The sequence below is a fragment of the Paenibacillus sp. JNUCC 34 genome (assembly GCF_058269055.1).
Genome location: NZ_CM177770.1, coordinates 5,210,172 through 5,897,500, shown reverse-complemented (window position 1 = coordinate 5,897,500; position 687,329 = coordinate 5,210,172). Strand labels below are relative to the sequence as shown.

The window sequence follows — 687,329 nt, the reverse complement described above, 5'->3', positions numbered from 1 at the left end:
AACAGGTTGAAATTCCTGTACCACCGTAAACCGTTATGAACGATGGGGTGACGCAGGAGGGTAGTGACGCGGACTGATGGATGTCCGTCCAAGCAGTGAGGCTGATGTGTAGGCAAATCCGCACATCATTAAGGCTGGGCTGTGATGGGGAGCGAAAATTATAGTAGCGAAGGTCATGATCTCACACTGCCAAGAAAAGCCTCTAGTCAGGTGAAGGTGCCCGTACCGCAAACCGACACAGGTAGGCGAGAAGAGAATTCTAAGGCGCGCGGAAGAACTCTCGTTAAGGAACTCGGCAAAATGACCCCGTAACTTCGGGAGAAGGGGTGCCCCGGTAGTGTGAATAGCACGAGGGGGCCGCAGTGAAAAGGCCCAAGCGACTGTTTAACAAAAACACAGGTCTGTGCGAAGCCGTAAGGCGAAGTATACGGGCTGACGCCTGCCCGGTGCTGGAAGGTTAAGGGGAGTGGTTAGGAGCAATCCGAAGCTATGAACCGAAGCCCCAGTAAACGGCGGCCGTAACTATAACGGTCCTAAGGTAGCGAAATTCCTTGTCAGGTAAATTCTGACCCGCACGAATGGCGTAACGATTTGGGCGCTGTCTCAACGAGAGATCCGGTGAAATTTTAATACCTGTGAAGATGCAGGTTACCCGCGACAAGACGGAAAGACCCCATGGAGCTTTACTGCAGCTTGATATTGGATTTGGGTACGATCTGTACAGGATAGGTGGGAGCCTAAGAAACAGGAGCGCAAGCTTCTGTGGAGGCGCCGTTGGGATACCACCCTGATCGTATCTAGGTTCTAACCTAGTACCGTAAACCGGTGCGGGGACAGTGTCTGGTGGGCAGTTTGACTGGGGCGGTCGCCTCCTAAAGAGTAACGGAGGCGCCCCAAGGTTCCCTCAGAATGGTTGGAAATCATTCGAAGAGTGCAAAGGCATAAGGGAGCTTGACTGCGAGACCTACAAGTCGAGCAGGGACGAAAGTCGGGCTTAGTGATCCGGTGGTACCGCATGGAAGGGCCATCGCTCAACGGATAAAAGCTACCCTGGGGATAACAGGCTTATCTCCCCCAAGAGTCCACATCGACGGGGAGGTTTGGCACCTCGATGTCGGCTCATCGCATCCTGGGGCTGAAGTAGGTCCCAAGGGTTGGGCTGTTCGCCCATTAAAGCGGTACGCGAGCTGGGTTCAGAACGTCGTGAGACAGTTCGGTCCCTATCTGTCGTGGGCGTAGGAAATTTGAGAGGAGCTGTCCTTAGTACGAGAGGACCGGGATGGACGTACCGCTGGTGCACCAGTTGTTCCGCCAGGAGCATGGCTGGGTAGCTACGTACGGAAGGGATAAGCGCTGAAAGCATCTAAGCGTGAAGCCCCCCTCAAGATGAGATTTCCCAATTAGTAAGACCCCTTGAAGACGACGAGGTAGATAGGTTGGAGGTGGAAGTGCAGCAATGCATGGAGCTGACCAATACTAATCGGTCGAGGGCTTATCCTACAAGTTTCACGAAGTGAAGCTTGCATCGGAAGCATATGCTTTGAACTACGGTGTGAGGTACTTCGGAAACACTATTCGCAAACGTTTCGTATCTAGTTTTCAGGGAGTCAATCTCTGTAACTTACAATAAGGTTATGATGGAGAGATACCCAAGTGGCTATAAGGGGACCCTCTGCTAAGGGGTTAGACTGCGAAAGTGGTGCGAGGGTTCGAATCCCTCTCTCTCCGCCATTTATATAACCTGAATGTACCATGTATTGATATGGCGGTGTAGCTCAGCTGGCTAGAGCGTACGGTTCATACCCGTGAGGTCGGGGGTTCGATCCCCTCCGCCGCTACCATACATACCTGGAGGCTTAGCTCAGCTGGGAGAGCATCTGCCTTACAAGCAGAGGGTCGGGGGTTCGAACCCCTCAGCCTCCACCATTGATTTTTAGAATTGAATACGCCGGTGTAGCTCAACTGGTAGAGCAACTGACTTGTAATCAGTAGGTTGGGGGTTCAAGTCCTCTCGCCGGCACCAGTTATTTTAAATGCGGAACTGTGGTGTAGAGGCCTAACATGCCTGCCTGTCACGCAGGAGACCGCGGGTTCGAATCCCGTCAGTTCCGCCATTTATTATACTCAATGGTTGGATTTATGTGCGAAGTCAAATCGCTTCTCACTATTTTTTTGTAAAAACTTAATATGGCTCGGTAGCTCAGTCGGTAGAGCAGAGGACTGAAAATCCTCGTGTCGGCGGTTCGATTCCGTCCCGAGCCACCTTTAACTCTGGAGGATTAGCGAAGTGGCCAAACGCATCAGACTGTAAATCTGCTCCCGTACGGGTTCGGTGGTTCGAATCCATCATCCTCCACCAGTTTTAAGAGCCATTAGCTCAGTTGGTAGAGCACCTGACTTTTAATCAGGGTGTCGAAGGTTCGAGTCCTTCATGGCTCATCACAGAAGTCGTCAACAATGTTGACGGCTTTTTTGTTGCATTTCAGTTGTCTGCGGTAGATATGCTAAAATAATAAGAAAATGACAAAGTGGTGGAGTCATCAATGGTGGAGATGGAGCAAATACTTCTGAACTTGAAGAACGCGTTAGGGATTCCTATGGCGCTCAAATCGTTGGATGAGCACGAGACCGCAATGGTGATGGAATCTTTGAAGCGGCCCAGCCTTCAAGAACAGGCATCAGACGGAAAGTCTTATACTGTATCGCGAATGAAGAATCGTAATAAAGAACTGATTGATGCAGGAGCTGTTTATTATACGGGTCAGGGTGAAGTATGGTTTGCGATCCCTGCTCATAATGAATTGCCTGTAGTGATTACAGCACCGGCTGCTATGGTGACGGAGTCCGAAGTGAAGCTGATTGGATTGCTGTTGTCCAGTATAGCGGATAGTACCTCCTCTGTTAAAGGTTCACGGAACGATGTCAAAGCGGAAGAAGAGCGGAATGCCCAACTGATGGGTGTATGGCTGAACGCACGTGTAGATGCGGAGGAATATCAAGTTGGATTGCCGGAGGAATTTTCCGAAAAAATGGCTATGTCCGAGGAAATGATTCCTTTTTTGCTTACTAATGAAAGTGAGCATCCGGCGAACACCACCTTTAAATCGCTGCAAAGGCTGCTTCGCAGCTATTTTGGCGGAGAGATTGTATTGGTTCCGTTGCAGGAGAAGGAGTGGCTTGTCCTTGCTGACCCTCAGCTGCTAGACGAACTGACGGATGAGAAGGATGATACTACAGGCGAAGGAGATCAGGACTTGCTTTCCCTCTTTTGCATGGGATTGTATGAACTGGTTTCGAACGAATGGGTGGGGGACTTCCACATTGCCGCTATTCCGGCTGTAAAAGTGCAGCAAGCTCTTCCTGATGGTCTAATGCAGCTGCGTAAAACGATGATCATCGGGCGAACCTTTCAGGTCAAGGAACATATTCATTTATCGACGGGTCTTCATTTGGAGCGCCTGTTGTTCAGTATTCCGGAACCGCAGCGAAGTCGGTTTTTAGAGGAGTATGCCAGCCATCATACGGATGTGTTTGAAGATACGGAAACTTTGTCTACACTGGAAAGCTTTTTTGAATTGGACTGCAATGTGAGTGAGACGGCTAAGAGGCTTTATATTCACCGAAATACGCTTTTGTACCGTCTGGATAAGATTAAGCAGGAGACGGGCCTGGATGTCCGGAGCTTCAGCGATGCGGTTTTGGTGAAAATTACGCTTCTATTGTATAAAGTAACGAAAAGGAAATGAGTTTTTTGTGCAGATTGTGTATAGCCAGTCAGGTGCCTATGGGGTAATATATAGACTATAAAATGTATTCGATTTCATAACACTTAATATGAGGGGGCAAAAAGCATGGCAGGCGTACGTTTAGAGCACATTTACAAGAAATATGCAGGATCCGATAAGGCAACAGTAATCGATGTTAACCTCGATATTAAAGATAAAGAGTTTCTGGTTTTGGTAGGACCTTCCGGTTGCGGTAAATCCACAACTTTGCGGATGATCGCTGGACTCGAAGAAATTTCCGAAGGTAAACTCTACATTGGTGACCGTGTAGTTAACGATGTAGCTCCTAAAGACCGTGACATCGCGATGGTATTCCAATCCTACGCCTTGTATCCGCACATGAATGTGTATCAGAACATGGCCTTTGGCTTGAAGCTTCGTAAAGTTAAGAAAGACGAGATCGACAAGCGTGTTCGTGAAGCAGCAAGAATTTTGGATATTGAGCATTTGCTGGAGCGTAAGCCAAAAGCTCTCTCCGGTGGTCAACGTCAGCGTGTTGCCTTGGGCCGTGCGATTGTCCGTGATCCGCAAGTCTTCTTGATGGATGAGCCGCTTTCCAACTTGGATGCTAAATTGCGTGGTCAGATGCGTGCTGAAATTACAAAGCTGGTTAAACGTCTTGAAACCACTTGTATCTATGTAACGCATGACCAAACGGAAGCTATGACGATGGGTGACCGTATCGTAGTTATGCAAGATGGAATTATTCAGCAGGCTGATTCTCCAGAGCAGCTGTACAACAGTCCAAGCAACTTGTTTGTTGCCGGCTTTATTGGTTCCCCAACAATGAACTTCATCAACGGTAAATTGTCCGAGCAAAACGGCGAAGTGTACTTCACAGCTGAAGGTTTGAACGTACAAGTACCAGGTGGTAAAGCACAGCTTCTGAAGAACAAATCCATGATCGGTAAAGAAGTGATTTTGGGACTTCGTCCAGAAGATATTCATGAAGAGCCAGTGTTCTTGGAAGCTTCTCCAAACACAATCTTCAGCGCAAAAGTTGACGTTACTGAGAACTTGGGTCACGAAATGCTCTTGTACCTGAGTGGCTTGGGTACTGAAACGGTTATCGGCCGTGTAGACGGACGTTCCACAACTCGTGAAAGTGATAACGTTAAATTGGCAATCGACATGAACAAAGTTCATATCTTTGATAAAGAGTCCGAACTGAACGTTTTGTTGGGAGACTAATTCTCCAACAGTCGGGCTTTCCATGAAAAACCGCCCTGTGGGGCGGTTTTTTTTAGATATAAGGTAAGATTTACGGATAATCGCAGAAGATTACCGGACACATATTTGGAGTTTTTTGAGATGGTGGGAGCACTGGGCAAGATTGCAATTAGTGCTAATTTCCTTTAAGATATCAGGAAGTAAGGCTTACATAACTGTTAGTCTAGTGGGCAGATGAATATTCAATCTGCGTGTTATTTGCAGGTTTTTCTTCATCTTGATTCATTAGGATTGAAGGAAAGGTAATCTGTATTCTTAATTACAAACGATAACATTTGTGAGCGGGCCAGATGTCTGGGCCGCGTTATGATTTTCAACATACGGACGAAAAGGGGTAAGACCATGGCCAAAAAAGTGAAAGTGTCTGAGCTGGTTCAGCAGTTCCAGCTGGAGGTCATCTCAGGCGAAGAAGGTTTGAAACGTCAAATTACAACGGACGATCTCAACCGCCCAGGCTTGGAAATGGCGGGTTATTTTGAATATCATCCACGGGATCGAGTTCAGCTGCTGGGTCGGACCGAATTAGCTTTTTTTGCAATGCTGAAGCCTGAGGAGCGCAGAGAGCGTATGCGGAGTCTTTGCACGGATGAGACACCTTGCATTGTCGTTACACGTTCATTGGAAGTTCCTGAAGAGTTGGTGGAAGTTAGCAATGAAAAAGGTCTGTCTGTGCTGCGAAGCAGTATGGCGACAACAATTTTGACAAGCCGGATCACCGGCTTTTTGGAGCGCAAGCTTGCTCCGACGACAACCATCCACGGGGTACTGTGTGATGTCTATGGTGTGGGTATGCTCATTACCGGAACAAGCGGTATCGGTAAGAGTGAGACTGCGCTGGAGCTTGTGAAACGGGGTCACCGTCTGATTGCAGATGATGCGGTAGAAATCCGTCAAACGTCGGACTTTCAGCTGCATGGTACAGCACCGGAATTAATCCGTCACTTGCTGGAGATCCGCGGGGTTGGCATCATTAACGTAATGACACTGTTCGGTGCGGGTGCGGTCCGGAATAACAAACGGATTACGCTCGTTGTACGTCTTGAAGCCTGGCAGCAGGACAAACAGTATGACCGTCTGGGATTGGATGAAGAGACAACGCGCATTATTGATACGGACGTGCCGCTGGTTACGATTCCGGTTCGTCCAGGACGAAACCTGGCCGTTATCATCGAGGTAGCCGGGATGAACTACCGGTTGAAACAGATGGGTCTGAATGCAGCGCTGCAGTTTACGAACAAACTAACGGCAACCATTGCCGATGATATGGATGATTTGGACTAGGGGGGAATTCAATGTCAACATTGCTGATCGATCCGATTGCTTTTTCCATTGGATCGCTGCGCGTCCACTGGTATGGAATCATTTTGGGTTTGAGCGCTTTGGCAGGGCTGCTACTTGTTATCCGTGAAGGGAAACGCTTTGGCATTCCTCAGGAGTTCTTCATGGATCTGTTGCTTCTAGGCGTGCCTTCAGCCATTATTGGAGCAAGAATTTATTATGTTGCTTTCAAATGGGAAGATTATAAAGATAACTTTATCGATGTATTCAAAATATGGAACGGTGGTATAGCCATTTACGGCGCCCTGATCGGCGCTATCATATGTGCAATTATTTATGTTCGTTATAAAGGATATAAATTTTGGCGGATTGCAGACATGTGTGCACCCGCGCTGCTCTTGGGTCAGATGATTGGACGTTGGGGTAACTTTGTCAATCAGGAAGCCTACGGCGGTCCAGTAGAAGCGTCTTTTCTTCGGGATAAACTTCATCTGCCGGATTTTATCGTGAATCAAATGAATGTGGAAGGTGTGTTTCATCATCCGACCTTCCTTTATGAATCAATGTGGAATTTCGTAGGGATTCTTCTGTTACTCGTGCTACGCAGACAGAAGTTCCTGCGTATGGGTGAGCTGTTTATTGGATATTTCATCTGGTACTCCATCGGACGATTCTTTATCGAGGCAGTTCGTACAGATAGTTTGGCATTTCAAGGATCTTCGGGCCTGGAATCCTTCATCAATGCTCTGTGGAGTCCGATGACCTGGATGGGCTTCGAGCAGGGTTACTTGGATCCAATGTACGGAAACATCCGTATTTCACAACTGCTGCCAATAATTATAGTTGTTGCCGGAATTATACTGATTATTGTTCGACGGGTAACCGGGAGAGCGAATGAACGTTATCTGGACCCGATCGTCTGCACCAAACCAGGAGTAGCTCCAACACCGGAAGCATCTCTGAACCGTAAACAACCGCAAGTCAGCAAACCGAAACCAGCGCAAACACCATCGCCTAATCCGTCGTCTGTTCATGACACGAGCGCACTGGATTCGGCCGATAAAGCAGGACCGGATGACTCCCCGCTGGATGAGAGCCAACGCTCCAAGAGTGAGGCGGAGGACAAAAAGGAGTAGGACAGCATGATAGAAACCGTATTGTTTGATCTGGATGGAACCATTATAGATACGAATGAATTAATTATATCCTCGTTTATGCATGTATTTGAAAAGGGGCCGAAAGGGCCTCTGACGAGGGAAGGCATTATCCCGCATATGGGTACGACATTGGAATATCAGCTTCAAACCTTTTCCGGACTTGACGATGTGAGCCAACTGGTCCCTCTTTACCGTACATACAATCAACAGCATCATGATGAGATGGTCCGTCCGTTCCCTTATGTGAATGAGGTGGTCGAATGGCTGCATGGTCAAGGAATATCCATGGGTATTGTTACAACAAAAATTCGTCCATCGACACTAATGACATTGGAAAAATTCAATTTGGAAAAGTATATGTCCGTTGTGGTCACGGTTAATGATGTTGAGAACCCGAAACCGCATCCAGAACCCGTACTGACGGCCGTGAAGAGTCTTGGCTGCAATCCGGAGACTACCTTGATGGTAGGCGACAGTTCTGTAGACATTCAGTCCGCGAAGGCTGCTGGAGTACAAGCTGCTGGTGTAGCCTGGTCCCTGAAAGGTGAGCAGCTGCTAAGGGATAAAGGTGCGGATTATATTTTAAAAGACATGCGGGACATATATACAATCGTAGGACAGAAACAGGAATAGGAGCCAAGGTGCAATGGCTAGAAAGGTAACCCGCCACCCTGTGGAGGGGCATAACGCGTTGTGGCATATATACCGCACAGTGAGTCCGTTCAAGGGAGTCAAAAACTTTATTTTCGTTCAATTGGCCCGCTACTGTCCTGTGCTCCCGATGAAAAATTGGATCTACCGGAACGTGCTCGGGATGAAGGTTGGCAAGCATACCGCTTTTGGATTAATGGTTATGGTGGATGTATTTTTCCCGGAAAAGATAACGGTTGGCGAAAACTCTGTCATTGGTTATAACACTACAATCCTCGCTCATGAATACCTCATTCGGGAATATCGGCTTGGTGAAGTTATTATTGGTGAAAATGTATTGATTGGTGCCAATACGACGATTTTGCCTGGGGTTACGATTGGTGACGGTGCTGTGGTTGCGGCTGGTGCGGTAGTTCATAAGGATGTGGCTCCGGGCGCTTTTGTGGGCGGTAATCCGCTGCGCGAACTTCATCGGACAACACCGGAAGAGGAGTTAATTTGAGCCAAAGTCCTGCCTTAGGTTCCAAAATAGCTGTTTTTGTTGTAAAATGAATAAGGTAAACAACACGAGAACAATAAATGAATGGTCCCCCTGGTAAACAGCCTTGTGGGGCTTTTTCCTTGACATAAAGTCTGAGTTTCATCTATCTCTAGTATTACTGGAAATAGCAAACAGCCGCCCCTACACGCTCTGTTGTCGTTAAGCCAAGCTGAGCGTTTTTTATTTTGCCGCTTTGGGTGTCTGTTTCTACTCTATTTTTAAAGGAGAATTAAAACATGGAAGCTACTCAAATCAAGAAAGAACGGCTGCCGCAGCTGGATATATATCGTGCGCTGGCCATTCTGGGCGTACTGCATGTGCATGCGACCTCATTTGCGACTGTGGATGCGATCGACTCTCGCTTCTACTATATTATTAACTTTCTGAATATATTTTTTAAGTACGGGACGCCATCGTTTATCTTTCTAAGCAGTTTTGTCCTGTTCTACAATTATTATGACCGTCCATTGACCAAGAGTCTGATCACCAATTTCTATAAAAGACGGCTGCTGTACATTCTGCTCCCTTATCTGCTTATTTCGATAGGTTATTTTTTCGTCAGACTGTATCAAAATGGTCTTCTGAACAGCTCGCTGGATCTCGGTGCACAGCTTCCGGTGTTTTTTGAACGACTGGCGAAGGGTCAGAACTACACGCACTTATACTTTGTGTTTATCAGTCTGCAGTTCTACATTCTGTTCCCGTTATTCCTGAAGCTGTTTAAATCGTCGAAATTTCTTGTACGCTGGGCGGTGCCGATCGGTTTCCTGCTTCAGTGGGGCTTTATCGTATGGAACAAGTATGAGCTGCATTACTCAACGAAAGGCAGTCTTGCGATTTCCTATTTGGCCTACTACATGCTGGGTGCTTATCTGGCGATCAATTACGACAAGTATAAAGTATGGCTAACTTCGGCATGGAAGAAACAGACCTCCGGTCAAAAGCGTGCTACGATTGCTCTTTGGGGCGGATGGCTGTTGATGGCGTTGACACATGTGCAGATTTGGTACAACACGCGTCTGCTTGGAGCAAAGTACGACTCGTTATGGTATGAATTTCTATGGAACATGCATACGGTCTTCTCAGCAATAGTTCTGATGCAGGCTGCCAACTGGCTATATCAAAGCGGTTGGAAGAAGATCATTGCTGTCTTGACGCGGATTGGTGAGCTTTCCTTTGCCATTTATCTGGTACATCCGTTGTGGCTTGCGTTCTATCGTATGTACGATTTCAATTTGAATCCGGTGACCGATGATTACCTGATGTGGATCTATGGTGGTATGGTGTCAGCACTTATTGTGAGTGCACTGGTCGTTCAGTTCATTTTGAGACGAATTCCAGGTTCATGGGTTCTGCTTGGTAGTGTGCCGCGTTCCCTGAAGCCGAAGGCGCCTTCGAAACCAGAGCGCCAGAAGCAGGAGTCTGTGGCAGGAGACAGCAAGAAATCGGTTGATTTGTAAGAAAATAATTTCAGGCTATTAGCCAGCTTGAAGCCGTCCGGTAATCGGACGGCTTTTTTTTGCATTGTTGAATCATTATATATTCCACTTGTTAGACGAAGGTAGGTTATAATGACAGAATGAACATAACGGATTGACGATGAGGCGAGATCTATGGTAATATAGCCAATATTCTTTACTTTGGTAGCACGGTAGTACTTTAATTTAATAAAGAATATTTAAGGGTTGAGGTGTAATGTCATGTCTAAACCAAAAGGCTTTGAAAAACCGGCTGGCGTTCGGGACTATCTCCCACATGCGGTAGCAAGATTGCGCCGGATCGAGCAGCAAGTGCTCGCGTGCATGGACCGCTGGGGATATCGGCAGATCATGACGCCAACGATGGAATATTACGATACGGTTGGTGTCGCAAGTTCGACGTCTGACCAGAAGCTGTTTAAGCTACTAAACAACCGGGGCACGACGATGGTGCTCCGTTCGGATATAACAGCACCGATTGCCAGAGTGGTGGCATCGCTGCTGAAGGAAGAGCCGCTGCCTATTCGTCTTTCGTACCACGCGAATGTGTTTCGCGCGATTGAAGAAGAGGCCGGACGGGAGGCCGAGTTCTTTCAGACTGGTGTGGAACTGGTTGGCGATGATTCACCAGAGGCGGACGCAGAAGTCGTAGCGCTGGCGATTGAATCGCTGCAGGCAGCAGGTGTGGAAAGATTCAGAATAGCACTGGGGCATGTAGGCTTTCTGAACGGCCTGTTGGAAGAGGTACTTCCTGAACGGTTAGAAGATCAGGAGAACCTGAAGCACGATTTACTGAACCGGGATTACGTCGGCTACCGGAATACCATTTCCGGCTTGAGGCTGTCCAGCAGTCAAGCTGATAAGCTAGAGGGGATTCTCCGTTTGCGTGGTGGCAGGGAAATCTGTGAACAGGCTCTGGAGCTGAGCGGTAATTCGTTGGCCCGTGCTTCAATTGAACATCTGTGCAAGGTGTGGGAAGTACTTGAGGCGTATGATGTTTCAGAGCATGTGCTAATCGATCTGACGATGATTGGAGACTTTTCATACTATACGGGGATGACATTTGAAGGATATGCTGCGGAGATCGGATCACCTGTAGCGAGCGGAGGGCGTTACGACAAGCTGCTAAAGCAGTTTGGACGTAATGTTCCTGCAACAGGCTTTGCACTGAAAACTAACCGCATTTTGGATGGTGTCCGAGTGAAGGAGACATCTAAGCAGCTTCCGGTTCTGGTACAATACACCGCTGATTACCGTAAAGAAGGCCTTGCGAAGGCTACTCTGCTACGTAATGAGGGGAAAATTGTTGTCACCACATTAATAACGAGTGCCGATGAGGTTCAAGCTCCTGAGCACGGACTGCTCCATCAAGGCTATGAGGAAATCATCACGTTTTCATAAAATAGATTTGAACGTAAGGAGGTGCGTTAGATGGCGGAAATATTGAAAGTGGCTATGCCTAAAGGGCGAATCTATAAAAAGGCATCCGCGTTGTTCCGTTCAGCCGGATTACCGATTCCCATGGATATCGATGATACGCGTAAGCTGGTCATCCCTTTGCCGGAAGCAGGAATGGAATTTATTCTGGCGAAGCCGGTTGATGTACCGACTTATGTGGAATATGGCGTTGCGGACATCGGTATTGTAGGCAAGGATGTGCTGATGGAAGAGAACAAGGACGTGTATGAGCTACTGGATCTCGGCATCGCAAAATGCCGGATGTCGGTTATTGGACTTCCGGATTGGACGCCGGATATTCAGCAGCGCGTAGCAACCAAATATCCGAATGTGGCGTCGCAATACTTCCGGGAGCAAGGGCAGCAGGTCGAGGTCGTGAAACTGAACGGCTCTATTGAGCTCGCGCCGCTCATTGGCTTGGCGGACCGGATTGTGGATATGGTGGAAACCGGACAGACGCTGAAGGAGAACGGTCTCGTGGAAATGACGAGCCTATTTGAAATTACGAGCCGATTAATCGCCAACCGGGTAAGCTACCGGATGAAGAATCGTGAGATTCAGGAGCTGTGTGACCGCCTGCAACAGGTGATACTGGCTGGGGAAGCGAATAGCTAGAAGAAGTAAATGGACGAAACGAAAAGCATGAAGAGGAGAGGTAAGGGGGAATCTACGGTGAAAGTAGTATCGGTACGGGATTTTAAACTGCAGCGGGAGAGCGATTACGGAACGCCGGAACAGAACGAAACGGTAAAAGCAGTGGTTCAGGCGGTACGTGCGGAAGGAGATGCTGCGCTGCTTCGTTATACGGAACAATTCGATAATGTGAAGCTGGTGAGTCATCAGTTGCGAGTGCCAGAGGCTGAGCTTAAGGCAGCTTATGACCATGTCGAGCCGTCTTTTGTGACCGCGATACGGGCCGCAGCGGATAATATCCGTGCATTTCATATGAAGCAGAAGCGCAGCTCCTGGATGGATCTTCAGCCGGACGGCAGCATTCTCGGACAGATCATTCGGCCGCTGAAGCGGGTCGGTGTGTATGTTCCGGGCGGAAAAGCCGCCTATCCCTCCTCTGTGCTAATGAATGTCATTCCGGCACAGGTAGCCGGAGTACCTGAGATCGTCATGGTTACACCGCCGGCAACTCGGGGAAAAGAGGGTATTGATCCTTATATCTTAGTTGCAGCAGCGGAAGCGGGTGTGACCGAGATTTACCGTGTTGGCGGGGCTCAGGCCATTGCCGCGCTCGCTTACGGAACAGACAGTATTTCCCCAGTAGACAAAATTTGCGGTCCCGGCAATATTTATGTAGCACTCGCTAAACGAGAAGTGTACGGAGTAGTCAACATCGATAGCATGGCAGGGCCGAGTGAAATCGTGGTGCTGGCTGATGATACAGCAGAGCCGTCGTTTATAGCGGCTGACCTTTTGTCACAGGCAGAGCATGACGAGATGGCATCGGCGGTGCTGGTAACACCATCACAGTCGCTTGCAGAAGCCGTATCGGCAGAAGTGGAGCGTCAGCTTGAACTGCTGCCAAGGCGTGACATTGCCCGGGCATCGGTGGACAGTTATGGCGCAATCATCGTGACCGACACCCTCAAGGAGGGCATCGAGGTAGTGAACCGCTTGGCGCCGGAGCATCTTGAGATCGTGACGGAAGAGCCGATGGCTCTTGTAGGCCAGATTGAGAACGCCGGGGCTATTTTCCTCGGGCCATACAGCTCGGAGCCGGTAGGTGATTATTTTGCCGGACCGAACCATATCATTCCGACGAACGGGACCGCGAGATTCGCCTCTCCGGTGGATCTGGATGACTTCATCAAGAAGTCGAGCATGATTTATTACAGCAAGGAGGCACTGCTCCGTGACGGTGAGACGATCATGGAGCTGGCCCGGCGGGAAGGACTGGAAGGTCACGCACGGGCGATCAGTGTTCGGCTGGAGCAAGAGCAGAAGGAGAAGAAGTAGGAGTCAGAGTCATATACAAGGGGGAAAACATCGTGAGCAGCTTTGAAGCGAAAGGGCGGACATCGAGTGTCAGCCGCAAGACGAACGAGACGGACATTTCACTTGAATTTAACATAGACGGGACCGGTGTATCTGAGCTGGAGACTGATGTTCCTTTTCTGAACCATATGCTGGATCTGTTCACAAAGCACGGACAATTCGATCTCAGCGTGAAAGCGAATGGGGACATCGAGATTGATGATCACCATACGGTGGAGGACATTGGGATCTGCCTTGGACAGGTGCTGCGTGAAGCTCTGGGGGATAAAAAGGGCATCAAACGTTATGCGAGTGTGTTTGTGCCGATGGATGAGGCGCTTGCGCAGGTCGTTATCGACATTAGTAACCGCCCACATTTTGAATATCGGGCAGAGTATCCTTCCCAGCAGGTTGGATCGTTTCATACGGAGCTGGTGCATGAGTTTTTATGGAAGCTGGCGCTGGAAGCACGGATGACGCTGCACGTCATCGTCCATTACGGACATAACACACACCATATGATTGAAGCCGTGTTCAAAGCGCTTGGCCGTGCTCTGGATGAGGCGACTAGCATTGATCCGCGTGTGACGGGAGTACCGTCCACGAAGGGAGTGCTGTAAGTCATGGCCATCGCGATTGTGGATTACGGCATGGGCAATTTGCACAGTGTAAGCAAGGCGGTAGAGCGGCTCGGATATGAGCCGCTTGTTACCGGGGAGCGGGAGGCCATTTTGGCGGCAGATGCTATTATCTTGCCTGGGGTCGGCGCATTTGGCGATGCGATGGAGCATCTGCGCGAGACGGGTCTCGACGCGGTGATGAAAGAGGCAGCATTCGGACCGAAGCCACTGCTCGGCATATGCCTCGGCATGCAGCTCCTGTTCAGTCAAAGCGAGGAGCATGGACGTCATGAAGGGCTGAATATTTTGCCTGGATCGGTAGTGCGGTTTACCGGTGGCGATTACAAGGTGCCTCATATGGGCTGGAACCGTCTGGAGTTCAACCATCCGGAACATCCGCTGTTCGCGGGGCTTGAGGAAGGGCATGTGTATTTTGTGCATTCGTATCATGTCCTTCCTGAGGCGGAGTCCCATCTGCTTGCAGTAACGGATTACGGTCAGCCGGTGACAGCGATTGTTGGGAACGGCTCTGTATACGGCATGCAGTTCCACCCCGAGAAAAGCGGGGAACTTGGTATGAGCCTGCTGCGTAATTTTTTGGTGCTGACGGATTCAAAAGCTTAATAACTTAGGAAGCGGGGATGAACATGTCATCTTTTATCATATATCCGGCGATTGATATTTTAGGAGGCAAGTGTGTCAGACTTGTACAGGGCGATTATAACCAAGAGACGGTGTATAACGACAGTCCGCTGAATGTGGCGCGTTCCTGGGAGGAGCAGGGCGGCAAGTACATTCATCTGGTTGACCTGGATGGGGCTAAAGCGGGCCATCCTGTGAATGATGCCATTATCGGTGAAATCGCAGCAAAAGCAAATGTTCCTGTACAGGTGGGTGGTGGACTACGAACGCTTGCTGATGTCGAACGTTTGCTGTCCATTGGCGTAAGCCGGGTGATCATCGGTACGGCAGCGATTGAAGACCGTGCATTTACCGAGGAAGTACTGGGCAAATACGGTGATAAGGTCGCCATCGGCATTGATGCGCGTAACGGATATGTAGCGACTCGCGGCTGGCTGGAGACGTCCGAGGTACAGGCTGAAATACTGGCAAAAGAGCTGGCTTCTAAAGGTGCAGAGACGTTTATATTCACTGATATATCGCGTGATGGCATGATGCAAGGACCGAATGTGGAGGCCATTGTGTCGCTGGCCAAGGCGAGCGGACGAACGGTTATTGCTTCCGGAGGCGTGACCAGGCTGGATGATCTTAAAGCACTCAGCAAGCACCGTTTGGACGGTGTTGGAGGTGCTATTGTTGGTAAGGCGCTGTATACAGGAAGCATTGAGCTGAGTGAAGCGGTAAACGTCATCGGTTAGAGATTAGATAGACTTAGTTAGGCTGCTGAAGGGATTGGAGACGTTCATTTTTCTCGCGATTCGATTGGGGTCGGGGATCGTTTAGTGAGGTTGTGGTAAAGGTGAATGTGCTGGTTATTGCTAATGTAAAGATTAACGTGATTGAGGATAAAGGGAAGAGGGCGAGGATTATGCTGGCCAAGCGGATTATTCCATGTCTGGATGTGAAAGACGGACGGGTTGTAAAAGGAGTTAACTTTGTTAATCTCCGCGATGCGGGCGATCCCGTGGAGCTTGCTGCACTGTATGATCGGGAAGGAGCCGATGAACTGGTCTTTCTGGACATTTCAGCGTCCGTTGAGGGTCGGGCTACGATGGAAGAAGTCGTGCGAAGAACGGCAGGGGAAATTGCTATTCCATTCACCGTAGGCGGCGGCATATCGTCGGTAGACGATATGAAACGAATTTTGCGTGCAGGCGCGGACAAAATCGGTATCAACACGGCGGCTGTAAAGCAGCCTGAACTGATCTCGGCCGGTGCGCGCCGATTTGGCTCCCAATGCATTGTCGTAGCGGTAGATGCTAAATACAATGAGGCGTGGGGCGAATGGGAAGTATATACCCACGGTGGACGGACTGCTTCCGGCATCAAGGCGCTGGAATGGGTAAAGCAGGCGGAATCACTTGGAGCTGGGGAGATTTTACTGACAAGTATGGACGCTGATGGCACGAAAGACGGTTTTGACTTGGCACTTACGGCTGCTGTATCCGGCGCAGTGGGAATTCCGGTAATTGCCTCAGGCGGTGCGGGAAAAGAGGATCATTTTTACGATGTATTCACCTCGGGAAAAGCCGATGCGGGTCTTGCGGCGACGATATTCCACTATAAAGAAATTGCCATACCGGATCTCAAACAACATTTAAGACAAAAGGGAGTGGATATAAGATGAGTGCGGATATGAGACAGGATTTATCGCTAGAGCAGGTGAGTGAGCATATCCGCTGGGATGAAGCGGGACTTGTGCCTGCGATTGTTCAAGATACGACAACCAAACAGGTTCTTATGATGGCTTATATGAACCGGGAATCCCTACGGCGCACACTGGAGAGCGGAGAAACGTGGTTTTGGAGCCGTTCTCGCCAAGAGCTGTGGCATAAAGGAGCAACGTCAGGCAATATCCAATCCGTTGTGTCCGTCGCGTATGACTGTGACGGGGATACGCTGTTGGTACAGGTAGATCCGAAGGGACCAGCCTGTCACACCGGTGAAAATACATGTTTTTATAACGAAATTACTGTAGAGGGACAGCCTAGCGTATCGGGCCAAGAAGATACCCCTGCGTTAAGTGACCGTTTTGCGGTGCTGGCGGAGCTTGAGGAGATCATCGCTAAGCGCGAGGTAGAGCGTCCTGAGGGAGCATATACGACATATTTGTTCGATAAGGGCGTGGATAAAATCCTCAAAAAAGTTGGTGAGGAAGCCTCTGAGACAATCATTGCCGCGAAAAATCGCGATAATGATGAACTGCGCCTGGAGGTCAGCGATCTGATCTACCATCTGCTTGTTCTGCTGCAGGAGCGCAAGCTGCCGCTCGATGACATTTTGGATGAGCTGAGCCGCCGCCATGAACGGCCCCGCCGCGACTAGGGGAGGCTGAAAGGGATGTACATCGACTACCACACCCACCATGCCCGCTGCGGTCATGCTGTCGGAGAGCTGGAGGAATACGTAAAGCGGGGTATTGAGATGGGCTTGCACGAGATCGGTCTATCTGATCATATGCCTCTCATTCACGTAAAGCCCGAAGAGTATTATCCGGAGATGGCCATGCCGATGGAGGAGCTTCCCCGCTATGTAGAGGAATGCTTGTCTCTGAAAGAGCGCTATAAAGGTCAGATCGAAGTGCGCGTCGGGCTTGAAGGAGATTATATCGAAGGTTATGAGAAGCAGATCGAAAAGATCATACAGGATTATCCGTGGGATTATGTCATCGGCTCGGTTCATTTTCTCGGAGAATGGGATATAACGGATTTCCGCCAAACCCATGGCTGGGAAGGGAAGAATCCGCTGGAGGTGTACCGACAGTATTATGATGCGGTGCAAAAGGCGGCAGCAACTGGTCTGTATGATATTATGGGTCATCTTGATGTGATCAAGCGATTCGGCTTCAGTCCGGATGCAAAACATACCGATGAAGTGATTGCTATGGAGAAGGCAGCTTTAGCAGCGGTTAACCGTAGTGGAAAAGCGATGGAGCTGAACGCATCAGGTCTTTCGAAAGCATGCGAAGAGATGTTCCCAAGCCGCAGAATGCTGGAGGAAGCGATTAGACTCGGTGTTCCGCTGACACTCGGTTCAGATGCACATCAGCCGCAGAAGCTGGGTGATCATTTGGATAAAGCACGAGAGCTGCTGTTGGAGCTTGGGGTAGAAAAGGTTGCAACCTTCCAAAACCGGAAAAGGGAAATGGTTCTTTTGAAAGAATAGGATGAACCGATGTATAATAGAGACAAGTGCAAATATAGTTAGAGTGAATGGCTGTTTTCGTTACTGTGATATCCTCTACGAAGAGTTGACGCAGATGTGAAAGCGGCCTGCTTTGGCGATAGCGCTTTCTTTTACGGAAACACATTAATCAGGTAACAGCACAATGAACCGTATTAACCAATTTCGGTATCCGGGAGGACCAAATGTATCGTAAACTTCGGCTATTCGCCGGCTCATCCAACCCGCAGTTGGCCGCGAGCATTAGTGAGAAATTAGGCGTCGAGTTGGGAAAAATCAAAATTTCTCGTTTTCAGAGTGGTGAAATCTATGTTCATTACGAGGAAAGCATCCGCAATTGCGATGTATTTCTCGTTCAGTCATTCTCCCAACCCATCAATGAGATGTTCGTAGAGCTGCTGGTTATGATTGACGCGGCTAAACGGGCCTCTGCCCGGACGGTGAACATTATCGTTCCGTATTACGGATATGCACGGCAGGAGCGTAAGTCGGCACCAAGGGAGCCTATCTCGGCTAAAATGGTAGCGGATGTTCTGACAACAGCCGGTGCAAACCGTGTCATTACGATTGATTTGCACGCACCAGCTATCCAGGGTTTTTTCAATATTCCTGTTGATCATTTGACGGCGCTTGACCTCATTACGGATTATTTAAAGAGCAAAAACATTGAGAATCCGGTCATTGTTTCTCCGGATGCTGGCCGTGCCTCGACAGCAGAGAAACTGGCGAGCCGTTTGGGATCGCCGTTTGCTATTATGATCAAGCAGCGTCCGGCACATAACGAGTCGGTCATTACACACGTCATTGGGGACGTGAAGGATCGGACTCCGATCATTATTGAAGACTTGATTGATACAGGCTCCACGATCGTTCATGTGGTTGAAGGATTGAAGGAACGCGGCTCGAGGGATGCTATCGTGTGTGCTACGCACGGTGTATTTTCGGGACAGGCGCTTGATCGGTTGGACCATGCGCATATCGAGGAACTGGTCGTGACAGACTCTATTGCGATTCCTGATCATCATAAGGATTTTCTGAAGGTACTTTCCGTTGCTCCTATGCTGGCTCGAGCCACGCATATCATTACTGAGGGTGGATCGATAGCTACATTATTCAAAGATGCCGGGGTGTGAAAACCGGTGTCTTTTTTTCTGCAAATGACGAAGTAACGTGTTATACTGTTGGGGATAGAGGAGCAAGTTAAAGGAGGTGCCTTGCTTCCGTGAATGGAAATCAATCCGGGTCAAATGGCCTGCATAATATTATACCTATCGAAATGAACGCAAACTTTTTCTTTGATCGAGCTGTAAAGTCGCTTGATCGTTACCAATATGACAAGGCACTGAAATATTTTCGCAAAGCTGTTGAATATGAACCGGATAATCCGGTGAATCACTGCAACATGGCGGGTATATTATCAGAGACGGGTGATTACGAAGGCTCGAACGATGTGCTACAGCATATTTTGGATAAAGTCGATTCTTCCATGACGGAATGTTATTTCTATATGGCGAACAATTACGCTAATATGGAACTTTTCGAAGAGGCGGAAAAGGCGCTGGTTACGTATTTGGAGGAGGACTCCAACGGACAATTTATGGACGAGTCGGAAGATTTAATGGAACTTCTCCATTACGAACTGAATCGTCCAGCGAAGGTGAACCGTATCAAGAGCCGGGAAGGCATGGTTGAGCATGAGCGTGCCCGAGAGCTTCTTGAAGAAGGAAAGTTCGCTCAGGCCGTGAAATTGTTGGAGGAAATTGTAGGAGATTATCCTGACTTCCTTGCGGCACGCAACAATTTGGCACTTGCCTATTATTACATGGGCCGGTTCGCCAAGGCGAAGCAAACCATTGAAGAGGTGTTGGAGCAGGAGCCGGGCAACTTGCATGGATTATGTAACTTGGCTATTTTCTTTCAACATGAGGGGAATAACGATCAGCGTAACCGTCTTGTGGAAATGCTGGCTGTCACCGTTCCTTTTCACCAGGAGCATGTGTTCAAACTTGCTACGACGATGGGCATTCTGGGGAAACATGAAGCGGCCTACAATCATTTCCGCCGGTTGTTGAAGGATGAAGAGTTCAGCAGTGATCCGAGTCTTTATCATTATACGGCGGTTGCAGCGTGCAACAGCGGTCATTATGAATCGGCTGCGAATTATTGGCGTCATGCCAAGAAGCTGGATCCGGAGTCGGTTATTCCGGATTTTTATCTTGCTCAGCTGCAGCAGCGGAAAAAGACTGGAACGATAGTGATGAAGGTAAGCTATCATTATCACCTTCCCTTTGAGGAGCAGTTTAAACGCTGGGAGCATGACGGAGAAGTAATGACGGAGGAAGCGAAACATAATCCACTCATCCGCTCATCCTTCTTCTGGGCGCTTCGTCACGGCGAACCCCATATCAAGCTACAGGTAATCCGCACACTTGAGCTCATTGCAGATGATGAAGTGCAGCATGCGCTTCAATCTTTCTTGCAGGAGCCGGGCGAGGATGCCGATCTGAAAGATGCGGCGCGTCTCGTGCTGCAGCAGCTTGAGAGTAAGAGAAGCCGTACTCAGGATCGGGAAGCCGGTGTAAAAGGTAAGGAAGTATTGCCCGACTGGCATCCAACTTGGCAGGAGGTCGTGGACAAAGCTTCTCAGACGATGGACAAGCGTTCCGATCCCTTCTGGAAACGTGAGCTCGAAACGCTCTGGTCTGACTTTTTGAGCAAGTTGTATCCAGACATTCCGAATATCCGCAATACTTCGGGATGGGCGGCTGCCCTTGAATATATGACGGCAAAAATGCGTGGACGCGCATATACGTACGAAGAGGTAGCATTACGTTACGGAATATCATCATCTACCGTACGCCGATATGCCCGGCAGGTTGACCAGGTGTGTGGAAATAAAGATCAAAGTGATGACAATTTCCGTCCTTTCACAGAAAATATATAATAAAGTAGGGTAAGATAAGTATACTGACGATGTCAAAGGAGGCCTTCAATATGTACAAATCAATCGTAATCGGAACAGGACCTGCCGGCCTGACGGCAGCTATCTATCTGGCACGTGCCAATATGAAGCCACTCGTGATCGAGGGAATGCAGCCAGGCGGCCAACTGACCACAACGACTGAGGTGGAGAACTTCCCCGGTTTCCCGCAGGGCATTATGGGACCGGAGCTGATGGACAATATGCGTCAACAGGCGGAACGTTTCGGAGCTGAGTTCAAAAGCGCTTGGGTAGAATCCGTAGATTTTTCAGAGCGTCCTTTCAAGGTGAACGTAGAGGGAATGGGAGAATTGCTGGCTGAAACAGTCATCATTTCTACCGGAGCATCGGCTAAATACCTCGGCATTCCTGGCGAACAGGAGAACGTTGGTCGGGGTGTAAGCACATGTGCAACGTGTGACGGGTTCTTTTTCCGCGGCAAAAAGATTATTGTCATCGGTGGCGGCGACTCCGCTATGGAAGAAGCAAGTTTCCTAACCCGTTTTGCTTCCAGCGTAACGCTGGTTCACCGTCGTGATGAGCTCCGCGCATCTAAGATTATGCAGGACCGCGCGCGGGACAACGAGAAGGTGGAATGGGCTTTGAACCGTACGCCGCTTGAAGTGGTTACTAGCGAAACTGGCGTAAAAGGACTGAAGGTTCACAACAACGAAACAGGTGCAGAAGAGTTGATTGAGGCGGAGGGTGTCTTCGTGGCGATCGGCCATACGCCGAACACCGGTTTCCTAGGCGGTCAGATTACGACCGATCCGACAGGATACATTCTCGTTAATCCGGGTACAAGTGAGACGAACATACCAGGCGTATTTGCGTGTGGTGACGTACAGGATACACGATATCGCCAGGCAATTACTGCGGCTGGTTCGGGTTGTATGGCTGCTATGGACTGCGAAAAGTTCATCGAAGGCAATATGATTCATGACTGGAGCGAAACGCTTAACAAATAACGATCGTGTATATAGACAAAAGGAGCCGGGCAGCCGGCTTCTTTTTTTGTGACTTTGCTTATGGCTTGCCTGGATTAACTTTTTTATTTTATGAAGTTCTTTGTATTTGGTACAATCTAGGTAGACAGGTCGAAACGGATAAACGGATACGAAGGAGGTACTATTGAATGGAGAAGGTGATTAGGTTTAGAGCAGCGATTACGGCGCTGTTTGGGCTTATAGGTTTGGGCCTGGCTATCGTTACCGTATACGTGTTTAGAGTAGATGACAATCATGGCAGTATTAACGCACTTATGCTTTTGACGCTGCTGTCTCTTTTTTTTACGGTTGGACATATGACTGCTTTAACTATGTTGATTAAGAAAAAGCGCAGGGCAAATCTATGATTCTCTATACACACGATAAACTGACGGTTCGATATCTGGCTGAAACGGATGCTCCCCTAGTCCTTACATATTACGAAGGCCAGGATCGCGATTGTTGGATTATTGAATATGAGATGTGAGTGAGGAGAGATGTATTGAGGAATTACATGAAGAAAAATAAATACGTGCTGATTGTGCTGGCACCATTAATTTTAGGTTGGCTGTTCAACTTACTATTTTCTTATTTACCGTTCTCGGGGGTGCTTGTCTGGACGCTGAACATAGGCTTTGTACTGTTTTGGTTCCGGGGAGGCAGGCAGTTTGCGCAGCTCTCTATGAAAAGAGTGTACAGCTATTTGTTGGGGAACACGCTATGGCTGATATCCTTTTTGCTCTACGTATGGCAGTTCATCCTGATGGATGAAGCCTCACGGAGTATGGCCCTAGCGGTATTATCGCAGTATTACATGCTGTTTACGATTATCATTGGTACCCAAATTCATATGATGTATTCCGGAGACATCAACTCGACGGAGATCGTGATCATCTCGTATATGGTAATGCTGTTAGTATTCACTATGGGATTCATATATCAATCTGTAAAAGGGAAAGAGAAGTCCTCATAGAGAATTCTGTTAGCGGTGGTTATTTCTGCAGCGTCGATTGCGCTGGCGCTAAAAGTAACTGCATGAGAACACCAAAGAGCCTATGTTGCTAAGAAAAGCAGCATAGGCTCTTTGTTAGTTCATAAATCTTGGGATAGACGCACCATATCGTACAGCCGCATGCCATTCTCATAAATCTCCTCATCATAATGACGAATGAAAAAATCCCGGTCGATGCCGATCATCCGGAAGCCACATTTTTGATATAATGCCAGTTGGCCGACCCCGGTGCTTCCGGTTCCAACCTCAATGGTGGTGAAGCCGAGCTGCCGTGCAGAATGTACGGCGTGGTTGACCAGTTGTTTGCCGATGCCCTGCCCATGAAGAGTCTCTTCTACAGCAACATTAACAAGTTCCACGGTATCGGGCCGGGTTGGCAGCAGCACATACACACCAACAATTCCCCTCTCCCGTTCAGCTACAAAGCATTGTCCACGCTGTATGTATTCCTGAACAAGTTGCTCCGATGGATCCGCTAATAACAGTAGCTCCATAGGGGGCGATTCGCTTGTTTCCAGTCTGCGTATGGTGATCAAATCTTACAACTCCTGTCCATTCAAATCGAGAATTAAATAACAGAATTATTTTAACACAAGACGGAGTGAAACAGTTTTGAATCAAAAGGCCAGCCCATCGTTAGGTTGATTGTCAGTGGGCTGGTATCACATTAATAAGGCTGCAGCATATATTGTTTGCAAGCCTGCTCCGTTAAGGAGCATGGGGGCATCACCACCAATGCTCCTTGCAGAGACAGTTTTAGGGTATTTAATTAGCAACGGCAGGATTTACGTTTTCTGGAACAGTTGCGTTTTCTGGAGCGGTTTTTTGGGGATCTATTCTTCTTGGATTTATTGCCACCAGTCCAGTTGCCCAAAGATTTGTGACCGTGAGATTCGTGGCCGAGAGACTTGTGACCGAGAGACTTGTGACCGTGAGATTCGTGGCCGTGAGATTTGTGACCGAGGGACTTGTGGCCGAGAGATTCGTGGCCGAGAGATTCGTGGCCGAGAGATTCGTGACCGGGAGACTTGTGGCCGAGAGACTTGTGGCCGTGAGATTTGTGCCCGTGAGATTTGTGGCCGTGAGATTCGTGACCGTGAGATTTGTGGCCGTGAGATTTGTGGCCGGGAGAGCAGTTGCCATGAGATTGGTTGCCGAGTGAGTGATTTCCTTCCCATCCCTCAGGACCGTCATAATTGACCGTGTCATTGCTTCCTATCCAGCTAGGATACATGTTAAAAGCCATGCCTCATTCTCCTTCCCTGACATAATATTTTAGATAAATCATGACGACTGAAGGGGAGAGGGATTGCTGAACTCCAGCATCTGTCCATCATGTTTACCTGTTATATATTTATATGTGGCTCGTACTAGAAAGGGACTGGTTCAATATAAGAGAAATCATAAAACCAACGGAAGTCTATCAGTCATAAGGAGGTGGTTTTGTGGGATTGCCGGTCTACCAGGTTTTTATTAACAACAAAGAATTTGAGTTATTAAAAAGTGACATCTGGTCTGACAGCTTTGTTCAGGCACAAATGCTGCACGGGAGAAAACGAGTTCCGATCCGTATACGTTACCGGGGAGGACATACCCGTGAGTATCCCAAAAAATCCTACGAAATCCGTACTTCGTTTAGAACTTATCACTTTAATGCTGAATATGATGATCCTTCGATGATGCGGAATGCCCTTTCATTCCGTTTCTTCGATTCTATAAATGTACCGAGTCCGGGGACCCGGCACTGTGTACTTTATATAAATAATAAAAATGCGGGCGTTTATCTGCAGATCGAAGGGGTAAAAACACCCTTTTTCCATCGACGGGGTATTCCGGTGCGCAGCATCATCTATGCTGTCAATGATAATGCAGATTTTTCCGATAAGAGATTGTCTAAAAAAACATATTTTTCCGGTTATAGTCTAATTAAAGGTGGAGAGCTGGACCGCGCCAAGCTGTCCCAGTTCATTCGTGCTATACATGTCCATGAGGGAGAAGAATTACAACGATATTTAGAGCGTCATCTCGATATTAATAATTTTTTGCGCTGGCTTAGCGGGGCTGTACTTACAGGCAATTATGATGGGTTTGATCAGAACTACACGTTGTTTGAACATCGTACACGTAGGGTGTATCGTATGATACCGTGGGATTACGAAGGAACATGGGGTAGGAACTGCTATGGTAAACTGGTAGATTCCAATCTGGTAAAAATTCATGGCTACAACAAACTGACGGAGAAGGTGTTGTCTTATAGAGTCTATCGGCAGCAATACAAAAATCTGCTAATCAATTTGTTGGATACGGTATTTACGGTGCGGCGCCAGCTCCCGATTGTGTACCAGATGTATAACAACATCGCGGATGATGTCTACAAGGATCCTAACCAAAAGTGGAGCGCGAAAGTGTTTGATGGCGAACCGGATACGATTCGTCATTATATCGAAAATAGACGTCAGGATATTTCGGACCAGTTAAGGAGGCTGGATTCGTGAATAACGTTGTTATATTTGTATCTTGGCATAATGAAGAGGCACCGCGGCGTATCAGCTACAGTGCCTCTTTTTGAGAGTGTGGGGTGTTATTAGTTCACTTCAAAATAGGTGACAATTTCATCAAGCAGTAAGTTGGCTGCTTTATATCCGCCTGCAAGGTTCCATACAACCTCGCTCACCTTATGTACTTCGTTGTTCTTAGCCACATTCAGGCTTTTGAAGAGCGGCTCATTCATCCATTCCTGACTTGCCTTTTCAGCTTCGGTGGAACCTGGATCGTCCTGAGTGAAATAAAACATCACATCTCCGTCCATGGCTGGAATACGTTCTTTGGTCAATTTCTCAATAAATTCATCTTTATCTTGTTCTTCAGGACGTGCAATGCCTAGCTGATTGAGAAGAACACCACTGAAAGTCTGCTTCATGTAGGTCCGAACATCGCCGGCGGTAAAGCGAACAATGGATACTTTGGTCTTGGCTTTATCACCGAGCTTGGACTTCACTTCTTCCACGCGTTTATCAAAATCGGCGATGGCTTTTTCGCCTTCGGCTTTTTTGTTGACGGCGTCTGTATATAATGCAAAGTTGATCTTCCAATCACCGGCAAGGTCTTCAGAGAAAACAGTCGGAGCGATCTGTTTCAGTTGATCATAAATTTTCTCATGTCTAACTTTGTTCCCAATGATGAGATCAGGCTTTAGACCGGAAATGAGTTCTACGTTCGGCTGAGTTTCTTCACCAACCACTTCGACGCCTTCCATGTCGGCTTTTATATGGTCGTACCACGGATCTCCGACCCAGGATTGTACTGCACCAACCGGTTTCACACCCACCGTCAGCAGTGCTTCTGTTCCTTCATTGGTGAGAATGACAACACGCTCGGGGGTACCCTTTATCGTTTCTTCACCCATTGCGTGCTTGATTGTACGGCTTTTTTCGGTTGCTGCAGGCTTGCTTTCTTTCGTTTCATTGCTGGTTGAAGCTGGTGTATCCGCTGTCTTGGAGCCGCCGCAAGCGGACAGGATTAGCAGAAAAGCTGACAGAGTCAGCATAAGCAACCACGATTTTTTGCGAAATACAGATGACATAACAGTGATTCTCCCCTTTTTTTAAGTTAACTGGTGATAATGGGAATCATTATCAATGTAAATATAAGGTAGGGGTAAGATCTTGTCAACAATTAAATGAAAATGATTATCATAATCATTGACAGGATATGGGGGCACCTCTACAATATTAATTGTTATAAATCTACTTGCCCTATATCTTGACTTGAGGGGGATCTTATACGCATGGTCTTGTTTAATAGCAGGACATCGAGAATACTGGGATTAGCTGCAGGAGTGCTGCTTCTGCTGTTCAGCTTGATTGCCAGTGTTCTTTTCGGACTGCAGCATTTCCGGATCGAAATGGTTGTGGATTCATATATATCTTTTAACGGCTCAACAGAGCACATGATTATCCGGGACACGAGAGTGCCTCGGGCACTAGTCGGTGCGGTCGTAGGCGCAAGCCTGGCTGTGGCCGGAGCGGTTATGCAGGCCATTACACGCAATCCGCTGGCCTCGCCGTCGGTGTTCGGGATCAATTCGGGCGCCGTTCTGTTCGTGGTTATCGGTATATCTGCATTAGGCAGCAGGCTGACGCTAGACTCTATGATCTGGATCGCTTTTGTGGGCGCGGGAATAACGTCTTTGGTTGTGTTCGCCCTCGGTTCCCGAGGGGCAGGCGGCTTTGCACCGATTAAGCTGACGCTTGCGGGTGCTGCGATTGCAGCTTTTGCCTCTTCGGTTACGTCGGGGATTATTTTGGTGGACAAGAAGTCGTTAGATCAGGCTCTGTTCTGGATGATCGGCTCGGTGGTAGACCGGGATATAGGACAACTGCTAACTGTGTTACCATATGTAATCGTTGGTTTGGTACTGTCCATGGTGATTGCACCTTCGTTAAATGTGGCTGCGCTCGGTGATGATATTTCCAAAGGACTGGGAATGTCGCTGTTTATCGTTCGGGCAACTGCTTGTGCTGCGGTCGTTCTGCTTGCCGGTAGTTCGGTTGCGGTTGCGGGCCCGATTGCTTTTGTTGGGATGATTATCCCGCATCTGTGCCGCTCGATCGTTGGGCATGATCACCGTTGGCTGCTGCCGTACTGCGCTGTATCTGGTGCGTTGCTGCTGGTGACGGCTGATCTGGCATCCCGATTTATCATTATGCCGAAAGAAGTACCCGTTGGAGTCGCAACAGCGCTGCTTGGCGTTCCGTTCCTCATCTACATCGTACGGAGGAGGAAATATGCTTAATTCAACTTCACGTATGGGATTTATACGTAAAAAAAGAAACGCAGTAACGGTAATCATACTTGGACTTCTAATCCTTTTGCTATTGTTAATCAGCATTTCAGCCGGGAGTACGACCATACCGCTCAGTGAAGTGGTGAGCTCACTCTTCGGTCTTAATGAAGGAGGCAGTTCCCTGATCGTCCTACAGTTCCGTCTGCCGCGAACGCTGGCTGCACTGCTCGTTGGCGCTGCGCTGGCATTGGCGGGTGGGCTGCTTCAAGGCGTTATTCGGAACCCTCTTGCCGCCCCGGACATGCTTGGGGTTACAGGTGGTGCATCGGTGGCAGTGGTGGCTTTTATGACACTTTCTGCTGGTGCCTACAGCATTCACTGGGTCCCGCTAATTGCGGTTGTGGGTGCTTTTGGTGCAGGGCTGCTTAACTATGTGTTGGCCTGGAGAAAGGGCGTATCTCCGCTGCGTCTTGTCCTGATTGGGGTTGGATTATCAACAGCGCTTGGTGCGCTGACCACATTTTTGCTTATCAGCGGCCCATCCCATCTGGCTTCCCAGGTTCTGAACTGGATGACGGGCAGTGTGTATGGAACGGGATGGAAACATATCTTGGCACTTACGCCATGGCTTACGCTGTTCATTCCGCTGTCCTTTCTCTTCTCCCGTTCTCTGAACGCTCAGGCGATGGGCGATGAGATCGCAATCGGTCTCGGCATCCGCGTGCAGCGGGATCGATTGCTCATCATGTTATGCAGCATTGCCTTGGCGGGAGCGGCAGTCGGCATCGCGGGTACGTTGTCCTTCATCGGTCTAATAGCACCGCATATGGCAAGACGCCTTGTGGGCAGCGCCCATGGCGTGATGCTTCCTGTCTCGGCTATGGTCGGTGCAATTTTGCTGATGCTTGCCGATCTGGCGGGCCGGATGCTGTTCCAGCCGCTAGACATCCCGGCGGGTGTATTCACGGCAGCGATTGGCGCGCCGTTCTTCCTGTACTTGTTGTACAAGAGGCTGTAGCGGTAGGGAGAAGGTTAAATAGTAGGGCGTCATATTCTGATGGGAATGTGGCGTCTTTTTTGTGGGCAGAAGTAGTGGGTGCGTTTGAGATTCTTGGTTATTGTTCTGTACTAGTTCATGCAGGGATATATTGTAGTAGGAATGACGGCGGGTGCGATGATGGTTAAGTACGACATCTTACGAACCGCGCCGAGCAGTGTGAAAGTTGAGATCCATGTTCCGGAAGGAATACGGGGGAGTGTAACACTGGTGGGAGAATGCTAGTGGAATAGGTGGTCTTATATGAGTGGCACTCCCTTTGGGAAGTGTTATTTTTTGTATTGGGATAGTGTGGGTTTATCGATATAATGTAGTGGGATGTTGGAGGTTCGCCAATATCTTGAAAATGAGGGGGATTTGCGAAGTTCGTGAATATAGCAGAATCTGAAAGGATTCTTGAAGTTCGTAAATATGTAGTTAGATGCAATATGTGCATAAATGATTTAAGGAGGGGGATCTAATGGAGATATTTATCAGTTATAGTCATGAAGATAAAGAGATTGCCAGTATAATTTCATCCATTCTAAAAAACGAGGGACACACTGTCTGGTTTGATGACTGGAAGATAAAACTAGGTGACAATATTTTAAATAAAATCAATGAAAGTATAAAAAGAGCAAACGCTATTATAGTAATTATTAGTCAAAATTCACTGAAATCAAAATGGGTTGTGAAGGAATTTTCCTCCATGGCATTTGGTGAAATTTCAAAGGGTAGTAGTAGAATTATTCCAGTTCTTATTGATAAAAGTAGTGTTCCTAGTTATCTTTCAGACTACAAGTATTTAGATCTTTCATATAATTTTGATGACGGAATAAAGGAATTAATTGAAGCATTAGCAACTGATAATAAAGAGCAATTTATTTTATCTCAAAGAAAGAACAAGTTTAGGTTAAGACCATACGATAACGATATCAAATTATTGGGGAAATCTTTGCAAGACGGAAGATTAACACTAGTATGTGGAGCAGGTATCTCAATTAGTGCTGGTGTTCCTCCATGGGATAAATTATTAACTACTCTTCTAGAATCAATGATGAAAAAAATCTCGAATAATGGGAATATATCAATAGATTTTAGAAGTGCAGAACAATATAATCATAAATACTCAAATTTAATTATTGGAAAATTTCTAAAAAATAATTTAGGAAGGGATTTTCAAAAAGAAGTAAGGAATGCACTTTACTCTTCTCGGATTACAGAAACTGAGACTATTAACGCAATAGTAAATTTAGCTCGACCGCAAAGAGATAAAAAGCCGTTAGATTCAATAATTACCTTTAATTTTGATTCTTTAATAGAAGAACAATTAGAAAAACACAATATTAAGTTTAAGGTTATTTATTCAGAAGGTATTAAACATCATTCAGATGAAATACCTATCTATCACGTCCATGGATACCTACCGAAATCAGGTAAAATACCGTCGGAATCAAGTATAGTTTTTAGTGAAGATGCATATCATAGCCAATTCATTGAACCATTTAGTTGGTCTAATCTAATTCAACTTAATAAGTTAAGTCAAAACACTTGTTTATTTATTGGACTAAGTTTGACAGACCCCAATTTAAGAAGATTACTCGATGTCGCTAATAGAAAAAATCCTGATAAGAAATTAAATCATTATATTATTAAGAAGCTTCCTGACAATTCTCATGATAATACCGTGGATGACTTAGCATTTTTACTAGAAGAGCAAGATGCAAATGAGCTAGGTCTAAATGTAATTTGGATCAATTCTTTTGATGAAATACCAAACATCTTAAATCAACTATTTGCATTGTAATATCGGCAGAAAAGCAATGGTAGAATATCAAGAAGGCACTTACTGCATATAACATTGCATTTATGCTGCTGCGCTAACGCCCCTTGGTTGTCAGATGTATTATTATGAAAGGTGACTCAGACAACACATGACTTGCCTAAGATAAGAGCTACCTAAGACCGGGTCACGTCATGAATGCGTGAACGTTAGCCGGAATTCATGCAAAACTATGGAGGTAATTAAAAATGCCGAGTATTTTTTTAAGTCATACTAAGCATAGATAAACCATTTGTTGAGAAATTAGCAAGGGATTTAAAGAGACTTGGTGTAAATGTATGGTTTGATAAGTGGGAAATAAAAATAGGTGATTCAATAACTTGGAAAATTGAAGATGGAATAAGGGAGAATGAATTTCTTGGTTTAGTGCTATCGCCTGAAGCTTTAAATTCAGAGTGGGTAAAGAGTGAACTTGGAGCAGCGTGGGTTAAGCAAATGCAACAAAAAAAGGTTTTTGTGTTACCAATATATTATAGAGAATGTCAGATACCCTATTTCTTGGCGGACCGTAAATTTGCTGATTTCAGGAATGATTACGACAGTGGGTTTAGTGAGTTAGCTGCTATATTTGGTATAGATGAAACAGAAGCAATAACTCAAGATAATTGGAGGAAATTCACCAAAAACAGAAAAGTGAATTGGAGACAATATAAGATAAGAGAGTTTGAAAAATTAGTAACAACACTAGTTGATAGAGCAGTGCTTTATAATTGGAGTGTTTGGGTGGGGGGAACTTCAAATGAATACTCCATCACTCTTTATGCTTACAAGAAACCAGAGAGTAAGTCAATTTCAATTAAGCTTGTCGGAGGGAGTAATGCCTATATGGCGACATTTAAGGGTGAATCGAACCCAAATAATTTGAAAGTTAGTGATTTTGATATCTATGTTGGAAACTCTATAGACTCTTGCGACGAATTTGTTTGGAGAGTAATGGAGGATTTTAATAATAATTTCGGTATTCTAACGGGAAAGGCTCACTATTTTACTGAGCGATTTTCCAGAGGTGATGAAATCTATGAGGCAACAAAAGATATGTTGAAGAGATTTAATTGGTATAAGGGAAATAATATTCTTAAGTAATTCGAAGAAGGCATGAACATCGGCTAACACTGTATATACGCTGCGAGCTTCGCCCTTGGTTCGCGAGAAGTATAAGCATAGGCTTATTCAGCGAACAACCCTGCAAGGCTAAGTCCGTCGGACCCAGTCACTGTCGCTCTACCTTAAACATTTCGGGTTCGTAGATACCTAAACGCTTTAAGAAATTGGCGGAGGGCTCAAATGATTATTTTTGAACAAGACATTAAAGTAATCTCTGAAATACTAATTGATTTAGAGAGAGATTTCCAAGAAATTAAAGGATTAATACTGACAGAGGATGATTTGAAATGCCAATTATATAGTCGACTGTTGAGAAATCCAAATTTCTCAGTACCTAGAGTAACTGCAGAAAGCAACATACTAGCAAATTCAGTTCATACTGAGGTATCTTGGTTTGATGATAGAGGTAAGTTAACAATTAAGCCTGATATAACAATATTGGAGCCCTCTTCATTAAGTATTTTTCGAGCACTTGAAGGTTTACCTCTCCCTAGTAAGCAGTTTAACTTTGGTGGGAAAGCGATTGTTTTTGAATTGAAGTTTATTAGGGATCCAAATGGAATAACAGAAACCATATTTCAAAAAGAAATATTAAAAGATTATAAAAAAATACGAAGACTCTTTAGGAGACTAGATAATCAAGGACAGGGGCATGAGATATATTGTTTTTTTGTTGTTTTTAATAAAACGAATCGTTATTGTAAACAGTTTGAAGAGTACTTTCTAAATGAAAATAATAATCCGAGATATAAAATGTACTATGGGAGTGGAAAAATAGATTTAACTAATATTGCTCAAAATCAAATAAATGAGAGAACTAGGCATATAAAAAATAATAAGAGATTCCCATATCCACTACCTAGACCTAGAAAGAAATTTGATAGTTAATCTTTAGAAGTCGCCAATCCTTATAACAGAATTTTCACGCATCGGGCCTTACGTCCCTCGGTGCCAAGAAGGGTTTCGGAGGAGCAGAAGCAGCCAGATACATCCGACTTCATCGGACGTCGTGAATACAGGAACGTTATGTGAAATCGAGGCAAAATTAAAAAGGAGTGAGATTATGACGCTATATTATGGTTGTCCGGTATTCATAACAGCTGGAAAATTAAAGGGACGAATCGGGTATTTTGATGACAATGACTTAGATGGAAATGACCAACCGATCGGGTTTGTTAGTCTCGGCAACCCTCTTTATTCAAGCGAATATGAGGTGCCAATAATATACCTAAGAAAGATTACTACCGAAGATTTATATAAACGTCAGGGAGAAATTCAAAATGCATTGCTGAAAATAAATTACTCAAAACGGAAAGCCAATCATGAGAAAACAAAGGCGGATTTATTAACAGAATTTATTTACATAGAAACCCTATTTTCTGACAAATATTTTAAAGCGAGATTCTTGAATAATGGTAGTGGTAGAACTCTTTTTATTTCTCATTCTTCGAAGGATAAGCCATTTGCTAGATTATTAGCAACTGACTTGGCTGAAGCAGGTCATAGTCCATGGTTAGATGAGTGGCACATAAAAATTGGTGAATCAATTCCAGAAAGTATTTCTCGTGCTCTGCAAGAAAGTGATTATATACTTGTCTTACTCTCGAATAATTCAATCGAATCCCAATGGGTTCAACAAGAATGGTACACAAAATATTGGGATGAAATCGCCGAAAGGAAGGTTAAAATACTTCCGATATTAATTGAGGAATGCAACATACCTGAATTGCTGAAGACAAAAAAATATGCCGATTTCAGAGAAGAATATGATAGAGGGCTTAGAGAGTTATTCCTTGCTTTAGGCTAATTTTATGGAAATAAATTCCGTAAGCGACAGAATATCATTCCGAGAATAATTCGTGAGCCGATAGCCTTGGAAAAACACATAAAGTTTCAAGGATTGGCGTATAACTCACCCCCTAAAAAGAATCAAAAAATCCGCGTAAATTGCGTTTGTTTTGATTCTTTATTGTTGGGAGATGAATGGCGTTATCCTTTAAATTCCTGAACCCATGCATTGTTATAATAAGCAATGCCGATATGGGTATAACTATTATTCAGTATATTTGCTTTGTGGCCTGGGCTATTCATCCAATCCTTCATAACCTGGGTAGGGGTGGTTTGCCCTTTTGCGATGTTTTCTCCACCGGAATTGAATGTGATCCCGAATTCCTTCATCATATCGAAGGGGGATCCATGTGTTGGAGAAATATGATCAAAATAATTGTTGTTGTACATGTCCTGTGCCTTGACCATAGCCATATTAGACAATTCTTCACTCATACTCAAAGAACTTAATCCTGCTTTGGACCTCTCTTGATTTACTAGATCCAGAACCTGCTGCCCAAATTGGGATGAATCCCTATTGTCATTAGTAGCATTTCTACCTTCCTGTGCTTGTCCTGTTGAACCTGTAGGCTCCTTTTTTTCAGGATTTCCGGTAGGTGCCTGATTTGCTGGATTTCCAGCCGGTGTTTGAATCAGATCCAGCAAATCCGAAATAGTTCCATTTTGTGCTTCTTTTGTTGTAATAGACGATCTCTCTATCCCAGGCGTAGCTGTTGATGATGCCTGTGTTAGGACAGTGTTTTGCGCAGCAATATGAGCATGAGTTGAAATTCGTGTTTGCTTAGGAGTCACTTGCTTTTGCGTCACATTGTTATGGGCCGAACAGCCTGGCACCAATAATAATACTGCTAATATGAAAAACTTTACCATTAGCCAACCTCCTCGATCCGTTAATTAATGAAGTTACCGGATTAGGATTTCCTGCAAGCCTTTTACTTATTCCTCATTATGGTTTTCTCCTTATCCACATCAGAGACAGGATGTTTTGGCGCGCCCGCACATTTTGATAAGGAAGATGTAGATAAACTCAATTTAATTGATGGTTTTAGCAAATTCGCATCTATTCGATTAAAGGATCATTTGGAATAACGAAGATTAAGTAATTACATTTGACTTAAAATGGGGAGTGTTCACCAAATGAAAGAGAATGCTCAAGAGTGGGCGATATTTGCCGAGAAAATGGTCCGCTTAGCTGGAGAAAAAATCATTGAATTACGAAATGAATCTCGTATCGAGATAACTATGAAAAACGCAGAAGAGCTAGTAACCTCAGCAGACTTAGTCTCTGATCAAATAATTCGTGACGCTATTATTACTACTTACCCTGAACATAGTATTCTTTCGGAAGAAATGATGGATGGTTCCCTGGCTAAAGATAGGTTTAAAGGTCCACTTTGGATCATTGATCCTTTGGACGGTACCGTAAACTACTCTCGTAATCTCCCTCATTTTGCTATCTCTGCTGCGATTGCAGTAGATGGCGTTGTTTGGGCAGGAGCTGTACATGCGCCAGACCTGGGTTTAACCTATGTAGGGGTTCGAGGTGGTGGCGCTTTTTGCAACGGTGAGCAGCTTCAAGTTCAACCTGTGAATATACTATCAGAATCGGTTGTAGGCACTGGCTTCCCTCATGATAAAAGCAAAGTTCATCTAGCGCTTGAAAAAGTCAATCTCTTAGCTACTCATTGCAGAGATATTCGTCGATTGGCCGCACCGGCAATTGATATTTGTTATGTAGCTTCCGGCCGTCTAGACGCACATACAGAAAGCTTAGCTCCATGGGATGTTGCAGCAGCAGGTCTCATCGCTCGTGAAGCAGGGGCAATAACAGGTCATATCGGAGAAGTCTCTGCCGAAATTCCCGCTGAATTGTACGGAGAAGGAGTCGTGATTGCCAGCCCTGGGATTGTTGAAGAACTTCTCTCATTGTTACGTAACGATTTATAAGTAATTTGAAAGACGAAGTGCTGATCAGCTGGTTCCGAAGAACACCTGACCCTCTTTTTATAGAGTGTGACAGGTGTTCTTTTTGTTAAAATGAAATAATTCAATATAAATGGAGTATGATCCGCACTTCGTAGTGATGCAGCAGCATGAAAAAAATGTGAACCCTTTCAGAGGGTCACTTGTTTATATTGCATAACGCTAAGAAAGGAGTGCCTTTCATTGACGGAACGCGAGTTATTCGATTTTTACAACAAGGATGTGTACCGCACGTGCTATTACATGCTTCGGAACGCACAAGATGCCGAAGACCTCTGTCATGACGTATTCGTCACCGTATTTCGTCAGAACTGGAGAAGTGTTGAGCATATACGCGCTTGGATCATGCGCATCACGATGAATCATTGCTTAAACTTACTTAAAAAGAATCAGACCAAACGGGAAAAGCAGAACCAGGTTCAGTGGCTTCATGAGCAGACCACGGCGTCGGTCAAGTCTGTAGACACCATCGTATTAGAGAAGGAGGCAGCAGCCGAATGGGAGAAACTGCTGAATCAGCTCCCGGACAAGCTGATGGCTGTGATTACGCTCCGCTACGTCGGCGAGTTGCCGATGGCGGAAATCGCCAAAACACTGGAAATACCTGTGGGTACAGTGAAATCAAGGCTTCACAAAGCATTGAAGATCATGCGCAAAAAGCTCAAACAAAATCAAAGCTTTTGGTTGAAGGGAGAGAAGCAATTTGGAACGTATTGAAAAGAATCTGAAAGACCAGATGAAGGCTTCGAATACAGTGTCTTATCCTGATTTTGACCGGATGTGGAGCAGTGTCCAGCAGAATGAGCTGAAGGTCGTAGGCATTGAATCGATACCGCTTCGCCCTCGAAAACGAAAACAAACAGCGATTGTCGTTGGAATATCCGTTGCGCTAATGGCTACACCAGTCTATGCAGCATTAACTTATGATTGGTCCAGCCTCCTTTCGTATAGAGCTGGTATTCAGTCTGCCCTAGAACAGGGCCTTGGCCAAACGATTGAGCAATCCGTTACGAACAACGACATCACATTGACCCTGCATACGGCTTTTACCGATGAGAATCGGACCTTTCTGCTCTATAGCCTGGATCCCGGCTCGTCATGGGATGGAAAACAAGTGAGCTTTGATCATATTGGGCTTAAAGATCATCAGGGAAATCTAATTGATGGACATTATTCCCATCAGTGGAATGCGGAGCTTGGTGTATTCCAAGGCTATTTTGAGACGGAGTGGGTCGTGGATGGTAGCAAGGCCGACGTTGAGTTTACGATGGAGAATATTCGTTTCACCGGTGATGGGAAGCAGATCATCAACTTCGACCCTCATAACCCTAAAACGCAAGTCTTCCAGATTCAGAAGGATGGTATAGGCAGTGTGACACTGCAGTCTTTTGATCAGTCCGGGGACAAGATGCTGTTGAAATCGGCCGTTACGTTTACTGATCCTGAGCTCCAACACAGAAGCTGGGTACGGATTCAAGCCATGAATGACAAAAATGAGCCTATTATAGAAGCGGGAACTCCTATTTCTGGAACGCCGGGAGATTCCGGAGAATACTTGAGCCAACAAATATTTAAGTCTGATCAATTACGGGAAAAAGGCACTCAGTTCCAGCTTGGTTATGATCGTACGTTGGGAACAGCCAATGGGACATGGAGCGTAAATATGGCTCTTTCCAAGAAACAATTGGAGAGTGGATCATTTAAGGAAGAATTGAATATCCCTCTGGACCAGGTCCCTGGCGGAACGGAGATCCATGAAATGATTGTCACCCCGACCCAGGTCCGCTTGATTTTGACGCATGAAGAGAAATACACAACGGTTCCGTATATGAAGTATCAGCTGGATGTAGGCGGTACCTTGCTAAACGGAGGTATATGGTATGTACCGGACCAATCCGACAAGACGGAGCTGCGTTTTGAAATGACCGGGCTGGACGCAGCCTCCCTGACCAATAAACCCGTTTCCTTGATCGCGAAACACCGCATCGATGAGCATGCTGGGGACAAGAATCCGATTAGGCTAACCGGCATATCGGGTAAACATCAAAGCCTAACCACCAACATTGCGGGATATCCAATCACATGGACATACTACATGAAGGAGAATAACCTTTATGTGGAGTCCTTGAGCTCCGACCCGGGGTTTGGCGGAGTAAATCAAACCTATTATTTTGACGGCAAGGAGCCGAATTACGGGAAATCAGCTATGATAAGTTTGCTAGGGAATGGAGACAATAGGGAAATGGACGTGTATGAGAAGTTCGACAAGTCAGAGCTTGAGATCTATATTATGAATTATACAACCGAGAAACCGGAAGATGAGCTGCGCGTTCAGCTTAAGAATGGAAAGTAACATGGTGGTGTTAATGCCAAGAAAGTAACCTACTTGATGGCCATGAACTGTGACCGGAGAAAGACGCTTCTCTCAAGAAGTGTCCATCACTCGGGTCATCATTCTCAGACATAAATATAAAAGAAGCCCGGCATAACGCCGAGCTTCTTTTGATTTATACTATTTTTTTCAAATAGTTAACCCATTCCTCATGCAGCTTCGTTTCTGAACAATGGAAAATCTCCTGAAAACCAGCGAGATTTCGAATCAGTTTATTCAGACTATCTATCCCGTATTCTGAAATAATGAACTCGACTATAGTGTACGACAGCTGAAAACCTTTCATCGTTCCAAAATCCCAAGAATCGTTATTCAATTCATGGAACTGTGGCACTTCGCCCTGGCGAACCAGATCTGCGATACTATCTTTGATGAAGCTTGTTGACATCTGCTTAGCCTCAAACCCGCCAATACCTTGGCGTATCCATTTCGGAGCAGCAGGATTAATATCGCTGATGAGCCACATGGCATATAAGTGAACCGTTGATTTTAAAATCGATTCATACGTGTGCTCAGGTCCCGGGTTTAGTGGAGAGACGATTTTTAAGATGTTGTTCTCCATCGTTCCCATGAACCAGTTAGGCGCGTCCTGTTCACCTACTGCTTGATGGAATGTGGGAAGGTCGGGATAGATTTCAATCGTTATTTTGGTGGAGGGCACATGTTTATACTTTGTATTAATTCTCTCTACATTTCCTTGAAGCTCATTAAATAGGTCTTGATGCACCTTGTTCTTGCCTTCACTTTTCTTATCGTTTGATTCATTTTTATTTACAATAGATATCATATTCTGAATTGACATAATGGCAATGTCACCCCATTCTTTTAGTTCAACTTTTAATTTGTTTAATGTCCGATATAGCCGGTTCTTCACGGCGCTTTCACGCATACCCACAATTTCAGAAATTTCCACAATGGTACAGTCGACAAAAAAACGTAATAAAATGATCTGATTGTCCAAAGGACTTAGTTTTTTCAAAGCGGAACTGATGTCAAATTGAATTTCAACATGCTTCGTAAAATCAAGAGAAATCAGCCGTGATTCATAACCCGTAAGATCCGAGGTGCTTTCTAGGGTACGGGATATTCTGCGGTATTCATTTTTCAATGTGTTTTGAGCGATCTTAAAAATCCATGTAAATATATTGGATTCCTGATTAAAGGAATGAATATTTCGCATAACCTTGATAAAAACCTGTTGTGTTAGATCTTCAGCAGCAGCTGGATTCACTTTGAATGAGAAATATTTGTGGATTTTCTCGTAATACTGATGAAATATGATTTCAAAATTTTGTTGGCCGCCCTGCATTTCCGGAATAACAGGGTGTTGTTTGTCATGAGCTCCTGACATGGTTGAACCTCCTCTTGACCTTACACATCATTAGACACCGGGAAAGCAGAAAAAGCCACGAAAGGATCGATACTTTTTTGAAAATGGTTGATAATCTGCAAAATCGACAATGTTCATATGTCACAAGTTCGCTTATACTAGAAGCGGTTGATGAAAGTGTATCCAGACAGGATACATCAATAATATCGGAGGGAAGCCATACCTATGAAAGTTGTTGCAAACCTGACCAAAGAGGATTTTTGGAAGTTCAATAAATACGTTATGTTCAATTTACCAAAGTATAAAATATCCATGATCATCAGTTTGCTGAGCATCCCGATTTCTTGTATTGTGATTTCGAAGCTGCTTGGTTCCAGCTGGGTCTACGCTATTGTTGCCGGTGTGATCATTGGAGGATTAGCGGATGTGTTATTTCTGTACAGAATCAAGAGCAGAACGATGAAATTAGTGAAGGCCCACGATGGAATTTTAGGCGAACATCTGATTGAGATCAATGGTGCGGGACTGTTTGATTCAACGGCTCGGAGTCAGTCAACATGCTTTTGGGACGGAATTCATGAGTTGAGGCAAGACAAGGAGAATATTTATATTTTCGTAAACAATCTTCAGGCCACGATCGTCCCAAGAAGATCTTTCGCTGATCAGGCAGAGGAAGCGGAGTTTATACAGAATGTGCAGCAGTATGCCAAAAAGCAATTTATTTAATTTTTTAAAATAGAGATGAATGAAAGCTCGGCATGTTGCCGGGCTTTTATTTTTTTGCAAAAACATAATATACCCACCTTTTTGCAATATATATATTGCATTATGACGTGTGTTGAGTATAATGAGTGTATAAGGAAATATTACCCAGTTGTTTTAAGAGGAGGAGTATGACCATGAAATGGTTCGCTAGAAACAGGGTGGAAGACGAACGCATCGTCAATTTGAAGAACAAGATTTACAAAGAGATTTACATACTGATCATGAGCATCTGTACAATATCGATTGTCGTGAAAAGTTTTATGTTAAGCGATTGGAAATCTTCTCTGTTAGAATTGGTCATTGTTGTAGCGGGGGGACTGTATCTTGGCATCCGGAGCGTGTTTCTGGGCATTTATTCAGACGAGATTGAGGTACATGACAGCAGAAGTAAGGTCTCTTTTAACACTCGAAATATACTCTGGGGTATAGGAATCGGCGGCTTTCTGTCATTGTTTTTCGGTATTCGAAGTGCGGTCTTGTATGGAGATGGGACTTGGACAACGGGATTATGGTATTTCTTCCTTGTCACTCTTGTATCGCTGGTAATCAATATTCCGCTCTTTGTAGGGGGTACGTTCATTGTTCATCAACTTGCTAACAAAGCGAGCTTGAAGATATCTGATAAAGACAAATGGGATTCTTAGGGAACGGGTGATATGGCATGAAAAATATCAAATTGAAGATGGCCCGGGTGGAGAGAGACCTTTCCCAGGAAGACTTGGCACATCTTGTTGGCGTCTCAAGGCAAACGATCGGATTAATTGAATTAGGCAAGTACAATCCGTCACTGAGTTTATGTGTTGCTATATGTAAGGCGCTGTCAAGGACGTTAGATGATTTGTTTTGGGAAGAGGATTAATAGCTTGACCAGCATCAATTATTGAAGGGATGAATGACACAAATGTTTAAAAACAAGACAAAACATATGTTAACCGCATTTATACTAACGGCTTCGGTTATTGGAAGTACGGTGTTCACAGGCAACAGCGCATATGCTGTTGCAGAAGCCGTTCAAGGAAAGGTCACGGAAGTCCGTACATCCAATGAAGCTATTGCCGAATGGGAGTCTTGGACCAAGGATCATGCGTATAAGCTGGAGTCCATCCAGCCGGCTGACAGCAAGGGAGGAGCAGGGCAGTTCAAGGACTTGGACATGTTGAAGCCTTTGCTCCATGATAAGCGAATAGTTTTTCTCGGGGAAAGCTCCCATGGTGTGAGCGAATTCAATTTGGTGAAGACACGCCTGATCCAGTTCCTGCATCAGGAGATGGGATACAATGTGCTTGCTTTTGAAAGCGGTCTGGGCAATGCTTCACTAGCTTATGGTAAATCAGGCACCCAGAGCGCTGAACAGACGATGAAGGATTCCATCTTTGGTGTATGGTGGGCGCAAGAGACAATGCCGTTATTCGAATACATAAAAACAACTCAAAAATCTGAACAGCCGCTGGCGCTTACCGGCTTTGATATGCAATTGCAATTTCCCCTTCTGGACGGGGATTGGCTGAAAGACGATAAATTGGCCCAGCGCCTGCAAGAGGCAGAGGAGAAGCTATCCGAATATTCCGCTGGAACGGATCTTAAAGCTTACCAGAAAGAGAAGGCCCAGTTGATCCAAGTATACAAGGATGTTCTGAAAGCTACGGGATCGGAATCGAGCCAAGCCCTTCTGAAAGAGCTGTACCCTACCAATGATAAGCTGCCAGTTCTTCTGGAGAGAAGTCTGAATGATCGGATATCCGTTGCCAAGGAATACGTTGAAATATCCATTAAATCGAATGTTGGTATGTCAGAGGGCGAATACACTTGGTTCCTCAAGTCGATGGAATGGCGAGATAAGGCGATACTGGATAATCTGATGTGGCTTGCCACCGACGTCTATCCGACAGAGAAATTTATCGTATGGGCTCACAATGATCATATCCGTAAAGCGCACAGTGAAGTGATGGGGTCTCCATATCCTGTTAAGTTAATGGGCGAAATGCTTCCTGATGATATGAAAAAATACAGCTACGTGCTTGGATTGTACCCTGCAAGCGGCCAGACTGCTGATAACATGTTTGAACCGCATGACGTTCTCCCACTAGAACCCGGATCGGTCGAATCGATCCTGTCCGCTAGCGGTTCACCTTACACGTTCATTGATTTGCGTTACCGTACCAATGAACGGGGAAATTCGTGGATGTTCGAACCACGTTACACTTACAGCTGGGGCATGATCCCGGAAAGTCTGGTTGCCCGTGACCAATATGACGGTATTCTGCTTATTGATGACGTGAAACCTCCGTTGTATCTCAGATCGTCTTCAAAGTCTGTGGATTAGCTATTATTTTACTGTTATGAACGATATGACAAAGAACCCGCGCTAAGGCTAAGGTGCGGGTTCTTTGTTGTGATCATGTACGGCCCTGTCACCTGCTTACTTGGGCTATTTTTAAACTCTTTTTAAACTGAGACTTCTCTTCTTTTAACCTTCGGGGTCTACAATAAATGTATATCAAAAAGAGAGGGCGGGTGATCAACGTGCTGGATTATTATTTGTTTCCGATATCGTATGCGTTTTTGACCTTTCCCGTAGCTGCTATGCTGTGTACCATTCCAATTCTTGTACTGCAGTACCGGAAGCACGGTTATTTTAATAAATTTCGTGGATTGCTTTTGTATTTGTTTTTGCTCTATATGATGAACGCACTGTATCTTGTTATTCTGCCTTTACCAGCTTCTAGACATAATACGCCTTTAGATGTGGCCTCCTATGTGCAGTGGGTTCCAATGAACTTTATCCATGATATTTTGGCGGAGACACGGGTTGTATGGTCTGATCCATCCACGTATGTACGGTTAATCAAGGAAAGAGCTTTTTTGCAGGTGGTGTTTAATATTGCGCTGGTCGTGCCGTTTGGCATGTTTGTGCGTTATTATCTGCGGAAGAGCTGGTTGACATGTCTGATAGCTTCATTCGGGTTATCGTTGTTTTTTGAAGTGACACAGGTGACTGGGATATACGGCATATATGATTATCCTTACCGGTTGTTTGATGTAGATGATCTGTTTCTGAACACACTCGGCGGCATGATCGGCTTTCTCATAGCTCACTGGGCTTATAAGCATCTGCCGCGGCTGGACCAGGAAGTAGATCTCTCGCAAAAGCGCGTCAGCTATACTCGTCGGGTGATTGCATTCGGGGTGGACTGGATCGTAATGGTTCCTGTCTTGCTTCTGCTGAATGTATTAAATGTTCCTCTGGCATATTTCCTCACAACATCCGTATATTTCATTCTTGTTCCTTACCTGAATGGGGGCCGAACCCTTGGTAAAGCGTTTGTCCGTATTCGCATAACTGGAGCAGGGGAGCACTTGCGATTGCGTGAAATCGCGATCCGTAACGGGCTTTTGTATCTTGTATTCGGTGGCGTACATGTGCTGTTTATGAATTTGTATTTTCCAGGCATTTTAGGGCCTATGTATCTTGTTGGGCTGTTCCTTATGGATGCTTGTGTCTTTGTACATGTGTTCGTGTGCCTGTTTGGACGTAAGCAGCGGTTGCTTCATGAACAGAAAAGCGGAACAGATCATGCCATCACGTGATTAATAACCAATCCCACATATATCTTTCTTGGATATTTCAATATTGTGGACATCTAAATTGTTTTATTTGTTACAATATGGAAGAGTGTGGGTGAGGGGGGACGATAAACTGAAGATCAAGATTATGTATATCTCGGCTGTTGTACTGGGGCTTCTACTGCTGTCCTTTCATCATTTGGGTTATTCGTTTGGAGATGACCTGTTTAGATGGATTGGGATTTCTCCTTGGACAGATGGGAAAAGAACGGGCCTGCACCTACCGGTTATATTTGGTTTTCTACTGTTGATCCTTGGTGTTGGCGGTGTGTCGAGAATTTATCAACCTCGCTATCCCAAAATCATGAGCCGGCTCATTATTGGCTGTATCGCGTTTATTATGATTTTTCCATTCATAACAGAGAAGCTTCTCTTTTTAACCAAATACAATTCAACCGGCGTATCTTCTGTAGCTTTTTCTAAAAAAGACAGTCAGTGTAACTACAGAATGGAAGAAGACAGAACAGTCAAAATAGAGTGTCAGCTTAACCTGTACAATTACGGTAAAGGGCAAATGATCACTATTCGTCCACTGCTTGATGATGAGTTCATGCAGTTTGAAATTGAGCCCCAGGCGATTTCGCTAACCCAGCATACCCAGAGTAATCAGTCGTTTGTTTTTTTCGGAAAAATAATGAACAGAGATGTATCTAGCGCCGGAGGAGGGCGAAACGACATCGGTGTGGAAATCGAAAAAGATGGGGTCAAGAAAAGGTTTGAATAAGGAGAAATGGATAATGGATCTAAACGTTAACAAGTGGTTGATCTTACATCTCTGTTCAAACATCATTCTTTTAATTCTTTCGATTAACTTATTTGCTATGCATCACGCTCGTTACACACCTTCGGGATTCGGTTTTTTATATTTTATCGCCATATTATGTTGCTTAGGATTCGTTGTGATGATCCTTACGGATCTTGTAACATCTGCAACGAGACAAATTTATGGACAAATCGTCCATAAACAAGGAAGAACGATCCATGTAAGCAGAAATGGCGGGAAGCTGAAGAAGTACAGAGTTTTCGTGCCTGAAGTGCTTCAGAAGCTTGAACAAGGGCAATTTGTTAATATCTCGTTGACGAGACTGGCCCAAATCCCAAGTTCTATCACCATCGTAGACACTCCGGGCGAGAATGAAAGTTTCCTCCAGGCTCGGTAAGGGATCCCAAGTTGCCGTTAGTCTATTTCTAAGTTAAGGTGGAATTAGGGATGCCTCTTGGTAAAGAAAGACTGCAACCTGATTGTAGATGGAATGAAATTACCAGAGGAAATTGCAGAGCAAATCATCTCGAATATACATAATAGAGGAGTAAACTGTTATGAAACCAATTCGAAATTCGGCCAAGGCGGTCATCATACAGAACGAACGAATTCTTTTGACAAAAAACGTGGATCAGGACGGTATTTTCTATTTGTTTCCCGGTGGTGGGCAAGAGAAATATGAGGAGCTGAAGGACGCGGTTGTCAGAGAATGTATTGAAGAAATCGGATGCAGCGTAAAGGTGAAGGATATTCTGTTTATCCGGGAATACATAGGCAAGAACCATCAGTTTGCGGAATGGGATGCGGATATTCATCAGGTGGAGTTTTATTTTGAATGTGAAATGGAGTCCAAGGAAGAGGTGTTTAACGGCCATAACCCAGATGAGACCCAGATTGGTGTGGAATGGATTGAGCTTGCCCACCTGCACGAAATTCGGGTCTATCCGGATGCGCTGGTGAAGCCACTCATGGAAGGGATCTCAACACCACGATATATCGGAGATTCCAATTAGGTGATTGCCATTAAACGCTATAACGGAACAAGAAAGGACCTGACATATGCAGAATACACGATGGATAAAATGGGTTGTTTGGCTTATTGCTGGACTTCTTGCCGCTAACATCCTCACGCTGTACCTGCTCTACTCCCAGAATAATATGGTTTCTAGTGCAAGCGCGGGCCCGACGGAGATGTATGTGCTGGCGGGGGAGGATTCCGGTGATGCAGCATGGAAAATAGAAAACTATAAAATCATCAAGTCATCCAACGCGTCCATATGGAGAGGCTCCGGGCAGCTGACGTATCTCGGTAATGTAGAGGATGTTAAAGGTATTTCCTATTTTGCTTATACATTCTACGAACAGCAAGATGGACACAGTAACGGTGTGCTTGCAGGCGCTCATACTGCTGAAGATGGCTCGGCCATCCAGAAAGTTACGGACGTTGGCTCTATTTCCGGAGATGCATCCATACCTGAACAGCTGTCGACCCGTGAAGATATCGAGCTATCTTACCTGGAGATCGAGTGGAAGGACCATCTGGGAAAGATGAACAAAGAAAAGATCGAGCTGATGGTAAAAGAATACGTTGCATTTTAAGTACTAACAAGTTGAGCGGTTTTTAAATAAGGAGGACACGCATGATGGTCCAGTGGGAATATAGAACGGTGAAATATCAGACCGGCGGTTTTTTGGGCGGAAAAGTGAATGAGGAAGAACTAGACGAACTGTTGAACAAGCACGGGTATGAAGGCTGGGAGCTGGTGTCGTGTTTTGATACGAGTCAAAATCAGGGACAGTCGAGGGACGTTATTATGGTGTTTAAGCGACAAGCCTATGTTGGAGGCTGAAGCTAAAAGCTAAGGAGGGAATCCCATGATTATTCGGGAATCTGATGAGGCTTTTGTGATGACAACGCAGGATGACCATGCACATTTTTCGGAAGAAGTGGCTCGGGGATTCCGGGAGGAATGGTTTCTGGACGGAGAGTACAAGGATGATTGTCTGCTGGCCATTCGGGAACATGACCGGAGCTGGATCCGGTTGGATGCCATGCCAATATGGAATGACCGTAGTAACGTGCCGTTTTCATTCATAGATTACCCTGTGTTGCCTAAGCTGGTCTTGTACCAAATAGGAGTGGACGAAACCGAGGAGATGAGCCGTTACGCGGCAATGCTCTGCAGCATGCATTATGCGTCATTTTTTCAATCGGATCAGGATTCCAGACAGGAAGCAGAGCTTGCGTTCTATCAGCGTGAGCTAGCGCGGCAGGAACGACTGAAAGAGAAGTTGAACTATCCGGACGAGCAGACCATCGCAAGACATTTTCAGCTGTTGCAGCTATGTGATGATATTTCCCTATACGTCTGCATGAACCCGGAAGGAGTCTCTAAAGAGGAGGAGCATCCCTGGTTCAGAAATGGCTTTAACAGCTTGGTAGGCGGTCAAAAGTTTTCAGCCGCGTGGATCAGCGATCATGAAGTTCGCTTAACTCCTCAACTTTTCGCGCAAGAATGGACGGCTGTGTTACGGAACAAGCATGTTCCGAAAAGGCGGATTAGAGAAGTCGGAGTCCATGAAGCCTATCAGGAGAGCGGTTGGACAGAGCTTAAGGTTACTTTTGTATGAGTTAGTCATGTGGAAGCCACGCGGACAAGGAGGATGGGATGACGGCATACCGGGGATCGGACCATTATGATCAGGAAGCTTTTTTGGAAAGTTACTTGCAGCGAAGAAGCTGGAGCGAGAATGCTAATGATACGCTGGAGAAGCCGATTATTTATGAAATGATAGGCGATGTGCGGCGGAAGTCGATTCTGGACTTGGGTTGTGGTACCGCAACCTATGGTAGTGAGCTGCTGGAGATGGGTGCGTCACAATATACTGGGCTAGAAGGCTCCGGCAACATGGTGGAGCATGCTCGGAAAACACTCGGCCCTATACCGAACGGCTGCGTGATCCATATGGCTTTGGAGGATTGGAAGGCACCAGAAGCTGCATATGATCTGGTTGTATCGAGGCTCGTCATCCACTATATAGAAGACATCGATGCGCTGTTCAGCCATGTATATACTTCACTGAAGGCCGGCGGGAGCTTTGTGTTCTCCGTAGAGCATCCGGTTATGACATCGTCCTACGGACTAGCGAAACCGGCAGGACAGAAGCAGGATTGGACGGTCGACAATTATTTTGTTGCGGGTGGACGTGAACAGGAGTGGCTGGGTCGTACGGTGAAAAAGTTTCATCGAACGGTAGAGGACTATTTTTCCGCGCTGCAGAGAGCAGGGTTCGTGGTGGAACAGATCAGGGAATCACGACCCGATGAGCGTCATTTCAGCAATCGGGAAACGTATGAACGCAGACTAAGAATTCCGTTGTTCTTTTTGATGAAAGGCTTTAAAAAGGAGGGCTCATGATGAAACTTGCAGAAGCGTTGGTATTACGCGCTGATTGTCAGCGCAGGATCGCCCAGTTGAAGCAGCGGTTGGAGCGAGTGGTGAAGGTACAGGAGGGTGAGCAGCCAGTTGAGAATCCCACCGAGCTTTTTGTTGAACTCGACCGGACGATGGAAGAATTGGCGAGTTGGATTAAGAAGATCAATAAGACCAATTCACACACCATTTTTGCTGACGGGAAGAGCCTTGCGGATGTTCTCGTGGAGCGGGATAGCATGATGCAAAAGCGGAAAATTATGAACGAGTTGCTTGAATCCGCGTCCATCCGTCAAGACCGCTATATGCGTTCTGAGGTGAAGTTTATTACGATCATTGAGGTCCCAACCCTTCAGAAACAGGTGGATGAACTAGCTAAGAACTACCGTGAGCTTGATTTCCGCATTCAAGAGAAAAACTGGACGATTGATTTAATTGAGGATGACCCGCAATAACGACCAATGCAACGATATAACTAAATAACCATAAGCGTGTAGAGCAGGTAACCCTTGTTCCTTAAAGGTGAGCACAAACCCCTCCAACGGGTGAAGTTGGAAAGATCCAGATGCAGGGCCATATCTGAAATGTTATAAATTAGCCCATCATTGTTACAGATGCAGGTCATCATGTACAGTGTATCTTTTTTAATGTAACTACCACGTGCTGATTTAAGGTTCAGGGTGAGGGTGGGCAAGGGGAACTACACGCTTTGTAGGTTAGATTGCTTTGATTCGAAAAGATGTGAGCAAAACAATTATCCATATCTGTTTTTTCTAGATGCCATAGTTAAGACCCCATTCTATAGACATTTTATAAAAAAGCTAAGCTATAAGCTGCTTCCGGGACGCTATCGGAGGTAGCTTATTTAGTTTTCGTTGCCCCATATCGATCTTGATCCATACATGTCAGTAAAGGAACTCTAACTCAAGGCATAGAATTGTTTATTAATTAATGAGTTTAGAACCGAGAGGGGATGGGGTAATGAGGGCGAGCATGCCCATGCAGATAAAGATGCTATCGGAAGAAACATACGAAGTATCGGGATTAAGCATTCGGGACATACAGCGTCAAAAGTTCTGTGTGTTTGACCTAGAGGCCACTGGCATTCAGGTGGAGACTGAGCGGATTATTCAGATCGGGGCGGTTCGTATAGACAGCAGCGGAGTGAATTCAGAAGAGACGTTCAGCACGTACATCAAACCTGCCAAGCCGATCCCACAAGAGATCGAGATTTTAACCGGCATTTACAATGGTGATGTCGAGAATGCGCCGAGGCTGGGAGAGATATACGGACAATTTCTGGGTTTTGCTGAAGGCTGTATTCTCGTAACCCATGCGGGCTACGAGTTTGATCTGCCACTCCTTCAAAAGGAGTGCGCACGACAAAACCTGGCTGTGCCGACTAACCCGTGTATCGACACCAAGGCATTATTCACGTACCTTCATCCGGAAGTGGATGATATCATTTCTACGGATTTCTTGCTGTATTACTACGGTTTGGATAGCAAGGGGAAACAAAGACATGATGCATTGGGAGACAGTCTGCTGATCAGGCAAATTTTTCTGGAAATGTTAAGGGAGCTTGAGTCCAGAAACATAGAGCACCTTCAATTCATCGATCCCATCTCTGTTAAAAGGTTTAAGCTTACACCATTAGCCAAGAGAGCGGAATCTAGCTTGAATCAAAGACGTTTCCCTGCCCTCACCGGGCAGCAGCGCTCCTTGTTTCTGAGCATCATCGTCTTGCTTCTGCTTACGGCATCACTAACCGGGCTGGTTGATCTGCTTACATTTCGGTTGGGGTGGAATGGACATCTTTCAGGCAATGGAAATCCGGCCATGCTGGTGGTGTTTCTCCTTATTCCACTATACATAGCTCTCCTTTATCTGACGGGCATGACATCTAGAAACTTCTTCTGTGAAAAAATGAAAGATGGATGGTATTCCAAAGGAATCATCATCTTCCTGATTGTCATGGCTGGGGTCCTGGGGCTGTTCGCTTATGGATATTATCGTCATATTTTTAAGGGGCTGGGCGGAGGTCCTGAAAATCTGGATTCGGCGCTCTTCCGATGGGGGTATTGGAACCAGTACACAAACACTGCTTATATTAACATCCTCACCTATAGCCTAGGCCTGGTCTGTTCGATGATTGCAGGTTATGCGGCGGCATGGCTCACCCGAATAAAACAGGATTAGATGGCTATTTGTACCATCATCAAGTTGGGCCGCAGAATTGCACTAGCTCTTGTTGATACAGAGGTATAAACAAATCCTTTTAAACTCATATTATGAGTAAACTTTGTAAAAGGAGACTTTAACTTACCATGCAAATTATTGAAGTCATGACCAGACAAGTACAGACCTGCCAAACGAATGACCCGGTAGAGAAGGCAGCGAAAATCATGGAACAGGGTAATGTCGGTGCAGTACCGATTGTTGATCAGGCGGGCAGGCTGACTGGAATTATGACGGACCGTGATATCGTGCTTCGTGGTGTGGCTAAGAATAAGGATTTAAAAATGACAACATGCGAGGAACTGATGACAGGCGAGGTCAAATGCTGCGAGCCGCACACGGAAATTCATGAGGCAGCAAATATGCTGGCACAGCATCAGATTAGACGTCTGCCTGTAGTGGACAACCAAGGCCGTTTAGTCGGTATTTGTGCGATCGGTGATCTTGCTGTACGGGATATTTACATTAATGAATCGGGCGAAGCTCTGAGCCGGATCTCTAAAGGTGCGGGAACGGTTCAATAACATAGGGTAAGGGTAATGTGAAAACCCGCGTGGTCTCTTCCTTATTAAAGGTGAAGGCCATACGGGTTTTTTGTGATAAATATGTAGGATATCAGTTCGAAATGCAGGGGGTTTTACGGATATATTGGGTGTCCAACACCTGATCAATGAGAAAAGCCGCAATATCCCCATTTGTAATTTTTGTTCCGGGCATATCCGTTAATTTCACCTTGATGTCCCCTGTTTCAGGACCATCAACCACAAACGGTAATCGTATAAGTGTCCAGTCTCGATCACTATTTAGAAGAAGGTTCAGTTCCTTCTTTTTATCAATCATCATCTTGGAAAATAAGATTTCGAACATTTTCTCCCCGATTTTGTTGATCAACCTCTTGCTGTCACCCGGTACATGAAGTGACCCTCCCGTAACACTTATATATCTATTCATTCCATACTCACTCATGATGGTAAGGATGTCATTCGTCACGCTGCTGTATATCGGGTGATCTCTAGCCGGCTGTCCCAGCGTATTGATTACGGCATCACAATCTTTAAGCAGCAGCCGGATAGAATCAGTGCTCTGAGCATCCCCTTGTATGATTGTTAGTCCAGGATCATTAAATTTATATTTGTCTGGGTTTCTGGCAAGCATGATGACTCGATAACCACGTTGTAGTGCTTTTGTTGCTACATGGCGTCCTACCTTTCCTGTGCCTCCGATGATAGCAATTGTTTTGGTATTATCCATTCCACTTCCCCCAATCTTGATGAGTACATATAGTTAGTTGTTACGTTACTTATTGACCCCCGTTCCAGATTTTTCAATATCGCCGTTTCAACGGTCGACTGCCATGCCGGCATAGCATCGCCGCACCGCACGTGCTACAAAAATCCCCCACGTCCTCATGATGGACACGGGGGATTTCAATTTTACGGGTAGCGCTTCACGCGCACTTATGTTTAAATCCAGCCTTTTTCCTCCGCTAAGGCAATAGCCTCAATCCGGTTTTTGGCTTCCAGCTTGTTCAGAACTTCAGACATATAGTTACGCACGGTTCCGTATGACAGGTGCAGGATGGAGGCGATTTCGCCGGAGCTGTTGCCCGCTGCTGCCAGCCGCAGGATTTCGCGTTCTCGTTCGGTCAGCGGATTAACTTCACGCACCGTACCGAAGACCAGCTCCGGCGACACCTCGCGGCGTCCTTCCATGACGCGGCGGATAGCTTCGGCGAGACGATCGCTTGGCTCGTCCTTTAGCAGGTAACCTTGGACACCGGCCTGAACAGCGCGCTCGAAGTAACCAGGGCGGGCAAAGGTGGTAAGAATAATGATCCTGCAAGGCAGTCGTAGCCGCTGTAGTTCCTCCGCAACTTCAAGCCCGCTCTTTATCGGCATCTCGATGTCGAGCAGGCAGACGTCCGGCTTTAGCTCGGCAATTAAAGCAAGTGCCTCCTTGCCATCCCCGGCTTGACCCACAACCTGAATATCCTCTTCAAAATCGAGCAGCAGCGCCAATGCGCCGCGCAGCATACGCTGGTCCTCTGCAATAAATACCCGGATGCTCAACCGGCTTCACACTCCTTCCGGTTCGTTATAACGATTGGGACGCGCACTATAAGGAGGGTACCCTCCTCTGCAATGATTTTCATCGTGCCGCCAATTAAGGCAAGACGTTCAGACATTCCCTTTAGTCCATTTTTCTCCCTTGTTTCTTGACCGTCGGTGCCGGATGGAACCCCAATTCCGTTATCCTTTACCGACAGCATCCATTCACTCTCAGATTGGTCGAAGCTAAGATGACATCGGGAAGCTCCGCTGTGTTTCACCACATTGGTGACCGCCTCCCGCAAGCACAGGCTCAGAATGTTGTGTGCTGTGTCCGGAATGCCTTCATATCTCGGATTGCCCTCGTGTGTAAGGTCAATATCTGCGCTTTGCAAAATAATCCGGGCTTCTCTCAGCTCTTCTGTAAGGGTTGCGGTCCGCATATCGGATACCAGCTCACGTACCTGGCGAAGTGCAGCACGAGAGGTGTTTTGAATTTCTCGTGCCTCAAGCCGGGCTTGCTCTACATTAACACCAACGAGTTTTTCAACAAGCTGACTCTTTAACGTGATCAGGGACAGGGTATGACCGAGTGTATCGTGTAAATCCCTTGCGATCCGCATCCGTTCCTCACCTTTAATGAGGTTATGGATTTGTTCATTGGCCTGTGCGAGTTCCTTCTCCAGCTTCTGCCTGCGGTTCATGGACCGGATCCCGAAAGGGGACAGCATCATAATGAGCATGAAGGGCAAGGTGTACAGAAGGCCCGGATTCCATATCTGATTCATATGGAAGATAAGCGGAACGGTCTCGATTAGAACGAATATTATATAAGCCATCATGAATTTCCGCTGGTCTGAATACCACCCGATAAAATGAGCCGTGAAAAACCCCATAAATAAGTAAGAGGTACTGTATCCCATACAAAAGATAAAAATAATGAGCATTTGAAGCAGCAGCCAAAGAAAGAAGGAGCGTTTCCCTTCTGCGAAATAAAGCTGCCGATATGTGACAACAAACAGGCCGACCATCATATACCCGATGTAAAGCTTCCAGCCTGTTTCAAAGGCAACCAGTTGATAGATTGGCATGCTTAAATAAACGAGCCATAAATAAGGGAAAAATCCTAATCGATGCGGGAACAGTTGGAACTTACCAGGTTTCATTCACCATCATCCTTACGCAGCTTGCTGTTTTTTTCGGATATAGGTGGATATTACCATAAAGAGAACTAAATATCCTGCTAAAAGTACAACAGATTTGAGTTCCGGCATGTTTCCGCGGATAATCTCCCATCCCCCACTTGCAAAATGATATGATGGCAGCCATTTTCCAACGGCTTGAAGGAAGTTAGGCAGAATCTCCATCGGCATCCACATGCCTCCCGTAATAGCCAGTGCTAAATAGATACCGTTGCTTACACCACTGGCAGTCTCTACACGCTTCATTGCTCCAACCAATGTGCCGATCGCAAGAAACGGGGTGGAGGCGAGCATGATCCACAGGCCGCTTGTAATCCACTGCCAAGCTGGCATATGAATACCGTTAATAAGATAACCAGCGATAAAGATGACAATAATCGAGAGCAAATGCATTACGGACTGGCCGAACATTTTGCCAAAAAAATATACGCTTCCCGGGAGAGGTGTCACTCTCATGTAGACAGACCAGCCAAGCGTATGCTCTTGTACGAGGCGGATACCCATCGCCATGATGGCTGATCCCATCACACTGAAGGTGGTCATTGAGATCAGGTAATGAGCCTGCCACAATTCTGCATCTGGGGCTCCGGTATTCACGACCCGGGTGAAAATGAAATAGAACAATATCGGCATGGCCAACGACCAGAAAATGAAATACGGGTTGCGCGCAATGCGCAGCAGTTCCATTTTGCATTGAAGTACAATAAGACGCCCTGTCATCGTTATACAGCCTCCTCTTGTTTTTGGGTTAACTGGTCAAACGCTTCATCCAGACTGCCCTCATCGATTCTAATATCACGGACAGCCATTTCTTCGCGTAAAATAACAGCCAATATCTGATCTGTATTCTCTACTACCACATGCATCCTGGCGTCTTGTTCATACACATCCGTTACGCCTGAAAGTTTATAGAGCCGTTCTTTAATGAGTTGCTGATCTGTTTCTACGACAAAAGATATCGAACGCCGCGTCAGCTTCGCTTTAATCTCCTCTGGTTTGCCATCAGCGGCGATCGTTCCGTTATTGAACAGAATGATCCGGTCAGCCATATCGTCTGCTTCCTGTAGATAGTGAGTAGTGAACAGGATGGTCTTGCCCTGAGCAGCGAGTCCACGAACGGTTCGCCAGAATAACCGCCGCGAAGTGGTGTCCAGCCCCACAGTAGGTTCATCAAAAAACAGCAGATCTGGATTTCCTGCCAGCGCCAGGGCGAAGCTTAGTTTCCGTTTCTGTCCGCCGGACATTTTGGTCGCGCGCTTGTTCAGCTCTTCATCTGTCAGACCGGACAGTTTCTTTAGCTCGGACATTTCCATCGGATGGGGGTAATAGCCCCGAATGAGCGCAATGATCTCGCGTGCTTTCAGGCTGTCCATAACACTGACCTCTTGAAGCATGGCACCGATTTTTTCTTTAACCTGCCGATCCTTCGGGCTTCTGCCGAACAATCGGATTTCTCCCTCGGTTGGGTCGATCAAACCGAGCATCATCGAGATAGTTGTCGACTTGCCAGCTCCGTTGGGACCCAAGATTGCTGTGATGGAGCCTTTCTCAATCGTGAATGAAATGTTGTTGACCGCTTTTTTGGCACCGTATGATTTTGTGATTTGCACAAGCTCCACAATGGGCTCGTGATGTTGTTGTTTAACCATGTTCCGCACCTCCGCTTTATTTCCTTGGTTCTATCTTATCGGGAGCGGGATTGGTCGGTTAGTAAAGGTTGTCATGACTTTGAGATGACAATTGTCATTTTTAGCATGAAGTGGCGCCATAATGCACAAAATAAGTCGCCTTTGTCCCCGGATTTCAACAATTCCAAAAAGATTTAGAAAAAATCCGAGGACAACAGTGATCGGAAGAGAGATCCGCATTCGTAGTGATAAGGGCTGAGTAATCAAGGAAGGAGTAGACAGGTGAAAAAAAAGTGGTGGAAAGAAAGCGTAGTGTACCAGATATACCCGATCAGCTTTAAAGATTCGGACGGCGACGGTGTCGGTGACCTCCGCGGTGTCATTTCCAAGCTGGACTATATGCAGTATCTTGGCGTCAATGTGATCTGGCTGTGTCCGATCTACAAGTCTCCAGGTCATGACAATGGTTATGATATCAGTGATTATTGTGCCATTGAAAGTCGTTACGGAACGATGGAGGATTTTGATGAGCTGCTGGAGGAAGCACACAAACGCGGACTGAAGATTATGATGGATCTCGTGCTGAATCATACATCGGACGAGCATCCGTGGTTTCTTGAATCACGTTCCTCTAAGGATAATCCGAAGCGAGATTATTATATTTGGCGCAAAGGCAAGGACGGACAGTATCCGAACAATTGGGAATCGTATTTCAGCGGCTCGGTGTGGGAATATGATCAGAAGACCGATGAGTTTTTTATGCACCTGTACGCCAAGCAGCAGCCTGACCTGAACTGGGAGAACGAAGCGATGGTGAACGATCTGTACAAAATGATCCGCTGGTGGCTTGCCAAAGGCGTTGACGGCTTCCGGTTCGATGCGATTGCTCATATTGTAAAGGAGACAGGGTTGCCTGATGCGGATAACCCGGACAATCTGCCCGTCGTACGGGCATATCATTATTTCTCCAACCTGGAGCAGGTACATACGATGCTCAAGAAGCTGAACGAGGAAGTGCTGTTTGAATTCGACATCATGACAATTGGCGAGACGTCGGGCCTTGGGCCTGAGGAGGCGCTCGATTATGTCGGCGAGGACCGCAATGAGCTCAATATGGTGTTTCAGTTCGAGCATATGTTTCTAGACGCCGCTTCCGAAGGTACGGGGAAGTGGGAAATCCGTTCATGGACGCTGATCGAACTCAAAAAGATCATGAGCAGCTGGCAGACCGTCTTGCATCGAAGAGGGTGGAACGCGAACTATTTAAGCAACCACGATCAGCCAAGGCCGGTGTCCCGGTTCGGCAATGACGGAGAATACCGGGAACAGTCAGCCAAAATGCTGGCCACGTTTATTCAGATGTTGCAGGGTACTCCATACATTTTTCAAGGTGAAGAGATCGGCATGACCAACGTGGTATTCGATTCTATCGAGGATTACCGGGATGTAGAGACGCTGAACTATTACGAGCAATCCAGGCTCCGGGGCCAGCCAGAGGAAGTTACGATGAAGGCCATACACAAGAAGAGTCGGGACAACGCGCGTACGCCGATGCAGTGGGATGATACTCTACATGCCGGCTTTACAGAGGGAGAGCCTTGGATCAAGTTGAACAAGAACTATCAGGATATTAACGTGAAGCGGGCGCTGGCTGATCCAAACTCTATTTTTCACTATTACCGTAAGCTGATTGCGATCCGGAAGCAGTGCCAAGCGATCGTATATGGTGATTACAAGCTGCTGCTGCCTCTGGATACGGAGATTTATGCATTTGTGCGGTCCGTTGAGAATGAGAAGCTGCTTGTGATACTGAACTTTTTTGATAAGACACCTGTATTTAATTGGCCGGAAGATCTCAGGACAGACGATAAGAAACTAATGATCTCCAACTATGAACCACGCCAAGGGGAAGATGTGTATCATTTGACTTTAAGGCCTTACGAGGCGAGGGTATATTTGATCGAGGGCGATTGCGTGAAACCTTGAGCGGAAGGCAGTAAAGCATAATTGTCATAAAATCCACATAGGTGTACATGCGTATTAACAGGATCTGAAGACTAGGGACATTAGCATTCAAGGGTATGAACCACGGTGGATAAGCCAGGGGAGCAACCGGCGAATCCTAACGGAATTGGGTTTACGGAATCGGACCGAACAAGCTCCCTGCGAAGCTCGATTTAGATTGTAGTGATTTTTGGTGCTGTCACATTTTGGGTCGAGCTGTTCGTTGTATAGAGTGAAAGGGGGGAGACGGCTTGAGTGATGCGGAGTTAAGTCAGATCATTGCAGATGTGTTGGATGGTTTGATGACCCGCGCATTCCCGACGCCGACTTGACAGGAAAAGTAATAAGAATACTAAATGCTAAGCCAAAAGAAAAGGAGAGGTTTTTTGTGAAATATAAAGTTGCTTTGACTGCGTTTGTAGGGATGATGTTAATGGCTTCCACGGGTTACGCGGCCGTGCAGTATAATTCTTTGTCGAATAAGGATGGCGAAGTAGTATATGAGACTAAATCGACGAAAGATTACGGAAAAACAGAATCGAAAGATGAGATAGAGCGTTACAAGGCATTTTATGAACTTAAGGATAAGGTGCTAAAGAACGGGGAAGCTGGGCTGTTCTATATGGTTGCCAATAACCCGAATCATGAAACAATTCTTGGAACGAAGGTGACTAACTTCCAAGATCTTTCTCAATTGCGCGATAAGATTACGGATAAATCCATTAAGATCGCAGACAAAGTCAATGGAAATTATACATTCCAAAAGGCGGACGTAATCTTTAAAAATGCTCAGGAAGTGAATCCTCCTTCTTCGGAAGAAAATAAGAAAATGGCAGAAAAGCTGAGAAAGCAGGCGGAAGAATCCAATCAGGGATATGCCATGATGCCGGTTGAAATGACAGATCAGTTTTTCCTCCTCTTTGCTACGTATCAAAATGGCGAAGATGAAATCGGGGTTGATATCACTAATCTGAGTGGAAAGAGCGATCCTACAATGTATATTGACGAGAACGTTGAATTTAAGCAGGAGAAGGTTCAAGTGAAGGGAGTAGAAATGCTGCATACAGAATTTGGCCCTTCGCAGTCGCACGAGCTGAAATGGGTATACGAGAGCCCAGACAAAAAGGTAAAATACGCCTATACTTTACGTGGAGACATAAATAAAGTAAGCAAAGAAACTTTGATGAAAATTGCCGAAGGCTATTTGGAATAATAAATATTAAAATAACGGGAATCTTCTCCAAGCCAATTGGGGTTGATTCCCGTTTTTCCTTTTGGCAGGGAACGGCTACATGCTTTATGGTTGACCGGTTCAGGCGGGGGGGCCCGCCATATTATTTCGGATCAATTCGCAAGAATCGTTAAACAGCTTCGTTTCCCTAAGGGGAACGAGGCTTTTTCCTTTCATAAAATAGTACGTGTTTCATTTTTTGTTACATGAATGGATAAGGTGGAATTCACCATTAACGGATGGCAAAGATGTTGTCGTTTGCGGTTATTTAGCGCAGTGGAACAGCGGTAAGCAGAAGCGCACTGTTACTGTATTTATAAGGCTTTTTAGCCATTGTCCTGGGGCGTTTTATCCCCTTGCCTTCTCTTGACCGAAAGGGTGCCTTCAATTATAGTGGGTACAGTAGGAGCAATCTATTATAGAAGGAAAAAGGTGGCTTGTAACATGTCTGAGAACATCTACGTAGGTGTCGATTTAGGCGGAACATCGATTAAAGTCGGAATATGCAATGAAGAGGGTCAACTGCTGCAGACGTATGAGGGACCAACGGAAACGTCTAAGGGCGTTGACACCGTGATCGGCAATATTGAGAAGTATGTACGTCATATTGTGGAGCAATCCCCATACAGCTGGGACCAGCTTGTAGGCGTTGGAGCGGGCGTTGCGGGCTTTACGAACATCCGTGAAGGAATCATTATTCTGGCACCTAACGTAGGATTTAAAGATGTGCCAATTCGTGCGCTGCTTGAGGAGCGCCTTGGCAAGCCGGTCAAAATAGATAACGACGCAAACGTAGCAGCTCTGGGTGAAGCTTGGAGCGGTGCGGGACGCGGGGTCGATAACTGTGTCTGCTATACACTCGGTACAGGCGTTGGCGGTGGCATTATCGTGAACGGGAAAATCTATCAAGGGTTCGGCGGCATGGCTGGTGAACTGGGTCATATTACCGTTGTACCTGATCTGGAAGCTATTCAGTGCGGCTGCAGCAAAATGGGATGCCTTGAGACGGTTTCCTCGGCAACAGGCATTATCCGCATGGCGAAAGACGCTGTAGAGCGCGGGGACCGCACTTCTCTGGCACTTGTTAACAACATTGCGGCCAAGGAAGTGTTCGATGCGGCGAAAGCTGGAGATGAAGTGGCTCTGCGTATCGTAAACCGTGCCGCTTATTACCTCGGTAAATCCATGGCATCGGTCTCAGCTGTACTTAATCCAGAAGTGTTCATTATTGGCGGTGGCGTCTCTAAGGCAGGCGAAATTCTGTTTAGTGAAGTTCGTGCCGTGTTTAACAAGTTGACACCGGAACCATTGCAGCGCGGCGTTCGCATTGTTGCGGCAGAGCTCGGGAATGATGCTGGAGTTGTCGGTGCAGCCGGTCTTCACTTGCGTTCATAACAAGCGTAAACGGCTTCGCCATCTTTGACAGGCAAAGCTATGGCTGAGACTTAAACTTATAAGGGAGGGGAAGCTGATGCTGGAAGCAGCGGATCGCAGCACTACAACATCAATGGCCACCCTGATCATCATTACTGGTATGTCGGGAGCCGGAAAGACATTGGCGGTGCAAAGCCTGGAGGACCTCGGGTTCTTCTGTGTCGACAACCTGCCGCCTGTGCTCATTCCTAAATTTGCTGAGCTGATTGAACAATCGAAGGGTAAGATCGGAAAGGTAGCGCTGGTCATCGACCTGCGCGGCCGTGAATTTTTCACCGCATTGTCGGAATCACTGAACTTCATTAAAGATCATTTCACAATTCATTGCGAAATTCTGTTCCTGGATGCAACGGATTCAGTACTCGTCCAGCGCTACAAGGAGAGTCGGCGGCGTCATCCGCTGGCTCCTGAAGGCATGCCGCTCGACGGAATCCGTCTGGAACGCAAAATGCTGGATGAGCTGAAAAATTCGGCAACGCAGGTCATTGATACGAGCAATATGAAGCCGGCTAAATTGAAAGAAAAAATTATCTCCCGTTTTACCCATTTGGAAACCAATACTCTGTCGGTCAATATTACATCTTTCGGATTTAAATACGGAATACCGATTGATGCCGACCTGGTATTCGACGTCCGTTTTTTGCCCAACCCCCATTATGTAGAAAATCTGCGTCCCAACACAGGCCAAAACAGCGATGTGTATGAGTATGTGATGAAATGGCCAGAAACGCAGGCTTTTCTAACGAAACTGCTGGATATGCTTCATTTTCTTATTCCGCAATACCGGAAAGAAGGAAAGAGCCAGGTTATTATCGGTATCGGCTGTACAGGCGGCAAGCATCGCTCTGTTGCGATTGCAGAATATCTCGGCAAGATGCTTGGCGCCAGTGAAACAGAATCGGTATCGGTCAGCCACCGTGATTCTGATCGGGATCGGCACTAATAGAGGGAAGTGATAAACGTGGCTGAACAAGCTGGAAAGCGCCCTCGCATTGTCGTGATGGGTGGAGGAACAGGGCTATCCGTCATGCTGCGTGGCCTGAAGGAGAAGCCCCTGGACATTACGGCGATCGTAACTGTCGCAGATGACGGTGGTAGTTCCGGGATTTTGCGAAGTGAATTGCAAATGCCTCCTCCAGGAGATATTCGAAATGTAGTGACGGCGCTCGCAGATGTCGAGCCGCTGTTATCCGATATATTGAAGTACCGCTTCAGCACCGGCTCGGGACTGGCGGGGCACAGCCTCGGCAATTTAATCCTGGCTGCCATGACGGATATACACGGTGATTTTGTCACGGCGGTCAAGGAGATGAGCCGGGTTTTTGTTGTTCGCGGACAGGTGCTGCCTGCCGCGGGTGAGGCGGTTATTTTGCATGCTGAAATGGAGGATGGAACCATCGTCACGGGCGAATCCAAAATTCCGGAAGCCGGGGGCCGTATCAAGCGGATATCCCTCGAACCGGAAAATGTGGAGCCGCTGCCTGAAGCGTTGGAGGCCATTCAGCAGGCCGATGCCATATTGATCGGGCCAGGCAGTTTGTACACTAGTATATTGCCTAATCTTCTCGTACCTAAGCTGTCGGATGCTATTGTTGCTTCTGACGCGATCAAGATTTTTGTATGTAATGTAATGACACAACCTGGTGAAACTGATAATTATACGGTCGGCGATCATTTGCAGGCCGTATATGACCATATTGGTCTTCACTTGTTTGATTATGTTATTGTGAACGATGGTGAAATCCCGCCGCAAGTACAGGACAAATACGCCGAGAAGGGCGCGAAGCCTGTTCAGCTTGACCGGGATGAAGTAACCAGCCGCGGTTATAAGCTGATCGCAGATAAGCTGGTGCTGTTTCGTACGTACTTACGGCATGATGCCGACAAGCTGAGCAATCATATTTTCCAATTGGTGCAAGATTGGATGTTACGAAAGAGGTGAGACCCTTGTCCTTTGCGGCACAAACGAAGAAAGAGCTAACCATGGTCGAAAGTCAGAACTGTTGTGAAAAAGCCGAACTGTCCGCGCTAATCCGTATGAACGGATCAGTTCAGGTTTCGAGCAAAAAAATTGTGCTGGATATTTCGACGGAAAATGCCGCGATCGCAAGGCGCATTTATTCCTTAATTAAAAAGCATTTCCAAGCGCATACGGAACTTTTAGTGCGTAAAAAAATGCGTTTGAAGAAGAATAATGTTTATATCGTCCGCATTCCCGCCCGGGTGCAGGAAATTTTGAAGGAACTTCGGATTGTCTCCGAAGGCTTTCTATTCCTGCCCCGGATTGATGAGGAAATCGTACGTAAAAACTGCTGCAAACGGGCTTATCTGCGCGGTGCCTTTATGGCTGGGGGATCCGTTAACAATCCAGAGGGCTCGTCGTATCATTTGGAAATCGCTTCCATGTATGAGGAGCACTGCAAGGCACTGGTGGATCTTGCGAATGAATTTCATCTAAATGCCCGCTGTATTGAGCGTAAGAAAGGATTTATTTTCTACATTAAGGAAGGCGAGAAGATTATCGAGTTCCTCAACCTGATCGGCGCTCATCAGGCTTTGTTCAAGTTCGAGGATGTCCGCATTATGCGCGACATGCGAAACTCCGTCAATCGGATTGTGAATTGCGAAACTGCCAACCTTAACAAAACGATTGGAGCCGCAGTGCGGCAGATCGAGAACATCAAGCTGTTGCAGAGGGAAATGGGTCTAGACCAGCTGCCGGACAAGCTCCGTGAAGTGGCTGAAGTCCGTCTTGCCCATCCCGATATGAACTTGAAGGAAGTCGGCGAGATGCTGAAGGGGACTGTCAGCAAGTCAGGGGTTAATCACCGTCTTCGTAAAATCGATGAACTGGCTGAAAAACTCCGGAATAGTTAAGATTTTTTATTCTAGTGTCCTATGTGGTAAAATGGTATAATATTATGAAATAGCATCGATTTCCAATGTTTTGAGATTTGATAATAGGGGGTAAATTTTCCATGACAAAGCACCCGGTAGTCGTTCGGTTAAAAACGGGTCTTCATGCCAGACCGGCCGCGCTGTTCGTTCAAGAAGCGAATAAATACTCATCTGAAATTTTCGTGGAAAAGGATGATAAAAAAGTGAACGCAAAAAGTATCATGGGAATTATGAGCCTTGCCATAAGTTCTGGTACTGAAGTTCACATTAGCGCTGAAGGCGCAGACGCTGAGCAAGCAGTTACCTCTTTAGTGAATTTGGTCAGCAAAGAGGAATTGGAGAACCAATAAAATTCTATACGGACGTATAAAGGGAGCCTTGGAAACAAGGCTTTTTTTATGCGTTTTTTTAATTTTCGAAAAGTGCAACAATTACCAATTATAGACCGTTAGAAAGTTAAGGCAAGCTAATAGCACTGCCAAATTAAAGGAGGTCGAAGGAAATGAAGGTATGGGCCAAACGTTTGGGGTCGGTCATGATCGCGGGTGCATTGCTTACAGGAGGTTCTGTATGGACCGGAGCTTTGGGAGTAGGGGAAGTACATGCGGCGGAAGCGGTACAGCAGAACCGGATTACAGTGCTCGGTAAGGGTGAAATTTCAGTGAAGCCAGATATCGTATATCTGTCTATCGGCGTGGAGTCTTTCGCAGAAACAGCAAAGTCGGCACAGAAAAATAACGCTCAGAAAATGGCTAAGATTACCGAATTACTGAAAAACACCTGGAAAATCGATGACAAGGATATCAAAACTGAACAATTCTATGTTCAGCCAAATTACTCTTATAGCGAAAAAGAGGGACGTAAAGTGCAAAATTACAGTGCCAACCATTCGCTTGAGGTTACTCTTCGTGATCTGAGCAAGGTTGGTGAACTTCTTGATGCAGCAGCGGAGGCCGGAGCGAATAACATTGGCAACGCGCGTTTTACGGTTGAGAACCGTGATGCATTTGAGACGCAAGTGATTGAGAAAGCGATGGCGAATGCGGACCTCAAGGCACAAGCCATTGCCAAGGCTTCCAAGCGGCAGCTTGGTGTTGTTGTGAGTGTTGTTCAGGATGAGGCTGCGAACCGTGATGTATTCAGCTATGGCAACATGGAAATGAAAATGGATAGTGCTTCCATGGCTGATGCAGGTACATCTGTGAAGCCGGGCGAAATTAAACTCATTACGCAGCTGTATGTTCAGTATGAAATGAAGTAATTTATGCCTGTGAGAAATGTATGAAAGTCCAAAAATCGTCCAAACCGCAGTTTTTGCGGAATTGGGCGATTTTATTTTTTACACTTTTAACCCTGCATGGTCACAAATGACAAAATCTAGATGGGACAAGGCCTCTCCCTGTCGAATTACTCAAGAAAAGTGTTGTGTATGGGGTCAAAACAAGGTATAGTGAATATGCAAAAAACTGAACATAACCTGTCGATAAGCCATACCAATGGATATGGCTTTTTTTTCTTAATTTATAGGAAAGACTATTACCATTAACCGTAAGGGGATGATGATGCATATGATTGAACTTGTCCAGGTAGAAAAACAATTTCAAGGACAAGCGGTCGTGCATCCGCTGTCGCTCTCCATTAAGGAAGGGGAATTCCTGACTTTGCTGGGCCCCAGCGGCTGCGGCAAGACGACAATCCTCCGTATGATTGCAGGATTCGAACAGCCGACGGAAGGGGAAGTGTGGCTCGCCGGGCAGAACGTGACCGATACGCCGGCGAACAAGCGAGATTTGAATCTCGTGTTTCAACATTATGCCTTATTCCCGCACATGACCGTAGAAGACAATATAGCTTTTGGTTTGAAAATGAAAAAAATGCCGCGTGCACAGATTAAGGAACGCGTAGCGGAAGCCGTGACAATGACGCAGCTTACCCCGCTAGTGGACCGTTATCCGCACCAGCTTTCCGGTGGACAGCAGCAACGTGTTGCCATTGCCAGAGCAATTGCAAACAAGCCGAAGGTGCTGTTGCTGGATGAGCCGCTTGGTGCGCTAGATTTGCAGCTTCGTAAAAACTTGCAGTCTGAACTGAAACATCTGCAGCGTTCACTCGGGATTACGTTTGTTTATGTAACGCATGATCAAGAAGAAGCGATGATGCTATCTGACCGGATCGTGATTATGAACAACGGGAAGGTCGAGCAGATCGGAACGCCGCGTGAAATCTACGCCAGACCGCAGACTCTATTCGCTGCAACCTTTGTTGGAGAGAACAACATCTTCTCTTCGCCCGAAGGGCTTTTTGCCGTGCGTCCTGAAAAAATCATTCCGCAGCGCGAACCGGGCGCCAAGAAGACGGGTATCATCGAGGATGTACAGTACCTCGGCAATGTGCATAAGCTGATGGTACAGCTCGATAACGAGCCGATGAGGGTTACGATTGCCCTCGATTTCACGGATGATGAGCCTTGGGAAGTCGGTGAAGCCATCGGACTGAACTGGGATGAGAGGGATGAGGTGGGCATCGGGTCATGAGAAAATCTAAATTCCTCGTGACTCCCGTCCTGCTCTGGCTCTCTTTGTTTCTTATTATTCCGATGCTTATCGTAGTAGGGATCTCGTTTCTGCAGCGTGACGCGCTAGGGAACCTCGTCTTTTCATTCAGCCTGGAAGGCTATAAGACGTTTTTTGATCCGTTATACCTCGGAATTTACTGGGACACGATTGTTTTGTCGGTACTGACCACACTGATTTGTCTGATCGTCAGCTATCCGCTGGCCTATTATATAGCCAACGCATCCCCGCGTATCCAGACGTGGGGCCTAATCCTTATAACGGTGCCTTTCTGGATCAATTTCCTGATCCGTACGTACGCCTGGGTGCTGCTGCTTCGGACACAGGGCGTTGTTAATACGTTCCTTATGGATCTGGGATGGATTGATGAACCTATACAGATGCTGTATACCAAAGGTGCTGTATTGCTCGGGATGGTTTATAACTTCATTCCGTTCATGGTGCTGCCGATTTATGTGGCGCTGGAGCAGATGGATAAACGTCTTCTTGATGCGGCGAGTGACTTGGGTGCCTCCCGCTGGAAAGCGTTCCGCCATATTACATTGCCTCAGAGCAAATCCGGTATTATGACGGGTTCGATTCTAGTTTATGTATCGACGACGGGTATGTTTGTCGTTACGGATATTTTGGGCGGCGCAAAGTCAGCCATGATCAGCAACATTATACAGGCACAATTTCTCGGGGCCCGAAACTGGCCTTTTGGGGCTGCGTTATCGGTTATTTTCGTGATTACCTCGCTGGTGCTGATTATGCTATTTAACCGGGCGATGCAAGCTCGCCACCAACGTGTGAAGGAGGGGAGAGCATGAAGAAACGAAATCATCCTCTGCTTGGATTTCACTCGTTCCTAATGATGGCGTTCATCTATTTGCCAATCATTATGATCATCATCTTTTCCTTTAACGATACGCGGCTCAGTGGTAACTGGGAAGGCTTTACGTTTGATTGGTATGTTTCTCTGTTCAACAACAGGCATGTCATGGAAGCTCTGATGAACAGCTTGACAGTTGCCGTCATATCAACGATCGTATCTACCGTTCTTGGTACGCTCGCGGCTCTGTCGCTCCGCAATCTGGGGAAAAAAGGACGCAGCAGCATGAACGGACTGCTGTACTTGCCGGTAATCATACCGGATATCATTATGGGTCTCTCGCTGCTCGTGCTGTTCAGTCAGTTGGGCATTGATTCAGGTAAGACCACCATCATTATTGCGCATATCACATTCAGTCTGTCTTATGTATATGTCGTAGTGACGGCTCGTCTGGCCAATATGGGCAAGCAGCTGGAGGAAGCGGCACTAGATCTGGGAGCCACCCGTTGGCAGACGTTTCGTCATGTTACCCTGCCGCAGATTTCTCCGGGGATTATCGCCGGGGCCTTGATTGCGTTCACGTTATCGCTCGATGATTTTATGGTTAGCTTCTTTGTGGCTGGACCGAGCTCGACTACGCTACCGATATATATTTACGCTCAGGTGAAGCGGGGTATTTCCCCGGAAATCAACGCGCTCTGTACACTGCTGATTCTGGTGAGTGTGACCTTGATCCTGCTTGCGCAATATGTCCTTAACCGCGGCAAGGGTCAGAAGAAACACAAGACACTACCGATCTAAGCGGAAGTACCGCTTTTCGGATAAATTCAATATAATGTATGGCGGAAAGAGAGGAGATAGTGAATTGAAAAAATCGAGATGGACCCGTCTGCTGCTGGCAGGCATGCTCGCTGTGGTGTCGATAACATCCTTGGCGGCTTGTGGCTCTGAAAAGGAAACCTTGCACATTTACAGCTGGGCTGACAACTTTGACCCAGAGGTGCTGAAGGATTTTGAGAAGGAATTTGACGTCAAGGTGACGTACGACAATTACGCGAACAATGAGGACCTGCTGGCGAAGATCAAAGCAGGCGGTGGCGGATATGACTTGATCCAGCCTTCGGATTATATGGTAAAGACCATGATCAACATGGATCTGCTGGAGCCGCTTGATAAGAATAATATCCCGAACATGGAGAACATTGCGGATACATTTAAGGATCCGGAGTTTGACCCGGACAATAAATATTCCATCGTATATATGACCGGTGTGACGGGAATCGCATATAACAAAAAGTATGTCAAAGAGGAAATTAAGAGCTGGAATGATCTGTGGAACCCGGCTTATAAAGGAAAGGTGCTGCTGCTTGATGACAACCGTGAAATGATCGGTATGGCTCTCAAGAAGCAGGGCAAATCCAACAGCACTACGGATGAATCTGAGATTAGTGCAGCCGTAGATGATCTGAAGACATTGCTGCCGAACGTGCTCGCTTTTGACACGGACAACATTAAGCAAAAAATGATTCAAGAGGAAGGCTGGATTGCAACCGTATGGTCCGGCGATGCATCCTTTATCGCGAAAGAGAACCCTGATGTGGGCTATGTTGTACCTGAAGAGGGTGGAACGATCTTCTCCGATAACTACGCTATTCCAAAAGGCGCTAAAAACAAGGAACTGGCTGAGAAGTTTATGAACTATATGCTGGATCCGAAAGTTAGTGCGAAAAACTACGAATTCATCGGTTACAGTAATCCGAACGCTAAAGCGATGGAATTCCACAGTGAAGAATACCGCAGTGACAAAATGATCAATCTGACAGAAGATGAGCTTAAACGAACCGAATGGCTCAGTGATGTTGGAGAGTCTCTGCAAATTTATGACCGTTTCTGGACGGAACTGAAGAGCGGAAGATAAGTTAATATTCTCTGCAAGATCCTTTGTAGAATTAGAAAATCCTTGCCCACACTAGCACACTAGGGCAAGGATTTTTTTCGTGAAAGTAAATTGCAAATCTCAGAACGACAATAAATAACAAAATCCTTACATTTCTTTTCATTTTCATCGAAGATGCTTCGTTCCTATTTTTATTAGGAGAAACATAAACATTGGATGTTTAATATTTGGTGCAAATGAGGCATAGGTATATTATTTCATTACAAATTGTTTGGATTTTACTAATTGTTGGCATCAAAATTGTCACCGTGATTGTTACCTCTCTCGCTGTCGTGTTTCCTATAATGAAAACGGGTAATACAGTAAATACTTAAATTTGGAAGGTGGAGAATAATAAATGGGAAACAAAATGAAGTACGGTGCAGCAGTCATTGCGGCGGGGGTGTTGCTCACTGGCCTGGGTTGGAATGGACAAGTGGTGGATGCTAGCTCTTCTAAAGCTAAAGTGACCGTAGCAGCTCAAAAATCTACCAAATCGGAAGTTGCACTGAAATGGAACGGCAAGGCATTAACCCAGAAGGGGATGCTGGATCATGGCACCGTTTATGTACCGGCAACAGCAATACGGGATGCACTCGGTATTCCGTTAAAATATGATGCGAAAAACAGAACTTATACCATTGGCAATGGCTACAACAAACTGAGTGCAGCTGTCTACGCTAATAATGAAATCTACCTTACCGTGAACGGATACGTATATGATGTAGGAGAGCCGGGAGGCCAGATTGTGAATGGCCGCCTGTATATCCCGTATAAAGTACTGAATGAGTACATGGGTGTTCAGGGACAATGGAATTCATCTCTTAAATCACTCAGCATGACCCCAAAGAAGCAAAATTCGATTACGATCAAGTCGGCGACGTTGAAGAAGAAGGTTCTAAATGTGGAGGCTGTTGTGCATTATCCAGTAGTGAGTGGGCTTGAAAATGAACAGGCTCAAGCGGAAATCAACAAGGTGCTGAAAAAGAACGCGGAGGATGTGATTGCTGGAGCTGAAGAAACCATCGGCCTGGAACCTCCATCCGGAACGAAGTTTCCGTATTCGTATGAGTTTCAAGGAGGTTTTGTAGTTCACTACAACGCACAAGGGTTGCTGAGCATTACAACTGATGAATACTCATACACCGGCGGTGCGCACGGCATGACTTTCCGCAACAGCTTTACGTTCTCATTAAAGGATGGTAAGCAGCTGAAGCTCGGTGATGTCATCAACATGCAGGGCAAAAACAAGCAGAAGCTGAACAATCTTGTGCTGAACAAGATGAAGAAGGACGGAGGCTACCTCGGTGGATTTAAAAGCGTGCCTGCTGATGCTGATTTCTACCTGAAGGATAACGCAGCAGTTCTGTACTTCCAATTGTACGACTACACGGCATATGCTTATGGCTTCCCTCAATTTGAGCTTAACTTGAAGGAATGGAAGTAAGGTTTCCGCTGTGTCTAAAAGGTTTCCATAGAAAAAGGGCTGACATCCACATTTGCGGATATCAGCCCTTTTATTTAATGAATTATTAAATGCCTTGTGAAGGTGTCTTTTCAAGCACTTGGTCAACGAGACCGTATTCTTTAGCCTCACTAGCCGTCATGAAATAGTCACGATCGGTATCCTTCTCAATACGCTCCAGCGGTTGGCCGGTACGCTCTGCAAGGATGTGGTTCAGTTTATCGCGCATTTTCAGAATGCGGCGAGCACGGATTTCAATATCCGTCGCTTGTCCCTGTGCTCCGCCCAGAGGCTGATGAATCATAATTTCGCTGTTTGGCAGCGCGAATCGCTTGCCTTTAGCGCCAGCATTCAGTAGGAAAGCCCCCATGGAAGCAGCCATACCGACGCAGATGGTGGACACGTCAGGTTTGATAAACTGCATTGTATCAAAAATAGCCATACCAGCAGTAATGGATCCGCCAGGGCTATTGATGTAAAGATGAATGTCCTTCTCAGGATCCTCTGCTGCCAAAAACAGCATTTGTGCAATGATGGCATTGGCAACCACGTCGTTTACGTCGGAGCCGAGGAAGATAATGCGGTCTTTCAGCAATCTGGAATAGATGTCGTACGCCCGCTCACCGCGGTTGCTTTGTTCAACGACCATAGGTATGAAACTCATATAGAAAACCTCCCCTTAAATGCATTCCTCATTAAAATACTGTTACCGTATTACCCAAATAATAAACAATTTCAACCATAAAGTCAAAGATAGTCAAACTATTGGTTAAAAAAAAGAGCCGTCATAGGCACTTATGGGTAAACAGTATATAGAGTTCTGAAAATAAATGGCGCGCCCGCGAGGAATCGAACCTCGATCTCAGGCTCCGGAGGCCTACGTCATATCCATTGGACCACGGGCGCAAAATAGCAACGAAGATGATTATACCGCATCTTTTTCTAAAAGACAAGAAGCAGGCAAAAACTTTCCGAATGAGCCTTATATGGAGAGTATACTTTCATTATTCCGGATATGAAGCCGTTCACATTTTCCCGGCAAAAAGGATTGAATAATGGCAGATTTTCATCACATGAATGGACGGGTATACCACCAATGCATAAGAATGCTTGGGGCTGAGAAATATACATTCGGAACACTTGCAACCATCATAAATATTGAGTAGAATAAAGGTGGGACTCAAAACGTTTGACTGGGACATTTTGCGACCATAGAGAAGGAGATCCAAGACGAAGTTGCAGGAGTGGAAAGCATGCGTAATTTATTAGAAATACAAGAGCAGCTTCTGCCCGATCTCATGGACACTCTCAAACGAAGGTATACGATCCTTCATCAGATCAAGTTATCCGGAATTGTTGGGCGCAGGACACTTGCAGCATCGCTGGCAATGACCGAACGTGTGCTGAGGGCCGAAACGGACCTCTTGAAAGCACAGGGGTTGATCGAGATTGAGACGCTTGGGATGAGGGTCAGCAGTGCCGGAACGAACTTGCTGGAGCAGCTCGAGCCGGTGATGAAGGACCTGTTCGGATTAGCCGACCTAGAAGAAAAAATCCGCGAGGCTTATGGGCTACGCAAAGTGGTTATTGTCCCGGGTGACAGTGAGTCTTCAACCGATGTGAAACGTGAACTTGGCAGAGCTGGAGCAAGAGCGCTTCTTTGCTTTGTTGACAACGGAGACATTATCGCGGTAACGGGTGGATCAACGCTCGCCGAAGTGGCAGAGCAGATGACGCCGTCGTCGGCCGGCCCTTTGAAAGATTCGTGGTTCGTACCTGCAAGAGGTGGTTTGGGTGAGAGCATGGAGATTCAAGCGAATACCATCGCATCCAAGATGGCCAAGAAGGTGGGAGCTGAATATCGGCTACTGCATGTGCCTGATCTGCTGAGTGACGATGCTTATCAGTCTTTGGTTCAGGATCATCATATCCAGGACATTGTGGATGTTATACGCAGATCATGCGTGATTGTTCACGGTATCGGAGATGCTATGGAGATGGCTCACCGCCGGAAGCTTGATGAGAAGTCAATTCAGGACTTGAAAGCGGAAGGGGCAATTGCTGAATCCTTCGGTTACTATTTCAGTGAAGAAGGTACGGTCGTTCACAAAATGCTAACCCTTGGGCTGCGGCTTGAGGATATTATGCGGACGGAGACGATCATCGGTATTGCAGGTGGACGCAGTAAGGCCAGAGCTATTCACGCCGTATTGAAATTCGGGCATGAAGATATTCTTGTTATCGATGAGGCTGCAGCGCACGAAATCGAGAAGCGGCTGAATCAAACGGCGGAGCTGTAGTAAAAACTCTAAAGTAAAGCATCTATACTAACTTTGTTGTCTTGATGGACCTCACGGTCTGTCTTGAATAAATAAAAAACTTTCACTATATGGAGGGAAATACTCATGGTTAAAGTAGGTATTAACGGTTTTGGACGTATTGGACGTAACGTGTTCCGCGCAGCGCTGGACAACAAGGATGTTGAAATTGTTGCAATTAACGATTTGACAGATGTAAGCACGCTGGCACACCTTTTGAAATATGACACTACTCACGGCAGATTGAATGCAACAGTAGAAGCTAAAGAAGGCGCACTGGTAGTTAACGGTCGCGAAGTAAAAGTATTTGCAGAGCGTAACCCAGAAAACTTGCCTTGGGGTCAACACGGCGTTGAAATCGTTGTTGAATCCACAGGTATCTTCACAGCTAAAGACAAAGCTTCCGCTCACTTGAAAGGCGGCGCTAAGAAAGTTATCATCTCCGCTCCTGCTACTGACGAAGATATCACAATCGTTATGGGCGTTAACGAAGACAAATACGATCCAGCTAATCATACAGTAATCTCCAACGCTTCTTGCACAACGAACTGCTTGGCTCCATTTGCAAAAGTTCTGGACGAAAACTTTGGTATCGTAAAAGGTATGATGACAACTGTTCACTCTTACACGAATGACCAGCAAGTACTTGACCTGCCGCACAAAGACCTTCGTCGTGCTCGTGCAGCAGCTGAGAACATCATTCCATCCACAACTGGTGCAGCTAAAGCCGTTAGCTTGGTTCTGCCACAGCTGAAAGGCAAGTTGAATGGTATGGCTATGCGTGTACCTACGAAGAACGTTTCCGTAACTGACCTTGTTATCGAAACTTCTAAGAACGTAACTAGAGAATCCGTAAACGAAGCTTTGAAAGCTGCTGCTAACGGTCCTCTGAAAGGTATCATGAACTACTCCGAAGAGCCGCTTGTATCCAGCGACTACAATACAGATCCAGCTTCTTCCACTATCGACTCCCTGTCCACTATGGTAGTAGGCGATAACATGGTGAAAGTCGTTTCTTGGTATGACAATGAGTGGGGCTATTCCAACCGTGTTGTTGACCTCGCAATCTACGTTGCAAGCAAAGGTCTGTAATATCTGATCTAAACCATCAATCGAAGAGGGGTTCCCTATGGCGCTCCTCTTTGGTTTTGTGATTTATATATTTTCATGTTTTCATGCCAGAGTACTGGGAAGAATAGATAAAACCGGACTCTAAACATAGAGAGAGAACGAGAGCAATCTGCTGTCGGCGAGGAGAATAGTTTCTTAGGAGGAACGTGGAGATGAACAAGAAAAGTGTACGTGATGTGGAAGTAAGCGGCAAACGGGTGTTTGTCCGCGTCGATTTCAATGTACCCCTCGAGGATGGAAAGATTACCGATGATACTCGGATTCGTGAAACCCTGCCGACCATTAAATATTTGATGGAAAAAGGCGCTAAAGTTATTTTGGCTAGCCATATGGGACGTCCGAAAGGTCAAGTCGTAGATTCCATGCGTTTGACATCTGCTAGCGAACGTTTGTCCGAGCTTCTTGGCAAACCGGTAGCGAAAGCAGATGAAGCGGTTGGGGATGCAGTAAAAGCACAAATTGCTAACATGAAGGACGGCGACGTTCTTGTGCTTGAAAACGTTCGTTTCTATCCTGGTGAAGAGAAGAATGATCCGGAGCTTGCGAAGCAGTTCGCTGAGCTTGCAGATCTGTTCGTGAACGACGCTTTCGGTGCAGCACACCGTGCACATGCATCGACTGAAGGAATCGCGCATATTCTTCCGGCTGTATCCGGCTTGCTGATGGAAAAAGAACTGTCCGTATTGGGCAAAGCCCTTTCCAATCCAGATCGTCCGTTTACCGCTATTATTGGCGGCTCGAAGGTTAAAGACAAAATCGATGTGATCAACAACCTGCTTACGCTGGCTGACAACGTCATTATCGGCGGTGGACTTGCTTACACGTTCTTCAAAGCTCAAGGTCATGAAATCGGTCAATCATTGTGTGATGATTCCAAGCTGGAAACTGCACTAGGTTTTATCGAGAAAGCAAAAGAATTGGGCAAGAACTTCTACCTCCCGGAAGACATTGTTGTTTCGGATGACTTCAGTGCCGATGCCAACACGAACATTGTTGATATCGACGGCATTCCTGCAGATTGGGAAGGCGTAGACATTGGACCGAAGACGCGTGCGAAGTATGCAGAAGTAATCAAGAACTCTAAGCTGGTCGTATGGAACGGGCCTATGGGCGTATTCGAAATTGAACCGTTCTCTAACGGTACTCGTGAAGTAGCTCAAGCTTGTGCAGACACAGAAGCTTACACGATTATCGGCGGTGGTGATTCCGCAGCAGCTGCAGAGAAGTTCCACTTGGCTGACAAGATGAACCACATCTCTACAGGCGGCGGCGCATCTCTTGAGTTTATGGAAGGTAAAGAGCTTCCTGGTGTTGTGGCACTGAACGATAAGTAGTATCTTTTAAAAAGCTTATATTTCTCGTAGAAACGCCGTCGCCCTTTGAAAAGGACGCGGATTAGTTTCTACTTTATAAAAGCAAGTCGCAAAGAAGCGGGTCCCCTAGAATCTGGGGGAGTAAGAGTAAAGGAGTGAATCGTGTGAGAACACCTATCATAGCCGGCAACTGGAAAATGTTCAAAACTGTTCCGGAAGCTAAAGCATTCTTTGAAGAGGTAAAAGGCAAAGCGGAAGTCGAGGGCGTGGAAAGTGTGATCTGCGCGCCGTTTACGAACCTCCCTGCGCTTGTTGAAGCCGCTAAAGGCACGAACATCAAGATTGGCGCACAAAATCTTCATTTTGAGGAAAATGGCGCATTTACCGGCGAAATTAGCGGTGTCATGCTGCAGGATCTGGGCGTAGACTATGTCATTATCGGACATTCGGAGCGCCGTCAATATTTTGGCGAAACGGATGAGATTGTGAACAAAAAAGTCCATGCGGCTTTCCGTCACCGTCTTCTTCCGATCGTATGTGTCGGTGAGAAGCTCGAAGAGCGTGAAGCTGGCCAGACGAAAGACGTATGCAAAGTACAGACGGAAGCAGCTTTTGCAGGAATTCCTGCGGATCAAGCTGTGCATGTTGTCATTGCTTACGAACCGATCTGGGCGATTGGAACAGGTAAATCCTCCACAGCACAGGATGCTAACGAAGTAATCTCTTACATCCGTGACCTTGTGAAAGGAATGTATGGTGAAGATGTATCCAATCAGGTACGTATTCAATACGGCGGAAGTGTGAAGCCTGAGAATGTAACTGAGTATATGGGTCAAAGCGACATTGACGGCGCGCTCGTTGGAGGAGCCAGCTTGCAGCCGGCCTCTTTCATCCAGCTCGTTGAGGGGGCGAAGTAAGATGTCAGCACCAAAACCTGTAGCTCTGATCATCATGGACGGATTCGGGCTGCGTAACACCACTGAAGGCAATGCGGTCTCCCAAGCTAACAAACCGAACTATGATCGTTATTTGAAGCAATACCCGAATACGACGCTGACGGCATGTGGTGAGGCGGTAGGACTTCCAGCAGGACAAATGGGTAACTCCGAAGTGGGTCACCTGAACATCGGAGCTGGACGGATTGTTTATCAAGACTTGACCCGGATTACGAAGTCGATTCGCGAAGGTGAATTTTTCGAGAATGAAACCCTCGTAGAAGCAATTCGTTCCGCTAAGAAAAACAACAAGAAACTGCATCTGTACGGCCTCGTATCCGATGGCGGCGTTCATAGCCATATTGAGCATATGTTCGCTATGCTGGACCTTGCTAAGAAGGAAGATATGCACGAAGTGTACATCCATGGTTTCATGGATGGTCGTGACGTGGCTCCGGACAGCGGTAAACAATTTATTAAAGACTTGATCGCTAAGATCGAGGAAGTCGGCGTTGGTAAAATCGCCACCGTATCGGGACGCTATTATGCGATGGACCGTGACAAACGTTGGGACCGCGTAGAGAAAGCCTACCGTGCGATGGTGTACGGCGAAGGCCCGAAATACACTGATCCACTGAAAGCAATCAATGAATCTTATGAGAAATCGGTCTATGATGAATTCGTAGAGCCAACTGTCATCGTAGATGATCAGGGCAATCCGGTGAGCCTGGTGGAAAGCGGAGATTCTGTAATCTTCTTGAACTACCGCCCAGACCGTGCGATCCAGCTGTCCCAGGTATTTACGAACAAGGATTTCCGTGGATTTGACCGTGGACCTAAGTTTCCGCAAGATTTGCATTTTGTCTGCTTGACCTTGTTTAGCGAAACGGTAGAGGGCTTTGTTGCGTACAAGCCGAAGAACCTCGACAATACGCTGGGTGAAGTGCTGGTGCAGAACAACAAGAAGCAGCTACGTATTGCAGAGACGGAGAAATACCCACACGTCACGTTTTTCTTCAGCGGCGGCCGTGATGTTGAGCTTCCGGGCGAGACACGCGTGCTGATTAATTCGCCGAAGGTGGCCACGTATGACCTACAGCCGGAGATGAGCGCTTATGAAGTGGCGGATGCTTGTGTGAAGGAGATCGAAGCGGATAAACACGATGCGATTATCCTGAACTTTGCCAATCCCGACATGGTAGGCCATTCCGGCATGTTGGAACCAACAATCAAAGCAGTTGAAGTTACAGACGAATGTGTCGGCAAAGTGGTGGATGCTGTCCTTGCTAAAGGCGGCGTTGTCCTCATTACAGCTGACCATGGCAACGCAGATATGGTATTCGATGAGAACGGACGGCCATTTACAGCTCATACAACGAACCCGGTTCCGTTTATCGTCACAGACGAGAACGTAACCCTGCGAGAAGGCGGTATTCTTGCTGATATCGCACCGACTATTTTGGATCTGATGCAGCTTGAGAAGCCGGAAGAAATGACCGGAACATCTATGATTGCAGCCCGCAAATAGATTAATCGAATCACGCTGAAATAAATCACATTTAAAGGAGACTATATCTATGACTATTATTTCCGACGTATACGCACGCGAAGTCCTTGACTCCCGTGGTAACCCGACTGTAGAAGTTGAAGTATATCTGGAATCCGGTGCAATCGGACGCGCTATCGTTCCATCCGGTGCTTCCACTGGTATTCACGAAGCGGTTGAGCTTCGCGACGACGACAAATCCCGTTACCTGGGCAAAGGCGTTCTGAAAGCTGTTGAGAACGTAAATGAAATTATCGCTCCAGAAGTAATTGGTATGGACGCTTTGGATCAACTCGGCATCGACAAGCTGATGATCACTTTGGACGGAACTCCGAACAAAGGCAAGCTGGGCGCTAACGCGATTCTGGCTGTATCCATGGCTGTTGCTCGTGCAGCTGCAGAAGCTCTGGACCTCCCGCTGTATGTTTACCTCGGTGGATTCAATGCGAAACAGCTTCCAGTACCTATGATGAACATCGTTAACGGTGGCGCACACGCTGACAACAACGTTGACGTTCAAGAGTTCATGGTACTGCCTGTTGGCGCACCAAGCTTCAAAGAAGCGCTTCGTATGGGTGCTGAAATCTTCCACAACCTGAAATCCGTACTTAAAGGCAAAGGCCTGAACACTGCAGTTGGTGACGAAGGCGGTTTTGCTCCTAACTTCACATCCAACGAAGATGCATTGTCTTCCATCATCGAAGCTATCGAGAAAGCCGGCTACAAGCCAGGCGAAGACGTATTCCTCGGTATGGACGTTGCTTCCACTGAGTTCTTCAAAGATGGTAAGTATGTTCTGGAAGGCGAAGGCAAGTCCTACACGCCTGCTGAATTCGTTGACTTGCTCGCTTCTTGGGTTGATAAATACCCAATCATCACCATCGAAGACGGATGTTCCGAGGACGATTGGGAAGGTTGGAAATTGCTCACTGAAAAATTGGGCAACAAAATTCAACTCGTTGGTGACGACTTGTTCGTTACGAACACAGAGCGTCTGGAAAGAGGTATCAACGAAAATATTGGTAACTCCATCCTGATCAAAGTTAACCAAATCGGTACGCTGACTGAAACATTTGATGCGATCGAAATGGCAAAACGCGCTGGTTACACAGCAGTTATCTCCCACCGTTCCGGTGAGTCCGAAGATAGCACTATTGCTGACATCGCGGTTGCTACAAACGCGGGTCAGATCAAAACAGGTGCTCCTTCCCGTACTGACCGTGTTGCAAAATACAACCAATTGCTTCGCATCGAAGATCAATTGGGTGAATTGGCTCAATACAACGGCTTGAAGTCGTTCTACAACTTGAAGAAGTAATAATATGTGAAAAGACCAGCTCCTGTTTTATGGAGCTGGTCTTTTTTGCGTTATCATGAGGGAACTTGGATTGGCTGCACACTTGGCTTATGGAGCTGGGGGGCGGTACATGTATAGTCTCCGGTCGCTGTTAAAATTATATTTACATATATAGGATAATTTAATAATATTATGATAATTCATGACCGGTAAATACATTAAAATCCATGAGTATATTAGTGCCCATTGCAGAGGAACTGTGTTGTGATCTACGCAATAGGTTTTAAAAACAGACTGGAGGGAGAAGTGGGACAATTGAAAAAAATTCGCGTGATTGGCACAAGTTTGATTTTATTAGCTTTTATTATCTCAATCATCTATGTAGTGGTGAGCTATACTTCGTCCAAAGGACTTCCGCCGCCAGAGCGGATCACATTGGAGAACGTGATGGATTCACAGCAAGTTACGATTGACTTCACTGAGAGACCTACCGTTTTTATATTTTTCACTTCATGGTGCCCCTCTTGTATTGAAGATGCCCCCAAAATCATGAGTATGCACGAAAAATACAAGGATCAGGTTAACATTTACGGAATCAATGTAACGAACCGGGATGAGAAAAGAGAGGTAAAGAAATATGTATATAAGTATGCAATTAAATATCCAGTTTTGTTGGATAAAGAGGGAGATTTATACGCGCAATACGGCGGAAAAGGATTGCCGTCGTTATATTTTTTAGATGGGCAAGGGAAGATCATTAAGGAAATTATTGGATCATCAGATATAGATATTATTGAACAATCATTCGTTAATCTTATTGAAGTATATGACTAAAAAGAGAGGACTAGAAAACCAAAGTGATCACGATAAATATGCTGAGCCACCACAGACCGTAGCTGTTACGCACGAATAAAAGGATCATTAGCATTGCAATCTCTCAGATTACCAGCGTCCCTTCTCCTTGCTTCCGCCATGGGAGCGCAAAGAAAGCCCAGCTCGATGCGGTAGCATGAGCTGGGCTTTGTGTGGGCGGGGTAGTATGTAGGACCTTCACTTGCAATTTTCGGCTCACTGTTAACCAACCAGAAAAATTGATGTTAATATATGGTACAATGGACTGGCACAACACACCTTGAGTGGAACGGCTCCCTCCGGAAAGGAGGTGAGTCCTATGAACTTCTCCTTTTCCGATGTTATCATGTTCGCCGCGTTTATCGTTGCGCTACTGACATACATGGATAGAAAAAAGAAGTAACCCACCAAGGTTGGCGCCAGAAATGGGTTACTTCTCCGTATTAACTCATGATCTGGAGGGGATTCCCACTCAAGATGTTTGTGCTAAGGAGCAGTTCGCCGCTGCTCCTTACTTATTATTATCATACCACATGTTGGAACATACCTCAAAGTTCAATCTATCCCTACAATAAGCGGCACAACTTGTCCGGCATGGACATCAATCAGGCCCAGGTCGGTCAGCTTCAGCGCCGGGCTAACCGGCAAGGAATGCGTGCACAACGACATAATCGGATTATAGTGCTCGTAGCCGAGAGATTCCATCGCCTCGCGAAGCTGCTGTACAGCTTGACCGAACTCCTCGAATGGTTCCTCTGACAAGATGCCTCCAACAGGCAGCGGGATGTGAGCGAGTACTTTGCCATCTTTTACGACACAGAAGCCGCCCTGATCCGCAATTACCGTATTGGATGCAAGCGCCATATCCTCTGGCGAGTGTCCAACGACTAGCAGATTATGATTGTCATGAGAATAGGTCGTTGCAATCGCTCCGTGCTTGATCGTGTTCCCTGTAATAAGCCCGTAAGCACGATTGCCGTTTTTGCCATATCGTTCAAAGGTAGCAATTAAGCCATACGGACTGTCCTGCCAGTTTAGAACGCCGTTCTCTACACGTACCTGCTCATGTAGTTCATTCGTGTTTGTCGTTCCGTCTATGACTTCCATGACACGGCAGGTATGTTCGCCATCTTCTGCCTCTACGGCAACGCGGAAGTCATCCGTGGTAAGCGTAGCAAGCTGCACACTCTTGTAGAAATGCAGCGGAAATTGACGCTCACCGCGCTCCTGTTCATAAGCCGCCCCGGCTTCATAGGCTAGGCGACCATGCTTAAATACCGCTTCAATCTGAAATTGTTCGATATCGCTTAGCAGAACGAAGTCCGCGACCTTATTCGGTGCAATCGCACCACGGTCATAGAGACGCATCCGTCTCGCTGGTGTATAGGTTGCCGCATAGATCGCACGCTCCGGTGCCATGCCCATCGAAATCGCCTTTTTAACAAGATGATTCAAATGCCCGTTCTGCACAAATGTGTCCGCCATTACGTCGTCTGTTATGAAGCAGAATAACTCCGCAACGTCTTCATGAATGAGCACATTCATAATATCCGGTGTCATCGACTTCTCTTGAATTTCGAGGAACATGCCGTTTGCCAGTCGATCGCACATACTGTCCACGGCCTGCTCCGTATGGTCTGAATCGACACCTGCAAACATGAAGCGCGCCAGTTCCAGATCGACCAGCTTCTTCGGTGTGTGTCCTTCAATAACGAGCTGTGGATAATTTGTTCGAATATGATTCAAAATGCGATTCGTTTTGCATTCCGGATCACGCAGCACATCAACCGAGTTCATAATTTCGCCCAAGCAGATAACCCGTTCGTCCTGCAGCAGCTCATCAATATGGACAAGATCGATTTCACCGCCTGTCGTCTCAAGCGGCGTTGCCGGAACAGAGCTCGGAATGGCATATAAGATGTCTGCAGTGCAGCCTTCGCTGGCGTGAATCATTTCCTTGACGCCTTCCACGCCGAATACATTGGCCATCTCATGAGGCTCGGATACAATGGTCGTTACCCCATTCTTGATCAATCCGTGTGAGAACGTTTTTGGCGTTACCATCGTGCTTTCGATATGAAGATGAATATCGACAAGCCCCGGAATCATATATTTACCAGCTCCATCGATGACTTCAGCCGCCTCGAAAGTTTCCGTTCCACGGGCGCCGATGTAGAGGAATCGCCCGTCTTTAATCGCTGCATTGCCTGTGATGAATCGTTTTAAATATACGTTATATACGTTGACGTTTGTTACCAACAAATCTATCTTCATGGCACTTCACTCCTCGTTGTCCTTCGTTGGTCTCCTAAAAGGTTGTTCAAAAATCCGCGCTGGAACGTATTCCTACTTCGAGCTTCTCACCAGGACAACCTTTTCTTTCGGCAATACCAGCTTCACGGCAGTGCCGCGCTCAAATGGCATCTCCATTTCCCGGTTCACCGTGAATTCGCCAAGTGCCGTGTCCACAACATATTGATAGCTCCGACCGAGGAACGTGCTGATTTTGACTTGTCCGGCAATGAGGTTCCGACCTGCTGCGACATCCTCTGCAGTTAAGCCGCCGATTCCTGCCGTACACTCGCTGTCTGTTGCTACCATAAGGTCGTCTGGACGAATCGCACCTTTCATAGAATCCGTCAGCGGATATCCAGAGCGGTGGATAACTTGCAATTGCGTACCTTGCGCGCCTTGGAGCGTAATAACGCCGCCGTCATCATGCATTTCGCCGATATCAATAAAGTTGTTGAAGCCAATAAACCGGGCAACAAACTCGGTTGCAGGGAACTTGTAGATGTTCGCTGGGGCGTCTAGTTGCTCGATTACGCCTTTATTCATAATGGCGACCTTGTCTGAAATCGAGAAACACTCCTCCTGGTCGTGGGATACATATACACTCGTAATACCAAGCTGCTTCTGAATGCGGCGAATTTCAACCCGCATATTAACTCGCAAGTTCGCATCCAAGTTACTGAGCGGTTCGTCGAACAGCAGCAGATCCGGCTGAATGACTAGCGAGCGGGCAATCGCGACACGCTGACGCTGACCGCCTGACAATTCACCAGGGAATCGCTTCTCGAATCCTTTCAGGTCAACAACTTCCAGCATCTCATGCACACGCTTGGCAATGGTTGATTTGTCCACCTTGCGCAGCTTCAATCCATAAGCGACATTATCGAACACATTCATGTGCGGGAAGAGCGCATAGCTCTGGAATACAAACCCGAAGTTGCGCTTGTTGACCGGAACCCGCGTGTAGTCCTTCCCTTGGAAAAGGAACTTGCCGTCCTTCGCTTCCAGAAATCCTGCGATCAGACGAAGTGTTGTTGTCTTGCCGCAGCCAGAAGGCCCGAGCAAAGAGATTAGTTCTCCTTCGTTCAAGCTCAAGTTAAAGTCTTTAAGAATCAGGTTCTTCTCATAAGCAACCGATATATTTTGAAGGGATAGCAATTCCATTATCGTTGGCCTCCGATGTATGCTAGTTATTTTTCGTAAAGTAGGAGAGTCCCATTAAGCGTTCAATCGAGAACATAAGCAATGCCGTTATCATCATAAGCAGAACGGAAATCGCTGCGATCGTCGGGTCGAAGTAGTTCTCAACATAAGTAAGCATTTGAATCGGCAGCGTACTTACTCCTGGACCGGTCATAAACACGGATATATCCACATTGTTGAACGATTCCAGGAACGCGAGCAGCACACCAGCAATGAGACCCGAGCGAATATTCGGTAGCACGACCGTGAAGAATGTCTTCAATCGACTAGCACCTAAGCTCATAGATGCCTCTTCCACCGAATAATCGAAGTTCGACAAACTCGATCCAATAACCCGAATAATGAACGGCAGCATGAGCACGATATGTCCGATGAGCAAGCTGGTATATACGGGTAATTGGAATCGAACGACTAAATATTTGAGCATCGTAAATCCAAGCACGACACCGGGAATTAGGATCGGTGAAATAAAGATCGAGTTGAGCAGTCCCTTGCCCTTGAATTGATAGCGACTTAACGCATAAGCAGCAGGGACGCCGAGCAGCAGCGCAATCAGATTACCGACAAGCGCTACGATAATCGTAACTTTGAACGTGGTTAAAAACATATCAACTTCGAAAATATTCTTGTACCACTTCAGCGATAAGCTTTCCGGAGGGAACTTCAGAACTGAGCCTTCCCCGAAAGATGTCGCCATAATGATAATAAGCGGCCCTAGCAAAAAGATATACGCCAATATCGTAAATACGGCAAGTCCGCGATGTTGTTGTTTCATAAGAAGTTAACCCCCGTTATCCCTTCGGATTCAATTTGCGAGCGAGTTGATTCATGAGCCCGATAATGATAAAGGTGACGACAATCATAACGGTCGCAATAATCGATGCCATATCCCAATCATTGAGCGTCATTGCATTCTGATATAGGAACGTTGCGACTACACGCTGCTTGCCACCCAGCAATTGTGGTGTTGTGTATGCCGTCAGGCTGCCTACGAATACGAGGATACTGCCGACGATGAGTCCCGGTACGCATAGCGGTACAATGATCGTCATAAATCCTTTCATCCGGGATGCACCGAGGCTGGATGAAGCGTTCAACAAGTCGCGATCAATGTTCTCCATAACGCCTACGAGCGAAATGATCATAAGCGGTAAGAACAGGTGAATCAGACCGATCATCATTGAAGTCGGGGTGTACAATATTTTCATTGGCTCATCAATAAGTCCTATACCGGTAAGCAGCTGATTTACGAGTCCATTCTTACCGAGAATGACCATCCAGCTAAAGGAACGCACGATGGCGCTCGTCATGAGCGGGAAAATAGCCAAGGCCAGTAAGATTCCTTTCGTGCGTGCCTTCTGCTTCGAAATATAATAGGCGACCGGAAATCCGATTAGAATACAGGCAATCGTGGTGATGGTACTGACCTGCAATGTTGTTCCTAATATTTTCAGCATGAACGGATCGCTGAGCAACTTGGTATAACCTTCGATTGTAAACTGGCCTTCACGGAAGAAGGTGGATCCAATCGTCATAAAGATGGGAATGACCATGAACACAGTCAAAAACAATAGTCCTGGCAGCAGTAGCCATACGAATGGTTTTTTCATCGGTTACGTCTCCTGTTTCTCATGGTGTCTAAGCTTGCAGTATGGAGATAAAGCGTTCCATGAACGTGTCTCCATCTACTTCTACACAAACATTTACATTCGGCTCTTGGCCGAGGCGATGTTGCACGTCACAGACGGTCTGCCCGTCGCACAGATCGCTTCTTGTCTCAACATCAACATAATACCGGCATGTCTTCATGATGCTATCGTCTATAGCCACGTAGGCCGCAAGCGGATCATGCATGGCGCACGCCTCAACTCCGTTGCGCATGCGGTAGCGCTCCATATACTGTGTGGTGCAGGTACGAACGAAGCTGCCAAGCGGCGTGTTATCGAGCTTCTGTAAATGCTCCGGCCGCAGCAGCGCCTGACGTGTCACATCCAGTCCGACTAGCGTTAGATCGAAGCCAGCGTGAAGTACAATCTTGGCTGCTTCCGGATCAACGTATATGTTATATTCCGCCACCGGTGTTACATTGCCATAAGTCTGCAAGGCGCCTCCCATTACGATGACACGCTTGACGAGCTGTGGCAGCTCGGGGCAAGCACGAAGCGCGATTGCCAGATTCGTAAGCGGTGCGGTCATAATGAGCGTCAGTTCACCAGGACGTTTCTTCGCTTGTTCGATGATGAATTGAGCTGCATGCTTCTGATCGGGTTCAAGCTCAGGCGGCAACATATCGGATAGCGCGCCGCCCAACCCGTCGTTGCCATGCACCGCATGCTCAAAGAACGTCGGGCGCATCAAGGGCTCGTTCGCACCCGGGACGATGGGAACCGTCCAGGTGGATCGACCTGTGTAAGAACTCGTGTCCGTGTCCTCAATTCCTCCAGCATCTGGTCCACAGCCTTTTCCTCCGTCCAATTGCTGCAGCATGTGCATCACTTTCCGGGTATTTAACGTCGCCTGCGCGAGCGAAACGTTGCCATTAACCGTCGTCACGCCGACAAGCTCCAGTTGTTTGCATTTCCATACGAGTGCGAGTGCCAATGCATCATCCACACCCGTATCTACATCCATAATAACGGGCTTTCGCTGTTCAGGAGCGGTATCTGTAAGCATCATGTTAAGCCTCCTGCCTGTTGGTGAGAATAAAAAGGGAGGGTGCGATAAACGACAGCCCTCCTCCTTTAGATAAAGTTCAAAAAAATCCTGTTCGAACTTTCATTATTTCTGGACTTTACTCGATTTCACGGTTCCAGCGGTCAATCCAACCGCTCATTTGTTTGTTTACCTGGTTTAAATCAAGGATCTTCAAGTTCTCAACGACATCTGCACCATAAGTAAGACCTTCAGCTTCTTCCGCGTTCAATTTCACTTCTTTGTTTGTTGGGGAGTCGATACGATCTTTAGCGTTCGCCTCTTGCACTTCTTGGCTCAAATGCCAGTTGATGAATTTTTCCGCCAATTCTTTGTTTTTCGAACCTTTGACGATGTTGACTGTATTCATAAGCGCATAAGCGCCTTCTTTAGGTGTAATATATTGTGCGGATGGCAGTGCTTCCTTCAAGCTGCCGAAGAACGTATCCTGGATCGGAGCAACTACGATTTCGCCTTGCGCAAACATGTTCACGAGATCCGCGGATTTGGAATAGTATTTGACAACACCCGGATTGATTTCTTTGATCGCTTTAAAAGCCGCTTCGGTATCTAAGTCCTGTCCGCCTCCGACTTTCGCTGCAAAATCCATCATCATCGGGCCTGTCGTAATTGTAATGTTCGGAAGCGCGGTTTTATTCTTGAATTCAGCCTTCCATAAGTCACTCCATGATTCTACCGGTGTTTTAACCTCATCACTGTTCACGGCCAGACCGAACTGGGCGACGGTATGAGCTGGTCCATAGTCCTCTCCGGTCGGAGCCTTCGCAATATCATACAGCTCCTCGATGTTCGGAATGTTCTTCCGATCGATCTTCTCGAGCAAGCCTTCCTCAGCCGCTTGCAGCGCATAGTAATCGGACAAGTAGAGGATGTCTACCTTCGAGCTGCCTTGGCGAATTTTGTTCAAGCGATCGGTGTTATTTCCGATCTCAGTGACGATTTTAACGTTATATTGTTTCTCGAACGGCTCGTACAAATTTTTCTTTAGTTGATCTTCCGCAAAGCCCCATGTCGAGATGACCAGTTCTGTCGGTGCTTCTTTGCCGCCTTCAGCTGCTTTGTCTCCGCCGGAGCACGCGGTTAGCAATGTTCCCATCGAGAGCGCGAGTGCAAGTGTTAACTTTAATTTTTTCATAAAAATAGTTCCCCCTGTTGTAAGTCTAAGTTGAAGCATTTTACAATCGAATCGTTCTTCTTAATTCTGAAGAAGCTCTACGCTTGTAATAACCTCCCTAAATTTACTTTGTCATGATAAAAAGAACTCAGGAAGATTTCCCGAGTTCTGGCATGGAAAAAGTAGGTATTCCCTTCTTGCGCTGTCCGTGTACGGGTGTAACAAGTTCTCATCCTGCATTGCATTCGGATGATGGACAGGCAAAGCGTGCAAAACAAATCCCTAATGGATTCATGAGGAAATTCTTCTTTTTCGTAGCCAGATCATTTACGGTGATCTGTAGAAACTCTCGGGCCAATTCCCGGGATTATACGAAAAATACGGTGTATTAGGTTATCTACACACACATTGTATAAGCATTACGCGTGATTGTCAACGTAAAATCCGAACATTAGGTTGTTTCTGTTTATTTATGTTCGTGTTTTATGGAAGAAAACTGCCCCTTATTTAAGGAGCGGTTGTTACCAGAATCAAAATAATGAATATTGATTATGTGAATAAGGACAGCGATAGAGTTTGTCTCTGAAGATAGGAATTAAGGACTGTTTTTCGAGTCGTGATTGTTTTTTTATGATACCTATTTCCTATATTTGACTGTATAATCGATAAGGATGTATTCAACGTAAAACATATAAAAAATAGTCGAAGTAAGGTGGTTCTAATCCATGAAATTATCATTCTACAGATTGCGAAAATTACTTCTTTTGCCCGCAGCCATGATTCTCCTTTCGATGTTGCTCATCACTAAAGCCGATGCAGCCGATGTTCAGCTGCTTACGGAACAAAGAACGAAACAGGACATACTGGATAAGTGGCAGCAATATAAACCAATGGACACGGGGTCGTCCTATATGGCGCCTGAACGAATATATTTGGAGCAGCCGAGTGTGAAAGCCCCCTACACAGAGGGGAAAGTTAAGCCAGAGTATATTGAAGACGGCATTAAAGCCGTAAATTTTGTAAGATATTTATCAGGTTTGCCCGATGACATCACAGCGGATGAATCGCTTGCAGGGCAGCAGCAGGCCGCCGCGCTCATCAATGGTCTGAATCAGAGGTTGAGTCACTCCCCATCCATGCCCTCAGGTATGGAATCCTCCTTGTTTACGCTAGGAAGTGGGGGAGCTAAGACTAGTAATTTATATTACGGAAGCAGAACCTTTTATGCCAATGTTCTTGGCTATATGTCGGACAGTGACAAGACGAATATCGACCGTGTGGGACACCGTAGATGGATTATGAATCCGCAGATGAAGAAGACCATGTTCGGTATGGTACACGCGGAAAACAACGTCCCTTATGCATCGATGTACGCTATGAATAAAGACCGTCCAGCTTCAGAAGTCCAGTATGATTATATTTCTTGGCCTTCTGCGGGTTATTTTCCGCAGGAAGTATTTGATGAAGCCGACGCTTGGTCGGTGTCCCTTAATCCCGAAAAGTATGATAGGAACAGAATAGAAAATATCAAAGTGAAGATGACTAGGGTCAGGGATAAGAAAGAATGGTCGTTTGATGGAAATGACAGAGATCCTTCGGGCAAATACTTTAACGTACAGACAAGCTATTACGGCATTCCGTTTGCGATTATTTTTAGACCCGATCAGATTGCTCAGTTCACTCAAGATGATGTTTTCAACATTCAGATTACAGGTTTGTATGGAGTTGGAGGCAATGAGGCTCAGGTCGAATTTAAAACGGTGTTTTTTAAAATGTTGCCTAGCTTATTGCCTCGTTACGATATCGAGATTCAAAAGGGTGAGACGCTTCAAATGGGGCTTTCTGAGGGGCTTCAGACGAATGGCAACACGTTCAAAAGCGGAGACAGCAATATCGTTACGATCGATATGAACGGACAAGTCAAAGCAGTCGCCAAGGGAACGACATGGATTTCTGTGAACGATTATTGGGATTTGAACAGCAAAGTACACATTACCGTGACGGGTGGGCAAGCGTTGGAAAAGGTAAGTAATTGGGCTCTTGCAGATTACAAAAAGGCTAAAGGCAACGGCATTATTAGCTGGTCGTTCGATCACTCTTATCAACAACCGATAACACGGGTTCAGTTTACTGAAATGTCAGTACATATGATTGAAACCATGCTTGGCCGCAATTTATATTTTGACGTTACTGAAGTAAAGTCTCCTTTTAAGGATGTGGACGAATGGACAGTGACATGGGCAAGCCAAAACGGTATTATTAATGGCACATCTGCACAATCCTTCTCGCCAAATTCGACGATTACAAGAGAACAGGCCGCTGCGCTTATACTCAATTTATATTTGAAAACGCATGAATTGAAAGGTGAACAAGCGTCAGTAGGCTCAGTAGGAAACTCATTATTTATGGATGACAGCAAAATCTCGTCATGGGCGAAGAGTCAGGTGTACCAAGCGATAGACTTGTCATTGATGAAAGGTACGGGGAAGAATCAATTTAATCCCAAAGGGGAACTTACATACGAGCAGACATATGTGTTATTGCAAAATTGCTTTGAGAAATTGATGAAATAATGAGAATTCATAAGAATGATAAACAAGTAGCCTTTTTTACACAACAAACCCACCGGAAAACTAAAACTACCGGTGGGTTTGTTGTTGCCTTATTGAGAGCGTGGCTTGGCCGCTGGACGCTTGCGCCAGAACAGTTGCAGGGCAAGCTTGGCGCACCATAAACTAAACACCAGAAACAACAATGCCCATATCAACGCGGGCACAATAGTTGCGTTCGCTAAGTTCGCAGCATCGCCAGCCCGGCTCGGCTGACGGATGGCATACAACAGGAGCGAAAACGGGCCCATGACGGATTCCTCTAACGAGAGGAAGGCGAGCAGGAGAAAGTATGCGTTGCGGATACGTGTGCCAAGGAAATAGAATACCAAAGTGATCACGACAAATATGCTGAGCCACCACACACCGTAGCCGTTGCGTACGAATAGAAGGGTCATGAGCACGGCAATCCCTGAGATCACCAACAGCCCTTCTCCTTGCTTCCGCTTGGTATAGCCATAGAACATTAGAACGGAAAACAGAGAAGCGGAAATGTAGCCGGAAAGGGATACCGCAATCGTTCTCCATCCGGAAGCAAGGACGGAATAGGTCGTACCGCTATGATCTGGATTTAACTCAATACTGAGCACACGTCCTGACAGCAATAGTGTAGCGACCGCGTGTCCCAGCTCATGAATCATGGTGTCCATAATGCGGAACCAGGAGGAGAATGGTATAAACCGGGTCAGCACGGCTGCGCCGACAAGATACAGAATTGTTTTTAGCCATTTGTTCATGGTTAAAATTCCTTTCGTGCCATGGCTCCATATGGTGAGTAACAGAAGCCTTGATTTTTAATGCGTACGCCTGTGAACAGGTAAAAGCTGTTTGGTAGTGAGCAGCAGACAGCACACCTTTTCCTGTGATAGAATGGAACATATGTTCCTTAATTGATTGTGCACTGTTTTGTTTCTACTATGTAGTATAGATGCCGGATTACAACTTGTAAAAGAGCGGCTTTATGGATGGACGGGAATGGTATAATTGGTGGAGTGATGGAGGTACAAATCAATGGAACATTTCAGGAAAAAAGATGAAATTAACATAGATAACGTCCGGCATACCATCGTGCGTAACAACGACATCCGGTTTGCTGAATTTGAGCTGGATGGGGAAGAGAGGGATACTCCGATTCCGGCGAGAAAACCGAGTACGGTTGAAGGTCGGCAGAACGGAAATCTCGGTGGTTTGCAGGAAGTTCGTGCAGGAGCCGAGCTTTCGTTGGCTGATCTAAACTTTTGGGATGAACAAGATTTAGATGGACGGTCCTCCATTTCACCGGGTGCCTCGAATGAACGGAACATAGTCTTACGGGAGAAGGGACTCCACTCTGCCCCTTCTTCGCAGGAGTCATCAAATCAGGAGGAGTCATCTCCTTCAGGTGAGAATGATCGTTTGCATATGGCAGATATTCCGTTCCAATCAATCACCGTCTCTGCAGTCACACAGGCATCCCCGCCCTCGGCAGAAATCCTTTCAAATGAGGGTGTTCACTATTACTCACGAGAACAGCAATTTGTAATACGAGCCCGCGAGCTGGCATGGCATGTAGAGCTGGAGCATCCTTTTGTACCCTTTAAAAGTTATTGGCCTACGTACGATAATATGTCATCTGCTCAGTATAAGTGGTACTTCTATTGGCGGGAAGAGGTGCGGTCGGGCCGTTATCCGGATACTGACTTATCCTATTTGTTTTTATATATGTATGAGCTGATTAACGGGATCGGCTGGAGCAATCCTGCTCAGGGCTGGCAGCTGCTTGATAGTGTTTGGAATGCCTATCGGCAGCGATTTCCTAAGCTAGATGCTTATGCGAAGGAATGGTTATTTGATTTTTCGTTAATTCATGGGCTGGATATGCCGGTAACCGAAACTTACAATCGTATTCCGCGCAGCTTGTCCAGTGAACTAAAGGAGCTGGAGTGGTTGCGGAGATTTACCGCCCAGCCACTTACGCTGAACTGGGATTTGCTCAATGATCTGATGGACTATGAATCGAACAAAAGCCGGTTTTACCAGGAAGGCGGACGTAAGGATATGAAGAAGTACGGCCCTAAGGTGGTCGCACTTGTGGATGTCTATCTTGGAAAAACAAAAGGCCAGCGCCTTATTGATATATTTAAGCCCCGCGAGCGGATGCAAGAAAGATATATATTCCGCAGCGCTGTATACGATTATGATATTTATGGCCGTACGGCTTCGGTTATGACACTGCCAATCAGTGGACATGCTCCGCTTCGTCATTACATTACGAACCTGATCCGGATGATGGAGAATAAGCTGCGGGAGCTGCGCGGATTTAAGGGAAGACTGCGTGGAATCGAGGTGGATCCTGAAATTGAGAAGCTGGTGGCACGCTTTTTGAAGAAGGAGATCCATCCAGCAGGGAATGATTCGATAGGGAAAATGGCACAGCCGGAGGTGCAGATTGACCGCGCGAAGCTGCGGCGAATTCAGCAGGAATCGAACGATGTCCGCGATATGCTGCTGGTGGATGGGCCGGAGAATTCAGAATCTAATCTAGGAACTACGTCGAGAAAAGGGTCATACACCCGGAATGTTCCGATACAGATGGATATTTTTGAAATGGACAGGGTCGAAGATGATTCGATCTTTGAGACACCAATGATGATGTCGGTGAATGAGAGGAAGGGGTTGTTCACGGAGGAAGCATTATTTGTGGATGCTGAGTCTGTAGACCATCCCGTATGCATTGGAAATGAAGAGGCGAAGGAACAGGCACCTACCCCGGCAGTTAGCGATCATTTAGCTTCGCAACAGGGTACGGCTAGCGGACCATCGACAACGATAGCAACCACACAGAGTACGGCTAGCGAAACGCCGATAGGGATAGAAACCGCACAGGGTATAGCTAATGAACCGTCAGCAATGATAGCGACTCCACCAGGTGTATCCATAAACTGGGATACGGCGAATCTGGATAGTGAATGGCACGAGCTGGCTGAACAGTTGACACCGGCACATCTGGAAGCACTGTATGCCCTGAAGGTCGGCCCTGATCTGGCTATGCTTCAAGAGGCAGCTGAACGGGCCGGTTCGATGCCTGCACTGCTCATAGATGAAATTAATGATGCCGCGATGGAAACGATCGGCGATTTGCTAATCGATGGGGAAACCCTCGTGGATGAATATATAGCGATGCTTGATCAATTAACGAGGTGATCAACGATGAATGAATTGAAAATACCCAAAAGGCTGACCACGGCGCTGGTCAACTCGCTAACAGCAGGGGTTGTACCGAGAGTTGGGCTTGAGCATATCGCGGTCGGCCGCAAGCCGGAAGTGGAAGCCATACTGCGTGACATGGACAATATTGCGGAAGGTGGAGCAGCTTTCAAGCTCATTACCGGACGGTACGGCAGCGGCAAAAGTTTTCTCCTGCAAATTATTCGCAATTACGCGATGGATCGGGATTTTGTTGTGGCCGATGCGGATTTATCACCAGAGCGGCGGCTTGTTGGTACGAAGGGTCAGGGACTTGCCACTTACCGCGAGCTGATGACCCATCTCTCCACACGAACACGCCCGGACGGCGGGGCGCTGGAGATGATCCTGCAGAAATGGATCGCAGCGATCCAGCAGGAGATCATGCAGGAGTCCGGGCTACGCCCCGGCGACGCCGCATTGACCGAGCAGGTGGAGCTGCGGATTTATGCGGTAACCAGCAGTATGCAGAATCTGGTGCACGGGTTCGACTTTGCCAAGGTGCTCGCTGCTTACTGGAACAGTTACAAGCTCGGTGACGATGACCGTAAGCAGGCTGCTCTCCGCTGGCTGCGCGGGGAATACCCTACAAAGACGGAGGCACGCAAAGACCTTGGTGTTGGCGTCATCATTGACGATGACAGCTGGTATGACTATATCAAGCTGTGGTCGGAGTTTACAGCAGCTATAGGCTATAAAGGGCTGCTGCTCTTCATCGACGAGGGCGTTAATCTTTACAAAATCACCAATTCGATCTCCCGTCAGAGTAATTACGAAAAGCTCCTGACGATGTTTAACGATACGATGCAGGGCAAGGCGGAGCACCTCGGTATCTTTATGGGTGGTACACCCCAGTTCGTGGAAGATGAGCGGCGCGGGTTGTTCAGCTATGACGCCCTCCGGTCCCGTCTGATCGACGGCCGTTATGGCAGTAGCGGACTCAAGACATATACCTCACCGATATTGAAGCTGGACATGCTGTCGTACGAGGAAATCCTTATTCTTTTGCAGAAGCTGCGGGATATCCATGCCCTTCATTTTCAATATGCAGCCGTCTTGACCGATGATCAGCTGATTGCGTTCATGCAAAATGCCGTGGGTCGATTAGGTGCCGAGGAACTGCTGACAACCCGTGAGGTGGTACGGGACTTTATGGACCTCCTGCATACGCTGCATCAGCATCCGGGTACGACGTTTGAAGATTTGCTGGGTGAAATGACGGCACAGCCCGCGGCTAAGTCTGGGGACAAAGATCCAGATGATATGGAAGACTTCCTCGCGGAGTTTGAGTTATGAGCCCGAACCCGTTCTCTAGGCTTGCGCCCTTCATTCAGGAATATATATATCGGAAACAATGGGATACGCTCCGCGAAGCGCAGGTTGATGCCTGCCGAGTTTTGTTTGATACTCCTAACCATCTGCTCATCGCTTCAGGTACTGCATCGGGCAAGACGGAAGCGGCATTTTTCCCAGCCCTTACAGAGTTATATGAGCGCCCTTCCTCATCTGTCGGTATTTTGTATATCGGCCCGTTAAAGGCGCTGATTAACGACCAGTTTGAGCGAATCCAAGAGCTGCTGCGGGAGGGGGAGGTTCCCGTCTGGCACTGGCACGGGGATGTGTCCCAAGCCGAGAAGACGAAGCTGATGAAAAAGCCTTCCGGCGTTCTCCAGATTACGCCCGAGTCGCTTGAAGGGCTGCTCATGAACCGACCGAATGCGATACCGGCGCTGTTTCAGGATCTGCGATATGTGATCATCGACGAGGTTCACGCCTTTATGGGTGCGGACCGGGGTATTCAGGTGCTGAGCCAGCTGACGCGGATCGAACGGATGGCGTCTTGCTCGCCAAGGCGAATTGGATTGTCTGCGACGCTCAGTGACTATGAGACAGCAGCGGGCTGGCTTGTAGCCGGGACCCGGTATCCCGTCGAGGTGGTGTCTCCCCAAGGCGGCCGGAGGCTGCGGCTGAGTGTGGAGCACTTCTCCTTCCCGGATGCCCGGGATGAGAAGCAGGCCGAGCAGCTGGAGCATGCTCGTAAGGCTTATTATGATTTCGTATATGACCATACCCATCTGAAAAAAGCACTCGTCTTCACCAACTCCCGTTCCGACGCGGAGCTGACAACACTGGAACTGCGCCGTATTGCTGCAAAGCGCCAGCAGCAGGACGTGTTTCACGTCCATCATGGCAGCATCTCGGCCATGCTGCGCGAAGAGACGGAAGCCGCGCTGCGCAGTGGTCCCGGTCCTGCGGTCGCCGCCGCTACACTTACGCTGGAGCTCGGCATTGACCTTGGGGAATTAGAGCGCGTCATGCAGCTCGGAGCGCCTTACAGCTGCTCCAGCTTTGTGCAGCGTCTCGGCCGGTCCGGACGGCGGGGGCAGGCATCGGAGATGCTGTTCCTATGCCCTGAAGAAGAGGACGAAGAAGCCCAGCTGCCGGCAAGGATGCCGTGGACTTTGCTGCGGGCTATCGCGGTCATCGAGTTGTATGTGCGGGATAAATGGGTAGAGCCGCTCACACTGAGAGAAAAACCGATTGGCCTTCTGTATCACCAGACGATGAGCATTTTGAAGAGTATGGGAGAGGCAGAGCCTGCCGATTTGGCACGTGCGGTGCTGACACTGCCTGCATTTCGCGGGATTGAACCAGATGAATACCGGACTTTTCTGAACTATCTGTTGCAAACCGACCATATCCAGCGTACGGACGAAGGGCCGCTTATTATCGGGCTGACGGGTGAGCGCATCGTGAACAACTTCCGTTTCTATGCCGTCTTTAAGGACGATGAAGAGCATGTTGTCTATAACGGCTCTGAGGAGATCGGCTCTATCACCACCGTTCCGCCGCCAGGCTATTGCTTCTCACTGGCCGGTAAGCTGTGGAAGGTGGAGGAAGTGGACACGAAGCATAAAGCTCTGTATGTGAAGTCTGCTAAGGGTAAGGTGGATACCCTTTGGCTCGGTGCAGGCGGCGACGTACATACCCGTGTTGTCCACAAAATGCGTGAGGTGCTGGCAGACAGCACGCTCTATCCTTACTTAGCTCCGGGAGCTGTGAACCGTCTCGAACGGGCGCGGCGTCTGGCCCGGGAAAGCGGGCTGTTGAAGAGCGTCGTCATTCCGGCAGGAGGCGACTCCATGTTTATTTTGCCATGGGCGGGCAGCAAGCAGTTTCGTACATTGGAACGTCTGCTAAAGCACAATTTGGCGGACAAGCTGGCGCTTCGTTCCATCGTGCCGATGGAGCCATATTACATGGTTGTGGCAGGAAAGACCGATGCTGGTCATCTGATGGATGAGATTCTGTCTGAACTGGGCGAATGCGAAGCCGCAGGCCCCGCGACTCTGCTTGATCCGGATGAAGCTCCATATCTCGGTAAGTATGATGAGTTTGTGGCTCCGGAGCTGGTCCGGACCGCATTTGCGGTGGACGGGCTTGATGTGTCGGGATTAGCGGAGGTTTTGAAAAAGCGTTAGTATGCCGCATATGCCATAACACGAATGGCATGGGCGTTTTTACGCTTTCCTATTTACGGTGGTAAAGAGATGAGAAAACTCAGCAAGAACTACGATTACACAGTTGCATTACTGAGCAAAGCTGCCTAATTTCTAGGCAGCTTTTTTGAGTCGGCTCTACAGCATGATAATATATTTTCATAAATTCCATCATATGGTAACATGAGCTTGGGGAAGCGCAAAACATTTGTGCTTTCGTGACAAATTAATAGTTGAGGTGAGCTTGAGATGAGTAGAGTTGAGAAGAGTAGAGTGGCTAGTAATGAGGAAGAGCAGTATTTTGCAGCAAAAATGAATGAAAGTGAGCATGAAGCGGTACAAGAACCTGTGAAGACAACCAAGCTGGAGCTGGAGCGGGTGGTGTTCATCGGCCGTACGTTTGAAGAGTACATGCGGATGTTTGATCTTGAACTGGATGAGCTGAAAGGCCGAAACATTCTTGATTGTCCGGCAGGGGCCTGTTCTTTTACAGCTGTGGGCAGTCAGCAGGGACTGCATATTACCGCGTGTGATATTGCGTATGATCACCAAATCGATGATCTGGAGCGTAAGGGACTGCAGGATATCGGGCATGCGATGGAAACGATGGAAAGAGCAAAGGATCTATACTTATGGGACTTTTATAAAAATGTCCAAGGTTTAAGCCAGTATCGCCATCAGGCACTTCAGGACTGTGTGGCAGATATGAAGGAGCAGCCCGAGCGGTATTTCGCTGCTGTACTACCGGAGCTTCCGTTTAAAGATAAACAGTTTGATCTGGTGCTGTCGGCGCATTTTCTGTTTATGTATGGCGACCGGCTGGACTATGATTTTCATAAGAAGACGATTCATGAATTGCTGCGTGTCACCTCGGGTGAGGTTCGGATATTTCCACTAGTAGATCTGACGGGGTCTCGATATGAGCACCTGGATCAACTGGTGGCTGACCTCCAGGCAGAGGGATTACTGATTGAGGAACGTATTGTACCGTATGAGTTTCTAAGAAATGCGAATTCTATGCTGTGTATCCGTAAAAACCAGTAGAAACATGAGGGTTAGAGAGGGAAGATGGGATCAAAGCGGAAGCAAGTTAACTTAACAAGAGCAAAGTTATATAACATCGAAAAGACAGAAGAGGTGTAAAATATGTTTGACACTTCTTCTGTCTTATTTTATGATTTAGGTGTAAAAAGTTTTTTACACCTAAATGGGGGTGATATTTTGAATGGAAAATCGGATTAAAGAATATAGAGAAAAAAACAGTTTTTCTCAAGGGAAATTAGCAGAGTTATGTAATGTAAGTAGGCAGACGATTAACGCAATTGAGAACAATAAGTATGACCCCAGTTTACAACTTGCCTTTGATATAGCGAAACATTTAGGAATTACTATGGAGGAATTATTTATATCATCATCAGAGCGTGGAGGGAAATAAATGGATAAATCAAAAAAAATTCTTGTTGTCTTGAGCTTAGTTATTTTTTGTGCTCTTGTGGGAATAGCTCTATACAAGTGGATACGATTCGGAACAATAGACGGTGGCTCTATATTTTTCAGTTTTCTTGCTTTATCATACTTTTTTAATTCACTTAATTGGGGAGACCATGAAGGGATTAATGAAAAAGATGAATTGGACAGACATATTAAAACTCAGAGTGCAAAGATAGGTTACTTTGTGTTAATGATACTGTCGGGCTTAGTGTTATTCATTTCTGAAGGTGTATCTAATCTGAACGAAATTGAGAATTATCCGTTACTTATTGTAGTTGGTCTTACATTTATTATACTTCCGATAACAGAGTTCATCTATTCAAGGAAATATAGATGAAAATGCAGCTTGATAAGGAAGCCCTTAACAGAAAAAACGCATGCTTGAGCATGCGTCTCTTATATCTGTAGCAATTCGCACAGCGTTTGCTTCCGTACAGCTGTTTATGCAGCACCGAACGGTAGGGCTGCGCTTATATTGAAGCTCCTTCCTCTACACCAACACCTTACGGAATTCCTCTGTCAATAGCGGTACGATGTCGAACAGATCACCAACGATGCCATAGTCGGCGACCTTGAAGATTGGCGCCTCCGGATCTTTGTTAATCGCGATAATGACGCGTGATTGGCTCATGCCGGCAAGATGCTGGATCGCACCGCTGATACCGCAGGCGATGTAGATCTCGGGCGTAACGACTTTGCCAGTCTGCCCGATCTGCAGCGCGTAATCGCAGTAGCCTGCGTCACATGCGCCGCGGGAGGCACCGACTGCGCCGCCGAGCAGATCAGCGAGCTCTTCGAGCGGCTTGAAACCATCGGCGCTTTTGACGCCACGACCGCCGGATATGACGATTTTAGCTTCGGCGAGATCGATTTTGCCTGTCGTTTTGCGGACTACATCTTTCACTATGGTGCGTAGGGACGGAGCTGGATAGGCGATGTCGACGATGTTCGAGCTTCCGCCGTCCGGAGACGGTTCTGCTGCCGGAATATTATTCGGGCGGATGGTCACGACCCATGGGCCGGATTGAAAAACACGTTTTTCGAACGCTTTGCCGGCATAGAGAGGACGGGTAAAAGAAGCTTCCCCATCTTCCACTTCAATCGCAGTAACGTCAGAAATCTGTCCAGCATTCATCGATGCTGCAGTCAGCGGAGCCAGATCACGGCCGATGGCTGTGTGACCGAACAGCATTATATCCGGCTGTGCTTCTTCAATGGCTGCTTGAATCGCTGCCATATAAGCATCAGGAGTATAGTTTTCCATATCATCTTGTTCGATGGTATATATCGTATCGGCACCATACGGGGTTAAGGCGGTGGTAGCTTCAGTAATATTCGATCCTGCTATCAGGATGCGGATGCTGTCACCGTCTCCGGAAAGAATACGGGCGGCACCCAGCGTTTCCAGTGCAACTTGGCGCAGCTTTCCGTCACGGCTTTCGGCGTAAACCAAAATGGTTTTGCTCATAACATTACCTCCCAGATCAATATAGGAATGAGTTCATCATGAATTAAATATCCTGCTTTGTAAGGTCAATGATTCGTCATGTGCTATCCTCCTAAGAGGATGGTATGACGGACGGCCCCTCAGCCATACACTCAGAGTAAGTACGTCGATAGACGTTTTTCTAATAGGACATGTAACCGGATACAAAGAATGATGTGTACAATGTCCCGATTAAATGACCTTGGACTGTGTACGAAGCAGGGATACCAGTTCATGCGCCACCTCAGCCAGCTCACCTTTCAAAATACGGCCTGCGCTCCGCTCAGGCGGAAGGGACAGATCCGATTGCTTTGTTGCCGGTAGTACATCGTCTATCGAAATGCCGATGTCATCCAAAGTTAGTGTTTTAAAAGGCTTCTTCTTCGCCTTCATAATGCCCGGAAGCGAAGGGTAGCGCGGTTCATTCAAGCCTTGCTGAGCTGTGAACAGCGCCGGAAGCGGGAGTTCAAGCACTTCAAGGTCGCCCTCGGCGTCCCGGTGGACTTCAGCCTTGCCACCGCTGATGGTCAGTTTCGTGATCGACCCCGTATGCGGAATGCCGAGCATTCCGGCTAAGCGAACAGCCACCTGACTGGAGCCGCGATCGACCGAGAAGTTGCCGCCAAGAATCAGATCGGCACTTTCGTTGGACAAATAGGCGTGCAGTACTTTGGATACGGCGTATTCATCATCCGGTATCCGTTCATCGGAGATGAGTACCGCATCGTCCGCACCCATCGCGAGTGCCGTCCGGAGGGCTTCCGCTGTCCGATCCGGGCCGACGGAGAGGAGGGTAACACTTCCGCCGTGCTCATCGCGCAGCTTTACGGCTTCCTCAACAGCATACTCGTCGTAAGGGTTTATGACGAATTTCGCGCCATCCTCGGCAATCGCGCCGTTATCAATCGTGATTTTTTCCTCGGTATCAAATGTCTGCTTCAACAACACTACAATCTTCATCGGTCCAGCTCTCCCTTCAATATGAAAATCATGGTCGTACGATTCTGTCCACTTCGCTAATTTTGTATTTACTTACTCTTTACTGGAAATCCCATGCAGAAAAAAGCTTAGCGTATCTTCGACCTGACCGCTTAACGAGTATTTGCGTCCCGAGATCAGCCATGAGGTTACCGCTTCATCCATCGATCCGAAGATGAGGTTTCGCACAAGCTTAATGTTTAGGTCCGAACAGAACCGGTTCTCTTCTACACCTTGCTTCAGAATATTCTCGATCAGCACAATATATGGCTTCAGTGCGCTGCCAATTTCCTTGCGTAACTCCAGATCGCTCTGCCGCAGTTCAATCTGTGTGACATAAGCCAGCTCCGGATTGCTCTCCAGCTCGGTAAAGTGGATGTGGCACACCGTGCGAAGCGCTTCGATCGGGTCGGTGATTCCTTCTACGCTGTCATGAAATTTACCGACGAGCTCGCCGAGTTTTTCCTGGAACAGGCGGATCAGAATATCCTCCTTTCTTTTAAAATACAAATAGATCGTTCCGTCGGCTACGCCGGCTGCTTTAGCGATCTTTGACACTTGGGAGCGGTGGTAGCCATTCTCGGCAAACACTTTCAGGGCACCCTGGAGTATAAGTTGGTACTTCTCATTTTTTTTACTTGTCATCTGCTCACCCCGATGTTAGAATACAGTTAAATTTTATGAATGAATACTCATTCATTTCTTGTTCCCATCATAAAATACGTCAGAAACATTGTCAATGCTGTGTTTACAGGATCGATGAAAATGTTCACAGCCTGACCGTAGCACCCTAAATAGAAGAGAGGAGGGACCCTGATTCGGTCGGCCGAATGACCGTTATTTTTCGTCCTATATATGAAAGCGCTTCATATCTTGTCCCGCTTTTGTCACAAGTTCTGTTGACATTTCAAGTTGCATTCCACGAGGCAGTGATGAGGCTTTATGAAGCAGAGGACAGCAATTAGAGGATTTTAAACACAAGGGGCTGATGAGGATGATCTGGCAAATAATCAACGCGCTGCTCTTTGTCGGTATAACAGGTTGGGCGGTTTATATGTTCGCCTCTGTCGTATATCGCCGGTATTTGTACATCCGTCTGGGACAGCCAGCCAATCTCAAAAAAGATATGAAGGAGCGCCTGGGTCAATTTTTCATTCAGGTGTTTGGTCAGAGCAAGCTGTTTAAAGATCGCAAGAGCGGGATTATGCATTTTATCGTTTTTTACGGGTTCATAGTTTTACAGTTCGGTGCAATCGACATCATCTGGAAAGGGCTGACGGGGTACAACCTGCCGATTCCTGGACATGACGCGTTCATTCTGATGCAGGAGATTACGGTAGCACTCATTCTTTTCGCGATTGGTTATGCTGCCTACCGGCGGTACGGCGAAAAGCTGAAGCGGCTGAAACGGGGCTGGAAGCCGAGCATTGTCGTTTTTTTCATTACTTCGCTGATGGCTTCTGTACTATTGACGATGGCTTTCGAAAGAGTGAAGGAAGAGCTGCCGGCGTCTGGTTTCGCACCGATCTCGTCGGCAATCTCCTCACTGTTCACCTGGGTGCCGCATATCGGTGCAACGGTTGCCTACTTCGCGTTCTGGTGGATACATCTCATTATTTTGCTCTCGTTCCTGCTCTATGTGCCGCAGTCGAAGCACTTCCATCTCATTACGGCGCCGATCAACATATTAGTGCGCAGAACAGAACCGGTAGGACGTTTAAGCAAGTTGGATCTGGAAGATGAGGAAGCCGAGGAATTCGGCGTCGGCAAAATCGAGGATTTCACCCAGAAGCAAATGCTTGATTTCTACGCTTGTGTGGAGTGCGGCCGCTGCACGAATGTATGTCCTGCCTCCAATACCGGCAAGCTGCTCTCACCAATGCATATGATTGTGAAGCTGAGGGATCACCTGACGGAAAAGGGAGCCGCCCTCACCTCCAAGTCACCATGGATACCGGCGGCGGTGTTCGGTTCACCGGGCATTCATCGGATGGAAGTTGGGGAAGAGATTCTTGCAGAGTGGAGAGGTGAAGGGATTACGGACATCGGGCCGACGATGGCGGCCCAGAAGCGGGCGTGGCATCAGGTGGAGGGTGTTAACGCTCAGGATGTAGAACTGCTCGGCGGGGTTATGACGGAAGAGGAAATCTGGGCCTGCACGACATGTCGCAATTGTGAGGATCAGTGTCCGGTTGCGAACGAGCATGTGGACAAAATCATCGACCTGCGCCGTCATCTGGTGCTTATGCAGGGCAGCGTGCCGCAGGAAGGCCAGCGGGCGATGATGAACATCGAGCGCCAAGGAAATCCGTGGGGTATCAGCCGCAGCGACCGCAATAAATGGGTGACGGAAGTCGATCCGGACGGCAGCCTTGGCCTAAAAATTCCGACGGCGAAGGAGAACCCAGGGTTCGAATATTTGTTCTTTGTCGGTTCCATGGGCTCCTATGACAACCGCAGCCGCAAAATCACCCGCGCCTTCGTGCGCCTGATGAATGAAGCCGGCGTGAATTTCGCTATTCTCGGTAACGAGGAGAAGAACTCGGGTGATACCCCGCGACGCATGGGCAATGAGTTTCTGTTCCAGCAGCTGTGCAATGAGAATATCGAGACGTTCCAGAAATACAACGTCAACAAAATCGTCACGGCATGTCCGCACACCTTCAACACATTGAAAAATGAATATCCGGAGTTCGGGCTGGAGGCCGAAGTGCTGCACCATACCGAGCTGCTGGATAGGCTCGTGAAAGAAGGCCGGCTTTCGCCGACGTACGAGGTGCCGGAAACGATTACGTATCACGACTCCTGTTATCTCGGACGTTATAACGACGTCTATGAGCAGCCGCGTGACGTGCTGCGGGCCATACCGGGTGTCAAGCTGACGGAGATGGAGCGTACTCGTGAGAACGGGATGTGCTGCGGCGCCGGAGGCGGCCGAATGTGGATGGAGGAGGACGAAGGTAAGCGGGTTAACCTGGCTCGTACCGAACAGGCGCTGGCCGTGTCTCCAACGATGATCAGTTCAGCCTGTCCGTACTGTCTCACCATGTTGGAAGACGGAACGAAGGAAAAAGAAGTGGAAGAAAGCGTGAAAACACGCGATATCGCGGAAATATTGGAGTTATCCGTATTCGGTCCATCTAAAATCCATGAACGGGAGGTCGTTATGCAATGAGTAATATCATCACCAAAGAAGTCATAGGTGGTTCCGGTGCCACGAGCAGAACTATATCAAAAGCAGCCGTTATCGGTTCTGGTGTCATGGGGTCAGGCATCGCTGCCCATCTTGTGAATGCAGGAATTCCGTGTCTGTTGCTCGATATGGTCCCGAAATCTTTAACCCCTGAAGAGGAAAAAGCCGGGCTGACGCTGGAACATCCGAAGGTTCGAAACCGATTGGCGGCTAAAGCGGTGGCGGGACTGCCGAAGGCGAGTACAGCGCCGCTGTACTCGCCGGATTTTGCCAAGCGGATTACACCAGGCAATACGGAGGATCATTTGAACCTGCTGAAAGGGGTCGACTGGATCATTGAGGTGGTGACCGAACGGCTGGAGATCAAGAAGAGTATTTTATCTCTTATTGAAGGTGTACGTAAGGAAGGCGCGATTGTCAGCACCAACACCTCCGGCATTTCCGTGAACGAAATGGCTGAGGATTGCAGTGAGGAATTCCGTCGTCATTTTCTCGGTACGCATTTTTTCAACCCGCCTCGTCATATGAAACTGCTGGAGATTATCCCGGGTTTTGATACGGATCCCGAGATTACGGCGTTTATGGCTGAGTTCTGTGAGAAGCGTCTTGGCAAGGGTGTGGTACTGGCGAAAGATACACCGAACTTTATCTCCAACCGGATCGGCACTTACGGCTTGCTGGTTACTTTGAAGGAGATGATCGAGAACGGATATACGGTAGAGGAAGTAGATGCAGCGACCGGTCCGGTGCTTGGACGTCCGAAGAGTGCAACCTTCCGCACACTAGATCTGGTAGGCATCGACACCTTCGTGCATGTGGCGCGGAATGTGTATGACAGCGTGCCGGACAGCGCGGAGAAGGATGTATTCACTGTGCCTGAGGTCATGAATGAGCTTGTGACCCGCGGTTGGACAGGTGAGAAGGGCGGTCAGGGCTTTTACAAAAAAGTGAAGGGTGAGCAGGGCAGCAAGATCCTTTCACTAAACCTTTCCACGATGGAGTACAACCCGGGCGCGAAGATTAGCTCCGCATCTCTAGAAGCAGCCAAGGCTACCAAGGGTTCCAGAAAGAAAATCAAGGCATTTCTCGGTACGCCGGACCGCTATTCGGAGCTGGCCTGGAATGTAATGAAGCAAGTGCTGGTGTATTCAGCTGAGAAGCTTGGTGAGATCGCAGATTCGATCGAGGATATCGACAATGCGATGAAATGGGGATTTAACTGGGAGCTTGGGCCGTTTGAGACTTGGGATTTGATCGGCTTGTCCAAGTCGGTACAGCGTATGGAAGCGGAAGGGCTTACGGTGCCTTCCTGGGTGAAGGACTGGATTGCTGCTGGTAATGAATCGTTCTATCAACAAAAGGACGGAGGGTTGTTCCACTACTTCAAAGGGGAGTACAAGGGAATCGAGGAGAAGCCGGAGATGACCTCACTGCAGGCGCTGAAGTCGCAGAACCGGATTATCCGCTCCAATACCGGTGCGAATCTGATCGATATCGGTGACGGCGTAGCCTGCCTCGAGTTCACCTCGCCTAACAACGCCATCGGGGCTGATATTCTCGTCATGATCCAGCAGAGTGTGGATGAGGTTCGAGCCAATTACCGTGGACTGGTTATCGCTAATGAAGGACGGCATTTCTGCGTCGGGGCGAATCTGATGCTCATGCTGATGGAAGCCCAGAGCGGTGATTGGGATGAGGTTGATGACATCATCCGTCTGTTCCAGGGCAGCATGATGAAGTTGAAAGGTCTGGAAAAGCCCGTAGCAGCTGCTCCGCACCGGATGACACTGGGTGGCGGAGTGGAAGCGTGCCTGCCAGCGGACCGCGTTGTGTTCTCGTCCGAAACGTATTTTGGACTCGTTGAGACCGGCGTCGGATTGATTCCAGCCGGCGGCGGCTGTAAGGAGATGGCGCTGCGCATAAGTGACAGTCATCCGGATCCCGAGTCTGACCTCCAGCCCGCGATAAACAAAATTTTCGAGACGATTGCGATGGCGAAGACGTCTACGAGTGGACATGATGCGATCCGCATGGGTTATGGAAGGCCGACCGATACGGTGGTCATGAACCCAGATCACCGCATTTATGAAGCGAAGCATGCCGTTCTCGCCATGGATCGGGCCGGTTATGTGCCGCCGCAGCCGGGTCGTGCCCGTGTCGTTGGCCGCGATGGCCATGCAGTCTTGCAGATGGGTGCGCTCGGACTGAAGCAGAGCGGATATATTAGCGAGCATGATCATCTGATCGCGAAGAAGCTGGCGCATATTTTGAGCGGCGGCGATGTGCCGGCCGGAACAGTAGTAACCGAGCAGCATCTCCTCGATCTGGAGCGGGAAGCATTCTTGAGTCTGCTCGGAGAAGTGAAGACACAGCAGCGCATGCAGCACATGCTCGCTAAAGGTAAGCCGCTTCGCAACTAATAAACCATTATAAGGTGAATGAGGTGAATGGTATGAGAGAAGCAGTCATCGTATCCCTTGCGCGTACAGCAGTCGGCAGGGCGAAGAAAGGAAGCCTTGCCCAGACTCGGGTTGAGGATTTGGGAAAGGCCGTACTGGAAGCTGTTATTGAACGTGCACCGGGACTGAAAAAAGAGGACGTGGAGGATGTCATTCTAGGCTGTGCCATGCCGGAGGGAGAGCAGGGGCTGAACGTCGCCCGGATTATTTCGCTGTATGCGGGCTATCCGGTGACCGTTCCGGCACTGACGGTCAACCGTTTCTGCTCCTCCGGACTTCAGGCAATTGCTTTTGCTGCTGAACGCATTATGCTCGGCCATGCCGAGGTGATTGTGGCGGGCGGTGTGGAAAGCATGAGCCATGTGCCGATGACTGGTTTTAAACCGGCTCCGCATCCGGGGCTCGTAGAAGATATGCCAGAGGTTTATATGGGCATGGGTCACACCGCAGAGGCGGTAGCGCGCCGATTCGGCATCAACCGTGAGGATCAGGATGCTTTTGCCGTCAGCAGTCACCGTAAGGCGGAAGCAGCCATCCGGGAGGGGAAGTTCCGGGATGAGATCGTACCTGTGAGCGTGAAGCTGACGACGGCGGACGAAGAGGGCAAAATCCGGAGTAAAGAGTTTATGTTCGATACGGATGAGGGGGTTCGACCGGACACTTCTCCGGATGGTCTTGCCCGGTTGAAGCCAGCCTTCGCGCTTGGGGGAACCGTTACAGCGGGCAACGCATCCCAGACGAGTGACGGGGCTGCAGCGGTAGCGGTGATGAGCCGCGAAAAAGCGGAGGAGCTTGGCTTAAAGCCGCTGGCAACATTTCGTTCTTTTGCCCTGGCTGGAGTAGAACCCGAAATTATGGGGGTCGGTCCGGTTGAGGCCATTCCGAAGGCGCTCAAAATGGCAGGCATTAATCTCGATCAGGTGGACCTGTTCGAGATCAATGAAGCTTTCTCTTCCCAGTGCTTGCACATCATTCGCGCACTTGGAATCGATGAGAGCAAGGTCAACGTCAATGGAGGGGCTATCGCTCTTGGCCATCCGCTCGGTTGCACCGGCGCCAAACTGACGACAAGCCTTGTATCTGAGCTGACTCGCCGCGGCGGCGGATACGGTGTCGTGAGCATGTGCATCGGCGGAGGAATGGGAGCAGCTGGTGTGTTCGAAGTTCACAGCGCGTAAACAGTCTTAATCCAAAATGGTGAAAGGGGAAATAAAGCATGAGCGAGAACCAAACAAAACAACCGAAAATCGTAGGCGGCGGATTTGTCATTGATAACCCGGATCTGGACCGGATCCTTACACCGGAGGATTTTACTGAAGAGCATCGCATGATTGGTGAAACCGTTCGTGGTTTTATCGAAGGTGAAGTGGTGCCGCAGGACGAACATATTGAGAAGCTAGACTACGAGCTAACGGTTGAGCTGCTTCGCAAAGCCGGAGAGCTTGGACTGCTCGGCGCGGACGTTCCCGAAGAGTTTGGCGGCGTTGGACTCGACAAGGTGAGTTCTACGATCATTAACGAGTCTCTAGCCAAAGGCTCCTCATTCGCTCTGTCCTTCGGCGCCCATGTCGGCATCGGCACGCTGCCGATCGTGCTCTTCGGCACGACAGAGCAGAAGCAGAAGTATTTGCCGGACCTTGCAACCGGCGTCAAAATCGCAGCTTACTGCCTGACAGAACCGACCTCCGGTTCGGATGCTATGAGCGCGAAGACGACGGCGCGTCTGACTGACGACGGTGAGTATTATATTTTGAACGGATCGAAATTGTATATCACGAACGCCGGGTTTGCGGATATCTTTATTGTATATGCCAAAATCGACGGAGAGCATTTTACCGCGTTCATTGTAGAAAAGGAAATGGAAGGCTTCACGCTCGGACCGGAAGAGAAGAAGATGGGTATCAAGGGTTCCTCGACCCGTCCGCTCTTCTTCGAGGATGTGAAAGTGCCAAAGGAGAACCTGCTGGGTGAGATCGGCAAAGGTCATCGGATCGCGTTCAATATATTGAATATCGGACGTTACAAGCTGGCGGCCGGAACGTTGGGAGCGGCGAAAGAGTCCATTGAATTGAGTGCCAAGTACGCAAATACGCGCAAGCAATTCGAGACGCCGATTTCCAATTTCCCGCTCATGCGCAAAAAGCTCGCCGAAATGAACATTACCTCTTTTGTGATGGAGAGTATGGTATACCGCACAGCAGGACTGTTGGATGAAGCGATGCAGGACATCGATTACAGCAGCAATGATGCGGGTGCCCAGGCGGCAGCGGCTGTATCCGAGTATGCGATTGAGTGTTCGATCAACAAGGTATATGCCTCCGAAGGACTCGATTTTATCGCCGACGAAGGGGTTCAAATCCATGGCGGTTATGGGTATATACAAGAGTATAAGATTGAGCGGATTTACCGCGACTCCCGTATTAACCGTATTTTTGAAGGAACGAATGAAATCAATCGTCTGCTCATCCCTGGTACGCTTGTTAAGAAAGCAATGAAGGGTCAAATCGCTCTTCTGCAAAAAGCCCAAAGCCTTCAGGGAGAACTGCTGCAGCTTGTACCGGGACAGACGTTTGAAGGAACGCTGGAACAGGAAGCGCACTACCTTGATATGAGCAAAAAGATTTTCCTTCTCGCCGGCGGTCTTGCCGTCCAGAAGTTTGGAACGAAGCTGGAAAAGGAACAAGAGGCGCTTGCGAATCTGGCCGACATGATGATTGACATCTATGCTCTTGAAAGTGCACTACTGCGTACGCGTAAACAGATTGCCCGCACTTCGGAAGAGAAAACAGCCAATATGATTGAAATGACACAAGTGTTTGCGTACGAGGCGTTCCAGCGCATAGAAGCACTTGCCAAGGAAACACTCGCTTCAGTCGAGTCTGGTGATATGCTGCGTATGCAGATGTCGGTGTTGAAGAAGCTAACGCGTACGAACCCAGTGGATACGGTGTCTCTCAAACGGAGCATCGCGGCACGTGTGGTAAAGAACGAACGGTACACGGTGTAAATTGGCCGAAAGAAAAAATTGCAATTATAGCTGGCTTATAATTCTCGCTAAAACGCGATCGTCCCTTGGATAAGGACGACGGAGTCGTTTCTACTTGGAGTAGGAGTGAAGGAAGCTTTACAGCATTCCTCAGGAAAGGGATGGTTTTGTATGCATGCAAAGCCTTGGCTGCCTTTTTACCCGGCTGAAGTAGCCCCCACGTTTGATTATCCGAAACAGAACTTGGCGTTATTTCTCGTAACGTCTGCACAGAAATTTCCGGATCGGCCGGCGTTGTATTTTATGGGTAAAAGTATCAGTTATAAAACATTACTGGAGTCTTCATATCGCATGGCACACGCACTTCGGGGCAAGGGAGTGGCAAAGGGGGACCGGGTGGCGATTATGCTGCCCAATTGTCCCCAGGTCGTTATCTCCTATTACGGGGCGCTACTCGCCGGCGCGATTGTGGTGATGACGAACCCTCTCTATATGGAGCGGGAGATCGCGCATCAAATGAAGGATTCAGGCGCAAAAGTGATGATTACGATGGATATGTTTGTGTCCAGGGTGGAGAAGGTCATTGCAGAGACGGAATTGAAACATATGATTGTGACTTCTATACCGGACTATCTTCCTTTTCCGAAAAATATGCTGTATCCGATCAAGGCCAAAAAAGCCGGTCCTTTACCGGTTGTTACGTACGGTGAGACGGTGCATCCTTTTAAAAAGCTTATCGCTGAGTCGCCGGACTTTCCGTTATGCGAAAAGATTGACGCAGAGAAGGATCTGGCGCTGCTTCAGTACACGGGAGGGACGACAGGTGTACCCAAAGGGGTTATGCTCACGCATTACAATCTCATTGCTAACACATTGCAAAGCGCGAATTGGTGCTACAGAGTGGAAGAGGGCAAAGAACGCTATCTGGCGGCACTGCCCTGCTTCCATGTGTTCGGTCTGACCGTGCTGCTGAACCAGGCGATTTACCGGGGGAGTGAGCTGCTGCTGGTGCCAAAATTTGAGGTGACGATGATTTTGGATTTGATCCGGAAAAGGAAACCGACGCTTTTCCCAGGTGCCCCTACCATGTACATTGCACTCATTAATCATCCGCGCATTCTTGAGTACGACCTGTCTTCTCTAAATGCATGTGTTAGCGGTTCGGCTGGGTTACCGGCAGAAGTGCAGGATAAATTTGAAGAAATGACAAAGGGCCGTTTAATTGAAGGTTACGGACTTACCGAGTCATCACCTGTTACGCATGTGAATCCGATCTGGGAAAGACGCAAGCTTGGTAGCATCGGGTTGCCGATGCCGGATACGGAGGCCATGGTCGTGAACCCGGATACCGGCGAAGAGGTACCGCTTGGAGAGCCTGGCGAGTTGATCGTGAAAGGGCCACAGGTGATGAAGGGGTATTGGAACCGGCCGGAGGAAACGTTTGATACACTTCGGAACGGCTGGTTGTTTACAGGCGATATGGCAACAATGGATGAGGAAGGGTATTTCAAAATTATTGACCGGAAGAAGGATATGATTATCGCAAGCGGTTACAATATATATCCGCGTGAAATTGAAGAAGTGCTGTATGAGCATCCGTCTGTCAAAGAGGCCGTCGTAGTTGGAACACGGGACGAATACCGCGGTGAGACCGTTAAAGCTTATATTGTATTGAAAGACGGAGCAAAGCCGGATCCGGCGGATCTGGAGAAATTTTGCCGCAGTCAGCTTGCCGCTTATAAGGTGCCTAGGCAATACGTGTTCCGTGATTCGCTGCCCAAGACAATGATTGGTAAAGTACTGCGCCGCAAGCTGCTGGAAGAGGAAGACGAAGGCAGACCGACAGGGTAATCTTAGAGGAATAGGCGTGTTACTACTACAACGTGCCGAGGATGTGCATTATCCGGGCTTATCCTGCGGGGTGGCTTGTGCTGTGGGACCAAGCCGCTCGCTTGGCAAGATGCTGTGACTCGTGCTTGATAAGGGAGGTGGATGATCATTGATCCAGTGTCCCAGTGGAACGCAAGAGCGCAGATGATGAAGAGAGGAGGTGCTTTCTTTTATGAAACATGCCAATACCGAACCGAACATGAAACCTCAACCGAGCGAAGAGGAACGTGAGGCATATATTCAGGCTATGACTAAGGCTGCCGAACCAACATTTTGGGGATACCTCGGTTGTAAAATGGAGTCTGCTAGTAGGGAAGGGGTAGTCGTTACACTGGATGCACAGCCGCATCATATGAATATGATGGGGATCGTCCACGGTGGCGTTCTCTCTTCCCTAATGGATAATGCGATGGGGATTACGGTTATGCTGGATCGCCCCGGTGAATCTACCGTGACCAGCAATTTGAATGTTCATTTTTTGAAACCTGCGAGGGAAGGGCGGATGACGGTGAAGGCGAACATCGTCCACAGCACGCGGCGGTCTGTTACAACGGAATCCCGGATCACGGACTGTAATGGGGAACTAGTGGCAATCAGCACCGGATCGTTTCGTGTGAAGTGATACAGGGAATATCAGTGGTCTGCCATTCTTCATCTTGAAGAGAGGCAGGCCTTTGATGCTTTGTTTGGAAGACAAAAAATATATGTCGGTTACTTCTTAGGATCGCCATGTCTACCTTGTCAATCTCTGTGCACCTATGCTACAATAAGAATGCTGTTTTTCTATGTGAATCTTTGAGTATATTAATTGTAATAAATTCGGATGTTTACACGTTTAGGAGGTGGAAGTATTGGTAATGTTTTTTGAGGTGCTGCTTGTTATTTTCTCGATCGCGTTGATTGCAATTGTTCTTCTGCAGAAAGGGAAAAGCGCAGGTCTTTCCGGTGCCATCTCCGGCGGTGCGGAACATCTTTTCGGTAAGACTAAAGCCCGCGGTATGGAACTCGTACTGCAGCGCGTGACCGTAGGCGTCGCAGCGGCATTCTTTATTCTAGCAATCGTTGTCGCTATTTTGAAATAGTACACAGCATAACCTTCGCTTTTTCAGTTATGGAAGAGCGGAGGTTTTTTATATTTGTCTACATACATTTTTTGGCTTCGACTTATCGTTGCCTCTGTGCTGCGACATGGTGATAAGGATACCCGGGATTAAATTCGTGTATACTAGGGTATGAGTATTATGAAGGTAAACAATGGATACATTTGCGGTACAAGACGAACAGGAGCGCACGTTCCCTCGAGGTGATAATGATGATAACAGAAGAAATAATATTGGAATTTTTGCGGGAAACCGACTATAAACCGATGACGTATCAGGAATTGGAGAAGCATTTTGGAATAAGTGACGCACATGAATTCCGCGAGTTTCTGAAGCTGTTGAATGAGCTGGAGCAGTCCGGGAAAATCCTTCTAACCAGTAATCAGCGCTACGCTGTGCCGGAGCGGTTGGATTTGCAGCGGGGACGCCTTCAGGTTCATTCCAAGGGTTTTGCATTTCTTATTCCGGATGATCGTGAGCATCCCGATGTGTACATTCATGCGAATGACCTGAAAAGCGCAATGAACGGCGATATTGTGCTTGTACGCGTCAGTTCGAAGAGCCCGGCCGGCGGTAAGCTGGAAGGGGAAGTGGTGCGCATTGTAACACGCGCAGTTACCCAGGTGGTAGGCGTGTTCCAGAACCATGAGGCATATGGATTTGTGCTGCCGGATGATAAACGGATTAATCGGGATATTTTTATACCTAAGCACGCGATAAACGGCGCGGTGGATGGCGTGAAGGTTGTTGTGAAGCTGGTAAGTTATCCGGAAGGTCGGGCAGCTGCCGAGGGTGAAGTTGTGGAGATACTCGGCCATAAGGACGACCCGGGCATAGATATCCTGTCAATTATCCGGAAGCATCAGCTGCCGGAAGGTTTTCCGGAGGAAGTGCTGGCGGAGGCTGATGACGCGCCCGACTCGATTACGGATGAAGAGATTGTACAGCAGGGACGCCGGGATCTGCGCGGACTGAACATCGTGACTATTGACGGTGAGGATGCCAAGGATCTTGATGATGCGGTCAATGTGGAACGACTGCCTAACGGAAACTATAAGCTGGGCGTACATATCGCTGATGTGGGTTACTATGTGCGCGAGGGTTCGCCTTTGGATATTGAAGCGTATAATCGGGGCTGCAGTGTGTATCTTGTAGACCGGGTTATTCCGATGCTGCCGCACCGCTTGTCCAACGGTATTTGCAGTTTAAATCCGCAGGTGGACCGTCTGACGCTGTCCTGCGAGATGGAGTTCAACGAGCAGATGAAGGTTGTGAACCACGACGTCTTCACAAGTGTGATCAAGACGAAAGAGCGGATGACGTATAACAATGTCCGCAAAATTCTGATCGATGAGGACCCGGAGCTGATCGAACGCTACAGCGATCTGGTGGACGACTTCAGGTTGATGCGCGAGCTTGCGTTAAAGCTGAGAAATCGCCGGATGCAACGCGGCGCGGTAGACTTTGATTTTGTGGAATCCAAAGTCATCGTGGACGAGAACGGTAAAGCGGTAGATATCGTCAAAAGAGAGCGTTCCATCGCCGAGCAGATTATCGAGGAATTCATGCTGGCGGCCAACGAAACCGTAGCAGAGCATTTCCACTGGTTGAAGGTTCCGTTCATTTACCGGATTCACGAGGATCCGGATCAGGAGAAGCTGCAGAACTTTATGGCGTTTGCTGCGAATTTTGGGCATCATGTGAAGGGGCGGGGCAACTCGATTCATCCACGGGCGCTGCAAAATCTGCTTGAGGCGATCCAAGGCACGAAAGAGCAGACGGTGCTCAGCACGATGATGCTTCGTTCGATGAAGCAGGCGAAGTATGATGCGGAGAGTACCGGGCATTTTGGGCTTGCGGCAGAGTATTATTCCCACTTTACGTCGCCGATTCGTCGTTATCCGGACCTTGTCATTCACCGGGTTATCCGAGAAGTGGTCGAGAACGGGAACATGCTGTCCGAGAAGCGTCAAGAGTATTTGGCGGAACGGATGCCGGACGTTGCGCAGCAATCGTCTGAACGAGAGCGTGTAGCAGTTGATGCAGAACGGGATACGGAAGCACTGAAGAAAGCCGAGTACATGCTGGATAAGGTCGGCGAAGAATTCGAAGGCATGATCAGCAGTATAACGAGCTTCGGTATGTTTATTGAACTGGAGAACACGGTAGAAGGTTTGATCCGACTCGGTGGATTGACGGACGACTATTACCATTTCGATGACCAGCATATGGTGCTCATCGGCGAACGGACTTCGAAGATATTCCGTATCGGGGATGAAGTGAAGGTTCGCGTGGCGAACGTGAACATGGATGAGCACACCATCGATTTTGAGATGGTGGATATGAAGCCGCGCAAAGAAGGCGGACGCGGTGGACAGGCCGGCCGAGGATTTGGCGGCCGTGATGGTGGCACGCGTGGCGGAGCTAAACCGGGCCGTGGCGGTAAGCGCGGTGGTGATGCGGCTGCTGGTGGTAGCGAGAATGGTGGCAAAGGTGGTAGACGTGCCAAACGTGGTGCTGATACAGCGGCTGCAGGCGGCGATAGTGGTGGCTATAGCGGTAGACGCGGCAAGCGTGGCGGTGATGCGGTCGCTCCGGGTACTGAGAGTGGTGGCAATGGAGGCAAACGCGGTAAGCGCAGCCGTGACGGCGGGCAGAAGGGCGGCGCCGGTATTAGTATTGGTGAGCCAAGCGGAGTTACAGGTGAGCAGCAGCAGAGCTTCGGCTTTGGCAGCGGCAAAGGCGGCTATAGCTCGCAGGGCGCCAGCTCTACCGGTTTTGACCGTAACGCTAGAGGTGGGTATGGTAGTAAGGGCGCTAACGGTGATAATGGCGGTAAGAGCCGGCGCAAAAAAACGTCCGGCAGCGGTATTTTTATCGGGGAAGGGCCAACGCCTGGACCAGGTGCTGGTGACGCCAATGGAGGCGGCGGTCGACGCAAACGGAAGAGCAAAGGAAACGGTACAGCTGCTTTTGTACGGAAGAAGAAAAAGTAAGAAGCAGTTGAGGATTGCGGCGGTGTAGAACTCGCTTTAATACGAGATCTGGCTGTGAACATCATATCGGTCGTACTGCAAGAGTTTGTAGAAGGTCGACCGCTGTCATGCAATACAACACCGCATGTTGGGAGACGTTCAGGGTCGTTTTGAACCGTGAAATCCTATGCGTGTAATCGTCAGGAACCCCTGTCTTTTCTTGCTTTTGACGGGTTCTGTTGGTACAATGGACTTCTGGTACGATTGCTTTTTTAGGCGGTCTGCCGGAAGTCCTTTTGTTTATTTTGTAAGTGATATGATGATGATAAGGAGTGATACCATGGGTAAGAAAAGTGACGGGAAGGTTCTGGCCCAGAACAAAAAAGCTTCCCATGATTACTTCATCGAGGATACGTATGAAGCTGGCATGGTGCTGACCGGCACGGAAATTAAATCTATACGTAATGGTCGCGCGAACATCGGGGATGCTTTTGCTACGATCCGGAATGGCGAGATCCATATCCATAACATGCACATCAGCCCGTTTGAACAGGGCAACCGGAGTAATCCAACGGATCCAACCCGGACGCGGAAGCTTCTTATGCATAAGGAGCAGATCCGCAAGCTGCTGGGCCAGTCCAAGCAGGACGGATATTCCATTGTGCCACTGAAGGTGTACGTCCGCAATGGATATGCGAAACTGCTGCTCGGCTTGGGTAAAGGTAAGAAGCAGTACGACAAGCGGGATACAGCCGCGAAGCGGGACGCTCAACGTGATATCCAGCGTGCTCTGCGTGAGAAGCAGAAGATCGCGAGATAAGCTAGGATGGCATAGTTAGTAGAGCAATGCGGACTTCTCGGATATATGCCGAAGATGGCTCATCACTAAGCAAAGTGCATGTTTAGCAGCAATTAGTAAGAACAATATGAATGTGGCATCATGATTAAGTCATGAACATATGGTGTAATAATACACACAGCGGATGGCAGCTTTTAGCTGTTCTCCCTGTGAAATGTATATCACTTTGCAGCAAAATGTGATATACTAAGTGATGTAAGAGATCGTTAAGATCATTGAAAACAAGCGTAAAGCTTCGTCATTCTTTCTTGGAGGGAAAGGATGCGGAATAGATCGATCTGCTATGGCTGATCGTCTTTGATCTAATCCGGAAGCCCTTTTGAGTAGACAGTTCACTTCCACAAAGGAAGGTTGCTGTTTCTCACATTAAGGGGGCGTTTTTGGATTCGACGGGGATAGTTCGGGCATGAGTAGCGGGTAGTGGGGACGCGTCCACTTCATCAACGCTAAAGCCTATTAAACGGCAAACAACAAAACAACTACGCTTTCGCAGCTTAATAACCTGTGAGCGTGCTCTTACTCTGCATCGCCCATGTGCCGAGATAAGGGCCCAACTTTAGTGGGATACGCTGTCACATCTCCGCCTGGGGTGTGCTGAAGAAGATAATCAGGCTGACCTGAAGGGAATCCGGTGACAGGGAGTTCGAGTATCGCTTACGATGCTAGTCATTGCTTGCAATGACTTTCAGGTGACATCAAATCTGTCACTACACCCGTAGAAGCTTGTGTTGTCGTTATCTTCGGACAGGGGTTCGACTCCCCTCGCCTCCATACATACAGAAAAAAGCGACCGATTAAGGTCGCTTTTTTTACTTTATTTAACTATAGAACTTAATCAAGAAGGAGCACTCTAAATAGGCATTAGGAATATCAGAAGAAACTAAGAATATACTATAGAGAGTTGAAAGAGTGGAGGATGAACATATGTGGTTATCCCCGAAAGTATTTCAATGGCGGTCCGAAGTTGATGGCTCCTATTGTAATGAACCAACTTTGTATAAGAGACCTTATGAGATTTGGAATCATGCGGAACGAATACTAAGCAGACAAGCCAACTATTTTCAAAGAGCGGACGCTATATTTGCTTTAAAGAGAGCAATTAATAGTAGGCTAAGTACACTACAGAATGCGTACAAGTTCAACTTAATTCCATTATCGGATGTACCGAAAAAGCCATTACAGCAATTAGAGTATTTCGGGCTAATACGTCCATTTTTACTGAATAAATTAATAGACATTAGAAATCAGATAGAGCATGAAGATACACATCCTCCGCCATTAGTTCAGTGTAGGGAATTTTTGGATGTTGTTTGGTACTTCTTGAAGGCGACTGACAACTATGTACACTATGTTACCGACGGATATTGTTTGATTTCGGAAAGTGATGATGAAAGAGAGGAAGTATCTTTGCGGGTGCAAACCAATCCCGAGAAGAATTGGGATTTAGAGCTTTCCATTTGGTTGCCGGATGAAACTCCTTACATCTCTATAGAATCAACTGATGGATGGTTATCACTTATTACAAAGGCTAGTAGGTGTGGACTGTACACCTTTGCATCTGGAGGTTTTATCAAAAGTATTTATGAAGCTTATTTTGCCGCGATTTAGTGGAGTTCCTAGGGCACATCAAAGCTGTCAGTACAGCCGTAGTAGAAGCTTATGTGTCGTTGTCTTTGGACAGGGATTCGACCCCCCGCCTTACGTAACACCAAACCATGGTCAGCCTTCCAAGAGGTTTAGTTCTTTGTACAAATCTCAGTGTACCGGCGATTAAGGTAGGTCTGATACCTCCTACATTTTTAGAATTTGTTCAAAGTGTAAAAGCCATCGGGTAGCAGGGAGTCGTCCACTTCATCAACGTTAAAGTTAAACGGCAAACAACAAAACAAACTGCGCTTTCGCAGCTTAATAACCTGTACCGGGATGAGGATTCAACTTTAATGGGATACGCTGTACAGTCTCCGCTTGGGGCTAGCTGAAGAAGGCTGACCTGAAGGGAAATCGGTGACAGGGAGTTCCTAGGGTAAAGTCAAATCTGTCAATACATCCGTAGAAGCTTGTATTGTCGTTATCTTCGGACAGGGGTTCTAGACATAATTTGGCTCTAACATTACATCGGTACCGTCAGTCGCGACATTGTGACGCTTTGACGGTACCTTTTTTGATATCGTAATCCCTCAATAGGAAAATGAAGGAAATATAACAAAATTGTCGAAATAAACATTGTCTGTCAATTGCTCTTAGGATCAAATAATTCCAACAGGGGATGATATTTTGAGAACATTTTTAGAGTTGAGAGAGTATTCAAAACAAAAGTTACAGAAAGGGGATTTATTTTTCAGTCATGGTAACGCAAGATTTCAAGTATATAATAAGAGTGAAGTCCAACTAAATATTTCTATTAACAATAGTCTACCAGTTATTAAATTTGAAGAACGAGGGCAAGACTTTTTTACTGTGGCGGTAGCTACTGATGAGGAAGGCATAATTAAATATGCAAAAAGTAAAAAATATTCAATGAATGATAACATTGTTGAATTAATCAAGGACTTTCCTGATGGATTTTTAATTGATGACGTTGTGTCTGCTTTATTAAGTATCAAAATTTAACAAGGTAATATTGCATAGTAAATCGTTCGAAGTTTTATTGTGATTATATATTGTGGTATACGCCATTATCTAATCACAATAAAAGTGAGGATGGGCGAAGCTTCACTGGAAGGTTTTGAAGTTGAGATTGGGGAAATAAATTATGACATGGAGATTGACGGTATACTTGGATTTGACTTCATTCATGCTGCTGGTTTGGTGATTGATTTCAAAAGATTGACTCACCGAACATTCTTAACATCATATTGCGGCGAATTGTGGTTTTGCACAGCCACGGTTCGGAAAATCGAACCCTTGTCTATATAAAACCACAATTTTTAATGCTGGACAGGGGTTCACCTTGGCTCCGATCGGAACAGTTTAAATATTTTCACAAAGTAGAAGTACCGTCAGTTGCGTTTTGGTAACGCTTTTGACGGTACTTTTGGTTTTTACGTTACTTTGTAAATATCGAACGGGTCTGCGCAACATGGTGCTGCACTACGACTGAGAGGGCTGGGAATTAGATCGTGACGTTGGGGACAAATTCCTATTTGATGAAGAGAATATGTGATTGAGTTGTTTTCCAATGCCTTCTATTCAAAATCCCTACTATTTTAAGCAGCTAAATAAGTTGTGCTGCTCAAATGGTTGCTTAACGGTGCGAAGTAGTGGTAGTTGATCTGTGCAGCTACTGAAATCTATCAGTTCGGCGGTTTTCCAGCTACTGTGAGTGTTGAGTTCTTTTGCTTAATAGCTATATGCAATCTCTAAGTGGCTACTCTTAAATCCAGAAATATAAGGAAATGTTATCTTGATTAAATTGTATTGTTTCGATACAATAATCGTATCGAAACAATACAATTTAGGAGGATAATATTGTGATGGAACATTTAGCCTTATTCAAGGAGACGCATTGTTTCAATAAAGCACAAGTTCAATTAGCTTTTAAAAATTATATGGAGCTAAATGTACTCGATCCTGAAGAAGCTTATCCAGAGCCCCACAGAAACACATTGATTGACTTGTGTGAAAGATTCCAATTTGCACTTGATAATTGTAGTTTGCCACAATTAACTGATGATTGGTGGTTTTATGATTATGAGAGGACAAATGATGGAATAGACCTTAAACTTTATTTCTGTGAAGAGTTTGATATAGATGAGAACGGCATGGAATCTATGACTTTCATAGAGGGATTTACTCTTCTAAGTGTAAAATGTGATTATGTTAATGTCGAACAGTTTGCTTCAATTAATAATGTGACGGAAATAACGGTTCGCCAGTGGATTCGCCGTGGAAAATTACGGACAGCCAAAAAAGTGGGTAGAGATTGGCTTATTCCATCAATTGCAGTAAAACCGGCAAGGGGATTTAGTCCTGCATCGTATTATTGGGATCGGCTTTCAATAGCATTATCGGATTCTTTTCCATTTCTTATTGGATATAATTGTATATATATATTTCAGAATGAACAAGCAAAACAACAATTTGATTGTATCCTAGGCTATCCAGGTCAAAATGATCGTAAGAAAATTACCCTATCAACCAAGGAACGTGAAAAGTTAGAGTTAGCCCTTATTAGTAGTAGTGCTGTTCGAGTGGAAGAGTATTAATGTGATCGAAAACTTATAAGGGAGTATATCAGACTTAGAATAATTGTAGGAGGAATATTATAGATGGATAAATCAGTGTTTGACCGATTCAAATACTATATGGAGCGTGAAACGCCTGTTTTCAGATCCTATGTAATGAGGAAGGCAAACGGTGAAGTATTGGACATCGAGACTCTTCCTCCAGATGATTTGCAAGAAATGTTTATAGACGAAGTAATAACTGATGGTGTGATTGCTGATCTCTTTGATGTAGAGCAGAAAGTTGTAACAAGGAAGAGGTATAAGCATGGGATTAAACTCGGACAAACTTTATCTCGCAAGTCAATTGAACTAATTGAAAACATGTCAAAATTATTTGAGGCTAGAGATTTACCTGAAGGTATCGAACATGTACTGATGCCAATCAAGATAATTATTCATCCGGACGATGACCTTATTTTCGCACCTTATCGTGTTTTTGAAAATGATGGAAGGCAGTATCCATTTTACGATTATGAAGGTTTGAAAGAAGTTGATACTGAAGCCTTTTGTGTAAGGATTAGTCGGATAAAGCGAGAGATCGAAAGCCTATTGGATGAGATTATTGAATTTTTATGGGAATATGAATGGGAAACCGAAGTGTATTTTGAACGAGAGAATGATAACAAGGTAAGCGTTTCAGCAATCCTTTTCGCGGATGAAGATCCCACTGCTGCTAAAATTAGTTTGGCATTATCACTTCAGATCTCTGGTTTTCATAATTCTGGAGATCTTATTTTTGATACGGAGTACGATTTGCGTACAGGCAGTCTTAGCTTTCAGACGGAAGGGTGCGATTTTAATTTAGATGTTGATGATATTGAGGATTTATTCTTGGAATGCTGGAGCCGTGTTGACCATTACGTTCAAATTCAAAATGAAATTGAATCTGAATTAGAAGATGAGAATTAGATTAAGCTACAACTCCAAGCAGTCTCAGCATCACACTTCGGCGATTTGTGGTTTTGCACAGCCACGGTTCAGTTATCTTCACCCTTATCTGTGAAAACCATAACAGGCAATATCGCCAAGAGTTCGATACGCTCTTACTTTAACGACTCGATTTGGATGTTTATTCGGTCGAGTTTTGTTATGTTATAATTGAGTTAACTAAGCATGGTCTTAGGAGCTATTAGGATGCTATTGGAAGAAGTTCAAGGGTTCCGATTCATTAATTCAGTGACCGCTATTGATCGTTATGAAGGTTTACTTGACGAGCTATGAAACGATACAATTGAAAAAATTAGGCGCAATCTGGGTTTTAGGCCGAAATATGAGAGAGACTTTTTCACAACGCTTCTAGAAGTTCTCGACTATGAAATAATATAATAGAGACACTTTACCCTAGTTCGAATGTACATGTAGGAGTGAAAAAGCATTGGAGGAATTACTTCATTATGCATTGGTTTACTTTGAGTATGTGGCGGATATCTCGAATTTCTGGTTGATAAAAATATTATTACTATATTGGTCAATACGATTAATTCTATTTAGTGTTAAGCTATGTTGGGAAATTGCTATCATTGCTTTAAATAATTTGATATTCCATCAGATTGTTGGAAGGTTTTTAGTATCATCGAAAACTTTGAAATGGATAACTCATTTTGCTCATTGGAGTTATTTCTTTGATAAACTATTTCATTCATTGCGTTTGAACATCGTTAGGGTTGGCTTAGGTGTCGGTCACTATCATAAAAAATTCGAGGATTACAATGAGGAAGGTCCTTTAAGCTGGATAGCTTATTTGAAATCTTTGACTACCCGGATGTTCTCCTTTGATTTCGAAAATATCTGCACTTGGCTTATATTATTACTTTATTTTAATAAAGACAATATTGATTTCAGCGCTGTCCGTTCTCTGTCATTTGACTTGAAAGAACTCCATTCACAGTTTTTTAAGCTTGAAATAAAAAAGTTTTTTGAAGAACTAACCACTGTCCAAACCATTGTTGCAACACTGGTTACACTAATAACACCAACGGGGTTTATTATAAGTACTGTACGTAAAAAACAAAGAGAAAATAAAACAACCGACAATATTCAAAAGACGATGGTTTTACATTCCAACATCTTGAAAGAATTAGACGAAATTCGAATTGCTCAAAGGAAGAATATTGACCTGCTTTATAGGCATATTCAAACACGCGATTTGACGAATAAGTATCTAGAAAAAATGACGGGAACGAAGATGTTTCGTTTAGATTATGACGGGAATATAGCGAAAATACGGTGGGACCATATCGGTTTTGATTATTTTGATAAGAAAGATATTCTGCTTGATTACAAATCGATGCAGTACCAAATAGAGGAAATCCGCAAAAATGTTATGGAAATACATGACCAAGGCCTTTATTTCATGTATAGACGCTTAAACAAAGGAGTTCATTTAGAATATGTTCGGTTATGGTTGTTTCACTCAACTAAATTCCTAAAACAGGATATGGACTTATTAAGCAAGGAAATGATGTTACGCATTTTAGAAGATTGGACAAATAACGGAAATCATTATGTGAAAAACAAAATCAAAAGCATGTTTAAAGTCTGGAACAGAGAAATGAGTGAAGAGTCATATTACGACAAATATGATATTCGATTTGAGCTTGATATTGCTATGTTGGAGAAAGAGATCCAAACGGAAGCGAGAAACTTTCAAAGCATTTTGCTATATCAGTTACGTTCATCAATTGAACACTATATCTATTTAGAACAGTATTTGATGAACGTGAAAAGATAAGAGTCCAAGTCCCTAGGATGGTTGTAATAGGAGTCGACTCGGTAATTTCTAAAGCCATCTTAGCAACACGCTGCGACGAATTGTGGATTTGAACAGCCACGGTTCGCCTCCATATGCAGCATAAGAAAAAGCGACCGTAACTGGTCGCTTTTTTGTATTCTCATTAGTTAAAAGTTACGGAATGCTGCTTAATGAATTTAACTACTTCTTCAAGTGAATTTGTGGTTTACCATGTATTTAAATTGATGGGATTATTTTAAGTACATTTAGGGAGGGGGATCAGTATGGAGATAAATCCTCACTTTGGAGAATTTGAATAAGTTCTAGAAGAACACTCATAGCGTATTTATTTTGAGGGAAAGAAGCTTGTGAGATATACAAAAGAAAATGAATACTTCAATAAGATGATACTGAAGGAAGAACCGCATGGCATACTCCCCTATACGATAGCGTCAAAGTAACTCTTTTTAAGTAGCAAAATTACGTTAATGTAGTGAGTAACAAAATTCGGGACTAGAGAAAGGCAGAATATTGAATAAAATGAAACTTAGGAACTAAAAACTCGTAATATGTGGTAATATGTAGAAAAGTATGTGGTAATATGTAGAAAATTATATGGTAATATGTAGAAAAGGGGAGAGGGTTTTGAGAAAGACTAGTTTAGGAATTTTACTTTTGGCAATGTTATTAATAGTTACTGCATGTGGAGGTGGAGGTGCTGCGTCTACATCAACAGGAACGCAGAATGCTAATACTTCTGTAAAGGATCAAGGCTCTGCAGAGAACGTAAATAATGAGAAAACAGGTGACGCTGTTGCAGCAGAAACGACGAAGGAGCCTGAAGAGCCGAAAGAGGTTGTTTACAAAGTAGGGGACAAGTTCAATTTGGGCAATTGGGAAGTTGTGCTGGACTCCTTTGAATTCAATCAAAAAGTCAGTGATGAATACTTTTCTTCTAGTGCTGACGAGGGCAATAAATTTCTAATTTTAAATTATACGGTTACCAATGAAGGAACGGAAGCAGACAACTTTACGTCAATGATTGGCGGAGTCGAGATGAAGGCGATATTTAAGGACAAATATGAGTATAAATACACGATCACGATGATAGATCAAGACCTTAGTAAAGAAAGTATTAAGCCACTATCTTCAAAAACTGGATTTGTTGTAATGGAAGTTCCTGACACAGTAGCTAAATCGGATGACAGTTTGATTCTAAAACTGGCAAAAGATAAGGACAAGGCCACAATTAATATAAGATAGCTAAAGATGTCATTAATATGAAAGAAACCGCAAGCATAAGGGATCTGTCCCCAATGCTTCTGTTTTTTTTGAGAGTTCCATCGCTTCAAAGAACCCTGCATCCCTATTTCGTTCGCTAGTGAACCTACCTATGATAAGGAAGGGGAACGAGATCAGTAATAGGACCTACCCTGTATGGAGGATTGATTATACAATAGGCTGAGGATACGGATTATCGAATGATACATTGATGATCGGGAACCGCTTTGCAAGCTGTATGATCTGAATCAGTATAAATGCCTTTCATAGTATCTTTTATAGAGATCGGGCGTCCCTCGAAATGCTAGACCCGTGAGTAGCGTGCAAAATGCGGCAAGCCTTTGAGGGTGACATCAAAACAGTGACTACACCCGTAGAAGCTTGTGTTGTCGTTATCTTCGGACAGGGGTTCGACTCCCCTCGCCTCCATTTAAAGAACCCGCTCAGTGAGCGGGTTCTTTGCTTGCTCAGGCAGCTATGAAAGTAGGAGCAAAATATATTGATGCTTCCAATGCTTTATTATTGAGTCAGGAGCAAAAGCTAGAGCTTAAAGCTAACGGTGTAAATTATATAGGAGCTGGTTTTTGTCCTGGAATTACAGGTCTGCTATTAAAACGAGTGACAAATCATTTACTAGATGAAACCGAATATGTAAATTGTTATATTGGTGGTGCGGAATATTATACAAAAACTTCTATCTCAGATATATTAATGAGTGGGTATAGTGTAATTGGAAAAACAGACTCTTATTGGAGTGATAATTGTGTTAAAACAGAAAATATAAATATGATGCAGAAAGAATTTGTACCTGAAGTCGATGTCCCTGTCTATAAGAAACCGTATTTAAGTCAAGAGATAATTGATATTCTAGAAGTTAGTTCGGTACAAGAACTTCACTGGTACAATATAGCAGCAAATGATTATATTTTTCGTTTGGCAATGCAATTTTATCAAATGCAGTTTGAATCTTCGGTTGAAGAAGCAATGAAAAAACTAGACATTTCTTTGGAGGAGAAACCTAAAGAGGAATGGATAGCTTTTGTAATTGATGCTACAGGAGTGAAAAATGGAAAGAATGTTAGGTGCAGATTGAATTTACAAATGGAAACGAGTTCAGAGTTAACGGGTACAGTGGCTGCTGAAATTGCCCGACAAGCCATTTCAAGTAATAGACCTAATGGTAACTACTGGGCTTATGAAGTACTTCCTATAGATTTTATGAATCAATATGTTTTTTCTAATAAACATGATTTTTATGAGGAAAAGTATGTTGAAATAAAGAAATGATATTACTATGTTACATTGCGTACATCCTATAATGATTGGATAGGAGGAGTACATTATGAAAAAGCTTTTACTTAAGAGATTGCCGTTGATCTCACTTGGAGTTATGGCTTATATACTGACAAAATACGCGCAGAACCATCAGGATTGGGCGGAAAAATACAGTAGGTCTGTATATCCGATGTTGTCAAAAATAGTAGGATTTGTACCTTCTTGGGTCAAATTTTCTGTTAGTGAATGGCTCGTAGTGTTGGTTGTGTTGCTTTTGCTATTTTATATAGTTTATTATGTGCGCAAGGTCATCATGAGTAAAGGTGCACGTAGGATGGTAGTTTATCGTGGTACTCTAGGAATAGTTGCGATCTGTAGCGTGATATATTTTTGTTATACTGTTTTGGGTGGAATAAACTATCACAGATATTCTTTTTTGTCTTATACCGAATATCAAAAGGAGAACTACAGCAAGGAGGAATTGGTGAAATTATGTAAGTCACTTGCCGTTGAAATGGAATTGGCAAGGGAAAAGTTAGCGGATACTGATCTTTTGGCTCAAGTAACAGATGATTTTGATTATTATGCACAACACGCAGTGTTGTCGATGCAAATGTTATCAAAGAAATATCCTATTTTGGAGCATTCTTTATATTCAACACCAAAACCAGTGGTGATGTCAAAACTAATGTCGCGTGCAGGGATACATGGTATTTTTGTCCCTTTTACTTTTGAATCCAATATCAATGTTAATGTGCCAGTTTTCTTGGCGCCTGCTACTATGGCACATGAATTGGCACATCAGAGTGGTTTTATGCATGAGGATGAGGCAAATTTTATAGCTTATCTGGCATGTAAGCAGCAGGATGATCCAATGATACTTTACAGTGGTTTTTTTCTAGCGTTTGATTATTCTATATCTGCGCTAAAGAAAGTTGATTCAGATCAGGCTTCTGATATAATGTCCAGTCTGTCCAAGGCGGTGCAGCATGACATAGTACAAAATGAGCAGTACCGGGATAAGTATGAGGGTGTTATTTCAAGTATTTCAAGAATTGTAAATGACTTATATTTAAAGGCGAATAATCAGACAGACGGTTTGAATAGCTATAGTGATATGGTAAATTTGTTGCTGGCAGAGCAGCGAGGGATAGAGAAGTATAATTAAATAAAGTATAGAAATTACTAGGAGCGAATTATTTTTTGGGCTGAACAGAATTAATTTGGAACAAGACTTGTGAAAACACCAGAGAATTTAGCCGAAGCATAAAAATACTTGGCTACTAATTATACATTTTAAATATCCTTTAAATCTCAAGCAGATGGGCTGCTATCTATTAATAGTAGGCGCATGATACTGCCTAGTGTTTGCATGAGGATGTCTCGTTGTGCTTCAAGTGATAACCCTCCTCTGCAGCTATCTTTGAAGTGTGATATATGGGGAGCTCAGTATCGGATCTCGTTATCGCAACGATTTAGCTTATCAAAATTATTTTATTGTATTTGCTATTTCAATTAATGTTTGGTAATCGTATAACGGTTCAAGATTGTTATTTTTCCCTGAAATAAGAGAGTAAGTTAAACCCTCGTTTCTCCAATAGACAGCGCTTACATGTCCGTCTCCTTGGTCCCATGTTTGCGAACCGTTAGCTAATTTTAGACCTAACTTCCCATTCGGAGGCGTATCAGCCTTTGAGTCTGTAATCATAATGATCAGGTTCAATCCTTCATCGGTATTTGCATACGTAATTTCTACTGCATCAAATTTACCATTGGTATCTAAAATCCTTGCTGATTTTTGAGTAAATTGGAGAGGAACTGACGGTTGTTTGATTTCAAACGGGATCTTAGCTTCCGCCTCTTCAATTGAAATTTCAACTGGAGGATTTAGATCCAAATTATTAGTAGGTTGATTACCTGCCACATTTTGTGAGCAGGCAGACAATAAAAGAGGTAGCATACATAGGAACAGCAACTTATTTACAGCTTTCATTTAATCACCTTGATATCAGAATAGTTGCTTCTATTACGTTTCTATTAGCTGGGAAGTTGCATTATCCCTGTTAAATTAGGAAGAAAAAGCCGTTCGTCGAAGGTTATGGTTTGTCTCATTTGCAGTAAATAGGCACGAGGCGACCAACCTATTTTTTCTTATTCGACGTTGTGCTCTCATATTACGCCTTTTTGGTAGCTTCATCATTTAGTATTCTCATAGGTATTAGAAATAGAAAGTATATTACAACTTTTACGAAAAAAAATTGAAAGGATAAAGTTATGAGCCATTTAATAATGAGGCATTGGTCTGCTGAACAACGTGAGTTGCCTGGAATGAATTGCATTGCTTTTCCAAATGGCAAAATAATCATTTTAGATGTCGCGACATATTACAATCCTAACAACAATGAGCGCAAAATTTACTGTTCTCCCCAGTGTGATACAACTATTGAAAGTATTGAAAAATATGATGCCGAATGCTGGACAATGGTTGATGCATGGACGAATATTGACTATCAAGGCGGTAAAATCTATGGCGGGGATGGGCAAATGGGAAATGAAGGCTTCATTGCTTGCACAGATGCAAATGACAATTTGGTTTGGGGTATCTTTTTTGATGAAACAAATCCTATAAAAAAATTAAGTATCAAAGATAAAACATTAATTGCTATTAATGAACATGAAGATATGAGGATTCAAATCAATTTGGACACCCTTGTAGATATTAAGATGACATATCTTAGGTAACTCACTTAGATGGAGACAGGGGTTCGACTCCCCTCGCCTCCACCCTGCAAATCCATAACCGCACGAGGTTGTGGGTTTTTTCTATATTTAGGGTATCACTGTAATGAGATGTGATGTCAGGAGTATTCTATCGGGATTATGAGGTGCATACTCGTATGCTATAATTATATATAGCGCAGTTTCATTCGGAAAAATCACATTTCCTATATATAAATCTATTGGACAAGGGGTGCATTGACCAACCATGCACGATTATCAGACTTTCTTGCACCACAAGTTGATTATTATCGGTGCAGGCGCATCAGGACTCATGGCCGCCGTTACAGCGCGGGATTTGGGTATCGATACCGCCATTCTAGAGGGTAACGACCGAATTGGGAAAAAAATCGCAATGACAGGTGACGGTCGTTGCAATATTACGAACGATTCCACTATGACGGATACCGACGACGAAGTGGTGGCTTTATCGGGCAAGTATCACAGCAGTCAGGCTGAATTTCCGTTGCCTGTACTGCAGCAATTCGGCATCCGTCAAACCATTGATTTTTTTAATATGCTTGGATTGCCACTTACAAGATTGAAAGAGGGCTTAATGTATCCGATGTCGCTGCAGGCTGCATCCGTGTTGGATATTTTCGAGCTTGCTCTGGAGGAACGGAACGTTCCGGTATACCTTAACAACAAGGTACTAGATATTACCGTATCGACGGATCATCCGCGATTCAAGATTACATGCCGAAAAAACGAGACAGACGAGCAGGTTGTCTATACCAGTGAATACCTGTTTATATGTACGGGCGGCCTTACTGGCCAGAATGCGGGGACGGATGGGTCTGGGTATGTGCTTGCTCAAAACATGGGGCACGCCATGGTCGAGCCTGTGCCGGCAATTGTGCAATTAAAGGTGCAATACCCATATATGAAGGCTCTATCCGGCATCAAACTTCAGGGACGAGCCCACATCCTCGTGAACGGCGAGGTCGTTCGCAGCGAGACCGGTGAAATTCATTTCGCCGATTACGGCTTTTCCGGACCACCGATTCTTCAACTCAGCCGGATAGCCGCCATTCATCTCTCGAGAGGGGATTCCGTGACTTTATCCATCGATTTGATGCCGAGCCGCACGAAGGAAGAGGTTATCGAATTCTTGGAGATGAACTGGGGAACATTCGCCCACCGGCCGGTCGCGGAATCCTTCATCGGGTTTTTACACAAGAAGCTGATCCCTGTCTTGCTGAAAGAGGCGAGAATCGATCAAGAGCCAAACCTACTTTGTCAGGATCTCTCGTGGAAAACTAAAGGGATCTTTTATAAAATATTGAAGCGTTGGGACTTCAAAGTAACAGATACCCATAGCTTCGAGAAGGCACAAGCGACAGCCGGAGGTATCGTTACAAAAGATCTCTTCGCCGACACGTTGGAATCCAAGCTCGTGCCTGGGCTCTATTTCGCTGGCGAGGTGATGGATGTCGACGGCGAATTTGGCGGCTACAACCTGCAATGGGCCTGGAGTTCCGGCTATGCGGCCGCTATGGCGTTAGGGAAACACATTTTCAAATGAAGCCATTAGAAAAAGGAATGAATTCAACACATATGTATATGTCGAAATCTACAATGCACCACGAGCTGTTCATTATCGGTGCAGGCGCTTCAGGTCTTATGGCCGCTGTTACCGCGCGAGACCGAGGGATCGATGTCGCAATCATTGAAGGCAATGACCGGGTAGGAAAGAAGGTACTCACGACCGGCAATGGTCGCTGTAACATTACGAACCAATCCACGGCGAAGGGTACGGACGAAGCGGTCGCACTATCGCGTAAATATCACAGCAATCAAATGGAATTCCCGCTGCCTGTGCTGCAGCAATTCGGCGTCCGGCAAACCGTTGATTTCTTCAACACACTCGGCCTTCCGTTGATCGCCGTGGAGAATGGCCGGATGTATCCGATGTCGCTGCAGGCTGCATCTGTATTGGAGGTTTTCCGGATTGCGCTAGAGGATCGGTATGTTCCGATACATTTCAAAACCAAAGTATTGGATGTTACCGTATCGAAGGGACATCCGCGATTCACGATTTTGTGCCAAACGGAGACAGAGGGAGAGGTCGTGTATACCAGCGATTATCTCTTTATCTGTACAGGTGGCCTTACCGCTCCAAAGACAGGAACGGATGGATCTGGTTATATGCTTGCCCAGAGACTGGGACACACAATGATCGATCCTGTACCTGGGATCGTACAATTGAAGCTGCAATATCCGAATCTAAAGGAGTTGTCCGGAGTCAAATTTGAGGGATTGGGCCATATCATCGTCAACGGCGAAGTTATCCGCAGCGAATATGGGGAAATCCTGTTTACAGGCTACGGCGTCTCCGGCCCACCGATTCTCCAGCTAAGCCGGAAGGCTGCGTATCAGCTCAAAAGAGGAGAAACAGTAACCTTATCGCTTGATTTGATGCCAGACCGCACGGAGGAAGAAGTCGTCGATTTTCTGGATACGCATTGGGGGACATTCGGATACCGGACTGTTGCAGCTTCCTTGATCGGCATCTTTAACAAGAAGCTGGTCCCTATTCTGTTAAAAGAGGCGGGGATCGACCAAGAGCCGAACCTCCTATGTCAGGATTTATCGTGGAAAACTAAGAAAATCTTGTGCCAACTCATAAAGCGTTGGGAATTTATCGTAACCGATACCAATGGTTTCACGAATGCACAAACGACGGCCGGTGGCATCGATACAACAGAGTTAAAAGAAGGAACGCTAGAATCGAAGCTAGTACCTGGGCTCTATTTTGCGGGCGAGGTGATGGATGTGGATGGAGATTGCGGTGGCTATAACCTGCAATGGGCCTGGAGCTCCGGTTATTCCGCCGCGACGGCACTTGCTGATCAACTTACAGGTATCATGGAAAAAGATTGATAGTTGTTTGCTCCTTGCACGCAGGGAACACACGCCGGGGAATTGTGGATTTGCACAGCCACGGTTCGCTTCCATTATGTAAATCCACAACCGTATGGTGATGGATTTTTCTTTATTCCGGCATTTAGTTTTTGTATTGGCTTCACATGCTCTTATAGGCGATTCGTATACAATAGATAACGTATTAAAGATGGTGGGGGTACTGGATGAATACTAGATATCGAATTACGAGAAATGCTGACGGTAATCACCTTGATAAAGTCATGTCTCTTGATGAATGTAAAAGCTATTTTGCAACTCAAACGGATTTTGTATATGCAGAGGAGTATTCCTTTCGGTCAGCTGATACGACAATGACGATTCCGGGAGATTTTTTTCTTTGGCAGCTAGGAGAGGTGACAATTCCATTCCGATATTATGAGGGAGAATTGTATGTAGCAGTATCGCATGAGATTATTTTTCAGAAAATGCTAGAAGTGGCTGAGCATTTAAATGCGCAATATATAGAAGGTTAAGTAGAGAGCACCTGATATGGTGCTCTTTTTAATGCAGTATATCGTATCACTTTTGTCCGCATTGCAAAAGATGTATTTAAACAAGTAGGGGTGCAGTTCCAAGAAACTAATTTCCAAGATAATAAACCGTTTCCGACGCATGTTAACAATGGCAATCACTCTATAAAAAATAGCTGATGGACCTGCTTAGAATGACATTTCAGGTTATAATGGTGTTTTTGTGATGATTTCTACGAATTTGATTTATGCAGCAGATCTTTTATTTCTTGAAGTTGTTTTTCAGTCATTTGTTGAGATTGATGAATCGCATTTAGCTTATCCTCTACTTTTTCTAATCGAAGCTGAGTTTCTTTTTGAATTTTTTCGGTATCCTTTTGCGTTTTGGAGTTATCCATTACGACTAAAATGGTAAGGCCTGCACTAAAAATCGTTAACCCTCTAGCTATTTGATTTAAATCTAGTTGATTAATGGCGAATAGGCAATCAGCAAGTCCTGCTCCTATTAATATGCCACCGATAGTTACAATTCCATTCCATTTCCATTTATCTGGGATAATATTTAATGTGTGCTTCATCAAGAGATCTCCTTCAGCTAGGTAATATAGTAGTAGTGAATAAAACATAAATCGAAATTGGAGGGATATAGCATTCAGCGGTAACACGTAAAAACTCCGACCGTACCTGTCAAGGTTTATACTATCTACTAGTATTCTACTATATAACTTACTTATGATGAGTTAATGATTGCTTAACATGGTCGAAATGCCATCAAGCATATAGTTTTAGGATGGCTATCAAATCTTTGAACCGGAAGAGGTGAAGAGTTGTTGGGACTACTCAAAAGAGTTAATAAAACAATGGAAAAAGGATCAGCCAACTCTGGTTGGTGGCTCTCTATTCTATGATATAATAAGCTTGCTTACGCAAAAAATGGAGGAATTACTATGTTTACGAGTAGAGAACAGCTTCAAGAAATTCTGAAAGAAGCTAACCAACATGCCCGTAAGCAAGCCCGAGAATCGGGAGCATCTGTAGATCATATACCCGATTGGTCTGCAAATGTCATTTTAGAGCATAAATGATGTGCATATATCGAGAGGTTTTGTATTATTATTTTAACCGAAACGCATATCACGTCATTTAATAACCTGTTAGCGTTCTCATGCTCTGGATTGCCCATGTGACGGGATGGGGCTAAATTTAAGTGATATACGCTTTCACAACAATTGTTGTAGTTAAACGAAGGCAGGCCTATGGATTTATCCTATTCCAACCTTGAAAGGATTGTTGGGAGTGTCGCTTGAACTTGAGGAGTTCTCTATCAAACAAAAATTTATAGATAGCTTAATAAATGAATCTCTTATGGGATTGCAAGCCATACCAAAGAGCGATTTGCACAACCACGCTGGTCGCGGAGGAACGATTCAATATATTGGTGAATGGGCTAATGTTAGCATTCAACCGCCGACAGATCCGTTTCAATCGTTGCATGGAATGCAGAGCTGGTTTGATGAAAATGTGAAACGACATTGCCCCGGTATTGAAGGCTATTTAAAACGTATCGAAGCTTCCTTTATACAGGCGGCCGAGGATCACATTGAAAGATTGGCGTTAAGCTTTGGGTTAGATGAGATTGATGCTTTGGGGGGGATGGAGCCATTTTCGCGGATAATGAATGACTTTCATCGCAGTTATGCTCCCCGAACGAAGTTTTTGCCGGAACTGGCCTTAGATCGAGCCTGTAATGTAGATGAAGTATACGCACGTCTGGATGCTATATTGGCTTGCCAATGGTTCCGGTCGATCGATATCTGCAATGATGAATTTGCTCAGCCTATTGCATGCTTCAAATCTATCTACAGAGCCGCAAAAGCTGCGGGACTGACTCTAAAAGCTCATGTAGGGGAATTTGGTACCGCTAATGATGTCATGGAGGCCGTCGAGGAGTTGGAGCTTCAGGAGGTCCATCATGGGATTGCGGCAGCCCGCTCACCTCAGATCATGGGATGGTTATCCGAGAATCATATTCAATTGAATGTTTGTCCGACAAGCAATGTTATGCTTGGTGTGGCGGAGAGCTATAGTACCCATCCCATTCGTAGTCTATATGAATATGGAGTCCCGGTGACTATAAATACCGATGATTTGTTGATTTTTAACCAAAGTATTTCTCAGGAATATATGAATCTTTACAAATCCGGTTTGATGACACCTGAAGAGCTTAACGAGATTCGTCTGACAGGTTTAAAAGAGTAAGAGTCGGTTCAGAGAGTTTGACTACACTCGTAGACACCTATGTGGAGTTGCCTGCGGACAGGGGTTCGGCTCTCCTCGCCTCCATATTTTACAATAAACCCCCGATCTGTAACGATCGGGGGTTTTTATGTACAAATATATGAGAAAAAGCTTGAGAGCCTCACGTATGATATAATCAAAAATATAGGTATCTTGATATTTTTTCTACGGAAGAACCGTTTCTAACTTTTTATTAAGCATGTTTTTTTGTTGGAGGGGTTAGAATATTGAAACATTCGGTGGAAAGTATCTCGGAAAAAATAAGGAACAGGGTTGATGCAAAGTTTCCAGTATTATTGGCTAACTTAGCGGAGGAATTGGCATATGACTTCATGTTCGCACCTAAATATAAAATCACTAAATACGATACTCCATGGGATTGTTCGGGCATGCTGATTCGTACAAATGAATCAATTTCAATTGATGATTATTATAGTGTTGAAGACTTTTTTGATGAGTATACAGGTCAACCTACAGCTAGCTATACAAGTGGTATCGGTTTTTTACATAATAGTTTTGAGGAAAAGTACGAAGATATGATCAGAGAATTTGTCTTTGAATGTTACATTGAGGTTCTGTCTGAAATAGATGACAACCTGCTTTTTCAGCAGTTGTTGGAAAATGGATGTGATGTAGAAGGGATAGAAAAAAATGACATCATACAAACGGTCACGGATTATGAACTTTTTGAAGAGCCATTCTGGTATCATCACGAAATTATTGAGCGTGTGAAGCCGATTAGTCTCAAAATGATGATTGCTCGTGGTAAAAATAAGGCCATAAAAAAATATCACCATCAATTGGTAAGGTGGATGAAAGAAGAGGAAAAAATAAGTTTTGAAAAAAAAGGTGCACAAAAGCTTTGGAATAAACTCCAGAAACTATTTAAATTGCAAAAGGGATATCCACTCCCAAAAATTGAAATGAAGGATTATAAAATGTTTCGGGAATTTTTGGATCGTAACCGAATATCGATCGAAGAAAGGACCATCTTAGCTAAATATATGGGAGATAAGTTTTCCAACAAAGTATGCATGTGTTTAAGGGATGAGCAAGGGGCTCAATTATAGTGGGTGGGCTACACTGTAAGGTCTCCATAGTCAATAAGCATTTGTTTTTTCCTTACGAACCAATGCTTATTCACTAAGTGTGCGGAAGAAGAAAATCAGACTAGTCAAACGAGTAGCAGGTAGATTGGCAGTTCATTAGGCGAACACCTTCTCAAGTCACTACACCCGTAGAAGCCTATGTTGCGTTATCTTCGGACAGGGGTTCGACTCCCCACGCTTCCACCATGTAAATCCACAACCGCACGAGGTTGTGGATATTTGCTTTACTTCGACATTTAGCTTTAGTATGGGCTCTACATGCTCTTATAGGCGATTATTTTCTATGTAATTTTCAATTGCAATAAACTGCCAATTCATATGACAACCGCATATTTTTGTGGACAGAAATTCAACTTCTATCTATTGTATATAATAATGACAATATTTGAGATAGTGATATTTATAATGATGATTAGCACTTAGTTAGGAAAGTGCGGAAGGACAGGTATAGGACCATGCTAAGGAGGGTTTTTAGAATACTTGGATTTGTAATATTGACAGTATTGCTCATAATAGGTATTGCTTTGGTTTATAGAGAGTATGCCAAACATGAGATCATGAAGAAGAGTAAGCTTCTCGTCCAAAATGGTGGAATTAGTGAGTTGGCAGAAATTGAGGTGAACGGCGAGAAACAATACATCCTCATCGAAGGAGCCGATAGAACGAAACCGTTCTGCATGTTTATGCATGGAGGGCCAGGCTCTCCTTTTCCTTACGGTGTAAGCGCCCGTACCTTGTATCCAGAAATTACAGAAAACTGTGTAGCGGTATATTACGATCAACGAGGAGCAGGAAAGAGCTATCATCGTTCATCGGATATCGGCAAGATGAGTTTGGAACAATTTGTGGCGGATGCTAATGTGGTTGTCGATTACGTTAGAAAACAATATAACTAGGAGAAAGTCTACATCGTGGGCCAATCCTTCGGTACGATTATTGCCACTCGGATTGTTGCCGAACATCCAGAGAAATTCCATGCTTATATCGGATTTGCGCAGATAACAAGTATTATTGAAGGGCAAAGGCTTGCTTACGAATGGTTAATAAAAGAAGCGTCCAGTCAAAACAATACGAAAACTTTACAAAAGCTGGACAAGATCGGGGAAGCCCCTTATTTCGGAGAACGAGAGGATCAATTTAGCACTCTTGTTAATGAGTATAAAGGTTTTAATTATTCGGACGAAGACGTTTCCAAGGCTAATCTATTCAGTCTAGTAAAGGGAGTTTTGACGTCTCCGGACTATTCCTTGGCAGATATTTATAAAACGTTTATATCTGGAGCTGACTTCAGCATAAATCAAGCAAAGTCTCTGAAAGAAGAAATTATTAGAACAAATTTCTTTGAGACTGTCCCAACAATTCAAGTGCCTGTATATATCATACAAGGCAGACATGACAAGCAAGCGAGCTATGATTTAGCAAGAGATTACTACGAAGCGCTGGATGCGCCTCAAGGAAAATCTTTCTTCACACTTGAAAATTCAGCGCATATCCCTAACAAAACAGATGAGAAGATATTTGTCGAACACTTACAGAGAATCATCGGAAATAAGGAAATTCAACTTGAATAGAAAGGGCTACGGAATTGATTCGTATTTTGCTGGAAATCAATCTTGGCGGTGATGACTGGCAGGATATCGAACATCATTTCGATTAGACTTTCTGGAAGTGATCCTCAAGTCACCTGCCAAACGATCTAACCACCACACATCGGCGGATTGTGGATTTGCATAACCACGGTTCGCCTCCACTTAAAAAAGAACATCTTTTACTTTTCCAGAGAAGTTGTTTTAACAACCTGGTCTAGTAATAAAAAAGCGATAAGAATTTTTTCTTTATCGCTTTTTTGTATTTTGTTAAATAAATTCTACAGATGAATTTGTATTCTTTATAACATGAAAGAGTATAGTCCTTCGGACCACTGCCTTCTCGTCTTAAATAACTACAAACCCCTTTACTTATAGCTTTAAATCTGTAGAAAAAATTGATAAAATGTACATACGTTATAATTGTTATTATGTTATAAGGTATAACTTGTTGTGTTAAGATCATACTATAGGAGGAAAAGATCAAATGAATGGTGTGATCAATTTGACGAGTGATAAACCGAATGTGATTCGTTATTCCCGTAAAGTTGGACGAATGGGCAATAGCCTGGGAGTAAGCTTGCCTAAAAGCCTGGCTGCAAAGCTGAATCTTTCGCAAGGGGATGAAATCGAATTCATTGAAAACGATCGTGGTGAAGTGGTATTGAAAAAAGCTCGGCAAGGCCAACTTCCCGATAACGTGAGATCAGAAGTTCTTGAGGCGTTCTTTGATGTATTTGAAGAAGATACAGGCATTCTTGAGGACTTAAGGGATCGATGATATGATTAACTTTCTTACCAAGGAAGAGGTTATTTCAGCGCACTATTTCATGATGAAAAGAATGAACGACGCAGAGCAAGCGGGTGTTAAGGATCACGGCCTGCTGGAATCTGCGGTACATAGGCCACAGCAAAGTGTTTTTGGAGAGGATGCTTACCCAACTTTATTTGACAAGGCCGCAGCTTTACTGGAATCTCTGGTAAAAAACCATTGCTTTCACAATGGCAATAAGCGTACAGCCTATCTGGTTACAAAATCATTTTTAATGTTGAATGGATACCATCTACGAATGGAACGTGAATATGCAGTGGAGTTTATAGTAGATATTGCGAAAGGTTTGCATTCATTGGAGAAGATCGCTCATATTTTGAAAAAATATTCTGAAGAAAGATGATATATTGGTCTCTAAGGTGACATCAAAACCGTAAACATCACCCGTAGACACCTATGTGGCGCTAACCTTCGGACAGGGGGTCGACTCCCCTTGCCTCCACCATGTAAATCCACAACTGCAAGAGGTTGTGGATTTTTGCTGTTTGTAGAGAAACGGAGAGTAAGCTGACCCCGAGGAATGTTGAGATACAGGCCGTGTCTGGATTGAACAACGAAGCATTTATTCAAGGAATTGGTGAACAATTTCCCGGTATGAATATCACACTCGAATAAATTCCATGTGATGAAGCTGTTGATGAAGTTCAAGTCCATTTCCATCAGAAGCCTATCCACATTGCATGAGTTTCAATCTATTTTTATTCCAATATTCCCAGATTGCTCCCCCTGTTGCATTCGCTGAAAGGCTTGAAGGGTTTCTTGTAAAGGATACACACTATCAATGATAGGCCGTATTGAGTGGAGTTCCATAAATTGAAGCATAGCAATAAACTCTTCACTGCTTCCCATTGAGGTGCCGATGATACTGATTTGGGGGTAAAATATGGATCGTACTGCTATTTCCATTCGATCTCCTGAGCTTGCTCCAAACGTCACGATACGGCCATTTGGCTTAATGATATCAAAGTACTGTTGGAACGTCGCTGGCCCGATACTATCCAGGATGAGATCCACTGTTTCTCCTTTCATACTTTCCTTCCAATCACTATGACTGTCAAAGGCATGATCTGCCCCATGTGCAAGAGCAGCTTGCCTTTTTGTTTCACTGCGTGATGTGACACTGACTCGTGCACCCGCCGCTGAAGCCATAAGCATGGCATAAGTCGCCACACCGCCACCAATACCTGGAATAAGGATATGTTCGCCTTGCTGTAAGCGACCTCTCGTGAACAAAGCCCGATAGGCCGTCAAGGCAGACAAGGGCAACACTCCAGCTTCTTCCCAAGACAAGTAAGTTGGTTTGGTGACGGCATTGTGCGCAGGGATGATGATAGACTCGGCGAATGTACCATCCGAAGGACCACCCACTATGGCTGGAACGGTCGGGACATTTTGGATGAGTTCCCATCCGATACACGGATTAATGATTACATCGGTACCTACTATAAGGTTTTTTACGCCTTCACCTACCGCTTCAATTCTGCCCGCGCCGTCAGAACCCATAATCAGGGGAGCATCCTCATTTGTTCGATCCGCCATGAGGAATAAGTCTCGATGATTCAACCCTGCAGTTTTCAGCCTTACTTTTACTTCGCCGAAGCCCGGCTGTTTGTCAATAACGTCTTCATATGTCAAGCCCTTCAAGCCGTTCATCCCAGCATGTACGATTGCTTTCATTCTAATTCCTCCAGTAATTCGTATTTCGATGAATCTATTTTGAATTGTACAGAGTGGGAATCATACAGTAAAATGAACAAAACCGAATGTGAGTATCATAAATGATCATACCAAGCAGGTGACATAGAAATGGAAAGCGGAGATTTAAGAATATTTCGAGCTGTAGCTCAAGAGGGGAGCATAACCAAGGCTGCGCAAATGTTGAACTATGTACAGTCTAATGTGACGAACCGAATTCAATATCTTGAGGCTCAGTTGAAAATCCCCCTTTTTCGGCGATCTAATCGAGGGATGACGCTAACTCCGGCTGGCGAGAATTTACTAGGATATGCGGATAAAATACTGACTCTGATGGACGAGGCTGTGAAATCCACACAATACTCGGATCATCCTGCAGGGTCTCTTCGGATAGGTTCCATTGAAACGACTGCGGTCATTCATCTGACGCCTCTATTGGCCGAATATCAATCACGATATCCAGATGTTAATGTATCGCTCATTACGGGTGTGACACATGCTCTCTTACAAAAGGTGCTGGATTACGATCTTGATGGGGCTTTTGTATATGGACCAATTGACCATCCCGACATAGAACATGTCGCGGCTTTTGAAGAGGAGTTGGTGCTGATATCGGAGCCGGGAAAAAGCAACATGCACGAGCTGCTTTCGAAGCCGATGTTGTTTTTTGATGTTGGATGTACGCATCGGGAAAAAGCGGAGAGTTTTCTGAGAGGAACTGGTCTGACGACATATCAAATTATGGAATTTGGCACATTAGCAGTTATTCTAGAAGGGGTTTCCACTGGGGTCGGTGTGTCTATGCTACCACGATCAACGATTGCCAAGGCGGAAGAGAAGGGCATAATCGCTTCTCACCGTTTGCCTGAAGAGTACCGAGATTTGCAGGTATGGTTTGTGCATAGACATGACTCGATTTACTCAAGTGCGTTGACAAGGCTAACACAATTAGTTGAAGCTAAGCAAAGCAATAATAGTTAACCCGCAACGATCGATAGCGTCGAGTATGAAAAGCCCGACCGTGTGAGGTCGGGCTTTTGTCTATGCGATTGTATAACTCTATTTTGCATGCTCGTCTGGCTGATGAATACCAAAAATATTCCCTTCAGTGTCAATGTAATACCCTTGCCACGCCATTCCAGGAAGTGCATATTTTGGCAATGCGAGCTTGCCTCCAAGATTAAGAATTTTTGTTTCAGTAGAATCGTAGTCTTCTACTCCCATAGTACATGCATAACCATTCATAGCTTGACCGGGTTGGGGGGAAGCGCCTTGACGTTGCATCAAAGCCCCGTTGATTCCGGGTTCATTTGCATCGCCTGTCATAGCTCCCAAATAAGGCATTCCAGCATAATCACTCCAATCCTCAAACGTCCATCCAAATACCCCGCCATAAAACTTCTTAGCACGTTCCATGTCATCTACATGAATTTCGAAATGAACTAGTCGGCCCATGATTTCCTCCTATGGTTTGACTTCCTACATTTTTTATTATTATACTAACCTTTTTTACTAAAAATATAAAATTTAATTGAAAATTTTTTGTGGTTTGTGCGAGGCTAAGGTGAGATCAAAACCGTGACTATACCCGTAGAAGCTTATGTTGCGTTATCTTCGGACAGGGGTTCGACTCTCCTTGCCTCCATATAGAGCACATACAAAAAGACACTCGAGAGGGTGTTTTTTGTGTTAGAAAAGGAACTCTATACTTTTTGTTAAGTAATAAAGATATTGGAATTATAGAATGGACGACATACTCTGGACGGTGTAATTTTTTTATAGCCGTTCCCATCTTGAATACGTATATGCGAATACCAAATTCCTGACGATGTAGGCGCAGCAATTGTTTCATTGCCTGTAGACGTTGTCCATCCCTCGTTGCTGTCAAACTCTACTTCATTGTTGGACCACTTGTAATCTATCTTATCTGTTGCACCAAGAGGATTTGTATTGAAAAGTGATACATTACTGACCAGTCCTAGTCTAAAGTCTAGGTTCAGATACCCCCTAAGACGGTTATGTCATGCGAATAAGGCGGATATAATGGATTTATAACTCAGAGCGTGACTTATGAAGCCAAGGGAGTGTTTGATTATGAAGGCAACAGAAGCGACTGCAACGGCGCGGGCAGGTAAGGTGAATTGGGTGCTTTTTAATCCAAAAACCTATGCAACGATCCTCTATTTACTGCTATCTCTCCCGTTAGGGATTATTTATTTTACAGTAGCGATAACGGGACTTGCACTATCAATCGGTTTAACTCCAATATTTATCGGAATACCGCTGTTTTTTGGAGTAGCTAAGCTATTGAATGGGATTGTGAATTTTGAACAAAGCATGATTAGACAAATTCTAGGTTTACCTACTCCTCCTGTTTCGTATACCTACAATCGACAGTCTGAAGCTGGGCAGAACTGGTTGATGCGAATGATAAGAGGTTTTGACGGGGGGCTATTCATTCGAAACCTGCTGCTCGTATTACTAAGATTTGTAACAGGCATTGTATTCTTTATTATTATGGTAACGATGATTTCACTAGGACTAGGCTTTATTGCTCTTCCAGTCGTGCATATCATTTTGATGAATGAAATGCAGCTTGATATTTTAGAGAATAGCTTGTTTAGTTATTTTCATATAGATTGGACCTATAATCAGCAATATCTGCTGTACGTAGGAGTTGGCCTTGTGCTTTTTTGGGTCGCGCTTCGCGTCGTGAATGGACTCATGAAAATTCAGCGCAGAATCATGTATGTGGATGAGCCATATCAGCAGCCGTCAGTGCCAATGGAAACACAAATACATGCGACGGTTCAGCCGGAATATTATGACTATCAAGAGGATCAGCCTACTCAAGGGATGATGCAGCCAGCTTATAGAGAGCTTTAGAAGCTCTCTTTTTTAAAATCCACTACTTGATGCGTGATTTATTTGGACAAGGATACGGACTCCCTTCGCTCTACGATGTAAACCTACAACCGCACTGAACTGTACTCCAATGGTTAGACACCATCTAACCATTGGAGGTGCAGTTTTTTATGACCAAATTCCGTGCAGATGAAAGATTACAAGCAGTTATACATTATCAAAATGGATCGGAAAGCGTGAAAACTATTGCAAAGCCATCAGAGATATTTCCTATGTATCGTTGGTATCTTTATCTTCGAACAATATCCCCCTCATCCACCAACTCAATAATCTCCCGAATATCGCTAATATTTAAAGCCTCAGCAATTCTTTCAATATGACTAAAGCTGATACTTTCCCGTTTTCCGTTGGCAAGTTCACTTAGGGCTGCGTGCCGTACATCGGATAGTCGAGACAACTCTCGCAAAGAAATATTATGTGCTTTGGTTAATTCCGAGACTTTAACGATAACTTTTTTGCCCATAATAACCACCTCTTAAAAGATCGATTTCAGCTTGACTATACGCATAAGCGTACCGTATAAGGAGAATCCTATGCAAAGCTTCCTGGAATCCCTATACTATTGGCGCGCGATTTCAAAACATGTGAAGAGTTAGGATGAACAGGAGAACAAGGAAGCTTTTTTGGCCAAGCAATTTGCGAAACTAAATTATGTAGATCCGGATAGTGCCTTGAGCCATTACCTTCTGAAAAGTCTCATAAAGAGCGATATTCCCGTTACATCCGAGCCGATTTTCCCATTCAGATACAATATGAGTCAAAGGACCGCGCTTGAACAGGCTTTGAAAAGTACCATTAGCATTATTGAAGGTCCCCCGGGCACTGGTAACCCATCCCTTGTTTTAATGGTGACTTTAATGTGCTTTATGCGGGCATACGGCGAGCAGTTGTCAAATTTCTGAAGATGGGGATATAAAAGAAAAGGTTAATATGAAGAAGGACCCGGCGAAGGCCGGGCCTTATAATGCTATCATTGCATCGTTATAGCTCAGGTTAGATCTGATCCTTCGGAGCCAGTTCAATGGCAGAACGAATCGCGGCGAGCATGCTCTTGTCATCAGCGATATTTTTCCCTGCAATATCGAAGGCTGTGCCATGGTCCACGGAGGTGCGGATGATACCGCCCTTCAGTCCGACCGTGATGTTCACGCCCTCTTCGATGCCCATGACCTTGATGGGTGCATGTCCCTGGTCATGGTAGCAAGCAACAACGATATCGAAATCGCCTCTGCCTGCTCTGAAGAATAACGTATCCGCAGGCAGGGGGCCTACAACGTTAATGCCTTCCTGCTGAGCGCGCTCGATGCCCGGTTGCAGTTTTTCCTCTTCTTCGCCGTTGCCGAAGAGCCCGTTCTCGCCCGCATGAGGGTTAATTCCGCAGACAGCGACTCTCGGATTGTCGAATCCGGCTTTCTTCAAGGTATCGTGAGCCAATTTGACGACGGTATACGTTCTTTCCGGGTTGATACTCTGAATGGCTTCGATCAATCCCATATGCGTTGTCAGGTGAATGACCCGCAAGTTCGGCGTTGTCAGCATCATCGAGAAATCTTTCGTATCCGTGAGATCCGCTAAAATCTCGGTGTGTCCAGGATACAGATGCCCGCCTCGATGCAAAGCTTCCTTGTTCAGAGGTGCTGTACAGATGGAGTGGATCTTGTGCTGCTTCGCCAGATCGATCGCTCTAGCCAGGAATTGAAAAGCCGCATCTCCCGCAACCGCGGAAACTTCGCCGAATTTGAGGTCAGCCGGAACGAGATCCAGATCAATGACATCCACGGCGCCAAATTCGTATTTTGCCTCGGATGGATCTTGAATGGCGCGCACCTTTAGGTCTGAACTGATAATTGGCAGAACCCGATCTAAGATTTTCGCATCTCCAATCACGAGTGGATTGCAGTTATCGTACATTTCCTGATGGGAAAGTGCCTTCATAATAATCTCGGGCCCGATGCCTGCGGCATCGCCCATCGTAATTCCAATCGTGGGTTTCATGCTCTATGACCTCCTTTTAACTTTTGGATCGCATGGATAAATACGTCCGGTTTGCCGAATCCGCCTGCCTTGGTGATCACATACAGGTCGTCGACGCTTAAGAATTTCGAAATCGGCACACCGATTTCAAGCTCGTCCAACAATTCAAATCCGCTAATGGTCCATTTCATACAGATCTGCTTGGCGGTATCTCCGCCAGTCATGGATACTCCTTTGAAATACCCGTTCTCAAGCAGCTTGGCGCAGATTTCACCAATAGCTCGCACAATTTCATTGCTGACCTCGGTGTGATTAAGTCCTCTAACCTCACCTGCTGCGCGTGCTTGTTCGACATCACGCTGCTCTGCGGTTGAGTAGATGGCAATATCTTTGCCTTTTAGTGCTTCTGTCTTTACTTCTTCATACACGCGGTTGATTTCCTCATTGCGCTCTGCTTGCTCCGATACAGCTTTGTAGGAGTTAAATTGTACCGGGTAAACATCGGTTTGTTCAAGCAGAAGTTTAAGCTGCGCGCGGGAATTCTTGTTCACGCTGCCCACGACGGTAAGGATCGGCCCCTGATTTTGCGTGATGGTGAGCTCGACAGGATGGCTCGAAATATCGTAATGAAAAGGCAGGTAGTTGGCAATGCCTGCAGATCCAGCCCATGCGAAACGAAAGTCAAGTTGTCTGGTTATTTGCAGGATTTGCTCTAAATGCACTTCTTCCGTGGAGTCAACCAGCACATATGGAATATTATTTTCTTGAAATTCTTTTAATATAGTCTCAATATGGTCCCTTCCAGCATCCAGATCGCGGACTGAAATCTCGCCGACGGCATACTTGGTTTGCAATTGAAGCAAGTCAGGGAGATAGGAATGGGTGACCGGCGTCTTGGGGTCGTTGGCAATTTCAGTTTCTGCCAGAGGTACTCCATTCAAATAATGGGTACCATTTAGAATGGTGCGATTATTTTTGGGATAGCCCGGAGCGATCATCATGAAGTCAGGCTTCACTATGTCGTACAGGGCATCGATTTCGACCCCGATATTGCCGCGCATGGTAGAGTCCATTTTTTTAAAAATCGTGTCAAACCCGGCATCCGTTAGAAATTGGGCCGCTCGGCTTACTCGCCGATAAGCTTCCTCTGATGTTATGGAACGGCTATCTGTATCGAAGACGACAGCATCGTAGTGATGAATGTTGTCGTCGTCCATATTGAACAACACGCTTGTTTTCAGGCCATGACGAGCGAGTTGGACCCCGCTGTCATTGGCACCAGTCAAATCATCTGCGATAATGGCTAATTTCATGTTGCTACCTCCTCTTAAAAGCTGATGGATAGAGGGGTTCTTAAAAAAACCTCTATGATGTCGGATTATTGTATTTGGCTACGCCGCCTGATTTCTCCAATCGCTTGGACAGGAAACCAATAAAGATCGGCAGCAGGATGGCCGTCGTCACGACGCTCGCAGCAATTTGTACAGTTGCAAGTTCAGCGATGGGAGCGAATGATGCGTTGGCAGCAACAATCGCAGCCGGCGTACCAACCGCATTACCGGCTGTGGAGCCTTCCGAAGCCCCGACAATCGGGTTCCAACCGATGGCTTTAAAGAGAAGAAATCCAATGCCGCCCGTAAGTAATACGGTCAGCACCCCAAGCAAGATACCGCTGAGTCCGCCCTGAATGATGGACGAGAAATTGATCCCCATACCCAACGAGAAGGCGAAGAAAGGAACCAACTTGTCACTGCCTTTATGCAGCCAATCGGCCATATCGCGGTCCAGGTTCCCGATCACGACGCCGACAAGCAGGGGAAGCAGTACCGCAACAAAAGATATCGGCGAGAACATGCCGTTGGCAAAACCCATAGCGCCAAAGATCGAGAGTGCCACCATCGTCAAGAATGGTCCGTCGCTTAAAGCAAGGAAAGGATAGGCAGCTTTGTCATCCTCTTTCCCATATTGTCCAGCTAATGCTATATACAGTCCGCCGTTGGAATTCGTCATCGCGGCGATAATGGCAAGAGGGGCAAGACCCAGGAATAATCCATTGGAATCTGCAAACATAATGGCGATCAATCCCAATAGAGCACCGATTACCCATTTGAACACCAGCAGCGTGACGCCCTTCCCAACAGATGATCCCGCCGTTTTAAACGTGATTTGCGTTCCGGCAATCAACAAGAATAGGGCAATGAGCGTACTCGAGCTATTCACGAACAAGGCCTCCGTGAAGCCGCCGATTCGCAAAGCGTTTGGTGCGAATGTATTGATGCACGCTCCGATGAGGAGGGGAACAACCATCATACCGCCAGGGATACGATCTAATGTCGCTTTGATTTTCATAATATTAGCTCCTTGTGTAATCGTTTTATTGAAGCGCTTCCATAAATCATACTAGAGCATATTGTTTATTTTAGCAACATATAATTTTTGTAAAAAAGATAATTCCATTAAACTGTTTAAAATTGCAACACATATGATGAAGAAAAGGCGTAAACTTAAATTTATTCTTTAAGTTTACGCCAAAGCGTGGCTCGATTAATCCCTAATCGTTCTGCCGCTCTAGATTGATTATTATTTTCCTCATGGAGTACGTGTTGAATTATTCCTTTCTCGATCTCTTTTAAGGTACCTTCAAGTTGGATAGGATTTGAGGCAGAATGCCCATCCAGCAGGCGAGATAATGTTTCGGCTGAAATCACGTAATCCGTTTCGTTCAAGGCTGCCTGTTTGATGAGCTGTTTTAATTGGCCAATCGTCATATGCGAAGCGGACTGCCGTATCAGCTGTAATGCGTCATCCTTTATTTTCACCGCGGTGGTTCCGTATTTTTGATGGTATCGGCTTAGAAAATGCTGAATGAGCGAAGATAGATCATCCAATCGGTCAGACAGGGACGGCATGATGATCGTATTTAGCTTTATATGTCCGGTTTCAGCTTGGTTAAGCGGCTGTTCACTGAGCATGAATACGCCAATCTGCCTATTAAGGCAGGCCTCAACAAATGCAGCGAAACGAGAATCAAGGCTGCCTTGTTCTATATGGATTAATTCCACATTGTGAACTTTGGACAGAGGAATTTTTTCTAACTGATCCGGGGAAATTTGGGCTGCATCGATCTGAAGAAGCAAGTCGCCGTCCGAGTATAATTGATGAAAGTATTGAACCATGAAGGACTTCCCCGTATCCTTCTCCCCGAGCAGATGAATGGGCTCATGGTGTTTATAGAGAGCTTTGATATTTTCCAATGTGGTGCGCATAGCGGAGGATTCCGCGACAATAGGCTCGGCTAATGTTTCTGTATATGCTTTTATGCCTGTCTGCGCAAATTCATAAGGCTGTTCTTTTTCCAGAAAGTATACTTTATAACTTCTATGATTCAATGTTGTTTCATAGGCCGTGACCACTAACTGGAAATCATCGACCATGAAGACATTCTGAATCTTGGATTTGTGGAATTCCAAGTTGGTATTGGTCAGAAAAATATGGTTGTCGGTCAAAGGGTTGCGGTCAAAATCGGTCAGTTGCTCAAATATGACCTCATTCCGATCGTTCAAAATGACGAGATTGGGATGCTCCAGTGTAACCAGATCGTTCAAAATCATCGAAATGACATTGTTTTTGCTGAGATAACGATAGATAAGCTGCGCATCCTTGAGAGATCTTACGATCGATTCTTTGCCTGAATGTATTAACAAGCCCTTCAAGCCGTAAGCTTTGGCTGTGTTCACGGTGATGACATCGCCGAGAATCTGGCGGTAACCGTCGGCCTTCAGCTCCAGCAGTAAAATGGCAACGTCTTCGGAACTATGTATGGTGTACACCTTTATAGGCAAATCCATCAGATCAATAATCGATTGTGCGCCGGAAGTAATATTGGAAAAGCCCACGATGGCTGTTTTTCCGTTAAACTGACTCGCCAGCGTGAGCGAACGGATCATGTCGTATCCCGAAAGGTGAATGTCAATGACGGGAATCGTGACTGCATCCTTGATCCGCTGAGCCGTTCCACCGCGGCTGATAATGACCTCGGCTCCGTTTTTCTCAGCATGGGCTGCTAATTCCGCCCCTTTCATCAAGTCGCCGACCACATACTGAATGTCTAGTTCGGGGAAATGGGGAATGCACTCTTGTATTACGGGAATCATTGCTTCATATGGAGCAATCATATGGACATGTATGCGCATATTTATCCTGCCTTTTTTTATTAATCAATCGGTCATGTACCTCGTTCTCACGAGATGCAGGCGCGTATCTTTATTATAGCCAACTTATATAGGAATCGCACCCCCGCGAGCATGACGATGGATATTGAACCCGTTTGGTTATGGCTCCAAACTAGGTTTCGAATGGCATTTTTTGTTCTTTTGCGTAGTACTAGAATCTAACCTATAACAATAGGCTAATTTTATAGCCAAAAAAATCGTGCTGAAGACGATCATTCATATCGTCAACAACAATCGGTACACATGGGACAATATCATCGTGGAAAAAAAGTGTTTTACAAGCTGTCGTATCAGACCGATTAAGGGATACATTCAGGTTGCGAAGATTATTCTATTCCTCATCGGCGGCATTGTTGTGATCTCGAGTCTCATCGGTCAGAATCCGTTGATCATTCTCAGTGGGCCCGGTGCCTTATCGGCTGTTCTGATGCTATGCATTAAGGATTCCATATTAGGTCTGGTGGCAGGTGTTCAATTATCATCGAATGATATGGTGCGTGTAAGATGACTAGATTGAAATGCCTAAATATAATGCGGACGGCGACGTGATCGACATTACACGGTCGCTTTTTTTGTGCAGATTTGGGGGTGACATCAAAAGAAAAATGACTACAGAAAAATTCTGTAGTCATGAAAATCTGAATACTAAGGAATGACTTTCCACACGTCGGCTCCACCCGGAGTTTCACCTAGAGTCCACCATTTAGCTTCATAGTTTACACCGTTATAGGTTACTTTGCTGCCACCAACATAAACAGTGGATGCATCCCAGGCTGGGTAGGTGACAGGTGCGCTAGGTGTAGTTACATTGACAATATTGCTAGCAGCGGATACATTACCAGCTGCATCTACAGCCTTTACAGTAAAGGAGTAAGCCGTATTTGGCGACAGACCCGTAACCGTGTATTCAAGCGTTGAACCAGAAACCGTAGAGACTAATGTCGAGCCTTGGAACACTTGATAGCCGGTTACACCCACATTGTCCGTTGAAGCATTCCACATTAAAGGAACTGTAGTAGATGTAATTGTACCCATCACATGTAAGCTTGTAGGAGCCGAAGGAGCCTGAGTATCAGGACCTTCTACGGCTTGTGTGGTGAAGGATACAGAATTGCTAGCCGGTGATACGTTCCCGGCAGCATCTACTGCTTTAACGGTAATGTTATAGGTTGTATTAGGTGTTAAGCCTGTTAGATTGTAATTCAGTGCATTTGTGGAAGCGATTTGGGTTGAACCGTTAAAAATACGATAATTCGTAACGCCTACATTATCTGTGGCAGCATTCCAAGAAATTGTTGCACTAGTGGTTGCAACATTGGAAGCTGTTACTCCTGTAGGAGCAGTTGGTGCTGTGGTATCTGGATTTCCATCACCGGAGAAGTTAACATCGATAACGTTATAGAATGCATTTCCTGTGTCCGAAATTTCCCAAACAGCGAGAATGACTTGATATCCCGTTCTGTTCGGTACGTTACAAGTGTCGGAATAGGTATTTGACGGCGTACCTTTATACGGTACATTACAGAAAGGAGTTAAGTCGAAGGATGCACGAGTTAATGGTGCATTCGGGTCCCAATCCTGCTTGGTAATGTAGTATTTCCAGCTAGCTGTTGCATGAGGTACTTTTAACTTCCAGTCAAAAGTCGTTTGTCCGGGTGAAATGTTTACTTTTGTCCAACGAGTTTCGGATTGCTGATCAAGTGGAGCGAACAAGCCGTTAGCACTTGCGATTTTACCATCAGCTGGACCTGCTGCCGGGAATCCTTTGTCTGCTTCTAAGCTATACGGTTCATAAATAATAAGTCCACAATTCGTATTGATTCCTCTTGCACATAAATCCGCACGGCTGGAAGGATTACTTACATATCCGTGAGCGGATGCTTTGGACTCGAATAAGAATAGAGCCATAAAAGCGAGCGTCATCAATAAACCGCCGGCTAAGACCTTCTTAACAAGTCCAGAATTAGGGAAACTTAGGGTTGACATCAAAAAAACTCCTCCTCTTTAGATAAACTATGCACGAAGAACCAAACGATCATTCGTACCTTGATTGCATAACGACGTGCTTCCTTACCTCCTTCCAAGGTCAATATGTATGCTCAATAAGTGAACATAAATAACTAATTTTTTGGGTAATAAATGATTGTGTTGATGAATAAGAGGTTATTGCTGACATAGGCAATAAAATAAACGTTGATGTTGCCAAGAGACTGCTATAAGTCTAGATGGTGTAACATGAGAGAAGTTTTAAGGCTCTGAGAGATAAATCGAAGTGTTGTATATGATTGTAGTAGATATATTGTGAGACTGTAAAAGAATAATTAGGATGAGCAAACTTGAAGAATGTTTTCCTTCTGATTAGTTCCAGAAATTCCGAGTGCAATTTTACCGCCAATTTTTTTGCGAAGACCTGGAACCAATCTAGTTGTAAACATCCCAAACATTTTACCCGCATGTGCAAGCTTATTGGGTGTATATACGACAGAAGACATGAAGTTAGATCTTTCGATAATATCTTCATTAATTGGCTTTCTTACTTTTTCATATAAATCCAATGCTTCTTTCAAATCCATTTGATTGCTTAAAGTTTTGGCAAGGAGCCTGCTTAATACATCAGCATCTTGAATAGCCATGTTCATCCCTTGCCCTGAGGAGGCATGTGTAAGATGGGCAGCATCCCCAATGAGTGATACACCTTTATTAGAATAGTGGTTGGCATGCATTCGAACCATTTTGTAAATATGCTCGCCTTCACGATGCACATGTAAGTTTTTCAAGCTGGGGACACGTTTTGTTAGGTTTCTCAATAGTTCTGCATCGGTGAGTTTTCTCCACTCCGCAGACTTTCCAGAAGGAACAACGATTGTAATTCGCATTTGCTGATCAGGCAAAGGAATAAGAACAACTGCTCCATCTCGATGCAAATGAACCTGTGTTCTCAAATCACCTGTAAACCATGTAGGACGTGGTAAATGTAAGACGATAAGCTCATGATTATACACCATGCGCTCGGCATCAATGGCCAATTCCTTTCTAATCGATGACAATCCTCCATCAGCAGCGACTACAGTTTTGGCGCGACATTCAATTCGATTGTTACCTGACTTCATCAATACACCATTAACGTTTCCATGATCATCATAAGTCAAATTCTCAACGGAACTGCCACGAATAATTCGAATGTTCTCATGCTTGTTGGCCCAATCAAGTAATCCCTGTTCGATCTCACGATGAGGGATATTCATGATGTAATTGAACTTGCTTGATGTTAAAGGCTTTAAATCAATCTTCATTAGCATTTTATATAAGGAATGATGCAGCTCAATCCCATAAGATTTGATGTGATCTAGCTTCTGGAAGTCTTGCAGTACACCCCATTGTTCTAATATCTCTAGTGTTCGAGGCTGTAGGCCATCTCCGCGGTTCATACTGCCTGGGTCTTTTCTTCTATCGATTACGAGCACTTTCAAATTATATTTTGCAAGTGCACAGGCAAGAGCACCTCCCGCAACAGCACCACCGACAATAATTATATCTGTATGAATGGTTTCAGCGTTTAGTTGAGTCATTACAATACCTCCTTTTAAGTTGGAAGATCATATTGTGAAGTCGATTCAGTCTAACTATGAGGTGATTTTTCGAATGATGTTGTTTGCAACATTAGGTAAGTATTTAATCATATAACCTAGCATGTTGCTCTGACGTCCTACTATAACTTCATTCTTTTTCTTCTGAATTGCCTCTATCATTCTATTAGCAACTTCATCAATATCCAGTGAGCCGGATTTGCCGTACCAGTGCGGGATCCGACCCTGCAAGTGAGAGCTTAAATTAGTGTTCATATGTCCTGGAGAAAAGAGAATGACATTAATGCCTTGATCGCTCACTTCTCTGCGTAATCCTCTGGCGAAGCATGAAATGGCCGCTTTTGTTGCTCCATAGGGGACCATATGTGGAAAAGCAGCTTCCCCCATAATGGAGGAAATAAGGACGATCTGCCCCGATTTCTTTTGAAGCATATGAGGAATAATAAATCGGGTACAACGAATGATTCCAATTACATTAGTTTGGAACATTGCCTCGACTTCACTCGTATTAAGCTGATTCACGGTATCAATATATTGAATAGCTGACCCCAGGATAGCGATATCGATACGACCGAATTGTTGAATGGTTTCAGCCACTAGCTTCTGAACAGATTCTTCAGAGCAAATATCGCATGGCCGTACATGGCACTCCCCACCAGTTGTTTCAATGGTTTTCTTCAATACTTCAAGAGCATCCAAGGATCTAGCAGATACAATAACCTTTGCTCCTTGACTAGCAAGCTTTAAAGAAACTGAACGACCAATACCGCTGGATGCCCCGATAACTAACACAATTTTACCTTTCATACAGGCTATGCTCCTTTCGTTTTTCAATTAGCTGATTTCTTTAAAACACCCTCAAGTAAAATTTTTGTTGCGAGTTGTAACGACTCGGAATAGGAGAGGTTATGCTCCTCAATAAAGCCCTCGCTCGTAAATGCTTCAATAGCAATTAAAAAAAAGTGAAGGACTATTTTGGAGTCGATATCGATGAAATATCCATTTTGTTGAGCATATTGGAACAAGCTGTCATAACGTGCAATTCTAATTTTTCGTTGCTCGAGTATTTTAGACCATAAGTCGGGGAAAGTTCGTTGAATCTCAACTACTTGTTGTTTGGTGAAAAAAGAAAGATGACCAGCCACACGTTCTGACAGAATCTTGATTTTGTCCAAAATATCTATGGAAGGGTTATTCATAACAGGAAGTATTTCGGCGTCAATATTATTGAATACAGAATCAATGCAGGAAGAAATAATCTGTTCTTTACTGGAAAAAAATTTATAAATGGTTTTTTTGCTAATGGACAATTCGCTTGCTACTTGATCCAGCAATACTCTACTAAATCCTTGCTCCATACCAAGCTCAAAATATTTATCCATAATTTTTTCTTTGAGTTCTCTAGCATCTGGGGGTAGTACAGTCATCACTTATGTTCTCTCCTTAGATAAGGGTGTCGAGCATGAAACCATGGAAACTGAAAATCTATTTTGGGTTTCCAAGATCAATATTACCTCCTGTTACTTTAATTGTCAATTAATAAAAAGTCAGGAAAATGTTCAGTTAAAAATCGTGAACATCTAGACCTGAAAGAGGTTTTACACTTGTGACATATGTCATCGAAAACATAATTTTAAATTTTGAATAATATGGATAGGATCGATTATAGAGGGAATCATTTACAAAGGGGGCATGAGAACGTTGGCAGTTAGCCGTGAGGTTGTAGAGCAAGATTATGTTATTGAACAAGTGAGGCAGTTATTTCAATGCACGGTGTTATGGTGTGAAGGGCGTGCATGCTTAGAGTATGAAAGCAAGGAAGAATTAGACAAAATATCCGACTATGTAAAAGCCAATTTTGATAAAGACCTGCTGGATGTGTTTTTTACGGCAGTTGAAAGTCTTTCACAGGATGCTTAGAAGTTAATACCATTAACGCCCATATGAGAGATTGAAAAATCCAAATGTAGTAGAGAAGTAAGCGACTATGATAGGTCGCTTTCTTGCGTTTTTCGTATTCGGAAAGGATAGTGAAAACGCGTTGTTTATTGGGGTTCGGACGTTATCTATCATCGCGCCTGAAATGTTATATTTGCTCTGAAAGATACCCCGGAGCTACACGGTCTCCGGAGTGTTTTGTTCGATGAATAGCTAAGGGTAGCAGATTGTGAAGGACGCAAGCTTCTAATGATAGTTGTCAGATTCACTTTCAGTGTATTTGCCATTGCTGTCATGCAGCGCTTGTTTCCGGCGATCATTGCGGGCCTGCTGCTGCTGTTGGGCCTCGTGACTGTTCACGGGTGCCGCATCCAGATCTTTCACCGTGTTGATTAGGTTTTTGTCCGGTTGGTTCGTGCTCAATTGAAAGGTCCTCCTTGGTTTACTGGAATAGGTTATGAAGTCTATTATGTGCTGGCTGCTGTGTGGCTATTCATGCATATTTCTACAGAAAACTTATAATAAACCCACTCAGTGAGCGGGTTTTTGTCGTTTAGGGGACGGATAAACTAATATATTGAAATAATGGGAGGGATCTCCCTGTATTTTGTCGAATTATAACATTGTAATTGCAACTATTAATTGGGTCAAATGTGCTGTGAATAGTCAATTAATCTTATTAAAACTAATAAAAAATTGGAGGCGAAAAGCTATGGCAGTAATAATTACAACTGGCGATTTGAAAAGGAATTATGAAGTTATTGATACGATATTTGCGATGGATTCAAACAAAGAAGGTTTTTTAAAATCTGCAGATCCCAATTTAGCCTTTGAGGGGGTCAAAAATCAGTTAAAGAAAAAATGTGAACAACTTCGTGGTGATGCGATAGTAAGTTGTCAGTTTGAATATCGTGCTGCTGTTTCAGATGGTATGATGAGTAAGAAGCAGGTTATGGAGATTTTTTCTTATGGAACAGTAGTACGATTTTTGGATTAATGGAGCCCTAAAAAAGGACACCCACGAGGTGTCCTTTTTGCGTTGATGGAGACGGTGAGTCATTCCTTTGCCCTTAGAGGTTACTCTTCACAAATGTGTTTATTGATTCTGCTAATCGAGCTGGGCATTGCTCCATAAGGACATGTCCATACCCCTCATAAACTTCTGTACAGACATTTGGTAACCTATTGCTATACGCATCAAAGACACGTTTGGGTATAAATTTATCTTTTGTTCCATAGACCAGTAAGGTTGGGGCTTTGATTTGGGTCACCCGATCAGATATAACACCTGAATCGTCATCGGCAAGCGTTTTTGCGATAATATCAGGTATATTCGGATGTTCATATGGTTTTGTCCAGTTCTCCACAAAATCAGGAGTAATATGATCAAGTGGGACCCCCAGTATTTTGGATAGCGTAGCGGGTTTCATTTGGCTGCGCATCGCTTTGCGGAAAAAACCGGACATCCATCCTTTTCGGGAGGCCCATTTGATAGGAGGAAAGACACCTTGTCTGAATCCATCGGGAGCGATTAATGTTAAACTTTTCACAAGATCAGGTGCTTCCAATGCGATGTGCGTTGCGATTTCTCCTCCAAGTGAATGACCAATAAGGTGTACTGGGCCACAATGGAGAGAATCTATCATAGAGATTATACGTAACGATTGCGCATGCTTAGAATACAGGGCATCCTTGGGTTTATCACTAAATCCGGCCCCTAATAGATCAGGACAATATATACGGTATGCAGGGGCTAAGTATGAAACCACATTCCGCCAGCAATAGTTATAGGCAGCGGTGCCATGTAAAAGAATGATAGGGATCTGGTTATGTGTACCGTGTGCGGAAACGCACAGGCTGCCATCAGATACAGGAATGTTTAATACGGTAGGGTTCACTGATTCTCACCTCTATCATGGATATGTTCGGGGTGTTCGATTAACCATTCTATGGTGCGGTTTATCATCAATTGAGAATTGAAATAGGGTTCAAGTGAAGGGTTTAAGGTTACTACCAAATCCCACCATTCTTGTACCCGATCTGAGGACATCGCATTAGTGTCATCAATAAATGATTGCAAAAGATCTACATCCAGCCGTGTGCCTGCCTCCCGGAATAGCGAGATATAATCTAGTACGGCATTGTGCATCTCTGGGCAGTTTTCCGTCATTCCGGATTCCGTTAATGAAATAACTGTATCGGTGATTTGCTTATATTTCGTTTGCCATGGTGAAGCTTCAATATTCTGTTGCTGGACAGCCTGCCAGAACGGGCTTAACTTCTGCTTGATCTCTTCGGAAAAGGAAGCATCGTTTAACAGGGTATTCATCCTGGACCATGCGGCAAGTTGCGTCTCAGTTAACTCTTGATGTCCAGGTACGAAACCGATATAAGTGCCAAGCATCTGCTCTCGCCAATCCTCTGAAATCTGCGGTTCAATGAAGGCATGTTGTATTTTTGCCGCAATAAAATCTTGCCGTCGCTGACTGTTTTTGCTAATGATCTCCGCAATATCATGCAAATAGGTTAGTTGTGACTCCGGGTGATCTTGTTTGTCGGCCTGGATAAGGATATGTTGAATTCGCTCAAGATGGTTCAATTGATGTTGAATGGCCTCAATCTGCCATTTGATAGAGGAGGATACAGGCAGTTCATGATGCAACATCTGCTTGATTTCATTGATTTTGAAGCCGAGATATCGTAAAAACAAGATAAGCTCAAGCTGCCATATGTCTTCCTGATTGTAATATCGATAACCTGAATCGCTAATATGAGACGCTGTAAGTAGGTTAATGTCGTCATAATATCGTATGGTTTTGATAGTCGCTCCAGTTAGTTTCGAAACTTCCCCGATCGAATAGAAATTTTCCATCGTGCTGCCACCTCCCTCTTTCTGCTTTTAGTATAAAGTCTCCTGTTACTGGAGAGTCAAGATGTAGAGACTAGAGGGATAGAGCGATGGCTCTGGTGACATCAGCTCTATCACTACACCCGAAAATCCACAACCGAATCCGGATGTGGATTTTGCGTTTCAGGGATGTCGAATGTTGTCTTTTTAAATTCGAGCATATTTTGCGTCAGGTGTGTATGTACTACATAGTGTACATTCCGTACATAATGATTCACATGGAGGTGAGGAGGGGGGGCATATTGATGAGTACATTCATTTCTACCACGATGAGCGGTTGCAGAAAAAACTAAACAGCCTTAGCCCGATGGAAATACGAGCTAAGGCTGCTTAATCATTTTATTCTAATGCTACTGACGGGGGTCATCTCAGATCAGGAGACCCTTTTGCCATTTATTTACTTAGCTGTTTTAAATGAACTACGCATGTCTTCGTACGAATCCCCAGCGTTCCCGGATGGAACTAAACCCATGTAAACTTTATTATCGTTAATCAGCACGATCATTTCTTTATCGTTTGCCGATTGAATGAGTACTAATGATCCTTTTGAGTCTTCGTCTTCATATGGCAAAGATTCTGCAACCTTCGGATCCTTCAGCTTCTGGTCTTCCAAAGCCCCTGACTTAGCCCAAACGCGTAATTTGCCTTGCACATCGGGATGCACATTCTCATCAACAAACTTCAATCTGTCCTCTTTTTTTGTTCCATTGTAGTAGTCCGTGACATAGGATAATGCCAGCTTCTCATCCGCAGCTCGGCTCTCCGAATCCGCAGCATTATTACTTGAGCATCCAGATAATATAATCACTGCGGCGAATAAAATAGATAGAAATTTTGTAAAGTTCTTCATGTTTTCCCCCTTGGAATAATATAAAAGTACATTCGTTAGTCTATCAGCTATAGGAAGGATTTGGTAGTAAAATTCAGGATGTTTTAATTCATTAAGTATTATTTTGAAAAAAATGATAGATATGAAAGATTTGTGTATAAGTTAAGTTTAAGGCTTCCTCGCTACAATAAATGTCTGACGTACGGGAATGTTCAGAGTCTGGAATAATGTATCAAACCGCTCATTGAGCGGTTTTTTTTCATGAAGTAAAATTTGATGAGATAATTGGCAGTGCTTATATGAAACTATTGGATGGGGTGGAGAATAAAGGTGGATAAACGGGACGAAATAAGGAAGATTAAATTTAGTTAGGTGTTTTGAAACTTCGTTATTTTGTAGTAAGTTGAATAAAGCCTATATTTAAAAAGGAGTTCCTTGCCATTGAGTTATCTGTATGAATTTATCGACTTTCAAGAGCACCTGCCGATCAGGCTGTTCGTCAACAGCGTTGCGTATGTACCTTTTCATTGGCATAAGGAAGTCGAGATTATCTATGTTCTGCAGGGTGCGGTTACCATACATCTGGACCAGCAAAATTACACCCTAAGCCAAGACGATATCATCGTTGTGAACAGCATGTCGGTTCACCAGATTGAACGCACGAATCAAGACAATGTCCTGCTTACGCTTCAATTTAGCCCGGAGCTGATGGATGAGCATATGCATGTGGCTTGCAATTCATTGTACCAGACACCCGAAAAACGGGATCATTATGACCGAATCCGGTGCTATCTGGCACAAATGGCTCGGGAAGCGAGCAAGAAGACGAAGGGAAGCCGGAATTATTCAATGGGCCTTTTGCACATGCTGGCGGGACATCTTATGCGCTACTTTTCCAGGCGTATGACGGAAGAGAAGCACAAAAATGTCAAGGATTATGACTATCAGCGTCTGAATCGAGTGCTGCAATTTATCGACCGCAATTATAGCCAGAAAATCACGCTGCAATCCATTGCAGAACAGGAGCATTTAAGTCTGCATTATTTCTCTCGTTTCTTCAGCGACAAAATCGGCATTCCATTCCAGAAATATCTGACTTCGGTCCGGCTGGAGAAAGCTGTTGATGCTTTGATAAACACCAATTACAATATGACTCAGATCGCGCTCGATTGCGGCTTTGCGAACGTCAAGCTGTTTAATAAATATTTCAAAGAAAAATACGATAGCACTCCCGGTGCTTTCCGTGAGGCGGTTATGACAGCCAAGCCAGCAGATCCTACCCGCAAGCCGCTGACCTATGAGGAATCGCCAAGCGCCGATTATTATGAAGTTGATACGATCCAAGCAATGGAATCGCTCTATCAATATTTGGAGCCATCTAAAGAAACATCTATCGCATCCCCAGCGGGAAATGTCATTTACAAGCAAGTGGAAATCAACGTCGGCAGAAAGGCGGCGGGTATTCCTTATACGAAACATTGGAATTGGCTTACCACGGCGGGAAGAGCCGTTGAAGGATTACGTGCTGATTGGCAGGCGCAATTTCTGGAGCTTCAGCGCAGACTCGGGTTTTCGCATATCCGCTTCCATGGGATCTTTAATGACGAGATGATGGTGTATTCGGAGACGGAAGAAGGGGAGCCCATTTACAACTGGGCTTATGTCGATAAGCTGTACGATTTTCTGCTTCAGGCAGGCATTCGCCCGTTTGTTGCTCTAAGTTTCATGCCTTCGGCGCTTGCTCGTTCGAATGAGACGATCTTCTGGTGGAGAGGGCATATTGCACCACCGAAAGACCAGAATAAGTGGAATGCGCTTGTTCGCGAATTCGTACGTCACTGCTTGAACCGTTATGGCATGGAGGAAGTTTCAACGTGGTACTTCGAAGTGTGGAATGAACCTGATTTATCTGGTGTATGTTGGGCGGGAACAAAGCAGGAATATTTTGAATTCTATGCCGAGACGGCAGCCACGATTAAATCGATTTCTTCCAAGCTCCGCGTAGGCGGACCAGCCATGGGCTACGGCTCCCTTTGGAATGATAACTGGGCTGAAGAATTCATTGACTTTTGCAGCGGCAAGCAGATTCCGATCGACTTTTTTTCATTCCATGTCTATTCGGAATACCCGAACCAGAAGGATGAAAAAGTCAAACTAACGACGCTCATGCCTTCTTCTTTCTATCTGGACAGCGTGAAGCGTCTTAAATCCAAGCTTGCAGGGACGGCTATGGCGGAACTTGAGCTTCACATGACGGAATGGAATTTCTCTCTATATGACCGCAATCTGATCCACGATACGATGTTTATGGGTACCTTTGTCATTCATCATGCGCTGCAAACGCTGGGTACATTAAAATCCATTGCCTTCTGGTCATTTACGGATATCTTTGAAGAGAGCCTAGTGCCTTCTTCCATCTTCTACGGCGGTTTTGGTCTCATCAACCGTAACGGCTTGAAGAAGCCCAGTTATCATGCCTTCGAGCTGTTGGCTAAACTGGGAGATTGTATTTTGGCCCAAGGTGACGGATATATCGTAACGAGTGCCAGAGATGGATGCTTGCAGATTCTAATGTATAATTACACCCATGTGGATCAACTTTTCGCGAGCGGGGATTGGTCAGGATTGACCGAGACAAGCCGATATACCATTTTTGAAGAAAAAGGGAGCCGGTCATATCAACTAAAGCTGGATGGACTGGAACATAAATATAAAATAACAAGCTACCGGTTGGACCGCGAGCATGGATCTGTCTTCGATGAATGGATTCGCTTAGGAGCACCGACTTATCCAACAGAGGAGGAGCTGCAATTTTTGCGGTATAGAAGCGTTCCCGAAATCCATGTCGAATGGCTGGAAGTTGCAGGACAACTAGAGCGTACTTATATCGTCCCCTCGCATGGCATCCTGCTGATAACCTTACAACCTCAATATTAATGCATATGAACTGAAGAAAACGCCTTTTCGAACTGAAGAGGTGTTTTTGCTGTTTAGAATGGAAGGTGCTTGTAGCAATCTAAGGAAGTGGACATCCAACATGACAAAAAACAAACCTACATAAGGCAAGGAACAACAAGAAAGCGTTATCAAGGTTTTTTATAATAGGCATGTAAGCGATTAACATCTAGCTTAATCAAATAGGAGGAATCATCATGCAGCATCTAATGAAGTGGATGGAAGAAAAATTTGCTCCACGCTTAGAAGCATTTACGAAAAATGTGTGGGTGGATTCCATTCAGGAAGCGATTATGGTTACTTTGCCGATGATCTTCATTGGTTCATTAATTACATTGGTATCCATTCTGAATGATTTCATCCCAAGCATGCCCGATTTGTCACCCATCACGACGTTCAGTTTCGGATTACTTGGAATTTTTATTGCTTTTCTAACTCCATATATCGTCATGCAGAAGAAGGGCCATGACAAGATTAAGCTCATTGCAGGTGCGACCGGCTTATCTCTGTTCATGATGTTGCTCAAGCCAACCTTCCATGACGACGGAACGGTGCAATTCGTTCTTGAACGATTCGGGCCTTCCGGAATGGTTACAGCTCTTTTGGTTGGTGTTTTTGTAGCTGTTATCATTAATGCTTTCAATCGCTTCTCTTTCTTTAAGAAAGACACGTCATTGCCTGAATTCATTAAAGACTGGTTCGATTTCCTTGTTCCGATTGCTATTATTCTAGTTATCGGCTGGATTCTGACCTATCAATTGCATTTTGACATGTTCACACTGATCGTAGACATCTTCAACCCACTGCAAAAAATCAGCCAGACCCTGATTGGCTTCGTCTTGTTCAACTTCATCGGAGTTCTGCTTTATTCCTTTGGTGTAAGCCCGTGGGTTATGACCCCGATCTTCTACTCGATCTGGATTCCGGCGATTGAACAGAATGCTTCCCTTGTCGCTCAAGGCTTGGAGCCTGTCAATATCAATACGTTCGAGACGTTCTTCTCCGGCTGGGTTGGTGTCGGCGGACTTGGGGCGACTTTGCCGCTGATTGTCTGGTTCTTGTTCGCTAAGTCGAAAAAGCTGAAATCAATCGGGAAAGCAACGATTGTACCGTCACTGTTCAATATTAATGAACCAGTAATTTACGGAGCTCCGGTCGCCTTCAACCCGATTTTGATGATTCCTATGTGGATCAACGGCATCATTACGCCGATAATTGTTTACATCGTACTTGATCTTGGGCTTGTAGATATTCCAAGTAAAGTATTCCAGCTCTGGTATACGCCGATTGGGATCTCAACGTTCATCTTAACCGGATTCAAAGGCGTCGTGCTCTTGGTAGTGGTATTGCTGCAGATGTTCCTCGTCTGGTTTCCGTTCGTCAAAGTATACGACAAACAAGAGCTTAAGAAAGAACAGCTTGCTTCTGAATAAATTAAGTGCGAGTTCAAAAAGGTCTGTTTTCAGCATTCACTTCGTAATCAAAAGCAGACTTTTTGAACTACCTCTAATAAGGATAGGAGAGAGTACACCATGAAACCAACAAAAGAATTGCTCGCAGCTATGACTTTGGAAGAAAAGGCGGCAATATGCGCCGGACTAAATATGTGGATGACCAAAGGCTTCGAACATCACGGGATTCCAGCCCTTCAAATGTATGATGGAACGAACGGAATCCGCAAGACGAACAGCAACGAAGAAATGGGCATTACAGGCGAGAATATCCCTGCAACCTGCTATCCTACAGGTTCGGCGATCGGCTCGTCCTGGAACACGGATTTGCTGCATGAACTCGGTGTTGCTCTGGGCATCGAAGGACGCGAAATGGAAGTTGATCTGCTCTTAGGGCCAGGGATCAATATGAAGCGTACCCCGCTCGGCGGCCGCAATTTTGAATATTATTCAGAGGATCCGTGCCTGTCGGGAGAACTTGGAGCGGCATTCGTCAATGGATTGCAAAGCCAAGGCGTCGGCGCATCTGTGAAGCACTTTGCTTGTAACAATCAAGAAATAGAGAAGCTTGTAACAAGCTCCGAGGTCGATGAACGGACATTGCGTGAAATTTATCTGAGTGCCTTCGAGCGCATTGTGAAAAAAGCGAACCCGTGGACCATCATGTGCTCCTACAACCTGCTCAACGGTTCCTATACGAGTGAGAACGAGCATTTGTTAAACGATATTTTGCGTGAAGAATGGGGTTATGACGGGGTAGTGATCTCCGACTGGACAGCGGTTAATGATCGGATTCGAGGATTGGCTGCGGGGCTTGATCTTGAAATGCCTGGTCCTGCTTACTACAACACGAAAGCGATTCTTAAGGCGATTCAGGAAGGCAAACTGGATGAAGCCATCGTTGATAAATCTGCTGGCCGCATTCTGGAGCTTATCCGTAAGACCACGGAACCGAATGTAGAGGCTGTAGAATCGACCATTGATTATCATGAACTGGCGCGCCGGGCTGCAGCGGAGAGTATCGTATTGCTCAAGAATGACAATCGCATTCTGCCACTTGATTCTGAGAAGATTTCCAAAATGGCTGTGATAGGGAAATTCGCGAAGCAGCCGAGAATCCAGGGAGCCGGCAGTGCGAAGGTTACGCCGACTCGTGTAGATATTCCATGGGATGAAATGAAGAATATCGTCGGCGATAAGGTGGACATGGTCTATGCCGATGGCTATCCGAAGGATGACCGTATCGATGAGCAAATGATTGAGGAGAGCGTAGCGCTTGCGGCATCCGCAGATGTGGCAGTGCTGTTCGTCGGTCAACCGGAGTACGTTGAATCGGAAATGCATGATTTGGAGACGATCGAGCTGCCTCTGCATCAGCAGAAGCTAATCAAAGCGGTGACAGAGGCTCAACCGCACTGCATCGTCGTAACCAGCAGCGGATCTGCCCTTGCTATGCATTCCTGGATTCAGTATGTACCAGGTGTACTTCATTCCTGGCTTACAGGGCAAGGCAGCGGCCGGGCGATTGCCGAAATTCTGTTCGGACGCGTCAATCCGTCCGGTAAATTGTCGGAGACCTTTCCTGTCAAGCTATCCGACAACCCGTCGCATAAGCGGATTCGCGGTGAGAACGGCAAGCTCTACTATCGTGAAGGACTCTTTATCGGTTACCGTTACTATGACCGTAAAGAGATGGCACCTCAATTCCCGTTCGGACATGGGTTGTCGTATACGACATTTGCTTATTCCGACTTGAAGGCTGTCCAGCAAGACGGAAATGTGAATGTAACCTTCACTGTAGAGAATACCGGGACGTTGTCCGGTAAAGAGGCTGTACAGCTCTATGTCCACGATGAAGAATGCAAATGGAACCGTCCGGAGAAGGAGCTCAAGGCATTTGCGAAGATTACCCTCGCACCAGGCGAGAAGCAGCAGGTCACTTTCGCGCTCGAGGAACGGGATTTTGCGTACTACAACACAAAATACAACAAATGGGTTGCTGAGACCGGATACTTCCAAATTGCGGTCGGCAGTTCTTCTCGAGACATCCGCCTGCGTGAGCGCGTCTATTGCGACTTCGGTGAGGAGCCTGTCTCCTTCCACAAGTTCAGCCTGATCAACGACTGGATTAGCACACCGAAGGCAAAGGCAATCTTCGAGAGCTACCTTGCGGAAATGAACAAGCATGTCAATGAGCAAGTAAACCTAGACGATGTGTTCGTCAGCTTTTGGGGCGATTTCCCGGCTATTAAAATCATCCAAATGTATGGACAAACCTGGCTGGTAGATCGTTCACCGGATGATGTGATCAAAGAAATGATTGCGGAATTCGAACGAAAATAAGCAAGAAGCTATTGCATGGACTTTGACGCTCTGAACCAGATCTCATAATATAAGTCTCATTTGGAACACCTCCAAGAGAATGCCTCCGTATCGTGTTAGATATGCGGACAGCTCCTGGAGGTGTTTTTGCGTTGATAACAGAATTAAGCTATCGGATTTAAAGACTTATTTGCGCAGTGAATTTACTTTGATGCAAGGTCTCAATAAAGGAGAAAGCTTAGTTGGGTGTTCATCACAACAATGCAAAAGGAGCTTTGCCACTGTAATGGTGGCAGGCTCCTTTTTGTATTTCACCGTATGACTCTGTTCAGTCGGAAAAGCTCTTTTTTAATTTCAGCTAACACGGAGAACAAATTTCCAACTTAAATTTTCGAAGAAAAATCGAATATAGGCATTTTGATCAGTAACAAGAGCGGAGCTCCATACATATGTTGTCATGGGTATTAGAATTGGCGTTATGTTGCAAGTAAAACGGTTTTTTAAAAATGGAGGTAAGAGTATGAATGATTTCCAAAATGATTTAACGAAATTGAATGTTTCCAAATTTAAGGCGAGTGAGATGACTCCTTGGAACGCTCAAAGCGACCAAACGGCCCGATTATGCTTCTTCAACTGTTTCAATTGCTTCAGGTGCTCTAGTTGTTTCAATTGCTTCAACTGTCACAACTGCCACAACTGCCACAACTGCCACAACTGCCACAACTGTCAAAACTGCCACAACTGTCACCGTGGAGGACGATAAGGTCATTTTTGCCGATAAGGCAATGTGTGTGCCCATTATTGCTAATTTTTCAACGGAAATAGTGGCTACTTAATGAGAAAAGAAAGCTCCCTAAATGCCCCCCTAAAATAGATTTTAGAAAAACCTCTAGGTTAATCTAATCTAATTTAGGGGGTGTTTTACGTTGGCAACAAAAGGACAGAAGTTCAAACGTTAAAGTCATGAGGGACAAATAGCTGTACATATGATTAATTGTGAAGTGTTGGGGCAGATTGAGAAGCTTACGGAGGAGGAATAGAATGACAAATTTGAACCCTTTGATGCGATTAAAGGTGAAAAGGGACACATTTTTTCTCCCTGATTTGAGCGGTGTGTATTTTCGAAACAATGTAAGCTCGTTCCGCATGGAAGGTGAGGCGATCGATCAGTGGATTGAAATGCTGATACCGATATTCAATGGGGAGCATCGTTTGGGGGATCTGACAGACGGATTACCAGACCAACACCGGAACCAGGTATATGAAATAGCAGAAGTTTTGTATCGTAACGGCTTTGCCCGGGATGTGAGCCAAGATACTCCACATCAATTGCCGGAAGAGGTTCTCAAAAAGTATGCTTCTCAAATTGAATTTTTGGATCATTTCGGTGATTCGGGTGCGTATCGGTTTCAGTCCTATCGTCAGGCCAAAGTATTGGTGGTCGGTTCAGGTCCATTTTTGATCTCGGCGATTTCTGCGTTGCTTGAATCCGGATTGCCCAAGTTTAATGTACTGGTTTCGGGCTCAGATTTGACGGATCGGCAACGGATGTCAGAATTGGCGGCACATGCCCGTAAAACGGACTCCGAGGTGGCGATAGAGGAGGTTGCCTTGCAGAAGGAGGGGGGAAGTTGTTGGCGGGAGGCTGTGAGGCCGTTTGATTCGATTTTGTTTGTGTCACGGGAGGACGATGCCCGGGAACTCCGAGCTCTTCATGCGGCTTGTAAGGAAGAGAAGAAGATGTTTTTTTCTGCCGTATGTTTGCAGCAGGTGGGTCTGGCGGGACCGCTAGTACATCCGGACGTCGAGGGATGCTGGGAGTCAGCATGGCGTCGCATACACCAATCCGCAATTTCTAAAGATCCGCAATTACACACCTTTTCTTCTACAGCGGGAGCGATGTTGGCCAATGTGATCGTGTTTGAATTATTTAAAAAGATGACGGGAGCGGACGATTCGGAACAGAATAATCGATTTTTTCTGTTAAATCTGGAGACTTTGGAAGGAAAGTGGCATTCGTTCCTGCCCCATCCGCTTGTTACCGGACTTAGTGCACCTGAATGGATCCATGATTTCGATCTTCAGCTTGAACGGGAATCCAATAAAAGTGAGAACGGATTACTTCCTTACTTCAGCCGGCTGACATCGGCGGAATCAGGGATTTTTCATGTTTGGGAGGAGGGAGATTTAAATCAGCTACCGCTCTCTCAGTGTCGCGTTCAGGCAATCGATCCGCTATCGGAAGGACCGGTTGGGCTGCTGCCGAACGTGATCTGTGCCAATCTGACTCATGAGGGAGCGCGGCGGGAAGCGGGGCTGGCCGGGATTGAAGCATATGTGTCGCGAATGTCTGGCCTGCTCGTTTCGGCGCTTTCCTCCGATCAGGGAGTAGAGGGCAGCAGGATAGAAACGCAGGAATTTATTGGCGTCGGAGCAGGAGAAACGGTTGCGGAAGGCATTGGCCGAGGGCTGCAAAGATGTTTGGAGGAAGTACTGAACAAGCAGCAGGCGTGCCGATTGCCTGTAGTCTCTCGGGTACAGTTAGGTGCGGTAGAAGATGAACACTGCCTTTTTTATTTGCAGGCATTAACGACGATGAAGGGAGCACCGATGATCGCCTTGGGAGAGGAAGTATCCGGATTTCCTGTGGTGTGGGTCGGTACAAGGGATGGTTGGTATGACAATGTAGGCTTAAATGTGACAATGGCTTTGCGGAAGGCATTACAACAGGCTCTGCTAGCAGCACAAAACCAATCGGATTGCCCCAAATCGCAAGCATTGGAGTTTTCGTCCGTGCGTCTGGAAGAACTGGGGTCACTAAGGCTCGAGATCCCTGCATGTGAAGTAACGCCACAACCGGAGGTTCTACAGTCCGCTATGCAAGTTTTGAATCAGAACAGTAAGAGGCTCTTGGTCCTCGATCTGGCAGTAGAACCGTTTTTGAAGGAGGAAATGGCAGGGGTGTTTGGCGTGGTGCTGCGAGAGGAGGGATCCCGGTGAGCGCAAGCATTGTGATTGTTGGAGAAGGGGTATTGGCGGATTGCGTGAGCGGAGAACTGTCAACCCAATTTGAGGTCGTTCGTCAGATCGATTTCGAGGCAGGAGTACCGGAAGTGGTGGATTTGGTTCTGGTGCTGCATGATGCTTGGCATCCTTACGTTCATCAAAAGGCAGAAGAGGTGCTGCAGCCAACCGACATCCCTTGGCTTCGCGGCTTCGTTTCATTTGGTGAGGGCGTGATCGGACCGCTGGTTCGCCCGGGTACACAAGGGTGCTCCCAGTGTGCAGACACGCGGCGACTCATGGCGGGACGTGAACGCAAGGAGATGCGGGAGCTGCAGCAAAGGCTGGTGACACACGGGGGAATGCCGAGTGATGCCTGGGGGTCACGTACAGGACTTTTGCAGGTAGCTCACTTGCTGGTAGTGGAGGCACGGAGGGTGTTACAAGGCAAAACGGTTCAATCGGTGGGGAAAGTGTTTTTGATCAACCTGAAAACGCTGGAGAGCACATTTCACCTCATTCTCCCTGACCCGCTGTGTCCGGTTTGTAGTCAATTGCCTGATGATTCATCGAAAGCAGCCCATATTTGGCTGCAACCAAGTCCGAAGATCAGCACAGACAGTTACCGCTGCCGCCCGATGGATGAGCTGAGTAAAGTTCTGACCAAAGACTATCTGGATTACCGGACCGGTTTTTTGAATGGGAAAATGGTTGACTTTAAGTCGCCATTTGCCGATGTGAGTGTGAATCTGCCGTTGTTCGCAGAGGACGTGGGAACGGCAGGTCGGACTCATTCTTATGCGGTGAGCGAGTTGACCGCCATATTGGAGGGATTGGAGCGGTACTGCGGTCTGGCTCCGCGAAGCAAACGGACAGTAGTCCATGGCAGCTTCCATGATCTGAAAGATCAAGCGCTCGATCCCGTCAAAGTAGGGGTGCACACGAAGGAGCAGTATGCTCAGCCGGGGGCTCCGTTCATAACGTTTAATCCTGATGACCCAATCCATTGGGTATGGGGTTATTCGTTTTTGCAAGAGCGTTCGATTCTAGTTCCCGAGCAGCTCGCTTATTACAGCATGGGCTGTGGGCACAGCTTTGTATTTGAAACTTCCAACGGATGCGCGTTAGGCGGAAGCTTGGAGGAGGCTATTTTTTATGGCATTTTGGAAGTGGTGGAACGAGATTCGTTTCTGATGACTTGGTATGCACAGCTGCCTCTCCCGCGCCTTGACCTTGATTCCGCTAATGACCAAGAATTGCGATTGATGATCGATCGTTTGCATGCTGTTGCGGGGTTTGATGTACATTTCTTTAACTCGACGATGGAGAATGGAATTCCAAGCGTTTGGGGAGTGGCAAAAAACAGGAAACAAACAGGAGTGAATCTCATCTGTGCGGCCGGAGCTCATCCGGATCCGGTACGGGCCGTAAAAAGTGCAGTTCATGAGTTAGCCGCCATGGTGCAGTCGCTTGACGAGAAATTGGATGCAAACCGGGAGACGTATGTTCGAATGTTCCATGATTCATCCCTGGTGCAGCAGATGGAGGATCATTCACTGCTTTACGGATTGCCGGAAGCGGAGGAGCGTCTGCAATTTCTGCTGGATGACAATCGCCCGTTGCGAACGTTTGAAGAGGAATTCAAGCGGGGGAGAAGGCATGCCGATTTAACGGATGATCTGAAGGACATTCTTAATGCATTCCATCGACTAAATCTTGACGTAATCGTGGTGGATGTGACAGCGCCGGAAATCAAACGAAATGGACTGCATTGCGTGAAAGTGCTGATCCCGGGGATGCTGCCGATGACATTCGGACATCAATTTACCCGCCTGGCAGGGTTGGAGCGGGTGCTCCGGGTACCTGCGGAACTTGGGTACGTGAAGGAGCCACTTGAGCTAGAAGACCTTAATCCATATCCGCATCCATTTCCATAGGTATAAAAACGTGGCGTGGTTGACCACCCTCGTTCATATAAGGAGGGACAAGGATGAGTCTGGAAGCGTTTCTGCACAATCTGCATTATGACATTGATAAGACCAAACCGCCGGACTTGGTGGTGGATTGGGAAGACGGACCGCTTGCATATAAGCTCTATCGCGGTTTGCCTGTAGTTCCGTTATGTCCGGAAGTACCGCTGACGCTCGAAGGGGGTGAAACGCCCGTAAAGCCCGACCTTTGTCGAATGGGTCATTTTCTCTGGTACGTATTTGGGCTCACTCAATTGTCCCAGTCCGTCCTTGCCTCGAATTCCATGGTGCAGACAATGGGCCTGCTGCAAATGTACCGGCGTTTTGCTCCCTCCGGGGGAGCGTTATATCCGAATGAATTATATGTGTATTTGAAAATAGAGGATTTGCCTGCGGGGGTATATCATTATGATGTGGCGCATCATCGTTTGGTGTTGCTGCGCGAAGGCGACTTCGATTCATATTTAGCTCGGGCTCTTGGTAATCGCTATGACATGTCCGCTTGCTTTGGTGCTGTTTTTGTATCGAGCATGTTTTGGAAAAACTTTTTTAAATACAATAACTTTTCTTACCGTCTGCAAGGACTGGATGCGGGTGCGCTGATCGGGCAGCTCTTGGAAGTGGCTAAACGGTTTGGTTTTGAATCGGGGGTGTATTTCCAGTTTCTTGATCGAGCGGTAAATCATCTTCTTGGGGTATCCGAACAAGAGGAAAGCGTGTATGCGGTGATTCCGCTGTCGGTGGGGCCTAGGATACCTGGGTTTGCCAATAGGAATGAGGGAGAGGGGGGGATCTCTGCCACTAAATTATGCCGGGAGTTGCCAGAGGTTCAGCATGATCATTACATCCGGTCCCGGAAGGTCATGGAATTTCCGATGTTAATCAAAATGAACGAAGCATCCCTATTGGAATCGCTTCGATCGATACCGCGAATGGGGGAAGAGAAAATCGATCACTGCGAGGGTCAAGCGGTGGCTCTTCCCCACGTGAATCAGTTGTTATATGATTTGGCATTAGTAAGCCGAAGACGGTATTCGCCGGACAGTGATTTTATGATGAGTAAGGTAAGCCAAGAGCAGCTGGCCTTACTGCTGCGGGAGGCAACGGCTTCCTTCAGGTATTGGAACGATTTGGATGAAGACCATGAGAACCCCGTTTCTCGCATCTCCCTGTACGTTTGTTTGTATAACGTTGAAGGTATTCCGGCAGGTGCTTACCATTACGACAGCGCTGCTCATGCGTTACGATTGATATGTCATGGGGATCATCGGCTCCAGCTGCAGCAAGGAATGCCTTCTGATAATGTGAACCTGTTCCAAGTACCGCTATGCTTTCATATAGCAGGGAACAAGGATCATCTTGCAACAGCGATGGGGTATAGGGGATACCGCATCCAACAGATGGAAGCAGGGATGCTCGTACAGCGTTTGCTGTTAGCAGCTTCAGCTATCGGATTAGGGGGACATCCGCTCCTCGGATTTGATGCCCGATTATGTGATGAGATCTACAAGATGACTTCGCAAGGTTTAACTAGCTTAATCCAAATCCCGGTAGGACCCTATCGTCATAGCCCCCGCTTAACGGGAGGGTTGCATGGCTAGAAGAGCATGGGTAAAGCTTCTGTGAATATTTAGTTGTTCGTCTCCACCATGTACATCCACAACCGCATGAGGTTGTAGGACGCGTGTACTTAGTAGCAGGCAAACAAAGAAGCTTCCAAAACCATGGGCTACGTGGAGATGGAAGCTTCATTTTCTGTGATTTTAGCCGAATTCATTGCAACTCACCGGACAAGATGTATAACATGAATCAGCTGTATCCGAAGGATTGGGAATTTGCCGGATAACGGTTATGACGCATAACGTTTGGCTTGCGTATGGAACATTTCGGCATACGCGCCTTGCGCAGCGAGCAGTGTCTCATGATTGCCTTCTTCAATAATCTCCCCGTTATGCAGCACGAGGATTTTGTCTGCGTGTCTGCAACTACTCAAACGATGAGAAATCATGATCGTAGTTTTTCCTTCATATAAAGTAGCGAAATTATCATAGATTTCCGCTTCCGCTCGCGGATCAAGCGCTGCTGTCGGCTCATCAAGAATAACGACTTGTGCATCTCGCATGAAAGCGCGGCTTAACGCTATTTTCTGCCATTGTCCGCCGGACAGCTCATGTCCATTATGAAACATTGCGCCGAGTTCCGTATCCAAACCGTTAGGCAGTTTTCCGATTAATTCTCCCACGCCGGCTTTAGCGGCTGCGGCTTCGATATAAGCATCATCATCGATTTTGGGGTGTCCCATGGCGATGTTCTCGCGAGCAGTCAATTGATAACTCTCAAAATCCTGAAACACCGCAGAGACATTCTGACGCATGCCTTTGGGATCGATTGTCCGCATGTCCACCCCGTCGAAAAGAATCGTTCCCTCGTCGGGCAAATACAACCCCAGCAAGCATTTCACAAGCGTACTTTTGCCTGCTCCATTTTCACCCACAATTGCGATCTTTTCTCCTGGTGAGATGGTGAAGCTGATCCCTTTTAGCTGAGGAGAGGTGTGCGTCGCATAAGTGAAAGACAGATTTCTGACCTCAATTTGCGATGTTAATTTTTCAGGGAATTTGCGGTCTCGATCTTTGGAATTCTCCTCTTCCAAATCGAGAAAGTGCAAGACTTCATTAATAAACAGGCTTTCTTCGTAGATGGCGGCGATTGAATAGCCCAATCCGGAAATGATCGACTGAATTTGCTGGAGCGCCTGCGTTAACGAGACATAATGACCAATCGTTAATGCACCACTGGAGCCAAACATAATAAGGACAATAATCACGCTGATATCCAGTGCGACTTGGGAAGCATACACAAGCAGCATCTTGCTATCGGTACGCTTGCGCAGATCATATTGTTCGTCCGCGGTCTTCCAGAACAGACTTCTCCATTTATAGGTTAAATAAGGAACGTAATCATAGATTCGTGCTTCTTTGGCTGAGCTTCGGCTATGTAAGATGCCAAGCAAATAATGAAGTTTTCGTTGTTCCGGTGTCTGGGTCATTGCCTGATTATATTTTTGTTTGCCGAAATAAGTATTCACCAAAATATTGGGGATTATCATAATTAGAACGATGGCCGCCAGTATCCAATGGAAAGACAGCAAGATGGATACTAGTCCTACTAAAGTTATTATATTTGATCCAATGGTTAGCATTAAATTAACCAGGTTAAAACCTTTAATATCTACACCAAATGCCGCCCTCTCCAATTGATCATAATAATCGGGGCGGTCGAAGTAACTTAACGGTAATTGAGCGGCTTTATTGATTAATAATTGTTCAAAATAAAATTTCAGTTTTTGTTGCGCTCGAAATCCAACGATAGAATCTAGATAACTACAGAAGCGTTCAACGATCAGAACCAGGGCTTGCAGAGACAGGACGGAATAAACTTCGGAAGGGATCCCCTGCCGTTCTGTAAATAGTAAGGTTACCAAATCAACCAATTGTTTAACAATGTAAATTTGGGCAACAGGAAGTAAAGCAGTAATGATTCTAAGCAGGATGAGCAGGATGGTCGCACCAGGAATGACTTTAAGCATAATCGGCATGAAACGGCTGAATACACTTAAAACCACCTTATTTTTATCCGCGTTATTTATCTGCATGTAAGTTCACCTTTATTTTATAATAAAGAGGAGAGCGCTGATCGATCGCTCTCCTCTTTTGTGTGTTACTATCAGATAACATTTACCGCATCTTTAGTAGATGCTCAACAACCGCAAGAGGACTCTTGCTCATATCTGCAATTTGTTCCCGCGTACCAATAGGTTACTTTTACCATATAAGTACTCGGAGAACATTGCTGTTGATAACAATAGCTACCTGCTGAAGGACATGACATAAGTATAACCACCTTTAAATAAATTTTATTTTAAATTTTTTCCGAGAATACTTAGCAACCGCATCTCGATGTATAGACTGGTTTACCATCAACATCGCAGTATGTGATGTGTAATATTCCACGAGTGGGGGAATTTGAACAACCTACTGAGTAGTCGCAATAAGTTTCATAAGAGCATGCCATTATTTTCACCTCCTTTCCGTGTTTAAAATTTTATGAAAGTTAAATTTTCACTACATTATTTCCGTTTTTACGAGGCCTTTGGGACGACGGTTTGTGCAAGCAAGGCGTTTAGTTGCTCCCTGCGCTGCACGACGCTTTTAGCGATGACCTCTCCTTTGGGAGACAAATAATAGACAAAAGGGAATATGTGGGTATTGAACGATGTCGTAGAATCGATTGACGTAACGGGAACCGTCAGTTCATACTGATCAATGATCTCTGTAACTTCCGGTTGTTGACCAACCATCAGGATAAGCGATTGATAATGAGGACTCTGCTGGTGGAACCTCTCTAAAACCGGATACAGTGCTTTACAAGAACTGCAACTTGCGTCTGTGAAAGCTATCAAGAATCCATGTTTTTGTTTGTCGAGTTGTTTTAAGTCAATCAAGCCTTTATTAACGCTTTCAAATTGGAACTGAGGAAACAATGCTCTTTTGGGAATTCCGTGATCTTCTTCAATAAGACTGGGCCCAGAATCCGCTGTACTTTTTGCCGCTTGTAATTTTCGCCCAAGTTGAATAATGAAGTAGGATTGCAGTGCAATAATCGCCCATAGAAATGCATAGGATACGTTGAACAGATTCATTGGATTTATGAGCCTCCCTCTAATAGTAGTTTTCTATTTTTCAACATGAAGTACATATTCAATATGCCAACCGTAAGTCCAACGCAACTAATCATTTCTGTCAGATTCATTGAAGTCAGCGATAGCGAGCGATCAACCGAAAGTCCGAGCAATGTTAACAACAAGAGCGGTGTGACCTTCCAAATTGTTCCCCAGCCCAGCTTTTCTTCACTTGATTTCCCAAAGCAGTTACAACTTACATTCAATTTCTTGTAAATGGCCAAGCCCGCAACCACATAGAAAGACAGGAATAACAACATTGCGGCGAATTGACCAATCTGCTGAGTGAAATCCAAAACAAGCAGAACTGCGATAATCCCTTCCGCTGCTACAACTAACCAAGTGAAATACAATGGAAACTTCAGTTGTTGTATAGTCGTTTTGAAATCTTGGTAAGACACAATTTTGGCGATAGAGGAGTATAACAATAGGGTAGCTAAAGCAATTGAAACAACTAAGTTAACGTCCATGAAAATCCCCCCAACTTTTATCATTTAGTTTTCTTGCGAAAGTGGTACAGAGGACATGACTAATTAATGTAAACACTTACATTTACAAATAAAATCATATTATATAAATGTCTGTTGACTATAAGTAACAAACATACAATTTTCATAATTGTATAAACCTGTTGGGGATTAAGAGCGGTCTTATCTGAGCAGCGAAAAAAAGTGAAAGGAAGCGGCTGGCAAGAGTTACAGAGGTGTTTGATTTTTTGGTGTATTATTTGGTGTCTTACGAGAGGTTAGCTTAGACAGGGGCTTATAATGTCTTTGCCGTTACCCTGTACCGGAATATTAAGGGAGTCTATCTTATTATGTGTACGAAGAGTTGGTTGCGTTGCTGAGAATGCCCTAGATGGCGATTGTAGTGATTCCTTGAGGATGATAATTATGAAGAAATGAAGTGTAGACCGACGCACGCCTGGATTCAGGTGCGTGGATGTGATGGAACATTGGAATATAGGCAGTGATTCTGCACCAGAAATAATACTTTTAGGGAGTTCTACTATCAGAAGTATCCATGAATATGCGGTGTTATCAATAAACTACTTTTATAGTATATTATGGTAGATATCGTTGTCAAGAGACGATTTTAGGTTTTATAAGTGCATAATAAGTGAAGAAAATAATCTTGCAGGAGTTTCTATATTCTTCTATAGAATTTGTTACTATGATACTAGGTAGATGTCTCACACCTTTGTGCTTGAGCCTGAGATTAACGAAGTAAGAGGCGATTAGTGAAAGATTATTTGTTGGAATCAGACGTTTGCTACCTTTCTACATACCTATCAATATGTATGGAGATGACAACCAGGAGGGAATAAATTGAGCACACAGAAACTCGGAGTTCCATTAGAAGGTTTTGCTGAATTTAGCAGAAAAGTAGCCGCAGAAGGTGCCGTACTGTTAAAAAATGAAGGACAAGTTCTTCCCATTCAAAAAAACGAAGACGTTTCAGTATTTGGCAGAACTCAGGTTAATTATTATCGCAGCGGTACGGGCTCGGGGGGCAGTGTCCATGTATCCCATACAACCAATCTGCTGGGTGGTCTTCGGAATAAAAAGAACATCACCATCAACGAAGAATTAGCAGCTGTATATGAAAAGTGGATTGAGCAAAATCCATTTGATAATGGCGGAGGTGGCTGGGCGGCTGAGCCGTGGCATCAGAAGGAAATGCCTTTAACCGATGAGCTGGTGTCAGCGGCAAGAAATAAATCCGACAAGGCAATCGTTGTGATCGGACGTACAGCGGGAGAAGACCAAGATAATGCCAATGAGCCGGGGAGCTACCAATTAACGTCAGAAGAAAAAGCGATGCTAAAGCAGGTGACTGCATATTTCGAACAAACAGTTGTTGTACTGAATGTATCAAATATTATCGATATGAGCTGGATGTACGATGAAGGTCATGTACACCCGATTCCATGTGTTATTTACGCTTGGCAAGGTGGGATGGAAGGGGGCAATGCGATTGCTGACGTATTGGTTGGAGAGGTGACACCCAGCGGAAAGTTAACCGATACCATTGCATTTTCGATCGAGGATTATCCATCAACCCGCAATTATGGCAATGAACATATTAATGTTTATCAGGAAGACATCTATGTGGGTTACCGTTTTTTCGAAACGTTTCGACCAGATCAAGTTCAGTTTGAATTCGGTTACGGGTTGTCTTATACCCAGTTCGAAATCAAGCCCGAAGATGCCAAATTAACCGTCAAAGAGGGAGAGCAGTACGTTGAAGTCAGGTTAACGGTAAAAAATATCGGGACCACCTATGCGGGTAAAGAAGTTGTGCAGGTCTATTACGAAGCGCCGCAAGGAAAGCTGGGTCAGCCTGCTAAGGTTTTGGCGGCATTTGGGAAGACGCGGGAGCTTCAAGCAGATGAATCGCAGCATCTTACCATAAGCTTCCCTGTTCATGCCATGGCTTCCTATGATGACGCGGGTGTGACAGGGCAGCTCTCTGCTTATGTCTTGGAAGCTGGGACGTACCGCTTATTTGTGGGAACTAGTGTGAAGAATGTGGAGCCAATCAGCATGGATGGCCAAGACGGTTATGTTGTAGAAACGCTTCAAGTCGTTGAGCAACTGCAAGAAGCAATGGCGCCAACGGAAAGCTTTACGAGAATGAAGCCGGGCGCCCGCAAAGAAGACGGTTCGTATGAACCGACCTTCGCAGAGGTACCAAAGCGCAATATTTCCATGGCGGAACGGATTGAAAAAAATTTGCCGCAAACCCTGAAGCAAACCGGCAATCAAGGCTACAAATTAAGGGACGTGTATGATGGAAAAGTCAGCATGGAAGCCTTTATTGCCCAGCTCAGCGATCAGGATCTGGCGGTGATCGTCAGAGGAGAAGGCATGAGCAGTCCGCTTGTCACATCGGGTACGGCTTCGGCTTTCGGCGGGGTAAGCGACAGCTTGTTCGACTACGGAATTCCGATTGCTTGTACGGCGGACGGACCGTCCGGGATTCGGATGGACAGCGGGCAAAAAGCAACGCAGGTTGCCATCGGAACCTTGCTTGCGGCTACCTGGAACACGGAACTTGTCGAAGAACTTTATGTCATGGAAGGCCGGGAATTATTAAGCTACAACATTGACGCTTTACTTGGACCTGGCTTGAACATTCGGCGCAGTCCCCTTAATGGACGCAATTTTGAGTATTTCTCAGAAGATCCGCTGATCTCCGGGGTGTTTGCCGCTGCATGCACGCGCGGGATTATGAAAGGTGGCTCCAATGCTACCCTGAAGCATTTCGCCTGTAACAACCAAGAAAAGCATCGCAGCAAAGTCGATGCCGTCGTGTCCGAGCGCGCTCTTCGGGAAATTTATCTGAAAGGCTTTGAAATCGCGGTGAAGCAGGGCGGAGCGAATTCAATTATGACCTCCTACAATCCGATCAATGGACACTGGGCGGCTTCCAATTATGATTTGAACACCACCATTCTTCGCGGAGAGTGGGGATTTCAAGGCATCGTGATGACGGACTGGTGGGCCATTATGAACGACGTGGTTGATGGAGGTCCTGCAGATCGGAAATATACGAACTGGATGGTCCGCGCACAAAACGATCTTTATATGGTGGTCATGAATTACGGTGCAGAAATCAATGCGTGGGACGACAATACCATGGAATCCTTAGAAAATGGTACCCTGACTCGCGGAGAACTGCAGCGCAGCGCCATCAATATTTGCAAGTTCCTCATGCACGCGCCGGTATTCTCCAGAAAACAGGTGATCGAAGAGGCGGTCGATACTTTCAAAGCCGATCCGTCACTCTCACCGGAACAAGCGTTAGTCTTATCCGAAAACGCACAGGTGAAACCTGCCGCAGCCGGATCGACATTTGTGAAAGTGGATCAGGCCGGCGAGTACCGGATCATTGTGCGCATCATGTCTCCGGAATCCGAACTGGCGCAAAGCGCTTGCAACGTGACGCTGAACGATCAACCGATGATGACCATTCAAACGAATGGTACAGACGGCAGATGGATCAGACAAAAGCTTGTAAAAATCGAATTGGAAGAAGGTCTTTATGAGATGAAGTTGGATTTCGTCAAACCAGGCTTGCAGATCGATTGGATTGAGTTTAAACAAGTTTAACTGTTTGAAGCGTAGAGGTTATTAAGCTATCAGACTAAGCTATCAGACGGCCTCACCAAACGACTGAATCAATATGCGGCGGTGAATTGTGGATTTATCTCTCTACGGTTCGCCTCCATACATAAAACCCGCTCATAGAGCGGGTTTTTGTTTTTGTAAGGTTTTTATAAACTCGAATGAACTCCCTTACTTTGGAATGCAGCTACTACTCCTATACATCGACAGGATTCAACCAGTGTTGTAAAAAATACAACTGTATTCCTTAATACAGCAGCAAATTACGGATTGTTGCATTTAATACAACAATAGGAATAGGAGAGCGTTTATTTACCTCTTCAAGAAGGGATTGTTGTAGAATCTACAACAATATCAGTAAATTCAGGCATTCTGCTTGCCTAATGTTGTATAACATACAATATTACTTATCATTTCATGTTTGATTTCTGTAGCGGCTCCTTAAGGCCGACTTTTTAATTTTTTACTTTCCAATTGCATCTAGAACCATATTGGTTAGCTGATGCACTGTCGATTCATATAATGGGCGTTGAAGCTGGAAAATGTCGACACTGCCAGATATGCGGGCTGTCATGTCAAAATGCCATTTCGTCAACCCGCCGTCTGATAGGAGGGATTTGCGGTATGTATGGCGATACAAAAGCGGCAACCGTTCTAACTTTTCAACCGCTCGAATCTGGGCCTGGTTACAATCCGTCTTCATCAGCTCAAATATACCGGCTAGCGGAAGGGTGTCGGAAGAAAAATGGGATTCCACAGGAATGGCGTATTTGGTTTCTCGCTCGAATAATGGACGGAATTGATTCGAACTCATGCCAAAGGTATTCAAGCTTTCCTGCCAAAGTTTCTGCTGGGGGTAAGCCGGCGTTACATAAGGAATATTACAATGATCCAGGGTAATGGCGATGACATCATCAGTTAATAGCTGATACCCTTGCTGCAGAAAAGCGGAAGCAAGCGTAGATTTACCTTGTCCGGAATGGCCGACGAACGCGTAGGCTTTATCGTCAATGACGATCGCACTGCCGTGCAAAGGAAGTATTTTTCGCTGGAGTAAAATAGCGCCCATGCATGTTCCAAGAACATATAACCGTATTTTATTTTCATCTGCGTCAATTTCGGGAGAAATATAGATGGTAGTCCCGTCTTCCACGGCGAAGACAGCCAGATCAGGAATCCTGAACATGACTATACTCTCTGTACATACGAATGTCCTCGACGAGTCAGAACGCTCCAACCATCTTTCGGTTAAGTCGGCATAGCGGATGACAATATCCACGGCCTCATCAAGATGATCGATTTGCTGCAGCTCAGGCAGGGGGATGTCGGTTTGTATCGAATGCCCAAAGGCTTTATATATGGTTTTGTTAAGAGTTTGAAACAAGGTCCTCACTCCATTGCTCAAAATACGAATAAAAGAGTAAAGCCCTTATACCCAATAAGGCGTATAGGGGCTGCACTTTCAGGAATGATAGCTTTAGGTTTAGCTGTAGTGTATCATTTCATCGGGATCCGGTTGAACTGCATCTGGAATTGCATTACCAGGACCAGCCATAGTCATCTTAATATCAAGAACTTCCAAAGCAGGTGTGCTCCATTCCTTTTTCATTGATTTCACCTCCTTTCAAAAGTTTTTTTGGAGAAATCGGTATAAGATTAAGCTGCGCATTAACAGCTTGATGGACGGATTGTAGGCTTGATTTGGGTTAATGCCATGGCGAGCTTCTGTTAGTGCATCTTGGATGACAGGCATGTTGATGATCTGCTGCATTCGAGAATCGCGGTTCAAATGATCAAGCTCTTCGATGAAAACAGGCCAGTCGCTTAACATCCTATGGATGGAATCAGCAGCTTGTATCCCTCTCGTTCGTTGATTGAGCCGGATGGGATCAGGAAGCCAGCCTTTTGTGGACCGTCGAACTAATGCACGATCCATGCCATTCTGAACGAATTGTTCTATTGGAGTTGACATGCAGAAACGAATAACTCGCAGATCATTGGTAGGGTCATGGCTCCATAAAGAATAACGAAGAGAAAGCTTGCAGCCACTTGTTCCGGTTGTGCTCCACATGTTTACACGGTCGAAATGCTGCCTTCTTGCTTCTAGTGGATCTGTCGGTAGATCGTCTGTCGAGCCGATTCCGATAAATTTACGGTCTCTGAGTTTATCATAGATACCGGTCCGTTTTGCGAAGTCTGAATGAATTAATTGCGGAAATTCATATGATGAACTGAGAGGCCTTAGTCGTTCAAGAGGGGGAAACGCTTTGCGGCTGATAATGGAATAGATCCGCTTGCGTCCTACTCCGACATTTTTGCTGTACAGATTGATCTCTCGGGATAAGCGAAGCCATTTGAACTTTTTCATGAGTTTGGTGTAATACTCAATTGCGGGTCCCCAAGAGATACTGTAATTTCCTCTGGCTCCATTGAGCAGAATGCCAATTCCGCGCTGCTCTGCCTGCTCATAAATTCCTCTCAACCAGAATGAATTATCGAAGAACTTGTAGGGAGACTCCAAGATGTCAAGCCAATCATCGATTTCCGAAAAGGGGCTTCTTCCTTTGAAATTCAAGTAATTGTCGTTAATGTTCCCCACAAATTTCACCGTCTGCTTGATAAGTGGTCTTTCGTCTGCAAATCTGTGCTTTGGTGTCCAATCCACAAATCCATCCTCTGGCACGTAACTGAATGTATGAAGGGGACGGTTATCCTTCTGCAATGCTTTGGCAGCGAAACTGACGACAGAGCCTGAATCCAATCCTCCGCTAAGATGAGCGCCGACATTTCGGTGAGTGCGTCGGAGCCTTGCCGTAACGGCTTTATTGAACACCTCCCGGAATGCCTCCTCATACTCTTGCGATGATGCAAGCTCCAAAGGAATGACATCCGAAAGGCTATTGTATCTGGTAATCGACACCCGATCATGCTTGATGATTATCGTATGAGACGGCGGTAGCTGATGGATATGGTTATAAATCGTAGTTGAAACATCGGGTGGCTCGAAAACACCGCTGATCGCTAGAAATTCAGCTAACCATGGTTCATTAAGCTCTTTATGTATATATGGTAAAGACAATAAGGGGTTAATCATTGTACAGAAAGAAAGTTGCTGCTCATTGCGATGATAATAGAGCGTCCGTGCGCCTGAGAAATCCCTTGCTCCAAAAAGGAGCTGCTTTTTCTCGTCCCAGATGGCGAAGGCAAAATCTCCGACCAGTCGTTCCGGCATTCGTTCAGACCATTTTTCATACGCCAGCAGTAAAACTTCACTGTCTGTCATGCTTGGCCTAAGGTTATAGGAGACTTGCAATTGATCCATTAATTCATCCCGGTTGTCAATAATGGCATCTGCCGTTATGGCTAGCCCGCGATTCGGATCGTAGGAAGGTAATGATTCGTGAGTGGACTGTTCCGTAATCCATTGCGCATGGCAACCCAGCATGATGTGATCCTTATGCCACGCCCCGCTTTGATTAGCTGGATACTTTCTCAATGCTTCCATTACAAATTCGCCATGCTCCATTACTTGGACAGGTTCTCCATTAAAACGATAAATACCAGCAATTGCACTCATTCGATCTTCCTCCGTTATGACCCATCCTGCAGTAATATATATTGATACAATTCGTATCATGGTCATTATATACCAAGTATACAATTTGTATCAATGTTTTTTTTCTATCATGCCCATATCGAATAAAAAAGCCTTAATGTACATTGTTTATGTTTCTTGTACGCTTTAGGTTTTTGCGGAACAGAATCATACAAAATAGATAAGCAAGGAGAATACCGAAGGAATCATTAATCACATCATAGATCCGACCACCCCGGAAGAAGAATAGCTGGAGAATTTCAGTTAATGCAGCATAGATAACAGATAGGTAGAAGGCGTGCTTATATTTACCGAAGTCTGATGCAAGCAGGGCAAGAATGAAGAAACCAATAAGATGGCCTATTTTTCGCAGAATCCAATCGTTACTTGACCATTGTAAATCAAGTTTTAGCAGCTCCAACCAATCGGGAGTTGGATTGAACTGAAAATCAACGATGTGATATCTGATCAGGAGATGGAGGTTAACCGAGCAAGTGAAGACGAACAGGACGAATGCCCATAGAACAGTAAGAATAATGCGCATAGGATAGCTCCTTCTTTGAAAACGCTTCTATTGTAAATGGAGTTTTATAAATATCGGAATGTGATGAAAATGTGGATACAAATTGTATCTTGGCGAGTTAGTATATTATAGCAGTTTCAGTATTGTTTTCAAGATTGGAATTGACCTGATTTCATAATTAGGTGGGGGCTTGAATCGTAGATGGGCATCTTCATCAATCATTTGTTAAATACAATCACTACTATAGTAGCAAGGAGGCGATGAGCATGACCCAACAACAAACGAATTTCATGAAGATGAATAAATGGTCATCCACGGATACGATACTTCCAAAAGATTTAAGCTTTAATTTCGACGTGCTAGATGAGGAAATGAAGAGCCGTGGAATTAACGTCAAGTGGTTCGGAGCTGTTGGTGATGGTACGACGGATGATACTGCGGCTTTCCAAGCAGCGATGGCCATGTGCGAGAAGCGTTACAGAATGTTTGTGCCTCCTGGAAATTATCGGATCAGACAAACCATAGAGAACAATAGCCGCGGGATATTTGGGGTCGCCCCTAATGTGGACAGCGGGCAAATGGGTACCAGAATGATCTGGGATCCCCTCGACAGCTTAACGGATTTGCTCCCTTGTATAAGAATTCGAAATGCTGGAGTAAAAGCTGTATTTGAGGATTTCACAGTTAATGGAATTTCAAAATATAGCTCAAGAAATCTTACAACTTGGATTAATAAAGATTTATTTGAACAAAGCTTATATGACATGTTTGCAGCTGGAACAGCAGCAATCGAAGTAGCAGGATCAGCGACACCAATATTTAGAAATATCACAACTTCTGGAGTGAAAGTTGGGCAGCTACTTAACAGTACCAATGGACATGTATCCTCTTACGATTGTGGTTGGAACGGATTGATTGGTGTATATTGTCGCATTAATTCTGGAGATTACTTTTACCAAGGTGGGGGTATTTCAGGAGCGTTCTGCGGAGTCATGCTAGGTACGATTTTAACAGCAGGACATCGAGGGGGCTTTAATGCTCTCATGCATAGAGTGCATCTTGGATTTTCCCCATATGCCATTTATCAATGCGTTGACAGTGGACTTGATGATTATAACCGTGCATCTTCAGTTATAGGATTAAGCGGAATATACATGAATACTCTATTCGAACAATGCGGAGAAGCCGCAATAAAATTGTTGAACAAATCCTCAACTTCGAATTTGAGAGTGTTCGGTTTCGGATTTACCTGGTCAGTAACAAGTTATTCGGGGAATTCTTCAAGTTGGGAGTATTCCTTACCCGATGATCTGAAAAAACCTAGTGAAAAACAGCAGTATGCAGCTTGGTTTGGAACCATTACTGCTCCGGCTATATTTAATGATGATCTTGGAACGTTAAAAAAATCAACGACTCAGGGTGCGATGGGGACGGCTTATATTGATACTTTAACCGGTGACAAAGAATCCGAATTAACCGGATTGGGGATGGCTGATACGGTAATTCGTAGAAAAGTGACTCCGTTGTACAGAAATGCTGACTTACAGGAGCGGATGCAGGAAAGAGAGCATCGGACACTGATGCCGGTCTCGGCACCGAACCTGCTTAGAAATCCGGAAGTGTTATCCAATTGGTTGGTGTCAAACGGTACTATTAGTCTTGTCACGGCTGATCATGTGCCGATGCCTATCAGTAATGAGATGAAGCAGGTTATTGGAAATAATCCTGTGATATTGAAGATAACCCCGGATGGAGTCAGTTCACCAAGCATTAGGATAAAATTCAATGCGCAGAATTTACCGTATCAGGGAGATGCTAACCGGAACTTAGCTATGCAATATTTTATTTTAGAAACAGAATTTGAGAGTTCAGGTATTTATAAATCCATCGGGCGCATCTCAGCGCAAAATGCAGAATATATTTTCAATGATGCATTAACCTGGAAGACCAAAGGTTGGAAACATTTGCGAGGGAGGGAATTGGCAAGTAAAACAGGCCTATTGTACGAATTCAGTATTGGTGCTTTACCGAAGGTAGGTGAAATATATATTGCTGGGGTGATGGTAACATGGGACCATATTGGCTCGTATTCTCCGTACCCGCATAGTTATATGACAGATTCCTTAGAAATCGGTGGATCAGGAAATGGACTTATATTAACTGATTCCACTACAGGCAGTAGATATCAGTTATCTGTCTTAAATGGCAATTTGCAGATTAAACCAGTGACCTAAGAGGTCTTCACTTTGTAATAGTTTCTTAAAAGAATCGGTTATGTTGATCACTTGATCGACAGAGCTGATTTTTTTTGTTTTGGGACTTAGTAATGGTGATGTTACGAATAACTATTAATATAGGTAAAAGCAAACGCTATCATAAAGTTCAGTGATACAAGACGTCACAAAATCGGAGTTTTTACACAATATATCCTTGACATGATACAGATTGTATCGTAAATTATGACGTATAAAATATACATATCGTATCGGCGAAAGAATTTTGAGCATTCGAAAATAAAGTTCGGAATATACTTCTTACTTTCAGAAATTAAGCGGGGGGTTACAAGTGAATGGAACTTAAACAATATTTTAGAGTCTTGCTAAAGAAATGGTGGTTGATAGCGACTGTCATAATCATTGCGATTGCAGCGACAGGAGTCAAAAGTTTTTACTTTACTACTCCGATCTATGCGGCGAATGCCAAGCTTATCGTTAATCAGTCCTCGGGTGATGGATCGACAACCCTTAATGCGAGCACGATACAAACGAGCATTTTTCTTATTAATTCTTACAAGGAGATTATCAAGTCATCCGCCATTATGAATGAGGTTGTCGAAAAATTCCCTAACTTAGGCGAGAGTACCTGGCAATTATCTGCAAAGATATCCGTCACATCGGCGAACAATTCACAAGTAATGAACCTGGTCTATCAGGATACATCCTACGCTAAGGCCGCTGAGATCGTAAATGCGGTCTCCACAGTGTTCAAAGAGCAAATCCCTCACATCATGAATGTTGATAACATCACCATCTTAAGCGAGGCAGATACGGAAGCATCGCCTGCGCCAATCAATTTCAATCCGATCAGGAACATATTAATCAGCTTTGTTGTTTCGCTTATGTTGGCGATCGGACTTGTATTTTTGCTCGATTATCTGGACGATACGTTGAAGACAGAAGCTGACATCATTGAAATTTTGGACGTTCCCGTGCTTGCTGTTGTAGGAAAGATCTCCAGAGGCGATCTGAAGAAGTCCGGGAGAGCGAAAGCAATACAAAAAACAAAAGTGGGTGAGAGCCAGTATGCGACGATCAATCAATGATAGCAGCCTAATTGTATCCATGAATCCCAAATCGCCTATATCGGAAGTGTACCGGTTGCTTCGAACAAAAATCCACTTCTCTTCTAAAGATGAGGAATTAAAGACCGTTATGGTTACATCCTCTCAGGCAGGGGAAGGCAAAACCACAACGATTAGCAACTTGGCTGTTACCTATGCACAGGAAGGCAAGAAGGTGCTTCTTATTGATCTGGATATGCGTAAGCCTTCGCTACACCGTGTTTTCTCCCAGTCGAACCATCAAGGCTTAAGCACGCTGTTAGCAGGACATACGAGTGTGCAAGACGTGATCCAGGAAACGATCGTCAGCCATCTGTCGCTGCTCCCTTCCGGACCTTTACCAGCGAATCCGTCAGAGATTATTGATTCAACAGCAATGCGGGAACTGTTGGAACAATTCAAGCAGCAGTATGACCTTATTCTCATCGACACACCATCAGTGCTTGCTGTAACGGACAGTGTCATCGTTAGCGCGTTGTGTGATGGTGTTGTAATGGTAGTTGCTGCAGGCAAGGTGAGGAAAGAACATCTGAAGAAAGCCAAAGAGCAATTGGATCATGTGAATGCACGAATGCTGGGTATTGTGATTAATAAAGAAGCGAAATAATCCTTAACAGTACTAAACAGAACATTTTGGATTAATGGCTTAACAGCCACAGAAACAAAGGTAATGTCTACTGCACCTCTTTCACTGTAGACACTCGGTCACGCTGTGGGTCTTATTGACCTTAGACATTATTGTCGAGGGTGTGATGTGAGGACGGGTTAAATGCCCTTACTAGAAAATTTAGCTATGTTCTTTTCAGATTGAAGAGTGCATAGCTAGGCTTTTCTACTACAATGGCAATCATCTTGGCTTTGGTATCAAGAATAAATAGAGATGGGTAGTGAATGAGAGATGAAGAAAGTAAAAAAAGCAATTATTCCTGCAGCGGGTCTAGGGACGCGGTTCTTGCCTGCAACAAAAGCAATGCCAAAAGAAATGCTTCCGATCGTGGATAAACCCACTATTCAATACATTGTGGAAGAAGCGGTGGCGTCAGGGATTGAGGATATTATTATCGTGACGGGTAAAGGCAAACGTTCCATTGAAGACCATTTCGACCATGCGTTCGAGCTGGAAAATAATCTGTTCAGTAAGGGGAAATTTGATCTCCTTGATGAAGTGCGCCGCTCCTCAAATGTAGACATTCATTACATACGTCAGAAGGAAGCTAAGGGACTTGGCCATGCCGTTTGGTGTGCTCGTAACTTTATTGGAGATGAGCCGTTCGCTGTGCTCCTTGGGGATGATATTGTCCAATCTCATAAACCTTGTATTCGGCAGCTCGCGGAGCAGTTTGAGCAATTGCAGAAATCAGTGATTGGTGTTCAGACCGTTCCCTTTGAGCAAACGGAGCGTTATGGAATCGTAGCTCCCCTGGAAAGATTCGATCGTTTATATGAAGTAGATTATTTCGTAGAGAAGCCACAAGCGGGTCAGGCTCCATCCCGTTTGGCAATCATGGGAAGATATATATTGACGCCCGACATATTTGAATTTCTTGAACATCAGGAGGAGGGTGCTGGTGGGGAAATTCAGTTGACAGATGCCATCCAAAAGCTAAATGTGAGCCAAGGCGTGTATGCATATGATTTTGAGGGCATTCGTTATGATGTTGGCGAGAAGCTTGGATTTATTATGACTACACTTGATTTTGCATTGCAGAATAATGAACTACGGAAGCCGTTGCTACAGGGTATAGAAGCCATTCTCGAACGAGAATATCTTAGTAAAATAAATCGCTAATGAGGTGAAGGTAAGTGTCTCCCACTCCGCAACGAAACGAAATAGAAGTTGTTCTCGAGGGGAACTCGATTTACACAAATTATGCCCAGAAAAAGGGGAAGCCCAGAGTCCTGTTTCTTATGGCCAAACGGGTTATGGATTTCATCTGCGCCCTCATTGGGCTTGTTCTGTTAACTCCGCTCTTCTTAGTCGTAGTCATATTAATTAAACTGGAGGACCCAAAAGGTTCTGTTTTTTTTTATCAGACACGCATCGGTAAGGACGAGAGACCATTCCGAATGTATAAGTTTCGCTCTATGGTTTCGAATGCGGAGGAGTTACTAGAGAAACTGCTCGATCAAAATGAGATTAGTGGTGCAATGTTTAAGATGAAAGAAGATCCTCGCATTACAAGGGTTGGGAAGTTTATCCGTAAGACCAGCATAGATGAGTTGCCACAGTTATGGAATGTAATCCGCGGCGAGATGTCTCTTGTAGGGCCAAGACCAGCATTACCAAGAGAAGTTAATCAATACAGTAGTTATGACAAGCTACGATTGAAGGTTACTCCCGGATGTACTGGTTTGTGGCAGGTAAGTGGACGAAACAATTTAAGCTTCCATGAGATGCTGGAATTAGATTTGGAGTATATCGAGCGCAGAAGTCTATGGCTTGATGTAAAGGTCTTATTTAGAACGGTAAAGATTATTGTATTCCCGAATTCAGCCTATTAAAGATGGAGTGTTTAGAGAATGAATATGACCATAAGCGTAATCGTTCCGACTTATAACAGGGTTGAAGCTCTTTTAAATTGTATGAAAGGAATTGAAAGGCAAAATAGATATCCTGATGAAATCATAGTTGTTGTAAGAAACACAGATGAGTGTACATTAAAGCGTTTATCAACGATCTCCATAAAGAATTTAAAGATTGTTCAAATAGAACAGACTGGTGTTATAGCTGCTTTGAACTTTGGGATCGAGCAAAGCGTGGGTTCAATTGTGGTTCTAACTGATGATGATACAGTTCCTCATGTGGATTGGCTCGAAAAAATTGAAAATCACTATCGAATCGAACCCAATGTAGGAGGAGTTGGGGGGAGAGATATTGTACATTCCCGAGGAAAACCGATTCCAGCTATGAAACAAAATGTCGGTATTATTAAGCCGTACGGTCGAATCATCGGCAATCATCATATTGGTATGGGAAAAGCTCGAGAGGTGGATATCTTAAAAGGCGCAAATATGAGCTTTCGGAAAGATGCAATTAAAGGATTGAAATTTGATGAGAGGTTAAAAGGTACTGGTGCACAAGTATATAACGAAATGGAGATTAGCTTATCTGTTAAGAAAAAAGGCTGGAAGTTGATCTATGATCCACAATTGTGTGTAGATCATTTTCCAGCTGAAAGGTTTGACGAAGATAGAAGAAATAGCTTTAACGAAATAGCTTTTTTCAATATGGCGCATAATGAAACTTATTCTATTTTAAAACACTTTAAATTAGTAAATAGATATTTATATTTATTCTGGGCATTAACAGTTGGAAGTAAATCATCTCCTGGAGTCGTTCAATTCTTTAGAATACTGCCTAGGCAAAAAAACATAGCCTTTAAAAAAGTCATACTGGCATTTAAAGGTAGATGGGGTGGTTGGAAAACGTGGAGAGGTTCTTTGGAAAAAGCAATTTAAGGACCATCATAGGAGTATCGTTTAATGGATTGATGAAACTAATAGCAGTACTAGTGCTCGGGATAAGTGTTGGATTCGTAGGCTCAATAGGTTCACTTCATATGAAACTCCTAGAATTTACATTTCTTCTCCTGAGTATATTTATTTCATTGCACATCTATGCTTATAAATCGAGACTATTACTTCCATATACTCTATTAATATGGGTAGTGAGTCCAGAATTAAGGCGTTTAATGGATTGGTTATTTCAATCATACAGCGATACCTCGATCATCTCACTAGTACCTTATTGTGTAAGTTTTGTTTTATTGTTACCAGTGATACAAAATATCAAGCAAATTGATAGTAGGGTTAGCTTCATACTGAAAATTATGGGCGCCGCCTTAATCTATGGATTTAGTATCGGTTTTGTGAAATACGGATTGTCATCTGTTTTTGATCTGCTAAATTATGTTGTCCCGTTTCTTGTTTTTACTTATGTGAGTGTAAGCAAATTCGACAGTGATATCCGCGATAAGTGGCTGAGGAGTTTTACTTATCTTGCTGTAATCGTTGCTGCTTATGGGATATATCAATATTTAGTGCTCCCCCCTTGGGACGAATTTTGGATGATAAACTCCGAAATGAATTCGATTGGGCTTTCTCAGCCGCAAAAATTTCGGCTTTTTTCTTTCTTGAATTCTCCTGGACCAGCCGGTGTATTCCTTGGTTTAGCGTTGGCTGTTATGACAGTTCAGAAAAGATGGAGAGCGTTTGGAATCATTGGCATGATGATCGTAGCATTTGCATTGCTTCTCACTTTGGTCCGGGTTGGATGGATTGCCTATGTAGTAATGGTAATTGCGTACTTTATTAGATCTCCCTTAAAAAGCAGAATAAAATTGCTTGTTCTGGGTTTCATTATTTTTTTGGCGTATATATTTATCCTTCCAATATTACCAGGCGCTAATAATGTTACCTCTCGTATTGAAACATTTGGATCAATAGAAGAAGATCATTCGTTCAATGAAAGACTTAGCTTTTCAAGCAATATCTTATCACAATTATTATCTAACCCTGTAGGAAAGGGTCTGGGAAGTTCGGGTTTAGGAGCAAAACTGACCTCAAATACAGATACGCTGGTAGCATTTGATAATGGTTATTTAAACCTATTTTATACATTTGGACTTCCATTGGGATTAGCTGTAATAACAACATTGGGCTATTTCTTTTTTTATCTGTTTAAGTTGAGTAAGACAGAAAAAGAATATTCTCCAATTTCACTTGCAGCAATTAGTGCGGTTTTATTTCTTCTATTTGCAAGTAACGTTATGCGCGGATTAAGTGGCTTTATTCTGTTGTTTGTTGTTTCGCTAGCTTATTTACCAAAGTCCTCAAATCGAGGGGAGATATAGAATGTTGATCGTTTTTTTAGGTGGCTCGATTACAGAAGGGTTAGGCGTAACTAGATCTAGAACGAGTTATGCAAATTTACTGCAAGCGAAACTAAATTCTTCCTATTCTCAATCCGTTCAGATCATTAATTTTGGTGCTAGTGCAATGCAGATTAATGAGTCGAGAAGGAAATATGAGGAAAAAATTGTGGAATTACAACCAGACATCATCGTTTATGCGCATGGGAATACGGAAGCAGTCGTAAGAGAGCAAAGAAAATATTTAAAGTTTCTACCAAAAAGGTGGAGGAGACCTGGTTGGATGGATCCAAGAGCCTATTATTCAACTCGATTTACTAGAAGACTGTTAGAAAAAATAGAGTCAGGGCTGCGATGGAGAGTGAAAGTTACCCTCATTAAAGTATTTGGGGGCAAGCAGTGGATGAGTTTAGAAGAGTTTGAACAACAAACCTCGGACTTTATTTTGACCATCTTTCAGCATAATACAAAAACGAACATTATATTTCTAACCCCTGGTGATATCGAAGAGAAATACTTTCCTGGGTCTCCTGAATCTATGAGGAAATATAGAGAGGTAATGAAAGATATTTATGAGCATAATAAATCTAGTAACAGATTATTTATGTGTGACTCATCTCAAGCATTGCATAAATGGAATGATTATTTTTATGATCGTTTTCACCCAAATGAAAATGGCCACAACAAAATTGCCGAAGCACTCCTGGATACAATCATGCAACATTCGCTTTTGAGTAATAACAAAGTGATGAAAGAGGTAAGCCGATGAAAATCTGTTTCGTTACACACATGGTTAAAAAAGGAGACGGGCAAGGAAGGGTTAATTACGAGGTTATATTAGAAGCATTAAAGCAAGGACACAAAATTGTGGTTATATCTGCAGAGTTGTCGGAAGAACTTCAAAATCATGATCGGGTTGAGTGGATAAAAATTAATTTAAGAAAAATTCCAACCGCATTATTGCGATATCAATTGTTTGCCATGTTGTCTGCCGCTTGGATTTGGATGAATAAGAGGGAATTAGAGCTTATCGTCGTTAATGGCTTTATTACTTATGCAAAGTCAGATATAAACTGCATTCACTTTGTTCACAGTGCATGGGTGAAATCGAAATATCATCCATATCGTGAACAAAAAAATGTAAAGGCCATTTATCAATTGATATACAACAGCTTAAATGCGTTCTTAGAGCGCCATGCACTAAAACGTACTAAACAAGTAATTGCAGTTTCTGAACAAGTAAAACAAGAATTGGTACAGGATGCAAAAGTAGATTATCAACGAATTTCCGTTATTTCAAATGGTGTTGATTTGAATGAGTTTTATCCGCGATCGGTTAATCGGGATGATTTTAATTTAGATGTCAATAAAACGTATGCTTTGTTTGCTGGAGACTTGAAATCAACAAGGAAAAACTTGGACACAGTACTTCATGCTCTCGCTAAGGTAGAAACGGTAAACCTGTTAGTGCTTGGATATACTGAGAAGAGTAAGTATCCTAGTTTAGCAGAAAGTTTGGGAATAACTGATCGTGTTCATTTTCTAGGATACAGGAAAGATATCGCAGAGATCATGTCACTTGCAGATTTGTTTATTTTCCCTTCGAGATACGAGCCATTTTCACTTGTTATATTAGAAGCAATGGCCTCAGGATTACCGGTTATAACGAGCAGTAGATGTGGAGCAGTTGAACTCTTATCTGATAATTCTGCAGTTGTGATTGAAGATCCAGATGATACACCAACTCTAATGAACGTACTGAGAGAGCTAGTGTCTAATAAAGAAAGATTAGAGATGATGTCCCTAAGAGCAAGGGAGGATGCCCGAAAGAACTCGTGGGAGAATATGTCTAACAAATACATGGGAATTATCAACTACAATTTGAATTTAAGTTTAAATACCAGTGAAGCAAGTTTGAAGGGATAATACATATGGCAATACTAAATTTGATCAAACAAAGAAAGAAATTCGGTAGTTTAGGGAATGTAGTACAAATATTTGCATCTAATGTATTTATTCTTGGATTAAATGTATTAACAGGTATTATCATAGCAAGGTTTTTAGGGCCAGAGGGGCGAGGAGAACAAGCAGCGATGATTATGTGGCCCAGATTCCTGGCGTATTCCTTAACATTGGGAATCCCAGCCTCATTGGTTTACTATATGAAAAAAAAAGATGAGAACCAAGGTTCATTATATATCACATCTTTGTACATGAGTTTAATGCTCGGTTGTGTTGCGATTGCAATTGGTTTTGTATTTATTCCATTTTGGCTGAAGGGCTACTCCAATGAAGTTATTCAATTTGCAACTTGGGCCTTGATAATGTCTCCGATTGCCATGTTGGGAACGATTAATACAGCAGCTCTTCAATCCAGGGAAGAATATCACCTTTTTAACTTTATCAGATATATCCCTGTATTCAGCACTTTAGTCCTTCTCTGTGGTCTTGTCATCACAGGACACGTAACACCGTTTTACACGGCAGTGGCGTATTTGTTCCCAGCAATTCCAGTAGCTCTATGGATAACGGTGAGATTAGTCTCAGAGTATAAAATTAAGCAGCAAAGAAAGATTGAGTCTGGTAAAAAGCTGCTAAGCTATGGAATTAGATCCTACGGTACAGATGTTGCTGGAACATTCTCCGGATATATTGATCAAATTTTGGTTGTAGGGTTATTGTCTCCGAGTAGCTTGGGACTATATGTGGTTTCTCTGAATTTATCTAAAATGTTAAATACGATTCAAAATGCAATTACGTTAGTTCTGTTCCCTAAAGCATCTGGCTTACAACAAACGGAAGCACTTAAATTAACTTTTAAAGTATATAGAATTAGCACGGTTGTAACCATTATTGTTGGCACTGGAATTTTTATAGTTGCTCCTTATCTTTTAATACTTCTGTATGGTCAATCATTTATTGAAGCAGTGTCAGTGTTTAGAATATTGATCTTTCAAACGGCTATAACTAGTATTTCATGGATTTTGTCCCAAGGGTTTATGTCTATTGGTAAGCCAGGCACTGTAACGGTTATGCGAGTAATAACTCTTGGGTTAAACATTGTATTATTAAATGTATTGATTCCTCATTTAGGAATAGAGGGTGCGGCTATATCGTTGTTGATAACATCGATTGTTGAGTTGATGGTCGTTTTTCTTATCTATACAACTAGACATCATATTAAAATCAAGGATTGGATCGTTTCAAAGAATGATATTTTATGGTTACTACAACGAATTCGTAATCAAAAGCGAAGTGAAAAAGCTATCTAGGGTATACGATTATTGTTAGTTCAATGAGGTGATCGAATGAATATTCTTCATATAGCCAATCATGTCAAACAGTCTGGTAACGGAATCGTTAATGTCATGATCGACTTAGCTTGCGAGCAGGCCAAATTAGGCCATAATGTGGCGGTTGCATCTGAAGGCGGGAAGTATATAGAACTGCTACAAAAGAACAATATTCAACATTATAAACTTGATCAGACAAGAAGGCCGGCACAAATGATGCAGGCTTTTTTTAATTTTCGAAAAATGGTCAAACAATTTAAGCCGGATATTATCCATGCACATATGATGACCGGAGCATTGCTATCACGTGTTTCAAGAGGGTTTCGGAAATATAAAATTGTGACCCATATTCACAATGAATTTCAGAAAAGTGCGAATTTAATGAAGGTTGGCGATTCAGTAATCGCAGTAAGCCAGGCGGTGGCTACCGCGATGTTAAACCGAGGTGTTCAAGAGCAGAAACTGCACATCGTACTAAACGGAACTATCGGAAGTTCCCGAAAGGAAGCTGCTGGAGAGGTAATACTTAATGGGCCGTCTATTGTAACTGTAGCTGGTCTTTATGAACGGAAAGGAATTAATGATTTACTTGAAGCGTTCGAAATCGTTGCCACTGAATATCCTGAGGCTAATTTGTATCTTCTAGGAGATGGCCCGGACAGATCAAAGTTTGAATTGAAAGCTAACCAATCTATTGGAAAGAATAATATTCATTTCTTAGGATATCAATCTAATCCGCATAATTACATGAGGGCTGCCGATATTTTTGTATTACCTTCGCATAAAGAATCATTCGGTTTAGTATTGATCGAGGCCCGGGAAGCGGGTTGTGCCATTGTCGCAACGAATGTTGATGGAATTCCAGAGGCTCTTGATTTCGGTGAATCAGGTATGCTGGTGCCACCAAAATCACCAGACAAATTGGCAGAGGCCATCATGACAATGTTTCAAGATTCCGAAATGAGAGATCAATACCGTAAACGAGCTTTGACAGGACTGGAGTATTATTCAGTAGAAAGAGTGGCGAAAGATACGTTAAAGATTTATGAGGGATTACTAATTAGTTAAACCATACTGAAGAAAAGAGAGATAATCATGAATGTGCTATCGACTGGAATGGGTTGGATAGATATCCAGTACGGAGGGCTGAACCGTTATTTTGCCGATTACTCTAGTGCCATGAAAGAACATGGTCATTCTGAACTCGGCTTCATCGTTGCACCTCAGGGATCGCAAATAAGCACGGATCTCAATATTAGAAACGTTACACATGAAATGGAAATCAAACATTATTTACCTCGAATGAGATTAATACAAAAGCATACGAATCAAGCGGTGAGATCTTTTCAACCGGATGTGTTTAATCCTCATTTTGCTTTCTATACTACGATGGTCACGAGGAGAGTAATCCCCCCTCATGTACCAATCGTGACACATTTTCATGGTCCTTGGGCGTTGGAAACAGAGGTACAACAGACGAAAACGGCAACGAAGGCCATAAAAGAAACCAAGTTCTGGGTCAAAAAACAAGTGGAACAATTAACCTACCGCCGTTCCGACAGCTTCATCGTACTTAGTGAATATTTTCGTGATATATTGAGCGAAACCTACGGCGTAGATGAGCAGAAAATACATATAATACCAGGTGCAGTGGATCACAATCGCTTCCGACCGCATCCTAATCGGGAGCAATTGAGAGCACAATTAGGCATCTCCCATAATCAGCCCATACTCTTCTGCATTAGAAGATTGGTTCGCAGAATGGGGATTGACCGCCTGATTCATGCCATGGCGGATGTGGTTCGTGTATTCCCTGACGTCCGATTATTCATCGGTGGAGATGGGCCGATGCGAGCGGAATATGATGCTTTGATCCTTCAGCTCGGACTTTCTTCTCATGTAAAACTACTTGGCAGAATTTCGAATGAAGAACTTGTTGAATATTATCAGGCTGCAGATATCAGCTTAGTTCCGACACTCACACTAGAGGGATTTGGTCTTATCACCGTAGAGTCTCTTGCCTGTGGAACGCCAGTGCTGGGAACCCCTTATGGGGGAACAAAAGAGATTTTACATCAGATATCGGATGAATTGATGTTTAATGACGGGACATCTGACTCAATAAGCAAGAAAATTATTGACGTTCTGAATAAAGATTCATTTCTTCCTTCTCGGGAAGCGTGCAGAGAATATGTACTGAATCGGTATACATGGGGGAGAGTGGCAGAGGCTGTGACCGAAGTGTTTACGGAAGAGATTGATAAAAGAAAGGTATTCAGAAGATGAAAATCGCTTTTTATAACCATACGAGTACCATAAGTGGTGCGGAGATCAGCCTCTTGTTGACCGCGAAATATTTAACGAAGGCACATCCGATTTTATTTGCTCCGGAGGGGGAATTGCTGCAGAAGGCACGCAGCCAAGGACTTGAAGTCGTTGCTCTACCCAGTTTCCGGGCGAGAATGACCAAAAATCCATTTCTTCTTGTTGTCTATGTTTTTGGGATGCTGTGGGCAGGATGGAAGCTTGCTCTTCTTATGAAAAAAAGTCAGGTGGATCTCATACATGCCAATTCCATAAGGGCCGGCATTATGGCTGGCTTATTCAAATGGTACCATCGGCTGCCAGTTGTATGGCATATACGAGACATGCCTCCACAGGGTTACATTGGCAAGCTTGTTCAAAAGCTTGCAGGGAATACCGCTCAGGCGCTAATCGGTATTTCTGAATCTGTCATTCAAGGTATAGCTCATTCTTCCGTGGAAGGACGGTGTCATCTTGTACATAACGGTGTGGAACTTAGGAGCTTTAATACCGAAGGAAGACAAGTAATAAAAGAGGGAATCCGTTCAGAATTAAAAACACCTCAAGAAGCACGAGTGTTGGCCATTATCGGTCAAATTGCCCCGTGGAAGAGGCAAGAAGATGCAATAGAAGCATTCGCAAGTCTTATTAGTGAGGAACGGAATCTGGTTCTATGGATCGTCGGAGAAGCCAAGTTCAGGCAAGAGAATGAACGTTATCTCGACAGATTGCAAGAGAAGGTTAGATCCTTGTGTCTTGAAGATAAAGTTATATTTACAGGATTCAGAGAAGATGTATTGGAGATCTGCTGTGCAGCAGATCTCCTTTTATTATGTTCGGATCATGAACCCTTCGGTCGGGTCATTATTGAAGCCATGTCACAAGGTACGCCTGTCGTAGGGACAAGAGGAGGCGGTGTACCTGAGATCATCGAACATGGTGTGAGCGGATTCATGTATGAAATCGGGAATATCGAGGAACTTACACATTGCATCCGTCAGGTGCTTGATGATGGGATTGTTTGGACTAGACTTAGTCAAAACGGACAGGATCGGGCGAAGGCGATGTTCTCCATTACACAGACGTCTCAAAAAATTGAACTGATTTATCAGCAGCTATTGATGAGACCTGGCGTCGAATTAATGGAGCGACAGCGGGCAAAGGAGATCGTATAATGCGGAATTTGAAAGTAGCCATTGTGCATGATTACCTAAATCAAATGGGGGGAGCAGAACGGGTCGTGGCCGTATTCCACAAAATGTTCCCCGATGCGCCGATTTATACGACGATTGTCGATCACAACAAACTACTTCCCGAATTAAAGGATGCTGTTATCCATACGACTTGGATGCAACGAATACCGGGGATATTAAGCAAATTCAAACTGTTTTTCTGGCTGTATCCATTTGCTATGCGGTCAATGAAGGTAAAGGGATACGATCTTATTCTCAGCTCTAGCAGCGCATATGCGAAAGGTGTGCAGAAAGGCCGCCAAAGTATTCATGTCTGCTACTGCCATGCGCCAATGCGTTTTGCATGGGATTTTGACTCGTATATGGAAAGCGTCCAAGTACCGAATATCATGAAACGGTTAGCAAAATGCTTTACCTACCCTCTCCAGGCATGGGATAAAAACAACTCTAAGCGGGTAGATTACCTGATTGCCAATTCTACCATCGTGAAAGAGAGAATCGGGCAATGGTATGGCATGAATGTCCCGGTCATATTTCCTCCCGTAGAAATTAGTCGGTTTAACATCAGTGAGGGAGAGCCGGAGGACTATTTTTTGGTTGTCTCCAGGTTAGTATCTTACAAAAAAATCGATCTGGCCGTAGAGGCCTGCACCCGGTTAGGTCAGAGGTTGCTCGTAGTTGGAGATGGGCCGGATAGGCAGAGACTTGAGCAGCTAGCAGGCGATACAGTTACTTTTCTCGGGAGGAGAAGTGATGAAGAGGTCGTCCGTTACATGCAGCATTGCAAAGCGTTGATGTTTCCAGGTATTGAGGATTTTGGTATTACGCCGCTTGAAGTCAATGCATGCGGTAGACCGATCATCGCTTACTCTGGGGGTGGAGCCTTGGACACAGTCGTATCGGAACTGACAGGATTATTTTTCGAGGAACAGTCGGTAAACTCATTGATCGCAACAATCAAACGCTTTGATCAGTATGATTGGAATCCTGAACTTATTCGGCAACATGCTGAGAAATTCAGTGAGCAATTATATATAGAACGGTTGCAGTCCAGCATTGATAGTCTACTCGGCGTAAGAGAGATCAACGCTAAAATTGCGAAAGCAGAAGGGAGCTATTAACATGCACATCGTTCTATTGTCAGGAGGCAGTGGCAACCGATTATGGCCTTTATCGAATGAGACACGCTCCAAGCAGTTTCTGAAAATATTGGATGGCGTATCTGGACAGCGTGAATCTATGGTTCAGAGAGTATGGGGGCAGCTGGGACAAATGAACCTTCAGCAATCCGCCATTGTAGCAACCGGAAAATCGCAAATAGAAGTGCTTCAAAATCAACTTGGATTTGAAGTCGAAATTATCGTCGAGCCGGAGCGCAGAGATACTTTACCGGCAATTGCACTGTCAGCTGGTTACTTGTATTCCATTAAGGGTGTCAGCCTCAATGATGTTGTTATCGTACTTCCAGTTGATCCGTTTGTAGAGGATCATTTTTTCGAGAAAGTGAAGGAATTAGAAACGCTAATGCTGGAAACAGGCGCCGATCTAGGATTGATGGGGGTCTCACCGGATCATCCTTCCTCGAAATTTGGCTATATCGTCCCTCAATCCACAACCAATTTGGACAATGGGATGGAATTTTTCAAGGTTAGCCATTTTGTAGAGAAGCCCGAAGAACAATATGCTCTTCAGCTGATGGAACAATCTGCGCTTTGGAACTGCGGCGTGTTTGCTTTCCGTCTCGAATATGTCATTAATTATCTCCTGAAGCAATCGCTTCCCATTCAATATTATGAATTGCTTCAGCAGTACGGACGAATAGAAAAAACAAGTTTTGATTATGCCGTAGTGGAGCAAGCGAAGAATATTGTTGTTATGCCTTATAAAGGGTTGTGGAAGGATTTGGGTACTTGGGATGCGCTGACTGAGGAAATCCATACTCCCTTGATTGGAAAAGGGATATTGACTGAGGATTCTTCCAATACGCATGTGATTAATGAATTAGATATTCCAATAACGGTTATTGGAGCTCCTAATTTAATTGTTGCCGCTAGTCCTGACGGGATTCTTGTATCTGAGAAGAAAGCCAGTATGCGAATTAAAGAAGTGATCCAATTTGGCGATCAACGTCCGATGTATGAAGAGCGCCGTTGGGGACGCTATCGTGTGCTGGATTACATTAAATATCCGAACGGTAATGAAGTGTTGACTAAGCGTATATGCATTCTTCAAGGGAAAAACCTAAGTTATCAATATCATTTGCTGCGCAATGAAGTGTGGACCGTTGTGTCCGGCCAAGGTGAAATGATATTGGACGGTAACGTTCGAGTTATCGGAAAGGGAGATGTAATCGTCATATCGGCGGAAGCAAAGCACAGCTTACGGGCTATTACTGATATTGAAATCATTGAGGTACAGACAGGCAGTGAATTGATTGAGGATGATATCGTGAGACTCGCTATGAATTGGGAAGAAATAAAAATAGAAGTACCTTCTTAAGAGGAGTGAAACGAATGAAAATTACAGTAATCGGTACTGGATACGTCGGATTAGTATCAGGTGTATGCTTCTCTGAGCTGGGCAACGAAGTGATATGTATTGATAAAATTGAATCCAAGATAGAGCAGCTTAATTGTGGAGAGGTGCCGATCTATGAACCAGGTCTTCAATCATTGATCGCTGCTAACAAGGAGGCGGGCAACCTTAGCTTTACAACAGATCTTAGCGCATCAGTGAAGCGATCTGATATTGTAATCATTGCAGTAGGAACACCGTCATTGCCGAACGGACAAGCGAATTTGAGCTACATAGAACAGGCGGCCAAAGAAATTGGGCAAGCAATGAATGATTATAAAATTATTATAACGAAAAGCACCGTTCCAGTTGGGACGAACGAGAAAATCAGAGAAATTATTGCACAGTATACGAATGAAACTTTTGATATCGCATCTGTACCAGAGTTCTTGCGTGAGGGGACAGCGGTTCAAGACACGTTGAATCCTGATCGTATCATTATTGGTACGGACAGCAAGAGGGCAGAGGAACAACTAATCGAGCTGCATAAAAGCTTGACTTCAAACATTATCGTAACTGATATTCGCAGCGCCGAAATGATTAAATACGCTTCAAATGCATTTCTTGCAACGAAGATTTCCTTTATCAATGAAATTGCAAACATATGTGAAAAAGTTGGAGCTGATGTGACGAAAGTAGCCTATGGAATGGGTTATGACAAGCGCATTGGCTCTTCTTTTTTGAAGGCTGGTATCGGATATGGTGGTTCCTGCTTCCCTAAAGATACGCAAGCCCTTATACAAATCGCCGGACAAATGGACTATGATTTTAAGCTTCTGAAATCCGTTGTTGAAGTCAATCAAGATCAACGCTTTAACGTCATTCGAAAGCTGCAATCCTTGATAGGCGATTTGGCAGGTACAACAATTGGAATATGGGGGTTAGCGTTTAAGCCTGATACCGACGATGTTCGTGATTCTCCAGCATTCGAGATTATTGAAGCACTTGAGGAACGAGGGGCAAGGGTGAAAGCTTACGATCCCATTGCCACCGGAAATTTCAGAAGAAATTACAATTCTGATCGGATCATCTACTGTGAGAACGCTCAGGAAGCTGCTTGGCAAGCGGATGCTCTTTGTATATTAACGGAGTGGAAGGAATTTCAGCAGATTCCGTTGACTGATATTGAAAGCTGGTTGAAATCACCGTATTTGATCGATGGGAGAAATATATATGATGAAGAACAATTGGCAAGCACACAGATTGTTTATTATTCAGTCGGTCGGCCTGGAATGAATAAAGGCGTGAGAGAGCAAGTGCCTATACTTACACTATGACAAATTTGTCTGATAAATAAAATGAACTAAAATTTGTTCTTCCATCATCTCGATTGATACTGCGTATCTGAGATGGTTTTCCCTTTAGTTCAATTTATATAGATAGGAGCTGGATGCGCTGATATTAGAAGATGCAATTGAATTGGACCTGAGCGATGTATCAAAAGAACTATCTTTTTTACTATATATTTTACGTGATGATTCTCAGGATGAGATAATCATTCAGCAATACACCGCGGATTTGGACTGGACATTGTTTATGAGGCTTGTTCTACATCATCGTGTTTATCCTCTTGTATATTTGAAATTGAAAGGACTTAGCACTTCATTAATTCCTGCTAACGTTATAGAATCCCTTCATCTCCAATATCTTAACAATACAATGAAGATGCTGCATCTTAGCCGAGAAATGAGTCATATTTGCGAAGCATTCACGAACAGTGGGATAAGCACCCTTTTGTTGAAGGGTCCTATTCTTGCTACACAGCTTTATGGGGATTTGGCGCACAGGACATCCAAAGATCTGGATATACTAGTTGATGCTGACGACGTGGAGAAAGCTGAAAAAATACTGGTACAGCTCGGTTATAAGTTGGAGGATGAGCATATATTGGGCAATTGGAAGAAAAAAAGTCATCATCTATCCTTCGAACATATGGAACATTCCGCACAAGTTGAAATTCACTGGCGATTAAACCCTCATTTCAGCAAGTCCTTTTCTTTCGATCAACTGTGGGAACGTAAAAATGATGTGATACTGTCCAATCAAACTTTTCACTATTTGGGGAACGAAGATTTACTCTGCTATCTTGCTGACCATGGTGCTAGACATGGCTGGTTCCGATTACGTTGGTTAATTGATATTGGAAGGTTACTGCCTAGAATAAGCAGTGAAAATATGAAAATCCATTTTGATCAATACGGAGAACAGCAATACACAGGGCAAGCATTCATTTTATTGTCGAGTCTGTTTTCAACTAAGATCCCTCATGATTTAGCGTTATTAACCATTAGCTCCAAATCGCATCGACTAGCAGGGAAGGCACTCTATTATATTAAAAGAATTGTTAAATTAAATCCGGTACCGGAAAAAAGTGTGGCTTGGCATTATAATCGCTATCTTTTTTCATTGATGACAGGAAAACAAAAATTAGCTTATCTCTTAAACAAGCTTCATCCCAGTTCACGGGATGCTTTATTGTTGCCGTTGCCTAAATCGCTTCATTTTCTCTATTTCCCTCTCAGGCCTTTCTTATGGCTCTGGAGATATTTAAAAAGAGAGTCTGTACTAAAGAATGAGGTTTTTTAAGTAGTGATCATTTTTTCGATCCCCTTGCTTTTAACTCCAATTCTCCATTGCGAACTAGACCCCCTTATCTCATAACTTCCCATCATTCATGTATACAAAACGTCTCTGAATTGCTATAATTGATACAAATTGTATCGTTATTTGAGGAGGTTCCTATCCATGAGCGCTGAATTAATCACGGCTGATGATCTTATCGTACAATCCGAAGGTTTTCTGGTAAGTGATATGGATGGCGAAAAGGTGATGCTGAGCATCGAAAATGGCAAGTATTATAATCTGGGTCAGATCGGAGGGCGGATCTGGGAGCTTGTTTCTTCTCCTGTCACCATCGCTGGCATGGTTGAGCAATTAGTGTCCGAATACGAGATCGAACCTGAGGTGTGCGAGCAGCAAGTACAATTATTCCTGAAGCAGCTTACAGCTGAGGGTCTCGTGCAGGTGAGAAAGCAGTAATGCGTAATTATAATAAAATACGTAGATTTATGTCTTCTTCTATGGAGATGAAGCGGATGTTCGTCGAAGCTTATTTTTACTTGGCGTGGGGGAGAGTGTTCAAGCTGCTCCCTTTTCCCAAAGTAGCTCCTACCTTAGGGGAACACATGAAGGAGACACCTTATACAGGCTATACGGAGCAAGATCTCTTGCTGCTGCGTAAAATTTCAAAAGCCGTTCATACGATGAGCCGTGTAACGTGGTGGGAGAGCCAGTGCTTAGTCAAAGCCGTTGCAGCGATGAAGATGCTTGAGCGAAGAGGGATTCCGAGCACACTTTATCTGGGAAGCGGCCGGGATGACAAGGGGCAGATGGCTGCTCACGCTTGGCTCCGCAGTGGTTCGTATATTTTAACAGGTAAAGAAGGACACGAAAGGTATGCCGTCGTAGGAATTTTCGGGAGTGGTATACAGTCTGGAGCTTTAGCGCCTATGGAACGGTAATCCGCATAAGGAGTTTTTGAATTGAAGGATCTATTCTACTTTATTCGTAAAATGCATCGTGTCGCAGGGGCGAGGCTGTACCTGAATATGTTCATGACTTTGTTCATCAGTTTATTGGATGGAATTGGCATCTATTTGATCATTCCTCTCCTTAGCATTATAGGCGTATTTCAAACCAATATGGATGGAATACCGTTGATCTCTTCTCTGCTTGACCTCATCAAGTCATGGTCATTTGAATTGAATTTGCCGATGGTGCTGGCGTTATATGTTGTCATTGTGGGAGGACAGGCGCTTCTCCAGCGAAGTCAGATGTTATTGAATTCAAAAATACTGCAGAGCTTTATCTGTACGCTTCGGATTGAGACATATCAGGGGTTAATACAGGCTAAATGGGAGTTTTTCCTTCGCAAGCGCAGGTCGGATTTCCACCATGTGATGTCTAATGAGCTTGGACGTGTGAATCAGGGCATCTTTCTATTCTTACAAATGATCTCTTCCTTTTTATTTACGATGATCCAGATTGGCCTTGCACTATGGCTGTCTCCTATGTTAACTATGGTCGTCCTGCTTAGCGGCGGGCTGCTGGCTCTGTTCGGGCGTAAGTTTATCAAAAAGTCGAAGCGTATTGGTGAACAGACAACAGAACTGTCTAAATATTATTTTGCAGGAATCAGTGAACATTTCAACGGCATTAAGGATATCAAAAGTAACCGATTAGAGCAGTCCCATATGAACTGGTTCAGCAACTTATCTCGAAAAATGGAAGATAACTTTATTCAATTCGGGCGGGTTAATTCCCTGTCCCAGCTTATTTATCGCCTATCATCTGTTGTGCTGATTGCTAGCTTCGTCTATCTGGCGCTTGAAGTTCTCAAGACACCGGCTGAGCAACTGATTATGATTGTCCTTATTTTCTCGCGTTTATGGCCAAAATTTATTAGTATCCAATCGAATACGGAGCAGCTTGTATCCAATTTCCCTGCTTTTCAAGCTATGCGTACGCTTGAGATGGAATACGAGAACGACAAGGAGCTCGGAGAATTGACCACTATATCTGAACCCGCCCCGTTTCGTATGCATCAAGGAATGGAATGCCGGGATGCAAGCTACCGGTACGATTCCAGTTCTCCAGTATTCGCTTTAAGGGACATTAATGTACGTATTCCCGCGAACCGCATGACGGCAATCGTTGGCAAATCCGGTGCAGGCAAAAGCACACTCATCGACATGTTGATGGGACTGATTCAACCGGAGAATGGACAGGTCATAATAGACGGAGTGTCATTACGAGATGAGCAGCAGCTTTTGTCGCTGCGCAGCGCAATCGGATATGTGGCACAGGACCCTTTTCTCTTTAATGATAGTATTCGGGATAATCTGAAGCTGGTCGCTCCTTCCGCTAATGATGCTGAACTGTGGGAAGCTTTGAAGTTCTCAGCCTCCGATGAATTTGTGCGTAAGCTTCCGCAAGGTCTGGATACCGTAATCGGTGACCGTGGAATTCGCCTGTCCGGAGGAGAACGGCAGCGGATTGTGCTTGCAAGAGCTATTCTAAAGCGTCCTGCCATTCTTGTATTGGATGAGGCGACAAGCGCACTGGACAGCGAGAATGAACGACTCATTCAAAATGCGCTGGAGCTGCTGAAAGGAAGCATGACGATTATCGTCATCGCTCATCGGCTGTCTACGATCCGCAATGCGGATCAGGTAATCGTTATGGAACAGGGTGAGGTTATACAGCAAGGCGGCTATCAGCAGCTGTCGCAGGAGAACAAAGGCACCTTCAGACAGCTGCTCAATTATCAGACGGGTACTCAGATGTAAGCAGCCGTCAGGATATGCATCTGCAATAATAGAGGTTCAGAGTCAAAGGCAGCCGTTCCTTCATCATGAGGGCGGCTGCCTTTTTAACCGTAATACCAATAAGAACCTCATCTTGAATCCCAAGGCCGTGACCGCCTCCTGGTTTCTAGTGAAGAAACCACCCTCTGGTCCTTCGCAAGGATGACCACCTCGCATCTCCACAATACTTTGTAGATCCCTCAAACGATAGGCTCAAGAAACCACTTCACATATAATTCCCTTCCGTTAATTTTCATTGACAACCCTAAATAAGGAAGTTATTATATAACCGACAGGCAGTCGGTCTATAATAAGGGGATGCAAAAATGAGAGTTGTAAAAGAAGCGGAGGAACGCAGGAACGAAATACTTGACGCGGCGGACGAGCTTTTCGGTCAGAAGGGCTTTGACGGCACAAGTACAAACGATATTCTCGAAAAGGTCGGAATTGCGCGGGGAACGCTGTATTATCACTTCAAGGCGAAGGAAGATATTATGGACGCGCTGATTGAGCGGCATAATGTCCGTATTTTAGGTGCGGCACAGGAAATTGCCGCAGACAAGAGTATACCCGTAGTCGAGCGCATTATCCGCGTTGTAATGGCACTGAACATAAGTGGCGAAAGCAGCGAGGAAATTATGGAGCACATTCACAAGCCGCAGAACGCGCTTATGCATCAAAAAATTCAAAAGGTCATAATCAATGGCGTTCCGCCAATACTGACGGAAATCATCCGCGAGGGCATCCAGCAGGGAATGTTCAACACACCTTTTCCATATGAGTGCATGGAAATGGTTGTGATATATGCGAATACCGTTTTTGATGATGATATGGTTACAATGACGAACGAGGAGCGCGGTTCACGAATGCTGGCCTTTGTTTGCAACGTAGAAAGGCTGCTCGGTGCAGAAAGTGGAAGTCTTATGGACACTATGCAGATGTTTGGTGGAGGAGATGGAAGCAGCTATGAATGAGTCTGGAAAATCCTTCAGAAAATTTCTTCTATTGTGGTCGGGACAGCTTACTTCAGCAATAGGAAGCGGGCTTACGTCGTTCGGGCTTGGGATTTATGTTTTCCAGCAGACGGGAAAGGCGTCGGCGATGGCGCTTGTTACCTTGCTTGCGTTTATGCCTTCGCTCCTCTTAAGCTCCTTTGCGGGAGTGCTTGCAGATCGCTATGACCGTAGACTGTTAATGGTGCTAGGCGACAGTCTTTCCGCAATAGGACTTGTCTTTATCTTAATTTGCATGCTTCGCGGAGAAGCACAGCTTTGGCAGATTTGTGTGGGAGTTACAATTAGCTCCGTGTTTTCATCGCTGCTTGATCCCGCATATAAAGCGACGGTTACCGATTTGCTTAGCGAGGAGCAATATACTAAGGCAAGTGGTCTTGTCCAGTTGGCGAGCTCGGCAAAATTTCTGATTTCTCCTATTATTGCAGGGTTTTTGCTCACCGTTTCGGATATAAAGCTATTGCTTATAATCGACATTTGCACTTTTTTTGTCACCGTTACTACTGCTCTTGCTGTACGCAGTGGTCTTGCTTCCAAGACATGTGAGCAGGCCAAATCGTTTATCCGCGAATTCAAAGATGGTTGGAACGCCGTTTCTAAAAACAGAGGTGTGCTTGTTCTTGTGATCGTAACGTCAGTGCTGACATTTTTCCTCGGATTTATTGAAACACTTTCCATCCCCATGCTGCTTGCTTTTACGGACAGTTCTGTAATTGGGACAATTGAAACCATTGTCGCTTCTGGAATGCTTGTATCAAGTGTGATAATAGGGTTTCTTCCAATAAAAAAAGGTTATGTGAAAATTCTTTCGATTGCGCTGTTTTGTGAAGGAATGTTTATGGCGGTATTCGGAGTTCGCGAAAATATTATTTTGATCTGTGTTTCAGGATTCCTCTTTTTTGCGATGATGCCATTTGCAAATGTAAGTCTTGATTTCCTTGTTCGCACTAACATTGATAATTCTGTTCAGGGCAGAGCATGGTCACTGATTGGAGTCATTTCTCAGCTTGGATTTGTTGCCGCATATGCGCTTTCGGGTGTGCTTGCGGACTATGTGTTCGCTCCTTTATTAGTTGACGGCGGATTGCTTGCTGACAGTGTGGGGAAGATCATCGGCACGGGCAGCGGTAGAGGAACGGGATTTCTCATCATAATCGCTGGGATGCTGTTATGTGTGACTTCGGTAATTCTGTATAACTTAAAATCGGTTAAAAAGCTTGAACACAGAGGTGACTTATGTATTACAGAATAATCCGCAATGATATATCAAAAAGCAAACTGATCACGTTGACGACCACGATATTTGTTGCTGCTGCAGCTATGCTTGTTTCTCTAGCGGCAGTGCTTGTCGTAAATTTATCCGGAGCGATAGATACGTTAATGACGCAAGCAAAAACCCCGCATTTTATGCAGATGCATTCGGGTAACATTGATGATTCGCGGCTGATGACTTTCGCCGAGCAGAACAGCAATGTTGAGGAATATCAGGTGCTTGAATTTCTTAATGTTGACGGTGCGCGGATTGTAATTGGCGGAAACTCGCTTTCAGATAATGTTCAGGACAACGGCTTCAGCACCCAAAGTGATAAATTTGATTATCTGCTTGACCTTGAGGGACAAATCATAAACGTATCAGATGGTGAACTACACGTTCCGATAAGCTATATGAAGGATGGAACCGCAAAGGTCGGCGACAAAGCTGTTATATTCGGAAAAGAATTTACCGTTGCGGGATTCCTACGCGATTCACAGATGAATTCGCAGCTCGCCTCGTCAAAGAGGTTTCTAGTGAGCGGAAATGACTATGCAGAAATAAAGAATTTCGGAAGCACGGAATATCTGATTGAGTTCAGATTGAAGGACTTATCCGCGCTTGGTGCATTCGAAACGGACTATACCTCCGCAGGACTTGAAGCTAACGGACCGACGATTACATATCCGCTATTCAAAATGATTAACGCACTTTCCGACGGGTTGATGATTGCGGTCATACTTCTTGTAAGCGTGCTTGTTGTTGCTATCGCTTTTATGTGTATTCGATTTACACTCCTTGCGAAAATCGAAGACGACTATCGCGAAATTGGTGTTATGAAGGCAATAGGGCTGCGTGTTTCCGACATAAAGAAGATTTATATTGCGAAATACGCGGCGATTGCGGCGGCAGGCTGTATTCTCGGTTTTGCACTTTCTTTTGTGTTCAAAGGCATGCTTCTTGAAAATATTCGGCTTAATATGGGTGAAAGCGAAAATTCTTCTTTTGCCGTGGCTTTAGGAATTATCGGCATACTGCTTGTTTTCCTTGCAATTATTGCTTATGTGATCGGAGTGCTGAGACGTTTTCGGAAAATATCTGCCGCGGAAGCCATACGTTTTGGCACTTCACAGGAAAAAACGACAGGCGCAAAACATTTGTTCTTGAGCAGAAACAGGCTGTTTAACACGAATATTTTTCTCGGTATCAAAGATGTTCTCGCAAGGAAAAGACTTTACGCCACAATGCTTGCGGTGCTTGTGATTTCGACATTTATCATTATTGTTCCGCAGAACCTTTACAACACGATTTCTTCAAAAAGCTTCAGCACTTATTTGGGGATAGGGAACTCCGATATGCGCATTGACATTCAGCAGACTGACAATATTTCCGATAAAGCAGCGGATATTGCAAAAGCGATGGAGAGCGACAGATCCATATCCAAATATGCCGTACTTATGACCAAGGCATTCAAAGCAAAGGCAAAGGACGGCTTGGAGGAAAGTGTAAAAATTGAGCTTGGTGACCATTCGATATTTCCAGTAGCATATTCCAAGGGCGGAGCACCCGCTACAGAAGACGAGATTGCGCTTTCGGCTATAAATGCCGATGAGCTGGGCAAAAAGGTTGGCGATGTCATTACGCTGGTAATTGAGGGGGAGGAGAAAAATCTCACGGTATGCGGAATTTATTCCGACGTCACCAACGGCGGCAAAACCGCTAAGGCCGTGTTCACTGATAATTCTTCGGATATGATGTGGTCTGTTATCTATGCGGAGCTTTCGGATAAATCTCTTGTCGGCGAAAAGGTTTCGGAATATGCGGACAGGTTTGATTATGCAAAGATTTCGGGCATTGATGAATATATTAAACAGACATTCGGCTCGACAATAAGCTCTGTCGGGAAGGCCTCCTTTGCCGCAATTGCCGTTGCGCTGATTATAACGGTACTGGTTACATTGTTGTTTATGAGAATGCTAGTCGCAAAGAACGTATATTCCATTGCCGTAATGAAAGCGATCGGTTTTACAAACTCGGATATTAAGGCGCAGTATGTTTCGCGTTCGGTATTCGTTTTGATTGTCGGAATTGTTCTCGGTACTCTTCTGGCAAACACTCTCGGAGAGGTACTTGCAGGCGCGGTTATCTCCTCGTTTGGAGCGTCGTCGTTTAAGTTTGTGATCAATCCAGTTTCGGCGTATCTGCTGTGTCCCCTGATGATGGTATGTTCGGTACTTATTGCAACTAATATCGGCACATCTGGTGCGGGACTAATAAAAATATCCGAGAATATAAAGGAGTAGCTTATGAAGAAGATTATTATAGGTGAAAACATAGTGAAATCTTTCGGCGAGGGCGATGAAAAGCGCAATGTTCTCGACGGGGTGTCTGCCTACATAAACGAGGGCGAGTTCGTTGCGGTTATGGGACCTTCGGGCTCGGGAAAATCGACGCTGATGTTTGCGTTGAGCGGAATGGACGGCGTTGACGGTGGAAAGGTTGCTTTTGACGGTAAGGATTTATCGGCACTCAGGGAAAATGAGTTTGCTGACATACGCAGAACTAATATGGGATTTGTTTTTCAGCAGCCGACTTTGCTGAAAAATTTGAATATCCTCGATAACATCATTCTTCCATCTATGCGCGACAACAGAAAAAACGCCGCGAAGATTACCGAAAGAGCAAGAACGCTTATGAAAAAGGTAGGTATTGCAGAACTGGAAAAGCGTGATATTACACAGGTTTCGGGAGGACAGCTTCAGCGCGCGGGAATATGCCGCGCACTTATGAGCAATCCGAAAATTATTTTCGGTGACGAGCCGACTGGCGCGCTTAACTCAAAATCCGCGCAGGAGATTATGGACATCTTTTCCGAAATCAACGCGGAAGGTACGGCGGTTATGCTTGTCACTCACGACGCAAAGATTGCGGCGCGGACGGAGCGAATTATGTTTATGCACGATGGTCAAATCGTGAACGAAATTCGGCTTCAGAAATTCAGTGGCATAGATCTTGACGACAGGATGAAAAAAGTCACGGAGAAAATGCAGGAAATAGGAATATGATTTGTTATTCACGTGAGACAAACATCTCAATGTACGACAATGTAAACGCATCCCTATTCATGATATAATGGCATCTAATAGTCTATTATATCGAGAGTTCTGGATTCATTGTGAGAACTGGGTCAGGAGTGTTGCAGGGATGAGAAGATATAACGCATGGCGTCCGGTGATGCTGATTGCGGTCGCGTTGATTACGAACGGTTTGTTTACAAACCTTTGCGCCTTGTTTGGCATGTCCCCGGAGTCAGCAGGCAACGTTGGTTTTATTGCCATGATGATTGCCGCGCTTGTAATGTATAACCGAATGACGAAGCACCGCCGGAAATAACTAGTCATTCAAAATAATGAACTATTTATAATCATGTGAATGTAAGTACCGTCAGTTGCGCCTTCTGTGACGCTTTTGACGGTATTTTTTGTGTTCAAAGAATTATACAAAACTCGTGAAATGAAACCTTTTTCCTGTATCTAATGTATTATAAGAATGGGATATAATCTTTTCGAGGGGGAACTCATTTTGGGAATCTTGTCGAGATTTAGGGATATTATGAAAGTCAATGTTAACGCCTTATTGGATAAGACAGAAGATCCGGAAAAGACGATTGATGATTACATGCGGAACTTGAACAGCGACTTAGGCAAGGTTAAAGCGGAAACGGCTTCGGTGCTCTCGGATGAGAGAAGGGCGAAAAGAGCATTGGATGAATGCAAAGCCGAGATCAAAAAGCTGCAAAATTATGCTGAGAAGGCAGTGGAAGCCGGTAATGAAGAGGGTGCCCTGAAGTTTCTGGAAAGAAAGGCGACGCAGGCCGAGAAGTTGAATGAATTACAAACGGCTTACGACCTGGCTTCCTCAAACGCAGTGAGTATGAAGCAAATGCAGGATAAGCTTGTGTCGGATATGGGGCAGTTGGAAGCGCGGCGTATGGAACTGAAAGGGAAGATGGCCGCTGCCAAGGCGCAGCAACAAATGAATTCAAGCGGCTCCTCCTTGGGCGGTGCGAATGCTGCTTTTAACGCGATGGAAGAGAAAGCGAACCATGCCTTAGATGAAGCGATGGCCCTGGCTGAGCTTAGAGCAGGAGCGAAGGAAGACGATCTGGATGACCTTATCGCACAATTGGAGAAGAAGACGAGCACCGATACGAATACAACTACAAATGCCGAAGATGAGTTGGCTGCAATCAAAGCAAAAATGAAAAAGGAAGAATAACCATTTCTTTGTTATTGAGGTGAGCAGATGCCGGTTATCGAATACAAATGTCCAAACTGCGGCAGTGGCATGGTTTTTGACGTTGAAACAGGAATGTTATCCTGTTACAGCTGCGGAAGAAAAGACAATATAGAGAAAATTACTGATCCTCTGATGAAAAATGTTTTTTCAGAAGAGGATAAGGCCAAGGAGTATCATTGCAATAGTTGTGGAGCTGTCATTATGACCGATGCGGAGACGAGTGCAACGAGCTGCAGCTTTTGCGGTTCAGCCGTTGTTCTCGGCGATCGACTGACCGGGAAACTGGCTCCAGCGAAGATCATCCCTTTTTCAATTAGTAAGGAACAAGCGATGAAAGCCTTCCGGAAATGGTGCAGAAAAGGCATTTTGACACCAAGGGGGTTTATGTCAGCGGATCGAATCAAGGGAATAACGGGGTTGTATGTTCCTTTCTGGCTATATGATTTACATAATGATGTAGAGGTTCATGGCCGTGGTACGAAAGTGAGTAGCTACACGAGTGGCGACTACGAGTATACAGAAACGGATTATTATGAAATATATCGAAAAATCTGTCTGAATTATGTAAAGGTACCGATTGATGCTGCGGAAAAAATGAATGATGAGCTGATGGATAAATTAGAGCCTTTTCCTTACGATCGACTAGAAGACTTTAAAACTCCGTATCTTGCCGGTTACATTGCTGAGAAATACAGCTATGACGATGAGGAGCTTTTACCGCGAGCTAAAGAAAAAATATATAAATATATTGATTCTTATATTGATTCTACGGTAGACGAATATGACGGTGTGAGCTATTCAGATGTCCAGATTGATACGGAATTAGAGCGTGCTGACTATGTTCTGCTTCCCGTATGGGTGGTACTCTATAAATACAATAAATCGGAGTATACCTTTGCCATGAACGGTCAGACGGGCAAGGTGGTTGGCAAGCCTCCGATTAGCAAGGCGAAAGTGACCGCATGGTTTGCAGGTATTTCCGGCATCATTTTCCTTGCACTGCAGTTGGTGATCTTTATGATCCTTGGGGGTGAGTTCTGATGAGAAGGATGAGAGTGATCCCTATAGCCTTGTTTTTCTTCGCAGTTTTGCTGGCCATTCCTATGGAATCCACTGTGTCCGCAGCGGAACCGAAGCCCTTGATATATGATGAAGCGGGTCTGCTCAATCAGGAAGAGTATAATGAGCTGAACGTTATGGCTAATGAGTACGGAGCCGAGAGAGAAACGGACATCATGATTGTTACGATCAACAGCCCAGAAGCTTACGACGTTATGGCTATGACGCAAGATTTCTACGATTACAATGGACCTGGTTATGATAAGACCCATGGTAATACGGTCATTTTGATGATGGATATGACTCACAAAGAGTTTTATTTGGCTGGATTTTATAAAGCAGAGGAGTACTTGGATGACGAGAGACTTGATAAGATACGTAACAAGATCACCCCGGATTTAAAGAACGGTGATTATAAGCTTGCATTTCAAAAGTATATCGAAACTGCACACAGATATATGGGATTTGACCCAGAAGTGAACCCGGACAATATATTATTTAATATTTGGGTTCAATTGGGCATTTCAGTGGTCATCGGGGGGATTATCGTTACATTGATGGTTCGTCGTTCCGGCGGCCGTATTACAGTAAACTCGCGGACATACGAGGATAGCAGTAGTTCAGGACTTCTGGATTATGAGGACTCGTACCTTCATACAAGCACAACGAGACGGAAGATTGAGAAGAGCGATTCCAGCTCAGGCGGCGGCGGAGGGACCAGCTCAGGCGGTCATTCGCATAGCGGCAGCAGAGGATCATTTTAACGGAAGGGATGGATGAAAATATGGGGTTCTTCAGAAACCAATTTGCGAATGTTGTGGAATGGGAAGAATTTAGAGATGACATGATTTTTTGGAAGTGGAACAACCGGGAGATTAAAAAAGGAAGCAAGTTAGTTATCCGCGCCGGTCAAGATGCGATCTTCGTAAATAACGGCAAGATCGAAGGGATTTTCGAGGATGAAGGGGAATACAGCATTGATTCGGACATCATCCCATTCCTATCGACGTTAAAAGGATTTAAATTTGGATTTAACAGTGGGATGCGGGTGGAAGTTTTATTCGTCAACACGAAGGAATTTACCGTCAGATGGGGAACGCAGAATCCAGTTCTGATCCCGACGCCTCAGCTTCCGGGCGGCATGCCTATTCGTGCTAACGGTACGTTTAATTTTAAAGTGAATGATTATATGACGCTGATCGACAAAATAGCCGGGATGAAAGACAGTTATCTTGTTGAGGATATTAAAATCCGCATTACTTCTATTTTGGATCAGTTGTTAATGAAGTGGATCAGCAGAGAAGGGAAAGACATGTTTAATCTGCAGGCGAATGCTTCTGAAATTGCCAAAGGCATTCGTGAAGATCTGGATATGGAAGTGTTGGACAACGGAATGACAATTACCGGCTTTCAAGTGATGAGCTTCAATTATCCTAAAGAGATTCAAGATATGATTACGAAGACAGCTTCCCATGAAATGATCGGCAATCTGCAAAAGTATCAACAGGTTAGCATGACGGAAGGTATTGCATCCGGCAAGGTGCAAGGCGGCGGCGCTGCTTCGGATATGGCAGGCATGATGATGGGGATGAACATGGCGAATGAAATGATGAAAAACATGAACCCAAATCAACAGCCTCCGGCTAATACTCAGCAGCCTGCACCAGTTGCTGCCTCTACTCCTGAAGGCAATAAAAAGCCCAACTTCTGTCCTAACTGTGGTGCCAAAAACGAAGGGGCTAACTTCTGTCCGAATTGTGGTCAGAAACTGAACTAAACTTGTAACCCGGACAGCCGGCGTAACGAAGCAAAACTACGCTTCACCTCCACCAATATAAGCAAAGAAGCGACCTCGTGAGGTCGCTTTTTTAATGTTTGGGAATTTATCCATATTAGCAAAAACAATTCGATGTGTCTCGAGAATCACTCTCCCCAGCATCATCTTGGGTATTCGGATTCTCGTCAAATGATGCAATAAGATTATTTTCTTCCTTACGAAATCTTTTAAAGAACGGCTAATAACCTCTCTAGCTGTATAGCTAATTGTTGTTAAGGGTAATGGTTCTGTTTTAGTGACAATTAGGTCTTGGAAGCACTCACTAGTATTCTAACTTGCAAAAGGGTAACTAGTTACATATAATATTAGTAACTAGTTACCTTTTAGGATCGGAGGTATTTTATTTTGACTGAAATGGAGAAAAAAGCTTACATCTTTGGTGGTATTCTCACTTTGGCAAACCGATTACAGGTTCTTGGCGACAAATTAGATGAGAATGTGACGCTAAAGCAATGGTTGTTGATCGCCGTCATTTCAAAGTTTGAACGACCATCTCCGACCATAAGCGAGGTGGCCGAGATGATTGGAAACTCTAGACAAAATGTTAAAAAAATGGCCCTTATTCTTGAGAGGCAGGGCTTTGTTTCACTAATGAAAGATGATCATGACGCAAGAATCTTTAGAATTCACCTTACGCCTAAATGTATGACGTATTTCCAAAGTAGAGGAGAAAAAGAGGCTCAATTTATGGATGCATTGTTTGATGCATTTGATGAAAATTTGACGAATGGATTGTACGAAGGAGTCCGTAAGTTAGCTGATAACGTGATCAGAATGGAGAATGCTTATGATGAAGAGGAAAGGGGCTAAAAAAATAATGTGGATGATCGTTGCGATCATTGCAGTTATAGTCGTTGGAATCATTGTGTTTTTTAATGTTCCCTATTCCAAGACCAAAACAGCATTTAATCAAGTAGTAACAGAACATATCAGTAACTCTAAAGCTGTAAATGATGTTTTTACGTTAGATGACGTTAAAGAATTGCCGCATCCTGTCCGTAAATATTTTGAATATAGTGGATACATAGGAACTCCCAAAATGTCCTACATGAAAGCAGCATTTAAAAATGTGGATTTTATTATGTCTCCAGACAAACCAGCTTTAAAAATAGACTACACTCAGTATAACTTTGTTCGTGAGCCTATAAGAGTAGCCTATATTGACACTAATATGTATGGAATACCATTTGAGGGTTTTGATTCGTATACGGATGGTGATGGCAGCATGAAGGGAGTTTTGGCTAAAGTAGTTACACTGTTTAATCAAAAAGGTGAGGAAATGAATAAAGCTTGTCTAGTGACATTTCTTTCGGAATCTTTAATCATGCCCAATGCTGTCTTACAGCCTTATATTACTTGGGAGGCAGTGGATGATACCCATGCAAAGGCGACTATATCATATAACGACTTATCGGCAAGCGGAATCTTCACTTTCAATGAGAATGGGGAGCTACTTTCCTTTACAACAGAAGATAGATCCGTCATATCTTCCGATGGGGCAATTCAGCAAGTGAGATGGTCGGTTGAATTTAAAGACTACAAGTCGATTGGAGAAATCAAACAGCCAACTCACCTTCAAGCCGTTTGGAATTACGATCATGGAGATCTCATATATTTTGACAGCAATTGTTTTACGGTTGAGTATGATTCAAATTAAGAATCCGATTTCATTGCTTATCCATCTAGCACTCATTATAATGGGTGGGATGTCAGTCAATAAAGATTAGAAAGGGGCCTTTGTACGTGAATGGCTCGATGATCATTACCCTGGTTGTATTAGCTATAGCATCAATTTTGTTCATATCAGGGAAAGTACGTTCCGATTTGGTTGCCATAGGATCATTGATAGTATTAATGTTATTCAAAATTCTAACACCTGGTGAGGCATTATCGGGCTTCTCCAATTCTGTTGTTATTATGATGGTGGGGTTGTTTATCGTGGGTGGAGGGATTTTTCAGACTGGGTTGGCCAAGCTGATGAGCAACAAGATGCTGCAGCTGGCAGGTACGAATGAGACCCGGCTGCTCATGATGATTATGATTGTCACGGCGCTGATTGGTGCATTTGTAAGTAACACAGGAACAATCGCTGTGATGATGCCGATCGTTGTAAGTTTGGCGAAAAGCGCAAAGACCAATCCGGGAAGATTTCTGATGCCACTGGCCTTTGCAAGCAGTCTTGGTGGAATGCTGACCTTGATCGGAACACCGCCGAACCTGGTCATTCAGGATGTTTTGCTTGCAGCTGGATATGAGGGTGTATCCTTTTTTACGTTTACGCCGATTGGTCTTGTTTGCATAGCGGTAGGATTATTGTCGATGCTGTTTCTGCGCAGATTTCTGCCGAAGAATGATCGAGGCGCAGAGAATCGTCGCAATGGACGTTCGCTTCAGGAACTAGCGCGGGAATACCAGTTGACGCAGAACCTTTATCGAGTACAAGTAGGAGCCAACTCGCCGATCTCTTCCAAAACGCTGCAAGAACTCGAAATTCCTACCCGATACGAACTGAATGTTATTGAAATTCGACGGAGAATTTCAGCCAAGAACCAGTTTTTCAAAACAATTAACCAAGAAATCGCTACATCAGAGACGGTCATTCAGGAAGAGGATATTTTGTATGTCCACGGTCCTATCGAGCGTGTCGAGGAATTTGCCAACGATTATGACTTGCTGATGCTGGATCATCAAATTTCAGAGAATAAATCGACAGACATCGTGCAATATGCAACGAATGATGTCGGGATTGCCGAAGTGATGCTCACTCCTACCTCTCGGCTAATAAACAGGCTGATCAAGGAGTCAGGCTTCAGAGAAAAATATCGTGTAAATATTCTTGGCATTCAAAGGAAGGACCAATACATTCTGCATAACCTGAAAGATGAGAAGATGCGTTTCGGTGATGCGATGCTTGTTCAGGGAACCTGGAAGGACATTGCTTTGCTGGCGAATGAACCGGATATCGTCGTAGTTGGCCAGCCGATTGAAGAATCACGTAAGGTGACAATGGACAATAAAGCGCCGATTGCAGCCGGAATTATGCTGTTGATGGTGCTGCTATTGATCACAGACTTTATTCCCGCTGTAGCATCGGTAATGATCGCGGCGGTGTTGATGGTTGTATTCGGTTGTGTGCGCAATATGGAGGATGCCTATAAGACGGTCAACTGGGAGAGTATCGTGCTTATAGGGGGGATGATTCCGATGTCGATTGCGATTGAAAAAACGGGGGCTGCAAAGCTGCTTTCCGATGGAATGGTCCATTTTTTGGGCGACTACGGACCATTGGTGATGCTTGCAGGCATTTACTTTATCACATCGATCCTTACACTGTTTATTAGCAATACAGCGTGTGCGGTGTTGTTAGCACCGATCGCACTGGGGACCGCTCTTCAGTTTGGCGTTAATCCCTATCCGTTCTTGTTTGCTGTATCGATCGGTGCGAGCATGTGCTTTGCATCGCCATTCTCTACGCCGCCGAACGCACTTGTCATGTCGGCCGGCCGATACAAATTCACCCATTATCTCAAGGTGGGACTGCCGCTTCAAATCATGATAGGAATCGTGATGGTCGCTGTGCTTCCTCTGTTTTTCCCATTCTATAAATAGGGATCGACCCGATTTGTCTCCACCAACATGAAGAAGGGCACCTCAAAGGTGTCCTTTTTTGTGTTGCTGGAGACGTGAAGGGATCATAGCACGTCTTTCTGTTTTATGTTCTTTCTCCTTTCTGACATTTGTCATATTTACTTTCTGACAACCCACACTAACTGCAGTTACAGCTTCTTCGCTACAATGAAGACAACAAGAAACGAACACAAACATAACAAAGGATGATAAATGATGACAAAAGCCATTGAATGTATAAATCTAATAAAGCAATTCGGCGATTTTCGCGCCGTTGATCATATGAATCTCAGTTTCGAACAAGGTCGAATATCGGCGTTGCTTGGACCGAACGGTGCAGGCAAGACAACAGCTATATCCATGATGCTCGGGATGTTGAAACCGACGTCAGGAGAAGTTCAGGTGCTAGGAATGCCTGCGGGATCAAAAGAATTACGTCAACGCGTCGGAGCACTGATGCAAGATGTGAAAGCAGCAGATGGACTCACGGTCAAAGAAGTGCTGCAACTCTTCCGCAGTTATTACCGGAATCCGATGTCACTTGAGCGGTTGTTTGATATTTCAGGTCTTCATGCGGATGCGAAGCGAAGAGCTTCCTCTCTGTCAGGAGGACAGCGCCGAAGATTGGCTTTCGCGCAGAGCTTAGCAGGCAATCCGGAACTCATCTTGCTCGATGAACCAACGGTAGGGATGGATGTCGAAGCTCGTGGACGCTTCTGGGACACGATCCGAGCACTGGCAAGTGACGGTCGTACGGTACTTTTAACCACGCATTATTTGGAGGAAGCGGATGCGGTTGCTGACCACATTGCGGTAATTGCGAGCGGTCGAGTTGTCGCGGAAGGGACGCCTGAAATGTTAAAAGCACAGGCAGCGCTTCGGACGATTTCTTTCCGGGTAGCGAATGCATATGAAGAACATGAATGGCTGCAATTACCTGGTGTGGAAAAGGCAGAGTGTTCCGGGCAGCGAATTCGACTTCACGCACATCAGACTGATGAATTGTTATTTACACTGATGCAGTCCAATTGGGGAATTACAGACATTGATGTACAATCGGCCAGTTTAGAAGAAGCTTTTCGAAGCTTGACGGATATCAACCCATCTACCCTGAACAACAAAAGAACTTACTAGGAGGAATCTAATCATGTTAAATATGTTCATTGCTCAGACCAAAGCAGAAAGTCTACGAATCGTCCGCAGCCCATTCTTCTTACTGTTCTCCATTGCAATGCCGCTAGCATTCTACTTTTTATTTGCTAGTCTGAACGGAGCGGATAAATCCATTCAATCGACAACTTGGGGAGTATTCTCGCTCATGTCCATGACCGCATTCAGCTTGATCGGTACAGCGGTGAGTCAATTTGGTATTCGTTTATCGTTTGAGCATCAAGATGGATGGGTGGGACTGCTTCGTTTAACTCCACTTTCTCCGTCCGTCTGGATTGGCAGCAAACTTGTTGCACAAATGGCTATTCAACTGCTCGTTATCATATTTATCTTTTTGTCCGCTGGTTTGGTATATGATATACAACTTACGACAGGTCAATGGATCACTTGCGGGTTATGGTTATGGATTGGAAGCTTACCTTTCCTTGCCATAGGCGCTTTGTTAGGAACTCTGAAGAATGCGAATACAACGATGGCGATTGCGAATATGCTGCAGATGGCACTTGCGATCATGGGTGGATTGTGGATGCCGCTAAGCTCACTGCCGAAGTGGATGCAATCGATCGGAGAATGGCTTCCTTCGCACCGTTACGCGAATGGAGCGTGGAATATGGTTGCTGGAAATGCACCCGCAAGTATTGATTTCATAATTTTGATGGGCTGTGCTCTCGCATGTATGGTACTATCAGTGTATATTTTTAACAGACGGGAAGCGGTGTAATTGAATCGAGTAACTTGGCGGCTGTTTCCGGAATCGGAAGGGGCCGCCCCTTACATTTTACTAACCAATTTATTAATACCTATCTATTTTCTACTTCAAGAACCATCATCAATGCAGTGGTTAGGTTTTGTGCTGCTTGGATTGTTCGTTATACTCTTTCGACAATTCTACTATAGTTCCAAGTGGGCTCTGCACATCATCATAGCTCAGGTGGCCATTACCTTGATATTAGGTGCTGTATTTCACCCGATGTATACATTTGTTGGATTTCTAATCGCGAATTCGCTCAGCAAACAAAAATTGCCGATCCTGATCTCCATATCCATCTTATTCGCCTTAGGAATGGGAGCGATTGTTGTTCCATACGTTGGTCATGCAGGTCCAGAATTGTGGATCGGTTTGCTGCCTCCCTTATTTGGCGTTTCAGTTATGCCATTTATAATTCGAGCTTCCATGCAATATAAGCAGATGGCAGAGCGACTTGAAGCGGCAACCGTTCAAGTGGAACGCATGGCGCAACAGGAAGAACGACAGCGGATTGCGCGTGAATTACACGATACACTGGGGCATACGTTATCTTTAATCGCATTAAAAGGGGAAGTCGTAGAGAAGCTGGTTAAACGTCAACCTGAGAAGGCTGCACGAGAAGCGAGTGAAATACGAGAAACGGCGCGTGCCGCCTTGAAGCAAATGCGTGAATTGGTTACAGAGATGAAAGTAGCGTATTTCGTCGATGAATCTCATCACGCAATTTCACTTTGTTCAGCAGCGGGTATTCCTATGGAGTTCAACTATCGATCGGTATCGGACCCTAGCCCAACCGCATATGTAGAACGAGATGTTATAGAGAACATTTCTCTACCGTTAACACCGCTGCAGGAGACGATTTTAGCGATGTGTTTTCGCGAGCTCATAACGAACGTGGTTCGCCATAGCCTGGCAGCAAGCTGTAAAGTTCATTTAGATATTCAAGAAGGGGAAGTCCGTGTATCCGTTCGTGATGACGGCATTGGGATGGACCCGGAACAAGTCTCTACCAGTAGCAATGGTATGGCTGGATTACGGCAACGGCTTGTCCTTGTAGATGGTCGCATCTCGGTGTCTTCATCCTCAGGCAAAGGAACTGAAATAACGATACATATACCCCGAACTATACGTGATGAGAGAGTAGGTACAATATAAATGATTCGAATTATTCTAGGAGAAGATCAACGGTTATTACGGGGAGCATTAGTAACCCTACTTTCATTAGAAGATGATATTGAAGTCGTCGGAGAGGCCGAAAATGGAGAAGAGGCGATATCTTTAATACAGCAACATCAGCCAGATATCGCTGTATTGGATATAGAAATGCCGTTAAAAACAGGGTTGGATGTTGCGGAATGGATTCAAAATACTAAAGCTACGTGTCGTGTAATTATCCTAACCACGTTCGCGCGCCCCGGATATTTTCAGCGAGCTATGCAGTCAGGCGTATATGGATACATGCTTAAAGATACTGGCAGTGAGGAAATATCTGATGCAATCCGCCGGGTCTATCAGGGGAAACGAGTTATTAATGCGGAGTTATCTCTTGCGGTATGGGAGGATCAATGTCCACTATCAGCTCGTGAGCGTGAAGTTATGAAGTTGGCAGCTCAAGGATTAACACTTCAAGAAATTGGTGCGCAGTTGTTCTTATCCTACGGAACCGTGCGCAACTATATGTCGGAAGCGATGGGGAAGCTTAGTGCGAATACGCGAATTGAAGCGATTGATATCGCGCGTAACAAGGGATGGTTGGATTAATAAGGTTCATACATATAACCCAGTCCACATAAGGGCTGGGTTTTTCCTTGTATTAGCTATTTATCACCTCCAGCATACTTATCAGTATATTTTCAATCTTTTTGGCGTCGTCAGGATGAAACATATGCGATGACTTCTCGACCCAGAATAACTCTTTTGTTGTCGTGGTGTACAATTGATCAAAGTATTTCTGAACTAGGCTGCCGTATACATGAACATCTTTTCGTCCATGAATAAAGTAGATAGGTATATAGGTATTTATTACGGTGTTTAAAAAATTGACTGTAGAAAAATCCTCGATCATTTGCTGTGTGTAAGAAAACATGAAGCCTTTATAAAATGAATTGTAAATGTCCTTCAGAGTGTAATCAGGTGAATAAAGCATAATCTTCATAGCGTCTATGAGACGAGGATGGTGAATTTCTTTATCCGTATATATCATGGAATTGTATTTCATTAGCCATTTTCGTAATTGTCCCCATTGCTTTAAGCTTTTCGTGTAAGGTGGTTCTCCTAATAGGGTTAATTCAGCAACAGCTTTTTTGTTACCTCTCCTTTTTGCTTCGTTTATTGCCCATTCCCGACAAAGTCGGTCATTTTCAGGCCAATCTATAATCTGAGAAATTCCTGCGTAAGCATGCAATTTATCAGGGATTTTTGCTGCAAGAGATAGTCCGATCACGCTTCCCCAGGAGTGTGCAGCAATGAATATTTTATGTTGATTAAAACGGCTCCTGAGATAATCGACAAGCTCTTCTGCGTCAGAAATAAACTGAGAGAGATTCATTGATTCTTTAGGGATGATTGGATGATATGACTTTCCTGTTCCTCTCTGGTCCCAAAATACAAGTACATAATGTTTAATAAGTTCCTTAGTGGAAGTTGCCACCGTGTAATCCCGAGATCTACAGCTTACCCCTGGTAGCGGCATGCTTGGGCCTCCATGAATAAATAGAAGTACGGGTTTGTCGATATATTCTGCTTGTAATAAGATGGTCTGCTCAATCCCGCCAATATTCAACTTCTCAACCGTACTGATGCCAGTTTCTGATATTTCAAAGTCCCGCTTTTTTGAAAGAAACTTCAAATCGCACACCATCCTAGTTATAGGTATAATTGGAATTATTATATCATGCAAAAAACTTGCTTGGTGCCATCAAATCTGTCAGTTAGGGACGCTCGCAATTTGGTGCTTTTATTTTTTTGAGGTACCGATTATTTATCTAGAAGCAGGGGGATATCTGGTATGATAGAAATATATGGATGAGATACTAACTAAGGTTTTATGGAGGATCGAAATGAAAAAAGTACTGGGGAAGATTAGAATTATTTTTATAGTTGTCATATGTATCTTGCTCTTAATCATTGCAATTAGTTTTATCAATCATAGAATTCAATTGAAGAAAGAGTCGGCAATACTTTCTCCAATAGGAACGATGGTGAATGTGAATAACCACCAAATGCACGTATATTCAGAGGGAAGCGGACTTAAGACTCTAGTCTTTATGTCAGGTGGCGGTACTTCCTCTCCAGTGTTAGATTTCAAAGGGTTGTATTCTAAACTCTCTAACCAATATAGAATTGTAGTCGTAGAAAAAGCGGGTTATGGTTATAGTGAAACGGCAGCTGTCTCTCGTGATATAGATACTATATTAGAAGAGACGAGGACTGCTTTATCATTAGCAGGTGAACAAGCACCTTATATTCTATATCCACATTCAATGTCTGGTATCGAGGCTCTATATTGGGCACAAAAATATCCTGAAGAAGTAACTGCCGTCATTGGACTTGACCCTGCTATTCCAGCAGCATATGAAAAATATCCTCTGCCATCGGATTTTACGATGGGAATCACAAGTTTTGCTGCTCGTATCGGCATTACTCGTTTTTTTCCGTCCATTGTTAATTCTTCTGCTGCAATACAAGAAAATCATTTATCAGAACAAGAAAAGAGTATTTACCGAGCGATATTCTATGAAAAAACACAAACATCAAATATGAATGAAGAAGTTAAGATGATCCTAAACAATGCCCAAAAAGTATCAGAGGGCGGTATCCCCGATGTGCCGATGTACTTCTTTATATCGAATGGAAAAGAAGTGCCATTAGATGATTGGAAAAATCTTTTGATGGAGTACGTTGGAGCTGCACATGATGGAAAATATATGATTTTGGAAAGTGGTCATTATATTCATGACTACGAACCTGAAATCATTGTGGAAGAAAGCGTGAAATTTATAGAGAGTATCTGAACATTCAGTAGGTAATACAGGGGTTCGACTTCTGGCTATAAAAAAGACACCGTATGAGGTGTCTTTTTTCGTTCAATCCCCCTCCTTCAAAGCTCATCGGCAATCCCTAACAATGCAATCCCCAGAATTACAACGATAATAACGGTATATTGCACCTTGCTCAACCGCTCCTTGAGGAATATTCGGGATAAGATGACCGAAAAAATGCTGTAGGAAGCAATAAGGGGGGCTGCGATAATGGCGTTGCTGGACATGGCGAACACATAGAAGAACTGCCCGGTCGTTTCAAAAATGGCAGCATATCCTTTAACGCGTTCTTTGAAGAGGTTGAACGGCTCTTTTTTAATAAATTTCAGGTATGTAAATGCCAATACGGCACAAATGAAAAAGGTGAATTCATAAGCGAGCAGGGCTGCGTCTTCACTGATCAGTTTCAACTCGTCCAAGTAAACTGCATCGGCAAAGGTTCCGAGTCCATCGATTAAGTTGTATAAAATCGGGAAAAAGATGGCCATAAAGCCGATTTGATATTTTTTATCAATGGCTCCGGAAGAATTCTGCACGGGAGAGGCAATGGAAAGTTCAATATATCTCAAACCGATATAACCGATCGTCATCGACAAGATGTAAAGAGCAGATACAGGAAAATAGCGAATCATATCTATGGGATCAAAGTTTATTCCCTTGATGAGCATATAGGCCGTGGCACGAATAAATAGTTTAGAATACAATTGATCATTTGGTTATGGTATTTATCATTATGGTAGAGTACTGTCTGTAATTTGAAAAGCAAAAAAGTGACCCGCAGGTGGGTCACTTTTTCTACAGTGTCCATGCCTGCGGGTCTAATACATGAAAGAAGAAGTAAAACTTTATGTTGCTAATTGCTCTTGTTCATCATTATACTTTTCCATTTCTTTTACTCCTTTATGAAGGAGGACACAGAATACTACACACAGTACAGAAGCGGAAAGTAGCAAGTAGAATCCACCATTCCAACCAACATTATCAACTAGCACACCGAACAGAGTAGTACCGAGCGATGCTCCAAGAATATAGCTCAGGAATCCGCGCAAGCCTACTGCAGAACCAACAGCGAATGGAGGTACGACTTCTAACGTTTGTACAGAAGCCAAGAATTGTGGTACGTAAATTAAACATCCAATAACTGCAGCGAAAATAGTTGTTGTGAGCAAAGAACCACTTTGCCAGTAACCAATGATACAGAAGAAGATGAGTACCATTGCAATAATTGCAGGAGGCATACGATATCCTTTGAACAACTTATCAGATAAGTAGCCTACCAAGAGAGTGGAAGGAATAGCAGCCCACTCGAAGAATAAGAAAGCAACACCCATCTCTTCTTTGGAGAAACCTTTAACAGTCATCAAATAGATAGGCAGCCAGCTAATGATACCGAATCGAACCATATATACGAATACGTCCATCAGTGACACGTACCAAGCATTCTTATTGAACAGGACATAGTTCTTAAAGATTTGCCAAGCATTCATATTTTCTGGAGCTTGTACATTACCTTTAGACTTAATATTTACTTCTTTTTCATCCTCAACAATCTCACTCAACGGAGGCAAACCTTCGCTTACTGGGGAGCCTTTAGTAAAGGCCAATATAACTAGGGCAAATACGATGGCAATCGCAGCTGGTACCTGATAGCTTGCAGCTTGCCAATGATCTGGTCCCAACATAGCAAAACCGACACCAACGATTGGCGCTACGATCCCAGCGCCGATGTTATGGGATATATTCCATACTGCAACAATTCGACCTTTCATCTTATGAGGGAACCAATTCGAGAGGGTAATAAAAGAAGGTCCAACCCCCATACCTTGGAACACACCTAGCAACACAACGAGAATGGCAAACATCCAGAACCCTGTTGTGAACCCCAACATGATGTTAACAAGGGCACATAAGAGAAGGCCTAAGGCCATATACCTTTTGGGATCAGCTTTATCTGCAAGACTACTCATAAGACCTTTGCTTATGCCATATGCAATGAGCATGCAACTGGTTAACAAACCAACTTCTGTAGAAGATAGGTTAAGTGCCTCTTTTAGATAAGGTGTTGACAATGAAAAGTTACTACGTACGACATAGTATGCCATGTAACCAAAAAACACACCTATTAGCGACTGCATTCGATAGCGCATGTATGTTTTTTGGACGTCCTGAGGCGCTACCTTAGAGGTAGCCACTTTGGGTTTTAAAAAGGAAATCATACAATTTCTCCTTCATGATAGTGTTTTCATTAATAGTCGTTGCAAAGTATCGTTACGATCACAACCTCTCCCAGTGGAGTAGCGTATGCCACTGGTTTAATTATCAACTTGTTTGTTCTTGCAAACTATCAGCGAAGTTCTGATTTTATGTAAGATTATTTGGAAGTCGTGTCAGAAAAAACGACAATAACATATAAAAAATTCAGTAATATATCACATGACTGGTAAATAATTAACAAGTTCATAGAGCGTATTTAGAATTTGTACTATACTAGAGTCAGATTTGGACAAGTATATAGGCTTGCCAGAGGATGTATTCTACAAAGAACGGAGGAAAATATGAAAGGGCTTTCAAGCGTGCTGTTGATCTTGCTGATATCATTATTTGCATCAGGATGCTCAAGTAGCCATTCAGACATTAATATCGTATTTTCTGAGGTAGAGCCTGTACCTGCCAGTACGGAGAAAGAGGAGCTGCCACCAGTGCGAGTAGCCATTTCAAGCGTGCTGTCACCAAGCGAGACGATTAAGCATTATCGAAAGATCGCTGATTATATCGGTAAACAGCTTGATAGGCCAGCGATTCTCATTCAACGTAAGAGCTATAATGAGATCGGCATGCTCATGATGAATGACGGTGCTGACATCGCCTTGTTCTCATCAGGTGCATATGTAACCTATAATCAAGTTGAAGGAATTGAAGCGATTGCAATGCAGGAGCGAATGGGAGTTCCATACTACTATGGTTACCTTGTCGTAAATCAAGACAGCAATATTACGAATATTAGCCAGTTGAAAGGGAAAAGCGTAGCTATTGCCGATCCATCGAGTAATTCCAGCTACCTATTTTTAAGTGAGAAATTAGCTGAATTTGGTGAGACGCCGGAACATTTTTTCAGCGGATACACGTATACTTACAATCATGAAAAGTCACTTAATGCAGTTCGTAATCGAGTAGTTGATGCTTCAGCAGTCAGTAGCTCGATCTATGAACAAGCCAAGGCCAAAGATCCGGAGTCCGTTGCCTCTTTGCGTATTCTGGACAAGTCAAAGCCTCTTGGAACAGGCCCTGTTGTCATCAACAGCAGCATTCCTGAGGAAGAGAAAGAGATTATTATGAACAGCTTCTTTACTATGCATGAACAATCAGATATGAAGCAGGCTTTGGAAGGATTATTTATTGATCGCTATGTTCCTTTCGATACGAAATACTTTGAAACTGAAAACAGCAAGGGAACGAACGTTAGGGACGGCTTATGAAATTAATGAAGAAAATGAATATCAATCAAAAAATATTTGGAGTTATTATCGCTTCTTTGATTTTTCTTGCCTCTGCCTTAGGATGGATCATTTGGGATTCGCTTCATACGATCATGACAGATGAGCTTAAGAAGCGGGGCATTAGTGTAGCACATAGTATTGCATCGTTAAGCTCGGACTACATCCTTATGGATGAACAATACTCGATTCATCAGCTGATATCACAAGCACAACTTACGAATGATGATGTTCGATATATATTAATTATTAATAGTAGTCATGATGTGGTAGGGGATACCTTTGAAGGACACTTGCCTAAGGGAATCATACAAGCGCATACACCTGAGAGTGGTCATACATTACAGGTTGCAACACTGATGTCTGATGAAGGAACAATCTATGATGTACTTATGCCGATCGAGGAAGGCGATGTAGGGTTTGTTCGTGTTGGCATGACGGATACGAAGGCTCAGACCTACATCAACATAAAGATGAAGGCACTGCTCTATGTAACGCTGTTCATCTGTGTAGTCACAGCGATAATTACGTATTATATGACTCGCTTCATTACGAGACCCATAAACAATCTGGTTGCGGTTGCTACAGGTATATCAGCTGGTAATCTGACGATGCGTGCAAGTATAACGAATAGCGATGAAGTAGGTAGATTAGGTAATGCCTTTAATGAAATGGCTGATAAATTAATTAATTCTAACGCTGAAGTTGAATTACTGCTGAAAGAGCTTCAAGCGAAAGAACATCTCCGGGACAAGTTAATTCTGAAGTTACTGTCCGCCCAGGAAGATGAGAAGAAGAGAATATCGAGGGAACTTCATGATGAGACAAGCCAAGCGCTTGCATCCTTAATGGTCACGATGCGAATTTTGTCGAATGAAGCGAAAGACGCCGAGCAGCAGGAGCTGCTTAACGCCAGCAGAGATACTGCGGCGAGTATTTTGCGGGAAATTAGAGATTTGGCTGTAGAGTTAAGGCCGCCGATATTGGACGATATGGGATTAGTACCCGCGATTAAAAAATTTGTGAAGAAATATGAGGAGAAATATCATATTGAAGTGGAACTATTCACACCAGATGAAAAAGATATTGGTATTGAAGGCCATATTGCTGTAGCGATGTATCGTATTCTGCAAGAAGGCATGACGAATGTTGCTAAGCATTCGGCTGCAACTCGAATATCTATAAACATGGAGATTCTCAAGCAGTCGGTTACCTTGATAATAAGGGACAACGGCTGCGGAATTCAGCGAGACGACTTTGAGTTGGCCCGTCAGCACAATCGTATCGGTATATACGGTATGAAAGAGAGAGCGGAGCTGCTTGGAGGATCTTTCTTCATATATCCAATAAGTACCGGAGGAACTGAGATCGTCGTTTCGATACCGCTAATATTGAATAAAGGGTGTAATGATGGAACAAATCATAACTATATTGATTGCTGATGATCATGCGTTGCTTAGGTCCGGTTTAAAGCTGCTCCTGCAGAAGAAGCCAGCCAATAAAGTGGTAGGTGAAGCTTCAAATGGCATTGAAGCTCTTCGGTTATACGAAGAGCTTAGACCAAATATTTTAATTCTCGATATTAGTATGCCGCACATGGATGGAATAGAGGTGCTCAAGAGAATCAAGGCCTGTCACGCACACGCAAAAGTTATCGTACTTACGATGCATGAAGATGAGGATTATATAACAACTATTATGAAAGAAGGTGCAGTCGGATATATTCCAAAAGTGGCAGTTGATGAAGAGTTATATACAGCCATTGATACGGTTCAGAGCGGGTATGTGTATCTTCGACCACAAGATACACAAACATTGATTGCATCGGTGCTTCATAAAGCGCCGCAAGCCGTAGAGGATAACAGCCCTTTTGTTATTTTGAGCGACCGTGAACGAGAAGTACTAAGCTATCTTGTAAGAGGGTATACGTTAGTTGAAACTGCACAACAGCTATTAATTAGTATCAAGACGGTGGATACCCATAAGACGAGAATGATGAATAAATTGAATCTGACTAAAAAAAGTGAACTTGTAGAATATGCAATAAAATACAATCTGCTGAGTGAAGATTAATCTTTCTAGATTCGCCCCAGATTACGAACATGACAATGAATACAACAGCAAACCGCCCGCCAGAATGATGGATATCATCGTTCTGGCGGGCGGTTGTGCCTCATGCAAAAAAAGATCATTGTGCAGCTGCGGCAGGTTTTCCTTTGGAAAGCTTTTATCGCTTCACTTATATCACTTAAAAAGGATTCAGAACATGATAAAACACGTTTGGCGAGGCCATGCGGTAATAATGACTGCACCATCCGACACCTTTATGGTTGAAGCGGTTCGTTGTGCTGTACACTAAACGTTCCTGCTCCAGTTCTTCGATGCTCGTAATTCGTCCCTTTACATAGTCAAGAATTCTGACTGATGCGGTATCCAAACGGTTGATGACACCGCCATAGCGAATGTCGATTACTTCCCAACCGAAGGGTTTGAACATCCGAAGCCACTGCGTTCGGTGTGCGGCACGCAGTTCTTGAACCGCTTTCGAAATGGCGGGTAGTACGTTCGTTCCTATATGTCTCAGTGAATCGATATCCTTGGCGTCATAGGCTTGTTTTAATAAGATACCGATCTCGCTTTTGCGTTTCAACACGGCGCTTAGCTTCTCCGGCATTTCAAACAGATAATCAAGCTCTGCGTCGTTGTCGCGTTTTTCACGTATTCTTTGCTCTAACTCGGCATAGTGGTCCGCCAGATTCAGACCTTCAATTTGCTTGTCGAACAACCCAAGAAGCACATCTTGGTATAGCAAAAATTTCGAAGGGTTGCTTTGTTTGGCGTTGTTTGGCTCCTGCCCAGGGATTTCGTCCAGATCCTTCAGTTGCAGGAATGCATCCATCTCAATTCCCGTACAGAATTTAACTCGCTCTGCTAGCTGAGTTTGCGTTGGTTTTTGTTCCGAGTAAGCGTGTTCAGCATAGAGCTGCAAACCAAGCAGCGCCGCGAACGGATTTCCCTCATTGCCGTCGTCTCCCCACATGGTCGCGTACACCTCGCGAATGCCTTCCTGCTTGCATACTTGCAATGCGACATCAGAAGCGTTCAAGGATAGTCCGTAGTTCACGCCGAACGTGTTGAAAATCCACACCGCTCCCGCGAATACCAGGTTGCAGCCGAGCGGCCGGTGATTGGCAATCACCTTCTCGTAATCCTCTGGCTCCATATGGACGTAGTCCCAATACACCATATCAACGTCTTTGGGGATACGGCGAGCCATGTCCTCAGGAATGGAGGTTTCTTTATCGTAATATTCGTCGCCGTTTCCGGAAGCGAGCTTCAAGAACATATCGCTCCACATCATTGGTTTCAGACCACGCTTACGAACGGCTTCCAGTACCTTATCTAAATGCGCAACCATAATATTAAAACGGCTCTCGTATCCGTTAAGGTCCAAATATTTACCCCGCCCGAGCTCCTCCGCTTCGTCCATTCCGACATGAATCTTTTTGCTGCGGAACGGTGCACTTGCTGCCTCAATCATCCGCTCAATCAGAGAATCCGTCTGTTCGCTTCCGACCAGTAGGGCGCCTTTCGTATCACGGTAATGCTTGATCGGCTCCCATTTCAGGAATTCCTCCAGATGCGCGAGGGTTTGGATGCTTGGAAAAGCCTCAATGCCGAATTGGTCGGCATAATCGTCAATTTCTTTTAGCTCTTCTTGCGTGTAACGACCTCGCATGTATCCGAAATAAGGATCCCCTTCGATTTCATATGTATCTTCCATATATAACATAACGGTGTTCATTCCCATTAAAGCCATTTTATTCAACATGAATTTAAAGCTGTCCACCGTAAGTACCGCGTTGCGGGACAGATCGAACATGGGTCCAACCTGGTCAAATTGCTGCTTTTCTCTAATATGAAAGGTATGGCTCTTGCGGCTATGTTGAATGAGTAAGCCAAACCCTCGGAAAAATTGATGCTTCCTTCCGTAACGAATGTAAGCGTGGTCCTGCTCGCGACCGACTTCCAGATCACCTTCCGACGATCCTATGTGAACGGGTATTCCATCCTCTTGTAAGTCAACACCAAGCTCGTGCAACAGTAATTGTACACCGGGCATGATATCCGTGATATCGCCCTCAAAACGTAACTTCATATAAAATCCCTCCTGCATTCATGATTTTGTGAAGGAAACATAATAACATTATAATGTTTAATCTTATTCTAATACTATAGGGAAAACAATAATTAATTTCTGTTGGACTAGACTCCAATCGCTGACCTAAGGAATAAATAACTTAGATACAGAGCAACTGTGGAGGAATCTAATTTTTTTAATAAGAAAGAGCGCTGCTATCCGGCAGCGCTCAACGTCCATTATTCTATACTAATTCTTTCCCCTGTTTCTGCTGATACTTCTATGGCAGTTATCAATCGATGCAAATACGAAGCATGATGAAAATCTGGGGTTTCATTTGTATTCAGTAGTATATCTTTAGCGAAGGATTGGTGTGCTCTACATACATTTGTGAAAGGTACTTCTTTATTGTCTTCTAGTAGAACAGTAAAGTCATCATTTTGACTGGTGGTAATAATTTGTGTTGAATCATATTTAGCTAACGAAACACTCAACCCGCCATATTGCGGATGTCCGATGGATTGATTTTGGTAGAGTCTGATGATCCCTCGTTCTCCTTGTATTTCTAAAAGGAATTGAGGATAAGCCCCACCTTGCAGATGGACGACGACGGGGATATGGTTATTGATTTTTCCGCTAATCAAATATTGATCTTCTATGTTTTTGTTGATCGTACTATCGTTATCTATAATACGAGCCTCTGTATAATGTGTATGGTGATTTGCTTGAACTTCAGTAAAATGTCCGAAAATGAAAGTTACTACATCTAAAGCATGTCCACCATTAATGGTTAATAATGTGGCTCCGTTTCCTCGATCAAGGATATAACTACCGGCTTGATCCACCCAATTTCCTTTTGCATGTGTGGAAACTTTCATATTTATCGATAGAATGCTTCCGATTTCATTGTTATCTATCATATCTTTAACAAGTTTCACTTCATCTGCCTGGCGTGATTGTAAACCAATCGCATGTTTAATCGTGGATTGTTTCAGTTCTTTCATGATGGATTCTACTTCATCTGTACCTACGGCGAGGGGCCATTCACAATAAATATGTTTATTTGTTCGAATGGTGTCCAGCACAATTTCCTTGTGAAAAGGGGCCTTTACGCTGACAATGACCATATCTACATTATTAGATGCGAGCATTTTTTTATAATTATCATACGCTTCGATTTCTCCAATTTGATTAGCTGATTCTTTAGCTGACTCCATATTCGTTGTCGCAATGGCCGTAATTTGATGATGCCCACTTTTGATTAAAGCGGGGATATGTGTAGCACTGGCCCATCGATTTCGAATGGAGCCTCCGATAATGCCTACTTTGATTTTTTTGTTTTCCATAGAGAGTTCCTCCCGTATCTTTGTTAATAGTAGTATAATATTTTCTAGATATCAAAAATAATGTTTTTATTTGATGAACGTATCAAATAAATTGATATAAAGAGGATGAATCCATTTGGACATTGAAAATATGAGAGCGTTTATTACCGTTGCAGAACATAAGAGTATTTCACTTGCTGCGAAAGAGCTGCATCAGCTGCAATCCAATATGACAGCAAAAATCAAGAAAATTGAAAGTGAGTTCAACACAGAACTTTTTTATAGAAAGCCAAGAGGGATGGAGTTGAATGAAAACGGGAAAAAACTGTATGCTCAGTTCAAGAAAATCGTATTACTATGGGAAGAAACCAGAAGCATGATGAATGAAGAAAGCCTTTCGCTAAAGCTTGGGTTAATGGTGAGTAAAAATCCTCCAAACTTCGATGATTCAATGAAAGTATTATATGAAAAATATGAAAACCTGACGGTTACCATAAAAACAGGGAGCACACCAAAAATTGAAGAAGAGCTCCTAAACGGAATGATTGATATTGGATTTCTAGTGGGGAAGACGGACGTTAAATCGCTTCATTACAAAAAATATGGGACTGAAAAGCTAGTACTAATCGGTAAGAACTTGGATAAACCGCTTGAGGAGATTTTGAACAATGAAAATCTAATTATCTCTTCTGAAAACTGTTATTATAAAAAAATATTTGATGTATTACTTGAAGATCGTAAGGTAATTAGATTAGATTTTGTTCAAATTGCTGCATTAGAATCGATGATTAAAATGTGTCAGCTTGGAATGGGAGTCACTTTGATTCCAGAATCGGATACGGCTGCGTTAGGAGTAAGGAATTATAAAGTGATCGATCATAGCTGTTGTGAGATTGAAAAGTTCATCTGTTATAGAAAAAACCATACAATTACAGGGATCGAGCAGCAATTAATGAATATGATCGTAGATGTAAATGAAAGGAGAGATACGCTTGATACAATACAGGAATGAACACGTAACCGTATTCCAGAGCGCATTATATCAGACGACGTCAACGGTGATTCAAACGAAGGAAATGGTACTCATCGTAGACCCGAACTGGCTTCCGGACGAAATAGAGGCGATCAAGCAATATGTAAATACGATCAAAGGGGAGCGGGACACTTATCTTCTCTTTACGCACGGGGATTTCGATCATATTATTGGCTATCAAGCGTTTCCTGATGCGAGAGTGATTGGAAGTAGCGGGCTGCATCATCAATCGGAGAAAGAGCAGACGCTTCAAATGATCCGAGAGTTCGATAACAAACATTATATTACCCGGAACTATCCGATTGAATTTCCAAGGGTCGACATTGTGATTCATGAGGATGGCCAGCAGCTTCCCCTAGGTGACACTACAATGACTTTCTATCTAGCTCCGGGACATACGGAAGATGGCTTGATTACCGTTATTGAACCGCTCGGGATCATGATTGCTGGAGATTATTTATCGAATTTTGAACTGCCATTTATTTATCAGAGCGCGAAGGCGTACATGCACACGCTGGAGAAGGTGGACCGTATTTTCGCTGCTCATTCCATTCAATTGCTTGTACCAGGTCATGGGCAGACGACTGCTGATTCGTCAGAGATGAAGAGACGCTTGGATATGGCATCGGATTACTTAAACCGACTTTATGAAGCGGTCCTTACGAACAATGAGAGCGCTCTTGATGCGCTGTATAAAGAGCACGCCTTCTTATCCGCCTTTACCACAGCCTGTCACAAGGAAAATGTAAGTATTATTAGAAGTGAATTTATGAGTGGGTAATTAACGGTTTATGCTCACTTTGATGACTAGCGGTAAATTCAAAACAAAGGAACCTCGGCTTGCATCACAGACTGATGCTGTGCTCCGGGGTTCCTTTCATATCGTACAATGTTATTTTACAGCTCTTGACCCGTTACGATCTGATGAATAACCTCCAGCGGAAGCTTGGGCTCACGATCATAGGTCAGCAATCCATTGATCTCTTGCTCCACGTCGGTTAGCTGTGTATAACAGAAGCCTTGAACGACTGGAGAGAGATAAAGTGGACGAATCACAGCCTGCAGGCGCGCCTTGAAATCTTCATCATCTTCTGCGCCTGAGTATCCCCAGCCTTCCCATTCACTCTTTTTAAATTTGATTCCGCCAAACTCAGTCACTAATATCGGCTGCCCTTCATACTGTGCACCACCCACGAATAAAGGATTATTAGAAGGTGTGGTTTGGATTGTGCTCTCTACTGTAGCATATCGCTCAGACAGTACTTGTTCTCTCCACTCATAATCGTGAATGCCAACAATATCGGTCGTCATCATCTCCCAGCCATCGTTAAAAATGACCGGTCTTGTAGGATCGAGCGACTTCGTGGTGTGATACATGGCAAGACCGTGGTGCTGTTGACATGCATCTGTCTTTGCTAGTGGAATGCCCCAACTTTCATTTATCGGTACCCAGACCACGATACTAGGGTGATTGTAGTCCCGTTCGATGATCTCCTGCCATTCATGCATAAAACGGTTAACGTACGTAGGTGTAAACTGATACGCGTTAGCCGCTTCTCCCCAAACGAGAAGTCCCATTCGGTCTGCCCAGTACAGGAAGCGAGGATCCTCTGTCTTTTGATGCTTGCGCACGCCGTTAAAACCCATAGCTTTTGTCAGCTCGATATCCTTAATAAGGTCTGCATCAGTCGGAGCTGTCAATAGTCCTTCCGGAAAATACCCCTGGTCCAACACGAGCCGCATCGTATAAGGATGATTGTTCAGGTTCAGCTTGCCATACTGGATGGAGACCTTACGCATGCCTAAATAGCTGGCTACTTCATCTGTCACTTGGCCATCCACAAAAAGTTGAAGAGACACATCCAGAAGATTGGGATTCTCCGGTGTCCAATGATATTCTCCTCCACGATTGTTGTAATCATTGCTCAAGCCGATAGAGCCCCACTCTTCACTATGGTTTACACGGATCTTATGTTCTGCCATGATTTCGCCGTTAAAAGTTATCGTGAAGCAGGCCTCAATTTTAGACGCTGCTGCAAGTGAGGCTAATCCATTCACATACAGTCGATACTGAACCTCGTTGCGATCGATGTCAGGGGTGAATTTTACTTTGTCCATGTGGACGGTGTTTACAGCCTCCAACCACACGGTCTGCCATATGCCAGTCGTACTTGTATAGAAAATGGTTTCCGACTTTTCTTTCCAGTACTGCTTACCGCGCGGCAAAGCATTATCTTTGCTGTAATCCTCAGCTCTTACGGTAATAATATTGTTCCCATCCTGCAGCGTATGTGTGATATTTGCGAAAAATGGAGTATGCCCTCCTTCATGTGAAACGACATGCTGTCCATTCACCCATACATCTGCTTTATAATCAACTGCACCGAAGTGCAGCAGAACCTGCTTCGAAGTCCAGCCTGCCGGTAGAGTAAAGGATTTACGGTACCAGACCAGATCATGAATGCCTGTAGCAACAATTCCGCTCAACTTGCTCTGGTAACAATAGGGTACTTGAATCCGGTCGCTGAGCGACTGCTCCTGCGCATACAAGCGATTCAAATCACCTGTACGCTGATCGTCCATCTCAAACTCCCATTCGCCATTCAGGTTGAGCCATTGTTTACGCTCCCATTGCGGTTGTGGATGTTCGGGTCTTGGCTGTGGTTGTTGTGAAATTGCTGAATTCATTTGTGAAGCTCCTTTCATTAACTAAAAAGTTAATAATAAATAATTAAGTTTACTTTATTTTGCATTATAGCCCTTTTGTTTGTTTTGTCAATCATAAAGTTGTTTGATTAACTTAAAAGTTATATAATGGGTTGGAAAGGAGCTCTACTATGAAAATACCAGTAAGTATCGAGCAGTTGGCTTTCTATGAAAGCCTTGGCTCTGAGACACGACTTCGCATCATTGATTATTTACGGCAGGGGCCGCATAACATTAAGGATCTTGCAGAGAAGCTGCAGTTCTCTTCCGCTATTATAACGAAGCATATTCAGAAGCTGGAGGAAGCAGGCATAGTTCAAACAGAGAATGTACCGGGAATTCGGGGTGTGCAGAAGCGCTGCTCCCTGAAGCTTACGCAGGTAGAACTACAGTTTCAGAACTCCCCTAAAACAGATGAAGCATCGGCATCGGCAGCTGCAAAGTCGACCGGTGATACATGCTCGATTCCGATAGGCCAGTATGTCGATTATCAGGTCACGCCAACCTGCGGTTTGGCTTCAAGGGACAAGCTGATTGGGATCGTGGATGATCCGCGGTATTTTGCGGACCCTGAACATGTGAAAGCAGGTCATCTCTGGTTGGCAAGCGGATATGTTGAATACAGACTGCCGAACTACTCGGTGTCGACTGAGAAGCTATCCAGTCTACGCATTTCGTTAGAATTGTGTTCGGAGGCTCCGGGCTTTAATGAGGATTGGCCATCGGATATTACATTTTCGCTAAATGGGAAGGAACTGCTCACTTGGACCTGTCCAGGTGATTTTGGTGATAAGAAAGGGAGGTATTCCCCTCCATGGTGGACGGAGAAATCGACGCAGTATGGTCTGTTGAAGACGTTGCTTGTTACAGATGAAGGAACTTTTCTCGATGGCGTCCGCATGTCTGATCTCTCAATACGTGAGCTTGCGATTGGGAGCAACCAGGATATCCGACTGCGAATTGCTTCGCTCGCTTCGGCTAGGCATCCCGGAGGCGTCAGTCTGTTTGGTCGTGGCTTCGGCAATTATGATCAGGACATTGAAGTGACGTGGGAGTATCGATAGAAGAGGCGGTAGGCTATTTCGAAGAGCCGTTCACAATGACGAGGTGAACGTATAGTTTGTTTCATTGACAGAATCCGGCTACAGTGATATCCTCCAATCAAATGCTGGGGTAAAAGGGATCACTCTCGTGAGAGGTTCATCCTGTGATATAAATTCATGAACACCGTTACTAGAAGCTCTTCGAATGAAGAGTTTTTATATTCCTCGCAGAAACGGCCGCCGTCTTATAAGGACGGCAAGCCGTTTCTACTTGATTTAAACGAAAAGAATGTGATGACTTTGAATCAGCTTCGTAGACGAATGCAAATGCAAATGAATGGTATTTTGAATAAATATTTTTCTGGCGAGTCGATGGATTACCGGCAGATTTTTGCCTTGTTTCTTCCGATTCTGATCGACCAAGCCTTTATCATCGGGTTAAACCTAGTGAATACGGCCATGATCAGTTCGTCAGGGGTGGCGGCGGTCAGTGCGGTGAATATGGTCGATTCGCTGAACATTTTTCTAATCAATGTGTTTGTGGCCGTAGCGACCGGGGGAACGGTTGTGGTGGCTCAGTATAAAGGAAGCGGCAATGACCTGATGGTGTCCCGAGCTTCTGCTAGCACTGTAACCTCGGTTGCCCTGATCGCCTTGGGAGTTGGTCTGCTAATCATGGGGTTGCACAACCCGGTGCTTAATATTTTGTTTGGATCGGCTTCTCCAGATGTGTTGGACAGTGCCAGGACTTATCTGATCGGGAGCAGTATTTCCTTCGTGGGCATAGCGGTTGTTCAGGCGGTTTGCGGTGCACTCCGGGGGATCGGAAAGACCCGGGCATCGCTGGCCCTTTCGTTAATTATGAACGTACTGTACGTTTTGCTGAACATCGTTTTTATCAATTATCTGAATATGGGTGTAATGGGGATGACGCTCGCCGTGAACATCGCCCGTTATGCGGGGGCTGTCTGCGCCCTATATTATTTGTTCAAAGTGGATGCTACACTGCATCTACGCGTTCGCGATCTGTTTCACTTTCCGCTGTCCATGCTCCGTAAAATTATGTTCATCGGCCTTCCGTTTGCTGCGGAACAGATGTTTTTTAACGGGGGGAAATTATTAACTCAGGTATTTATCGTCAGTTTGGGTACGTATGCCATTGCAACCAATGCTATCGGATCTTCTCTCGCCGGTGTGTTTCAGATCCCCGCCAGTGCCTTATCTCTAACCGTTGTAACGGTTGTCGGCCAATGCATCGGACGAGGGAATATTGCGGATGCGCGAAAGTTCATCAAATCTTTTCTCGTGCTGGGATCCTGCTCCCTGGCGCTGACCGGTTTGATTCTAATGCCGTTCTTCCGGCCTCTGGTGGGTTTATTCGATCCTCCCGCAGAAATTGTAGATGATATCTTCTGGCTTCTCTTGATCAATGCCATTGTGCAGGTTCCGCTGTGGTCGATTAGTTTCATTTTGCCTTCCGCGCTCCGAGCGGCGGGCGACTCGCGATTTACTTCGATCACCTCGATGCTGACAATGTGGCTGTTCCGGGTCGTGCTCGGATATATTCTGGGCATCGTTCTGGGCATTGGCATTCTTGGCGTCTGGCTGGCGATGAACTGTGAATGGGGCGTGCGCGGCGCGATCTTCCTGTGGCGTTTCCGCGGGAAGAAGTGGTATGCGCATAAGCTCATTTAAGTGGTTTTATAAAAAGGAACAAATGTGGGTAGGCCCAACAATGGTATAGAAGCTAATCATGTGAAAGATAAACGTCAGAGCACCGATCAAGGTGCTCTTTTTCTTTATGTGTTTTAGGGAGGGTTAATGTTCACAGTTCCTATTTCCTGGGGAATAAACCTGTATTTTAGCGAAAAATGATAGATGTCACATGACAACAATGATGACAAGGCTCACTATTTGTCGAATGGGCATTACATTATGATTAGGATGTATTGTTAGATGATGTGATCATTATCTGCATGTTCCAATGTATAATAGTATTAATTTGTTAATTATGATCTTAAACGTTCTGTCTACCTATTTGAAGCTAGGGAGTGCGATTTATGTTTGAGATGCCAGGGTACCGAACATTGGGCGTAATAGGTAATAGTGGTGACTTAAAGCTGTACAGATTGATGCGTTACGAGGACGGACGAATGGTTATAGCCAAGACAACATGTGACGAATACCCGGGACCTATTATGGTTGACACCTTTCGATACGAGTATGACATGCTAAGAAAGTTGGGTGGCAGAGGAGCAGTTGAGGTTTACAGCCTGGAGATCATGGCGGATCGGCCTGTTCTGCTCTTACAAGATATGGAGGGAAGCACTCTCGATCGGGTATTGCGTTCACATGCAAATACATTAGATCTTTCTGCCCGGCTCCGTATCGCCGCATCAGCTGCCGATTGCCTTATGCAATTACATCGTGACAACATAACGCTAAATGAATTAACCCCCTCTCAACTGATGGTCAATCCCGCCACTTATGAAGTGAAGCTGATTGATATCCGCATGTGTTCAACAGATCAGAGCAAGAGTCCATTGTCGCTGTCCATGGATCGACCGGATGCTGTGCTTTCTTACATATCCCCAGAGCAGACAGGAAGAACAGGTGTGACGCCCGACTACCGATCAGATTTCTATTCGCTTGGGGTCATTTTATATGAATGTTTGTCAGGGAGGCTGCCTTTCGAGCTTCAGGACGTAATAGACATTGTCTACCGTCATCTTGCCGGTACGCCGGAGCCTTTGCATCAAAGATTTCCTTCAATACCTCAATCCGTCTCCGACATCGTCGGTAAATGTATGGAAAAAATGCCGGAAGCGAGGTATGCCAGTGCGTTTGGGATCAAGACGGACCTCGAGGAATGTGTGGCGAGGCTTCAAGCCTCGGGGCAAGTCGAGTCCTTTGTGTTGGCAAGCCATGATATTCCGGAGCGCTGGATCGTGCCGGTCCAGTTTTATGGAAGACAGTCCGAACAACGAAGCTTGCGACAAGTGCTGCAGCGAGCTTCGGCAGGAACTGTGGAGACGGTCTGGGTTAGCGGAAACGCTGGAATCGGGAAGACATCCTTCATTAAGGAAACTTTTCGAAAAGTGGTTCCATTTGAAGGTTTTTTTGCTATGGGTAAGTTCGACCCCCATCATACCGCACGTCCATATGATATATGGAATCAAGTGATTGATACATTGGTCAGCCAACTGCTGATGGAGACCAAACTGCAGGTTGAAGTCTGGAAGCTGCGTATTTTAAAAGCATTGGATGGTTATGGGGCTCTGCTGATCGACCTGGCTCCCAGGTTGGAATTGCTTATTGGCCAGCAGCCTTCTGTTCAGCCGCTGCCCCCGCTGGAAGCTAAGGAACGATTTCATCAGATTATGAACCGGTTTATTCAATTGTTTTTTCATCAAGACCGACCATTTGTGTTGTTTTTCGACAATGTTCAGTGGGCGGATGAAGCATCGCTGCAATGTCTTTCTTTTCTGCTCGAAGACAGGGCTACGAAGCATTTACTGGTTGTCTTGGCTTATCGTAATGATCGAGAGATTACGGATCAGCATCCGCTTAGCCGTTTGGAGAAAAAGCTTGTAGAGCGCAACATAGCGATAAATAGAATACCGCTGAGGGCTCTTGATCTCGCTGATCTGAAGCAATGGTTAAGTGATGCTATGCGATACGAAGCTGTTAATACGGATGAACTAGCTAAAGTGTTGTTTCATAAGACGGATGGAAATCCATTTTTCCTAAAACAATTCCTTCAGGATCTGATCGATAATAAGCAAATAACCTTTGACGAGTCAGGCAGATGCTGGAGGTGGAATATACAGCTGATAACGGAGATGAACGTACCGGATAATGCAGCTGCGTACCTGTCGGATAAATTGCGGCTTTTATCGTACCGGACGGTGTTTGTATTGGGAAGGGCTGCTTTTTTGGGCAGTCGATTTCAGCTAGATACACTGTCCAGCATTACTGATCTGCCTGTAGAAGAGATTACGGAAATATTGGATATTGCTGTGGAGGAGCGTCTGCTACAGCCAGTTAACAGCCGTGACACTAAGTCGTATAAATTTCAACATGTCCGCATTCATCAGGCCGCATATGCTCTTGTTTCGGAGGATGAGCGGCCCGATCTGCATCTGAAGATTGGTTTACTGCTAGTGGATCTCATGAAAAGTAGTGATGACGCAATCATATTCGAAGTTGTTAATCATTTGAATCAGGCTGTGCAGCGGATAGAATGTTCAGAACAATGTCAGGAATTGGCGGGACTCAATCTGCAGGCAGGCTTGAAGGCGAAGCAATCAACGGCTTACGAGACATCACTCGGATATTTGCGTCATGCGACGGCACTGCTAAAGGAAGATCATTGGAATCAGAACTATGAGCTCTTCTTCCAAGTATTCCGGGAGAGGGCGGAGTTGGAATATTTATGCGCGCATTTTGATATAGCTAATGAATTGTTTCAATTGCTGATCAGCAGAGCGTCGACAAATATGGATAAAGCACGCGTCTACGTGATGAAGATCCAATTGGAAGCGAGCAACGATAACTATGAAGAGGTTATTTCCTTAGGCCGTAATACATTGAAATTGTTGAATTTGAATCATAATTTTGATCCAAGCTCCTTACAATTGACCCTCCACTGGTTAAGATTGAGTCGAAAACTCCGGAAGCACCCAATCGATTCGCTGAGACATTTGCCTCCTATGACCGATGAAGTGCGCAAAGTGGCTATGTCCGTATTGGTCTATACGAGCAATGCCTGTTTTTTTGTGAATCGAAAGGGCTGGCTCGCCTCCAGTTTCACGATGGTCGAAATGACGGTGGATTATGGTGTAACTCCAGAGGCTTCCATCGGGTTTACAGGCTATGCGATGTTTCTGTATTATCACTTCCGTAACGATGAGGAGACATTCAAATGGGGTATGCTTGCCTGCAATTTATCAAAGCCGTACCCGACATTTCACGTGATGGCATTGACCTCATTCTCACTCTGTTACAACAGCTGGCGGCGTTTTGATTCGGGTATGCTGAACACGTTCACTGAGTACGCTGGCCAAATGGGTCTGGAATCTGGAGGTCTGTGGCAAGGGAATCAGAGTCTGTTGATCAATTGTGCCTTACTTCTGCAGTATGGTCATCCGCTCGGAGATATTTATGATCGGTTGATTTCCCATTCAGGTGATTTATTACGGCATAATAACAGTCTTCATTGTAAGCAGGCTGCCGTATTTGTCGCGCTTCTGGTTCGATTAACGGGTAATCGCTCGCCCGATGACCCATTTGAAATAGAGGATATTAGCAGAACGGAATTTGTCGAATCAGTGCATGGGGACTCGTTTAACATGATCGAAGAGCTGGTTTGCATTTATCAGTATTTGACCGGCTATTTATTCGGTCAATATCGAGAAGCGAATGAGGCATTGATCAAGACGGGTGCTATATTGGACTCGCGTCAAGACTATGTTGACTATGTTCTTCAATATTTTTACGAGTCGCTTGTTTGGGCTCAGTTATACGAGGAGTCCTCGCCCCGGGAACAACGTGAATATTGGATAAAAATGCGGATGCGCCTGAAGAAAATAAAGCAAATGGCCCTTCGTTGTCCGGGGAACTATGAACATAAATATTTGTTGATCAAGGCTGAGATGGCTCGGTTGTCACGTAAGAATCGGCAGGCTGAAGAGCTTTACGAGCAATCCATTGAGGTTGCCCGTACGTATGGTCATATTCACGATTTGGCGATGACGGCTGAGTGCTACGGCAGACACTGTCTTCACCAGGGGAAGTTACATCTTGCGAAGATTTACATGACTGAAGCGCATGAAGCCTATTTGCAATGGGGAGCGCTGGTAAAAGCGGCTGATCTGGAGCAAAAATATCCTCATCTGTTAAACGTCAAGCGTGAGTCGGGATTGGAGAGCGTTGATTCCTTATCTGTCGTCATGTCCACACAAGCTTTATCAGGCGAGATGGAGATGAGTCGATTACTCGTTACGCTGATGCGTATTATGCTTCACAATGCTGGAGCAGATTATGGAGCGGTCATTATCGACCATGAAGGCAGATGGAATATTGAAGCTTATGGCACGGTGGAGAGGATTCACATCGAGTCCGTTCCTCTTGGGGAAGAGTCGGATATTGTTCCGGCAGCTATTATCGGATATGCGGCGAGAACGCAAGAGGAAATCGTGCTGCATCATGCGGCCAGCCAAGGGATGTTTGTACGTAATTCATATGTTAGGGAAAAAGGGCTAAGATCAGTTCTCTGCCTCCCCATTATGAATCAGAACAACTTAATTTGTTTGCTCTACTTGGAGAACAAGCTGTCACCCGGCATATTTACCCCGCAACGGCTGGATGTGCTTAAGCTGCTTGGCTCACAATGCGCTATCTCGATCGCAAATGCCAAGCTTTACTCGGGCATTCAATATCTTAAGAAAAATTTGGAGATACAGGTCGAAGAGAGAACTCGTAGTCTGGAGAGATCCATGCGCGAGGCGTCTGCAGCTCTGGCGGAGATCTCTATTTATGAGGAACGGAATCGAATTGCTCAGGAAATACATGATATTGTCGGACATACACTTACATCCACGATTTTACAAATTGAAGCTGGAAAACGGCTGCTCTATAAGGATATGGAGAGTGGTGTTCAACGGCTGAATGAGGCACAAGACCTTGTCCGGCGCAGCCTGAATGAAATCCGGGGCTCTGTTCATATGTTAAGAGAGGACAAGTATGCCGACCTATCCATCATGTTGAATCAACTGATTCGAGAGACGGAGCGAAATGCGGAAGTTGTCATCCATACAGCTGTTTATGAACTGCCTGAGTTGATGTCGACAGCTCATAAAAAGACGATCTATCATGCACTGCAGGAAGGTCTGACCAATGGGATCAGGCATGGCAGAAGTACAGAGTTTCGCTTTAGTCTGGAGACTGTCGGAGAATATTTGCAATTTAGGCTCGAAGATTGCGGAATAGGCACGAGTAACATTGTGATGGGATTTGGATTGAAAGCGATGAAAGAACGTGTTGAACAGCTGGGAGGCAGCTTATCTATCGATTCCCGACCTAACCAAGGCTGTCTGCTAAAGATTGATCTGCCGTACCAAATGCGCTGGATTGGGGATAGAGTATGAGAAAGATAAGGATGGTCATTGCCGATGATCAACTGCTGACAAGAGAGGGACTCCGAACCATTTTGGACTTGGAAGATGATATGGAAGTCATTGGCGCAGCAAAAAACGGCGAAGAAGCTTGCGAGATGGTAGAGGCGCTTCATCCTGATCTGGTACTGCTCGATATTCAAATGCCTGTCATGGACGGAATTAGTGCGTTGAAGCGAATAAAGCGGAGCAGCCCGGAGACGTTTATTCTGATCCTGACCACTTTTATAGAGACTGATTATATCGTTGAAGGTATGGCACACGGAGCAAGCGGCTATATGCTTAAAGATATGGATGCGGATAAAATGATTGCTTCGATTCGCGATACAGTATCAGGGCAATTCATTCTGCCTGCTTCCGTTGCAGCCAAGTTAGCGGCGAGAATGAACCGACTGGCGGAGGATTATGAATACCTACAGCGAAGCGGAGCGGGTCACATCAAGTTGACCGATCGCGAAGAAGAGCTGGCACGGCTCATTATTAAGGGATTGAACAATCGTGAAATTGCCGATACGCTGCATATCGCCGAGGGTACGGCTCGCAACTATATCAGCAATCTGTATAGTAAATTGGAGGTGGTTGACCGGGCGCAGGCGATCATTCGGCTTCAAGCTTTTATGTGAATTATCTAACCGAAAAATTGAACTAATTTACTCCAAAAGTATAAAACGGACACCAACTGGTGTCCGTTTTTAGTAATATAATAATCCAAACGGGCTATTCTACTCCTCCGCACCGAATCAGCCCCACATGCCAATAAGGATGATGCCGCAGGTGATGATGATGGAACAGACAATCCGTTTCAAGCCCTGCTGCTCTTTCAGGACCAGGATACCGAGGAACGTGGCAAATACCGTTCCTGTTTCCCGTAAGGGGCTAATATGAGCCATAGGCGCTTGCTGCATGGCAAAGAGGAACAGCAGATAGGAGCCCGGATTCAGAATAGCTCCAAGCAAAATCGTTGAACGGTTGACTTGCCATTCCTTCCGTAGTGCCTTGGATCTGAGAACCAGTGGAGTCAGGCCAGCCACAAAACCGATGTTTGTCACTTCCAGCAATGCCAAGGGTGAAATATGCTGAAGGTTCAATTTATCAACGAATACATAACTGGTGGTGACAAGCCCGACACTCAGCGCCATGAGAACAGGTTTTAAGCTTTGCTGAGGAGCCCCTGGGTGTTTGCGACGAGACCCTACTCCACTAAGGATAATGAAGCCGCTGAGCATACAGAGAATCCCGATCCAACCAAACAAAGATAGCGATTCTTGGAGAAAGACCACTCCGATGATCGGCACGAGCAGTGTGCTGGTCCCCCGCATAATCGGATAGATCTGTGATAAATCGCCAAGCTCATACGTCTGGGACAATAGCCATGAGTAGACGGCTTGCAGGATAACAGATAGCAGCAGCAGAGCGTACGCACCCCAGGATAGGGGGTTGTGCCACAACTCCGTAATTAAGGTCGGCAGGAGCAGCACAGTGCACAGCATCATGATGGACCATAGAAAAACGCTTTTGTTTAGGCTTCTTTTGGTGAATAGGCTCCAGACGGCGTGGGCCATACCGGAGGCAATAACGAGCAATATAGGTAATAGCATTAGGCCTTCTCCCTTAGTTGTTAATCTTCATTCGAGGAATGAGGATCATGAAGTGGTTGTTCGGTTACAACCGAGCCATCTTCGAGGCGAAGCCATGTGTTAAAATCGGACTCCCCTACGTTCAGACGAATTACCCTCGCACCCCGCATCATACCTTCTCTGCCATACGTATTATAGCCGGTTGCCCGTCCGTAGCAGAGGCGTATCCCATGTAAGGTACCATGGAAATCGTTAATATGGTCATGTCCACAAAATGTGCCGATAACGTCGCCCATCTCAAGCAACGCTGCGAACAGCCCCGAGTTAACGGGTGGACAGCAGATGTGTTCAAATTTGTGTCCGTAGCAGATCTGGGTGTCCCATACTTCCTGATATTCCGGAACAGGGATATGAAAGAATGCGAGTGCAGGAAGCTTGCTTTCTTGCTCCGGAGGATTCAATCGAGCCGATTCAGCCGTCAGCCATTGAATTTGATTCCGTTGTATCCAGTTGTAGCCTTCAACATGCTTAAGCTGAGAATAATCGCCTGAATCTAGAAAATATAGATTTGCTGCTGGCTTGCCCTCCGGATCGGCAAGCTCCAGTATGTAGTTACCTTTGCCAGCAAGCTCTTCGGGTCCTGCCTGAGTTACGGTATGATGATGTGATTGCACGACTTGCATGAGCTCTTTGCGAGTGATTCCGCTTCCACTTTCGGTATCGTGATTACCGAATACGCAGGCCCACGGAATACTGCGTTCCTCGACCACAGCAACCGCATCGCGGAAAGCTTGTGGCGGATTACTGCATTTGGACTCGCCGGGTGAGACAGGACCGGTATAAATGACATCCCCTGTAAATACAACGAGATCCGGCTGTTCCACTTCTAGGGTAAGCTCCATTAATTTACGGGTACGCTGATCCTCGTCCCCTCCGTCTTTGAAATGAAGATCGGTAAATTGCACAATGGTAAAGGTCCCGTCTTGGCGAAAAGATAATTGGTTACTCATTTCAAAATTTCCCCCTTGATCCACTGATGAGATATGGTATTGATGTTGATTTACGTTATTTTATGTGGTTTTGTGTTGATTTTAATATCTAAATCGGGATCTGTCAATTCATTTTTACACAGTAAAAAAATAATGTAACACTCATTCAATTTAACCCCAAGATGTGTGAATATCACGTATATAAAGATCGGACTACCTACCTATGGCCGTTTGACAACAACTACTATGGGACTTTACACTGAATAAAAACAACACCAAAACACATAAAACCAATGTAATATCCATAACAGGAGGAAAGAATATATGTCCTTAACCTATGAGGAACGCAGGCAAACGATTCTTGCCCAGTTAAGTATTGAAGGGAAAGTGCAGGTGCACGCTCTTGCTGGGTTATTCAATGTCTCCACGGAAACGATCCGGCGCGACCTGGACCGATTGGAGAAGGAAGGAAGGCTGCGCAAAGTATACGGGGGTGCTGTACAGGTACGTTCCGAGTGGATCGAGCCGACGTTTATAAAGAGGTCCCAGATGTTTCAGAGCGAGAAGCAGGCTATTGGGAAAATAGCGGCTTCCCTCGTTAAGGATGGGGAAACGGTTATGCTGGATAACGGTACAACCACGCTGGAAATCATGAGGCATCTTAAAGACCGTGCCGATGTGACAGTCATTACTAACTTTGTGCCAATTCTGACGTGCGCGTTGGAAGAGTTCCAGGGGAAAATTATTTTTGCGGGTGGCGAGGTAAATATGGGCATTCAAGCGGCAACAGGACCTATCGCTTATCAGCTGTTGGATCAGTTTAAGGTAAACAAGGCGTTTATTTCTGCAGGCGGCATTTCGCTCTCGGACGGCATTACCGAGTACAATGTGGATGAAGCGTTGCTGTCACGGAAAATGATGTCCAGAACGGAAGAGGCCATTGTTGTCGCGGACCATTCCAAGTTCGGCGTTACAACATTTGCCCATATTGCACCGATTGAGCAAGTATCCATGATTGTGACCGACTCAGGATGTTCCCAGGAATGGATTGATGCGCTGAATAGGCTAGATGTTGAAGTTCTGACAGGCGAGAGGGCATAACCGGAAATGGACATTAGGGGTGTCTTTAACTCATGGGACGCATTTTTGAAAAATAAGACCATCCCTGTTCCAGTCACGGCTGAGACAGGGATTGTTTAATGATTTCGGATTTTTCTGGAGAAGGGCTGCCTGTGAAGCCCCTTTTCTGCAATAATGTACTATTCTTCCATCGGCTAAAAGCTCTATAATGCAAGGGAATTTCCTTGTAAGGAGCTAACATCATGAATTTTTCTTCATTTTTTATTTATTGTTTTGTTGTAGCGTTCTCACCTGGACCGTCCAACATCGTCATTCTGGCGGCGGTTCAGAACGAGGGCATGAAAAAAGCACTACGATATATCGCCGGGGCGTCGCTCGCTTTTTTCATGTTAATCGCTGCCTCGGTTTTCCTGAACAGCAGACTAGGCTCCGGGATGCCAACCATATTGTCGTTCATGCGCATCGGAGGCAGCTTGTTCATGCTGTACCTGGCTTATCAAATCTACAGAATGGATGTATCCAACAACGCCTCTAAGCAGGCTACTTCATTTACGTCTGGTTTTCTGACGCAGTTTTTGAATCCTAAGGTTGTTGTGTTTACGCTAACCGTCATTCCAAGTTTTGTGATGCCGTATTATACATCGGGGCCTGTACTATCAGCATTTGTAGTTATTGTGACGTTGATTGGGGTGGCCGCTTATGTGACTTGGGCGGTGTGTGGTACTCTTGTTCAAGGAATTATGCAAAAATATCAGAAGGCGAGTCAGACGATACTCGCATTGTTGCTGGTCTATTCAGCGATTACCGTGTCCGGCATCACGGAGTTCATAAAGGGGTGAAAGGGATGGAGCGCTTTATATATAAAAAATCGGCAGGGATTACTGCGCTATCAGCAAGTCTTACCGATTTCAAATATAAAATGCACTGTCATGAAGAGTATGCCCTGGGTGTAACCCTGCGTGGAATTCAAAAGTACGAACTTGACGGCAGCCAGCAGGCTTCCCACGAAAACGGTGTGATGCTGTTTCATCCTGAGCAAAATCATGACGGCTGGTCACAAGAAAAAACAGGTATAGACTACGTGATGATTTATATTCATCCTGAGCTTTTTTTGGAATTGATTCAGAAAAAGGATATTGTCCGATTCTCCACTCCGATCGTGTATCATGCTGGATTAGGCAGAGCATTCTAAATTTGACCAAGGCCATATTCAAGGATATGCCAGATGCTTTATGTAGCGAGCTGCTGCTGGGGATTGCCGGGAATTTTTCAGACGATATGTTCCGTACAAAAGGCAAAATAGATAGTGTGTTCACGAAGAGGGCCAAAGAAATGATGCACGGTCATCTCGACCATGTTCTGCGTCTGGATGAGTTAAGCAGCCAGTTCGGCATGTCCAAGTATCAGTTCATCCGTTCCTTTAAAGCGAGTATGGGAATCTCGCCTTATCAATATTATTTGAACTGCAAGGTGGAACGTGCGAAGCAGTTAATTGAGGACAGCAGGGATGTATATATGGCCGTTACTCAGTACGGTTTCACAGACTTGGCCCACCTGAACCGTCATTTCAAAAATGTGTATGGAACGACAGCGTATGATTATATGTCGCACCTGGAGAGGTAAGGGGTCGGCCACTCAAGATGTGCTGCATGACTCCATATCTACCGCATAAGCGGTGACAAGGATGGAGGCGACAAAAAGTTGGCTATTGCTTCACCGGAAATGAATGAAATCTGGCTGAAGGAAGGTTCTGACACGGTTTATAACTTTGAACCTGCAGATCAATCTCCGCAAAGAAAGTTCCAAGGAACTTGATTTGTTCTAAAGCGATGCTCTGATAAGAGTAATCATATGGAAAAATATGATAAATAAATTGCGGTTACGCTCCTTCTATATCTTACCATCAGTGTAATGTCAAGGTACCGGAAGAAGCAAGGATTCTTCATAAATATGAAATTTTAAAATTACAACTTTATCCTTTTGTCAGGCTTGGTAGTATTTTGTAGAATAGTGTTCGGTCAGGCGTTACAGCCTTTACCAATTTATGAAATAGGATTACATATTTTTAGGAGGAACTTGTTTTGAAAAAATGGACAGCAGGACTACTTAGCGTAATTTTGGTAATGGGGATCACGGCTTGCAGTAAAGACAAAGACAAAGAGGGCGAGAGCGCAGCAACTCCGCCAGCTACGGAGTCGGCTGCGGGTAAGACGGATGAAACAAAAACGGAAGCACCGAAAGAAGCTGCCGCCCCTTCAGTGGATGAATTAATCCAGAAATCGGTTGAGGCAAGCCAGGAGATGAAAAGTTTCTCCATGGATTCCGATATTAAGCAGAACATCGTGGTCAGTGCCGGGGAAAGCAAACAGGAACAAAAAGTGAATATTTCCATGAAAATCGATACCACGTTGGATCCAATGGAAATGTATCAGGAAATGAAGATGGAGATGCCGGGCCAAGGAACGCAGGACATCAAACAATACATTACGCAAAAGGGCGTCTACTCCCAGGTTGACGGCCAATGGGTTCAGATTCCTAAGGAGCAAGAGCAGGAAATTCTTGACAGCATGAAGGCGACCACGCAAGGACCGGAAAAACAGCTGGAGCAGTTTAAAACCGTAGCCAAAGACGCCACGGTAAGCGAAGAAGGCGATCAGTATATCCTGACGGCCGACGTTTCCGGCGATAACCTTAAGGAGCTGGCGAAGACCTACATGGGCCAAGCCGGCGGCGAAAATGAGCAAACTGCGGCGATGCTGGAACAGATGAATATCAAAAGCATGAAGATTACGATTGGTATGAATAAGGATACGTATTTTACAACCAAGGCCGATATGAACATGGTCATGGAAATGGAACAGGAAGGACAGAAGGTCTCTCTTGAAATGGAGATGACTAGCGGACTTTCCAAGCATAACGAAATCGATAAGATCGAAGTGCCACAAGAAGCGCTCGACAGCGCGAATTAAGCCAAAATACGAACAAGCAAAAGACGCTGTTGTCCTTTCCGAAGGACGACGGCGTTTTTTTGGCAGTAAAATACCGCTGATGCTTACGGCATTGGCGGTATTTGCGTTTATCAAGAACTTTACGGGATTGGCCAATTAATGTTTGCTCGACTTTGGCTTGTAATTCGTTTCAACGTGTTGTAGAATAAAAAACATGATGTAGAACAAAAAACATAATGTAGAATCGAAGGGGGGCTTACCGATATGCAAATCACAAAAGCTGAAATGGAGATTATGCAAGTCCTATGGGAAAGTGGAAGAAGGATGACTACAAATGAAATCATGGAATATTTCCCTGACAAAAATAAGACGACTATTCTCACGCTTGCCGGTAGATTACTAGACAAAGGGGCGTTGCAATCCGTGAAACGCGGACGTTCGCATGCTCATGAATATTGGGCAGCTATTAGCGAAGAGGATTACAGAAAAATGCAAACAAAGAGCTTTCTACTCTCCATCCATAATGGCTCTGCCAAAAGCTTGATTAGCTCATTGTTCCAGGCTGAGAATTTGACAAAGAAGGATATCGAAGAGCTCCGGACATTTATAAATAGCGAGGCGGACAGCTATGATTAAATGGTTGTTAATGACCACTCTTACCGGTAGTGTTGCAAGCTCATTATTCATTCTACTAAGAACGAAATTGGCATCAAAATATGGTGGACGTAGGTATTATTACGCCAGTTTGATGGCATTATCGCTTTTTATTTTGCCGCTGCACTTTAACGTGTCAATTAATCAACCACTGTTTTCCCTTTATGAAAAACAGGTGCAACCAGATTCAACGAGCGCTGTTATAGAGATGAATGCAGCGATCGGATCGTCAATGCCTGACCAGACGGCAAGTGCCAGCACTACGTCTGAAAACCAAGGTTTTTCTATTTTATCTGTAGATCAGTGGATACTTGGAATCTGGATGGTTGGTTGTTTAGCAATGTTGTACCGTTATTTTTTCGCTTACTTTCGCTTTAAAAAGCAAGCGATTCAATCCTCCCCGATTGATCGTATAGGAGATCTGAAAGTGGTAGTCAGCGATTATGTGCACTCTCCTATGCTAATTGGATTTTTCAAGCCAACAATCGTAATGCCAAACGCGAACATAAATGCAGAGGATTACGAACTTGCGCTGCAGCATGAATGGATCCACTACAAGCAAAGAGACGCTTGGATTAAACTTATGGCGGTGTTGGTCAACTGCCTGCATTGGTTCAATCCGGTATCTTATCTTGCTTTAGCTAATATTAGCGAGGCCTGCGAATACGCCGTAGATGAACAAATAACGAAAGGCTTGAAAACTGCTGAGAAGAAACGATACAGCGAGATGATTTTACATTTTGCTTCAAGTTCGCCTGTTCTGAACAGCAATCTGGCTCAACCCAAAAAACAGTTGTACAGGAGGTTTTCTCTAATCATGAAACGAAATACGGGAAGCGGAAAAACGGTCTTAGGCATCTTCCTTGTTGTTCTAATTACAACTGTGTCAGTCTTCTCATCCTCCGTTGTTTTTGCTGAGAAATCCAAGCCTCTTACGGAAGTTAGCGGTGGCATTAAGACCTATTACCATACGTTCAAAACGCCTGAAGAAAATGTGGAAATCGCGTTTGGAACAAAGTCGATGCATACAAGCACAAATTTGTATATTGATGCTGATGGACGAAAGATCGATGATTTCAACCGTACTGAGCCTTACTATAAAATTCATCAATATTGGCAGGATAAAGAGTCAGCTGCGAACATGATCAACAAAACGATGTCTATTGAAGGCCATACGGTAACGGTTGCTTTCAGTGAACGCGCGAAGGATTACATAGACGATAAAGTGATTAAACAGATGATAGTCAATCAAATTACTTTTGACTTGGACTACCAGGACCCAAAATATAAGTATGATCATCAGGCATTTATCAAAGAGCTTATGAAGCGGGGAGTTTATGTAATAGAGGAGGTTATTATTCCGCAACAGTTTACTTATAGCCTATCCCAAAAGAAAAGTGGCGCCATCGCTGGTCATAAAATGTATACTTCGTATGACAAAAAAACAAAAATAGCAGACATTTTTAACGGAAAAGTTAAGCTGCCCAAAACTAATCTCAATGATATCGGTGAAATAAATCAGGCGGAAGAAACTTTAGCAAAACAAGGGGTACAGCTCGGTGCTGCCTTTGTCATAAAGAACGGCGAAACTTTAGCGATCAATATAAAGGAATTGTCGGACAAAATGCCCAAGATTCACTTGGCGATCATTGATGAGACGACTGGCAAAATCGTGGAATCAATTTTCAATGCTTCTTTCACTTGGAGTAGGCATATTTACACGCCTGGGAAAAATGAAGTGAATCATTCCTTTAAGGTTGTGGCAAGTGGAGATGAGCAAGATCATGCAAAGTTAGAAATTTATACGTATAAGACTGGTAAAGAGGAAGTGAACATAACTGGTAAAGAGGAAGTAAGTATAACAAATTAAAGAAGATTTGGTCAGTCGGCAAAATTTCTAGAAGGGGGGCGAGATGCCTCCTTTTTTTTATTGTTTTTCAACTCTCGCTCTTATGATTTATACTCTTCTGACGGGAGTCCAAATTAATGGAGCAAAATCATTTCTTTCCCTTGGGTTCATCAGCGTCAACATTATGGATATTTCAGTGCTGCTTCTGCTTATCGCTTTAGCTGGGCTGAGATCAACGAAAACAGACTTGACGATTAGCAAAAGCAAGAATAATATGGTATATGCAAGCGTTTCCACCACAATCGTTTTCTAGTTGCATTCGAGTCGTGGAAGATGGAGTGAAAATGGCATTTTCCATGTACACGGCGCTTTTTCAAAAGGGACACTGCACATTTTTGTGAAAACGTTTGCGCAGCGGATAAAAATAACCATTCATCTTAAGAGGAGGTTAAATGAAAATGGGATTAACAGTAAAAAGGAAGAAATTATGTTCCATCATCATGATTGTCGCTCTCGTATGCTCACTTTTCGGTATCTCTCCACTACAAGTACAAGCGGATGCTACAAAAGATCAGGGGATAACGAGCGTTGGCAAGGTTCCTGCCAATCATCTACGGGTTCACTACAGCCGAGCGGATGATAACTACGAAAATAAGGGACTGTGGATTTTTGATGATGTAGCGTCTCCCTCACAAAATTGGGCTACTGGTGCAACAGCCTTCCCTAAAGGACAAAAGGACAGCTATGGCGCTTATGTTGACATTGAGTTGAAATCCGGTGCCCAAAAAGTCGGGATCGTTGTTGTTGACCGCACAAGCGGTGACAAGGACGGAGGCGACAAAAAGTTGGCTATTGCTTTACCGGAAATGAATGAAATCTGGCTGAAAGAAGGCTCTGACACGGTCTATAATTTTGAACCCACAGATTTGCCTGCTAATACTGTGCGGATTCACTATGTAAGAGAAGATCAGAAATATAGTAATTACGGCTTGTGGTTATGGGGAGATGTGGTAGAGCCGTCTAAGGACTGGCCCGTGAGTGCAACGAAGTTTCCTTCAGGACAGACAGACCGGTACGGTGCTTATGTGGACGTCCAGATTAAGGACAAAGCTCAAAAAATTAATTTTCTAGTGTTGGATCCGGACAAAGGTGATACGGGTAAAGATGCTGGAGACAAAAGTTTCAGTCTTTTGGACAAGTACAATCATCTGTTCATAAAAGAAGGGGATAACAACGTTTACGTTTCACCTTACGGCGAAATGGCTACCGGTCTGGTGTCAGCTGAGATTTTGTCCCCTGGAAAAATGCAGCTTGGTTTTACGATGACAGAAGGATTGGAAGCGGATACTCTAAAAAAAGAAATTGAGGTCAAGGACAAAGACGGTAAACCGGTGAGAATCGGTACAGCCAAAATCAGCGGCGAAACTACCGTAGAGATTACCTCGCAGTTTAAGCTTGATGATGCGCCGTTCAGTGTGGCTTATTCCGGCAAGACAGTATCCGCATCTACGGGTTGGAGAATGCTCGATGAAATGTACTATTACGACGGCAATGATCTTGGAGCTACATACGAAGCTGGTGGCGTCATGTTCAAGCTGTGGGCTCCGCTTGCAAGTAACGTGAAAGTTAACTTTTATAGTAAAGAGGACTCCTCCAAGTTGATTGGAAATGCGCAGTTGACCAAAGGAGAAAAAGGCGTCTGGAGCGTTCAGGTAAAGCCGGACCAGTTAGGCGTTAAGGATTTAAATGGATATTTTTATCAGTACGAAGTAACAAACAACGGTGTGACGAAAAATGTATTGGATCCTTATGCCAAATCGATGGCCGAGTTCAGAGTTAACACAAAAGGTGAACCTGGGCCGGACGGCGATACAGTTGGCAAGGCTGCAATTGTGGACCTGAGCAAAACGGATCCAGCAGGCTTCAGCTATGCGAACATTTCCGGTTATGAGAAGAGAGAGGACGCAATCATCTGGGAAATTCATGTTAGAGACTTTACTTCAGACCCTTCCATTGAAGGAGATTTGCACAATGCAACGTGGGGAACATACGATGCCTTTAAACACAAGCTTGATTACATTAAATCACTCGGTGTTACGCATGTTCAATTACTTCCTGTGATGGCATGGTATTACGGGGATGAAGCCGCGATGAAGACCAGAGAACTGGAATACTCAGCACAAAACAATGAATATAACTGGGGCTATGATCCCCACAGTTATTTCTCACCGGATGGAGCCTATTCTCAAAATCCGAAAGATCCGGAATTGAGAGTCAAGGAACTGAAAGCGATGATTGATGCTATTCACGAGGCAGATATGGGCGTCGTCCTCGACGTGGTCTACACGCATATGGCGAAGGCGGATTTCCTAAATGATATCGTGCCTAACTACTATGCGTTCCAGGATGCAAACGGAAACTTTATCGGCGGTTTCGGGAATAATCTCGCTACGAACCATAAAATGGCTGAGAAGCTGATGGTTGACTCGGTTAAGTACTGGTTCGATGAATATAAAATTGACGGCATGCGCTGGGATATGATGGGTGATGCGACCTACGAATCTGTACAAAAAGCCTACGACGCAGCAGCTGCAATCAATCCGGACGCGTTATTTATTGGCGAAGGCTGGAGAACATTTGGCGGAGATTTGTCCGATCCTTCCCTGGCAGGAAAAGGGGCAGATCAGGACTGGATGGACAAAACAAACGATGTCGGTGTATTTTCCGATGAATTCCGCAACGAATTGAAGTCCGGCTTCGGTCATGAAGGTGAGCCTAGATTTATTACGGGCGGAGCTCGCGATATTAACACGATTTTCAATAACATTAAAGGCCAGCCAGGCAATACCCCTGCCGATGATCCGGGAGATATGGTTCAGTATATCGAGGCGCATGACAATTTGCCGCTGTACGATATTATTGCGCAGTCGATCAAGAAGGACCCTTCGATAGCGGCTAATGATCAGGAAATTCATAAGCGGATCCGGCTCGGTAACCTGCTCACACTGACTTCGCAAGGTACGGCGTTTCTTCATGCGGGACAGGAATACGGCAGAACGAAGCAGTGGAAAGGGGAAGGAGAGCCCGAGCAGAAATATCATGAATTAAAGGATGAATCGGGGAAATCCTTCGGTTATTTCGTTCATGACTCTTATGATTCTTCGGACGCTATCAATATGTTTGACTGGAGTAAAGCAACAAATGGCATGAAATATCCTGAGAACTATAAAACCAAACAATTTACGGCAGGGTTGATTGAGTTAAGAAAGTCGACAGATGCGTTCAGATTGGGCAGCCAATCTCTGGTTAACTCGAATGTTACACTGCTCCAGGCACCAGAAGTCAAAGATCAGGATCTGGTTATTGCGTACAAGAACAAAGCTACGGATGGAACGGGAGTTTATTATGTATTTGTGAACGCCGATCAAAAAGAGAGAGCACTAACATTACGTGAGGATCTAACTCCAGGAATTGTCCTTGTCGATCAGGATGAGGCGGGAACCACCGGTGTATCAACTAAATCAGGATTCACACTAACTTCGAAGTCCATTACATTGGAGCCATTAACTTCGGTTGTTATTAAGATGGAATCGGCTACGGGTGGTGATTCTAACGAAGGAAAGATATTTACAGATATCAGTGGTCACTGGGCAGAAGCTTCCATAAAAGAGCTTGCAGCCAAGCAGATCGTGAAGGGTACAAGCGATACAAAGTTCAGCCCTAATCAGCAGCTGACACGAGCACAGTTTGCGGCGATGCTCGTTCGATCCTTGAACCTTAGTGATCAAGGTCAAGAAAGCGTAGCATTCAAAGATGTGGATAGTAAAGCCTGGTATGCATCGGCTGTGGAGACAGCCTATCATCATGGGCTGGTGAGCGGAAAAGGCAAGGATGTTTTCGCACCGAATGCCGCTATCACCCGTGAAGAAACGGCCGTCATGCTTCTCCGTGCTTACCAGACGAAAGGGAATGTCTCCTCGTCAGCGGAAGCGCCAGTATTAAAGGACAAAGAGCAGATTTCAACTTGGGCAGTCAAAAAGGTGAACGAAGCCTTGTCCATAGGTCTGATGAAAGGACACGCCAACGGCAAATTTGCGTCTAAGGCGGCAACAACTCGTGCAGAAAGCGCACAGGGTATTTTGAACTTGCTGAATCAACTTCAGTAATGATGTAATTGGAATTTGGGAATGTGGCTGAAGGCAGCACTTTAGAAACATTGAATATATCCGGAGCATCGTATGCCCCCGAAATCTCAGGGGATGTCTCAAAAGAGATTATTAAATTAAGGAGATAGGGATATCTCTCAGAAAAATGAAGAAGCAGGTCGTTCGAGGATTCATCCTTGGGCGGCCTGCTTTGATTTGTTTTTTAAGTGGACAAGCACGAAGTTGCTGAGGGGACGAAACGATTCCGGAAAAGCGTAGCGTCTTACAACAGACAAAAGGGGTCAGCCAAGGAAATGAGGAGATAACGAGACACCTTGCCACAATATTAAGGGGACGAAAAAGGCCATGTAATGGGTATTCCTTTCTTGCCACACTGTTGTCAACAAGGGTGGTTTATGCTGTTTTCAGAAAGAGGTTATCGAAACTTACATGAAGGAAAGGACGGAATTTGAGTGAATAAATCACCAAACAAAATCGGAGTCGTTATTACGGGACTTCTAATGGTCATTCTGATGGCTTCAATGGACAACACGATTGTGGCAACCGCGATGGGAACCATCGTTGGCGAGATTGGAGGTCTCGACAAGTTTGTTTGGGCTACTTCGGCGTATATGGTTGCGGAAATGGCTGGCATGCCGATCTTCGGTAAGCTGTCGGATATGTACGGACGCAAAAGGTTTTTCATTTTCGGGATCATCGTGTTTATGATCGGTTCAGCTTTGTGTGGGACAGCGGAGTCCATCGTTCAGCTGAGTCTGTATAGAGCAGTTCAAGGCATTGGGGCAGGCGCGATGGTATCGATCGCCTTCACGATTATGTTCGATGTCGTCGCACCTGAGAATAGAGGCAAGATGACGGGGATGTTCGGAGCGTTGTTCGGCTTATCGAGCATTGCGGCTCCGCTGCTTGGTGGTTACATCACGGAACATATTCACTGGGTTTGGATTTTCTACATCAACTTGCCGCTCGGTCTGATTGCTTTCTTCCTGATCCTGCTTTTCTACAAGGAATCGGCGGAGCATTCTAGACAGAAGATCGATTTTCTCGGCGCAATCCTGTTAGTGGGGGCTGTCATCTGCCTGATGTTCGCAGTTGAACTGGGCGGTAAACAGTATGCATGGGATTCCCCGCAAATTATCGGTATGTTTGCAGGTTTTGTTGTCCTGAGTGGTCTGCTTGTGTTTGTGGAAAAAAGAGCGGCTGAGCCGATCATTTCATTCCGTATGTTCCGCAATCGGCTGTTCACGACAAGCAATCTGGTCGCCATGCTCAGCGGTGCGGCGTTTATGACGGCTTCCATGTTCATCCCGATTTACATTCAAGGCGTGCTGGGTGGTACAGCTTCGAATGCCGGGCTTGTACTGCTTCCGATGATGGTCGGTTCAGTCGTAACGGCAACTGTGGGTGGATATTTAGTGTCTAAGCTACCGTACCGTTCGATCCTCATTCCGACACTCCTGGTTCTGATCGCGGGCCTTGCACCTTTGACCGCACTGAACACAACATCACCGCGGTTTCTCATCACGGTGTATATGATTCTGGTTGGTCTCGGCATCGGGTCCTCCTTCTCGGTGCTCAGCAGCGCGGCTATCCATTCGTTTCCGGCTGCGCAGCGGGGCGCGGCAACTTCTACGCTGAATTTTAACCGTTCGCTTGGCATGACACTAGGCATTACGATATTCGGGATATTGCAAAGCCATTCGCTTACTGGCAAGCTCACGGAAGCCTTCGGCAGCAGCGGAGCGGAGAGTATGGCCTCAACTGGTGTCGATTTTAGTGATCCGTACGTATTGCTGAATCCCGCACTGCGTCAGTCTATGGATGTATCCGCGCTTAATACCATTACGGAAGGGTTGTCATCATCAATTGCAGGGACCTTTGCTTGGAGTCTTATCCCGGCCGTTCTGGCTTTGGCGGCAGCGTTTGGTATGACGAAGGAGAAGTTGGATCCGGAAGCACAGGATGAGGATTACGCGACGTCTCATTAATAGGATCATGCTGCATGGTATCTGCACACCATGCAGCATAACAATCGATCCCAACATGTAGCGAAATAAATGGTATATAATGGTATGTATTGATGTTTTGAGGGGAGCGAACGAAATGAAGCTCGAACGGCTCATGGCGATTACGATGATTTTATTAAACCGCAGGCGGGTGCAAGCACAGGAGTTGGCAGATAAGCTGGAAGTATCGCTGCGTACCATCTACCGGGATTTGGAGTCACTCAGTCTTGCTGGTATTCCTATCGTGTCGTATACGGGCATGGAGGGTGGTTATGAGATCATGGATAACTTTCGTCTGGACCGGCAGATGCTGTCTTTTGATGAGCTTGTTGCCCTGTCTACCGCGCTTCGTGGTCTTCAATCGACACAGGCACTCGATCCAACCAATATAGATCGTTTGCTCGACAAGGTGGGGGCTTTGGTTTCCCAGGCAGAACAGGGACGTCTCGGAGACAGCGATCTGGTGCAGATTGACTTTACCCCATGGAAAAAAAGTGAGGCGGAACGAAATAAATATGAAGCGGTGCATCAGGCGGTAAAAGACAATAAGCTGATCCTCTTTCATTATACGGATGCTAAAGGTGATGACACGGAGCGCAAAATCGAACCCATGGGACTTGCGCTTAAGGGGTACGCTTGGTATCTGCACGGTTATTGTTTGAGTCGTGAGGATTACCGGACTTTCAGGCTTTCTCGTATTCGGGATCTTCAGGTTCTTTCGGATTCTTTTAATCGACGGGATATGCCGCTTTCGCAGATGAACGCGCAATGGGTAAGGCCGAGACAACAGACCATCGATCTCGTGCTTCGTATCTCTGGTGATGCTAAGGTGTATGCTGCAGATCATTTTGATGAGAATGAGATCGAGAGATTGGCAGATGGTTCGCTTCTGGTAAAGGCCAAACTTCCTCATGAGAAGTGGCTTATTAGCTTTTTGCTGCAGATGAAGACGGATGTACTCATTTTGGAACCAGCTCATATCGCTGCAGAGGTAAGGAAGACGGCGCTGGAAGTAGCCGCCTTGTATCTCGATTCAGGTCAAACGATGTCAGGAAGATCAGGTTATGATCCAAGCTCTAACAATTCGGGTGATCTAAGGGGGCATTAATCATGAATCTCGCAGGTAAAGTGGCGATTGTGACAGGGGGCGCACGAGGAATAGGACGTTCAGCGTCCATTCTACTAGCGAAGCGAGGAGCTAAGGTGGTCGTTAACTATTTAACAAATACAGAAGCCGCTGAATCGTTGGTTGCTGATATTAAGTCTAATGGCGGCGAGGCGGTGGCTTTTCAAGGTGATGTGCGTGAGGAGGATCAAGTTCTGAAGCTTGTTTCGAGAGTGAAGGAGACGTATGGCCGCCTGGATATTTTGGTATGCAACGCGAATATGGGTTTTGTGGCAAAGCCTTTTGCCGAGATGTCTTGGGAGGAGTTCTCCCCGAAGCTGAATGATGAATTACGAGCGGCGTTCTTGACTACGAAAGCTGTAATTCCATCCATGATGGAGCAGAAGTCCGGGCGTCTGATCTACATCTCCAGCAGTCTGGGTAAGGACCCTTCTCCATATATGATTGCGCATGGGACAGCGAAGGGCGGGTTGAATACGTTCGCTGTATATATTGCGCAAGAGCTTGGTCCGTATGGTATTACCGCCAATGTTGTTGCTCCCGGTCTGGTACAGACGGATGCAACGGCCGGGATGACGGAACAAGAGCTGCAGATGATCGGCAGCTTTACGCCGCTTGGCCGTGTAGCCGAGCCTGATGACGTAGCAGGTGTAATCTCTTTCCTGGCAAGCGATGACGCCCGGTTTGTGACGGGTACGTACACGCCTGTGACGGGTGGACTCACTATGGAGTAAGAGTATTGCCGAGGAATCCAGATGTAAAGGCAGGCTCACCAAAGAGAAAAGCCCTTCGTCAAACGGATCAGGGATCTGCTTGATGTAGGGCTTGTTTAACGTAACAATGGTTCGTCACACCACGGCGATGTGGCGTTGCATGACGGCAGTAGATCACATGCGGTACTCCGTAGATGGCGGTACAAAGAGTTCATGAGGTAATCCACACATGCGGTACTAAAGTTTATACGGCATCATCATGTTCCAGATTAACGTGTATTCATCGGACCGTTATCAATTTCCTCCATGTGATGGCAAGCAGTAAGATGGTTTTTGACCCCGTTCTGCACTGGACGCAGCTCAGGAGCTTCAGTCTTGCAGCGGTTGCTTGCATATATGCAGCGGGAATGAAACCGGCAGCCCGATGGCGGATCGATAGGGGAGGGAACGTCACCCTTCAGCAAGATACGCTCGGTCTTTCGGTCCGGGTCAAGGGTTGGAATGGCAGACAGTAGGGCGCGTGTATACGGATGCCGCGGCTGATAGAACAACGATTTTTTGTCAGCAATCTCCACAATGGTCCCCAGGTACATGACAATGATTCGGTCGGAAATATGACGGACGACTCCGAGATCATGCGAGATGAACAGGTATGTCAGCTTGAATTCCCGCTGCAGAGACTTCATCAGGTTGAGCACCTGAGCCTGAATCGAGACGTCGAGGGCCGATACGGCCTCATCGCTGATGATCAGCTTCGGATTGACCGCCAGCGCACGGGCGATGCCGATCCGCTGTCGCTGACCACCGCTGAATTCATGCGGATACCGGTCCGCCTGATGAGGTGACAAGCCGACGGTCTCCAGCAGTTCGATGGCTCTCTGCCGCCGCTCGTTTTTGGGCGCGATATTTTGGATTTCCATCGCTTCTTCCAGTACCTGTACGGCCGTTTTTCTTGGGTTAAGAGAAGCGTAAGGGTCTTGGAAGATCATCTGCAGGTCTTTGCGTTTTTGGGTCATTTGTTTTCTGCTCAGCGAGAGTAGATTACTTCCGTCAAAAATCACCTCACCGGAGGTTGGTTCGTCCAGTCGTAAAATCGCACGCCCCGTCGTAGATTTGCCGCAGCCCGATTCGCCTACCAGACTGACCGTTTCGCCTTCATAGACGGTGAAGGAAATGTCGTCGACGGCTTTGACGTAATTGACGGTTCGACCAAAGACGCCGCCCTTGATCGGGAAATACTGCTTTAAGTGGTTCACGGTCAGAAGTTCTTTGCTCATGTCTTCACCTCCGGCGTTGTCCCCCATATATCGGTGTACATCCAACAGCGTACCTTGTGGTTGCCACCCAGATCGTTCAGCTCTGGTGTCGCTTCGCGGCACAGATCCTGTGCATGGGGGCAACGCGGTGCGAACCAGCAGCCGGTTAGCGCTGCATAAGGACTCGGAACGGAGCCCTTAATCGCCTCAAGCTCCTTCTGGTCGATGTCATGGCGGGGCAGTGAATTCATAAGCCCAACCGTATACGGATGCTTCGGCTCCTTGAATAAGGTCTGGACATCACTGAATTCCACAACTTTTCCGCAATACATGACAGCAACATCGTCACATGTTTCCGCGACAACGCCAAGATCATGTGTAATAAAGATGACTGACATATGCAGCCTCTGCTGAAGCTCCTGAATGAGCTCCAAAATTTGAGCTTGTATGGTTACATCCAGTGCCGTCGTTGGCTCATCTGCAATGAGTAGATCAGGATTGCAGGCCAGAGCCATGGCAATCATGACCCTCTGACGCATCCCCCCAGACAGCTGGAATGGATATTGTTTCACTCTCTTTTCGGGGGAGGGGATACCGACGAGACGCAGCATCTCCACTGCTTTATCCATCGCTTTCCGCTTGCCTATATTTTCATGAACCTGATAGACTTCCGCGATCTGCTCACCGACGGTGAAGACAGGATTCAACGAGGTCATTGGCTCCTGAAAGATCATCGATATTTGATTCCCTCGGATGTCACGCATCTGCCTGGCCGTTTTGTTCAGCAGATTGTTCCCGTTGTATAGTATCTCACCACCGATAATGCGGCCCGGTTCTGAAATCAGACGCAGAATAGATAATGATAAAATGCTTTTCCCCGATCCTGATTCGCCTACGATGCCAAGGGTTTTGCCTTTGCGGACGGTAAGGCTCACGCCATCCACCGCTTTCACCTCGCCGCGGTCCGTGAAAAATGAAGTCTGCAGGTTGTTAATCTCCAGCACCGGCTGCTTAGGGTCCATCCTTCCTCACTCCTTTCCCTTTCAGCTATTAGAGGTTGTTCAAAAAATCATCTTTTGATCACGAAGTGATCCAGGAAGCGAAATCGACGTCGAATCTTGAATTCAGCTAAAATGTTTCCGAAGGAAACATACTTCGTAAGCATGCTCACGTAGGTTCAGCCTACGCTCCGCTCCTCAGTCCCTATCTTCATCCAACTCAAGCGTTTTGAAAAACGCACATCGGAAGCATATTCTTCGGTGCTGAAAATCTGACTTTTTGAACACGCACTATTAGGGATCAATCGAAATCGATTCGTTTATTGAAATATTTATAGGAGATGTCCACGAGTAAGTTCACGAACACAAACGTCAAGGAAATGATCAGGATCGCAGCTTGGACGACCGGGAAATCCCTCGCCCGGATTGAATCGATCACATACCGTCCCATGCCGTTGACCGCGAAGACCGATTCAGTCAGCACGGCTCCGCCCAGGAGACCGCCGAATTCCAGTCCGATGACGGTAATGACGGGAATCATCGCATTTTTCAGAGCATGTCTGTATATGATGACGCGTTCCCGGACGCCTTTAGCCTGAGCGGTTCGGATATAATCCTGACCGATCACCTCCAGCATGCTGGAGCGGGTCATTCGGGCGATCATAGCGGCACCACCTGTACCAAGGGTAATGACCGGAAGAATGGTCTGTGACCAGGTTCCCCACCCGGAAGGACGGAACCATCCTAAATCGACGGCGAAATATTGGATCAACATGAGTCCGAGCCAGAAGTTCGGCATGGACAGTCCGAATAGGGCAATCAGCATGACGCCAACATCGGCGGGTGAGTTCCTTTTTACCGCGGAAATAATGCCTGCAGTTAGACCGAGGAAGACGGCAAGCATCGTGCTGTACAGTGCAAGCTCCACGGTAATCCAGAAACGGCTCTTGAAAATTTCATCTGCGATCGGCCGGTTGCTACGGACCGAGTCTCCCAGATCGCCTTGGGCCAGCTGGCTGACATAGTTCCAATACTGTAAGGGCAGGGGGTCATTCAAGCCGAGGCTTTCCCTGATTTGCTCCACTTTTTCTTTTGGAGCGCCTTCTCCAACAATAACCTGCGCCGCATCGCCCGGAATAAGATGCATGAGCAGGAAGACAATAATCGTCACTCCGATGACGACCGGAATGGTCTGAATAAGCCTTCGAACGGTATACATGAGCATGGTGTGCCGGCTCCTTTTCTTTAAATTTCAAGAAATGATAAGTATATGAGGTAGAGGAGGATTGTTAACGGCAGTTAGCGCTATTTTTTTGTCTTCGGATCGAGTACGTCTCGCAGACCGTCACCCAGCAGGTTAAAGGCAACCACGACCAGGACAATGGAAAGGCCGGGAAAGAGGGCGACATGAGGGTGATCCGTAATATAGTTGCGTCCGTCGTTCAGCATCGCACCCCATTCCGGTGTCGGAGGTTGTGCGCCAAGTCCAAGGAAGGAAAGGCCGCTGGCCGTCAGGATCGCAACGGCAATACGGAGAGTAGCCTGGACGATAATAGGGGACAAGACGTTTGGTAAAATATGCTTAAAAATAATCCGGCTATCGTCGGCCCCGAGTGATCGCATGGCGTCGATATATTCCAGCTTACGTACCGCCAGTGTTGAGCCCCGGACAATCCGGGCGAAGGTTGGGATGGAAAAAATACTGACTGCAATAATTACGTTGAACAGGCTTTTTCCGAGAACGCTTACAATCGCCAATGCCAGCAGAAGACCCGGAAATGCAAGCATGACATCCGTTATACGCATGATGATGGAATCCAGCTTTCCGCCATAATATCCGGAGATAATCCCCAGTATGATGCCGAATGCTGCTCCGATGATAACCGAGATGAAACCGACTGACAGTGTGAGCCGCATTCCATGAACAATGCGCGTAAATATATCCCGTCCGTTATGGTCCGTACCGAACCAGTGATCGGCCGAAGGTTTTAGCAGTTTAGCAGAATAATCGACGATTGTGGGGTCATGCCGTGTAAGGAAGGGACCTATGATCGAGGCAACGATTATAAAGATGAGAAAGTATCCTCCCAGCAGTGCCGCTTTATTTTTTTGCAAATTCATGTAAAAAGATTTCCATCTTCGCTGCCGAGCCCGGCTTTGTCCGGATTCTGCTGTAACTGGTGCTGCCGTCAGTTTACGCAAGTGGAATCACCCTTTCTCCAAATAATTGACCGAAGGATAAATAGAGATTTCCAGTATAAATATGAATTACTCAAATATATGTTTAATATTGGGAAAATATTTTTAATTTTTAATTGAGAAGGGAAGTGCTCAGTTTATGGCGGGTAGCAAAAGATTGAGGCGGGTTTTTCCATTCTTGGTCATCTTGATAATGTTGTTTGTGTCGGCATGTAGCGGCAACAGTGGGGGCAGCAGTACCGGAGAGAACAAACCACCGGAAGGAAACAGTGGTAATACGACTACGCCTCCGGAAACCGGAAACAAGGATAAAGGAGAAGGTAAAACCGCCGAGGGCGGAGCGAAGGATCTTGTTGTCGCCTGGTTATCCGATCCTCCTTCTATGGACCCTCATATGTCGACAGATCAGCAAACGAGTGTAATGACAACCCATATCTATGACACACTTCTCAAGCATGACAAGGACCTTGTCATTCAACCAGGTCTAGCCGAAAGCTGGAAAGCGGTAGATGACGTTACTTGGGAGTTCAAGCTGCGTCAGGGTGTAAAATTCATTGACGGCTCTGTTTTCAATGCGGAAGTCGTGAAGGCGAATATCGACCGGATGCTGGATCCGAAGGTGGCTTCCCCGCGTGCCGGATTGGTAGATATGGTCAAGGAGGTCAAGGTGATTGACGAGAATACGGTGCAGTTCGTTACAGCTTATCCGTTCTCACCGCTGCTTGCTCATCTGGCTCACCCTGGAGTAAGTATGGTTAGTGCCGAAGGCATTAAGAAGGATTATGAAAAGGTGAATGCCGGTGAGAAGGCAGGCGCATATCTGGCTCAAAATCCGACGGGCACAGGCACATTTAAGCTGGATAACTGGAATCCAGGGCAGGAAGTAAAGCTTGTCCGTAACGATGATCATTGGGGAGAGAAAGCAAAAGTGGACAGCGTAACCTTTAAAGTTGTCAGCGAAGACGGTACTCGGATTGCCGAACTGGAAACGGGTTATGCACATGTTATTGATCCGGTATCACCAAGCAGTATCAGCCGTGTAGAAGGTTTGGATGGTGCGTCTCTGAACCGCCAAGCCTCGCTCAGCCTGTCCTATATCGGATTTAATATGCAAAAAAAGCCGTTTGACGATGTCCGTGTGCGTCAGGCATTGTCCATGGCAATCAACAAAGATGAGATTATTTCAGGTATTTATGAGGGGACGGGAATACCTGCCGTCGGTCCGTTGGCTCCAAACGTCAACGGTTATGACGCCTCCGTCAAACCGATCGAGCATAACATGGAAAAAGCGAAAGAACTGATGAAAGAGGCCGGATTAGAAAAGGGCTTCTCCACGACGATCTGGACAAACGATAATCCGGAGCGGATCAAAATTGCGGAATATGTGCAGTCGAAGCTGAAAGAGCTGAATGTTGAAGTGAAGATCGAAGTGATGGAGTGGGGCGCTTATTTGGCTCAGACAGCCGAAGGCAAGCATGATATGTTTGTGCTCGGCTGGTCTACGGTAACAGCTGATGCCGACTATGGATTGTATCTGGTGTTCCATTCCGCAAACGTCGGGGAGCCGGGCAACCGGACCTTTACGAAGGATGCGGAACTGGATCGACTGCTGGACGAAGGACGTAAAGAGAATGATCCGGCTAAACGCCTAGCGTTGTATAAGCAGGCCCAGGAAAAACTTGTCGAGCTGGCTCCGATGCTGTACATTCATCATCAGGAATATTTGGACGGTGTCAGCGACAAGGTGAAGGGATATTGGAGACATCCGAATGGTATCATGCAATTTCATGGCGTATCGATTGAGCCTTAGAAACAGACATAATCGAAGAAGACCAGGCTGCCTGACGGTAGTCTGGTCTTTTTACGCATTGTATAAACCCTCCAATATAACACCACCCCGCACTTCATTTGATATAGTGTGAATCTATTGAACTGAAGTGAGGTGGAAATATGATTCTAGTCGTAAAAAATCTATGGGTACGATACGGAGAAAAAACCGCTGTACAAGATTTAAGCTTTTGTCTCGACAAAGGCCAAGTGTTCGGTTTACTCGGGGCCAATGGTGCCGGGAAATCTTCTAGTATTGCCGCGATTTTAGGGATTGAGAAGAGTGAGTTTAAGGAGCTCTCTTTACTTGGGAAATCCCCCATCACCGAACGAAAGAAAGTGTTCGAAAAAGTTGGTGTCCAATTTCAAGAAACGAATTTCCAGGATCGCTTGACTGTAGAAGAGGCATGTATTCAGTGGCATGCGCTATATAAAGAAACACAAGAAATAGAGCCATTGCTGATTGTATTTGGACTACAGGATAAGAAAAAACAACTTGTCAAATCACTCTCAGGCGGTGAGAAGCAGCGCCTTGCTGTGTTGTTGGCACTTTTGCCCAATCCAGAGCTTGTCTTTTTAGACGAGTTAACAACAGGGCTGGATACCAAGGCACGTAGAATGCTGTGGAAGCAGCTGCTGATCATGAAAGAGAACGGGCTATCCATTGTGCTTACTTCTCATTACATGGATGAGGTCGAGGCTCTTTGTGATCGATTGTTAATCTTAAGAGACGGTAAAACCGTCGCAACCGGTACGATTCAAGATATGTTGACCCTTAGTGGAAAAGCAACGTTAGAGGACGCCTATTTACATTTTGCAGGAGAGGAGGAATGGACATGACTTTGTTTTGGACATTGTTGAAAATAGAAGGCAAGCTCGTCTGGAAAGGGATCGATATTCTTATATTCGGAATCTTGTTTCCGATGATATTGGCGACTCTGTTTGGTTACATGATGAGTAGAGATGCATCTGTCAATGGCGCATCTATGTTTGAAATGTCCTACCCTGCTGTCATTACTATCGGGGTGCTCGCGACAGGTGTGATGGGTGTACCGCTTACCATTGCTGACTATCGTCACCGGGGTATTTTAAAAAGATTTCAAGTGACCCCTGTATCCCCTCTGCATATTTTATTTGCACAAGTGGTCATCCAGCTTTCTTCAGCGTTAGTGTCCTTTGTTGGTGTAACAGCTGTATATGACTTATTATTTGATTATGATATGAAAGGCTCATGGGGAATCTTTTTGCTTTCTTATGCATTCGTTGTATGCGCCATGTACAGTATTGGGATTTTCATCGGTAGTGTGGTGCCGGATCAAAAATCTGCGAATTTATGGAGCTCAGTTGCCTATTTTACGATGCTGCTGTTCTCGGGTGCGACCATTCCATATGAAGTGATGCCGCGGTTTTTCCAATGGTTCATGGACATACTTCCTCTTTCACACGGTATTCACCTTATAAAGCAAGTCTCGATTGGGGAGCCTATTCAACCTTTGCTCATCAGTGTTGTTGTACTTGTCCTCTGTGTTGTACTTGGTCTGGGAGGCGCAATCAAGTTTTTTAAATGGAAGTAACGAAGGGGAGAATCGGATGTACAGAACAACAGAAATCGCAAAACTGGCGAATGTGCATCCGAATACCGTCCGTATTTATGAAGATTGGGGTTATATTTCGCCGGTTTCACGAGAGGACAATGGATACCGTATATTTTCAGATATCCACTTGTTTCAGCTGATTGTGGCAAGGACCGCTTTTCGCTGCGAGATCGTTCAAGGCCATATCCGAGCCAAAGCACGAGCCATTGTTGAAGCTAGCGGGAAAGAAAATTTCAGTATGGCTTTTGAGCTTGCCGAGCAGTATTTGACTCATTTAGAACAAGAATATGGACGAGCGTTGGAAGCGATCGAACTTGTGGAGAAGTGGCTAAGTGGTGCAGAATCGTGGTCCGAAGATCAGACGTACACTCGAAGGGAGGCTGCTAAGATACTCGATATCTCATCTGAGGTTGTACGGAATTGGGAACGAAATCATTTAATTACGGTTCCCAGGCTTAATAATGGGCACCGTGTATATACAGAAAAAGAAATCAATCGAATGAAGATCATTCGGACATTAAGGGCTGCACACTATTCAATCAGTGCCATTCTCCGATTACTGAATCAAGTAGAGAAATCAAAGGAGTTAAACGTAAAGAGTGTGCTAAACACGCCGGGAGAATATGAAGACATCATTACAGTAACGGACCGTTTAACCCATTCGCTTGAAGAAGCGATACAGAATGCACAAGACGTTATACAACTTCTAATAACGCATAAAAAATGAACAGCGGAGGGCGGCCCAGTGGTTAGCGTACGCCAAAAAGCTGCTGGGCAGTTGTGCCCGGCAGCTCGCTCAAAAAAGTTTATGTGATTACGATTAAGACTTCAAATTAAGTTTTCTTAGTTGCTTCCCCAAGTCCGATCACCCGTCAGATATTTCTCGGTTAAGATGGACAGCAGCTGAATGCCGACCTCATTTTCTCCGCCTTCAGGGAGGATCACATCCGCATATTTCTTGGATGGTTCGATAAAAGCCTCATGCATCGGCTTCACCGTGCTTAAATATTGATCGTGAACCGAATGGATCGTTCTGCCGCGTTCCTCGATATCCCGAACGACCCGGCGAAGTATACGTACATCGGGATCTGTATCGACGAACACTTTAATATCGAGAAGTTTCCGGAGATTTTCGTCCGAGAGTACATGAAGCCCTTCAATGATAGCGATATGGTTCGGTTTCAGCTCCAGCTTTTCTTCTTTCGAGCGTGCATGAACCGTAAAGTCGTACACTGGAGCGTAAGCAGGCTGTCCTGATTTCAGGAGCTTCAGATCTTCGATGAGCAGCTCATTCTCAAAGGCAAACGGATGATCATAATTGATCTTCTCGCGTTCAGCCAGAGTGAGGTGAGGGTTGTCCTTATAATAATTATCCTGAGATATAAAAGTTACTTTGCCTGGTCCGAGTCGGTCAATGACAGACCGGGCCACCGTTGTTTTGCCGGAACCTGTGCCGCCGGCGATTCCAATAATGAGCATGGTGTTTCCCTAAACCTCCCTAAGGTTGCTTGCTTTGCAATTTAGTATTTTATCATAGTATGTGTTTATTTTCACCTTTGGGGAGGCTGGAACCTTTAGGAGATTATTGTGATTTAGAATGAATCCGTTTAAACGAGCCATCGTGTAAAATAGAAATAGAGAAAGTACCTATTCTGCCTCATTAAGGGGAGAGGAGTTTTACATGAAATGAACGCAGATCAAAGGTTATCCGAAGTGTTTAATGAAACGACTTACAAGGTTACAGGGCATGGAAGCAGGGACATTCAAGTATTGAAGCTCGCTTTGGAACAAATTGCTGGAAGTCTTGACAGTGACATGTATGGAAAAGGCAACGTGATCGAGGATTTTCAGAATAAAATGGCAGCGTACCTTGGTAAAGAGAGTGCGGTATTTTTCCCGAGCGGGACGATGGCACAGCAGATTGCCCTCAGAATATGGTGTGATCAACAAGGGATAAAGAGAGTCGCTTATCATCCCTTATGCCATTTGGAAATTCATGAAGAAGACGGACTGAAGGAGTTGCATCATATCGAGCCGGTGCTGCTTGCAGACAAAGACCAATTAATTCAGCTGGATGACGTGGTGAACATGCAGGAAGATATTGCGTGTTTACTGTTGGAACTTCCGCAGCGTGAAATTGGCGGTCAACTGCCAGACTATGCTGAGCTTGAAGCAATCTCCGCCTTCTGCCGGGACAAAGGAATCAAGCTGCATCTGGACGGGGCGAGGTTGTTTGAAATTGTACCTTATTATCAAAAGTCGGCTGCCGAAATATGCGAATTGTTTGACAGCGTGTATGTTTCGTTCTACAAAGGGATTGGCGGGATTGCCGGTGCTGTACTTGCGGGCGAAACTGCCTTTATTGACGAATCGAAGATATGGAAACGGCGGCATGGCGGCGATTTGATCAGCCTGTATCCTTATATCCTCAGCTCCGATTATTATTTCGAGCAAAGAGTCGATAGGATGGGGCAGTATTATGAAGAAGCCAAAGAGTTAGCTGCTTATTTTAACCGGTGTCACGGCATGTCCACGCTGCCATTGGAACCTGTCTCCAACATGTTTCATGTCCATTTTGAGCTTCCTAAGGAGAAGCTGGAGCCTCTACTTAAGAGCCTCTATACAGAGACGGGTGTAGGTTTGACGTCTTATATTCGAGATAACAGCAAAGGCGACAGTTACTGTGAGATCAGTGTCGGAGATCGGTATGCTGGTATACCGAAGAAGGATTTAGACAAGGCGTTTCAGACGCTAGGACGTTTTTTAAACCAAATTTAAACACTACGTTAGCTCGATTTAATCTTCAAGCCCTAATATAGATAAGAGTGCTTTAGGTAGTTATATGAACTTATCTAGAGGAGGAAGAGATGAGATTATTTGAGCTGATGTTGGTTATATTCTGTTTTGTTATGCTTTTTTATTTGTTGTTGGTTAAAAAAACAGCACGAAAAATTTTTGCATCCATCGCTATAGCGAGTGCTGTGGTGTTATTGGTGCAATTGTTTATGGAGGGGTACCGCTGGCAGATGCTATTCGTATATGTCATTACGGTACTGCTCATCATTTTCATGATCATCAGGAGTTTCGGTATTCATGTGAAGATCGGAAAGTCGTTAAAATACAGCTTGGGTTTCTTCTCGATTCTTCTTATGGCTGTGTCCGTCAGTTTGTCTGTATACCTGCCTGTATTTAATTTGCCGAAGCCTGATGGAGCATATTCGGTTGGTACGCAGACGTTTCACCTTATAGATGAGGACAGAGAAGAGGTCTTCACGGACAAACAAGGCGACCGTAGAGAGCTTATGGTACAAGTGTGGTATCCGGCAGAGCAAACCGATACGAAGACAAAAAAGCTTTTTCCGGATGATCCGGAGACGTTCAACCGACTTATGGGAACTTACTCCTCAAAGCTAGGTGTTCCCGCATTTGTACTGGATTATTTGAAATACATCGAGAGCAATTCTCATGATGGAGCCAAAGTTCTGCGCTCTACCAGCCCGTATCCTTTGGTCATCTTGAGTCATGGCATGGGAACGGGGATGCTTCTTCATAAGTCTCAAGCAGAGAATCTCGCTAGCCATGGCTTTATCGTGGCCGCGATAGACCATACTTACAGTACGATGACTACGGCTTTTCCGGATGGGGAGGTCACCGGTTATGAAACGGTGGTCGATGAGAATAACTTCTTTGAAGCCACGAATAAGATCGGGAAGGTATGGACTGAGGACGTGGATTTTGTCATCGAACAATTGGATCAGATGAATACGGGTGTGATCCAAAGCGACTTTAAAGAGACGATGGATTTGAATCATATCGGAATGATGGGCCACTCGTTTGGGGGTGCTACGGCGTTTAATGCATCCTATTTAAATGATAAAATCCAAGCCGGGATTAATATGGACGGTACGCTGTTTGAGATAAAGGACCGGGAATCCATGAACAAGCCCTTTCTGTTTATGAGAACGGGAGACTATATTACCGGGATTGAACAATATAAGAATAGACCGGATGCGGACGAACAGATAAAAAAATTTCTTTCCGATGAACTAGCTATTGTTGACGATGTCATGAAACATGAAGGAACCTTGCTTTTAATCGATGGAACCGCTCATTACAATTTTACCGATCTTCCGCTATTTTCGAAATTGATTAGTTTGATGAGAATGGCGGGCAGTATAGATGGAGAGAGAGGAGCGGATATCGTGAATGAATATGTCCTCGATTTCTTTAATAAGCATTTGAAGGGGATGAAAGGTACGTTGTTAGACGGACCGAGTGAAGCGTATCCGGAAGTAAAGTTTTATAGGAAATGAATTGATGAACAGTAATGTCCCCCGTAGAGTAGACACTTAATAAAGGTCTCCTACGGGGGACATTTTGTCTGATTAATACTTTGCGTTCCTTTATTGTGAAAAGTCTCGGACCAGCCAAGGTGATTGTAGTGATTCTCTAGCAAACACAAATCGATATGTCACATTTTTAGTTCTCTTTCCTTTATATTGAAGTGCTACGGGTAGAGTGATTTCTTGAAGTAAGTTGTCCGTGACTTCATTAGTCTCAGGAGCATACTTCTGTTGAACTCGGGTAGCCTTTATGTTGTCCATATCATCGATAATGGATTCTAACGTTTCCGTAGGCAATCCATCTGAGATTTGGCGAAGCAGTTCGGCATCCTGAAGATTTAAGGATTCTATAAATAAATGTGCCAGCATATATGGCGATGCGGTGCTAATATATTGTTTTTGCTCTCCAGCTGCTCTATGAACCATGAATTGATGGAGCAAATCCGTATGAACTGATTTGTGAGTGGAGCTGCCCAGAAAATGAATACAGAAATGCCCTTTAAAACCGTTTTCCGGGATCCCATCTCCTCCGTGAGGCATACCGTTCATCGAAGCAGCCAGCTTTTCGTTTCCTTTTTGAACGATTATCGCTTTTCTGTTCCAGCTCCATTGATTGTTGTATATTTGTTTCATGATTTTTGTATCCGCAGTCGTAAGCGGCTGCACATCTGCATGGTCGCTTCCTGCTCGGCGTTGTACGCGAAATGTAAGTCCGGTTTCCAGATCAGTGACCGCGAACATACTTTTCCGAGGCAGTATTGTTTTGATATCCTTCCAAGGTACGATGCGTCCATAATGCATGTCTCTTAACGCTTTAATGTATGTCTGCATTTGTAAAATAGCAGCATCGGAGAGAACAAGATACCTTTTTTCAGTAATGTTCCATAAATGATTTTTAAAGTCTAGCCGGTAATGTTCACTATGACCGTTTCGCTCCATTTTTACGTATACATCTGTAAAGGAGGTTGGAACAACGCCTTCCTGTTCCTTTACATTCTTCATCAATAGCTTGATTTGTGCAGTATTAAGATTGATTTTACTTTCCAATTTTGCGGTTGGAGTTGATCGTATACTGATGGTTATCGCGGGTTCTTCCAATTTTGCCGCAGTTGCAAAGTGATGTGCAAAAGGAGTGGGGGAGAGCGACAAAATGATCATTAACACCAAGGATCGATATAATAAGGTACTCATGGTTACCTCCGATATCATTTTTTTGTGCCAATCACAGTTATGTAGAAAGTAGTGATTCGGTCAATTTAACGAGGTGAACATGCTTTTTCTATGTGGACTAGTGTGCCACCAATTCCATTAAATTATTTCTAGCCTCTTGCACTCAACCATTTGCAAAAAATAAGAAGAGCACCGAACCTTTTTCCGATAGAGAGACAATATAGTGTGTAAGCTGCTTACTCAGGAGGGCCCTCTGAATGCAAAGTGAATATATGTACCAATTACTCACAAAAATGAAAGATGGTGATCAACAGGCGTTTCATACGATGTATGATGCCACCTATCAGGACGTCTACCGGACAGTCTCCTTTCTAGTGGATCATCAACAGGATCGCGAAGATGTCATGAATGAGATCTATATGCAAATGTGGACCTCACTTGCTAACTACGATACGAACCGGCCATTCCACTTCTGGCTGCACGGCTTGGTAATCCGTCAAGTGCAGAGATTTCGGGTCAAGAGCTGGCGGAGATTCCGAATTTTTGAACGTATCCGCGCCTTCTCTCGGGAAGAGTCTCATTGGGATCAACCTGCTGTATTGATGGATAAGACGAACCAAATGATATCGAAGGCAATCCAAAAACTGACCGATAAACAGCGAACGGTGATTATCCTCCGTTTTTTTCACGACTATGCTCTTGAGGAAATTGCGACATTGCTCGATATTCCGCTGGGTACAGTCAAGTCCAGATATCATGCTGGCCTCCAGGCGCTTCGAAAAAACTTACGGAATCTCCCCCCAGAAAGGATGGAAAAGATCAATGCCTATTGAACGCAAAATCCGTGAACATCTGCACAAAGAGGCAGAAACTATGGAGTGCCCCCCGGCCATTTCTAAACGAATAGAACAATCCTATTCTCAATATTTGCAACCAAAAAGGAGCGAAAAAACTATGAAAAAACGATTAATTGGTGGAATAGTTGCCACTGCGATTTTGATTCCAACCGCAGCATTTGCGGCCCCTCCCCTGATTGAAATGCTTACTAGAACACCAATGACTGCTGAACAAGTCAAGGTGGATGACGTTGGCAAAGTAACACTTGAGAAGCTGTATAGCGCATTTCCCGAAACAAAATCGTTTGAGATTATCGATGCAAGCTACCTTGGAGGAGACCCTACTAATTCAACCAAAATGAAAGCGATCCAAACAAGCATCGTACTGCAGGAAAAAGGAGGAACCGGCAAAAAGATTAGACTTGATACTAACGGTATTACGGGTGAGATTGAACACATGAATCAAGAGAATTGGGAGCCTAAGGAGAAGCCAGTCATTTCTTTAACCGATCAAGAAATCAAGGCGAAGGTAGATTATCTCATTGATAAAATGTATGGCAACATTGATGAGTACGAGTTTAGTATGGAGCAAATGGAGAATCCGAATCAAAAAACGTTTATGTTGAATTACACCGAGAAGGGATCAAAAACACCGTTCTACCAGGTATTTGTTCAGGGCAATACAATAAATGTTTCTCTAATCGGAGGTGGGCCTACACCTTCAGTAGAAGGTTTTTTCTCTACAAATGGTAAACCTGATTATACTGCTGATTCCTTTTTAAACGATGAAAAACTGTTTTCTTTACTAAAAATTAGCCCAGCAGAATTAAAACAAGAATTAGCAAAAGGTAAATCTGTTGTCGAGATTGCAGCATCTAAAAATGTCTCTAAACAACAAGTGATTGATGTGATTGCAAATACACAGGCTGAAGGACAAATTCAAGCTGAACAAAATGGACAAATTCCTAAAAACAATCATTCAAAGGAACAAATGAAAAAAGCTCTTGAACCAAAAGTATTACAAGTTATTGAACACAAGACTGAAACACCATGGTAGAAATAACAAGTCTAGGCGGATGTACGCATCTATATCGAGGTTAGTAAAAAGTAATAAGAGGCCGGTATCCTTAGCGTACAGGAGACCGGCCATTTTTAGATCAAACTAGTTCATCTTATAAACCTCTTCAAGCAGCTGCTTCAGGCTCTCAACACATTCCTGAGACGCGGCTAGCCCACCTTCTGAGAAAGCATAGCCCGTAGGGCGTTTTAGCTGTTCTTCGGAAAGTTCTGATTGCAGACGGTAATGTGTTTCTACAACTAAATAACCTTCATAATGATCCATGATGAGTCTGCGTAGTAAGCCTGGATAATCTACTTCACCTTTACCTATGGCAACACCCTTTACACCATCCGGTGTTCTCACCGCATCCTTTAAGTGAATGTGACAGATTTTGCCCTTCAGAAACTCATAACCATCGGGATAAGGAATTTCTCCATCCGGGTCCCATAGATCGTTGCCGGGATCATAAAGGGCCATCACATTTGGCGAGTGTACTGCATCCAAAATCATTCGTACTTTCTTGGCATTGCTGGCATATACGCTTGGATCAAACTCCAGAGCGAATATAATATTTTCCCGTTCCAGCTCAGGTATGATTTTATGAAACTGCTCCACAATAGCTGGCAGCGCATCATCAAAAGCTTCTTCAGCCCAAAAGCTAAACCCGCGTATGATCGATGTTCCAAGTCGCTTGGCAATTTCAATCGAGCGGTGAAGAATAGCAATATGCTCCTGAAGCTCTTCAGGCTGACTTAAATGACACTTAAAAATGGGTGTAGATAAAGCACACACAGACAGGCCGTTTTGTCTAATAAGTGCATCAATAGACTCTACTTGCTCGTCTGACCACGATTGTATATTTTGTCCTTCAATCGACCGCAGCTCCAGTACTTTCATGTCATGCTGAAGAGCGAAATGGATCGCTTCCTCAAGACTTTGAGATACTTCGTCTGTTATGATTCCAAGCTGAAACCGAGACATGCCGCATCCCCCTTGTGAAGATCAAAGTCTGACTTCCAGACCTGTTCTGGCCGATTCGTAAATGGCGAGAATTAATTTAACGGCCTTACTTGCATCCTCACCGGTTACCATCGGATCACGGTCTTCTTTAATGGCTTGGATCATATCATCGATCAAAATATAATGGCCGTCCGCTGAAATATTCGATGCATCATTGCTGGCGGAGGCGGTGCCTGCTACATCCGGAACGGATGGTTCACCGGCCATGAACTCCCATTGTTTAATGCCGCTGTCTGCAAAAATGATGCTTCCTTTTTCCCCGTGAATTTCAAAGCGAGTTTCCTGTCCCGGCCAGACGGATGTCGTTCCCTGAATAACGCCATAAGCTCCATTCACATATTTCACAACAGCTACAGCTGTATCTTCTACTTCAATATTTCTAACAAGTGCGGCAGATCGCGCAAATACAGATTCCACATCCCCGACAATCCATTGGATCAGATCAATGCCATGCACTCCCTGATTCATCAAAGCCCCGCCGCCATCAAGCTCCCATGTTCCTCTCCAGCCTGCACTGTCGTAATATTCCTGACTTCTGTAATACTTCAAATACGCATCTCCGAGAACAAGCTTGCCAAGCTTATTTTCTTGAACAGCCTTTCGGGCAGCAATGGCAGCAGGAAACGTCCTGCGTTGATAAATGACGCCCAGCTTGACTTGTGCCTTTCGAGCTTCGTGAATCATCAAGTCCATTTTAGCGATTGTTGTATCGAGTGGCTTCTCACATAAAATATGTTTGCCAGCTTGTGCCGCTGCTACAGCTACCTCTGTATGCATACCGCTGGGAACACAGATACAAACCACATCAATGTCTTGACGCTGCAGCATCTCGTGGTAATCGGTATGAATGGAAGGTATGCTATATTCCTCTGCTAGCTTTTGGGCTGTCTCCTCGCTAACATCTGAGATCGCAACCAATTCTGCTTCTGGATTTTCCGTTACCGCCCTCGCGTGGAACGAACTGATGACCCCAGCTCCGACAATGGCAAACCGTAATTTAGTTGACATCATATGCGCCTCACTTTTGACATTTTATTTTAGAGCGCTTTCGAGAATAGAAGTAATGGCTCTCAAACTGTTGGATGTTAAGCCTACTGTAAATCTGTGTTAGGAGGAGTGTAACCCAGGTGCCTAGCCATAGATACAATCTGTCCCTTATGATGAAATTCATGTGTCTCCGTATGGGTTAAGAGCCACAATGGAGTTGTACTCCATGGTTCCTCTTGCCATTTCACATTATTCGATATTTGTTCGAACCAACGAAAATTAAACTCTTCCAAGAACCGATGTACTGCTTCGTCTGCTAACTCAAATCTGTCACGAATCCAGTTGACATCCGAGCGTTCAATCTCAATATCAGTAGCAAATGAAAAATCAGCTCGTTTCTGTTTAAAAGCGTATGATCCAAGCCAGTACCTATAGCAATCAGCAACATGAATATGGGTTTTCATAATACTGCCACTCCCGAAGTTTGGGACTGTGTTGTGCAACTTATGCAACGGAATCCCTTCCAAAAATGCAAACAAAGTTTGCCTAGTGAGTCTAATGTAGTTATATTGTTGCTTCAAAACGTCTAACAATTGTCATCAACCCTCTCCGTGTGTAACTGACTCTCATATTCTTTTTTTTCGACGATGTGTCCTCATATTCCCTGCTGTCTAAATAGAGGAACCCCGCTAGCCCTTTTCAGAGTACAAGGGAGTTTACATTTAATGCTTGCTAGAATGCCGATGATTAGCGGGTATGTCTTACCGAGGGTGTTCTCGGCCTCTGCAAGTGCAGCTCATAAGCCGTACGATGGCTTCATTCGAAAAGTCGGTGAAGGATTCATTTTGAAAAGTTACTCTCATCGGTCACGATTCCTCCTTCATACACCATGATTAAGTAAGTGACTATTTAATGCTATTAAATTTCTATGCTATTAGCTCAGATGGTTTGTCTGTTATCTAGAATATGAGAGTATGCATTGAAACATGTTGTCCTTATGCTTGGGCCTGCCTTCAAACTATGAAAGTAGCATAATAAGCGGTAAAATCAGGTTATGAACTTATATAGATATCGAATCTGAATCTGCTCTCTATGATCTTGAATTATCAGAAATGACTACAATATTGGATGGTGCATGAAATGTTGGATACGAACAATAATGAGAAAAATCAAATCGTTTACCTCATCTCTGGTCCGCTCGGAGTGGGCAAATCAACAATAACTAAAGAACTTGCTGAAAAGGTTACCGGGTGTGTCCTTATTGAAGGTGATGTCATATTGCATATGTTTAAGGGAGAATCACAGCCTTCTTGGGATGAACGCCTTGAAATAACCTGGAAGAACATTGTTGATTTAACGAGAAATTATATACACCATGGTTTAAATGTGGTGATTGATTTTGTAGTGGAAGATGAATTGGATTGGTTTTGTAAACAGATTTCAGATCTAAACGTAAATTTTAAGTATGTTGTATTGCGAGCGGATAAAGAAACCATAATGGAACGATTAAATAAACGAGGGGATATCGACTCATTAGAGCGGTCAATGTTTTTACTTAATGAAATGGAAAACTCATCTGCAAATAAAGATTTTTTGTACGATACCACACATAAACAACCCGCTGAAATTGTTAGAGATATTATCAATGAAAATTAGAGATCTTCGGATCTCTTTTTTTTATTTTTCTGCTTATTTTTTGATCCTGATATATTCCGTGAAATACAGAATACAACGTATAACAGAGGATTAACATCAATCAAACGGAAAGGGGGAACGGGATGGACGGCACAGAGCTTTACCGAAAAATGATGCTGACCGTATCCGGCAGCAAGCTGGTGGAACGGATGACCCTTAAATACGGCAAGAAAATGGCTCGCAAATTCATTGCCGGCGATACACTCACGGAAGCGCTGGAGGAAACCAGGCGACTGAACCAGCTTGGTATTATGGTTACCCTTGATCATCTCGGCGAAGGAATCACATCCTTAGATGAGGCAAAGGGATATAAGGAGCAGTATTTAAGGCTGCTGGAGGGAATTGACGAGTTTAAAGTAAATGCGAACGTTTCTTTGAAGCCGACGCAGATGGGGTTGTCGCTCCAACAAGAGGCTTGTTATGGAAATGTGAGAGCGGTTGCATCCAGAGCGAAAGAGCTTGGTAATTTCGTGCGTCTGGATATGGAGGACTCGTCATTCACCCAAGCCACGATCGATATGACCCTAAGGCTTCATGCCGAAGGCCTGAACAACGTCGGCACGGTTCTTCAAGCTTATCTATTCCGGACAGCGGAGGATGTCAAAACAATGATGAAGGCAGGTGTCAATCTGCGGCTGGTCAAGGGCGCGTATAAAGAGCCGGCAGCCGTTGCTTCTCAGCGCATGAGCGAAATTATAGATAACTATAAAAAAATGATCAAGCGGCATCTTGATCGGGAAATATATACCGCCATTGCGAGTCACGATGACCGGATCATCAACTGGGCAAAAGAGTATTCAACCCGTCATGGTATTTCGAAAGACATCTTTGAGTTTCAGATGCTGTATGGGCTCCGCATGAACGACCAGGCTGAGTTGGCCCGGCAGGGTTACCGCATCCGCTGCTACATGCCTTACGGGACAATGTGGTATCCCTATTATACACGCCGTCTGGCCGAAAAGCCCTCCAATCTGATGATGGTTCTCAAAAATATGTTCAAATAATGAGAAAGCCCTCTATGACTCCCGCACAGGAAGGATAGAGGGCTTGGTTTTGCTTTTATCTTTGCGTTATGAAGTGATCATTAATGGATTATTTCAGGGTAACTTCAATTTCTCCGTTCGCACCTTTTGCGGTTTCCGCATGAAGAATATCTGTCAGGAAATTCAGTGGAACATATACGTGACCTTTTTTCATAACAGGGGAAGTGCCAAGCTTTTGAGGAGCCTTTTTGCCAAAGGAGTATGCATCCTTGCCAACCGTTACCGACGTCCAAATCGCTCCCTTGCTAATATCAGCGGTTTTCGTTTTTTTGTTCCATTTCACGTCGAATTGCAGACTGCGCACAACATCCGCGAGCGGGATCATAACTGTGCCATTTTTCGCCTTAAACGTGGATTTGGGATCAATTACTGTCTTTACAGGGTTTGTAGTATCTGTAAGCTCAAATGTGAATTCAGGCGTTCCGGTGACCCCTGGAGCGATGCTGTACTCCTGGAATACAACAACGGCTTTTCCGCCAGTTACGTAAAAGGATTGCTCAGAATCTATACCCTGGAATCCATCTTTACCAGCAAAATATTCCTCGGCATTGGCTGCAATATCCGATTTAATCTTGGAGTCGATCATCTGTTTGTAGTTGCTGCCGAACAAGTCTTCAAGAGTTACGCGAGTTGCTTCTTTTTTGTCCATGAAGTTGTACGTATCCACACGCTGAGCCGGTGAGTTGCCGGTTGTGACTTCGGTGATCACTTTCAGGGAGATCAGGTTTGGCAGTGTGCCCTTACCGTCTGCTGTAAGTTCATAACTGATGTTCAGCGTGTAAGGATGCATAGTAAAGTTCTCTTTTTTTGCTTTAATCGCCATTTCCTTGGATTCTTTCTCCATGTTGGTCAGATCCTTGGAAGCGTGGGATTCAATAATATCATTCAGCTGGTCTTGGTATTTGGTATCTTTTAATCCCTGAAACACAGGGATACGGATGTTTGCTTCAAGTGCAGGTTCGCTCGACTTTAACGTTTTGAAGGTTACGAGTGACTTTTGAACCTGAACAGCTGTGGCCTGAGGTTTAGCGGCCGAAAGGGCATGAACCTCTGTCATCATAGCGAAGGAACCGCTGAGCAGAATGACACCAGCCATGCTGGCATAAGCCAATTTTTTCTTGAGTGGTGAGGAAGATGTGTATATTTTCATGATAAAAACCTCCTAATGATTTTTGGATTGGATTATTTAATATATTCGTGGCTAACGAGAATACCGGAGAGCGCTTCTGTCGGAATGACGAACTCCACTACACCCATATACCCGGGAGCAACATCGTATTCATTGAAGGAAATGACCAGCTTGCCGTCAGCGTTAATATAGAAGTTCTGATCTTTTGAGATGCTTTCAAAAGGAGTCATAACATCATCATCTTCCGCCGATTCTATCCAATAGATCTTGTCTTGGTCCTCCTGCATTTGTTGTTTCATCTGTTGTTTGATTTGATCACTGATCACCTGGATGTATGAATCATCTTTAAATAGGCTTGGCAGGGTAATAACGATGCTTTCCTGCTTGTCGATCGTGTCGTAGGTTCTTGTCTCTGCGGCAGAAGCCGCGGTCGTCGTGACATAACGCGACAAGGTAAGTAGTCGATCGGTATCCGTTACAATCTCATAGCCACTGTCGAGGCTCATATTGGCTTTCCCTTTCTTTTCTAGTTCCTCGACTTCGTCTCTGAAAGATTCATAGAGCTTTTTGTTCCCTTCGGCATATTTGCTGTTCAGCGCCTCTTCAAGTTGCGGATTGTCCAGATTGGTAATAGCCGGTGTTTTGATGTTTGTCTCGGACGAATCATCTTTTTGGGTGTACTCACTGATCGTGATTACTTTAACAAGATTGCCGAGCACTGGTATATCCGAGATCGCTGCAGCAAACGTAGGGCTCGTATTCACTCCGGCAAATAATAGAATGGAGGCGGCTGCACCCCCAGCTAATGATTGAAGCTTGATACGCCGATTCTTCCTTTGCTTGATCGCCCTTTTGACGACCAAATCCAATTCTTCAGGGATGGGAACGGACTCGTATTTTTTTTTCATGTTGTTTAATCTGTCATTCAACGGGATGCACCTCCTTTAGTTGTTCTTCTTCCAGACTTATTCGCAGCCGTTTCAGCGCCTGATACAATCTCGTTTTCACAGTACTGGCGTTCTCCTGAATCACTTCTGCAATATCCTCTATTTTCATATCTTCAAAAAATCGGAGAATGATAACCGTCCGGTATTTCTCAGGCAGATCATTCACGGATTCGGCCAAATCCAGATTGGGATAAGTATCATTTTGACCGGGGATGAAAGACTCTAAAATTTCATCCTCCATGACATGCATATTTTTATGTTTTCTTAAAAAATCAAGGGAGGTTGTTACGACAATTCTGTAGAACCAGCTCTTGATTGAACCCTTATTTTGCAGTTTATCAATGGATAGAAATGCTTTATGAATTGCGTCCTGTACGATATCGAGTGCATCCTCTTTGTTTTTTACATAGCTGTAGGCCAGCCTGTAGATGCTTTCCTGATTTTCTGTAACACAATCCATAAGAAGCTTTTCCAGTTTCCGGCCTCTCATGGGTATATGACACTCCTTTGCTGCGCGCGCCAGCGATCAATTGCAATTGAACTTTCACAGGCAAGACGTGCGGGGGTTTGAAAAAGTTTGAATGATGTGAAAAATTTTTAAAAATATTAGATAACGAGAAAAGGCCCCCAAATGGGGCCCCAGAATTTGTTGTAGCCAAGCTTATACTTACAACGCAAACTTCTTGATAATTATAGCTGAATTATGTCCTCCGAAGCCAAAGGAATTGGAGATTCCAATATTTAGATCGGCTTTTCTAGCTTGATTCGGGACATAGTCCAGATCACATTCCGGATCGGGTGTATCCAGATTGATCGTAGGGGGAATGATACCCTCCTGCAAAGATTTAACAAGAGCAATCGCCTCTATGCCTCCAGAGGCACCCAGCATATGACCGGTCATTGATTTGTTAGCTGTTACGGAAATACGGTATGACTCCGGTCCAAATACATGTTTGATCGCTGCTGTTTCCGAACGGTCCCCGATTATAGTACTCGTCGCATGAGCACTTATCACATCGATTTCATCTGGAGAGATTTTGGCCTCTGCAAGTGCCGACTTCATTGCCCTGGCAGCCCCGTGACCGTCTGCTGGAGTTGCGACCATATGGTAGGCATCTGAGCCGGCCCCATAACCAATAACCTCACCGAGGATTTGGGCATTTCTTTGCAGTGCATGCGTCAGGGACTCCAAAATGACAATACCAGCACCCTCTGCCATTACAAACCCGTCCCGGCCAGCATCGAACGGACGGCTTGCGTATTCTGGCTGATCGTTTCGCGTGGATAGCGCCGTGGCATTGGAGAAGCTTGCGAGTGAAATGTCGGTCAGTGCAGCTTCTGTTCCTCCCGCAAATATGATGTCAGACCTTCCCGCCTGTATATTAAAGAGGGCTTCACCTATCGCTGTATTCCCGATAGAACAAGCCGTTACCGGTGATAATGAGGAACCCAGTGCGCCATATTTAATGCTGACCATTGCGGCTGCCATATTAGGAATCATCATCGGAACGAGTGTGGGGCTGATTCGTTCAGGTCCACGTGATGCGAGAGCCGCACTTTGATTCATTAAGGTCTGGATGCCTCCGATGCCGGAGCCGATATATACGCCCATGCGCTCCCGATTGATGTCCTCAAGCTGGAGACCGGAGCTGTTGAAGGCTTGTTCTGCCGCTGCTAAGGCGAACTGGCAGAAACGGTCCATGCGCCTTGCTTCTTTTACACCAAAGCGTTCAATCGGATCAAAATCCCGAACGATCCCCGCTATCTTTACCTTTTGTTTCGTTGTGTCAAATGATTCTATATGTGAAATACCGGACTGGCCGTGAATCAATCGGGACCAGAATGATTCTACATCGTTACCTAACGGTGAAATCACACCCATACCGGTAATGACGACTCTTTCCATAGGATGAACCTCCTTAGAATATATAACTTGTCATTCGTAAGGTTATGATGTCATGTATGTTATCCTATTACAAGATATCGTTTATCCTAGTATAATTACTGCCATCCTAAAACGGTATGAGAGGAAGGGTACGATGAATTCACAGGCCAGACTTCAAGCACTGTCCGCATTTTTAAAATCTCAACGCGCCAAGATCTCCCCGGAGTCTGTCGGCTTGCCAGCAGGAACTCGAAGAAGAACGCCAGGACTGCGAAGAGAGGAAGTAGCACAGTTGGCAGGCGTTAGCACAACGTGGTACACCTGGTTGGAACAAGGACGTGATATCCAGGTTTCATCATCTGTCCTTGATTGTGTAGCTAACGCGCTGCAACTAACTGCTGATGAACGGAAGTATTTGTTCTCACTAGCCTTCGAGACGGGTACAAGCACCTATCCGCTCAAACAGGAAGCGGCCCATATCAGCCCCTCCCTGCATAAAATTATTAGAGAACTCCACTGCTGTCCGGCGATTATTTCCGATCGTATGTGTAACATTGTTGGGTGGAATAATGCCGCGGCCCATGTATTTCTGGACTTTGAACGCATTCCTCTGGAAGAACGAAATATGATTCGCCTGCTGTTCACCCGTAGGGAATTTAAGCGTTTGGCGGTTAACTGGGATCAGTTTGCCAGCGGGTTTCTGGCGATGTTTCGTTCGTATTACGGACAATATGTGGAAGATAAGTGGTACGAATCATTTCTTGAAGAAATGAAGAGAGATCATCCCGGCTTCACCCGGATGTGGGAGCAAAGCCAGGTGAGTTACGCACCGGAAGTACATCTTGAATTCAGACATGCCAAAGCCGGAAAGATGTTGTTTGAGCTTACGTCTTTGCATGTATATGGTAATGATGATTTACGCTGCAGTATATATACACCAGCTCCGGACACGAATACGGAAGCCAAGATGCGGCAGTTGATGGAAGAGAAGTCTTAACCTACGCCCAATCCCGTCGCAAGGTGAACAGATCCTTCAGCTCATCGGTCGACAGCTCGGTTATCCAGCCTTCGCTGCTGGAGATGACGTTATCGCTGAGCTGCTGCTTGCTTTCCAGCATCTCATCAATCCGTTCCTCCAGCGTGCCCATGGAGATGAACTTGTGAACCTGTACATCCTTCGTCTGGCCCATGCGGTATGCCCGGTCGGTGGCCTGGTTTTCGACAGCCGGGTTCCACCAGCGATCGAAGTGGAAGACGTGATTGGCTGCGGTCAGATTCAGGCCGACGCCTCCTGCCTTAATTGAAAGGATGAATACGCTGGGCTGTTCCTTCGCCGGTAGCGTCCGCGACTGGAACTGGTCAGTCATACGGTCACGTGCCGTCTTTGAGGTGCTGCCATTAAGATAGAGCACCGGTTCGTCCAGCTCTTGTTGAAGCACCTGCTGCAGCATCTCGCCCATGCCAATGTACTGTGTAAAGATCAGGCAACGTTCGTCTTCTTCCCGAAGCTCTTTGACCATGGATAAAAGGCGTTCAAGCTTGGAAGAACGGTTAATGAGCGTCTCTGTATCCAATTTACGGCCTGAGGCCCCCGTTATTTCCGGCAGAGCTTCTTTGGTCAGCAGCTGCGGGTGATCGCACAGCTGTTTCAGCTGGGTGAGTGCCGATAGAATAGCACCTTTGCGCTCAATACCCTCCAGCTTCTGCATACGCTCCATGAGCTGGTTCACACTCTGATCGTAAAGCGCACCCTGCTCGGTGGTGAGATGAATGTATGTTTTCATCTCGTTCTTATCCGGTAGATCCAACTGGATGGCCGGATCTTTTTTCTTGCGGCGGAGCATGAACGGTTTAACGAGCTTTTGCAGATCGGCAGTTTTCTGTTCGTCGTGATCCTTCTCAATCGCTTGAATGAAGCGGTTGGTAAAAGCCCGCAGATTGCCTAGATACCCCGGATTGATAAAATCATAGATCGACCAGAGCTCTGACAGGCGGTTTTCAATCGGCGTACCGGTCAGCGCAATGCGGTGTTTCGCAGGAAAGCTGCGGACCGCAGCCGACTGCTTTGTCTGGGCATTTTTTATATTTTGAGCTTCATCGAGACAGATGGTTTCCCATTTATAATCTTTAAGCAGCTCCTGATCCAGGGTAGCTGTTGCATAAGAGGTCAGGACAATGTCGGCCTGGCTCGCTTCCTCATGGAATTCCTCACTGCTATACCGTTTGCTTCCGTAATGAAGCATAACCCGGATGGACGGAGCGAACCGGCTCAATTCTTTCTGCCAGTTGCCCAGAACGGAAGTAGGGCAGATTAGTAGAGAAGTGAGCCTGTCCTTCTCCCCGGAGGTCGTTTCTTTGACGTGGAGCAAGTACGTGATGAATTGTACGGTTTTGCCGAGACCCATATCATCGGCGAGACAGGCGCCAAGCCCAAAACGCCGCAAAAAGGCAAGCCAAGCATACCCTTCACGCTGGTAAGTCCGAAGTTCAGCCTTTAGACCAACCGGGATAGGCAGTTCCGGCCACTCACTCTGCCGTTTTAGTTGGCTGATCAGTCCCAGTAGATGCTCATTCAGCTCAACCTCAAGCCGGATGCGTTCAGGACCTTTTTCTTCAGGTTCCTCGTCGTTGTTCTCCAGTGTATCCTCACTTCCCAGCAGGTGGAGGTGTAGGATATCTTGAAAAGATAAGCCCTGCGAGGAATCCATTCCTGCCATGGCTTGGCGGATTTTCGCCACCAGCGCGGGGTCGAGTGCGATCCATTGTCCGCGGAAACGGACTAATCTTTCGTTCCGTGCGACAAGGTCGGCGAACTCGGCTTCCGTGAGGCTGGTATCACCAATGGCGATGCGCCAATCGAAGTTCACAAGTGAATCCAGCCCGAATAGTGAACTTCCGGTGCTGCGCTCGCTACCTTCACCAGAGTGGACCTTCGCCCGCAGCTTCGGGCGCTTTCGGGTGGCTGCTTCCCACCATGCTGGAAGCAGCACTTGCCAGCCGGTCTGCAGCAGACGGTTGCTGTCTACCGTCAGGAACTGCCACGCTGCCTCATCGGACAGCTCGGTGCCGATCATATCCTGTCCGCCGTTCGCCAGCATCTTCGCTGGAAGCGCGGCACGGAGACGTTCCAGCCAAGCCGTGGAACGATCGTGTATATGCGGCGTCCAGTGCTCCGGCCATGAGCCGGAAGCTTCGCCGTCCTCCGCAAGCCGGACCGGGCAGAGCAGCGCGGGGTCTTGCTTGTCCTGAAGGACAAGCTTCAGCCGCCAAGCCGTTTCTTCTTCGTCCGGCTCCAGTAGCTGGAGAAGCGGGCGAAAAGGAGCCGTGTCTGCTTTCCAGCCAATGGCAATGAGCCAGGACTGTGCGTCCATCCCGGCTGCGGCGGAACGGTCTTTAGTGAAGAGAAGCGGGTATTCTCGGCGTAAATCGGCAGCCTCGGCTTCTGTCCCGTAACACCGTTGAAAGACGGAAGCCGAGAAGGCGGCGCCCAATCCTTCGCCAAGCAAAGGATCTTCCCCCAGCTGTGACAGGATTCCCCGGCCTTCCGGATCGATAGACTCCGGATCCCAGGTCCATTGCAGCTTTCCGTCTTGATAAGCTGCAAAGCTCGGGATAAATGCTCTTTTCTTAATACACTCATAAAGTATTGGGGCGAGCTGGACGAATGGCGCGCTTTCCTCGCCCCACACCCACTCAATATGATTCAGCAGTTTCATCTCTGCAAAGAAAGGGATGACCTGTTCCGCGGGCAGAAGAACCAGCTCAACATCTTGAATTTGCTGTACTTCTAGCTCTGTTCCGTAAAAAGATTCTTCATGCCAGGCAAACAAACGCTGCTTCAGATATTGTCCGGACAGGTAGCTCTGCATTAGGGTGGAACCGTATATGAGTGCATCTCCATAGGCGCTTAACGTAATCTGGACGGTGATGGTTTCGGTATGATGGCTCATGATATCAGTTTTCCTCTCCGAAGCTCCTCCTGGAGTGCGCGAAGCCGGCTATGCCGTCCGGCAAAGGCGGTGATGAATGCTTCCCAGCGGTCTTCCTGCTTCATTTTTTTGTATAGTTTAGACAAACGCTTGAGCAGCTTAACTGCTGCTTTATAGCTGGCTCTGTTCTTCTGAAGAATGTATCGTTCTACCGCCTGATGAAAAAAAGGCAGCAACAGCTCCGGTGCATGTTTCTCGATCGGCTGCAGCACGCTGACACGGAACTCCAGCGGCTCCTTGCCAGTGCTCAGCTGAAAATCCATCCATTGCTGCCATTTGCCATGGGCAAGTAGTGTTTCCTGGTAGATATCCTTGGAATATGGGAGCATGTCCACAAGTGTGTCCCACAGGGACTGCTCTGCTTGCGGCATCTGCTGTATCGCTTGATCCCAGTAGGCCATATAGCTGTTTAAATTGTGATTTCGGTAGCTGGCCAGCAGCGGGCCGATCTCGGTAAGCCACCCCGTTAAGCGCGGCCAGTCTTGATTTTGAGAGAGCACATCAAGGAAATGGATCAGCTGCTCAGGCTGAATGTAAAGTCCTTTGTCGGCGGACCGAAGCAGTTCCCAAGACATTTCATCCTCGGAGAGAAAGAAGTACATCAAGCTTTGCGCAAGCATTCCCGCAGACCGCGAATAGGCGTTCCCGAGCTCCGCCTCAGCTGTTTTCAGATGGTTCAGCTCTTCGGAGTATAGTTGTGTATCCCGTTCATTGGAATGAATACCGTACACCCAAAGCTGGTTGTAGATATGGGAGAAGAAGGAGTGGTTCCGGACTTCAGTCAGCATTTTTTCACGTAAATAAGCTAGCGTTTCGCTCACACGCTGTGAGTGCTCTGTTTCAACTGGAATGGAGAAGTGCCCGGCTGCGAAGTGCTGCTCGATGTCTTTCTGGGTATCATCCGCAGCAATCTGTACGTGATAGCCCATAAATAGACCGGAGCCCGTATTGTGGCTCTGCGGCTGTTTTACCAGCCTTTCGAGCACAAATAGTCGGGCATGAAGCTCGAACAACATATCCATGACTCCGCTCAAGTCAGGTTTGATGCGAAAAATAGCTTCCAGCGCATTTCTGGAGTACAGAGAGTTTAAGGTGTTAACCCCCAGTGCTGCGATGCATTGCCCAAACAGCTTATGCCAATCAGAGATAGGCATTTCGGACAGCCGGCTGGCCTGATCCTTGAAGCTTGCTAAGCTGGCTGCTTGTCTGTTCGCGGTGTGGGCAGAATACGGGGACGCCCCGTATTCTGTGGAAGGTATCTCCCCGTACCGGGTGAGATTGGTTGAATGGGCGTTCGCGAGTGCGTGAACGGATCGCCCCTGCTTGCCCGCAGCATTCAGCAGGACGGCTGCCATGTGCTTGCAGCTCTTTCTGACCGGACAAGAGCAGCGACTGTCATCGAAAGAATCCGGGACAAGGTCGACGTGATAAGTTTCTCTTCCTTCCACTACAGCTTCGATATGACCGGATTTGTGCAGCTGCAGCGAAGAGACCCGGCCCTGCTTGTAATATTGAAATCCGCGTTTCATAGTCAGGTCATTGAAGTAGGCGGCTGTATGTTGTATGAGTGTCTGCCATTGTATATCATCCAGCGGCTGGATAAGGTTCATGAGGAATCCATCTCCTGAAACTAATAGTTTTATGGACTCTAATCTACCATATCCAATGCCGGTAATAAATAAGTTGGAAGAGAAAGGCATGTTTTCACAATCAGAAGCCTTCGTTCTTCATTTGTCTAAGCATCTCCATATCTCCGCTCACGATCGCACCCATGAACCAGTTGATGAGTTCAATATCAGCATCCCACCACCGGATTTCAAGCAGTTCCTGAATGATATTCGGATCGTAACGCTTGCGTATCTCCTTAGCTGGATTGCCGCCGACAATCGTGTAAGACGGAACATCCTTCACTACCACAGCTTCAGCGCCAATGATGGCGCCGTCTCCAATACGTACGCCCGGCATAATGGTTGCTCGTCTGCCAATCCAGACATCATTGCCAACCACCGTATCCCCTTTGAGCGGGAGTTGCTCCAGGGTAGGCGTATGTGCTTCCCATCCGTGTCCGAACAGGTTGAACGGGTAGGTGGATCCATCCATCCGATGATTGCCCCCACCCATGATGAATCGCGCCTCAGGTGCAATAGAACAAAATTTGCCGATAATGAGTTTGGTGCCGAGCGCCTCATAGTGGTAGAGCACTTGTTCCTCGAAGGATTCTCCGTTTAAAGCATCGTAGTAGGAGTAATCTCCAACGATAATGCCCGGTTTCGTGATCGTATTATTGATAAACTGTACATTTTGGGTTCCAGGGATCGGATATGCTTCTCTTGGATTTGGTCCTGTCATGAATGTTCAATCCTCTCATGTTTGATTGGGTTAAAATGCTGCAAAAAAAGCCTCCCACTCCGAACATTCGGAATAGGAGGCTTTTACGAATAAAGAAGACACCTGCTTCTGCTAAGAAGCTCTGAGCATCAACCCATTATATATAAAAAAGCCCGCACGAATCCTATCCCGAAAAACTTCGTTACGAAGTGTTTTCAATTTCTTAGGACAGGATTAGTAGATCATTGGCTTTTTAGTCACCCTTTCATTTCTGATTGTCTAGACTTTATCACATGCTTTTCATGGAGTTCAACCTTGGATTTCCAAAAGACTTAAAAGCGCCGGTTCCTTTTCTCATCTATGTAGAGTTCCACTGCTGTTATAGCCCGGATTAAAAGTTTTATAAGGAGATACAGTGCATACAATCCAAGTAGCATGAAGAGTCCGTTTAGAATGAACATCAAAGTTGGCCATAATCCGAACATGGACATTCCCATATCCATAAACTCACCTCCTTTTAAGTCTATATTTTGTTTATCATAAGTATTTTCCTGTATGTAAAAGTTGAACTAACGAATCTTAGCCTGAGCACCACTACGAATGCGGATTATTCTTACGATCGCTGTTGCCTCAAAATATTTGCATGGTAGGTCTACATACTTATAAGATTAGACAAAGGACATAGGGTGTTTTTCGTTCCAAAATATAACAAACACAATCTAACTTTAACATAATTGCTAGGGCATTGTACTGAAATTCATCATATTAAGGTGGCATTTGGCATGTTGAACACGATGAAGAAAAGGAGGGAAATAGATTGAAGACATCCATCTACGAACTGGTGGAGACCGGGGACACATTACCTTTTGATGTATCACTGCACAGGGTCAATTTTGTGCCAAGCCATTGGCATAACAGTGTGGAGATCATTTTTGTATTGAACGGTAATCTGGAAGTTACGGTAGGGAGTCAGCGGCACACCTTGGCTGAAGGGGATGTATTTCTGATCAATCAATGTCATGTTCATGAAGTGATTGGTCTGGATAACAACATTATCGCTACATTTTTAATCCCCATGTCCTATTTGAAAGAGAATATTAGGGGCATTGAGAATATTCTGTTCAAATGTGAATCCCGTACAGCACGGTCCGAACAACGTGGAGCCCTTGATCAAATTCGCCATTTGCTCGCGGAAATGGTGCAGCTGAACAATAAGAAGGAGGAAGCTTATGAACTGGACATGGGGATTCGGATGTTGGCCATATTCTCCATTCTTTTGAAGCAATTCCGGACGACCGGATCGAGCGGCGCGATGAACGAGAAGTATATGGAACGAATGCTGCGTATTATTACTTATATTGATGAACACTACAAAGACCCAATTTCGCTACAGACTTTGGCAGAGCGTGAATTTCTTTCGATTCCGTATCTGTCCAAATTTTTTAGTGAAAATATCGGACTGAATTTCCAATCCTATCTGACCAGTATCCGTTTGAAAAATGCAGTAGAGGATCTGCTTAACTATGACGAGATTCCGATCGCCGATCTTGCCTTGAATCATGGGTTCCCGAATGCCAAGTCGTTTTACACCGCTTTTAAGAACCGCTACCATATGACGCCTCATGAATACCGCAAGCAGTACCGTCCGGATATGATCCAGAAGAAGAATGAGGATATCTCCTCTCATTATCTGAACTTTAATCATTCCAGCGCGCTTGGCATTATCCGTCAGTTTCTGGAGCGGAGCCAGTCCAGGGAGGTAGAGAAAGTTCAGACTTTGGAAACTAGGGCTTATAAGATTGATACTGCAATCCAAGGAACAACCGTTCAGCATACGTGGAAGAATCTGATTACCATCGGAAAAGCGAAGGAAGGCTTGCATGCAGATGTACAACAGCAGCTGAAGTATGTGCAGCAGAAGAGCCCGTTCCGTTATTTACGGTTCCACGGTATTTTTGATGACGGGATGATGGTTTACGATGAGGATGGAGCCGGGAAGCCCCGATATAATTTTCGGTTTGTGGACCAGCTGTTTGATTTTTTGCTGTCTATTGGGCTGAAGCCTTTTGTAGAGCTTGGATTTATGCCTTCCGCTTTAGCATCCGATACGGACAAATCGGTATTCTATAGAGCCAGTTACACCAGTCCGCCCAAGTCCATGGATAAGTGGTGTGCGCTGGTCGATCGATTTATCCGTCACTGCATGAATCGGTATGGGGCAGCGGAAGTGGAGAGCTGGAAGTTTGAATTCTGGAACGAGCCGGAGTTGCACATATTCTGGCCGGCATCACAGGTGGAGTATAGGGAGCTGTATTTAAGAACCTACCGGACGGTTAAAAATATATCGTCATCCCTGCAGATCGGCGCTCCAGGAAGGATCATTACGACGGAGGACTCCAAGGTAATGGTTAAGGAGTTTCTCGAATTTTGCAGAAAACAGGATTGTCAGCCGGATTTTATTCCGCTTCACTTCTACCCGCACGAACGTATTGAGGAGATGGTGAACAAAGAGCATATTCATCTGCTTGATGCGGCTGCGTATTATCAACTGCTTGAGCAATTTAACGGAATATCTCCAAACCCGGATTTTTTAAAGGAGAAGCTGGGTGATGAGCTTAAGCTGTTCGCAGAGGAAGGATTGCCAAACTGCGAAATATATCTTACGGAATGGAATTCGACGGCATATCATCGCGAGCTTACGAACGATACTTTGTTTAAGGCTTCTTATATTGTGAAAAATCTGCTCGACAATCTGGATGCCATTCATGGTTTCGGCTATTGGGTGCTCAGTGACAATATCGAGGAAACCTTTCCATCCCATCAATTGTTTCATGGGGGACTAGGATTGATTGCACAGCACGGGATTCCCAAAGCCGCGATGTACGCATACGAGTTGTTATCCAAGTTGGGCAATACCGTTCTCGATCAAGGAGAGGATTACATCGTTACCGCTGGGAACGGGGGGTATCAGATCATGACGTATAATTATTGTCATTTTGATGATCTGTATGCTATGGGAGATATCTCATTTATTGATGAGACTCATCGGTATAATGGATTCAAGAATGAGCGGACATTAAAAATTGACATGGACCTCCGCCATCTACCAAATGGTCATTACAAGATGGTTACCCATACGATCAGCCGCAGCCAAGGTAGCAGCTATGATGCCTGGGTAACGATGGGGGCTCCGGAATCTCTAACACAGGAGGATATCCAATATCTAAAGGCGAGCTCCTGTCCCCGCAGACATGTTCAACAAGTAAAGGTGGATGAGGCGACATTAACCGTTCATTCCAGTCTCGAACCGCATGGAGTGGAGTTCATTGAACTGATGCCAGTCTATGATAATTGTGTTGATTTTTAATCTCCCTACATCGAAATGAGGAAAGCGTTTACAGAAAGACATTAAAAATAAGCATAAAAGTCTGTAAGAAGCCGCCTGTCTTGAAGAAGGCGGTTTCTTTTATAATACAATTGTAACCGTTTTCATAATGATTAGGGGGGATATAAATGGCTGGGGCTAAGGTGAAAGGGCAGGTTCGAACATCTTTAGGCAGATTGACTTTCGGCATTATGCTAGGCTACGGCTGTATGATGCTGGCATTGATGACACCGGCATCCTTATTGCTGACATTCAAGATGATTGAGATTGACCCGAACGGATATACATCTTCTTATGGTCTGGTTGCTGGTATTGGCGCATTCTTTGCCTTGATTGGCAACCCTCTGGGCGGTGCGATTAGTGACCGGACGAACATATCGTTTGGCCGCCGGCGGACATGGATTCTGATTGGTCCTTTGATCGGCTGTGCTGCTCTTCTGTTAATTGGTATGACGTCCTCGTTAGGGCTCATTATTATAGGCTGGGCCATTGCACAATTGTTCTTCAATTTCGGGATGGCGGCTTATACCGCACTGATACCCGATCAGGTCAAACAGGAGAAACAAGGGACGGTATCCGGGCTGCTTGGTTTGGTTCTTCCGGTTGCCATTGCGATCGGTATGGTTATGATGACGATCATGACGGATGCTTCTTCAGTAACGAAATGGATTTTGCTCGCTGTGATTGGGGTTGTAGGTCCGGTTCTCAGCTTGTTCCTGATTCAGGATGGTAAAGTGGAAGTCGTTCATAAGGAAAAAGAAAAGATCCCATTTGGCGAGAAACTCAGTAAGGTCTACCCTAGTCCGCGCCGTTTTCCGGCTTTCACTTGGGCGGTTGTATCGAAGTTTCTGCTGATGATGGGTTACTGCAGCACTCTCTATTTCACCATGATGCTGGTTAACCGGATGGGCTATACGGAAGCCGAGGCAACGGCCAGCGTAGCAACCGTGAACATTATCTCTATGATTGCGATGGCCGTTACGAGTATATTTGGCGGAATGCTGTCTGATAAGTTCCGTAAGCAAAAACCGTTCCTGTATTTGTCGGCTTTGATTATGATTCTGGCAACACTGGTCTTTGCATTTGTTCCTAACTTCACTGCATTTGTAATCGCCTCAGCGGTTCTTGGTCTCGGTTTCGGTTGTTTCTCTGCCGTTGATATGGCACTCGTTGCGCGAATTCTGCCTCGGAAAGAAGATTCGGCTAAAGACTTCGGCATTATGAACGTGGCGAACGCGCTGCCGCAATCGATTGTACCTGCAATCGCGCCATTCCTGCTAGGCGCTGGCACGATGATTGGCATCGGAGACTGGACCTTCTTCTATATCGCACTCGCCGTGTTTATGGTGTTCGGTATGATATCCATTAAACCGTTGCCTGAAGTCGGGGAATCTGTTGCAACCGAAGGCGGATCGGGCACTTCCGCTGACCTCACAACACCAAGTATGCAAAATATGTAAGGGGGACGTTCAAATATGAATCGAAATATACAAGAAATCATTACGCAGATGACTCTGGAAGAGAAAGCAAGCCTTTGTTCTGGTCTGAACATGTGGCAGACCAAACCAGTAGAACGGCTGGGAATACCGTCGATCTCGATGACGGATGGGCCGCATGGCTTGCGAAAACAGGGAAACCTCGCAGACATGTCCAGCAAAACCGTTCCATCCACCTGCTTTCCGAGCGGCGCTGGGCTTGCCTCTTCATGGGACCGACAGTTGATCCAGGAAGTCGGCAAGGCGCTTGGCGAAGAGTGTCAAGCGGAGGATGTGCAGATTATTCTCGGGCCGGCTGTCAATATCAAGCGTTCACCGCTATGCGGACGAAACTTTGAATATTTCTCTGAGGACCCGTACCTGTCCTCGGAGATGGGAACGCATCACGTATATGGTGTACAGGGTGAAGGCGTTGGAACTTCGGTAAAACATTTTGCAGTCAACAACCAAGAGACGCTCCGTAACTCCATTAACGCCGTTGTGGATGAAAGAACGTTGAACGAAATTTACCTCCGCAGCTTTGAAGGACCGATCACAGCTGGGGATGCCTGGACCGTGATGTGCGCGTACAATCTGGTGAACGGAGAGTTCTGCTCGGAGAACGAAGATTTGCTGACCGATGTGCTGAAAGAAAGATGGGGACACCAAGGTCTGGTTATGACCGACTGGGGGGCCATTAACGAGCGGGTCAAAAGCTTAAAGGCCGGACTTGAGCTGGAGATGCCTTATGTTGGACCAGAGCATGATGGGATGATCGTCGAAGCCGTGAAATCTGGTGAATTGGATGAATCGGTGCTAGACCACACAGTAGAGCGGCTGCTGACGGTGATATTCAAAGCTTTTGATAACAAGAAGCCGGGCTTCACCTACGACCAAGAGGAGCACCACAAGCTGGCCCGCCGTACAGCAGCGGAATGTATGGTCTTGTTGAAGAATGAAGACAATCTGCTTCCTCTGGGGCCTCAGCAGTCGGTTGCTGTTATTGGTGCTTTTGCCAAAAATCCGCGCTATCAAGGTGGCGGCAGCTCACATATTGCCCCAACGCAGCTGGATGCTGCTTATGATGCGATTGTGGAGATGGCACAGGGCAAGGTGACTTACGCTGAAGGATACAACCTGAAGGGTGATGCCCTTCATGAAGACCTGATTGCAGAAGCTGTAGAGGCTGCAGTTGGGACAGAGGTTGCTGTTATTTTTGCAGGCTTGCCGGATTCATTCGAATCTGAAGGTGTCGATCGTACGCATCTTCATATCCCGGACTCGCAAATCGAGCTGATCAAGCGGGTTTCAGCGGTACAGCCGAATACGGTTGTTGTACTCTCCAATGGATCACCAGTCTCCATGCCTTGGCTGTCTGATGTGAAAGCCGTGCTCGAAGGATATTTGGCTGGTCAGGCAACAGGCTCCGCAGCAGCTGATGTACTGTTCGGTGTCGTGAATCCGAGCGGCAAGCTGGCCGAGACTTTCCCTGCTACATTGGAGCAAACTCCGGCCTATCTTAATTTTCCGGGTGGTAAAAGTGAAGTGTATTACGGAGAAGGGCTGTTTGTAGGATATCGATACTACGAAGCCAAGAAGGAGCAGCCGTTGTTCCCGTTCGGACATGGACTTAGCTACACTCAATTTGCTTACGAGAACATTTTAATGGATAAGAAACAAGTAAAGGATACAGAGTCCGTGACGATTACCGTGACGGTTCGTAATACAGGGGATCGTGCAGGCAAGGAAGTGGTACAGCTCTATGTGAAGCCACTTGATAGTACGGCTGTCCGGCCTGTGAAGGAATTGAAAGGCTTCGAGAAAGTTCATCTTGAGCCAGGTGAATCCAAGACGATGAGCTTTACGCTCGATAAGCGCGCCTTCGCTTACTACAATACAGAAATTCAGGACTGGTTCGCGGAAACCGGCGTATATGATGTTTTGGTCGGTGGCTCATCCGTGGATACACCACTGTCTGTGTCTATCAACGTGATTTCAACAGCGATTCCATTTAAAAAAGTTACTCGTAATACGAAGTTTTATGAGCTGCTGGCGATCCCGGAAACGGCGCCAATAGCTTCAGAGCTTATGGAGCTTAGTATGGAACGGATTAAGCAGATGGGAGCCATGTTTGCAGACAGCATGGACAGCGGCTTGACTGAGCTGTTTGATGCGGTTGTACAGTGGAAGAAATACGACGGTCTCCGTTCCATTGGAGGAATGATTGGCGGTATGTCGGAGGAGAAACTGACGGCAACGATTGATGAGTTGAACCAGAAGCTGGGACTTTAAAAATAGAGAAGTCGTATATACAAGCAATCAATGCTGTGTTGTTTCTGGCGTAGCGCATAGGAGAGACAAACTTGGAGTGGAGGGAACCAGAATGAACAATCAAACGATCCAAACCGTGAACGAAAGTGGAGACAACATACAATATGTTAATAACCCGGGAGGTCCTAAGCTGGGCTACTCTCCTGGCTCAGGCGTAACGATCATAGAGCAGGATGGACTGTTTTTCAAGGATTTGAGCCGTGACGGCCAGCTGGATCGATATGAGGATTGGCGATTATCGCCCAAGGAGCGGGCCAAGGACTTGGCGTCCAAAATGACCGTGGAGCAAATCGCAGGTCTGATGCTGTATAGCCGGCATCAATCCATTCCAGCTGCAAGCAACTCCTGGTTCTCAGGCACCTATGGCGGTAAATCCTATGAGGAGAGTGGAGTGAAACCATGGGCGCTGACGGATGAGCAGCTTGCTTTTCTCGTCAAGGATCACCTGAGACATGTACTGGTGACAACGGTGGAGAGTCCGGAAGTTGCAGCACACTGGAACAATAAAGTGCAAGCTTATGCGGAAGGTACGGGACTTGGAATTCCGGCAAATAACAGCTCAGACCCACGGCATAGCTCAGATGCCAGCTCGGAGTTTAATGCGGGCTCCGGCGGGCACATCTCCATGTGGCCGGAGACGCTGGGCTTGGCTGCAACCTTTGATCCGGGCATCACCAAGAAATTTGGTGAGGTTGCATCTAAGGAATACCGTGCGCTTGGCCTTGCAACAGCACTCTCCCCACAGATTGATATTGCTACAGAGCCGCGTTGGTTCCGGTTTAACGGTACTTTCGGTGAGGATTCACGGATGACTACCGATATGGCTCGCGCCTACGTTGATGGGTTCCAGACATCGGAGGGAGAGAGAGAAATTTCCGAGGGATGGGGCTATGACAGTGTTAACGCCATGGTGAAGCACTGGCCTGGAGGCGGATCAGGCGAAGCCGGAAGAGATGCCCATTTCAGCTGTGGGAAATATGCGGTTTATCCAGGAAACAACTTTGAAGAGCATTTGATTCCATTTGTGGATGGAGCTTTTAAGCTGGATGGAAAGACCGGTATGGCTTCAGCTGTTATGCCGTACTACACAATCTCAACGGATCAGGACACCGTAAACGGGGAGAATGTCGGCAATTCTTATAACTCCTATCTGATCAAGGATTTGCTGCGGGAGAAATACAGCTATGACGGTGTGGTCTGCACTGATTGGCTGATTACCGCTGACGAATCCGGCCCCCGAGATTCTTTCCTTACCGGTAAGCCATGGGGAGTGGAAGAACTGACGGTGGCGGAGCGGCATTACAAGCTGCTAATGGCAGGTGTTGACCAGTTTGGCGGCAACAACGAAATTGAACCGGTACTGACTGCCTATCAGATGGGCGTTGAAGAGCATGGAGAATCGTATATGCGGGATCACTTTGAACAGTCTGCGGTACGCCTGCTGAGCAATATGTTCCGTCTTGGACTGTTTGAGAATCCGTATGTTGAGCCGTTGGAAAGCGCGGAAATCGTGGGAAATCCAGAGTTTATGCGTGAGGGATATGAAGCACAGTTGAAATCGATCGTTATGCTGAAAAATAAAAATGGCGTACTACCTCTTCAGCGGAAGAGTAAGGTCTACATTCCGAAACGCTTTATGGCGGCCGGAAAGGACTGGTTTGGCAATCCAACGCCGGAAAGCCTTGATCACCCGGTGAATCTGAACATCGTGTCAAAATACTTCGTGGTCACCGATAATCCTGATGAAGCTGATTTTGGCCTAGTATTTATCAGCACACCGAAATCGGGAACCGGTTATAGCGAGGAGGATGAGGATCAGGGAGGCAACGGATATGTGCCGATGAGTCTGCAATACAAGACCTATACGGCAGAACATGCGCGCGAAGTGAGCCTGGCTGGCGATGCGCGTCAGAGCGATGTGCTGGATCGTTCCTATAAAGGAAAATCCGTCACACCTCAGAATACAACGGATCTGGATATGGTGCTGGAAACAAAGGAAATGATGAAAGGTAAACCGGTCATTGTGTCCATGCTCTTGTCGAATCCGACTGTAGTTGAAGAATTTGAAGCTGAAGTTGATGCCATCCTTGTGAACTTCGGCGTTCAGGATCAAGCCATCATGGAGGTGCTTACAGGTACGGTAGAGCCTTCAGGCCTACTGCCGATGCAGATGCCGGCTAATATGAGAACGGTGGAAGAGCAGTTCGAGGATGTGGCATATGATATGGAATGTCATGTGGATTCCGAGAACCATACCTATGATTTTGCCTTCGGCCTCAACTGGAATGGTGTTATTGAGGATGAGCGGACGAAGAAATACCGGAGAGCGCGCACATTAGAAAAACAGCAGTGAGCGAGTGCATTCGGCGCAGCTGATCAAGAAATTTTTGGAGTACAGCCTGATTGTGTAGTAGATCGAAATAGAGTGAAAAAAGCCCCGAATATCGGGGCTTTTATGCTATAATCTGGAATGTACAACACACCTTGAGTGGGCGCACCCTCCGAAAGGAGGTGATGCGATGAACATTTCGTTTGGTGAAGTGATAACCTTCGGGATATTCCTGATGGCGTTGCTTACTTACATTGATAAACGAAAGTAACCCACTCTTAGGTTGTCGCCAAAGTGGGTTACTTTCTGATCACTTTTGATCTTGGAGGGGATCCCACTCAAGATGTTTGTACTGAGGACGGTTGGCACACCGTCCTTATTTCTATTGTTATCATACCATACACATATTTAGACCTCAATAAAACAACATATACTCACTTGATATCGTCCCGAGCTGACTCAACCGATCTGGCGGGCATTGTTTCCGTCTCCCGAAATCTCGCTGGAGGCATGCCGTATTTGGTCCGGAATACACGATGAAAATACGAATAGCTGGCAAATCCACACGTCTCGGCTATCTCCTCCAGTGTTAGGGAGCTGTACTTGATACGTTCAACCGCAGCATTAAGCCGGATCTCCAGCGCATATTGGATCATGGTTTTGCCATAACAGACTTTGAACAGCTGAACAGCCCGAGACAAGCTAAGGTCGACATAAGCAGCAGCCTCTTCAAGCTTAAACGTAACGGTAGCATGCTCTTCAATGAATCTCTTCAAGCGTAATGCCATGAAGGCTGAGCGGTCCGTAGGTTTCGTCTCCGTGATCGCTCGATCCAGACACAGGCAGAGACCTTGCAGCAAATAACCGGTTAACTCAACATTCTCCCCCTCCGGCCCGCGGCGCTTCTCCAGCAGAAGCTGCCTCCACAAGCCGAGCAAATGGTCGTCAATGCTGATATGGTTGACTAGGTGGCGGTTCATGCGGCTCCACCAGGCATCGATCCAAGTACCATCGCAAAAAATAAAGTAATCGCCGCTCGACACACGTCCGTCACTCGTTTCCTCTCTTACCCGCATCTCATATTCATCCCCGGGTTTAAGTAGAAGGAGATCACCGGCTTGTAAATGATACCTCTTGCCGTTGCAGAAAGCCTCGCAAGAGCCTTCGGTTTGCAGACGGAACAGATAGGTTGTCAAGCCGTTCTTATGATTGTTGCTAAAAGGCGCAGTGTGATAGGAATAATCGCAGATCAGCAGTCTTGACTCCACCATGACTTAACCTCCACTCTAAAAAAAGTAAGCAAATAGTTCATGTTATGACAATATAGTTTATGTTCATTTTAGCCTACTTTCATGTATGATGGTACCATATAGAGCATTAACACAATCCATTGAATAGAGGTGTCCTTCCATGAGAAAAATGGGTATCGGACTGCAAATGTATACGCTTCGCGACGAAACTGCACAGGATTTCCGCGGTACGCTTCGCAAAGTGGCTGAACTGGGATATGAAGGTGTGGAGTTCGCAGGCTATGGCGACATTCCGGCAGAGGAGATGAAAGCGCTTCTTCAGGAGCTGGGTCTTAAGGCGATTGGCAGTCATGTGGGACTGCATCTTCTTCGCGAGGATCTGCAAAAGGAGATCGATTACCTGAAAACGATCGGTGCCAAGTATATGATGTGTCCATATGTAGCTCCAGAAGACCGTGAGAGTGCAGAAGATTGGAAGAACCTCTTTGCCTTCTTGGAAGAAGTAGGTGCTGAAGCACGCAAGCAGGGACTGATCTTTGGTTATCACAACCATGCATTCGAATTTGAAGCTGAAGTGGATGGCGAATTTGTATTTGATGCCATGTATTCAACGACTTCACCAGAAGCGGTTCAAGTTGAGATGGACGTATGCTGGGTACAGTTTGCCGGACAAGATCCGCTTGCTTACATTCCCAAATATGCAGGACGTTTGCCACTCCTTCACCTGAAGGATTTCAGCAAGGATGCCGAGGGCAACATGCAGACGCTTGAGCTGAGCCAAGGCTCGGTTGACTTGCCGGCTGTTATTCAAGCCGCTTCGGATGCAGGTACAGAATGGCTGATTGTGGAGCAGGATGTATGCCAGAATCCGCCGCTTCAAAGCGTATCGAACAGCTTGAACTGGCTGAAAGAGAACTATCTAAACCAATTCTAATCTTCAGTTCAACTTATATATTTACTCACAGAGGAGACAATCAACATGAACAAAATCAAAATTGCTGTATTTGGCTGCGGTGCTATTGCCCAGCGCAGACATATTCCTGAATATGCTGCCAATCCTAACGTAGAGCTGGTTGCCTTCGCTGATCCGTTAAAAGAACGTGTTGAAGAGGTTGCTAAGATTTATGGTGGAAAAGCTTACACAAGCTATGAAGAATTGCTGAAAAATGAAAAGCTGGATGCAGTTAGCGTGTGTACGCCGAACTACCTGCATGCGCCGATGACCATTGCGGCAGCGAATGCGGGCTTGCATGTATTGGTTGAGAAGCCGATGGCTACTACAGCAGAAGAAGGAGAGCAAATGATTGAGGCTGCACGTAAAAACGGCGTGTACCTGATGGTTGGCCACAATCAGCGCCTGATGCCTCCGCATGTGAAGGCGAAGGAAATCCTCGACTCCGGCAAGCTTGGAAAAGTACTTACGTTCCGTACTTCTTTCGGTCATGGTGGTCCGGAGAGTTGGAGCTTGGATGGACGTGATAGCTGGTTCTTCCGCAAAGAAGAAGCAATCATGGGTGCTATGGGTGATCTCGGTGTGCATAAATCCGACTTTATCCGTTATTTGCTGAATGATGAAATTGCAGAAGTGGCGGGCTTTATTGGCACTATTCATAAGGAAGGAACAGACGTGGATGACAATGCCACTTGTATCGTTCGCATGAAGAGCGGCGCTGTCGGAACGCTGATGGCTAGCTGGACACATTATAGATCCGGTGACAACAGTACTGTGCTGTGGTGCGAGAATGGCGTCATGAAGATTGGTGCTGTAGAGGGGGATGAGGTTGTCGTTGAGCTTACGAACGGCACGGTAGAAACCTACAAGGTCGGCGCAATGGCAACCAACGAAAAGCAGGTTCCTAGCGGTGTGATCGATGCGTTCGTTGAGTCCATTCTGACCAACACACCACCGACGATTTCCGGTGAAGAAGGCTTGCGTTCATTGAACGTTATCCTGGGTGCGTTCGAATCTCAGGCAACAGGAAGCATCGTAAAATTGTAATTGAATCATGATTTAATATAACCCTCTCATGGGCTGTGGCGGGATGTTATTCCTGCCATTGCCGGGGAGGTTTTTTTGCGTTCGGATATCTTTAGCGGTCATCACTGGATTCAAGCTACAGCAGGTCCATTGGATAATTTTATCCCCCTCTGTGACGAAGAAATCATTTACTCCGACAGGAGGATTACTCTAAGATAGACTTTAAAATCTATTGGGCTGAAAGCGCTTGCGCTTGGCAGTTGGCTCATGAGATAAGCATCTGTGTGGTTTAGGCACATAAGAACTGAGGTGAAGGAATGAAAAAATGGCTCGGAAAATCGCTTAAACACAAGCTTTCACTACTGATCATCATTGCGACGATGGTTCCACTCCTGTTTCTCGGTCTATTCTCTTACAATATGGCGGGCGGCATTACTGAGGAAAAGGCCAAAATATCAGGGATGAATACGTTGCGGCAGCTTGAGGCTTACCTGGTGACGATGGTGAAGGACGTAGAGAACATGTCTCTTTTTCTAATCGGGCACAGTGGGGTTCAGAGTTATCTGAAGTCGCCGGAGAGAGAAAGCAATTATACGCAGCAGACATCAATCATCAACTTCTTGACAAATCTAGCGTTCTCGAAGGAGTATATTGCGAACATTATTATTGAGCCGCTCGGAGCAAAACAGCCGATTTCGCATAAATCATTGATCCGTTCTGAGTTCACTGACATTACGGAGGATATCCCGGATTATTACAAGGGCCATCCCAAGTGGTGGTCTAATGTACACCGACAGTGGACGTCGGATGGAGTACGGCAGGTTGTGACGTTGGCTCGTCCGATTCGAAGCACGGATAAATACAAGCCGATTGGTAAGGTCCAGATCAATGTGGACCAAGCCGTGATTGCTTATCAGGTCACGCAGGCGGCTCTGGAGAAGAGCGGATTTGTGCTGCTGCTGGATGAGCATGACCGGATCATTGCCGGTCCTCCCGACATGGAGACGAACCGTGCGCTATCCGATTTTTATCCGGGTATGAAGTTGATGGAAGGACCAAGCGGGACTTTAAATTACGGGGAAGGGACGGCTAAGAAGACTGTACTCTACAAATCGGTATCGGATGTGAACTGGAAGCTGGTCGGCATCATTCCAGCTGCAGAATACCGCTCGCAGAACCAGTATGTGCTCGGTTTGATGGCCGTTGCGGTCACCGTTGCGATTCTTCTCGTGATCATTCTCGTTGTCTTTCTGATACAGAAAATTACGAAACCGTTATCCACCTTGACCAAATTCCTCAAAAACTCAAGTCCGGAGGAGCCGCTTCCCGCTATTCCCGTGACAACGATTGATGAGGTGGGACAGCTGGTCATCAGCTATAACCGTCTAAGCTCCCGGATTGTGAAGCTGACGGAGGAAGTGAAGCTAAGTGAATCTCTGAAAAAAGAAGCGGATATGCAGGCACTTCAGGTACAGATCAACCCGCATTTCCTGTACAATACCCTGTCTTCCATCCAGTGGCTTGCCTTGATGAACAAAGACAGCAAAATCGCTGATATGGTCGGATCGCTGAGTGACTTTCTCAGATTCAGCCTGAATAACGGTCAGGAATATTGTGCCGTCCACCAGGAGATGGAGCATGTCCGGAATTATGTGAATATTCAGTCCATCCGTTACCCGGATAAATTGATCTTTCATGTGTATATGGATGACCGGGTCCGTGATCTTACCATGCTTAAGCTGTTACTGCAGCCACTCGTTGAGAACGCGATGCTGCATGGTATTTTGAAACGGGAAGGACTAGGGACGATTACAATTCATGCAAGCTGTGATGAACACGGTATCCATTTGATGGTGGAGGACGATGGAATAGGCATGAGTGAGGAACGACTATTATGGCTGCGTACTCAATTGGAGGAGCATCCGGTTCACGTTCATGAAAAGGAGAGGTCTTCCCAAGGAGGCTACGGACTCCGCAATGTGAATAATCGGCTTCATCTTCATTACGGCAAGGAGGCCGTTCTTCGGATCGAGAGCACGGAAGGAAGAGGGACAGTAGTTAGGTTTACGATCCCGATTGGAGAGGACAGGTCGGGGATCGAATAGGGCTGAATCACACATGTGATGGGAAAGGGAGATGATCTTGGATGAAGGTGTTGATTGTGGATGACGAGGTGATCATTCGGACGGGGTTGAGCACGGTAATTAACTGGGAGGGCAGTGGTTTTTCCGTATTGGAGCCGGCCGCTTCAGCGGAAGAGGCACTGCAGCGGATTCCGTGTGAACAGCCTGACATTATTTTTACCGATATTCGGATGACGGGCATGAGTGGAATTGAACTGGCCCGTGAAGTAATGAACGAGTGGCCGGACACAGAAATGATCATTATATCCGGCTTTGATGAGTTTATATATGCCCAGCAGGCGATGCGGGAAGGCGTCAGTGAATATTTGTTAAAAACAAGCCGGCCCGACGAAATAATACAGGCGGCGATTCGGGCAAAGGCTCGGATTGAACAACGGCGGCAGGAAGATGACCTGGGCAGGACGCAGGAAAGAGCGGTTAACCGCAGCTTTCTGAGAAGACTGCTTGCCTCGGCTACTCTTCCGGATGAGAAGACGGTAACAGAGATGTGGAACAGATACCCCGATTTGAGGATTACTCAGGGGAAGCACCAACTGCAGGTCTGGATCATTGCCTCCCGTCATGACGAAACTGCCGGAGAAGAAGGGAGTGCACCAGAAGTCTCCTACCATGCCCTTGGGGAGAGATTGATCGAACTTCTTCCTTACGGATGTGAATGGTTGCAGTGGGACGACTCGATCTTACTGCTGATCAGAACTGAGGTGGAACGTGAGGGCATAAGCAAGCTGGAATATATGATCCGGAAAGCGGGGGAAGAACTGAACTGCGACACCTTTGCCGCCTGCGGGCAACCGATCGGTGATGTAAGGCAGCTGCGACGGGCTCTAGATACAGCCATGGAAGCTGGTTCTTATGAATGGCTGTTAAGCCATAAAGATTATGTACGCTACGAAGACATAAGTGAGCGTAAAGGTGTTCGGGTATTTTGCACGATGGAAGAGGAGAAGGAGCTGGCAGCATGGCTTCGGGCGGAGGACCCTGGCATCTTGAAGAGTGGAATCACGGAGCTGCTGGCACGTCTCCGGTGTGATCATCAAGCGACGCCAAGCTCGGTGCAAGGTTATCTTCAGACCTTGATCGTTGCCGGACACCGCTGGCTGGAGCGTTCGGCGTTGTCTATCGGCCGTTCTTATGAACCGCCGAATGGGGATAAGCTGGACATGGCTGAACTTGCGCAAAGACCGGAGAAGGTGCTGATGCACCATTTTGAAACGCTAATTAAGCAGCATGCCGAGCTGGTATCCGGTATGAATCCGGTTCAGCGCGCGGTCGCGTATATACACGAGCATCTGGGCCAAGGGTTATCGCTGCAGCAAGTTGCAAAACATGTACATATGAATTCAAATTATTTCAGCGAGTTGTTCAAACGGGAAACTGGACAGAACTATATCGAGTTCGTAACACAGGCCAAAATGCAGAAAGCGATGGCATTGCTGCTTGAAACTCCTGCCAAAATTAGTGAAGTGGCGAATGAAGTCGGCTATGAGGATTTGAAGTATTTTAACCGTCTGTTCAAAAAATTTACGGGAATGACCCCCTCTGAATATCGGGCAAATGCTGAAATTTATCCCTCTATCGACTGAATTATGTCCCCTACGGACCTACGCCCTCCTCTTCTATACTTGGGTTATTCATGCTATCAAGGAGGATTGACAATGAAACCAATACAAAAAATGGGTCTAGTCCTGCTCATGCTGACTCTGATCTTGGCAGGTTGCGGAGAATCAAGTAGTGAACCGAAAGGTGAAACCGCTAACAAAGGGGATAAGGTCAAGCTGACGGTCTGGCACAATTTTGCCGGTGATGATCTTCGGGCCAAAACCGTACGGAGCTTTATCGATCAATTTGCCCAGGATAATCCCGATGTTCAGCTTGATGCTCAGGCGATTCCAGTAGACGGTTATCGTCAGCGTCTCAGTACGGTAGCGGCTGCGAATGAGCTGCCAGACTTAATGTTCGTATATGCAGGTAGTCATTCTACAGAATTGTATAAAGCCGACCTGCTTCAGCCGATCACGGACGTGTTGGACCAGAATCCAGAATGGAGAGATAAGTTCCTGCCGGGCGCTTTTGATCCATTCACTTTTAAGGAAAAAGAGGTTTACACAGCTCCACTCGGCATGTCGGCCACCTCGATTTTGTATTACAACACAACTCTATTTGAGAAACACGGCGTCAAAGTTCCAACGACTTGGGAAGAAATGATGACAGCGATTAAGGTGTTTAACGATAACGGAGTGACACCGATTGCCCTCGGCAATAAAGCGCCATGGGTTGCGCAGTCAACCATTATTGGTTCATTGGCTGACCGCGTGACCGGAACAGAATGGTTCAAGAATGCTTCAGAACAAAAAGGTGCCAAATTTACAGACCCTGAATTCGTGGAGGCGCTTGGTTATTTTAAACAGCTTGTCGACAACAAGGCCTTCCAAGAGGGAGCGAACAGCATTGACAACACACAGGCGGAGCAATATTTCATTCAGGGCAATGCAGCGATGATGGTCAGTGGTGCCTGGACACTTACGAACCTTGCATCCTCTGCGAGTGAAGAGCAGATGAAGAACATTGATGTGACCGTTCTGCCGTCTATCCCGGGAGGCAAAGGCGATCCCGATACGATTACTGGCGGAGCAGGTGGTGGTCTCGCATTAAGTAAAAGGACGGAAGGTGCCGCTAGAGAAGCTGCACTGAAGCTCATTTACACGGTCAGCGGACCGGAAGCACAGAAGGCCATTGCCGAGAGCAATTCGATGGTTATGTACGATACGGACATCGATCAAGCCAAAGTAACGTCGCTGTATTATAAAGCATTTAATCTCGTGAAAAAGACAGGCATCACGCCGGTATATGACGCTTACCTAACGGCTGAAGCAGGCGAAGCGATCAATAATGGTCTTCAGGAAATTATGATGGGCGGAACTCCTGAAAGCGTGGCGAAGAAACTTCAGGACGCGCAGGCCAGATCCACAGAACAGTAATGAGACTTCTAAGGGTGTCATAAGAAGGGAGGCGTCTTAAGTGCCAACAGCCATTCGAAGTAAAGGATTTATAGCTCTAGCTCTGCTTCCGGCGCTTCTGCTGTTCCTGTTGTTTGTTATCGTCCCGGTCTTTTGGTCGGCGTATTACGGTTTTTTTAACTGGAAAGGGTTAGGCGAGGCCAAGTTTATCGGCTTTGGCAACTACAATGAAATACTGCACGATCCAATATTTTGGAGAGCACTACGGAACAACCTAATCATTGTAGTGTCATCCATTATAGGACAAATTCCGATTGCCTTAATTTTGGCGCTCCTGCTTCTCAAGAACACATTTTTCTCCAGAATTATTCGTTCTGCCGTCTTTATGCCGATGGTGCTCTCGACGGTCGTAGTCGGTCTTATATGGGGGTATATCTACAATCCGCAGTTCGGTCTTGCGAATAAAGTGCTCGAGATTATCGGACTAGAATCCTGGACACGCGCTTGGCTTTCCGATCCGAAGGTCAACATGTTCGCGATCTCGATCCCGATCAACTGGAGCAACATCGGTCCGTATATGGTTATCTTTATCGCGGCTTTGCAAAATATCTCTCCCGAAATCAACGATGCTGCAAAAATTGATGGTGCGACCGGATGGAAGAAGCTGATTCAGGTGACACTGCCTATGATTTGGGGGACCGTCGTTGTGACACTCGTTCTCTGTATTTCCGGAAGCCTGAAAGCGTTTGATCATGTCATTGTGATGACAGGCGGGGGACCGGCACAGTCCACAGAGCTGCTTGCTACCTATATGTATAACAACACATTTGATGTCTACCGATACGGGTATGGTTCAGCCGTGTCTACCATGATTATGATCATCAGCGCTTTACTGATCGCCATTAATTTTGTGCTGACCCGAAAGAAAGCAAGCTGATGGAAAGGAGCGGCATGTGAAACAACAACAGACACATTCAGCAGAGGCAGCCGGAAGTCTCGCATACCCGAACCGAAGGCTGACCAAGAAAGGCATATCCGGTTTGGTCAAGCTGCTGCTGCTGGTATACTCCCTAATAACACTGTATCCGCTGTATTGGCTATTTATTAGTGCGTTCAAGACGAACCAGGATTTTTTCAACCGTCCTTATGGCTTGCCTCTGGTATGGATGAAAGAGAATATCATCAGGGCGTGGGATCTGGGGAATATGGGAAGGGCGATGCTCAACTCTACCATCGTTACGGTTACATCCGTTGTGCTCACGATTGTGCTCAGCCTCTTAGCAGCTTATGTGCTTGCTCGGTTTCAGTTCCGGTTCAAAAAAGTAGTTATGGCGTTATTTCTGGCCGGGATGCTTATTCCGATTCACAGTACGCTCGTTCCGTTATTTCTCATGATGAAAGAAATCGGATTGCTTAATTCATACGGAGCACTCATTCTGCCGTATACGGCGTTTGAGCTGCCAATTGCGATCTTTTTGGCAATGGCTTACATGGTCTCCATTCCACGGGAGGTTGAGGAAGCGGCTATGATCGACGGCAACGGTTGGTGGGGCATATTCGGAAGGATCATCCTGCCGCTATGCACCCCGATTGTAGCGACGATATCGATATTGGCTTTCTTGCGATTCTGGAATGATTTTTCCTTTGCACTTGTGTTTATCAATTCACAGGCACTAAAGACGCTGCCGCTCAGCCTGTCCCTGTTCTCGGACGGCTTCGGAACAGACTACAGTCTGACGATGGGGGCCATGGCCATAGCGGTCATACCAACGATTGTAGTATATCTTATCCTTCAGGAACAGATCATGAAGGGTATGGTGGCCGGGTCAGTTAAGGGGTAGAAGCAGCATGGTGTGACGCTACATGACAGCAGTCGGAATATAAAAAAAGCAGGGGCACTCTAAGATCATAAAGATCAGGAGATGTCCCTGTTTTTTGTTGCTATAAAGATTGAACTAAAGCTAAGAATCTTTAATTCAACTTATTCTATGACTTGATACGGTGTACCGTAAATTGTCCTGTAGACGCATGAAGCGCCCCAACGGCTTGCTCTGGTGTCGTATGTTGCAGGTGATCAATGGCATAACGGAATTCGTAAAAACCACCAAGCGTCGCTTTAAAATTCGTTTCCCAATAATTCGTCAAGATCCACGCGTAGGTAGAAGGCGTATCCTTCCCGGATTGCTGGGTTTGCAGCTTGCGGTGGCTGTGATCCAAAGTTCCTAACTGCAGCAGGGGTGTATCAGGCATGGAAAGAATAAGCGCTTCATCATCCTCTGCCGAATGCCAGAACAATCCCTCTTGAATACAAGTGTAGTCAAGACAAGAACCTGGGAGTTGGTCCACCCATGGTCGCACAAGGCATCCTGCTTTTTCAACATAAAGCTCAGCTTCGGTACCCATAGAGAATGGCAGAGCCAGATAGACGTTTTCCGGGAGCCAGACACTTTCCTTGTGCAGGCGAACAGACACCTCGACACGTGGCTGGTTAGCAAACATTTTGAGGGTAAGGGCGTAGTAGCTAAGCCCTTTCACTTCAAATACGAGCTCGACCGTGGCGTACAGTGGTCCGTTGTCGAGCACCTGGACTCTGGTTAGACGGCCAGCGTCACGCTGAACATTTACTCCTTTTCGGTTGCGTCCCATTCGGGAACGGGCTGAGCATACCTGGGACGGATTGTGTTCATCCTGAACAGGCGTAACTTCATACACCGGTGTGAATGGAGCATGCATCCGGTTTGTGTCGAGCAGGTCCGTGGAGAGCCGCTTGTCGATCCAAGCGGTGATGCCCTCATTTATTTTCCACTCGATCCGCATCGTCTCCGATTCCATCGAACAGCTGTCCACCATGATCGGATTGGTAGACGATGAAGGCTCCCAAATGTCGTCGACCCCTTCACAACTCACGGGCTTGATATTGCACGCTGTGACCATGCTGTTCCGCGAGCTCTTGATTCCCTGTTGGTCAAGCACGTTAATATGAAGAATTCGAGCTTCATTAGGTAGAAGTGTAAGCTCCGTTACAATTGTATGCTTGTGAGATATTTGATACGGAAGGGCAGTTCCCGTTGTTTCATCGATCAGCTCGAAATCCTTTTTGAGGATACTTGTTTCCCAACCATCCAGTGGCAGCGTAATTTGAAGAGTTGCACTCCCCGGCTCCGTATTGATGACCTCGTAACGCAACGGGCGATTAGGCGATAAAAGAGCTCCGTGACGTGCGACAAGAGCTTGATCCAGCAGGCGATAAGCCCGTTTGCTGGCCTCGGCCGCGTAAGCCTGCTTCCGCACTTCAAGCATTTGCACCTGGGGGTGCCATGGCTCATACACGGAGGAATGATATCCCCAGGTATGCTCTGCATACATGGTTAATGCCTCAGAAGCTGCGTCAATATCGGCTGTGTTCGCCAACTCAGCCTCCTGAACAAGCCTTTTCGCTTTCCGAAGAGTTCGCTGAGCATCACGGTAGATTCCTGTATGAAGTGCTGTTGAGGCAACACCGTCGGACCACCAATCCGGCCAATCACCACGGTGCACAGGAAGCGAAGACAAGTCTTCCTGCTTCAGGATGGCGAAGAATTCAGATAATGTAGCCAGCTTGATCGTAATCTGATTGCCAAATTGTTCATTCCACTGCGTAATCCATTCCGCAATTTCGGCATTCGGAGATGCATTATCCGTACCAAGCCCCGATACCATGATAGGAACGAAGGAGTACGGATACTGCTCCTGTTCGAGATTCCATAAATACCGGTTGATTCGCAGGGTGGCGACTTCATTGTGCCGATCTTCCGGCTCTGACAAGATATGTTGAAGTTCGTCTTTAATGATGTATTTCCCCAACGCATTTGGGCAGAAGCCCAGTTCGTTACCGAACATGTAGTGCTCTCCGTTCCATACGAGCAGCTTATCGCCGTTAGGTGCCTCCCACCAAAATGGGGTCTGCTTGCGCCCAAGGGGGTACATTCCGTGATGTGTATGGATACAGGAAAATAGGTGCTGAATATCGTTCTCCAACAAGCTGGTAGCGTAACCCCAGCTGTATCCATTAATATCAGCAGTCATGGCGCTGTCTATGTGGTGGCCGAAGGATTTGGCGTACTGCTGAGCCTTGCTGTGATTCCGCAGAAGGAGATCCAAGTCGGGCAGCTCCGTCATGTTGAGATACGTTCCTGATAGCTCAATATCTCCCCGGATAATGGCCTGTTGAAAAGCTTCTTTTTCGAGTGGGGAAGCGACTTTTAAGAACTGATCCACGGCCCAGAACGTCTCACATGTCCATCGGAATGGTTTCCATTCCGGCTTGTCACCGCTGCGGGCTGCTTCAACGATGCTCAGAGCCTGACGGATGAAATCAATATGATATTGTTCGATTCGCTCTTGGCGCTCTGTATAACCGATATCCGTATGCGAATGATGAATCACATAGATCGTCCATGGGCGTGCGGGAATATGATCTCCTTTGGTTGGTATGCTCATATTACGATAACCTCCTATTTATGAATCGAGGCGGATGGTTGTTTATCCGTACCCTCAAATAGCTTATGAATGCCTCTAAATACATCTATCATCCCGTCCTGCAGCTGGAGAATCGGAACGGAAAACGTACCGAGAGTCTGCTGTATGTCCTTCTCCCAGAGGGGAAAGCTGCGCGAAATTTGTCCTCCAAGCACTATGCGGTTCGGCTTAAAAGCAGTAGCATAAGGCAGCAGCATTTCTCCCAGCCTGCGGCCGTATTCATGGAACAAATCTGCAGCTTCTGTGTTGCCGTTTTTGGCTTCCTCAGCCAGATCCGCCACATCATCATTCTTCTCTGTTAGGATTCCCCGCTCGGAGGCCATCTTCAGAATACCTCTTCTTCCAAAATAGTCGTCAACGATACGGTCCCGGTAGGGTTCGGCAAACAACATTCCGTTTAATGGTATCCCGCCTTTGCCGGAGACGAGATATCCTTTATCAACAAAAGCGGAGCCTAATCCGGTGCCGAGCGTCAGGCATATCAACCGCTCTGACGGAAACCGGAGGCTGACTCCAAGCCCAAACATGAAGGCGTCATTGCCGAACCGGATATTAGCTGAAGCGAGTGCATCAATCATCGTGTCCGTGCTTGCTGACTTAAGCCGTTGGAATTCTGCACGGAGCAGATCACGAACAGACAGCTTGTACAGTGCTTCATATTTGCCTACTCCCTGAAGCAGTGCTATCCCTCTCGCATAATCGAACGGCCCGGGAAAGGCAAATCCGATCCGGACCCTTTCGTTCTTATCCAAAGGTCCGTAGGCAGAAGTGTAAAAGTTCAGCAACTCGTGACATGCGTCGGCGAAGCTGGCGATCGTATCAGAAGCAGGACCCTGGGATGCCGAGGGTCGGGTTATGAACGTGCCGGGCACGAACTGCCCATTTACGAGCAGAGCTCCTTTTAAAACGGTGCCTCCGGCGTCCAGTGCAAGCGTGATCTCGGCTGGTTTTCCGGCAGGTGCTCCGGTGCCGAAATCGGGTCCGTCACCAGAACGCATCGAAGGCCTCCGTGCCTGAGGTCCGGTTAGGTGGAAGAAGCGGAAGGTTCCAGTCCGGACTTACTTTGGCGGCAATAAGGGTGCAAGCGGAACCGGAAAGGTTCTCCAGGCGGTATTCTCCTACACTAGCCGGGACGATATAGGCTTCGGCATATCCCCACTCAACCGCAGCCTCTTCGTTAGCCGTCGGCACGAGACGGACACGCGCGCCTTCTACGAGATTGTACATCACAAATTCTCCGCCAGTGTCCGCAGTCCAGGTATCCCGCAGAGTCAGTCTGCGGACCTGGAACAGAAGATCGTCACGCTGTCCCAGCAGCTCCTCCGAGTTATTACCTTGGTTGCGGATTACCTTAGGACGGGCTATAAGTCCGCTTTCTACGGCCGAGGTGTCTATGGAATCGTCGATATTGTGGCGCGCGTGTTCCGGGTTCATTGGACGTGGCTTACCATCGGCATCCTTGCGTAAATAGTCATATATTTTAAACGTAAACCACCAGGTAGTTGAAGAGATTTCAAGAACCAGATTGTTCTGGCCGGAGCAGTGCACCGTTCCCGGAGGGATGAGATAAAGAGTACCTTCCTCAGAAGGACATTCGTTAACATAGGAAGGCAGATCCAGCGGTATTGTGCTGTGATGAGCTTCCTCTGAAGCTTTGAGTAATTGGTCTCCCGTCACACCGTCCTTCAAGCCGAGATAGACTTTGGCACCGGTTTTATTTTTCATCACATAGTACGATTCCTGCTGTGTCATATGCTGATTAAATTGGGACTCTATATATTCCTGACTTGGGTGTACTTGCAGAGACAGATATCCTCCCTCCATCGTGTCCAGATAGTTGAAGCGGATCGGGAAATAGCTGCCAAACAGCTCTACATTGCGATCACCCATAATGTCATTGGGGGAAGCCTCCATCAGCAGCGTAAAAGGAACCTCTAGTGTAATCCCATCTATACGGAGTAGAAGAGTGTTCTCCGGAGCAATTGGCTCAAAGCTCCAAGCACAATTCGGCCATTCATCTGGGAGTCCGCACAGCTCTTTCAAATACTGTCCGCCCCAGATGCCGGGTGCAAAAAACGGCTTTACACGAAACGGCTGGCGAGCGGTCTTATGCAGTACATGTTTTAATGACGTTACCGGTAGCCAAATCGGCTCATCGGGATGATTCATATCCATGTAGTAAGCATTCTGATGTGGCTGATCTGCCAAAAATGTCAGCCAGTCATTGCGGTAAGTCTCCCAGACGGGCCATTCGAGAAAATAGCAATTTTTATAAATTTCAACGCGATCCGAGGAGCCTCCGAGTCCAAAGTTGCCAAAGTGCTGTGAATGACGCAACTGCTGATTTTCTCTGGAGTAATCTGCATAGAAGTTCAGATCAGATTTCCCGCCGGAGATAAGGGATGCACCAGGTCCGCACAGGACAACGATGCCTCCTTTAGCAGATAGCTCTGCTGCCCGTTGTGACCAGGCAGTCTTTGTCCCATTTTGAAAATATTGAATGGGCTGAACATCAGTCGCTGTATAACCGAAGGCACGATTGTCTGTCAAATAATGCCCCATCTCCGAACGTAGCTCTGATTCGGATTTTAGAAATTCGGATGTGAAGTGTTGGGTAAAAGGAATGTTCTCCTGTTCGCAAGCAACGTGAAGCGAACGAAGTAATGTATGAAAATCGGTGCCATTCGTTCCATCCAGAGATATAAACACGGTATGCTTTGAATCCCGGTCGCCTTCGGCGGCCTGTTTATACGTTGATAAGATCAGTGAACACCAAGCATCCGCGCCGCGATGAATGGAAATCGATTCATCCTGAACGTTTACATGGTTGATCGGCAATGATTGAAAGGTTGTCATGGGGTAAAACTTCCTCCCTTCTGTAAGGTGATACGATTTCATTGTAAAAGTAGAAGGGAGGAGCGTCTTTATAAAAAGAGGAAGGATTTTTGTACAATCAGGACATGTATGTGCGAAAACCTTACAGTTTACAGGTTCGAATCGAAGCGTCCTTCCGTAAATTGTGAGCGCCGGAATCGTGCGGGGGTAACACCAAGTTTTGCTGTAAACACGCGTGTAAAGTAGTGAACAGATTCAAATCCGCATATGACGGCAATCTCTTTGATCTGCCGATCACTGTTCAGAAGCAGGCTTTTGGCCTTTTGCACACGCTGCTCCTGAACATAATGAACAAAGGATTGATGCCCGTATTTACTGAACAGCCGCGTCAAATGCCGTGAGGTGATATGCAAATGATTGGCGACCCGCTGCAGCGGAAGAGGTTCACTCAGATTATCTTTTATAAATAATTCAGCCTGGTAGACGATGAATGCCCCTTCTTCGTTTATTTCAGTATCAACGGAATCCATATGCAGTTTTGGCCCATGAGCCACGAGAATGGACAATATTAAGGATAGGGCCGTGCTTTGCAGGGCGAGTGGTGGATAGGCCATGTCATGATGGAACAAGGAAATGAGAGAATTCCATAACATTCCCGGAGGCTGCAGAAGGCTCTCTTGCTGTATCACGGGTGTGCCCTGTCTAGCGAGCATTCCGAACGCCTGTTGATACAGTTCGCTGCAGGCTGACACTTCTGGTTCGAAGGCAACATAGCTCAGTGACAGGCCCTCAGCACTCTTGATTGAGTGCAGGACACCCGGTCTGGAGAGAAACAAAGTACCTGGTGATAGGGCATAATGATTAGGACCTTCCCAATAGGAGCCGTGTCCCGTCAAAACATAACAGGCTTCGAAAAAGGAATGCTTGTGCTCCGTATTATCAAAATGCTGAGGCATAAATCCCCAATAGTGAATGTCGAGTGTAAGCTCTGGCTGTTCTATCCGGTTTAAGGAGCGGTTCATTACCGAATTGGCTCGTTTAAAGGAGAGAGCAAGGGATGTTTTATCTATGGTCATAGAGGGAAATTCCTCCTCTGGTGAGATGAAGTCTACTGTTTCTTGATAGTATCTGCCTTTGTTATCAAAGTGTAGTCTAAGTGTAATCTATATACTTCTAATGTACAGGGATTGCATTTGCGTATCCAGTTCATTTCTCTACTAGTGCAACATCAAGAGGAAGTTTTGCGTCAATAGATAAGAAGTAATTGACTTCCTAGATAATCCAGAAAGGATGATGAACATGAAGAACCATCTTAAGAAGCAGGCAGCAGCACTTCTGGTCTCAGCACTGGCTGTATCCGGTGGGGCAGTGTATGCCGCACCTAGCGCTGATGTAAGCCAAGGAGGAGATCTGCAGCAAGCCGAAGTGATTTCAGCCATTTTGAACTATTCGGTAACCATTAACGGCAAGGATGCTAAAGACACCGGGTTTATGAATCAGGAAAGCAAACAGATTATGCTGCCGTTACGTGAGATTTCAGAAGCTTTGGGCTATGAAATCAAGTGGAACACCAAAGAACGTTCTGCAGAGTTAACGAAATCGGGTACACCGGTATGGACCCTCGTGCAAACCGATAAGGACCAGTATAATGTGAACAAAATGAATGTGGAGCTTGGCTCGGCTCCGGTAAATAACCTCGGTAAGCTGTATGTACCTGCTAAGTTTTTCAGTGACGTGCTTCACCATAGCGTAGCGGTTGACGGCGCACGGGTGAGCATTACGTCAGAAGTAGAGGATGTGAAAACGATGACATCCAGCGGAGTCATTACCGCGGTTCACAACAATACGGACCGCAAATCGGTGCATATCAATGGCGCAGGAACGGAAGGTACGATCTTGAATGTGGATGAGAACACAGTCATTCTGAATGCAGCCGGTGATAAGATTGAGCTTAAAGACTTGTCTCTCGGTCTTGATATCGAAGTGGAGCACAGCCTTGCTATGACGATGAGTCTGCCAGGTCAAACATACGCTTATGAGATTAAGGTGAAGAAGGATTCCGAAGTGAAAGATTGGATCGGAACGTCAGGAACGGTTACGGAGGTTATTTCCGGTGATGCTGGCACGAAGATTACGGTGAAAGGTTTCGGAATGACGGAGACCTCGCCAGGGGAAGTGGTGCTGAACCTGTCTCCTGAGACAATCATTGTGGATCAGGACGGCAAGGAAGTGAAAGCAAGTGAACTGAAAAAGGAAGACAAGCTCCTTGCTTTCTACAGCCCTGTACTGACAAAAAGCTTGCCGCCAATTGGCAATGCATCTAAACTAGTTCTTGTGAAATAGCATGAGATAGAACGAGCTTGAAGCCTGACCGGATACGGTCAGGCTTTTTTGTCCCATACGAATATTCTCCCCTGCCTCTACCTAAAGGAATAATTTGGGACTCCCCCGAATACTGTACACCATTATTATTCCATGATCTTACCGTATAGGGGGAAAGCGCATGAAGCGCAGCTGGATGAACTCACCGTATGCATTTTCGTTAGGGATGTTTGCGATGATGGTTCCAAGTCAGGCATTTAGTTCATTTTACAGCTATTTTTATGTGGATAAGTTGGGGCTCGGCATTGGACTGGCAACGCTGGCAAGGACGATCTTTCTCATCTGGGATGCAGTCAACAACCCCTTATTCGGGTACTGGTCGGATCGTACCAAGACGCGATTTGGGCGCCGCAGGCCGTGGGTGTTCGGGGCTATCCCACTGTTTATGCTGACATTTGTACTCGTATTTTCACCGCCTGAAGGATTATCAGAGAATGGATTGTTTACGTGGTTTCTGGTGGCGCTTATTTTGTATGAGGCGGTGGCAACCGTGCTGTGGGTGAATTACGGCGCATTATTTCCCGAGTTGTTCCGCGGAGACCGGGCTCGCGCCAAGGCTTCCGCTATTCAGCAGGGGTATCAGGTGGTGGCGCTTCTTATTGGTACGGCCTTGACCCCGATTTTGTTCGGTGCGATGGGCTTCTCCAACATGTCTATATTGTATGCGCTTATCTTCGGTGCTTTTATGTTCATCTGTATGATGAGTGTGAAGGAGAAGCGCGAGCCAGTGGAGAGTGAGCCTCTTAAGCTGGTCGATGCGTTTCGTCAGACGCTGCGGAACAAAAAGTTTTGGGTGTTTAACATTTCCAACTCGTTCGCCCAAACGGTAAATGGACTCATTAGCTCGATCATTCCTTTTTACGCCAAGTATGTCCTTAAAATTCCGGAAGAACAGGTGTCGATCCTGTTGGCGTCGGTATTTGTATCGGTTATTCCACTTGTCTTTGTCTGGTACTGGATTATCCGCAGAATGGATGGAGTCAAGGCATGGCGGCTGTCCCTTGCGGTGTACGGGCTGTCCGTTATTCCCCTCTGGTTCGGACATGATCTGGTCAGTGGCGTGGCGGCAGGAATTGTGGTTGGCTTTGGACTTGCAGGCTTCCTGGTGACACCAGCCATGGTAAGCGGCAATATTATTGATGAGGATGCAGAGAGAACGGGACAACGCAGAGAGGGCATTTACACAGCGGTCAGCGGATTTATTACCCGTTCAAGCGGTCTGATCTCGGCCCTGGCGTTCTTCATCGTCGGATTGATATTCGGTTATGAAAGCGGTGATAACCCCGGATCTGATCCGGAATCGACATTCAGGTATCTGATCAGTGTCGTTCCGCTGTGTCTCCTCCTGGTATCATTCCTAATCTCTTTTGTTACAAAAATCGAATTCAAAGACCAGGCGGGAGGTGGCATCAACTATGGAAAAAAGACTGATTATAAACTGTGACGATTTCGGTCAGAGTGCGGCCATGAATAAGGCCATTATGCACATATTAGAGGAGGGCAAAGCATCGTCGGCAACAATTATGGCTCCTGCTCCCGGATTTGAAGAGGCGGCAGACTGGAGTACTCGCCGGAAGCAGCGAAATGTGGGACTTCATCTGACGATGACATGCGAATTTGAAATGCTTCGGTGGAGCAGTTTGACGGGGCACTCATCGCTTCATGACGAGAACGGATACCAGTACCGCACGGTAAAGGAGTTTGAGCAGGGGGCAGAGACGAAGGCCGTAATGAAGGAGATCGACGCTCAGTACAATCTCGTGAAAAAGGCCGGAATCAACATAAGCCATGTCGATAACCATATGGGCAGCCTGTACGGCATAGAGACCGGGCGTAGCCTGCTTCCGCAGACGCTGTGGAAGACGTCCCGCTGGGGGCTGCCATCACGGTTTTTCCGCTACATCTATAAGGAGGATCCGCTTCTAAGCTCGCTATCCAATGTTGAACGACCGGTTGCCCTCGCATCAGCACTAGCGGATACGTTCGGTGTGCCAATTCCGGATTATTTGCTCTCGCATCCCTTCGGTCTGCTGGAGGGGGAAACCTATGAAAGCTTTAAACAGAGCATTTTGGATAAGCTTTACAGGCTTCCGGACGGGGTCAGTGAAACGTACTTCCATCCCGGTGCTGATGACCCATGGATGTTGGAGAACATTCCGCATTGGCAGAAAAGGGTGTGGGAGTACCGGCTGCTCTTTGATGATGATTTCGCTTATACGATGCGCGATGCGAAGGTGATCTTGACCGATTACCGTTATGTAGAGGAGCATTTGAAACGTCCACGTATGTCGTCGGCCTTGAGATTGCTAAAAGTGCTGATAAAATTAGGCTGAAATGTACGAATTATCATTGCATATAACCTGGCACTCTGCATCGCAGTGGTAGCCTAAAAGTGGGATCCACCTGTAAAAAACAGCATTGTAAGCGCTATATTCATGCTTGACAGCCTTTTTTGATGCGTTTATGCTATACATGCGGATAATTGGGTGACCCAATTTCTGTACAGGATAGGGATAGAAGGATTGAAGGGGTAAGGGAAAGCCATATGACCATAAAGAGAATTAAATACCATAGGGTATACGAGGATGTTATTGAGCAGATTAAGAATCTCATTTTGGAAGGAAATCTGTCACCGGGAGACGTCCTGCCCACGGAGCGCGAGCTGGCCCAGTCGTTCGGCATAAGCCGGGGTACCTTGAGGGAAGCATTTCGCATCTTGGAGCGTGAAGGGCTGATTGAGGTCAAACCGGGAGGAGGGCGCTACCTCAGCAAGGCGCTTGATGTGGCAGAAGACAGAAGCCGCATTATGGACAATATCGAACGCGCGACCATTATCGAGCTGCTGGAGGCGCGGGAGCTGTTCGAAACGGGGATCGTGGAGCTGGCGGCAAAGCGTGCAACCGAAGAGGACATCGCAGAAATTGAGGCCGCTTTCGAAAAGTGGGGGCAGATTGATCTTGAAGGAGAAGACCGTTCAGAGCCGGATCAAGCCTTCCATTTGTCCATCGCGAAGGCGACACATAACGTTGTGCTTGTCAATATGATCGAGCTGCACATGGATCTTTTGCAGAGGACGCTCAATAAGACGTTGGAGATTCCAGGCCGAAAGAGTGAGGTATATGAGGAGCATCTGCTCATCGTGCAGGCGATCAAGCAGCGTGATCCAGTAATGGCGAAGCTTGCCTTGCTTAACCATCTCAACAAAGTTAAGGAAAACATACAGAAGAACTACATTCACACCTAAAGGGTAATTTCTACCCTTTACTGTTAAATTGGGTAATCCAATTACCCAATAGGTTTGAATGAATACTTTGGCAAAGAGGGATTGCATATGAATACAGACATTCGAATTTTATCGCCTTGCGGCATGCTGGGATACGGATTTCCAGAGCAGTCCTTTAGGAACGGAATGGGTTATGAGCTGCACGGAATCGTGGTGGATGCAGGCTCCACGGACGGGGGGCCGCACAAACTGGGCGCAGGTGTATCCATCGTCAGCAAGCGTGCGGTCAAGAAGGATTTGGACATTATTATCCCGAACGGATTGGCCCGCAAGATCCCGATTATTATCGGTTCCGCAGGGGGATCAGGAGCACGGACGCATGTGAACTGGACGCTTGATATCATTGATGAAATCTTGAAAGAGCATGAATTGAAAGCGGAAGTGTCCGTTATATGGGCGGATTTTACTCAAGAGGAAATCAAGCAGGCGAATGAGGAAGGACGTATTCAAGCCCTGAGTCCGAATATTCCTCCGCTTACAACCGAGCACATTGAAACGACCAACAGTATCGTTGCACAGATGGGACATGAGCCGATTGTGGAAGCGCTTAAAGAAGGAGGGGAGATTATCGTCTGTGGCCGTGCTTATGATCCTTCGCCATTTGCAGCGATCGGCATTTATCATGGCAAAGATCCCGGTCTCTCCTATCATCTGGGCAAAATATTGGAATGCGGCGCGCTTTGCGCGGAACCTGGAACAACCAAGGACAGCATTCTGGGGACGATTAGCGATGATTCTTTTACCGTTCAATCACTCAACCCTGACCGAACATGCAGCCCGACCAGCGTTGCAGCCCATACCTTCTATGAGAAGGAGCACCCTTATATTCTTCACGGACCAGGCTTCACACTTGATCTCGAGAACTGCCGCTTCGAGGAAATCGAGAAAGGTGTGGTTCGTGTAACGGGCAGCCGGTTTCTGCCGGCGGCGAAGTATTATATCAAGCTGGAAGGGGCGCGGCGCGTGGCTTACCGTACCTTCGTCGTTGCAGGCATCCGGGATCCGATCCTGATCGGGAAGCTGGATGAGGTCGAGGATTATGTCCGAAACCAGGCGAGGGAGTACTACCGCGAGATTCCGGAGTCGGATTACCAGATTCAATTTTATAACTACGGCATGAATGGTGTTCTAGGTAACAAGGAGCCTGAATCGTTCAATGGGTACGAAATAGGCGTTATGTTTGAAGTGGTTGCTAAGACACAGGAACTTGCGAACAGTATCTGTGCGACGGTCCGCTCCACCTTCCTGCATTACGGATACGAGGGCCGTAAATCAACGGCTGGCAATCTGGCGTTCCCATTCGCACCAAGCGATATCGAGTTCGGTCCTGTCTATGAATTCTCCGTGTATCACCTGATGGAAATGAAAAATAATGCTTTTCGGATAGAGCATCGATAAGGAGGATCAAATTGTGACTCAACTCGGCGACCTGGCGAAGGTGCTGCGAAGTAAAAACTCCGGCCCCTTCGAAATTACACTAGACGTGCTGTTTGATTCCAAAGAGCAGTATGACAAAGTGAAACAATCCGGCTGTATTACCAAACGAACGATATGTGAATTGTATCAGATCAAGGAGGAGCAGATTCATCACCTGGTATTCTTCGACCAGGCGCTCGGCTTCAAGATTACCATCTCGCGGGACATTTCGTCCGGCAGCGTCGGCGACCGCGATGTGTATGGAGCCCAGCAGCATGCTCCTCTCATGAAGTTGTCCATCGATCATTCGGGGGAGGGGTAGTCTATGAAGGTGCTAAGACGTTTGAGACAGGATTGGGTATTGTACGCGATGCTGTCATTACCTCTGCTCTACTTTTTTATCTTTCACCTTATTCCACTGTACGGCATGAAGCTCGCTTTTCAGGATTATCGTATTCTGGGTGACCATGTCTGGGTTGGCTGGAAACACTTTAAGACACTCTTCAGCTCACCCGCTTTTACAAGTGTACTTGAGAATACCATCATCATCAGTTTGATGAAAATTATATTTGTATTTCCGATTCCTATCATGCTATCGCTGCTGATTAATGAAGTACGTAGTTCCAGATACCGCAAATATGTGCAATCCGTTGTCTATTTGCCACATTTTCTATCTTGGGTCGTTATTGCAGGGATCTGGATCAGCCTCTTGAATCCTGCCGACGGCGGAGTCAATCTGATTGCGAATTTCTTTCAACTGCCATCGGTTGATTACATGACTAGCAAGGAGCATATCCGCTGGGTACTCGTTTTCTCAGAAATTTGGCGGAGTGCAGGCTGGGATTCCATCATTTATTTAGCAGCTATTATGAAGATCAGCCCAGGATTGTATGAAGCAGCCAAGATTGACGGTGCTACCCGGCTACAGCAGATGAGATACATTACGCTTCCTCATTTATACAGCACAGTTGTAACCGTCTTCATTCTGAATCTTGGCTTCTTCATGAATGCTGGTTTCGATCAGGTATTTAACTTTATGAACGATTCTATCATTAGTGTGGTGGATATTCTGGACACCTATGTTTACCGAATTGGTATCGGAAGCGGACAGTTTGCTTACGCCACCGCGGCTAGCTTGTTCAAGGGCGTTATCGGTATCGTTCTTATCCTGGGTACGCATTTTATATCGAAACGCATCTCGGGTAAGGGTGTCTGGTAAAGGAGGAATTTACGATGAGACGGCTGGAGTTTTCTAAAATTGTCATATATCTGATGCTGTTTGTGTTCACACTCATGGTACTGGTTCCTCTCCTGAATCTGCTGGCACTGTCTCTGACAGACCCAGGCAAGGTCCATCTGATGAGCGGACTGGATCTCATTCCTAAGGGATTCTCAACGATCAACTATCAACTTTTATTATCCAATCCACTGATCACGGGAAGTATTCTGAACTCGGTCTGGATTACCGTCGCAGGTACGTTTCTAAATCTGTTTCTGACCTCCATGGCAGCGTACGTGCTGGCCAGAACCGAATTCATCGGTAAAAAAGTAGTGTTGCTTTTTCTCATCGTCATTATGGTGTTCGAGCCAGGAATGATTCCCGAGTACTTGCTGGTCAAGGATCTCGGACTTATGAACACGCTTACTTCACTGATACTGTATAAAGCCATCAATGTATACTATCTCTTTATTCTGATGCGGTTCATTCAGGATATTCCGGAGGAAATCCTGGAGGCCTCCCGTATGGACGGTGCAGGGCATTTCCGTTTATACAGCAAGATCATCCTGCCGCTGTCCAAGCCAGGGCTGGCGACACTGGGATTATTCTATGGGGTGTATCACTGGAATGAATACTTCAGAGCAACCCTCTACATTTCAGACCCGAGCAAATGGCCGCTGCAGGTTGTTTTGAGACAGTTTGTTGTTCGTAAGGACAATACCTCATTGATTGGTACCCAGAATATGTTTGACAGCGCGATTAACTTTGATTTTGCTTCCCTGCAGGCAGGTACGATTATGATTGCGATTGTGCCGCTGCTATTCCTATATCCTTTCATTTTGAAATACTACGCTAAAGGTGAACTGGAAGGAGGGGTCAAGGATTAAACGGGGAAGGGCAGCTTAGTGGCAGCTATAATGTTCAAATTCAAAAAAAGGGGAGAAAAATGAACATGAAAAAGGTAAGCCTGTTATTAATCGTTGCCATGCTGGCTATGGTCATGTCCGCATGTACATCGAACTCGAACTCCAGTTCGCCAGGTGCGAGTCAGCCCGAGCCTGGGACTGGGACCACCCAGCCTGAGGTAAACAGTGATCCGGTTACATTGAAGATCGTGTACAAGGATGAAGGAACGGCGAACCCTGTCTCTGTTAAATTCTTTGAAAATCTGGAGAAATCACTCGCGGAAGACGAAGGATTAAACGTTAAGTTCGAGCTTGTAGATTTGGCACAAGGTAGTTATGCAGAGAACTTGAACCTCCTTCTGCTTGGGGGTACCATCCCAGATATTATTTACTTCCAGGGCGGTGACCAACAAATCTCCGATCAAGGGCTGCTGGAGGATTTGACTCCGTATATCGAGAAATCGGCTTATATCAAAGACATCATTGAGCCGCACAACAAAACGCGGATGGAAAGCTATCCGTACCTGCTGTGGATTAAGCCGCTTGCTCCGAAAACTCCGGTCGTCCGTGCCGATTGGTTTAATACGATGGAAAGCTCCAAAGCGCTAATGGATAACCCGACTGTAGACAACTATTACGCTTTCTTCAAGGAATTGGTGGAGAAGAAGCCAGGTAATGGCAAGCCGAGTTATGCCCTGACGGCAGCGGGAGATATTACGGAAATCAACTTTATTTTTAATACCGCCTTCGGTCTCGATACGACTTGGCTGAAGAAGGATGACGGAACTTATGAATATTCTAAAGTATCTCAAAAAGAGAAAGAAAAGCTGACCTTCTATAACAAACTGTATAAAGAAGGATTGCTTGACCCGCAGTTTATTACAAAGCAGTGGGATACGAAGGAAGATGCCTTCTATAAAGGTGATGCAGCTGTTATTACGGGTACAGCTGGTAAAATCATTGATCTGTACGATGGTAGAATGCAGGAACTAGGTGGGGATGATGCCAATCTGATCGTGCTGCCGCCAGCCAAAGGTGAAGCGCAAGGATTAGGTGCAACTGACGTTACGAAGGAATCAAGAGGTCTTGCTATTTCTTCACAGTCACCGCATAAAGATGTTGCTTTCAAGGTCTTTGATTATCTGGCAAGTCCGAAGGGGCAAATGCTGGATCGACTCGGTTTCGAGAATGAACATTATACCGTTGCCGACGGCAAGATTGAACTGAACGAGAAATATTACAGCGAATGGTATGCACGTTTCTGGGAGCCGACGGAGATGAAGGCGGAGACCCCGCTTAAAACGCCGCTGCTGGGAGAGCCGGGAACAGAATCGCTGAAGTTGGCGTCCGATTTCTACACGGAAGACAATAACTTCATCATTCCCGAGCAGTTCACAGCTAACTGGGATGCGATGAACAATCTGTATAAGGAATATTCAACGGACTTTATTACAGGCAAGAAAGATCTGTCCCAGTTCGATCAATTTGTAGAGGCATGGAATGCGGCTGGCGGAGCAGAAATTACGAAGTATGCTAACGAAAACATCAAGTAAGGAGCTTAATAAACTATGACTTCGTTTCGTGACCGGGTAAGGGGCGTGGTGATCTCTACCGCGCTCGGAGATGCAATGGGAGCACCGATTGAGAAGCTGACGTACGGGGAGATTAAATCAAAATATGGCCGCGTGGAGTCTCTGATGACAAGATGGCACAAGATGGATTTACATCCAGACGCGAGGCTCGGCCGGGTAAGAGGCGACGGCATTGTTACGGACGATACACTCATGACCATTGCACTTATGAATGTGTATCTCACTGAGGGTAGACATCTGGACGCTTATGATATGGGCAATGAATTCGTGAAAGAGATCGCCTTTCGCAAGACGTTCGTACCCGAACTGAATCAGGAGACGTTCATTATTGACCGTTTGTTCTACCCTGAAAAATATATCTTCATGCGCCATGTGCTTGCGAACTGCGACCCGAGAGAAGGCGGCGTCGGCAATATGGTAAACTGCGGGGCGGCGATGTACATCGCCCCGATTGGGATTGTTAATGCAGGCCATCCCAAGGCTGCTTATGACGAAGCGATTCTGTTCGCGATGGGTCATCAGAGCAGCTATGGGCTGGAGGCAGCGGGGGTTCTGGCAGCTTGCGTTGCCAAAGCTTTTGAACCTGGTGTGATGGTGGAGGATATTGTCGATATCGCGATTAGCCTTGCAAAAGACGGGACAAAAGCAGCCATTCAGGAGCTGACGGAGGCGGCTCGCAAACTACGGCAGGAACGGGATGATATGGATAAAGTAATCGATGTATTTCAGTCGATTATGATGAAATATTCTCCGATGGGTGATGATGTTAGCCGTCATATCGACAAGGTCGGCATTCCAAGCAATCATTACACACCAAGCCGCCTATGGTCGATTGAAGAGCTGCCGATGGCACTCGCCTTTATGGTCCTGAACGAAGGAGAGTATTACCGTACAATCCTGGACGGTGTAAACTCCGGACGCGACACAGACTCCATCGGGGTTATGGCCGGCGTGATTCTCGGGGCGATGTATGGCTCAGAGGCCATTCGCAAGGAGGATATCGAGCAGCTGAACAAGGTGAACCGTCTCGATTTGTACGCGGTTGCCGACCGGTTCAGCGAGGTTGCAGCTGAGATCATTAAAGACGATATTACCGCCCATGAAGCAAGGAAGAATATTTTCGACTAATATAGATCGAACAATAATAATCCGCATTCGTAGTGATGCAGGGGCTAATAATCTGTAAATCATCTAGTGAGGCTAGGAGGGAGAGCAAATGATACCTAAAAATTATGTAGAGACGGTATATGCAGGATTTATCGGGATGAACATTGGCATACGGCTCGGCGCACCTATCGAGCCTGTTGCCTGGACCTATGAACGTATTCGGGATGTGTATGGCGACATTCGCGATTATGTGAAATCATACAATATCTTTGCCGCCGATGATGATGCGAACGGGCCAGTATTTTTTATCCGTGCGCTATACGACGATGCGGTGGATCGTGAGCTTGAGCCGGAGGATGTAGGCAGATCATGGCTCAATTATGTGCGTGAAGGCATCGGCATGTTCTGGTGGGGCGGCGAGGATATAAGCACGGAACATCGGGCTTATGTCAATCTGCGAAAAGGAATTTCAGCTCCACGCTCCGGTTCCATTGAAGTGAACGGTACTGAGATGGCGGAACAGATCGGAGGTCAGATCTTCATTGATTCCTGGGGACTCTTGTTCCCGGGTCAAATAGAGAAGGCGGCTGACTACGCCGAGAAAGCAGCCAGTGTCTCGCATGACGGCAACGGCTTGTATGGCGCCCGCTTCATGGCAGCCTGCATTGCGAAGGCTTTCGATGCGTCCTCCATTGACGAGATTATGGCTGCGGGGCTTCGTATGATTCCTGAAGACTCTACTTATGCACGCGTCGTGCATGCCGTTATCAACTTCCACCGCGAGAATCCATCCGACTTCCGCGCTTGCCGTCAATACTTGGAGGACCATTGGGGCTACGATAAATATACAGGCGTCTGTCACATTATTCCGAATGCTGGCGTGTGTGTGCTGGCCTTGCTGTACGGTGAGGGAGAATTCGCGCGAACCGTGGAGATCGCATCGATGTGCGGCTGGGATACGGATTGCAATGCGGGCAACGTCGGAACTATCCTCGGTGTGTTCGGCGGTCTGGACGGTATTCCGGAGCATTACCGCAAGCCAATTAACGATTTTATCGTTGCGTCCAGCGTGTCCGGTTACTTGAATCTCGTTGACTTTCCAACCTTCGCTCGTGAGCTGGTACTGCTAGGCTACCGGTTAAATGGCGAGAAGGCACCGGCAGAGTTGATTCAGCGGGTGAAACCAGGGGAGATTTACTTTGACTTTGACCTGCCGGGCTCAACACATGGCTTTAGGACAAGTAATTCTTTTAAGACACCGGTTGTACGCCATTCGGTTAAACACGCGTTTGATGGAAGAGGCTCACTTGAAGTTGTTTTTGACAGACTGGTTGAGGGCGACAGCAGCAAAATATACTACAAGCCTTTTTATCGCCGTGAAGAATTCAATGATGAAAAATACAAGCCCACTTTTGCGCCGTTGGCATATAGCGGCCAGACGGTATCCGCCAAAATCTATGTAGATCAGTGGGAAGGCGAGCCGATTACGTTGACGCCGTATGTGCGGAATACGCATACTCGGGAGGAGGTACGGCTGGTGACCGTTACACCGGTGAGCGGTCAATGGAATGACGTCACCTTCGACCTTCCGGATACGGAAGGTGCTATGATCGACGAAATCGGCTGGATTTTGGAGAGCCGTTCGCCGCTCCTGGACCGCGCCTTAGGCAGCCTGTTCATCGGGCAATTCTGCATCACTGGTACGGCGGACTACACGATCGATTTTGCTAAGCAGGTGAAGGAGTTTGCTTCGATCACGCCGTTCTCCCATCACAGGGGCAAGTGGGAGCTTGCCGGAGGCACGCTGCATTGTACGGCGGATGGCGATTGCTCCTCTTACTCTGGCAATTATTATGCTGACGATATGGTTGTAGAAGCGACGATAAAGCCCATTTCCGGCGTAAGCCATTGCCTGATCACAAGAGCAAATGGTATCATGCGTCACTATTTGGCAGGCTTCGATGGTCCGGGCAAGGTTTCGTTCATCCGGCAGGATTTCGGACATGAGCGGTTGATCAGCGTCCGCTACGACTGGGAGCATGGCAAGCAGTACCGGTTCAAGCTGGTCGCGGAGAAAGATAGGTTCATGCTGTATATTAATGGCGACAATGTGCTGGAATGCACGGACGCTTCCTTCGCTCACGGTATGTTTGGCTTCGGCTGTCTTGAACAAGGGGAGAACGAGATTAGCGATGTTCGGGTTCATGCCGAAATGAAGCCGTGAAGGAGAAAGGAGCGGAGAACGTTGCAAAAGCTTTTGGTTATAGGAAGTATTAATATGGACGTTGTTAGCAGCGTAAGTCAATTTCCGCTGCCGGGCGAGACTATTCACAGCAGCGGTACGATGTTCTTTCCGGGAGGGAAGGGGGCCAACCAGGCGGTTGCTACGGCGCGGGCCGGGGCAGATTGTGCCATGGTAGGGGCGGTCGGCTTGGATCCTTTTGGGGATACCTTGGTTGCAAGCTTGGAGGACCGGCAAGTCGGAGTTAAATCCATTTTAAGCAAAGAAGGCACTTCGGGCTTCGCAATCATCACCGTTAATGAAGAAGGCGAGAACAACATTGTCTTGTCGGAGGGCGCGAATGGCAAGCTGACAGGGGACGATGTTGACGCGGAGGTTCAATGGGACGGAGTATACGCCGTGCTACTCCAGAACGAAATCCCGTGGCAGACGACACAGCATGTCATAAGCACGGCGGGTTCCGCTGGCGTTCGAGTCTGGTTAAATCCCGCACCTGCCAGAGATATACCTCAGGAGCTGTTTCCCCAGCTGGATACGCTCATTATGAACGAGACTGAGGCGAACGTCATCACGGGTGTAAAGGTCGATGATGTTATCTCCGCTGAGGCTGCAGCTGAGCATATTATTGGCCGAGGGACATCGAATGTCATTATTACGCTCGGCGAGCAGGGCTGTTTCTATATGAATGTACATGGAGACCGAGCAGTCGTTCCGGCATTCCGTGTGAAGCCTGTGGATACAACGGCAGCGGGCGATACGTTTATCGGTGCGTACGCCGCCGCTTGTGCGGACGGCTTGGGGACGACAGAAGCGCTGGCCTTCGCTACTGCGGCGGCAGCCCTGTCGGTTACGAGGCCGGGAGCGCAAACCTCTATCCCCACCAAAGAGGAAATACAGGCATTTATTGTCTCCCAATCTGTAAAAAGAAGCTGAGAGTAGATTATTCTTTGAAAAAATACGATGTAACAACAAGTAGAGCAAAAGGCCTGCCCCGGGATAGTAATGGGTGCAGGCTTATTTATTTTATTATCGATAACACTTTTTCCATCTGCGGATCTGTTGTGCCTAGTTGGTTATCTTGTATTAATGCGACAAAAGATACTGCTGAACTAGCTGTTTGATAAGAGGTCAATGCATATATCTTCCCCCTCTCGTTTACATAAATTTTACATACCGCTAATACCTGCTTGATCATGTCGCTTTATCATAAGGATATAATTTCATATTTTGCTAGGGGTGGAGACGATGAGATAACCCGGTAGCAGCTACTCTAGCCTTTTAGGAGGTAGTGGCTCTTAGGTTACGCTCATTTATGTCTCTATTTTTTGTGCGTTTTTAAAGGGGGAGGAAGATAGTTTTTGAGAAAGTATTCCTGCTATCACAAGATAGAATGCCACTAGGAAGATAGCTTAAGAAGTCATTTTATTGCGAATTATTGAGGACATGATCCGAAAGGGGACAGAGAAATTCTATGAAAAAGAAAACATGGTTGTTGACGTTACTGACTATATTTATGGTCATTTCCACTGCATGCGGAGGCGGCGGTGGAAGTGAGAGTGCCGGAGGGGAGGTTTCCATTGATGATGTGGAAGCTGCTTCGATGGATATGAAGAATGACACAACTCCAATCAAAATCCAATATTGGCATTCACATGCAGATGGCCAGCTTGAAGGCTTGGACTATATGATTGGGGAGTTCCAGAAGAAATACCCTCATATCACAGTTGAGCCGGTATTTCAGGGCGGTTATGGTGATCTTCACAAGAAGCTGTCGGCTGCAGTAGCTGCGAATGATGTACCAGCTGTAACCAATGTTGAGGTATCATCTCTCGCGAACTTTGCGGACAGCGGTGTATTTGCAGACCTGGGTCCATGGATCAAGCGTGATGAAGTGAAGACGGACGATTTCTCCCAAGGGATGCTGAACGCTTATGCATATAACGGTAAGCAGTATGGATTCCCTCTGATTGTAAGTACCAGCGTGTTTGTTTACAACAAAACGATACTGGACGAGTTGGGCGTAGAGCCGCCGCAGAAGTGGGATGAGATTGAGGACTTCAATGCAAAAGTAGCGAAGAAAGAAGGCGGCAAAACGACGCGTTATGCTTTCTCCGTTCCAGGCTGGGATTCTTGGTACTATGATCCTTGGAACATTAACGGTGGTGGGCAAATTTTGACTGAAGACCGGAGTGCCTCGGCTGTTGAGAATGAAGAGTCACTTCGTTACATTCAGAACTTCTACAAATGGCAAAATGACGGCAGCATGCATATGGGCTACGGTAAAGGTGCCTCTGACAACATGCGTCAAATGTTCCTGAATGGGGAGATTGCCATGGTGCAGCATACTTCCGCTATGCTTAAAATGTACCGTGAAAATGCAGATTTTGAAGTGGGTGTATCCTTCCTTCCTGGGGATAAAGTCCGTACCTCCAACATTGGCGGCGCAGGTATCGTTATGATGGATGGAGCCAAGGATCTGGAGAAAGAAGCAGCGTGGAAATTCATTGAGTTCATGACTTCGGCTGACCATAATATCAAGTGGGCTGAATCCGTTGGATACCTTCCGACAAGAAAATCGGCCATTGAGTCTGAGGAAGGCAACCAATATTTTGAAAGATGGCCACAGTACAGAGCGGTATACGAGCATTTCGATGAAGTGACACCGCGCTTGCAGCACCCGGCTTATCCTGAATTCAGTGAGGTTTATAAAGAAGTTGTAGGGGAAATGGTGCTGAACCAAAAAGACCCGACACCACTTATGAAGGATGCAGCCAAGAAGATCAACGATATTCTGGCTGACTATGAGTGATGCCTATGGAGACCAATAAACAAGTGACAAAGGCGGCGTCCAATCGGGCGACCGCTTCGGTCTCTACACGGATGTCTCACACGCTGATCGAGAAATGGAAGGACTTTTCATTTGCTGTCCCCGCACTGCTGTTCATGGGCGTGTTCTTGTATTATCCACTTGCCTATTCCATTTATATAAGCTTCACGAACTGGAACATGACGCGTCCGGAAAAAAAGTTTGTGGGTGTTGATAACTATACCCGCCTGTTGGCCAATGAGGACTTTTACCAGTCCTTACAAGTCACGTTATTGTACACCTTGATGGATGTTATATTCACGCTTGTCATAGGGTTGCTGCTAGCGCTGCTGCTCAATGTTTCATCCTCGCGTCTATTCGGCTTTATGCGGGGTGTGATCTTTATGCCGTATTATATCTCGATGGTTGTGGCGGCCATGGTATTTACATGGATTTACAACGGACAATATGGACTTCTAAACGGAATTGTATCTTGGTTCGGAATGGATCCAGTCGACTGGCTGACCAATCCTTCTACCGCACTGCCGGCGCTAGTCGCGGTTTCGGTCTGGAAAGGCGTAGGCTTCGCGATGATTCTCTTTATTGCAGGCATGCGCGGGATTCCGGCAGAGTACTACGAAGCAGCATCTATTGACGGAGCGAGCAAGTTCAGGCAGTTCCGCAATATCACGCTGCCGCTCTTATCCCCAATGACTCTGTTCCTTGTCATCACAAGTTTTATATCGTCAATGCAGGTGTTCCAGTCGATTGATGTGATGACTAACGGCGGTCCACTAAAGGCGACGAACGCAATCGTGTATTGGATTTATACGATGGCCTTCTCGGAGTTTAAAACAGGTAGAGCGTCTGCGCTTGTCATGATTCTATTCGTCATTATATTGCTGTTAACATTGGTTCAATGGTTGGTCAGCAGGAAGAAGGTGCACTATGAAGGATAATTATATGGCTGGATCGGCGAAGAACCGCAAGCTACTACTGCTGCTTCGGATTATTGCAGCGGTTCTTGTAACACTGGTTATGTTCTTTCCGGTGTATTGGCTTCTGATCAGCGCGCTCAAGACACAGTCTGAGATGCGGATGGCTGTTCCTACATTTTGGCCGGAGACCTTTGCCTGGGAGAACTTTGTGGAAGCTTTCCGGGTCATCCCTTACGCGCGATTCTTCAGTAATACGCTGATTATGGCAGTGGGGACTATTATTCTTCAGCTTAATGTGGCATTGATGGCGGCATATGCTTTTGCCAAGGGAAGGTTCTGGGGACGGGATGCTCTGTTTTTCCTGGTTCTAGCAGCGCTGATTGTACCAGAGCAGGTTATTTTCGTTCCAGTGTATGTCATGATGTCCAAGCTCGATTGGCTGAACACCTTTTGGGCACTCATTGTGCCACATGGTGCTTCCGCCTATGCGATTTTCCTGCTGAGGCAGGCCTTTAAAACGATCAACAACGACGTGTTAGAAGCGGCGCGTGTAGATGGAGCCGGACGGTTCTCTATTCTGTACAAGCTGTTGTTCCCGATGGCAAGGCCTACAATTGTAACGATGGGTGTTCTGATCTTCATCTCATCCTGGAACTCGTATTTCTGGCCCTTGATCATGACGAATGACAACAATATGCGTGTACTGACAGTAGGTATCGCCATGCTGCGGGATTCCATCGCGGGGAATGAAGCCATGTTCTTCAATGTCATTATGGCATCTAGTGTGATGGCGATTATACCGATTGTGTTTGTATTTACGGTCATGCAGAAGCACATCATAGCCGCTATGGCGAATTCGACATTTAAATAACTTCATCATATGGAGGGAATGACGCCTGACGATGAAGCCGTACTGGAATTTCTTGCGCAATATCCTGAACTGCTCATCGTTATATGCAACTCTATTGACCGAATACCTATCAAGTTAGATTGAATCTGATATAAGAAGATATAGAATGCGAAGGATCTGACCAGACTATGAAGCTGGCGGATCTTTTTTTTAGATGCAATTTTTAAACGCATTGGCATTTGAAATTTAGGTAAATTTTGGGTTGACTACCGGACAATTGTCCGCTAAAATAAAAAACGCACTACCGGACAATTGTCCGCATACAGAAACAAGGGAGGATAAGGTCTTGGATATGGGAGTGGGGCCAAGTTCGGCCAAAATTGATCTAAGCAAGATAAAGAGAGGGCCGATTGTAGCTGCACTGATTATTGGCGCATTCGTTTCTATCTTAAACGAGACACTGCTGAATATTGCTTTCCCGAGCTTGATGGAGCAGTTCGGTATCGGGGAGTCGACGGTTCAATGGCTGTCAACATCCTACATGCTGGTTGTCGGGATTCTGGTACCGGTGACAGCATTGCTCCAGTTGTGGTTTTCAACAAGGCAGATGTTCATAGGCGCTATGACGCTATTTTTGATTGGTACAATTGTTTGTGGTTTTTCACCGGCATTTGAGGTGCTGCTGTGTGGCCGGATCCTGCAGGCTTTCGGAACAGGATTGTTGATGCCCGTTCTGATGAATACGATACTTAGTATTTATCCGCCTGAGAACCGAGGAGCGGCTATGGGGATGATCGGATTGGTTATTATGACAGCCCCTGCGATCGGACCTACATTGTCCGGATTGATTGTTGATGCGCTCAATTGGCGCTGGTTGTTTTTCCTGATCATTCCGCTTGCGGTTTTCTCAATTTTGTTCGGAAGCATTTATCTAAAGAACGTTACGGAGCTTACAAAACCGAAGGTCGATTTCATCTCCATCATTTTTTCGACGATTGGGTTTGGTGGAATCGTGTACGGATTCAGCAGTGCAGGAGAGGGCTCCTGGTCTGATCCGAAGGTTGTATGGTGCATTACAGCCGGGGCGATCGGCTTGCTACTCTTTGTAGTGCGTCAATTGAAATCGAAGGAACCTATGCTGGATATGCGTACGTTTAAATATCCGATGTTTTCACTGGTCACCGTGCTGATGCTTGTATTGATGATGAGTATGTTCTCGACCATGATCATGCTGCCATTGTTTCTTCAAAATGCGCTAGGCCTGACCGCGTTAGCCGCAGGGCTTGTCATGATGCCGGGGGGGATTATCAATGGTCTGATGGCTCCGATTACAGGCAAGCTGTTTGATAAGTTCGGACCGAGATTTCTGATTATACCTGGTCTGGCTCTTTTATGTATCGCCATCTTCTTATTCTCCCGCATTGATGCTTCATGGACGGGTGGTTATGTAACCTTCCTCCATGTTATGATGATGATAGGAATTTCCATGGTCATGATGCCGGCCCAGACGACGGCCTTGAATCAGCTGCCGCGATTGTTGTACCCGCATGGTACAGCGATTATGAGTACCTTGCAGCAGGTCGCAGGGGCCATTGGTATGGCACTCTTTATTAGTATCATGACAGCGGGATCCAAAAATTACGCTATAACGACCGGGGATCAGAATCCGGTGGAGATTATGGTTGCAGGTCTTCATAGTGCATTCATAACCGGGCTCGTTCTTGCAGTTGTTGCCTTGGTGCTGGGCTTCTTTGTTAAACGTACGTATTCACCGTCCGCAGAAGAAAAGTCAGCCGCATAAAGGTTCCCCGTGTATTCATTAGAGAGGAATGCATGCATTGGCGAGTAGAAAAGAGAATGACGAATTAGGTCAAAAGATTCTGGATACGGCTCAAGCTTTATTTAATAAATACGGAGTCGAGGACGTTTCCATGCATCAGGTGGCGAAAACAGCTGGTATAGGTCAAGGCACCTTGTATCGCCGTTATCCGAGCAAGAGCAAAATTTGCTTCTACCTGATGGAAGCGAAGATCGATCGATTTATGCAAGAATTGGATGACTACCTTCGGGGCAGTGGTGACGAACCGGTTGCCGTCCGGATTCGCACTATTATGACTAGATTGATTCTTCACTTCAATGAAGATCTGGAATGGCTTCGGATTATACTATCTACCGGCCGACTGGAGGACACCAAGAACGAGCTGTGTGAAAACCCGCCGTTCACCTATTTACGATTACAGGTAAAAAGCCTTCTGGAGTATGCGGGTGAGCAAGGAGAACTGAGGCCGATGGATCCGGAATTTACATCCATATTATTGTCCTCACTTCCACGGGCTGATATTATTTTGTATTTGCGCGATAAGGGATACAGTGCGGAGCAGGTTGCCGAGGAGTATTGCAGAAGTTTTGTGGATACGCTGTTTGTAGATACATCAGCGATATAGTCGGCATGCAAAAAACCGTTTCGTTTAGACCTAGGGTCTATCCGGAACGGTTTTTTGTCAGTTTTATGAAGAGATAAGAACAGGTGAGTACTTTGAAAATAATGACGTTAAATACTACACTTTCTTACTTACATGGCTGCGCGGACCTTTTCGAATAATACATTATTCTCCAGATGGATATGCTCAAAGGTGTCCTTCTCGAGTGCCGCCAGACGCGAATATACGAGACGATACGTACCACAGGCATCGGCAGGCGGTTCGAAGTCATTCGTGATTTCACGAAGCTCCTTGAGCAGATCGCCTGCGGCTTCATGCTCGTTCTCAAGCTCCAGAACATGAGGTTTGAGTGCCTCAGAGGCTATGGCCGTTGGTTCATTCATGAAATCGATGATCCGTGGAAATACAACCTGATCCTCATCCTCGGTATGTTCCAGAAGTTCTTGCTTCAGACTAGAGTAGATTTCCTGTACACGTAAGAGATGAGGGTTCTTCTCCCCATGCACACGGGCAAGCTTTGTAACGTATGGGGTTAGCTGGGGGAGCTCATCTCTAAGAAAAGCGTGGTGCTTTTGCTGAATGTGGGTGATCAGTTCTTTTTCACTCCGCTCGGCAGCCATGTATTGTTCCGCATACTCTTTTTGTTTCTTGTCTATATCTAATATTTCAGAAAGGACTTGCAGCGGGTCCAGGTTACGATTAAGAGCTGCTTGTTCTAGCGCGATTTTCCCGCCACAGCAAAAATCAATCCGTAGCTTCCGGAACAGATCGGCAGACCTCGGAATATCGGTAACAATATCGGCAACAAGTGTGTTTAGCGTAATTTGACTCATGAATTAAAACCTCCCGTTTCTAGCAGTTTTATAGAGTGCGATGTGGTGACCGCCAAAGGTTAAAAGCTATTCTATACGGTTAAGTATAGGGAGCAAAGGGGTTAAGCTGGGTGATTTGAATCACTTGAAAAGTGGGCAAATGATGAAATCGGAAATCAGAGAAATGATGGAGAAATTGAAGCTAAAGCGTCTATTTCCGTTCGAGGAAGGATATGTTTTAATTAGTTCAAAATGACTGTCTGAACAAACCAAAGATTACTCTACAAAATATTTGTAAAAATTAAAGGAATATTATCGACGAAACCGAATGTTTACAGTACCAGACATGACATGCTGGAATTCGAAAGGTAATGGTGATGAAGATCATGGACGTGAATTATCGGGTTGAAAAAGATTTCCTCGGTGAGAGACAGCTGCCCGCGCAGGCTTATTACGGAATTAACACGGTCAGAGCAGTGGAGAACTTTCCGATCAGTGGGGTTCCTATTCATGGAGAATTGATCTCTGCACTGGCTGAGGTGAAAAAAGCTGCGGCGCTTGCAAATATGCAACTGGGTCTGCTTCCGAAAGGTATCGGCAATGCCATTGTAGAAGCAGCTCACGAGGTTATCGAAGGACAGTTTCGTTCAGAGTTTATCGTCGATTCCATTCAGGGTGGAGCAGGTACCTCCATTAATATGAATATGAACGAGGTACTGGCCAACCGGGCGCTGGAGTTAATGGGTAAGGGAAAAGCGGACTATTTCTACTGTAATCCTAACAATCACGTAAATATGTCCCAATCGACCAATGATGCCATTCCAACCGCCATTCGCATCGCAGCCTACCGTTTGACACAGGATCTGTTGACTGTGTTCCGCGCGCTGGTGAACGGTATTAACGAGAAAGCGAAGGAGTTTGACCATGTCATCAAAATGGGCCGAACCCACCTTCAGGATGCTGTGCCGATTCGCTTGGGTCAGGAATTCAGTGCATATGGTAAAGTGCTGAGCAGAGACATCGGACGTATTGAGCGAGCTGCACAAGGTCTGTTAAAAATAAACATGGGCGCGACGGCTGTAGGGACGGGCCTCAACGCACCTGTAGAATATATGGAGAGTGTTGTTAGTTTGCTGCAGGAGCAGACCCAAATAGCTCTGGAGCAGGCTGAGGATCTGGTTGACGCCACGCAAAATACGGATGCTTATCTGGAGCTGTCGGCAGCTCTGAAGGTTTGTGCTGTCAATATATCCAAGATGTGCAATGACATTCGTATGATGGCATCCGGGCCGAAGGCTGGCTTTAATGAGCTATTGGTACCGGCTAGACAACCGGGATCGTCCATTATGCCGGGCAAAGTCAATCCGGTAATGGCGGAAGTGATGAATCAGATTTCCTTCCAGGTCATGGGCAATGATCATACGATCTGTCTGGCTTGTGAAGCGGGACAGTTCGAGCTTAACGTCATGATGCCGGTCGCGGCGAACAATTTGATGCAATCCATCAAGATTCTGAAGAACGGCATGGATGTGTTCAACAAAAACCTCATTGCGGATCTGCAGGCTAACATCGACAGATGCAAGCATTATGTAGACACAAGCTTCGGTATTATTACCGCTTTGAATCCGCATCTGGGGTATGATGTCGCTTCCCGTCTCGTGAAAGAAGCGCAGCAGACAGGACAGAATGTGAAAGAGATTATTTTAGAGAAAGGTCTTCTGACCGAAGAACAGATCCGTGTGATTTTGGATCCGTACCATATGACTTCGCCAGGTATTGCAGGCGAGGAATTTCTACTCAATCAATAAGAGTTACAACGTAAAAGGGGCTGCCGAGGCAAAGTCTGATAAGATTTTGTCCAGGCAGCCCCTTGCCGTCTAGCGTGAAGGTTGAGCAACAGCCATATTTATTCTTCGTTGACACTATGCGATATGATTGTTTGAACCCGGTGAATGGATTTTTTCAGAGGAGTTTCATTGCTGTTCCACACGATGGCATCCGCGAGGTTAAGATAAGGCTCGCTCAGAAGACTAGGATGGGGCTGTCCCAATCTTCTGCTGGTGTAGACATTGTGGATAGCCCTTTTCATAGATGATAAATCAGGGAAGCGCATTCATTAAATGCTGATCGAAATTTAGTGATGATGGCCACCCATTTGCCCCATCCAGATGTACAAGGCCATCAATCCGAACAGGAATATACAAAAGTTCACAGCTACAAATAGGCCGCGTAGTATAGAGGAACGGTGAAACTGAAATGGTGTTTTATAATCGCCGCTCCCTTCAATGAGAAACATGATAAGCAGTGTGTGGATAATGGTGTGTCCGATGATTTCCTTTATACCGAACACCATGGTGGTCATTAGAAATACACCCGTCAGCAGAATTGAGGTGAATCTGTTCATGAAGCCAACAATAAATGACCAGGCGAGTCCCATTTCGATGAAGGCGCTGATTAGAACGAAGTCATCGACGCTAAATCCCAATGTGGGAATACCATAATCATGCATGAGTGATTGCGCAAGCTTGGCGATGGTCATCTTCTCCATGGCAAGCCAGGCGAGAGACAAGCCTGTGGATACATACAGGACAGGGGCTGCTGTCGCTCTCCAACGTGTTGTGCACACATACAGGTAATACACGATTCCTGGATAAAACAGATAGTCGAGGGTATGAAAGATGCCGTATACCAAAGTAGCGTGAATATACAACAAGAGTATAGCGGTACTGCTAATAAATAAAGTTTTCCGGTGAATTAATCCCGCAATGGCTACGATTAGCACGATGTCCACCCAGGCGCCTTCTGGAGCGAATTCAGGTGATATGTATGTCCCCGTGCTGAGCTGTAGCAAAAGCCCTAAACTGAGGCCAATACGGAGGATGAGCTGTCCTTGTTTTTTTAATAGACTTAGCCACTCATGAATACGCCTAATGAACGGGATACGTTCAAGTGTATCGTGGAAGAACGCCAAGAGGAGCAGTACGATTACCGTGAACCCGAGCCAAAAGAGGAAAGATGTGTTAATAACCTGAGACATCGGCTGGGGGATCCACGTATGATCCTTCGTAAACCATTTAACATGCAAATACATTCCGCTCCACTTTGGAAGCCATAACCCCATTGTGATATGAATTCCCTCCTTAACGAATGTTGGTAGTTTTGTTATTACTGATGAGTGCCCTTTTCAACAATAATTGATTTTAAAGTAAAATATTACATTTTGTAGATACTTATCCCTAGGTGGAAGAATGTATCCCTTAGTAACTTATATGATTCGTAAAAATAGCGGGGTGAAGGATAAACGCAGGGATGGTAGAATATCAGAGAGAGATTTCTACGACAGCATGAAAAATGGGGTATGTCACATGAATAGATTATACGATGGACTAACGGATGAGGAGATTATACGGAAATCTAAACAACATTGTAGAAATAAGGGGATAGATCCAAGTGTTCCTCCAAAGTTTATCTGTCGTTTTTCTAAGAAACAGCTAGTAGATAGACAAAAAATCTACATGGAATGTATTGAAGTTATCCACTATTTTGTGGAGAAATTCCTTGCTTCTGTTTCTGACAACCCGATATTAATTACGATTACAGATTATGAGGGATACGTTCTTGAATTTGCAGGTAACCCTTCTATTTTAGAAACCGTAAACCAGCTCGGTATTGCAGAAGGTGTAAGATATAACGAAGACGCCGGAACGAACTCTATTGATCTATGTCTTCTGAGCCGGCGGCCCTTCCAGTTGATTGGCAAGGACCATTATCATGGTGCTCTGCACCGTATCGCTTGCTATTCGGCTCCCTTTTACTTCGAAGGAGGAGATTCGATTGCAGGAACGATCTCTTTGATGACGGATGTTGATTTTGCCCACCCCCATTTAATGTCACTGCTGAGTACGATTGCAGATTCTGTAGAGCGGGAGCTGACGCTGCGCAAGCAGAACAGCCAGCTTCATATTTTGAACCAACTGCTGTTGGAGACGAACTATTACGGGGTGTTAGTTACAGATCCGGCAGGTAATGTCGTTCAAATGAACGAAAACAGTATGAAAATATTAAACCTTAACGCTGCGAACAAAAGAACTTATCTAGGGGCGCCTGTATTCGGAATAAATGAGATAGGTTGTTATTTTAAACAGGTCATAGAGAACCAAGATCAATGCATCGGCCAGGAGTTATCCATCTCAATAAATGGAGTTGTCCACTATTACATTCTCGATGTACTGCCTGTGTATGATCTGAACTGCGTTATGACCGGGGTGGTAGGAAGTCTGCGTGATATTACCGAAATGAAGAATACCGAGGAAGTGCTGCGGAATACGGAAAAATTGGTGTTCGCCGGCCAACTTGCAGTAAGTATTGCGCACGAGGTGCGTAATCCTCTAACTACGGTGAAGGGAATACTGCAGCTATCCAGTCAAGACGCTAAACTGCGTCATTATAATCTGATCATGTCTGAGCTCGAGCGGATGAACCTGATTGTCAGTGAGTTTTTAATTCTGGGCAAGCCTCAAGCGGTCCAGTTCAAACAGGAGCAGTGCGAGACGATTTTAAAAGAAGTGTTGCACGTATTCGGAATCCAGGCGGCGCTGAACCATGTAGAGATCCGGACGGAATGTCTTCACAGCCAGGAGATCACTTGCGATCGGAACCAAATTAAGCAGGTATTTCTGAATATTTTGAAAAACTCTATGGAGGCACTTCCCTTTGGTGGGAACATTGACATCTTGTTGGATGTAAAAGACAGCTGTCAGGTTATCTCCTTCACCGACAATGGATCAGGTATGACGGGAGATGTGCTGGATCGGATTGGAGAGCCGTTCCATACAACGAAGCCAGAGGGAAATGGTCTTGGTATGATGATTGTCCAAAAGATATTGGATACACATAAAGGCCGAATGTCTATATCCAGTGTTGTAGGGCAGGGAACCGCGGTGACGATATATTTTCCATTGAAAATGAAAAATAACGACAACGTATCCATCTAACGGAATTAACAAACGCCGGCGTATGCACGCCGGCGTTTGTTGCATTCTAGCCATTGGATTCAGGATTCACACTTTGAATTCAGGGTGTAAAATATGAGATTGCTCAACCTGAATGGTGGTGTGCTGAATTTTGAATCGTTCTTCAATCTGTATGATAGCCTCCTGAAGGACCTGCTGGCTGTTAGCGTGGTCCGTAATGGTGAGGTGGCAGCTTAGGGAATCAAGTCCGGAAGTAATGGTCCAGATGTGCAGGTCGTGCACATCTATCACGCCGTCAATTTCCATAAGAGTCTGAATAACCTGTTCTTGATCAACCGAAGCAGGGGTGCCTTCCATAAGAACGTGAATGGTTGTTTTGATCACATTCCATGCCCCTCTCAAGATGAGCAGGGCGACAAAAACACTTACGATCGGATCTGCAATATACCAATCGAACAGCCACATCAGAAGGCCAGCCACAATGGCGCCAACAGAACCAAGGGCATCTCCGATAACATGAAGGTATGCGCTGCGGACGTTAATATTGTTCTTAATGTCACTCTTCCGCATTAAGGACCATGCACTCAGCAGATTGGCAAGCAGTCCAATAATAGCGATCAGCATCATGGAGCCGCTGGCGACAGTTGGGGGCTCCATGAAGCGCCCGTAGGCTTCCCAGCAAATAAATCCGGCGATGACAAAGAGAGAGATGCCATTGAAGAGGGCGGCTAAAATCTCAAACCGGAAAAAACCGTAAGTTTTACTAGGTGAAGCCGACCGGGTGGCAAACCACATTGCTATCAGGCTAAGCGCAAGAGCTGCGACATCACTGAGCATGTGTCCGGAATCAGAGAGAAGGGCTAGGCTGTTCGTAATCAGTCCGCCGAAGAATTCCAATACCATAATACTGCTTGTGATGATTAATGCGATTGTAAGTCCTTTAGCGTTATTTTTTCCTCCGTGTCCATGTGCATGCTGATGTCCGTGATTGTGTCCATGATGATCGTGACTATGTGAATGGCTCATACATTGTTCCTCCAAAACTTTATTTGTATATGATCAATTATTCATATATATTATTAACGATCGCTAAGAAAATTGTCAATAGGGTAAACTCTAAAATGTGGATAATGGGACTTTTGAATGTGATGAAAAATTTAGTTTAACCAAAAGCGGCAATTCTGTTTATGCTCCGATAACATTTTAATTCTAAGATAATCCCATATCTTAATTTTGGAGGGACAACTCAGAATGAAACCATTTAGAAGAGCTTTAGCCATCCTGTTGTCAGCCATGCTGATCATAGGGATTTTCGTAGACATCAGCCCGGCAACAGCCAAGTCTGGTGCTTCAGAGGAGAACGACAGCTTCAAGGTCGCTATTTTGCCTGATACGCAAAAATATGCTCGTTATAAAAATGAAATCTCTATGTCGCAGACACAATGGATCAAGAAAAATGCTGAACAGGAGAACATAGTATTCACCTCACATCTGGGGGATATCGTTGACAGAGTTAACGAAAGCTATGAGTGGCAAAACGCAGACGAAGTGATGCAGATACTGGATAAGGCCAAGCTTCCTTACGGATATCTGGCAGGCAATCATGATGTCTTGGATCCGAGCCAAAATGATAATGATCGTGATCTGAAGAATGAGCCGTTTTTGAGCTATTTTTCTGTCGATCGGATGAAGTCGATTCCGGGCTTTGGCGGTCACTCGAAAGATGGTTTCAACTCCTACTACATATTTGAAGGAGCAGGTAAGAAATATATTGCTCTGTTTCTGGATTGGAGAGCGTCCGAGGAATCCTTGAAGTGGGCTCAGGAGGTTATCGACAAGCATCCAAACTATCCGGTTATGTTGTTTACTCACCAATTGCTTAACATATCGGGTGACAAGAAGGAAGCGGTCATGACTGACCATGGTCAGTACTTGTGGGACACGCTGATCAAGAAGAATGATCAGATTTTCTTGACGGTTAACGGTCATCATCACGGCTATGCTCATAAGGTACTGAAGAATGACAAGGGCAACGATGTGGTCATGATGGTCGTGGATTACCAAAGTGCTTTTCACGGTGGCAACGGATTGATGAGAACGCTAGAATTTGATATGGCCAAAAACCGCATTCATGTCGAATCGTTCTCCCCTTGGGTGATGAAGATGCCGGAGAGCCAAAGAACGATTTTTGATGAGGAAAAACTGGTCGATGATTTTAATGATTTTACTATTTCAATGGATTTTGAAGAGCGGTTCTCCGGATTCCAGCCGGCCATACAAGTTGACAAGGAGGTTCCGAGTATAGAAGGTACGCAGGCTCACTGGCGTTTTGAAAATCGTACCGCCTCGGAGGGTCAGGCTGTTGCAGGTAACGGAACCCCCGTCGTCCGAGACTTGAGCAATCAAGGAAACGATTTGTACCGCAAGGATGCAGGCGATTCTGCACCGGAGGATTTGATATGGTATAAGGGGAATTCGCAAAATTCGCAAAGCCGCTCAGGCATCCGCTTCTTTGGTGATAAAACAAAGGAGAAAGGGTCTTATTTGGAGACCTCGGATAACGCACCGTTAAATAAACAAAACTTTGAGAATGGATATACCGTTGAAGCGATTGTGAAGCTCAGTCCTGATTTTCAAAGCGACAAGCACTCCTGGATGGGCATTTTGGGGCGTCTTGGAACCGGGAAGGATGCCGGCAAAATGGCAGGAGACGCGGATGCGCCATTGGCTACGATGTCCGTCTCTAGCCTGCGCGAAATCCAGTGGGCCGTGTATCCTGTGAATTACGACAGCGAGCAGACGAACTGGTCCTGGGAGATGGATGACAACTGGCATCATATCTCGATTGTGAATGATCGGACTACGACCACAATGTATATTGATGGTGTCGAGGTACTGCGAAACCCGGACACAAGAGCTTACGGACTCGCTTCAGTTGACCAGCCATGGATGGTCGGTGCGAGTCATTACGCTAATAAATTGGACGGCGTATTCAACGGATGGATCAGTGAGGTTCGTCTTGTGGATCGAGCCCTGGACAAGAAGGATTTCTTGAAATAATGGAGTCAGATTGAGCGGCTAAGTCCTGTGTTTCCTATGACTAATACGTGAAGTATATATAAACGCCCTCCCGCTTTCTTATGGAAGTCGGGAGGGCGTTTTTTTCTGTAATTATCTGTGCTTCTTTATTTTCTTTCCGTTTTTTCGGGCCTGTATGGTCAAAGCTGCAAATAAAGCCGGTACAGCATTCGGGCAGCTTCCCCGCGCGTGACAGCCTCGCGAGCTTTAATCCGTTTATCAGCGGGAACATCGATCAAGCGCTGCTTCACAGCCAAGGACATCGTTGGTTTGGCCCAATTGGAGATTGTCTCTTTGTCTACGAATTGACTCAGGTAATCCTCCGGATTCGCAGGGTAATAATAATGTTTCTTTTCATGCAGGGATCTTGCGCCGATGGCGGTCATTTCTTCCCGAGATATCGTATGATCCGGCTTAAACGTGCCATCTGGATAACCTTCTACGATATGCTTCTTTTCGGATGAAGCGATATATGGATGATGCCATTGCGACGGATGCACGTCTGAGAAACTCTCCGTCGCCGTTTCATCCAAAGCATAAAAAGCTCTTACAAGCATGGCCGTGAACTCTGCGCGGGTGAGCAGGGAATCGGGTTCAAAATTGCCATTGTCTTTCCCGGTCACGATCCCTTTGGAGGCTAGAAACTGAACCGCTTGCTGCAGCTCTGGATCTCGATCGTCAACATCAGGGAACGACTTGGAATTTTCGTCCACGAAATACGCCCCGGAACGGTTGATTTCCGCTTCCATGCCGTTTTGGGACGGATTGAACTTTCCGCCGATCGGCTGAGCCTTTTTTCCATTTGAATAGAACACGCTGGTATGTGTCGCATTCGTCTGCTTTGTAGGCAGAATGAGTAGGATGTTACTTGATACGTTCGACAGCTCCTGACCTTGTTCATCTGAGAATTGTACGTGAAATCCGCCGTTATTTTCTTTGACCAGACGAATCACAATCACCGGAAGCGAATCGAACAGGCGATCTGCGGTCGCAACATTCAGCACCAACTTCGCATCCCCCGCAAGAACGGTAATATAGTCGATATCCTTCCGACCAACTAAGCTATCCTTGTACAGCTTGAAAATATATTCATTTTGTCCGGGCGAGGGCAAAATTTCTGCATTCACGATTAACTCTCTCGCAAGCGCAATCCTGTTCTCCGACAGCGCCTGCTTTACCGCTGACTTCGCCTTTGACGCATTGCCGGCTAAGCGGTCAATCAGTTCGGGCGTTATGAGGAGCTGGCCGTTAACGGGAGTCGGCTTTTCGCTGCTTGCGGCCGTGATCACAAGCTCTCCCGCTTGAGTCAGACCCTCCACGATAACCGAATTCTTCTTGTCAGCGTCAGGGATAGACCGGACGGCAGTGAAATACGTATCGGAGAGCATGCTGCCTTCAACGATATACAACAAGAAGTAGGCGGTCTCGTCCGGAAAACCGGCCCTGGTTGCGGTTGCCCGTACAATAGTTTGTCCGGATTTATTCGCGGTGACGACTGCTATGCCATTTACATTCGATAAGGTACCTATGCTCGGGTCGTCAATGGTGTACGTTATTTTGGTCCCAGGAAGCACATTGCTTGCGGTAATAGTCTGTTGTTCACCAGGCTTAAGCATCGTGATAAACGGAAAAAGGCTAATTTCCGGCGAAGTCCGTATAACAGGTTGAGTTTTAGTCTCTGAGCGACCAGCAGTTGGTTGGTCTGTTGTTTCAGGACGACTACCCGTCGGTTGGGTTGTTTTTTCAGTTTGACCGCCGATGGGTGTGCCTGTTGTCCCCGAGCTATCACCAGTTGACGTGTCTGTTACTCCAGTTTGATAACCAGTAGCTGCCATTCCTTTCGTAAACACAACCAGCTTCGGCAAGGAATACAAATTATCTTCCCATGCCCACAAGGTCTGATCCTTTTTCAAGGCATAATACCATTTAGAATACCTGTCCTTGACCTTATTGTGTACGGAGGCGATATCCGTAAGCCCGAGGAACACTTTATCGTCGTTGTACACGGACCAAAGCTGATCATCCGCTCGCAAAGCATAAATGGAATCAATAAATTGATCTTGCAGCATCGTGCTGAATTCAACAATACTTCGCGCGCCGGTTGCCCCATGTAATTGTTCGGGAACACTCGCAGAGTTATATGCCGACCAGGACCAGACCGTACCATCTTTCTTGTAAGCATAGTTTGGATAAGCGCCCGTCTCAATCTTGACGATATCGCTAAGACCCTTGACCTGTTCTGGTCCTTTGTCTTTAGAGATATAATCCGGAAGGTAGTCACTTGTGCTCCATTTCCAAACCGAACCATCCTTTTCAACCGCATATGCGAAACCGTTCGCCGAGCTTATGGATACGACATCGTCAAGCAGCTTGGATTGAATCGGAATGGACGAGGCGCCGCCTATTTCGCTTCCCCAGCTCCAAACCGAACCGTCTGATTTTAATACGAACAAGGTCTTGAAGTTAGAATTGTCGTAATAAAAATCAGCGACGAGTGAAGTAACGTGATTCAACTCTTTGATGGGCGAAGGAGTACCCATAGGACTATGTATAATAGCAGCGTCGGTTTCGGTGATTTTGGAGTCCCAAAACCATACGGTTCCATCCTTTTTTAACGCAACGTAGTTAAGGATAGCTCTACTGTTCTCCTCTTGCGATTTGTATCTAAATTGCTTCACATCCTGCAAGCCCGGAATTTGGAACATTTCAGCTATATAGCAATCTAAAGTTTTTGAAAAATCTTTATTTATGACCCAAGTCCATACGGATCCATTGTTTTTCGCCAGTAGAACATTCTCGTCAAGAATGTCGTAATCCTCGCCGATACGTGTATATTGCTGTTCGCTAACGGCACTTGTGTCACTCTCCTTGGCTTGAATCGTACCTGAATGAGCCGTAAGGATTAACACTAAGCTTAACAGCGCTGCCATCAATCGTTTCATTGCCGACCTCCACCTAGAAATTTTCTTGTTCATCTCAGAATTCAGCTTCCCGGTTTCCCCAACGGGCAGCTGATAGCCTGTCCTCGTTTTTAAATTAGATCCTCTCTTTTTCTATTACTTCTCAAATTATTTATCGGCTAAAAGGAGTAGAAGGTTTTACTTTCACCAAATAATTCATAATATAGTAACTTTCCACGGTCAATAATTAATCTTCCAAAAAAATAACCCCCGGCGTTCTCGCACGCCAAGAGTGAAAAATACAATTTTAAACCGAGTCATCACCTTAATTCATTCAGCAACGATCGATGAGAATATGTGAACAGGACACCGATTTGTTGCAGTCCATTCCATTTGTTGACGCCGACAACTTTGGCTGATCTGCCTTATTTACGCCGCATATACTCTTCTGGCGTTTTACCGATAATGGATCTAAAGTCTTTTATGAAATGGGACTGATCATAATAGCCGAGCTCCACTGATAGCTTCAGTAAATCCTCGTGAGTCCCGTAATCCATTCTTTCAGCTGCACTCTGAAGCCGGTACAGCCTAATAACCCATTTGGGGTGCACACCGACATACTGGCTGAACATCCGCTGAAGCGTTCTTTTGTTCAGATTGGCGAACTCGCAGATCTGTTCGACGGTTGTCGTTTCCCGGTTCTGGTGAATATGTTCTATGATTTGATTGATGAGAATGATTGTATCATCCGGTTCCGGCAAGCATGTAAGGAGTATTTTCTCAGCGCGGGCTATCATCTGTTCGGGTTCCTTCGAGGACAAGATGTAGTTCTCCATATCGAGAGGATCGATGCCCAGTACATCAGCTGTTCCAACGGATTGGCCGGTAAGCCCGGAGAGGGGCTTTTTAATAAAAGGGTAAAATCCTCCTGCCTTGAACTTGACTCCGAATACGGACCCCTTACCCTCCAGATGGTGGGAGTGGACAGATTTGGACACGCCGTATATGGCCGTCCTGCCCGGTTGGACAACCAGATTGACACATGGATTAGGCACGACATCCTGGTCATGGGGAGGCAGTCCCGTTAAATCCCAGTGGATAATCCAGTAATGCTTAATAAAAGGACGCAGTTGTTAAAGGAGCGGACCTCATGGAGTTGAAGTATGATTTTTATATTGATGCTAATAAAGAGCAGGTATGGAATGCGCTGGTTTCACCCGAGGGCACACGCAGTGCATTTTTCGGTTCCGTTATCAAGTCATCTTTCGTAGTCGGAGAGCCGTATCAGTACGTTGGTCCTGGAGCAGATGGTGATGAAACCGTTCATGTATACGGCACCGTGCTGGCATATGAGCCGCAGCAGAAGCTGAGCCTCACCGAGCACCCTGGCCCAGCCTATTATTCGAATCATGCTGAGTTGGAATCCAGAATTACGTTTACACTGGACACGGTTGGGAAATGTACGAAGTTGACACTGGTCAACGACAATTACACGCCGGATCATCCTTCATTCAGCAAAGCAGGCGATTCCTGGTGGATGATTCTCAGCAGCATCAAAACATTTGTCGAAACCGGAAAAACGATGGATTTCGGCTGGTAGATTACACGATGATCCTCATAGGTGGGCATGTCATGATCACTCCGATCGATTAGATCGGGGTGTTTTTGTGCATCCTTATCTCGCAAGAAAAACTACCGCTAAGTGCGGTCTGTCTTCATGGAGGTGCGTCGATAGACGTTTTTGTTAAGAGGCGCAGCAGTTTGAGCATTAACCGTCTCCGTTTCTCGTATTACGGGGCGATAAGCCGGTGACCTTTTTGAACATTTTAGAGAAGAGGAACGGATCAATGTAGCCGACGGATCTTGAAATATCACTGATCGACAGATCCTTGTTCTGCAGCAGTTCAGACGCACGGTTCATTCGATATTCCAGCAAAAAAGTCTGAAGGGATATCCCGAACTGTGATTTAAACAGGCCTGACAAGTAGGTCCGGTCAAGCCCGATGGAGCGTGCGATGTCCATAACGCTGATCCTCTGGCTGTAATTATGCTCAATAAATTCAATGGCTTGTCGAACATAGGCTTCCTTTGAAACCGAGGGCTTAGGCTGTGCCAGCGCTTCTGGGGAACTCTGAATAAGCTCGGCCATTAACCGGTACAGGATACTCAGGCTGAGCACATCACGGCTTCTTTCCTCGCGGGCTGCCATCAGTTCATCATGATAAGCTTCGAATCCGGTAACAGATCGCCCCTCCGTGGCTTCGGTTTTGCTCATGCAGGCAACTTGAAAGATAGGATGATGAGATGACAAATGAGATCTTTGCAGAAGGGACTTCACATGAAGCCCGCGAAAGCCGAACCACGAGTATGTCCATGGATACTGCTCATCGGCACAGTAGTATACAAGCATGCCCGGAGGGATCAGAAACCCTTGTCCGGCCTGTAGGTGGTAGGTCTGATCATGTATGGTGAAGACGCCGCAGCCGCTGTGGATGTAATGAAGAATATAAGAATCACGCAGTCCAGGTCCCCATGAGTGACCAGCCACACATTCTTCCTTGCCAAAAAACAATAGACTCAGGTCCATTTGTCCCTGGGGTGATGAATGAACGAGATCCACGTGAATATACCGCATAGCGGATAAACACCTCCTGGTGATGATTGTAAGCTCGGCCTCACTCTACTTTATACATTAGATTCGAGGAAATGCAGTCATATCCTTTTTGCTCTAAAGGGGGTGCAGGTTGTTGAGGAATGATCAAACAAGGTTAAGAATGAGCGTGAATTGTCCGATAAATAAGAGGAGTACCCTAATGGGGAACTGTACTTTATAAAGTAATATTGAGTGCAGTTAACAGTAGAAATATATCATTATTGGAGAAGGGTAGGGAAAATTGAAATGACCCAGAAAGCTTTCAGTATCGAAATCAATGAAGCAACGAAGACCATGGAGATGATGGTAAGTGGTACGTTTACCGCACAGGATTATGAGAATTTTGTAAATGATTATGTGGCTAAGACTTCATCCATTGACGCATCACAGTATTTGCTTGAAGTGGACTGCAGAACGATGGATTTGCTGACACCCGGTGAAGTTGATAAATTGCAGGGGTCCTTTACACGATATAAAGAAACTGGTTTTGCCAAAGTGAACTTTATCGTATCCGAGTCACAATCGATTATAAAGATGCAGTTGGGACGTGTCGCTCGAATGGCGGGACTTTCTAATACCGAAGTAATCGTAAAATAAACAGATTGGAATGGAGCTGTTATATATGCAGCGTATTCGGTTGAAATCAATCGATATCTATCATCCGAATCATTCGGTAGATAATGAATTTTATATTTCTCATTATAAGGCGAAGGGCAAGGATATAACGAATTTCCTGGAGTTCATGGGACGGGAGAGTCGCTATATCATCGACAATGACACGGAAAATGGTCTGACGATGGGGATCGAAGCTGCGCGCAGAGTGCTTGCGAAGGCGGGTTTGACCGGAGAAGATATGGATATGATCATGTTCTCAACTCAGGTGCCAGAAACGACGTATCCGTCCAATGCGATGTTTGTGCATGCTGCCATTCAAGGGAAGACTGATGCCCTTGTGATGGATTCCAATGCGAACTGTGCGGGGATGACAGTTGCCGTTGACCAAGCCAGTCGTTACATGAGCGGGAATCCGGACTGTAAAAGAGCACTCGTTATCGGTTCTGATTACAATACATTGCTCTGTAACCCCGAAGATGAAATCACTTATGCCAACTATGGGGATGCGGCATGTGCTGTCATTCTTGAGCAGAGTGAAGAAGAAGAGGGCTTAATCGATTGCCAGTACTCCACACATTCCATCCTTCCGGAGAAAATTATGTATCCGGCACAGGGACTGGCAAAGATGGTGAAGGAGGAAGCGGGCGGCAAGTCGATTCAGTGGCTGCCTTTCGACGGGCATCTGGCAATGCCGCCGACCTTTACGCTGCTAGACAAGCTGCTGAGTCGAAATGGGTTAACCGCTCAGGACGTGAAGGCTTACTGTTTCTCACAGTTTTCCATGGGTAATATTCTGAAGATCCAGGAGCATCTTGAACTGGATGATTCCCAAATCGTTTACATTGGTGACCGCTTTGGATATACCGGAACTAGCAGTCCGTTCATTGCACTTTATGAAGGCATTGAAAGCGGGCGGATTCAGCGCGGTGATACCGTTTGTTTCTGGACCATTGGCTGTGGTTTTCAGCTGGTGGCCATGCTCTGGAAGTATTAATGATTTAAATAGAGGCAGTCCCTGGCTTGATGAAGCCGTAAGGGGCTGCCTTTAATGTGTAAATAACGATTAAGACTTATCATAACCGGTGAGCTCTGAGTCCCATAACCCGGCTTGCTTTACCCCAACATTAACACGACACTCGAAGCCGCGCAGAAATTAATGGAATTGAAACTGGCGACCACTAACAGGTAACTTATCATTGATTTCTGAAGCTTGATAAATCTGCATGAAGAGGTATGATTTAGGTAGATGGTGCTGCCTGTTAACGGCGGCGACCCAATAGGGAATATGCGGGAGTGAGCATTCAATGATAGATAGAAACAAGGAGTTAGTTGGGCAGATCCGCATTGGAATTATCGGCCCTCAAACGATAGTGGATAAGATCATGAGGGTCATTGAGACATTTCCTTCATTTGCGCCTGTGCCTTTGATATTTCAGCATGAAGATGAAGCCCCAGTTCTTGCGGAGCGGATCAGCGGAGAAGTGGAGGTGTTGATTCTTTCCGATCCGCTGTCTCACAGGAAGGTTAAAGAGCAGATGACGATTGCGATACCAGTGCATCATGTTCCAGTCACGGATGCCGGATTGTATAAAGCGCTCTTTTATGCCCGGCATGCAGGAAGACTCAGTAAAGGCATCTCTGTGGATACATTGACCGAAGCCATGGTGAGACGAACGCTGAAGGATATGGATATTACGGATGTGGAGAGTGTGATTTACGACGGACCGGCGTATACGTCCAAAAATAAACTCGCCGACTTTCATGAAGGAAACTACAATTCGGGAAATTGCTCGATTGCTTTTACCGGAATGGAGGCAGCGGCACATGAGCTGAGCCGCAGAGGTATACCGAACGTATGGCTGCTTCCTTCGGATCAAGACATCATTGTTTCTCTGGAGAGGGCTTTGCTGTCAACCGCATCACGCCGGAGTAAAGAAGGACAGATTGTGGTTGGCATGATTAATGTAGACGATTTCGGCACACAAGCTCTGAAACGGAACAATGAGCATGAGGTTCAGAAGCTGAAGCTGGATATTCACCGCATGGTGCTGGACTATGTAGAATCGCTGGATGGATATCTCACCCACATGGGCGGTGATGAGTATCTGTTCTTTACAACGCGGGGAATATTCGAGAGGGAAACCGGGGGGTATAAGACCATTCCTCTCGCCAAAGACATCAATAAGACACACGGTATTTCACTCAGTATAGGCATGGGATTTGGACGGACAGCTAGTGCTGCCGGCACGAATGCCCGCATCGCGATGAGAAAGGCGAAGGAGGCGGGGGGAAACGCCTGCTTTATCGTCCGTGAAGACGGCACGCTCATCGGTCCGCTGGAGATGGCAGATCCTGTACAGGATGTGTTGTCCTTTACCGATGCAGCCCTTATTAAACGGGCAGAGGATGCCGGCATGACGAGCGCCTATCTCAGTAAGCTGCTTCATCAGCGTGCCCGGTTTGGCAAATATGAATATAAGGTGCATGAGCTTGCGAATCTGCTGGACATTACGGTGAGAAGCGCTCACCGTCTGCTGCTGCTCTGGATCGACAATGGTCTGGTTGAAATATCCGGACTGGAGAAGGTTCCGAGGGGAAGGCCGAGACAAATATTCCTGTTTACCTTTTTGCAGAAGGATTTGTGATGTTGTGGCCCTTTGTCCCTAAATGTGAGAGTGGACGAAGGGTGTGTCATAACCGCCGGTGACGGAAAAGTATTCTTCTATTTAAAGACGATTTAAAGATTTGTCTTTATATACGTTCCCTCGTTATGATGAAGAGGAACCGTAATCAGAAGGAGATGATTGGATATGAAAACCGTTGCAGAATTAGAAGCAAAGCTTGCTGAGCCATCAGAACAGTTGATTGCCGATTTGAGTACGATAGAAGGAGATATCCTGATTCTTGGCGTCGGCGGCAAGATGGGGCCGAGTCTGGCAAGACTGGCTGCCAATGCTGTCAAAGAAGGCGGATTAAATAAACGGATTATCGGTGTATCCCGGTTCTCCAATGCCGACGCAAGACGTGAGCTGGAAGAGGCTGGAATTGAAACGATCTCATGCGATTTACTTAATGATGAAGAGCTGCAGAAGTTGCCGGATGCGGCTAATGTGATTTATATGGCAGGTAACAAGTTTGGTACAACGGGCCGTGAGTATTTTACATGGGCAATGAACTCTTATCTGCCGGGCCGTGTGGCTGAGAAATACAAAAATTCAAAAATCGTCGTATTCTCCTCAGGTAATGTGTATCCGTTTTCACCAGTGGGCAGCGGCGGCGTAAATGAAGCTGTGTCTCCTGAGCCGCTCGGTGAGTACGCACAGTCATGTCTTGGTAGAGAGCGTGTTTTCGAGTATTTCTCTCATCAAAATGGGACACCAATGACGATCTACCGTCTGAACTATGCGATTGACATGCGTTACGGGGTTCTTCTGGAGTTGGCTAAGTCCATCAACGAAGATCGTCCGATCAATCTTGCAATGGGACACGCGAACGTGATCTGGCAGGGGGATGCCAACGAAATGGCGCTGCGCTGCCTGAAGCACTGCAACAACCCGCCGGAGATCATTAACATTACCGGACCGGAAACGATGTCTATCCGCTGGGCTGCTGAAGAACTGGCTAAACGTATGGGAAAAGAAGTTAACTTTACGGGAACAGAATCCGAGACGGCTCTGCTTAACAATGCGACGAAATCGCATCAGCTATTCGGTTATCCAAAAGTATCGCTGCTGCAAATGATCGATTGGACGGCAGAGTGGATACAATCCGGCGGAGATACATGGAATAAGCCAACACATTTCCAAGAGAGAAAGGGGAAATTCTAAGTGATTGAAGCAAACAGATTGTCACTAGAAAAAGCAAAGGCACTTGCAGAAGGTCTTGTTATACCGGCGCACCCTCTTGCACTCGATAGTAACCGCAAACTGGATGAGCGCCGTCAGCGGGCTCTGTCACGGTATTATGCAGCGTCCGGTGCAGGCGGTATAGCAGTAGCGGTACACTCCACCCAATTTGAAATCCGCGACAAGGGCATTGATCTGTATGAACCGGTACTTCGTCTTGCGGCGGAAGAGATTGAACGGGCGAAGCTGGACAGACCGTTTATTATGGTAGCTGGTATTTGCGGACCGACGGAGCAGGCTGTGAATGAAGCACAGATTGCCCGCAATCTTGGATATGACGCCGCTCTGCTGAGTATGGGCGGACTGGCTGATATGAGTGAGCAAGACATTCTGAAGAGAACGGAAGTTATTGCGGACATTATGCCGGTGATTGGGTTCTACCTGCAGCCTTCCGTTGGCGGAAAAATCTTTAGCTTCGACTTCTGGCGTCAATTTGCAGAAATTCCGAACGTTGTGGCGATAAAGATGGCACCATTTAACCGATATCAGTCGATTGATGTGGCACGTGCTGTTTGTTATTCTAGCCGGAGGGATGAAATTTCCCTTTATACCGGAAATGATGATAATATCATCAATGACCTGCTCACGACTTATCGTTTCAATGTGGATGGCAAAGTCGTGGAAAAGCCGGTTATCGGAGGACTGCTCGGTCACTGGGCCGTCTGGACCCGTAAAGCGGTAGAGCAGCTGGAGGAGATCAAGCAGGTACGGAGCGGAGCCATCTCTCCGGAATGGCTGACGCGAAACATTGAGGTGACGGATTGCAATGCGGCTTTCTTTGATCCGGCCCACCAATTCCACGGCTGTATTCCGGGCATTCATGAGGTTCTTCGCCGCCAGGGACTGCTGGAAGGCATCTGGTGTCTGAACCCGAATGAAACATTGTCACCGGGACAGTCTGAAGAGATTGACCGGGTGTACAGAGATTATCCTCATTTGAACGATGATGATTTTGTTAAAGAGCATTTGGAAAAATGGCTGGCTGAATAAATAGTTTAGCTGTAATAATTTGATGAACGGGGGAAACGCTTGTGCGTTTTAAAGATGTGTTTTCAATTATTGGACCGAGTATGGTAGGTCCGTCCAGCTCCCATACAGCGGGCGCTGTGCGAATAGGCAGGGCAGCGCGGCGCATTTTTGGAGCGTTTCCCGAACAAGCGGAGATCGTGTTCTATGGTTCTTTTGCCGAGACCTATCGTGGACACGGGACCGATCTGGCGGTCGTTGGCGGTTTGATGGATTTTGCTACAGATGATATGCGCATTCGAAATTCAATCGATCTTGCAGAAGCAGCAGGAATGGCTATCACCTTCAAGACGGCTCAGAATGTTGCTTTTCACCCAAATACAGTAATGTTGAAGCTGAAAGACGGTGAAGGCCGGGAGGATGTTGTTGTCGGTGCTTCTATCGGAGGCGGAAATGTTGAGATTTTGGGTGTTAACGGTTTTGATGTGAAATTTACGATGAATTATCCGGCACTGATTGTGTTTCACAAAGACACGCGGGGAATGGTCGCACATATCACCCGAATATTAGACGGTGGAGGCGTAAACATCGGATACATGGATTTGGACCGCAAAGGACGAGGCGGGGAAGCTGTTACCGTCTTGGAGACGGATGAAGCGGTGCCTCAGGACCTCATGGAGCATATTCGCGGCTTGGGCAATGTCCATCGTGTCGTATTTGCGGATTTGACGTCAGAGGAGGTTACAGAATGAAGTTTTCTACATTACAGCAGCTGACGGAATGCTGCCGCGAGGACGGGGTCACGATCGGACAGCTGATGCTCCGTGAGCAAGCGAAGGAGACCGGGAAGAGCGAAGAGGAAACGTTCAAGATGATGGCTGACTATTACAACATCATGAAAGAAGCGGTTCATCGTGGAATCCATGAACCTGTTCCGTCTCGGAGCGGTTTAACCGGCGGTGACGCGGTGCGTGTTAGCGAGTATATGCTAGGAGGCGTTTCTTCCCTTGGAACAGAAGCCTGTACCGCGATGGCTTATGCTTTGTCCGTATCTGAAGTGAACGCCTCTATGGGTCGTATTGTAGCCACACCGACGGCTGGGTCATGCGGCATCATACCTGGCGTTTTTGTCAGTGCACAGGAAAGGTTCGCTTGGGAAGATGAGCATCTCGTCATGGGGTTGTTCAGTGCTGGTGCTATTGGCTATGTCATCGCGAACAATTCGTTCATATCCGGTGCCGAGGGCGGCTGTCAGGCTGAGGTTGGCTCAGCCATCGGCATGGCAGCCGGTGCGCTCACGGAGCTGAGAGGCGGAACACCGGAGCAGGCGGTGCACGCTGTCGGTCTGGCTCTCAAAAATTCCCTCGGGCTGATTTGTGATCCAGTAGGCGGGCTTGTAGAAATTCCGTGCATTGTTCGTAACGGCTTTGGTGCTGTAACGGCGCTTGCTGCCGCAGATATGGCGCTTGCTGGCGTCCGCAGCGTTATTCCGTCCGATGAAGTGGTCGATGTCATGCTTGAGGTCGGAACGGCGATGCCTGCTAAACATAGGGAAACTGCTAAGGGTGGACTTGCGCAAACTCCTACAGGGAAAAAGATTTTAAAGGATCTGTACGGCAAGGATGGCAAGAACGTGAAGGAGAAAGGCGCCAAGAGCACCAAGAAGAAGGAGGATGAGTCGAAATGAACTCACTCCGGATTGGCTTGATTGGTCTTGATACCTCACATGCCTTGGCATTTACACGGTTGCTGCATGATACAGAAGATGCTTACCATGTTCCGGGTGCCCGTGTCGTTGCGGCATATCCGGGCGGATCACCGGATTTCTCACTAAGTATCTCGCGGGTTAACGGTTTTACGGAAGATATCAAGCAGAAATATGGTGTTCGGATTATGGATACACCGGAGGAGGTCGCAGAGCACTGTGATGCCCTCATGCTGCTGTCAGCAGACGGCCGGGTGCATCTAGAGTTGTTTCGAAAGATAGCTCCTTACGGAAAGCCTGTATTTATAGATAAGCCTTTGGCATTGAAATCATCCGAAGCGGAAGAGATTGGGGCAATTGCCGCAAGGTACGGCATTTCAGTCATGAGCTCCTCTTCCCTTCGGTATGCGGTCAGTTTGACTGAGGAGCTTGACCGTGAAGGGAAGGGTAATGTTATTGGAGCGGATGTACATGGTCCGATGGAAGTAGAGAGTACTCAATCGCATTATTTTTGGTACGGAATTCATGCAGTGGAAATGCTCTTTGCCATCATGGGACCGGGCTGCCGGGAGGTAAATGTGTCTTCTACTGAAGTACATGAGCTGATTACCGGAACTTGGGATGACGGACGAATCGGCACGGTACGCGGAAACCGCGGCGGTAATTATATGTTCGGTGCTTTGATTCACCGTACGACCGGAAGTGACTACGTGGATGCTGCGGCGTCTGGCAAGCCGTTTTATGCGGATCTGCTGGAGCAGGTCATGCCAATGTTTGCATCCGGAAAGACGGTTCTTCCGTTCGAGCAATCCGTTGAAGTCATTCGATTCCTTGAGGTCGCAGAAGAGAGCAGAACAACAGGCTGCACTGTAAAACTATATATGTAGATGAATTAGCTGAGGAGGAACTAGGCGATGGGGAAATTAAAGATTGGCGTTATCGGTGCAGGATCGATATCCCAGTATCATTTAGGAGGTTACGCCGCTCATCAGGATACGGAAATTTATGCGGTTTGTGATCTGAATCAAGAACGTGCCGAGCAAAAGGCAGAAGAATTTGGCGCATCCAAGGTATTTACCGATTATCACGAGTTGCTGGCACTGCCTGAAATCGATGCAGTCAGCATCTGTACCTGGAACAACTCGCATGCCGAGATCAGCATTGCCGCTCTGGAAGCTGGTAAACACGTACTGGTGGAGAAACCGCTTTGCAAAACCGTGGAAGAGGCACTGCGTGTAGAAGAAGCAGTCCGTAAAAGCGGAAAAATTCTGCAGGTTGGATTCGTCAGACGTTATGCGGAAAATACACAAATTTTGAAAAAATTCATCGATGCATCGGATCTCGGTGAAATTTATTACGCGAAAGCGTCCTGCCTTCGCCGGCTCGGGAACCCGGGCGGCTGGTTTACCGATGTAGAGCGCTCAGGCGGCGGGCCGCTGATCGACCTTGGAGTCCATGTTATCGATATTTGCTGGTACCTGATGGGTAAACCGAAAGTGGTATCTGTTACAGGCAACACGTATAATCGTCTCGGCAACCGTTCCAACGTAGAGCACTTGTCTTTCTATCAAGCGGCAGATTATGATTCCTCCAAAAACTCTGTTGAGGATATGGCGAATGCTCTTATCCGTTTTGAGAACGGTGCTTCCCTGATGGTAGATGTGAGCTTTACGCTGCATGCGAAGCAGGACGAGCTTTCCGTGAAGCTGTACGGTGACAAAGGCGGGGCCGAGCTTGAGCCTGATCTGTCCATTGTGACGGAGAAGCATGATACGATTCTGAACTTTGAGCCGCAGATTGATAACAGTACGTTTAATTTCATCGGTGCTTTTAACAACGAGGTGGCGACCTTTGCGGAGAGCATCCTTGGCACGAAGACATCACTCAGCCCGGTGGAAGATGGCGTGGAAATGATGAAAATCCTGTGTGCAATCTATGAGTCTGCTGAAACAGGCAAGGAGATTACATTTAAATAGTGAATGTGAAATAACACCTGGGGAGGAATACGGAGTGGTGAAATTAACGAACAAAATCGGAGTGATCGTAGACAGCTTCGGCGTGGGTGTGTATGAAGGTTTGAAGAAGGCAAAGGAAGTTGGAGCCGAGGGCGTACAAATATACGCGGTTAAAGGTGAAATGGATCCAGCAGTTCTGACACCTGCGGCCAAAAAGGATCTGAAATCCGCGCTGGACGGACTTGGGCTTGAGATCTCTGCACTTTGCGGCGATCTTGGCGGACACGGTTTTCAGGATAAGACTGTAAACGCACAAAAAATCGAAAAATCTAAACGTATCCTGGATCTCGCTATGGAGTTGGGAACGAATGTTGTTACGACGCATATCGGAATTGTGCCTGACGATAAGGACAGCGAAGTGTACAGCGTGATGCAGGCGGCATGTGAGGAACTGTGTCAGTATGCAAGCTCCATGAATGCCTATTTTGCGATTGAGACAGGCCCCGAACCGGCTGCCCATTTGAAATCATTTTTGGACACACTCTCTGGCAAGGGCGTATCGGTTAATTTTGATCCGGCAAATATGGTTATGGTAACCGGCGATGATCCAGTTCAAGGTGTACATATCCTGAAGGACTACATTGTGCATACCCATGTAAAGGATGGCGTCCGTAACCGCGATTTTGTAGATCCGCGGATTGTATATGGGGCTCTTGGCTTTGATGGTATGGATCATGAAAAAGTTGCTCAACTCGTTACATCGGGTGAGTTATTTGCCGAAGTGCCTTTGGGCGAAGGCAAGGTTGATTTTGATGGCTACTTCCAGGCGCTGAATGATATCGGTTATAAAGGGTATCTGACGATTGAAAGAGAAGTTGGCAATCAGCCGGAAGAAGATATCCGAAAAGCAGTTCAGTTTATTCGCAAATACCGTTAAAATTTCCGTTCAGAATGAATGGCTCGACTTTTGAATTTTACATCTTGACCGGATTAGAAATTCCACCTTCTATCGGAGGGAGATTGGTGAAAGATTGAAAAACAAAAACGAGTTGTTTTGAGGAGGGATTTCACGCTGAAATCCCTTCTGTTTTTTTGTATTTCTACCTCTTTAGCATTTTCCACACGCTACAAATCCTTGATACATAGCCTTTTTTTGTGTTTTTGATTAAAAACAGAGCAGGAAACAACAGGTTGGTGAAATACAATTCTTTACCAAAACTGAAAGCGCTTTTATGATGTGGGTGGGTAGAAAAATTGAATCTCGCAATTAAATATGGGCGGTTATACATTTGATGTATTTCAACCAAAACAGTGCGGGATGGTTCGACAAGAAAGGGGGCAGCTCGATAGAATTTCAGATATTTTTTCTAAAGTTTTATGAGTTGTTGGAATGAAATGACGGGGGTTACTTAAGAAATATTCAGTACAAATTTCCATCATTTATTATTATGCATGACCAATTAGGGAGGAACAGAAATGTCAAAAAAGTGGTTTAGTATGGCACTGGTTTTAACGATGTTTGCATCGCTTCTTGCTGCTTGTGGCGGAGGAAAAGAGGCCACTCCTGAAAAAGGCACAGAAACCCCACCTAAAGAAACGACAACACCGGCAGATCCGGACCAATATGGAGATACAGGCGGTTTGACACTGCCACTGGTTGACAAACCAACCAAAATCACTTGGATGCTGCCGAGTGACAAAACCGATATCAACACGTCGCTCATCGCAAAAGAAATCGAGAAGCGTACGGGGATTACCGTTGACTTCCAGGCCTATTCCCATGCAACCTACAAAGACAAATTAAGAGTGGTTGTGGCTTCGGGTAAACTGCCGGATATTTTCCACGGTCTGAACCCAGATGAACTGAAGAAAATCGGTAAGCAAAATGCCGTTGTGGCCATTAATGAACATGCCGATATGCTTCCAAACTTCAAGAAATTATACATGGAAGAAAACCCATGGGTGCTTTCCTCTTACGGCGACGAGGATGGAAAATTGTATTCGTGGCCGATTCACAACCTGAACCGGGATGTAAACCATGGTTTTATGTACCGGAAGGATATTTTTGATGAAGTGGGCATTAAAGAATGGACCAATACGGATGAATTTTACCAGGCTTTGAAAGCACTGAAAGAAAAGTACCCTAATTCTTATCCTTACGCTTCCAAAACGAAAGAATACATATTCCGGGACTGGTCGTACGGCTGGGGAATCAGCGGTACAAACTATCCGATGTATTATGATGAATCCGCTAAGGTTTGGAAGTTTGCAAGCGTTCAACCTGAACATAAAGAGATGCTGGACTTCATGAAAAAACTTTACAATGAAGGATTGCTGGATCCTGAATTCATGACGGATACCCAGGAAAGCTGGACGTCCAAAATGACAACAAGTGATAAAGCGTTTGTAACATACGACTGGATCGGACGTCTTGACATGTTCTATAACCAAATCAAAGACAAGAACCCTAAATACGATTTGAGATACGGGAATCCGGTTGGGCCAACAGGTAATGGCATGAGCCTTCCCAAAATTGATGCCACCTTTGGTATTGCTGTAACGAATAATGATAGAAAGGAAGCCGCCCTGAAGTTGTTGGATTATCTGACTAGCCCATCCGGTGCTACGCTCGTCACTATGGGTGTGGAAGGCGAAACATTCAAGATGGAGGGTGACAAAGTCGTATATCCAGAGCTGACCGACGTTCCTTTGGTTGATATTAGTGTGCTGGAGGACAGATACGGTCTGTGGCTGGAAGGCATGTACTTAAACCCTGACAGACGCAGTGTTTATTACAACTTCACTGAGAAAGAACAGGAAGCTCAAGACAAACGTATGAATGCGAACAGCTTCGAGCCATTGGATCCGGTATTGAATTTTACGGATGCCGAATCTGCTACGATTGCCGAGCTTCAGGTCAATCTTGAGAAAAGTTCCAACGAGTTCAACTCGAAATATGTTCTGAACAAAAACTACGGGGACGCACAATGGGCTGAGTGGCAAAAAACAGCTGCTAAACAAGGTGCCGATAAGATGGTCGAGATTTTCAACGCCGCCCAACAGCGTTTTGACGCAGCCACAAAATAATAACAGCAGCCCTGCTGCAAATTGATTGGTAATAATAGGGTGACAGCAGCATTCGGTCTTGGCCGGGTGCTGCTCATCATCTAAAGGAGGCAACATCATGGCACGCGCCGGCATAGAAACAAGCAAGGCAAGACCACCCAAAAAGGCGGGTGCAGGTCGCAAGCTTACAGCATTTCAGCATATGAAACGCGACAGACAGCTGCTGATCCTGTTTATTCCGTGCTTTTTATTTTATCTAATTTTCCGTTATGGACCTTTGTACGGCATGCTTATTGCTTTTAAGGATTACAGCGTATTTACTGGCATTATGGAAAGCCCGTGGGTCGGTTTGAAACATTTTACCAACTTTTTCACTGGTCCGGATTTCTGGCTGTTGTTTAAGAACACCCTTACTTTAGGTGTGCTCACGCTCATTTTTTCATTCCCTTTTCCGATCATTCTAGCTATTCTGCTGAACGAGGCACGGCTCAAATGGTTTAAAAAATCGGTACAGACGATCAGCTACCTGCCTTCGTTCCTGTCCGTGGTTATCATCAGCAGTATGTTGATTGATTTCCTGTCACCAAACAACGGTATTATCAACCAGCTGCTTGCTTCAATAGGCTTTGAGAAAACATATTTTCTGATTGATCCGGCATGGTTCCGTCCCATTTATATCGCTTCTGACATTTGGACGAATACCGGATATGAAGCAATTATTTACATGGCGGCCATTGCAGGCATCAGTCCTTCGCTTTATGAAGCGGCCAAGGTGGACGGCGCCAAGCGACGCCATATGATTTTTAAAATCACAATTCCGGCCCTCATGCCAACAATCATCATCATGTTTATTTTGAAGACCGGCCAGATGCTGCGTATCGGTTATGAAAAGGTTCTCTTGCTCTATAACCCGATGACGTACGAAGTAGCGGACGTGTTCTCTACCTTCGTTTACCGGAAAGGTATTTTGGAGGCCAATTACAGCTACGCCGCGGCCGTCGGACTGTTCGAAGCCGTAGTAGCCATGGTACTGCTGTTCTCCTCGAACTTCCTGAGTAAAAAGATCGGAGGGAATGGTCTGTGGTAACCAAAAAATTGAAAAACATCTCGCTGTTCTCTGTCGTTAACGCGATCATCCTGCTGTGTCTCTCGATCGTTATCCTGTATCCTATTATTTATATTGCGGCGGTTTCCTTCAGCGACACGGCTTCCGTTCTCCAAGGCAAGGTAACACTGTTTCCGAAAGGCTTCAATCTGGATGCGTATGCGCAGGTGCTTGAGGATGAACGTATCCCGCGCGCATATTTAAACACCATTTTCTATACAACACTTGGAACAACGATCAATCTGTTGTTTACGGCTATTGCAGCTTATCCGCTAGCTCGTAAGGATTTCTTTGGACGGAAATTTTTCTTGCTGGCCATCATTCTTACGATGTTCCTGAACCCCGGCATCATTCCGAACTACCTCATCGTTCAGGAGTTGGGTCTGATTGACACCGTCTGGGCGCTTGTGCTGCCAAATGCCATTTGGACGTTTGAATTGATCATTTTAAAAAGTTTCTATGAGAATATGTCGGAAGCGCTTCGGGAAGCTGCCGTGGTGGACGGTGCATCGGAATACCGTATTCTGTTCCAGATCGTAATCCCGCTTTCAAAACCGGCGCTTGCTTCAATTGGACTGTTCTACTTTATGGGCCATTGGAATAGTTTTTTCATTCCGCTCATTTATTTAAACGACGCGAAGATGTATCCTCTTCAGGTAGTTCTGAGGGATATGCTAATCTTTGCGGACAGCAGCAACAACACGAATCTCGTCGACGCCGCCGCGTTGGCTCCGCAGGCTATGAAGAACGCGACGATCGTTCTGTCGATGATTCCGGTTCTTCTGCTTTATCCTTTCGCGCAAAAGTATTTTGCCAAAGGCGTTATGCTCGGTTCCGAAAAAGGGTGACGTAAAGCTCGCTTGGGTATAACATGGTGAATATGAACGGACATCAAGAGAGGTGATCCATATTGAATCGATTGATCGCTAATAGAGGGCTGCTTCAGATTTTTTTCGCTCTACAGCTGGTCGTCGGCATCATGTTTATATTCAACTATATGGTCTACAAGAATTCAATTACCGGAATTTACGAGAAAGTCACAGAAAACAACCGGATGGTCATCAAAAATATCATCCAGTCGTTTGACTCCAGCTTTGCATCGATTAACAACCTGATGTTTAACATTCATGCGCTACCTTACGAACAGATCAGCGACAGTGAAGGCAAGAACGATATGGAGAAGGTTATCTCCTTGCAGGACAGTCTGGTGAGGATGGTCTCCACTTTGGACTTTGTGGAAGATGCGATCATCACTTATGACTTCAACCTGGCAATAACAACCAAGGGAACAAGCAGTATGGAAGCACTTTTCGACCGGAAATATACGACCGGTAAATACAATTCCGGATTCTGGAATAGCTTTATCAGGTCAGATCACGACTTCACCGTATTTCCGGCCGAAATGTACTCTGATATTAACGGAGCAAATAAACGTAATCTGATCGTCGCTGTGGACAGCAGTAAAATCAGGATGTCTAACAAGAAATTATTGGTCCTGATCGACGTGAATAAAATGCTGAACAGTATTAATTTAAAGGCGATGATTCCGGGGGCCTCCTTGATCGTACTGGATGCAAACCGCAATGTCATACTCAGCACAGAGAAGGACCTTGACCTGGTTGACATATTAAATGATGTTTATTTCAATCCGTCCAGTGAGGCGTCTCTGACGCGTGAGAATTATGAGTACAATTTCTACAAATCCGAATCTAACGGATTTATTTATATCAACAAACTTCCTTACAAATTCCAAAACATCGATTCCGTGTCGAACGCCAACCTGTGGATCATGTACGGGGCGATTTTGTTGGCTGTTGTATTGTCCGTTCTTCTGAGTATCTATCTTTACAGACCGGTCAAAAACATTTTGCAGCAACTCGGAGGATCGAATATAAAAGGGAACGACTTTGTCAAAATTCATAGTGGAATTTTAAAGGTGCAGCGGGAGAACGAATCTCTTAAAAGCCAAATGAATCTGGTAGACGAGGAAATACGTCGAGGTGTGTTTCTGCAGACCCTGGACGGATATGCGCATTCGAGAGAATACGAAATGCAGATGCAGAACCAGTACGCCTATTTATTTCAGTGCAGACACTTTGTGATGGCAGCTATACACTTAACACCGCAGGAAGGTGCGGGAGAGCAGACTGATCTCTCGGTAGAAGAATTTACGGAAATAATCGAGGGCGGCGTGCAGGAGAGTATAGATCATGCAGTCGTGTTCCATGAGGACAATCTTCAATTTCTCGTGCTGATCGGGATTGAACATCCGTCGGATCGGAAAAAAGTACTGAAGAGTTTTGAGAGTTATATACAGCAAACCAAAGGGGATACCTTTTCCTCTTTCAGAGTTTGGGGCTGCGTCAGCAGGGCGTTTGAGTCCAAAATCAGCAACTGTAGGGAAGGCTACCAGGATATCCAGAACGGATTTCTATACCGAAACGTCAACACGAAAGAGTGGGTGACGGATACGGAGGCGATCCGATTTGTCCCGGACATTCATTTGCCTCTCCAACAGTTAGAGAAGCTGTCGAACTGCCTGATGACCGGCAAAACGGACGAAGCCATGGATATTGTCGATACTATCATTGAGGAGAATGCGTCCTTGCGCATTCATCATCACCAGATGGTACATATTGCACAAACGATGTTTTTCATTATACTCAGACAGGCCAATGCTTCGGAAGAGAACCGTGAAGAACTATTTCGAATCGAAACGGAATTTCTCGGGAAGCTGCACGATGCCTTTAATTATCAGGAAATCCGTACTCTCTTGATGGATGGGTTGCGGCGGATTGCGGCTATGAGGAACTACGATTCGAAGAGCAAGCTGAACCCGGCGTTCATATCCCAATACATTGAGCTTCATTACATGGAAAACCTGTATCTGGATCATATGGCAGAGGTGCTGGATACGAGCTCTAAATATTTTTCAAACTATTTCAAAAAGACCTTCGGTGTGAACTACGTGGAGTACCTGAATAAGGTACGGTTGTCTCATGCCAGAGAATATCTTAAAAATACCGATCTGAGCATTGCCGAAATTGGCGAAAAGACAGGATATACGAACTCTTCGACGTTTACAACAACGTTCAAAAAATATTGCGGCGTGTCACCAAGCGAATATCGCAAGAAAACCGCAAACTAGGGTAGATAGGAGGGAGCCATACATGAAAGCGATTGCTGCGCAGCACGGGAAGGTTTTGATAACAAATACAGAGAGGCCATCCCTTCCGGTGGGGCATGTAAGAATACGTACCGAATATTCCGCTATCAGTCCTGGAACCGAAATGTCGATCATTAAAACTGCGGCCGATCAGAAGGTCGTTATTGGTTACAGTGCTGTTGGCATCATTGCAGAAATTGGTGAACAGGTAACCGGTCTGCAGGTTGGTCAGCGAGTTGCTTGCTATGGAGCGCCATATGTGTGCCATGCCGAAGAACTTGCTGTACCATCCAACTTGACGGCTGTCGTGCCCGATCATGTAAGTCCCGAAGAGGCTGCTTTTGCAGGCCTGGGGGCGATTGCTATTCATGCTTTACGCGTAGCGGATCTCCGTTTCGGCGAATCGGCCGTAGTCGTAGGGCTTGGTATTTTGGGCCAAATCATTGCACAAATATCATCGGCCGCTGCGAATCAGGTGCTCGGTTATGACCTGAACAAGGAACGCGTTCTAAGTATGAAGCAGCAGATTGATCATGTGTACGACAGCCAGGAAGAGCTCGAGAATCAGATTGCTGCAATCACAAGTGGCTATGGAGCCGATAGTGTTATTCTGTGCGCAAGCGGTTCGGGAGAAGAGCTGATCAATTCCTCTCTGAAGTGGATCCGTAATAAAGGAAAGATCGTTATCGTTGGAGATCTGACGATGAACTTCTCCCGTGGACTCATGTTCGGTAAAGAGGCGCAGGTTCTTATATCTCGGGCCGGAGGGCCGGGACGGTATGACACAGGCTATGAATTGGAAAATAAAGACTACCCAATCGGATTCGTACGCTGGACGGAAGGACGAAATGTTGCTGAATACATTCGGCTCCTTGCAGAAAAGCGGATTTCCATCAAGCCGCTAATTTCCCGGATTGTTCCGCTCGAAAGCGCGCAGGAAGCTTACGATCAATACGGGCCGTCTTCGACGATTATGGGTACGGTCTTCAAATATGGTAAATAAGTTGAACTAAAATTCTGACCCTGGCATCACTACGAATGCGGATCTTTCTTCCGATTGCTGTTGTCCCCGAATTTTTCTGAATTTTGATAATAAAGTTCATTTAATGTGTTGCTTAATGAAATAAGGTATCATGTAATTAATCGAGAGTAGGACAATTGCAGGAGGTGATCCTCATGGAAGTAACAGCACAGGAAGTCGCTGAGTGGATGGTGAAGGAAATTAAATTCACAGGGACGCTGCGGCAGGAGGATGCTATAGCGTATGTAAAGGCACATTTCGGAGAACAGTTTGTGTTTGTGAACGAGAACGGAAATGCGTCCTTGTCCAAAGACGTGAAAAAGGCTTTTCGTAAGCTGCACGGTGGCCGGATTGCATGGGACCGAGACGGATTTTTATGGGCTTGGACGTAAAACTTCAACTTGAATCTGTATATGAACCGGTGGGCACTATGCCATCGGTTTATTTAGTTTACAAAATTAATACCACCTGAGTTCTACACCCCACTGGTTACTTCATATACTCGTCCGAGTAAATCTTTTATTTATGTGAAAAATATAGTTCCGCTCCAAGAATCACAACCGTCTTTAGAGGAGGTGATGTCCATATTCGCACAAGCTGCGCCGGATTATGGTATGAAGTTTAACTACTATCAACCTAAAGGAGCGGATCGTTGATGATTAAACGCCGGAAATCCATTTTTCGTAAAACCCTTATATTATTCTGTACAGCTGCCTTGATATTTCCAGCCGGCATGTCATTTGCTGGGTATAAGCCTTTCCCACAGCATACGACCTATGTAAGTGGATCGATTAAACCGAATCATGTGTCGCAAAGTACGATGGATGACGCGGTTAGGAGAAAATGGAACACATGGAAATCATCTTTTCTGAAGCCAGCGGGTACCGGGAAATACTATGTGAAATACAATTCCGCCGGGGAGACGGTATCGGAAGCGCATGGTTACGGTATGCTATTTTCGGTGCTGATGGCCGGTTATGATAATGGTGCCCAGGCTTATTTTGACGGTCTATATCAATATTATAAAGCTCATCCAAGTGACAACAATCCTTATCTGATGGCCTGGAAACAGAACAGCAGCTTCCAAAATATCGATGGAGCCAACTCCGCAACGGATGGTGATATGGATATTGCATATGCATTGCTTCTGGCAGACCGTCAATGGGGGAGTAACGAATCGATCAATTACTTGCAAGAGGCTAAGGATATCATTAATGCGATTATGAGCAACGATGTGAATTCGTCACAATGGACCTTACGTCTCGGCGACTGGGCGACAAGCGGTTCGCATGATACGGCCACGCGCCCTTCCGACTTTATGCTTAACCATTTGAAGGGATTCCAGAAAGCAACAGGCGATACCCGGTGGACTAATGTAGTGGACAAGACTTATACGATTATCAACTCGATACACAGCAGCTACAGTCCAAATACCGGGTTGCTTCCAGATTTCGTTGTAATGTCAGGCAGCAATTATGAACCGGCTGCGTCTGATTTTCTTGAAGGAGATAAAGATGGAAAGTACTATTATAACTCCTCGCGTACACCATGGCGGATCACAACAGATTACCTGTTGACCGGTGATAACCGTGCGTTAAGCCAAATAAACAAAATGAACAGCTTCATTAAAAACGCTACAAGCAGCAATCCGGCCAAGGTTCGTGCCGGGTATGACTTGAACGGATCAGCGATTGTTACATACAACAGTGGGGCATTTTACGCTCCGTTTGGGGTAAGTGCCATGACATCCTCCTCGAATCAGAGCTGGCTCAATTCTGTATGGAATTATACAGTGAATGCTACGCCGGAAGGTTATTTTGAAGAGAGCATCAAGCTGTTTTCAATGATCGTAATGTCAGGCAATTGGTGGGCCTACTAAATGAAATACGAAAGATCGATATAGACGTCAAGAGATTTGTTCGCTAAAATATGTCCAAAGTTTCTAATATCAGGAAGGCGGGGAGAATGGATGAGCGTTCTGCAGAGCAATTGGCGAGTACTGGAGGGGCCCTTGAGTACAGCACCCGAGGAGGTGCACATGGATTCCAGACAGCTCAATAAGCTAGATCAACATTTTCAAGGCCTGATGTCGCAAAAGAAGATTCAAGCAGCCAGTTATCTTGTAGCGCATGAGGGAAAGATCGCGGCGTGGAGATCCATGGGCACACTTCATGGAACGACGGGTCAGGGAGAGCTGCAGCCGGATTCTTTACGCAAGCTATCTTCCATCACAAAAGCGTTTACTAGTGTTTCCATCGTGAAGCTGATCGAGGACGGAAAGCTGTACATTGATCAGCCGGTGGCTACGATTTTGAATGAGTTCAACAATCCGATGCATCAGGGAATTGCGCTGTTTCATCTATTGACGCATACGTCCGGTATTATGCCGGTAACGGGCTACTACAATGAGCCATATCCCAGAGAGTGGTGGGGTGCCAGAGGTACGGAGGACTGGATCGTAAAAGTGCTTCAAGGCCCCGTCGTTTGCCAGCCCGGTGAAGCCTACAATTACTCCACAGTAGGCTTTGCTCTACTCGGTGAAATCATCTCCCGTGTATCAGGACAAAGGTATGAGGACTATGTGATAGAGCATATTTTGCAACCGCTTGGCATGAGCCGGACCTTTTTTGACGTGCCCTCACAGCTCCATCCGGAGGTATGTACGGTTGATGAGAGGGATGTATCGAAGCTCACTGAACAATATGACGACTCCATCCAGCCTCCACGCTCGGACAGTGGCCTATACTCATCCCTGTATGATCTGTGGAAGTTCGGGCAAATGCTGTTAGATGGGGGAACCTTCGAGGGTCAGCGTATTCTCGGAAGAAAGTCGGTTGAGCTGTTAACTCGGCGGCACTTGTTCAATGTCCCGGCTTATCACTGGGGCGGCAAGATCAAAGACAAAGGCCATGCCCTGGGCCTTGACCTTGCGATTGATCATCTTTCCTTCGAATCTCCAGGGACGTTTCAGCTGGAGGGAGCAGGAAGATCTGGACTGTTTGTGGATCCGGTCGAGAAGCTTGTTGTCGTCCTGTTCGTACCTTCCATGTATTCCTGGATTCCGGAGTCTATACTCGGTACGAAGCAGATTATTTGGTCCAGCTTGATATAACGTAAGGTCGTTGGGTAGATTGTTAACGGAGAATTGGAAATTGGGGTATTGCAGAAGCAGAGGTCCTAAAACGATCTCTGCTTTTTGGGTTCAATGAAGATGACAAATTTAGAACAGCCAGTGATATCGGGTGATGATACAATAACAGTTACCGATCGGGGGGAGGCGTGCTCGTGAGCTACATGGAGTGTTTTCAGAAGAGCATCGATTATATAGAGGAACACCTTCAAGATAAAATCACGGTGGATGATTTGGCGGATATCGCAGGTTTTTCACCATACCATTTCTACAGGCTGTTTGCCGCGTATGTTGGTCTACCCGTTATGGAATATGTCAGAAGAAGACGTCTTGCTCATGCAGCGGCTGAATTGGCCCGAAGAAAGCGTGTGATTGATATTGCCATGGAGTATGGATTTGAGACACATGCAGGGTTCAGCAAAGCGTTTCGGAAAGTATATGACTGCTCCCCTGAGCAGTATCGCAAACATTCCAGTGGACAAATTCCGGGTAAGGTTGATCTAACCCTATATAAAAAACTGCAATTGTCAGGAGGCATCATATTGGAGCCGAAAATCATTAGCAAGCCTGCGTTCAGTATTATCGGTTATGCGCTTGAAACAACATATGAGAGCAACCGCAAAGACCGTGAAATCCCGGCATTTTGGAACCATTTTGACATTACCGGGCTTGAAGCCAAGCTGTATGAGATGGTTCAGCCAAAGGAACACGGTGAGTACTTTGTGTGTTTTCCTGTTGATATGGATACCGGAAGATTTACCTATGTAGCCGCAGTGAAGGGAGATGAGCTGCCCCCTGAGGAAGAAGGGCTCTTCCAAGGAGTAGTGCCGGAGGCAACCTATGCGGTGTTTACGACACCGTCTGCGGATTACGCGGATGGGGAATTTGTGAAGACCGTTGCCGGAACGTGGAAGTATATTTTTGAGGATTGGTTTCCTCGTTCAGGCTATGAATACGCTGCTGGTAAAGTGGAGTTTGAGTTCTATGATGAGCGTTGTCATGAAGAGACCGGTGCGGTGATGGAGATTTATATCCCTGTTATCAAGCGGGCATAGCCAGAACTGTAAGTGAACTAGAGCGATTCATAATTATTAGCCAGCGTGCAGACAAAGTCTGTGCGCTTTTTTGTTAAGAGATAAGAAAGTATAAGCTTTGGAGTAACTACATCTTTATCTCGCAAGAAAAACTACCGCTAAGCGCGGTCTGTCCTCTTAGAGATACGTCGATAGATTTTTTTCATGCCCTGAACTATAAAGTAAGACATGCATTAAACCGATACAATAATTAATTCATATAACAAAGAGTTGTCGAACAGGAGTGATCTTTTTGAGGAGCAAGGCTGCAATATTGAAGATGGCAATGGTATTTGTGTTTCTATTGAGTTTTATGCTGGATGGAAGCAGCCTAGCGAAAGTCCATGCTGAAGAGGCCATCTATACGTTTGATGTTAAGCAGAATGACGATGATTCTCTAAATGTTCAAGGGCTGGCTCCGGATGTTATCGGTGAACAGGTTAAGATTATTATTTCAACAGGTGAATTCGTCAAAGAAGGAAACGGTTTGAAATATGTGAACACCACCCTTTCCGAAACATCTGCACTTGTGAATAAGAAGGGATACTTTTCTTTAGTTACCCCACCGGTAGACAGAAACAAGGTCATAAATAAAGAAATTGGGATTACATTAATGAACGCTCATGGAAAAGAGTCCGGATATACAACAACGTTTCCAATCCCTGTCCGTGACAGATCTGATCTGTATGATAAGCCGGATTGGTATGAGTCATATAAAGATGACTCTGACTTGGAAGAAGAGGCACCGGCTGTATCGAGAAATTCGGAGCCTCTATGGCAGCAAACGATAAAGAACAAGAATAAATTTGTTGCAGGAGACAGAACCTCCTATGCTGTCGATGGAAAGGGCTCATTGTGGGCGTGGGGGAATGTTCCACCGGAATTGACCGGTGAGAAATATACGAGCAAAGCAACCCAATGGCGCCTTCCTAAGAAAGTAGAATCGATAAAGAATGTGAAGCAAATTACGGCCAACGGTGCTGCTGCCGCAACGTTGACAGAACAAGGGATCGTGTGGGTATGGGGGATTTATGAGCAATCAGAAACTCCTATAAAAGTTACCGAAATGAAGGGTGCGACGCAGATCGCCGTGGATTCAGATGGAAATGGTCTGATTCTGAACAAGAATGGTACGGTCTATAAATGGGAAATAAGCAAAACCTCAGCCTCCACAGGTACAGGAAAGATAGTTGAGCCTAGTGTAAAACTGACGACAGTGAAGCAGCTGAGCAATATAGAACAAATACATATTGGCTACCACAACCTCTATGGAAACAACTACATGGCACTTGATAAATCCGGTGCTGTTTGGGCATGGGGAGACATGAGTATTATTTTAAGCTCCAAACAACAGGGGAATATCACCAAGAAAAACAAAGATGGATCAGAAAGTTATTTTCATGAAAGAGTGGACACCGTGACTCCGCAGAAGCTTAAGGATCTTCCAGCCATGAAAGAGATAAGCCTTCTGAACGGACGCCCGACTTTCATTAGTGAATCCTTTGAGTTCTGGTCATACATAGATACGGATAAAGTGTTTGTACAAATTCCAGGGAAGATAGCCGATGGTGTGGTTGGGATTTTTAAGGATAGCCCCGTTGTATTAAAAAACAATGGTCGTTTCTATTCATGGGATACAGGGTCGTCATCACTAAGCAGTAAGGCATACTCAGATCTAAATGATATGGCAGCCATCACTTCCGACTCAGATCACTATTTAGGCATTAGGAATGATGGTGCTCTGATGAGTTGGGGCGCTAACAATTCAGGCCAGCTAGGCGTAAGTTCAAGTATGGCGATTCCCTACGAGCCTAGTGTAATCAAGGTGCCTTCCCCTGTCAGCGTCGCGGCTAGTGAATCACATGTATTAGCTTTAAGCAAAAATGGAGCGGTGTATGGTTGGGGAGATAACCGGAAAAATCAGATCAAGGAAGGGTCTGCGGCAGAAATTTTATCGCCTGTTTCCTTGGGTGTCTTTAAAGATGTAAATAAGCTAGAGGCTGGACAAAACTTTTCCCTGCTTCTGAACAAGAAGGGGGAATTGTACGGATGGGGCGATCTTAACTGGCTCGGAATTAAAAAAGTAACCGGGACTCCTACGCTTATAGATCTCGTGCCTGAGCCTATCGCCGACATTCAGGTGTATGAGCGGTCTGTTGCAGTTTTAACTAAGAACGGAAATGTGTATCAGTTGGGTGGCGTTGCCTGGAATAATAGCGGGGCCGAGCAATATGTGCATAATCATTATCGTAAAATCGAAATTAGTGATGTGAAAGCGGTATCCATGGGAGGCTTTCGTGGGTATGCCGTGAAAAAGGACGGTACGCTGTGGTATTGGAAAAACAGCATTATTCGTGGAAAGACGCAGGCCAAGGTTATGCCTGGATTTAAAAATATTGTGGATGTGGCATCTGCACAAGCAAATGGAGATTATCTGGTCGCTAGAGACCGGAAAGATGAACTGTGGGCATGGGGGGATAATACTGCAAGACAGTTGAGTCATCGTGTGCTGTCGCAAATGTATAACCCGTTGAAAATTACAGATAAGCCCATCCAGATTACCGAAAGAGAATTAACCTCGGTAGGCAAAAATCTAAATGTGCAGTCGATGTCACTGAGCAAGAATGGGGGTCTGCTTATAACAAAGAACAATGAGATGCTCTTTTTCGGATATACGGCAGTTGTAACAAAGAGTGGAAAATTGTATCAGAATGTATCCTTTGTTGAAACGGCTGATCGTAATATGTACTGGATTCGTGGAGGGAAACTGTGGGTGCACGGGTATAACAACAAGTTTGGTCAGCTCGGTATTGGAGTGAAGGGGTATTATGAGTCTCCGCAGCGAGTGTTAACCCCAGCAGGGTTTACCGTGAAATAGATATATGGTTTACAGGGAAAATACATGGAGCTTTACTTACATCCGCTGAATTCAGCGGATGTTTTTTTAGCTCTGAAATAATAGGCATATTAGGGTTGACAGACGAATAATAATAAAGTATCTTAATATCAAGGTTATTAACTTTATAAAAGTAAGTCAATTGAAAGGGGTAAGTTTCAAGATGAATAAGTTGTAGCGCAGAATAGCTCGTTAATAGCTCATAATCGATCAGAAATCGAAGCTGTTTTTGGACATATATCTTAACATCGAGATTTTTTTGGTGAACAAACTAAACTCAAAATTTAATGGAGGAATTAATAATGAATATGGAATTAGGATTACTTATTCTTCGTCTGGTGCTCGGTTTGTCGTTCATCGCGCACGGTGCACAGAAATTGTTCGGTTGGTTCGGCGGTTATGGTCCAAAAGGAACCGGCGGCTGGATGGAGTCGATTGGCATTAAGCCTGGTGTCACAATGGCTCTGCTGGCTGGCCTGATGGAGTTTGTCGGCGGATTGCTGTTTGCATCCGGATTTCTGACCATCCTTGGTGCTGCGCTGATTATCCTTGCCATGCTTGGAGCTATCGCCAAAGTGCACGGCAAGAACGGGTACTGGGCAACAGCAAATGGATATGAGTTTAACCTTCTTATTATAGCTGTTGCTCTGGCTGTCGCCTTGATGGGTGCAGGAGCATACTCGCTGGATGCCGTTATTTTTAAATGAAACTAACTAAAATTTGATAAAAAGAGTAGTACAAAGTATGGATAATGCTTTGTACTACTCTTTTTTTATGCTCTGAATTCAACTCTGGGTTGAATCCCAGCCAAAATCAATTGTGAAGTTATTGTGCAGGCCTTATATCATTAATAAACTTGAGCTATAGGGGTGATAACGAATGAAAGAAAAACTGGCTAAAAACATTAATATTTATCGTAAAGAAAAAGGATTAACACAGGAGGGGCTTGCACAGATTCTCGGGATCACACCTGAATACTATTGGGGACTGGAGCCGTCACGAACATGCTACCAGGTGCTTGAACTCATGCCGCCAACAAGACATCTGAGACTGCTGGACATTGGCTGCGGTGAAGGGAAAGATGCCGTGTTTTTTGCTAGAAATGGATATGATGTAACTGCATTTGACGTATCTGATGCGGGTATTGAGAAGACGAAGCGGCTTGCTGACAAGATCGGAGTACCTATTCATGTTTTTAAAGCCGATATTTTAGATCACCGATTGGGTTCCAGCTTTGACATTATCTACTCTAGCGGTGTTTTGCACTACATCAAGCCGGATTACCGGGATGAGATTTTCAGCAACTACAAACAATTTACGAATCCGAACGGTATCCATGTATTTAATGTTTTTGTGAATAAACCGTTTATAGCCCCACCACCTGAAAACGAACCAAATGCGTATAAGTGGATTTCCGGAGAATTGCTTACGCATTATCATGACTGGTTGATCCAAGACAGCTCCGAAGTAATATTCGACTGCAATTCATCCGGTATTCCTCACCAGCATGCGATGACAAAAATAATTGCCCACAAAAAGCCTAGCTGAAAGCTAGGCTTTTGAGCGACCTCAAACACCATATTCGGATGTCTGTGCCTTGTACAACCACTAACGGAAACCTTATCGTCCGTATACCCCTTTTTGAACATCTGCATAAATTCATCATGCGGGTCATTTTTGCATGTAACAAAAGCGAAAATTTTTTTCTTCACAAACCATGTTGACATTACGGAACTACAATTGTAGTATTAACTAGTAACTACAGCTGTAGTTTTATCAAATTATAACTTATAGGAGAGGAGTATTACAGAATGAAAGCAGCAACAAAAGTAGCAATCGCAACACTAAGCAGCATTTTATTACTGGGTTCTTCCGTAAACCTCGCGGCGGAGGCGGCATCCTCCCAGACGGCGGCCCCAAAAACCGCTGTGAAAAAAGAAGCCAAATCAACCAAGGCTATACCAGCAAAGGACAAAAAGTTTATCGAAAATGAGATGAATAGGGTTAAAGAGCAGGCTGAAAAATCGGATGATGTGTTTGTCTTGTATCATAAATACAAGGAATTGAATAACGGATTCGATATAAGCTTTTGGGGAGGGATCAAACACTACAAAACATACGAGGACTACTTGAAAAAGGCCTCTACCTTGGAAGGCTTCATCTTGGTTCAGCCCCCCAACCTGCCAAAGGGATATAAGTTTTCCAAAGCGAGAATTGAAGGTCCAACAAAAGGAAAGTTCATTGATGAAGTGAGAGCCGAAGGTAAAAAAAGTGGAAAACCCATCTACGTAAAAAAGATAGATTGGAAAGAGGCGGCAACCATCCGTCTTGAGTATACGAACGGGAAAGACACGCTGACCATTTCTAAAAATACATTGGATTCAGAGGGAAGCAAGAAGAAAGGTTTCTTTGAAGATGACTTCCCGGCGAATGTCTATCCAAAATATGTTTTTTGGCACACCGACAAATTCGAATACAGTATTTCAACCACCACAGATATGCCTAAGGAACAAAAAATTGAAATTCTGAAAGCAGCGGTAAAAAAATAATATTTTGAGCTAAATAGGGTTCTTTTGTAGATCATCGTTCCAACAGGCGGTGTGAAACATTTTTGCATGTAACAAAACGAGATATTTTTCTCTACCAAAACATGTTGACATTACCAAACTACAAATGTAGCATATATTGTAACTACATATGTAGTCTAAGTGAATTGACTTTGGAGGTTTCATGCATGAATCAAATACCATCGATTACGGATGCAGAACTGGAAATCATGCGCGTCTTATGGACAAATCCGGATTGCCCATCTAGTGAGGTCGTAAAGCAAATGACGGATCAAATGGGTTGGAGCCCGAATACGACCCGGACGCTCCTCAGCCGATTGGTGCAGAAGGAAGCGGCGGGGGCGAAGCTGGAAACGAACTCGAAGCGTACCCAACTGTTTTATCCTCTCATCAGCGAGCAGGAATACCTGCGATCCGAAACCAAATCCTTTATGAAAAAGCTGTATGGCGGGGCATTAAAGCCGATGCTGGCCAATTTCTTAGAGGATAAAAAGCTGAATGCGCAGGAAATCGAAGATCTGAAGGCTCTATTTGACGAAAACGGCAGCTACGGTAAACCGGAAAAGAGAGATAAGTGATGAGTTCTTCATTGCATGCAAGTTTATTATCTTTTTTTGAATGGATAATCCGTGGATCAATCATGGCCGGTATCCTGATTGTCCTTGTCCTCATTCTGCAATTTTTAATGAAAAACAAGCTCGAAGCCAGATGGAAGTATTTGCTTTGGGTTCCTGTAGTAATCCGCTTGCTGCTTCCTTGGGCACCGGAATCTTCGCTTAGCCTGTATAATGTTTTTTCTCTTGAGGGCATAGTACCCGGTATTCATCAGCAAACTCAAGGTTCGTCGTTCTGGCATAATTTATGGAAAGGATCAGGGGCCGAGAGCGAAACAGCAGCTCATGTAGAGCACATAGTAGAGAGAAACAGCCTTATAAGGGAAACGGGGGAAGCGCCGCTTGCGCCTCGTGAATCAGGAAACACGCAGGAAACGCACTTCTGGTGGAGCGGGTTTAAGCAAATGGGCTTCACCAGTATACTGATGTCGGTTTGGCTTGCGGGTGTGCTGTTTCTTGCAGCGAAAACGATATACGACCACCTTCGATTGAAACAAGCCCTACGCGCAGGCCGCTCTATTGAAACGCCTCTTTTATCGGCATTGTTTCATGAGACGAAGCAGCTATTGGGCGTGAAGCGTAAAGTGCGTTTTGTGGCGTCGGAGAGCATTCCCGGACCTGCCGTGGTCGGTTTTTATAAACCTGCGGTTGTTATTTCCCCTAATTTGCTTGTCACGTTGAAAAAGGAACAAATTCAGTATATTTTGGCACATGAGTTCGCCCATATACGGCGCAGGGATGTGGCGGTGAACTGGATGATACACATCATCCTGATTCTCCACTGGTTTAATCCATTATTATGGCTTGCCGTACATAAAGCAAGGCAGGATCAAGAGATGGCCTGCGATGCATGCGTGCTGGATCGGATGAGCCCGCATCAAAACAATGTATACGGGCAAACGATCATCCATGTGCTGGAACATTTTTCAGGAAACCATCATCAGCCGGGGCTTGCCGGCCTGTCCGCCACGCATAAACAAATGAAAAGGAGACTTACAATGATCAAACACTTTAACAAAAAATCTTATCGCCTGTCCATTTTGGGGATGACGATGATTCTGGCGCTTGGCAGCGTGACGCTGGTTAACGCTAAGGAAAGCGATGAAAAGAGCGCTCCACAAGCGGCTTCCGTTCAATTGGAACAGGATTCAAAATCCGCTGTGAATAATCAGCTGAATTATAGCCTTCCTAAGGAAATCATGGCTTCTTCGGAGAATCTTGAGAGCTACAAGAAAGAACACGAAAAAGCTGTTAAAAAAGCAGCGGAAGCAGCCAAAGCTATGCCTGCAGAGGAAAAAAAGTTTATCGAAAGTGAGATCAATCGAGTTAAGGAGCTAACCCAAGAGTCGGGTGATATGTATGTCTTGTATCATAAATATAAAGACTTGAACAGCGGACTTGATTTAAGCTATTGGGGAGGGATAGATCATTACAACTCATACGAGGACTACTTGAAAAAAGCTTCTACTTTGGAGGGATCCATCTTGGAGCACCCTTCAAATCTCCCAGAGGGATATAAATTCTCCAAAGCGAGAATTGAAGGTCCAACAGAAGGAAAGTTCATTGATGAAGTAAGAGCCGAAGGTAAAAAGAGCGGAAAACCGATCTACGTGAAAAAGATAGATTGGAAAGAGGCGGCAACCATCCGTCTTGAGTATACGAACGGGAAAGACACGCTAGCCATTTCTAAATATACATTGGATTCAGAGGGAAGCAAGAAGAAAGGTTTCTTTGAAGATGACTTCCCGGCGCATATCTATCCAAAATATGTTTTTTGGCACACCGACAAATTCGAATACAGTATTTCAGCTACCACAGATATGCCTAAGGAACAAAAAATTGAAATTCTGAAAGCAGCGGTAAAGGAATAATATTTTAGAATAACCGAATCGATTAAACGCAAAACAGCCTGTCATATCCAAAGTGACAGGCTGCTTGTTTTATTTATTTTGGAACAGACGTGAACATACCCCAGGCATTATCAGCAACACTTTTACCAAAATGGAGAGCCAACCCATTTGATCTGTCATTTGCTTTACGATCTCACTAGATGGGATCCGGATTTGTCCATAAGACGCGCATGATTTCCAGTTCTGCATCCGTAATCGGTGGTATTTGATTCATGCACGAAACCTCCAGAGTAATTCACTTAGACTACATAATATCGATCATTAAAGTTATGAAGGGAAGTTATTTTTTGGAATTACAGCAAGAGTTCGAGGTTGAACGTGCCAAGGAAGGGAATCATAAAGCGTTCATTAATCTCATTAAACCACTTGAAGTACAAATGTACAACATCGCAAAGGCAATCGTTAGGCAAGACGAGGATTGTGCAGATGCTATGCAAGAAGCCGTATTAAAAGCTTACAAATCACTTGCCAGTTTAAGAAACCCATCCTTCTTCAAAACATGGCTGTTCCGCATCCTCATTAACGAATGCAATACGATTCTCCGCAAACGCAGTAATGTGGTATCCCTGTTCGGCCATGAGGAAATACAAAGCTCCACACCGAACACAGATTTGAACATAGACCTACGCGAAGCCGTGTATAGATTGGATGAAGTGTCACGAACAATCGTTATTTTGCACTATTTTCATGATTTGCCTTTACGCCAGATTGCAGAAATACTCGATTTGAATGAAAGCACTGTTAAGACACGTCTCCATAGAGCTCGGACAACGTTGTCACAGTGGCTGGCTAATCACAGGGAAAGGAAGATTAACGTATGAACAATGACAATGGACGGATGTTCCAGAAGGTTACAAACCCTGTCTGTATTATATAATTGAGATATGATTCTACAAAGGAGGATCGTTATGGGAAAGTTTAAGATTTGCTCCATGCAGGTTTGCAATATAAACAACGGCGGTTGTTTGTATGGGGCTGATTAGATATGACCGCTGAATTCACATCGGGTGATTTTGATTTATTTTGCAAACTTTGCTGCCTTGAAAATCAACTATTTTCATAAGGAGCAGAGTCTAGAATGAAGTATATCAATGCAGATGAAATATTTCCTGCAGAATTGCTGAAGGAAATTCAGAAATATGTTCACGGCGGCGGTATCGTATACGTCCCTAAGCCGAAAGGATTACGCAAGAAGTGGGGCGAAAATACAGGAAGCAGAACATATCTGAATCATAGAAACGATAAGATCCGCCAGCAGTTTTCTTGCGGAGTTACCATGAATCAATTGTCGGATCAATTTTGCCTGTCCATCGACAGCATTAAGAAAATCGTGTATTCCAAAAAATAGTGTTCAAAGGTCACGTTGGAATCTATTCTGACGTGGCATTTTTGTGTAAAACATTTTTTTAATCGTTTGCTATATATTTTTCGGAATACAATGACCTCACAATGGTAGCAGGTAAACTTCCTTAGGAGGAGAATAGATGAAACCATTTTTTCAATATGATACGGATGATCACCGAAGAGATTTGTTAATTCGGGCGGGGAAAGTCGCTTTGACGGCACTTCAGCAGTATGACGTGGCATGGGAAAAGATTCAATTTATTGGCCTATCGGACACGATTACGTATAAAATAGAGGCAAGTCCCACGGGGGCATATTTGCTGCGGATTCATTCGGATCGGATGAGCAAAGAGGAAATTCGTTCAGAGCTTGTATTTCTTCAAGCATTGAACAAGTTGGAGGATCTGAGTGTGCCTGTTGGAGTGGCTAGCCGTGATGGCTCTTATGTGTTGGAAGTGAACACTGATGAGGGATACCAGCGCCCATATGTCACAATGATGCACTGGGTTGAGGGAGAGCATCTGAAGGAGCAGACAACGGATGGTCACGCTTTTCAAATGGGGTTGTTGGCGGGAAAACTTCATCAAGCTGCTATACACTTCAACCCTCCGGCTGACTTTGTCCGGCCTGTATGGGATGTTGACAGTTTCAGAATAAAGATGGGAAGGCTGGATCGGTATTATTCCCGTTTTTTATCAAGTGAGGGATGGGATTTATATCAAGCGGCGGCTGAGAAAATACAATCGGATCTTTCTGCCATGAATTCAAACGATGATAACTACGGCCTCATTCACGGTGATTTGCACTCGGGGAATATCGTGTTCAGCGAAGAACTGCCTGCACTGATTGATTTTGGAATGTGTGGATACGGATATTTTTTGTACGATATAGCAGGTGCGTTATTAGAGCTTAATCCGAAGCTTCGCAGGAAGTATATCCAAGGCTATGAGAGTATAAGGAGACTTGAAAGCGGCTATGTCCGGCATCTGGAATGTTTCTTTGTCATGGTTATGATTGAGAACTACTGCCACCATTCCTCAGATCCGAGGGAGACGTCCAGTCTGATTCATGAACAACCTTACGCCCAAGCGTACATTAGACAATATTTGAATGATATTTCATTTTTGTTTGAAGGGATTGAACCCGTCACGCCGGGGATTCCATCTGTTACGGATAGGAATACGTAATGAAAATTGGGTATAGCTAAGGTGTTTGATGTGAATATATGTTTTTATGACGAGCTGAAATACTTTCAACGAAATGAAGAGAAGAGGTTAATATCATGTACGAATTAAAAACGAAGCAAACAGACAACAGTGTTCTTGAGTTTATTGAAAATGTCGATAACCCCAAAAAACGTGAGGACGCGTACAAATTGCTGGATATTTTTACGGAAGCAACAGGTCATGAGGCGAAGATGTGGGGGCCTACCATTATTGGATTTGGTGCCTATCATTATAAATATGAATCCGGTCACGAAGGCGATGCGCCGTTGGTCGGTTTTTCACCCCGTAAGGCTAAAATCAGCTTATACTTCGCAACCGGTAATACAGAGCGTGAGGCTTTGTTGAAGGATTTCGGAAAGCATACAGCTGGAAAAGCGTGCGTGTACATCAACAAGGTTGCGGATATTGATACGGAAGTTTTAAAAGCGTTGATTAACCAGTCCGTAGATTTCCTGAAGAAAACTTATCCGAATCAATAGATAGAACGTTTAGCTTTTCCATAGCATTGACAGTTCATTTTCAATTTCCATCATCATATTGAAGGCACCCGTAGAGATATTGGCGCATACCGCAAGTTGGATGTCTGAAGCAGGATAGTAAGCCGAATGAAAGCACACTCCAGGGTCATAGCCCATCACATGATACTTAAACACACTTTCGTCTTTCTTTCCAATCCATACGCCGTAACCGTAGAAGTCACCGTCTTCGCTTTCGGCATGAGGTGTAAGCATTTTTGTAGTAAGTGTTTCACCTAATAGCTTGCGGTTCATAAGCACGTCCCAGAATCGGAGCATATCTTCCGCTGTAACAAAAGCCCCGCCGTCGGAACCACCTTGTACCGGTAGCGAATACATATTTGTTTTCCATGTACCGTCTTCAAGATCAATGTAGCCCGTTGCCGTATTTCCTGGAAGGGCATCGAGCGCGAAATAACCGGAATCCGCCATTCCTGCCTTATCAAAAATATGTGATTGTACATAGTCCTTAAACTTCAAACCGCTGACGTTCTCGATGATTAATCCAAGCAGGATGAACCCTGCGTTGTTGTAGTGAAACCGTTCACCCGGCGCAAACTTCATATGCCCATCTTGAAACAGAGGCAGGAAGTCATGCAATCGGCGCATATGGTACATAGGCCTCTCAATCCATAATTCCTCAAAGTCATCCATTAACTCTTCATCAAAATAGTCAGGTACACCGGATGTGTGCGTCAGAAGGTGATGTATCGTGATGTTCTCGTTGAAGTGAGGAAACTCTACGTCAAGGCATTCACTCAGCTTGGTATCCAAAGAAAGTTTACCTTCTTCTACAAGCTGACAAATGGCAGTAGCTGTGAAAATTTTGCATCCGGATGCGATACCGAAACGTGTACCTGTATGATTGTTTAATTGTTCTGCCCGATTGGCATAACCATAGCCGGCGTGGGCAAGAACATCATTCTTATGTTTAACAAGGATCGCTCCGGAGAATGAATTGTTCTTTTGAATATCTTCGATACGTGACATTAAACGATTAGTCATGAGTTTACCTCCTCAGTATGCAATTAAAAACCCGCAAGGATGTCCTCCTACGACTTAAGGATCGACTTGCGGGTTATACAGCTGTATGTTGCAATTGTGTGATTGTCTGGTTTTTGCCGCTGCGTTTGGCTACATATAACATGGAATCGGCTTCCGAGAAAATAGCCGCCTTGCCTGAACCGTAGCGGTAAGACGCGAGACCGATGCTGACGGTGATGGTCTTGCCGTTCATCTCATGATGGCTTAGTTTCTCAATCTGTGTCCGGATGCGTTCGATCGTATCGAACGCTTGCTGTGGGGTCTTGTCCGCAAAAATCACGGCGAATTCCTCACCGCCAAATCTTGCTGTAATATCGTCTGGAGACAGAATCGCCTGCTTTATGACCCGGGACACGCGCCCAAGGATCACATCACCTACGGTATGTCCGAACGTATCGTTTACATGTTTGAAATTGTCGATGTCGATAATGGCCAATTGCAGCGGCATCTCATATTTATCGCTTTGGACAATCAGATTATCCAAATATTCATGAAACGTCTTATGATTATACATATCCGTCAGGGCGTCATACTTGGTCTGTCGGTCCATGATCACCGTCCGAATGAGCAAATCCTGTTCTGACTTCATGGATTTGCTTAAATGTCTGTTAATTTCTTTTCCACGATTCAGAAGCCCGTATAGAATAACAAAGGCCCCCAGCATAACAAATATATAAGAGATAAGCCCGTAAATATCATCTAATTTAAGAAGCACTGGACTAAATGCATAGAATGCAGTGATTACTAAAGCATTGGCAACCAGAGCAAAGACTAGTTTCCGCTGCTTATCGAAGAACAGAGATATGATCATGGGAAGCAAGAGTAAATATTTGATTCCGTCCACCGTTTCGTTACAGATAATCAGGACGGTTGAGAGGGCGGTGCCGGTCAAAATAATGAGGTAGGGGCTCTCCCTTTTCAACCATCGGATAATAAATTCACTGCTTCCCATAATCACAAGCTGAATCACGAAGGGGATCATCATATTAAGGACGAGGATATCGCTCAGATCGAACACCTGATAGCGCGTCGTAATGAACAAGGCCACAAAATCCGCAAGCAGTGAAATAAGGACGATAGCCCAATAAAAATTCATGATTTTGCGGTTCCACACGCTCCGACGGTCATCCTTCCACTGGACCTCGCTCATTGTTAGATCACCACCCTCACCGCTCGGTTAACGGAAATAAATTGTTAATTATTGTAAAAAATGACCACTGATATATTCATTGTAATATAGGGTCTGAGAATAATCTATATAATTTACTTACGCTCTATGGTTGTCTGGCCTCCAAGCGTCTTGCGGCAATGGACAGCAAGTAATTAACAGTGAAATACAACACGGAAGCCAGAAGAAGCGCCGGGATGACGTACCTAAAGTTTGATCCGCTCAGAATTTGCACATTATGCATCAATTCCGGTAAGGAGATGATGACTGCAAGGGACGAATCCTTCAGCAGAGAGATAAATTGGCTCACCAGTGGAGGAGACATACGACGCAAGGCAAGAGGCATCACGACGTGCCGCAGTGTCTGAAAATAACTTAGACCAGAAGACCTGGCAGCTTCAATCTGTCCCTTATCGACAGACACCAGACCACTGCGGACAATTTCTGCGACCATGGCCCCCTCAAAGACACTAAGACCGATCACTGCAGACCAGAACACGGGAATTTTTATACCCGTTTGTGGCAGAACAATTCCGATGAAGAAGATGATTAACAGGAGCGGAAGGTTACGAATGATGTCTACAACAAACGCGGTGAGGCGGGAAATGATAGGTGCACGGGTATATCTTACAGTGCCAAGCAAGGTTCCGATCACGAAGCTGAACACAATAGACAAGCCGGCAACCTGCAGCGTAATCAGAAACCCATGCAGAAGATAACGCAGGTTGGGCCAGGAATATGCACCGATAAAATCCATTTGCTTGTTGCCTCCTTTTTAAATGTAGGCCGATGATTTGATAGTAGGTTTCTTGGGTTGCAGACGGTATTAACGAAACCTAGGAGCTTCTGGCAAATCGGCGTTCCAAATAATGAACAGCAAAGCTGAGAGGCACGGTAAGTACGAGATAGAATAGGGCGACAATGATATAAACCGTGATTGGGAGGAAGGTGTCGGAATTGATAAGATCGGCATAGTACATAAGATCGAGACCTGCAACTACACTCAATATGGATGAGTTTTTCACCAAATTGATGAGTTGGTTGCCAATGGCTGGGAGGACGATTTTGATCGCTTGAGGAAGTACGATATGGTGCATGTTTTGGAGGTAACTCAGCCCGGATGAACGGGCGGCTTCCGATTGTCCAGCAGGAACAGCTTGAATACCTGCACGGATGGCTTCAGCTATAAAAGAGGATGTATAGACGGTCAATCCCAGCGTCCCGGAGATGAAGCCGTCCAGTGGAATACCAAGAGAAGGAAAACCGAGATAGAAAAAGAAAACCACGATGAGCAGCGGTATGTTGCGTATAAACTCCACATAGGCGGTTCCAACAATATTAAGCAACCGTATTGGTGAAATTCGCATGACGGCCATAATTGTACCAAGCACAAGGCTGCCGACAAGTGCCATTAAGCTGATCCAGATCGTATTTCCGAAGCCTTCAATGAACCGGTCCCAATGATTGAACAACACATTAATATCCCATAAACGACTCAAGGCTTAGGTGACCTCCTTTCCGTCTATTTCGAGTAGGAAGGATGACCACGGGAGCGCCTAGGCCCCCGCTTTCTAAAATGAAATTTTTGCTCAACGTGTGGGAAGCTCCCAGATCGCGGTGCCGCGTCGCATGACGTCGGTCGACCACATGGATTCGCCTGTGCTAAAAATTATTCAGGCTTTATACCCATCCATTGCTCGTATAACTTGTCATATTCACCGCTGTCCTTCATTTCCTTGAGCAGCTCATTGACGGTGTTTACGAACTCAGTATCTCCCTTCCGGATCGCAATGCCATACGGTTCATCGGTAAAGTTGCCTCCCACAAGCACATAATTGGAGTCCTGCTGCTGCATGCCAAGCAGGATGGAATTATCTGTGGTGAGCGCATCACCTTGGCCGGCCTTAAGCGCAGTAAAGGCATCCTGATAGTTCTCGAATTCCAGAACGGTAGCATCCGGGGCTTTCTCGCGGATGTTTTTCGCCGAGGTGGACCCTTTAACAGCGAGTACCTTGGAGTCCTTCGTCAAGCTCTCTAGTCCTTGAATCGGGCTTCCTTTCTTCACAAGCAGTGATTGCCCGGCTTCGAAATATACGTCACTGAAGTCAACCTGCTTTTTTCGTTCCTCATTTATGGTCATCGTGGCGATAATAAGATCAATGTCACCGTTTTGGAGTAAAGGGATTCGAGTTTTGGACGTCACTTCCTTGAGCTCGACCTTGGTTTCGTCCCCGAGTACTTTTTTGGCTAATGCTTTGGCAATATCAATATCAAAACCTTCTACTTTTCCGGTCGCGGGATCCTGTAAACCGAACAGCTTGGTGTCATATTTGACGCCTGCGATCACCTTGCCCCGTTTCTTAATCGCGTCCAGTGAATCGGGCGCCTTTTCTCCGCATCCCGAAACAGCCAGTGCCACGAGCAGTGACAGAATGGCGGCCGCCCACCGTATACCTCGCCTTTTGTATATACTCATTCTTCATGTCCCCTTTCAAAAATCATGTGTGTTAGTGGTGAATCAACCGGCTGAGAAATGCCCGTGCCCGTTCTTCTTCGGGGTTGTCGAAGAAGGAGCCGGATGCGGTGTCTTCCACAATTCTGCCTTCATCCATAAAGATGACGCGGTCCGCTACCTCGCGTGCAAAGCCCATTTCATGCGTGACGATAATCATCGTCATTCCTTGATGTGCCAGAGAACGCATAACGTCAAGCACCTCACCGATCATTTCAGGATCGAGGGCTGAGGTCGGCTCGTCAAACAGCATGATTTTAGGGTTCATCGCGAGTCCTCTAGCAATCGCTACTCGCTGCTGCTGGCCTCCAGACAACTGGGACGGATAGCTGTCCGCTTTGTCGGCAATGCCGACTCTTTTCAAATACGACATGGCCGTCTCCGTCGCTTTTTCCTTTGTCATTCCGAGAACCTTCACCGGTGCCAAAACAATGTTGTCAATCACCTTCATGTGCGGATACAGGTTGAAATGCTGAAAGACCATGCCGATTTCACGGCGAAAGCGGTTGATGTCGATCTTTTTGTCATGAAGAGATATTCCGTTCACGACCAAGCTACCCTCGGTAATCTGCTCTAGCCGATTAATACATCGAAGCAGGGTACTCTTGCCGGAACCCGAAGGACCAATAATAACAACAACTTCGCCATGCTGGATCGTCAGGTTAATGTCTTGCAGCACATGGAACCGGCCGAAGTATTTTTGAACACCGGTGAATTCAATCAATGGTAATCCCCCCTTAACGGCTAAGCTGAATATGGCTGTTCTAAAGGCGCAAGCATGATCAAATCGGGTGCCAGGCCCTTTTAACACTGGTATGGTTGACGTAGCTTGTTCCATAACCTTTTGCCGTGAAAAAATAAGTTGCATATGGTGTCTGTGACTATAATAATAGAGACTATTCTATTAAAGGTCGGGGATAAGAAGGCTTGCCAACGATGCTCGCTACGGCGGGCCCTGGAGTATTCGGTATTGAATTGGCGAACGCTTAACCATACGAAGAAAGGGAGATGCTGGATGGGTGAACAGAACGAGATATCTTCTTCATTGTACGAGCTCTTGAACGGGGGGAATCTGGAGGGCAAGCAGCATGTGGCCATGATGCTTCTGACGGTAACCGAAGATGAGTGGCCTCATACCGCAATGGTCAGTGTTGGGGAAGTTATTGCTTTGGATACAAAAAGTCTTCGGCTGGCGCTATGGCCGGGTACGATTACGGCTGGGAACATCGTCCGTAGCGGACAGGCCACGCTTGTTGCCATTCATGACGGTGTTGCCCATTACGTACGGCTCAGGCTGTCTCGTTTATCAGAGCTTCCCCATGCCCGTTATCCGCGTGAACGTTTTGCTGCGAAGGTCGTCGCGGTGCGGGAGGATACTGCCAAATATGCGGACATTAACTCTGGTGTGACCATTACATTGAAAGATCCCGCTGATGTGCTTAAACGCTGGCGAGAGACGATTCTCGAACTGCAGGAATAACAGACGGACACCATATGGTGTATGACAGACCTTCGGATAATTTTCGAAGGTTTGTTATATTTTTCTCGCTTTTTGCATAGTATAATAATAAAGATTTCTTCCAAAAAAAATTCTTAAAAAACATAATTTCAACATTTGCCAACGTACTCTAAATGTGATAATATAGGAATATCGAAATCGACCTGAATTCACATATTGTAGAGGGTTGTATTTTCAGGGTAACCCTGTACAATATGTGAATTTTTTTATTCGTCTACGAAGTAAAAAAAGGTCATGTAAATAATCTTCAAGGAGGTACACCTCATGCAAACAGGAACTGTTAAATGGTTTAATGCAGAAAAAGGCTTCGGTTTTATCGAAGTTGAAGGCGGAAACGATGTATTCGTTCACTTCAGCGCGATCCAAGGCGATGGCTTCAAAACATTGGACGAAGGACAACGCGTAGAATTCAACATCGTTGAAGGAAACCGTGGACCACAAGCTGAAAACGTTGTAAAACTGTAAGACCAAAAGGCTGGCTGCCCTTAATGTGTGACATTAAGGGCAGTTTTGTTTTATATTCTGCGACGAGGACAAGGAGGAGTGTTCATGTATTCGCGTAAAAACGCTATGGAAAGCATACCGGAGGAAATGACCGAAGTATGGTCATGTACGAAGGATGATTGTAAGGGTTGGATTCGGGATGATTTCGCATTTGAGACAGAGCCGGTTTGTCTGCTGTGTCAATCTCCTATGGTCAAGGAAACGAAAATGCTGCCCTTGCTCGTCAATACGAATAAGAAGCAAAAATCCCTTAGCAAGGGGATCCTGATCGATCGGAAGTAGCGGCTAAGAACCAGAGAAAGCGATTGGTACGGTCGGTATCTTTTCGAAAATGTACGAACTTCCGCAATGCCTAACCGTTATCCGTTAAAAATTTTGGTTAGTTATATATGTTCCCATCTTTGACTCAGGGCCATATAGAATTTGCGGGAAGCGCATAAATTCCAAAGGAGTGAACCGTATTGAATACGCAAAACGAGGTACTGAAACGCAACATTGACAACATGATTATTCAAGAGAATCAGGAAGGCTTGAATGTCCAGGAGAAGTTCATCATGCATAAGCTGATGAGGGAGAAATATCAACTGGAGCATGAGAGTAAGCTAGAGAACAGTGAAGGCGATAACGATAACAAGTAAGGATTTCTCTAAATCCGGTAACCAATGACTGTTTCATATAAAAGGCGTGAACAAGCGGATGCTCATCCGCGGTTCGCGCCTTTTTTTGTTATTCATTTTGGTTGGTGCAATCGATTTTTGTGTCAAATATAATATTGCTCTTCCCATCAGAGGGTAAAACATGTAATCTATGAAAATGCACCCATTATAAATCATATTATGATCTGCTGGCAAAGGAAGTGTATTCATGGAAGTTCAATCTCTGCTCCAGGTGGAGAAACTCGCTCTGAAGAAGATGAAAATATTCAAGCAAAGCAGGCTGCGTTACCTAGCACGATCGGCGCTGGCCAGTATGTTTATCGGATTTGGTGTCATCGTGGCCTTCAAGACAGGAAGTTTTTTTTATAATGATCATTCACCGATGACATACCCGATGGCCGCTCTCACCTTCGGTGCAGCCATTATTCTGATTTCCTACGGAGGCGGTGACCTGTTTACAGGTAACACCTTTTATTATTCGTATGCGGCTCTTCGGAAAAAACTGAAATGGCTGCAGGTGCTTAAGCTATGGGGGACAAGTTACATTGGTAACATTATCGGGGCCGCTGCATTCGCTCTGTTGATTTATCTGACAGGCCTGTTTGCGGAACCGTCCGTCAACGAATTCCTACTTGGTGTTGTGGATAAGAAGATGAATGCCCCGGTGACAGAGCTGTTCTTCCGGGCGATTTTGTGTAACTGGTTAGTCTGTCTAGCCTTCTTCATTCCGATGGGATTGAAAGGGGATGGGGCTAAGCTGTTTGCCATGATGTTGTTTGTATTCTGCTTCTTTATTTCTGGCTACGAGCACAGTATCGCTAACATGTGCACATTTGCGATTGCGTTGGTGGTGGAGCATCCCGATACGATATCGATGTCAGGTGTATGGTATAACCTTGTACCTGTAACCATCGGCAATATGATCGGAGGGTGCGTGTTTATGGCGTTTATGTACCACTATGTCAACAAACCGTTTATGGATGAGTATCAAGAATAAGGGATTAACCATATAACCGTCGAAAAGACACCCCGTTGTCTCCTAACCTAGTTATGGAGATGAACGAGGTGTCTTTTGGTTATACCGAGGTTTTTTTGGGATATATGAATTTTGTTCTAGAGGATATAAGTGCAGATAAAATGGCTGGAATATCTGGTATTTATTTAAGTGTTGTTGAAGTTTTTTGTTTTCTAAGATCGGATTATCAAAAACCATCATTGCTACTTTGGGCCATTGTATATCAATGTCGGCCAGCAAACTGCTCCTTGGTATGTTTAAGCTATCGTTTCCCGTTAGCTCAATGATCCGGATTTCGATAGGAATGTCCGGTTGGTCGATGAATGACCGCCGCGCCCCGTTCTTGATATTATTACACTGTTTTCTTTTTCGGACTAATTGCGCGTATATATTTAATTGTAAGCTTCCATAAAGTTTTCCCGAGCCAAAACATTAACACACCAATCACAATAGAAATGGGCAAGAACTGCATTGGGCTTGGTGTAAATGTTCCTATTTCGATTGTTATTCCGGCAATATCATATCCCATAAGATATCCGACAAATTTAATAATTCCGCCTATCGGCGTAATAATTCCACCAATCATTAAAGCAATGGAAAGAGTACTGATGAATGGCAAAAGTAACATACCACTGACGCCTGCAAAGCTGCTACAAAATGCAAATATTGCGCCGAATTTACTCCAACTAAATTTATTGTTCTTTGAAATGGCTTCACCTAAGTATGCTTTCGCTAATTCTTTTGGGTTTCCTAACCGTTCGGTGATTTGCTCAGAAGAAAAACCATTATTTTGAAATTCAAGCATTACGCTTTTGATTTCTTTTACAATGTCGATACGCTCGGAATCGGACATAGATTTCAAATACTTTTCAATTTTTACAAGATAGTCATTCATAATTCTATCCATAATTTAACTCTCCTTTAATTTCTGATATAGCTGTTAATAAATTATCCCATTCTAAGGACATCGCGTTTAAGTATTCGTTTCCTTTTTCTGTAAGGGTATAATATTTTCTCGGTGGCAAGCCCTCTGTACTTTCTTGCCAAGATGAAGAAATATATTCTTCTTTCAATAATCTTCTAAGCAGTGGATAAATTGTATTTTCTTTTGCAGCAACAATAGGATACTGCTCTAACTTACTTATGATTTCATACCCATAATGTGGTCGTTGCTTTATTAGCAATAGAATACAAAAATCGAGTGTTCCTCGCTTAATTTGTGATTTCCAATCTTCTACATTCATGTATTGTACCTCCTGCATATATATCGTACAACACAGTACTGTGTTAATCAACAGTAAATTCAGTACCAACAACCGCCGAACGCAAACAGAAACAGCAGTCAATGTTACGCAATAGAGGTACAAAAACCCCTTTTCTAAGCGCGTTTTGAGAGGGGCAAGGCTTAAAAAGTTGCTGTTGTAATTCCAAAAAGCCCCAAATTTATTTTTAAAAGTAAGTTGGGGCTTGTGAACCAGAAAAAGGTATATTTTCAACTATAAAAACTATGACAAAATTTATCCGTATTTTCCGTTTTTCCTTTTTACCTACTTACTAAATTCAGCAAGTAAAATATTTTTAAAAGGATTAGGACTGTTATCTCTACCCAAACTGTTCAAACTGACGACCAACGTATGTTTGCCTCCAAATGTACCTCCAGCAATCGTAGAAAACCCTAGAATACCACCTGTGTGTCCCCATATCGAGACACCGTTTGGAAGCTTAGTTTCAAAGATTCCAAGACCATATCCATCGATTCCTGCTCTTCCTGTAGGTACTGTAGTAAGCATTTTTTTTAGTTGCTCTTCCTTCAGTAATTTGCCACCGAGCAAGGAAGAGAAGAATTTATTTAAGTCGTCAGCAGTAGAAATCATATCTCCAGCCGAGCTACCCGCACTTGGGTTGTAATAAGTAACGTCTTTTATCTCACTTGCTTCGTCTGGTTGGGAATATCCCCGAGCATGCTTGGTGCCTGGAATAACGCTTGAATTGCCAGGTAGGAATGTATCCGACAATTCAAGCGGTTCAATAATCCGATTTTCAATCTCTTCCGCGTAGCTGTTTCCGGTCACTTTTTCAATAAGAATACCCAGTAATACGTATCCTGTGTTTGAATAAGACCAGCCCTTTCCTGGGGCAAAGTCAGGGGGCAGGGAAATTCCCATCTTCACTATTTCTTCAGCCGTAAACGATTTTTTTGTATCCATAAAATCAGCGTCTTTTGACCTTGAGTATTCAGCGATACCACTTGTATGGTTCAATATCTGCCGGATAGTAATTTGTTTACCATTATATCCGTTTCCCTGAATGACACCAGGCAACCATTTTTCGATGGAGTCGTCTAGATTCAAGCGGTTCTCTCCAGCTAATTGAAGTATAACCGTTGCGGTGAACGTCTTCGTCACGCTGCCAATGCGAAAGCGAAAATCTGTTTCCATTGGTTTCTGGGTGCTCAGATTCGCTACTCCAGTGGCATAACCCCACGTTTTTCCACCCTCAGAACTTTTAGCAAGTATCCCCGGGAATCCAAGTTGCAATGTATCCCGCATTGCTTGCTTGACGGAATTATGATCTCGTAGAGTGACTGGTTGTAACGAACTAGAGACATTTTGAGTGGGCTCTGCTTTTACAATTGAGGCTGGCGATGCGTATAGCAGGGAACTTCCAGTTATTAAAAGGGCCAGACTTGCAAATGTAATTTGACTACGTATTTTCATAAGGCATTCCTCTTCTCTATTAATATTGTAAGTTTGTAATCATCATCATAATTGTTGTTTTACCAACGCCATTCTTTCCTAACAAGCGGTAAATTCCTCTTTTTTTCGCATCCCACAATTTAATTCTTTTCTTTAAAATACTCTGTTAACTGGTTTGTTTTTCATATATTCGTCATATCTATTCCGCCTTTCACAGCTACCTCCTGCATATACATCGTACAACACAGTACCTATGCATCGTACAACACAGTACCTCAATTATCAATAGTACATCAGTGTTTTTTTATTCAACGAGAGATATTTTGAAAGAAATTCAGTATCAACAACCGCCGAGCGTAAGCAGAAACAGCGGGATATTACGCAATAGGGGTGCATATGCCCTTGTATAGTGCTGGTTTCCGGGCGCGTTTTGAGAGGAGCAGGGTTTATACCTTTTCCCTCAAAATCATCATTCTGCTGCGTGGCACACCTATAGTAAAAATGGGGTGTGATTGGTCTATGAATGACCGCCGCGCCCCGTTCTTTTTTTATGCTTATCGTTCAGTTTCCTTTTGCCGTTCGGCTTCTCTTGGCTGTCGCAAAATCCCCAAAAAAGCCGCATTTTATGCGGCTTTCAAAGTCTATATGTTCTTGTCATCTGACTGTAGACGTTTTTCTTAAGGAGATAGTTGAATGTCTGTTCTTTTACAATCAGGCTCTATTGAGCCGTTTCGAGCGAAGAGAGCGATGACTTCTGGATGGATTGCAAGATGAATTAAGAAAAACGCTGACGGTATTTTCGTGGAGAGATTCCTTCCTGCTTGGCGAAGCAAGAGGTGAAATAGGCTGCGTGGTTAAAGCCGACATCTTCTGCAATCCGGCTTACCGTCTGGTCGGTCTGAAGCAGCAGCAGCTTAGCCTGCTCAATCCGGTAGCGGAGCAAATACTCCACAGGAGAGCAACCGAACTCTTTTTGCATACAGCGAGCGATATACACGGGATGGAAGTTAATGCTATCCCCGAGCGTTTGAGCTTTAAATTCTTCTCGATAATGCTCCCGCAAAAATGCGGCTGCCTGTTCTGCGCATGATGAGGAGGGGGAGGAAACCGGCGTGTCGAGAGCCGCGGCAAGCTGCTCAAATAACTCCTGAAATAGCAGCTGTTGTCTCCATAGTGACTGAGTGCGGTGGCCGTGTTGGACAAGAGAAGCAAGAGAATCCAGCAGTTCAAAAGCTTTCTGTGGTTGTGGCAAAGTGCCAAACTGAGGGACCTTGACCGTAAAGTAGTTGGGGGAAAAGGGCTGGAGCTCCAGTGACTCATCCTTCTTGGGAACCGAGTCATGCTCATCCGAGATCCATCCGCCGGATGTTTGGAAATGCAGCCAATAGTGGATCGTATTCTCAGTACACCCTTGTGTCGGAAAATGGTGGGTATCTGGCCGTAAAATAAGAAATGATCCAGCGTCAATATCGAACGGGCGCCCATTCTCTGTGACGTATAAGCAACCTTTTCGCACGACAAGCAGATCAAATACACCGATGTTTCGCCTGTTGGGATGCCGGTCACCTTCCGTAGCTTCATACACCCCGCTGATAATGTATTCAGGCAGTGGAGGAACGGTAAAGTGAAGAATAGTCATCTGAGGACTTCCTCTCCAATTTTGAAGTTTGAATTTTATAAGTTTACGTTCATAAAGTGATATCCTTAAATCAGTATATCATCTATAATTAGAAGCTGTCATAAGTGATTGTGCTGAACATCTGTTCAGCTCGTCCATAAAGTTGGAGGTTTAAATGTTGGATAAAGAAAAAAGTAAATTTGCATTATGGGTTTTGGTATGGCCGATCTTTATTGAGGTGTTTCTTCAATTTCTTCTCGGTGCGGTAGACACGCTGATGGTCAGCCGGATTTCGGATGATGCTGTCGCCGTGGTCGGATTTTCTAATCAGCTGTTTCAAGCGATGACAACTCTGTTCATGACGGTAGCAAGCGGGGCCGGCATTTTGATCGCGCAGAAACTGGGGTCCCGTAATAGTCTCGACGCTAGAAAAATCGGAATTATGGCTCTCAGTGTCAGCACGCTGATCGGTGTGGTACTTAGTGTCATTTTATATATGCTGCCTACGCAGATCGCTTCGGCGCTTCAGCTTCCAGATCGGCTGCTGCCGCTTGCCGGCACCTATATTTCCATTGTTGGTGGAGGTATGGTGCTGATTGCCATGATGTCCACGATGAGTACGGTCATCCGGAACACAGGCAACACGAAGGGACCGATGTATATCGCTATCGGGATGAATATTATTCACGTGTTCCTCAACTATGGCTTTATATTTGGTGCTTTCGGTCTGCCGCAGTGGGGACTAACCGGCGTGGCGATTTCAACGGTAGTTAGCCGGCTGCTCGCTGTATTGTTGCTCATGTTTATGTTCCTCCGCTCGTTCGAATACCGGATCCGCCTGCGTGAATTCCGTTTATTCGATAAACCGTTATTTAAGGAAATATTGAATATTGGCTGGCCCCTTGGCATTAATATGTCCTGCTGGGTATTCTCACAGCTGATTATATATACGTTCATTGCTACGATCGGGGCAACGGAGCTGGCAGCACGCACATATATGAACACACTGGAGTCCATGTGTTTCTTGCTCGGCATGTCTATCGCGATGGGCGCTCAGATCCAGATTGCGCATCTGTATGGAGCGGGGAGAACGAGGGAAGCGTACAAAGCAGCATATCGCGCCCTTGGAATCGGGAGTATTTTTGTCGGGGTGAACGCTTTACTCATCTACGTATTTGGTGCCCAAATTCTCGGATTATTTACTAAAGATTCCGAAATCATTACGATCGGTGTCTCATTGCTTGGATTGAATCTGATTCTGCAGCCAGGCAAGCTGCTGAACATGACTCTTGGGAACTCACTAAATGCGCTGGGTGATACCCGATTTACGATGTACATTTCACTCGGTTCGATGTGGTTGATCGCCACAGGTATGTCTTATGTGCTCGGCATTCATTACGGCTGGGGATTAGTCGGAATCTACTTATGTATGATTGCAGATGAATATGTGCGGGGGGTACTGTCGGTCTTCCGCTGGCGTGGTCAGAAGATGCTTCGGAAGGCTGAAATGGCACAGCGCTCCGATTCGCATACGGATGTGGGCGAGGCTGCTGTTCCTGTGAGCGTATAAGGTGATCGAGAGATTCAGATATGAAAAGAAAACAGACGTTTCCGGGCTGAACTGGCTGGTGAAGCGTCTGTTTTTTTGACATCCAAGTCTGCCGCATGCACGTTTGGAATGTGAGTTATATACAGCTGATACGGCGCCTATTTGTTTTTGCTCAGCTCGGCTATAGCTTATTGGGTGCTTGCAGACCTCTTTTTTGCTACAATGGGTCATAGAAGATGGAAAGTTTTAAGATTTTAGGAGGGGAATTGTGATGAATGTAGTTGAAGCAATCCGCACGCGCCGTAGCGTGGGTAAAGTAAAGCAGGACCCGATACCGCAGGAAAACATTGAACAAATTCTAGAAGCCGGAACATGGGCGCCCAACCATAAACATACGGAACCGTGGCGTTTTTTCGTGATGAGAGATGGAGGCCGTGAATTGCTTGGTAATGCTCTCGCTGATATTGCCCAGAGTAAGGCAGGTGAGAAGACGGAAGAGGAAGTGGCTGCCGCGCGGGAATCGGCGCTGAGTAAAGCGATGCGTTCACCGGTTGTCATCGGTGTAGCTGTGGTTCCTTCCGACGACCCTAAAGTCATTGAGCTTGAGGAGTATGGTGCTGTGTTTGCGGCAATTCAAAATATGCTGCTTCAGGCTCATGCCCTTGGTCTTGGTGCTGTATGGAGAACTGGCGATCCATGTTTCCATCCGTTGATGAATGAAGCGTTCGGCCTTCGGGAGAAAGATAAAATGCTAGGATTTATCTATCTGGGCGTTCCTGATATGGATGCAAAACCGGGTAAACGAGAGGACGCTGCAAGCAAGACGGTATGGGTGAATGAGCCGGTTGAACGCTTGAATGCGTCAAACCAATCCTAGAAAAACGAATATTTTCCCGGAACATCTATCTCGTTTTTGAAGTTTTCAGTATAATAGACCTATGTTTGTCGATTTATGACAGCCCTGAACGACCAGGTTATACATAGGAGGACTAGATTGACTTGAACTTTCAAAAATGGGACATGGGCAGTAAGATGATTTTTATTGCCACATGCGCCGCAATCATTTCGTTTTTCTTCAAATGGGTGGATATTGGGTTCGCTTCAGAGAACGGGTTTGGCCAAGGAGCGGTATTTTTCATTCTTTTGTTTCTTTATCCATTCCTGATGGTCATTCGTGAGAAGCGGATAATTAAGATGCTTGGATATACTATGGCCATAGCAGGTATCATACTTTCATATATTTATGTGCTGTCCAAAAGTGTTGATATCCTCGGGTCCAATTTCAATGCTGCTTCCAGCGGCCCATATTTGTTTATGGCAGCCTGCGGTTTGCTGTTATTGGGTGTACACAAACGTAGAAAATAGACAGTAAGATAAAAAGCTTATTCCAACTTGCAATTTGAGGAGGGATAAGCTTTTTTGCATGGGAAACCCAGGGGAATTTGTATATTTCAAACTATTCATTAAATATAATTGAACCATATCAATTGGTAAATCGTACTATATGTTAGATTCAAAATAAGGAGGAAGATCAATGAAGAAAAGGTTATCATGGTTGCTATCTGTCACACTCGTGCTGATGCTGCTCATTCCGACAGCGGCAATGGCATCCACTGGCAGTAATGTTGCAGTCTCGAACCAAGGACTGGAGAAGCTTGCTTCAGAGAAAGCGGCGCTGCTTACCGAAAAATATGGTACGGTAAGTGTCCAGTATGCGCTGATCGACAACGGCAAGATAACAGTGTCGGGTCAGGCTGGCCATAACGATATGGAAGGGAAGAAGCCGCTGACCAAAGACACGATGTATGGCATCGGATCGACGAGTAAAGTGTTTACGACCGCTGCCGTTATGAAATTGGTAGACGAAGGGAAGATCAATCTGGATACTCCCGTAGTCCAGTACATAGCTGACTTCAAAATGAAAGATGAACGATATAAGCAAATTACCCCACGCATGTTGTTGAACCATTCCTCAGGGTTGCAAGGGTCCAGCCTTGGAAGTGCCTTTTTATTTGAGGATAATGACAAGTATGCGCATGATACGCTGCTGCAACAATTATCCACCCAGAGCTTGAAGGCAGACCCAGGAGCATTTTCCGTCTATTGCAACGATGGATTTACGCTGGCTGAGATTCTTGTAGAGAGAGTAAGTGGTAAGGATTTTACTGCATTCATTCATCAAAATTTCACCAAACCATTAGAAATGAACCATACGAAGACATCGCAGGATGTATTGGAAGCAGACAAGATGGCTGGTCTTTATTATCCTACTTATGAAGGACAGCTTCCGAACGAGACTGTCAACGTGATTGGAACGGGAGGAATCTATTCCACTGCTGAGGATCTGGTTCGATTCTCGCAAATATTTACGGGGCAAGTAGACGGTATCCTTTCCGACAAGTCGGTACGCGCGATGGAGCAGGAAGAATATAAAAAGGGCCTGTGGCCGAAAGAAGCGGATAATTCGTTTGATTACGGGCTTGGGTGGGACAGTGTGAGACTGTTTCCGTTCAATGATTACGGAATGAAGGGTCTCGTCAAAGGCGGGGACACTATTTTGTATCATGCTTCTCTTGTCGTGCTTCCGGAGCAGGATATGGCTGCTGCCGTGCTATCATCGGGCGGTTCCAGCTCAACGAATGAGTTGCTTGCGAACGAGCTGTTACTACAAGCGATGAAAGAAAAGGGTACAATCAAAGAGATCAAGGCGGAGAAGTCGTTCGGTAAGCCAGTCAAGGCTACTATGCCTGAAGACGTCATGAAACACGCTGGTTATTATGGTGCTTCAAATCAACAGCTCAAGGTTACGGTCAATAAGAATGGAGAACTGTCCTTATCTAATCCGCTCGTACCAAACACTCCGGAACAGAAGTTTGTATATACTTCAGACGGGAGCTTTGTCAACGAGGATGGTGGCTCAAAACTCAGCTTCGTGACGGAGAAGAATGGACGCACCTACTTATGGGCTAGAGAATATTTGACTGTTCCGGGTCTCGGACAAATGGCTTTGTCACACTATACGGCCGAGAAGCTGGAAGATTATACGTTATCTCAAGAGACTGCTGAAGCTTGGGCGAAGCGGGAAGGCAAAACGTATTATCCTGTGAACGAGAAATATACTTCTCTCATGTATCTCATTATGAAGCCTACATTGCAGATTGACCGCACGGACGCTCTCCCGGGTTATCTGCTCGACAAGAAAATTACAAGCCCTATTACAGCAGCGAGCGAGCTTCAAATTCCGGCGATGGGTGGACGGGATATGTTTGAAATCCGTTTCGACACAAAGGATGGAGTCGAGTACCTTAATGCTTCCGGAAGCTTGTATGTAAGCGAGGAGCAAGTAAAGCCCCTTTATAAGGGGAAACAGTCTGCGGTCAAACTGAATGGTGATGGGCATGCCAAATGGTACACCGTCCCTGAAGTAGCTGTCGGTAAGACGATGACCGTTGAGATGCCGGCAAAAGGTGCTTTTGCGGTATATGATGAGCAGGGAGTATGTGTGAATTACACGGTTGTCAGTGGCAAAAACGAAGTGAAGCTGCCTAAGAATGGAACGATCGTATTTGCCGGTGCGGCAGGATCAACATTTGGCATTACTTTGAAGTAAATTCGTTGAATAATATATCTTTTATACTATAGTGTCATAGGCTCATTCCAACTTGCCATTTTGAGGAGGGATGAGCCGTTTTTCATTTTTGCATGCAGTTATTATAGAGGATAAGCATTTTTATGTCGTATCGGTAATAGTTGTAAGTAGCAAAATGAAATACAGTGTGATACGCTCTTTAAAAGCGTGGGAGATCGGTTCCTGTGCTTTTTTGTGTCGTTCATCGAAATAGTCTTAGACTTCATATATAGAGATATAGATGGATGGAAGCAGGGGAGGATTAAAGCAATAATGAGTAAAGGGACCATTAGAGAGAATCTATCAGAAATTCAGCTGGTTAGAGCTATGGCGATCATCGGCGTTCTGTCAGTGCACGCTACATCATTCGCAACAATTGCGATGAAGGAATCAAATTTTTATTTAGCGTACAATTTTTTTAACATTTTCATGAAGATAGGTACACCAGTATTTTTGTTCTTGAGCAGCTTCGTGTTGTTCTATAGTTATTATTCTCGTCCGCTCGACAAAAAGTTAATCGGTAACTTTTATAAAAAGAGATTACAATTTATTTTAGTTCCGTATGTATTGTTTTCGGTGTTTTACTTCTTAATATCACATTTTACGTATTATCGAGATCGTTCTCTGGAAGAGACTATTGAGAAGTTTGTGGTTCAGCTGTTTACCGGCAAAGCCCATACGCATTTGTACTTTATATTCATTAGTGTTCAATTTTATTTGATGTTTCCGTTATTTTTATGGCTATTCAAACGTAAGCCTAATCTTGCAAAATGGGCCATACCTGTAGGGTTTGTGATGCAATATGCCTTTATCATTCTGAATAAATATTATTTACTTACTGGAAGACCTAGTAGCTGGGCATTACATTATATGTCTTATTTTATGCTTGGGGCAGTTCTAGGAATCTATTATCCTAAGCTGAAGGTATGGTTCCAGATCCAAAAGGAAAATGTGACGGCAGCCCGCCTCACGGGTTGGATTATGTTGTGGGTGATATGGCTGTCAGCATCCCTTGGACATGTGTATATTTATCATACCGCCCGCTTGCATGGTGCAAAGTATGATTCTCTGCTGTACCACTTTCTCTGGAATATACAGACGATTACGGCTGGACTTGTGGCCATCCAGTTATCTCATATATTGCTCAGGCATGCATGGCCATGGCTAACGAGATTTATGACAAGGCTTGGAGAGCTGTCGTTCGGTATTTATCTTATTCATCCGTATTTTTTGTTTATATACCGGAGATTCCCGCCGGAGACAGGCTTCTCACCTCTCATTCATCTGTGGTACTTGGGAGGATTCGTGCTTGCCCTTGCAGCGTCATGGATTGTCGTCTCTTTGACCGTACGCTGGCTGCCGATGTCTTGGGTCGTATTTGGCAAAGTTCCTCCTGCGAAGCGGAAATCACGCGTACCTGAAACAGTAGTCTCTACTTAGCTTCTCAGAAAAATGCAAAAGCAGGTCACCCGAAGGGATCATGAAGTGTTCCTTGGGTGGCCTGTTTGACTAGGTTTTATTCCTTCACTAATGGTTTCGTGCTGCGTACCGTATTAATCGGACGCACCATGCTCTCAATCTCCTCCCGCTGCGGTTCCAGGAATGGTGGCAGGGATAATTTCTCACCAAGTGTTTCGTACGGCTCATCTCCCATAAACCCTGGTCCATCGGTAGCGAACTCAAACAATATTTGTGGCGCAACTCTTGAATACAACGATTCGAAGAAGTAGCGGTCTACATATCCTGAGTTACGAAGCTGGAAGCTGTCCAGACGATTAATCCATTCTTCTAGTACAGAACGGTCTTCCACGCGGAAGGCCGCATGATGAACAGTACCAAAGCCCTGCCGTGCCCTAGGAAGAACAGCATTATATTCAACGATGACCTGTGCCCCGTTGCCCCCTTCACCTACCTCGAACAGATGGAGGGAGCCCGCTTGGTCGATCTCGTTAAACAACAGCACCTTCTCCATGATCACTTTGAAGTTCTCAAAATTGGACACCCGTACGAAGATTGGGCCTAATCCCGTAATCGCATACTCTAAAGGCACCGGTCCATTCTGCCATGGCGTACCGGACGCTACACCTTCATTATGTTCATCCGAGATGAGCTGGTAATGCTGGTCATCGAAATCAACGAAGGACAGCGTCTTTTTCCCAAATAACTCTTTAATCCCATGGTGCTTAACATTTAGCCGGTCAAATCGCTTCACCCAATAATCCAATGCGGCATCACTTGGCACACGGAACGAAGTCTTGGATATCTCATCGGTACCATGCATCCCTTTCGGAATGCCCGGGAAGTCAAAAAACGTCATATCTGTACCTGCACTACCCTTATCATCGGCGAAGAACAAGTGATATGTCTGAATATCATCCTGGTTTACGGTCTTCTTGACCAGTCTCATGCCGAGAACATAAGTGAAAAATTCATAGTTTTTCTCCGCACTGCTGGTGATTGCTGTTACATGGTGTATTCCTTTTAATCCATTCATTGGTTAATCCTCCATATCCATTATTGATAAAGTGTTTGCGTGGTATCTGGAATTTATTATTTCTATATTAAATATCTTTAAGTTAAGATAATAATAACACGCTGATACATTGCCGTCAATCTTCAAGGTCTGATCAACATTGAGCCTCTTCGAAGGAATTGCTATACTATAACTACGGCCTGAAAAACCGTAAGGAGTTTACATAAGTTCAGGAGGGATTCGTATGACAAATCCGGCAAATCAAGCTTTTACCGATGGGCCTACGCTGCATGACGGCATCAAAATGCCTTGGCTGGGCCTCGGCGTATACAAGACCCAAGAAGGCGAAGAAGTCATTCAATCCGTGAAATCGGCCATTGCAGCCGGCTACCGCAGCATCGATACAGCGGCCATATATGGCAATGAGGAAGGCGTGGGACAAGCTATCAGCGAGTGTGGCGTGCCCCGTGAAGAGTTGTTTATTACAACGAAAGTATGGAATGAAGACCAAGGCTACGAGTCAACGCTTAAGGCGTTTGAAACAAGCCGCAAGAAGCTTGGACTCGACATGTTAGACCTGTACCTCGTTCACTGGCCTGGTAAAGATAAATATAAAGAAACGTGGAAGGCACTGATTCATCTGCAAAAAGAAGGTCTCGTACGCTCCATCGGCGTCAGCAACTTCCATATTCACCATCTGCGCGATATCATTGAAGATTCCGGTGTGGTGCCAACCGTTAACCAGGTGGAATTGCATCCCCTGAACAACCAGAAGGAACTGCTTCAATACGCGCGTGAGAACAACATCGTTCTGGAAGCATGGAGCCCATTGATGCAAGGTCATCTGGACCAGCCGGTTATTGCCCAAATTGCTGAGAAATACGGTAAAACGCCAGCGCAAGTTGTCCTTCGCTGGGATCTTCAGAATGGCATCATCGTTATTCCGAAGTCCGTGAAGGAGCATCGTATCCGTGAAAATGCTGATATTTTCGATTTCGAGCTGTCGGCTGAGGATATGTCAGCGATTGATGGTCTGAACGAGAACAAGCGCTTTGGTCCGAACCCGGATGAGTTCCTATTCTAGATCGTTTTAACTCAATTTAAAAAGGCAAGATCCCAGCACTCTGCTGAAGGATCTTGCCTTTTGTTGTATAACATAATTTCTTACTGCCCTTTAGCTAGCTCCGGAGTCTTCGCTTTCACGATAACCCGTTCATTGCTCATCATGAGTACAAAGGCAAAGGCCAGTACTGCCGGCACGAGAGCCCACGTAAATGATTGGGAGATGGAGTCAGCCAGTGATGAAATGGCATGCTCACGTACAGCAGGAGGCATTTTGTCCAAGACATCAGATGAAAGAGCGGCGTCTGCATCGAACGATACACCTGCGGGTGCGTTTCCACCAGACATTCCGGCTGCCAGCTTATCGGTGAATACGTTGCGCTGAATGATTCCGAAGATCGTAATGCCGACGGTCATCCCAAGAGAGCGAAGGAAGGAATTCGTCGACGTTGCCGCGCCTCTTTGGCGGACATCGAAATTATGAATGGAAGCCATGCTGAGTACCGAGAAAGAGAAGCCGACCCCGACTCCCGTAAGAACCATGAATAGGGTAAGCATCGTTCTGGACGTCTCCGGAGACAGCGTGCTTAAGCTGAAAATACCGGCAATGAAGCAAATGGAAGAGACAATCATAATATTGCGGAAGGACGTTTTGGTTGTCAACATCCCGCCAATCTGGCTCCCAAACACACTGCCGATCATCATTGGCATGAGGATCAGGCCAGAGTTCGTCGCTGTACCACCATAGACCCCAGACACAAAGATCGGGATATACACGGTGGCGACAATGAAAGCTGCGCCATAACATAACGCTACGGCACTGCTGGAGGCGAAGAGTCGTTTCTGGAACATTTTAAATGAAATAATCGGCTCTGCCGCCTTTGTCTCGGTAATCAGGAAAATGAAGAGCAGAACCAGGAATCCAACGAAGAGAGTAATAATCTGTGGTGAATCCCAAGCATAAGTTTTCCCGCCGAGCTCCAGGCCGAACATAAGACAGATGACGGCACCGACAAGGGTGGCCGCACCGATCCAGTCGATTTTTTGCTTCACAGGAGACAGTGTCTCTTTATAAGCGATAAGGATGAATATAAAGGAAACAATGCCAATCGGCAGATTGACGTAGAAAACCCATTCCCAGCCGATATTGTCTGTAATAAACGCGCCGAGCAGCGGACCCATAATGCTGGAAGTGCCGAATACTGCCCCGAGAAGACCGGTCATTTTACCCCGTTTCTCCGGTGGAAATAAATCGAATACGATGGTAAATGCAATTGGCATAAGTGCGCCGCCACCGATACCCTGAATGGCCCGGAAAATAATGAGCTGCAGCATGCTGTCAGCCATACCGCATAGCACGGAACCTCCCAGAAAGACGACCAGACCAAAAATGTAAAACCGTTTGCGGCCATACATATCTGAAAGTTTGCCGAAGATCGGTGTGCCTGCCATGACAGCAACCATATATGCCGAGGTTACCCACACAATCTGATCAAAACCACCGAGGTCTTTTACGATGGTGTACATGGCCGTAGCCACAATGGTGTTATCCATTGCCGACATGAGAATGCCGAGGAGCAGTCCGGCTACCACGAGCTTGATGTTACTTTTCTGAGCATTCATGAAATGGGAGCTCCTTTTCTATGTATGTTTTTGTATAAACAGTGGTTATATTTTAGCCTCTACGGACCGGTAATAGCAAGAGAAAATGAGACCTCCTTCAAGGAATATAAAGACGTACATAACCTACCACTATTGTACATCTTTTTCCAATATACAGAACTTATATAATTACAAGATAGCTTCATCTTTGCAGTTCATACCAAAAAACCAGCCGTCTGCGTCGAACGACACAGGTACAGCTGGCTTGAAGGTGAGGCTCAGGGCTCAGACAAAGGATGCGAAATCTGGCCTATTTTTTGAGAGGTAAGTCTTCCGGCACACTTGCCGCTTCAATCGTGAAGTCGTCATAATTAACAAGGATAAAGACCTGTTCTTCTTCATTATCTTTGATATGGCCGTTAAGGCCAACGGTGTGCGCGAGGTCAGGCGGTGATAGTTTATGATTCGTAAACTCCACTTCAACCCCGTATTTCTCGTGAAAATACGCTTCAGCAGCTTCCTGCGTTAAACGCAGCGTCTCTTTTTCCTGATCTGTCATTCGATTACAACCTCCTAAAATGAGCAGGATCATCCCGATTAGCAGTAGATATGTAAATAAAGACCTTTTTCTCATTTTTTCTCCTTATCATATCCTAATGATTACCATTCATATTATAATTGATAATAATGATTCCTTACTATGGTAAAAAGGGTGGAATTATGGGCGATAAATATATCTCGGATAAAATATACAACAAAGCCTCCCAGATTGCTTACAATGAGGTACCTCCCGGAAAGCTTACCGAAGACGGTCTGGAAGGATGGAGTGTGGTAGAGCCTGACGGTGCGGATCTGCACCGCATTTCCGGCTTTGATGCCTTAGTGCTCCGTAACGATACGACAGATCAGGTGATTATTGCTTACCGTGGAACAGAAGCAGGCGGCATGAGTATAGGGAAAGTGAAGGATATTTATACGGATGCCGTGGATGTTGTGGGCGGTCGGCCGAAAGACTTGGAGAATAGTCTGAATCATCCATGGAAAACGCTGTGGAATGACGGGCCTGTTAAGTTGGTCAGCGATAAAATTCAATACGAGAACAACCAGTTTCATCAAGCAGAAGAGCTGTATGATGCGGTCAAGAAAGCTTATCCCAATTCGGATATCTCTTTAACCGGACATTCCTTGGGTGGTGGTCTGGCACAGTATGTTGCGGCGCGGCAGGATTTGCCGGCGGTAACCTACAGTGCGCCGAGCACGCTGAATTCGCTGTCGGATGAGCTTGTAGCCAAGGTGGAGCATGGAGACTTTGATAATCAAATCATTAACTATGTTCATCCCAGCGATTCTGTTGGTGCTGGCGGTCTGGAAGAATATGACCGACATATCGGATCGACCTATTATTTGGGAACTGACTTTGATACGGCCAATGCAAAATACAACCAGATTTTGAACGTTCCGATTCCACTGCATGGAACGGGTCTTCTGGAAGTGGTCATGCCTTATTACAATCTGAAGATTGATACCGGAAAATATTATATCGGCGATATTCGGCGTTTTTACGACTCCGTCTTAAATGACAAAACCAATTACCATTCCCCCTCCCAGTATAAGTTTGATGAGAATGGAAATCTGAGAGGACCGCTAGTGAACCGGCTGAGTGGAGAGACACTGGATGGATCTCCGCGTGGAGCGGCGTATGCTGCAACAATGGCTGCTTTGGTGAGTCTGGTAAACTTCGGGGGAAATAGTCTGAAAGCGATGTTGGCTGGGGGATTGCCTGGAAGCGGCGGGGCACACGGTTTGATTCAGCTGACACCAGCCGAATTGCTTGAGGCTGCGAAACAGATGCGTCAGAGTGCCGAAGGTTTTTCCAGTGACAGCCGCAGTGCGGTTCAATTTATAGAAAACAACATCCGTACTAGTGAGAGTCGTTCCCTGACGCCTATTGCTGAGAATACAAGCGTAAGCCTACACGGTATCCAGCAGTGGTACGAAGCGGCCATGCTGGAAATCGCGGACTATATCGACCGGAAGGCACAGGATTTCATACTGGCCGACGAGGCGTAAAAGAAGGCGTGATCATAAACAAGCAGGCGGGAGTTGAGCGCAAATGAGTCGAATTTCGGTACAGGTTGAAGATTTAAGAAGAGCTATCCAGCAGTGTGAACAGCTTCGGCAGAGATTGCTGCAGCAGGTCGCAACGGTAAAAGGTATCTCTGCCCGCCTGCAGGAATGGAAAGGAAAATCTGCAGAAGAGCTTCGCATGAAGATGGAACGTTTCGTACAAGGAGCCAACGCAAAAATCAGTGAGCTAGAGCAGCGTATTCGGGAGTTAGAGGCCTATATTAGCAGAATGCTGGAAGCTGACAGGAGTCTAGGCTGGGGATGATGGAAGAGAGGCAAGATTCCTGGCTGAAGAGTTACGGATTAGATTAAAACTGATATATAAGAAGAAGCGGTTCTCAGATTTGAGGACCGCTTCTTTATGGGAATTTAAGAAAATGAATATAATCGCCTGAGGCTCATCATAACAAGAGACGGATCAACTTACCGTCTTACGCCTTACCGCCTACCTGTAGGAACAGCGGCCTCTTTCATCCCCGTTTTCATAGGAGATCCGCATAACGGGCATTTCTTACCATTCTTCGTTCCGGATTTGCCGGACTCCAAGCGCTGCCAGCCCTTGCAGCCTGTGCCGGTGCAGAGCCATGCACGCACGGACTCGGTACGGCCGGCTGGTACCTGTGCTTCCTTATTGCCAGAAGGGCCAGATTCAACCGTTACACGAAGACGCTCACTCGCTGAGCGGGCTGAACGGTCGCCAAATCTGCGGGATGAACCAGACCCAGCGGCTGTTCCGGTGGAACTGCGCGAACCAGCACTGCGAGCAGAGCTTTCTCTGCTTGCTCCTCTCCAATCTCCTCGGAAGCCAGCGGTTCCATCTTTGTCTTTCTTCTCATTGAGGCCTTGGATTGAGGACTGGAACACGCTTTGAAGGAAGCGGGACACCTCCACCTTCCGGCCACGGTAGTAAGCCGGAGAGCTGATAATCAGCTCGTCTTTGGCACGAGTGACGGCGACATATGCTAATCTCCGTTCTTCTTCTAGCGCATCGGCCCCTTTTTCCTGCCTGGAGGTAAGCGGATGGTTGTCGTCCATATGCTCGGCCTCGAGGGAAGACGTATGCGGCAGAATGCCCTCGGAAGCCCCGATCAGGCAGACTGACGGGAATTCCAGCCCTTTCGCTTTATGGATCGTCATCAGTTTCACGGCATCGGCGGAGTCATCCTTTTTCCGTGCAGCCATTTCCCGGTGGACTTCAATCAGACGGTCTACAAAGCCAATAAAGGATGCCATATCTTTAAATCGTTTGGCGGAAGCCTCCAGTTCGTCTAACCCCTCCTGAATGAACTCCTTGTGCATCGTCAGATCCTGCGCGTTGTCGGCTTCTAAGTATTTGTCGTAGAAACGCAGCCGGATTTCGCGGACGGCATCTGCCGGTTCCAGAGCTTTCAGTGATTTAATCATTTTAGATCGTTCCCGGATTTGCACGATCTGAAAATCTTTAAGTCCCGGGTAGGAGAGCAGGTGGGAGAGGGGTCCTTTCTTGGGCCGTGGGGCATCTTTTTCACGGATAAAGGCCATGCCTTTGTCCCGGTTGATGTACAGCGTATTTAGCATGCCTTCCATCGCCTTGAAATCCCGGCGGTCGAGTGAAAGACGAAGGTGGTCCATGACCGGCTTGACCATCCACTGCTCGTAGAACAGATCTCCTTGCTCATAATGAATAAACGGTATTTCCTTCATGACAAGCTGCTCGAACACCGCCCGGCTGTTGTTGGACGTACGGTAAAGAATCGCATAATCGCTGTAGCTCTTCTTGCCCTCGCTTACTTCTCCGGAGATATGCTTCAGCAGCAGCTCGGCTTCCTCATCAGGATCACCGGGCCGCAGATACAGCGGAACATTTCCACTCTTGCGGGTGGACTGCAGCTTTTTGATACGCCGACGTTTGTTCTCGCGTATGATCTCGTTGCCCAGGCCGACGATACTGGAGAGGGAACGGTAATTGACGTCGAGTGTCACGACTTTGGCGCCAGGAAACGTCTGATCGAACTCCAAAATAAACTCATTTCGCGCTCCGTTAAAACTGTAGATCGTTTGGTCGTCATCTCCGACAACCATCAGATTGGCGTGAGGACGCACGATCATTTTCAGCAGCTCATAAGGAAGAAGTCCGGTATCCTGGAACTCGTCCACCATGACATAGCGGTAGCGCCGTTGTAGAGACGAGAGCAGTATGTCGTCCGAGGTCAGCAGGCGGTAGGATAGCACGAGAATATCGTCAAAATCCATCTGGCCGTTCTCTTCCTTCCACGCTTCATAACGGGCAAATATCTGTCGCTGTTCAATTTCTGCTGGCGTGCGAACCGGAAGCTCATCCAGACCGGTCATATTCATGCGGTAAGCGGACCATAGCGATAGCAGCGTCTCCGCTTCGTAGCCATCTTGAAGCCCCATCTCCCTTAGGATTCGCTTAATAATAAACTGCTGATGTCTCGAATTGCTTAGAATTTCCTGTCGGAATCCGCGTGTCCGAAGCAAGTATAGGAAAAAGGAGTGAAATGTCCTGGCAGTCACCTTCGTGGTTTCCTTAGGGTGGAGGCCTGGCAGACTCATGATTCGCTCTTTCATCTCCGCTGCTGCCTTCGAAGAAAAGGTAACAAGCAGGATGGAGGCGGGATCGACTTTGCTAACGGCCATCAAGTATCCTGCACGGCTAACGAGGACGGACGTTTTACCTGACCCTGCCCCCGCCAAGGTCAGAAGGGGACCGTCTGTGTGCCTAACGGCCTCGATTTGAGCCCGGTTCAGATATAACCCCTCCGACTCCAAACTGCGGAAAAAAGCCGCATCTGCGGCTTGGTCGCCCACTAGCTCCCGGCTGCTTCGGGAAGAAGCGAGCTCGGCGAACGGGAGATCCTTGCGGTCACTGCCGAAAGGGCGTTTATAAAAAGGTATGGATGTCATATAACTCACCAATCGCAATTGAAATAATAATGCCTACCCAGTTTACCGGATAACCGGCGCCGTGGCAAAGGAATACTCTCCCGCTGGGCTGTAACCCCCTTTGTAACCAATCCTCAATATGAGAATAAGAAATCCTTTTTATAGAAAATAAACCATACCTACCTAGGGTATGTAACGTCAAGATCTAACTATGTTAATTTTACACTTGCATAAAACGAAACTTTACAATATATTAGTATATGAACAGTTTCTCATATATCAATATAATATAATTTGGAGGTAATTATTATGAAAAAAGCTTTTAAATTAGATGGACTGGATTGCGCAAACTGCGCTGCTAAATTGGAAAGAGCAGTCTCAAAAATTGATGATGTTAGCAAAGCAAGCGTAAACTTCATGAGCAGTAAGCTGGTGCTTGAAGCAGCTGACGACAAATTTGAAAGTGTTGTGGAACAAGCTAAAGCTACGATCAGAAAAATCGAACCAAGTGTTGTAATAAAGGCTTAGCAATAAGCAGTAATATCAGTGGCTGTGGGTTTAACCACGGTCACTGATATTATGCAAGTAGATGGAGTGGAGGTTAAATCATGAGAGAGAAAAAACGGTTAATCCGTACCATTACAGCTTTAGTTTTATTTTTTGCTACAATGATATTCCCTATTAATGATTCGTGGAAACTTTGGGTGTACCTCGTCATTTACCTGATCGCAGGTGGTGATGTTGTACTGAAAGCTCTTAAGAATATTTTGCGCGGGAAAGTATTTGATGAAAATTTCTTAATGAGTATTGCAACGATTGGTGCATTTATTATTGGAGAATATCCTGAAGGCGTTGCAGTCATGTTGTTCTACCAAGTAGGTGAATTGTTCCAATCATACGCTGTTGATAAATCACGTAAATCGATCGCTGGGTTAATGGATATTCGTCCTGATTATGCGAATGTACAACGAAACGGGAAAATGGTAAAAGTCGACCCTGAAGAAGTAGCCATAGGCGATATTATTGTAGTAAAAGCCGGTGAGAAAGTTCCACTCGATGGTAAAATCATTGAAGGTGTATCGATGGTAGACACATCTGCTTTAACAGGCGAATCTGTACCGCGTGAGGTATCTACAGACAACGATATTTTAAGTGGTTTTATTAATTTAAATGGTGTATTAACGATAAAAGTGACTAAAGAATACGGAGAATCTACGGTTGCCAAAATTCTCGATTTAGTTGAAAATGCCAGCAATGAAAAAGCAACAACTGAAAACTTTATTACTAAATTCGCCAAATACTATACTCCGATTGTAGTTATAGTTGCAGCACTGCTCGCCGTTATTCCACCACTCGTTATTAGCGGAGCTACCTTTAGTGACTGGGTATACAGAGCATTAGTATTCTTAGTTATTTCCTGCCCATGTGCATTAGTTATTTCCGTTCCATTAAGCTTCTTTGGCGGTATTGGTGGTGCCTCAAAAGTTGGTGTGTTAGTTAAAGGCGGAAATTATCTGCAAGCATTAGCTGATACCGAAATTATTGTATTTGACAAAACAGGTACCTTAACTAAAGGAACATTCAACGTAACCGATATTCAACCTAAAGGAATGTCAAAAGACGAATTGTTGGAAATTACTGCTTATGCCGAAAGCTACTCCAATCACCCTATTTCAATGTCGCTTAAGCAAGCTTACGGACGACCGATTGATAACTCAAGATTAGCCGATGCTGAGGAAATTTCAGGACATGGTGTTAAGGCACTTTTTGATGGTCGACCTGTTATGGCGGGCAATGCTAAGCTGATGCAACGAGAAAACATACGGTACTATAAAGGTGAAATCATAGGTACTGTAGTTCATGTCGCTGTAAATGGAGCTTATGCAGGTTATATTACGATTTCCGATGAGATCAAAGAAGATTCACAGCAAGCCATCAGGGATTTGAAAGCAAATAAAATTCGCAAAACAGTAATGCTGACAGGAGATAGTAAAGCGGTAGGTCTTAAAGTAGCGAATCAGCTCGGATTGGATGCAGCATATACAGAACTACTTCCGGGTGACAAAGTTGATAAATTGGAACAATTGCTTAGTGAAAAATCAGCAAAAGGCACACTTGCCTTTGTCGGTGACGGTATTAACGATGCCCCTGTGCTAGCAAGAGCTGATATCGGTATTGCCATGGGGGGACTAGGTTCTGATGCTGCAATTGAAGCGGCAGATGTTGTCATCATGACGGATGAGCCTTCAAAAATCGCCACAGTCGTAAAAATATCACGTAAAACATTAAGAATCGTTAAACAAAATATCATTTTTGCTTTAGCCGTAAAATTTGCTGTTCTTATTCTAGGCGCATTTGGGATCGCAAGCATGTGGTCAGCCGTATTTGCAGACGTTGGTGTATCCGTTCTTGCTATACTTAATGCGATCAGAATGTTAAATATCAAAAACATATAATATTTCGCGATAAATCGGATCAATATTAACGCCATTATTAATAAATAAGGAGGTGCCCCAAAAGGTCCGTTGACCTGGGACACCTCCTTTTCCTGTTGTAAGGCGCTACGTGAATCGTTCCTCCAACCGCTCTTGCCCCCGAATTTCACGCGGTGAGGATTTAAGGCAGTGCTACTCCGCGGGAGCTGACATACAGCGAATACCATTCTTCACGGGTGAGCTCCACAAGTTCGGCACCGCCGCAAGCACGGATACGATCCGGATTTTTGGTGCCGATGACTGGCTGAATGCCTGCTGGATGTTTCATGAGCCAAGCAAGCAGTATGGCTTCAGGAGTAGTCTCCTTCTCATTGGCCAATCGCTTCACCAATGCTGCTGTCTCCTGAATCGCTTCTGGCAAGTCTTGAACCGGACGGCCCGTGTATACGCCTTGAGCAAGCGGGCTCCAAGCTTGGATTTGAATCCGGTTCATCTGGCAGTACTCGAGCGTTCCATCAGGGAACATATTCTCTTTGGCTTCATCACGGTTTACATGAACACCAGCATCGAGCCATCCAATATGTTGCAGGCTCATCTGCAACTGGTTCACGATAAACGGCTCATTGGTATAAGACTGGAGCAGAGCAATCTGTCCAGCTGTCATGTTGGACACTCCGAAATTCCGGACTTTTCCGGATACTTTCAGTGTTTCCAGCGCCTCAGCCACTTCTACGGGATCCATCAATGGATCCGGACGGTGCAGCAGCAGAATATCGAGGTATTCTATACCTAACCGCTGAAGCGATCCGTCTACGCTGGACAAAATATGTTCTTTGGAAAAGTCATATCGACCAGGTATTCCGTTAGGCTCCGCAAACCGGATCCCGCACTTGGATTGGATAATGATCTGCTCCCGAAGGTCTGGACGTTCTTTTAGAACCTGTCCGAAGACACTCTCAGCCTTGCCTCGGGTGTAGATATCCGCGTGATCAAACATATTGATTCCAACCGCCAGTGCGGCATCAACCGCATCGTGAGCCTGGCGGACATGTTCTTCGGTAATCGGACTATTATCCCAACCTCCGCCGAGTCCCATACATCCCAGTACAAGTCGGCTAGCCGGTATGTTCCGGCGGCTTAATGGCATAATTGACATTGGATGAAATCCCTCCCATATGTAATAAACGCAATATGATGTGATTTCATTGTAGCACGTTGTCTTTGTGAAATATATTTTTACCTAACATATTTCCGCTGGCGGGACGACCCTCTATGGAGACTGGATTTATGTGCGTATATGACGGCCTTATTTGTTAGAAATGCAGTGTATAGAAGAAGAAAAACCCCGTATGGAAAGCCCGTTCCATCCAGGCTCGGTACGAGCCAGTCAGCCGCTATGAAATACAGCAGAGTTAGGAGGGCGGGAAGCTGTCTCTTTAACCGGTATTTCCAGACGGACCAGACAAGGCCAATGACGCCAGCATACAGCAAAATCAGGCGCACAAAATCCAAAGCAGATTGAACGACCCTCCGGGCTTCCTCATTACCAAAACGTCCGGCGTATTTCGTAGAGAGTCCGCCGAATATACTACGGTACAAGTGGACCAACGGATTTCCTTCGATGAAGCGGGCATCCAGCCAGAGCGGTGCGATATTCCATGGGCCGGGAAGGTACCTCAACTTCTCAAAGATCGGTATGCTGAGCCACCAAGGCGACATGACCAGAAGGTATCCGATTGTGATCAGCAGGGTTCCACCGATGATGACTCGCCACGGGCTGTGATATTTCCACCAGAGGATGACAAAGAGAATCGGATATAGCAGAGCTTGCAGGTTGAAGTAGGCCACGAGGGCTGTGAGCACGCCTGCGGCGATATACCATCCCGCTTGTTTGAACTCAAGTGCTCCGATCACGGCGCACACGAGCATCAACATGAGCATCTGCATCGTCGTATCCGGTAGTATGAGGCGAACAACGCCATAGACCGGCCAATAAAGAGCATATATGAGACATGCTAATAGTGCTGTTGATGTATTAAACATATATCTGGATAGAACGAATACCAGATAGACGGAGAGGGCGTGAAAAAGCGATTGGATGAGGCGGTATGCCATGAAAGCATGTCCTTCATTCCCGAGCAGCTTTGTTAGCCCGGCAATCATAAGCGGTACACCCGGCATAACGACAGATGAACCGTTCACATCATCAGGATGGCCGATCGTTTCCGCGCTCGTTATATATTTTTGCTCCATTTCAATAATGGCGCCCTGTGGCCCGTTCTTTCCGCCGACAATGATTAATAGACACGACATGAGGAATACCCCGACGATTATCGCGAGCAGCAGTTTTCGATTCATACGACTCAAGGACCAGATGGAAAACAAATTGAACACTCCACTCTATGTGTTTTAATCTAATATCTCTCTTTCTCTATATTAAATAAAACCGAATCAAATAAAAAGACTCCGTTGTAACCGGAGCCCCACAGCGAATACTCTCTTTATGCCTGTTTTTGGTACGTATCAAACATGGGGGAGGAGATCAGTGGTAGAAGATTCATGTCTCGAATCCAGCGGCAGGCTGTTGCTGCTCCAGCATACGCTGCTGCATATAGCCAATAAACAGTTCAACCAGCTCAGGATCGAACTGGCTTCCGGCACATCTTCTCAACTCGGCAATGCCTTCTTCGTAGGTTTTGGTCTTTTGGTAAGGTCGTTCCGTTGTCATCGCATCAAAAGAATCAATGATGGTGAGCATGCGGCACAATCTTGGTATTTGGCTGCCCTTAAATCCATGTGGATATCCGCCCCCGTCATACCGTTCGTGGTGAAGCTCGATGTACGGCACCAGCTCTTTAAGTTTTTCATTTGTTTCGGCGATCCGTTTTCCCCAGCTGACGTGGCGTTTTACCGTTTCCCATTCGCCAGGAGTGAGTTTATCCTTCTTATTCAGTATTCCCCAAGGGATTTCCAGCTTACCAATGTCATGAATGAGTGCACCGAGTACAAAAGTACGTCTTTCTGTGCAATCCAGACCGAGTGCTTCGCTCATATCAATGGCGTATCGGAATACACGCTTGGAATGCTTGAAGGTGTCCACATCTTTGTAGAGAAACAACTTCAGCTGCTGCTCAATATCGCGGACGTCTTCTGCAAAATCAATTTCGTATTCCTGGGCTGAGCCGCTGCCGTAAACATGTACGTTGTTCTTGCCTTGCTTCTTGGCGTAATAAAGTGCCTGGTCCGCGAGGTCGACCATCTGTGCTTTATCATGGATGTCATCCCGGTAGTTGGCAATTCCCGCTGAGAAGGAGAGACAACCAGCAGGAAAAATTTCGACCCCTTCAAAATAAGTATCATTCAATTTTTTGCGGAGGCGGTTTATAAAACTGCGAGCTTTATTCTCATCATAACCCGGCATCAGGATTGTAAATTCCTCACCCCCAAAACGGGAGGCAATAACCTCCGCAGGTTCACATTCAGCTTTCAGAAAATTGCCCAGAAATGCGAGCAGCATGTCTCCTTTCAGGTGACCGAACTGATCGTTGTATTTCTTGAAATCGTCTATGTCAATCATCGCAAGGGACAGTGAGGTTTCCGCTGCCTTTGATTTATTAATTTCTGTATCCAATAAGTTCTCGAAATAACTGTGGTTGAATAACCCCGTACGCTGATCCTTGATCGCCTTTTCCTGAATTTCGGTATACATCGTAAACAGCTGCTTAAACGAATAGGAGAGCATGGTACTAAGCGCAATGAACAGTGCCAAGCCAAATACGCCATTGCTGGAGATGAGGATAGACAAGGCAAGAGAAAGGATAAGGGTACTAAGATATACAACGATAATATCCTTGAAAAATTCTTTTAATGCTTCACATAGTGTACTTTTCATCAGAATAACGTAATAGAAACCAATCAATAACACGTTTATTGAAAAATAAACAGACAGAGCTATTACATATGAAATGATGTTTTCATTTTGGATGGGACCGACTTCTCCTCCTGATGCAGAGAATACGATAGAAGAGCCGGTAATCATCAAGACGTATATAGAAAAGTTGACGAGATTTTTCCAAATTGGAGTTTTGTGGTTATAAAGTGATAGGATGATTACAGTCAACAGACAGACGGATAAAGCAAATTGGGCACCATAGATGAAGACACAAGCCAAATAGACCGATGAGTCCATAGATTGTCCATTTCCTTGTGGAGGAAGGCGAAAGGTAAAGTGATCTAAAATTAATGTGGCGCCGACGAGAGCATATAACCAAATCCAATCATTCAGGGAATAGTTTAGGAAGTCCGCCTGATTGATAGAGATAAAGACGGTGATTCCAATGATAGATATGATTAAGAAGTACCATTGGCGTGCATTTAACTTCATGGTGCGAGCCCGTTTCAACATGGACATATATTATTTTCTCCTTGGCTAACAATGATGGTATCTCCACATTTTAAGGTATAATACAGCACAAAACAACGAGGATATATAAAAGAACTGGCTATGAATAGCCAGTTCTTTTATATCACAATTAAACGAATTTGAAACCAGAGGTCAGTGCTACGAGAACGGACGCTACGATCACAGTGTTAAAAACAATACGGGAATATTTAACTTTTTCTGTTTTTTTCATGTATTTCCCCCCCTTTCAAGGCATTTGATGTATTTAAACTTTTTGTGGTTCTACATGGTCAGAAGTTTCTAATTGTTCATCATTAGATTTAGAGGCTTTCCTGTGGCCATTACCCATCAAATGTACGATATACATAAAAATGCCGATGTTCATCACGATATCGCCGATACTGATGGCTTGGGTTCTCGGATAAGGTGCAGACAGTGGGATAATATCACCAAGGAATGGCAGCACGGTTGAGTCATCAAGCAAAAAGTGCTTGGTTATGATAGCTCCTTCTTTAAGCATGTCCACATAATAAGGATCGAGCACCGAAGCTGCTTGAAGTGATACCGGCATTCTGCCGCCATTGACGGCCATAACAAGGAAGTTAAGAAATACACCTGCTAAGATACTGCCAAAACCCTTCTGATCGCGGTTCATCCATAGGAACAACATACCTACTATATAGATGATCATAAACACATAACTGCTTGCCGCTGCCAGTACATCGGAGTTTTCCTGGAATCTGAAAATGATCAGCTGGATGATCAGTAGCACCGGAAAGATCCAGCCGCCCTTCAGCCGAATTTTGCTGAACTGAAGCAAGCCGTGACGAAAGCCTCCCCGAATCAGTCCGACAATCAGACCAATGATAATGCCGTCAAAAACCATAAGCTGTTTCCTACTTTCCTGTTTCTCGAATTCCTTTAAAATACATATTCGACATAAAATTGGAAATTCCTTCTCTCGCTTCTCGAAAAAAGAAAAAAATTGTATAACAAGGAGTTTTATTGGTCTATCTCAACAATTATAGATTATTATACCAGTATAATTGGAGATATGTATTATAATTCGAGGAGCTGGATCTTTACATACTTATGGGGGGTATAGTATAATGCGATTATACTAACTGTCAATAAACTCATTAGATAACCGGCATATCACCGGCACAACAGCCAAGGAGGAATTACGAATGAAACAAGTTACTGTGAGCGTCGAAGGCATGTCTTGCAACCACTGTGTGAATTCAATTGAAGGTGCTTTGAAAAATGCGGGTTTGTCCGGTAAAGTGGATCTGGCTTCTAAGACGGTGACCGTGGAATATGACGAAACGAAGGCAACTGTGGAGCAAATTAAAGAAACAATCGAAGAACAGGGATATGATGTCGTTTAACCATTAAATATTTATCAAAAACCGTCAGGCTGCATATACAGTCTGACGGTTTTTTGTCGTATAATTTACCGGCTTGTTCAATACTTATTGACAATTACCGGAAACCGACCTATGATTTAAACAATTGTTTAGTTAAACAAGTGTTTAAAACAAATGATTAAATTGTAGGGGGAGATCGATCGTGTTCAAAGGTGTATTCATTTTATTGAAGAGGCCACAAATGATGTTGGGTATCGCTACAGCATTGGCATTTCAGATTATATTCAGTGTCATTTGGATGACGGGGTATCAGGGGGCAAATGAACGGATAGGGGATTTTCGCATTGCGATTGTTAATGAAGACAAGATTATGGGAATTCAGGTTCTTCAAAAATTGCAGAACAGTCTTCCTTTTCAAATCAGTAGTGCTAATCAAGATACAGCAAGACAGCAGCTCGTAAACCGTGAGGTGCAAATGGTGATGACCATTCCGGCCGATTTCACGGCAGATCTGCAAAATCCAGCAGCGCAAGCCAATCTGCTGTATGAGATCAATGAATCCAATCCTGCGCTTGTGAAGAGTGTAATGGATAGTGCGGCAGCAGCGATCACCAGAAACGTCGACCGTGAGGCTTCGGCTGCTGGTATCCAAAATGTGCTAGAGCGTTCATCGATTCCTTCAGAACAGGCTTCGGTTGCAGCAGTAGGCTTGGCGGAACGGGTAAAGTCTGAAATCAGCTACATCTACCCTGTGGACGGATTGAATAATCAGATGGTTCCGATGATGATGGTCCTTGCTTCTTTTGTCGGGGCCATGATTATGGGAATGAATATGCAGCAGGCATCTTTGACATTCGGCAACGACATCACCAAATGGCAGGCTTTTACGGCACGGACGATGATCAACATCGTCTCTGCTCTTGTGATCTCCTTGCTGGGCTCATCGCTGGTTATGGCATTGGGCGGACAGTCTGCTGAAGGATTTATGACCCTTTGGTTGTTCCAGAGTCTGATCGTATGGGTGTTTCTTGTGTTTTCACAAATGTTTCTTATTGTCTTTGGAATGGGGGGCATGTTGTTTAATATTACGCTTTTATCCTTGCAGCTAGTTACTTCGGGGGCAATGATTCCAAGACAGATTCTTAGTGCAGGCTTTCAGACTACGGGAGATTTGCTTCCTGCCACCTATGCTGTTGAAGGGTTGATGAACATTTTATTCGGTGGTGTCCATCTGGGGAAAGATTTACTTGGGCTTGCAGCTACAGCGGTTATCTCTCTCGTCATTTCAGCGGTAGTTACAGCTCTGAGAAAAGACCGACATTCTAATCGCAGCGGCAAAGCCGCACAGCATATCCCAACGCCGACCTCTGCTTGAACCTAACCTTTCACTTACTGCCGTTTTCCGCAACTTGCGCAGTCCGGGGTGAAGTTCCATAATAGATGGGAGAACGTTTAAAGGGGACAGTCGGATGGAACAGCCTGAGCTGGATGTAAAAACGCGAATATTAATGTCTGCCAAAAAGCTGTTTGCCAAGCAAGGGTTTGAAGGAACTACAGTTCGGCAAATATGTGATGACGCCTCTGTCAATATCGCGCTTGTATCCTATCATTTTGGCGGCAAGGACAAAGTGTTTACAGCGTTATTTGAACAGTTATTTCCTGGCTATGATATGGATCAATATAAGGAACGCATGGATGAGCCGGTGAGCGGTCTTGCCTTTGCTATCCATGAGATCGTAAAGTATACGCTAATTGATACAGAGCTAAGCGATATCGTTCAGCAGGAGCTGACGATGCGTACACCACGCAAAGAGGTCGTACTCTCTTTTTTGCGTCCCGTATGGAGATCGGTAAAGCAGTTGCTGGATAGTGGAAAGTCCCAGGGAAAGTTTCACTTTGAATCGTCAGGAGATGCATTGCTCATGGTGATGGGGGTTTGTTTATCTCATAAATTGATGATTATCAACGAGCCTTTGCTAGGGTTTAAAGATGCTGATCCGGAGCATATTTCACAGCAAGCGATACAATTTATTTTCAGAGGACTGGGAGTGACGACACCAAGTGAATGAAACATTATCTCTATTGATGAATCACCGATCCATCCGTAAATATACGGACAGGAAGGTTACCGAGGAACAGTTGAAGATGATCATCGCGGCGGGACAGATGGCTTCTAGCTCCAGCAGTGTGCAGGCATACAGTGTCATTGCTGTAACGGACCCGGAGCAGAAGCGGGCTTTGTCAGCTCTAGCCGGTAATCAGGCTTATATCGAAGAATGTCCGGTTTTTCTCGTATGGTGTGCAGATTTATATCGTTTGCAAAAAGTGAGTGAGGCGCATTTGAGTGATCAACCGGGTTATGTGGATTCGACTGAGAATTTCATCGTGGCGACGGTAGATGCCGCCCTGGCCGCGCAAAATGCTGCAGTTGCTGCGGAATCTATGGGCCTCGGGATCGTATATATCGGCGGGGTACGGAACCACATCGCTGAATTTGCGAAACAGCTGAAATTGCCGGAGCTTGTATACCCGGTGTTCGGCATGTGTGTCGGCTATCCGGATCAGGATCCCGGTATTCGCCCTCGTCTGCCCCTTGATGGCGTGCTTCACCATGGAACTTACGATGCGACTAGAACCGTGGAGGAAGTTAAAACCTACGATAACACGTATGCGGAATACATGCGTGCCCGAAGCGGCGGTAAACCTGCAGCAGCTTGGTCACAGTTTATGGCGAAGCGTCTGTCGGAGCCGGTGCGCCTTCATATGAAGGATTTTCTGCAGAGCAAGGGATTCATGAAGAGATAGAGGCTGAGGGACAAGCAGCAGCGGACATAGACAAAAAGGCAGAACATCAACAGGATGCGCTGCCTTCTTGCTAAGATACAAGAAGGTACACGCTTCTCAGCTATTCGTAAGGTCAAGTATTGATGCAGATTTTCCTTGGTTGTAAGCGACCGATAGCGTCTTACAACAAACATAGGGGTGTCCCAGGTCAATGGACCTTTTGGGACAGCCCCGTTTTGTTGTCACAGCGGTTCCGGTTATTTTTCCTCCCGGCAGTGTTCTTCGGCAGCGGAAGTGAATTCTTCTTCGTTTTGGGATGCGAGTTTGTCTCCATACTGATCCAATCTATCCGGGCTGCTTGATGGTCCGTCATTTTTCGGTTTGTTATTTCTTCCTGTCATGATCAAGGGCCTCCTTCGGTGGGCTGATTGCTTTATATTGAAGCTTACAGCGAAAATACCGCCAACCTTTATGTTGTTACTGTTCACGCCTGACTATTCATATAAAAATGTAATATATTCGATTGGAGGTTAAGATATTGAAGCTTGTATCATGGAATGTCAACGGCTTGCGGGCCTGTGTAACCAAAGGCTTCATCGATTATTTTAAACAGGCTGATGCCGATATATTTTGCGTGCAAGAAACGAAGCTGCAGGAAGGGCAGATTGAGCTTGATCTGGGCCCCGAATATAATCAATACTGGAACTATGCTGTAAAGAAAGGCTATTCCGGAACTGCTGTATTCACCAAAATACCACCTTTATCTGTTCGGTACGGCATTGAAGAGGATAACGAGCCGGAAGGAAGAATCATCACACTAGAATTTGAGAACTTTTATCTCGTGAATGTATATACACCGAACGCGAAGCGTGATCTTAGCCGATTGGATTACAGAATCGAATGGGAGGAGCGGTTTCGCCGCTATTTACTGCAGCTGGATGAACTCAAGCCAGTTATCGTATGCGGGGATTTGAATGTAGCGCACCAGGAGATCGATCTGAAAAATGCGAAGGCCAATCAGGGCAACTCCGGCTTTACGCTGGAAGAGCGGGGGAAGATGACGGAATTGCTGACGGCCGGATTTATCGACACCTTCCGCCTTTTGTACCCGGATCGGACCGACGTGTACAGCTGGTGGTCTTATATGCCGAAGGTGAGAGAGCGGAATATCGGCTGGCGTATCGATTATTTTCTCGTGTCCGCCCGTTTGGCGGAGAAGGTGAAGGAAGCGGAAATCGATTGCCATGTGATGGGAAGCGATCATTGTCCGGTTTTGCTGAGCCTAAGTTAATAAACCAAAATCCATGGCGATTATGCCATGGATTTTTTTGATTATTTTTTAATAGGAAATGTAAATCGTACGGTGGCCCCGGCATGAAGGTTGTTTTCTGCGATAATATGACCGCCGTGATGCTGAACCAACAATTTTGCGATATACAATCCAAGTCCGGAATGACCTTTTTGTCTTACGGATCGGACATGCCCCTGATAGAATTGCTCAAAAACTTGCTCCAGATCTTGTTTATGAAATCCTGTTCCACTATCGGTTATGGACATGGAGACCTGCTGTTCGGTCACCTCCACACTCCACAGGATCCTACCTGAATCCGGGGTATATCGGATGCTATTAGCAACGAGATTGTCCAGCACCTGGATGATCCGATAAGGATCGAAGGAGATGTGGGGTTTGGCACCGCGCCTATCTGTTAGTTCCGTTTGAAAGGTAATATTTTTTTCTCTGCATAAGGCCACATATTCAGCCTCTTTATCATCAATAAATTCATCTATATCCATAGGGATGGGATTTAGTTGAAAGGATACTTTTTCGATTTCCGTAATTGTATTCATATCCTGTAAAAGATTAGATGCACGTGTTGTGTTGCGTTTAATAACTTGAAGGTATTGAGGAAGTCGATCCTCACGCATGTCCCCGTTCATCTGTTCTAATCCCTCCACATGCCCCCTAATAATTGTCAGCGGTGTACGTAAATCGTGAGCTAGTGCGGCAAACATCGTACTTCTTTCTTGCTCGAGCTTCCATTCCCGTTCAATGGATTGTTCAAGCTCCTGGCGCATTTCTTCAAAGGCAATCGTAAGCTGATTAACTTCAGTTATGGAGCAATTCTCGGTTATGGAAAAATGTAAGTCCCGTTCCTTAATACGCTCTGCCCCATATAATAACTGCTGTAAAGGAGTGTTTATTTTTCGACTAAACTGCCTTCCAGAAATGAAGGTAAACAAGATGATATACAGAAAAGGCGACAGAAAAAAGGTTAGAAATCCGAAGGTGACCAAGGGATCGAGAGCTGCATTTGCCGTGGTTACCTTAAGAGAATACCCTAGCAAAAGAGCTCCTAATAGATCCCCCTGATCGGACTGAACAGGAATATATTTAATAACTTGATTTATTCCTGATAATGTTCGATTTAAGCGGTTAAGGATATCGTTTTTATTCAACGGCTCATGGAACTCCAGATCCCCATACAGGAATTCACCGGATGAAGAGACTACACGATAAGACATTCCTTCAGAAGGAATGAGCCGTTCCAATGCGGGTTGTCCCTGCTTGCTGATGACGGAATCTCCCTCCATTCGCACATACTTTGAAATGACGGGAATCTGTCCTTCATAATGATTGGCTGGAAGCATGATATCATGGTTAAAGAAGTACATGAATAACAGAAAGAGTAGTCCCCAAGTGACAAGTGTCGCCAGTAGGCTACTCACGATGACCCAGGAGAAGTGGCGGGCAAAAGTGCTTTTGATCGAACGTTGTTTGATCATTTCACGTCCCATTTGTAACCAATACCCCAAACCGTCTGAATATAGCTTTTATCTTGAGTATGGGCAGCCAGCTTGGCTCGGATTTTCTTAATATGTTCTGTTACAGTAGAGTCGTCTCCTTCTGCGTCAAAGCCCCAAATCTTCTCGTAAATTTGCTCCCGTGAAAAAACCTGACCTTGATGCAAGGACAACAGTTCTACTATCATATACTCCTTGTTCGTGAGGGCAACGTTCTGCCCGTTATAGCTTACAGAATGCCCTTTGCAATCGATCATCAGGGACTGAAATCTGAGCATTCCTTGCTCCCTCTGCGTGTGCACTCGCTTTTCCCGCCGCAGATGGGCATGAATTCTAGCTTTTAATTCGGCCAGACTGAAAGGCTTTAACAAATAGTCATCACCGCCAGCCGCCAGGCCCTGAATGCGATCCGTTTCACTTTGGCAGGCACTTAAAAATACAATGGGACAATCGGTGATTTCCCGCAGCCGCTCACAAACCTCAATGCCATTCATTTCAGGCATCATGACATCAAGAATAATAAGTGCAGGCAGCTTACTCTGTATAAGAGCCTCTTGTCCGCTTCCTGCGGTTAATACTTCATAGCCTTCAAGCTCAAGGGCATCTTTTATAAAACTAATAATTTCTTCTTCATCATCAACTAACAATATAGTTTCCTTCGACATATAAATCCTCCAGAACATAGCGATCATTAGAAAATAGCTCTATTAAAACATAGTGCTGGGCATTGTAGCAGTCTAATAATTTGGGACACATCAGTACTTGAATGAACTCCCTTACGCGTGGCGACTACTCATATTATCCAACAGGACTTGTGTACGGTGGCGGTAGACGACTGACTGTCAACATGTTTTAACCTCACCAGTGTTGTATAAAGTACAACAAAATCCCGCGATAGAGCAGCGAAGGACGGATTGTTGCACTCAGTACAACAATAGGGAGAGGGAATCGTTTATTTAGCTCTTTCCAGAGGGATTGTTGTAGAATCTACAACAATTTCAGTAGTTTCAGGCATTCTGCCCGTCCAATGATGTAAAAAATACAACAATACTCAACATTACTAACTTTGGCGATGAGCCTAAAAAATAGCATACACGTAATTTCTAAAGAAAGAATAAAGAAATCTGGGTAACCAGGAAGAATGATCTGCATTCACTCAATTGCAGCGTAGCGTTATGTAACGACGTCGAGATAGTATGCAAAGGCATCTATTGTTAATCAAGAGTACAGGCTGTTATATTAAAACTTTATACTTTCTTTATTATTGTACCTTAACCTGAAGGCATAATGATAAGGAGGTACGAGCATGGCAACCGTTCAGCATCAAAGAATTACACTCATTGATAGTTTAAGAGGCTTTGCTTTATTCGGTATATTTTTGGCGAACATTAGTTTTTTTACGACGTCGTTACAAACGATTTCTTTTGGGGTCGAGTTATGGTCGGGATGGTATAATGAAATCCTTTTACTGTTCCGCGGCATTGTTATTGATGGGAAATTCATATTGATTTTTTCCTTTTTATTTGGCTTTGGTATGGTGCTGTTACAGGAGAGCAGCCTGGCAAAAGGTAGGAAATTTACTCCTATCTATGTCCGGAGACTGAGTGCCTTACTTGTGTTTGGTATCATTCATGGAATCTTTATTTGGTATGGAGATGTTCTGACACACTACGCAATTCTAGGCTTTTTATTATTACTTTTTCAGCGTTGTAAACCAAAAACACTCTTGATCTGGTCACTGTCTCTGTTATTGATAGTTCCGGTTCTTCTTACTGGAGCTAGCCTGATTCCTTCTACAGGGGGGAATGCATTCGAACCTTTAAGTAAAGCGGATGCTCATCAGATGGGCGTTTATTTTCAAGAACGGGATGCCGCGATCTATGGAGAGGGCACTTTTCAGCAAATAATCGTTCAACGGCTAAATGATTACATATCGTCTCTCTTTAATATGCTGCTCTTTTACCCGCAAATATTAGGGATGTTTTTAATGGGGGCCTATTTCTGTAAACGTCGAATACTGCACGAGGTACGGGAGAACCGCAGGATCATTATGAGGCTGATCATTTTGGGAGGTAGTGTGGGTCTTGCTCTTCAACTTATCATGGTATTAATAGAGGGACTGCCGTCTTGGGGTGAAGCTGTGGCATTGTTTGTTGGTGCGCCTATGCTGACTTTAGCTTATATCAGTATGTTTGCTTTGGTTTATCAGAAGAGAGCTTGGCAGAACGTGCTGTACATTTTTTCTTATCCGGGAAAAATGGCCTTTACTAATTATCTCCTTCAATCGTTCGTTTGTGGCTTAATCTTTTACAGCTACGGTCTTGGATGGTATGGAACGATCGAGCCAATTTGGCAGATGCTGCTGGTCATCATCATATTTGCACTACAGATTGTATTCAGTAAAATGTGGCTAAAACGCCTTCCGTTAGGCCCCTTTGAATATATTTGGCGTGTGTTTACGTATTGGGGAAATCCGGTGAAGAAGGGATGAGTGGTCAATAACTAGCTAACAAAATAGCTTAGGTTTTATTCACTCCATGATAAAGGGGCTACCAAGTGTAACTTTTGGTTTAGCCCCTTTTATTCCTATATCTATGTTAGTGGAATTACGCTTTGACTATCGCGTTTGACCGTCAGGTGACCGGATCTTTAGAACTACCTCATGCGATAAAACCGCCGGGCATTGTCATACAAAATACGGCGTGCCTCCATCAGGCTGAGGCCTTGAATATCGGCCCAGGCTGATGCCACGTCGGCGGTCATGCGAGGGTGTGTCGCCTGACCTAGAAACGGTCCTTCAAACGGCCATGGTCCGTCCGTTTCGGACATAACCTGACCGGTTGGGTACAGGCGCGCCAGTTCACGGATTTCCTGCTCGTAGAGCAGATCCGGGGTGAACGAAATGCAGTAGCCCGCTTCAGCCATCCGCATGATCGTTTCCGGCGATCCTTTGAACCAGTGGAAGTGAGCTGAAGTTACATCATGTTTCTTCAGCAGGTCGCAGGCGATATTAGCGTCTTCGTAAACGGCATGAAGGATGACCGGCTTGTTATGCTTTTTGGCAATTATAATGAACCGCTCCAGCAAGTCCTCGTAAGGGCGGTTGTCCCAATCCTTACCGCTGGATTGCGCTTCGAGCCGGGAATAGTAAGGAAGCCCGACTTCTCCCACCGCGATCATCTCATCCAGATGACTTTCCATAAAGGCGAACAGGGAGTCAATCTCGGCTAGAGACGGTATTTGTTGTTCAGGGTGATAGCCAAAAGCGGGTTTCACGCGGTCAACGAATCGGCGTGCCAGCTCGAGATTGCGTTGGCAAGATTCCAGATGCATAGATACGGAGATAACGGATTCCACGCCGTATAAGGGCAGGCTTTCAACAATGGAAAGATGCTGATCAATTGGATATGTATCTAGATGGATGTGAGCATCGATCAGGGGAAAATTCAAGGAATCCGTATCCGGTTTTGTATGAACAGATGCCATTTTTTCATCTCCTTACCTGAAAGTTCAGCGCTTCCGCAGTTCTTCACGCATCATAGCAGAAATTTCGTGTTTCAAGTCCAGGAAAGCCGGATCTGACAGGATATTTTCCCGACGGGGACGAGAGAAAGGTACCTCGATTTTTTGCAGAATGGAGGCAGGACGGCTCGACATGACGTATACGGTATCGGACAGAAGCAGCGCTTCTTCAATATGGTGTGTAATCATCAGAACGGAGCGACGATGCTCCTCCCATATATCGAGCAGCCAGCGCTGCATGTCGCTGCGGGTCAGCGCGTCGAGTGCGCTGAACGGCTCATCCAGGCACATCACCTCCTGCGGGCTCATCATCGCTCGAAGAAAAGCGGTCCGTTGCTGCATGCCGCCGGATAGCGTGTGCGGATAAGCCTTCTCAAATCCGGTAAGTCCCGCCCGTTCAATCCAGAGGCGCGTTTCCTCCAGTGCTTGTACCTTGGGCATGCCAGCGAGTTCACGTGGAAGGAGCACGTTGTCTTCGACCGTGCGCCATGGGAAGAGGGCAGGTTGCTGTGGCATATAGGCGATCAAGCCCTTTTGCCCGGTTACATCTGCACCATCCATCCAGATGCTGCCGGCGTCCGGCGCAGTTAGCCCGCCTATAATGTGAAACAGCGTGCTCTTTCCGCTGCCGGATGGTCCGATGATGGAGACGAATTGTCCAGGTTGTACGGTCAGTGAAAGACCATCCAGTACCCGGACCTCCTGTTTGCGATCCCGGAATGACTTAGTGATACCACGTGCTTCCAGCACAGGCGGAGAGGAGAGCTTATTCGAGTTTTCAGGATGATCCATTTGGTGTTGTTGGCTCGCAGGATTTAATTTGACCTTCACCTGAAAACACCTCCCTTATTTGTAAATTGGTGCGAAGATTATTTCTCCTGCTTCGGATTCCAACGGATGAGCCGTCTCTCCAGCAGGGTAATAAGCGCAACCATGAGTAAACTTAACAAGACAATGATAAAAATAGCGACAAATACGCGGTCCGTACGGTAAGCGGATTTCTGCAGCATCATGAAATATCCGATTCCTTTGTCCGAGCCGATCCACTCCCCGATCACCGCGCCCATGACTGAATACGTAGCTGCAATCCGGACACCAGAGAAGATGGAGGGGAGGGCATAAGGTAGCTCCAGCTTACGGAACGTCTGCCATTTGCTTGCACCGGCCATCTCCATGTAATTCATCATTGTCCGATCCGTACGAGCGAGACCGTCCATAGCTGAGACAGCAACCGGAAAGAAGCATACAAGTGTAATGACAATAATTTTAGGTAAGATTCCAAACCCGAACCAGATCATGAGCAGTGGAGCCAGCGCAATTGTCGGCACATTTTGGCTCACAACGAGAAGCGGATACAGCGCGGTTTTCATCCAAGGGACCAGATGAAGCAGCAGCGCGATGATCAAACCGACAGCCGTTCCGATGGCGAAGCCAATCAGTGTCAGCTGCAGGGTGGCAAGCGTATGTCCGAGCAGGTCTTCGGCTCCGGCAGCGGCTTCTCGGGCGATGTCCGAAGGCGGAGGCAGGATCCAGGCTTCCACATCGAACCAGGAGACAGCCAGCTGCCACACTGTTAAAAAGAAGAGGACCGCCACAACGGGCGGCCATAGACGATTCCACCAAATCCTCATGGACGGTATTTCTCAGTCAGCCGATCCATGCTGATTCCTTCGGGATTCTGCGCTATTTTCACTTGGGATATGACGCTCGGACAGCCAGCCTTGAAAAGTGCCTCGTGCATATCATTCACAATCTTCAGCAGCTCTGGCAGTTCTCCTTCCAGTGTCGTTTCCAGCGCGTTCACCTGATATTTGACACCGGATTCCTGAATGACCTTGATCGCTACGTCTACATAAGGTATGCTGTCCCGGCCGTCGGGTGTCTTGGGAATCACTTGAATGCTGAGCAGTGTACTTGCCATGGTCCATTCCATCCTTTCGTTATATCGGATCTATTGTTCTGCGATTTACGGGCTATCTGGTAAAAAATCGTTCGTGAACGTGCTGCCTGCCTCGAGCGGCTTATCCAGCAATTTACGTTCAAACATCCATTCAGCATAACCCTTCCACACGCTTTCTTTCTGTTCTCCCCAGCGTTGAGCATCGTCTTGGTAAAGCGGGCTGAGCCACTTCTGGCTAGCCAGAACCAGATCCTTGTCCAGCTCAGGTACCGCCTTGGAGAGGAGTGCTGCAGCTTCTTCCGGCTGTTTAATGGCGTAGTCATAGCCTTTAGCCGTGGCGCGCATGAACGCTTTGACCAGTTCCGGATCTTCATTGATCATTTTCTCGCTCGTTACCAGTACAGGTGTATAATAATCCAGCGCTTCTGAATAGTCTTTCACATAAATCATATCCAGTTTCTCTCCGCGAAGCTCGGCTTCAATACCGGTCCAAGCGTAAAAGATCCAGGCAAAATCAATATCGCGCTTCACGGCAGTGAAAAAATCCGCATCTCCCATATTAATCATTTTTACCTTGCTTACGTCGGCGTTATCTTTCTCCATGATCGATTTCATCACAGCCTCTTCTACAGGGGAACCCCAACCGCCGTAAGCTTTACCTTCAAAATCGCCTGCTTTTTTAATACTTCGGTCAACCGGAGCGGCAAATCCGGACGTATTATGCTGGATCACAGCTGCAATCGAAACGAGCGGCACGCCTTGAGTCCGTGCCAGAGTGACACTTTCTTGGTAGCTGACACCGAAGTCAGCTTTGCCTGAGGCGACCAGAGCATCACTGCCGCCAGCACCGGGCTGTATGATCTTGACGTTGAGCCCTTCCTCCTCGTAATATCCAAGATCTTTTGCAGCGTAAAGCCCTGTATGGTTCGTGTTTGCCGACCAGTCCAGCATAACCTGAACGTCTCGCAGCTCAGCAGCAGGTTTGTTCGAATCACTAGCTCCTTCATTGTTCGGTTTTTCTTTGTTTCCGCATCCGGCAACAACAAGCAGCACCGTGCAGATTATGACCAAGGACATCCATCTTTTATTCCGTACCATGTTCTCTCTCCTTCTGAACACTTACTTCTACATACCTAATCACAAAAAAAGCGTCCCGATATTCGGGACGCATACGAGCGCAAAGGTTGATAGCGGTATAAAGAGACCGCTAGATACACATTCCTACGCTGGCATTACCCAGATCAGGTATAAGGGTCAGTATATTTAAGGTATACAATCTCAGCCGGCCAATTCCAGCACCCCGATTCTTATGAAGTTGTTCACATAATTTATGATTAACTACGTGTATTATAGTCCGGCCTTCAACATCTGTCCAGTGAAGGTCTGAAAGCTATGGATATCCTCAGCGCTGGAAAAATTCAATGTTCTCCCCTTCGGGGCCGTGAATAAAGAAGTAGCGATGCCCGTTTGGCAGAGTAACGATTTCTTCATCTAAATGCGGTACATTCAGAGCTTTTACCCGGGCGTATTCTTCTTCAATGTTGTCTGTGCTTACAGCAAAGTGATGGACCGTCCCTTCAGCCGGAAGGGAATCGCTGTACCCTTGAATAAGCTCGACTTCGGTCTCATCTGCACCGTGAAAGCCGAGGAATGCCAGCTCTATGACTCCGTTCGTATGTGTAAGCCGTCCTTTCAGCTCAAGTCCGACAACCTCCGTATAAAATGCAAGCGTCTTATCCAGGTCCCGTACCACAATACCTACATGATCCAGTCGTCTCTGTGTCATTCTCCAGGCACTCCTTTAATAATGAAAGTTTAAGAAATTAAAAGAATCATAGCATTTAATTCCCAGTTGTCAAGTGGGGATACTAAAAGGGAGAAGATCTTCCACAGGTGGGTTCAAATCTTACACTTTTGCGTTCTATTCTTTACTTCCCGATGGGTAAAAAGTATCATTGAATAGATGGATATTATAATTCTTTAGGCCTACTACATACATTATGTCTACACAAGCTAACCTTTTACAGGGGGAACGCTTATGAACTGGAATATAGCACGAATGACACCGCTGAGGCTGGCGGTCATATATTTGTTTGTTCAATTTATGATTGTGCTTTGGGCTCCGGAAGCCGTAGCTGTTCAGAGGGTGCTAACGGTTATCGCGCCGCTGGCGGCTTCAGGATACCTCGCTTTAGTTGCCTTGCGGCATATGGGATCGCTGCGGATTTTTTGGATGCTGGTCATGCTGGGACTGATCTGTGAAGGACTAGCCCAGTTCATATGGGCATATCCGATATGGACTAAGGGAGAATATCTGGCTGAACTGAGCGCCGCGGATTGGCTCTGGACCATGGAGATGGTGCTGTTTACCACAGGGCTAGTTTATTTGTTCGGACAAGAACAAGGACTGCTTAGAGGTCTGCGGTTTATGTTTGATATCGTTATTATATTTATCGTCTTTATTACGGTAAGTTGGGAATATCTCTTGAAGCCTCAACTGCAGGGTTACCTCCTAGAAGGAGAAGGGACCTCGCTCTGGGTAAACCTGATGTATCCAGTGTGCGGCATTATACTGATATTTTTCACACTTGTCTTGTATGCTAATGCCAAGCAAGTTCAGGCCATGGTTGCAGTGTATCTTTGTTTTGGTGGCTTAGCTTTTGTAATCGGTAACCTATTTTATTTAGTTACTGTCGATTTGGTGGGGGCTGTTCCGAACCCTTATTTGGATCTGCTCTGGACAACGGCTGTGTTCCTTATCGGAATGGCGGGCGTACGTTCGGTTTCTGGAATGCGGGAAAAGGACATCGTGGAGGACAAGCAGTCAGCAGTCGGGACATTTTTGGTAAAGTATCTGCTGCCGTACGGTGTTCTTGGGTGGCTTTTTTATCTAATCTCGGAGCGATTCGAGGGATGGAGCGGACTGTTTACAGGCTTGTCGCTTAGCGTACTGTTTATTCTGGTTCGTCAGGTGCTCATCCAATTGGAAAATGACCGGCTGATGGAGCGTCTGCATGACAGCTTGAAGCAAAGTGAGTATCTGGCTCATCATGATGATCTCACAGGCTTGTACAACCGTCGTTATTTCAATGCCCGTCTGATGGAGGGCATAGAGGATGCTGACCAAAATGGGAGTAGGCTGGGTCTGCTGTATATGGACCTGAACCAGTTTAAATCCGTGAATGACAGCTACGGTCACCGGACCGGTGATCTGCTTATCCAAATGGTAGCCCGAAGATTGTGTTCCTTGGACAGCGAACGAATGATTGTTTCCCGTCTGGGCGGGGACGAATTTACCGTTATGGTCTATCCTGCCGTGGACGATAAAGAATTGGAGGAACTAGCTGACCAGATTAGCGCGCTGTTGAGCAAGCCCTATGAGCTGGAGGGAGTCGAGATCCAGACGGGGGCTAGCATTGGACTTGCGGTATATCCGGATCATGCCGCGAATGATCAGGAGTTGATCGGACGAGCTGATTCTGCGATGTATGCAGCTAAGGAAAGTGGAGAAGACTGGCAATTATATGCCCAATCTCCACCTACAGTTTCATCATAAAAATGTTAAAAATTGCAAAGATTTTGTAAGCTATATGCCGATAAGAAGTATAGATAGTGAGTGAGCTTGCTGAGGAGGACAATCATGTTTTGCAATAACTGCAGCACCATTGAACCGATTGAGGACCGGGGAATCATTTATATACGTCCGATATTTGCCGAGCTGATGTTGATGTTCCGTGAGAACGGCTGTGCTGTAGAGGAGACACCGGAAAGTTGTGCCCTCCATTACAGTGATCATGAGGAAATACTCTTCATGTTGCAGCACATGCAAGTTCTTCCTTCATACATCCAGCAGCAATTGAACTTTAGCGTGACTAGAGGAGTTGTGCCGGATGTTCAGCATAAATGGACGCCACTACGTGAATTTGAGGAACGTATGAAGCATTATGATGTTGTTAAGATTATTTTGGAAAAGAAGTTTACGAGCTTTATGCAGCCGATTGTGGACGGTTCTGAACAGATTGTAGCTTATGAGTTTCTGTTGCGTTCGAGCGAGAACGGCGTGCCGTTTCAGCCCTATGAGCTGTTTGAAACTGCGCGCAAGACAGGACTGCATTCGTTCTTGGATCGTGCGGCCAGAATATCGGCAATTGAGACGAGCGCTCTTTGGCTACCGAAGGGTGTTAAGCGTTTTGTGAACTTTTTGCCCTCTTCCATATATAATCCGGAATTTTGTCTCACCCATACCTTTGATACGATTGAACGGCTGTCGCTTGATCCGACGGATTTTGTGTTTGAGGTGGTTGAGACAGAGCGTATGGATGATGTGAAACATCTTCAGTCTATTTTTGAGGTGTATCGACAAAATGGGATTTCTGTAGCGATGGATGATGTTGGAGCCGGCTACTCGACGCTCGAACAGATGATCAGGCTGAAGCCGGATTATGTGAAGATTGACCGGAGTCTAATTGACCATTGTGATGTGAACCCGGCGCAGCAAAAGCAGCTGTCGACCATTACGGACATTGCCCATGATTTTGGTGCGAAGGTGCTGGCTGAAGGCATTGAACGAAGGGAAGAATTTGAATTTTGTCGTGGAATCGGCATGGAGCTGGCCCAGGGTTATTTGTTCGGAAAGCCGGACAGCCGCCCGCCGTGTGACTATGAACGCAGTTTGATATGCTCATAATGGACGATGTGAGGTCCGGGCATTTGAATACATATTTGCTGTAACTCTCATACATAGCACCCATGGGTGCTTTTTCTTTTGCCTATGAACATGTTGGAAGATGCAATCCCCGGATATTCCACCAAAGTAAAAAACGGGTACCGTCCTTGAGGACAGTACCCGCTTTCTTATACCCGTCAGACTTCATTTTGTAAAGCTAATTATCTGGCCACTTTTACGTCACCCATACCGCTGATGGTGTGCTCTTTGCCGTTCAGACTGATAGCAGCTGGAATATCGGTCTCGTTCAAGACGATAATTTCCTTGTCTGTAACGTTCACCTTCAAGCGGGAGCCCCGGAACATAACCTTGAAGGAGAAGGAGGTCCAGTGACCCGGGATGAACGGATTCAGGTGAAGCACGCCGTCTTTAACGCGCAGACCGCCGAAGCCATGAATGACAGACATCCATGTACCGGCCATGCTGGTCGTATGGCAGCCGTCTTCCGTATCATTGTTGTAGTTGTCCAGATCGAGCCTTGAGGTCCGAAGATACATTTCGTACGCTTTCTCCTGATATCCCAACTCGCAGGCGAGAATGGAATGCACACAAGGGGAGAGAGAGGACTCATGCACGGTGAACGGCTCATAGAAATCAAAGTTGCGTTTCTTAGTGTCCAGATCATAACGGTCACCCAGGAAGAACAATCCTTGCAGAACGTCTGCTTGTTTAATGTAAACCGAACGTAGGATGCGGTCCCATGACCAGTTTTGGTTCAGCGGGAGATGTTTAGGATCCAAATCCTTAACCGGCACAAGCTCCTTGTCGAGGAAGCCGTCCTGCTGCAGGAAGACGCCGCGCTCTGTGTCAACCGGATAGTACATTTTATTAATAATGTCCTGCCATTTCGTCGTTTCTTCTTCCTGAAGATTCAACTTGCCAACTAGCTCCGTATAACGCTCTGGCTCGTTCTGCTCCAGATAGTTCAACACATCCAGTGTATATTCCATCGTCCAGCAAGCGATCCGGTTCGTGTACCAGTTGTTGTTGACGTTGTTCTCGTACTCGTTCGGGCCAGTCACACCAAGCATTACATACTGGTCCTTGGCAGGAACGTAGTTAACACGCTGTTCCCAGAAGCGAGAAATTTCCGCAAGCACTTCAAGACCGTATTGACCGAGGTAAGCGAAGTCACCGGTGTAATTAACATAGTTATAAATGGCATAGGCAATAGCTCCGTTACGGTGAATTTCTTCAAACGTGATTTCCCACTCGTTGTGGCATTCCTCGCCGTTCATCGTCACCATCGGATACAATGCGCCTTTGGTGAATCCGAGCTTCTTCGCGTTTTCCTTTGCCTTCTCCAGATGTTTGTAACGGTAAATGAGCAGGTTGCGGGAGATGCTGGAGTCCGCTGTGCTCAAGTAGAACGGAAGGCAATAGGCTTCTGTATCCCAGTAAGTGCTGCCGCCGTATTTCTCGCCTGTGAATCCTTTCGGCCCGATGTTCAGACGGTCATCCTCACCGCTGTACGTTTGGTTGAGCTGAAAAATATTAAAGCGGATCGCCTGTTGTGCGGCAACGTCACCTTCGATGACGATGTCACTTTCTTTCCATTTGTCGCCCCAAGCAGTCGCTTGTTCGCGAAGCAGTTCATTGAATCCTGCCTGTACGGCTGTATTTAACACCTCGCGGGCAGCCTCGACCAACTGGCCAAGACCATGGTTGCGGGAAGTGACGTTTGCGACATATTTATAGAGTGATACTACTTCGCCTTCATTAGCTTGAACGGATACCCGGTTTCCGGCGAATTTTTCCCGTTCAATGATCTCGGCATCCAGATTCAGCTTCTCACCGTTTTTCGAAATCTCGTAGAACATAGCTGAGGTGACATGGAAGTCGAGCTTCTTAGTTTTAATCGTTAATGCTGCGGTACCTTGACCAGCTTCCTTGAACACCTCCAGCCAAAACTTCTCGTCATAGTTAGAGTCTTTATTCTTCACATCTCCGTCGAGGTATGGTGTGAAGATAAGCTCACCTGAGAAATTCAGAGGTGTTACAGAGTAGCGGATGCTTCCGATCTCATGACGGACAATGCTGACGAAACGAATGGCTTCAATCTTCAGTTCCTTGCCGTCTTCCATGACCGCTGTAAAGCTACGGGACAGATAGCCTTCTTTCATATTAAGCACGCGTACAAAATCTTTCACGGTGCATTTCGCCAAATCCAGCGATATGCCATTAACGTCAACATCAATGCCGATCCAGTTGGTGCTGTTAAGCACCTTGGCAAAATATTCGGGATATCCGTTCTTCCACCAGCCTACACGTGTTTTATCTGGATAATAAACACCAGCCATGTAGCTGCCTTGCAGGGAAGTTCCGCTGTACTGTTCTTCAAAGTTAGCACGCTGGCCCATAAAGCCATTACCGATACTAAAAACACTCTCAGAAATTTCATGGTTATGCGGATCGAATCCTTCTTCAATAATTGACCATTCATCAAGTTTTAAATATTGCTTCATAATTACCGGCTCCTTTGTGTTTAGGTAATAATGCTGGAAAAATATATGAATTATGCCCTTTGAAACGGGAGGCTATGCGCGTAAATCGCCGCTACCCTACAGTTCCTTTAGGCTGTTAAACGAGAAATCTGCCAGAGAGGGTACGACCAGATTGGCGCGTCCCAGTGTCTGCGGTGAACCAATGCCTACACTTCGCATACCGGCACGGATGGCGGCTTCAACACCGGCTTCTGCATCCTCGAATACAACGCACTCGGCTGCTGTTACCCCGAGCTCCTGAGCGCCAAGGAGGAATACCTCTGGATCAGGCTTCGCGCTTTGCGTTTTGGTGCCGTCGATAATGGCATCAAAATACGGCGTGAGTCCTGTATTATTCAGAATGAGCATCGCATTTTTGCTGGCGGATCCAAGCGCAACCTTGATGCCCTGAGACTTCAGCTCCTTCACGAATTCAAGTGCGCCCGGCAAAATTTCAGAGGCGTCCATTTTAGAAATATAATCGACATACCAGGTATTTTTCTTCGAAGCTAGCTCAAGCTTGGTTTCCTCATCCAGCTTCACTCCGCCGATTTCAAGCAGAATATCCAGAGAAGCCATGCGGCTGACGCCTTTCAAACGTTCGTTATCCTCTTCCGTGAACGTAAAGCCCAGCTCTTCAGCGAGCTGCTTCCAAGCGATAAAGTGGTATTTGGCAGTGTCTACAAGAACACCGTCCAGATCAAACAAACAGGCATTAATCGTAGTCATAAGGGCTCCTCCTATTTAAGTGCAAACGTTTGTACTAAGTTGAAAAAATAAAGGAAGCACATGACATGCTTCTTTTATTTAATTACCGTGTTGTTCCTACTTGGGCCTGGAATACATAGAAGATTCACGTATCATTAACCGGTGCGGAATAATATAACGGTTCGGCAGCACGGTATCGCCATCATGGCGGATGCTTTGAATCAGCGCTTGTGAGGCGGTATATCCTAGATTGTAAATACCAATATCCACACTGCTTAGCGGCGGCGTTGATAATTCAGTAATTGAAATGTTGTTAAAGCTAATAATTGACACGTCTTCAGGCACTTTGTATCCCAATTCGTGTAAGCCGCGGAGCACTCCGAACGATACGATATCGTCCACAATAACAAGAGCAGTTGGGCGTTCCGGCAGATTCATAAAGAAGGACATGGCACGGTACCCGCTGTCCTGTAAAAACTCGCCTTCCACAATCCACTCCTTGCGCATTTCAAGTCCCGAATCACCCAGAGCCTGAGCATATCCCTTCATCCGGTCTTGCGATACGACCAGATTGGGCGGGCCACTGACAAAACCGACTCGTTCATGGCCGAGAGAAATGAGATGTTTGGTTGCATCGTATGCGGCCTGCACGTTGTCGGTATCCACGGACAGCAGATCAGGATATTTATCGCTTCTCCCCACGAGCACGAAAGGGTAATTGTGAGACTTCAGAAACTCTACTACAGGATCATCCTGCCGTGAATACAGCAAAATGGCTCCGTCTACGCGTCGCCCGTTAAGCAGGCGCGATACAGCTTCGACTTCTTCCTTCTCATTACCACCGGAGCTGATGAGCACGTCATAGCCCGATCGATTCGCTTGGGTAACAATCCCCCGGATCAATTCCATAAAAAACAGGTTAAGGAACAATTCTTCAGCCGGTTTAGGAAGAATGACACAGATGCTTTCGGTCGTTTTTGAGACGAGGCTCTTAGCCATTATATTGGGGTGGTAACCCATTTCCTCCATGATTTCCTTGACCTTACGTGAAGTCTCTCGACTGATTCTGGGATGATTGGAGAGAACCCTGGACACAGTGGAGGGGGATACGCCCGCTTTTTTTGCGACATCTTTTATTGTTACAGCCATAAAAAACCTCCAGTGGAACCGTTTGCTTTTTTTTGAAAAATTCAAGAAATGAAATGTTTTACTTGTCAGAAATGCCAATAAACTAGAGTCTTTTAAACGGTTTCACACTGTTATCTTATCTCTAAACAGGAGCCTTGTAAATACGTACCGAAGACAGTAGGAGTACAAATTCACAAACTTCTCAAAAAATGAAGGCAACGTTAGAAAAGCGGAGAAATGCTTTTGTTATCGCTGTTAAAAAGCTAAAAACCGCTAAATTTGGACTCGTGCAAACGATTTAACAAAGGAGCTGCATGAGTTATGATGGAATAAATAAGAAAACGGATACATAGATGATTGAACACCGTTTACTGGCGCTTATTACAATTATAACCGTTGTATTCCTTGTTTCGAAGTCAGAATTGATCAAACGTTTGCATTTATTCTGTGTAGTGTTGGGATTTGAGATTGATGACGATGGAAAGGGAGATGATTATGAAGAGTTCAAAAAAAGTACATATACGAAAAATGACAGCTTGGCTTGCAAGTGCTGCGCTCCTTGGTGGACTGTTGTCCGGTTGTGGCAGTGGAGAAAAGCTTGAAGCTAGGGAGACTCCAGATCCTATCACGGAACCGGCACCGGTACAGTCGAAGGAGAAGGAAGGGACAGTCATTGCGCAGGGGGAAGTTGACGAGCAGCCTTCGGATGTTTATTACGAAATTTTTGTCCGTTCGTTTTACGATTCTGACGGTGATGGGATCGGCGATTTGAATGGTGTGATAGAGAAGCTGGATTATCTGAATGACGGGAATCCTGAAACGACAGATGATCTTGGTGTGACGGGGATCTGGCTTATGCCTATTAATCCATCGCCTTCGTACCACGGGTATGACGTAACGGACTACCGCGAGATTCATCCGGATTACGGAACGATGGAGGATTTCAAAAACCTGTTGGCGGAGGCCGACAAACGTGGAATTAAAGTGATCATGGATTTGGTCGTGAATCATTCCAGCACGGAGCATCCGTGGTTTGTAGAGGCTGCTTCGGATAAGGAGTCTGCTAAGCGGGATTGGTACCTGTGGGCAGAGGATCAGGGAAAGGAGCCGTCCGGTTCCAGTGCCGCCGGGAGCGGAAATCCGTGGCATGAGAAGAACGGCGCTCACTATATGGGCACTTTCTGGGGCGGCATGCCCGACTTGAACTTTGACAACCCGGATGTTCGAGAGGAAATGAAGGATATCGGGAAATTTTGGCTAGAGCAGGGAGTCGACGGATTTCGACTGGATGCAGCAAAGCATATTTATGAGGATCTGGCTTCCGATAAATCCGAAGCAACAACAGCTAAAAATGTCGCTTGGTGGCAGGAATTCCGGAGCAGCATGAACGAGATCAATCCCGATGCATATATCGTTGGCGAGGTATGGGAGAATGCGGTCAGCTCTATCGCTCCGTATCTCGATAAAGCGTTTGACTCAGGCTTTAACTTCGGTCTGGGAGAGAAGATGATCAGTGCCGTTCAGAACGGAAAGGACAATAATCTAGCCTTTACTCTGGAACGTACGTACAACTTGTTCAGCAAAGTGTCCAATGGGGCGTTCACAGATGCTGTATTTTTAACGAACCACGATCAGAACCGAGTCATGACGCAGCTGAACAACAACGTGGATCAGGCCAAAATGACGGCAGGTATTCTTCTGACGATGCCGGGAAATCCGTTTATATATTACGGCGAGGAAATTGGAATGCAGGGAGGTAAACCCGATGAGCAGATTCGGGAGCCGATGATCTGGTCGAATACGGGCAGCGATCAGGGTCAAACGACCTGGGAAGCGTTGAAATATAACAAGGGTGACCGTACTCAGGGTGTGGAGCAGCAGCTGGAAGATCCGGATTCATTGTTGTCCCGCTACCGCACACTGATTCAGTGGCGCAATGAAATGCCAGCTCTGCGGAACGGAACGATTAATACGTTTACATCTGGCGACGAACAGGTGATGGCCTATGTAAGGCGCACGAAGGAAAAACAGGCGCTTGTCGTCCATAACCTGTCTGATGTTGAGAAAACGGTCGATTTGGCGGCGAAGAGCGGCCAGCCAGCCTTCTCCATGCTTTCGAAAACGACGGGGGATGCAGCCGCTTTGAACGGAAGTAAGCTTACTCTGCCGCCATATACGACGGTTGTTTTGGAATAGTATGAGCAATATCAGAGAAGCGAACAGGACTCATTGGATGTGTTCTATGACACGTTGAAAAAGCATGGTATTAGTTGTAGCGTTCGCCTTGAACATGGAACGGATATTGATGCTGCTTGCGGACAATAAGAAGTAAACAAATTAATAAAACGAGACGAAGCCCAGAAGCGGGATCGTGCGGCAGTAAGGTGAAAAATAACGTATAGCGTAAAAATTGCATGAAGGTACATCGTTGTTGCAGTGATATAGTTACCGGCAAGGTGAACAAAAAAGATGCCTAAGGTCATTTTGACCTTAAGGCATCTTTTTTTATGCGGCTATATTAGATTTGTTTCCATACTTGTGTGTTGCCAGGGATTTCATTTTGTGTCCACCATTTAGCTTCATAGGAAACGCCTTTATATTGTACTTTTTCTCCACCAATATAAGCTTTTTTTGCGTCCCACTCTGAATAAGTATTTCCTTCGTTTCCGTCTGTTGGTCCTGTAGGCCCTTGACCTGCATCACTGACTAACTTCCATACTTGTGTGTTGCCAGGGACTTCATTTTGTGTCCACCATTTAGCTTCATAGGAAGCGCCGTTATATTGTACTTTCGCTCCACCGATATAAGCTTTTTTTGCATCCCACTCTGGATTATTATTTCCTTCGTTTCCGCCTGTTCCACTATCAGTTGAGGTCTTCACAGTAAAAGCGGATGAAGCTTGCGATTTAATTCCAGCACCATCAATAGCTTTTACAGTAAATACATAAGATGTGTTGGCTGAAAGCCCAATTGCTTCATAGGTTGTTGTTTTCGACGTTCCAATCAGAATATTATTAGAATAGATTTCATACTGTGTAATTCCCGTTGATGCTGTAGAATCTGCCCACATGAGTGAAACGCTAGTGGATGTCGTTTTCATTGAATGAACGCCTGTTGGTGCTGTAGGTCCTGTATTGCCTTGACCTGCATCACTAATTAGCTTCCATACTTGTGCTTTACCAGGGATTTCATTTTGTGTCCACCATTTAGCTTCATAGGAAGCACCGTTATATGATACTTTTGCTCCACCAACATAAGCTTTTGTTGCGATCCATTCTGGCTCAGTACTACCATTTCCACCGCCATTTTCTGCGGATGTTGTAACAGTTACAGCTGGAGAGGCTTGTGATTTTTCGCCTGCTAGGTCAACGGATCTTAGCGTATACACGTAAGCTGTGTTCGCTTTTAATCCTTGATCTACATAGGAATTTGTTTTGGAAGTTCCAACAAGACTGCCGTTACGGTAAATTTCATATTGTGCAATGCCAGCTGGAGCTGTAGAAGCTGTCCACGTTAGTGTTACGCTTGTAGCTGTTTTGTTCGTCGAGCTAACATTTGCAGGCACTGTCGGTCCTTGTGCTGTACCATTGCTCACAATGTTTGCATCGATAACTTGATAGAAAGCCATCGGAGTATCTGCAATATCCCATACGCCTAGGATAAGATGATATCCTGTACGATCAGCAGGGATGTTACATTGATGCGATGTCGAAGGGTTTGGTTTTGCACCTTTGTCATCAAATGAGCAGAAAAGCTCGATATCATCGCGACCGATTGGTTTATTTGGATCCCAGTTTGCTTTTGTAATGTAATATTTCCAGTTATTTGTAGCATGAGGTGCAGTTAATTTCCATGTAAACGTGTTAAGACCTGTTTGAAGGGTTACTTTTTTCCAACGATCTGATTTTTGCTCATCAAGATCTTTGAAAATACCGCCGCTTGCAAGTTGTCCGTCAACAGGACCTGTTGTCGGGAAGTTACCAATCGCTTCAATACTTTGTGGTTCATATTGAACGGAACCACATTTCGTATTCTCGCCTTGCTTACACATGTAAGCACGGCTCTCTGGTGACTCAATATACCCGTGAGCCGAAGCAGTTTGAGCAAATGCTAGTGAAAATGCAAAGCCTAATAAAATAACTGAAAAACCTACCATGAGTGCTGTTGTCTTGGAAAACAGGTGAAGACCAAAACGTTGTGTTGTCATTCTTTTTCTCCTTAATTCATTTTTTATTGGTGAAACAATACATGATAGTCAAAGTCAAGGTGCCAACTCTTTCAGAACTTGTGTTTGCTTCCTTGATGGAGTGAACAGAGTATATAACCATGTTACCCAATTATTAGTAAATATTGTATAGGCTGAAAGTAGCTTTTAAAAATATCGTAGATTAAAGTCGTAATTTGGTGGTGAAGATAGAACTATTTTACATCGTAAGGCATGGTTCTACATATGTCTTTAGGCTTTCATTTCTGTTGTGAGAGCCATAATGAGGGCGAATTGCTAGATATAATCATGTGAAATAGAGCCTTTTGGAAGGCCTAAGGCTATTCATGTAGAACGGAGGAATTCCCATTTTGTTAGTTGTTTTAGACTAGAATAAAGGCTCAAAACAGAAATCAGTGCTTGACTGGATAATCTGGGTATAAAAATGGAAAAACATCTGCAATCCTGTATTGTTGAAAGTCCTACCCAACAACAAAAGAGGAATAGACAGATGCAAATCCGGTATATCAATCAAATGCTCAATTTACCAGAACTTACGATCAGCCAAATCCTGTTTATCGGGGGTGAAGAACTTCACATTGAGGCCGTACCTGTCGCTTCTAAGCAAAATTGCCCAGGCTGCAAGTCAGATCAAGCGGTCATTCGCAAAGGACGCAATGAAATGCGGACAGTCCGGCATCTTCACGTATTTGAGAAGAAAACCTACTTATGCGTACCCAGCATCCGAATGTACTGCGTGGATTGTAGAATCGGATTTGTATGGGCGTATGATTTCGTCGGCCCTAAGCAGCGTTACAGCCATCTTTTTCGTTCCCGCGCTGTGGAACATGCCCTTGGTGCAACTGCCGCCCATAGTGCCCGGATGCAACAAATGCCGATCAGCACGGCACAGGACATGCATAACAAGGCCGTGCCGATGCTTTGCCAGCAGCTTACCGGTCAAGCCTGGGACGAAGCACAAGAAGCAAACGATTTGGTATTGGGGATTGATGACTTCGCCATCAAGAAAGGCCATACCTACAATACCGGCATTCACAACCTTAAAGGAGAAAGCATGCTGGATCTGTTGCCAGGGCGGAAACTGGATGATCTGTGCACGTATACCAACGAGCATCGGCAGTTTCTAATGCTGAAGCCAAAAGCGGTGGTGATGGATCTGGCGCAAGCTTACCACACCTGGATTCGCGAGTGCTTTCCATCTGCCATCCGCATCGCCGATCGTTTTCATGTACATGGTTACGTGATCGACAGTGTACAAGAAGTGCGCAAAACCGTCCAGCAAACCCTCTCCCCACGAAGAGCTTGGGGCTTCGGTTGATAACTAGAGCGCCTAAGCCGTGGGAAATAGCACCCTCGACCAAGATGCGTTACGTTCCTGCCCGGCCTGATCCCACCGCCTATATCTAGTATTAGTATGAGATACGAACTCAAAGAAACTTGCCCCGATAACTAACCGTTCTATGATCTCTTGATCAATGGTTTTGTTCGCATAGAACAGAACCATTTTTTTCATTACCTAGAAGATTGTTTACCGTATCGACAGCGCTTTTAATGACATGAGAGCCTAAATAAATCGTTCTGTCTAAATCAAATATAGATTCCTTGTATACTTTTAAGAAACCACAGGTTTTAAGATGACGGAAATGGCATAATGATCAGAAGGACAGGCACCGTCGATCTGATCGCGATGTATATGGGTTTCAATCATTTCGATATCCGTCATGGTGAAAATATAGTCAATGGGCTCACCGTCTAGGCCTCCCTTGAAATCATGGAACGTACAGCTAGGGCCTGTGGGATTTTGGTTGTTAATCCGCCTCTGGAGCGGCGATTGCCTGAAATTGCTGTCTCCTTTTGTTCCGGTTCCATGTTGATGAACGCGAACAATCGTCGCATCATCATCACATTATCGAAGTCGGGTTTTACCACCTATGATGCTAGTTTCATAGTTTGAAGACAGGCCCTAATTTGACATTTAAGCTTACACAAACGGGACAAGCTATGCTACTATATAGGAAAATAAAATACATATCAGGTGCTTTCCACCGATAATGGCAAATCTAATGAAAATTAGAGACGCAAAGCTACAGGGCCTTCCTTATTTATTAAGATGGCAGCCAGTTACCGAAAGGGGAGTTTTTTATGTTTAAACGTCAATTGGCATTTATTTTGCTTATTGTTTGTTTATTGTCCGCTCCAACTATTGCTTTAGGCAGTACTTCGAATTCCTATATAAATATGGGAGAATTAAACGATGGAATCGTGAGTGTATCTTACCAGGCTCCGAATGATGCAAAAATCAAGGTTACGATCAGCAAAGGAAACCAGCAATATGTATATAGCTTGACTTCAAACAACCGTTTTCCCTTGCAACTTGGAGATGGGAAATATACGGTATCCATTTTGGAGAACGTTACAGGAAATAAGTATAAGATGTTAGAAAACAAAGATGTCATTCTAAAAGCTTCAAGTAAAGAACAAGTATATTTGCAGCCGATTCAGATGATTTATTGGAATGAGGATATGAAAGCGATAACCAAAGCTCGTGAATTGACGAAAAATCTAAAACAAGACAAAGACAAGGTTGCAGCAATTTACAACTATATTATAAACAACATTAGCTATGATTATAAGAAAGCGAGCAATCTTCCTAATGAATATATCCCTTCTATAGACAAGACTTTGGAAGAAAAGCAAGGAATATGTTATGATTTTTCAGCTTTGTTCGCGGCTATGCTTCGAAGTGAGGGCATTCCAACTAAGCTGCTCATGGGGAGCAAGAATGATGTCGAACAATATCATGCCTGGAACGAGGTTTATCTCCAAGAATCGAGTAAATGGGTAACCATCGATACAACATATGACTCCATTAAGTCAAAGGGTAGCGAAAAACCAGATATGATTAAAGATAAGCGCGATTATTCGATTAAAAAACAATATTGAATGTGACATATACTTTGAAACCGTCTGATCTCCAGTAAGGAGATGGGCGGTTTTTTTAGTTAAATATTCAGAAAATGTTCAGTTTGATCGCGTATATTTGATTTGATAAACATTGACTTGGCTCAATAGCATTAGAAATATACAATAAGTCAGTTTTTTTGACATGTATATGTGTTACTGGACAGTGAGCGAATAATTCATGTTATCGATAAATGGGGATGACAAGCAAACAAGTGAAAAATAGACCTGCGTAAATAAGTCATCACCGTCGCTTCGGAGACAAATCGAATATTTTGTTTATCTTTTTCCTCAGTGATGAGCTCTAGTGGAGGGGTCTCTTCCTTTTTCAGGTAGCGATTCAGCTTTGGCATAGACTTACTCCAAAAATGGTAGCTGAATCCGCCGATCACCTGCTTCATTTCGCGGAACGTGCATTCAATTTTGAAGCGTTCGGCGTACAAGCGGATGATGGTTTTTAGGAGGTGATGGTCTTCTTTTGAATAAATCGATAAACATTATAGATTTTGAACATCCATTTTAGGAGGTGATTGTTTCATCCGAGCCAGGAAATAGTCTAATAGTTTATTAATTATGTATTTGAAAAGGATTAGCTTTAGCGATTCGAAAATCAGTCATCACGCACAAATATTTATGAAAAATTTGAAGTGAGGTTTTTTAATCAAATGAAAAAGTGGTTCCAGAAACTAACCATCCTATTAATAGCTTTACTGATTGCTTCTAATGGATGGCCATCAACTATTATTGCTAGCGCAAACGATGATGAAACAGTAAGTCAGGCAATCTATACTTTACAATCTGCGGGTGACGAATTTTGCGAAGATGGTCCTTTATACGACAGTGTTCGTTGCGAATCAAACGGTTTTAAGTCAGATTATGTTAAAGTGCTTAATTCTACAATTACGATTAAGGGATCTACCATAAGTAAAGGTATAGAAATAAAAGATAACTCAGCGCTCTATTTTAGAGGTTCCTTAAACCCGCGAGAGTATTTGAAGTTAGACAACGATTCTTACATGATTGCAGAATTAGGGGTTCAAACAAACAATGAAGTTGAGATTTCTAACAATTCACGGATGTGTGTAAGGGGGAGTTTGACTGCACCCATAACAACTTTAAGTTCAGGATCAGCGATATACGCCACAGGTTCAATTAATGGACAAGTTGATCTTGATCCAAGTTCTTTTGTATACATTTGGGGATCGTTCGACAAGAATAACTCAAATTTACCTGACAATGTAATATCTATCGAGATATCTGATTTTAACGCAAAATGTCCTACATCACCTGGCATAAGCCAACCTGTAAACGTAACATACGTTGATGAAGACGGCATCGTCATTGCCACACCAGAAATTTTAACAGGTAAGATTGGTGAAGAGTACACGTCAGTGAAAAAAGACGTTCCAGGGTATACCTTAGTTTCAATCCCTGATAACGCTTCTGGTACATTCACTGACAAAGAACAAAACGTCATTTATGTTTACAAAAAGCTCGTAAGTCAACCTGTAAACGTAACATACGTTGATGAAGAAGGCACCGCCATTGCCACACCAGAAATTTTAACAGGTGAGATTGGTGAAGAGTACACGTCAGTGAAAAAAGACGTTCCAGAGTATACCTTAGTTTCAATCCCTGATAACGCTTCAGGTACTTTCACTGACAAAGAACAAAACGTCACTTATGTTTACAAAAAGGACCTCGTAAGCCAACCTGTAAACGTAACATACGTTGATGAAGACGGCACCGTCATTGCCACACCAGAAATTTTAACAGGTGAGATTGGTGAAGAGTACACGTCAGTGAAAAAAGACGTTCCAGAGTATACCTTAGTTTCAATCCCTGATAACGCTTCAGGTACTTTCACTGACAAAGAACAAAACGTCACTTATGTTTACAAAAAGGACCTCGTAAGCCAACCTGTAAACGTAACATACGTTGATGAAGACGGCACCGTCATTGCCACACCAGAAATTTTAACAGGTGAGATTGGTGAAGAGTACACGTCAGTGAAAAAAGACGTTCCAGGGTATACCTTAGTTTCAATCCCTGATAACGCTTCTGGTACTTTCACCGGCAAAGAACAAAACGTCACTTATGTTTACAAAAAGCTCGTAAGCCAACCTGTAAACGTAACATACGTTGATGAAGACGGCACTGCCATAGCCACACCAGAAATTTTAACAGGTGAGATTGGTGAAGAGTACACGTCAGTGAAAAAAGACGTTCCAGAGTATACCTTAGTTTCAATCCCTGATAACGCTTCAGGTACTTTCACTGACCAAGAACAAAACGTCACTTATGTTTACAAAAAGGACCTCGTAAGCCAACCTGTAAACGTAACTTACGTTGATGAAGACGGCACCGCCATTGCCACACCAGAAATTTTAACAGGTAAGATTGGTGAAGAATACACGTCAGTGAAAAAAGACGTTCCAGGGTATACCTTAGTTTCAATCCCTGATAACGCTACTGGTACTTTCACTGACGAAGAACAAAACGTCACTTATGTTTACAAGAAAGATCCAGTAGATCCGGTAGATCCGGTAGATCCAGTAGATCCAGTAGATCCCGTAGATCCTGTGGATCCGGTAGATCCGGTAGATCCAGTAGATCCAGTAGATCCAGTAGATCCAGTAGATCCAGTAGATCCAGTAGATCCTGTGGATCCGGTAGATCCGGTAGATCCAGTAGATCCAGTAGATCCAGTAGATCCAGTAGATCCTGTGGATCCAGTAGATCCAGTAGATCCAGTAGATCCTGTGGATCCAGTAGATCCTGTGGATCCAGTAGACCCTGTGGATCCAGTAGATCCTGTAGACCCAGTAGATCCAGTAGATCCAGTAGATCCAGTAGATCCTGTGGATCCTGTAGATCCAGTAGATCCTGTGGATCCAGTAGATCCGGTTGATCCTGTAGATCCAGTAGATCCGGTTGATCCTGTAGACCCAGTAGATCCTGTGGATCCTGTAGATCCTGTGGACCCTGTAGATCCTGTAGACCCTGTAGACCCTGTAGATCCAGTAGATCCTGTAGATCCAGTGTATCCAGTGTATCCTGTAGATCCAGTGTTTCCTGTGTATCCGATAGATCCAGTAGATCCCGTAGATAACACGGTTGTACTTGATCCAGAAGATGTACCACTGGGGGGGGTTGAGCCAGAGGACGAACCGCAAACTGAAAATGTCCCGGAAGAAATCCTCTACGAGATTGATCCAGAAGAAGTACCAGCGGGCGGAACTAAACCCGATACAGAAAAACCAGAAACACCAGAAAAACCAGGAAAACCAGAAACACCAGGAAAACCAGAAGCATCTGCTAAAGTACTACCAAAAACAGGAGAAGAAAGCCAACTGCTTCTTCAACTGGCTGGTATTTCCTTCATTATTATGGGGGCTGCGCTGTTGATTTTTAGAAAGAGACGTTTACATCATAGCTAAAGATAAATACTAGTCTTTTTGAGACTGTACCCAAAGTAGATTTTCTGCTTAGGGTACTTTTTTTTCTACAATAAGCTCTCCGTACTGTATAAGTTAATGTATTCATGTTAAATAAGAAAGGAATTGTTCAATCTATGAAGCATAATCGATTAGGTTCATCTGATCTAATGGTTAGTAAAATTGGATTAGGGTATATGTCTCTTGGTACAGAGGACAGTTCACCCATGAAAGCTTCGTGCTCGGACATCCAGCCTAGACATTTACGAGGACGATTATTAATGAAACGGATAGCTTCGGCCAATTCTTCATCAGTGACCTGAGCGAAGTCATGACCTTTAGGGAAAAACTCTCGTAGAAGTCCGTTTCCGTTCTCATTGGAGCCTCGTTGCCAGGATGAGCCTTCCGATTTCATCCTCCCGGTTACTTTGGATAACGGTATAGGCCAAGTGCTCTGAATCAACGACTTTCATTGATCCGCTAAGCTTTAAGATCGGATGGATGAAATAACGGTGGAAAAAGAATGCGAGCTGTTTTGCGGTAATCAGCTTCATTATTTGTCATAATGGACAACATTTCAATCTGTTTTGTTCAGGGCTGGGCACAGGCACTTTTTCTCCAACATGTTATAATGCAAAACATAGAATAGATGAAATGGAATAGAAAGGAAGAGCTGTTGTGAGCGCAACTCTGTTATATATTGAGGATGACCGGGAAATCGGTGAATGGGTAAACGGTTTTTTGAAGGATAAAGGTTACGGTGTCGTCTGGCTTACGGGTGGAGAAAAGGCAGTGGAGTCGGCTTCATCGTGCAGTCTGGCGATTTTGGATGTCATGCTGCCCGGACTTGACGGTTTCACAGTTGGCCAACGTCTCAAACGGGCGTACCCCGGTATGCCGATTTTGATGCTGTCGGCCCGTACGTCGATTGACGATAAGCTTGAAGGACTGCAGTTCGCAGATGATTACTTGACGAAGCCATTTCACCCCGATGAATTGGTGGCAAGAATAGAGGTTCTGCTTCGCCGTTCTGTTGTAAATTCTGCGGAGCCGGTGGTGCTTAAGCATCTAACCGTATATGAGGATGAGAACAGGATTGTGAATCAAGAGACAGACGAGGAGATTATGTTGACAGGCAAGCAGTTTCAGATCTTTATGTATTTGTTCCGGCATCAGGGCAGGGTGATGACGAAGGAGCAAATTTATGAAGCGGTGTGGGGAGAGTCCTATATCGAAGGGGACAAAACGCTGATGGTTCATATCCGTTATTTGCGCGAGAAGTTGGAGAAAGATCCCGCATCACCGGAAATTATTGAGACGGTTCGAGGGCTTGGTTACCGGGTGAGAGTATGAAATGGCGAAATAAAGGGAGGAAGAAGGGAAGGTTCCGCAACTCGTTAACCTCTCGGTATTTGCTCATTATTTTGATTGCGATGATTTTTATGCCGATCATGTTCCCGCTGGCCTCGGTATTTTTTTGGTTTGTAAATGATACCGTGTTGGATCATCAGTCGGCTCCTCCCGGAAAGTACGCCAATGGAGAGGTTTTGGAGAAAATGTGGCATCAGGAAGCGGCGAACCTCGGCGGTCAATCTCCCGAGCGGATCAACGAACGTCTTCGGGAAATTAGGCAGGAATATTCTGAAACTTCAATGTTCTGGGTAGACGCCAGCAACCGGACTCGGCTTAAGCTTCCCGGTGAACAAGAGATTCCGGAGCAGTGGAATGCGGAATATACTGTACAATTCATGAAAAAGTCTGTCGGCAATGATCCATTCACAACCGTCGCGTTTATCGGTGATAAAGAAGATGGAGGACAGGGCTTTATGGTGATGCAGCTACCCCGAAGCTATATTAGTCAACCGGATATGGTAGGTAGTAGAACGGCGACTTATATTTTATTTATGCTAACGATGTTCATTATGTTTATTCTCATATCATGGATGTTTTTTGTGCGTATCCGCAAACGGCTGTTGCATCTACGTGATGCCATGACTTCCCCGGGAGAGACGGGAATTCCAGACCAGATCCAGCTTAATAAGCCAGATGAAATCGGTCAGCTGGAAGAGGCTTATAACCATATGGTGGACCAGCTGGAGAAGGGGCGTCAGCGCGAGAAGGAAGAAGAGGAGCTGCGGAAATCGCTCATTGCCAATCTGTCGCATGATTTGCGGACGCCGTTGACCGTGATACGGAGTCATATCTTTTCCATGGGGAACGAACCGCTAAGTGATACGGGAAAAGAATCGCTGGCACTGATGGAATCGAAGATCGGTGATTTGGGTGGTCTGATCGATAACCTGCTGTCATACAACTTGCTTACAAGCGGACGTGCTCAATTGAATCCGGAGCCGTGTGATGTACTTCGTTTGGTGCGCGAGAGTGCGGCAGCCTGGTATCCGTTGTGGGAAAAAGAAGGAATCGAGGCAGATATCGATGTTCAGGATAAGCCGGTAATTTGGCCGATTGATGTGCTGTGGTTCAAGCGTATTTTGGACAATCTGTTTCAAAATGTGGTCCGGCATGCGAAGTCTGGGCAATATATCGGCATTTATACGAAGGAGCTGCCCGGTAAAGGCATGGCTCTCATCGTGTCCGACAAAGGTCCAGGTATGGGCGGAGGATCGTTTGATAAAGGAGCCGGGATTGGACTGGCTGTTGTAGATTTCTTAACCAAAGAGATGGGAATTGATGTTCATGTTCAATCCTCTGCTGAGGGGACGTCATTCACGCTATCGCGCAAAATTTAAACTTTTTTTAAACTGAAGGACGACCTGGATTTAACCTTCGGGGTTTAAAGTTAATTCCGAGGTGATGATCGTGAGTGAATTAGTCATTCAAACAAAAGGGTTATACAAAACGTACCGCAATCGCGCGGCCGTCGATAATTTGAATCTTGAAATTGTAAAAGGCGATATTTACGGATTTCTGGGACCGAATGGAGCAGGGAAGACAACAACGATTCGGATGCTGCTTGGGCTGATTAAGCCGACCCGGGGATCGATTCATCTGTTCGGCAAGGATTTAACGAAAGAAAAAATGAATATTTTGCGCCGCACAGGTTCTCTGGTGGAGTATCCATCGTATTATGGGCATTTGACGGCGGTTGATAATTTGGAGGCATTAAGGCGGATTATCGGATGCCCGAAATCCCGGATATCTGAAGTTCTTGATATTGTAGGTTTGACCAAGGAAGCGAAGCGTCCGGTGAAGGGATATTCCCTCGGTATGAAGCAGCGGCTTGGTATCGCAGCTGCCCTGCTTGGAAATCCGGAGCTGCTGATCTTGGATGAGCCGACAAACGGACTTGATCCTTCAGGCATTCAAGAAATCCGTGAGTTGATTAAGAATATGCCGAAGCAGCATGGGATTACTGTGCTGGTCTCAAGCCACCTGCTTAGTGAAGTGGAACAGATGGCAAGTAGGGTAGGGATTATTCGAGAGGGGCAGATGGTGTTTCAGGATACGATCGAGAATCTGGTGTCCCAATCTTCGAGTGGATTCCGCTTGTCCGTATCTGAGCCAGAGTTTGCTTTAGGCTTGGCGTTGGATATGGGATGTGATGGGAAGCTTCAGGGTCAAGTGCTTGAGCTGGAACCTATGCAGGATGACAAGGTCGCTATACTCGTGAAACGGTTGGTCGAGAATCAACATGCGGTTTACCGTGTTGAAGAGAAGCGAAAGTCGCTGGAGGATATCTTCATGGAAATCGTCGGAAAGGGGAGCGTACAATGATGGGGCGTGCGCTGTCCGCCGATTTCCTGAAAATTCGCGGTAAAGGCATCTGGCTTCTTGCCTTCATCGCCCCGATTGGACTTATTGCCATGCAGGCTCTGAATTTTGGACTTCGGTACGACTACTTGATGAAATCATACGCAGCTGATCCTTGGGGCGGATTGATTGAGAGCATTTTAATGTTTGTGCCCATCGCCATTATCCTTGGGATAGCGCTGGTGAGTTCACTTGTGGCGAATGTCGAGAATCAGCTCAGTTCATGGAAGCAGCTGCTTGCACTGCCAATCACACGAACCGCTGTGTTCAGTGCTAAATTTGTGATGGTGTTATTAGTCTTGTGCGTGTCTTGTTTTTTGCTGAGTATCGGGACAACTGTACTTGGATTTGCCTTAGGAATGGACATGAAAAACATACCATACGGGGATATTATACGACTCGGCTTTACTCCGTTAATGGGGGCAATTCCTCTGCTTGCTCTGCAGTTGTGGTTATCACTGACCACGAAAAATCAGGGGATAGCTGTTAGTTTTGGGGTTACAGCTTCGGTTATCTCTATGTTCGCCCTCAAGTTTCCTGACTGGATGCCTCTGAAGTGGCCTCTGATGGCATACATTGGTCCTGGACAGACCAAGGTGATCAGCGCTGGTCTTCTGCTCGGTGCCGTTATTACACTGGCCGGACTGATTCATTTCAATCGAAGGGATGTGAACTAATATGGCGTCCTACTTTCGAGCTTTATCTTCCGAATGGTTGAAATTGTCCAGCCCTGTCCTATGGCTACAGATCATTCTGAGCCCGGCGCTTGCCCTTCTGATCGGGATTCTTAATGGAGATCCCGGAGAGCAGATACCTTGGCATGTCATAGTTGGTACAATGACCAGTATGCATGCTCTGCTGTTTCTTCCGATACTGACCGGGGTGTTAGGAGCGATGGTCTGCCGATATGAGCATTCTGGCGGCGGCTGGAAGCAGCTGCTTGTCATGCCGATTTCACGCGGAGCCGTATATTTCGCTAAGTTTTCCATCGTTGGTCTTATGCTGGCTGCTACACAGTTGCTGTTTCTGGGGGCTGTTCTTGTCACAGGATTGTTCCACGGCATTAAGGAGCCCTTACCATGGGACATGATAGCGACAAGCTTGCTTGGCGGCTGGGCAGCCTGCCTGCCTTTGGCGGCACTTCAGCTGGCTGTATCCACAGCCTGGAGCAGCTTTGCAGCACCGCTAGCACTGAATGTTGTATTCACGATTCCGAATATGCTGGTGGTGAACTCAGAAACTTATGGTCCGTATTATCCGTGGACCCAGCCGCTGCTGGCGATGGTCCCGTCGGGTCAAACCGGCTTCGGAGCCTTCGCCGTACCTTTTGATAGGTTGATGCTCGTCGTGCTTGGCGGATTTCTGGTCTTCTTTATCGCAGGGTTTGTCTACTTCCAGCGTAAGGAAGTGTAGAGGGCGATGTCGTAAATTGGTATCGTTTAGAAAAAAAGGCCAACCAGTAATCTCTGGTTGACACGAAGGGGGTGTCCCAAAAGGTCTATTGACCTGGGACACCCCCTTTTTGAATCACCAAAACCGAGACTCAGGGAAGCCCATATTTAACGTGCTTAATATGTGCTCCCCTTAATTATTTATAGAATTTAGTGATTAGCTTGTTATTGAACTGCCTTGAGCAGTGCAAATCCGTAAGCCGGCAGCTTAACCGTAAGCTGTCCCTTCACGGCCTGAACGGAATCTCCGTTCCAGAGATTGCTCCATTCTTTATCTTGAACGGGTATTGTAATCGACTGAGCAACTTTATCATTGTTCATGAGTACAACGATACTTTCGTTACCGTCCTCGCGCAAGTAAGCCAGTTTTCCACCCTGATTCTCTGCAGTCAGGAACTTGAACGTCCCGGTGCGGAGAGCGGTATGCTCTTTGCGCAATTTGATGATCATCTGGTAGAAGGTGAACAGTTCTTTGTCCTGCTTGTCTTCATCCCATTCCATACACTTGCGGCAGCCCGGATCATGTCCGCCGTCCATTCCGATTTCATCACCATAGTAAATGCAAGGGGTTCCGGAGTAGGTGAATTGGAACAGTGATGCGAGTTTCATCAGACGCTTGTCGCCATTCGCAAGTGTCAGTAATCGAGCCGTATCGTGGCTGTCTAACAGGTTGAAGGCTACTTCACTGGCTTGGCGTGGATATCCTGCCAGCTGCTTGCCGAGCATAAATGAGAATTTCTCAGCATCCACCGTGCGGTTAATGAAGAAGTCAAGCACCGCGTTGGTAAACGGATAGTTCATAACCGCATCGAATTGGTCACCTTCCAGCCAGATGGAGGATTCATGCCACACTTCACCCAGAATATAAGCATCGGGGTTCGCTTTTTTAACAACCTGACGGAACTCACGCCAGAATTGGTGGCCAACCTCATTCGCCACATCGAGACGCCATCCGTCGATGCCCGTTTCTTTGATCCAATATTCCGCCATTTTCAATAAATATTGTTTCACTTCCGGATTTTCCGTATTCAGCTTCGGCATAAGAGGTTCGAACGCAAAAGTGTCGTATGTCGGAATTCCATCAATCACCTCAAGCGGAAGTGAGCGAACATAAAACCAGTCTTTATATTTGGATTTCTCGCCATTCTTTTGAACATCCACGAACGGAGCAAAAGTTCTGCCGGAGTGGTTAAATACAGCATCCAAAACAACACGAATTCCACGTTCATGACATAAATCCACAAGCTTTTTCAGTGTATCCTTGTCACCAAACTGCGGATCAATTTCCATGTAATCCTCAGTATCGTACTTGTGATTCGTAGTAGCAGTGAACAGCGGTGTGAAATAAATAGCGTTGATGCCAAGCTCGATTAGATGGTCCAGGTGGTCGATGACACCTTGAATATCTCCGCCGAAGAAGTTGCTTGGTGTCGGGTCTGTGCTGCCCCATGGCAGAGTGCCTTTAGGATCATTGCTCGGATCGCCGTTCGCAAAACGTTCAGGGAAAATCTGATAGAATACAGCGTCCTTTACCCAATCTGGCGTTGTAAACACATCCACCGGATTGATGAATGGATATTCAAACAGGCGGTCTGGATTGGCTGGTGGCTCCTCAAGGAAACCATATTCCGTCATCCAGCGCTTCTCCCGTCCACTCTGGAGCAGGAAACCGTATTTTAGGCGGCGGTATGGTGGCTGGGCTTCACCCTCCCAATAGTCAAACATCTCATCAGAAGAGAGCTTGACCATCGGTATGTATTCCATCGTTTGATCCCACAAATATTTATCTCCAGCTAGAGCGTAAACTTCGGTGATGTCGTCTTTTTTCGTGCGGATGCGAAGATGGACCGTGCGGCCATCATAAGCATAAGACCAGTTTTTGCGCGGACGATGATAAATAGCTTCCAAGAACATGTAAAAGTCCTCCTTTAAATTAAAAAAAGGTACACCCAGGACTAAGTATTAGCCGAGGTTGTACCTTTTAAAAGATAACATTGCCTTTAAATTATAAGTTTAATAAAAATATACCATGGGTTTTTGCGGGATACAAGTGACTGAATGATGACGTATGAACCCACACCGATAAAATTTTTACTGCCGGAACACGGAAGCATAGGTTTTCCAGCCGCCATCGAGATTTTTCACGCTGAATCCATTCTCGGCCAAAATGCGGGACGCCAGATATCCGCGAAGTCCGACTTGGCAGGATACGTACAACGTTTCATCTTTCGGAAGTTCCTCCAGACGACTGCGAAGATCGTTCAGCGGAATATTGATGGAGCCTTCAATATAGCCAGCTTTTTGTTCCCCGGGCTCGCGGACATCGATCAGGGTTACGCCGCCCTTTACCAGCTCATCGATTTCATGCCACTGAACTGTCTCAACACGGCCTTCCATCATATTTGATGCCACGTAACCCGCGTAGTTAACCGGATCTTTGGCAGAAGAATAAGGAGGGGCATAGGACAGTTCCAGTTCAGTCAGATCAAATACGTCCAGCTTACCTTTGATTGCAGTAGCGATCACATCAATCCGCTTGTCGACACCGTCTTTACCAACCGCTTGTGCTCCATAAATCTGGCCGTTGTCCGGGTTGAAGAGCAGCTTCAGGGAGATAGGATACGCCCCAGGGTAGTAGCTTGCATGAGAGCTTGGATGAATATGAACTGCTTGGTAAGGCACACCCAGCTGCTTGAGTCTTTTTTCGTTGCTGCCGGTAGCAGCTACTGTGAGATCGAACACTTTCGCGATAGAAGTGCCGAGCGTTCCTTTGTAGGATACGTTCTTTCCGTAAATATGATCCACCACCATGCGTCCTTGGCGGTTAGCAGGGCCAGCCAGTGGAATCATTGCTGGACTCTGGTGAATATAATCGGACACTTCCACTGCGTCACCGATGGCATAGATGCTCACGTCATTGGTCTGCATAGTTTCATTGACTTTAATACCGCCGCGCTCTCCTACATCCAACCCTGCATCCAGTGCCAGACCATTCTCAGGGCGAACACCGATGGACAATATGATCATATCGGTAGACACTTTCGTTCCGCTGGACAATTCAATCGTTTTACCGTGATCAGCTAGCGCTTTAACACCGTCTTCAAGAATAAGGGTAACCCCTTTTTCCTTCAAATGAGTATGGACGATAGAAGCCATTTCATAATCCAGAGGCGCCATGACCTGGTTAGCCATCTCGATGATTGTCACCTTGATGCCGCGATCAGCCAAATTTTCTGCCATTTCCAGACCGATAAATCCGCCCCCAACCACAACCGCTTGAGCCGGTTTCCGCACGTCCACAAACTGCTTGATCCGGTCCGTATCGGGAATATTGCGAAGGGTGAAGACGTCTACGGCCTCATCCAATCCCGGAATGTTCGGTACGATCGGCTTGGATCCGGGAGACAGAATCAGATGATCATAACTTTCCTTACTGACTTCACCAGTCGTCAGATTTTTGATCGATACCGTTTTATCTTCGCGCTGAATGGACACGACCTCGCTGAGATTGCGAATGTCGAGATTGAATCTTTTACTCATACCCTCTACGGTCTGTACCATTAGCTTGCCGCGTTCTTTAATACTTTCTCCGATATAGTAAGGAAGCCCACAGTTGGCAAAAGAAATATGTTCTCCGCGCTCAACCATGACAATCGTTGAATCCTCGTCCAATCTACGCAGACGGGCTGCGGCAGATGCTCCACCCGCAACACCACCGACAATAACGATTTTTTTACCCATTATGAATCCCTCCAGTTATGTTTATGAATTATTATACCCATGGGGGTATGATAACATAAATGGCTAAAAAAGAAAGTGACAAATATTTAAACGGAAACAAACTTTACTTTATACCCGCAGGGGTATATATTATAGACATGTGTTATATAATGAAATTTAGGACAAACAATATATAATCGAGTGGACAGGAGGGAAAGACGTTGGATTATAATGATCAAATGAAAAATCGGGTGAAGCGCATTGAAGGACAGCTTCGCGGCATTTTGAAAATGATGGAAGAGGACAAGGATTGTAAGGAAGTAATCACCCAGCTCTCTGCTGCACGGACAGCGATTGACCGGACCATCGGTGTCGTTGTCAGTTCGAACCTTGTGGAATGTGTACGTACTGCGGAAGAGAACGGACACAATACTGAGGAGCTTGTCCTCCAGGCAGTGAACTTGTTGGTAAAAAGCCGCTAATACCGGAAGGGTTGACACCCCTTTCTGTATATTTTATTATACCCCTATGGGTAATTGAAAAGATGATTTTTAACCTTAAAAGGAGGAATTTGTAATGAATGCACATAAAGTACTGGACGCTAAGGGATTAGCTTGTCCGATGCCAATCGTCAAGACCAAGAAAGCGATGAACGAACTAGAAGTGGGACAGGTGCTTGAGATTCACAGCACGGATCAAGGCGCGAAGAACGATTTGACTGCATGGGCTAAATCAAGCGGGAACGAACTGATGGATCATAAGGAAGAGGATGGCGTTCTGAAGTTCTGGATCAAGAAAGGCTAAATTTTTTTGGATTTTATATACCCCATGGGGTAATCAGGAACTTGAATAGGGGGAATCAATAACGTGACAGATCAGAAAAGAACAACCATTGTGCTGTTTAGCGGTGAGTATGATAAAGCAATGGCTGCGTACATTATCGCCAACGGTGCGGCGGCTTACGATCATGAGGTGACGATTTTCCATACCTTCTGGGGACTGAATGCACTTCGTAAAGACGAAGATGTGATGGTGCCGGTGAAAAAAGGATTCATGGAAAAAATGTTCGGGAAGATGATGCCGAGGGGAGCCGATAAGATGGGTCTTTCCAAGATGAATTTTGCCGGCATGGGTCCTAAGATGATTAAAGATGTTATCAAGAAACATAACGCTGTTCCACTTCCACAGCTGATTGAGCTGGCACAGGAGCAGGATGTGAAGTTGGTAGCCTGCACAATGACAATGGATCTGCTTGGACTGCAAAAGGAAGAACTGCTTGAGAATATTGAGTATGCGGGTGTTGCCGCTTATCTGTCAGATGCCCAAGATGGTAATGTGAACTTGTTTATCTAATTTCTCGGGGAGTAGTCTCCCGTCATATAGAGAGAGGGATTTCAAAGATGGAATATTTAAATATCGTTATCATCGCGCTTATTGTCCTATTTCTGATCCAGCGTATGCTGCCTGCAAAGGGAATCCGGCAGATTACAACAGCAGAATTAAAAAACGAATTAAAGGACAAGAACAAGCAGTTTATTGATGTCCGAACACCGGGGGAATTCAACGGTAATCATATTAAAGGGTTCAAGAACCTTCCTTTGCAGCAGCTTGCCCAGAAGAGCGGAGAGCTCTCGCAGGACCGTGAGGTTGTTGTCATCTGTCAAAGCGGAATGCGAAGTAATAAAGCGAGTAAACTTTTGAAGAAATCCGGTTTTGGAAAAGTAACCAATGTTAAGGGTGGCATGAGCGCCTGGTCATAAACATAATTTAATTATTGGAGGCCTTTTTAATGAAGGAGATAACACCTGCCGAGGTAGAGAAGTTGTTAAACGAAGGCAAAAGCCTGAACATTATCGATGTACGCGAAACCGAAGAAGTGGAAGAAGGTAAAATTCCGGGGGCGATTAATATTCCGCTTGGATTGGTAGAATTCCGCAAGCAAGATCTGGATAAATCTAAAGAATATATTATAGTATGCCTTTCCGGCGGCAGAAGCGGCCGTGCAACCGAGTATCTTCAAAGTCAAGGTTATAACGTAATCAACATGACCGGCGGGATGCTGGCATGGGAAGGAAAGACCGAATAGCGCTGGGGAACAGAATGAGATAAGATGCTAAAACTTTGTATGTGACGGGTATCGATTTATTAACGGTGCGTTAAAGCACCATTTTTTTCGAACGATAATATACCCCGGGTGGTATATGAGATTGCAGGAGGTATTCATACATGAAATCTATTGATTCCAACGTGATGTTAGATGCAAAAGGTTTGGCATGCCCTATGCCGATCGTACGAACAAAGAAAGCGATGAAAGATCTTGAAGGAGGTCAAGTGCTGGAGGTAGAGGCGACGGATAAAGGATCCAAGGCAGATATGGAAGCTTGGGCGGAAAGTACCGGTCATCAATACCTCGGCACCATTGAGGAAGGGGATGTGCTGAAACACTACTTGCGTAAGTCTTCCGGTGAGGAAACGGCTGAACGCTCATATCCTCATGTGGCGGATAATACACAGCTGAAGCAGAAACTTCAGGCAGGTGAGCCGGTCATTGTTCTGGACGTGAGAGAATCTGCGGAATATGCATTCAGACACATTCCAAATGCGATCTCCATTCCTTTGGGAGATTTGGATAACCGCCTTGGAGAGCTGAACAAACAGGATGAGATCTATGTCGTATGCCGTACCGGAACCCGTAGTGACATGGCTGCACAGAAGCTAGCAGCTAATGGATTTGATCGGGTGATCAATGTAGTGCCTGGCATGAGCGCATGGACTGGAATAACGACGAGCATCAACGATTAAATAACCAAACAACCAAGGATAGAGGAGGCAATACATGATGTCAGTCATCGAAATGCACGCAAAAGAAGTAGCTGAGAAGGCAATTCGCAAAGATAACTTTTTCATACTGGATGTTCGAAATAAAAGTGACTTTGAAGATTGGAAAATCGAAGGCGAGAATATCGAATATTTGAACATTCCTTATTTTGATCTGCTCGATGGTGTGGAGGATATTCTGGATCAGATTCCGACAGATAAGGAAGTAATCGTTGTATGTGCGAAGGAAGGCTCCTCTGTCATGGTTGCAGAGATGCTGGCAGAGCACGGCCGAACGGTCGGGTATTTAAAAGGTGGAATGAAGGCATGGAGTGAGCATCTTATGCCTGTGAAAGTCGGGAATCTGAAAGACGGCGGCGAGCTGTACCAGTTCGTCCGGATCGGTAAAGGGTGCTTGTCCTATATGGCGATCTCGAACGGCGAAGCCGCGTTATTCGATGCGACCCGCATGACGGACGTTTATATCGATTTTGCCAAGAGTGTAAATGCGGAGATCAAACATGTGTTTGATACTCACCTTCATGCAGACCATATTTCCGGAGGACGGATCATCGCTGAGAAGACCAACGCCACGTACTGGCTCCCTCCAAAAGATGCCGGAGAGGTTGTATTTCAATACCAGCCGCTGGAGGACGGTGATGAAATCGTGATCGGAAGCACCAAGATCAACATCGAGGCGCACTACTCCCCTGGACACACGATCGGATCCACATCGTTTGTGATCGACGGTCAGTATCTGCTTACAGGCGACATTTTGTTCATTGATTCCATCGGACGACCGGATCTTGCGGGACTTGCGGACGACTGGGTCGGCGATCTACGCGAAACGCTGTATGCCCGTTATAAAGAGCTATCAGATGAACTCATCGTACTGCCGGCTCACTTTATGATTATGGAAGAACTGAACGATGATGGAACCGTGGCGAAAAAGCTGGGTGAGTTGTATGCATCGAATCATGGCTTGAACATTGCGGATGAAGAAGAGTTCAGAACGATGGTGACGAAAAACCTTCCGCCGCAGCCGAACGCTTATCAGGAAATCCGTCAAACCAACATGGGTAAAATCAATCCGGATGAAGATAAGCAGCGTGAAATGGAAATTGGACCGAACCGTTGTGCGGTGCGTTAGAAAAAAAGGGAACCGATTCGGTTCCCTTTTTTAAAGACATCAATAGATGACGTGCTATTGAAGAAGGAGGATAAATGATATGGATATGAGTTTTGCATATATAATAACCATTTTCTTAATCGGATTTATTGGCTCTTACATTTCAGGCATGGTAGGCATCGGCGGTTCCATCATCAAATATCCGATGCTTCTGTATATTCCACCGTTGTTTGGATTGGCTGCATTTACCGCTCACGAGGTATCCGGAATCAGTGCTGTACAGGTGCTGTTCGCAACGATCGGCGGTGTGTGGGCTTACCGTAAAGGCGGATACTTGAACCGAACGCTCATTATATACATGGGTGCTGCGATTCTGATCGGCAGTTTTGTCGGCGGATTTGGTTCCAAGTCGATGAGTGAAAGTGGCATCAACATCATTTACGGAATTTTGGCGCTGATCGCCGCTGTGATGATGTTCATCCCGAAAAAAGGCGTTGACGATATTCCTCTGGATCAGGTGAAATTCAACAAATGGCTTGCCGCTGTACTGGCCTTGATCGTAGGTATCGGTGCCGGCATTGTGGGTGCGGCTGGTGCGTTCCTGTTGGTGCCAATCATGCTTGTTGTATTAAAAATTCCTACCCGAATGACTATCGCCTCCTCGCTGGCTATCACATTTATTTCTTCGATCGGTTCCACGATCGGGAAGGTTACGACCGGACAGGTTGAATATTTCCCCGCTCTTATTATGGTTATTGCCAGCTTGATCGCTTCCCCGCTTGGCGCTTCTACCGGTAAGAAGGTTAATACCAAAGTTCTGCAGATTATTTTGGCTGTTCTGATATTGGCAACGGCTATTAAGATTTGGATTGATATATTGTAATGAGGACCCGATCAAGGTCCGTGTTCGTAAAGCGTTCTGTTGACCAATACGGCCTTGATAAAGGGCTATATCCGAAAGATATGCCAGAGCTGGTACGGTGGATTGCTGAAGGACAGATTAACAATCATGTGGAATAAAAAAAGGCTGTCCGGATACAGACCCGGACAGTCTTGTTCTACTTGATATTTCAATGAATCGGTTGTGATTACACCATCGGTTCAGGACGGGTAATCTGATGATATTGGCGGTACATAGAAATACGCCAATGGGTAATCATGCCGTAGGCAAGCAGAAAGAACAGTGCAGCTGTCTGCGGAATGGAGATGTGCTCTTCAATATATCCGTGGAGAAGCAGGCGTACAGTGAGCAGTCCGAGCAGAATGTATACAAAGCTACGGGATCTTTGAATGAAGATTTGACCGTCCACTTTCTCGAATTTCGTTCCGCGGATGAGTGGGTATGAGAAGATAAACCATCCGACAAGAAACGCTAGAATCCCCCACAGAATCGGGATTCGAACTTGTGGCTCGACAAACATTACGAATCCTGTTGTCATGCCTAGCGGCGGAATAATAATCTTTTTAATCGTAACAGGACGATTGCTTGCTTTCATCCGAATAAAGATAACTGCGAGCGCCATGACCAGCATTCCGATCGTGGAGCCTATTTTAAGAATTGGGGAATTCAGATCAACCACAATTGAATACCTCTTTCCATCAAAAATGTCACACTTTCCATGCCCATTAATTATAGCACAGAACGATGAAGGAAAGAATTCAGTGTAATAGCATATTATTCTTCATGACGTCTACTTGCTAAACGCATGTTCCGCTTGTTGAATTGCCCGATTCATAAAGGCAAAAGGATCCGTCAGTAGAGAACCATGGCCGCAGCCGAGTAGGGTGGGCTGAAGTGCTGCGAGTTTTTTGGCACTTTTTAAAGCAGTCTCTTTATGCCAGGTAGCCATGGCCGGAAATGGAAATAACCAACGTTTATCTCCGGATACAGCGAGTCCCGCGCGGGTCTGCCACGCGTCTCCTGCAATGAGGAATCCGCTGCGCTTATCGATAAAAGACATATGCCCGGGAGTATGACCAGGAGTGGATATAGCTTGCAGAGAGCCAACCATATCACCATCTTCAAGCAGCCGGTCGGGTGTGGTTGTAATGCCTTTCGGTATTCCGCCTCGAATCGGCGTCTGCGGCTCGCCTGGTTCTAACTCTGTGTTGCCTGTCAGCAGTACGGCATCCCGACGGGAGATGAGCACTTCCGCTTGGGGGAGTGTCTGTTTTAAACCGTCCAGGGAACCGATATGGTCGCCATGGGCATGGGTAAGCAAGATCCGCTTGATGGGTTTGCCCGCTGAGGCGGCAGCCTCTAAAATCCCTTTTTGACAAAATGACATACCGGTATCAATCAAGGTGAATCCATCATTTTCCTCCACTAGGTATATATTTACAGGAAACAGCCGCGGCATAAAAGATAATTGTGTTACTTTACCTTTAATCGTTTTTTTCATTCGAATTCACTCTCCGTTTAACTAATGTTATTTATATAATAACTAATACTATTAGTTAAAGCAAGGGGGTTATTTCTATTTTTTTCTTTCTTAGTAGTATATAAATTGATCAAACATAAAAAATTAATATTTCTTCCAATTTTTGAGTGCATTTTTCAGCATTCTGCGTTACCATAATGTTATGAATACGGAAGAAATTGTAGATATTTGGCCGATGACACAGAAGAAAGTGAGGCTGTGCTAATGGATCTGTACAAGCGTATTATAATACTTTTAATCATGTATACGATCTCAGCATACTTATTGTACATAGCGGGGAAGCATACTCCCTACTTGCTCCCCATTATCTGGTTTGCAGCTCTCATTTTGTTAGTATGCGGTCTTGGCTATATTTTTTATCATCATGTATTCCGCAACAAAAGAAAACGAAGTCGTTGACTGTCATATCATTAGAGCTCACTGTCCTTAGGGACAGTTTTTTTGTGTTTGCTCAGAAATTGTATTATTTATTTGTGATGAAAAAATAAAACGTTTTACCTCAGAGGTCAGTCTAATTATAAAGAACTAACAATAAAGAGGGCTAGAATTCGGGGGAAGGAGCCTCGTCATGGAAGAAAGAGAGCTGGCTGCAGCGGCTTGCAGAGGGGATGAAACAGCATTTCATGCCCTGATTACGGGGCAGAGGAGACGGCTGTACGGTATTGCTTACAGCTACTTGCACAATGAGAACGATGCGCTTGAGGCGGTTCAGGAGACCGTCTGCCGGGCATGGAGCAAATGTAAGCGTCTCAGAAACCCTGAGGTGTTTGTGTCCTGGCTGATCCGGATATTAATTAACTGCTGTGTGGATGAGCAAAAACGAAGGAAGCGTGTTGTCCCATACGAAGAGATAAGTGTTACAAGCACGGGGGAAATGATCAACGATAGCAAGCTTGATCTGGAACGCGCACTGAATCGGATGAAGCCTAAATATCGTCATGTTTTGATTCTGAAATATTATCAGGACATGACGGTAACGGAAATCGCCAAGGTGCTGGATTGTCCTGAGGGGACTGTGAAGACAAGACTGCACCAGGGACTAAAGCTGCTGAGGCAAAAAATGAAGCCGGGAGGTGCGGCAATCCATGTATGAGAAAGAAGAGCGCATGCTTAAGAGTTATTTTCAAGACGCGGAAGCCAGTGCGGCGGATATATCGGATGACGCATTGGAAGCCGTTGTACAGGAAGGGATTCGTAAAGGAAGACACTCCAAGCGATCCCATGTACGGTACAGAAGGATGACCCTCCTGGCAGGAGCTTTGGCTTTAGTAATTCTGCTGATATGGGGCGGCTCGAAGCAGCAGGTCGAGCAGATGGCTTCCGGACCTTATGCTCCACTGAAGGGGCGCGAATTCGGGGAGGACATTACACTGAATACGGCTAATAAACACGGGCTGATTCAGCCAGTGGGCAAGTCTGTAACGAAGGGGGACTACACCATAACTGTAGACGGTGTATTGGTCGGTTCACAGCAGCTTAGGTTGCTGTTCACGCTGGAAAACCGCTCGGACCGCATGGCGATTATAAGAGAGATAAAACCCGTAGATCTTATGGGCAGCGAGCTTCCAGTAGGTGTCCATTACGGGGGGAATAATGAATTGGAGCCGGGTGTTCATGATTTGGAAAGCAATTTTATTTTTGAGGACACCCATTCTATACCAGACCAATTATCCGTCCAGTTCCGTGTTGCGAAGGATTCGGCCAATGCCCGTGTCCGTATCCCAACAGAGGATGAAGAGCTGTTGAGTATAGACCTAACTCTAGATTTGGATATTTACCGGAAGTATATTCGAACCATTCCGCTGAATGAGGTGATCGAGATTCAGGGACAGAAGATGACGATGAGGGAGGCTGTGTTTTCTCCAGCGGGCATTGCCCTGAAAGGAAACATTGAAGCAGGCAATACGATGAAGGTGTCCGGTCTGTGGGAAGACTACTTGGAATCGGTCAAAGACGGGAAAAGCACGCGACTTACGAACTCTCTAGGCTGGGGACCGGATGAGGATGGAGAAGTGACTTATTTCTTCGACAGCAATGTGTTAGATCAGCCCGACTCGATTACTTTGAAAGCGGGGGGTCTGTATGCGGTGGACCCTGCCAAGATGAGTATTGTGGTGGATATGGAGAAGAGGGCTGTATTGAGTTCACCAGACAATAAGATAAAATTTGGCCAATATACAAAAAAGAAGGAAGGTCATACTCTTACACTAGAGTATGAGGAAGAAGAGAAGATGAATTATGGCAGTGTTTCGTTTGATGAAGAGTTCATTGACGGGAAAGGGAACAAACATAAGTTGGATGATTCATCGAGAGGAGTCCGATCGACAAGCAGCTCAAATTCCGAGACAGGATGGACCAAAACAACGGAGTATTTGTATCTTATACCGAAGAAGTATCCGCAGCCGCTGACCTTTACATTAACCAGCTATCCGGGTGTTATCGAGAAAGCCATCGAGGTACCTATTCCATATAATCTTAACCTCTAATGTTATAGAGACTGCCAATACAAGAAGGAGCTGCCCCCGCCTAACCGGTGAGGGCAGCTCCTTTTTGAAAACCACAGTATAAGCTCTGTTCTACTATTCTGTTATCACATAGACACACCGACAGCCTCCGTTTGCGAGGCATTCCGTCCGCTCCACCTTCGCTTGAAGCAGAGATGAAAATAACTCCAGCTCACAGCTGCAGGCCTGATTATACCGGTTGGCAATTTGAGAGATCGGACAGTTATGCTCTTTAATAACATATTTGCCATCATCGGTTTGCTCACATTCAGCCATATACCCGTTGTCATTTTGAATGTCGGTCAGGGTGCGAACCCGATCAGCCAGCTCTTTGCCGGAAACTCCCGATTCGTAGCGCTGCCGCAGCTTGTTGCGCCGGCGTTCAAAGAGCCGTGTGACCATTTCCTCGCCGGCTTCCTCGGTCAGCTCATCGAGCAGATCCAGCGTAAGCGTGGAGTATTTGTTCGGAAAGAGCGACTCTGCATGCGGTGAGAGACGGTACAGGGCAAGCGGGCGACCCATGGCCTGGCGAACCAGCTCGGTCTCAATGACGCCATCCTTTTCAAGACTACCCAGATGCCGGCGGACAGCCATCTCGGTGACGAGTAGGGTAGAAGCTATCGACTTGGTGCTGAGAGGCCCCTGAGTCTTTAACATATGGAGAATGGTATCCCGGGTGGACAGTTCCTGTGTCTGTTCCATCTTGATCACCACCTGATAGAATAATGAGATATATATTTATGAGAATTATTATCGCTTATACGTGAGAACCTGTCTACCCAGGAGTTCGGCGGGTTAGGTTAAGCTGTTGTAGAGGTCAGGCTGTAGAGGAAGTGATGCAGCACGTTATCTGGCCGATCATCATGACCGGAAGCCCGATGTTGTGCAGCCAGAAATGAATTTTTATCTGCTACAATACTTTTCGATTTTTGCAAATATTGGATATATAATAGGCGTATAGCGAAAGTAATCTTTTCGTGAATTTGAGGAAGGAGGGATAAAGGTCAGCCGGCGTTGGGGAATACATTATAACGGAAGCGATCACAGCAGTTTCTTTCAGAAATTAAAGGAGTGTGGGACGACGTGATGATGGAGCAGGACGTTTATTTTTACATAGGAACCTATGGTTCTGACCAAGACAATGGTATTTATTTGGCTGCCCTTAACCGGGAGAGCGGAGAGATGCAGCTGCTGGACGGAACATCGGGGATTGAAAATGCAACCTATTTGGACTTTGACGAGCTTCACCGTGTGCTGTATGCAGTCAGTGAAAAAGAAGCTAGCGAGGTCGTGGCATACAGCGCTGATCCAGAAACGCACAAGCTGAGCGTACTCAGCCGCAAACCAACAGATTCCTCGGGAACCTGTCATGTATCCCGTTCGAGGGATGGGAAATATTTGTTTACGACCGGCTACAGTGACGGGCGGATTACGGTGTTCGCGCTGGAAGAAGATGGGGCCGTCGGGGATATCACCTCCGTTATCCGCCACAGCGGACGAGGACTGAGGGATGACCGACAGTCCGAGGCACATCCGCACTCCATATTCGAGGATCCTCATCATAAATATGTGGTGGTTAGTGATCTGGGGATGGATAACGTCAACTTGTACCGGCTCGATGATGGGAAGCTTGTGACCCACCGGGAGATCAGTCTGCCGCCTGGGTCCGGTCCTCGCCATATTGCTTTTCATCCGTCAGGACAATGGGTATATGGCGTAAATGAGCTGAATAGTACCGTTACCGTTTACGCTTATGATGCGACATTCGGAGATCTGAAGATGCTGCGGCATATTTCTACCCTGCCGGAGGATGTAGTTATGGATAATACGGGCGCTCATGTTCTGGTTTCGCCATGCGGCCGCTTTCTGTATGCCTCTAACCGGGGCCATGACAGTATAGTCCAGTATGAGATTGATACAGATACCGGTATGCTGCGTGCGGTGAATTGGATCTCCTCTGGAGGAAAGAGCCCGCGTCACTTTAACATTCTGCCAGGCGGCTTCCTCGTGTCCGCTAACCAAGACAACGGCTTAATCGCAAGTTATAAAATCGATAAGGATACAGGCAAGCTGGAATCGACCGAATATACATTGGAGGTCCCACACTCGGTGTGCATCTGTCCGGTGGAGAAGGTGTAAGAGTAGGAAATTATACGTAATCTTTTTGAATATTGAAAAGGGTGTCTCAGGGGTTGTTGAACTGGGGCATCCTTTTTCTGCTATAGGACGCTATGAGTACGTATCGTTTCTACAATCGCTCCTGCCCCCGAATTTCTGGAATATTCCTTCTCTTCAAGAGTAATAGCGATTCAAAACCGAATTTGCCGATGTGTCTATAGATAAAATGCCGACAAGTGCCCCGAAAAGGAAAATATATGCCATCTTCTTTTTCTTAATCGGGGTAGTACCAGCGAAGCTGACACCACTCGCAAAGTATATGTGATTAAATGAGAAAATTTATTGATAACCTCGCAAGTAGCAGTTCACCCAAGTGAGGGAAAAGTTTTTTTCTCTTTTTATGAACCAAAATACGAGAACTGGTGAATAAGAAGTGAAAGGAAAAACGAGGAGGTCTTTTAAGTGAAAGAAAATCATCATTTTCCAATACCCAAGGAAGGAGGTCCAGTTGATTTTGAAACACTTGTTCAACCTCACTTAACTAGTGCATTTCGAGTCGCTTTTTTGATCGTCCATGATTACCGTCTAGCTCAGGATGCCGTTCAAGAAGCACTATGGGAAGCGTATCAATCACTTTATCGATATGATAAACGAAAAGGGACATCGTTTCGAGCTTGGTTTATAAAAATTGTGACACATCGTGCACTTAATATGGTGCGTAGAAAGAAAAAAACGGAGGAATATATGGACTCTATTGACCCTGGGCAAAACCCATTGGAGAGTATTCTTCAAAAGGAGAAAGAGCAACAGATTTGGCGAGCGATTCAGATGATGACGCCGAAATATCGCTCTGCAGTTATTCTTTACTATTATGAGGAGTTTAGTATAGCTGAAATTGCAAAAATCCTTGGTGTATTTGAGGGAACGGTAAAATCAAGGCTACATAAGGCCAGAAAGTTAATTGCTGAAAAAATACAAGTTAAGAAAGAAACACAGGTATTTACCGAGATGGGAGTGAACATGCATGACTAATCTTGACAAACAGATTACACAAACTCTAAAAAAGGTAGCTGGAGAATTGGATCAGCCTAATTTTGTGATGCCTGACCAAGTGGTAGCCTATAAAAGAAAAAGGTCGCGTTTACTAGGCACTTTGGTACTTCCTGTCTTAATTAGCTGCGCTTTGCTTTTAACGATATCGGTGAGTCCTACCTTTGCGGCCTATGTTAAATCGCTATTTGATGGTTCTGATAAAGAACTGCAATATGCAGCACAGGAGGGTTTTTCACAGAAGGTAAATGCCTCTGTTACTGATCGGGGCTATACTCTTGAAATAGAGGAGATATTGGCTGATTCGATGAGAATTGTGGCCGTTTATTCGATCAAGGATCAGCAAAAGAACTTTATTCATCCGGATAAGCTTCACATAAGTAACGTAGAGGTAACAGATTTGAAAGGGAATGTAATTAAAGAAACTAAAACGTATGGGGTAGAAATCCAAGAAAATTACGGATATCTCACTCTAAAAAAAACCGGGGAAACAGAAGAACAGAAGCTTTTATTACAGTTCGAGGGGAATCAGATCGACTCTGTTAAAGGAAATTGGGCCTTAAAGATTCCTTTTGATTTAGAAAAAACAACTAAGGCTTCAAAGGTGCTACCAATCGATAAGACGTATACCACACCACAGGGACTGCAAATCAATCTAAACAGCATTATGCATTCACCGACTGCTGCTCGTGTGGATTATGAAACGAAATGGACGGAAGAGGCAAAGAAAAGATTAGTACAGGAAAGCAAACAAGTGAAAGGAAAAGTAGATTCAGTTGATCCTTATGTTCGCTATGATGATTATAAACTGAATTTTCATGTTGAAAATGAAAAAGGAGAGAAAGTAAAAGATTTAACTAGGGCGCTTGATACTCCACGCAAGGCCGTGGGAGAATACGGTCATTCTAATCGGAAGTATGGATTTGCTCCACTGTCTCCTGATCATCAATATATACTAGTATTGGATTCTTTAGAAAAAACAGAACCGTATGAGCTAGGCGTATCATTTGAGCCAAAACAGCTTGCCGAAAAACCTGTAAGAGTAGATAAGGATGGCAAAACGATTGAGATCATGTCAGTAACTTTTGACGAACCATTAAATGAAGCATCTCCAAAGAATGAGAAGCACGCTACTATTTTACTAGAGGCTTATTTAAAGGATATATCATATATTAATCTAGCAGATACGATTTTATTGGATGATGACACAGATAAAATTATTAATCGTTTTGGTTGGACTATAAAGGATGAAAAGGGCAAAATATACAATGTAACAGGTGGAGATTTTAAAATGATAGGAAAGGATGAACAAGGCAGAAACCATGTCCGAATAAAATTGCAAAGTTATGAAATGAAAGAACTCCCTCAAAAGCTCAGTCTTACTTCAGAATTGGCAAAAAAGAGCTATGACCTGAATTGGAAAGTACCATTGCCAATGCCAAAAGAAGACAAATAAGGAGAAAATAGAAGCGAGAAAAGCAATTAAGGATCGCAGTCGGTACATATAAAATTAAGAGTTGTATGGTACCATCTGAACATAATATGTATTTTGCTCTGAATGCGGCTATATTAAAGAGAGTTTTGTTAAAAATCCCGAAAAATTTAAAGACAACGGTGTTTGAACTAAAGGGAAGCTATACCGCAATAACCATTAGGAAAAGGCAGCCAATATTATCGGCTGCCTTTTCCACGCTAACGGGCAGGTTAGTTAACAAAGAGTTTCATCATTCATTATCTTTAACTAGTCTAGAAGATCATTTTAAGTAATACCATTTACATAGAAGGAAAGATCATCTAATTCCAAGAGATAGTCTTTTTGTTATTATTCTTTAAAATTATACTACTTCATATCATGCGTTTTTATCTTATCCAATTCTTTTTTTCTTTTCTGGTTAAGGGTTTTTCTTCCTGCACTCCATTCTGCAATAAGGAAAAGTAACCCTAATAGTAGATAAAGGATAAACCCTACAGTACTTTCGATACGATCCGTAACAAACATCCATGTTAAAAACACAATATAGGATGCTGGTATAATCGCTCCCCAAAAAACGTTGTTCCGAGTTGAGAAAAAGTATTGGACTGCTAATATCCCGACAATAATTAAAAGTCTATATATATCATCCATTATGGTTCTTTCCTTTCTTGTTTGTATTTTTCAATGATCAGTTTTGCGTCCTCTACGCTTATGCGATCATCAATCGAGAGATTTTTGATAAATTTGATGAATTCCTCGTTATCTATAGCGTCATTGATTTTTATTTTCTGGATTAATCTATCGAGCTTTAGCCTTACTGTTGGATATGACACTTCATATACTTTTGCAATTTCTTTCAATGAACCTGATTTGAGTACAAAATTTTTAATGAATTCCATGTCTTCATTGTCCAAGGATAATATCCAATTCGGCACATTTCTAATATCCATATTCCCCTTATTATTCTTATATTTGCAGGTGGAGAGAATAGAAACGCTTATAAAATGATTCTGTTTTTGGATAGTGTAAAGTTATGAATTAAGCATTCGCTTAAAGCTTTCCAACGGAAAGATGCATCGGAAGCAAATGCTCATGTCCCCGAATTTCATCCGTTAAGGAATAATTCAAGAAATTCGGGGGCGCGACTCAATCCATTTACTGGTCGCTGTTTTAGGATTAAAGTAATAGAGGAAGTTCTTTTATATACATAGGAGGCAAATGCTGTATGAACGGTACCATACTACTTGTTGAAGACGATCTTTCCATTGGAGAAATGGTCGTGAGTTACTTATCCGGTGAGGGATTTCTACTGTTTCATGCCCATGACGGGGAGGAGGCGTTGCAGATGTTCAGCCATCAGACGTTCGATTTAATCCTGCTGGATCTGATGCTGCCTAAGCTTAACGGGATGGACTTCCTCCGAATCGTAAGGGAGAAAAGCCATGTTCCAATCCTGATTTTATCTGCGAAGGGCGGGGAAGCGGACAAGGCAATCGGGCTGGGGTTCGGTGCGGATGACTATATCGCGAAGCCGTTCTCTATGATCGAGCTGTCTGCGAGAGTGAAAGCGGCGATTCGGCGAGCCACACATTATGTCGATAAGCTGCCGCAGCAGTCCCGTGTGATCAACGTACACGAGCTGTCCATGGATATGGATAATCTGACCGTGAGCAAGAACGGAGTAGAGGTCAAGCTGACTGCGAAGGAGCTGCAAATTTTACAGCTTTTTTTGAACAATCCGAAAAAGGTATTTACGAAACAGCAAATATTCAGCTCTGTCTGGAACGATGATTACTACGGAGATGAAAATGTTATTAACGTCCATATGAGCCGATTGCGTGAGAAAATCGAAGACGAACCCTCGGCACCTCAATATATAAAAACGCTATGGGGTATCGGATACAGGTTGGGGGAATTCTAGCATGGGATTGACCCTCTTTCTGCTGGGCGTCATCGTGCTTCTTACCATATTAAACATCGTTCAGTACATATCACGGAGAAATACTGCGCGAAATATACAGTATATTACCGATAAGCTGGAGGCCGTCATGGCGTCCTCCTCGCAAGAGCAAGTGCTACTCGTCACCCAGGATCCCGGTGTGCACACACTGTTGAATACAGTCAATCGGCTGCTTGAATTGAAACGGCAGTATGAAGTGGAGTTTACCCGGACAGAGCTTGCGATGCGCAAAATGCTGGCGAACATCTCACACGATTTAAAGACACCCCTTACCGTGGTGCTTGGTTATATTGAGATGATTGCACATCAGCCTGATATGGAGCCTGAGGAACAGAAGCGCCTTCTTTCCAAGGTTCATTCCAAAGCGGTGGAAATTGTAGAACTGATCAATCGATTCTTTGACTTGGCCAAGCTGGAGTCGGGGGATCGGGACATTCCGTTGACCCGGGTGGAAATGAACGAGATATGTCGCAGTAGCATCCTTATGTTCTACGATTTGCTGCAATCCCGCAAGCTCGAGGCAGTAATAGATATTCCTGATACACCGGTCTATGCCAAAGGGAACGAGGAAGCTCTCAGCCGGGTATTGGACAATCTTCTCTCGAATGCAATCCGCTACGGCGGGGATGGGGACAAGATCGGCGTAACCTTGCGCTGCGATGACGATCACGTCTACGTGGATGTGTGGGATCGGGGAAAAGGAATCGGCGAACGCGATCAGAGGCTTATTTTTGAACGGATGTATACGCTGGAGGATTCCAGAAACCAATCGTTCCAGGGCAGCGGACTCGGGCTTACGATTACGAAAAGGCTAGTGGAGGAAATGTATGGAGACATTACCGTAAGGAGCAAACCCTTCAAATCTACGGTGTTTACCGTCAAACTGGGTCGACTTTCGTGAACTTAAGAGTTTCGTAAGAATTGCGAAATAAATATGATAGGGCTTCGGTCTAGAATGGAATTAAGCAAGTGACGAGAGGAGTTTATCATTATGAGTTATATAATCAGTACCCGCAATTTAACTAAAGTATTCAACGGTAAAGAAGTGGTATCGGATGTCAGCATGAACATTTCCCAAGGACAAATTTACGGATTTCTTGGACCGAACGGTGCAGGTAAGACAACGGTCATGCGAATGATATTGAATCTTGTGAAGCCGACGAGTGGTGAAATTGAGCTGTTTGGAGAGATGCTGAAACCTTCCTCCGTTGAAATGTTCAAGCGCATAGGGAGCATTATCGAATACCCTATTTTTTACGATAAGCTGACGGCAAAAGAAAACCTGGAGATACACTGTGAGTACATGGGCTTGTATAACAAAAAGGCGATCAGTGATGCACTAGAGCTGGTGAAGCTTACCGGAGCGGACAAGAAGGCTGTCGCGGAATTCTCCCTCGGCATGAAGCAAAGACTCGGCATGGCCAGAGCCCTCGTAACGAAGCCTGAACTGCTCATTCTGGATGAGCCTATCAACGGCCTCGATCCGGCAGGCATCAAGGATTTTAGGGATCTGTTTCATATGCTTAGCAAGGAGTATAATATGACCCTGTTTATTTCAAGCCATCTGCTCAGCGAAATTGAGCAGGTTGCCGATACGATTGGCATTATCCAGAACGGTGTCCTTAAAGAGGAAGCCTCGATGAACGATTTGAAAACGCGCAATTTGGGCTTTATCGAAATCGTTACACCAGACTGCCGAAAAGCGGTATTTGTTCTGGAAAACAGCCTGAATATCCACAATTTCAAAGTCATCGGAGATGATACGATCCGTATTTACCAATCGGATGTTTCGCAGCCTGAAATATCGAAGACGCTCATTCTGAACGATGTGACCATTGAGTCTATTCATCATAAGCGTACTTCGCTCGAGGAATATTTCATCGATCAGACGGGTGGAGGAGAGAAATATGCTTAAGTTGATGAAGTTGGAACTGAAAAAGCACAAGATGGGATGGTACTGGAAGGGCGCTCTAATCGCAAGTTTCTTGATCATTGTGCTTATAGGACTTATATCTTATGTTGAAGAACAGGATCTTAAAGAAGCCTTTTCTACATTTGATGAAATGTTTACGGCGATGAGCGTTATGGTGAGAGTGGTGTTTGTTATTTTTGCAGCGGTCCTGATCGGTAAGCTCATTATTAATGAATACAACAACAAGACGATTTCGATTATGTTTACGTATCCGGTGCCGCGTAAGAAGTTGATTGCGGCTAAACTCTTGCTGATTATGGGGATTACATTCATTACGATCGTGATATCGAATGTAACTGTGATTGCCGTCTTTATCGCATTGAATTCTGTTCTTCACATCATTCCTGGGACTCCTTCTATGGAGTTGCTCATAAATGAAGGAATCCAAATGTTGATCCAGGGGTTGTCTGCAGCTGGGATTAGCATGATACCTCTGTATTTCGGAATGCGTAAGAAATCGGTAGCGGCAACGATTGTTTCTTCCTTTATTCTCATTACGCTCCTCAACAATAACGGTGGTTTTTACATCAGCTCTTTTATCGTTATTCCGATTACCCTTGGAATCATTGGTCTGTTAATCGCTTATATGTCCTTTAGAAATGTAGAAAACGTAGATGTCGTTTAACAGGAATTTTCCTTGCCATGTAGAAAATGTCATATAAGTGCGTGTTCAAAAAGTCAGATTTTCAGCACCGAAGCAAATGCTTCCGGTGTGCGTTTTTTCAAAACGCTTGAGTTGGATGAAGCTAGGGACTGAGGAGTGGAGCGTAGGCTGAACCTACGTGAGCATGCTTTCGAAGTATGTTTCCTTCGGAAACATTTTAGCTGAATTCAAGATTCGACGTCGATTTCGCTTCCTGATTCACTTCGTGATCAAAAGATGATTTTTTGAACAACCTCTATAAGATATGTGGCATAAAGGAGGAACGACATGTACAAGGTGCTCATTTTTGATTTCAACGGAACGCTCGTCCAGAGTAAATACTTGGTTGTGAAGCTGATGAACGATCTAGCGGATAAATACGGTTATGAGAAGATTAAAGATGAGGATATTGAACACCTGGCTTCCCTCTCGATACGAGAGCGGCTCAAGGTGATGAAGTGTCCGATCTACAAGCTGCCGATGCTTGTGGCCGACGTGAAGAAGAAATATAAGGACGATGTGATTGATCTGGACATTGTGCCGGGCATACGCGATGTTCTCTCCAGGGTGAAGTCACAAGGGATGACGATGGGGATTCTGTCGTCCAACAGTGAGGATAACATTCAGAAGTTTCTTGGCATCCATGACAGTCAGATGTTTGATTTCGTATACACGGCGAGCAATATATTCGGTAAGGAGAAGGCACTCCGGAAGCTATTGAAGGAGCGGGGGATCTCGAAGGATGAGGTACTCTACATCGGAGATGAGCTTCGGGATGCCGAGGCCTGCCGAAACACGGGTATCGCTTGCGCCATGGTTACGTGGGGATATGACGCCGAGGAGTTGCTCGTTCAGGGCAAGCCTACGTACCTAATCCATGAACCGGAAGAACTTTATCAGATTGTAGATTCTGTATGATGTTGTGAAAAAAGGTTTGACAGGTTGCAGTGGAGTCATTACAATTACCTATAACACACTAAACAGGTAGGAATTATATAAATTGTTCTCACCGTATGAACGGAGGAACACCCACAAGGATGGAGCAGATACGGCCACGGCCGATTTGACCACATTCTTATGGGGGTCCTCCGTTCTTTTTGTATTCCTGTTTAGTAAAGACGGATTGTCAAATAAAGTGTGACAGCTTGGCAATCCGTCTAAAGAAAAATAGGGGGAGTGATTCCATATGAAAAAGGTGTTAAAACGAGGGGTTCTGGTCGGTCTGGTAGTCATGATGGCAGCGGCATTGGCAGCTTGCGGAACGGATAAAACTGACTCGAACGTTTCGGCTAAAGGAAAGGAGGAGACGGGCGGAGCAGAAGCCAAAAGTGTGGAGCTCTTGAACGTATCCTATGATCCGACCCGTGAATTGTACGAGAGCTATAACAAAGCATTTGCAGCTTATTGGGAGAAGGAGAAGGGGCAAAAGGTCACATTTAAGCAATCGCATGGGGGCTCTGGCAAACAAAGCAGATCCGTTATTGACGGCTTGGAAGCGGACGTGGTCACGCTGGCACTCGGATATGATATTGATGCAATCCGTCAAGCTGGGTTGATCCAAGATGGCCGGGAAGGCAAGTTCGAGCATAACAGTGCGCCGTACACATCGACCATTGTGTTCCTTGTACGTAAAGGCAATCCGAAGGGCATTAAGGACTGGCCGGATCTGATCAAGGAAGGTGTGGAGGTTATCACACCGAATCCGAAAACATCGGGCGGTGCGCGGTGGAATTACCTGGCGGCATGGGGATATGCATTGAAGGCCAACAACAACGATGAAGCGAAGGCTCAGGAATATGTAAAAGAACTGTTCACCCATGTGCCGGGGCTCGACAGCGGAGCCCGTGGGGCGACAACAACGTTCGTTGAACGGCAAATCGGAGATGTGCTGCTGGCTTGGGAGAATGAAGCCTATTTATCGATCAACGAGCTTGGCCCGGATAAATTTGAAATTGTAAATCCGTCAGTGAGCATCCTAGCCGAGCCACCGGTCGCTGTGGTAGATAAGATTGCTGATAAACACGGGACGCGAGAGGTGGCAGAAGCCTATCTGAAATATTTGTACAGTGAGGAAGGGCAGCAAATTGCCGCGGAGAACTACTATCGTCCAACGCTGGACAGCGTAAGTGAGAAATTTAAAGATAAGTTCCCGGCGATCGAGCTGTTTACACTGAAGGATATATTCGGAACATGGGAAGAGACGCAAGTTAAGCATTTTAATGACGGGGGCATATTCGACAAGATTTATGTGCCTGGCAGCTGATCGGCCTACAGGCTGAAGGCGGGAAAGGATGAGGAATGATGGCTTTACTTCGGATAAAGAGCAGAGGCAGGCGCCGGGTGCTTCCCGGCTTTGGAATCGGGATGGGATTCACTGTGTTTTACATGAGTCTGGTTGTATTAGTGCCGCTATCTGCTCTGCTGCTGAACCATACGGGACTCACCTGGGGCAAGTTCTGGGATATTGCGGCCGATCCGCGTGTACTGGCATCTTATAGGATAAGTCTTGGAACGGCAGCGCTGGCTGCCTTGATCGATTCGATACTCGGATTGCTGCTGGCTTGGGTGCTTGTGCGGTATGAGTTCCCTGGTAAGCAGCTCTGGGATGCGCTAATTGACCTCCCGTTTGCCCTCCCAACTGCGGTGGCGGGAGTTGCGCTAACGGCCATATATTCCACAAACGGTTGGATCGGATCGCTTCTCGAGCCGCTCGGGATCAAGGTGGCCTTCACGCCGCTCGGCATTACGCTGGCGCTCATGTTCATTGGTATCCCATTCGTGGTAAGGACGGTCCAACCGGTGCTGCAGGATGCGGAGCGGGATGCCGAGGAAGCGGCGGCTACGCTCGGGGCGGGACGTTGGCGGACATTCCGTACAGTAATCTTTCCTGCGCTCATTCCACCGCTCTTGACGGGATTTGCATTGGCCTTCGCACGGGGCATTGGAGAGTACGGTTCGGTGGTGTTTATCTCTGGCAATATGCCGATGAAGACCGAGATCGCCCCGCTGCTCATTATGTCGAAGCTGGAGCAGTTTGACTATGCCGGAGCCACGGCTGTGGCGCTGCTTCTCTTGCTCATCTCTTTCCTGATGCTTCTGGGCATTAATCTATTGCAGCATTGGACGCGAAAAACCGCGCGCTAAACGGAGAACAAGGAGGAATTTATCATGGCAGGAACCGTACCGATGGCACGGGGAATACCGGGCAGCGTCCCTTCCTCTCCGGCATCAGCGGAGAAAGGGTGGGTGAAATGGACCTTGATCAGTGCGGCTGGCATGGTGCTGCTGTGGCTGATCGTGCTGCCGCTCTTGACTGTACTCACGGAGGCGCTGAAAAAAGGTTGGGACGTTTACACCGCGGCTCTGTCCGATCCCGATGCGCTGTCGGCGCTGCGGCTGACGCTGCTCGTGGCAGCCATCACCGTTCCGCTGAATACGATATTCGGTGTCATTGCGGCTTGGAGTATAACGAAATTCAGTTTCAAAGGAAAAGGACTGCTGATTACACTGATCGACCTACCCTTTGCCGTCTCTCCCGTGATCGGTGGATTAATCTTTGTTTTGGTTTTTGGACGGCAGGGATGGCTCGGACCATGGCTAGATGGGCATGACATCAAGATTATATTCGCCCTACCGGGCATCGTCCTCGCCACTCTGTTTGTTACCTTTCCGTTCGTTGCGAAGGAACTGATTCCGTTAATGGAGGATCAGGGGACGAAGGAGGAGGAGGCAGCGGTAACCCTTGGAGCAGGCGGTTGGCACATATTCTGGCGGGTCACGCTACCGAACATCAAGTGGGGACTTCTGTACGGTATCATCCTGTGTAACGCGAGAGCTATGGGAGAATTCGGTGCGGTATCTGTCGTATCCGGTCACATCCGGGGGGAGACGAATACATTGCCGCTTCATGTAGAAATATTGTATAACGAGTACCAATTCTCGGCATCCTTCGCGGTAGCGTCTCTGCTTCTGCTTCTGGCTCTCATTACATTGCTGCTCAAAAATTGGTTATCACGAAAAAGTGCCCATTGACATAGGTTTCCAGACCATGCTAAGTTTAATTCATACTATACAGGTTGGATAAGAATGTTTTGTGTTAAATCCGGATGCTTCCGGATTTCTTGATGGGAATTATTATTGTAAGCACAGCGATATCATAAAAGGGCTTATGACCCCGGAAAAGGAGGCGGTATCCATGGCGAAACCTTTAAAAGTGGATGAAACGTGGCTAGAACGTATTGCAGGTCTTCTGGAGGATATGGAGTTCGGCTCGCTGCATATCGTTGTGCATGAGGGACAGATCGTTCAGATGGAGCGCACGGAGCGCAAGCGTTTTGGAAATACGTCCTCTGGCACCGTCCCACCGCAAAAGTCCAGCCGGATTTCAGTCAGGCAGCAAACACCTCGTTCGGGTACGAAGTAGAGCCGGGCCGCATAAAAAGCACTTTCGGAGATATTTATCCTGAAGTGCTTTTTTCATATGGCGCTTGATCTATACTCTGGACATCATCCGCGCTGTACAGGATTCGGTGGAGTGGGTACAGCAGGTTCGCTATCCCGGCCGAGCCTGCGGCTCGCCGTTTCTTTTCTTCCAGTTGCCGGAATGTGATGGCCTGCTTTAGCTAGTCCGAATATCGGCATGTTGTTATATACAGACTCATGTTGACCCTGCTGCACCATATACGTTTCATGATAAATACCGACGGTGCCGTCTGTCCCAATGCTGCGGTTGAAATTTTTCCAAGCTTTAAGATGATTGTCTCCATGCCTGGCATAATGTTCTAGCTCCTCGAAGGATCTCCAATATTGGATGAGGCTTACGCCGCGCCAAGATAAATGTACGCTCCCGTCTAGAAAACCGATCTCCCGATTCGTATAAAGTTCTTGCATCATGGGCCCCATAGCCCGAAAGACCGGCAGCCATTTGTGGATTGCCCATAGGCGGTTGACCCGCATCCCGATAATAAACACAACAAACGAACCATCCATCTGGGCCGTATAGCGGCCTGGTACCACCTTAGCCATATTAACTCCTCCTCAAATCTGATTCTCAATCAATCGAAGCTGGGTTTCATAAAAGGATCCAATATCATCCGAAGCGTAGAGCTGTGAAGTAAGAAAAGCGCCATAAAACACCGTAAACAGAAACTGTATAGCTTCAGGTATGGTAACTCCGGGTTTTAGTGTGCCATCTTGAGCGGCCTCTGACATACAACGTTCAAATAGAGCAAACATATCGGGAGGTTCGGCGCCAAGCTCCTCATGACCGGGAAACAGAAGCTGAACTTCAGCTATACTGAGTTCCGGCATACACGGATGCATTTTCATTTCCGACAAAAAGGCAATCAGGCTTGGCATAATTCCGGCTTTTTCCCGTGACTGTTCTGCAATATGGCGATATAGATGCCGAACTGCTTCAAAACCACGAAGTTGCTGCTCTTGAATGTCGATGATCCTGCCCGTCAGCCAGATTCGCATGAAATACAGAAGCAGATCTTCTTTTTTGCGGAACAGGTTGAAGTAGGTTACCCGTGATACCTCTGCCATCCGGCAAATGTCGTCCAGCATGACTTCACGGAACACGCGGTCTCCGATCAGTGACATCGCGGCCTCGTACAAGGCTATTCTTGTTTTGGCTTTTTTGAGTTCCCGTAAGGGAATATGAGGTTGGTTCATGAATGTCTCCTTTCTCTGATAATGCGGAATGAGTGAAATTTCTTTTATTAAATATTTACTTGTGTAAATAAGTTAACACAAGTAAAGTTATTTGTCGAGATGAGAATGAAGGGGGTAATTGTTTTTCATGGAGGATTTACAGGATTATCCAACATTCAAAAGGCGTCCTGATGGTCGATATTGACCCTAGGACGCCTTTATGAGGTAGTTCAAAAAGTCCGCTTTTGATCACGAAGTGAATCAGGAAGTGGGCTCGGCATCGAATCTTGAATTCAGCTGGTCCTTCCGGTGCTCACGTACCCAAAACGTACGCTCCGCTCCTCAGTCCCTAGCTTCATCCAACCTTCTCGGTGCTGAAAACCGAACTTTTTGAACATGCAGTTTTTGTAGATATTTATTTAAGAGAACGATGCTTGCTGCCTGCGCTGCCGTCGCGGGGAGGCAGGGGGGAGGGAGATTCATTTGAGCGGATATCCTCCTCCGACGCAGCCCCGGGATGCTGTGTGTACATCTCCAGTAGCTCCGGATGGCCTGCATAAGGTCGTTCTTTCCTGGAGCGGGTAGACGTGAACCAGAATCCTGTCAGGTACAGCATTAGCTGTGCAGCCAACACATAAGGGGAAACTTCGGGCCAGATCAGGTTCGGCAGAGCGGCTGCAGCAATCAGAAAATGGAGTCCATAGAAGACCACGCCGAGTGATCGGCGTCTGGAGTCCATCAGCAGTCGATAAAAAGAAACAGTAGCAATCATCCAGGAGAGCCACAGACACCATACCTGAGGGTCTGTCCAAGCCTCTGGATACTGCAGCTCAGAGATGAGCTCAAAGGTCCAGAACACGGCAACAGCAAAAGCTACGCCAGGTACAGCTGGCTTCAACAGCATCCACAAGCCGCTTCCCCAGCCAGGAGTTTCTATGCGGCGAAGAAGTTCGCCGCGTTCCCGAACGAGCCCATTCATCTCACGTTCCAAGGTTCTGCTCAGCTGCGGCAGCCTTGAATCGTCACGGTCGCGCAGATAGTTGTCGATCTGCTCCAGCAGATCCATCGTCAACCGATCAGCCGCTTTGCATTCTTGCAGGAGCCTTACAAGCTGCTCATCAGGCAGGTCTGCCTCGTCAGGATGTTCGATAACGGCAGCCAGTGGTCCGGCCAGCTGTGTGTACAGTGTCAACGACTGCCTTATTCGTTCCAGCGTCTCCGTTCGGGAGGCCTGAAGTCGGGTAGCACTATATATGTATATGCCCAGGAATACGGCCGCTGCCAGTAGCACTGCCAGCAGACCTTCCATCGAGCCGAAAAAACCATCAATCCATTCAGCAAGGGACAAGCCGACCCCTCCTTCAATTTTCTTCTTTCACTATTGCACAAGAAGGATGGGATTTCAAGACAAGCTGTACTCTTTTATAGAACAGACAAGCTATGTTTTTTCATGGAATAGACACATCGAAGGCATTGCACCTAAAAAGAAAATTGCATATTTTTGCCTTTGGGAAACAAATTTAGTTGTGGTCAAAATTAATGCAGGGAATATACTGAAATATACAGGATCACATGCGTATGAAATTTCACTCGGAATCAAGGAGGGAATTCGTATGAGTACACATATACACATTGAAAAAGGTCCCATAAAGCGTGCGAAACTAACACTCGGCTATGTACTCCTGCTTCTATTGGCAGCATGACCGATTGGAGCGGGGATGTTCAATTGAAGCGTATGTGACGTAAGAGCTAACAAGAGAAAAGGCTGCCATTACCGGCGGCCTTTTCTGTGTGAAACGTTAGATGTTTCAAGGAATTGCGAGGTGGAATACATGCTTAATTCCCCCGGTCAATTAGATCCTTCCAAGCTCTGTATTCGTGAATAGCAAGACCGTTATAAGACGCGTGCTGAGCTGCCATGACATCCACCTGTTGCAGCTGTTCATTCATGAAGGAGGGGCCTTCTTCATAGAACGTGATGAAATTACCTTCACCGCTTGCTTTCGTTTCGACAGCAATGATCGCTTTTTTGCCAAGCTCAGACGCTTCGTTCATTTCCGGAAGGGCCAGATTATAGATGTTAGCAGCCTGGTTACGGTAAGCCATTATGACGACACCATCTACTTTGGATATGAGCCAGCGGCTCATGGACATGGAGTCATCCGGCAAATTGTACGTATACAGCCAAAATGGGATATCGGCCGTAATCGGAAGGTTCAGCGAATGTGCTCCTTCAGCCAAAAAGCGGATATTGCTCTGCCATTGCTTGATCAGGGATGAACGGTTCGTTCTCCATTCACCAAGCACATGCGGCTCGATATCAATATGCATACCGGTGAATCGTTCTTCAGGAGCAGCAGACGCCTGATAAGCAGCAGTCCAGTCTAGAAAGATTTCCAGACGGTAGCGTTCTGACTCGAGTGACCAGCTTGGTGAGCCTCCAAGGACGTGGACTTCAATGCCTTTTGCCGTGGCTTGTCGGATAAAGTTCTTGTAGTATTCTGGACGTACATCACGGTTCATTTGCAGATAAAATGTGTTCACGCCATTAGCGGAAGCGAAGGACAGAATATCCTCGGATGATTCCTTGATCATAGGTGTGTCCCAAAACCAGGTTGCTTTTTGTTTCGGCTGAGCTTGAGCGCTGTTGGATGGGAGGGCCAGACTGCCGAGGAACAATAGACAGCAGGTAAGTAACAGGTAGAATCGGTGATTGGATTGATTTCTCATAAATAATGTTCTCCTTACACATTGTTTTGATAAATAGAGACAGAGGGGCATGGCTGCATGTGGTTCGTCATTATTCGACAAAACATAAGGGGACGTAGAGGTCTAGGGATTGTTGTGCAAGTCTTTTTCGCGATTATGCATGTATGTATATACTATCGGTGAAAATAATGCAGATTCATATAGGTCTATAGTTTCTTTATTGCTAAAATTTGTGAGGAATTAAGGTTTGAATGATGGGCAATAGGGATAAGTTGAAAGGGGCATGATTATAAATGAAAATAGCGATTATTGGAGCAGCGGGAACCATTGGTAGACGGATTGCGCTAGAGGCGATTCGACGGGGCCATGAGGTCACGGCGGTTGTTCGAAATCCGGAGAAGCTAGTTGAATATAAGGACAAAATGAGCGTCGTACAAGCCAATGCTGTTGATCCTTCTACAATTGCTGAAGCCGTTAAGGGACATGATGCGGTCATCAGTGCCTACGGGCCAAGATTTGGCGAAGAAGAAGAGCTGTTAGAGGCGGCACGTGCATTAATTGAAGGAATACGTCGTGGGGGTTTGAAGCGGCTACTTATTGTAGGCGGCGCTGGCAGTTTGATTACGGATAGCGGCGAGGCACTAATGGATACACCGGAATTTCCGGGAGAGGTCCGTACTCTGGCGAAGGCCCATGCGGATGCTTATGGTATATATCAGGACTGCGATCTTGACTGGTCTTATTTAAGTCCAGCGGCGATCATCGAACCAGGCCGACGTACCGGGCAGTTCCGGATCGGTACGGACCGGCTGATTACGGACGAGAGCGGATCGAGCCGCATCTCAGCGGAAGATTACGCAGTTGCGATGCTGGATGAGCTGGAAGATCCGCAATTTATACGGACCCGATTCACTGTAGCTTATTGATTTATATGTTGTCTACAGCACAACGAAGATGTACAATCTATAGCATAGCGTAGATGCAAAAGATGTATAGAATAGCAGGCGCCGCACCTTCAGACGGGCACGATATCCGGCCTGGGTGCGGCGTTCTTCGTTTGTTCATTTCTTTTGTTAAGCGATAAGAGTGAATTCGCATGTTGCGGGCAGTGTGGGTTCGTCCTCTTTACGGGGTACATATATAATGGAAGGCAGTAAGATTTATTGGACCTGTCTTGCGGGTGAACGGGCCGTAGGTTTCCGCTGCCATCCGTCATCTGTTATAGCCGGTGATTTAGTCAAAGCATTATAACTTTCAGATCAGGAGTGAGGTTCTATTGACTACACAAATATACTTTTCTTCTAATAAGTTAGGTGAAGTCAACGGGGAACAGCTGCAGAGTGTGCTGGACCGGTTTGATCTGGGAAGGCTGCTCTCTTTCCATAAGACGGATCAAGGGGCCATGGGACAGACCCTGCTTGTGTCTTCATCAGTCGGCGAGTTTGTTCTTAAAGGAAATCCTCTGTTTCCCGGACAGTTTTTGGAGGAGCGATATTTCATCGAATATTTGGATCAGCATACCGACATCCCGTTGCCCTCACCGTATCTTGTGGATGAGGGCGATGATATCTTTGGGTGGAGCTATTCGCTTATGCCGCGACTGCCAGGAAGTCATCTGTTCTCCCCCGAACTGGAAGCAGAACTTAATCCACAGGATGAATCAGACATAGCCGTCCTACTTGCCGACACGCTGCTCCAGCTCCACCGCTGGAAGGTGGACCACTCCGGTGAATTCGACCCCGCTATAGGGAACGTGCGATCCTTCCATGATTCATACACGTCCTGGCTGTTTGATACGATTACGTACTGGCTGGATGACGCCAAACGTTATTCCGAGATAACCGCTGAAGACACGTCCTGGGTGAAAGGGCTGCTGATAGAATCGAAGGAAGCCTTTGACGAAATGAAGTCTCCTTGCTTTGTAATGGGTGATTTCAATCCCGGAAATCTGCTCTTGCGGCGGTCGGTCGGATCGTGGGAGGTGAGCGGACTGTTTGACTTTACGACCTCTTATTTTGGTGACGGAATAGCAGATCTCCCCAAAATGACAGCGTTGTACCTGGAGCACGGGAAGGAAGAACCGGTTCGCCAGTTCCTCCAAGCGTACAAAGCGGGATTGCCAACGTGTGATCAGGACGTTTTTGAGAAGCGGTTTAAGATCCACATGCTGCACCAGCGGATTCTGTTCTGGGGGTGTGCCAAAGCCACCAATACGGTGACATGGGGTACCCATTTATCGTTCTCCGCATGGGCAAGACCTTTCACGGAAGCTGCTTCCAAATTATGATTCCCTTACCGCAGATCGAAGACTTCATGCAACGCGCCACACCATCAACTAGGTGCTGCATGCGTATCACGCTTCTAGATTACAGCCCAACAGAGGAGCGGGACCACGAGCGCGAAGAACGGTGTGATGAGTGACTGGTTTGTGAAAGTCTGCTTTCCCCATGAATACATCAGGAGCATGATGGCTCCGGCTAACCCGCGTACCCAAAATGTATCGGTGTCTCCTCCGGTAAATAAAGCGAAGAACAGGAAGCCAGCTGCTCCGTAAAGGGCGGCTTGTTTCACTTTGTTCAATGACGGGAGTAGAGAAATAATGGCATCGGCAGCCAGGGATGCGATTAACGCATAGCCATACACCCAATGCTCCAGCGGGATGGAGACCCCGAGGATGGATGCAGGACTATCGGCACTGGCAGGCCACAGCCAGGAAATGATGGTCAGCAGTAACAGAATGGAACCAGCACAGGCCAATTTACTCAGCGCGTAAAATCCCATATCCATACGTCCGGTCAATCTCTTGTTACCGGAATTCATAAGTCTTAACCTCCTGTAAGGATTTTGTTTCGAAGCCAAGTTAAAGTACGTTATAGCTTAGAGGAATGTCCCCAAGCATTGCCCGGATCGGCAATTGTTTCAGTTCTGTGAAATGTCCTCATACGGAGGACTTTTCAGCTCGAAAACGATGAAATCACATTCTCAAAAATGGGGGGATATGTTAAAATGAAAGCGTAAACAAAATTCACTCAGATTACTAAATCACCTGCGGCTTAGATCTTGCCGGCCCCCTGAAATGAATGGGAGCTTACTCCTCGGCAGGACAAAGGCTGCCGGTCATTATCCAGGGAGGTCGAGCAAAATGTTCGAAGGTTTTTCGGAAATGCAAAATGTGGTCAGCCGTATTCATACCAATATGGATATAGACCACGAAGGCGAGTATTACCGTCTGGAATTCGGCTGCAAACGGTTTAAGCACATTTCCGATACATCCGAAGGCGAGCGGATCACCGTGAAAGAAGAGCCATCCTTGCTATGGAAATGGTGGAGACATTAAAAGGAATAACAATCAGGAAGTTGTTCAGCCCGGAGAAATCCGGGCTTTTTACTTTATCTAAAGAAAGCATAATTTTCGGAGTGAAATGCATCTTTATCTCACAAGAAAAATGATCGCTAGATGTGGGCTGTCCTCTTTGAGGTACGCCGATAGAGGTTCATTAATCGATGTCTCTGTGTGAAGGACATTATTCTGTTTTGAAGTGAAATATGATGTCAACAACTTACAACTGTCGATATTAACTAGTGACCATATCCCCGCCGTTCACATGAATGGCCTCACCTGTTACGAAGGAGGAGTCATTCGAAGCCAGATATACGTAAGCAGGCGCAAGCTCATACGGCTGGGCGGCCCGCTTCATCGGCGTGTCCGTACCGAATACCGATACTTCATCGGCGCCTGCCAAATCTCGATAGCGTCTTTTCCACTACAGCGAAGCAGTTGGCTTTGAAGCGGAGGTCGATTTTGATCGGCAGACATTGCCGTCCAAGCTGCTCTATGCGCTCCTTCGTCTCTTCTGCGTCGCTCGTTTCATATAAGTATGGAATGACCACATCGGCCCCTTCTTTGGCAAAAGCAATGGCAGCCGCTTTACCGATCCCGCTGTCACCGCCTGTAATGATGGCAATTTTGCCTTCTAGCTTCCCGCTTCCCCGGTAGTCAGGGTTCTCACTGATCGGACGGGGATTCATCAGGCTCTCTAATCCCGGCTGACAATCCTGGTGCTGCGGCGGGAATGAGATCGGCTGCTCTTCACAGACGGTTTTGAACCCGAAGTACGGGTAGACCTTGCTCATGGCAACTCCTCCTTGGTATTTCCCCCTGGCGGATTCACAGGGATGTTTTATCTCTATGCAGATGCCCAGATGAAAGTGCGGTAAAGTCATGATCTTTGACGAATTGGGATCTGCTCACAAAAAATGTTCTTTATCAAGATGAAAAGCATGGTAAAATATTTCCAAACATGTTCCTTTCCAGCAAAAGGAGATGAACGTTTTGAAACCGGTAAATCGGTCAAGGCTCCGCTTGTGGCGGGAATGCATTACTTTACATATCGAGCGGATACGCACGGCATAACATGATCGGCCGGAAAATGTACACCATGGAGGGTGACTTCATCAGCGATGAGATGATTACGGAAAACCACGCACTGATGAATTATTCCCCACTGTTGGCGGAGAATAATTCAGCTCCTAAATAGGTCATGTGATGAAGTATAAACGTACTTAATCAAAGGGGTGTAAAGATGACACAAAGACAGTTTGTTTTCTTATGGAGCTTTTTTATTTCCCTTTTGTCCATCTATGCTGTTGTGCGTCTTCAATGGAACTGGCTGGGCACCTTGGATATTTGGGGTCCCCATCATCAAGGAAGTTGGTTTCTGGGGCAGCTCCAGCTGCTCGTTCATCCGTATGTATTTTTAATTATCCAGCCCATGGTTCTATTCGCACTGCATGGCTGTCTCCATTGGCTAATATATAAGAAGTGCGTCGAGAGAGCTGTAGAGCGGAAGATGTCTCTTCTGATACTGCTGCCGAAGAAGGACTCGCTGCTTATGAATATCTTTAGAGTTCTGCTGTATGTGGTGATTGCTGTTCTCTTTGCTTTCACACAGAGCATTGACGGTCCGACTCCTTCGACGGTGATTGCCTTTCTGATCGTGATGCAGTATGGCTGGTGGGTGCTGGAATGGGGAAAAGACGCATGGCATAAGGCTTCACAGGATTGACAAATATAGCGACGGATTGATAACATGTTACTAAATCTGATGAATTCCCTATGAATTTGTCTTATATAGGTTACAACCGGACCACCGGAGGACTTTACAGTAATCTTGTGAAGTCTTTTTTTCTGGATTCCGGCCAGAAGGCCGATCCTGATAAAGGACAACAATATTACCGAACGCCTGCAATGGCGACACGATATTTATTTTTACAACAGGGGGGATAGGTAATGGCTAAAGCCGTCATTATTAACGGCAGTCCTACAGCGGGCTCCCGTTTAACTGCCATTATGGATTTTGCGGAGCGGAGTCTGGCTGCTGCTGATTTTGAAGTAAGACGAATTGATGTGGCGCAATTGCCGCCAGAGGATTTGATTCATACCAAGTTTGGGAGCGAGCATATCGTCAAGGCTAACGGGCTTGTAGCCGAAGCTGATGTGGTCATTATCGCGAGCCCTGTATACAAGGCTTCGTATACAGGCGTGCTTAAGACGTTCCTGGATTTAATTCCGGAAAAGGGTCTAGTAGGCAAAATTATTCTGCCACTGTTCATTGGCGGGAGTCTTGCGCATCTGCTGGCTATCGACTATTCATTAAAGCCGGTGTTATCCTCGATTGGTGCCCGTCATATTTTGGGGGGCGTGTATGCTGTCAATGCTCAAGTGGATCGAAAGGAAGATGGCGGGTTTGATATCGCTGAGGAGCTTCAGGAGCGTCTGGATTCCGCTGTTGAAGAATTGATAGAGGAAACGCGTCTGAGAATGCAGCGCAATTAATTTTGCAAGTTAACCCGTTTGGAAGACCAGATTTTCTCATAGGGGAGGGAGGTACGATATGCAAAAGCTAGTGTTTTTTGTTGGTGTGGCCGGAACAGGTAAAACAACCGTAGCCAAAAAGCTTGCGGTTCGTATTCCTGCGGCATTTCTGGACCGTGATACCGTAGGCGGACGTTTCGTTGAAAAGTTTCTGGAGGCTAACAATCTGGACCCGAATGACCGGGATTCCACATTTTACAAAGAAAACCTGCGTGATTTGGAGTATGACACGACGAAGGATATTTGTATCGAGAACTTGAATGCGGGGCAGAACGTATTTATGATCTCTCCGTTTACGGCAGAGCTGAAAAACCGGGAATGGATTGAAGAGGTTCTCTCGGCTGCAGGTCTGACCAAGAACGAGGTTGATGTGAAGGTAATTGTTGTTGCACTTCAGGACATGGAGCTGCAAAAGGAACGTATTATCGACAGACAAACCGAGCGTGATCAGTGGAAGTTGGAGCATTGGGATGATTTCAAGAAGCGTGTCGACTTCGTTCCAGATGTGAACTGGGATATTCCGAAAGAATCCATCAAGGTGTTTGATAATAGTGGAACTTTGACCAGTGAGAAGATCGAGGAATTATACCAATTCCTAATGAATGAATAGAGATACGAACAACAGCGGCGGATTTTCGGTTTACATACCGGAAATCCGCCGTTTTTGGGCTAAGGCCGTTATCCGGTATAATGGAATGAAGCATATTACTCATTTACTTACGTGGTTTAATAAGGCCGGGAAAGGGTGTGGGAAAGATCGAATTATCCACTCTGAACGCATATTTAAGGGCTGTAACCTTGCTTAGAGATCGAATCCCTTCTTTTGAGAAGTATCCGTTTAACCTGCCGGCGGTATCGATGCTCGATCAGTTGGACTTTCACCCCAAGGTAACCTATATTGTCGGGGAGAACGGTATGGGGAAATCCACGCTGCTGGAGGCCATTGCTGCTGCACTTGGTTTTAATCCGGAGGGAGGAACGATGAATTTCTCGTTCGCCACGGAAGAGACGCATTCGGAGCTGTACCAATATATCCGGGCGGTACGGGGTGTGAGAAAGCCCCGGGATGGATTCTTTTTCCGTGCGGAAAGCTACTACAATGTTGCCTCTGAGATTGATTCATTGGAACGGGAATGTCCAGGGCTGTATCAATCCTATGGCGGAAAGTCATTGCACCAGCAATCCCATGGAGAGTCTTTTTTTGCAACCTTTTTACATCGTTTCAGTGGAAATGGGTTGTATATTATGGATGAGCCTGAAGCGGCGCTGCTGACACGCATTCATGATCTCGTACAAGAAAACTCACAATTCATTATCTCTACCCATTCACCTATTCTTATGGCCTATCCAGACGCGCGGATATTGAAGTTGAACGAGGGTGGCATTGAAGAGTGCAGTCTGGAGGAGACGGACCACTTTATTATTATGAAAGAGTTTATTAATAACCGCGAAATTATGCTGCGGGAACTGCTTGCTGATGAGTAACACGAAAATACGTTTCATGTTCTCAAGTATGAGCTTTTAGTTTCAAGTGGATGTTGGACATAGGTAATCATATCCATCGGCAAGAGCCTTTTAAATTAGGCGGCTAACATTACAAATGGTTACTGGATTGTACTTTATTTAGCGGTCCGGCTTGTGATACGTTGGGACATATTAAATTTGCAAAACAGGAGGACGTATGACATTTATTCGCAAGCTGTGGGCGTTCGGCATTCAGCAGGCACTGTCTTGTATTTTTCCGGTCATTATTTTCGCTACACTTGGTGTGACCAAAATTGTAGAGGTTCCGGGTATTCACCGGTATGACCTGATTCTGATCATCTGCCTGCTCGCACAGGTCGGAATGGTTGCAGCCAAGCTGGAGACGTTGGATGAGCTGAAGGTCATTTGCGTATTCCATGTGATCGGGCTTATGTTGGAGCTGTACAAGGTGCATATGGGGTCATGGTCATATCCTGAAGAGGGCTGGAGCAAAATCGGCGGGGTCCCTCTCTATAGCGGTTTCATGTATGCGAGTGTTGCCAGCTATATTTGTCAGGCATGGCGCCGGACGAACTTACGGATAACGGGATGGCCGCTGCCGATCTTGACCGTATTGATAAGTGCTGCAATCTATGCTAATTTCTTCACTCACCATTTCGTATGGGATGCTCGTTGGTTGCTGACCCTACTACTTTTTTTGGTGTTTTTAAGAACTGTAGTACATTTTGATGTCCTGGGCAAAACCTACCGCATGCCGTTGACGCTTTCTTTTCTGCTGATCGGTTTTTTTATCTGGATCGCGGAAAATATTTCGACTTTCCTTGGCGCCTGGACGTATCCAGGTCAGGAAAAGGTCTGGAGCCTAGTGCATATCGGTAAGATCAGTTCGTGGTTCCTGCTCGTTGTGATCAGCGTTATTATTGTGGCACAGTTGAAGCATCTGAAGTTGGGTAAACGTCTGGCAAAGGACGCGCCTAAGGGAACGGTTATGTGATTTTTCTTTTTAAAGAAGGCATCGAGGAAGATTGTTGATTGAGTCAATCTTATACAAATAGAAACCCTCCGTATTTTTCTCATGAAGAAAATACGGAGGGTTTTATACTTAGCTTATATTTCTCGCAGAAACGCCGTCGCCCTTTGAACAGGACGACGGCGTTTCTACTTGTATGAACAGATGATTTTACAGATCGTCAAATCCGTTGTCGTCGCCAACTTTACCGTAGTTTCGGGATTTGGCTTCGAAGAAGTCTGTTTTCGTTGCATTCAATGCTTCGTCGGAGAAAGGCTTGATCCAAGGCATGCAGTTCACGTCTACACCTTCGTAAGCTTTTTCGAGACCCATCATTTTCAGGCGGCGGTTAGCGATGTATTTGATGTAGTCAGACAGCTCGTTCAGATCGATACCGCGAACTTCACTTAGTGTGTAATGAGCCCAGTTTGTTTCGAGCTCAACGGCGCGGTCAATCGTGCGGTACAGGTAGTCGATGTTCTCCTTGGAGTTCAGCTCAGGGAAATCTATCAGCAGCTGCTTGAACACTTCGGCGAAGAAGTAGCAGTGCTGGTTCTCGTCACGCTGAATGTAGGAGATCATCTGGCTTGTTGCCATCATCTTCTGGTCACGTGCGAGGTTGTAGAAGAAGGCGAACGTGCTGTAGAAGAAAATACCTTCCAAAATCAGGTCAGCTACCATCGATTTAAAGAACGTCTGTGGTGACGGGTTGTCACGGAAAGATTGGTAGATGTCTGCGATAAACCGGTTGCGGTCTAGTAGAACCGGGTCGTGCTTCCAGTATTCGAAAATCTCTTTCTGCTCCTGTTCGGAAACGATAGAGGATAGAACGTAGGAGTAGGATTGGTTGTGGACAACCTCCTGTTGACCGATAATCGCCGAGATCGCTTCAAGGGAGGAGTCGGTAAAGTACCGCTTTACATCCCCGACAAACATCGTCTGCATCGAATCCAGTACAGCAAGTAGGGAGATATTGATCTTGAATGTACGTTGCTCTTCCGGGTCCAGACGCGGGAATTGCTGCGCATCTTTGGACATTGGAATTTCATCTGCGATCCAGTGGTTCAGCAGGAGTACCTTGTACAGCTTGTACATATGCGGCATCCGGATGTCATTCCAGTTCAAAATGCCTGAGCATTCGCCTTCAATGATGCGTGTGGATTGGTTAGGCGCTTCAGTATTAAATATTTTTTGCATTTGCATGCTTATTCTCTCCTTGGAGGGACGGATATTCTTTCCCCAACCACTGTTGCTTTCCCTTTGCTTGGGAATGTATTTAATAGGTTGCAAAGGAGAACAAAAGGCGGACGTAAACTCTTCGATAGGATATCCTTACCCGTAATAGTTTTTTTATAGCATATTCAATCGCTGCCTCGCGGACCGCCCGCTTACAGCAGATGGACATAGTAACACACAAGTTATGCACAAACGTGGAGCAAATCCCGAAGGGAGAGCGCTCCAAGCAGGAAATCACTCAAAAGAACGCACAAAGTAGCTCACAAGTTATGCACAAACGTAGAGCAAATCCCAAAGGGAGAGCGCTCTAAGCAGGAAGTAACTCAAAAAACGCACAAAGTAACTCACAGGTTATGCACTAATGTAGAGCAAATCCCGAAGGGAGAGCACTCCAGGCAGGAAGTAATGCTAAAGAACATATAAGTAATTCACAGGTTATGCACTAACGTGGAACAAGTCCCGAAGGGAGAGCTCTCCAAGCAGGAAGTAACTCAAAAGAACGTATAAAGTAACTCACAAGTTATGCACTAACGTAGAGCGAATCCCGAAGGGAGAGCACTCCAAGCAGGAAGTAACTCAAAAGAACGTATAAAGTAACTCACAGGTTATGCACTAACGTGGAGCAAATCCCGAAGGGAGAGCGTTCCAAGCAGGAAGTAACTCAAAAGAACGCATATAGTAACTCACAAGTTATGCACTAACTGTAAAGCAAATCCCAAAGGGAGAGCGCTCCAAGCAGGAAGTAACCCAAAGGAACGCGCACAAGTAACTCATTATGTTCACTCTAAAGTGAAGCGATCCCGAAGGGAGAAAGCGATCCTAGCACCAATGTAACTTAGTAGCGCTTCAAAAATATGATTCGTACCCTTGCGGGTGTCCAGAGGGCAGAGCCCTTGGGGCCCTCCCTTGGAAGGGAGGGTTTGGGAGGGTTCGAAAACTTAGCTGGCACACGATTCACATTCTTCAATAGTTAACGCACGGCTACGCACATAGTAGGTCGACTTCAAGCCGGCTTTCCAAGCGTGAAGATGCAGATCCAGGAATTCCGAAGCCCGGATGTCCGGACGGACATACAGGTTGAAGCTTTGTGCCTGATCCACGTGACGCTGACGGGCAGCAGCCATTTTGATCGACCAGTTCTGATCGATCAGGAAGGCCGTTTTGTAGTACCAGATCGTCTTCTCGGACAGATCCGGAGCCGGGTTGGCGATTTTATACGTTGTTTTCTCTTCATAAGAGAGAAGCTCATACAACGGATCAATACTGGCAGTCGAGCCGGCAATAATCGAAGTGGAGCCGTTCGGCGCGATGGCAAAGAGCCATGCGTTGCGAACACCGTTTTGCTGTACTTCCTGCTGCAGCTCGCGCCACTGCTCGGTCGTTACATACTTGCCTTCATGCTCGCCGTCGGTATAACCGCGATGCGTAAAGTACTCGCCGCTCTCCCAGTCGGAGCCTTTGAACTTCGGATAATGCCCTTTTTCCTTGGCCAGCTCCATGCTGGATTTGACGAGCATGTAGTTAATCTTTTCATACAGGTTGTCATTATATGCAACCGCCTCATCGGATTCCCAGCGGATGCCTTCTAGGGCCAGCAGGTGATGCAGACCGAAGGTTCCGAGACCGACGGCACGGTATTGGCTGTTCGTATATTGTGCTTGCAGCACTTCAATGTTGTTGATGTCGATAACGTTATCCAGCATACGTACCTGGATCGGTACGAGACGCTCCAGCACACCGGCTGGTACAGCACGTGCCAGATGAATGGAATTCAAGTTGCAGACAACAAAGTCGCCAGGAACTTTGGAGATGACAATGCGGGTCTGTCCATCTTTGGTTACGAGCTCTTCCTGCTCAATGACTGTAGCCGATTGGTTTTGCATAATTTCAGTACATAGATTGGAAGAGTAGACCATACCGTGTGCAGAGTTCGGGTTGGCACGGTTTACGGTGTCACGGTAGAACATGTAAGGTGTGCCGGTTTCCAGCTGCGATTTCATGACACGTTTCATGATGTCGATCGCTTGAACTGTAATGCGGGAGAGCAGCGGGTGTGCTACCGCTTCTGCATATTTTTCACGGAACATTCCTTGACCGAGCTTCTCATCGTAGAAGTCTTCCAGACCGAGTGGGCGGCCGTTCTCGTCTTTCCAGCCCATCACTTTCTTCACTTCATGAGGACAGAAGAGGTTCCACTCATCGCGTGCTTCCACAGCCTCCATGAACAGGTCAGGCAAGCATACGCCGTGGAACACGTCATGTGCTCTCATACGCTCGTCACCGTTGTTTAGCTTCAGGTCCAGGAAGGCGAGAATGTCTTTATGGAAAACATCCAGGTAAACGGCGATGGCGCCTTTACGAGTTCCGAGCTGATCTACGCTGACCGCTGTGTTGTTTAGCTGGCGAATCCAAGGGATAACGCCGGAGCTGGTGTTCTTGTGTCCACGGATATCGGAGCCGCGGGCACGAACTTTGCCGAGGTAAACGCCGATACCGCCGCCCATTTTGCTGAGACGTGCTACGTCGGTGTTGGAGTCGAAAATCCCTTCGAGGGAGTCATCTACCGTGTCGATAAAACAGCTGGACAGCTGGCCGGCTACCTTTTTACCTGCATTGGACATCGTCGGCGTTGCAGCCGTCATGTAGATGTTGCTCATCGCCCAATAGGCTTCTTTTACAAGCTCCATACGTTTCTCAGCTGGTTCTTTGTGCATGAGGTACATCGCGATGACCATGTAACGTTCCTGTGGAAGCTCCATCACACGTCCGTCAAAGTCGGTAGCCAGATAACGTTCTGCCAGCGTCAATAGTCCGATGTAATCGAACAACAGGTCGCGGGTATAATCAATTGTTTCTCCGAGCTCTTCAATCTGTGCTTTGGTGTAGCATTCCAGAAGCTCTTCACGGTAAATTCCTTTTTGTACTAGCTCTGTAATGAGAGGGAAGAAGGCGCCGTAAGGCTCTTCCGGATAAGCTTTGTAACGGCGGTGATTGGCCGCTTTTTTATATAGGGAGGTTAAAAGCGAACGTGCTGCCGCGAACTTCCAGTTCGGTTCCTCTTTGGTAACAAGCTCAAGAGCCGACATTGTGAATGCGCTGCTAATCTCATCGCCGGTCACTTTATCGCCGCGAAGTTTGGAATGAACACCGCGAAGCAATTGTTCCTTGTTCAGCATATCCAGTTCGTTCAAAATTCGGTCGGCATAGACAGAGAGACGATTTTCATCAAAAGCAAGTTGACGGTTGTTCGGTTTAATTACGAGTTGGGGCATAGGTAATTCCTCGCTTTCTCGGGAAAAATGGGAAAAAGAACATTAAAAAAACATTTTCCAAACCTTGGGGAGGTTGAAAATGTTCGTGTGCGCTGTGAATAAATATGTGCATAGTAGCTTAAGCCGCTATTTTTAGGGCTTGCTGTTATGTACAGACGCAAAAGAGTGAACACTTTCCTAATTTCCCGTAGGATAAGGTGTCGTGCTGTATACAGGCAGGTCTCCTGACTTGGGGTATAGAGTTCGGCACCTTCCCAAAGGCATAACGAGCTAATCCTTCAGTGGCATAAAGCCGAATTCATATCAGAATCGCAAAAAAGCGCTCTGAAGCCCTATACAGTGGCGGGACCGTGATGGATTTGCACCATGCTTCCCTATTAAGTCTGACAGCTATATTGGGCGTCAGACACCTGTACACACTATATTTGGTTGATGTTATTAAATTTAACCCAATATATTGTGTTTGTAAACTGTTATCTTAAAATTTGACGCAAGTTGAATTATAGCAAATGACCGGAAAATCCGCCAATTCGCAAACCGCCAAAAGAGAGTGAGATTTCGCACATATTGACGAATTACGACCTTTTATACGGCGATACACGCTTTATGAGTTATTGCTTTTACGGCAGATATTTGAATGGGACTATAGGGGGGTAAAATTTTGAAATGCTGCTGTTGGCTGATACAATATTAATAATTCGAAGGTTTGAGGAGGGTGAAATAAGATGGCAATTGCGGAAGTTACCGTCATTCCGATCGGAACGGCCACAACCAGCCTGAGTATGTATGTTGCGGAGATGCAGCGGGTGCTGGAGAAGCAGGAGGGGATCTCATACGAACTGACCTCGATGAGCACGATTATTGAAGGAGAGCTTAGCTCTGTATGGGGTGCCATTGCTGCTCTGCATGAAGCGCCTTTCCTATCTGGAGCACAGCGGGTATCCACATCCGTCAAAATAGACGACCGCCGGGACCAAGTCTCTTCGAGCAAGCAAAAGCTGCAATCTGTGCAGGAAAAGCTGGGCAGGTAACGAGGATTAGCCTGCCCTTTTTTCATATAAAAAGGGTTGCATTTTCATGTCAAAGAGTTATAATATTTTTTGTCGTTTTATTTATATCGTCCCATTCGCTGGTGTAGCTCAGGGGTAGAGCAACGCACTCGTAATGCGTAGGCCGGGGGTTCAATTCCCTTCACCAGCATCTGAAAAAGCCTTATATGACGTGGGTTCTCTGATTTGAGAACACCGCGTCTTTTCGTTTCTTCTACCATTTTTCTACCCTTTATTCGAGTAAAGTGGGATTTTCGGTCTCAATTTGATCTCCTGTGATGGAATCCCCGATGTTTTTTAAGACTGCTTCTTGAAGGTTGGGGAGAACATGTGAATAAGTATCCAGGGTAACATTGATGGAGCTGTGTCCAAGGCGCTCTTGAACAATTTTGGGGTATATACCGGCTTTGAGTAGCAGGGTGGCGTGAGTTTGTCTAAGATCGTAGAAGACCCTACCAGCTTATATGCTGGCAGGGTCTCTCTTCAGCTTTGTGGATGCTAGGTCTTATTAGATGAAACCACAAGTGCATGAGATAATAACCAGCAAGATGAACAATACCAGAATAAATCCTATTCCGTGGCCAAATCCACCCACTACATCACCCATGAATGATTCCCCCTTTGTTTTAAACTACACCTTATCTTATGATAATTAAATTAGATGGTAAGGGCATTTAGGTAACAAATGAGCCTAATCCGCTAATAAACGATCAAGGCAGTCCTGACGGAAAACTTGTTTATCGATGTGGCTTCAGACGCAGCCAAGCTGAAACGAGTCGAAGTGATTGAAGTTGTTATAAACGGTCATGTGTAGGGGAAAGCAAAGAATACGAAGACCCTACCAGCTTATATGCTGGCAGGGTCTCTTTTCAGCTTTGTGGATGCTAGGTCTTATTAGATGAAACCACAAGTACATGAGATAATAACCAGCAAGATGAACAATACCAGAATAGTTCCTATTCCGTGGCCAAATCCGAATCCTCCCACTACATCACCCATGAATGATTCCTCCTTTGTTTTAAACTACACCTTATCTTATGATAATTAAATTAGATGGTAAGGGCATTTAGGTAACAAATGAGCCTAATCCGCTAATAAACGATCAAGGCAGTCCTGACGGAAAACTTGTTTATCGATGTGGCTGCAGACGCAGCCAAGTTGAAACGAGTCGAAGTGATTGAAGTTGTTATAAACGGTCATGTATAGGGGAAAGCAAAGAATACGAAGACCCTACCAGCTTATATGCTGGCAGGGTCTCTTTTCAGCTTTGTGGATGCTAGGTCTTATTAGATGAAACCACAAGTACATGAGATAATAACCAGCAAGATGAACAATACCAGAATAGTTCCTATTCCATGGCCAAATCCACCGAATCCTCCCACTACTCCACTCATGGATGATTCCTCCTTTGTTTTGAACTACACCTTATCTTATGATGATTAAATGGAACGGTCAGGGCGTTTAGGCAACAATTGTTTTTACTTCACTAATCTCCTGAGCCTAATTCGCCTATAAACGCTCTCCACCCAACAAGGAGAAACGGCTTTGCCGTCCTTTAAAGACGGCGGCCGTTTCTGTGAGAAATATAAGTGGACATATCAGGGCGATCTGTTTGTCTTCCGATGCGCCGCGGGTGTTCCTTTCAGAGAATATACTGGCAATGAAACCGATCGGAGGTGGCCGCAATGCTTCCTGATCTCGAACGTAAGTTTAATTAAAAGTGCTCCATAGGCAATTATCTGACTAAATAAATCAGTGTGGACCATACTATGAAAGTGAAATTTCAAATGAACAATTTAGTTGTTTGGAGTGAAGACTTTGAGCGAGCATCTGATAATCTTGCTACGTAGTTTTTCTGCTTTTGTTACACTACTTTTGATTACACGGATCTTAGGAAAACAAACAATTTCCAATATGAACTTCCATGAATTTGTTACAGCTATCATCATGGGGGCTATTGCTGCTAATCTGGCGTTTAATGACAAAATGAAGGTAGTCTACCTTATCATTTCGCTTGTTGTTTTTACAGGTACATCATTTATATTAACTAAGACTGTACTAAAAAGCAGAAAATTTCGCATGTGGGTAGAAGGTACACCAACAGTTCTTATTGAAGGTGGGAAAATTCTTGAGGATAATCTTAAAAAGAACAATCTAACCATGGATTCGTTAAACCAATTGCTCAGACAAAAGGATGTTTTTGACTTAAACGAGGTCGAGTATGTGATCCTTGAAATCAATGGTAAAATATCCGTTATGAAAAAAAGAGAATACAAAAGTACTATCCTGAAAGATTTGAAGAAAGGGATGAGTGGTGTTCAACAGTTCCCGATCGAGCTTATTATGGATGGACAGGTATTACATGGCAATTTTGATGCTAATCATATTTCTCAAGAATGGTTGACAACTCAGCTGAAATTACGTGGGAAAAGAGAACAGGATGTATTTTATGCAGTCAAAGGAAGTGATGGACAGCTATACATTGATTTTTATAAAGATAAGATCAAGCATCCTATAGATGTGGAGTAAAGAGGCGATAGCTTTATTGTGAAGCCCTTCCATCAAACACTGAATCATCTAACTCCCCTCTATGGGTATCCACTCCTTTACCATTTTATTTGATGGAGTACTTTTCCTCAATCTGGACACTCTATATCATAATCGTGCAGAAAACCAACACATGAATGATTTAACATGGAGTGTGACGATAAAATGACTTCCACCAACATAAACGGATACTCGATGCATTATATTGATCGCGGAAAAGGAACCGCTATCCTCTTTATTCATCCACCGGTACTAACAAGCTTAAATTTCATATACCAAATCGAAGGGCTGTCGCAACATTTTCGAACCATTGCTTTTGACATCAGAGGACACGGCAAGAGTCAGCCTTCCAAACAAGCGGTTACTTATCCTTTAATCGTTGAAGATATCAAACAGTTGATAGACCAGTTAGGCATCGAAAAAATATTTTTGTGCGGATATTCTACTGGGGGTTCGGTTGTGCTTGAGTTTCTCTTGACTCATCCCGACCGGGCATGGGGAGGTATTGTCATCGGCGGAATGTCGGAAGTAAAAGGAAAACGTCTAAGAAACAAAATATCTTTGGGTGCTGTTTTATCCAAAATCGGAGCAGTCGGCACGATTGCGTTTTCTATTGCCTGGAATCAAGCTAAAAATATTTCTTTGTTCCGTAAGTTATTCAATGATGCGAAACAAGGAGATGCGAAAAATGCGGAACAGTATTATCGATACAGCTTGAAGTATAACTGTTCATCGCAACTCCAGGAAATACATCTTCCCGTCCTGCTCGTTTACGGTGAAAAAGACAAGCACTTCCATCCTTACGCCAAAATGTTACATCAACGATTACCGAAGAGTGAGCTGGTTTTCATTAAAAAAGTCGATCATCGGATTCCGACAAAAGCCCCCGGACCATTAAACGAACGGATCAAGCAGTTCGTAAGTCATTTCAGCAACTGACAGATGCAACCGCAAGTAGCGTGAATACTCATTCGTTTTTTGTTAAAAAAGAAAAAGCCCAGAAAGGGCTTTTTCTTTTAGAGTTGTTTATAAAACGTGACTTATTGAACTTTTTTAAGAGTTGATACTGTTAAAAGAACAGCGATTGTTGTCCCACCGCCTACATTATCAAACGAGTATTGAATTGTTGGCACACCCCGCATCGTAACGTAGTCCTCATCCAGGATGTCACCCGTTGAGTTAAGATAAATACCAACTATGGAATTTTCGTATTCATCCATGATGTGAACCTCAGCGATGGTGGTGTTTTCATCGATTTGCTCTTCTATAACCTCAACAACGTATCCACTTACTTCCACCATTTTGTCCAAATAAGGATTGATATTTTTGAACAGGTGGCGTGAGGTTATGGCTTTATCTACTTCAGCACTTGCGGCCTTTTTCGATTTGGCGGTGACTGCAGGGAACAGTTCGTGGTTGTTAACAATGTAATTATATGTTTTTTCGTTAATAACTCCGTCTTCAATTAGATTAGGAACAAGCAAAGACATCATATCAGCTGCATTCGTATTCGCTGTAGCTTTTTCAGTATTTGAATCTGTACTCGTACTGGTTGCCACAGTTTCAGTTACTTGGAAGGAATCAATGATCTGTTGGACCATTTCTTCTCCACCGTTTTTATAAGATCCTTCTGAGAAGGTAATGGATGCTGTATAAAGTTTCGTTCCAGTCGACACAAAGTATTGCGTCAAAATAACTGTGGCTCCTGACTGTGGTTGATTATACTGGGCTTTTAGGACACCGGCAGTTTTGTTACCGGAAACAGAATGATCCTTGTAATCTATCTTTTTATAATCTTTAATACCTTCCCCACCAGCACCACTGGATAGTTGGGATACTGTCAGATCAGCTGCTTCTTTCGCTGGTACAGAAGCATCTTCAAGCGTTACATTAAGATTGTCTCCAAATCCATGCTTCGGGTTAGAATCAACAAATGCTGCCACTACTAATGGCATGTTGAGCTGAGCATCTTCCCACGTTGAGGGATACGAAAATGAAAAACCATCACCCTTATATGATGTTGTTTCTACTTTGACTTTTTCTTTTTCTTTCTCTGTTTCAGTTGAAGTACTTGCTGGTGCAGCACTTTCTTTGGTTGTTGACTCATTGTTAAACGATGCTGGCGCGTTCGTGGTTTCTTTTTTTCCAGAGCCACACGCAGTCAAAACAACAGTTAATGATAATAGTAGTACTGAAAACTTCCTTAAACCTTTCATGCCTGATTCTCTTTTCTGAATCCCCATCGGCTGGGGTATTTGCTAACGGGTTTATCCCCTTGTTGTGTTAGTTCTTGATAAACGCTCTTTTGCATCGAGTGGCCTAGTATCGACAGCACTTGCCAAAATTTGTAACACTATGTCAACTGTCTATTACTCTAGTCTCTCTCGAAAGAACTTGCCTAGGTGAATTATACCAGAGGGGGTGTAATTAAAGTAGTGCAGTTTTCGTGAATAAGCATCGTCTAAGCTCTACTATAACTACATTAAATTCATGAAGATGTTTGGGTTTTAATTTCTGCAAAGGTGCTTTTCCGAGGTTCGGGATAATATGCTAATAAACAAGCCCAATATTAAGATTTTCAAAATCTGAAGCGTCATCAGGAGTGCTTTTTTGCAGGACAACAGAGATATCCATCTCTTGACGCATTGTGATTTTTATTAGAGAGGACGTGTACAAAATGGAATGGAACCTGATTATTGAATTGATCGACCCGAGGTTGTTTCTTGTTGTCGCGGCTTGCTGGGTAATTGGCTACATTTTAAAGAAAACACCAAAGGTACCGGATTGGAGCATTGTGTACATTGTTGTTGTGTTTGCTGTCATTTTTGCTGTGGGCCTGATTGGATGGAGCATGGAAGCAATTATACAAGGCATACTGACTGGCGCATTTGCTGTATTCGGGCATCAGGTCGTTAAACAGACTATAAAAGGGGTTGGCGATAAATAAAAAAAGGATAGGGGAGATGGTGCTGATAAGCGAAGCAAGCAATTGTTGCCTAAACGCCCTGACCGTTCCATGAATTCATCATAAGATAAAGTGTAGTTTAAAACAAAGGAGGAGTCATTCATGGGTGATGTAGTGGGTGGATTTGGCCACGGAATAGGATTTATTCTGGTATTGTTCATCTTGCTGGTTATTGTTTCATGTCATTGTGGTTTCATCTAATAAGACCTAGCATCCGCAAAGCTGAAGAGACCCTGCAGGCATGTGCCTTCAGGGTCTCTTTTTTTGTGTTCATGCGAAGTTCCTCACAGATTTCTTGGGAACAAATGCTAAATTAAGGATTATGTAAGGTTAACAGCAAGATGATGAAAGGTTGGGGGTGTATAATGCAAGAATCAGCATAAAGGAGAGAAGCTCATATGAATCATTTGCAACGAAAACGCATTTCAACTCGAATCGTAGCCTGTTCGCTTGTTGTCTCAGTAATGGCTAGCCCGATCGTCGGTACAGGTATTGTTCAGGCGGCACCCGTAAATGCACCTGCATCGTCTGTCCATCAGGCAAAAGAACAAGCAACCACCAGCAGTCCGATTCGATATCAAATTGATGCCCGATTGGATGAGAAGACGATGACCTTGCACGGCAGTGAGACGGTCATTTACAAAAATACATCGAAGGACAGCTTGCACGAGTTGGTCTTCCATACATTCGCTGATGCGAATCGATCGGAGTCTACACAAGCTCAGATGTTTGCTTCGGCGAATGCCAAGATTCGCAAGGACAACCCGGATAAGCAGGCGGCTGATTTTCTGGGCGGCATCGATATTATGCAAGTAAAAGAGACAGGAAAGCAGCTTGTGTATGAGAACAAACAACAAGCGTTGACAGTGAAGCTTGATCGTGAGCTGAAACCCGGCGAAATGGTAACCGTTCAAGTGGATTTCAAGGTTGAAATTCCCTACGGTTCGCAGCGACTGTCGCATTACAAAAATATAATTAATGGGGCGCACTGGTTCCCTGTGATATCCGTCTATGACGACAGTAAGCATCAATGGGATCGAACACCGTACAGCACTTCATTCGAATCTGATTATTACATGATTTCCGATTACGAGGTTCAACTGAATGTACCCGCTTCATACCAGGTATCCATGCCGGGTATGATTACCGTACAAGATGCCGAAGCTGGCCGTAAGACGGTAGTAACGACAGCTAACCGTACGCGTGAGTTTGTCTTTTTCGCGAGTCCTGATTATAAGGTGGAGCGGGATACACGTAACGGACTGACAGTGGAGTATTACTACTTTGACAATGGGCCAGGAAAAGAAAAGGTTATCGAGGCTTACATTGATCAGGCCTTTAAGGCGATTCAATTTTTCAACGATAAGTATGGCGAATATCCATATCCCGAATTCCGAATTGTGGAGTCATATGTAGAAGGTGTAGCAGTTGAATTCTCGCGCCTAATTCAGATGGGGATGATCGAAGGAAATCCTGATGTAAAAGGTCATACTGCGTTCGTACATGAAATTGCGCATCAATGGTTCCATTCCTTGATCGGCAATAACTCGGAGACCGAGTCATTCCTGGATGAAGGTTTTGCGGACTTCTCTGCAGTATATTTTTCGGAGAAACAAGGGGACGTTTTGAATGGGTTTAAGTCCATTCAGCTTGACGATATTTCATTCGATAAGGCAATCAGCTCATCCAATACGGAGGTTGGCGATCTGTCGCACCCGGTCTACTACGACAAAGGGCGTCAAGCTATATACCAATTGTATCGTACCGTTGGTGAAGAGAAATTTGACCTGTTCATGAAGGCCTATTTCAACCGATTCATCTATCAAAATGCGACCATTGACGGTTTGCTTGAGACGATTGGCGAGACTTTAGGCAAAGAGGCGCAAAGCGAGATGGAACAGGCGTTGCGGCAGCCTAATTTCGAGCTGAAGCCCGAATATCAGATAACGGATGCTGAGAGGGCAGCGTACATGCATGAGGTGATGAAATCTACATATCACAGCATACTAGCTCAGAATCCGGATTTGCCATTTGAGACGATAAGCCGGATCATGGATAAAACGCTGCAAGGCGAGCCGTTGACGGTGGTGCTGAGTGAATCGACGAGCAAGAAAGCGAAGGCGCAGCAGCGAGCGATACTGAAATCATTACAGACGACGTTCGACATTTTCGGCATTCAACAGCCTACGGTTCTCTCAGAACGACAAGTGATCAAAAAGAAGCTGAAGACCGAACTCGCAAACAGCAATGTCATTGTAATTGGCTCTGCCGCAACGAATCCGCTCGTTCAAGCGTTAAAGCCCGGGATTATTAAGCGTGCGGATGATATCGGCTTTAAATGGAAGGCCACAATGAGTAAACCAAATACAGCTGGGGCGTATATTATCAAGCATCCGCACAATCAGAAACGTTTGATATTACATTTTTTCTGGACAGGAGATCAATTAAGCACTCCGAGCGTGGAGCATTATAATGCAATGATATCTAAGTCAATGAGTTTCAGCAGCGCATTCTATCAGTTTTACCTCATGGATCAGACCGGCAAGCTGGCGATAGAGAAGAAAAATGATAATGCGATCTCGGAATTGTTTGAATAGCCTACAGTAAGCATGGTCGTGAGCGCCATATCTTCACCAAGGCAAGCTTATGGTAAAATGATAAAATGATATTCAAAAGCTCACCAAAAGCTTCGGGGAGGATACATCATGGCGCTATTGAGAAAAGTGCTAATTGTCGACGATGAAGAGGATTTGTTGCGTTTGCTCAAGACGGTGCTTGGTAAGGAAGGCATTGAGCATGTCTATACCGCTGTGACAGTGGCAGATGGTTGGCGGCAATTTCAGGAGAAGCAGCCGGATCTGGTATTGCTCGACATTATGCTGCCGGACGGGGAAGGCTATGAGCTCTGTAAGCAGATTCGAAGTGTCTCGCAAGTTCCAGTCTTGTTTCTGTCCGCCAAGACGGAAGAAATCGATAAATTGCTCGGTCTCGCCATAGGTGGCGATGATTATATCACGAAGCCGTTCAGCCCGAAAGAAGTGGCTTATCGCATTAAAGCCCATTTTCGCCGGGCAGATTACCAACAGGTTCAAGTAAAGCCGGACCCCGTCATTCAGGCGGGGCCGTTTCTCTACGATGAACAGAAGATGGAGTTGCGCAAGAATGGAAACTCGATTGAGCTAAAACCAAAGGAACTGGGGTTGTTCACCCACATGCTCCGCCATCCCAACCAGATTATCAGCAAAGAAAAATTATGCTTGCATGTATGGGGTGAGGATTTCATCGGCTACGATAATACGGTGATGGTTCATATTCGCCGTTTGCGCGAAAAAATCGAGGATAATCCATCCAATCCAGTCTATCTGGTCACAGTGAAGGGATTGGGGTACAAGCTGGTCATAAAGGATGAATAGCTGATGAAATGGAGATTGACTGGCAGATTTTTAACATCAGTTGTGCTGATCGTTGTGATGGTGGTGTCCATGAATTTGCTGCTCATAGCGATGCTGCTTATCGGCCAGTCATCCTGGTTCGGGCCTATCTTCAATAAGCAGGAGACATCTGCAGAAGAGATCACCAGAGCATTCCACGAACATATCGTCTTCACTGATCAACAGGAGGTCAATGTGACCGCCGAAGGCAAGGAAATACTTGATCACGCGCAAGCCTGGATTCAGATTTTAGATGAGGATGGCAATCAGCGGTATGGTTATCATGTGCCGCAAGGCGTCAAAATGAAATACACTCCGTTTGACATCGTTCAGATGTACAAGTATCGAGAGATTGACGGCGATACAACGATGTTTATCGGTGAAAAGCAGGCGGGGCAGACCGCTTACAGCTATTTTATTGGCTTTGAAAATCGGTATTTACAACGGAGTGTGCTGCTTTTAGATTACCGGGAAGTAGGGCAGTTTCTTAAAATAGGGAGCCTGCTACTTATTGGGATTGATGCGCTCATTGCACTGTTCATTGCCTATTTATTCAGCAAGCGGCTTACGGAGCCGCTGCATGCGCTTATGGACGGGATCAAAAGTTTGGCCAACAAACAATACGATCTGCATAATCGGCCCAAAGGTATCTATAAAGAAATGTTTCAGCATGTCCACAACCTATCCAAGGAGTTGCGTGCGAATGAGCACAAGCAGCGGAAAATGGATAAAATGAAGGAAGAATGGATCGGCAACATTTCTCATGATATTAAGACGCCGCTCGCTTCCATTCAGGGGTATGCGGAATTGATGAAGGAAGTAGAATATCGCCTCTCTGTGGAGGAGATGCAAGAGTATGCTGCGATTATTGAACAGAAGGCGCTCTATCTGGAGGAAGTGATCGAGGATCTCAATCTGTCGACCCGACTCAAGAATAAACAGCTTACCGTCCGGCGGGAGCCTGTTAATCTCGTCTCGGTTGTGCGGGATGTCGTTATCGACCGTCTTAACGATCCAAGGCATGCGGGGCGGACGATTGAGTTTCAGTGCAGTGCCGAACGGTTGGTCAAAGACGTTGACAAAATCTTAATGCAGCGGGTGATCGGCAATCTGATCGACAATGCGATTGTTCATAACGATGAGAGTGTGGTTATTCAAGTAAGTATCGAGCAGGAGTACAAAGGACGCGTCCGTATTACTGTGGCCGATAATGGCAAGGGCATTCCGGAAGAGGAACTGGAACGGATCTTCGACCGTTACTATCGGGGTACAAATACTGGGGAACGGCATAAAGGCTCCGGTCTAGGCATGGCGATCGCACATGACATTATTATCGCGCATGACGGCATGATTACAGCGGATAGTCAGCCTGGTCATGGCACTACAATTGAGATTGTGTTGTAAAGTGGATTGGTTTAACCAACAGACGGATCGATCGTGGTGGTACAGAACTTGTTTAGGGTTAATTGGAGTTTACAGAAAAGGTGCTTCCAGAGTATAGCTTTGGGGGCACTTTTTTTCTGGATTAATCTGATGTTTAATAACATAAATACAAACACGCGGATACCGACTTCGGGCTCCGCGTGTTTGTAGTTTTGAAGAAGGACGAGAAATGTATGAAAAATTGTTATTTTGGAATATTTATATTCAACTGCGTTTGTCCAAAGGAGGAGAACATTGAGAAAAGGATGGATTGTTCTTTTTTTGATCCTAACACTGTTTATGGGGTGGGAGAGGTCTTGTTTTGCAGAAGTGAAGAGTCCTCAAGAATCCAGAGAGCTGCAATATCAAGATATGCTAATGCTTTTTCTGTTACCGCATATAAAGCAAAAACTTGATGAGGTTTATTCAAACATGCTGACCGTCTCACCGGAACAGTATCCTTATTTTATTGATATCAAACATGTAGAGCGATTAAACGGGTTTAGGGGTTTTCACTTCTTGATTATTCTTGAAGCTAATCCTACGGTAGGTCCGCATATACCTGTAGGAAAGGATCGTTTTATTTTCGAAATATCCCCTACAATACCTGACAATGTGAAACTCGTACATTTTAAACACTTAAAAGATCCAGATAAGAAAGATTTTCCGCCAAATTATCAAGGCTTGTTAAAAAATAAATAAAACTCCGATCTATGAAACGACAAGTTCCGCCAACTGCTCTTCGGATATCACGCGTATGCCGTGCCGGATCAGTAGCGCAGTGGTAACGCCGTTTCCAGTCATTTTTTCGTTCTTAAAACGGCCGTTATAAATCATGGCGCTGCCGCACGAGGGACTGTATTCTTTGAGGACAACGGTTGTTGCATGGATGTCTTGGGCTTTTTTTAGAGCGGCATATGCACCTTTAATGTACATATCCGTCACGTCCCGGCCTGATTTCTCGATCACTTTGGCTTTGCCGTCTAACACGTCATCCCCATCACCGCCAATAATCTCGGCAGGTTCTCTGGGTGTAAAAAACCCGCCGAGCAGTTCGGGACATACGCTGACCGCTTTGTTTTGCTCGATCAGCTCGCGGATCGTTTGATTTAAGCTATGCGTACCGTTATATCTTACTTCCATTCCTGCCAGACAGGAGCTTACTAATATCATAGATACCACCTCGAACTAATAGTAGTTCATGATTCCGCTCAAGTAAACCCGTCATTAAATAGAATTCATAAATTCAAAACAAAAAGCCAGCATATGCTGCTAAGCTTACAAATAGCTGTTAATTCCTTATGGCTTCAATTTGAGCGAGTCCTCTAGAATGTGCTTGTGTACCGGATTCCAGCCCTTATAATAATGCTGCGTCTCAGCAGGATCGATAAAAATCCGGCGGGCCGACTCGAATTCGGCCTCGAAAGGATGGAGTTGGGTGATGTCCATCCGGTAAAACACCTGATAGCCTATTTTGGGATAGCCGCTGTTCTCAGTCCAGTTAGGGCATTCACTGTGGTCGACGGAGATATTGCCTAGCAGCTTACAATTACCTTCAATATAACCCTCTTCTAGCGCTTCCCGCTTAAAACAGGACTCAGGCATTTCCTCCGGTTCAATGTGTCCCCCGGGAAAGTCCCAGCCGCGGTCGCGCAGGTCCACGAGAAGCAAGCGGCTGTCCAGATAGCAGAAACCATGCACACTTGTGATCAGATGAAGGGGAGGGAGGTCGTCGCTCCTATGCCACGTCAGCTTGACTCTCGACTGACCCCAAACGGTATAAAAATGAGTCATTTGAATACCTCCTATAATACTACCGTTAACGACATGCTCCACGAAGGCCATCAGATCCTTCAACTATAGAACCGTGACGTCATCGAGGGTAGCTGTTCCGATTAATTTGCATTTGCCATCCCATTCCCTACAACAAATGCTTGTAACATATTATAGGGAAATACTGGGATTAAAGCACTGAAAATGATGACAAGCGGTACTCTGGATAGAGTACCGCTTAAGAATGGATTATTGGGATGGACCGATAGCAATCCAGGATAGAAATCCGTAGCTTGAATTGCAGTTTGGTTGGCGTGTGACTTCCAGGACGGTGACGTCGCTTCTTTGAAGTTTAAGTGATACTTGAAAGCCAGGATGATTGCTCATGGCAACGATGACGTAATTAACAGATGCAAACGGCTCTTCAAAATTGACGATCACTTCGGTCGTGTGTTCTTCCGCCGGAAGTGCAAACGCGGTCAGACCGTACTGCTGGACTGCTGGTTGAGCATCGGTGCTCCGGATCGGTGTGAAGGACATATGCTGTGGAGATACGGAGGCCGGTGCAAGATGATCCTCTGTTATGGCTTCATCGGCAAGATGCTGGCTGGTAATCGTTCCGTCCGCGATTTTAGCCCCAGTAATGCTGCCATCTTGTACGGCAAGGAACTCTAACGCGCCTGGCGTGAGATGGCGGTAGTCGATGGAACTTTCGGCAATCTTGTTGCCCGTAATGCTGTCATCCTGTACGGCAAGGGACTCTAACGCGCCTGGCGTGAGATGACGGTAGTCGATGGAACTTTCGGCAATCTTGTTGCCCGTAATGCTGTCATCCTGTACGGCAAGGGACTCTAACGCGCCTGGCGTAAGGTGACGGTAGTCGATGGAGCTTTCGGCAATTTTGTTGCCCGTAATGCTGTCATCCTGTACGGCAAGGGACTCTAACGCGCCTGGCGTGAGGTGACGGTAGTCGATGGAACTTTCGGCAATCTTGTTGCCCGTAATGCTGTCATCCTGTACGGCAAGGGACTCTAACGCTCCTGGCGTGAGATGACGGTAGTCGATGGAACTTTCGGCAATCTTGTTCCCTGTAATGCTGTCATCCTGTACGGCAAGGGACTCTAACGCTCCTGGCGTGAGATGGCGGTAGTCGATGGAACTTTCGGCAATCTTGTTCCCCGTAATGCTATCATCCTGTACGGCAAGGGACTCTATCGCCCCTGGCGTGAGATGACGGTAGTCGATGGAACTTTCAGCAATCTTGCTCCCCGTAATGCTGTCATCCTGTACGGCAAGGGACTCTATCGCCCCTGGTGTGAGGTGACGGTAGTCGATGGAACTTTCAGCAATCTTGCTCCCCGTAATGCTGTCATCTTGTACGGCAAGGGAATTAAGCGCCTCCGGCGTGAGATGATGGCAGTCAATGGAACTTTCGGCAATCTTGTTGCCCGTAATGCTGCCATCTTGTACGGCAAGGGAGTCTAGCGCCTCAGGCGTGAGATGACGGCAGTCGATGGAACTTTCGGCAATCTTGTTACCCGTAATGCTGCCATCTTGTACGGCAAGGGAGTCTAGCGCCTCAGGCGTGAGATGACGGCAGTCGATGGAACTTTCGGCAATCTTGTTGCCTGTAATGCTGCCATCTTGTACGGCAAGGGAATCGAGTGCCTCCGGCGTGAGATGACGGCAGTCGATGGAACTTTCGGCAATCTTGTTGCCCGTAATGCTGTCATCCTGTACGGCAAGGGAATTGAGTGCCTCCGGTGTAAGATGACGATAGTCGATGGAACTTTCGGCAATCTTGTTGCCCGTAATGCTGCCATCTTGTACCGCAAGGGAGTATAGCGCCTCCGGCGTGAGATGACGGCAGTCGATGGAACTTTCGGCAATCTTGTTGCCCGTAATGCTGTCATCCTGTACGGCAAGGGCGTCAAGCGCCCCTGGTGTGAGGTGACGGTAGTCGATGGAACTTTCAGCAATCTTGCTCCCCGTAATGCTGCCATCCTGTACCGCAAGGGAATTTAATGCATCCGGTGTGAGATGACGATAGTCGATAGAGCCATCCACAAGATGCTTGCCGGAGATGGAACTTTCGGTGATTTTGCTTCCCGGTATGCTGTGAGCTACGAATTTGTCACCCGTCAGACTCCCTTTCTGTAAGAGGTCTGATGTAATAGAGCCCTTTTCAATATGATTGGAACCGATGCTCCGCTCCTGTAAATGATGGGGGAGAACCGTTCCTTCTGCTAAATGGCGGGACTGTACGACACCGAGCTGCAGATGATCGGAGCCTACACTCTCTTCCTGCAGGTGATTGTAGGACACGGATTGGCTTTGCAAATGTCCAGTCGTGATGGAAGAGGCCGCAATATGACGGTCTTTTATAGCTGAATCATCAATATGATGTGAGGCTATGCTACCTTCCGCGATGTGGGAGCGGTTGACAGCCTCCAATTGAATGTGGGTGGGGCCGACGGCTCCTTCCACGATGTGTCTGGAGGTAATAACCTCATCCTGCAGATGATTCTGGCCTACCGATTCCGGAGCGATATGGTTTTCTCCAATAACTCCGTTGTCAAGGTGGCGGGAGTGAATAACCTCATCGCTAAGATGATTTGGCTGAATGATGTCAAATTGTAAGTGATGCCCGGATATCGAGGCGTTCTGTATTTTATCGCCGCTGACCGCGTTATCTTGGATGGCGGCCTCAGATACAGCGGAAGGACTGAGATGAGTCTCCACAATAAGCCCGGGCTGAAGTTTGTGACCAGGTATGCTTTCGTCTGCAAAAATTTCAACGGAACGAACTTCGTCAGACAGATGGTCCAGTGTAATAATATTTTTTTTGAGATGATATCCGTAGATGGATTCTTGTGTCAAATGTTTGCCGTGAATGGATTCGAGTGCCAGATGCTGGGCGGAAACGGAATGAGGAGCGATTTTGTCAGTTGTAACAGAATTCTTTTGCAGGGCATCAGCCGATATTGATTCACCGGATAAATGAATGCCCTGAATTGCATTTTCTTTAATTTTGGAGGAGCTTACGCTTCCTTCTGCTAGCTTGGCGGAAGTGACAGCCAGATCGGTCAATTTATCAGTCGACACGCTTTCCGGGGAAAGCTTGAGCGAGGTTACCGCATGATCCGACAGATGCTGCGGGAATACAGCTCCGGGAGCGATGAAAGAGTCCGTGATAGCACCAAGTGCAAGTTTCTCTGCTGTTATCGAGCCGTTAGCAATGGCATCCGATATGACCGAGGATGGTGCGATATGCTTACTTGTAACGGAGCCGATGGCAAGATGATCCTGACCGACCGCACCGGTCTGCAAAGACACAGAGCTGACACTTCCTGCTGCAAGATGAGCCTGCCGTATTGCTCCTTTCGCAATGTTCGAGGAATTGACGCCTTCCTTCGCAATGATTTCTCCGTTGACAGAACCGGCTGCCAGCTTGCTGCTTGTTACACAGCCTAGTGAAAGTTTATCTTCCGTCACAGCTTCTGTCTGAAGATGAGAAGATGTAACCGATCCACCGGACAAGTGGCGCTCTGTAATCGCTTGGGGCGCTATAGCAGCCGAATGGATAACATTATCGTTAAAGTGATGGGGCTGCAGACTGCCTTCGGTAATATGCTCACTTTGAACAGCACTATTACCGATATGCTGGGAACGCACCGCTTTGGTAGCAAGCTGTTCTGAATCGACGGACGCTTTCCCCAAATGGCGGGTGTGGACAGCTTCATCGGAGATTTTGCTGGATAAAATACTTTGGTCGGCGATTTTTGAAGCAGTGACAGATTGTTCTACCAGTTTCGCGGTGCCTACTGACTGATTTGCCAGCTTTGTGTTTGTAATGCTGAAATCGCTCACGTGACGAGATTGAATTTCTTGGCTCCCGATCTGGTCCTTACCAACGGCGGCAGTTCGGATTTGATCTGACCCGATTGCGCCTAGCGCTAGGTGGTCAGTAGTAATAGCGCCTTTCTGAATATGCTTCCCACTGACCGTGCTCTCAGCCAATTGCTCAGATCCGATCGCCTCATGCTCCAGGTGATTTCGGGTAACAACTCCTTCAGCCAAGTGAAGACTGGTAATGGAATGATTCTGGATGTGAGTTCCATCAACCGCGCCAGACTCAATCTTACTGGCGCTGACTGCGCCTTCCCGGAGCTTGGATGTGGAGACAGATTGATCCGCCAGCTTGGAGGTGTGTACGGATTCGTTGGCCAGATGCCGTGTTTCTACAGCGCTTGAGGCAATCTTGTTACTGGTGACGGCAGCATCATCAAGGAGGCCGCCTGAAATGCTTAGACCATTGAGATGGCGGGAGAGCACCGCGCCGTTCGCAAGTTTATCCGAGGTGATGCTATGATCGGCCAGCTTGTGAGAGGTTAGACTGGCGTCCTTGATTTTATCTCCACTGATCGTACCAACTACAATCTTCCGGTCAGTGATGGAACCATCGGCCAGATGGTCACTGGTGACTACCGAACCTCCAAGTTTAGCGGAGGTGATACTGCCGTCGGCAATTTGAAGACCTGTTATAGCGTAATCCTGCAATGCATCACTTCCGACTGCTCCGGTGGCCAGCTTGGAGGCGGTGATGGCACGGGAAGCGATACGGCTCTCCGTGACTGCACCTTCACTGATATCTTCAGTATAGATAAAAGGCCCCTTCAGGCCGGGCATTTGTTTCTCAGTCAGCAGTTGCTCCCGGTGGTCGGTGGTATTGAATAATTCCAAGGTGTCTCGAGAGAGGGGGCTTTCTTCCTCTTCAAAATCTTCTTTCATTACCTCCTCTTCCGGTACATCGGTGCTTTCCTCAGGCAGCAGATCTTCGAATTCTAAGGCGTCGATGCTTTCTTCTTCCAGAGCAGCTGCCGCTGCAGATGAAAGAACCCGGGCCTCCCTATCTGCTGCTGCACGGTTTTTTGCTTCGTTACGTCCTGCCCAATCGATTTCTCTTGTATTAGGGTCCACCACATAGCGCTGGGTTGGATTTTTACCCGCTGTATGCTTCCCTCGTTTTTTCAAGACTGCACGCTCCTTCCGAAAAGTGGTTCGTCTTCGGCATCATATGCATGGGACTAGGCGTCTGTCACAATTTTACTGGTATTTTCAGAGTAGCAATTGGAGAAAATTTTCATTATACATATTTGAAGGAAAGTAAAGGGGATTTAAAGACAAAAAAGGGACTGTCAACTTGGTCGTGGGTAGACCGAAGAACAGCCCCTCTAAGTGTGCTGAAGGTTATTCTATGTGTTACATTCCTGTGATCAGGATATTGCTGTAACCTCTGCTGGGCATGATGTGACTTGTTCACTAATACAGGATGACATGTTTCTTGGAATTAATTGCAGTTAATATCTACAACGGTCACTTTTGTGATCTGCCCGGGAGTCACGATCGTAATTTGGCTGTCTTTGGCAGCCATAAGAAGCTGGGAGCCGAGCGGAGAGACGATGGATATACAGCTCTTATCCGGATCAGAATCCTCCGGCAGACACAGTGTATAGGATTCGCAGTGATTGCTGTCGTTATATTGCACGGTTACCGTACTCCCGAGAAATACAAAGTCGGGGCACGGGATGTCATCACTGTTGATGTTACTCTTCAGATACTGCTCCAGCTTGAACATATAGCGTTCGATAAACGCTTTGGTATTTTTTCGTTCCCGTACGATGCGAACGTCGTCAGTGGCAGGGAGGTACCGATCAAGAAATAGAGTGAGCTGTTCATCAAAAAAAGTTAATTGGGAAACAAGCGTTTCTCTTATATTGATCTTATGCAAATTCATGGTCATATCTCCTCTTCTCGTGCTATGGCTCATTATAGATTGAGCTGCAACCTAAATTTATTGTGAGGTACAATCCGGTCCATTTCATAAATGATCCTCCTTGGTATCGAATACGTTCATTTCAGTGTTCCAAACATGGTCCTCAGGATAATCTCAACGATAATGAATATGAGAATCGCGGTCGAGATGCAGGAGATCGCAAATATGAAGATACCTGCCCGATCTTTCGGCTTCTTCCCTTGCTTGGTTTTTGGAATATTCATATAAACATCCTCCGCTTCCGAATTCTTGTGTGAAAGAACGTCTACAGAGATGTATACCGATCGCCTCAACCTCCCTTAATGGAGCAGCCGATTGAAGAAGGTTACATTTAATGTAAAAATTATATTGATAAACAGGAAGGCATCTCGTTTGTAAACAAACGAAATGCCTTCCATTTGGCTGCCCAATCTATGCCTCCATTATGCCATAAAGGCAGGTAATCGACAACATAAATGGTATGATATGTATTTTAAAGGCTGATGTAACATTTAATTACTTTTCTAGATCTTGTGGATATAGACGTACCCTGCAGAATGGTCTGCAGGGTACTTTTGTGGGCGCTGAAGCGCCAATATAATTTAACCCCTGACGGCCTGATCGGCTGTACAGTCGGTTCCTTGTGTTTGAAGTTCAATTTCGGGATCATTACTTCCAAAACAACAAAAGCCCTGCCTCTCTTTCGTCCTTGCGGCTCCGATGACCGCTCCAGTGTGAATCAGAAAACCAACATCCTTAAACTCTTACTTTTGGGTTAGAAAATAGGAATTCTCAACTTCATCTGAGTTAGAAAATATAAATTTGTGAGGAACTTACGGGGTTAAACTTCGCCTAACAATTTATGATTATATCACACTTTATACACTTTAGCAAAGATAGGGCAGTACAAAATTGGAAAGAAACAAAATCTGTTCGTGAAATATATGAGGGCCCAGCAGGAAATGGCTTAAAGCGGCTGCAGACCAGCTGGTAGACTCGGTGCTGATTGAGTTAGTGGGGAACAAACAACAGCACATAGAAGAGCAGGGCAGCTTTTCCAGTAAGGAAGAGATGTCCTGCTCTTTCTTTTGCGCTATTCGTTCATTAACGTGTAGCTGTCGTTGGTCATATGCAGAACCTCAGCCATACCAGACGTAATGTATACTTTTTTATCCTTGGTTATAAACAAGGCCTCTGTCTGATCCAGTTGTTCTACGAATTCGAGGCCCTTTTCTAATCCCATGGAGAAGATCGAGGTGGACAGTGCGTCCGCATCGATGGATTTGTCTGTCAGAATCGTGGCGCTGCTCAGATTGTTGTCGATAGGATATCCGGTCTCAGGGTCCAGAATATGGTGGTACACTTTTCCGTCTTGTTCGAAAAAGCGCTCGTATACGCCAGATGTGACGATGGTCTGGTTCTCCACCTTCAGGTTGCCGATTGGATTCCCCCGGGAAAGGTCAGGATCCTGAATACCGATGGTCCATTTGAGGCCGCCTGGCTTTTGTCCCAGGGCAAGCACGTTACCACCCAGATCAATGATGGCGCTCTTGAAGCCGTTGTCGGTCAAATATTTGGCGATGACGTCCGCCGAATAACCCTTGGCGATAGCGCCAAGGTCCATTTCCATGCCTTTTTCTTTCAAGTATACTTCACGGGTGTCCGGGTTCAGTTCGACCTGGTTATATTGACTAAGCGGTATAAGTTCATCAATTTTAGACTGGTCAGGAACATGCGCGCCTTCATTTCCGATATTCCACAGCGTGACGAGAGGGCCAATTGCCAGATTGAAACGGCCTTCTGTCTGTTTAGAGTACTCATATGCTTTTTGAATAACATTGAAGGTTTGTTCGGATACTTGGACAGGCTTGATCCCGGCATTAGCGTTCACCTTGGCCAGCTCACTCTTGTCATTCGTACGGCTCATTTGAGTGTCGATCGTTTTAAGCAGTTCTTCGATTTCATTAAAATGGCGGTCGGTGATCCGACTGTCATACACTTTAACCTGCACAATGGTATCAAAAATATAGTAAGATTTCTTGACCGGATCGGTTATTTCCGTCTGCTGGCCGGAGTCCGGCGTCTTTTCATTGAGATCTGCCGGAGTCGTGCCGGAGTTGCAGCCTCCGATGATGAGCAGGGCGGACAGAAGCAGAAGCAGCGATGAGCGCTTAATTATGTTCATTAGAATTCCTCTTTTCCACCAGGTTTCGAGTGGATTATAGCAGAGCCCGTCAGAGGGAGGATGTGAGACTTCTCATAATTTACTTAAATTTTTGAATAAAATTTTGGATTTAGTGATGATTTTGTGAAATCTTTCTCAAACCGGCCGGATTGGGTGTTTCCTTCATTGAAGGATAGGTGGGGAGTGGGTATAATGAGGACGTCTAAGATTTATATAATCAAAAAATAAGGAAGATGCTTATGAAACGCGGAGACCTGGTACTGATCTCAGTTGTGCTGGCAGCAGCACTAATATTTCTTGTCCCAAGATGGCTGGACGAAAAAGATAGTGAAAAAAATCACAATAATCCGTTAACGGCAACCATTACGGTAGATGGTCAATTGTTTAAGACTGTGGAATTGACGGAAGAAGAACAGATTATTGAAATTAAGACGGATCATGGAGTGAATATTCTTAAGGTGTATGATTACGGGATCGAAATGATTGAGGCGGACTGCCCGGATGAAGTGTGCCTCAGCTTCGGGTTCGTTGACAGGAAAAATCAGAGCATCGTCTGCCTGCCTCACAAAGTATTGGTTGAGGTAGAGGGTGCTTCGGGAGGAGAGAGTCAGGATGAAGTCGACGCCGTTGTCAATTAACGAATCTGCCATGCTGCTTAAAAAGACGGTCATTATTGCCATTTTTGCAGCGGTTGCTGTTGTGCTAAGCATTGTGGAATCCCTTATTCCGGTGAACCTGTCAGTACCGGGCGCAAAGCTGGGGCTGGCTAACATTATGGTGCTAACCTGCTTGTATTTTTTGCGGGGAAGAGACGCGATGACGTTAATCGTTCTAAAGACGATTCTGACTGCGATGATCTTCGGAACCTTTTCAAGCTTTTTGTTCAGTCTGTTCGGCGCACTGTTCAGTTTTGTTGTCATGTATGGCCTGCTCAAAATTAGCGGAAAAAGACTCAGTCTGATCGGAATCAGCATCGCCGGTGGGGTAGCGCACAATATCGGTCAGCTGACGGCTGCTTCGATTATTTTCAAAACCTCTTCGATCTTTTATTATTTACCGGCGCTTCTGCTGACCGGTATTGTGACCGGTATCCTCATCGGTATTGCCGTAAGATATTTGGTGCCGTCGCTTTCCAAGCTGTCATTGTTTGCTGGTTTTACAGATTAAGAAGTTGCATGGGAGACCGTAAATAGATTTCAGTTGCTAGGACGGCAGAAGGGAGGAACCTGCTATGAACAGAGCGGGATTATATAACAGGCCTAAGCCGCATGAATCGGACAATTGCGTGTCTGGAGAACAGCATCAGGCCCCGGCGCTAACCCTTAAGGAGGTTAGTTTTTCGTATAACGGGCAGTCGAACAACATCCGCTCTGTCAGCTTTACGGTACACCAAGGACAGTGGGTGACTGTCGTAGGGAGCAATGGGAGTGGGAAATCTACGCTAGCCAGACTGTTTAACGGACTGTTGGCGCCTGATGAAGGTCTTATAGAGACAGCGGGCCTGGAGCTTGTGCCGGATAACCTGATCGCGATCCGCCGTAAGGTAGGGATGGTGTTTCAGAATCCGGACAATCAATTTGTTGGCAGTACGGTGGAGGAGGATATTGCCTTTGGACTTGAGGGCATGTGTATGCCGAGGCAGCAGATAAGAGAGCAGATCGACCGGTATGCTGAACGATTTGGCGTTAGCCATCTGCTTAAAAGACATCCCTCCGAGCTGTCCGGTGGACAGAAGCAGCGGGTTGCGTTAGCCTCGGTGCTTGCCATGGAGCCAGAAATATTGGTGCTGGACGAAGCCTCCTCCATGCTGGATGAACAGGCAAGGCACGACTTGACCCATATCCTCAGGGATATGCACCGGGAAGGGCGGTATACCATTGTGTCCATTACGCATGACGCGGATGAAATTATGGCCTCTGAAAGGGTGCTTGCCCTTCGGGACGGGGCTGTTATTGCAGATACGTCACCTGATGACTTGTTTGAGGATAGGGAGCTGATGTTACTGTGCAGCCTGGAAGCGCCTTTTGCACGGAAGCTTGCACAGGAATTGGAGTCTCGGGGAGTTGCAAAAGGACAATCCGGTGATGAACAGGAGCTGATGGATTTCTTATGGTCATTCAATTAGAGAATGTGTGCTTCGATTATGATGCCCGAACCCCTTGGGCCAGCGCTGCACTACGTCATATCGATCTCGGAATTGGTTCAGGAGAATTCATTGGCGTGGCCGGAACGACTGGATCGGGTAAATCCACGCTGCTTCAGCTGTTCAACGGTATCATCAAACCGACAGCCGGTACAGTATCTGTGTTCGATGTCATGATTACTGCAGGTGTAAAGGCCCCTAAAATGCGAGAACTGCGGCGACGGGTCGGATTGGTGTTTCAGTTCCCGGAGCAGCAGATGTTCGAGGAAACGGTGGAAAAGGATATTTGTTTCGGGCCGATGAATTTCGGCGCAAGTCAGGAGGAAGCTAAACAAAAGGCATTGCAGGCATTTCTTAAAATGGGTCTGGATCCAGCCCTGCTGGAGCGCAGCCCGTTTCAGCTCAGCGGCGGGCAAATGCGAAAGGTCGCCATCGCCTCGGTGCTTGCCATGGAGCCGGACATTCTCGTTCTGGACGAACCGACGGCTACACTGGACCCCGTCAGCAGGATGGAACTGATTGGGATGCTGCAGACCCTGTGTCGTGAGGAAGGCAGAACGATCATTATGGTTACACACCGTATGGATGAATTACTGGAAGCGGCTGACCGATGGGTGCTTCTTCATAAGGGGGAGTGTGCCTTTCAAGGTACTGCCCGCGAGCTGGCGGGCCGGGTGGAAGTCATGGAACAGTGTGGTATGGCAGTTCCGCTGCCGCTTCGCTGCTGGAGCATTCTGTCGGAACGCTTCAATCTGGGGCATGAAGAGCCCTGTTTCACGGCAGAATCACTGGCAGAGCGCATAGCAGCTCTGCGAAACACAAAGGCTGAGATGTTTACGGAAAACACCGGAGAGGAATGAGGGAGGATTATGCGCGACAAGCTGATAATCGGAAGGAGCATTGATACCGGCTCTTGGATACACGGTCTGGATCCACGGGCGAAGCTTGCGGCCATGCTGCTGTACGTTGCGGTCATCGTCATGGTGTCCTCATGGCCGGGCATGGCGCTAACGGCGCTCTTTTCCATTCTGATTATGTATAGCACACGAATATCGTTCCGTTATTACCTCAAGGCGATGAAGCCACTGCGATTCCTTATGGTGTTTATATTTGTCATTCAGGTGCTCACGGTTAAAAGTGGGGAGGCCTTGCTTAGTCTGGGATCGTTCACCCTCTTTAGCGGCGGAGTGGAAGTTGGCCTGCTCAGCGTAATGCGGATGGCTCTTCTGGTATCGTTCACGGCTATACTGACGTTTACAACAACACCTGGCAAGCTGAATCTGGGTCTGGAAGGTGTGCTCAAGCCGTTGAAAAAAGTCGGGATGCACCCGGAGCGGCTCAGTCTGATGATCAGCATAGCACTCCGGTTCATTCCGACAATATTGGATGAGACACATAAAATTTTGAAAGCTCAGGCATCCCGTGGAGCAGATCTGAAGGAGTTGCCGTGGAAGGATAAGGCCAAAATGCTCGTCGCCTTGCTCGTGCCCGTTACAGTCAGTGCCTTTCGCCGGGCGCAGGATCTCATTCATTCCATGGAGTCCAGGGGATTTGTGATAAACGAGCCGCGGACCAGCCTCCATAGCCTGTCATGGGAAGCAAGAGATACGGGCTTTTTGCTGCTGTTCGTCATGCTGGGTGCAGCCATACTGGTGGTTTGACCGTAGCCCACGACCGGGCTTAAGCGTCTCCTGACGCGGTCAGTGGGGGTTAGGGAGGATGCAAAGAGTTGATGCTGTGAATGATTTATAGGATAAAGCATTAAGAGGCTGTTCTATAATTAAAACAGGCCGGGGGTGTCCCAAAAGGTCCATTGACCTGGGACGCCCCCATTGTCTGTTGTAAGACGCTGCGTGTACGAATCGTTCGCTAATTCATTGTGCAGGTTTGTCGCATAGTTGCGAAGACCCGACATGACGATTCACATTATTTCACAGAGCTTTGACTAACAATTTGGTTCAAAGCCTCGTTTATTGGTGTAGCAGGGCGACCAAGTAATTTTTCTAAATCGTTACTTTCTATCTCTAATCCACCATCACGAATACCTTTTTGTGTGTTTACGAGCATAGGAAGGTAGGCTTCTGGTACCCCTGCACCTTTCATCATGTTCGCATAAGTAGTATCATCGACTTGCTGTACAGGTACTTCTTTCCCTAATACATCTCCAAGAAAAGATGTTAATTCCTCTTGAGTCATTAGCTTACCGGAAAGTTCGTAAACCGTGTTTTCGTGTCCTTCTCCGGTCAATACATTTGCTGTTGCCTCCGCTAAATCTTGTCGAAGTACCCAGCCTATTTTTCCTGTTCCTGCTGATGTTACCCAAGGTGCTCCTGCCATCGCGCCTTGTATGCTTCCAATTTCATTTTCCAAATACCAATTGTTTCTTAAAAACGAGTATGGAATACCTGTTTTCAAAATAGCTTCTTCTCTAGCTCGATGAAGTGGAGCGAGGAAAAATTTGCTTTCACTTGCATTTGTTACACTAGTATAAGCAATAAATTTTACTTGAGCACGCCCGGCAGCAGCTACAGCATTCGTATGCTGTCTCATTAATGTTTCATGATTCCCAAACGTAGATATAATTAAAAGTCGATCAATTCCTGAAAAAGCAGAATCTAATGTTTCTGGTTTATCAAAGTCTCCGTGTCGAACTTCTACTCCGCGAGCTCGCAATCCTTCTGCTTTCTCTGGATTTCGAACACTAACAGCTAACTCGTTCGCTGGTAAAATTTTTAATAATGCTTCTACAACCTTTGCCCCTAGTTGTCCTGTAGCACCTGTCACTAATATTTTCATTTTCTTTTCCTCCAATTAAATGTTTTTTGATAAGCCTTCCAGCATTTGAACCGTTCTGTTATAAAGCTTTTGAGCATTATCTTTATCAAAAGTTTTCATCGTAAGACTTACTTCTTTTCGCTGTTTATAAGCAGATAAAGAAGGTTTAGGCGGATTCTCTAACAATTCGATGATAGGAAGAATTGCTTCTTCTACCGGTTTACCTATTGTTTTATAAATTAGCTTCATGATACTCTTCGTAACAGGATTTTCATAAGCTTCAAAAGTTCCAGAGGTTTGGACAGCCCAAGGGTTAAAGAGAATATATTTTATCTTTCCAATAGTATCATTGTGGGCAAAGGCAACACCTAGTAAATCGTTTAGTCGGCTGCCATGATACCTAGCTTTTGCACCGTTATAATTATTTTTATTTTGGATATCATCTAAATTAACCGTACCATTCATTCCTGGAGCACAAACATTAAGAATAACAGGGTTATCAGAGTTTTCCAAAAGCTCTTTTGAACCATAACTAAGAGCGAATCTGCTCAAATAAGATAACCCAAAACTAAATTCAAATCCCTCTGGTGATTCCGAATATTCTTTTCTGGGCTTGTGATTGGTTGCACAAAAAACGACCCTATCTAAAGAATGGAACCGGCTTTTTACTTCTTCAATAATGCGCTTATTTTCTTTTACCAAACTCAAATTTGCTTGAAGAAAAATGGCCCTTCCCTCTGCTCCTAACTGTCTAGCTTCATTTAAGAAAAGATCGCCTTTAGCAGATGAACTGCCGACCACTATTACACGATCACCTTTTTTTAAAAAGTGAGTAGCAACCCCTTTTCCAATTCCATCTGTTCCGCCTGTTACAAGTATTGTTTTCATTTGCATTCTCCTCATTCGTGATCGATACTGGGATATTCTTTTCGAGTCGCATGAAATCCGGCAGCGATATTCATCTTTCATAAACTCCTTATGAGTGATATATTAAACAAACATGTGTTGCTTTAATAAAAATACAACCAATATCTAAACAGAACAACCAACAATAATGGAGGAAATGTTGCTATAGCAACAAAACTGAAAAATTGTCAGGTTAGGAGTGACATTGAGCTCCGCTCAAAAATTCTGATGTAAGGAGTGAATGAAGTGGGGACAAAAGTAAGGAATATACGAATGACTCAAACAAAGCAGTCTTTGATTAACGCTTTTGTTAATTTAGTGAATGAAAAGGATTTTGAAAAAATTACAATTGCTGATTTAACAAAAGGGGCTCAAGTGAATCGTGCTACTTTCTACGCGCATTTCAATGATAAGTACGAATTATTGGACTACATTGTTGATGAGTCTGCTTCGGCAGTCATTGAAAAACGCACATCAGGAGTCGTGAAATTCGATAAAGAAAGCATATATCAGCTCGTTCTAGCGGTATGCGACTATCATCAACAACCGAATATTAAATGTCGCCACAGTTATTTAGGTTTAATCCCGCTATTGAAAGAAAAAATTTTAATTGAGTTGAAAAAATATTTATCGAAAAGTTTAAATATCAAATATACAGACATGGAGAAGAGTTTTTATGTACCGATTTATGCAAACATCATACTTGAGGCTGGTTACTTATGGGCTTCTGGAAAAGTATCTTTTGACAAAGAGACAATAGCCAAGAAAGTCTCATTATTAGTATTAGAGGATAACAGTCTTCCGAGAAATTAGTTTACGCTAACGGAAAGCCGAAGGGAAGCGACTTTTTTCAGTCTTAAACATAACTATTGCCAGAAATAAACGTTGTTAAGAAAGAGGGTGACTTGGAAGGGGGCTCTATTATGCAGTGGTTTGTATATATTGGATTTACTTGCATATTTATATCTGGACTTTGCGTTGGAGCATGGACTACTGGTTATCAACAAAGAGGTAATTTTTATTCGGAATCTAAGGATGACCGTGAATTAAAGAAAAAAGTAGCTACATGGTTTGCTGTAGCTGGTATCGTTTCGTTTACAATAGCGGGTATATTTTATTTATTTAGCTAACTAGGAAAGAGAATTCAATATAGAGGACGAGCCGACACAGCGATTGGAGCAACGGTCCGTTCGCGCAGCGTCTCGTAACAGACAACACAAAAAGGGTGCCCCATTGGTCTTATGACCTTTGGGACACCTTTTGTTGTAAATCAAGCTGCCGAGAAGTAATCAAGAAGAACCTTCAGATCCTCATGAGCCGGGAAGCTGGACAGCTGCTCGATAATGGCATTAGCACGCTCCAGATACGAGCGGCTGAACTGCACTGTCTTCTCAAGCGCTCCGCTTTGCCGGATTGCCTCCAGAACCTGCTCGATATCGGGATCAGGAGAGTCCGGACCGATGGAGCGGATCATTCCAGAGAGAGCCGGGTCCTGCAGAGCGAATAGTACGGGGAGAGTGACTTGGCCATGACGGAGATCGCTTCCCGCGGGCTTGCCGAGTGTTGCGGCATCCTGCGTGAAATCCATCAAGTCGTCCTGAATCTGAAAATGCATGCCTAAACATTCTCCAAATTCATATAGCAGGTCCGCCGTTTGTGATTCGCAGCCTGAGGAGAGAGCTCCGGTTCTCAGGCAGGTAGCCATGAGCAGCGCTGTTTTGTTACGGGATTTCTCTAGATATTGCTCAAGTGTTTGATCGTAGTCGAAAGCATGGGCCATTTGCTGGTACTCCCCAATACACAGCTGGGTGCTTGCGATAGATGATAAATCATGCACATACCGTTCCTGATCCGATGCATATTGGGAGAGAAGTTCTACAATACGCAGCGACATATAGCTGCCGATATGAACGGCCTGGCTGACGCCGGTCTTCAAATGCATCGCTGGTTGTCCACGGCGCAGGTCTGAACGATCGATCACATCGTCATGAACGAGCGAAGCTGCGTGTATGAACTCGGCTGCAGCTGCAAGCTGCCACTGTTTGCGTCCTGCAGGCTTCGGTCCAAATCGGGAGCCAACCAGCACCATCAAAGGACGTAGCCGTTTGCCGCCGGATCGAACGAGCTCAAGCACACTTTTGGATACGACAGATGAACGAGAGAGATCAGGGTCATGCTTGACGATTTGTTCTATTTCCCGGTTCACCCGGTTGATGTCTACATTCAATGCTTCATGAAGCTTCATCCCTGATTCCTCCTCGTTACATCGCTTTTCCAGTCTGTTTGCGCTTATATTCACCGCATAGAAATTTCTCGAAATGCATCGTAAGATCTTCGTCTATCAATCGCCCTTCCGCCAAAGCAATTTTCTGCCGTTTCAGCACTGGGGCCAGATGGCTTACCAGATCCGTTTCCTTGAATTTGACGGCCATCTGTAAATAAAGGCTGTATAGATAATCGCCGTCCAATATGTTTCGAGTCAGATCGGGATCACTGAACGAGCAGTCCCGGTGACGTTCTCGCGCCATGTGGAGCAGGCTGTAGAGTGCTAGCAAAACCGTCTGGCGTTTAGGCTCCAACTGATGATGATCCAGTACCTGAACTAGCCGGTTCATATCGTGACAAGGAACATCCAGGACGATTCCGGCAATCGGGGACCATTCTTCATGCAGTAAACGTACGGTATCGTTCATCAGTCGAGTATTCATTAAGCCCACCCCTTCGAGAAGTTTTGCGGAAGATCATCCTCAAAACGAGATCATATTAACAGGAGTCATACACGTTAATATCGCATATGACCTCCTTGTTTAAGAAATAATAATTCAATTTGTTAATCGGTATACAGATACCAACGTTTCACGAGAGGAACCTTTTTCCAATGCTTTTTCAGCCAAGGCAGTACATAGTAGTCGAGGCCAAGTGTGCTTCCGGCACCGCCGATTGTAGCTATAGCAGCCGTTACAAACCACAACATTTCATAAGGGGCCATACCGGACGTCCAGATCATAACACCCATCGCAATGGTACCGATGGAGGCAACAGCTGTGAACAGACCGGCAATGAGCATGAGGCCAAACACAATCTCAGCCGCTACCATACCCCCTTGGAATACGGAAGCAAGGGCGGTATAACCTCCGTCTGCAGTATAGAAGAACATATCCATAAAGCCGCTGACCATACTGCTGATGAAGCCAGGCACCGGAAGAGCTTCAATAGCATCCTTCGCGGTTGTTACTGCAGAAGCAGCTGTCTGTGCGTCAACAGTCTGGGTGACTGCTTCAACCGCTTGGGTTGCCGCAGTTGTTGCATCTGCTGAAGGAGCAGGGGGGATCAGGAAGATCCGGTTCGGATCATCTATGATTTTAAGCAGCTTCTCCCATCCTTCGGTTAACCACATAATACCCAAATATATACGCAGCGGGACGAGCCAGAAATTCGGGGAGCGCTTCGAGAAATGTCCCCCGAGGAAACTTCTGCGGTTATTTACATGGAAAAATTCATGCATCATATAAGACCAAACTTTGTTGAAGCCGGCAACTGTAGAAAGGTAGAACATGTTCATGAAATGCTTGGATAGCATTGCGAAAAACCCGGTTAGCATGAACATTTTATTCGGCAATCCCACATTGGCTACACCATAACGGCTGCCGATGCAGACCATGGTGCCATGGAACGCCGGTTTATACGATTTCTTCGTTCCGTTAGTAATGTCCGCAATCAGGTTGTGTGCGGCCAGCGCTGCAGCCTGCTCAGCGTTCTCTACCATCTGTGGTACGGGACGGGTCTCACCTTCCGGAACATAGAAAATGTTATCACCTATGACATATACATTTTCATGATCAACACTTTGCAGTTTGTCATTCGTTACGATCCGTTTACGTCCTTGCTGCTGAACGTCCAGGTTTCCGACCAGTTCGGAGCCTTCGACACCGGCTGTCCATACGATTGTGTTAGCGATGATTTCCTTGCCTTCTCCGAGAATGACGCGGTCTTCGCCGACACCGGTAATTTTGGCGCTGGTGATAATTTCAACTCCGACTTTGCGGAGGTATTTCTCAGATTTGGCGATCAGTTTATCCGGCAGGATAGGCAAGATTTTTGGTGCCATATCCGCTACAACGAGCCGGACCTCGGATTTATCAATATAAAACTCTTTGCACAATTCATCACGGAATTCAGCCATTTCACCGATGAGCTCAACACCGGTAAAGCCGGCGCCTACTACGACGAAGGAGAGCTTTGACTTACGCACAGCTGGGTCGAGCTCTTTAGCTGCTTCGAGGAAGCTGTGACGGATTTGCTCCTTCAGACGTACCGCATCTTCAAACGACCAGAGGGTGAATGCATTTTCTTCCGCACCCGGAATGCCGAAGAAGGTTGGTTTACAGCCGGTACCTATGACCAGATAGTCGTAATCATAGACAGCCGTTTCTGAACTCAGCTTTTTGCCATCAAAGTCGATATTGTTGATTTCGTCGAGCACGACGTCAACGTTTAGCCCGGCAAATATTTTTTTTAGATCAATCTTGACTGAATCCTCCGGTGTCCGGTTAGCTGCTACTTCATGCAGCTCAGTCAGGAGGGTATGGTAGGGATTGCGGTCAATCAGAGTAATCTGTACATCATTGCTCTTCTTGAACTTTTTAGCCAGCTTTTTGGCTGCATGAACGCCGCCGTATCCACCGCCCAGTAAAACAATCTTTTTCACGAAGCTCACCTCATTGGTCTATTGTGCTGCCAAAAGCAGAAGCGGGAGCATGCTCCCGGTCTTCTGCTTGCAGTAGTATTTTCATTTTTTGTCGCTTACTTAGCTCCTTCGAGCGCTTTTTCAGCAAGCTGGAAATACTCTTGAACGCTTACGGATACACCGGAAAGCGCATCTGTTTTACCTTCTTCATTAAAAGACAAGCTGCCGACGCCTTGGTTCTCTAGGTAGAACTGCTGAGCTTTCTCAACTTGCTCATGCCATTCAGCCTGTGCTCCGCCTTTTTCCTTCATGCCGTAGTTTCCGTCTTTGGAGAAGTCTTGTTTGTCTTCGCCTTTATCGTTCACGCCGCTGAAGTAAACTGCGATAACTTTACCGTTGGCAACTGTCAGATCAACAGTTGATTTCCATCCGCTGTTGGCATTCATTTCTCCTTCAGCATGGTAACCTCCATCTTTGTAAGTTCCAGCTTCAGTAGGTCCAGCTTGAATTGCCTTCTGAGCGATTTCTACGAAGTCGTTCACATGGATCGACACACCGCTGATCGCATCTGTATTGCCTTCTTCGTTATAAGTGATAGCTGCGAGATCCTGCTTCTCAACCAGGAACTGTTCGGCTTTCTCAGCTTGTTCGTGCCACTCGGCTTGAGCACCGGCTTTTTCCTTCATGCCGTACTCACCGGATTCAGAGAGGGTCTTCTTGTCAGGACCAGCTTTGATATTGGATCCGTTCCAGTTAGCGTCCGTAATTTTTCCACCTTCAACTTTAAGGGTTACGTTGTACTGCCAGCCGGATTTTTCGTCCATTTCGCCTTGAGCGAAGTAGGTTCCGTCTGTGTATTCGCCAGCTTTTGCCTCCGTAGTAGGTGTTTCTGTTGCGGGTGCTTCAGCAGCAGGTTTTTCCGTGTTGGCAGGTTCCTCAGCTTTTTCCCCGCCGCAGCCTGCGAGCAGTCCTCCAAGGACCAGAGTTCCGGACAAAATGATGGACAATTTCTTTTTCATACCAATGACCTCCACTTTTTGTTCAAAATTTGGTGAAAAATATGATATTAAAATGTTGAAACATTTTAACAACGAAAGATATTGCCGGAATACGACGTTAGCCGACACTTTATTCCGTCTAAATGGTCTAGATATGCGGCTTTTTACCCGGTAAAAGCTTGGAAAGGTAAGTCACAATGACTACCATTCGATGGAATCTTAGCATATGTAGAAGGAGTTTTATGTGAAAATAATCACTAATTATTTAAAACTTGATTTTTTATATAAAATTTAATTTTTCGTCTGTATGTTCGTCTGTATGTTAGTATGTCGGAACACGACTGTTAGCAGGAGGAGTCCATATTAATGAAGCAGCGATGGCTGGACAGTAATTGGACTTTCGATCCCTCATGATTTAGCCCATATTTTGGATGGAATCGTAACGTCACAATTATTTTTTCAGCCGTATTGACAGGGGTTAATCCGGGTGTAGAATGGGGTCAAAGAGAGAGTTTGATCAGCCATTATAAGTCACCAAAGGAGTGTATCCCCATTAAGGCTGTAAGAGTTATGCACAAGTCGCATCGGCAGGTTTCCCCTCAGCGCAGACACTTACTCACGGCAACCTGGGAAGGTGTTCCGGCCGTTATTTACCAGACGCTGCTCGGAGGTCCGTTTTTGACAGGTTATCTGTTGTATTTGGGTGCCGAAGCCAGTGAAGTGGGATTTGTGCTTGCTGTCACCACATTTTTTAACGTTTTTCAGATTTTGACGGCTTTTTTGATTCAGCGTCTGGAGCATAGAAAGAAAGCCATGATCGTGTCTACTTTCCTGAACCGGATATTGTGGGGGGCAACGGGAGTCATACCGTTCGTGTTTGACGAGAAATGGTGGATTCCTTCGTTCCTGGTGCTGTACATGGGTGCTTTTCTTGCCGGTACCGTATCCGGCATTATCTGGACATCGGTCATCAGTGACATGGTTCCCTCCAAGGTTCGAGGCCGTTATTTTGGCATTCGGAATACGATCTTGAACGCATTGGGCGCGGTAACGCTGTTTATCGGGGGGATGATTCTGGATCGTCATCCCGGAGGCACGGGATTTCTGATCTTGTTTATCATTGCATGGATTGCGATTGCGGCGAACTTATCATTGTTTTTCTTGTATCCGGACCCTCCGTTTGAGCGTTCCAAGGAAACAAAGTTTTGGCCGATGGTGAAAAATCCGCTCTCGGATCAGCCATTCATTAAATCTACTTTGTTTCTCGGGGGCTGGCTGTTTCTTCAAACTCTGGTGGTGCCTTTTTACTCTTACGCGATGCTGGATATACTGCATATTTCGTATTCCGTCGTATCGATTATGACAGTGGCCCAGACGGCCATCATGATGATGGGCTTTTATGTCTGGGGCAATTTGAATGCACGTTTTAGCAACCGCAGGCTGTTGTTCTGGACGCTTCCGTTAATCGCGTTTTCCTGCCTGTCCTGGGGATTGCTGGCCGTTCTGCCGGTCATTCCTGTCCTTCTGCTGTCTCATATGCTGCTTGGGGCTGGTGTTGGGGGCTTTAACCAGTTGGCGTTCAACTTTATGATCGGGGATACACCGAAGAGTGAGCGGCCGATGTTTATAGCGATGTATTCAGCAATTACCGGGTTAGCCTCATTTTTGGGCCCTATGATTGGAGGCCAGGTGTTCAAAATGATGAAGGACACACCGGTTTGGATTCAGCAGTACGGATTTCAGGCTTTCGTTGGTGTTATTCTGCTGCTGACTGCTTTGACACTTGGACGAAAAGTACTTCGTACGACATAAATTCGTACGACATATAAGAATATAAGTAATAACAAAGAACCTATATCATAAATTATAGTCGTGAAAAAGGGGGAGCTTCCATGGGGATAACGTCACTCGTTATGGGAGCCACGGGACTGGTGGGACGTCATGTGACGGAGGAGCTGCTGAATCGTGAAGGTATTGACGAGGTGCGGCTCCTTGTCAGACGTCCGCCAGATATCGTCCATCCCAAACTGACCGTGATACAAACGGATTGGGACAAGCTGGATCACTATGGGGAGGCGTTTATCGGTGTTCACAGCGTATTCAGCTGTCTGGGGACAACGATCAAAAAAGCTGGCTCGCAAAAACAGTTCCGAAAGGTGGATCTCGAATATGTCCTTACCGGTGCCGAGCTGGCCAAGGGGGCACAGGTTAGTCAATTTCTGGCCGTAAGCAGCGTTGGTGCCGATCCGAAAGCCAGAACCTTTTACAGCCGGGTTAAGGGAGAAATGGAAGAAGAACTGTGCAGACTTCAGTTTCAGGGGCTTCATCTCTTCCGTCCATCACTGCTGCTTGGCGACCGGGATGAGAGGCGCTTGGGTGAGGGAGTCGCTTCTGTGCTGATGACAAAGCTGGATTTTGCCTTTAAGGGACGACTCTCTCCGTATCGTGCAGTGCCAGCTGTCAAAGTCGCCAAGTCTATGGTTAATATTTCCATAACCAATACAAGAGGAAATCATGTATATCCTAACGAAGTTATCCATGTTCTGGGTGAGTAACAACCCAGTAATTATTACATAGGACCTAGATAGTCTAAAGAGAGGGGAATACATATGACGAAAAATATTCTATCCACCACAAAGGCTCCTGGAGCCATTGGACCCTACAGCCAGGGGGTAGAAATCGGAGGGTTTGTATATACTTCCGGCCAACTCGGGTTGAACCCGGAGACAGGACAATTTGGCGAAGGAGTTGCTGAACAGACCCGGTACTCCCTCAGTAATGTACAGGCGATTCTGGAAGCCGCAGGCACAACGCTTGATCAGGTCGTCAAGACGACGGTTTTCCTGAAAGACATGAATGATTTTGCCGCGATGAATGAGGTGTACGGAAGCTTTTTTGCAGAGCCGTATCCAGCGCGTAGTGCGGTCGAGGTAGCCCGTCTTCCGAAGGACGGACTTGTAGAAATCGAGGTCATTGCAGTTAAGAAATAAGAACAATCAGCCAAAGAGAAAGCTGTTCTGCTTCAGGATCCCATAGGGGTCCAAAGAGCGGGACAGCTTTTTTGATATATGTCGATAGATGTTCTTCTTATAACGGTACTAGCTCATCAAAACTAGAGCTGATGATTAAGAAGTTGCATGGGATGTACCATGATCAAACTTGATGAGATAAGTAATGTTGTATGTCATACAACATTAGACGAGCAGAATGCCTGAACCTACTGATATTGATGTAGATTCTACAACAATCCCTCCTGGATAGAGGTGAAAAAATGATTATCTATCCTTATTGTTGTATTACATGCAACAATCCGTCCCTTGGCGCTATATCACGAAATATGGTTGCACTTTATACAACAATCACTAAATCCTGTTTGATTATATGAGTAGTCATCCAAGGTTAATCCCGTTCTCTATTTCGGGCAAAGAAGAGCCATATCGCGTAAATGAACAGAATGGCAGCCAGAATAAATGAAGAGAGCAAAATCTTATCCACGTCCTTATGCTCGATAGAAATCGCCAAATAAGCCCAGACGAACACCAACGGAAGAATGCTGTCGCGGTAATGACGGCTGATCAGTATAGCTAGGACAGCTCCAATACACAGAAGGGCAATGCTCCAGCCGAGCTCGTTTAATCCTAAAGGGGACCAGCCGTTTTTATGAATGACAATTCCAACGTTGACCACAAAAGCGGCGCATACCCAGCCAAGATAGATGCTAAACGGCAGCTTTACAAATAGCGTTTCTCCGGTTGTCGGATAATGAATGCTGCGTGTTTTGCGGTATATGACCAAGGCCGACAGCACCAACAGCAGCATGATCCCTACCGACCATTCGATGTAGAGGTAATGCCACAGAAAGAGCCAAGCGATATTGAATATACAGCTGAGAATAAACCATATGCCTATATCTTCGACGGAGTCGCGTGTCCCGGTATCTCTGCGCAGCTGATAGAAAATAAACCCGGCTAAAAGTACATAGATCAAGGACCAGATCGTAAACGCGTAACCGGCAGGGGTTATGTAAATATAATACTGTTCTGAAATTTGTTTTGTTGTTTTGCCGCCGAGCGGTAGCGTGTCAGACAGGACATTGATGATGATGACAGCAGCAAAAGCTAATACGTTCCACCAACGAAAAGAGTTGGTTCGGTACATCGTATCTCCTCCTAATACAAGCTTGGATGATTGAAAGATGGATAAACCATGCGCATACACGTTTCTATCGTTATTATTGAATATACCCAATTCATCTAAAATCAAGCCTGTAACCAGATCGAGAAGCTTACTCTGATGCTTTTTCCTTCCGGTAATCATTGGGCGTTTGCCCTTCAAGCTTCTTGAACACTTTGCTGAAATATTTCTCATCCTGATATCCGACCATCTCGGCAATCTGGGCAATCCGCAAATGGGGATTTAACAGCAGCATCTTGGCTTTATCGATCCGGATGTGGCCCAGGAAATCGGAGAGGGTAACGCCGAATTCCTGTCTGAACTTACGGGATATGTATTCTCGGCTCAAAAAGAAGCGGGAGGAAATATCCTGCAATGATATTTCCTCATGATACGAACGCTCCAAATATCGAGCGATATCATGGATGATATGGTTCTCCTTGGAATGCATCTGCGTCATGACCCTCGAAGCGGCCTGTATCCGGCCGGTAATCTGCAGTCTCCATATATCCCAGGAGAGTAGTCCTTCCTCATCCAGTGGAAGTGGGGAAGGGAGGTCCTGTGAAATCTCAACATCCTCCTCAGGCGTTTGTCCATCGCTGACTTCAGGTTCAGTCCAGTAATGCTGGAGCCAATCCCATTCCGAATTCCACCGTGTCAGATACTCGGGAGATAAAGCCCCTCGCTGACGCACTTCGTTCAACCATTGATCAGCTGCGGATTCAATCTGTTCTTTGCTGCCGCTTAGTGCAGCCAGCCGGAATTTCTCCTCATAGGAGGCAAGTCTTAATGTTCTGGCACCGCTGCTTTCAACACAGCAGCCGCTGTGAATACGGAGACTTTTATCCAATAAATTACGGCACCACAGTGCTTGTTCAGCATCTTGATAGGCCCTCGGAAGTTCTTCAGGGAACTTCGCCCTATTTCCGGTGCCGAAATGGACGTGGCGGTGAAGCGTGGCATAAATTCCGTCATTAATCTGGCTAAGGATCGACGATAAGGGAACGACCGTATCCCAGCATAGAATGATGATTGTACCCGGTTTATCCATATGCCGGAAAGCTGCGCCCTTAAGCTTCAACAACTCATTGCAAATGTTGATCAGAGTAAAGGCAAGCAGATCACGCCGATTACGAAACTTAGACAGCAGCTCCTTGTCGAAGTGCATATCACTGATCACGGCCACGGAGCAGGCGTTGACATGAATCGCGAGTGAATTCCGATCTCTAAGTTGCTGGACCAGCTGATATTTGTTTCCTCTACCAGTGATGAGGTCTGTCCAGAGCCGGTCCATAAAAAGAGGTTTCATTTGATTCATTTCAATTTCCTGGATCCTGCTCAGACGACGCTTTTCCTCATCTCGGTGCCAGGCAGTGGCTGCCTCTTTCAGCGCCTCGTTCAAAGCGGCGGGATCCACAGGTTTGAGAATATAATCCATACCGCCGTGGCGGATCGTATGGCGAACATATTCGAAGTCGTCATAGCCGCTGATGACGATCACTTTAACATCAGGCATATCGGTATACAGCCAGGTCAGCAATTCAGCACCGTTCTTCCGTGGCATACGCATATCGGTCATGACAATCTGGGGCGAATGCTCACGGATTAATTCCACAGCTTCTTCACCGTCAGCGGCTTGGAGTACTTCTGTGATACCGTGTTTTTTCCAATCCGCTAACAGTTGAATGGCTTCTCTGACATGCTTTTCATCATCAACAATTATTGCTTTCATCATTTATTTCACTCCCCATGCGTTGATTTCCAAAGTGACTGCAACGCCGTGCGGCTCCACATTCTCGATAGAGAGCAGCGCGGAATTGTCGGAATACAAATTAAGTCTCATCAGCACGTTGTTCAGTCCTATAGAATAGCCGTTATTTATTTCCTCTTGTCCGGCGGCATGTTGGAGCAGATTCTGGAGCTTTAACAGCTCGTCTGTATCGATAGAAGTTCCTGTGTTTTCTATCCTGATGATTAATCGATGTTCTTCCGTAACCTTCGCGGATACCGACAGGCGTCCAGTATCCGAACGGTTGTCCATGCCATGCTTGAAATAATTTTCAACGATAGGCTGCAAGATCATCTTGGGAACGGGAGCGCTCAGGGTATCCGGATCAATATCCCATACGACTTCGAGCTGGTCACCAAATCTCTCCTTTTGCAGTTCAAGGTATAACTCAAGGTGGTTCAATTCATCTCTCAGTGTAACCATGGCCTCACTGTTGCGCATGTTATACCTCATGATGTTGGCGAGAGAAGAGAGCAGCGAATAGATTCGCGGAACGTTATTTTGCAGGGCCAATGTGCCGATCGATTGCAATGAATTGTACAAAAAATGAGGATCGATTTGAGCTTGAAGCGCCTTGAGCTGGTTCGTTTTATTGGCGAGCTCGAGTCTGTATTCCTTAAGAATCAGGTTGTTGATAGTATCCATCATTTGACGGAAACGGCGGGCCAATGCACCAATCTCATCAGGTCTCTTCACATCAATCTCGACGTCCAGTCGACCGGTCTGTACCTGATTCATATAGCTTGCAAGTTGTTTAATTGGTTGTGTAATACGTATTGAAATCCACAGTGTCCCGAAAATGACGGTTAGGAGTGCCAGCAAGGCAATGATCAGATTGATACTCGTCAGTTCCATTGAATTTTTGTACAAGGATTGATGCGGAATTTGCTTCACCAACGTCCAGGGAGCAAAGGTCACGTCCAGTTTTTCATAAATGCTCATCGCGTTGCTGCCATCAAAATACCCGCTCTCTTTGTCTGACATCTCATCCATCAAAGCTTGATCTTTTAACGTTGTCCCAACCTCATCGGGATTTTCACTGTATATCACAAGGCCTGTATCATCAATCAAGTAGAATTGTTCCTCTCCTGCAGCATAGAGCTGTTCACAGATTTCCGTTATACTGTCCAGTTTCACATCGATGGCCATCAAGGCTAGTTGTTTGCTAGACGGTATATTGGTAATCGAACGATAGAACGTAAATACCGGTAGACTAGCGAGATCAGCCGGCCGGTAAGAGAAGCCGTAACTGTGGCTCATATGAACAGGTTCAATAGCGGTGTCGCCATTACCGAACTGCTCCAGTCGACGGAACGGTTCTGTGCGGAACTCCCGGCGGGGAACGCTGCTCGTGATTTGAGTCGATTGGCCGGACAGATTGTTGTGCATGTAAATTTGGTGAATATCCGAATTCGTGTTTAAGATGGATTGGAGCGTGGTATACAATTCCGCTACCACCCGATAGTTGTCCGGACTCAGTGCCAGATTGAGAAGGAAGTGATTGTCGGAGTATACGGACAGAGAAGCCCGGTTGATGTTGTTCAAATAGTTGGTCAGGTTTGTTTTTCCTTGATAAATCAACCGCACGTTTTCATTCACAGTCTGTTCCTTGACGGACTCCCGGGTGTGCACCCATGTGATCATTAGCGATAGAAGCAGTGGAATGGTTGTTATAGCGAGCATGAACTGAATAAGACGGGTACGGATACTACGGACTTTCATAGGGTCACCTCAGACTTTCATGTAGGACAAATGATCAGGTCAATATTTTACTCCTATCGGTTCATGATCTTCTGTGTTTATTGTCTTTCTGGTATCGCATAATTGCATTACATATTACAAAAACGAAAAAGAAAAGGGGGAGATCAAGATGGAACGTAAAAAAGCATCAGGTTGGATTCAACAGCTCATTTTCGTGGGCCCCTCCACATTTTTTTTCATCCTTATCATGATCATTCCATTCCTGCTCGGTTTATATTACTCTTTTACGAATTGGAACGGGGTATCCGAACAGGTTGAGTGGGTCGGCTTCGACAACTTTATTACGATTTTTACGAATGATCCGAAGTTCCGAGACGCCTTCTGGTTTACAACCCGTTTTACTGTGCTGGGCGTTATCTTTACGAATCTGCTTGGGTTTTTCCTGGCGTACTTGCTTACGAAGCCTTTGAAGACACGTAATGTGCTACGGACCATCTTTTTTATGCCGAACGTGATCGGCGGTTTGCTTCTCGGTTTCATCTGGCAGTTCATATTTGTGAAAGGGTTTTCAGCTATCGGCAATATGACCGACATTCCCTTCTTCACACTCCCATGGCTCGGTACAAAGGGAACGGCTTTCTGGGCGATTGTCATTGTGTTCGTGTGGCAGACAGCCGGTTATCTTATGGTTATCTACATCTCATCGCTCAACAACGTGCCGAAGGATATTTTGGAAGCCGCCGAGATCGACGGCGCAAGCCGCGGCCAAGTGCTCCGGTCTATCATTTTACCGCTCGTTATGCCAGCTGTCACGGTTTGTTTGTTCCTAGCTATTTCCTGGTCCTTCAAAATGTTTGACCTGAACTTGTCCCTAACGAAGGGCGGACCGTTCGGTTCCACCGAATCGGTTGCTATGAATATTTACAATGAAGCCTTTACGAACAATCGTCTTGGACTTGGTACCGCCAAAGCAGTTATCTTCTTCTTGGTAGTAGCCATTATTACAAGTTTGCAGGTTCGATTCACGAAAAGCAAGGAGGTCGAAGCCTGATGGACGCGATCAAAAAATACCGTGCTGGCACCTTATTTACTGAAATTATGATGATTCTGATCGGTTTGATCTTTCTGGTTCCGTTCTACTTCCTGTTCGTGAACTCGGTTAAATCGTTCGGCGAGCTGCTCACGGATTCCGCAGGGTTACCAACGGTTTTTGAATGGACCAACTATTCTCGAGCCTGGACTATTACGAAATTCCCGTCTGCACTCTGGAACTCGCTCGTTGTTACGGTTATCAGCAATTTGCTTCTTGCTCTATTCAGCGCCATGACAGCCTATCAGATGGTACGCCGCGATACCGGGTTTAACCGGCTGCTCTTCGCAATGTTTGTAGCGGCGATGGTTATTCCTTTCCAATCCATTATGATTCCACTAGTGAAAGTGACGTCAACGATTGGGCTCAGCAACAGCTTGTATGGACTCATTATTTGTTATCTTGGATTTGGTGTACCGCTGAGTGTGTTCCTGTTCCATGGCTTTACAAAATCAATTCCACTCGAAATCGAAGAAGCGGCAACAGTGGATGGGTCAAGTCCTTACGGGGTGTTCTTCCGGGTTGTATTCCCGCTTATGAAGCCGATGTTTGTGACGGTTATCATTCTGAACACGCTCTGGATCTGGAATGACTATCTGCTTCCATCCCTGATCCTGACATCCGCCGAGCTGCGGACCATTCCGATTGCAACCTTTGCTTTCTTTGGACAGTATACAAAACAATGGGATCTGGCCCTACCGGCCCTTGTGCTCGGAATTACGCCAGTTATCATATTTTTCCTTGCAATGCAGAAATATATCATTGAAGGAATCACTGCAGGTGCGGTTAAAGGGTAACTTCAGGACTGGTCAATTCCATCCCCCTTTTATATCAATATCGTACCTGATGTTATAAAAAAAGGTTCATTATACTAAGGGAGTAAGCGTTATCATTATTCTTCAATTGAGTAAACACAAAAGGGAGGATTCATCAATGAAGAAATACAGTAAGCTCGCGCTAGTGATGGTATTGGCATTTTCAACTCTTCTGGCAGGCTGCGGCGGTGCCAAGGAAGATAACAAAGAGGCTGATAGTGGCCAAGGCGGAACCAAGACGCTGAAAATTTTCCAATTTAAAGTGGAAATTGCTGAAGCTATGAACAAAATGAAGGAAGAATACGAGAAAGAGCATCCAGGCATCAAGCTGGACATTCAGACCGTCGGTGGCGGTTCGGACTACGGCGCTGCATTGAAAGCAAAATTTGCCTCCGGTGATCAGCCTGACGTCTTTAATGTCGCCGGCTACAGAGATCTGGATACCTGGTTTGAGAAGCTTGAAGATTTGTCGGACCAGCCATGGGTAAGTGACGTTGTGGATGTTGCGAAGGAGCCTATGACGAAGGACGGCAAGCTTTATGGTCAGCCAATGGCAATCGAAGGTTATGGATTTATTTATAACAAAGACCTGTTTGCCAAGGCAGGGATTACAGAGCTTCCTAAAACGTTGACCGAGTTGGAAGCAGCAGCTCAGGAGTTACAAGCAGCCGGAATTACACCGTTTGTGAACGGATATCAGGAAACATGGATTTTGGCCAACCACCTGCTTAACATCGGGTTTGCCCATCAGAAGGATCCCAATGCACTTGTAGCAGGTCTGAACGAAGGCAAAGAGAAAATGGTCGGCAATGCAGTGCTTGACGAGTGGACTAACCTGTTTGACTTAACATTGAAATATGGACAGAAGAATCCGCTGACAACCGACTACAATACCGAAATTACGACATTTGCAAGTGGTGAAGCTGCTATGACGCAAAACGGTAACTGGACACAGGTTCAGATTGACGGCATCAACCCGGACTTGAATATCGGTTTCCTGCCGATGCCAATTAACGACAATGCAGAGCAGAACGATAAACTTCCAATCGGCGTACCTAACAACTGGGTTGTCAACAAGGACTCTAAGATGAAGGATGAAGCAAAGGAATTCTTGAACTGGCTTGTAACTTCTGAAACAGGTAAGAAATATATCACTGAAGACTTTAAATTCATTCCGGCTTTCAAATCCATTGAAGCGAATACGGAGCTGCTTGGTGATCTGGGATCCGATGTTATGAAATACAGCCAGGAAGGTAAAGCTCTTAGCTGGGAATTTAACAAATTCCCTGATGGCGGTATGAACGAATTCGGCAGCCAAATGCAGGGGTATGTCGCAGGCAATGTGGACAAAACTCAATTGTTCGAGGCGTTGGAACAGTCTTGGGCTAGTTTGAAAACGAAGTAAGAGGTAAGAATTAAGAAGTAAGAAAAAGTCTACGCAATTAGTGTAACAGCGTATGTAAATACGGGTATCCCGTCATATGTTAAAAGAGGTGCCCAGCTTGCCGTAACGGCAGTGGACACCTTTTTTTGTGCAAATATAGCTCAAATTCAAAATCAGTGTTTGACTTTGACTTCATCGTACCGATGTAGAAATGGCGATGGTATGCCATAAGCATACCTACATCGAGCACTATAAGACTTTTTATTGACCTGGACAATAAGCAGGTTTTAGAGCTGCGGACACAGGAGACGCTATTTGGGGTGATTTTACACATTTTGAATGCTAACGGACACAGATGACGCTATTGTAGGTGCAAATATCTTGTTTCACGCATTTATAATCTCATATTTTCCGAAGAAACGCTCTTCATCCTAATGTAGGATGCTGAAGGTGTTTCTCCTTGGGTAACTGACTATTGAAGGCTCATTCTGTTAATAATCACGTATCAGGAGATACACAATGACGCCGACGACGGGAAAGAACAAGAGGCCCAGAACCACGAGCAGGGCATATTCAGAACTTCTGCCTCTGCGTCTGGCGTCACGGAAGCCCCAGACACAGATGGCGATATGAAGGATGAAGAACATAAAGGGAATAAGTAACGCGAAGATTCCAAAAATACTAATAAAACCGATAGCCATGTAAACCAACCTCCCCGAAACACGTTATAATAGATATTTACGGAATAAAAACTAAAAAGTGTCAGATAAATGAAAAGATAATGAATATGTAGGATGTCTCATGAACAGGATATCGTTTTGAAATTAGTCCGCTATCGTTTAAGATAAGAATAATATCTGTAAAGCAGGAAAAAAGACAGGAGACAACCATGAATCAACCGCTGTATGGCGTATGGCTAGGAGACGCTTTCTTTTGTTTCTCCGGTGAAGTATCGGAACCCAAAGTGGACGCATGGAGTAGGGTCATAAGAAAGGTTCAGCTTGATGACGGAATCCGTCCATTTGCGCATGCCTCGCTCCGGTTGGCAGAAATGAGATACCCTGCTCAATCGGCAGTGGTGAAGAGTGCGAGACGTACGGAACGCAAGACACTGGGCGGGCGAACGATGGAAGGTTTGGCCCTGACCCCGGGAGATGCGTTCACGATGCTGCTGTCTCTGGATACTGGGTTTTATCAGAACCAGGGTCTTAAACTGGGAGAAGAAATGGAATACTGGTCAACGGCAGCCAGGTTTGCGCTGGAGCTGCAGCTCCGCGGCCGGATTGCGCCGGGAACCGCCGAGGTTCCTTCGGCCGGGCGGCGACGAAGCGCCACCATGCACATGGTCAAAGCGGTGTGGAAGCCTCAGTTTACAGGGGAAGACGCGGAGCGATTTTTGCAGTTGGCGGCTAATATACCACCGATATGTATGGGCGTTCCTGCGGCACTGGCAGGAAGTGAACCGGCGACTCGGGAAGAAGCGGGGGCTATTGTTCTCTATTCGTTCCTCTGTTCGATGATCGATGCCGAGGCAAGGGAAGCTGTGAGGGGCATTGAAGGGAAACTTTCTTCTTACTTGCGGGATTACCGCCGAGGACGTTCACCGCTGACAGAGCTGTGGTGGAACAGTTTACTTACCGTAAGCCGTGAAATTGCTGTGCAGGGAGCTGCGGAGGAAGTCAATGATTTAACCCGTGAAGTCGAGTCTGCCGGACACACAGTCCTCCCCTATACAGAGGGCGAAGATCTGCCTCCGGAGAATGGAAATATTCGGCTTGGCCTCCGGCTGGAGCCACCGCTAGAGGAGGAGCAGAAGGATTGGCGTTTATCCTTATGGGCCGGAGGCCGGGAGGATGAAGGATTGTGGCTGTCGGCGCACAGTATATGGAGCAGCAGAGACCAGGATCTTCTGGTCCGCGGACGTACATATACATCGATTCAGGAACAGCTGCTTCTAGCGATTGGGGGGGCGGCTGATCAATCTGCTGAGCTGGCAGAAGGCTTGAGGGGACCTGCTCCGGAAGTTGTAGTTCTGCCGCTGGAGAAGCTCTCATCTTTCATGAGGGAATCCGTGCCTAGGCTAACACGTACCGGTGTGACGGTTCAAATGCCATCCAAGTGGAGCCGGGAAGGAAGACGCCGGGTTGGTTTGTCGCTAAAAATGATGCAGGACACGTCTCCAAACGGCGGCGTAGACAACCACTCGCCTATTCTCGGCATGGAGCATCTTGTATCATTTGAGGTATCGGCTGCCGTTGGTGGACAGCAGCTTTCCCGGGAAGAGCTGGCGGCATTGGCGGAGGCCAATATGCCATATGTACAGTTCCGGGGCGAGTGGATTGAGGTAGATCTGAAGGAGATCAATCAGGTGCTCCGCTTCATGAAGCGGCATGAACAGGGTGAAATGGAGCTGTCCGAATGGATGCATCTTACGGCCGAAATGGACGGAGAGCGCATGTGGAAGGGGCTCTTTATTGAAGAAGTGGAGACGACTGGGCTGTTGTCGGCACTGCTGGACGGGGAAAAGGAGCGCAGGCTTCCCAGTCGCCAGATTCCGTCTTCGCTTCATGGTCAGCTGAGACCCTATCAGGAGCGAGGTTACCAGTGGCTGAGTGTTATGCGTGATCTGGGTTTTGGTGTTTGTCTCGCTGATGATATGGGTCTGGGTAAGACGGTTCAGGTCATTACATGTTTGTTAGACCGGAGAAGAGTAGGGCATAGTGGTCCTGTTCTGATCGTCTGTCCAACCTCATTGCTTGGAAACTGGCAGAGGGAATTGCAGCGCTTCGCACCCGATCTTTCCCTTTATATCCATCATGGTGTCCACCGGCTAAGGGGTGAGTCGTTTCAGCAAGAAGCACTTCAGTATGATATCGTGTTGACCACGTATCACCTGGCTGGACGCGATGGCGGGGATTTATCGTCTGTTAGCTGGTCCAGCGTTGTGCTGGATGAGGCTCAATATATTAAAAATTATCGAACCAAACAGGCGCAAAGCGTGATGAAGTTATCTGCACCACACCGGATCGCCATGACGGGTACCCCGGTGGAGAATCGGCTGGGAGAGTTATGGTCAATCTTCCACTTTTTGAATCCGGGCTATTTGGGTTCGTTTAATGCCTTCCGCCAGCGTTACGCTCTTGGAGAAGGTCAGGATGAAAGACTTCATGAGCTGCACCGGCTGGTGTCGCCGTTCATGCTTCGCCGACTCAAGAGCGATCCGGACATCCGTAAGGATCTGCCGGAGAAGCTGGAGATTAAATCTTACTGTCCATTGACAGAGGTCCAGGGGGCTATGTATCAGGCTGTTGTAGATGAAATGCTAGGACAGATCGAGAATCGTACGGGTATGGCTCGTAAGGGATTAGTGCTGTCCTCCCTGACCAAGCTGAAGCAGATTTGTGACCATCCACAGCTGCTGCGGGGAGAGGACGGCCGTACGCCAAAGATGGAGTCCTCAGGCAAAATGCAGCGGATGATCGAAATACTCGACAGTATAACAGATGTGGAGGAATCGGCACTCATCTTTACACAGTATGTTGGTATGGGGGAGCTGCTGGTGAAGTTCTTGACCAAGCGCTATGGCAAGGAGCCTGCGTTCCTGCATGGCGGAGTGCCTAAAAAAGAACGGGATGATATGGTTCGTGCTTTTCAGGAAGGCGAAGGCGCAAGCTTCTTCGTGCTCTCCTTGAAAGCGGGTGGAGTCGGCCTGAACCTGACGCGTGCGAATCATGTGCTTCATTATGACCGTTGGTGGAATCCGGCGGTGGAGAACCAGGCAACAGACCGGGTGTTTCGGATCGGTCAGCATAAGAACGTTCAGGTTCATAAGCTGATCAGTCAGGGAACGCTGGAAGAGCGGATCGATGAGTTGATTGAGCAGAAAAAGGCTCTATCCGAGCAGGTGGTTGGATCGGGTGAGACGTGGCTGACAGAAATGTCCGATGGAGAGCTGCGTCAGCTCATTGAACTGCAGGGACAGGACTGGATGTGACGTGTAGGGCTTTCGTTCTTGGAGTAACTGCATGAGATACGACTGCGGAAGGGATGGTGGACGCCGCGATGGTGACGCCGGAGGAACAGGAAAAGATAACGCTGGAGTTTACGCCGGGGCTGCTGTGCGGAACGATAGCTAGCGAGCCGGCAGCAAGGGTCAGCATCCCGGTTCACATGCTTGAGCCCGCCGCCAAGGACGGCGTGCTGCGCCGCCTAAGCGGCGACCCACAGGCGCTGTACCGCCTGCTGCAGGGCCGTCCAGTCCCATGGCTGGACGAGTGGACCCCTTCATCCATACCGGATGAAGGATCGGCCGCGCGCTGCACCTGCGGGCGCGCAGCCTGCGAACATGCCGCAGCCGTGCTGGAGGCCGCACGGGCGCGGCTTGCGGCGGAGCCGCTCCAGCGGCTAGCGCTGCTGGGCCTGCCGCGGGAAGCGCTGCTGGCCGGCGTCTTCGGCGCCTGGGCCGAGGCAGCCCCGCCTGCGGCGCGCGGCTCCGCCGGGGAAGCGGCCACCCAGCCGAAGGAGAAGGCCCTATCGGGCCCTTCTCCGGGCGAGTGGTTGGCCGAGGCTGCGGCCGAGGGCCGGCTGCACCGCCCCGGGCCGCTGCTGCAGGAGGTGGAGGTACGGCTTGCACCGCCTCCTCCACCGGACCAGCTCGGACCGGCCGGGGATTGGGCCGGCCTGCTGCCGCAGGTGCGCGGCGCATCGAAGGCGCTGGGGCTTGTTGTCCGCGAGGCGGCCAAAAACGCCGAGCGCCGGCGCCGCGGTCTGAAGAACAAGTAGACGCGAATGCAGTCGAATCGCGATTATTTACATACCGCGTGAAACGCCGAAAAAACGACTTGTTTGCCGCAACTTCGGCTCTAATGCCGGGAAACTGTCATTTTCTGTCGTTACCGGATTTGTCCCTCCAAAATGGATAGGGTACAATGGACATCTAGGAGACAGAGGACGAAAGGAAGAGGCGGACAATGAGCAAAGATAGAGGGAAAAGAGTACGGCAGATAAGCCTGATGCTGTCTTCTCTAATGCTTGCCGGAGTAATGCTGGCCGGTTGTCAATCCGAAGGATCCGGTGAGAAGCAGGAACAAGACCTGAAAGCGCAGGCCGGCGGACAGCAGGAAGGTACACTGCCGGATAACGGTGGACAAGCTGACCCGGTGATGACGAAACGCAGCGAGAATTCTCTTCAAGCCACAGCACGTGAGGAGAACGGGAAGCAGGTCGTGACGAACGAAGATTCGGTTACGGTAATTGTCAACAAGGAGCGAAGCTTGCCGGATGGTTATGAGCCGAGTGATCTGGTGGAACCGAATGTGCCATTTTCTTTCGATGAACCGCATGAAAAGCGGAATATGAGAAAAGAAGCGGCAGAGGCGCTGGAGAAGCTATTCGCAGCGGCTGATGCCGAGGGGATCGAGTTGAGAGCCGTATCCGGATACCGTTCCTTTACGCGGCAAAAGTCGGTATATGAGAGCCATGTGGCTACCAAGGGTGAAGAGGAAGCGTCCCGTATCAGTGCGGTTCCGGGCACGAGTGAGCATCAGACGGGACTTACCATTGACGTGTCTAGCCCAAGCGCAGGCAATGCGCTAGAGCAATCCTTTGGACAGACGAAGGAAGGCATATGGCTGGCGGAGAATGCACCGGAGTACGGTTTTATTATTCGCTATCTGGAAGGCCAAGAAGGAATCACCGGATATGTGTATGAGCCTTGGCATATTCGTTACGTCGGGGAAGACCTTGCTCCTGATATTGCCGAGAGTGGTTTGACACTTGAAGAATACTTTGACGAAACCAATATCAAGTTGTAAGCATACAGCATGAATAGCACAAAACCCGAAGCCGAAAGCGGCCCCGGGTTTTGTTTCTGTTTGAAACATAATTATAGATCCTTTTTCGCATATATCTTTAGAGATATAACCATTGAAATAAAACCAATGACTAGCGACATGAAGAAAGGGATCCACGCCTGAATAGTTTGTGAAAATGGAAATGTTACTGTAAAACTAATATGACTTGATTGAAGCCAATTTATTAGAGTAGGAAAAACAAAAGGTGTTAAAAAGATAATAAAAAACGAAATAAGTTTTGTTTTGTCATAGCCAAATTTAAATTGAACAGGAATTAGTACCCCAAATACTATGCTAAAAATTAAAAATGTTATTCCAAGTGCAGTGATGTTTAATTTTTCTATGCCCGATGGCACGACAACTGATGTAATAAAACGGATAATGGCACTACTAATGAAAATAACAAAAATAAAGAGATATTTGGCTTTTACAAATGTATTTCGTGTATATGGAGTCGCACAAAGATAAGCGGCCCCCTTGTACTTATCCTCAGATTTGGATACGGTACTGAACATAATATGCTCCAATAAGAGTACTGTTAAGAGAAAGCTGACAAGACCACCGTCGCTAATTCCTATTTGTGAAGAAATATAAACAGGAGCGATAGCAGCAAAAGCGATCAGGACTAACAAATACTTTTTGACTAGCATTAAATCTTTTATCACAAGGTTAATTAACATCGTTATTCCCTCCGATATAAGCAAGCATAATATCCTCTATCGTTGGTCTTTCCATTAATATATCAGGCATGAGACGGCGTATATCTTCTTTTTTATGGGTAATCCCCTCAAATCCGTACGGTGATTGATGCAAAGTTAAAAAAAGGGATTTTGATTGCTCATTAATGAGTTGATTATCGCCTTTTACTAATGCATGTGTATCCAGTAACTCATCTTTCTCCTCATTAATTAAGATCCTGCCATCATCAATTAAGATAATCATGTCGGCAATTTTATCCAAGTCAGAGGTAATATGAGTAGAAAAAAAGACACTTTTTCCTGGCTCCTTCATAAAGTCAAGGAGAATATCCATCAATTCACTCCGTACTAATGGATCTAAACCACTTGTTGGCTCATCCATAATTAATAGATCTGCATGATGAGAGAGCGCTAAAGCGACCGCATACTTCATTCGCATACCTTTTGATAAAGTGGAAATTTTCTGGTCTAATTTTAAATTAAACCGTTTTATGTAAGCTGAAAAAATAGCTTCGTCCCATTTAGAATAGCAAGGGGCAATCACATTTTTCATTTCTTTCAATGTTAACTCTTCATAGAAATATCCGTCATCTAATACAATACCGATCTTGTTTTTCGCATTCCTTTCATTATCATCCATATCCTTACCAAAAAAATTAATTTTTCCAGAATCCTTCAAAATGAGGCCTAAAATTGTTTTGATTGTGGTGGTTTTCCCAGAACCATTAATACCGATAAAACCCGTAATGCAGTCTTTATTTAGTGAAAAAGCAACATCTTTTAAAGAAAAACTATCATAAGTTTTATTTAGATTCTTTACTTCTAAAACAGGGGTCATTTTTCATTTTCCTCCTCTAAAATTAAATCCAGCATTGAATGAAGATCATCTGTAGTAACTCCTAAACTTCGGGCCATTTGACAGACTTCTGCTAGTTTGGCTTCCACCATGTGGAGCTTGGATTCCATTAACATCTCTAAGTTTTCAGATGCCACATAGGATCCTTTACCAACTCTGGTTATAATAAATCCTTCGGCTTCCAATTCGGCATAGGCTCTTTTCGTGGTTAAGACACTCACATGCAGGTCATTGGCCAATGAACGGATTGAGGGTAGCTGTGCACCCTCTTTTAATTCATTATTGAAAATGGAAGTTTTAATATGATCTTTTATCTGCTGATATAAAGGCTGATCTGATACATTACTTAAGATTATTTTCATTAAACAACCTCTTCTTATTAACTGTTATGTTACGAGATATACAACATACACACCATGCACAGTTGGTATTATAAGTTATGATAATCGAAATATCAAGTGATTATGATACAGAGACTACCTGAATGCAAAATTGAGGTTAAGCGCAATAGGTCCCGGGGGCGATAAATCAGAGACTGAAGAATGGTAGTGGCTTCCTTTTCCATCAGGCTAGTAAATTTGGTATGATAGAGTCACCTTCCACGTTATCGAGAATGGGAAGGTCCTGCATGGAAGTCACTACAATAACATAGGATGTTGAGTGAGCAATCGTTACAGCCGGTTTTCGGCTGACTAAAATCGTTAAAACAAAGAAGGAACGATTCGCGAAAATAAACCGGATAACCGGAACAACTCGCATGTGGAAATGAGGAGGAGACACGGATGAATATTTTGCAAAGGCTGAAAGATGGGGCAAACAAAGCGACCGAAAAAGCCCAGCATGTTGTTGAAATCAACAAACTGAACAGCCAAATTTCTGACATTGAGCAACGAAAATCTTCATATTATATGGAAATGGGAAAAGTGTTCTATGAAGGCTACCGCTCAAAGGATATGTCCCTTGCTGAGAAGGAAATGGTAGATTTGGCTAAGTCGTGCGACAGTCTGCAAGAGCAGATCGACGAACTGCGCAACCGGATTGCAATTTTGAAAAATGAACGGCTTTGCCAATGTGGCCGTACCGTCACCCTCGACGCGAACTTCTGTCCGTATTGTGGCAGCAAGTTGGGGGATCTGACGGCGAAGACGGAGCAATGGAGCGAGCCGAAGGAGAAGGAGATACACTCGGAGCGTAAAGTGCTATATTCCGAAGAGATTACAGTTACAGAAGAGGACATGGAGCCTTATATTTACCGTCCGGAGCCTGAGAGTGTTGCGGTGGAAGCTGAAGAGCAGCAGCCCGTATTTGAGGAGGAAGATGAGGAACTCCGCCGAATTGAGGAGGAGGTTCACGAGAAGGAGCGTCGTCATCTGGAAGAACTGGAGCGTGAGCGTGAACGTCAGTTAGAGCTGGACCGGCGCATCCGTTTCTGGCAGGAGAACAATCAGAGCCAGGAGAACCTGCCTAAAGATGGGGAGTTACGGGATTCGGTGAAATGCCAGATCTGCAGTACAGACCTGCCGAAGGGCTCCAAATGGTGCCCGCGGTGCGGTGCTGAACAAATTTAGCAGCATCGCAGCAGAACATCAACATCTCATATAGGATTGCGCGAGGATCGAGGGACAAGTGAACGATGGTTCGTTCAGGCAGCTTTGGGAGGACAGGAGAATGGAACAGTTACTGAATCATTTGCGCAACTTGGGATTTACAGAGATTGAATCAAAAATTATGGTTGACCTTGCCGAACACGGACCGGCTGGAGGATATGAGGTCGCGAAGCGTCTGGGCGCTTCACGCTCCAATGTGTATGCTGCCATGCAGCGGCTGGAGCGTCAAGGTGCGCTGCAGCGGGGAACCGGGGAGCCGGTTCGCTACAAGACATTGAAGCCGGAGGAGCTAACCCGGATGATATCGGGCAGGGTGGAAGCTTCACTCGCCTTTGTGGAGAAAAGTCTGCCGAGACAAGATGGAAATGAGGCTCCTTTTCTGAGTGTGGAGGGCGATAAGGCAGTGCTTGAGCAAGTTACACGTAAACTGGCGCAGGCTGAAACTGAAATTGTGGTTGACGTGTGGCGGGAAGAAGCAACACTGCTGCGTGAGGAGCTTGAGGCTGCAGAGAACCGGGGCGTCCGAGTGCTCTGGGCCTGCGATGGCCCCGATAACGGTCTCGCTCGTACATTGGCTTGGACCGGCTGGAAGGGAATTGAGGAGCGTAAACAGGGCGGTCGCAAATTCTCTTTTGTTATCGATAGGGAATGGTGTATGCTCGGCATGCGTGGAGGAGAAATGGAAACCCAAGCTGTCGTTACCGCACATCCAGTTATGGCGGAGCTGCTGCTGCACCATTTTTCACAGGAAATGGTTCTGTTCGAGCTTGAGCAGGATATGGGTCGGCAGCTGGAGGACACATACGGCCCGCATTACGGCCGCATCCAAAGCAAGTACATTACCTCGGAAGGTGATACCGCAGAAGAACCCTGCGAGTGAAGGGGAAGAGGTCGTGTAATAAACAGGCTTTATTTGATTCTTTATGAAGTTAACTTTATTATTACTTTAAGTAGAAAAAATAGATATACTGGACAGACTAGCAGTGGGATGGCGCCGGGAGACTATCCCGGCTTTTACTGTTTAAAAAAAGTGTTTCCCGAAAATACATACATGAAGGCTGTCCCGAATGAATTGCACAGCAGATCTGCGGGATATGCCACTGGAGAGGAGATATTGGGAATGGAATGTATCGTTCACTTTACAGTCATGAATGAGGAGGGCCCCAAAAAACTTCGGGGACTGATCTTTGTAGATAAAGGAAAGCTGCCCGATAGCAGTCAGATCCTGGAGATGTTTCACGATATGGAGTATAAGGTGGCCCAGGATACCAATGACGAGCTGGTATTCAGGCCGGTAGACGCGGGTGTGAAGTACAAATACATCCGGGTCAACGAGCTTGATATGGGGAAGGACAAGTATACGGATGATCGCAATCTCAAATCGATTGTAAACAGTCTGCTGCCGAAAGGGCCGACCGGTTTATAGTTTAGGGTAGAGAAACAAGCGATTCTCCTTCCGTTACATGGGCTGGGATATGCAAAATCCTCTTGATATAATGGATGCACGGAAGGGGATGGCGATGTTTATTGTTATAGGGATTGTAACACTCTTGATTTACGGTTTGCTGGTATATTATATCGGCCGGAGCATATGGAAGTGGATGAGTCCGGGGTCTTCCAGACTACTTAAAATTTTGTACATCGTGGTGCTGACTGTCGTATCGACATCTTTCATTTCTGGGCGCATCACTATACTGAATATTATTGGATCCTACTGGATGGCTATATTTTACGTGTTGATCATCCTTCTCCCACTGATGCATGTTAGTCTCTGGCTGCTACGATTGACGTCATTGCGCCGACATTACATGGAGAGAATCGCAGGATATGCCGTGCTGGTGCTGATGCTAGCTTTGATAGGGTATGGAACTTTTAACGCTTATAGTCCGACAGTCCGGTCATATGACATCAACATAGCCAAGGGAGCTGGCTCACTGGAACAGTTGGATATCGTGATGGCTTCCGACATGCATTTTGGTTTGCTCTCAGGTAAAGATCATGCAGAGCGAATGGTGAAGGAAATCAATGCCTTGAAGCCTGATATTGTATTATTTCCTGGTGATATTATTGATGATGATATGGCTGCCTATTTACGTCAGGGGATTGATGAAATATTAACCGGAGTTCAGGCACCATATGGCGTGTATGCATCTCTTGGCAATCATGACCGTTTTGAAGGGGAAATTACGGAGTTGATCAGCGTTCTTGAGAATAGTGGAATGACCGTACTTTATGATGAGACGTTAACTGTGGATGATCTTACTTTGGTAGGTAGACAGGACAAGCAGGATAAAAACAGAGCCGAGCTATCCTCTATCATGCAAGGTGCCGATTTGACCAAACCGGTCATTCTGCTGGATCATCAACCGAATGCGCTGGATGAGGCAGAGCAGCAGGGTGTTGATCTGGTCGTTTCCGGGCACACCCATCGCGGACAGGTGTTTCCTGCGCATTTGATCACGCAAGCTTTATTTGAGAACGATTGGGGATATTTGCAAAAGGGGAATCTCCATTCCGTTGTTTCCTCAGGGTACGGATTCTGGGGACCTCCGATTCGACTAGGCTCACGTTCCGAGATTGTACAGATTCATGTTACTTTTCATGAGTAATGTTCAATGAATACAGCCACCTGAGGGTGGCTATTAAATTTCCGAAAATTTTCACTTTATTTTTTCATAGAGAATGAGGTATACTTCATTCATTCACGAAATGTAAATTTCATAGTGTACGTTTCTCGTATATGTGTAGGAATTGGCCTGCACGTCTCTACCCGATCACCGGAATGATTGGACTACGGGATGACAACAATTCGTTGATTTGCCCAGATCATGCTATATGGTGATGGTAAATCATGAGTTGTTGTTCAAGCCCACTTGTTCCGTATACCGCGTTTCGGTAACGAGACAAGAGGGGCTTTTTTGCATTGCGGTGATAAAGCGAACATACAAACAATGAGGAGGGGCATCATGCAATTGCTGCAGAACAAAGTCCGGGAGGAAGGAATTGTACTGAATGGACAAGTCTTGAAGGTTGACTCATTCCTGAATCACCAGATGGATCCGGTGCTAATGAAAGAGGTTGGACGGGAGTTTACACGTTTGTTTCAAGGGGAGAACATAACACGGGTGCTTACGATTGAATCGTCCGGTATTGCGCCTGGTATTATGACCGCATTGGAGCTGGAGGTACCGCTGATCTTTGCCCGGAAGCAGAAATCGCTGACCCTCCGTGAGGATATTTATGTGGAGAAGGTGTACTCCTTCACGAAGCAGGAAAGCAATGAAATTACCGTTTCGAAAAAATTCATTCATCCTGGCGATCGGGTGCTCATTGTTGATGATTTCCTTGCCAACGGCGAGGCTGCATTCGGTCTTGCCCGCATCGTGGAGCAGGCTGGTGCTGAAGTGGCAGGGATCGGCATTGTGATTGAAAAAGCATTTCAGCCTGGTGGCCGGTTGCTGACGGAAGCGGGTTATCGAGTAGAATCTTTGGTTCGTATTGCGGCATTGGATAACGGCGTCGTTACATTCGCGTAAAACAATAAATCCAAATCATCAGGAGGCATTCAATTTCCATGGAAGAACAGAAGTTGTCCGCAGAGGAACCGATTTTTGATAAACGTCGTCATCCAGCCAAAACCTTTTCACTAGGTATCCAACATGTATTGGCTATGTATGCGGGCGCGATCATTGTGCCGCTGATTGTAGGTAATGCTCTAGATTTGACGACGGAACAGCTGACTTATCTCATTGCGATCGATTTGCTGGCTTGTGGAGTTGCGACATTGCTGCAGGTATTTGGGAACAAATACTTCGGTATTGGACTCCCGGTAATGCTCGGTTGTGCCTTCCAAGCTGTAGGTCCGATGATTATTATCGGTTCGGAGCATGGCATGTCCGTCATTTACGGTTCTATTATTGCTTCCGGGTTATTCGTGATCCTGTTCTCGGGATTATTCGGCAAGCTGATCACCGTGTTTCCTCCAGTCGTCACCGGTTCGGTGGTCACGATTATCGGGCTGACGCTCATTCCGGTGGCACTGAATGACCTTGCTGGCGGTCAGGGTAGCGATGATTTTGGAAGCCCACTTAATTTGGCGCTTGGCTTTGGTGTCCTATTATTCATAATCTTAATGAATCGTTTCTCAACAGGCTTCCTGCGTTCCATATCTGTATTGCTCGGCCTGATTCTCGGAACATTGGCAGCAGCAGTTTTCGGCGGGTTGAATCTGACACCGCTGCAGGAAGCGGGGTGGTTCCGTGCACCGCAGCCATTTTATTTCGGGACACCGGAGTTTAAGTTAACTCCAATCCTAACGATGATTCTCGTAGCCATTGTCAGTGTTGCGGAATCTACAGGTGTATTTATGGCCCTTGGTAAAATTGTTGGCAAAGATGTTAATTCAAAGGACTTGTCCCGCGGTTATCGTGCGGAGGGAATTGCTATCGTTATTGGCGGTATTTTCAACTCATTCCCTTATACAACGTACTCTCAGAATGTCGGGCTTGTACAGATGAGCCGTATCAAAACCCGCGACGTAATCGTTGTGGCCGGAAGTCTGCTCATTCTGATCGGATTCGTACCGAAGATTGCTGCCTTGACGCAGCTTGTGCCGTCATCTGTACTGGGAGGAGCGATGGTTGCTCTGTTCGGTATGGTTGTTTCTTCAGGTATCCGCATGCTCGGTGACCAGGTTGACTTGAACCGACATGAGAATCTTTTCATCATTGCCTGCTCCGTAGGTATGGGGCTGGGCGTGACGACAGTGCCGGACTTGTTCGCGCAGCTGCCGAACTGGGTCCGCATCTTGGCTGACAACGGCATTGTAGCAGGAAGTTTGACTGCAATCATTCTCAACCTGTTGTTTAACGGATTGAAACAGAATAAGGCCGTGTCACTCCAGACCGGAGAGACGGCAGAAGGGCATGCCGCGTAAGCGGATGCCCTTTTTTTGCGCACGCATCATGCCTTCAAAAATTCCATCAAGCTATGCAATGCGCTTTCCTGGAATTACATCTTTGAGATCTGCTTCTCTGCAAAGTGTCCAATCCAAGGCAGCTTAAACCATCTTCCTTGAATCGCATGGAACATGAGTACGAGCCACAGTAGGACACCGATAAGAGCGAGTAGAGCGGAGGCCAGCATACCGATAATTGGAACGGCGCCGGAGAGGACGTGAGCCAGCGCCAGACACCCGAACGTCAGCAAAGACTGCAGCGCATGGAACATGACATACCGGCTTCTCTTTTCCAGGGCGAGAAAAAAGATTCCGCCCACCATCGGGAATAAGTAACACAGGGTGGCAGCCAGGTTCTCCGGAATTCCTGTGGACGATTTGAATGGAGACATACAACCAACTCCTTGTCTTTAGGGCAAGCTACTATACCATATGAGCGCCTTGGACAAAGTATGTGTGCACAACAATAAAGATGGCACACAAATAAGAAGCAGATCGATATTCCCACTTAAGGGCAATCGGATCTGCTTCTTTATTTTGGTTTAATTCATATGGAGATTGAGCAAATATTGGACGAGCGCATCCTGCTGCTCTTTTGTAAAGCCGGTGCTTTGCGAATGATTACGACCGGGGATCATTTATTTGTGGATTGCTAGTGTATTTAGGCTCTACCTTCTCCTGTTTGCCATGCCCTTTTTCTTTAACAATCAATCGCTCGTCGGTGCGGCCGTCATGATGATTTTCGAAATCCAATTCCGTCAGTTTCCATTCCGTTGATCCCATAATAGGGTCCGTAGGGAAATCTTCACCGCGTTTAAGACGCTCTTCACGCCCCCATTCGTTAGTGTACACACCGTCGACTTCAACCTCTTCACGAGAAACAGGAAGCATGCCTTTATCTTTACTGGACATTTCGGTACTCCTCTCAAGTTGTGTAATAAGATTCCTATGCATAAAGTATCCAGAATAAAGGAGGAATATCCATGACTTATACGCCCAGTAGCTCTGTATTCAGATGAAGTGGATTTTGATATTATGGTTGGTTCAAGTGTTCTCTATTAGAAGTCAATTCTGAATGGATTTTAAAATAAACTGCTCCAGCAGTGAGCGCGGATTTCTCCAACGGCTGACGTGGCTGTCTTGAGTGAAGACAATCACCGCGTCAAGCCCCGGGAATAGGTAAATTTGTTGTCCGCCGTGGCCGTGAGCTAAAGAGAAGGACTGACCGTCGATTTTCCCTGTCCACCACTGAAACCCGTAATCTCCAAAGGCGGGATAACCTTCTACCTGTGGAGCCAGCGCCTCCTTCAGCCATTCCCTCGGTATGACTTGCTGCCCCCTCCATTTTCCTTCGTTCAGACAGCATTGTCCGAATTTGGCCATATCCCGGGACGTAAGGTAAAGTCCGACATGGCCCATGCTGTGGCCTTCCGGACTCAGGGTCCAAGCGCAGTGGGTTATATCAAGAGGTGAGAATAACTGTTTACTGGCATAAGTAAAAGCATCCATTCCGGTTGCTTCACTTAGGGCTACGGACAGAAGGTGGGAATCTGTACTGCGGTACTGAAATGTCCCTATGTCCTTCTCCACTATTGGAAGAGACAGAGCAAAGGAAACCCATTTTCGGTTACGGTGAAACCGATGAATTAGGGGCTCTCCAAGCTTTTTGCCCGTCTGCCAAGCAAAGCCGGACGTCATGGTCAGCAGGTGCCTTAATGTTACCCGATGAAGGAGAGGGTGAGATTGCGAAGTGACGTAGTGTTTAAGCAACGGAAGCACCGGTGCATCGATCGGTGGAAGTTCACCTTTATGAACAGCCATGCCGAAGAGAATGGAAGTAAAGCTTTTGGTGGCTGAGCGAAGGTCGTTTAGTGCACACGCATGATGACCTTCGTAGTAGCGTTCAAATATTAACTTTCCTCCACGTACCAGAAGAAAACTGCGCATTTTGGGGTAGCGGCGAATAATTGCCTGATGTACCTCTTCCAGAACCGCTACTTCGCAGCCCATCTCTTCCGGGTTTCCAACAGGAAAGAACGGAGCAGCAGCTGGTGCTGAAGGTATGAATATCGATTGATTCATAAGCCGATTCTCCTTTCCGGTCAGCGTATATCATTAATTAGGTACGTATCTAACGTTATCTTAACCAAATTCACGATCATCAATGGTTTGTACAAAAAAATGGCCCAAAAAAACATTTTTTGGGAAAGATGAAACAATTAGAGGAATATGATACAATATAAGAATGATTCAATTACATGCCTTTGTGGTATGTATAGTGTCAGATGCATTGGTAAGTTGCTGAATATATCAACCTATCACCGCCAGAACTGCAGTCAGCTACAATTTAACGAGGTAGATCTTTTCGGCATTCTCTTAAACGGAGTTATTATTTCCACGTTTTGGGAGGGGATTCATCATGGCAACGAAAGGTCACAATGAGGTTAAAGAAAGTCTGCGGGAAATGACACGTATTTTCCGGCCTAAGGATCCGAAAAAATTTGTAAAGGAGTATGTCCGGAAGTATCATATAATGGGAGGATATGAAGAAGAGCTTACACTCGTTGTAGAGAATGAGATGGAAAGACTTGATTCTTCCGTATCGTAAGACTTCAACCCGCCTAAGAGAAGCCATTTGCATGTTTCATAACGTAAATTTCACATGTGATTAACTATTTTAAACCGTTTTTGGGGCAAATGCTCCGGAAACGGTTTTTTTGCACGCCTTCACACATATATTGATATTGATACCCTTCTGTTTATGGAAGCGTGGGTTATGCGGCAAAGGAGTGTGAAGGACATGAAGATTGTGATCAAGAGCCGGAAAGAAATAGCGTACATGAGGGAGGCTGGCCGGATTCTGGCCGCTTGTCATCGTGAAATAGCCAAATGGGTCCAGCCAGGCGTCACAACGCTTGAGATTGATGCCAGGGTGGAGGAATATTTGAAGGGGGCCGGTGCTTCCCCTGAACAAAAAGGCTACAAAGGATTTCCGTTTGCAACCTGTGCATCGGTAAATGATGTTGTATGCCATGGCTTTCCAGATCGCAAACCGCTGCAGGCAGGAGATGTAGTGACCATTGATATCGTAGTGAATAAGAATGGGTGGCTGGCCGATTCTGGCTGGACCTATGCTGTTTCGGAACCGGTACCAGCTGTGGCTCGTCTGATGAAAGATACACAGAAAGCACTCTATAAGGGGATAGGAATGGCTAGAATTGGAAACACCTTAGGAGATATAGGTCATATCATCGAGCAGGAAGCCATAATCGGCGGCTACGGCCTTGTTAAGCCGCTGGTTGGACACGGTATAGGCCGTGTTATTCATGAACCGCCGGACGTACCCTGTTACGGCACGCCCGGTAAGGGCAGGAAGCTCAAAGAGGGCATGGTGATTACGATTGAGCCAGTGTTTACACTCGGGCCGTCCGGTGCTGTACTTTGGGGGGATGATGGCTGGACTATTTCGACAGCTGACGGAACGATAGGGGTTCAGTATGAGCACACGATCGCAATTACGCGAGATGGCCCCTTCATCTTGACAGAATAAGAGAGAAGGGGGCCCCTCTCTCTTGTTTTTGCAAATATATACATATTATCTACTATGTTGGAAATTGTCGATGTCAAGATCAGAGAAAGGGGTCGTCATATGAATGAAAGCTATGAAAACGGTTGCAAAATCAGATATAGCGCGACTTTGACAAATTTTCGAACAATTTGTGAACTCCCTGTGAATGATTGACAAAAGGTAGCCTTAAATTTATATTAAATAAGTGATTGCATTAATTGACAGGATTATTTCATCCGTGATACTGCAGGTAGATTACCGCTGTTTGCGCCGGATGGTAGTCTACGAAAATCGGAGAAGTGGGGTAGATCAATGATGAAACGGTGGCAGGCTGTAAAGCGTCTCCTTCCTTTGTTGGCCGTGTTTTCTTTGCTCTTGTCCGGCTGCGGCCGTGAGGACTTGTCAGTATTAAGACCACAGGGTCCGGTAGCTGAAGGGCAATTGGATTTAATTAAGCTGTCGATATCGATTATGGTTGTCGTAGTCATTGTCGTATTTGCCATAGCGACGTATGTGCTGATTAAATTCCGCAGAAAACCGGATCAGAATGAGGTTCCGGAGCAAGTAGAAGGAAACTTCAAGCTAGAGATCATCTGGACGGCTATTCCGCTGCTCCTCGTACTCGTACTTGCAATTCCTACTATTCAAAAGGTCTTTGCTTATGGGGAGAATGATTGGAACAACAAGGATGCAGTTCAGGTAAAAGTTACAGGCCATCAGTTCTGGTGGGAGTTTGAGTATCCACAGTACGGTGTGAAAACTGCACAGGAAATGCTCATACCTGTAGACAAGAAAATCGCTTTAGAGTTAAGAACGGCAGATGTGCTCCACTCTTTCTGGGTTCCATCGCTTGCGGGTAAAATGGATACGAATACAGAAGGAAGCGTCAACAATATGACGATTAGTACACCTAACGCAGGTACATACATCGGTAAGTGTGCCGAATTGTGCGGACCATCACACGGATTCATGGAATTCCGAGTGAAAGCGGTTGACCAAGCTTCGTTCGATCAATGGGTTGAAGCAACGAAAGCCCCGGCTGTACTTCCAGAAGACACGCAGCTTGCTGAGAAGTTTAAGACAAATTGCCTCTCTTGCCACGCTGTGGGCGACCAAGGTGGATTTACGGGTCCTAACCTGACAGGTATGGGATCTCGTGAGACCGTAGCGGGTATCTTGCTGAATGATACGAACGGTGCAAAAGGATCAAAACCGGTTAAAGACAACCTTGTGGAATGGCTTTCTGATCCAGAGGCTGTTAAACCAGGCAACCTGATGCCTGCTCCGAAAGATCTCGGACTCAGTGATGAAGAGATCGAGCAGATTGCCGAATACTTGGCCAATTATAAATTGGAGTATTAATCCAGCAAGAACTTTTAAAGGGGGTACCAAACTTGGCTCATGCTCATAGCCATAGCGTCAAGCGCTACACGGGGTTAATGGACTGGCTGACGACCGTTGACCACAAGAAAATCGCAATTTTATACTTGGTGGCAGGCGGCCTGTTCTTCGGTATCGGCGGTATTGAGGCGATTCTCATTCGCTTGCAGCTGATTAAGCCGATGAACGATCTTATCTCGGCGCAAGTATTTAATGAATTGATTACAATGCACGGAACTACGATGATCTTTCTCGGCGTCATGCCTATTATCTTTTCGTTGATGAACGCGATTATTCCGCTTCAAATCGGTGCACGTGATGTCGCGTTTCCGTTTCTGAACTCGCTCGGATTTTGGACGTTCCTGTTCGGTGGACTCTTACTGAACTTGAGCTGGGTTTTGGGTGGAGCTCCGGATGCGGGCTGGACAGCATATACACCGTTATCCACTACAGAATACAGTACAACTCGTGGGGTTGACTTCTATACCATCGGTCTGCAGATAGCAGGTCTCGGTACTTTGATCGGTGGTATCAACTTCCTGATAACCATCATTACGATGCGTGCTCCAGGGATGTCTTTCATGAGAATGCCGATGTTTACATGGACTTCATTTATTACATCCGCAATGATCCTGTTTGCCTTCCCGGCTGTAACAGTAGGTCTGGTTCTGCTTAGTTTTGACCGGATTTTAGGGGCTAACTTCTTCGATGTAGCAGCGGGTGGTAGTCCTGTACTCTGGCAGCATATTTTCTGGATCTTCGGTCATCCTGAAGTATATATCCTGATTCTGCCTGCCTTCGGTATCATATCCGAGGTTGTCCCGACATTCTCGCGTAAGCGCTTGTTCGGTTACAGCTCCATGGTGTTCGCGACGATTCTGATTGCCTTCCTGGGCTTCATGGTCTGGGCTCACCATATGTTCACGACAGGACTTGGTTCAGTAGCAAACGCACTGTTCTCGATCGCAACGATGCTGATTGCGGTACCTACCGGTATCAAAATCTTTAACTGGCTCTTTACGATGTGGGGTGGACAGATCCGTTTCACGAGTGCGAACCTGTTTGCTATCGGATTTATACCGACCTTTGTTATGGGCGGTGTAACGGGTGTCATGCTGGCTTCTGCGCCTGCTGACTTCCAGTTCCATGATACGTATTTTGTCGTAGCCCATTTCCACTACGTTATTGTAGGCGGATTGGTCTTTGGACTGTTTGCCGGATTACATTACTGGTGGCCAAAAATGTTCGGCTCCATGTTGAACGAAGCTCTTGGTAAATGGACGTTCTGGTTTTTTGCGATCGGATTCCACATGACATTCTTCGTACAGCATTTCCTTGGTTTGATCGGAATGCAGCGGCGGATCGTAAGTTATCTTCCGAATCAGAATTTCGACTTGATGAACTTCATCAGTACCATCGGAGCTATTCTGATGGGAGTCGGTGTTCTTCTCTTCCTGGGCAACATTTTCATTACGGCTCGCAAGCCAAAAAATGCTCCAGCCGATCCTTGGGAAGACGGACGTACGCTGGAATGGAGTATTCCATCTCCTCCTCCGGAGTATAACTTTAAGCAGATCCCGCTTGTACGTGGTCTCGATGCTTTCTGGAAAGAGAAAATGGCAGGTAACAAACAGATGACTCCGGCTGAACCGGTCGGTCCGATCCATATGCCTTCACCAACCATTTTACCTTTCGTTATGTCACTTGGTCTTTTCATTGCAGGTCTTGGTTTTATGTTCAGTAACGAAAAGTTCTCGAACTCCTTTATGAGTTTGATCTTCAACAACTACATTGTTCTGATTATCGGCCTTGTGATAACGTTCGGCTCTATGCTTGTTCGTTCTCTGTACGATGATCATGGTTATCACATTGAACCCGAAGAACTGGAAGAGGAGGTAAAGTCATGACATCCGCACACGCAGAACCGGTAAACGGAGAACTTCCTCACGAGCCGGAAAAAGCGACCTTGGAAGGCCGTAATAAGATTATCGGAAACTGGCTCTTCCTTGGCGGAGAGGCTGTTCTCTTCGGCACATTGTTCGCAACGTTCCTGGCTTTACGGAATCAGAACAACGAGGGTCCAACAGCTAATGAATTGTTCTCGCTGCCGCTTACGGGAGTGGCAACATTCATCCTCCTACTCAGTAGCTTGACGAGTGTATTCGCCGTTCAGGCGATGCACAAACATAATGTGAAAGCTCTTAGAATGTGGCTTATGGTTACCGTTGGCTTGGGTCTGGCGTTCCTGGGTATTGAGATTTATGAGTTCTATGAGTATGTTGTACACAAAAACTTCGGTATGACGACCAGCGCATTCTCTTCTGCATTCTTTACCTTGGTCGGCTTCCACGGCGCTCACGTGGCGTTCGGGGTAGTGTGGATCAGCGTACTGATCGGGCAGCTGTTTAAAAAAGGACTTACAGTAGTTACAGCACCGAAAATTTATGTGTCTGCTATCTACTGGCACTTTATTGACGTGGTATGGGTGTTCATTTTCTCGGTCGTATACCTACTTGGAAAGGTGGGCTAAGGGATGACTGCAGATCAACAGCAATCAGAACGTCACGCGGTTAAACACCGCCACAGGCCAGAAGGTCCACAGAAACACATTCTTGTTTTTATTTTCTCTATCGTGCTTACAGCAATCGCCTTTGCGGCGGTTGCTGCTGGTGGTATAAACCCGGTGTTTACGGTGATCCTGCTGCTGGTTATGGCGCTGCTGCAGGTGTTCGTGCAAATGGGTTACTGGATGCACATGAAGGATAAAGGCCATCTGATGCCGATTTTGTTTATGATCGGCGGATTTTTTGTAGCTAGTACAGCTATCGTCATGGCATTATTTTGGGTTTGGTGGTAAACTGAAAAAGAGGTGGCGCAAAGCCCACCTCTTTTTTTCAAAATTACAAATTTGCATGAGACTCATGGTTATATGCTGTACTTATGCTCCCTCAGAAACGGTTACTGTCCGCTGGTTGGACGGCAAAACCGTTTCTGTTCTGTTAGAAGGGCTTTGTCACAATTTAGACAGAATTTTACCCGGTAAAGGGAGGTTTTGGGCATGCTGGGTTTAGAATATTTTAGTTTCGAGGCTAAATGGAGTCCCGTGTTTCTCGCATTCATGCTGCTGGTGACCGCAGGTTATTTCTTGTTTACGGGACCGCTCAGCAGTAGGTTCCAAGGCAGTGAGCCTGTATCAGCGGGAAGAAAAGTACTTTTTGTCTCTGGTATGTTAGCGATGTATATGGCTCATGGCGGGCCCGTTGACCTACTGGGACATACGATGTTTTCATTCCATATGGTTAGTATGGCGCTGTCCTATCTAATGGCTACACCGCTGCTGATTCTCGGTATTCCGGTGTGGATGTGGCGTGCGATAGAACGAAAAAATCCATTTAAGAAGCTCGGTTTCCTGACACGCCCGATTCTTGCCTCAGTTGTATTCAACGGTTTGTTCTCGTTCTATCATATACCAGTCATTCATGACTTTGTTATGCTAAACTTCACGGTGCACCGAATCTACTATGTCATCTTGTTTATCAGCTCGTTTACGATGTGGTGGGCAATCATTCAGCCAATCCCTGAGAAGGACAAGAGTTCAGGTTTGTTGAAAATGGGATATATTTTCCTGAACATGGTTCTTTTAACCCCTGCATGCGCATTAATTATATTCGCTTCTGAGCCCTTATATGCAACGTACAGTGACCCTAATACATGGGCAAAAGCGATGGGTTATTGTGTGCCCGGGGATACATCCTATCTCCTGGAGCAGTTTGGCGGTCCGGCTTTCTTCGGGTATCTCGCGCCTGAGATTGACCAGCGGGTAGGCGGAATTACTATGAAGTTTTTCCAGGAGATCATCTTTGCATCGATGCTGGCCTATGTATTCTTCCATTGGTACAAACGGGAAAATAAAGAGGATGATCCGATACCGACAGAACCGCCTACTAGTAAACTGAATCAAGCGTAATTTTATGGAGGAGGATATTCATGGATTTGTACACACTGTTTCCTACCATTAGCACTACGTTTATCGTCATCAGTGCCCTGCTGGTTGCGATTGGTTGGAGACTCATCATCAAAGGAAAGAGAGAGCAGCATAAGAAGGTTATGATATGGGCTGCTATCACAGCGATCATATTCTTTGTCATCTATTCTTCACGCACCATATTTATCGGTAATACTTCATGGGGAGGACCGGATGACCTGAAACCATATTATCAGGTATTTCTGATTTTCCATATTACACTGGCTACCGTAGCTGCGGTGTTCGGCCTTACAACCCTTACTCTCGGGTTTAAGGAGAAGTATTCCAAGCACCGGAAATGGGGCCGAATAACTGCAGTCATTTGGTTTTTCACAGCAATTACGGGTGTTGTGGTATATTCACTGCTGTATGTTTTGTATCCGGGTGGTCATACGCAGCCCGTGTGGAAAGTTATTTTCGGTATGTAAGTGATCGTAAATGAATGATGTTAAATACATGCAGAAACGCATCCGGCAGTTTGAACTGCCGGATTTTTTTGTGCACCAAATTTGGAATTATTAGGGTTGACACCTTCAAATCAGCACTATATACTGTGTATAAAGATATACACACTAAGCACAGATAAGCACAGTTATATGACATGGATGGAAGGGTGAACGGAGTTGCAGATCGTTAACCATGCGTTGAAGATTGTGTCTAAAGACATCAAGTGTGATAAGTTCCAGTGGCTGTGGACCATTATTTTTATGCTTTATATGGCAATCTCATTCAGCTTTATGATAAACAGCTTGTTTAAGGATCATGATTTTTTTAATCCGTTTGCTGATTTTTTTATGCTGATGGTTAGTCCTACTATGGGATTCTTTTTCTCAAGAAAACATTTCAAATATTTGAGTGAGGACTCATACACCCAGATGCTGTTCTTTTACCGGAGTATTCCGGTTCCAACAGAAGCCGTAATATTGAGCAGAGCATTCATGGGCTTAACGGCTTTTGTTATGAATGGAATTATTTTTTTCGGGGTTACTTACGCAATTGCATCGGACCTTAGATCTTACATGGATTTAGCCACGTATGCTGCTTTCGCGATTAGTTGGCTCGGAATCGGAATTCTGATTAGCGGACTGTTCATCTATTTCGAATATATGAGAAACGGAAAAGCCTATTTCTGGCTTACTATTCTGCTTATGTTTATTTTTGGAGTTATCATGTTGGGATTGATTTTCGTAGGTGGTTTCAAGATAAACCTGTTTGGTTACTTTGTAGTTGCTTCGCATAAATGGAAGCTGTTATCGCCAGTGATGTGGGGCTCGTTAGCTCTAGGACTTACAGGATATACACTGATGTGTCGGTTGACTTATAAGCGTATGCGGTTAAGGGATCTATCATGATGAACATCATACGAAAAATGTTTTGCTGCGCCACGGATTATGTAGACAAGGTGAGGTGAAAGAGGGTGCGAATCCCGATTCAAATTAATGAGCACAGTGCTGAGCCCTTGTATCACCAGATTGAGACGCAGTTAAGGTCACTTATCATCAGCGGACAGATCGAGGAGGGGACACTTTTGCCGTCGATAAGGGAATTTGCCAGTGGTTTGAACTGTAGTGTTATAACGGTTCGTCGGGTGTATCAGGACCTGGAGAATGAAGGTTTGCTGCGAACGCGACAAGGAACTGGGACATTCGTTGCCGGCGTCGGTGATCAGATGCGGGAGCGATTTAAGCGAGATACCGTTGTTGAAGCTTTAACGGCTGCAGTTGATACGGGACTCTCTGTACATTGCAGTGAAGAAGAATTGAAATCGATCTTCATGGAAATTGTTGAGCAGAAATATCATGGGCAAGCGGGAGGTGAAGCCGATGGAACCCCAGTTGATTGAGATGCGTAATATCATCAAACGACGTCGCACCAAAAGCATAGGACCCCTAAATCTATCGATTCCGGAAGGATACATTATAGCTCTGGTCGGACCGAACGGCTCAGGGAAAAGTACCATACTGAATATGATGATTCAGACGGTGTTTCCGGATGAAGGGGAAATCAGCTGGTTCGGTAGGGATTTTCCTAAAGGTCTGCCCTTGGAAATCCGGCAGCAGATCGGTTATGTTCCGGAGCAACTGAGTATAGAGGAGAGATATATGACGGTCGATGATGCGGCTGCGTTCCGTTCCTCCTGGTACAACAGCTGGGATGGTTACTTTTTTGACGAGCTGCTATCCAAGTTTGGTGTTCCTCGCGGCGTCAAGCTGAACAAGATGTCCAAAGGAGAGCGGCGGAAATTCGAAATAGCAGCTGCCCTGGCTCCGCGGCCCAAGCTGCTGCTGCTGGATGAACCTTCTTCGGGTCTGGATCCGTTTGCCTGGAAACTGATGATGGAACAGCTTAGGGGTTGCATGAAAGATGGGAAGACCACAATTGTGTTGTCCACACATATTGTGGATGAAATCCGTAGGCTTGCCGATTATATTATCCTCATGCATCACGGGAAATATCTCGGTATGGTAGAGAAGGATAGCTTGCTGGACAACTGGAAGGAATGCTGGGTTACAGGAGATGCTTCTCTGGTCAGCGAATTGCCGGGCATCGTAAGTTGGAAACAAGAAACGGCAACTACCGTCTCTTTTGTTACAACGGAATGTTTGGAAGTCGAGAGAATATTACAATCTGCCGGCATATCATTTCATCAGACCCGCAGTTTGGAGCTGGATGAAGTGCTGAACTTATGGATACATGGGAATAAACCTGCCGGAGTGCAGGAATAGGAGAGAGGAGTTCATACAATGCAACGATTGCAATTGGAAAATGTGGTTAAGATTTATGCCGACAAAACGGCAGTCAATCAGATTTCGCTTCAAGTGGAAGAGGGGGAGATCTACGGTCTTCTCGGAGCGAACGGTGCCGGCAAAACAACTACCATGCGTATGGTGTTAGGACTTATTTATCCTGATGAAGGTACGATTTTGTACAATGGCAAGCCGTACCGTAAAGAGCTGCGTCGTATTATGGGATATCTTCCTGAAGAGCGTGGCTTGTATCCGAAAGTTAAGGTAAGCGAGCAAATCTCGTATCTGGCGCAATTGCGGGGAATGTCAGCCAAGGAGGCCGATAAGAGTCTTCGTTATTGGCTTGATCGCTTTGAAGTGCCGGAATATTACAATAAGAAAATTGAAGAGCTTTCCAAAGGTAATCAGCAAAAAATGGGCTTTATCGCCGCTGTGGTTCACAATCCGCAAATTCTGATTCTGGATGAAGCGTTCAGCGGTCTCGATCCAGTTAACGTGGAATTGCTGAAGACAACGGTTAAAGAACTTCGCGACAAGGGCACGAGCATTTTGTTCTCCACACACCGGATGGAGCATGTTGAGGAGCTGTGCCAGAACATTACGATTTTGGATCGTTCGAACACGGTTGTTAAGGGTAACCTTAAGGAAATCAAATCTGGTTATCCCCGTGAAGAGGTGTTGCTTGGTACTTCAGGTGAAGTGAAAGGTTTGGAGCAGTTGCAGGGTGTAACTGGAGTCAGCCGAACAGAGGATGGATATTCCGTAAGAATCAGCAACGTAGATGCAGCACAGGCTATCCTGAATACAGCGATGTCACAGAGTGTCATTCACCGGTTTGAAGTGAAGGAACCAACGTTAAATCAAATATTCATTAAGGCGGTAGGTGAATCCAATGAATAGTATGTGGACAGTTATTCGATTTACATTCATGAATAAGGTGAGAACCAAATCTTTTATTGTCACCACTTTGATCTTTGCACTTTTAATTTCAATCGGCGTGAATCTTCCTTATATCATTCAAATGTTTAGTGGTGAAAAAGCAGGTGCGCCTGATAAAATCGGTCTGGTGTATGAGCAGCAGCAGCAGCTTGCAGAAGATTTGACCAAAACGATGAGCGGTCTTACAACAAACTATGAGTTGGTCAAATACGATAAGCTGGATGAAGCTGTCTTGAATAAAGATGTAGCAGACGGAGTTATCGAAGGTTACATTAAGTTCGAAGCACAAGAGGGAAGCAAATTCCCGGCAGTTATATACAGCTCGGAGGACGAGGGAATTGATCCGGAGCTTCAGTCCACGCTTCAGGCGGCTCTTCAAGGACCGAAAACACGCAGCGTTGTTGAAGGATTGACGCTGACGGACGCACAAATTAATGAAATCAATACACCCGTTCAGATTAGTTCTCAAAGTGTTGCTGATCTGAAGGGCGGAGCAGCAGGTGGTGTGACTGCCGGTGAACACCCCGGTGAAGAAGCTATCAATTATGCAGTCGTATACGCACTTGTTATTTTGTTCTTTGTTACATTAATGGGAACAGGCAACATGATCGCCTCCGAAGTAACAACAGAGAAAAGCTCCCGTATTATGGAGATTCTGATTACAAGTGTATCTCCTTTGAGCCAAATGTTTGGTAAGGTTATCGGCATGTTCCTGCTTGGTCTTGCACAGATTGTCACTTTCGGTGTGGTTCTCGTTGTAAACTTGATGCTGCCACACAATGTCGATACTTTCTCGTCGCTGGATTTGAACCTGAGCGCGATTGATCCTATGCTGCTGGTGTTCGGTATCGTCTTCTACATTTTTGGTTACTTCCTGTACGCAGTGATTTACGCAGCTGTTGGTTCCATCGTAAGCCGTACGGAAGATCTTGGTCAGGCTATTATGCCAATTACGATGCTGTCGCTTGCTGCATTCTACATCGCCATCTTCAGCATGGCAGTTCCGAATTCAACGCTGATGAAAGTATCAGCATTCATTCCGTTCTTCTCGCCGACTTCGATGATTGTACGGATCGGATTGGGTAATCCGCCAATGTGGGAGATTCTTGCGTCACTTGCCATTCTTATCGTATCGATCTTCATCTTGGGCTGGCTATCAGCGAAAATTTACCGCACCGGCGTTCTGATGTACGGCAAACGTCCGTCCTTCAAAGAACTGGTTAAAGCGATGAAAGCTTATAAGATGTAATTAGAGAATAAATATTTCTAGAATTTTCACTTTATATCTACTACAGAAGGAGAACTAAATACATGAAAAATTGGAAACGATCGCTCTTATCGCTCATGATTTCTGTGGGTTTACTTGCAACAGCGGCCCCGGTAATGGCTGCTCCGCAGCAACCGGCCTTGAAGGTCGACAACGAAAACGTTGAATTTGCAATGAGTGCACCTATTGTGGATCAGGGAACAACGATGGTACCGCTGAGAACAACACTTCAGAGCTTGAATGTTAAGCTGAAAAATGTACAGAATGGCACCATTCATGTGGTTATTGACGGCAAGGAGATCGCACTGAAAAGTAAGACGAAGCTGATTAATGGTGTGACGTATGCACCGATCCGAACCGTTGGTGAAGCCGCAGGTTACGAAGTTCGCTGGGATCAGAAATCCCGCACCGTGCTGCTTGTCTCCAAAGTAACTGGAGAAGCCGCCCGCGGTTTCATGTGGGAAGTGGAGAATAACGGAAATACCGTATATCTGGTAGGATCGATGCATATTGCGGACGACAGCTTCTACCCGCTGCGTTCGGAAATTGAAGAGGCTTTTGTTGAAGCGGATTATCTGGGTGTGGAGATTGATGTTAGTAAAGCAGCAAATGAAGAGCAACAGAAGCTAATCATGAATATGGGGATGTATCAGGACGGTACAACACTGAAGGATCATGTGTCCAAGGAAACGTATGCGAAGGTTGAGGGAATTCTGAAGCGGAATGGAATGGAATCGAACGCGCTAGATGCGTTTAAGCCTTGGGTTGTCGAGACGATGATGAGCAGCCTTAAATCGGTAGCGGCAGGTTACGAAGCAGCTGCGGGTATCGATCTGTATTTCATCCAGAAAGCCGTTGAACGCAAAGTACCAGTTCTGGAGTTGGAATCCTATGAGTCCCAGCTTGGCATGTTCGATGGGTTCTCCGATAAATTACAAGAGAAGAATCTGAATGCTACATTGGATAACTTCGACACCCTTGACGATACTATAAACCAAATGGCCGACATGTGGAAATCCGGGGATGACCAACAATTGCTTGAGCTCACCAACAGCATCGGCAGTGATCCAGAGTATAACAAAGCGATGTTGGTTGATCGGAATATTGGCATGGCTGATAAAATCGATGGTTATCTGAAAAGCGATAAGAAAGAAGAGTATTTTATCGTGGTTGGCGCAGCCCACTATCTGGGTAAAGATGGAGTCATCCAACTACTGCGGGACAAAGGCTATACCGTCGTGCGCAAATAAACGTTCATTAGTTGATATGAAAAAGGACGAAGGGGGTGTCCCAAAAGCCATGAAATGGCTGCTTGGGACACCCTTCGTTTATTTCTGAATTAAATTCATATTTTCGTACAAAAAGACGAAAGTGAAGCTAGAGAAGACAAGTGTAGTGTATAGCTTCTATGGCCGCTTTCCTGTCTAGTTGCAATTTTAATGCGGCTTCGTTATCGTAGCATTAAGATAGTGACTATTATTCGTGTTAGGAGATTCAGAGGATGAGCAAAAAGATTTTGATTGTTGAAGACGACGTTCATATATCCAAAATCATTAAAATGAATCTCAATATCGTGAGCTACGAAACGATGGAGGTTTACGATGGCGAAGCTGCGCTTGAGCTAGTGCAACAGGAAAAGTTCGATCTCATTTTGCTGGATGTCATGATACCGAAACTGGACGGCTTTGAACTTATGGAACGAATTAAGCCGTACAATATTCCGGTTATTTTTTTGACGGCAAAAAACTCGGTCTACGATAAAGTAAATGGATTAAAGCTCGGGGCAGACGATTATATGGTGAAGCCGTTCGAAGCGATTGAATTGCTTGCTAGAATAGAAACGGTATTACGAAGATATGGTAAAGAAGAACATGTACTGGCATTCAAAAATGTGATTGTTGATTTAGACAAGCGGGAAGTAACAAAACAGAATGCAATTGTGGAGCTAACGCCCAAGGAATATGATTTGCTTGTCGTGCTGATGAAAAACAAAAACATCGCGTTATCTAGAGAGCAATTTATCGATAAAGTATGGGGCGGAGATTATTACGGCGAAACAAGAACAGTGGATATGCATATAAAAACGCTGCGCAAAAAGCTAGATCTGCAAGATCATATTAAAACGATTTATAAGCTTGGCTATCGGTTGGAGGATTGAGAGGATGAAATTTTGGCAAAAAATTTACGTCTTCTCTATTCTAGGATTCGTTATTGTTTTCAATGCTGCTTCCATTATGGTCATCGAGCGGAGCCATACTCGAATGCTCCAAGGGGAGATTAACAGTGCGCTAAGCCAAAATATGAGTATTCATTCCACCGTCGATGCGGTTGTGCCGATTTTCCGTATTTATGATTCGATTGATTATGAGAAAACAGTGTTGACGAGAATTTCCAATGAATTTGTAAGCAAAAATCCGGGTGCTTATTTGGATATCCGAGATGAGGAAGGCCGAGAAATCTTTAGCAATATTGATTTTCAAATGCCGTCAAAACGCTCGGAGTTAGATGGGGGGAGTGTCGATCAAATCAACTATGTACTGCGGGATATCGATGATCGAACCATTTTGTTTACATCCAATATTACGGACATTAACGGGAAGAGTTATCTATTTACTTACATGATGGACGTTACACCCGTATATCAAGACCGTGTAGAACAATATCAATTTTTTATAAAAGTGGATGTGGCGGCTTGTATCGTTTTTATGATATTTATGTTTTTTGTTAGTCGTAGACTGACGAGATCGATTGAACAGTTAAGCCGGACGGCTCAAGTTATTGCGAAGGGTAATTTCTCAGAACGTGTTCATCTGAATTCAAAAGATGAAGTAGGTATAATGGCTCACAACTTTAACGTTATGGCTGGCGTAGTCGAGGACAAAATTACCCATCTAGAGCGGAATAATGAACAAAAGCAACGATTTATAAACCATTTTACGCATGAATTAAAGACGCCGCTTACCTCTATTATCGCCTATTCTAATTTTATGAGGACGACGAAATATAACGAAGAATTGTTTCTGGAAGGTCTGAATGTTATTTATTCAGAGGGAAAACGCTTAGAGTCGCTGTCCTTAAAGCTGATGAACTTGATTATGATGCAGGGCGACAATTTTCAGTTGGAGCGGCACGATTTGGGATCGATCATTGTAGAGATGCAGTCTACGCTTACTATGATGGCTCAGGAAAAGCGAGTGAAAATCATCTTCGAATGCGAGCACGGTGAGCTTCAATTGGAGCAGGGTTTGATCAAAGTGTTAATCTTTAATTTAATGGATAATGCGATCAAAGCCTCTGACGAGGAAGGGACTATCATACTTCGCACAATATGGCACGATGGAAGTTGTATCCTTGAAGTCATTGATCAAGGGATTGGGATTGCTATGGAGCATCAGAATAACATATTTGAACCATTCTACATGGTGGATAAAACTCGAACAAGAAGCCGGGATGGGGCTGGGCTCGGTCTTTCAATATGCCAAAGCATTGCGAGTGTTCATAACGCCGTTATTACGGTAAAGAGTACCGAAGGCGAGGGAACAACAGTCGAGGTTTTGTTCGCTCCTATCCATACACAGGGAGGAATGGAGAAATGAACAAGCTTAATGTTGTTATGTTAAGTATAGTATTCATGATACTTATGACAGGATGCGGGGGCGTGTTTGATCAGATTCCGAAAGACACCGTAATGGTAAAGAAAATCTCGAAGGAAGAGAACGCGAATGAAATGGAATATGAAGGCGTGCTCTCTCAAGATGCTGTAAAGACACTTAGTCTAAATGCGGTTAATACGTATTTTGGCGAAAATATAGGGATGGAAGAGCTCGAGTATGAGCTATTGTTTATTGATCAGAACATATTTAAGGATTTGCTTAGAGAAGCGGAATCCGGGGTCATTTCTAGCGTAGAACCCAGAGTCATCTCTAGCGCAGAATCCGCAGTCATTCCTAGACCGGTAGAAATACCGCAAGTAAAACGGCGCTATCAAGCGGATTTAGAGCCGATTTCTAGTGGATTGTATTATGCAACGCTAACCAAGCGGGCTGACCCACAGGAAGGTTATGAAATTGTACTGAATGCCAAGGATGGGGATATCATAAAAGTTTTAAAGGGAAGGATCGTCCGGGGTTTTCCTAGCTATAGCGAGGAAGATTTGGCTAAAGTTATCGAGTTAGCCAGTCCTTTTATTGAAAAGAGGGGAAGCTACTCGTTGTCCGATCTGTCGTTTAATAACGCTATAACCAGATGGGGCAATGTTACGGAGCTATATTATACGAGCAAGGACGGTAATGAGTTGAAATATAGTGTTATGGTTGATGTGAGGACCCAAAAAGTTGTCGGCTTTAATAAGGATGTTATGGCGCTCATTAGCTACTATACGTAGCATTAAATATGAAGTTAAACAGAGCAATTTATTATATCTATATCTGAAAGCTAATCGCCAACGCGATTAGCTTTTTGTCATTTTTAGGCAAATATTTTTTACAACTTCAATACAACTCCATCTAACTTATCATATATCTCCTCCCTATACTGATAGAGTGAAGCTGTGGAACGAAGAATCAGCATGAACGAGAAAGGGAGAACAAACGTGAAAAAATCTATCGTTATTTTAATGGCAATTATTATGGTTATCGTTACTGCGTGTAGCAACCCGAGTAATGGTAACGTGGGAGAAACAAATACATCTACAGAGGGAAAAGGGAACACTTCGGCAGGGAAAGAAGGAAGTGGGACAACGCCGTCTAAGGATGGGAAGGATGGCAAGAAGAACAACACGGAGAAAAAAACGATCGTCATTTCTACCTTTTATCACGGGGATTTCTTCTTAGAAGCAAAGAAGAGATATGAAGCAAAGTACCCTCATATTACAATCGATGTTCAATATGTTGAATCTACGGATGCAGATTCTGAGGCTAAGCTGGAAAAGCACGAGAAAACGATAGGAACGGCAATGTTATCGGGTAAAGGACCTGATCTGATTGAGATGGATCAGTTGCCAACCGAGAGCTACGTAAACAAGAAGCTGCTAGTTAATTTGGGCACTATGATGGATCAGGACGACACTTTTAATAGGGACGACTATTTCAATAATATATTTGAAGGAATCAAAGTAAATGGTGGATTATACGGAATGCCAATGGGCTTTTTCGTTTACGGGCTTATTGGCAATGAAACGATGATCGAGAAGAGTGGCGTAAAAGTCGACGACAGTAATTGGAACTGGAGCCAATTTGCCAACAAAACGAAGGAAATTAGCAAGACTGTGAACGGTGGAGCATCGGGGCTAGCTGTAGGTGGATCTGCAGGTATAATTACAGCGGATTTTAAAATTAGTAAATTTGTTAGTGAATTTGTTAACGATCAGTATGCAACGTTTGTAGATCAAGAAAGCGGGAAAGCAAATTTTGAATCCACTGCTTTTATCGATTTGCTTAAGGAAGTAAAACGTTTAGTGGATGAGAAAGTTATTGATCCAGCAGCGAGTAATGTTATTTTTCGAGAAACTCAAATTAACTCCCCCGGCGACTATGTACGTGCGCTGAAGCAGAGTCAATTTTACCCGAATAACTCTGATTTCAAGTCTAAGCTTTACTTAAGACCGAATGGAAGCGGACAGGAAGCAGGGGGTTATTTTAGAACATATCGAACGGTAGGCCTTAACGCGAAGTCTGAAGTTAAGGAAGAGGCGTGGCACTTCTTGAAATTTATGATGTCTGAAGAGATGAAGGATGCAGTAAGCAGTTCGGGATTTCCATTAAATAAAAAGTCCTACGCATTGATTGCCGAAAAGGCATTGGTTAAAAGGAAAGTAGAGTCTGATCAGCCGATCGGACCGTTAAAAGGAGTCATATATGACATTACAAAAGAGGACATCGACGACCTGGAAAAGTTTCTGGTCAACGCGAAGTATCCCGTACAATTCAAGGAATCTAAAATCAATGAAATCATAACAGAAGAGTCCCACGCTTATTTCACTGGGCAAAAATCGCCCGAAGCGGTGGCAGGGCTTATTCAAAACAGGGTGACCACTGTATTAAACGAATAGGAAAGCAAATAGGGATGGGCCCTGAACAGTTGGTACAGGGTTCATTCTCTCTTTCGGAAATGGTGAAGGAGGTATAAAGGTGAAAGGCAATCTTTTCTGGAGAAAAATGAGGGGTAAGCTTCGTCAAGACTGGACCGTTGCAGCTCTGTTTCTGGCACCAAGCCTGATCGGTTTTTCAATCTTTTATCTCGTTCCGTTCGGCATGGGATTTCTTTATTCGTTCCAGGATAGTACGGTCGATGGTTCATTTGTTGGATTTGATAATTACGATGCATTGCTTGCAAGTTCTTCTTTCCGCAAGGCAGCAACGAATACGTTTCTGTTCACAAGTGTGAGCGTGCCCCTCATGATCGTGTTGTCTTTGTTGCTTGCTCAGTTGTTAAACAAAAGGTTATTTCTTCGGAATTGGCTGCAAACTGCTTTTGTATTGCCACTTGTCGTACCAGTAGCATCTATCGTTATGATCTGGCAAATGCTATTTGACTGGAATGGCACCTTAAATGCATGGTTGCAGAACTTCAATCTGGAGCGGATTGATTGGATGAAATCGGAGTGGTCAATTGGTGTGCTGGCAATCGTATATACGTGGAAAAATATTGGCTACAACATCATTTTATTTCTAGCTGGGCTACAGAGCATTCCCAAAGACTACTATGAAACGGCAGATATCGAAGGAGCGAGCAGTTTTCATAAATGGTTCCATATTACACTTGTTTATTTGACTCCGACGATGGTTTTTGTTTTTCTGATTTCTATTATTAATTCATTCAAAGTGTTTCGCGAAACGTATCTGATTGCAGGCGATTATCCACATGACCGTATTTATATGTTGCAACATTATATGAACAACATGTTTCTTTCTCTCGATGTTCAGAAACTGACTGCTGCTGCTGTGTTAATGGTATGCTGCATTCTTATTTTTGTAATGATGATGTTAGCTGTCGAACGTCGTTTTAGGGATTCCATGGAATAGGCAAGGTGGTGGGAAAAGTGACTTTCATTCATAAGCTTACTCTATCGTTAATTATAGGTGTGCTGGCTATGATGATGCTGTTACCGATTGTGATCACAGTCGTGAGCTCATTCATGACGGAGGCCGAAATCGAATATAACTATCATCTTATTGGCCAATTGATCAATATTGAAGCAGGGGAAAAGGACGGATTTATTAATGTAAAGCTGCTTCCTGATTGGGTATCTTTCCGTCAATATGCGGAGGTGCTGGTTCACAAACCTGTGTTCCTCCATATGTTATGGAATTCTGTGCTTATGGTCGTACCTATTATTGCTTTGCAAGTGCTGGTTGCGTCATTAGCTGCCTATGCGTTTGCAAAGCTCAGATTTCCGGGACGAGACAAGTTGTTCCTTCTATATGTTTTAACTATGCTTATGCCATTTCAAGTGACACTCGTGCCCAATTATATCATTGCCGATAAGCTGGGGCTTATGAATACAACCTCAGCAATTATATTGCCGGGTATATTCAGTGCTTTCGGTGTATTTATGCTCAGACAGTTCGTGATGCATATTCCTAATTCTTATATCGAAGCGGCCAAAATAGATGGGGCGAGGCATTTGAGAATTTTTTATCAAATTATTGTCCCGCTTGTTCAGCCCGGTATTGCTGCGCTCGTCGTTCTACTATTCGTTGATAATTGGAATATGGTCGAGCAGCCGCTTATTTTTCTTGAGGATGCATTTAAACAACCGTTGTCGCTGTATTTGTCGCACATTAATAAAGATGCAAGGGGCGTCGCCTTTGCTGCATCTGTTTTATATATGACTCCGATGGTGCTGTTGTATTTGTACGCTGAGTCTTATTTTGTACAGGGCATTCAGCTATCAGGGGTTAAAGGCTAGTCTATTTACGGGGGGATATGAATGGAAATGCAACCTGCCAGTGAAACGGTATCTGGACGCAAAAGGAGAATTCGCATCTTCTTTAGCTTATTTGTGTTGCTACTCGTTGCATTTACGTTGTTCAGTAATACTCTAATGGCGTTAACGTTGCCTAAGGTTGTAGTTACAACACCGGGAAGAGGGGAGTTAAATCATACTTTTCAAGGTATGGGAATTGTGAAGTGGCGAGAGGAAGCAGCTTTAACGGGCGCTGCGGGAGGCAAAGTTGAGAAGGTCCATGCCATGGAAGGCGAACCTGTTAAGAAAGGAGCAATACTTGTTGTTTACAACCAACAGACTACCCAGCGTCAGATAGAGGATGAGCAGGCGCGATTGAGCCAGTTAAAGCTTACGCTAGAGGAGCAGCAAAATAGTTATAAGGAAGCTTCGATAAGCGACGATGAGAAAGCAATTGTAAAAGCTAAACACGATATGAAGATGATCCAAGTAGATATCGATGTCCAAGGACGGAAAGTTCAGAGACTGCAGAAGGATTTGCAAGAAAATAGCAAATTGATTGCACCTTTTGACGGGATCGTTACGAAGGTTAATGCAGTTGAGGGGCTTGAGTCAAACGGGGAAGAACCCGATGTCATTATCGCCAATTCGAACCTTGGTTTTGAGTTTGAGTTTACGGCTCCTGCTTCATTAATTGCTGATTTGGAAAAAGGAGCAAAGCTGTTTGTTCGAATAGGAGGTAGTAATACCAGACAAGTAGAGGGGAGAATCGAGGCTATTAAAGATACTGAACCGCTTAGTGAACCAGGAAAAGGTGAAAACACAACGATTTATAAAGCGATGAAGCAACTAGTTATCGCTCTTGAAGATAAAGACTTGAAGGGTGGGGAGCAGGCTGAAACTCAGTTAATCAAAACGATGAGTGATGCCATGATTGTTCCCAATGATGCAATCCACAAAGAGGGGGACAAATCGTACGTATTAAGCGTTGAGGAAAGAAATGGGCCGCTTGGAAACAGTTTTTTTGTTAGACAAACCTACATTACGATCATTGATTCGAATGAAGCCCAATCGGCAGTAGATGGTTTAATGGAGCATCAACCGATCATTTCTAATAGCAGTGATCCGCTGCAAGAAGGCGATAAGATTCGATTGCACTAGCAAACTGATCCAGAACCAGGCAACCACCAATTTAAACGAATAGGAAAACGAACAGGGAGGTACATTTATGAACAGGCCAAAAAAGACATGTGTGGCAATGGTGCTCAGCGCCGCGGTGTTGAGTCAATTTGTTGCCGTTGACGTGTACGGGGCTTCCGCAGCAGATTCGTCACTTTCCAAATTTGCAGCAGCCGCGTCTAGCCTGACACTGGATAAACTGGGCTCGGTTACATTGAAGCAGAGCGTAAATGTGAAGCTGACGGGTATGGATATTTTTGCTCAGCCTGACGGGAATATACTAGTATACACGCTTCGTTACAGTAACAGTAGTGGCAGTAGATTAGATCTGATCGATTATTTCTCTAAGGTTTCCACGCCAAGTGGCGCAATCGTAAAAGGAAAAGTAGTTACGAGTGATGCTGGTAAAAGGACGGTGCCTGCGAACAGCAGCCTATCTATGACGTACTATGTGAACATTGGACAATCTGCACAGGTTCACGGATTTAAGGTTTCCATGTTTGGATGGGATTTTGACAGTGCCAATTATGAGAAAAAGTTGGGGGGATTTACGATTCCGGCTCAGTATTCAACTGTAGTTCCTGTAGGCAAGAGCAAGAAGATCACGATGAATCATCTTCCTGTTACGGCCAAGGCGGATACTATGCAGAGCTATAAAATCAATGGAAAAGTGTATATAAAATTGGGACTCAGGCTCTCGAATGGGGGGACAAAAGTACTTAGCGATCCAGGATATAAAGCATATCTGAAGTCGGCTGGCGGCTCGGTGTTTGAGCTCATCCCCGATTCGGCCAGCACGAGCTTCAAGTTGCAACCTCAGGAGAGCAAAATGATCTATTATTGGACGGAGATTCCTTCCACGATGAAAACGAATGGTATGACACTGCAGCTCGCCCAAGAAGACGAAGCTTTGAAAATAAACCTTCCGCTGCAATCGTTCAAGCTTCCTGCGGCAGCTTCGGATATGGCCGTGGCTAAAGGCAAAAGTGAAAAAATGATGATGAAACAGCAGCCTGTTACGGTCAAAACGGAAAGTTTGCAACGAATGAAACATAGTGGGAAAGTGTATTTGAGGGTCGGGGTCAATCTCGCAAACGGAGGAACGAAGGTACTAAGCGATCCTGGATATAAAGTACATCTGAAGTCAGCCGGCGGCTCGGTATTCGACCTTGCGCCTGAGGATGATACAGGGAACAGCTTCAAGATTCAGCCCGGACAGAAGAGGACGATTTATTATCTAGCAGAGGTTCCGCCCAATCTTAAAACAGACAATATGACGCTGCAATTCACGCAGGAAGAGGAAGCTTTGAAAATGACGCTCCCGGTAAAAACCTTCAAACTACCCGCTGTTACCGCGGATGTGCCTGTGGCTGAATATGCCATCAAAAAAATATCTGTTAACCATCATACGATTGAAACGCAGTTGAAAAATGCTTCCGTATTTGCTGAGAACGATACCGGTAAATGGAGCCTTCAGTTCCGTGTTAAAAATCTCGGTGAAAAATCAGTGAAGCTGCCGGTTTATGAGCTTTCCATTCAAACAGCTGAAGGCTATAGCATACCGGTGAATGCGAAGGCGCTCGACAATGTTACGCTGAAGCCGCTAGAGGAGAAACTCATTGATCTCAGTGCAGATGTGCCACTACATATGAAACAGAATATGCTGCAACTGCAATTAACTGAGCCTGCTGTGGAAGGAAAGATCAGCTTCCCGGCAGCCCGTTATAAAATTCCTTATGCTCAGGAAGGCAAAAGCCATTTGGGCTTAGAGAATATTATCGAGAACGATCATGGAACATTCGGCGTAAAACTGAACTCATATCAGCGGCTGCCTTGGGGAGATGGGGATCAAATTGTAGCCCGAATCAGCATTCGTAATACGAAGATGTCGACCGTGCAGCTGCCTGAGCTCAAAGCTGCAGTTAAGGCAGGAATGCGCGACCTCAGCAGTACAGCTCAAATCGTGGTACCGAATGAGCAAACGACTCTGGCGCCTAATGAAACCGTAGAGCTATATGTACTTGCCAATGTACCGTATTCCTATAATTTCAATCAATTACGAATTGAGCTTCAGGAAATTTCAGGAGAGGACGTCACAAGGTTTCTGTCGCTAAATACCCGTGCGCTCAACAATGTGATGAACCAGGTTGCTGCAGGTGACTCTTATCGCATCCATACACCGGGCAAGAAAGCAGAAGTCCGTGAACGCATGACTACCGTTTACCATGACAGCAGCTCCAATCTGATTTACACGGAACTGGAGATGGCCAGTCAGGAAACACGTCAATCCAAGCAGGCGCAGTTGGTTGCTTACTATAAATCACCGGAAAACGAGTATTTTGAGGCAGAGGTTAGTCAATCGTCCAACAAAACAAGCCCGAATGGAAAAAATCTGGTTACGGTCTGGAGCAAGCTTCCGCTGAACGTGAATACGTCTCAGCTTGCACTGTATGTCGGCGAAGGTGTAAGCAACGGAAAGCTGACAGATTTGGGGGAAGAATCAACGGCAGCTATTGGATCTATCAATACCGTGGGATTATCACTTAGCCCTAGAGCGATACAACCAGCAACGAATCTGCGAAATGTGGAATTGTTTCCGTACAATCTCTCCATTACGAGAGGAGAAGCTACGCTTAGCGAAGGGAAAAATATGCTCGATACCGTTTTTCATTATAACCTCACCAGGAATGGCGATTACGAGACAGGCTCTTATGAACACAAGCTCATCATGGAGCTTATTGATCCAACCGGACAATCCACGGAGAAGACTTTAACATTCGGCACCGATTTGACTACGGGGAACAATAAATCATACTCCATTACATTGAATAGAAACTTCAGTAAAAATGTAAGTGGAGGAGCGGTTCGCATTAATCTGTATGATGAGTTGCAGGGGCGGAGAATGCTGCTTGGAAGTCAGTCGTATCCAATTATTTATGAAGAGAGCCCAAGCGAAAGAACTGACAGGGCGAGCGATTAAGGTATCAGCGACGCACATATATCTGTTAGAGGAGAACAACCCTGAAGATATTTATATCTTACAGGGTTGTTTTTTCCATAGGAATCCTCAACGTCACCTGAGTCCCAACTTCAACAATACTATTTATAGTTAATCCATACTCTTGTCCATACATCAACTTGGCTCGGTCATGTACATTTTTGAGTCCATAGCCTTTAGATTTAGTTAGTAATAAATGAGGGAGTCGCTCTTGCGGAATTCCGATCCCATTGTCATTAACCTGAAAAACAATGCACTGATCTTCCCGTTTTCCTGAAACGCAGATTTTCCCGCCACCTTCTTCTCTGTTTTCAATCCCGTGAATAATGGCATTTTCAATCAGAGGTTGAAGCATTAAGTTAGGCATGTGGCAAGAAAGAATCTCATCATCGATTTGGTATTCCACATCAAAGCTATTGCTGTGCATAATGAGCTGAATACTCATGTAGGATTGTATATTAAGAATTTCGTCCGAGACTAAGATCATATTGTCGCCCTTATTGAGGGTGGTTCGATAAAACGTGGACAACAGCTGAGCCATTTCACTAATATCTGTCGCACGGATCCGAATGGCCCGCCAATTGATAAGAGAGAGGGAGTTGTAAAGGAAATGGGGATTGATCTGAGCCTGGAGAGCCTTCATTTCATACTCTTTACGTGCTATTTCCTCAACATACACTTTTTTAATAAGAACTTTGGTTTCTTCCACCATATTACCAAAACCTCTGATCAAGTCTCCGATTTCATCTTTAGAATCACTTGAGACCGTAACCTCTAATACGCCTTTCCCAACTTGTTTCATATTTTTATGTAGATGATCAATTCGGGACATCATTTTTCTCGCAAAAAAATTGCCTGTCACAGCTACGACGATAATACAGGCTATCATAATCAGCACAATCGTCACAATAATCAACCAAGCAGAGTCCGTAATGAGATTTATAGGCTTATATAAAAACACGTTCCACCCAGAGATTGGAATCGTAGATTGCAAAACCGTGTATTTCTTTCCATCCCAACTCAACTCATCAATTGCTTTGTTATTGGAATATTCCTTGAGTCCTTCCGATGAATAGACAAAATTTCCGTTTGGGTCCGTTACGAGGATCTTTGCTCCATTGGATTGTAAGGACTCAAAGGGTTTAAACAGGGAAGCATAGTCTACTTGTGTAAACAAAATATTATCTTTTGGATCTTTTTGTTTTGTGTTAAAAATGCGCCCAACGCTGAAAATCGTATTTTCATCAAAAAACCAAAGGATATCCGTTGTTTTCATGACTTGCGGGTACCAATAAGTATTTGTGATCTCTTCAATAGGTATGACTGTGTTTCCATGTTTAGGTAGATTGGTTCCTGTATACAGAGTAATTTGTTCGATATCTGTATTCAAAAAACGGGCTGTGAAAAAATTCTGATCAATGACATTTTTTAACTGATCATACATGTCATAAGCACTGTCATACGTGTAACTAGCGGCATTAATGATTTCCTGATTAAAGCTCAAAAAGTTAATTAATTTATTATAAGTATTCAGTTGATTGTTTACAGATTGAACACTTTGATTCAGATTCGCATTCATATCAGCTTCTGACTGCTTCAACAAGAGAGACTTGGTTTCATAAAAACAAAATCCTCCCAAAACAATAACAGGAATCAAGCTGATTAGCAGAAAAGCAAGCTTGATTTTAGTTTGAAATTTTAGATCGCGAATGCGTTGTTTTTGCGCTTGCCATACTCTCATACTCTTTCTCCTGTTACAATAAATTGCCGGAATTTTTCGGGAGTACGCCCATAAAAATCTCTGTAGTTTTGGCAAAAATAGGATACATCTCGATATCCAACTGCGCTGGATATATCTGAAACTTTGAGATGAGTACTTGTTAACAATTCCTTCGCCTTCTGCATTCGTACGTTTTTAATGAATTTGTTCAAACCACAACCCATATTCTTCTTGAAAATAGAACTGAGGTAATGGGGTGATAAATATACTTTGGCAGCAAGAGAATCCAGACTCAGATCGTCAGCAAAGTGGTCTTCGATATATTTTTTGATGTAAGCAATATCTCGATTAAAAGAGGATTCGGAGTCGGTATATTCCTCCTCAAGCCGCAAGACGTACTCATTAATAATTTTTTTTATATCTCTGATATCTTCAGCTCTGCAAATTTTCTCAATTCCGTGATTTAGCTCCATTTCGGAAATATCCATATGGTGAGTTACAATTTCTTGATAGAGATTAGAAAACATATACTTCACATACAGTTGAGAAAACTGCACTTGTTTTTCATATTTTTGATAAAGAATTTCTGTGTTTGCCTTAAGACCGAATATATCCCGGTTTTTAATATTCGTCCGAATAGTATCCAGAATAGCGCTATCAGATAATTCAGTTTCATTGGAATAATAAAAGTTGTCGTCATTTTCCTCAAATACAAAAAGGTCTGGTGAGAAAAATCTGTACTCCATCAGCTGCTCTAATTGGTTTAGTCCTGCAGCCAAATCTCCAATAGCTGTGGGTCTCTCGTTAACTGCTACATAGCAGATCAAATTAAATGTATCTAGAATGCTTTCATGAATGAATCCTGCTATTTCACGATAGGAAAAGCGAGAAGGCATCTTAGCTTCGGAAAATAGTAGTAGACTTTGATGTCCATTCAAATTTATATAATCAGCCGGTGTGCCCAATAGAGAAAGGACGAAACTTTCGAACTCCGGTCCGACATGTTCAAAGAAGTTTTTTTCAAATTCAAGCAGCAGCATTCTATGGTAACAATCCGGCAGATCCAATGAAACCCCCTTCAAAGAAGGCGGTTCTCCAACGCCGTTAACTAGAGTGAACAGTACATGTTTTTTGACATAGGTTTGTTTCATATTCGTTGCTTCGTCTACTTGTTTTTGTTCCGTTATTTCATGGATGACTTTTTCCATTGTATCTTGAAATGCGTCCACATTGATTGGCTTGAGAAGGTAGTCAGATACGCCCAGGGAGATGGCGGTTTTAGCATATTCAAATTCTGCGAAACCACTAAATAGGATCACCTTCAAATGGGGTTGAAGCTTTAGTGCCTCTTTGGTAAGCTGTAATCCGTCCATAAGTGGCATTCGAACATCGGTAAACAAAATATCGACAGACTGATGGCGCAAAAATTCGAGCGCTTTTTTTCCGTTTTCAGAAAATTCAACTTTAAGAGGAAATCCAAGTTCTTGTATAAGAAAAGCGATGCCTTCTCTTTCTTCCTGTTGATCATCTGCAATTAAAATGGTTAGCATTCATATCCTCTTTTCAAACGATATTAATCATAGTTTATTATAAGCCTTTTCAAAACGAATGAAATAGAAGGAGCTGTCATTGTTAAACTGAGTAAAAAATTTGTGTAAAGCGCAAATTATTCATATATACGAACGCGAAGTAAAAACATTAGAATTAGAGACGTATAAAAGTGTAATAGGGTATCCATTTTGAGACAAGCCGGCGTTTTGAAATCGTTACCACTAAATAGTAAATCACTTAAAGGGGAATTTTGTTATGTCTAAACTAAGAAAGTCTAGCTTTATTGCATTAGCATTTCTCTTGGTTCTTGCTACGGTTGGTTGTTCAAAAACTGACAACGCACCTGCAGAAGAGTCCGCTATTGATATGAATGACCCGGCGTGGAAGGAAGCCAAGACAACTCCTTTTGCTCCTTATCCTGAAACCGTTACCTATACCGTAGGTCAAACGGCAGGCAATTATACTTCGCTTAAAGGTACGCCATATGAGAGCGACAATGCTATAAACAATGTATGGACAAGATACCTCAAGAACAAACTTAACGTGCAAAATGAGATTGCATTTGAGGCAAATGACGGTACAGATTATCAGCAAAAAGTTTCGATGGCCATCGTAAGTGGTGAGATTCCAGATATTATGGTCGTTCCTGATCGTGAAACATTGGTGCAACTTTACGAAAATGATCTAATTGAGGACCTTACATCTGCATATGAAAACACAGCTAGTGACCGAATCAAGGAAATCTATGATTCTTATGATGGCCGTGTTCTGGATACTGCAAAGTTTGATGATAAGCTGATGGCGCTGCCAACCACTGAAATTTCTCATGGTCCAGGTATCCTGTGGTTGCGCAAAGACTGGATGGATAAATTAGAGCTTTCAGAACCTAAAACAATGGAAGATATCGAACATATTTTGACCCAATTTGTAGAAAAAGATCCGGGTGGAAATGGAGCTGGAAAGACGATTGGTCTTGTTGTTGATAATGAACAACCTGTCGGAATTTCTGGTGGACAATATGAAATCAATAACATATTCGCATTATATGGGGCATTCCCGAAACAATGGATTGATGATGGAAGTGGAAAAGCAGTGTACGGTTCCATACAGCCTGAAATGAAGCCTGCCCTTGCCAAAGTAGCGGACATGTATAAAAAAGGGCTCATTGATCGTCAGTTTGCTGTCCGTACTGGTGATGACCGTAAGGCGCTGCTTACTAGCGGAAAAAGCGGCTCGTTCTTGGACAACTGGTGGGGTAGTTGGACAGTGGCTGATTCTCTCAAGCTAAATCCTGATGCAGAGTGGGTTCCTTACGTTGCTCCACAATCGGAGGACGGTTCGGTAACGATGTTCACCGGAAAACCTACCAGCAGTTATCTGGTTGTTCGCAAAGGGTTCAGTCATCCTGAAGCCGCTATTAAAATCGCTAGCCTTCAGTTCGACTTTCAGCGGTATCAGGAAAAGGACGAAACCACTTTAAAGGAATTTGAGGATTACAGCACTTATAGTGTTGGTGGATCTCCGCTTGCAGTCAACATTGACTATTATGATGCATTTTACCGCAATGTTGGAATTTTGGAAGACGCATTAACAACAGGCGATGATAGCAAATTAACAAGCAATTCGGATAAAACTTCTTATAAAGCATACAAAAAATATTTGGATGATTCCAAGAATGGAAATGCAGTAGATTCCAACGGATGGGCAGGGTATACATCGAATATTGCTACAGCTAAATTGGTCCAAAACTCCAATATCAAAGAAGTGAATCCAATTTTCTTCGGAAGTACGAAGTCCATGTCTTTGAAATGGCCTACGTTAATGAAAATGGAGCTTGAAATGTATCTGAAGATTATTACTGGAGAGCAGACTCCTGATGATTTCGATAAATTTGTCGATAGTTGGAAGAAAACAGGCGGCGATTTAATTACGGAGGAAGTTAACGAAGCGATTGCCTCGAAATGATGGTGAAAGAGATGGTTCTTTATGAAGAATAAAAAAGATCAGTTAGCGTTTCACTCCATGCTTGGAGTAGGTATGATATTCCTGATTATTTTCTCATTCATCCCTATGTTTGGCATCGTGATGGCTTTTCAAGATTACGTTCCAGCTAAAGGGATCAAAGGTTCTGAATGGGTGGGATTAGAAAATTTTAAGTTCATGTTGCAAATTCCAGACAGTAAACAAATTTTCATCAATACGATTGTCATTGCTGTATGGAAAATTGTAGTGGGTACTTTCGTTTCTATTACTTTTGCATTGCTCTTGAATGAAATTCGTGTGAAATTTGCCAAGCGGTTCATGCAAACCGTTGTGTATTTGCCTAACTTCTTGTCATGGGCCGTACTAGCTACTGTAGTGATGAACATCTTCTCTTATGAAGGTCCGATTAACGCAATATTAGGATGGTTTGGTATAGATCCGATTTTATTTATGGCTAGTAATGAATGGTTTAGATCGATGTTGGTGGTATCCGATGTGTGGAAGGGATTCGGATATGGATCCATCATCTATCTGGCCTCTCTGACCTCGATTGATCCGGGGCAGTACGAAGCAGCATCCATTGATGGAGCAAACCGATTCAAACAGCTATGGTATATTACGTTGCCCGGCTTATTGCCTACGATTCTACTTGTTACAACTTTAAATCTGCCGAATGTATTGAATGCTGGTTTTGACCAAATTTTTAATCTTTATAATCCTTTGGTTTACGAAACTGCTGACATCATTGACACATATGTGTACCGGGTAGGTCTGGTAGAAAGACAATATAGTCTGGGAACAGCAGTCGGTCTCTTACGTTCCGTTGTCGGAATTATCTTGATTTTATCTGCGAATAAGTTGGCTCAAAAGCTGACAGATTATCGTATTTTCTAATTTAGGTGGTGTCTCTCATTACAATTCATAGTGTTAAAAGCCGCTTTGCCGACGCCATCATCTGGATCGTATTATTGGCGCTTACTTTATCCTGTCTCTTTCCATTACTTAATATGGTAGCTATTTCTTTAAGTGATAATGCAGCCGCATCCGCAAACTTAGTCGGTATTTTCCCGGTGAATTTCACATTTAGCTCATATGAAAAGTTGTTGTCAGATTCTCAGTTTTGGAGATCATTTATGATCTCAGTAGAGAGGGTGGTACTGGGTCTCGGTGTCAACATGACACTGATGATCCTTATGGCCTACCCATTATCCAAAAGCTCAAAACAATTCCGTGGGCAAAAAGTGTACATGAATGTCGTTATTTTTGCCATGTTGTTTTCTGGTGGACTCATCCCAACGTTCATGGTGGTAAAAGAGCTTAATCTACTCGATTCCATCTGGGCTTTGATTTTGCCGGGGGCTGTACCTATTGGTAATATGATCTTGCTTATGAACGCATTCCGAGCCGTTCCAAAATCTTTGGAAGAAGCTGCAAAGATTGACGGAGCCTCACAGTGGAGAATATTATCAGCTATTTATTTGCCAGTGGTATTGCCTACGCTTGCCACGGTCATGTTGTTCACCATAGTCGGTCATTGGAATGATTACTTCAGTGCATTGGTGTATATCAACAAAACGTCGAATTATCCGTTACAGACCTATATCCAACAATTAAGTGTGGAAGTTCAGAACATAACGGATCCAGCGAAGTTGGCTGAATATGCAAAAATCTCGGATAGAACCTTGAATTCCGCCAAAATCGTTGTTTCTACGTTGCCATTGCTGTTGATTTATCCTTTCATGCAAAAGTATTTTGTTTCAGGGATCGTAGTTGGTTCAGTTAAGGAATAGAGCATACTGTAATTTGGGGCTGCACTTTGTGTGTCATGGTGCAGCCCTTTTATTTTAACTAACAGCGATCGGAAGAATAATCCGCATTCGCAGTGATGCTTAGACTGCTATTGGAAAGGTTTTGAGAAATAATGAATCAAAAATGGTGGAAAGAAGCCGTAGCGTATCAAGTTTATCCTAGAAGTTTTATGGATTCCAACGGAGACGGTATTGGCGATCTACAAGGCATGATATCTAAGCTTGATTATATTAAGGATCTTGGTATCGATGTAATCTGGATTTGTCCGATGTACAAGTCTCCAAATGATGATAATGGATATGATATCAGTGATTATCAGGATATTATGGATGAATTCGGAACGATGGAGGATTTTGATCAACTGCTGGGTGAGGTCCACAACAGAGGAATGAAGCTAATCATTGATCTTGTCATTAATCATACCAGCGATGAACATCCGTGGTTTGTGGAATCTCGTTCTTCTAAAAACAATCCGAAGCGGGACTGGTACATCTGGAAAGATGGCATTAACGGCGATGAACCAAACAACTGGGAGAGTATTTTTAGTGGTTCTGCCTGGAAATATGACGAAACAACAGAACAATATTATCTTCATATATTCTCGGAAAAGCAGCCCGATCTTAACTGGGCTAATCGGGAAGTTCGGCAATCCATCTATCAGATGATTAACTGGTGGCTGGATAAAGGAATAGACGGATTCCGTGTGGATGCCATCAGCCATATTCATAAGGAAGACGGACTCATGGATATGGATAATCCTCTGGGTTTAAAATACGTACCTTCTTTCCAAAAGCATATGAATGTTAATGGTGTACAGACATATCTACAGGAATTAAAAGAAGAAACGTTTGCTAAGTATGACATTATGACGGTCGGGGAAGCCAACGGAGTCAATGTAGAAGATCAGGAGGATCTGCTGGATTGGATCTGTGAAACAAGAGGAAAGTTTAATATGGTGTTTCAGTTTGAGCATCTTGGACTCTGGACACAGACCGACGAAGGAAATCAGCTGGATATTCTAGGTCTCAAGAACACATTAACCAAATGGCAAAAATCTCTGGAAGGCATCGGCTGGAATGCCCTATTTATCGAGAATCACGATAAGCCGCGCACTGTGTCTACTTGGGGAAATGACAGCGAGTACAGGTATGAGAGCGCAACGGCTCTTGCGACAATGTACTTCCTGATGCAGGGAACTCCTTTTATATATCAGGGGCAAGAGATTGGGATGACAAACGTTAAATTTAACACCATTGAAGAGTATGATGATGTAGCCGACCGTAATATGTACCGGCAAAAACGGGAGGAAGGAGTTCCTCACGAAGATATTATGAAGATTATTTGGGCATCCAGTCGGGATAACTCGAGAACGCCAATGCAGTGGTCATCAGAAGAAAATGCAGGTTTTACAACAGGCAAACCTTGGCTTGGTGTGAACGAAAATTATAAGGATATCAACGTTCAGGATCAGCTTCAAAAAGAACATTCTGTTCTGGGCTTTTATAAGAAGATGATCGGAATGAAGAAGGACAACCATATTTTCACTTATGGTACCTATGATCTGATCATGCCGGATCATCCGGCGATCTACGCTTATACCCGAACTTTAGATGATCAGAAAGTTGTTGTCATCACTAACTTGACCGACACGGCTGCAAAGCTTGGTAAAGATGCTGATCTACTGAACTTGGCAGATGCAACATTGTTGCTGTCCAACTACGCAGATCACAATAATACAGGTACGCTGCAGCCTTATGAAGCAAGAGTATACGCGCTGTAGTTGTTGTAAACAGACGGTTACTTAGAACGAAAGGGCGGATATGAACGGATGAGCCGCATTTTCCAATCTGGGAGGTTAGCAATGATGAATGTCAAAGAGAAATCGATTTTAAATGAAATGAAAACGTTCGTAGCAAGAGATGATAATCGAAGCATTTCCTTTACCAACAAGGAAGCAGCTTTTTATTTTACCCAGTCTCACCTGACCAATCATCCGGAGCATGCTTATTTTGCAGGATTAAACATTGCGAAAAACAGAATTTTTCAAGGCTATCATTTATATGATGGCAGCAATAAGCTGGATAATCAAAATTCCAAAGTGTGTGTTTACCCATATAAAATGGTACGTGAGCATGGTGCTCTTACAGAAGAGCTTTGGATGCTAGATTATAAAAATGTGCTAGAAGTAAGCCTCACCGGTGCACAGCAGCAGATCGGTATTGAACTCTTAAGAGAAAATGTGAAGGCGGTTGGTCAAGAGGGCCATATCGTTATCTTCTCGTCTTTAACAGAAGGCTGGGTTATTGCTGTTGGCTCCAAGCAGCTTCAGCCTATTACTATTGAGGGGCAGATCATCTATGCGGATGCGAAGGATGAAGGCTTCTACATCGCTGCTGGCAAAACGGCAGCAGAAGCTGCAACTCTTTTGCAGGACACAATGAAGCAGGTCGATCAGCTTAAGGTTGAACGAGTCCGGCGCATGGAAAATCTACTTCTCCAGAATACGTATATGCGGAGCACGGATGAAACTCTGGAACTGGCTCATCGTTGGATGAACATTACGATGGATCAGCTAGTAACTAGACAGCAAGGAGACGGTATCTATGCCGGACTCCCTTGGTTTAATGAATATTGGGGACGGGATCAATTCATCTCGATGCCGGGGGCTGTTTTAGTTAGCGGGCAATTTGAAACGGCGAGAAATATTTTGCTTTCCTTTGCTAAATTTCAGAATACGGATAAGGATTCTAAATTTTTTGGCAGAGTACCTAATATTCTTGCTCCTGAAAATATCGATTACCATACAACAGACGGGACACCGCGCTTTATTATCCAGCTGCAGGATTATGTCAAATATTCCGGTGATACCGAAATTATTAAAGAGCTATATCCCGCTGTAATCAATAGCATTCAAGGATCTATGGATTACTGGATGGATGAAAAGGGCTACCTGATGCATGCTGACAATGAAACGTGGATGGATGCTCGGGATAGTGAGTTGCGTTCCTATTCTCCTAGGGATACGCGGGCTAATGATATTCAGGCGCTATGGTACAATCAGCTTCTTGCCGGTGTGTATTTTGCTGAGTATATGAATGATCAAGTAAATGCGGAGCAATGGAAGCGCATAGCAGAAAAATTGAAGATGAATTTTGAGAAGGATTACCGGGATTCACAGTATTCTTATCTGGCTGACAGACTGGATAAAGAAGGGATGCCGGAGTTTTCCTTGCGTCCTAATCAGCTCTTTGCCTTTGACATGTTTGATGACGAGGAATTTGCGTGTAAGGTAGTTCGTACGGCTTGGGAAGAGCTTGTATATCCTTGGGGAGTAGCTTCTCTGGACAGAAACCATCCGTTGTTTCATCCGTTTCACTTAACCCATCATTATCATAAAGATGCGGCTTATCATAACGGTGCTGTATGGATTTGGCTGAACGGAATCGCGATGCAGCGCATGATTGAGGTAGGAGCACAAGAAACAGCCTATCAGCTCTTTAAGAACATGAACTGGATGGCACTGAATAAAGGGGTTGTTGGTGGACTTTGTGAAAACATGGATGCCTACCCTCAAAAAGGTGAGAACTGGGCGAAGCTGACAGGTGCGTATCTTCAAGCATGGTCAAATGCTGAGCAGTTGCGGGTATGGTACCAATATTTCTTAGGCGTTCGTCCGGATTTGATTAACAATACACTTGCTCTCGCTCCGCGTATACCGGAGGAGATCAAGGATCTGGATTATACGATCAAAGTGGGTAATGGCCTCATTATAGCAAGTTATCATGCTGATTCCATAAAGGAATATCGTTATCAGTTCCAAGACATCTCGCTTACAGCGACTATTGATATTTCTCCTTTTGAAATCGTTGAGATGGAAGTTATCCCTGGTTCGGAGCTAGTGATAACTCAGGCTGACCGTACTTTAACGGTAACCTTGTGTGATGGTCAGAACAACACAATCAAGGAGATTGAAGCTTCCTGGTCTCAAGCACGTGCAGATCAGCGAGAAAGAAATCATGAAATACTGAAGGGTGTTTCCTTTGCTGAGCCGATGGATCTAAAAAATCATCCTGTAGTGAACTAGAGTCTGCTCTATCTGAAGAACGATAAAATGTTGATTTATCAGCGTTTTATTGTTCTTTTTTTGAGGATAACAAAAATTGCGATTTTAAATATTTGTAGCAATGTGACTACTCATATAATCCAACAAAATTAGTGAATGTTGTATAAAGTGCAACCATATTTCGAGATGTAGCGGCGAAGGGAGGATTGTTGCATGCAGTACAACAATAGGAATCGAAAACCGTTTATTTACCTCTTTCCAGAAGGGATTTTTGTATAATCTACAACAATATCAGTAGATATAGGTATTCTGCTCATATAGTGTTGTATTACATACAACATTACTTATCACCTCATGTTTGATCATTGCTGCAGCCAGCGATCGTGACAGTATCCCTCCAATTCCCATAATAAAAACGCTTGCAGACATAAAAATGATATGTTATGGTATACCTGTAACCGGTTACACATGAATGAGGTGGATTGAGATGGCAACAATTAAAGAAGTGGCAATGACAGCGGGTGTTTCTGTTGCAACAGTTTCAAGGGTTTTGAATCAAAATGGTTATGTCCATGAAGACACCCGCCGAAAAGTTGAAGAAGCCATTCGCCAGCTGAATTACACTCCGAATGAAGTAGCTCGTTCTTTATATAAAAAGAAATCCAAACTGATCGGATTATTGCTTCCGGATATTACGAATCCATATTTTCCACAGCTGGCTCGTGGTGTTGAAGACCAGATGCAGGAGAATGATTACCGATTGATTTTCGGAAACAGTGATGAGAGCCGGCAAAAGGAAATGGATTACATCCAGACCTTTATTCAGAACAATGTTGTTGGTGTGATTTCATCCACAAATGATCCCGATGCAGACATTTACGCAGGACTGAACATTCCAGTTGTATTTTTGGACAGAACCTCCAATGACCGCCCATCCGTTTACGCAGATGGCCGGGAAGGTGGAAGAATAGCCGCCCGGGAGATGGCTCGGCGCGGCAGCAAGCAGATTACCGTACTGCAAGGTCCGGCACATGTACGGCCCGCTATAGACCGTTTTGAAGGAGCGGTCGAGATTCTTCAAGAGCTGAACATTCCCTATGAGGTGCTCCTGACGACATCCTTTTCTTTAACCGAAGCAGAAGATTGGGCCAAGGAATTGTTTTACAAGTACCCGGACACCGACGGCATTATAGCCAGTAATGATATGGTTGCATCCGCTGTGCTGCAGGAAGCGCATCGGTTGGGGAAAAGGGTGCCGGAAGATGTGCAAATCATCGGTTTTGACGATATTCCATTAAGCAAGCTGCTTGCTCCATCTCTTTCTACGATTCATCAGCCCGCTTATGAAATGGGCCGGGAAGCAGCAGATTTGCTCATTCAATTGATTGAAGGACATCATGTAGAGCGTAACAGTATACAATATTCCGTGAAATTTATAGAACGTCAGACAACGAGAAAGGTGAATCATGATGGCTAAAATAACGGTAGTAGGAAGCACTGCGATGGATTTGGTAGTAACTACATCGAAACGTCCGGGAGCAGGAGAAACGGTGCTCGGTGAGAGCTTTAAGACAGTTCCCGGAGGTAAAGGCGCCAATCAGGCAGTCGCTGCTGCCAGACTTGGCGCAGAGGTTACAATGATCGGGTGTGTCGGAGATGATCATTTCGGCCAATTGCTCCTGAGCAATTATAAGTCGAACGGTGTTATTACAGACAATGTGGAACCGGTTACAGGTATGGAAACGGGAACAGCCCATATCGTTTTGGCTGAAGGGGATAACAGTATTGTTGTTGTCAAAGCGGCCAATGACCGGGTCACACCGGCGTATGTGGACCGAGCAGTAGATGTCATCAAGGCATCGGATATCGTTCTGATCCAACAAGAAATCCCGGAGGAGACGGTCGTTCATGTCAGTGAACTATGTGCGAAATATAACATTCCGCTCATGCTGAATCCCGCACCTGCCCGTCCAGTACCCCAGGTGGTGGTTGAACAGGCTGCTTACATTACGCCAAATGAACATGAAGCAGCCATTCTATTTGGAGAGGAACCGCTGGGTGAGGTGCTGCGCCGGTATCCGAACAAGCTGTTCGTAACCGAAGGGAAGAATGGGGTTCGGTATTTCGATGGGACACAGGAAGTTTTGGTGCCTGGATATAAAGTTGAAGCAGTAGATACAACTGGAGCAGGAGATACATTCAACGGAGCATTTGCTGTGGCACTAGCAGAAGGAATGAGTCTTCAGAACAGCTTGAAATTTGCCAACCGGGCAGCTTCCTTGTCCGTCATGAAATTCGGAGCACAGGGCGGTATGCCGACACGCAGTGAAGTTGAAGGGAGTCTTTAATATGAAAAAGAGTGGCATGCTAAACAGTCACATCTCAAAAGTACTGGCGGATCTGGGACATACCGATACGATCGTTGTTGGAGACGTTGGCCTTCCGATCCCGCCAGGGGTTCTGAAGATTGACCTTGCGCTAACGTTAGGGCAGCCAAGCTTCCGTGATGTAGTTGATGCGATTGCTGAGGATATGGTTATAGAGAAAGTAATTATTGCGGAAGAAATCAAAGCGGTAAATATGGAAACACTGCAATATATAAATGATCAGTTTAAAGATTGTACGATAGAGGCTTGCTCACATGAGCAGTTCAAGGAGCTAACTCGAAATGCCAAGGCTGTAATCCGTACGGGAGAAGCGAAGCCGTACGCGAATTGCATCTTACAGGCAGGCGTCAATTTCGGTTGAAAAGGAGGAAAGCATAATGAACATCGAGATGAAAAACATTCATAAATCCTTTGGTACGAACCGTGTTTTGACAGGCGTGGACTTTGATCTCCACGAAGGAGAAGTTCATGCATTAATGGGTGAGAACGGCGCAGGAAAGTCGACACTGATGAATATATTGACCGGCCTTCACAACCGGGATGAGGGAACGATTGTTATCGATGGGCAGGAAACGTATTTCGGAAGTCCGAAGGAAGCGGAAGAGAGAGGCGTTGCTTTTATCCACCAGGAGCTGAACATTTGGCCAGAGATGACCGTTCTTGACAACTTGTTTATCGGCAAGGAAATGACATCGAAATTCGGATTCCTCAACATGAAACAGATGAAAGCGTTAGCGAAGGAACAGTTCAATAAACTGTCTGTTACGATCCCGCTGGTGCAGGAGGCGGGGGAATGTTCCGTCGGCCAGAAGCAGATGATTGAAATCGCCAAGGCACTGATGACAGACGCTAAAGTTATTATTATGGATGAGCCAACAGCTGCTTTGACCGAGCGTGAAATTCAGAAGCTGTTTGAAGTGATCACTTCTTTGAAAAAAGAAGGCGTATCTATCGTGTATATCTCGCACCGGATGGAAGAGATCTTTGCCATCTGCGACCGGATTACGGTCATGCGGGACGGTAAAACGGTGGATACGAAAGCGATTTCAGAGACGAACTTTGATGAAGTCGTCAAGAAGATGGTTGGACGGGAGCTCACCGAGCGTTATCCAGCGCGCCATCCGAATATCGGAGACGTCGTGCTCGAAGTGAAGAATATCTCCGGCAAAGATCGATTTAAGGACGTAAGCTTTTCCGTTCACGCGGGAGAAATCGTCGGTATATCCGGACTGATGGGTGCAGGACGTACAGAAATGATGAGGGCAATCTTCGGCCTGGACCCGCTGGACAGCGGCGAGGTATGGGTTCGGGGCAAAAAGGTTGCCATCAAGAAACCCGATGATGCCGTTAAGCATGGCATTGGATTTATTACGGAAGACCGTAAAGATGAAGGATTGGTACTGGATTTCTCAGTACGTGAAAATATGGCTCTGACCAACTTGTTCAGCTTTTCTTCTAAAGGGTTTATCTCCGGGAAGAAGGAACAGGAATTTGTTGATACGCTGACGAAACGGTTGCAGATCAAGATGCATACGTCGGAGACAGCCGCACGTAATCTGTCGGGCGGCAACCAGCAGAAGGTTGTTATCGCTAAATGGATTGGTATTGGCCCAAGCGTCCTCATTCTGGATGAGCCAACACGCGGTGTGGATGTCGGGGCGAAGCGGGAAATTTATCAGTTGATGAATGAGCTGACGGAACGCGGCGTGGCGATCATTATGGTCTCCTCGGAGCTGCCCGAAGTGCTCGGCATGAGCGATCGCATTCTTGTCGTTCACGAGGGTAAGATTACCGGTGAATTGGACCGCGAACATGCGACACAGGAACATATCATGACTTTAGCTACAGGAGGGCAGTAACATGACAACAATAAATGACGCTAAGGCAGGAAAAGGTTTCAAAGTCTCTAACATGACGCAAAAGCTCGGTCCACTGCTCGGACTGATCATACTCATTGTTATTGTCTCCGTTCTGAATCCGAGCTTTTTGGAACCGCTTAATATCTTGAACCTGCTTCGCCAGGTATCCATTAATGCCCTGATTGCTTTCGGTATGACGTTTGTTATCCTGACAGGAGGCATTGACTTGTCGGTCGGATCCATATTGGCGCTGTCCAGTGCATTTGTTGCCAATATGATGGTGGCCGGGTTCGACCCGATTCTCGCGATTATTATCGGCTGTGCGCTCGGCGGTGTGATGGGTATGATCAACGGTCTTATGATCACGAAGGGTAAGATGGCTCCTTTTATTGCAACATTGGCAACGATGACGATTTTCAGAGGACTTACACTCGTTTATACGAATGGTAACCCGATTACAGGTCTCGGCGACAGTCTGGTATTCCAACTGTTCGGACGCGGTTATCTGTTTGGCATTCCAGTACCGGCAGTTACGATGATCATTACGTTTGCCGTACTGTGGGTCATCTTGCATAAAACTTCGTTTGGCCGCAAAACTTATGCGATTGGTGGTAACGAGAAAGCTTCACTTGTATCTGGTATTAAAGTACCGCGTGTAAAAATTATGATTTACTCCCTGGCAGGTATGTTGTCCGCTCTCGCAGGCGCGATTCTGACTTCCCGTCTGAATTCCGCACAGCCGACAGCAGGTAGTTCTTATGAATTGGATGCTATCGCAGCGGTAGTATTGGGCGGAACAAGTCTGTCGGGCGGACGAGGACGGATCGTTGGTACATTGATCGGTGTGCTTATTATCGGAACGCTGAATAACGGATTGAACCTGCTGGGTGTCAATTCCTTCTATCAGATGGTCGTCAAAGGTATCGTGATTGCGATTGCCGTCCTGCTCGACCGGAAAAAATCGGCTTAAGGGGGAGAACTAACGATGAAAAAAACAACTTTGTTCCTTGTATCATTGATGCTGATCTTCATGACAGGATGTTCGTTAGAGCCGCCAGAATGGGCTAAGCCCAAAGCGAGCGGTGATGTGAAAGATATGAAAATTGGGCTTTCAATTTCTACCCTTAACAATCCGTTCTTCGTATCGCTGAAAGACGGCGTTGTTACTGAAGCTGCCAAGCAGGGCATAGAAGTTGTCGTAGTCGATGCGCAAAACGACTCTGCTAAGCAGAGCAATGACGTGGACGACCTGATCCAGCAGGGTGTAAATGCACTCCTGATTAACCCTACGGATTCTTCTGCAATTTCTACGGTGGTGCAAACAGCAAACAGTCTGGGCATCCCGGTTATTACGCTGGACCGTTCGGCTGAGAAAGGCGATGTGGAAGCTCTGGTCGCTTCAGACAACATCAAGGGCGGTCAAATGGCTGCGGAATATATGGTGGAGCAGCTTGGCGAAGGTGCAAAGGTCATTGAGCTGGAAGGTGTACCGGGCGCTTCCGCAACCCGGGAGCGGGGTAAGGGATTTCATGACGTGGCTGATCAAAAACTGAAAGTGGTAGCCAAGCAGTCTGCGGATTTTGACCGAACCAAAGGCCTTAATGTTATGGAAAATCTGCTGCAAGGTAATCCGGATGTGAAGGCAGTTTTTGCCCATAACGATGAAATGGCTCTGGGTGCTATAGAGGCGATCCAAAGCTCCGGTAAAGACATTATGGTCATCGGTTTTGATGGTAATGATGATGCGCTTAACTCGATCAAGGCTGGCAAGCTGACTGCAACAATTGCACAGCAGCCCGAGTTGATCGGACAACTGGCTGTCCAGGCAGCTAAAGATGTGCAGCAGGGCAAAGCGGTTGAGAAAACGATTCCTGCTCCGTTGAAATTGGTAATAAAAGAATAGCAGCTGATAAAAGGAAAACGAATGAAAGCAGCCTGCTTTCCCGGTTTAATGGGGAGAGCAGGCTGCTTTTTGGCGGATTGACATTCCGCTATTTACTGATGTTGATCTCCCTTACGCAGGTCGGAGGGTGTTCGCCCCTTCAACGACTTATACACCCGGTTGAACGTCCGGATGCTTGTAAATCCGCAATCAAGCGCAATATCTGTAATGCTGGCATCCGTGGTTTCCAGTTGGATTTCCGCTAAAGAGATTCTTACGGTATTCAAGTAGGTTTTGAAGCTGATCCCGAGCGTCGATTTAAACGTCCGGCTAAAATGATGGGGATCCATGTTAAAATGCCGGGAAATCGAGTCCAGCGTTATTTCTGAACAGCAGTTTTCTTCTATGTAAGAAAGGATCTTCTGCATTCGGGCTCTTTGCTTATGAGGTTCTTTGTCCTTCGGAAGTGAAGGGATGGATCTTTGCAGAGAGCCGCACAGCTGAAGGATCATTCCCCTGATAATTAACGCTGAACCGGGTTCCGATTTGGTGCTCTCCGTAAGGATCGAAATCATGAGATCCCCTAGAGGCTGTGTTTTCTGGCTGTCGGTCAGGTAGGGGGAGGAGAACTGGAATTCACTGGGCCAGACACGTAATGCCCCTAGCAGGTCCGGTTTAAAAATAAGAATGATAACGTTCGAATCGGTCCCGCCATTCTCGTAGTAATGAATGTCATTACTCCCGCAAACGACAAACTGTCCTCCGGAAACCAGCCGTTTATCTTCGTTCACGCCGACGAACAGCGACCCCGACACCACATAAATGAGCTCAACTTCCGGATGGCAGTGAGCATGATATCTTAAATCGTTAGTTGAAAAAATCGTCATCGGCAGTTCACTGTCGAATTGCCAGTTCTGATAAAAAAACTTCATGCTTCATTACACCACCAAACATCGAATGGCCTAAAGGGTAAGCCCTTTTCAGCAATTACATCATAGATAGGATGACTGTATTTGTCCAGCAGGGGGAAGAGATGGAGAACAGTTCAATACAGGCCGCTACATGACGGAGGATCGAACCGAATTCTAAATAACAGTCCGGCTCTATCTAACGGGTTCTCCTTTTGGGTGCAAAAATTATTTTGCCGAGATAATTGGTAGCACTTTTGCCCATTAAAAAACGATAAAAAGACAGTTTAACGGCTGTCTTTTTATCGTTTTATAGGGAATAGAGTAATTATTGGTTAAAAGATTGCTTTACTGACCCTTTGCCATCTCCAACTTCAATCTCAGCATATGCCCCGTTTATGAAAGTTATTTGTGGTGGAACATGACCACAATCAATATCGTAGATTATTGGTATCTGCAACTCCTCATATAGCTCTGTGTAAATATCCTCTGCTGTATAATTGTCAATAGCTTGATTTGCATCGCTTCTTCCAAACAGAAGACCCGTACAGTTATCAAACCAACCAGCTAATTTCATCTGAACCAAAGACCTGCGTAAATCAGTCGTTGATAGTTCGCAATTCTCTAAATACCATAAAATAGGTTCATTATTAATATGATTCTTTTGAAAATGTTGTACATCACCGAACGGCGTGCCAATTACATGTCTTATCACATCGATACACCCACCAAGTAAGCGACCCTGTATTTTCACATTAGCATTCGAAATAACTTTCCAATATGTTTGTTCTGTTAGATGAAAGACGCATGGTGAAGGGTCAGAGTGTTTCCATTCCTTTTGATATTGTTCTGATGATTGTTGGATCATTGATTCGCCAGTTTTAGTTGATAAGGCAGATTGCCACATTGCAGTTGTGTTATCTGAGAAATCTCCTCTTAAATCAATGAGATTTGGACCATGAGCAGTTGCTATGCCTGTTTTTAAGGTTATTGCTAACAATAATCCACTTATATCTGAATAACCTAAAATCCACTTACTCTTTAAATTTTCAAAATCAATGTATTCAAGAATTTCGATTAAAAGTTCGCCACCCCAAGGTGGGATGATAATACTGATGTAATCATCTCTCATCATTTCATTGAATTCAGTAGCGCGTAATTTGGCTGGCGAAGACTTTGCCTTTTCTTGAGTCCAAACCGTTTCTCCACAAATAACGTTGAATCCCTTCATTTTCATACGATTACATGAAAGTTTAAGTAAATCATGTAATTCGACTTTTACCCCTGACGAGGGTGCGGTTACACCAATTGTTGCTCCTTCTTCTAAAGACGGATATCTAATCATTATTGTCACCTTCTCCAGTTTACATTATTTTACTGAATAGATTCGTGTGAAGCAATATGTTTCAATGATAGCATAGAAATGAGAATCCGTTAGGCTCATAACAGCCGAACCGTGTTATTATTTCAACAAAGTCTTCAACCGCTCTTTCATATAATCATAGCTTGGTCTTGAATCCTGTTTCGCATAAAAGCGAAGCCCGTCAATGGCCTTAACCAGCATATAACAGCGCAGCCGTTCCTCAAAATGAGGGATGTCAATTTTGTTAGCGTAGCATACATCTCTTACTTTTTGAGGGAAATCCAGTGTAGAAGACCAGAAATGCAGACCGGCAACATCAAACATAAAATCACCATGCATAGCCATCTCCCAATCCACGATCCCCGTAACCTTGCTACCATCAGAGAGCATGTTGCCTAAATGAAAGTCACCGTGCACAAGGAGCGGACTGTCAGGGGCATATTGCAGCAGCTCCATCATAGCCGAGTATCCTTCTTCGAACAGCGGCCTTTCCAGAAAGCTTTCGTCATATAACCGAGTCCAGTCTTGATAGAAGTCATTCGGATCAATCTTAAAAAGTGTTTCAATCGTTTCAACCCATGATGTAGGTGAGGTGCTGCCCTCCGGTGATATCCATCCGTAACCTTGGGAACGGTCAATGTTCAGTTGACCTAACGCGACCAAATGTTTAGCGACATCTTTCAATATGATTTCTTGTTGGGATGGAGGAAAGGTGCTTATAGGTTTTCCGTGCGCCTTATCGCTTATGGCAAAGAATACCTCGTCGATTTCCCCGACCTTCACAACCTTAGGAATAGGCAACCGAGAACCATAAGTCTGGTACATATAGCGTGCCTTTTCCAGTGATTCCTTCGTTTCTTTAAAATGGGCCACGTAAGGGCGGCCATTCCAATCGAAGCTGAACACTCTGCTGAGTTCTCCCATTTCAATGAGGGACAGGTTGCTTACGGAGCTGCCGAGGATCGTCGTCAATTTCTCTTTAGCGACATGAATATCCATACTTAACTTAAACGATTTCAAAAGACCATCTCCATTCAAAAAGTGGTTTGATGAACTCGGTCAACAGAACGCAAAAAAGCCGTGACGAACCCTCTTAGGATCAGTCACGGCGTAGAACCGTTTTAGACAGAAATAAAAAAGCCTGCTAAAGCGATGCATTCCAATCGGCGTTATGATGATCGAGTTCTTCTGATAGCATCATGCTTGAAGTCCATAACAAAGTGAACCCCCGTACAGGAGTTAGTTCGTTTCAAGCATAAAGCGTTATTCAATTTATCATTATTGAATAACAATCAGGAACACGGTCATCATCATGATTGGAACACCTCCGTTTTTTGGTTAGATATATTGTATTTCAGCATGCTCAAAAAGACAATGACGAATCGAATGAAATCACGAAGTAAACGAAAGCTCCGCCATAGGCACGGCAGGTTCACATGTGCTCTTCATATCATAATAGCTGCCCGAATCGGATGAGAGGTGGAAGGCCCACATCGCTTCCAGCACATGATAGGCTAGCTCGCCATTCGCACGGTGCTTTCGCTGATGCAGCAAGGCGTCAGCCATATCGGCAGGTCCGATTCCACGGCTGTTTCCGTCATATCCCTGGACAAGAGGCTGTTCCGTCCATTGCTCCTGACCGAGCCTCCGGTACATGACCTTTCCGTCAAATCCGTTCGGATCAGGCACGATCAGGCTGCCCTTCGTGCCATGAATTTCAATATGAGGGAGCGTGCTTCCTCCGAAAATATCGAAGCTCGTAATGAGGGTGGCCACGGCTCCACTATGGAACTGCATCGTACCGGCCACATGGGTTGGGATATCCACAGGAATGCTTTTGCCATGCTTCTTCTGGCTCGTAATCGTTCGTTCCGTCAGGGCTTTACTCGTAATGCCGGCAACTCTGTGGACAGGACCGAGCAGCTGAACGAGTGCCGTTAAATAATATGGTCCCATATCGAACATTGGACCTCCGCCTTCTGCATAATAAAACTCCGGATCAGGATGCCAATGCTCGTGACCGCGGCTCATCATGAACGCTGTAGCCGAAACAGGACGGCCAATGGTTCCGTCAGAAATCAATTTCAGAGCGGTCTGGATACCGGCACCAAGGAATGTATCCGGGGCGCTTCCGACAAGCAGACCTTTTTGCGCAGCTGTATCCAGTACTTTACGTCCTTGCTCGAGCGTCAGAGTCAGCGGCTTCTCAACATAGACGTGCTTCCCGGCTTCCAGAGCCAGAAGGCTCACTTCGGCGTGTACGGCCGGAATTGTCAGATTGATCACCAGTTTAATCTCAGGATGGGCGAGAAGTTCCTCTGTTGTACAGGCTAAAGGGATGTCATATTTATCCGCTTGAGCTTTGGCTTTGTCGAGATCGAGATCAGCACACGCGATGAGGTCCAGTACTGCGAACTTTTTGCAGTTTTCCATGTAAATGTTGCTGATATTTCCGCAACCGATAATTCCAGCTTTTATGGTTTGCATTGTAGTCGTCTCCTTTTCATCAATCCATTTGACTGTCGTCCATGCCGCTGTAAATGTTAGCTTTTGAGCCGGACTCTGATCCCACATTCGCCTCTACAGCCGCCTTCCCTTCAGCAGCCCATAATAGTCCACGGGTCATCAATTCCTTAACACTCGGCATCTCAATGATGCCGGCATGATGGCCAAGCGAGTTGTAGTACACTCTTCCGTGGCCCCAACGCTTTGTCCATACAGCAGGCATATCTACGGCTTTATTAAACCGGTGAGGACCGTCGGCTATAGGAAAACGGGTAGTGGCAAGCACTTCAACCGCGGGGTCTACATGTAAGTAATATTGCTCTGATTCTACTATGAAGTCTTCCATTCCCTGAACCAGAGGGCTGGAGCTTTGTTTTATTTCCACGGTATATTTCACGCCGTCGTTGCCGGGGTGCGCCACCCACTGCCCTCCGGTCATAAATTGCCAGTCCACATTGTTACGGAAAGCATCACACATCCCGCCGTGGCATCCTGCTAGTCCAGTCCCGCCCTGTACCGCTTCGGAAACGTTGTTCACATACTCCTGCGAGATCTCTCCCATCGTCCATACTGGAACGATCAGATCGAGGCTTTTCAGCTTGGCCCCATCTCCAAAAGCATCAAGCGTGTCAGATACTTCTACTTGAAACTGATGTGCTTCTAAAATATTTGCGAAAATAGCTGCGATTTGCTGCGGCTCATGACCATCCCAGCCTCCCCAAACGATCAGTGCTTTTTTCATTTGTGATAACACTCCCCAAGTTGTTATAATTCAGAATTTTTACCCAGTGGCGTTCCTGTATAGACAAATCTACGGCTTAACCTCCCTAGGAATGATCGAAAGTAAGCCATGGCGTTGTTGCAACGCTTTCATTATAGGAAATACAGAAATAATTCTCTCGCCAGTTTATGTTTTGATATGGACAAAAATTGTAGTACGGACTGTTATTTAATATTTCTCGTAGAAACGGCCACCGTCTTTATAAGGACAGCAGTACCGTTTCTACTTGGTTTGTGCCCATTTTAATCAAACATTTACTGCAGTTTAAGTGTCTCATAACGTTCTATTAAGCTTACTCTCAGGTTAAGGCTATATACTTTGAAATATAAGACGTAACAACACATGAAGGAGTGATGAGAGATGATTTATATAGGTAAAACATTAATTACAGGGAGTTTATTAGCTAGCTTGGTCCTTGGAGGAGCCGCTTATCTGCAGAACGATACATTAGCTGACAGTACAGATACCTCTAGCAAGGCTACCAATCTGGCTGTGTCGGACAAGGTTAAGAAAGTTGCGGGTGATAAGATCGGGGAGGGTGGCAGTAAAATGGGACACGGCAAGGAAAACCGGACGGATACAGCGACTAAGGACATAAGCGAGGTCGAACTGATCCAAAAGCTGATAGAAAACATGACAGAGTCGCAAAAATAGGAGATGAACGAACATGCAGCGCCGGGTTAAAAGTGGAATCAACAACAGAAACCAAGGCAGAGGAGGAGTTCATGAAGAAAAAATGGGGGGAGACGGACTCACTGGTGTGGTGCAGATGAGTCTGTTAACTCCGTTCTGAGGGGGCGAAATCGTTATCCGCACATGGATACGCCACCATCATACATTGAAATCCTACACCCCAACCAAGTGAAGAGATTTTGATATCATGTAAGGATATATTGGATACTTGTCATCAACTAGAACTCCATTTTTATGATGTCCACAAGAAAAGTGTTCGCTCATTGCGTTTGGAATTGACTGATTTATCGTGCTATTTTTCATATTTAACGGCTCAAATACAAGTTCATTCATTACTACTTCAAAAGGCTTTCCAGAAACTAGGACATTATGAATTAGAGCAATACTTAAACCGCTTACATTATAATGCTCCATCCGTTTAATCATATTAATATTTAATTCCATATCCCCAATCATCCTCCCTATTTCTCTACACTATAGAACATTGGTTCGTGTCTTAACGACATTATTTAATACAAAATTTACAAGATATAAGCAATTAATCATTTGAAAAAATTCAGATAAAAGCAGTCGTCCACTGTTAGAATACACCCAAGAACGTTTTTCTTTTGAATGGGAAAAATAGATGTTGACCTTAACGTTACGTAAAGGTGTACAGTGGAATTGTCAGGAGGTGAACTCATGGAGTATACCATTCAGAAGCTGGGGCATCTGGCTGGGATCAGTACGAGAACCCTGCGATATTACGATGAGATTGACATTCTTAAGCCGGCCAGAATCAATTCGTCAGGCTACCGTATTTACGGCCAGTTCGAGGTGGACCAACTGCAGCAAATTTTGTTTTACAGGGAACTCGGACTTCAGCTGGACCAGATTAAGCAGATCATCACCTCGCCTTCTTTTGATAGCGTACACGCTCTTAAACAGCACCGTGAGCAGCTCCGGTACAAAAGAAGACAGTTGGATTTGCTTATTGAGAATGTGAATAAGACGATAGCATCCACGGAAGGGAGATGTACAATGAGTGATCAAGAGAAATTCGAAGGCTTCAAGGAAAAAATGATAGATGATAACGAGAAAAAATATGGTAAAGAGATTCGTGGAAAATATGGTGATGAGACTGTTGACCAATCCAATACCAAACTGAAAAATATGACGCAGGAGCAGCACGAAAGGGTGACCCGTTTGGCTGAAGAGGTGAAGAGTACGCTCGCACAGGCTTTCAAACAGGGTGATCCGGCAGGGGAACTGGCTCAAAAGGCCGCGGACTTGCATAAACAATGGCTGACCTTCTATTGGAACAAGTATAGCAAAGAAGCACATGCCGGTTTGGCCCAAATGTATGTTGATGATGAACGCTTTAAAGCCTACTATGATGCAGAACAACCGGGAAGCGCTGAATTTTTGAGAGATGCGATTCTCATTTATACGCGATGATATAGTATGGGGGAGAACCACTTAGCAAGGGGAAATATGGATAAATAATATGCTAAATTATGCAAATAATAAAGATAATTCTTATAAGGTAAAAGTTGATGATCAAAATCTTATTAGGTAGGATTTTGGAAAATAGGTGTTGACAAACCCTATGTACAGTACTAAGATGACACTAATCTAATATTGGATAACACGATGAAAGAGCGAAGTAGCAATTTTGTCCCTGTACTCAGAAAGCCAGGGGTCGATGCGACCTGGCACACACACAATTGCGAATTACACTCTGGAGGATCTTAGGTAACGCTAAGCGGTTTGGCAATCGATATTATTGCCGAGAGTGGTATTAACAGTGACTGCAGCCTGTTAATACAATTTGGGTGGTAACACGGTTAATAATCGTCCCTATGTCTGTAAAGACTAGGCGACGATTTTTTTGTTTTTCTTAATTTTTTTATCAACACACTAACTTAAAATAAATTACCAAGGGAGCGAACCAAAATGATGAACATTATCGATGAACTGGAATGGCGCGGAGCCATCAATCAACAAACAGATGCAGAGGGATTGCGTAAACTTACAAACGAGAAATCGGTATCGCTATACTGCGGGGTTGACCCGACCGGAGACAGTATGCACATCGGTCACTTGATTCCCTTTATGATGCTGAAACGTTTCCAGATGGCTGGTCACCGTCCTGTTATTCTGATTGGCGGAGCGACTGGCACCATCGGTGACCCAAGCGGCAGAACTTCAGAACGCACATTGCAAACAATGGATCAAGTTCAGAATAACGTTGATGCTCTGACAGCACAAATGAAGAAACTGTTTGTCAACGAGGGTGACACGGGATTACGCATGGTGAACAACTTTGATTGGACACATAACTTAACGATATTGGATTTCCTTCGTGACTTCGGGAAAAACTTCAGTGTAAACACGATGTTGGCCAAAGATATCGTTGCAAGCCGTCTTGATAGTGGAATTTCGTTTACCGAATTCTCATACCAGATTCTTCAATCCATGGACTTCCATCACTTGTTCACACAATTAGATGTGCAGCTTCAGATCGGAGGGGCAGATCAATGGGGTAATATTACAAGTGGTCTTGACCTTATTCGTAAAAAAGAAGGTTCAGAAGCGAAAGCATTTGGTCTCACCATTCCATTAATGCTTAAAGCGGATGGTACGAAGTTTGGTAAAACTGCCGGTGGTGCTATCTGGCTGGATCCGAACAAGACGACTCCATTTGAATTCTACCAGTTCTGGGCAAACACAGACGACCGTGACGTTATCAGATACCTGAAATTCTTCACTTTCCTGACCAAAGAACAAATCGATGAGCTGGAAGTCAAGGTACAGACCGAACCGCATAAACGTGAAGCGCAGCTTAAACTGGCTGAAGAAATGACGAGATTCGTTCACAGTGAAGAAGCCCTGATACAAGCTCAGAAAATTACACAAGCTCTGTTCAGCGGAGAAATTAAGTCGCTGACAGCCGATGAAATCGAGCAAGGCTTCAAAGAAATGCCGACATTCCATGCTTCGAAAGAATCTAAAAATATCATCGATTGGTTGGTTGATTTAGGCATTGAGCCTTCCAAACGTCAAGCACGTGAAGATGTTACCAAGGGTGCGATCTCTATGAATGGAGAGAAGGTCACCGATGTGGATATGGAAGTTTCAGTGGATAACTCCTTTGATGGACGGTTCATTATTATTCGCAAAGGCAAAAAGAACTACAGCCTGGTGAAATTGGGAGAATAGCTTTTTAGCTATTCTCCACCCCATCGCTTGTGGAGGCGAGGTTAAAAGTGTCTGAATCGTGGAAAAGATCGCTTCAATACGCTTTTACTAATCACCAAATCATCTCTGGCATTAACCGTGATCAGCAAGTCAATTGGCTTAGTTTGGATCTAGTTCTTGAACAGGTCCCATACGATCAGATCAATGTAGAATTAGATCATATGCTGGTAGCATTTAATCGTTTATTTAAATACAAAAGTGTTAAACAGGCAGTACTGGGGTATTTTCGAATGCTGGATGTTATGCAGCATGGCGATCTATACCAAGCAAAGATTCACATTCTTCTGCCTACATTAAAGAGTTATTTTCAGGGCAGATACTATCTAAAGTATGATGCATGGTTGTCCCTGTGGCGCAAAGCGCTGAACTGCGAATCAGACCGTAGGGGGCTAGTCAACGTAAGCGTCATTAGCGGAAAGAGCGATCAATGTCGAATCATTCGCAAAATGGAATTTGGATTGCAGCAATTGCAACAAGATCTGGGTCGTGAATCTGCAGATTTAAACGGATCACTGACTGGACGCAGATGGATCGGTTACAGTAGATTGCTAAAAGGGTACATGGATCTGCTGAAAATCAGTTCCAGTTATAACATAAATTCCTATAATACGGAAGATGAAATTGCTAACAGCGCGTTTGAATTGATGGTTCAGTGGTACCCGGGCGTACGAAGCGAAGCAAACGTCAATCTTATCTTTGAAAATATAGAATCACTATGATGCATATCACATTTTCACGGTGATATACATCACTCCAAGACTGGTTTTAAGTCATGAAAAATGACTAAAACCAGTCTTTTTTTTGTCATTTTAGCCCAGAATTATCAGTTTAGACAAAGGCTTTATTTGCGCATATTGGAAGGTTATAACTGTTCCTGAATGGAATCTGTGGATATTTTAGTCATCTCTACTAGGACGCCGATTCGCACAACAACCATGATGAATAACTCTGTTGTGATTAAGTATTCACTTTGTGTTTCTTGAATGGGATGCCAATCTTCATAAAACAAGTCCCACGATTCTTCAATACTTGATTCATGTGTCAGATGAAGATATCTTTTACAAGCCAATCTACAGTTACCGGAAGTGGAGCACTGCTCTTTTGAAAAATTACTCCAGACAGGAAGAGGGGAGGCATAAAAGAAGGGAATTATTAGCCAAATCAAATAAATCTAATATACATGTTTAAGAATAATTATACATTAATTTATCTAGAAAATGCTTTTATCGATAAAAGCATTAAACCTTTTACGCATCTATGAATGGCGTGATAAAAGCGTTGGTGTATATAACAACAAGATTTTGGAAAAAGAGATAAAATCCATATGTGACAAGGCTTTGAAGCGAATTGACAAAACAAAAAAATGAGGCGTATACTGACGACACAAGTTAATCGATTAACAAAAAAATATAATTTTTCGTGACGTCAAGGTGGTGAAGTCGAAGCGTTGTTCCTATGTTTTAATTCATTGTTTATGCATCAAGGTTAGATATTAGGAGAGAGAAAGAAGGATCGGATTTTATGGCCAATTCTAAAAAATTGACTCTGTTTGGCTTGATCGGTATCACCATGGCTTTCTTTGGTACCGTACGTAGTGTACCGACGCTGTCCGCTACGGGTTGGACACAGATTTTTTACATGCTGGTGGCGGCAATTTTGTTTGCCCTTCCCATTGCACTGATGTCCGCCGAGATGTCAACAGGATTTCCCGAAGAGGGCGGTCCGCAAGTATGGGTCAAAAAAGCATTAGGGGAAAAGTGGGGGTTCGTTACATCCTGGCTGTTATGGGTTCAAATGTTTTTCGGGATGGTAATGGTTGCATCTACTGTCGGCGTACTATTTGGTTACGTCATTAATAAACCTGAGCTTTCATCTAATAACGTATTCATTTTTATAGTAATTCTTATTTCTTACTGGGGTGTAACCTTGTTGAACCTGAAATTCGACATGGTAAAGATTGCGGGTAACTGGGGCGCAATAATCGGTGTATACATTCCATTTGTATTTCTCGTTATCCTTGGCGTTATGTATATGATCAAAAATGGTATTCAACCTGAAAGTTACCTGGGCAACTTCAAGGCAAGCGATTTGCTTCCTAATCTTTCAGACCTGGGAAGTTTGGCTTATTTGTCCGGTATTATCTTTATCTTTGCTGGTGTGGAGATTTCATCGGTCCATGCGAACAACATTGAAAATCCGAAACGGAATTATCCAATTGCCGTTATTGCATCTGTAATATTGCTTGTTATTTTCAACCTTGTTGCCGGTTTGACTGTGTCCAATGCAGTGCCAAGGGGCAAGATGGAATTAGCGAATATTACACAGCCGTATATGATTTTCTGTGAGAATTTAGGTATTCCATCGATTTTCGTCAATCTTATTTCTGCCATGATTTTGATCGGTGTGTTGGTTCAGCTGAGTGCCTGGGTACTTGGACCAAGTAAATCGATGATTAAAGTAGCGGATGAGGGTAACTTGCCTCCGTTCTTCCAAAAAAGAACTTCCAAGAATGTTCCTATTACATTCGTTATGATTCAAGCAATTGTCATCTCGCTTGTGTCGGTTCTATACATTGTTGTACCTAATGTCAACAGCGCATTTCTTATTATCACAATCACCACAACGATTTTGTATTGTATCGTTTACGCGTTGATTGCCATTTCCGCGATCCGCTTGCGTTATAAAATGCCTGAAGTTGAGAGACCGTTCAGACTTGGTGCCAAAGGCAATGGATTAATGTGGTTTGTATCCCTGTTGTCCTTACTTAGTGTAGGCATTACGCTTACCGTCAGCTTGATTCCACCTTCCGTTCTGGAGCCAAGCCAGTATACAGGCTACATCATTTATCAAGTAGGAGCTACAGTTGTGATGGTGGGTATTGCTCTGGTTATCAATAAAATGAAGAAGCCAAGCTGGAAGAAAAGTGAATAACTCACATAACATTGTTGATTAACTTATTTATCATATACCATTTTATTAGGAGGACTAAAACATGAATTATCAAATTCCAGAAATTGACCTGAAAGCTTTATTCCTTGGACATAAAGGGGAAAACGTTGATCTTTTCAAAGAAGTGATGCTTAAAATGGTGGACGAGCATGTTGGCTGGCGTCAAAATTACCAGCCGCAGGATTTGCCTGTAATTACTCCATTTGATAAGAGTTCACAAAGCTTTCAGAATACTGCAGACCATATGCGCAGTGTTTTCAATGAATTATCTTCCAAGCTTCGTTCACAATCGCTGCCATGGCATACAGCTGGTCGCTTCTGGGGCCATATGAACTCTGAAACCCTGATGCCAGCCATGATTGCTTACTCCGCAGCTATGCTCTGGAACGGCAACAACGTGGCTTATGAATCCTCTCCGGGAACATCGCAAATGGAAGAGGAAGTCGGACACCAGCTGTGCAAAATGATGAGCTACAAAGCAGGCGAGAGCTGGGGCCACATTTGTGCTGACGGTTCGATCGCTAACTTTGAAGGACTCTGGTATGCCCGTAACATGAAATCTTTGCCGCTTGCCATTAAAGAAGTAGCGCCTGAGTATGTTGAAGGCAAATCCGAGTGGGAACTTCTTAATATGTCCACAGATGAAATTCTTGATATAATGGACCGTCTCCCTGAAAAGATGGATGAAATTAAAGCGAAATCCGCTCGCAGCGGCCGTCATCTTACGAAATTGGGCAAATGGCTCATTCCGCAAACGAAACACTATTCCTGGCTGAAAGCTGGCGACATTCTGGGCGTTGGTCTGGATGCTGTTGAAGCAATCGATGTAGATAGCACTTATCACATGGATATTGAGAAGCTGGAAACTAGAATTCGTGAGCTTGCAGCACAAAATATTCCAATTCTTGGCGTAGTAGGTGTTGTTGGTAGTACGGAAGAAGGTCAAATCGACCATATCCACAAAATGGTTGCTTTGCGCGAAAAATTGATGAAGGAAGGCATTTACTTCTATATTCACGTCGATGCAGCTTACGGCGGTTATGCTCGTGCTATCTTCCTGGATGAAAATGACAACTTCATTGACTACGACAAAATTGACGAAGTGTATGCAAGAAACAATGTCTTCACAGATATGAAGCTGAAAGACGAATGGCTTACTGAAGATGTATACAATGCATTCAAAGCGATGAGCCAATGTGAATCGATCACAATTGACCCGCACAAAATGGGCTACATTCCTTATTCTGCTGGTGCGATTGCGATTAAAGATATCAGAATGCGCGACGCGATCTCATATTTCGCAACTTATGTATTTGAGAAAGGTGCAGACATTCCTGCATTGCTCGGCGCTTATATCATGGAAGGTTCGAAAGCAGGCGCTACTGCAGCTGCTGTATGGACTGCACACAAAGTATTGCCGCTTAACATCACAGGTTACGGCAAACTGATGGGAGCTAGCATTGAGGGTGCATTCCGCTTCTACAACTTCCTGAAGAACAAAAAATTCCATGTGAATGGCAAAGTCATTACCGCATATCCATTGACCAAACCAGATTTCAACATGGTTGACTATGTCTTCAATGAAGAAGGAAACACAGATCTGGAGAAAATGAACAAACTTAACCATGACTTCTTCGACTATTCATCTTATGTAAAAGGCGATTTGTACAGCAACGAATTCTTTACTTCTCACACGGACTTTGCTATTCCGGACTATGGCAACAGCCCGCTGGAATATGTACAAAGCCTTGGTTTCACTACAAAAGAATGGGATCGTGTCGAAAAAGTAACCATCTTGCGTGCTTGTGCCCTGTCTCCATATGCTCATGATCCAAAAGTGTTTGAAGATTATGCTGCCAAAATCGAGAAAGCTATGCAAGACAATCTCGAGAAAGTCTATACGTATGAGAATGTTATGCAAGAGAATCTCGATAAGATCTTAACGTATCAAATGAACTAATAACAACATCACTAAATGGGATGCGTAACAGTATGCTGTTACGCATTCCTACTTATTCCCAAGGAGTGTCGAAAATTGCAAAATACTGCGATTAAAAAGGTATTGACCGTTGCTGGATCCGATTCAAGCGGTGGAGCCGGATTGCAAGCAGATCTTAAGACTTTTCAGGAATATGGAACATTTGGGTTTACTGCAATAACTTCCATTGTAACGATGGACCCAGACCAGGGCTGGAATCATGCCGTTCATCCGGTAAATTCCGAGCTGGTTAGACAACAATTGAAAACAGTTCTATCCGGCGGTCCACTAGATGCAATGAAGACCGGCATGCTGGGATCAACGGAAATCATTGAAATATTGAGCGAAACGATCGATAAACACGATATTCAAAATGTTGTTATCGATCCTGTTATGGTGTGCAAAGGGGAAGACGAAGTGCTCCAACCTGAAAATGGACAAGCTATTCGTGAGCTTCTTCTGCCTAGGGCTACCATTGTAACGCCAAATTTATTTGAAGCAGGGCAATTGGCGGGAATGCGATGCCTAAGCACTGTAGAAGAAATGAAAGAAGCCGCCCGGATCATACATGAACTTGGTGCAAAACATGTAGTTATTAAAGGCGGGAAGTCAGTTCAAGGTGATAAAGCTATTGATCTGCTATTCGATGGTAGTGAATTTTCTCTCTTCGAAAATGTCAAACTGGAGACGAGTCATAACCATGGAGCAGGTTGTACTTTTGCCGCTGCGATTGCAGCCGGACTTGCAAAAGGATTGCCTGTAAGAGATGCCGTTGCAAAAGCGAAGTTGTTTGCTACCGAAGGGATTAAAAACGGTTTTGCCTTTAACTCTTTTGTAGGGCCTGTATGGCACGGTGCATACAATAAGGCTGAACAACGCATGAACTCGTAACAGCATGTTTTGACCTACTATAGATAAGGAGTTCAGCTTATGAAAAAAGAAGAGGTAACATTAAAAGAAAGTCTATTTCTTTTAGTTGTGCTACTGGCCATTATTGGGGTTTGCATTATTGCATTGGGTATGGACCCTCAAATCCCTATTCTAATCTCCCTCGGAGTTATTATCATCTTCGCCAAAATCAAGGGCTTTTCCTGGGATCGTGTTCACAAAGGCATACAAAACGGTATTACTCCCGGATTAATACCGATCCTCATTTTTATGCTAATCGGCGCTCTGATCAGCGTTTGGATTGCTGCTGGAACCATTCCAACCATCATGGTGTATGGATTTGGCACATTGTCCGCTAAATTCTTCTTACCTTCTGTATTTATTATTTGCGCTCTTGTAGGGATAACAGTTGGCAGTTCCTTCACAACGATCTCTACTATCGGCATTGCTTTTTTCGGTATGGGACAGATTATGGGCTACAACCCGGCTATTACAACAGGCGCCATCATTTCCGGTGCGTTTCTAGGAAACAATATCTCTCCGTTGTCGGACACAACCAATTTGGCATCAGCCATAGCTGAGGTCGATTTATTTGAACATATCCGCTATATATTGCGTGTCGTTATTCCAGCCTCTTTAATTTCGCTTCTGTTTTTTGTTGTGGTAGGACATTCCAAGGTCTTGTCCACAGGAGAAGAGATCAATGAACTGGTGAATACATTGAATTCTTCTTTCACCATTTCTGCAGTGACACTAATTCCGGTGTTGGTGCTTTTCCTATGTGCTTGGCGAAAAGTGCCTGCGATACCGACCTTGTTGTCATGCATTGCTTGTACGATCATCATTCTCTTTATTTATCATCCTCAAACTAGTTTCCTCGATATATCTAAGCTGATGCAAGACGGTTATGTGTCCAGCACTGGCGTGGAAAGTGTGGACAAGCTACTCTCTCGCGGCGGTATTCAAAGCATGATGTGGTCTGTATCTCTAATTCTGCTCGCACTGTCGCTGGGCGGATTGCTCGTAGAATTGAAAATCATCAGTACTTTAATAGCTCGAATTTCCGATTTTGTTAGTACCAAAGGCAAACTCATACTTATGACAGCCATCAGTTCAATGGGAATTAATCTTCTTCTCGGGGAACAATATTTGTCCATAATTTTACCCGGTGAAGCGTTCAAGCCTCAATTTGATGAGATTCATCTTCCTCGCAAAGAAATGTCGAGGATTTTGGCTAATGCAGGTGCTGCCTTTAATGCTCTTATTCCTTGGGGTGTCAGCGGTGTGTTTATAACCGGAACCTTAGGGGTTTCTACACTTGAGTATTTGCCATTTGCAATCTTTTGTATTGTTGCTCCTGCCCTTAACATCTTGTATGGATTTATGAGATCGAACAAGACCTCTCAACAAGTCAGTTGATCTATATCCGACACAGGTAAATACAGTGTGTGAAATGCCAGCTATTTTTCTGTGTCGGATCAATATGGTTTTACAATGTAAATGATATACTATAAAATAGTATACCTAGTGAAAAAAAACACAGAAGTAAACTCTTCATGCAGCAAAATGCAGTCATCACTGAAGGAGGTTAACGTATGTTGGTTGAGGAACTTCAAGGAAAAGCGCTGGATGATTTTTTTCAGGGTGTTTTATCGTTGGAAACACTGGAAGAGTGCTATGCTTTCTTTGATGATCTGTGTACGGTTAATGAAATTAAAACTTTGATGCAACGATTCCAAGTAGCAAAAATGTTATATAATCACAAAACATATTGTGAAATCGAGCAGGAAGCCAACGCCAGCACAGCTACCATCTCACGCGTAAAACGTTCGTTACATCATGGAAATCACAGTTATGAGGTTATTTTTCAACGCATGCAAGATCAAACAGGTGCTGAATCAGAATAATAGTCCTAGCAAGCGCAAAGGCTATTCCAATACTAATGCACTCTTCTTTCGAGTGACCAGCTATTGTCTCTATATGAGATTATAATCCTATGATATACAGGATTATGTTTTGGTTACTGTAAAGGGAAAGTGCATTTTTATATGTCTACAAGCTGTCTTTCGACCACATTGGCGTGGAACGGATACAGCTTATTTTTGTGATTTGTGTTTTCAGCTGATTAATAAAGTCAAAATCGTTCGTCTATGAGTCAAAATATGGCATGTAACAGAGATGCAGTTCAATGTATTTTCAAGGGAATAGCGGTCATTCGGAATAAGAGGAGGAACATATTTGAAAGCGTATACAAGAAAAGTATCATTATTACTGGTCATCTGTATGACGTTCCAAATGGTTTTATCGTTTCAATCAGGGGGGATAAACAGAGTGGATGCAAGCATTACTGGAATGAACCTGGTGCCTAACGGGGATTTCGAAATAGTAATCTACCCCGGTGATGCCGACTGGATCGACCGCAAGCAAGCACAAGGCTGGGGAGTTTGGAAGGCCAGCGGGTCAGGAAAGGTATCTGTTAATGAAGCGGTTTATACTTCCAGCACCAAGTCAGCACAAGTGGAGCATGACGTTTCTTCGCGGACAGGCCTTTCCGGGAATGTAAAAATAAGCAGCGGCACAACTTTTAAGCTCAGCGCCCAGATTAAAACAGACAACGTTGTTTCAAGCGGCGGCGCTTTTGTCAGAACGCAGTACTACAAGAGCATCAACGGGGTGGATGGGGCAACAAGCAACAACAAATTGGGTGACGGCCCTGTACTCGCCAAGTTAACCGGAACCAATGATTGGACATTACGGGAAGCGATATTCACTGTCCCGGCAGGCACGAAATATGTAAGGGTGGAGCCTTTTTTCGAAACGGGAACGGGAACGGCCTGGTTTGACGACATCAGCATTCACGAATGGAACGGCATCAACGGACTGAGACTTGAACCTGCGGCCGTCACTTTGAGTAAAGGGCAAACGCTTACTTTTACTCCGGTCTTTTCACCTGAAGGGGCATCTGAGGAATTGATATGGTCTTCATCCAATCCGGAGACGGTTTCAGTAAACGACGATGGAACGGTTATAGCCCATGAAATTGGGAGTGTTACGATTACTGCAGCTACAAGGGATGGCTTGATTCGGGGACAATCCGCCGTTATGGTCGAATCGGCTGCCATACAAGAGGCATATGACGTGTTAAGACAGAAATGGCGCAACAAATTGCTGGGCGGAGACCACATGGATTTGAATGATCCTGATATTTCCGCTTATATGACTTCACTCAATGAACGGATTTCCAACGCCTCAGGCACGGGGATATGGGATCTCATGAATAAAGCGCCAAATCCCGACTATTTGTGGACGGAACTTGGAGGGAAAAACAATACCAATTCCGCCAATATGACCAAAGGGTTTACAAATATCAGTGATATGGCGCTTGCCTATTCAACCGAAGGAGCTGCTTTATACGGGAATGCGCAGCTGCGTGACGATATTATTAGAGCGCTGGAATGGATGTATACGAACCAGTACAACGGAGGAAAATCCATGCCTTCAGGAGCAAACTGGTGGGATTGGGAAATCGGTACTCCCCAGGTCCTGATGAATATTGTTGTTTTGATGTATAACGAGTTGAGTCAAACACAGATTGATAACTGCATAAAAGTTGTAGACAGATATGTTCCGGATCCAACTAAAAGAGTACAGAACGCAAACGTTACTGAAACCGGAGCCAACCTGTTGGACAAGGCCCTGGCTGTTGTTCTCCGCGGAGTAGTAGGAAAAAACAGCTCGAAAATCGAACAAGCCAGAAACTCCATGGCTAGAGAATTTCTTTATGTTCAGAGCGGGGATGGCATATATGAGGACGGATCGTTAATCCAGCATACCAATATTGCTTATACGGGGGCATATGGAACGGTGCTCGTGGGACGAATTGCCGATCTTTTGTACCTTTTTACCTCATCACCATGGGAAGTCACGGATCCGAATGTAAATAACGTGTATCAATGGGTCGAGGATTCGTTTGAACCCCTAGTTTACAAGGGAGCCATGATGGACGCTGTAAAAGGGCGTAGTATTTCCCGGGAGAAGGATTCGGATCATTTAACGGGTAGAGCCGTTATCCGAACTATGGCACGGTTAGCCGGTGGTGCGCCAGCTGAGCAATCTGCAACAATAAAAAGCATGATTAAAGAATGGGTTCAGTCAGATACCACGTTCCCGAACTATTATGAGGGGATGCCTATTTATGAAATGAACCTGATTAAAGGCATTATAAATGATTCCTCTGTCTTGCCGAGAGGGGAGTTAATCAAGCATCAGAATTTTGCTGCCATGGACCGGGTTGTCCATCTGCGTCCCGGTTACGGGTTCGTGATCAGTATGTTCTCCAATCGTATCTCCGCTTTTGAATTCGGCAACGATGAGAACATCAAAGGCTGGTATACAGGAATGGGTATGACCAACCTGTATAACGAAGATTTGAAACAATTCAGCAACCAATATTGGCCGACCGTAAACATGTATCGCCTGGCGGGAACGACAACGGACGGATATTTCCCGGCCCCGAAGGCATGGGCGTCATATTATAACCCAAAAACCTGGGTTGGCGGCTCGTCTATAGATAACCTGTATGGGTCGGCAGGAATGGACTTTTCTCTGGAATTAAGCACAGGGAGCAAACTGCGGGGCAAAAAATCCTGGTTTATGTTTGATGATGAAATCGTCGCGTTAGGTTCAGGAATTACAAGTCCTGAAGCTCGTGTCGTGGAAACGATCGTGGAAAACCGCCAAGTATCAGAATCGGGTGAAAATGCTTTAACTGTAAATGGCGTGCTACAACCCGTGAATCTTGGCTGGAACGAAACGATAGAGGATGTACAATGGGCTCATCTTGCCGGACATGTTCCCGGCTCGGATATCGGTTATTATTTCCCGGGTAGTCCTGAGATTCGGGGTTTAAGAGAAGCAAGGAAAGGAGCATGGAAGGAAATCAATGCAGGCGGTTCTGCAGATCTGATTACCAAAAATTATGTCAGTCTGTCCTTTGATCATGGGAAGATGCCGCAGGATGCATCGTATTCCTATGTACTATTGCCAAACAAAGATGCGGCGGCAACGGAACAATACAGCCACAACCCGGATATTGAAGTGATCAGCCAGAACAATCAGGTTCACGCTGTTAAGGAGAGCAAGCTCGGATGGTATGGCTTTAACTTCTGGGAAGCAGCCACTTCCGCCTTTGTACGCACTTACAGTCCGGCTTCTGTCCAGGTGCATGAGCAGGGCGACCAGCTGACGGTAGCGGTTGCGGATCCTACCCAAAAGCAAAGCAGTATTATCGTTGAACTTCTGGATAAAGTTGATGTACAGGAGTTGGAAAAAGATTCTGCTGTTCGTGTGATCGAGACTTCACCTTATCTGAAGTTGGAAGTTGACACGACAGGTGCCCAAGGAAAAAGCCATGTGGCAAGCTTTCGGATTGTCCCGCCTGCTGCCGGAATTCAGCTTGACCAACAGACTGTTACATTGAATGTGGGGGACTCCGTAAGTCTTACAGCGGCAACCGTTCCGTCTAATGCGCCCAGTCTTGACCTTCACTGGAGCGTGGACTCCGGCGATATTGTCAAATTGGAGCAAGACGGCAAAACTGCAGCGATAACTGGGCTTAAAGCGGGAACAGCAACCATTACCGTTGCATCCGTTAATGGAGCGTTTACCACAACCTGCGTGGTAACCGTGAAGGAGAAGAGTTCAGGTAATCCACCAGATGGAGGGAACACCGGAAGTTCACCAGATGAAGGGAATACCGGAAATTCATCAGGTGAAGATATTACAACAGGCAGTTCTTCGAATGTAGGCAGCACGGACAAGCCATCGAAGGGAGAACAGGAGAGCAAGCGAGCGGAGGGCTCCGAAAGCCATGCCGGTGGAGATGCGGGCCAACCTACTTCGAAACCGGGTTCAAGCAATAAAAACATCGTGATATCAGACATGAAAGGACATTGGGCAGAAGACAAGATCAAGGTTGCCATGGAACAAGGTCTTGTCACCGGTTACCCTAATGGTACTTTTAAGCCGGATAAACCTGTTACACGCGCAGAATTTGCTGTATTGCTGGCAAGAGGGTTGGGTTTAGAGGGAGAATCGGGAGTTTCTTTTGCCGATGAACGGCTTATTCCGAGTTGGGCACAATCTTATGTGGCTGCAGGAATCTCATATGGTTTTATTTCCGGTTATGCTGACAACACCTTCCGTGCCTCCAAATCAATGACCAGAACAGAACTGACAATTATGGCCGCGAAGGCGCTTCAACTAAAAGAAAGCTCGCCGGATTCCTTAACTTTTTCTGATGTTGATGACATTCCGGGCTGGGCCAAGGGCTTTATTGCCTCTGCTGTAAAAGCAGGTATTATCGAAGGGCGTAATAAAAACCGTTTTGCTCCGGATGTACAAGCCACTCGTGCCGAGGCTGTTGTCATCATGGCGCGGGTCTTTGAGCAAAAATCGAAATGACGAAAGTCAAAATAATGCACATCAAGGCAAAAATCCCCCCTATTAGTATCTGACAGCTCTCCTTATCATGTATCGTAAGAAGACTGATCCAAAGGGGGTAAAGATTTCATGTGGAACAAGGCGATAGAAGATGCAGTAGATAAAATCCGGACCAACATCAATCGATTTGGTACAAGGTTCCCTCACGTAAGTGAGGAAGGATCTTATCTGCTGAATGATAACGACGATTGGACGAACGGATTTTGGAGCGGCATGTTATGGCTGTGCTATGAATATACGGGGGATGAGGAATTCCGCCTGGCGGCATCCCGGACTGTGGAAGACTTTCACCGTCGTTTTGAGAAAAAAACGGTGCTTGATCACCACGATATCGGATTCTTATATTCATTGTCCTCTAAAGCACAATGGATTGTTGACGAGGATGAAAATGGCCGTCAGTTGACGTTGCAGGCTGCAGATCATCTGCTGAAACGCTGGCGCCCGGAAGGAGGCTACATCCAGGCATGGGGGCCGAAGGGTGATGAGAAGGAAGGCGGGCGTATTATTATCGACTGCCTGATGAATCTGCCGCTCCTGTTCTGGGCGGGTCAACAGACCGGTAATCCTGAATATTATCAGGTTGCGGCCATGCAGGCCGAAAAATCGAGACGGTATCTCGTGCGTGGAGATGACAGCTCCTATCACACATTCTTCTTCGATCAGAATACCGGCGAGCCGATTGGAGGCGCTACACACCAAGGATATACGAATGGATCGACCTGGACACGCGGACAGGCCTGGGGGGTTTATGGTTTTGCGTTAGCTTACCGCTATACTCAGAATCCTTTATACTTGGAAACGTCCAAACGGATGGCACGGTATTTTCTAGAGCGTTTGCCTGAAGATCATGTGGCTTACTGGGACTTTAATGCTCCGGTAACTGACGGAACGAGCCGTGACAGTTCGGCCTCCGCCATTGTCGCTGCCGGACTGCAGGAATTGATCGAACATATGGATAAGGAGGATCAGGAGCGGACCTATTTTGAGCAGGAGGTCATGAAGTCGATGACTTCACTGGTACAAAATTATTCTACGATCAGCGAAAACGCTGAAGGTCTGCTTAAACACGGCTCTTACCATGTCCGCGGAGGACTGTCCCCCGACGATTACATGATCTGGGGAGATTATTTCTATCTCGAATCCTTGATTCGACTGGAGAATGGTGGAAGAGGGTACTGGTATGAACGCTGATGGCATCCAAGCGGCTCCTTATGCCGTCTTTACGCTCCTTGACCTGACAGAGCCTGCCTTGGCACCGGTTAAGAAGGCAGTCTGCGAAAACCGATACGAAGAAGCGCTGATTGAGCTGCATCAGCATTTCATCCAACGCGGAACACCCGGCTGGGCGATACAGGAGGAGGAGAAGGCTCAGATCGCCGACTACGTGAAGCATAACTGCGTAAGCGACCTGGAAGTCGTGATGAAGACGGCGGATGAAGTCGTGCGGCAGACGTTTCTTTTCCGTTTTCCATGGGATATGGAACGGAGCCGCATCCCGGTTACATTTGAGGGGGAGATCGATTGGAGTTTTATTCCCGATCATGATGTTGAATGGGCTTACATGCTGAATCGTCATCGTTATTGGCAGGCTTTGGGGCAGGCATTCGCGCTAACAGGAGATGAAAAGTATGCGGCAGCCCTTTGCCGTCAGCTTGAAGATTGGATTGACCGAAATCCTGTACCTGACAGTCCTGTGAACGATAACCTGACATGGCGCACGATTGAAGCGGGGCTTCGCTGTGCCAACTGGATCAAGGCGCTGCGTTACGTAAAAGACAGTCCGCTGCTGACTCCAGGGCTCCTTGCCAAAGTGCTGATATCCCTGCATGAACATGGCCAATACTTAGCCTCATCGTTTACTAGCTGGAAAAAAATCAGTAACTGGGGGGTATTGGAAACCTGTGGCCTGTATCACGTAGCGATGTACATTCCCGAATTCTCTCTTGCAGATGACTGGAAGCATTTATGTGAGCAAAGACTCAAGGAAACAGCACGGATACAGATTATGGCGGACGGGATTCATTGGGAACAGTCGCCAACTTATCATCACGAGGTTCTGGCTTGTTATCTCGATTGTATTTACGCGGCACGTATAAATGGGATGGAGCTTGATGATGATTTTAGGCGTACGGTTCATCAAATGGCTACCGCCTCCCTTTATTGGGCGAAACCAAATCACAGGCAGCCTCTGCTTGGCGACAGTGACGACAGTGATATCCGTTCTCTTCTCACCTATGCAGCCTGGTTGTTTCAGGATAGCATACTACGATTTGGCGGACATGAGCGGATGGACTATGACAATGCCTGGCTGTTCGGGGTGGAGGGGGTTCGAAACTACGACCAGTTGCGTGCGGCGTTGCCGGCTAGCCGTTCCTATCCCTTTGCACACTCCGGCCATTACGTGATGCGCTCGGGCTGGGAACCGCAGGACTTGTACCTGTATTTTCACTGCGGTCCGCTTGGTGGCGGTCATGGGCATGCCGATCTCTTGCATTTTGACCTGCATGCCTATGGCAGGGATTTGCTAACCGATCTCGGCAGATACAATTACAGCGATCATACTCCCCTCAGAAAAGTGTTAAAAGAGAGTGCTTCCCATAATACGACTCTAGTTGACGGAATCGGATTCACCGAGATTGTAAACACTTGGGACTTCGGCCGGATAGCGAAGCCTACGGGATGCAGATGGAACAGCAAGCCTGGCTATGATTATGTTGAAGGCGGTCATGACGGTTACCTTCATTTGGACGACCCGGTGTACCCGCTCAGGAGAATGATCTTTATCAAACCGTATTACTGGCTGCTGGTGGACAGCTTTACTTGCAAGGAATCGCATATCTTCACCCAGCAGTTTCATTTTGCTCCGGGAGAAGTCGAGCTGGATGCAGGCTCGCTTGTTTGCCGCACGCTAAACGGACGGGAGGCCAATCTTTGCATTATTCCGGTTGATCGTGAAGGGTTAGAGGGCCATATTAACGAAGGGGTTATTTCCCGCGAATACAATCTGATAGAGCCCAATCAATATGCGGTGTACTCTCGGAAGGGAAAAGGAACCATATCAATCATGCAGGTGCTGTACCCGCAGCGGCCGGGGGAGACGGCTTGTCCCGTGGTTGAGAAGGTGCCGGTTTTCCGCCATACGGGCGAACGGGTGGACGATTCCCAGGCGACAGCGTGCAAAATTGTTATGCAGGGAACGGACGAGGAGCACACTCTAGTGATTAGCCACAAAGTGCCGTCCGGCCATTTTGATTCCTATGTAGTGGATGGCATTCAAATCTTTGGTGAAGTCGTTCTGATTTCTGGCACAAAATGCAGAAAAGAAGCTGAAGTCATCATTTAGTGCATGAATATTGGACAACGGGCTGATAGAATAAAAGAAAAAAAGATGATAGCAAGAGAAAGGCGCGGGAGAACATGTTCAAGTTTACTTACTACAAGAGAATCCAGTTGTCGTTTCTTTTGCTTATTTTTATCCCGTTGATTGCGGTTTCGGTCATTTCTTTTGTCCTGATCAGGGATACGATGGTAGAGAAGCTGCAGCTCAGTAACGATAACTTTTTGAATGTCATGATAGATGAACTGGACAAAACCGTTGATGATGTGACGTTTGCGTCCCATTTTATTGTAAACGATACCAACGTCCGTTCTAACCTGAAAGCCTTTGCGGAGACAAAGCGGCTTCAAAATTACCAGGATTACATGTCTTTTACGCATTTGCAAAATGTGTTTTCCCTGATCAACTCCAAGCCGCTGAACAATAACATCAGCATGTACTTGGTTAACCGGCAGAATTTTGTGATTTCTTCCGGCACTGAAGATCTGACTGTAATCAACAATAACGTGGACAAACTGATGAAACGTGTCAATCTTCACGAACCTGAAAGGCTGCAATGGCTCGGCATGGCTGACAGCGGATCCGGCAAAAACAGCAGTTACTATATTGCCAGAGTAATCTATGACGGCCGCGAGAACCGGCATGTAGCTGTGCTGCTTGTCTCCATTTCCGACAAGTATTTCACCAAACTGCTCGAACCGGTCGACTTCGGCAAGGTTGCGCTTTTTGATTCCGCTGGCGGATTTATCGCTGGCAATACAGAGCTTGCCCCGCATAACGCGGATGCAAATGGAAGCGTTCGCACAGCGAGAACCATCGCTAAATCCAGCTGGCAGATTGTTTATGAAGCCTCGAAGAAGGAATGGTCTGGCCAAATCTCACGAACCTTTTACAGTGGTCTTGTAGCGGTACTTTTGCTATTTATCGTTTTCTCCGCTACTTCTATCTTGATTGCCAAAAGATTGCATAGTCCGATTCTCAAGCTGCAGCGGGTTGTGCGCCAATTCGGAATGGGTAATCTGGACGTGAGGCTGGAGGTAAAGGGGAAGGATGATATCGCCGAGCTTGGACAGACGCTGAATACGATGCTGGATCAACTGCAGAGGCTAATTCACGATATCGAGCAGGAGCAGGAACAGAAGCGGGTGATGGAGCTGGAAGCCCTGTTTATGCAGATTCGCCCTCATTTTTTGATCAATACGCTGAACTCGATTAAATGCAGCCTTATTCTATCTAAAGATACGCTGCACAGCGGAATTATCGATTCTCTAATGAGTCTGCTCCGGGCTTATCTCAAGGTCAATGAACCGGCTACCCTGCGGGAAGAGTGCAAGCTGCTCGGCCACTACGTCGATATTATGAAAATCCGAAATGAAATCCCGCTGGAACTGGAGATCGATCTGGCTCCGGGGACTGAAGAACTCATCGTTCCCAAGCTTATTTTACAGCCGCTCGTAGAGAATGCCATCGTCCACGGTCTGGTAGATCATCCGAAGCCCCGTATTTCTGTTCGCTCACGAACTATCCCTGAAGGCATTCTGATTGAGATTTGTGACAATGGCTGCGGGGCAGATGAAGAGATTTTGGCTGGGCTGAACTGTAGGCTGTTACATAACGATGATGAGCAGGATGGATCTTATACAAGAGTCGGGTTAATCAACGTGGCTCAAAGGCTGAGGCTGACCTACGGGCAGGAAGCCGGTTTGTCCCTGCATAATCTGCAGCAGGGTGGGGTGTCCGTATCTTTGTATTTACCCCCGGGTAGCAACCATCATGTTTTTCCGTCAGAGGGAGGGCAATTGTGATGTTTAGAGTGATGCTCATTGACGATGATGTCCCCATGCTCAAAGTGCTGCGGCAAATGATTGACTGGGAAGCCCATCATTTACAGATTGTCGGCAGTACCTATTCAAGCGCTAAGGCGCTGCATATGTTTGAGGAAGTGCAGCCAGATATCGTCATTACGGACATCGGTCTGCCGCAAACAAACGGCATCGAGCTGGCTGAGCGATTTATCAGCATGAAACCGGATATAAGGGTGATCTTTCTGACATGTCATGAGGATTTCCAATATGCACAGCAGGCGGTCAAGCTGAAGGCCGACGATTATTTGATCAAGGACCAGCTTACGGCAGAGCAATTAGCACAAAGTTTAGGCAAATCGGTACGATTGCTGAAATCAAGGGTCGGGTTGATTAACCGCGAGACCGCGCGCTGCAACAGCATTCTTTTCCGGAAGGATCTGCTGCAAAGAGTGATTGACGGAACCCCGTCCGAGACAACGGTGGCCTATGCGGAACAAATCGGCATCTCCTGGACCTATCCATGGTTTATGTTGGGGATTGCCAGCATTCATTTTTCCAGCTTCGACAACCGTTACAAGCAGAGTGAATATCCGCTGATCTTATATGCCATCTACAATATTGCCTTGGAACTGTCTGAATCGAGCGAAGGGATAACCCCTTTTCTTGAGCATGAGAATATTGTAATTCTGTATAATTTCCGGGTTAATCTTGCGCAAAACGCCAATCTGCATCTTCATAATTATTTACAGCAGCTGCGCTTTAAGTGCTCTCATTTTCTTAAGATTCAACCGAATGTCATTAAGGTTACGGATAAAGTGGAGCTGGACAACATCGGCCCGGTATTTCAAAAAATGGTTCAGGACAAGTGCGAGTTTTACGAGAATACCGATTATATTGATTCTGATACGTTGCATATTACATCGCAATTGTTTCAACCTGCTCCCAAGGGGGTTCTGGATAGCTATGTTTCGGAATTGGAACGGGCGGTCATCCGAGATGATTTGGAAGGCATCAGCGGAATTCTGCAGGAAATCGCTAGGATTGCTAGAGAGATGTTTATTGTTCCGGACGACTTTGTCCGGGAGTTGTCCTCTATGCTCCGCGGCATTGAACTGATTTTTTCTAGTCTGAAATTCGATGAGGATCTGTTCGCCTATCTCGCTCTGACCCGAACGCTGGAGGATACGATGGAGCTGGTGGAAAGAAAATTTATGCTGGCTATGAAAAGCCGGCATAAGGGAGCGGTAATCACGGTGCAGGAGCCCAAGCTTCAGGTCATCCAGCAATATATCGACCAACACCTTGCCGATAATATTACCTCAATCGATATGGCGCGCTATCTGTTTCTGAATCCGAGCTACTTTTCACGTTATTTCAAGCGGATGGCCGGCCTGACTTTTACGGACTATGTGCACCAGTATAAGATGAAGGTAGCTACGAATATGTTGAAAATGTCTAACCAGAATTTAGAGTCACTTGCGGTTGGACTCGGCTATTCGGATAGAACGTATTTCTCCAAAGTGTTTAAAAAATATGTGGGATCCACGCCAAGCGAGTACAAGGCCAAACATTTGGCACGCAAATGATTCTCACCAGATAAAAACAATCCAATATTTGCAGGGGGTGTCCCAAAAGATCTTTAGATCTGGCGGGATACCCCTTTGTTCTGTTAGGAGACGATCCACGGATGAATCGTTCCTCCCATCGCTGTTGTCCCCAAATTTCTTGGAATGGTTTTAACCATGTCAACCACCAGTTTCACTATTCTACATATACGAATAAAGGTCAAAATCGTGCACGTCGCTGGTCATAATCTCTCCTTCATGCCGCGGGAGGATGAATTATTATAATGACATATTTAATTTGCCGAGGTGATACAACGTGGAGAGTATAAAACAATCTGTGCCAAAGAGTCAGCGTGAACCGCGGAAATTTTGGACTCCGCAGAAGAAAGAAGCTTTGACTGGGTGGCTGTTTCTGGCCCCGGAGATTATCGGGATGCTATTTCTTAACGTGTTTGCGCTTGGATTTTCTCTGTATTTGAGTTTTTCCGATTGGGACCTTCTGTCAGGCGTTGAAGGCATCAAGTTTACAGGGTTGGATAACTATATCCAAATGTTCCAGGATCCTACCATTATTCAGGCACTGAAGAACAATGTGATTTATATGATTCTGACGGTTCCCATTCCGATCGCGATTGCTCTGGTGCTGGCAACATTGATTCATAACAGTGTGTTTTTTAAAGATTATTTCAAAGTCGCGTTTTTTATCCCCTATATTTCTTCCATCATCGCGATTGCTGCGGTATGGAGTGCTTTATTTCACCCGTCCCTGGGACCGATTAACCAGTTTCTGATGGATTTAGGGCTGTCCAATCCGCCTAAATGGCTGGTAGATCCAAAAACATCGCTTCTGTCGATTGCAATTATCAGTTCATGGGCCGCTCTGGGCTACACTATCATTATCTATATGGCTGGTCTGACGAATATTTCGAATGAAATTTACGAAGCAGCTGAAATTGATGGCGCTGGCGTGATGAAAAAGTTTTTCGCCATCACGGTACCGATGCTTCGTCCGACGACTTTCTTTCTACTTATCACCATGCTGATCGGCTCGTTTAAAGTGTTTGACGTCATTGCCTTTTTGACCGAAGGCGGACCGAATAATTCTTCAACCGTGCTCGTATTTCGGATTTATGAGGAAGGATTCAAATATTACAATATGGGCTACGCTTCGGCCATCTCCTGGCTGCTGTTCGCCATTATCGGCTTGATTACCGCAGTCACCTGGAAATTTAGAAATGAAGAATAGGAGGGGGATGTAAAGATGCAATTGATTAGAAAAAATATGTCCAAATTGATCACAACCGTTTTTATGGGAGCGTTGTCCATCGTTTTCCTGATTCCGCTGATCTGGATGATTTCAGCAGCCTTCAAATACGAGAAAGATGTTATGCGTTTTCCGATTCAATGGATACCCGAGAAGATTAATGTGGCGTATAATTTCAAGATGGTCTGGATGGGAAGGGTTCCTTTTACCGATTTTTACTTCAATTCATTCAAAATAGCCATTATTACGACCTGCATCACGCTGCTCGTTTCGTCCATGGCGGCGTACTCGCTGACCAAGATTAAATTTAAAGGCCGTGATCTTGTGTTTGTGGCCCTGCTCTCCTTCATGATCATTCCCGATCAGGCCACGCTGATCCCGCGCTTTCTGTTGGTTCGCTGGTTCGGTCTCTATAATACCCATGCCGCAATCATATTCATGAGCATGTTCTCGATTTACTTCACGTTCCTGCTGCGGCAGTTTATGATTGGGATCAGCGATGAGTATATGGAAGCATCCAAAATCGATGGTGCGGGTCATTTGCGGATATTCTCGTCCATCATGGTTCCACTATGCAAACCGGTGCTGGCTACGGTAGCCATCATTAAATTCATCTGGACATGGAACGATTATCAGAATCCGCTCATCTTCCTGTTGGACAAGGATCTGTACACCATTCCACTCGGTATGACGTTGTTCCGGGACGATTACACGAACAACTATGCGATTATGATGACAGCGGCGGTGTCGGCGATTATACCGCTTGTGATCGTGTTTATCGCTTTGCAAAAACAGGTAATTAACGGGATTGCCCTGGGTGGCGTGAAGGGTTGATCATACTTTCTTTTGAAAAAGTCAAAAAAGTAATCATACAATATCAAAATTTTGCACTTGCCCAGTCGAGCGGCTGCCTATAATGAACAGTGAATACAGCACTACACCTAAATATTAAGTGCAGGGGGAAGTAAAATGAAACAAAAGGTCAAGCAAAGATTGTCTGTAATACTCGGAATGATTCTGGCCGTCTCCTTGGTGCTCACCGGCTGTGGAAAGTCCGGAGGTTCATCGTCGAATGACAGCTCCGGGGCAAATGAAGGCAGCGCCGAGACCGGAAAGCAAGTCACCGTCAAGTACTATAACTGGGATAACGAAGCTCAGTCGGTAGGCACCGATGCCATGCTGCAGGAATTTATGGATCAAAATCCAGATATCAAGGTAGAGCATGTGGTACTTGTTCCCGGCGATTCTGTGGAAATGATGAAAAAACTCGATTTTCTCATTTCTTCCGGTGAAGCGATCGATGTTGTACAAATACCAAGCTTGGGATCTGTACTTGAACGGGCAACCCGGGGAGCGCTGGCACCACTTAATGAATTCTATGACAAGGAAAATATCGCCCCCGAGGACGAATATTTCGTTAACCCAAAGATAGATAACAATTATTACGGTATGCAGTATACAAAGAGTTTCAACTACGTGATGCTCAACAAGGATGCTCTTGACGAAGTAGGATTAGAAGTTCCAAAGTTCGGATGGACATGGGATGACTACCGGGAATATGCCAAGAAGCTGAATAAAGGTGAAGGCATTGACAAACGTTACGGTACGTACTTCCATACTTGGGAGCTTTATTCAAACGCTCCGGCGCAAACGATGATGAAAGATCCATTCCTGTATGATGACGGAACAACGATTCTGTCCGATCCAACTTACAAATACTTCTTCCAGCTTCGCAAGGGTATGGAGTCGGAGGACAAATCAGCCAAACCTTTCTCGGATGTTCTCGCTGCAAAGCTGAACTATCGAACCGAATTTTTCAATGAGGAAGCAGCTATGATTCTGACAGGTAACTGGACAATCGCTGACCCGGGCAATACCGAGCAGTATCCACACGATTTCAAAACAGCTTTCGCTCCGGTACCGGTGCCTCCGAAAGGATCGGAACCTAAAGATTATGAAGGCAAATATTTCACCAGCGGTGGCCAGTTGGTAATGGGCGCTAACTCTGAAAACAAGGAAGCATCCTTCAAGCTTATGAGATTTATGACAACAGCAGATTCGGACAATAGACCAGAATTCTCGGGTTATAAAAAAGCCAATAACGAAGCTCTGTTAACAAAGCTGGTTGCTGGAAATGAAGATATGTATGATATGGATTCTCTTAAATACACACTGTTTGACGATGCAATCCAATATCTTGATGCTGCACAGATTATGACTACGGCTTCATCGGAATTGACCAAAGTGATCGAGGACGGCTTCAGCAGATATATGCTGAATAATGAATCGATCGATGATGTACAGAAATGGATGGTTGATGAGGCCACAAAAATCATCAATAAAAAAGGTGTAATCAAATAGGCAGGATAGTCACTCTATCCTGGTTACGCAACGGGCTTTGAGATTTATCTTAAAGTGTCGGGGAACGAGGAGAAACACAATCGTCTGCCTATGAAGAGCTGTCTCTATGGATCGTACCGGCCACGAGAGACAGCTCTTTTTATTCTATCTAATGGACGAATTTTGTAGAACAGAACGATTTGAACAGCGGAAAAATGATTGATTATTAGGAGTAGGACGATGACAAACGAAACTTGCAAGCTGATAGAAAAACAACCTGCCCGTGTCTGGACGGAGGCCTTCCCTCTTGGTAATGGAAGACTAGGCGCGATGGTTTTTGGAGATGTATCAGCCGAACGAATCGGGTTAAATGAAGATTCGGTCTGGTACGGCGGACCGAGAGGGGGCGATAATCCAGCAGCTCCTGGGACGGTGGAGGAACTCAGAAAGCTGCTTCGTGATGGTGAACCCCAGGAAGCGGAGAGAATGGCGCTTCTGAATCTCACGAATGTACCGCAGTATTTTGGACCATATCAACCGTTAGGAGATTTGAGGCTTCAGTTCGATTATCGATTGCCGGACAGTTCGGATTATCGGCGGGAATTAAACCTGATGAAGGGTGTTGCATCGGTAACTTATAAGATTGGGGAAGTTCAGTATAACCGAGAAATATTCTCCAGCGCCGTAAATCATGTGCTTGTGGTCCGGTTAACAGCATCAGAACCAGGATCGATCTCCTTAACTGCGCGCTTAAGCAGGCGACCGTTTGATGGAGAGATAAAGCATGACCATGATCGTTTGCTGACGATGGAAGGAAGCTGTGGAGCGGACGGCATTAAATATGCGACGGTTTTGACCTCTTGTATCACGGGGGGCGAGTGCCGAACGGTTGGCAATTACATGGATATTCGCGGGGCGGATACCGTTACTTTGATTCTCGCGGCTCAAACCTCATTCCGTTGCAATGATCCCCGGATGGAAGCCATCAGGCAGGCCGAGTCCGCTGCTTCCCTATCATATGAACAATTGAGAGATGCTCATATTAAGGATCACAGAGCCTTATTTGATCGGGTTTCGCTGAATCTTTCACCTCAGGAAACCATGAACGAAACGAACAGGGATAAGTCTACCACGGAACGTCTTAAGCTTTATCGACAAGGTGGTGCGGACCCTTTATTGGAAGCGTTGTTCTACCAATACGGGCGCTATTTGCTGATCGCAAGCTCAAGGCCCGGCAGCCTGCCGGCCAATCTTCAGGGTATCTGGAATGAAAGCTTTACACCACCTTGGGAGAGCGACTACCATCTGAATATTAACTTGCAGATGAACTACTGGATTGCGGAAACGGGCAATTTGCCTGAATGTCATGAACCGTTGTTCGATTTCATTGACCGGCTGGCTGCAAATGGGCGGCACACTGCTGCAGCTTTGTATAGTGCAAGAGGATTCACGGCCCATTCTTCATCAAACCTATGGGCGGAGAGTGGATTGTTTGGAGCCTGGACGCCTGCGATTTTTTGGCCTACAGGCGGGGCTTGGCTGGCACTACATCTATGGGAGCATTACCGATATAACCGTTCCGAGGACTTTTTACGTGATCGGGCCTATCCGGTGTTGAGGGAAGCCTCGCTATTCTTCCTTGATTTTCTGACCTATGATAAGAGCGGATTTCTTGTCACTTCACCATCGCTTTCTCCAGAAAACAGCTACGTAACGGATACAGGACAGACAGGGGTCTTATGTTCCGGTCCCTCCATGGATTCGCAGATTGTGTACGCCCTTTTCACTGCTTGCATCGAAGCAGCCGAATACCTTGAAGTGGATAGCATGCTTACCAAGGAGTGGAGAAGCGTAAGGTCCAAGCTTTCCCCTCCTCGGGTTGGCCGGCATGGTCAGATCATGGAATGGTCCGTCGACTATGAAGAAGCGGAACCGGGGCACCGCCATATCTCTCATTTGTTTGCACTTCACCCCGGGGAGCAAATCATTCCCCACAGGATGCCCGAACTGGCGGAGGCAACTCAAAGAACACTGGAGCGGCGTTTGAAAAACGGCGGTGGACATACCGGCTGGAGCCAAGCATGGATTTCCAACTTTTGGGCGAGGCTCGGCAATGGGGACAAAGCTTATGACAGTCTTCGCGAGCTATTGCTAAAAGCAGTCCATCCGAATTTATTCGGCGATCATCCACCTTTCCAGATTGACGCTAATTTCGGAGGAGCGGCTGCGATACAGGAGATGCTGATTCAATCCCATGGCGGAGAAATATGTTTGCTGCCAGCCCTACCTTCTTCGTGGCCTTCTGGTTCAGTCAGGGGGCTTCGGGCCAGGGGAGGATTTACCGTTAATATTGATTGGAGAGACGGAATGTTAGAACTGGCAGAGATTTGCGCCGCTAATACAGGAGAATGCACGTTATATAGCATGGAGCCTCTTTTGATCTCTGATTCGGATCGTCATTCCGTTCCAGTGACAAAAGCGGGCTGTCTATATACGTTTTCGTTACGTCAGGGAGAAACGATCTGGATTTCCTTGGAGTAATGGAAGCTGTGCAACTCCGATAATCACGAAAAATTTACCCTGTATGGCCTGTCAGTAATAGATCCTATACATTATTAAGCGGAGGTCATCTATAATGAGCATACTTACTTGGAGCAACGGACAATATTTACTGGACGGAGAGCCTTACCGGATTATCTCGGGAGCGATCCATTATTTCAGGGTGGTGCCGCAATATTGGAAGGACCGGCTGTTGAAGCTGAAGGCCTGCGGATTCAATACAGTTGAAACCTATATTGCCTGGAACGTGCATGAACCTAAGGAAGGAGAATATGTTTTTACCGGTATGGCCGATGTAGTTTCGTTTATTGAGCTTGCCGGAGAACTCGGCCTTCATGTTATTGTCAGACCGAGTCCGTTCATTTGTGCGGAATGGGAGTTCGGCGGCTTGCCGGGCTGGCTGCTGGCTTACGGGGAACTCAAACTTCGCTGTTACGATCCCTTCTATTTAAGTAAGGCGGACCGCTATTATAACGAGCTGATTCCTCGGCTTGTTCCGCTCCAATCCACTCACGGAGGGCCGATTTTAGCTGTCCAAGTTGAAAATGAATACGGCAGCTATGGCAATGACCATGCTTATTTGGGCTATTTGCGGGACGGATTGCTGAGTCGTGGAATTGATGTACTTCTCTTTACTTCCGACGGCCCTACCGATGAGATGCTGCTGGGAGGAACACTGGGAGATGTGCATGCCACAGTCAACTTCGGTTCGCGGGTAGAAGAATCTTTCGCCAAGTATCGGGAATACCGCAAGGAAGAGCCGCTTATGGTGATGGAATTCTGGAACGGATGGTTCGATCACTGGATGGAAGACCATCATGTACGGGATGCGGAGGATGTAGCTGGCGTTCTGGATGAAATGCTGGAACAGGGCTCCTCCATCAATATGTACATGTTCCATGGTGGAACGAACTTTGGCTTTTATAGCGGGGCAAATCATATTGCCAAATATGAGCCAACGACGACAAGTTATGACTATGACGCTCCGTTGACGGAATGGGGCGATAGAACGGAGAAGTTAGAAGCTGTCCAAAAAGTGCTCACAAAGCATGGATTTACTCCTGCTTGTCCGTTTCCTGAACCGATCCCGAAAAAAAGTTACGGAAAAATCGCCTTGACGGAAAAAGCGGAACTGTTCGCTGACTTCAATCTGGATACGTTATCCGAACCGGTGAAAAGTGTAAACATAGAGCCGATGGAGAAATTCGGGCAGTCCTATGGTTTTATTATGTACAGTACCTATATTCAGGGGCCGCGATCCGGTCAGAAGCTGTACATTCAGGAAGTTCGGGACCGGGCGCAAGTGTTCCTGGATGGAAAGGCGATAGGGGTCGTTGAGCGTTGGAACCCGCAGCCTTTGGATATTTCTGTCCCGGCAGGAGGGGCACGGCTTGATATCCTCGTTGAAAATATGGGACGGATTAATTACGGACCGCTCATTCGCGACCCGAAAGGGATTACAGAGGGGGTTCGGATCGACAATCAGTTCCAATATGACTGGAGTATCCGTACACTGCCTTTAGGGCCTGAAGAGTTGGCTTCGCTTGCGTACAGCAAGCAGAGCGGAGAGATACCGGACAATTCCGAACATTCAGGGATGCCGGGATTTTACCGCGGCTTCTTCGAGGTGGAGGAGATCGGTGATACGTTCCTCCGGTTTGATGGCTGGAGTAAAGGAGTCGCCTGGATCAACGGTTTCAATCTCGGCCGCTATTGGAACGCGGGTCCGCAGCGAGCGTTGTATATTCCAGGTCCATTACTTCGCAAGGGGCACAATGAACTGGTCCTTTTGGAACTGCACGCCTGTCCGGAACCTTGCGAGATCGAACTAACGGATCGCCCTGATCTTGGCAAAACTGCAGCCGTAGACGAGGCAGTGCTGAATTTTGTACAGGAAGACTAGATGACCTATCGAGCCCGTCCGTTAATCTGGATGGGCTTTTGCAATCCGTAGCCCTAATATCATCGAAAAGGTCGCCTCGTTGAGTGGACTAACGGGTGGCCTTATTTGTGCTAGAGCGGTTTTTTCAGATTCCATATTTTTCCGCGTTTTTTGGGGCCGGGAAACAGGTTATAATAATAAGTTCGGAAGAACTATTAACATCCAGACTATACACAGAGAGGAACATTCTATGGAGCAGGTAGTACAAAGTTTTATCAATATAATTAACGATTTCCTTTGGTCGAAGCTGTTAATTGTTTTGCTTATCGGCGGAGGACTTTATTTTACATTTAGAGGCAGATTCCTGCAGTTTCGATTGATCAGAGAAATGCTGCGTGTTATCCGGGAGGGCAAAAGCAGTGAACCGGGCAGCATTTCACCGTTTCAGGCGTTTGCGATTAGTATGGCTGCGCGTGTCGGCACGGGTAACATTACGGGTGTAGCGCTGGCTATATCGCTTGGCGGTCCGGGTGCGGTGTTCTGGATGTGGATTATTGCGATTATCGGATCAGCTTCTAGCTTTATTGAAAGTACATTAGCGCAAATATATAAAGTAAAAGATAGAAAAACGGGTGGTTTCCGCGGAGGTCCGGCTTATTATATGGAGTTTGGACTAAATAAACGCTGGATGGGTGCTTTGTTTGCGATCCTCATTACACTGTCATTCGGTCTTGTGTTTAATGCCGTTCAATCCAACACGATTTCGGTCGCGTTTGAAAATTCTTTCGGTACAAATCGCCTGACGGTGGGCATTGTAATGGCCTTAATATTTGGTGCCATTATATTTGGTGGTGTAAAGCGGATTGCAAAATGGTCCGAATGGATCGTAGTTGTGCTGGCGGTGCTGTATGTGGGCGCTGCGTTGTTTATCATAGTGGCTAACATCACACGCCTTCCGGAAGTAATCTCCGTTATTGTAAAAAGCGCATTCGGCTTTGAGCAGGCGGTTGGAGGTGCGTTCGGTGCTGCTCTCATGAACGGCATTAAACGCGGTTTGTTCTCCAACGAAGCGGGCATGGGTAGTGCGCCGAATGCTGCTGCTACGGCAACAACGAGCCATCCGGCGAAGCAGGGACTTATTCAGTCTCTGGGAGTACTCATTGATACATTGGTCATCTGCACAAGCACGGCATTTATGATTATGTTCACAGGAGCTTACAAACAGACAGGACTTGACGGAATAGAGCTTACTCAAGCGGCTCTAGGGATGCAAATGGGCTCTTGGGCTTCCGATTTCCTCGCTATTATGATATTTTTGTTTGCCTTCAGCACATTGCTCGGCAACTATTATTACGGTGAGACCAATATCGAGTTTTTGAATTCCAAACGGATTTGGATTTGGGTTTACCGGGTTGCTGTTCTTTCTATGGTTGTGTTTGGCTCCGTTACGAGTGTGAAGCTCGTATGGGATATGGCAGATCTGTTTATGGGCTTAATGGCGATCGTGAACCTGATTGCTATTATGCTGTTGTCCAAAATTGCCTTCGCTGCACTCAAGGATTATACGGTACAGAGGAAGGCCGGAAAAGATCCGGTGTTTACGAAGGATAGTATTCCGGGACTTACAAATGTGGAGTGTTGGGACGAGGTTCCGACCGAAACGAAGTAAATATTTATAATTAGAGACGCTGTATTTGCGGTTGGCTTTGGCCGCAGGTGCAGCGTTTTTTGTGCTGTTTTTTTAAACATTCTAAGGGGGAGCGGTGTTATACAGATGAGAGGGTAGGGAGGATGGATACGTTTATGAGTGATGAGATGATGGGGAATTCCGGAACGGACAATTTCTCTCCGGATTTATTGGAGCGCAAGAAGCAGCGGTTAAAGTGGGGCAAGAGAATCAGGTGGGAAGTAGATATCATCGCTCTTGTCATACTGCTGACCATTATATTTTCGATTTATATGTGGGGAGCACATTTGTATTTCGAGAAGTCGGGAAAAAATGCCCAGTTTACACGTGCAGTCGCTATCTTAGCAGAGATGCAGGGGAGCGGGATGAAAATAGACAAAGATTTCAGAATGCTTTCTCTAAGCCCATTGTTGAAGCAAACCGTGACAACCAAGGTCTACAGGCAGGTTGGAGAGTGGAGTGTCATAACAGGTGAATTGCATGCGGAGCAAAGCTTGTTTGGCGAGTTTAGGTATTCGATTAAAGAAGATGAAAAATATTATAAGGGGGACAGACGCCCTTTTATTGGGTTTCCAATGTCCATGATTTATGGGGGGAGAGATACCATACGGATTGGTGAAAAAGACCCGGAGATGGAACGACTGGGTCATATCGAGGACGGCTTTGTAGCTGAGATGTGGTTTTCGCTTGGAAAGGGAATGACACCGAAGGAGTTTATGGAAGTTTTGTCTGAATATGATCTTTGGGTCACAGGAATGGCGGTATATTCCGGAGAAATGACGGATGTGAAAGTGTCCAATTATGTATCAACCAACGATACAGTTTACCCTCCTCATTTAACGCTCCGGCCCTTGGTTACTTTTCATGAAAACGGAACGGCAGGGGGAGAATCTCTCCGTTTAACTAAACAGGACATAGCACTTGCTGAAGAACAAATGATGAAAGACTTGGAGTGGCTAACAAGCCATGTGAATTATTATGGTGTCCATGAGGATAAACAGCGACTTTCCTATCTGAATCATAATGGCATTCAAGTGTACGGCGCTACAGTTACCGGGCCCGTAAGAGAACTGGAGAAGCTGAAGCAGGTACCGGAGTTTCGAAGATTCGGGCTTGGACGGGTTGAAGTATGGAACTGGGATAACTAGTGTTGAGGGCCCTCACTGCGGTATTTTATGAGTAAAAACATTCAGCAGGTGAATAATTGATAAATACATCGGAAAGATTATCCTTGGTTGCAACCTATACCAAAGGAGTGATTTCCTATGAAACTTGGAGCTCATGAAGTCATGGATACCCATGAGGTTCTAGCTGAAAAAATGAATATGATGAACCATTTCGGTTTTTATGCTTCCCAAGCCAAAAATCCGCAGCTGCAAAGCATGATCCAGCGTCATCAACAGGAAGGGATACGTTCCTATAATGAAGTTGTTGCACTTACACGTGGCATCGGCATGACTGGAAACTCCCGTATGAATCCGCTCATGTCTTCGGCGGCCGGCGTACAAGGAATCCATCAGAACGTGCAATACGGGATCAATAACCTTCAGACCGTTACGCCGCATCCCGATGCCGTAATGACGGATAACGAAATCGCTTCAGCCATGCTTATTGCGCATAAAAACAGTGCAAAAAACTGCACGACAGCCGCGCTGGAATGCACGGATATCAACCTGCGCCGGGCGCTTACGAACAGCTCCGTCAGCTGCATTAATCAGGCTTACGAAGTATTTCTGTTCATGAATGAGCAGGGTCAGTATCCGGTGCCTACCTTTGAACAGGGAACAGCCCAGACGTATTTGAGCACCTATCAGCCTGCACCAGAGTCCACTATGACCGGACTTCATATACAAAGCGGTGCCATGGGAAGTCCGGGGCCATTCATGGCTGGGCAAGCAAATCCGGATAGCTTTGGAACTTTTACGAATCCAGGCGGGTCACACCCTTCCTCTAGGATGTGATATATAAACACAAAAGGGCATTCCCTGTGGAATGCCCCTTTTGTGTTTATGTTGCTGTTGTGTCTATTAGCCGTTGCTTAGGTGGATACCGCCCAAATGAGGTGAACCATTCCGCCCCAGTATCGTTCGGTGTTCACAATCTCAACTTCGGAGTCGTGAACGATCTGAAGCATATCCCGATTAAAGTGACAACCCGATATGCGCCTGGCAACGGGATTAATCAGGTGTTGGGTAAAACCGAGCAACCGGTTGGAGCTGATCCCATGTTCCAGCAAATATATGTGTCCTCCGGGCCGGCACCAGCGGTTCATTTTGTTCAGCACAGCTAACGGATCATCGTAACCGCACAGGGACAAGGTGGAAACCACACAATCGAAGGACCTTTCCGGCAACTCGAGTGTCTCGATGTCATGTTCTAGAAATGACACCTTGAACTGAAGCTCAGAGGCCATCCGCCGTGCACTTTTTAGCATTTCTGGACTGAAGTCAACCGCGGTCAGGTCAACTGTATCTTGATTGTAATAAGGGAAATTGGCTCCAGCCCCGACGGCAACCTCAAGCACCTTTCCATGTACATCTTGAAGCAGTCGGCTTCTCCACATTCCGAGCGTACGCTGTCTGCTGTTTCGTTCATACATGGATGCCTGCTTGTTGAATTTTCGAACGAGTGTGTTTTTGTTCATGATATTTACTCCTCATGTGGGTCTGAAGTTGATGATAGGAGGGACTGGAATCCTTTCTTACATAGAAGCCCGCAGTTTTTCAATCATAATCTCACCTTCACGGTGAGTGGGGTCAAGCTCAACCGATTTTTCATAGTTCCGAAGAGCCGCAACCGGGTCTCCTGCCGACAAATACATCTCACCAAGACTATCATATAGGTTGGATGACTCCGGAAAGAGCTGTACAGATAATTCAAGAACTTTGATTCCCTCGGTGAGAAAACCTTTTTCCATCATAGTATAAGCGATGAAATTGAATTCACCTTCAAGAATAAGATAGCGCTCCAGATCGTGCGAAGACATGGAACTGTACTCCCGCCAAGCCGCCTCGACATCAGAAGTGATCGTGATTTTAGACAGATGGTGGGCCAGTGATTTTTTAACATACCTTATATCTTCACCGAGAAGTAGGTCGATGATGGATGTTGAGACGACTTTAAGTCCGATATAATCACAGTTCGTCATGAGCACTAAGCCTAAGCCTTGATCGGGCATGAGCATAAGATTACTGCGGAAGCCCGTATCCCTACCGCTATGCGACATGATGCGGCAGTCTTTATAAGACCCCAGAAACCAGGAGAGACCAATGCCGTTCATCCAGCTGCCGTAATTCGTCTCGGCATATTCTTCCCATAATGGTCCATACCCTTCAGGCTGTAAAATCTGCTTGCCCTCTGACGTCATTCCCCGGTTCAGTTGAAAGATCATATATCGGCACATTTCTTCTGCGCTGCTGTACAGTGTAGAGCTCGGTCCATGAGCCCTGTGATACGGAAAAATATCGCTTGATTCCGGTCCATAGCCTTCCTTAAATCCGTGAACATGGGGAGCTGCTAACTGGTCAGATGGGATGTCGCTTTTAAAAAAAGAGCTTCCGTGCATCTGTGCAGGTTCCAGAAGGAGGGACTTCATATATTCCTCGAAGGATAGACCGGACACTTTGGCGATGACGTCGCCCAATATTTCGTAACCGATATTGCTGTATGCAAATTTTTCGCCTGGTGTAGACAACAAACGGTGATTCTCTATGCGTCTGACATATCTCTCCAAGCTGTGTTCATCGAATTCAGGCCGATCCCATTCAAAATCATCCTCGTCCGGCATACCCGAAGTGTGATTGAGAAGTTGGCGGACCGTTATATCAGCATAGTTATGGTCGTTCAGCTTGAAGTATGGTAAATACTGAACTACAGGGGAGTCCAGTTCAATCTTTCCCTGCTGGACAAGCTGCATAATCCCCGTTGCCACACATGTTTTGGAGACGGAAGCCATATGGAACATCGTTTCTTTCCCTATAGGGCAACCCGTACGGATGTCGGTCGTCCCGAATCCGCTAACATACAATATTTCCTGATTTCGTACGATGCCAACCGCTAGCCCTGGAACAGCCTCATCCTGTACGAACTTTGCCAAAATGGTATCTAAACGTTCAATAATACGTTGGAAATGACTCATTTTATCGGACCCTCCGTTATATTTAGTTTTCAAAGAATAGAAGGATGGATACGATAAATTATACCAACGGATTCACCTGCTTCCTAAAGTTTTCCAATCCATTATAAATGAATTTGGAGCTAATGCATAGTGGGTTTTTGGACTCGCGCTTTATAAGTTCAAGCTCATGGTCACCGTTCTTACATGAAAGCCTGCTTTCTCATACAGTTTAATGGCATGATTACCTGAAAAAGCGCTAAGACGTACTTCAAGTAATTTTTCACTTTTAAAGTGATCTAGTGCCTTGGATAACAATTGTTTTGAATACCCTTTTCCCCTGAATTGTTCCAGAACGAATAGCTCATAGATAAAGCCGATTGGCGTATCTGTAAATTGATCTTTGCTCTTACCGAAAAGAATCCATCCAGCTAAGTCACCACCTTCAACAGCGATGAAATAGCGACAGCCTTTTGCTAAGAGAGGTTCAACAAGCCCTTTAATTTTTTCACTCGTCGGCATTACATCACCAAGCGTTCCTTCAAATAAAGCTTGCGGCGACATAGTCAGAATTAGTTCAAGTTCAGCTGATGTGGGTGTTCTAATTTCCAATTGTATTCACTCCTCTCGATTGTAGTCCCTAAACCAAATTCGCATAAAAAGACCGGATGCTTTTTACGCATCCGATCATTAGTAGAGTTAAGTGTATTCTCGTGGGAATCTACGAGCAACCCCGGAACTGATCGCTGCTTTAACAACGAGTTCACGGATGGCTTTAACGACATTCTGATTAAAGACACTTGGGATGATATATGAGGGATTTCGTTCCTCATCTGATACGGCAGAAGCGATAGCTTCGGCAGCAGCCAGCTTCATCTCTTCGTTAATAGTGGTAGCTCTACAATCTAAGGCGGCACGGAAAATACCAGGGAAGCACAATACGTTGTTGATCTGGTTCGGGTAATCCGAACGTCCGGTAGCAATGACGCCTACAATATCCTCGACCTCTTCCGGCTTAATTTCCGGATTCGGATTGGCCATTGCGAATACGATGGGCTTATCGGCCATTGACAACACATCTTCGCGGGAAAGCAGTCCGCCTGCTGATAGGCCAATGAAGACATCTGCTCCCTGAATGACTTCCCGCAATGAACCTTGTACACGGTGTGGATTGGTATTCTCCGCATACCACTGCCACATGCAGTTAGTATAGGCATTTCCTGAAGCAAGGGCACCTTCCCGGTCTACGCCGATGATTTCCTTAACGCCTGCGGACAATAAAATTTTACTGCAGGCCACACCCGCAGCCCCGATTCCGCAGACGATAACTTTGACTTGATCAATGGACTTGCCTACGATTTTTAGCGCATTGATCAACGCGGCATACAGTACGACGGCTGTGCCATGCTGATCGTCATGGAACACAGGAATGTCGAGTTCTTCCCGGAGCCGCTGTTCAATCTCGAAGCAGCGGGGGGAAGCGATATCCTCCAGGTTGATGCCGCCAAAAGCGGGAGCAATTGCTTTGATGCTGGCAATGATTTCTTCGGTATCCTGCGTGTCCAGACAGATCGGAAACGAGTCGACACCGGCAAATTGTTTGAACAGCATGGATTTCCCTTCCATGACCGGCATAGCTGCATAAGGTCCGACATTGCCGAGACCCAAGACAGCGCTTCCATCCGAAATGACAGCAACTGTATTTCTTTTGATCGTAAGAGTGTATGCTTTTTTAGGATCTTCTTGGATAGCTGTACACACCCGGGCTACGTCAGGCGTGTATACACGGGACAAGTCATCACGGTTTTGAATCGGTACTTTGGGCTGTGTCTCGATCTTGCCCCCCAGATGCATCAGGAAGGTTCGGTCGGAAACGTTGACGAGGCGGACGCCGCGCAAGTTTTTGACGGATTTTGTGATCTTGTCGATGTCCACACTGTCCGTCACGGTAATTGTAATATCCCTAACTGTAATATGGCCACTGGCCTGAATAACATCAATCGCCACCATATCGCCGCCGGCTTCAAAAATAGCGGAAGCTACCTGCCCGAATTTGATTTCCTGCGTGTTCATTTCCAGTCTGAGAATGATGCTTTTTCCCCCGAGTCCACTGTTCTCCATGGTTACCTCCATCATGATAATCAGATAACTTACGATAAACAATTCGCGAAGAGAGGTGCAAATTCCTTTTTTTAGCTGTGTAATATCTTCTTTTTGATTCATTCTAGATAGAACGGAAGGGTATGTACGCGAAGCGTCACACGCACCCTCTATTTTCCCCGTGAATCACTTTCTGTTACAATGGCGGTAATCTACTTCTAGGAGCTGAATAACAATGGATAAAACAGTGAACGAGCAAGAGCTTGTCGAATATATTGGGGGCAAAACGAAGGCCACTCCGCAAGACATCCGGCTTGTACTGAAGCATGAACAGGCCTATATCGATAACGCGCACAAGGGCGCTAAAGGAGATATCGATATCGATAGTGATGACCTGGTGGATTACGTCATGAGCCGCAAGGATGTAAAGCTGGACGAGCTGACGGTAGAAAATATTTTGGATAGTGAGATGGACTATCTCATGAAAAAAGGACTTGCCGGATATATGGACTAAGTTGTCTTCCGTACTGCGGATGCAATGCGCGCCTATAACGAACGACAGCAGGAGCATGGCTGGAACCCACAGCGAAAAAGCGATCGATAAAACAAAGAGACTGTCTCGCAGCAGCGTGATCTGCAGCGAACAGTCTCTTTTTGTGGAGCCCTCAATTTATTCGGCGTCTCAGATAGAGCTTGCTGAAGTGGAAATCGTCCCGCGACCTAATGGGTCTGTGGTTATGGTACTTTAGGGGGGGCTGTTCTTGCTTTTTGATAGGTGAAAGTCACCTCTGAAATTAAACTGATCTCTGTAATTTTATATTTTCACTCAAGAACTGGAAAGTCGATGCCGATAACAACATATATGGAGTCTTACCGCTTAATTTATCCCAAACATTTTGCTGGAAATATTTAATTTGGATGGAGATCTTTGTACTTGTGCCAAAAATCACATTACGCAAAAAACAGTGGACAGATGAAGAGATAGGGCCCTGGAACTATATTGGGGGAGGATTTACTGTGATGCTTAAAAGTCTTAAGCAAAAAATGATTATCGCGATTTGTCTGCTGCTGCTGCTCAGTCTGGCATCCGTCTCGATTGTAAGCTTCAACAGCGCTTCTGGTCTGTTGAAAGAAAGCATTAATGAAGAGGCGATGCTGAACGCTGAGAACCTGGCACTGCACATCAATGAATTCCTTGACGCTAAAATTGCCAAGGTTGAGTCTATCGGAAAACTGATTACAGGGAATAAGGAACAGGATTTAAAACTGATTCAGAAGGCACAGAAATTAAATGAGGAATATGAAACCTTCTTTTTCTCGTATGACTTAACAGGTAAAAACGTCATTAACTTCCTCGGAGAAACAACGGATGTGTCCGACCGTACTCACTATCAGGAGTCTGGTAAGGGTGAGGGGAAGGTTGTAATCTCTGATCCTGTAGTGTCCAAACGTACCGGTAATAACATCGTTACGATGATTCTTCCACTGATGAAAGACGGCAAGCAGTATGGTTATATGGGATCGACTCTGCCGATTAACGAGGTTCAGAAGAGTGTATCCACTCAAACATTCGGAGAAACAGGATATGCTTATCTCCTCAGCAATTCTGGTAAATTCATGTGGCATCCGGATAAGGATTATGTACTGCAAAAATCCGTCCAAGATATCAATATTCCAGAATTGGTCAGCGCCTACGATAACGTAATGCAATCTAAATCAGGCAATTTTGAATATACCCAGAACAATACACATTACTCGGCTGCCTATACGCCGTCAACTTATAACTGGGGTGTGTTCGTTGCTGCCCCAACCAAAGAACTGTATGCTCCGATTACCAAGCTGATGAATACGCTTGTGATCATTTCAATCATTGCCCTGATTGTGGCTATTGTTATTGCTTACCGGTTCACTGTACATCTTGTTCGTCCAATTCAGAGGCTGAACTCGGCCGTGAAGGAAGTAGCCCAAGGGGATTTGACAAAGACGATTCAGGTTCAAGGAAAAGACGAAGTGGCTGTACTTTCGGGTGACTTTAACCAAACCGTAGCTCACTTGAAACACCTGATCGAGGGTGTAACGAATTCTTCCAACCAGGTGATGAACGAAACCCAAGTTGTTTCCACCGGCATAGATTCCGCGAAAAAGAATGTTAATGTTATCGGCTCCTCCATTCGTCAAATTGCCGATGGGGCGACTACCCATGCTTCCAGCTCGGAAGAAATTGCAATGTCTATGAGTGATATGGCCAGCGGCGTTGTGAAGATTGCCGAGACTTCCTCGATGGTTTCCGAGGCTGCACAGGAAGCAGCGGGCCATGCCGAGACAGGTGCGGCTGTAGTTGAACAGGCTGTTATTCAGATCGTCAACATTGGTGAAGGTACGTCCAAGGTTGGAACGGCTATTGAACGACTGAATGAACGCTCCCATGAAATTGATGAGATTTTGAGCTTTATTACGGAGGTTACTTCTCGGATCCGTCTGTTGTCTCTGAATGCATCAATCGAAGCAGCTAGAGCGGGTGAGCACGGACGCGGATTTGCTGTCGTTGCCGAAGAGGTTAAGAAGCTGGCCGGGCAGTCAGAGGAGTCTACAGATCAGATCGCACGCCTGATTTCCGAGATTCGCGAGGATACGTTAAACGCGGTTCAGGTGATGGATGTGAGCCGTAAAGATGTTCAGGAAGGCATTACGCTGATCGAAGATGTGCGCGAGAAGTTCGCTAACATTCTTCATGCTTCCCGCAATGTTGCCGAGCATATTCTGGAAGTGTCCGCCGCTTCCGAGGAAATGTCGGCAGGCTCGGAGCAGGTGAGCGCTTCGGTCGAAGAATTGAAATCCATTGCGAACCTGACCTCTAAAGACGCAAGTAAAGCGGCCACAGCTGCCGAAGAACAAATTGGTTCGATTGAGGATATCTCGTCTTCGGTACAGCAGCTGGAAGCTGTAGTCGGAGAACTACGCAAAGAGCTGTCTAAGTTTAAAGTATAGATCAAATGATGCTACTCCCAAGTTCGGTGTGCACGGCACTTGAAAGGGGGGATGCCTGTAAGGGTTGGACTTGGGTAAGTAGCAGTATTTTTAGAAACAACAGAGCAACAAAGCAACAAAGCAACAAAACTAATCAACAAGAAGAAATCGGAGGAAACAACACATGTTAAAGAATTGGAAGAAAATAGTAGTCGCTGGCGTAGTCAGCTTATCATTGGTAGGAACAGGCTTCGCCGCTAACGAGCTGCTTACCACACCATCCGCATCCGCAAAATCGGCTTCCGAGCAAGCACCGGGACAACAAAAGAAAGCTCAATCTCAACTGGATAAAATCATTGATAAAGGATATATTCGGGTAGGTATGACCGGAGACTACAAACCGTTTACATATTTGGATCCTAAAACGAATAAGTATGAAGGCTACGACGTTGATGCAGCGATTGAACTTGGTAAAGATCTGGGTGTTGAAGTGCGTTTTGTGAACACGACATGGTCGACCATGATGAAAGACCTGCAGGATGACAAATTTGATATCGCTGTTGGTGGTGTTACCCGTAACACAGCTAGACAAAAAACCGCTTATGTATCCCAAGGTTATGTTTCCTTCGGTAAAGCGCCTTTGATCCGTGCAGAAGATAAAGGCAAATATCTGTCTATCGAAGATATTAACAAACCGACAGTACGTATCGGTGTAAACCCAGGTGGTACAAACGAAGTATTTGTTCGCCAGCACCTGACTAAGGCTAATGTTACCGTTGTTCCTAACAACCTGGACATCCCTCACTTGGTTGCAGACGGCACTTATGATGTTATGATTACGGATACTGTAGAAGCAATCACTTATGCAAAGGCTGATTCCAGACTGTATGCAGCTCTGACAGACAAGCCTTTCACAAACAGTGAAAAAGGTTACATGATTCCTCGTGGTGACTTTGAATATGCAAGCTACCTGGAAATGTGGATGGATGAAATGGAGCTTCAAGGCAAGTTCGACGCTCTCGATAAAAAATGGTTGCAATAGTATTTGAACGAAAACAGCAGGTCTGGAATTTTTCCAGCCTGCTGTTTTTTTTGTGTATTTTTAGATGGATGAAGGATATCTATGAAAATAACTTTTTTATGCAATTTTCATGTTTTCACTTAAAAAGTGAAAAGTTGATGCCGATAAGAACATATGTGGAGTCTTACCGCCTAATTTATCCCGAACAATTTTGCTGAAAATATTTAATTTGGATGGAGATTTTGTCCTCTTACAAAAAGAACATTGCGCAAAACATAGCGGACAGATGATCGGATAGGGCCCCGGAACTTTATTGGGGGAGGATTTACTGTAATGCTTAAAAGTCTTAAGCAAAAAATGATTAGTATGATTTGCCTGCTTCTGGTACTCAGTTTGGCATCCGTCACGATAGTAAGCTATAAAAACGCTTCTGGCCTGTTAGAAAAAAGCATTGATGAAGAGGCGAGACTGAACGCGGAAAATTTGGCAAGGGAAATCAATGAATTTATTGACACTGAAATTGCCAAGATTGAGGCTGTCGGAAAATTGTTTACTGGGAATAAGGAAGAGGATTTAAAACTGATTCAGAAGGCACAGGAGACAAATGAGGAATTTGAAACCTTCCTTTTTTCGTATGATCTAACAGCCAAAAACGTCATCAATTTCCTCGGGGAATCAACGGACTATTCTGGTCGTGCTCATCATCAGGAGATTAGTAAGGGCGAGGGGAAGATTGTAGTCTCTGAACCTACAAATTCAAGCCGTACCGGTAATATCGTCATTAGTCTGCTTGTTCCGCTGATGAAAGACGGGAAGCAGTATGGATACATAGGTTCGACGCTGCCGATTGATACGGTTCAGAAGAGTGTATCCACCCAAAAGTTTGCTGAGACTGGTTATGCGTTTCTGGTAAGCCCGTCAGGTGAATTTATTTGGCATCCTGACAAGGAACTGATTCTGCAAAAGACCGTCCAGGAACAAAATGTTGATAGTGTCAACGAGGCCTTTGAACAAGTAATTCAGGGGAAATCGGGTGTATTTAATTATACTAAGCACCAGAACAATACAACATACTCGGCTGCTTATGCGCCATCAACTTATAACTGGGGGGTGTTCGTTGCTGCCCCAACCAAAGAACTGCATACTCCGATCGCCAAACTGATGAATACACTTGTGATCATTTCGGTTATCTCATTGATTGTAGCTATTGTTATTGCCTACCTGTTCACTGAGCGTCTGGTTCGTCCCATTCAGCAGCTGAACTCAGCTGTGAAAGATGTGGCCCAAGGGGATTTGACAAAGACGCTCCAGGTTCGAGGAAAAGATGAAGTGGCTGTGCTTTCGGGTGATTTTAATCAAACGGTATCTCACTTGAAACATCTGATCGAGGGCGTGAATAATTCGTCGAATCAGGTTATAAATGTGACTGAATTTGTTTCTAGTGGTATTGATTCCACGAAAAAGAGTGTGAACGTTATCGGTTCCTCCATTCGCCAAATTGCAGATGGAGCGACGACTCATGCCTCCGGCTCGGAAGAAATCGCATTGTCGATGAGCGATATGGCCAGCGGTATTGTGAAGATTGCTGAAACTTCCTCCATAGTCTCTGAGGCTGCACAGGAAGCAGCAGGCCATGCTGAGACAGGTGCGGCCGTGGTTGAACAAACTGTTATTCAGATCGGCAACATTGGTGAAGGAACGACCAAGGTAGGAACAGCTATTGAACAACTAAGTGAACGTTCCCATGAGATTGAGAAGATTTTGGGTTTCATTACGGAGATCACTTCCCGGATTCGTCTGTTGTCTCTGAATGCATCGATAGAAGCAGCTAGAGCAGGGGAGCATGGACGCGGCTTTGCTGTCGTAGCTGAAGAGGTGAAGAAGCTGGCGGGACAATCCGAAGAATCTACAGATAAGATCGCACAAATCATTACCGAGATCCGTGAAGATACGTTAAACGCTGTTCATGTGATGGAAGACAGCCGTAAAGATGTTCAAGAAGGTATTACTCTGATCGAAGAGGTACGTGAGAAGTTCGCTAACATTCTCCATGCCTCCCGTAATGTTGCCGAGCATATTTTGGAAGTGTCTGCCGCTTCCGAAGAAATGTCGGCAGGTTCGGAGCAGGTGAGCGCTTCGGTGGAAGAGATGAAATCTATTGCAAGCCTGACCTCCAAAGACGCAAGCAATGTGGCCGCAGCTGCCGAAGAGCAGATTGGTTCGATTGAGGAAATCTCGACTTCGGTACAGCAGTTGGAAGCTGTAGTCGGAGAACTTCGCAAAGAGTTGTCCAAGTTTAAAGTATAGATCATGTATTCGAACGAAAACAGCAGGTCCGGAATTGTTCCGGCCTGCTGTTTTTTTTGCCTATAGCTGCCTTCTATTCATCTACCATACGTTTTTTGTACATGACATAAGCAAGCGCGTTAATAACGATGGCCCACAGCAAGATGATTCCTATATTAAACAAGACGCCCATGAAGCTGATTCCAGCCTGAGCCTTATTCGCGAGATCAACCAGCTGTATGTTCGGCAAGATTTCTAGTATCGGATAATCTTCCATCAAAGGAGTGAGATAAGACGTAAAGCTGAAAAAGAAGACAATAGGCAGAACGGCAATGGATGCTTCCATAACAGATTTGGTAGCCAGACCGAGCAGCGTGCCGATACCAATGTAAAAAATACAGGATAAAAAGAGTGCCAGTCCTACAGCAACCATGTTTCCTGGTTGGTATTCTAATAGTAATCCGCAGCCGATTAGAGCGATGATCGTTGCAATCAAACTAAGCAGGCTTTTGCCACCAATAATTTCAAGCGGGCTTGCAGGTGAAAGCATCAGTCCACGCAGCGTATTCTTTTCTTTTTCCTCAGCGATCAGGGCGCTCTGTAAATAGGTTGCCACGAGAGTGAGAGCGAGGTTAATCACCATGTACACGACGTTGATCGTATTTTCGCCTATCCGGCCGTAAAATGCGGCCATCGCCAGTGGCATGATCAACGAGAAGCTTACATACATATTTTTTGAAACGTCCTTATAATCCTTTTGTAAAATAGCTAGTGATCTCTTTAGTGAAAATGTCATGCCAATTCCCTCCCCGTAATTTCCACAAATATGTCTCCAAGTGTAGGCTCATTTGAATAAATCGAAGATACACGATCCTCGTTCATATAATGAAAGAGCTTCTCTGCACCTTCAGGTCCCCGTTTAACCGTCACTTTGCTTCCATCGGTCAGTTCCACGGTTATCGTGTCGTCTCCGAATTTCTTGCGGAGATTTTTCGGTGTATCCAGCTGTTGAATCGCTCCGTTATGCAAAAAGGCGATCCGGTCACACAGCGTCTCCGCTTCATTCATATCATGTGTGGTCAAAAAGATGGTCGTTCCCTTTTCTTTAAGCTTTAAGAGTCCTTCATATATATGTTTCGTATTGCCCGGATCCAGTGCCGAGGTTGGCTCATCCAGGAACAATAGCTCAGGCTCATGAAGGAAGGCACGTGCCAGAGTCACACGCTGCAGCATCCCTTTGGATAGCTTGGATACGATTTTTTTCTGTTCTTCAGCCAAGTTCACCATTTCTAATACCTCAGGAATCCGGCTATATGGAACTTCATACAAATCGCAGTAAAATTTCAGGTTATCATATACGCTCAATCGGCTGTACAAAGCACTGTTGTCGGTAATAACACCGATTTTTTTGCGGTATGTTGCTTCTTTAAGACGATGTGCGGGCACTCCGAATACATAAGCGTCTCCAATGGTTTGGTTCAATTGCGCGGTCAGGATTTTAATGGTAGTTGTTTTACCGGAACCGCTCGGTCCGAGAAATCCGAACACTTCACCTTTACGTACCTGAAAGGAAACGTCTTTTAAAGCTCGATGATCGGAAAAAGTTTTTCCTAAGGATGTCACTTCAATAATGTTTTCCACTGCTATGTACCTCCGTTTGCTCATTCGTTTTTCGATATCCTCATGTTACGCCCCTTCGGAAATGGCCGCATTATAATCCCATCGAAAGGAGCAGCTTAAGGGGTGAACGGCGCAGAACAAGGCATGAATGGAGCATTAATAATGCTGTAACAGCGCGGTTTTAAAGGTGAATGGAGCATACAGACAGGTGAATGGATCACGCTTTTAAGCCGAGCATCTCCTTGAGCTCTGCCATTTTGGATTTGGATAATGGAACCGAAGATTTGGCTTGATCATCCAATACTAAACTGAAGCTGTTACGTGTGTATGTGATCACTTCTCTAACTTTTTGCAGATTGACGATGTACGAGCGGTGGCAGCGGAAGAAGCCAAATGGCTGAAGCCGTTCCTCCAATTCATTGATTTTGAAGACGCAAGGATAGGCATCGCCCTTAACATAAATATTCGATTGTCCGTCACTGCTCTCGATATAATCGATTTCTGGCGGGTCGAACAGAATCATTTTATCGTTCATCTTGGTCGGGATTTTCTCGAGCCGGACAGGCTGGACGAATATTTCTGATATTTCATCCTCCTGAGTCGGGGGATTTTGTTCTTCTATGGAATCAACGTCGAGAGGCAGAGCGGGTGTCTCGCCCGGAATGTCCGATTCAGCGATATGCTGCTCCGTCTCATCTATAATTTCATAACGGTGCAGTCCTTTTTCGTCCAATCGGAATACCTTGTTGGTTACGCTAAGGGCTGTCTCCATGTTGCCGGTAAAAATGAGCACACTTTTGCCTTTATCGGATAGCGCGTTGATGATTCGGGTAAATACAAGCCTCGTCTCATTATCGACATTCTGGACAGGCTCTTCGAATACGAACAACGCTGGATCCATCATAAGCAGGCGCGCAAAATGAACTCTTCTCTTTTCGGAGAAAGTTAGCTTGGAAACACGCACATTACTCTTTATCTCAAGCTGGACCAACCTTAATACTTCATTTATGGGCCATGGAGATCGGCTTAGTTTCTGTGCAAAAATAAGGAGATCTTTTACAGTAAGGCGTTCATAAAGCCCGTCATCGAGAAAGGATATGCCCAGGTTTGTAAGGTACTCCGCCCGATTCCCAGACAATGTTGTCTGCCCAATGGATATCTCGCCGCGAGATAAGGGGATTTTCCCAATAAACATTTGTAATAGGGTGCTTCTTACATTCATGCTTGAGTATAGGGCCACAATTTCATGCTGTGCGATTTCCAGGCTGAATGCCGGAAATACCACCGTATTCTCTGTATACCTTTCTAGATCTTTCATAGCCAAGACATTCACGTTATCACCTGATCTTTATAAATTTCTTATGACTGATTGTTTGAGTGCATCTATATACAATAACGATTTATGGAACTTTTGTGAATAAAAAAGAAAGCACATCGAAGAAAAATCTACTATTTCGACAGTTAATGATTGAAATAAATAACAACACATACGATATACAGCATGTATTTTACCGGTCATAAAATTACGTCAATCAGGGAGGGGATTCGCGCTGTGAAATAGAATATCTAGAGCAGGAGAGAGTGAAGCCATTCAGCGGTTCTCTTATAAAGAATTTCAGAATTATCATAACGGGCAAATCTGATGTAATTTGGAATATAACTTAAAGAGGAAAAGTGAGGGTGTCTGAACCAATGAAACGCTGGATTGGACTGGATATTGGTGGAACTGAGATCAAAGGAGCGTTGGTCGATACAGACGGCAACATGACGGAACCGCTCGCTGTCACAACCCCCGCGCTGGAAGGCAGAGACCGGATTATGGAAGCGGCCGTGAGCTTGATCCGGTCTCTTGAACAGCAAGCCGGAGAAGCAGAGATTTGTGGCATTGGCATCGGCACTGCCGGCCGGGTAGATCGTTCCACAGGCAGCATCGTCTATGCTACGGATAATATGCCGGGCTGGACCGGCACGGAAATCAAAAAAGAGATCGAGAAGCAGTTCTCTTGCCGTGTCTCGGTTGAGAATGATGTGAACGCAGCAGCCTGGGGTGAAGCATGGCTTGGATCGGGTAAAGGGGTTCATTCCTTTATGCTTATCGCTCTTGGGACCGGAATTGGTGGCGCTTTCTTTTGTGAAGGAAGCGTACTGCCGGGCATGCGAGGCGGATTCGCGGAGATCGGCCATCTAATCGTGGATAAAGACGGATTAGCCTGCACCTGCGGCCAACGCGGTTGCTGGGAAACAAAGTGTTCCGGTACTGCGCTGAGCCGGATTGCAAAGTCTGTGAATCCAGAATGGAGCAGCCGGTATCTGGTACAGGCTTACGAGGAAGGTAATAAAGAAGCGACAGATGCAATGAATGATTATTTGTCCGATCTCGCCAGAGGCTTGATTTCTGTGCAGCAGGCCTATGATCCGGAAGTTATTATTTTGGGCGGGGGGGTGTCCGACGGGTACTCAAAATGGAGCAAGGCGCTGAATGAGAAACTCCAAGAGCTGTGCGTATTGCCTGTGCGTCTTGCCAAGGCAGAGCTTGGCAACCGTGCTGGCATCATCGGTGCGGTCAAGTGGGCTATGACGGATCAAACAATTTAACAAGAAGTAGAATGGAGGGATTTCCATGAACATAGCCATTATCGGCTGTGGAACGATGGGCATGACCCATGCCCATAACCTGGGGAAGATGCCCGGTGTTAAAGTATCTGGCGTTGCAGACTTGATTCAGAAGCGTGCAGATCAGGCTGCAGAAGCCTGCGGTGCAGTGCCATATAAGGATTGGGAGCAGATGCTTGAGCAGGTAAAGCCGGATACGGTAGTCGTATGTTTACCGACATATCTGCACAAATCGTTTGTGTTAAAGCTTGCCGAGCGAGGACTTCATATTATTTGTGAAAAGCCTGCGGCTTTGACTCTGGAAGACGCCAAAGCGATGGAAGCCGCATGCAGTAAGCATGGCGTTCGGCTGTTTATCGGCCACGTTGTCCGCTTCTTCCCGAACTACCGGAATGCGCTCGATCAGGTACGATCCGGAAAAATCGGCGAGGCTAAAATGGCACATTTCAAACGTCACGGTTCCTATCCACTAGGAGTGAGTTTTTGGTACCGTGATCGCTCCAAGAGTGGTGGAGTCATTATGGATCTGATGATTCATGACATCGACTTTGCCTGCTGGTTGTTCGGAGACGTGGAATCCGTATATGCTTCGGTTACGAAGCCGTCCCTGTCCATGGAATATGCCCAGGTGACATTGAAGTTTTCCAGTGGAGCTATCGCCAATTTGACCGGATTCTGGGGATACGCCGGGCCGTTCACTACCCAGTTTGAAATATCCGGCAAAGAGGGAATCATCCGTTTTGACAGCAACCAGGTACAGTCGCTTGATTTGAAGGTCGCCACTGGCGGAGACGATCAGAAGGTAGCGGTTCAAGTGCCGTCGAGCCCGACTCTACATAATCCTTATTATGATGAAGTGAAACATTTTATCGAATGCATTCGCGAGGGCAGCGAGCCGCTTGTCAGCATAGCTGACGCTTGTCGGGCTGTTGAAATTGCTCTTGCATGCGAACATTCGGCTCAAACAGGACAACCCGTCCGTATGGGAGGGATTACGTCATGAACAAGATGAAAGTAGGATTTATCAGCTTTGCCCATATGCATGCTGTCAGCTATCTGAACGCTATGATCCAGCGAAGTGATGTAGAAGTGATCGGCATCGCTGATGAGGATGCTGAACGTGTAGCTCCGTTCACTACCAGTCGAGGAATTCCTTACTATGCAGACTATAACGAGCTGCTTGCGCAGGACATCGATGCAGTTGTGATCTGCTCGGAAAACGCGCGACATGCGGAGCTCACTTTTAAGGCAGCGGAAGCAGGCAAGCATGTGCTCTGCGAGAAGCCGCTTGGCTTGTCCGAAGAGGAAATGATAAGTATGATCCGGGTATGCAGGGAACAGGGCGTTCAGCTGATGACAGCATTCCCGTGCCGCTTCCTGACAGCGGTCCGCCAGGCGAAGCAGGCAATTGACGAAGGCAAAATCGGTGATATTCTAGCCATGAAAGGTACGAACCGCGGTACGATGCCCGGCGGCTGGTTCCTTGAGAAGGAGCATTCCGGCGGCGGTGCGGTTTTTGATCATACCGTCCATGTCATGGACTTGATGCACTGGTTTACAGGCAGCGTAGCTGAGGAAGTATATGCCCACGCAGAAACGTTATTTCATGACACGGACATTGATGACGCAGGCATGGTGCATGTGAAGTTTGCGAACGGTGTGTTTGCTGTGCTGGATCCAAGCTGGTCCCGCTCTAGCAGTTTCCCGACTTGGGGCGATGTGACATTAGAGATCATCGGAACCAAGGGGACGCTCTCCATCGATGCGTTTTCCCAGAAGAACGATTTGTACAGTGATGCAGCTCAGAAAGCCAACTGGAGTTACTGGGGTGATGATATGGATACCGAGCTGATCAACAGCTTTGTGGACAGCATCGCCCAAGGAAAGCCAGTTCTCGTTACAGGCGAGGATGGTTATCTGTCCGCCCGTGTGGGGCTTGCCGCTTACGAGTCAGCCCGTACGGGCCAGCCGGTCCAACTGAAGCCGCAAGGATAAGTGACTGGCCCAGGGCTTATTAGCAATATATGTGTCTAAGAGGAACATCCGTGAAGCAGCCACTTCCGGTGTTCCTCTTTGTTTTGTTAGAGGTGAGCGACACTAAGTTGTTTTTGAATAAAATGGATAATCGAGGAGTCTTGAATGCCTTATTTCGTCTTAATAGGAAAAGGGGGCTGTCTAACGTCTGAATAGGCTGCTACCAATGATAAAATGTGATGATGGGATAAGTAATGTTGTATGTAATACAACACTGGAGAAGCAGAATGTCTGAACCAACTGATATTGTTGTAGAATATACAACAATCCCTCCTGAAGAGAGGTAAATAAAGAATTTACCATCCCTATTATTGTATTAAGTGCAACAATCTGTCCTTCGCCGCTATATCTCGGAGTAGTGTTGCACTTTATGCAACACTCACTGAATTCTGAGGGAGTATTGAATAGTCACTGTCCTCGAAGGAAATTCGGGGACAACAGCAATCGGAAGAATGTTTCGTATGCGGAGCGTCTCAGAACAGGAACAGCAGGAACAAAGGAATGTTTCGTACGTGGAGCGTCTCCCAACCGAAATGGAGCGCCTCCCAATTGAAAACAAACAAAAGGACGTTCCCTCAAGCCACAATTGACCTTGGGGAACGCCCTTTTTTGCGTGTCACCGATTAGAAAATCCAAACAAAATAAATGACAACCGCCAGAATGATACGGTAAATCGCAAACGGTACGAGTTTGACCTTGTTGATCAGTTTCAGGAAGAAGCGAATCGAGATCAGCGCGAACACGAATGCGCTAATGAAACCCACGATAAAGAACGGCAGCGCGCTCATCGTGAAGTACTCCAAGTTTTTCAACAAGGACAGGAAGCTTGCACCGAACATGATCGGCACGGCCATAATGAAGGTGAAGTCCGCAGCAGTGCGGTGATTCATACCTAGCATAACACCACCTGAGATCGTAGATCCCGAGCGGGAGAATCCAGGCCAGAGAGACAAACACTGAATCAGACCGACACTGAACGCCTGCTTGTAGGTGATCTGGTCAACTGTAACGGTAGTAGGTGCTTTTTTGCTACTGAATTTGTCTGCAATGATCATGAAAATAGCGCCGATTACTAGACCAATCAATACCGTTTCTATAGAGAACAGGTGTTCATCGATAAAGCCCTCAAATAATACACCCAGTATACCAGCAGGAATCAATCCAACAATAACTTGGGTCAGCTTCAAACGTCCGGTTCCGACAGGGGCACCCAGTTCCGGTTTTTTGCGCTTAATGTTCAGAAGATCGAGGAAACGGTCTTTGAAAACGACAAGCACAGCGAGAATAGAGCCCAGTTGAATGACAACCTTGAATGTATTGGCTACATATTTGGTCAGAAACTCTTCCGATTGCAGCCACATATCGTCAACAATGATCATATGGCCTGTAGAGGATACAGGAGCGAATTCGGTCAAGCCCTCCACCATACCGAGAATAATGGCCTTAATAAACAAAATAAAATCCATAAATGAAAATCTCTCCCTTGCTTTGAATAATAGTACAGGTTCTTATTGAGCAGACTTTTTCCGTTTGCGGATGAAGAGCACAACGAATACAATGGCTGCCACCGCTATAACGGCATAGGCTATGTTAGAGTATACATCCATAAAGGCCAGTATGTCTTCCCATGAATCACCGAGTGCAGCGCCTATGGCTACGAGTATTACGTTCCAGATCAGCGTTCCGAGAGTAGTAAACAGCAGGAACATTCCAAATTTCATTTTGGACATGCCCGCAGGAATGGAGATCAGGCTTCGGATCAAGGGAACCATACGGCAGAAGAGCACGGTCCAGTAACCATACTTGTCAAACCAGGCATCTGCTCTGCGAATGTCATCTTTTTTGACCCGGAGAATATGGCCCCAGCGGTCTATAATCTTCTCCAGTCTTTCCACATCGAGCAGCAAACCGATACCATACAGTATAACAGCTCCGATGACCGAGCCTATAGTGGCTGCTATAACGACACCGGGAACCGTGAGATCCGTATAGGTTGTCATGAATCCGCCGAAGGTCAAAATGACTTCCGATGGAATCGGCGGAAATACATTTTCCAGAGCGATCATCAGAAAAATACCAAAGTAGCCGAACTGCTCCATAAAATGTGTAATCCAGTTTTGCAATACGTACACCTCTTTCATTACATTAACATGTTTGTACCAAGATTGTCGTTATATAAGTGCTTTCTTTAGCTTTCGAAGGTATTGGCTTCGGATGAATAGGAAATATAGAACCTGCGCAATCAGAAAACCGATAAGCACCACACCCATCTCTGTAGCAATCGAAAGGAAGAAATAGCTCTGAAGGGCAATGAATGCAAAAATACTATGAAGGATCGCTGTGCCAATCGGTACGAAAAACAGAAGGGCCAGCTGTCCTGTGACGATTCGGCTGAATTCACGGTCCGTCAGCCCGATTCTTGACACAGTAGCGTAGAAACGGAAGTCATAATCCAGATCGGCGTACAGCCGGAAATATAGAAAGCTGCCGGCCGCTATGAAGAACACGGTCCCTACGAGCAGGGCTGCGAATAGCATCATACTGAACTGACTGTTCATTAGGGCAAACAGCGTTCCGCTGACCGTGAGTGCATACGGCTCATTCATCTCGTAATGAACTTCTCCTCTGGTCGTTAAGTGGGATGCGATACCTTCGGTTTGCCGGAAATCTTGAACATAAAAGCCTGTATATCGATCTGTTCTCTCCGGTGATGAGATTTGTTCGAACCGGGCGTCACTGACCACAAGGCCGCCGAATAGAGAGTCTTCATGCAGCTTAGGCAGCAAATATTCCGGAACCGCGACATGCTGAGTATAGCCAATTTCCGTAACTTCGGCTTCAGAACCGTGGAGTGTGTAAGATACCTGGGCGCGCGCTCGGATATGAGTCCGCTTATTTTGCGAATTGACGAGCACTAGAGCATCGTTCCCGGTTAATGGTTCTTCGTTAAAAGAAAATCCGGCCATCTTAGCTGCCTTTCGGTAATCGGAAAATGACAGCAACGGAAGCAAATCCGGAGGATTTTTAATGGTTGAAGAAACAACCTCAACATATTTAACCGGCAAGGATATGGATTCAAACGGAATGGATCGTTCGGTTAGTTCCTGCTGAATTTCCTGAAGGTGTTCGAACTCTGAATAATCACCTTCTTTGGCCATATAACCCACAGCTGCGGGAAAATCTTCGTTAAATTGCTTGGTCAGTACGGGTATGGAAGCAAACACGCCGACAGAACAGAAAGAAACAGCAAGTACTGTCGTGACCATAAACAACATTTGCGCATTATCTTTTAACCGATAATTTAGGCTCGAAAGTGAAATCAACCGGGTTCGGCTCCAGGTAAACAGCCTGCTGCGTTTTAGTAACCTTATCAGGAAGATGCTAAGCTGTGAATAAAGTAAGTAGGTGCCGACAATGGTCATCAGGGTCACGGGAAACACACGGTAAATGAGTGAAGCCGCTGTCGTCGTTGCTGCCAGTGTGTAGCTGATCACCAAGAGTGCTGCGGCCAGAAGCGCCAGAAGAGGTGATACCTTGGCTTCGGTTTTTGGCTTTAGTCCGGACTGGAACAATTCGATTAATGTAACCGGACGAAGCAGCAGGGATGTAAAAAGCGAGATCAGAATAAACAGAAGCATAAAACCGCCCACGGTCAGTCCAATAGCAAGCAGAGACAGATGAAATGGCAAGGAAGGGACGCCGAGAAAGGCGGCCCCGGCCATCAGAAACAGCTTGCCAGTGATGATCCCACACGTCATTCCGGTCAGGATGGAGCCAATGCCGATAATCATATTTTCAAGAAAAACCATCTTATTAAACTGGTCTTGAGTCATTCCGTGCATGAACAGTACGCCAAATTCGCGTTTTCGTGTTTTGAGAAAAGAGCTCACCGAGTAGAGCACGAAGAAGAACGAGAAGATATACATGATAAGCTCGGCCCCTACCATAGCCTGCATAACGACAGGATAAAATGTCTCTTCCCTTATCCCTGGGTTAAAGATGAACAACGCGCAAACAAAAAAAATCATGACCGAAAAGGAGCTGCTCAGAAAGTAAGCGGCGTAGGTGCGTTTGTTCCGGACAACATTCCTAAAAACGAATTGCCGAAAGGTCATGGTTTCCTCCTCCGAGCAGGGCGAGCATATCAATGATCTTCTGGAAAAAGGCTTGGCGGTTGTCGCCACAGTAGATCTCATTATAAAGCTGACCGTCTTTAATGAACAGGACACGGTCACAGTAGCTGGCTGCTACTGGGTCATGCGTTACCATCAGTACGGTAGCTGAAGCCTCTTTGCTCATCCCCGACAAAGCCTGCATAACATCCTTGGATGCTTTGGAATCCAGATTTCCGGTCGGCTCATCCGCAAGAATAAGAGAAGGCTGTTGAATAAGCGCCCGCGCAATAGCTGTCCGCTGCATTTGTCCTCCGGAAATTTCATACGTGCGTTTGTTCAAAATGGACCGGATTCCGAGTCTGTCTGCGATCTCACTCAGCTTTCTGTCCATTTCGCGCAAAGATTCGCCGTCTAATGTAAGAGGGAGAACGATGTTCTCCTCTACCGTCAGTGTGTCTAGCAGATTGAAGTGCTGGAACACAAATCCCAACTCTCGTCGACGGAAGAGCGCAGCTTCATTTCGGCCCAGAAGATGCGGATTGCGTCCGTTGATATTCACTTCACCAGCTGTAGGTTGATCTATGGTCGCGATCAGGTTGAGGAGCGTTGTTTTTCCGCTACCGGAAGGACCCATAATGCCAACAAATTCACCCATTTCGGCAGAAAAATGAATGTTATGCAGAGCCTGATGTGCCACTCGGCCTTCGTAAATTTTAGTTAGATGTTTAACGTTAAGGATAGGCACTCTTGCTCACACTCCTTACCTGGTATCTTTATTGTAGGACAGTACCACAGACTGCTGCTATGGCGATAACTTACAGTTACCTTACAACTCTGTAAGGTTCAAGAACCGTGAAATGTAATCTGGACGGTCGTTCCTTCTCCAACGATGGATTCAATATGGAGATCATGGCCGAGCTTGCTGCAAATTTGCTGCACTAAATACAGTCCCATTCCGGTTGATTCATGGTAACGTCTGCCGTTCTCACCGGTGAAATATGGATCAAATACGCGAGGCAAGTCGCTGCCGGGAATTCCAATTCCCTCATCTCTGATTTCCAGAACAACGTTTTGGTCTTGGCGGTAACCTTTAAAAAACAGCTTCCCTCGTTCTGACGGTGTGTAGCGGACGGCATTTGTAATGAGCTGAGAGAGTGCAAAGGACAACCACTTTTCATCGGAAGTGATCGAAAGCCCAGCCTCTACATCAATAGAAGGAAAAATCCGTCGGCGGATAAAGAGACGTTTCTGCTCCGACGCTGCTGACCGTACAATTTGATCCAACTGTAAAGTCTCGACATAGAAATCCCGCTCGAACGTATCAAGGCGTGCCGTGTACAGTACGAGATCAAGCCCCTTCTTTAGACGGTCAAGTTCGTCACCGATGGCTGTGGAATCGGGGTCGTCCTTTTTCTGCAGGATCAGATGAATGACCGATATGGGGGTCTTCATTTGATGGGCCCATTGGTTGATAAACTGAATATGAGATTCGATTCTATGTTTATAGTTGTGCAGATCGGTAGTGTAATGCCTGAATTGGCTCCGCAGCACCTGCTGCAGTGCCTCGGCGAGCGGGGTTTGGGAAGGTTCGCGGGAGAATTCCCTCTGGAACGGTTCCGGAGAAGCATGCGACTGCTCTAATCTTTTGTAAAATGAGCGATTGGCGACGTAACGGAAGATGAGGTAACCAACCAGCAGACAGCCGCTGATCAAGCAGGCATAGATACTGACAGACATATTTCTGTATCCGTCCAGCCAGTAAACCAGCGTAATGATGAGAAGCTGAGCGATGTAAACAAAGATCAACGGCCGCTGCTCGCGCAGAAACAGTTTCATATCTCTTCACTCCAATTCGGACTGAGGCGATAGCCGCGTCCCCTTATCGTCTGCAACCCTTCTTCAATACCGAGTTGGACAAGTTTTTTGCGTACACGGGTTACGTAGACGTTGAGGGTGTTGTCATCCACAAAGACCTGGTCATCCCATATTTTCTCCAATAGTCGATCCCGGCTTACCACTTGTCCGGATCGCTGCATGAGTTCGTCCAATATTTTGGCCTCTGTGTGGCTAAGATCAATCTGGGAATCGCCTAACGTTAAGGAAAGGCGTTCAACGTCCAGCGTCAGACCGGCAACAGCTAGCGTACGCTCGTTATTTGCCGATGCGTAGGAGCCATAGGCCCGGCGCAGCTGGCTTTTGATTTTGGCCATAGCAATTTCATAATCAAAGGGCTTTGTTATATAATCGTCAGCACCGTTTTCCAGTGCCATCACCTGATCCATTTTGCCGTCACGGGCGGAGATGAACACAATGGGACAGGTGGAGATGCTGCGGAACTGGCGGCACCAGTAGTATCCATCATATTTTGGGAGATTGACGTCAAGGAGGACAAGCTGCGGATCATACTGTTCGAATTGACTGCGTACGGTCTCAAAGTCGTCCACGGATTGAGTCATGTAACCGAATTTGTGAAGATGTTCTTTGAGTAGGCTGACCAGATTATAGTCATCCTCGACGATAAAAATTTTAAACATATCGATAAGTCCCTTCTCTAGGCATAACATACGTATCGACTGTAATTGTACCAAATTGTCAGACACAAGGAAAAAAGACGCAAGTTAGATCGGGTTCTAAAGTGGAAGCCATGAATTACTTTTAAATTGTGATTCAAATCCTGATTTGATTTTTTTAAGTACTGTACGATGGATCTTGTTAAGAGACATTCAAATCAGGAGGGCGATATAGATGAATGAAGTAATGCTGGCAAAGGATATTTTCTGGGTAGGAAAAATTGATGATAGAGAAGTGCCATTTCATAGATTAATTTTAGCAAAAGGGACGACTTATAATGCGTATTTGTTAAAAACAGAAAAGCCGACGGTAATCGATACGGTGGATTTGGAGTTTGGCAGAGAATTTGTAGAGTATTTAAGCGAATTGATCGACCCTAAAGAAATTCAATATATCGTCATTAACCATACGGAACCCGACCATTCAGGTGGATTAGCAGCGTTAGCGGGAAGAGCACCTGATGCAACGATTGTCTGTACAGAAATTGCAGTAAATGAATTAAAAGAAATGTACAAGCTTCATAGCAGAAATTTTCTGGTCGTAAAGGATGGAGATACATTAGATATCGGAGGCAAAACACTGAAGTTCAAAGAAACCCCATATCTTCACACAGAAGAAACCATGATTACTTATTGCATTGAGGATAAAATCTTATTCCCTTGCGATATCTTTAGCACACATGTTGCAGGTAAAGAGTTTTTCGCTGATGAAGCAGGCTATGATATTACAGAAGACTTTATTGGCTACTACAATGCGATTATTCATCCACATCGAAGATACGTAAGAACATTAATCAATGCATTAGAAGATTTAGATGTTCAGATGGTTGCCCCTTCCCACGGTTATATTTTACGAAACGACATCCAAAAGTACATTGATCTCTATGCAACATTGAGTGCGGATACGATTGAAGGCAAGAAAGTAACGATTGTATACACAACGATTAGGAACAGTACGAAAAAGATAGCAGAATATTTAAAGAAAATTTTTGAAGAAAATAACATCCAAGCCTCTGTGTTCAATGCGGATAAGTCAGATCAAGTTGAAATCCTCGAAAGCATTAAGGAAGCCGATGCCGTATTCATTGGTAGTTCGACGAAATATGCGGATATGATCGGCAATTTGGAGGATCTGCTTAAAGTGCTGACAAAGATGGATCTTGAAGGAAAAATTGGCGCTGCCTTTGGGTCATACGGTTGGAGCGGAGAAGCTACTGAAGTTATTCAAGACTACCTTAACCAGACAAATATGAATGTTCAAAGCACCTCACATGTTATTAAAACGACGGGCATGACGCATGTGGAGTTTCCTGTAAGAGTGAGATTTGCTCCCAAAGATGATCAGTTGAAAAAAATTGAGCATTCCGCTACTTACGTGGCCGATTTACTGCTAAGTGCAATCTAGTATCACGATAAGTGGGTGAAAAAATGAATAAGAATTATTGTATCATCGGAACGGGTGTTGCGGCTGTAAATGCAGCGAAAGCAATACGAGAACTGGATCAGGAAGCGAATATATGGTTAATTGGATCCGAAACATCATTACCCTATAACAGAATTAAATTATCAAAGGAATTATTTTCAGACTTGAGCAGTGAGAAAGTGCTAATTAAGAAGGAAAAATGGTATCAAACTCAAAATATCCAAACCCTGCTTCATACAAAAATCGAACTTATTGATTCCGATAATCATACCCTCCATACGTCAACGGGTGAAACGATTCAGTATGATAAATTACTCATTTGTACGGGAGCTAAAAACCGGAAGCTGCTAATTGATGGGGCAAATAAAAAAGGGGTTTATACCATTAGAGAAATGCATGAAGCAGAAGACTTCAAAGCATTTATAGAGGATAAAACAAGCATCGTAAATATTGGCGGGGGAATTCAAGGATTAGAAACGGCTTGGTCTATTTTTAAGGCGGGTAAAAAGGTTACGATTGTCGAAGCTGCGCCAAGGCTAATGGCCAGACAACTGGATGATAAGTTCAGTGCCTTACTAAAAAATAAAATTGAAGAAGCAGGCGTAGATGTTCATTTAAATACCTCCATTAAGCAGATCGTAGGCGGAGAAAAAGTAGAAGGGATCGTACTGGAGGACCAAACCGTTTCTTGTGATAGTGTGATCTACTCCATCGGAGTTGTTCCGAACATCGACCTAACAGAAAACACACCAATCCATACGGGCAAGGGGATTATTGTGAATGAGCGAATGGAAACGAACATTAAAGATGTTTATGCCGCTGGAGATGTAACAGAGTTGAATGGTGAAGTGGAAGGTCTATGGGGCCCGGCGATGGACCAAGGAAAAGTAGCAGGTAAGAATATGGTGTCTGTTGCTGAATCTTATCAGAAGACGACTCCGTTTACGGTGTTCAATGGCTTTAATCTTTCTCTGTTTTCAATTGGATTCATAGATGAATGCCGCTGTGATACTACGATCATTGAGGAAGATGGTGCTGAAAAATACACTAGAATCTTTATTAAAGATAATAAAATGGTTGGTGTTATTTCTCTTGGTGACATGTTGGCGTCTATTCCGTATAAGACAGCTATTGAGAGCAAAGTTTCACTAGAGGGGATTAATCTGAATGATAGTTCTATAAAGGATTTAATGAGTGAAGTGAAAGGTCGGCTTACGACAACCGCTTAAACAACAAGGAGGATTTGGCAATGAAAAAATACATTTGTTTACCCTGTGGTTACATTTACGATCCGACTGTTGGGGATCCTGATGAAGGTGTTGAACCCGGGACTTCATTTCAGGATTTGCCGGAGGATTGGGTATGCCCAGTGTGTGGCGAAGATAAAGATAAATTTGCAGAGGTAGAAGAATAGGATAACGGCACATATACCATTATTTACTTGACCACAGCTCTTGAGCTGTGGTTTTTTTCTTGAAATATAAGAAGTAGATACTTTTGGAGCCAGCTTCCATTATGAAGCAGTGTGATTCAAAACATAATAGTGCCTTTAGCGTAATGATATATTTTTGTTATTGATAATAAAATTTCTTATTAGGTGATGATAATGAAGGAACATAATTGCAACCATGATAATCATAAAAAGATAGAGCCTTGCCCTAAAAAAGTTCCGATTTTCAAGGAATTATCTGATGAGGAAATCTTAAAAGTAGCTAAAATGACGAAACACATCCATTTCAAAAAGGGGCAAGCGCTTCTGCTCGAGGGCGAGAAATCAGACAAATTATTTATTGTGAATAAAGGGCAAGTAAAAGTATCTAAATTTACTGTAAATGGGAAAGAACAAATTTTATATATTTTGACAACTGGCGAGTTTTTTGGGGAATTGCATCTTTTTAATCATGATGAAGTAAACAATTTTAGTGTATATGCTATTGAAGATACAGTGATTTGCCTGTTAACTAAAGATGATATTGATCGTATTATGGAAGCCAATCCTGAAATTGCACTAAAACTTTTAAGAGCGGTGACAAAACGGTTAGCCCATATAGAAAATTTAGCACAGAATTTAGCGACTAACGATGCAGAAGTAAGAATCGCACAAATGATATTGGAATTCTGCCAAAAGTTTGGAATGAAAAAAAATGAGGGAATTCTTATCGAATTACCCATAACACGAGAAGAAGTGGCGAGTTACGTAGGTGTTGCAAGAGAAACGGTAAGCCGAAAATTCAGTAAGTTTGAGGATTTAGGTTTAATATCTTTATCAGGTAATAAACAGATCTTTGTTAAAAATCAGTTAGCTTTAAGGGAATATTTACATTTGATATAGGGCTGAGGTTATTGATAGAAAGGTCAGGTGGAATTAAAACGGTATATCGGAACTCTTACTAAAATCAGGGACTGTCCAAGGCCATGTATCGACCGTTACGGATAGTCCCTTGATTGTTTATTGTGATGGTATGGTTATACGGAATACAGTACCTTCACCAACCTTGCTGTCCGCTTCAATCGTACCGCCATGAGCTTCCACAATGGATTGTGTAATCGAAAGTCCTAACCCGGAGCCTCCATATTTGCGACTTCGGGAATGATCGATGCGGTAAAATCGTTCAAACAGGTGAGGAAGATGATCGAACGGTATGCCTTGACCATTGTCACTCACTGTAAGAACGGCTTGTTTCTCATGGAGTCTCAAGCTGACCTCAATCTGTCCTTTTTTAGGGTCAGTGTGCTGGACGGCATTATGAAACAAGTTCAACACGACCTGCTTGAGTTTGTCTGAATCACATATGCAGAGAATGCCTTTCTCCAGGTCGAAGGCAACGTAACGTTCTCCCGCCAACATTCTCAGATGCGGTTCCATCTCCATGATCAGCGTATCCAGCTGAGTTTCCTTTAGCTGGAGTTCGGGAGCTCTGTCGAGCTTGGCGAGAAGAAGGAGATCTTCGATTAACTTTTTCATACGGTTTGATTCGCCATGCATACTGCGTAAAGCTACTTCCAGCTGTTCCGGATGATTGGCTGCTCCCCGGAGCAGCACTTCCAGAAAGCCGTGAATGGAGGTCAGCGGTGTTCGAAGCTCGTGTGATGCATCTGCTATGAAACGTCGCATCTGTTCTTTGGAATCACGCTCCGCCTGGAAGGAAGTGTTCAAGCGTTCCAGCATGCCGTTAAACGATTTTGCCAGACGGTCTATCTCCTGCTGACCCTGCTGATCTGGAAAGCGGTCAGCCAAATTGCCGGCATCCGTCCGCTCTACGGCCTCCACCATGTTGTTCAACGGATTTAATGCTTGGCGCAGAAGCGGCAGATAGAGAAGCAGACCACCGGCCATTGCGAGCAATGCGAGTGCAGTAAAAGTCATCAATTGCCGCAGAATCACATCCTGAATCGGATCTGTATTTTTCCCCATCTGTAACAGTCCTTCTGGATTTCCCGGATTGCCGGCAGGGAGGAACACAACCAATTGTTCGGTGCCATCCTTATCTTCTACCACCCGGTACTCGTTCGGCTTACGTTCCTTCATTTCACTTAAAATGGAACGATACGTATCAGCCGGCAGTTGCGGTGCGCTATATCCTCCATCAGTCTGCACCTCATTAAAACCGCCCTCCGCGTCGATAACGGCCAGTGACATGTCCGGCATGAAGAACAACGGTCTGTGGCCTACCTCGGGTTCTTTGGCCTGCTTGCCGTTATCGATCTGATCCGGCTCGTGTCTGTCAGGTAAAGTCCCGGAAGAATTCCAGACGTCTCTGGGAACGGAGCGCAGCTGGGCCGTCATTGCTTCCGCCTGGCTATGGTACATGACATTTTTCATCAATACATACTGCAGGAAACCTATCAGAATCAGAAGTACAGCCAGGACGAACAGCGACCTGGATAACAGCTGAACCCTTAGAGAACCGGGTTTCCGGAATAGCTTTGAGATACGTTCCTTCATGGTAGATCAACCCGGTATCCGGCACCCCGCAGGGTGCGTATAATTACGTGCTCTTTATCTCCCAGCTTCTCGCGAAGAGAGCGGATATACACTTCGACAATGTTGTCCTCTCCACCAAAATCATAGTCCCATACGATGTTTAAAATTTTGCTCTTGCTCATGACGGTGCCGTGCTTAGTGACCAGTAGTTTAAGCAGGTCATACTCTGTCGGGGATAATGTCAGGGCTTGCCCCAAGTATGAGATTTCTCGTTTACGGTCATCAATTCGAAAGGGACCAAATGTAATTTCACCGAAAAAACTAGGGAATTGATTGCGAAGCCGGGCCTGAATCCGGGCGAGAAGTTCCTCGAAGCTGAAGGGCTTTATCATATAATCATCCGCACCGGTTGTGAGTCCACGAATCCGGTCGCTTACATCGTCCTTAGCGGTGAGCATAATAATGGCGGCGTCATTTCGGTTCTGTTTTAATTGCCGACATACCTCCACGCCGTCGATTCCCGGCATCATGATGTCCAGGATGATGATATGAGGATTGAATCGATCCGCCATTTGAACAGCGCTTATACCGTCTGAAGCGGATTCCACCTCAAACCCTTCACTACGCAGCCCAAGCTCTAAAAATTGCAAAATATGCGGCTCATCATCCACCAGCAAAACTTTGATGCCTTTGATCGTATTCATCACTGTAGCCCCCGTATCCATTCCAGTATCTATATTAACTAACAACGATAATACACAGGAAAGCTGAATGACTCCTGAAACTTTTCTGAACATAAGCTGAAAGCCAGTATAAATATACCATCTTAATAGTAGTTGATATTATCTTAATTTAAGATATTATGAGTTTAAAAGTAAAAAACAATACAAGTCGTAAGGAGGAGTCAGGACATGAAAGGGACGCTATATCCACCCGAAATGCATGGTAGAGGCATATACGATGGAGGGAAAATTACAGAATCGAAGCCGATCGGTCTTTCGGGAGAGGGCTCTGCCGTTACCCGTGTAGGTCCGCTGTTTTATTGGTCCTGGTTTCACTCACCTCTTGAGGGATATATAGGATTGCATCCGCACCAAGGCTTTGAGATCATCACCTATATGATTCAAGGTAGAGCGGTTCATGGTGATACGCTCGGTATCAAAAGTGAGGTAGAGGCCGGTGGTCTGCAACTCATGCGCGCAGGATCGGGAGTCCGGCATGAGGAGCGCTTTATTGGCCCGGATGTGGAAGGATTTCAGATCTGGTTTGAACCGCTATTGCGGGACTCTTTAAAGCAAAATCCGTCTTATCGGCGATACCAGCACAAAGACTTTCATATCGAACGGGAGGATGGAATTGTCCGTAAGACGGTCATCGGTGATAGATCTCCTGCTGATTTAGCGGTAGATGCCCGTATGTATGATGTCCATCTTCAGGAAGGTAAGAGCATAACCTATAAGCTACTTCAAGGACGCGTGTTAACCGCCCTTGCTGTCCGGGGTAGCGGAATTTGGGATGGCCAAACAGAGGGAGACGGGCTTCATTTCCATCATAAGGATTTTGTCCTTCTGAGTTCGAATGCTAATGAATTACTCAGTCTTACAGCCAGTGAGAGACTAAGAATGATTTTGATTGATGTGCCTGAAAATCCAGGTTATCCACTTTATCCGAAGAAACCGTAAATTTCATCTTGTGAATCCAAAAGGAGAACTGCCTCCACCAATCAGGTGTACGCAGCTCTCTTTTTTTTGACTGGTGCATGCTCAATTCTTTTAGGAGATCCGGAAACAAGAAGTGGAATATATAAATTTATCCATTTAGTAAGGAAAATATTGAAAGTAGTCGTTTCATTAATAATCCTATGTACCCAATATCAGGTCGGATTCAAGACGAAAGTCCTTGTTTTTGGTAGAAGTTGGTTTGTTCATTTGTGAAAATCGGAGCATGCAGTCCCGGTTTTGGCCTGTCTATAATGGGGGACGGGAAGACGGAACATGTTTTCAGATTCCGGACTTTTACAAGAATCAGGGAGGTACTACATCACATGCAAATGAATTGGAGAAAGATAATGGCCGGTGCGCTTTTGTCTGCAGCGGTTATGGGTTCTTATACATACGGATCAACTACTACATACGCGGCTGCAGCATCCACGGCTCAGGTCAGCGTACAGCAGGGGAAAGCTAATTCTAACGTCAATCTGAGAAGCAAGCCATCGACTTCAGGCAAAATCGTTGCCAAAATTAATAAAGGCGAAAAGGTTCAGATTATAAAAAAAAGCAGCAGCAGTTGGTATGAAGTGAAGACAAGCTCAGGGAAACAGGGCTACGCTTCTTCGAAATATATTGTACCTGGAGGAAGCACAAACACGGGTGGAAGCTCCTCGAATAACAATAGCAATGGATCGACTTCCAGCTCTGTTATGGTAGAGAATGCTATTAAAGCGGGAATGAAGTACTTGGGTACTCCTTATGAATTTGGTTCAGACCGCAATTCAACGGCGACCTTTGATTGCTCTGCCTTTGTTCGTCGAGCATTTTTGGAAGGGACAGGCATTAAGCTTCCAAGCAGTTCCCGCACACAAGGTGACTGGATTAAGGACAAAGGAACTGCCGTTAGCAAAATCAGTAATTTGAAGCGCGGAGACCTGGTATTCTTCATGAGTTATAGAGGTTCCTCCGCTTCAGATTATGCCGGATTGGACAAGTCCAAGCAGCGTATTACCCATGTTGCTATTTATCTTGGAGACAATAAGCTTCTCCATACGTACTCCCAAAAGTCCGGCGGCGTACTGGTCGGTAATTTCAGCGATTCTTGGAAGAACCGTTTCCTCTTCGGAGGAAGTGTAATATAACAAATTATGTCAGGTAATAATTGAGTTTATTTTAACGAGCATGAATCTAAAGCCAATATTATGGATTAAACGCGGATGAAAAGGCTGAAACGGCCTTTCGTCCGCGTTTTCAATATTTGCATTTTAATCCATAATTCCGTATTGTGTATCGTAATTAGAAATGAATAAACGCATGAAAGATTGAATAGGAGTGACATCTATGAATGGACAGAATCGTTCTGACATAAAAGCCGGGATTGAAGTGGATATTGTATTGAAGAAGGATCAGCGTACTGGCAAGCTGACGCGAGGTATTGTAAAAGATATTTTAACGAACTCTCCGCGTCATCCGCATGGTATTAAGGTCCGGCTTCAGGACGGACAAGTAGGTCGTGTCAAAGCTATATATACGGGCTAAATAACTGAAATAAAATTGGCACGGATATTTTGGATGTAATTAGAAACCTTATCCTTTGTAGTATGGTACTCGTCACTCCATAATACAAAGGAAGGGTTTCTTTTTGTTATTGCAGTGATCATACGCGTACGTCTCATAACAGATAATAGGGTGCCTCAGGTCAACGGACCTTTTTTCTCTATTACATCAAGTACCGAATGAATATATAGACCGATGAGATTACGATGGACAATATCATGAGCGGAAAGCCGTATTTCAAATACTCCATAAACTTGATAGGATGCCCTTCCTTTGCTGATAGGCCTGCCGTGACGAGATTGGCACTTGCACCGATCAGTGTTCCGTTGCCACCCAGGCAGGCACCGAGAGAAAGGCTCCACCATAAGGGTTCAAGATTGCTTATTCCGCCATGGCCCATCTCCTGAATGAGAGGAATCATGGTAGCCACAAACGGAATGTTATCAACGAATGCAGATGCGATACCACTGAGCCATAAGATCAGCATGGATGAAGCTGTAAGGTTGCCTCCGGTCCATTCCAGCGCTTGTTCAGCCAATCGGGCGATGACGCCAGTTTCAATCAGTCCTGAGACGAGCACGAATAATCCCACAAAGAAAAAGATGGTTGTCCACTCTACTTTTCCGATGGCCTGTTCCATCATATGTTCTCCTGTCAGCAGCAATAGAATGAATGCGCCCGTGAGAGCAACGGTTGCAGATTCCAGATCAATCAGCTGATGTAGAAAAAAACCGGCGATGGTGAGCGCAAGTACGGATACCGACTTCATGAGCAGCTTCCGGTCGGTGATCATATCTTTTTCATTCAGCTCCATCACCTGATGCATAAGCTCGGGTGTTGTCTTGATCCGTTTGCGGAACATGAGCACAAGCAGCGGCAGTATTGCCGCCATAATAAGGATAACGATGGGTGTTAAGTTCTGGATGAAGGCCATAAAGGTCAGTTCCGGAACCCGGCTGCCGATCATAATATTCGGCGGGTCGCCAATCATGGTTGCCGTCCCGCCGATATTCGAAGCGATGATGATAGCAATCATGTACGGAATGGGGTCGACTCGTAGCTGGCGTGTAATGCTGTATGTAACAGGTACCATGAGCAGCACGGTCGTCACATTGTCGAGAAAGGCAGAGCCCACCGCAGTGATAAGCGATAAATAGATCAAAATTTTGATCGGATGACCTCCGGCTTTTTTGGCTGACCAAACAGCCATGTACTTGAACAGCCCTGTCTCCGCCGTAATATTAACAATAATCATCATCCCGATCAGAAGCCCAAGGGTGTTAAAGTCGATATGATGCAGAGCGGTTTCCTGGTCCACTATGCCGAATATGAGCATGAGTACTCCGCCCAGCATGGCCGCAATAGTCCGGTGTATTTTTTCACTAATAATGATGGCATATACGATTAGAAATATGGCAATGGCCAAAATAGCTTGTTGTTCCATCAGGGCGCCTCCAATAAGAGTTCGGTGTAATCCAGACGACAAAAGGAGCCTGCAAACAGACAGGCCCTCTCCACGTATTTCTTCGCCGAACATCGTTTGTGCTCATGATTATACGCCCAGACTTTTTCTTTGTAAAGAAGCTGTCGAACTGTTAAAACTTTATGCTGGATATCATCCATAGCTGGTGGAATCTTTGCGTGACGGTATCAAAATTTATGCAGCAAATCAGCAGTTATAATACTAGATAATAGGATGAATTATTTACGGAGTAAAAGACAAAAGACGCCCATCATGGACGGCTTTTGTCGATGGATGAAGTCATTCATTATATAAATGACTTTATGTCAATTTATTGAAATCTTTGTGGCATGTTTGAATAGCCTTGTCCAAAAGAAGGCTGGAAGTTGTTCTGGTTATGGGATTGGTTATGAGCATACACAGACTGCTCTACCTGTTTCACCAGTTGGGATATTTTCTGGTATTGCTGGATAGCCTGATGATGCCCTTGAATTGCAGATTGAATCATTTGAGAAGCTTGGCGCTCACGCTGTGCCAATTCTTCTAGACGTGAAGCATTCTGTTGCTCTTGCTGCAGCAATTGCTGATACATCGCTGTTGCCTGCTGGGTTTGCTGGCTCAGCTGTTGAAGCATCTGCTCGCATTGGCGGACTTGCTGTGAAATCTGAATGTTATTGGATTGATACATGTGATGAATTCCTCCTTCGGTTAGTGGGTCAAAGCCCTCATTTATTGTGCGAAGGAATACATAAATTATTCAAATTAGAGCCGTTTAAAGACTATAATTGACCTTCCAAAATTTGAACAAACTGCTCTAGAAATTCCCGGTCTTCCTGATCGAAACGGTTCACGAGTGGACTGTCGATATCCAGTACGCCGTACAGCTGTCCACCCTTTATTACGGGGACAACAATTTCACTATTGGATGCGGCGTCACATGCGATATGGCCGGGAAAAGCATGCACATCCTCTACAACGAGTGTTTTCAGTTCAGCTGCAGCTGTTCCGCATACCCCTCGGTTCAGCGGGATACGAATGCAGGCAGGGAGGCCTTGGAAAGGTCCAAGAACAAGCTCTTTTCCGTCATAGAGATAGAAACCGACCCAGTTAATATCTTTCAGAAAATGATTCAGCAAGGAAGAGGCGTTAGCCAGATTGGCTACAGCATTCGGCTCATCATGGATAAGTGCCTTTAACTGATTAAGCACCTGGGCGAATTGTTCGCTTCGGGTACCTTCATAGCGTATATTTTGAAACATGGGCGATCCACCTCTTTACGTTTGATACTCTATTAATTAATTTAAGATAGTACACGACTGGGACTCCGTCAAGCTTCACGGACATTTTAAAGACGCACTGGCTAAAATCGGCATAAAGAAAACAGGTCCGCAGCAAAAATAGCCTCTGGAGTAAGCGTCATACATCTCTCCGGGGGCTATTTTTATACGGGTTATACAGATTCAAGGGAATTGTCCTTAAAAAATTCGAGCCGTGTTGGTTCAGTGGCAGTCATTATTTCGGGTTTTCCCATATATTCGTGCAGAAAAGATTGGATTTCCTGACGATATTTTTGGGGATCGATATGATAAGCGTTAGCGTGAATAGAACCTTGGATCAGAACAAGTTTTTTGGGTCCAGGTTTCACATCGTACATCTCCTGGCTCATATAGGTCGGTACGTATGTGTCGTTCGTTCCATGAATGAACATGACCGGAAGATGGCTTTCCCGCACGGAACGGATGGGGCTGACTTGATCAAAGCTGAAGCCGGCTTTTTTGCGAATTCGGTTATGGACCCAGCGAAAAAAAGGTACGGCGGGAACTTTGTTCAGTTTCGTTATTTGGTGTTTCATCAGATCCGTCAGATCAGAATAAGGGCAATCCGCAATAACAAGTTTAACTTGCGGAGCGGCGATAGAAAGGTATTCCAGAACAGTTCCTCCACCAAGAGACTGGCCGTGAAGTCCGATCTCGGTATCCTTGCCGTGCTGTCCGACAAGCCAATTGACCCATGTCTGAACATCATATTTTTCATAAAAGCCATATGTGGTGTAACGTCCTTCACTCTGTCCGTGACGACGCTGATCGATAAGCAGCACATTATAACCCTCGTCTGTAAACATATCCATAAATTGAGTGGAGAAGGCGCGGGAGCCGGTATAGCCGTGTACGATAATCATCCAGCGCTTAGAGTTCGGGTAAAGTTCAATTGCAGCTCCGCTCAGCTTTAGTCCGTCGACGCTAGAAAGGATAACTTCCTTTTTGACAAGAGCCTCGTAGCGATCCTGGCTGTACAGGCCGAGACCTTCCAGTATGGTGAACAGGCTGAGGTCATTCTTGACTTTCATTTGTGTGATCTGCAGGAATCCAAAATGCGTAATACCTGCCGCGAGAATAGCCAAAAACAACATTATTATGATCGTAATATACATCAAGAAATACTCCTCCTCTTCTTCCGTTTTACATCAGCGGGGTGGAGGGATCTAATATTGACGGAAATGTGCCGCGTGACTCAATATAGAAGCATCTGCCCCGGTGACTGACCCATGGAATCATGCAAATTCAAAACAGTCATATGTTACTATATACATGAACATAGTATCACCTAAAAGACCGAGGACAAGTCAAATTTTTTTATTGAGATGGATGAGGAGAGGGGGACTTTTTATGTACCATTGCAAGGGGTTAATCCCTGAGTTAACGGGCACGAGAGTGCGGCTTAGAAAGATGTCTCCCGGCGATGCCGATGATCTGTATCAATGTTGGTCCGATGAGCGGACAGCAAGATATTTGTATCTCCCATCCATGAATGGAAGACATAACGCAGAAGCTCTAATCCTGCTGCTCAATGAGCTGTCGGAATCCGATGATTCGTTACGATGGGGAATTGAACATCTGGATAGCGGCATGATGATCGGGAGCTGCGGGTTCAATGGATGGCAGCTTCAAGGGGCTTTCCGAGGTGAATTCGGCTGCGAGCTTGCCAGTATGTATTGGGGTAACGGATATATGTGCGAAGCGGCTGCAATGGCACTCGAATACGGATTCCGTGTAATGGGCTTAAACCGAGTGGAAGCTTTTTCGGATATACGCAATGAAAGAGGTGCTGAATTTTTTCGGAAAATCGGCTTTGAGTACGAGGGAAGGCTTCGGGAATACAAGCATACTTCGACAGGTTATATAGACGTTAATATATTTTCGCTGCTCCGCCGGGACTGGAATCGTGAGTATATTAGTGATCAGGATAACCTGGGGCCAAAATGTTGAGGAAGGAAGCGGATGAATGCTAATTCAATATGAACAGGGAGACTCATTTCTGCATCGGTGGGTCCTACTAAGCAAGCTGGCTGTCCTGATGTGCACCGCTATAGTGGCCATGCTGTGGGATGGGGCCATCCGGAGTTGGTAGAAACCGAAGCCGATATCCTGTTGAATTTGCAGGATGGAAAAATGATGTCTGTCCTTCTAACACCCGAACTACTATAATAGGAATGTTGCGCAAGAAAAAATTCTCTTATTTTTGAAGGGCTTATCCCCAAAAAGAGTGCTTGACGATTATAAATTGAATGGGCTGCTACAATGATCAAATATGATGTGATATGTAATTTTGTATGTTATACAACATGGGACGAGCAGAATGCCTGAATCTACAGATATTGTTGTAGATTCTACAACAATCCTTCTTGGGAAGAGGTAAATCAACGATTCCATCTCCCTATTAATGTATTTCGTACAACAATTCGTCTTTCGTCGCTATATCACGGGAGGGTGTTGTACTATATACAACATTCACTGAATTCTGTTAGATGATATGAGTAGTACAGTCACATTCCAAACGTATAGAGGTTAGAGGTTCATTCAAGTACCGATATGTCTTAAACATATGGACCGCTGCCATCGTCAGCACTATATTTCGAAATAGAGCCTTCACATAGAATCTTTACACTTACCGTTCCTATATGGAATAGGAAAGTGTTTCTTCTTGCGTTGTTTCAACAGCCGTTCACTTTCGAATGTTACGAAATGCTGAAACAGCTGTTCTTTATAGTAAAGGGGACTCATCTAGTGAACACTTTAGACCAGACTAAACGCAACTATATTCTTGCAGGCATACTGCTGTCGACGTTTCTTGCGGCGATTGAAGGCACGGTTGTGGGACCCGCAGGCCCTGCCATTATCGGTAATTTCGGCAGCGTCAGCCTGATGAGCTGGATTTTCACCTCTTATCTGCTGACGATGGCGGTAACAACCCCGATATTCGGCAAAATCAGCGATTTGTACGGTCGGAAACCTGTATTTTTGTACGGTTCGATGCTGTTCTTGCTCGGTTCTCTACTGTGCGGATTTTCGCAAAGCATGACCCAGCTAATTGTGTTTCGGGCAATTCAGGGTATTGGCGCAGGTGCGGTTATTCCCGTAACCTTTACGATTATCGGAGACATTTACAAACTGGAGGAGCGGGGTAAGATTCAAGGTCTTCTCAGTTCGGTATGGGGGATATCTTCATTGGTAGGCCCGCTGCTTGGAGGCTATTTTGTAGATTACTTGTCCTGGCGCTGGATTTTTGGATTTAACGTGCCGTTTGGGCTCGTTTCCATTTGGTTGATATATCGTTATCTCGATGAAAAAAGGGAGCATCGGCGCGTATCGATCGACTACGCGGGAGCCGGATTGTTTACAATCGGAATGACTTTACTGCTCTTCGCTCTTGCAGCGGGGGGACAGACGTATCCATGGTCTTCGCCAATGATGCTTAGCATTATTATTGCATCGGTTGTACTGCTGACGGCCTTTCTGTTTGTTGAAGCACGGGCGAAAGAGCCAATGGTGCCTTTGAAACTGTTCCGAATCCGGGATATCTCGGTGTCCACTCTTGCGAATTTGCTGGTCAGTGCACTGCTGATCGGTCTAACAACCTATTTGCCACTTTGGATTCAGGGTGTCAGGGGCGGTAACGCAACGTTGTCGGGATTGACGCTTGCTCCGATGTCTATCGGTTGGCTAATTGGATCTGTGGCAAGCGGAAGGCTTATCATGAAGGCGGGATCCCGTAGAACAGCGCTCATCGGCGTGATTGGACTTGCCGCTGGAGCTACAGGACTCGCCTTTATGCATGAGGGAACTCCATTGGTAGCCCTCCTGCTGTACACCTTTATATACGGTTTGGGCTTCGGTTATATTTCTACGTTGTTCTCAATCATCGCCCAGTCCTCCGTCGGTTATGAGCTGCGTGGAGCTTCCACGGCGCTTAACACGTTCATCCGGACTTTGGGGCAGACTGTGGGGGTAGCCGTGTTCGGCACATGGCTTAATAGCGGCATTGCAAGACGGATTGCCGAGGAGCCGGCAGGAGCCGGAATCAGCAGCGACGATATTAACAAACTGCTTTCGCCGCATGGCGAGATGAGCCTTCCGGCAGAATCCGGAGGCTTGGTGAAGCAGGTGCTGGAGAGCAGCCTGAACTCGCTGTTTATTTTAATGGCTGTCATTGCACTCGTCTGCTTTGTCATTGTTGCACGTTACAACAATAGGCCTCCTAAGCCTGAGGACAACACCGAAGAAATCAGGGCTTCATCCGCTCATTGATCCTAGAACCACATACATGTAGAAAGGCCGCCCCTCTATCTCCAGAGCAGGAGTAAGTGGGGCGGCCTTATTGTATGCAATTATAGCGAATGGCTCGCATGTGGTCGACCGCCCTCATGCAACGCTAACGGAGCGTTGAAAGATGAGCGGGGTGTACTCCTGCAAGCAGTACCAAAACCGGCGAGGATTCCCCGCCGGTTTGGTTTGTGTATTTTTTCACTTACGCAGTAATGGTGACAATTTTTCCGCCTGTTTCCCAAGTCTTTTCAGAAGGTGGATCATTTGATCCTTCTCTTCTTCAGATAACCCGCTGAGTGCAAAATGAATCCGTTCCGCATACTGAGGGTATTGTTCGTTCATCAGCGCTTCCCCTTCAGGAGTCAGCTCGGCATAAATCACTCTGCGGTCCTTAGGACAAGGCCTACGAAGCAGGTACCCGCGGCTTTCTAGTTTGTCGATTACATAAGTGACGTTTCCGCTTTGCAACAGCAGTTTAGCACCAATTTGTTGAATGGGTTGGGGCCCTTTGTAATATAGCACTTCCATAACCGCAAAAGCTGTTGGATTAAATCCTTCGATTTTGCTGCCGGCTACGGCATGCTCACTTACACTTTTAAATGACTTGGCAAAAACCCGATATAGGTGCAATGACAGCTGTGTATCGCGTTCATGTGACAGAATCATGCTTCTTCCCGCCTTTTTGGTCATGCCATAGATTTCTTGAATATAGATTACTCTAATCTTGGGAATAGAAACATGTGATTTATCACAATTAGACTCTATTTTAGTATTTAAAAATAGAAAGGCCTCATTCCATTTCATTCCTCCGGTCGGTACCAACCCCCTTCTCGAGACCGATTCGAAGTTAGATGCTGATCTATATAATTACATTATTGGTGTTAGAAACGACAGGGAGAGAAGAATAATGAATGCAAATCTAGAAGGAACTGTAAAAGGTGGGCTTACCCGTAATCGGAATTTTATGATGCTGATGGCAGCACAGATCATATCTAATCTAGGAGAGTGGTTATATTTAGTAGCCCTTCTGACCATGGTAGGACTCAAGTGGAATGCTACTCCGTGGGAGATTACGGCGATAACGTTAAGTATGGCGATTCCTGTGCTTATCGGCGGTCCGGTGGCAGGAGTCATCGGTGACCGGTTTGACCGCAAAATGCTGATGATTGTCTCCGATCTGACCCGAGCGTTAATTCTGGTAGGCATTCTGTTCTCTGGAAACCTGTGGCAGATTTACGTCCTTCTCGTTCTTAAAGGCATGATGGATGTCCTGTTCTCGCCGGCGAAGAGCGGTAAAGTGAAAGAAGTCGTGCCACCTCAGCACTTGGAGCAAGCCGTGACGATTAGTTCTACGATAGAGCAAATGATGAAGATTGTAGGGCCGGCACTAGGTGGATTGGTAATGGCAGCTTTCGGGATACAGATGTGCTATGTGGTAACTTCCATCACCTTTGTGATATCAGCATTATTTCTGATTGGGGTTCAAGGGAAGAAGAGGGGAGAATCTTCAGATCAGTCAGCCACTGCTTCAGAACCTGCAACCACGTCCCATGAGAAAAAGACGTTCCTGCAAGACATCAGCGCCGGTCTATCCGTCATTTACAGTATGCCGCTTCTTCTGAGTGGCCTCATTACTCTATGCTCTGTCCTGCTGGTGCTTCAGATGGCGGACACCCAGACGGTGACGCTGTTCCGAATCATTCCTGGTGTTTCCGATGATCTTCTGGGGTACTGCATTTCAGCTAGCGGATTCGGTACACTGCTCGCGGTAATCCTCGTCCGTAAAATATCATGGAGTACGCTGAACAAAATGGGCGTCGGAGCGGCCGTAACAGGTATTGTGTTTGCTTTATCGGCAGTAGCCGTTTTATCTTCTTTGCCGGAAATGATAGTGTACGTGGTTCTTTTTTCTGCGTTCTTCCTGGCTGGAGCAGGGGGCGGATTCGTATTTATCCCGTTTCAAATACTGCTGATGAAGCGGACTCCTGAACATATGACAAGCCGTGTGTTCGGCACAGTAGGGAGTCTTACGAGCGCAGCCGTCATTGTGGGACCGATGCTTGGAGGTATGTTGGTGACGATGTGGGGACCTGTTCCCACATTTATCATTTCAGGTTCGGGGACTGCTCTTTTAGGCATTACGCTGCTGGCGTTAAAAGGACGGATCGAACAGAGAGACCATTCTACCACGAGTGAAAGAAGCCCGACTCAGGCAGTTACAGAGTCATCACTTTAAACTTTGGGTGTAACCGATAATCCTCTCCTGCGTAATAACTAGAAATACTTTATTATGAAACCATAGATTAACAATATGGGTAGGGGAGAGGCATATGATAGAGATCGACAAACAACATCGGCCATCGGTGCTGGAGGTAGATATTGAGAAAGCTGGTTATGAACCGGGACGTCCCCGGATTCATGATGTGCATTTTCAAGTGTCTGCAGGAGAGCTGCTTGGATTGATCGGACCGAATGGAGCAGGGAAAAGTACAACCATCAAGACGGTCATGGGCTTGCTCAAAGATGCCAAGGCTGCAGTAAAGATCGCGGGTGATCCTCCTAGATACGCATATGTGCCTGAACAACCGTTCTTTTATGAAGATTTAACGCTCTGGGAGCATCTTGACCTTGCTGCGGCAGCCTTTGGGCTGGAGGAGGAGCGTTTCGAGGAACAGGCAAATCGTCTGTTACAGCAGTTCGGTATGGATCATGTCCGTGACGGGCTGCCTGGTGGGTTTTCCAAAGGGATGAAGCAAAAAATGATGCTGATGATCGGGTTTATGGCTCAGCCGGATATTTATATTGTAGATGAGCCTTTTATCGGTCTTGATCCCCGGGCGACCAAAGACTTTCTGGAGCTACTAAACCAAGAAAGACAGCGGGGAGCAGGTATTCTGATGTCTACCCATGTCCTGGATACTGCCGAGAAAATTTGTGATTCCTTTGTTCTCATCTCAGGAGGCCGTGTTACTTCCCAGGGAAGCTTGAACGACATCCGCAGCACCGCCGGGCTGCCGGAGGGATCGTTGTTCGACTGCTTCGATGCCCTGACATGAGGGAGGTACGAAATTGAGAGAGACGATGAAAATACGACGAAAATCACGCATCCTCCATCCGCGGCAGCTTTTTAGACGAAGAGTGCTTAGCCATTGGAAACATCAGCTTTCGGTTATAAAATCGGTGGCCGATTGGACCGTCATGTTGTACATATTGATACCAGGTCTGCTCCTTGGGGGTGGACTTTATATGGAGCTGTGGAATTCGCCACTTCCGGCGTGGGTGGAATGGATTCCGCAGCAGGTTGCCGCAGCTGCTCTACTGTTTATGTTCTCGGGCAATGTTCTGCTGTTTGTTGAGGAAGGCGACATGCTGTTTCTAAGACAGCAGCCCCGCTGGATGAAAGGGCTTATGTTAAGGGGAATGGTCTACAGCATAACGGTAACCACCCTAAAAGGTTTGCTGTTCCTGCTTATTGCTCTGCCATTTCTGTACCGGGGATTTCAGCTCGATGTCTGGACTTTGATTGCATGGGGACTGTTAGCCGCCGGAACCGCTTGGTGTACCAATTTAATGGTTCAGCGAATCCGGGTACGTTTTCTAGGCTTCAAAAAATGGTTATTCTCCAATTTCATGAGATGGTTATCCTATGCCTTCTACCTGACTATATTTACACTTCTGCCGGGTATGCCGGCATCTGCTGCTGTAACAGGACTGCTCTTGATGGCAGTGGCTGTGCTCCTTATGCGGCTTCGTCTTTCCATGCAGGGAAGCTTTACTGCTGATACGAGGGAAGACGCCCGAATCCGGTTGTGGCTTACGGACATAATGCTCGTCCAAGCGGTGGGCAAGCCTCCCCGGATACGCAGTAAGGCATGGCTATTCCGTAGATCCCGCCGGATTTACCGGTCTAATGCTCCGGAAAAGCGGTTTGCTGGAGCAGGTGTCAAAGCCTTTCTCAGGAATCCGGAAAATCTGCTGCTCTATGTCCAATTCTCTGTTGTTGCTATTCCGGCTGTTCTTTTTCCGCCCATTGTTATCAAACTGATTATGTACGGAGCTCTGATGCTTCTTGTATCTTATCTGCTGCGTATCAAATGGACCGCTTTTGCGGAAGCAGAGTTCTCATTGGTTCTTCCATTCAGCGGCACACAGCAGATGTCTGCTGGTACTCTGGCAGTCCGTACATTAATGCTCATTCCGGCATTGATCATCTCGCTAGCTTTCAGTTTCTCGATATGGCCGAACTGGATTGGTCTACTGTCGGCGGTTCCACTGACTCTGATATCTTCTTTTTCTGTTCCAATACTATTTTCTCTGCCATCATTGAAGCGAAAATATTAAATTAGTAAACTTTACGGATTGATTCCGTTTAAATGAACAAGACGCGCCTTCCTCCGCTTGTGCGGACGTAAGGCGCGTCTTTGTTTTAGAGATAAGAGTCAGCTGCGAAGCATGGATGCTGTCTCAGCGGCATGTTTGCCTGCCGTGTAACCGGTCGAGAAAGCGGCAGTAATATTGTATCCGCCCGTGTAACCATGTATATCCATCACTTCACCACAAAAGAAGAGGCCTGGCATAAGTTTCGATTCCATCGTTTTGGGCTGAATCTCTTTAAGGCTCACACCACCCCCGGTTACGAACGCTTCTTTCAATGAGCGGGTGCCGCAGGCACGGAAGAGAAATTTCTTCAGGACGGCAGCGAACGCAGAGACAGACGTTTTGGACAAACCGCTGCAGACCGTATCTTCGTCAATTGTGGCTTTGGAGAGTAGAAGAGGAATCATACGTTCCGGGATCCATCCTTTTATGGCGTTTTTAACAGCTTTCTTAGGTTCTTGTTCCAGTCGTTCTTTAAAAGCCAACTCTACTTCACTAAGAGTAAGGTCCGGAAAAAGGTCGATGGCCAGATCGACATTGACAGTATCGAATTTACGCTGGACTTGCCGGATAAACTGGCTGCACCGCAGTGCGATGGGTCCTGAAACACCGAAGTGCGTAAACAGCATATCTCCCCTGTGAGCAATGACTCTTTTGCCTTTAGGGTTCCAAACGGACAACTCCACATCTCGTAGAGAAAGTCCTTGAAGTTCTTTTGAAGCGATCCATGTCTCGGTGGATACAATCGGCACTTCTGTCGGATATAGTTCTGTTATCGTATGTCCTGCTGCGGTGGCCCAGGGATATCCATCGCCAGTGGAACCGGTCTGAGGGACGGATTGTCCTCCTGTAGCAATGATAACGCAAGGTGATTTATAAATTTTGCCCGATTTCAATTCGATTCCCGTAGTCTGCCCGTTTTTATATAAGATACGCTCGACAGGGCTGTTAGTCTTGATATCCGTTCCGAGCTCTTTTACTTTGCCGACCAGAGCGTTGACCACGCTTGATGCCTTGTCCGAAACGGGGAACATTCGGCCGTTGTCTTCTTCCTTCAATGGGATCCCAAGTCCTTCAAAAAAGGACATAATATCACGGTTGTTCCAATGCTGAAACGCACTATATAAAAATCGGCCGTTTCCCGGAATATGGGCGATCAGCTCATCGGTTTCCTTAGCATTGGTGACATTGCAGCGTCCGCCCCCGGAAATGCCTAACTTGCGTCCGAGCTTGTCTCCTTTATCAATAAGCAGGACGGATGCACCCCGTTCGGCAGCGGCTACACAAGCCATAAGTCCAGAGGGGCCTCCCCCTACAACAATAACATCGTAATGTGACATGTTTGTTCATAGCTCCTTTGGGGGTTCTAACTTTTTGCACACCTACTAATACATAACGTCTATTATAAACACATTTCACGCATATCCCAAACCTTTGAGTCTAGGGCTGAAGTCATGATAATCCTTTTATCTCGATATAAATTTACAAGTATTGTAATCTTATGTCGCCTGTGATTTAATCAACAATATCAGAGGCACTGATCAATTGGGGTGATGACGCGTTTGTTGAATGCATTGAAGGACATTTTGCTGCAGATCATGCTGTCCGGCTTGTTTACTTTTCAAATTCCACTGCTATTTAGTAAACATCTCAAGCCGCATGGCACAGATGATAGACTGCAATACCGAAATCTTGTTGTGATAACCTGTGCGATCAGTATTTTGCTCTGCTTCGGTCTATCCGCAACTTATAAAGGTATGATGATCAACCTGAGTATTCTGCCGCTGTTTGCAGGTATTTTATATGGCAGCAGAACGGCCGGCTTGCTATTATCACTTCTTAATATTGCTTGTCACGAGCTTATTTACGGATTTTCCATTTCCGGAATGGTTTTTCATACGGGCCTTCTTGTATATCCTCTTCTGTTCTTATTCTCTGCCCGATTTAAACGAAGTAACATAATGGAGAAAATAGGATGTCTATGGACAGGACTCATACCTGCTCTGATTGTCATCGTAGCTTTCCCCATTTTAGAAGGCGGGATCAGTAACACCTCACACAATTCAGAAACAATCCTAATGACTCTTTTATATGTTCTTCTCAGCATTTTTAATGGAGCACTTCTTATTTATTTTATCGAATTAATGTATAACCGACTTTTCATTGATCTCCCGGAAGAGTTTGACTCAGAAAAGACTTTGCTGCAGCAATTAATCGACATGGTGCCTTTGGGAGTGGCTGTTGTGGACAGGAAAGGGAATATCGCCATGCTGAACGAACAGCTGGTTATTAACTACAAGCAGACGCATCCTCATCTCAATGGTGATGATATGATCGGCCGGGCTTTTTATGGGATATTTGAGGGAAGCACGCAGCAAGATTATTTGAAACGCAGAATTGTTCAAGCCCTTCAAGGATTTCGTTCTA

589 protein-coding genes, 10 tRNA genes, 1 rRNA gene, 1 other RNA gene, 9 pseudogenes, 5 riboswitches and 1 other annotated feature (2 of these 616 cut by a window edge) are annotated in these 687,329 nt (G+C 45.6%); of the genes and pseudogenes, 424 read left to right on the top strand and 186 right to left on the bottom strand.

The window, feature by feature from the left end; all coding sequences use genetic code 11:
- The 30 genes from AC2TF5_RS27210 to AC2TF5_RS27065 all read left to right on the top strand — a co-directional run.
- A 23S ribosomal RNA gene (locus AC2TF5_RS27210) occupies positions 1 to 1,500 on the top strand (it extends 1,427 nt beyond the left edge of the window).
- 139 nt (positions 1,501 to 1,639) lie between these two features.
- A tRNA-Ser gene (locus AC2TF5_RS27205) sits at positions 1,640 to 1,731 on the top strand.
- 33 nt (positions 1,732 to 1,764) lie between these two features.
- A tRNA-Met gene (locus AC2TF5_RS27200) sits at positions 1,765 to 1,841 on the top strand.
- A 9-nt stretch (positions 1,842 to 1,850) separates the two neighbouring features.
- Positions 1,851 to 1,926: transfer RNA gene (locus tag AC2TF5_RS27195), tRNA-Val, on the top strand.
- Positions 1,927 to 1,947: 21 nt separating this feature from the next.
- Positions 1,948 to 2,023 (top strand) — tRNA-Thr (locus AC2TF5_RS27190).
- 14 nt (positions 2,024 to 2,037) lie between these two features.
- Positions 2,038 to 2,114, top strand: a tRNA-Asp gene (locus AC2TF5_RS27185).
- Between the two features lie 75 nt (positions 2,115 to 2,189).
- Positions 2,190 to 2,262 (top strand) — tRNA-Phe (locus AC2TF5_RS27180).
- Between the two features lie 11 nt (positions 2,263 to 2,273).
- Positions 2,274 to 2,359: transfer RNA gene (locus tag AC2TF5_RS27175), tRNA-Tyr, on the top strand.
- Positions 2,360 to 2,366: 7 nt separating this feature from the next.
- Positions 2,367 to 2,439: transfer RNA gene (locus AC2TF5_RS27170), tRNA-Lys, on the top strand.
- Positions 2,440 to 2,543: 104 nt separating this feature from the next.
- Positions 2,544 to 3,746 (top strand): PucR family transcriptional regulator, encoded by a 1,203-nt coding sequence (locus tag AC2TF5_RS27165; RefSeq protein WP_491300173.1) that lies wholly within the window; start codon positions 2,544 to 2,546, stop codon positions 3,744 to 3,746.
- A gap of 105 nt (positions 3,747 to 3,851) precedes the next feature.
- Complete coding sequence (locus AC2TF5_RS27160; RefSeq protein WP_491300172.1) at positions 3,852 to 4,976, top strand: ABC transporter ATP-binding protein; 1,125 nt, start codon at positions 3,852 to 3,854, stop codon at positions 4,974 to 4,976.
- Positions 4,977 to 5,357: 381 nt separating this feature from the next.
- The gene (hprK, locus tag AC2TF5_RS27155; protein ID WP_241931452.1) at positions 5,358 to 6,296 is read left to right on the top strand and encodes an HPr(Ser) kinase/phosphatase; all 939 of its coding nucleotides are present in this window, start codon (positions 5,358 to 5,360) and stop codon (positions 6,294 to 6,296) included.
- 11 nt (positions 6,297 to 6,307) lie between these two features.
- Positions 6,308 to 7,429 (top strand): prolipoprotein diacylglyceryl transferase, encoded by a 1,122-nt coding sequence (lgt, locus tag AC2TF5_RS27150; RefSeq protein ID WP_491300171.1) that lies wholly within the window; start codon positions 6,308 to 6,310, stop codon positions 7,427 to 7,429.
- Positions 7,430 to 7,435: 6 nt separating this feature from the next.
- A complete protein-coding gene (gene ppaX / locus AC2TF5_RS27145) occupies positions 7,436 to 8,083 on the top strand; it encodes a pyrophosphatase PpaX (RefSeq protein ID WP_491300170.1) in 648 nt (215 codons plus the stop codon).
- Positions 8,084 to 8,096: 13 nt separating this feature from the next.
- Entirely contained in the window at positions 8,097 to 8,603 is a 507-nt protein-coding gene (locus AC2TF5_RS27140; RefSeq protein ID WP_491300169.1) for an acyltransferase, read from the top strand.
- Between the two features lie 275 nt (positions 8,604 to 8,878).
- On the top strand, positions 8,879 to 10,102 hold the full coding sequence (locus AC2TF5_RS27135; RefSeq protein WP_491300168.1) for an acyltransferase: 1,224 nt from the start codon (positions 8,879 to 8,881) through the stop codon (positions 10,100 to 10,102).
- Between the two features lie 240 nt (positions 10,103 to 10,342).
- Positions 10,343 to 11,521, top strand: a complete 1,179-nt coding sequence (locus AC2TF5_RS27130; RefSeq protein ID WP_491300167.1) for an ATP phosphoribosyltransferase regulatory subunit — start codon at positions 10,343 to 10,345, stop codon at positions 11,519 to 11,521.
- A 30-nt stretch (positions 11,522 to 11,551) separates the two neighbouring features.
- Entirely contained in the window at positions 11,552 to 12,193 is a 642-nt protein-coding gene (gene hisG, locus AC2TF5_RS27125; protein ID WP_491300166.1) for an ATP phosphoribosyltransferase, read from the top strand.
- 57 nt (positions 12,194 to 12,250) lie between these two features.
- Positions 12,251 to 13,546: a histidinol dehydrogenase gene (hisD, locus tag AC2TF5_RS27120; RefSeq protein ID WP_491300165.1), complete on the top strand. Its 1,296-nt coding sequence runs from the start codon at positions 12,251 to 12,253 to the stop codon at positions 13,544 to 13,546.
- Between the two features lie 32 nt (positions 13,547 to 13,578).
- On the top strand, positions 13,579 to 14,184 hold the full coding sequence (hisB, locus tag AC2TF5_RS27115; protein ID WP_491300164.1) for an imidazoleglycerol-phosphate dehydratase HisB: 606 nt from the start codon (positions 13,579 to 13,581) through the stop codon (positions 14,182 to 14,184).
- 3 nt (positions 14,185 to 14,187) lie between these two features.
- Positions 14,188 to 14,808 carry an imidazole glycerol phosphate synthase subunit HisH gene (hisH, locus tag AC2TF5_RS27110; protein WP_491300163.1) on the top strand — a complete coding sequence of 207 codons (621 nt, stop codon included), beginning with the start codon at positions 14,188 to 14,190 and terminating at the stop codon, positions 14,806 to 14,808.
- A gap of 23 nt (positions 14,809 to 14,831) precedes the next feature.
- Positions 14,832 to 15,563 carry a 1-(5-phosphoribosyl)-5-[(5-phosphoribosylamino)methylideneamino]imidazole-4-carboxamide isomerase gene (gene hisA, locus AC2TF5_RS27105; RefSeq protein ID WP_491300162.1) on the top strand — a complete coding sequence of 244 codons (732 nt, stop codon included), beginning with the start codon at positions 14,832 to 14,834 and terminating at the stop codon, positions 15,561 to 15,563.
- 170 nt (positions 15,564 to 15,733) lie between these two features.
- The gene (gene hisF / locus AC2TF5_RS27100) at positions 15,734 to 16,492 is read left to right on the top strand and encodes an imidazole glycerol phosphate synthase subunit HisF (RefSeq protein ID WP_491303022.1); all 759 of its coding nucleotides are present in this window, start codon (positions 15,734 to 15,736) and stop codon (positions 16,490 to 16,492) included.
- Entirely contained in the window at positions 16,489 to 17,190 is a 702-nt protein-coding gene (gene hisIE / locus AC2TF5_RS27095) for a bifunctional phosphoribosyl-AMP cyclohydrolase/phosphoribosyl-ATP diphosphatase HisIE (protein ID WP_491300161.1), read from the top strand. The genes hisF and hisIE overlap by 4 nt, the downstream gene beginning before the upstream one ends.
- A gap of 15 nt (positions 17,191 to 17,205) precedes the next feature.
- On the top strand, positions 17,206 to 18,030 hold the full coding sequence (gene hisJ, locus AC2TF5_RS27090; RefSeq protein WP_491300160.1) for a histidinol-phosphatase HisJ: 825 nt from the start codon (positions 17,206 to 17,208) through the stop codon (positions 18,028 to 18,030).
- 203 nt (positions 18,031 to 18,233) lie between these two features.
- Positions 18,234 to 19,181: a ribose-phosphate diphosphokinase gene (locus tag AC2TF5_RS27085; protein ID WP_491300159.1), complete on the top strand. Its 948-nt coding sequence runs from the start codon at positions 18,234 to 18,236 to the stop codon at positions 19,179 to 19,181.
- 143 nt (positions 19,182 to 19,324) lie between these two features.
- Positions 19,325 to 20,992, top strand: a complete 1,668-nt coding sequence (locus tag AC2TF5_RS27080) for a tetratricopeptide repeat protein (RefSeq protein ID WP_491303021.1) — start codon at positions 19,325 to 19,327, stop codon at positions 20,990 to 20,992.
- Between the two features lie 50 nt (positions 20,993 to 21,042).
- The gene (gene trxB / locus AC2TF5_RS27075) at positions 21,043 to 21,996 is read left to right on the top strand and encodes a thioredoxin-disulfide reductase (RefSeq protein ID WP_491300158.1); all 954 of its coding nucleotides are present in this window, start codon (positions 21,043 to 21,045) and stop codon (positions 21,994 to 21,996) included.
- A gap of 167 nt (positions 21,997 to 22,163) precedes the next feature.
- Entirely contained in the window at positions 22,164 to 22,382 is a 219-nt protein-coding gene (locus tag AC2TF5_RS27070; protein WP_491300157.1) for a hypothetical protein, read from the top strand.
- Positions 22,383 to 22,516: 134 nt separating this feature from the next.
- Positions 22,517 to 22,987 (top strand): hypothetical protein, encoded by a 471-nt coding sequence (locus AC2TF5_RS27065; RefSeq protein WP_491300156.1) that lies wholly within the window; start codon positions 22,517 to 22,519, stop codon positions 22,985 to 22,987.
- Positions 22,988 to 23,106: 119 nt separating this feature from the next.
- On the opposite strand, the gene AC2TF5_RS27060 is transcribed toward AC2TF5_RS27065, so the two are convergent.
- Both AC2TF5_RS27060 and AC2TF5_RS27055 read right to left on the bottom strand, forming a co-directional pair.
- Positions 23,107 to 23,559 (bottom strand): GNAT family N-acetyltransferase, encoded by a 453-nt coding sequence (locus AC2TF5_RS27060; RefSeq protein ID WP_491303020.1) that lies wholly within the window; start codon positions 23,557 to 23,559, stop codon positions 23,107 to 23,109.
- A 232-nt stretch (positions 23,560 to 23,791) separates the two neighbouring features.
- Positions 23,792 to 24,169, bottom strand: coding sequence for a pentapeptide repeat-containing protein (locus AC2TF5_RS27055; protein WP_491303019.1), 378 nt, complete (start codon positions 24,167 to 24,169; stop codon positions 23,792 to 23,794).
- 302 nt (positions 24,170 to 24,471) lie between these two features.
- On the opposite strand from AC2TF5_RS27055, the gene AC2TF5_RS27050 reads away from it, so the two are divergent.
- Positions 24,472 to 25,521, top strand: a complete 1,050-nt coding sequence (locus AC2TF5_RS27050) for a CotH kinase family protein (RefSeq protein WP_491300155.1) — start codon at positions 24,472 to 24,474, stop codon at positions 25,519 to 25,521.
- Positions 25,522 to 25,610: 89 nt separating this feature from the next.
- Here the strand turns inward: AC2TF5_RS27050 and AC2TF5_RS27045 are convergent, their stop codons facing one another.
- Positions 25,611 to 26,609: an ABC transporter substrate-binding protein gene (locus AC2TF5_RS27045; RefSeq protein WP_491300154.1), complete on the bottom strand. Its 999-nt coding sequence runs from the start codon at positions 26,607 to 26,609 to the stop codon at positions 25,611 to 25,613.
- 204 nt (positions 26,610 to 26,813) lie between these two features.
- Here AC2TF5_RS27045 and AC2TF5_RS27040 point away from each other — a divergent pair, with 204 nt between their 5' ends.
- The 6 genes from AC2TF5_RS27040 to AC2TF5_RS27015 all read left to right on the top strand — a co-directional run bounded on the left by AC2TF5_RS27040 (position 26,814) and on the right by AC2TF5_RS27015 (position 33,602).
- Positions 26,814 to 27,821, top strand: coding sequence for a FecCD family ABC transporter permease (locus AC2TF5_RS27040; protein WP_491300153.1), 1,008 nt, complete (start codon positions 26,814 to 26,816; stop codon positions 27,819 to 27,821).
- Positions 27,814 to 28,830 (top strand): FecCD family ABC transporter permease, encoded by a 1,017-nt coding sequence (locus AC2TF5_RS27035; RefSeq protein ID WP_491300152.1) that lies wholly within the window; start codon positions 27,814 to 27,816, stop codon positions 28,828 to 28,830. The genes AC2TF5_RS27040 and AC2TF5_RS27035 overlap by 8 nt, the downstream gene beginning before the upstream one ends.
- 499 nt (positions 28,831 to 29,329) lie before the next feature.
- The gene (locus AC2TF5_RS27030; protein ID WP_491300151.1) at positions 29,330 to 30,655 is read left to right on the top strand and encodes a TIR domain-containing protein; all 1,326 of its coding nucleotides are present in this window, start codon (positions 29,330 to 29,332) and stop codon (positions 30,653 to 30,655) included.
- A 246-nt stretch (positions 30,656 to 30,901) separates the two neighbouring features.
- The gene (locus tag AC2TF5_RS27025) at positions 30,902 to 31,774 is read left to right on the top strand and encodes a toll/interleukin-1 receptor domain-containing protein (RefSeq protein WP_491303018.1); all 873 of its coding nucleotides are present in this window, start codon (positions 30,902 to 30,904) and stop codon (positions 31,772 to 31,774) included.
- 201 nt (positions 31,775 to 31,975) lie between these two features.
- Entirely contained in the window at positions 31,976 to 32,683 is a 708-nt protein-coding gene (locus tag AC2TF5_RS27020) for a hypothetical protein (protein ID WP_491300150.1), read from the top strand.
- Positions 32,684 to 32,858: 175 nt separating this feature from the next.
- The gene (locus AC2TF5_RS27015; RefSeq protein WP_491300149.1) at positions 32,859 to 33,602 is read left to right on the top strand and encodes a toll/interleukin-1 receptor domain-containing protein; all 744 of its coding nucleotides are present in this window, start codon (positions 32,859 to 32,861) and stop codon (positions 33,600 to 33,602) included.
- Positions 33,603 to 33,784: 182 nt separating this feature from the next.
- On the opposite strand, the gene AC2TF5_RS27010 is transcribed toward AC2TF5_RS27015, so the two are convergent.
- Positions 33,785 to 34,513, bottom strand: a complete 729-nt coding sequence (locus tag AC2TF5_RS27010; RefSeq protein WP_491300148.1) for a CAP domain-containing protein — start codon at positions 34,511 to 34,513, stop codon at positions 33,785 to 33,787.
- A gap of 267 nt (positions 34,514 to 34,780) precedes the next feature.
- Between AC2TF5_RS27010 and AC2TF5_RS27005 the strand changes: the two genes are divergently transcribed.
- The 3 genes from AC2TF5_RS27005 (at position 34,781) to AC2TF5_RS26995 (ending at position 37,979) form a co-directional block, all read left to right on the top strand.
- The gene (locus tag AC2TF5_RS27005; RefSeq protein ID WP_491300147.1) at positions 34,781 to 35,590 is read left to right on the top strand and encodes an inositol monophosphatase family protein; all 810 of its coding nucleotides are present in this window, start codon (positions 34,781 to 34,783) and stop codon (positions 35,588 to 35,590) included.
- Between the two features lie 219 nt (positions 35,591 to 35,809).
- On the top strand, positions 35,810 to 36,343 hold the full coding sequence (locus AC2TF5_RS27000; protein ID WP_491300146.1) for an RNA polymerase sigma factor: 534 nt from the start codon (positions 35,810 to 35,812) through the stop codon (positions 36,341 to 36,343).
- Positions 36,330 to 37,979 (top strand): DUF4179 domain-containing protein, encoded by a 1,650-nt coding sequence (locus AC2TF5_RS26995; RefSeq protein ID WP_491300145.1) that lies wholly within the window; start codon positions 36,330 to 36,332, stop codon positions 37,977 to 37,979. Before AC2TF5_RS27000 ends, AC2TF5_RS26995 begins: the two co-directional genes overlap by 14 nt.
- Before the next feature lie 154 nt (positions 37,980 to 38,133).
- On the opposite strand, the gene AC2TF5_RS26990 is transcribed toward AC2TF5_RS26995, so the two are convergent.
- Positions 38,134 to 39,369 (bottom strand): RNA polymerase sigma factor, encoded by a 1,236-nt coding sequence (locus AC2TF5_RS26990; protein WP_491300144.1) that lies wholly within the window; start codon positions 39,367 to 39,369, stop codon positions 38,134 to 38,136.
- A 204-nt stretch (positions 39,370 to 39,573) separates the two neighbouring features.
- On the opposite strand from AC2TF5_RS26990, the gene AC2TF5_RS26985 reads away from it, so the two are divergent.
- The 15 genes from AC2TF5_RS26985 to AC2TF5_RS26915 all read left to right on the top strand — a co-directional run bounded on the left by AC2TF5_RS26985 (position 39,574) and on the right by AC2TF5_RS26915 (position 50,696).
- A complete protein-coding gene (locus AC2TF5_RS26985) occupies positions 39,574 to 40,074 on the top strand; it encodes a YcxB family protein (RefSeq protein ID WP_491300143.1) in 501 nt (166 codons plus the stop codon).
- A gap of 173 nt (positions 40,075 to 40,247) precedes the next feature.
- A complete protein-coding gene (locus AC2TF5_RS26980) occupies positions 40,248 to 40,757 on the top strand; it encodes a DUF6773 family protein (protein WP_491300142.1) in 510 nt (169 codons plus the stop codon).
- Positions 40,758 to 40,774: 17 nt separating this feature from the next.
- Positions 40,775 to 40,972 (top strand): helix-turn-helix transcriptional regulator, encoded by a 198-nt coding sequence (locus tag AC2TF5_RS26975; RefSeq protein WP_491300141.1) that lies wholly within the window; start codon positions 40,775 to 40,777, stop codon positions 40,970 to 40,972.
- Between the two features lie 42 nt (positions 40,973 to 41,014).
- Positions 41,015 to 42,436, top strand: a complete 1,422-nt coding sequence (locus tag AC2TF5_RS26970; protein WP_491300140.1) for an erythromycin esterase family protein — start codon at positions 41,015 to 41,017, stop codon at positions 42,434 to 42,436.
- Between the two features lie 167 nt (positions 42,437 to 42,603).
- Positions 42,604 to 43,701, top strand: coding sequence for a VanZ family protein (locus tag AC2TF5_RS26965; RefSeq protein WP_491300139.1), 1,098 nt, complete (start codon positions 42,604 to 42,606; stop codon positions 43,699 to 43,701).
- 91 nt (positions 43,702 to 43,792) lie between these two features.
- The gene (locus AC2TF5_RS26960) at positions 43,793 to 44,461 is read left to right on the top strand and encodes a hypothetical protein (protein ID WP_491300138.1); all 669 of its coding nucleotides are present in this window, start codon (positions 43,793 to 43,795) and stop codon (positions 44,459 to 44,461) included.
- Positions 44,462 to 44,639: 178 nt separating this feature from the next.
- Positions 44,640 to 44,897 carry a hypothetical protein gene (locus tag AC2TF5_RS26955; protein WP_491300137.1) on the top strand — a complete coding sequence of 86 codons (258 nt, stop codon included), beginning with the start codon at positions 44,640 to 44,642 and terminating at the stop codon, positions 44,895 to 44,897.
- Positions 44,898 to 45,057: 160 nt separating this feature from the next.
- Positions 45,058 to 45,513, top strand: a complete 456-nt coding sequence (locus AC2TF5_RS26950; protein WP_491300136.1) for an NUDIX domain-containing protein — start codon at positions 45,058 to 45,060, stop codon at positions 45,511 to 45,513.
- 46 nt (positions 45,514 to 45,559) lie between these two features.
- Positions 45,560 to 46,099, top strand: a complete 540-nt coding sequence (locus AC2TF5_RS26945; protein WP_491300135.1) for a hypothetical protein — start codon at positions 45,560 to 45,562, stop codon at positions 46,097 to 46,099.
- A gap of 44 nt (positions 46,100 to 46,143) precedes the next feature.
- Positions 46,144 to 46,350, top strand: a complete 207-nt coding sequence (locus AC2TF5_RS26940) for a DUF4177 domain-containing protein (RefSeq protein ID WP_491303017.1) — start codon at positions 46,144 to 46,146, stop codon at positions 46,348 to 46,350.
- Between the two features lie 25 nt (positions 46,351 to 46,375).
- Positions 46,376 to 47,131, top strand: a complete 756-nt coding sequence (locus AC2TF5_RS26935; protein ID WP_491300134.1) for a DUF3891 family protein — start codon at positions 46,376 to 46,378, stop codon at positions 47,129 to 47,131.
- A 38-nt stretch (positions 47,132 to 47,169) separates the two neighbouring features.
- Complete coding sequence (locus AC2TF5_RS26930) at positions 47,170 to 47,919, top strand: class I SAM-dependent DNA methyltransferase (RefSeq protein ID WP_491300133.1); 750 nt, start codon at positions 47,170 to 47,172, stop codon at positions 47,917 to 47,919.
- Complete coding sequence (locus AC2TF5_RS26925; RefSeq protein ID WP_491300132.1) at positions 47,916 to 48,389, top strand: DIP1984 family protein; 474 nt, start codon at positions 47,916 to 47,918, stop codon at positions 48,387 to 48,389. The genes AC2TF5_RS26930 and AC2TF5_RS26925 overlap by 4 nt, the downstream gene beginning before the upstream one ends.
- Positions 48,390 to 48,927: 538 nt before the next feature.
- Positions 48,928 to 50,133, top strand: coding sequence for a 3'-5' exonuclease (locus AC2TF5_RS26920; protein WP_491300131.1), 1,206 nt, complete (start codon positions 48,928 to 48,930; stop codon positions 50,131 to 50,133).
- Positions 50,134 to 50,261: 128 nt separating this feature from the next.
- Positions 50,262 to 50,696 carry a CBS domain-containing protein gene (locus tag AC2TF5_RS26915; protein ID WP_491300130.1) on the top strand — a complete coding sequence of 145 codons (435 nt, stop codon included), beginning with the start codon at positions 50,262 to 50,264 and terminating at the stop codon, positions 50,694 to 50,696.
- 91 nt (positions 50,697 to 50,787) lie between these two features.
- On the opposite strand, the gene AC2TF5_RS26910 is transcribed toward AC2TF5_RS26915, so the two are convergent.
- The 5 genes from AC2TF5_RS26910 to AC2TF5_RS26890 all read right to left on the bottom strand — a co-directional run bounded on the left by AC2TF5_RS26910 (position 50,788) and on the right by AC2TF5_RS26890 (position 55,071).
- Positions 50,788 to 51,423, bottom strand: coding sequence for an NAD(P)-dependent oxidoreductase (locus AC2TF5_RS26910; protein WP_491300129.1), 636 nt, complete (start codon positions 51,421 to 51,423; stop codon positions 50,788 to 50,790).
- A 212-nt stretch (positions 51,424 to 51,635) separates the two neighbouring features.
- Positions 51,636 to 52,205 carry a response regulator gene (locus tag AC2TF5_RS26905; protein ID WP_491303016.1) on the bottom strand — a complete coding sequence of 190 codons (570 nt, stop codon included), beginning with the start codon at positions 52,203 to 52,205 and terminating at the stop codon, positions 51,636 to 51,638.
- A gap of 32 nt (positions 52,206 to 52,237) precedes the next feature.
- A complete protein-coding gene (locus AC2TF5_RS26900; protein WP_491300128.1) occupies positions 52,238 to 53,386 on the bottom strand; it encodes a sensor histidine kinase in 1,149 nt (382 codons plus the stop codon).
- Positions 53,387 to 53,398: 12 nt separating this feature from the next.
- Positions 53,399 to 54,142, bottom strand: coding sequence for an ABC transporter permease (locus AC2TF5_RS26895; protein WP_491300127.1), 744 nt, complete (start codon positions 54,140 to 54,142; stop codon positions 53,399 to 53,401).
- Positions 54,143 to 54,144: 2 nt separating this feature from the next.
- Positions 54,145 to 55,071, bottom strand: a complete 927-nt coding sequence (locus AC2TF5_RS26890; protein WP_491300126.1) for an ABC transporter ATP-binding protein — start codon at positions 55,069 to 55,071, stop codon at positions 54,145 to 54,147.
- 261 nt (positions 55,072 to 55,332) lie between these two features.
- Here AC2TF5_RS26890 and AC2TF5_RS26885 point away from each other — a divergent pair, with 261 nt between their 5' ends.
- From AC2TF5_RS26885 to AC2TF5_RS26825, 13 genes are all read left to right on the top strand, one after another.
- Entirely contained in the window at positions 55,333 to 57,036 is a 1,704-nt protein-coding gene (locus tag AC2TF5_RS26885; protein WP_491300125.1) for a glycoside hydrolase family 13 protein, read from the top strand.
- A 406-nt stretch (positions 57,037 to 57,442) separates the two neighbouring features.
- Positions 57,443 to 58,267: a hypothetical protein gene (locus AC2TF5_RS26880; RefSeq protein WP_491300124.1), complete on the top strand. Its 825-nt coding sequence runs from the start codon at positions 57,443 to 57,445 to the stop codon at positions 58,265 to 58,267.
- A gap of 462 nt (positions 58,268 to 58,729) precedes the next feature.
- Positions 58,730 to 59,680 (top strand): ROK family glucokinase, encoded by a 951-nt coding sequence (locus tag AC2TF5_RS26875; protein ID WP_241931507.1) that lies wholly within the window; start codon positions 58,730 to 58,732, stop codon positions 59,678 to 59,680.
- Between the two features lie 76 nt (positions 59,681 to 59,756).
- Complete coding sequence (rapZ, locus tag AC2TF5_RS26870) at positions 59,757 to 60,662, top strand: RNase adapter RapZ (RefSeq protein WP_241931508.1); 906 nt, start codon at positions 59,757 to 59,759, stop codon at positions 60,660 to 60,662.
- Between the two features lie 57 nt (positions 60,663 to 60,719).
- Positions 60,720 to 61,661: a gluconeogenesis factor YvcK family protein gene (locus tag AC2TF5_RS26865; RefSeq protein WP_491303015.1), complete on the top strand. Its 942-nt coding sequence runs from the start codon at positions 60,720 to 60,722 to the stop codon at positions 61,659 to 61,661.
- A 5-nt stretch (positions 61,662 to 61,666) separates the two neighbouring features.
- Positions 61,667 to 62,596 (top strand): DNA-binding protein WhiA, encoded by a 930-nt coding sequence (gene whiA, locus AC2TF5_RS26860; protein ID WP_491300123.1) that lies wholly within the window; start codon positions 61,667 to 61,669, stop codon positions 62,594 to 62,596.
- Positions 62,597 to 62,697: 101 nt separating this feature from the next.
- Entirely contained in the window at positions 62,698 to 62,967 is a 270-nt protein-coding gene (locus AC2TF5_RS26855; protein WP_007133000.1) for an HPr family phosphocarrier protein, read from the top strand.
- A gap of 152 nt (positions 62,968 to 63,119) precedes the next feature.
- Positions 63,120 to 63,878 carry an SIMPL domain-containing protein gene (locus AC2TF5_RS26850; RefSeq protein WP_491300122.1) on the top strand — a complete coding sequence of 253 codons (759 nt, stop codon included), beginning with the start codon at positions 63,120 to 63,122 and terminating at the stop codon, positions 63,876 to 63,878.
- Between the two features lie 301 nt (positions 63,879 to 64,179).
- Complete coding sequence (locus AC2TF5_RS26845) at positions 64,180 to 65,151, top strand: ABC transporter ATP-binding protein (RefSeq protein ID WP_491300121.1); 972 nt, start codon at positions 64,180 to 64,182, stop codon at positions 65,149 to 65,151.
- Positions 65,148 to 65,999 (top strand): ABC transporter permease, encoded by an 852-nt coding sequence (locus AC2TF5_RS26840; RefSeq protein WP_491300120.1) that lies wholly within the window; start codon positions 65,148 to 65,150, stop codon positions 65,997 to 65,999. The genes AC2TF5_RS26845 and AC2TF5_RS26840 overlap by 4 nt, the downstream gene beginning before the upstream one ends.
- A complete protein-coding gene (locus AC2TF5_RS26835) occupies positions 65,996 to 66,802 on the top strand; it encodes an ABC transporter permease (protein ID WP_491300119.1) in 807 nt (268 codons plus the stop codon). The genes AC2TF5_RS26840 and AC2TF5_RS26835 overlap by 4 nt, the downstream gene beginning before the upstream one ends.
- A 64-nt stretch (positions 66,803 to 66,866) precedes the next feature.
- The gene (locus tag AC2TF5_RS26830; RefSeq protein WP_491300118.1) at positions 66,867 to 67,919 is read left to right on the top strand and encodes an ABC transporter substrate-binding protein; all 1,053 of its coding nucleotides are present in this window, start codon (positions 66,867 to 66,869) and stop codon (positions 67,917 to 67,919) included.
- Positions 67,920 to 68,295: 376 nt separating this feature from the next.
- Positions 68,296 to 69,384, top strand: coding sequence for a PdaC/SigV domain-containing protein (locus AC2TF5_RS26825; protein WP_491300117.1), 1,089 nt, complete (start codon positions 68,296 to 68,298; stop codon positions 69,382 to 69,384).
- An 85-nt stretch (positions 69,385 to 69,469) separates the two neighbouring features.
- Here the strand turns inward: AC2TF5_RS26825 and clpP are convergent, their stop codons facing one another.
- Together clpP and AC2TF5_RS26815 are read right to left on the bottom strand one after the other, a co-directional pair.
- On the bottom strand, positions 69,470 to 70,066 hold the full coding sequence (clpP, locus tag AC2TF5_RS26820) for an ATP-dependent Clp endopeptidase proteolytic subunit ClpP (protein ID WP_208916472.1): 597 nt from the start codon (positions 70,064 to 70,066) through the stop codon (positions 69,470 to 69,472).
- A gap of 167 nt (positions 70,067 to 70,233) precedes the next feature.
- Positions 70,234 to 70,308: transfer RNA gene (locus AC2TF5_RS26815), tRNA-Arg, on the bottom strand.
- 347 nt (positions 70,309 to 70,655) lie between these two features.
- Here AC2TF5_RS26815 and AC2TF5_RS26810 point away from each other — a divergent pair.
- From AC2TF5_RS26810 to AC2TF5_RS26780, 7 genes are all read left to right on the top strand, one after another.
- Positions 70,656 to 71,702, top strand: a complete 1,047-nt coding sequence (locus AC2TF5_RS26810) for a sugar-binding transcriptional regulator (RefSeq protein ID WP_491300116.1) — start codon at positions 70,656 to 70,658, stop codon at positions 71,700 to 71,702.
- Positions 71,703 to 71,807: 105 nt separating this feature from the next.
- Positions 71,808 to 72,812: a type I glyceraldehyde-3-phosphate dehydrogenase gene (gene gap / locus AC2TF5_RS26805; RefSeq protein WP_491300115.1), complete on the top strand. Its 1,005-nt coding sequence runs from the start codon at positions 71,808 to 71,810 to the stop codon at positions 72,810 to 72,812.
- Positions 72,813 to 73,003: 191 nt separating this feature from the next.
- Positions 73,004 to 74,185, top strand: a complete 1,182-nt coding sequence (locus AC2TF5_RS26800; protein WP_491300114.1) for a phosphoglycerate kinase — start codon at positions 73,004 to 73,006, stop codon at positions 74,183 to 74,185.
- Between the two features lie 143 nt (positions 74,186 to 74,328).
- Positions 74,329 to 75,081 carry a triose-phosphate isomerase gene (gene tpiA, locus AC2TF5_RS26795; protein ID WP_491300113.1) on the top strand — a complete coding sequence of 251 codons (753 nt, stop codon included), beginning with the start codon at positions 74,329 to 74,331 and terminating at the stop codon, positions 75,079 to 75,081.
- Position 75,082: 1 nt separating this feature from the next.
- On the top strand, positions 75,083 to 76,627 hold the full coding sequence (gene gpmI, locus AC2TF5_RS26790; protein WP_491300112.1) for a 2,3-bisphosphoglycerate-independent phosphoglycerate mutase: 1,545 nt from the start codon (positions 75,083 to 75,085) through the stop codon (positions 76,625 to 76,627).
- A 49-nt stretch (positions 76,628 to 76,676) separates the two neighbouring features.
- Complete coding sequence (eno, locus tag AC2TF5_RS26785) at positions 76,677 to 77,963, top strand: phosphopyruvate hydratase (protein ID WP_491300111.1); 1,287 nt, start codon at positions 76,677 to 76,679, stop codon at positions 77,961 to 77,963.
- Positions 77,964 to 78,248: 285 nt separating this feature from the next.
- Entirely contained in the window at positions 78,249 to 78,776 is a 528-nt protein-coding gene (locus tag AC2TF5_RS26780) for a TlpA family protein disulfide reductase (RefSeq protein WP_491300110.1), read from the top strand.
- Positions 78,777 to 79,349: 573 nt separating this feature from the next.
- On the opposite strand, the gene AC2TF5_RS26775 is transcribed toward AC2TF5_RS26780, so the two are convergent.
- The 6 genes from AC2TF5_RS26775 to AC2TF5_RS26750 form a co-directional block, all read right to left on the bottom strand.
- Positions 79,350 to 81,068 (bottom strand): adenine deaminase, encoded by a 1,719-nt coding sequence (locus AC2TF5_RS26775; protein WP_491300109.1) that lies wholly within the window; start codon positions 81,066 to 81,068, stop codon positions 79,350 to 79,352.
- A 72-nt stretch (positions 81,069 to 81,140) separates the two neighbouring features.
- Positions 81,141 to 82,250 carry an ABC transporter ATP-binding protein gene (locus AC2TF5_RS26770; RefSeq protein WP_491300108.1) on the bottom strand — a complete coding sequence of 370 codons (1,110 nt, stop codon included), beginning with the start codon at positions 82,248 to 82,250 and terminating at the stop codon, positions 81,141 to 81,143.
- Positions 82,251 to 82,272: 22 nt separating this feature from the next.
- On the bottom strand, positions 82,273 to 83,064 hold the full coding sequence (locus AC2TF5_RS26765) for an ABC transporter permease (RefSeq protein WP_491300107.1): 792 nt from the start codon (positions 83,062 to 83,064) through the stop codon (positions 82,273 to 82,275).
- Positions 83,065 to 83,080: 16 nt separating this feature from the next.
- Positions 83,081 to 83,899 carry an ABC transporter permease gene (locus AC2TF5_RS26760; RefSeq protein WP_491300106.1) on the bottom strand — a complete coding sequence of 273 codons (819 nt, stop codon included), beginning with the start codon at positions 83,897 to 83,899 and terminating at the stop codon, positions 83,081 to 83,083.
- Positions 83,900 to 83,927: 28 nt separating this feature from the next.
- Positions 83,928 to 84,965, bottom strand: coding sequence for a nucleoside hydrolase (locus tag AC2TF5_RS26755; protein WP_491300105.1), 1,038 nt, complete (start codon positions 84,963 to 84,965; stop codon positions 83,928 to 83,930).
- A 115-nt stretch (positions 84,966 to 85,080) separates the two neighbouring features.
- Positions 85,081 to 86,136: an ABC transporter substrate-binding protein gene (locus AC2TF5_RS26750; protein ID WP_491300104.1), complete on the bottom strand. Its 1,056-nt coding sequence runs from the start codon at positions 86,134 to 86,136 to the stop codon at positions 85,081 to 85,083.
- Positions 86,137 to 86,410: 274 nt separating this feature from the next.
- Positions 86,411 to 86,510, bottom strand: a riboswitch (purine riboswitch).
- 330 nt (positions 86,511 to 86,840) lie between these two features.
- On the opposite strand from AC2TF5_RS26750, the gene AC2TF5_RS26745 reads away from it, so the two are divergent.
- Positions 86,841 to 88,688: an S-layer homology domain-containing protein gene (locus tag AC2TF5_RS26745; RefSeq protein ID WP_491300103.1), complete on the top strand. Its 1,848-nt coding sequence runs from the start codon at positions 86,841 to 86,843 to the stop codon at positions 88,686 to 88,688.
- Positions 88,689 to 88,777: 89 nt separating this feature from the next.
- Here the strand turns inward: AC2TF5_RS26745 and AC2TF5_RS26740 are convergent, their stop codons facing one another.
- Positions 88,778 to 89,461, bottom strand: coding sequence for a M50 family metallopeptidase (locus AC2TF5_RS26740; RefSeq protein ID WP_491300102.1), 684 nt, complete (start codon positions 89,459 to 89,461; stop codon positions 88,778 to 88,780).
- Positions 89,462 to 89,735: 274 nt separating this feature from the next.
- Between AC2TF5_RS26740 and AC2TF5_RS26735 the strand changes: the two genes are divergently transcribed.
- From AC2TF5_RS26735 to AC2TF5_RS26710, 6 genes are all read left to right on the top strand, one after another.
- Positions 89,736 to 91,907 carry a TerB N-terminal domain-containing protein gene (locus AC2TF5_RS26735; RefSeq protein WP_491300101.1) on the top strand — a complete coding sequence of 724 codons (2,172 nt, stop codon included), beginning with the start codon at positions 89,736 to 89,738 and terminating at the stop codon, positions 91,905 to 91,907.
- A gap of 6 nt (positions 91,908 to 91,913) precedes the next feature.
- Positions 91,914 to 93,245, top strand: a complete 1,332-nt coding sequence (locus AC2TF5_RS26730; protein WP_491300100.1) for an ATP-binding protein — start codon at positions 91,914 to 91,916, stop codon at positions 93,243 to 93,245.
- Positions 93,242 to 95,431, top strand: coding sequence for a DEAD/DEAH box helicase (locus tag AC2TF5_RS26725; RefSeq protein ID WP_491300099.1), 2,190 nt, complete (start codon positions 93,242 to 93,244; stop codon positions 95,429 to 95,431). The genes AC2TF5_RS26730 and AC2TF5_RS26725 overlap by 4 nt, the downstream gene beginning before the upstream one ends.
- 330 nt (positions 95,432 to 95,761) lie before the next feature.
- The gene (locus tag AC2TF5_RS26720) at positions 95,762 to 96,493 is read left to right on the top strand and encodes an SAM-dependent methyltransferase (protein WP_491303014.1); all 732 of its coding nucleotides are present in this window, start codon (positions 95,762 to 95,764) and stop codon (positions 96,491 to 96,493) included.
- 181 nt (positions 96,494 to 96,674) lie between these two features.
- Positions 96,675 to 96,884, top strand: a complete 210-nt coding sequence (locus AC2TF5_RS26715) for a helix-turn-helix transcriptional regulator (protein WP_491300098.1) — start codon at positions 96,675 to 96,677, stop codon at positions 96,882 to 96,884.
- Complete coding sequence (locus tag AC2TF5_RS26710; RefSeq protein ID WP_491300097.1) at positions 96,885 to 97,277, top strand: DUF2178 domain-containing protein; 393 nt, start codon at positions 96,885 to 96,887, stop codon at positions 97,275 to 97,277.
- A gap of 153 nt (positions 97,278 to 97,430) precedes the next feature.
- Here AC2TF5_RS26710 and AC2TF5_RS26705 read toward each other — a convergent pair whose 3' ends face one another.
- The 3 genes from AC2TF5_RS26705 to fadR form a co-directional block, all read right to left on the bottom strand.
- On the bottom strand, positions 97,431 to 98,408 hold the full coding sequence (locus tag AC2TF5_RS26705) for an electron transfer flavoprotein subunit alpha/FixB family protein (protein WP_491300096.1): 978 nt from the start codon (positions 98,406 to 98,408) through the stop codon (positions 97,431 to 97,433).
- Between the two features lie 210 nt (positions 98,409 to 98,618).
- Positions 98,619 to 99,386 carry an electron transfer flavoprotein subunit beta/FixA family protein gene (locus AC2TF5_RS26700; RefSeq protein WP_491300095.1) on the bottom strand — a complete coding sequence of 256 codons (768 nt, stop codon included), beginning with the start codon at positions 99,384 to 99,386 and terminating at the stop codon, positions 98,619 to 98,621.
- Positions 99,387 to 99,458: 72 nt separating this feature from the next.
- The gene (fadR, locus tag AC2TF5_RS26695) at positions 99,459 to 100,049 is read right to left on the bottom strand and encodes a fatty acid metabolism transcriptional regulator FadR (protein ID WP_491300093.1); all 591 of its coding nucleotides are present in this window, start codon (positions 100,047 to 100,049) and stop codon (positions 99,459 to 99,461) included.
- A gap of 349 nt (positions 100,050 to 100,398) precedes the next feature.
- Between fadR and AC2TF5_RS26690 the strand changes: the two genes are divergently transcribed.
- The 18 genes from AC2TF5_RS26690 (at position 100,399) to AC2TF5_RS26605 (ending at position 125,547) form a co-directional block, all read left to right on the top strand.
- Positions 100,399 to 102,579: a (Fe-S)-binding protein gene (locus tag AC2TF5_RS26690; RefSeq protein ID WP_491300092.1), complete on the top strand. Its 2,181-nt coding sequence runs from the start codon at positions 100,399 to 100,401 to the stop codon at positions 102,577 to 102,579.
- Entirely contained in the window at positions 102,576 to 105,017 is a 2,442-nt protein-coding gene (locus AC2TF5_RS26685; RefSeq protein ID WP_491300091.1) for a 3-hydroxyacyl-CoA dehydrogenase/enoyl-CoA hydratase family protein, read from the top strand. Before AC2TF5_RS26690 ends, AC2TF5_RS26685 begins: the two co-directional genes overlap by 4 nt.
- A gap of 32 nt (positions 105,018 to 105,049) precedes the next feature.
- The gene (locus AC2TF5_RS26680) at positions 105,050 to 106,234 is read left to right on the top strand and encodes an acetyl-CoA C-acyltransferase (RefSeq protein ID WP_491300090.1); all 1,185 of its coding nucleotides are present in this window, start codon (positions 105,050 to 105,052) and stop codon (positions 106,232 to 106,234) included.
- Between the two features lie 38 nt (positions 106,235 to 106,272).
- Positions 106,273 to 108,063 (top strand): acyl-CoA dehydrogenase FadE, encoded by a 1,791-nt coding sequence (locus AC2TF5_RS26675; protein ID WP_491300089.1) that lies wholly within the window; start codon positions 106,273 to 106,275, stop codon positions 108,061 to 108,063.
- A 150-nt stretch (positions 108,064 to 108,213) separates the two neighbouring features.
- Positions 108,214 to 109,893: a long-chain-fatty-acid--CoA ligase gene (locus tag AC2TF5_RS26670; protein WP_491300088.1), complete on the top strand. Its 1,680-nt coding sequence runs from the start codon at positions 108,214 to 108,216 to the stop codon at positions 109,891 to 109,893.
- 211 nt (positions 109,894 to 110,104) lie between these two features.
- Positions 110,105 to 110,554 carry a PaaI family thioesterase gene (locus AC2TF5_RS26665; protein WP_491300087.1) on the top strand — a complete coding sequence of 150 codons (450 nt, stop codon included), beginning with the start codon at positions 110,105 to 110,107 and terminating at the stop codon, positions 110,552 to 110,554.
- 229 nt (positions 110,555 to 110,783) lie between these two features.
- Positions 110,784 to 111,014, top strand: coding sequence for a preprotein translocase subunit SecG (gene secG, locus AC2TF5_RS26660; protein WP_491300086.1), 231 nt, complete (start codon positions 110,784 to 110,786; stop codon positions 111,012 to 111,014).
- 230 nt (positions 111,015 to 111,244) lie between these two features.
- Positions 111,245 to 114,028: a ribonuclease R gene (gene rnr / locus AC2TF5_RS26655; RefSeq protein WP_491303013.1), complete on the top strand. Its 2,784-nt coding sequence runs from the start codon at positions 111,245 to 111,247 to the stop codon at positions 114,026 to 114,028.
- Positions 114,029 to 114,347: 319 nt separating this feature from the next.
- On the top strand, positions 114,348 to 114,827 hold the full coding sequence (smpB, locus tag AC2TF5_RS26650) for an SsrA-binding protein SmpB (protein ID WP_208916403.1): 480 nt from the start codon (positions 114,348 to 114,350) through the stop codon (positions 114,825 to 114,827).
- Between the two features lie 409 nt (positions 114,828 to 115,236).
- Positions 115,237 to 115,640: a transfer-messenger RNA gene (gene ssrA / locus AC2TF5_RS26645) on the top strand.
- A 150-nt stretch (positions 115,641 to 115,790) separates the two neighbouring features.
- Complete coding sequence (locus AC2TF5_RS26640) at positions 115,791 to 116,474, top strand: hypothetical protein (RefSeq protein WP_491300085.1); 684 nt, start codon at positions 115,791 to 115,793, stop codon at positions 116,472 to 116,474.
- Positions 116,475 to 117,140: 666 nt separating this feature from the next.
- The gene (locus tag AC2TF5_RS26635; protein WP_491300084.1) at positions 117,141 to 117,476 is read left to right on the top strand and encodes a hypothetical protein; all 336 of its coding nucleotides are present in this window, start codon (positions 117,141 to 117,143) and stop codon (positions 117,474 to 117,476) included.
- Positions 117,477 to 118,336: 860 nt separating this feature from the next.
- Complete coding sequence (locus AC2TF5_RS26630; protein ID WP_491300083.1) at positions 118,337 to 119,071, top strand: helix-turn-helix domain-containing protein; 735 nt, start codon at positions 118,337 to 118,339, stop codon at positions 119,069 to 119,071.
- A 63-nt stretch (positions 119,072 to 119,134) separates the two neighbouring features.
- Complete coding sequence (locus tag AC2TF5_RS26625; protein WP_491300082.1) at positions 119,135 to 120,001, top strand: hypothetical protein; 867 nt, start codon at positions 119,135 to 119,137, stop codon at positions 119,999 to 120,001.
- 466 nt (positions 120,002 to 120,467) lie between these two features.
- A complete protein-coding gene (locus tag AC2TF5_RS26620) occupies positions 120,468 to 121,823 on the top strand; it encodes a hypothetical protein (protein WP_491300081.1) in 1,356 nt (451 codons plus the stop codon).
- A 645-nt stretch (positions 121,824 to 122,468) separates the two neighbouring features.
- Positions 122,469 to 123,086 carry a DUF4352 domain-containing protein gene (locus AC2TF5_RS26615; protein ID WP_491300080.1) on the top strand — a complete coding sequence of 206 codons (618 nt, stop codon included), beginning with the start codon at positions 122,469 to 122,471 and terminating at the stop codon, positions 123,084 to 123,086.
- 477 nt (positions 123,087 to 123,563) lie between these two features.
- Positions 123,564 to 124,391 carry a saccharopine dehydrogenase NADP-binding domain-containing protein gene (locus AC2TF5_RS26610; protein WP_491300079.1) on the top strand — a complete coding sequence of 276 codons (828 nt, stop codon included), beginning with the start codon at positions 123,564 to 123,566 and terminating at the stop codon, positions 124,389 to 124,391.
- A gap of 85 nt (positions 124,392 to 124,476) precedes the next feature.
- On the top strand, positions 124,477 to 125,547 hold the full coding sequence (locus AC2TF5_RS26605; RefSeq protein ID WP_491303012.1) for a DUF3810 domain-containing protein: 1,071 nt from the start codon (positions 124,477 to 124,479) through the stop codon (positions 125,545 to 125,547).
- A gap of 321 nt (positions 125,548 to 125,868) precedes the next feature.
- On the opposite strand, the gene AC2TF5_RS26600 is transcribed toward AC2TF5_RS26605, so the two are convergent.
- The gene (locus AC2TF5_RS26600; RefSeq protein ID WP_491300078.1) at positions 125,869 to 126,372 is read right to left on the bottom strand and encodes a hypothetical protein; all 504 of its coding nucleotides are present in this window, start codon (positions 126,370 to 126,372) and stop codon (positions 125,869 to 125,871) included.
- A 281-nt stretch (positions 126,373 to 126,653) separates the two neighbouring features.
- On the opposite strand from AC2TF5_RS26600, the gene AC2TF5_RS26595 reads away from it, so the two are divergent.
- The 4 genes from AC2TF5_RS26595 to AC2TF5_RS26580 all read left to right on the top strand — a co-directional run bounded on the left by AC2TF5_RS26595 (position 126,654) and on the right by AC2TF5_RS26580 (position 130,555).
- Positions 126,654 to 127,121, top strand: a complete 468-nt coding sequence (locus AC2TF5_RS26595; RefSeq protein ID WP_491300077.1) for a hypothetical protein — start codon at positions 126,654 to 126,656, stop codon at positions 127,119 to 127,121.
- A gap of 244 nt (positions 127,122 to 127,365) precedes the next feature.
- Positions 127,366 to 128,682: a BaiN/RdsA family NAD(P)/FAD-dependent oxidoreductase gene (locus tag AC2TF5_RS26590; protein ID WP_491300076.1), complete on the top strand. Its 1,317-nt coding sequence runs from the start codon at positions 127,366 to 127,368 to the stop codon at positions 128,680 to 128,682.
- Positions 128,679 to 130,040: a BaiN/RdsA family NAD(P)/FAD-dependent oxidoreductase gene (locus AC2TF5_RS26585; protein WP_491300075.1), complete on the top strand. Its 1,362-nt coding sequence runs from the start codon at positions 128,679 to 128,681 to the stop codon at positions 130,038 to 130,040. The genes AC2TF5_RS26590 and AC2TF5_RS26585 overlap by 4 nt, the downstream gene beginning before the upstream one ends.
- A gap of 206 nt (positions 130,041 to 130,246) precedes the next feature.
- A complete protein-coding gene (locus AC2TF5_RS26580) occupies positions 130,247 to 130,555 on the top strand; it encodes a hypothetical protein (RefSeq protein WP_491300074.1) in 309 nt (102 codons plus the stop codon).
- Between the two features lie 230 nt (positions 130,556 to 130,785).
- Here AC2TF5_RS26580 and AC2TF5_RS26575 read toward each other — a convergent pair whose 3' ends face one another.
- A complete protein-coding gene (locus tag AC2TF5_RS26575; RefSeq protein WP_491300073.1) occupies positions 130,786 to 131,130 on the bottom strand; it encodes a hypothetical protein in 345 nt (114 codons plus the stop codon).
- 369 nt (positions 131,131 to 131,499) lie between these two features.
- Between AC2TF5_RS26575 and AC2TF5_RS26570 the strand changes: the two genes are divergently transcribed.
- From AC2TF5_RS26570 to AC2TF5_RS26540, 7 genes are all read left to right on the top strand, one after another.
- Positions 131,500 to 131,637, top strand: coding sequence for a hypothetical protein (locus AC2TF5_RS26570; protein ID WP_491300072.1), 138 nt, complete (start codon positions 131,500 to 131,502; stop codon positions 131,635 to 131,637).
- 211 nt (positions 131,638 to 131,848) lie between these two features.
- Complete coding sequence (locus tag AC2TF5_RS26565) at positions 131,849 to 132,811, top strand: amidohydrolase family protein (protein ID WP_491300071.1); 963 nt, start codon at positions 131,849 to 131,851, stop codon at positions 132,809 to 132,811.
- A gap of 266 nt (positions 132,812 to 133,077) precedes the next feature.
- A complete protein-coding gene (locus tag AC2TF5_RS26560) occupies positions 133,078 to 133,920 on the top strand; it encodes a hypothetical protein (protein WP_491300070.1) in 843 nt (280 codons plus the stop codon).
- Positions 133,921 to 134,453: 533 nt separating this feature from the next.
- Positions 134,454 to 134,855, top strand: coding sequence for an alpha/beta fold hydrolase (locus AC2TF5_RS26555; protein ID WP_491300069.1), 402 nt, complete (start codon positions 134,454 to 134,456; stop codon positions 134,853 to 134,855).
- Between the two features lie 15 nt (positions 134,856 to 134,870).
- Positions 134,871 to 135,530 carry an alpha/beta hydrolase family protein gene (locus AC2TF5_RS26550; protein WP_491300068.1) on the top strand — a complete coding sequence of 220 codons (660 nt, stop codon included), beginning with the start codon at positions 134,871 to 134,873 and terminating at the stop codon, positions 135,528 to 135,530.
- Positions 135,531 to 136,032: 502 nt separating this feature from the next.
- A complete protein-coding gene (locus AC2TF5_RS26545) occupies positions 136,033 to 136,326 on the top strand; it encodes an AbrB/MazE/SpoVT family DNA-binding domain-containing protein (RefSeq protein WP_491300067.1) in 294 nt (97 codons plus the stop codon).
- Between the two features lies 1 nt (position 136,327).
- Positions 136,328 to 136,720, top strand: coding sequence for a type II toxin-antitoxin system death-on-curing family toxin (locus tag AC2TF5_RS26540; protein WP_491300066.1), 393 nt, complete (start codon positions 136,328 to 136,330; stop codon positions 136,718 to 136,720).
- A 344-nt stretch (positions 136,721 to 137,064) separates the two neighbouring features.
- Here AC2TF5_RS26540 and AC2TF5_RS26535 read toward each other — a convergent pair whose 3' ends face one another.
- A complete protein-coding gene (locus AC2TF5_RS26535; protein ID WP_491300065.1) occupies positions 137,065 to 138,054 on the bottom strand; it encodes a zinc-binding dehydrogenase in 990 nt (329 codons plus the stop codon).
- 129 nt (positions 138,055 to 138,183) lie between these two features.
- Between AC2TF5_RS26535 and AC2TF5_RS26530 the strand changes: the two genes are divergently transcribed.
- Complete coding sequence (locus AC2TF5_RS26530; RefSeq protein ID WP_491300064.1) at positions 138,184 to 139,053, top strand: LysR family transcriptional regulator; 870 nt, start codon at positions 138,184 to 138,186, stop codon at positions 139,051 to 139,053.
- A 78-nt stretch (positions 139,054 to 139,131) separates the two neighbouring features.
- Here the strand turns inward: AC2TF5_RS26530 and AC2TF5_RS26525 are convergent, their stop codons facing one another.
- Complete coding sequence (locus AC2TF5_RS26525; protein ID WP_491300063.1) at positions 139,132 to 139,527, bottom strand: VOC family protein; 396 nt, start codon at positions 139,525 to 139,527, stop codon at positions 139,132 to 139,134.
- A gap of 639 nt (positions 139,528 to 140,166) precedes the next feature.
- Here AC2TF5_RS26525 and AC2TF5_RS26520 point away from each other — a divergent pair.
- Positions 140,167 to 140,958 carry a sensor domain-containing protein gene (locus tag AC2TF5_RS26520; protein WP_491300062.1) on the top strand — a complete coding sequence of 264 codons (792 nt, stop codon included), beginning with the start codon at positions 140,167 to 140,169 and terminating at the stop codon, positions 140,956 to 140,958.
- Between the two features lie 268 nt (positions 140,959 to 141,226).
- Here AC2TF5_RS26520 and AC2TF5_RS26515 read toward each other — a convergent pair whose 3' ends face one another.
- The 5 genes from AC2TF5_RS26515 to AC2TF5_RS26495 form a co-directional block, all read right to left on the bottom strand.
- Positions 141,227 to 141,460, bottom strand: a complete 234-nt coding sequence (locus tag AC2TF5_RS26515) for a helix-turn-helix domain-containing protein (RefSeq protein ID WP_491300061.1) — start codon at positions 141,458 to 141,460, stop codon at positions 141,227 to 141,229.
- 530 nt (positions 141,461 to 141,990) lie between these two features.
- Positions 141,991 to 142,992 carry a 4-hydroxythreonine-4-phosphate dehydrogenase PdxA gene (pdxA, locus tag AC2TF5_RS26510; protein WP_491300060.1) on the bottom strand — a complete coding sequence of 334 codons (1,002 nt, stop codon included), beginning with the start codon at positions 142,990 to 142,992 and terminating at the stop codon, positions 141,991 to 141,993.
- Positions 142,989 to 144,284, bottom strand: coding sequence for a four-carbon acid sugar kinase family protein (locus tag AC2TF5_RS26505; RefSeq protein ID WP_491300059.1), 1,296 nt, complete (start codon positions 144,282 to 144,284; stop codon positions 142,989 to 142,991). Before AC2TF5_RS26505 ends, pdxA begins: the two co-directional genes overlap by 4 nt.
- Before the next feature lie 52 nt (positions 144,285 to 144,336).
- Positions 144,337 to 145,320: a 2-keto-3-deoxygluconate permease gene (locus tag AC2TF5_RS26500; protein WP_491300058.1), complete on the bottom strand. Its 984-nt coding sequence runs from the start codon at positions 145,318 to 145,320 to the stop codon at positions 144,337 to 144,339.
- 161 nt (positions 145,321 to 145,481) lie between these two features.
- Complete coding sequence (locus AC2TF5_RS26495) at positions 145,482 to 147,164, bottom strand: PrpR N-terminal domain-containing protein (protein ID WP_491300057.1); 1,683 nt, start codon at positions 147,162 to 147,164, stop codon at positions 145,482 to 145,484.
- Positions 147,165 to 147,378: 214 nt separating this feature from the next.
- On the opposite strand from AC2TF5_RS26495, the pseudogene AC2TF5_RS26490 reads away from it, so the two are divergent.
- A pseudogene (locus tag AC2TF5_RS26490) lies at positions 147,379 to 147,712 on the top strand (mechanosensitive ion channel family protein); the annotation flags it as partial.
- Between the two features lie 136 nt (positions 147,713 to 147,848).
- On the opposite strand, the gene AC2TF5_RS26485 reads toward AC2TF5_RS26490, so the two are convergent.
- From AC2TF5_RS26485 to AC2TF5_RS26470, 4 genes are all read right to left on the bottom strand, one after another.
- On the bottom strand, positions 147,849 to 149,189 hold the full coding sequence (locus AC2TF5_RS26485; RefSeq protein ID WP_491300056.1) for a lytic polysaccharide monooxygenase: 1,341 nt from the start codon (positions 149,187 to 149,189) through the stop codon (positions 147,849 to 147,851).
- Between the two features lie 335 nt (positions 149,190 to 149,524).
- A complete protein-coding gene (locus AC2TF5_RS26480) occupies positions 149,525 to 150,772 on the bottom strand; it encodes an FAD-dependent oxidoreductase (protein ID WP_491300055.1) in 1,248 nt (415 codons plus the stop codon).
- Positions 150,773 to 150,826: 54 nt separating this feature from the next.
- Complete coding sequence (locus AC2TF5_RS26475) at positions 150,827 to 151,597, bottom strand: SDR family NAD(P)-dependent oxidoreductase (protein WP_491300054.1); 771 nt, start codon at positions 151,595 to 151,597, stop codon at positions 150,827 to 150,829.
- 23 nt (positions 151,598 to 151,620) lie between these two features.
- Complete coding sequence (locus AC2TF5_RS26470) at positions 151,621 to 152,217, bottom strand: TetR/AcrR family transcriptional regulator (RefSeq protein ID WP_491303011.1); 597 nt, start codon at positions 152,215 to 152,217, stop codon at positions 151,621 to 151,623.
- A gap of 274 nt (positions 152,218 to 152,491) precedes the next feature.
- Between AC2TF5_RS26470 and AC2TF5_RS26465 the strand changes: the two genes are divergently transcribed.
- Positions 152,492 to 152,710: a hypothetical protein gene (locus AC2TF5_RS26465; protein WP_491300053.1), complete on the top strand. Its 219-nt coding sequence runs from the start codon at positions 152,492 to 152,494 to the stop codon at positions 152,708 to 152,710.
- 264 nt (positions 152,711 to 152,974) lie between these two features.
- Here AC2TF5_RS26465 and AC2TF5_RS26460 read toward each other — a convergent pair whose 3' ends face one another.
- A complete protein-coding gene (locus AC2TF5_RS26460; protein ID WP_491300052.1) occupies positions 152,975 to 153,151 on the bottom strand; it encodes a hypothetical protein in 177 nt (58 codons plus the stop codon).
- A 289-nt stretch (positions 153,152 to 153,440) separates the two neighbouring features.
- On the opposite strand from AC2TF5_RS26460, the gene AC2TF5_RS26455 reads away from it, so the two are divergent.
- Positions 153,441 to 153,725, top strand: coding sequence for a hypothetical protein (locus AC2TF5_RS26455; RefSeq protein WP_491300051.1), 285 nt, complete (start codon positions 153,441 to 153,443; stop codon positions 153,723 to 153,725).
- A 73-nt stretch (positions 153,726 to 153,798) separates the two neighbouring features.
- Here AC2TF5_RS26455 and AC2TF5_RS26450 read toward each other — a convergent pair whose 3' ends face one another.
- From AC2TF5_RS26450 to AC2TF5_RS26440, 3 genes are all read right to left on the bottom strand, one after another.
- Entirely contained in the window at positions 153,799 to 154,626 is an 828-nt protein-coding gene (locus AC2TF5_RS26450; RefSeq protein WP_491300050.1) for an alpha/beta fold hydrolase, read from the bottom strand.
- Positions 154,623 to 155,600: a MerR family transcriptional regulator gene (locus AC2TF5_RS26445; RefSeq protein WP_491300049.1), complete on the bottom strand. Its 978-nt coding sequence runs from the start codon at positions 155,598 to 155,600 to the stop codon at positions 154,623 to 154,625. Before AC2TF5_RS26445 ends, AC2TF5_RS26450 begins: the two co-directional genes overlap by 4 nt.
- A 433-nt stretch (positions 155,601 to 156,033) precedes the next feature.
- A complete protein-coding gene (locus AC2TF5_RS26440) occupies positions 156,034 to 156,486 on the bottom strand; it encodes a hypothetical protein (protein WP_491300048.1) in 453 nt (150 codons plus the stop codon).
- Between the two features lie 420 nt (positions 156,487 to 156,906).
- Between AC2TF5_RS26440 and AC2TF5_RS26435 the strand changes: the two genes are divergently transcribed.
- The 7 genes from AC2TF5_RS26435 (at position 156,907) to AC2TF5_RS26405 (ending at position 169,767) form a co-directional block, all read left to right on the top strand.
- On the top strand, positions 156,907 to 159,402 hold the full coding sequence (locus tag AC2TF5_RS26435; protein ID WP_491300047.1) for a GH39 family glycosyl hydrolase: 2,496 nt from the start codon (positions 156,907 to 156,909) through the stop codon (positions 159,400 to 159,402).
- 215 nt (positions 159,403 to 159,617) lie between these two features.
- The gene (locus AC2TF5_RS26430; protein ID WP_491300046.1) at positions 159,618 to 160,853 is read left to right on the top strand and encodes a PTS sugar transporter subunit IIC; all 1,236 of its coding nucleotides are present in this window, start codon (positions 159,618 to 159,620) and stop codon (positions 160,851 to 160,853) included.
- A gap of 99 nt (positions 160,854 to 160,952) precedes the next feature.
- On the top strand, positions 160,953 to 163,214 hold the full coding sequence (locus tag AC2TF5_RS26425) for a beta-glucosidase family protein (RefSeq protein WP_491300045.1): 2,262 nt from the start codon (positions 160,953 to 160,955) through the stop codon (positions 163,212 to 163,214).
- A gap of 436 nt (positions 163,215 to 163,650) precedes the next feature.
- Positions 163,651 to 163,956 (top strand): hypothetical protein, encoded by a 306-nt coding sequence (locus AC2TF5_RS26420; RefSeq protein WP_491300044.1) that lies wholly within the window; start codon positions 163,651 to 163,653, stop codon positions 163,954 to 163,956.
- Between the two features lie 278 nt (positions 163,957 to 164,234).
- Positions 164,235 to 166,193 carry a putative thiazole-containing bacteriocin maturation protein gene (locus AC2TF5_RS26415; RefSeq protein WP_491300043.1) on the top strand — a complete coding sequence of 653 codons (1,959 nt, stop codon included), beginning with the start codon at positions 164,235 to 164,237 and terminating at the stop codon, positions 166,191 to 166,193.
- A complete protein-coding gene (locus AC2TF5_RS26410; RefSeq protein WP_491300042.1) occupies positions 166,190 to 168,133 on the top strand; it encodes a TOMM precursor leader peptide-binding protein in 1,944 nt (647 codons plus the stop codon). Before AC2TF5_RS26415 ends, AC2TF5_RS26410 begins: the two co-directional genes overlap by 4 nt.
- Before the next feature lie 53 nt (positions 168,134 to 168,186).
- On the top strand, positions 168,187 to 169,767 hold the full coding sequence (locus AC2TF5_RS26405; protein WP_491300041.1) for a SagB family peptide dehydrogenase: 1,581 nt from the start codon (positions 168,187 to 168,189) through the stop codon (positions 169,765 to 169,767).
- 248 nt (positions 169,768 to 170,015) lie between these two features.
- On the opposite strand, the gene AC2TF5_RS26400 is transcribed toward AC2TF5_RS26405, so the two are convergent.
- The 3 genes from AC2TF5_RS26400 to AC2TF5_RS26390 form a co-directional block, all read right to left on the bottom strand.
- A complete protein-coding gene (locus AC2TF5_RS26400; protein WP_491300040.1) occupies positions 170,016 to 171,821 on the bottom strand; it encodes an ABC transporter ATP-binding protein in 1,806 nt (601 codons plus the stop codon).
- A 486-nt stretch (positions 171,822 to 172,307) separates the two neighbouring features.
- Positions 172,308 to 172,868 carry a TlpA family protein disulfide reductase gene (locus AC2TF5_RS26395; protein WP_491300039.1) on the bottom strand — a complete coding sequence of 187 codons (561 nt, stop codon included), beginning with the start codon at positions 172,866 to 172,868 and terminating at the stop codon, positions 172,308 to 172,310.
- Positions 172,869 to 172,873: 5 nt separating this feature from the next.
- Positions 172,874 to 173,377, bottom strand: coding sequence for a MauE/DoxX family redox-associated membrane protein (locus AC2TF5_RS26390; RefSeq protein WP_491300038.1), 504 nt, complete (start codon positions 173,375 to 173,377; stop codon positions 172,874 to 172,876).
- An 858-nt stretch (positions 173,378 to 174,235) separates the two neighbouring features.
- Here AC2TF5_RS26390 and AC2TF5_RS26385 point away from each other — a divergent pair.
- Positions 174,236 to 177,022, top strand: a complete 2,787-nt coding sequence (locus tag AC2TF5_RS26385) for a glycoside hydrolase family 3 C-terminal domain-containing protein (RefSeq protein WP_491300037.1) — start codon at positions 174,236 to 174,238, stop codon at positions 177,020 to 177,022.
- A gap of 478 nt (positions 177,023 to 177,500) precedes the next feature.
- Here AC2TF5_RS26385 and AC2TF5_RS26380 read toward each other — a convergent pair whose 3' ends face one another.
- From AC2TF5_RS26380 to AC2TF5_RS26365, 4 genes are all read right to left on the bottom strand, one after another.
- A complete protein-coding gene (locus tag AC2TF5_RS26380; protein WP_491300036.1) occupies positions 177,501 to 178,421 on the bottom strand; it encodes a P-loop NTPase family protein in 921 nt (306 codons plus the stop codon).
- Positions 178,422 to 178,520: 99 nt separating this feature from the next.
- Positions 178,521 to 178,646 (bottom strand): paeninodin family lasso peptide, encoded by a 126-nt coding sequence (locus AC2TF5_RS26375; protein ID WP_491300035.1) that lies wholly within the window; start codon positions 178,644 to 178,646, stop codon positions 178,521 to 178,523.
- Between the two features lie 15 nt (positions 178,647 to 178,661).
- A complete protein-coding gene (locus AC2TF5_RS26370; RefSeq protein WP_491300034.1) occupies positions 178,662 to 180,614 on the bottom strand; it encodes an asparagine synthase-related protein in 1,953 nt (650 codons plus the stop codon).
- 133 nt (positions 180,615 to 180,747) lie between these two features.
- Positions 180,748 to 181,176: a VanZ family protein gene (locus AC2TF5_RS26365; RefSeq protein ID WP_491300033.1), complete on the bottom strand. Its 429-nt coding sequence runs from the start codon at positions 181,174 to 181,176 to the stop codon at positions 180,748 to 180,750.
- A 245-nt stretch (positions 181,177 to 181,421) separates the two neighbouring features.
- On the opposite strand from AC2TF5_RS26365, the gene AC2TF5_RS26360 reads away from it, so the two are divergent.
- The 36 genes from AC2TF5_RS26360 (at position 181,422) to AC2TF5_RS26185 (ending at position 220,862) form a co-directional block, all read left to right on the top strand.
- Positions 181,422 to 183,389 carry a glycosyl hydrolase family 28-related protein gene (locus AC2TF5_RS26360; protein ID WP_491300032.1) on the top strand — a complete coding sequence of 656 codons (1,968 nt, stop codon included), beginning with the start codon at positions 181,422 to 181,424 and terminating at the stop codon, positions 183,387 to 183,389.
- 335 nt (positions 183,390 to 183,724) lie between these two features.
- Positions 183,725 to 184,477, top strand: coding sequence for a YveK family protein (locus AC2TF5_RS26355; RefSeq protein ID WP_491300031.1), 753 nt, complete (start codon positions 183,725 to 183,727; stop codon positions 184,475 to 184,477).
- Positions 184,458 to 185,102: a CpsD/CapB family tyrosine-protein kinase gene (locus tag AC2TF5_RS26350; protein WP_491300030.1), complete on the top strand. Its 645-nt coding sequence runs from the start codon at positions 184,458 to 184,460 to the stop codon at positions 185,100 to 185,102. Before AC2TF5_RS26355 ends, AC2TF5_RS26350 begins: the two co-directional genes overlap by 20 nt.
- A 291-nt stretch (positions 185,103 to 185,393) precedes the next feature.
- Positions 185,394 to 186,284, top strand: coding sequence for a UTP--glucose-1-phosphate uridylyltransferase GalU (gene galU / locus AC2TF5_RS26345; protein ID WP_491300029.1), 891 nt, complete (start codon positions 185,394 to 185,396; stop codon positions 186,282 to 186,284).
- Positions 186,285 to 186,298: 14 nt separating this feature from the next.
- Positions 186,299 to 186,997, top strand: a complete 699-nt coding sequence (locus AC2TF5_RS26340; RefSeq protein WP_491300028.1) for a sugar transferase — start codon at positions 186,299 to 186,301, stop codon at positions 186,995 to 186,997.
- An 18-nt stretch (positions 186,998 to 187,015) separates the two neighbouring features.
- On the top strand, positions 187,016 to 187,954 hold the full coding sequence (locus tag AC2TF5_RS26335) for a glycosyltransferase family 2 protein (RefSeq protein WP_491300027.1): 939 nt from the start codon (positions 187,016 to 187,018) through the stop codon (positions 187,952 to 187,954).
- Positions 187,955 to 188,187: 233 nt separating this feature from the next.
- Positions 188,188 to 189,348 carry an O-antigen ligase family protein gene (locus tag AC2TF5_RS26330; RefSeq protein WP_491300026.1) on the top strand — a complete coding sequence of 387 codons (1,161 nt, stop codon included), beginning with the start codon at positions 188,188 to 188,190 and terminating at the stop codon, positions 189,346 to 189,348.
- Position 189,349: 1 nt separating this feature from the next.
- Positions 189,350 to 190,135, top strand: a complete 786-nt coding sequence (locus tag AC2TF5_RS26325) for an SGNH/GDSL hydrolase family protein (protein WP_491300025.1) — start codon at positions 189,350 to 189,352, stop codon at positions 190,133 to 190,135.
- Positions 190,132 to 191,292 carry a glycosyltransferase family 4 protein gene (locus tag AC2TF5_RS26320; RefSeq protein ID WP_491300024.1) on the top strand — a complete coding sequence of 387 codons (1,161 nt, stop codon included), beginning with the start codon at positions 190,132 to 190,134 and terminating at the stop codon, positions 191,290 to 191,292. The genes AC2TF5_RS26325 and AC2TF5_RS26320 overlap by 4 nt, the downstream gene beginning before the upstream one ends.
- Before the next feature lie 5 nt (positions 191,293 to 191,297).
- Positions 191,298 to 192,638: a lipopolysaccharide biosynthesis protein gene (locus AC2TF5_RS26315; protein WP_491300023.1), complete on the top strand. Its 1,341-nt coding sequence runs from the start codon at positions 191,298 to 191,300 to the stop codon at positions 192,636 to 192,638.
- A gap of 36 nt (positions 192,639 to 192,674) precedes the next feature.
- Complete coding sequence (locus AC2TF5_RS26310) at positions 192,675 to 193,727, top strand: glycosyltransferase (protein ID WP_491300022.1); 1,053 nt, start codon at positions 192,675 to 192,677, stop codon at positions 193,725 to 193,727.
- 27 nt (positions 193,728 to 193,754) lie between these two features.
- Positions 193,755 to 194,945 (top strand): glycosyltransferase family 4 protein, encoded by a 1,191-nt coding sequence (locus AC2TF5_RS26305; RefSeq protein ID WP_491300021.1) that lies wholly within the window; start codon positions 193,755 to 193,757, stop codon positions 194,943 to 194,945.
- Positions 194,942 to 196,138 carry a glycosyltransferase family 4 protein gene (locus AC2TF5_RS26300; RefSeq protein WP_491300020.1) on the top strand — a complete coding sequence of 399 codons (1,197 nt, stop codon included), beginning with the start codon at positions 194,942 to 194,944 and terminating at the stop codon, positions 196,136 to 196,138. The genes AC2TF5_RS26305 and AC2TF5_RS26300 overlap by 4 nt, the downstream gene beginning before the upstream one ends.
- Positions 196,138 to 197,277, top strand: a complete 1,140-nt coding sequence (locus AC2TF5_RS26295; RefSeq protein ID WP_491300019.1) for a glycosyltransferase — start codon at positions 196,138 to 196,140, stop codon at positions 197,275 to 197,277. The genes AC2TF5_RS26300 and AC2TF5_RS26295 overlap by 1 nt, the downstream gene beginning before the upstream one ends.
- Before the next feature lies 1 nt (position 197,278).
- Complete coding sequence (locus AC2TF5_RS26290; protein WP_491300018.1) at positions 197,279 to 198,655, top strand: sugar phosphate nucleotidyltransferase; 1,377 nt, start codon at positions 197,279 to 197,281, stop codon at positions 198,653 to 198,655.
- Between the two features lie 14 nt (positions 198,656 to 198,669).
- Positions 198,670 to 200,007 carry a UDP-glucose dehydrogenase family protein gene (locus tag AC2TF5_RS26285; protein WP_491300017.1) on the top strand — a complete coding sequence of 446 codons (1,338 nt, stop codon included), beginning with the start codon at positions 198,670 to 198,672 and terminating at the stop codon, positions 200,005 to 200,007.
- 142 nt (positions 200,008 to 200,149) lie between these two features.
- Positions 200,150 to 201,316 carry a nucleotidyltransferase domain-containing protein gene (locus tag AC2TF5_RS26280; RefSeq protein ID WP_491300016.1) on the top strand — a complete coding sequence of 389 codons (1,167 nt, stop codon included), beginning with the start codon at positions 200,150 to 200,152 and terminating at the stop codon, positions 201,314 to 201,316.
- Between the two features lie 159 nt (positions 201,317 to 201,475).
- Positions 201,476 to 201,769 (top strand): lasso peptide biosynthesis PqqD family chaperone, encoded by a 294-nt coding sequence (locus AC2TF5_RS26275; RefSeq protein WP_491300015.1) that lies wholly within the window; start codon positions 201,476 to 201,478, stop codon positions 201,767 to 201,769.
- Complete coding sequence (locus tag AC2TF5_RS26270; protein ID WP_491300014.1) at positions 201,769 to 202,251, top strand: lasso peptide biosynthesis B2 protein; 483 nt, start codon at positions 201,769 to 201,771, stop codon at positions 202,249 to 202,251. The genes AC2TF5_RS26275 and AC2TF5_RS26270 overlap by 1 nt, the downstream gene beginning before the upstream one ends.
- A 21-nt stretch (positions 202,252 to 202,272) precedes the next feature.
- A complete protein-coding gene (locus AC2TF5_RS26265; protein WP_491300013.1) occupies positions 202,273 to 204,078 on the top strand; it encodes an ABC transporter ATP-binding protein in 1,806 nt (601 codons plus the stop codon).
- Positions 204,079 to 204,422: 344 nt separating this feature from the next.
- Complete coding sequence (locus AC2TF5_RS26260; protein ID WP_491300012.1) at positions 204,423 to 205,070, top strand: TetR/AcrR family transcriptional regulator; 648 nt, start codon at positions 204,423 to 204,425, stop codon at positions 205,068 to 205,070.
- The gene (locus AC2TF5_RS26255; RefSeq protein ID WP_491300011.1) at positions 205,063 to 206,361 is read left to right on the top strand and encodes an MFS transporter; all 1,299 of its coding nucleotides are present in this window, start codon (positions 205,063 to 205,065) and stop codon (positions 206,359 to 206,361) included. The genes AC2TF5_RS26260 and AC2TF5_RS26255 overlap by 8 nt, the downstream gene beginning before the upstream one ends.
- Entirely contained in the window at positions 206,346 to 208,664 is a 2,319-nt protein-coding gene (locus tag AC2TF5_RS26250) for an ABC transporter permease (RefSeq protein WP_491300010.1), read from the top strand. The genes AC2TF5_RS26255 and AC2TF5_RS26250 overlap by 16 nt, the downstream gene beginning before the upstream one ends.
- Before the next feature lie 3 nt (positions 208,665 to 208,667).
- Positions 208,668 to 209,426: an ABC transporter ATP-binding protein gene (locus AC2TF5_RS26245; protein WP_491300009.1), complete on the top strand. Its 759-nt coding sequence runs from the start codon at positions 208,668 to 208,670 to the stop codon at positions 209,424 to 209,426.
- A gap of 139 nt (positions 209,427 to 209,565) precedes the next feature.
- On the top strand, positions 209,566 to 209,754 hold the full coding sequence (locus AC2TF5_RS26240) for a hypothetical protein (protein WP_491300008.1): 189 nt from the start codon (positions 209,566 to 209,568) through the stop codon (positions 209,752 to 209,754).
- Between the two features lie 189 nt (positions 209,755 to 209,943).
- The gene (locus AC2TF5_RS26235) at positions 209,944 to 210,639 is read left to right on the top strand and encodes a PspA/IM30 family protein (protein WP_491300007.1); all 696 of its coding nucleotides are present in this window, start codon (positions 209,944 to 209,946) and stop codon (positions 210,637 to 210,639) included.
- 27 nt (positions 210,640 to 210,666) lie between these two features.
- Positions 210,667 to 211,701, top strand: coding sequence for a TFIIB-type zinc ribbon-containing protein (locus AC2TF5_RS26230; RefSeq protein WP_491300006.1), 1,035 nt, complete (start codon positions 210,667 to 210,669; stop codon positions 211,699 to 211,701).
- On the top strand, positions 211,701 to 212,483 hold the full coding sequence (locus tag AC2TF5_RS26225; protein ID WP_491300005.1) for a TPM domain-containing protein: 783 nt from the start codon (positions 211,701 to 211,703) through the stop codon (positions 212,481 to 212,483). Before AC2TF5_RS26230 ends, AC2TF5_RS26225 begins: the two co-directional genes overlap by 1 nt.
- A gap of 20 nt (positions 212,484 to 212,503) precedes the next feature.
- On the top strand, positions 212,504 to 213,496 hold the full coding sequence (locus AC2TF5_RS26220; RefSeq protein WP_491300004.1) for an SPFH domain-containing protein: 993 nt from the start codon (positions 212,504 to 212,506) through the stop codon (positions 213,494 to 213,496).
- A 414-nt stretch (positions 213,497 to 213,910) separates the two neighbouring features.
- Positions 213,911 to 214,366: a MarR family winged helix-turn-helix transcriptional regulator gene (locus tag AC2TF5_RS26215; protein WP_491303010.1), complete on the top strand. Its 456-nt coding sequence runs from the start codon at positions 213,911 to 213,913 to the stop codon at positions 214,364 to 214,366.
- Complete coding sequence (locus tag AC2TF5_RS26210) at positions 214,344 to 215,213, top strand: DUF6544 family protein (RefSeq protein WP_491300003.1); 870 nt, start codon at positions 214,344 to 214,346, stop codon at positions 215,211 to 215,213. The genes AC2TF5_RS26215 and AC2TF5_RS26210 overlap by 23 nt, the downstream gene beginning before the upstream one ends.
- 86 nt (positions 215,214 to 215,299) lie before the next feature.
- On the top strand, positions 215,300 to 217,165 hold the full coding sequence (locus AC2TF5_RS26205) for an SLC13 family permease (protein WP_491300002.1): 1,866 nt from the start codon (positions 215,300 to 215,302) through the stop codon (positions 217,163 to 217,165).
- 234 nt (positions 217,166 to 217,399) lie between these two features.
- Positions 217,400 to 218,317: an ABC transporter ATP-binding protein gene (locus AC2TF5_RS26200; protein ID WP_491303009.1), complete on the top strand. Its 918-nt coding sequence runs from the start codon at positions 217,400 to 217,402 to the stop codon at positions 218,315 to 218,317.
- Positions 218,318 to 218,330: 13 nt separating this feature from the next.
- Positions 218,331 to 219,074, top strand: a complete 744-nt coding sequence (locus AC2TF5_RS26195; RefSeq protein WP_491300001.1) for an ABC transporter permease — start codon at positions 218,331 to 218,333, stop codon at positions 219,072 to 219,074.
- Entirely contained in the window at positions 219,075 to 220,256 is a 1,182-nt protein-coding gene (locus AC2TF5_RS26190) for a sensor histidine kinase (protein WP_491300000.1), read from the top strand. It abuts the gene before it with no gap.
- A complete protein-coding gene (locus AC2TF5_RS26185) occupies positions 220,257 to 220,862 on the top strand; it encodes a response regulator transcription factor (RefSeq protein ID WP_491299999.1) in 606 nt (201 codons plus the stop codon). It begins immediately after the preceding gene.
- A gap of 52 nt (positions 220,863 to 220,914) precedes the next feature.
- On the opposite strand, the gene AC2TF5_RS26180 is transcribed toward AC2TF5_RS26185, so the two are convergent.
- Entirely contained in the window at positions 220,915 to 221,949 is a 1,035-nt protein-coding gene (locus tag AC2TF5_RS26180; RefSeq protein WP_491299998.1) for an alpha/beta hydrolase, read from the bottom strand.
- 211 nt (positions 221,950 to 222,160) lie between these two features.
- Here AC2TF5_RS26180 and AC2TF5_RS26175 point away from each other — a divergent pair, with 211 nt between their 5' ends.
- A complete protein-coding gene (locus AC2TF5_RS26175; protein WP_491299997.1) occupies positions 222,161 to 223,114 on the top strand; it encodes an alpha/beta fold hydrolase in 954 nt (317 codons plus the stop codon).
- Between the two features lie 86 nt (positions 223,115 to 223,200).
- On the opposite strand, the gene AC2TF5_RS26170 is transcribed toward AC2TF5_RS26175, so the two are convergent.
- Together AC2TF5_RS26170 and pgtP are read right to left on the bottom strand one after the other, a co-directional pair.
- Complete coding sequence (locus AC2TF5_RS26170) at positions 223,201 to 223,773, bottom strand: EamA family transporter (RefSeq protein WP_491299996.1); 573 nt, start codon at positions 223,771 to 223,773, stop codon at positions 223,201 to 223,203.
- Positions 223,774 to 223,986: 213 nt separating this feature from the next.
- Complete coding sequence (gene pgtP, locus AC2TF5_RS26165) at positions 223,987 to 225,357, bottom strand: phosphoglycerate transporter PgtP (protein ID WP_491299995.1); 1,371 nt, start codon at positions 225,355 to 225,357, stop codon at positions 223,987 to 223,989.
- 339 nt (positions 225,358 to 225,696) lie between these two features.
- Between pgtP and AC2TF5_RS26160 the strand changes: the two genes are divergently transcribed.
- The 3 genes from AC2TF5_RS26160 to AC2TF5_RS26150 are packed head-to-tail and all read left to right on the top strand — an operon-like array spanning position 225,697 to position 228,708.
- Positions 225,697 to 226,617: a substrate-binding domain-containing protein gene (locus AC2TF5_RS26160; RefSeq protein WP_491299994.1), complete on the top strand. Its 921-nt coding sequence runs from the start codon at positions 225,697 to 225,699 to the stop codon at positions 226,615 to 226,617.
- Positions 226,614 to 228,077, top strand: a complete 1,464-nt coding sequence (locus tag AC2TF5_RS26155; RefSeq protein ID WP_491299993.1) for a sensor histidine kinase — start codon at positions 226,614 to 226,616, stop codon at positions 228,075 to 228,077. Before AC2TF5_RS26160 ends, AC2TF5_RS26155 begins: the two co-directional genes overlap by 4 nt.
- Positions 228,046 to 228,708 carry a response regulator gene (locus AC2TF5_RS26150; RefSeq protein ID WP_491303008.1) on the top strand — a complete coding sequence of 221 codons (663 nt, stop codon included), beginning with the start codon at positions 228,046 to 228,048 and terminating at the stop codon, positions 228,706 to 228,708. Before AC2TF5_RS26155 ends, AC2TF5_RS26150 begins: the two co-directional genes overlap by 32 nt.
- Positions 228,709 to 228,883: 175 nt before the next feature.
- On the opposite strand, the gene AC2TF5_RS26145 is transcribed toward AC2TF5_RS26150, so the two are convergent.
- Both AC2TF5_RS26145 and AC2TF5_RS26140 read right to left on the bottom strand, forming a co-directional pair.
- Positions 228,884 to 230,794, bottom strand: coding sequence for a beta-N-acetylhexosaminidase (locus tag AC2TF5_RS26145; RefSeq protein ID WP_491299992.1), 1,911 nt, complete (start codon positions 230,792 to 230,794; stop codon positions 228,884 to 228,886).
- Between the two features lie 221 nt (positions 230,795 to 231,015).
- Positions 231,016 to 232,122 carry a Gfo/Idh/MocA family protein gene (locus AC2TF5_RS26140; protein ID WP_491299991.1) on the bottom strand — a complete coding sequence of 369 codons (1,107 nt, stop codon included), beginning with the start codon at positions 232,120 to 232,122 and terminating at the stop codon, positions 231,016 to 231,018.
- Between the two features lie 115 nt (positions 232,123 to 232,237).
- On the opposite strand from AC2TF5_RS26140, the gene AC2TF5_RS26135 reads away from it, so the two are divergent.
- Both AC2TF5_RS26135 and AC2TF5_RS26130 read left to right on the top strand, forming a co-directional pair.
- The gene (locus AC2TF5_RS26135; RefSeq protein ID WP_491299990.1) at positions 232,238 to 233,113 is read left to right on the top strand and encodes a LysR family transcriptional regulator; all 876 of its coding nucleotides are present in this window, start codon (positions 232,238 to 232,240) and stop codon (positions 233,111 to 233,113) included.
- Positions 233,094 to 233,915, top strand: a complete 822-nt coding sequence (locus AC2TF5_RS26130; protein ID WP_491299989.1) for an MBL fold metallo-hydrolase — start codon at positions 233,094 to 233,096, stop codon at positions 233,913 to 233,915. Before AC2TF5_RS26135 ends, AC2TF5_RS26130 begins: the two co-directional genes overlap by 20 nt.
- 116 nt (positions 233,916 to 234,031) lie before the next feature.
- Here AC2TF5_RS26130 and AC2TF5_RS26125 read toward each other — a convergent pair whose 3' ends face one another.
- A complete protein-coding gene (locus AC2TF5_RS26125) occupies positions 234,032 to 235,822 on the bottom strand; it encodes a glycoside hydrolase family 2 protein (protein ID WP_491299988.1) in 1,791 nt (596 codons plus the stop codon).
- 149 nt (positions 235,823 to 235,971) lie between these two features.
- Here AC2TF5_RS26125 and AC2TF5_RS26120 point away from each other — a divergent pair, with 149 nt between their 5' ends.
- From AC2TF5_RS26120 to AC2TF5_RS26105, 4 genes are all read left to right on the top strand, one after another.
- Positions 235,972 to 236,904: an ArsR/SmtB family transcription factor gene (locus AC2TF5_RS26120; protein WP_491299987.1), complete on the top strand. Its 933-nt coding sequence runs from the start codon at positions 235,972 to 235,974 to the stop codon at positions 236,902 to 236,904.
- Between the two features lie 306 nt (positions 236,905 to 237,210).
- Complete coding sequence (locus AC2TF5_RS26115; RefSeq protein WP_491303007.1) at positions 237,211 to 238,578, top strand: MATE family efflux transporter; 1,368 nt, start codon at positions 237,211 to 237,213, stop codon at positions 238,576 to 238,578.
- Positions 238,579 to 238,943: 365 nt separating this feature from the next.
- Complete coding sequence (locus tag AC2TF5_RS26110) at positions 238,944 to 244,031, top strand: AAA family ATPase (RefSeq protein WP_491299986.1); 5,088 nt, start codon at positions 238,944 to 238,946, stop codon at positions 244,029 to 244,031.
- The gene (locus AC2TF5_RS26105; protein WP_491299985.1) at positions 244,028 to 244,681 is read left to right on the top strand and encodes a response regulator; all 654 of its coding nucleotides are present in this window, start codon (positions 244,028 to 244,030) and stop codon (positions 244,679 to 244,681) included. The genes AC2TF5_RS26110 and AC2TF5_RS26105 overlap by 4 nt, the downstream gene beginning before the upstream one ends.
- Positions 244,682 to 244,798: 117 nt before the next feature.
- On the opposite strand, the gene AC2TF5_RS26100 is transcribed toward AC2TF5_RS26105, so the two are convergent.
- Together AC2TF5_RS26100 and AC2TF5_RS26095 are read right to left on the bottom strand one after the other, a co-directional pair.
- Entirely contained in the window at positions 244,799 to 245,656 is an 858-nt protein-coding gene (locus tag AC2TF5_RS26100; RefSeq protein ID WP_491299984.1) for an EamA family transporter, read from the bottom strand.
- Positions 245,657 to 245,676: 20 nt separating this feature from the next.
- Positions 245,677 to 246,645: a metallophosphoesterase family protein gene (locus tag AC2TF5_RS26095; protein WP_491299983.1), complete on the bottom strand. Its 969-nt coding sequence runs from the start codon at positions 246,643 to 246,645 to the stop codon at positions 245,677 to 245,679.
- 303 nt (positions 246,646 to 246,948) lie between these two features.
- Here AC2TF5_RS26095 and AC2TF5_RS26090 point away from each other — a divergent pair, with 303 nt between their 5' ends.
- From AC2TF5_RS26090 to AC2TF5_RS26045, 10 genes and pseudogenes are all read left to right on the top strand, one after another.
- Positions 246,949 to 247,725 (top strand): DeoR/GlpR family DNA-binding transcription regulator, encoded by a 777-nt coding sequence (locus AC2TF5_RS26090; RefSeq protein ID WP_491299981.1) that lies wholly within the window; start codon positions 246,949 to 246,951, stop codon positions 247,723 to 247,725.
- A gap of 221 nt (positions 247,726 to 247,946) precedes the next feature.
- Complete coding sequence (locus AC2TF5_RS26085; RefSeq protein WP_491299980.1) at positions 247,947 to 248,543, top strand: LysE family translocator; 597 nt, start codon at positions 247,947 to 247,949, stop codon at positions 248,541 to 248,543.
- Between the two features lie 5 nt (positions 248,544 to 248,548).
- Positions 248,549 to 249,327 (top strand): annotated as a pseudogene (locus AC2TF5_RS26080) (AraC family ligand binding domain-containing protein).
- 458 nt (positions 249,328 to 249,785) lie between these two features.
- Positions 249,786 to 250,673 carry a DUF6612 family protein gene (locus AC2TF5_RS26075; protein ID WP_491299979.1) on the top strand — a complete coding sequence of 296 codons (888 nt, stop codon included), beginning with the start codon at positions 249,786 to 249,788 and terminating at the stop codon, positions 250,671 to 250,673.
- A 243-nt stretch (positions 250,674 to 250,916) separates the two neighbouring features.
- Positions 250,917 to 251,288 carry a BlaI/MecI/CopY family transcriptional regulator gene (locus tag AC2TF5_RS26070; RefSeq protein WP_491299978.1) on the top strand — a complete coding sequence of 124 codons (372 nt, stop codon included), beginning with the start codon at positions 250,917 to 250,919 and terminating at the stop codon, positions 251,286 to 251,288.
- On the top strand, positions 251,281 to 253,176 hold the full coding sequence (locus AC2TF5_RS26065; RefSeq protein WP_491299977.1) for a M56 family metallopeptidase: 1,896 nt from the start codon (positions 251,281 to 251,283) through the stop codon (positions 253,174 to 253,176). The genes AC2TF5_RS26070 and AC2TF5_RS26065 overlap by 8 nt, the downstream gene beginning before the upstream one ends.
- Before the next feature lie 437 nt (positions 253,177 to 253,613).
- Complete coding sequence (locus AC2TF5_RS26060; RefSeq protein ID WP_491299976.1) at positions 253,614 to 257,321, top strand: pullulanase; 3,708 nt, start codon at positions 253,614 to 253,616, stop codon at positions 257,319 to 257,321.
- A gap of 452 nt (positions 257,322 to 257,773) precedes the next feature.
- Entirely contained in the window at positions 257,774 to 259,309 is a 1,536-nt protein-coding gene (locus AC2TF5_RS26055; protein ID WP_491299975.1) for an MDR family MFS transporter, read from the top strand.
- Positions 259,310 to 259,424: 115 nt separating this feature from the next.
- Complete coding sequence (locus AC2TF5_RS26050; RefSeq protein ID WP_491299974.1) at positions 259,425 to 260,435, top strand: helix-turn-helix transcriptional regulator; 1,011 nt, start codon at positions 259,425 to 259,427, stop codon at positions 260,433 to 260,435.
- Between the two features lie 2 nt (positions 260,436 to 260,437).
- Positions 260,438 to 261,187: an SDR family NAD(P)-dependent oxidoreductase gene (locus tag AC2TF5_RS26045; RefSeq protein ID WP_491299973.1), complete on the top strand. Its 750-nt coding sequence runs from the start codon at positions 260,438 to 260,440 to the stop codon at positions 261,185 to 261,187.
- A 248-nt stretch (positions 261,188 to 261,435) separates the two neighbouring features.
- On the opposite strand, the gene AC2TF5_RS26040 is transcribed toward AC2TF5_RS26045, so the two are convergent.
- The 4 genes from AC2TF5_RS26040 to nikC all read right to left on the bottom strand — a co-directional run bounded on the left by AC2TF5_RS26040 (position 261,436) and on the right by nikC (position 265,622).
- On the bottom strand, positions 261,436 to 262,443 hold the full coding sequence (locus AC2TF5_RS26040; protein ID WP_491303006.1) for an ABC transporter ATP-binding protein: 1,008 nt from the start codon (positions 262,441 to 262,443) through the stop codon (positions 261,436 to 261,438).
- A complete protein-coding gene (locus AC2TF5_RS26035; RefSeq protein WP_491299972.1) occupies positions 262,440 to 263,444 on the bottom strand; it encodes an ABC transporter ATP-binding protein in 1,005 nt (334 codons plus the stop codon). Before AC2TF5_RS26035 ends, AC2TF5_RS26040 begins: the two co-directional genes overlap by 4 nt.
- Before the next feature lie 277 nt (positions 263,445 to 263,721).
- Positions 263,722 to 264,645 (bottom strand): ABC transporter permease, encoded by a 924-nt coding sequence (locus AC2TF5_RS26030; RefSeq protein WP_491299971.1) that lies wholly within the window; start codon positions 264,643 to 264,645, stop codon positions 263,722 to 263,724.
- 80 nt (positions 264,646 to 264,725) lie between these two features.
- The gene (nikC, locus tag AC2TF5_RS26025) at positions 264,726 to 265,622 is read right to left on the bottom strand and encodes a nickel transporter permease (protein ID WP_491299970.1); all 897 of its coding nucleotides are present in this window, start codon (positions 265,620 to 265,622) and stop codon (positions 264,726 to 264,728) included.
- 190 nt (positions 265,623 to 265,812) lie between these two features.
- On the opposite strand from nikC, the gene AC2TF5_RS26020 reads away from it, so the two are divergent.
- The 4 genes from AC2TF5_RS26020 (at position 265,813) to AC2TF5_RS26005 (ending at position 269,768) form a co-directional block, all read left to right on the top strand.
- Complete coding sequence (locus tag AC2TF5_RS26020; protein WP_491303005.1) at positions 265,813 to 267,429, top strand: glutathione ABC transporter substrate-binding protein; 1,617 nt, start codon at positions 265,813 to 265,815, stop codon at positions 267,427 to 267,429.
- A gap of 140 nt (positions 267,430 to 267,569) precedes the next feature.
- On the top strand, positions 267,570 to 268,286 hold the full coding sequence (locus AC2TF5_RS26015) for an ABC transporter ATP-binding protein (protein ID WP_491299969.1): 717 nt from the start codon (positions 267,570 to 267,572) through the stop codon (positions 268,284 to 268,286).
- Positions 268,283 to 269,020: an ABC transporter permease gene (locus tag AC2TF5_RS26010; RefSeq protein WP_491299968.1), complete on the top strand. Its 738-nt coding sequence runs from the start codon at positions 268,283 to 268,285 to the stop codon at positions 269,018 to 269,020. Before AC2TF5_RS26015 ends, AC2TF5_RS26010 begins: the two co-directional genes overlap by 4 nt.
- A gap of 16 nt (positions 269,021 to 269,036) precedes the next feature.
- On the top strand, positions 269,037 to 269,768 hold the full coding sequence (locus AC2TF5_RS26005) for a MerR family transcriptional regulator (protein ID WP_491299967.1): 732 nt from the start codon (positions 269,037 to 269,039) through the stop codon (positions 269,766 to 269,768).
- Positions 269,769 to 269,884: 116 nt separating this feature from the next.
- On the opposite strand, the gene udk is transcribed toward AC2TF5_RS26005, so the two are convergent.
- Positions 269,885 to 270,520 carry a uridine kinase gene (udk, locus tag AC2TF5_RS26000; RefSeq protein ID WP_491299966.1) on the bottom strand — a complete coding sequence of 212 codons (636 nt, stop codon included), beginning with the start codon at positions 270,518 to 270,520 and terminating at the stop codon, positions 269,885 to 269,887.
- 207 nt (positions 270,521 to 270,727) lie between these two features.
- Here udk and AC2TF5_RS25995 point away from each other — a divergent pair, with 207 nt between their 5' ends.
- The gene (locus AC2TF5_RS25995; RefSeq protein ID WP_491299965.1) at positions 270,728 to 271,819 is read left to right on the top strand and encodes a threonine aldolase family protein; all 1,092 of its coding nucleotides are present in this window, start codon (positions 270,728 to 270,730) and stop codon (positions 271,817 to 271,819) included.
- Between the two features lie 89 nt (positions 271,820 to 271,908).
- Positions 271,909 to 273,354, top strand: a complete 1,446-nt coding sequence (locus tag AC2TF5_RS25990; RefSeq protein WP_491299964.1) for an alpha/beta hydrolase family protein — start codon at positions 271,909 to 271,911, stop codon at positions 273,352 to 273,354.
- Between the two features lie 90 nt (positions 273,355 to 273,444).
- Here the strand turns inward: AC2TF5_RS25990 and AC2TF5_RS25985 are convergent, their stop codons facing one another.
- Positions 273,445 to 274,575 carry a hypothetical protein gene (locus tag AC2TF5_RS25985; protein ID WP_491299963.1) on the bottom strand — a complete coding sequence of 377 codons (1,131 nt, stop codon included), beginning with the start codon at positions 274,573 to 274,575 and terminating at the stop codon, positions 273,445 to 273,447.
- Between the two features lie 236 nt (positions 274,576 to 274,811).
- Between AC2TF5_RS25985 and AC2TF5_RS25980 the strand changes: the two genes are divergently transcribed.
- Both AC2TF5_RS25980 and AC2TF5_RS25975 read left to right on the top strand, forming a co-directional pair.
- Positions 274,812 to 275,387 carry a sigma-70 family RNA polymerase sigma factor gene (locus tag AC2TF5_RS25980; protein ID WP_491299962.1) on the top strand — a complete coding sequence of 192 codons (576 nt, stop codon included), beginning with the start codon at positions 274,812 to 274,814 and terminating at the stop codon, positions 275,385 to 275,387.
- A complete protein-coding gene (locus AC2TF5_RS25975; RefSeq protein WP_491299961.1) occupies positions 275,377 to 276,447 on the top strand; it encodes a hypothetical protein in 1,071 nt (356 codons plus the stop codon). Before AC2TF5_RS25980 ends, AC2TF5_RS25975 begins: the two co-directional genes overlap by 11 nt.
- Positions 276,448 to 276,552: 105 nt before the next feature.
- Here AC2TF5_RS25975 and AC2TF5_RS25970 read toward each other — a convergent pair whose 3' ends face one another.
- The 3 genes from AC2TF5_RS25970 to AC2TF5_RS25960 all read right to left on the bottom strand — a co-directional run bounded on the left by AC2TF5_RS25970 (position 276,553) and on the right by AC2TF5_RS25960 (position 279,050).
- A complete protein-coding gene (locus tag AC2TF5_RS25970; protein ID WP_491299960.1) occupies positions 276,553 to 277,431 on the bottom strand; it encodes a sugar phosphate isomerase/epimerase family protein in 879 nt (292 codons plus the stop codon).
- A gap of 21 nt (positions 277,432 to 277,452) precedes the next feature.
- A complete protein-coding gene (locus AC2TF5_RS25965; RefSeq protein WP_491299959.1) occupies positions 277,453 to 278,481 on the bottom strand; it encodes a Gfo/Idh/MocA family protein in 1,029 nt (342 codons plus the stop codon).
- An 80-nt stretch (positions 278,482 to 278,561) separates the two neighbouring features.
- Entirely contained in the window at positions 278,562 to 279,050 is a 489-nt protein-coding gene (locus AC2TF5_RS25960) for a DinB family protein (protein ID WP_491299958.1), read from the bottom strand.
- A gap of 547 nt (positions 279,051 to 279,597) precedes the next feature.
- Between AC2TF5_RS25960 and AC2TF5_RS25955 the strand changes: the two genes are divergently transcribed.
- On the top strand, positions 279,598 to 280,113 hold the full coding sequence (locus AC2TF5_RS25955; protein WP_491299957.1) for a P-loop nucleotide/nucleoside kinase family protein: 516 nt from the start codon (positions 279,598 to 279,600) through the stop codon (positions 280,111 to 280,113).
- A 122-nt stretch (positions 280,114 to 280,235) separates the two neighbouring features.
- On the top strand, positions 280,236 to 281,156 hold the full coding sequence (locus AC2TF5_RS25950) for a proline dehydrogenase family protein (RefSeq protein WP_491299956.1): 921 nt from the start codon (positions 280,236 to 280,238) through the stop codon (positions 281,154 to 281,156).
- An 88-nt stretch (positions 281,157 to 281,244) separates the two neighbouring features.
- Here the strand turns inward: AC2TF5_RS25950 and AC2TF5_RS25945 are convergent, their stop codons facing one another.
- The 4 genes from AC2TF5_RS25945 to fabF all read right to left on the bottom strand — a co-directional run bounded on the left by AC2TF5_RS25945 (position 281,245) and on the right by fabF (position 285,177).
- The gene (locus AC2TF5_RS25945) at positions 281,245 to 282,345 is read right to left on the bottom strand and encodes a stalk domain-containing protein (protein ID WP_491299955.1); all 1,101 of its coding nucleotides are present in this window, start codon (positions 282,343 to 282,345) and stop codon (positions 281,245 to 281,247) included.
- 32 nt (positions 282,346 to 282,377) lie between these two features.
- A complete protein-coding gene (gene rsiV, locus AC2TF5_RS25940; RefSeq protein WP_491299954.1) occupies positions 282,378 to 283,253 on the bottom strand; it encodes an anti-sigma-V factor RsiV in 876 nt (291 codons plus the stop codon).
- Positions 283,246 to 283,761, bottom strand: coding sequence for an RNA polymerase sigma factor SigV (gene sigV / locus AC2TF5_RS25935; protein ID WP_491299953.1), 516 nt, complete (start codon positions 283,759 to 283,761; stop codon positions 283,246 to 283,248). The genes rsiV and sigV overlap by 8 nt, the downstream gene beginning before the upstream one ends.
- A 177-nt stretch (positions 283,762 to 283,938) precedes the next feature.
- Positions 283,939 to 285,177, bottom strand: a complete 1,239-nt coding sequence (fabF, locus tag AC2TF5_RS25930; RefSeq protein WP_491299952.1) for a beta-ketoacyl-ACP synthase II — start codon at positions 285,175 to 285,177, stop codon at positions 283,939 to 283,941.
- 133 nt (positions 285,178 to 285,310) lie between these two features.
- Between fabF and AC2TF5_RS25925 the strand changes: the two genes are divergently transcribed.
- Positions 285,311 to 286,153 (top strand): helix-turn-helix transcriptional regulator, encoded by an 843-nt coding sequence (locus tag AC2TF5_RS25925; RefSeq protein WP_491299951.1) that lies wholly within the window; start codon positions 285,311 to 285,313, stop codon positions 286,151 to 286,153.
- Position 286,154: 1 nt separating this feature from the next.
- Here AC2TF5_RS25925 and AC2TF5_RS25920 read toward each other — a convergent pair whose 3' ends face one another.
- The 4 genes from AC2TF5_RS25920 to AC2TF5_RS25905 form a co-directional block, all read right to left on the bottom strand.
- A complete protein-coding gene (locus AC2TF5_RS25920; protein ID WP_491299950.1) occupies positions 286,155 to 289,106 on the bottom strand; it encodes a DEAD/DEAH box helicase in 2,952 nt (983 codons plus the stop codon).
- Positions 289,103 to 290,755, bottom strand: a complete 1,653-nt coding sequence (locus tag AC2TF5_RS25915) for an SWIM zinc finger family protein (RefSeq protein WP_491299949.1) — start codon at positions 290,753 to 290,755, stop codon at positions 289,103 to 289,105. Before AC2TF5_RS25915 ends, AC2TF5_RS25920 begins: the two co-directional genes overlap by 4 nt.
- Before the next feature lie 100 nt (positions 290,756 to 290,855).
- A complete protein-coding gene (vat(I), locus tag AC2TF5_RS25910) occupies positions 290,856 to 291,494 on the bottom strand; it encodes a streptogramin A O-acetyltransferase Vat(I) (protein WP_491299948.1) in 639 nt (212 codons plus the stop codon).
- A gap of 311 nt (positions 291,495 to 291,805) precedes the next feature.
- The gene (locus AC2TF5_RS25905; RefSeq protein WP_491299947.1) at positions 291,806 to 291,976 is read right to left on the bottom strand and encodes a hypothetical protein; all 171 of its coding nucleotides are present in this window, start codon (positions 291,974 to 291,976) and stop codon (positions 291,806 to 291,808) included.
- Between the two features lie 314 nt (positions 291,977 to 292,290).
- Between AC2TF5_RS25905 and AC2TF5_RS25900 the strand changes: the two genes are divergently transcribed.
- The 4 genes from AC2TF5_RS25900 to AC2TF5_RS25885 all read left to right on the top strand — a co-directional run bounded on the left by AC2TF5_RS25900 (position 292,291) and on the right by AC2TF5_RS25885 (position 301,017).
- Positions 292,291 to 294,840 (top strand): GH39 family glycosyl hydrolase, encoded by a 2,550-nt coding sequence (locus AC2TF5_RS25900; protein ID WP_491299946.1) that lies wholly within the window; start codon positions 292,291 to 292,293, stop codon positions 294,838 to 294,840.
- Between the two features lie 146 nt (positions 294,841 to 294,986).
- On the top strand, positions 294,987 to 296,318 hold the full coding sequence (locus AC2TF5_RS25895) for an MFS transporter (protein WP_491299945.1): 1,332 nt from the start codon (positions 294,987 to 294,989) through the stop codon (positions 296,316 to 296,318).
- Positions 296,319 to 296,333: 15 nt separating this feature from the next.
- Positions 296,334 to 298,625, top strand: coding sequence for a glycoside hydrolase family 3 C-terminal domain-containing protein (locus AC2TF5_RS25890; RefSeq protein WP_491299944.1), 2,292 nt, complete (start codon positions 296,334 to 296,336; stop codon positions 298,623 to 298,625).
- A 91-nt stretch (positions 298,626 to 298,716) separates the two neighbouring features.
- The gene (locus AC2TF5_RS25885) at positions 298,717 to 301,017 is read left to right on the top strand and encodes a glycoside hydrolase family 3 protein (RefSeq protein WP_491299943.1); all 2,301 of its coding nucleotides are present in this window, start codon (positions 298,717 to 298,719) and stop codon (positions 301,015 to 301,017) included.
- Between the two features lie 410 nt (positions 301,018 to 301,427).
- Here the strand turns inward: AC2TF5_RS25885 and AC2TF5_RS25880 are convergent, their stop codons facing one another.
- Positions 301,428 to 302,261, bottom strand: coding sequence for an AraC family transcriptional regulator (locus AC2TF5_RS25880; protein WP_491303004.1), 834 nt, complete (start codon positions 302,259 to 302,261; stop codon positions 301,428 to 301,430).
- Between the two features lie 142 nt (positions 302,262 to 302,403).
- Between AC2TF5_RS25880 and AC2TF5_RS25875 the strand changes: the two genes are divergently transcribed.
- The 7 genes from AC2TF5_RS25875 to AC2TF5_RS25845 all read left to right on the top strand — a co-directional run bounded on the left by AC2TF5_RS25875 (position 302,404) and on the right by AC2TF5_RS25845 (position 311,163).
- Positions 302,404 to 303,177: a sugar phosphate isomerase/epimerase family protein gene (locus AC2TF5_RS25875; RefSeq protein ID WP_491299942.1), complete on the top strand. Its 774-nt coding sequence runs from the start codon at positions 302,404 to 302,406 to the stop codon at positions 303,175 to 303,177.
- 45 nt (positions 303,178 to 303,222) lie between these two features.
- Positions 303,223 to 304,242, top strand: coding sequence for a Gfo/Idh/MocA family protein (locus AC2TF5_RS25870; protein WP_491299941.1), 1,020 nt, complete (start codon positions 303,223 to 303,225; stop codon positions 304,240 to 304,242).
- A gap of 296 nt (positions 304,243 to 304,538) precedes the next feature.
- Complete coding sequence (locus AC2TF5_RS25865) at positions 304,539 to 306,326, top strand: cache domain-containing sensor histidine kinase (protein WP_491299940.1); 1,788 nt, start codon at positions 304,539 to 304,541, stop codon at positions 306,324 to 306,326.
- A 41-nt stretch (positions 306,327 to 306,367) separates the two neighbouring features.
- A complete protein-coding gene (locus AC2TF5_RS25860) occupies positions 306,368 to 307,948 on the top strand; it encodes a response regulator transcription factor (protein ID WP_491299939.1) in 1,581 nt (526 codons plus the stop codon).
- 72 nt (positions 307,949 to 308,020) lie between these two features.
- Positions 308,021 to 309,343 (top strand): extracellular solute-binding protein, encoded by a 1,323-nt coding sequence (locus AC2TF5_RS25855; RefSeq protein ID WP_491299938.1) that lies wholly within the window; start codon positions 308,021 to 308,023, stop codon positions 309,341 to 309,343.
- A 40-nt stretch (positions 309,344 to 309,383) separates the two neighbouring features.
- Entirely contained in the window at positions 309,384 to 310,259 is an 876-nt protein-coding gene (locus AC2TF5_RS25850) for a carbohydrate ABC transporter permease (protein ID WP_491299937.1), read from the top strand.
- A 79-nt stretch (positions 310,260 to 310,338) separates the two neighbouring features.
- Positions 310,339 to 311,163 carry a carbohydrate ABC transporter permease gene (locus AC2TF5_RS25845; protein WP_491303003.1) on the top strand — a complete coding sequence of 275 codons (825 nt, stop codon included), beginning with the start codon at positions 310,339 to 310,341 and terminating at the stop codon, positions 311,161 to 311,163.
- A gap of 145 nt (positions 311,164 to 311,308) precedes the next feature.
- Here the strand turns inward: AC2TF5_RS25845 and AC2TF5_RS25840 are convergent, their stop codons facing one another.
- The 4 genes from AC2TF5_RS25840 to AC2TF5_RS25825 all read right to left on the bottom strand — a co-directional run bounded on the left by AC2TF5_RS25840 (position 311,309) and on the right by AC2TF5_RS25825 (position 317,751).
- Entirely contained in the window at positions 311,309 to 313,801 is a 2,493-nt protein-coding gene (locus AC2TF5_RS25840) for a glycoside hydrolase family 38 N-terminal domain-containing protein (protein WP_491299936.1), read from the bottom strand.
- Positions 313,802 to 313,815: 14 nt separating this feature from the next.
- Complete coding sequence (locus AC2TF5_RS25835) at positions 313,816 to 314,838, bottom strand: ROK family protein (RefSeq protein WP_491299935.1); 1,023 nt, start codon at positions 314,836 to 314,838, stop codon at positions 313,816 to 313,818.
- Positions 314,825 to 316,696: a class I mannose-6-phosphate isomerase gene (locus AC2TF5_RS25830; protein ID WP_491299934.1), complete on the bottom strand. Its 1,872-nt coding sequence runs from the start codon at positions 316,694 to 316,696 to the stop codon at positions 314,825 to 314,827. Before AC2TF5_RS25830 ends, AC2TF5_RS25835 begins: the two co-directional genes overlap by 14 nt.
- Positions 316,697 to 316,824: 128 nt before the next feature.
- Positions 316,825 to 317,751, bottom strand: a complete 927-nt coding sequence (locus AC2TF5_RS25825) for a helix-turn-helix domain-containing protein (protein WP_491299933.1) — start codon at positions 317,749 to 317,751, stop codon at positions 316,825 to 316,827.
- A gap of 223 nt (positions 317,752 to 317,974) precedes the next feature.
- Between AC2TF5_RS25825 and AC2TF5_RS25820 the strand changes: the two genes are divergently transcribed.
- The 17 genes from AC2TF5_RS25820 (at position 317,975) to AC2TF5_RS25740 (ending at position 337,859) form a co-directional block, all read left to right on the top strand.
- A complete protein-coding gene (locus AC2TF5_RS25820; protein ID WP_491299932.1) occupies positions 317,975 to 319,018 on the top strand; it encodes a copper amine oxidase N-terminal domain-containing protein in 1,044 nt (347 codons plus the stop codon).
- 160 nt (positions 319,019 to 319,178) lie between these two features.
- Entirely contained in the window at positions 319,179 to 320,501 is a 1,323-nt protein-coding gene (locus AC2TF5_RS25815; RefSeq protein WP_491299931.1) for an MFS transporter, read from the top strand.
- Positions 320,473 to 321,390 (top strand): polysaccharide deacetylase family protein, encoded by a 918-nt coding sequence (locus AC2TF5_RS25810; RefSeq protein ID WP_491299930.1) that lies wholly within the window; start codon positions 320,473 to 320,475, stop codon positions 321,388 to 321,390. Before AC2TF5_RS25815 ends, AC2TF5_RS25810 begins: the two co-directional genes overlap by 29 nt.
- 212 nt (positions 321,391 to 321,602) lie before the next feature.
- Entirely contained in the window at positions 321,603 to 322,301 is a 699-nt protein-coding gene (locus AC2TF5_RS25805) for a FadR/GntR family transcriptional regulator (protein WP_491299929.1), read from the top strand.
- Between the two features lie 87 nt (positions 322,302 to 322,388).
- Positions 322,389 to 323,738, top strand: coding sequence for an acyclic terpene utilization AtuA family protein (locus tag AC2TF5_RS25800; RefSeq protein WP_491299928.1), 1,350 nt, complete (start codon positions 322,389 to 322,391; stop codon positions 323,736 to 323,738).
- Between the two features lie 13 nt (positions 323,739 to 323,751).
- Complete coding sequence (locus AC2TF5_RS25795) at positions 323,752 to 324,078, top strand: DUF4387 domain-containing protein (RefSeq protein ID WP_491299927.1); 327 nt, start codon at positions 323,752 to 323,754, stop codon at positions 324,076 to 324,078.
- Between the two features lie 3 nt (positions 324,079 to 324,081).
- Positions 324,082 to 324,975 carry an ABC transporter permease gene (locus AC2TF5_RS25790; RefSeq protein ID WP_491299926.1) on the top strand — a complete coding sequence of 298 codons (894 nt, stop codon included), beginning with the start codon at positions 324,082 to 324,084 and terminating at the stop codon, positions 324,973 to 324,975.
- Between the two features lie 14 nt (positions 324,976 to 324,989).
- Entirely contained in the window at positions 324,990 to 325,862 is an 873-nt protein-coding gene (locus tag AC2TF5_RS25785) for a carbohydrate ABC transporter permease (protein ID WP_491299925.1), read from the top strand.
- 65 nt (positions 325,863 to 325,927) lie between these two features.
- Positions 325,928 to 327,433 (top strand): extracellular solute-binding protein, encoded by a 1,506-nt coding sequence (locus AC2TF5_RS25780; RefSeq protein WP_491299924.1) that lies wholly within the window; start codon positions 325,928 to 325,930, stop codon positions 327,431 to 327,433.
- A 15-nt stretch (positions 327,434 to 327,448) separates the two neighbouring features.
- Entirely contained in the window at positions 327,449 to 328,600 is a 1,152-nt protein-coding gene (locus AC2TF5_RS25775) for an ADP-ribosylglycohydrolase family protein (RefSeq protein WP_491299923.1), read from the top strand.
- An 88-nt stretch (positions 328,601 to 328,688) separates the two neighbouring features.
- A complete protein-coding gene (locus tag AC2TF5_RS25770; RefSeq protein WP_491299922.1) occupies positions 328,689 to 330,803 on the top strand; it encodes an ADP-ribosylglycohydrolase family protein in 2,115 nt (704 codons plus the stop codon).
- Between the two features lie 21 nt (positions 330,804 to 330,824).
- A complete protein-coding gene (gene rbsK / locus AC2TF5_RS25765; protein WP_491299921.1) occupies positions 330,825 to 331,754 on the top strand; it encodes a ribokinase in 930 nt (309 codons plus the stop codon).
- 538 nt (positions 331,755 to 332,292) lie between these two features.
- Positions 332,293 to 333,630, top strand: a complete 1,338-nt coding sequence (locus AC2TF5_RS25760) for an ABC transporter substrate-binding protein (protein WP_491299920.1) — start codon at positions 332,293 to 332,295, stop codon at positions 333,628 to 333,630.
- Positions 333,630 to 334,586 (top strand): carbohydrate ABC transporter permease, encoded by a 957-nt coding sequence (locus AC2TF5_RS25755; protein ID WP_491299919.1) that lies wholly within the window; start codon positions 333,630 to 333,632, stop codon positions 334,584 to 334,586. The genes AC2TF5_RS25760 and AC2TF5_RS25755 overlap by 1 nt, the downstream gene beginning before the upstream one ends.
- Positions 334,576 to 335,436: a carbohydrate ABC transporter permease gene (locus AC2TF5_RS25750; protein ID WP_491299918.1), complete on the top strand. Its 861-nt coding sequence runs from the start codon at positions 334,576 to 334,578 to the stop codon at positions 335,434 to 335,436. The genes AC2TF5_RS25755 and AC2TF5_RS25750 overlap by 11 nt, the downstream gene beginning before the upstream one ends.
- 331 nt (positions 335,437 to 335,767) lie before the next feature.
- Positions 335,768 to 337,216 carry an MDR family MFS transporter gene (locus AC2TF5_RS25745; RefSeq protein ID WP_491303002.1) on the top strand — a complete coding sequence of 483 codons (1,449 nt, stop codon included), beginning with the start codon at positions 335,768 to 335,770 and terminating at the stop codon, positions 337,214 to 337,216.
- A gap of 37 nt (positions 337,217 to 337,253) precedes the next feature.
- Positions 337,254 to 337,859 carry a TetR/AcrR family transcriptional regulator gene (locus tag AC2TF5_RS25740; protein WP_491299917.1) on the top strand — a complete coding sequence of 202 codons (606 nt, stop codon included), beginning with the start codon at positions 337,254 to 337,256 and terminating at the stop codon, positions 337,857 to 337,859.
- Between the two features lie 128 nt (positions 337,860 to 337,987).
- Here AC2TF5_RS25740 and ric read toward each other — a convergent pair whose 3' ends face one another.
- Positions 337,988 to 338,689, bottom strand: coding sequence for an iron-sulfur cluster repair di-iron protein (ric, locus tag AC2TF5_RS25735; protein WP_491299916.1), 702 nt, complete (start codon positions 338,687 to 338,689; stop codon positions 337,988 to 337,990).
- Positions 338,690 to 339,045: 356 nt separating this feature from the next.
- On the opposite strand from ric, the gene AC2TF5_RS25730 reads away from it, so the two are divergent.
- Positions 339,046 to 340,476 (top strand): aspartate ammonia-lyase, encoded by a 1,431-nt coding sequence (locus tag AC2TF5_RS25730; RefSeq protein ID WP_491299915.1) that lies wholly within the window; start codon positions 339,046 to 339,048, stop codon positions 340,474 to 340,476.
- Positions 340,477 to 340,802: 326 nt separating this feature from the next.
- Here the strand turns inward: AC2TF5_RS25730 and AC2TF5_RS25725 are convergent, their stop codons facing one another.
- On the bottom strand, positions 340,803 to 341,789 hold the full coding sequence (locus AC2TF5_RS25725; RefSeq protein WP_491299914.1) for a hypothetical protein: 987 nt from the start codon (positions 341,787 to 341,789) through the stop codon (positions 340,803 to 340,805).
- A 244-nt stretch (positions 341,790 to 342,033) separates the two neighbouring features.
- Between AC2TF5_RS25725 and AC2TF5_RS25720 the strand changes: the two genes are divergently transcribed.
- Positions 342,034 to 343,662 carry an ATP-binding protein gene (locus tag AC2TF5_RS25720; RefSeq protein WP_491299913.1) on the top strand — a complete coding sequence of 543 codons (1,629 nt, stop codon included), beginning with the start codon at positions 342,034 to 342,036 and terminating at the stop codon, positions 343,660 to 343,662.
- Positions 343,663 to 343,728: 66 nt separating this feature from the next.
- Here AC2TF5_RS25720 and AC2TF5_RS25715 read toward each other — a convergent pair whose 3' ends face one another.
- Positions 343,729 to 344,667 (bottom strand): cation diffusion facilitator family transporter, encoded by a 939-nt coding sequence (locus AC2TF5_RS25715; RefSeq protein WP_491299912.1) that lies wholly within the window; start codon positions 344,665 to 344,667, stop codon positions 343,729 to 343,731.
- A gap of 225 nt (positions 344,668 to 344,892) precedes the next feature.
- Between AC2TF5_RS25715 and AC2TF5_RS25710 the strand changes: the two genes are divergently transcribed.
- Entirely contained in the window at positions 344,893 to 346,701 is a 1,809-nt protein-coding gene (locus AC2TF5_RS25710) for a LamG-like jellyroll fold domain-containing protein (protein ID WP_491299911.1), read from the top strand.
- 158 nt (positions 346,702 to 346,859) lie between these two features.
- Here AC2TF5_RS25710 and AC2TF5_RS25705 read toward each other — a convergent pair whose 3' ends face one another.
- On the bottom strand, positions 346,860 to 349,661 hold the full coding sequence (locus tag AC2TF5_RS25705; RefSeq protein ID WP_491299910.1) for an S-layer homology domain-containing protein: 2,802 nt from the start codon (positions 349,659 to 349,661) through the stop codon (positions 346,860 to 346,862).
- A gap of 383 nt (positions 349,662 to 350,044) precedes the next feature.
- Positions 350,045 to 350,698, bottom strand: coding sequence for a helix-turn-helix domain-containing protein (locus AC2TF5_RS25700; protein WP_491303001.1), 654 nt, complete (start codon positions 350,696 to 350,698; stop codon positions 350,045 to 350,047).
- A gap of 71 nt (positions 350,699 to 350,769) precedes the next feature.
- On the opposite strand from AC2TF5_RS25700, the gene AC2TF5_RS25695 reads away from it, so the two are divergent.
- Positions 350,770 to 351,219 carry an SRPBCC family protein gene (locus AC2TF5_RS25695; protein WP_491299909.1) on the top strand — a complete coding sequence of 150 codons (450 nt, stop codon included), beginning with the start codon at positions 350,770 to 350,772 and terminating at the stop codon, positions 351,217 to 351,219.
- A gap of 168 nt (positions 351,220 to 351,387) precedes the next feature.
- On the opposite strand, the gene AC2TF5_RS25690 is transcribed toward AC2TF5_RS25695, so the two are convergent.
- Positions 351,388 to 352,254, bottom strand: coding sequence for an AraC family transcriptional regulator (locus AC2TF5_RS25690; RefSeq protein WP_491299908.1), 867 nt, complete (start codon positions 352,252 to 352,254; stop codon positions 351,388 to 351,390).
- A 264-nt stretch (positions 352,255 to 352,518) separates the two neighbouring features.
- Between AC2TF5_RS25690 and AC2TF5_RS25685 the strand changes: the two genes are divergently transcribed.
- The 25 genes from AC2TF5_RS25685 to AC2TF5_RS25565 all read left to right on the top strand — a co-directional run bounded on the left by AC2TF5_RS25685 (position 352,519) and on the right by AC2TF5_RS25565 (position 381,927).
- A complete protein-coding gene (locus tag AC2TF5_RS25685) occupies positions 352,519 to 352,869 on the top strand; it encodes a hypothetical protein (RefSeq protein WP_491299907.1) in 351 nt (116 codons plus the stop codon).
- Between the two features lie 25 nt (positions 352,870 to 352,894).
- Positions 352,895 to 353,881 carry a 3-oxoacyl-[acyl-carrier-protein] synthase III C-terminal domain-containing protein gene (locus AC2TF5_RS25680; protein ID WP_491299906.1) on the top strand — a complete coding sequence of 329 codons (987 nt, stop codon included), beginning with the start codon at positions 352,895 to 352,897 and terminating at the stop codon, positions 353,879 to 353,881.
- Positions 353,882 to 354,191: 310 nt separating this feature from the next.
- A complete protein-coding gene (locus tag AC2TF5_RS25675; RefSeq protein ID WP_491299905.1) occupies positions 354,192 to 355,532 on the top strand; it encodes a hypothetical protein in 1,341 nt (446 codons plus the stop codon).
- A 165-nt stretch (positions 355,533 to 355,697) separates the two neighbouring features.
- Positions 355,698 to 356,714 carry an NAD-dependent epimerase/dehydratase family protein gene (locus AC2TF5_RS25670; RefSeq protein ID WP_491299904.1) on the top strand — a complete coding sequence of 339 codons (1,017 nt, stop codon included), beginning with the start codon at positions 355,698 to 355,700 and terminating at the stop codon, positions 356,712 to 356,714.
- Entirely contained in the window at positions 356,715 to 357,782 is a 1,068-nt protein-coding gene (locus AC2TF5_RS25665) for a dihydrodipicolinate synthase family protein (RefSeq protein ID WP_491299903.1), read from the top strand.
- Between the two features lie 41 nt (positions 357,783 to 357,823).
- Complete coding sequence (gene sdaAB / locus AC2TF5_RS25660; RefSeq protein WP_491299902.1) at positions 357,824 to 358,510, top strand: L-serine ammonia-lyase, iron-sulfur-dependent subunit beta; 687 nt, start codon at positions 357,824 to 357,826, stop codon at positions 358,508 to 358,510.
- A complete protein-coding gene (gene sdaAA, locus AC2TF5_RS25655; protein ID WP_491299901.1) occupies positions 358,507 to 359,445 on the top strand; it encodes an L-serine ammonia-lyase, iron-sulfur-dependent, subunit alpha in 939 nt (312 codons plus the stop codon). The genes sdaAB and sdaAA overlap by 4 nt, the downstream gene beginning before the upstream one ends.
- The gene (locus AC2TF5_RS25650) at positions 359,442 to 360,350 is read left to right on the top strand and encodes a Gfo/Idh/MocA family protein (RefSeq protein ID WP_491299900.1); all 909 of its coding nucleotides are present in this window, start codon (positions 359,442 to 359,444) and stop codon (positions 360,348 to 360,350) included. Before sdaAA ends, AC2TF5_RS25650 begins: the two co-directional genes overlap by 4 nt.
- Before the next feature lie 27 nt (positions 360,351 to 360,377).
- A complete protein-coding gene (locus AC2TF5_RS25645; RefSeq protein ID WP_491299899.1) occupies positions 360,378 to 361,439 on the top strand; it encodes a Gfo/Idh/MocA family protein in 1,062 nt (353 codons plus the stop codon).
- A 37-nt stretch (positions 361,440 to 361,476) separates the two neighbouring features.
- The gene (locus tag AC2TF5_RS25640) at positions 361,477 to 362,355 is read left to right on the top strand and encodes a sugar phosphate isomerase/epimerase family protein (protein ID WP_491303000.1); all 879 of its coding nucleotides are present in this window, start codon (positions 361,477 to 361,479) and stop codon (positions 362,353 to 362,355) included.
- 539 nt (positions 362,356 to 362,894) lie between these two features.
- On the top strand, positions 362,895 to 364,505 hold the full coding sequence (locus tag AC2TF5_RS25635) for an extracellular solute-binding protein (RefSeq protein ID WP_491299898.1): 1,611 nt from the start codon (positions 362,895 to 362,897) through the stop codon (positions 364,503 to 364,505).
- 97 nt (positions 364,506 to 364,602) lie between these two features.
- The gene (locus tag AC2TF5_RS25630; RefSeq protein WP_491299897.1) at positions 364,603 to 365,571 is read left to right on the top strand and encodes an ABC transporter permease; all 969 of its coding nucleotides are present in this window, start codon (positions 364,603 to 364,605) and stop codon (positions 365,569 to 365,571) included.
- Positions 365,565 to 366,437: a carbohydrate ABC transporter permease gene (locus tag AC2TF5_RS25625; protein ID WP_491299896.1), complete on the top strand. Its 873-nt coding sequence runs from the start codon at positions 365,565 to 365,567 to the stop codon at positions 366,435 to 366,437. Before AC2TF5_RS25630 ends, AC2TF5_RS25625 begins: the two co-directional genes overlap by 7 nt.
- A gap of 62 nt (positions 366,438 to 366,499) precedes the next feature.
- Positions 366,500 to 368,737 carry a helix-turn-helix domain-containing protein gene (locus AC2TF5_RS25620; RefSeq protein ID WP_491299895.1) on the top strand — a complete coding sequence of 746 codons (2,238 nt, stop codon included), beginning with the start codon at positions 366,500 to 366,502 and terminating at the stop codon, positions 368,735 to 368,737.
- Between the two features lie 22 nt (positions 368,738 to 368,759).
- Positions 368,760 to 369,758: a zinc-dependent alcohol dehydrogenase gene (locus AC2TF5_RS25615; RefSeq protein WP_491299894.1), complete on the top strand. Its 999-nt coding sequence runs from the start codon at positions 368,760 to 368,762 to the stop codon at positions 369,756 to 369,758.
- A gap of 173 nt (positions 369,759 to 369,931) precedes the next feature.
- Positions 369,932 to 370,168: a DUF6953 family protein gene (locus tag AC2TF5_RS25610; protein ID WP_491299893.1), complete on the top strand. Its 237-nt coding sequence runs from the start codon at positions 369,932 to 369,934 to the stop codon at positions 370,166 to 370,168.
- 263 nt (positions 370,169 to 370,431) lie between these two features.
- Positions 370,432 to 371,655, top strand: a complete 1,224-nt coding sequence (locus AC2TF5_RS25605; protein WP_491299892.1) for a family 8 glycosyl hydrolase — start codon at positions 370,432 to 370,434, stop codon at positions 371,653 to 371,655.
- A gap of 159 nt (positions 371,656 to 371,814) precedes the next feature.
- A complete protein-coding gene (locus AC2TF5_RS25600) occupies positions 371,815 to 372,888 on the top strand; it encodes a serine hydrolase domain-containing protein (protein WP_491299891.1) in 1,074 nt (357 codons plus the stop codon).
- A gap of 182 nt (positions 372,889 to 373,070) precedes the next feature.
- Positions 373,071 to 373,961: an AraC family transcriptional regulator gene (locus tag AC2TF5_RS25595; protein WP_491302999.1), complete on the top strand. Its 891-nt coding sequence runs from the start codon at positions 373,071 to 373,073 to the stop codon at positions 373,959 to 373,961.
- A gap of 271 nt (positions 373,962 to 374,232) precedes the next feature.
- Entirely contained in the window at positions 374,233 to 376,857 is a 2,625-nt protein-coding gene (locus tag AC2TF5_RS25590; RefSeq protein ID WP_491299890.1) for an RCC1 domain-containing protein, read from the top strand.
- 320 nt (positions 376,858 to 377,177) lie between these two features.
- The gene (locus tag AC2TF5_RS25585; protein ID WP_491299889.1) at positions 377,178 to 377,582 is read left to right on the top strand and encodes a DoxX family protein; all 405 of its coding nucleotides are present in this window, start codon (positions 377,178 to 377,180) and stop codon (positions 377,580 to 377,582) included.
- A 172-nt stretch (positions 377,583 to 377,754) separates the two neighbouring features.
- Positions 377,755 to 378,423, top strand: a complete 669-nt coding sequence (locus AC2TF5_RS25580) for a methyltransferase domain-containing protein (RefSeq protein WP_491299888.1) — start codon at positions 377,755 to 377,757, stop codon at positions 378,421 to 378,423.
- Between the two features lie 380 nt (positions 378,424 to 378,803).
- Positions 378,804 to 379,424: a hypothetical protein gene (locus AC2TF5_RS25575; RefSeq protein ID WP_491299887.1), complete on the top strand. Its 621-nt coding sequence runs from the start codon at positions 378,804 to 378,806 to the stop codon at positions 379,422 to 379,424.
- A gap of 185 nt (positions 379,425 to 379,609) precedes the next feature.
- Positions 379,610 to 380,020, top strand: a complete 411-nt coding sequence (locus AC2TF5_RS25570) for a BlaI/MecI/CopY family transcriptional regulator (RefSeq protein ID WP_491299886.1) — start codon at positions 379,610 to 379,612, stop codon at positions 380,018 to 380,020.
- Entirely contained in the window at positions 380,020 to 381,927 is a 1,908-nt protein-coding gene (locus AC2TF5_RS25565) for a M56 family metallopeptidase (protein WP_491299885.1), read from the top strand. Before AC2TF5_RS25570 ends, AC2TF5_RS25565 begins: the two co-directional genes overlap by 1 nt.
- Positions 381,928 to 381,999: 72 nt before the next feature.
- Here AC2TF5_RS25565 and AC2TF5_RS25560 read toward each other — a convergent pair.
- Positions 382,000 to 382,180, bottom strand: a pseudogene (locus tag AC2TF5_RS25560) (BlaI/MecI/CopY family transcriptional regulator); the annotation flags it as partial.
- Between the two features lie 73 nt (positions 382,181 to 382,253).
- Between AC2TF5_RS25560 and AC2TF5_RS25555 the strand changes: the two are divergent.
- The 4 genes from AC2TF5_RS25555 to AC2TF5_RS25540 all read left to right on the top strand — a co-directional run bounded on the left by AC2TF5_RS25555 (position 382,254) and on the right by AC2TF5_RS25540 (position 385,015).
- Entirely contained in the window at positions 382,254 to 382,787 is a 534-nt protein-coding gene (locus AC2TF5_RS25555) for a sigma-70 family RNA polymerase sigma factor (RefSeq protein WP_491299884.1), read from the top strand.
- A gap of 257 nt (positions 382,788 to 383,044) precedes the next feature.
- Positions 383,045 to 383,314, top strand: a complete 270-nt coding sequence (locus tag AC2TF5_RS25550) for a CD3324 family protein (protein ID WP_491299883.1) — start codon at positions 383,045 to 383,047, stop codon at positions 383,312 to 383,314.
- A gap of 136 nt (positions 383,315 to 383,450) precedes the next feature.
- Positions 383,451 to 384,497, top strand: coding sequence for a phosphotransferase enzyme family protein (locus AC2TF5_RS25545; protein WP_491299882.1), 1,047 nt, complete (start codon positions 383,451 to 383,453; stop codon positions 384,495 to 384,497).
- A gap of 95 nt (positions 384,498 to 384,592) precedes the next feature.
- Positions 384,593 to 385,015: a DUF1801 domain-containing protein gene (locus AC2TF5_RS25540; protein WP_491299881.1), complete on the top strand. Its 423-nt coding sequence runs from the start codon at positions 384,593 to 384,595 to the stop codon at positions 385,013 to 385,015.
- Between the two features lie 9 nt (positions 385,016 to 385,024).
- Here the strand turns inward: AC2TF5_RS25540 and AC2TF5_RS25535 are convergent, their stop codons facing one another.
- The 6 genes from AC2TF5_RS25535 to AC2TF5_RS25510 all read right to left on the bottom strand — a co-directional run bounded on the left by AC2TF5_RS25535 (position 385,025) and on the right by AC2TF5_RS25510 (position 390,499).
- Positions 385,025 to 386,056, bottom strand: a complete 1,032-nt coding sequence (locus AC2TF5_RS25535) for a serine hydrolase domain-containing protein (protein WP_491299880.1) — start codon at positions 386,054 to 386,056, stop codon at positions 385,025 to 385,027.
- Between the two features lie 73 nt (positions 386,057 to 386,129).
- Positions 386,130 to 387,245 carry a GGDEF domain-containing protein gene (locus tag AC2TF5_RS25530; RefSeq protein WP_491299879.1) on the bottom strand — a complete coding sequence of 372 codons (1,116 nt, stop codon included), beginning with the start codon at positions 387,243 to 387,245 and terminating at the stop codon, positions 386,130 to 386,132.
- 124 nt (positions 387,246 to 387,369) lie between these two features.
- Positions 387,370 to 388,020 (bottom strand): amino acid ABC transporter permease, encoded by a 651-nt coding sequence (locus AC2TF5_RS25525; RefSeq protein ID WP_491299878.1) that lies wholly within the window; start codon positions 388,018 to 388,020, stop codon positions 387,370 to 387,372.
- Positions 388,021 to 388,099: 79 nt separating this feature from the next.
- Positions 388,100 to 388,762, bottom strand: a complete 663-nt coding sequence (locus AC2TF5_RS25520; RefSeq protein WP_491299877.1) for an amino acid ABC transporter permease — start codon at positions 388,760 to 388,762, stop codon at positions 388,100 to 388,102.
- Positions 388,763 to 388,932: 170 nt separating this feature from the next.
- Positions 388,933 to 389,739 carry an ABC transporter substrate-binding protein gene (locus AC2TF5_RS25515; RefSeq protein WP_491299876.1) on the bottom strand — a complete coding sequence of 269 codons (807 nt, stop codon included), beginning with the start codon at positions 389,737 to 389,739 and terminating at the stop codon, positions 388,933 to 388,935.
- A 31-nt stretch (positions 389,740 to 389,770) separates the two neighbouring features.
- Positions 389,771 to 390,499, bottom strand: coding sequence for an amino acid ABC transporter ATP-binding protein (locus AC2TF5_RS25510; protein WP_491299875.1), 729 nt, complete (start codon positions 390,497 to 390,499; stop codon positions 389,771 to 389,773).
- A 291-nt stretch (positions 390,500 to 390,790) separates the two neighbouring features.
- Here AC2TF5_RS25510 and AC2TF5_RS25505 point away from each other — a divergent pair, with 291 nt between their 5' ends.
- The 5 genes from AC2TF5_RS25505 to AC2TF5_RS25485 all read left to right on the top strand — a co-directional run bounded on the left by AC2TF5_RS25505 (position 390,791) and on the right by AC2TF5_RS25485 (position 393,451).
- Positions 390,791 to 391,255 carry a pyridoxamine 5'-phosphate oxidase family protein gene (locus AC2TF5_RS25505; RefSeq protein WP_491299874.1) on the top strand — a complete coding sequence of 155 codons (465 nt, stop codon included), beginning with the start codon at positions 390,791 to 390,793 and terminating at the stop codon, positions 391,253 to 391,255.
- A 303-nt stretch (positions 391,256 to 391,558) separates the two neighbouring features.
- On the top strand, positions 391,559 to 391,759 hold the full coding sequence (cspD, locus tag AC2TF5_RS25500) for a cold-shock protein CspD (RefSeq protein ID WP_006207896.1): 201 nt from the start codon (positions 391,559 to 391,561) through the stop codon (positions 391,757 to 391,759).
- Positions 391,760 to 391,843: 84 nt separating this feature from the next.
- Positions 391,844 to 392,080 (top strand): cold-shock protein, encoded by a 237-nt coding sequence (locus AC2TF5_RS25495; protein ID WP_208916110.1) that lies wholly within the window; start codon positions 391,844 to 391,846, stop codon positions 392,078 to 392,080.
- A 179-nt stretch (positions 392,081 to 392,259) separates the two neighbouring features.
- The gene (locus AC2TF5_RS25490; protein ID WP_491299873.1) at positions 392,260 to 392,436 is read left to right on the top strand and encodes a hypothetical protein; all 177 of its coding nucleotides are present in this window, start codon (positions 392,260 to 392,262) and stop codon (positions 392,434 to 392,436) included.
- 226 nt (positions 392,437 to 392,662) lie between these two features.
- Entirely contained in the window at positions 392,663 to 393,451 is a 789-nt protein-coding gene (locus tag AC2TF5_RS25485; RefSeq protein ID WP_491299872.1) for a formate/nitrite transporter family protein, read from the top strand.
- Between the two features lie 370 nt (positions 393,452 to 393,821).
- Here the strand turns inward: AC2TF5_RS25485 and AC2TF5_RS25480 are convergent, their stop codons facing one another.
- The 4 genes from AC2TF5_RS25480 to AC2TF5_RS25465 all read right to left on the bottom strand — a co-directional run bounded on the left by AC2TF5_RS25480 (position 393,822) and on the right by AC2TF5_RS25465 (position 397,804).
- The gene (locus AC2TF5_RS25480; protein ID WP_491299871.1) at positions 393,822 to 394,376 is read right to left on the bottom strand and encodes an HAAS signaling domain-containing protein; all 555 of its coding nucleotides are present in this window, start codon (positions 394,374 to 394,376) and stop codon (positions 393,822 to 393,824) included.
- A complete protein-coding gene (locus AC2TF5_RS25475) occupies positions 394,369 to 394,713 on the bottom strand; it encodes a PadR family transcriptional regulator (protein WP_491299870.1) in 345 nt (114 codons plus the stop codon). Before AC2TF5_RS25475 ends, AC2TF5_RS25480 begins: the two co-directional genes overlap by 8 nt.
- A 303-nt stretch (positions 394,714 to 395,016) precedes the next feature.
- The gene (locus AC2TF5_RS25470) at positions 395,017 to 396,186 is read right to left on the bottom strand and encodes a serine hydrolase domain-containing protein (protein ID WP_491299869.1); all 1,170 of its coding nucleotides are present in this window, start codon (positions 396,184 to 396,186) and stop codon (positions 395,017 to 395,019) included.
- Positions 396,187 to 396,940: 754 nt separating this feature from the next.
- The gene (locus tag AC2TF5_RS25465; protein WP_491299868.1) at positions 396,941 to 397,804 is read right to left on the bottom strand and encodes a helix-turn-helix transcriptional regulator; all 864 of its coding nucleotides are present in this window, start codon (positions 397,802 to 397,804) and stop codon (positions 396,941 to 396,943) included.
- Positions 397,805 to 397,958: 154 nt separating this feature from the next.
- Between AC2TF5_RS25465 and AC2TF5_RS25460 the strand changes: the two genes are divergently transcribed.
- From AC2TF5_RS25460 to AC2TF5_RS25440, 5 genes are all read left to right on the top strand, one after another.
- Positions 397,959 to 399,353, top strand: coding sequence for an MATE family efflux transporter (locus tag AC2TF5_RS25460; protein ID WP_491299867.1), 1,395 nt, complete (start codon positions 397,959 to 397,961; stop codon positions 399,351 to 399,353).
- 250 nt (positions 399,354 to 399,603) lie between these two features.
- Positions 399,604 to 400,209 (top strand): nitroreductase family protein, encoded by a 606-nt coding sequence (locus AC2TF5_RS25455; RefSeq protein ID WP_491299866.1) that lies wholly within the window; start codon positions 399,604 to 399,606, stop codon positions 400,207 to 400,209.
- Between the two features lie 122 nt (positions 400,210 to 400,331).
- A complete protein-coding gene (locus AC2TF5_RS25450; protein ID WP_491299865.1) occupies positions 400,332 to 400,697 on the top strand; it encodes a hypothetical protein in 366 nt (121 codons plus the stop codon).
- 169 nt (positions 400,698 to 400,866) lie between these two features.
- On the top strand, positions 400,867 to 402,942 hold the full coding sequence (locus AC2TF5_RS25445; protein ID WP_491299864.1) for a serine hydrolase domain-containing protein: 2,076 nt from the start codon (positions 400,867 to 400,869) through the stop codon (positions 402,940 to 402,942).
- A gap of 291 nt (positions 402,943 to 403,233) precedes the next feature.
- Positions 403,234 to 404,400 carry an acyltransferase gene (locus tag AC2TF5_RS25440; protein ID WP_491299863.1) on the top strand — a complete coding sequence of 389 codons (1,167 nt, stop codon included), beginning with the start codon at positions 403,234 to 403,236 and terminating at the stop codon, positions 404,398 to 404,400.
- A gap of 76 nt (positions 404,401 to 404,476) precedes the next feature.
- Here the strand turns inward: AC2TF5_RS25440 and AC2TF5_RS25435 are convergent, their stop codons facing one another.
- A complete protein-coding gene (locus AC2TF5_RS25435) occupies positions 404,477 to 405,454 on the bottom strand; it encodes a ring-cleaving dioxygenase (RefSeq protein WP_491299862.1) in 978 nt (325 codons plus the stop codon).
- A 223-nt stretch (positions 405,455 to 405,677) separates the two neighbouring features.
- Between AC2TF5_RS25435 and AC2TF5_RS25430 the strand changes: the two genes are divergently transcribed.
- Positions 405,678 to 406,517 (top strand): aldo/keto reductase, encoded by an 840-nt coding sequence (locus tag AC2TF5_RS25430; RefSeq protein WP_491299861.1) that lies wholly within the window; start codon positions 405,678 to 405,680, stop codon positions 406,515 to 406,517.
- Between the two features lie 80 nt (positions 406,518 to 406,597).
- Here the strand turns inward: AC2TF5_RS25430 and AC2TF5_RS25425 are convergent, their stop codons facing one another.
- Positions 406,598 to 408,118, bottom strand: coding sequence for an MDR family MFS transporter (locus tag AC2TF5_RS25425; RefSeq protein WP_491299860.1), 1,521 nt, complete (start codon positions 408,116 to 408,118; stop codon positions 406,598 to 406,600).
- A 289-nt stretch (positions 408,119 to 408,407) separates the two neighbouring features.
- Complete coding sequence (locus tag AC2TF5_RS25420; RefSeq protein WP_491299859.1) at positions 408,408 to 408,656, bottom strand: hypothetical protein; 249 nt, start codon at positions 408,654 to 408,656, stop codon at positions 408,408 to 408,410.
- Positions 408,657 to 408,817: 161 nt separating this feature from the next.
- Between AC2TF5_RS25420 and AC2TF5_RS25415 the strand changes: the two genes are divergently transcribed.
- Positions 408,818 to 410,167 (top strand): lipase family protein, encoded by a 1,350-nt coding sequence (locus tag AC2TF5_RS25415; RefSeq protein ID WP_491299858.1) that lies wholly within the window; start codon positions 408,818 to 408,820, stop codon positions 410,165 to 410,167.
- 43 nt (positions 410,168 to 410,210) lie between these two features.
- Positions 410,211 to 410,489 (top strand): WXG100 family type VII secretion target, encoded by a 279-nt coding sequence (locus AC2TF5_RS25410; RefSeq protein ID WP_208916090.1) that lies wholly within the window; start codon positions 410,211 to 410,213, stop codon positions 410,487 to 410,489.
- A gap of 173 nt (positions 410,490 to 410,662) precedes the next feature.
- Here the strand turns inward: AC2TF5_RS25410 and AC2TF5_RS25405 are convergent, their stop codons facing one another.
- On the bottom strand, positions 410,663 to 413,131 hold the full coding sequence (locus AC2TF5_RS25405; RefSeq protein ID WP_491299857.1) for a UvrD-helicase domain-containing protein: 2,469 nt from the start codon (positions 413,129 to 413,131) through the stop codon (positions 410,663 to 410,665).
- 288 nt (positions 413,132 to 413,419) lie between these two features.
- On the opposite strand from AC2TF5_RS25405, the pseudogene AC2TF5_RS25400 reads away from it, so the two are divergent.
- Positions 413,420 to 415,566, top strand: a pseudogene (locus AC2TF5_RS25400) (heavy metal translocating P-type ATPase).
- Between the two features lie 160 nt (positions 415,567 to 415,726).
- Here AC2TF5_RS25400 and AC2TF5_RS25395 read toward each other — a convergent pair.
- From AC2TF5_RS25395 to AC2TF5_RS25380, 4 genes are all read right to left on the bottom strand, one after another.
- Positions 415,727 to 416,701 (bottom strand): aldo/keto reductase, encoded by a 975-nt coding sequence (locus AC2TF5_RS25395; protein ID WP_491299856.1) that lies wholly within the window; start codon positions 416,699 to 416,701, stop codon positions 415,727 to 415,729.
- A gap of 80 nt (positions 416,702 to 416,781) precedes the next feature.
- Positions 416,782 to 417,930, bottom strand: coding sequence for an ArnT family glycosyltransferase (locus AC2TF5_RS25390; protein WP_491299855.1), 1,149 nt, complete (start codon positions 417,928 to 417,930; stop codon positions 416,782 to 416,784).
- Between the two features lie 172 nt (positions 417,931 to 418,102).
- Complete coding sequence (locus AC2TF5_RS25385; RefSeq protein WP_491299854.1) at positions 418,103 to 419,956, bottom strand: bifunctional diguanylate cyclase/phosphohydrolase; 1,854 nt, start codon at positions 419,954 to 419,956, stop codon at positions 418,103 to 418,105.
- A gap of 256 nt (positions 419,957 to 420,212) precedes the next feature.
- Positions 420,213 to 420,833, bottom strand: a complete 621-nt coding sequence (locus AC2TF5_RS25380) for a DUF5317 domain-containing protein (protein ID WP_491299853.1) — start codon at positions 420,831 to 420,833, stop codon at positions 420,213 to 420,215.
- 301 nt (positions 420,834 to 421,134) lie between these two features.
- On the opposite strand from AC2TF5_RS25380, the gene AC2TF5_RS25375 reads away from it, so the two are divergent.
- The 4 genes from AC2TF5_RS25375 (at position 421,135) to nfsA (ending at position 424,119) form a co-directional block, all read left to right on the top strand.
- On the top strand, positions 421,135 to 421,335 hold the full coding sequence (locus AC2TF5_RS25375) for a copper ion binding protein (protein WP_491299852.1): 201 nt from the start codon (positions 421,135 to 421,137) through the stop codon (positions 421,333 to 421,335).
- A gap of 220 nt (positions 421,336 to 421,555) precedes the next feature.
- A complete protein-coding gene (locus AC2TF5_RS25370) occupies positions 421,556 to 422,689 on the top strand; it encodes a YhgE/Pip domain-containing protein (RefSeq protein WP_491299851.1) in 1,134 nt (377 codons plus the stop codon).
- A 94-nt stretch (positions 422,690 to 422,783) separates the two neighbouring features.
- Positions 422,784 to 423,383, top strand: a complete 600-nt coding sequence (locus AC2TF5_RS25365; protein ID WP_491299850.1) for a TetR/AcrR family transcriptional regulator — start codon at positions 422,784 to 422,786, stop codon at positions 423,381 to 423,383.
- Positions 423,376 to 424,119, top strand: a complete 744-nt coding sequence (gene nfsA, locus AC2TF5_RS25360; RefSeq protein ID WP_491299849.1) for an oxygen-insensitive NADPH nitroreductase — start codon at positions 423,376 to 423,378, stop codon at positions 424,117 to 424,119. Before AC2TF5_RS25365 ends, nfsA begins: the two co-directional genes overlap by 8 nt.
- Before the next feature lie 236 nt (positions 424,120 to 424,355).
- On the opposite strand, the gene AC2TF5_RS25355 is transcribed toward nfsA, so the two are convergent.
- Positions 424,356 to 424,499 (bottom strand): hypothetical protein, encoded by a 144-nt coding sequence (locus AC2TF5_RS25355; protein WP_491299848.1) that lies wholly within the window; start codon positions 424,497 to 424,499, stop codon positions 424,356 to 424,358.
- 137 nt (positions 424,500 to 424,636) lie between these two features.
- Here AC2TF5_RS25355 and AC2TF5_RS25350 point away from each other — a divergent pair, with 137 nt between their 5' ends.
- On the top strand, positions 424,637 to 425,389 hold the full coding sequence (locus AC2TF5_RS25350) for an exodeoxyribonuclease III (RefSeq protein ID WP_491299847.1): 753 nt from the start codon (positions 424,637 to 424,639) through the stop codon (positions 425,387 to 425,389).
- Between the two features lie 41 nt (positions 425,390 to 425,430).
- Here AC2TF5_RS25350 and AC2TF5_RS25345 read toward each other — a convergent pair whose 3' ends face one another.
- Both AC2TF5_RS25345 and AC2TF5_RS25340 read right to left on the bottom strand, forming a co-directional pair.
- Positions 425,431 to 426,882, bottom strand: coding sequence for a HAMP domain-containing sensor histidine kinase (locus AC2TF5_RS25345; protein WP_491299846.1), 1,452 nt, complete (start codon positions 426,880 to 426,882; stop codon positions 425,431 to 425,433).
- Positions 426,879 to 427,565 carry a response regulator transcription factor gene (locus AC2TF5_RS25340; protein WP_491299845.1) on the bottom strand — a complete coding sequence of 229 codons (687 nt, stop codon included), beginning with the start codon at positions 427,563 to 427,565 and terminating at the stop codon, positions 426,879 to 426,881. Before AC2TF5_RS25340 ends, AC2TF5_RS25345 begins: the two co-directional genes overlap by 4 nt.
- Before the next feature lie 641 nt (positions 427,566 to 428,206).
- Here AC2TF5_RS25340 and AC2TF5_RS25335 point away from each other — a divergent pair.
- The gene (locus AC2TF5_RS25335) at positions 428,207 to 429,391 is read left to right on the top strand and encodes a DUF418 domain-containing protein (protein WP_491299844.1); all 1,185 of its coding nucleotides are present in this window, start codon (positions 428,207 to 428,209) and stop codon (positions 429,389 to 429,391) included.
- Positions 429,392 to 429,555: 164 nt separating this feature from the next.
- Here AC2TF5_RS25335 and AC2TF5_RS25330 read toward each other — a convergent pair whose 3' ends face one another.
- The 6 genes from AC2TF5_RS25330 to AC2TF5_RS25305 form a co-directional block, all read right to left on the bottom strand.
- Positions 429,556 to 430,386 (bottom strand): TatD family hydrolase, encoded by an 831-nt coding sequence (locus AC2TF5_RS25330; RefSeq protein ID WP_491299843.1) that lies wholly within the window; start codon positions 430,384 to 430,386, stop codon positions 429,556 to 429,558.
- A gap of 24 nt (positions 430,387 to 430,410) precedes the next feature.
- The gene (locus AC2TF5_RS25325; protein ID WP_491302998.1) at positions 430,411 to 431,214 is read right to left on the bottom strand and encodes an ABC transporter ATP-binding protein; all 804 of its coding nucleotides are present in this window, start codon (positions 431,212 to 431,214) and stop codon (positions 430,411 to 430,413) included.
- Positions 431,215 to 431,291: 77 nt separating this feature from the next.
- Positions 431,292 to 432,053, bottom strand: a complete 762-nt coding sequence (locus AC2TF5_RS25320; RefSeq protein WP_491299842.1) for an ABC transporter permease — start codon at positions 432,051 to 432,053, stop codon at positions 431,292 to 431,294.
- Positions 432,050 to 432,343, bottom strand: a complete 294-nt coding sequence (locus tag AC2TF5_RS25315) for an MTH1187 family thiamine-binding protein (RefSeq protein WP_491299841.1) — start codon at positions 432,341 to 432,343, stop codon at positions 432,050 to 432,052. Before AC2TF5_RS25315 ends, AC2TF5_RS25320 begins: the two co-directional genes overlap by 4 nt.
- Positions 432,344 to 432,388: 45 nt before the next feature.
- Positions 432,389 to 433,420 (bottom strand): ABC transporter substrate-binding protein, encoded by a 1,032-nt coding sequence (locus AC2TF5_RS25310; RefSeq protein ID WP_491299840.1) that lies wholly within the window; start codon positions 433,418 to 433,420, stop codon positions 432,389 to 432,391.
- A gap of 103 nt (positions 433,421 to 433,523) precedes the next feature.
- A riboswitch (TPP riboswitch) is annotated at positions 433,524 to 433,635 on the bottom strand.
- 89 nt (positions 433,636 to 433,724) lie between these two features.
- Positions 433,725 to 434,108, bottom strand: coding sequence for a VOC family protein (locus tag AC2TF5_RS25305; RefSeq protein ID WP_491299839.1), 384 nt, complete (start codon positions 434,106 to 434,108; stop codon positions 433,725 to 433,727).
- Positions 434,109 to 434,360: 252 nt separating this feature from the next.
- On the opposite strand from AC2TF5_RS25305, the gene AC2TF5_RS25300 reads away from it, so the two are divergent.
- On the top strand, positions 434,361 to 435,878 hold the full coding sequence (locus AC2TF5_RS25300) for a diguanylate cyclase domain-containing protein (RefSeq protein ID WP_491299838.1): 1,518 nt from the start codon (positions 434,361 to 434,363) through the stop codon (positions 435,876 to 435,878).
- A gap of 84 nt (positions 435,879 to 435,962) precedes the next feature.
- Entirely contained in the window at positions 435,963 to 437,009 is a 1,047-nt protein-coding gene (locus AC2TF5_RS25295; RefSeq protein ID WP_491299837.1) for an EAL domain-containing protein, read from the top strand.
- A gap of 200 nt (positions 437,010 to 437,209) precedes the next feature.
- On the opposite strand, the gene AC2TF5_RS25290 is transcribed toward AC2TF5_RS25295, so the two are convergent.
- The 3 genes from AC2TF5_RS25290 to AC2TF5_RS25280 all read right to left on the bottom strand — a co-directional run bounded on the left by AC2TF5_RS25290 (position 437,210) and on the right by AC2TF5_RS25280 (position 441,388).
- On the bottom strand, positions 437,210 to 439,513 hold the full coding sequence (locus tag AC2TF5_RS25290) for a glycoside hydrolase family 65 protein (RefSeq protein ID WP_491299836.1): 2,304 nt from the start codon (positions 439,511 to 439,513) through the stop codon (positions 437,210 to 437,212).
- Between the two features lie 96 nt (positions 439,514 to 439,609).
- Entirely contained in the window at positions 439,610 to 440,260 is a 651-nt protein-coding gene (gene pgmB, locus AC2TF5_RS25285) for a beta-phosphoglucomutase (protein WP_491299835.1), read from the bottom strand.
- Positions 440,261 to 440,356: 96 nt separating this feature from the next.
- Positions 440,357 to 441,388: a LacI family DNA-binding transcriptional regulator gene (locus tag AC2TF5_RS25280; RefSeq protein ID WP_491299834.1), complete on the bottom strand. Its 1,032-nt coding sequence runs from the start codon at positions 441,386 to 441,388 to the stop codon at positions 440,357 to 440,359.
- Positions 441,389 to 441,862: 474 nt separating this feature from the next.
- Here AC2TF5_RS25280 and AC2TF5_RS25275 point away from each other — a divergent pair, with 474 nt between their 5' ends.
- Together AC2TF5_RS25275 and AC2TF5_RS25270 are read left to right on the top strand one after the other, a co-directional pair.
- Positions 441,863 to 443,563, top strand: coding sequence for an alpha-amylase family glycosyl hydrolase (locus tag AC2TF5_RS25275; protein ID WP_491299833.1), 1,701 nt, complete (start codon positions 441,863 to 441,865; stop codon positions 443,561 to 443,563).
- A pseudogene (locus AC2TF5_RS25270) lies at positions 443,564 to 443,769 on the top strand (hypothetical protein); the annotation flags it as partial.
- 116 nt (positions 443,770 to 443,885) lie between these two features.
- Here the strand turns inward: AC2TF5_RS25270 and AC2TF5_RS25265 are convergent.
- The gene (locus AC2TF5_RS25265; protein ID WP_491299832.1) at positions 443,886 to 445,574 is read right to left on the bottom strand and encodes a lytic polysaccharide monooxygenase; all 1,689 of its coding nucleotides are present in this window, start codon (positions 445,572 to 445,574) and stop codon (positions 443,886 to 443,888) included.
- Positions 445,575 to 446,082: 508 nt separating this feature from the next.
- Between AC2TF5_RS25265 and AC2TF5_RS25260 the strand changes: the two are divergent.
- From AC2TF5_RS25260 to AC2TF5_RS25250, 3 genes and pseudogenes are all read left to right on the top strand, one after another.
- Positions 446,083 to 446,889: pseudogene (locus AC2TF5_RS25260) on the top strand (transposase); the annotation flags it as partial.
- Between the two features lie 746 nt (positions 446,890 to 447,635).
- Positions 447,636 to 447,721, top strand: a riboswitch (cyclic di-GMP riboswitch).
- Positions 447,722 to 447,734: 13 nt separating this feature from the next.
- Positions 447,735 to 448,535 carry a transglutaminase domain-containing protein gene (locus AC2TF5_RS25255; protein ID WP_491299831.1) on the top strand — a complete coding sequence of 267 codons (801 nt, stop codon included), beginning with the start codon at positions 447,735 to 447,737 and terminating at the stop codon, positions 448,533 to 448,535.
- Positions 448,536 to 449,218: 683 nt separating this feature from the next.
- Positions 449,219 to 451,993, top strand: a complete 2,775-nt coding sequence (locus AC2TF5_RS25250; RefSeq protein WP_491299830.1) for a MucBP domain-containing protein — start codon at positions 449,219 to 449,221, stop codon at positions 451,991 to 451,993.
- A 211-nt stretch (positions 451,994 to 452,204) separates the two neighbouring features.
- Here the strand turns inward: AC2TF5_RS25250 and AC2TF5_RS25245 are convergent.
- Positions 452,205 to 452,390, bottom strand: a pseudogene (locus AC2TF5_RS25245) (transposase); the annotation flags it as partial.
- A 278-nt stretch (positions 452,391 to 452,668) separates the two neighbouring features.
- Between AC2TF5_RS25245 and AC2TF5_RS25240 the strand changes: the two are divergent.
- The 5 genes from AC2TF5_RS25240 (at position 452,669) to AC2TF5_RS25220 (ending at position 457,174) form a co-directional block, all read left to right on the top strand.
- Entirely contained in the window at positions 452,669 to 453,343 is a 675-nt protein-coding gene (locus AC2TF5_RS25240; protein WP_491299829.1) for a response regulator transcription factor, read from the top strand.
- The gene (locus tag AC2TF5_RS25235) at positions 453,340 to 454,740 is read left to right on the top strand and encodes a sensor histidine kinase (RefSeq protein WP_491299828.1); all 1,401 of its coding nucleotides are present in this window, start codon (positions 453,340 to 453,342) and stop codon (positions 454,738 to 454,740) included. The genes AC2TF5_RS25240 and AC2TF5_RS25235 overlap by 4 nt, the downstream gene beginning before the upstream one ends.
- A gap of 70 nt (positions 454,741 to 454,810) precedes the next feature.
- Positions 454,811 to 455,725 carry an ABC transporter ATP-binding protein gene (locus tag AC2TF5_RS25230; RefSeq protein ID WP_491299827.1) on the top strand — a complete coding sequence of 305 codons (915 nt, stop codon included), beginning with the start codon at positions 454,811 to 454,813 and terminating at the stop codon, positions 455,723 to 455,725.
- Positions 455,722 to 456,438: an ABC transporter permease gene (locus tag AC2TF5_RS25225; RefSeq protein WP_491299826.1), complete on the top strand. Its 717-nt coding sequence runs from the start codon at positions 455,722 to 455,724 to the stop codon at positions 456,436 to 456,438. The genes AC2TF5_RS25230 and AC2TF5_RS25225 overlap by 4 nt, the downstream gene beginning before the upstream one ends.
- Before the next feature lies 1 nt (position 456,439).
- Positions 456,440 to 457,174 carry an ABC transporter permease gene (locus AC2TF5_RS25220; RefSeq protein ID WP_491299825.1) on the top strand — a complete coding sequence of 245 codons (735 nt, stop codon included), beginning with the start codon at positions 456,440 to 456,442 and terminating at the stop codon, positions 457,172 to 457,174.
- A gap of 203 nt (positions 457,175 to 457,377) precedes the next feature.
- On the opposite strand, the gene AC2TF5_RS25215 is transcribed toward AC2TF5_RS25220, so the two are convergent.
- Complete coding sequence (locus AC2TF5_RS25215; RefSeq protein ID WP_491299824.1) at positions 457,378 to 459,126, bottom strand: alpha-glycosidase; 1,749 nt, start codon at positions 459,124 to 459,126, stop codon at positions 457,378 to 457,380.
- A gap of 177 nt (positions 459,127 to 459,303) precedes the next feature.
- Positions 459,304 to 460,953, bottom strand: a complete 1,650-nt coding sequence (locus AC2TF5_RS25210) for a CoA-disulfide reductase (protein WP_491299823.1) — start codon at positions 460,951 to 460,953, stop codon at positions 459,304 to 459,306.
- Between the two features lie 200 nt (positions 460,954 to 461,153).
- On the opposite strand from AC2TF5_RS25210, the gene AC2TF5_RS25205 reads away from it, so the two are divergent.
- The 9 genes from AC2TF5_RS25205 to AC2TF5_RS25165 all read left to right on the top strand — a co-directional run bounded on the left by AC2TF5_RS25205 (position 461,154) and on the right by AC2TF5_RS25165 (position 465,898).
- Positions 461,154 to 461,414 carry a metal-sensitive transcriptional regulator gene (locus AC2TF5_RS25205; protein WP_208916051.1) on the top strand — a complete coding sequence of 87 codons (261 nt, stop codon included), beginning with the start codon at positions 461,154 to 461,156 and terminating at the stop codon, positions 461,412 to 461,414.
- 94 nt (positions 461,415 to 461,508) lie between these two features.
- Positions 461,509 to 461,736, top strand: a complete 228-nt coding sequence (locus tag AC2TF5_RS25200) for a sulfurtransferase TusA family protein (RefSeq protein ID WP_491299822.1) — start codon at positions 461,509 to 461,511, stop codon at positions 461,734 to 461,736.
- A gap of 63 nt (positions 461,737 to 461,799) precedes the next feature.
- Positions 461,800 to 462,285 carry a DsrE/DsrF/DrsH-like family protein gene (locus AC2TF5_RS25195; RefSeq protein ID WP_491299821.1) on the top strand — a complete coding sequence of 162 codons (486 nt, stop codon included), beginning with the start codon at positions 461,800 to 461,802 and terminating at the stop codon, positions 462,283 to 462,285.
- Between the two features lie 47 nt (positions 462,286 to 462,332).
- The gene (locus AC2TF5_RS25190; protein WP_491299820.1) at positions 462,333 to 462,692 is read left to right on the top strand and encodes a rhodanese-like domain-containing protein; all 360 of its coding nucleotides are present in this window, start codon (positions 462,333 to 462,335) and stop codon (positions 462,690 to 462,692) included.
- Positions 462,693 to 462,721: 29 nt separating this feature from the next.
- Positions 462,722 to 463,018: a rhodanese-like domain-containing protein gene (locus AC2TF5_RS25185; RefSeq protein WP_491299819.1), complete on the top strand. Its 297-nt coding sequence runs from the start codon at positions 462,722 to 462,724 to the stop codon at positions 463,016 to 463,018.
- 140 nt (positions 463,019 to 463,158) lie between these two features.
- Positions 463,159 to 463,734 (top strand): sulfurtransferase TusA family protein, encoded by a 576-nt coding sequence (locus AC2TF5_RS25180; protein WP_491299818.1) that lies wholly within the window; start codon positions 463,159 to 463,161, stop codon positions 463,732 to 463,734.
- Between the two features lie 37 nt (positions 463,735 to 463,771).
- On the top strand, positions 463,772 to 464,899 hold the full coding sequence (locus AC2TF5_RS25175; protein ID WP_491302997.1) for an MBL fold metallo-hydrolase: 1,128 nt from the start codon (positions 463,772 to 463,774) through the stop codon (positions 464,897 to 464,899).
- 85 nt (positions 464,900 to 464,984) lie between these two features.
- Complete coding sequence (locus AC2TF5_RS25170) at positions 464,985 to 465,761, top strand: sulfite exporter TauE/SafE family protein (protein ID WP_491302996.1); 777 nt, start codon at positions 464,985 to 464,987, stop codon at positions 465,759 to 465,761.
- A complete protein-coding gene (locus AC2TF5_RS25165; RefSeq protein ID WP_491299817.1) occupies positions 465,761 to 465,898 on the top strand; it encodes a hypothetical protein in 138 nt (45 codons plus the stop codon). Before AC2TF5_RS25170 ends, AC2TF5_RS25165 begins: the two co-directional genes overlap by 1 nt.
- A 68-nt stretch (positions 465,899 to 465,966) precedes the next feature.
- Here the strand turns inward: AC2TF5_RS25165 and AC2TF5_RS25160 are convergent, their stop codons facing one another.
- Entirely contained in the window at positions 465,967 to 466,458 is a 492-nt protein-coding gene (locus tag AC2TF5_RS25160; protein WP_491299816.1) for a cytochrome c biogenesis protein CcdC, read from the bottom strand.
- Positions 466,459 to 466,569: 111 nt separating this feature from the next.
- Positions 466,570 to 467,280 (bottom strand): MBL fold metallo-hydrolase, encoded by a 711-nt coding sequence (locus AC2TF5_RS25155; protein WP_491299815.1) that lies wholly within the window; start codon positions 467,278 to 467,280, stop codon positions 466,570 to 466,572.
- A gap of 607 nt (positions 467,281 to 467,887) precedes the next feature.
- On the opposite strand from AC2TF5_RS25155, the gene AC2TF5_RS25150 reads away from it, so the two are divergent.
- The gene (locus tag AC2TF5_RS25150; RefSeq protein ID WP_491299814.1) at positions 467,888 to 468,412 is read left to right on the top strand and encodes a sigma-70 family RNA polymerase sigma factor; all 525 of its coding nucleotides are present in this window, start codon (positions 467,888 to 467,890) and stop codon (positions 468,410 to 468,412) included.
- Positions 468,405 to 469,805, top strand: a complete 1,401-nt coding sequence (locus AC2TF5_RS25145) for a DUF4179 domain-containing protein (protein ID WP_491299813.1) — start codon at positions 468,405 to 468,407, stop codon at positions 469,803 to 469,805. Before AC2TF5_RS25150 ends, AC2TF5_RS25145 begins: the two co-directional genes overlap by 8 nt.
- A 93-nt stretch (positions 469,806 to 469,898) precedes the next feature.
- Here the strand turns inward: AC2TF5_RS25145 and AC2TF5_RS25140 are convergent, their stop codons facing one another.
- On the bottom strand, positions 469,899 to 470,525 hold the full coding sequence (locus tag AC2TF5_RS25140; protein ID WP_491299812.1) for a helix-turn-helix transcriptional regulator: 627 nt from the start codon (positions 470,523 to 470,525) through the stop codon (positions 469,899 to 469,901).
- A gap of 384 nt (positions 470,526 to 470,909) precedes the next feature.
- Between AC2TF5_RS25140 and AC2TF5_RS25135 the strand changes: the two genes are divergently transcribed.
- The 3 genes from AC2TF5_RS25135 to AC2TF5_RS25125 all read left to right on the top strand — a co-directional run bounded on the left by AC2TF5_RS25135 (position 470,910) and on the right by AC2TF5_RS25125 (position 474,447).
- Positions 470,910 to 471,962, top strand: a complete 1,053-nt coding sequence (locus tag AC2TF5_RS25135) for a lactonase family protein (RefSeq protein WP_491302995.1) — start codon at positions 470,910 to 470,912, stop codon at positions 471,960 to 471,962.
- Between the two features lie 441 nt (positions 471,963 to 472,403).
- A complete protein-coding gene (locus AC2TF5_RS25130; protein WP_491299811.1) occupies positions 472,404 to 472,973 on the top strand; it encodes an RNA polymerase sigma factor in 570 nt (189 codons plus the stop codon).
- Positions 472,966 to 474,447 (top strand): DUF4179 domain-containing protein, encoded by a 1,482-nt coding sequence (locus tag AC2TF5_RS25125; protein WP_491299810.1) that lies wholly within the window; start codon positions 472,966 to 472,968, stop codon positions 474,445 to 474,447. The genes AC2TF5_RS25130 and AC2TF5_RS25125 overlap by 8 nt, the downstream gene beginning before the upstream one ends.
- A 384-nt stretch (positions 474,448 to 474,831) precedes the next feature.
- On the opposite strand, the gene AC2TF5_RS25120 is transcribed toward AC2TF5_RS25125, so the two are convergent.
- Positions 474,832 to 475,116, bottom strand: a complete 285-nt coding sequence (locus tag AC2TF5_RS25120; RefSeq protein ID WP_491299809.1) for a hypothetical protein — start codon at positions 475,114 to 475,116, stop codon at positions 474,832 to 474,834.
- On the bottom strand, positions 475,116 to 475,415 hold the full coding sequence (locus tag AC2TF5_RS25115; protein WP_241931865.1) for a DUF2089 family protein: 300 nt from the start codon (positions 475,413 to 475,415) through the stop codon (positions 475,116 to 475,118). Before AC2TF5_RS25115 ends, AC2TF5_RS25120 begins: the two co-directional genes overlap by 1 nt.
- Before the next feature lie 275 nt (positions 475,416 to 475,690).
- On the opposite strand from AC2TF5_RS25115, the gene AC2TF5_RS25110 reads away from it, so the two are divergent.
- The 9 genes from AC2TF5_RS25110 to AC2TF5_RS25070 all read left to right on the top strand — a co-directional run bounded on the left by AC2TF5_RS25110 (position 475,691) and on the right by AC2TF5_RS25070 (position 483,463).
- Positions 475,691 to 476,386, top strand: coding sequence for a response regulator transcription factor (locus tag AC2TF5_RS25110; RefSeq protein ID WP_491299808.1), 696 nt, complete (start codon positions 475,691 to 475,693; stop codon positions 476,384 to 476,386).
- A 7-nt stretch (positions 476,387 to 476,393) separates the two neighbouring features.
- Positions 476,394 to 477,326 carry a sensor histidine kinase gene (locus tag AC2TF5_RS25105; protein ID WP_491302994.1) on the top strand — a complete coding sequence of 311 codons (933 nt, stop codon included), beginning with the start codon at positions 476,394 to 476,396 and terminating at the stop codon, positions 477,324 to 477,326.
- A gap of 90 nt (positions 477,327 to 477,416) precedes the next feature.
- Positions 477,417 to 478,340, top strand: coding sequence for an ABC transporter ATP-binding protein (locus AC2TF5_RS25100; RefSeq protein ID WP_208916036.1), 924 nt, complete (start codon positions 477,417 to 477,419; stop codon positions 478,338 to 478,340).
- A complete protein-coding gene (locus tag AC2TF5_RS25095) occupies positions 478,333 to 479,022 on the top strand; it encodes an ABC transporter permease (RefSeq protein WP_491299807.1) in 690 nt (229 codons plus the stop codon). Before AC2TF5_RS25100 ends, AC2TF5_RS25095 begins: the two co-directional genes overlap by 8 nt.
- A 306-nt stretch (positions 479,023 to 479,328) precedes the next feature.
- Positions 479,329 to 479,958 carry an HAD-IA family hydrolase gene (locus AC2TF5_RS25090; protein ID WP_491299806.1) on the top strand — a complete coding sequence of 210 codons (630 nt, stop codon included), beginning with the start codon at positions 479,329 to 479,331 and terminating at the stop codon, positions 479,956 to 479,958.
- Between the two features lie 268 nt (positions 479,959 to 480,226).
- Complete coding sequence (locus AC2TF5_RS25085; RefSeq protein ID WP_491299805.1) at positions 480,227 to 481,303, top strand: sulfate ABC transporter substrate-binding protein; 1,077 nt, start codon at positions 480,227 to 480,229, stop codon at positions 481,301 to 481,303.
- Positions 481,304 to 481,341: 38 nt separating this feature from the next.
- Positions 481,342 to 482,184: a sulfate ABC transporter permease subunit CysT gene (gene cysT, locus AC2TF5_RS25080; protein WP_491302993.1), complete on the top strand. Its 843-nt coding sequence runs from the start codon at positions 481,342 to 481,344 to the stop codon at positions 482,182 to 482,184.
- A 42-nt stretch (positions 482,185 to 482,226) separates the two neighbouring features.
- On the top strand, positions 482,227 to 483,072 hold the full coding sequence (gene cysW, locus AC2TF5_RS25075) for a sulfate ABC transporter permease subunit CysW (protein ID WP_491302992.1): 846 nt from the start codon (positions 482,227 to 482,229) through the stop codon (positions 483,070 to 483,072).
- Between the two features lie 163 nt (positions 483,073 to 483,235).
- On the top strand, positions 483,236 to 483,463 hold the full coding sequence (locus tag AC2TF5_RS25070; RefSeq protein WP_491299804.1) for a YezD family protein: 228 nt from the start codon (positions 483,236 to 483,238) through the stop codon (positions 483,461 to 483,463).
- A gap of 83 nt (positions 483,464 to 483,546) precedes the next feature.
- Here the strand turns inward: AC2TF5_RS25070 and AC2TF5_RS25065 are convergent, their stop codons facing one another.
- The 4 genes from AC2TF5_RS25065 to AC2TF5_RS25050 form a co-directional block, all read right to left on the bottom strand.
- Complete coding sequence (locus tag AC2TF5_RS25065; RefSeq protein WP_491299803.1) at positions 483,547 to 484,065, bottom strand: DUF4188 domain-containing protein; 519 nt, start codon at positions 484,063 to 484,065, stop codon at positions 483,547 to 483,549.
- 12 nt (positions 484,066 to 484,077) lie between these two features.
- Positions 484,078 to 484,716 carry a TetR/AcrR family transcriptional regulator gene (locus tag AC2TF5_RS25060; protein WP_491299802.1) on the bottom strand — a complete coding sequence of 213 codons (639 nt, stop codon included), beginning with the start codon at positions 484,714 to 484,716 and terminating at the stop codon, positions 484,078 to 484,080.
- Positions 484,717 to 485,110: 394 nt separating this feature from the next.
- Positions 485,111 to 486,043, bottom strand: a complete 933-nt coding sequence (locus AC2TF5_RS25055) for a hypothetical protein (RefSeq protein WP_491299801.1) — start codon at positions 486,041 to 486,043, stop codon at positions 485,111 to 485,113.
- 488 nt (positions 486,044 to 486,531) lie between these two features.
- Complete coding sequence (locus AC2TF5_RS25050) at positions 486,532 to 487,425, bottom strand: hypothetical protein (RefSeq protein ID WP_491299800.1); 894 nt, start codon at positions 487,423 to 487,425, stop codon at positions 486,532 to 486,534.
- A 272-nt stretch (positions 487,426 to 487,697) separates the two neighbouring features.
- Between AC2TF5_RS25050 and AC2TF5_RS25045 the strand changes: the two genes are divergently transcribed.
- Both AC2TF5_RS25045 and AC2TF5_RS25040 read left to right on the top strand, forming a co-directional pair.
- A complete protein-coding gene (locus AC2TF5_RS25045; protein ID WP_491299799.1) occupies positions 487,698 to 488,330 on the top strand; it encodes an NAD(P)-dependent oxidoreductase in 633 nt (210 codons plus the stop codon).
- Between the two features lie 350 nt (positions 488,331 to 488,680).
- Positions 488,681 to 489,691 (top strand): phosphotransferase family protein, encoded by a 1,011-nt coding sequence (locus AC2TF5_RS25040; RefSeq protein WP_491299798.1) that lies wholly within the window; start codon positions 488,681 to 488,683, stop codon positions 489,689 to 489,691.
- A 74-nt stretch (positions 489,692 to 489,765) separates the two neighbouring features.
- On the opposite strand, the gene AC2TF5_RS25035 is transcribed toward AC2TF5_RS25040, so the two are convergent.
- Positions 489,766 to 490,224, bottom strand: a complete 459-nt coding sequence (locus AC2TF5_RS25035) for a hypothetical protein (protein WP_491299797.1) — start codon at positions 490,222 to 490,224, stop codon at positions 489,766 to 489,768.
- 322 nt (positions 490,225 to 490,546) lie between these two features.
- Between AC2TF5_RS25035 and AC2TF5_RS25030 the strand changes: the two genes are divergently transcribed.
- Positions 490,547 to 490,741 carry a hypothetical protein gene (locus tag AC2TF5_RS25030; RefSeq protein WP_491299796.1) on the top strand — a complete coding sequence of 65 codons (195 nt, stop codon included), beginning with the start codon at positions 490,547 to 490,549 and terminating at the stop codon, positions 490,739 to 490,741.
- Between the two features lie 238 nt (positions 490,742 to 490,979).
- On the opposite strand, the pseudogene AC2TF5_RS25025 reads toward AC2TF5_RS25030, so the two are convergent.
- Positions 490,980 to 491,538 (bottom strand): annotated as a pseudogene (locus AC2TF5_RS25025) (SDR family oxidoreductase).
- A 449-nt stretch (positions 491,539 to 491,987) separates the two neighbouring features.
- Here AC2TF5_RS25025 and AC2TF5_RS25020 point away from each other — a divergent pair.
- From AC2TF5_RS25020 to AC2TF5_RS25000, 5 genes are all read left to right on the top strand, one after another.
- Positions 491,988 to 492,470, top strand: coding sequence for a hypothetical protein (locus tag AC2TF5_RS25020; RefSeq protein ID WP_491299795.1), 483 nt, complete (start codon positions 491,988 to 491,990; stop codon positions 492,468 to 492,470).
- A 224-nt stretch (positions 492,471 to 492,694) separates the two neighbouring features.
- Entirely contained in the window at positions 492,695 to 493,240 is a 546-nt protein-coding gene (gene ssuE, locus AC2TF5_RS25015) for an NADPH-dependent FMN reductase (RefSeq protein WP_491299794.1), read from the top strand.
- Positions 493,241 to 493,298: 58 nt separating this feature from the next.
- Entirely contained in the window at positions 493,299 to 493,889 is a 591-nt protein-coding gene (locus tag AC2TF5_RS25010; RefSeq protein WP_491299793.1) for a P-loop nucleotide/nucleoside kinase family protein, read from the top strand.
- Between the two features lie 146 nt (positions 493,890 to 494,035).
- A complete protein-coding gene (locus tag AC2TF5_RS25005) occupies positions 494,036 to 494,764 on the top strand; it encodes an AAA family ATPase (RefSeq protein ID WP_491302991.1) in 729 nt (242 codons plus the stop codon).
- A gap of 196 nt (positions 494,765 to 494,960) precedes the next feature.
- Complete coding sequence (locus tag AC2TF5_RS25000; RefSeq protein WP_491299792.1) at positions 494,961 to 495,758, top strand: DUF817 domain-containing protein; 798 nt, start codon at positions 494,961 to 494,963, stop codon at positions 495,756 to 495,758.
- Between the two features lie 186 nt (positions 495,759 to 495,944).
- On the opposite strand, the gene AC2TF5_RS24995 is transcribed toward AC2TF5_RS25000, so the two are convergent.
- Both AC2TF5_RS24995 and AC2TF5_RS24990 read right to left on the bottom strand, forming a co-directional pair.
- Positions 495,945 to 496,976 carry a ribonucleotide-diphosphate reductase subunit beta gene (locus tag AC2TF5_RS24995; RefSeq protein WP_208916017.1) on the bottom strand — a complete coding sequence of 344 codons (1,032 nt, stop codon included), beginning with the start codon at positions 496,974 to 496,976 and terminating at the stop codon, positions 495,945 to 495,947.
- Positions 496,977 to 497,947: 971 nt separating this feature from the next.
- On the bottom strand, positions 497,948 to 500,281 hold the full coding sequence (locus AC2TF5_RS24990; protein ID WP_491299791.1) for a ribonucleoside-diphosphate reductase subunit alpha: 2,334 nt from the start codon (positions 500,279 to 500,281) through the stop codon (positions 497,948 to 497,950).
- Positions 500,282 to 500,478: 197 nt separating this feature from the next.
- Positions 500,479 to 500,710, bottom strand: a riboswitch (cobalamin riboswitch).
- 296 nt (positions 500,711 to 501,006) lie between these two features.
- Here AC2TF5_RS24990 and AC2TF5_RS24985 point away from each other — a divergent pair.
- Both AC2TF5_RS24985 and AC2TF5_RS24980 read left to right on the top strand, forming a co-directional pair.
- A complete protein-coding gene (locus AC2TF5_RS24985) occupies positions 501,007 to 501,312 on the top strand; it encodes an MTH1187 family thiamine-binding protein (RefSeq protein WP_491299790.1) in 306 nt (101 codons plus the stop codon).
- Between the two features lie 97 nt (positions 501,313 to 501,409).
- Positions 501,410 to 501,481, top strand: a tRNA-Thr gene (locus AC2TF5_RS24980).
- Positions 501,482 to 501,562: 81 nt separating this feature from the next.
- On the opposite strand, the pseudogene AC2TF5_RS24975 reads toward AC2TF5_RS24980, so the two are convergent.
- The 4 genes and pseudogenes from AC2TF5_RS24975 to AC2TF5_RS24960 all read right to left on the bottom strand — a co-directional run.
- Positions 501,563 to 501,778 (bottom strand): annotated as a pseudogene (locus AC2TF5_RS24975) (tyrosine-type recombinase/integrase); the annotation flags it as partial.
- Positions 501,779 to 501,838: 60 nt separating this feature from the next.
- Positions 501,839 to 501,937 (bottom strand): YjcZ family sporulation protein, encoded by a 99-nt coding sequence (locus tag AC2TF5_RS24970; protein ID WP_491299789.1) that lies wholly within the window; start codon positions 501,935 to 501,937, stop codon positions 501,839 to 501,841.
- Positions 501,938 to 502,224: 287 nt separating this feature from the next.
- Positions 502,225 to 502,329 carry a YjcZ family sporulation protein gene (locus tag AC2TF5_RS24965; RefSeq protein WP_491299788.1) on the bottom strand — a complete coding sequence of 35 codons (105 nt, stop codon included), beginning with the start codon at positions 502,327 to 502,329 and terminating at the stop codon, positions 502,225 to 502,227.
- A 287-nt stretch (positions 502,330 to 502,616) separates the two neighbouring features.
- Positions 502,617 to 502,724: a YjcZ family sporulation protein gene (locus AC2TF5_RS24960; protein WP_491299787.1), complete on the bottom strand. Its 108-nt coding sequence runs from the start codon at positions 502,722 to 502,724 to the stop codon at positions 502,617 to 502,619.
- A gap of 424 nt (positions 502,725 to 503,148) precedes the next feature.
- On the opposite strand from AC2TF5_RS24960, the gene AC2TF5_RS24955 reads away from it, so the two are divergent.
- Positions 503,149 to 503,859 (top strand): DUF421 domain-containing protein, encoded by a 711-nt coding sequence (locus AC2TF5_RS24955; RefSeq protein WP_491299786.1) that lies wholly within the window; start codon positions 503,149 to 503,151, stop codon positions 503,857 to 503,859.
- A gap of 183 nt (positions 503,860 to 504,042) precedes the next feature.
- Positions 504,043 to 504,816 carry an alpha/beta fold hydrolase gene (locus AC2TF5_RS24950; protein WP_491299785.1) on the top strand — a complete coding sequence of 258 codons (774 nt, stop codon included), beginning with the start codon at positions 504,043 to 504,045 and terminating at the stop codon, positions 504,814 to 504,816.
- 101 nt (positions 504,817 to 504,917) lie between these two features.
- Here AC2TF5_RS24950 and AC2TF5_RS24945 read toward each other — a convergent pair whose 3' ends face one another.
- Complete coding sequence (locus AC2TF5_RS24945; RefSeq protein WP_491299784.1) at positions 504,918 to 506,093, bottom strand: PsbP-related protein; 1,176 nt, start codon at positions 506,091 to 506,093, stop codon at positions 504,918 to 504,920.
- A gap of 461 nt (positions 506,094 to 506,554) precedes the next feature.
- On the opposite strand from AC2TF5_RS24945, the gene AC2TF5_RS24940 reads away from it, so the two are divergent.
- The 6 genes from AC2TF5_RS24940 (at position 506,555) to AC2TF5_RS24915 (ending at position 512,397) form a co-directional block, all read left to right on the top strand.
- Positions 506,555 to 506,824, top strand: a complete 270-nt coding sequence (locus AC2TF5_RS24940) for a phage holin family protein (RefSeq protein ID WP_491299783.1) — start codon at positions 506,555 to 506,557, stop codon at positions 506,822 to 506,824.
- Positions 506,825 to 506,944: 120 nt separating this feature from the next.
- A complete protein-coding gene (locus tag AC2TF5_RS24935; protein ID WP_491299782.1) occupies positions 506,945 to 507,043 on the top strand; it encodes a YjcZ family sporulation protein in 99 nt (32 codons plus the stop codon).
- 197 nt (positions 507,044 to 507,240) lie between these two features.
- On the top strand, positions 507,241 to 509,439 hold the full coding sequence (locus AC2TF5_RS24930; RefSeq protein WP_491299780.1) for a M1 family metallopeptidase: 2,199 nt from the start codon (positions 507,241 to 507,243) through the stop codon (positions 509,437 to 509,439).
- 108 nt (positions 509,440 to 509,547) lie between these two features.
- Entirely contained in the window at positions 509,548 to 510,255 is a 708-nt protein-coding gene (locus AC2TF5_RS24925) for a response regulator transcription factor (protein WP_208915989.1), read from the top strand.
- A gap of 3 nt (positions 510,256 to 510,258) precedes the next feature.
- Positions 510,259 to 511,677 (top strand): sensor histidine kinase, encoded by a 1,419-nt coding sequence (locus AC2TF5_RS24920; RefSeq protein ID WP_491299779.1) that lies wholly within the window; start codon positions 510,259 to 510,261, stop codon positions 511,675 to 511,677.
- A 273-nt stretch (positions 511,678 to 511,950) separates the two neighbouring features.
- A complete protein-coding gene (locus AC2TF5_RS24915; RefSeq protein WP_491299778.1) occupies positions 511,951 to 512,397 on the top strand; it encodes a DUF3888 domain-containing protein in 447 nt (148 codons plus the stop codon).
- 9 nt (positions 512,398 to 512,406) lie between these two features.
- On the opposite strand, the gene AC2TF5_RS24910 is transcribed toward AC2TF5_RS24915, so the two are convergent.
- The 6 genes from AC2TF5_RS24910 to AC2TF5_RS24885 all read right to left on the bottom strand — a co-directional run bounded on the left by AC2TF5_RS24910 (position 512,407) and on the right by AC2TF5_RS24885 (position 521,468).
- The gene (locus AC2TF5_RS24910) at positions 512,407 to 512,868 is read right to left on the bottom strand and encodes a 2-thiouracil desulfurase family protein (protein WP_491299777.1); all 462 of its coding nucleotides are present in this window, start codon (positions 512,866 to 512,868) and stop codon (positions 512,407 to 512,409) included.
- Between the two features lie 126 nt (positions 512,869 to 512,994).
- Positions 512,995 to 513,489, bottom strand: coding sequence for an NUDIX domain-containing protein (locus tag AC2TF5_RS24905; RefSeq protein ID WP_491302990.1), 495 nt, complete (start codon positions 513,487 to 513,489; stop codon positions 512,995 to 512,997).
- Positions 513,490 to 513,717: 228 nt separating this feature from the next.
- Positions 513,718 to 518,502: a WIAG-tail domain gene (locus tag AC2TF5_RS24900; protein ID WP_491299776.1), complete on the bottom strand. Its 4,785-nt coding sequence runs from the start codon at positions 518,500 to 518,502 to the stop codon at positions 513,718 to 513,720.
- Between the two features lie 316 nt (positions 518,503 to 518,818).
- The gene (locus tag AC2TF5_RS24895) at positions 518,819 to 519,265 is read right to left on the bottom strand and encodes a GreA/GreB family elongation factor (RefSeq protein WP_491299775.1); all 447 of its coding nucleotides are present in this window, start codon (positions 519,263 to 519,265) and stop codon (positions 518,819 to 518,821) included.
- Positions 519,266 to 519,381: 116 nt separating this feature from the next.
- Positions 519,382 to 519,528 (bottom strand): hypothetical protein, encoded by a 147-nt coding sequence (locus tag AC2TF5_RS24890; protein ID WP_491299774.1) that lies wholly within the window; start codon positions 519,526 to 519,528, stop codon positions 519,382 to 519,384.
- A gap of 848 nt (positions 519,529 to 520,376) precedes the next feature.
- The gene (locus tag AC2TF5_RS24885; RefSeq protein ID WP_491299773.1) at positions 520,377 to 521,468 is read right to left on the bottom strand and encodes an FAD:protein FMN transferase; all 1,092 of its coding nucleotides are present in this window, start codon (positions 521,466 to 521,468) and stop codon (positions 520,377 to 520,379) included.
- A gap of 239 nt (positions 521,469 to 521,707) precedes the next feature.
- Here AC2TF5_RS24885 and AC2TF5_RS24880 point away from each other — a divergent pair, with 239 nt between their 5' ends.
- From AC2TF5_RS24880 to AC2TF5_RS24860, 5 genes are all read left to right on the top strand, one after another.
- A complete protein-coding gene (locus tag AC2TF5_RS24880; RefSeq protein WP_491299772.1) occupies positions 521,708 to 522,106 on the top strand; it encodes a NusG domain II-containing protein in 399 nt (132 codons plus the stop codon).
- Complete coding sequence (locus AC2TF5_RS24875; RefSeq protein ID WP_491299771.1) at positions 522,081 to 522,635, top strand: Gx transporter family protein; 555 nt, start codon at positions 522,081 to 522,083, stop codon at positions 522,633 to 522,635. The genes AC2TF5_RS24880 and AC2TF5_RS24875 overlap by 26 nt, the downstream gene beginning before the upstream one ends.
- Positions 522,636 to 522,699: 64 nt before the next feature.
- On the top strand, positions 522,700 to 523,593 hold the full coding sequence (locus AC2TF5_RS24870; RefSeq protein ID WP_491299770.1) for an energy-coupling factor transporter ATPase: 894 nt from the start codon (positions 522,700 to 522,702) through the stop codon (positions 523,591 to 523,593).
- Positions 523,578 to 524,471, top strand: coding sequence for an energy-coupling factor transporter ATPase (locus AC2TF5_RS24865; protein ID WP_491299769.1), 894 nt, complete (start codon positions 523,578 to 523,580; stop codon positions 524,469 to 524,471). Before AC2TF5_RS24870 ends, AC2TF5_RS24865 begins: the two co-directional genes overlap by 16 nt.
- A gap of 9 nt (positions 524,472 to 524,480) precedes the next feature.
- A complete protein-coding gene (locus tag AC2TF5_RS24860; protein WP_491299768.1) occupies positions 524,481 to 525,272 on the top strand; it encodes an energy-coupling factor transporter transmembrane component T family protein in 792 nt (263 codons plus the stop codon).
- Positions 525,273 to 525,537: 265 nt separating this feature from the next.
- Here the strand turns inward: AC2TF5_RS24860 and AC2TF5_RS24855 are convergent, their stop codons facing one another.
- A complete protein-coding gene (locus AC2TF5_RS24855; protein ID WP_491299767.1) occupies positions 525,538 to 526,407 on the bottom strand; it encodes an SDR family oxidoreductase in 870 nt (289 codons plus the stop codon).
- 15 nt (positions 526,408 to 526,422) lie between these two features.
- The gene (locus AC2TF5_RS24850; RefSeq protein ID WP_491299766.1) at positions 526,423 to 527,274 is read right to left on the bottom strand and encodes an SDR family NAD(P)-dependent oxidoreductase; all 852 of its coding nucleotides are present in this window, start codon (positions 527,272 to 527,274) and stop codon (positions 526,423 to 526,425) included.
- 264 nt (positions 527,275 to 527,538) lie between these two features.
- On the opposite strand from AC2TF5_RS24850, the gene AC2TF5_RS24845 reads away from it, so the two are divergent.
- Entirely contained in the window at positions 527,539 to 528,105 is a 567-nt protein-coding gene (locus AC2TF5_RS24845) for a TetR/AcrR family transcriptional regulator (RefSeq protein ID WP_491299765.1), read from the top strand.
- A gap of 110 nt (positions 528,106 to 528,215) precedes the next feature.
- Positions 528,216 to 528,422 carry a DUF5316 family protein gene (locus tag AC2TF5_RS24840; protein WP_491299764.1) on the top strand — a complete coding sequence of 69 codons (207 nt, stop codon included), beginning with the start codon at positions 528,216 to 528,218 and terminating at the stop codon, positions 528,420 to 528,422.
- Positions 528,423 to 528,562: 140 nt separating this feature from the next.
- Here AC2TF5_RS24840 and AC2TF5_RS24835 read toward each other — a convergent pair whose 3' ends face one another.
- The 4 genes from AC2TF5_RS24835 to AC2TF5_RS24820 form a co-directional block, all read right to left on the bottom strand.
- The gene (locus AC2TF5_RS24835; protein ID WP_491299763.1) at positions 528,563 to 529,537 is read right to left on the bottom strand and encodes a polyprenyl synthetase family protein; all 975 of its coding nucleotides are present in this window, start codon (positions 529,535 to 529,537) and stop codon (positions 528,563 to 528,565) included.
- 16 nt (positions 529,538 to 529,553) lie between these two features.
- A complete protein-coding gene (locus tag AC2TF5_RS24830) occupies positions 529,554 to 530,000 on the bottom strand; it encodes a hypothetical protein (RefSeq protein WP_491299762.1) in 447 nt (148 codons plus the stop codon).
- Positions 530,001 to 530,122: 122 nt separating this feature from the next.
- Complete coding sequence (locus AC2TF5_RS24825) at positions 530,123 to 532,000, bottom strand: FAD-dependent oxidoreductase (protein WP_491299761.1); 1,878 nt, start codon at positions 531,998 to 532,000, stop codon at positions 530,123 to 530,125.
- Positions 532,001 to 532,095: 95 nt separating this feature from the next.
- Positions 532,096 to 532,998, bottom strand: a complete 903-nt coding sequence (locus AC2TF5_RS24820) for an FMN-binding protein (protein ID WP_491299760.1) — start codon at positions 532,996 to 532,998, stop codon at positions 532,096 to 532,098.
- A 549-nt stretch (positions 532,999 to 533,547) separates the two neighbouring features.
- Here AC2TF5_RS24820 and AC2TF5_RS24815 point away from each other — a divergent pair.
- From AC2TF5_RS24815 to AC2TF5_RS24805, 3 genes are all read left to right on the top strand, one after another.
- A complete protein-coding gene (locus tag AC2TF5_RS24815) occupies positions 533,548 to 534,789 on the top strand; it encodes an MFS transporter (RefSeq protein WP_491299759.1) in 1,242 nt (413 codons plus the stop codon).
- Between the two features lie 80 nt (positions 534,790 to 534,869).
- The gene (locus tag AC2TF5_RS24810; protein WP_491299758.1) at positions 534,870 to 535,532 is read left to right on the top strand and encodes an NAD(P)H-binding protein; all 663 of its coding nucleotides are present in this window, start codon (positions 534,870 to 534,872) and stop codon (positions 535,530 to 535,532) included.
- A 54-nt stretch (positions 535,533 to 535,586) separates the two neighbouring features.
- Positions 535,587 to 535,967 (top strand): RidA family protein, encoded by a 381-nt coding sequence (locus tag AC2TF5_RS24805; RefSeq protein ID WP_241931916.1) that lies wholly within the window; start codon positions 535,587 to 535,589, stop codon positions 535,965 to 535,967.
- Between the two features lie 409 nt (positions 535,968 to 536,376).
- On the opposite strand, the gene AC2TF5_RS24800 is transcribed toward AC2TF5_RS24805, so the two are convergent.
- The 3 genes from AC2TF5_RS24800 to AC2TF5_RS24790 form a co-directional block, all read right to left on the bottom strand.
- Positions 536,377 to 537,135, bottom strand: a complete 759-nt coding sequence (locus AC2TF5_RS24800; RefSeq protein ID WP_491299757.1) for a TspO-related membrane protein — start codon at positions 537,133 to 537,135, stop codon at positions 536,377 to 536,379.
- Between the two features lie 127 nt (positions 537,136 to 537,262).
- Complete coding sequence (locus AC2TF5_RS24795) at positions 537,263 to 538,885, bottom strand: response regulator (RefSeq protein WP_491299756.1); 1,623 nt, start codon at positions 538,883 to 538,885, stop codon at positions 537,263 to 537,265.
- Positions 538,886 to 540,661, bottom strand: a complete 1,776-nt coding sequence (locus AC2TF5_RS24790) for a cache domain-containing sensor histidine kinase (RefSeq protein ID WP_491299755.1) — start codon at positions 540,659 to 540,661, stop codon at positions 538,886 to 538,888.
- A 148-nt stretch (positions 540,662 to 540,809) separates the two neighbouring features.
- Between AC2TF5_RS24790 and AC2TF5_RS24785 the strand changes: the two genes are divergently transcribed.
- From AC2TF5_RS24785 to AC2TF5_RS24775, 3 genes are all read left to right on the top strand, one after another.
- The gene (locus AC2TF5_RS24785) at positions 540,810 to 541,691 is read left to right on the top strand and encodes a carbohydrate ABC transporter permease (protein ID WP_491299754.1); all 882 of its coding nucleotides are present in this window, start codon (positions 540,810 to 540,812) and stop codon (positions 541,689 to 541,691) included.
- Positions 541,691 to 542,527, top strand: coding sequence for a carbohydrate ABC transporter permease (locus tag AC2TF5_RS24780; protein ID WP_491299753.1), 837 nt, complete (start codon positions 541,691 to 541,693; stop codon positions 542,525 to 542,527). Before AC2TF5_RS24785 ends, AC2TF5_RS24780 begins: the two co-directional genes overlap by 1 nt.
- A gap of 136 nt (positions 542,528 to 542,663) precedes the next feature.
- Positions 542,664 to 543,950, top strand: coding sequence for an ABC transporter substrate-binding protein (locus AC2TF5_RS24775; protein WP_491299751.1), 1,287 nt, complete (start codon positions 542,664 to 542,666; stop codon positions 543,948 to 543,950).
- Between the two features lie 470 nt (positions 543,951 to 544,420).
- On the opposite strand, the gene AC2TF5_RS24770 is transcribed toward AC2TF5_RS24775, so the two are convergent.
- Positions 544,421 to 544,630, bottom strand: coding sequence for a PLDc N-terminal domain-containing protein (locus AC2TF5_RS24770; protein ID WP_208915961.1), 210 nt, complete (start codon positions 544,628 to 544,630; stop codon positions 544,421 to 544,423).
- Positions 544,631 to 544,818: 188 nt separating this feature from the next.
- On the opposite strand from AC2TF5_RS24770, the gene AC2TF5_RS24765 reads away from it, so the two are divergent.
- The 3 genes from AC2TF5_RS24765 to AC2TF5_RS24755 all read left to right on the top strand — a co-directional run bounded on the left by AC2TF5_RS24765 (position 544,819) and on the right by AC2TF5_RS24755 (position 549,742).
- The gene (locus AC2TF5_RS24765) at positions 544,819 to 547,923 is read left to right on the top strand and encodes a DEAD/DEAH box helicase (RefSeq protein ID WP_491299750.1); all 3,105 of its coding nucleotides are present in this window, start codon (positions 544,819 to 544,821) and stop codon (positions 547,921 to 547,923) included.
- Between the two features lie 68 nt (positions 547,924 to 547,991).
- Positions 547,992 to 548,711 carry a hypothetical protein gene (locus tag AC2TF5_RS24760; protein ID WP_491299749.1) on the top strand — a complete coding sequence of 240 codons (720 nt, stop codon included), beginning with the start codon at positions 547,992 to 547,994 and terminating at the stop codon, positions 548,709 to 548,711.
- A 188-nt stretch (positions 548,712 to 548,899) separates the two neighbouring features.
- Positions 548,900 to 549,742: a M15 family metallopeptidase gene (locus AC2TF5_RS24755; protein WP_491299748.1), complete on the top strand. Its 843-nt coding sequence runs from the start codon at positions 548,900 to 548,902 to the stop codon at positions 549,740 to 549,742.
- A gap of 71 nt (positions 549,743 to 549,813) precedes the next feature.
- Here the strand turns inward: AC2TF5_RS24755 and AC2TF5_RS24750 are convergent, their stop codons facing one another.
- Genes AC2TF5_RS24750 through AC2TF5_RS24740 form a run of 3 tightly spaced genes read right to left on the bottom strand, consistent with a single transcriptional unit; the run spans position 549,814 to position 551,697 of the window.
- Positions 549,814 to 550,461 carry an ABC-2 transporter permease gene (locus AC2TF5_RS24750; RefSeq protein ID WP_491299747.1) on the bottom strand — a complete coding sequence of 216 codons (648 nt, stop codon included), beginning with the start codon at positions 550,459 to 550,461 and terminating at the stop codon, positions 549,814 to 549,816.
- Positions 550,451 to 551,317 (bottom strand): ABC transporter ATP-binding protein, encoded by an 867-nt coding sequence (locus tag AC2TF5_RS24745; protein ID WP_491299746.1) that lies wholly within the window; start codon positions 551,315 to 551,317, stop codon positions 550,451 to 550,453. Before AC2TF5_RS24745 ends, AC2TF5_RS24750 begins: the two co-directional genes overlap by 11 nt.
- Complete coding sequence (locus AC2TF5_RS24740) at positions 551,314 to 551,697, bottom strand: GntR family transcriptional regulator (RefSeq protein WP_491299745.1); 384 nt, start codon at positions 551,695 to 551,697, stop codon at positions 551,314 to 551,316. Before AC2TF5_RS24740 ends, AC2TF5_RS24745 begins: the two co-directional genes overlap by 4 nt.
- 420 nt (positions 551,698 to 552,117) lie before the next feature.
- Between AC2TF5_RS24740 and AC2TF5_RS24735 the strand changes: the two genes are divergently transcribed.
- The 6 genes from AC2TF5_RS24735 (at position 552,118) to AC2TF5_RS24710 (ending at position 557,878) form a co-directional block, all read left to right on the top strand.
- Positions 552,118 to 552,903, top strand: a complete 786-nt coding sequence (locus tag AC2TF5_RS24735) for a zinc ribbon domain-containing protein (protein WP_491299744.1) — start codon at positions 552,118 to 552,120, stop codon at positions 552,901 to 552,903.
- Between the two features lie 100 nt (positions 552,904 to 553,003).
- On the top strand, positions 553,004 to 553,822 hold the full coding sequence (locus AC2TF5_RS24730; RefSeq protein ID WP_491299743.1) for a TrmB family transcriptional regulator: 819 nt from the start codon (positions 553,004 to 553,006) through the stop codon (positions 553,820 to 553,822).
- Between the two features lie 240 nt (positions 553,823 to 554,062).
- The gene (locus AC2TF5_RS24725; protein ID WP_491299742.1) at positions 554,063 to 554,368 is read left to right on the top strand and encodes a hypothetical protein; all 306 of its coding nucleotides are present in this window, start codon (positions 554,063 to 554,065) and stop codon (positions 554,366 to 554,368) included.
- Between the two features lie 94 nt (positions 554,369 to 554,462).
- Complete coding sequence (locus tag AC2TF5_RS24720) at positions 554,463 to 555,551, top strand: metallophosphoesterase (protein WP_491299741.1); 1,089 nt, start codon at positions 554,463 to 554,465, stop codon at positions 555,549 to 555,551.
- Between the two features lie 105 nt (positions 555,552 to 555,656).
- Positions 555,657 to 555,756, top strand: a riboswitch (purine riboswitch).
- A gap of 152 nt (positions 555,757 to 555,908) precedes the next feature.
- Entirely contained in the window at positions 555,909 to 556,478 is a 570-nt protein-coding gene (locus AC2TF5_RS24715) for a xanthine phosphoribosyltransferase (protein WP_491299740.1), read from the top strand.
- A gap of 38 nt (positions 556,479 to 556,516) precedes the next feature.
- Positions 556,517 to 557,878 (top strand): nucleobase:cation symporter-2 family protein, encoded by a 1,362-nt coding sequence (locus AC2TF5_RS24710; RefSeq protein ID WP_491299739.1) that lies wholly within the window; start codon positions 556,517 to 556,519, stop codon positions 557,876 to 557,878.
- Between the two features lie 74 nt (positions 557,879 to 557,952).
- Here the strand turns inward: AC2TF5_RS24710 and AC2TF5_RS24705 are convergent, their stop codons facing one another.
- From AC2TF5_RS24705 to AC2TF5_RS24695, 3 genes are all read right to left on the bottom strand, one after another.
- On the bottom strand, positions 557,953 to 558,291 hold the full coding sequence (locus AC2TF5_RS24705; RefSeq protein ID WP_491299738.1) for a DUF4870 domain-containing protein: 339 nt from the start codon (positions 558,289 to 558,291) through the stop codon (positions 557,953 to 557,955).
- A gap of 229 nt (positions 558,292 to 558,520) precedes the next feature.
- Positions 558,521 to 558,811, bottom strand: coding sequence for a transposase (locus AC2TF5_RS24700; RefSeq protein ID WP_491299737.1), 291 nt, complete (start codon positions 558,809 to 558,811; stop codon positions 558,521 to 558,523).
- Positions 558,812 to 558,964: 153 nt separating this feature from the next.
- Entirely contained in the window at positions 558,965 to 559,981 is a 1,017-nt protein-coding gene (locus AC2TF5_RS24695; RefSeq protein WP_491299736.1) for a serine hydrolase domain-containing protein, read from the bottom strand.
- 337 nt (positions 559,982 to 560,318) lie between these two features.
- Here AC2TF5_RS24695 and AC2TF5_RS24690 point away from each other — a divergent pair, with 337 nt between their 5' ends.
- The 22 genes from AC2TF5_RS24690 to AC2TF5_RS24585 all read left to right on the top strand — a co-directional run bounded on the left by AC2TF5_RS24690 (position 560,319) and on the right by AC2TF5_RS24585 (position 583,889).
- Positions 560,319 to 560,507 (top strand): hypothetical protein, encoded by a 189-nt coding sequence (locus tag AC2TF5_RS24690; protein ID WP_491299735.1) that lies wholly within the window; start codon positions 560,319 to 560,321, stop codon positions 560,505 to 560,507.
- Between the two features lie 192 nt (positions 560,508 to 560,699).
- Positions 560,700 to 561,449, top strand: a complete 750-nt coding sequence (gene map, locus AC2TF5_RS24685; protein ID WP_491299734.1) for a type I methionyl aminopeptidase — start codon at positions 560,700 to 560,702, stop codon at positions 561,447 to 561,449.
- Between the two features lie 330 nt (positions 561,450 to 561,779).
- Entirely contained in the window at positions 561,780 to 562,829 is a 1,050-nt protein-coding gene (gene coxB, locus AC2TF5_RS24680; protein WP_491299733.1) for a cytochrome c oxidase subunit II, read from the top strand.
- 77 nt (positions 562,830 to 562,906) lie between these two features.
- Entirely contained in the window at positions 562,907 to 564,754 is a 1,848-nt protein-coding gene (gene ctaD / locus AC2TF5_RS24675; RefSeq protein ID WP_491302989.1) for a cytochrome c oxidase subunit I, read from the top strand.
- Entirely contained in the window at positions 564,751 to 565,377 is a 627-nt protein-coding gene (locus AC2TF5_RS24670) for a cytochrome (ubi)quinol oxidase subunit III (RefSeq protein ID WP_491299732.1), read from the top strand. The genes ctaD and AC2TF5_RS24670 overlap by 4 nt, the downstream gene beginning before the upstream one ends.
- Positions 565,378 to 565,380: 3 nt before the next feature.
- The gene (locus AC2TF5_RS24665) at positions 565,381 to 565,704 is read left to right on the top strand and encodes a cytochrome C oxidase subunit IV family protein (RefSeq protein ID WP_491299731.1); all 324 of its coding nucleotides are present in this window, start codon (positions 565,381 to 565,383) and stop codon (positions 565,702 to 565,704) included.
- A 201-nt stretch (positions 565,705 to 565,905) separates the two neighbouring features.
- Positions 565,906 to 566,814 (top strand): cytochrome c oxidase assembly factor CtaG, encoded by a 909-nt coding sequence (gene ctaG, locus AC2TF5_RS24660; protein ID WP_491299730.1) that lies wholly within the window; start codon positions 565,906 to 565,908, stop codon positions 566,812 to 566,814.
- 20 nt (positions 566,815 to 566,834) lie between these two features.
- The gene (locus tag AC2TF5_RS24655; RefSeq protein WP_491299729.1) at positions 566,835 to 567,299 is read left to right on the top strand and encodes a DUF420 domain-containing protein; all 465 of its coding nucleotides are present in this window, start codon (positions 566,835 to 566,837) and stop codon (positions 567,297 to 567,299) included.
- Between the two features lie 195 nt (positions 567,300 to 567,494).
- Positions 567,495 to 568,223 carry a hypothetical protein gene (locus tag AC2TF5_RS24650; RefSeq protein WP_491299728.1) on the top strand — a complete coding sequence of 243 codons (729 nt, stop codon included), beginning with the start codon at positions 567,495 to 567,497 and terminating at the stop codon, positions 568,221 to 568,223.
- Between the two features lie 65 nt (positions 568,224 to 568,288).
- Positions 568,289 to 568,714 (top strand): GntR family transcriptional regulator, encoded by a 426-nt coding sequence (locus AC2TF5_RS24645; RefSeq protein ID WP_208915941.1) that lies wholly within the window; start codon positions 568,289 to 568,291, stop codon positions 568,712 to 568,714.
- Positions 568,695 to 569,597 carry an ABC transporter ATP-binding protein gene (locus AC2TF5_RS24640; protein WP_491299727.1) on the top strand — a complete coding sequence of 301 codons (903 nt, stop codon included), beginning with the start codon at positions 568,695 to 568,697 and terminating at the stop codon, positions 569,595 to 569,597. The genes AC2TF5_RS24645 and AC2TF5_RS24640 overlap by 20 nt, the downstream gene beginning before the upstream one ends.
- 18 nt (positions 569,598 to 569,615) lie before the next feature.
- Complete coding sequence (locus tag AC2TF5_RS24635) at positions 569,616 to 570,518, top strand: ABC transporter ATP-binding protein (RefSeq protein ID WP_491299726.1); 903 nt, start codon at positions 569,616 to 569,618, stop codon at positions 570,516 to 570,518.
- Entirely contained in the window at positions 570,511 to 571,806 is a 1,296-nt protein-coding gene (locus AC2TF5_RS24630) for an ABC transporter permease (RefSeq protein WP_491299725.1), read from the top strand. The genes AC2TF5_RS24635 and AC2TF5_RS24630 overlap by 8 nt, the downstream gene beginning before the upstream one ends.
- 62 nt (positions 571,807 to 571,868) lie before the next feature.
- Complete coding sequence (locus AC2TF5_RS24625; protein ID WP_491299724.1) at positions 571,869 to 573,074, top strand: TraB/GumN family protein; 1,206 nt, start codon at positions 571,869 to 571,871, stop codon at positions 573,072 to 573,074.
- A 251-nt stretch (positions 573,075 to 573,325) separates the two neighbouring features.
- Entirely contained in the window at positions 573,326 to 573,982 is a 657-nt protein-coding gene (locus AC2TF5_RS24620; protein ID WP_491299723.1) for a response regulator transcription factor, read from the top strand.
- Positions 573,983 to 573,986: 4 nt separating this feature from the next.
- Positions 573,987 to 575,420 carry a HAMP domain-containing sensor histidine kinase gene (locus AC2TF5_RS24615; protein ID WP_491299722.1) on the top strand — a complete coding sequence of 478 codons (1,434 nt, stop codon included), beginning with the start codon at positions 573,987 to 573,989 and terminating at the stop codon, positions 575,418 to 575,420.
- Positions 575,417 to 576,208, top strand: coding sequence for a hypothetical protein (locus tag AC2TF5_RS24610; protein WP_491299721.1), 792 nt, complete (start codon positions 575,417 to 575,419; stop codon positions 576,206 to 576,208). Before AC2TF5_RS24615 ends, AC2TF5_RS24610 begins: the two co-directional genes overlap by 4 nt.
- Positions 576,209 to 576,415: 207 nt before the next feature.
- Positions 576,416 to 577,873, top strand: a complete 1,458-nt coding sequence (locus AC2TF5_RS24605; RefSeq protein WP_491299720.1) for an ABC transporter substrate-binding protein — start codon at positions 576,416 to 576,418, stop codon at positions 577,871 to 577,873.
- A 106-nt stretch (positions 577,874 to 577,979) separates the two neighbouring features.
- Complete coding sequence (locus tag AC2TF5_RS24600) at positions 577,980 to 578,846, top strand: carbohydrate ABC transporter permease (RefSeq protein ID WP_491302988.1); 867 nt, start codon at positions 577,980 to 577,982, stop codon at positions 578,844 to 578,846.
- Between the two features lie 68 nt (positions 578,847 to 578,914).
- A complete protein-coding gene (locus tag AC2TF5_RS24595) occupies positions 578,915 to 579,733 on the top strand; it encodes a carbohydrate ABC transporter permease (protein ID WP_491302987.1) in 819 nt (272 codons plus the stop codon).
- A 21-nt stretch (positions 579,734 to 579,754) separates the two neighbouring features.
- On the top strand, positions 579,755 to 580,891 hold the full coding sequence (locus tag AC2TF5_RS24590; RefSeq protein WP_491299719.1) for an efflux RND transporter periplasmic adaptor subunit: 1,137 nt from the start codon (positions 579,755 to 579,757) through the stop codon (positions 580,889 to 580,891).
- A 67-nt stretch (positions 580,892 to 580,958) separates the two neighbouring features.
- Positions 580,959 to 583,889 (top strand): hypothetical protein, encoded by a 2,931-nt coding sequence (locus tag AC2TF5_RS24585; RefSeq protein WP_491299718.1) that lies wholly within the window; start codon positions 580,959 to 580,961, stop codon positions 583,887 to 583,889.
- 58 nt (positions 583,890 to 583,947) lie between these two features.
- Here the strand turns inward: AC2TF5_RS24585 and AC2TF5_RS24580 are convergent, their stop codons facing one another.
- Complete coding sequence (locus tag AC2TF5_RS24580; protein WP_491299717.1) at positions 583,948 to 585,648, bottom strand: sensor histidine kinase; 1,701 nt, start codon at positions 585,646 to 585,648, stop codon at positions 583,948 to 583,950.
- Entirely contained in the window at positions 585,645 to 587,177 is a 1,533-nt protein-coding gene (locus AC2TF5_RS24575; protein ID WP_491299716.1) for a response regulator transcription factor, read from the bottom strand. Before AC2TF5_RS24575 ends, AC2TF5_RS24580 begins: the two co-directional genes overlap by 4 nt.
- A gap of 256 nt (positions 587,178 to 587,433) precedes the next feature.
- Between AC2TF5_RS24575 and AC2TF5_RS24570 the strand changes: the two genes are divergently transcribed.
- The 11 genes from AC2TF5_RS24570 (at position 587,434) to rbsB (ending at position 601,182) form a co-directional block, all read left to right on the top strand.
- Positions 587,434 to 589,143 (top strand): type 2 periplasmic-binding domain-containing protein, encoded by a 1,710-nt coding sequence (locus AC2TF5_RS24570; RefSeq protein WP_491299715.1) that lies wholly within the window; start codon positions 587,434 to 587,436, stop codon positions 589,141 to 589,143.
- A 21-nt stretch (positions 589,144 to 589,164) separates the two neighbouring features.
- On the top strand, positions 589,165 to 590,055 hold the full coding sequence (locus AC2TF5_RS24565) for an ABC transporter permease (RefSeq protein ID WP_208915925.1): 891 nt from the start codon (positions 589,165 to 589,167) through the stop codon (positions 590,053 to 590,055).
- A 17-nt stretch (positions 590,056 to 590,072) separates the two neighbouring features.
- The gene (locus tag AC2TF5_RS24560; protein WP_241933837.1) at positions 590,073 to 590,951 is read left to right on the top strand and encodes a carbohydrate ABC transporter permease; all 879 of its coding nucleotides are present in this window, start codon (positions 590,073 to 590,075) and stop codon (positions 590,949 to 590,951) included.
- A 131-nt stretch (positions 590,952 to 591,082) separates the two neighbouring features.
- Positions 591,083 to 592,750 carry a glycoside hydrolase family 13 protein gene (locus AC2TF5_RS24555; protein WP_491299714.1) on the top strand — a complete coding sequence of 556 codons (1,668 nt, stop codon included), beginning with the start codon at positions 591,083 to 591,085 and terminating at the stop codon, positions 592,748 to 592,750.
- An 81-nt stretch (positions 592,751 to 592,831) separates the two neighbouring features.
- Entirely contained in the window at positions 592,832 to 595,054 is a 2,223-nt protein-coding gene (locus AC2TF5_RS24550) for an amylo-alpha-1,6-glucosidase (protein WP_491299713.1), read from the top strand.
- A gap of 466 nt (positions 595,055 to 595,520) precedes the next feature.
- The gene (locus tag AC2TF5_RS24545) at positions 595,521 to 596,510 is read left to right on the top strand and encodes a LacI family DNA-binding transcriptional regulator (RefSeq protein WP_491299712.1); all 990 of its coding nucleotides are present in this window, start codon (positions 595,521 to 595,523) and stop codon (positions 596,508 to 596,510) included.
- Entirely contained in the window at positions 596,503 to 597,381 is an 879-nt protein-coding gene (gene rbsK, locus AC2TF5_RS24540) for a ribokinase (RefSeq protein ID WP_491302986.1), read from the top strand. Before AC2TF5_RS24545 ends, rbsK (AC2TF5_RS24540) begins: the two co-directional genes overlap by 8 nt.
- A 1-nt stretch (position 597,382) precedes the next feature.
- Positions 597,383 to 597,781, top strand: a complete 399-nt coding sequence (rbsD, locus tag AC2TF5_RS24535; protein ID WP_491299711.1) for a D-ribose pyranase — start codon at positions 597,383 to 597,385, stop codon at positions 597,779 to 597,781.
- A gap of 16 nt (positions 597,782 to 597,797) precedes the next feature.
- The gene (locus AC2TF5_RS24530) at positions 597,798 to 599,279 is read left to right on the top strand and encodes a sugar ABC transporter ATP-binding protein (protein WP_491299710.1); all 1,482 of its coding nucleotides are present in this window, start codon (positions 597,798 to 597,800) and stop codon (positions 599,277 to 599,279) included.
- Position 599,280: 1 nt separating this feature from the next.
- On the top strand, positions 599,281 to 600,249 hold the full coding sequence (gene rbsC / locus AC2TF5_RS24525; protein WP_491299709.1) for a ribose ABC transporter permease RbsC: 969 nt from the start codon (positions 599,281 to 599,283) through the stop codon (positions 600,247 to 600,249).
- Positions 600,250 to 600,264: 15 nt separating this feature from the next.
- Positions 600,265 to 601,182 carry a ribose ABC transporter substrate-binding protein RbsB gene (gene rbsB, locus AC2TF5_RS24520; RefSeq protein WP_491299708.1) on the top strand — a complete coding sequence of 306 codons (918 nt, stop codon included), beginning with the start codon at positions 600,265 to 600,267 and terminating at the stop codon, positions 601,180 to 601,182.
- 92 nt (positions 601,183 to 601,274) lie between these two features.
- Here rbsB and AC2TF5_RS24515 read toward each other — a convergent pair whose 3' ends face one another.
- The 5 genes from AC2TF5_RS24515 to AC2TF5_RS24495 all read right to left on the bottom strand — a co-directional run bounded on the left by AC2TF5_RS24515 (position 601,275) and on the right by AC2TF5_RS24495 (position 606,679).
- A complete protein-coding gene (locus AC2TF5_RS24515; protein ID WP_491299707.1) occupies positions 601,275 to 602,093 on the bottom strand; it encodes a helix-turn-helix domain-containing protein in 819 nt (272 codons plus the stop codon).
- A gap of 304 nt (positions 602,094 to 602,397) precedes the next feature.
- Complete coding sequence (locus AC2TF5_RS24510) at positions 602,398 to 603,414, bottom strand: S66 family peptidase (RefSeq protein ID WP_491299706.1); 1,017 nt, start codon at positions 603,412 to 603,414, stop codon at positions 602,398 to 602,400.
- Positions 603,415 to 603,531: 117 nt separating this feature from the next.
- On the bottom strand, positions 603,532 to 604,452 hold the full coding sequence (locus AC2TF5_RS24505; RefSeq protein WP_491299705.1) for an aminoglycoside phosphotransferase family protein: 921 nt from the start codon (positions 604,450 to 604,452) through the stop codon (positions 603,532 to 603,534).
- A gap of 372 nt (positions 604,453 to 604,824) precedes the next feature.
- Entirely contained in the window at positions 604,825 to 605,919 is a 1,095-nt protein-coding gene (locus AC2TF5_RS24500; protein WP_491299704.1) for a Gfo/Idh/MocA family protein, read from the bottom strand.
- A 19-nt stretch (positions 605,920 to 605,938) separates the two neighbouring features.
- The gene (locus AC2TF5_RS24495) at positions 605,939 to 606,679 is read right to left on the bottom strand and encodes a ThuA domain-containing protein (protein ID WP_491299703.1); all 741 of its coding nucleotides are present in this window, start codon (positions 606,677 to 606,679) and stop codon (positions 605,939 to 605,941) included.
- 399 nt (positions 606,680 to 607,078) lie between these two features.
- Between AC2TF5_RS24495 and AC2TF5_RS24490 the strand changes: the two genes are divergently transcribed.
- Both AC2TF5_RS24490 and AC2TF5_RS24485 read left to right on the top strand, forming a co-directional pair.
- Entirely contained in the window at positions 607,079 to 607,372 is a 294-nt protein-coding gene (locus AC2TF5_RS24490; RefSeq protein ID WP_491299702.1) for a hypothetical protein, read from the top strand.
- A gap of 13 nt (positions 607,373 to 607,385) precedes the next feature.
- The gene (locus AC2TF5_RS24485; RefSeq protein WP_277883725.1) at positions 607,386 to 607,511 is read left to right on the top strand and encodes a hypothetical protein; all 126 of its coding nucleotides are present in this window, start codon (positions 607,386 to 607,388) and stop codon (positions 607,509 to 607,511) included.
- Between the two features lie 53 nt (positions 607,512 to 607,564).
- Here the strand turns inward: AC2TF5_RS24485 and AC2TF5_RS24480 are convergent, their stop codons facing one another.
- Entirely contained in the window at positions 607,565 to 607,855 is a 291-nt protein-coding gene (locus AC2TF5_RS24480) for a hypothetical protein (protein ID WP_491299701.1), read from the bottom strand.
- A 237-nt stretch (positions 607,856 to 608,092) separates the two neighbouring features.
- Here AC2TF5_RS24480 and AC2TF5_RS24475 point away from each other — a divergent pair, with 237 nt between their 5' ends.
- The 21 genes from AC2TF5_RS24475 (at position 608,093) to AC2TF5_RS24375 (ending at position 641,367) form a co-directional block, all read left to right on the top strand.
- Entirely contained in the window at positions 608,093 to 608,848 is a 756-nt protein-coding gene (locus tag AC2TF5_RS24475; protein WP_491299700.1) for a MerR family transcriptional regulator, read from the top strand.
- A 186-nt stretch (positions 608,849 to 609,034) separates the two neighbouring features.
- Positions 609,035 to 609,255, top strand: a binding site (T-box leader).
- 94 nt (positions 609,256 to 609,349) lie between these two features.
- Entirely contained in the window at positions 609,350 to 610,612 is a 1,263-nt protein-coding gene (gene tyrS / locus AC2TF5_RS24470) for a tyrosine--tRNA ligase (protein ID WP_491302985.1), read from the top strand.
- 47 nt (positions 610,613 to 610,659) lie between these two features.
- Positions 610,660 to 611,370: a protein rep gene (locus tag AC2TF5_RS24465; RefSeq protein WP_491299699.1), complete on the top strand. Its 711-nt coding sequence runs from the start codon at positions 610,660 to 610,662 to the stop codon at positions 611,368 to 611,370.
- Positions 611,371 to 612,172: 802 nt separating this feature from the next.
- On the top strand, positions 612,173 to 613,582 hold the full coding sequence (tyrP, locus tag AC2TF5_RS24460; protein WP_491299698.1) for a tyrosine-tyramine antiporter: 1,410 nt from the start codon (positions 612,173 to 612,175) through the stop codon (positions 613,580 to 613,582).
- 61 nt (positions 613,583 to 613,643) lie between these two features.
- A complete protein-coding gene (gene tdc, locus AC2TF5_RS24455) occupies positions 613,644 to 615,560 on the top strand; it encodes a tyrosine decarboxylase (RefSeq protein ID WP_491299697.1) in 1,917 nt (638 codons plus the stop codon).
- Between the two features lie 75 nt (positions 615,561 to 615,635).
- A complete protein-coding gene (gene pdxK / locus AC2TF5_RS24450) occupies positions 615,636 to 616,469 on the top strand; it encodes a pyridoxine/pyridoxal/pyridoxamine kinase (protein WP_491299696.1) in 834 nt (277 codons plus the stop codon).
- Between the two features lie 39 nt (positions 616,470 to 616,508).
- A complete protein-coding gene (gene nhaC, locus AC2TF5_RS24445; protein WP_491299695.1) occupies positions 616,509 to 617,885 on the top strand; it encodes a Na+/H+ antiporter NhaC in 1,377 nt (458 codons plus the stop codon).
- A gap of 176 nt (positions 617,886 to 618,061) precedes the next feature.
- Positions 618,062 to 618,373: a YerC/YecD family TrpR-related protein gene (locus AC2TF5_RS24440; protein WP_491299694.1), complete on the top strand. Its 312-nt coding sequence runs from the start codon at positions 618,062 to 618,064 to the stop codon at positions 618,371 to 618,373.
- Positions 618,374 to 618,797: 424 nt separating this feature from the next.
- On the top strand, positions 618,798 to 622,928 hold the full coding sequence (locus tag AC2TF5_RS24435) for a polysaccharide lyase family 8 super-sandwich domain-containing protein (RefSeq protein ID WP_491299693.1): 4,131 nt from the start codon (positions 618,798 to 618,800) through the stop codon (positions 622,926 to 622,928).
- Positions 622,929 to 623,036: 108 nt separating this feature from the next.
- A complete protein-coding gene (locus AC2TF5_RS24430) occupies positions 623,037 to 624,158 on the top strand; it encodes a glycoside hydrolase family 88 protein (protein ID WP_491299692.1) in 1,122 nt (373 codons plus the stop codon).
- Positions 624,148 to 626,310, top strand: coding sequence for an alginate lyase family protein (locus tag AC2TF5_RS24425; protein ID WP_491299691.1), 2,163 nt, complete (start codon positions 624,148 to 624,150; stop codon positions 626,308 to 626,310). The genes AC2TF5_RS24430 and AC2TF5_RS24425 overlap by 11 nt, the downstream gene beginning before the upstream one ends.
- A 74-nt stretch (positions 626,311 to 626,384) precedes the next feature.
- Complete coding sequence (locus AC2TF5_RS24420) at positions 626,385 to 628,109, top strand: sensor histidine kinase (protein WP_491299690.1); 1,725 nt, start codon at positions 626,385 to 626,387, stop codon at positions 628,107 to 628,109.
- Complete coding sequence (locus AC2TF5_RS24415; protein WP_491299689.1) at positions 628,109 to 629,695, top strand: response regulator transcription factor; 1,587 nt, start codon at positions 628,109 to 628,111, stop codon at positions 629,693 to 629,695. The genes AC2TF5_RS24420 and AC2TF5_RS24415 overlap by 1 nt, the downstream gene beginning before the upstream one ends.
- A 295-nt stretch (positions 629,696 to 629,990) precedes the next feature.
- Entirely contained in the window at positions 629,991 to 630,920 is a 930-nt protein-coding gene (locus tag AC2TF5_RS24410) for a carbohydrate ABC transporter permease (protein WP_491299688.1), read from the top strand.
- A 15-nt stretch (positions 630,921 to 630,935) separates the two neighbouring features.
- Positions 630,936 to 631,772, top strand: coding sequence for a carbohydrate ABC transporter permease (locus AC2TF5_RS24405; RefSeq protein WP_491299687.1), 837 nt, complete (start codon positions 630,936 to 630,938; stop codon positions 631,770 to 631,772).
- Between the two features lie 135 nt (positions 631,773 to 631,907).
- Complete coding sequence (locus AC2TF5_RS24400) at positions 631,908 to 633,299, top strand: ABC transporter substrate-binding protein (RefSeq protein WP_491299686.1); 1,392 nt, start codon at positions 631,908 to 631,910, stop codon at positions 633,297 to 633,299.
- A 219-nt stretch (positions 633,300 to 633,518) separates the two neighbouring features.
- A complete protein-coding gene (locus AC2TF5_RS24395; RefSeq protein ID WP_491299685.1) occupies positions 633,519 to 635,819 on the top strand; it encodes a glycoside hydrolase family 95 protein in 2,301 nt (766 codons plus the stop codon).
- A 94-nt stretch (positions 635,820 to 635,913) separates the two neighbouring features.
- Entirely contained in the window at positions 635,914 to 637,740 is a 1,827-nt protein-coding gene (locus AC2TF5_RS24390) for a glycoside hydrolase family 35 protein (protein WP_491299684.1), read from the top strand.
- 229 nt (positions 637,741 to 637,969) lie between these two features.
- Positions 637,970 to 639,388 (top strand): alanine/glycine:cation symporter family protein, encoded by a 1,419-nt coding sequence (locus AC2TF5_RS24385; RefSeq protein ID WP_491299683.1) that lies wholly within the window; start codon positions 637,970 to 637,972, stop codon positions 639,386 to 639,388.
- Between the two features lie 122 nt (positions 639,389 to 639,510).
- Positions 639,511 to 640,554, top strand: coding sequence for an anti sigma factor C-terminal domain-containing protein (locus AC2TF5_RS24380; RefSeq protein ID WP_491299682.1), 1,044 nt, complete (start codon positions 639,511 to 639,513; stop codon positions 640,552 to 640,554).
- 117 nt (positions 640,555 to 640,671) lie between these two features.
- The gene (locus AC2TF5_RS24375; protein WP_491299681.1) at positions 640,672 to 641,367 is read left to right on the top strand and encodes a spore coat protein; all 696 of its coding nucleotides are present in this window, start codon (positions 640,672 to 640,674) and stop codon (positions 641,365 to 641,367) included.
- A gap of 77 nt (positions 641,368 to 641,444) precedes the next feature.
- On the opposite strand, the gene AC2TF5_RS24370 is transcribed toward AC2TF5_RS24375, so the two are convergent.
- The 4 genes from AC2TF5_RS24370 to AC2TF5_RS24355 form a co-directional block, all read right to left on the bottom strand.
- Positions 641,445 to 642,050 carry a class I SAM-dependent methyltransferase gene (locus tag AC2TF5_RS24370; protein WP_491299680.1) on the bottom strand — a complete coding sequence of 202 codons (606 nt, stop codon included), beginning with the start codon at positions 642,048 to 642,050 and terminating at the stop codon, positions 641,445 to 641,447.
- 57 nt (positions 642,051 to 642,107) lie between these two features.
- Positions 642,108 to 643,544 (bottom strand): serine hydrolase, encoded by a 1,437-nt coding sequence (locus tag AC2TF5_RS24365; protein ID WP_491299679.1) that lies wholly within the window; start codon positions 643,542 to 643,544, stop codon positions 642,108 to 642,110.
- Between the two features lie 150 nt (positions 643,545 to 643,694).
- Positions 643,695 to 644,132 (bottom strand): GNAT family N-acetyltransferase, encoded by a 438-nt coding sequence (locus AC2TF5_RS24360; protein ID WP_491299678.1) that lies wholly within the window; start codon positions 644,130 to 644,132, stop codon positions 643,695 to 643,697.
- An 87-nt stretch (positions 644,133 to 644,219) separates the two neighbouring features.
- Positions 644,220 to 645,641: an NAD-dependent malic enzyme gene (locus AC2TF5_RS24355; RefSeq protein WP_491299677.1), complete on the bottom strand. Its 1,422-nt coding sequence runs from the start codon at positions 645,639 to 645,641 to the stop codon at positions 644,220 to 644,222.
- A 214-nt stretch (positions 645,642 to 645,855) separates the two neighbouring features.
- Here AC2TF5_RS24355 and AC2TF5_RS24350 point away from each other — a divergent pair, with 214 nt between their 5' ends.
- From AC2TF5_RS24350 to AC2TF5_RS24335, 4 genes are all read left to right on the top strand, one after another.
- Positions 645,856 to 646,134 (top strand): hypothetical protein, encoded by a 279-nt coding sequence (locus AC2TF5_RS24350; RefSeq protein ID WP_491299676.1) that lies wholly within the window; start codon positions 645,856 to 645,858, stop codon positions 646,132 to 646,134.
- A gap of 506 nt (positions 646,135 to 646,640) precedes the next feature.
- Complete coding sequence (locus AC2TF5_RS24345) at positions 646,641 to 648,608, top strand: methyl-accepting chemotaxis protein (RefSeq protein ID WP_491299675.1); 1,968 nt, start codon at positions 646,641 to 646,643, stop codon at positions 648,606 to 648,608.
- A gap of 163 nt (positions 648,609 to 648,771) precedes the next feature.
- A complete protein-coding gene (locus AC2TF5_RS24340) occupies positions 648,772 to 649,629 on the top strand; it encodes a transporter substrate-binding domain-containing protein (protein WP_491299674.1) in 858 nt (285 codons plus the stop codon).
- A gap of 312 nt (positions 649,630 to 649,941) precedes the next feature.
- Positions 649,942 to 651,915 carry a methyl-accepting chemotaxis protein gene (locus tag AC2TF5_RS24335; RefSeq protein WP_491299673.1) on the top strand — a complete coding sequence of 658 codons (1,974 nt, stop codon included), beginning with the start codon at positions 649,942 to 649,944 and terminating at the stop codon, positions 651,913 to 651,915.
- Between the two features lie 73 nt (positions 651,916 to 651,988).
- On the opposite strand, the gene AC2TF5_RS24330 is transcribed toward AC2TF5_RS24335, so the two are convergent.
- The 3 genes from AC2TF5_RS24330 to AC2TF5_RS24320 form a co-directional block, all read right to left on the bottom strand.
- Positions 651,989 to 652,690, bottom strand: a complete 702-nt coding sequence (locus AC2TF5_RS24330) for an ABC transporter permease (protein ID WP_491299672.1) — start codon at positions 652,688 to 652,690, stop codon at positions 651,989 to 651,991.
- The gene (locus AC2TF5_RS24325) at positions 652,687 to 653,535 is read right to left on the bottom strand and encodes an ABC transporter ATP-binding protein (RefSeq protein WP_491299671.1); all 849 of its coding nucleotides are present in this window, start codon (positions 653,533 to 653,535) and stop codon (positions 652,687 to 652,689) included. The genes AC2TF5_RS24330 and AC2TF5_RS24325 overlap by 4 nt, the downstream gene beginning before the upstream one ends.
- Before the next feature lie 196 nt (positions 653,536 to 653,731).
- Entirely contained in the window at positions 653,732 to 654,832 is a 1,101-nt protein-coding gene (locus AC2TF5_RS24320; RefSeq protein ID WP_491299670.1) for a LytTR family transcriptional regulator DNA-binding domain-containing protein, read from the bottom strand.
- 362 nt (positions 654,833 to 655,194) lie between these two features.
- Here AC2TF5_RS24320 and AC2TF5_RS24315 point away from each other — a divergent pair, with 362 nt between their 5' ends.
- The 3 genes from AC2TF5_RS24315 to AC2TF5_RS24305 are packed head-to-tail and all read left to right on the top strand — an operon-like array spanning position 655,195 to position 658,122.
- Entirely contained in the window at positions 655,195 to 656,109 is a 915-nt protein-coding gene (locus tag AC2TF5_RS24315; RefSeq protein ID WP_491299669.1) for an ROK family protein, read from the top strand.
- Positions 656,110 to 656,134: 25 nt separating this feature from the next.
- Positions 656,135 to 657,130, top strand: coding sequence for a Gfo/Idh/MocA family protein (locus tag AC2TF5_RS24310; RefSeq protein ID WP_491299668.1), 996 nt, complete (start codon positions 656,135 to 656,137; stop codon positions 657,128 to 657,130).
- Positions 657,127 to 658,122, top strand: a complete 996-nt coding sequence (locus AC2TF5_RS24305) for a Gfo/Idh/MocA family protein (protein WP_491299667.1) — start codon at positions 657,127 to 657,129, stop codon at positions 658,120 to 658,122. The genes AC2TF5_RS24310 and AC2TF5_RS24305 overlap by 4 nt, the downstream gene beginning before the upstream one ends.
- Positions 658,123 to 658,784: 662 nt before the next feature.
- On the opposite strand, the gene AC2TF5_RS24300 is transcribed toward AC2TF5_RS24305, so the two are convergent.
- From AC2TF5_RS24300 to AC2TF5_RS24275, 6 genes are all read right to left on the bottom strand, one after another.
- Positions 658,785 to 659,627, bottom strand: coding sequence for an undecaprenyl-diphosphate phosphatase (locus tag AC2TF5_RS24300; protein ID WP_491299666.1), 843 nt, complete (start codon positions 659,625 to 659,627; stop codon positions 658,785 to 658,787).
- Between the two features lie 42 nt (positions 659,628 to 659,669).
- The gene (locus tag AC2TF5_RS24295) at positions 659,670 to 660,284 is read right to left on the bottom strand and encodes a DedA family protein (RefSeq protein WP_491299665.1); all 615 of its coding nucleotides are present in this window, start codon (positions 660,282 to 660,284) and stop codon (positions 659,670 to 659,672) included.
- A 48-nt stretch (positions 660,285 to 660,332) separates the two neighbouring features.
- Positions 660,333 to 662,276: an FtsX-like permease family protein gene (locus AC2TF5_RS24290; protein WP_491299664.1), complete on the bottom strand. Its 1,944-nt coding sequence runs from the start codon at positions 662,274 to 662,276 to the stop codon at positions 660,333 to 660,335.
- Positions 662,251 to 663,021, bottom strand: a complete 771-nt coding sequence (locus AC2TF5_RS24285; protein WP_491299663.1) for an ABC transporter ATP-binding protein — start codon at positions 663,019 to 663,021, stop codon at positions 662,251 to 662,253. Before AC2TF5_RS24285 ends, AC2TF5_RS24290 begins: the two co-directional genes overlap by 26 nt.
- A gap of 98 nt (positions 663,022 to 663,119) precedes the next feature.
- Positions 663,120 to 664,112, bottom strand: a complete 993-nt coding sequence (locus AC2TF5_RS24280) for a sensor histidine kinase (protein WP_491299662.1) — start codon at positions 664,110 to 664,112, stop codon at positions 663,120 to 663,122.
- On the bottom strand, positions 664,109 to 664,810 hold the full coding sequence (locus AC2TF5_RS24275; protein WP_491299661.1) for a response regulator transcription factor: 702 nt from the start codon (positions 664,808 to 664,810) through the stop codon (positions 664,109 to 664,111). The genes AC2TF5_RS24280 and AC2TF5_RS24275 overlap by 4 nt, the downstream gene beginning before the upstream one ends.
- A gap of 211 nt (positions 664,811 to 665,021) precedes the next feature.
- On the opposite strand from AC2TF5_RS24275, the gene AC2TF5_RS24270 reads away from it, so the two are divergent.
- The 4 genes from AC2TF5_RS24270 to AC2TF5_RS24255 all read left to right on the top strand — a co-directional run bounded on the left by AC2TF5_RS24270 (position 665,022) and on the right by AC2TF5_RS24255 (position 668,601).
- Positions 665,022 to 666,251: an FprA family A-type flavoprotein gene (locus AC2TF5_RS24270; RefSeq protein ID WP_491299660.1), complete on the top strand. Its 1,230-nt coding sequence runs from the start codon at positions 665,022 to 665,024 to the stop codon at positions 666,249 to 666,251.
- A 23-nt stretch (positions 666,252 to 666,274) separates the two neighbouring features.
- Complete coding sequence (locus tag AC2TF5_RS24265; RefSeq protein ID WP_491299659.1) at positions 666,275 to 667,498, top strand: NAD(P)/FAD-dependent oxidoreductase; 1,224 nt, start codon at positions 666,275 to 666,277, stop codon at positions 667,496 to 667,498.
- A 20-nt stretch (positions 667,499 to 667,518) separates the two neighbouring features.
- Positions 667,519 to 667,683: a rubredoxin gene (gene rd, locus AC2TF5_RS24260; RefSeq protein ID WP_491299658.1), complete on the top strand. Its 165-nt coding sequence runs from the start codon at positions 667,519 to 667,521 to the stop codon at positions 667,681 to 667,683.
- A 192-nt stretch (positions 667,684 to 667,875) separates the two neighbouring features.
- A complete protein-coding gene (locus tag AC2TF5_RS24255; RefSeq protein WP_491299657.1) occupies positions 667,876 to 668,601 on the top strand; it encodes a Crp/Fnr family transcriptional regulator in 726 nt (241 codons plus the stop codon).
- 117 nt (positions 668,602 to 668,718) lie between these two features.
- Here the strand turns inward: AC2TF5_RS24255 and AC2TF5_RS24250 are convergent, their stop codons facing one another.
- Together AC2TF5_RS24250 and AC2TF5_RS24245 are read right to left on the bottom strand one after the other, a co-directional pair.
- Positions 668,719 to 670,215 (bottom strand): sensor histidine kinase, encoded by a 1,497-nt coding sequence (locus AC2TF5_RS24250; protein ID WP_491299656.1) that lies wholly within the window; start codon positions 670,213 to 670,215, stop codon positions 668,719 to 668,721.
- Positions 670,212 to 670,898 (bottom strand): response regulator transcription factor, encoded by a 687-nt coding sequence (locus AC2TF5_RS24245; protein WP_491299655.1) that lies wholly within the window; start codon positions 670,896 to 670,898, stop codon positions 670,212 to 670,214. The genes AC2TF5_RS24250 and AC2TF5_RS24245 overlap by 4 nt, the downstream gene beginning before the upstream one ends.
- Positions 670,899 to 671,105: 207 nt before the next feature.
- Between AC2TF5_RS24245 and AC2TF5_RS24240 the strand changes: the two genes are divergently transcribed.
- The 3 genes from AC2TF5_RS24240 (at position 671,106) to AC2TF5_RS24230 (ending at position 673,442) form a co-directional block, all read left to right on the top strand.
- Positions 671,106 to 671,876: a pirin family protein gene (locus AC2TF5_RS24240; protein ID WP_491299654.1), complete on the top strand. Its 771-nt coding sequence runs from the start codon at positions 671,106 to 671,108 to the stop codon at positions 671,874 to 671,876.
- Between the two features lie 368 nt (positions 671,877 to 672,244).
- Positions 672,245 to 673,045 (top strand): C40 family peptidase, encoded by an 801-nt coding sequence (locus tag AC2TF5_RS24235; RefSeq protein WP_491302984.1) that lies wholly within the window; start codon positions 672,245 to 672,247, stop codon positions 673,043 to 673,045.
- Positions 673,046 to 673,244: 199 nt separating this feature from the next.
- Positions 673,245 to 673,442, top strand: coding sequence for a YwbE family protein (locus AC2TF5_RS24230; RefSeq protein WP_491299653.1), 198 nt, complete (start codon positions 673,245 to 673,247; stop codon positions 673,440 to 673,442).
- Between the two features lie 181 nt (positions 673,443 to 673,623).
- Here AC2TF5_RS24230 and AC2TF5_RS24225 read toward each other — a convergent pair whose 3' ends face one another.
- From AC2TF5_RS24225 to AC2TF5_RS24210, 4 genes are all read right to left on the bottom strand, one after another.
- Positions 673,624 to 674,904, bottom strand: coding sequence for an ArsB/NhaD family transporter (locus AC2TF5_RS24225; protein ID WP_491299652.1), 1,281 nt, complete (start codon positions 674,902 to 674,904; stop codon positions 673,624 to 673,626).
- Between the two features lie 349 nt (positions 674,905 to 675,253).
- A complete protein-coding gene (locus AC2TF5_RS24220; protein ID WP_491299651.1) occupies positions 675,254 to 675,610 on the bottom strand; it encodes an AMP-dependent synthetase and ligase in 357 nt (118 codons plus the stop codon).
- Between the two features lie 91 nt (positions 675,611 to 675,701).
- Complete coding sequence (locus AC2TF5_RS24215) at positions 675,702 to 676,181, bottom strand: GAF domain-containing protein (protein ID WP_491299650.1); 480 nt, start codon at positions 676,179 to 676,181, stop codon at positions 675,702 to 675,704.
- A gap of 191 nt (positions 676,182 to 676,372) precedes the next feature.
- The gene (locus tag AC2TF5_RS24210; protein WP_491302983.1) at positions 676,373 to 677,353 is read right to left on the bottom strand and encodes an alpha/beta hydrolase; all 981 of its coding nucleotides are present in this window, start codon (positions 677,351 to 677,353) and stop codon (positions 676,373 to 676,375) included.
- A 235-nt stretch (positions 677,354 to 677,588) separates the two neighbouring features.
- Here AC2TF5_RS24210 and AC2TF5_RS24205 point away from each other — a divergent pair, with 235 nt between their 5' ends.
- From AC2TF5_RS24205 to AC2TF5_RS24195, 3 genes are all read left to right on the top strand, one after another.
- Positions 677,589 to 678,188 (top strand): GNAT family N-acetyltransferase, encoded by a 600-nt coding sequence (locus AC2TF5_RS24205; RefSeq protein WP_491299649.1) that lies wholly within the window; start codon positions 677,589 to 677,591, stop codon positions 678,186 to 678,188.
- A gap of 16 nt (positions 678,189 to 678,204) precedes the next feature.
- On the top strand, positions 678,205 to 678,330 hold the full coding sequence (locus AC2TF5_RS24200; protein WP_491299648.1) for a hypothetical protein: 126 nt from the start codon (positions 678,205 to 678,207) through the stop codon (positions 678,328 to 678,330).
- A gap of 656 nt (positions 678,331 to 678,986) precedes the next feature.
- The gene (locus AC2TF5_RS24195; RefSeq protein WP_491299647.1) at positions 678,987 to 680,507 is read left to right on the top strand and encodes an MDR family MFS transporter; all 1,521 of its coding nucleotides are present in this window, start codon (positions 678,987 to 678,989) and stop codon (positions 680,505 to 680,507) included.
- 216 nt (positions 680,508 to 680,723) lie between these two features.
- Here AC2TF5_RS24195 and AC2TF5_RS24190 read toward each other — a convergent pair whose 3' ends face one another.
- Positions 680,724 to 681,191, bottom strand: coding sequence for a MarR family winged helix-turn-helix transcriptional regulator (locus tag AC2TF5_RS24190; protein ID WP_208920745.1), 468 nt, complete (start codon positions 681,189 to 681,191; stop codon positions 680,724 to 680,726).
- Between the two features lie 241 nt (positions 681,192 to 681,432).
- Between AC2TF5_RS24190 and AC2TF5_RS24185 the strand changes: the two genes are divergently transcribed.
- The 3 genes from AC2TF5_RS24185 (at position 681,433) to AC2TF5_RS24175 (ending at position 684,866) form a co-directional block, all read left to right on the top strand.
- Entirely contained in the window at positions 681,433 to 682,761 is a 1,329-nt protein-coding gene (locus AC2TF5_RS24185; protein WP_491299646.1) for an MFS transporter, read from the top strand.
- Positions 682,762 to 682,855: 94 nt separating this feature from the next.
- The gene (locus AC2TF5_RS24180) at positions 682,856 to 683,581 is read left to right on the top strand and encodes an ABC transporter ATP-binding protein (protein ID WP_491299645.1); all 726 of its coding nucleotides are present in this window, start codon (positions 682,856 to 682,858) and stop codon (positions 683,579 to 683,581) included.
- 13 nt (positions 683,582 to 683,594) lie between these two features.
- Entirely contained in the window at positions 683,595 to 684,866 is a 1,272-nt protein-coding gene (locus AC2TF5_RS24175; RefSeq protein ID WP_491299644.1) for an ABC transporter permease, read from the top strand.
- Positions 684,867 to 684,964: 98 nt separating this feature from the next.
- Here AC2TF5_RS24175 and AC2TF5_RS24170 read toward each other — a convergent pair whose 3' ends face one another.
- Positions 684,965 to 686,242: a BaiN/RdsA family NAD(P)/FAD-dependent oxidoreductase gene (locus AC2TF5_RS24170; RefSeq protein WP_491299643.1), complete on the bottom strand. Its 1,278-nt coding sequence runs from the start codon at positions 686,240 to 686,242 to the stop codon at positions 684,965 to 684,967.
- 222 nt (positions 686,243 to 686,464) lie between these two features.
- Between AC2TF5_RS24170 and AC2TF5_RS24165 the strand changes: the two genes are divergently transcribed.
- Positions 686,465 to 687,329, top strand: partial view of a two-component system sensor histidine kinase NtrB gene (locus AC2TF5_RS24165; protein WP_491299642.1) — the 5' portion only. The gene runs 830 nt beyond the window's last position; 865 of the gene's 1,695 nt are visible here — the first part of the coding sequence; it begins with the start codon at positions 686,465 to 686,467; its stop codon lies beyond the right edge, outside the window.

Bases quoted from the DNA above. Each gene is read 5' to 3' on its own strand.
- AC2TF5_RS26900 (WP_491300128.1), bottom strand. From the start codon at position 53,386: ATGAAACCTGGTAAGTTCCAACTGTTCCCGCATCGATTAGGATTTTTC.
- AC2TF5_RS24725 (WP_491299742.1), top strand. From the start codon at position 554,063: ATGGAATGTATCGTTCACTTTACAGTCATGAATGAGGAGGGCCCCAAA.
- AC2TF5_RS25275 (WP_491299833.1), top strand. From the start codon at position 441,863: ATGAAGAGTTCAAAAAAAGTACATATACGAAAAATGACAGCTTGGCTT.
- AC2TF5_RS26440 (WP_491300048.1), bottom strand. From the start codon at position 156,486: ATGAAGAACTTTACAAAATTTCTATCTATTTTATTCGCCGCAGTGATT.
- AC2TF5_RS26200 (WP_491303009.1), top strand. From the start codon at position 217,400: ATGACAAAAGCCATTGAATGTATAAATCTAATAAAGCAATTCGGCGAT.
- AC2TF5_RS27080 (WP_491303021.1), top strand. From the start codon at position 19,325: ATGAACGCAAACTTTTTCTTTGATCGAGCTGTAAAGTCGCTTGATCGT.
- AC2TF5_RS24635 (WP_491299726.1), top strand. From the start codon at position 569,616: ATGCAACGATTGCAATTGGAAAATGTGGTTAAGATTTATGCCGACAAA.
- AC2TF5_RS25085 (WP_491299805.1), top strand. From the start codon at position 480,227: ATGAAAAAGGTGTTAAAACGAGGGGTTCTGGTCGGTCTGGTAGTCATG.
- AC2TF5_RS24905 (WP_491302990.1), bottom strand. From the start codon at position 513,489: ATGACTCATTTTTATACCGTTTGGGGTCAGTCGAGAGTCAAGCTGACG.
- AC2TF5_RS25995 (WP_491299965.1), top strand. From the start codon at position 270,728: ATGAACGCAGATCAAAGGTTATCCGAAGTGTTTAATGAAACGACTTAC.
- AC2TF5_RS26725 (WP_491300099.1), top strand. From the start codon at position 93,242: ATGAGCCCGAACCCGTTCTCTAGGCTTGCGCCCTTCATTCAGGAATAT.
- AC2TF5_RS24700 (WP_491299737.1), bottom strand. From the start codon at position 558,811: ATGTCCAGTAAAGATAAAGGCATGCTTCCTGTTTCTCGTGAAGAGGTT.
- AC2TF5_RS26930 (WP_491300133.1), top strand. From the start codon at position 47,170: ATGACGGCATACCGGGGATCGGACCATTATGATCAGGAAGCTTTTTTG.
- AC2TF5_RS26855 (WP_007133000.1), top strand. From the start codon at position 62,698: ATGACAAAGCACCCGGTAGTCGTTCGGTTAAAAACGGGTCTTCATGCC.
- AC2TF5_RS25095 (WP_491299807.1), top strand. From the start codon at position 478,333: ATGCTTAAGTTGATGAAGTTGGAACTGAAAAAGCACAAGATGGGATGG.
- AC2TF5_RS24415 (WP_491299689.1), top strand. From the start codon at position 628,109: ATGTTTAGAGTGATGCTCATTGACGATGATGTCCCCATGCTCAAAGTG.
- AC2TF5_RS24395 (WP_491299685.1), top strand. From the start codon at position 633,519: ATGACAAACGAAACTTGCAAGCTGATAGAAAAACAACCTGCCCGTGTC.
- AC2TF5_RS25410 (WP_208916090.1), top strand. From the start codon at position 410,211: ATGAGTCGAATTTCGGTACAGGTTGAAGATTTAAGAAGAGCTATCCAG.
- AC2TF5_RS24640 (WP_491299727.1), top strand. From the start codon at position 568,695: ATGGAACCCCAGTTGATTGAGATGCGTAATATCATCAAACGACGTCGC.
- AC2TF5_RS24400 (WP_491299686.1), top strand. From the start codon at position 631,908: ATGAAACAAAAGGTCAAGCAAAGATTGTCTGTAATACTCGGAATGATT.
- AC2TF5_RS25435 (WP_491299862.1), bottom strand. From the start codon at position 405,454: ATGAATGGATTAAAAGGAATACACCATGTAACAGCAATCACCAGCAGT.
- hisJ (WP_491300160.1), top strand. From the start codon at position 17,206: ATGTACATCGACTACCACACCCACCATGCCCGCTGCGGTCATGCTGTC.
- AC2TF5_RS24280 (WP_491299662.1), bottom strand. From the start codon at position 664,112: ATGAAACTGTTTCTGCGCGAGCAGCGGCCGTTGATCTTTGTTTACATC.
- AC2TF5_RS25725 (WP_491299914.1), bottom strand. From the start codon at position 341,789: ATGGGGTTATGGCTTCCAAAGTGGAGCGGAATGTATTTGCATGTTAAA.
- AC2TF5_RS25335 (WP_491299844.1), top strand. From the start codon at position 428,207: ATGGCAACCGTTCAGCATCAAAGAATTACACTCATTGATAGTTTAAGA.
- AC2TF5_RS25200 (WP_491299822.1), top strand. From the start codon at position 461,509: ATGAATGCACATAAAGTACTGGACGCTAAGGGATTAGCTTGTCCGATG.
- AC2TF5_RS25545 (WP_491299882.1), top strand. From the start codon at position 383,451: ATGAAACCATTTTTTCAATATGATACGGATGATCACCGAAGAGATTTG.
- AC2TF5_RS24950 (WP_491299785.1), top strand. From the start codon at position 504,043: ATGACTTCCACCAACATAAACGGATACTCGATGCATTATATTGATCGC.
- AC2TF5_RS26365 (WP_491300033.1), bottom strand. From the start codon at position 181,176: ATGCGCATTATTCTTACTGTTCTATGGGCATTCGTCCTGTTCGTCTTC.
- AC2TF5_RS24515 (WP_491299707.1), bottom strand. From the start codon at position 602,093: ATGAAGTTTTTTTATCAGAACTGGCAATTCGACAGTGAACTGCCGATG.
- AC2TF5_RS24935 (WP_491299782.1), top strand. From the start codon at position 506,945: ATGGGTGATGTAGTGGGTGGATTTGGCCACGGAATAGGATTTATTCTG.
- AC2TF5_RS26850 (WP_491300122.1), top strand. From the start codon at position 63,120: ATGAAGGTATGGGCCAAACGTTTGGGGTCGGTCATGATCGCGGGTGCA.
- AC2TF5_RS26685 (WP_491300091.1), top strand. From the start codon at position 102,576: ATGAGTAATATCATCACCAAAGAAGTCATAGGTGGTTCCGGTGCCACG.
- AC2TF5_RS25890 (WP_491299944.1), top strand. From the start codon at position 296,334: ATGAATCGAAATATACAAGAAATCATTACGCAGATGACTCTGGAAGAG.
- AC2TF5_RS24210 (WP_491302983.1), bottom strand. From the start codon at position 677,353: ATGTATATTACGATCATAATAATGTTGTTTTTGGCTATTCTCGCGGCA.
- tdc (WP_491299697.1), top strand. From the start codon at position 613,644: ATGAATTATCAAATTCCAGAAATTGACCTGAAAGCTTTATTCCTTGGA.
- AC2TF5_RS26375 (WP_491300035.1), bottom strand. From the start codon at position 178,646: ATGAAAAAGGAATGGAGCACACCTGCTTTGGAAGTTCTTGATATTAAG.
- AC2TF5_RS26710 (WP_491300097.1), top strand. From the start codon at position 96,885: ATGGATAAATCAAAAAAAATTCTTGTTGTCTTGAGCTTAGTTATTTTT.
- AC2TF5_RS26965 (WP_491300139.1), top strand. From the start codon at position 42,604: ATGTATATCAAAAAGAGAGGGCGGGTGATCAACGTGCTGGATTATTAT.
- AC2TF5_RS24995 (WP_208916017.1), bottom strand. From the start codon at position 496,976: ATGCAAATGCAAAAAATATTTAATACTGAAGCGCCTAACCAATCCACA.
- AC2TF5_RS27160 (WP_491300172.1), top strand. From the start codon at position 3,852: ATGGCAGGCGTACGTTTAGAGCACATTTACAAGAAATATGCAGGATCC.
- nhaC (WP_491299695.1), top strand. From the start codon at position 616,509: ATGAAAAAAGAAGAGGTAACATTAAAAGAAAGTCTATTTCTTTTAGTT.
- AC2TF5_RS24630 (WP_491299725.1), top strand. From the start codon at position 570,511: ATGAATAGTATGTGGACAGTTATTCGATTTACATTCATGAATAAGGTG.
- AC2TF5_RS26475 (WP_491300054.1), bottom strand. From the start codon at position 151,597: ATGAAAGGTAAAATTGTGTTAGTTATCGGGGCATCCAGCGGTATTGGT.
- AC2TF5_RS26155 (WP_491299993.1), top strand. From the start codon at position 226,614: ATGAAATTAATGAAGAAAATGAATATCAATCAAAAAATATTTGGAGTT.
- AC2TF5_RS26845 (WP_491300121.1), top strand. From the start codon at position 64,180: ATGCATATGATTGAACTTGTCCAGGTAGAAAAACAATTTCAAGGACAA.
- AC2TF5_RS24440 (WP_491299694.1), top strand. From the start codon at position 618,062: ATGTTGGTTGAGGAACTTCAAGGAAAAGCGCTGGATGATTTTTTTCAG.
- AC2TF5_RS25710 (WP_491299911.1), top strand. From the start codon at position 344,893: ATGAAACCATTTAGAAGAGCTTTAGCCATCCTGTTGTCAGCCATGCTG.
- AC2TF5_RS26230 (WP_491300006.1), top strand. From the start codon at position 210,667: ATGCCGGTTATCGAATACAAATGTCCAAACTGCGGCAGTGGCATGGTT.
- pdxA (WP_491300060.1), bottom strand. From the start codon at position 142,992: ATGAAACCCACGATTGGAATTACGATGGGCGATGCCGCAGGCATCGGG.
- AC2TF5_RS26415 (WP_491300043.1), top strand. From the start codon at position 164,235: ATGACAAATTTGAACCCTTTGATGCGATTAAAGGTGAAAAGGGACACA.
- AC2TF5_RS25345 (WP_491299846.1), bottom strand. From the start codon at position 426,882: ATGATCAAACAACGTTCGATCAAAAGCACTTTTGCCCGCCACTTCTCC.
- AC2TF5_RS25185 (WP_491299819.1), top strand. From the start codon at position 462,722: ATGAAGGAGATAACACCTGCCGAGGTAGAGAAGTTGTTAAACGAAGGC.
- AC2TF5_RS25535 (WP_491299880.1), bottom strand. From the start codon at position 386,056: ATGACTAATCGTTTAATGTCACGTATCGAAGATATTCAAAAGAACAAT.
- AC2TF5_RS24730 (WP_491299743.1), top strand. From the start codon at position 553,004: ATGGAACAGTTACTGAATCATTTGCGCAACTTGGGATTTACAGAGATT.
- AC2TF5_RS25155 (WP_491299815.1), bottom strand. From the start codon at position 467,280: ATGAAAAAAACGATTAAAGGTAAAGTAACACAATTATCTTTTATGCCG.
- AC2TF5_RS24580 (WP_491299717.1), bottom strand. From the start codon at position 585,648: ATGAGAGTATGGCAAGCGCAAAAACAACGCATTCGCGATCTAAAATTT.
- AC2TF5_RS26675 (WP_491300089.1), top strand. From the start codon at position 106,273: ATGAGCGAGAACCAAACAAAACAACCGAAAATCGTAGGCGGCGGATTT.
- AC2TF5_RS24855 (WP_491299767.1), bottom strand. From the start codon at position 526,407: ATGAAAATATTAGTGACAGGTGCTACAGGACAACTAGGGGCAAAGGTT.
- AC2TF5_RS24805 (WP_241931916.1), top strand. From the start codon at position 535,587: ATGACGAAAAATATTCTATCCACCACAAAGGCTCCTGGAGCCATTGGA.
- AC2TF5_RS27035 (WP_491300152.1), top strand. From the start codon at position 27,814: ATGCTTAATTCAACTTCACGTATGGGATTTATACGTAAAAAAAGAAAC.
- AC2TF5_RS25445 (WP_491299864.1), top strand. From the start codon at position 400,867: ATGAAGAAAAGGTTATCATGGTTGCTATCTGTCACACTCGTGCTGATG.
- AC2TF5_RS25635 (WP_491299898.1), top strand. From the start codon at position 362,895: ATGTCAAAAAAGTGGTTTAGTATGGCACTGGTTTTAACGATGTTTGCA.
- AC2TF5_RS25255 (WP_491299831.1), top strand. From the start codon at position 447,735: ATGTTTAAACGTCAATTGGCATTTATTTTGCTTATTGTTTGTTTATTG.
- AC2TF5_RS24790 (WP_491299755.1), bottom strand. From the start codon at position 540,661: ATGAAAGTCCGTAGTATCCGTACCCGTCTTATTCAGTTCATGCTCGCT.
- hisG (WP_491300166.1), top strand. From the start codon at position 11,552: ATGGCGGAAATATTGAAAGTGGCTATGCCTAAAGGGCGAATCTATAAA.
- AC2TF5_RS25715 (WP_491299912.1), bottom strand. From the start codon at position 344,667: ATGAGCCATTCACATAGTCACGATCATCATGGACACAATCACGGACAT.
- AC2TF5_RS25355 (WP_491299848.1), bottom strand. From the start codon at position 424,499: ATGACAGGAAGAAATAACAAACCGAAAAATGACGGACCATCAAGCAGC.
- AC2TF5_RS24695 (WP_491299736.1), bottom strand. From the start codon at position 559,981: ATGAATCAATCGATATTCATACCTTCAGCACCAGCTGCTGCTCCGTTC.
- AC2TF5_RS26745 (WP_491300103.1), top strand. From the start codon at position 86,841: ATGAAATTATCATTCTACAGATTGCGAAAATTACTTCTTTTGCCCGCA.
- AC2TF5_RS25330 (WP_491299843.1), bottom strand. From the start codon at position 430,386: ATGGCATCTGTTCATACAAAACCGGATACGGATTCCTTGAATTTTCCC.
- AC2TF5_RS24840 (WP_491299764.1), top strand. From the start codon at position 528,216: ATGCAGTGGTTTGTATATATTGGATTTACTTGCATATTTATATCTGGA.
- AC2TF5_RS27165 (WP_491300173.1), top strand. From the start codon at position 2,544: ATGGTGGAGATGGAGCAAATACTTCTGAACTTGAAGAACGCGTTAGGG.
- udk (WP_491299966.1), bottom strand. From the start codon at position 270,520: ATGCTCATTATTGGAATCGCCGGCGGCACAGGTTCCGGCAAAACAACG.
- AC2TF5_RS25905 (WP_491299947.1), bottom strand. From the start codon at position 291,976: ATGGATATGGGAATGTCCATGTTCGGATTATGGCCAACTTTGATGTTC.
- AC2TF5_RS26755 (WP_491300105.1), bottom strand. From the start codon at position 84,965: ATGATGCTTACAGATACCGCTCCTGAACAGCGAAAGCCCGTTATTATG.
- AC2TF5_RS26350 (WP_491300030.1), top strand. From the start codon at position 184,458: ATGCGACGATCAATCAATGATAGCAGCCTAATTGTATCCATGAATCCC.
- AC2TF5_RS25090 (WP_491299806.1), top strand. From the start codon at position 479,329: ATGTACAAGGTGCTCATTTTTGATTTCAACGGAACGCTCGTCCAGAGT.
- AC2TF5_RS25020 (WP_491299795.1), top strand. From the start codon at position 491,988: ATGACACAAAGACAGTTTGTTTTCTTATGGAGCTTTTTTATTTCCCTT.
- AC2TF5_RS25430 (WP_491299861.1), top strand. From the start codon at position 405,678: ATGACAAATCCGGCAAATCAAGCTTTTACCGATGGGCCTACGCTGCAT.
- AC2TF5_RS25375 (WP_491299852.1), top strand. From the start codon at position 421,135: ATGAAACAAGTTACTGTGAGCGTCGAAGGCATGTCTTGCAACCACTGT.
- AC2TF5_RS25975 (WP_491299961.1), top strand. From the start codon at position 275,377: ATGCCTATTGAACGCAAAATCCGTGAACATCTGCACAAAGAGGCAGAA.
- AC2TF5_RS25425 (WP_491299860.1), bottom strand. From the start codon at position 408,118: ATGAATGCTCAGAAAAGTAACATCAAGCTCGTGGTAGCCGGACTGCTC.
- AC2TF5_RS26500 (WP_491300058.1), bottom strand. From the start codon at position 145,320: ATGAAAATCAAAGCGACATTAGATCGTATCCCTGGCGGTATGATGGTT.
- AC2TF5_RS25750 (WP_491299918.1), top strand. From the start codon at position 334,576: ATGAAGGATAATTATATGGCTGGATCGGCGAAGAACCGCAAGCTACTA.
- rbsB (WP_491299708.1), top strand. From the start codon at position 600,265: ATGAAAAAAACAACTTTGTTCCTTGTATCATTGATGCTGATCTTCATG.
- AC2TF5_RS26990 (WP_491300144.1), bottom strand. From the start codon at position 39,369: ATGTCAGGAGCTCATGACAAACAACACCCTGTTATTCCGGAAATGCAG.
- AC2TF5_RS26590 (WP_491300076.1), top strand. From the start codon at position 127,366: ATGCACGATTATCAGACTTTCTTGCACCACAAGTTGATTATTATCGGT.
- AC2TF5_RS26315 (WP_491300023.1), top strand. From the start codon at position 191,298: ATGGCAATACTAAATTTGATCAAACAAAGAAAGAAATTCGGTAGTTTA.
- AC2TF5_RS24550 (WP_491299713.1), top strand. From the start codon at position 592,832: ATGATGAATGTCAAAGAGAAATCGATTTTAAATGAAATGAAAACGTTC.
- AC2TF5_RS26015 (WP_491299969.1), top strand. From the start codon at position 267,570: ATGATTCTAGTCGTAAAAAATCTATGGGTACGATACGGAGAAAAAACC.
- AC2TF5_RS24510 (WP_491299706.1), bottom strand. From the start codon at position 603,414: ATGATTAGATATCCGTCTTTAGAAGAAGGAGCAACAATTGGTGTAACC.
- AC2TF5_RS26225 (WP_491300005.1), top strand. From the start codon at position 211,701: ATGAGAAGGATGAGAGTGATCCCTATAGCCTTGTTTTTCTTCGCAGTT.
- AC2TF5_RS24920 (WP_491299779.1), top strand. From the start codon at position 510,259: ATGAAATGGAGATTGACTGGCAGATTTTTAACATCAGTTGTGCTGATC.
- AC2TF5_RS25505 (WP_491299874.1), top strand. From the start codon at position 390,791: ATGGGTGAACAGAACGAGATATCTTCTTCATTGTACGAGCTCTTGAAC.
- AC2TF5_RS25460 (WP_491299867.1), top strand. From the start codon at position 397,959: ATGTTGGATAAAGAAAAAAGTAAATTTGCATTATGGGTTTTGGTATGG.
- AC2TF5_RS25870 (WP_491299941.1), top strand. From the start codon at position 303,223: ATGAACAAAATCAAAATTGCTGTATTTGGCTGCGGTGCTATTGCCCAG.
- AC2TF5_RS25265 (WP_491299832.1), bottom strand. From the start codon at position 445,574: ATGACAACACAACGTTTTGGTCTTCACCTGTTTTCCAAGACAACAGCA.
- AC2TF5_RS25215 (WP_491299824.1), bottom strand. From the start codon at position 459,126: ATGTTCTTGGAAGCTATTTATCATCGTCCGCGCAAAAACTGGTCTTAT.
- AC2TF5_RS24375 (WP_491299681.1), top strand. From the start codon at position 640,672: ATGAAACTTGGAGCTCATGAAGTCATGGATACCCATGAGGTTCTAGCT.
- AC2TF5_RS24890 (WP_491299774.1), bottom strand. From the start codon at position 519,528: ATGAATATTCCAAAAACCAAGCAAGGGAAGAAGCCGAAAGATCGGGCA.
- AC2TF5_RS25210 (WP_491299823.1), bottom strand. From the start codon at position 460,953: ATGGGTAAAAAAATCGTTATTGTCGGTGGTGTTGCGGGTGGAGCATCT.
- ppaX (WP_491300170.1), top strand. From the start codon at position 7,436: ATGATAGAAACCGTATTGTTTGATCTGGATGGAACCATTATAGATACG.
- AC2TF5_RS26625 (WP_491300082.1), top strand. From the start codon at position 119,135: ATGGATAAATCAGTGTTTGACCGATTCAAATACTATATGGAGCGTGAA.
- AC2TF5_RS24230 (WP_491299653.1), top strand. From the start codon at position 673,245: ATGAATGGACAGAATCGTTCTGACATAAAAGCCGGGATTGAAGTGGAT.
- AC2TF5_RS26090 (WP_491299981.1), top strand. From the start codon at position 246,949: ATGTCCTTAACCTATGAGGAACGCAGGCAAACGATTCTTGCCCAGTTA.
- AC2TF5_RS25675 (WP_491299905.1), top strand. From the start codon at position 354,192: ATGATAGATAGAAACAAGGAGTTAGTTGGGCAGATCCGCATTGGAATT.
- AC2TF5_RS26095 (WP_491299983.1), bottom strand. From the start codon at position 246,645: ATGAGTAACCAATTATCTTTTCGCCAAGACGGGACCTTTACCATTGTG.
- AC2TF5_RS25010 (WP_491299793.1), top strand. From the start codon at position 493,299: ATGCAAAAGCTAGTGTTTTTTGTTGGTGTGGCCGGAACAGGTAAAACA.
- AC2TF5_RS26065 (WP_491299977.1), top strand. From the start codon at position 251,281: ATGATTAAATGGTTGTTAATGACCACTCTTACCGGTAGTGTTGCAAGC.
- AC2TF5_RS24500 (WP_491299704.1), bottom strand. From the start codon at position 605,919: ATGCAAACCATAAAAGCTGGAATTATCGGTTGCGGAAATATCAGCAAC.
- AC2TF5_RS26140 (WP_491299991.1), bottom strand. From the start codon at position 232,122: ATGGAAAACAAAAAAATCAAAGTAGGCATTATCGGAGGCTCCATTCGA.
- AC2TF5_RS24585 (WP_491299718.1), top strand. From the start codon at position 580,959: ATGAACAGGCCAAAAAAGACATGTGTGGCAATGGTGCTCAGCGCCGCG.
- AC2TF5_RS25695 (WP_491299909.1), top strand. From the start codon at position 350,770: ATGGAGTTGAAGTATGATTTTTATATTGATGCTAATAAAGAGCAGGTA.
- AC2TF5_RS24255 (WP_491299657.1), top strand. From the start codon at position 667,876: ATGAAGGAACATAATTGCAACCATGATAATCATAAAAAGATAGAGCCT.
- AC2TF5_RS25615 (WP_491299894.1), top strand. From the start codon at position 368,760: ATGAAAGCGATTGCTGCGCAGCACGGGAAGGTTTTGATAACAAATACA.
- AC2TF5_RS25300 (WP_491299838.1), top strand. From the start codon at position 434,361: ATGAACTGGAATATAGCACGAATGACACCGCTGAGGCTGGCGGTCATA.
- AC2TF5_RS26290 (WP_491300018.1), top strand. From the start codon at position 197,279: ATGCACATCGTTCTATTGTCAGGAGGCAGTGGCAACCGATTATGGCCT.
- AC2TF5_RS26895 (WP_491300127.1), bottom strand. From the start codon at position 54,142: ATGACAGGGCGTCTTATTGTACTTCAATGCAAAATGGAACTGCTGCGC.
- AC2TF5_RS24350 (WP_491299676.1), top strand. From the start codon at position 645,856: ATGGATAAAACAGTGAACGAGCAAGAGCTTGTCGAATATATTGGGGGC.
- AC2TF5_RS24555 (WP_491299714.1), top strand. From the start codon at position 591,083: ATGAATCAAAAATGGTGGAAAGAAGCCGTAGCGTATCAAGTTTATCCT.
- AC2TF5_RS24370 (WP_491299680.1), bottom strand. From the start codon at position 642,050: ATGAACAAAAACACACTCGTTCGAAAATTCAACAAGCAGGCATCCATG.
- AC2TF5_RS24960 (WP_491299787.1), bottom strand. From the start codon at position 502,724: ATGAGTGGAGTAGTGGGAGGATTCGGTGGATTTGGCCATGGAATAGGA.
- AC2TF5_RS26910 (WP_491300129.1), bottom strand. From the start codon at position 51,423: ATGGATAATACCAAAACAATTGCTATCATCGGAGGCACAGGAAAGGTA.
- AC2TF5_RS24755 (WP_491299748.1), top strand. From the start codon at position 548,900: ATGAGCAAAGATAGAGGGAAAAGAGTACGGCAGATAAGCCTGATGCTG.
- AC2TF5_RS24420 (WP_491299690.1), top strand. From the start codon at position 626,385: ATGTTCAAGTTTACTTACTACAAGAGAATCCAGTTGTCGTTTCTTTTG.
- AC2TF5_RS26690 (WP_491300092.1), top strand. From the start codon at position 100,399: ATGATCTGGCAAATAATCAACGCGCTGCTCTTTGTCGGTATAACAGGT.
- AC2TF5_RS25965 (WP_491299959.1), bottom strand. From the start codon at position 278,481: ATGATGTCAACTAAATTACGGTTTGCCATTGTCGGAGCTGGGGTCATC.
- AC2TF5_RS26170 (WP_491299996.1), bottom strand. From the start codon at position 223,773: ATGATTCGCTATTTTCCTGTATCTGCTCTTTACATCTTGTCGATGACG.
- AC2TF5_RS25480 (WP_491299871.1), bottom strand. From the start codon at position 394,376: ATGGATAGAATTATGAATGACTATCTTGTAAAAATTGAAAAGTATTTG.
- AC2TF5_RS24765 (WP_491299750.1), top strand. From the start codon at position 544,819: ATGAATCAACCGCTGTATGGCGTATGGCTAGGAGACGCTTTCTTTTGT.
- AC2TF5_RS26730 (WP_491300100.1), top strand. From the start codon at position 91,914: ATGAATGAATTGAAAATACCCAAAAGGCTGACCACGGCGCTGGTCAAC.
- AC2TF5_RS25395 (WP_491299856.1), bottom strand. From the start codon at position 416,701: ATGTCAATTATGCCATTAAGCCGCCGGAACATACCGGCTAGCCGACTT.
- AC2TF5_RS24430 (WP_491299692.1), top strand. From the start codon at position 623,037: ATGTGGAACAAGGCGATAGAAGATGCAGTAGATAAAATCCGGACCAAC.
- AC2TF5_RS25070 (WP_491299804.1), top strand. From the start codon at position 483,236: ATGGCGAAACCTTTAAAAGTGGATGAAACGTGGCTAGAACGTATTGCA.
- AC2TF5_RS26765 (WP_491300107.1), bottom strand. From the start codon at position 83,064: ATGAAACAACAACATCGCGGACTTGCCGTATTTACGATATTGGCGTAT.
- AC2TF5_RS25685 (WP_491299907.1), top strand. From the start codon at position 352,519: ATGACCCAGAAAGCTTTCAGTATCGAAATCAATGAAGCAACGAAGACC.
- AC2TF5_RS24170 (WP_491299643.1), bottom strand. From the start codon at position 686,242: ATGTCACATTACGATGTTATTGTTGTAGGGGGAGGCCCCTCTGGACTT.
- AC2TF5_RS26825 (WP_491300117.1), top strand. From the start codon at position 68,296: ATGGGAAACAAAATGAAGTACGGTGCAGCAGTCATTGCGGCGGGGGTG.
- rd (WP_491299658.1), top strand. From the start codon at position 667,519: ATGAAAAAATACATTTGTTTACCCTGTGGTTACATTTACGATCCGACT.
- pgtP (WP_491299995.1), bottom strand. From the start codon at position 225,357: ATGATTTCCTTTTTAAAACCCAAAGTGGCTACCTCTAAGGTAGCGCCT.
- pgmB (WP_491299835.1), bottom strand. From the start codon at position 440,260: ATGACTACGATTAATGCCTGTTTGTTTGATCTGGACGGTGTTCTTGTA.
- AC2TF5_RS27010 (WP_491300148.1), bottom strand. From the start codon at position 34,513: ATGGTAAAGTTTTTCATATTAGCAGTATTATTATTGGTGCCAGGCTGT.
- AC2TF5_RS24795 (WP_491299756.1), bottom strand. From the start codon at position 538,885: ATGATGAAAGCAATAATTGTTGATGATGAAAAGCATGTCAGAGAAGCC.
- gpmI (WP_491300112.1), top strand. From the start codon at position 75,083: ATGTCAGCACCAAAACCTGTAGCTCTGATCATCATGGACGGATTCGGG.
- AC2TF5_RS26215 (WP_491303010.1), top strand. From the start codon at position 213,911: ATGGAGAAAAAAGCTTACATCTTTGGTGGTATTCTCACTTTGGCAAAC.
- AC2TF5_RS25475 (WP_491299870.1), bottom strand. From the start codon at position 394,713: ATGAATGTAGAAGATTGGAAATCACAAATTAAGCGAGGAACACTCGAT.
- AC2TF5_RS26035 (WP_491299972.1), bottom strand. From the start codon at position 263,444: ATGGACCCTAAGCAGCCGGTGCTGGAGATTAACAACCTGCAGACTTCA.
- AC2TF5_RS25525 (WP_491299878.1), bottom strand. From the start codon at position 388,020: ATGGATTTTATCGGTGCATATTCCTGGCCCAACCTGCGTTATCTTCTG.
- AC2TF5_RS25305 (WP_491299839.1), bottom strand. From the start codon at position 434,108: ATGACACAGAGACGACTGGATCATGTAGGTATTGTGGTACGGGACCTG.
- AC2TF5_RS25990 (WP_491299964.1), top strand. From the start codon at position 271,909: ATGAGATTATTTGAGCTGATGTTGGTTATATTCTGTTTTGTTATGCTT.
- AC2TF5_RS25835 (WP_491299935.1), bottom strand. From the start codon at position 314,838: ATGCGTTCTGGTGACGGACCCGATTTCGGCACCGGAGCACCTGCCGGA.
- AC2TF5_RS26740 (WP_491300102.1), bottom strand. From the start codon at position 89,461: ATGAACAAATGGCTAAAAACAATTCTGTATCTTGTCGGCGCAGCCGTG.
- AC2TF5_RS26890 (WP_491300126.1), bottom strand. From the start codon at position 55,071: ATGGTTAAACAACAACATCACGAGCCCATTGTGGAGCTTGTGCAAATC.
- AC2TF5_RS25030 (WP_491299796.1), top strand. From the start codon at position 490,547: ATGTTCGAAGGTTTTTCGGAAATGCAAAATGTGGTCAGCCGTATTCAT.
- AC2TF5_RS25805 (WP_491299929.1), top strand. From the start codon at position 321,603: ATGACCATAAAGAGAATTAAATACCATAGGGTATACGAGGATGTTATT.
- AC2TF5_RS25365 (WP_491299850.1), top strand. From the start codon at position 422,784: ATGGAACAGCCTGAGCTGGATGTAAAAACGCGAATATTAATGTCTGCC.
- AC2TF5_RS26070 (WP_491299978.1), top strand. From the start codon at position 250,917: ATGCAAATCACAAAAGCTGAAATGGAGATTATGCAAGTCCTATGGGAA.
- AC2TF5_RS26665 (WP_491300087.1), top strand. From the start codon at position 110,105: ATGAAACATGCCAATACCGAACCGAACATGAAACCTCAACCGAGCGAA.
- AC2TF5_RS26175 (WP_491299997.1), top strand. From the start codon at position 222,161: ATGAAAAAAGTACTGGGGAAGATTAGAATTATTTTTATAGTTGTCATA.
- AC2TF5_RS25485 (WP_491299872.1), top strand. From the start codon at position 392,663: ATGGAAGTTCAATCTCTGCTCCAGGTGGAGAAACTCGCTCTGAAGAAG.
- AC2TF5_RS24235 (WP_491302984.1), top strand. From the start codon at position 672,245: ATGAATTGGAGAAAGATAATGGCCGGTGCGCTTTTGTCTGCAGCGGTT.
- AC2TF5_RS24190 (WP_208920745.1), bottom strand. From the start codon at position 681,191: ATGATTCTGTCACATGAACGCGATACACAGCTGTCATTGCACCTATAT.
- sdaAA (WP_491299901.1), top strand. From the start codon at position 358,507: ATGAAGTTTTCTACATTACAGCAGCTGACGGAATGCTGCCGCGAGGAC.
- AC2TF5_RS25550 (WP_491299883.1), top strand. From the start codon at position 383,045: ATGAAGTATATCAATGCAGATGAAATATTTCCTGCAGAATTGCTGAAG.
- AC2TF5_RS26150 (WP_491303008.1), top strand. From the start codon at position 228,046: ATGGAACAAATCATAACTATATTGATTGCTGATGATCATGCGTTGCTT.
- AC2TF5_RS26950 (WP_491300136.1), top strand. From the start codon at position 45,058: ATGAAACCAATTCGAAATTCGGCCAAGGCGGTCATCATACAGAACGAA.
- AC2TF5_RS24475 (WP_491299700.1), top strand. From the start codon at position 608,093: ATGGAGTATACCATTCAGAAGCTGGGGCATCTGGCTGGGATCAGTACG.
- AC2TF5_RS26735 (WP_491300101.1), top strand. From the start codon at position 89,736: ATGGAACATTTCAGGAAAAAAGATGAAATTAACATAGATAACGTCCGG.
- AC2TF5_RS24750 (WP_491299747.1), bottom strand. From the start codon at position 550,461: ATGTTAATTAACCTTGTGATAAAAGATTTAATGCTAGTCAAAAAGTAT.
- AC2TF5_RS26115 (WP_491303007.1), top strand. From the start codon at position 237,211: ATGCAAATGAATGGTATTTTGAATAAATATTTTTCTGGCGAGTCGATG.
- AC2TF5_RS24405 (WP_491299687.1), top strand. From the start codon at position 630,936: ATGCAATTGATTAGAAAAAATATGTCCAAATTGATCACAACCGTTTTT.
- AC2TF5_RS24655 (WP_491299729.1), top strand. From the start codon at position 566,835: ATGGATTTGTACACACTGTTTCCTACCATTAGCACTACGTTTATCGTC.
- lgt (WP_491300171.1), top strand. From the start codon at position 6,308: ATGTCAACATTGCTGATCGATCCGATTGCTTTTTCCATTGGATCGCTG.
- AC2TF5_RS25915 (WP_491299949.1), bottom strand. From the start codon at position 290,755: ATGAACCTTATCCAGCCGCTGGATGATATACAATGGCAGACACTCATA.
- AC2TF5_RS26640 (WP_491300085.1), top strand. From the start codon at position 115,791: ATGTGGTTATCCCCGAAAGTATTTCAATGGCGGTCCGAAGTTGATGGC.
- AC2TF5_RS26935 (WP_491300134.1), top strand. From the start codon at position 46,376: ATGATTATTCGGGAATCTGATGAGGCTTTTGTGATGACAACGCAGGAT.
- AC2TF5_RS26840 (WP_491300120.1), top strand. From the start codon at position 65,148: ATGAGAAAATCTAAATTCCTCGTGACTCCCGTCCTGCTCTGGCTCTCT.
- AC2TF5_RS26050 (WP_491299974.1), top strand. From the start codon at position 259,425: ATGAAGCTCGAACGGCTCATGGCGATTACGATGATTTTATTAAACCGC.
- AC2TF5_RS24785 (WP_491299754.1), top strand. From the start codon at position 540,810: ATGGAACGTAAAAAAGCATCAGGTTGGATTCAACAGCTCATTTTCGTG.
- cspD (WP_006207896.1), top strand. From the start codon at position 391,559: ATGCAAACAGGAACTGTTAAATGGTTTAATGCAGAAAAAGGCTTCGGT.
- AC2TF5_RS25280 (WP_491299834.1), bottom strand. From the start codon at position 441,388: ATGGCTGTAACAATAAAAGATGTCGCAAAAAAAGCGGGCGTATCCCCC.
- AC2TF5_RS26875 (WP_241931507.1), top strand. From the start codon at position 58,730: ATGTCTGAGAACATCTACGTAGGTGTCGATTTAGGCGGAACATCGATT.
- AC2TF5_RS25645 (WP_491299899.1), top strand. From the start codon at position 360,378: ATGGGGAAATTAAAGATTGGCGTTATCGGTGCAGGATCGATATCCCAG.
- AC2TF5_RS26905 (WP_491303016.1), bottom strand. From the start codon at position 52,205: ATGCTGCGCGGCGCATTGGCGCTGCTGCTCGATTTTGAAGAGGATATT.
- AC2TF5_RS25630 (WP_491299897.1), top strand. From the start codon at position 364,603: ATGGCACGCGCCGGCATAGAAACAAGCAAGGCAAGACCACCCAAAAAG.
- AC2TF5_RS24780 (WP_491299753.1), top strand. From the start codon at position 541,691: ATGGACGCGATCAAAAAATACCGTGCTGGCACCTTATTTACTGAAATT.
- AC2TF5_RS25140 (WP_491299812.1), bottom strand. From the start codon at position 470,525: ATGGAACAGACACAGGAACTGTCCACCCGGGATACCATTCTCCATATG.
- AC2TF5_RS25680 (WP_491299906.1), top strand. From the start codon at position 352,895: ATGCAGCGTATTCGGTTGAAATCAATCGATATCTATCATCCGAATCAT.
- AC2TF5_RS25865 (WP_491299940.1), top strand. From the start codon at position 304,539: ATGAAAAAATGGCTCGGAAAATCGCTTAAACACAAGCTTTCACTACTG.
- AC2TF5_RS26715 (WP_491300098.1), top strand. From the start codon at position 96,675: ATGGAAAATCGGATTAAAGAATATAGAGAAAAAAACAGTTTTTCTCAA.
- AC2TF5_RS25415 (WP_491299858.1), top strand. From the start codon at position 408,818: ATGGGCGATAAATATATCTCGGATAAAATATACAACAAAGCCTCCCAG.
- AC2TF5_RS24425 (WP_491299691.1), top strand. From the start codon at position 624,148: ATGAACGCTGATGGCATCCAAGCGGCTCCTTATGCCGTCTTTACGCTC.
- AC2TF5_RS26975 (WP_491300141.1), top strand. From the start codon at position 40,775: ATGAAAAATATCAAATTGAAGATGGCCCGGGTGGAGAGAGACCTTTCC.
- smpB (WP_208916403.1), top strand. From the start codon at position 114,348: ATGGGTAAGAAAAGTGACGGGAAGGTTCTGGCCCAGAACAAAAAAGCT.
- AC2TF5_RS24710 (WP_491299739.1), top strand. From the start codon at position 556,517: ATGGAAGAACAGAAGTTGTCCGCAGAGGAACCGATTTTTGATAAACGT.
- AC2TF5_RS24745 (WP_491299746.1), bottom strand. From the start codon at position 551,317: ATGACCCCTGTTTTAGAAGTAAAGAATCTAAATAAAACTTATGATAGT.
- AC2TF5_RS24270 (WP_491299660.1), top strand. From the start codon at position 665,022: ATGAATGAAGTAATGCTGGCAAAGGATATTTTCTGGGTAGGAAAAATT.
- AC2TF5_RS24990 (WP_491299791.1), bottom strand. From the start codon at position 500,281: ATGCCCCAACTCGTAATTAAACCGAACAACCGTCAACTTGCTTTTGAT.
- AC2TF5_RS27055 (WP_491303019.1), bottom strand. From the start codon at position 24,169: ATGGCAACTGCTCTCCCGGCCACAAATCTCACGGCCACAAATCTCACG.
- AC2TF5_RS24820 (WP_491299760.1), bottom strand. From the start codon at position 532,998: ATGAAAAAGAAATTGTCCATCATTTTGTCCGGAACTCTGGTCCTTGGA.
- AC2TF5_RS25600 (WP_491299891.1), top strand. From the start codon at position 371,815: ATGGATTCCAGACAGCTCAATAAGCTAGATCAACATTTTCAAGGCCTG.
- AC2TF5_RS25565 (WP_491299885.1), top strand. From the start codon at position 380,020: ATGAGTTCTTCATTGCATGCAAGTTTATTATCTTTTTTTGAATGGATA.
- AC2TF5_RS24945 (WP_491299784.1), bottom strand. From the start codon at position 506,093: ATGAAAGGTTTAAGGAAGTTTTCAGTACTACTATTATCATTAACTGTT.
- AC2TF5_RS24740 (WP_491299745.1), bottom strand. From the start codon at position 551,697: ATGAAAATAATCTTAAGTAATGTATCAGATCAGCCTTTATATCAGCAG.
- AC2TF5_RS25035 (WP_491299797.1), bottom strand. From the start codon at position 490,224: ATGAATTCCGGTAACAAGAGATTGACCGGACGTATGGATATGGGATTT.
- AC2TF5_RS26370 (WP_491300034.1), bottom strand. From the start codon at position 180,614: ATGAGTGCAATTGCTGGTATTTATCGTTTTAATGGAGAACCTGTCCAA.
- AC2TF5_RS26570 (WP_491300072.1), top strand. From the start codon at position 131,500: ATGTTTACGAGTAGAGAACAGCTTCAAGAAATTCTGAAAGAAGCTAAC.
- AC2TF5_RS25250 (WP_491299830.1), top strand. From the start codon at position 449,219: ATGAAAAAGTGGTTCCAGAAACTAACCATCCTATTAATAGCTTTACTG.
- AC2TF5_RS26470 (WP_491303011.1), bottom strand. From the start codon at position 152,217: ATGACTGTACTACCCCCAGATGCTAGAGAACTCAAAGAAAAAATTATG.
- AC2TF5_RS26535 (WP_491300065.1), bottom strand. From the start codon at position 138,054: ATGAAAGCAATCGTACATGCTGGGATGAACGGCTTGAAGGGCTTGACA.
- AC2TF5_RS24205 (WP_491299649.1), top strand. From the start codon at position 677,589: ATGTACCATTGCAAGGGGTTAATCCCTGAGTTAACGGGCACGAGAGTG.
- AC2TF5_RS25895 (WP_491299945.1), top strand. From the start codon at position 294,987: ATGGCTGGGGCTAAGGTGAAAGGGCAGGTTCGAACATCTTTAGGCAGA.
- AC2TF5_RS26810 (WP_491300116.1), top strand. From the start codon at position 70,656: ATGCGTAATTTATTAGAAATACAAGAGCAGCTTCTGCCCGATCTCATG.
- AC2TF5_RS27040 (WP_491300153.1), top strand. From the start codon at position 26,814: ATGGTCTTGTTTAATAGCAGGACATCGAGAATACTGGGATTAGCTGCA.
- AC2TF5_RS26210 (WP_491300003.1), top strand. From the start codon at position 214,344: ATGATGAAGAGGAAAGGGGCTAAAAAAATAATGTGGATGATCGTTGCG.
- AC2TF5_RS24830 (WP_491299762.1), bottom strand. From the start codon at position 530,000: ATGAATACTCGACTGATGAACGATACCGTACGTTTACTGCATGAAGAA.
- rapZ (WP_241931508.1), top strand. From the start codon at position 59,757: ATGCTGGAAGCAGCGGATCGCAGCACTACAACATCAATGGCCACCCTG.
- AC2TF5_RS24590 (WP_491299719.1), top strand. From the start codon at position 579,755: ATGGAAATGCAACCTGCCAGTGAAACGGTATCTGGACGCAAAAGGAGA.
- AC2TF5_RS24810 (WP_491299758.1), top strand. From the start codon at position 534,870: ATGGGGATAACGTCACTCGTTATGGGAGCCACGGGACTGGTGGGACGT.
- AC2TF5_RS25860 (WP_491299939.1), top strand. From the start codon at position 306,368: ATGAAGGTGTTGATTGTGGATGACGAGGTGATCATTCGGACGGGGTTG.
- tyrP (WP_491299698.1), top strand. From the start codon at position 612,173: ATGGCCAATTCTAAAAAATTGACTCTGTTTGGCTTGATCGGTATCACC.
- AC2TF5_RS26750 (WP_491300104.1), bottom strand. From the start codon at position 86,136: ATGAAAAAATTAAAGTTAACACTTGCACTCGCGCTCTCGATGGGAACA.
- AC2TF5_RS24335 (WP_491299673.1), top strand. From the start codon at position 649,942: ATGCTTAAAAGTCTTAAGCAAAAAATGATTAGTATGATTTGCCTGCTT.
- AC2TF5_RS24885 (WP_491299773.1), bottom strand. From the start codon at position 521,468: ATGAACATAATTAAGCGCTCATCGCTGCTTCTGCTTCTGTCCGCCCTG.
- AC2TF5_RS26010 (WP_491299968.1), top strand. From the start codon at position 268,283: ATGACTTTGTTTTGGACATTGTTGAAAATAGAAGGCAAGCTCGTCTGG.
- AC2TF5_RS26420 (WP_491300044.1), top strand. From the start codon at position 163,651: ATGGGTATTAGAATTGGCGTTATGTTGCAAGTAAAACGGTTTTTTAAA.
- AC2TF5_RS26670 (WP_491300088.1), top strand. From the start codon at position 108,214: ATGCATGCAAAGCCTTGGCTGCCTTTTTACCCGGCTGAAGTAGCCCCC.
- AC2TF5_RS24485 (WP_277883725.1), top strand. From the start codon at position 607,386: ATGCAGCGCCGGGTTAAAAGTGGAATCAACAACAGAAACCAAGGCAGA.
- AC2TF5_RS25110 (WP_491299808.1), top strand. From the start codon at position 475,691: ATGAACGGTACCATACTACTTGTTGAAGACGATCTTTCCATTGGAGAA.
- AC2TF5_RS24925 (WP_208915989.1), top strand. From the start codon at position 509,548: ATGGCGCTATTGAGAAAAGTGCTAATTGTCGACGATGAAGAGGATTTG.
- trxB (WP_491300158.1), top strand. From the start codon at position 21,043: ATGTACAAATCAATCGTAATCGGAACAGGACCTGCCGGCCTGACGGCA.
- AC2TF5_RS25135 (WP_491302995.1), top strand. From the start codon at position 470,910: ATGATGGAGCAGGACGTTTATTTTTACATAGGAACCTATGGTTCTGAC.
- hprK (WP_241931452.1), top strand. From the start codon at position 5,358: ATGGCCAAAAAAGTGAAAGTGTCTGAGCTGGTTCAGCAGTTCCAGCTG.
- AC2TF5_RS26335 (WP_491300027.1), top strand. From the start codon at position 187,016: ATGAATATGACCATAAGCGTAATCGTTCCGACTTATAACAGGGTTGAA.
- AC2TF5_RS24600 (WP_491302988.1), top strand. From the start codon at position 577,980: ATGAGGGGTAAGCTTCGTCAAGACTGGACCGTTGCAGCTCTGTTTCTG.
- cysT (WP_491302993.1), top strand. From the start codon at position 481,342: ATGGCTTTACTTCGGATAAAGAGCAGAGGCAGGCGCCGGGTGCTTCCC.
- AC2TF5_RS24615 (WP_491299722.1), top strand. From the start codon at position 573,987: ATGAAATTTTGGCAAAAAATTTACGTCTTCTCTATTCTAGGATTCGTT.
- AC2TF5_RS24815 (WP_491299759.1), top strand. From the start codon at position 533,548: ATGCACAAGTCGCATCGGCAGGTTTCCCCTCAGCGCAGACACTTACTC.
- AC2TF5_RS25760 (WP_491299920.1), top strand. From the start codon at position 332,293: ATGAAAAAGAAAACATGGTTGTTGACGTTACTGACTATATTTATGGTC.
- AC2TF5_RS26940 (WP_491303017.1), top strand. From the start codon at position 46,144: ATGGTCCAGTGGGAATATAGAACGGTGAAATATCAGACCGGCGGTTTT.
- AC2TF5_RS24940 (WP_491299783.1), top strand. From the start codon at position 506,555: ATGGAATGGAACCTGATTATTGAATTGATCGACCCGAGGTTGTTTCTT.
- AC2TF5_RS25920 (WP_491299950.1), bottom strand. From the start codon at position 289,106: ATGAGCCATCATACCGAAACCATCACCGTCCAGATTACGTTAAGCGCC.
- AC2TF5_RS25775 (WP_491299923.1), top strand. From the start codon at position 327,449: ATGACTTCGTTTCGTGACCGGGTAAGGGGCGTGGTGATCTCTACCGCG.
- AC2TF5_RS25225 (WP_491299826.1), top strand. From the start codon at position 455,722: ATGATGGGGCGTGCGCTGTCCGCCGATTTCCTGAAAATTCGCGGTAAA.
- AC2TF5_RS26320 (WP_491300024.1), top strand. From the start codon at position 190,132: ATGAAAATCTGTTTCGTTACACACATGGTTAAAAAAGGAGACGGGCAA.
- AC2TF5_RS25420 (WP_491299859.1), bottom strand. From the start codon at position 408,656: ATGACAGATCAGGAAAAAGAGACGCTGCGTTTAACGCAGGAAGCTGCT.
- AC2TF5_RS27140 (WP_491300169.1), top strand. From the start codon at position 8,097: ATGGCTAGAAAGGTAACCCGCCACCCTGTGGAGGGGCATAACGCGTTG.
- AC2TF5_RS26110 (WP_491299986.1), top strand. From the start codon at position 238,944: ATGTTTGAGATGCCAGGGTACCGAACATTGGGCGTAATAGGTAATAGT.
- AC2TF5_RS25125 (WP_491299810.1), top strand. From the start codon at position 472,966: ATGACTAATCTTGACAAACAGATTACACAAACTCTAAAAAAGGTAGCT.
- AC2TF5_RS24355 (WP_491299677.1), bottom strand. From the start codon at position 645,641: ATGGAGAACAGTGGACTCGGGGGAAAAAGCATCATTCTCAGACTGGAA.
- AC2TF5_RS26915 (WP_491300130.1), top strand. From the start codon at position 50,262: ATGCAAATTATTGAAGTCATGACCAGACAAGTACAGACCTGCCAAACG.
- AC2TF5_RS25745 (WP_491303002.1), top strand. From the start codon at position 335,768: ATGGGAGTGGGGCCAAGTTCGGCCAAAATTGATCTAAGCAAGATAAAG.
- AC2TF5_RS25595 (WP_491302999.1), top strand. From the start codon at position 373,071: ATGGAGTGTTTTCAGAAGAGCATCGATTATATAGAGGAACACCTTCAA.
- AC2TF5_RS26970 (WP_491300140.1), top strand. From the start codon at position 41,015: ATGTTTAAAAACAAGACAAAACATATGTTAACCGCATTTATACTAACG.
- AC2TF5_RS26330 (WP_491300026.1), top strand. From the start codon at position 188,188: ATGGATTGGTTATTTCAATCATACAGCGATACCTCGATCATCTCACTA.
- AC2TF5_RS24985 (WP_491299790.1), top strand. From the start codon at position 501,007: ATGGCAATTGCGGAAGTTACCGTCATTCCGATCGGAACGGCCACAACC.
- AC2TF5_RS25065 (WP_491299803.1), bottom strand. From the start codon at position 484,065: ATGGCTAAGGTGGTACCAGGCCGCTATACGGCCCAGATGGATGGTTCG.
- AC2TF5_RS25385 (WP_491299854.1), bottom strand. From the start codon at position 419,956: ATGTCCATGTTGAAACGGGCTCGCACCATGAAGTTAAATGCACGCCAA.
- AC2TF5_RS25440 (WP_491299863.1), top strand. From the start codon at position 403,234: ATGAGTAAAGGGACCATTAGAGAGAATCTATCAGAAATTCAGCTGGTT.
- gap (WP_491300115.1), top strand. From the start codon at position 71,808: ATGGTTAAAGTAGGTATTAACGGTTTTGGACGTATTGGACGTAACGTG.
- AC2TF5_RS25370 (WP_491299851.1), top strand. From the start codon at position 421,556: ATGATGTTGGGTATCGCTACAGCATTGGCATTTCAGATTATATTCAGT.
- AC2TF5_RS24570 (WP_491299715.1), top strand. From the start codon at position 587,434: ATGTCTAAACTAAGAAAGTCTAGCTTTATTGCATTAGCATTTCTCTTG.
- AC2TF5_RS25705 (WP_491299910.1), bottom strand. From the start codon at position 349,661: ATGAAACGATTGATGGCAGCGCTGTTAAGCTTAGTGTTAATCCTTACG.
- AC2TF5_RS24330 (WP_491299672.1), bottom strand. From the start codon at position 652,690: ATGACATTTTCACTAAAGAGATCACTAGCTATTTTACAAAAGGATTAT.
- AC2TF5_RS24225 (WP_491299652.1), bottom strand. From the start codon at position 674,904: ATGGAACAACAAGCTATTTTGGCCATTGCCATATTTCTAATCGTATAT.
- AC2TF5_RS24480 (WP_491299701.1), bottom strand. From the start codon at position 607,855: ATGGAATTAAATATTAATATGATTAAACGGATGGAGCATTATAATGTA.
- AC2TF5_RS26295 (WP_491300019.1), top strand. From the start codon at position 196,138: ATGCGGAATTTGAAAGTAGCCATTGTGCATGATTACCTAAATCAAATG.
- rbsC (WP_491299709.1), top strand. From the start codon at position 599,281: ATGACAACAATAAATGACGCTAAGGCAGGAAAAGGTTTCAAAGTCTCT.
- AC2TF5_RS24275 (WP_491299661.1), bottom strand. From the start codon at position 664,810: ATGTTTAAAATTTTTATCGTCGAGGATGACTATAATCTGGTCAGCCTA.
- AC2TF5_RS26195 (WP_491300001.1), top strand. From the start codon at position 218,331: ATGTTAAATATGTTCATTGCTCAGACCAAAGCAGAAAGTCTACGAATC.
- AC2TF5_RS25585 (WP_491299889.1), top strand. From the start codon at position 377,178: ATGAATATGGAATTAGGATTACTTATTCTTCGTCTGGTGCTCGGTTTG.
- AC2TF5_RS26455 (WP_491300051.1), top strand. From the start codon at position 153,441: ATGGCAGTAATAATTACAACTGGCGATTTGAAAAGGAATTATGAAGTT.
- AC2TF5_RS25570 (WP_491299886.1), top strand. From the start codon at position 379,610: ATGAATCAAATACCATCGATTACGGATGCAGAACTGGAAATCATGCGC.
- AC2TF5_RS26540 (WP_491300066.1), top strand. From the start codon at position 136,328: ATGATTAACTTTCTTACCAAGGAAGAGGTTATTTCAGCGCACTATTTC.
- AC2TF5_RS25770 (WP_491299922.1), top strand. From the start codon at position 328,689: ATGATACCTAAAAATTATGTAGAGACGGTATATGCAGGATTTATCGGG.
- AC2TF5_RS25540 (WP_491299881.1), top strand. From the start codon at position 384,593: ATGTACGAATTAAAAACGAAGCAAACAGACAACAGTGTTCTTGAGTTT.
- AC2TF5_RS26955 (WP_491300137.1), top strand. From the start codon at position 44,640: ATGATCCTTACGGATCTTGTAACATCTGCAACGAGACAAATTTATGGA.
- AC2TF5_RS25605 (WP_491299892.1), top strand. From the start codon at position 370,432: ATGATTAAACGCCGGAAATCCATTTTTCGTAAAACCCTTATATTATTC.
- sigV (WP_491299953.1), bottom strand. From the start codon at position 283,761: ATGAGAGGCCGGAAACTGGAAAAGCTTCTTATGGATTGTGTTACAGAA.
- AC2TF5_RS25380 (WP_491299853.1), bottom strand. From the start codon at position 420,833: ATGGTTTTTGACGGCATTATCATTGGTCTGATTGTCGGACTGATTCGG.
- AC2TF5_RS25050 (WP_491299800.1), bottom strand. From the start codon at position 487,425: ATGAGAAATCAATCCAATCACCGATTCTACCTGTTACTTACCTGCTGT.
- AC2TF5_RS26585 (WP_491300075.1), top strand. From the start codon at position 128,679: ATGAAGCCATTAGAAAAAGGAATGAATTCAACACATATGTATATGTCG.
- AC2TF5_RS24565 (WP_208915925.1), top strand. From the start codon at position 589,165: ATGAAGAATAAAAAAGATCAGTTAGCGTTTCACTCCATGCTTGGAGTA.
- AC2TF5_RS26005 (WP_491299967.1), top strand. From the start codon at position 269,037: ATGTACAGAACAACAGAAATCGCAAAACTGGCGAATGTGCATCCGAAT.
- AC2TF5_RS26835 (WP_491300119.1), top strand. From the start codon at position 65,996: ATGAAGAAACGAAATCATCCTCTGCTTGGATTTCACTCGTTCCTAATG.
- AC2TF5_RS24245 (WP_491299655.1), bottom strand. From the start codon at position 670,898: ATGAATACGATCAAAGGCATCAAAGTTTTGCTGGTGGATGATGAGCCG.
- eno (WP_491300111.1), top strand. From the start codon at position 76,677: ATGACTATTATTTCCGACGTATACGCACGCGAAGTCCTTGACTCCCGT.
- AC2TF5_RS25730 (WP_491299915.1), top strand. From the start codon at position 339,046: ATGAAGATCATGGACGTGAATTATCGGGTTGAAAAAGATTTCCTCGGT.
- AC2TF5_RS26185 (WP_491299999.1), top strand. From the start codon at position 220,257: ATGATTCGAATTATTCTAGGAGAAGATCAACGGTTATTACGGGGAGCA.
- AC2TF5_RS25495 (WP_208916110.1), top strand. From the start codon at position 391,844: ATGTATTCGCGTAAAAACGCTATGGAAAGCATACCGGAGGAAATGACC.
- fabF (WP_491299952.1), bottom strand. From the start codon at position 285,177: ATGGAAAGAGTCGTCATTACCGGTATGGGTGTGATTTCACCGTTAGGT.
- AC2TF5_RS25310 (WP_491299840.1), bottom strand. From the start codon at position 433,420: ATGGTACGGAATAAAAGATGGATGTCCTTGGTCATAATCTGCACGGTG.
- AC2TF5_RS25980 (WP_491299962.1), top strand. From the start codon at position 274,812: ATGCAAAGTGAATATATGTACCAATTACTCACAAAAATGAAAGATGGT.
- AC2TF5_RS25405 (WP_491299857.1), bottom strand. From the start codon at position 413,131: ATGACATCCATACCTTTTTATAAACGCCCTTTCGGCAGTGACCGCAAG.
- AC2TF5_RS25875 (WP_491299942.1), top strand. From the start codon at position 302,404: ATGAGAAAAATGGGTATCGGACTGCAAATGTATACGCTTCGCGACGAA.
- AC2TF5_RS26255 (WP_491300011.1), top strand. From the start codon at position 205,063: ATGAATGAGTCTGGAAAATCCTTCAGAAAATTTCTTCTATTGTGGTCG.
- AC2TF5_RS25815 (WP_491299931.1), top strand. From the start codon at position 319,179: ATGAAGCGCAGCTGGATGAACTCACCGTATGCATTTTCGTTAGGGATG.
- AC2TF5_RS25985 (WP_491299963.1), bottom strand. From the start codon at position 274,575: ATGAGTACCTTATTATATCGATCCTTGGTGTTAATGATCATTTTGTCG.
- AC2TF5_RS26515 (WP_491300061.1), bottom strand. From the start codon at position 141,460: ATGGGCAAAAAAGTTATCGTTAAAGTCTCGGAATTAACCAAAGCACAT.
- AC2TF5_RS24180 (WP_491299645.1), top strand. From the start codon at position 682,856: ATGATAGAGATCGACAAACAACATCGGCCATCGGTGCTGGAGGTAGAT.
- AC2TF5_RS25150 (WP_491299814.1), top strand. From the start codon at position 467,888: ATGGAAGAAAGAGAGCTGGCTGCAGCGGCTTGCAGAGGGGATGAAACA.
- AC2TF5_RS25515 (WP_491299876.1), bottom strand. From the start codon at position 389,739: ATGAGTATATACAAAAGGCGAGGTATACGGTGGGCGGCCGCCATTCTG.
- AC2TF5_RS24595 (WP_491302987.1), top strand. From the start codon at position 578,915: ATGATGATGCTGTTACCGATTGTGATCACAGTCGTGAGCTCATTCATG.
- AC2TF5_RS24775 (WP_491299751.1), top strand. From the start codon at position 542,664: ATGAAGAAATACAGTAAGCTCGCGCTAGTGATGGTATTGGCATTTTCA.
- rbsD (WP_491299711.1), top strand. From the start codon at position 597,383: ATGAAAAAGAGTGGCATGCTAAACAGTCACATCTCAAAAGTACTGGCG.
- AC2TF5_RS26495 (WP_491300057.1), bottom strand. From the start codon at position 147,164: ATGCGCATACATGTCCATATGATTGCTCCATATGAAGCAATGATTCCC.
- AC2TF5_RS25115 (WP_241931865.1), bottom strand. From the start codon at position 475,415: ATGGATATTAGAAATGTGCCGAATTGGATATTATCCTTGGACAATGAA.
- ssuE (WP_491299794.1), top strand. From the start codon at position 492,695: ATGGCTAAAGCCGTCATTATTAACGGCAGTCCTACAGCGGGCTCCCGT.
- AC2TF5_RS27130 (WP_491300167.1), top strand. From the start codon at position 10,343: ATGTCTAAACCAAAAGGCTTTGAAAAACCGGCTGGCGTTCGGGACTAT.
- AC2TF5_RS24690 (WP_491299735.1), top strand. From the start codon at position 560,319: ATGGCAACGAAAGGTCACAATGAGGTTAAAGAAAGTCTGCGGGAAATG.
- AC2TF5_RS25800 (WP_491299928.1), top strand. From the start codon at position 322,389: ATGAATACAGACATTCGAATTTTATCGCCTTGCGGCATGCTGGGATAC.
- AC2TF5_RS24530 (WP_491299710.1), top strand. From the start codon at position 597,798: ATGAACATCGAGATGAAAAACATTCATAAATCCTTTGGTACGAACCGT.
- cysW (WP_491302992.1), top strand. From the start codon at position 482,227: ATGGCACGGGGAATACCGGGCAGCGTCCCTTCCTCTCCGGCATCAGCG.
- ctaG (WP_491299730.1), top strand. From the start codon at position 565,906: ATGCTGGGTTTAGAATATTTTAGTTTCGAGGCTAAATGGAGTCCCGTG.
- AC2TF5_RS26600 (WP_491300078.1), bottom strand. From the start codon at position 126,372: ATGAAAGCTGTAAATAAGTTGCTGTTCCTATGTATGCTACCTCTTTTA.
- AC2TF5_RS25315 (WP_491299841.1), bottom strand. From the start codon at position 432,343: ATGGCAAGTACACTGCTCAGCATTCAAGTGATTCCCAAGACACCCGAC.
- AC2TF5_RS24310 (WP_491299668.1), top strand. From the start codon at position 656,135: ATGAACATAGCCATTATCGGCTGTGGAACGATGGGCATGACCCATGCC.
- AC2TF5_RS25220 (WP_491299825.1), top strand. From the start codon at position 456,440: ATGGCGTCCTACTTTCGAGCTTTATCTTCCGAATGGTTGAAATTGTCC.
- AC2TF5_RS24620 (WP_491299723.1), top strand. From the start codon at position 573,326: ATGAGCAAAAAGATTTTGATTGTTGAAGACGACGTTCATATATCCAAA.
- hisF (WP_491303022.1), top strand. From the start codon at position 15,734: ATGCTGGCCAAGCGGATTATTCCATGTCTGGATGTGAAAGACGGACGG.
- AC2TF5_RS25755 (WP_491299919.1), top strand. From the start codon at position 333,630: ATGCCTATGGAGACCAATAAACAAGTGACAAAGGCGGCGTCCAATCGG.
- AC2TF5_RS24220 (WP_491299651.1), bottom strand. From the start codon at position 675,610: ATGTATCAATCCAATAACATTCAGATTTCACAGCAAGTCCGCCAATGC.
- AC2TF5_RS24200 (WP_491299648.1), top strand. From the start codon at position 678,205: ATGCTAATTCAATATGAACAGGGAGACTCATTTCTGCATCGGTGGGTC.
- clpP (WP_208916472.1), bottom strand. From the start codon at position 70,066: ATGAGTTTCATACCTATGGTCGTTGAACAAAGCAACCGCGGTGAGCGG.
- hisIE (WP_491300161.1), top strand. From the start codon at position 16,489: ATGAGTGCGGATATGAGACAGGATTTATCGCTAGAGCAGGTGAGTGAG.
- AC2TF5_RS26480 (WP_491300055.1), bottom strand. From the start codon at position 150,772: ATGACTCAACTAAACGCTGAAACCATTCATACAGATATAATTATTGTC.
- AC2TF5_RS25165 (WP_491299817.1), top strand. From the start codon at position 465,761: ATGAGGACCCGATCAAGGTCCGTGTTCGTAAAGCGTTCTGTTGACCAA.
- tyrS (WP_491302985.1), top strand. From the start codon at position 609,350: ATGAACATTATCGATGAACTGGAATGGCGCGGAGCCATCAATCAACAA.
- AC2TF5_RS26240 (WP_491300008.1), top strand. From the start codon at position 209,566: ATGAGAAGATATAACGCATGGCGTCCGGTGATGCTGATTGCGGTCGCG.
- AC2TF5_RS25295 (WP_491299837.1), top strand. From the start codon at position 435,963: ATGTTTTGCAATAACTGCAGCACCATTGAACCGATTGAGGACCGGGGA.
- AC2TF5_RS24365 (WP_491299679.1), bottom strand. From the start codon at position 643,544: ATGAGTCATTTCCAACGTATTATTGAACGTTTAGATACCATTTTGGCA.
- AC2TF5_RS26530 (WP_491300064.1), top strand. From the start codon at position 138,184: ATGGAAAGCGGAGATTTAAGAATATTTCGAGCTGTAGCTCAAGAGGGG.
- AC2TF5_RS24340 (WP_491299674.1), top strand. From the start codon at position 648,772: ATGTTAAAGAATTGGAAGAAAATAGTAGTCGCTGGCGTAGTCAGCTTA.
- fadR (WP_491300093.1), bottom strand. From the start codon at position 100,049: ATGACAAGTAAAAAAAATGAGAAGTACCAACTTATACTCCAGGGTGCC.
- AC2TF5_RS26760 (WP_491300106.1), bottom strand. From the start codon at position 83,899: ATGAAAAAACCATTCGTATGGCTACTGCTGCCAGGACTATTGTTTTTG.
- AC2TF5_RS26300 (WP_491300020.1), top strand. From the start codon at position 194,942: ATGAAAATCGCTTTTTATAACCATACGAGTACCATAAGTGGTGCGGAG.
- AC2TF5_RS26705 (WP_491300096.1), bottom strand. From the start codon at position 98,408: ATGAGCAAAACCATTTTGGTTTACGCCGAAAGCCGTGACGGAAAGCTG.
- AC2TF5_RS25455 (WP_491299866.1), top strand. From the start codon at position 399,604: ATGAATGTAGTTGAAGCAATCCGCACGCGCCGTAGCGTGGGTAAAGTA.
- AC2TF5_RS25955 (WP_491299957.1), top strand. From the start codon at position 279,598: ATGTTGGATACGAACAATAATGAGAAAAATCAAATCGTTTACCTCATC.
- AC2TF5_RS26945 (WP_491300135.1), top strand. From the start codon at position 45,560: ATGCAGAATACACGATGGATAAAATGGGTTGTTTGGCTTATTGCTGGA.
- AC2TF5_RS26985 (WP_491300143.1), top strand. From the start codon at position 39,574: ATGAAAGTTGTTGCAAACCTGACCAAAGAGGATTTTTGGAAGTTCAAT.
- AC2TF5_RS26525 (WP_491300063.1), bottom strand. From the start codon at position 139,527: ATGGGCCGACTAGTTCATTTCGAAATTCATGTAGATGACATGGAACGT.
- AC2TF5_RS24770 (WP_208915961.1), bottom strand. From the start codon at position 544,630: ATGGCTATCGGTTTTATTAGTATTTTTGGAATCTTCGCGTTACTTATT.
- rbsK (WP_491302986.1), top strand. From the start codon at position 596,503: ATGGCTAAAATAACGGTAGTAGGAAGCACTGCGATGGATTTGGTAGTA.
- AC2TF5_RS24495 (WP_491299703.1), bottom strand. From the start codon at position 606,679: ATGAAAAAAGCACTGATCGTTTGGGGAGGCTGGGATGGTCATGAGCCG.
- AC2TF5_RS25785 (WP_491299925.1), top strand. From the start codon at position 324,990: ATGAGACGGCTGGAGTTTTCTAAAATTGTCATATATCTGATGCTGTTT.
- AC2TF5_RS26575 (WP_491300073.1), bottom strand. From the start codon at position 131,130: ATGAAGCACACATTAAATATTATCCCAGATAAATGGAAATGGAATGGA.
- AC2TF5_RS26775 (WP_491300109.1), bottom strand. From the start codon at position 81,068: ATGAAGATAGATTTGTTGGTAACAAACGTCAACGTATATAACGTATAT.
- AC2TF5_RS24390 (WP_491299684.1), top strand. From the start codon at position 635,914: ATGAGCATACTTACTTGGAGCAACGGACAATATTTACTGGACGGAGAG.
- AC2TF5_RS25000 (WP_491299792.1), top strand. From the start codon at position 494,961: ATGACATTTATTCGCAAGCTGTGGGCGTTCGGCATTCAGCAGGCACTG.
- AC2TF5_RS24185 (WP_491299646.1), top strand. From the start codon at position 681,433: ATGAATGCAAATCTAGAAGGAACTGTAAAAGGTGGGCTTACCCGTAAT.
- AC2TF5_RS27085 (WP_491300159.1), top strand. From the start codon at position 18,234: ATGTATCGTAAACTTCGGCTATTCGCCGGCTCATCCAACCCGCAGTTG.
- AC2TF5_RS25235 (WP_491299828.1), top strand. From the start codon at position 453,340: ATGAAATGGCGAAATAAAGGGAGGAAGAAGGGAAGGTTCCGCAACTCG.
- AC2TF5_RS24265 (WP_491299659.1), top strand. From the start codon at position 666,275: ATGAATAAGAATTATTGTATCATCGGAACGGGTGTTGCGGCTGTAAAT.
- AC2TF5_RS25610 (WP_491299893.1), top strand. From the start codon at position 369,932: ATGGAAGTAACAGCACAGGAAGTCGCTGAGTGGATGGTGAAGGAAATT.
- AC2TF5_RS26800 (WP_491300114.1), top strand. From the start codon at position 73,004: ATGAACAAGAAAAGTGTACGTGATGTGGAAGTAAGCGGCAAACGGGTG.
- AC2TF5_RS27005 (WP_491300147.1), top strand. From the start codon at position 34,781: ATGAAAGAGAATGCTCAAGAGTGGGCGATATTTGCCGAGAAAATGGTC.
- AC2TF5_RS27020 (WP_491300150.1), top strand. From the start codon at position 31,976: ATGATTATTTTTGAACAAGACATTAAAGTAATCTCTGAAATACTAATT.
- AC2TF5_RS26040 (WP_491303006.1), bottom strand. From the start codon at position 262,443: ATGAGCAAAGAACTTCTGACCGTGAACCACTTAAAGCAGTATTTCCCG.
- AC2TF5_RS25170 (WP_491302996.1), top strand. From the start codon at position 464,985: ATGAGTTTTGCATATATAATAACCATTTTCTTAATCGGATTTATTGGC.
- AC2TF5_RS25325 (WP_491302998.1), bottom strand. From the start codon at position 431,214: ATGGATCATCCTGAAAACTCGAATAAGCTCTCCTCTCCGCCTGTGCTG.
- AC2TF5_RS24965 (WP_491299788.1), bottom strand. From the start codon at position 502,329: ATGGGTGATGTAGTGGGAGGATTCGGATTTGGCCACGGAATAGGAACT.
- AC2TF5_RS24705 (WP_491299738.1), bottom strand. From the start codon at position 558,291: ATGTCTCCATTCAAATCGTCCACAGGAATTCCGGAGAACCTGGCTGCC.
- AC2TF5_RS25650 (WP_491299900.1), top strand. From the start codon at position 359,442: ATGAACTCACTCCGGATTGGCTTGATTGGTCTTGATACCTCACATGCC.
- AC2TF5_RS24610 (WP_491299721.1), top strand. From the start codon at position 575,417: ATGAACAAGCTTAATGTTGTTATGTTAAGTATAGTATTCATGATACTT.
- coxB (WP_491299733.1), top strand. From the start codon at position 561,780: ATGATGAAACGGTGGCAGGCTGTAAAGCGTCTCCTTCCTTTGTTGGCC.
- AC2TF5_RS24575 (WP_491299716.1), bottom strand. From the start codon at position 587,177: ATGCTAACCATTTTAATTGCAGATGATCAACAGGAAGAAAGAGAAGGC.
- AC2TF5_RS25820 (WP_491299932.1), top strand. From the start codon at position 317,975: ATGAAGAACCATCTTAAGAAGCAGGCAGCAGCACTTCTGGTCTCAGCA.
- AC2TF5_RS26430 (WP_491300046.1), top strand. From the start codon at position 159,618: ATGCAGCATCTAATGAAGTGGATGGAAGAAAAATTTGCTCCACGCTTA.
- AC2TF5_RS25340 (WP_491299845.1), bottom strand. From the start codon at position 427,565: ATGTCGAAGGAAACTATATTGTTAGTTGATGATGAAGAAGAAATTATT.
- AC2TF5_RS25810 (WP_491299930.1), top strand. From the start codon at position 320,473: ATGGAAAAAAGACTGATTATAAACTGTGACGATTTCGGTCAGAGTGCG.
- hisH (WP_491300163.1), top strand. From the start codon at position 14,188: ATGGCCATCGCGATTGTGGATTACGGCATGGGCAATTTGCACAGTGTA.
- AC2TF5_RS26520 (WP_491300062.1), top strand. From the start codon at position 140,167: ATGAAGGCAACAGAAGCGACTGCAACGGCGCGGGCAGGTAAGGTGAAT.
- AC2TF5_RS24665 (WP_491299731.1), top strand. From the start codon at position 565,381: ATGACTGCAGATCAACAGCAATCAGAACGTCACGCGGTTAAACACCGC.
- AC2TF5_RS24240 (WP_491299654.1), top strand. From the start codon at position 671,106: ATGAAAGGGACGCTATATCCACCCGAAATGCATGGTAGAGGCATATAC.
- AC2TF5_RS25840 (WP_491299936.1), bottom strand. From the start codon at position 313,801: ATGAGCATACCAACCAAAGGAGATCATATTCCCGCACGCCCATGGACG.
- AC2TF5_RS25580 (WP_491299888.1), top strand. From the start codon at position 377,755: ATGAAAGAAAAACTGGCTAAAAACATTAATATTTATCGTAAAGAAAAA.
- AC2TF5_RS25175 (WP_491302997.1), top strand. From the start codon at position 463,772: ATGTCAGTCATCGAAATGCACGCAAAAGAAGTAGCTGAGAAGGCAATT.
- AC2TF5_RS27070 (WP_491300157.1), top strand. From the start codon at position 22,164: ATGGAGAAGGTGATTAGGTTTAGAGCAGCGATTACGGCGCTGTTTGGG.
- AC2TF5_RS24760 (WP_491299749.1), top strand. From the start codon at position 547,992: ATGGTGACGCCGGAGGAACAGGAAAAGATAACGCTGGAGTTTACGCCG.
- AC2TF5_RS24345 (WP_491299675.1), top strand. From the start codon at position 646,641: ATGCTTAAAAGTCTTAAGCAAAAAATGATTATCGCGATTTGTCTGCTG.
- AC2TF5_RS24545 (WP_491299712.1), top strand. From the start codon at position 595,521: ATGGCAACAATTAAAGAAGTGGCAATGACAGCGGGTGTTTCTGTTGCA.
- AC2TF5_RS24835 (WP_491299763.1), bottom strand. From the start codon at position 529,537: ATGAAGCTTCATGAAGCATTGAATGTAGACATCAACCGGGTGAACCGG.
- AC2TF5_RS24670 (WP_491299732.1), top strand. From the start codon at position 564,751: ATGACATCCGCACACGCAGAACCGGTAAACGGAGAACTTCCTCACGAG.
- AC2TF5_RS25290 (WP_491299836.1), bottom strand. From the start codon at position 439,513: ATGAAGCAATATTTAAAACTTGATGAATGGTCAATTATTGAAGAAGGA.
- AC2TF5_RS26505 (WP_491300059.1), bottom strand. From the start codon at position 144,284: ATGAAATTAGCCATTATCGCAGATGATTTGACTGGTGCCAATGACAGC.
- AC2TF5_RS26865 (WP_491303015.1), top strand. From the start codon at position 60,720: ATGGGTGGAGGAACAGGGCTATCCGTCATGCTGCGTGGCCTGAAGGAG.
- AC2TF5_RS24625 (WP_491299724.1), top strand. From the start codon at position 571,869: ATGAAAAATTGGAAACGATCGCTCTTATCGCTCATGATTTCTGTGGGT.
- AC2TF5_RS24895 (WP_491299775.1), bottom strand. From the start codon at position 519,265: ATGAATTTGCATAAGATCAATATAAGAGAAACGCTTGTTTCCCAATTA.
- AC2TF5_RS26160 (WP_491299994.1), top strand. From the start codon at position 225,697: ATGAAAGGGCTTTCAAGCGTGCTGTTGATCTTGCTGATATCATTATTT.
- AC2TF5_RS24930 (WP_491299780.1), top strand. From the start codon at position 507,241: ATGAATCATTTGCAACGAAAACGCATTTCAACTCGAATCGTAGCCTGT.
- AC2TF5_RS24860 (WP_491299768.1), top strand. From the start codon at position 524,481: ATGCGCGACAAGCTGATAATCGGAAGGAGCATTGATACCGGCTCTTGG.
- AC2TF5_RS26245 (WP_491300009.1), top strand. From the start codon at position 208,668: ATGAAGAAGATTATTATAGGTGAAAACATAGTGAAATCTTTCGGCGAG.
- AC2TF5_RS26355 (WP_491300031.1), top strand. From the start codon at position 183,725: ATGGAACTTAAACAATATTTTAGAGTCTTGCTAAAGAAATGGTGGTTG.
- AC2TF5_RS24880 (WP_491299772.1), top strand. From the start codon at position 521,708: ATGAAACGCGGAGACCTGGTACTGATCTCAGTTGTGCTGGCAGCAGCA.
- AC2TF5_RS27015 (WP_491300149.1), top strand. From the start codon at position 32,859: ATGACGCTATATTATGGTTGTCCGGTATTCATAACAGCTGGAAAATTA.
- AC2TF5_RS25825 (WP_491299933.1), bottom strand. From the start codon at position 317,751: ATGACCATAGATAAAACATCCCTTGCTCTCTCCTTTAAACGAGCCAAT.
- AC2TF5_RS24735 (WP_491299744.1), top strand. From the start codon at position 552,118: ATGAATATTTTGCAAAGGCTGAAAGATGGGGCAAACAAAGCGACCGAA.
- AC2TF5_RS26485 (WP_491300056.1), bottom strand. From the start codon at position 149,189: ATGTCAACCCTAAGTTTCCCTAATTCTGGACTTGTTAAGAAGGTCTTA.
- AC2TF5_RS26580 (WP_491300074.1), top strand. From the start codon at position 130,247: ATGAATACTAGATATCGAATTACGAGAAATGCTGACGGTAATCACCTT.
- AC2TF5_RS24305 (WP_491299667.1), top strand. From the start codon at position 657,127: ATGAACAAGATGAAAGTAGGATTTATCAGCTTTGCCCATATGCATGCT.
- AC2TF5_RS26045 (WP_491299973.1), top strand. From the start codon at position 260,438: ATGAATCTCGCAGGTAAAGTGGCGATTGTGACAGGGGGCGCACGAGGA.
- AC2TF5_RS25530 (WP_491299879.1), bottom strand. From the start codon at position 387,245: ATGAGCGAGGTCCAGTGGAAGGATGACCGTCGGAGCGTGTGGAACCGC.
- AC2TF5_RS26125 (WP_491299988.1), bottom strand. From the start codon at position 235,822: ATGAATTCAGCAATTTCACAACAACCACAGCCAAGACCCGAACATCCA.
- AC2TF5_RS25145 (WP_491299813.1), top strand. From the start codon at position 468,405: ATGTATGAGAAAGAAGAGCGCATGCTTAAGAGTTATTTTCAAGACGCG.
- AC2TF5_RS24385 (WP_491299683.1), top strand. From the start codon at position 637,970: ATGGAGCAGGTAGTACAAAGTTTTATCAATATAATTAACGATTTCCTT.
- AC2TF5_RS26060 (WP_491299976.1), top strand. From the start codon at position 253,614: ATGGGATTAACAGTAAAAAGGAAGAAATTATGTTCCATCATCATGATT.
- AC2TF5_RS25855 (WP_491299938.1), top strand. From the start codon at position 308,021: ATGAAACCAATACAAAAAATGGGTCTAGTCCTGCTCATGCTGACTCTG.
- AC2TF5_RS27030 (WP_491300151.1), top strand. From the start codon at position 29,330: ATGGAGATATTTATCAGTTATAGTCATGAAGATAAAGAGATTGCCAGT.
- AC2TF5_RS26085 (WP_491299980.1), top strand. From the start codon at position 247,947: ATGAATTTTTCTTCATTTTTTATTTATTGTTTTGTTGTAGCGTTCTCA.
- AC2TF5_RS25465 (WP_491299868.1), bottom strand. From the start codon at position 397,804: ATGACTATTCTTCACTTTACCGTTCCTCCACTGCCTGAATACATTATC.
- AC2TF5_RS26680 (WP_491300090.1), top strand. From the start codon at position 105,050: ATGAGAGAAGCAGTCATCGTATCCCTTGCGCGTACAGCAGTCGGCAGG.
- AC2TF5_RS26325 (WP_491300025.1), top strand. From the start codon at position 189,350: ATGTTGATCGTTTTTTTAGGTGGCTCGATTACAGAAGGGTTAGGCGTA.
- AC2TF5_RS26980 (WP_491300142.1), top strand. From the start codon at position 40,248: ATGAAATGGTTCGCTAGAAACAGGGTGGAAGACGAACGCATCGTCAAT.
- AC2TF5_RS26250 (WP_491300010.1), top strand. From the start codon at position 206,346: ATGTATTACAGAATAATCCGCAATGATATATCAAAAAGCAAACTGATC.
- AC2TF5_RS24380 (WP_491299682.1), top strand. From the start codon at position 639,511: ATGGATACGTTTATGAGTGATGAGATGATGGGGAATTCCGGAACGGAC.
- AC2TF5_RS26405 (WP_491300041.1), top strand. From the start codon at position 168,187: ATGAGTCTGGAAGCGTTTCTGCACAATCTGCATTATGACATTGATAAG.
- AC2TF5_RS25100 (WP_208916036.1), top strand. From the start codon at position 477,417: ATGAGTTATATAATCAGTACCCGCAATTTAACTAAAGTATTCAACGGT.
- AC2TF5_RS24290 (WP_491299664.1), bottom strand. From the start codon at position 662,276: ATGACCTTTCGGCAATTCGTTTTTAGGAATGTTGTCCGGAACAAACGC.
- AC2TF5_RS24970 (WP_491299789.1), bottom strand. From the start codon at position 501,937: ATGGGTGATGTAGTGGGTGGATTTGGCCACGGAATAGGATTTATTCTG.
- AC2TF5_RS26925 (WP_491300132.1), top strand. From the start codon at position 47,916: ATGATGAAACTTGCAGAAGCGTTGGTATTACGCGCTGATTGTCAGCGC.
- AC2TF5_RS24910 (WP_491299777.1), bottom strand. From the start codon at position 512,868: ATGATATTAGTAAGCTCCTGTCTGGCAGGAATGGAAGTAAGATATAAC.
- AC2TF5_RS26310 (WP_491300022.1), top strand. From the start codon at position 192,675: ATGAATATTCTTCATATAGCCAATCATGTCAAACAGTCTGGTAACGGA.
- AC2TF5_RS26720 (WP_491303014.1), top strand. From the start codon at position 95,762: ATGAATGAAAGTGAGCATGAAGCGGTACAAGAACCTGTGAAGACAACC.
- AC2TF5_RS25780 (WP_491299924.1), top strand. From the start codon at position 325,928: ATGAAAAAGGTAAGCCTGTTATTAATCGTTGCCATGCTGGCTATGGTC.
- AC2TF5_RS25045 (WP_491299799.1), top strand. From the start codon at position 487,698: ATGAAAATAGCGATTATTGGAGCAGCGGGAACCATTGGTAGACGGATT.
- ctaD (WP_491302989.1), top strand. From the start codon at position 562,907: ATGGACTGGCTGACGACCGTTGACCACAAGAAAATCGCAATTTTATAC.
- map (WP_491299734.1), top strand. From the start codon at position 560,700: ATGAAGATTGTGATCAAGAGCCGGAAAGAAATAGCGTACATGAGGGAG.
- AC2TF5_RS25320 (WP_491299842.1), bottom strand. From the start codon at position 432,053: ATGAGGATTTGGTGGAATCGTCTATGGCCGCCCGTTGTGGCGGTCCTC.
- hisA (WP_491300162.1), top strand. From the start codon at position 14,832: ATGTCATCTTTTATCATATATCCGGCGATTGATATTTTAGGAGGCAAG.
- AC2TF5_RS25790 (WP_491299926.1), top strand. From the start codon at position 324,082: ATGAAGGTGCTAAGACGTTTGAGACAGGATTGGGTATTGTACGCGATG.
- AC2TF5_RS24870 (WP_491299770.1), top strand. From the start codon at position 522,700: ATGAACAGAGCGGGATTATATAACAGGCCTAAGCCGCATGAATCGGAC.
- AC2TF5_RS24250 (WP_491299656.1), bottom strand. From the start codon at position 670,215: ATGAAGGAACGTATCTCAAAGCTATTCCGGAAACCCGGTTCTCTAAGG.
- AC2TF5_RS26120 (WP_491299987.1), top strand. From the start codon at position 235,972: ATGAAAATACCAGTAAGTATCGAGCAGTTGGCTTTCTATGAAAGCCTT.
- AC2TF5_RS27045 (WP_491300154.1), bottom strand. From the start codon at position 26,609: ATGTCATCTGTATTTCGCAAAAAATCGTGGTTGCTTATGCTGACTCTG.
- AC2TF5_RS25950 (WP_491299956.1), top strand. From the start codon at position 280,236: ATGGACGGCACAGAGCTTTACCGAAAAATGATGCTGACCGTATCCGGC.
- AC2TF5_RS24300 (WP_491299666.1), bottom strand. From the start codon at position 659,627: ATGGATTTTATTTTGTTTATTAAGGCCATTATTCTCGGTATGGTGGAG.
- rnr (WP_491303013.1), top strand. From the start codon at position 111,245: ATGATAACAGAAGAAATAATATTGGAATTTTTGCGGGAAACCGACTAT.
- AC2TF5_RS26270 (WP_491300014.1), top strand. From the start codon at position 201,769: ATGCGTAATTATAATAAAATACGTAGATTTATGTCTTCTTCTATGGAG.
- AC2TF5_RS25120 (WP_491299809.1), bottom strand. From the start codon at position 475,116: ATGGATGATATATATAGACTTTTAATTATTGTCGGGATATTAGCAGTC.
- AC2TF5_RS26100 (WP_491299984.1), bottom strand. From the start codon at position 245,656: ATGCTATTACCTATATTGCTCGTTATTGCCTCCGGTATGGCCCACGCC.
- AC2TF5_RS25670 (WP_491299904.1), top strand. From the start codon at position 355,698: ATGAAAACCGTTGCAGAATTAGAAGCAAAGCTTGCTGAGCCATCAGAA.
- AC2TF5_RS26390 (WP_491300038.1), bottom strand. From the start codon at position 173,377: ATGGACGTTAACTTAGTTGTTTCAATTGCTTTAGCTACCCTATTGTTA.
- AC2TF5_RS26395 (WP_491300039.1), bottom strand. From the start codon at position 172,868: ATGAATCTGTTCAACGTATCCTATGCATTTCTATGGGCGATTATTGCA.
- AC2TF5_RS24215 (WP_491299650.1), bottom strand. From the start codon at position 676,181: ATGTTTCAAAATATACGCTATGAAGGTACCCGAAGCGAACAATTCGCC.
- AC2TF5_RS26105 (WP_491299985.1), top strand. From the start codon at position 244,028: ATGAGAAAGATAAGGATGGTCATTGCCGATGATCAACTGCTGACAAGA.
- AC2TF5_RS25060 (WP_491299802.1), bottom strand. From the start codon at position 484,716: ATGAACCAACCTCATATTCCCTTACGGGAACTCAAAAAAGCCAAAACA.
- AC2TF5_RS26360 (WP_491300032.1), top strand. From the start codon at position 181,422: ATGACCCAACAACAAACGAATTTCATGAAGATGAATAAATGGTCATCC.
- AC2TF5_RS25690 (WP_491299908.1), bottom strand. From the start codon at position 352,254: ATGCGGTATATTCACGTGGATCTCGTTCATTCATCACCCCAGGGACAA.
- AC2TF5_RS25830 (WP_491299934.1), bottom strand. From the start codon at position 316,696: ATGACAACCTTTCAATCATTGCCGATCAACCATGTAAACGTTCAGGAT.
- AC2TF5_RS25945 (WP_491299955.1), bottom strand. From the start codon at position 282,345: ATGAAAATATACACATCTTCCTCACCACTCAAGAAAAAATTGGCTTAT.
- galU (WP_491300029.1), top strand. From the start codon at position 185,394: ATGAAGAAAGTAAAAAAAGCAATTATTCCTGCAGCGGGTCTAGGGACG.
- AC2TF5_RS26275 (WP_491300015.1), top strand. From the start codon at position 201,476: ATGAGCGCTGAATTAATCACGGCTGATGATCTTATCGTACAATCCGAA.
- AC2TF5_RS25190 (WP_491299820.1), top strand. From the start codon at position 462,333: ATGGAATATTTAAATATCGTTATCATCGCGCTTATTGTCCTATTTCTG.
- AC2TF5_RS26425 (WP_491300045.1), top strand. From the start codon at position 160,953: ATGAAACCAACAAAAGAATTGCTCGCAGCTATGACTTTGGAAGAAAAG.
- AC2TF5_RS26030 (WP_491299971.1), bottom strand. From the start codon at position 264,645: ATGCTCATGTATACCGTTCGAAGGCTTATTCAGACCATTCCGGTCGTC.
- AC2TF5_RS26595 (WP_491300077.1), top strand. From the start codon at position 126,654: ATGAGCCATTTAATAATGAGGCATTGGTCTGCTGAACAACGTGAGTTG.
- ric (WP_491299916.1), bottom strand. From the start codon at position 338,689: ATGAGTCAAATTACGCTAAACACACTTGTTGCCGATATTGTTACCGAT.
- AC2TF5_RS24800 (WP_491299757.1), bottom strand. From the start codon at position 537,135: ATGTACCGAACCAACTCTTTTCGTTGGTGGAACGTATTAGCTTTTGCT.
- AC2TF5_RS24320 (WP_491299670.1), bottom strand. From the start codon at position 654,832: ATGAAAGATCTAGAAAGGTATACAGAGAATACGGTGGTATTTCCGGCA.
- AC2TF5_RS26700 (WP_491300095.1), bottom strand. From the start codon at position 99,386: ATGAAGATTGTAGTGTTGTTGAAGCAGACATTTGATACCGAGGAAAAA.
- AC2TF5_RS26545 (WP_491300067.1), top strand. From the start codon at position 136,033: ATGAATGGTGTGATCAATTTGACGAGTGATAAACCGAATGTGATTCGT.
- AC2TF5_RS26285 (WP_491300017.1), top strand. From the start codon at position 198,670: ATGAAAATTACAGTAATCGGTACTGGATACGTCGGATTAGTATCAGGT.
- AC2TF5_RS25970 (WP_491299960.1), bottom strand. From the start codon at position 277,431: ATGTCTCGGTTTCAGCTTGGAATCATAACAGACGAAGTATCTCAAAGT.
- AC2TF5_RS26020 (WP_491303005.1), top strand. From the start codon at position 265,813: ATGTTGTTTGTGTCGGCATGTAGCGGCAACAGTGGGGGCAGCAGTACC.
- AC2TF5_RS26920 (WP_491300131.1), top strand. From the start codon at position 48,928: ATGCCCATGCAGATAAAGATGCTATCGGAAGAAACATACGAAGTATCG.
- AC2TF5_RS25470 (WP_491299869.1), bottom strand. From the start codon at position 396,186: ATGAAAATACGTAGTCAAATTACATTTGCAAGTCTGGCCCTTTTAATA.
- AC2TF5_RS26770 (WP_491300108.1), bottom strand. From the start codon at position 82,250: ATGGAATTGCTATCCCTTCAAAATATATCGGTTGCTTATGAGAAGAAC.
- AC2TF5_RS24850 (WP_491299766.1), bottom strand. From the start codon at position 527,274: ATGAAAACAATACTTGTAACAGGCGGAACAGATGGAATTGGAAAAGGG.
- AC2TF5_RS26445 (WP_491300049.1), bottom strand. From the start codon at position 155,600: ATGGAAAATTTCTATTCGATCGGGGAAGTTTCGAAACTAACTGGAGCG.
- AC2TF5_RS25885 (WP_491299943.1), top strand. From the start codon at position 298,717: ATGAACAATCAAACGATCCAAACCGTGAACGAAAGTGGAGACAACATA.
- AC2TF5_RS26400 (WP_491300040.1), bottom strand. From the start codon at position 171,821: ATGCAGATAAATAACGCGGATAAAAATAAGGTGGTTTTAAGTGTATTC.
- AC2TF5_RS24865 (WP_491299769.1), top strand. From the start codon at position 523,578: ATGGTCATTCAATTAGAGAATGTGTGCTTCGATTATGATGCCCGAACC.
- AC2TF5_RS26220 (WP_491300004.1), top strand. From the start codon at position 212,504: ATGGGGTTCTTCAGAAACCAATTTGCGAATGTTGTGGAATGGGAAGAA.
- AC2TF5_RS27135 (WP_491300168.1), top strand. From the start codon at position 8,879: ATGGAAGCTACTCAAATCAAGAAAGAACGGCTGCCGCAGCTGGATATA.
- AC2TF5_RS26305 (WP_491300021.1), top strand. From the start codon at position 193,755: ATGAATGTGCTATCGACTGGAATGGGTTGGATAGATATCCAGTACGGA.
- AC2TF5_RS25925 (WP_491299951.1), top strand. From the start codon at position 285,311: ATGAATTCACAGGCCAGACTTCAAGCACTGTCCGCATTTTTAAAATCT.
- AC2TF5_RS26145 (WP_491299992.1), bottom strand. From the start codon at position 230,794: ATGAAGTTACGTTTTGAGGGCGATATCACGGATATCATGCCCGGTGTA.
- AC2TF5_RS24875 (WP_491299771.1), top strand. From the start codon at position 522,081: ATGAAGTCGACGCCGTTGTCAATTAACGAATCTGCCATGCTGCTTAAA.
- AC2TF5_RS26260 (WP_491300012.1), top strand. From the start codon at position 204,423: ATGAGAGTTGTAAAAGAAGCGGAGGAACGCAGGAACGAAATACTTGAC.
- AC2TF5_RS24720 (WP_491299741.1), top strand. From the start codon at position 554,463: ATGTTTATTGTTATAGGGATTGTAACACTCTTGATTTACGGTTTGCTG.
- AC2TF5_RS24490 (WP_491299702.1), top strand. From the start codon at position 607,079: ATGATTTATATAGGTAAAACATTAATTACAGGGAGTTTATTAGCTAGC.
- AC2TF5_RS24715 (WP_491299740.1), top strand. From the start codon at position 555,909: ATGCAATTGCTGCAGAACAAAGTCCGGGAGGAAGGAATTGTACTGAAT.
- AC2TF5_RS25180 (WP_491299818.1), top strand. From the start codon at position 463,159: ATGAAATCTATTGATTCCAACGTGATGTTAGATGCAAAAGGTTTGGCA.
- AC2TF5_RS25720 (WP_491299913.1), top strand. From the start codon at position 342,034: ATGAATAGATTATACGATGGACTAACGGATGAGGAGATTATACGGAAA.